Raw genomic sequence first — 922,746 nt, 5'->3', positions numbered from 1 at the left:
TCGTGCTCACCGGCCGCGACCGTATCACCGTGGTGCCAGGCGGCCTGACCCGCGTCGCGCTCCAGGACGGCTCGCTGGTGGTGAACTCCAGCCAGGGCGGCGGCACCAAGGACACCTGGGTGCTGGATGAGTAGGTTCGCTTCGCTTGCATCCACGAACACTGCCCTCATCCTGAGGAGCGCGCCATCGGCGCGCGTCTCGAAGGATCGGCGCCACACACCTCATGGTTCGAGACGCCCGCCGTCCCGGCGGGCTCCTCACCATGAGGGTTTGTGCGTGCGGCTACTTGGCAGCGGTCCACAACGGAAGCCTCACCTCGTGTCACCCCCCACCCCGCCCCTCCCCCGCAAGGGGGGAGGGAGAAGAAGCCGCCATGCTGTCCCGCACTGCTGAAAACCTGTTCTGGCTGTCCCGTTACGTCGAGCGCGCCGAATATCTGGCGCGGACCATCGAGGCGACGCTGCGCGTCACAGCGCTGCCCAACACCTATTCGGGCCAGGGCAACGAATGGGATTCGGCGCTGCTCACTGCCGGCGTCAGCGCCAGCTTCTATGCGCAATACGACGAGGCCAACGAGACCAACGTCGTCGAATTCCTGTCGATGTCCGCATCGAACCCCTCCTCGATTCGCAATTGCATCGAGGCGGCGCGGCTCAACGCGCGCTCGGTGCGCACCGCGCTCACCGGGGTGATGTGGGACACCATCAATTCGGCCTGGATCGAATTGCAGGAGAACTGGAGCAAGAGCGCCAAGTCCCGCGAGCAACTGACCCAGTTCCTGCGCTTCGTGCAGGAGACCTCGCTACGGTTCGACGGCTCGGCCTATCGCACCATGCTGCGCAACGATGCCTACTGGTTCTCGCGGCTCGGCGTGCATCTGGAGCGCGCCGACAACACCGCGCGGATTCTCGACGTCAAATATCACCTGCTGCTCCCCGAGGAGGAGCACGTCGGCGGCCCGCTCGACTACTATCAGTGGTCGTCGATCCTGCGCTCGGTGTCGGCGCTGACCGCCTATCACTGGGTGTATCGCGAGACCCTGAAGCCGTGGCTGATCGCGGACCTGTTGATCCTCAACGACAGCCTGCCGCGCTCGCTGGCGTCGTGCTACGGCAATCTGGTCCGCAACCTCGACCAGATCGGCGTCGCCTACGGCCGCCAGGGGCCGGCGCAGCGCCACGCCCGCGCCGTCCGCAACCGGCTGGAGCACTCCAACATGGAAGACATCTTCCAGCGCGGCGTCCACGAATTCATTCAGGAATTCATCGCCGACAACAGCAGGCTCGGCGAAATCGTCGCCAAGCAGTATCTTATCTGATCGAGCACAGGCGCGCGCTCTGGCCGCCGCCGTAACCGGACTGCCGACGCCATGCGCCTGCGCATCACCCACACGACCAACTACCGCTACGAGCCGCCCGCCACCGGGGTGATCCAGGTGCTGCGGATGACGCCGGGCAGCCACGACGGCCAATACGTCGCCGACTGGCAGATCGACATCTCCTCCGACACCCGCCTCGACATGCATTACGATGCCTTCGGCAACGTCACCCATGTTCTGACAGTCGGCACCACCGAGGATCTCACCATCACCGCCGAAGGGTTGATCGAGACCTCCGACACCGGCGGCGTGCTGAGGGGCACCGACGAACGGTTTCCGCCGCAACTGTTCCTGCGCTCGACCGAGCTGACCGAGCTGGCCCCGCCGATGCTGGCGCTGGCGCGCGAACTGCGCGGCGACGGCAGCGGCGACACCATCGCGTTCCTGCATGCGCTGATGACCGCGATCAACAAGCACATCACCTTCGACGACGATCCCACGCATTCAGGCACCACGGCGGCCGAATCCTTCGCGCTGCGCCGTGGCGTGTGCCAGGATTACGCACATGTGTTCATCGCCTGCGCCCGTGCCGGCGGCGTGCCGGCGCGGTTCGTATCCGGGCATTTTCTGCGCGCCGACGGCGTGGTGCATCAGCCCGCCGGCCACGCCTGGGCCGAAGCCCATGTGCCGGGACTCGGCTGGGTCGGGTTCGATCCGGCCAACGGCATCTGCACCACCGACGCCCACGCCCGCGTCGCGATCGGGCTCGACTATCTCGGCGCCGCGCCGGTGCGCGGCACCCGCTACGGCGGCGGCGTCGAGACCCTGACGGTGTCGGTCAAAGTCGATCAGGCCGGCCGGCAGTTTCAGTCGCAATAACCTCCGCCCTTCGGGGGCTGGACGGCCGGCGCGGATGGGCTAGTGTCCCGCGGCCGATCGGCGCTGCCGCGCCGGCACAATTCCTGTCAGACCTGTGAGCTCGAGGACGAGATGACCTATTGCTGTGGAGTGCTGGTGCGCGAGGGCCTGGTGATGGTCGCCGACACCCGCACCAATGCCGGGCTCGACAACATCTCGACCTTCCGCAAGCTGCACGTCTTCAGCAAGCCGGGCGACCGCATCCTGGCGGTGGCGAGCGCCGGCAATCTGTCGATCAGCCAGTCGGTGCTGTCCACCCTGACCGAGGGTCTGGAGAATGCCGAAACCGGCGAGCGAGAAACCCTGATCGGCGCCTCCAGCATGTTCCAGGCGGCGCAACTGATCGGCCGCGCGATCCGCCACGTCAACGCCACCGAGGCCCAGGCGCTGAAGGCCGAAGACATCAACTACGAAGTGTCGTTCCTGTTCGGCGGCCAGCTCAAGGGCGAGCGGATGCGCCTGTTCATGATCTATCCGGCCGGCAATTTCATCGAATGCACCATCGACACGCCGTATTTGCAGATCGGCGAGCACAAATACGGCAAGCCGGTGCTCGACCGGGCGATTACTTACGATGTCGAGCTGTACGAGGCCCTGAAGACCAGCCTGATCTCGATGGATTCGACGATGCGCTCCAATCTCGGCGTCGGCCTGCCGATCGACGTGCTGGTGGTGCGCACCGACGTCTGCGACGCCGACCTCAACCACCGCATCGAAGCCGGGGAGCCCTACTTCCACGACCTCCGCTCGCGCTGGTCAGCCGCGCTGCGCGCCGCCCACAAGAACATCCCGCGCCCGCCCTACAAGGATCAGGCATGACGCCGAATCCGTCGTCCCGGCGCGCAGCAAAGCGCGAACGATCAATCTCCGTCGTTGCGGTCCGCGCGCAATACGAACCCGGAATCCATATTGCCTGCGCCAGCTTCGCGGCTCGGCATCCCCGAAACGGGCTTCGTGCGCGAATGGGGATTCCGAGCCTGCGCGCTTCGGGCGCATCCCGGAATGACGGCAGCGACGGCATTATGTTCCGATGACTGCCACCGTCTCCAACTGGCGCAGCATGACTATCGCCGACCTCCCTGTCGTCAATGCGATCGCCGCGGCCGTGCATGTCGACTATCCCGAAGATCCCGCGGTGTTCGCCGAGCGGCTGACGCTGCATCCCGGCGGATGCTTCGTCCTCGACACCCCCGAGGGCGTCGGCGGTTATCTGATCAGCCATCCCTGGCATCTCGAACAGCCGCCCGCGTTGAACGAGCTTCTCGGCAGCGTTCCGTCGCCGGCTCCCACCTATTATCTGCACGATATCGCACTGTTGCCCGCTGCGCGCGGCGGCGGCGCGACGGCGGCCATTCTGGCGACGATGGCGGAACACGCGGCGACGATCGCGGACACGATCTCTCTCGTCGCAGTGGGCGGAACAGCACGTTTCTGGCAGCGTTTCGGCTTCGAACCGATCAAAAGCGAAGCACTCGCCCGCAAGCTGACGACCTACGGCGGCGAGGCCAGGTACATGCTCGGCCCGGCAGAAGCGATCCGCACCGCGTCGGCGAACCACGGGCAGCAGCGACGATCGCAATCCGTCTATCGCCGCGATTAACTCTGTCTTCCGATCACTGCCGCCTCAAGTTCAAACCGCGAAGCCTGGATGTTAGGTTGCTGGCCACCGGCCGCGGCTCGGCGCGACCGCGGAAAAGTCCACGAATCGAAGGGATCTGAGGGATGAGGAACGTGCCCGGCGCAGCGGGGCTCCGAGGTGAACGGCTGGAGATCGTACAGACTACCGAGCGTCTGCAAGAGATCGGCACGGCCTGGGAGACGTTGTGGGAGCAGTCCGGCGCGCTGGTGTTTCAGAGCCACGCCTGGGTCGCGGCATGGTGGCGCGCCGTTCCCGATCCGCAGCGGCGCGCGCTGTTCGTCGTGCTGGCCTGGCGCGACGATACGCTGGACGCAGTGATGCCGCTCGCGACCTGCAGTCTGCACGGCGTCCGCGTGCTGGAATGGGCCGCCAAGGACTATTCCGACTATTGCGACGTGCTGCTGCGTCCCGGGGTCGATACGGTCCTGATCGAGCGGATGTGGGACCACGCCAGCGCTCAGGGCGGTTTCGACGCTGCGTATCTCGGCCATCTGCTGCCCACGGCGGCCGCGACTACACTCTCTCGCCGGACGAGCCGCAGCGGTCTAATGCTGCGACCGCATCATCGTCACGCCACCAGCCTGCGCGTCGTCGGCCCTTGGGCGAACGGCCAGGCATGGTTCGACTCGCAATCCGGCAATGCGCGGCGGAACTATCGCCGCTCGCTGAAGAACCTGTCGGAAGGCGCCAATGTCGCATTCCGGCGGCTCGGCCCCGACGAGCCGCTCGGGCCGGCGCTCCAGCGCTGCGCGGAACTGAAGCGCGCGTGGTGTGCCCGCAACGGCCTGATCGCCCCGCTGTTCGACGAGGGCGCGCCGATGTTGCAGGCGCTGGCCCAGGTACTCGCCGACAAGAACCTGCTCCACATCTTCGTGCTCGAGCGCGACGGCGTCGTCGTGGCGATTACCATCAACCTGGTGCAGCACGACACCATGATGGCCTACGTCACCACCTACGACTCCGCCTTCGAGCGCAGTTCGCCGGGCTACATCCTGTTGTTCGACTACATTCGATGGGCGATCGATCACGGCGCCACCAGTATCGATTTTCTATGCGGCGACGAGGACTACAAATATCGCTTCGCCAATCGGCAGGTGACGCTGGCGTCGTTCGTCGGCGGACGCACCTTGCTGGGCAAGGCGGCGCTGCTGTCAGACCGCGCCTGGCACGCTCTCCAGACCTATCGCAGCCGACATCGGCGCCCCGCTTCGAAGGCAGCGTCACGGGAAAGCGGCGAACGCGACGGCACCGAAAAGGTCGCCGAACGCTGACCGCGTCGGCTTGTTGCGGCCGCGGAGTGGCTTTACGGTAAGCGCCTCATCGCAACGACAGAAACTTCCGGGAGACGCCGATGTCCGCCACCAAGATCGCAATCGTCACCGGTGCCGGCACCGGCGTCGGCCGTGCCGCGGCGCTGGCGCTGATGCAGGGCGGCTTCGCCGTGGTGCTGGCCGGTCGCCGGCTCGAACTGCTGAACGAAACCCAGAAGCTCGGAGCCCAGCTCGGGGAGAGCCTTCCAGTCGTCGCCGACATGGCCGATCCGGCGTCGATCGCCGCGCTGTTCGACACCACCGTGCAGCGCTACGGCCGGCTCGATGTGCTGTTCAACAATGCCGGGATCGGCGCGCCGCCGGTGCCGTTCGAGGATCTGCCGCTGGAGCAATGGCAGGCGGTGGTGACGACCAACCTCACCGCGCCGTTCCTGTGCACCCAGCACGCGTTCCGGATCATGAAGGACCAGACCCCGCGCGGCGGCCGCATCATCAACAACGGCTCGATCTCGGCGCACGCGCCGCGGCCGTTCTCGGCCGCCTACACCGCAACCAAGCACGCCATCAGCGGCCTGACCAAGGCCAGCAATCTCGACGGCCGCGCCTACGACATCGCGGTCGGCCAGATCGACATCGGCAACGCCGCCACCCCGATGACCGACCGCATGGTCAGTGGCCCCGGCGCGCTGCAGCCGGACGGCTCGACCCGGCACGAGCCGCGGATGGACGCCAAGGCGGTCGGCGATGCGGTGGCCTATATGGCCGGCCTGCCGCTCGACGCCAACGTGCTGTTCATGACAGTGATGGCGACCAAGATGCCGTTCGTCGGACGCGGCTGAGCCGCGCCCTCCAGAACGATTATCAGCTTCTCAGATAGTTGCCGGTGCAAGGACGGCCGCCGGCTACCAATCCGCATGGAAGCTCCCACTCAGGATGTGGTGGATCGTTGCATTCGGCGAATATTGAATTGATAAGGATATCGGCAGCGAGAACCTCATTCGGGGGCGCAGATGCGGGAATCGTTCAAGACCGTTCGGGCACTGGGACTGCTCGGTCTTTTGGCCGGCATCGTGCTGATCGCAGGCGTCGCGCCGCCGCGGGCCGACGACACCGCCGAGACGTTGCGCCTCGCGGTCGGCGGCGAGGCCAGCTTCAGCCTGAAAGAGAATCCCTCGACCGGCTATCGCTGGCACCTCGACACCAAAGCGAGCCGCAATCTCGATCTGATCGAGATTTCCGACGCCGGCTACCGCCAGGGCGGCGGCGACGTCGTGCACCAGCCGATGGTCGGCGTCCCCGGCACCCGGTCGTTCCGCATCGTCGCGCGCAAGGATGGCACCGCCACCGCGGTGTTCGATTACTTGCGCGACTGGGAGAACCAGGCGCCGGCGCAGCGCCACACCGTCACGGTCGAGATCGCCCCGCGCTGACCCGCAGCTATGCGCCGCCGGTGCGGATGAAATCAGCCACCTGCGGGTTGCTGCGCAGCTCGGCGAGGTCGTCCGCCGTCGGCAGTTGCGGCCGGTCGCGCGCGACGTTGACGACGCAGAGAAAGCCGAGGCAGTCGCCGCGGTTGGCGCGGAACTGATGCCAGGTCATCGGCGGGATGAACACCAGATCGCCCTGCCCGACATCACTGATCACCTCGCCGACCAGGCACTGACCGCGTCCGCGATGGATCATCACCGCATGCACATGGGCGTGGCGCTCCAGCGTCGAGTAGCCGCCCTCGGCGACTTCGAAGTAACGCCACTCGCAGGCGAGGTTCGGATCGGCGAACAGCAACTGCCGGGTGATGTCCTGAAACGGCGCCTCGGCGGTCTGCTTGTACGGCATCACCGCGACATCATCCCAGCGACCCGGCGCAGTCTGGGCGCGAACACCAACGCGTTCACCCGCGGCCGGATGCGGCACCGCTGCGTTGTCATTGGCCATGGCTTGCCACCTCCGCGGTGAAACGAGCTGCCTGCTCGGTCAGGTGTTCGCCGGCGGCCAGCAGGCTGCCGCCGATCAGCAGCATCACGTCGGAGCCGTAGAATGCCAGCAGTGCGGCGATCCGATCAATCGCGATGCCGCCGGCCGGTACCGGCAGGCACGGCTTCAGATCGTGCCGGTCGCGCCGCGCCGCCTCCGCCAGCGCGCGGCAGGTGCCCGGCGCATAGGCGAACCGGCCGCCATGATGCGGGAAGATCGTCGCGTCGGCGCCGAGCAGCCGGAACAGCTTGCCGAGCAGCAGATCGGGCGCGATCCGCTGCGCGCCGGCCAGCGACGGATGCGCCAGCACGATCAAGCCTGCGGCCTCTTTGGCCACCAGATGGAAATTCGCCAGCCCGACGACCATCGGCATCAGCATCACCGCCGGCAGCTCTTCGCGACGAACAATGTCGAGCTGCCGCCGCATGTCGTCGAGCGAGCCCGAGACGTGCGGCGCGTACAGCGTGGTGGCGCCGCGCGAGTCGCTGGCCTGGCGCAGCGCGGCGGCGACCGCGGGCACCCGCGCGGCGAACGGACTGAAGGCCTGGTCGGCGATGCCGTGGTCGTCCTTGATCAGGTCGATGCCGCCGAGCGCCAACCGGTGCGCAAGACTCGCCAGCGCTTCCGGTGGCAGCCCCTGCGGCTTCAGCGCCGACGCGGTCAGCGCCCGCCGCGGAACCCCGAGCCGGGCGCGAATACCGCCAATGCCGAACTTCGGCCCGCCGAACGCGGCCGGATAGCCAGGCGGCAGCTCGACGTCGGCCAGCGTCACGTCGGGCAGGATCGAACTGTTGCCGAACAGCATGTTGATGAGCTGCCCGGGCTCGGCCGGCGCGGTTGCACTCGCCAGGCTGATCCGCACCGCGAAACGCGCTTCGTCGATCGGCTCGATCGCTTCGACCCGGCCGAGGATCTCGTCGTGGATGCGCTGCTCCGTCACCGCCGCTAGCGGGCACTCGACGCTCTGCTCGATCGCCAGCGCCTCGGCGCGCGCAGCGATCTCTGCCGGGGCCGCGGCGACCTGATAGGTGACAACGATCCGTTCGTTCATCTTCGGTCCATGCAATCACGCCCGAGGTGTCGCGCCTGTCTAGCACAACCTGTTCGCTCGCACTGTCGCCGGACAGCACGAAGCGGCGATGACGGCCTCACCTCGGCAGCCCGCGCTTTAGTCGACTTGCCAGCTCGCCCTGCGCTGGCCTACCCATCGGCTTCGGCTCGGGGGACATAATGCTGCAACTGCAATCCGGATTCGGCGTGTTCGCGCTGCTGATGCTCGCGTGGGCGTTCGGCGAACATCGCGACCGCGTCTCAGTCCGGCAGGTCGCGATCGGGCTCGGGCTCACCCTGGCCACCGCGGCGGCGATGCTGAAGCTGCCCGGCGCCGCCCATGCGTTCGGGGCGATCAACGAGGCGGTCGGGGTGATTTCGGCGGCGAGCCGGGCCGGCACTGCGTTCGCGTTCGGCTATCTCGGCGGCGGGCCGGCACCATTCGACATCAAGGCACCGGGCGCCGATTTCATCCTCGCGTTTCAGGCGCTGCCGGTGGTGCTGGTGATGAGCGTGCTGACCACGCTGCTGTTCTACTGGAAAATCCTGCCGCCGGTGGTGCGCGGCATGGCCTGGCTGCTCCAGCGCACGCTCGGCGTCGGCGGCGCGGTCGGGCTCTCGACCGCCGCCAACGTGTTTCTCGGCATGGTCGAGGCACCGCTGTTCATCCGTCCTTATCTGGCGCAGCTCACCCGCAGCGAACTGTTCCTGGTGATGACCGGCGGCATGGCCGGCATCGCCGGTACCGTGCTGGTGCTGTACGCCACGCTGCTGGCGCCGGTACTGCCCGACGCCGCGGCGCATTTCGTCATCGCCTCGGTGCTCGGCGCCCCGGCCGCGATCCTGGTCAGCCTGATCATGGTGCCCGAGACCGAACCGCACGCCACCGGCGGCCAGCTCGCCGACCCGGGCCGGATCGCGGTCAGCAGCATGGACGCCATCGTCAAGGGCACCGCCGCCGGCCTCGAGCTGCTGCTCAACATCATCGCGATGCTGATCGTGCTGGTGGCGCTGGTGTACCTCGGCAACGCCCTGCTCGGCCTCCTGCCGCATATCGGCGGCGAAGCGATCACGCTGCAGCGACTGCTCGGCTATGTGATGGCGCCGGTGTGCTGGCTGCTCGGCCTGCCGTGGGATCAGGCCGTCACCGCCGGCTCGCTGATGGGGATCAAGACCGTGCTCAACGAGCTGATCGCCTATGTCGAGCTGTCGAAGCTGCCGGCGGACGCGCTCGATCCGCGCTCGAAGCTGATCATGCTGTACGCGATGTGCGGCTTCGCCAATTTCGGCAGCCTCGGCATCATGCTCGGCGGCCTCACCGCGATGGCCCCCGAGCGCCGCGAAGAAATCGCCGCCTTGGGCCTGCGATCGATCGTCTCCGGCACGTTGACGACGTGTCTGATGGGCGCGGTGGTGGGGCTGCTGACGTGAACAGACCGCGTCTTTCGCCGGCAAACGCTGGCTCTGACCACCAGAAACAACGCCGCCGCCAGCAATATTTGGAAAAGATCGCGCCGCAATAGGGCATCCGCGCCTGCAAGTTTCCTACAAATAATGATGTCATATATCTTTTGATCTGAATTTCTAGAAACACATCGATCGACACTGTTCGACTAGGATCGCCGCCCAGCCAATTTCGCAGTTGTTGCCGGAAGACAATTTTGCCCTCCTCCTCCCTACGAAGTCGCGCGGCTGCGCTGACGCTGCCCGCCCTTGTTGCTGCCTTGGCGGCATGGCTCGGCGCCGCCGCCTTCGCTTTCCGCTCCAGCCTTCGGACATCGTTCGGCCTGGTTTTCGGCAATAGCGGCGACGGCCGGCTGATTGCGTATCTGCACGAACATCTTTTTGCGGCCCTGCAGGGGCGCGCCGAACTGCTGTCGCCGGCGTTCTACTTTCCGCAAGAAAACGCCCTCGGCTACACCGACGCGTTTCTGCTCGACGCGCTGCCCTTCGCGGCTTTGCGCGGGCTCGGGTTCGATCCGTTTCTCGCCTCGCAGATTCTCGCCATCGCACTGTCGCTGTGCTGCTTCATGGCGACGCTGGTGATCGGACGCCGCTATCTGCGGCTCGGTCCGGCATTGGCGATCTGCGCCGCGATGCTGGTCACCTTTCCCAACAACCTGATGTTCAAGACAGCCGAGGCGCATCCGAACTTCTTCGCGCTGTACTACGTGCCCTGTCTCGTTCTGCTGGCACTGTGGGCGATCGAGGATTTTCCGCGCCCGACCAAATGGTCGCTGCTGCGCGCCGGCGGCTTCGGGCTCGGCTATGGGCTGCTGTTCGCGACCTCGTTCTACGTCGCCTGGCTGTTCGCTCTGACGCTGCTGTTCGGCCTCGGCACCATCGCGGTGCTCCGTGGCCGCGAGGCGATCGCGCTGCTCCGGCGACATCCCGGTTCCTGCGCAGCGCTGATCGGCGCAGCAATCGCCGGCTTTGCGATCGGGGCGATACCGGTGCTGGCGATCTATCTGCCGGCCCTGCACCAGCAGGCCGGGCGCTCGTTCCGCGACTATGTCAGCTTCGCGCCGTTTCCGAAGGATCTGATCAATCTCGGCGTCCACAACATGGCGTGGGGCTGGCTGGTCGATCGGCTGATCGGCGACGCCCAGCACGAGCGCGCACTGGCGGTGACGCCGCTGATGACTGCGGCGCTGGTGATCCTGCTGCTGCGGCTGCGCCGCACTGCGCCGGCACGCCCGATGCCCTGGCAGCTCGTATTCGCGAGCGTCTGCGTGGCGGTGTGGGGATTGTCGTGGCTGGTGACGCTGCGGGTCGGGACGTTCAGCGCGTTCTGGCTGCCCTATCACTTGGTGCCGGGTGCCGTGGCGATCCGCGCCGGCGACCGCATCCAGCTGCTGGTCAATCTGTGGGTGGTCGCCGGGCTGGTGGTGCTGCTGCAATATTGGCTCGACTGCGCGCCACGCGCCGCCGGCACCCGGCGCAAGCTGATCGCCGGTGTGGTCGCGGCGCTCTGCCTGATCGAGCAGATCAACCTGCAACCCGCCGGTCTGGAGCGGCGCGAGGAGCTGGCGCGGCTGGCGGCGGTGCCGGCCGCGCCGCCGCAGTGCCGCGCCTTCGTGGTCGACGCCGGGACCGCGTTCGACGGCAAGCAATTGGACGCGATGTGGATCTCCGCCAAGCTCGGGTTGCCGACGCTGAACGGCGATTCCGGCTGGGCGCCGCCCGGATGGCGGCTGAACGATCCGACGATCGACTACGACGAAGCGGTGCGACTGTGGATCGCCGCCACCGGCCTCGACGTCCCGCTGTGCCGCTACGACCGCGGCGCGCGGCAGTGGTCGCCCGATCCGCAGCCGGCCGACGAGCTCAGCGCCAAGCGGCGCTGAGCAGGACGTGCAGCGTGATGGTCGCCGAGCGCGAGCAAGCTCGGCTTCAAGTCGATCGTCTCCGGCCCGCTCACCACCTGCCTGACAGGCGCGGCGGTCGGGGGATGACGTAGGTCGTCTTCATCCCAGTCCGTTCGGCATTTGACTAATTGTCAACAAAAGCTTGCCCTCTGCCTGGTGTGCGAGCGAATCGAGCGGAGATACCAAGTGTTCGACAACCCACGCAGGCACATCCGCCTCAAGCATGACGTCGTAACTGTTTCCGTCGCGAAGAACTTCACCGACCGGCCGTAAGCCGGATTTCTGGTTGGGAAGCAGCGAATTCGGCAAGAATCCGACGATCGCACTGTTATCGAATAGGACGGTCCGTTTCGCGATCAGGGCCGCGCTGGGCAACAGACCAAGAGCCCGATGGTATCGCGCCATGATCCGATCTCGTGGGACGTCATGCCCACCGGCGGCAACTCGATTCTCTACACGGGATACGTTGATGTCCGGATCAGAGGTACATACGAAATACAGCGTCACATCATAACCGGCATCATCGGCCCGGATCATGAAGTCGACCTTGCTTGGATGCGACATCACCGTCTCAAAGCTGAAGTCGAGCCTCCTATCCAAGCAGGTCTGTCGCTGAAAATCGGCAATCTGTTGCGCTTGCTTCGAACGCCGAGGCTCAGGCAAATCGAGCGTCGTCGCGATCTGGTCCGCGTTGATGTGCTCGCCACAATCGATGCCGGCTTCCATCAAGTAATCTACGAGAGTACTCTTGCCGGACCCGTTTGGACCGGCGATCACCAGAAGGAACGGCGCGTCAGGCAATCAATCGCTCCGTCCATGGTTCTGTTTGGACATGTCCGAATTCGCCGCCACTGGATCGGAATTGATGCCGTCCTCGAAAACGGCCACCAACCCGGATGGTTGCCGCTGCGCGAGTTTCGAAGCGGCCTGGCCATTCTCCAGGAAATCGACCGTGCCCGTCACGACCAAACCTGCGTCCTGAGCTCGCTTGGCGGCTCTCAAGGCGGCATTGCCGCCCAACGCTGCCAATTCCTCCAACGACAAGTCCACCGCACGTTTGCGCATTCAACCACCTCACTACGCCAGCTCCGCTCCGCTAACGTAGGTTGTCTGCCCAGCAAAAGCCAGTTAGCGACCGCGTTCAGTTCAGTCGAAACAGGCCGTCAACTGCCTTGAATTCCGCAGGTTGCACGAGATCTGAATGAGCCACGCGAACCGCAAACAGCGGCCCTTCGAGCTTGGTCTGCCAGAAAGCAAGAAATTTGAAGAGTTCTGGGAATGTCGGACACAGGTCGTAGTCCTGCCACGTGTAGCTCTGCAGCAGCCACTGCCGGTCGGGGCGGCGATAGAGAATCTCGGCGGTAGTCAGACCGTAGCCGAGCACCTGCTTCCTGAAGTCTTCAGAAACTGCACCTCGTTCGACCATAAATCCTCCTTCCCGAACCAGCCATTCCGCAACAGTTCATGACCGGGATTGCCTGGGAATGCCGTCCTTCCGTCTGCTGTCCCCGCGGGGCTGGCTCCGGTCTTCACTTGCCAGTCCCGCGCATCTGAAAATGTGACGCATGTCGGCTGGGCATCTCAAGTGCAAAATCGACCGCAAATGCAGAAAAAGTTAGCGTTGGCAGCGACTTAACTCAAGTGCTAGCAGAGGCACCGAAGGCCACGGGACACTCGGGGCTTGATCGCCGCCGCATCCTCGTTCACGGTGTTTGGCAGATGTTCCGCGCGAGTGCTAAAAATTTCGCGCGCAGCCCTTGTCTGTCCAAAATCCCTCGACTATCTCGTCCCTGTCGCGCTGGCACTCGGTGTCCGCGACTGCCAAAATTTCGATTTCTGAAACAAGTTCAGAAACTTAGGAGGACTTGCATGAACTTCCGTCCGCTTCACGACCGCGTCGTGGTCAAGCGCATCGACGCCGAAGAGAAGACCGCAGGCGGTATCATCATTCCTGACACGGCCAAGGAAAAGCCCTCGCAGGGCGAAGTCGTCGCCGTCGGCCCGGGCGGCCGCGACGAAGCCGGCAAGCTGATCCCGATCGACCTCAAGGTCGGTGACCGGGTGCTGTTCGGCAAGTGGAGCGGCACCGAAGTCAAGATCGACGGCAAAGAGCTGCTGATCATGAAGGAAAGCGACATCATGGGCGTCATCACCGACGCCGGCGCCAAGAAGAAGGCGGCCTAAGTCACAGGCAAAGCCCCTCACCCTGAGGAGCGCCTGCAAGGCGCGTCTCGAAGGGTGAGCTTCACACACTGAACCCACTCATCCTTCGAGACGCGGACCTGCGGTCCGCTCCTCAGGATGAGGTCTCGCCATAACCCCAAGGGAAACCTCATATGTCCGCTAAAGAAGTCAAATTCGGCGTCGACGCCCGCGACCGCATGCTGCGCGGCGTGGACATTCTCGCCAATGCCGTGAAGGTCACGCTCGGTCCGAAGGGCCGTAACGTCGTGCTCGACAAGTCGTTCGGTGCGCCGCGCATCACCAAGGACGGCGTCACCGTCGCCAAGGACATCGAGCTCGACGACAAGTTCGAGAACATGGGCGCCCAGATGGTGCGCGAAGTCGCCTCGAAGTCGGCCGACGCCGCCGGTGACGGCACCACCACCGCGACCGTGCTGGCCCAGGCGATCGTCCGCGAAGGCGCCAAGGCGGTTGCCGCCGGCATGAATCCGATGGATCTGAAGCGTGGTATCGACCTGGCGGTGGAAGCCGTGGTCGCCGACCTCGTCAAGAACTCCAAGAAGGTCACCTCGAACGACGAGATCGCCCAGGTCGGCACCATCTCGGCCAACGGCGACGCCGAAATCGGCAAGTTCCTCGCCGACGCGATGAAGAAGGTCGGCAACGAGGGTGTCATCACCGTCGAGGAAGCCAAGTCGCTCGAGACCGAACTCGACGTCGTCGAGGGCATGCAGTTCGACCGCGGCTACATCTCGCCCTACTTCGTCACCAACGCCGACAAGATGCGCGTTGAATTCGACGACGCCTACATCCTGATCAACGAGAAGAAGCTCTCCAACCTCAACGAGCTGCTGCCGCTGCTCGAAGCGGTGGTGCAGACCGGCAAGCCGCTGGTGATTGTCGCCGAGGACGTCGAAGGCGAAGCCCTCGCCACCCTCGTGGTCAACCGTCTGCGCGGCGGCCTCAAGGTCGCGGCCGTCAAGGCGCCGGGCTTCGGTGACCGCCGCAAGGCCATGCTGCAGGACATCGCGATCCTGACCGGCGGCCAGGCGATCTCGGAAGACCTCGGCATCAAGATGGAGAACGTCACCCTGCAGATGCTGGGTCGCGCCAAGAAGGTGATGATCGACAAGGAGAACACTACGATCGTCAACGGCGCCGGCAAGAAGGCCGACATCGAAGCCCGCGTCGCGCAGATCAAGGCGCAGATCGAGGAAACCACCTCGGACTACGACCGCGAGAAGCTGCAGGAGCGTCTGGCCAAGCTCGCCGGCGGCGTCGCGGTGATCCGCGTCGGCGGCGCCACCGAGGTCGAGGTGAAGGAGCGCAAGGATCGCGTTGATGACGCGATGCACGCCACCCGCGCCGCGGTCGAGGAAGGCATCGTTCCGGGCGGCGGCGTCGCGCTGCTGCGCGCCTCCGAGCAGCTCAAGGGCCTGCGCACCAAGAACGACGACCAGAAGACCGGCGTCGAGATCGTCCGTCGCGCCCTCTCCGCCCCGGCCCGCCAGATCGCCATCAACGCCGGCGAAGACGGCTCGGTGATCGTCGGCAAGGTGCTCGAGAAGGAGCAGTACGCCTACGGCTTCGACTCGCAGTCGGGCGAATACGGCGACCTGGTCAAGAAGGGCATCATCGACCCGACTAAGGTGGTCCGCACCGCGATCCAGAACGCCGCGTCGGTCGCAGCGCTGCTGATCACCACCGAAGCGATGATCGCCGAACTGCCGAAGAAGAACGCCGGCGGCCCCGCGATGCCCCCGGGCGGCGGCATGGGCGGCATGGACTTCTAAGTCCAGCGACCTTCGCAAAGACAATGAAGCCCGGCGGAAACGCCGGGCTTTTATTGTGCCACAAGTGGGCTTTGGATATCTGGATTAATAGATGCGGATGGGCACCAAGCCCGACTAGATTATCGAATCACATTCGATCTGGTGGCTCGCTTGATAAGTATCATTGTCGACTACGGCACATATGCGCTCTCGGGCATTGGCGCTATCGCTTTGATCTTTGCGACTCCGGCCGGCAAGACATTGGTCGAGCGCTGGTTCTCCAGACGACCCGTTTTCTCAACTGAGTCGCCCACCTTTGACAGCAGATTGATTGTTGTCGTGGAGGCAACAAACAGGCGAGCAAAAAGAAATAAGCCTCTTGGCGTTCGCATTAGAGGCCTCAACATTACAAATGCCTCAAAGATCGATACAACTAAAGAACAACTAACTTGGGTAGTTGACCTTTCTCGGATTGACCACATCAACGATGTCTTGATTGAAGGCAATGACTACGACTTCCAATTCTTCTTTGACCCTGAGCACCCATCGGAGAAGATAACGTTAAAGTATGTCGGCTCCAGAAATGCCACCCAGTCAAAACCTGCAGCAAACTTGATAGAAACTCGTCGGTCGACGACATGGCGTTCCGCAACCGAACTTGTTGGCAACCTCACATCCAATCTAAACGCTAAGCTGCAGTCCGACGCACCAATGATAATATCACGAGCGTTTCCCGTCAGCGGTCCGCACGCTGAATGGCAAAACGTTCACGACGGAAAGGAACTTCTGATCCGAAATGCTGAACGATTGGACATTTGTGACGGTACCATTCTAGCAGAACCGCGCTATGCATGGATCTTACACTTTGTCGATTGCCGTGAAATAGCGCTCAGGAACCTGGTAATGGGCCACACGTCCGCCGGGTACTGCATGGGTGGCGTCGTTCGTTTCGAGAATTGCGCCAATATTATTTTAGAGAGTTGCGACTTCTTTGGATGCGGCACTTACGGAATTGAGCTTGAGAACTGCGAGAATATAGAGATTGTCGACACTGTTATACGAGAGTGCACGTATGGCGGCGCCAATCTTACAGATATAATAGGGGTTACCTTCAGAAACTGCACATTTATTCGAAACGAAGGATTTGACCTGATCAACTTGGAAGGCAACATAGCAGACACGACGTTTCAATCATGTAACTTCGAAAGCAATTCTGGGAGCGGGAAGCTATTCAAATTTGAGGGCCGGGAGAGCCGATACGGACTGTTTATCAACGACTGCACCTTCAAGAAGAACGCTTACAAAGCGCTAATTTCGCCTCCACATACCATCGACACAAATTTCAATAGCTTCAAATAGAACAGACATCGTAAGATGACAGCCGCACCTGGAAACACGGAAGCGAGCAGAATTCTCTTTCACTGCCCTCACCGCTTCCCCTTCATAGGCTCAAAGCTGATCTTTAACTTATGCCCCGTCGCCTTGGCGAACCGCAGCAGCGTCCGCGTCGACGGTTGACCTCGTCCGCTTTCCAGTCGCGCAACCGTGCTCTGCGTGGTGTTCATCCGGCGCGCGAGTTCGGCCTGGCTGAGGCCGGCGCGACGGCGCGCCTTGGCGATCGCGGCCATCACGTTGAACTCCGGTTCGAGTGCGTCGTACTCCGCGCGATACGCCGGGTCTTTGCTCCAGGCCTTGTGCAGATCCTTGATCTTGGTCATCGCGTCTCCCGAACTAACGGTCCCTATTTGACGGTCTTGGCGCGCTGCCTGGCGATCGCCAGTTCGCGCGGAGGTGTTTTCTGCGTCTTCTTGACGAAGGCCCGCACCACCACCACGCGCCTGCCCTCCGCAGTGACATAGATGGCGCGGGAGATGCCGTCGCGCCCGGTGATGCGCAGCTCCCACAACCTTGCTTCGAGGTGCTTGACGCTGTCGCGCGGCAAAGCCTCGAATCCAATCTGCTCGATCAGTTCGGCCAAACGCACGAACCGCGCCCGCATATCGGCCAGGCAATGCTCCGATTTCGGCATCCACAGTTGCATTGAGCGTCTCGACCACCCACCGCATGATCGGAGACTATCGCAAAAATGCGATAACATCGAGAAGCTTGATGCGCTCTCCGGCCGGCTCCTGGATTGCGTGCGGTGCGATCTCGGCTACAGATGGTGCCGCTACCGTTCCCTCGAACACCGGTCCCTCACCATGCCCGACCTCCCGCCCCATCTCGCGCAACTCGAAGAGGACCTCGCCGACATCGGCCCTGACGTCATGCAGGTCGAAGAGCTCGACGGCTTCATCGCCGCGCTGCTGGTCTGCCCCGAGATGATCAAGCCCGGCGACTGGCTGCCGACCGTGTGGGGCGGCGACGCGGACGAACCGGCGCCGTTCACCGATCTCGATCACGCCAACAGCATCTTCGCGCTGATCATGCAGCACTACAACGAGGTCGCGACGACGCTGGCCGAGCATCCCGAGCGCTACCGTCCGCTGATGCCCGGCATCGGCACGGGGGACGTGGTCTGGGAGATGTGGATCGACGGCTTCGGAGCAGCCGTGGACATGTGGCCGGAGCATTGGGAGCGGCTGCAGGATGCCGACGACACGACACGCGCGGCGTTCGACGGCCTGTCGGGGTTGGTCGACATCTCCACGATGATGGTGGACATCTCCGAAGACGACCGCGAAGCCCTGGCAAAGACGGCCGACGACAAAATCACCGGCTGGCTCATCGCCCTGAATACCTGGCGGATCGCCAACGCCCCCTCGCCCCGCACCATCGAATGGGGGCCGCCAACGCCGCCGGCCCTGCCGCCCACGAAGCGCGCCAAGATCGGCCGCAACGAGCCATGCCCCTGCGGCTCGGGCAAGAAATACAAGCGCTGCTGCGGACTGAACTGAAGAACGGGCGGCGCTCCGGCTCGGACCACATCTCCTCGCCCACAAACAACAGGTCCGGGTCGCGATGAGAGCCGTGCGCCCTACTCGTCCGCGTGCTTCAGGATCGCCTTCAGCAGGCCGGGAAAGCGCGCGTTGATGTCGGCTTCGCGGACGACGTTGCGGTTCTCGACGCCCTTTTTGGAGGTCTGGATCAGGCCGGCTTCACGCAGCACACGAAAGTGGTTCGACAGCGTCGACTTCGGGATGTCCGGACACGGCGCCGCCGCGGTGCAGGACATGCAGTCGCCTTCTCGCAGCAGCGCCTTGACGATCCGCAGCCGCATCGGATCGGCCAGCGCGGCGAGCACGCCAGCCAGCGTGATGTCCTCCCGCGCAGGGTGAGCGAACTGCACCATGAAAAAGATATAGGCGGCCCCTTGATCTGGTTCAATAGTCCCATATTTCCGAACTATTGAACATAACCTCGGATCAGGACTGAACGACCATGACCAAGACTCTGCAAGGCAAGGTGGCGCTGGTGACCGGCGCGTCGAAGGGCATCGGCGCCGAGATCGCGCTGCGATTCGCGGCCGAGGGCGCATCCGTCGCCGTCAACTATGCGTCGGACCAGAACGGCGCCGACGAAGTGGTGCGCAAGATCACCGCGCAAGGCGGCAAAGCGGTCGCGGTCGGCGGCAGCGTGGCCGATCCGAAAGCGGCGCAGGCGATCGTCGACGCCACCGTGGCGGCGTTCGGCCCGATCGACGTGCTGGTCAACAATGCCGGCGTTTACGAGATGCTGCCGCTCGACGCGATCACACCGGAGCATTTCCATCGCCAGTTCGACGTCAACGTGCTCGGCCTGCTGCTGGTGACGCAGGCGGCGGCGCGCCGCTTCAACGACGGCGGCAGCATCGTCAACATTTCATCCGGGGTCTCGACGATCGCGATGCCGAACACCGCGGTGTACGGCGCCACCAAGGCCTCGGTCGACCTGATCACTGCCGTACTCGCCAAGGAGCTGGCGCCGCGCAAGATCCGCGTCAACGCCGTCAATCCCGGCATGGTGGTCACCGAAGGGGTCAAGGCCGCCGGCTACCACGACAGCGGGATGCGGCAGCAGGTCGAAGCCATCACGCCGCTCGGCCGGATCGGCGAAGCCGCCGAGATCGCCGCGGTGGTCACCTTCCTCGCCTCGAACGGCGCATCTTACGTGACGGGCGAAACGCTGCACGTCACCGGCGGCGTGAAGTAAGCGCGCCGTCCCCGCAGGCCCCGGCGATTGCGCGCCGAGGCCTGCGCCGACACGGCGGCACCGCGACTTTCCACCAAGCGGCAAGAGAGGCCGCGCGAGCCGCAAACGTACGACGAAGTACGCTACGTTCCGCTGTCACGCGCTTCCAGAAATTGAATCGTCAGCGTCGCAACGAAATGCGCTCCTCATCGTTATGTCGCACCGGCATCCCGTCCGGCCGAAGAGGAGAAAGCTCGTGAAGACACTCGCCCTTGCTATCGCCGCTGCAGTGACGCTCAGTCTGGCTGCGATCAGCGCCCCCGCCTCCGCAGCCTCGCCTGCTCGATCTGCTCAGACGACGACGGCGGCGCCGATCACCGATTTTTCCGCACAGCGCCATATGGAACGTCGCCGGTCGTATCACCGCGGTCCGCGTTGCACGGTTCGCAAGGTCGTGACCCGCACCCCCTACGGTCGCCGCGTCGTTCGCACCACGCGGGTTTGTCGCTGACAGCCCGTGCGGGTCTGCGGCCGATCGGCTGCTTGCGAACAATCAGGGGCGGATCGGAAACGGTCCGCCCCTTCGTTCTGGCTCCTGCGATTCTGGTCGCTGCGCTCAGGCCGCGGTGAGTTCGTCGAACGCCGTCAATCGCCGTCTCACCAGCGATCGAAATCTCCGCGTCCGATACGTCCTTCGTCGCCGCGTGACTCGAACTCCGGTGCCGGCGCCTGACGCCGCACGGTGCGAAGCGGTCGAGCGTCGGTCTTGGGCGGATTGAACACCACGTAGCAGGCCGGGCTCAGCCGCGGTCCGGCCTCGCGCAGGCAGCTCTCGATCCGTGAGGCGTCGGGAATGAACTGCCCGCACAGGCGGAACGCATCCGGTGTGCAGGCCTCGCGCTGCGCGGCCGTGCCCTGATCTTGAGCGACGGCGGCGCCGCCGACAAAGGTGGTGAACGCGATCACGCCGACAGACAGCCGTGGGGTCATGGTCGATCTCCGTTTGATCGACCAAGTGCGAGCCCGGCCAACTAGTTCCGGCCGGAGCGTTCACGGATTGTGGAGAGACGGCAATTCGGGCACGCCGCATGCGGGGCCTGCCGACGAAGTGATGGTCAGTTGATCAGGTCAGGTTGCCGACCACCACCAGACGCTTGACCTCGCCGCGTTTGAACGCCTGGAGGAATGCGTTGTAGTCCTTGAACGACACGCAGCCGTTGGAATCGCCGCGCGGCCCGAGCATGTAGGAATGCGCCAGAAGTCCGGTCCGGCCGAAGATCACCTCTTCGCCGCCGACCGGAGTGAGGCGGATCGCGGCGACACCGTGGAACAGCCGCTCGCGCATCTTCAGGTCGTAGATGTGCGGCGGGGTGGCACCGTGCATCTTCACAGCGACGTGGCGCGGATCATCCATTCGCGCGCCGAGACCCGAATGCGCCTCGAGCTTGGAGCCGTCCGGCATGTACACGGTCTTGGCGGTGATGTCGTAGACCGCGGTGTAGCGGTCATCGTCGGACGGGTTGAAGGCGCTGTCGCGAACCTGACCGACGTCCAGATCGCTGGTGTCGGCGGAGGCGTAGGCGAGCGCCGGGCTGTCGACCTTGCCGAACAGCTTTTCGAAGAAGCTCGACTTCTGGTTCTGCGAAGCCACCAGAATCGCCGATTTGGCGCGGGCGACCAGCGCCTCGTGGCTGAAGGGGTTGCGAGACGGATTGCGCGGAGCGACCGCGGCGATCGACTTTCGCTGCGGCGGAAGCGGCACGTTCATCGCTTCCTTCACCGGCGACGGCGGCGGCGCGACGCCGACCTTGGCATCGTCCTCGGTCTCGGCGGCAGCGGCTGTGCGATTTTGCGCCGGCTGTTTGAACCTGTCGGGCTGGAAGCCGAACGAATAGGAAGGATCGAGCAGCGCGTAGTAGCGGTGGCCGGTCTTGGCGGGTTCGGCAGCCTGGACGCTGGCAGTCACCGGAACGTCGGTCGGATCTGCGGAGGCGACCTGGACGCCCTTCTCCTCTTGGCGCTTGAACGCGGATTTCAGCGCTACCGAGGCCATCGATTGCGGCGCGGCATCAGCCGCTGCGGCGAGCGGTTCGAACCGTGCGGAGAACGAGGTGCGCTCGATCGACGAGCGGCTGCCCTGATCATCACGCCACGAGCCGACGGTCGGATAGATGCTGGCGCCGACGGTGTTGGCATAGACCGTCCAGACGCAACCGATCACCGGCAGCGCGATTCCGATCGCGCCGAGCGATTTTCGAAACCCCATGTAGCGGGCCCCACGTTGGTTGGACAGCGACCGCCGCCCCGTGCCGACTCTCATTCGCTCGCTTCCCGACTTTCCCCATCGGTTCGCGGCGAACCCAAGATACCGCATACAGATGTGGCAGAACAGAGGAGCGCGATTAAGGCGGGTTTTAGTTAAATGCAGTTTAAGCGGCCTGACATCGGAACCATGCTCCGTTATGGTTAATGAATGGTTACGCCGACCCGGAACATAATTTCTCGTTAGATCAGATACTTGCTTAAGCACGGAACCCGATCTGGAGCGCCGCTCGGCGGTTCCGCCCTGTTTTGGCGGTTGTCCCCGGAATACTACGGGAGGTTGAAAGCGGGTTCCGGACCGGCCCCGTGACGCTTCGGCGCACCTCGCTGCGACTCACCAACCATGGCATACCGATTGCATCTGAGCCGCGTTCTTACGTTTTGAGGCCCGGAATGTCAGCTTCCTTCGATCGTTATGTCAGCTTCAAACACTGCGACTGGGAGGGGCGCTCCGAGCGGGTGATGCAGCGGCTACAGCGCCACGTCGATGCCGCCGAAAACCCGTTCTGGGCGTACTTCGCCCAGAAGCGCATTGAACTTCGCGACAAGCAGGGGCTCGACGATCTCCGCATTCTGCACAACTACCTGCCGACGCTGCGCGAGCTCTTGGAAGACAACGGCGATCTCGAAACCCTCGAGATGCTGGAGGATCTGGAAGCCAACCTGATGTGACCCGGCTGGCGCAGCCGCCTCACGGATAGCGCAGGCGCGGATACCAGCCGGAGCCTCTGCCCTCCGGCGTGGTGTCGAGGATGGTCCACAGCGGCATCAGATCCGGCGCGCCGCGCGGGTCCTGCCCCGGATCGCTGGTCGCACCGGTCATCTCGCCGCCCCAGAAGTGCCGGATCACGCCGTCGCGGCAGGTGAAGACATTGAACGCCGGTACCTCGTCTCCGTCCGGGGTGACCCCGTGATAGTCCCGGCTGAACGCGCCGGTCAGGTCAGTGAACAGCGGCAGATGGCGCCAGCCGCGCTGCCGTTTGAACGCAGTCAGGCGATCGATCGGCGAGCGCGCGATGATGGCGAGCGCCACCCGCTGGGTGATGTCCGGCACCTCGCCGTCCCATCCGCTCAGCAGTGAGGTGCACATCGGGCACGGCTCGGCGCGCTGCGGGCCGTACATGAAATTGTAGACCACGAGGCTCTGCTTGCCGCCGAACAGGCCGGCGAAGTCGGTCGGCCCACCCTCGCCTTCGAAAGCGTAGGACTTTGTGACTTCGCCGCCCGGCGGCAACCGCCGGCGCTGCTCGGCCACAGCCTCGATGTGGCGCCGCAGTTCGATCTCTTCGGCGAGCAACGCCTCGCGGGCACGGCGATAGTCGGCACTCTCGTTCGGATAGCGCACGCCGGCGGCGCGGGCGAGCTCGATCGCAGGCTTCAGGGTCATGGCGGCTCCTTCGATCCATGGTGTCTCCATGAGACGAACGAGCCTGCGGCGATCCGACAGCCGACGATGAACCTCGGGTTGGAACCCGCTAGGACGAGCGGCCGGACGCGGTGAGGAAATCGAAGTCGCAGCCGTCGTCCGCCTGCAGCACCGCGTCGTGAAACAGTTGCGCATAGCCGCGGGCGGGCCGCATCGCCACGGTCGCCGGCAACGAGGCGCGGCGGCGTGCGAGCTCGGCCTCGTCGATCAGCAGATCGATGCGCCGCGCGGCGACGTCGAGTGCGATGCGGTCGCCGGTCTGCACCAGCGCCAGCGGTCCGCCCTCGGCGCTCTCCGGGGTGACGTGCAGCACGATGGTGCCGAACGCGGTGCCGCTCATCCGCGCGTCGGAAATCCGCACCATGTCCTTCACCCCTGCCCGCGCCAGCTTCAGCGGGATCGGCAGATAGCCGGCCTCCGGCATCCCTGGCGCGCCTTTCGGCCCGGCGTTGCGCAGCACCAGCACATCATCGGCTGCAACGTCGAGATCGGGATCGTCGATCCGCCGCGCCATGTCTTCCAGCGAGTCGAACACCACCGCGCGGCCGGTGTGCCGCAGCAGGCCGGGCGATGCGGCGGCGTGTTTGATCAGCGCGCCGCGCGGCGCCAGGTTGCCGTGCAGCACCGCGAGCCCGCCCTCGCCGCGGATCGGATTGTCGCGCGAGCGGATCACATCCTGCCCCGGGACGTCCTCCGCCTGCGCCACGACCTCACGCAGCGTCGCGCCGGTCACGGTACTGGCGTCGAGCTCGATCAACTCGCCGAGCTGCGCCATCAGCTTCGGCACACCGCCGGCGTGATGAAAATGCTCCATGTAGTGCGCGCCGGACGGCTTCAGATCGACCAGCACCGGCACCTTGCGGCCGATCGCATCGAACTCGTCGAGATCGATCCGGTGCGGCACGCGGCCGGCGATCGCGGTGAGATGGATCAGCCCGTTGGTCGAACCACCGATCGCCTGCAGCACCACCTGCGCGTTGCGAAACGCGGCCGGCGTCAGGATCTCGCTCGGGCGCGGCCCCTTGGCTTTGGCCATCGCGGCGGCGACCCGGCCGCTCGCCTCGGCGGAGCGAAACCGCTCGGCATGCGGCGCCGGGATCGTCGCGCTCATCGGCAGCGACAGCCCCATCGCCTCGATCATGCAGGCCATCGTCGAAGCCGTGCCCATCACCATGCAGGTGCCGACCGACGGCGCCAGCCGGCCGTTGACCGCTTCGATCCCGGCATCGTCGATCTCGCCGGCGCGATACTTCGCCCATAGCCGCCGGCAGTCGGTGCAGGCGCCGAGCACCTCGCCCTTGTGATGGCCGACCACCATGGGGCCGACCGGGATCACCACCGTCGGCAGATCGGCCGACACCGCGGCCATCACTTGCGCCGGCAGGGTCTTGTCGCAGCCGCCGATCACCACCACCGCGTCCATCGGCTGGGCGCGGATCATCTCCTCGGTGTCCATCGCCATCAGGTTGCGCAAGTACATCGAGGTCGGATGCGCGAAGCTCTCGGCGATCGAAATGGTCGGAAACACCATCGGCATCGCCCCGGCCAGCATCACGCCGCGCTTCACCGCCTCGATGATCTGCGGGGCGTTGCCGTGACAGGGATTGTAGTCGCTGTGAGTGTTGGTGATGCCGACGATCGGCCGGTCGAGGGCGTCGTCCGAATAGCCCATCGCCTTGATGAAGGCTTTGCGCAGGAACAGCGAAAATCCCGAATCGCCGTATGCTGTCAGTCCCTTGCGCAATCCGTCGGCCATGGTCCGTCCCGCTGCAGTTTCGCAGGCACTTGAAGGACGGCGGCCACCGATGTCAATCGCGTGGTCAGGTGATCGCTTTGGCCACAACCAGCGCGATCAGAATCGCGACGCCACTGAAGGCGATGGTCAGGAACTGGCGTCGGTGGGAATCGGAAGGCAACGTGTTCATCGAATCCTTCGCCCTCGTTCGGGCGAGTCGATCGCCCCGGAGCCACGGCACTTAAGCTCCTTTTAGCGACGGTAAGATGAACCAACTACTCGGACGAGTACCGGACCCGGAACAACGCGAAAAAGAGAAACGCCGAGACGGAGGAACCGTCCCGGCGTAGCTCACCAAATAGTTGCGGGATCGATCAGGCGGCGTTGAAGCCGGCGATCGCCTTGACCTCGAGATATTCTTCGAGACCGAACTTGCCCCACTCGCGGCCGTTGCCCGACTGCTTGTAGCCGCCGAACGGCGCGGTGCGTTCGTTGGGCACGCCTTGCAGGTTGACGTTGCCGGCGCGGATCTTGCGGCCGACCGCGCGGGCGCGATCGACCGAGCCGGCCGAAACATAGCCGGCCAAACCATATGGCGTGTCGTTGGCGAGCTCGACCGCCTCGTTCTCATCCTTGGCGCCCATGATCACCAGCACCGGCCCGAAGATTTCTTCGCGCGCGATCGTCATGTTCTTGGTGACGTCGGCGAACACCGTCGGGCGCACATAGAAGCCCTTGTTGACCCCTTCCGGCAGGCCGGGGCCGCCGGCGACCAGCGTCGCGCCTTCTTCGATGCCCTTGTTGATCAGCGCCTGGATCTTGTCCCACTGGATTCGGTTGACCACCGGGCCGATGGTGGTGCCCTCGGCGCGGGGATCACCGGCCTTGGTCTTCTCGGCGACGCCCTTGGCGATCGCGGCGACCTCCTGCATCTTCGACAGCGGCACGATCATCCGGCTCGGCGCGTTGCACGACTGGCCGGAGTTGTTGAACATGTGCATCACGCCGCCGGTCACCGCCTTGGTCAGGTCGGCGTCCTCGAGGATCACGTTGGGCGACTTGCCGCCGAGTTCCTGGCTGACGCGCTTCACCGTCGGCGCCGCGCGCTGGGCGACGTCGATGCCGGCGCGGGTCGAGCCGGTGAACGAGATCATGTCGATGTCCGGATGCTCGCTCATCGCCGCGCCGACCTCGGGGCCGAGGCCGTTGACGAGGTTGAACACGCCCTTCGGCACGCCGGCTTCGTGCAGGATTTCGGCGAAGATCAGCGCAGAGGTCGGGGTGAATTCCGACGGCTTCAGGATCATGGTGCAACCCGCCGCGATCGCGGGGGCGACCTTGCAGGCGATCTGGTTGAGCGGCCAGTTCCACGGCGTGATCATGCCGATGACGCCGATCGGCTCGCGCACGATCATCGCCGAGCCCATCGGCTCCTCGAACTGATAGTTCTTCAAGACGTCGAGGGTCGACATGATGTGACCGAGGCCGGCGCCGGCCTGCATCTTTTCGGCCATCGGCAGCGGGGCGCCCATCTCGTCGGAAATCGCCGCGCCGATCTCCTTCATCCGGCTCTTGTAGACCGCGATGATCTTTTCGAGCAGCGCGATACGCTCTTCGCGGCTGGTCACCGAGAACGTCTCGAACGCGCGCTTGGCCGCGGCGACCGCCTTGTCGACATCGGCCTTGGAGCCGAGCGCAACCTCATACATCGCCTCTTCGGTGGCGGGATTGAAGACCGGCGTCGACTTCTTGACGACGGGATCGACCCAGGCGCCATCGATGTAGAACTGCATGCGGTTGACCATCGTGAACCTCTTGCTTGATCGCGGGTGGTTGGTGGTGAGTGTGATCAGGATCGGTGCCGTTGCGCGAGGCGCTCGCCTCGATGCACGGACCGACTATCGACCACCGCCATTGTGCGGGAACTGCATATAAATTCACCGGCATCCGCGTCGCAAGGCATGGTCGCACAATTGCGCGTGTGCGGCGTGATCGACAGGGATCTTCTACCATCAGACGGAAATTGCAGCGATCCTGCTGCAACGCAACATCAAACGGCTTTGGCGACCCGCCCCGCGCCCGTCGCCTCGGCGGCAGTGAGGGCACGGTAATGCGCGATCGGCTGCGGCCGCCCGATCAGATAGCCCTGCACTTCGTCGCAGCCGGCACGGGCCAGGAACGCGAGCTGGCTTTCGGTCTCGACGCCTTCGGCGATCACCGGCAGTTTCAGCGTGCGCGCCAGGCTGAGGATCGCTTCGACGATCGCGGCCGTTTCCGGGTTGATCTCGAGCTTGCGAGTGAACGCCTGATCGATCTTGATCTTGTCGAACGGAAACGATTGCAGGTACGACAGCGACGAATAGCCGGCGCCGAAATCGTCCATCGCGACGCGCACGCCGAGATTCTTGATCTTGCGCAGGATCGCGATCGCGCCGGAAAAGTCGTCGATCAGCACGCCTTCGGTGATTTCGATCTCGAGCCGTGACGGCTCCAGCCCGGTCTCCAGCAGGACTTGCAGAATCAGCGCCGGCACGTCGAGACGGCGGAAATCGAGCGGCGAGAAGTTGACGGCGATCGCAAGCGGCTTGGCCCACGACGCCGCCTCGGTACAGACGCTGCGCAGCACCCATTCGTCGATCGGACCGATCTGCCCGGTCTCTTCGGCCAGCGGCACGAACAGCGCCGGCGACACCATGCCCCGGATCGGATGACGCCACCGCAGCAGCGCCTCGAAGCCCACGATCTCACCGGACGTAGTCGCTTGCGGCTGGTAGTGGATTTCGAACTGCCGCTGCTCCAGCGCCACCGCGAGCTCGCGCTGCAGCGCGCGCTTTTCGCGGATCTGCAGGTCCATCGCCGGCTCGAACAGACACACCGTGCCGCGCTGCTCGGTCTTGGCGCGATACAGCGCCACGTCGGCATGAGCGATCAGCGCATCGGCATCCTCGCCGTCGCGCGGATAGACGCTGACGCCGGCGGTCGCGCCGACTCTGATCCGGTGGCCGTCGACCTCGAATTCGGAATCGCACAACCGGGCCAGTTGCCGGCAGACGTCCTGGATCGAGTCCGCCGCAGCGTCCGGCGGTGTGACGATCGAAAACTCGTCGCCGCCGGGCCGGGCCAGAAAGCCCCAATGGCAGGTATCGGCGAGGCGCCGCGCCATCTCGGCCAGGACCGCATCGCCGACCGCCTGGCCGAACACGTCGTTGATCTCCTTGAAGCGGTCGATGCCGAGCCGGATCACCGCAAAGCTGGCGTCGAACCGGCGGGCCTGTTCGACGCTTGCCACGATCCGCTCGTTGAAGGCGGCACGATTGGGCAGACCGGTGGCGACGTCGTGCAGCGCCAGATAGGCGAAACGCTGCTCGGCCTGTTTGTGATCGGTAATATCGACATGCTTGGCGATCCAGCCGCCGTTCGGCAGACGCTTCAGGTGGATCCGGATGTGCCGCCCGTCGCGCAAATCGGCCACCACGCTGGTCGGACCGCGGGAGACCAGCGCCGCGCGCAACTCGATCAGTTGTCCCGGCTCAGTGACGAAGTTGCCGGCACTACGCATCAGCGCCAGTATCCGAAGCAGGCTTTTGCCGGCGATATCGCGGCCGGGCGGGATTCCGTAGATGTCGAGGAACGCCTCGTTCCAGAGCTGCAACCTGCCGCCGGCGTCGAACAGACAAAAGCCGCGCGCTGTATCGTTGACGATCGCGTCGAGCAGCATGTCACGCTCGGCCAAGGTCAGGCGGGTGCGGCGGCCTGCGAGCAAATTCAGCCACACCGCCATCATCGCAAAGCAGGTGGTGGCGATCACCGAGCCGGTCATCAGCCCGAGTGCCCAGATCGGCGCCGACGGCGCGTCCGAGGCGACCAGCAGCGCCAGTGCGGCAGCAGCGGCGACCGCGCTCGTCGCCGCTGGGGCGGTGGCCCACATCCAATGCCGACGCACCTTGCCTTCGCTGACCCGGATGCTGCGCAGCCCGCCATAGCTCGCGACGACGCCGAGCGCACACAGCACGGCAGCCAGGGCGATCATCCCCAACGAGTGGGCGCTAGGTGCGGAAGATAGTTCGGCCATCGGCGATTGGAACCTGCTTTCGCTTCGCACTCTGGCATCCGGGTTTTGCCTAATGCTTAAAGCGGTCACAGAATTGGCCGAAGCTGCAGGGACCGAACGCCGCGCCGCAACCAATACTCATGATATCGGGAATATTGCAGCGTGCAGCCGGCAAGCGATGACGACGCGAAGTCGTACGCGACGCCGTTGCTGCGTCAGCTCACGGGCTCGGATACGGCTCCGACGGCAGGGCCGGCTGCCGGCGGCGCAGTCTCTCGCGATGCGCCGTATAGATGCCGCTGCCGATGATCACCGCGGCGCCGGCGAAGGTCCACAGATCCGGCACCTCGCCGAACACGCCGAAGCCGAGAAACGAGACCCAGACGAGCTGGCTATAGGTGAACGGCGCCAGCACCGAGGCGTCCGCATAACGATAGGCCAGCACCACCACCCACTGCCCCATCGTCGAGGCGAGCCCGACCAGCAGACCGATGCCGATGTCGTGCCAGCTCGGCGTCACCCAGACGAACGGCACCAGCGCGCTCAGGGTGACGAATCCGACCACCGCGGAGAACGACATCGTCACCACGGCGCGATCGGCACCGCTGATCATCCGCGTCAAGGTGAGCGTCAGCGCCCAGCCGAGCGCCGACAGGATCGGCAGAACGACCGCAGGATCGAACGCCGCCGAGCCCGGCCGGATCACGATCAGCACGCCGACGAGGCCGACCAGCGTCGCGATCCAGCGCCGGATGCCGACGTGCTCGCCGAGCAGCGGAATCGACAGCGCAGTGACGAACAGCGGCGCCACGAACGAGGTCGCCGAAGCCTCGGCGATCGGGAGGAACTGCAAACCGGTGATGAACAGCACCGACGACGCCACCAGCGCCAGCGCGCGCAGCACCTGAAGCTTCGGACGCGCCGAGCGCAGCGGCGCCTCCTTGGAGGCCAGCGCCACCGGGATCATGATCAGCACGAACACCAGAAACCGGATCCAGCCGATCTCGACCGGCGGCAGCGTCCGGCCGAGATATTTGGCCAGCGTATCCGAGCAGGCGAGAAACACCGTCGAGCCGACGATCAGCGCGATACCGCGCAGCGGGTGGTCGGCATGGCGATGGGTCAGCCGGCGCACGGCGTCGTTACTTGGCGAGGTGACGGTCAAGGCTCGATAACGCTTTGGGGATGACAGAAGGCTGGGCGGCTCCGCGGGCGGAGATCCGATCTACTAACAATCCGACAAAACGATGTTCGCCGCGCCGGCACAAGTGCCGAAATCGCGGCTCGGTCATGCGGCCGGTCCCCGCGTCGACGGCTCAGCACCTCGTCCCAGCACGGGCACGCAGCTCACAACATCGGCAGGCTGGCCGGCTCAGGCCCGAGCGGGCAGGCCTGGTCGATCGCGGCAATCACGTCGTCGGCGAGCTGCAGCCCGGCTGCGGCGGCATTTTCCGCGACGTGGGTTATGCTGGACGCCTTCGGGATGGCGAACACCGACGGCCGCCGGGTCAGAAACGCCAGCGCCACTTGGCGCGGGGTGGCGCCATGAGCATCGGCGATGCTCTGCAGCAGGCGACCGGCCGGACTGCGCGGCGCCGGAAATTCGTCGTGACCGAACGGCGAATATGCCGTCACCGCGACACCATGGGCTTCGCACCACGGAATCACAGCGTGTTCGATCGCCCGCTCGAGCAGATGATACAACACCTGATTGCAGGCGATCTTGCCGTCGCCGGCGATCCGGTGCAGCTCGCGCAAATCGCCGGCGTCGAAATTGCTGACGCCCCATGACAGAATTTTCCCGGCGGCAACCAGCTCCTCGAACGCCGCCACCGTCTCGCTGAGCTGATAATGCCCGCGCCAATGCAGCAGATAGCAGTCGAGCCGGTCGGTGCCGAGCCGCGCCAGGGAGCGCTCGCAGGCCGCGATGGTGCCGCGGCGGGAGGCGTTGCCCGGTAACACTTTGGAAACCAGGAACACCTCGTCGCGCCGGCCGGCGATCGCCTCGGCGACCAGCGGCTCGGCGTCGCCGTACATCTCGGCGGTGTCGATATGCGTCAGGCCGAGATCCAGGCCGCGCCGCAGCGCGGCGATCGCCGACGCGCGGTCACCCTGGTCGATGTACCAGGTGCCCTGCCCGATCGGCGCCAGCTTCGGCCCCATCCGGCCGAATCTGCGCATGTCCCCAGTCACCATCCACTCCCATCACGATGACGCCGTGCTGGCCATCATCGGCCGCGGCGCGGCCCCCTGGCCCGGCTTCAGCCGGAACTCGTAGGTCATCAAATGCCACGGCACCGCGGCTGCGCGGCCATCGGGCATCACCGCATCATTGCGCAATTCCACGTTGGAAATCAGTTCCTCTTTGACCCCGAACACCACGTCGGATTCCAGATATTTATCACCTTCGATGAAGACATGGGTGACCAGCGGCTCGAAACCAGGAGCGCTGATCAGAAAGTGCACGTGCGCCGGCCGCATCGGATGCCGCCGCGCCGCAAGGATCAGGTCGCCGACCGGGCCGTCGATCGGGATCGGGTAGCTGCACGGCAGGATGGTGCGGAACGCGATCCGGCCGTCCGCATCGGTGGTGAACCGCGCCCGCAGCGACGGGCCGCGCTCGGCATAGCCGGGTTTCTGGGAATCGTAGAAGCCGTCGTCGTCGGCGTGCCAGACGTCGACCGCGGCCTGGGCGATCGGCGCGCCGTCGAGATCGGTGATGCGAGCCTCGACATACATCGGCTCGCCGTCGACGCCTTGAGAAATGTCGGCGCCGCGCGGCATCGGCCTGTGTTCGCCGACATAGAATGGTCCGAGCACCGTCGTCTGCGTCGCGCCGGCGCGGTCACGGTGGTTGACGGCATCGACCAGCATCGAAACCCCGAGCACATCCGACAGCAGGATGAATTCCTGCCGGCTCGGCGTGGATTTCTGCCCGGTGCGGGTGAGAAAATCGATCGCCTTCTCCCATTCCTCGAAGGTCAGGCCGGTGCGGCGGACGTAGTCGTGCAGCGAGCGCACCAGTTCGCGCATCAACAGCTTCATGCGCGGATCGGGGGTTTCGTCGAAGCTCTTGACGACCGCCTCGGTGAGGTCGGTCTCGTCGAATTGAGGCATATCCCGCTCAGATGTCGTTGGAGAGGCGGCGACGGTACACCATGCTTCCCGTCGCGGTAAGCGCAGCCGCGGAAGGCCGGCATGCGCGGAAGGAGAGACCTGTTCGCTCCGCCGATCCGCACACGGCCGATAGGACGCGTCACGGTTTTCCGATATCAAAGGCGCCCGAGCGAACCATCCCAGAATCCGGGACCGTCAACCGGACGATCCACGATCTTCAGGAGTGAAGCGATGCCGAGCCAAGCCGCACTTGCCCAATCCTCGACGCCGACCATCGGATCGGCCGCCAGCGCCGGCATGTCAGAGGCCGCGCTGCGCCGGATCGACGACCATCTGCGGCGGCTGTATGTCGATTCCGGCAAATTGCCCGGTACCCAGACGCTGGTGTATCGCCGCGGACAGATCGTGTACCAGTCCTCGCTCGGCTTCGCCGACGTCGAACGCAAGGTCGCGGTGCGCGACGATACCATCTTCCGCATCTATTCGATGACCAAGCCGATCACCTCGGTGGCGCTGATGATGCTGTTCGAGGAAGGTCGGGTGCAGCTCGACGATCCGGTGGTCAAGTACATCCCGCAATGGGCCAATCTCGGCGTGTTCCAGGCCGGCATCGCGCCGTATTTCCTGACCAAGCCGCCGGCGCGGCCGATGCAGGTGGTCGACCTGCTGCGCCACACTTCCGGCCTGACCTACGGCTTCCAGAACCGCACCAATATCGACGCCGCCTATCGCGACAAGGGCATCGGCGCGTTCGAGAAGGCCGGGACGCTGGATTCCTGGATCGCCGATTTGGCGCAGATCCCATTGGAGTTCTCGCCCGGCGACGCCTGGAGCTACTCGGTGTCGACCGACATCATCGGCTACATCGTGCAGAAGATCAGCGGCATGCCGTTCGAGCAGTTCGTCAAGCAGCGCATCCTCGATCCGCTCGGCATGACCGACACCGACTTCTACGTGCCGCCTGCGAAAGCGCAGCGGCTGGCCGCCTGCTACACCGCCGACGGCAAGGGCGGCATGACGCTGTCGGACGATCCGGAAACCTCGAGCTTCCTGAGCCCGCCAGCGCTGATCTCCGGCGGCGGCGGACTGGTGTCGACGACGGCCGACTATCTCACCTTCTGCCGCGCGCTACTGAACGGCGGCGAACTCGGCGGCGTCCGGCTGCTCGGGCCGAAGACGCTGAAGCTGATGACCAGCAATCATTTGCCCGGCAATCGCGACCTGACCCAGATGTCGCTGTCGATGTTCTCCGAAGCCACCAACGCCGGCATCGGCTTCGGGCTCGGCTTCGCCGTCAACATGAACCCGGCGCTGACGCTGCTGCCGGGCTCGGCCGGCGAATATTATTGGGGTGGCGCCGCCTCGACCGCGTTCTGGATCGATCCGGCCGAAGAGCTGATCACCATCTTCATGACCCAGCTCATCCCCTCCAGCGCCTACCCGATCCGCCGCGAACTGCGTACGTTGGTGTACAGTGCGATCACGCAGAGCAACGTGTAGCCTAGCACAGCCTCCGCTTTCATTCCGGGGCGCGAGCGCAGCTCGCGACCCCGGAATCTCGACCTTCAGTGCACCGCAGAGATTCCGGGTTCGCTCACTTCGTGAGCGCCCCGGAATGACGCGGAGAGAGCGGAGCGCGATAACCGCGCAGCCTCAAATCTTCCGCTCCCGCCCCTGCCAGAACGGATCGCGCACCGCGCGGCGCAGCAGCTTGCCGACCGGGCTCTTCGGCACCTCGTCGATGAAGCGGACCTGCTTCGGCACCTTGTAGCTCGCCACCCGCTCCCGCGCGAAGGCGATCAGTTCGGCCTCCTCGGCACTGGCGCCCTGGCGCAGTGCCACGAAGGCCGCGACGCTCTCGCCCCATTTATCGTCCGGCAGGCCGACCACCACCACCTCGCGCACCGCCGGATGCGCCGCCAGCGCGTCCTCGACCTCGCGCGGATAGACGTTGTAGCCGCCGGACACGATCATGTCGGAGGTGCGGTCGACCAGATACAGATAGCCGTCCTCGTCGAAGCGGCCGACGTCGCGGGTGCGCAGCCAGCCGCCCGGCAGAAACATCTGCGCGTTCAGCTCCGGCGCGTTGTAATAGCCCTTCATCGCGAACGGCGTGCGCAGCGCGATCTCGCCGGCCTCGCCGGGCGCGACCTCCTCGCCGGCCTCATCGACCAGCTTGACTTCGCAGTCGATCGACGGCCGACCGCAGGACGCCAGCCGCTGCTCCGCCTTCGGCCCGACGTGATCCGATTTCGTCAGATGGGTGATGAAGATCGGCGCTTCGGACTGGCCGTAATATTGCGCGAACCGCGGCCCCCACAGCTTCAGCGCCCGCTGCATCACCGGCCGCGGCATCGGCGAGGCGCCATAGATGATGCTGTTCACGCTCGCAAAGTCCGCCTGCTCGATGCCGGGATGATCGAGCAGCATGCCGATCATGGTCGGCACCAGATTGAGCGCGGTCGGCTTCCAGCGCTCGACCGCGTCGAGATAGCTCGCCGGCGTGAAGCCGGGCAGCACCGCGGCGACGCCGCCGCGCAGCCAATACGGCACGATGAAACAGCCCGAGGCGTGGATCATCGAGGCGGCGTGCAGCATCACATCGCCCTCGCCGACCTCCATGTTGATCAGCACGTTGGTGGCCATCGCCGCCCAGCTCGCCTGGGTGTGCTCCACCGCCTTGAGCTTGCCGGTGGTGCCGGAGGTGAAGATGGTGATGACGATGTCGTCCGGCTCGCAGCGCCGCGCCGGCGGCGTATCCGGCTGCGCCTGAGCGAGCTGCAGCAGATCGTCCGCATCCGGACCGCCGATGCTGATCAGCTTCAACCCCTGCATCGCCTGCGCCAGCTCGCGCGCCCGCTCGGTCAGGTCGGTACCGTGGATCAGGATCGAGACCCCGGCGCCTTCCAGCATCTGCTGCTGTTCGACCAGCGACAGCCGCGAGTTCAGCGGCACCCGCGACAGCCGCGATTTGACGAAGCCGAAATCGATCGGCAGCGTGTAGATCGAATTGTTCAGCAGCATCCCGACCCGGCTGCCCACCTCGAGCTTGAAGGTGTCGATGAAGACGTTGGCGATCCGGTTCGACAACAGGTCGACCTCGGTGAACGTCATGCGCTGATCGCCGAACATCACCGCCGTCTTCGGCCCGTGATACACAGCGCCGCGCCGGATCATCTCGGATGCCAGCATCGTCGTCCTCCCTCGCTTCGCGCCCGCCGCTTGCTGCGCCGTGGCTGTAAGGTCATCACACCATCCACTCGTCATTCCGGGGCGCGAGCGACAGCTCGCGAACCCGGAATCTCGATGTTCAAGGCACGGCTGAGATTCCGGGTTCGTCCGCCTGCGGCGGACGCCCCGGAATGACTCGAGGAAAGTTGTGCGCCCCCTGAATGACCGCCTGCGGCGGTCACTTCCCCGGCCACACCGGCTTGCGCTTCTCGGCGAACGCCTTCAGGCCCTCTTTGGCGTCCTCGGTCATCGCAAGCAGTGCGATCTGGCTTTCGGTGTAGGCGATGCTCTCGTCGAAGGACATCGCGGCGATCGCGCGCATCGCGTATTTGCCGCGGCGGATCGCGGTCGGCGATTTGTCGGTCAGCCGCTTCGCCAGCCAGTCGACCTTGGCGTCGAGCTCAGCCGTCGGCACCGCGTAGTTGAGGAGGCCAGCCGCCAGCGCGGCTTGCGCGTCGAACGGCTCGCCGGTCAGCGCCCATTCGGCGATCAGCCGGCGCGGCGCGATGTCCTGCAGCAGGCTCATCACCTGCATCGGAAACACCCCGACCTTCACCTCGGGCAGGCCGAACACGACGTTGTCGGCCGCCACCGCCATGTCGGTCATGCACAACAGCCCCATGCCGCCGGCCATGCAGGTGCCGTTGACCCGGGCGATCGACGGCTTGGTCGAATTCTGCGCCAGCCGCAGCAGATCGGCATAATCGACATTCGGCTTGGAGAAATCGAACGAGAACGCCGCCCCGGTCGATTGCAGGTCGGCACCGGCGCAGAACGCCTTGTCGCCGGTGCCGGTGAGCACGATCACCCGCACCTCGGCATCGTCATGCGCCTGCTTCCAACCACGGGTGATGCCCTCGACCACGCTGGCGTTGATGGCATTGCGCTTGTCGGGACGGTTGATGGTGATCCACAGCGCATTGTCGCGCTTGTCGATGATCACGGCGTCGTTGCTCATGGCAGTCTCTCACTCGGCAGCGGATTGGATCTCGGCGACGATGCGGCCGGCGGTGACCTGCTCGCCTTCGGCGACATCGATCGCGATGATGCCAGAGCTTGGGGCCTTGTGCACATGCTCCATCTTCATCGCTTCCAGCGTCAGCACCGGCTGGCCGGCCTCGACGCGGTCGCCGGCCTTGACCAGCACCGCGACGACGCGGCCGTTAAGCGCGGCGCGCAGCTTGCCGTCGCCACCACCGCGCGCCGCGCTCTGCGGCGCCGCACGGGTGAGATCGACAATGCTGTTCTGCACGCCGAGCCGCTGCACGAACAGCCGGTCACCGGCGCGGTGAAACACCGCGGATTCGCCGAGCCCCTTGGCCTGGAAGCGGATGCCGTTCGCCGACAACTCCTCGATCACGAAGCTGATCGGCTGCCCGTCCTGCGTGACGACGTAGCTGCCGTCGCGTTCGCGCACCACCTCGCAGGCCTGCTCCGCGCCGTCGAGCTCGAATTTGAGCCGGGTCGGAAACACCGCCGCCAGCGACCGGCCGGGCCGATGCGGCGGGGCGTAGGGATCGGTGACGTAGAGCAGCAGCGCGGCGACCGCAGCGGCCGGCACCGCATCGTCCGGCAGCGCCCGCACCAGCTCGTCGCGGTGCGCCGCGATGAACGCCGTGGTCGCCTCGCCGGCCGCGAACGCCTTGTGGCGCAGACAGGCGGCGAGGAAGCCGCGATTGGTAGTGACACCGAACGCGATCGTGCCGTCGAGACCATGGATCAGCTTGCGCCGCGCCTCGTCGCGGCTGGCGCCGACCGCAATGACCTTGGCGATCATCGAGTCGTAATACGGCGGGATCTCCGCGCCCGATTGCAGCGCATGCTCGACGCGCAGCTCGGCCGGCATCCGCCACAGCGCCATCCTGCCCGATTGCGGCATGAAGTCGTGATCGGCATCCTCCGAACACAGCCGCACCTCGATCGCGTGGCCCTTGAACGTCACGTCGTCCTGGCGCAGCGGCAGCGGTTCGCCGGCGGCGATGCGGAGCTGCAGTTCGACCAGATCGAGCCCGGTGATCGCCTCGGTCACCGGATGCTCGACCTGCAGGCGGGTGTTCATCTCCATGAAGTAGAAGTTGCCTTCGCTGTCGAGCAGGAATTCCAGCGTGCCGGCGCCTTCGTAACCGATCGCCTTGACGGCATTCACCGCGACGGTGCCCATCTGTTCGCGCAGCACGTCCGAGACCGCCGGCGACGGCGCTTCCTCGATCAGCTTCTGGTGGCGGCGCTGCACCGAGCAGTCGCGCTCGCCGAGATGGATGGCGGCGCCGTAGCGATCGCCGAACACCTGAATCTCGATGTGGCGCGGCTGCAGGATCGCGCGCTCCAGGATCACGGTCGGATCGCCGAACGCGCTTTGCGCTTCCGAGCGCGCGCTGCGCAACGCGTCCGCCAGCGCCGCGGCGTCCTTGACCAGCCGCATGCCGCGGCCGCCGCCGCCGGCCACCGCCTTGATCATGATCGGAAAGCCGATCCGCTCGGCTTCGCGGATCATCGCGGCGTCGCTCTGGTCTTCGCCCTGATAGCCCGGCACGCAGGGCACGCCGGCCTTCAGCATGATCTCCTTGGCGCCGGCCTTGTTGCCCATCGCGGCGATCGATTCCGCCGATGGCCCGATAAACACCAGACCCGCGTCGCGGCACGACGCGGCAAAGTCCTCGTTCTCGGCGAGGAAGCCATAGCCGGGATGCACCGCGTCGGCGCCGGCGGTCTTCGCCGCAGCGATGATCGCCGGGATTTTCAGGTACGATTGCGACGGCTGCGCGCCGCCGATCGCCACCGCCTCGTCCGCCGAGCGGACATGGGCGGCGTCGGCATCCGCGTCGGAATACACCGCCACCACGCCATAGCCGAGCCGGCGGGCGCTGCGCATCACCCGCAGCGCGATCTCGCCGCGGTTGGCGATCAGGATCTTGGAGAAAGGCGTCAGCTTCAACATACGGGTCACACTCATGGCCGGGACACCGCGAACTGCATGCGCTGCGGCTCACGCGCTTCGCTCTCACGACAGATCGCCAGCACTTCGGCCAGCACCGCGCGGGTGTCGCGGGGATCGATCACGCCGTCGTCGAGCATCCGCGCCGAGGTCGCGAATACGTCCATCTGGCCGTTGAACACCGCGGTGATGCCGGCCTTCATCTGATCGAGCTTTTCGCGATCGAGCGGCACGCCCTTTCTCGCCGCGCCGGCTTCGGCGACGATTCCCATGGTCTCGGCGGCCTGCTCGCCGCCCATCACAGCGGTTTTGGCGTTGGGCCAGGAGAAGCAGAACCGCGGATGGAAACCGCGGCCGCACATGCCGTAGTTGCCGGCTCCGAACGAGGCGCCGCAATAGATCGTGATCTGCGGCACGGTGGCCGAGGTCACCGCCTGGATCATCTTGGAGCCGTGCTTGATCATGCCGGCTTCTTCATAGGCGCGGCCGACGATGTAGCCGGTGGTGTTGTTGAGATACAGGATCGGGGTGCGCGACTGGCAGCACGCCTGGATGAAGTGCGTCGCCTTGTTGGCGCCGGCCGGATCGAGCGGACCGTTGTTGGTGATGATGCCGATCGCCATGCCGGCGATCCGCGCCTGGCCGACCACCGTGGCGGGGCCGTAGTTCGGCGACATCTCGGTGAAGTCGGAGTCGTCGACGATCCGTGCGATCACCTGGCGCATATCGACCGGACGCTTGTGATCCATCGGCATGATGCCGAGCAGTTCTTCCGGATCGTACAGCGGCGGGTGATAGGTCGCGGGATCCGGCCCCGGACCGGAGCGGTCCCATGGCAGCCCGGCCATGATGTCGCGCGCGATCCGCAGCGCGTCCCGGTCGTCTTCGGCGAGGTAATCGCCGAGACCGGAGATCGAAGTGTGCATCTCCGCCCCGCCGAGTTCTTCCTCGGTGGCGATCTCGCCGGTCGCGGCCTTGAGCAGCGGCGGCCCGGCGAGGAACGCCCGTGTCCGGCCGCGCACCATCACGATGTAGTCGGACAGGCCGGTCTGATACGCGCCGCCCGCAGTCGACGAGCCGTGCGTCACCGTCACCACCGGCAGCCCAGCGGCGGACATCCGCGCCAGGTTGCGGAAAATATTGCCGCCGCGGACGAAGTCCTCGACCCGGTAGCGCAAGAGATTGGCGCCGGCACTCTCGACCAGTTGCACGAACGGCAGCTTGTTCTCCAGCGCCAGTTCCTGAATCCGCAGCGTCTTGTCGAGACCGAACGGCTGCAGCGCACCGGCATCGATCCCGGAATCGTTGGCGCTGATCATGCAGCGGATGCCGGCCACATAGCCGATGCCACCGATCACGCCGCCGCCGGGCACGCTCTTGTCGGCATTGGCCGTGTCGAACATGTAGCCGGCGAGCGTCGACAGTTCGAGGAACGGCGTGCCCGGATCGAGGACCAACGCGACGCGCTCGCGCGGCAGCAATTGCCCGCGCTTGTGGAAGCGCTCGGCGGAGGCCGACGACAGCGTCCGCGCCCGCGCCTCCAGCATCCGCATCCGCTCGATCAGCGCCAGCATGCCGTCGCGATTGGCCCTGAAGCCCTCACTCCCCGGCGCCACGGTGGATTCGATGATTGCCATTCACGTTGTCCTTGCCATCCAGAGCGCCCATCAACGGCTGCGTTCTGGAACCTCTTCGCTTCGTTGGTCATTCCGGGGCGCGACCGCAGGTCGCGAACCCGGAATCTCGAAGTGCCCTTTACGTCGGGATTCCGGGTTCACGCCGCTTTGCGGCGTGCCCCGGAATGACGACAACGAGCACTCATCCCGTCTGCCCGAGCATGAAGTGATCGGTGAACGCGTTGCGCAGCTCGACCTTGCGCAGCTTGCCGGTCGCGGTCATCGGCATCTCGTCGACGATGCGCAGCAGCTTCGGCACCTGGAAGCCGCCGAGATGCTTCTTGCAGTGTTCGATGATCTCAGCCTCGGTCGCCTGCGCGCCGGGCTTGAGCTTGACGAAGCCGGACACCGCCTCGCCCCATTGCGGATGCGGCAGGCCGACAACCGCGGCGTTCATCACCGCCGGATGCGCCAGCAGCGTCTCCTCAATCTTGACCGAGGCGACGTTCTCGCCGCCGGACTTGATCATGTCCTTCTTGCGGTCGAGGAACAGCACCTCGCCGTGCTCGTCGATCAGCGCCAGGTCACCGGTGTGGTGCCAGCCGAATTTTCGCGCGGCCTCGGTGGCCTCCGGATCCTTGTAATAACCGAGCATCACGTTAGGGCCGCGATGCACGATCTCACCGATCTGGCCGACGCCGAGCAGGTTCCCGGAATCGTCCATGATCGCGGTCTCGTTGACCAGCGTCGACTCGCCCCAGTAGTTGCCGAAGCGTTCGAGCTGGCGGTCCGGCTGCGACATCGTCGTCGCCGGATACATCTCGGTCTGCCCCGACGGCTGCACGAAGGTCGGACACAGCTCGGCGATCGCACGCTCCAGCAGCGGCCGCGGCATCGGCGCCATGGTGTAGATGCAGCAGCGCAGGCTGGAGAGATCGAATTCCTTGCGCCGCGGATGATCGAGGATCACCTGATACATCAGCGGCAGGCCGATGAAGACGGAGAGCTTGTCGCGCTGGATCGCCTCCATGCAGGCGACCGGATCGAAGCCGCGCATCAGCGCCATCTTGCCGCCGACGATCAGATAGGACAGCAGCACGACGTGGGCGGCGCAGTGAAACAGCGGAAACTGCCCGGTGATGCCGTCGTTGCGCGACAGGTGCATCTCGATGGCGTTGCTCATCGCCGCCATCGTCACGGCGAGGTGGCCGTGCATCGCTCCCTTCGGCCGCGAGGTGGTGCCAGAGGTGTAGATGATCATCGCCAGATCGCGGTCGTCGAACGCCACCTCGGGCTCGATCTCGGACTGGCCGTCGAGAAGCTGATCGAAGGTCGGCAGCCCGGTGTCGGCGGCCTTGCCGGCCAGATTGACAGCGATCAGTTCAATGCCGCGGGCCTCCAGCGCCGCGCGGCGTTCCGGCTGGCCGAACAGATTGTCGTCGATCACCGCGACCTTCACCTCGGCGTGGTCGAGGATGTAGCTCATGTCGTCCGGGCCGAGCATGGTGTTGATCGGTACCCAGACCAGGCCCGCCCGGTGAATGCCGAACAGCGCTTTGACGAACTCGACCGAGTTGTTGCAGATCGTCGAGATCTTCGCGCCCGGCTTCAGCCCGCGCGCCACCAGCGCGTTGGCGAAGCGGTTGGCGTCGCGTTCAAGTTCGTCGTAGCTGACCTGACGGGCGCCGTCGGTCAGCGCGATCCGGTTCGGAAACCGCTTCGCCGATTTGCGCAAGATGTCGCCGATCGCCACGCGGCCGATCCGCCCCGGTCCCGGCACGCCGCCGGTCGCTTCAAGACTGGTCATGGTTTACTCCCTCGAGGTGAGGCAGCTCTTCCGGCTGCTTGATGTGCGATGCTTATCGGTTGTCATTCCGGGGCGCCGCGCAGCGGCGAACCCGGAATCTCGACGGTGGCAGAACATCTCGGGATTCCGGGTTCGCGCTTACGCGCGCCCCGGAATGACTCGTGATTAGTGCAGCACACCAAAGATCTTGCGCGCCTCTTCGGGCGAAGCGATCGCACGCCCGGCCCGCCGTGCGCAGCCGGCGATCTCTTCGATCAACTGGCCGTTCGAAGTCACCTTCTCGCCGCTCGCCAGATAGAACGTGTCTTCGAGACCAGTGCGCAGATGGCCGCCGAGGTCGGCGCAGGCCTGGTGCAGCGGCCAGATCTCGGCGCGGCCGATCGCGGTGACCTGCCAATGCGCCTCGGGCCGCTTCAGCTTGAGCAGGATCGGCAGCAATTCCGGATCGGCCGGCATCCCGGAGGCGACGCCCATCACGAAATTATATTCGAGCGGCCCGGAATACATCCCGGTCTGCACATACATCCCGACGCAGCGCACGATTCCGACGTCGAAGCACTCGAATTCCGGAATGGTGCCGGCATCCTTCATCGCGTCGAGGAAGTCCTGAATCTTCTCGACCGAGTTGTCGAACATCATCGGCGGCCAGGCCCAGCTATTGTCGGCTTTCACTTTCAGATAGTTCAGCGAGCCGGCGTTGCAGGCGGCGATCTCCGGCCTGGTCTCGCGGATGCAGGCGAGCGGGCCCTGGTAGTTGGGGCCCGAAGTGCCGGAGGTGTGGTTGATGATGATGCCCGGGCAGGCCTCGCGGATCGCCTGTTGGATCTCGCGCGACACGCTGACATCCCAGCTCGGCAGATGCCCCTTGTCGGGGCGCTGATCGCGCAGGTGGATGTGAACGATGGCGGCGCCGGCATCGTAGGCCGCCTTGGCCTCTCGTGCCATCTGTTCAGGGGTCACCGGCACATGGTGCTGCTTCGGATCGGTCAGCACGCCGTTCAGCGAGCAGGTGATCACCGCCTTGTCGCTCATTCGCTTCCAGCCCTTTCAGGTTGCTGCTACGCCGCAAATGTCTGCGGCGCGAACCATGTTGGCTGGAATGATGCTGAGCAGGCGTCGGCGTATCTTGCGCCGACGCGCTGAGTGCGGTGGTTAGGTGCGACCGTGCCGCAATTCGCCGGCGCGCAGAGCGTGCGGATCGCTGCGCCAGATCGCCAGATCGCGCGAGCCGGAGAAGATCGCGCGCGGCTGGAGGCCGTAGAACCGCCGGATAGAGTGACTGAAATGCGTCGAGTCCGGATAGCCGATGTCCTGCGCCAGATGCGCGAGGTTGATATCGGAATTGACGAAGTGCAGCAGGTGCCGCGCCCGCTTCCAGGCGCGGAAGGCACGAAACGACACGCCGGTCTCGTCCTTGAACAGATGCAGGAAGCGCGACTGCGACAGGTTGGCGGCGCCGGCGCAATCCTCGGCCGTCACCGTGTCGGTCCCGACGTCATTGAGGCGAGCGATCGCGCGGGCGACGCGGCGGTCGATCGCGCGCGCCGGCAGCGGCTCGCCGAACACCAGGTTGTCGAATTCGGTGGTGGTGAAGCCGTCGCGGCGGCCGGTCGCCACCAGTGCCTGATAGGCCTGCCGGATCCGGCTCGCCATTGCCAGCGCGCCGGCCCCGCCGATCCGAGCGCCCAGCGCAGCCATCGGCGCCGGCAGCACGGTTTCCGGCTCGATGATCAGGCTGATGATGCAGCGCGAATCCGATTCGACATTGTGCGGCAGATAAGGCGGCACGAACGCGACTGCGCCGACCTGCTCGGGCCGGCCCTCGATCGTCACCCGCAAGGTGCCCTGCATCGAGACGTAGATCGCATAGCCGCCGCTGGTACGGCGGCGCGGACGGCCGAGCAGGCCGGCATAAAACACGCGTTCGGGGCTGATCAGCATCAAATGTCCGGAAACCGGACAATCGTCGTTCGTCATCGGTCCTCCCGGGGCGGGTTGTCGCCCGTTCCCGCATCGTTCTGCGGCGCCCTCTTCGCGGAGCACCGCCGACAATACAGCAACCTCGGGCGTTGTCACCGGGCGAGATGACGCGGAAATTCCGTCCCGGGCGGGAAACCGCGCCCGGGGGCCGGATCAGGGAGGATTCAGGCGCGTTTCGGCACCTGCTGGGCCTCGCCGGCGCGGGTTTCCGCCTCCAGCGCCCGCTGGTAGCCGTCACGCTGCTGCAGGCGGGCCCAATAGGCCGCGACGTTCGGGCCGAACTCCTTGGCGAGGCCGAGATTGCCGGCGAGCCTCAGCGCGTAGCCGATCACCACGTCGGCGGCGGTGAACCGGCCGGCGCAGAGGTATTCGCTCTGCCCGGCCGCCGCCTCGACGGCGCGCAGCCGGCCGAGGAACCACTTGGCGTAGTCCTCGACCACCTGCGGCTGGCGCCGCTCCGCCGGCTCCAGCGTGCCGTAGCGCAGCACCAGAGTCTGCGGGAAGGTCAGCGTCGCATCGGAGAAGAACATCCAGTTGAGATAAGTCCCGTAGGCCGGATCATCGACCCCGACCACCAGCGGCGTCGGCCCGTGGCGCGTGCCGAGATACTGACAGATGCCGGAGGACTCGGTCATCTTCGTCTCGCCGTCGATCATGAACGGGATGGTGCCGAGCGGATTGATCGCCAGATACTCCTTGGCGAACACCCGCGGCGGAAACGGCAGCATCTTCAGCTCGTAGTCGAGCCCCATCTCCTCCAGCATCCACAACGGCCGGAACGACCGCGCGCCGTGGCAGTGATATAGCGTGATCATGTTGCGACCGTCGCCTCCCTTTGTCTTCGCTTTTACCAATCACTGACCTCATGGTGAGGAGCGCGCCCTGGCGCGCGTCTCGAACCATGAGCCACACGTCGCTCACCCTTCGAGACGCCCGGCGATGCCGGGCTCCTCAGGGTGAGGTCTTCGTACCAGTTACGCCTTCCCCGGCAGCGTGCCGTTCATCTTGCACAGAATGCCGAGCATCACCTCGTCGGCGCCGCCGCCGATCGCGGTCAGGCGGCTGTCGCGATAGGAGCGGCTCACCAACGTCTCGTTCATGAAACCCATGCCGCCCCAGAATTGCAGGCAGGCGTCGGGAATCTCGCGGCCCAGACGGCCCGCCTTCAGCTTGGCCATGGTGGCGAGCCCGGTGACGTCCTCGCCGGCGACCAGCGCTTCGGCGGCGCGATACACCAGCGAGCGCAGCAGCTCGACCTCGGTCTGCAGCTCGGCGAGCCGGAAATGGATCATCTGGTTGTCGAGCAGCGGCTTGCCGAACGCCTTGCGACCACGGGTGTAGTCGATGGTGTTCTGGATCGTCTTTTCGTGCGCCTTAAGGCACGCCGCCGCGCCCCACAGCCGCTCCTCCTGGAACTGCACCATCTGATAGGTGAAACCGAGTCCCTCTTCGCCGATCCGGTTGCGCTTGGGTACCCGCACCTCGTCGAAATAGATCTGCGCGGTGTCGGACGAGCGCATCCCGAGCTTGTCGAGCTTGCGCGCGATCGTCACGCCCTTGGTCTTCATCGGCACGCAGATCAGCGACTTGTTGCGATGCACCGGGCCCTCGCCGGTGTTGCAGAGCAGACAGATCCAGTCCGCCTGGGTGCCGTTGGTGATCCACATCTTGCCGCCGGAGATCACGTAGTCGTCGCCGTCGGATTTCGCCGTGGTCTTGATTCCTGCGACGTCCGAGCCGGCGCCGGGCTCCGACACGCCGATGCAGGCGACGTAGTCGCCGGCGATCGACGGCGCCAGAAACTCCTTGCGCAGCTCGTCGGAGCCGAACCGCGCCAGCGCCGGCGTCGCCATATCGGTCTGCACCCCGATCGCCATCGGCACACCACCGCAATTGATCGCGCCGAGTTCCTCCGCCATCATCAGCGCATAGGAGTAATCGAGCCCCTGCCCGCCATATTCGACCGGCTTGTTCAGCCCGAGGAAGCCGAGATCGCCGAGCTTCTTGAACAGCTCGTGCGCCGGGAAGATGCCGGCGTTCTCCCACTCGTCGACGTGAGGATTGATGTCGCTCTGAATGAACTTCTGCAGAATGCGGCGCGGTTCGTCGTGGTCTTGGTTGAACAGCATTGTCTCTTCCCTGGTCATTCCGGGGCGCACGCCGCAAGCGGGCGAACCCGGAATCTCGCTCGTTATTGTCGTTCTTCTCGATCACCTCGGGATTCCGGGTTGGCGCTGCGCGCGCCCCGGAATGACGATGTGAGGCTAAAGCCCCATCTGCCGGCTGGCGAGGTCCTTCATGATTTCCTCGGTGCCGCCGCCGATGGCGTTGACCTTGACGTCGCGATAGATCCGCTCGACCTTGACGCCGCGCATATAGCCGGCGCCGCCGAAGATCTGCACCGCCTCGGAGGCGCAGAACGCCATCGTCTGGGTCGCCTGATTCTTCAGCATGCAGATTTCGGCGATCGGGCTTTCGCCCTGATCGACCCGCCAGGCCAGCAGTTCCAGCATCGCCTGCGAGGCAGCGATCTTCTGCGCCATGTCGACCAGCTTGTGGCGGATCACCTGATGCTTCACCAGCGGCTTGCCGAAGGTGACGCGCTGCTTGGCATACGCGATCGCCTCGTCGAGGCAGACCTTCGAGGCGGCGATGCAGCCGGCCGCCATCGTCAGCCGCTCGCTGTTGAAGTTCATCATGATGATCATGAAGCCGGCGCCCTCGGTGCCGAGCAGATTGCCGGCGGGCACGCGGCAGTTGTCGAAATGCAGCGTCGCGGTGTCGGACGCCCACCACCCCATCTTTTTCAGCGGCGTGCGCGTCAGCCCCGGCGTGTCGCCGGGAATCAGCAGCAGGCTGACTCCGCCCGGGCCCTCGCCGCCGGTGCGCACCGCGGTGGTGATGTAGTCGGCGCGCATCCCGGAGGTGATGAAGGTCTTCTCACCGTTGACGACGTAGTGGTCGCCGTCGCGTACCGCGCGGGTGCGCAGGTTCGCAACGTCGGAGCCGCCCGACGGCTCGGTGATCGCCAGCGCCGAGATCTTCTTGCCCGCCAGAATTTCCGGCAGCACCCGGGCCTTCAACTCGGCCGAGCCGGCGCGCGCGATCGGCGGCGCGCCGATCGAGTGGCTGTTCAGGCTGGCGCTGACGCCGCCGGCCGCCGCCCGCGCCAGTTCCTGGGTGGCGACGATCCACATGAACTGATCGCACGGCGTGCCGCCGTATTCTTCCGGAAAGCCGAGGCCGAGCAGCCCGATCGCGGCGGCCTTTTCGTACAGCTCGCGCGGGAAGCCGCCGGCCTCGTCCCATTCGGTGGCGAACGGCTCGATTTCATTCTGGACGAAACGCCGGACGACGTCGCGGAACGCGACGTGGTCGGCGGTGTAGAACAGTGAGCTGGTCAATCCTAAGCACCCGCGGTCGGCTTCACGCGACGTCGAGGATGCCGGGAAAGCACGGAACCGCCTTGCGTCGAGGCGCTGGCCGCTACGCCGCGGCCGCGCCGAGCGTCACGGATGCTTCTGCTGCGCGATGTAGGCCGCCAGATCCTTGGTATCGTTGCGGCTCAGCGCCATGTTGGCCATCTTGGGATGCGGCTCGAGCAGGAAGAACGCCAGCCTCTCCTCGTTGAAGCTCGGCTGCGACGCGATCGCCGCGAACGACGGCGCCATGTCGCTGCCCTTGCGCTGCTGGTCGGAGACGACGTGACAACCGGTGCACCAGCGCTTGGCCAAGATCTCGCCGTTGCCGACATCCGACGCCCGTGCGGACGACACGCCGGCGATCAGCAGCAACGACAGGCCGAGAGTCAAAACGCGCATCGACGGTCCCTCGTCTTCTGCGAGGCGGCCGAGACCGCCGGGCAAATCACAGCAAGTTCCGCTGTTTACTTCAACCTGCGGCGAGGCGATAGATGGTCGAAGGGCGGGGATCGCGGGCAACCGCCGCCCTACCCCGCGCAGCCGGCCGGCGTTTTCTTCGGTCCCAAAAGGTGCATTATTGATCAATACAGGCCTCGCTTTGGACCTCCCGGCTCATGCTGACCGCGCAACGTGATTCGCTTCGGCTGCTCCGCGCGATCCTGATCGCCTCCGTGGTGCTGCCGGTCGCGCTGTTCAGCTATGCCGCGTGGCTGTCGTATCGTACCAACGAGGCCAATGCCGACCGCCAGATCGACAAGACACGCGACATTATCACCGAGCACGCGCTGAAGATCTTCGAGTCGGTGCAGCGCTCGATGGCGGAGACCGCCGAGATCGTCCGCGGCATGTCGGACGAGGATATCCGCGCCGCCGAACCCACGCTGCACGAACGCCTCAAGCGGCTGGCCGGCGGCTCCGAACAAATCAAGTCGATGTGGATCTTCGACAGCACCGGCCGTCCGCTGGTCAATACCATGCAGTTCCCGTCGCCGCGGCCGGATCTGTCCGATCGCGATTACTTCCGCGCCCATCGCGACCAGGACATCGGCCTTTACGTCGGCCGGGTGCTGCAGCCGCGACCGCCGTTCGACGGCGCACCGTTTTTCAGCGTCGGCCGGCGCCGCAACACGCCGGACGGCCGCTTCGCCGGCGTGATCCAGACCTCGGTGCTGCCGGATTATTTCGAGGGATTTTACGCCAAAGTCGGTCGTGATGACGGCAGCTTCGCGTCGCTGGTCCGCGAGGACGGCGCGATCCTCGCCCGGATGCCCGAGATCGACGGCAGCGACGTGGCGGTGAAGCCGGAGGGCATCGTCGGTCAGGCGATACGCGAGGGCCGCAGCGAGGGGCGAATGACCACGGTGTCGTCGCTCGACGGCATCGAGCGCCGCGTCGCGTTCCGCAAGCTGCCCGACCTGCCGGTCTATGTGTTCGCCGGACTCGAGACCAGCGCGATCCGGTCGATGTGGCTGGCGCAGATCGGCGCCTATCTGCTGGTCGGCCTGCCGGCAACCGCCGCGCTGATCGCGATCGTGCTGCTGGCGATGCGGCGGACGCAGAAGCTGTACGAAGAGGCCGACCGCCGTCTCGTCGCGGAGAACGCCCTGAAGCAGGCGCAGCGGCTGGAATCGCTCGGCCGCCTCACCGGCGGGGTCGCGCACGACTTCAACAACCTGCTGATGGTGGTCGGCGGTTCGGTGCAGAAGCTGCGACGCCGGCACAGCGACCTGCAGGACATCCGCAGCTTCGACATGATCGATTCCGCAGTCGCCAAGGGCACCGCCCTGACCCGGCAATTGCTGTCGTTCTCACGCCGGCACAATGTCGCGGCGCAAGCGGTCGATCTCGGCGATGCGGTGAACAAATTCGCCGACGTGCTGCGGCAGTCGGTACGCAGCGAGATCGGCATCGTGATCGAGCCGCCCGACCAGCCGGTGGTGGTGACGATCGATCCCAACGAATTCGAGATCGCGCTGCTCAATCTCGCCCTCAACGCGCGCGACGCGATGCCCGATGGCGGCCGCATCACCATCTCGATCCACACCGAGACGCTGAAGAATTTCGGTCCGCGCCGGCTCAGCGGCGGCTACGCCATCCTGTCGTTCGCCGACACCGGCGTCGGCATCCCGGACGACATTCGCGAGCGGATCTTCGAGCCGTTCTTCACCACCAAACCGGTCGATCGCGGCACCGGTCTCGGCCTCAGCCAGATTTACGGCTTCGTGCAGCAATCCAGCGGCGCCATCACGGTCGAGAGCGAACTCGGCCGCGGCACAAGGTTCGATCTGTTTCTGCCGCTGTCGTCGGAAACGCCGGCCCGCGAGGATTCGGAAGCTCATGTGCCCGTCTTCAACGGCGAGGCGCCAAAGACTCTTCTGCTGGTCGAAGATCATCCGGACGTCGCCGCAGTCGCCGCCGATTATGCGACGCAATGCGGCTTCTCGGTCGTCCCGGCAAACTGTGCCGAAGCTGCGGTCGAGGTGCTCAACCGGCGGGAGGACATCGATCTGGTGTTCAGCGACATCGTCATGCCGGGCATGAGCGGGCTGGAACTGGCGCGGCTGATCCGAGAGCATCATCCGGAAACCCCGGTGGTGCTGGCGTCCGGCTACAGCGACCGCTCGGCGTCGGCACTCAGCGAAGGCTTTCTGCTACTGCAGAAACCCTACACGCTGGAAAACATGCGCGACGCGCTGGCGCAGGCTCAGCAACAGCCTGCGACGCGACCGAAATCTTGACCGTGAGGGCGCTGGAGCGGAGAGCCTCCGCTCCAGCGGTCGCCAGAGTTACCAGCGGCGATGGTGATGCCAGTGCCGATGATGGATCGCTCGCGGACGCAGGCCGGGCCCGTATCCGGCGCGGATCACCGGCGCTCCGTAATAGCCATAGGCGCGATACGGCCGGTAATACGAACGGGGGGCGTAGTAAACTGGACGCGGCCGATAGTAATAGCGCGGCCCGCCGTAATAGCCGGGCCCCCCGTAATAACCGGGGCCGCCGTAATAGCCGACATAACGCGGGCCATAGCCGTAGCCACCGTAGTACGGACCGCCGCCGTAATAGCCGTAGCCCGGACCATAGGCATAGGCCGACGAGGCGACACCGGCGATCAGCGCACCGGCGGCGAGACCGCCGATGAGAGGCCCGATGCCGTTACGGGCTTCGGCCGGAGCCGGCGCCGCAACGGTGGCGACCGCAAGGGTCGCGACGGTCCCGAGTACCAGAGCAGTTTTCGTCATGGAGCACATCCTGTGAGCCGTTGAATGTGGTCGGTTAAACTGCAGTTTCCGGCAAAAGTTGCGGGAACCTGGGTGCCGGATCGTAATTCACGGGTAAAATCTATGTACGCTGGAGGCCAAAACCTGAACGCGCCAGTTGTCGCACCCGCCACGGCCGCTCCGTCCCGTCAGGATTTCGGCGCTGACGTTTCCGCCGTGACGATGCGATACTTGTTCAATTCTTCCGGCTTGAACACGAACAACCTATCCTTCGGGGTTTCCATCGCCCGGATCCAGACTTCCAGATCGATTCCCATCTCGCCCAGGTAGCGTTGGCAGCGCGCCGAAATCCGCTGCGCGTCGCTCATCTGGTCGCGCGGCGGCGACGCCGCGGTCTCGCCGGCGTTCACCGCGAATACCTGATGCACGCCGACCGCGGCCTTGGCGCCGACGCGGCGCTCGGTGCCGCCGAACAGCACCAGCGGACAGGACGAGGCGCAGTATTTTCCGGCCTCGACTTCGGTGGCGAGCCTGTGCTCGCGGATCATGCGGCCGATCGCCAGCGCGTCGGACACCGAACCGCCGGGCGAGTTCAGCACCACCGTCTTGATGTACTCGGCGTGGCGCGCGAGTTCCTTGCCGAACGCCTCCGCGCTTCCCGGCGTGATTGTGCCATTGGCCTGGAGACGGCCGCCGCTCACCAGTTCGAACGTCATCGGCTTGCCGAGTGCACCGCTGGGCTGCGGCAGTGGCGTCAGGCGGTCGCCGTCCGGCAGCCACGGCGACAGGACCTCGGGCAACGACGGCAGGCTGAGCGGCGACGTCTCCCGCTGCGCGCCGCCGCTTTCCGGACTGGCGAGATCGTAGGCGAGCACGGCGACGGTGCCGACAATCAGCAGGCGGAAGATCATCCGCAGCACCGCATCGTCCGGATTGCCGGAGAGCCAGATCTGGAAACGCTGCGACAGCGTGGCCATGCGCTTACTTCGCCTGGCGCGCCGAGGCGAGCGCGGTGACGTTCTCGTCGACGGCCGCAGCCGGCTCGACGCCCGGCACCGACGGCTGCCGCTCGGGCGCGAGCGGCGCCGCTCCGTCGCCGGCATTGCGGCTCGCCTGCTCGACCTCCCGTGCCATCTGCAGCGCCGCCATCAGCTCGGCCGCAGTCATCGACGAAGCGTGCGCCGCAGGCAGCCCCTCGCGGCGGATCGCGGCGTGGACCACGCACAGGATCAACACCAGCACCGCCGGCATCAGGTCGATCGAGATCGCACCGGCCCAACTCGGAATGAAGTCGCCCGCGTAGCGCAGCACGGCCTCGGCCGGCGACATCGCTTGGAACCGGGCGGGTTCGATCTTGGGACGATCGAGGATCGCGTCGGCGGCTGCGGCGAGCGAGGCCGCCTGCGCGGCCACCGCCCCCTCCACCTTGCCGACCACCGAGGTCTGCCGGTCGGCGAGATCGACGTTGCGCCCGCTGGCCGCCGGCGCGATGAACGACGACGACAGCGAGGTCGCGGCGCGCTTCACTGCCGGCGCCACCGAGGTCTGCTGCAGATTGGCGATGACGCCCATCAGCGCCAGCGACTCGGTGGCGAAGCCGTCACTGCGCGCGCTGATCGGGCCGCGGTCGGACACCAGTTCGCGCATCCTGGCGAGATGCTTGCCGCCTTCTTCGAACAGCGACGTCACGCGCTTGCCGGAGGCCTCGACCTCCTTGCCGAGGCTGTCGAGCTGGCTCGACATCTGGGTCAGCAACTGCACCACCGTGCCGGACCCGGCGGTGCCGGTGAGCGACCCGGCGCGCTCGGCCTCGGCCAGCTTGGCGAAGCGCGACGCCGCGATCTGGATATCCGGCAGCAGACCCTGCGCGGCGATAGCGTTGGTGTTGGCGGCGTCGAGATCGCGCGTGTAGTCCTGCACGGTGATCGCCAGATGCTGCCGGATCGCCGCGGCGCCGGCCAATGCCGAGGCGTTGAGCCACGACGACATCGCCACGATCATCAGCGAGCCGAGCAGCATGCAGCCGAACATCAGCCAGCGGCCGGCGCGATCGACCACATGCGGCATGAACTGCATCAGGAACACCCAGAAGGCGTAGATGCCGACCGACACCGCCACAGAATAGATCAACGCCGCAAAGAACACCGTGGTGGCGCTGCCGTTGAGCAGATCGCGCACGCCGAGATAGGTGTAGACGCCGGCCGCCACCGCGAGGATCGCGGTGGTCAGCTTCAGCATCACTTCGAGCCGAACCACACCGCGCGACAGCAGCAGCGAGGACGGAACCATGGACGAGGTGGACGACAAGGAAGATTGCGACGGGGAACTAGCGGCCGGAGGAGCGGCTTCGGGCATCTGGACATCCAACAGGTGCGCATGCTGCGCACGGCCAACGCCCCCGCGTTCAGGCCGACTGTTAGTTGTCGAGTTGGACCAGATTATGGTGGGGCCGCGGCGGCGCCACATCGGCGGCGGAACGACGCGGCTCAGAAGTGAGCGTTCAACCCGACCATCGCCTGGTGCCGCTCGAACTGATCGAGCTTGAGACACCGTGGATCGCCGCGCGCTCGCCTGCGACCTGCACCTGCCAGATGTCGGCCCCCTCCGAGCGTCGGCGCGAGCTCGTCGGAGAAGGTCGGACCGACGAACACCGCATCGCCGCTGAACCGGTCGAGCCCGCCGCCGCCATAGGCGCGCAGAAAGCGCAATCCCACACCCGCGATGAAGTGCGGCGCAAAGGCTTAGGACAGTCGTGCCCCGTTGCGCCGGTCGCGGGTTCCCGGGTGGTGCCAGTGGCGTACCGAACGCCGAAGGCGGCAAACCAAGGTCGCACCATTCGGGCTGACGCTGCGCCCAGCCGGGCTGGAGCCGGGTCGACGAAGGCAAACCTCGTCCCGCACACTGAATTGGACTTAAAATTGCGAATTAATTGCACATCTCGAGCCGGCGCGCAGAATGGCGCGATCGAGGAATTTCGGCTGCATGAAGAAGTCGGCCCCGGGGCTGGCGGGGGAAGCCCCGGGGCCGGTCATCGCCTGCCGGGGAGGTCTCGGCGGTGACGGCAGGATTCTCGGGGCCGATGGCTGGCCGCCAGCGAGTGTCCTGTCCGCCGATGCTGTGCACGCGCCGGGCGCGATGCGAAAGCGAGATCGTTCCGCGTGGTTCCAGCAGCGCTAACCGATCGCGTTCGATCGCAGCGGGAAAATTAGTTCGAAATCAACACCCCGGTAAAATTACCGACACCGGCTGCGGCGCCTGCGCGTTGCCGGCACACGCGCCGACAGCGTAAAACCTGACCGACGACTCGCCTCTCCGCGCGGCGTCCACGGGAGGCATGGAACTGACTGCTTACGACGGGATCATGATCGACCCGGGCTATGCGCTGGCAGGTGCCGTCACCGGATTCGTCGTCGGCCTCACCGGTGTCGGTGGCGGCGCTCTGATGACACCGTTGCTGTTGCTGGTGTTCGGCATTGCGCCGCACGTCGCAATCGCGACCGACCTGTGGTTCGCGGCGATCACCAAGCTGATTGGTGCGTCGGTGCACCATCGCAATGGTCTCATCGATTGGCGCATCGCAAAGCGGCTATGGGCCGGCAGCCTTCCGGCCGCCGCGCTGGTCGTCTCCATCGTGGCGCTCGCCGATCCTATCGGGCGCACCCAATGGCTGACGAAGATCATCGCCGCGGTGGTGATCCTCACCGCATTCGGCATCGTATTCGCGCCGCGCCTGATCGCGTCCCTCGTCCCGCCCTCGCGAGACGATCAGCCGGCGGAGCCGGACCGCGCAGCACCGACCGTGCTTGCCGGAGCTGTACTCGGCGGGCTGGTGGCATTGACCTCGATCGGCGCAGGCGCACTCGGCACCGTGCTGCTTCTATATCTCTATCCGCGGCGGCTGCTGCCGCACCGGCTGGTCGCGACCGACCTCGCCCACGCCATTCCGCTCGCGATGGTGGCCGGCGCCGGCTATCTGGTCGCCGGCATGGTGGATTGGCACATTCTGATCAGCCTGCTGACCGGCTCGATTCCCGCCGTCATCGTCGGCGGACTCTCCGCTGGCCGCCTGTCCGGACGACGATTGCAGATTGCGCTGGCCGCTGTGCTGTTCGCCGTTGGACTAAAGGGGCTGCTGTTCTGAAACCTCAAGGCCGCTGCGGCAGATTGCATCGCGGATCGCGGAACGATCAGGTGAGCTCTGCGTTACGAAGCCTCACGCTCGAACACCCGGCGATCGTTCCGCACCGCTCGCGGAACGTTCGACACTCTCCAGGAAGGCACCGGGCTCTCCGGTGACATGCCATGACCGACGCCTGCGTCATCGAAGTCCGCGCCCGCACCGCCGGGATCGTCGTCCGCGAAGGCGACAGCTACTGCTTCTTCGCTGCACATCGCGACTTCCATGCGCTGGAACGACAGTCGTTCGACTCGCTGCTCGCGGCGCAAGCCGCGGCGACCCGTTGCGCCGCCGGTGACTCCTCGGAGATTCGAATCGCTCCTCGACCCGAGCTCCGCCCCGCTTAGTTCGTCGACTGGCGAATGCCTTCTCGCCAGTCACTCGACACCATCGCTCACCGCGATCGCGTTTCGCCGGAGCTGTCAGGCCGTCGCAGGGCGATATATGTCGTCACGCGCGCGGGCTCGCGGCGGAGTGAGGCTCACACCCGGCGCTGCTCGCGCACGGCACCGATCCCGAGCCGACCGCTCGCAGCAAGCTCCCGCAAGCGGTGGCGGGCCCACACCCGCATCGCAACGCCCGATCGTTCGGCGTCTTTCTGCGCCGTGTCGAACTGTTCGCCATGCTCGGATTGTCGTTCAACGTCGATCTTCGTCATCGTGTCCTCCGCAAGGTTCGTGCAACATGCGGCACGTCGACTCGCGTCCACCGCCGCGCGCGCAACTACATGCACGGTTCGGATCGAGCACGGTGGTAGTTTGGTCGCCCGCGCGATCTGAATAGTTCCAATCTGCGTACGGGGGGGATTCATCTCCGCGCGCCCACGTCGCAGCGCAGCCTTCTCCAATCGGGCTCGCAGCCTCCAATCCAGCAGACCGCCACGATGAATAGCTGAGGCGACGCGAACTATCTGACGGAGAAATTCACCGGCACGCTGAAATTCAGCGACGCCTGGGTAATTTCAGGCGGGAACGGCGGCAATGGCTGCGCCCGCTGCACCATCGACAAGGTTTCGGCGTCGAGTGCCGGATGACCGGACGAGTGCGCCAACCTTGCACCGAGGACCTGCCCGCCGCGCCCAACCGTGAAGCTGAGCGTCGCGGTGCCCTGCACCCCGGTGGCGCGAGCCTCCGACGGGTAGCGCTTGAATCGCTGCAGGTGCGCCGCCAGCCGCTGGCGATAGGTCGGCAACACCGAGGCGGCGCGCGCGCCGGCAAGTGCCGCCATCGCATCGTTCGCCCGACGATCGGCACGCTGCGGCGCGCTGGTCCGCGGTGCCGGCGGCCGCTCCGACGAATGCAGCTTGGCGACACGCTCCCGCTTCGGGCGGTCCGGCTTCGGCTTCACCGGCTGCTGCTGCTCGACCTTGACCGGCTCGGGTTTTTCCGCCGGCGGCGCCGGTTTGGCTTCCGGCGGCAACGGGACGTCCGGCGCCGGTTGGAGCGGCGTCGGGGCGATCTCAGGCGCCGCTGTCGCGTGCTGCTCCGGCTCCGGCTCCGGCTCGGGTTGCGGCGCTTCCGCCTCCTGCATCTCAGGGCCGGGCGCGACGTCGAGTTGGCTCTGCTGCGGCGAAGCGGTCACCGGCGCCATGTCGACCATGATCGCCGCCAACGGCTCGCCGGGCGGCAGTGTCTGGCCGTAATACGCCAGCGCGGCCGCGACCGCGACGGCGTGAGCCCCGACGATCACGGCGGCCGACAGTAACCAGCGCGACGCGCCCGGCGCCGCGACCGAGTCGTGCAGCGCGCGGGCGTTCACGGCTGCTCGGCGCGGCCGTCGAGTCCGACCAGCGCCACCTTCAAATAACCGGCATCGCGCAGCAGATTCATCGCTGCCATCAGATCACCGTAGCTCACCGCCTTGTCGGCGCGCAGGAAGATCCGTTCGTCCTTGTTACCGCGGGTCGCCGCGTCGAGCGCCGGCACGAGCGCGTCGCGCGAGACCGTCTCCTCGCCGAGCGCCAGCGACAGATCCGGCTTAAGCGACACGAACACCGGCTTCTCCGGTCGCTGCTGCGGCTCCGCCGTGCTGGCCGGCAGATCGACGCCGACGTCCACGGTGGCCAGCGGTGCCGCGACCATGAAGATGATCAGCAACACCAGCATCACATCGATGAACGGCGTGACGTTGATCTCGTGCGCCTCGACCATGTCGTCGTCGCCGGCGCGGCGGCTCGCGAGATTTCCTGCCATTTCGTTACCTCACCACCCGGGCGCGCTGCGGCGGCCTTGCCGCCTCGCGGCCGATCATCAGCAGCAACTGCGCCGACGCGTCGCCGAGCAGAGCCCGATACGCCGAAACCCGCCGGGTCAGATGATTGTAGATCACCACCGCCGGAATCGCCGCGACGAGGCCGAGCGCGGTGGCGAGCAGCGCCTCGGCGATGCCCGGCGCCACCACCGCGAGATTGGTGGTGTTGGCCTTCGAGATGCCGATGAATGCGTTCATGATCCCCCACACAGTGCCGAACAGGCCGACGAACGGCGCCACCGCACCGATGCTGGCGAGCAGACCGGTGCCGATCGCCGCGCGGCGCGCTTCTGCCGCCTCGACCCGTTCGAGCCGCAGCGCCACCCGGTCCCGGAAGCCGTCGTCGTGGACCCCGCCGGACAGGCTCGCCTCGCGCTCGACGGTGTGGATCATCTGCGCCACCGCGTCGTGCTGGTCGGCGGTGTCCGCCGCCGCCTGCTGCAGCGTAGCGTCGCTCTCCAGCCGGTCGAGGCCGGCGCGTGCAAGCGCGACGCTGCGGCGCAGTTCGATCGACTTCGCCAACCACACGGTCCACGCCGCCAGCGACGCCGCCGCCAGGCCGACCATCACGGTCTTCACCACCGCGTCGGCATTGACGAACATGCCCCACGGCGACAAATCGCGCGGCAGCGCCGCCAGATCGGCCGCCGCCGCCCAGGCCTCCCCCGGCAGCGCCGCGGCGACGACGGCCAGCGCCGCGATTGCAGCGCCGACGCGCCGTGCCGCGACGCCTTGGAGTTTACGCATGGCGCGCCTCGCCAAACTGCTCGGCGAGCGCGTGAAAACGGGCGAGTTGATCGGCGCGCAGTTCGCGCTTGTCGTCGCGACCGACGAACACCTTGAACATGACGCCGCCATCGCGGTTCAGGAACGCCACGAAGGCGCTGGCCTTGCCCATGAACGGCCGTTCGACGAACGCCAGCGCACCGCAATTGTCGTGGCGCAGATGGCCGTGCAGCCCTTTCGGCTGCATCAGGTTGAAGTAGCCTCGGCTGACCTCGCCGCGCGGCACCTCGCCGGTGAATTCGAAGATCGCGTCCTCGGTGTGCACGATCAGCGTCACCTCGCCCCAGCCGGCGATGTCGTTCATCACCGCGCCGAATCCCTCACCCGGGCCGAGACGCGCCATGCCGTCCGGCAGCGCCGCGATCACCGCTTGCGGCGACACGCTCCACTGCTTGGCGACCTCCTCGATCACGGCGGCCGGGTTGGCCGCCATGAAAGCACGAAGATCCCCGGTCTCGGACGTCACCACCGATGCGGCTGCAGTCGCCATCACACTCTCCTTCCGTCTTACGCCGCCGCGGCGTTGCGCTCGCTGCGGATCACCTCGAACCCCTCGAACCTCGGATGGCCGAGATAGATGCTCTGCCCGGTGTCGTTGCCGGCGCGGGCATGCGAGCGCCGAAACTGTTCGGATGTCGTCCATGCTTCGAACGCCGCCTTGCTGGCCCAGGTGGTGTGGGTCGCATACAGTGTGTGATCCTCCGCCACCGGGCCCTTGAGCAGATGGAATTCGACGAAGCCATCCATCTCGCTGAGATAGGATTCGCGCGCGGCCCAGATGTCCTCGAAGGTCTGCTCGGCGCCGCGTTTCACTTGAAACCGATTCATCGCGATGAACATTTTCTCTCCTTGCTGGCTTGTTGCTTGCTGGCTTGTTGTTTTGGCTCGTCGCGCTCCGGCCCGATGGAACCGGATGTTCACGCTCCCCCGAAGTGAACCTTGATGCCGCCCTTGTAGACGATGCCCGGCCCCGGGCTCGTCCACAGCACGTCGTTCTGTCCGGTTCCGTCCACCGACGATCCCGGGACCGCATACGGACGATAGTAATTGTTGAGCAGATTATCGATCGAGAAATTCAGCGTGACGTCAGCCGTTGGACGGTACGCAACGTTGAGATTGACGAGATCATACGACGTCCCTGGCAGATAGCCGGCCGGCAGATTGGTATTGGCCGCATACGATGCCCATTGCGCCGCGATCGTCAACTGCCGGTCGAGCAGCCGCAGGCCGCCCGTGGTGACGACCTTGCGCGCCGGCACCGAGGCCAGCCCGAGTCCGGTATCGGTATCCTTGCCGCGGATCACCGCGGCGTTGACGCCGACGAACCACACCCCGGCGTCGTAGGAGGTCTCGACCTCCACGCCCTCGATCCGGGCGTGCGGGATGTTCTGATACTGATAATACTTGCTGGCCACGCCCGTTACCGGGAAGCCCATGAACACGGTCCTGTACACTTCGGGCGTGGACCCGACCAGTTCGATGTAATTGTCGACGTCGTTGCGGAAGGCGTTGATCTTGCCGCGGAAGCTGTCGCCGGAGATGAAGATGTCGTTGTATTTCAGGTTGATGCCGACTTCCTTGTTCTTGCCGACCTCGGGCCGCAGCGCGGTGTTCGGGATCAGGCAGAACAGTCCGGAGGTGCCGTTGCCGCAGTTGAACAGCGCCGGGCCGCCGCCGGTTGCGTGGGCGCCGGCGATCAGCGTCTCGGTGATCGAGGGCGCGCGATAACCTTCTGCATAGGCGACATACGGGGTGAATCCCGCGATCGGGGTCACGCCCACCGTGATCTTCGGCGACAGCCGGCTGCCGCTCGCCGTGCTGGATTGCGACGTCAGTTCGTAGTGATCGTAGCGCGCGGCGCCGATCACTTCGAGCCACTGCGCATAATTGTTCTTCACCTGGACGAATCCGCCCGACACCGTGCGCTCGCCGCTCGGCGTCGTAATGTTGGAATTGCCGCGCGAATCCCAGGTCGTCACCTTGTCGTTGAAGGCGTCGACGCCGTAGGTGACCGCGGTGCGCCAGTCGCCGTATTCGAACCGCGAGGTGTTGTTGACGTCGATGCCGATGGTATCGAGATTGTAGCCGCGGGTGTCGCCGATGCAGCCGGAGATGTCGTTGCCGAAATTGCCGGCACCGCAATAACTCGAGCCGCTGGTCGAATAGTGATAGGTCTTGGTCTGGTCGCTGTTGGTACGGTTGCCGTACAGGCCGATGTTCCAGTCGAACCAGGTGTCGTCAGGCCGCGAGTATTTCCAGTTCAGCGTGCCGGTGTAGCTCTGCAGATTGGTGCCGTACACCGACGAGCCCTGATACAGCGCCCGCTGCGCCGCGGTCACCACCGGGCCGCGATTGAACTGGCCGACGTCGTAATTGAAGTCCTGGAAGATGCCACCGATCTTGACTTCATGGCCGTCCGCCGGGCGCACCGTCAGTTTCAGCAGGCCAGCGGCGAGATCGTTGCCGGTGTTGCCGATCTCGGTGCCGGCACCGTCCTTGTAGTTGCCTTGCGTGCGGTACACCGCGCCGCCGAACACGTCGACACTGGGATCGACCCTGACGCCGCCGAACACAGAGCCGAGCCCGCGGGAATTGTTGCTGCCGTAGGAACCGCTGAGATCGACACCCCAGCGCTCGCCGGCGCGCACCACGTCGTCGATATCCTTGGTGCGGAACGACACCACGCCGCCGATCGCGCCCGAACCGTAGATGTTGGCGCTCGGGCCGCGGACGATGTCGATGCCGCCGATCAGCTCGGGATCCAGAAAGAACGAGCCCTGGGCGCCGTGGCCGGAACGCTGATAGTTCTGCCGCGCGCCGTCGACCACCACCGCGACGCGGCCGAAATCCTGCAGGCCGCGGATATTGATCGAGGTCGAGGGCTCGTCGCCACGATCCTGGAACGACACGCCAGGGGTCGCGACGAACACGTCCTGCAGCCGGTTCGGCGGGAATTGCTGGATCTGCTGCAGCGTGATCGCACTCGCCGGGGCCAGCGCATCGATCGCGCGCTCCTCGTTCTTGGTACCGACCACGGTGATCGCGTCGAGCGACTGAGTCGAACCCGACGCTTGCGCATAGGCATCGCGCGGATTCGCGGCGGGCGCCGCGGGCTGCGTCGCGCGCGCCGCACGATCGCGCTTCACCTGCGCCTGCGACGTCGACGACGCTCCGCCTGCGGTCTGCGCCAATGCCGGCGCGGTCGCCAGCGCGACGACGGATACGGAAAGCAGTAGCGCACAGGCGCGCGAGTTCAGCCCCACCATGACAACCCCAGAGTTTTGAATTGACTAAGGCTGGCGGGCTCGCACGCGGCGGCTGGCTGGCAATCGGCCGTCGGCAGCATCTGCTAACGGCTTTCATTTTTGCTAACCGAGCGCCAGTTCCCGGTCAACGTGGTCGGCCTCTGATTAAAGCAATTATAACCAGAACATGCTGGAGCGAGGCGGAAACCGGTTCGCGTGCAGCAGCACGTCGAGCAAACGACGAGGGCATCGACCCCGAGTCATCAGAACCAAAATTCTGTCAGCTATCAGCGGCGACGCGCGCGCGTCATCGGCGCGCAGCGGCGCCGTACATGGTCACGAGGTCGCGACCAGTTCGAACGCGACGATGCCCGCCGGCTCGGCCGGCAGCGTGGTGCGATCGACCGCGGACAGCACCCGGCCGATACTCGCCGGTGTCGCCAGCGCGTCGAGCAGCAGCGTGGCGAGATCGGCGCGCGTGATCCGGCCGTGCACCCGCGGATCGTCGTACAGCGCCCCCTGCCCGGTCGGCTCACCCTCGGTCAATCCGCCCGGCCGCACGATGGTCCAATCGAGCGCGCTGCTCCGCAGATGATCTTCGGCGCGGGTCTTGGCGTCGAGCACCGGCCCGATCGCCGCGATGATCCGTTCCGACGCGTAGGCACGGCTGTCGCCGCAGGCCAGCGACGACACTTGCAGCACGCGCCGCACCCCGCAGGCCAGCGCCGCGTCGGTGATCGCGTTGTTGCCGGTCTCGTCGATCAGTTGGGCCTCCGGCCCGGCGCCGCCGATCGTCGAGACGATCGCCTCCGGCGCGCAGCTTTCGATCGCGCTCGCCACCGACTTCGTATCCGTCAGGTCGGCGCCGGCGACCCCGGCGATCCCGGCCATTTCGTTCAGCCGAGCCGGATCGCGCCCGGCCGCGAAGATCGTCCAGCCGCGTGCCGCGCCTTGCGCCACCAGATGCCGCCCGGTGCGCCCGGTGGCGCCGAAAATCACAACCCGCATCGATCCTCACATGTCGTCGCCGCGGCCGTCAGCCCGGCCGTCAATCCGCTGGTCAGATTGCTGATCCAGAACGATCCGGCAAGGCTCGGCGAAAACCCGTCGCCGCGCAGCTCGCCCAATCCCGCCGCATTCCAGTTGGCGAGCAGCGGCGTGACCGCGACCCGGAACCCCGGGCGCAGCGCTTCGACCGCGGCGAGATCGAGCCGGCCTGTTTCAAGCCCGGCGGCGATCATCGCGTGCGCGGCGTGATCCGACGGCACCAGCGCCAGTCCCTCGATCGGCGCGGCGTTCCGAGCGATCATCTCCCGGCGTCGCGCGATGTCGATGACGTTGCGCCAGCGGTGGCCGTGAGCCTGGCCGCCGGCCCCGGCCCCGAACGGCAGACAGGCGACGCCGCGCTTGATCGAGGCATTGTAGCGGTTGCGCTCGCGCAGCGAGCGAACCAGGTGCGATTGCGACACCTGCAGCCAGCCGCGGTCGGTCAGGCGCTCGACGCCCTCGGCATAGAGCCGCGCCTGCGCGGCCGGCGTCGCCGGCGGCGGCAGCTTGCTGTGCTCCACCGCGCGGGCCATCGGGCCGCCGGGAAACATGTTGAGCGCATACAGCGTGACGCCGTCGAGGCCGATCCGGCCGACGGTGTCGATATCGCGCCACCAGTCCGCCTCGCTCTGCCCAGGCAGGCCGTAGATCAGATCGCACACCACCGAGGTCCGGCCGAGCGCCATCAGTTCGGACAGAAACGCCGCGACCTCGTCGCCGGCGCGCTTTCGGCCGAGCCGGCGCCGCACATCGGTCGAGAAGCTCTGCACCCCGATCGACAGCCGGTTGACGCCGGCATCCGCCAGCTTCGCCGCCTTCTCGATCCCGAAACCGTAGGAGCGCCCCTCCAGCGTGATTTCGCAATCGGCGCTGAGCGGCAGATAGCGATGCAGCGCCGCGATCAGCCGCGCCAGATCGTCGGCGTCGAGCGCCGACGGCGTGCCGCCGCCGATATACACCGCCTCGATCGGCGCGCTGGATACCAGCGGCGTATGCGACTTCGCCGCGAGTTCCGCGATCAGATCATCGACATAGGCGGGCCCCGCTTCCGGGCGCCAGACGTTTTCGAAGAAGCCGCAGAACAGACAATGGTTCTGACAATACGGCACATGCAAATAAGCGACCGCAGACTCGCTGCGCGGCGTCGCGAACACCCGCTCGATCACCGCATCCGTATTGTCCGCATCGACCGGCCGGCTGCCGCGCCAGGGCGGCGAGAACGCCCGCCTGACGAACGCCTCGGTGAGCGGATCGCAGCCGACCCGCACCAGATAATCGTCCACCGAGCTGTTGACCGGCGCCATCGGATGCCGGCTGCCGTGCCCGCCAAACCCCGCCGCGCCATGTCCATGGGGACCACTATGTCCATGGGGACCACCATGTCCGTGATGACCACCGTGCCCGCCATGCACCGGTACGGCGACCCGATCGCCATGTTTTACATCGGCCATTCTCACCGCCCGCACCCCATTGTGAAACGGGCAGCACTGTCAGCCGCGCGCGACGCACGGTCAGCCGACGCATGCGCGTGCGAATAGCTGGCCAACCCGACCATCAGATCACACTCGTTATTTGAAAAAGAGCGGCTGGCGGGCGCTGCGAAACGCAGGGAGCTGGCTGGCGAGCGACGGCACCAATCGGCCGCCGCATACTTCAATCTACGACGCGAGCCGCGGCCCGCTCAAGCGCCGATCCCGCCGTTTATAGTAATTATAAGACACATTTTCCGATCACCGCTTATAACAAGTGGCTCTCGCCGAAGTCGGCAACAACGATAGAAACGGAATGATGACAGGCTCCGAACGATTTGGCGCAGACCCGACACGGGCGACCGCAGGCCCGGGCAACACCCGCGCCGTCAACGTCGTCGGCAATCAGATCGACAGCCGCGACCTGTTCACGCTGGATCGGGAAATCGTCATCGCTCACGGCGACGACCGTTACCGGCTTCGCCTCACCTCGCAGAACAAACTGATCCTGACCAAATGATCGCGCTTGCCGCATTCACGCGCCGCCGTCGCGCCGCCCTGCTCGCAGCGACGCTGCTCGCCTGCGGAATGACTTCGACCGCCCGCGCCACCGAACCGGTGAAGATCCGCGACGCGCACGGCCGCGACGTCACCGTCACGGATTCGTCGCGCACGGTGTCGATCGGCGGCGCCATCACGGAAGTCCTCGCCGATCTCGGCCTCGAGAAACGGATCGCCGGGATCGATTCGACCAGCGTGTATCCGCCCGAGGCGGTGGCCGGAAAACCCAATGTCGGTTACTTGCGGCAACTATCGTCGGAAGGCGTGATCGGCCTCAATCCGACGCTGATCCTGGCGATGGATTCCGCAGGTCCGAAGCAGACCATCGATGCGATCAACTCCGCCGGGATTCCGCTGGTGTCGGTGCCGGAGGCGTATTCCGAACAGGGCCTGCTCGACAAGATCGCGCTGATCGGCCACGCGATGGGCGCCGACACCGCCGCGGCGTGCCTCACTGCCGCGGTCGGCGACGATTTCGCCACGCTGCACAAGCTGCGCGCCGCCATCACCAAGCCGGTGCGGGTGATGTTCGTGATGTCGCTGGTCAACGGCCAGGCGATGGCGGCGGGCAGGAACACCGCCGCGGACTCGATCATCGCGCTCGCCGGCGGCGTCAACGCGATCGACGGCTACGACGGCTACAAATCGATCAACGACGAAGCGATCGTCGCGGCCCGTCCCGACGTGGTGCTGACCATCAAGCGCAACCGCGACTCGTTCGAGGCCGACGCGTTCTACGGCCACGCGGCGTTCGCGCTGACCCCGGCCGGCCGCAATCGCGCATTCATCGCGATGGACGGCTTGTATCTGCTCGGCTTCGGGCCGCGCACGCCGGCGGCTGCGATCGAAGTCGCGGCGAAACTCTATCCGCAGCTCGCGACCAAGGCCGCCGGCTTCGAGCCGAAGGCCACCACGGTCGATTGTCGCTCATGACCGTGATCGCGCTTCCTCGCCGTGGCCGCGCCGGCGCGCCGCGTCCCGGCGCCGGCCTCACCCTTGCGGTGCTCGGCACGGTACTGATCGCCGCGATGGCGCTGGCGATGACGGTGGGCGCCGCGGGAATCCCGTTGTCCCGCCTGCCCGCCGCGCTCGGCCTGTTCGGCGAGCCGACCGGAGCCGAGGCGACGCGCGATCAGCTCGTATTGTGGTCGATCCGGATGCCGCGGATTCTCACCGCGGCGATCGTCGGCAGTCTGCTCGCCGCCGCCGGCGCGCTGATGCAGGGGCTGTTCCGCAATCCGCTGGCCGATCCGGCGCTGGTCGGCGTGTCGAGCGGCGGCGCGTTCGGCGCGGCGGCTTCGATCGTCTTTCTCGAACACGTCCTCGGGCCGCATCTGCGCGGGATCCAGGAATATCTGCTGGCTTTCGCCGCCTTCGCCGGCTCGCTGGTCACCACCATCGTGCTGTACCGGATCGCCAGCCGATCCGGGCGCACCTCGATCGCGCTGTTCCTGCTCGCCGGGCTCGCGATCGCGGCAATCGCCAATGCCGGGCTCGGCGTGCTGGTGTTCGTCGCCGACGATCGTCAGCTCCGTGATATCACCTTCTGGATGCTCGGTTCGCTGAGCGGCGCCAACTGGGCCAAGACCGCTTCCACCGGAACGGTGCTGCTGGTCGCATTGCTGGTGTTGCTGCGCATCTCCGGCCGGCTCGATCTGCTGGTGCTCGGCGAAACCGAGGCGTTTCACAGCGGCGTCGATGTCGAGCGGCTGAAGCGGATCTCGATCATCCTGGTCTCGGCGATGGCCGGCGTCGCGGTCGCGGTCACCGGCGTGGTCGGCTTCGTCGGCATCGTGGTGCCGCATCTGCTCAGGCTGGTGATCGGGCCGTCGCACCGGCTGCTGCTGCCGGCGTCGGCCTGCCTCGGCGCGGTGATGCTGGTGGTGGCCGACACCGTGGCACGCACCATCGTGGCGCCGGCCGAAATGCCGATCGGCATTCTCACCGCCGCGATCGGCGCGCCGTTCTTCCTCGCCATCCTGCTGCGGCAGCGCAAGGTGGTGGGACCGTGAGCGGGGTGCTGCAGGCCGTTGCGGCATCGTTCGCGCTGCCTGGCGCGGTTCTTGTCGACCGCGTCGATCTCAGCATCGCGCAGGGCGAGCTGGTGGCCATCGTCGGCCCCAACGGCGCCGGCAAATCGACGCTGCTGCGGATGCTGTCCGGCGATCTGCGGCCGACCTCCGGCACCGTGTCGCTCGACGGACGCGCGCTTGCGGACTACTCGCCGCGCGCGCTCGCCGGCCGCCGCGCGATGCTGGCGCAGCACACCACCGTCACCTTCCCGTTTTCGGTCGAGGAGATCGTGGCGATGGGCGCCGACATCGATCCGCGCAAGGCGGCGCCGCTGTTCGACGCCGCGCTGCGCGACGTCGGCCTCGACCGTTTCCGCCACCGCAACATCACCACGCTGTCGGGCGGCGAACAGCAGCGCGCACATTTCGCCCGCATCCTGGTGCAACTGTGGAGCGGCGAAGCCGATGCCGGCCCCGGCCTGCTGCTGCTCGACGAGCCGACCTCCAGCCTCGACATTCGCCATCAGCTCGACCTCGCCGAGACCGCCCGGCGCTGCGCTCGCCGCGGCACCACGGTGATCGCGATCCTGCACGATCTCAACCTCGCCGCCCGGTTCGCCGATCGGATCATCGTGCTGCACGGCGGCCGGATCGCCGCCGACGGCACCCCGGCCGCGGTGCTCCGGCACGAACTGATCGCCGAGGTGTTCGACGTCGCCCTGACCGTCAATACCGACGTCGCGGGCCGGCCGTTCGTGCTGCCGGAACTGGCGGACGATCGCCGCACCGCCGCGCGCCTCACCGGTTAGTACCACCGGCTACCGCCCCGCACCTTCCTCATAGCGATTCTAACTAACCGCCGGTCCGTGCGGGCCGGTTTTGGACCGGTTCAATTTGTCCGGCCCCCGCGCGGCGCTTAGTTTGTACGTGGCGCTGCCGACGCGGGTGCGCGGCGGGGTCGATCACCACCGATATTGATTTCATCACCAAGAGGACCAGACGGACAGGCTATGAGCGTCAATGTAATTTTCGGCTCCGATGCCGGCGTGACCCGCGCGGTCGCCTCGCGCATCGCCAAACGGATGCAGGGCCGCGCCGTCGACATCAAATCCGCCACCACCGCCGACTTCGAAGGCTGCAGCCTGCTGATCCTCGGCGCGCCGACTTACGGCTTCGGCGATCTGCAGGCCGATTGGGAAGCCAATCTCGACAAGCTGACCTCCGCCAATCTGACGGGCAAGAAGGTGGCGCTGTTCGGCACCGGCGATCAGACCAACTACCCGGACAGCTTCGTCGACGCGATGGGGCTGCTGTACGACCACGTCGTCGATCTCGGTGCCGACGTAGTCGGCTTCACCGACACCGCCGGCTACGACTACACGGCGTCGAAAGCCGAGCGCGACGGCCGCTTCGTCGGCCTCGCCCTCGACGAGGACGGACAGTCATCCAAGACCGAAAAAAGGATCACCGAATGGATCAGTCGTCTCACATGAGCGCCGCAACCCTGCAGATCTTCCAGCATCACCTTTACGAGCTGTCGAAGGGGCTGCGCCCGCTCGCGATGATGACGCTTCCCGCCGTCGACGCGACGGCGATCGTGGCCCGGCTGCGCACCGCGGGCATCGCCCACCACGTCCACGAAGCCTGCCAGCACCGCATCAACGTGGTGTTCGGCGTCGCCTCCGCGGTCCGCACCGTGCAGGGCTTCATGACCGGGCCGTTGTGCAACCTCACCGCCGAGCACGACTTCATGCTCGGCATCCTGCTCGGCTACGACCGCGAAATGCAGTGCCACCGCTTCCTGTCCCGCGCCGGCGGCGCCGCGATCGACACTGTCGCCGAACCGACCCACACGGTGGCGCCGAGCGAGCCGGTGCTGATTCATTGACGGTCGGCGGCGCTGGATCGCCGCCGACCACTCTTGCACGGATCTTGGTCGCAAGTGCTGTCCGTGTGGAGCGCAGCGTCGCCTCACCCCTTCACGTCATCGCCCGCGCATGCGGGCGACCCAGTATCCCAGAGCTTTCGTTCATCCGTCGTGCGCCCACGACCAACTCTCCGCGATACTGGGTCCCCCGCATGCGCGGGGGACGACGAAGATTGGTTTCAGGTGCGATTCGTGAGGTCGCGCCTCACTCCTCCTTGAAGCCGTATTCGGCGTGGTTGCCGGTGGCGCCGTAGTATTTGTACGGCAGGAATTTGCCCGACATCGAGATCTTGACGCGGTCGCCCTTCGGGTTCGGCAGCCGTTCCATCACCATGTCGAAATCGATCGCCGACATGATGCCGTCGCCGAATTCCTCTTCGATCAGCGCCTTCCAGGCCGGGCCGTTGATCATCACCAGTTCGTAGAACCGATAGATCAACGGATCGGTCGGCGGCATGGTGATGCCCTCGCCGCGCATCGGCACCTCGTTGAGCATCGCGGTCTCGACCGCCGACAGCCCGAACAGCTCCGCCGCCTTCGCCGCCTGCGGCTTGGTCAGCTTCATATGGCCGAGGATCGCGCCGACCACCAGCACTTCGGAATGGCCTCCGATGGTTTCGCAGATGTATTTCCAGGTCCAGCCCTTCTCGCGCTTGATGTCGAGCAGCTTCTCGGTCAGTTGGGCTCGCTTCATGGTCGGTCTCCTTAAGTGAGGTGGGGGATTGTGGATGAAGGGGATCAGCGGGCGTTGGCCTGCAGCGGCACGGGCGTCGCGGCGTCATCAACGCCGGGCCGGACGACCGGCACCTGCAGCGGATCGTGATGCGGATTGGTGCTGGTGAAGGTCTTGCTGCGCGTCACCAGGAAGTCGACGATGTGGTTGCGCAGACCGTAGTAGTAAGGATGCCGGTGCAGATCGATTCTGGCGCGGTCCTTCGGCAGCGGGTTCTCGACGATCTCGGCGATCACCGCGCCGGGGCCGTTGGTCATCAGGTAGATCTTGTCGGCCAGATACATCGCCTCGTCGACGTCGTGGGTGATCATGAAGGTGGTCTGCCCGGTCTCCAGACAGATGCGGCGGACCTCGTCCTGCAGCGAGCCGCGGGTCAGCGCATCGAGCGCCGAGAACGGCTCGTCCATCAGCATGATCTTCGGCGTGATCGACAGCGCCCTCGCGATGCCGACCCGCTGCTTCATGCCGCCCGACAATTCCGACGGGCGCTTGTTCTCCGAACCGGTCAGGCCGACCAGATCGATGAAGCGCTGGGCGTGGGCACGGACCTTGGCCTTGTCCCAGTCACGCCATTTCGACGACACCGCATAGGCGACGTTGCCCATCACCGTACGCCACGGCAGCAGCGCGTGGCTCTGGAAGATCACCGCGCGGTCGAGGCTGGTGCCTTCGATCGCCTGGCCGTCGACGATCACCGCACCCTCGGTCGGCTGGTCGAGCCCGGCGAGAATATTCAGCACGGTGGTCTTGCCGCAGCCGGAGTGGCCGATCACGCAGCCGAATTCACCGCGCGGCAGCGACAGCCACAGGTTCTCGAAGATCGTGGTCTGCCCGCCGCCAGCGGCCGGATAGCGCTTGGCGATCGCTTCGACGGAAATGAACTTGTCGTTCGTCATCTGGCTCACTCCGGAAACGTGACCATGCGGGTGAACCGCGCCAGCACCTGATCGAGCAGCATGCCGACCAAACCGATCATCAGGATTGCGATGATCACATTGACGATCGACAGGTTGTTCCACTCGTTCCAGACGAAGTAACCGATGCCGGTTCCGCCGACGAGCATTTCGGCGGCGACGATCACCAGCCAGGCGATGCCGATCGAGATCCGCATTCCGGTGAGGATCGTCGGCGCGGCGGCGGGCAGGATTACAGTGAAGGCGCGGCGCACGGTGCCGACTTCCAGCGTACGGGCGACGTTGATCCACTCTTTACGCACCGAGGCGACGCCGAACGCGGTGTTGAGCAGCATCGGCCACACCGAGCAGATGAAGATCACGAACACAGCCGACAGGCTGGAGTCCTTGATGGTGTAGAGCGCCAGCGGCATCCAGGCGAGCGGGGAGATCGGCTTCAACACCTGGATGAACGGATCGAGCGCCTTGTTCATCAGCGGCGACATCCCGATCAGGAATCCGAGCGGGATCGCGACCGCAACCGCCAGCAGATAGCCGATCATCACCCGCGCTATCGAGTAACCGAGCTGGATGCCGAGGCCCTTGTCGTTGGGGCCGTTGTCGTAGAACGGGTGCTTGATGTGCTCCCACAGTTTGGCGCCGACGTCGAACGGGCCCGGCATCGCCGATTTGCCCTGGGTCGCGGTCGCGCCCATCAGCGCTGCGTATTCCGGACTCATCTTGGCGACCTCGCCGCTGCCGCGCGTCGCCAGATGCCAGGCGGCGATGAAGCCGCCAAACAGCAGCAGCGAGACCACCGCGGCGCGGAGGCGTAGTGATTTGGTCATGAATTCACCCGTGGTTCCTGTTCGGGTTTCGACGGCCGAACGATCCGGTCGCGCGAGCCGGCAGCGCAGCGGCGCATCTCGCCGAACCAGCCCCGGCGGCAATCCACGCGGGCATCGCAACGCCCGTCGAGGATGCACGCCGGAGCAGCCCGGCCTTCCGCGCTAGGACGCCTTCTTGATCTTGAAGCTGGCGAGATACTCCTCGGGATTGGACCCGTCGAACGATTTGCCCATCACCGAGAACGACCTCGTCGTCTTCTCCGGCGGCGTCAGCCCCGCCTCCTTCATCAGCCTCGCGGTGTCGGTCGCCAGATAGACCTGTTCGGCGATGGACTTGTAGTCGACGTCGCCCTTGATCTGCCCCCAGCGCTTCATCTGGGTCATGATCCAGACGGCGAAGGACTGCCACGGGAACGGATCGAAATCGATCCGGTTCGGCTGCTTGACGACATTGCCGAGACCGTCGGCATAGGTGCCGGTGAGGATCTGCTCCAGCACGATCGCCGGCTGGTTCAGGTAGTTGGCCGGCGCGATCGCTTGGGCGATCTCCTTGCGGTTTTCCGGCTTGTGGGCGTAGGCGGTCGCCTCGATAATCGACTTCAGCAGCGCGCCGTAGGTGTTCGGCATCGTGGTGACGAACTCCTTCGAGGCTGCGAAGGCGCAGCACGGATGGCCTTCCCAGATCTCCTTGGTGAGGATGTGAATGAAGCCGACGCCGTCATAGACGGCACGCTGGTTCATCGGATCCGGCGCCAGATAGCCGTCGATGTTGTCGGCGCGCAGATTGGCGACCATCTCCGGCGGCGGCACGGCGCGGATCTGGACGTCGACGTCGGGATCGATGCCGTGCTCGGCCAGATAGTAGCGCAGCAGATAGTTGTGCATCGAGTAATCGAACGGGACGGCGAATTTGAAGCCCTTCCAGTCCTTCGGATTGCGGCGATCCTTGTGCTTCATCGCCAGGGTGATGGCTTGTCCGTTGATGTTCTCCACCGCCGGCATGGTGTAAGGGATCGGATTGGAGCCGACCCCCATGGTGATCGCCAGCGGCATAGGCGACAGCATATGGGCGGCGTCGTATTCCTTGTTGAGCGTCTTATCGCGGATCACCGCCCAGCCGGCGGTCTTGATCACTTCGACATTGAGACCGTACTTCGAATAGAAACCCATCGGATGCGCCATGATGATCGGCGTGGCGCAAGTGATCGGAATGAAGCCAACCTTGAGGTCGGTCTTCTCCAGCGGACCGCCGGCGGCGAACACCTCCGTGGCGGTCTGCAGCGGGAAGAACTGCGACACCGCGGCCAGCGCGGTGGCCGCCCCCACCGACTTCAGAAACGCGCGCCGCGAGGCGTCCTGCGGAAACATCGCCCGCATCACCGCCGAGGCGACCACGCCCTCGAACCGCTTGTCTTCGCCCTGCGTCACGGCGAGCTGCAGCGACGCCTGCTCGGCGGCATGCTCGGCTTCGGTAGCATGACGACCACAACTACAACCCGCAGTATGCAGCCGGCGATTGGGATCGAACGGATTGTCGAACGTTGACATGAGACCTCCTGCGCTGACGTCGAGGTCATTGTCGCAAGGAGCGTGCCAAACTCGTCGATCGCCGAACATGCGACGTTATCGACGGTTGGCGCGGATTGTTGAGCACGAGATTTCGTAATATACGGATTTTCGTAGTCGAGTTACGAGATTTCGGAGTGTCGATGGACCTTTCGCTGCCGCCCCAGGCTCTGGCCAGGATCGATCCGGCGCTGCGCGCAGCGGTGTTCGACGGCGCGATCGAGGCCGTGCTGCTGATCGACCCGACACTTGACCAGATCGTCGATGCCAATCAGGCGGCCTGCGACTTGCTCGGCCACGGCTACGACTCCCTGCTGCAGATCAAGTTCAGCGCGCTGCACGGCTCGCAACTGCCGGCACTGGTGGTGTTCACCCAGGCGGTATTCGCCAAGGGGACCTACTGGAGCCATGCCCTCACTCCGATCCACGCCGGGGGCACGCAGCTTCGGCTCGAATATGCCGGCAAGCGCCTGTCCCATCATGGCCGGTCGCTGCTGCTGCTGACGATGAGCGATCTCGAGCAGCGCAGGCGGCGCTATGTCGACGCCGTCGCCGACGACTACATGCGCGACGGGCTGCCGGCGTGGCAGCGGATCGAACGGGTGTTTCAGGACATCGAACGCGAGAACCAGCTCATCCTGCGTGCCGCCGGCGAAGGCATCTACGGGGTCAATGCCGAGGGCAAGACCACCTTTGTCAATCCGGCCGCGGAACTCATTCTCGGCTGGCCGGCTGATGAATTGGTCGGCACGGAGATGCACGCGATGGTGCATCACAGCCACCATGACGGCCGGCACTATCCTGGCCAGGAGTGCCCGATCTACGCCGCATTCCGTGACGGCGCGGTGCACACCGTCGACGGCGAGGTGTTCTGGCGCAAGGACGGCAAGCCGGTCTGGGTCGAATACACCTCGACGCCGATCCACGACCGCAGCGGTGTGGTGGTCGGCGCGGTGGTGGTGTTCCGCGACGTCAGCCAGCGGCACGAAGCGGACGAGAAACTGCACGCCGCGCTCGCCGAAGTCGACCGTCTGCGCGAACGGCTGCAGCTCGAAAACGACTACCTGCAGGAGGAAATCCGAACCGAGACCAATCCGCGCGGCATCATCGGCCAGAGCGAAGCGATCCAGACCACGCTGCGCCAGGTCAAGCTGGTGGCGCCGACCGCCGCGACCGTGCTGATCACCGGCGAATCCGGCACCGGCAAGGAACTGATTGCCCGCGCGATCCACGAGGCCAGCACCCGGCGCGACCGGCCGCTGATCCGGGTCAACTGCGCCGCGATCCCGCGCGAGTTGTTCGAGAGCGAGTTCTTCGGCCACGCCCGCGGCGCGTTCACCGGCGCGGTGCGCGACCGCATCGGCCGCTTCGAGCTCGCCGACGGCGGTACCCTGTTCCTCGACGAGGTCGGCGAAATCCCGCTGGAGCTGCAGAGCAAACTGCTGCGCGTGCTGCAGGAAGGCAATTTCGAACGCGTCGGCGAAGAGCGCACCCGCAATGTCGACGTCCGCCTGATCGCAGCGACCAACCGCGACCTGAAGCGCGAGGTGCAGCGCGGCCGCTTCCGCGAAGATCTGTATTTCCGGCTCAGCGTGTTTCCGATCGAGTCGGTGCCGCTGCGCGATCGACGCGAGGACATTCCGCTGCTGGCGCAGCATTTCCTCGTCAACGAGGCGCGCGAACTGAAGACGGAACTCAGATTGTCGCAGGGCGACGTCCGCCGGCTGATGCGCTACGACTGGCCGGGCAACGTCCGCGAGCTGCAGAACGTGATCGAGCGCGCCACCATCCTGGCGCAGAACGGCCGGCTCCGCTTCGACCTGCCGGAATCGGCCAGCAGCCACGCATCGGCCAGCACCGGCCGCCAGAAGCCGGACGCGCAGCCCGCCGTGATGACCGCATCGGACTTGCGCAACCTCGAACGCGCCAACATCGTCGCGGCGCTGCGCGCCTGCAAGGGCAAGGTGTTCGGCGATGACGGCGCGGCGGCGATGCTCGACATGAAGCCGACGACGCTGGCGTCGCGGATCAAGGCGCTGGGCATCACCTCGCCGCGCAGCCAGGGGTGAATGGCCGGATCAGTGCCGATCAGAGGCGCGCAGGAGCGCCGGTCTTACGACTCGTCGCCGTCCGCCTTGCGCAGCAGATAGATGTCCATCACCCAGCCCTTGGCGGCGCGCACCTGGCGGCGGACGCGCTGGATTTCGGACGCGATCCCCGGAAGCCTGCCCGCGATCAGCACTTCGTCGTCCATGCCGAGATTGGCGGCCCAGAAGATCTCGGCGCCAGCGGCGTCGATCTTGGCGAAGGTCTCCTCGCCGTCGAGCATCACCACCGTGGTTTCGCCGGACCAGCGCCCGGCGGCAGCGAGCTTGCGCCCTGTCGTGACCGTGACGGGCTCGCCGATGCCGTTGAGCGCGATACCGTGACGCGCCGTCAGCGCCTGCACCGCGGTGATGCCGGGAATGATCTCATAGTCGATCGCCATGCCGCGTGCGCGTAGCCGGTCGAGAATACGGATCGTGCTGTCGTACAGCGACGGATCGCCCCACACCAGAAACGCGCCGCAGCCGCCGTCCGGAAGCTGCGCGGTCATTGCTTGCTGAAAGCGGCCCGCGATCTGGGCGTGCCAATCATCCACCGTGGCGCGATAGTCCTCCGGCTGCGCCTCGCGCTTCGGAATGTCGATGGTGACGAAGCGATAGCCCGGCACCGTGATGAAGCGTTCGCAGATCTGCTCGCGCGCCAGGCGCAGTTCGGCCTTTTCGTCGCCCTTGTCGGGAATGAAGAACACGGTGGCGCGGTTCAGCGCCTCGACCGCCTGAACGGTCAGGTAGTTCGGACCGCCCGGCCCGATTCCGATCAACAAGATCTTCCGCATCGTCGTCCTATTCCGCCACGCGAACGCCGCGTCACCGCGCCAGCGCCAGCAAGGCGTCGAGATCGAGATTGCTTTCGCAATGATCGGCGAGCGCGTCCAGCGTCTCCTCGACCCGGCGCTCGAAATCGAGCCCGGACGACGCGGCACCGAGCTGGGCCAGCCAGGCGGAGCGGAACGCATCGCCGCCGAAGATGCCGTGCAGATAGCCGCCGCTGACGCGGCCGTCCACCGAAACGGCGCCTTCAGCCCGCTCGGCGCCGCCTTCCGCGAGCTTCAGCCATGGCCGCGCCAAACCTGGCCCGGTGGTGCGGCCCATATGCATCTCGTAGCCGACGACACGGCATCCGCTGATCCGGTCGACTGCATCGATCTCGATCAGGCGCTTGTCGCCGGAGATTTCGGTTTCGATGTCCAGCAGCCCGAGCCCGGCGGTTTCGCCGGCCGGCCCTTCGATGCCTTGGGGATCGCGCACCACGCGGCCAAGCATCTGGAAGCCCGCACACAGGCCGACGACGCGGCCGCCGCGGCGGACGTGGGCGTGAATGTCGATGTCCCAGCCCTCGCGCCGGATCAGATCGAGCTCGGTGCGGGTCGCTTTCGAACCCGGCAGCACCACGACGTCGACATCGGCCGGAATCGGCGAGCCCGGCTGGATCCACTGCAGGTCGATGTCGGGCTCGGCCACCAACGGATCGAGGTCGTCGAAATTGGCAACGCGCTGCAGCCGCGGCACCGCGATCTTGAGCCGGCCTCGGCTCGCCGCTGCGGCGCGCTCCAGCGCCAGCGAGTCTTCTGCCGGCAGCCGGTCGGCGCCGGGAAACCACCGCAGCACGCCGAGAAACGGCCAGCCGGTCTGCTCGGTGATGGTGCGGCAGCCCGGCTCGAACAGCGAAAAATCGCCGCGGAATTTGTTGATCAGATAGCCGACGACGCGGGCGCGGTCGCCGTCGCTCAGCAGCACGTAGCTGCCGACCAGCGCCGCCATCGTGCCGCCGCGGTCGATGTCGGACAGGAACACGACCGGCAGATCGGCCGCCTCGGCGAACCGCATGTTGGTGATGTCGGAGGCGCGCAAGTACACCTCGGCGCCGCTGCCGGCGCCTTCGACCAGCACCAGATCGGCTTCGGCGGTGAGCCGCTCGAAGCTGTCGACCACCGCCGGAATCAGCCGCTGCCGCATGTGGTGATAGATCCGCGCCGGGCAGTTGCCGAGCACGCGACCGCGCAGCACCACCTGGGCGCCGACCTCCGACTGCGGCTTCAGCAGCACCGGGTTCATATGGATCGACGGCGCCACGCGGCAGGCGCGCGCTTGCAGCGCCTGGGCGCGGCCGATCTCGCCGCGGATCTGTTCGCCGTCGGCACCGGCCGGCAGATCCGAATCGGAGGCCACCGCGGCGTTGTTGCTCATGTTCTGCGCCTTGAACGGACGCACCACCAGCCCGCGCCGGGTGAAGGCGCGGCACAGCCCGGCGACCACCATGCTCTTGCCGACATCCGAGCTGGTGCCCTGGATCATCAGCGAGCGGGCACGCCGCGGGCCGGTGGTCGTGCGCGGCGTGAACTGGATTCGGGAGATGAGCTCCTCGACATGGGCGTCGGTCATGAAACCACTCGATGGCATGGAGTTGAGGGGAAGCGGCGCGGGCGCGTACGCCTACGGTCGGAACTGATCGGCTGCTGCGGCATCATTCAGCCATGGCCGGCCATCGCGACGACACCGAGCAACAGGCCGATCTGGATCATCTGTTCGGTGGCGCCGAGCACGTCGCCGCGGTAGCCGCCGATCAGCCGGAGAGCGATCCACGGCGCGGCCAGGCCGAACATGCCAGCGGCCAACAGCCCGACGATTGCCGCCGGCGGATCGAGCATGATCAGCCACAGCGCGCCGAGCATGCTGAAGGCAGCCAGTCCGAACCAGCCCGCGCGACTGATCGCGCGCGTCGGATAGCTGAGCTTGCCGGTGGCGGCGTCGCCGGCATAAGGCAGCGCCGACATCGCCGCGACGATGCCGGTACGCCCCAGACTATAGCCGGCGACCAAAGTGGCGACGCCGAGCCACGGCGGCAGGCTCGCCAGCGCTGCGACGCGGATCGCAAAACTGAGGACCAGCGCCACTGCGCCATAGAGACCGAGGCGGCTGTCCTTGATCAGCGCCAGGCGCTGCTCGCGAGTGCTGCCGCCGAACAGGCCGTCCGCGGTGTCGGCGATGCCGTCTTCGTGCAGCGCGCCGGTGAGCGCCGCCCCCGCCGCCACAGCCATCATCGCCGGCACCACGCCCGACCAGATCAGCGAGCCGGCGAGCAGGACTCCGCCACAGACCAAGCCGATCCCGGCGCCGACCAGCGGGAAGTACTTCGATGCGCTCAGCAGCCAGTCGTCGTTAAATTGCGCGGTGCGCGGCGTCGGCACAAGCGTCATGAACTGCACGGCGTTGAGCAGGGATTGGAACTGCCGGCTCACGCGCAGGGTCCGATCCGGCCCGCCAGCACATCCGACAGCGCGGCGAGATCGTTGAGAATGCCGGCGGCGGCGCGCAGCAGCGGCACGGTCATCAATGCGCCGGTGCCCTCGCCGAGCCGCAGGCCGAGGTCGAGATACGGCGTCGCCTGCATCGCGTCGAGCAGCACCCGGTGGCCGCGCTCGGCCGAGCGATGCGAGAACACGCAGTAGTCGCGCGCGGCGGGCTGCAGCCGCACCGCGAGCAGCGCGGCCGCGCTGGCGATGAAGCCGTCGATGACAACCGGCCGCCGCGAGGCCGCGGCGCCGAGCACCGCGCCGGCCATCATCGCGATGTCGAAGCCGCCGAACTCGGCGAGCACGTCGAGCGGTGCCGTGGGCTGCGCCCGCGCCGCGGCCTGCTCGACGATGGCGCGCTTGTGCACCACGCCGGCATCGTCCATCCCGGCACCGCGACCGACGCAATCAAAGATCGGCTCGCCTGTCAGCGCGTGCGTGATCAGCGCCGCCGAGGTGGTGTTGCCGATCCCCATCTCGCCGATCGCAACGATGTCGAGCCCGCCCGCGATATCCTCGCGCACCAGCTCGGCCGCCGCCGTGATCGCATGCGCCGCTTCCTGATGAGTCATCGCCGGTTCGTGGCGGGCGTTGCGGGTGCCGCGCCGGATCTTGCGATCGATCAGCTTGGGATGTGGCGGCATCTCGGCATCGATGCCACCGTCGACGATCCGCACCTCGGTCGCCGCCGCTTTCGCCAGAACGTTCACGCCGGCGCAGTCCGCCAGATACGCCTCGACCATCGCGCGGGTCACGCTCGCCGGATAGGGCGACACCCGGTCGGCGGCGAGGCCGTGATCGCCGGCGAAGATGAACACCGCCGCACGCTCGGCCCGCGGCGGCGCCGGATGCCAGATCAGCCCGAGCTGCACGGCGAGTTCTTCGAGCCGGCCGAGCGAGCCCGGCGGCTTCGCTTTGCCATCGAGCCGGGCTCGCAGCTCGGACTCATGGGCGTGATTGACCGGCGGAACGGACAGGATACGTGGATCGAGCAAAGGCGCGTGCATCGGAAGCTCGGCAATCGGAATGCTCTGCCACCGCTTCTGCGGGGCAGCCAGGACGTGCAAACGACGGTTGCGGCGGCGACAGCTAAGCCGGGCGCACGCTGGTTCGTTCGGGCGACGAAGGAATTTCTCCGCGAAAGCGGAGGCGCGTCAGGTCGGCGGTTGGTGCGGCATGGCTGTGTCCTTCTTCGACCCACCGTCGAATGGCATGGTTTTCGGACTTCGGCCGGTCTCCTGGCTCGCGGACATTGTCCCGGTCGCCTTCCCGAGCGGCTGTTGCGCCGTGCTCAGTGGCGGTGTGACCGGAAGCGGTCCGCTTACAGTTGCGGGGGCAGCCGCGGATTTGGCGATTGCGCGCCGCACCGCATTCCCGTTTCACCCTTCGAACGAAGGGCACCGAAGCAGGCAGTACCACAGCACGCCGATGCCGCCGGCGCAAGATTGACAACGTCCCGGAGCCGCACTCTAAGACGAAGGTCCACCAAGCCGCGCCCTCCCTGTCCGCTGTCGAGCGACGAAGGCGCATCATCTCGACCGGATTGACCGCATCTTGCTGTGGGATGTGACGGTGATAGGCGGCGGCATCGCCGGTCTTTGCGCGGCGATCGCCGCGCGCCGAGGCGGCGCTGCGGTGCGCTTGCTCGAAGCGGCACCGCGGCCCTTGCGCGGCGGCAATGCGCGCCACGGTCGCAATTTCCGGCTGACGCACGAGACGCCGCTCGACTACGTCCCCGATCGCTATACGGCGGATGAATTGCGCGCCGAGCTGCGCAGCGTGACCGGTGAGGAGACCGACCGGGTTCTCACGGAGGCGCTGATCGAACGTTCATACAGCATCGCTGGCTGGTTGATCGAGCACGGCGTGCATCTGCAGCCGCCCGGCACCGGGGTGATGCCGTATTCCCGCCGCACCGCATTTCCGCTCGGCGGCGGCAAGGCAATGATCAATGCGTTGTACGCATCTGCCGAGCGATTAGGCATCGCAATCAACTACGACAGCGAGGTCCGATCGATTCTCCACAGCGAGGGCAGCGGCTGGACCGTCAACGTGCGTAGCACCGGCGCTGACGCCCCAATCCGCACGCGCAGTGTCGTCGTCTGCGCCGGAGGCGCGGGCGCCGACCCGGCGTGGCTGCGCGCCAATTTCGGCAGCACTGCCGAGGGCTGGATGGTCCGCGGCACGCCTTATGCCGACGGCCGCCTGCTCGATCTGCTGATCGGGGCCGGCGGCTGTGCGATCGGCGATCCGACTACATGCCATGTCGTTCCGGTCGATGCGCGCGGGCCGCAATTCGATGGCGGCATCGTGACCCGGATCACGTCGATTCCACTCGGCGTCGTTGTCGATCGATCCGGTGCTCGCATCGACGTCGTAGGGGCCGGATCCCAGCCGACGCACTACGCCAAATGGGGACCAAGGATCGCCGCCTGCCCAGGCCAGATCGCTTATCTGGTGCTCGATACCCAAGGCCTCGCCCGTGCCGCGCCATCCGCCCTGGCGCCAGTCACTGCGCCGAACCTCGGCGAACTAGCTGCCGCGCTGCAGATCGATCCCACGGCTCTGTTGCAAAGCATCGAGGACTTCAATGCCGCCCCGGCCAACGCCGCGCGTACCATCGCGGAGCCACCATTTGCCGCCTATCCGATGCGGCCGGGGCTGACGTTCGTGCACTACGGCATCAAGGTGGATGCAACGATGCGGGTGGTCCAGGCCGACGGTCGCCGCCACGACGACCTGTTCGCGGCCGGCATGATCATGGCTGCGAATGTGCTGCGCCGCGGCTATCTCGCCGGGCTCGGCATCACCCTATCGGCAGTATTCGGCCAGATCGCAGGTGAGGAGGCAGCGCGCCATGTCCGCGGCTGATCCGATGCTCGAAGCCGAGCGCGTGCTGCGGATCTGCAGCGCCTGCATGTATTGCGATGGGCTCTGCCCGGTGTTTCCAGCGATCGACGGCAAGCACAACTTCAGCCTGAGCGACGTCAGCTACCTGTCGAACCTGTGCCACAACTGCCAGGGCTGCTGGCATGATTGCCAATACGCACCACCACATCCGTTCGCCGTCAACCTGCCGGCGACGTTCGCCGATCTTCGGCAGCGCTCCTATGCCGACCATCTGTGGCCGCCCGCGCTCGGTCGCGCCTTTCGCGCCTCATCGCTCGCCGTGCCCGCCACCGTCGCGCTCGCGCTGCTGATCACCTTCGCGCTGGTGCTGGGCACGGGCTCACCAGAAGCATTACGGACGACATACGCTGGCGAAGGCGCGTTCTATCGCGTGCTGCCGTGGCCGGTGATGGCCGGGCTCGCGGGCGCCACCTTCGCGTGGGCAGTGATCGCGGTCACGCTGGCGACGCTGCGATACTGGCGCACGATCGCGCCGGAGACGGCGATCAGCGAAATCTTGCGCGCGCTGCCGATCGCATTCTCCGACATCATCACGCTGCGCCATCTCGGCGGCGGCGGTCCCGGCTGCCATGACCATAACGAGCGCACCTCGCAGCGGCGCCGGATCTTGCATCACCTGACTGCCGGCGGCTTCGTGCTCAGCGGCCTGTCGACGATCGCGGCTTCCGCTTATCATCACCTGCTGGGCGTGATGGCGCCCTACCCGGTCGCCAGCCTGCCGGTGATGCTCGGGCTCGTCGGCGGCGTGACGATGACCGTCGGCGCGGTGGGACTGCTGGGCCTGGAAGCGCGGGCCGACCGCGCGCCGAGCGATCGCGGCGAGACCAAGCTCAACCTCGCGTTTCTCGTCTTGCTGGCCCTGGTCGGCGCCAGCGGGCTTGCGGTGCTCGGCTTCCGCAGCACGCCCGCGATGGCGCCGCTGCTCACCGCCCATCTCGGGCTGGTGTTTGGCCTGTTTGCCGCGCTGCCGTTCAGCAAGGCGCTGCACGCGCCGTTCCGGGCGGCGGCGCTGCTGCGGGCCGCAATCGACAGCAACCGCCGCGCGTCAGCGCGGGCTCCGGACGCCTCGGGCGACTCGCTTTGATCCTGATCAAGCTGGCGCGAATTTGATGGACGCGGGATGCCGGCTAACTGGTCGTGAAGGTCGATTGACAGTTCGCCGTTTCCGTCCCAAACATCGCGCGCCGACGGTGTCCTGTCCTCGACAGGACGAAGAGGGAATATCGGAAGGCCGCTGCCCGCAGCGGCCGAGCCGAAGCTGCCCCCGCAACTGTAAACGGCGAGCCGACGCAACACGCCACTGGATAACTTCCGGGAAGGCTGCATCGGCGACGACCCGTGAGCCAGGAGACCTGCCGTCGCCTGCTATGATGACGTCGTTTCGGGCGGGGTGCCCCGGGATGTCTTTCGGCGGTCCGGAGTGCAGGTCCGTTCGCCGGTTTTGAGCCATCGCCCGCGATGGCCAACCGACGAGATTCGGCGCGATGCCGCCCACTGCGCTCCATCCCGGTGTCATTGCCGGTTCTCAGCCGTCGCTTCCGCCGGACGCCGCCGAGATCGCGGTGCTGTCGCCCTGCGCCGAGACGCTGGCAGCCTTCGCTGAGGCGTGGACCGGTGACGCCGACCGTCTGCACACCAGCGACCTCGCCTCCTTCGCTGCGCAGGCATGTGATCGCTCGCTCGATTCGTCGCTGCTGCGCGCGATCCTGATCGTACTGCCGGATCAGGCGGATCTTTGCCGTGAAGCCGTCGAAGCGATCACCGCGTTCGCCGGCAGCCGGCGGATAGCCTTCGCGGTCCTCAGCTCTCGCGAGCAGCCCGGTGTTCCGAGCGAACTGATCACCAACCTGCCCCCCACGACGCTCCGTCGCCTGAACAGGCTGTACATTCAGCGTGCTGGCGATGCCGCACGCGCCATCCTGATGCAGTTCGCCCTCGCCGCGGGGCTCAGCATCTCCGCGATGGAGACTTCAAGCGACAGCGCGGTCGCCGACACAGAGCAGCCCCCATCCCTTCTCCCCGAGCTGATCGAGGACGCCGCCCGATGACTTACGCCTACGAACGAGACGGCGACGCGATCTATCGTCAGTCGTTCTCCATCATCCGCGCCGAAGCCGCGCTCGATCGATTCACGCCCGACGAGGAGAAGATCGCGGTGCGCATCATCCACGCCAGCGGCATGGTCGAAGTCGCCGGCGACATCGCGTTCACGCCCGACTTCGTCGCGGCGGGCCGCGCCGCGCTGCAGGCCGGCGCGCCGATCCTGTGTGACGCGCAGATGGTCGCCAATGGCGTCACCCGCAAGCGGCTTCCGGCCGACAACGAAGTGATCTGCACGCTGAACCATCCTGACGTTCCTGCCCTCGCTGCAAAGCTCGGCACCACCCGATCGGCCGCCGCCGTCGATCTGTGGCGCGACCGGATGCAGGGCGCTGTGGTCGCGATCGGCAACGCGCCAACCGCGCTGTTCCGCCTGCTCGAAATTCTCGCCGAGCCCGGCGCACCGCGGCCCGCGGCCATTATCGGCATCCCGGTCGGCTTCGTCGGCGCCGCCGAATCCAAGGACGCGCTGCTGACGGACTCACCCTCGCCTTGCGTGATCGTGCGCGGCCGGCGCGGCGGCAGCGCGATGACGGCTGCGGCGATCAACGCGCTGGCGAGCGAACGCGAATGAGCACACCGACGATCTACGGCGTCGGCGTCGGCCCAGGCGCACCAGACCTGATGAGCGTCCGCGCTGCGCGGCTGATCGGTGGCGCCAAGGTGGTGGCGTATTTCCGCAAAGCCGGACGCCCCGGCCACGCCCGCCGCATCGCCGATGGCCTGCTGCCGGAGGGCGTGATCGAAGAACCGATGGACTATCCGGTGACGACCGAGATCGCACTCGACGATCCGGCCTATGCGGCGACGCTGCGCAGCTTCTACGAACAATGCGTCGCGCGGCTCGCCGACCACATCGCGCAAGGCCGCGACGTCGTCGTGCTGTGTGAAGGCGATCCCTTTTTGTACGGCTCGTTCATGCATCTGCACAGCCGGCTGGCGCCGCGCATCCGCGTCGAAGTCGTGCCGGGCATCTCCGGCATGGCGGCATGCTGGACTGCGAGCGGCACGCCGATCACCTATGGCGACGACGTGCTCTGCGTGGTGCCGGCAACGCTCGGACCAGCGCGGCTGAAGGCGGCGCTCGCCACCGGCGATGCAATCGTGATCATGAAGCTCGGCCGCAATCTGCCGAAGGTGCGCCGCGCGCTCGACGACGCCGGCCTGCTCGATCGCGCGATCTATGTCGAGCGCGGCGCGATGGACGATCAGGTCGTGATGCCGCTCGCCGACAAGACCACCGACGACGCGCCTTACTTCTCGATCGTGCTGGTCCACGGACAGGGACGACGGCCATGACCGGATCTGTCGTCGTCGCGGGCCTCGGGCCCGGCGCGCAGGAACTGATCACCCCCGAAGTCAGCGCAGCGCTGGCGCGCGCCACCGACATCGTCGGCTACGCGCCCTATGTGGCGCGCGTCGCTGAGCGTGAAGGCTTGCAGCGGCACGCGTCTGATAACCGCGAAGAGCTCGATCGCGCCGGCTTCGCGCTGCGGCTGGCGGCCGAGGGTCGCCATGTCGTCATCGTCTCCTCCGGCGATCCCGGCGTGTTCGCGATGGCGGCGGCGCTGTTCGAAGCGATCGAAGCCGGCGATCCGTCGTGGCGCGAGCTCGACATCCGCATCCTGCCCGGCATCAGCGCGATGTTCGCCGCCGCGGCGCGGATCGGCGCGCCGCTCGGCCACGATTTCTGCGCGATCAACCTGTCGGACAATCTCAAGCCGTGGGAGACCGTCGAGAAGCGGCTGCGCGCCGCAGCGGAGGCCGATTTCGTGATCGCGCTGTACAACCCGATCTCGAAGGCCAGGCCGTGGCAGCTCGGCCGCGCCTTCGAGCTGCTGCGCACCATCCATCCCGCGTCCGTGCCGGTGATCTTTGCGACCGCTATCAGCGATCCACGCGAACGCATCGACGTGGCGCCGCTCGGCGAGGCGGTGCCGCGACGCGCCGACATGCGCACGCTGGTGATGATCGGCTCGTCGCAGACCCGGATCATTCCGCGTCGCAGCGGCGCCGCTTTCGTCTACACCCCGCGGTTCTCCGGAGCGGTGTCGTGACCGAGCCAGGCCATCACATCGGCGACCGTCGCGACGCAGTGCCGATCCGGCACCGCGGGCCGCTTCACCATGATCACCGGCAGCCCGAGTTCGCGCGCCGCGGTGATCTTGGCAACAGCCGCATCGCCGCCGGCATTTTTGGCGACGACGATCTCGGTGCGGTGCGCCCGCAGCAGCGCGCGGTCGCCGGCGAGATCGAACGGTCCGCGCGCCACCACGATATCGACATTCGGCAACGGCAGCGGCCCGCGCGGTGGATCGACCAGCCGGACCAGATAGGCGTGCTGCGGCTGCGCCGCGAACAGCTCGAGGTTCTGGCGGCCGATGCCGAGAAACACCCGCCGCGGCGCTGCGCCGAGCGCGCTCACCGCCTGAGCGAGATCTTCGACATCGACCCAGCGATCACCGGCGACCGCCTGCCACGCCGGCCGCTCCAACGCCAACAGCGGCACGCCCGCTTCGGCGCAGGCGATCACCGCGTGGCGGCTCATCTGCGCCGCGAATGGATGCGTCGCATCGACGACGCGCTCGATCCGCTCGGCGCGCAAGTAATCGACCAAGCCGCTGATGCGGCCAAAGCCACCAACGCGAAACGGGATCGGCGGTGGCTTCGGGTGATCGGTACGGCCGGCGAACGACAGCACCGCGTCGACGGCCGGCTCGGCGGCGATCGCCCGGGCGAGCGCCGAGGCATCGGCAGTGCCGCCGAGGATCAATACGCGCGAGCGATGCGATGAAGGGAGCGTCATGATCACCAGCGATGACACGACGCAGCCCTGGCTGTCCATCGTCGGAATCGGTGAGGACGGCCTCAAGGGGTTGTCGGCGCGCGCACGGGCGCTGCTGGACACCGCCGAGCTGATCGTCGGAGGTGATCGCCATCTCTCCCTCGTCGCCGCATTGAACAAGCCCACAATGCCGTGGCGCGTGCCGTTCGCGGCCTCGCTCCCCGACGTGCTGGCGCAGCGTGGCCGCCGCGTCGCCGTGCTGTGCTCCGGCGATCCGTTCTGGCACGGCGCGGGATCGGTGCTGGCCGATCATCTCGCGGCAAATGAATGGACCGCCGTGGCGGCGCCATCGACCTTTGCCTGGGCCGCTGCGCGGCTCGGCTGGCGCCTGGAAGACGCGGTGACGCTCGGCCTGCACGCGCGCCCCGTCGCGACGCTGCGTCCGCATCTCCGCCCGCAGGCGCGGCTGATCGTATTGGTGCGCGACGGCGCCGCGGTCGGCGAGATCGCCGCGTATCTCGCGGCGAACGGTTTCGGCGCGTCCGAACTCACCGTGCTCGAAGCACTCGGCGGCCCGCGCGAGCGCGTGCGGCGAACCACCGCCTCGATCTTCGCTTTCCCCGACGTCACCGCTCCAGTCGCACTCGGCATCGCCGCAGCCGCGGAGCCGAATGCCGTGATCATGCCGTGCGTCAGCGGCCTGCCGGACGAGCTGTTTCAGCACGACGGCCAGCTCACCAAGCGCGAGATCCGCGCGGTGACGCTGTCGACGCTGGCGCCGCGCGGCCATGAGCTGCTGTGGGATATCGGCGCCGGCGCCGGCTCGATCGGAATCGAATGGCTGCTGGCGGCGCGTAGCAATCGCGCGATCGGGATTGAGACGCGCGCCGACCGGCTCGCCACCGCGCGCGCCAATGCCGAGGCGCTCGGCGTGGCGCAGCTCGATCTGCGGCTCGGCGCAGCACCCGAGGCGCTCGCCGGCCTCCCCACGCCCGACGCGGTGTTCATCGGCGGCGGCGCCAGCCGTCCGGGGGTGATGGACGCGGTGTGGCAGGCGCTGCCCGCGGGCGGCCGGCTGGTGGTGAATGCGGTGACGCTGGAGACCGAAGCGCTGCTGATCGACTGGCACCGCCGTCATGGCGGCGAATTGCTGCGGCTCGGCGTCGAGCGCGCCGCGCCGGTCGGCGGCCTCACCGGATGGCGCGCGGCGATGCCGGTGGTGCAATGGAGCGTCCGCAAATGACCGCGGTCGTCATCGGCATCGGCTTCCGCGCCGCCGCCCCCGCATCGGCGATCATCGACGTGATCGAGACTGCGCGCCGCGCCGCCAATCCGCACCAGCCATCGGCGTTGGCAACCGCTGCGGACAAAGCCGATCACAGCGGCCTGCGCGAGGCCGCAACCACCACCGCTCTCCCCATCTTGCCGATCGATGCGACTGCGCTCGAACAAGCCACCGCGCGTATCACGACGTCGTCTGCCGTGGTCGCACATCACCGCGGTGTCGGCAGCGTCTGCGAGGCCGCGGCGCTCGCCGCCGCCGGACCGACGGCGCGGCTGATCGTATCCCGTTTGATTTCACAGGATCGCCTCGCGACGGCCGCGGTGGCGATCGAGGAGCCGCTGCCATGACCGTCCACTTCATCGGCGCCGGCCCCGGCGCGCCCGATCTGATCACCGTGCGCGGCCGCGATCTGGTGATGCGCTGCCCGGTGTGTCTCTATGCCGGCTCGTTAGTCCCGCGCGAGATCGTGGCGCTGTGCCCGAAGGACGCGCGCGTCGTCGACACCGCCCCGCTCGACCTCGACGCCATCACCGCGGAGTTCGTCGCCGCTACCGAAGCCGGCCACGACGTCGCCCGGCTGCATTCCGGCGACCTGTCGGTGTGGAGCGCGATGGGCGAACAAATCCGCCGCCTGGAGCAGTACGGCATCCCCTACACCGTTACGCCCGGGGTGCCGTCGTTCGCGGCGGCCGCCGCCGTGCTCGGCCGCGAACTGACGTTGCCGGAAGTCGCGCAGACCGTGGTGCTGACGCGCACCTCGGGCCGCGCCTCGGCGATGCCGCCGCGCGAGACGCTGGAAGCCTTCGCAGCCACCGGCGCGACGCTGGCGATCCATCTGTCGATCCACGTCCTTCCCGACGTCGTCGAACGGCTGCGCCCGTATTACGGCGACGACGGCGCGGTCGCCGTAGTGGTGCGCGCGAGCTGGCCGGAACAGCAGGTGATCCGCGGCACGCTCAGCTCGATCGCCGCGCAGGTCGCAGCCGAAGGCATCGACCGCACCGCGTTGATCCTGGTCGGGCCGTCGCTCGCCGCCACCGATTTCCGCGAGAGCTCGCTGTACGCCCCCGACTACGACCGCCGCTATCGCCGCTCGGCGGAGGACGGCCGTGACCGTGACTGATCATGTACTTCCAACAGCGACGAACGGCCGTCCGCCGGGGCTGATCATCGCGGCGCCGTCGACCAATAGCGGCAAGACGACGGTGACGCTGGCGCTGAACGCGGCACTACGCCGCCGCGGCCTCACTGTGCAGCCGTACAAATGCGGGCCCGATTATATCGATCCGGCGTTCCACGAGATCGCCGCCGGTCGGCCCTGCTACAATCTGGATTCCTGGGCGTTCGGCCAGGACCACATCACCTCCCTGCTCGATGCCGCGGCCGGCGCGGACCTCTGCCTCGCCGAAGGCGTGATGGGGCTGTTCGACGGCGGCAGCGCATCTGGCGCCTGGGGCAACGGCGCGACCGCCGATATCGCCGCGTTCACCGGCTGGCCGGTGGTGCTGGTGATCGACGTCGCAGGCCAGGCGCAATCGGCCGCCGCGCTGGCGCTCGGCTTCGCCCGCTATCGCAGCGATGTGCGCATCGCCGGCGTCATCCTCAACAACGTCGCCAGCCCGCGCCATGAAGCGCTGGTCCGCGACGGTTTCGCCGCGCACGACATTCCGGTGCTGGGCAGCTTTGAGCGACAGCGCGATCTCACGCTGAAGAACCGCCATCTCGGTTTGGTGCAGGCACGCGAGACCGCGAGGCTCGACACCCGCCTGCAGCAACTCGCCGACAGCGCCGTGCGCGGCATCGATCTAGACGCCCTGATCCGCGCCGCGCAGCCGGCGCGCCCGATCGCATCGTCGATCCGGCCACTGCCGCCGCCGGGTCAGAGCATCGCGCTGGCGCACGACGATGCATTCTCCTTCATCTATCCGCACCTCACCGCCGGCTGGCGCGCGGCCGGCGCCGAGATCGTGCCGTTCTCGCCGCTGAACGACGAGGGCCCAGATCCGTCCTGCGATGCCGCGTGGCTGCCTGGCGGCTATCCCGAACTGCACGCAGGACGCCTGGCAGCGGCGACGCGGTTCAAGGCAGCGCTCGGCGCGTTTGCAGAAACCCGCCCGGTGCACGGCGAGTGCGGCGGCTACATGACGCTGGGTGCCGGCCTGATCGATGCCGACGGCACGCGCCATGCGATGGCGGGACTACTCGGCCTCGAAACCGACTTCGCCACCCGCAAGCTGCATCTCGGCTACCGCCGCGCAACCTTGCATACCGCCGCCGCCGGGTACGCCGCCGGCAGCGTGCTGCGCGGCCATGAATATCACTACGCCCGCGTCGTCACCGTGGCGGACGATCCGCTCGCCGAGATCCGCGATCCCGCCGGACAGCTCACCGATGAGACCGGCAGCCGGCGCGGCCACGTCACTGGCACCTTCTTCCATCTGATCGATGTCGCCGAGGAGGCGATCGCCTGATGTCCAACTTTTTCGAAAGCGCCGCTGCACCCGGCCGCATCACGCTGGTCGGCGCCGGCCCGGGTGATGCCGACCTGCTGACACTGCGCGCGATCAAGCGGCTGCAAGCCGCCGACGTCGTGCTGTACGATGATCTCGCCGGCGAAGACTTCATGGCCTATCTCGATCCCGACGCCGAGCTCGTCGCCGTCGGCAAGCGCGCCGGCCATCCCTCGCCGCGCCAGGATGAAGTCAGCCGCCTCGCGATCAGCTACGCGCTGCGCGGCAAGCATGTGGTGCGGCTGAAGGCCGGCGATCCGACCCTGTTCGCCCGCGCCGACGAAGAGCTGCGCGCGGCGCGCGACGCCGGCATCGCGGTCGAGATCGTCCCCGGCATCACCACCGCGACCGCCGCCGCGGCTGCGATCGGCGCGTCGCTGACCAAGCGCGGCGTCGCCCGCCGGGTGCAGTTCGTCACCGGCCACGATGTCGACGGCCGCCTACCGCGCGACCTCGACCTCGCGGCGCTGGCGGACGCGACGGCAACGACCTGCGTCTATATGGGCAAGGCCACCTTCCCGGCCCTCGTGGCGCAACTGATCGCCCGAGGCTTGGACGCAGCGACGCCGGCCGTGATGGTCGAGAGCCTCGGCTCCGACACCACAAATGTCGAACGCGGCACCGTCAGCGAGCTTGCCGCTCGCCTCACCGCCGACCGGCCGGCCGGCCCCTGCATGATCCTGTACGGCGCCGCGCTGGAAGAAGGCTGAGAACCGGCGCGCCGGACCGAGCTGTCACCAAGCTTCGTTCAATCGTGTGCCGCGGCCGAAGCAACGCCGTGCCTCCGGCTGATCTGCTCGATCGCATCCGACAGCCGATCGAGCGCGGCCGGCAGCATCGGACCGCCGCAGACCGTGAGCTGATCGGGGACAACGATCCGCCGGGATTGCGGATAGGCCTGCTGAATCGCCGGATGCAGCAGCAAAGCCTTGCCCTGATCCTCAGCCTGCGGCTGCTGCTCCGACACCAGCAACAGATCCGGCCGCGCCGCGACGATGGCTTCGAGCGACGCGAAGCCGCCATAGCTGAGGCCAAGATCCGAGGCGGCATTCGACAGCCCCACCGTGTGCAGCAGCGAGCTGAGCAGACTGTCGCCGCCGGTCACCCAGCCGCGCCGCGACAGCGCCAGCACCCGGCCCTGCCAGCGTGACGCCGTTTGCCGCGCGCGCTCGGTTGCCCGGTCGATCGCAGCGATCATCGCGTCCGCCCGCTGCGGATGGCCGACGAGCTCGCCGGCCCGAAGGATCTGCGCCTTGACCTCGTCGATCGTCCGCGGCACGTCGAACTCCTCGAGCGGGACGTGCTGCGCGCGCAGCAGTTCGCGGGTGGCGCGCTTGCCGTAGCGGCCGGCCAGCACCACGTCGGGCGCCAGCATCAACAGATCCTCCGCCTCGCCGGACAGCGACGGAAACCGCTTTGCCTCGTTCGCGAGCCAGGACAGCCGCGGGTCACGCGCATAGGGCCCAAGGCCCATGATCTGCTCCGGATCGGCCAAGGCGATCAGCAACTGATCGGTGCACATATTGATCGAGGCGATCCGCTTCGGTGCGGCGAACACCGGCGATGACAGCAGGCCGATCACACCGAGGCTGATCAGGCCGATGACCGGCAGCGCCAGATGGCGTAGTAGCCAAGGGGTCGACCGTTGCTCGCCCGAAACGACGGGCGCACGAGCGCCGCGATGCCGCGCAGTTGTTCTGGTCAAGACGACATCCTCCGCCGGCCCATCGCCGAACGAGTTGCACACTTGTACCGGCCGGTCTCCTGGCTCGCGGATATCCGGCGCGTCCGCCTTCCCGGCCAATCCGGCCAGTGGCATTCGAGGACGCTCCGATCCGCCCACAGTTGCGAGGGCAGCCGCGGCATTGGGGCAACGAGACCCCGCACCGCATTCCCGTTTCACCCCTCGTGCGAGGGGCACCGGTACTGGCTTCGGTTAAGCACGCCGCCCCGGGCCGCACAAGGCAGACGATCCGCCGAATGGTCACCCGCCAGGGCAAGCCACTGCCGGTGGCACCGTCTGGCCGCCCGACAGCGAAGCAAGGGTCGCGGCCTGCCCCCTGTTCATGACGCTTCCGCGCCCTGGGACGCCCTGACATAGGCGTCGTACAGGCGTGCCTCCGTGGCATCGTCCATGGTCTGATCGAGCAGCGGCAGCAGTGCCATCTCCTCCTTCTGGACGTGCACGACCATGCGTTGCACCAGCTCGGCGCCGGCGCGGCTGAACTCGCGCCAGCTATCGGCGTCGAAGCCGTTTGCCTGCGCACGCCGGGCCTGCGCAATCAGCTTTTCGCCGAGCGGCCGCATGAAATTGTGCTCCTCGGTGAGATGGTCGCCGATCAGTTGATCGCCGACCGAATCGAACATCGTGAACAACTGCGTCTCTTCGAAGTCGAAATGCCGCAACGTATCTGCTTCGATCGCCGCAGAGAGATCGGCGAGCAGCCGCGCGCCGGCGGGATCGGCCACGCTGATCGGCTGACGACGCGAGATCGCCGCCTCGAGCCGCTCCATCAGCGCGATGGTGGCGCGATGTTCGTCGTGCAGGGTCTGGCTGATGCGGTTGGCAAACATGGCAGGCTCCTTGAAACTAACAGTTGCGGGTGCGGCCCGAAGTGAGCGACGGCAGAATGCTGGCGATGTAGGCGGCGAAGGCGAGCGCCCCGGCGGCGCCAACCACCGCAGCACCGGCAGCGAGCTGCGCACTGTCGAGCACGATCGCAAACCCCAGCGCAGGGATTGCGATCAGATGGGCGACGGCGTGAATTTTGAGCGGGGCAGCGACGCCGAGGTCGGTCAGCAGCGGCGGCCCGCCGCTGGCGCGGCTGACATGCATCGAGGCCAGAAACGGCACGATCCGCTGCAGCACGCCGAGCAGGAACGTCATCAGCCAGCCGCCGAGCGCCACCAGCCCGAACAGCGTCGGCCCGCCGAGGCCGGCCCAGCCCTGTAGCGCAGCAAGCGCTGCAAGCGGCGTCAGCGCCAGCATGACCCAGGAGAAACGGATCAGCACAAACGACAGGCCGAGGCGCTTGCGCATGCCGCTCGCCAGCGCGACGCGCATCAACCCGAGATGCAGGCCGACCGCGACCGCGCCGACCACGCAGGCCGCAATCTGCAGTGCGACGACATCGCCAAGCGCACCGATCGTGCCGAGCGCCACGGTGGCGGTGGCGGCGCCGAAGCCGAACCATGCCGTCCGCTGATCCGGCGCGTTCGACAGCGCGAACATCGGGATCAGCACGTGGCTGAAACCGAGCGCCAGCATTCCCATGAAACCGAATCCACCGAGGATCATATGGGCGCGCGCCGCCGCGGCGTGATCAACGAAAACCCCGAAGCGATGGTCAAGCGACAGTGCGAAGCCCAGCGCCACGAGCGCGATAAGCGAGGCGAGTGCCGCCCAGCCATAGGCGCGTACCACCGGCATACTTCCGGCGCGCCGCAGATTGTCGGCCAGCAGCACGGCGAACAGCAGCAGTCCCAGCGTCGTCGCCGCAGCACCGCCGATCATCCAGATGCTATCAGCAGCCGCCATCCCGGCGATCAGCACCACCGCGCCCGGGATCAGCAGCCAGGATGCCAACCGGATCGGCCACACCGCCGCCAACGGCCGCGTCGTCGCCACCGGGAGAAGCTGCACCGCAGCGCCGACCGCGGTGAATGTCAACACGCCGAGCGTCAACAGATGCACCGCGGCCAGCGACGGACCCACCCCGCCGCGAAACCGCGGAAAGTCGTCCGCTGCCAACAACACCGCGCCCCACAGCAGAACGTGACACACCGCGGCGGCGGCGAAGAACCGGAACGGAACCGAAGCCGGCAGCAGCCGGCTCTTGGCCGTCCCGAGAAATCCGCTGGCAGCGATCATGCGGGGCCTCGCTGGATCTCGAGCAGCACCTCGCCGTCCCGCAGCGGCATGTCAGCGGCCGGCGTCACCATGCGATGGCGCCAGCCCCGCGCGTCGAGCTCCGGATACAACAGCAGCGGCTCCTGACTGACGAGCGCCGTCAATCCGTCCCCCGCCTCGCCGCCGTCGATCAGGCGAAGCACCGCCACCAAGGGCTCGGGACACGGCAGGCCGCGGACGTCGACATGCAGCCGGTCGCCGACGTACCAGCGGCGTCCTCGTTCGGTTCGTGCGTTGCTGCGGCTCATCGCGGCTCACTCCATGGCTCAGCCGACGCTAACCGAGCGGCCCCAGCCATCGTTGTTCTGTCGCAAGCTCAATCGCGAATGGCGGGTCAGAACAGCCCGTGCACACCGCCGACCGCGCCGAGCACGGTGATCAGCGAAATCGTGCTCAGCACCCGATGGCCGCGAAGCGCCACCCCGAATGCACGGTCGGGATCGCGCCGCGCCCGCGCGTCGAACCACGCGTGCAGAAACAGCGGCTCGGCCACGAATAGCATCACGATGAAAATCGCCCACAGTCCGAGCATCGCGCCGAGCCACCAATATTGCGGATCAGCGAGCTGATCCCAGCGGTCATAGGCGTACAGCATGTAGAAGCCGGAGATCCCGACCAGCAGCGTCGAGATCCGCGCCTGGGCGGCAAAGCGACGCTCCAACGCATCGAACAACGGCAGCCGCTTCGTCGCTTCCATCTCCAGAAGGCTCGGCAGGATCACGAAGGTGACGAACAGCAGTCCCCCGATCCAATGCACCACGCCGAGCACATGGATGATACGAAAGACGGTCGGCCAATCCAGCATCACGACATCACCGCGGCGTCAGAGCAGCACGCGCTTCCTTAGGCGCGCAGCCACTGCACGCTCCCCTCTGCATCCGCCAGCAACACTTCGACGCCCGCCCGCGCGCGAAGGATCGCGACGATGCGGCTGCGGTCGAGCACGCTGAAGGCGGTCGACAGCGCATCGGCCTCCGTCGCGGTTGGCGCGACCACGCTGACAGAACGATACGACGAGGGGCAGCGTCCCGTCGATGGATCGAACAGATGCGTGAACTGACCCGCCGGATCGAAGCGAAAGCCTGCGCCGGATGACGTTGCGATAGCACGATCCACCAACTCGACGGTACCAAGCTCGACGCCGGCTTTCTCCGGATCGGCCAAGCCGACCCGCCAGGGCGCACCGTCCGACTTTGCGCCGATCGCCCGGATCTCGCCGATGTCAACCAGCGTGGCGGTCATGCCACCCTTCCGCAGCAGATCGACCACGCGATCGGTGGCGAAGCCTTGCGCGATGCCGTTGAGCGTGATGGCGGCGCCCGGTCGTTTCAATGCGATGCGATCAGCCGACACCAGCACATCGTGGTAACCGACCTTGGCCAGCGCGCTTGCGACCTCCGCCTTCGCCGGACCGGCAGGATCAGCTCCGGACCGCTCGAAGTGGCTTCGATAGAGTTCCCACAACGGCTGAACAGTGGGATCGAACGCACCGCCGGTCCGCGCAGCAAGATCCAACGTCGTCCGCAGCAGCGCCACCATGTCCGGATCCGGCGCAACCAACACCCCGGATCGATTGAGCACGCAGATCGCCGAGTCCGGCCGGTACAGGCTGAACATCTGCTCGAGCCGGCGCACTTCGTGCACACTGGCCTCGACCAGCCTCGCCGCGGCGACGCGATCAGGATGGTGGATCTCGATCGACACCTGTGCGCCGAGCGCCGAACCGCGCCAGCGCACCGGCCCGCCCGCCTGCGACGGCACCGCACGCCCGAGCATGGCGACGCCGAACGCGCTGGCAGCGATGGTGACGAAGCGCCGCCGGTTGAGTGCTGACTGCGTCATGGCATTTCTCGCTAATTCATCCGGGTCTCGGTCGCACCGTGATGATCGCTGGCGGACGACGCATCGCTGCCGAGGACGTAGTTGCTGGGAATAGCATCGAAGGCGACCACCCGCCCTCCGTTCGCGGCGGCGAAGGCCTCGGCGGCGCCACGGTCGCTGAACGGCACGGTCTCGGCCGCCCCCATCCCGCCGCGCTTGCGGCTGTCGATCACGAAGAACGCCTTCCTGGCATCGACCCAGTTGGTTTCGCCCGGCTGATCCCAGTTCGGCGCCCGCCCCATGTCCGAGACGTAGATCGCGCGGATGTCGCGCGGCTGATCCGGCATCAACGTGAAGGCAACCGCATCGCGCGCCGAGGAAAACCAGTACGGATCGATCCGGCTCGCGGTGATGATCTGCCCCTTCGGACCGGGATGCTCGACGAGGTTCATGCCGCAGAACACGCCCATCGCCTCGTCGTTCAGCGCCACCGGCGGCGGCATCACGGCCGAACCGGATTTGTCGTTGCAGCCCGCGAGCAGCAGCGCGGCCGCGAGCAAGACGATACGACCTGAAATTCTCATAGCTCCCTCCGGGCGAATACCAAGATGGCGAGGCCGAGCGGCACCGCGACCCATGCCGCCATGCCCGCAAGCAGGCTGACGAAACTGGGATGGACGGTGCCGGCGAGGCCCGCCATGCCGGCGAACTGGCTGACATTGGTGCCGGTCAGATTGCTCAGCCGGTACAGATCGGTCGGATTGAAGAACAGCAGCACGTTGAGCACGCCGCTGGAAATCAGCCGGCCCTGATCGACCACCAGCACGCCGAGCAGCGCCATGTCGAACACCAGCACCAGCAAAAGCCAGATCCCGACCGCGATGCCGGCCGCGGTGCCGCGCTGGCGTACCAGGCTGGACGCCGCATAGCCGAGCGCGACGAACACCGCGCCGAGCAGCACCGAGGTGCCGAGCATCGCGGCAAAAGCAGCCCAGCTCTGCGACGACACCGGCGTGCCGCTGATCACCAGTGCGAGCGCCGAGACGCCGTAACCGACCAGCGTCGCGAAGCTCAGGATGGTGACGTGGCCAAGAAATTTGCCGAGCACGACGTGCGTGCGTGCGACCGGATAGCTCAGCAGCAAGATCATGGTGCCGCGCTCCATCTCGCCGACGATGGCGTCGTGCGAGATCAGCAGCGCGATCAGCGGCAGCAGGAAGATCGTCAGGCTCGACAGGCTGACGATCACCACGTCGAGCGCGGCGGCGCCGACATGGCCGGTCGGAGCGCTGCCGAGCAGCGTCAGCGACAGCGACAATCCGGCGAGCAGCAGCGTCGCGGCAAACACCCAGCGATTGCGCAAGCCTTCCTGAATCTCCTTCAGAGCGATCACCGCGATGGGCTTCATGCCGCCCGCTCCTGCCGCCGAAGAAAATGCGCGTACAGCTCGTCGAGGGTCGGCTCTGCAACGACGATATCAGCGACGGCGGGGTCGCCTGCCGCCTGCCGCAGCAACCGCATCTTGCCGGCGTGATCGACGACGCCGATCTCGCAGCGACCTTGGTCCATGACGACCTCGTTCGGGAACCAGACCGGACGTGCGGCAGGGTCAGCCAGCTTCAACCTGAGCCGGATCGGCAGCCCCGCCAGCGCACGCAGCTCCGCCAGCGTGCCGTCTGCGACCAGAATGCCGCGGTTCATGATCAGCACCTGTTCGGCGCGGCCTTCGAGCTCGTCGAGCGCGTGCGACGAGATCAGCACCGTGGCGCCGTCGCGCCGCAGCTCGTCGAGGATTTCGTAGAACGTCAGCCGCAGCGCCGGATCGAGCCCAGTGGTGGGCTCGTCGAGCAGCAGCACCCGCGGCCGACCGAGCAGCGCCTGCGCCAGCCCGAGCCGCTGTCGCATTCCCTTCGAATACGTCCCGACCAGACGCCGCGAAGCCTCGCCGAGGCCGACGCGCTCCAGCAGCGCTGCACCTTGCCTGGCGTCGCTCCCCTTCAGCCGCGCGTAGAACGCCAGCGTCTCGCGCCCGGTCAATGCAGCGTTGAACGCGACGTTCTCGGGCAGGAACCCGAGGCAGCGGCGACCTGCGAACTCGCCGGCCGCGGGGTTCTCGCCGAGCACGCGGATCGAACCGCCGTCCGGACGGATCAGGCCGAGCATCAGTTTGATCAGCGTGGTCTTGCCGGCGCCGTTGTGCCCGACCAGGGCGCTGAGCCGCCCAGGCTCGAGGGCAAACGACACATCGTGCAGCGCCCGCACCGCGCGGTAGCGCTTCTCGACATGCTCGATGGCGACAGTCGCGGTCATGGCGCCACTCCCGGCATCGGCCGCGGCGGCGGAGCGATCAGCGGGCGGGTATCGACCACGCCGCCCGGATACAGCGCTGGAAACTGGCTCTGCGCCCAGCGCAGCACCTGAACCGCCGGACTGTTGATCAGCAGCTTGGCGGCGGGAGCGGTCCACAGCACCCGGTCGACCAGATCGTTCGGCCGATACGCCGCGTCGGCGATGCCGTCGTTGTCGAGGTCGAACGCCGGATTGTCGCTCCAATAGTTGCCGCGCCCGTCCTTCGACCAGTCGAGGTCGCGGGTGCCGACGTATTTCACCTGATTGCGGTTGCCGATGAATGCATTTCCCACGATCTCGTTGCCTTCAGAGCCGGCGGTGAAATGCACGCCGATCTCGCAGCCCTCGAACCAATTGTCGCGAAACCGGTTCTTGTTGGCGTTGTAAATGAACACGCATTTGGTCGGACCGAACTGCGCATCTACCGCGCCGCGTTCGACCGGCGTCATGCCCTTGTCGGCGTCGACGCCTTCGAAATCGGCGCTGATTCCGGACAGCGGTCCGCCGACGACGCGATTGCGTTCAATCCGGGCGAAGTTCGCATAGTTGAACAGGAGGCCGAAATCGCGGTCGCGCTCGGAGACGTTGCCGAGGATCGTCAGCCGGTTGGAATACATGATGGCATAGCCGCCGTGATTGCCGATCGAAACGTTGCCGCTGATCTCGCTGTCGTTGGTGTACATGTAGTGCACCGCGAACCGCACCTTCTCGAACCGGTTGTTGATGAAGCGATCCTTGCTGCTCGTCACCGAGAAGATGCCGTCGCGGCCGTAGCGGATGGTGTTGCCGTCGACGACCACGTCCGGCGCGTTCCACACCCGCACGCCGTTGCCGGCATCGTTGAGCCGGACACCGCGCAGGCCGTCGATGATGTTGTGGGCGACCCGCGACCCGCGGGCGCCGTGGATGTTGACGCCGAACAGGTTGTCGTCGAGGCGGTTGCCCTCGATCAGCGACCGTTCGGCGGTCTGGGTCAGGAAGATCCCCGAATCCATCGCCTGCGGGTCGCGGCCCGAGCCGCGCACCGTCAGGCCCCGCACCGTGACGTCCGGCGCCACCACGGTGATGACGCTGCCCTGTCCATGCCCGAGCACGGCAGCGCCGGGCTGACCGATCAGCGCGAGCCTGCGCTCGATCCGGATCGGCCCGCGATAGTCTCCAGGCGTCAGCGCGACGGTGTCACCGTCGCTGGCGCCGTCCAGCACCGCCTGCAGGTCCGACGACGGCACGACGTCGATCCGCGCGGCCGAGGCCGCGCCGGCCGCAGCGACGCTAACCAGCGCCGCCGCCACCGCGATCATCGATCGCACCGTCATCGCCATGCTCAGACGCTCTTCGGCTCGACCAGCATCCGGCCCTTCATCTCCATGTGCATGGCGTGACAGAACCAGGAGCAATAGTACCAGTACACACCGGGACGATCGGCGGTGAACGACACCGACGCGGTGGCGTGCGGCGCGACCTCCATCTGGATGCCGTAGTTGACGATCGAGAAGCCGTGGGTGAGGTCCTCGACCGTGTCGATATTGGTGACGTAGACGGTGACGTGATCGCCCTGCTTCACGTCGAACTCGGTGAGACCGAAATTCGGCGCGGTCGAAACCATGTAGACCCGCACCTTGTCGCCATCGCGGATCACCTTGGAGTCTTCCTCGAGATTGACGCCGTCGGCCTTGGCCTGCTTCACCGCATCGGCGAACATCGGGTCGGCCCGCTCCCAGATCGAGATCGGGTTGATCTTCGAGCGATGAACGATGGTGGCGTCGTGCGGCTCAGCGAAGCTCGGGCCGTCGTGCACCAGCTTCATCTTCTCGCCGGAGATGTCGATCAACTGATCGTTCTCCGGCTTCAGCGGACCGACGTTGAGGAAACGGTCCTTGGAGAACTTGTTCAAGGAGATCAGCCACTTTCCATCGGCTTCCTTGGTCTGCCCCATCGACGAGTGATTGTGCCCCGGCTGATAATGCACATCGAGCTTGTCGATGATCGGATTGACCTTCTCGCCCTTGTAGGCGCGCCTGGCCAGATCGATGTTCCATTTGCAGATCTGGCTGTCGATGAACAGCGTGGTGTAACCGTTGCCCTTGCCGTCATAGGCGGTGTGCAGCGGCCCGAGGCCGAGTTCGGGCTCGGCGACCACGACGTCGCGCGGCTTGATCTTGTCGTCGAACAACTGATCGAACAACCGCACGTCCATCACCGTTGCGGTCGGCGACAGCTTACCGTTGGCGACGATGTGAATGCCGTCGGGTGCGGTGTTCATGCCATGCGGACCGTTGGGCACCGGGACGTAGCGGGTGTAGGGCGAGCCGTGGCGGCCGTCGATCATCGGCACGCCGCCCATCTCCTTGAAGTCGCCTTTCTTCACCGCCTCTTCGATCCGCTTCAGATTGAAGATCACCACCCAGTCCTGGTCGTTGGCGGTCATCTCCGCGGCGGTGACGCCCCCTTCCGAATTGTAGCAGGTGGCGAACGCATATTTTCCCTGGTAGTCGGCGTCGACGTTGTCGAGGTTGCCGTCGACCATCACCTGCCAGGCCACCTTCATGGTGTCCCCGTCGATCGCGGTGAACACGGCGTGATAGTCCTTGGTCTTGGTCAGGTTCTTGCCGTCGTTCGGCAGCGGCACGCGGTCCTCGCCGTTGCAGAACACATAGCCGGTGCGCGGATATTTCTGCACCCGGAGCCCGTGCACGGTGTGCTGGTTCGGCAACTGGATGATCTTGTCGCACTTCATCACGTCGAGCCGGACGCGCGCGACGCGGGTGTTGGCCTTGTCGTTCATGAACGCGTAGCGACCGTCGTAGGTGCCGTCGGTGAACGACAGATGCGGATGGTGGAGGTCGCCGTTGAGGTAGGTGCCGCCCCGAGTCTTCAGGAACTCCCGGGCCTCCGGCAGCAGCCCTTCGGTCAGCACCTTGAGGCTTTCGTTGGTCTGGCCCCAGCCGGTCGCGCTGCAGCGGTTGAACACCGGCACCCGCATCAGTTCGCGCATCGACGGCAGACCCACGATCCGCAGCTCGCCGGACTGACCGCTGGAGAAGAACACGTAGTACTCGTCGAGTTCGCCCGGATGGACCTCGGTCTTCTGAATTGCCGGCCGCGCCGGCAGACCCGGCTTGGTCTGCGCCTCAGCGGTCGCGATCAGCGTGCCGCCGGTGCCGAGGGCCGCACCGCCGACAATGCCGACGCCGGCAGCCGCCGCACTGGTTCCGAGTAGCGTTCGCCGGCTGAGGCCGTGTCCGTGATCCTGGTCGCCCATGTTGTTCTCCTTGGGTTTTACGGTGCTGGAGGTGACGAAATCGCGTCCGCGGTCGGGGTGCCGACTGGCTTTCCCCCGGCGAGGATCACGGTGGCGGGGCCCTTGCCGCCGCGCATCGATGTCGACGACAGCGCCTCGCGCTTCTCCCGCTTCAGCCGAAGCTGGATCATGTGCGGGCAGCGGTGGTCGTCGAAATACAGCTCCTGGCAGTGCATACAGTAGATGCACTCGTTGACGTTGATGTGGCCTTCCGGGTGGATCGCCTGCACCGGGCATTCCTTGGCGCAGCGCTGGCACGGCGAGCCGCATTCGGGCCAGCGTCTGAGCCATTCGAACATCCGGATCCGGCCGGGAATCGCCAGCGCCGCGCCGAGCGGGCACAGATAGCGGCAGAAGAACCGCTCGACGAACAGGCCGGCCGCGAGCAGCGTCGCCGCGTAGATTACGAAAGGCCACTCGCGCGCGAAATTGAGGATGATCGCAGTCTTGAACGGCTCGATCTCGGCGAGATGCTCGGCCGCCGCGGTCGAGTAGATCGACAGGCCGAACAGACCGAGGAACACGATGTACTTGATGGGCCACAGCCGCTCATGCAGCCCCCACGGCACATTGAACTGCGGAATCCTCACCGCCTTGGCGATGTTGTTGAGAAGCTCCTGCAACGCCCCGAAGGGACAGAGCCAGCCGCAGAACGGTCCCCGCCCCCAGAACAGCAGCGCCGCAGCCACCGATGCCCACAACACAAAAATCAACGGCGCCGACAGGAAGTAATCCCAGCTGAAACCGGCAATCAGCGAGTTGGTGAAGGTCAGAACGTTGACCACCGAGAGCTGCGCGTTGGCGTACCATCCGAGCCAGACCAGAATGAACGTCAGATACGCGCGGCGCACCCAGACATACACGGTGGGTCTGCGCACCAACTGGTTCTGGAAGAAGAAGATCAGCGTCAGCGTCACCAGCGCGACCGCGAGAATGCCGATCCGCACCAGATCGCCGCGCCAGATCCGCATCCACAGCGGCTCGTCCTGCTCGGCCACGGCCTGCGAGGGTGGCGGCGTTGCGGCCGCAGCGCTCGGCGTAGCCGGCGGCGTCACCGTCGGCGCAGGCGTGTCGCTCACCGTCACCGCCCGCTGCTCCCGCTTGATATAGCCGTCCGGCAGCGTGTAGCCGAGATCGAAGGTCAGGAACGCCTTGTCGCGTGCGCCGATCACGCGCTGCACCAGGAGCTGCAGCGACCACGGCTCGGTCGGATCGAAGCCGAACTCGAGCGGCACCAGGAATAGCCCGATCTCGGGAAAATCCGGCGCGCCTTCCGCCGCGAGGTCGCCGAGACGGGTGTGGTCGCGATCGCGGAAGCGGATGCTGTTGCCGTCCTGGATCAGTTCGATCCGATCGAAGATGCCGCCCCGAACATAGCCGGAGCCCTTGAACGAATAGGTCCCGCGGCCGGCGATCACCAGCGCCTGCTGCCCCGGCTTCAGTCGCGAGGTCAGCCGTCGATAGCCGTCGTCGCCGAGCAGGCTGCGTCCGATCGTCGGCACGGCGACGTCCGCCGCATAGAGTTCGATGAAGGTGTCGGTCGGCTCGCCGGGTTCGGGGCGATCCGCCGCTGCACGGTTGCCGGACTTTTCGAACGCCTGATCGACATCCGCATTGGTCAGCACCAGCCGGCGCACCGAGCCGTCACCGACCAGGCTCTCCCAGTCCCGCACCTCGCTCCTGGCGAGATCGATGGTCTTGGTGACGGGCGGTGGCTGCGCAACTTCGCTTTGCCCGCCGCCGATCCGGCCGCTCTTGATCAGCTTGGTGGCCGATCTGACCACGCTGTCGCCGATCACCAGCACGGTGACGGTTGCACCGCTGACGATGTCGACCTGGGGCGCCGCCGCCTTGCCGCGTGCCACCGGCGCCAGATCGGCACCGATCAGCTTGTTGATGGCGGCGAGGATCTTGGCTTCCGGAATCCCGACCAGAACGATCGGCTCTTTATGATCGACCAGCTTCAGGCCGGTGATGACACCGTTCGGATCGATGCCGACCAGCATCTGGATCGGCTTGCCGGAATATCCGGTGGCGTTGACAAAATCCGAATTCAGATAGGCGAAGCCGAGCAACCGGTCGCCTTGATATGCCGGCGCCAGCGCAGGATCGCCCTGCATCGATCCGAAGCGGTCCGCGCCCGGCACGAGTTCGGACGGTGTGGCACGGCTGAGATAATCGCCGAGACGGCTTGCGGCGTTCGCAACCGTGACGCCGCCCGCAAGAGCGAACACAAGCAAAAAAAGGGCAAGGATCGGGCGCAATCTGCTCAACGGTTCGGTTCCAAGTAGTGGACAGAACGCCGTTGTTCTGGATCGCGTGGTCAGCTCTCGATAGCAGCCGACAAAGACACCGATTTGCGCCAGCGCAAATTCGGCACATAATGACTAAACGGCTCAACCAGAGACGACCATGCGTAACACTCCGCTCTTGACATCGACACCGACGCACGCGGTGAAGGATCTTGCCGAGCTCTATGCCATTGCGCTGGTGCAGGCGGAGTGCGCCGCCACCAGTTACGATCGGATGGCTGCGTCGCTGACCGACGACAGCGACCACACCAAAGAGCCCGTTCGTTGCGTGTTCGAGACACTGCGCGAACGCGAACAGGATCGTGTCGCCGAAATCAGGCTACGTCGCTCCACTCTTGCTCGCAAGCGGTCTGTTTCCGAAGTCCCACCGGCGGCGATCGAGAATTTGGTTCCAGAGCAGGAACTCACCGAACTTGCAGATTCGTCGTTATCAACTCCTTTTCAGGCATGGGCGATCTCCGTCCGGCATCGCCAGCGCGCCTTCGTGTTCTGGACCTACGTCGCAGCGTACGCCACCGACCCCGAGCTTCGCATCGCAGCGGAGACCTTGGCGCGGGAGGCGTTGACAGATGCCGATCTGCTGCGGCGCGAACGGCGGCTGGCCTGGCGCGCTGAGCGGGCTGCCAAGGGAACGGACGCAGACGAACGGAACTTCGGCGAGATGTCCTCGGCCGCGCTGATCGAAAGCCTGCTGCTCAAGGAGATCGCACGGTGGGCACAGGTGTTGATGCCTCCTGAGCGCGAACGATTGTTGAGCTCGAGCGGCGTTGCGACAGCGGACCTCGCTGCGATCGGCGCCGAGCTTCCCGGCCTGCCGGACGGCGACACGCCGGCGGAGGTGCCGCGGCGCGTGGTTCGTTATGCCGAGCAACTGACGTCGATGTACCTCGACGAATCCGACCGCGCCACAGATCAGGCCGAACTGGAATTGGCGCAGACGCTGGCATCGTCCTCGATCGCACGACTGGCGCGCTTGCGAGCGTTCGCGAACTCGCTTCGTCACTGACCAGTTCGACAATTCTCAGGTCTTTGCGCCTCGACAACGAAGCCGCAGGCTGTTGCCTCGATGCTGCTCGGCATGAAACAACAGCAACTCGTCCCATCAATCGATGTCAGGACTCTTCCCCGCTCGTCGCGGCACCCGACCGTCTTCAGCCTGTTCGATCAGCTCGCGCCAGGGCATTCCTTGGAACTGCTGAGCGACCACGACCCGCGGCCGCTCCGCTATCTGTTCGACGTCAGGCGCACCGGGAGCTTCCACTGGGACTATCTGCAAGTCGGATCCACCGTTTGGCGAGTCCGCATCCGCAAACTCGCCGCCGCGTCCGACTCCGCCGCCGCAGCCGGGTGAAAGGCGTGCTTGGACTGATTCTGGGAAACGTCTGCCGTCCGCCCACCGCGCCCGCGGCTTTCCGCGTCGATCGCCGCCTCTTCAGTGAGTGGCGATAGCCCTGGCACCGGCGCCCGTCATTGCCGCTTCAACCTTGGCGGCATCCGCATGACTGCAGTCGATCACCACCTCGATGACGTCGTTCAGCTCGGCTTCCCCGTGCTTCTCGAGCCCGGGATGGCCGCTTTCCACGTCGGCGCCCGCGAGCCGCGTCCCGGCGCTGTTGGCCGCTCCGCGCGGCTGGACCGAAACCGCTGATCTCTCGACACCGAATTCCTGCACCAGTCGCTCTACGGCGAGCTCCGCCTCGCGCCTGGTCGAAAACTGGCCGGTGATCTTGCTCTGCATCGTCGTCTCCATCGGTTGTCGCGTTGTCCGCAACCCGGCTCGGACGAACCTGTTCCTGTCCACGACGACATCCGCTGCAACGGCCGCACACGGAAGCGCGGATTCCCGTTTCACCATCGTCGCGCTGCTTCAATGTCATCGAACCGATTTCAATCGCCGAACTGCGCCAAGCTCTGCACCGGCACGAGCTGCGCCACCATGATGAGGGAGGCGACGACTCCGACGAACACCGCGCTTCTCCAGCTCCACACCAAATGGAGCAGCATCAGCGCCAGCAATGTCCACGGCAGCGCCGCAATGATATCGGGCGGCATCGAGGTCACCCTCCTCTCGTCACTTCACCAGATGTGGTATTTTACGGGCGCCTATACGGACACCGAAACAAACAGCATCAGGCACCTCGCAAGGCTGCATCCGGCGAGGTTCGACGCTGGTGTGCCGATTGCGCGGCGATCGTCACGACAATCTGGCGCTCGCGAGCACGTTCCTAAGTCGGGGGAGCGTACCAAAGACGCACTGTGCAGATCGCTCGTTACGAGACTTCAATCTCGTCGTGCGAAAAGCCGGCGCAATCGCGACCCTGCGCCTCGATCAGGCTGCGGATCGCCCGCTTTAGTCCGGGCTTGCGGACCATCGTTGTCGCGGTGGTCGCATCCACCCATTGGCGCTGCCGCTGCAGCCGCTCAGGCCAGTTGTCGAATTCGGCGATCACCCGGAATGGAAACAGGTCGACCTTGCAGCGGATCGGCTGGCCATGCTTCAAGCGCTTGTTGGTGAAGCGGCCGACCGGGACCAGCGCGGCCTCGCCGTGCAGGCCGGCTTCTTCCATCGCTTCGATCTCGGCGGTCTTGTGCGGCGGATGGTCTTTGATCGGCCAGCCTTTCGGCACCGACCAGTGACCCTTGGTGCGTGTGGTCACCAACAGCACCTCCGTGCCGCGCGACGTGATGCGGAACGGGATTGCGCCGTACTGCTTGACCTTCATGCTGATCCATCCTCGAAAGCGCAAAGAACGCAGCGGCACGGCCGCAGTTCCTGTCCCGGCGCGACCGATCGGGGTCGGAAGTCCACTAGGAACGAGATCGATCGGTCGTTTCGCGGCGGAATAGGATGTAGAGCGCCGGCAACACCAGCAGCGTCAGCAAGGTCGAGGACACGATGCCGCCGATCACCACCGTAGCCAGCGGCCGCTGCACTTCGGCACCGGCACCGGTGGCCAGCGCCATCGGCACGAAGCCGAGCGAGGCCACCAGCGCGGTCATCAGCACCGGCCGCAACCGCGTCAGCGCTCCCTCGCGCACCGCCTCGACGATCCGTCGCCCTTCGGTCCGCAACCGCTCGATGAAGGTGATGATCACGAGGCCGTTGAGCACCGCCACGCCGGACAGCGCGATGAATCCGATGCCAGCGCTGATCGACAGCGGAATGTCGCGCAGCAGCAGCGCGAAGACGCCGCCGGTCAGCGCCAACGGCACGCCGCTGAACACCAGCAGAGCGTCGGCCGCCGAACCCAGGCTGATGAACAACAGCAGGAAAATCAACAGCAGCGCGATCGGGACCACGATGGTCAGGCGCTGCGTCGCCGAGACGAGCTGCTCGAACTGCCCGCCCCAGCCGATCCAGTAGCCAGCCGGCAGTTTGACCTTGTCGGCGATCAGTTGCTGCGCCTCGCCGACGAACGAGCCGAGGTCTCGGCCGCGCACATTGGCCGAGACCACGATGCGGCGCTTGCCGTCTTCCCGGCTGATCTGGTTCGGCCCCGGCGCCACCACGATCTCGGCGAGCTCGGACAGTGGCGCGTAGCGCATCTGCGCCAGCGATGAGATGCCGAACGTCGCCGGTGTCGGCTTGGCCTGCCCCTCGATCGGCGGCAGTGGGATCGGCAGCGCCTTGATCGCTGCTATATCGGTGCGGATCCGATCCGGCAGCCGGACCACGAGATCGAAGCGGCGGTCGCCTTCGAACACCAGCCCGGCCGATTTGCCGCCGACCGCGATCTCCACCAGATTCTGGACGTCAGCGACATTGATGCCGAAGCGCGCCAGCGCCCTGCGGTCGAGCCTCACGGTGAGCACCGGCAGCCCAGCGACCTGCTCGGTCTTGACGTCGGCGGCGCCTTTGACGCTCTGCAACACCGACTGCACCTGACCGGCGACCTGCATCAGCACATCGAGATCGTCGCCGAAGATCTTGACACCCACGTCGCTGCGGACGCCGGAAATCAGCTCGTTGAAGCGCAGTTGAATCGGCTGCGACAATTCGTAGAGGCTGCCAGCCACCTGCTCGGCCGCCAGTTCGATCTGCTGGACTACATCGGCCTTCGGCTTGTTCGGATCGGGCCATTGCGCGCGCGGCTTCAGCATCACGTAGCCGTCGGAGATCGATGGCGGCATCGGATCGGTCGCGACCTCGGCGGTGCCGGTGCGGGCGAACACCTTGCTCACCTCCGGGATCGCCAGGACGCGCTTCTCCAGCGCGATCTGCATGTCGAGCGACTGCGTCAGGCTGGTGCCGGGGATGCGCATCGCCTGGATCGCGACGTCGCCTTCGTCGAGACTCGGGATGAACTCGCCGCCCATCCGCGTCGCGGCGGTGCCGCTCACCACCACCAGCGCCACCGCGACAACCACAACGAAGCCGCGCATCCGGATCGCCAGATCGAGCAGCGGCAGATAGGCGCGGTGCGCCAGGCGCATGAACCAGTTTTCTTTCTCGGACACTTTCCCGGTGACCAGGAGCGCCACCGCGGCGGGCACGAACGTCATCGACAGCAGGCTGGCGCCGAGCAGCGCCATCAGCACGGTGAGCGCCATCGGGGTGAACATCTTGCCTTCGACGCCGGTCAGCGTCAGCACCGGCAGGTACACCACCGCGATGATCAGCGTGCCGAACAGACTCGGCTTGATCACTTCGCGCGAGCCGGCGATGATGGTGTCGAACCGTTCCTGGCGGCTCAGCAGCCTGCCCCGCCGCTGCTGCTCGTGAGCCAGCAGCCGCAGGCAGTTCTCGACGATGATCACGGCGCCGTCGATGATGATGCCGAAGTCGATCGCGCCGAGGCTCATCAGATTGGCGCTGACCTTGTTCTCGAACATCCCGGTGATGGTGAACAGCATCGACAGCGGGATCACCAGCGCGGTGGCGATCGCCGCTTTGAAATTGCCGAGGATCAGGAACAGGATCGCGATCACCAGCAGCGCGCCTTCGACCAGGTTCTTCTCCACCGTGGCGATGGTGGCGTCGATCAGGTGGGTACGGTCGTACACCGCGCGCAACGACATGCCTTCCGGCAGCGACTTCTCAATCTGCTCCAGCCTCGCGGCGACGCGTTGCGCCACGGTGCGGCCGTTCTCGCCGATCAGCAGCATCGCGGTGCCGAGCACGACCTCCTGACCGTTCAGGGTCGCGGCGCCTGTGCGCAGATCGGTCCCCTCCGCCACCTCGGCGACATCCATGATCCGGACCGGCACGCCGCCGCGCGAACCGATCACGATCTGCCGGATCTCCTCGATGTCGCTGACCTGCCCCGGGGTGCGCACCAGATACTGCTCGCCGTTCTTCTCGATATAGCCGGCGCCGACATTGGCGTTGTTGGCGGCGAGCGACGTCATCACGTCGCGGAAGCTGAATCGGTAGGCCATCAGCCGTGCGGGATCGGGCAGCACGTGGAACTGCTTGGCGAAGCCGCCGATGCCGTTGACTTCGCTGACACCCGGAACGTTGCGCAGTTGCGGCTTGACGATCCAGTCCTGCGCGGTGCGCAGATCGCTCGGCGTGAACGGCTTGCCATCCGCGCGCGTCGCGCCCTGCTTCGCCTCGACCGTGTACATGTAGATTTCGCCGAGGCCGGTCGAGACCGGCCCCATCGCGGTGTCGATTCCAGCCGGCAGCACGTCCTTGGCGCGCTGAATGCGCTCGTTGACGAGTTGCCGGGCGAAGTAGATGTCGGTGCCCTCCTTGAACACCACGGTGACCTGGCTGAGCCCGTAGCGCGACAGCGACCGCGTGTTGACGAGGCTGGGCAGCCCGCCCATCGCGGTCTCGATCGGAAACGTGATCCGCTGCTCGACCTCGAGCGGCGAATAGCCGGGCGCATTGGTGTTGATCTGAACCTGGACGTTGGTGATGTCCGGCACCGCGTCGATCGGCAGCCGGGTGAAATTCCATGCGCCGAACGCCGCCATCATCAGCGCGCCGATCATCACCAGCCAGCGCTGCCGGACGGAGAATACGAGAATCCGGTCGATCATGCGCGCCCCCCGGCCACCGGCAGTACCAATTCAGTGCTCATGCGATGCCGATCCCTTGCCGAGTTCCGCCTTGACGACGAAGCTGTTACCGGCCGCGTAGCGGTCGCCGTCGTCCAGGCCGGCGACAATCTCGACGTGATCGCCATCCCGGGCGCCGAGCTCGACGTGGCGACTCTCGAATGTGTCGCCGATGCGGACGAACACCACGCTGCGGTTCTCGATCGTCTGGATCGCCGAGGCGCGCACCGCGACCGGCACAGGCTTTGCCGAGAGGATCAGCCGCGCCGAGACGAACAGACCCGTGCGCAGACGCAAGCCGTCGTTGGGCACGACAGCGCGGGCCAGCGCGCTCTGGGTGTCGCTGCTGCCGACCGGCGAGATGTAGGACAGCCGCGCTTCGATCGGCGCGCCGTCGTCGGCGACATCGATCAGGATCTGGTCGCCGATCCTCACCCGCGGCAGATCGCTCCGATACACCGACAGGTCGACCCACACGGTGGAAACGTCGGCGACGATGAACGCCGGCTTCTGCTCGGAGGCGTATTCGCCGAGTGAGATCTGGCGATCGATCACCGTGCCGGAGATCGGCGCGCGCATCTCGTAGACGCTCAGGCTCTGATTGCTTTCGATCCGGGCGAGCAGTTCGCCCTTGTCGACCGTGTCGCCGATCCGCTTCTTGATTTCGCGGACCACGCCGGGAAACCGCGGCGTGACCTGAACCAGCGTCTCCTGATTGGGCTGCAGGATACCGTTCAGGACCAGCGAGTCGTGCAGCGTCTCGGCCTTGGCGGTGCGGATCTCGATGCCCGACGCCGCCACCTTGGCGTCGTTCATCTCCACCACGCCGTCCTCGCCGTGGCCATCGTGATCGTGGCCCTTCTCGCCCTCGCCGTGGGCGTGCCCCTTGGTGACTTTCGACTCCTGGTGCGGCGGATGGCCGAATCCGATCGGCGCGTAGGCGGACACGGCGGCGCCGAGCGCGAACATCGCGGCGGCGCCGCAGATCATCATCAACGGCTTCATCATCGCGCGCCTCCCCGCGCCAGTGCGAACGGATTGCCGACCAGCCCCTCGATGGTGGCGACGGCGACATGGAAATTCTGTTGCGCCTCCTGCTCGCGCAGCCTGGCCTGCGCGACGCTGGACTGTGCATCGAGTAGTTCGAGCAGCGAGTAGCGCCCCTGGCCGTAGCCTTCGGAAATCGCGGCGGCGGCATCTCTGGCTTTCGGGATCGCGGTGTCGCGCAGGATCGCCAGTTCACGCAGCGCGCCTTGCAGCGAGTCGTAGGCGCGGCCGGCGACCACGATCAGGGTGTTACGATTGGCCTGACGCTCGGCCGCGATCTTCGCCAGGTTCTGCTGCGCCGACAGGATGTTGCCCTGGTTCTGATCGAACAGCGGGATCGGCACCGATACCGACAGGCGGACGGCACTGTCACCGGTCTCATTGTAGCGGCGCAGTCCGGCCGACACGGTGACGTCGGGATACGGCTTCAGCCGCGCCAGCAACAGCTCGGCATTGCGCTGCGCGTACACCGCCTTCCAGCGCACCAGTTGCGGATTGGCGTCGATCGCCGCGACCACCGAGCTGAACGCCGGCGGCTTGCCGATCGCCTCCAGCCGTCCGGATACCGCGGCGAATTTCGGCGCGGTGTCGCCCATCAGGATCGCCAGTTCGCGGCGCGCGGTGTGCAGAGCCGATTTGGTCCGCTCGCGGTCCGCCTTCACCAGCGCGGAAGCAACCTCGGCTCGGCCGGTCTCGGCAACCGACGATGCCCCCGCTTCGACGCGGCGCTGCAGCAGCGGCGTGATGGCGTCGATCGCGGCGATCTGCTCGTCGAGAATCTGAACTCGCCGCTGCAGACCGAGCACGGTGACGAAGGCGATCGCGGTCTCCGACAGCACTTCGAGCCGCACCGCCTGGCGTCCGATCGAGGCTGCATCGAGCCCGGCCTGACCGGCAGCGATGCGGGCGTCGCGCTTGCCCCACAGCTCGAACATCTGGCTGATCTGCAGCGTCGATTCCGCCGAACGGGTGCCGCGATACGCGCCGGAACCGAACGAATTGTCCTGCTCGTAGGAGATTTCGGGATTGATCAGCGCGCCCGACTGGATGCGCTGGCCGCGCGCGATGCCGACGTCGCGTTCGGCGGCGGTGAGCCGCGGGCTGGCGTTGAGCGCGCGTTGCAGCGCATTGCCCATGGTCAGCGTTTGCGCGCACGCCTGTCCCGCCAGCACACAACCGGCGATCAAGACAGTCGCGCACGCGAACCGCGTGGCGATCGGAAACAGCATGATGAAGACCTGACGAACGACGGATTCAGGGCGCGCTGCGCCCGGCGGTCATATTCAGATCAGGGCTTTTGGTGGCGGGGGATCGATGACGCGCAGGATGCTGCGGCGTTCGGCATCTTGATGCCGCAGCGGCGCGCTGGTGAGCTCGGATGTGGTCGCCACAACGCTTGGGCTCGGCAGCGACACCGAGAAGCAGCCGTGGCAATGGTGCTCGCCCACGATCGCCTGGTCGGAATGATCGCCGCCGGAGGACGCCAGAGTCACGATCGCCGTGGCGGAACCGGAGGTTACATCGAGGTCGTGCACCCCGTGCACGGCGCCCGCGAACAGATACACCGCCAGCACGAACGCAGCGACGACTCTGCGCGAGATGCGCAGCAGGCGATGCTGAAAGATGTCGGCGGATGGCGTCACGATGGCTCTCACGGGTCGAGACCAGCGGATAACACGCGTTTTGCATCGCTGTCGATCCGCAATAACGTAACACATGGCGTCGGATCGATCTGTCGCAGCCGTGGAACCCGCCGCTGGCGATCAAACCACCGGAGGCGTGGTCGCCCCCGCGCCGAGCGATCGCTGCACCATCACCGTATCGGCCCAGCGGCCGTAGCGATAGGCGACGCCGGGCAGCCGCCCGACGGTGGCGAAGTCGAAGCTGTGGTGCAGAGCGAGCGAGGCGGTGTTGTCGGCGTCGATATAGCCGATCATCTGGCGGAATCCCGCGGCGGCGCAGGCATCGATCAGCTCGTGCATCAACAATCGGCCGATGCCGCAGCCAAGGTGATCCGGGTGCACATAGATCGAATGCTTGACGGTGTAGCGATAGGCCGGCCGTTTGCGGAACAGCACGACGTAGGCATAGCCGGCCACCGCCTCGCCACGGAGTGCCACCAGATGCGGAAAGCGGCGGTTGCGCAGGTTCTTGCGCCGTTCCTTCAGATCGTCCGGCTGAGGCATGCCGCTGTCGTCGATCCCTTCATCAAGCCCGCGACGGATGTAGTAGCGATAGATGTCGAGCATCGCCTCGACGTCGCCGTCGTGCGAGGAACGGACCAGGATCGGCAAGGCGCTGTCCACGGCAACTCCGAAAGTGGGACGAGTCTATTCGGCCACGACGTAAGTGTGGAGACACACCCGGCCGGCTTCGTCGAACTCGCGATAGACGCCTTGAATCTCGACGTCGAAGCCGGGGAATTCGTTGAAGCTGCGCTCGAACATCTGCAAGTAATCGAGCATCGGCTTGGCCCGCTCGCTCAGTCGCTCGCCGGGCACGATGGTCGCGATCCCCGGCGGATACACCACGAACGGCGTGGTGGCGATCCGGCCCGCAATCCGGCTGATCGGCAGATAGTCGACGTCGTTGCGGACCAGGCACCGCGCCGCGTCGTGCGGCGACATCGCGATCTCGGGCAGGTGTTCGGCCAGAAACTGCTTGGCTTGCAGGCCGCTGACATCGGCGTCGCGGAAGAACCGGTGCATCTGGCCGCACAGATCGCGCAGCCGCACGCCCGCATAGCGCGCCGGCCGGCGCCGGCTGAATTCCGGAATCACCTCGTCGAGCGGGGCATTGTCGTCGTGCAGCTTCTTGAAAGCGACCAAGCCGCTGATCAGCGTGCCGGCCTTGCTCGCCTCGACGCCGGGCGTCAGCAGAAACAGCAGCGAGTTGAGATCGTTATTCTCCGGCACGATGCGGTTCTCGCGCAGATATTGCGCCACCACCGGGGCCGGAATGCCGTGCTCGGCATAGCGGCCGGTGGCGCGATCAAAGCCGGGCGTCAGCAGCGTCAGCTTGTTCGGATCGGTCATGACGAAGCCTGGCGTCATGTTCGCGAAGCCGTGCCAGCTCGCGTCCGGTGCGATCTGCCAGAACGCCGGATGGGTCGCGAGCTGATCGGTGCTCACCGCCTCCCAGGCGACGTCGTGCACCGCGCCTTCGCGCGCGGCATCCGCAATCGTCACCCGATCGGGTACGAACGGATCGAAGAACCAGCGCCGCTCCGGCCTCGCCTCCTTCTCTTCGAACTCGCGCCGCACCGCGCGGATCTTCTTGCGCAGCTCGATGCCGAGCCGGATCGTATCGTCCCACAGCACCTCGCCGGAGCGGCCCTTCATCATCTGCGCACCGACATCGAGCGAAGCGAACAGCGGATAGAACGGCGACGTCGAGGCGTGCTGCATGAAGCTCTCGTTGAAGCGCCGATGCTCGACCCGCCGCTTCTGGCCGCGGATGTGGCGATCCTTGATGTGGATCTGCGACGCCTGCGAAAAACTGGCGAGCTGCTTGTGGGTCGACTGTGTCGCGATGATGCCGGGCGCGTCCTCGCCGAGATTAGCGAGCCCCATCGCGAAACGGCCCGCATACAGCGGATGAAACTTCATGAAGCCGGCCCAGGCTTCGTCGAACAGGATGTAGTCGCACAGATTTCCGATGCGGCGCAGGATCATCTCGGCGCTGTGGATGGTGCCGTCATATGTGCACTGCTCGACCACCGCGACCCGGAACGGACGCGGCTTGCGCCACGCTTCCGGGTCCTTGACCAGCGGATGGCTGCGGATGCGTTCGCGTAGCGCATCTTCGTCCAGCGCGCCCCATGCCATCGGCCCGATCAGGCCCCAGGCGTTGCGGACGGTGGGGATGTAAACCGGAATGCCGCCGGCCATCATCAGCGCGCCGTGATGCGCAGCCTTGTGGTTGTTGCGATCGAACAGGACGAGGTCGCCGTCGGTCACGAGCGCGCCGAGCGCGACCTTGTTGGAGGTCGAGGTGCCGTTGAGCACGAAATAGGTCTTCTCGGCGCCGAAGATTTGCGCGGCCTCCTTCTGCGCGCGCAACGCCGGCCCCTCGTGGGTGAGCAGATCGCCGAGATCGAGCACCGAATTGTCGAGGTCGTCGCGGAACACCGCCTCGCCGAGATGTTCGATGAACACCCGCCCGATCGGGCTGCGACTGTAGAACATGCCGCCGTTGTGGCCGGGACAGGTCCAGAGCTGGTTGCCCTCCTCGGCGTAGTCGACCAGAGCACCGAAGAAAGGCGTCTTCAGCGTGTCGGCATATTGCTTCAGCCGGCTGATCAGGTTGCGGGCGATGAAGGTCGGCGTCTCCTCGGACAGGAAGACGTAGCCGTCGATGAAATCCAGCACCTCGACCGGCACTTCCTCGAACCGCTTGCGGCGGATCAGCAGCACAATCGGGAAATCGAGACCGCGCCGCCGCATCAGGTTGATCAGCGCAGCAGTCTTGCCCTCGAGTCCCTTCTTGCCCCAGTCGACCACCATGCAGCCGATGGCAGCGTCAGTCTGCACCGCGATCTCGGCATCTTCGAGCTTGCGCGCCTTGACGATCTCGAAGCCGGACCGCTCGATCTCGGCGACGATCTGGTTGAACCGGATGCCCTCGAGATCATCCGCCTCGAAGGTGGGGGCCGAGAACAGGAAGGTGAAACGCCTGAAATAGTCCATGAGGGTGCCCACGTGAATCGCCGACACTCTCTCGCCGGGTTGTGTGACAGTGTGGTGACGTGAACCTTAGACGCGCAGGATGGCGCGAGGCCGGCCGCAACAGCCAACGGCGAAAGCTTCAGATTGGATCGACCCATTGGGCTTCTGGTGCGAGTTCAGGGCCTCGCAATGCGGACGATGGGCCTGCGGACTAATCAGCCGGTCCCATGGCCACCACGACGACCAAGTAAATCGCACGAGCCCCACGGGGGCGAGCATATCCGCGACACGCGTCAAGCCGTATTCGCTGAGCATCGAAAGAGATTGAGAAACCGGCTCGCACTGAAGATTGCGGCGGACACCACCTAAACCGACCCTTTGATTGCTATGTCTCGTCTTAAGGGTGGGCTTGGTGGGCGCACTAGGGCTCGAACCTAGGACCCGCTGATTAAGAGTCAGCTGCTCTACCAACTGAGCTATGCGCCCGCAGCCGTTTCGGCTGGGTCCCTTGCGGGGACGGCGTCGTTTAGCAAAGCCCACCCGGGATGTCCAGCAATGCGGACGACTTTTTTCGGTTCTGTGACGAGAATATTCGGCGGACGAAAATAGCTGCGGTTTCAGCGGGTTTTGAGCGCCCGAAGGCGGCCCGGGTGCGCGCTGCGGCGCCTCCCCGCTTCGCCGATGTCAAGACAGGCTACGTCGAGCGTTTCCGGCGCTCGGCTGGCGCTGCGCCGCAGGCGCATGGCGGGTCGCGGGGACAATGCCGTCACCGACCTGCGAAGAGAACATACGGCGCGCGCAGCGGCGCGCCGGATGTCATTCCTGCAGTCCGTCCTAGAGCCGGCTGGGGCCGTCGCCATCGTCCATCGGGCCGCGGCGATCCATCATCGGACCGCGGCCGCCGCGCTCCCAGCGCGGGCCGCGATCGTCGTCGCCGTCCCGGTCGCGATGCATGAAGCCGTGACCATGGTGGTGCCAGCCGAAGCCGCCGCCCTCCATGCGGGTGAGCACCCGCAGCCGGCGCTTCTGGCCGTCGTCGAGCGACTTGTACAGCGGGTCGGCGGCGTCGGCGACTTTCTTCATCGCGGCGGCGGTGGCGGCCATCTGTTCGGCGCGGTCGCGCAGCCTCGCCACCGGATCGATGTCGCGCGGATCGCGGTCGTCGTTGCGCGCCTTCATCCGCGCCTCGGCGCGGTCGATCCGCAGCTTGACCATATCCTTCACCGCGGCCTCGACCGGCGGCCACAGCCTTTCCTGATCCGGCGTGAGCTGAAGCCCGGCCTTCACCGCAGCGATCTTGGCATCGGCGAACGCGCTGCGATCCTGAGCGCTGAATGCGTGCCGGCCGTGACCGAACCAGCCACGGTGATCGGCGTAGGCGGCAGTCGAGCCGGCGAACACCAGCGCGGCGACGCCGGCGAGCAGAACCTTCTTCATGGCAACCTCCTTCGAAAAGGTGCCGCGAGGATCGTTCGGCGCAGGCCGGGGTGCAACTTAAGGTTTGGACAGAAACGGACGGATTACCTTTCGGTAACCCGGCCGCTTTCGAGACCATCGCGCGATCGGCGATCGACTAGATCATTTCAGCGCTGGACCGAACAACAAATCCGGCAGGAACGTCGAAATGATCGGGACGTAAGTGATCAGGATCAGGAAGCTGAGCAGCACCATCAGCCACGGCAGAGCCGCCCGCACCACCTGCATCAGAGGCATTCCGGTGATACCGGACGCCACGAACAGGTTGAGTCCCACAGGCGGCGTCACCAGCCCGATCTCCATGTTCACGACATAAACGATGCCGAGATGGATCGGGTCGATCCCGAGCTGCATCGCCGTGGGGAACAGGATCGGGGCGGTGATCAGCACGATCGCCGTCGGGTCCATGAAGTTGCCGGCGACCAGCAGGATGATGTTGACGATCAGCAGGAAGTGCCAGGGCTGAAGCTGCGCATCGATGATCAGCCGGGCGATGTCCTGCGGAATCTGCGCCGTGGTCAGCACGTGGCCGAACAGGAAGGCGTTGCAGATGATGAACATCAGCATCACCGACACCCGCCCGGAGTCGAGCAGCACCTGCGGCACGTCGACGATCCTGAGATCGCGGTAGATGAAGACGGCGGCGATGAAGGCATAGACCGCCGCCACCGCGGCAGCTTCGGTCGGCGTGAACACGCCGCCGTAGATGCCGCCCATCACGATGAAGATCAGCATCAGGCCCCAAAGCGCCTCGCGGAACAGCGTCAGCCGCTCGCGCCACGGCACCTTCGGCTGTCGCGGCAGCTTCTTGATCCGCGCGGCGACATAGATCGCCACCATCAGGGCGAGGCCGAGCAGCAGGCCGGGAATCACGCCCGCGACGAACAGCCGGCCGACCGACGACTCGGTCGCCGCGGCGAACACCACCATCACGATCGAAGGCGGAATCAGGATGCCGAGCGTGCCGGCATTGACGATCACGCCGGTGGCGAAAGCCTGAGAGTAGCCCACCCGCACCATGCCGGCGATCACGATCGAGCCGATCGCCACCACGGTCGCCGGCGACGAGCCGGACACCGCCGCGAACAGCATACAGGCGAGCACCGAGGCGATCGCCAGACCGCCGGGCAGATGCCCGACCGCCGCGATCGCGAAATTGATCATTCGCTTGGCGACGCCGCCGGTGGTGAGGAAGTTGCCGGCGAGGATGAAGAACGGGATCGCCAGCAGGGTGAACTGTTCGGTGGTCTGGAAGAATTTCAGCGACAGCGACGCCAGACTGTCGTTCTGGAACAGCAGGATCGTGAGAATCGAAGACAGGCCGAGCGAGATCGCGATCGGCATGCCGATCAGGAGAAAGCTGAACAGCGAGGCGAACAGAAAGATGGTGTTCATCGCTGCACCGTCGTGGCGTCGAGTTCGGGATGATGTTGCACGTGGTGAACCGCTTCGCGCGCCTCGTCGGCGAGTTCGTAGCCGCCGGAGCGGCCGGTGACGATGCGCCAGCCCATTTCGATCAGCCGGACCGCCAGCAAGATGAATCCGATCGGCAGGCACAGCGACAGGATCCAGCGCGCGACCGGAATGTCCTCGGCCTCGACGTCGATGATGAACAGCCGGTACACGTATTCGTAGGAGCCGTAGATCATCAGCCCGGCGTAAAGCAGGGCCAGCGCCACCACCAGCAGTCCGACCAACCGGCGCGGCGTGGGAGGCAACTGGTTGACCAGGGCGTCGACGCCGATATGGGCGCGAACCCGCACGCAATAGGCGATGCCGATCATCACCAGCCAGGCGAACATGTAGAAGCTCGCCTCCATCGCCCAGATGAAACCGGAATTGAAACCGTAGCGCAGCACGACCTGCACGAAGGTCAACAAAGTCATCGCGCCGAGGATGAAGGCGATAAGCCCCTCCTCGACGCGGTGGAAGATCTTCCGCAGCGTCACCGCGCGCCCCCTATGTCAGCCGAGACGAGGTCGGCCGCGGATCACCGCGGCCGACCGTTCGACTAGTTGGTTTTCGTTTGGTTGGATGCGACCGCCGCGTCGATCAGATCCTTGCCGATGGCGCCTTCGAACTTGGCCCAGACCGGCTTCATCGCGTTGACCCACTGCTTGCGCTGCTCGGGAGTCAACTGATGCACCTTGCTCACGCCGGAGGCCTCGATCTTCTGCTTGGCTTCCTCGTTGAGCTTGTTGGCGACGTCGTTGTTGACCTTGGTGGCCTCGTCCATCGCCTTCTTCAACTGACCCTGCATCTCCTTGGACAGGCCGTTCCACCACTTGGCATTGACGACGACCATGTAGTCGATCACGCCGTGGTTGGACTCGCTGATGTCCTTCTGCACTTCGTGGAACTTCTGCGAGTAGATGTTCGACCAGGTGTTCTCCTGGCCGTCGACGGTGCCGACCTGCAGCGCCTGATACACTTCCGAGAACGCGAGCTTCTGCGGCACGGCGCCGAGCTGCTGGAACTGCGCGGCGAGAATGTCGGACGCCTGAATGCGGAACTTGAGTCCCTTGGCGTCTTCCGGCACCAGCAGCGGCTTGTTCGCCGAGATCTGCTTCATGCCGTTGTGCCAGTAAGCGAGGCCGAGGAAATTCTTGGCCTCCATCGACTTCAACAGCTCCTGTCCGGCCGGACCCGCCTGGAAGCGATCAACCGCTGCGATGTCGTCGAACAGGAACGGCAGATCGAACAACTGGATCTTCTTGGTGAACTTGTCGAACTTCGACAGCGACGGCGCGATGAACTGCACGTCGCCGAGCGCGACCGCTTCCATCTCCTTGGCGTCGCCGAACAACTGCGAGTTCGGGTAGACTTCGACCTTGACCTTGCCGTCGGTGTACTTCTCGGCCAGCTCCTTGAACTTCTCCGCGGCCAAGCCCTTCGGAGTGTTGGGAGCTACTACATGGCTGAATTTGATGACGATCGGCGACTGCGCTGCGGCCGGTCCCACCAGCCCGAACACGGCGATCGACGCGAGTGCTAGAATGGATTTTCGCATGTTTTCTCCCGATTCCTTGTGAGGAACGCACCCGCGTTCCCGCCCATTCGATTACCAGCCGCACCAATACAGAGAAGCACTACGAAAGGCTATTGCCCCTTCGCAGGGGTGCCGTCAACAACTGCTGCAACGCGAAAGAAAGGGCGGTGCACAACGGCACCGCCCTGTTTGTCACATTCGAAAAGTTGTGGGTCGCGCGTCCGGTTGTGCGACCATTTCACACAATCAGCCGGCCACGGCCACCGCCGGCGTCTCCTCGCGCGAGCTGCGCTGACGCTTGGCGACGATCTTGTTGAGCGCCCCCAGATACGCCTTCGCCGACGCCACCAGGGTATCCGGATCGGCGGCGCGTGCGGTCATCGAGCGGCCCTCGTGGCTCAGCCGCACCGAGACTTCGGCCTGCGCGTCGGTGCCCTCGGTGACGGCATGGACCTGATACAGTTCCAGCTTGGCGTCGTGCGGCACCAACGCCTTGATGCAGTTGAACACCGCGTCCACCGGGCCGTTGCCTTCGGCTTCCTCGATCCGGATCGCACCGTCGACGTCGAGCTTCATGGTGGCGCGCTGCGGGCCGTGGGTGCCGGCGATGACGGTCAGCGACTTCAGCTTGATCTGGTCCTGGCCGAGCGTCATCTCTTCGTCGACCAAGGCCTCGATGTCCTCGTCGTAGACGTCCTTCTTGCGGTCGGCCAAAGCCTTGAACCGCACGAACACGTCCTCGATCTGGTTCCGCGACAATTTGTAGCCGAGCTCTTCCAGCTTGTGGATCAGGCCGGCGCGGCCGGAGTGCTTGCCCATCACCAGCGAAGTACCCTTCACCCCCACCGTCTCGGGGGTCATGATCTCGTAGGTCTGGGCGTTCTTGATCATGCCGTCCTGGTGGATGCCGCTCTCGTGCGCGAACGCATTCCGGCCGACGATCGCCTTGTTGTACTGCACCGGGAACGAGGTCGCCGCCGACACCGTCTTGGAGGCGTGGGTCAGCACCGTGGTCTCGATCCGGTTCCAGTACGGCAACTTGTCCTGCCGCACCCGCATCGCCATCACCACTTCTTCCAGGGCGGCGTTGCCGGCGCGTTCGCCGATGCCGTTGATGGTGCATTCGATCTGGCGCGCACCGCCCTCGACACCGGCCAGCGAGTTGGCGACCGCCAGACCCAAATCGTTGTGGCAGTGCACCGAAAACCGTGCCTTGTCGGAGTTCGGCACGGTCTCGCGCACCTTGCGGAACAGCTCGCGATACTCCTCGGGAACGGCGTAGCCGACGGTGTCCGGCAGGTTGATGGTGGTGGCGCCGGCCTTGATCGCCGCCTCGATGCAGCGGCACAGGAAATCGAACTCGGTGCGAGTGGCGTCCTCGGCGGACCACTCGACGTCGTCGGTGTGGTTGCGGGCGCGGGTCACCGACGAGATCACCATCTCGTAGACCTGCGTGGCCTCCATCTGCAGCTTGTACTTCATGTGCACCGGCGAGGTGGACAGGAAGGTGTGGATGCGGCCGCGCTCGGCCGGCTTGATCGCCTCGGCGCAGCGGTCGATGTCCTTGTGGGCCGCGCGGGACAAGCCGCAGATCACCGAGTTCTTCGAGCGCTTGGCGATCTCGTGTACCGCCTCGAAGTCACCGTCCGACGCAAACGGGTAGCCGGCCTCGATCACGTCGACGCCCATGTCGTCGAGCATTCGGGCGACGTTCAGCTTTTCTTCGAACGTCATGGTGGCGCCCGGGCACTGCTCGCCGTCGCGCAAGGTGGTGTCGAATATGATGACGCGGTCCTGTTCGGACTGGGTGGTGGTGGTCATGAAGAATGTCCTTTGGTCGGGGCGCCGCGCGGGCGCATGAGGGGCTGACTGTCGTGCGATCCCCTGAGTGCCCAGGCAAAACTGCCCAGACGGCGCTCAGGGGCGGCTAAGAAGCAGCAGCCCGCCAAGCGCGAGGGTTTCGAGCGCGAGGGTCGAGATCGGCGCGGTCGGAATCGCGGACGCGGCGGAAACCGCCGTTCCTTCCATCCCGATACTGGCGCGACCCATCGTCATTCCCGACACCTTCATGGCCCGATCGTCGTCGACTTCTGTTGAGAGAAGGTTGACGCAAGTGTCCGACGGACCGAACGATTAATCTTGTAAACGACCTCGCCACCGTTTCGCAACGCCAAATCATGATCAAAACCCCCGATAAAGCGTCAGAAACACTGACCTAAACCATGGTCGGGTTGGCGATGTGCCGCCGTGGGTTTCTTCACCCGCCGAAACCGCTTATGGCTGTGCACCAGCCGCACGACCCCGACCGGAGCACCGACGTTGAACTCGATCGACCTTTCCACGCTCGCCGCCGCCAGCCCCACCATCCGCCACGACTGGACCCGTGAGGAAGCCGCGGCGATCTATCATGCGCCCTTCGCCGATCTGATGTTCCGGGCGCAGACCATCCACCGCCAGACCTTCGATCCGAACCAAGTGCAGTGCAATCAGCTCCTCAACGTCAAGACCGGCGGCTGCGCCGAGGATTGCGGCTATTGCAGCCAGTCGGCGCATCACGACACCGCCCTGCCCGCCTCCAAGCTGATGGAGCCGGCCAAGGTGATCGAGGCCGCCAAGGCGGCGCGAGATGCCGGCGCAACGCGCTACTGCATGGGCGCGGCGTGGCGCTCGCCGAAGGAGCGCGACATGGCTCCGGTGATCGAGATGGTAAAGGGCGTCAAGGCGCTCGGCATGGAAGCCTGCATGACACTCGGCATGCTGACCGACGATCAGGCCAAGCAGCTCGCCGACGCCGGGCTCGACTACTACAACCACAACATCGATACCTCGGAAGAGTTTTACGCCTCGGTGGTGAAGACCCGCAGCTTCGGCGACCGCCTCGACACGCTGGAAAAGGTGCAGGACGCCGGCATCAAGGTGTGCTGCGGCGGCATTCTCGGCCTCGGCGAGAAGCCGACCGATCGCGTCGAGATGCTGCGCACGCTGGCCAACCTGCCGCAGCATCCGGAGAGCGTTCCGATTAACATGCTGATCCCGATCGAAGGCACCCCGATCGCCAAGACCGCGACGCCGGTCGACCCGTTCGAGTTCGTTCGCACCATCGCGCTGGCGCGGATCATGATGCCGAAGTCCGACGTCCGCCTTGCCGCCGGTCGCACCGCGATGAGCGACGAGATGCAGGCGCTGTGCTTCCTCGCCGGCGCCAACTCGATCTTCATCGGCGACACCCTGCTGACGACGCCGAACCCGGGAGACAGCAAGGACCGCATGCTGTTCAACCGCCTCGGCATCACCCCGCGCGACGACCTCGGCGTTCACGCCCACGGCTGAGAGGCGACGACGCTCCGATAAACGCGTCACGGCCGGGGTTTGTCCCGGCCTTGACGAACTCCTTGCGCGTGTAAGCTCATGGTTCGAGACGGCGCTTCGCGCCTCCTCACCATGAGGTAGCGTTGGCTGACCTCGCGCGCTCTGCTTAGTCCCTCATGGTGAGGAGCCTCGGCATCGCTTGAAGAGCGAGGCCGAGGCGTCTCGAACCATGTGGCCGCGGCGTCACCGCACTTTCTTACTCAGTCCTCGCCGCTCAGCAGCATCGTCAGGTAGGTGGTGACGAAGCGCGGCATCGTCGGCAGAAAATCGTCCTTCGACCGTACCAGGTGCATGCGGCTGAATTCCGGCTGCTCGTCCCGCGCCAGATACGCCTCGATCCGTTCTTTCAGCGCCTCGCCCGGCAAGTACACGTCGAGGATCCGCAGCATCGCCACCAGCGCGCCGGCCTCGACGCAGTGCCAATGATCCGCCGCGCGATAATCTGACCGCACCAGCCCGGTCTCCTCCTTGACCTCGCGCGTGACGCTGGCGGCGATGTCGAGGCGGTGGTTGCGAACGTCGGACAGATCGGGCGTGCCGCCGGCGAAATACACCTTGCCGGCGTTGGCGGTGTGGGCGCCCATCTCGCCCAGCACGATCGCGCCGTCAGCGGCCCGGATCACCCCCATACCGAAGCCGTTGAACACCGAGGGGTCGGGGAAGTCCCAATCCCGCCAGGACAGGAAGCTGGCGTAGTCGACCTCGAAATACTCGGCGCTGAAACAGCCGCCGTCGAACCGCGGCCGGCGGCCGAGCAGCACGCGGCCGTTCCACAGTTTCGGCTGCGCCTCCTGGCGCTCGGCAAAATGCGCGTCGATCTCGGCGCGGCGCTTGTCCGCGAACGGCCAGGCAAAGCCGCTGACCCACAGATCGAGATTGTTCACCCGGTGGATCGTGACGGGCCCCGGATCGATCACGCACGCACCTTCACTTCGAAGCGCCGGCACCCTTCGCCGCCTGCTCGGCGAAGGCGTTGGTGTAGGTCTTGGTGACGTCGATATTGGCCTTCGCCACCTCCGGCGAACTGGTGCTGAACACCGCGAGCACGGCGTCTGCGCCCTTCGGGTCCATCAGGCCGGTGGTCGAATACATCGGGATCGTGTTCTTGAGCGCGGCGACGTATTGCGCCTTGTCCTTGCCGACGATGTTCGGCGGCATCTTGTCGGCGATCTCCTCGGCGGAATGGCTGTGGATCCATTGCAGCGTGGCGAAGATCGCGTTGGTCAGGCTCTGCGCCTCCTTCGGATGCGCCTTGATCCAGGCCACGGTCGAATACAGCGCGCCGCCCGGATAGTCGCCGCCGAACACCTCGCGGGTGTCGTGTTCGGTGCGGGTGTCGCTGAGGATGCGCAGGTCGGCGTGCGCCGCCTGCAGGATCGTCACCGCCGGATCGAGCATCACCGCGGCGTCGATCTGGCCCTGCTGCATCGCCGCCACCGCGGTGGCACCGAGCCCGACGCCGATCACCGACACGTTGTTGGGATCGATGCCGTGCTTCTTCAAGAGATACTTCAGGAAGAAGTCGGTCGACGACCCCGGCGCGCTGACGCCCACCTTCTTGCCGGCGAGATCCTTGATCGACTTGATCTCCGCGGTGTGGCCGGGCGACACCACCAGCACCAGACCGGGATAGCGGTCGTACACCACGAACGACTGCATCTCCTGCTTCTTGGCGGCGAGATTGACGGTGTGGTCGAAATAGCCGGAGACGACGTCGGCGCTGCCGCCGAGCACGGCTTTCAGCGCATCCGATCCGCCCTTGAGGTCGACCAGTTCGACGCTGAGCCCGGCCTTGTCGTATTCGCCGAGCTGCTTGGCCAGCACGGTCGGCAGATAGCACAGGCAGGCGCCGCCGCCGATCGCGATCGTCACCTTGCTCTGCGCCTGCGCGGCGCCGGCGGTGAGCAGGAGCGCGGCGAGCGCCGCAACGAAGTGTCGAAAGCCGGCCTTCATGGCGTTGGTTCTCCCCAGACGAAGCGGCCAGGACAATAAGCCAAAGCCGCGCCCTGCTCTAGTCCGCCTGCTGCGCTCCGCTCGGCTGCGGCCGCCACACCAGCAGGCGCCGCTCGACCAGGCTGACCGCGAGGTCGATCAGGATCACGAACACCGACAGCACGAACATCCCGGCGAACACCCCGGCGACGTGGAAGGTGCCCTCGGCTTGCTGGATCAGATAGCCGAGCCCGGCCGCGGCGCCGAGATACTCGCCGACCACCGCGCCGACCACGGCGAAGCCGATCGCGGTGTGCAGCGACGAGAACATCCAGGACAGCGCCGACGGCCAGAACACGTGGCGCATCATCTGCCGCTCGCTCATGCCGAGCATCCGGGCGTTGTCGACCAGCGTCGCGCTGGTCTCCTTGACGCCCTGATAGACGTTGAAGAACACCACGAAGAACACCAGCGTGACGCCGAGTGCGACCTTCGACCAGATGCCGAGCCCGAGCCACAGCGTGAAGATCGGCGCCAGCACCACGCGCGGCAGCGCGTTGACCATCTTCACATAGGGATCGAACACCGCCGCCACCCGCGGCTGCCGGGCGAACCAGAACCCGACCAGCACGCCCGCGACCGAGCCGATTACGAAGGCGAGCAGCGATTCCCACAGCGTGATCAGCAGATGCTTCCAGATCATCCCGGAAGCGAACCAGGCGATCACCTGCTTGGCCACATCCACCGGCGTCGAGAAGAAGAACGGCGGCAGCAGCAGCCTGCCCGCGATCGGCACAGTGGTGAGCACCTGCCACACCGCCAGCGCGACGATCGCGACGAGGAACTGGAGCGTCAGGAGCTTTACGCGAGACACGGCAAGCCCCCTCTCACGTTTGCGTCTTCACCCTCCCCTGGAGGGGGAGGGTCGGCACGCAGCCCGCACAGCGGGATGCGTGACGGGGTGGGGTGAGACGCGGGCACGGCGGATGAACTCTTCGCCACCCCACCCCGCTCGCTGCGCGAGCGACCCTCCCCCTCCAGGGGAGGGTGACCCGTGCCGATCATCATCGTCATCACGCCACCGCCTGCCCGCTCTGCCCATACGCCTTCATCACCTGCTCGCGCAGCACGGCCCAGATCTCGCGGTGGAGCGTGTGGAAGTCGTGGGTCAGGCGGATTTCGAAGATGTCGCGCGGCCGCGGCAGTTCGATTCGCCAGTCGCCGACGATGCGCGACGACGGTCCGGCCGACATGATCACCACCCGGTCGGCAAGCGCGATCGCCTCTTCGAGATCATGAGTGACGAACAGCACCGCCTTTTTGTGCGCGCTCCACAGCTGCAGCAGCAGATTCCCCATAATCTGCCGGGTCTGGGCGTCGAGCGGGCCGAACGGCTCGTCCATCAGCAGGATCTTCGGATCGCGGATCAGCACCTGCGCGAGGCCGACGCGCTTGCGTTGGCCGCCCGACAGCATGTGCGGATAGCGCTGCGCGAACGCGCCGAGCCCGACCGTCTCCAGCCAGCCCTGGGCGCGGGCCAGCGCATCACCGCGCGGCGTGCCGGCGATCTCCAGGCCGATCGCGACGTTGTCGATCGCAGTCTTCCACGGAAACAGCGCATCGGCCTGAAACAGATAGCCGGCCTGCGGATTGAGGCCGTCGAGCGGGGCGCCGAAAATCCGCACCGCGCCGGCGGCGGGGCGGAGCAGCCCGGCCGCCACGTTGAGCAACGTCGACTTGCCGCAGCCGGTGGGCCCGACGATGGCAACGAACTCGCCGTCCGCCACCGTCAGCGTCGCATGCTCCACCGCCGTATAGGTCCGCGCATCCGCGAGCCGGAACGCCACCGTGGCGTCCTGCAGCGCCACCGCCGCACTGTCCGTCTGAATCACGCCCTCTCCCCGCTTGCCTGCTTGCTGCGACCATTCAACGCCGCGCGCCGACATGCAAGTCTGGCTTGCGCCCTGCCGTCTCCGGCAGCCATGCTGCGATCATGACGAACGCAGCTTCGCCGATGATCGCCTACGACAGTGTCGCCAAGAGTTTCGGCGGCGGCCGAATCAAGGCGATCGACGGCGTCTCGCTCGCAGTGCAGCGCGGCGAACTGCTCGCCATCGTCGGCGGCTCGGGCTCCGGCAAGACCACGCTGCTGCGGCTGACCAATCGGCTGATCGACGCCGACGCCGGCGCCATTGCGATCGATGGAAGCGATGTCCGGACTGCCGATCCGATCGCGCTCCGGCGCGGCATCGGCATGGTGTTCCAGAATGGCGGGCTGTTCCCGCACCTCACCGTCGCCGGCAATATCGGCATCACGCCGAAGCTGCTGAACTGGCCGAAGGCGGAGATCGCCGCGCGCGTCGACGCACTGCTCGATCTGGTGCGGCTCGATCCGGCGCAGCATCGGGACCGGCTGCCGCACGAACTTTCCGGCGGCCAGCGCCAACGCGTCGGCGTCGCCCGCGCGCTCGCGGCCAGGCCGGAGATCGTGCTGATGGACGAGCCGTTCGGCGCGCTCGATCCGCTGACCCGCGATGCCCTCGGCGAACACTTTCGCGCCCTGCACGACAGGCTGCAGCTCACCACCGTGCTGATCACCCACGATATCACCGAAGCACTGCTGCTGGCCGACCGCATCGCGGTGATGCATCGCGGACGGCTGCTGGCGCTCGGCACGGCAGCCGAGCTTGCAGCCAGCCGTGACGCTTACGTCGCCGAACTGTTGCGGACGCCGCGCCGGCAGGCGCAGCGGCTCGGCGCGTTGCTGCCGCGGGACGGCGCGGCATGAGCCTGTTTGCCGATCCGCGCTGGCGCGACGCGCTGGCCAATCTGCCTGACTATCTCGGCGCCCATGTCCGCGTCAGCCTCGCGGCGCTCGCGCTCGGACTGATCGTCAGCCTGCCGCTGGCGATCGTTGCCCGCCATCGTCCGGTGCTCCGCGGCACCCTGCTCGGCTTCGCCGGCATCGTGCAGACCATCCCCGGCCTCGCGCTGCTGGCGCTGTTCTATCCGCTGCTGCTGGCACTGGCGGCGCTGTCGGCGAGCGCCTTCAGCGTCAGTTTCTCCGCCTTCGGATTTCTGCCCGCGGTGCTGGCGCTGGCGCTGTATTCGATGCTGCCGGTGCTGCGCAACACCATTACCGGGCTCGACGGCATCGATCCGGCGCTGATCGAAGCGGCGCAAGGCGTCGGCATGACCGAACGTCAGGTGCTGACCATGGTCGAGCTGCCGCTGGCGCTCCCGGTGATCATGGCCGGCATCCGCACCGCCGCGGTGTGGGTGATCGGCACCGCGACGCTGTCGACGCCGATCGGCCAGACCAGTCTCGGCAACTACATCTTCGCCGGGCTGCAGACCCAGAATTGGATTCTGGTGTTGTTCGGCTGCGCTGCCGCCGCCGCGCTGGCGCTCGCGGTCGATCAATTGCTGGCGCTGGTGGAGATCGGCCTGCGCCGCGGCAGCCGCTGGCGGATCGGCTTCGGCACCGCAGGCATCGCCGCGATCGTGATCGCGACACTGATGCCAAGCGCAGCGGGGCGAACCGCCTATGTGATCGGCGCCAAGACTTTCACCGAGCAATACGTGCTCGCCGCGCTGCTGCAGCAACGCCTCGACGCCAGCGGTCTTGCGGCCACCACGCGTGCCGGGCTCGGCTCCGGCGTGATCTACGACGCGCTCAAAGGCGGCGATATCGACGCCTATGTCGACTACTCCGGCACACTGTGGGCCAATCAGTTCAAGCATCCCGGGATCGCCGCGCGGGACGAGGTGCTTGCGGACCTGAAGACCGACCTTGCCAAGGACGGCGTCACCCTGCTCGGCGAGCTCGGCTTCGCCAATGCCTACGCGCTGGTGATGCCGCGTGCCAAGGCCGAACCGCTGAACATCCGCTCGATCGCCGACCTCGCCGCCCGCGCGCCACAGATGACCATCGCCGGCGACTACGAGTTCTTCTCGCGGCCGGAATGGGCCAATCTGCGCAGCGCCTATCGGTTGGCGTTCAAGACCGAGCGGCAGATGCAGCCGGATTTCATGTATGGCGCCGTCGCCTCCGGCGACGTCGACCTGATCGCCGGCTACACCTCGGACGGGCTGATCGCCAAATACGACCTCGTGGTGCTCGACGATCCGAAGCAGGCGATCCCGCCCTACGACGCGGTGCTGCTGATCGCGCCGCAGCGCGCCGGCGACGCCAAACTGCGCGCGACGCTGACGCCCCTGCTCGGCCGCATCGACATCGACGCGATGCGCGCCGCAAACCTGCAGGTGGGATCAGTCGGCACGCCGGATTCGGTCGCGCGCGCGTTGTGGGACCGCGTGAAGCCGCGCTGAACCGCTCGGCGAGATGACGAACTAGATCTTCGGCTTCAACCCAAGCCTTTTCGCCACGACCTTGTCGACCCACCGCGGCGGCAGCTTGGTCGAGAGCCAGAACTGCAGCGGTCCAGGGGTGATGACGTCGTGCGCCTTCGGTGACGGCGCCGTCAGCGCGTCATGGACGTGCTGCGCGATCGTCTCCGGCGGCAAGCCGCTTTCGTCCATCTCCGGCAGCAGCGCGCGCAGCTTCTGCAGCGCGGGATAGAATGGCGAGTTCGCAAACCGCGACACGTCCTCCCGCTCGGCCTTGCCCCAGATCGGCGTCTTCACCGCGCCCGGCATGACCACCACGACATCGATGCCGAACAGCATCAGCTCGCGCCGCAGCCCGTCCGACAGCCCGTTCAGCGCGTACTTGGAGGCGGAGTACGCCGCCATCAGCGGATTGCCGAACTTGGCGGCGATCGACGACATCATCACGATCCGACCCGGCGCCCCGCGCAGCGACCGGTCGGTGCCGAGCAGCGGCGCAAACGCCTGGGTCGCGACGATCGGCCCGATCACATTGACCTCGAACTGGCGGCGGAATTCATCGGCGGGCAGATCCAGCACCGCGCCTGCCACCGCGATACCGGCGTTGTTGACCAGACCGGCGAGCGTTTCGCCGTCGAGCGCCGTCCGGACCTGGTCGGCCGCGGCTCGGATCGCGACCTCGTCGGTCACGTCCAGCACCAGCGGCGTGAAACCAGGCCCGAATTCGACGATCAGCCGCTCGGCATCGCTGTGCTTGCGCACGCTGCCGAACACGCGAAATCCCTTGTCCAGCAACATTTTCGCAATGGCATGGCCAATCCCGGTGGACACGCCGGTGACGACGACAGACTTCATGGCTCGCTCCGTTCGAAGGTGAGCATCCTATCACAGCAAAACGGGACCGCGTCACCGCGATCCCGTTGCTGAAAGTCGACCGGGCCTGCCGCGCGACCGAACCGCGCGGCGCCCCGAAACGTTGTTACCGCCCCGCTTCGGCCGCTTCGCCCTTGATGACGTCGCCGAAGCGCTGCCAGCGTTCGCCCTTGAAGCTCATCATCTGGAACTGATCGATCGGGGCGAAGTCGGTCGGCGAGGTGTTGACGGTGACGCCCGGCAGCAAGCCGTCGAGCTGGACGCCCTTCATGTTGGCCGCCTGCTTCATCAAATTGTCGCGGGACAGATCGTCGCCGCACATCCGAAGCGCCTGCTCCATGGTCTGGGCGATACTGTAACCGGACAGCACGGTGCTCTCCATCGCCTTGCCTTCGGGGATGTATTTCTCGACGAAGGCATGGAATTTCTTCATGCCGGGATCCTCGTTCCACTGCGGATCGGTCGGATCCTTGGCAAAGGTCGCGGACACCAGATCCTGCGCGTTATCGAGGCCGGCCGGCTTCAGCACGGTGCCGAGCGACGACGAAGCATTGGGCACGATGTGCAGCGGCTTCCAGCCGAGTTCGGCGACTTTCTTGATCGACTGCGCGGCGAACTTGCCGGTGGCGAACGAGAATAGCGTGTCGGCGCCGGACGCCTTCAGCTTGACGATCTGCGAGTCGATGGTCGGCTCGGCGACTTCGTAGCTGGCCTCGGCGACGAGCATCGACGCCGCCTTGTCACCCAGCCCTTCCTTCAGGCCGCGGATGTAGTCCTTGCCGAAATCGTCGTTCTGGTAGAGCACACCGATCTTGGCGGTCGGCTTCTCTTTCAGAAGATACTTGGCGTAGGCGTTGGCTTCGGCATGGTAGCTCGGCAGCCAGCCCATGGTCCACGGAAACTGCTTCGGATCGTTCCAGCGCGTGGCGCCGGTGGCGAGGAACAGTTGCGGGACCTTGCGGGCGTTGAGGTACTTCTGGATCGCGACGTTCGAGGCGGTGCCGACATTGCCGACGATCGCCATCACCTCGTCGCTCTCCACCAACTTGCGGGTCTGCTCCACCGTCTTCGGCGGCGAGTACGCGTCGTCATAGGAGATCAGGTTGATCTTGCGGCCGTTGATGCCGCCTTCCTCGTTGATCTTCTTGAAGTACGCCGCGTAGGTCTTGCCGAGGATGCCGTAGGCCGAAGCCGGACCGCTGTACGGCACGGTGTTGCCGAGCTTGATCTCGGTGTCGGTGACGCCGGCGCCGTTCTTCTTCTGAGCGAATGCGGGGGGCGCGGCCAGTATCGCGATCGCGGCCGCGAATGCAGCCACGGAAGTCGTCGTCTTACGCATTTTTGATCCTTCTTCTTGCGTTTCCTCGATGCGGCTGGTGCCGCGCGAAGCTCTCCCGTTGACCGGGGCTGTTGTGGCGCGTCGGCGACGCGCATGTTTCAGGTTGTATTCGTTTGGGTGGCGGCCGCACCGCCCTGCTCCGCCAGCGCGCGCACGTCGGCGGCGGCGGTTTCGACGTGGCGGCGTACCTGAGCGGCGGCAGCGGCTTCGTCGCGCGCTTCGATCGCAGCGACGAAAGCGCGATGATCGTCGAGCGAGCGGCGGCGGATCGCGTCGGACTCGAAGTACCGCTCCCGCCAGCGCCGGCTCATCAGCATCAGCGGCGTCAGCGTGCGCACCAGGATGCGGTTCTGGCTGGCGGCGACCAGCGCGAGATGGAATTGAACATCGGCTTCGGCCATATCGCCGCCGGCCTGGATCGTCGCCGCGTAGGCCTGCAGTGTTTGATGGAGCTTGGAGAGATCGGCGTCGGTCCGCCGCTGGCAGGCCAGCCGCAGCGCCTGCTCCTCGCAGATGATCCTCGCCTCGGTGACGTCCCGGGTGACTTGCGGGTCGAAGGTGAGCCCGAGGTCGGCCTGTAGCACCAAGGCATCGAGCCCGCCGTCCTCGACAGCATTGCGCAGATAGATGCCGGATTTCGGCCGGCGCTCGGTGATGCGCATCGCGTCCAGCACCGCCAGCGCCTCGCGCACCGAGCTGCGCGCCACCCCGAACCGCTCCGACAGTTCCCGTTCAGACGGCAGCCGATCGCCCTTCGCCAGCCGATGATGCTGCACGAACTCCAGCGTCTTGCGGACCGTATGGGAGGTCTCGGAATTGAGCGGGGTCGTCATAACTGACCCTACCAATCTGGTCAGACCAGATCAAGCTGGCGGGCTGCGGCGGATTGCACCGGCATCAAACGAAAACGGGACCGCGTCGCCGCGATCCCGTTCTGCTCAATAGGGCCGAATTCTTGCGCCGAGCACAGCGATCTCCCTCGCCCCGCTGTTGCGGGGAGAGGGTTGGGGTGAGGGACGATGCGAGCACGGAGTCTCGGCCGCGTTGAAACGCCCCCTCACCCGGATTGCTGCGCAATCCGACCTCTCCCCGCACGCGGGGAGAGGTAACTACCCGACTTAGTTCTTCGACTTGTCGACCAGCGCGCCCTTCTTGATCATCGAGATCGCGCTTGCGCGATCTCGCCAGAAAGAACCTGGATCAAGAAGATCAATTCTTCGACTTGTCCACCAAGGCGCCCTTCTTGATCCAGGGCATCATGTCGCGGAGTTTCGCGCCGACTTCCTCGATCGGGTGCGCGGCGAGCTTGGCGCGGGTGGCCTTGAACGAGGTCTGGTTGACCTTGTTCTCGAGCATCCAGTTGCGGGTGAAGATGCCGTTCTGGATGTCTTCCAGCACCCGCTTCATCTCCGCCTTGGTCTCGGCGGTGATGATGCGCGGACCGGTGACGTACTCGCCGTATTCCGCGGTGTTGGAGATCGAGTAGTTCATGTTGGCGATGCCGCCTTCATAGATCAGGTCGACGATCAGCTTCACTTCGTGCAGGCACTCGAAATAGGCCATTTCCGGCGCGTAGCCGGCTTCCACCAGGGTCTCGAAGCCGGCCTTGATCAGCTCGACCAGACCACCGCACAGCACCACCTGCTCGCCGAACAGGTCGGTCTCGCATTCCTCGCGGAAGGTGGTTTCGATGATGCCGGCGCGGCCGCCGCCGATCGCCGAGGCGTACGACAGGCCGAGGTCATGGGCGTTGCCCGAGGCGTCCTTGTGGATCGCGATCAGGCACGGCACGCCGCCGCCGCGCTGATACTCGGAGCGCACGGTGTGGCCGGGGCCCTTCGGCGCGACCATCAGCACGTCGAGGTCGGCGCGCGGCTCGATCAGGTTGAAGTGGACGTTGAGGCCGTGGGCGAACAGCAGCGCCGCGCCCTGCTTCATGTTGTCGTGCAGATGCTCGCGGTAGATATCGGCCTGCAATTCGTCCGGCGTCAGCATCATCATCACGTCGGCCCACTTGGCGGCCTCGGCAACGTCCATGACCTTGAAGCCGGCGTTCTCGGCCTTCTTGGCCGAGGCCGAGCCCTTGCGCAGCGCGATCGCGACGTCCTTGACGCCCGAATCCTTCAGGTTCAGCGCGTGGGCATGGCCCTGGCTGCCATAGCCGATGACGGCGACCTTCTTGCCCTTGATCAGATTCAGATCGGCGTCGCGATCGTAGTAAACTCGCATCCTCGTTCCTCTTTCTCGGCGGCCCGTCCCGCCCGTGCTGGTGCGATCGGGCCGTCGCGGCCGACCGTTGAATTGCCGCTGGTTTCTAGGGCGATGGATGCCCGGAAACAAGCCCGCGGCGGCGAATTGTGGCCCTGCGTCGCGGCCTCATGGCTGCCGCAAGACGGGATACAGCGAGGCGACCAGCAGGGCCGCCATCACCAGATTGAAGACGCGCACCGCCTGAGGCGATTTTACCAGCGATTGCAGGGTAGTGCCGAACAGCGCCCAGGCCGCGGAGGACGCGGTCCCGATCGCCAGCAGCGTCGTCGCCTGCACCGCGACGTTCCAGGGATAGGGCGCCACCGCCGAATAGGCGGTGACGGTGCCGATCGCGATCACCCACCCTTTGACGTTGACCCATTGAAATGCCGCGGCGCCCCAGAAGCTCATCGGCCGGCGCTCGACGGTGGCGTCCGGATCGGCCGGCCTGGCGAGGGCGATCACCCCGGCGAGCCAGATCAGATACGCCGCGCCGGCGTATTTGAGGATGATTTGCAGCAACGGATAGGCCGCGAACACCGCGCCGAAACCGAAGCCCATTGCGGCCACCATCACGGCGAAACCGATCGTCACGCCGGCGACGTGCGGCAGCGTCCGGCGAAAGCCGAAGGTCAGCCCGGACGACAACAGCATGATATTGTTGGGCCCAGGCGTGAACAGGGTCGCGAAGGCGAAGCCGATGAACGCGGCGAGCAGTTCGGTGGCCATCGTCGATTCTCAGGCGGTTTCAGGCAGTTCGGGCTTGGCGCGGCCGAACAACAGCATGATCGCCAGCCCGGCGACCACGATCAGCATGCCGGCCAGCCGCAGCGGGCCGAAGGTCTCCCCGAACACCAGGCTCGACGCCCCCGCCCCGATGAACGGCACCAACAATGCAAAAGGCACAACCTGCGCGGCGCTGTAGGCGTGCAGCAGCCGGCCCCAGATCCAATAGCCGATGGTGGTCGAGCCGATCGACAGCGACAGCATCGCCGCCATCACGCCAGGCGACAGATGGGTCAGCTCGTGCCAGATCGCCGGCCCGCCATCCGCCACCCAGGCAGCCAACGCCAGCGGCGGCAGCGAGGCCGCGCTGATCCAGGCGAACAGGTCGAGCATCGGTACGCCCTGGGCCCGGCGCAGCAGCAGATTGGAAAAAGCGAAGGCGATCGGCGCCGTCATCGTCACTGTGAAGGCCAGAACGGTGAAATCATAACCGACGGTGAAGCAGATCAGCAGCAGCCCGCAGGCGGCGACGCCGATGCCGATCAGTTGCGCCCGGGTCGGGCGCTCGCCAAGCAGGACCGCCGCGAACGCGATGGTGAAAAGCGCCTGGCTCTGCACGATCACCGCGGTGAGTCCCGCCGGCACGCCCTGCGAGATGCCCCAGCTCTGGGTGAGATACTGCCAGACCAGCAGCAGGCTGATGCCGATCCAAACCGGGAGCGCCAGCTTCGGCCGCGGCAGCACCAGGCACGGCAGCGCCGTGATGGCGAAGCGCAGCAGATTGAGCACCGTCGGCGACATTTCGGTCAGGGCGTAGCGCGTGAACACGAAGCCAAGCCCCCAGATCAGGGCAACGAGCAGCGCAAGCACGATGTCGGCCGGCTTCATTGGGTCTCCGCCCCGATTCCGCCGGCTCGAACATGCGGCGTTGCGCGGTTCCTAACCGATCCGCTGCCGCCCGATAACCCGTGCGGCGCGCGGACCTGCATCCCGCGCAATGATGACGCAACCGAAGGGACGGAACCAAAGAATCCGCCGACGGTTTCTTCCGCACGCGCACGCTACGCTGCGCCCATTTGCATGGAGGATCGTTCGACAGATGGCTCTCATCCCGCACAACACGCTCGTCGTCGTCGCCGATGGGCGCGGCGCCCTCCTGCTGCGAAACACCGGCAAGCCGGCCAACGTGACGCTGCGGCATGAACGCAAGTTGGAACCGACCAATCTGGAGAACGAGGGACCGTCCGGATCGCGCCCCGAGGACCAGACCCAGGCCCAGACCGACGAGGCGACCTTCGCCAAGCAGCTCAGCAACACGCTGAACAAGATGAAGCTCGACGGCGAGTTCGACCAGCTCGTACTGGTCGCCGATCCGCAGACCCTCGGCCAGATCCGTCCGATTCTGCACAAGACGGTCGAGGCCTCGCTGATCCGCTCGCTGGCGAAGGATCTCACCAACCACCCGCTGGATCAGATCGCCGAGGCGATCGCGGCTTAGCGCTCCGAGAGCGCTGCGTCGGGGTCAAAGATCAGTCTGCCACAGAACACAGCGCCACGAGCCGGCAAGTGCCGCGAACGGTTCCGCCCCTACATCCCCTCTGCGCCGCGGCCGATCGCGGCGACGCCGGTGCGGACCACCTCGACCAGGCCGAGCGGGCGCATCAGCTCGATGAACTGATTGATCTTCGACGAGTTGCCGGTGATCTCGAACACGAAGCTCTCGGTCGAGGCGTCGATCACCCGGGCCCGGAAGGCTTCGGCGAGCCGCAGCGATTCGACGCGGTGGTCGCCGGTGCCGCGCAGTTTGACCATCGCCAGCTCGCGCTCGATCGAGCGGCCGCTCAGCGTCATGTCGACGACGCGATACACCGGGACCATGCGGTCGAGCTGATTCTTGATCTGCTGGATCACCATCGGCGTGCCGGTAGTGACGATGGTGATGCGGGACAGGTGCTTCTGCGCCTCGGTCTCCGACACCGTGAGACTTTCGATGTTGTAGCCGCGGCCCGAGAACAGGCCGATCACCCGGGCCAGAACGCCGGGCTCGTTCTGCACGATCACCGAAAGCGTGTGGGTCTCGTTCGGATCGTGGCGCTCTTCCATGAAGTAAGCGGATGCGGGCTGGGTCATCTCAATTCCCTGTCAAACTCGGGTCCGATCGCATCGGACAATTTCGGTTGCGCGCGGCGCCGCCCCACCCTCTGCCGTCATCCCCGCGAAAGCGGGGATCCAGTATTCCAGAGCTTTGCTTGAACAATACGCGCTCTGCGATACTGGGTCGCCCGGTCGAGCCGGGCGATGACGGCGGAGCAAAAGGCACCGCCGTTGGTAACAATCACCTCAGGCCGTTATCCTCACACCAGCGCCTTGCCGCCGGCGAAGGCGGCTGCGGTGGCTTCGTCGGTGGCTTCGGCCGGCAGCAGCATTTCGTTGTGCGCCTTGCCCGACGGGATCATCGGGAAGCAGTTCTCCAGCGCGGCGACGCGGCAGTCGAACAGCACCGGCTTGTTCACCTTGATCATGTCCTGGATCGCGCCGTCGAGATCCGACGGCTTGATCACCTGCATGCCGACCGCGCCGTAGGCTTCGGCGAGCTTGACGAAGTCCGGCATCGCTTCGGTGTAGGAATGCGACAGCCGGTTGCCGTGCAGGAGCTGCTGCCACTGCCGCACCATGCCCATGTACTGGTTGTTGAGGATGAAGATCTTGATCGGCAGCTCGTACTGCACCGCCGTCGCCATCTCCTGGATCGTCATCTGCACCGAGGCGTCGCCGGCGATGTCGATGACGAGGCTGCCCGGATGCGCCACCTGCACGCCGAGCGCCGCCGGCAGACCGTAGCCCATGGTGCCGAGGCCGCCGGAGGTCATCCAGCGCTTCGGCTGTTCGAAGCCGTAGAACTGCGCCGCCCACATCTGATGCTGGCCGACTTCGGTGGTGATGTAGGTGTCACGGCCGCGGGTCGCCTCGTACAGCCGCTGGATCGCGTATTGCGGCATGATGACGTCGTTGTTCTTCTTGTAGGCGAGCGAATTGCGCGCACGCCAGGTCGCGACCTGCTGCCACCACTGCTTGGTGTCGGGCTTCTTGGCCTCGGTCTTGAACACGCTCAAGAGGTCGGTCAGCACGGTGGCGACGTCGCCGATGATCGGCACGTCGACCCGGATGTTCTTGTTGATCGACGACGGATCGATGTCGATGTGGATCTTCTTGGCGTTCGGCGCGAATGCGTCGGTGCGGCCGGTGATGCGGTCGTCGAACCGCGCGCCGATGCACAGCATGACGTCGCAATCGTGCATCGTCATGTTGGCTTCGTAGGTACCGTGCATGCCGAGCATACCGAGCCAGTTCTTGCCCGAGGCCGGATAGGCGCCGAGGCCCATCAGCGTCGAGGTGATCGGGAAGTCGGTGATCTCGACCAGTTCGCGCAGCAGCCGCGACGCTTCGGGGCCGGAATTGACCACGCCGCCGCCGGAATAGATCACCGGCCGCTTGGCGTTCGCCAGCAGCGCCACCGCCTTGCGGATCTGAGCGGGATCGCCCTTCTTGCTCGGCACGTAGGAGACGTGGACGTCGGCCTTGCGCGGCGGATGATAGGTGCCGGTGGCGAACTGCACGTCCTTCGGCACGTCGACCACCACCGGGCCCGGACGGCCCGAGGTCGCGACGTAGAACGCCTCGTGCAGCACCTTCGGCAGATCCTCGATCCGGCGCACCAGCCAATTATGCTTGGTGCACGGCCGGGTGATGCCGACGGTGTCGCATTCCTGGAAGGCGTCGTTGCCGATCAGATGGGTCGGAACCTGACCGGTGATGCACACCAGCGGGATCGAATCCATCAGCGCGTCGGCCAGCGGCGTCACCATGTTGGTGGCGCCCGGGCCCGAGGTCACCAGCACAACGCCCGGCTTGCCGGTCGAGCGCGCATAGCCCTCGGCCGCATGGCCGGCGCCCTGCTCGTGCCGGACCAGGATGTGCTGGACGTCGGACTGCTGGAAGATCTCGTCGTAGATCGGAAGTACCGCACCGCCCGGATAGCCGAAGATGTGCTCGACACCGTGATCCTTCATCGCGCGGACGATCATCGCCGCACCGGTCATCTGGTTCGGATCGTGGCTGTTGCTGTCGCTCATGTTTAGGCTCCGGGATGCGCCTCTGGCGCTGACGTTCGGGTGGTTCGGACAAGCTCGATTCAGGAGAACCGTGTTCAGGCAATAAAAAAGGGCCCGTCGAAGGCCCTCAGCGCACCGTCCGTTCGCGGGGTGGAGTCTATCCACCCCCGGCGGTGCGCCTGGGTACGATGACGAGAAGCAGGTCGGTAATTTTGTGTCGCATGTGGCCGGCTCGGCTTCCCAAAGGTTGCGCGCGGACCATACCCCTCAAACCCTGAATGTCAAGGCGGGGAAGACCCGTACGGATCAAACCTTAGCCGGATTCCAGAGTGGTCGCGAGCGGTAATAACAGGCAGTCGGCACGCAGCAAGCAGCCGCTGAGAGGTTCGCGCTACGCGCGCCCCCGAATGACATTGTCCAGCAATGCGCCCGCCTCCTCCGGCTTCACCCACCGGAATTCCGGCAACTGATGCCGAAACCAGGTGAACTGCCGCTTGGCATAATGCCGGGTGTCGGCGGCGCCGATCGCAGCCGCCTCGTCCAAACCGATCTCGCCGCGCAGATGCCGGATCAACGCCGGCACGCCGTGCGCCTTCATCGCCGGCAGCAACGGGTCGAGCCGGCGTTCGGCCAGCGCCGAAACCTCATCCAGCGCGCCGGCCTGCAGCATCGCGGCAAATCGGGAGTCGATGCGCTCGTACAGCGCCTCGCGATCCGGAGCCAGAAATACCGCCGCCACCTCGTCGGCAGGCAGCAGCGGCGGCGACGCTTGCCGGTGCCAGTCGGTCAATGGCCGACCGGTCGCCAGCACGACCTCCAGCGCGCGGGCGATTCGCGTCCGGTCGGCCGGCGCCAGCCGCGCTGCCGCCTCCGGATCATGACGCGCCAGCTCTGCATGCAGCGCCAATACCCCGTCCCGGTCGAGCCGCAGCCGCACCGCGTCGCGGACCTCGGCCGGCACCGGCGGCACCGCCGACAGTCCCCGTGTCAGCGCCTTGAAATATAGGCCGGTGCCGCCGATCAGGATCGGCAGCAGTCCGGCAGAGCGCGCCTCCGCCAGCGCCGCAGCGGCCGCCTCGACATAGGCTCCGGCAGAGAAATTCACCGCGGCATCGACCGTGCCATAAAGAAGGTGCGGCACCAGCGCCTCCTCGTCCGGCGTCGGCCGGGCGGTGATGATCCGGAGGTCGCGATACACCTGCATCGAGTCGGTGTTGATCACGGCACCGCCCCTCGCCTCGGCCAGCCTTAGCGCCAAGGCCGACTTGCCGCTGGCGGTCGGCCCTGCGATAAGCACGGCCGCCGGCCGCCGGCCGCGCCGTTCCGGACCCTCCGCTGTCATGTCGCTCGTCGCCACGCTCATCTGCAATCCGAACAATCCCGCGCTGGATTCGACCGTGATCGAGGGAGCGCGTGCGGTGCTGCCCCAGCCCAACGAAGCGGTCTGGCTGCACGACGAGATCGCCGCCGACATCTTCTTCGCGAGCACCGAAGATCCCCTGGTGCTGGCCGACCGGCTGCGCGCCGCGCGCGGCGACCTGCCGGTCGATGTCGTGGTGCAGCCTGCCGCGACCCGGCGCAAGAAGCTTTTTCTCGCCGACATGGATTCGACCATGATCGGCCAGGAATGCATCGACGAGCTCGCCGGCTTCGTCGGGCTGAAGGACCACGTCGCCGCCATCACCGAGCGGGCGATGCGGGGTGAGATCGAGTTCGAGCCGGCGCTGCGCGAGCGCGTCGCGCTGCTCAAGGGCCTGCCGCTCGAGGTGATCGGCCGGGTGCTCGACACCCGGATCACACTGACGCCCGGCGGCCGTGCGGTGGTGCAGACGATGCGCAAGCATGGCGCCTATACGTGCCTCGTCTCCGGCGGCTTCACCCAGTTCACCCAAGTGGTCGCCGAGCGGCTCGGCTTTGCCGAACACCGCGCCAATGAGCTGCTGAACCAGGATGGCAAGCTGACCGGAACCGTCGCCGAGCCGATTCTGGGCCGCGACGCCAAGCTGGCGACCCTGCTGGAGCTGCGCGAAGCCGACGATCTCGATGCGATCGACACCCTGGTGGTCGGCGACGGCGCCAACGATCTCGGCATGATCCAGGCCGCCGGGCTCGGCATCGCCTACCATGCCAAGCCGGCGGTCGCCGCCGCCGCGCACGGCCGCATCGACCATGGCGACCTGACCGCCCTGCTCTATGCACAAGGCTATCGCCGCGATGAGTTCGTCGGCGACTGACCTCGCTTGCCCAGCTTCTGCCGACGCCTACGGCAGCAGCTCGCGGCGATAGTGCTCGCGGAGTTCGGCCAGAACGACGCCTGAAGCCGTCATCACTGCGTGGATGTGAAGCACGAACGCCTGCGGCGGTGAGAAGCCGCGCGTCCGTGCAAGCCGCGCCAGAATCTCTTCGTCATCGAAGCGGTCGCAAGCGATATCGTCGGTGCGGAGCACAGTGGTGGTGACCCGCTTGGGTCGCAGGGCCGCCACCACGGCACCGTAAGGCCGCAGACCATCGGCAACAGCGTCCCGCATCGCGGGCGGCAGCCGCTCCGGAATATACCAGTTCTCGGCCTCCGACAGAACGCGATCGCCCCAATGCAGCCAGACGCGGCGGCGCCGCAGCGTCTCGCCGTCCCTGGGCCGCAACGGACCGTCGTAATCATCCGCAGGCATTGTCTCGTCGCCCAGCAGCGTGATCGCGACCGACTCTGCATTGCATGGATGATGACATCTGCACCATGCGATCAGCGCCGTGGTTGCGGTGTCATGATCGTGCAGGACCTTCAGAAACTCGTCGACGCAGGTCACAAATTCGGCTCGAATCCAGAACGCACATGCGGCATGCCAGACAGCAGCACGTGCCCCGGTATCGGTCCGTAAGGACGATTCCGCTATTCGCCGATCCTCCAATACGGCATCATGTCCTCCCGCCGGGCCGGCACCATTCGGTCGTCGTCCTTCCGATCATCGTCAACAGCGCGTTAATCCCGATCACGCGAGCGTCGTTCAAATGACGTACATTGTCGCGCGCGATTACCTCAAAACGCCGCTCAAACGACTTCGCGCACACGAAATTCGACCCATCGTCGAAAGGCCCAGCGCCGCTCACTTAACAGTTTCTCCAGCAACGCTGCCCATAGTCGCCCGCGACAATCCCTCATCCGTGAGTTGGGAGACATGGCAGAAGCTGTTGCTCAGGCGCCGTTCGGCAAGGTGATCTCGGTGCGCGGCTCAGGTGCGCGCGTCGGGCTGCTGCCGTCGAGTCGGCTGACGCCGTCCGCGGTTCGCGCCACCGTCGGTCGCTTCGTCAGCATCCGCACCGCAAGCTCGACCATCATCGCAATGATCACCGAGGTGTCGAGCGAGAATCTCGCCGATGCCGATGGGTACATCGCAATCGCCTCGGTCGATTTGCTCGGCGAGATTTTGCCCGGCCCGGTGCGTGCCAAATTCCAGCGGGGCGTCACCAACTACCCGACGATCGGCGACGGGGTCGAGCCGATATCCAGCGAAGACCTGCGCATCGTCTACGCGCCGACCGGCTCCGACCAGATCGACGTCGGCACGCTGCAGCAGGACCCGTCGGTGATCGCTTATGTCGACATCGAAGAAATGCTGTCGAAGCACTTTGCGGTGCTCGGCTCGACCGGCGTCGGCAAATCGACCGGCGTGTCGCTTCTGCTCAACGAGATCCTGAAGTCGCGGCCGTCGCTACGCATCTTCCTGCTCGACGTCCACAACGAATACGGCCGTTGCTTCGGCGATCGCGCGCTGGTGCTGAACCCGCGCAATCTGAAGCTGCCGTTCTGGCTGTTCAATTTCGAGGAGATCGTCGACGTGCTGTTCGCCGGCCGCCCCGGCGTCCCCGAAGAGCTCGACATCCTCGCCGAGGTGATCCCGATCGCCAAGGGCCTCTATGTCCAATACACCAGCACCGATCGGCTCGGCCTGAAGCGGGTCGATCCGAAGTCGATCGGCTACACCGCCGACACCCCGGTGCCCTATCGCCTCGTCGACCTGATCTCGCAGATCGACGAGCGCATGGGCAAGCTAGAAAACCGCTCTTCGCGCATCATCTATCACAAGCTGATCTCGCGGATCGAAACGGTGCGCAACGATCCGCGCTACGCCTTCATGTTCGACAACGCCAATGTCGGCGGCGACACCATGGCGGAAGTGATCAGCCATCTGTTCCGCCTGCCGGCCAACGGCAAGCCGATGACCATCATGCAGCTCGCCGGGTTCCCGGCCGAAGTCGTCGACTCGGTGGTGTCGGTACTGTGCCGGATGGCGTTCGACTTCGGACTGTGGAGCGACGGCGTGTCGCCGCTGCTGTTCGTGTGCGAAGAAGCGCACCGCTACGCCGCCGCCGACCGCGCCATCGGCTTCGGTCCGACCCGCAAGGCGGTATCGCGCATCGCCAAGGAGGGCCGCAAATACGGCGTGTATCTTGGCCTCGTCACCCAGCGCCCGGCCGAGCTCGACGCCACCATCCTGTCGCAATGCAATACGCTGTTCGCGATGCGGCTCGCCAACGACCGCGACCAGTCGCTGTTGCGCTCCGCGGTGTCGGACGCCGCCGCCAATCTGCTGTCGTTCGTGCCCTCGCTCGGCACCCGCGAAGTGCTGGCGTTCGGCGAAGGCGTCGCGCTGCCGACCCGGCTGCGCTTCAAGGAAGTGCCGGCGCATCAACTGCCGCGCAGCGAGGCCGCGATCTCCACCGTGCCGTCGGGCGCCGCCGGCAGCGACATGCACTTCGTCAGCGCAGTGCTGGAACGCTGGCGTGGGGCAACCTCGCATCGCGACGTGCCCAATGATCCGGGCTTCACCGAGCGACCGCTGGCACGCGCCGTGGATGCGCCGATGCTGCAACCCTCGCTCGGCCTCGACCCCGACCGCTTCTCGCTGCTGAAGAAGCCGCTGCGCTGAGAGTCCGAGATTTCAACCTGCGGAATAACAGCATCGCAATTCGGTTCGTGACCGCGCCACAGCATAGCTGGCGCTTTACGGTGCGCGCGTGGTTCGCCTAGAGTTTCGTCCGGCGCATGCCGCGCCTGTGCGGAACCTTCGATGACCACCTCTCCTGCCGTCTCCCGCTTTCCCGTCCCGTCGCTCGGGCAAATGCCCGACGACATTCGCACCCGCATCGTCGGTGTGCAGGAAAAGTCCGGCTTCGTGCCGAACGTGTTCTTGGCCCTGGCGGCGCGCCCCGACGAGTTCCGGGCCTTCTTCGCTTATCACGACGCGCTGATGGAGAAGGACAGCGGGCTCAGCAAGGCCGAGCGCGAAATGATCGTGGTCGCGACCTCGGCGGCCAATCAGTGCCAGTATTGTGTGATCGCGCACGGCGCGATCCTTCGTATCCGCGCCAAGAACCCGCAGATCGCCGACCAGATCGCAGTCAACTACCGAAAAGCCGATATCTCGCCGCGGCAGAAGGCGATGCTCGACTTCGCAATGAAGGTGAGCCGTTCCGCCGAGACCGTCGGCGATGCCGACTTCGACACCCTGAAGGCCCATGGCTTCAACGACGACGACGTCTGGGACATCACCGCCGTCGCGGCGTTCTTCGCGCTGTCGAACCGGATGGCCAACGTCACCGCGATGCGGCCGAACGACGAATTCTACCTGATGGGGCGGCTGCCGAAGCCGTAGCGCGCCGCTCCATGTTGAGACGGGAGGGACCTCGCTTTGCTGCCTTGGTGGGAGATCCTGCTACGTCTCGGCGTTGCGGCGCTCGCCGGCGGGCTGATCGGCCTCAACCGCGACCTCAAGAACAAGCCGATCGGAATGCGAACGCTGGCGCTGGTGGCGCTGGCTTCGGCGATGCTGGTCGCCCACGCCGATCATTCGGCGGCGAGTGATCAACTGTCCGATCCGGCCAGCCGGGTGATTCAGGGCATTCTCACCGGCATCGGTTTCCTCGGTGCCGGCGTGATCATGCGCAGCGGCAACCGGCTGGAGATCCACGGGCTCACCACGGCGGCCTGTACCTGGCTGGCGGCGGGCATCGGCATTGTTTGCGGCGCCGGGCAATGGCTGATCGTCGGGGTGGCGCTAGTGATCACTTTCGTCGTGCTGATCGGCGGACATCCGACCGAACGCGTGCTGCACCGTCTGCTCGGCGGCCGGAAGGACGAACGCAGCAGCGGCGCAGCTCCCGAAGATTGAATGCCGCACTGCAACACGAGAATTCCCGGGCCATGGTGAGACCGGCTCGTTCGGGAGGCCGGCAGCGACAGCCGAATGGATATCGTACATCCGGTCTATTGCGGAGTTTTCGCGGCGTCGTATCCTTACTAGGATGATGGGGTCGAACCCGTTCCGGGCGACGGCTGGGACCGGCAGCGATGAAGAATCAGCGCATCACCCTCCCCGATGACGATCACCGCGTGCTGCAATTCCGACTACGGGATGCGGCGCGTTTACCGACGACCGAGGACGGCGACGCGCCCACCGCGACCATCCTGCCGTTCCGACGCGACCTGCCGCAGGTCGACCACCTCCCGGAGACCGACGGCGCAGACCAAGCCCCGAGCGATTTCCGTCATCGCATGCTGACCAACATCGCCGCCCTTGTCCTCACCGCCGGGCTGGTGCTGGCCGGAATATGGCTGGCCACGAGCATCGCGGAGATGCGGCGGACCCAGGATTGCCTGTTGATGGGACGGCACGACTGTGCGGTGATTACGGCCCCGCGCTAGGCGATTCGCCGACAGCCTCGATCCGGATGTCGGGACCCGCGCGCCGGCCACGAATTGACCTGCCATTGAACTCGGGCCGACGCTCCGTTATACGGGCAATCGACTGTCACCATGATGACGGCTGAAGCCGCCGTAAATCGGCCATTTCCGACATAATATCAAAGGCTTAAAATGACTTCCACATTCGATCGGGTGGCCACCATCATCGCGGAAACCTGCGACATTCCGCGCGAAACGATCACCCCGGAAAGCCACGCGATCGACGACCTCGGGATCGACAGCCTCGATTTCCTCGACATCGCGTTCGCGATCGACAAGGCGTTCGGTATCAAGCTGCCGCTCGAGAAGTGGACCCAGGAGGTCAACGACGGCAAGGCGACCACCGAGCAGTATTTCGTTCTCAAGAATCTCGCCGCCCGCATCGACGAACTGGTTGCCGCCAAGGGCGCGTAGTGGCGCGGTTCAGAAGCCGCCCACGCCATGAACCTTGAATATTTCCACCTGATCGACCGCATCGCCGAGCTTCGCCTCGCCGACCGCAGCATCACGGTCGAGGCACGGGTGCCCGAGACCAGCACGATCTTCGAAGGCCACTTTCCCGGCTATCCGCTGATGCCGGGCGTGCTGCTGATCGAGACGATGGCCCAGAGTTCGGGCTGGCTCTTGATCGCGCTGATGCAGTTTCAGCGCATGCCGTTCCTGGCCGCGGTCAAGGAAGCCAAGATGCGCAGCTTCGTGACGCCTGGCGAGACGCTGTCGATCGACGTCTCGGTGGTGCACGAAGGCTCCGGCTTCACCATGACCGCAGCGAAGATCAAGAGCGGCGGCAAGCTGGCGTGCGATGCAACGCTGACCTTCCGCCACGTCCCGTTTCCGCATCCCGATCTGCGTGGGCATATGGAAGCGATGGCGAAGCAAATCGGATTTCCGGAGCAGATGATCCATGGCTGACACCGACACGTCCCGCGCCGAACCGATCGAAGCCTGGATCACCGGCATCGGCCTCGCCACTTCGCTGGCCGAAGGACTCGACGCCCATTGGGATGCGCTCAACGAACGCCGCGTCAACGTCGATACCAAGGGCTTCTCGCCCTACGTGGTGCATCCGCTGGCGCCGCTCAGCTTCGACAAGCAGATCCCGAAAAAGGGCGATCAGCGCCAGATGGAATCTTGGCAGCGGATCGGCACCTACGCGGCCGGACTCGCGCTCGACTCGGCGGGCCTCAAGGGCAACACCGAAATCCTGTCTCGGATGGACATGATCGTTGCCGCTGGCGGCGGTGAACGTGATCTCGCGGTCGACTCCGCGGTGCTCAACGCCGAGGGCTACGGCACCGTGCCGCCCGGCGCGCTCAACGAGCGCCTCATGAACGACCTGCGCCCCACGCTGTTCCTCGCACAGCTCTCCAATCTGCTCGCCGGCAACATCGCGATCGTGCACGGCGTCACCGGCTCGTCCCGCACTTTCATGGGCGAAGAGGAAGCCGGCGTCGACGCTGCGCGGATTGCGCTGGCGCGGATCGCGGCCGGCCAGAGCGACATCGCGCTGATCGGCGCCGCCCAGAATGGCGAGCGCAAAGACCTGCTGATGCTGTACGAGTTCGGCGACTTCAATCTGAAGGACCACTACGCGCCGGTGTTCGCGCGCGGTCCCAAGGGCGGCTTCGCGCTCGGCTCGGGCGCGGCGTTCCTGGTGATCGAGTCGAAGTCACATGCCGAAGCGCGCGGCGCAAAGCCGTATGCGCGGCTGAAGAACGTCGTCGCCGACCAGTCGCGCCGCCGCAACGCCGGCGACGTCACCACGTCGCTGGAAAAGCTGTGGACTGAGCTCGGCCCGGGCGACGGCGCGACCGCGATCATCACCGGTGCGACCGGCGCCGAGCCGGTGACCGCTGAGGAAACCGCGTTCCTGCGCAATCACGCCAACGCGCCGGTGCGCGGCACCGCGACGCCGTTCGGCCACGTGATGGAGGCGCAATTCCCGCTCGGCATCGCGCTCGCGGCGTTGTCGCTGTCGCGCGGCGCGCTGTATCCGCCGAACGACCCGACCGGGCTCGAAGTTGAAATGGGTACCACCCCCGACCAGATAGTCGTGATCGGGGCGGGCCACTGGCGCGGCGAAGGCATGGCGCTGGTCGAAGCCGTTCGGTAAGGGGGACGCAATGACCGTGACGCGGGACAAATTCGGCAGGCCGATCGTGGTCGTCACCGGCATGGGCGTGGTCACCTCGCTCGGCGCCGGCAAGACCGACAACTGGGCCAAGCTCACCGCCGGCGAATCCGGCATCCGCACCATCACCCGCTTTCCGATCGACGGGCTGAAGAGCACGATGGCCGGCACCGTGGACTTCGTCCCGGTCGAGCCGTTCTCCTCGGTCGTGCTCGGCGAGATGCTCGCCGACCTCGCCACCGAAGAGGCGATCGCGCAGTCGGGCATCGGCCGTAAAGGCGACTTCCCCGGCCCGCTGTTTCTCGCGGTCGCGCCGGTCGAGCTGGAATGGCTGCCGCGCCAGGAGCTGGCGCGCGCCACCGGCGCCAACACCGCGATCGACTACGACGCCCTGCTCCGCGTCAGCGGCGGCGGCGCGTTCTCGCAATATCATCGGCGCTTCCTGTTCGGCTCGGTCGCCGATCATCTCGCCGACACCTTCGGCACCAAGGGCTCGCCGATCTCGCTGTCGACCGCCTGCGCCTCGGGCGCGAGCGCGATTCAGCTCGGCGTCGAAGCGATCCGGCGCGGCGAAGCCGATGCAGCGCTGTGCGTCGCGACCGACGGCTCGGTCAACGCCGAAGCGCTGATCCGGTTCTCGCTGCTATCGGCGCTGTCGACCCAGAATGATCCGCCGCAGGCCGCATCCAAGCCGTTCGCCAAGAACCGCGACGGCTTCGTGATGGCCGAAGGCGCCGGCGCGCTGGTGCTGGAGAGCTACGAGTCGGCGGTGGCGCGCGGCGCCCCGATCCTCGGCGTCATCGCAGGCTGTGGCGAACTCGCCGACAATTTCCACCGCACCCGCTCGAGCCCGGACGGCAAGCCGATCATCGGCTGCATCAACAAGACGCTGGCCGATGCCGGGATGAGTGTCGATCAGATCGACTACATCAATGCGCACGGCACCGGCACGCCCGAGAACGACAAGATGGAGTATCACGGCATCTCCAGCGTGTTCGGCGACCGCGCCGGTTCGATCCCGGTATCCTCGAACAAATCGATGGTCGGTCACACATTGTCGGCCGCCGGTGCGGTCGAGGCGATCTTTTCGCTGCTGACGCTGGAGCATCAGCGGATTCCACCAACCATCAACTACGACGTGCCGGATCCGGCGATCCCGCTGGATGTGGTGCCCAATCAGGCCCGCGACGCCCGCGTCACCGCGGTGATGTCGAACTCGTTCGGGTTCGGCGGCCAGAACGCCTCGCTGATCCTGACCCGCGAACCGGCCTAGTCGCCTGCGAGTCGCAGTTCCGGCCGCCGCGGTTGACGCCGCGGCCGCCAGCGGCGATACGCAGGGCGCAAGCCTCCAACCGTTCGGACGAACCCCATGCGCGCGCTCACCCTCGTTGCCGACCGCAATCTCGTGGTCGCCGACCTGCCGTCCCCCCCGCCCCCGGCGGCTGGCGAGGTGCAGGTCCGCATCGCCGCGGTGGCGCTGAACCACATCGACGTGTGGGGCTATCGCGGCATGGCCTTCGTCAAGCGCAAGCTGCCGATCGTGGTCGGTGCCGAGGCCTCCGGCACGATCGAAGCGGTCGGTGACGGCGTCACGGCGTTCAAGCCCGGGCAGAAGGTCGTGATGTACGGGGCGCTGACCTGCGGCCACTGCAAGGCGTGCCAGGAAGGCCGCGACAATCTCTGCGAAAACGTCGGCGGCCTGATCGGCTTCCATGTCGACGGCTTCGCGCGCGAGCTGATGAATATCGCGGCGCGGCTGGTGATCCCGGTGCCGGACGGCGTCGACCTGCGCGACGCCGCCTGCGCGCCGATCGCGTTCTCGACCGTGCAGCACATGCTGTTCGACAATGCCAAGCTGCAGCCCGGAGAGACCGTGCTGGTGCACGCCGGCGGCTCCGGCATCGGCACCGTGGCGATCATGATGGCGAAGGCGATCGGCTGCACGGTGATCACCACCGTCGGCGACGATTCCAAGATCGAAGGCGTCAAGAAGCTCGGCGCCGATCACGTCATCAACTATCGCCAGGACCGCTTCGAGCACGAGTGCCGCAAGATCACCAAGAAGAAGGGCGTCGACGTGGTGTTCGAACACGTCGGCGCCGACACCTTCAACGGCTCGCTGCTCAGCCTGAAGCGCGGCGGCCGGCTGGTGACCTGCGGCTCGACCTCGGGCCCGACCACCACCCTCAACCTGATGCAGTTGTTCCAGCAGCAGTACAAAATCTTCGGCTCGTTCGGCGCGACGATGAAGAACATCGCCGAAAGTCTCGACAAGATGGCGGCCGGCATGCTGCCGGTGATCGACACCGAGGTGCCGCTCGACGACGTCGGCGCCGCACTGAAGCGGATGGAAAGCCGTCAGGTGTTCGGCAAGATCATCGTCCGGTTCTGATGAAGGTCGCCCTGTATCGCGCCAAGCTGCGCGCCCAGCGCGCGGCCAAGGACGTCGTTGGCAAGATCGTCGGGCCGGTGGCGATCGGCGCGCTGCATCTGGCGCGGAAGTTCGATCCCGACAAGAGCGCCCGGCTGTTCGGCGCGATCGCCCGCAGGTTCGGCCCTCGCCTGCCCGAGCAGAAGATCGGCCGCGACAATCTCACCGCAGCATTTCCCGAGAAATCTCCCGAAGAAATCGAAACGATCCTCGCCGGCGTCTGGGACAATCTCGGCCGCGCCGCGGCGGAATTCGCGCATCTGGACTCGGTGTGGGACTATGATGTCGAGCATCCCGAGCGCAGCCGCATCGAGGTGACGGGGCGATCGCTCGAACTGTTCGAAAAGCTGCGCGACGACGGCAAGCCGGCGCTGATCTTCGCCAGCCATCTCGGCAATTGGGAGCTGGCGGCGGTCGCAGCCGTCGCGCACGGTCTGGACACCGCGGTGCTGTATCGCCGCCCGAACATCGAGGCCGCCGATCGCATCGTCGAAGAAATCCGCTCGGTGAAAATGGGTCAGCTCGTCGCCGCCGGATCGAGCGCGCCGTTCAAACTGGCCAAGGCGCTGCAGGACGGCAAGCACGTCGGCATGCTGATCGATCAGCACTTCACCAAGGGCGTCGACGTCACCTTCTTCGGCCGCACCGCAAAGGCCAACCCGCTGCTCGCAAAGCTGCTGCGGCAGATCGAATGCCCGCTGCACGGCGCCCGCGTCATCCGTCTCCCCGACGGCCGTTTCCGCGCCGAGCTGACCGAAGAGATCCAGCCGGTCCGCGATGCCGACGGCCGGATCGACATTCAGGGCACGATGCAGGCGTGCACCTCGGTGATCGAAAGCTGGATCCGCGAAACGCCCGAGCAATGGCTGTGGCTGCACCGCCGTTGGCGGTAACGAACTGCGTAGTCGGCCCCTATTGCCACCGGCAACCTGCTGCCCCCGAAATCCGCTTAGTTAGCTCCTTCGCTGCACCATGCCGGTCTTGTTCCGGTTAGCACGTCTGATCGAGACGATTGCGACATCGACATTCTGGGCCGCAACGGCGTGGCCATCACGACTCGTTTGCACTGTCGCTCGTTTCCTTGATCCAAATTGCTCGCGCGCCCAAGCCCCCGATCCCCCGAGGACCGGCGGAGCCGAAACTGCTGCGGCCGGCGGTCAGCTTGACCCATCCGGGTATTAACCTCACAGTGCCGCCTGCAAATCACTTTGCGCCGTCGACCTGGATCGAGAGGATACATGGAACTTCCAAGGCGAGCCCGTGGTGATGAACTCCTGGTTCCCGGTAAGATGGCGGCGCTACGATCGCGGCTGCGCGGGCTCTCCGGGCGGCATGACCTGACGACGGTCATCGTCAACGCCTTCGATCATCGAACCAGGGTGCTCCCCTTCATTCTCGCCGATACCCGGATGGCTCCGGGCGGTGTGCGAGCGATCGGTTCGGCACTGGTGGATGTCGGCTTCGACAAGACACGAATAGTGCTCCAGCAATGGAACCGGAACTTCAGCCCGCTGCAGATGCGGCTCGATGGCCGGATTCCGGATCTGTTCCTGGTCTCCAGTATGCACCTGCATTCGGCCGAATGTGATCGGCTGATCCGGGAGGCCTGCCAGATCGCCCCCGACAAGCGGCCGCTGATCATGGTCGGCGGCCCCCGCATTCGCTACGAGCCCTGGCATGTATTCGGCGGTGACCGGAACGCGTCTTGGGCCGCCGACGTCGCGGTCACAGGCGAGGAATACGTGTTCCTCGAACTGCTCGACGTTCTCCTGTCGATGCGCAGCTCCGGCGAATCGATGCGCTCGGTCTTCCTACGCGCACGCGACAGCGGCGCTCTCGACGAGGTACCGGGGATCGTCTATGCGCGCACGGCCGCGCGGAACGGACCGATCGAGGAACTGGTCGACACCGGCGTGCAGCGCCTGCTCGGCGATCTCGACGAGCTTCCCGATCCGGTGCACGGCTACAAGCTGCTGGAGGCCCCGAGCAACAGCGCCACGCTGGCGAGCCAGGCGCTGCCGGCCAATCGGGTCAAACGATACAGCCCGATCGCCGGCATCGTGATGACTGCCGGCTGCAAGTTCAGGTGTTCGTACTGTCCGATCCCGGCCTACAACCAGTCGCAGTTCCGCGCCAAGAGCGGCGAGCGCATCGCCGAGGAGATCGGGCAGATCGCCAGCACCTTCGGCATCTATCACTTCTTCGGCGCCGACGATAATTTCTTCAACGACACCAAACGCACGCTCGATATCGCCGGAACACTGGCGCGGAAACGGTCGGAAAGACCGTTCTGCAAAGTACGCATCGGCACCGAGGTCACGGTCCATGACACCGTCGGGATGCGCGATCACTTGCCGCTGATCCGCGACGCGGGGTTCGCCGCGGTATGGCTCGGTGTCGAGGACATGACCGCGACACTGGTGAAGAAAGCACAGGACAAGGACAAGACCCAGCTCGCTTTCCGCCTGCTGCGCGAGAACAACATCCTGCCGATGCCGATGATGATGCACCACGACAGCCAGCCGCTGGTGACGTGGGGATCGAACTACGGCCTGATCAATCAGATCAGGCTGCTGCGCAAGGCCGGCTCGATCACCACCCAGGTGATGATGTTGACCCCCGCCCCCGGGTCGAAGTGGTACGAGAACGTGTTCGAATCCGGCATGGCGTTCAGCCGCGCCGGCGACATCAAGGTCGAACCGCACATCATGGACGGCAACTACGTGGTCGCGTCGAAGCACGCTCGGCCGTGGATGAAGCAGCTCAATCTGCTGCTCGCCTACACCTACTTCTTCAACCCGGTCCGTTTCCTGAGTGCGCTGGTGTTCTCGAAATCGGCCGACGTGTTTTCCAGCGCCGAAACCCGCCCCGCCCACGAGGTCGCGCATTTCTCGCCCGCCAAGCGGATGCGGCGGCGGGCGTGGCTGAGATTCCGCGCCCACATCGTCGACGCCGGCGCGCAGATCTACGGCATGATCGGGCTGGCCCACACCTATCGGCGAACCGCCGGATGGGCGTGGCGGCTGCTCCGCAACGACATCGAGCGGCACGACCGCGCCCCGGTCAGCCCGATCCCGATGCGGGGCGTCGGCCAAAGGCGGTCGGATCACGCGCTGCCGGGAACGTTCGACCTCAGGGATCTCGAACCGGCCGGCGGCGCCGAACCGGTGCGGAAGGTGGCGAACCTCTGATCGGACGTGCCGCTCAGCGACCCGTCTTCACCCGGGTCCACAGCCGGTTGATGGTGCGCTGCGTTGCGGGATCGCGCGCGGTGATTACGAACAGCCGCGCCAGCGTCGCATCGTCCGGATAGATCGCCTTGTCGTTCAGCACCCGCGGATTGATGAACTCCCGGCTCGCCTTGTTGCCGTTGGCGTAGGACAGAAAATCCGAGTTCCGCGCCGCGATGTCCGGCCGATACAGGAAGTTGATCAGTTCGTGCGCTTCAGCGGCGTTCTTGGCGTCTGCCGGGATTGCCAGATTGTCGAAGAACATCTGCGCGCCCTCCTTGGGGATCGCGTAACCGATCTCGACTCCGTTGTGAGCTTCGGCAGCGCGCGACTGCGCCTGCTTGATGTCGCCGGACCAAGCCACCACCAGGCAGATCTCTCCGGTCGCCAGCGCGTTCAGATACTCCGAAGAGTGAAACTTGCGGACCGACGGCTGCACCTTGCCGACCACCTCGGCCGCCTTCTCGAGATCGTCCTTGTTGGTGGAATTCGGGTCGCGGCCGAGATAGGTCAGCGCCGCGGGCAGAATGTCGTCGGCGGAATCCAGCATATGGACGCCGCACTCCTTGAACTTGGCCAGGTTCTCCGGCTTGAAGACCGCCTCCCAACTGTCGATCACGGCGCCCTCGCCGAGAATCCGCTTCACTGCGGCGACGTTGTAGCCGATGCCGGTGGTGCCCCACATGTAGTTGACGGCGAACTGATTGCCGGGGTCGTACAGCGCCAGCTTGCCGGTGACGAAATCCCAGGCGTTCTTCAGGTTGGGAAGCTTCGACTTGTCGAGCTTCTGGAACACGCCGGCGGTGATCTGCCGCTGCAGGAAGTACGCGGTCGGCACCACGACATCGTAGCCCGACTTGCCGGCGAGCAGCTTGGTCTCCAGCGTCTCGTTGGCGTCGAAAGTGTCGTACACCACCTTGATGCCGGTCTCGCGGGTGAAGTCATCCAGGACGCCCGGCGCGACGTAGTTCGACCAGTTGTAGAAATTGACGGTGCGGTCCTGCGCCCGGCCAGGCAACGTGAGCGACACCGACAGAGCGATCCCCGCGCCCAGTGTCAGCACTCGCCGCCGCATCGTATCCCGCATCATGACATCCCTAGCGCCCGTGAACCGCATCCGACAGACGCTCGAGGGCGGTGTCGAGCGTCCGATCGTTCTTGGCGAAACAGAACCGTACCACCGAAGTGACCGGCTCCTCCTCGTAGAACGCCGACACCGGGATCGCAGCGACGTTGTAATCGGTGACGATCCGCTTGCAGAACGCCTCGTCGGTCTCGTTGAGGCCGAGCGGCGACAAATCGACGGTGAGGAAATAGGTTCCCTGGGAGCGGATCACCGGAAAGCCGATGCTGGACAGCCCCTGCGCCAGCCGGTCCCGGCTGCGGGCGAGATCCTTGCGCATCCCCAGGAAGTAATCGTCGCTCTTGCCGAGACCGTAGGCGACGGCGACCTGCAGGTTCGGTGCGGTCGTGAAGGCCAGGAACTGATGCACCTTGGCGGCGACCCGCAGCAGCTTCGGTGCGGCGCAGACGAAGCCGACTTTCCAGCCGGTGAGCGAGAAGATCTTGCCGGCCGAGCCGATCTTGATGGTGCGGTCGCGCATCCCGGGGATGGTGATCAGCGGAATGTGGCTGAGGCCGTCAAAAGTGACGTGCTCCCACACCTCGTCGCAGATCGCCACCGCGTCGAACTCCTGGCAGAACCGCGCCAGCAATTCGAGATCTTCGCGCGGATACACCACCGCGGCCGGGTTGAGCGGGTTGTTGAAGACGATCGCCTTGGTCTTGGCGTTGAACACCCGCCGCAGCGATTCCTCGGTGATCCGCCAATGCGGCGGCTCGAGCCGGACCAGGCGCGGAATCCCGCCAGCCTGGCGGATGATCGGAAGATAGGAATCGTACACCGGCTGAAACACGATGACTTCGTCGCCGGGCTCGACCACCGACAGGATGGCGCTCGCCAGCGCTTCCGTGGCGCCGGAGGTCACCATCACCTCGGTCATCGGATCGAGCTGGACGCCGTGCCAATGCGCGTAGTGCGTCGAGATCGCCTGGCGCAGCTCCGGCAGCCCCATCATCGACGGGTATTGGTTATAGCCGTTCAGCACAGCGTCGGCGGCGGTGCGACGGATGTCCTCCGGCCCCGGATCGTCGGGGAAGCCCTGCCCGAGATTGATCGCGTCGTTGTCGCGCGCGAGCTGCGACATCGCTTCGAACACGGTGACCGGCAGATCGGCGAAGACCTTGTTGCTCATCGGACGGACGTCATGATGCGGATCAGCGGCCCGGCTTGGTCGGCAGACCGGCCGCCTTCCAGCCCAGGATGCCACCGGCCAGATGCCGGGTGTAGGGCAGCCCGGCCGACTGAGCGGCCAGCGACGCCGTCACCGAGCGTTTGCCGGAGCGGCAGGCGAACACCACCTGCTTGCCGTTTGGCTCAGGAATCGCCTTGGGGTCGAACGTCGACAGCGGTACAACTACGGCGTCGGGATAGGCTTCCGCGGCGACCTCGTTCGGCTCCCGGACATCGACCAGCAGATAACGTCCTTCGGCGACGCCCTGCTGAACGTCCTGCGCCGTCAAATCTTCAACCTGGCCCACCACTCTCAGTTCTCCCGCGATCGCACTGCCCGGATCGATGAGCGCAACAACGAGCACCATGCTCGGCAACTGCGCCGCAAGGGTTGCGCCTAGCGTGAGGAAAATCAAGCTCCGTAGCGGGTTGGTGGTCATCTTCGCTGGATAAGCGAACCCGCGACGAAAATCATCGCCGATTTCGTCGCAGGCCAAACGGCCGCTACGGCTTCATGCCGGGCGGCAGTGCGGGGCTCTCGCGCATCAGCGTGATCGTCACCCGGCGGTTGGCGGCGATCGAAGGGTCTTCGGGGAACAACGGCTGGCTGTCCGACTTGCCGGTCACAGCGAAGATATGCGAGCCCGGCAGACCTTCCCGCTCCAGGATCTGGCGAACCGAATTGGCGCGGTCGGAGGACAGATCCCAGCCGTTGTAGTCGCTGCGTTCCGGCAACAGGCCGGACGAGGTGTGACCGACGATCGAGATCCGCAGCGGCGTGGCCCGCAGCGGAACGGCAAGGCGTTGCAGCAGCAGGCGGGTGCGCTCGAACGGCACCCGCGAGCCGTCGGCGAACATCGAGCGGCCGTCCTGATCCATGATCTCGAGGTTGAGCCCCTGCTTGGTCTCCTCGAACATGATGTTCTTCGACAGTTCGGCGATTTCCGGCATGTTCTGGAGTGCCTGCCGCAGCGACGCGGAGGCCAGCGCGAACTCGCGATCCTCCTTGGTGTTGATGCCTTCGTCGCGCGTCACCTCGCCGGGCGACGGCTTGGCAGTCGACAGCTCCGGATTGACGTGTTCGGTATTCTTGACCTTGCCGCGGGTGGGCAGACCGTCGTTTTCGATGATGCCGGAATAGCGCGCGTCGGACTGCACGCCGAACGCCTCGCGCATCGAGCCGGCGACGATCTTCAGTTTCTGCGTATCCTGGGTCGAAAACGCCACCAGCATGACGAAGAACGCCAGAAGCAACGCCATCAGGTCGGCGAACGTCACGAACCAGCCGTGACCGCCGTGTGCCTCCTCGCGCTTCTTCTTGGCCATCGCTCGCTATCCGGGATGCTTCGGCCGATTAAGCTGGGACGCTCTCGTTCTCTTCATGTCGATGCTTTTCAGGGAGATAGGCAAGCAGCATCTCTCTGACCAGCGTCGGGCTCTTGGAGTCACGGATCATCAGAATGCCGTCGATGATCAGCGTTCGATTGGTTTCCTCGTCGACCAGCTTGCCATGCAGCTTGTCGGCGATCGGCAGACAGATCAGGTTCGCCACCACGGCGCCGTACAAGGTCGCGAGCAGCGCCACCGCCATGAACGGGCCGAGCTTGGACGGATCGGACATGTTGGAAAACATCTGCACCATGCCGAGCAACGTCCCGATCATGCCGAACGCCGGCGCGCAGTCGCCGATCGCCCGGTAGATCTTCGAGCCTTCGTTGAGGTGCAGCAGGAAGTTGTCGCGGTCGCGCTCGAGATTGTCGCGAATGAACTCGATGTCGTAGCCGTCAGCGACGTAGCGGATGCCCTTGGCGAGGAACGGATCGTCGGCCTCGACCTTTTCCAGTCCCACGGGCCCCGACTTGCGGGCGATCTCGGCGATGTTGGCGAGTTCGTCGACCAGGTCACGTGCCGACAGATTGCTCATCGTGAACGCAAACTTCGCGCCGAGCGGAAGGCCATGCAGCATCGCCGACAGCGGAAAGCGGATGAGCGTCGCAGCGAACGAACCACCGAAGATAACAATGACCGCATGGATGTCGTAAAACATCCCGAAATTGCCGCCCATCAGAATGAGCGAAGACACGACGGCAGCGCCCGCGGCCAGGCCCAGGAGTGTGGCGAGATCCATTCTTGTACTCCGACACGCACACGCACGCGCCGGCCCGCGCCGGCGGCGGCGCAGCGAATTCTGTGCTGCGCCGGCTCACCGTAAGCAGCCGCCATTAAAGACGCGTAAAGTTAACCGGGCGCTGGCGTGATTGCCGCCGCGGTAACCATGGCGCGCGGCAACGAACTATTCACTTCTTCGGCGGCGCCCTGGTTATTCTCCGAGGTCCGGAAGCGCCGATGGCTGCGCCGACGGCGCGGTGCTGATCACCATGGCCGCGGGTTCTCCCGGCGGCTCGCGCGCGCGAATGCCTCAGTTCAGCCGCGCCGGCCGGTCGTCATCGCGTGGCACCGGGTCGTTGACCACCAGGGTCGGTTTTTGGCCGGCTCCCGAGGGGACGTCAGCCTTGGCGGTCTGCGCGGCCGCGTTGCGCTGATGATCGCGATACGACCGCCAGCCGACCGGCAGGCTGAGCAGATAGAGCACAGAGCATGCCGACAGGATGTGCCACGGGTAGCCGATCAAAAGCGCGACAAACAGCACCACTGATACGAATACCGGCAGCACCATCTCGGGCGCCACCCGCAGCCGCACCGCCTTGCCCGAGAACACCGGCAACCGCGACACCATCAGGAACGCAATCAGGAGCGTATAGACGGCCGTCAGGACCGCAGGCGGGGTCGGAGCGCCGAGGAAGCCCATATAGACCGGCAGCAACACGGTGATCGCGCCGGCCGGCGCCGGCACCCCGGTGAAGAAATTAGCGGCGAAGGCCGGCTTGTTGGGATCGTCCATGGTGGCGTTGAAACGCGCCAGACGCAGCCCTCCGCTGATTGCGAACACCATCGCGGCGATCCAGCCGACATTGTTGAGGTCGTGGAGCTGCCAAAAATACAGGATCAGGCCGGGCGCGACGCCGAAATTGACGAAATCGGCCAGACTGTCGAGCTCGGCGCCGAATTTCGACTGCCCCTTGATCATCCGGGCGACCCGGCCGTCGATGCCGTCGAGCACGGCCGCGAACACGATGGCGGCGACCGCCAGTTCCATCCGCCCCTCGGTCGCCAGCCGGATCGCGGTCAGGCCGGCGCAGATCGCCAGCAGGGTAATGACATTCGGCACCAGCAGTCGGACCGGGATCGGCCCGAACCTGCGCCGCGGCGTCTCAGGGGAATTCAGATCGAAAGGCATCGGTTTCGCTCTCGTCTCGGAACCACCATCCTGATCGGCCATCATGGCATCCTTCGGGCCAGCCCCGCGCGATCTTCAATCGGTCCGGAACGTCCGGCCAGCGTCGCTGCCCTTGAGGTCGGCCAGCACGGTTTCGCCGGCGAACGCGGTCTGCCCTTCGGCGACCAGCGGCTTGGTGCCCTCGGGCAGATAGACGTCGAGCCGCGAGCCGAACCGGATCAGGCCGAATCGCTCGCCGGCAACCAGAGGCTGCCCCTCGCGAACGAACGACACGATCCGCCGGGCGACCAGCCCGGCAATCTGGATCACGCCGATCTGGCCGTGTTCGGTGGAGAGCACCATCGAATTGCGCTCGTTGTCTTCGCTCGCCTTGTCCAGTTCGGCGTTCACGAACTTGCCCGGCGAATACACGATCCGTTCGATCCGGCCGGCCACCGGGCTGCGGTTCACGTGGCAGTTGAACACGCTCATGAAGATCGAGACCCGCGGCAACGGCTTGGCGCCGAGACCCAGCTCCGGCGGCGGGATGATATCGACCACCATCGACACCCGGCCGTCGGCCGGCGATACCACCAACCCGTCGCGGACCGGGGTCGTGCGCGGCGGATCGCGGAAGAAATAGGCGCACCAGATCGTCAGCACGGTGCCGATCCAGCCGAGCGGCGACCAGATCCAGAACAGAATGAGGGTCGCCAGCGCGAAGCCGCCGACGAACGGATAGCCCTCCCGGTGAATCGGCGGGATCTGGGCGCGGACGGAATTGACGATGGACATCGGAGGTCCCCTAACTTCGAAAGCCTTTTGGCGGGCGCTGCAACACGATTACTCCGCCGCGGCAGAACTTGCCAGATCATCGTCGGGCTTGGTCCGCCGGCCGGACGAATCCGGAGGAAGGTCCTCCGTCTCCTGTTGACGAATCGGCGGCTGTTCATCGCCGATCAGTGCCAGCCGTTCGCGCGCTTCCTCGGCCTCACGCTGCCTGTTCCACATGCTGGCGTACAGTCCGCCCGCGGCGAGCAATTGCGTGTGGGTGCCGCGTTCGGCGATCCGGCCCTGGTCGAGCACAATGATCTCGTCGGCGCTGACGATGGTCGACAGACGGTGCGCGATCACCAGCGAGGTGCGGTTTTGTGCCACACGCTCCAGCTCGCCCTGAATTTCGTGCTCGGTATGACTGTCGAGCGCCGAGGTCGCCTCGTCCAGCACCAGAATCGGCGGCGCTTTGAGAACGGTTCGCGCGATCGCCACACGTTGCTTCTCGCCACCGGACAATTTCAGGCCGCGCTCGCCGACCTCGGTGTCGTAACCTTTCGGCGACGCCTTGATGAAGGCATCGATCTGCGCGGTCTTGGCAGCCTCCTCCACCTCGGCGTCGGTGGCGTCCCAGCGGCCATAGCGGATGTTGTAGCGGATGGTGTCGTTGAACAGCACGGTGTCCTGCGGCACCATGCCGATCGCGGAGCGCAGCGAGGTCTGGGTGACGTCGCGGATGTCCTGACCGTCGATCGTAATCCGGCCGCCAGAGACGTCGTACAGCCGGAACAGCAGCCGCGAGATCGTCGACTTGCCGGCCCCCGAGGGTCCGACGATCGCCACGGTCTTGCCGGCCGGGACTTCGAAATTGAGGCCCTTCAGGATCGGCCGCGACGGATCGTAGGCGAACCGCACGTCCTCGAACCGAACGGTGCCGGCTTCGACCGCGAGCGGCTTGGCTCCGGCCCGATCCTCGACCTCGGGCTTGCGCGACAGCACCGCGAACATCTTCTCGATATCGATGATCGCCTGCTTGATCTCGCGATACACCATGCCCATGAAGTTCAGCGGCTGATAGAGCTGAAGCATCATCGCGTTGATCATCACGAAGTCGCCGACCGTGTTGGTGCCGTTCCGCACTCCGGAAGCGCACATCAGCATCGTCGCCGTCAGCCCGAAGGTGAAGATCACCGCCTGCCCCGCATTGAGAACCGCGAGGGACGTGTAGGTCGAAACGCTGGCGTCTTCGTAGTGCCGCATCGACTTGTCGTAGCGCTTAGCCTCGCGCTCCTCGGCGCCGAAATACTTCACCGTCTCGTAGTTGAGCAGCGAGTCGATCGCCTTCTGGTTGGCGTCGCTGTCGGAATCGTTCATGCGGCGGCGGATGCCGATCCGCCACTCGGTCGCCTTGTAGGTGTACAGCATGTAGAACACCACGGTGACCATCACGGTCGCGACGTAGCGCCAGTCGAACTGCCACAGCAGCACGGCCATCACCAGCGACAGCTCGATGATCGTCGGCACCAGTTGCAGGATCACCATCCTGACGATCACTTCGATGCCGAGCCGGCCGCGCTCCAGTACCCGCGTCAGCCCGCCGGTCTTGCGCTCGAGGTGAAACCGCAGCGACAGATCGTGCATGTGCACGAAGGTGCGATAGGCGAGTTTGCGGACCGCGTGCATCGCCACCTTGGCGAACACGCCGTCGCGCCATTGCGTCAGCACCACCATCAGCGCCCGCACCAGGCCGTAGCTCGCGGTCAGCGCCAGCGGCGACGCGATCAGCCACAGCGTCCAGTTCGACGGCTCGATCGGCGCGGTATCGGCGCCGGTCAGCGCGTCGATCGCCCATTTGAACGTGAACGGCACCACCAGCGTCGCCGCCTTGGCGACGATCAGCAGCACGATCGACCACACCACCCGCATCTTCAGGTCCGAGCGGTCGCCGGGCCAGATATACGGCCACAAATGCAGCAGCGTGCCGCCGAGCGTCGCCTTCTGCGCCGTCGCGTCTTCCGGAATCGCGACAGGAGAGCCGCTGCTCGAATGCGAGTGGGGGTGAGCCATCAACAAGTGCCTGAGAAAAGTCCGAGGGCCGAATCCGGACTGGCGACCAAAGTGGTCCGCCGAGTCCGCCTGTCATATAGTGTTTCGTCTTCGCCGTGCACCCTGAAGCGGCGATTCTTTACGACATAACAGACTGTTGCAGGGACATGGCGGCGCCCCGTCTTGACGCTGTCATCGCACGGTGCCACATCCGCCCCATGAGCGAGATCAAGACCGTCTGCGTCTATTGCGGCTCCGGGCCCGGCAGCAATCCCCGTTTTCTCGAAGCCGCCACCGCATTCGGCAAGGAACTCGCCGACCATGGCGTCGGGCTGGTTTACGGCGGTGGCGCAATCGGGCTGATGGGCGCGGTGGCCACTTCGGTGCTCGATCACGGAGGATCGGTCACCGGCATCATCCCCGGTTTCCTCAGCGCCAAGGAGATCGCGCTCGACCGCGTCTCCGAGCTGATCGTCACCGAGGACATGCACGAGCGCAAGCGGCTGATGTTCGAGCGCTCCGACGCCTTCGTGGCGCTCCCAGGCGGTATCGGCACGCTGGAAGAACTGGTCGAGCAGATGACATGGCAGCAGCTCGGCCGCCACACCAAGCCGATCCTGATCGCCGACATCGACGGCTTCTGGCAGCCGCTGCTGGAGTTGCTGGCGCACATGCGCGCCACCGCTTTCATCCGACCGTCGCTCTCGGTCGAAATTTTGAAAGCCAACGAGGTGGCAGAGATTCTGCCGATGCTGCGAGCCGCAGCGGCGCCCACGCCTGCGCGCGCGATGCCGCGTGAGATCGCCGAGAGGCTGTAGGCCGCAAGCGCCCTGCTGCTGTCGAGCTGCCGCTCACCATATCGGCTCGGGTACCAGTCTACTCGTAACGAGATACCTCACACCTTTCCGACAAACCGTTGAGATCTAAGGAGTCGGCCCGAGTTGAGGCGAGGCGGCGACGCGCCTAGCGTCGCACCGCAACAAACCTTGAATCGAGTCTGACATGTCCCATCCCCGCGGCGGCACCGCCAAGACCCTGGCTTTTCTCGCCGCCTCGGCGCTGATCGTGATCGGAGGTGCGGCGCTGTGGATGATCCAGCCGCCCGCCATCGACGCCAGGCTCGAGGCGGTCGCGGTCAAGGCCGATCCCGATCTGATCAAGCGCGGCGAATACATCGCGCAGGCCGGCGACTGCGTCGCCTGTCACACCGCCCCCGGCGGCACGCCGATGGCGGGCGGCCTCAAGCTCGACACGCCGTTCGGCAGCCTGTGGTCGACCAACATCACGCCCGATCGCGACACCGGCATCGGCAACTGGTCGTTCGGCGAGTTCGACCGCGCGATGCGCAAGGGCGTCGCCGCGGACGGGCACAATCTGTATCCGGCGATGCCGTATCCGTCCTACGCCAAGATCAGCAGCGACGACATGGTGGCGCTGTGGGCGTACCTGACCCAGGGCCTCGCGCCGGTGGCACAGGCCAATCGCGCGCCGGAAATGAGCTTCCCGTTCAACATGCGGATCGGGCTGGCGTTCTGGAATGTCGCCTTCCTCGACGCGTCGCCGTTCAAGCCCGAGCCGAACCAGGATGCGGTGTGGAATCGCGGCGCGTATCTGGTCCAGAGCCTCGGTCATTGCGGCGCCTGCCACACCCCGCGCGGCATCGCCTTCCAGGAGAAGGCGATGAGCGACGCCGGACCGAACGGGCGCGATTATCTCGCCGGCGCCAAGGTCGAACATTGGAATGCGCTGAACCTGCGCGGGCTGTGGACCGTGCCTGACACCGTTCAGATGCTGAAGACCGGTCAGAACCGCTTCGCCACTGCGGCCGGCGGCATGACCGACGTGATCCGGCATTCGACCCAGCACATGACCGATCAGGATCTCACCGCGATCGCCACCTATCTGAAGGCGCTGCCGACCGACCGGCCGGCGCCGGCGGTCGCCGTGGCCGAAGTGCCGGCCTCCACCTACACCACACCCGGCGGACTCGGTTACACGCAATTCTGCGCCGATTGCCATCGCGGCGACGGCGCCGGGGTTCCCGGCGTGTTTCCGCCGCTCGCCGGCAACCCGACGATCGCGGCGAATGATCCGGCGACGCTGGTACACATCACCCTCACCGGCTGGAAGACGACTCCGACCGCGGCGTATCCGCGGGTGTGGACGATGCCGTCCTTCGCCCGCCTCGCCGATCGCGAGATCGCCGACATCCTGAGCTTCGTGCGCGCAAGCTGGGGCGGCGGCGCCGGCGCCGTCACCGTCGCGGAGATCGCAGCCGCGCGAGCCGCGCTCGATCCCAAGATCGACACCTCGCGGTTCGAGACGCCGCGGATCGCCGATATCCTGTCGCAGCCGAACGCCGAGCAGTTGGTGCGCGGGATGCGGCTCAACGCCGAGACCCACACGCTGCTGCCCAACCATGTCGGCAACGATCTGAATTGCAGCTCGTGCCATCTCAACGCCGGCACCGTCGCCGACGGCAGTCCGTATGTCGGCGTCGCGGCGTTCTTCCCGAGCTATGCGCCGCGTGCCGGCCGGGTCATCACGCTGGAGGACCGCATCAACGGCTGCTTCCTGCGCTCGATGAACGGCAAGCCGCTGCCGGTCGACGGTCCCGACATGAAGGCGATGGTGGCGTATTTCGACTGGATGCAGGGCTCGACCAAGCCGCAAGACAAGGTGCCGGGCCGCGGCGTCGGCAAGGTGGATCAGTCGCTGGTGCCAAATCTCGACAACGGCAAGGAGATCTACGTCGCCCGCTGCGCGGTGTGTCACGGCAACGATGGCGAAGGGCTGAAGGACGCAGCCGGCCGCGTGGTGTATCCGCCGCTGTGGGGACCGCGCTCGTTCAATATCGGCGCCGGCATGGCCCGGACCTACACGGCGGCCGCCTTCGTCAAGCGCAACATGCCGATCGCCAGCCACGACAAATTCCCGCTCGGCCAGGGTGAGCTGACCGACCAGGAAGCGATCGACGTCGCCGCCTATTTCAGCCAGATGGACCGGCCCGACTTCGCCGGCAAGGTCAAGGACTGGCCGAAGGATCCGAAGCCGAAGGACGCGCGCTACTGATCGCCGCGACCGCTACGCGTCCCGTCATCGTGCCCCGAGCATCGGCCCAGGGTCGAAGATCTTGCCGGGATTGAGAATGCCCTTGGGGTCGAGAGCTTGCTTCAGCGTGCGCATCAGTGCGATCTCGTTGGCGCTGCGGCTGACATAGAGATACGGCTTCTTTTCCAGGCCAATGCCGTGCTCGGCCGAGACCGAGCCGTTACAGGCGGCGAGCGGCCGGTACACCAATGCTTCGACCTTCGGCCGCAGCGCGAGATACTCCATCGGCTTGACCTGTACGACGACGTGCAGATTGCCGTCGCCGAGATGACCGAAGATCCACAGCCGGTGATCTCCGATCTCGCTGTCCAGCGTCTCGCGTAAGGTGTCGGCATAGCCTTCCATCGCGGCGATCGGCAGCGAGACGTCGAACACGATCGGCATGCCGCCCTGCAGCACTTGACCGACATCGTCGCGGAGCGCCCAGAACGAGCGGCAATCCTCTTCCGATTGCGCGATCGCAGCGTCGGCGATCAGCCCGGATTCCAGCGCCGCCTCCATTGCCGCGGTGAAGCGCTGGCCGTCCAGTTCCTGATCGGAGCCTTGGCTTTCGACCAGCACGTAGTAGGCGTGGTCCTGCCCGATCGGCGGCTGCCCCTTGGCGGGCGGGCTGGTGACCAGCCGGTAGAACGACTGCCACATCACCTCGAACGCCGACAGCGTGCCGCCGAGGGCGCGGTCGCAGTGCTTCAGGAACTTCGCCACCGCATCGAAGCTGTCGAGGCCGACGAACGCCATGTTGGTGGCGAGCGGCTTTTCGCGCAGCCGCAGCACCAGCCGCGTGATCACGCCGAGCGTACCTTCCGAGCCGATGAACAACTGCTTCAGATCGTAGCCGGCGTTGTTCTTGATCAGATGGTTGAGCGACGACAGCACGGTGCCGTCGGAGAGCACCACTTCGAGGCCGAGGATCATCTCGCGTGTCATGCCGTAGCGGATCACACGGTTGCCGCCGGCATTGGTGGCGGCATTGCCGCCGAGCGTGGCGGTGCCACGCGAGCCGAGATCGAGCGGAAACGCCAGATCGTGTTTGTCGACCTCGTCCTGCAGCGCCTGCAGCGGCACGCCGGCCTGCACCACGGCGGTGCGCTGCTTCGGATCGATCTCCTCGATCGTCCGCATCCGCTCCAGCGACAGAATCACTTCGCTGGGCTCGGCATCGGCGCCGTGAACGAGGCCGGTCAGGCCGCCATGGGTGACGACGTGAACGCCATTGGCGTGGCACCAGCGCAGGATCTCCGACACCTGCTGCGTCGAGGTCGGCCGCACCAGCGCCGCGGCTTTCAGCGTATCGAACCGATAGGTGCCGGCGGAGCGCTTCGACAGCTCGGCGGCCTCGAGCACGCCGCCGTCGCCGACGATGGTCCGGAGTGTGCCGACGATATCCTGGGTCATCGGCCGCTCCCTCAGATCAAGGCTTCGATCAGCCGCGGACCGCGCTGGCTCATCGCCGAAGCGTATTGCGCGGAGAATTCCTCGGCGGTGGTGGCGCGGCTGGCTTCGACGCCGAGACCTTCGGCGATCTTCATCCAGTTCATTTCCGGATTGTGCAGATCGAGCATCGACAGCGCATTGGCGCCGGCGCCGGAGGCACCGACCCGCTGCAGCTCGATGTTGAGGATCGCGTAGGAGCGATTGGCGTAGATCACCACGGTGACATCGAGCTTTTCGCGCGCCATCGTCCACAGCGCCTGCATGGTGTAGGCGGCGCCGCCGTCGCCGTGCGGACACACCACCTTGCGATCCGGCGCCGCGATCGCCGCGCCGATCGCCAGCGGCAGCCCCTGCCCGATCGAGCCGCCGGTCAGCGGCAGATGGGTGTGCGGCCGCGCCTTCGGCAGGATCATCTGGAACGGCAGGCCGGAGGTGTTGGCCTCCTCGGCGTAGATCGCGTGGTCGGGCGTCAGATGCGCGATCGCCTGCGCGACGCCGAGCGAATTGAGCTTGCCCTTCGGCAGATCGGGCAATACCAGCTGAGTCCGAGCGGCCGGCTCGGCCGGCGCGCCCACCGCGGCAGCGAGATCCTTCACCGCCTGCGCGCCATCCTCATGCGGCTGCGCCAGATAATCGATCAGGCAACCTTCCGGCGCGCCCCAGCTCGGCTTGCCCGGATAGGCGAAGAACGACACCGGTGGCTTGGCGCCGACCAGGATCAGTTGCTCGACGTCTTTGAGGAACGCAGTGATCTGCTCCGAGAAATACGGGATGCGCTCGAGTGGGACGCGGCCGGCACCGAGTTCGGTCTGCGGCGCGAAGGTGTCGCACAGCAGCCGGACCCCGGTCTTGGCTGCGACCCGTCCGGCCGCCTCCAGCGCATCGCCGAGCAGCGCCGATCCGCGCAGCAGCAGCGCAGACTTCTTGCCGTTCGACAGCAGCTTGGCGATTGCCTCGACGGTGTCGGCCGCAACCTTGGACGGACCGATCTCCGGCAGCTTGTGCGCTGCGCGCGCCGCCGGATTCCAGGCGACGTCCGCCGGCATGATCAGCGTGGCGATGCCGCCCGGCGCCGCGCAAGCCGCCTGCACCGCGCGCGCGGTATCGCTCGCCACCGCCCCGGCGCTCTTGGATTCATGGATCCAGCTCGACACCGGCCGCGCGAAGCCGGCGATGTCGGAGGTCAGCGGCGCGTCGTATTGCAGGTGATAGGCGGCGTGGTCTCCGACGATGTTGACGATCGGCGTCGCGGCGCGGCGGGCGTTGTGCAGATTGGCAAGGCCGTTGGCGAGGCCGGGGCCGAGATGCAGCAGGTTCACCGCCGGCTTGCCGGCGATCCGGCCGTAGCCGTCGGCGGCGCCGGTGACCACGCCTTCGAACAGGCACAGTACCGGCCGCATCCCGCTGACCGAATCCAGCGCCGCGACGAAGTGCATTTCCGAGGTGCCTGGATTGGCGAAACACACCTCGACGCCGCAATTTACCAGCGTCCGCACCACCGACTGTGCGCCGTTCATTCCCTCACCCACCACGCGTCTTCCCCCTGCGGCCGGCGTCGACTGCGCCGGGCTATGATCTGTTTGGGGGATATGTTGTCAGTGGGATGCGGAGATGACAACCGCCAGGACAAAATTGTGTCGGCGGTCATGACCGGAAGCGGAGCCGACGAAGCAATTCAGAGCCCTGGCACTGGGCCTTGGATTGCTTCGCCTTCGGCTCGCAATGACGGGGAAAGGTACCTAATTCCCAGTCGACGTTATTCAGGCGGACAGCACCGCTTCGGCATCACACCGGCGCGTTCGACTGCACCAGCTTGTAGACGACCGAATCCATCAGCGCCTGGAACGACGCGTCGATGATGTTCGGCGACACGCCGATCGTGGTCCAGCGCCGGCCGTCCTCGTCCTCGCTCTCGATCAGCACCCGAGTCACGGCCTCGGTGCCGCCATTGAGGATACGGACGCGGTAGTCGACCAGCTTCAGGCCCTCGATGTACTTTTGGTACTTGCCGAGATCCTTGCGCAGCGCGACGTCGAGCGCGTTGACCGGGCCGTTGCCTTCGGCGGCCGAGATCAGCGTCTCGCCGTCGACCTCGACCTTGATCACCGCCATCGCCACGGTGACGCGCTGGCCGTGCGAGTTGTAGCGCTGCTCGACATTGACGTCGAACTTATCGACCCGAAAGAACTCCGGCACGGTGCCGAGCGTGCTGCGCGCCAGCAGGTCGAACGAGGCGTTGGCGGACTCGTAGGCGTAGCCGGCCGCCTCTCGTTCCTTCAGCTTCTCGACCAGCCGGGACAGCCGAGGATCGTCGCGGTCGAACTGGATATTGGTGCGCGCCAGCTCGGCCAGCACGTTCGACTTGCCGGCCTGATCCGACACCAGCACCTTGCGATGATTGCCGACCGACTCCGGCGGCACGTGCTCATAGGTCTGCGGATCCTTCAGCACCGCCGAGGCGTGGATGCCGGTCTTGGTGACGAAGGCGCTGCCGCCGACATAAGGCGCGTGCGGATTGGGGGCGCGGTCGAGGATGTTGTCGAGCGCGCGCGACACCTGCACCAGGCTCGCCAGCTTGTCGTCCGAGACGCCGATCTCGAACTTGTCGGCGAATTCCTTTTTCAGCTTCAGCGTCGGGATCATCGAAACCAGATTGGCGTTGCCGCAGCGCTCGCCGAGGCCGTTAAGCGTGCCCTGGATCTGCCGCGCGCCGGCCCGCACCGCGGCGAACGAATTCGCCACCGCCTGCTCGGTGTCGTTATGGGCGTGGATGCCGACATGCGCGCCGGGGATGTGCTTGACCACTTCGCCGACGATCGCCTCGACCTCGTCCGGCATGGTGCCGCCATTGGTGTCGCACAGCACCACCCAGCGGGCCCCGGACTCATACGCCGCCTTGGCGCATTGCAGCGCGAACTCCGGATTGGCCTTGTAGCCGTCGAAGAAATGCTCGCAATCGACCAGCACCTCGCGGCCTTTTTCCTTGGCCAGCGAAACGCTGTCGCGGATCGAGGCGATGTTCTCCTCGTTGGTGGTCTCCAGCGCGACCCGGACCTGATACTCCGACGACTTGGCGACGAAGCAGATCGCATCCGCCTTCGCATCCAGCAGCATCGCGATGCCGGGATCGTTCGAGGCCGAACGGCCGGGCCGGCGCGTCATACCGAACGCCGCGAAGGTGGCGCGCTCGAGGTTCTGATCCTGGCCGAAAAACTCGGTATCGAGCGGATTGGCACCGGGATAGCCGCCTTCGACATAGTCGATGCCGAGATCGTCGAGCAGCGAGGCGATCAGCTTCTTGTCGTGCAAGGTGAAGTCGACGCCGTTGGTCTGGGCGCCATCGCGCAGCGTGGTGTCGTACAGATAGAGACGTTCGCGGCTCATGAGGAGGCTCCGGGCGCGGCGGAATCCGCCAGCGATTTGGTCATCGTGGTATTGGCGAGCCATTCGCCATTGATCGAGACGGTGTTGCGCTGCTTGGCGACGTAGCCACGCTTGGCGAAGAATTCGGCGGCATTGTCGCTGGCGTCGACGGTGAGGATCAGCGTGCCGCGTGCGCCGGCGAGCTTTTCCAGCGCATCGATCAGCGTCGCGCCGACACCGCGGCCGACGTAGTCGGGATGCACGAACAGCATGTCGATATGGTCGGCTCCCTTCAGCGAAGCGAAGCCGACCGGCACACCCTGCAGCGTCGCGATCAGCGTGAGCTGGCCGGCGAGACGCGCCGCGAATTTCGCATCGTCGTCGGCCGCCGAGGCCCAGGCTTCCTGCTGCTCCTCGCTGTAATCGTCCGCGGTGAGCTGCTCGACCGCCGCCACGAAGATCGCAGCAGCGACCGCGGCATCCTCGGGCAGATACGGCCGCAGCGCCGGTCTTGCGCTGGTGCTCATCACCAGAACCCGTACAGCTTGAGCACCAGCGCCGTGGCGCCGCCGAGCAGCACGATCTTCAGCGCGATGTAGTACAGCCAGTGCTTCGGAAACGGCGTATCAGGCCGCCCGGTCGGCTTCTGCTCGGTCATCGCGCGATCTCCGTTGATAGTCTTGCTGCGACTGCAGTCACGCTCGTCATTCCGGGATGCGCTGCGCCAGCAGCGCAGACCCGGAATCCCGAGGTTGTGGCGACGAGATTCCGGGTTCGCCCGCTGCGCGGGCGCCCCGGAATGACGTTGAGAGGTGTGTGCCTCACCGCGCCATCTCCCACGTCGTCACCGGCTTGCCGTTCTCGTCCTTGCCGTCCTTCAGCACCACGCCCATCGCGGCGAGTTCGTCGCGGATGCGGTCGGACTCTTTCCAGTCCTTGTTGGCGCGGGCGACGGTGCGGGCTTCGATCAGCGCTCTGGCATTGACACCAATGTCGATGCTTTGGCGAAACACCCTGCCGATACCCAGTAATTGTAGTGCACCGAGCAACTCTTGCGCCCGACCGGCACGGCGCAGCGCGTGCAGTTCGGCGATCATCTTCGGCGTATTGAGATCGTCGGTCAGCGCGGCGATCACTTCGTCGCAACGTGCGGGCGTCGCATCCTTGGTGAACTCCGACCAGTCGAGGATCGCCTTCTCCGCCTCGTGCAGCGCATCGACGGTCCAGTCGATCGGCTGCCGATAATGCGTCTTCAGCATTGCGAGCCGCAGCGTCGCGCCATCCCACGACCGTCCGCCGAACTTCTCCGTCGCCAGCAGCTCCCTGATCGTGATGAAGTTGCCGAGGCTCTTCGACATCTTCTCGCCTTCGACCTGCAGGAAGCCGTTGTGCATCCAGGTTTGCGCCATCCGCTCGGTGTGGAAGGCGCAGCAGCTTTGCGCCACTTCGTTCTCGTGGTGCGGGAAGACCAGATCGATGCCACCGCCATGGATGTCGAAGGTCTCGCCGAGGTGCTTCCACGACATCGCCGAGCACTCGATGTGCCAGCCGGGGCGGCCCGGCATGGCGATGCCGGCCGGCGACGGCCACGACGGCTCGCCGGGCTTCGACGGCTTCCACAGCACGAAGTCGGTGGCGTCGCGCTTGTACGGCGCGACATCGACGCGGGCGCCGGCGATCATCTCGTCGAGCGAGCGGTTGGCGAGCGATCCGTAGCGCGGCAGCACGCCGTTGGCGGCGTTCATCGCGCTCGGAGAGAACAGCACATGGTCCTGCTCGACGTAAGCGAAGCCGCCGGCGACCAGCTTTTCGATGATGCTGCGCATCTCGCCGATATGCTCGGTGGCGCGCGGCTCGACGGTCGGCCGCAGGCAGCCGAGCGCATCGACGTCGTCGTGGAATTGCCGTTCGGTCTGCTCGGTGACCTTGCGGATCGCCTCGTTCAGCGGCAGGCCGGGATAGTCGCGCGCGGCGCGGTCGTTGATCTTGTCGTCGACGTCGGTGATGTTGCGGACGTATTTGACATGCGCCTCGCCGTAGAGATGGCGCAGCAGCCGGAACAGCACGTCGAACACGATCACCGGCCGGGCGTTGCCGATATGGGCGAAGTCGTAGACCGTCGGGCCGCAGACATACATCCGCACATTGGCCGGATCGAGCGGCACGAAGGGGCGCTTCTCCTTCGTCAGCGTGTCGTAAAGGCGCAATTCCATGGATACCCGTCCCCTGCGGCCGGGCGTCCAGTGCTCTCGATAGGAGAAAAGACGGCCTCAGCCAGCGTGTCAGCTAGCTAATAATCTCGCAGCGAGTGCAAATGGCGAGGAAACCGTTCATCGCCGCACCATGGCGACCGGCCTTAAATCCGTCAAGTCCGTCGATCGCCGGAGGACGTTGTTCTTTCCGGCCTGTTGTTCTTGCCGGCCATCAATTCGGCGCCCGCACCCCGCACCGATGGTCGTGCCCCGCTTTCCGGGGGGTCATCGCCGCCGCCCCGCTCCCGAGAACCGCCCGCTCCGGCCGATCTTGGCCGTGATCGGCGTCCGGCCCACGATACCGCCACCATGGTTAACGTTTTTTAACCCTTTTCAGGGTACGGACGGGGGTCATCCTCTCGTTCCTGGTGCTGCACCATGCAACTGATACCTGCCTTCCTTGCCGGCGCGGCGCTGCTTGCGACGTCGGCGGCTTATGCCGACAGCCGGGTGTTCATCGTCGCCAACCAGCCGGACGGCTACGGCATCGACCTGTGCCTCGCCCGCAGCGAAAAATGCGGCGCCCCGGCGGCGGCGGCGTATTGCCAGTCCCGTGAATTCGCCCAGGCGGTCGCCTATCGCCGGGTCGACCCGGACGAAATCACCGGCGCAGTGCCGAAAACGAACGGCTCGGCCTGCGCCCAGGGCGTCTGCAACGAATACGTCGCAATCACCTGCCAGCGCTGACCCAGCGGTCCAGGACGGGGCCGCGGGTTCGCCACAGAGACGCCCCGGAAACGACGTGACCCTGCCGAAAGAAGCGGATAAGAATTGCGCGTCGCCGCGGGGTTCAACGGACACGTTTCGCGGCCTATCGCGCGGATTTGTCGAGTGATTCGGCGGATCGCCGACGTCACCTCCGTTCGGATTCCTGAATGCCCGACATGTTCGACTCCGCGACCCGCCTCCGCTTGCTCGCCGGCACCGTCGCACTGGCCGTCGTGACCCTGGGGTCTGCGGCGGTTGCCCAGCAAGGCTATCCGTCGCAAGGCTACAATTCACCGGGCTATCAGCAGAACCCGCAGGGCGGCCAGATCAACCCGCTCTGTCCGCGGCTGGAAGCACAGCTCGCCTCGATCGACCGCGGCAGCATGGATCCGGCCCGCTCCGACCAGATCCGGCGCTTCGAAGACGCCGCCGCCCGCCAGCAGGCCGAACTCGACCGCGTCGGCATGCAGGCCAAGCGGATGGGCTGCGAAAGCTCCGGATTCTTCTCGCTGTTCAGCGGCCAGTCGGCGCAATGCGGTCCGGTCAACAACCAGATCCAACAGATGCGCGGCAATCTCGACCAGATCAACTCGTCGCTGGAGCGACTGCGCAGCGGCGGCCCCGGCGGCAACGATCGCGAAAGCCAGCGCCGCTCGGTGATCCAGGCGCTGGCGCAGAACAATTGTGGCCCGCAATATGCCGCGGCCGCGCAGCAGAGTGGCGGCCTGTTCAACAATCTGTTCCAGGGCGGCAGCAGCGCAGCACCGGGCATGCCGGGCACGGACTACGGCAGCACCGAGGGCGGCACGTTCCGCACCGTCTGCGTCCGCACCTGCGACGGCTATTATTTCCCGATCTCGTTCGCCACGGTGCCGAGCCGGTTCGGCGACGACGAGAGAACCTGCAAGAGCCTGTGCCCCGCCTCCGAGGCGTCGCTGTACGCGTATCGCAACCCCGGCCAGGACATGAATCAGGCGGTCTCGATCAACGGCCAGCCCTACACCTCGCTGCCGAACGCGTTCCGCTATCGCCAGGAATTTAATCCGTCCTGTAGCTGCAAGCAGGCGAACCAGACCTGGGCCGACGCGATGAAGGGCGTCGACGACCGCTCGGCCGCCGAGCACGGCGACATCATCGTCACCGAAGAGAGCGCCAAGAAGCTGTCGGCGCCGCCGGCGCAGCGCACCTCGGCCAAGGGCGGCAAGGCCGCGCCCGCGACCGCGTCCAATCAGCCTGACCCCAGCGCGCCCGCGACCGATCCGAGCAAGATCCGCACCGTCGGCCCGAAGTTCTACCAAACCCCGCCGACCGCGCAGTAAGCGGCGACCTGCGCCGCCAAATAGCCCATCGGAGCTATAGCCCGCCCCGACCGTCCTCCCCTAGCCTTTCGCATCGCGTTACGGCTCGGGAGGACAGATGCGGATCATCGTGGTGGGCGGCGGCATCGCCGGCATGGGCGCGGCGGATCGGCTGCGCGAAGCCGGCCACGACATCGTCCTCATCGAACAGGACGCCGAGGCCGGCGGACGCTGCCGCTCGGTGCAATGGCACGGCGTCTGGGCCGTCACCGGCGCGTTCGCCTTCCTCGGCGCCGAGACCAATCTGATCGATCTTGCCCGCAAGCTCGGCATCTACCAGCCGGATGCGATCGCCGATCTCACCGCCGCTCATCGCTGGAACGTGCTGGTCGAGCGCAGCCGCACCGTCGGCTTCGGCGCCTTCGACCTGATCGGCGCCGCGAAGCATCCGGCGATTCCGCTGCTCGAAAAAGCCAAGCTGCTGGCGACGCTGCCGAAGTTGGCGCAGGTGGCGGTGGCCGGCGATCCGCACGACATCACCACCGCCGCGGCGCTCGACGACGTCAACGCCTGCGAATACTTCCGACGGTTCTCGCCGACCTTCGTCGATTACTTCCTGGAGCCCTGCGTGGCAATGTTCTGCGGCTACGGCGCGGACGACTACTCGCTCGCCTGGACGGCGTGGAGCACCGCCGGAAGGCTGTCCTGGTCCGGCGACCAGATCTGGAGCTTCAAGGAACGCGGCGCCGGGCGGATCACCTTCGAGCTCGGCCGCAGCCTCGCCGCCGACCCCAGGGTCGAGGTCCGGCTCGGCTGCCGCGCCGCAGAAGTCAGACATCACCAACACGGCGTCGAGGTCGACATCGTCGCCCAAGGCCGCGCCGAAACTGTCCGCGGCGACGCGGTGGTGATGGCGGTGCCCGGCAACAAGGTGGCGGCGCTGATGCCGGCGCTGGACGCCGAGCGGCGCGCGTTCTTCGACGCGATCGACTATGCGGGCCATCACATCGTGTACTACCTGCTCGACCGCCCCAAGGGCGATCTGCTCGACACCTACGTGCTGCCCGCCGCCGACGGCTTCCGCCGCACCGGCAATCTGCGCTTCACCGACATGGGCAACGGCACCACGTTTGCGCATTCGCAGTGGAAGGATTGGGGCTGCCGCCAGCACGCCGGCGCCGGCACCGCCGAGCTGCTGACGATCGCCTGGGCCGACGTGGTCGACGCTCTGCCGCAACTCGCCGATACGCGGGTGATTGACAGCTTCATCTCCCAGCAGCCCGACGCGATCTGCAAGCGGCCGAAGGGCTACATCGGCAAGCTCCGCCGCTTCCGCGATCTCGGGCCGCTGCCGCGGGTGGCGTTCTGCGGCGACTATCTCACCAACAGCACGGTCGGACAGGCGCATTGGTCGGGATTGACGGCCGCACAAGAGCTGATGGCGCGGATCTGAGCGAACCTGCGCAGCGCGCGTCGTTCAGCGTGGCTCACCGGACCGCGCATTCCACAGCGCGCTCAGTTCGGTGCGGTTTTGCACGCCAGCCTTTTGCAGCACCGCGCGCATCTGGTTCTTGATCGTCCACGGGCTGGTGGCGAGCAGCCGGGCGATCGATTTGTTGGAATGGCCGGCCGCTGCCAGCGCCGCGACGTCGCGCTCGCGCGGCGTCAACGCACGCAGCGGATCGTTGCCGGCACAGAGCGGCACCGTCGCCGCGCCGCGCGCGATGACGCCATGATACGCCATCTCCAATAACGGCAGCAGCGCCAGCGCCAGCCCGCGGTCACGCTCGTCGAAATCGCCGTGCCCGGCGTCGCGCACCAGACTGAGCGCGCCGACGATGCGATCCTGCTCGCGCAGCGCCAGCGTCAGCACGAAACCGGCGCCGCTGCCCGCCAACAGCGGCTCGCGCGGCGCACCGCGCAACGCCGCCGGCAGCAGTTCCGACAGCCGCGCGACACCCTTGTCCGCCGCCTCCCGATCGAGCCAGCCCCGGATCGGATCGCGCGCCCTCACCTCGGCGCAATAGTGCGCCTGGCACCACGCCGGCCAGTTGACGAAGTACATGTCGCCCGGCCGCCCGCACCGCCGATCGGCCAGCACCGCACGCGACGCCCCGAACACCGGCCGCAGCGACAACATAGCCGCCTCGGCGAACGCCGCCGGCGTAGCGCGGTGAAGCAGATCGGGGGCGATGGCGGTCGGGACAGGAATCGTCATGCGCGGCTCGCTGGGATCGGAAGGCGTGGCGGTCCGATCGCGGGGCGACGGCGCCTTCTGGTGGCGATACGCCTATCAAATCGGCTGCCGGCCAACGGGGCAAGCCAGCTCTCGAAGACCGCCAGCCAGCCCCCTTCCCCAACGCTCCTCGCGAAGATATATATCATGATATATATCAGAGACCCGGAGGCGACCATGACGTCCCGAACCGCCAAGATTTTCACGACCGGCCGCAGCCAGGCCGTCAGGCTCCCCGCGGAGTTTCGCTTCGAAGGCAGCGAGGTTTTCGTGCGCCGCGACCAGAAGACGGGTGATGTCATCCTGTCCCGCAAGCCGGACTCCTGGGACGGTCTGCTGGAGCTCCACAAGACAACAGCAGTGCCTGACGACTTCATGGGGCCGCCCGACCGCACCCAGCCGCCGCAGGATCGCGATCCGTTCGAAGGCTGGACCGAATGAGCGGCTGGATGCTGGATACCAATGTCGCCAGCCATGTCATCAGAGGCGATAAGCGCGAGATCATCGAGCGACTGGTCGCGCTGCCCATCTCGGACGTCGTGATCTCGTCGATCACCGAAGCCGAACTCCTCTACGGCCTCGCTAAGCGAGGCTATCCCACTGCGCTGTCCGAACGGGTTCGCGAATTCCTGCTCCGAGTCGACGTCCTGCCCTGGGATCACGAGGTGACCAAGACCTACGCCGAGCTACGCGCCGCCTGCGAAGCCAAAGGCGTCACGCTCTCTCCTCTCGACATGATGATCGCAGCTCATGCTGCCGCGACAGACGCGAAGCTAGTGACGCGAGACAAGGCTTTCAGCCGCGTGCCTTCGCCCTTACGGATCGAGGATTGGGCGGAGATGAATTGAATATCTAGCTGTCCAGCCGACGTGGAATAAATTCTGGGACTGGCGGCGGCGACCAAGCCTTCGGATTCCGTTTCATTCAGACCACGGCGCTACATACTCTAAAGACAATTTAGCTACTTGAAATGTTGAAACTCGGAGCCGCCATGCTCGACAAGCCTGAACTTGAAAGGCGCGCCAAGCTCATCGTAACTGAGTGCGATGGGATTCAACCCATCTTCATCGCGTTTTACATTGAAGCCATTTACTACGCAGCCGAGCGAGCCGAAGTTGCCTTTGCAAACTTTGCCGAAGGCGCAAATTTGGCGCAATCCGCGTCAGCCACCGTAGCGAGCGCACAAGAAGCATTAGGCCATGCGGCCGCTCTTTCGCGGTTTTTCTTCCCTGTCGAGAAAAAGGCGCTTCCAAGAGCGAGAGGCGCTCGACTGCGGCAACTCTTCGCAGTTAGCAACAACTCGCCGCTACAGAATCGCGAGCTTCGCAACGCCATAGAACACTTCGACGAGCGGCTGGACGAATATCTGCTAGGCGATATTGCCGGCAACATCCTTCCTAGCCCAATGGTCGAAGACTCCGACTTTGCTGACGAAACTCTTGGTCACGTCTTTCGATTGGTCGACCCGAAAACAAAGACATTCGTCCTTCTCGGAAAGAAATATCCATTCGGTCCTATGCACGATGAAATCACTCGTATTGCAGAACTCTCCCGGGCAATGCGATGACCTATTCGTCCATTAACAAGACAATCAACCCTCGAACGCCTCGCTCGACGCCCGCCCAGCCTTCGTCACCAGCGTCTCGTCCGGTGCCGGCAGCGCTTCGGCCTTGTCGCGAAAACGGTTAGTGATCGGGTAGCGGCGGTCGCGGCCGAAGTTCTTGCGGGTGACCTTGACGCCCGGCGCCGCTTGGCGCCGCTTGTACTCCGCGATGTTCAGGAGGCGGTCGATCCGGACGACGGTGTCCTTGTCGAAGCCTTCGGCGACGATGCTGGCGAGCGGCTCTTCGCGTTCGACCAGCCGCTGCAGGATGGCGTCGAGCACGTCGTAGGGCGGCAGCGAATCCTGGTCGGTCTGGTTTTCGCGCAGCTCCGCAGTCGGCGGGCGGATGATGATGCTCTCGGGGATCACCTCGCCGTCCGGGCCGAGCGCGTCGTCCGGCTTCCAGCGGTTGCGCAAGGACGACAGCCGGAACACCTGGGTCTTGTAGATGTCCTTGATCGGGTTGAAGCCGCCGTTCATGTCGCCGTACAGCGTGGCGTAGCCGACGCTCATCTCCGACTTGTTGCCGGTGGTCACCACCATGGCGCCGGTCTTGTTGGAGATCGCCATCAACAGCGTGCCGCGGGTGCGCGCCTGCAGGTTCTCCTCGGTGATGTCGCGCGCGAGGCCTGCGAACGGCTTCGCCAGGATCGCCTCGAAGCCTTCGACAGCTTTCGCGATCGGCAACACCTCGTAGCCGAAGCCGAGCGCGCCCGCGAGACGGCCGGCGTCGTCGAGCGAGACTTGCGCGGTGTAGCGGAACGGCAGCATCACGCCGCGGACCTTGCCCGCGCCGAGCGCGTCGACCGCGATCGCCGCGCACAGCGCCGAGTCGATGCCGCCGGAAATACCGAGCAGCACGCCGGGAAAGCCGTTCTTGCGGACATAGTCGCGCAGGCCCAGCACGCAGGCTGCGTAGTCGGCCTCGTCGCCTTCGAGCACCGGTGCCACCGGTCCGTCGCAGCGCCAGCCCGCCGCGCCCCTCACGAAGCTCAGCGTAGTGATGCTCTCGACGAAACCGGGCAACTGAGCGGCCAGCGTGCGATCGGCGTTGAGCACGAAGGACGCGCCGTCGAACACCAGTTCGTCCTGGCCACCGACCTGATTGAGATACACCAGCGGCAGATCGCTCTCGGTGACGCGCGCCACCGACACCGACATCCGCAGGTCGGTCTTGCCGCCTGCGTAAGGCGAGCCGTTCGGCACGATCAGGATCTCGGCGCCGGTCTCGGCCAGACACTCGACGACGTTCTCGTACTCGTCGGATTCCTCCAGCCAGGTGTCCTCGCAGATCGGCACTCCGATCCGGACGCCGCGGATCGTCATCGGACCCGCGACGGGGCCGCGGGAAAACACCCGCTTCTCGTCGAACACGCCGTAGTTCGGCAAATTGACCTTGAACCGGAGCGCGGCGATGCGGCCGCCGTCGAGCAGCGCGCAGGCATTATAGAGCTTACCGCCATCGACCCAGGGCGAGCCGATCAGCATCGCCGGTCCGCCATCGGCAGTCTCGCGCGCCAGTTCCTCGATGGCGGCGCGGCAGGCGGCCTGGAACGCCGGCTTCAGCACCAGATCTTCGGGCGGGTAGCCGGCGATGAACAGTTCCGGATAGACGACAAGATCGGCACCGTCGGCGGCGGCCTGCCGGCGCGCGGCGCGCGCCTTGTCGGCATTTCCGGCGATATCGCCGACCGTCGGGTTGAGCTGGGCGAGCGAAATCGTCAGGCGGGCGGGATTTTCGGTCATCGTCGAGATGTAGCCGCAGCCCGCAGCCTCCGCAATCGGCGCCGCGTCAGAGCAGCCCCAGCCGCTCGGCGAGCGCGAACAGCCAGAACAGACCGGCGATGGCCAGCGCAACGCCGACGGCCGCCGAGCCCATGTCCTTGACCCGGCCGATCTGCGGGTCGTGTTCGGTGGTGAGCCGGTCGGCGAGCTTCTCGATCGCGGTGTTGAGCAGTTCGACCACGATCACCAGCGCGACCACCGCGACCAGTTCGACGCGCCGCGCCGCGGTGGTGCCGATCAGCCAGGCAGCCGGCACGGCGAGCACCAGCGCGACCAGCTCCTCGCGGATCGCAGCCTCGGAGCGGATCGCGAATTTCAGTCCGCGCCACGAATTGATGGTCGCCCGCCAGAACCTCAGCACGGGTTCACGCCTCTGGTTTAGGTCGTTACGCCCACGCCAGCCGCGGGCAGCGTCTCTCAGGGAAGCTCTGACATGCGAATGGCCGGGACGAGCCCGGCCATTCGCGTAGCGGATCGTGATCGCGGGCCGGTCAGAGACCAGCCGCCGCCTGCAGCGGGCTGGCCTTGCCGGCGCGTCCCTGCTTGAGCAGATCCGCGATCAGGAACGCCATGTCGATCGACTGTTCGGCGTTGAGCCGCGGATCGCAGGCGGTGTGATAGCGGTTGTTGAGGTCTTCGTCGGTGATCGCGCGGGCGCCGCCGAGGCACTCGGTGACGTTCTGACCGGTCATCTCCAGATGCACACCGCCGGCATGCGTCCCCTCCGCGGCGTGGACCGCGAAGAACGACCGAACTTCCGACAGGATGCGGTCGAACGGCCGGGTCTTGTAGCCGGAGTTCGACGTGATGGTGTTGCCGTGCATCGGATCGCACGACCAGACCACGGTGCGGCCCTCGCGCTTCACGGCGCGGACCATCGCCGGGAGGTGCTCGCCGATCTTCTCATGGCCGAAACGGCCGATCAGCGTCAGCCGGCCCGGCTCGTTGTCGGGATTGAGGATGTCGATCAGCTTGAGCAGCTCGTCGGTCTTCAGCGACGGACCGCACTTCAGGCCGATCGGATTCTTGATGCCGCGGAAATACTCGACATGGGCGTGGTCGAGCTGGCGGGTGCGATCGCCGATCCACAGCATGTGGCCGGAGGTCGCGTACCAGTCGCCGGTGGTGGAGTCGACGCGGGTCATCGCCTGCTCGTAGCCGAGCAGCAGCGCCTCGTGGCTGGTGTAGAAGTCGGTGGTGCCGAGCGAGGAATCGACCGCGAATGTGAGACCGCAGGCGCGCATGAAATCGAGCGCGCCGGAGACGCGATCGGCCAGATCCGCATAGGCCTTCGACTGCGGACTGTCGCTGACCGACTGCAGCATCCAGCTATGCACGTTCTCGACGCTGGCGTAGCCGCCCTTGGCGAAGGCGCGCAGCAGGTTCAGCGTCGCGGCCGACTGCCGGTACGCTTCGATCTGCCGGCGCGGATCGGGCACCCGGGCTTCCTCGGTGAAGGCGACGTCGTTGATGATGTCGCCGCGATAGCTCGGCAGCTCGACGCCGTCGCGCTTCTCGACCGGGGCCGAGCGCGGCTTGGCGAACTGGCCGGCGATCCGGCCGACCTTCACCACCGGCGAAGCGCCCGCATAGGTCAGCACGATCGCCATCTGCAGGAAGACGCGGAACAGGTCGCGGATGTTGTTGGCGCCGTGCTCGGCGAAGCTCTCGGCGCAGTCGCCACCCTGGAGCAGGAAAGCATCGCCGGCCGCCACGGTGGCCAGCGCCTTCTTCAGGTTGCGCGCTTCGCCCGCAAACACCAGCGGCGGAAAGCTCGCGAGCTGCGCCTCGACATCCGCCAGCGCCTTCGCGTCGGGATATTGCGGCATCTGCTGCACCGGCTTGGCGCGCCAGCTATCGGGTGTCCAGCGTTCGGACATAGGCCACTCCTGAAGAAACAAGCCGCTAGTTAAAAACGGGTCGCGGCGGGCGCGTTATACACAGCCGCCCTGCCAACCGCTAGTTGGAAATCCGCTCAAGACTACAACCCCTTGCGGCAAAAGCCTAATTCGTTGGCGCGGCGGCCTCGCCCGAACTGTCGGCGGGCCGCCGGAACGCCGCGACCGGCTATTCGGCTGCCTCGCGCAGGTAGCGCGCGGTCCGGTTGCGCATCGTCACCAACTCCTCGGCGGCGGTGGGATGCAGCGCCATGGTGGCGTCGAAATCCGCCTTGGTGGCCTTCATCCGGATCGCGATCGCGATCACCTGCACCAGTTCGGCGGCCTCCGGGCCGACGATATGGCAGCCGAGCACCCGGTCGGTGGTGCCGTCGACGATCAGCTTCATCAGGATGCGCGACTGGCTGCCCGACATCGTCCCCTTCATCGGACGGAAATCGGCCTTGTAGATGTCGACCACAGCATGGGCCGCCCGCGCCTGCGCTTCGGTGAGCCCGACGGTGCCGACCTGAGGCTGGGAGAATACCGCCGTCGGGATACAGGAATAGTCGACCTCGACCTGCTTGCCGCCGAACACGGTGTCGGCGAAGGCATGGCCCTCGCGGATCGCCACCGGGGTCAGATTGGTGCGATGGGTCACGTCGCCGACCGCATAGATGTGCGGCACCGAGGTGCGGCAGTGCTGGTCGACCGCGATGCCGCCATTGTCCGGATTGATCGCGACCCCGGCCTTTTCGAGCCCGAGATTGGCGACCGCCGGATGCCGGCCAATCGCGAACATCACCTGGTCGGAGGCGATGCTGGAGCCGCCCGACAGATGCGAGGTGTATTCCTCGCCGAGCTTTTCCACCGCGGTCACGGTGCATCCGGTGATGATGGTGATGCCGGCCCGCTCCATCTCGGTGCGGACATGGGCGCGCACGTCCTCGTCGAAGCCGCGCAGGATGTTGTCGCCGCGGTACACCAGCGTGACGTCGGAGCCGAGGCCGGCGAAGATGCAGGCGAATTCCAGCGCGATGTAGCCGCCGCCCTGGATCAGGATGCGCTTCGGCTGCTGCTCGAGGTGGAACACCTCGTTGGACGAGATCACGTGCTCGATGCCGGGAATCGGCCGGCCGTGATTGGGCGCGCCGCCGGTCGCGATCAGGACGGTCTTGGCCCGCACCTGTTCGCCGGTCGACAGCAGCAGCGTGTGCGGATCCTCGAACACCGCGCGCGCCTTGACGGTGCGGACACCGGAGTTCTCGAGATTGCCGGCGTAGATCTGCTCCAGCCGGGCGATCTCCTTGTCCTTGTTGGCGATCAGCGTCGCCCAGTCGAACTCGGCGGTCGGGATGGTCCAGCCGAAGCCGGCGGCATCGCGAATTTCTTCGTGGACGTGCGAAGCGTACACCATCAGCTTCTTCGGCACGCAGCCGCGGATCACGCAGGTGCCGCCGAACCGGTACTCCTCGGCGACGACGACGCGGGCGCCGTAGCCGGCGGCGATCCGCGCGGCGCGAACGCCGCCAGAGCCGCCGCCGATGACGAACAGGTCCGCGTCGAAGTCGGTCATGTCGCCTCGCTGGTCGATCAGATGGTCTTGCCGCGCTTGCGCATCTCGGCGCGGAATTCGCCGTTCACTTCCTCGGCGAACTTCTGCGCCCACTGGTTCATGAACTGCATGCTTTCGGCGATCGACTTCGGCTCCTGGGTCAGCAGCTTCTGGCCGAGCGGCGACTTGTAGAAGGTGACGAGATCCTTCAATTCCTGCTCGGTGAAGTCGGCGGCGTAGATCTTGGCCATGCCGTCGCCGATCTCCTTCTCGCGGCCGGCCATCTTCTTGGCGATCACCACCGCGACGTCCTTGAGATCCTGCTGATAGTTCAGATTGCTCTGCATCAGCGTATCCATGGTGCGCTGGATGATGTTGGGTACCGCCTGGGCGTAGATGCCGCCGGCCCGCTTCAGTTCGAGGATCTCCTTGGCGGACGCGATCGCGGCCGGGGTCGGCTGCTTGGTCTGGGCCTGGGCCTGATGCCCGACCATCGCCACGCCGACCACCAGGGCGGCGGCGAGCAATGCCTTCGACAGATATTTCATTACGGTTCTCCTGAGATTATCGGCGCTCATGCGCGTTCGATGGTTCGGATTCCGGTCGCCCCCGCCAACACCACGGTGCGCGCGATTCCGACAAACAGCCCGTGCTCGACCACGCCCGGAATCGCGGACAGCAATTGGGCCAGACGGGGAGCATCGGGAATCCGCCCGAGCTTTGCATCGACGATCCAGTGGCCACCATCGGTGACGAAAGCATGGCCGTCTTTGCCCGGGCGGAGCTTTAGTTCGCCGGCGCAGCCGGCCGCCGCACACGCGTCCTGCACCGCCCGGCGAGTCGCGGCCAGCCCGAAGGGAATCACCTCGATCGGCAGCGGGAAGCGGCCGAGGGTGTCGACCAGCTTGGATTCATCGGCGATCACGATCATGCGATCCGACGCCGCCGCGACGATCTTCTCGCGCAGCAACGCCCCGCCGCCGCCCTTGATCAGATCGAGATTGCGGTCGACCTCGTCGGCACCGTCGACAGTGATGTCGAGGTGGTCGATTTCGTCCAGCGTCGTCAATTGGATACCGCAACGCTCGGCATCGGCGCGCGTCACTTCCGAGGTCGGCACCCCCACCACGTCGAGCCCGGCACGCACCCTTTCGCCAAGTAGTTCAACGAAGTGCTTCGCAGTCGAACCGGTCCCGAGGCCGAGCTTCATCCCGCCCCGCACCTCGTCCAGCGCCCGCGCCGCAGCCCGCCGCTTCAACTCTTCCTTGTCCATGACCCGGCCTACCCCGTTTCCGCCCTCGCTGTCCCCGGCGCGGCGCGGCATATCTAGCGGCGTTTGACCGAGACGAACAGCACGGATTCTGGGGTCGAGCGCCGCCAGATGGTTGCACATTCCCGCAGAGAAGGTTAGCGGTCGATCATGACCGCATCTCCCATCGTTGTGTTCGATCTGGACGGCACGCTGGTCGATACCGCGCCCGACCTGATCAATGCCCTGAATTTCATCTTGATCCGCGAAGGCATGCCGGCCGTCCCGATGGCCGTCGCGCGCAACATGATCGGGCAAGGCGCGCGCCGCCTGCTCGAACGCGGCCTCGAGCTCGACGGCCGGATCATCGCTCAGGACGACATCAACCGGCTGACTGTCGATTTCATCGACTACTACGCAGCCCACATCGCCGACGAGTCGCGCCCCTTCGAAGGGCTGGAAGCGACGCTCGACGAGCTGTCGGAGCACGGCTATCGCTTCGCGGTCTGCACCAACAAGCTGGAATGGCTGTCGAAGCTGCTGCTCGACCGGCTCGACCTCAGCCCGCGCTTCGCCGCGATCTGCGGCGCGGACACCTTCGGGGTCGCCAAGCCGGACCCGGCGATCTTGCGCGAGACGGTGGCCAAGGCCGGCGGCGACCTGTCGGCGGCCATCATGGTCGGTGACGCCGGTCCCGACGTCGGCGTCGCGCGGCGCGCCGGCGTGCCGGTGATCGGGGTGGAATTCGGCTACACCGAAGTGCCGATCGCGGAGCTCGAACCGGACCTGCTGGTGGGCCACATGCGTGAACTGCCGAAGGCGGTCGGACAGTTGCTGCCACGCCGCTGACCCGAAGGCGATACCTTTGAGATTGTGGCGGAATTTGGTTCGCTAACAGGCTGCGTTAACTAACTCTTAAGTTTGTCGGCCGCGCGGTTGCCAGCGTTGCGGCAGGCTCCTATGGTCCGCCCGGGACTGTGGCCGTTGGCCGCACTGAACGGATGGGATCACATGCGTCAAATCGTAGTCATCGCCCTGGCAGGGCTCTCGCTGGGCGGCTGCGCGTCGATGTCCGACGCGTTCAAATCGACTCCGCCGGACGTCACGGTACAGCTCGATTCGATTCCGCCAGGGGCGGACGCCATCGCCTCCACCGGGCAGAGCTGCAAGACGCCGTGCTCGATCAAAGTGCCGCCGGCGGATTTCAGCGTGACCTTCACGATGGACAAGTTCCAGACCGCAATCGTTCCGGTTCAAGTGGTCGTAGCGCCCGGCGGCTTCATGTCAGAAGGCGCCACCACGGTGACGCCGAATCCGGTGACCGCGGAATTGCAGGCGGCCAAGCCGGCCCGCAAGTCGCGCCAGGTCCGCAAGCCGCGCGCGGCCAAGCCGGCCGCGGCGGCCGAGGCACCGGCGGAAGCCTCGCCGTTCCCTGCCCCCGCCGAAGCCGCGCGCTGATATTGCGCTGCATCTATTGCGTCGCACCACGTTGCGTGATTGTGCGGGTCGCTGATCGTGCCTAGATAGTGCGGAGCCACTTGCCGCGACCGGCGGCGACCGCGACAGGGCAGCCCGCATGACCAGCGCCGCGATCAATCCGCCAGACGCATTGTATCGGCCGATGGCCGATCCGTTCGGCCGGACCATCGACTACCTGCGGGTTTCGATCACCGACCGTTGTGACTTCCGCTGCGTGTACTGCATGGCGGAAGACATGACCTTCCTGCCGCGCTCCGATCTGCTGACTCTGGAAGAACTCGACCGGCTCTGTTCGGCCTTCATCGCCAAGGGCGTGCGCAAACTGCGGCTCACCGGCGGGGAACCTCTGGTTCGCCGCAACATGATGTCGCTGGTGCGCTCGCTGTCGCGACACCTCGACAGCGGCGCGCTCGACGAACTCACCCTCACCACCAATGGCTCTCAGCTCGCTCGCTTCGCCGCCGAGCTTGCCGATTGCGGCGTCCGCCGCGTCAACGTTTCGCTCGACACGCTCGATCCGGTCGAGTTCCGCCGGATCACCCGCTGGGGCGAGCTCGACCGGGTGCTGGCCGGGATCGACGCCGCCCGCGCCGCAGGGCTCGCGGTGAAGATCAACACCGTCGTGCTGAAGGGCTGCAACGAGGACGAGATCCCGTCGCTGATGCGGTGGGCCCACGGCCTCGGCATGGGGCTGACGCTGATCGAGGTGATGCCGCTCGGCGAGATCGGCGAAGGCCGGATCGATCAGTACGTGCCGCTGTCGCTGGTCCGCGCCCGGCTCGCAAGCAACTATACGCTGACCGACCTGCCCGACTCGACCGGCGGCCCCGCCCGCTACGTCCGGGTCGAGGAGACCCGGGGCCGGCTCGGCTTCATCACGCCGCTGACCCACAATTTCTGCGAATCCTGCAACCGGGTTCGGATCACCTGCACCGGCACGATTCACACCTGCCTCGGCCATGAGGACGCCTCCGACCTGCGCCGCCCGCTGCGCGCCTCGGCCGACGACGCGCTGCTCAGCGCCGCGATCGATCGGGCGATCGGAACGAAGCCGAAGGGCCACGACTTCATCATCGACCGCCGCCACAGCCGCCCGAGCGTCAGCAGGCATATGAGCGTCACCGGGGGGTGAGTGGTCATCGCCCTCCGGCGCGACCTAATCACTATCGCTACTGAACATCACGCTCCTGATTGCCATTTTCCAATTGACGGAACGGTGATGCGCTGATTTGGTGCGCTCGCTTCGCGAGCCCTCGGCTACCAAGGCCGCTTCGTGTCGTGACCGCGCGGGCCGGGCGAAACGGGAGGAGACCGAGCGTTGCGAGCATTGCTTGGACTGAGCAGGATCATCGACGCCTTCAATACTGTCGTGGGCCGCTGGCTGTCCTGGCTGGTCGTCGCCGCGGTGTTGATCTCGGCGGTCAACGCGGTTGTCCGCAAGCTGTTCGACATGTCGTCGAACTCGTTCCTGGAATTGCAGTGGGTGCTGTTCAGCGTGGTGTTCATGCTGTGCTCCCCCTGGACGCTGCTCAGCAACGAGCACATACGCATCGACATCATCAACCACAAGCTCCCGCTCAAGCTGCGCGGCGCGATCGACATGATCGGTCACGTCTTCTTCCTGTTGCCGTTCGCGGTGATCCTGCTGTGGTGGTCGATCCCCTTCTTCCTGGTTTCCTACCAGCAGAACGAGCAGTCGTTCAGCGCCGGCGGCCTGCCGCAATGGCCGGCCAAGTCGCTGATCATGATCATGTGCGTGCTGCTGATCATTCAGGCCGTCTCGGAGATCATCAAGCGCTTCGCGATGATGGTCGGAGCTATTCCCGACAGCAACGCGTCGCCACAGGGGGCGCAGAGTTCGGCGGAACTCGAAGCCGAGCGGCTGTTACTCAACGTCGGCGGCGACAAAAAGTAAGCCGCTTCGTGGTCATCGCATTGGGGGGCCGGTCCGCATGACCGCATTGTTGATCCACTACATGGCGCCGATCATGTTCGCGTCATTGGTGGTGTTCTTGCTGCTGGGCTATCCCGTGGCGTTTTCGCTCGCCGCCAACGGCCTGCTGTTCGCCTTCATCGGCATCGAACTAGGCCTGTTTCGCCCGGACTTCCTGCAGGCGCTACCCGACCGCGTCTACGGGGTGATGAACAACGAGACGCTGCTCGCGATTCCATTCTTCACCTTCATGGGGCTGGTGCTGGAGAGATCCGGCATGGCGGAGGATCTCCTCGAGACCATCGGCCAGTTGTTCGGCTCGGTCCGCGGCGGCCTCGCTTACGCGGTGGTGTTCGTCGGCGCCCTGCTCGCCGCCACCACCGGCGTTGTCGCCGCCTCGGTGATCTCGATGGGGCTGATCTCGCTGCCGATCATGCTGCGATACGGCTACGACCGCCGCGTCGCGACCGGCGTCATCGCCGCGTCCGGCACGCTGGCGCAGATCATCCCGCCGTCGCTGGTGCTGATCGTGATGGCCGACCAGCTCGGCCGCTCGGTCGGCGACATGTACGAAGGCGCCTTCATCCCGGGGATCGTGCTGTCGCTGCTCTATGCGAGCTACATCTTCCTGGTGACGGTGTTCGCCCCCAAGGCGGCCCCCGGCCTGCCGCTCGAGGCGCAGACCCTGCGCGAGCCCGAAACCATCCGGCACCCGGTGATGATGCCGCTGGCCGCGCTCTCGGCCGGCGGCGCGGCGTATCTGCTGGCCGTGCACAGCGACATCTTCGCCTGGAGCATGCCGGCGTTCGACAAGGTCGGCCTGTCCAGGCTGGTGATGCAGGCATTCTGGTTCGTGGTCCTGACGGCCGTGCTGTTCCGGCCGTTCATCGGCATCATTCGGACCATGACGATGTCGCTGTATCTGGTGGTCGTCGCCTCGACGGCTGCCGGCATCATCGCGATGCGCTTCACCGACGTGAAGGCGGGGGCCGACTACATCGTGCTGACGATGTCGATCACCGTGGCGGTGTCCTTTGTTATCGCCGCGCTCAACCGGGTGCTCCGGCTCAAGCTGCTGTCCAAGCTCGCCGAGCAGGTCGTGTTCGTGATGGTACCGCCGCTCGGTCTGATCTTCCTGGTGCTCGGGACGATCTTCATCGGCGTCGCGACGCCGACCGAAGGTGGTGCGATGGGCGCCGCAGGCGCCATGGTGCTGGCGCTGATGAAGCGCCGGTTGACCTTCGACCTCACCCGGCAGGCCACCGAGTCCACCGCCAAGCTGACCGCCTTCGTGGTGATGATCCTGGTCGGCGCCCGCGTGTTCTCGCTGACCTTCTACGGCGTCGACGGCCATCGCTGGGTCGAAGAGCTGCTGGTGTCGCTGCCCGGCGGCCAGCTCGGCTTCCTGATCTTCGTCAACGCCTTCGTGTTCGTGCTGGCGTTCTTCCTCGACTTCTTCGAGCTGGCCTTCATCGTGATCCCGCTGCTCGGACCGGCGGCGGACAAGCTCGGCATCGACCTGATCTGGTTCGGCGTGATGATGGCGGTCAACATGCAGACCTCGTTCATGCACCCGCCTTTCGGGTTCGCCCTGTTCTATCTGCGCTCCGTGGCTCCGAAGGTGCCGTATATCGACCGCGTCAGCGGCAAGCAGATGGCGCCCGTCACCACCGGCCAGATCTATTGGGGATCGGTGCCGTTCGTGGTCATCCAGCTCATCATGGTCGCACTGGTGATCGCCTTCCCGGCGATGGTGATGCACTACAAGGGCGCAGCCTCGACGATCGACCCGTCCAAGGTACAGATCGAGATCCCGCAGATCGAGATGCCGCAGATCGATCTCGGACCGCCGAAATTCTGAGCAGGCCCTCTCCCCGTCATTGCGGAGAGCGCAGCGACGAAGCAATCCAGGTCACCTGCACTGAGCCGCCCTGGATTGCTTCGCTGCGCTCGCAATGACGGTGAAGTTACTGCGCCCCTATCCCCGACTACGATTGGCAATAAAAAAGCCCGGCCTCCTCGCGGAGGCCGGGCTGATTTGTTCTGCGATGCTTGCTGGATCAGCCGCGGGTGCGCGAGCGGATCATGAAGCTGTCGTAGGTGTATTCAGCGACCTGCCACCACAGATATTGGTCGGACCGATAGGCCTGCATCGCGTCGATCGCCTTCTTGAAGTCCGGATTCTTCGCCGAGAGTTCTCCCCACAGCTCATTGGTCGCCTTGAGGCAGGCGTCGAGGATTTCGTTCGAGAACGGACGGAGCTGCGTGCCGCTCGCCACCAGGCGCTTCAGCGCCGTCGGGTTGAGCATGTCGTAGCGCGCGTTCATCCAGGTGTTGGTGTTGACCGCCGCGTTGGCGAGGATCGTCTGGTAGTTCTTCGGCAGCGAGTTGAACTTTTCGAGGTTGGTGAAGGCATGCACGGTCGGGCCGCCTTCCCAGAAACCCGGATAGTAGTAGTACTTCGCGACCTTCTGGAAGCCGAGCTTCTCGTCGTCGTAGGGACCGACCCACTCGGCGGCGTCGATGGTGCCCTTTTCCAGCGCCGGGTAGATGTCACCGCCGGCGATCTGCTGCGGCACCACGCCGACCTTCTGCAGCACCTGACCGGCGATGCCGCCGATGCGCATCTTGAGGCCGCTCATGTCGGCGACGGTCTTGATCTCCTTGCGGAACCAGCCGCCCATCTGGGTGCCGGTGTTGCCGCAGGGGAAGCCGACCACGCTGTACTTCTTGTAGAATTCGTTGGCGAGCTCGTTGCCGCCGCCCTGATACAGCCAGGAGTTCTGCTGACGCGCGTTGAGGCCGAACGGCACCGACGCGAACACCGCGAAGGTCGGATCCTTGCCGACGTAGTAGTACGACACGGTGTGGCACATCTCGACGGTGCCGTTGGACGTCGCGTCCAGCGCCTGCAGGCCGGGGACGACTTCGCCCGCCGCGAACACCTGGATCTGGAACTTGTTGTCGGTCATCTCGGCGACTTGCTTGGCGAGATACTCGGCGCCGCCATAGATGGTGTCGAGCGACTTCGGGAAGCTGGAGGTCAGCCGCCACTTCACCTCGGGAGACGACTGCGCAATCGCCGGGGAAGCCACCGCGGCTGCCGCCGCAGCGCCGGTAGCTGACACTTTCAGAAAGTCACGACGTTTCATAAGGCATCTCCTTGTTGCCGGCGTTTCCCGGGATTCCATGCGCGCCCGACCAGAAAAGCGGACCGCGGAGCCGTTTGTGGCGAAGCGTCTCTAACACGGATGATCACCCGCAGAAAACGCTGCGACCGGGTAGATATCTGAGATTCAACCAAAGTCGAAGGTCGAAATTCCGGCGTGATCGCAGCAGGCCGATGGCGATCGGACCGGCGAAGCGGCCGGTCCGACTCGCCTCCGATCACTTCGCAGTGCATCAATTCGCCGCGAGACTCCGCAGCCGGTCACTCACCTTGGCGGCGATCGCGCGATAGATCGTCGCATGAGGTCCGTTCGGCTCGGTTTCGACCACCGGCCGTCCGGCGTCCGAGGTGGCGCGGATTTCCATGTGGAGCGGGATTTCGCCGAGGAACGGCACGCCGAGCCGCTCGGCCTCGTGCCGTGCACCGCCATGCCCGAAGATATCCGACCGGGTGCCGCATTCGGGGCAAAGGAAGTAGCTCATGTTCTCGATCACGCCGATCACCGGCACGTTCACCTTGGTGAACATCGCCAGACCGCGCCGGGCGTCGATCAGCGCCAGATCCTGCGGCGTCGACACGATCACCGCGCCCTTCAGCGGTACGGTCTGCGCCAGCGTGAGCTGCGCGTCGCCGGTGCCGGGCGGCATGTCGACCACCAGCACGTCGAGCTTGCCCCAGTCGACGTCGCGCAGCATCTGGGTGATCGCGGACATCACCATCGGGCCGCGCCAGATCATCGGCGCCTCTTCGTCGACCAGGAAGCCGATCGACATGATCGAGAGACCGAACCGCGCGATCGGAATCATCCGCCGGCTGTCGTCGAGCTGCGGCTTCTCGTGAATCCCGGTCAGGCGCGGCACCGACGGACCATAGATGTCGGCGTCGAGCAGCCCGACCTTGAGACCGAGGTCGCGCAGGCCGAGCGCGAGATTGAGCGCGGTGGTCGATTTGCCGACGCCGCCTTTGCCGGAGGCGACCGCGATGATCGCACCGACTCCGGGGATCTCCGCCTGTTTGGGAAGGCCGGCGCCCGGCGCGCCGGCGGGACGATGCGCCGACACCGGAGCCACGCCGGGTCTTTGCGGCGCAGGCGCACTGCCCGGCTTGCGCTCAGCGGTCAGCGCGACCAGCGCGCTGGCGACCCCGGGCGTGGCCCGCACCGCGGCTTCGGCGTCGCTGCGCACGCTTTCCCAGGCGCGCGCCTCGGCCGCATCGACATTGATCGAGAAGTATACCTTGCCGTCGGTCACGGCGATCTCGGACAGCACGCCGGCCTTGGTCAGCGGCACGCCGCGCGGCGTCGTCACCTTGGCCAGGCTGTCGAGAATCTGTTGCTGGGTCACGCTCACTGCAAGTCTCCTGCCCGCTTTGCGAGCCCACCGATCACATGCGGTCGATCGGTTCAAGCGGGGAAATGGTTCCTGGCCGGCGGGGCGTAGCGACCGCGACCGGCGAAGGCGGAGCCTCGGTGCGGCCATGCTGCGATGCAAGGGGAACGTTCCGACACGCCCCTCAACGAGGCTTGCTCCGCAAGGCTCGCGCCGTATGCTGACGGCTCCTCCTCGCGCGCCTGCACCGGGCCGCCCTCGCCACAACCCGATCGGGCGCGCCGCGCGCTTCGTCCAACTGAAGGGTCCAGACATGGCCAAAGTCGCTTTCCTCGGTCTCGGCGTCATGGGGTTTCCGATGGCCGGACATCTCGTGAGCAAAGGCGGCCACGAGGTGACGGTGTACAACCGGACGGCGGCCAAGGCGAAAGCCTGGGCCGAGAAGTTCGGCGGCCGCACCGCCCCGACCCCCGCCGAGGCGGCCGCCGGCCAGGACTTCGTGATGGCCTGCGTCGGCAATGACGACGATCTGCGCGCGGTGACGACGGGCACGGATGGCGCCTTCGCGGCGATGAGCAAGGGCGCGATCTTCGTCGATCACACCACCGCCTCGGCAGAGGTCGCGCGTGAACTCGACGCCGCCGCGAGCGGCGCCGGCTTCCACTTCATCGACGCGCCGGTGTCGGGCGGCCAGGCCGGTGCCGAGAACGGCGTGCTGACGGTGATGTGCGGCGGACGGCCGGACGACTTCGCAAAGGCCGAGCCGGTGATCGCCGCCTATGCGCGGATGTGCAAGCTGCTGGGACCGGCCGGCAGCGGCCAGCTCACCAAGATGGTCAATCAGATCTGCATCGCCGGGCTGGTCGAAGGTCTGTCGGAAGGCATCCACTTCGCCAAGAAGGCTGGCCTCGACGTCGACGCGGTGATCGACACCATCTCCAAAGGCGCCGCGCAGTCGTGGCAGATGGAGAACCGCCACAAGACCATGAACGACGGCAAATACGATTTCGGGTTCGCGGTGGAATGGATGCGCAAGGATCTGTCGATCTGCCTCGCCGAGGCGCGGCGCAACGGCGCCAGCCTGCCGGTCACCGCACTGGTCGACACCTTCTATGCCGAGGTGGAGACGATGGGCGGCCGCCGTTGGGACACCTCCAGCCTGCTGGCGCGGCTGCAGCGCTGAGAACCCGACTGTTTCGGCGGCGCTCGCGGTTTTCACGCAGCCTTCACCGTGATCGTTAGCCACCTGTTAACCGGAATAATCTTCCCTCTAAGGCTGCTCTTAAGGATTTGCCGCCAGATATAGGCTGGGGAAACCGCGCGCGTTTGCGCGCAGGATTTGTGTTGGTTGATGAGTGAGTCCGCCGAAAAGCCCGAAGTCTTTCAGCTTCCGGCTGAGCCTCCGGTGGCCGCGCCGGCGCGCAACCGGCGGGCGGCGGCGCAGCGGGTGCGTGAGGCGCGCGACCGCCTGACCTCGACCAGCGGCACGCGCCCGGCCTTCGACCACGAGCTCGTTCGGCAATATGCCGAGACCCGGCTGTCGGCGTCCTACGTCGTGATGCTGCTGGTGGTGGTCACCGGCGTGCTGTTCGGGATCTGGATGGACCCGCTGGCGGCGGGCGCCTGGACGGTGGGGATGCTGAGTATCCACGCCGTGGTGATCCGCAATTGCAGCCGTTTCCTCCAGGAACCCGCTTCATTGCCGCGGACCCGGATCTGGCGGCGGCGGTTCGTACTGCTCGACCTGCTGTACGGCCTCGCATGGACCGCGATCCTGATTCATCCGACCGGCCTCAGCGTGGTCTCGAGCACGCTGCTGATGTTCCTGATGCTGCTGGTGGTGGCGGTGTCGTCGATGCTGGCGGCGAGCCTGCCGATCGCCGCGCTGGCCGCCACGGTGCCGGTGACGGCCGCGATCGCGGTGAACTTCGCGCTCAGCGGCTCGTTCGACAAATACATTCTGGCGGCGCTCACCGTCGCGGCCGAAGGCTACTTCGCGCTGCTCGCGCACCGGCTGCACTCCACCACGCTGGCGACGCTGCAGGCGCGCGCGGAGAAGGACGTGCTAATCGCCGAGCTCGAGCAGTCGAAGGCGATCTCCGACGAGGCCCGGCACCGCGCCGAGGCCGCCAACGTCGCCAAATCGCGTTTTCTGGCGCAGATGAGCCACGAGCTGCGCACGCCGCTCAACGCCATTCTGGGCTTTTCGGAAGTGATGAAGAGCGAGATCTTCGGCGCCCACGCGGTGCCGGCCTACAAGGATTACTCCGCCGACATCCACAATTCCGGCGTGCACCTGCTCAACCTGATCAACGAGATCCTCGATCTGTCGCGGATCGAAGCCGGCCGCTACGAACTGAACGAGGAGGCGATTTCGCTGGTGCACGTGGTGAGCGACTGTCACCACCTGCTCAAGTTGCGCGCCACCAGCCGCGGCATCACCATCCACGAGGTGTTCGAGCAGGGAATGCCGCGGATCTGGGGCGATGAGCGCGCGGTGCGCCAGGTGGTGCTCAACCTGCTGTCGAACGCCATCAAGTTCACGCCGCAGGGCGGCGAGATCTGGCTCAAGGCCGGCTGGACCGCGTCCGGCGGGCAGTATCTCAGCGTCAAGGACACCGGCTCGGGAATTCCGGAAGAAGAAATTCCGATCGTGCTGGCCTCGTTCGGCCAGGGCTCGAACTCGATCAAATCCGCCGAACAGGGCGCCGGCCTCGGCCTGCCGATCGCCAAGAGCCTGATCGACATGCACGGCGGAACCTTCACGTTGAAATCCAAGCTGCGGATCGGCACCGAAGTGATCGTCACCTTCCCGCCGGAGCGGGTGATGTCGGCGCTGGCGCCGCTGAACGAGGCGCCGCCATTGCAGCCGGACGCCGTCGAGACCAGCGAGACGAGCCGTGCGCGCCGGCAGCCGATCATGAACGCCGGCACCGGATTGTGAGATCGGGACTTGCGGGAGGCGACCAATGTCAGCCACCATCCGACATGAGCATCGAAACGCCCTGCATCGCAGTCTGCCTGATCGATCCGCAGACCAACCTTTGCTACGGCTGCGGCCGCACCATGCCGGAGATCGCCCGCTGGCCGCGGATGAGCAGCGCCGAGCGTCGCGCCATCATGGCCGCGCTGCATCGGCGCATGACCGACGCCGGAATGGAGCTGCCGAAGCCAAGACCGCGCCGCGCTCCGGCCACCGACGCGCTGTCCTAGCCATGCCCGCTTCAGGTGCGCCATGAGCCGCCTGCTGCTGGTCCTGATCGTGCTGATCGGCACCGCGGGAGCGGTGGTCGCCTATGGCGACCCGAAGCGGATTTCCGAGGCCGGCGATGCGGTGTCGACGATGCTGAAGAAGCGTGTCGCAGCCGCCACCGCGGCAGCGGACGCCGCGCGCAGCCGGATGGTCGAGATTCCGCGCGGCACCGGCGGCGAATTCTCGGTCACCGCCAAAGTCAACGGCGTCACGGCACCGATGGTGATCGACACCGGCGCGACCTCGGTGGTGCTGACCTACGAGACCGCCAAGGCCGCCGGCCTGCCGCTGGAACTATTGAAATTCAACGTCGAACTGGAGACCGCAGGCGGCCCGACCCGGGCGGCACGGCTGTCGCTCGACAGCCTGGCGATCGGCAGACTGGTCGAACGCTCGGTCCCGGCGCTGGTGGTGCCGCGCGGCCAGATGAAGACCAATCTGCTCGGCATGAGCTTCCTCGACCGGCTGGAGAGCTGGGAAGTCCGCGCCGATCAGCTCCGGCTGCGCGGGTATCCGTAGTCGGCAAGCCACTCCACTGTCAGCGCACGAGCAGCACCGGGACGTGGACGGTGCGAACCATCGCCGTCGTCGTGCTGCCGACGATCAAGGCACGCAGCGGCGAGTGACCATAGGCGCCCATCACCAGAAGCCCGTCCGGCCGCCCGGCCATGTAGTCGGCGATCACCTTGTCGGCCGCACCCTGGCCGAGAAATTTGACCGGCGCGGGCGCGCGATCGGACATCCGCGCGGCCGCCTGCTCGAGCCGGCCGCGATGCGTCGCATCGTCCGGCCCGGCGACCACCAGATGCACCGCCAGGCCCTCGAACAAGGGAGACGAGGCGACGAATCCCAGCGCCTTGGACGCCGCAGCGCTGCCGTCGAACGCGACCACGACGGTGCGCGGCTCGCGGATCTTGCTCGACACAATCAGCACCGGCTTGATGCTGGCGCGGACGACGCGTTCGATTTCCGAGCCGATATGCTCCTTGGCGAACTGGCTCGACGAACCGCGCTTGCCGATCACCACCAGGTCGGCCTCGGCCTCGCGTTCGATGATGGTCTCGAGGATGCCGCCGTGCCGATGCAGTTTGCGGACCTCCGCGATCCCGGCCTCGGTCAGCCGCCGCGCCGTCTCGTTGAGCAGGATGCGGCCGCGTTCGATGGCGAGCTTGCCTTCCGCCTCGTCGATCCGGGTCAGCTCCTCGAGAAGCTCGCTCTTGACGCCGAGACCGATCGCGCCGCTGAGATCGTGGCGCGCCGCCACTGCATCCTTGCGCTGCACGACGTGCAACAATTCGACGCTGGCGGAGAGCCGACCGGCGGCCCAGGTGGTGAGTTCGACGACGCTGGTCGCATAGGCGGAGGCGTCGATGCAGGCGAGAATCCGTTTCATGGAAATCTCCTCAATGTCCGGCGGAGCGCGTCTCGGCACCCGGCTTGTCGTGGAGCGCGAAACGGCGGACCAGCTTTTCGCTCGCTTCGTTCAGCCCGACGATTTCCACTGTCGCGCCCTCGCGCCTGAACCGCAGGATCACCTTGTCGAGAATTCCGACGGCGGAGATATCCCAGAAGTGAGCCGCCGAGACGTCGATGACGACGCGATCCAGCACCTCCTTGAAGTCGAAGGATTCCGCGAAGCGTTCGGTCGAGGCGAAGAACACTTGGCCCTCGACCCGATAGGTCCGGCAACTGCCGTCCTCGCTGAGTTCGGAGTTCACCGTGAACAGTCCCCTCACCTTACTGGCGAAGAACAGGCCGCTGAGGATCACGCCGGCCAGCACGCCCTGCGCCAGATCGTGGGTCCAGACCACGACCACCACCGTCACCACCATCACCAGCGACGATTGCCAGGGGTGGATCTTGAGGTCGCGGATCGAATTCTAACTGAAGGTGCCGATCGACACCATGATCATCACTGCAACCAGCGACGGCATCGGAATCCGGCTGACCAAAGGCCCCAGCACGACAATCAGGAACAGCAGGAAGCTGCCGGCAACCAGCGTCGACAGGCGCGTGCTGCCGCCTGATTTCACGTTGATGACGGACTGACCGATCATCGCGCATCCACCCATTCCGCCGATGAATCCGGTGGCGAAATTGGCGATGCCCTGCCCCTTGCACTCGCGCCGCTTGTTGCTCGACGTGTCGGTCAGATCGTCGACGATCTGGGCGGTCATCATCGATTCCAGCAGGCCGACCGCGGCCATCGTCAGCGAATACGGCGCGATGATCTGCAGCGTCTGCCAGGTCAGCGGCACATCGGGAATCAGGAAATGCGGCAGCGCGGACGGTAACTGCCCCATGTCGCCGACGGTGTTGACCTGCAGCCCGCCATAGATCGAGATCACCGTGAGGATCACGATCGCCACCAAAGGCGACGGCACCGCCTTGGTCAGCAGCGGAAACAGATAGATGATCGCCAGACCGCCGGCGACCATCGCGTAGGTCACCCATGTCACGTTGATGAGCTGCGGCCATTGCGCGACGAAGATCAAAATTGCCAGCGCGTTGACGAACCCCGTCACCACCGAACGCGAGACGTATTGCATCAACAGATCGAGCCGCAGAAACCCGGCGATGATCTGGAACACGCCCATCAGGATCGTCGCCGCGAACAGATACTCGACGCCGTGATCGCGGACCAGCGGCACCACCAGAACGGCAACCGCCGCGGTGGCCGCCGAAATCATGCCGGGACGCCCGCCCACGAAGGCGATGATCACCGCGATCGAGAACGAGGCGTACAGTCCGACCTTGGGATCGACCCCGGCGATGATCGAAAACCCGATCGCCTCGGGGATCAGCGCGAGTGCGACGACGATGCCGGCGAGAATATCGCCGCGCGGATTCGACAACCATTCGCGGCGAAGCGAAGCAATTGAGAGCATTTAAGATTTTGATCCGTGGGCAAGCAACCGGCATCCGTTGGATGGACCGCGAACCGCTCGTGGCGACGCGGCGGTCTGTTGCTTTGAATGATCCGAGGGATAGGCGCCCGGCCGAGCCACCCGGCCATGCCGGGTCCGATTTATCGAACTACTTTATCGGCGACGCGACCTTTGCTGCAAGTGCTAACTTGCGGCTCGGCCGCCTATGCGGCCGCCGCGCGCTGCTCGACGGCAACCATGGCCTTGCGCAACACGCTGGCGTCGGCATCGGGCTTGACCCCGAATTCCGACAGATAGCGGCGGAACGCGCGGGCACCGGGCACGCCCTGGTACGCGCCGATGACGTGGCGGGTGATCGCGTGCAGCCGCAGGCCTTGCGCGAGTTGGCGCTCGATATACGGGATCAGCGCTTCGAGCGCCTCCTTCATCGAAGGATACGGCGCCGGTTCGCCAAACAGCTCCGGGTCGACCTCCAGCAACCGCCACGGCTCCTGATAGGCGGCGCGGCCGAGCATCACGCCGTCGACATGGTTGAGATGTCGCTTGGCCTCGGCGATGCTGCCGATGCCGCCATTGATGATGATCGGCACCTGCGGCATCGCCTGCTTCAGCCGGTACACCCGATCGTAATCGAGCGGCGGGATATCGCGGTTTTCCTTCGGCGACAGCCCGTTCAACCACGCCTTGCGGGCGTGCACGATCAGCGCATCGGCGCCGGCGGCGACCACCGCGCGCGCCAGCGCATCGAGCGCGACCTCGGGATCCTGGTCGTCGATCCCGATCCGGCACTTCACCGTCACCGGCACAGCGACGACGCGCTTCATCGCGGCGACGCCCTCGGCGACCAGCTCGGGCTCGGCCATCAGGCAGGCGCCGAACCGCCCCTCCTTCACCCGATCGGACGGGCAGCCGACATTGATGTTGATCTCGTCGTAGCCGAAATCCTCGCCGATCTTCGCCGCGGTGGCGAGGTCGTTCGGATTGGAGCCGCCGAGCTGCAGCGCCACCGGATGCTCGCTCGCATCGAAGCCGAGCAGCCGCTGCCGGTCGCCGTGGATCACCGCGCCGGTGGTGACCATCTCGGTGTAGAGCAGGCCGCGCCTGGTCAGCAGTCGATGGAAGACGCGACAATGACTGTCGGTCCATTCCATCATCGGCGCGACGGAGAAGCGATGTGGCTGATTGGGCAGCATATTTCAGTATGTCGGCGGATTGGCGGGCGGCGTCAAGGTTGCTGGTAGCCTTGGAATCCGGCGATTTCCAGCTCGTTGTCGCGCCAGCCCTCCCCGCACGGCGAGCCGCGGTCAGCGTTCGATCTCCGCGCGCCGGCGCATGACGGCCGGGAGCAATGAGCCAATTCGGGCGCGGGCAGCTTCCAGAAGGCCGCTGAGGCGTTGCCGCAGCGTCGATGTCGAGGCCGGATCGCGGCAGAACCACGCGGCGTACAGCGCCGGCAGGAACAGCAGCGTCAGCACCGTGGCGACCAGCAGTCCGCCCATGATCGCGACCGCCATCGGGCCCCAGAAGCTCGAACGCGTCAGCGGGATCATCGCCAGCACAGCGCTGAGCGCGGTCAGGACCACCGGTCGCGCGCGGCGGACGGTGGCGCCGATGATCGCCTCGTCGCGCGGATGCCCGGCGGCAATGTCCTGCTCGATCTGATCGACCAGGATCACCGCGTTGCGGATGATCATGCCGGCGAGCGCGATCAGTCCGAGCAGCGCGACGAACCCGAACGGCTTGCCGAACAGGAGCAGCCCGGCACAGGCGCCGATCAGGCCGAGCGGCGCCGTCAGCAACACCAGCGCCAACCTCGAAAAGCTCTGAAGCTGGACCATCAGCACCGTCAGCATCACCACCAGCATCGCCGGCACCACGGCCAACAACGCACCATTGGCTTTCGACGAATCCTCGATCGCACCGCCGAGTTCGATCCGGTAACCGGCCGGCAAATGCTGGCGCAGATCGGCCAGCGCGGCCCATACCACCGACGAGACGAACGGCGCCTGGACTCCGTCGCGCACGTCGCTACGTACGGTGATCGCCATGTCACGGTCGCGCCGCCATTGGATCGCCTCCTCGTGGCCTTCACGGATCTCGGCGATCTGCGACAGCGGCACCGGCACGCCGTTGCGCGACAGCACGGTGAGATCGTCGATGGCGCCGAGATCGTTGCGTTGCGCCGCGATCGCCCGCGCCACCACCACGACCTTCTCGGTCCGGTCGCGCACGGTGGTGACCTGCGCCCCGGTCATCAGCATCTGGAGCGTTTGTGAGATCGTCTGCGGATCGAGCCCGAGCGCCCGCGCACGATCCTGATCGACCACCAGACGCACCGATGGCATCTGCTCGTTCCAATCGAGCTGCGGCTCGATCACATTTGGATTGCCGCGCATGATATCGCGGACCTGGTAGGCGATCGATCGCACCGTGTTCGGATCTTCGCCGATCACCCGGAACTGCACCGGAAACTTGATCGGCGGACCATAGGCCAGCCGCCGCACCCGCACCCGCGCGCCGGCGATCGCGCCATCGGCGACGGCCTGCTCGATCTTGCGCTTGACCCGCTCGCGCGCGGCGCTGTCCTTGGTGACGATGACGAGTTCGCCATACGACTCGTTCGGCAGTTCGGGATTGACGTTGAGCAGAAAGCGCGGCGGGCCTTTGCCCACATAGGTGCTCCAGGTGACGATGTCGTCATCATCTGCGACCAGCGCCTCGGCCTGCTTGGCATTGGCGAGCGTCGCCTCGATGCCGCTGCCGCCTGGCAGCCGCAATTCGACGAACAGCTCGGTGCGGTCGGAGGTCGGGAAGAACTGCCGCTGGATCTTGCCGAAGCCGATGATCGAGATCGCAAAAGCCGCGATGGTGATGCCGATCACAATCAGGCGGTGATGGATGCACCAGGTAACGACGCTACGAAAGCGTCGATACAGGCCGTTGTCATAGACCGCGTGCGCGGTCCCGGTGCTCAGCGAGTGCGGCAGCAAAACGAAACCGAGATACGGCGTCAGGATCACCGCGACCAGCCACGACGCCAGCAACGCGATGCCGACCACCCAGAAGATGCTGCCGGCATATTCGCCGGTGCCGCTCGCCGCCATGCCGACCGGCAGAAAGCCCGCCGCCGTCACCAGCGTGCCGGTGAGCATCGGAAACGCCGTCGACTCCCAGGCGAACGACGCCGCCCGCGCCCGGTCGAAGCCCTGCTCCATCTTCACCACCATCATCTCGACCGCGATGATGGCGTCGTCGACTAAGAGTCCGAGTGCGATGATCAGCGCGCCCAGCGAAATCCGGTGCAGATCGATGCCGATCGTCAGCATCAGCGTAAACACGATGCCGAGCACCAGCGGCACCGAGGTCGCGACCACGATGCCGACGCGCCAACCGAGCGACACGAAGCTGACGAACAGCACGATCGCCAGGGCCTCGACGAACGACCGCATGAAATCGCCGACCGCATCGCGGACGACCGCGGGCTGATTAGCGATCCGCTCGAAGGTGACGCCGACCGGCGTGGCGCGTTCGACCTCGGCCATCGACGCTTCGACATCCGCGCCGAGCTCCAGGATGTTGGCGCCCTTGCGCATCACGATGCCGATCGCCAGCGCCGGAACGCCGCGCTGCCGGACCAGAAACTGCGGCGGATCGATGAAGCCGCGCGACACGGTGGCGATGTCGCCGAGCCTGATCACCGTGCCGCTCGATGCGATCGGGGTTTCCTCCACCGCGCGAACGCCGTCGAACGCCCCGGAGACGCGCAGCGGAATCCGGGTCGACTGGGTCTGGACCATGCCGACCGGCGCAAGATCGTTCTGCTTGGCGAGGCTGTCGAAGATCGCACGCGGCGCGATACCGAGATTGGCGAGCTTGACGTGGTCGAAATCGACGAAGATGCGCTCGTCCTGGGTGCCGTAGATCGTCACCTTGGAGACGTTCGGCACTTTCAGCAGCCGCTGTCGCACCTGCTCCGCCATTCGTTTCAGCACCGCGTAGTCGGCGCTGTCGGAGCGCAGCGTGTAGACGATCGAGTCGACGTCGCCATATTCGTCGTTGACCTCCGGCCCCGCCACACCGTCGGGCAGGTCCGGCTTCACATCGGCCATCTTCTTGCGGATCAGATAGAACAGCCAGGGGATCTGCGCCGGCGGCGTGGTGTCGCGAAACTCCATCTGCGCCGCGGTGAAGCCGGGCTTGGAATAGGTCGTGACCTTGTCGAACCAGGGCAGCTCCTGCAGCTTCTTCTCGATCCGGTCGGCGACCTGAAGCTGCATCTCTTCGGCCGTCGCGCCGGGCCATGTCGCAGTCACCACCGCGACCTTGATGGTGTAGGACGGATCCTCGGCGCGGCCGAGACGCTGATACGACAGCAGACCGGCGAGGCTGATCATCAGGATCAGAAACAGCATCAAGGACGGATGCGCCACCGCCCATGCGGAGAGGTTGACCCGCTGCATCACTTGCCCGCCGAACTGAGTGAAAGCGTGGAGATCGGCCGCACCGTCAGCGCCGGATCGAGCTTTTCGACGCCGAGCGCGACGACGGTTTCGCCCTCGCTCACGCCGGAGGTCACCAGCACGTTGCGATCCTCGTAGCGCTCGATCGTCACCGGCCGTTCGCGCAGTTCGCCGCCGTCACCGACCACGAACACCGCGGCGCCGCGGCCGTGATTGTAGATCGCCGTCAGCGGCAGCCGTGCGAAGCGCCGCTCGTCCTGCTCGCGCAGCGTCAGCGTGGCGCTCATCCCGATCCGCACCTTGTCGTCCGCGCCGGGGATGACGAAGCGCGCCGCGAAAGTCCGCGTCGCCAGGTCGGCCGCGAACGACAATTCACGCAGCCGCACCTCGTAACTCTTGCCGGGCAGCGACCACAGCGACAGCGCGGCGGAGGCGCGACCGACCCGCTCGACGTAACTCTCCGGCAACGCGACCACCGCCTCCAGCTCCGACAGCCGCGCCAGACGGATCGCGGCCTGTCCGGCGGTGATGACTTGGCCCGGCTCGATCGGCGTCGCGGTGATCACGCCGTCCGCATCGGCTTCGAGGGTCGCGTAGTCGAGCGCGTGCCCGGCGAGATCGAGCGCACGCTGCGCGCGGACGAGCCGGCTGCGCGCCTCCTCGGCGGTGGCGTGCGCCTTCTGCAGCGCGGCGTTCGCCATCCAGCCTTTGCTCTGCAGCTCGACCGCCCGACCCTCGTCGGCCTCGGCCTGAATCAGGTTGGATTGCGCCGCCTTCACTTCGGCTTCGGCCTGCTCGCGCTGCAGGCGGAGATCATTGGTATCGAGCGTCAGCAGCGGCTGGCCGCTGCGCACGAAATCGCCGGTCCGCACCAGCCGCCGCGCCACCTTGCCGCTGATCCGAAAGCCGAGGTCGCTCTCGATGCTGGGGCGGATGGTGGCGGCAAACGTCCGCGTCCTGCTTCCCTCCTCGAACCGCACCGGCACCACCATCACGGGGAGCGGCACTCGACCGGCCTCCTTGCCGCGATCGGGCTTCGGAGCGGCGGAGTCGCAGCCACCGAGGATCAACGCCATTGCGATGATGGCGCTTCGGAACCCCACGATCTTTGTCATCGCCGCCACGTCTTTCGCCCAAGCCGGACCTGATACAGCGTCGGCCGGCCATAATAAAACCAAACGTACGGTTATTGTTCGGAGCCAAGACTGTCAATATGACCGTACGTTCAGTATGATCCCGGAGCACGCTGGGCAGATTTGGCGAGGTGACGGAGAGCGATGGTCAGGGTCCGGACGGAAGCCAAGCGGGACGCGATCCTCGACACCGCGGCCGAGGTGTTCAAGGAACGAGGCCTCGAAGGCGCCTCGATGTCGGAGATCGCCAGCAGGCTCGGCGGCTCTAAGGCGACGCTGTACGGCTACTTCCCGTCCAAGGAAGAACTGTTCGTGCACGTCGCGCTCCGCGTCGTCGGCAAGCAGATCCTCGGCATGTACGAAGATCTAGAGGCGCGCGCCGACGACGATCCTGAGCGTGTGCTCATCGAGGTCGGCAAGAGACTGCTCACACGCGTGCTGGCCGAGGACGCCACCACCGCCCACCGCCTCGCGGTGGCGCACGGCCGGATCGGCAATCTCGGGCGGATTTTCTACGACGCGGGCCCTGGCAAAGCGATCGAGGCGTTCACGCGCTATATCGACGCGGCGACAAAAGCCGGCCGCCTGCGCACCGACCATCCGGGTACGGCGTCGCGTCACCTGTTGGCGCTGCTCGAATCCGAGATCGTGTATCGTCGCAGCCTGCAATTCGACGACGCTATCTCCGCCGGCGAGATCGATCAATGCGTCGGCCGGGCCGTGAAGGTTTTCCTGGCTGCTTACGCTGCGCCGCCGACGAGCGACCAAGCGTCGTAAAGCCTCGTCCACCCCCGTCGTCCCCTCGCCTTCGATTCAAATGCGACGGGTGGATTGACGGGCCACAATGCCGGCACGCGGCAGGATTTGTTACGATATCCATATTGCGAGCAGCACGTTCGTGCAGCGCCCTCGCGATTTGACAGTGTCGTCCGTCCGCGTGGATAGTCCGCCGGTCGCAGCGCGAGGCTCGACTGCGCGGTGTTCGCGCCGCCTCGCGCGGCTCTCTGCCGGCAGCGCCTCAGCGGGCGGCGGCAAGCACAGGTTCTTCGATGAAATTCACCACACGTTTGGTCCTGCTGGTCACGGTGCTGACGGTCGGCGCCACGCTCGTGACCGCCGCGCTGCTGACCTTGACCACGCGGCGCGCGATCATCACCGAGGCTGAAGCGTCGGGCGAGAAGGTCGCTCGGCTGCTGGCGCGCAGCGCCAGCCTCGCCGCATCGATCCCGACCGAGGTCGAAGGCATCATCGCCGAGGAGATGACTGCGGAAGGCACCCTGCTGGGGCATTTCGTCGAAGCGGCCGAACGGGCCGGGATGACGCCGGCCGAGATCAATCGCCGGCTGAAGTCGATTGCCGATCAGACGACGCTCGACGAGATCTGGATCACCGACGAGAAGGGACACGCTTATCTGCACAGCCTGCCGGACGTCGATTTCACCTTCAGCAACTCGCCGCAGGTGCAGCCGCAGGCCTACGCCTTCCACGATCTGCTCACCGGCAACAAGAAGGTGGTCGACCAGGAAGCGCGCAAGCGCGACATCGACAACCAGCATTTCAAATATGTCGGCGTCGGCGGCATCGACAAGCCGCGCATCATCCAGGTCGGCCGCAGCGCCAAGTTCCTGCAGCAATTGACCATGAAGATCGGGCTGCCGCGTACGGTGGAAAACCTGCTGGCGGACGGCGACATCGACGCGGTGTGGGTGTTCGACCGCAAGCTCGATGCGCTGGTCGGTCCCGGCGTCTACGGCGCCGATCGCCGCGACGGTCCCAACGAGAAAGAACTCGGCCCGGTGAGCCTGGTCATCGCCGACGGCCAGACCCGGCACGTCGAGAGCCGCGAAAATCTCAGCGTGATCGCCCCGGTGCGCAACGATCACAAGGAAATCGTCGGCGCCGCGCTGGTGCGGCTGCCGATGAACCGCGTCTGGGCCACGGTGCAGAGTCAGGCCGAGATCGCCGCCGCGACCGCATCGGCCATCGCGGCACTCGGCATCCTGCTGTCGATCGGCGTCGCCCGCTATCAGTCTGCGCCGCTGCGCCAGATCACCCGCGCCGCCGCCGCGCTGGAGTCGCAAAAATTCGATCCGGCTCTGCTGCAGCCGGTGTCCCAGCGTCGCGACGAGCTCGGCCAGCTCGCGCGGGTGTTCACCGGCATGGCCGGACAAGTGGCCGCGCGCGAGGAATATCTCGACTCGATGGTGAAGCAGCGCACCGAGGAACTGGAGACCCGCAACCGCAGCCTGGAAGGACTTTCGGCGGCGCTGTCGAAATATCTGTCGCCGCAGGTCTATTCCTCGATCTTCAGCGGCCACCAGGACGCCGAGATCGCTTCCAAACGCAAGAAGCTGACGATCTTCCTGTCCGATATCGCCAACTTCACCGCGACCACCGACAAGCTGGAGTCGGAGGACCTGACCGCGATGCTCAACCGCTATCTCGCCGAGATGGCGCAGATCGCGCTCAAGCACGGCGCCACCATCGACAAATATGTCGGCGACGCGGTGCTGGCGTTCTTCGGCGATCCGGAGAGCCGCGGCGTCAAGGAGGACGCGGTCGCCTGCGTGATGATGGCGATCGAGATGCAGGACAAGCTGAAGCAGCTCGAAATGGAGTGGATCGACGCTGGCGCCGAGCGTCCGTTCCGGGTCCGCATCGGCATCAACACCGGGTTCTGCACCGTCGGCAATTTCGGCAGCCCGGACCGGATGGACTACACCATCGTCGGCGGCGCAGTGAATCTCACCTCGCGCCTGGAGCAGAACTGCGAGCCCGGCTCGATCCTGATTTCGCACGTCACCTGGTCGTTGGTGAACGACGTGATCGACGCCGAGGAGCGGCCGGCGCTGACCGTGAAGGGCTTCGGCGAGCCGGTGCGCGCCTATGCGGTGCGCGGACTGAAGGCGGCTGCGGCCTCGGTGGTGATCCGCAAGGAACTGCCCGGAATGCGACTATTCATCGACACCGGCACGGCGGACCGCAACGAGGTGAAACAGACGCTCGTGCGCGTGGCCGAGGATCTCGGCAAGAGCTGAGCCGACGGGGCAACCCGCGCGCCGCTACTTGTCGGGCTGGACCGTGATCTCCTTCAACGTGCCATCGGCGACGACCACGACTACGAACACCAGCCTGTCTTCGTCGCGATGCAGCCCGGCGCTGATCGCCCGGCCGCCGCCGAGTTTTTCGGCGATCATCACCGCTTCCGACAGCTTCATCCTGATCCGGCCAAAATCGGCGAGGTCTCGCTGCGTGTCGGGATCGAGCTCGGAGGCCGGCCTGGCCCTGGCCGGTCGGACGATCCGGCGCGTGGCGGCATCGATCATGATGCTCCACACTTGCCCTGCCCGATACGCCTTGACCTCGAACCACGGAACGGCGCCCTCGTCGCTCAGATCGAGGTCATAAACCCGCGCGCCGCGCAGCTTCTTCTCCGCCAGCCGGATCAAGTCCGCACCGCTGCCGAGCGCGATCATCGATGGACCGGTCCGCTCGTCGCTCGAGCTGACTGCCGGCGTTTGAATCTCTGTGTCGCTGCCGCGATCGGCCACCGCGGCCGAAGCCGGCCAGATCGCCAGCACGGCCGTCATCAGCGCGGTGGTGAACCGGATTGCGGACATCTTCACCTCACTCGTCCAGCACAGCCAAAACGGCGGACGCCGCGCGCGGGCCGCTTTGCTACTGGACACCGGCCACGTGTCGGGACGGGGTGGTGGCCGCAACGGGCGCCGGTGCGGGATCATCCGCCGGCGGCGCGCTCGACCAGGCATGGCCGCTGCGCGCGCGATCGTAGCCGTATTGATACAGCGAGCGCATGTAGGCGGTGTCGAAGCCGGGCGGCGACGGCGGCCGGTCGCTCTCGATATAGGTCAGGTTGAAACCGTATTTGTTGCGGCGGGCAAACGCATAGGTGCTGTAGAGGATCGACCGGGTCTGCGCCTTGATCATCGACGACGACGCCCGCGCGGCGATATCGAGCGCGCGATCGCGCACCAGTTGGAACTCCGGCTCGATGGTGTTGTTCATCAGGATGTAGAGCTGCAGGTTGAGCGACTTGTCCCACGACGCACTACGCATCAGATACGCCTCGGGCAAGGTCAGCACCGGCGACATCACGCCGCCATCCACATGCATCTCCTGGAACCGGACGCCGTCGGCTTCCGCATTGACCAGCATTGGCGGGAACACCGCCGGTATGCTGGCAGAGGCTGCGACCACATCCCTGAACAGATTGAGACTCTCCGACGTCTTCAGCGAGGCGATCCGGCCCATGTCCCAGATCACCGAGCGCTGCGAATCCAGATTGGTGGTGACGACGAACAGCCTCCGCCCCTTGGCGTGCTGCTCAGCCACCTCCTCCATGAAATTGGCATCGATGTAGCGGGCAACCAGTTCGCGCAGGCGCTTGTTGCCGAACAGGCCGGAGCCGAAGATCGCGTTGAACGGGTTCGGATCTTCGAGCAGGCTCTCGGCCACACCGCTGGTGTAGAGCTCGCGTAAGGTGTCGTCATAGCGCGGGCCGAGATAGGCGAACGGCGCGATCAGCGCGCCGGTGCTGACGCCCGACACGAGTGAGAACGACGGCCGGCGCCCCGCGGCGGTCCATCCAGCCAGCACGCCCGCACCATAGGCGCCATCGGCGCCACCGCCGGACAGCGCGAGGTAAGTCTGAGCCCCGGACATCAGGCGTCGATCCACGAAGGCCGATGGCGGATCGTCGGCGTAGCGCCGCAGATCGTCGCGGTCGAGGATCCGCGCCTTGGTGGCTTCGGCGGCCGTGTAGGGCTGCCGCGGCAGGCTCGCACAGGCGGCCAGCCAGCAGCTCGATACCAGCACGAACACGACGACAAATGAGCGGGGCACGCGGGACATCAGGGCACCAACAGGAACGAGGGACGCAAGACTATGGGCTCGCCGGCGGATCGTCGCGCCAGCGGCTCCAGGGCTCGGACGTGTCGAAGCGCGGCGCCTGCCCCGGAACGCGCTCGAGATAGTCCTGATGGATCGCCTGGATGGTCTTGCGGTCGTCGAATTTCACCCGCCAACTGCTCGGCGAGCCCTGCCCGACGATGACGCCTTCTCGGGTGCCATAGCGCGGATGCCGCTCGCGGCCGAGCGGACTCATCCGGACGCGGTCGCCCCGGCACAACGGAAGATCGGGCGGTGTTTGACTCGAACTAGCCATCCTAAGCCTCTTGTGTCGGCGCCTTGATGCGGAACCACGCGATGTACAGCGCAGGCAGGAACAACAGGGTGAGCACCGTGCCGACGATGATGCCGCCCATCATCGCGTAGGCCATCGGCCCCCAGAACACTTCACGCGCGATCGGGATCAGCGCCAGACTCGCCGCCGCCGCGGTCAGCATGATCGGCCGCATCCGGTGCTCGGTGGCCTCCACCACCGCATCCCAAGGTGGACGTCCCTCGCTGCGCAATTGTTCGATCTGCACGATCAGGATCACCGAATTTCTGATCAGGATGCCGATCAGCGCCAGCACGCCGAGGATCGCGACGAAGCCGAGCGGTGCGCGGCTCGGCAGCAGCGCCGCGACCACGCCGATCAACGCCAGCGGCGCCACGGCGAACACCAGGAACAGCCGCTGGAAACTCTGCAACTGGATCATCAGCACGGTCGCCATCACGAACAGCATGATCGGCACCACCGCAACGATCGGCGCCTGCGACTTGCCGCTCTCTTCGACCGCGCCGCCGACGGCGACCGAATAGCCGACCGGCAGCTTGGCACTGAACTCGGCGACCGATTGCTTGAGCTGTTCGACCACGGTCGCCGGCTGCACCTCGTCGACGACGCTGGCCTTGACCGTCACGGTCGGCAGCCGCGCGCGGCGCCAGATCGTCGGCTGCTCCAGCTCGTAACGGAAGGTCGCCACCGCTGCGAGCGGCACGGTTTGCCCGCTCCCCCCCGCCAACTGCAGGTTCCGCAGCGTCTCGATCGAGCCGCGCTCGGCGTCGTTGGCGCGGCCCAGCACGTTGACGAGATAGATGTCGTCGCGCACCTGGGTGATGGTGGCACCGTCGAGAATGCCGTTCAGCGTCGAGGCGATGTCTTCGGAGGTGACGCCGAGCTGCCGTGCCTTGTCTTGCAGCACGTCGACCTTGATCACACGTGCCGGCTCCATCCAGTCGAACACCACCTCGCCGAGATGCGGATTGGTGGCGACCACGCCGGCGAGTTGCTGCGCGAAGCCGCGAACCTTGGCGATGTCGGGTCCGCTGACGCGATACTGCACCGGCCGTCCCACCGGCGGGCCGATGTCGAGCAGCTTCACCAGCGCATCGGTGCCCGGGAAGGTCGTGCGCAAGTAAGCCTGCAGCTCGGACCGCAGCCGGTCACGATCGGCGAGGCTCTTGGTGACGATCACCATCTGGCCGAACGTGGCGTTCGACGGCTCCACATCGAACGACAGCACGAAGCGCGGAGCACCCTGGCCCACATAGGTCGACCAATGGTCGATCCCAGCCGGGCCCGCCAGCGCCTCGCGCTCGAACCGCGCCATCTGCGCATTGGTCTCCGCGATCGAGCTGTTCTGCGGCAGATTCCAGTCGACGATCAGTTCCTTGCGATCCGAATTCGGGAAGAATTGTTGCTGCACGAATCCCATGCCGACCAGCGACAGCGCGAACGCCGCCAGTGTCAGCCCGATCGTCAGCCAGCGGTGCCGCATGCAGAAGCCGAGCATCCGGCTGAACATAGCCGCGAACCGCCCCTTGGTTTCGTGATGGTGCTTCATCTTGTCGGGCAGGATGGTGACGCCGAGCAGCGGCGTGAACAGCACCGCGACGATCCACGAGGTCAGCAGCGACACCGCGATCACCACGAACAGCGTGAAAGTGAATTCGCCCGCCGCGCTGTTGTTGAGACCGATCGGAATGAATCCCGCCACAGTGACCAGCGTGCCGGTCAGCATCGGAAACGCCGTCGAGGTGTAGACGTGGGTCGCCGCTTTGGAGAGCGAGTCGCCGACCTCCAGCCGCGCCACCATCATCTCGACCGCGATCATCGCGTCGTCGACCAAGAGGCCGAGCGCGATGATCAGCGCGCCCAGCGAAATCCGCTGCAGCGAGATCCCCGAATAGGACATCACCATGAAGGTGATCGCCAGCACCAGCGGGATCGAGATCGCGACGACGAGACCTGCGCGCATGCCGAGGCTGATGAAGCTGATCACCAGCACGATCGCCACCGCCTCGAACAGCGCCCGGGTAAAGCCCGACACCGCCTCGTCGACGATTTGCGGCTGATCGGAAACCAGATGCACTTCGGCGCCGACCGGCAGATCCGCGGAGATCCGCTTCATCTCCTCCTTCAGCGCCTCGCCGAACTGCAGCAGGTTGGCGCCCGCCTTCATGCCGATCGTCAGCGCGATCGCGGGCTCGCCGTTGAAGCGAAACAGCGAGGTCGGCGGATCGACATAGCCGCGCCGGATGGTGGCGACGTCGGTCAGCGGGAAAAACCGGTCGTTGACCCGCAGATTGATCGCCTTGAGGCTCTCTTCCGAAGTGAACTGACCGCTGACGCGGACGCTGATCCGCTCCGGCCCGGCCTGCAGCACGCCCGACGGCGCGATCGCGTTCTGCGCCTGCAGAGAGCTGACGATGGTGCGCTGGTCGAGGCCGAGCGCAGCTACCTTGCGCGGGGAGAATTCGAGGAAGATCACTTCGTCCTGGGCGCCGACGATGTCGACACGGCCGACATTCGGCACCTGAAGCACCTTGGCGCGGACTTCCTCGACCTTGTCGCGGAGCTGGCGCTGGGTAAGGCCGTCGCTGGTGAACGCGTAGATGTTACCGAACACGTCGCCGAAGCGATCGTTGAAGGCGGGACCGACCACGCCTTGCGGGAAGTCGCCCTTGATGTCGTTGATCATGTTGCGCACGCGGACCCAGGTGGGCTGCACGTCGCGCGCCTTGGTGGTGTCGCGCAGGTTGACGAACACCGTGGTCTCACCGGGCGTGGTGATGCTCTTGGTGTAGTCGAGCGACTCCAGCTCCTCGAGCTTCTTCTCGATCCGGTCGGTGACCTGCCGGGTCGTCTCCTCGGCCGAAGCGCCGGGCCACTTCGCCTGGATCACCATGGTCTTGATGGTGAACGCCGGGTCTTCCTCGCGGCCGAGATCGAGATACGAAAACAGTCCGGCCGCCATGAAGGCGATCATGAAGTACCAGACCAGCGAACGGTGCTGCAGCGCCCAGTCGGAGAGATTGAACGACTTCACGGCGTGACTTCCCGCTCGAACCGGACCATTTGGCCTTCCTGCAGATGATGGACGCCGGCGGTGACGATCCGCATGCCGGCTTCGAGCCCATCGGTGACCTGAGCCGTGCCGTTGTCGCCCGGCGTCACCTGCACCGCGCGCTTGCTGACCGATCCCTTGGCAGGGTCGATCACCCACACGCTGGCTTGATCGCCCTGGCGCAGGATCGCCGTCGCCGGCAGGCGGAAGCCGCGGCTCGGCTTGCCCGGGATCAGCGTGGTGATCGTGGTGCCGAGCCGGAACGTCTCGGGTGGATTTTCCAGCGTGATACGAACCCGCCGTGCGCGCGTAACCTGATCGGCCTGCGGCGCGATCTCGCGCACCTTGCCATCGACGCGGACCCGCGGATCGAGCTGCAGCGCCACCGTCAGCGGCGTGCCGATCTTGAGCATCCCGACGAGATCGTCGGCGACATCGATCACCGCCTCGCGAACATCAGGACGGGCGACGGTCGCGACCATCTGGCCGGGATTGACCACCTGGCCGACCTGCGCACCGACCGCGGTAACGACGCCGGCATATTGCGCCTCGACCTTGGTGTAGCTCAGTTGCTCGCGCGCTTTCGTCAGCGCCGACTGCGCCCGCACCACCGCGGCCTGGGCCGCGGCGTCGCTTTGTTCGGCGGAATCCAGCGTCGCCTTGGTGGTGGCGCCGGTCTCGATCAGGGTGCGCTGCCGGTTGGCGGTGCCGCTGGCATTGACGAGCTGCGCCTGCGCGGTGGCGAGATCGGCCTGCGCCGAACGCACCGCCAGTTCGGCGGCGAACGGATCGACAGCCGCCAGCGTCTGCCCCTTCTCGACGGTGTCGCCGATATTGACCGGACGGGCGATCAAGCGACCGAGCATCCGAAACCCGTAGTCGGTCCTGAACTGCGGCTCGACGGTTCCGACCACCGACAAGTTGGTTGCCTGCAGCGGGGCGACCACCGTCGACAGCACCGGCCGAACCGCGGCTTGCGGCTGCGCCTTGTCCTCGCAACCGGCGACCAGCAGCGCCGCTGCGATCATCGCAACAATCCGCGGAGCGTTCATGCGGCGCCTCCGACGTCGACGACGATCTGGCCGGGGCGCAGCAGCTTGCCGCCGTCGACCACGACGCGGTCGCCGATCGCAAGGCCGCGACCGACCACGATCGAGTTGGTCTCGTAGCTTTCGATCGTGACGCTCTTGAGCGAAACCGCATGGGTTTGCGGATCGACCACCCAAACCGCGGCGCCGCTCTGGTCGGCAGTCAGCGCGCTCCACGGCAGCACGATCTTGTCGACCGCCCGGCTGTAGCCTTCGCCGACCACGACGCTTCCCAGCGTCATCTCGGGCGGCGGATTCTCGATCGACAGTTTCACCCGCACCGATCCCGTCTTCGGATCGACGGTGGGAGAGATCTCGCGCGGCTTCGCCATCGCGGTAATCGCAGGGTTCGAGACCAGCGACAGCTTGATGGTGTCGCTGCCGACCGGAATCAGGAAGATCGCCTCGTAGACGTCGAACACCGCGTCGCGGGCGCCGTCTTCCGCCAGCGTGTAGGCCGACTGCGCCGATTGCGCGACCTGGCCGACCTCGACGTTGCGTGCGGTGATGATACCAGCGGCGCTGGCGCGCAGCTCGGTGTAGCCGAGCGCGTCCTTGGCGATGCCGAGCTGCGCCTTGGCAGTGTCCAGCGAGCCCTCGGCGGCGCGCAGCCCCTCCTGCGCCTGATCGAACGCGACGCGGGTGGTGAAGCCGGACGCCATCAGCGTCTTCTGGCGTTCGTAGGTCGCGGTGGCGAGACGAAGCTGGGCTTCGGCGGCGGTCAGCGCAGCCTGGGCGCCGACCAGATCGGCCCGCTGCTCGGTGGGATCGAGCCGCGCCAGCACGTCGCCGGCCTTCACGTGCGCCCCGACATCGACCAGACGTTCGATCACCCGGCCACTGACCCGGAACGACAATTCGGTCGAAACCCTGGCCTGGACGTCGCCCGTCAACCGGATCACCGTGCTGCGCGGCTGGGCGTGAACCAGCTCGGTTTTCACCAGCGTCACCAGGCGTTCCGGCCGGGCCTCCTCGCCGCAACCCGCCAGAGCGGCGGCGACCAACAGCAGCACCACGGTTCTGAGCCGAAGCATCAAAAATTCGCCCATTCGATCAAGCGCATCGCAGTGCAATATTATTGACTGACTAGAAAGTCAATAGTAAAACTACGTGATCGGAGTCCGCCCATGCCGCCTGCCGTGACCAAACGCGCCCGCCGCAAAGCCGAGCGCCCCTCGGAAATCCTCGACGCCGCGTTCGAGGAATTCGTCATGCACGGCTATGCGGCGACCCGTCTGGAAGACGTCGCGGCCCGCGCCGGCGTCACCAAGGGCACGATCTACTTTTACTTCGACACCAAGGAACGGGTGTTCGAAGAGATGGTTCGGCACAAATCGCAATCGTTTCTGCCCGGCCTGAAGGACTACGCGCTCACCCTCCCCGGCTCGGCCACCGAACGGCTGCGCGGCTTGATCGCCTTCACCTATGGCCACATTGCGGAGAACCGCGAGTCACGCGAAATTCTGCGCTTCCTGATCGCCGAAGGCGGCCGCTTTCCCGATCTGGTCGACCGTCACTACGAGGAATTCGTCGCGCCGATCATCGATCAGTTCAGGGAAGTCATCGACCAGGGCGTCGCCGCCGGCGAATTCCGCAATGCCCCCGCCACAGGCTTCACCGAGATCGTGATGAGTCCCGCGGTGCTGCTCAGCCTGTGGTCGCTGCTGTTCGGCACCCGTAAGGAAGTCGATTTCGCCGCTTTCACCGAAGCCAGCGTCGATCTGCTGCTGCGCGGTCTCGCGAAGAATTGACGCATCACGCGCGACGCGCGTGTGCTGATCAATAAAGGCCATGCGCCAGCGAAGGCTTTTCTGAAACGGCAGGCGCACTATCTACAGCCTTCACATCGTCAGGGCTGTCTCCATGAAGAAGATCGGTTTTCTTTCGTTCGGCCATTGGTCGCCGCAGTCACGCACGCGTTCGGCCGCCGATGCGCTGCTGGAGACCATCGATCTGGCGCAAGCCGCCGAACAGCTCGGCGCCGATGGCGCTTACGTTCGCGTGCATCATTTCGCCCGGCAACTCGCCTCACCCTTCCCGCTGCTCGCCGCGATCGGCGCCAGAACCAAACGCATCGAGATCGGCACCGCCGTGATCGACATGCGCTATGAGAATCCGCTGTACATGGCCGAGGACGCCGGCGCCGCCGATCTGATCGCCGGCGGCCGGCTGCAGCTCGGCATCAGCCGCGGCTCGCCCGAGCAGGTGATCGATGGCTGGCGCTATTTCGGCTATCAGCCGGCCGAGGGCGAAAGCGACGCCGACATGGGCCGCCGCCACGCCGAAGTGCTGCTCGACCTCTTGCGCGGCCAGGGCTTCGCGCAGCCCAACCCGCGGCCGATGTTTCCCAATCCGCCGGGTCTATTGCGGCTCGAGCCGTATTCGGAAGGTTTGCGCGACCGCATCTGGTGGGGCGCCGGCTCCAACGCCACCGCAGTGTGGGCGGCCAAGCTCGGCATGAATTTGCAGAGCTCGACGCTGAAGAACGACGAGACCGGCGAGCCGTTTCACGTTCAGCAGGCGGCGCAGATCCGCACCTATCGTGAAGCCTGGAAAGAAGCCGGTCACACCCGCACGCCGCGCGTCTCGGTCAGCCGCAGCATCTTCCCGCTGGTCGACGATCGCGACCGCGCCTATTTCGGCCGCGAAGGCCAGCAGCAGGATCAGATCGGCTATCTCGACGAACAGACCCGCGCGATCTTCGGCCGGTCTTATGCGGCCGAGCCGGAGGCGTTGATCGAACAGCTCAAGGCCGACGAAGCGCTCGCCGAAGCCGACACCCTGTTGCTGACGATCCCCAATCAGCTCGGCGTCGATTACAACGCCCATGTGATCGAGGCCATCCTCACCCACATCGCGCCCGCGCTCGGCTGGCGCTGATTCGCAAGGTGCAACCGCAACGCTGATGTGCGTGCATAACACCGGCGGAACCGCCGCGGGTGCTCGACGCGGCGCGCCCAGGTTGTTAAGCCCCCTGCTCGCGAAAGGAGACCTCGGGCCGCGCCATGACCGTTGCGATCGAAATGGGGCAAACCAATTCAGGCGCAACCGCGGCTCTCGATCTCGAGGAACTGCTGGCGACGCGACTGTTGGTGCAGGGCAATTCCGGCTCGGGCAAGTCGCATCTGCTGCGCCGCCTCCTTGAGCAGAGCGCGCCCTGGGTACAACAGGCGATCATCGATCCCGAAGGCGACTTCGTCACGCTCGCCGAGCGATTCGGCCATCTCGTCATCAACGCCGAAGACCACACTGAGCGCGGCCTGCAGGTTGCCGGCGAGCGCGCCCGCATTCACCGCGTCTCGGCGGTGCTCAATCTCGAGGGCCTGGACGCCGAGAACCAGATGCGCCGCGCCGCGGCGTTTCTCGACGGCATGTTCAACACCGCGCGCGACCATTGGTACCCGATGTTGGTGGTGGTCGACGAAGCACAGCTATTCGCGCCCGCCGTCGCCGGCGAAGTCTCTGACGAAGCGCGCAAGCTATCGCTCGGCGCGATGACCAATTTGATGTGCCGCGGCCGCAAGCGCGGCCTCGCCGGCGTGATCGCCACCCAGCGGCTGGCCAAGCTCGCCAAGAACGTCGCGGCGGAAGCCTCGAACTTCCTGATGGGCCGCACCTTCCTCGATATCGACATGGCGCGCGCCGCCGATCTGCTCGGCATGGAGCGGCGCCAGGCCGAAGCGTTCCGCGATCTCGAGCGCGGCCAGTTCATGGCGCTCGGCCCCGCGCTGTCGCGGCGCCCTCTCGGCCTGCGGATCGGTCCGACCGAAACCCATCCGCGCAACTCGACGCCGCGCCTGATGCCGCTGCCGGAAGCAGGCCTGGAAGACGCGCGCGCCGTGATCCTCGCCGCGCCGCCGCCGGAGACGACAGCGACCCGGCCGCAGCGCCGCGCGCCGGCTCCAGACCTGCTCAGCCAGTTGATGGCGGCCAAGTCGGTCGCGATCGACCCCACGCCGGAGCCAGAGGCGCCCGCACTCAGCGACGAACAGATCGCCGAACGCCGCGACCGGCTCGACCGCATCCTGCGCGCGATCCTGGCCGAGCCCGATGCCGGCTTCCGCGCCATCGGCGTGCTGTATCAGGAATTCGTGGTGCGCTGCCGGATCGAAGGCCTCGCCACCGCGATCCCGGACATGACCGAATTTCGCCGGATGCTGACCCACGCCCGCGCCGGCCTCACCACCGAGATGGCCGCCGACGATGCCTGGCAGGACGTGACACTGCGCGCCTCCACGTTGCCCGACGATATGCAGGGCGTGTTCATGATCATCGCGCGCGCCGCCAAGGAAGGCTGGCCCTGCCCCGGCGACGCCGCGATCGCGCGAGCCTACGGCACCCACTCGCTGCGCCGCGCCCGGCGCCTGCTGACCTACATCGAAGAACAGGGCCTGATCGTCTGCCAGTTCGACGGTGCCGGCCGCCGCACCGTGACGCTGGTCGAGCTCGCCTGGGCGACCGCCCCCGGTGATCCGAACGCAGACGAAGATCTGGCCGCAGACGAAGAGCGTCGCGCCGCCTCGGCGTGAGCCCCGTCGCCTCACCAGGCCAGAAAACGGTTCAAGTCGGCGCGCCGATTTGCGATACGAGAGGCAATCGCAGTTTGTCGATGCCAGGAGGATCGCCATGAAGACACGGGCCGCCGTCGCGTTCGAGGCCAAGAAGCCGCTCGAAATCGTCGAGCTGGATCTCGAAGGGCCGAAGGCCGGCGAGGTGCTGGTCGAGATCAAGGCCACCGGCATCTGCCACACCGACGCCTACACGCTCGACGGCTTCGATAGCGAGGGCATCTTCCCCTCGATCCTCGGCCATGAAGGTGCGGGCATCGTCCGCGAAGTCGGCGCCGGCGTCACCTCGGTGAAGCCGGGCGATCACGTCATCCCGCTGTACACGCCGGAATGCCGGCAGTGCAAAAGCTGCCTGAGCCAGAAGACCAACCTCTGCACCGCGATCCGCGCCACCCAGGGCAAGGGCCTGATGCCGGACGGCACCTCGCGGTTCAGCTACAAGGGCCAGACCATCTATCACTACATGGGCTGCTCGACGTTCTCGAACTTCACCGTGCTGCCGGAGATCGCCGTCGCCAAGATCCGTGACGACGCGCCGTTCGACAAGAGCTGCTACATCGGCTGCGGCGTCACCACCGGCGTCGGCGCGGTGGTCAACACCGCCAAGGTCACGCCCGGCTCCAACGTCGTGGTGTTCGGCCTCGGCGGCATCGGCCTCAACGTGATTCAGGGCGCCAGGATGGTCGGGGCCGATAGAATCGTCGGCGTCGACATCAACGATGACAAGGAAGAATGGGGCCGCCGCTTCGGCATGACCCATTTCGTCAACCCGAAGAAAATCGACGGCGACATCGTGCAGCATCTCGTCGGGCTCACCGACGGCGGCGCGGACTACACGTTCGACTGCACCGGCAACACCCAAGTGATGCGCCAGGCGCTCGAAGCCTGCCATCGTGGCTGGGGCGTCTCGGTGGTGATCGGCGTCGCCGAAGCCGGCAAGGAAATCTCGACCCGCCCGTTCCAGCTCGTCACCGGCCGGGTCTGGAAGGGCAGCGCCTTCGGCGGCGCCCGCGGCCGCACCGACGTGCCGAAGATCGTCGACTGGTACATGAACGGCAAGATCGAGATCGACCCGATGATCACCCACATGCTGAAGCTCGAGGAGATCAACAAGGGGTTTGATCTGATGCACGAAGGCAAGTCGATCCGTTCTGTGGTGGTGTACTAAACGCGCCCCGTCATTCCGGGGCACGCGCAGCGCGAACCCGGAATCCAGAGGTTCAGGTCACGGCGAGGCTCCGGGTTCGCTCACTGCGTGAGCGCCCCGGAATGACGAAAGATAGGCTGCGCTATTCGCCCTCGGCCGTGCCACCTGCGAAGTTGCGATACAGGAAGCGGTCGCTGCCGGACGCGGCCTCCGCTTCTGCCGTCTTGAAGATGCGGTCGTGCAGCGGCGACAGCGCGCAGGCGGGGTCGGTCGCGGCGGCGTCGCCGGCGAGCGCGAAGGCCTGACAGCGGCAACCGCCGAAGTCGATCTCCTTGAAGGCGCAGCTCGCACACGGCTGCTGCATCCACCCGGTGCCGCGATAGCGGTTGAACGCCTCGGCGGCGCGCCAGATCTCGGCGATCGGGGCGCCGTCCCGCACCGACGGAAACGCCAGCCCGGTGATGGTTTCGGCGGCGTGGCACGGCAGCACCTTGCCGCTCGGCGAGATGTTGAAGAACTGCCGGCCCCAGCCGCCCATGCATTTCTTCGGCCGTGCCGCGTAGTAGTCCGGGATGACGTAGTCGATCGCAAGCTGGCCCTTCAGCCGCTCACGCGCCGCCTCGACAGTCGCAGTGCAATCCTCGATCTGCGCGATCGTCGGCATCAGCGCGGCGCGGTTCTTCAGCGCCCAGCCGTAATACTGCACATTGGCGACTTCGAGCCGGTCGGCGTCGAGCGCGACCGCCATCTCGATGATGTCGGGCAGCAGGTGCAGGTTCTGCCGGTGCATCACCGCATTGACGGTCAGCGGCAGATCGAGCTCGCGGGTCCAGCGCGCGACGTCGAGTTTCTTGGCGTGTCCGCCGGCAAAGCCGCCGACGCGGTCGGCGATCTCTGCCTCGCTGCCCTGAAAGCTGATCTGCACATGCGCAAGTCCGGCATCGGCCAGCGCCGCCAGCCGCTCGCAGCTCAGCAGCACCGCGGAGGTGATCAGATTGGTGTAGAGCCCGACCTCGGTGGCGTGCCGCACCAACTCGACCAGATCCTTGCGGGCGGTCGGCTCGCCGCCGGAGAAATGCACCTGGAGCACGCCGATGCTCGCAAGCTCGCTGAGCACCCGCTTCCACTCGTCGGTCGACAGCTCCGCGCCGCCCCGCTCCAGCTCCAGCGGATTGGAGCAATACGGGCATTGCAGCGGGCAGCGATGCGTCAGCTCCAGTAGCACCGCGAGCGGAATCCCGAAGGTCTCGGCGACACTGCCGGGCTTCTCCAGCACGGCGATGCCGTCGGACCCTGTACCGCTAGCAGCAGTCTCGGTCACGGCGCGGTCTCCCGCGCCTCGGTGAGAAAGCCTTTGTCGGCGAGATCCTGCAGCATCGCCACCACGTCGCGGCCGATCTCGGCGCGGCCCGCGGTGTACTTCGCCGCCAGCGCATCGATGATCGCCGCCACATCGCGCGCGCCGTCGCAGAGCTGGAGGATTTCGACCGCGATCTCGTCCGGCGCCAGCACCCGCTCCGGCGCCAGGATCACCCAGCGCTGCCTTGTGTCGTCGAACTTCAGCCGGGCGTGGCGCGGCAGCACCGGACGGCTGGCTTCGCTGACGCTAATGCGGCGCGGCGCCATCGGCTCAAGACCCTTGCGGCACGAAGGCGCCGGGCGGGATGTGGCCATCGACATAAGCGTGATGCAGCGCATCGAGTTGCGCCCACAGCACGTTGGTCTTGAAGATCAGCGCGTTGCACACCGCCTCGCGCTCGGCCGGGGTGGTGGCGTGCTGCTTGACGTAGCGGAGTGCAAAGTCGGCGTCGCGCGGCGCCTGCTCCAGCCGGCGCTTGAAGTAGCTCATGATCTCTGGATTGACGAAGTCGTAATGCGCCAGCATCCCGGCGATCCGCTCCTCGTGCAGGTTGGGCGCGAACAATTCGGTGAGCGACGATGCGATCGCTTCCAGTGGCGTGCGGTCGCGGACGAAGTGCACATAGGCGTCCACCGCAAACCGCGTCGCCGGCAGAATACCTTGGGTCGACTCGACGTAAGCGCTGTCGAGGCCAAGCCCTTCGGTCAGCTTCAGCCAGCGCTCGATACCACCTTCGCTACCAAGATCGCCGTCGTGATCCTCGATCCGGTGCCGCCACTCGACGCGGGTGGCCCGATCGCGAAACCGCGAGATCACCACCGCGTCCTTGATCGGGATCGAGCTCTGATAATAGTAGCGGTTCAGCGCCCAGGCCTGCACCTGGCCTTTGTTGAGCTTGCCGCCATGCAGCAGGCGATGAAACGGATGCAGATTGTGATAGCGCGCGGCACCGATCTGGCGTAGCGCCGCTTCGAGCTCATCGGCATTGGCGAGCGGCGCGGCGCCGTTCAGCGAAAACGCGGTCATCGCATTCACAGCGTCACCTCCGTGCCGTCCGCCGGGATCTGCCAGCCGGCCGTTTCGAGCTGCCGGCGCTCGGTCGAGTGGGCCAGAAGCGCCGGGTTGGAATTGTTGACGTGAACGAACAGCTTCTCGGCGATGCCGAGCTCCGACAGCGCGGCGATCGCGCCGTGGTCACCTGCCATCGCGATATGTCCCATCGCCTGTCCGGTTTTGGTGCCGAGGCCGGCGGCGATCAGTTCGTCGTCGCGCCACACCGTGCCATCGAACAGCACCAGCGGCGCGCCGGCGAGCCGTGCTTTGAGCTCGTCGGTGACGCGCGCGCACGCGGTCAGCACATGGATCGTCTGGTCGCTCGCGGTGTCGATGATGCTCAGCCCGAGCGTGTCGCCCTCACCGTCCGCGCCGCCGGGATGGGTCTGTCCTTCGAGATACCACGCGCCCTTGCCGGGCACCGCAAAGGCGCTCACCTCCAGGCCGGACGGCACACCGTCCGGCAGACGTAGCGCGATTGGCTGGTCGATCGCGATCGGCTGCCGCGCCACCAGCTTTTCATTCAGTACGTTGAAGATACTGTTGGCCTTCAGGATCGCCAACACCTTGGCATGGGCGTAGATCGTGAACGGCGAGCCTTCGCGCATCGACAGCAGGCCGGCGACGGCATCGACCTCGCCATTGGTCAGGATCACGCCGGCGATCGGGCTGTGCCGCAACGCGCCTGCGCGCGGATGCAGTTGCGGTGTCGCGATGATCTGCTGGCGCAGGTCGGGGGACGCGTTGATCAGGAACCAGTGTTCGCCATCACTGCTGACCGCCACCGACGCTTGGGTGCGGCGAAGTTCGGCATCGGCGAAGGCCGCACGACAGCCCGGGCAACCGCAATTCCACTGCGGCACCCCGCCGCCGGCTGCGGCGCCGAGAACGATCACCCGCAGCATCGACCGCCTTCCACTGAGGTCACCAACGACGACGCACAAATGCTAACACTCGCGACCGACAGAGACTGCCAGCCGCGCCGTGTGCCGTCGTACAACGAACCTGCGATTCGATTACTTGCGCGCCGCGCAGGCGTACATGTTGATTTCCATGCCGACCGCGATTTCGACGATTTCCGGTTTCTTCCAGGCCATGAAGTCCTCCCGAGTTGCTGGTCTGATGCCGCAATGGCACGAGGATAGGTCTGCTTCATAACCCGCGCAAGCAAACCTCGTTGCGCGGCGCAGCGATCAATCCACGGCGACAAAGCGCCACGTGGGCAGCCCGCAGCCTCACCTTTGGTATGCCACAGATGCCGCAGGCGTCTGTCCGGTTCAGGAAGTCTACGCCACGGCGCCTTGACGTCCTGGTATCTGGCATGCCAATCTTGCGCCAATGCCTCTCACAACGGACGCGCCGGAAGATCCATGACCGCACGCACCCGCCCCGCGCCGCGCGAGTCGTCAGCCGAACCCGAGCTCGGCATCGTGCGGCTGGCGCCGGAGACCAGCTTCAAGACCAAGGCCTACGGGGCGCTGAAGCAGGCGATCCTGAAGATGGACATCTACACCACGCCCGAGCCGGTGATGCTCGACGAGCGCGCGCTGTCGGACAAGCTCGGCGTCAGCCGCACGCCGATCCGCGAAGCGATCGCGATGCTCGAACAGGAAGGGCTGGTCAAGGCGGTGCCGCGGCGGGGCATCGTCGTGGTGCGCCGGACCAAGGCGGAGATCGTCGACATGATCCGCGCCTGGGCGGCGCTGGAGAGCATGGCGGCGCGGCTGATTACCATCGTGGCGCGCAAGCGCGACATCGCGGCGCTGCGCGACGTGTTCAAGGAGTTCGGCCCCGACCGGCTGCCGCAGGATCACATCGACGAGTATTCGCGCGCCAACATCGTGTTCCACCAGACGCTGATTTCGCTGAGCGAGTCGCCGGTGCTGGTCGACATGACGGGCGACATCCTGATCCACGTCCGCGGCTATCGCCAGCTCACCATCGGCCGCAAGGAGCGCATCGCCGCCTCCCTGCCCGAGCATCTGGCGATGATCGAAGCGCTGGAAGCACGCGACACCGAACTCGCCGAGAAGCTGGCGCGCGATCACACGCTGCGGCTGGCCGCCTACGTCGAGACTCACGGCCAGGAGCTGTTCGCCTGACGCGGCGACGACCGGCTGATGCGAAATAACAAGGACGTCCGCCACGGATCGCCGCGGCGGATGCACTGACGGGAGAAGAGCCGCTTCGGCGCGCACGAGACAACAGGAGCACGACCATGACCAAGGCGCTCGACGGCGTTCGCGTTCTCGACTTCACCCACGTGCAGTCCGGCCCGACCTGCACGCAGCTACTCGCATGGTTCGGCGCCGACGTGATCAAGGTCGAGCGCCCCGGCTCCGGCGACATCACCCGTGGTCAGCTCCAGGACATCCCGAAAGTGGACAGCCTGTATTTCACCATGCTGAACCACAACAAGCGGTCGATCACGCTCGACACCAAGAACCCGAAGGGCAAGGAGGTGCTGACCGCGCTGATCCGCGCCTGCGACGTGCTGGTGGAGAATTTCGGCCCCGGTGTGCTCGACCGGATGGGTTTCACCTGGGAGAAGATCCAGGAGATCAACCCGCGGATGATCGTGGCCTCGATCAAGGGCTTCGGTCCGGGACCGTATGAAGACTGCAAGGTGTACGAGAACGTCGCGCAATGCACCGGCGGCGCCGCCTCGACCACCGGATTCCGCGACGGCGTGCCGCTGGTCACCGGCGCGCAGATCGGCGACAGCGGCACCGGCCTGCATCTTGCGCTCGGTATCGTCACCGCGCTGTATCAGCGCCACCACACCGGCCGCGGCCAGCGCGTCACCGCGGCGATGCAGGACGGCGTGCTGAATCTGTGCCGCGTCAAGCTGCGCGATCAGCAGCGCCTCGCCCACGGCCCGCTGAAGGAATACAGCCAGTTTGGAGAAGGCATCGAATTCGGTGAAGCGGTGCCGCGCGCCGGCAACGATTCCGGCGGCGGCCAGCCCGGCCGCATCCTCAAATGCAAGGGCTGGGAGCAGGACCCCAACGCCTACATCTACGTCATCACCCAGGCTCCGGTGTGGGAGAAGATCTGCGACGTGATCGGCGAGACCGGCTGGAAGACGCATCCGGACTACGCCACGCCGCCGGCGCGGCTGTCGCGGCTGAACGAGATCTTCGCCCGGATCGAGCAATGGACCATGACCAGGACCAAGTTCGAGGCCATGGAGATCCTCAACGCCGACGACATTCCCTGCGGCCCGATCCTGTCGATGAAGGAACTCGCCGAGGATCAGTCGCTGCGGGCCACGGGCACCATCGTCGAGGTCGATCACCCGGCCCGCGGCAAGTATCTGTCGGTCGGCAACCCGATCAAGCTGTCGGACTCCCCCACCGAGGTGAAGCGCTCGCCGCTGCTCGGCGAACATACCGACGAAATCCTGCGCGAAGTCCTCGGCTACAGTGACGCCCACCTTGCCGAGATTCACCAATCCGGCGCCACTGCTCCGCCGCAAAAGCGCGCCGCGGAGTAAGCGGCACCGCCCTCTCAGCCGGACCGCCGTCGTGCCGGTCCTTGTCGCCACCCTCGCCGGACCTTGCTGGCGTTGAGCTCGGGAATCTCCGATGAAAATCTGTATCTACGGCGCCGGCGCGATCGGCGGTTATCTCGGCGTTCAGCTCGCCCAGTCCGGTGCTGCCGATGTCAGCCTGGTGGCGCGCGGCGCGCATCTGCAGGCGATGCGGGACGACGGCCTGAAGCTGCTGATCGGCGGCGAGGAGCGCGTGGTTCGACCGAAGGCGACCGACAAGCCGGCAGAGCTCGGCGTGCAGGACTTCATCGTCATCTGCCTGAAGGCGCATTCGATCACCGGCGCGATCGATGCGATGAAGCCGCTGCTCGGCTCGCACACCCGCATCGTCACCGCGGTGAACGGCGTGCCGTATTGGTACTTTCACAAACACGGCGGCGCCGCATTCGAAGGCCGCACGCTGGAGAGCATCGATCCCGGCGGGCGGCAGTGGAACGAGCTCGGCCCCGAACGCGGCATCGGCTGCATCGTCTATCCGGCGACCGAGATCGAAGCGCCCGGCGTGATCCGCCACGTCTATGGCGACAAATTCCCGATCGGCGAGCCGTCGGGCGAGACCACTTCGGACGTCGAGAACCTGTCGAAAGTGTTCGAAGCCGCCGGGCTGAAGGCGCCGATCCTCGACCGCATCCGCGACGAGATCTGGCTGAAGCTGTGGGGCAATGTCTGCTTCAATCCGATCAGCGCCCTCACTCATGCGACGCTCGACGTCATCGCCTCCGATCCTGCGACCCGCGCGCTGGCGAAGGCGATGATGCTGGAGGCGCAAGCGATCGCCGAGACCTTCGGTGTCAAGTTCCGCGTCGACGTCGAACGCCGCATCGACGGCGCCCGCAAGGTCGGCGCGCACAAGACCTCGATGCTGCAGGACCTGGAACGCGGCCGGCCGATGGAGATCGATCCGCTCGTCACCGTGGTGCAGGAAATGGGCCGGATCACCAACATTCCGACGCCGGCGATCGACTCCGTACTCGGCCTCGTCATCCAGCGCGCCAAGGTGGCGGGGCTGTACTGACGGTTCACCGTCCCACGCCCCGTCATTCCGGGGCGCTCGCGCCAGCGAGCGAACCCGGAATCCAGAGGTTGTTAGCACGCCTAGTCCATCGAGATTACGGGTTCGCGCATGTCATGCGCGCCCCGGAATGAATCCCGAGTTGAGGAACACTCCACCATGACCAAATGGGTTCGTTTTCGCGCGGGTGGCGCGATCGGGTTCGGCACCATCGCGCATTCCGACATCGCCGTGCACGATGGCGAGATGTTCGGCGTCAGCAATCCGACCGGGCAGACGCTGCAGCTCGGCGACGTCGAGTTGCTCAGCCCCTGCGCGCCCGGCAAGTTCATCGGGCTGTGGAATAATTTTCGCGCCCTCGCCGCCAAGCTCGATCAATCGATCCCGCCCGAGCCGCTGTACTTCCTCAAGGCCACCACCTGCGTCGCCGCGCACGGCGCCGTACTGAATCGGCCGTCGTCCTACGACGGCCGGGTGGTGTATGAAGGCGAACTCGGCATCGTGATCGGCAAGCGCTGCCGCAACGTCGCCGAAGCCGACGCTCCTTCGCACATCTTCGGCTACACCTGCGTCAACGACATCACCGCGACCGACGTCCTCAATCGCGATCCGAGCTTTCCGCAATGGACGCGCGCCAAGAGCTACGACGGCTTCGGTCCGTTCGGTCCGGCGATCGCAACCGGGCTCGATCCGATGGCGCTGTCGGTCCGCACAATCCTCAACGGCGCCGAGCGGCAGAACTATCCGGTCGCCGACATGATCTTCGGACCACATCAGATCGTCAGCCGGCTGTCGCACGACATGACGCTCGAGCCCGGCGACCTGATCTGCTGCGGCACCTCGGTCGGCGCCGGGGTGATGAAGGAGCCGGTCAACGCCGTGACGATTGCGATCGAAGGCATCGGCGAACTGCACAACGAATTCCGTCAGACGGCGAAAGCCTGACGCCGATCCACACGCGCCGTCATTCCGGGGCGCGAACGAAAGTTCGCGAACCCGGAATCCCGAAGTTGTTTTCACTCCGCCGAGATTCCGGGTTCGCTCGCTCACGCGAGCGCCCCGGAATGACTCGGTGAGAGGATGCTCCCCTCCCCGCGCATTGGACATTTCGCCGTCGCTTCGGCAATCTCCCGGCCGCCAGTAACAGCAACAGGCGCGTCAGGCGCCGGAATGCCCAAGGGGGACCAAGATGATCAAGACCCGTTTCACCGAAGCCTTCGGCGTCGAGCACCCGATCGTGCAAGGCGGCATGCAATGGGTCGGCCGCGCCGAGTTGGTCGCCGCCGTCGCCAATGCCGGCGCGCTCGGCATGATCACCGCGCTGACCCAGCCGACGCCGGATGATCTCGCCAAGGAAATCGCGCGCTGCCGCGAAATGACCGACAAGCCGTTCGGCGTCAATCTCACCATCCTGCCGGCGATCAAGCCGCCGCCTTACGCCGAGTATCGCCGCGTCATCATCGAGAGCGGCGTCAAAATCGTCGAGACCGCCGGCAACAAACCGCAGGAGCACGTCGAGGACTTCAAGGAGAACGGCGTCAAGGTGCTGCACAAATGCACCAGCGTCCGCCACGCGCTGTCGGCGGAGCGGATGGGTGTCGACGGCATCTCGATCGACGGCTTCGAATGCGCCGGCCATCCGGGCGAGGACGACACCCCCGGCCTGGTGCTGATTCCGGCCGCCGCCGACAAGATCAAGATCCCGATGATCGCTTCCGGCGGCTTCGCCGATGCGCGCGGCCTGGTCGCGGCGCTGGCGCTCGGCGCCGACGGCATCAACATGGGCACCCGCTTCATGTGCACCAAGGAGAGCCCGATCCACCAGGCGGTGAAGGAGAAGATCGTCGCCAATGACGAGCGCTCCACCGACCTGATCTTCCGCACCCTGCGCAACACTTCGCGGGTCGCCAAGAATGCGATCAGCCAGCAGGTGATCGAGCTGGAGAAGCAGGGCGCGACCTTCGAGCAGGTGAAGGAGCTGGTCGCCGGCTCGCGCGGCAAGATGGTCTATGTCAACGGCGATACCGACGAAGGCGTATGGTCGGCGGGCATGGTGCAGGGCCTGATCCATGATATTCCAAGCTGCGCCGAGCTGGTGTCGCGGATCGTGCGCGAAGCCGAAGCGATCATCCGCGGCCGGCTCGAAGCCATGACCTCGGGCGGCGCGCGCGAGGCCGCGGAGTAAGACGCGCGCGCCGGATCGGCGCCGCGAGAACAGGACGAGCTTGCGATGAAAGCCTATGTCTACGGCGCCGCCGGTGCCGCCATCACCGAGATCGACAAGCCGGCGCCGACAGGTCCGCAAGTCCTGATCCGGGTCCGCGCCTGCGGGCTCAACCGCGCCGACCTCGGCATGACCAAGGGCCACGCCCACGGCGCCGCGGGCGGCGTCGGCGCGGTGCTCGGGATGGAGTTCGCCGGCGAGATCGAAGCGCTCGGCGACGAGGCCCATGGCTGCAAGATCGGCGACCGGGTGATGGGCTCCACCGCCGGTGCGTTCGGCGAGTACACCCTCGCCGATCACGGCCGGCTGCTGCCGATCCCGGACAGCATGAGCTTCGAGGACGCCGCGACCCTGCCGGTCGCCCTGACCACGATGCACAACGCGGTGGTGGCGATCGGCAAGCTGCGCTCCGGACAGTCGGTGCTGGTGCAAGGCGCCAGCTCCGGCGTCGGGCTGATGGCAATGCAGATCGCCAAGCTCAAGGGCGCTCGGCTGGTGATCGGCTCGTCGACCGACAAGGGCCGGCGCGACAGGCTGCATCAGTTCGGCGCCGACATCGCGGTCGATTCCTCCGGCGACGGCTGGGTCGATCAGGTGCTCGCCGCCACCGGCGGCGCCGGCGTCGATCTCGTCATCGATCAGGTCTCCGGAAAGGTCGCCAACCAGAACCTCGCCGCAACCCGCGTGCTCGGCCGCATCGTCAATGTCGGACGGCTCGGCGGCACCCATGCGGATTTCAACTTCGATCTGCACGCCGCGCGCCGGATCGACTATGTCGGCGTCACCTTCCGCAGCCGCAGCGTCGACGAAATTCGCGAGATCTTCCGCCAGGTCCGCGGCGACATCTGGCCGGCGATCGAGTCGCGCAGCCTTAAGCTGCCGATCGACAAGGTGTTTCCTTTCGCCGAGATCGGCGCCGCGTTCGCCCACATGGAAGCCAACCGCCACCTCGGCAAGATCGTCGTGACGCTCTGACGCCGACGACCCTGCCGGGGGACGCGGCCAGCAACTGAGAACAATTCGCAAGCCAGTATTCGCACCGCGAGCACCGGCCTGCCGACGCGGCTTTTCTGCGCCGCACCGGGCTGCTACATCCCGGCCATGAACGACTTCGCCAGCACCAAATCGCGAGTGGCCGCGATCTCCGTTGTCGCGAGCGCCTCCATGGCCGCGGCGAAATTCGCCATCGGCATTGCGATCGGCTCGCTGGCGCTGATCTCCGAAGCGCTGCACAGCTCGATCGATCTGGTCGCGACCATCATCACCTGGTTCGTGGTGCGGATCTCGGATCGCCCGGCCGACGACGCGCATCATTACGGTCACGGCAAGATCGAGAGCCTGTCGGCGCTCGGCGTGATCGCCCTGCTCTACGTGCTGGCCGGCGGCATTCTGGTCGAAGCCTACAGCCGGCTGAGCGAGGCCGCGCCGCCGCCGGTGTTCTCCTATCTCGCCTTCGGCATTCTCGGCGTCGACATCGTCGTCAATCTGTGGCGGGCCTGGGCGCTGCACCGCACCGCGGTCGCGACCAAGAGCCAGGCGCTCGCGGCCGACGCGCTGCATTTCAGCTCCGACGTGCTGAGCTCGTTCGCGGTGATCGCCGGTCTGGCGCTGTCGGCCTACGGCTTCGCCTGGGGCGACGCCGCGGCGGCGATCGGCGTCGCGGTGATCGTGTCGGTCCTCGGCCTGCGGCTCGGCCGTTCGACCATCCAGACCCTGCTCGACCGCGCGCCCGACGGCGTTTCGGAGAAAGCGCGAGACGTGATCACCGCCGTGCCCGGCGTGGTCGGCATCGAGCGGCTGCGCACCCGGATGGTCGGCCCGACGCATTTCATCGATGCGCTGGTCGAAGTGCCCCGCACCTATCCGATCGACCGCATCGACGAGATCAATCGCAAGGCCCAGGAATCGCTCACCGCCGAGTTCGGCGATGCCGACCTCACCTTCACGGCGATTCCGGTGGCGCGCGACAATGAAAGCGTGCGCGAGCGCATCATGGTGATCGCGCGCAATTCCGGCCTCGCCGTCCACCACGTCACGGTGCACGATCTCGGCCACAAGCTGATCGTCAGCATCGACCTCGAGGTCGACGGCGAGATGCCGCTGATCGAAGCCCACGACATCGCCCACCAGCTCGAAGATCACATCCGCGAGGACTTCGGCACCGACGTCGAGATCGACACCCACATCGAGCCGCTGGAGCCGGAGCTGCCGCACGGATCCGATGCCGTGCCGTCGCGCGTCGAAGAAATTCGCGTGGCGCTGCGCGGGCTCACCGGCGACGGAGCGATTCACGACGTCCACAGCGTCCGGGTGCGCGACACCGACGCCGGCGAGATCGTGAATTTCCACTGCTATGCCGATCCGTCGATGAGCGTCATCGCAGTGCACGAGCACGTCGACGAAGTCGAACGCAAGCTGCGGGCGAAGTTCCCGACGGTGAAACGCGTGATCAGTCACGCCGAACCGCCGAACGCGGACTGAGCCGTTCGTCTTCGCGAACTATCTCGGTGACCCGTTCTCGTTTCGGACTCGATTCACGAAAAAATGTCGGCGCCATTCACCTTTGGATAAGAATTTTTCCGATCGCCGGAATCGTTGACTCTCGACAGCCCGCTAAAAGTCGATTCAAATCTTAATCGTGATTCGAACGGCGCTCGCTGCTTCGAAAGAGTGCTGACGGATACTTGGTGGGGGCCACGTATGGCGCGCGTGCAGGCGGCGGACGCCTGCGCTCAATCCGATTCGATCAAAGGATTGGCGCAGTCGATCGCTAAACCCGCCTATCATCGGCTGCTCAACGCGGAGCCGGTGCTTCGGCGCGCGGTGCCTTTGCTGATCATCGCGTTTCTCGTCACCATCTTCTGTGGCGCGGCCGTCCAGATCATCGAGCAGACCAAACAGAAGCGCGGCGCGATGAACCGCGATCTCGGCGCGCTCGCAGATTTGCTCGCCGAGCGTCTCGAACATATCGGCGTCGTCCGCCTCGATCGTCCGGCCTCGATCGAGCGGCTGCAGAATCTGTTGCCCGCGCTGATTCCGTCGTGGGGGATCGCCGCCGGACGCCACGTCATCGTCACCAGTGCCGATCAGCGAATCCTGGCGCGCGTCCCGATCGGCGGCGCTCCGGCCGTCGACAACCGGTTCTTCGAAGTGCTCGGCGCCGCGGCGCTGACCAAGGCCGGCCAGCAAGGCGGCATCGTCGAGATCGTTCTGCCGGGGGGCGCCTCCGCGCTGGCGACGATGCACGTGGTGAAATCGCTGCCCGGCCAGGTCGTGATCGTGCAGGAGGACACCGGCTCGGTGCTCCGATCCGACACCGCCCTGCAAGTGACGCTGTCGGCGACCACCGGCTTCGTCGTGCTGATTCTCGGTTTCGCGTTCCACTGGCAGTCGACCCGGGCTCGCGAAGGCGACCTGATCAACGACGCGGTGCGCAGCCGGATCGACACCGCGCTCAATCGCGGCCGCTGCGGTCTGTGGGACTGGGATCTCAGCCGCGGCCGGATCTTCTGGTCGCAGTCGATGTTCACGATCCTCGGCCTGGAAAGCCGCAACGACCTGCTGACCTTCGGCGAGGTCAACGCCCTGGTGAAAGGCGAAGACATCGACCTGTTCGAGATCGCCGACGAGCTGGTCGCGGGCCGTGTCGACCACATCGACCGCAGCTTCCAGATGCGTCACGCGCAAGGCCATTGGATCTGGCTGCGGATGCGCTGCGAGCTGAGTCAGGAGGCCGGGTCGGCCGACAAGCACCTGATCGGCATCGCGGTGGACATCACCGAACAGAAGAGCCTGGCCGAACGCTCGGTCGAGGCCGACCTGCGGCTGCGCGATGCGATCGAGACCATTCCCGAAGCGTTCGTGCTGTGGGACGCCGAAAACCGGCTGGTGCTGTGCAACTCGCACTTCCAGCGGCTGCACAAGCTGCCGGACTCCGCGGTCTCGCCCGGCACCTCCTACGAGACCATTCTCGAAGTCGGCCGGATGCCGCAGCTCCGCACCCGGCTGTGCGACAATGGCGGCGTCGCGCCCGGCGCCCGCACCTTCGAGGCGCAGCTCGACGACGGCAAATGGCTGCACATCAGCGAACGTCGCACCAAGGACGGCGGCTACGTCGCGGTCGGCACCGACATCACCAGGATCAAGGCGCACGAACAGAAACTGGTCGACAACGACCTGCGGCTGCGCGCCACCGTCGCCGATCTCAAGATCACGCAGACCAAACTGGAGAAGCAGGCGCACCAGCTCGCCGACCTCGCCCGCAAATACGGCGACGAGAAACGCCGCGCCGAGGAAGCCAATCAGACCAAGTCGAAATTCCTCGCCAATATGAGCCACGAGCTGCGCACGCCGCTCAATGCCATCATCGGCTTCTCGGAGATCATGGGCAGCGGCATGTTCGGCACGCTCGGCTCGGAGAAGTATCAGGAATACTGCCACGACATCATGACCAGCGGTCACTACCTGCTGGAGGTGATCAACGACATCCTCGACATGTCGAAGATCGAGGCCGGCCGGATGCGGCTCGAAATGGAGCCGCTCGACCTTTCCAAGACGATCGGAGAGTCGCTCAAGGTGGTCGCCGGCCGCGCCGAGCACAAGCATCTCGATCTGCGGGCCGAGGTCGGCGATCAGATTCCGATCGTCGCCGACCGCCGCGCCATCAAGCAGATTCTGATCAATCTGCTGTCGAACGCGGTGAAGTTCACGCCCGACGCCGGCCGCGTCACGGTGCGCAGCCGCATCGCCGGGGATTCGATCGTGCTGATGATCGCCGACACCGGAATCGGCATTCCGCCGCAGTCGCTGCGCCGCCTCGGCCAGCCGTTCGAGCAGGTCGAGAGCCAGCTCACCAAGAGCTATCACGGCTCCGGTCTCGGCCTCGCCATCGCCAAGTCGCTGGTCAATCTGCACGGCGGATCGATGCGCCTGCGCTCGACGCTCGGCGAAGGCACCGTGGTGATGGTGAGCCTGCCGCGGGCCTGCCGGCAACGCCAACTCGCCGCCTGATCTCTTCTCGCTCGCCACGTCTCTGCCCTTGCTCAGCAGGGAAAACGATCGCTTCCACTTCCCATGAGATTCCGGGTTCGCGCTGCGCGCGCCCCGGAATGACTCGCGGTGGGTCTGAGCTAATCAACCTGCTCGTCGTTCGGGGGCGCGAGCGCAAGCTCGCGAACCCGGAACCTCGACGTGTTCTGGCAAGAAAGCCCCGGTTCTGATCGCTCAGAACCGGGGCTTCGCTGTTACTGAACAGCTTCGCTTACCAATTGACGCGGGCGCCGGCCGAGACCTGGTGGCTGGTGGCGTTGCTGCGGAATTCGCCGCTGTAGGCCGCGAACATCCGGAACGTTTCGGTGCGCCAGCCGGACAGCTTGGCGCCGACCAGCGCCGCATCGCGGCCGGGCTGCGCCGCATCGATCAGGAACGCGTTGTCGAGCAGCGCCGCCTCGCTGACCAGCGTGGCGTCGCGCAGATCGTGACCCCAGCCGACCTTCAGCTCCGGCACCAGCGTGGTGCCGTCGGTGGTGTGCAGCCGCCCGCTCACCGCGGCGCCGACCGTGGAGGTCAGCTTGTCGTAGGTCCGCGCCGCATAGACCAGGCCGATCGGAAGCTGGCTTTCGCTGTAGGCGTCGCGGCGGAAGCCCTGCCAGTTGACGCCGACGAACGGCTTCAGCGTCACGTCGCGCCCCATCGCGAACCGGTAGCCCGCTTCCAGCGTGGTGCCGACGCCGACGCCGTCGGCGTTGCCCTGCAGGCTGGTCGGCGACAGCAGGATCTGCCGGCTGGTCGCCATCTGGCTCGGACCGGCCGCGATCCGGAAGTCGACCACCGCGGCACCCGGCGTCCAGCTCGCATAGGCGGCGCCGGCGTAAGTATCGACGGTGCCCTGCATGTCGGTGCTGGTCGCCGTGGTGCGGACGTAGCCGAACGCGCCGCCGGCCGTCAGGCTGTTGGAGAACCGGCGATCGACGCCGACTGCGAAGCCGGCGCTGACCGCCTTCGAGCCCGACAGACCACCACTGTCGCCGACCCGGCTGTCACGGCCGAAGCCCTGCCCCCAAACCGACCAGCCGTCCTGCACCCGCTCGGCCGGCGAGATGCCGGCGAACGCGTTCATTGCCGAACTGGTGCCGGCGCTCATGGTGTTGCGGCCCGCATAAGACAGCGCGAACGATTGCGCGGTGCCGTTCTGGCCGAGTTCGCTGCCCGAGGACAGCATGTCCTGACGGTCGCCGATCGCGCCGAGGAAGCCGGTGAACGCCTGCAGCGGCGCGGACGCCATCGCCGGCTGGCCGGGGCCGGCGAGCTGACCGATCGCCTTGTCGAACTGCGCCTCGGTGTCGAGCTTGTACAGCGCGTCGTACAGCGCCTTCTTGTTGGCGGCCGGCATCTCGCCCGCACCCGCGCGTTCCTTGTCGAGGATGCGCGCGATCGACTGCGACGTCGGCGCCAGCTTGTCGGCTTCGGCGAGCTGACTGAAGCTGGACGGCGTCACCACCAGGGTGATCGAGGTCGGATTGTAGATCAGGTCGAAACGTCCGTTGGCCGGCAGGCCGGAGGTCGGCTGCACCAGCGTCGAAAAGCTGCCCGCGGTGCTGGCGCCGTCGGTCGCCTGCACGAAAGCGAAATCGGTGCCGATCGCCGGCGTGTAGTCGCTGACGGTGCCGACGCTGCCGCGCAGCACCGGAGTGAGCGTGCCGGCCGCATAGAACACGTTGCCGGCGCCGGTGACGTAGATCTTGTCGTAGGTGCCGGGGCCACCGGGAACGATCAGCGAGCCGTCGATGTCGATCCGCGTCGTGGCGGTCGAGGTCAGCGTCACGTTGCCGTTGAAGGTCAGCGTGCCGACAGAGTTGCCGTCCAGCACCGTACCGGACGGCACCGCGTTGTTGCTGACGAGGTCTTCGATATTGGCCATCTTGCCGGGCGACAGCGTGCCGGCGATCACGGTGTTGCCGGCCACGGTACCGAAGCCGGCCAGCGTCGCCGGCTGCGCGACCTCGAGCCGGCTGCCCGCCGTCATCGTCAGCGTGCCGTCGACCGCGAGCGTGCCGAGCTGCGCGAACACGTTGCCGCCGGCGTCGGTGCGGCCGGAGATCGTCAGAATGCCGGTGCCGATCTTGGAGAAATCGCCCTGGGTGGTGAGCAGCCGGCTCCAATAGGTGGTCTGGTCGGCAGCGACCGAAACGGCGGAGTTCGCAGCCAGCGTGGTCGGGCCGTCGGTGGCGCGGTCGAGCCGGATCAGGCCGTAGCCGAACACGGCGTCGACGCCGGCGGCACCGAGATCCTCGGCGGTCGAGAACAGCAGGCGCGACAGATCCTGGGCGTTGTAGCTCGGATTGGCCTGGATCAGCACCGCGATCGCGCCCGACACCGTCGGGGCCGCCATCGAGGTGCCTTGCGCGAACCCGTAGGTGTTCACCGGAACGGTCGAATACACCAGCGCGCCCGTTGCATCGTCGCCGCCGGGCGCGGCGACGCACCAGCTCGCGGTCACGCCGCAGAGATTCGAATAGGACGCCGCCGCCTTGGTGATGCCGACAGACATCACCGAGATGATCTGCCCCTGCTGATGTTGCAGCGCAGTTCCGTCGAGCTGCTGTCCCTGATCGTCGTAAACACCGAGCGCGGCATGCGCCGGATTGAAGAACGGCATCAGCGCAATGCCGTTGGCGTTGCGGGCGGCGACCGGATTGTCGATCCGGTCGTTGCCGGCCGCGGCGACGATGATCTTGCCGGCTTTCAGAACATTGAACGCGGCATTGGCTTCGTCGTCGATGTTTCCGACGGTCCATTGCTGCAGATTGGTCAGACCGTCGGAGTTCGGGCCGTAGCTGGCGTTGTACACCATCGTCCCGCTCAGGCCGGCGAAGTAATTCAGCGCCAGCGCGGACGCATCGACGTCCCCGTAAGTCGTGTAGCCCTTCTCGGTGATCGCGCGCAGCGGAATGATGCTGGCATCGTAGGCGACGCCGTGCGCATCGACGTTGTCGAACTTCTCGGCAGCGATAATGCCGGCGACGTGCGAGCCGTGGATGTCGGTCTTCTTCGCACTCTCCGGCGACAGGTCGTTCGGATCGAACGCCTCGCCGATCTCGACGACGTAGTTCTTGCCGAGATCGGTCCTGAGCTTGTTGACGAGGCCCGCATTGGTGGTGTCGAATCCGGTATCGGCGACCGTAACGGTGACGCCGGCACCGGTGAATCCGCGATTGTAGGCGCCCTGCGCGCCGATCAGGTCGAGGTTCCAGGTCTGCTCGAGCTGGGACGGCATCGGGCTCGGCAGGTTCGGCGAATTGTTGGTCGCCATCGCGACGTTCTGATACGACGACGCGCTCAGTCCGGAGGCCGAGGCGGTGCGGGTCGCCAGCACCTGCGCGGCGTTCGGGGCCAGGACCATGCGTTGGCCGGAGGTCAGCACACCGAGATCGGCCGCCGTGGTGACATCGCGGAGCGCCATCGGCGCCAATGTGGAGACGTGGCGCACTACCGCGTCGCGCAGCCCGGGATCGCGATAGGTACTGTCGTAAGCCTGCGCGATCAGCGCGCGCTCGCCCTGCCGCAATGCCTCGGCGAATCTGGATTTGATCTCGCCCGGCAGCGCGGATCTGGCGGTCGATCTCGGCTTGGCAGCGGGCTCCGCCGCATACAGCGCGGCCGAACCCGGCGCGCTCACCAGAAACGTCGTACACAACAGCAGCGACGACAAACGACGATAACGCCCCACGGTGCTCACGGACTTCCCTTCCTGCCTGGCATGCGCCTCAGCCGCGCATGCGCCGTCTTCTGTTGATCTTCTGTCGGTGCTCCGGCCGCCGAACTGACGAACAGCCGCCCCGATGTTCGCGTAGTTCTAAATCGATGCTCGTGCGTCGCGACAGAGCACGGCGCCGCGTTTCAGGTTAGCCGCGGCGGTTTCCTTTGACTTTGCGTCTCAAAACCGAACCTGGAGGCAGCGCCAGCCGACAAATCGTGGCGGCGCCGGCACACGCGGCGCGCGCAATAAACAGTCTCCGCATGGTGTGGCTGGCAGGCACGGACGAATCGTCTTTCCCGGGAAAAACCGCTAGGCTAAAGGTACTTGGCCACGGCCGTAGAACAATACCGATGACCCGATCGAGCCGGCTTCAAGATCAATCGACCTGATGGCGTCCCTTCCCCGCCTCTATTACGTGACCTCCGGCCTGGACGAGGCCAACGCGTTCGCGACCTGGAGCGCGGTGATCTCGCCGCTGTTCGAGCCGCGGCGCTGCGGCCCGAGCAAGAAGACGCCGACCGGCTCGGCTTACGGCATCATCATCGGCGACCTGGTGGTCGCCAAGGTGGCGTTCAACGCCCAGGACTTCGTCCGCGACGCCCAGCGCATCGCCCTGACGCCGGACCACCTGCTGCTGCACCTCTACGTCTCCGGCGGCTTCAACGGCGAGGTGACGCGGCAGCAGACCGTGATCGGCCCCGGCAAGGTCGCGGTGATCGATCTCGCCTGCCCGATCTCCACTCGCGCCTTCGCATCGAACACGATCTGCCTCATCGTGCCGCGCAAGCTGCTCGTCGGCGTGCCGCTGCATGCGCTCAAGCCGAAGCTCGATCCGCTCCGCAACGACCTCTTGGCCGCCTATATCCGCTCGCTGCAGGAGCGCAGTGCCCAGCTCACTGAGGCCGATGTGGCGACCACGGTGGCCGAGACCGCCGACTTCCTGCGCCGGCTGCTGGCGCCGACCGCCGAGGCCGACCTCGCCCCGCAGCGCAGCGCCGACGAGACCATTCTGGCGCTCACCGAAGCGCTGATCCGCGACAACCTCGCGCTGCCGGATCTGTCGCCCGACTGGCTGGCGCAGCAGCTCGACGTCTCGCGCGCCTCTCTGTATCGGCTGTTCGCCGATCGCGGCGGGGTGATGCGCTACGTTCAGGAACGCCGGCTGCTCGCGGTGCAGGCGACGCTCGCCGATCCGCTGGAGACGCGGCGGCTGTCCCGCCTGGCGTCCGATCTCGGGTTCAAGAGCGAGGCGCATTTCAGCCGCTCGTTCCGGGCCCGGTTCGGTGTGACCGCCAGCGCCTACCGTAAGGCACAGCTCGACGCCTCGTTGGCGATCCAGCTCACCAGCCCCGCGGTGGTGCAGCAATGGTGGACCGCGGTGGCGCGAGATCCGCTGCGGCAGGCCGGTTGAGCTAGCCGAAAATCCGGGTTGTCCGCGTTCGAAGCCGCCGTGTAAGAGCGAGGCACCCCTTGACGCGAGGAGCCCGGCCTTGGACTTCAGTGCCGCCTTCCACCAGACCTCGGTCTGGATGTTTCGACTGGCGATCGTCGGTGCTGCGATCGGGATCGGCTACATCGTCATGACCAGACAGGACGATGCGCCGACGACGCCGCGCGGCTCGATTGCGCTGCCGGCCGACGACGGCGTCACCGGCTGTCAGCCGATCGGCTACACCGAGAGCGGCAAGCTGGTGTATTCGATGGATTGCGAACAGGTGCCGGCGGCCGGCGCCGCGAAGTAATCGCGCCGGATCGTCGCAACTCGTCGATCGAAAGAACTGCGGCGCGCGAGACGCTACCCTACGCGCCCTCGCCGCCGATCAGGCGGTCGAAGATCGCGCGGACCTCCGCCTGGGTCTCCTTGACGCGTGCCTCCAGCGACGAGAAGTCCGGCGCGTCGCCTGCGCGCACCAGCACCCGCAACAGATCGTCGCCGGCGGTGTCGGGCTTGAACGTCTCGCTGACGCACAGCCGCAGGATCTGCGTCAGGTCCTGATACAGCCGGGCCGCGGGCCGCAACACTTCGGCATCGGACTGCGCGAGGAAGCCGAGCCGGGTCGCGTTGTCGAGCGCGGCGAGCGTGTTGGCGTGGAGAATGTCCGGCGCTTGGTGCGCGTGCACGAGCTGCAGATACTGCGCGATGAAATCGATATCGACCATGCCGCCGGCGGCATATTTCAGATCCCAGACGTCGTCCTCGCCCTTTTCCTGCGCGATCGCGCGGCGCATCTCGGCGACGTCGTTGGCGATGATCGCAGCATCGCGCGGGCGGGTCAGTACCGCACGGATCACCTGCTCGATCCTGCGGCGGAACTCCGGCGAGGCCGAGATCACCCGCGCCCGCGTCAGCGCCAGATGCTCCCAGGTCCAGGCCTCCTGTTCCTGATAGGCCGCGAACGCATCGAGCCGCGACGCCACCGGGCCGGCACGGCCCGACGGCCGCAGCCGCATGTCGACGTCGTACAAGACGCCGTAATTGGTCCGCGTCGTGAACGCCGAGATCAGCCGCTGAGTAAATCGCGCGAAGTACTGCGCACCGTGCAGCGAGCGTTCGCCGTCGCTGTCCGGCGCATCGTCGTCGAAATCGTAGATCAGGATCAGGTCGAGATCGGACGACGCCGTCATCTCGCGGCTGCCGAGCTTGCCCATCGCCAGGATCGCGGTCTGCTGATCCTTGACCCTGCCATAGGTCGAGGCGAACTGCTCGCTGACGAGGCCGTGCACCGTGCCGACGATGCCTTCGGCGACGTCGGCGAACGCCACAGCCGCCTGCTGGGTCGGAACCGTGCCGGACAAGATCCGCGTACCGATCAGGAACAGGCTCTCCTGCCCGAACAACCGCAGCCGATCGAGAAACTCCTCGTACGAGCCCGCATCCGCCAGCGTCACGGCAAGACGCGCCGACAGCTCGGCCTGATCCGGCATCGCGCCGAAGAACCGCGGATCGATCAGCCCGTCCATGATCTGCGGCTGCCGCGCCAGCATGTCGCCGAGCCGCGGCGCGGCGCCGAGCACCAGCGCCACCAGCGTCAGCAGGTCGCGGTTCTGACTGAGCAGCGAGATCAGCCGGCCGCCGCGGTGCAGCGCCTGCAGCAGCCGGTCGAACGCGTTGATGGCGTCGTCGGGCTGTTCGGCACGCGCCAGCTCTTCGATCAGCGCCGGCACGAATTCACGGAACGCGCGCTGCGTGGTCTCGACCTTGAGTACGCGGTAGCCGCCGGTCATCCATTGCTGCAGCGTGGTCGCCACCATCAGCGGCTTCTTGTAGCCGAGGGTGCGAAGATGATCGAGCAGCCGGGCGTCTTCCGGCCCGGCGGCGTAGTCGACCGGCGGCAGTTTGGCGGTGCCGGTCGGATCGCCCTCGAACAGCTTGCCGTAATGGCCCTGCACCTGTTCGAGATAGCCGAGCAGATCGTGCGCGAACGCTTCGCGGCTGTCGTAGCCGAGAAACCGCGAGAACCGCTCGATCGCCTCGACGCTGTCGGGCAGCGCGTGGGTCTGCTCGTCGGCGATCATCTGCACGCGGTGCTCGACCTTGCGCAGGAACAAATACGCCTCGCTCAGTTCGTCGCGCGCCTGCCAGGTGATCCAGTTGCGCGCCGCCAGAATCTCCAGCGCCTCCAGCGTCGGCCGGACGCGTAGTTCGGGATGGCGGCCGCCGGCGATCAGTTGCTGGGTCTGGGCGAAGAACTCGATCTCGCGGATGCCGCCGCGGCCGACCTTGACGTTGTGGCCCTCGACCGCGATCTCGGTCTGGCCGCGATAGGTCTGCATCTGCCGCTTCATGTCGTGCACGTCGGCGAGCGCGGCGAAGTCGAGATGCTTGCGCCAGACGAACGGCGCGATCTCCGACAGCAGCGCCTCGCCGGCGACGAGATCGCCGGCGCACGGCCGCGCCTTGATCATCGCGGCGCGTTCCCAGGTGCGGCCCTCGCGCTCGTAGTAATCAAGCGCCGACGCGATCGACAGCGCCACCGGCGTCGAGGCCGGATCGGGGCGCAGCCGCAGATCGACGCGGAACACGTAGCCGTCGCCGCGGCGCTGCTGCAGGATGCGGCTCAGTCCCTGGGTGACGCGCACGAAGAACGGCTGCGGCTCGATATCGGGCGCGAGCGTCGGCGCGTCGAGCTCGTAGAACACGATCAGGTCGATGTCGCTGGAGTAGTTCAGCTCGCCGGCGCCCATCTTGCCCATCGCCAGCACGACCAGGCCCGAGCCCTGCTCCGGGCAGTCGGGATTGGGCGGCACGATCCGGCCGCGGCCGGCTTCCTGGCGCAGCAGGAAGCGCAGCGCCATCTGCACCGAGCGGCCGGCCAGATCGGTGAGCGCCTGCGTCACCTGCATCACCGGCCAGATCCCGCCGATGTCGCACAGCGCGATCAGCAGCGCCGCCTCGGCCTTCATCCGGCGCAGCGCCGCCATCACCTCGTCTTCGGCGGACGCCGCGGCGACGAACATCTCGGCATCTTCGAGGAGTTTCGCGAGACTCTGTTCGGGAGCGCCCCGCAGCACGCGCAGCAGCCGGAGCGGATCGCCCCGGACCAGATCGAACAGATACGGCGAGGCTTCGGCGATCGACAGCAGCGCGGTCTTCACCGCGGGAAAAGCCTCGCCGAGCGCCGCGATCGCGTCGGCCTGTTCGGGCGCCAGATCGCCGAGCCAGCCGGCCAGCCGCTCAGCCGCCAGTACGGGGTCGTACAGGCGCGGTCCCGCGCCGAAGCGCGCGACCAAAGCGGTTTTGTCGATGTCCGCGTCGATCGCGGAAGCTGTCATGCCGGGGCCGGTTCGAGAGTCGTTGCGGAGGCCAGTCCTTCGCCCGTGCGCGCAGGAATTGCAAGCGTGGCGCGCAAACCGGGCTCCGCGTCGGCGAGTCGCAGCTCGCCGCCGTGCAGCCGCGCCACCGCCGAGGCGAGGCTGAGGCCGAGCCCGGAGCCCGGCAGCGTGCGGCTGGCCTCGAGCCGGACGAAGCGCTCGATCGCGTGCTTGCGGTCGGCTTCCGGAATGCCGATGCCGTGGTCGGTGACGCTGAGCAGCACCTGATCGCCGTCGCGCCGCGCCTCGATCCACAGCTCGGCGGCGGTGACCGGAGCGGCGGCGTCCGCCGGCTCCGGCTTGCCGTATTTGATCGCGTTCTCGACCAGATTGGCGAGCGCCTGACTGATCAATTCGCGATTGCCGCGCACCGGGCACGGCGACGCCTCCACCTTCAGGATCAGGTCGTCGTCTTCCGCCAGCGGCTCGTACAATTCGTGGATGTCGCGCGCGATCTCGGCGGCGTCGAAATCCGTCATGTCGCCGCTGGCGTAGCCGGCTTCAGCGCGGGCGATCATCAACAGCGCGTTGAAGGTGCGGATCAGGCCGTCGGATTCCTCGATGGTGCGTTCCAGCGCCGCGCGATAGTCGGACTCGCCGGAGGCGCGCGCCAGCGCCTCCTCGGCGCGGTTGCGCAGCCGCGTCAGCGGTGTCTTCAGATCGTGCGCGATGTTGTCGGAGACCTCCTTCATCCCCGACATCAGCGCTTCGATCCGCTCCAGCATCGCATTGAGATTTTCCGCCAGACGATCGAGCTCGTCGCCGCTGCGCCCGACCGGCAGCCGGCCCGACAGATCGCCGGCCATGATCCTTTGCGTCGTGCCGGTCATCGCGTCGATCCTGCGCAGCACGCGGCGCGCCGCGAACACGCCGCCGCCGAGGCCGAGCACGACGACGATCAGCACCGACCATTGTGCCGCCGAGCGCACCACCTTGTTCAGCCGGCGCCGCTCTTCGAGATCGCGGCCGACCAGCAGGCGAAACCCGCTCGACAATTCGGTGACGCGCACCAATGCGCGGTGATCGGAGCGTTCCTGATCGTCGAGCCGCCGATAGAACGTCTCGCTCCAGCCGAGCTTGCTCATCACCCCCGGCGCCAGCGCGCCGACATTGCCGGCGACCGCCTGCCCGGCCGGCGTGGTGACGAGATAGAGATTGGCGCCCGGCCGCAGCGCGCGGTTCTCCAGCGTGAACACCACGCCGCGCAACCCGCGCCGGCCGTAGATGTCCTCGATCTCCGCGGTCTCCGCTTCCACCGTGGTGGTGATCTGGTCGGTGATCAGCTTGCGCGTGGTCCAGGCGAAGTACGCCACCAGCGAGGCTGCGAACAGGCCGAACAGAAACAGATAGACCAGCGTCAGGCGGAACGCCGTGGTTCGGATCAGTTTACCGAAAGCGGTCACGGATCACGTCCAGGCGGCGATGCTCTCGAAGGGTTTTCATGCCGGCAAACTAGACATTTCGGCCCTGAATCCAAAGTGACAAATCGTTCAAGTAGCGAGAGCCGATCTGCGCCTGCACCATTGCTTGTATACCTGACGGTGATCACAGGCCCGGACACGAAAAAAGCCGAGGCGCCGCCCGGGTGGGACGACGCCTCGGCAAGTGATAGCCGGACATGGCACCGCATCCGCCGCCGCAAGCGGCGGCACAGCGTCGCTTTACGAGGCCCGCACGGTGCGGAGGAAGCGGCTCACTTCGTCTTCGAGCCGGCCGCTCTCCTGCGACAGCGATTGTGCCGACGACAGCAGTTGCGAGGACGACGATCCGGTTTCGACCGCGCCGCGCTTGACGTCCAGAATGGTGGCGGAGACGCGCTCGGTGCCATGCGCGGTCTGCTGGATGTTGCGCGAGATTTCCTGGGTCGCCGCGCCCTGCTCCTCGACCGCGGAGGCGATGTGCGCGGAAATCTCCGACAGCTTCTCGATCGTGCCGCTGATCTCGCTGATCGCGCCGACCGACTCCTGGGTCGCCGACTGGATGCGGCTGATCTGCTGACCGATCTCGCCGGTGGCCTTCGCGGTCTGCTCGGCGAGCGCCTTCACTTCGGCGGCCACCACCGAGAAGCCGCGGCCGGCCTCGCCGGCGCGGGCGGCCTCGATGGTCGCATTCAGCGCCAGAAGATTGGTCTGCCCGGCGATGGTGTTGATCAGTTCGACCACGTCGCCGATCCGCGTCGCAGCCTTCGACAGTTCGCTGACACGATCGGTGGTGTTGCGCGCCTGTCCGACCGCCTCGCCGGCGATCCTGGCGGATTCCTGGACCTGCTGGCTGATCTCGCGGATCGACGACGACAACTGATCGGTCGCGGTGGCGACCGACTGCACGTTGCTGGTCGCTTCTTCGGAGGCCGCCGCGACGTTGCTGGCGAGATTCTGCGAAGTGTCCGCGGTGGTCGCGAGCTGGCGCGCCGAGCTTTCGAGGTCGGCGGAGGCCGACGACACCGTCCGGACGATCTTGCCGATCGCGCTCTCGAAATCGCTGGCGAGCTGATGGATCGAGTCGCGCTTCTGGGTTTCGGCCTTCACCAGATCGTCGATGTCGACCAGCGAACCGCAGGCGCGCCGCGGCTTGCGGTTGTCGTCGAGCACCACGCCGCCGGTCGCCCGGAACCAGCGATAGCTGCCGTCCTTGACCTTGAGGCGGTATTTGACGTCGTAGCCGATGCCGGTCTGGCAGGTCTGGGTGAACGCCGCGAAGGTCGGCGCGACGTCGTCGGGATGCAGGCGATCCGACCAGGATTGCACGGCGTTGGGAAACTCGGCTTCAGAAGTGAAGCCGCACAGCCGGCGGAATTCCGACGACCAGGTCCAGCGCGCCTTGGGATGCATCGCATCGCCTTCGTACAGGATCGCGTCCCACAGCCCGATGCCGCAGTGCAGCGACAGGGTGTCGAGCCATTCGGCCTTCTGGATCAGCTCCTGCCTCTTCTGGCGTCCCATAAACATTCGGCGTTCATCCCCAATGAGTCGTGTTTGGGAAACGCTCGCATATGAAAGTTAAGAAACGATACGGATGCCCCATCTAGATACCTTGGCGGCAAGATGGAGCCGGCGCGAGGAGGTCAGCGCAGTCCGTCGCGGATCATGTAGCCGGCGCCGCGGATGGTGTGCAGCAGCGGGCGGTCGAAGCCCTTGTCGATCTTGCCGCGCAGCCGCGAGATGTGGACGTCGATGACGTTTGTCTGCGGGTCGAAGTGATAGTCCCAGACGTTCTCCAGCAGCATGGTGCGGGTCACCACCTGGCCGGCGTGCTTCATCAGATATTCGAGCAGCCGGAATTCACGCGGCTGCAGCGTCAGCTCTTCGCCGCCGCGGGTGACGCGGTGCGACAGCCGGTCGAGCTCGAGATCGCCGACCCGGTAGCTGGTTTCCTCCGCCGGGCCGCCGTGGCGCCGCGACAGCACCTCGACGCGCGCCAGCAGTTCGGCGAAGGCGTAGGGCTTCGGCAGATAGTCGTCGCCGCCGGCGCGCAGGCCCTTGATGCGGTCGTCGACCTGACCGAGCGCGGACAGGATCAGCACCGGCGTACGATTGCCCTTGTCGCGCAGGCTGCCGATCACCGACAGACCGTCGCGCTTCGGCAGCATCCGGTCGACCACCAGCACGTCATAATCGCCGCTCTCCGCCAGCGCCAGCCCCTCTTCGCCGTCACCGGCGAGATCGGCAATGTGGCCGACCTCGCGAAACGCCTTGACCAGGTAATCGGCGGATTCGCGGTCGTCCTCGATGATCAACAGACGCATATTGCTGTCGGATTTCTTCAAACTCTGCGGGCTCTGCTGCAACATGACGCGGCTTCAGCCTCCTTGCAAGGCGGCACGATCGCGCCCCGGATTGGGGGGACGGGCGATGGAGCTGGGGGACTCCACCGCCCGCCTGAACCTTCCGACGGAGGGGGGCTGAACTCCTTCCGGAAGGTGTAAAGACGGGGACGAGCGGGTTACGACCCGTCCCCGGGACAGCGCCGTCGGCTGGGGGGCGACGATTGCCGGCGACACTCTCCAAGCTGTCAGCGCGGGGCGATCAGCCCTTGGCGATCGGGAGGGCGACGAAGCGCGAAGCGCCGCCGCTGCGTACCCGGACCAGCACGCTGTTCTTGTTTTCGGTCTTCGCCGTGGCGAGCACGTCGCGGACGTCCGCCGGGCTCGACACGTTCTTGCCGGCGACCTCGAGGATCACGTCGCCTTCCTTGAAGCCGCGGTCGGCGGCGGCGCCCTTCGGATCGACGTCGGTGACCACCACACCATCCTTACCGGCACCGGCGACCGAACTGGCCGGCGCCAGCGTCAGGCCGAGCTTCGGCAGATCGAGGCCCTGGCTCGACCGGCCGCGATCACCGCGGTCGGTGGCGCTGGCTTCGATCTTGTTCGGCAATTCGCCGAGCGTCAGCGTCAGCTCGCGCTCCTTGCCCTTGTGAACCACGGTCAGCTTGACCGAGTGGCCGGGGGCGAAGCCGCCGATGGTGCGCGCCAGTTCGCGGGCGTCCTTCACCGAGGTGCCGTCGACCGCGATGATGACGTCGCCGGATTCGATGCCCGCTTTGGCGGCGGGGCCGTTCGACTGCGGCTCGGCGACCAGCGCACCTTCCGCCTTCTTCAGGCCGAGGCTGTCGGCAATCTCCGGGGTCACCGGCTGCACCTGCACGCCGATCCAGCCGCGACTGACCGAGCCCTTGTCCTTGAGCTGCTCGACGACGGCCTTGACGGTCGATGCCGGGATCGAGAAGGCAATGCCGATACTGCCGCCCGACGGCGAGTAGATCGCGGTGTTGACGCCGACCACCTCGCCAGCGGTGTTGAACGCCGGTCCGCCGGAATTGCCCTTGTTCACCGGGGCGTCGATCTGGATGAAATCGTCATACGGACCGTTGCCGATGTCACGCCCGATCGCCGAGACGATGCCCGACGTGACGGTACCACCGAGGCCGAACGGATTGCCGACCGCAAGCACCCAGTCGCCGATCCGCGGCTTGCCGTCCGACAGCTTGGCGTAGGGGAAGTTCGAAGCGCCTTCGACCTTGATCAGCGCCAGATCGGTGCGCGGATCGCTGCCGATCACCTTGGCCTTGTGGGTCTTGCCGTCATCGGTGGTGACCTCGACCCGGTCGGCGCCTTCGACGACGTGATTGTTGGTCACGGCGTAACCGTCGGCCGAGATCAGGAAGCCCGAGCCCTGGCCGGTCATCATGCCGCCGCCGCGATGGCCGCGCATTCCGGGCGGCATTTCCCCGCCGAACCGGCGGAAGAACCGCTCCATCGGCGAGCCGGGCGGAAACGAGAAGTCGTCGCGGTCGTCGCCCTTGGCCATCTTGTCGGCGATGTTGACCTTCACCGAAATCACCGACGGCTTCACCTTCTCCACGATGTCGGCGAAGCCGACCGGCTGCTGCGACGGCTGCACATTGGCACCGACCTGCTGCGCCTGCGCCGGCGTGCCGATCAGATCGAACGACCCATGGCCGAGCCCGTAAGCGCCCGCACCGAGACCGGCCACCACCGAAGCCATCAGCGCGAATCTGCGCGCGGACAGCAGCGAGCCGGAGAGCGACCGATGCGACGGCTGCGAGGACGGAACGGAACGGCGATCGTGCATTGAGAATATCTCCGAAGACGGTTGAAACTGAAGGTACCGAACTGATCAGCACCGTTGCTCCGAAGATGGGGCCCGTCGCCTTACGGCGCTCTGGCGAGGGAATTAAACTTTTGTAATTTTGGCGGTATTCGGCCCCGTCGCGCCGCGACGGATGGTCGCTTCCCGTCCCGCTCCCGGCCGCGACATTGTCGCCGTTCGTACATTCGTGTCGGGAATCCGATCCGCCTTTGGTCGCAGCCGCCGCCCGCTCCAGCCCTGCAACTAACTGAATTACTTAGTGATCGTTACTGGCCTGGTTCTTGCCAAGGCGCTGCCGGAGGGCGCCGGCAAGGGCGTCGATCAACCCCTGACGACAGGAGAGTACGACGTGGCGAACATTACCTTCTCATCCCCGGTCATGGCGAAGGACGTCACCGTGTATGCGGTGGCGGGCGATCGCGGGACCATTCTGGCGGTTGCGAAATCGCACAACATTCCGATTCCGTTCGACTGCCAGGACGGCGAATGCGGTTCCTGCCTGGTGCAGGTCGAGCATTTCAATCCGAAGGCCAAAGCGGCGGTGGCGCTGACCGAAAAGGAAAAGGAAGTGCTGCGCCAGCTCGGCAAGATCTCCAAGGAAGAGATCGTCGAGGCCGAGGTCAACGACGTCCCGCCGCGCTATCGCCTCGCCTGCCAGTGCTTCGTGCGCAACGAAGACATCCTGGTCAAGTTCGAGGGCGACAAGACCAAGCCGCAACGTATGGCGGTGACACCCGCCGCCGCGCACTACAAAGGCGGCATGGAGATCAACACCCTGCCGGACTTCTTCAGCTACGCCGCCAAGGTCGAGGAAGACGCCGCGCTGCACTACGACAGTCTCGCCAAGGCGATGGCGGATGCCGGCAACGCGCCGGTGGCGAAACTGTTCGCACAGCTCGCCGAGTTCTCGCGGATGCATCTGGCCGAAGTGAAGTCACGCGCCGGCAGTATCGATCTCAGCAAGAACGTGCCGCCGGACTACGCCTGGCCCGATCACGCCACGCCGGAGCGCGCCGCGGTGTGGGCGTCCGATACCACGCTGACCCGGCTCGGCGCGCTGAAGGCGGCGCTGCAGGGCGAGCGTCGCGGCTACGAGTTTTATCGCGCGGTCGAGGCCACCACCAAGTCTTCCGAGGTCGCCGCGGCGGCCAAGGAATTCGTCAACGAAGAAGCCGAGCACGTCCGCATTCTCGAGGCCTGGATCACCCAGGAGGAATGGTCGCTCAAGCACGCCGCCAAGGCTGCGGAGATCGCCTGACGACAGCGACGGCCGTCGTCGCTCCGGCGACGGCCGAACAAGGAGAGACGACGATGGAAACAGTCGAAGAGTTTCTGGCGCATTCGATCAAGCTCGAGCAGGAAGCCGCGCTGCGGTTCGGTCAGCTCGCCGACGCGATGGATAGTTGCGGCAACAAGGAAGTATCGAAGCTGTTCCGCCAGCTCGCGGACTACTCGCGGATGCATCAGGCCGACGCGCAGGCGCGCGCCGGCTTCCGCGACATTCCGCAGATGGAACCCGGTGATTTCAAATGGCCCGGCCTGGAGAGCCCGGAGGCCGCGGCGATCTGGGGCACCGACCCGTTCATCGGCCGTGACCTCGCGCTGCAGATCGCGCTGGAGGCCGAGACCGGCGCGTTCGACTGGTACAAGAACGTGCTCGACACCACCGACAACCCCGAGATCAAGATGCTGGCCAAGGAGTTCGTCGCCGAGGAAAGCGGCCACGTCGCCGAACTGCACCGCTGGATCGCGCTGCACAAGGCCGGCAAGCCGCTGCCGATGGAAATCGTGCCGTTCTGACATTCGCGGCGGCCCTGCCGCCCGCGCTCACTCCCGAACCAATCCACGCGAGGCCGGTCACGGCCTCGCGCCGGCTGCTATGCGCCGTGGGGGATGCGGCTGATTGCGCTGCGAACCAACGCATCTGCGCAGTCGCTTCGTTTGATTCATCCCCTCGACGAGCAAAATCACCGCAACGGTGGATCAATCACGCGATGCCGCGCACCCTGCTTGACTCCCTGCCGGCCTGCACACTAGGAATGTTATGTTATAACATATCATCCTGAGGTGGACTGTGTCCAAGCCGCAAACGTCTGACGATCGCCTGCCGGTCACGGTGCTGTCGGGATTCCTCGGGTCCGGCAAGACCACGCTGCTCAATCACGTGCTCAACAACCGCGACGGCCGGCGGGTCGCGGTGATCGTCAACGACATGAGCGAGGTCAACATCGACGCCGATCTGGTGCGCGAGGAGACCACGCTCAGCCGCTCCGAGGAAAAGCTGGTGGAGCTCACCAATGGCTGCATCTGCTGCACGCTGCGCGAGGATCTGCTGAACGAGGTCCGCCGCCTCGCCGACGAACGCCGGTTCGACTACCTGCTGATCGAGAGCACCGGGGTGTCGGAGCCGCTGCCGGTCGCCGCGACCTTCGAGTTTCGCCAGGAGGACGGCGACAGCCTGTCCGACATCGCACGTCTCGACGCCATGGTGACGGTGGTCGACACCGTCCATCTGCTGAAGGACTATTCGTCGACCGACTTTCTCGCCGACCGCGGCGAGACCGCGGGCGAAGGCGACGAGCGCACCCTGGTCAATCTGCTGGTCGAGCAGATCGAGTTCGCCGACATCGTCGTCATGAACAAGGTCTCGGACGCCACGCCCGCGCAGCGCGAGGCGGCGCGGGCCATCATCCACGCGCTCAATCCCGACGCCCGACTGATCGAGACCGACTACAGCCGGGTGTCGCCGGACCAGATCTTCGACACCGGCCTGTTCGACTTCGAACGCGCCCATCAGCACCCGATGTGGTTCAAGGAGCTGTACGGCTTCGCCGACCATGTCCCGGAGGACGCCGAATACGGCGTCACCAGCTTCGTCTGGGAGGCGCGCCGGCCGCTGATCCCGGAGCGCTTCAACGAATTCCTGCAGACGCCGCTGCCCGGCGTCATCCGCGCCAAGGGGCATTTCTGGCTGGCGACGCGGCCCGACTGGGTCGGCGAATTCAGCCTCGCCGGCGCTCTGGCCACCACCAAGCCGCTCGGCTTCTGGTGGGCCGCGGTGCCGCCGTCGCGCTGGCCGTCCGACCCGGCGGTGCAGGCGCAGGTCAAGGCCAAGTTCGACCCGGTGTACGGCGACCGGCGCCAGCAGATCGTGTTCATCGGCATGCTCGGGACGATGAGCCGCGCCCGCATCACCACCATGCTGGAGCGCTGCCTGGCCGAGCCGCCGAGCGCCGAGACGTTCGATCCGAACAGCTACCGTCACCTGCCCGACCCGTTTCCGGGATGGCGGCGCGTCACCGACGCGGCCTGACCCGTCAACCGGCGACCACCCTGCTCAAGATTACGAAGGCCGTTACGTAGAACGACGTATTCGTCTGCTGCCACTCCGGATCCATAACCCACGACGTTACAATGTTACATGGAGCCAAGTGATGGCAAGTACCGGAAGCGTAAGCGCGTGGGACGAAGCCCTGCTCGTCGCGATGATCCAATATCCCGTGCCGGTGGTCACCGGTCCGGCGGACATCCAGACCCAGGTGAAGCAGATCTGCCGCGCGGTCGACACCACCAAAGCCGGCTACCCCGACCTCGATCTGATCGTGTTCCCGGAGTACTCGACGCAGGGCCTCAACACCGCGATCTGGACCTACGACGAGATGCTGCTGACGGTGGATTCGCCGGAGATCGGCGCGTTCAAGGCGGCGTGCAAGCGCAACAAGGTGTGGGGCGTGTTCTCGCTGATGGAGCGTAACGACGATCCGTCGCTGCCGCCGTTCAACACCGCGATCATCATCAACGCCGACGGCGAACTGGCGCTGCATTATCGCAAGCTGCAGCCGTGGGTGCCGATCGAGCCGTGGTCGCCGGGCAATTACGGGATGCCGGTGTGCGAAGGTCCGAAGGGCGCCAAGCTGGCGGTGTGCATCTGCCACGACGGCATGTTCCCCGAGCTGGCGCGCGAGGCCGCCTACAAGGGCGCCAACGTCTACATCCGGATCTCCGGCTATTCGACCCAGGTCAACGATCAGTGGATCTGGACCAACCGCACCAACGCCTGGCAGAACCTGATGTACACCATGTCGGTGAACCTCGCCGGCTACGACGGGGTGTTCTACTACTTCGGCGAAGGCACGGTGTGCAATTACGACGGCAACGTCATCCAGCAGGGCCATCGTAACCCCTGGGAGATCGTCACCGCCGAGCTGTTCCCGCGCCTCGTCGACAAGGCGCGCGAGCACTGGGCGCTGGAGAACAACATCTTCAATCTCGGCTGCCGCGCCTATGTCGGCAAACCCGGCGGCGAGAAGGCGAACTATCTGACCTGGGTGCGCGACCTCGCCGAAGGCAACTACAAGCTTCCCTGGGACGACAAGATCAAGGTCCGCGACGGCTGGAAGTATTATCCGGACGGCGTCAAGCTCGGCCCGATGCCGAAGCCGATCGCGGCGGAGTAGCTCCCACCGATCTCGTCATCCCAAGGCAGACCCGGCCGCTCCGGCGGCCGGGTTCTTTGTTTCGGCCACCAGCCTTCGCGCCGGAGGACGCCGAACAGCACCGCCGGCGGCTTCACGCCGATCACCTACCGGCGGGTCGTGACGGCGGCGCCGTCGCTCAGCGTGCTCGGTGGAAACACCACCACCTGCTGGCCGGGCTGCAGGCCCGAAGCCACTGCCGCCAACCGGCCGGACCGGCGGATCAGTTCGACCGCGCATTCCCGCGCGACGCCGTCCTGCACCACGAAGGCGGCCCAGCCGTCGTGTCGGCGGAACAGTGCGCCCTCGGGGACCACGGTCGCGTCCGGGATTTCGGCCACGGTGAACCGCGCATCGATCCGATAGTTGTCGCCGAGGCCGGACCAGAGTTCGCGCGGCGACATGATGTCGGCGACCACCCAGACGCGCTGCTCTTCGACGCCGAGCGCCGACACTTTGGTGAAAGCGGCAGGCTCGACAAACCGCACGCGTCCTTGAAGCAAGCCCGGCCCGCCCCAGCGGTCGATCATCACCGCGGCGCCCGGTTTGATCTCGACGGCCTGGGTGGTCAGCACATCGGCGATGATTTCGAGGTCGTGCGGATCGCCGATCTCGATCAGCGGAGCCCCGGCGGCGACCACCGTCTCGCTTTCCTGCATGACGTGCAGCACCCGTCCCGCCACCGGCGCGGTGATGTCCCACTGCTCCGCCGGGGGCGACGTCGCGGTTGCACGCAGCATCAGTGCCTTGGTCTGATCGCGCTCGTGTTCGGTGGCGTGGCGCCGCAGCTCGGCGGCGACGCGGTCACGCTCGGCGACGCGAAGCGCCAGCTCCTCGCGCTCGAGCTGCTGATTGGTGGCGGCGCCCTTCTGCTGCAGCGCGCGAACCCGCTCGAGGTCGCGCCGGGCCTGCGCCTCCTGGTCATTCGCCCGGTCCAGCCGGGCTTGTGCCTCCTGCATCGACGCCTCGGCCGCACCGAGCCGTTCTTCCAACTCCTGCCGGGTGCGCGGATCGAGCATCGGAGAGGCGGTCGGCAGCAGCGTCGCCACCCGCGCATCGGCCTCGACCGAGTCGCCCGGCTTGAGATCGAGCCGCAGCAGACGGCCGGCCAGCGGGCTCGACACCACGTAGCGGTTGCGGATCCGGGTCTTGCCGTCTTCTTCGACGGTGGCCGTGAACGACCCGCGCGACACGGTCGCCACGTCGACAGGTACCGCTGCAGGCCGGAACGCCCAATACAGCAGCGCGGCGGCGGCGAGCACCGCCACGACGATCGACAGGAAAGTGACGACTCGCGGCATCTCAGTCCCGCGTCTTCAGAACGGCGACCAGATCGAGCCGGTCGATCCGGCGGCGAACCAGGAGCGCGCTGCCGACCCCGGCCCCCAGCACCACCAGCGCCGCAGTCGCGAACGTCGCCGGGCTCACCACGGGGGGAATTGTAAAGCTCTCGTTGCTTCGCAACGTCATCAGCACAGTCACGATCCCCTGCGCCATCGCCAGACCAAGTGGAATCGCGATCCCGGTGGCGATCGCGAGTTCTGCCAGCAGAATGCGCGAAACCTCGGCGCGGGTGAAGCCGAGAATGCGCAGGCTCGCCAGCTCCCAAGCCCGCTCCTGCAAAGAGACGCGGGCCGAATTGTAAACCACGCCGACGGCGATGATCACGCCGAACAGCGTCAGCACCACCGCGGCAATGGTGACGACGGCGGCGACCTTCTCGTTGAACAGCTGTAGCCAGACCCGTTTGACCGACGTGGCGAGCACGCGCGGCCGCTCGGCCAGTCGCTTCCATACCGCGTCGGCATGCTTCGGATCGACCCGCAGTGCGGCCTGCGAAACGAGATCGTCCTCCCGCATCAGTCGGTTGAGTGCAACGCGGTTCATGTAAGCGCTGTAGCCGAGCACGTCCTCGATCAACGACACCACCGCGGCCGTCCGAGTCTGCCGCCGCCCTTCCAGCGTCTCGACCAGAATGTCGTCACCCGGTACGACGCCGAGCCGTTCGGCGAGCCCCTTGCTCAAGATGATTCCGTCGGCGGGAATCGCCGCCGGCTGCAGCGAAGCGGTGCGCGGCACGCGTAGTTCGCTGTCCGGGGCGATCCCGGTCAGCACCAGACGATAGGTCCGGTTGCCGGCACGTAGACGAACCGGAACGATCCGCTGTCCTTCGACCAGCGACACGCCGTCGAGGGATGCGATCTCTCGCAGCGATCGGCTCGACCGTGGATCGGTGAAAGTGACGACGGCGTCGGCCCGCTCGATGCCGTCGAACTGGACCTGGACCATGTAGTCGAGGGCATCCCACCAGAACAGGCCGAGCACCACCATTGGGACCGCGAACGCCAGGCCGAAGATCGTCAGCAGCGAGCGGACCGGGCGGCCCAGCAAGCCGCGGATCGTCATCTTCACCGCCGGCGGCAGCGTTGGCCCGACGATCGCCCGACTGAACGCAGCGGGCGTTTCGGACCGCAACGCTTCTGCCGGCTTCAGCCGCAACACCCGGCGAACCGCGGCCAAAGCTCCCGCCGCGGCCATTGCGGCGCCGGCGCCGATCGCGAGCATCGGCACCCACATGGGCATGGTGAGCGGCAGGTCGGGGAATCGAAAGAATGGCCGGTAGGCTTCGATCATGCTGAGCGCGTACCAATGGCCGGCCGGCACGCCGAGCACCGCCCCGAGCGCGCAGATCGATCCGACCAATTTGAGATAGTGCATGGCGATCGGCATCGATGGAAAACCCAGCGCCTTCAGGGCGGCGATCTGCTCGCGCTGGGCGTCGACCAGCCGCCCGATCAGCACGTTCAGCAGGAACGAAGCGATGCCGAAGAAGATCACCGGCACGAAGATCGCCAGCGTCCGCTGTTCGGCAAGCTCGTCGGCGAGAAAGCGGTGCGAGGCTTGATCGCGACGCTCGTAGGCGCCGCGGCCGCCGTAGCGGTCGAGCTGCGCATCGACCTGCGCCGCCACCGCCAAAGCCGAGGCGCCCGGCGCCAGCGTCAGCACGAGGTTGTTGAAGGCGCCCTTCATGTCGAACGCAGCGGCGACGGCATCGTCGTTGGCCCACAGCACCACGAAGGTCCGGTCGTCCGGCAGCGGATTGCCGGGCCGGGCCGCGTAGATGTACTCCGGCGAATGCACGATGCCGGCGATCCGGAACGTCTCGACCCTGCCGTTGAGGATGACGCGGATGGTGTCGCCCGGATTGACGCCCCAGGTGCTGGCGAAACCGGCGTTGACGAGCACCTCGTCGAGCCGTGCCGGATCGAGCCATCGTCCCTTGACGCGATCGAGCCGGTTCAGCGACGGCTGGCCTGGCCTCGGAAGCGAGACGATGGCGCCGGCGACCGACAGATCCGAGCGCTCCCACTCAACGCGCACGTCCTTGACGACGCGGGGCTCGGCGATGCCGACGCCAGGCAGCGCCGCAATCGTCGCCGACACCGTGCTCGGAGCCCGCTCCAGCTCCACCCACAGATCGGCGAACCGGCTGGTCCGGTAGTACTCCTCCTGCGCCGTCCGCAATGAAAGATAGGTCGAGACCGAGCCGATCAGCACGGCGACGCCGGCGCCGAGCAGCAAGGCGACCGACAGCACCTGCGCACGCATCGCCCACAGATCGCGCCGCAGCTTGCGGTCGAGGATACTCACCAGCTCAGCTCCTCGGGCCGCAACAGCGTGGTGTTGCGCTCGTCGGCGACGATCCGGCCATGGCCGAGCCGCAGCACCCGGTTGGCCATGCCGGCGATCGCCGAATTGTGGGTGATGACAATGGTGGTGGCCCCGAGGTCGGCATTGGCCCGAGCGAGCGCAGCCAGTACCAGCTTGCCGGTCTCGACATCGAGCGCGCCAGTCGGCTCGTCGCACAGCAGCGCATCCGGCCGTTTGACGATGGCGCGGGCGACTGCGACGCGCTGCTGCTCGCCGCCCGAGAGCTGCGATGGGAAGTGCCGGAGCCGATGCGAGAGACCGACCAGCGCCAGCGCCTCGACCGGCTTCATCGGATTTTCGGCGATGCTTGCCACCAGTCCGACGTTCTCTTCGACCGTGAGGCTCGGGATGAGATTGTAGAACTGGAACACGAACCCGACGTGCTCGCGCCGGTAGCGCGTCAATTCCGCTTCGCTCGCGCCGGTCAACTCGTGGTCGCGCCAGCTGGCGTGCCCGGAGGTCGGCGCGTCGAGCCCGCCAAGAATGTTGAGCAGGGTCGATTTGCCGGATCCAGACGGACCCAGCAGCACGACGAATTCGCCGTTCCAGATGTCGAGGTCGAGGTCGCGCAGCGCATAGACGATCGCCTCGCCAGACCCGTAGGTCTTGCACAGGCCTCTGGCGGAGAACACGGGACTCGCGTCTTGGCCCACCGCACCGCTCCCCTCGTCGCCGGTCTCCGCTGGGGTGCCAAGCTGCGTTCGGCGGCGGCGACCCGGGATGATTTACCGAAGCGCCAAACCCTGCGGTCTGATCACGAAGCCCGGTCCGTCCCCTGCTCCAGCAGCTTGTCCAGCCGCGCCTGCTCGTCGGCGCTGAGCGGCTTCGGGGCTTCGCCGACGCGGGCGGTGTCGCGGCCGCGGCGGCGGATGTGCAGCCACAGCCCGAGCCCGCCGCCGACCAGCACCAGCGGCGGCACCAGCCACAGCAGCAGCGTGTGCAGCTCGAACCGCGGCTTCAGCAGCACGAACTCGCCGTAGCGCTCCACCAGATAGTCGATCACCTGCCTGTTGCTGTCGCCGGCGGCGATCCGCTCGCGCACCAGGAGGCGCAGATCCTTGGCCAGCGTCGCGTCGGAATCGTCGATCGACTGGTTCTGACACACCATGCAGCGCAGTTCGCGCGACAATTCACGCGCCCGCGCCTCCTTGGCCGGATCGGCCATCACCTCGTCGGGCTGCACCGCGTGCGCCAGCGGGGCCGCGAAGGCCGTCGCGGCCACGATAAGCAGAGCGGCAATCAGTTTCCGCATCGGTCTCTCCACCCTACTCCGCCGGCTGCAGCGCGCGCGGCGCTTTGGCGGGCTTCGGTGCGCCGACCCGGAGCCGGCGATCGGACAGCGACAGGACGCCGCCCAGCGCCATCAGGAGCGGGCCGAACCAGATCAGCAGCACCATCGGCTTGTGATACATCCGCACCGTCACGGCGCCCTGATCGTTGAGATCGCCGAGCGAGACGTAGAGCTGGCTGAGGCCGCGGGTCAGCAGCGCTGCTTCGGTGGTCGAGGTGCCGCGGGTGACGAAGCTGCGTTTCGACGGCGTCATCACGCCGACCGGCCGGCCGCCCTCGGTGACGGTGAACCGCGTCAGCAGTTCGCGATAGTTCGGCCCCTGGCGCTGATTGGCGCCCTCGAATTTGAATTCGTAGCCGGCGAGCCTGGTGCTGTCGCCGGGCTTCATCGCGGCGATGTATTCGGTGTTCCAGGTGCTCTCGCAGACGATGCCGATCAGCGTCACGCCGAGCGCCGCATGGGCGAACATCGTGCCCCAGGCCGAGCGCGGCAGGCCGGCGGCGCGGCGCAGCGAGATCGACAGCGGATTGCGGAACAGGCCGATGCGCTCGACGATATCGACCAGCGCGCCGATGATCACGAACACCGCAAGGCCGATGGCCAGCGGCGCCAGCACCGCGCCGCCATGGACCCAGGCGTAGACGAAGGCGACGGCCAGCAGCGCCACCACGCCGGCGGCGATCAGCCGCTGCGCCGCGGCGACCAGATCGCCGCGCTTCCAGGCCAGCAGCGGACCGAACGGCACAGCGACCAGCAGCGGCACCATCAGCGGACCGAAAGTGAGATTGAAGAACGGCGCGCCGACCGAGATCTTGTCGCCGGTCAGCACTTCCAGCGCCAGTGGATACAGCGTGCCGACGAACACCGTGGCGCAGGCGGTGGTCAGGAACAGGTTGTTCAGGACCAGCGAGCCCTCGCGCGAGATCGGCGCGAACAGTCCGCCCTGCTTCAGCGCCGAGGCGCGCCAGGCGAACAGCGTCAGGCTGCCGCCGATGAACACGCACAGGATCACCAGGATGAACACGCCGCGGCTGGGATCGGTGGCGAAGGCGTGCACCGAGGTCAGCACGCCGGAGCGGACCAGGAAGGTGCCGAGCAGCGACAGCGAGAAGGTCAGGATCGACAGCAGGATGGTCCAGACCTTCAGCGCGTTGCGCTTCTCCATCACCAGCGCCGAATGCAGCAGCGCGATGCCGGCGAGCCACGGCATCAGCGAGGCGTTTTCGACCGGGTCCCAGAACCACCAGCCGCCCCAGCCGAGTTCGTAGTAGGCCCAATACGAGCCCATCGCGATGCCGAGGGTGAGGCAGACCCAGGCGATCAGCGTCCACGGCCGCACCCAGCGCGCCCAGGCGGCGTCGAGCCGGCCTTCGATCAGCGCCGCGGCGGCGAACGAGAACGAGATCGAGAACCCGACATAGCCGAGATACAGCAGCGGCGGATGCAGCGCGAGACCGATGTCCTGCAGCACCGGATTGAGATCGCGGCCTTCCATCGGCGGATTGGGAATCCGCAGGAACGGGTTCGAGGTGATCAGGATGAACAGATAGAACGCGGTCGCGATCCAGCCCTGCACCGCCAGCACGTGGGCGCGCAGCGACAGCGGCAGGTTGCTGCCGAGCGCGGCGACCAGCGCGCCGAACAGCGCCAGGATCGCCACCCACAGCAGCATCGAGCCTTCGTGGTTTCCCCACACGCCGGTGATCTTGTAGAGCAGCGGCTTCATCGAGTGCGAGTTCTCGTAGACGTTCACCACCGAGAAATCGGAGGTGACGTTGAGCCACACCAGCGCGCCGAACGACGCGGCGACGAAGACGAACTGCACCAGCGCGGTCGAGCGCGCGACGTTCATCAGGCCGCCGTCGTTGAGACGCGCGCCGAGCACCGGCACGGTGGACTGGATCAGCGCCAGAGCGAGCGCCAGGACGAGTGCGTAGTGCCCTGCCTCGGCGATCATTTGCGGCCCTCCGCCGCGTCGGCGGAGGCCTGCCCCGCCGTGGTCTGATCAGGCGACTTCTTGCCGTAATCGTCCTTCCAGTGGCCGTCCTTCTTCAAGGCGTCGGCGACCTCCTTGGGCATGTAGTTCTCGTCGTGCTTGGCCAGCACGGTGTCGGCTTCGAACACGCCGGCGGCGTCGAGCGCGCCTTCGGCGATCACGCCCTGCCCTTCGCGGAACAGGTCGGGCAGGATGCCCTTGTAGGCGACCGGCAGCGTCGCGCCGCCGTCGGTGACCTTGAACGACACCTTCAGTTGCTCGCCGCGCTGCAGCGAGCCGGGCTCGACCACGCCGCCGAGCCGGAACCGCTTGCCGGCGGCGATCTGCTGCTCCGCCACCATCTTGGGGGTCGAAAAGAACACGATGGAGTCACGCATCGCGTTGAGCACCAGCCCAACAGCCACCACGAGCACCACCCCGGCGCCCCCGATCATCAACAACCGCCGCTGTTTACGCGTCATGGTCCGTTCGCCTCGGCGTCCTCTACCGGATGTTCGAAAGTGGCGCTCCACCGCGCCGCTTCGGAGTCTTTGTCTGACGAAGATGTCGAAAAACCACATCGTTCGTGCAGCGATCGTCAGCCGTCGAGCCCGAGGCTCCTGAGGCCGTCGTTGAGCTGTTTCAGCCGCTCGGGTTTGCCGGCCACCGCCTGACGCGCCTCGGTCTGCGCGCTCCTAGCCTTCTCGGTGTCGCCGAGCACCATATAGGCGCGCACCAGCCGCAGCCAGCCGTCGACGTCGTCGCCGTTCTGCTTCAGCCTGGCGGCGAGCTTGCCGACCATGCCCTGGATCATCGCGGCCCGATCGGCCTCGCTCATGTTCTGCATCGCCGCGGCGACGCTCTCCGGCGTCGCCGGCTGCGCAGTGCCATCGACGCGGGCGAGCTCGGCCTGCAACATCGACCGCCACGGCGCATCGGCCGGCGCCTTCTCCAGCATCGCCCGCCACATCGTCGCGGCGTCCTTCGACCGGCCGTCCTGCTCGGCGGCGAGGCCGAGGAAATAGCGCGCCTTGGCGTCGTCGGGATTGAGCGCGACGGCGCGTTCGAATTCGGTCTTGGCGTCTGCCGTCACCACGCCGCCCGCCGCCGAGGTCAGCACCTCGCCGAGATCGGCGCGACGATCGGCGGTGTCGCCCGCATAGGTGATCGAATTGCGATAGGCGCGCGCGGCGTCGGCGAACCGGCCGGTCTTGGCCAGCACCGGCGCCAGCACGGTCCAGCCGCGGCCGTCGGTCGGGTTCTTCTCCAGATGCGCCTCGACCTGGGCCACCAGATTCTCGAGCGGCTGCGAATTCGGCGGCGCCTTGGCGCGCGCGAATAGCGGCTCGTCGGGCTGCGACGGCGAGCCGAGCGGCAGATAAACCGCCGCCGCCAGCACCGGCAGCCCGATCAGCGCGAGCACCGCCACCGCACGGCGCGGCCCGGGCCGGGCCGTGGTCGGCGTGGCGCGTTCGGTCTCGGCGCTGGCGAGCAGCCGGCGGCCGATCTCAACCTTGGCGGCTGCGGCTTCGGACGAGCCGATCAGCCCGACCGCGGCGTCGCGATCGACCTCGGCGAGCTGGTCCTTGTAGACTGCCGCCTCGCTGCCGTCGCGCTGCGCCTTGACGCTGCGCCCGAGCGGCCAAAGCACGGCGAACACCGCTACGGCCGTCATCATCGCGAACACAAACCAGAGCGCCATTCGAGCGGGATTCCGGGGTGAGGACTAAAGGGCCGCGGCACCGGCCCGGCGGGTCGAAAAGCCGGGCGGGTTACACCATGGTCGGACGATAGCCGCAATTGACATTTGCGGCACCGGATAAGCCGCCGCAGGGGACGAAACTTGATTTGAATCAAAGGGGAGCTCAGCCCGCCCGCGCCGCCGGCTTGCGTTCCACCACGACCATGGCGTTTTCGACCGCGCGGCTCATCAGCGAGGCGTAGTCCTGGCTGAACAGCAATTCGCAGAACCGGACCGCGGCCTGGGCCTGCTGATGCCGGAACGGCTTCACCCGGGGGTCGGAGCCGCGCAGCGACTGCACCAGCGCGTCGGTGGATTTCTCGACATATTGCTGCAGCTCGGAATAGGTCCGCTGCGTCACTTCGTTGATCGCCAGTTCGCTGGCATAGGTGCGGCACACGGCGACGAAATCGATCAGCGCCACCGCCTCGTCGACCTCGATCTGGTCGAGCTTGGCGCCGCTGGCGATGTCCTTGTCCGGACGCTGGCGCAGCAGCCGGCGAACCCGGCCGGGCACGCTCTCGATCTCCGACTTCACGGCGTTGGAGATTTCGACGCGGATCGCGGCGAGCTGCTTGCCCCAGGCCGAGTCGCTGCGGATGTCGAGTTCGGTGCGCAGACCGCGAACGCCGTCGTGGATCACTTTCAGGTTTTCGGCGACGTTGCCGTAGTGGCCGCGGCGGATCTCCTCGCGCAGATCGGCGGTGAGCCGCGCCAGATCCTGAACCGCCATGGTGACCGCAACGCCGTAGGGCGTGGCCGCGACCTTGATCTCGTCGTCGGAGCCGGCGACCTTGATCGCCAGCCGCACGATCTGCCACGGCTGGTTGAGATGGCCGAGGATCAGCGTCAGCGCGAACGGCAGCAGGATCGGCGTCTGCAGGCCCGGCACGTTGAGCGCGGCGATCATCGAATTGACCTGGCTGTCGCCGAACACCCGCAGGTTGCTGGAGAGCTTGCCGTTGAAGCTGTCGATCGCGTCGCGGTTCTTCAGCACGGCGCCGATCGGGGCGAGATCCTCGATCACCGACGGTGGCCCGACCCGCGACATCGCGCGCTGGCGGTCGACGCCGGCCTCGGGATTGATCAGTTTCTCGATTGCGGCGGCGGCGGCCTGCTGCAGCTTGCGGACCTGCTGTTCGACCTGGGACGCCGGCGCGCCGCGCAGGCCGATCAGCGCCGCCTCGAACTCGCGGATCTGATCGGGCATCCCCTCGCGCTCGAGCCACTGCCATACCGAGGTCAGCGACGAGCGCCGGATCTGGCCCGGGCGCGGGGTCTCCTTGGGATCGATCAGGAACGGCTCCAGCACCCGGAACATCAGCCGCGCCGGATCGTCGCTGCGGGGGCGGCTGTCGTCGTCGGAGCCTCGGACGATCTTGCGCAACTCCTCCAGCACGAAGCTGGCGACCGCCACGTCGTCGCCGCGCTCCAGCGCGCGCTCGAATTCCCGCATCAGCAGCGCCTGGGACTGCGGCGGGAGCTGGGAGAGATAGTCTCTCAGCTTTTCGGTCGGTGTCTGGCTCATGCGCCCATGGGGTTGCAGGCTGTCCGCACGCGTCGAACAGCGCACCGGTCGCACGGTGCCCGTCGCGCCACGGCGCTGTCCCCAGAGATAGCCACGGCGATATTAAGAAGGGGTTGAGGTGACCGGCGAGGTCACCGCATTCACGCTCCGCCGGAACTGCCGGTCATGCCGCCAACGTGCTGGCAACCATCACATTCCAGCACGCAGCGGATGGCCTCAGCCTCAGCCCTGCGCCGTCCAGGGTGCGCCGTCATGGGCGCGGCAGGCGGTGCCGCGGGAGATTTCGATCTGCTGGCCGACCGTCACCGCATGCGAGAAGCCGCGGCAGGTGACGCCCTGTTTCAGATAGGCCGGCCCCGGCACGATGTTGCCGTAGCGGCCGGAGGCGGCGTTCTTCCACGCCACCGGCGCGCCGGATTCGCCGCGATCGAGCGCTTCCAGCTCGGCCGCATAGGCCAGCCGGCGGTCTTCGGCATTCAGCAGCGCGCCGATCTTCGGCCCGATCAGACCGCCCATCGCGGCGGCATCGACCGCGGCGCTGCCGTCATTGCGGCCGAAATCCGAGGTCGCGGTGCTGGTGAAGGAATCCACCCGGGCGACCAGCCCCGACGTGCGGTCGCATCCGGCCAGCGCCAGCGCGCCGGCGAGCAGCAACATCGACTTGCCCCACCGAAACGTCATCGTCATCCCCAACGGCTCCCCGAAGGCGTTCAGCCTACATCCATAACCGTTAAGGAAAACAAGATGCAAATCTGGCGACGCTGTGGCAGCGGCCGGCACGTTATGCCGCAGGCAGGGTCAGCTCGGCCCTGAGCCCGCCGATCGGGGCGTTGTCGAGCTTCAGTTCGCCGCCGTAAAGCGCTGCCAGATCGACCACAATGGCGAGGCCGAGGCCGGAGCCGGGCTTGCTCTCGTCGAGCCGCTTGCCGCGCCGGGCGACCAGCGCGCGCTGCTCGGCCGACAGCCCGAAGCCGTCGTCGTCGACCACGATCCGCAGCTTCGGCGGCCCGCCGTCCTCGTCGGCGGGTTCCGCCGCGACGGCGATGAACACCCTTCCGGCCGCCCATTTGCAGGCGTTGTCGACCAGATTGCCGACCATCTCCTCAAGATCCTGGCGCTCGCCGCGGAACTTGAGACCGGCGGCGACCTCGGCGCGAACCTCGATGGCGCGGTCGCGGTGGATCTTCTCCATGGTCCGGCGCAGCGCCTCGATCACCGGTTCGACCTCGGTGACGGTGCCGATCACCGTCAGCCGCGCCGCGATCCGGGCGCGCTCCAGATGGTGGGTGACCTGGCTGCGCATCACCTCGGCCTGCTCCATCACCTTGGCGGCCAAGGGATCACCGGGCCGCGCGCTCGCCTCGTTGACCAGCACCGACAGCGGCGTCTTGAGGCCGTGGGCGAGATTGCCGACATGGGTGCGGGCGCGCTCGACGATCTCGCGATTGGCTTCGATCAGCGCATTGGTCTCGCGCGCCAGCGGCGCGATCTCGACCGGGAACCGGCCCTCCAGCCGCTCGGCGCGGCCGGAGCGGACGTCGGCGATCGAATCCGAAATCCGTTTCAGCGGCGCCAGGCCGAACCGGACCTGGAAGATCGTGGTCAGCACCAGCCCGATCGACAGCGCCAGGAAGGTGCCGGCGAGGTAGTAGTCGAAGGTGCGGGTCTCTTCGAAGATCTCGGTGGCGTCGCCGGCGACGGTGACGACGAACTTGCCGTCGAGGCCGAGATCGACCGGGCGCTCGACCATGCGCAGGGTCTGGCCTTCCGGCCCGTCGACATAGCCGTGACGGACGCCGGAGGGGCCGAGTTCGATGCCGCGGTCCTCGAGCCGGGGCAGCTTGCGGTCCCACAGCGACCGCGACGCGCGGGTCTCCGGCTTGTCGCCGTCGGTGCGGACCACCTGCCAATACCAGCCCGACAGCGGCAGATCGAACAGCGGCTCGCCGATCGACTGGAACGCCTCCTGGGTGGCGTCGGGGGTCGCGACCTCGGCGATGATGGTGCGGAGATAGAGATTGAGCCGGCGATCGAACGCCCGCTCCGAGGCGCCGCGATACACCGACGACAGCACGATGCCGGTAATCGCCAGGATCACCACCACCCAGGCGGTGGCGGACAGGAACAGCCGGGTGGCGAGCGAGCTGCCGCGGCGGGAGGGTTTGGCGGGCACCGCGTCGCCGGCGCGCTAATGCGCGTCCGCGGCCGGCGGCGACAGCAGATAGCCGAGCCCGCGCACGGTCTGGATGATGTCGACGCCGAGCTTCTTGCGGATGCGGCCGACGAACACTTCGATCGTATTGCTGTCGCGGTCGAAATCCTGGTCGTACAGATGCTCGACCAGTTCGGTACGCGACACCACCCGGCCGGAGTGGTGCATCAGATAGGCGAGCAGCCGATATTCGTGGCTGGTCAGCTTGACCGGATTGCCATTGGCGCTGACCCGGCCGGTGCGGGTGTCGAGCACCACCGGACCGCAGCTCAGTTCGGACTGGGCGTGGCCGGCGCTCCGCCGCAGCAGCGCCCGGATCCGCGCCAGCACCTCTTCGAGGTGAAACGGCTTGGCGACGTAGTCGTCGGCGCCGGCGTCGAAGCCCTGCACCTTGTCGCTCCAGCGGTCGCGCGCGGTCAGGATCAGCACCGGCATCGCCCGGCTGTTGCGCCGCCACGCCTCCAGCACCGAGATGCCGTCCATCTTCGGCAGGCCGATGTCGAGCACCACCGCGTCGTAGGGCTCGGTGTCGCCGAGGAAGTGCCCCTCCTCGCCGTCGAAGGCGCGGTCGACGACGTAACCGGCGTCGGTCAGCGCGGTGGTGAGCTGGCGGTTGAGATCGGGGTCATCTTCGACGACGAGCAGACGCACCTTCGACTCCGGTGGTTAGTTGTACGGACAGCGAACGCTGACGGCCTGACGACCTGACGGAAGTGAAGATGAGCGGCGGCGGGGTGAATGCGCGGTGAACGACGGCGCGCGCGCCGGATTACTTTTTCTTCACGACCGCTTTGACCAGCCTGTCGATCACGCTCGGGCCGTCCTGCCCGGTGGCGGCGCAGACCTTTTCACGGGTCCGGCCGCTGACATAGACGCCTAGCACGCCGAATCGGAAACCCCAATAGGCGACCAGGAGCGTGGTGGCGCCGACCAGCGCGTTGATGGTGACGACGTCGCCGGTCCAGAATTCGTGCACCAGCACCGCCCACAGCGCGCCGCATTCGGCGGTGAGTTCGAACGCATAGGCCGGCCGCCACCAACGCTGCACCGGATCGCTGGCGGCGATCTCGGCGCGGATCGTCGACTGGGTCTCGGTGATCGCGACGCGCTGGGTCTCGGCTTCGGCGCGGATCGCCTCGCACCAGCGCGCTTCGGCCTCGGCGATCCGGTCCGGCGCCGCCTGCGGCAACGTCGCCTGCACCGCATCCGGCGTCGGCGCCGGCGCGCCGAGGGCTTCGGACAGGATCTTGCCGGCGGCGCCGCCGAGCGGGCCGCCGAGGGCGGTGCCGAGCATCGGCGCGCCGAGCCCGATCACCTGTTTGGCGAGATCGCTCCAATCCATGATCAGCTCCTCTTGAAGGCCGCGGCCAGCGCGGCGATGAAGGTGGCGAGCCGCGACGGCCGCTGCTGCTGCGGCGGCTGCTGCGGCGGCGACGTCGGCAGCTCCGGCGCGAGCGGCGGCGAAGCGGCGATGACCGGCGCACCGCCCAGCGCCGCCTTCCAGCGCGCCAGCCACGCCTTGCGTGCGGCGAGGCCGATGGTGCCGCCGTTCAGCCGCCGAGTGACGCCGACGACATCGTCGGCGCGGGCGAACGGCAGGCAGCCGCAGGCGACGAAATCGGCGACGCCGCAGGCGAGGAAATGCCGCGGGTCGTTGACGAGGTCGGGCCGGCGGACGAGGTCGAGCCCGGTCACCCGGGCGAGCCGGGCATAGCCGTCGCGCCCGGTGGTCTGCACCGCGCCGCGGCCCCGATAGGTCCAGCCGTCGGCCGAGCCCGGCGCGTTGCCCATCCGCCCGTTGTAGACTTTGGCGGCCAGCGCCTCCGGATTGTGCGCGTAAGGCGCTGCGCTGGCCGGCGTCGGAAACCGCGACGGCCACACCTGCATCATCCGCGCCGCCGTGTAGTTCAGGTTCTCGACCACGTCGCGCCCTGCCCCGCATTCGTGGCTGACCTGCGCCATCACATGCGCGACCAGCAGCGGCGTATCGATACCGTGGCGAGCGAACACCTTGTCGGCCGAAGCGATCATCCCGGCGCGCAGCCCGGCGATCTTCCGATCGCCGTCCGGCCACAGCCGGATCAACTCGGTTCCGAAATCGGACATGCCAAAACCTCCGCCACGGCGCCCGCCGAAGCGACGACGCACGCCGGTTGGTGATGAGTGAGAGATGGAAAGGAGCGCGAGGGATGATCATGTCGGACAGCAGTCCGACAACGTCCCCATCTTCGCCGATACGCAACCCGCCCCCAGAACTAAATACCAATGAAGAGCGGTCCAAAAATACCTAACAGCTACATAGATACCACAAACATCTAATACATCGTCACAACAAACTATGCGACAATTGCTATTGGGCACCCGAAATCAGTATTATGCGATCGCATTTTCGAAGAGGATTCGGAGACGACAGTTTTTCGTCTCATTGCCCGCGCGGAGGCTTTTGTGGTTGCCGAACATTTGTACTTGAGCAATTCGGTTAGCGAACACCAAATCGCCAACTACCGAAACGAATTCAATAGAGCAAAGAGTCGCCGGCAACATCCATCGAGCCGGAGGACCGCGAGGGACAAATTCCTTGAGAATGAGGATTTCATCAGAAATCCTTTGATGAACTCCCGCCTCACAAATCACCTAACCAGACTGTCTACGATTCACGACCAGTGCCTCGATCGACTCACTAAGGTCCGGGCGCGTCATCACAGTCAGTCAGCGGACATTCCAGGCTTGGCCTCAGAATTCACCGCTTGTATGGCCGACTTCATGGCATCACGCGCCATGACGCAAGATTTCGAACAACACAGGAAGGTTAACCCTGTTGTTGAGAACGATGACGATCCAGAATTTTCTATTGGTCAATTACTTCTGTATTTAATCTGCTCATCTCACGGCATGTCCGCCGGGTTCCGAGTAGTCGACAAATTAGCAGAGAATGAAAAGACTCAGATCACAATCCATCGCAATCCCAATCGAGTCGGCGCACTCCTTAATTTATGGCGCGGCTTTCTTAATCTGGTAGCCGGACGCCACGTTAAGGCACTCTCCAGTTTTAGAGCCGCCAAACACCTCTGCAATATCAATTTAGTCGCACAACTATACTGCGACGAACTCTCTGGGAAAGCAGGACAATTCAACCACGATCAATTGTTGGGACGTTTTTGTTCTTATCCATTCTCAAAACTCTACACGAACCAGTCAGGAGAGACACATCACTGCTGCCTAGCATTCAGCCCCCTGCGGGCTGGCTCAATCGATGACCAAATATTTGATTGGAACTCAAAATCATCGATCGAGTTTCGCAAATCCATTCTAAGTGGAGCATTCACCTATTGCGACAAGACAAGCTGCTCTTTCATCGTCGGCGGGTCGCTTCCCACTCGAGAAGACGCAGCTATTGAAGACACTCGCATTGCCCAAATCATCGAGCAAAACCTCGTCAAAATCGAACCACACGGCCTTGAACTTGTGTTCGAACACGACGCGAGCTGCAACCTCGCCTGTCCAAGCTGCCGCAGCGAACTGATCGCCCATCCGAAAATTGCTACTGAACAACTAGATCAGCGCTTTCCATACCTCCTTGAGTTGCTAAGCAAATCCAAGCGACTTTCGGTCTCAGGATATGGAGACCCATTCTTCAGTCGCCACTACAGAAAATTACTGAAGCTCGTTTGTAAGGAAAACTCACCCGACCTGACAATCGACCTCATAACAAACGCAGCTCTTCTAACTCCTCAGACATGGGCCAGCTACGAACATCTACACTCAATGTTTGGCAGCATCAGCGTTTCGGTTGATGCAGCAAACAGAGACACTTACTCAAAGGTGAGAAAGCTTGGCGATTTCGACAAACTCATGAAGAATCTGGAATTTATATCGACACTGCGTCAAAGGGGCATATTCTCGACCTTCTTGATACAGTGCGTAGTACAGGCCGACAACTTCCGAGAAATGGAAGATTTTGTTGAGCTTGGTCAACGCCTTGCAGTCGATGGCGTCATATTTCAAAGGCTATTTCCATACGGCGTCTACACCGACCCCGCAAAGTTCGAGAAGGCCGATGTCTTTGGCACTTCCCACCCTGAACACCAAGACTTCATTGGCATCCTGAGGTCGGACCGCCTCAAGAAGCAAGGTGTTAGCTTCTCGACTTTCCAGGACTTCTACGACAAAATCAATCCGATTGATTATTACTTCGATTCATTGACAACTGACGAGAATGGAATCTCTGCTTTCGGATGGGCATTCATCAAATCAGGGCATCAAGTTGGGAAAGTATCGATCGTCCTCAAAAAGGATGGCCACAACAAACGCTTCCAGTTCGAGACGAATCCAATAAGTCGCCCGGACGTAGCTGACGCTCTGGCGCAACCGGGTTTGGCGGAATGTGGGTTCTCCCTGCATCCGAGCGGAAGACGACTGCCATTCGGTCGTTATCAAGTCGGGATAAGAGTAGACTCGCCAAACAGCTCTGTAACTGACTTTACGAACCAATTTATTGAGATTGCTCGACAGCCCAAGGAGGCCATCAAGTACTCAATCGACCTCCTTGAAGGGGGTAACGACGTCGTGGTTCACGGATGGGCATACTTGGCGGGCGGGCAAGTGCCAGAGAAGATTTTCGTTGTGTTGAAATCGCTATCAAACAATAAGCGCACCTTCTTCGATGCAGAACAGGTATCGCGACCAGATGTAGCTGAAGCTCTCGGTCGGAATCTTGTAAAGAGCGGCTTTTCGTTCTCACTGAACGGCCGCCATCTGCCCGCGGGAGAGTACGAAATCGGCGTTCGCCTCGTGAGCGGAAAGAGACGAGCAATCCGCTACTCCGGACGTACTGTTTACTTCGCAGGCCAACCCGCAATGGTGGCTTAGTATTCTGAAAATCAAGCAATTTCGACGATTCCAGTCGCAGCAACCGTCTGCCCAGACGCCACTCCGATACCGCTATTGTCAAACTTCGTAAATACGATGATACTAGATCCAGCCGCCGCCGATGCCACCATCAGGACGTTGGTACTGACGTTGTTCGCCGCCAGAATGCAGTGCCCCGACGGAGTCATCCCCGGCGGCAGGGTGACGTAGAAGTACGACACTGCGCTGCCGATGTTGGCGACCGCGATGCTGACGCGGAGGAAGACGGTTTTGCCGATGCGCTTGTAGGTGGCGGTGACGGCGCCGAAGCTGCCGCCGCCCGGCGTCACGGTCGGCGTGTACGGCGTCCAGGCGCCGCGATCGATCCCGCCGGCGATCAGGAACCAGCGCGCGGCGGCAGCGTCGTAGCGCAGCAGCGCGGCCTGCTTGCCGCTGATCGCGATGTCGCCGCCGAGCGAGAACCGGTTCGCCGCCGCCGAGGCGGCGCTGTCGCTGGCCAGCGTCAGCGGCTGGCTGCCGACATTGACGATGCAGACGATGCGGCCCTCGGTGCCGCCGGCCAGCCCGGTCAGGCTGCGCGCGGTATCCGACCAGAGCTGGAGCACCGAGGCCGCGCCGAGCCCGGCCGGCGCGTAGTCGTTCTGATCGGCGGCAAGCTGCGGCGGCGCGGCGACGCCGGTCAGCGCCAGGGCGCGCGGCAGCGCGCAGGCGCCGCCGGCCGGATCGATCGTCAGCGCCTCGGTCCAGTTCGCGCCGTCGGCCGAAACCTTGAGCTTGAACGCATCGGCGCCGATCAGGCCGAATTCGGCGCGGCCCGAATAGGCGTTGGAGAACACCACCGAGGCGGTATCGGCCGCGCCGGCCTTGGCGAGCTGGACACGGATGTCGCCGCTGCCGCCCGCGGCCGGCTCGATCGCGGTGAACAGCGCGGCGTTCGACTTGACGGCGAGCAGGTTCGGCGCCGCCGCGGTGGTGCCGACGCCGAGCCGCGCGGCGTTGTCGAGCGACACCCGCAGGTCCCGCAGATCGCGCCAGCCGTCGCCATAGACCAGCAGCACGTCGTCGGCGACCGACCATACGCACCAGCCCGGTTTCGGCACCAGGAACGCCCAGGCGCCGTCCTGCCAGCTCGCGATCGCATCGTCGCGGCCGCTCCAGGCGCCGGTCGCGCCGGCGCCGACGATGTGGCGCGCGCCTTCGGCCGGGTTCGGCGGCGGCGCATTGCGGTTGCGGTCGAGAACCGCGATCTGGATCGCGGCGTCGAGGATGCGCAGCGCCTCGTTGTGAGTGACGTGCTTCTGCGCCTGCGCCGCCTCGATGAAGGGCAGCCCGAGATTGGCGGTGGCGGTCATGATCGGAGCCTCCTACAGCGCGAAAGTGGCGGTCGCGGCGAAGCCCGGCCCGACGGTGGCGGAGAGCTGTGCGACCCGGATGGTGAGCGAGGTCTGCGGCGCGCCGAAATCGGCGAGCTCGGCGGCGGCGGCGTATAGCGCCTGCGGCAGCGCAGTCTGCATCGTCCGCACCACCGCGCCGCCGGCGCCGAGGATGTCGAGCGTGTAGGCTTCGCCGTCCTCGCCGAGCGGCACTTCGACGCCCCAGCCGTCGCCGTCGATCCGGGTGCGGCGAATCCAGCCGAGCTGAATGCCGCCGGCGGTGCGGCGCGCGGAAAGATGCACCGGCGCCAGCGGCCGTAATGCGGTCGGCCCCGGCGTCACGGTCAGCTCGACCGCGCTCGGATCGTCATGGCTGCGCCCGCTTGCGACGACGCGCAGCCGCAGGCTGCGGCCGAGCGCCGACAGCCCGCGTGCGATCGGCACCAGATGGTGATCGAGCAGCACGAACCGCGCGCCTTCCGGCACATGATCGCGCATCGCGCCGTCGCTGCCGGCCTGGCCGCGCAGCAGATGCGACAAGCGAAAGGTGTTGCCGTCGATCAGTTCGACATTGGCGAATTGCAGGATCTCCCAGCCGCCGTCCGGGGTCTGCACCGCCGCGGCGTTGCCGCCGGCGAGCACCCGCAGTTCCGACAGCGAGGCCAGCGCGCCGTCGCCGATCCGCACCCGAAACGTCGTGGCGCGGTCCCACCGCGCCAGCGGCCCGCGCGGCAGCGGATCGAGCGTGGTGCCGACGATGGTGCGCGCCGGCGCGCTGGCCAGCGGCTGATAGCTGGCGCCGTCGGCCGAGACGTAGATCGTCTCCGCCACCGGCCACGGATTGGCGAACACCGCGAGCCTGGTCAGCACGTCGGGCGCAGCAGAGTCGATCACCGGCAGGTCGAGCGCGATCACCTCGGCCGGGCCGAGTGCCGGCGGGATCGCCGCCGCCGCCGGCCGAGGCATCCGCTGCGGCAGCGCGAACACGTCGGGATCGATGCTGCGCGCCGCGATCTGCCGCGTAGTGGTGTCGACCACCTCGTCGATCTCGACCAGCCGCCGCCGGCCGGCGAGCGTCAGCGCCACCACGTCGCCGGGCGCGAGCCGCAGATGCTGCAAGCCCAGTGCGAAGCTGGCGCGCTCGCGGCCGGCCCATAGATCCTGCAGCACGATCTCGGCGCGCCGGGTCGCCGCGGCGTCGCTGGTGACGACCGCGAGATCGGCCTTCACCATCCGCGCCGCGCCCCCCACCAGCCGCCGCGAGCCAGCGGCGGCGCGGCGATAATCGGCCAGCGCATCGCTGTAGGCGATCGCGGTTTCGCGCGGCAGCTCGGTCTCCTGCGCCCGCGTCAGCCGCCACGGCGCGCCCTTGTCGGGCAGCACCAGATCGTCGTCGTTCAGCTCGATCGCCGGCGCGCCGCCGCGCTGCACGAAGCGCAGCGTGCCGCCGGCCGCGACCGCATCGAAGCTGTAGGCCAGCGCCAGCGGCTCGATCATCGCCCGCGGCGACATAGGTCGGTCGATCACATAGCCGTCGCAGCCCTCGCGCAGATCGCTGCTGTCGACGCCACTGACACCGGCATCGGCGAGCAGCGCGGCGATCAGCGCATCGAGCGGCGCGCCGCCGAGCCGGCCGGTCAGCCAGTGCCCGCTGGTCCAGTTCGGCGCGTCGCTCCACACATCGTCGGCGGCCGGAAACACCGGATAGGGCCGCGCGTCCCAGGTCCACAGATGGATCGCCGACAGGTCGATCATCCGCCCGCCATACAGCGGCGACACCGGGTTGCGGGTCTCGGCGCTGAACGCCGTGATCAGGCATTCGAGATAGCGGCGCTGGATCAGATCGTCGCGCTCGCCGCTGGAGAAATACGGAGCAAAATTCTCGCTCGATTTCGGATCGGGAAACACGCTCGGCTGATTGGCGCCCTTGTCGACCGCCGGGCAGCCGACCTCGGTCAGCCACACCGGCTTGCTCATCGGCACCCAGCCGGTCGGCGCGGCCAGCTCGGCGCCGCCGACCCGCTCGTGATGCGGCTGCGACCAGAAGCTGCGGATGTCCTTGACGCGGTGGATCCACGGCTTGCCGAGCCCGTCGGTGATCGGCACCCGCGCCTGTGCGGCACGCGCTGCCGCATCCGGGTAGTACCAGTCGTAGCCCTCCCCGGCCTCGACGTTGCCGGCAAGGTAGGCGCGGTCGTAGCTGGTGGCGGCGATCGCCGAGTCCAGATGGCCGGCGTCGTCGCGCCAGTCGGCAAGCGGCGCGTAGTAATCGATCCCGATCGCACCGATCGCGGGCGAGGCCCACAGCGGATCGAGCGGAAACCGGATCTCGGAGCCGTCCGGCGTCACCACGTCGGCGCCGTATTCGGTCCAGTCGGCCGCATAGCTTACCAGCGTGCCGCCGCCGACGATCGCCTTGACGTCGGCGGCGAGCGCGACGAGCTGCTGCACCGCCGGATACACGCCCGGCCCCGAACGCACCCGGGTCAGGCTGCGCAGCTCCGAGCCGATCAGGAACGCATCGACGCCGCCGGCATTGGCGCAGAGCTGCGCGTAGTGCAGGATCATCCGGCGATAATTCCAGGCGCCGCCGGCGAAGAACTGCGCCACCTGCGCGGCGGCCGTCGCGGTGCCCTGCGGCGAGCCCGGCACGCCGGGCGCCGGATCGCAACTGATGCGGCCGCGCCAGGGATAAGGCGGCTGCGGCGCGGCGCCGGTCCACGGATTGGGCAGGCCGTTGCCGGCCGGCACGTCCATCACCACGAACGGATAGAACGTGATCTTCAGCCCGCGTGCTTTCAGTTCGCCGATCAGATGCACCACGCTGTCGTCGGACGGCGTGCCGCCATAGGCGGGCCGGCCGTCGACCTGCGAGATCAGCCGCGCGCTGCCGCGCGTTGCGCCGGCCACCGACCAGTTGCCCCGGTCGAGCTTCTTGTCGCGGCGCTCGACGCCGGGCTCGACGGTGCAGGCCTGCGCGCGCAAGTCCGTGCCGAACCACGCCGCCACCAGCGCGACGCGCTGCAGCCCGGGGCAGACGCCCTGCAGATCGTCGAGCGAGGCGAGCACATCCGACGGCGCGTAGGAAACGTGGCGGTTCTCCGGCGCCGCGCTGCCGGCGCCGAGCACCTGCACCCGCGTCGCCGGCTCGTAGCCGAATTCGGTGGTGCCGGGGATCAGCGTCACCGCGCGGGTGAGCTGTTCGAGCCGGCCGATCGGCCGCACGATCTCGAACGACAATTGCGGAATCCGGTTGCCGAAATCGGCGAGCGGCAGCCGCTCGAACACCACATAGGCCAGCCCGCGATAGGCCGGCGTATTGCCGGCGCCTTGCTTGGCGACGATCAGCCCGTCCGGCGCCTGATCCTCGGTGCCGCGATGGACGCGAACGTCGAGGCCGGACAGATCGAGCGGCTTGCCGTCGGCCCAGATCCGCGCCACCCGGCCGATCGGTCCCTCGCACAGCCCGACCGCGAAATTGGCGAAGTAACTGTAGGTCGTGGTGGTGGTCGTGGTCTGCCCGCCCCCGCCGCCACCGAAGCCCTTGCCGCCGCCTCCGCCGCCGGTGGTGCTCTGCTCGACACTGATCACCTCCTCGAGCGCGGTCGCCCAGATCACCTGGCCGGCGAGCCGGGCGCGGCCATAGACCCGCGGGATCGGCGCGCCTTCGGTCGAGGCCATCACATCGAGATCGGCGAGCCGCGGCCCCTCGACCGCACGCGAGGTGTCGCTGCCGCCGAACAGCGACTGATCGAGCGCATTGCCGATCAGCGCGCCGGCGATCCGCCCGGCGATCGCGCCGACACCGCGCGAACGCTTCCAGGATTCAGCCGGCACGCCGATGGAAAGTGAAGCCGGAGGTGGACTGCGAGACGACGGCGGTCACACCGCGCGGTCGGCCGCGTCCTGCGATGTCGGACTGCGGCCGAACCAGATCCGGCCGAACACCCGGTCGCCGCGCAGATGGTGATACAGCGCCGCCGCGACATGCACGATCAGCAGGACCACCAGCAGCCGGGCGCCGAAGCCGTGCGGGATGCGCGGCCGGTAGCGCCAGAACTCCGGCAGCGCCGTGGCGTCGTGCGAGAAGATCGCCGGCAGCGCTCCGCTCGCCAGCATCATGCCGGTGCCGCTCGCGATCATGCCGAGCACCACCACGTAGAACAACAGGTGCACGGTCCGCGCGATGAACTGCTGCGCGGACGGCGCCCCGGCGATCGGCGCCGGCTTGTCGTCGATGCCGAGCCACCACACCACGCGGACGACGGTGAGAACCAGCACCAGCGCCGCCGCCGGCAGATGGATCCGCAGCAGCGCCGCCTTGGTGGCGACGTCGTCGGCCGCCGCGGCGCGGAAGCCAGTCAGCAGCGCGATCAGGATCAGGACGGCGGTGAACCAATGGATCGTCACCGCCACCGTACCGTATTGGTCGGATGAACTGTTGAGAGCCATTGCCGTCGTCCCGATCGCCGAAGAACTCAGTGCGCCGCGGCCGACAGGCCGAACCGCCGCGTCAGCCTGAAGCCGTCGCGGATGTTCAGCCCGATCAGCGCGAGGTTGATCGCCCCGGCGATCAGCTCCACCGCCTGCACCACCGTAAAGATCTGGTCGAACTGACCGGCGGCGGCGCGCTGCTGCAGCACGATCGCGCACGGCACCAGCACGGCGATGCCGTTGACGGCGATCAGCGGCATCCGCCGGCGCTTCGCCGCGACGACCGGATGCGGGGATTGGCCGCCGAGCCTGAAGCCGCTAGCCCCGGCGAGCGCGATCGCCGGGATCAGCACCGCGAGACCCCACAGGATGCGGAGCTTCACGGCGGCGATCGCGGCCTCGTCGCCGCCGAGCTCGACCACGACTGTCGAGGTCCAGAACAGGAGGATGGTGAGAAACGCGATGATGCCGGCGATCGGGTGGAGCTTCTTGATCATTTACGAACTCCTGTCGCTGAGTTGTGTGTCGAGCCGATCGCGAAGCGCGATCAGCGCATCCCTGGTCTTGCGAAGCTGGCGCGGATCGGCGCCGGCGATCATGGCGTCGGCGATCGGCAGCCAGAGTTCACTGGCCTGCGCGAACACCCGCTCGCCGCGCGGCGTCAGCACCACCAGCTTGGCGCGCTTGTGCGCGGGGTTCGGCGCGAAGCCGACCAGCCCGGCCTCCGCCAGCTCGTCGACGATCCGCTGCACCGATTGCCGGGCCAGCCCCATGTTATCGGCGAGCCTTGCTACCGAGAACGTGCCGCGGCCGTGGGCGACCGAGCCCAGCACCTGCCAGCGCGCGCTGGTCAGCCCGAGCGGCTTCACCAACGCATCGCCGAACCTGATCAGCGCGCCGTTGAGCCGGAAAACCTCCAGCACGAGGGCGTTGGCGGGGTGGTCGAACGGAGCGTCGGCTGCATCGGTCATGACAGGATCCTGTCATTCTGACAGCATCCTGTCAATCCCGTTCACCCCGACCGGCCCGGAGACGCGACGGAAGTCCAATAGCGGCGGCATTGACGGGGTTCGCGGCATTTGCATCGTAGCCGGCTTGGTGGGACGGCCGGTCAGGACGGAACGATGGAATTTCTAGCGAGCGTGGCGGTTGCGATCGTCGCTTATGTGGCCGTGTACTTCATCGGCAAGCCGGTGGTGGCGCTGCAGGCCAAGCGGATCGAAGTGCTCGACGTCGCAGAGCGCTACTCCGCGGTCGACCCCGGTGCCCCCGAGGAGACCCGCGACGCCGCCGTCAAGGCGCTGTTCGAAGCCGGCACCTCGCTGCGCGCCTATCAGCGCGGCTGGTCGACCGCGGTGCGGCTGTGGTGCTGGGTGTGGGGCTACGATCTCGATCTCGCCGCGCAGGCGCTGTACGGCCTCGCCGAAGGCCCGCGCGCCAAGATGATGATTCCGCCGGAGGCCCGACGCAACACGCTGAACGCGCTGTACGTCGCGCTCGGCGCCGCCAGGCACCTGCCGCCCGAAACCGTCGACGCCATCAAGCGGATGATCGCCGAGACCAAGGCCGCCAACGCCAGGGCGTCGGCCTGAGCTTGATCATCCAGGCGATGAGTTCGCTTGGTCGATTGATCGAAGCGGAATTGTCCATCGTCGAGGGCACTGAGTCCTGATCCTGAGGAGCCAGGCAAAGCCGGGCGTCTCGAAGGATGAGGCCGCGCGTGACTCGCGGCGCATGGTTCGAGACGGCGCTTCGCGCCTCCTCACCATGAGGCTTTGCTTGGTGTGAGTACGCGAAGCGCGGTCACAGGCCAACCAAGGACAGACGCGGCCCTCTTTCGAGGCGCGCACCGTCACTCCGACGCGATGAAGCGCAGCGTGCCGGCGCGGCGGGTCGGCTGGCCGGTATCGTTGGTGTGATTGACGCCGTCCATCACCGGCACTTCGGTGAAGTCGAACGGGCTGACGCCGTCGAGGCAGGCGACATTGACGGCGTAGAGGTTCGTATTGGATCGTCGCTGATGATGGGTGTAGATGCCGCAGCGTGAGCAGAAGAAGTGCTGCGCCGTGCCGGTGTGGAACCGATAGGTCGTCAGCACGTCCTCGCCCTGCAGGATCTTGATCCCGCCCATCTCCGCCATCGCCACCACCGCGCCGCGCATCCGGCAATACGAACAGGTGCAGCGCCGGATCGAGTCGAAGCCGTCGCTCAGCGTCACCTCGAAGCGCACCGCCCCGCAATGGCATCCACCGGTCCGCACGTTGCTGCCGTTGTCCATTCTGCGTGCCTCCAGGCGATCCGCGCGATGAGTCAGCCGGACCTGACCAGACCGCTTCACCAACGTCAACGCAGCGGATCTGCAATGCCGGGAAACGTGAACGCATAGGCGAGCCGGCGCCGCCACCATGGTGTGATCGCGACCTCGCACACCGCCGCGCCATCGTGGGCGTGAATCATCGTCGTCGGCGAACTTGCGATCGCGGCGTGCTTGGCGACGCAGCCGTCGCGCCAGCGGAACAGCAGCACGTCGCCGCGGTCGAACGCATCGCACGGCACCGGCACCAGATGGCGCAGCGCCGCCGCCGCCAGCGTCTCGTCGCCGCCGGCTTCGGCCCAGTCCGGTGCGTAAGGCGGCGGCGCTTCCGGCTCGTCACCGAGACAGGCGCGCCACACTCCGCGCACCAAGCCGAGGCAGTCGCAGCCGACGCCCTTCACCGACGCCTGGTGCCGATAGCGGGTGCCGATCCAGCTCCGCGCTTCGGCAACAATCGTGTCGCGACCCAATGGCTGATCCATCGCGCCCTCGCTCGAACGAGTGAGTGGATTGGTGCTGCGGTCAGACGTCGCCGCGCAGCACCGGGCCGATTGGCGCGCCGCTGTTGCCGGGCGCACCGGGCACCGGATAGCTGACGACGAAATCGTTGCCGGGGATCTGCGGGAAGCCACGAAAGTTGTCGCTGTTAGCAAAGCGGTCGCGGCAGGTCGCAAACAGCTTGTCGCAGCCGGCGGTGACGACGAAGCTGTCGCCGGGCGCGATCGGTTCGGCCATCGCCTGCCACAGCGACAGCCGCACCTCGCCGACGACGACGCGATGCTGCTTGATCTCGACCGCAGCGCCGGCATTGGCGCCGCTGCGCCAGCTCAGCCGGCCGGCGCTGAACAGACCGGGCGCGTAACCGTCGAGGCCCGAGACCGTGATGGTCGACGTGCCGGGTGCCGCGACGACGAGGCCCTCGCTGCGCCGCGCCGGGTTGCCGAGATCGACGCGGCAGCGCGCGTCGCCGAGATCGGCGCTGCACGCCGCGGTGTAGAGCCGGCCGGTCTCCTGCGACAACAGATCGGCGAGCCCGCGCAGCTCCGCCGTGAAGGCAAGGCCCTCGCGCCGCACTTCGCCGAGCGTACCGCGCGCGGTCAGCACCCGCAGCTCGGGCGCACTCCAATCCACCAGCCAGCTCTCGATCGCGGCGGCGTCGAAGCGTCCGGCGGCCAAATCCGCCTCGCGCAGCAGATCGTCGTCGAGCGCACCGGAGATCTCCGCGCCATCGACCGCCAAATCGAACCGCTGCGACGCCTCCGACGCCGAGAACCCGGTGCCGGCGCGGCAGTTCACACCGTCGATGACGAGATCGCGGTCGTGATCGGTGAAGCCGAGCACAGCGCCATCGCGCCGCCGCACGATCCAGCATTGCGCCAGCGTGGTGACGCCACCGTCGAGCCTCGCCTGCAACGCATCCGGAATGCTGCGCATAACAAGCTCCTCGATGGCGCGCGACGGCGCATCCGCCGGGGCAGCGCGATGCCCCGCGGACGATGTCGCATCGACGGTCCGGCGGCGGCGGGCGCCGCGCCGGGACCGACGATGTGGTTCAGATCAGAGATTGCGCGCGATCACGATGCGCTGGACGTCGCTGGTGCCTTCGTAGATCTGGCAGACGCGAACGTCGCGATAGATCCGCTCGACCGGGAAGTCCTTCAAGTAACCGTAGCCGCCGAGCGTCTGGATCGCCGACGAGCACACCGCCTCCGCAGTCTCGGAGGCAAGCAGCTTGGCCATCGAGGCTTCGGTCAGGCACGGCAGTCCGGCTTCGCGGAGGCTGGCCGCATGCAGAACCATCTGCCGCGCGGCGGCGATGCGGGTCGCCATGTCGGCGAGCCGGAACGCCACCGCCTGGTGCTCGATGATCGGCTTGCCGAAGGTGACGCGGTCGCGCGCGTAGTCGCGGGCCGCCTCGAACGCGGCGCGCGCCATGCCCACCGCCTGCGAGGCGATGCCGATCCGGCCGCCTTCGAGATTCGACAGCGCGATCTTCAGCCCCTCGCCTTCGGCGCCGAGCCGCAGGTCGGCGGGAATCCGCATGTCGTTGAAGGCGAGCTGGCAGGTGTCGGACGAATGCTGACCAAGCTTGTCCTCGACCCGCACCACTTCGTAGCCGGGCGTATCGGTCGGCACGATGAAGGCGGTGATGCCCTTCTTGCCGGCCGACGGATCGGTGACGGCAAACAGGATGATCAGTTGGCCGTTCTGCCCCGAGGTGATGAACTGCTTGGCGCCGTTGATGACATAGGCATCGCCGTCGCGGCGCGCGGTGGTGCGCAGGTTCGAGGCGTCCGAGCCGGCCTGCGGCTCGGTCAGCGCAAAGCCGCCGATCCACTCGCCGCTGGCGAGCTTGGGCAGGAAGCGCTGCTTCTGCTCGTCGGTGCCGAATTTCAGGATCGGCATGCAGCCGACCGAGGAATGCACGCTGACGATGGTCGAGCACGCGCCGTCGCCGGCGGCGATCTCTTCCAGCGCCAGGGTGTAGGCCACCATGCCGGTGTCGGAGCCGCCATAGGCTTCCGGCACCAGCATGCCGAGAAAGCCGAGCTGGCCCATCTCGGTCAGTTCGGCGCGCGGAAACGCATGCGCGGCATCGCGCGCCGCCGCGGTCGGAGCGAGCCGCTCGCGCGCGAAGTCGCGCGCGGTGTCGCGGATCTGGGTCTGCAGGTCGTTCAGGATCATGATGCGCTCACGACAGCCGCTCGACCGCGACGGCGGTGGCTTCGCCGCCGCCGATGCACAGCGAGGCGATGCCGCGCTTGAGGTCGTACTTCTCCAGCGCCGCCAGCAGCGTCACCAGCACGCGCGCACCGGAGGCGCCGATCGGGTGGCCGAGCGCGCAGGCGCCGCCATGGACGTTGACCTTGTCGTGCGGCAGGCCGAGATCGTGCATCGCCGCCAGCGCCACCACCGCGAACGCCTCATTGACTTCGAACAGATCGACGTCGGCGAGATTCCACCCCGTGCGGTCGCTGAGCTTGCGGATCGCGCCGATCGGCGCGGTGGCGAACAGCGCCGGCTCGTGCGCGTGGGTGGAATGGCCGACGATCGCCGCGAGCGGCTTCAGGCCACGCTTGTCTGCCTCCGAGCGGCGCATCAGCACCAGCGCGGCGGCGCCGTCGGAAATCGACGAGGAGTTCGCCGCCGTCACGGTGCCGCCTTCGCGGAACGCCGGCTTCAGCGTCGGGATCTTGTCGAGCTTGGCCTTCAGCGGCTGCTCGTCGGTGGTGACGGTGATGTCCGACTTGCCGGCCTTGATCGTCACCGGCGTGATCTCGCGGGCGAACGAGCCGTCCTTGATCGCGGCCTGGGCGCGGGTCAGCGAGGTGATGGCGAAATTGTCCTGGGTCTCGCGGGTGAACTGATAGTTCTGCGCACAGTCCTCGGCGAAGGTGCCCATCAGCCGGCCCTTGTCGTAGGCGTCTTCGAGGCCGTCGAGGAACATGTGGTCGAGCACCCGGCCGTGGCCCATGCGGTAGCCGCCGCGGGCGCGGTCGAGCAGATACGGCGCGTTGGTCATGCTCTCCATGCCGCCGGCCACCGCCACGGTGGCGCTGCCGGCGATCAACAGATCATGCGCGAGCATCGCCGCCTTCATGCCGGAGCCGCACATCTTGTTGACGGTGGTGCAGCCCGCCGACAGCGGCAGGCCGGCGCCGAGCGAAGCCTGACGGGCGGGTGCCTGGCCCTGGCCGGCCGGCAGCACGCAGCCGAACACGACTTCGTCGATCGCATCCGGCTTCAGGCCGGCGCGCTCCACCGCGGCCGAGATCGCGGCCGAGCCGAGCTGGGATGCGGTGGCGTCCTTCAGCTCGCCCTGAAAGCCACCCATCGGGGTGCGCGCGGAGCCGACGATAACGATTGGATCGTGGGTCATGGGAGTTCTCCCTGGATTTTGGTTGTTTGATCGCATGAGTAGTAACCGCCGCGCCTCAGCGCGGCGCCATCCGCAGTGCACCGTCGAGGCGGATCACCTCGCCGTTCAGCATCGTATTCTCGCAGATCGCCTTGACCAGCGCGGCATATTCGGCCGGCCGGCCGAGCCGCGGCGGGAACGGCACGCTCTTGCCGAGCGCATCCTGCACCGGCTGCGGCATCCCGGCCATCATCGGGGTTTCGAAGATGCCGGGCGCGATCGTCACCACGCGGATGCCGTGCTGCGCCAGTTCGCGCGCGATCGGCAGCGTCATCGCGGCGACGCCGCCCTTGGAGGCCGAATACGCCGCCTGCCCGATCTGGCCGTCGAACGCCGCAACCGAGGCGGTGTTGATGATGACGCCGCGCTCGCCTTCGGCGTCCGGCTGCTCCTTGCTCATCGCCTCGGCGGCGAGCCGGATCATGTTGAAGCTGCCGACCAGGTTGATGGTGATCGCCCGGGCGAAGCTGTCGAGCTTGTGCGGGCCGTTGCGGCCGAGCACCTTCTCGCCCGGCGCCACGCCGGCACAATTCACCAGCCCGTTGACGTGGCCGAACACATCCTGGGCGAGCTTCACCGCCGCCTCGGCATCCTCGGCCTTGGTGACGTCGGTGGCGAGAAAGCGGAAACTCGCACCGAGCTCCTGTTCGAGCTTGGCGCCGGCCTCGGCGTTGAGATCGAGGCCGACCACCTTGGCACCGCCCGCCACCAGCGTGCGGGCGGTGGCAGCGCCGAGACCGGAGGCGGCGCCGGTGACCAGGAAAACGCGATCAGTAATGTTCATGACGAGGCAATCCGTATCTCAAGCTGCGGAGGAAGACGTGGCGGAAGCACTGCCTGCGGGATCGGAATCGCGCTTGCGCAGGATGAAGCGCTGCAGCTTGCCGCTCGGCGTCTTCGGCAGTTGCTCCAGGAATTCGATCTCGCGCGGATAGGCGTGAGCGGAGAGCCGCTTCTTGACATATTGCCGCAGCTCCTCGGCCAGCGCCTCGCTCGGCGTCACGTCCTTGGCGAGCACCACATAGGCTTTGACGATCTCGGTGCGCTCGGGATCGGGCTTGCCGATCACCGCCGCTTCGATCACCGCGGCATGCTCGATCAGCGCGCTCTCGACGTCGAACGGGCCGATGCGATAACCCGACGAGGTGATGACGTCGTCGGCCCGGCCGACGAAGCTGATCGAGCCATCCGGCTCCAGCTCGACGGTGTCGCCGGTGCGGTAGTAACCGCCTTCGATCGCCGGCGTCTCCTGCTGCCAATAGCCGGAGAACCACATCAGCGGTGAGCGCTTCAGGTCGACACTGAGCACGCCCGGGACGTTCGGCGGCAGTTCGTTGCTCTGCTCGTCGAGCACCGCGACGCGGAAGCCTGGCATCGCCAGGCCCGCGGAGCCCGGATGCACGGTGTGGCGCAGCCGGTGGTGATTGTTGACCACCATGCCGAGCTCGGTCTGGCCGTAATGATCGTGGATCGGCGCGGCGAGATGCTCAGCGAACCAGCGGATGACTTCCGGATTGAGCGGCTCGCCGGCGCTGCTGACGACGCGGAGCTGGCCCTTCACCGGCGCCGCCGCTTCCGGTCCCGCCGCGATCAGCAGCCGATACGCGGTCGGCGCGCCGGCCAGATTGGTGATGCCGCGGCGCTTGATCAATCCATAGGTGCTCTCGGCGGTGAACGGACCGTCGTAGAACGTGGTGGCATGGCCGTGCAGCAGCGGGCCAGTGACCGCGTAGTACAAGCCATAGGCCCAGCCCGGATCGGCGATGTTCCAGAAGATGTCGCCCGCGCGCAGATCGACCGCATCACGGATGTACGAATAGAACGCCGGCAGCGCGTTGATCGGCACCGGCACGCCCTTCGGCAGGCCGGTGGTGCCGGAGGTCGACATCATCAGGAACAGGTCGGTGCCCTTGCGCAGCACCGGCGCGAACTCGGTCGATTGCGCCGCGATCTCGGCATGGAAATCGAGATCGCCGAGCGGCGCGGTCTCGCCGGGCCGCAGCACGATCGCCACGGTCGGGCAATCGGCGACGTCGGCGAGCTTGGCGCGATTGGCCACATCGGTGACCACCAGCTTGGCGGCGCTCATCTTGACGCGGTGCTCGATCGCCTTCGGACCGAACGCGGTGAACAGCGGCTGATACACCGCGCCGGCGCGCCAGGTGCCGAGGATCAGCGCCAGCAGCTCGGGCGTGCGCGGCAGCATGCCGGCGACGACGTCGCCGGGTTTGACGCCCTGTGCGACCAGCAGATTGGCGACGCGGGCCGCATAGTCCTGCATCTGTCCGAAGCTGAACGATGCGGTGCGGCCGTCCTGGCTTTCCCAATCCAGCGCCGTGCCGCCGCCGGCGACGTGACGGTCGCAGCATTCGACGCATACGTTGATGCCGGTCGCGAAGTCGCCGTCGAACAGCGCTTCGAGATCCTCGCGGCGAAACCGCGCAAGAACGTCGGCGTAATCTTCGATGGCTGCTGCCGCAGGATGGGCGTTGCTCATGGTGTTTCTTCCCCTGCCCTCGTTGTTGGCACGAGGGTTTGACGCGAGTGGATTCACGGGGGCGGATTAAGCGGCGGAGCGCTGTGGCTTTCTAGGACCAAACTGACCTAGATTTGTGATCGGTTTTGCCACTTTCGAGAAGGAACCGACGAGTTGGAGCGGCGGACGATTGCGCCTTTGTTCGTGGAGGAGGTGGCCGATTGTCTGGTTCGGGCCGGCATCGCGCCCGGGCCGGTGTTCGCCTCCGCCGGCTTGCCCGAGGTGGTGCGGGAACGGGTCTCGGCCGCCGAATTCGGTGCATTGTGGCTGGCGGTGGCCGCGGCGATGGACGACGAGTTCTTCGGTCTCGGCGGACGGCCGATGCGGCCGGGATCGTTCACGCTGCTCGGGCACGCGGTGCTCAACGCCGGAACGCTGCACCAGGCGCTGAACCGCGCGCTGCGATTTCTGAAGATCGCCCTGGACGATCCCAGCGGCGAATTGCGGATCGAAGACGGCCTCGCCCGCATCGTGCTCCGTGACAAGACAGCGCCGCGCTCGGCCTTCGCCTATCGCACCTTCTGGATCGTGGTGCACGGCATCGCCTGCTGGCTGGTCGGCCGGCGGCTGCCGCTGCGCCGGGTGGATTTCGCCTGCGGCCCGCCGGCCTTCGCCGCCGACTATCGGTCGTTCTTCGGCGCGCCGGTCCGGTTCGGCCAGCCGGAGAGCGCGCTGGTGTTCGATGCGGCGTTTCTTGCGCTGCGCACCAACCGCACCGAGCGGGCGCTGAAGGAGTTTCTGCGCCGGGCGCCGGCGAACATTCTGGTCCGCTACCGCCACGATGCGACGCTGACCGCGGCGATCCGGACCACGCTGCGGGCCAAGCCGCCGACCGCGTGGCCGAACTTCGAAACGCTGGCCAGGCAGATGAAGATCCCGGCCTCGACGCTGCGCCGCCGGCTGAGCGCCGAGGGCCAGACCTACCAGACCATCAAGGACGAGATCCGCCGCGCGCTGGCAATCCGTTGGCTGGCGGACAACGAAAAGCCGGTCGGCGACATCGCCGCCGACCTCGGTTTCGCCGAACCCAGCGCGTTCCACCGCGCCTTCCGGAAATGGATGGCGAAAAGCCCCGGCGCGTTCCGCCGCGAGGCGATCGGCGGGTGAGGCCTCGCGCGTAAAGCAATCCTGTTTTCGATAGAATCGAACCCGCGCTTCGGAGAGCCTGCAACAGGCAGAACCTCATGGTGAGGAGGCGCGTAGCGCCGTCTCGAACCATGTGACGCAGGGAATGCGTTGCCCCATCCTTCGAGACGCCCGGCTTCGCCAGGCTCCTCAGCATGAGGACTCAGTGCCTTCGGAAAGGTCGGATCGTGTCAATCAAACGATGAACCGCTCTAGATGTGGAGCCTCAACAGGTTGTCCTCGGAGAGTCCGAGTCTGCTGATTGGCGGCTGTGATTTTATGCCGCCGTGAGGGCGGTGCCAATTGTATCGATGCAGCCAGATCGGCAGTTCCTCGGCCCTGCGTGTCGAGGTCGGATAGGCCTGCGCGTAAGCCCATTCCCTGAGAGCACTTTGGATGAAGCGCTCGGCCTTGCCGTTGGTTTTAGGTGTGTATGGCCTGGTGCGGATATGCTTGAGCCCGAGAGCGTGGCAGGCGTTTCGGAAATCAGTCGATATGTAGCAGCTTCCGTTGTCGGTCATGACGCGTCTAACGGTGACGCCGAGGCTGGCGTAATAGGCGATCGCGGCCTTGAGGAAGGCGATCGCGCTGACGGCCTTCTCGTCCGCGAAAATCTGCGAGAATGCGACACGTGAGGCGTCGTCGATGCAGACGTGGACGAACTCCCAGCCGACGCCGCGGCTGTTGCTTTGGCCGGTGCGATCGCCGGTGATGCGATGGCCGATCTTGTCGAAGCGGCCGAGCTTCTTGATGTCGATGTGGATCATGTCGCCGGGATGGGCGTACTCGTAGCGGCGGGCTGGTTCGGCCGGCTCCAGGTCACGCATTCGGTTGAGCCCCAGGCGTCGCAGGATACGGCTGACGGTGGCCGGCGACAGGCCGAGATCGGCGGCGATCTGCTTGCCGGTCAGACGCTGACGGCGCAGCCGTTCGACCTGCTCCACGGTCGCCACTGGCGTCGGCTTGTACAGCCGCCGCGGCCGCGACGAGCGATCGGCAAGCCCTGCGCGCCCTTCGGCCTTGAACCGGGCAACCCATTTGCGGGCCGTCCGCGGGCAGACGCCTGCGGCTTGTGCGGCGGCCTTCGGCGTCTGCCCGCTCAACACCGCCTGCACCAACCGCTCTCGACCAATCGGCGTCAAACGGGCATTCTTGTGAATGTTCATCCGGTCCCTCCTTGGACACTGAAGCTTCGCAACCTCAGCATCCTCGGTCCGGACCGGATGGACAACCTATTGAAAGCTCACATCTAGGCTCGCGATCGAATTCCCAAGGCCTCGCTGTTGCGCATCGCGAACAGTGCCGCCTGCGTGCGGTTGGCGACGTTCAGCTTCTGGATAATGCCGGCCACCTGAGACTTCACCGTGAACACGCTCATGTCGCGCTCTTTGGCGATCTGCCGGTTGCTCTTTCCGCTCGCCAGATAGGGCAGAAGTTCCAACTGCGAGGGCGTAAGTTCGCTGAGAGCGTTCGGCTCCCTGGATTGCTTGGGAATCGTCAATGTCGGCGTGGGCACCTGCGAGGCCGCGAGCGCATCGACGATCGCACCGCGCACGGCTCCGATCATTGCGGCATCGACTTGAGCCGCAGCGGCCGCCCCCTGCCCGATCATCAGCGCGGACAATTCCTGACGTCCGCCGAGCAGGACCGACACATCGATGTGCAACACCACGATCGCGTCCGGATCGTCGTCGCATGGCGTCGCCACGATCAAGAAGTGCTTTCGTTCGCCAGCCTCTTCGCGCCAACTGACCGTCGAGAAGAAGTCGATGCTCTTTTCGGCGAGGCTCTTGAACCCGCGCAGCAATTCCAGCGAGTGCCGATCCGGACGGATGCAGGCGTCGAAATAGCTGCTGCCGACCTTGCTCTTGGATTTGGCGCCGGACATCGCCGGCTCGTCGCTGGCTTCGAGAATCTTGCCGTCCCGATCGATCACCAGGGCGCTGATTCCGACCCCCTTGACGATATTCGATAGGTGAGAACCCGGCATGATTGGCAAGCACTTGACGTAGAAGGAAAAACCACCTCGGTCGGGGCGCGGCTTGCGACCTAGTAATTTTACGGGAAACTAGATCGGACCCCAGAGATTCGTCATCCCCAAATTTGGCGATGGCACCGTTGCGGCCTATCCGGGCTGGCTGCGCGAGGCTCCCGCGCGATATTTCCGCCGGTCGCGCACGAATTCGACCCTGGGCAGCGCTTCGGGATCGCCCTGTCGGATCGGCGCCGGCTCGGACGCTTGCGACGACCATCCCTCGTCGGTCTGATCGAGCAGATCGCGATACGCCTTCAGCGCCGCATAGAGCCGCTGGTCGGCGATCGCCTGGTTGGCCTTTTGCACGGCTTCAGCGGCCGCGGGCATCTCCAGCAGAAGGCGCTCCACCGCCTGATGGTAGCCTTCAAGGGTCGCTCCGTCACGGCGCAGATAGAGTTTCTGTAAGCGCAGATAGACCTGCCGCAGGCTGGTGTCGGCGTGGTCTTCGAGAATCGTGTTGGCCTGGCGCAGCACCGGCGCGGTGCCTTCGATCGAGAACGTCGACGATTCGGTCCATCCGTTGATCAGCGTCAGACCGCCGATCTCGATCCGCTCGAACGGCTTCAGCGTGATCTTCAGTCCGGACGATGCCTTGCGCGATCCTCGCGGCGTCCTGGCGACGCTCATCGGTGTGGTCTCGCTCAGCGGCATCGGTCGTCTCCTCAGTTCAAGTGATCGAGCCGGCGGCGGATGCCGCCGGCTCGATCGGTTTCGTTAACGCAGCAACTGCAGCACGCCCTGCTGCGACTGGTTGGCCAGCGACAGCGCGGACACCGCGATCGACTGGCGGGTCGACAGCGCCTGGCTGTTCGCCGCTTCCTCGTTGGTGTCGGCCAGCGTCAGGTTCGCCGAGCCGGTCTGCAGCACGTTGATCAGGCTCTTCGAGAAGTCCTGACGCGCCTGCACCACCGACAGGTTCGAACCGAACGCCGAAGCCTGCGACCGCAGCGTGGTCGAGGCGGCGCTCAGCTTGGTCAGCACCGCGTTGGTCGCGTTGTTGTCGATGAAGTCGGTGCCCGACGACAGGTCCGACAGACCGAGGCCGGTCGGATCGAACGTGACGCCCTGGATCGAGATCGTCGACTTGCCGGTTTCGTTGAACACCAGCTTCAGGGTGTCGCCGTTCAGCAGGTTGACGCCGTTGAACGAAGCGTCCTGAGCCGTGGTCTTGATCTGGTTCAGGATGTCGTTGAACTGCTTGACCAGACCCGCACGGGTGTTCTGGGCATTGACGTCCGCAACCGGCGCCTGCGGCGTCGAGAAGGTCAGAGTCGTCAGCGCAGTGCCACCGAGCACGCCACCTTCGCTGCCGCCCATCGAGTGGGAGGCGAAGTCGTTGGAGGTCGAGATCGTCAGCTTGCCGGTGGCGTTGTCGATCGACGCCGACATGTTGTTGGCGGCCAGCGCGACGTTGAGCTGGGCCAGCGACTTGACGGTGCCGTTGGTGCCGTCACCGAACGTGACGTTGACGCCCGCACCGCCGTTGAACGAGGTGAAGGTCAGCGACTTGCCGTTCAGGCTGCCGGCGCTCGCACCGCGGGTCGCGGAGAACGAGCTGTCGGTGCCGCTCGGGCCGGTCAGGCCGAGCGCCGCCATGGCATTGCCGGTACCGGTGATGCTGAGGTCGGACTGCAGACCGGTCGAGAGCTTCAGCATGCCGCTGGTGATCGACGAGTTGGCCGTACCGCTCGCGGTGGAGATCACCGCACCGGCGTTGCCGAGCGTCGCCTTGCGCACGCCGGTGGCGAGATCGACCGCCTTCAGCACGTCGTCGAGAGTGCCCTTCTGCAGGTACACGGTCGAGTTGCCGTTGCCGTCGGTTTCGACGTTGCCGGAGATTCCGGTGTGCGACGCGGAGGCCGTCGGCACCGCGGCGTTCTTGAACGTGATGGTCTTGCCGTTCACGTTCAGGGTCGAGCCGTCCGCGATCAGCGTACCAAGCGTGGTGCCGTCGGTGGTGCGCTGCTTGGTCAGGGTCAGCGGGCCAGAGCCGGTCGCAGTGGTCAGGCCGAGGTTCTTGAGCAGATCGGTCGGGCCGGTCAGATTGAGGTCGGCACCCGACGAGCTGTTGATGGTGACGATGCCGGCAGCCACGGACGACGGGGTCTGGCCGGCGCTGGTCGAGATCGTCGCCACGCCGTTCGAGATCGACGCCGACTTGACGCCGTTGGCGAGATCGATCGCGGTCAGAACGTCACCCACGGTCGCGTTGGTGAAGTTGCTCTGGTTGCCGAGATAGATCGTCGAGTTGCCGTTGCCGTCGGTGCCGATGCGGCCGAGAACGCCGGTGCCGGTGGCAATGTTGTTACCCTGCGGCGCATCCGAGGTCTTGAAGGTGATGGTCTTGCCGTTGACGGTGAGCTGGGTGCCGTCAGCGATCGCGGTCGAGGACAGGCCGCCGTGGCTGTTGAACAACTGGGTCGAGCCCGAGATGTTGGCCGATGCCGTCGCAGCAGCCGTATCGACCTTGAACTCGGTCGAGCCGCCCAGCCCGAGCTTGGCCAGCACCGCACCGCCGGCGTTGTCGCTGATCGTCAGCGGGCTGTTGGTGCCCGAGTGCAGTTCCAGCTTGCCGCCGGTGACGGTCGACGCGTTGGTCGTATTGTTGTTCATCGCGTCGATGGTCTTGGTCAGGGCCGTCAGGTCCTGATCGAGGCCGATCGTGTAGTTGCCTTCGGAGTCCGCCTTCGCCGCACCGGCGGTGGTGAAGGTGATGGTCTTGCCGTTGACGGTGATCGCGTCACCGGCGGCCGGACCGGTCGCAGTCGCGGTCAGACCGTTGGTCAGATCGCTGATCTTGCTGGTGCCGGTGGCGGCGCCGCTGGCGGTGCCGACGGTCAGCGCGCTACCGAGCGCGGTGTTGTCGGCGGCGCCGAGGGCGGTGACGGCGGTCGCAGCCGCGATGCTGACGGCGACACCGCCCAGCAGATCGCTGCCGGAGGCGGTGGTGGCACCGCCCGCAGAGCCGTCGAACACCACGTTGCTGCTGGCAACGGCGTTGCTGAAGCTCTGGGTGCCGCGCAGGTCATCGGCGGTGGCGCCGGAGATGGTCGCCGAGACGTTCGACTTGGTGGCGTAGCCGGCCACGGTCTGCAGCGCCTGGTTGGCGATCGACTTGGCGCTGTCCACCAGCTTGTTCAGCGAGGTGATGCCGGTGTTGGCGGCCTGCAGGATCTGCACGCCGTTGCCGATGCCGTCGAGCAGGTTGTTGATGTCGCTGGCGCGGCTGTCGAGCGAAGCGGCGGTGAAGAAGTTGGTCGGATTGTCGAGCGCCGTGTTCACCTTCTTGCCGGACGAGAGGCGGCTCTGGGTGGTGGCGAGCAAGTCGGCCGTGGCCTGAAGCGACGAGAGATTCTGGCGGACGGCGTTCGAAAGAACGATACCTGACATGGACGTTTGCCTTTCTGGGCAATGGCGTGTCGTTGCGCCGAACTTTTCTGTCGGCTCGCCATTTTCAGTTTTGCCGCGGAAAGGATCGTTGAACCGGCACTCGTCCGATCGGACGTCGCCTTCATCCATTCGGACGTCCGAAAAGCAAGGAATGCTTCACGCCCGACGCGCCCCCGCAGCGCGTTTGCTCTCACGTTCTCAGCCCCTGATCTCGACCAGCGGGATCTTCGGAATCGCGCCGGCCGCGAACGCCGAAAGATCAACTTCGAGGTAGTCGGTGTCGAACCGCACCGGCACGTCGAACTGAAAGCCGGCGGTCACTGCGGTGCCGGCAGGTGGCAGATGCCCAGGCGCGAAGCTGACGATGCCGGTGGCGGGATCTCGTTCCGCATCATCAGAGCGTCGACCTTGCGGCCCAGCTAGCCCTTCTGCTTCCGGATCCCGGCCGCAATCTCGTCGATGGCTGGCCGCACGTGCTTGAAGAACTTCTTCAGTCCGCTGCACAGATAATTGAGCCCCGGCTGGCCCGACGGCGTGCGCAGCAGACGATTTCCAGGACATTCTCCCCAGCAGTCCTGCAAATACTCGCAGGCGCGGCAGTCGTCCGGGAGCATCTCCGACTTCGCGTAGCCGAATGCCACCTGCCGCTCAGAGAAGACCATCTCCGACAATGACATCTCGCTCAGGTTGCCGAGCCGATACGGAGGGTACACATAGTGGTCACAGGCGTAGACGCTGCCATCGTGTTCCAGCGCCACGCCCTTGCCGCAAAATTGATGATAGATGCAGATCTGCGCGGGCAGACCGAGATGCTGAGCGACCAGCGTTTCAAAATGGTTCACCAGCACCCTGCCGAGATCCCGCCGCCGCCACTCATCGAATACGCGTGACAGGAAATAGCCGTATCGGTCGGGATCGACCGACCAGTCGGTGACGATCGATTCCGGATGATCGGGCTTCGACCGCGCGCTTCCAATGATCGGCATATGCCCGGTGTCGTAGACATCCGGCGCATCGGTCTCGAAACCCCTCGCCTGCACGATCGGAATGAACTGGATGTAGGTCGAATCCAGCTCCCGGCGGAGAAAGCGATAGACATCCAGCGGGCGCTCGGCATTGAAGCGATGTACGCAGGTGAGCGTGTTGAACGGCACCCCTGCCTTCCGCAACACCGTCGCCCCAGCCATGACCTTGTCGAATGTCGGCGCGCCTCCCTTGTTCACCCGGTAGCGATCATGCAGCTCGCGCGGACCATCGATGCTGAGTCCGACCAGGAACCGGTGCTCTTTCAAAAGCCCGGCCCAAGCGGCATCGAGCAGAATTCCGTTCGTCTGAAGATCATTTTCGATACGCTGACCGGGCCTCGCGTATCGTCTTTGCAGCTCAACGACCCTCTGGAAGAAGTCCAGGCCGAGCAGCGTCGGCTCACCGCCCTGCCAGGAGAACACCACCTCCGGCCCCGTGTTCGCCTCGATATACTGCCGAATGAACAGCTCCAGAGTCCGGTCCGTCATCCTGCCGGTACCCGGCCCTCCTCGGAGCGTTTGCTTACTTAGATAGAAGCAATATCTGCAATCGAGATTGCAGGACGAGCCTGCAGGCTTGGCCATGACGTGAAACCGGCGCTGAACGCCACAATGCGATAACTGCCGTTTGTCAGGCACGAGCAGCACTCACTTGGAAATTGGTGACCTGATACTGACCCCTCAGTAGCATACCACTATTACACGAAACCCGACACAGTATCGCAATTGACGCGCCTCAACGATTTGTACGCTGATTAGCTGCATCCTTATCACATTTCGTGGTGCGATCCTGCAACGCAGTGCACCTCTATTTCAGATTGATTGCGCGACAGATGGTTGGCACGACCACACGAACGTGGCGCACTAATACTCCTCGCTACTCGCTGGAGAGCGGTTCGTGCCGACCAATGATCACCCTGAGCCTCAACGTCGATCGCGTTCCACCCCGAACGCAATTCCCTCTACCTAGCCAGATCATCGTACTTCACTCCGCAACGCTCATTCCGCGCGTCGCCCGCTCTCGGGCGGACCGCCGCAGCCGAATCCGCACCGGATCACAATCGGGAGTGTCAGATGAACAGCGAAGACAAGCACCCGCGCGTGCCCGATGGCACCATTGACCGTCGGCATCTCCTGCTCGGCACATCAACCCTGGTCGCGGCGGCCGCACTGACCACCAGCGCATTCGCACAGGCCACGAAAAACTCTCCGGCCTCTCCCGCGATCGCCAGCGGAGCCGCCGGATCCAAACCGAACATCCTGTTCATCATGGGCGACGATATCGGCTGGTTCAACATCAGTGTCTACAACATGGGGATCATGGGCTATCGCACGCCCAACATCGACCGGATCGGCCGAGAAGGCGCCACCTTCACCGACTGGTATGGGCAGCAGAGTTGCACCGCGGGCCGCGCCGCGTTCATCACCGGGCAATCACCCATTCGCACCGGGCTGACCAAGGTCGGGCTGCCGGGGGCAGAGCTCGGGCTCGGTCCGCTCGATCCGAGCGTCGCGGACGTGATGAAGTCGTACGGCTATGCCACCGGGCAATTCGGCAAAAACCATCTCGGCGACCGCAACGAGCACCTACCCACCGTCCACGGCTTCGACGAGTTCTTCGGCAATCTCTATCATCTCAACGCGGAGGAGGAGCCGGAGAACCCGGACTATCCGAAGGATCCGCGTTTCCGCGCCAAGTTCGGGCCGCGCGGGGTTTTGAAGTGCAAGGCGAGTGACCGCGACGACCCGACGGTCGATCCGACCTACGGGCGCGTCGGCAAGCAGGTGATCGAGAACACCGGCCCGATGGACACCAAGCGCATGGAGACCGTCGACGCGGAGTTTCTCGCCGCGGCCAAGGACTTCATCAGCCGGCAGCACAAGGCTCAAACGCCGTGGTTCTGTTACTTCAATACCACGCGGATGCACGTCTTCACGCATCTGAAAAAAGAATCGCAAGGCAAGACCGGGCTCGGACTATATCCGGACGGGATGGTCGAGACCGATGGTCATGTCGGCGAACTGCTGCAACTGCTGGACGACCTCGGCGTCGTGGACAATACCATCGTGGTCTATACGACCGACAACGGCGCCGAGGTGTTCACATGGCCCGACGGCGGCACGACGCCGTTCCGGGGCGAGAAAGCGACCAATTGGGAAGGTGCCTTCCGGGTGCCCTGCCTGATCCGCTGGCCGGGCGTGATCAATCCCGGCACGATCGTCAACGATATTTGCGCGCATGAGGACTTCATCCCGACCTTTGCTGCCGCGACCGGCGACACCGGCATCGTGGATCGTCTCAAGCAAGGCACGACCCTGAACGGTAAGCCATTCAAGGTGCATCTCGACGGGATCAACCTGCTGCCGTTCTTCAAGAATGAAGTGAAACAGTCACCGCGCGAGGGCTTCCTGTATTGGAGCGACGACGGCGAACTGATGGCGATCCGAATCCGGAATTGGAAATTCGCTTTCCTGGAGCAGAACACCGAGGTCTCGCCGCAAACGCCCGCCGGCGTTTGGCAGGGCCAGTTCACCAAGCTTCGCGCCCCCAACATCTACAATTTGCGGGCCGATCCATTCGAAAGAGCCACCGCCAGCCTGAACTACGGCGACTGGATGGATCACCGCATGTTCCTGATCATCCCGGCGCAGGCCCTGGTGGCGCATTGGGCTGAGAGCTTCAAAGAGTTTCCGCCGCGGGCCAAGGCCGCGAGCTTCACCATCAGCGACGTGATGGAGAAGATCACGACGGCGAGACCGAACGAGAATTGAGGCACCGGAGAACGGCGATGATCACCAGACGCAGCCTGCTCGCTCTCTCGGCCGCCGTGTTCGGCTCGCCCGTCGTCGGTTTCGCGGCCGACGCCTCCGATCCGTTGCCGTCATGGACGAACGGGACCGCGAAACAGGCGATCCTCGCCTTCGTCGCGCGCGTGACGACGGAGCAAGGTGCGGATTTCGTGCCGACAGCCGAGCGGATCGCCACTTTCGACAATGATGGCACGCTGTGGGCCGAGCAGCCCTATTACTTCCAGCTCGCGTTTGCGTTCGATCGCATTAAGGCGATGGCTCCGCAGCATCCGGAATGGAAAGATCACGAGCCGTTCAAGGCGCTGCTTCAAAACGACAAGGCGGCATTCGCGTCATCGGGCGAAACTGGCCTGCTCGAGGTCGTCGCGGCAACTCATGCGGGGATGACGACGGACGAGTTCACCGATGCGGTGCGTGATTGGATGGCAACCGCACGGCACCCGCGCTTCGGGCGGCCCTACAACCAACTGACCTACCAGCCGATGCTGGAGCTGCTGGCATATCTGCGCGCGAACGGCTTCAAGACCTTCATTGTATCGGGCGGCGGTGTCGAATTCATGCGGCCGTGGGTGGAGAAAGCCTACGGCATACCGCCCGAGCAGGTGGTCGGCTCGTCCGGCGTCGTGAAATTCGAGACTGATGCCACCGGCAAGCCGCGCTTGAACAAGCTCACCAAGGTCGAATTCGTCGACGACGGCCCCGGCAAGCCGGTTGGCATCAACCGGTTCATCGGGCGCCGGCCGATCTTCGCATTCGGCAATTCGGACGGCGACCTCGAAATGCTGCAATGGACCGTCGCCGGCGCCGGCCCGCGGTTTGCCGGGCTCGTCCATCACACCGATGCCGAACGGGAATATGCCTACGATCGCCAGTCCAAGATCGGCAAGCTCGACAAGGCGCTCGATGCGGCGGCCGCGGGTGGCTGGACGGTCGTCGACATGAAGAACGACTGGAGCCGGATCTTTACGGAATGACGCCCGCATCGATCGCCCGGGCCGGCGATCCGGGGTGGTCTCCGCGCAACTATCCGGCGCCGGTTTTGGCGCAGGCGTGACAACGGTCAGAGGCTGACCAGGACACATCGGAACGTGGCATGTCGCAATATTCGCACCGTATCATCGGCGGATTGGCAGCCGTAGCGCTGCTGGCCCTCCAAGGCCCGCAAGCAGCATCGGCCGACGAAGGGGGCATCAGCTTCTGGGTCCCTGGCTTCTTCGGCAGCCTTGCAGCGACACCGGGCACGCCAGGCTGGTCCTGGATCTCAATCTACTATCACACCGATGTCAGCGCAGGCGCCGGCATGCAGTTTCCCCGGGGCGGACGGGTCGACGTCGGGGTCTCCGGCAAGGGCGACCTCGGCCTGTACGGCCCAAGCTACGTGTTCGCAACGCCGGTTCTCGGTGGCCAATTGTCCGCGACCCTGATCGGCGTTGCGGGCCGCAACCAGGCGGCGGCTGAAGCGTCGCTGAGCGATTTCTCCGGCCGCACCATCGCGCTCGGCCGGACGCAGGATCTCACCTCATACGGCGACGTGATTCCGCAGATCGCGCTGAAATGGAACGTGGGCGTCAATAACTTCATGGTGTATGGCACCGGCGACATTCCGGTCGGCGACTACGACCGGCACCGCCTCGCCAATCTCGGCATCGGCCACGGCGCGATCGACTTCGGCGTCGGCTACACCTATTTCAATCCACTCGCCGGCAACGAATTCTCGGCGGTCGCGGGTGCGACCTACAACTTCAAGAACACATCGGCGAACTACCAGAACGGCGTCGACTTTCACGTCGACTGGGGCGCGTCGCACTTCCTCACCAAACAACTCCAGCTTGGGCTGGTCGGCTATTACTTCCAGCAGATCAGCGACGATTCCGGCGCGCGGGCGCTGCTTGGCGGGTTTCGGTCGCGTGTTGCCGGCGTCGGACCGCAGCTCGGCATCCTGTTTCCGGTCGGCGACATGCAGGGTTATCTGAACCTGAAGGGCTACAAGGAGTTCGCCGCGCAGAACCGGCCGGAAGGCTGGAACGCCTGGCTGTCGTTCGTCGTATCGCCCGCACCACCGCAGCCGGCAGCCGCGGGGCCGATGCCGCGAAAGCCTTGAAGCAATGGCGGCGGCTCGAACCGCGGCCTCCGGGAGAGTCCGCTCACACCCTGATCTCGACCAGCGGGATCTTCGGAATGGCGCCGGCCGCGAACGCCGAAAGATCGACTTCGAGGTAGTCGGTGTCGAACCGCACCGGCACGTCGAACTGAAAGCCCGCGGTCACCGCTGCACCGGATGGCGGCTGATGGCCGGGCGCGAAGCTGACGATGCCGGTGGCGGGATCGCAGCCGAACGCGGCGGCCGCGGCTTCGACGCCGCCGACCGCAACGCGGACGGTGCCGGCGACCGGCTTGGTGATCGTGCGCACATAGGGCGCAAAGCCGGCGCCGTAGGTCTTGACGAGCTGATAGCTCGTGCGCGAGCCGTCGCCGATGCCGATGCCCTGGTCGAGCGGCGACACCGGCGCGCCGGGTGCGGCCGAACTGCAATCCAGCCGGTCGCGCCAGCGGAAGCCGGTGAGCGGGCCGCGGCGCTCCTCGAAGAACGCGACCACCTGCTGCAGCGCTTCGAACGTCTTGACGCCGTAGCCGGCGTCGTAGCGCCGCCGCGAGTCCGCCCAGCGCGCGTTGCGCTGTTCGCGGCCCGAGCCGAAGCCGACGATCTCGGTGCGCCGCTCCGGCCCGCCGGCGCTTTTCAACGCGACGTCGAGCGGGAACAGGATTTCGTGGAAGGGGGTCATGACTTGCGCACCAGGAATCAAATCGATCCACACTCGCCGTCATTGCGAGGAGCAGGCTCGCAATGACGTGGATGAACGGCTGTCGGCTCAAAGCCCGCGCTGGCCGCGCGCGACGGCGCGGGCGATCTGGCCGGTGAGATAGGTCTCGGAGCGGCGGAAGCTGTCGGCGTCGGGCGTGGCGATCTGGATGTTGACCGTGGTGGCTCCCCCGCTCGAAGCGACCCCGAGCCGGCCGTCGGCGCCGCGCGCCAGCGGCAGGATCGCCTCGGGGCCGGCTTCACCGGCGAGGCCGACGCCGCCGCCGAGCATCGGGAAGTAGGTCGGGGTGCCGATCACCCCACCGGCCGCAAATGGCTTGATCGCGCCGTCGGCGTTCTTGGCGGTCGCGCCGCCGAACAGCCCCGAGAACAGGCTGTCGAAGCCGCCGGCAAGGCTGGTAGTCAGCGGCTTCAGCGCCGCCTTCAGCGCGAGGTCCGAGACCTTCAGCGCCAGCGACTTCAGCACGTCCTCGAACTGCTTGCCGCCGGTGACCGCCTGCGAGAACGCCGAGGTCATCGCCCGCGCGAAGCCCTTGGCTTCGCTGCTCAGCGCCTGGGTCTTGGTGGTGAGCTGGTCGACCTTCTGAGTCGTCTCCTCGACGCAGCCGCAGTCGCATGTCTCGTTGCCGTCGCCCGTCATCACGCAAGTTCCTCGTGATCCGGATAGCGCCGCATCAGTTCGTCGAGCGCGGCGCGGCCGAGCGGCGGTGTCGCGCCGCCGCGCAGGCCGGCGATCGCGGCGGCGAGTTCGCGCGGCGTCATCCGCCAGAACTGATCGGGCGGCAGCCGCAGCACGCCGAGACCGAACTGCATCGCTTCCGCCCACGGAAACGGCGTCACGCCGCCGCCTCGCCGAACGTCGCGGCCAGCAGCTCGGCCGCGATACTGGCGTAGCCGGCGGCGCCGCCGCTCACCGTCATCGCCGCGACTTCATCATCGCGGACCGCCTCGCCGGCGCCGCGCAGGCCCGCGGCGATGATCCGGACCAGATCGCGCGCCGACAGATGCCCGCTGCCGAAGCGCTGCGCCAGTGCGACGAGATCGGTGGCGGCGAACGCGGCTTCCAGCTCGGCGAGCGCGCCGAGGGTGAGCACCAGCGTGCGGGTCCGGCCGCCGAGTTCGGCTTCGATTTCACCGCGATGTTTGTTGGCCATGCTATCCTCTCACAAGGCGACGAAGCCGAGCGCGCCGGCGCTCTCCAGCGTCAGGTCGAAGGTGACTTCGCCGTTGTGCTCGCCGGCGAATTCCAGGCTGGCGATCTGGAACGGCCCGGTGATGCTGCCGAAATCCGGCACCACCACCTGGCAGTCGCTGATCAGCCCGCTGAAGAACGCAGTTCGCACCAGCGCGTCGGAGCTGGAATCCTTGAACAGGCCGCGGCCGGAGATCGACGCACGGCGGACGCCGGCGCCGGCCAGCAGCTCGCGCCAGCGGTCGGCGGATTCGGCGTGGGTGATGTCGACCAGTTCGGCGTTGAACGCGATCTTGCGGCTGCGCAAGCCGGCGACGGTGACGTAGTTCGTGCCGTCGTGGATCTTGAGCAGCAGATCCTTGCCCTTTTGTGCGCCCATGCGCGGCTCCTGCTAACTAACTGGTTCGGTGACGGCGCGAAATCGCACCAAGGCGTGATAGGTGCGGCCGTCGGGCTCGCGGCGGATGTCGGCGAGTGCGAACCGCAGATTGACCAGGCGATGGCCGGACGGGGCGAGCGGCGCATCGTCCAGCGCCTGCAGCAGCGCGCCGGTGATGAGGTGCGCCTCCTTGTGGCCGCCCTGGCGCGACCAGGCGTGCAACGTCAATTGATGCTCCTGCGTCGGCGCATCGTCGGCGGAGACGTCGCTGATCCGCGCTTCGCCGAGGGTGACGAACGGAAACGCCGCCTCGCGCGGCGGCTCGTCGTAGATCCGCGGCCCGCCGAGCGCGGCGAGCAGCGCGGTGTCGGTGATCAGCGCGCGGTGGATCGCCGCGCGCAGCGCAACGCTGGCAGGGGTCATGTCTGCTCCGTCTCGGCGTCGATCTCGAGCAGCGCGCCGCGCTCGCGGCTGCGCCAGGCGATGATGCGATACACGCTGTCGCCATCGGCGAGCCGATGCGCGCGCGACAGCGTCACCCCGGCGCGCAGCGTGATTTTTGCGCGCAGCGCGGCGCGGCTGTCATCGGCCGCAACACCCTCGCGCGCGGCGAGCGGCACGACGCTGGCCCACACCACCGCCTGCGCCGCGTAACTCCGCGCCACGCCGCCCTGCCCGTCGTCGGTCTCGACCGGCGCCAGCAGCGTCAGCCGGCGATTCAAGCGCCCGGGATCGATCACAGCGTCACCGTGCGATAGCCGGCGATCATCGCGGCGATGCCGCCGGGCAGCACCGCGGAGCCGGCTCCGGACGCAGCATCGCCGCGGTTGTCGTACCACTGCGCCACCAGCATCCGCACCGCATGGCGCAGCGGCGGCGGGATATCGTCCGGCGCGGTGCCGTAGCCGAGTTCGAGGTCGAGCTCGATGCCGGCGACCGGGCGCCCCGGCTCCGGCAGCGCCCAGCGCGGCGACGCGATCACGCCGCCGGCGAGATCGAGCGCAAAGCAGGCGGGATCGACATCGTGCGCGGCGCCGTGCGCGTCGTAGGTCCGCACCGCGATCAGCGCCCGCAGCGGGCCGCCGCGCAGCCCGATGCGCCCCTCGCGCGGCCAGGCATCCAGCACCAGCCGCCAGCGCTGCGCCAGCAGCATCTTGCCGGTTGCGGCCTCGATCTGGCCGCGCGCCGCCGTCAGCAGCGAGGCGATCACCGCGTCGTCCACCTCGTACTCGACGCGCAGGAAGCTCTTCAGATCAGCGACGGTCCACGGCTCGGCGGCCGGCCCGGCCAGCAGCAGCATCGGCATGGCGGTTCCTCATGATGGTGATCGGCGATTGACAGCGCCGCGGCGGCGGGCGAAACGCGCCGCCATGATCCGCACGCTCACATTCGGCAGCCTCCTCGCCGCCGCGCTGGCCTCACCGGCCGCCGCAATGGTCGGCGGCGCCCCGGAGGCGACCGGCGCGCTTTCCCGCGCCCTGGTCACCATCGTCGGCTCGCGCGGCAATTTCTGTTCGGGGACGCTGATCGCGCCCGACCTGGTGCTGAGCGCGGCGCACTGCGTCGGCCCCGGCGCGGACTACAAGGTGGTGCAGTACGACGCGCAGCGGCAGCCGAGCCTGCGCGACGTCGCCCGCGTCGCGGCGCATCCGGAGTTCGACATGCGCGCCATCCTCGGCCACCGCGCCAGCGCCGACGTCGCGCTCTTGCAGCTCGCCGCGCCGCTGCCCGGCAAGGCGCCGCTGCCGATCGCGGCGCCGGACGATCCGCTCGCCGCCGGCCAGGACTTCACCGTCGCCGGCATCGGCGTCACCCGGCGCGGCGACGGCAGAAGCGGCGGCACCGCCCGCAGCGCGACGCTGACCGCGACCGGCCGCCCCGGCCGCCTGCAGATCCGCCTCACCGATCCGGCCGCCGGCGGCGGCCGCGCCGGCTTAGGCGCCTGCACCGGCGATTCCGGCGGCCCGGCGCTGCAGGCGCAGAACGACCGGCTGGTGGTCGTCGGCGTGGTGTCGTGGTCGACCGGCCCCGGCAACAGCGCCGGCTGCGGCGGCCTCACCGGCGTCACCCCGCTGACGCTGTACCGCGACTGGATCGCACGCACCGCGCAGAGCTGGGGCTCGGCGCTGGCGCGGTAGGAACGACTGGCCGTCATCGCGAGGCGGCGAAGCCGACGACGCGATCCAGAGGCTCGGTGCACGGCGCCTGGATTGCTTCGCTGCGCGCGCAATGACGGGAAAACGCCGTTGGTTAATCTTTATTAACCATAATCCCCCACCCTTGCGGCGTCTCACTCCGGAGTGCCGCCATGTTGCGTGTCGTGCTGTTACTGCTGATCGCGTTGCCGCTGGCCTGGCCCGCGCGGGCGGCCGATCTGCCGATGCACAGCAAGATCGGCAAGATCTTCGCCGAGCCGCAACCGAAGCCGCGCGGCGTGCGGCAATCGCTGGAGATGGAAAGCGGCACGCCGGTGTATGCGCCGGAGGTCGACGTGCCGCCGATCGTGCACGGTTACTACGGCAAGCCGCGCTCGTATCTGTACCGCAGCTATTACGGCACCGATCCGAACCTGATCTTCGGCCGCCTGCCCTACGCCTGCGGCTGGTACGGCTACTGCTGAGGCTGCTTCGCCTTCTGGTAGGATGGGTTGAGCGCAGCGAAACCCATCGCCCCCCCGCAATCGCGTGATGGGTTTCGCTAACGCTCAACCCATCCTACACACGACACCCTCGCCGCCACTACAGCAGCCGCACCCGCGGGCCGCCGGCATTGGCGCCTTTCACCAGCGCGGAGACGGCCCAGACCAGCGCGTCGAGCCGGTCGGGCGAGCGGCTATTCGACAGGCCGCCGGGGCCGAAGTCGCACATCTCGTCTTCGAGCAGCGGAAAGCTGCCGACGTGCTTGACCTTGGCCTGTTCGTACAGCGCCGCCACCGGCTCGGCGCGGACGTATTTGCCGCGGCTCGCCCGCACCTCGCGGATCGGCACCACCGAATCCGTCTCGCGGATCACCGCACGCACCATCTCGCCGCCCATGTTGATTTCGGCGACGATCGCATCGGCCTCAAGCCGGTGATACAGCCCCACCGCCTTGGCGGCCCAGCCGGCCGGCGTCAGCCCCTGCGCCGAAGCGTCTTCCAGCACGAAATACACGCCGTCGCCGCTGCGCCCCACCGCGACGATGCCGCAGCTGTCGGCGCCCGGCTTCGACGATGCCGGCGGATCGATCGCCACCACGATGCGCTGCAGCGGCGGCGCCTCGGCGACGCGGCTGCGTTCGATCAGCGCCCGCGACCACAGCGCGTCCGGCCGGTCCTCGATCAGATCGCCGTCCAGCTCCTGCCGGCCGAGCCGCGTGCCGGCATAGCGCGCCACCACATTGTCGAGAAACGCCGGCGACAGATGCTCGGCATTGGCGCGGGTCGGCGCCCGCGTCACCCGCGTCCGCGGATCGACCAGGAGCCGCTTGATCAGCGGCAACGGCCGCGGCGTCGTGGTGATCAGTTGCCGCGGCCGGGAGCCCAGCCGCAGCCCGAATTGCAGCATGTCGAAGCTCGCTTCGGCGTAGCGCCATTTCGCCAGTTCGTCGCACCACGCCGCCTCGAATTGCGGGCCGCGCAAAGAGTCCGGATCGTCGGCGGAGAACACCTGGCCGACCGCGCCGTTCGGCCACTCCAGCCGCTTGCGGGTGGCGATCCATTCCGGCCGCTCGGCGCGCGGCGAGATCCGTAAGAGGCCGGATTCGCCCTCGACCATCACCTCGCGGGCGTCGTGCCAGCTCTCGCCGATCAGCGCGATCCGGCCATAAGGCCGCACCGCATAAGGCGGCGTGCCGGCGACCAGCGCCCGCACCCATTCGGCGCCGGCCCGCGTCTTGCCGGCGCCGCGGCCGCCGAGCATCAGCCAGGTGGTCCACGGCGCGCCGTTGTTGCCGGCCTCTTCATGCTCCTGATGCGGATGCGCGAACACCGCAAAATCATGCCCCAGCGTCGCCAGCGTCCGCAGCCCGGTCGCGCGCAGAAAGCTCTCGGTCAGTCCCGCCGCGGACAAACGCCTCAATGCGGCGCGCAAGCTCCAGACGGAATCCATCGGCATCGGCGGGCATCTCGTCATCGGCGGCGCTGAGCGCCCGTTCGGGATCGCGAAGCTGGCGGACCTTGAACAGCGTCTGCGTCAGCGCCGCCAGCGTGCGGGCGATCCGCTCGGCCTCGACCGCGCGGTGGCCGCCGAGCGTGGTGTCCTCACGCAGGTTTTCGACCTTGCGCAGTTGCTGATCGACCGCGAGTTCGAGACGAAGCGCGAGCAGCGCGGGATCGGGCGCCTGGCCCAGCGGCTGCTCGCCCGGATCGGGCTCTGGCACGACCAACTCGGGCTCGGGCGCTGGCGCCAGCGCCGGTGCCGGTCCCGGCGGCGCGGCGGCCGCGTCGGGGTCGGCGGCGCGCGCCTGCTGCAGCATGTCGGCCGCGGCCACGCTCATCTTCAGCGTCTCTGGTAGCGGGCGTGGCGGCCGGTGCTTGCGCAGCGGCCAGCCCAGCTTCGCCGCGAGCCGCTCCAGCGTGTTGCGATGAACGCAGAAGTCGGCGGCGATATGCTCCAGCGTCTCGTCGCTCTCGACATAGCGCCTCCGCAGATTCTCGATCGCCTCCGGCGTGAAGCCGCGTGACCGCTGCTTCGGCGGCTGCCGCGCCGGCGCCGCAAACCGCGGCCGCGTCCAGCGCGGCTTCCAACCCTGCTCCTCCGCCAGCTTGCCCAACGTCCGCCGGCTGATGCCGAGCTGCGACGCCACGGAATTCAGCGGCAGGTCGGTGGTCTCATACAGCCGCTGCCCAAGCGCGACGACCTCGGCGGTGAGGCCATGCACGAGCTGCGGCGGAGATACAGGATCGTCGGTCATGACGGCTCCATGGGGGGCATGCGGCGGTGGTCTCCGAGCGCGATCGCCTCAAGACTGACGGCGCGGCGCGGCCTGGCTTGTCACGCTCCCGCGGTTCCCGGCCGGCGACCGAACGGCCCTCGAATTGATAGTGCAGAACGATACTATACGGCCCTGATGCGGAAACATCAGGCTGTATCGGGCATCCACGCCTTGCAGCGCCAACCGGCGGATAAGTGAGCGTCGGTTGCCACAGCCGAAAAGCGTTGCCATGCTTGCTGCCAGCCGCACCGCCACCGAGGCGACCGCAGCGGCGCGCACGAACTGGGCGCCAGCCATGACCACGATGAGCTACAAGGACTACACCGCCACGGTCGAATACGACGCGGACGCCGAGATCTTCCACGGCGAAGTCGCCGACACGCGGGACGTCATCACCTTTCAGGGCAAATCGATCGCTGAAATGAAGAAGGCGCTCGCCGGGTCGATCGAGGATTACCTTGCGTTCTGCAAGGAGCGAGGCGAGGAGCCTCGTTAGGCCGTGCCCACCCAATTTGCGGTGTTCGTCATGGCGAAGCTGGAGAACGACGGCAGGCTGCAGTGGGTGAGCTCTTCGGTCGCTTCCATCGACAAATCCGCCTTTGGACGAGATTCACACAACTTGGAGAAGGCAAAGGGAATCGCATAGGTTTTGGCGTACTCGATGCAGTTGAATTGGAATGAAAATGACTGAGCGAATTGCGCTTAAACGGCTTACAGATTCAGATTTGACTTTCTTCGAAGCGATGTTCCGCAAGCTTAACGCAGGCAATCAGAAAGCCATCAATCTGAATGCCGACATCTTCATCGAAAAATTCTATCCCATTCTACCTGCACTCAAGTCCTCCCCGAACGATGTTATTCCGGTGACACTGACCATTCTGGGGCCGAAGGGCGTTGGGCCCCACGTTATCTCCCGGGCGGTGACGAAGCGGCAGGCATACAAGAACTGGCGATTGAACGGAGAGTTCGTTCGAGACCCTGAAGACGAACCTGGGCGTTATGACGAGCTGCTAGCTGGCGATCTCGCGCTCTTCGAGTTCTTTGGCGATCCTCGTCCCGAGCGCGTGAGCCTACTATTGATCTCTGCAAACGATCCAACTGATGCAGATCTCCATCATGCGCTTGCGGGTCTTGTCCCGGGCGGCCGCAAGACCATGATTGAGCTGTCAAAAAACGAGCTATCGGCTTCCGTGGGATCCGCACCGGCGGCGCACCCTGTATGGCAGTTTACCTTCGACCCCCAATTGGAGGGTGCGCTCGAAGACGCAGCCTCGGGAGGGTTCGATGGCATTGAAACGCTGAGAAAGAAAGCCAATCGCAAATTTTCTGCGGAAGAGATTTCCAAATCCCGCCGGCTTGCGGAGGAAATTGGCCAAGATGGCGAAGAACTGGCTTGGCTGCTCCTGCAGCAACAGAAATCAGCCGGCACCCTAAATTCCATTGAATGGAACTCCCGCACCAACGCCATCGCACCCTACGACTTCTCCGTGACCGATGCAGCCGGCTCGGCGATACTCATTGATGCAAAGAGCACGGCGGGATCGTTTGATCGCAAGTTTCACATCTCCTATGCTGAGCTGCTAGAGGCAGCAAACCACCCTCGTTACGATATCTGGCGCATATACGACATCACTCACGAAGGCGCGAAAGTCCGCATTGCGGAGAACGTGGGTTCGTTTGCGAAAACAATTATCTCCAGCCTTACACTCCCAGACGGAGTAACTGCAGACAGCTTTTCGATCAGCCCAACAAAGCTGAGTTGGGGCGTCGAACAGCAAATCGAGCGGCTAGGGTCGACCGAAGATTGATTTGACTACTCTGCAGCTAACATCGGCGCGGCGAACCTGGAAAGCGCCTCACCCAAGGTTTTCATCATCTCCATAGCGAGTTGGCGCGCCATGACCGGCGGAACAGCATTTCCTATCTGACGAAAGGCAGGATTCATCGTCCCGGCAAACACAAACCCATCGGGAAACGATTGCAAGCGAGCCGCCTCTCTGACCGTGATCACACGTCCTTGGCTACTATCATAGTGAATATGGGAGTACGTATCCTTGCCGAGATGGGCCATCAACGTACGCGAAGGAGCGTTGCGACGCAGCTTCCACCAACGATTGGGGAACTTGCTGGGGTCGTAAGGCGGCACCATAGCAAGCTGGAGCCGTTTCCATTCAGCGCCCCCCATTTTCAGCTTCCTCCGGTGGGCCTCCTCCTCAAATAGCTTCTTGGCCACCCGGTGCGCCGCTGGATATTCGTCCCCTTCCCGCATGGCTTCAAAAATTGCGGTGTCGCGTGGAAGGAATCGAAGAACATGGTCGTAAACACCGTCCCTCGACTCAAAACCTTTCCACGATCGCATTTCCATTGCGAATTCCGATAATTCACCACTCGCCTGCTCTTGGTATCTCGATAGCTCAGTAAAGCGTCTGGCCCCTCGCTTTAGTTTTCCTTCCTTGTGAAGAGTTATAGGAGGGAGATCACCGATAGCCTCACCTGCTGTCACCGCCGGCGGCAATTCCGGACTTCCTGTATCTGGAGTGACATACGCGTTACCCTCAAACATATTGATATGCTTCAACGCAACAGATCTGGTCCCCGCATAGCCAGAAGGAAGCTGGCAAAAACGCGAAGCTTTGGGAAACCGGATGTCGGCTTCGATTGACTTATGGAACGCGAGAAGGAAGACGCGATCCCGCATCTGGGGCACCCCATGGTGCGCGCTGTTCAACAGAGAGTAGCGAGCCTCATAGCCCATAGCGTCGAGCGCTTCGACAATCTCTTGTCCTATATTGTGGCCTCCGTAGTTCAGAATGTCTGGGACATTCTCCATCAGAAGGGCAATTGGTTGCAGCCGCTCGACGTAATGGAGATATCGCAGGTAGAGGTTCGCACGAGGATCGATCTTAAAAGCCTGTGGGTGTTCGGCGACCTCCCGCAGCTTCGCCCGCCCCACCCGAGCGTAAGCCTGACAGGGGGGCCCACCGACGATCAAATCAAAAGCTAGCTTTGAGGGGCCGAGGCCAAGATCACTCGTGAGATCATCTGGATCAATCTTCGTGATATCGCGCGCAACAGCCTGTCGCTCAATGAGCTCAGGTGCCTGCCCCTTATAGAAGTTAATCGCATGCGATCGAGCAGCAAGCTCGTCTATCTCGACAGAGGCGGCGATTTCATATCCGGCCGAATGAAAGCCGAGGCTGAGCCCCCCGCAGCCAGAAAACAGGTCGAGCACCCTCGGCCGAGCCTCAGGATTCGACGCCAGCCTTGAAACCTTAGCAGCAATCGCCTTTGGCACCCTCATAAATCGCTCTCCGAACTCGACAGGCAGTGGCGAAGAAGAGCCCGAAGCACATCCGAATCCTTGGTTTCGCACTCCCATATAACATGCACTTTCCAGCCCATGTCACGGAGCACCCCTAGGACCCTCGCATCGCGTGCGACATTCCCTACGAATTTTGCCTGCCAGAACTCTGATCGGGTTTTGGGGTTGTAAGCGAATTTGCAACCGGGATGGCGGTGCCAGAAGCAGCCATGCACAAAAATTACAGTCCGAAGGCGGGGCAGGACAATATCCGGCTTTCCCGGCAACCGGGAACTGTGGAGACGGAACCTGTAACCCATGCGATGCAGCGCACTGCGAACCGTCAACTCGGGAGTTGTGTTGCGCGAACCAATTCGCGCCATGTTGGCACTTCTCGCGCGATCGACTTCGTTCACCTAGATCTCGTCCTCGTTAGATCATCCCCCAGAATCGAGATTCGCGACCATTCTCCGCTCCGAAATGCAACAAGAGTTTGGACAATTAGGCTGATCGCCGATTGCTCTTTCACGAACCTATTGCTCCGTCGCGACCTTCCCCAGCTTGATGGCGTGCAATCCTGGCTAGCGCCGCCGATGCGCTTGGTCGTTCCAGGAGCACGACAACCATAGCGCGGAATAGGGATCGCGCAGCACCCGCCCGCCCTGGCGAATGACGATCAGAGCGACGCGGCAGAAGTTACCGAACGTGATCGGAAGCGCCTTGGCCGGGATGCCCGGAATCCTCTCGACACTGGCTTACCGGACCGGCGGCTCGGCTGGCTGATCGAAACAAATTCGCCGACCGCCCCACGTCCCCTCATTTCGGCTTGAACGTCCCATCATCCAAAAACGAAAGGCACATGCCGGCGTCGCCGGCTTGTGGAAACCATTTCGAGGATGCGATCGCTTCGAGCTGCCGGCGCGCTTCCACTGGCGCGACCGCAAGCGTCAGCTTTGCGGCCTGAAGCCGCACCTGAATATTGGGGTATTCGAAAAGGCTGAGAAGCGCGGTGCGCTGGTCGCCGTCGCGCGCCTTCAACTCGTCCGCAATCTCGGCCATCACGCCGAACAGGCGATTGAACCTCGCGATCTGGTTGCCGAGCAAGGCCTCGTCCTGTCCGACCACGATCTTCGCAAACAGAGCCACAAGCTCAGGCGTCGCCATCTCGTGAAGATCCTGCTTCCTCATGGTTCCAAGACTCCAAACATCCGCAGCGCTCTTAACCCCACTTTTCGACGCGTTTCCCAATCCTTGCCACGGAGGAACTTCCTCGGAGACAAGCCGTCAAATTCTGTGCTTCGCGCGGAATACCATCCAGTGATTTGATAATGCTTCAGTCGCGGGATGCTGACCAGATTTGAAGGATCATTGATCTGCGCCCAGCTATACCCATCCAGCTTCGCCGCCGTCACCTCGTTGATGTGGTGGACATCATAGCCTGGGCGCGCTTGCCCCACACCATTCATGAGCTCCTGTAGCGGCTTGGGGGTGTCGCGCGCAGCCAGAATGACATCGTTCCAATCACGCAGCCATTCCACACTTCGCATCGAACCTTCGTAGAGCGCTCCGGCAAGACCTGCGTTTCGGGCGAGCCAATCGGCTGCCGCTCGGAAATACGTCGTCCGTTCTGCACTCCTGCTGGGCTTCGTCTGTGGGATCTCCGGCGGCTGTTCTGTGGGCGTACCCGGATCGGGATCGCTTCCGACCGGAAGATCACCGGCAAGGAGAACGCCAGTTCGGATCCGTCGCTGGGCGGCAATACCGAATAGACCGGGATACTCTCTACTGGCTTCCGGTCCCGCGACACCTCCCACTCGTGCCGCGTTGCGGATATTGCCTAACTCGCTCGGAGACCGCCAGCCGCCACCATCTCTGGTCCATTGACCGCCATCCGGGTTGCCTGCAGGCACCCGCGGCTGGTTCGGACTGTACTTGAAGGCAAGTGCAGGAAATGCTTGCACAGGATCCATGTCCCGCGCCAGGAAACGCGAGACATCCTGGCGCACCCAGCGATCACCGTTCGGGTTCAGCCACCGCTTTTGCTGATGGCGTAGCCAAGCATCGTCTTGTCCAGACATGCGAGTCGTCCATTGCCGGCTATCAACGCTGAAAGGAACGACGCTGTGGCCACAGGGCGTGTCTCGTAGAGCGGCGAGCGCCAGACATTGCTGCCCGCCCATCAAGCCCAACCGAGATCGAGAAGTGACTAAGCATCTGGTGATGCAAAGTGCTCCTGGCCGCTCGGCGGCTTGCGGCGCTACCCGCCTATCCCGAGCGTCCGATGTCAGCCCCGTGCGTGGGTCGCCCTAACCCCGGCCCTCTCCCGCAGGCGGGAGAGGGAGAACAGGCGCTGCGCCTCACCCCGCTGCGAACTTCACCAGCTTGATGGCGTCGAAGTCCTGGACGCCGCCGCCGACGCGCTTGGTGGTGTAGAACAGCACGTAGGGCTTCGACGAATACGGATCGCGCAGCACGCGCACGCCCTGGCGATCGACGATCAGATAGCCGCGGCGGAAGTCGCCGAACGCGATCGACAGCGAATTTGCCGCGATGTCCGGCATGTCTTCGGCATCGGCGAGCGGGAAGCCGGCGAGGCTGGCGCGGCCGCCGGCGGTGACCGGCGGCTGCCACAGATAGGCGCCGGAGGAATCCTTGAACTTGCGGATCGCCGCCTGCGTCCGCCGGTTCATCACGAAGCTGGCGTTCTGGCGATAGCCCGGCCGCAGCGCGTAGATCACGTCGATCAGCACGTCGCCGGGCGCGGTGGCGGCGAATGCGCCGGCGGCGCCGGTCGAGATGGTGCCGAGCTTGCCCCAGCTCCAGGCGCTGTTGGCCGCGGTCGGCACGGCGAGGAAGCCCTTCGGCTTACTGACGCCGTCGCCGGACACGAAGGCGATGCCCTCCTGCTCGGCGAACGCCTGGTCGATCTCGCCGGCCAGCCAGTCGTCGATGTTCACCGCGGAGTCGTCGAGCAGCGTCGCGGTCGCAGCCGGCATCGCATACAGCTCCATCGCCGGAAACGACAGCGCATCGAGCGACGGCGCATTGGTCTGCGGCCTGGCGTCGCTCTCGCCGACCCAGCCGGTCGCCGGCCCGGCGGTGACGAACGGCTTCTTGTAAACCCCGCCGGAGATCTCGCGCACGGTAGCGAGCGAGCGGATCGGCGAGATCGCGGCGAGCCGCGCCGAGATGCTGTGCTCGAGCTCGGTCGGCACCAGATAGCCGCCATCCGGATCGGAGCCCACCGACAGCGCCTTGGTCTCCAGCCGGCGCAGGCTGGCGGCCTCGCCGCTGCGCACATAGGCCTCGAACGCGCTCTTGTGCTCGCGCTGATCGGCGGCCGGCTGCGACCGCTCGGCGGCGAGCTGCGGCCGCGCCGCCTTCAGGGCGAGCTCGTCGAGCCGGCGCTGCTGATGATCCAGCGCGGCGTCGATCCGCGCCAGCTTCTCCTCGGCCAGCACGTCGCCCTTGCCGGTCTCGATCGCCTTCAGCCGCGCGTCGTTCTCGGCCTTGTAGTCCTCGAACGCGCGCATCAAGGCATCGAACACCTGCTGCGCATCGTCGCCGGCAAAGCCGGCCTTGGTCTCGGGGGCATGGTCGAACGTGGTCATCATGAGATCCCTTGTGGTGATGATGAAGGACGTCAGTCTTGAAAAGGTCGTCTCCCCGATCCTCAGCGGGCCCCCTCTCCCGCGCGCGGGAGAGGGCGGGGGTGAGGGCAGCCGCGCATCGCAGCGCCGGGGCTCACGACGACGCACCATCGCCAGCATCAGCGCTGCGTGCTGATCCGGCCGCGCGCGGCGAGAGGCCGAGGCGTGCGCGGCCGGTGATACTTGCCAGTGCCTGTTTGCGGCCGGCGCGGGTGGACAGCGTCGCCGCGATCCTCCCGCGCCGGATCGGCGATGCCGGTGCCTCCGCGGCATCGTCCGAACGGGTCGTTGCGACGTCCTGGACGCGGCGCCACGCCGCCTCCGCGGCTGCGCGCTGCGGCGAGGGCCGCGGCGCCTGCTTGACGGTGGCGATGCGGGCGCCGGCGAGCAGCGGAAAGGTGACGATCGAGATCTCCCAGAGATCGACCTGATACAGCCGCCGCACCCGCGTCTTCGGATCGATCTGGCCGCGCACCGTGCGATAGCCGATCGACAGCCCGTCGATCGCGCCGGCGCGGAGCAGCGCCAGCAGCTCGCGGCCGCGCGCCACGTCCGGGATCAGCCGGCCGCGGGCGCGTAAGCCCCGCAGATCTTCGGCCAGCTCCAGCCAGACGCCGACCGGCTCGGCGGGATCGTGCTGAAACAGCATCGGGATTCTTCGCAAGCCGCGCTGCTTCAGCGTCTGGGTGAAGGCGCCGGGCATCACCATGTCGCGGGCCTGGTCGATCTCGCCGAACAGGCTGGCATAGCCGTCGATCCTGCCGTCCTCGGCGAGCGACAGCCGCGCCGGCAGCGGCGCAGGCGAAGGCGACGGGGCGTGCGCAGGCGACGGGGCAAGCATGAGCGGCCTCGCAGGATACGAGTGAGTGGGGATGGCGGTGAACGGTAGAATGTGCGGCGGCGGCGCGCGCGGCGCGGTTACTTCGCCCGCTTGGCGGCGCGCTTGCGCGGCGGCTTGGGCGCGGCGCGGCGCGCCGCCGGCTTGCGCTGCGCGCCGGCCAGATGCGCCAGGAATTCGCGGAAGATCGTCTGCGGGTCCTTCGCCGATTTGGTCTCGGCGCGGACGCGGGTGAGCACGCTGGAGAGCCGCTGCATCGCCCTACTCCTCGTCGATCGCCCGGCGCCGCGCCCGGCGGTTGAACAGCTCGAGCGCGTGGACGAAATCATCGAACCGCCGCACCGCCGCCGCCCACTCCCGCAGCACGAACCACAACCCGAGACTGGCGCCGATCGCCCACAGCAGCAAAGCCAAGTGAGCGAGGTCACCGCGCTCGGAAAAAATCTTGATCAGATCGGACATCGGCACCTCGCGCGCAGACATCCGCGTGGCGGACAACGTCCACGCGCCGTCAGTCGTTCTTCATCGTGAGAGGAACGCTCGCGCTCGCTGCTCAGCGGCGCAGAAACCCGAAGCCATCGCCGGCTGGCTGCTCGTTGATGTCTTCATCCCGCAATACGCGCGGCTCCGGCCCAGGCTTGAAGAAACCCGGGAAGCGAAAGGTGTTGGGCGGCAGATCCTTGCCGTCGATCCATTCGATGCTGGTCGGCAGTTCGCCGTCCCGCTCCATGAACTCCTTCACGGCGGGCCACGCTTGCGCGTAGGGAATAAACAGACCGATCGGCCGCAAATCGCCCTGCAGCGTCCGCAACCACTCCTTGATCCGGCTCATGTCACCCTTGGAGTAACAATCAAGCGGCTGCCTGATCCGGCCATCCCATTTCGAATAGTGCAAGAAGACGCCGAAATCAGGTGTACCAACCATTGTGAGATGCACGTTGACCTGATCGACTTCCGGCTTGCCATCGGTGCCATTGAGCCCGGTAATCTCGAGCCCCCACTCATCGTTGCCACCGACAGCGCTAGACCAGAGATTCTCGCTCGGCGAAAGGAAGTAAGGCTCCATTTCACTCGGCGGCGGCCACGCCACCCGGCGCCACTTATTGAAATAGATAGTTCTCTTCATTTTCGGTATCTCCCAGATACCCACCGTCCACCCCACATCTCGTGTCGTACACCGGAGGGTAGCTCAACAAATGAAACGTAGGGATCACCGAGTATCACCCCCAATTTAGGAAGCACCTTCCCGCAGCTATCACAAAGCTCCCGGTCTGCCTGAATTTCGATCGAGCGCCCCACCAATCCGTCGAGGTATCGATTGGCTCTGATCAGAAGATTGGCCTCGGCGTGAAACAATGCGTCGTTCGGTTTAAAACCTACGTTCGTATCCTTCATAATCTCAGGATAACGGCTGATTAGACGATCGCGCAATGCTGTGGCCAGATTTCCATCAAAATTGCTGTATCCCGGAGCATGTGAATTGACGCCGAAGTATATGTCCCCATCAATTCGGGAGACCGCAACGGTCCATCTGTCCGTTGGCCAGACCGGTCGACCGAATAGATCCGGCGCATTGTTGTAAGTTCGATAGCTGTTTATCCATGACGCACCGTCACAACGGCCGAATTCGGGCTCTCGATTGGCAAGATTCAAATCGAGTGGCGGTCCCAAATTGCCGCCGATACCTGAGCGAAGTCGGTTGAGATGGGCCTCCGCCTCGGCCGCCCGTGCTTCGGCGCGGCCAATTGCCCCCTCGATACTTCCTGGCTGGGCCGTCCAGCTCTGCTCGCGGGGCTCCCAATTCTCGTCGTAACGACGTATCTCCGCCAATGCATTTCCGCTGCGCGCGGTCGCTATTTCCAGCCTGGAAGCGTTGCGCATCGGGCCGCATCCAGCGGTCGCGTTGATGCGCGCGCCAAGCTGACTCGCTATCATTCATCGTCGTGATCCGCTTGGGTCGTCGCTTAGTGAGGGTGATCGTGACAAGCTACCCTGGCCTATTGCGCTTCGGCGGGCCTCACCCCAGCCGGTCGCCACCGTCGATCGGCGCGTAGCCGACCGCTTCGCGCTTTTCGTTCAGGGTGAGGAACGGTGCGCGGGTGACGCGGTCCCACAGCGCGGTGCGGTCGGGCGACAGCGCGTCGATCCGGTCGGTGTCGATCACCAGGCGGACGCCGTCCCCGAATTGCGGCGACAGCCACTGCGCCAGCGCGTTGCCGACGCGCGTCGCCAGCGGCAGCACGGTCTGGCGCACGAAGCTGCGGTTGGCTTCCTGGTAGTTCGAGAACGTGTTGTCGCCGGGAATGCCGAGCAGCATCGGCGGCACGCCGAACGCCAGCGCGATCTCGCGCGCGGCGGCGTGCTTGGCCTCGAGAAAGTCCATGTCCTTCGGCGACAGCGCCATCGCCTTCCAGTCGAGCCCGCCTTCGAGCAGCAGCGGCCGGCCGGCATTGGCGGCGCCTTCGTAGGTGTTCTCCAATTCGCGCTTCAGCCGCTCGAACTGATTCTCGCTGAGCACGGCGCCTTCCGGCCCGGCATATACCAGCGCGCCCGACGGCCGCGCCGAATTGTCGAGCAACGCCTTATTCCACCGCGCGGCAGCATTGTGGGTGTCGACCGCGACCGCGGCAGCTTCGAGCGGCGCCATGCCGTAGTGGTCGTCGAGCGGATGGAAGAACGTCAGATGCAGGATCGGCGAAACCGGAGCGGCATGCTGATCGAACCGCACGGTGCGGCCGCCGACGCTGTAGTCATACGCCTCCGCCCAGCCATCTGGGCCCGGGATCAGTTTGATGCGGTCGGGCCGCAGCGCATAGAGCTCGTGCACGGCCTCGCCGAGCGTCACCGCTTCGAGATAGGCGTTGCCGGCGAGCAGCAGGTGCGCGTACAGCGTCTCCAGCAGCGCAGCGCCGTCCTGGCGCGGGTTGGGGCGCGCCAGCAGCGCGGCGAGCGGATGCGCCTCCTTCTCCTGGGCGCCGTCGAACACGCCGAACACGCAGGCGGCGGCGCTCTCCGCCACCAAGCGCACGGAGCGATACACGATCGCGTTGCCGACATATCCCTCGCGCGCCAGGCCGGTATAGTCCCTCGGCGTCCACCGCGGCCGTCCGCCGAACCCCACCGCAAGTACCTGCGCGGTTCGTGACGTCTTGACTTCCGTCAGCGCCAGACGAGCCTTCAGCCGATCGAACATGACGAGGTCCTTTGTTTCGGCCGCGAACGGCAGGATGGGACGGACCAGCAGCACAGAGTCGGATACAGCGTGCCCGCTGTGGCCGAACTCTGTACTTGTCGTGAGGCCGTAGAGGTCAGCCGTCACGCATCACGGCCGCTGTTGTCGCGGACTGACGGGTCTGAATGCGGGGATTACTTGCTGTCAGGCGGCCGACGAAATCGCCGACTCCGCGTCCGGCCAGCCGATCTGGAACCCAAGCTGAAGCTCCCGAGACGGCGCGGCGCTTCTCAAGGGAGAGTTCCTATGGAGTCGCAGGACTTGGCGTCCGACCGGTGTGCGGCGGAGTGGCTTGCACCGAAGTATTACAACCTGAACCAGACGAACCAGATCACGCCCAGCACCAGCACCGCCAGTCCTGTGCTGATCGTGAGGAGAGCCAGAACGGACGGACCGCGCTCGCCTTGCCTCACCTCGATCGGGGTTTCGACGGTTCGTCCTTCATCACGATTCGCCATGACCCCTCCTTGCTGTTCCGGCGCTATCGACCTGCCTTCCATCCGCCAACGCGCGATACTGTATCCCGTTCCGCCGATGATCGTCGTCGATACAAATGGCGTGCGGGACTTGGTGCGGCCATCAACGTCCACAGCCGGAGCATTGCGTTGCTCATGAAATCAGGATCGACGCTTTGCAATGCCTACCACGCGCCGCCGAGCGGGCGCTCAGCCCCGTCTCGAACCATGCGACGCCAGCACGCCGCTCTCAGGGCGTCGAAGGAGATCCGGGCCCGGACGAAACAAAGACCGATGCCGCGTCAGCGTTCGGCCTTTCCGAACACACTTGTGGAGCATGGCCGGACCCTATGCGGGGAGCGTCACGCTGTCAAGGACTATTTTCTTATGATCGATGTCGGGTGCCCGGTCGGACCGCCCCGGCTAGTCCGGCTGGCAAGTATCAGAACGCGCCGATACGATCGCCCGTTTTCGGCTGGATGGCGCACACAGCGTCATGCAGGACCAGCCCGCCAGCCCAGCCGCGGAGCTAAGGCAGCGCGTCTTTGACTGCCGAATATTTGGCGGCCAGATTGGTCCCGAGCGTGGCCGACAGACCGACGATGACAATGCTGATGCCGACGGCGATCAGCGCATATTCGATCGAGGTGGCGCCCCGCGTGTCGGTCCGGAATCGAGAAATCAGGCGTCGCACCGCAATCTCCTGTCTTCGCGCCCACGTCGTCCAGGGCGCGCCGGAACGGCGGAACCCTAAATGTCACAGGTTACGGGAGTCTTGACGTGATCACGGCCACGCCGATCACGCCCCGGCCGCCGGGACCGGGGGAGAATCGGCCGGCACCAGATCAGGGCCGGTGCTCAGCGCGGCGCGCCGATCCTGAACCGCATGGTGGAACTGCTCGAGTACCAGGCTGAAAGGCTCGAGGTCGTCGATCGCGCCGTCGTCGTAGCAATCCAGCGTGTCGCGCAGGATCCAGTCGATGTCGTGCTGCAAAGCGTCCAGCGCCTCCAGCGATTCCGCCTTGCGCGCCTTGGCGACCATCGCCAGCACCCGGTCACGCATCTTGGTGCCGGCCTCGCGTTCGTCGCGCGTCAAGTAACTGCGGAACCAGGCGCCGGCCGAGCCGAGGCCGGACAACAGCAACACCAAGCCCCAGATGTAATCGCTATTGCGCTCCATGAAGGTGCGGTCAGTGCCGTCGATGAACGCGGCGGCGCCGCGATGCGCCGGCAGCGCTGCATCCTTCTCGGTGTCCGGCGCCTCGATCTTGCCGGCGAGCGGCATCTCGCGGGCGATCTGCTGACGGGCGGCGAAGATCTGCCGCGTCAGCTTGGTCACGACAACGGATGACAGCGACTGCCGCGCCACGATCAGGTGATTGACGCTGACGGTATCGACCTTGTCCTCCGGTCGCGCCGGCTGGGTCGAGAAGATGCTGCCGGGGATCTCTTCCGAGTCGTAGATCGGATATTTCTTGGCAATCGCGTCGCCGACGTCGATCGGCAGGAAGCGCAGCTCGCCCCGTGCTTTCGCGGTGGCGGCGATCGCTTCGCCGGTGATCTTGCTGTCGAGCGGACCGACCGCCAGGAAGGCGTCGAGCGATGAATCGCGCGCCAGCTCGGCCGGCTGTCCGGTGGCGAACTGCTCCTTGTGGACCTTGTCGGGCGCGACGCCGGACTCGGCCAGAACGATGTCGAGCAGTTTGACATTGGCCGGGGTCCGCCCGATCACGCCGACGCGGCGGCCTGCGAGATCGGCGATGGTCTTGACCGCCTTCCTGCCCTTGCCGGCCGACGCCGGCGCCCACAGCACGACGACGTTCTTGCGCAGCACCGCGACCGCTTGCGCGTCCGCCGGCAGATCGAGGTCGGCCCGCGTGACCGCGAGGTCGGCCTTGTGGTTTCGAAACGCCTCGATGCTCGGCGTCGCCCCACCGGTGACAACTGGCACCAGCCGCACCGCGGCCCGGTCCCGGGCAAAGCTCTGGGCCAGCGCCTGCACCAGCTTCAGATCTTCGCCACCGCCCGGCCCGACTGCGATCTTCAGATTGACGGGCCGTATCTCGTAGAACACCAAGGCGAGCACGCCGACCGCAACCAGAATGAACGTCAGCACCGCCGCCAGCGCGAAACGGGCGCGATTGCGACGCCGCCGGTTGCGAAAACTGTCATGTCCAACGCCGTCCGGGGATGCCATCCCGTCACCCGCTCCTCGCGCCCGCGCGACGCCGGCAGACGCCCTGCGCCGCGCTTACGGCCGTTGTGCGGCAGAGTACTCAATTTCAGTCGTCGGGTATCGGGAAATCCGCTGACCGCCGGACGTCCTACTCCGACAGCGCGAGCGTCGGCTCGGGGCCGGCCAGCTTACGCTCTTCCATCACGACGATGCACAGCGCCGAGGCCGTCAGCATCAGCGCCGCCGCGCCGAACACCCAGCGGAACGCCGCGACCATCTCGGCGGACCCGACGCTGCCGACGACATGGCGATGCTCGGCGCCGCCAAGCTGCACGTCGCCGCCGAGCGCGATCAGCAGGATCGCGGTGAACGCCGCCACCGTGAATGAGGCCATCAGCGCCCGGAAGAAGTTCATCGCGCCGGTCGCGGTGCCGATCTGGGGCCGCGGGACCGCATTCTGGATCGACACCACGCTGACCGGGAACACCGTGCCGAGCCCGAGCGAACACAGCGACAGTAGCGTCAGGAACAGCCACAACGGCAGCGGCGTCAGCAGCGCGATCGCCAAAGCCATCAGCGCCGCGAAGCTGGTGCCGAGGATCGCGATCCGCTTGTAGCGCTCGACATGCACCATTGCGCGGCCAGTGAACGCCGCGCCGAACACCGAGATCGCCGCGATCGGGATCAGCGCCAGGCCGGATTGGCTCGCAGTCAGATGATACACCGCCTCGTAATACAGCGGCATGTGCACCGTCAGCGCGATCATCGCCCCCATGGTGAAGGCGCCGCCGGCCATTGCCCACGGGACGACCGTCCCGCTCATCAATGACAGCGGCAGGAACGGCTCCCGGGCTCGCAGTGCGTGCCAGACGAAGCTCACCGCCAACAGCACCGCCGCGCCCGACAGCGCCAGGATTGTCGGCGACAGCCAGGCAAAGCGATTGCCACCCCAGGTCAGCACCAGCATCACCGCCATTGCCGCAGACATCAGCAGCACGCCGCCGAGCCAATCCACTTTGCGGCGGCGGTGATACACTGGGATCTTCGCCATCTTCGGCAGCAGCAGCGCCAGCGCGCCGATTGCGAGCGGCAGGTTGATCCAGAAGATCATCGACCAGTGCAAATGCTCGGCGAAGAAGCCGCCGAGGATCGGCCCGCCGATTCCGGCCGATACCCACACGCCAGAGAAATAAGCCTGATACTGGCCCCGCTCGCGCGGACTGACGACGTCGGAGATCACCGTCTGCACGATCGGCATGATGCCGCCGCCGCCCAGCCCCTGCAGCGCGCGGCCGAGGATCAGGACCAGCAAACTCGGCGCCAGCGCGCACATCACGGAGCCGGCGACGAACAGGCTGAGCGAGACGATGATCATCACCCGCCGGCCGTAGATGTCGGCCAGACTGCCGAACACCGGAGCGACTGCAGTCGACGACAGCAGATACGCGGTGATCACCCAGGACAGGTTTTCGACGTCGCCGAACTGCCGTCCGATCGTCGGCAGCGCGGTGGCGACGATGGTCTGATCGAGCGCGGCGAGGAACATCGCCAGCAGCAGGCTCAACAGAATCGCGCGAACTTCGCCCTGGGTCAGCGCGCCGGCCGGCGCCAGCGGCGGCGCGTCGCCGAGATTGATCACTTCGGTCGGAATGCTGGAGAGTTCGGCGGCGGCTTCGTCGGACAGCAGATGGTGGGGTGGGCCCACAGGTTGACGGCTCTGGCGTTCGGACATGCTCATGCGGGCGCGGAATCTCGTCGGGCTGAAACGATGCGGGGGATATTCGCCAGTGCATCCTACTAACGCATCCCCTGCTGAAACGACAGCAACGTCAGCGCATGGGTGCACCGCGTACCGCTGCCGGTCCATGGAATTGGGATATGATCGGCCGGCGGAATGTTCCGCATGGCAAAATACGCCCACGCTTCGTGTGGGGTAAGGAGGTCAGCCATGATCGGGTTCAAGCGACGTCTCCTCGCCACCTGCGCCGGCGCAGCCGCCATCGCGGGATTGTTATGGCCGCCGGTCGCCGACGCCTGCACGCGCTTGGTCTATCTCGGCGCCGACAATCAGGTGATCACGGCGCGATCGATGGATTGGGCGCGCGACATCGGCACCAATCTTTGGATCTTCCCGCGCGGCATCAAACGCTCCGGCGAAGCCGGCTCCAACTCTGCACAGTGGACCGCGCGCTACGGCAGCGTCATCGCGTCGGCCTATGATGTCGCCACTTCGGACGGAATCAACGAGGCGGGGCTGGTCGCCAATGTGCTGTGGCTGGCAGAGTCGCAATATCCGCCGTTCGACGGCTCCAAGCCGGGGCTAGCGCTGTCGCTGTGGCCGCAATATGCGCTCGACAATTTCGCCACCGTCGCCGAAGCAGTCGAGGCGCTGGCGAAGGAACCATTCACGGTCGTCACCGACAAGATGCCCGGTGAGCAGCGCATCGCCACGGTGCATCTGGCGCTGTCGGATGCCTCCGGTGACAGCGCCATCATCGAATATATCGACGGCAAGCAGGTGATCCATCACGGCCGGCAATACCAAGTGATGACCAATTCGCCGACCTTCGATCAGCAGCTCGCGCTGAACTCGTACTGGCAGCAGATCGGCGGCACGGTGATGCTGCCCGGCACCAATCGCGCCGCCGACCGCTTCGCGCGGGCTGCGTTCTATGTCGGCGCGATTCCGAAGACACCCGACCCGGTGGAATCGATCGCCGCCGCGTTCAGCGTGATCCGCAATGTGTCGGTGCCGTTCGGGATCTCGACGCCCGATCAGCCCAACATTTCCTCGACCCGCTGGCGCAGCGTCTCCGACCACAAGCGCAAACTGTACTTCTTCGAATCCGCGCTGACGCCGAACGTGTTCTGGATCGATCTGACGAAGATCGATTTCTCCGCCGACAAGGGCGTGGTGAAGAAGCTCGACCTCGGCCCCGGCCAGCGCAACATCTTCTCCGGCGAAGTGCACGATCGCTTCAAGCCGTCGGAGCCGTTCAAGTTTCAGGGGCTGTGAGGTCGGTCGACAGCGCAACAACAGAGTCGAACTGCAGTCTCCGAGAGCTTCTCTCGGAGACGAAACGTCGGGTTCACTTGATCTTGTTGATGCGACGCAGATCGGCGTCGATCCGCGACTGCCAGCCGGGACCTCCGGCCTTGTAGGTGTCGATCACCTCCGGCGACAGCCGCAGTGACACCAGTCGCTTGGTCGGCGCCTTGTTCGGACCGCGCCCGCGACGGATCGAGGCGGCGAGATCGGGAAGAACTTCGGCGAATGGACGAAGCTCTTTGATCTGCTCCGCTGTCAGTTCCGGGCTTTCAACATCGTCCCAATCCTGCTTGCTATAACCTCGGCCGGGCTCGAACGTCTTCGAGAGCCTTTTACTCATCGATCAGTCTCCTCTCCCTGCGACTTGCAGAACGCATACTGATAACGCTGACACCCTCAGTGCCGAGCTTAAGAAATACAACGACGATGACCCCGCTGAACAATTCTCCGACCGCGATCATTCGGTCGAGCTTTGCTGGAACGATCGCCGAGCGTTCAAAGAACGCTTCATCGAGATCGGCGAAATCCATCCCATGCCGGTCGATATTGACGAGCCGCTTGTACTCGTCCCAGACAATCCGCATCGCGATCAACTCATTATAATGTATCTACAATAAAATCGACGTCAAGCTGGGCGATCGGCAGCAGACGGGTCGCCAGCATGGACCATCGGCGGCCTAGCGCCTACATCATCCGAGTACCCACCTGGAGTTCGCATGCCCCGTTCCAATCTCGCCGCACCGGAGGACGCATCCGGCGCCACGCTCGCCAATTGGCGCGAGCTGCCGTTCAGCCGCTGGTCGTTCCGCAACATCGACGCCCTGATCCCGACCGAGGCGATCGCCAACGCGCCGGATGATATCTGGTCCCTGCCTACGGCACCGCGCGAGCTCACTGGCTTTCGCGTCCGCGCCCAGGGCGGCGAACTGCTCGCCCTAGACGGTTTCCTCACCGCCACCGACACCGATGCGCTGGTCGTACTCAAGGACGGGGCAATCGCGTTCGAGGCCTATGCCAACGGCACCACCGCGACGACACCGCACATCATCATGTCGGCGTCGAAATCGATCACCGGGCTGATCGCCGGGATCCTCAGCGAGCGCGGCCACCTGCAGCTCGACGCCGAGGTGACGACACTGATTCCGGAAACGGCAGGCACCGCCTATCAGGGCGCGACGTTGCGGCGGATGCTCGACATGCGGACCGGCATTCTGATCGACCTCGACGCGCAGCGCGCCTATGCGGCCGCCGCCGGGTGGGACCCGGTGCCGCCGGATCGACCGCCGACCGACCTCAAGTCGTTCTACAGCAACCTGGCGATCAAGCCGCAGCCGCATGGCGGGCCGTTTCGCTACGTCTCAGCCAACACCGATCTACTCGGCTGGGCGATCGAACGCGCCACCGGCACCCGTTTCGCCAAGCTGGTTTCCGATCTGTTGTGGCGCCCACTCGGGGCCGAGCAGACGGCCTCGATCACCACCGACCGGCAGGGCCAGGCACGCACCACCGGCGGCTTCAGCATGGTGGCCCGCGATTTTGCCCGGATCGGACAGATGGTTCTCGACGACGGCCTGCGCGACGGGCGGTCGATCGTCCCGTCGTCATGGATCGACGATCTGTGGCATGGCGGCGACCGGGATGCCTGGCGGCAGGGAGAATGGCAGAGATTGTTTCCGTACCGGAATTTCAGCTACCGCGGCGGCTGGTACGTGATCCACGACGAACCGAAAGCGATGTTCGCGATGGGAATTCACGGCCAGAACCTGTTCGTCGATCCGGAGAGCCGGCTGGTGATCGCCAAGCTGTCGTCGCAGGGAGCTGCAGTCGATAGCGCCGCCTGGGCGGTGACGCATCGTGCGCTGCCGGAATTTCGCCGCTGCCTCGGCTGAGCGGCATTCTCGATCAGTTCGAGCTGCTGCCCCGAGATCCGGCAGCCGCCCCCGATCGGAATTCCAATGGCGATCCGACGACAAAGAAAGAGGCCCGGTCGCCAATCGGCGCCCGGGCCCAAGTCTAGGGAGGAAACGCCCCAAGGAAGGGGACCGCGACGAACCGCATCGCGGATGTTCAGTATGTGACACACTTGCCGCGTGTATTCTATCTGGGCAAATCCCGAGTCCGGGAATGCCCCGATCGTAGTTTTACGGATGCGACAGTGCCCCTGCACAGCAGCAATCGCGAACCGGCCGGGCTGGCCGCAGGTCAGGCCACAACCTTGTCGAGCAGGTCGATCAGATGCGGCTTGCCGTCGGCGACGATCTTCACCTTGGCCGCGAGTTCCGGATTGTCCGCGAAGAACGCGACCACCCCCTGCTCCTCCGCCGACCAGTCCGGCCGCACACCGCCCTTCGGCGGCTTGGCCCGGTTCGCCTCCTTTGCCTGATGCTTGGTCCAATCGGCCTCGCGCCCGGCATCGATCTCCTCGACCGGATAGGTCAGATGGATCGTGTAGTCGTCGTCGACACCGCGCGCATCGAGCAGCATCTGCAAGGTGGCGCGCTCTGGATTGCCGTGGTCGCCGTTGCCGGAAAACACGTAGTGATCGGCCGTGACCCGTTCGAAGAACGACGTCTCCATATTGTTGTCGCTGCCGTGGTGCGGCACTTTGAGAATGTCGACGTGCAGCGTCTCCCCCTCCGCCAGCTTGCCGGCCATCTCGAGCCCTTCGATGATCTTGTCGCCGCGGGCGTCGCCGGTCAGCAGCATGGTCTTGCCGCCGCATTCGGCCAGCAACACGATGCTCGACAGGTTTGGCACTGATTTGTCGACGAACGCAGCCAGCATCGCCGACGCAGTCGGTCTGGTGCCTTCGCTCTTGCGCCGCCGCAGCCATTGATCGTGCAAGTCCTGCAGGGCTTGCAGCTCTTTCTGCATCGGGCCAGCGACGGTGATGGACACGCCATTGAGATCGACCGGCGCAACCTCCGGCGCGGTCAGGATCAGCTTGCCCTTGAACTTGTGGTTCGGCTTCCAGCCGAGATCGGCAGCGTCGTCGCGCAGGGTCCGCCCTTGCGGCACGCTGGCGAGCACGGCCTGCGCCGCGGCTTCCTCCTCGCTGTCCCCGATCTCGACTCCCGCGAACAGATTGGCATCGGCGCCGGCCAGGATCGAGGCGGTGCCGAAGCCGCTCGTCAGTTCGTCCGGCCTGGTCGACAGCAGGTCGTCGAAGCTGTTGTGCCACAGGCTGGTGACGGCGAGCCGGAGACCGGCCGCCCGTCTGCGCTGCTCGTGGGTCAGATCGAGGATACCGCGAATATGGTCGTCGTCGATATGGCTGACCAGCACGACGTCGACCGGCAGCGGATCGGCGGTGTCGAGCAGTCCGGCGCGCTCGCGCGCAGCCCGCAGCTTCTGCAGCCGCGGCTCCAGCGACTGCGCGTACACCGTCGCCGGTCCGCCGTCGATCAGCATCACGCGCGGCCTGTCCTCGGTGCCGTAATGCAGCATCAGGCAATCGCCCTGCCTTGCTCTCAGCACATCCAGACTGAAATACATCACCCTGCTCCTACGCGTCGGTGCCTTCAGATCGACTGGAATGCGCGCAGCACGTCCAGCATGCCGTGCCCTTGGAAACTGCGTTCGCGGCCGAGATCGGTGGCGCTGGCGCAGAGGATCTGCTTCACCCGCCGCGGCTGGCCGATCAGTTCTTCGTAGCGCGCCAGCAGCATCGCCGCTGCGCCGCTGACATGCGGCGCCGCCATGCTGGTGCCGGACTCCGGCGCCCATCCGTGGTTCAGCACGGTGGAGTAGACCCGCTCTCCCGGCGCCACCAGATCGGGCTTCAGACGACCGTCGCCGGTCGGCCCGCGGCTGGAGAAAAAGCTGATGCCGTAGGTCTGCGGCCAGTTGCCGTGGGTCGAGCCGACGGTGATGACGCCGTCGCCATTGCCGGGATCGGTGATGCTGAAGGCGGCGTAGTTCTCGAACGGACCGTCGACGGTCTGGAACTTCTGAAAACCACGATTGCCCGCCGCAGCCACCACGACGACGCCACTCTCCACCAGCCGTTCACATTCGTTGCACACCGGCGTCCGGCCGCAAGCGTAGTTGCGGACGTTGTGCGGAATCGAGAGGCTGAGATTGACGCCGTGCACGGTGATGTAATTGTGCCGCTCGTTGATGTAGCGGATGTACTGCAACGCCGCGATCACCGCGAATTCGGTGTCGGCCGCGGTCTTCCCCAGCACACGGAAGTCGTACAGCCGGATATCCGGGCACATGCCGTTATAGGCCGAGCCAACGAGATCGCCGTCGGCACCGATGATGCCGGCAACGTGCGTGCCGTGCGGATTGGTCGGCGGCGGCGGATGTTTCAGCGTGATCAGCTTCTCGACATCGCCCCAGTTGATCGGACGCCGGTTCTCGGCATCGATCGCGACCTGCTTGAGATATTTCTGCGTCGCCTCGATCGACAGGCCGGTGGTCCGCGCGATGCGATCGACTTCGGCTGCTCCGACGTCATCGACCTCGCTGGTCACGATCTCGCGGATCCGTGTAAAGTCGAAGGTCTTCTTCACACGGCTCGCGTAGACTGGATTGCTCGGGTCGGTCGTCGCCTGCTCGTCGATCATCTGCAGTGCCGGGTGACTGCAGTCGATCCCGGAATCGATCACACCCCAGACGATCCGGTCGCACATTACCCGGAACAGCGACTGTGCCGCGTCGGCCTTCACTGCAGGAACCGAGCGATCGAGCGCGGTGTCGGCGCGGCGGTTCAGCGACACCTGGAAGATGTACCCCTCGGCCAGTGCGTCTCCGGCGAGTTCGCCTATCTCGGAGCTCTTGCGCACCAGTTCGGCGAGATCCTCCTCGACCTTAGGATAGGCCTTGAAGATCTCATCGACGATCTCGGCGGCACACGGCGCATACTGCGCGAAGGCCAGATCCTCGTCGAGTTCGGGCAAGGCCAGCAGCGCTGCGGCGCTGCCTGCGGGCTGCCCCGGCAATTGATCTTCGGCACGCCGCTCACGTTTGCTGATCCAGAAGATCAACCCGGCGAGCGCGATATAGCGTTCGAGCGATGAGTAGTTGTCGCGCTCGACATTGATCCCTGCTTTGCGCGTCGCGCCCGGTGGCGTCTGCAGCAGCTTGATCAGCGCCGCGCGGCGCTCCTCGACCTGTTTGATCCGGCCGGCGCCCTGCTGCTGCCGCCACCACAGCGTCAGCGGCACCAGGATGCACAGCACTTCGTCGAAATACAGCTCGGCTGCGACCAGCCCCTGCAGATAGGCGATCTTGGCGGATTCGAGCCGGCGCGACAGTTGCGCATCGACCATCTCGTTGCGCGATCTGTTCCAGATCGGCCGGCCGAGCCTGATCATGCTGGCGACATCGGCAGCGGTGGCTTTGAAGTGAGGGGTGATCAGGACGTCCTGGCGTGCCCCGGGATCGAGCGCGTAGGCGCTCCAGACGTCGCCGAGCAGCGGCGAATCCTGCAGCACCCGGCGGTCGTCGGCGGGGCCGAGCAAGATAGTCTCGACGATCTCGCCGGGCAGCGAGAACTGCATCGGCCGTCCATCGTCGCCACTCGGCCACAGGAATCCGTCGTCCCTCGCCATTGGCTCTCCTCCGCCGACGCCCCGCCTGAGCCTATCCGTCGAAACGGGGCAGGCGCTGCTGTTTCGGATTCACACTCCCGATTGCGGATACGGAAACTGCTTCGGCGGCGTCAGCTCCGCATCCACGTGTTTGCGCAGAGCCGCGTCGCACACCGCATATCCCCAATTGATCAGCCGATCCTGGGTGACGTCGTCGAGCCGCTTCAGCCGGGTAGCGATCTCGGCGAGTTGCATGGTGCGGATGTGCGGGCACGGCAGCGCGTCGGAGAGCTGATAGTCGGTGATGTCGGTGCGGATGCCCCAATAGGCGCCACGGCGCACATGCGATTTGAACGAGTCGATCAGTTGCCGCTTGCGCAGCGACCGGACCTGATTGTCGACCAGATTGAGCACGCGATGGAGTGCTGCGCCCAATCGGTCGCCGGCTCTTCCTCGGCAGCGACTTGGCCGCCGGCATCGCTGACCAGCACGGTCGTGTAGCGCTTCCACGCCGTCTCGAGCCCGAGATTGTCGTAGACCCCGCCATCAGTGAGAAACACCCGGCTGGTGAACGGCTCGCGCTGTAGATCGTCGCCGGAATTCGGCGTGAATTTGGTCGGGTCGAGCCGTAGCTGGAACGGCGACAGCACCGGCGGAAATGCCGACGACGCCGTCACCGCCTGCGCCAACGTCACTGTCGGATTCAGCACCTCGCCCACTCGGTAGTCGCGCATATAGCGCTTCGAGAACCGCCACAGCACGCCCGACTGTACATTGGTGGCATTGATGACGAAGCGCGGCTCGTCCGGCAGATCCTGCAGCGTGGCGCCTTGAAACAGCCCGCGATCATAAGCCTTGGCGATCTCGTCGCCGATCGATACGCCCGGCAACGCAATGCCCCACAGGATCGATCCGGCATCGATGGTTTCACCGGCGAAGGCGCGCAGCGGCGCCACCACCTCGCGCACGAACTCCGTCGTGCTGCTTCCCGCCGCGAAACTCAATGTCGGCCATTTCAATGCCAGCAGGCCGGCGGCAATCGAACCGCCCGATACGCTGGAGATACGTCTGACCGTTTTCAGGATGCCGGTTTCGTGCAGCCGCCACAGTACCCCGACATGAAACACCATCGCGCGGTAGCCGCCGCCCGACAGGCAAAGCGCAATGCCGTCCTCGAGTTTCGGAGCGACAATCTCGGTCGGAACACGTCCCACGGGAGAATCGGTCATTCCCTTGCCCTCGCAAAACGGCTGGACGACCTGTCAGTTCAATTCCCGATACGACGCATCACGTTTGCGCCACCCATCTAACTATCAATCAAGCAGTCAAATACGACTTTAGGTTGAAGGCTAGCACCGGCCAATCGCACTGTAAAGTAACCGCTTCTCGGAGCTGATCGACGCCGCGCCGGCGACCGTCGAGTGGTGCAAGCAACGTCAGAGCTACACCAGGAGAGGACGGCGATATTGATCATCGTCCCGAGCGCGTTCGTTCGGCTGGGTCTCCTCGACCGTCTGGCCGTCACCGACTGCGGACATGACACAGGAGAGATGCCCGGACGAATGCGCCGTGCCGCCGTCGGCGCCGCGCTCTCTTGCGCCAGCCTGATCCCGAGCCGCCGATCACCGCTGTTCGATCGGATGAGCCCAAATTTTGAACGATTCAAAGAAAGGCGACACCATCGCTTGGCGATGGCAGCGCGCCGATCAACTCAATGAAATCAAGGTGATGCTGTGCCCTCCCGACTGCGGTGGCGTGGCCGCCTCGTCGATCTTCGACCGATTCCAAACTGACTTCGCGCTAAGCTTTCGCAAAAGCGTTGCTACACGTAGCGGCATTCGATTACTCCCCGCGCTCGACCTGGGGGGTGAGTGATGAAGTTCGTCAACGCTGGCGAGAATGCCGGCAAAAGATCCGTGGTCAACGCGCTGTGGCTGACCAGCGCGCTGATCGCTCCACTGGTATGGCCTTCGGCGCAGGCCGCCGCGCAAGCCTCAAAACCGCAAGCGACCGAGCTGCCCGCCGTCGAAGTCGCCGCGCCCGAGGCGAGCCGGCGTCAGGCCCAGCCCGCACGCGACCGGAGCCGCTCTGCGGCGGGCCGCTCACGCCGCTCCGCGCAGCGCGTCGTACAAGTGCCGCTGCCGGTGCAGGCGCAGCGCATCGTCTTCGAACGCGGCACCGATCCGGTGCCCGGCTTCGTGCCGAGCGTCAGCGCCAGCGGCACCAAGACCGACACCAAGCTGATCGAGACGCCGCAGTCGGTCTCCGTGGTCAGCCGCGACAATCTCGATGCCCGCGGCGTCGACACCATCGCGCAGGCGCTGCAATACACAGCCGGCGTGGCCGTGCAGACCGGCGGCGCCGATCCGCGCTATGATCAGGCCCGTATCCGCGGCTTCGAGACCAACGGCTTCTCCAATTTCCGTGACGGCCTGCGCGACACCGCCAACGGCTCGGCGTATTTCTCGGTGTTCCGCAACGAACCCTACGGCGTGCAGCGCATCGACGTCGTCAAGGGGCCGAGCTCGGTGATGTACGGCCAGAGCCCGCCCGGCGGTCTGATCGACCTGATCAGCAAGCGTCCGACCGACCAGGCGTTCGGCGAGGTGGTCGGTCTGGTCGGCAGTGCCGACCGGCTGCAGGGCGCGTTCGACGTCGGCGGCCCGATCGACAAGGACAAGACCTTGCTCTATCGCCTGACCGGCGTGCTGCGCGATTCCGACGCGCAGGTCGCCAAGTTCTCCGACAAGGTCAAGGACGACCGCGCCTATATCGCGCCGGCGGTGACCTGGCGGCCGACGGGCGACACCACGCTGACGATTCTCAGCGACTTCCAGCACGACGTGTTCGGCAACGCCTTTCCGGTGTCGGTCGGCGTCGTGCGCGGCGGCAAGATCGTCGACGTCAAGGCGCTGCCGCTGTTTCTCGGCGATCCGTCGTACAACACCTTCGACCAAACCCAATATCGGATCGGCTACCAATTCGAACACCGCTTCAGCGACGATCTGATCGTGCGGTCGCGGGCACGCTACGGCCATGTCGACCTGGAATATCGCTACATCACCTTCGCCGGCACCCCGCTCGACACCCAGACCGTATTTCCGCGGGTCTCACGCAAGGTGCTGGAGACCACCGACAGCTTCAACATCGACAACCACGTCATCGCCAAGGCCTCGACCGGCGCGCTGCAGCACACGGTGCTGATCGGCACCGATTATCAGGCGTTCGAACTGAGCGGCGACCAGTTCGGCGGCACCGCACCGTCGCTGAGCCGGATCAACCCGGTATACGGCCAGCAGATCGCGATTCCGACGACGCTGCTGCAGAGCTACAAGCAGAATCTGAACCAGGCCGGCATCTATCTGCAGGACCAGATCAAGCTGCAGAACTGGATCCTGACGCTCGGCGGCCGCTACGATGCCGCCCAGCAGACCACCATCAACCGCCTCAACGGCGTGCCGCAGCCGAACGACGACACCGCGTTCACCAAGCGCGCCGGCCTCACCTACGTGTTCGACAACGGCATTGCGCCCTATGTCAGCTATTCCGAATCGTTCCTGCCGACCGCCGGCATCGATTTCAGCTCCAACGCCTTCAAGCCGACCAAGGGCAAGCAGTACGAAGGCGGCGTCAAGTTCCAGCCGAACCGCGATCTTCTGTTCACCGCGGCGGTGTTCGACCTGACCCAGGACAACGTGCTGACCGCCGACCCGCTGCACCTCAACTACAGCATCCAGACCGGCCAGGTGAAATCGCGCGGTTTCGAACTCGAACTGCTCGCCAAGCCGCTGCCCGGCCTGAACCTGCTGGCGACCTATACGCTGCAGAACCTGAAGAACACCGAAAGCAACAATGGCGACATCGGCAAGGTGCCGGTGCTGATCCCCCGCCATATGGCGTCGGCGTTCGTCGACTACACCCTGCAGAGCGGGCCGCTGGCCGGCTGGGGCTTCGGCGCCGGCTTCCGCTATGTCGGCGAGTCCTACATGGACATCCTCAACACGCTGACCAACGACGCCTACACCGTGTTCGACGCCGGGCTGCATTATCGCCAGCCGAAGGGCATCAATCTGGCGCTCAACGTCAAGAACATCGGCAACGACGACCATGCGCAGTGCACGGTGACCGGCGGCTGCCAGTACATCACCCCGCGGGTGATCACCGCGACCGCGAGCTATCGCTGGTGACCGGGACGCGCGCCCTTCGGATCTGGAGCAAGGTCCACACCTGGACCTCGCTGATCTGCATGGTGTTCATGCTGCTGTTGTGCCTCACCGGCCTGCCGCTGATCTTCCATGAGGAGATCGGCGAACTGACCGACGAGCACTTCGTCCCGCCGAAACTGATGCACGCGGAGCCGGCCGCGCCTGTCGACGACATTGTTCGCGCAGCTCAGGACTCCCGCCCTGGCAGCCATGTGCTGTTCGTCAACTGGCGCGACGAACAGCCGGGCGTGGTCGTGGTCACGCTGTCGCCGACGCCGAAGCCGATGCGCGGCCAGTTCTATCGCCTGGTGATGGATGCCCACACCAAGGCGGTGCTCGGCGAAGAGAAGCCGCAGCGCGGCGTGATGGACATCATCCTGCTGCTGCACAAGAACCTGTTGCTGGACCTGCCCGGCGAACTGTTCCTCGGCGCGATGGGCCTGTTGCTGGTGGCCTCGATCGTCTCCGGCGTCGTGGTCTATGCGCCGTTCATGCGGCGGGTCGAATTCGGCACCGTCCGTCAGCGGTCGCGGCGGCTGAAATGGCTCGACCTGCACAATCTGTTCGGCATTGTCACCACTGTCTGGCTGTTCGTCGTCGGCGCCACCGGTGTGATCAATACGCTGGCGATGCCGATGTACGATTACTGGCGCAGCCAGGAGCTGCCGCCTTTGCTGGCCGCGCATCGCGGCGCGCCGGTTGCGCAGCCGTCGTCGCTCGATCAAGCCATCGCCCGGGTCCGCGCCGCGCTCCCTGACGGCCGGCTGACCTCGATCACGATGCCGACCGCGGAAAACTTCGGCAGCCCGCGGCATCTGGTGGTGTGGATGAAGGGAAACACCGCTCTGACGGCACTGCTGAACACGCCGACGCTGGTCGACGTCGACCAGAGCGTGCCGGTTCTGGTGCCGCAGATGCCGTGGTACCTGCAAACGCTGCAGATGTCGCGGCCGCTGCATTTCGGCGACTATGGCGGCCTGCCGCTGAAGATCGTCTGGGCGCTGCTCGACCTCGTCTGCATCGTCGTGCTGATCACCGGACTTTATCTCTGGGTCGCTAAACAGCGCTTCGGCGGCAGCGTCCGCAGCCGCACCGCGGCGCCATCCGATGCGAGGCCGGCATGACCACGCCCCGCAGAGCCTCGCACACCACCGCGCAGATCTTCGCCGCCCCGCTCGCGATCGGCGTCATCACCGCCCTCGGGCTGACGACAGCGTTGCTCGGCGACGGGCTGTGGGATTGGATCTCCTGGATCGCGCTCGCACTGCCCGTTGCGGTGGCAGTCGTGTATTGGCAGATCGGCCCGAAGCGGGCCGAGCCTCGTTAGAGCCTCAACTCATCCCCGCCCCCAAGCGTCATCGCCCGGCTCGTCCGGGCGACCCAGTATCGCAGAGCGCTGCTGTATTCGTCCCGTGCTCGTCGAACAAGCCGAACGCAACCGCTCTGGAATACTAGATCCCCGCTTTCGCGGGGATGACGGCGCGAAGCGGAGCTGCAGCGGTCAGGTCATAGACGCTGCCGCTCCCTGACAGCCCCGACTACTTCACCAGCTCACACCCGCCTTCCGCGATCGGGCGGAACGCCTTGTCGGCGGCGATGGTCGAAACCAGGCGATAGTAGTCGTAAGGATACTTCGACTCCTCCGGCTTCTTCACCTCGAACAGATACATCGGGTGCACGACGCGTCCGTCCTGCCGGATGGTGACGTCTCCGAACAGCTTGTCCTTGCCGCTGAACTTTTTCATCTGCGGCACGACGTCCTTGGCGTCATCGCTTCCGGTAGCCGCGACGGCGTTGAGATACGCCAGCGTCGAGGCGTAGACGCCGGCCTGGTTACCGCTCGGCATCTTGCCGTTCATGCCGGGCCGCTGCGCGAACCGCTTGGCGAAGGCGCGCGTGTCGTCGTTCATGTCCCAATAGAACGCCTCCATCAGTTGCAGGCCCTGCGCCACCTTCAGGCCCATGCCGTGGATATCGTTGATGAACAATAGGAACGCGACCAGCTTCTGCCCGCTCTGCTGAATGCCGAATTCGGCCGCCTGCTTGACGCTGTTGATGGTGTCGCCGCCGGCATTGGCGAGGCCGATCACGCCCGCCTTCGAAGATTGCGCCTGCAGCAGGAACGAGGCGAAGTCCGACGTGCCGAGCGGATGCTTGGCGGAGCCGAGCACCTTGCCGCCATGTGCCTCGATGTACTTGGCGGCTTCGGCTTCAATGCCCTTGCCGAGCGCATAGTCCACCGTGATGAAGTACCAGTCCTTGCCGCCTCGCTGCATCATCGCCGCGGCGGTGGTGTTGCCGGTCGCCCAGGTGTCGTTGACCCACTGGATGGTGTTGGGCGAGCAGGCCTTGCCGGTGAGATCGGAGCTCGCCGTCGACGACGCCAGGAACGTCATCTTGGTGCCGCGCAGCAGCGTGTTGATCGACAGCCCGACCGCCGAATTCGGCACGTCGACGATCGCGTCGACGCCCTCATTGTCGAGCCAGCGGCGGGCGATGGCGTTGCCGACGTCGGCCTTGTTCTGGTGATCGGCATAGACGATCTCGACCTTAAGGTTCTTGCCGCCGCCAGCGAAATCCTCGGCGGCCATCCGCGCCGCCTCCACCGATCCCATGCCGTTGGTGTCCTGGAAGATGCCGGAAATGTCGTTGAGCACGCCGACGCGCACGATATTGCCGGAAATCTCGGCGTTGGCAGTGCCGCACAACAGGCACGCGGCGGCAAGGCCGAGCAGGCCCTTGGTTGGTGTCATTTGGTTTCTCCCTCGGTGTTTTGATTGTTTGTTGAGTGGGCCGCAGCGGGTCGTTGCCCCCTACGGTAGCGCTGCTCAGACCTGACGATCCGGAATCTGCAAGATCAGGCCGTCGAGATCGGACGACAGCTTGATCTGGCACGACAGCCGGCTGTTCGGCAGCCGCTCGGCGGCCGTGCCGTCGAGCAGATCGTCCTCATCGCCGGCGACTGCAGGCAGCTTCTCGAGTCCGTGCTCGACATAGACGTGACAGGTCGCGCACACGGCATTGCCGCCGCACTCGGCGACGACGCCGTCGAGCCCGAGGCTGAGCGCGGCATACATCGCAGTGTCGCCGACCGCGGCCTCGGTGGTGCGGCGTTCGCCATCGGGAAGAATGAACGTGATACTCGGCATCATGGGACCTCAGGCAGGCGTCAGTTGGATCGGCAGGCTTTCCAGCCCGCGCAGCGTGTTGTTGAAGCGGCGCTTCAAAGGCCCGGCGATCTCGATCGCCGCAACCTTCCGAGCCAGCGCGGCGAGCACCACCTCGCCCTCCAGCCGGGCGACAAGCTGACCGACGCACATGTGCACGCCCGAACCGAAGCCGACATGGCCCGAGGTTTTGCGGGTGATGTCGTAGCGGTCCGGATCGTCCCAGCGCCGCGGATCGCGGTTGGCGGAGCCGAGGAACATCAGCACCTTCTCGCCCTCCCCGATCGTGGTTCCGGCGAGTTCGACCTCGCGCGTGGTGGTGCGGAAGAAGGTCTGCACCGGGCTCTCGAACCGCACCGCTTCCTCGAAGGCGTTGCGGGCCAGCGACGGATCGGCGCGCAGCCGCGCGAACTCGTCGGGAAAACGCGCCAGGCAGTACACCGCCGCAGCAATGCCGTTGACGGTCGTGTCGAGGCCCGCCGAGAGCAGCGACCGCACCAGCAGCGGGGCCTCCTCGGGCGTGATCTCGCCGGTGTCGCTGAAGGCGTGGATACAGGCGCCGAAACCGCCGGGCGCGAGGTTCGGCCGCTGGCACTGCTCGGCCACGTAGGCTTGATGCGGCGCCGAGCGTTCGATCGCGTTCTGCCGCAGTTCGTTCGGCGGCCCGAACGCGTTGAACACAAGACCCGCATAAGGCAGCAGATTCTCGCGCCCCTCCTGCTTCAAGCCCATCGCATCGGGAAACACCGACAGCGGATAGGCTTCGGCAAGATCGGCGATCGCATCGACGCTGCCGCCGCGCGCCAGCAGCTCATCGATCTTGGCGTCCGCCGCCGCCGCGAAGCCGTCGCGCAGCCGCTTCATCGTCGCCGGCGACAGCACCTTGCTGAGCACCGCGCGGGTGCGGGTATGCGCCGGCGGGTCGGCCTCGAGGATCAGGCTCGGCGGCCGCCACGGCTTTTCCTTCTTGAAATCGCTCAAGCCCACGCCGCGGCTGGAGCAGAAGGTGAGCGGATCGTTGAGCACCGCATAGACCTCGGCGTAGCGGGCGACGCCATAGACGTTCCACTTGTCGAGATAGACCACCGGGCCCGCCTCGCGCAGCGTCCCCTGCTCCAGATAGGGATCGGCGAAGTAGTCCAGCGCGAATGGATCGATGCCTAGATGCGGAATACCCGCGCCGTGCTGGGACGGCGTGATAACCGGCACCGATGAGGGAGCCGTGGTCATGTTGTCCTCCTCAATCGCCACTTGTGAAATGCCGTGGCATGTCCTTATGTCGGCGCATGCATTCGCTGCCGACATCCCTATGACTGGTGCTTCCCGTCCGCCAAAATCCCGGCGATCTGCCGCGGCCGCGCCGAGGCCGGAAGGCCTCACGCTCGATCTGGAGCGCTACGTTCCGGCGTTCATCACCTTCATCGCCAACAAGCTGTCGAACAGTGCCACGGCGTTCTATCAGGGCAATTTCGGCGTCAACGTCACGGAATGGCGGATCATGTCGCTGCTGGCGATCGAGCCGGGCATTTCGGCGGCGCGGATCTGTCAGGTGATCGGCTTCAACAAGGGACCAGTCAGCCGCACGCTGTCCGACATGCAGTCGCGCGGGCTGATCACCATCCGCGTCGATCCGAACGACGCCCGCACGCATTCGATCTCGCTTACCGGCAAAGGTCGCGCCACCCATGACAAGGTGATCGTCGCTGCGCTGGAGCGCGAACGGAAGCTGATGTCGTGCCTGAGTGCGGACGAGCAGGAAATACTGATCGATCTGTTGCGCCGGCTGCACAACAATCTCGGCGCGGTCACCGGCGAAACCACCTGAACCGCCGCGCGGCGCTCCACGCCGTGCATCCTGCTTGCGCATGATCGCGGACACGTCTCCGCGACAGCCGGCCGCTGTGCTGCCGAGCATGGCTCCTCCCCGAACCGGCGACTGGGTCGCTCTTGTTCAGAACCATTCTCACATATCAGTTGCCTTGGCAACGAATAAGTTGACACGTGTTTCGGCACGCGCGACGGACTCGTTCGCAAGCGCGAACAAGCTCCGTGCCTCACCGATGAGTCAGAAATGAAGTTTGGTGTCGGTTCGGGATCGGCCGAACCGACATTGATCCGCTACGCCTGGCGCCAGAACAGCCCGATCGTCAGCGCGATGCCGAGGGCGACGACGCCGATCCGCAGCCAGGTCTCGTTGACCCGGCGAAGCACCCAGACGCCGAGCAAGTAACCGACCGTCGACGACACCGCGAGCACCAGTGCCTCCAGCCATCTCACCTCGGGCGAGAACGCGAACATCGCCACCGCGGAGGCGTTCATCGCCGCCGCCAGCGCATTCTTGGTGGCGCCGGCGTTGCGCGCGGCCATGCCGGCGATCGACAGTGCCGCCATCATCAGAAAGCCGATGCCACCGCCGAAATAGCCGCCGTAGATCGAGATCAGAAATTGAATTCCGATCAGCACCGGCGCGCCGACGTGCCTCGCCTGCGCGCTCGGCTTGCGGCCGAAGCTGCCCCAGGCGAACATCGCCGTGGCGAACAGCACCAGCCACGGGATCATCTTGGCGAACACGGTCGGCGGCGTGATCAGCAGCAGCAGCGCGCCGGCCGCGCCACCAGCAAGGCTGGTGAGCACCAGCGCCCGGAAGCTGACCTCGCCGACACCACGCACCATGCCGCGGCCGGCGTAGCCCGATGCGAGTTGCCCCGGAAACAGCGCGACCGTGGAGGTGATGTTCGCGGCCAGCGGCGACATCCCGGCGAACAACAGCGCCGGCAGTGTCACGAACGAGCCGCCACCGGCGAGCGTGTTCTGAACGCCGGCCCACAGGCCGGCGACGGCAATGATGATCAGCGCGGTCATGCAAGTCCTTCAAAAGACGGCGGCGGGCGCCGCCGGCGGCAAGATAAGCGAAGCTACCTCGGCCGCTGTTTAAGCTTGGCGCGCTTCGGTAACAGCGCCGGCCACGACACGATGTGATCTTCCAGTTCCTCGACCGGGATTTCGGTCTCGGTCCGCTCCACCCGTCCCCGCACCGACACCCCGGCCTCGTGCACGGTGTTCGGATCTCCGGAGATCAGCGGATGCCACCAATACAGGTCGCGCCCCTCGGCTACGAGCTTGTAGGCGCAGCTCGGCGGCAGCCAGGTCAGCTCGCGGACCTCTTTCGGGGTGAGCCGCACGCAGTCCGGCACCCGGTCCGACCGGTTCGGATAGTCCCGGCAGGCGCAGGCGCCCGCATCGAGCAGCCGGCAGCCGACCTCGGTGAAATAGATCCGCCCGGTGTCTTCGTCCTCGAGCTTTTCCAGGCAGCAGCGCGCACAGCCGTCGCACAGGCTCTCCCATTCGGTCGGGGAGAGCTGTTCCAACGTCTTGGTCTTCCAGAAGAAACCGTCTTGCGCGGACGGCTTCTTGGGGCGCGCGGTCATGCCTTGGATGCTGCTTTGCGGTGGTGAGGCCGCCGTTCTAGGGGGAGTTTGCCCGGCGGCGCAAGCGCTTAGCCGGCATGGCAGCCCCGGAATCGCACGAACCGCCGTCAATCCGACGAAGAATCCCCTGCACCGCCATTGGTTTATCGGGCATGCTCGGCTACAAGGAATCAGTTTCCGAACCCTGTCGCCTCGCCTTGCGATCGCCGCAACATTGCGCAAGACGAACAGCGCCTGTGCGGCGTGCTGATGTGATTGGTCGAACCCGGTGTCGAAGATTCTGCCAGACAATTGGAAGCAGCGGGTCCGGAATTGGTTTCTGGATCTGGACGCCCGGCTCGACTCGACGCTGTTCTCCTCGGCGGTGGGTATCCGCGAGCTGTGGGAGCGGTTCTCGACCTATATGGACCGCTTCTATGTCGGCGGCTGGAAGCGCTGGGTGTTCATCGAGCCGCTGTCGGAGTCGGCCTCGATCGGTCTGCTCGGGCTGGTGGCGCTGTTGGCGCTGGCCCAGCCGGCGTTTCACGAGACGGCCGACGAGGACTGGCTGAAGAAGTCCGATCTCGCCGTCACTTTCCTCGATCGTTACGGCAATCCGATCGGCAGTCGCGGCATCAAGCACAACGACGCGATCCCGCTCGAGGACTTCCCGGACAATTTGATCAAGGCCACCCTCGCGACCGAGGACCGGCGGTTCTACGATCATTTCGGCATCGACGTTGCCGGCACGATGCGCGCGCTGGTGACCAATGCCCAGGCCGGCGGGGTGCGTCAGGGCGGCTCGTCGATCAGCCAGCAGCTCGCCAAGAACCTGTTCCTGTCCAACGAGCGCACGCTCGAACGCAAGATCAACGAAGCGTTCCTGGCGATCTGGCTGGAAACCCGGCTCACCAAGAACGAGATCCTGAAGCTGTATCTCGATCGGGCCTACATGGGCGGCGGCACCTTCGGCGCCGACGGAGCGGCGCATTTCTACTTCAACAAGTCGGTGCGCGACGTGAACCTCGCCGAGGCCGCGATGCTTGCCGGCCTGTTCAAGGCGCCGACCAAATACGCCCCGCACATCAACCTGCCGGCGGCGCGCGCCCGCGCCAACCAGGTGCTCGACAACATGGTGGACGCCGGCTTCATGACTGAGGGTCAGGTGTTCGGCGCCCGCCGCAATCCGGCCTCAGTGGTCGACCGCCGCGACGAGAATTCGCCGAACTACTATCTCGACTGGGCGTTCGACGAAGTCCGCAAAATCGTCGACACCTTCCCGAAGTCCTACACCGAACGCGTGTTCGTGGTCCGCACCGCAATCGACATGAATGTGCAGCGCGCCGCCGAGGGGGCGATCGAGAACCAGCTTCGCCAGTTCGGCCGCGATTATCACGCGACGCAAGCGGCGACCGTGGTGTCGGATCTCGACGGCGGCGTCCGCGCCATGGTCGGCGGCCGCGATTACGGCTCAAGCCAGTTCAATCGCGCGGTCGACGCCTATCGCCAGCCCGGTTCGTCGTTCAAGCCTTACGTCTACACCGCGGCGCTGCTCAACGGCTTCAAGCCGAACTCGATTGTGGTCGACGGCCCGGTTTGCCTCGGCAATTGGTGTCCGCAGAACTACGGCCACTCCTATTCCGGCTCGGTGACGCTGACCCAGGCGATCACCCGCTCGATCAACGTCGTGCCGGTGAAGCTGTCGATCGCGATCGGCGGCAATCCGAAGAACCAATGGGACTCGGCCAAGAAAGGCCGCGCGAAGATCGTCGAGGTGGCGCGCCGGTTCGGCATCAAGGCGCCGCTGCTCGACACGCCGTCGCTGCCGATCGGCTCGACCGAAGTCACCGTGGTCGAACACGCCGTAGCCTATGCCACCTTTCCCAACAAGGGCATGGCGGTGACGCCGCATGCGGTGTTGGAAGTCCGCACCGGCGCCGGCGATCTGGTGTGGCGCTGGGACCGCGACGGCCCGCAGCCCAATCGCGCGATTCCGGCCAATATCGCCGCCGACATGGCGGGCATGATGAGTCATGTCGTCACCGAGGGCACCGCCCGCCGCGCCCGCCTCGACGGCATTCCGGCCGCCGGCAAGACCGGAACCACCAACGCGTATCGCGACGCCTGGTTCGTCGGCTATACCGGCAACTTCAGTTGCGCAGTGTGGTACGGCAACGACGACTATTCGCCGACCAACCGGATGACCGGTGGCTCGCTGCCGGCGCAGACTTGGCACGACATCATGGTCGCGGCGCATCAGGGCGTCGAGGTCAAGGAACTCGCCGGCGTCGGCATGGGCGAGAAACTGCCGGCCGGGCCCGGCGCCAGAGCCCCCGGCGGGGAGACCGCCGACCTCAAATCGGCGCCGCCGGTACTCACCCGGCGTGGCGCGGAGGTGCTGGTTCGGGTCGAAAAGATGCTGGACGAAGCCACCCGCGCACTCGATGCGGCGCCCGCCGCGACGCCTGGCCAGGCGATCGGCCGCAAGGTCTCGTCCGGCGCCGCCGCGTTCCCCGACAGTCTGGCCGCGGCGTCGGGCGCCGCACCGATCCCGGCGGCGCAGAAGAACTGAGCGCGACGATGCAATCTGCGACGACATCGAGGATGGCTGCGACGTGCGCCTGATCGTCCTCACCCTTCTGGCCCTGCTGATCGCCGCCGGCGTCGGCATCGGCGCGACCTGGACCACTGCCACCATCGGCACCGACTTCGGCACGCTGTCGATCGGCGCCTGGACCGCGCGCCCCCGCGTCGGCACCGCCGAAGTCGATCCCTACGCCCGCGCCGCGATCGTGCGCAGCGGCGCGCTGCCAGTCGGCGCCGGTGACGGCATCTCGTTCCTCGCCACCGCCGATGACGACAAGCGCCCGCTCGACGGCCGCTGCGACGTCGAAGTCAGCGGCGTGACGCCGGCGGCGCGGTTCTGGACGCTGACGCTGTACGATCCGCGCGGCAATCTGGTCGCCAATACGCTGGAGCGCTACGGCTTCACCAGCCAGGAGATCATCCGCGACGCCGAGGGTAAGTTCAGCATCCGGATCGCCGCGCGGGCCCGCGCCGGCAACTGGCTGCCGACCGGCGGCGTCGACCGCTACTGGCTGATGCTGCGGCTGTACGATACGCCGGTCGGCATCGCCACCCGGACTCAACGCGACGCGCCGATGCCGGCGGTCACTACCGTCGGCTGCCCATGATCCGCTTCGCCATCGCCATCATCGCCGGTCTGGTTCTCGGCGGCATCGTGCATCTCGTCACCATCCTGGTGCTGCCGCGGATCGCCGGCCAGGACGCCTATGCCCGGCTGGCCCCGCTGACCCAGGTCAACGAGGTGACGCAACTGGCAGACATCACGCCGGACAGTGCGCCGCTGCCGCTGCTCGATCCGGCGTTCGCGATGGCGGTGTGCCGCTACGATCTGTCGAAGGGCCCGATCAAGCTGGCGGTGCCGGTGAGCCAAGCCTACACCGCGGTGTCGTTCTACACCCGCAATCAGGTCGCGTATTACGCGATCAACGATCGCTCCGCCGGCCGCAAGGTGATCGAGCTCGATCTGATGACGGCCGAGCAGCACGCCGAACTGCCCGAAGACGAAGACGTCACCTCGGCGGACCGGCTGATCATCGATTCCCCGAGCGTGACCGGGCTGATCGTGATGAAGGCGCTGGCCTCGGAACCGGGCCTGATGCCGCAGGCCCGCGCCGCGCTCAAAGCCGCGACCTGCAAGTCGCAAACGGACGCCGCGGCGAAATCGAGCTGACACGCCCCGGGAAAGTCGCGACGGCTCTACCCCTTCCGTACCACCGCGCCACTTTGCGGCGCGGCCGGCTTGGCGACCAGGCCGAGATTGGCGGCCTGCACTTCGAGTTCGGCGATCAGGCGGTCGGCGTCGGCGGCGATGCCGTCCGGCGCCATGATCACCAGCCGCTCCAGCGCCCAGCGATACGACGATGCGCGGCGGCGCAGGCACTGCTGCACCCACTGTACGATCAGCGCATTCTCCTCCATCCGCGCCACCGCGTCCTCGCGCTCGCGCGGCGACAGGTCGGCGACGTATTTCAGGCTGGCATTGCGCTTCTGGTCGAGTTCGAGCACCCGCGCTGCGGTGAACTGGAACGGCTCGAACCGGGTCAGATCATTGCGCACGTCTTCGATCAGTTGCGCATAGCGCGAGGAATGCGAGCGGTGCGGCTCGTCGATCAGCAGCTTGCCGTAAGCGCTGCGGTCGAACGGCGGCTGCTGTCGCCACGGCGCGGCGATCGGCTGATAATCGCCGAACACGCTCTTCCAGGCGGGGCGAGCATGCGGTGGCTCGATCAGCGGATAGGCCATGTCGCGCATGTTGCGCTCTTGGTCGGTGAGCTGGAACGCCGACGCCTTCAGGCCGATGCTGCCGGTCGCCTCCGCGCCGATCCAGCGATGCATGTCGTCGGTGACGAAGTCGCGACGGGTGCGCCCGAAGTCGCCGCCGGCGCAGCCGCCGAGCAGGAGCGTGGCCAGAACGGAAAACAGCAGTCTCGCCCGGGCGGCCCCGCCCCGGATCAGGACCGGATGGCCGACCGCGGACATGGACAACGGACCCGGCGTCAGGAGCGGGCGCGGCGGCGACGGCGCCGGCCGGGCGCGGCGCCCTGTTTAGGGCCGCCGTCACTGCCGGCTTCGACATGGCGTTCGATGCGGATCACGGGCAGGATCGTCACGGTGGCGGAATGATCGGCCGACGCGGCCAAGGGCGGCCCCGGCCGCCGCGACGCCGCATCCGCCGGAAATTCAATGATGGTGCCCATACCGGTCTCTCCGCGTCCTTTCCCCGACCCGATCACCGCGCCGCATTAAGGAGCCGTTATGGTTAATGCACTGTTAATGGCGGAGAGACCGTGGTTGCAACCGCGACGGGAGCGATGATAGCGTTGTGGCCGGGGGACGGGGAACACGACGTCGACGTGAGGCTTTTGACCTCCATGCGCGAGATTCCGCCGCTCGATCTGCGTCCCTCCCACCTGCCCGCCCTCGGCGCCCAGCCGATCGCGATCACGGCCGCTGCGTTGCTGCTGATCATCGCCGGGATCGGCACGATCTTCTTGTGGCGAATCGCGACCGGCACCAACCCCGAACAGGAGCGCGTCGCCAGCGGCCGCCAGGTGCAGGCCCGCGTCGCGCAGACCTCTGAGCAGATCATGGAGCGGACAAAGGGACTGGAGCTGACGCAGCAGCAATCGATCGACCAATTGCAGTCTTTGCAGGATCAGCTCGCACAGATCGAGAGGCTGGTCGCCGAGCAGCGGAACGAAACCAGGAAGCTGTCCGAGCAGGTCGGCGAAATCGGTGCCCGTCTCGACAGTCTGCGCCAGTCGTTCGCGCAGGCTCAGCCGACCGAGACCGCCGAGCGGTCCGCGGTACGAAGTAAGCCGGCCGCCCGCACCGCCCGTGGCAAGGCGAAGAGATCACGCGCAACTCACTCGCAACGGAACTCGACGAAACCGCGTCGATAACTCGAATTGCACACCGCCGCTTAACCAATTTGCGACCAAGTTCGTCGGGCAAGCGGCGTGTAGGTGTAGGAGTTGACGATGCGTAAATTTGCGGTGCTGGCGGCCGGCTGTAGCACGCTGGCGGTTCTGGTCGGGCTCGGTGCCGGCCGCGCCTGGTTCACCCTACCCTCAGCTACCACCGACACTGCCCGCGCTCCTGCTGTTACTGAAGAGATCACGACCGGTGCGATCGCGGCACGCTGGCCGACTCCGGGCGGCGCGCCCCCGAGTGCCACCCCGGCGCCGAGCATTCAGCCGGCGCGCGCCACGGTCGATCCCGCGATCAACGCCAAGCCCGCAGCGCTGCCGGCCCCCGCTGCCGCACCGGTGCGTCAGACCTGCAGCAATCCGAATGCGCTCGGCATCTCCCGCACGGTCGAGATCGATACCTCGGGCGGTCCGGGGCTCGGCATGTCGCAATATCGCGATTACGACTTCCTGCAGCCCGGCGAAGTGGCGCTGACCTTCGACGACGGTCCGTGGCCGGTCAACACCCCGGCGGTGCTGGCAGCACTCGCGGCGCATTGCGTCAAGGCGGTGTTCTTCCCGGTCGGCAAGCACGCAAGCTGGCATCCGGCGATCCTCAAGCAAGTAATCGCCGCAGGCCACACCGTGGGGTCGCACACCTGGTCGCACGTCAATCTCGCCAGCAAGCCGTTCGCCGAGGCCAGAAGCGAAATCGAGAAGGGCATCAGCGGGGTGGCACAGGCGGCCGGCCAGCCGACCGCGCCGTTCTTCCGATTCCCGCAACTGCGGCAGACGCCGGAGCTGAAGACGTATCTCGGCGAGCGAAGCGTCGCGACCTTCTCGATCGACGTGGATTCCGAGGACTTCCGGATTCACAAGCCGGATCAGCTCGTCGCCGGCGTGATGGCGAAGTTGAAGAAGGCCGGCAAGGGTATCCTGCTGATGCACGACTTCCAGAAGTCGACCGCGCAGGCGATGCCCGAACTGCTCGCCCAGCTCAAGGCCGGCGGCTACCGGATCGTGTTCATCACCGCCAAGGACAAAGTCACGACCCTGCCGGAATACGACGCCCAGGTCGCGCCGGCGCAGCCGACCGCGAGCGCCGCCAAGCCGATCGCCAACGTGATCCGCACCGTCGATTAGCAACGGCTGATAACCGAAATCGTGAATTCTCCGGACGGGCGCACCAGGCGCCCGTCTTTGCGTCTCCTGGCTGCTTAACAAACCGTTGAGCTTAACGTGCTGTTAAAGCGACCGGGCTAACCTGCCGGTAACTCGTACCATTTTGCGCCGCCATGACCACGTTCACTCCCTTTCCTGGATACGATGGGCTGATGTCGTTGTCGCGCCGCGAAGGCGTCGACATACGCCCGACGCTACTCAGGGTGCTGACCGATCTGTATGTGCAAAGTCCGTCGCACACTGACGAGGAAGAGCGGCAGTTCGTCGAACTGACCTCGCGGTTGATCGACGAGGTCGACGATGCGACCCGTGCGGTGGTGCGCGCCCGGCTGTCGATCTATCCTCACACCCCGCGCGCGATCGCGCTGCGGCTGTCGCTGTCGCCCGCGCGCGATCAGCGCGTACCGCTGGCAGCCCCCATCCCGCCAGCCGAGACCGGCTCCTCGGCCCGGCCGTCGCCGCGCGTGCCGACCGAGGCCGAACAGCGCGCCGCCAGCCTGTCGATGCAGCCGGAAGACGCCGCGCAATTGTCCGAGATGTTCTTTTCCGCGACCGGCCCCGAACGCGCGCAGATCCTGCACAATCTCGCCGAGACGCCGCTGCGCCCGGCGGCACGAATTCATCCGCCGCGAGCGATGCGCGCCGCCGAAGTGCTGCACATGGCAGCCTATGTGTCCGACGTCGAGAACTTCAGCGCCGAGCTCGGCGACGCGCTGCTGCTCACCGCCGCGACCGCCGAGCGCGTCGTTTGCGATGAGGGGGGCGAAGCGCTCGCCTGCGCTCTGAAGGCGCTCGGCATCAAGAGCCAAGTGTTCGAGCAGGTGCTGATGTTTCTCGACCCTGCCAAGGGCTCGTCGGTCGAGTGGGTGTACCGGCTGTCGCGGCTGTACGATCGCCTGAGCGAACGCGCCGCGCTGATCATGCTGGCGGCATGGCGCGGCGCCACCGTCGCCTCCACCCGCGCCAAATATCGCGCAGCGCTCTACGACGACGAACGGCAACGCGCCCGCAGCGCCACGCCGCAGGCGCGCCCAGCCGTACAACCCGGCGCGACCGCAGCGCCGCGGATCGGCACGACACGCGGTTAGGCACTTCCTTTCTCGATGAAGTCATGCGTGCGCTTCCGGAGGCTCACCACAGGCACAACCTGATGGTGAGGCGGCGCAAAGCGCCGTCTCGAACCACGCGCCGCGGGGCTCTGCGCTTCCTCATCTTTCGAGACGCCCGGCTTCGTCGGGATCCTTTGAGGATCAGGACTCATATATCAGTCCCTTGAGGACGGCCGGATTCGCCTCAATGAGGCGATCAACCGCTCCAGCTTACTTTGCCAGATCGAGAAAATGCCGCCCCGCGCGGTCTTCGGTTTCGACGATCCAGATGTCGGGATCGAACCGGATTTCCTTGGCGAGACGTGCATCGACGTCGGCTTCAGGCTGCGGCGTCGGCGACATCGGCACGAACACCCGATCGAATGGCCGCTCGTCCTCGTAAGCGGTCTGCGGCGCCGGCACGTACAACATCGCCAGGCCGTTCGAGGTCACGACCTTGACGAACACCGCCCCGGCGTCCTCGGCCCCGCGCCTACTCACTGCGCCGAACACGCCCTCGGTCTGGCAGCGTCGCAAGTAGGCCGACACCCAAATCGCACTCTTCAGTCTCATAGGGCGGCTTGTAGAGGATTCTGGGGGCTGAGCAAATCGCAGCCAGGATGCGAGAACAGAGTGATCGCTGGTTGGCCACCGTCTGGAGCGACAGCGGTCTCTTTCGAGTAAAAAGCGGTTTTCAAACGAAAAGCCGCCGCCCCTAATCGATCGGATGCCCGATCATCAGCCCGAGCTCGCGCACGACGCGATCGGAGATCTGACCGGTGACCGGCAGATTGCGGGAGCGTTCGAAGCGGGCGATGGCGGCCTGGGTGTCGGAGCCTGCGGTGCCAGTCGGCTTGAGCTGGCCGTAACCGTATTGGGTCAGGGCGCGCTGCACCGAGGCGATCCGGCGCGACGAGGTGATCATGTCTCCGACCGGGTCGCGGCCCGAGTTGGGAATCGCGGCCGGCGGGCGCGGGGCACCGGCGGACGAGGCGGCGCTGTGCGGGGCGGTGGCTCGCACCAGATTGCCGAGCGGATCCTCCGCCTCGGCGGCACGGCCACGCACCGGGCGCGGCTCCGGCCGACGCGTCTCGGCCGCTTTGGTTTCGACCGGGCGCAGCTCGACCGGCTTCGGCTCCGCATGCCTGGCTTCGACCGGCCTGGAGTCCACCGCCCGGGATTCGGACGGCTTCACCTCGGTCACGGTCGGTTCGAGCAGCTTCGGGTCGAGCGCCTTGGTATCCGCAGCGCGCGGCTCGGCGTCGAGCGGTCGCGGTCGCGGCAGCGTCACGATCGAAATCGAAGTGGACGGCGCGGCGCTCCCGAACATCGGCGACGGATGCTGGCCGGCCTGCATGAAGATCGCATTGGTAACGATCGCCACGACCGCGGCCGAGGCGAACATCGCCGCGACGAAGTCCTTCGGACTAGACAGCATCAGCCGCATCGCAAATCCACGCTCCTCACTCTCCGCAGCGGCTGCCGCCGCACCGCGACGCCGCGGTGCATCGTCCTTTCTCGTCTTAGGCACTCTTCTTCACCTGGTAGTCCGGCGCCGGCGAGTCCGCCGGCATCGCCGGGTTCAACGTCGTGACGTTGCTCGCTGTCGGCAACGCCAGCGGTAGCGACACCGTGACGGTGGTGCCGCAATCGATCTGGCTGCGTACGTCGATCTCGCCGCCGTGCATCCGCACCAGGCTCTTGACGATCGACAGCCCGAGGCCGGTCCCCTCGTGGCGGCGCTGATAAGTCTTGCCGGCCTGGAAGAACGGATCGCCCAGCCGCTTCAGGTCCTCTTCCGCGATACCTACGCCGGTGTCGGTGACGCAAAGCACCAGCCGCGTGCTCTCGACTGCGGCCGACACCGTCACGGTGCCGCCGCGCTCGGTGAACTTGACTGCGTTGGAGACCAGATTGAGCAGAATCTGCTTGAACGCGCGCGGATCGCCGACGACGTCGGGCAGATTCTCCGGCGCGCGGGTGACGAGATCGATGCCGCTGTCGCGCGCCTTCAGCGCCAGCAGATTGCAGCAGTTGAGCAGTGCCGGGCGCGGTGCGAACGGCTCCGGGACGATCTCGAAATTGCCGGACTCCATCTTCGACATGTCGAGAATGCCGTTGACCACCGACAACAGATGCTGACCGGAATCGTTGATGAGCTGAGCGTATTCCTTGCGCCGCTCGGCACCGAGCCGCAGTTCGTCCTCTTGCACGATCATGTCGGAGAAACCGATGATCGCATTCAGCGGCGTGCGCAGCTCGTGGCTCATGGTCGCGAGGAACCGGCTCTTGGCATCGTCGGCGCGGTCGGCTTCTGCACGAGCTTCGTCCAGCGCCTGTTCGTGCAGCTTGCGTTCGGTGATGTCGCGCATCACCGCGACGACCTCGGTCTCGCCTGTGGGCGCCGTGGCGGCGCCGGGTTCGAGCGGCCGGCAGCGCATCTCGACCCAGACGAATTCGGCGGCCGACGGCCGGCCGCGCTCATCGCGAACCACTTCGCGGCGGATGCGGAATTCGACGCTGCCGGTCTCGCGACCGCGGGCGGCATCCGAGATCGCCTTCAGATACGCTGGACGGTCGGCAACATGGACGCGATCGAACAGCCCGTGCTCGGCGAGCTGCACCATCGGAACCCCAATCAGGTTCTCCGCAGCCGGCGAAATGAAACGCACCGCACCGTTGCGATTGTGGCGCGAGATGACGTCGCTCATGTTGCGGGCGAGCAGCCGATAGCGCTCTTCCTCGACGTTCAGCAACGCGCCGTTGGTGCGCGCCAGCCACGCCGCCCCATAGGCGAGGACCGAGGCGTAAAGCGCCGCAGAGCCGATCCCGAATGCAGCCAACGTCGTATTCGAGGTTTCGGCGGCTTCGGGCTGCGGCAGCAAGCCGAATCCGCCGAGCGCGATCAGCAGCAGCGCGCCGCCGAGCGCCAGCGACACCGCGAAGGTGACGACGCGGCGCGACGCCGAGAGCGCCGCTTCGATCGGAATCACTACCAGCCAGACGGCGGCGAAGGATTGAATGCCGCCAGTCAGAGCCGCGACCCCGATCACCAGCACCGTCAGCGCCAGCGACGACAGGAAATGCGCGTGCTCGTAGCGCCCGGTGCGCGACAGGAACCAAGCCACCAGAATCGGTGCGATCAGCCAGGCCAGCGCCGCCGCTTCGATTGCGGTCGGCGCGCCGCGCAACACCAGATACAATGGGAACGCCGCGAATGCGGCAAGGCTTCCGAGCAGGCGCGGCGCGATGAAGGCACGATGGCGCGCGCTCGTCAGCGCGTCGAGACGCGCGGACGGATGCAGCAACGCATCGAGACACTCACCGATGATTTTGGATACTGCCACGCTGCTCGCGCTCGCTGGTCGCCTCGTAACGGGAAGCATTTCCGCGCCCCGCATGTGGTTGGCCGAACCTGTCAGAGCGACCTTAAACGAACACTAAGGCGATCGCAGACTGCCGCTCGCCATCGCGTCCAGGTGTCTCTGAACACCGCATTCGAACCGCATGGTGAACGCATGGTTTCAAAGCGCGCAGCGGTATGGTTTCGAATTGGTGGACGTCAATCGATTGCGAGCGGAGAAGCCGAGCGCCGTCAATCGAATGTTTACATCGAATCGTTTCGACGGGATTTTTCGCGGACTTTGCTCGAATTGTAAGTAACCAAAAAACTCCGAATTCATTGCCGCTGGATACGACAGAGTTTGATTGCGAGACCAATCGCAACGGGGATTTGGACGACGGGGTCGCGAGATGTTCTTTCTGCTTCGCTTGGCGTTTTGGATCGGCGTGGTGCTGGTATTCCTACCGCGCGAGTCGACACCGGATTCGGAGAAGCTGCCGCAGATCGGCGCCTCCGAAGCGGTGTCTGCGGCGAGTGCGGCAGTGTCCGATTTCAGTCAGTTCTGCAAGCGCCAGCCGGCGGCGTGCGAGGTCGGCGAACAGGCCGCGACGGTGATCGGTCATCGCGCGCAGGAAGGCGCGCGCAAACTGTACCAGATCATTACCGAGAAGCGTGGCGAGCCGACCGGCGCGATCGGCGGCGGCGACGTGCCCGATCCGTCGCTGGCGCCGCGGGATACGCTGACGGCGGAAGATCTGAAGATCGAGTGGAAGCTGCCCGGCGCCGAAACCGCGGCGATCGATATGATCGCCAAGCCGACTGCCACCAATTAGGGCAATCCACGACCACCGGATCAGGCGATTCTCGCTTTCGAGCGCCCGCGAACCCATATATTTGTCGATAGAGGTTCCCTCGCGAGCGAACCGCGACCGACAGATACGGGGCACGATGACGATTGACGAGATCAGGGATAATTTCGCACTGCTCGACGAGTGGGACGACCGCTATCGCTACGTGATCGAACTCGGCCGCACGCTCCAGCCGATGCCCGAAGACGAGCACTCTGCCGCCAACAAGGTGCAGGGCTGCGCCAGCCAGGTGTGGCTGTCGCGCAAGCTGACGCGCAACGCGGCCGGCGAACCGGTGCTGAGCTATCTCGGCGACAGCGATGCGCACATCGTGCGCGGCCTGATCGCGATTCTGCTGACGCTGGTGTCGGGCCGCACGCCACAGCAGATCCTCGCCGCCGAGCCGATCGCAGTGTTCGACGAACTGGGTTTTCGCGAGCACATGACGCCTCAGCGCTCCAACGGCCTGCGCTCGATGATCGAGCGGATCAAGGCCGACGCCCGCGACACCCTCGCCGCGTCGACCTGACCGCGATCCACCGCGACGGCTGATCGGTCGCTTTACGGCACCACGAACGCCGCATCGTCCGCCAGCCAGCTCCGCAGCCGCGGCTTGGCTTGTCCGTCGCACGGGGAAACGCCGTAGTGCCGCGCCAGCCGATCCAGCGCGAGCTGCAGTACCACCTTGGCGGATCGCGACGGCCAGCCCCGCTCGCGCTCGACATCCTCCAGCCCGCGGAGAAAGCAGCAGACGTCGAGCAGGACGCCGGAGAACTCCGGCCCGCAGGCGTCGAGCGCGTGCTGCACCCGCTGACGCGCCGCCACCACCAGATCGGTCATCTCCCCCGCACCGCCACCCTGGCCGGCCCGGCCGGTCGGAGCACCCCAGTTCGAGGTGACACGTGGCGTCATGTTGGCCCGCGTGAAATCGGCACGCAGCCGCTCGCCGGCGACAAACTGCTCGGCGCTTATCAGCGCGCGCCCATCCCGCCCCTTGCGGCGGGCCAGCCATGCCAGCGGGCTTTCGCTCTCATCCATGGTGACGCGCGCCAGCCCTTCGGCCGTCATGATCTCGCGTTCGGTCAGATCCAGATGACGGGCGCGAAAGCCGTCGACCTCGGCCCTGCCCTGCTCGCGTGCTGTGGCGGACTTCCGCCCGCGGCGCTTGCTCTGCATCTCGTCTCGACCTTTCCCAGAGTCTCGTTCTAGGAAAATTTTCACATATCGGGAGCGGAGCCGCAAGCCCTGAGACGCGATATTCGGATTTTTTTCCTCAACCTTCAACCTGCCCGACGATCATGCGTCCCAGCGCGCCAAAGCATGGCGGGCGGCCGCATCCAGCTCGGCACGGCTAGCGCCATCCCGGGCCAGGATCGACATTCCCGCCTGCACGGCTTGAAAGAACCGGGCAAGGGAGTGAACCTCGGTCCCCGCCCGCAGCTCGCCCGCCGCGACGGCCGCGCTCAGCCGCGCCTCCAGGCGCTGCAGCGTCACCGCACGCGCGCCGCGCACCAGCTCGCCGAGTTCAGCGTGGCCTTCGCTCCCCACCGCCGACAGCGTCACCATGCAGCCGAGCGGATGATCGTCGGGAGCCCCGGTCAGCGCCGACGCGGAGTCGAGCAGAAAGGCGCTCACCGCCTCACGCGCGGTCGGCGCGCTGTGGAACCCGGCCCAGACCAGTTGCTCGTAGGTATTTTCGTAGTGTCGCAGCGCCTCGGCGTAGAGCGCTTCCTTGGAGCCGAACGCCGCATACAGGCTCGGAGCTCCGATCCCCATGGCCTGCGTGAGATCGGCGATCGAGGTCGCTTCATAGCCCTTGACCCAGAACAGCCGCGTCGCCTGCGCCAGGGCTCGCGCCCTGTCGAACGCTCGCGGCCGTCCGCGAGTCCGCGCGGCTCGCTCTCCCAAGGTCAAATCCGATTTCTGCATCATTCGCTATATAAATCGCTTGACCCACCTCCGGCAATTCACCTAACTATTTTTATATCGATCACTACATAAAATGAGGGCGACATGGTTGAGCTGACGGGCAAGCGAGCGCTGGTGACCGGAGCCGCGCGCGGAATCGGCGCCGGGATCGCGATCGAACTGGCCGCCAACGGCGCGGACGTCGCGATCACCTACGAGCGATCGGCCGACCGCGCGGCCGAGGTGGTGAAGGCAATCGAGGCCAACGGCCGCCGCGGCATCGCGATCCAGGCCGACAGTGCCGATCCGGCGGCAGTGAAGCGCTCGGTGGAGGCTGCGGCCGGGAACCTCGGCGGCCTCGACATTCTCGTCAACAATGCCGGCATCGGCCGGGTCGGACCGATCACCGAACTCAGCCTCGCCGACCTCGACGCGCTGCTCAACGTCAACGTGCGTGCCGTGGTGCTGGCGTCGCAGGCCGCGATCCCGCACCTCCGCGAGGGCGGGCGGATCATCTCGATCGGTTCCACGCTCGCCGAGCGGGTGCCGTTTGCGGGGTCGACCGTGTACGCGATGACCAAGTCGGCGCTGCACGCCTTCACCCGCGGACTGTCCCGTGAGCTCGGGCCGCAAGGCATCACCGTCAATCTGGTTCAGCCGGGCTCGATCGACACCGACATGAACCCGGCGAGTGGCGAGCAAGCCGACCAGCTCCGCGCCCTGACGGCGCTCGGGCGCTACGGCAAGCCCGAGGAGATCGCCGCCGTCGTCGCGTTCCTGGCAAGTCCGGCCGCCGGACTGATCACCGGCGCGATGATCACCGCGGATGCCGGCTTCTCGGCTTGATGCCGGGCTACTTGCGCCGACGACGCTGCTGGCCGAGCCCCATCTTCTTGGCGAGCTGCGAGCGTTCCACCGCGTAGTTCGGCGCCACCATCGGGTAGTCCGCGGGAAGTCCCCACTTCTCGCGGTACTGCTCCGGCGTCATCTTGTATTGCGTGCGCAGGTGCCGCTTCAGCGATTTGAAGCGTTTGCCGTCTTCCAGGCAGATCAGATACTCCGGCGTCACCGACTTCTTGACCGGCACCGCCGGCTTGGAAGGCTCCAGCGGCGCCGCTTCGGGGCGGCTGGCGGAGAGCCGTTGGAGCGCCGCGTGAACCTGGCCTATCAGCGCCGGGATTTCGCTGGCCTGCGTCGCGTTGTGGCTGACATAGGCGGAGACGATCGAAGCGGTCAGCTCGATGTAGCTCTTCCCCGTGGTGTCACTCATCGGCTGTCCTTCGTCACTCATTCGAATACGCCGCGCGGAGGTGTTCCGCGGGCGCACTGGTCAAATTGTCCGGGATACTCGGCAGTCGTCGGCAGATCGCCGGAAGTTGGCGATTCTAATCTTGCCAATACCGAAGTCTATTTACGGCAGCGCAGTCGAGCAAGGTAGACGAACAGACGAGATTCGCGTTCGGCGCGTATCAGCTCCGTTGCTCCAGATGCTCCCGAAGCTCGTCGATCGATTCGAACCGCATCATCCCTTCCGGCATCTGCGCCTCGATCGAGCCGTCCGAATACAGCGAATAGGCCATGCCGTCGACGACTCCCGATTTCAGCACCGTGACCTGCTGCATTTCCTCGCTGCGCGGTGCCGGGGTCGGCTCCAGCAGCCCGGAGCGCTCCGGAACTGGCGGCATCTCCTCGGCGGCCGCGGAACGCTTCCGCGGCCAGGCTTCCTCGAAGCTGCGCGAAGTCCCGACCGGACCATGACCGGCGAAAGACTCGCCGGTCTCATCCGTGGCGCCGGCGGCGCTCCGTTCGCGTTCGCGCCGCGACGAGGCGAACAACAGATTCCGGCGCTTGGGCGGCGCTGCGTCTTCGCCGGCGTCGAGCGGAGGCGGCGATGAGATTTCAGCGGGCGCCGGAGGCGGCGGCTTGATCTCCAGCGGAGGCATCACCCGCTGACGCACGCGATCACGGGTAGCCACTTCCTCCTGCCAGGGCGCAGTCCCGGCAGGCTCAGCAGCAGCCTCCAAAGGCTGTGGCGGCGGCAACGAAGGCTCGGGCCGCTCTCCCGGAAACAACGCATCGCTGTCGGGCTCGGAGGCTGGCGCCGGCGGAATCGCGGCGCGCGCCGGAGTCCTCGTTGCATTCGTCCTGGTCACATTCGTCCTGGCCGCATTCGCCCCGGCGAAACTCGACCCGGTCTCCTCGACCGCCAGGCCGGCCGCGACCAGCCGTAGCTCCCGGATCACTGCCGAGAGCCCAAGCAGCAGCGCACCGGTGCACGCGCCCACCACGCCCGACAGGATCAACGTGTTGCCGAAGCTGAATTCCTTGACCGGAACGCCGATGATGATCGACGCCGCTCCGGCCAGCAGGAAGGCGATGCCGGCGACCAGAAGCAAAATCATTCTTAACTCCACGCCGGGGCGGATCGCCACGGCAGCCCTCGTCAGGATAGCGTCATCTGTCCCATAACGGCAATCGCCGCAGACCTTTGCGAACAACTTGTTGAGGCCGCGGTTGCGCCCCCCGAGGTTTCGCGTCGGGTCGGACCGCCGGCACCGCCACATGTCTGCCGCGCTTCGGTCGGCGCTTGCTGCAAGACATTCGCAGCACTAGGCTTCCGCCACGTCAACGCGCCGGGCAACGGCGCCCACAGGAAGAGGAAACGCATGTCCCCAGCCGAAGCCGCACGCCTGAGAGAAGTCCCCTCCGACATGACCGAGGCTGAATGGGAGCAGCGGGTCAACCTCGCCGCCTGCTACCGCCTGGTCGCGCTGTACGGCTGGGACGATCTGGTCGACACCCACATCTCCGCCCGGGTGCCCGGCCCCGAGCATCACTTCCTGATCAACCCCTATGGACTGATGTTCGACGAGATCACCGCCTCCAGCCTGGTCAAGGTCGACCTCGACGGCAATCAGCTCACCGACAGCCCGTACAAGATCAATCCAGCCGGCTTCACCATCCATTCGGCGATTCACGAGGTCCGCGAAGACGCCGGCTGCGTCATCCATCTGCACACCCCGGACGGCACTGCTGTGGCGAGCTGCATGGACGGCCTGCTGCCGATCAACCAGACCGCGCATTTCGTCACCGGCGATCTCGCCTATCACGACTATGAAGGCGTCGCGCTCGACCACGACGAACGGCCACGGCTGCAGCGCGACCTGGGCGACAAGAACCATATGCTGCTGCGCAATCACGGCACGCTGACGGTCGGCCGCACCGTCGCCTCGGCGTTCGAGCGGATGTATCATCTCGAGCGCGCCTGCACGATGCAGGTCCGCACCAAGATGCTCGGCCCGACCGCCTACCCGCTCGAGCAGATGGTGATCGACAAGAACCACGACCTGATCGCCAATCGCGACGCGATGGAGCTGCGCTCCACCAAGCTGGTGTGGCCGCCGCTGCTGCGCAAGCTCGACCGCATCGATCCGAGCTATCGCACCTGAGCGGCGCGTCCTGGTCGTTGCGAGCGCAGCGAAGCAATCCAGAGGCTCAGCACACCGAGCTGGATTGCTTCGTCGGCTTCGCTTCTTCGCGATGACGCCGTGATCGGCGGAGATTGAAATCAGCCGCAGCCGTGCTATCTTCTCCGCATCATCCTCTACGCTATCGGAATCCAAACGCCGCCCAATTCCGGGCGGCGTTTTTGCGTCGGCCTGCAACCGTCGGCCACGGCATCGATTTGTGACGTAATGACTTCACCGCACCTTCGATCACCACATCACGCTGACGAGCGACACGCCCCGCGTGCGATTATCATCTCCAGCAGCGGACGGCATTTGTGTCGGGTTTGGTTTTGCGCCGGCCCGCCTGACTGCGTCGCTCGACTTTAGTAGGCGCCCATTGCGCGCGCGGGCTCCGCCTCGTGAATAAAGTCGGAGCCGCGACCCCAACGCACGATTAACGACCTTGTATCAATGTAGGCCAAACCGAGGCATTCATTTTCGAGGCTCCATGTCGTTTCTTTCGTCCGCGCGCAAGACGATGCGCGACTCCGCCGAGCACTCCGTCGCGACCGAACTAGTAGAACTACGAGCTCGTGACGAGGCACTCGCCGCCAGCATCGATCAATTGATCGATGGCCGCTATGATATCGAGCCGCCGTCCGGCGACGATCCCCTGAGCCGCGCAATCGGCCGGCTGCTGCAGAAGCTGTCCGGCGACGTCTCGCGCAACCTCGACCGCATGGTCGATCTCTCGATTCAAGGCAGCGAGACTGCGGTCGCTTCCGCGAACCTGCTGTCGTTCACCCGGCAGATCGATCAGCGCTCGCAGGCGCTGGCGAGCGCCAGCGAAGAGATGGTGACGTCGATCGGCCAGATCCGCACCACGGCGCAAACCGCGGCATCCGAAGCCGCCGACATGCGCGTCAGCGCGCAGCACGGTCTGACCACCGCGAGCACCGCAGCGTCCGCGATGAGCCGGGTCAGCGCCACCGCCGAGCTGGCGGCGGAGAAGATCACTGAACTCAGTGCGGCGTCGGATGCGATCGGCAGCATCGTGTCTTCGATCGATGCGATCGCGCGCCAGACCAACCTGCTCGCCTTGAACGCCACGATCGAAGCCGCACGCGCCGGCGAGGCCGGGCGCGGCTTCGCCGTGGTGGCGACCGAAGTGAAAGGGCTGTCGCAGCAGACCAGCAGCGCCACCGTCGACATCCGCAGCCGGATCGATCGGCTGCGCGAGGACATCGCCACCATCGTGGCTGCGATGGCGGACTGCACCAGCGCCGCCGTTGAAAGCCGCGACGTGGTCAACTCGCTCGGCGAGGCGATGACCGGCGTCTCCGAACGCGTCGGCGGCGTCACCGAGGGAATGGCCGAGATCGCCACCATCCTGAATCAGCAATCGCAGGCGTCGAGCGAGATCGCGAGCGGAATCTCGACCATCGCCGAACAGACCGAGAAGTGTGTCCTCCAGGTCGGACACATTTCCGATCAGCTCGACCAAGTGCAGTCATTGGTCGGCGGCGAGCTCGAGGAATTGTCCCGAATGAGCTTCGACGGCCTGATCCCGCGCCTCGCCAAGGCCGACCATATCGCCTGGAAGAAGCGGCTCGCCGACATGGCTGCCGGCCGCAGCAGGCTGAGCAGCACCGAGCTGACCGATCATCACGCCTGCCGCCTCGGCAAATGGTACTACGGGGACACCTCGCTGGGATCGCGGACCAATCCCGCCTTCGCCGCGCTGGAGGGGCCGCACGCCCTGGTGCACGAGCACGGCAAAGCCGCCGCGCGCCTGATCCAGTCCGGTGACCTCGCCGGCGCGATGGCCGAGATCGACCAGGTCGGCCACGCCTCGAAAGACGTGCTGCGACTGATCGACCGGCTCGTGACGTAGCGGCGCTCGCCGCGGCGGCGATGCGTGCCGGCAAGCTAGATGTGGAGCCTCAACAGGTTGTCCTCGGAGAGTCCGAGTCTGCTGATTGGCGGCTGTGATTTTATGCCGCCGTGAGGGCGGTGCCAATTGTATCGATGCAGCCAGATCGGCAGTTCCTCGGCCCTGCGTGTCGAGGTCGGATAGGCCTGCGCGTAAGCCCATTCCCTGAGAGCACTTTGGATGAAGCGCTCGGCCTTGCCGTTGGTTTTAGGTGTGTATGGCCTGGTGCGGATATGCTTGAGCCCGAGAGCGTGGCAGGCGTTTCGGAAATCAGTCGATATGTAGCAGCTTCCGTTGTCGGTCATGACGCGTCTAACGGTGACGCCGAGGCTGGCGTAATAGGCGATCGCGGCCTTGAGGAAGGCGATCGCGCTGACGGCCTTCTCGTCCGCGAAAATCTGCGAGAATGCGACACGTGAGGCGTCGTCGATGCAGACGTGGACGAACTCCCAGCCGACGCCGCGGCTGTTGCTTTGGCCGGTGCGATCGCCGGTGATGCGATGGCCGATCTTGTCGAAGCGGCCGAGCTTCTTGATGTCGATGTGGATCATGTCGCCGGGATGGGCGTACTCGTAGCGGCGGGCTGGTTCGGCCGGCTCCAGGTCACGCATTCGGTTGAGCCCCAGGCGTCGCAGGATACGGCTGACGGTGGCCGGCGACAGGCCGAGATCGGCGGCGATCTGCTTGCCGGTCAGACGCTGACGGCGCAGCCGTTCGACCTGCTCCACGGTCGCCACTGGCGTCGGCTTGTACAGCCGCCGCGGCCGCGACGAGCGATCGGCAAGCCCTGCGCGCCCTTCGGCCTTGAACCGGGCAACCCATTTGCGGGCCGTCCGCGGGCAGACGCCTGCGGCTTGTGCGGCGGCCTTCGGCGTCTGCCCGCTCAACACCGCCTGCACCAACCGCTCTCGACCAATCGGCGTCAAACGGGCATTCTTGTGAATGTTCATCCGGTCCCTCCTTGGACACTGAAGCTTCGCAACCTCAGCATCCTCGGTCCGGACCGGATGGACAACCTATTGAAAGCTCACAGCTAGAGCGGTTCATCGTTTGATTGAAACGATCCGACTTTTCCGAAGGCACTGAGTCCTCATCCTGAGGAGCCCGGCGAAGCCGGGCGTCTCGAAGGATGGGGCAACGCATTCCCTGCGTCACATGGTTCGAGACGGCGCTACGCGCCTCCTCACCATGAGGTTGTGCGTGTGGCACGCGGTGCGGATCAGCTCTGATTCTATAAAAAGCAGAACTGCTCTAGCAGCGCACTCTGGCGGCGGCCCTGCGGCCGCAGCCGATCAGCGCGCAGTACACCAGGGCAGCGGCCAGTGTGGTGTGGCCGCTGAACTTGACCAGGCCGAAGCCCCAACCGGACACACCGACCAGCACCGCAAGTGCGATCGCCAACGCGCAGGTGCCGACAGCGCGTAGCGCAAACACCACCGGCCGGCGCAGCGAACGATGCAGGACATCGTGCTGCGGCCGGCGCAGCCCGAACGCCAGGGCCGTGAAACCCGCCAGGCAAAATACCTGCGCCAGAACGTGACTCATGTCGCGGCCTCGCCCAACATCGCCGGCATCTCTCCCCGCTTCGCCGAACGCCCCTTCGGACGTAGCTGTGCGCCGTGCCGCGCGGTGCGGATCGCCAGCACCGCATGCAGCAGCGCGAGCGCCAGGCACATCAGATCGGTGCCGGCGAACACCCAGTCGCCGACAGCGAGGCTGTGCCACAGCGGGCGCTGCGTGGTCGCGGCATTCAGCACCGGGATCAGCGCCAACAGCGCAGCCGCCGCCCAGAGCTGCTCGACCCACGCCGCCCTGGCCGGCCGCAGCAGCGCATGCAGCAGCGTCAGCCCCCAGACGATGAAGAACAGATGGACCTCCCAGAACGCCCGCTCCTGCATCTGAACAGGTAGCAGCCGGTTCGCCCACAGCAACGCCGTCATGGCGACCGACAGTCCGGCAATGCCGGCGATGTTCAGCCGCTCGACCAGGCGAAAGCCGACATGCGGTCGCTCCGGATCGGGTAGCTTCTGCCGCCGCTTCACCGTCCACATCACCAGCCCGGTGCCGACCATCGCGGTGCCCATCAGGCTGGCGAGGAAGTACAGCCAGCGCGTCTCCAGATCGCTGAAGCGGCCGAGATGCAGCGCGTACATCACGCCGCGGGTTTCCGCCGCCGCGCCGACATGGTCGTGCACGGCGAGCAGCTTCCCGGTGACGCCGTCGAATTCGATGTATTCGGGACTCATCGATACGCGCCCGGCATCGCCGCGGGTCACCGCGATGCGGGCGGTCGCGTCGCCCGGATTGGCGGCGTTGACGCGCCCCACATCGGTCGTCCCCCAGCGCTGCTGCGCCTGCCGGACCATCGCCTCGATCGACCCCGGCTGCACCTTCTCGCCGCTCGGCTTGCCGGCCTGGATGAAGGCGTTCAGTTCGGCGGCGAGTTGCTGGCGTTCGGCGGGCGTCTTGATGGCGGCGCGTTCACCCCACGGCACGTACAGCGCCATCAGCGTCACCAACCCGGTGTAGGTGATCATCACGTGGAACGGCAGACCGAACACCGACAGCGCGTTGTGGGCGTCGAGCCACGCGCGCTGTCCCTTGCCCCAGCGGAAGGTGAAGAAGTCGGTGAAGATCTTCTTGTGGGTGATCACGCCGGCGACGATCGCCACCAGCATCGACATCGCTGCGAGACCGGCGAGCAGCCGTCCCCAGAACGGCGACATGTAGTAGAACTGGAAATGAAAGCGATAGAAGAAATCGCCGCCGAGCGTGCCCCGGGCCTCGATGCGATGGCCGGTCACCGGATCGAAGTGGCCTTCGCCGAACGCGCGCGCACCCTGACCGCCGGGAAGCCGCCAGAATGCGTAGACGGTGTTGCTGCGTCCGTCGGGAAGCTTCATGCTCCACTGCGTCGCGCCCGGCGCGATCCGGCCGATCTCGTCGGCGACGCGCTGCGCCACGCGCGCCGGATCGAGAGCCTGCACCAGTCGGGGCAGCTCCGGCCGCATCCACTGCGACAGTTCCTCTCTGAAGAACGACACCGTTCCGGTGAGAAACATCGCATACAGCACCCAGCCGAGCAGCAGCCCGGACCAGGTATGCAGGCCGGACATGCTTTGCCGGATGCCGCGACTGGCGGCACGCCGATCATGCGGCATCGTCACGCCTCGCACCTCATCAACCTCATCAGGACGCTGACCACGCCAGCGGCCCCAGCACCGCGGCGACGAGCGCAAGGCCGATCCATGCTGTCAGCGCGCTACGCGCCGCGAAGGCCCAGATCACGACCCCGGCACAGATCGCGAAGCTCGCGAGCTGGCCGGCGAGAACCGCCTGCGGCTTGCTGATCGGCAGCGCCAGCACCGCGACGCTGCAAAGCGCAGCCAGCGCGTAGCCGCCGAGCAGCGCCGCGACGATGCGCGACGTCAGCGCACCGATCGACCGGATGCGGTGCGCCCGCGCGGTCATTTGCGCGGGGCGGACGGGGGCGCCGGTGGGCCGGCGGGAAGCGGCGGCAGTCCGTCGGCCTTCTCGTAAGTGACGGTGGTGGCGTAGCTCACCGCATCATACGGCTCGGCGCCGTTGGGGCCGGCACGCTCGCCCGCGGTCTTGTCGTTCATGCTGACTTCGGCGACGTAGACGCCCTGCCACGGCATATCGAAGGTGACGAGCCCCTGCGCATCGGTGTGCGCTTCCTTGGCCCAGCCCGACTGCGTCGTCAGCGTCACCTTGATCTTCGGCTTCGGCTGGTCCTTGAACACCAGCTTGAACTGGCCCGGCTGCCCGGTCGGCACCAGATCGAGCGGCAGCTTCGGCTGCTGCGCGGCGAAGCCGGTGATCAGCCGCGCGGCGGGATAGAACCAGTTTCGCACCTCCTTGTCCTGCTGCTTCCAGGTATACAGCGGATAGCCGGCGTCTTCGGCGACGATGCTATCGCCGGCGGCCGCGGCGAACGGCAGCTTGAAGCCGCTCGCGGTCTTGCTCGCCTCGGCCTTCTGCTCGCCCATGGCCGACAGCAGCGTCGCCGTCACCTTGGAGAACTTGTCGAGCAGTCCGGGCGACGCTTCGCGCAGGTTTTCGCCGAACTCGCCGAACAGCACCACGGCGCCGCCGTCCGCCTGCTCGATCCAGATCTGGTGCGCCTGCGCGGAGGTCATCGCGCCGAGCGTTGCGAGCATTGCGAGAGAGAGCTTCTTCATTCCGATCACCTCGTTTCGAAACATGGGTGCCCGGCACAAGGCCGGGCACGGTGCCTATCGAATCGCGTGCGCGATCAGAAGTCGAATGCAGCGGACAACAAGTAAGTCCGCGGCGCGCCGACGGTGACGAAGGTGCCGGTGGTCAGCCAGTAGTTTTCGCCGGTGACGTTTTCGACGCTGGCACGGAAGGTGACCGGCTTGCCGGTGATCGCGGTCGTGGTGTAGCGCGCGCCGAGGTCGAGCCGGGTCCAATCCGGGAAGCGCTGCGTCGGCAGGTTGGCGCTCGTCAGATACGAACCCGAGGTGTAGATCACCCGGCCGTTGAGCGCGAGCCCGCGCACCCACGGCGTGTCCCAGTCGAGGCCGGCGGAGACGGTGGTGTCCGGCACGCCGGCGGCGTCATTGCCGCGCTCCAGCGGGTTGCTCGGATTGGTCAGCTCGGGCTTGAGGAAAGTGGCGCTGGCCATGCCGCGCAACCCGGGCAGGATCAAGCCGTATACCGACAGTTCGACGCCGCGGTTGCGCTGCTCGCCGTCATAGGCGAGTTCGTTGGCCGCGTTGCGGATCGAATTCGGCCGCGTGATCTGGAACACCGCCGCGGTGGTGGTGATGGTGCCCCAATCGACCTTGATACCGGCTTCCTGCTGCTTCGACTTGTACGGCGCCAGCACCGCGCCGGTGTTGGCGTAACCGGCGCCGACGATGGTGCCGCGGGTCAGGCCTTCGGCGTAGTTGGCGTACAGCGAAACGTTGTGCCACGGCTTGATCACGATGCCGGCGAGCGGCGTGGTGGCGCTGGCATCGTAGCCGCTGGTCAGCGCGCCGGCGGTGGTGTTGAAACTGTCGACCTTCACGTTCTGCTGGCGGACACCGAGCGTCAGCAGCACGGTATCGTTCAGGAACGACATCGTATCGGCGATCGCGACGCTGGACAGCGTCGTGTCCGACGACTTCTGCGGGGCGTTGCGCGCGCCCGTGACGAACGGCAGCGGCGATGGATTGTAGATGTTCGATGGCACAGACTGGGCCGGCGTGTTGGCCACATAGGCGTTGCCGGCTTCCTGATTGAAGCCGGTGTAGGCGACGTTGACCGAGTGGCCGATGAAGCCGGTGTTGAACTTGGCCCGCACGCCTGCATTGCCGCTGACCGTCTGGGTGTAGGAGTCGTAGTAAGCATTGATCAGCCGGAAATTACCGAACTGATCGATGCCACCGGTATAGCCGGAGACCCGTGAATCCGGGAAGGTCTGGTAGTTCTCGCCCTGCCGATAGCCGAGGCCGGCATAGGCGGTCAGCCAATCGGTGATGTCGTATTCGAGACCCGATGCGATGGTGTGATCCCGCTGGTTCAGCACCGTGCCGGGGGTACCAGTTGCTGCGCGCGTCCGGCGCCGCGGGAATGAACGGAACCCCAGTCTGAATGGTCATCTGCGGGCGGAAATTCTTGGTATCGTCGTTCTGCGTGATCGCATCCAGCGTCCAGCGCAGCCGCTCACCGCGGTAGTCGACCGACAGCGCAGCGACTCCGCTGCGCCAGTTGCCGCCGTCGACTGTGGCTTCGCCGTTACGGGCGACGCCGTTGAAGCGAACGCCCCATTCCTTGTTGGCACCGAACCTCTGACTCGAGTCGAGCTGCACGCCGTAATTGCCGGCGCTCATGAAGAACGGCGTGACCCGCGCGAACGGCACCTCGGTGGCGCGCTTGGTGACGATGTTGACGCCGCCGCCGATGCTGCCACCGGGCGCAATGCCGTTGATCAGGGCGCCGGGGCCTTTCAGCAGTTCGATCCGCTCGATGATCTGCGCCGGCACGCGGCTCGACGAGACCAGGCCGTACAGACCGTTGAGGCCGATATCCGTCGCACTGACGGGGAAGCCGCGGATCTGGAAGGTGTCGTCGAAACCGTTCGGGCCGGTCGACAGCCGCACCGAGGAGTCGTTGATCAGCGTGTCGGCCGCGGTGCGGGCCTGCTGGTTCTCGATCAGTTGCGAGGTGTAGTTCACGGTCGAGAACGGCGTGTTCATCACGCTCGTGCTGCCGAGCAGGCCAAGGGTGCCGCCCTGCGCCACCTGGCCGCCCGCATAGGCCGGCGCCGGTGCGCCGATCGTGCGCGTCGACCCCATCGTCGGCGGTGCGACCGGCGCTGCTGGCGGTTCGGCGGCCTGGCGCGGCGTCACCCGCGCGGCGCGCTGGGGCGTGGCCCGCGGCTGTGCGGTGCGGGTGGCTGGCCGCGCGCGCTGCTGCGGCGCGTCGACCGAGACCGGCGGCAGCACACGCCGCTCGGCGTCCTGCGCCCGCACCGGCGTCGCGTTCAGGCCGCCGACACAGGCGGTGACGACGCCCGCAGCGACACCCAGGTACAGACGATTCTTGTTGCTCTTGAAGTTGCTCACTCGACGCCCCCAGTTCACATGATCGGTGCCGGGGTAGGAGATGCGGAATAGTGAGGCAACGTAGTGCGATTTAGAATTAGTATACGCCGATCAGTAACCCTCCAGGGCGATTTAGAAGACCTCTATTGTTCCGTCTGTGGCCCTGTTGCACGACTGAAGACTGATCGGTGCACCGGTCATGACAGAAAAGCTCGACCGAGCAAGCGTTCGCACGGAGCGACGCGACCGCTGACAGCTTCGCGTCACGAGCTAGAACGATTCTGATTTTGCACGGCGTCGGCGCGGACCTGCGAAAGGCTCGCGCGAAACGAGGTGACGTTATGACGCGGTGCTATTTCACCGCGACGCATCGTCCAGCGCGCCGAGAATCCGCACCCAGGAGCGAATGCCCTTCTGGAAACTGGTCAGGTCGTATTTTTCGTTCGGCGAATGGATGTTGTCGTCGTCCAGTCCGAAGCCGATCAGCACCGAGTCGAGACCGAGCGTGCGCTTGAAATCGGCGACGATCGGGATCGAGGCGCCGGAGCCGATCAGCACCGCATCCTTGCCCCACTCCTCGGTCAGCGCAGACCTCGCCGCAGTGAGCGGCTTCATGTCCCACGGCAGCGCGATCGCCGCTCCGTTGGAGTGATCGAGGAATTCGGCGCGGCAGTCGCCCGGCAGCCGCGCGGTGACGTAGGCGCGGAACGCATCGCGGATCTTGTTCGGGTCCTGCCCCTCGACGATCCGGAACGACACCTTGGCCGAAGCCTCCGCGGCGATGACCGTCTTCGAGCCCTCGCCGGTGTAGCCGCCGACGATGCCGTTGATGTCGCAGGTCGGCCGCGAGATCAGTTGCTCGATCAGCAGACGATCGTCTTCGCCGGCGGGGATCGACAGCCCGATCGGACCGAGGAAGCTCTCGGCGGTCAGGTTCAGCCCCTTCCACTGCGCCAGGATTTCCGGCGGCAGATCCTTCACGCCGTCGTAGAACCCCGGAATGGTGATGCGGCCGTGCTCGTCGTGCAGACCGCCGAGAATTCGCGTCAGCACCCGGATCGGATTCTGCGCGCCGCCGCCATAGACGCCGGAATGCAGATCGCGGTTCGCCGCCTTGATCTTCACCTCTTCATAGACGAGGCCACGCAGCGAGGTGGTGATCGCCGGTGTGTGCCGGTCCCACATCCCGGTGTCGCAGACCAGCGCGAAGTCGGCAGCGAGGTCGTTCTTGTTCGCGTCGAGGAACGGCACGAAATTCCTCGAGCCGACCTCCTCCTCGCCCTCGATCACGATAGTGAGGTCGATCGGCAAGTCGCCGGTGACGTGCTTCCAGGCGCGGCAGGCTTCGATGAAAGTCGAGAGCTGGCCTTTGTCGTCCTGCGCGCCGCGCGCCACGATGATCTTGCGGCCGTCGGCATGGTCGGCGATCACCGGCTCGAACGGCGGACGGTGCCACAGCTCGAGCGGATCGACCGGCTGCACGTCGTAATGGCCGTAGAACAGCGCGTGCGGCCGCTTGCCGGTGTTGCCCTTGGCCCTCGCCACGATCGCCGGATGCCCCGCGGTCGGCCTCACCTCGGCAGTGAACCCGATCGACGCGATGTCGGCGCAAAGATGCTCGGCCGCCGCCTTGCAGTCCGCCGCGAACGCCGGATCGGCCGAGATCGACTTGATCCGCAGCAGCGCGAACAGCCGCTGCAAGGCGGCGTCGAAATCGGCATCGGCGCGGGCGAGCACCGTTTGAACGTGAGAGCTGGCGGACATGATGTCTTCCTTCTTTAGATGTGTCCGATGCCGCGGCCCTCATCCTTCGAGACGCGGCCTAACGGCCGCTCCTCAGGATGAGGAAGCTGCGACATGTCGCAAAGAGCGAACAAAGGCGATCTCGCACAGCCTCATGGTGAGGAGGCGCGCAGCGCCGTCTCGAACCATGCTGCCACGCGCCTGTGTCCAAACCGCAAACGCCTCACCGCCGCAGCATGCCGCCGAGCGTGCCACGCACGATCGAGCGTCCGACCGAACTGCCGAGCGATCCGCCGACCTTCTTGCCGAGCTCGGCTGCGACGCCGCCGACCACCGTGGTGGCGACGGTGCGGGCGACGTTGCGCGCCACCACCTGGCCGGTGGTGAGCTTGCCGCGCGGCGTGTTGGTGCCGAACACGGTCGAGAACAGCCCGCCGAGCTGACCGAGGATGCCGCCACCACCCGGCTCCGCGTCGGCGTCGCCGGATTTGCCTTCGATCCGCGCACGCAGCATCTCGTAGGCGGATTCGGAATCGATCGCGGTATCGTATTTGCCCCGCACCGGGCTCGCGGCGATGATCGCCTTGCGCTCCTCCGGCGTGATCGGTCCGATCCGCGCCGCCGGCGGCCGCACCAGCACGCGCTCGACCATCGCCGGCGTGCCGTTGCCTTCGAGGAACGACACCAGCGCTTCGCCCTTGCCGAGCTCGGTGATCGCCTTGGCGGTATCGAGCTTTGGGTTCGGCCGGAAGGTGTCGGCCGCCGCCGCCACCGCCTTCTGGTCGCGCGGCGTGAACGCGCGCAGCGCGTGCTGCACCCGGTTGCCGAGCTGCGCCAGCACCCGGTCCGGCACGTCGATCGGGTTCTGGGTGATGAAGTACACGCCGACGCCCTTGGAGCGGATCAGCCGCACCACCTGTTCAATTTTGTCCATCAACGGCTTCGGCGCGTCGTTGAACAAGAGATGCGCCTCGTCGAAGAAGAACACCAGCTTGGGCTTGTCGGGATCGCCGAGCTCCGGCAGCTCCTCGAACAGCTCCGACAGCATCCACAGCAGGAAAGTCGCGTACAGCCGCGGGCTGGACATCAGCTTGTCGGCCACGAGAATATTGACGAGGCCGCGGCCCTGGCTGTCGGTGCGGATGAAATCCTTGAGCTGCAGCGCCGGCTCGCCGAAGAATTTCTCGCCGCCCTGATTTTCCAGGACCAGAAGCTGACGCTGGATGGTGCCGACGGTCTGCTTGGTGACGTTGCCAAGCGACTGCGCGGCCTGGCGGATATCGGCATTGACGTCGCCGTTTTCCGCGACCTTCTGGGCGATCGGCGCGATCGCATCGAGCATCGCGCGCAGATCCTTCATGTCCATCAGCGGAAGGCCCATGTCGTCGGCGACACGGAACGCGACGTTGAGCACCCCCTCCTGCACGTCGTTGAGATCGAGCATCCGCGACAGCAGCAGCGGTCCCATCTCGGAAACGGTGGCGCGCACCGGATGGCCCTGCTCGCCGAACACGTCCCAGAACACCGTGGTGAACTGGTCGGGCAGGAATTTCAGCCCGATCTCCTGGGCGCGCTTCAGAATGAAGTCCTTGGCTTCGCCGACTTCGGCGATGCCCGACAGGTCGCCTTTGATATCGGCGGCGAACACCGGCACGCCGGCGCGCGCAAAGCCTTCGGCCATCACCTGCAGCGATACGGTTTTGCCGGTGCCGGTAGCGCCGGTGACCAGGCCGTGGCGATTGGCGAGTCCCAGCGTCAACCAGGCCGGCTGCTCCCCTCTACCGATAAAAATCTTGTCCTCGGTATCACCGCTAACGATGCCGGTCGCCGCCATCTGGTCGTTTCCTCAGCTTCAGAACAATCTCACCGGCGATCGGTCGCCTGGCGCAACACGCATCCTGCCTATCACAATGGAACCATTCAACGACGATCGCGGCGAGACGTTGTCGCAATATTCATCCTATCGCGGGCAACAACCTCGGATGCGTGGATTGCCGCCGGTGCGAAAGCGTATCTCGCGACCGCACTTTTGCAATGTTGCAACACTGGCAGGACGAATCATTCGAAACGACTGCCACCAACACGGGGGTCGCTTGTGTTTCGTGGCAGAGCGGATCAGGATGATTTGAGAACATGGACCGGTGCTAAGAGCCGGCGTGGCGGGGGCGTGATGGACGAGTTGATTGAAAGGCTGGCCGACAAGGCCGGTCTGGACAAATCTGTTGCCGGCAAGACCATCGGCATCATTCTCGCCTTTCTCCGCAATGAAGGTCCGCAGCAGCCGGTCCAGGCCCTGATCGACAGCATTCCGGGCGCTGAGGCTGCAATCGAAGCGGCGGGCTCCTCGCGCAGCGGGCTGAGCCGTCTGATCGGCGGAAGCGGCGTGATGGCGATGGGAACGAAGCTGCTCGGACTCGGTCTCAGCATCTCCGACATCAAGACGATTGCCCGCGAGCTGTTCAAGGTCGGCCGCGACAAGATTGGCGCGGAGCAGATGGCCGCCATCGTGGATGGCACGCCCGGCCTCCGCCAATTCACCTGAACATTCGTATCGAGTGCCATGACATATCCAATTTCCCAGCTCGACGGCATCACCGAGGTGGCCGCGAGCAAATTGAAATCGGTAGGAATTCGCACCACCGAAGCGCTGCTCGAAGCCGCCCGGACCGTGAAGGGGCGCAAGGCGCTGGCCGCGAAGACCGGCCTCACCGAGCAGCAATTGCTGCAATGGGCCAACCTCGCCGATTGCATGCGCGTGCCCGGCCTCGGCAAGGCCAAGGCCGACCTGCTGCGCGCTGCCGGGGTCTCGACGCTGCGCGAGTTCACCCACCGCAATCCGGCGCGGCTGGCGCAGAACATGAAAGAGGCCAATCTCAAGCGCAAACTGGTGCGCTCTCTGCCCTCCGAGAAGGAGGTCGGTCAACTGATCGAACAGGCTCGCAAGCTGCCATTGAAAATCACCTACTGAGGTCCGGCGCGCCGGCGCAGACCGCCGCTTGACAGGCTTTGGCAGACCGCGCAAAGCGCTGGCGTATGATCGCTTCCCCGTCGCTGCCCGCATCGCCCGCCGCTCCGACCGAGACGCCGCAGTTGCGCGAGCTGCTGGCGCGTCCCGCCGCGGCGGTGATGGGCATTCTCAACGTCACGCCGGATTCGTTCTCGGACGGCGGCGATTATCTCGCACCCGAGCAGGCGCGGGCCCATGCGGCCGAGATGATCGCAGATGGCGCCGAGATCATCGACATCGGCGCGGAATCCACCCGTCCCTACGGCTCGCAGCCGGTGCCGGCGGCCGAGGAGCTGCGGCGGCTCCAGCCAGTGCTGGAGGCGGTGGTGGCGCTCGGCACGCCGGTGTCGATCGACACCATGAAGGCCGAGGTCGCCGCGTGGGCGCTCGACCACGGTGCGGCGATCGCCAACGACGTCTGGGGGTTGCAGCGCGATTCCGAGATGGCCGGCGTGATCGCTGCGCGCGGCGCGCCGGTGATCGTGATGCACAACCGCGACGCCGCCGACCCGGCAATCGACATCGTCGCCGACATCAATGCATTCTTTGAACACTCGCTGACGATCGCTGCGAAGGCCGGCATCGCCGAGGAACTGATCGTGCTCGATCCCGGCATCGGCTTCGGCAAAACGCCGCAGCAGAGCATGATCACGCTGGCTCGGCTGCGCGAATTCGCGGCGTTCGGCCGGCCGCTGCTGATCGGCGCCTCGCGCAAGCGCTTCATTAGTACGGTGGTGCCGAGCGAACCGAAGCAGCGGATCGGCGGCTCGCTCGCCGCACATCTGATCGCCGTCGAGAACGGCGCCAGGATCATTCGCGCGCACGACGTCGCCGCGACCTCGCAGGCGCTCAAAGTCGCCCACGCCATCAGGGACAGCCGATGAACGACACCATCTTCATTACCGGCCTCGTGCTGCACGCCCGCCACGGCGTGATGGATCACGAGACCGAAGTCGGCCAGCGCTTCGTGATCGATCTCGAACTCACCGCGGATCTGTCCGAATCCTCGCGCACCGACAAACTGTCCGACACGGTGTCGTATTCCAATGTGGTGGCGTGTACCACCGCCGCGTTCAAGGACGCCAACTACCGGCTGCTGGAGCGCGCCGCCGGCGCGGTGGCCGATGCGATCCTGACGAGCTTCGACAAGATTGCCGCGGTGAAAGTGACGGTGCACAAACCGCACGCGCCGATCCCGGCGATCTTCGACGACGTCGGCGTGATCATCACCCGCAGGCGGAGCTGAGATGCCGCGCGCCCTGATCGCGCTCGGCGGCAATGTCGGCGACGTTCGCGCCACGTTCGACAAGGCGATCGCCAACATCTGCGGCATGACCCAGGCCGAACTGATCGCGCGCTCCCCGGACTACGCGACGCCGCCTTGGGGCGACGAGCAGCAGGACCGCTTCGTCAATGCCTGCATCGAGATCGAATGCCGTCTGGATCCGCTGTCGTTGCTGCAGGTGCTGCATAAGATCGAGAAACGCTTCGGCCGCGACCGCGCCAGCGAACGGCGCTGGGGCCCGCGCACGCTCGATCTCGACCTTCTCGCCTACGACGACGCCGTGATCAATCGACCGGACCTGACGCTGCCGCATCCGCGGCTGTTCGAGCGTGCCTTCGTGCTGGTGCCGCTGCTCGACATCGTGCCGGATCAGATGATCGCCGGTCGCTCGCTGAAAGACGCCCTCGCCGGGCTGTCGACCGCCGGCATCGAGCGGCTGCCAGATCGCGGCTGAGCCGCCGCTTTATAGGAATATCCCGCAACACGGTTGCCGCACCGCAGCAGCGGCCGATCTCGTCCTTATTGCCTCAAACAACTGTTTGGCATCGCCGGCCGCACATGGCATTTTCCGGCCAAATCACGTTCCGGTATTCTGGGAGTTCGATTTCACCGATGTCTTCTGCAAATCAAGAGCTGCGGCTCGCCGCCGATTTCGCCCCGGCCGGCTATGAAGATTGGCGCAAGCTGGTCGACGGCGTTCTGAAGGGCGCGCCGTTCGAGAAGCTGATCAGCAAGAGCTCCGACGGCATCCAGATCGATCCGATCTATGTGCGGGCGCGCGACGCCGCGCCGATCGCCGGCCGCGCTCCCGCGGCGCCGTGGCGGATCATGCAGCGGGTCGATCACCCGGAGCCGAAGGAAGCCAACAAGCTGGCTCTGCAGGATCTCGAAAACGGCGCCACCGGCCTGACGCTGGTATTCGCAGGCAGTGTCGGCGCGCGCGGCTTCGGTCTGCCGGCGACGCAGGAGGCGATCGCGCAAGCGCTGGAGGGCGTGCATCTCGACGCCGGCATCACGATCGAACTGCAGTTCCCGCCGCAGTCCTGTGATGTGGTCCGCCACCTCCCCGACCTGATCAAGAGCCGCGGCACCGACCCGGCCGCCTGCGACATCCGCTTCGGCATCGATCCGCTCGGCGCGCGCGCCGTTGCGGGGGCGAGCGCCACCGAATGGAGCGAGATCGCCAAGGGCCTCGGCCAAGTCGCCACCGGCCTCGCCGGCGCCGGCTTCAACGGCCCGTTCCTGGTTGCGGACGGCCGCGTCATCCACGATGCCGGCGGCTCTGAGGCGCAGGAGCTGGCTTATGTGCTCGGCTGCAGCGTCGCCTATCTGCGGGCGCTGGAGACCGCCGGCGTGTCGCTCGAGGCAGCCCGCGGCATGATCTATGCCCGGCTGTCGGCGGACGCCGATCAGTTCCTGACGCTGTCCAAGTTCCGCGCGCTGCGGCTGCTCTGGGCGCAGGTCGAACAGGCCTGCGGCCTCGCGCCCAAGCCGCTGTTCGTCGCCGCCGAGACCGCGTGGCGAATGCTGACCCAGCGCGATCCTTACGTGAACATGCTGCGCGCCACGATGGCGACGTTCGCCGCCTCGCTCGGCGGTGCCAATTCGGTGCAGGTGCTGCCGCACACGCTGGCGCTCGGCCTGCCGGACAGCTTCGCGCGCCGCGTCGCCCGCAACACCCAGCTCGTCCTGTTGGAAGAGTCCAACCTCGACAAGGTCGCCGATCCGGCCGCCGGCGCCGGCGGCATCGAAGCGCTGACCAAGGAGCTGTGCGACGCCGCCTGGGCCCAGTTCCAGGAGATCGAGCTCGCCGGCGGCGCGCTCGCCGCGCTGCGGGCCGGCCTGATCCAGCCGAAGGTCGCGGCGACCCGCAGTGTCCGTGACAAGGCGATCGCCAAGCGCCGCGACGTGCTGACCGGCGCCTCCGAGTTTCCGAACCTGCACGAAGCCCAGGCCAAGGTGCTGGACGTCCAGCCGGCCGCGGTGCCACCGGCCGACGAGCCCAGGATCAGCTTCGCGGCGCTGGGGCCGATCCGTCTTGCCACGCCGTTCGAGGCGCTGCGCGACAAGTCCGACGCGGTGCTCGCCGCCAAGGCGTCGCGGCCCAAGGTGTTCCTCGCCAACCTCGGCACGCCGGCCGACTTCACCGCCCGCGCGACCTTCGCCAAGAGCTTCTTCGAGACCGGCGGCATCGAGGCGATCGACAGCGAAGGCTTCGCTGATCCGGCGGCACTCGCCGAAGCCTTCAAGGCGTCCGGCGCGGCGTTCGCCTGCCTGTGCTCGTCCGACAAGGCCTATCCGGCCTATGCGGCTCCGGCCGCCCAGGCCCTGGCCGCTGCTGGCGCGAAGCAGATCTATCTGGCCGGCCGCCCCGGCGAGCAGGAGGCCGCTTTGCGCGAGGCCGGCGTGCAGGAGTTCGTGTTCGCCGGCGGCGACGCGCTGGCGACGCTGAGCGACGCCTGGAAGGGCATCGAAGCGGCATGACCGGGACCGGCAAAGCGGTGCTCTCCGGCGGCTGCCAGTGCGGCGCGATCCGCTACGCGCTGTCGGCGCCGCCGCTGCGCACCGCGCTGTGCCATTGCCGGATGTGCCAGAAGGCGACTGGCGGTCCGTTCGCCTCGATGGCCGAAGTCGCCAAGGACAGCTTTGCCTGGACCCGCGGCAAGCCAGCGTCGTTCCGCTCCTCCTCGGTCGCCGAGCGCGACTTCTGTAAGGATTGCGGCACCCCGCTGGGCTATCGGCTACTCTTCTGCGACAGCATCGAGATCATGACCGGAACCTTCGACCGGCCGGATCGGGTGATCCCGACCCTGCAGTACGGCATCGAGGCCCGGCTCGGCTGGACCGGCACCATCGCGAACCTGCCGGGCAAGACCACGGCGCAGAACTACGGACCCGACAGGATGGCGCAAGTGTTCAGCTATCAGCAGCCGGACCACGATTAACCCGACGAAATGACGAAAAACGGCAGCCGTGCTACGATGGGCTGTAGTGAGATCAGATAAAAATGAGCAAGATTCCGAACTTCGCCGAGATCGCGTTCCAGCCCACCGCCGCCCCTGCGCCTGCAGGTGAGGCCCAGCCGTGGCTGACGCCCGAAGGCATCCTGGTCAAGCCGGGCTACTCCGAGGCGGATGTCGCCGGCATTGATTTCCTCGACACTTGGCCGGGCGTCGCGCCGTTCCTGCGCGGCCCCTACCCGACCATGTACGTCAACCAGCCGTGGACGATCCGGCAATATGCAGGCTTCTCGACCGCGGAAGATTCCAACGCATTCTATCGCCGCAACCTCGCCGCCGGTCAGAAGGGTCTGTCGGTGGCGTTCGACCTCGCCACACACCGCGGCTACGACAGCGATCATCCGCGCGTCGCCGGCGACGTCGGCATGGCCGGCGTGGCGATCGACAGCATCTACGACATGCGCACGCTGTTCGCCGGCATCCCGCTCGACCAGATGAGCGTGTCGATGACCATGAACGGCGCGGTGCTGCCGATCCTGGCGCTGTACGTCGCCGCCGCCGAGGAACAGGGCGTCTCTCCGGAGAAGCTGTCGGGCACCATTCAGAACGACATTCTGAAAGAATTCATGGTGCGCAACACCTACATCTATCCGCCGGTGCCCTCGATGCGGATCATCTCCGACATCTTCGCCTACACCTCGCAGAAGATGCCGAAGTTCAACTCGATCTCGATCTCCGGCTACCACATGCAGGAAGCCGGTGCGACGCAGGATCTCGAGCTCGCCTACACGCTCGCCGACGGCGTCGAATACGTCCGCGCCGGCATCGCGGCTGGCCTCGACGTCGACAAATTCGCGCCGCGGCTGTCGTTCTTCTGGGCAATCGGCATGAACTTCTTCATGGAAGTCGCCAAGATGCGCGCCGCACGCCTGCTGTGGGCCAAGCTGTTGACGCAGTTCGATCCGAAGCAGCAGAAGTCGCTGAGCTTGCGCACCCACTGCCAGACCTCGGGCTGGTCGCTCACCGCGCAAGACGTGTTCAACAACGTCCCGCGCACCACGATCGAGGCGATGGCCGCCACCCAGGGCCACACCCAGTCTCTGCACACCAACGCGCTCGACGAGGCTCTGGCGCTGCCGACCGACTTCTCCGCCAGAATTGCGCGGAATACGCAGTTGTTCTTGCAGCAGGAGAGCGGCACCACAAGGATCATCGATCCGTGGGGCGGCTCGTACTACGTCGAGCGGCTGACCCACGACATCGCGGTCAAGGCCTGGGCTCACATCCAGGAAGTCGAAGCGCTCGGCGGCATGGCCAAGGCGATCGAAGCCGGCGTTCCGAAGCTGCGCATCGAGGAAGCCGCCGCCAAGACCCAGGCGCGGATCGACACCGGCCGGCAGTCGGTGATCGGCGTCAACAAGTACAAGCCGACCGACGAGGCTCCGATCGACGTGCTCAAGGTCGACAATTCGACCGTGCGCCGGCTGCAGATCGACAAGCTCGGCCGGTTGAAGAAGGAACGCGTCCAGGCCGACGTCGACGCCGCGTTGGCGGCGCTGACCCGCTCGGCTTCGGAAGGCAACGGCAACCTGTTGGCGCTGGCAATCGACGCCGCGCGCAAGAAGGCCACCGTCGGCGAAATCTCCGACGCGCTGGAGAAGGTCTATGGCCGGCATCGCGCCGAGATCAAGTCGATCACCGGCGTTTACAAGCGGGAGGTCGCATCGATGGCGGACCGGATGGAGAAGGTGCAGGCGCTGATCGACGCGTTCGAGGACGCCGAGGGCCGTCGCCCGCGCATCCTGGTCGCCAAGATCGGCCAGGACGGCCACGACCGCGGCCAGAAGGTGATCGCCTCGGCGTTCGCAGACATCGGCTTCGACGTCGATATCGGGCCGCTGTTCGCGACGCCGGAGGAAGCGGCCCGGCAGGCGGTGGAGAACGACGTCCACATTCTCGGCGTATCGTCGCTGGCCGCCGCGCACCTCACCGCGGTGCCGGAACTGAAGGCCGCGCTGAAGAAGCAGGGCCGCGACGACATCATGATCATCATCGGCGGCGTGGTTCCGCCGCAGGATTACGATGCGCTGTACAAGTCCGGCGCCGAAGCGATCTTCCCGCCCGGCACCGTGATCGCCGACGCCGCCGAGGAGCTGATCCACAAGCTCAACGCCCGGCTCGGCCATTCCAGCCAGGCGGCGGAGTAGCCAGGCGTCGAGAAATGCCGGCTTGATTGACAAACTAGTCTAATCAGACTAGTTTTTCCTTCATGAAGCAGGTCGGCATTTTCGAGGCAAAGACCCATTTGTCGAGCCTTCTCGACGAGGTCGAAAACGGTGCCGAAGTGACCATCACCCGGCACGGCAAGCCTGTCGCACGGCTAGTTCAGGCGAGTAGCGAGCTATCCGCCGACACGATTGCACGGCGGCGCCAGGCGATCCGCAATTTGCGCAGCTTGGCGCGCGACCTGAAGCTGAGTCCGACTCACGACGAGATCAAGAGCTGGATCAACGAGGGCCGCCGTTGATCGTGATGGACGCATCCGCCGCGCTGGCGATGTTCCTGGACGAGCGCGAACATCTCGCCAACGACGAGCTATTCGAAAGCCTAGCGGACCAGCAATTCGTTGTCCCGGCGCACTGGCACGCCGAAATCGGCAATGCGCTGACCACGAACGTTCGCCGCGGCCGCCTCACTCCCGACAAACTCGAATACGCGCTGCACAACCTAAAGATTCTTGAGGTGATCACTCAATCGTCTCCCGAGTTCGACGATATCGCCGTCGCGGTCCGCAGCGCTCTGGATTCCGGACTGACCTATTACGATGAACTGTATGTCCGGCTGGCCGAATTCAGGAATCTTCCGCTCTTCACCTTTGATGGCCAAATGAGAAAAGCGGCGCGTCAGCGCGGCGTCGAAATCCTTCCTGGGTAACTGCAGCGCCAAAGGCAATCTGCTATACTGACATTATGACCTCCGTCATCGACATGCCGCTGGACACCATCCTCGCCAGATTGCGCGAGAGGGGCGATGCATTGCGCGCCGAAGGCGTGGCCAAGCTATATGTGTTCGGCTCGCGCGCCCGCGGTGACGCCCGACCGGACAGTGATCTGGACGTGCTGGTGGAGGTGCTGCCGGATTACGAGCTGACTTGGAAGACGCCGCTTGATGTCGGCGACATCTGCGAAGCGGCTACAGGCATCCCGACACACGTCATGCTGCCCAGCGAGTTGACTCCACGTATCAGGGAGCGAATGGCCGACGATCTTGTCGAGGTGCTGTGAATGCCCCCTTCGATGGAAGACAGGCTCCTGGACATTCTGCGCTCGACGTCTCGTGTCCTAAGCCTCGTCGAGGGACGCAGCTTCGATGAATTCTCGCAAGACGAAGTGCGCCGTATGGCGGCCGAGCGTTATCTTGAGATCGTCTGCGAGGCAGCACGCAAACTCCCGGATGAGCTGAACCAAGAGGCGACCGACATAGACTGGCGTAAGATGACCGACTTTGCCAATCGGCTGCGTCATGCCTACCACGCGATCGACGTCGAGATCGTCTGGGACATTATCCATCATCATGTCCCTCCTCTGCGTTCCTTCGCCGAGCGGCGCATCGGCGCCGCCAATTCGTAATCGTTTTACCCTCCTCCTCGCGACTTTGGTCAGGCTCGACATGCTCTCATCTCACTTCCGTGCTTATCCGCTCGTCATTCTGGCCTGTCTGGCGATCGGCTCTCCCGCCCTCGCCGAACCGGCGAAGCCGAAGCCTGACTTCGCCGTCAAGACCAAAGCGATCGACGGCACGGTGACGCTCGATGCAGCGATCAAGGCCGATGCCAAGCTCGCCGAGAATTGCTTGGCCGAGGGCAAGACATGGATCGCTCAGCAGCGCACCGAGGCCGAGCCGGAATACAAGAGCGATCCGGCGCTGTTCCGCAACGGCCCGTGGACCTACGAGCGCAGCTACGCGGTGGATTCGGAGGTCGCCGGCCGCTACGTCTCGATCCTGCGCACCGACTACAGCTACACCGGCGGCGCGCATCCCAACACCGAGATCGACACCATCCTGTGGGACAAGCAGCTCGCCAGGCGTATCAGCATCCGCCCGTTCTTCACCGACCTGTCCGACGGCAGCCCGGCGATGCAGGCGATGGTCAAGGGCGTGATCGCAGCGCTGAGAGCCGAGAAGAAAGCGCGCGGCACCGAGGATGACGGCGAGGACTACGTCAAGAGCATCGAGCCGAAACTGCTGAAGATCGGCCCGGTGACGTTGGCGCCCTCGACCGAATCCGGCAAGAGTTCCGGCCTGACGTTCCACTACGCGCCCTATGCCGTCGGGGCCTATGCCGAGGGCAGCTACGATGCTTTCGTGCCGTGGACCGCGCTGAAGCCGTATCTGTCGGCGGAAGGCCGCGCGATCTTCGGCGGCGACCGCCCGAAAGGCGATGATGACCGCAACAAGTAAGAAGCCGCTCGACCTGCCGTCGCTGGCCAGCGAGGTCCGCAGCGGCCATCGCGCCGCGCTGGCGCGCGCCATCACCCTGATCGAGAGCCGCCGCGCCGACCACCAGGCGTCGGCGCGTGCGCTGGTGCAGGAGCTGCTGCCCGACACCGGACGCGCGATCCGGGTCGGCATCACCGGCTCGCCCGGCGTCGGCAAGTCGACGACCATCGACGCGCTCGGGATGTATCTGATCGCGCAGGGCCACAAGGTCGCGGTGCTGGCGGTCGATCCGTCCTCGGCGCGCACCGGCGGCTCGATCCTCGGCGACAAGACCCGGATGGCACGGCTGTCGGCCGAGCCGAACGCCTTCATCCGCCCCTCGCCCTCCTCCGGCACGCTCGGCGGCGTCGCCGCCAAGACCCGCGAAGCGATGTTGCTATGCGAGGCCGCCGGCTTCGACGTGGTGCTGGTCGAGACCGTCGGCATCGGCCAGTCCGAAACGGCGGTCTGCGACATGACCGACTTCTTCCTGGCCCTGATGCTGCCCGGCGCCGGCGATGAGCTGCAGGGCATCAAGAAGGGCCTGGTCGAGCTCGCCGACATGATCGCCATCAACAAGGCCGACGGCGACAACATCCCCCGCGCCAATCTCGCCGCCGGCGAGTATCGCGCCGCGCTGCATATCCTGACGCCGCGCTCGATGCATTGGCAGCCGCCGGTGATCACCTACTCGGCCGCGACCGGCAACGGCATCGCCGAGCTGTGGCAATCGGTGCTCGACCATCGCACCGCGACGACGCCGTCGGGCGAGTTCGACGCGCGGCGGCGCGAGCAGCAGGTCAAATGGATGTGGACGCTGCTGGAAGATCGCTGGAAGGCGAAGCTGCGCAGCGATCCTTCGATCCGCGCCAAGGTCAGATCCACCGAGGCCGCCGTCGCCGAAGGCACGATCACCCCGACGCTCGGCGCCGATCAGGTCGCGGAGCTGATCGGGTGAGCGGCCTGCGCATCCTGATCACCGGCTTCGGACCGTTTCCCGGTGCGCCGTTCAATCCGACTCCCGCGCTGGTCGACCGTCTCGTGAAATTGCGCCGACCGGCATTGGACGACGTCACGCGTGCCGGCCACGTCTTCAACGTCAGCTACCGCGCGGTCGATCGCGACCTGCCGGCGCTGCTGGCGCAGCATCGGCCCGATGCGCTGCTGATGTTCGGCCTCGCCGCGTCGACCCGGCACGTCCGGATCGAGACCCGCGCCCGCAACGCCATCACCACGCTGTGGCCCGACGCCGAGCAGGTGACGCTGCGCCACGGCCAGATCGCGCCGGGCGAAGCTGCGCGCGGGTTCGGTCCGCATGGCGCGAGGCTGGCGCGCGCAGCGCAGCTCACCGGGATCGATGCGCGGCTGTCGCGCGACGCCGGGCGCTATCTGTGCAACTATCTGTGCTGGCGCGGGATCGAGGCGACGCAGGCGCCGGGCGGCCCGCGCCTCACCGCCTTCGTGCACGTGCCGCTGATCAGCCGCGACGGCACCGCTTGGCCGGGAAGTCGGATCACCGCCGAGCATCTGGTCGATGCTGGCGAGGCCATGCTGCTCGAACTGGTGCGGCTGACCCGCGCGGCACGCCGCGCCGCAGCCTGAGCCGGGTTAACCCTACGGCCAAACATCGCTACTCCGGCGCGGCGCGATCGTCAGCGCCACGGCAGATTCTGCGTTAGTTCTGGTCGCAGCAGATCATCGCACAGGAGCACGCGCGCCATGGCCCCGCACCGCCGCGACGTCCTCGGCATTCTGGCATCCGCCGGCGCGCTGGCGCTAACCGCCACCCCGCTCGCCGCCGCTCCGACGTCGCGCCGCGGCCGCGATGCCGCGCTGTCCGGCGTCCGTCCTGATAGTTCCGAAGACCAGACCACCGCCCTGCAACGCGCGATCGACGACGCCGCCACGCGGCGCGTGCCGCTGGCGCTGCCGCCGGGGACCTATCGCACCGGCCGGCTGAGGCTGCCGTCCGGCGCGCAGCTCTCCGGCGTGCGTGGCGCCACCCGCCTGCTCTTCACCGGCGGGCCATCGCTGTTCGACAGCCAGGGCGCGGAGACGGCGACGCTGTCCGGTCTCGTCATCGACGGCGCCGGCATTCCGCTGCCGAGCCGGCGGGGCCTCGTGCACTGCATCGACGCGCAGGACTTGCTGATCCAGGATTGCGCGATCACCGCCAGCGGCGGCTCCGGCGTCTGGCTGGAGGCGACGTCCGGCGCGATCAGCAACAACACATTGACGAAGATCGCGGTCACCGGCGTGGTGTCGTTCGACGCCAAGGGGCTGCGCGTCGATCGCAACACCATCATCGACACCAACCACAACGGCATCGAAATCCTGCGCACCGCGATCGGCGACGACGGCACGCTGGTCACCGGCAACCGGATCGAGAACATCAAGGCCGGCCCGGGCGGCTCGGGCCAGTACGGCAACGCCATCAACGCGTTTCGCGCCGGCAACGTGGTGATCAGCGGCAACCGCATCAAGGATTGCGATTACTCCGCGGTGCGCGGCAATTCCGCCTCGAACATCCAGATCACCGGCAACAGCGTGTCCGACGTGCGCGAGGTGGCACTGTATTCGGAATTCGCTTTCGAAGGCGCGGTGATCGCGAGCAATACCGTGGACGGCGCCGCGCTCGGCGTCTCGGTGTGCAATTTCAACGAGGGCGGACGGCTCAGCACCGTTCAGGGCAATATCATCCGCAACCTCAGGCCGAAGCGGCCGATCGGCACCGCGCCGGACGACGACGCCGGCATCGGCATCTATGTCGAGGCCGACACCGCGGTGTCGGGCAACGTCATCGAAAACGCACCCTCGTTCGGCATCGTCGCCGGCTGGGGCAAGTATCTGCGCGACGTTGCCATCACCGGCAATGTCGTGCGCAGGAGTTTCATCGGCATCGGCGTCTCTCTGATGGACGGCGCCGGCACCGTGACGATCACCGGCAACACGATCGCCGAAACCCCGCGCGGCGCAGTGGTCGGGCTCGATCATGCAACACCGGTGACGCCGGATCTGACCCTGCCGGGCGCCACGCGGTTCACCCAGGTCGCGCTCGGCAGCAATTCGGTGCGGTGAAAACAGTCCCGCGCCCGACCGAGCGGTCATTCTCCTCGCAATGATTCCTGCCGTAGCGGACAACGCGAAGGGGCCGCCCCCAACCCGAAGCGGCCCCACGCGCGATCAGAAGGACACGGTCAGGCGGGTGTTGAACGAGCGGCCCATGCCGGGCACGCCGTAGCCCCAGATCGGCGACGAGCCGCCCATCATCGAGGCGGCGCGGTAGTCGACGAGGTCGGCCCCGCCGAGCGGCAGGGTGTAGAACTTGTCGAACACGTTATCGACGCCGATGTCGAGCCGCACATTCTCCCAGCGATAGCCGGTGCGCAGGTTGAGCAGCGCGTAGGCCGAGGTGGTGGTTTCGTTGCGCACTTCGCTCACCTGGGTCTTGGCGCCGACCAGTTGCAGCTCGATGCCGTTGACCCAGCCGCCGAGTTCGTGATCGAGCCCGAGCTTCGCGTTGACCGGCATCACGTGATACAAATTGATGCCGTCGGTGCGCCGGCCGTGCACGTAGGCGAACTGGCCGCGGAGTACGCCCCGGCCGTAAGCCGAATTGTCCCACGCCGTCAGCCGCCCGTCGAGATTGACGCCGTAGAGTTCGGCGTCGTGGTTGGCGAACTGCAGGAACACGAAGGCGCTACTCTTGGTCAGGTTCGCCGCATTGCAGCTCAAGCTGCCCGCGACGAAGCAGCGGTTCACGTCGATGTAGTCCTGCACATAGCTGTAATACGGCGTAACCCGGACCTCCCACAGCTTCTGCGCCGGATCGTGCCACGCCGCGGTGAAGCTCACCGTATGAGCCTTCTCCGGAGCGAGATCGACGTTGCCGACATAGCCGTTGCCGTCGCCGAACCAGCCGATCATCTTCATCGCCATCGCGGTGTTCGACCAGGTGTAGCGCTCATACAAATTCGGCGAGCGGGTCTTGCGCGCGAGGCCGAGCTCGAACTGGCTGATCGCGTTGGGTTCATAGCGGATCAGCGCCGAGCCGTCGAAATTGACGTCGGTGCGGTCGCGGTCGCCGCCATTGAAGCGTGCCGCATCGGCTGCGTACATCGAACTGTAGCCCTGGACGTTCCCCGTCCCCATCCACACCACATCGTTGCGCAGGCCGAACAGCGTCGTCCATTCCCGATTCCAGTGCCGCTCCCACTCGACGAAGGTGCCGAGCCGGGTGCGGCGGCCGTCGTTGATGTTGATGAAGGTGTTGGGCGACATCATCATCCCGGAGCCCGGCACCGGATCCCACCAGTCGTCGAGGCGGTACGCATGGGTCTCGTTGCCGATGCGGATCAGATCGTGGTCAGAGGCGATCACCGACGCCTTGATATTGTAGCCGAGGTCGGTGCCGCGGGTATCCATCGGCATGTCGGCGATCTTGTCCGGCGCGATGAAGCCCATGGTGTGCCGGATGCGGTGATAGAACGCCGACGTCTCCAGCTTGCCCCAGTCGAACACGCCGTCGTAGCGGCCGTTGACGAACATCGAGCGGTTGGACACCATGTCCATGTACTGGTTGACGTAGCCCTGATACGGGATGAACTGCCCGCCGACCTGCAGCGTGAACAGGTTGCCGGCGCTCTGCCGCGAGATGCTGACGGCGTGGTTCTGCACCTCCCACAGCGTCGACTTCACCGTCATGCCGTTGCCGGCCTTGTAGTTGCTCGAGCGGGCCCAGCCGCCGGTGTAGGTGACGCTGGTGTCCTGATTGGCGATCGTGGCGCGCGCATCGACGCCGTAGGCGTTGCCGTTGCTGCGATAGAAGCCCGAGACCGTCGCGGTGGTCAGCAGGCTCGGCCCGCTCGCGAACAGCGGCGGCGCGGTGGTGACGTCGATCTTGCCGCCGATGTAGTCGCCGCCGACGCTGACCGGCGCGACACCCAGATAGGCGCGCATGCTGGCGATCATCTGCGGATTGACGAAGGACAGCGGCGGATTCATCTCGTTCGGGCACGCCGGGCTGATCAGCATCGAGTTGATCGCCACCTGCACACGGTCGGCACCGACGCCGTTCAGCGCCGGCAGGCTGGAGACGCCGCCGGCGCCCCACACCGCGCCGCCGGGAATGTCGGTGACCAACGACGCCGTATCGCTGGTGCCGAGGCTGCGCGCTACTGCCGCCGAGCCCGGCAGCGTGGTGGCCGAGGGGGAGACCGGCTCGGCCGCCGGCGCTGCGGGCGGCGGCGGCATGGCGGCGGCGCGGATCACGGGACCGCGCTGCGGCGAGGTTGTCGGGGCGCGAACGCGCGGCTTGGCACGTGGCTTGGCGGAATCGACCACGATGGTCGACAGACTGCTCGCCGCTTGTGCCGAAGCCGGCGATGGCGACAACGCGATGGCGGAGACGGCAAACGCCGCTAACGGCAGCGACAGCAGCGAGGTGGACAGCAGCAGGGACCGGCGCAGGCCGGCGCAGGAAACGGACGACATGACGAGAACTCACGGAAAGTCGAGCGCGCGCAGCATCGGGCTGGCGCAGGACATCTGACGCCGTGCGCTGCAACGAGCAGACGCGACGGTGACAGCAGCGAAACGGCAAGGCATCGCCGTCGCAGGCCGAAGCGCGCGATCAGCGATCGGTGCGGTTACGCTAGCTCCGGAGGTCCGCGAGCGGAATGCGACGAGACCGGGGCGCTACGCGGAGCGGCCTCGGTCGGCGGCCAGCGCTGAGCGAGCCAGGCCCAGGCCAGACTCGGCGCCGCGGTGACGACCTGCGACGGCGGCGGAAGGCTGCAGATCAGAATGCAGGCAATGCACTTGAAGTGCACCACCACGCGATCCTGCGAGTCGGCGGGCGCGGAGGTGTCGATCGAGTGGCAGATGCCGGCGCTGCTGAGAACGTCGAGCGAGGCGGCACCCGCGGGTGGCATCGCCGACAAGGCGATCTGCAGCAGCAGCGCGAACGTGACTATCCAACAGGTCGACATCCGCAGCGCGGAGGCGAGCCAGTCGGAATGGGAGCGGAACACAGGCAAGCGGTTCGGACGACGCGGATGCGCGGCCGATGCCGTCTCCTTCACCTCGCTCCGCAACACCCTCAGCACATGCGTCCCCAGCCTGTGCGGCACAGGTAATCACAGTGTCGAAGGTGCAACAATACAGTGAAGCATTAAGATACCGCACTTCATGATATTTGGAATAGTTGTCACTATTTGAACACAGGCGGCATCTGAACACGGACGGCGCAAACGCGTGCGCCCGGGGGAGCCCGGGCGCGACACGTCGAAGGATGCGAAAGTCAGCGAGCGCGAGCCTCGGGCTACGCCGCCCGCACCGTCTCGACGAAGCGGGTGACTTCGTCCTTGAGGCGATTGCTGTCGCGCGACAGCAATTGCGCGGCGGAGTGGACCTGTGCCGACGCGGTGCCGGTCTCAGTGGCGCCACGCTGCACGTCGACGACGTGGGCCGACACGTCCTGCGTACCACGCGCCGCCTGCTGCACGTTGCGGGAGATCTCCTGCGTCGCCGCCCCCTGTTCTTCCACAGCCGAGGCGATGGTCGATGCGATCTCCGACATCCGCTCGATGGTGCCGCCGATCTCGCGGATCGCCCCGACCGACTCCTGCGTCGCCGACTGCATACTGCCGATCTGCTGACTGATCTCGCCGGTCGCCTTCCCGGTCTGTTCGGCCAGCGCCTTCACCTCCTGCGCCACCACCGCGAAGCCGCGGCCGGCGTCGCCGGCGCGCGCCGCTTCGATGGTGGCGTTGAGCGCCAGCAGATTGGTCTGGCCGGCGATGGTGTTGATCAGTTCGACCACGGCGCCGATCCGATTTGCCGCATCCGCGAGTTGGCCGATGCGGTCGTTGGTCTTGCGCGCCTGATCGACCGCGTCGCCGGCGATCCGCGCCGATTCCTGAACCTGACGACTGATCTCGGTGATCGACGAGGTCATCTGCTCGGTCGCCGACGCCACCGACTGCACGTTCGACGATGCCTGTTCGGACGCCGCAGCGACCGAGGTGGCGAGCTCCTGCGAATGCTCGGCGGTGGAGGTCAGCGTCCCGGCGGATGCCTCGAGCTCGGTCGCGGCCGAGGTCACGGTCTCGATGATCTCGCCGACCGCGCCTTCGAAATGATCGGCGAGGCGCTGCATCTCCGCCTTGTGCTCGGCGGCGACCCGGCGCTCGGCTTCCTCCTGCTCGGCCTTCAGCCGGTCGCATTCGAGCGAGTTGTTGCGAAACACCTCGACCGTACAGGCCATCAGCCCGATCTCGTCGAGACGGCCGGAGCCGACGATCTCGACATCGGTGTTGCCGGCAGCCAGTTCCTTCATCACGCCGGACATCGCCACGATCGGCCCCGACACCGCGCGTCCGATCAACCAGGCGAGCACGAAGCCGATCGCCATCGCGCCGAGAGTGATCAGCAGGATCTGGGTCTGGGTCTCGCCGATCAGCGCCGCGGTCTGGTGGCCGATCTGCTTCTGTTCGGCGACACCGGACTGCTTGATGGTCGCTGCATCGAGCGCAAGCGATTGCGCCACCTTGGTCATCGCCGCGATGGTCGCATCGATCCCGACGACATCGCGCACCGACTGCTGGTAGCCGTCGGCGTAGATCGCAAGGTCGGCCTCGATCGCGGCGAGCTGCTTGCGCTCGGCCGCGGTGGCGAGCACCGTCTTCATGGTCGACAGCACGGTTCTGAAATCGGCGAGCGCCTTTTCGGCGCCGGCCTGGGCGGCCTTCTCCAGATGAATGCCCAGGACCTTGCTGGCGGACAGCCGCAGCAGCAGAAACTGCTTCATCGCTTGTCCGACCAGGAGCGCCTGATCACTGTTGCCGTCGCCGCTCATCGTCGCGGATTGCAGTTGCTCGAGCTGGCCGACGATCCGCTGACCCACCGGTCCGAGCACGGTCGCCGACAACCTGTTCTGATCCTGCCGGAGCTTGGTCAGCTCGTCGAACTGCGCGACATAGGAGGCGAACTTGCTGCCGAGTTCGACCATCGCCGCACGACGACCGGGATCGCGAACAAGCTGCATCGCCTGCTGGATGTTGTCTTGCAGCTCGGCGCGGCGCTTGCCCGCCTCGGCGATCAGCGTATCCTCGCCGGTGAGGCTGTATTCGCGCACGGTCCGCCTGAAGTTGGTGAAGTTCTGCTCGACGTTGCGAACCGCATCGACGACGCCGACGCGCTGATCGAAGCTCGAAAACGCATCTCCGAGCTTTCCAAAATTCGTGTAGTTCAGAATCGCCAGCACCGCCATCAGCACCTGCACGGCGGCGAAGCCGATGGCGATCTTGAAGCCGATCTTGCGGTTGGTGAAGAACGAAAACAGGCCCGTCGCGGCGGACGGGACAGGCGACGAATGAGCACTAGGCATGATCTCTTTCCCGACGAGGCCGCGCGAAAGCGTGGCTGCACTCAGCGCATGAAAAGAGGAACCCGCGGCACGACAAGGGACGCGCACGTCGCCGCTGATCCCTCCTGTGATTTCATCTTATGAGCGAATCCGGAACCGGATCGCACGCAATGAGTGCGCCGAAATTCGTTCCAATCCGTTAAACATCGGCGGCGCAATTCGGCGCGCATTGGCGTTAGTTTGCGCCCATCACCAGATCGGCGATCACTTCAGAGCTTGATCGACATCAAACGCGGTCGCAAAGCCGAAGTAACTGTTGGTGTTAGTAAGCCGAGCTGCGGAGGGACCGGCGCACGATGCGAGGCCGACGAACTCCTGCCTTACGACGAAGGTCGCATCGGCCGATGCTGTGGATGAATCGCGCGAACGCGTCCTGCGCGAATCAGCACGGACCTACGCGTCAGCTCACCTTGCGCAACAGTGAGTAGCGCTGCTCGAGTCGCGCCGGATCGAGCGCGTGCATCCACACCGGAACATCGTCGGGGACGATCGCGGGGGCGGGCTCCGGGGCAACCGGGGCACGCACCGGCTCGGCGGGCTTGATGGGTTTTGCGGGAGTGGCGACGCGCGGCGGCTGGGCCGACCGAGGTGCCGAGTGAGGCAGCGCGTACGAGGGCGAGCCGTTGACAGCCTCGCCATCGAAGTAGAACGCCAGCCGCGGCGGGACCTTCTTGTTGCGGCCGAGCCAGGACAGATCGACCGGACGATTGTCCAAGGTCGCTTCGCGCTTCAGCAGGCCGCGCCAGGATTCGACCGCGGCTTTGGCTTCCTGGACGTTCTCCAGGAATTCGCGTTCACCGAAGAACCGTCGCCACCGACCGGTTTCGAACAGCTCGGTGAGGTAGTCGAGCCGCTGCTCTGCGAGCAAGCACCAGCGCTCGACGAGCGCACGGCCACGCTCGGCGTCGGTCTGTTCCATGGTCAATCCGCCAGGAGAGGGAAAATGAACGCGACGCAACACACGAATCGACGCAAAGCTTACGAACGATGTTGTTAACAAAAATTTACCATGTCCAGCGTGGCGGTAACTCGTAGCTCCACGAGCCGCCAGCGCTGTTAGAACCCTTCGAAGGTCGCCGACCGGGGACGCGGTCGTTCGGGCTCGGGCAAACGAAAGACCCGCCCGGGGGGACAACCGGGCGGGTCAAAAGCCATATCAGCGCTGGGGTGGATGGGCGCTCGCGCCGAGTACGGCCTCGTTGGGGAGGTGGTTTCCGCTCCCACAACGATTGGTCAGCCGACAACGCCGAGACGTTCAATCCGGTTGCTGATTTTTCTCGCGCGTCGATGTGGGGATCAGTTCAGCCCGTACGGCAGCCCGCCGCGGCCGGACGCGCCGACATTGCGAGACGGGGAGTTCGCGGCGACAGGGCAGAGGCAGGCGTGGATAGACAGGCATGCGCGGCGGAATGACGCCGAGGCGGTCTGACGCGCCGATTTGTGCAACGCGACGGGATCAGGGCGCAGCAAGCACCACGCTGACGATCGGCTCTTTTTGCAGCCGGCCGATCAGGTTCTCCTGATCCTGCTTCGACAGCGCACGGTCGCCGAATTGCAGCCGGAACACCCCACCCCGCGAGCTGTCGACCACCACCGCGTTGTATTGATCGAGCAGCGAGGCGATCTCGGCGGCCCGCGCCTCGGGCGCAAACTTGACGAGCACGCGCGGAGCGGTCGGCGGCGGCGCCAGGCTTCGCACCACCGGCCCGCCCGAACGTTCCGCCATCACCATCGGCGGCGCAGTCTTGGCAGCCTCGGCACGCTCGGGCATCGCCGCGGCCGGGGGGGACGCAGGAGATGAGGCCGGCGCCGACGCCATGTTCCGCGGCCGCGGGTCGTCGGCGGCGATCCGGAGCGGACCGCTCTCGGGCCACGCCAGCATCGCCCCGATCAGGCCGGCTTGCAGCAACAGCGCGAGACCGGCGACCGATGCCGACCAGGCCAGCGCCTTGGGCGACAGCCCGGCAAAAAACCCGGCGAACCGCGCGCCCAAGCCGCGCCCGGCGCTCGGCGCCTGGGCCGGTTCGGCGTCGATCGCGGCGAACAGCTTATGCAGTGTCCGCGACGACGGCGCCCCGAGGCTCTCGTTCAGCTCGATGGTCGCGGCATATTCTTCGAGGATCACGGCATATTGCCGCGCCAGCTTGGGGTCGCGATCGAGCGCATCGGCGACCCGGCGGGCGTCGCGGGCGTTCAGCGTGCCGGCGGCGTACCACGGCAGCAGCGCCTCGATTTCGCCCGGCTCCCGCTGCTCGGGCATCGTGTTGCTCATCGCCATCATGGCCAGCCTCGCTGGACGCCGGCCGCCTGCAGCAGGTCGGCAAGTTTCTTTCGCGCGTAGAACAGCCGGGTTTTCACCGTGTTCTCCGGAATTCCGACGATCCGGGCGACTTCTTCGACTGATTTCTCATGGTAGTACACCAGATCGACGATCTCTCGATGTTCGGGTGACAGCGACGTCAGGCACTTTCGTAGCGCCTCGCCGGTGTCCTTCTTCTGCACTGCGATCTCTGGATCGTCCGAGGGATCCTCGATCGCGGCGGCAGCATCTTCGTCCAGTTCGGCATCCTTGCGGCGTCGCAGCGCCGACAACGCCTTGAACCGCGTGATCGCCAGCAGCCAGGTCGAAACCGAAGACCGTCCCTCGAACTTGCCGGCCTGCCGCCAGACGTCGAGGAACACTTCGCTGATAAGATCCTCGGCGATCTGTTCGTTCCTGACGAGACGCAGCCCGAACCGGAAGACCTTGACGTGATGCCGGCCATACAGCACCTGCATCGCGACGCGGTCCCCTTGGGCGATCCTGGCGATCAGCGCCTCGTCGGTGGCAGTCTGTTTGCCCGTCACTGGCCATCTCTTGAATTTGGTCGGCCCGGCCCAGCGGAAGGTTCGACAAATAAACGCAAATTTTAGATCCCCGGGATTCCCACCAGCGCCCAATTCCGGCGCCGGCGGCAGCGTTTCAGAGCTCCTTCGGGAGCCTCGGCCGGAACTGAGTCGAAGCCTCCGAGCGTTCCGACGTTACCAAGCCGCGATGCGATTTGCGCGACATATCCACACATCGCTGGCAGCAGCCTGTCCCAGGAAATCCCGCAATCCGGAGAATTGCCCCTGAAATCAGCCGGCCGGCCGGCCCGCGCTGCGACGCCCACAACCATGCGGATACTAAAACGAAAGGCTTTTCCACGTAGGTTCCCGTAGCTCTACTCTCGACCGGGCGGACGATGGGACGAACTGCCGCGATCTCGGGCCCCCTGCCCGATCCTCAAGCCTGCGCTGACGACGATGCACGGATGATCGCTGTCCGCGGCCGGCGCATGCGGCAGCGCCGGCAGATGCTGGACCTGATCGCGGTCAGCTTCATGATCGACGCCGCGATCCTGCTGATCTACGTTCAGGCCGGCACCATTGCGCCGGTCGTGGCCGTGACCTTCGCGGTCTGCGGCGGCATCCTCGGCAGCATCCTGTTCGCGCTGTCCGAGTCCGGGTTCAACGACCGCTTCCCCGACCACTATCTGACGGTTCCGATCGCCATCACCCATCTGGTGCTGATCATCGGATTTGCCGCCTGGGTGCCGCAGATCGGCGCGTTCTTCCTGTTCGAACTGTTCGTCGTGTTCGGCTTCGCGGCGCTGCGCGCCGACCGGCGGCAGGCGCTGATCTCCTGGGGCGCCCTGCTGTGCGTTCTGACTCCGCTGTTCCTGCTCACCGACCTGCCGATCAGCCTGCCGCATCAGTCGCCGCTGGAGCGGCTCGCCACTCTGCTGGCGCTGGTGCTGACGGTCGGGCGCTGCATGTTCATCGGCGTGTTCTCCAAGGCGATGCGGGATTCGCTGTACAAGCGCGGCATCCAGCTTCGTGAGGCGTATCAACGGATCGAGGAACTGGCCGAGCTCGACGAGCTGACCGGGGCCTACAATCGACGCCGTATCATGCGGCATCTCGACAACGAGATCGAACGCGCCGCACGGCACTGCGAGCCGCTGTCGCTGGCGCTGATCGATCTCGACTGGTTCAAGCGCATCAACGACACGTTCGGCCATCCGACCGGCGACGAGGTGCTGCGCACCTTCGCGATTACGATCTTTGCCAACATCCGCAGCTTCGACCGGTTCGGCCGCTATGGCGGCGAGGAATTCCTGCTGCTGCTGCCCAATACCTCCGAAGACGAAGCCCGCCTGATCCTCGATCGGCTCCGTCTGATCGTGGCCGGACTGGACTGGAGCGCGTTCTCGCCGAGCATGTCGGTGACGCTGTCCGCGGGCGTCACCACCATGACGCTGCAGGAATCCACCGAATCCGTTCTGTCGCGCGCCGATCGCGCATTGTACGAGGCCAAGCACGGCGGACGAAACCGAGTTGCCAGCGCCTGAAGAAGCAGGCGCGTGTCTTCACTCCAGGAAAGAGTAATGATTCTTCGATCCAAGCGGCCGGCCCTGCACCTGCTCGACGAGTTGCAGGCCATGCTGGCGCACGGCACCGTCGCACGACGGGTGGAAACCCTGCGCCGCGTCACCGACCTGTTTCTCGGCGGCGTCGCCTACAACGACGAACAGATCGAGGTGTTCGACGACGTCTTCACCTGCCTGGTGGAAGACATCGAATCCAACGCCAAGGTGCTGCTGGCGCAGCGCCTCGCCCCGGTGAGTGCGCCGCCGCGGATCATCCAGCAACTCGCTTTCGAGGACCGGATCGAGATCGCCGCACCGGTGCTGTCGCAGTCCGAGCAGCTCGACGATGCGACGCTGATCGCCAACGCACGGGCCAAAAGCCAGCAGCACATGATGGCGATCTCGACGCGCCGCACTCTCAGCGGCGCCGTGACCGACGTGCTGGTCGAGCTCGGCAACCCGGCCGTGGTGCAGAGCACGGTGAGGAATCCCGGCGCCGAGTTTTCGGACAACGGCTATTGTGTTCTCGCCAAGCGCGCCGAAAACGACGACGGGCTCGCCGACGCGCTCGGCCAGCGTACAATTCCCCGCGCGCAGTACCTGAAGATGATCGCGATCGCCTCGGCCACTGTGCGCAGCAAGCTCGAAGCGGCGCATTCGCACGCGCCCGCGGAGGTCGACAACGCCGTGCGGCAGGCGAGCCGGCTGGCGCGCTCGGCGCCACGCGGCATCAGCCGGCAGACCAGCATCGCCCACGGCCTGGTGCGCTCGCTGTTCGAGGAAGGACGCATCAATGCCGCCGAGGTGCACAGCTTTGCCGCCCAGCGCAAATTCGACGAGACCAACCAGGCGATCGCCTGCCTCGCCAACATCACGGTGGAGGCCGCCGAGTCGATGATGGTCGAATCGCGCGACGAAGGCGTGCTGATCCTCGCCAAGGTGTGCAACCTGCCGTGGGCGACGGTGCGCGAGATCATCGACATGCGCGACGAGATCAACGGTACGCAATCGCACGACCTCGACGAGTGCCGCGAAACCTACGAGCGGCTGCGCCTCTCCACCGCCCAGCAGGTGCTGCGCTTCCACCGCATGCAGCAATCCGCAGCAGCGGCGCAGCCGCCGGCCGCCTGAGCGGCCAGCGCTTTCCGGCCTTCACATCCGATAGCGCAGCCCCGCAAACACCGCGCGTCCTATCCCCGGATTGAACAGCGCCGACGCTGCCGTGGCGGTCTCGACCGCAATCGTGGTCGAGATGTAGCGCTTGTCGAGCAGGTTGCGGCCCTCGATATAGCCGGACCAGCCGGTGCCGTCGTCGTAGCCGAGCTTGAAGTTCAGCAGCGCATAAGGGTCGACCGTCAGCGTATTGGCGTTGTCGGCGAAGAACGCCTGCGGCATCCACTCGACATTCGGCCCGGCGTAGAAGCCGGATGCGTGCTTGTACAGCACCTCGGCCCGCACATAGTGCGCCGGCACCGCCGGCAGACGATTGTTGCCCCAGGTCGCGTCGCCGTCGAACCGGAAGTCGCTGTAGGTGTAGGCGACGTTGAACCAGAACCGGTCGTCCTGCGCGAAGCTCGATTGCAGGAACGCGACGCCGAGCCCGGCTTCGACGCCCTGATGCACGGTGCGATCGGCATTGCGGATGGTGCAGGCCCCGGGCGTCGCCGGGCTGGTGAGACACTGCAGCTCGTTACGGATCTCGGCACGATACAGCGACACGTCCCAGGTCAGGTCCGGCCGACGGCCGCGGGTGCCGATCTCGTAGGTCGTCGCGGTCTGGGCGTTGATATCGGTGCTCGCCGGCGACGCGAAGGTGGTGACGTCGTAGGTCGGCACCTCGGCGCTGCGCGAGATGTTGCCGTACACCTGCCAGGCCGGATCGACGTCCCACAGCACGCCGATCTTGGGACTGAACGGGTTGTAGGCACGCCGCCCCGACTGGTCGCCGTTGGCCAGGTAGCGATCCTGCTGGTCGCGCACCGCGTGCAGGACCTGCGCCCCGGTCACGACCGCGACGTTGGGCAGGACGTAGAACGAGTTGTCGGCATAGGCCGAGACGTTCTGCGACTTCCACAAATAAGACGCCGCCAGCGGCCCCTTGGTGGCGGCGCCGACGTTCCAATACTGGTTGATGTCGATGGTGCCGTTCTGGATGTTGACGCCGGTGATCAGGCGGTTGCGGAAGCCGCCGATGAAGCGGTCGTCGGTGGCGCGGGCGAAGCCGCCGTAATCGTGGACGTGAAAATCCAGCCACTGATAGATCGGATGCATCACGTGGCGTTCGAGCACGAAGGCGCCGAAATCCACGCTGGTCTCGCCAAACCGCAACGTCGCCTTGTTGGCGACGCGCACCGAGTCGATGTTGCGCTGCTGGTCCTGCTGCACCCACACCGGATTCGCCGCACGCGGCGAGTTGAGCGCCTGATCCTTGGTGACCTCACCGGGAATCTGCGCCCGCCAGCGGCTGACATTCAGATAGAACCGGGTCTCGACGTCGGGCGAGAACTGATAGCCGACATTGGCATTCAGCCGTTCGGCGTCGGTCTTGCTGTGCTCGCGATAGCCGTCCTCGCGCTGCGCCGACATCGTCATGTACCAGTCCGCGGCACCGGCGACCCCGCCGGTCGCGACCTGCGACTTCAAGTAACCGAAGCTGCCGCCGTCGACACGTGCCTCGAACTCGGGCGCGTCGCCCCCGGTCGGCATCACGAAATTGATCGCGCCACCGAGCGAGTTGGCGCCGTAGCGCAGGCCGTTGGCCCCCTTGTAGACCTCGATGTAGCGATAGGCCGTCGGATCGATCTCGTAGAGGTCGAACAGCCCGTCGGCGGTGCTGATCGGGATGCCGTCCATCGACGGATTGATGCCGCGGTTGCCGTAGGCACGCGACAGGCCCGAGCCGCGGATCGAAATCCGCGCGTCCGGCCCCCAGCGCTGCTGGATCAGCACGCCCGGCACCCAGCCGAGCGCGTCCTTGATGGTGTTGGCCGGCGAATTCTTGAACGCCGTGTCGGGCACCAGCGCAACTCCGCCGGGCGTGCGCTGGATCTCCTGGCGAGCCTGGTCGGCGGTCGGCACCGTCAGGCTCGGAACAGTGCCGGCGCCTTGCTGGATCGCCGGAGCCGCGGCCGGCCGCGCCGGAGCCGTTCCGCGATTGGCGGCACGCACGGCGCGGCTGGCGCTCGACGTGGCGCTCGACGTGGCGCGCGGCTTCGGCCGGGCGGCGGGCCGCGGTGCCTGGTCGGGCGCCTGCACCGTCACCGGCGGCAACGGATCTCTCGCCTCACTCTGCGCCTGCGCGGAAGCGCCGAACATTGAGGCTGACGCGATGGCTGCCGCGGAGACCAGCAGCACGCGGCGGGACGACAACGGGATCGACGACATCCCCTCTCCCTCACCACCGCGCCTTGAAGCCGGCATAGACGGCACGCCCGGTGCCGGGTTCGAACAGCGGCGAGTTGGCGTTCGCCTTGTCGATGATGCTGGCCGAGGCGATGTAGCTCTTGTTCAAGAGGTTGCGGCCTTCGATATAGATCGAATACGGCCCGCCATTGTCGATGCCCGCCTTGAGGCCGAGCAGCGCGTAGGGCTCGGTCTGCAGCGTGTTGGCGCTGTCGACGTAGTAGGCCTGCGGCACCCATTCGACGTTCGGGCCCATATAGAACCCGTTCGGATTCTTGTAGAGCAGCTCGGCGCGCAGATAGTGCCGCGGCGCGCCGGGCAACAGGTTGTTGCCGAACCTGGCGTCGCCGTCGAACCGGAAGTCGTTCAGCGTATAGGCCATGTTCAGCCACAGCCGGTCCGGCGCGCCGGCCCGTTCGAACAGGTGCTTGAACAGCGTCACGCCGAGCCCGGCTTCGACGCCTTGGTGCATGGTGCGGTCGGCATTGGTGACGTTGCAGTTGCCGAACGCGCTGTACAGGCACAGCAGCTCGTCCTTGATCTCGGCGCGGTACAGGCTGAGATCCCAGGTCAGGTCGGGACGCCGCCCGCGGGTGCCAATCTCGTAGGTGGTGGCGCGTTGCGGGCGGATGCTGGTGAACGGAATGAACGGAATCCCCGGCCCCGACGCGCTCTCGCCGAAGCTCGGTACTTCGGCACTGCGCGAGACGTTGGCGAAGGCCTGCCAGTTCGGATCGATCTGCCACAGCAGCCCGCCTTTCGGGCTCCACAGATTGAACGTGGTCGAGCCGGACTGATCGCCGTCCGACAGGAACCGATCGCGACGGTCACGGGTGGCGTGCAGGAATTGCGTGCCGGCGACCAGCGCGACGTTGGGCAGGACGTAGAATGAATCCTCGACGTAGAACGCGGTGTTGGTCGACTTGTCGAGCGACGACGACGCCAGCGCGCCCTTCTGCCCGGCAATGTTGACGTATTGTTTGTTGTCGAGCCGGCCGTTCAGCAGGTTGATGCCGGCGACCAGCCGGTTGCGATAGCCGCCGATGATGCGGTCGTCGGTGACTTTGGCGAAGCCGCCGTAATCCTGGTAGCGATAGTCCAGCCACTGGAAGATCGGATGCATCAGGTGGCGATCGACGCCGAACGCGCCGAAATCGACCACGGTGTTGTCGAACCGGATCGTGGTCTTGTTGGCGAGCCGAACGGTGTCGATGTTGCGCTGCTGATCGAGCGCGACGTTGTTGGCCGCGGCAGTCTGCGGCGCATTCAGCGCGACATCCCTGGTGACGCTGCCGGGAATCCGCTGCCGCACGTGATTGGCGTTGAGGTAGAACCGGGTCTCGATGTCCGGCGTGATCTGGTAGCCGATATTGGCGCTGAGCCGGTGGGCCTCGCCGTCGCTGTGATTGCGGAAGCCTTCGGCGGCCTGGGTCGACGCGGTGACATAACCGTCCCACGCCCCGTTGACGCCGCCGGCATTGGCCTGCAGCCGGCGATAACCGAACGCGCCGGCATCGACGCTGACGCCGTTGGGGAACGGATCGCGTCCCGTTTTGGTGACGAAGTTGATCGCGCCGCCGAGCGAATTGGCGCCGTATTGCAGCGCGTTAGCGCCCTTATACACCGCGACGTAGTTGTAGGCGGTCGGATCGATCTCCTGGAAGTCGCCGTAGCCGTCTGCGGTGTTGATCGGAATCCCGTCCATATAGAGCTGCACGCCGCGCAGGTGGAAATTGCGCGACAGGCCCGAGCCGCGGATCGACAGCCGGGTGTCGTCGCCCCATTTCGGCTGCGCGAACACGCCGGGCACGTAGTCGAGAATGTCCTTGATAGTGCTCGCCACGGTGGAATTGCGATAGGCGTTGGCCGGCACCAGCGCGACGCCGCCGGGCGCCTGCTGGATATCGGCAAGCGCCTGCTGCACCGTGAGCACGGTCAGCGCCGGCCCGCGTGCGATCTCGCTGACGGCCGGTGCCGATGACGGCTGCGCGGCGGGCGCGGCACTGCGCACCGCGCGGGTCGACTGCGACGCCGCACGCGGCTTCGGACGCGCCGGCGCGGGCCGCGCGGCCTGATCGGGCGCCTGCACGGTGACCGGCGGCAGGGGGCTGTCGGAACGGCTTTGCGCCACGGCGGGCAAGACAACGAGGCAGGTAGAGACGAGCGCGGTGGCATGCGCGAGCACACGGCTGCGCGGCCGCGGAAATGCGGATGACATGATGGAACTCCGGCAACTGAGCGGACGATGAGATGGGCGCGCGCAGACGCGCGCGATCGTCAGGTCAGAACCGGCGGGCCGCGCGGCTGATAGTCGAGCGAGGGCTGCAGCGCGACGAACGACGCGGAGCGCGGCACCTCAAAACGGATGCTGAAGGCGATCCGGATCGCCAGCCCGGGAGACAAGGGCGGCGGGGTCGCGACGACGTGGTTGCCGAGGCACAGCGGGCAGCGGATCGGAACCGCCTTGGCCGGCTGGCCGGCATCACCCCGGGCGGTATCGGCGTCGGTAACGGCGAAGCAGAACGCGTGACCGGTGAGAAGCTGGACCGGAGACTGGCCGGCGAGCAGCGCGCTGGCGAGCATCACGTTGAGCACGAGCGCGTAGGCAGCGACCCACGCCGCCACCAATGCCCTCGCCCGCCGTCGCGAAAATCCGCCCATCCTGCGCCCCTTGGTGTTTTGCTACCACAGGTACAAAGCGAGTCAAATTCATTCGCAGATCAGTAACATCCCTGAGGTGTCTCAGTAACGCAGCACCCGGGGACCCAGCACGGCGCCGAGGCCGGCGACCATCGCGGTCGCCAGCGTGTACCAGGTGGCGACGAACAGCGGAGAATCGTCGGCGCAATGCGCCGCGTACAGCGTGCCGGCGAGCCCGGCCGACAGCATTCCGGCCAGCGCTCCGGCCAGCGCCGGGCGGGACGGTGCGCCGCGGCGCAGCGCGAGCAATGCCGCGACCAGGATCGGCAGCGCCAGCACCGGGATCGAGCCGAGACAGAGCAGCGAATTGTTGCCGACCAGCCGCGTCATCGCCGAGCTTCGTTGTGGCAGCATCGCCTCGACGCCGATCGCGAGGCCCAGGATCGCCAGCGGTGCCAGCAGCAGCAGGCGCCAGCCCTTCGCCGTCGCCTCGGGGCGCGACAGATGCAGCGCGACGATGATCGCCGCCAGCGCCAGCGCAAGCGTCACGACGAACTTCACGTCGAAGAACGGATTGCTGATCGCCTCGTGCAGGTCGGGGCGCAGCCCCAGCGTCGACAGCAACAGCGCCGCCGACACCGGCAACGCCACCAGCAGCGAGGCGGCCAGCGCCTGCCCCACCGGTTTGTCGCGGCTGGCGCCGTCGGCGGCGAGGGCATCAATCAGGCGGTCGGTTTGCATGGGTTCAGTCCGTCCTCAGTTTCGCGGCGAGCGCCGACAGGCCGCGATGCAGCGCCACCCGCACCGCGCCCTCGCTCATCGACAGTTTTGCCGCGGTATCCTTGATCGAGACGCTGTCGACCGCGATCGATTGCAGCACCTCGCGCTGCCGCCACGGCAGCGCCGCGAGATGCTTCGTCACCTCGCTCGCCGGCAGCGTTTCGCGCGGCGGCTCGCTCGGCAAGGTCTCGGCGAAATCGTCGATGTCGACGAATACTCGGCGCCCGCGGCGGCGGAGCGCATCGATCAGCTTGTTGCGCGCGATCGCCAGCAGCCACGGCGCGAACGGTGCGCCAGAGTCCCAAGTATGCCGCTTCAGATGCACGGCGAGCAGAATTTCCTGCACGATATCCTCGGCCTGATCGACCGGCTGCCCGGCACGGGCCAGCCCGCGCCGGGCGCCCGCGCGCAGCACCGGCGTGACACTTTCGAGCAGCCGCCGATAAGCGATGCTGTCTCCGGCATTGGCCGACCGCATGAGCGCGGTCCATTCGTCGTCACGTCCGCGCACGCACGCTCCCGCCAAGCAGTTCGGCCCCGGTCGGGCTTTCGTTACGCCCTCCCGACAATCACGCTGTCGTGACCAGAGCGGAAGGTAACCACGGCCTTGAGCGAACCTCATACCACCGTTCGCGATGGAACCACCTCCTCGAACCGCCGCCAAGATGTTGCCGCGGATCGGCAACGTTTGCTCATGGTTTGGCCGCTCTGACGCCACCGCGCCGCGCTTTCTGGTCGCAGGGCTGGCAAATGGGGAGAATGTCATGGACATCAAAGCCAGCGGGCGCTCGGCTCTGGTCATTGCGGCGGGATTGACGGTGGGACTGTGGTGCGTTGCACCCGCGACACCGGGCCTGGCCGCGCCGCAGGCTGCCGCCAGCGACAGCGAAAACGCCGCCAAACCGGCGCCGAAGAAGAAGGCCGCCAAACGCACGGCAAAACCCGCCAAGGCCAAACAGTCCGCCGCAAAGCCCGTGGTCAAATCGCCGGTCGAGGATAGCCGGACCGCCGACGTGTCACGGACCGAGCCCAAACCGCTCGCCGATGCCAGTGGCGCTCTGCCAGCCTCGATCGCGAACGCCAACGCCGAGGCCTCGCCAGCCGAGGCCGCGCAAGCCCAGCCCGCACAGCTCCCGTCAACCGCAGCGGATAATCCTGCTGGAGCCCCTGCGGCCCCACCGGCCGAGCCCGCAGTGATCGCAGCCGACCAGGTCAACGACCTCGATCGCGCCGCAACCGATGCGCCGCAGCTTCAGGCCCAGATGCAGCCGCAGCAGCCCACAGCCGCCGAGTCCGCAGCCACCCCGCAGCCGCAAGCCGAGACGCAGGCCAAAGCTACCGCGCACGACGAAGATGCGTGGGACAAGGCGTCGCTGATCGGCAAGATCTTCATCGCCGCCGGCGGCCTTCTAACGCTCGCCTCGGCGGCGCGGATGTTCATGGCCTGACGACGCCCTCGCCCACCCCTTGAAGCAGCGAACGGCAGCGGGCAGATTGCCCGCGGCCGCGGTCGGCCTTCCGGGGACATGCATCATGAGCACATTCGAATTCATCATCGTCGAGCGTCAGAACGCGGTCGGCATCATCAAGCTCAACCGCCCGAAGATGCTGAATGCGCTGTCGTTCGGCGTGTTCCGCGAGATCGGCGCGGCGGTCGAAGACCTCGAAGCCGACGATGCGATCGGATGCATCCTGATCACCGGCAGCGAGAAGGCGTTCGCCGCAGGCGCCGACATCAAGGAGATGCAGCCGAAGGGCTTCATCGACATGTTCAACGAGGACTTCACCTCGATCGGCGGCGACCGGCTGGCGCGCTGCCGCAAGCCGACCGTCGCGGCGGTCGCCGGCTACGCGCTCGGCGGCGGCTGCGAACTGGCGATGATGTGCGACATCATTATCGCCGCCGACACTGCGAAGTTCGGCCAGCCCGAAATCACCCTCGGCACCATTCCGGGCATCGGCGGCACCCAGCGTCTGACCCGCGCGATCGGCAAGTACAAAGCGATGGATCTGTGCCTGACCGGGCGGATGATGGACGCGCAGGAAGCCGAGCGCTCCGGCCTCGTCAGCCGCATCGTGCCGGCCGACAAGCTGATGGAAGAGGCGGTCGGCGCGGCCGAGAAGATCGCCACGATGTCGCGCCCGACTGCGGCGATGGCCAAGAGCGCGGTGAACCGTGCGCTGGAAACCACGCTGGCCGAAGGCCTCGCCATCGAGCGCGACCTGTTCCGCTCGACCTTCGCGCTGGAAGACCGCGCCGAGGGCATGGCGGCGTTCATCGAGAAGCGCAAGCCGAACAATCAGAACCGCTGACAGCAGGCTGACGGATCGCGACTGCTGCGACGAAAAGCGCGCACGACACCGCGCGCCCGATCGTCGCAGCGTTGCCTCATCACAACACCTCGGCGGCCAACCGCCGCCTTCCCCGCCCGCTGATTGCCTCGCGCTGCACTGCGTTCTACAAACGCGCAGGCGTCGGGGGCGGATGTCCAGGAGAGTGCGGGACCGCATGGTTTGGTGGACGAGACTGTTTGGCAGCGTGCATCATGCACATCGATCGGCGTGGACCCTAGGGTTCGCCGCCGCGATCGGCGTCACGGCGGCTGGACCGGTATCGGCTGAAGGACTATCCGATGCGCTGGTGAAGGCGTACCAATCCAACCCGCAACTGATCGCCGAACGGGCCCGCCAGCGCGCCACTGACGAGAACGTCCCGCAGGCTCTCGCCGGCTACCGGCCGCAGCTTATGGCGTCGCTCGGCGCCGGTCTGCAGCAGGTCCGCAATCTGCTACCCACCAATACGTTCCAGAGCGACACGCTGAAGCCGTGGACGATCGGCGTCACCGTGACGCAGACGCTGTTCAACGGTTTCCGCACTGCCAACAGCGTGCGCGTCGCCGAACTGCAGGTGAAATCCGGTCGCGAAGCGCTGCGCAATGTCGGCCAGGGCGTGCTGCTCGACGCGGTCACCGCTTACACCAACGTGCTCGCCAATCAGGCGCTGGTGGCGGCGCAGAAAGCCAACGTCGATTTTCTCAGCCAGACCCTCGACATCACCAACAAGCGGCTGAACGCCGGCGACGTCACTCCGACCGACACCGCCCAGGCCGAAGCCCGGCTCAACCGCGGCCGCGCCGATCTCAATGCCGCGGAGGTCAATCTCGCCATCAGCCAGGCCACCTATGCGGCAGTGATCGGTAACCTTCCCGGCAAGCTCAGCCCGGCGTCCCCGATCGACCGGCTGCTGCCGCGGAGCCGTGAGGACGCGATCGCTCTGGCGGCCAAAGGCAATCCGGCGGTGCTGGCCGCGAGCTACGATGTCGACGTCGCCACCACCACCATCAAGGTCGCTGAAGGCTCGCTGCTGCCGACCGTGACCCTGCAGGGCAACGCCAGCCGCAGCCGTCAGGCGGATTCGACGGTCGGCACGCTCGGAACCGACCAGGCTTCGGTGATCGGCCAGATCAACGCGCCGATCTACGACGGCGGCACTGCCGCCTCGCAGACCCGGCAATCCAAGGAACTTGCGGCGCAAAGCCGGTCGGTGCTCGATCTTGTGCGCAATCAGACCCGTACCGCGGCGATCGGCGCCTGGGTATCGAACGAGGGCGCCAAGATCGCCGTCAGCGCTGCGGAATCCGAAGTTCGGGCCGCCGAGATCGCGCTGCAGGGGGTGGGCCGCGAAGCCCAGGGCGGCCAGCGCACCACCGTCGACGTGCTCAACTCGCAGCAGGATGTCATCCAGGCGCGGGCGCGGCTGATCGGCGCCCAGCGCGATCGTGTGGTCGCCTCCTACACCCTGCTCAGCGCAATCGGCCGGCTCGACGTTCAGACCCTCGGCCTGAACACGCCGGACTATCTGCCCGATGTGCACTATCATCAGGTCCGCGACGCCTGGCACGGGCTGCGCACGCCGTCCGGCCAGTAAGCCGGTTCTGATCCGCAGCCATCCGCATCCGCGGGTTGCGCGCGACGCACGCAGAGCCCTCCCAGAGGACTCGAACAAACCATTCGCACAAAGTCATTGTCGCGATGGCCGGCCGGTGCCGGGCATCCATGTCGCAAGGCAGACCTTGCGAGCCGGACGTGGGTGGCCCGCGACGAATCCCGGCCATGCATCTCGGCGCTGCGTGGTCAGAGAGGGCTGATCGCACAAACCGCAGCGCGGCTGGCGACGCCATCGAAGAGCAACGGCCGGGAGGCGTTTCAATACGTCTTGAACTGATCGCCGTGGAAGGCGCCCAGGTCGGGCGCGCCGAAACCGGCAGCTTCGGGCTGCAGCGCCCGCGCCGCCCCCCGATCATCCCGCGGCGGAATCGCCGGGCTGCCGGTTGCCGTCCTCACGGCGGCGCTGTCACCCAGCGCGCGGCCGGTGGCGAGATTGATGAAATGCTGCTGCGAGCACGCCAGGCAGAACACCTGCTCGTAAGGCGACCGCTCCCCGCCGACCACTTCGTCGGCGATCCAGGTCTGAGTCATCAGACCATTCTGGGGACATCGGTAAACCAGGAGCTTAGCCATGGTTGAATGTTGCCACGACTTCGCCTGCCCTCCTTGACTCAGGTCAAGCTGCGGCCGCGCTGTATCGACGCGATCGCCCGTCACTGTACCGTCACACGGCGGAAGCGCAGTTATTGCGTATTTTCAACACGATCTCGCCACACCCGGACAACTCCTACTCGCGCGACTACGAGGGTGCGCGAGCGATCGGCGGCACGATTAGTTGGCGCGGCGCCGGGAGAAGTACGAGATCAGTACCGGCAGCGTGATGAGAATCACCCCCGGCGCCAGCAACATGCCGGTGACCACGACGATCGCCAGGGGCTTTTGGACCTGGGATCCGATTCCGCTGGACATCGCCGCCGGCAGCAGGCCGCCCCCCGCGATCACACAGGTCATCAGCACCGGCCGGAGCTGTAGCTCTCCGGTGCGAATCACGGCACGCAGCCGGTCCAGCCCCTGATCAATGAGCTGATTATATTGCGACAGGATGATGATCCCGTCCATCACCGCGATGCCGAACAGCGCAATGAAGCCGATCGCCGCCGAGACGCTGAACGGAATGCCGCTGATCAGCAGCCCCATGACGCCGCCGAAGATCGCCATCGGAATCACGCTCATCGCCAGCAGCGTGTCGATCAGCGAGCCGAAGTTGAAGAACAGCAGCACGCCGATCAGCGCCAGGCTGATCGGGACCACGACCGACAGCCGCTTGATGGCGTCCTGCAGATTGCCGAATTCGCCGACCCATTCCATCCGCGAGCCCGGCGGCAATTGCACCTGAGCCGCGACCTCGTCCTGCGCCTCGCGGATCGCACTCCCGAGGTCGCGTTCGCGAACCGAGAATTTGATCGGCAGATAGCGCTCCTGGTCCTCGCGATAAATGTAAGCGGCACCGGAGACGAGCTGGATGTCGGCGACTTCGCTGAGCGGGATCTGGGTGATGCCGTTCGGCCCCTGCGCCCCGATCCGCAGATTGTGGATCGCCTCGGCGCTCTTGCGATATTCCGGCGCCAGCCGGACGACGATCGGGAAATGCCGGTCGCTGCCGGACTCGTACAGATCGCCGGCGCTGTCGCCGCCGATCGCAACCCGGATGGTGGCGTTGACGTCACCGGGCGTCAGCCCGTAGCGCGCCGCCCGGGCACGATCGACGTCGATCTGGATGGTCGGCTGGCCGAGCGAGGTGAACACCGCCAGATCCTGCACGCCCTGCACAGTCGACAGCACCGCCTTGATCTTGTTGGCGGTGTCGGTGAGCGACTTCAGATCGTTGCCGTACAGCTTGATCGAGTTCTCGCCCTTCACGCCGGACACCGCTTCGGAAACGTTGTCCTGCAGATATTGCGAGAAGTTGAACTCGACGCCGGGGAATTTCGCCTGGAGCTGCTTCAGCATCCGGGCGGTGAGTTCGTCCTTGTCGTGACTGCCCGGCCATTTCGACGCCGGCTTGAGCGGCGCAAAGAATTCGGCGTTGAAGAAGCCGGCGGCGTCGGTGCCGTCGTCGGGCCGGCCGTGCTGCGACACCACCGACTCGACTTCCGGGAAGCTGGCGATCAGCTTGCGCATGTCGTTGACGTAGCCGTTGCCCTCCGTCAGCGAGATCGTCGGCGGCAGCGTCGCGCGGATCCAGAGGTTGCCTTCCTCGAGCTTGGGCAGGAATTCGAGGCCGAGGAAACGAGTGGCAATCACCGTGGTGAGGACCAAGGCCGCCGCCCCCGCCATCACCGCCGGCCGGTTTTTCACCGCCCAGCCGAGCCACGGCCTGTAGACCTTGTGCAGCATTCGCATCAGCCAGGTCTCGGTCTCCTTGACGTGATGCGGCAGGATGATGGCGCTCAGCGCCGGCGTCACCGTGAAGGTCGCCAGCAGGCCGCCGGCCAGCGCGTAAGCATAGGTCCGCGCCATCGGGCCGAAGATGTTGCCCTCGACGCCCGACAGCGTGAACAGCGGCAGGAACGCCGCGATGATGATCGCCGCAGCGAAGAAGATCGAGCGCGATACGTCAGCCGACGCGGCGCGGATCGCATGCTTCTTCATCCCCATGATGGTGTCGGCGGAGATCTGGCTGCGCTCCTCGGGCGACAGCACCGTGGTGTGCGACAGTCGTCTGAAGATCGCCTCGACCATGATCACGGTGGCGTCGACGATCAGGCCGAAGTCGATCGCGCCGACCGACAGCAGGTTGGCGGACTCCCCGCGCAGCACCATGATGATCACGGCGAAGAACAGCGCGAACGGAATCGTCGCGCCGACGATCAGCGCGCTGCGCAGGTCGCCGAGGAACACCCATTGCAACAGCACGATCAGAAGGATGCCGACCACCATGTTGTGCAGCACGGTGTGGGTGGTGGTGTCGATCAGATCCTTGCGGTCGTAGATCCGCTCGATCCGCACGCCGGGCGGCAATACGCCTGATGCGTTGATCTTGGCGACCGCCTGCTCCACCCGGGCAAGCGTCGGCGAACTCTGTTCGCCGCGCCGCATCAACACGATGCCCTGGACGATGTCGTCCTCGTTGTTGATGCCGGCGATGCCGAGCCGCGGCTTCTCGCCGACGCTGACCTTGGCGACGTCCTTGACCAGAACCGGATTGCCAGCGTTGGAGGAAACCATGGTGTCGGCGAGATCGTCGATCGAGCGGATCAGACCGACGCCGCGTACCACCGCCGATTGCGCACCGATGTCGACGGTGTTGCCGCCGACATTGATGTTGGAATTGGAGACTGCCTGCAGCAATTGAGGCAGCGTCAGGCCATAGGCGATCAGCTTGTTGAAATCGACCTGAACCTCGTAGGTCTTGGTCTTGCCGCCCCAGCCGGTGACATCGATCACGCCGGGGATCGCCCGGAAGCGGCGCTGCAGCACCCAATCCTGCAACGTCTTCAGGTCGAGCACGCTGTAGCCCGGCGGGCCGACCAGCCGATAGCGGAAGATCTCGCCGATCGGGCTGAGCGGCGAGATGCCGGGCTGGGCGTTGCCCGGCAATGGCGGCAGTTGCGACAGCCGGTTAAGCACCTGCTGCAACGCCTGCTCGTAGGTGTAGTCGAACGAGAACTGCAATTTGACGTCGGACAGGCCGTATAGCGAGATCGTCCGGATCGTCTTCAGGTTCTTGATGCCGGCGACCTGGGTCTCGATCGGAATCGTGATGTAGCGCTCGATTTCCTCCGCCGACATCCCGGGGCTTTGGGTGACGATGTCGACCATCGGCGGCGTCGGATCGGGATAGGCCTCGATATTGAGCTGCTGGAACGCGATCACCCCGCCGGTCAGCACCAGCGTGAACAGGGCGAGCATCAGGAAACGGCGATTGACCGCGAATTCGACGAGTCGGCCCATGGGATCGGACCTTTCAGGGCAGGCGGAGGCGGGAAAGCGCGGAGCGGGCGATGGTGTCGATCATCACCGCGGCGGCCGCTCGCGTGAGACTGGCGGCGGCCAGAAGGCCGGATCGCCGGGCGGCGGTGCCGCGCGGCGAGCAGCGAAGACAGGCGTTACCCGGTGGCGGCGCGGTCGATGAACAGGCTGCCCTTGGTGACGACCTTTTCGCCCGGTCGCAGATTGCCGGTGACTTCGACGAGGTCACCCGCCGACAGGCCCGGCTTCACGGTGCGCAGCTCGATCGAGCGATCGTCGTGCGCGACCCACACCCGCACCTGGTCGCCTTCGTAGATCAGCGCCTGGCGCGGCACGCCGACGGCCGGATGATCGGACGGCGAGTAGATCGTGACGTTGGCGAACATTTCCGGCTTCAAGAGACCGCCGGGATTGTCGATGGTGGCACGTACCGTGAGCCGGCGCGTGGCCGGGTCGATCGCCGCGGCGACGTAGTCGATCCGGCCGGTCAGGGTCCGCCCGGGCAGCGCCAGCACCTGGAAGCTGACGTCCAGGCCCTCGTCGATATCGGCGGCTTCGCTCTCGCGGACGAAAGCGGTGAGCCACACCGTCGACAGATCGCCGATCATGTAGACCGGGTCGCTGGCGCCGGCGTTGACGTACTGCCCCGGACCGACCTTGCGCTGCACCACGGTGCCGGCGATCGGCGCCACGATGGTGGTCTCCGGGTTGATCTGGCCCTTGTCCTGAAATGCCGAGATCGCAGCTTCGCTGAGGCCGAGAATCCGCAGCCGGTTACGCGCGGCTTCGAGCGCCGTGGTCGCCGATTGGAAATCGTTCTGGGCGGCGATCAGCGTCGCCTGGGCCTGCTGATAATCCTTCAGCGGCACCGCCTTGCCCTCGAACAAATCGTGGGCGCGCTTGTCCTGGAGCTGGGCCAGTTCGAGCTGGGATTTCGCCTTGTTGAGCGCGGTCGAGGCCGAGATGAAATCGTTCTGCGCCTGCACCGTATCCGGCGCTTCGATGGTGAACAGCGGCTGGCCCTTGGTGACCCGGTCCCCGGGGCGCGCCAGCAGCTTGGTCACTCGCCCGGCATAGGGCGAGAACACCGGCGTAGCACGGTCCTCGTCGATCGCGATCTTGCCTTCAGTGACGTGTTCGGCGCGGAAGCTGCGGTCGCGCACCGGCTCGATCGTCAGGCTGGCCCATTCGGCCGGGGTCGGGGTGTAGCGATCCGCACTGCGACGCGACTGGCTGGAAATATCGGTGTGTCCGCCGCCGGGCCGCTCGAACTGCGCAAGCTCGTAACCGCCCACGGCAACGCCTGCCACGAGGCAAGCGGCAGCAATCCACCAACTGCGCCGAAGCCGCAGATTTCGAATAAAGTTGTCGCGCATGCCCCTGCCTCAGCTCCAGCTTGATCGCCGCGTTGCCTCCCTGACGGCTGATAATGCCCGAATCGTGGCCGGCGCAAAGTGAAAACGGCAAAACCGCGCTTAGCACCGAATAGTGACACCTGCGCGTCAGCCGCCGGTCCAGGACGCGGCCCTGGTGACAGGCGTAAGATACGTAGCCTGAACGGCGCATTAACCGCCAGACCCGTTGGGAGCGCTTCACCAGCTTGCCGGCCAGACCGGCGCGTCGGTGCCGAGCGGCACCGACGGACGACTCCAGGCCGCCGGGGTCGCGCTCAGGATCGCAGCGTGGCGCACCGCGCGCAGTGTCCCGAAGCCGGATTCGACCTGATCGAGATACGGCGCCGCCACCTCCGGAGTGATCTCGGGCGTGGCCAGACCGTGCGGCAGCCGTCCCATCTCCCACAGCCATTTGCCGGTGCGCGCCAGCGACACCTGGACGTGCCAACTGCCGCCCTCACGCGCTTGGCGTGCTTTGGCGATCATCGCGCCGAACGCCATCAGATAGCCGGTGGCGTGATCGAGTATCTGCATCGGCAACTCCTTCGGGCCGGTTACGCCCGCCGCCTGCCCCTCGGCATGGTTGAAGCCGGTTACGCATTGCACCAGGGAGTCGAAACCGCGCCGCTCCGCCCACGGGCCGAACCGTCCGTAGGCGGACAGTGAGACGTAGACGACGCCCGGATTGATCGCGGCGGCTTCTTCCGGCGAGAAGCCGAGCGCCGCCAGCGCGCGCGGGCGATAGCCCTGGCTGAAGATGTCGGCCTCGCTCAGCAGCTCACGTAAGGAGGCATGGCCCTCCTGGGTGGTGAGATCGGCGAAGCTCGACAGCTTGCCGCGACCGGTGTCGATCACCAGCCACGGGATCGACGGCAGCTTCGGGCTCGAGACCAGCATGACGTCGGCGCCGTGCGCCGCGAGCGTGCGGCCGGCCACCGGCCCGGCGATCACCCGCGACAGATCGAGCACACGCAGGCCCGCGAGCGGTCGGCTACCTTCAGGCCACGGCTTCGGCGCCGCCTCGCCGATCCTGCTGATCTCGACCAGCGGCAACGCATCGAGCGCAGCGGCCTGCGGCAGCGCCTGCCACTCCTCGCGGGATCGCATCAGCGCCACCACGCCGCCGGCCGCGTACGCCGCGGTCTCGAACGCCTCGCCGTCCCAGTGCAGCAGCGCCGCCTGCACCGCCTCCCGCTCCGGCGGGCAATCCAGCACCTGGCAGACGGCGTCGCGGTGATGCGGGAAGTTGGTGTGCAGCCGGACATAGCGGCCGTCCTTCACCTGATACACGCCGGCGATCGGATCCCAGAACGAGGCCGGCGCCTCGTCGTTGCGGCGCAAGTAGCGCTCGGAGCGGCACTCGATCGCAGCATGGCGGATGCCGACGCTGACGCCCTGCGCCTGTCCGCTCCGCATCGCCCAGATCTCCGCCGCCGCCAGCCCGCTCGCCGCAATCGCCACCTGCGCCGCCGCATCGACGCGAAACGACGACGGCAATTGCGGCTCGTCTCCGGTGAGCGTGACATGCTCCAGCGCGGCGGGGTCGGCGCCGACGGAGGTCCAGAGATCAGCAAGCAGGTCGCGGGGAGATTGCATTGACTCAGCCGAATTCTCCGGCTGGTCACCCAGCCGATCGATTTGCCCCACACCAAGACGCCTCACGCGCCCCTCTTCGGATAGCATAGAGAGGGACATCTTCATGATAGAACTTCCATCAAGGCGAGAAGGGCGCGAAGATCTTGGTGCTTGGCGGCGAAGCATGGAAACCGACCATGTCTGCAAAGGGGCAGAAGTGGACATTGCGAAATTGTCTGTGCGTTGGCTCTGATCACCGGTTCAAGGATTAAGGAGATCGATGATCGCTCGGTTTTTGACAGCTTGATGTTGTAGATTCGCACACAACCTGAAATGCTATCGACATTTGCACGATAGCCAAATCAGCAGCTCGCACCGTCGCATCTATCCAAGTTTGCCGCTCTTCCAGCGCGCCCGCGCCAGGCATTTTGCGTAGAGCCAAATGTAAGATGAGGAGATTGGTCCATCTTTTTTTTGAGATTGCCATGCAGCTAGAACCGCATAGAAAGTGCGCTTCACAGATGAAGACGGAGGCGCAGAGGTGTCCCGCACGGTGATCGGCACGAGCGGTGCCGGCACGACCTTTGAATCTCGGGCGGTGGCATGTCTGCTGGCGGCGCTCCTCGGCGAAGCCGCCGCGCTCGGCGACGGTGCCGGCCTGGTGATCGAGAATATCGAACTGCAACGCTCCGGCGCGGTAGCGGGCTTCGACGATGCCATCGTCCGCCACCGCCTGCCGGGAGGCGGCACCCGCGCTACCGTTATCCAAATTAAGCGCACCTTGAGCGGTGAGCGCAGCGATCCGGCTTTCAAACGTCCGATCGCAGAAGCAGCACGCCACATTCGAGCCAATCCGGCCGACACGCATCGGTTCAGGATCGTGACCGGACAGAGCGGGTTTGGCCCGCGCGACGCCGAACGCACCGCGCTTGCAGCCCGACTGTCACTCAGTTCAGAGGATTTCTGGCACCGCTGGGCCGAACCTGCTGCGGCCAATGCGGGCGAGCGTGCCTTTGCCGAAGCTGTGGCATGGGTGATCGAGGATGAGTTCGACTGCCCGGACCCATCGCTTGCCTGGGAACTGCTCAAGCGGTTCTCGCTCATCGTTGCCGATATCGAGGAAGCGGGATCGCTGCACGAGCACTGGGCGTTGCGAAACCTTGAGCGCGCCCTGTCTGATCCCGCGTCAGCTTCCGACTTGTTGCGGGAGCTCGAGCATATCGCCGCCGACGCGGCGCGCGTGGCGGGGGCACTTGATCGATCGATTCTCGCGCTCGAACTTGCCGATCGCTTTTCGCTCTCAGCGTCGGAACATCTTGCACCCTGTCTTGCCAGACTAGACCGGGAGGCCGAACTGGCGCTGGCCAGCATTCGCGATGATATCCTTGGTTTTCGGCTCCCTCGCGCCGATCCCACGACGCAACTGTCCAGACAGCTCGCGGAGGGCAAGAATATTCGTCTCGGCGGCGCTGCAGGCAGCGGCAAGTCAGCTATCCTCAAACGCCTCGCCGAGGAGGCCGCGGATCGGGGGCACGGTCGGATCGTGCTCAAACATGACCGACTCTCGGCGGCGACTTGGTCCGCTTACGGGGCGAGTCTGCAACTCTCCACCGATCTACCGGAGCTAATTGAAGCGCTTGCGGTTTCCGGCGAAGCTCTGCTGGTGATCGACGGGCTCGATCGCATTCAGGACAGCCAGTCCGTTGGTATCCTCAATGATTTGCTGGCGGCTATCGCGCGCTCGCCGACTGCAGCAAGATGGCGTTTCCTTGTTTCGTCGCGCGACATGGCCGGCCCCGACGTCGCTGCCCTCGCCAACCTGCCGGACCTCCTGCGGTTCGCCGTCAACGCGCCGGTTCCTGGTGAGTTGCGCCTCCTTGGCGAACGGTTCCCGCACCTGCAGACGATGCTGACGCGACAGGGCTATGGCGAACTCAACAGAAACCTCTTCTTCATCGCACAGATCGCGGCTCGGCCCTCGCAGGCCGGGGCGTCCTCCGAACTCGACCTGATGCAGGCCTGGGCCACGCGCGGCAGCGTGGCATCGCCGCCCGATCCCCATCGCGACACGGCGCTGCGAACCCTTGCCCGGGCGCGCCTCGGTCAGCCTTTTGGAGGTCTGCCGAAGGGTGGGATTGCTCTTGGCCTCACAGCGCTCGTATCGGAGGGCACACTTGCCGAACCGCCCTATCGTGATGTCGTGCATTTCACGCATGACATCTACGAGGACTGGGCGATCGCCCGGGCGCTCGATGCGCAGCGCTCAGCCTTGCCGTCTCTGCTGAAATCAGCGCGTCAACCGCTGGCTTGGTTGCGCGCTGTCCGCCTCGTTGCCGAAATCGCGGTCGACGCCGAAGGTGCCGCGGCATGGCGTACGCTCCATGCGCAATTGCGCGACGATCCGGATCTCGATCCAGTCTGGGCGCGGCAGGTTCTAGTCGCCCCGCTCGCCTCGCCGCGCGCCCACACGCTGCTCGATCGGATCGAACCTGAGTTGCTCGCCGACAACGCCGCCCTGATGCGCGAGATTGCCGACACGCTCACCAGCTTCGAGCTGCAGCCGCATCCCGAGATCCTCGCCGGTACAGCATATCCCGAAGCCGATGCCGTAACACGGGCCGCGCTTGCCCAGCGTCATCAGGTGCCGCGCTGGCCGACTTGGCCGGCCTTTATGTCCTGGTCGGTCGAGCGCTGGCCCACTTGGCCGCAGAGCCTAGCTCCAATATTGAGCCGGCTCACTTTATTCTGGCTCAGGCGACCCGTTCATCGCTGGCAGATTAGCCGTCATGCCGTTGTGCAGGTTGGCCAATGGCTTGCAGCGGCCGATGCAGCCGAGGAATTGAGCTGGGACCAACGTGAAGAACGCGATCGTTGCCTCGCAGAGCTGGGGCTCGATGACGATGACCGCGATCCGGCGGCGTTTCTACGCCTCGTCGTGACACATGGCTCAGATGCGGCGCCCGATGTGGCGCGCACATATCTCGAACGTCTACTGACCACCTGCATTCGTCATGCCGAGTCCGTCGTCGTCTCGCCGGGCATCCTGCCGCGCCTCGAGCCGGGTTTGTTCGCCGATCTTGTCGCTCAGACGATGATCGACGAGCGCTGCGATGAGCCCTTCGACACCGACCTTGCCATCACGCACGGCTATGGCTTGCGCGATACTGCGGGACTTTTTCCAAGTGCGCCTGGCCGAGCGGGGTTCGACGCGTTGTTCGCAACAGATGAGGATGCGGCGCTCGGACTGCTTGGTCAATTCTGTCGTGTCGCCAGCAAGCAATGGTGCTTAAAGCAGCAGCAGCGCGGGCTCACGCCACGACCGATACGGCTTGAATTGCCGGATGGGTCGATCGAACTCTGGGGCGACCAGCACGTGTTTAAATGGTCGCGCGGGGTGCTTGGCCCGCATATCTTGACCTCGTTGCTGCTCGCTACCGATCAATGGCTTGCAGCCCAAGTCGCATCTGGTCGCCCGCTCGCCGAGATGGTTGCGAAGACACTCCGCGCGGGGCCGCTGGTGGCCATCGCCGGACCCGTGATTGCCGCCGGTATAGACCGCAACAAGGTGCGAGCAGACCTTACCGTAATGCTGCCCCTGATGTGCTCACCGCGGCTCTGGTTCTACGATCTCGCGCGCTGGATGGAGGATGAGCGCGCCACAGCCTATGGCATCGGCTGGACGCCTGGGGACGAAGACAATCGCGCCGACGTCATGGCGCTACTTGAGCGCCGCCGACGGCAACCACCGCTACTCCAGGGGCTCGTTGCGCAACTCCATGTGTTCGGAGACGAGGCGAGCAAGGCGGCGTTCGCCGCCGCAGCGGCGAACTGGCAGATTGCTGATCTCGCCGACTTCGAGGAGGCACTTGAGGATGAAGACGGCGAGTTGGCCGAACGTCTCAAAACCTATCGATCGCAGGCCGATCCCGACAACTGGCAGCTACAGGTCGCCGAGGATCGTAGCTGGTTCGCCATGCACTATGTCGTTCCTGAGCATCTACAGGCACGCGCCGCCGAGGTCGGTGAGCGGCAGCAAGCGCTCAACGCCACCAACCCCTTGCTCGACTGGTCATTCGGCCGCTCACGCGGCATTGTATCGACTGACGGGACACCCATCACTGACGCCATTCCGCTAGCAATCAGCCTCGATTGCCCGCAGCTCTTCGACAGCATGAGTTTCGACTTAGAGCTAATTATGCGCGCGCAGGCAGTCGCAGCGATTGCCGCGTCACTGCTCGCGGGAGGCGATGATGCGCTGCTTGCTGAGCATAGAGCGTGGGCGCGATCAGTTGTTGCACGTGCTGCCTCGCTCGATCCCTGGACGACGGGAATACACTATGAAGAAACGACGATGGCGGACGATCCTCTCGCGAATGCCGGACGCGGCCTCGCGGCGCTGGTCGGACGCGGCATCGCCGAGCCTCACGAGACCGAGTTGTGGCTGAGGCTCGTATCGAGCCCGTTTCGTGACGTGGCCAAAGCGAGCATAGAAGGGATTGCTCCGTTCGCGGAACATCGGCCCCTGGCCGCTGCAGCGGGTCTTACTGCACTCGCCGACAGTTTCTTGTTCAGTTGGCGCCAATGGGGCGCAGACCTTGAACAATGGCTGCGCGACGACCGGGCGGCGCGTGCCGAGCGGGCGGTCGTAGCCATTGCCGATCGCCTGACCAATAACGACGTCGCAAATATGCCTGTGCCTCCGCCAATTCCGGCGCCGTTCGTCGCGGCGAGTCAGAGCTTCTATCCCCATGGCGATGTCGATTGGCAGTTCGACACCTATCGCGCAGCGTCGATTTTGCGCCAGTTCGACCTTTCTCCATTTCTCGCGGTCCCGGACTTGCGCGAGCGGTTGTGCCGCTTTGCCCATGCCGCGATCGAATGGTTACGCTCGTTCGTCGACGGACAACAGCCCCCGAAGGGCAGTTGGGATACCGATGACCGGCGGATGGACTGGGAGCAATCGCTTGGCGCGTTGATGGGCCAGATTGCTTATTCGGTGCCTCCCGAACGCGCCATCGCCGACCTCTTACGTCCGATTGCAGCGATCGAATCCGAGGAAACGCGTATGACGGTCCTCGAAGCATTTCTAAACGCCCATGCCACACGGCTGTTCAATTCGAATAAGCCGGTCGATGAGGCATTCGCGGCCGTTTGGCGGGCGGGCGTGTCCATTGTCTTCGACGGCCTGAAAGCGCAACACGAATATCGACGCTCAGAGGCCCTCGCCGCAGCTGGCTTCTGTTGTTATAATTGGCCGGTCTTCGAACCAAACTGGCCACACGCTGCTAGTTTTGCGCCACTCATCGCCGAATGGGTCGAGGCTTGTGCGGCCTTCGAGGTGGCGCCACCGGTGGTTTCTGCTCTGGTCGCTCAGGCGCCGGCCGCGTTCAGTCCCGATCCCGCGCTCGGCTGGCTGGAGCAAATCATGACGGCGCATATCGCTTCGGACCTTCGGGAGCGTCTGCGGAGCGGAGCAGGACGCCGTTGCGGCCAGCTACTGGCGACAATCTGGAGTGCGACCTCGGCATCCGATCGTCTCGCTGCCGTCCAGCGTTTCCGGCGCCTCGCAAGCCAACTTGCCGATTTCGGCGCTCCTGAAGCTGTGGCGCTTCTACCGGAAATTGCCGAGGTGCAGGCGCGGGGCTGAAGTCCTCGGAGCCTATCGTTTATTGGTGGGCCGCGCGTTGCATCGCCAGAATGAAAAGCAGAAGGCGTTCGGACCCCAGCACAGTGCTCCCTTTTTTGGTACGTTCCGCCTCGGAACGGCGCGTCGAGTGTGACCAACTCCCGCTCCCGTTTGAGTCCGCTTCGGGTCATAAGCGGCACTGCGCCCTTCTCAATGAAAATCCCGCGACGGCGGCAGGATGCGGACGTCGCGGGGGTGGCGATGGCGTTGGGCGGGGGCGTCGGGGGTGTCGCGGCGGTCGCCGTTGAGGGCTTCATAGCCGCGCTTCTCGGAGGTCAGTTGCTCGTAGAAGTCGGCGCCGTCCGGTAGCGCCGGGCGGGCGAGGCCTTCGGCCAGCCGCGCCATCTCGTGGCTGCGATCGATCAACCGCTCGGCGACCAGATGTACCACGCCTTCCGGGCTCGCCTGGATCGCGCCTTCGACCAGGATCAGCCGGGCGCCCATCACCTCTTTACGGAAGCGCTCCATCACCGACGGCCACACCACGATGTTGGCGATGCCGGTCTCGTCCTCGATGGTCATGAAAATCACGCCGCTGGCCGAGCCCGGCCGCTGCCGCACCAGCACCACGCCGGCGCAGCGCACGCGCCGGCCGTTGCGCCGCGACTCCGACACCTCGCGGCAGCTCACCACCCGCTCGGCCGCGAACAGCGCGCGCAGAAATTCCATCGGGTGGCCCTTCAGCGACAGCCGCACCGTCTGATAATCGGCCACCACGTGCTCGGCCATCGGCATCACGGGGAGCGGCGCGGCGTGCTCGTCCTGCTGCTCGCGCGCGCTCGCCGCCTCGAACAGCGGCAGCGGTACGTCGTCGGGCAGGCGTCGCACCGCCCACAGCGCGGCGCGGCGATCGAGCCCGAGCGATCGGAACGCGTCGGCATCAGCCAGCAGGATCAGCGCGCGCTTCGGCAGCGCCGTGATCCGCGCGAACTGTTCGAGCGAGCCGAACGGCCCCCGCGCCCGCGCCCGCGCCGCGACGATCCGCGCCGCCCAATCGTCGCTCGGCGCCTCGCCGGCTTCGAGCCGCCCCCGCTCCTCGTCCGGATCGGCCCAGCGGAATCCGTCGATCATGCGGAAACCGAGCCGCACCGCGTGATGCTCGCCGCAGCGCTCCTCCAGCGTGCACTGGCCCTCGCTGAACGACACGTCGACCGGGCGCACCTCGACCTTGTTACTTCGCGCATCGCCGACGATCTGCGCCGGCGCGTAGAACCCCATCGGCTGCGAATTCAGCAGCGCGCAGCAGAACGCGTCGGGATGCTCGCACTTCATCCACGCCGAGACATAGACCAGCTTGGCGAAGCTCGCCGCATGGCTTTCCGGAAAGCCGTAGGAGCCGAAGCCCTTGATCTGCTCGAAGCAGTTCTTGGCAAAGGTGGCGTCGTAGCCGCGCTTCACCAGATTGCCGACCATCTTGGCTTCGAACTTGCCGATGGTGCCGACATTGCGAAACGTCGCCATCGCGCGGCGGAGCTGATTGGCCTCGTCGGGCGTGAAATGCGCCGCCTCGATCGCGATCCGCATCGCCTGCTCCTGGAACAGCGGCACGCCGAGCGTCTTGCCGAGGATCTGACGCAGTTCATCCTTGTCGGCCTCGCCGGACGGCGATGGATACACCACCGGCTCCTGGCCGTTTCGCCGCCTTAAGTAAGGATGCACCATGTCGCCCTGGATCGGGCCCGGCCGCACGATCGCGACCTCGATGACGAGGTCGTAGAAACATCTCGGTTTCAGCCGCGGCAACATGTTCATCTGCGCCCGGCTCTCGACCTGGAATACGCCGATCGACTCGCCGCGCTGGAGCATCTTGTAGACTTTGTTGTCGTCCTCCGACTTGACGTCGGAAAGCCGAAACCGCACGCCCTTGTGCTGTGCGATCAGGTCGAAGCCCTTGCGGATGCAGGTCAGCATGCCGAGCGCCAGCACGTCGACCTTCATCATCTTGACGGCATCGATGTCGTCCTTGTCCCATTCGATGAAGGTGCGATCCTCCATCGCGGCGTTGCCAATCGGCACGTAGCTGTCGAGCCGGTCTTGCGTCAGCACGTAGCCGCCGACATGCTGCGACAGATGCCGCGGAAAGCCGATCAGCTCGGTGGCGAGTTCGACCGCGCGGCCGATCATCGGGTTGTGCGGGTCGAGCCCGGCCTGCCTCACCTGCATCTCATTGAGGCCCCTGCCCCAGCTTCCCCACACCGTATCGGCGAGCGCCGCGGTGACGTCTTCGGACAGGCCGAGCGCCTTGCCGACGTCACGGATCGCCGAGCGCGGCCGATAATGGATCACGGTGGCGACGATCGCGGCGCGATGCCGGCCGTAGCGGCGATAGATGTACTGCATCACCTCTTCGCGGCGCGAATGCTCGAAATCGACATCGATGTCCGGCGGCTCGTCGCGCTCCTCGGAGACGAAGCGCTCGAACAACAGGTCGATCTCGGTCGGATCGACGCAGGTGATGCCGAGCACGTAGCAGACGGCCGAATTCGCCGCCGAGCCGCGACCCTGGCACAGAATATCCTGCGACCGTGCGTAGCGAACAATGTCGTGCACGGTGAGGAAATAATGCGCGTAGCTGCGGCGCTCGATGATCGCCAGCTCCTTGTCGATGGTGGCCTTCAGCTTGTCGCTGATGCCATGCGGGAAATATTGCTGGATGCCCTGCTCGGTGAGGTCTCGCAGATGAGCCTGCGCGGTCTTGCCGGGCGGCACCGGCTCGTCGGGATAGTGATATTTCAGTTCGTCCAGCGTGAAGCCGATGCGACCCGCGAACCTGAGCGTCTCGGCGATCGCGTCCGGATCGGCACGGAACAGCCGCGCCATCTCGGCGGCGGGCTTGAGATGCCGCTCGGCATTGCCTTCGAGCCGGCGCCCGGCCTTGTCGATCGTGGTCTTTTCGCGCACGCAGGTCAGCACGTCCTGCAGCGCCCGCCGCGAAGCGTGATGATACAGTACGTCGTTGGTGGCGATGCACGGCACCCGTGCGGCGACCGCAATTCGCCGCAGCCGATCGAGCCGCCGCTTGTCGTCGCCGCGATAATACGGCGCGAGGCCGAGCCAGACGGCACCGGCGTTGAGGGCGGTGAGGCGTTCGAGCGCGGTGGCGATCGCTTTGGTCTGGAAGCGATAGGGCGGCATGACGACCAGCAATATCTTCGAATGACGACCCGCAACCTTTCCACCGTCATGCCCGGCCTTGTGCCGGGCATCCACGTCTTGCTGACTCAATCGTAGCAAAGGCGTGGATGGCCGGGACGAGCCCGGCCATGACGAGGTGGGGAGCTGGTGGATGGAAGCCGAAGGCTGATTCATCGGGGCCGAAGCCTCGTCGATGAAGGCCTCGAGGTCGGCGAACGTCAGATGGCATTCGCCCTTCCCGGCGCGGAGCTTGCCGGCGCTGAGCAGGCGGCAGAGACGGCCGTAGGCGGCCCGGTCGGTCGGATAGGCCAGCAGGTCCGGCGTGCCGTCGGCAAAACACAGCCGCGCGCCGATCAGCAGCTTGGGCTTATACGCCAAGTCCTCGTTGTCGAGTTCGCCATAGGCGCGCACCACGCCGGCCAGCGTGTTGCGGTCGGCGATGCCGATGGCGTCGAGGCCGAGCCGGCTCGCTTCGTGGACATAGTCCTGCGGATGCGAGCCGCCTTCGAGAAACGAGAAATTGGTGGTGACGCCGATCTCGGCGTAGCGCGGTGCGCTCATTGGCGTCTCGGTTCTAAAATTCAATAGTTGAATTCGTCATTCCGAGGAGGCGAAGCCGACGAAGAAATCCAGCGCAGTGCACGGAGCTGGATTGCTTCGCTACGCTCGCAATGACGGTGAGAGGCGGCGCGCACCGCTCCTCGCAATGACGGGGAGAGGCTGTGCACACACTCCCCCATCCCTCACGCAAACAGCCCGTGCATGTACCAGCGCGGCTGGCCGCTGCCGCCTACTTCCGGCATCGCCTCGCTGCCGTACAGGCCGTCGCGATACAGCCAGAACCGCGCGCCGTCCTCGTCCTCGATCCGGAAGTAATCGCGGGTCAGGCCGGGCTCGGCGGCGCGCCACCATTCCATGGCGATGCGCTCCGGGCCCTCGGCTCGTGTGACGCGGTGGGTGACGCGGCGCCAGGTGAACTGCGCCGGCGGACCGTCCGGCACGCCGGCCAGCACCTCGATCGGCTCCGGTGGCTGCAACAGCCGCAAGGGCCGCAGCGGCGGTTCGTCGGCCCGCGCCGGCCACGGCGCATCGCCCGGCTCAGGCGGACAATGCTGCACCGGTACGGCGAGCGCGGCGCGCTCGGGGATATGCGTATCCTGCGGCAGATAGCGCACCACCCGCTTGGCCCCGAGCCGCGCCGCCAGCGTGTCGGCCAGTAGCGCGACGTCCTCGGCCTGATGCGCGGTGGTGTCGAAACCGCGCTGCGCCTGGGTCACCGCCACGCTGACGCTGGCGGCGAGCCGGATCAGATCGAAGCCGAAACCGGGATCGAGCGGATCGGCGAGCGCGTCGAGCTTCTCGGCGAACAGGCGCTGCACCACCTCGACCCGCGTCACCGGCTGTCCGGTTTCGACGCTGATGCTGCGCACCGCGCCGTCGCTGCGGAAGAAGCTCGCGGTGAGCTGGCGCGCGCCTTTGCCGCTCCGCTCCATCGCGGCGATCAGCAGCCGCGCCAGCGCCAGCAGCGTCGGCAGAATGACCTCGGTGGTGGCAACCGGTTCAGGGAAATTCTTGTCGACCACATAGTCCGGTGCCGGCCGCCGCGGCGAGATCGGCGCGTCGTCTTCGCCGGTCGCTTGGCGCAGCACCGCGACGAAGCCTTCGCCGAACCTTGCGGCGAGTTCGGTCGGCTGCCGCGCCAGCACTTCACCGACAGTCTTGAACCCGGCGCGGCGCAGGCCGCGTACGATCGCGTCATCGACGCCCAGCGCCGCCACCGGCAGCGGCGCCACCGCGCGCAGCTCTTCGCCCGGCGCGACGATCAGGCCGGAGCCGCCGCGGGTCAGCGCCCGCGCCGCCACCGCAGTGCCGGCGATCGCAGCGCTGACCGCAAAGCCCTGCCGCGTCAGCGCCGCGGTCAGCGTGTTCAGCAGCTTGGCCTCGTCGCCGAACAGATGCGCGCAGCCGGTGATGTCGAGCAGCAGCCCGTCGGCGCCGTCGAGCGCCACCAGCGGCGTGAAGCGATCGCACCAGTCGGCAATCGCATTCAGCAGAGCCGCATCGGCGTGCGGGTCGTGATCGATGACATCGACCGCCGGATGCATCGCCCGCACGGTGGCGAGCGGCATGCCGGGCATCACCTCGCCACGGCTCGCGCGCGCATCGCACGCGACCACCACCAGCGCGTTGTCGCGCTTGGCGGCGACGACACGCGGCGGCGGAGGCGCAGCATCAGCCGGCGAGCCGGTGCTCGCCTGCGGCGAGGCCCGTTCGACCCGATCGGTCGAAAGCCTCGGCAGCCAAAGGCCGAGGATACGCCTGCGGTTCACGGAAGCGGCACGCATCACAATTCCATTCCATGATCCAGCGGCCGGTCTGGCCGCGACGATTGCGAACAAGCGAGGTGTCGAGCACCGGGGCGCCCCAGCCTTCGATCGGCGGCGAAGGCGCCGCGCGCACCACCCAGCGCGTCTCTGCCGTGGAGGCCTGCGGCGCAGCGGCGATCCGCAGCATCAGCGCGGTGACGCCGGACTGCTGCGCCGCCAATGTCAGTTTGCGCGAGGCGACGGCATCGAACGCGCGGGTCTCGCCCCACAGTTCGGTGATCACCGCGCCGAGCCCGTTGCAGGCCAGCGCATCGGCGGCGGCGCGGAGTGCGCTGTCGGCATCGTGCGCGCGTACCATCACCAAGCGGCGCGGGTCGAAGCCGAGTTCGGCGAGGCCCGCCATCGCCAGTTCGCCGTTCTCGCGCGCGGAAAAATCCTGGCGGATCCACAACAGATAACGTGCCTCGGCGAGACGCTGCGCCACGCCGGCGACGAAGCCGGTCGCAGCGCTGGCCTGGTGGCCATCGCAGAACACTTCGTGCAGCGCGCCCTGCATCAGGCCGCCGTGCAGCACCGCATCGACGTCGTCATGGCCGAGCGGCACGCGGCGCAGCGTCTCCGCCGTCCCGCTTTCGAGCCGGTCGATTTCGCCCTGCAGGCGCGCAAGCATGTCGAGGCGCGCGCTGTCCATGCGCCGTTCCTTTTCCGCTGCCGTTTTTTCGGATTCGATGAACCCGTTGCCGGCTCATTTGTTCATGATATGTTCTAATAAATCCCTGCCTTGGTGCGGAGTCAATCGGGATCGCACCGAGGTCTTGCGGCAAATTTTTTCGCGAGATGAATCAAGGAGATTCCAAGCATGGACGTGCAGCGCAAGCTGGCCATCCTGGCGGACGCGGCGAAATACGACGCCTCCTGCGCCTCCAGCGGGACGGAGAAACGCGACAGTCGGGACGGCAAGGGGCTCGGCTCGACCGCGCCCGGCATGGGCATCTGCCATTCTTATGCGCCGGACGGCCGCTGCATCTCGCTGCTCAAGGTGCTGCTGACCAACGCCTGCGCCTACGACTGCCTGTATTGCGTCAACCGTGCGTCGTCGAACGTGCCACGCGCCCGCTTCACCGTCGACGAAGTGGTGCAGCTCACGCTCGACTTCTATCGCCGCAACTACATCGAGGGGCTGTTCCTGTCCTCGGGCATCATCCGCAGCGCCGACTACACCATGGAGCAGATCGTCGAAGTGGCGCGGCGCCTCCGGGAGGAGCATCACTTCCGCGGCTACATTCATCTGAAGACGATTCCGGAAGCCGACGACGCGCTGATCGCCAAGGCCGGCCGCTATGCCGACCGGCTCAGCATCAACATCGAGGTGCCGGAGGAGACCAGCCTCGCTCAGTTGGCGCCGGAGAAGAACGTCCGCGCCATCCGCCGCACCATGGGCCGGCTGCGCTTGAAGCTGGATGAAGCGACCGAAGCGAAGAAAGCCCCGACGCGGACCAAGCCGCCGCGCTTCGCACCGGCCGGCCAGAGCACGCAGATGATCGTCGGCGCCGACGCCGCCACCGACCAGACCATCCTCGACACGTCCGCCAATCTCTACGGCTCGTACAATCTGAAGCGGGTGTACTACTCGGCGTTCAGCCCGATCCCGGATTCCAGCCGCGCTTTGCCCTTGCAGGCACCGCCGCTGGTGCGCGAACATCGGCTGTACCAGGCCGACTGGCTGATGCGGTTCTACGGCTTCGAGGCCGGCGAGATCATCGATCCGGCCGCCGGGATGCTGTCGCTGGAAATCGATCCGAAACTGGCCTGGGCGCTGCGCCACCGCGAGCGCTTCCCGCTCGACGTCAACCGCGCCAGCCGCGAGGAATTGCTGCGGATTCCGGGCTTCGGCCGCAAGGCGGTCGACCGCATCATCGACACCCGCCGCAACAGCGCGATCCGCAGCTCGGACCTCGCCAAACTCCACATCCCACGGAACAAGGCGCTGCCGTTCATCGTTCTCCCCGACCACCGCCCGCCGGCTTACCAGCTCGACGGCGCGCGGCTGGCGGAGCGGTTTCGGCCGAAGGCGCAGCAGTTGGGATTTGGGTTTTGACGATCAGCGTCATTGCGAGCGCAGCGAAGCGACGAAACAATCCAGCACTTTGCCCTGAGCTGGATTGCTTCGCTTCGCTCGCAATGACGGGGATGGATGATTAGCTACAAGCGCGACCTCATCCTGAGGAGGCTGCGCAGCAGCCGTCTCGAAGGATGGAGCCACGCACCTGCGGCCATCCTTCGAGACGCCTCGGCTAAGCCCTGCGGGCTTTGCCGAGTCTCCTCAGGATGAGGGCTGTGCCATGTTGCAAGCGCGACCTGTGCATAACTAACAAGTTGGCTAACCAAAGGCACATGCACCGCATCCGGCTCGACAGCGACACCGATTTCGACGGCTGGCGCAAGGCGGCGCGGGAGCTGGTGCTGGCGGACGTGGCACCGGCGGATATCACCTGGAGCGTGACGGGCGACGAGCCGGAGCTGTTCGACGCGGCGGGGCTGTCGCCGGATGCGGGAGCCTTTGCTGAAACGGCCGCGCCGTTCACACACTTTACCCAATCGCCCTCCCCCGCGCAGACCTTCAACGTCCCCGCCCGCTTCGTCGAGCTGGCGCAACTCGCCATCCTGCACCGCGATCCGCAGCGCTTCGCATATCTGTATCAGTTGCTGTGGCGTCTCCGCGCCAATCCCGAGCTGATGCAGGTGGCGACCGATCCCGACGTGGCGCGGCTTTCGGCGATGGCCAAGGCGGTGCGGCGCGACGAGCACAAGATGCACGCCTTCGTCCGGTTCCGCGAGATCGGCCGCGAGCCGAAGTCGCGCTACGTCGCCTGGTTCGAACCCGAGCATCATATCGTCGAGCTGGCCGCGCCGTTCTTCGCCCGCCGCTTCGCCGATATGGAATGGTCGATCCTGACGCCCGACGTCTGCGCGCATTGGGACGGCCACAGGGTTGCGATCACGCCCGGCGTCACCAAGGCGATGGCGCCGTCGGAGGATCGCCTCGAACAAACCTGGCTCACCTACTACGCCAGCATCTTCAATCCGGCGCGGCTGAAGACCAAGGCGATGCAGGCCGAGATGCCGAAGAAATATTGGCGCAATCTGCCCGAAGCGGCGCTGATCAAACCGCTGATCGAACACGCCGAGCGCAAGGCGCACGCGATGGTCGCGGCCGAGGCGACCGCGCCGAGGAAGCCGCAGCGACAGGAGCAACCGATGACGAGAGCCAAGCCCAAGGCCGACACGCTGGCGCATCTGCGCGAGGAAGCGAAAGATTGCCGCGCCTGCGACCTGTGGAAGGACGCCACCCAGACCGTGTTCGGCGAAGGTCCGCAGCATGCCACCGTGATGCTGGTCGGCGAACAGCCCGGCGACAAGGAAGACCTCGCCGGCAAGCCGTTCGTCGGCCCGGCCGGGCAGATGCTCGATCGGGCGCTGGCGGAAGCCGGCGTCGACCGCAGCAAGACCTATGTGACCAACGCAGTGAAGCACTTCAAATTCGTGCCGCGCGGCAAGATCCGCCTGCACCAGAAGCCGAACACGCCGGAGATCAAGGCGTGCCGGCAATGGTACGAGCGCGAACTCGCCGCGGTGCAGCCGCTGCTGGTCGTCGCCATGGGCGCCACCGCGGCGCAGAGCGTGCTCGGCAAGGTGACGCCAATCAACGCCAATCGCGGCCATCTGATCGACCGCGACGACGGCCCGCAGGTGCTGGTGACGGTGCATCCATCGTATCTGCTGCGCCTGCCTGACGCCGAGGCCAAAGAGCGCGAATACGCCCGCTTCGTCGACGACCTGAAAATCGTCGCCGCGCATCTGAGGAAGGCGGATGTGGCGTAGCGTGACGCGCCGATGACGCAGCGCGGGGTCGCTGCGCCTTTCGCACGTCCTCGGCAGCATCTATTTCCATTCGACGGAATGGCCGCGAAATTTGGTAACCGTCGCAACTTGCGCGGGTTGAGCAACCGCGCCGAACCGGCTAACCCTCCGCTGCACTGCCAACGCTGCAGCGCAGCGTGTGCGCCGCAAGACCAACAACAACAGCGAGGATTTCCCCTGATGTCGGCCCTCTCCCGATCGATCGCCACCCTGGCGACCGTCGCCCTGCTGACCGCTTCGAGCGGCCAGGCGATGGCGCAGAAGAAATACGGCCCCGGCGCCAGCGACACCGAAGTCAAGATCGGCAACATCGTGCCGTATTCCGGCCCCGCCTCGGCCTATGGCAGCGTCGGCCGGGCGCAGGAAGCCTATTTCAAGATGATCAACGACAAGGGCGGCATCAACGGCCGCAAGATCGTCTACATCTCCTACGACGACGCCTATTCGCCGCCGAAGGCCGTCGAACAGACCCGCAAGCTGGTCGAGAGCGACGAAGTGCTGTTCATGTTCTCGCCGCTCGGCACGCCGTCGAACACCGCGATCCAGAAATATCTCAACGCCAAGAAGGTCCCGCATCTGTTCCTGGCATCGGGCGCCACCAAATGGAACGATCCGAAGCACTTCCCGTGGACGATGGGCTGGCTGCCGAGCTACCAGAGCGAAGGCCGGATCTACGCCAAGTACATCCTGAAGGAGAAGCCGGACGCCAAGATCGCCGTGCTGTACCAGGGCGACGATTTCGGCAAGGACTATCTGAAGGGCCTCAAGGACGGACTCGGTGCCAAGGCGTCCCAGGTCGTGATCGAGGACAGCTACGAACTGACCGAGCCGACCGTCGACTCCCACATCGTCAAGATCAAGGCCGCCAATCCGGACGTGCTGGTGATCTTCGCGACGCCGAAATTCGCCGCGCAGACCATCAAGAAGGTCGCCGAGCTGGCGTGGAAGCCGATGATGATCGTGCCGAACGTGTCGGCCTCGACCGGCAGCGTGATGAAGCCGGCCGGCTTCGAGAATGCCCAGGGCATCGTCTCCGCCTCCTACGCCAAGGACGCCACCGACAAGCAGTGGGAAAACGACCCGGGCATGAAGGCCTACTACGAGTTCATGGCCAAGTACGCGCCTGATGCCAGCCGCGCCGATTCTTCTTTCATGACCGGCTACAACATCGCCGAGACGGTAGCTGTGCTGATCAAGCAGTGCGGCGACGACCTCAGCCGTGAAAACGTCATGAAGCAGGCGGCCAACCTGAAGGGTGTCCAGCTCGGAGGTCTGCTGCCGGGCGTGACGCTCAACACCTCGGCGACCGACTTCGCGCCGATCGAGCAGTTGCAGATGATGCGGTTCGAAGGCCAGAACTGGAAGCTGTTCGGCGACGTGATCGAAGGCGAAGTGCATTCGCCGAACGGCGGCTAGTCGCTCCCTCACCTTCGTCATTCCGGGGCGCCGCGCAGCGGCGAACCCGGAATCTCGAACTGCCCTGAACCTCTGGATCCCGGGTTCGCTCGCTGCGCGAGCGCCCCGGGATGACGGCCTGAGGCGGCCGTCACTTGCCGGCCCGGGGCGCGCCTGCCACAACGGGCACATGACCGATCATCGCCCGCTGCTCCGCGCCATTTTCGATGCGGCCGTCGCCGCCGCGCACCCGGATCGCATCCTCGCACCGCATCTGCCGCCGGCCCCGCCGGGCCGGATCATCTGCCTCGCCGCCGGCAAGAGCGCCGCCGCGATGGCCGCGGCCGCGGAACGGCATTATCTCGACAACTCGGGCCTGGAACCGTCACGGCTGGTCGGCATCGCCACCACCCGCCACGGCCACCGCGTGCCGACCCGCCGCGTCGAGGTGATCGAGGCCGGCCATCCGATGCCCGACGCCGCCGGCGTGCGCGGGGCAGAAGCCAGCCTCGCCCTCGCCGCCACCGCGACGCCGGGCGATCTGCTGCTGGTGCTGCTGTCGGGCGGCGGCTCGGCCAACTGGATCGCGCCGGCCGACGGCGTGACGCTGGCGCAGAAGCAGCAGGCGACCCGCGCACTGCTGCGCTCCGGCGCGCCGATCGGCGAGATCAATACGGTGCGCAGACATCTGTCGCGGATCAAAGGCGGCCGCCTCGCCCGCGCCGGGCAGCACGCCGGTCAGATCGTGACGCTGGCGATCTCCGACGTGCCGCGCGACGAGCCCTCCGCAATCGCCTCCGGCCCCACGGTGCCTGACCCGACCACGCTAGCCGACGCGCGGGCGCTGGTGGCACGCTATCAACTCGAGCTGGATCCGGCGATCGCCGCCGCGCTGAACGATCAGCGCAACGAGAGCGTCAAGGCCGGCGACGCCGCATTCGCCCGCGCCCGGTTCGAGATCATTGCACGGCCACGACAGTCGCTCGATGCGGCGATCCAAGTTGCGCGCGACGCCGGCTACGAGGTTGCCGATCTCGGCGCTGATCTCGAAGGTGAAGCCCGCGAGGTTGCCGCCGCGCATGCCCGGCTCGCGCGCGAGGCTCGGGCTTCCGGGCTCAAACTGGCGATCCTGTCCGGCGGCGAACTCACCGTCACAGTACGCGGCCAGGGCCGCGGCGGTCCCAACCAGGAATACGCGCTGGCGCTGGCGCAGCACTTGTCCGACCTGCCCGACATCGCCGCACTCGCCGCCGACACCGATGGCGCCGACGGCGGCGCCGGCAACGCCGACGATCCCGCCGGCGCGCTAATCGACGCCGCGACCTTCGCGCAGATCGAGGCGCTGCAGCTCGACCCCGCCGCCTGTCTCGCGAACAACGACGCCACCGGCTTCTTCGCCCAGACCGGCGGCCTGCTGATCACCGGCCCGACGCTGACCAACGTCAACGATATCCGGGTGATCTTGGTGTGAGGCGTCCACCCCTATCGTCATTGCGAGGAGCGCAGCGACGAAGCAATCCAGGACGCGGGGCACGGAGCTTCTGGATTGCTTCGCTTCGCTCGCAATGACGACGTCTCTCGACTTGAGCCTGCTACTCCGCCGCCTTCGGCTGCCGCCGGTCGAGTGACGACAGCGCCTGCAGCAGCACTGTGCGGACACGGTCGCTGTCGGTGGCGGCAACGGCTGCGGTGTCGAGGCGGAAGTCGAAGCCGGGCACCTTCTCGATCACCACCGCCGAGGCTTCGCTGCCGTCGCGGAGCTGATCGACCGCATACGGCACCACCTCGCGGCTGATCCCCTTCATGGTGATCGAGGACAGCGCATGGGCGTCGACGATGTCGCTGACCAGCGCATAGGTCTCGTAGGACACCACGATGCCGCCAGGCTCCGCGATCGATTGCAGCCGAGCGGCGAGGTTCGCCTCGGCGCCGATGATGGTGTAGTCCATCCGGTCGGCGCTGCCGAAATTGCCGACATTGCAATAGCCGGAATTGATCCCGATCCGCGACCGAAACGGCTGCTCGATCCCGGCGGCGCGCCATTTGGCATTGAGTTCGGACAGCCGGCGCTGCATCGCCCACGCCATCCGCACGCAGGCCTGGGCGTCGGCGCGGTCGCCTTTGGTCTCCGGATCGCCGAAGAAGATCAGCATCGCGTCGCCGATGAACTTGTCGATGGTACCGCCATAGCGATGCGCGATCTCCGACATCTCGGTGAAGTACTCGTTGAGGAGCTGGGTGATCAGTTCCGGCTGCAGCCGCTCGGTGGTGGCGGTGAAATTCTGGATGTCGGAGAAGAAGATCGTCAGCTTCTTGCGCTCGGTGTGGATGACGACGTCCTTCTGCCCGGAGAAGATGCTCTTGTAGATCTGCGGCGGGATGTAGCGCGAGATCTTCATCGACAGCGAAGCCAGAAAGTCGTTGTTGGTCTCGAGCTCGCGGTTCATCGCAACGATCTTCAGCGATTGCCGGCGTTGCATCGCCAGGAACGACACACCGCACACCGCCGCCAGCACAAAATACGCCAGCAGGAACTTGAACGAGAACAGGTTGGCGGCGATCGGCTGGGTAATCATCACCTCCTGGATGCCGCGGACGTCGCCGACCTTCCAGTCGCGCTTCGGGCTTTCGGGATGAGTGTTGTGGCAGGCGACGCAGGCCGGCGCCATCGTCACCGGCGACACCAGCCGGACGCTGTCGCTGAACAGCCCGGCTGATGCCGACACGATGTTCTCGCTCGAGTCCTTGCGCAGCGCCGCAAGCGCGTCGCGCTCGAAGGCGTCGAGCTGATGCGGCGCGCGATTGGCGAACGGATAATCCGAAACGAAGCGGTAGGTGATATTGCTCTGCTGCTCGCCGATCACCTTGCCGAGCTCGAGCGACAGTGTCGCCGGGATCGGAATCGCGCCGGGCACGGTCTCGTAATCGTGGATCACCTGCACCTGGCCGGGATGGGCCAAGATCCGCCCCACCACGTTGGCGGCGTAATAGTGGCGGACGCTCTTGATCACCGAATTCAGGTCGGACGCCTGCCGGCGCAAGGCCGCGTCGACGAGGTTGGTGAGATCGAGCCACACCGCCAGCGGCAGGCCGAGCAGCAGCACCGCGATCGCGAGGCCGGTCCACCATCCGCGGGCGCGCAGATCCTCGGTGTCTGACTTGTCCATGCCGCCCAGCCCTGGTTGCCGCCGTGGCCGGCAACCTAAAGCGCGGGCGGTATAAAGGGAAGCATCCGAGGTGCAGGGCTACCCATCGGAGGCGGCCGATCCCGCTCCAATCGCCCGCTTGGCCGGCTGGTGGTGGGGCGGAGCGGGAGCGCTGGGTGCGTGGTGGGCGATTGCGCCAAAGCCGGTGCGCCGGCCGACAGAATCAGGCATGTCAGCCAGAGACTCACGGGTACGCAGCAAGCGAAGGCGTCCCGTTCGGCGAGCCGGGCGTCCGATGCATTGTTTCCGCGTGGCTGTCCCTTTACTGTTCGCGTCAGGGCGTTCCACGGCGGCGGGTGCATGCACGAACTGATTGGCGATATCACGCTGAGCATCCTGTTCGCCTGGCTGCTCGGACTGGTCGCGCATTTTTTCCGCCAGCCGCTGATCCTCGCCTACCTCGTCGCCGGCTTCGTGATCGGCCCGTTCGGCCTCGGCTGGGTCAAGTCGGAGAACTCGATCGCGGTGATCTCCGAACTCGGCCTGATCTTCATGCTGTTCATGATCGGGCTGGAGATCGACCTGAAGAAGATCATCCGCGCCGGCCCGGTGATCCTGGTCGCGGCCGGTGGCCAGATCGCCGGCGGCGTGCTGCTCGGCATCGCGTTCTTCGTCGGCATCGGGCTGGCGTTCGGCGGCGGCCATTTCGACGCGCTGTACCTGACGGTGGCCTGCGCGCTGTCGTCCACCGTGATCATCGTCAAGGTGCTGTACGAGAAGCGCGAGCTCGACACCCTGCCCGGCCGGATCACACTCGGTATCCTGGTGCTGCAAGACATCTTCGCGATCCTGTTCCTGGCGGTGCAGCCCAGTCTCGCCGACCTCCAGATCTCCGTGCTGCTGATCTCGGTCGGCCGCGTCGCCGCGCTGGTCGCGACCGCGCTGCTGCTGTCGCGCTATGTGCTGCCCTGGCTGTTCCATCGCATCGCCCGCACGCCCGAACTGGTGCTGCTCGGGGCTCTGGCCTGGTGCTTCCTGATCGGCGAAACCGCCGAGCGGCTGCACCTGTCGCGCGAGATGGGCGCGCTGGTCGCCGGCGTGTCGTTGTCGACCTTCCCCTATGCGCTCGACGTCACCGCCAAGGTGACGACGCTGCGGGATTTCTTCATCACCCTGTTCTTCGTCGCGCTCGGCATGACGATCCCGATCCCGAACGGCTCGGTGATCGGGCTGGCGCTGGCGATCGCGGTCTTCACGCTCGCGAGCCGGCTGCTCACCACCTTCGTGCCGCTGTATCTGATGAAGCAGGGCCTGCGCGCCAGCCTGCTGCCGGCGCTCAATCTGGCGCAGATCAGCGAATTTTCGCTGGTGGTGATCCAGACCGGCATCGCCGCCGGCCACATCGGCACCCAAACCGCGAGCGCCGCCTCGTTCGCCTTCGTATTGCTGGCGGTGCTGTCGACCTTCGTGATCATGCGCAGCGATCCGATCACCCGCGGCGCGATCGGGACGATGACCAGGCTCGGCTTCCGCGATCTCGGCCAGCAGCAGAGCGGCGCCGACGCCGCCGCCGAGGCCGGCCACGGCGCGGTGCATCGCATCGTCATCCTCGGCTTCTTCCGCGCCGCAAGCGCCCTGGTCAGCGAAATCGAGCGCCACGCGCCCGAGCGGCTCAAGCAGATCAGCGTGATCGACTTCAACCCGACGGTGTACCGCACCCTCACCGAGCGGGGCATGCACGTGATCTACGGCGACATCAGCAACGTCGACACGCTGCTGCACGCCGGCGTCGCCAAGGCCGAGATCATCATCCTCAGCGTGCCGGATTCGCTGCTGAAGGGCGCCACCAACGAGCGGCTGGTGCGCCACGTCCGGGCCCTCAATCCGACCGCGCAGATCGTCGCCACGGCGGATCTGCTGACCGATGTCGAGGCGATGTACCAGGCCGGCGCCGACTACGTCACCGTCACCCGGATCACCGAAGCGCAGGAGCTGTTCGACGTGATCGAAGCCGCCGACCACGGCCTGCTGGCCGACAAGCGCGCCGCGCTCGACGCCCGCCTCTCCGAACGCCGGGAAGTACTCCCGTAGTAGCGACACAGACGCGATTTCGCCTCATAGTTGCATCGAAACCACAGACTCGACGAAGCGCCGGCGTATAGTCGGCGATCATTTTGGTTCGTCGTTTTGTCGTTGTTCGTGTCATTGCCCGAGGCACGCGATGTGGAAGAGCATCGTTTCGGCTGGGATGGCCGTGCTGCTGACCGGGTGCGCGATCCACCCGCTGCCGGAGGATTTCTCCGGGGTCGACACGCCCGACATCGTCAAGCGCATCCGCTGCGAGACGCGGGACGCGGTCCAGACCGTGGTGATCGCCTGGATCGACAAGCTCGCCGCGAGCGGCGATCCGATCGCCCAGCAGCTCAGCGTCACCTACGCCGGGGATCGCGAAGCGACCAGCAGCTTCGGCCCCGAACTGTTTCCTGGCCCTGCCTACGGCAAGGTCCGGACGATGATCGACACGTTCTACAAGACCGGCGTCGCCTATAATTTCGACCTCAACATCACCGAAGACAACGACCTGACCTCGCAGGCCAACCTGCTGCGGATCCTGCCCGAGCACGTGTTCAGGCTGAACGTCGGCGCCGGCGCGCTGCGCAAGCGCAGCAACCAACGTACCTTCACCGTCACCGACACCTTCGGCTATCTGCTCAAGACGTTGAACGACCCGGCGCGAGGCCGCTATTGCGACGGGCAGATCGTCGCGGCGAACTACATCTATCCGATCACCGGGCGGATCGGCGTCGAGAAACTGGTCAAAGATTTCATCGAGCTGACGCTGTTCGGCAATCTCGCCGGCAGCAATCACGGCGCGGTCCCGGCGATGACCGACAAGCTGGTGTTCACCACCACCTTGAACGCGAGCGCCACGCCGAGCGTCGTGTTCACCCGCGTCACCACCGCGTTCGAGCTCGCCGACGCGCAATTGACCGCGAGCGCCAAGCGCAGCGACGTGCATCAGGTCGCGATCGCGCTGGCCCTCGCCGGGGATCGCGTCGTCGATCTTGCATCACTGCGGACCTATCTGTTCACGGCGCCGCGCACCGGCACGGCCCCGACTGCAGCGACCCGCCGCACGGGCGGCTCGCAGACCCTCTACGTCGGCGATCGCGTCACCGGCGGCGGAACGCCGTCCGAGGTGCTCGCCGTGATCGCGATCGACCAGATGAAGCGTCGTGAGCTGCAGCTTTACCCGGCACAATGACCGAGGAGACAATGATGGCAGGCGGAGCAGGGAGATCAACAACAAAGGCCAAAGCGAAGTCGAACGCAAAATCGAAAGCGAAGGCAGCACCGAAATCTGCGGCACCGAAATCTGCGGCACCGAAACAAACGCCGACGAAACAGGCTGCCGGACCTTTCACCCGCTACGTGTCGCCGGCCGCCGCCGTCGTGCGGTTCTGCCGCTCGCTGACGCCTGAGGAAGCCGAGGACTTCATCGTCCGCGCCGAACGAGCGGAAGCTGTCGTCACCCTGAAGGCAACCTCCGTCGCGTTCGTCGACCGCTTCCTGGTGGCCAAACGAAAGCGCGCGGTGATCGAACTCAACTCGATCACCGCGTCGGTGCGGGAGGTCGATCCCTGCCCGGGGAACGACAAGCGGTGCTTCAAAAAGAGCTGATCGTGGCGGCAGCGCCGGCGCGCTCAGAACTCCCGGGCGATCTTGGCCAGCATCGCCAGCAGCGCATCGCGATTGTCCGGCCCTAGCAGTGCCGTGAGCCGCGCTTCGTGACGGGTCGCCACCAGCTTCTTGGCGCGCGCCAGCGTCGCGCGGCCCTTGTCGGTCAGCATCAGGATGTGCGAGCGCCGGTCGCTCGGGGAGCGGGTGCGCAGGCACAGGCCGCGACTCTCGAGCGCATCGAGCATCGCCACGAAATTCGGCCGCAGGATGCCGAGCGTGGTGGCGATTTCGGTCTGGTTGCGTCCGGGATTGGCATCCAGCAACAACAGCACCGAGAACTGAGCCGGAGTCAGTTGCACGGGCTCGACCGAATGTAGAAAGTCCTCGAACACGCGAAGCTGGGCCCGCTTCAGCGCGTAGCCGAGCAGCTCCGACAGTTCGCCCATCATCAGCTCGGACGCCTCGGCGGCGGGCTCGACCGGCGATGCCTTGCGCGCGGCTCGCGCCGGCTTGGCGACGGCGGCGGTTTTCGATGCGGTCATCGCCGGGCTCGTGATCCTGATCAGCGCAACGGCCGCGCGACGCGTTCGCGGGCCTTGAGCTTATAGTCGATAATTGTTATGCACCATATCAAATAGCCTGAGCAGAATTCAACTGCCGGCGGATGGAGGCGCGCAACGACGCGCCTTCGCGGGAGGGGACGTTCGCGTGAACACCACGATTCTGCTGTTCCTGTTGCAGGACGGCGTCACCAATGGCGCGATCTACGCACTGCTCGGCCTGGCGCTGGTGCTGGTGTTCGCGGTGACGCGTGTCATTCTGATCCCACAGGGCGAATTCATCACCTTCGGCGCTCTCACCTACGCGACGCTGTCGGCCGGCGGCGTGCCCGGCACCGCCCAGCTCGCACTGGTGATGGGGCTGGTCGCGTTCGGCTTCGAGCTGTTCGGCGCGCGCAGATCCTTGCATCTCGCCAAGGTGGTGCGGGCTGCGCTGATCTATATCGCGTTTCCGGCAGCCGTGCTGGCGCTGGCGACGCTGCTGCCGCCTTACAAGCCGGGGGTCGCGGTCAACATCGCACTGTCGCTGCTGATCGTCGCGGCGATCGGCCTGTTTCTGTATCGCATCGCATTCCAGCCGCTTGCGCATACTTCGGTGCTGGTACTGCTGATCGCCTCGGTCGGCTGCCATCTGGCGCTGCAGGGCTTCGGCCTGGTGTTTTTCGGCGCCGAAGGGCTGCGCGGACCGCCGCTATCGGACGTCGCGCTCAGCGTCGGGCCGCTGCTGTTCACCGGGCAGAGTCTGGCGGTTTACGGCATCACGCTGGCGCTGATGGCGGCGTTATGGCTGTTCTTCGGCTTCACCCGCTACGGCAAGGCGCTGCGCGCCACCGCGGTCAACCGGCTCGGGGCGCGGCTGGTCGGCATCCGCACCTCACTCTCCGGCCAGATCGCATTCCTGCTCGCCTCGGTGATCGGCGCGATCTCCGGCATCCTGATCGTGCCGATCACCACGCTGTATTACGACACCGGCTTCCTGATCGGGTTGAAGGGCTTCGTCGCGGCGATCATCGGCGGTCTGGTCAGCTACCCGCTCACCGCCGTCGCCGCGGTCGTCGTCGGCATCGTCGAGTCGTTCTCTTCGTTCTACGCCTCGAACTACAAGGAGGTGATCGTCTTCACGCTGATCCTGCCGGTGCTGGTGCTGCGATCGCTCACCGCCCCCGCGGTCGAAGAAGAGAAGGACTGACCGCGATGACGCGTTGGTTGCCGGTTCTCCTGTTCGCCGCCGCGATGACGGCGCTGCCGCTGATCCCGGGGATTCCGCCGTTCTGGATCGTGCTGCTCGACAATATCGGCCTTGCCGCGCTGGTGGCGATGGGGCTGGTGCTGCTCACCGGCGTCGGCGGCCTCACCTCGTTCGGCCAGGCCGCGTTCTGCGGCTTCGGCGCCTACACCACCGCCTACATCACCACGGTCTACGGCCTGTCGCCGTGGCTGGCACTGCCGGCCTCGCTCGCGGTCGCCGGCATCGCCGCGGTGCTGCTCGGGCTGATGACGGTGCGGCTGTCCGGCCACTATCTGCCTCTCGGCACCATCGCCTGGGGCATCGCGCTGTATTATCTGTTCAGCAAGCTCGACTTCCTCGGCCGCAACGACGGCATCTCCCGGGTGCCTCCGCTGTCGATCGGCCCGATCGACATGTACGATCCCCACAGCATCTATTTCGTGATCTGGGCGATGGTGCTGATCAGCGCGGTGCTGACCATGAACCTGCTCGACAGCCGCACCGGCCGCGCCATTCGCGCGCTGCGCCGCGGCCATGTCGCCGCCGAAGCATTCGGGGTGCAGACCGCGCGTGCCAAGCTGCTCGTGTTCATCTACGCGGCGGTGCTGGCCGGCCTGTCGGGCTGGCTGTACGCGCATTTCCAGCGCAACGTGAACCCGACGCCGTTCGGGCCGCAGGCCGGCATCGAATATCTGTTCATCGCCGTGGTCGGCGGCGCCGGCTATGTCTGGGGCGGCGTGCTCGGCGCCGCGATCGTCATCATTCTGAAAGAGGTGCTGCAGGGCTATCTGCCGCTGCTGTTCGGCGGCCAGGGCCAGCTCGAGATCATCGTGTTCGGCATCCTCCTGGTGGTGCTGTTGCAGCTTGCGCCCGGCGGCGTGTGGCCGTGGCTCGCCAATCTGGTGCCGCTGAATTTTCGCCGCACCGCCACCGGAAAGGCCGGCGGCCTGCCCTCACGTGAGCGGGTGGGCAGCTCCGCCGCACCGCTGTTGAAAGTGGAGCGGGCGCGAAAACAGTTCGGCGGCGTGGTCGCCGTCAACGATGTGTCGTTCGAGGTCAACGCCGCCGAGATCGTCGCGCTGATCGGCCCCAACGGCGCGGGCAAGTCGACCACCTTCAACCTGATCACCGGCATCCTCACCACCACCGGCGGCCGGATCGAAGTGCACGGCAAGCCGGTCGACAACACCCCGCCGCAGGAAGTGGTGAAGCTCGGCATCGCCCGCACCTTCCAGCACGTCAAGCTGGTGCCGGACATGACCGTGCTGGAGAACGTCGCGATCGGCGCGCATCTGCGCGGCCGCTCCGGCGCGATCACCAGCATGCTACGGTTCGATCGCGGCGACGAGGCCAAGCTGCTCGCCGAGGCCGCGCGGCAGATCGAGCGCGTCGGTCTCGGCGCCGAGATCGATCAGCTCGCAGGCAGCCTGTCGCTCGGCCAGCAGCGCATCGTCGAGATCGCGCGTGCGCTGTGCGCCGATCCCGAGCTGCTGCTGCTCGACGAACCGGCCGCCGGCCTGCGCCACATGGAGAAACAGCGGCTCGCAGCGCTGCTGCGCCAGCTCAAGGACAGCGGCATGTCGGTGCTGCTGGTCGAGCACGACATGGGCTTCGTGATGGACCTCGCCGACCGCATCGTCGTGCTCGACTTCGGTACAAGGATCGCAGAAGGCACGCCCGACGCGATCAAGACCAATCCGGACGTGATCAAGGCCTATCTCGGAGCGCTGGCATGACCGCTTTGCTTTCGGTATCCGGCGTCTCGGTATCCTATGGCAAGGTCGAAGCGGTGCGAAACGTGTCGCTCGAGGTGCGGACGCGCGAGATCGTCACCGTGGTCGGCGCCAACGGCGCCGGCAAGACCACCCTGCTCAGCGCCGCGATGGGCGTGCTGCCGCTGAAGGGCCGCATCACTTTCGACGGCATCGACGTCGCGCGGCTCGACATCGAGGACCGCGTCGCGAGCGGCCTCTCGCTGGTGCCCGAGCATCGCGAGCTGTTCGCCACCATGACGGTCGAGGACAATCTCGAGCTCGGCGCCTTCCGGATCGCCAAGCCGGTGGCGGCGCAATCGCAGGAACGCGTCTACAACCTGTTTCCGCGACTCAAGGAGCGGCGCAAGCAGCTCGCCGGCACACTCTCCGGCGGCGAGCAGCAGATGCTGGCGATGGGCCGCGCGCTGATGGGCGCGCCGAAGCTGCTGATGCTCGACGAGCCGAGCCTCGGCCTCGCCCCGATCATCGTTGCCGACATCTTCCGCATCGTCGGCGAACTGCGCGAAGCCGGCGTATCGGTGCTGCTGGTGGAGCAGAACGCAAAGGCCGCGCTCGCAATCGCCGACCGCGCCTATGTGATGGAGCTCGGCGAGTTCGTTCTCGACGGGCCGGCCTCAGAGGTCGCCCGCAACGAGGCGGTGGTCGCCAGCTATCTCGGCTTCTCGCATCCCGCCTGACGGTTCCGCCGACGCGGTGGGTAAGGTCGCGCAGGCGTCGAGCTGCACGACGCAATTCCGCCCGAGATCCTTGGCACGATACAGCGCCAGATCGGCGCGGCGCATCAGCGACGACAGGTCGCCGCCGCCATAGGTAGCGAGGCCGAAGCTCATCGTCACCGCAACCCGGCGGCCGTCGCACGCCACCTCGGTTGCGCACCGCCGGCACAGCTCCAGCGCGTAGTCGTTCGCCTGCTCGTCGCTGACGCCGACGATCAGTCCGGCGAATTCCTCACCGCCGTGACGGGCGATCAGCATGCCGCGCGGCGCAGCGAAGTCACGCAGAATGCCGCCGATCTCGGCGAGCACGCGGTCGCCGATCGTGTGGCCGTAGTGATCGTTGATCGCCTTGAAGCGGTCGAGGTCGCACATCAGCGCAACGACAGGCTGGCCGGTGAAACTCGCCCGCCCCAGCAATGTCGCAGCGGCCTCGTCGAAACCGCGGCGATTGAGCAACCCGGTCAGCGTGTCGGTACGGGACATCCGCACCAGCTCGGCGCGGGTCGAGGTCAGTTGCTGCATCAGCCGCGCCGACCGATACGCCATCGCGCCGGACAGCGTCGTGGAGACGCCGAGCGCGACCAGCAACGACGCCTTCACAACTGCGCCGACTTCGACGGTCGCGCTCCAGTCGGTGCCTAGATCGGAGATCAGAAAGACGAGGGTGACGATCGCCGTAATCCCGGCCGCGACCGCCACCCGGCCCGCGGTGTAGCGGATCGCATCACGCTGCGTGACGATCTGGTTCGGCATCAATCACCGTTGTTGGGGGCCGGGCCGGCGCGGAGGCGTAACCGCCTCGGCCGCCGGTCGCTGGCCCGATGCGCAGCGTTGCGCCGCGCGTATTCCGTTGCACCCTGGTAGTCCTACCAGAGGCCGGGCATGGGTCACGTTAACTCCGTGCAATTCGAACCATCAGCCTTAACGCGGCGCTAAGAGCCGCCTCGCGATTTCTGCGATGCGGGAGAGCCGGTGCCGGGCGCCTTCGAGGCGGAACACAGAAAAAGGGCCGGCCCACGGAGAGGCCGGCCCCGCCACGCGGGCGAACGCGTTTGTGCGCGACGGCTATTTCACCATCACGTACTTGCCGTCCTTCACCGTCAGCAGAATCCGCGACCGATCGTCGAGTCCGTAGCGATCGGTCTCGGTGAAGCTGTACACGCCCTGGCTCGCTGCGATGTCCTTCTCGGTGATCAGCGCCTTGCGGATCGCCTCGCGGAACTCCTGCGTTCCCGGCTTGGCAGTCTTCAGTGCCACCGGCACCACCCGCTCCAGCACCTTGAAGGCGTCGAACGAATGCGCGGCGAACTGGCTGCGGCTGTTCGGGCCGTACTTGGCTTCATAGGCGGTGTTGAGTTCGAGCCCGGGCTTCTTGGTCAGCGCGCTGTCATCCTGACCTTCCGGATCCATCACAGGGCCGGACGCCATCAGCACGCCCTCGGCCGCCTTGCCGGCGATGCGGATGAAGTCCATCGAGGCGGCGCCGTGGGTCTGATAGATCAGGCCCTTATAGCCGCGCTCGCGCAACGTGGTCTGAGGCAGCGCCGCGGCGGTTCCGGACGCGCCGACCAGGATCGCATCCGGATTGGCCGCGACCAGCTTCAGCGCCTGTCCGGCGACCGAGGTGTCAGGACGCGCGAAGCGCTCCTCGCCGACGATCTTCAACCCCATCCCCTCGCCCTGCTTCTTCAGATCGTTGAACCACAGGTCGCCGTAGGAGTCCGAATAGCCGATATAGCCGACGGTCTTGATGCCGTTCTTCTTCATGTGCTCGTAAAGCACCTTGCCCATGATCGGGATCGGCTGCGGCATCGCCACCGACCACTTGGCGCGCTCCGGCGTGACCGGCAGCGGCGCCAGCGCGATATGCGGCACCTGGGCTTCGTTGGCGACGTTGGACACCGCCACGGTCGGTGGCGTCACCGACGAGCCCATGATCACGTCGGCCTTGGACTCCGTGACGAAACGCCGCGCATTGGTGGTGGCCGCGGTCGGATCGCCGCCGTCGTCGAGCACGATCACCTTGAGCGGATGGCCGCCGATTTCCTTGGCGACGAATTCGAGCGCGTTGCGCTCCGGAATGCCGAGCGCCGCGGCGGGGCCGGTGGTGGTGACGGTGATACCGATGGTGATTTCATTGGTCTCGGCCAGCGCGGCACCGGAAAGCCCCGGCAACGCGAAGGTCACGGCGAGCGCCGCAGCGGACAGCTTGAACTTGGACACGTTCTCCTCCTCCCTCTTATGGTATCGGCCGTGTTCGGCGCGATCTTGTCGTCCTGTTTACGGCATCACCGGCGGCGAGTCAGCCCCGCATGAATTTGGACTTCACCTCCTCCGGCACCGCCACCGATTTCAGCCGTCCCGGATCGTCCGGATGGCGACCGACCAGCACCCGCGTCTCGAAGCCTTCGAGCGCCAACTGCTCGGCCTTGAACACCTTGTGCACCACTTCGAAGCTGGAGCGCCCGAACCGCTCGATCCGGCTCTCGATGCTGATCACGTCGCCATAGGTCGAGGGGATGTAGAACTTGGCGCGGGTATCCACCATCGGAATCCCGACCAGCCCATAAACCTTGATCAGGTCGCGTTTCGAACACCCGGCTGCAACAAAAAGCGCCGAGGTGGAATCGTCGAACATCGCGAAGTAACGCGGGTAATAGACAATATCCGCCGGGTCACAATCGCCCCACTGGATCTGCACCTCACGGCGGTTGGTGAACATCGATAGTCGCCTAGCTCTCAGTTGGTCATTCCGGGGCGCCGCGCAGCGGCGAACCCGGAATCTCTTGCGCAGATCATCTCGGGATTCCGGGTTCGCGGACTGCGTCCGCGCCCCGGAATGACGGAGACCATTGCCCCTCACTCCAGCGCGATCACATGGTCCGGCGGCGGTTCGGCGTAAAGGTCGGCAATCAGAGCGGCGCGATATTCCAGCACGGCGCGCTGGTTGACCGAGCCCTTGTCGGTGATTTCCCCCTTGTCAATCGACAGCGGCTCGCCGAGCAGCACCGCGCGGGTGACGCGGTTCGAGGAGCCGGTCGCCTGGGTCAGCAGCGCGGCAAATCGCTCGCGGAACGCCTCGCGGATTAGGTGATCGGCTGCCATGCCAGCGAGGTCGTCCAGCGGCAGCGTGGCGTTGATCAGCTTGCAGCCGTCTGGATCGAGGATCGCCAGCGCGGTGACGTAGTCGCGGTCCAGACCGGCGATCACCACGTCGCGCACCAGCGGTGCGCAGGCGGCGATGAACTTCGCCCGAAGCGGACCGACGCTGACCCAGGTGCCGGACGCCAGTTTGAAGTCCTCGGAGATGCGGCCGTCGAAATCGAAGCCGCGCGAGAGGTCATTGGTATCGACCGGCTTCAGCGCGTCGTTGAGCTTGTAGAAGCCCTCCTCGTCGAACGCCTTTTCGGTCAGCTCCGGCGCACGCCAATAGCCGGGGGTGATGTTCGGGCCCTTGGCGCGGACTTCCAGCTTGCCGTTGTTCGGCACCAGCTTGGCCTCGTTGCCCGGCACCGGCAGCCCGACATGGCCGGAGCGGCTGGTCTGCGGCGTCACCGACATGAAGAACGGAGCGGTCTCGGTCGCGCCAAGTCCGGTCAACATCGGCACCCGCGCGCCGGTCTCGGCCACCGCGACCTCGTCGAGCCCGTTCCAGACGTGCGCGGCGAGGCTGGCGCCGGAGAAAAACATCGCGTGCAGCCGGCTGAAGAACAGTTTGCGAAGCTGGGCATCCTCGCGCAGCACCGGCAGCAGCGACTCGTAGCCCTTCGGGACGTTGAAATACACCGTCGGGGCGATCTCGCGCAGGTTGCGGATGGTGGCGGCGATCCCGGCCGGCGTCGGCTTGCCGTCGTCGATATACATCGAGCCGCCATTGAACAGCGTCAGGCCGATGTTGTGATTGCCGCCGAAGGTGTGATTCCAAGGCAGCCAGTCGACGATCACCGGCGGCTCGTCCTTGAGGAACGCCATCGCCTCGCGGATCATCACCTGGTTGGCGCAGATCATCCGCTGGGTGTTGATCACCGCCTTCGGATTGCCGGTGGAGCCGGACGTCAGCAAGAACTTGGCGATGGTGTCGTGGCCGATCGCCTCGTGCTTGGCGGCCAGTTCGGGATGTTCGGGCGTCGCCAGCAATTCTGCGAGCGACGTCACTTTGCGCCCCGTCACCTCGCCCCGGGTGGCGGCCAGTTCGACCTCGCCCGGCGCGGTGGCGAGGATCGCCGGTGCGAACGCGGTGATGTCGTCGGCGAAGATCAGGCCGGGCGTCAGCAATCCGACGATGTGGCGCAGCTTGCCGTAATCCTTAGACACCAGCGAATACGGCGGCGACACCGGACACATCGCGACGCCGGCATACAGCGCGCCGAACATCACCATCGCATGGTCGATCGAATTGCCGGACAGGATCATCACCGGCCGTTCGGCCGACAGGCCGCGCGCGATCAGCGCCGAGGCGATGGTCTGCGCGGCGCGCAGCATCTCGGCATAGCTGATCCTGCGCCAACCGCCCTGGCCGTCGCGCTCCGCCATGAACACCCGGTCCGGCGCACTCTCGGCGAAGTGATGCAGCCGGTCGGTGATCCGCACCGGATAGTCGGTCAGCGTCGTGGTCGAGCGCACGTAGATCGTGCCGTCCGGCTTTCGCTCGGTGGCGATGCCGATCTCGCCGAACGAGATGTCGCGCAGCGGATGAGCCGCATCGTGCCCGGCGGCAGTGGCGGCGAGTGCAATGGGATCGGTCATGGCGTCCATCACGGCTCCGTTCAGCTCGGCCGAACCTTGGCTGTCTTGTGATCGAGGAAAGCGCGTATCCGCGTCTTGGCTTCCTGGTCGCTCTGCGCCACGGTCGCCATCAGCGATTCCATCAACAGGCCGGTCTGCGGATTGGCCTCGGCAATCATCGGCAGTGCCTGCAGCACCGCAAAATTGGTCAGCGGCGCATTCTGCGCCACACGGTTGCCGAGCTCCAGCGCCTTGTCGTAGGCCGAGCCGTCTTCGATCAGGTACTGGGAGAAGCCGTGCACGACGCCCTCGGCGGCGGAATACACACGGCCTGTGAGCATCATGTCGGCCATCCGCGCGACGCCGATCAGCCGCGGCAGACGCACCGAGCCGCCGCCGCCGACGAAGATTCCGCGGCTGCCTTCCGGCAGCGCATAGTAAGCAGAAGGCTCGGCGACGCGGATATGCGCCGCGCAGGCGAGCTCGAGCCCGCCGCCGATCACCGCGCCCTTCAGCGCCGCGATCACCGGGACCCGGCAATACTGGATCCTGTCGAACACCCGGTGCCAGGTCTGCGAATGCACCAGCCCCTCGGTGGCGTCGCGCTCGCGCAACTCCGACAGATCGAGACCGGCGGAGAAGTGATCGCCGAGGCCGTGGACCACAACCGCGCGGATCTCGTCGGGAATGTCGGTGAGGCAGTCCTTCAGCGCCGCCATCAGCCCGTCATTGAGGGCGTTGCGTTTCTTGGGGCGATTGAGACCGATCGTCAGCACGGGGCCGACGGTATCGACGACAAGCGTCGACGGGTCCGCGAGGGTCGCGGCCTGAGCGTTTCCTGTGAGCACTTATTACGTCCTGTGCAGAATAGTTATACACCATAACAATCACTTTGGCCCGGCGTCAATCGGGGTGCGTTCGAAATGCGGCTAGGCGTTCAGGTGCTGGTCCAACGTCCTGCGCGGCGCACTCCCTCGCCCCGCCCTTGCGGGGAGAGGTTCAGACCGCAATCCTGGGCGATGGCCTCACAGCACCTGATGCACGTCGATCACGACGCGGTCGGCGTGGCGGGCGGCGGAGCCGACGAACAAATGCTGCATCAGCCACTGATAGTTCGGGTGACCGGTCTCGAATCGCGGCCGGGTGCGGAAATAGATCTGCTTGGGATCGACCGGCTCGCCGCGCTTCAGCTTCTGCAACAGTTCGACCGGCCCGAACCGGATGCCGACGTTCTCGACATAGACCACCGCGCCGTCGTCGGTCTCGAACGCATATCTGGCCTCCAGCTCGATCAACTCGTTCGGGCGGATGATCTGGAAATCGGCGCCGAACGGCAGCACTCGGCCGTTGATCCCCTCGCCTTTCACCTCGCCGCCAAGGATCGGAATGATCCGCCGCATGCCGGTGCCGATCTCGCCGGCCGACGTCACCTCGCCGATCCGCGCGGTGATGGTGAAGGCGTATTTGGTTTCGAGGGTCGGGGTCATCGCATCCATCCATTTTGGTCGTCATGCCCGGCCTTGTGCCGGGCATCCACGTCTTGCGGCGTCGATGATCAGCAAAGACGGGGATGGCCGGGACGAGCCCGGCCATGACGGCGTTTTCGAACTACCCGATCATCCGCATCGGCAGCCAGACCGCGATGATCGGGAAGGCGATCAGGATCATCAGCCGGATCAGGTCGGTGATCACGAACGGCGCCACGCCCTTGAACACCGTCGACATGCTGACGTCCTTGATCACGCTCTTGATGACGAACACGTTCATGCCGACCGGCGGGGAGATCAGGCCGAGTTCGACCGTCATCACGATCACGATGCCGAACCAGATCGGATCGAACCCGAGCGCGGTGATCAGCGGAAATACGATCGGCACGGTGAGGATCACCATCGCCATCGCGTCCATCACGCAGCCGAGCACGAGGTACATCACCAGGATCAGCGCCAGCACGCCGTACGGTCCGATCCCCAGACCGGTCAGGAATTCGGTGATGTGCTGCGGGGTCTGGGTGATGGTGAGGAAATAGCCGAAGCAGATCGCGCCGATCAGGATGGTGAACACCGCGGCCGCGGTCCGCGTCGCCTGCAGCAGCGACTGCAGGATGCCGTCTCGGCTCAGCTTGCCGCGCGCCACCCCGATCAGGAAGGCGCCGACCGCACCGACCGCGCCGGCCTCGGTCGGAATGAAGAACCCGCCATACAGCCCGCCGATCACGAACACGAACAGCAGTAGCGGCGACCACACGTCGCGGAATGCGGCGAGGCGGTCGCTCCACGAGCTCTTCGGCCCGGCCGGCAGGAAGCCCGGCCGCGCCATGCCGATGATCCAGATCGTGATCATGTGCATCACGATCGCGAGCAGACCCGGCAGGATGCCGGCGATGAACAGCTTGCCGATATCCTGCTGGGTGATGATGCCGTACACCGCCAGCACGGTCGAGGGCGGCAGCATCGCCCCGAGCGTGCCGCCGACCGCGATCACTCCGGTGGAGAACGACTGCGGATAGCCGTAGCGGCGCATCTCCGGATAGGCCACCGCCGAGAACGTCGCCGCGGTCGCGACCGAGGAGCCGGAGATCGCCGCGAAGCCGCCGCAGGCGCCGATGGTGGCGATGCCGAGGCCGCCCTTCCAGTGTCCGACGAACGTGTTGCCGGCGCGGAACAGTTCACGGCTGATCCCCGACGCCGACACGAACGCCCCCATCAGCAGGAACATCGGAATCACCCCGAACGAATAGTCGGTGACGGTGCGCATCGTGGTCTGGCCGACCAGCTTCAGCGCCGGCTCGAGGCCGGTGAGATAGCCGAACCCGGTGACGCCGACGAGGCCCATCGCCATGCCGACCGGCACGCGCAGCAGCATCAGCACGAACAGGATGACGAAGCCGATGACGGCGACGGTTTCGTTGCTCAGCATCGCGGCCCTACTCCACCGGCTTCATACGCACGTCGCGCATCTGCTCCGGATGGAAGATCAGCCGGAAGGTTCGGATCGCGATCAGCAGCACCGCGGAGACGTCGCCGAGCCATGCCAACAGATAGAACGGCCAGATCGGGATCTGCAGGTCCATGGTGACGATGTGGTCGGCCCTGGTGGTGACCACCTTGTCGAACAGCGTATAGGTTTGCACGCTGACGACGAACAGCAGCACCAGCGTGGCGAAAATGTCGATCATCCGCTGCCAGCGCGGCGACGCCGCCGCCCACAGCAGATCGACGGTGATGTGGCTGCCGCGATAGCTGGTTGCGGCGATGCCCCAGAAGATCAGCACGCCGAGCATGAACTGACCGAAGTTGTAATAGTCCGGAATCGTCACTGCGAAGAACTTGCGCATGAACACAGCGAGGAAGGTGTTGAGCGCGACGATGCCGACGAAGAACGCCGCGATCCATTCGATCGCGTCGATGAAGCGGTCCATGCCGTCTTTGGCGAACCGCCGCGTCGTCAGCGCGCCGGGCAGCCGATCACGGAGCTTGTCGTCGGGAGGGGAAATCATCGGGGCTCGATCGTTGCGACAGCGTCAGTCACGATGAAACGTCATTCCGGGGCGCTCGCGCAGCGAGCGAACCCGGAATCTCGATCGTGGGTCAGAGATTCCGGGCCTGCGCGCGATGCGCGCATCCCGGAATGACCGCGGAGAAGCTCACAACCCAGCGTCGTACTTCTTCAGAGCGCTCTGCAGCTCGGCCTCGATCGCGGCCGGATCGCCGCCGGCCTTCTTGACCTGCTCGGCCCAACTGTCGCGCAGCGGCTTCGTGGCCTTCTTCCATTCGGCGAGCTGGGCGTCGGTCAAAGGATAGACCTCGTGATCCTGCAGCGCCTTCATCTTGACGCGGCCGTTGGCCTCGAAATCGGTCCACGGATCGGTGACCTTAGAGGCCCATTCCGGCGTGCAGTGATCGTCGATGATCTTCTTCTGCGCGTCCGACAGCGCGTTATAGGCCTTCAGCCCGATGTTGTAGGTGAACACCGTGGTGTAGAGCGGCACGTCCATGTGATACTTGACCACCTTGTCGATGCCGAACAGGAACACCGACCCCCACGGGAAGGTGATCTCGTCGGCGACGCCGCGCTCCAGCGCGTCGCGCGATTCCGGCGCCGATGCCTGCACGTTGGTGCCGCCGAACAACTTCACCATTTCGCCGATGGTCGATTGCGCCGGGCGCACCTTCAAGCCGCTCATGTCGGACGGCAGCAGCACCTTCTTCTTGCCGTGCAGCGCGCCCGGATCATGGATGAAGGCGAAGCACAGCTTGGTGTCCTTCATCTCGGTCGGAGCGTATTTGTGGTACCACTCGTTCAGCGCCAGCGTGCCCTTCTTGCCGTCCTTGAACACAAACGGAAGCTGGCCGGCTGAGACGATCGGGAAGCGGCCGGGTTGATAGCCGGGATTGACGTAGGTGACGTCGGCGATGCCGTCGCGCGCCATGTCGTAATGGTCGAACGCCTTGCCGAGCTGCTCGGAGGGGAACACCGTCATCCGGATGCTGCCGCCGGACGCCTTCTGGATTTCCTCGGCCCACGCCTTGGTCGCCGGCACCAGCGGATGCGCCGGCGGCACCCACAGCGAGACTTTCCAATTGACCGTCTTGTCCTGCGCGGCCTTGTCCTGCGCGAGCGCAGGCGTCACGCTGGCGGCAAGCAGCAGCGCGAGCAGAGTCTTCCTCATCATCGAGCTTCACTCCCTGTGGTCGGCTTCAAACGGCCTTTGGGCCGCATTGTTATAGGTTATAACCATCATTGCAAGTGACCGCCGCGTAATAGCTGCTAGACACCGGAGGGCGGCTAGACGGCTCCGCGACGGTCCCGTAACGAGGCGACGACATCATCGGGGGGAACGACCATGCGGACACAAGTGGCCATCATCGGCGCGGGTCCGTCCGGACTGCTGCTCGGCCAGTTGCTGCACAAATACGGTATCGACGCCGTCATTCTGGAACGCAAGGATCCGGACTACGTGCTGTCGCGGATTCGCGCCGGCGTGCTCGAACAGGGCATGGTCGACCTGCTCGACGAAGCCGGCGTCTCCGCCCGGCTGCATCGGGAAGCGCTGGTGCACGACGGCTTCGAGATCGCATTCGCCGGCAAGCGCCACCACATCGATCTGAAGGGCGCGACCGGCGGCAAGAACGTCACGGTGTACGGCCAGACCGAAGTCACCCGCGACCTGATGGAAGCGCGCAATGCCGCCGGCCTGACCACGATCTACGATGCCGCCGACGTCAGCCTGCACGATTTCGAGGGCGCCCACCCCAAGGTGCGGTTCGTCAAGGACGGCACCACCCGCGAAATCTCCTGCGATTTCATCGCCGGCTGCGACGGCTTTCACGGGATCAGCCGGCAGAGCGTGCCGGCCAGCGCGGTGCAGTCGTTCGAGCGGGTGTATCCGTTCGGCTGGCTCGGATTGCTGTCCGACACCCCGCCGGTGTCGCCGGAGCTGATCTACGTCAACCACGACCGCGGCTTCGCGCTGTGCTCGATGCGCTCGGCGCACCGCAGCCGCTATTACGTGCAGTGCCCGCTCACCGACGACATCGCCGACTGGAGCGACGACCGGTTCTGGGACGAACTGAGGAGCCGGCTCGATCCGGCGACCGCCGGCAAGCTGGTCACCGGCCCGTCGATCGAGAAGAGCATCGCGCCGCTGCGCTCGTTCGTGGCCGAGCCGATGCGCTTCGGCCGCCTGTTCCTCGCCGGCGACGCCGCCCACATCGTGCCGCCGACCGGCGCCAAGGGCCTCAACCTCGCCGCCAGCGACGTGTACTACCTGTCGCGCGCCATGCGCGAATACTACGCCGAGAAGTCGGAGGCCGGCATCGACGCCTATTCGGCCAATGCGCTGCGCCGGGTGTGGAAGGCCGAACGGTTCTCGTGGTGGATGACCTCGCAGCTCCACCGCTTCCCCGATCATGACGCCTTCTCGCAGCGCATCCAGACCGCCGAGCTCGACTATCTGATCAGCTCGCAAGCGGCCCTGACCTCGCTGGCGGAAAACTACGTCGGACTGCCGTACTGAGGCGCCTGCCGGAAGGCGTCATTCCGGGGCGCCCGTCAGGCGCGAAACCAGAATCCGGAGCTTTGGCGCGCAGCTTGCTAACAACGTCGAGATTCCGGGTTCGCGAGCTTACGCTCGCGCCCCGGAATGACTGCGCATGGAATAACGTCGCCCCGTTTCAAACGCCCTCTCAAACCGCGCTTCAAACTATGTCGGCGTTGCAGGCAGTGCTGCGGTGCGGTCTAAAGGCGGTCGATGCAGCAAGGCGAGCGACGAGGCGCATGACCACCGACAGCGATTCGAAAGACACCCCCGAGCCAGACGGCGTTCCCGACGGCTTCGTGCGCCACACCCGGTCGAGCCCCCTCACCGCGCCCTGGGAACCACTCTACGCCAGGACTACGACGGATGCGGTGATGCTCGGCTTGCGGATTCGTGAGGCGCACACCAACTCGCGCGGCCTCGCCCATGGCGCGCTGATCACGGCGCTGGCCGACAACGCGATGGGCTATAGCTGCGGCCTCAAACTCGGCGGCGGCGCGCGGCTGCTGACGGCGTCGCTGGCGATCGACTTCATCGGTCCCGCCAAGATCGGCCAATGGCTGCAGATCGAACCGGAAGTGATCAAGGTCGGCGCCAAGCTGTGCGTCGCGCAGTGCTTCGTAACCGCGGACGGCACCCGCTGCGCCCGCGCCAACGGCACGTTCAGCGTGGTGAAGGCGAAGGGGTGAAAGGCCGCACTCCTGGCCGTCTAGCACCGTCGTTCCGGGGCGCGCGGAGCGCGAACCCGGAACCCCGAGCTGTTCTGCGCCGTCGGCCCTTGTCATAACCTCGAGATTCCGGGTTCACGCGCTGTCGCGCGTGCCCCGGAATGACTGCGGGTGACGGCGCTTACCTCGGCTCGCTCACCCCAGTATCGGTAGCTCCACCACGTCGTAGCCATGGCGGATGACGCGGCCACGCACGGGATCGTCGATCTCGAACTCGAACCGCGATGCGGTGCGGATGCCGCCCTTGGCAGCAAAGGTGCCGCCGAACAGCGCGCAGCCATCGGGCAGGCTCTCGCCATCAAAGCCACGGGCGATCAGCTCGCGCGCCGGCAGCATCGCATCGAGCGTGCCCTCCTGGTACAGCACGCGCGTCCCGCCGATCGTGGCGTAGGAACGCAGCACGATGCGATCCCAATGCGCCTCGAGGTCGCCGAACTCCCACAGCGCGGGCGCCACCGGCTTGTCGCACATCTGCTTCGACACGGTGACGCCATAGGCCTCGACCTTGCGGTCGGTGTGATCGGAGCCGACGCCGACCAGGATGCGGCCCTGATGGCCGATCAGCACGAACTCGACCTCGCCGGACGAGTCGCAGCCCGACACTTCGATCGCACGCGCGGTCGTGAGCCGCGCCGCGGCGACGCGGTAGTAGATCGGCGTCGACGCCGGCCGCGCGATGCCGAGCGCTTCCAGTTCAGCGATGTGGTGATCGCGCGCCACCGGATCGCGCCCGGTCCAGCCGGCGATCACCGCAGTCGTGATCGGCAGCGTCAGTTCGGCACGGCTGCCGGCAGCGTCGAGTGTGAAGGTGAGATCAACCACGGATCACCGCCTCCAGGCCGGCCGCGACCTCGAAGATCTCGCGGTCGGCACCGTTCACGCCCGCCAGCATCAGCCCGATCGGTGGCTCGCCGTCCTGGTGGCACGGCAGCGAGATCGCGCAGCCGTCGATCATGTTGATCAGCGTGCAATTCCGCAGCGTCAGCAGATTGGCCTTGGTGAACGCCTTGTCGTCGGCCAGCTCGGCAATGGTCGGCGCCGCGATCGCAGTGGTCGGCATCGCTACTGCGTCATACGGCGCCAGCCGCGCCGAGGCGCGCGCGATCAGCGATTTGCGTGCATTCACCAGGTCGACGTAGTCGGCGGCGCTCTGGGTCTCGCCGCGCAGGATGCGCTCGCGCACCCGCGGATCATAGACGTCGCCCTGCGCGACGATCAGATAGCGGTGCCAGGCGTAGCTCTCGGCCGCAGCGAAACCGCCCTTGGCGCCGAGCGGCGCGACCTCGGCGAATTCCGGCACCTCGATCTTCTCGATGATCGCGCCGTGGCTCGACAGCGTCTTCAGCGCGCGGTCGAACGCGGCGGTGACGGCGGCATCGAGATCGTCGAGCGCCACAGTGGTCGGTACCGCGATCCGCATGCCTTTCAGCGGGCGGGCAACCAGCGGCCCCACCGGTTGGTCGGCGAGGATCGCATCCAGCGTGGCACAGCATGCGACGCTGCGCGCCAGAGGCCCGATACTGTCGAGCGAGAACGACAACGGCACCGCACCGTCGCGCGGCACGCGATATTGCGACGGCTTGTAGCCGACGATGCCGTTGAACGCTGCGGGGATCCGGCACGAGCCGCCGGTGTCGGTGCCGAGCCCGGCATGCGCCATGCCGTCGGCGACCGAAACCGCGGCGCCGGACGACGAGCCGCCCGGCACGTAGCCGACGTCGCGGCGATAGGCGGCTTTCGGCGTGCCGTAATGCGGATTGATGCCGATTCCCGAATAGGCGAACTCGGTCATGTTGCTGCGGCCGATCACCACGAAGCCGGCACGCCGCAGCCGCGCCACCGCGGGCGCGTCGCTGTCGGCCGGCGGATTGTCGTCGAGCGCACGCGATCCGGCGCGGGTCACCTGGCCCTTGATGTCGAACAGATCCTTGATCGAGATCGGAATGCCGGCGAACGGCGACGGCGCCGCCTTGGCGGCGCGCAGCTTGTCCATCGCGTCCGCCGCCTGCAGTGCCGCGTCGCGGTCGACGTGAATGAAGGCGCGCGCGCCCTCGCCGGCCGGATCGGCGATCCGCGCCAGACAGTCTTCCACCAGCTTGCGGGCGGTGGTGCGGCCGGCTTCGAGATCGGCCGCGAGCGCGGCGAGTGTGGGATGTCGGGTCATGCTGTTCATTCCGCTGCGAGCCGATCGGCAGCGTGCCGCGGCACGCCTCGATCACACATGAAGATCCTCGGCTTATTCAGTAGCGCGGAAAGTGACGGTTTGCCATCTGCCGCCGTAGCGGCTTCGGCCCCGCGCCCAGCGCATCGCTCCGACTCGTTGATTGTCCGCTTTGCGGAATACAATTCCTGCACATGGCTCCGCGCCCTGCGCGTGTTGACGCTGGCAGGGCGATATCGCATCAAGACGCCACAACCGATGGGCCTATGAGCCAGCTCAGGGAGAAAACTAAGACATGGCTGAACCCGCACGCGCGCGTCCCAAGATCACTCCGGAAACCCAGCACTATTGGGACGGCGCCAAGCAAGGCGAACTGCGGCTTCAGCGCTGCGATTCCTGCGCCCACGCGTACTTCCCGCCCCGTCCGTTCTGCCCGAAATGCGGCTCGCGCGAGGTCAGCGTGTTCAAGGCCTCCGGCAACGGCACCCTGTATTCCTACGTGATCAATCACCGTCCGCTGGCGGCCGGCTTCACCGAACCCTACGCGATCGCGGTGGTCGAGCTCGAAGAGGGCCCGCGGATGATGAGCAACATCCTGGAGTGTCCGCAGACTCCGGAAGCGCTCGAGCTCGACATGAAGCTCGAAGTCACCTTCCAGAAGATCGACGACAATCTCACCCTTCCGCAATTCCGTCCGGCGAAGGGGTAAGCACCATGCGTCGCAATCAGGTTGCTATCGTCGGCGCCGCCGAGACCACCAAGCTCGGCGTCATTCCCGACATGTCGCAGATCCAGCTCCACGCCGACGCCGCGCTCAACGCGATCGCCGACGCCGGGCTGAAGCTGTCGGACATCGACGGCATCGCCACCGCGGTGGAGACGCCGCAGCAGATCGCCCACTATCTCGGCATCACCCCGACCTGGGTGGACGGCACGTCGGTCGGCGGCTGCTCGTTCATGCTGCACGTCCGCCACGCCGCCGCGGCGATCGAGGCCGGCCTCTGCAAGACCGTGCTGATCACCCACGCCGAGAGCGGCAAGTCGATGATCGGCAAGCTGCCGCGCTCGATTCCCGCCGACAGCCTGCAGGGCCAGTTCGAAGCGCCCTACGGCATCTACGGGCCGCCGAGCCAGTTCCCGATCCCGGTGCTGCGGTTCATGAAGACCCACGGCATCACCCACGAGCAGATCGCTTCGGTCGCGGTGGTGCAGCGCGAATGGGCGGCGATGAATCCGCGCGCGATGATGAAGGACCCGATCACCGTCGCGGACGTGCTCAACTCGCGGATGATCGCCTATCCGTTCCGGCTGCTGCAATGCTGCCTCGTCACCGATGGCGGCGGCGCGCTGATCATGACCTCGGCCGATCGCGCCAAGGACTTCCCGCACAAGCCGGTCTACGTGCTCGGCACCGGCGAGAGCGTCGAAACGCCGATGGTCAGCCAGATGGAGAGCTTCAACTCCTCGCGCGCCTTCAAGGTGGCGGGCCCGACCGCGTTCCGCGAGGCCGGTATCAGCCACAGCGACGTCGATCATCTGATGATCTACGACGCGTTCGCGCATCTGCCGCTGTTCGGTCTCGGCGATCTCGGCTTCATGCCGTATGAGGAAACCGGCCAATTCATCGCCGACGGCAACACCCGCCCCGGCGGCAAGCTGCCGCTCAACACCAATGGCGGCGGCCTGTCCTACATGCACTCGGGCATGTACGGCATGTACGCGCTGCAGGAGAGCGTCCGGCAGATGCGCGGCATCGCGCCCGCGCAGGTGCCGAACGCGAAGATCTCGGTCTGCCACGGCGTCGGCGGCATGTTCGCCGCAAGCGGCACGATCATCTTTACGAACGAGAAGTAGCCACGAGTCATTCCGGGGCGCTCACGCAGTGAGCGAACCCGGAATCTCTCTCGCAGAACACCTCGGGATTCCGGGTTCGCGCTGCGCGCGCCCCGGAATGACCGGCAGATTGCAACGAACAACCAACAAAAGGGGACATCACATGGCCAAGGCACTGGACGGCAAAGTCATCATCGTCACCGGCGCGGGGCGCGGCATCGGCCGCGAGATCGCACTGCTCGCGGCGCGCGAAGGCGCCAAGGTGGTCGTCAACGACCCCGGCGTCGCCTCCGACGGCTCGGGCACCGACGCCGCCCCGGCCGAGCAGGTCGTCGAGGAGATCAAGAAGGAAGGCGGCACCGCGGTCGCGAATTTCGAGACCGTCGCCGAGGCGATTCCCGCCAGCAAGATCGTCAAGCAGGCGGTCGACACCTACGGCAAGCTCGACGGCGTGGTGAACAACGCCGGCATCCTGCGCGACGCGATCTTCCACCGCATGAGCATCGACGCCTTCGAGCAGGTGATCAAGGTGCACCTGATGGGCACGTTCTACGTCTCGCACGCTGCCGCCCGGCTATTCCGCGAGCAGGAGAGCGGCTCGTTCGTTCACTTCACCTCCACCTCGGGCCTGATCGGCAATTTCGGCCAGGCCAACTATGCGGCCGCCAAGCTCGGCATCGTCGGCCTGTCGAAGTCGATCGCGCTCGACATGCAGCGTTTCAACGTCCGCTCCAACTGCGTGTCGCCGTTCGCCTGGTCGCGCCTGATCGGCACCATCCCGACCGAGACCGAGGCCGAGAAGGCCCGCGTCGCGCGGATGCAGCAGATGGGCCCGGAGAAGATCGCGCCGCTGTCGGTGTATCTGCTCGGCGACGCCGCCAAGGACGTCAGCGGCCAGATCTTCGCCGTGCGGATGAACGAGATCTTCCTGATGGGCCAGTCGCGCCCGATCCGCTCGGTGCACCGCGACGGCGGCTGGACCTGCGAAAGCCTCGCCGAGCATGGCATGCCGGCGCTCAAGGGCTCGTTCTACAAACTCGACCGCTCCGCCGACATCTTCAACTGGGATCCGGTGTAAGTTCGGTCAGCACGACGAACGTCGGTTCAACACCAGCACGTCATTCCGGGCCGCGCCGCCAGGCGCGAACCCGGAATCCGGAGCTGTGGAGCACCCGGCCGTCGCGACCAACTCGGGATTCCGGGTTCGCGCTGCGCGCGCCCCGGAATGACTCGAAGAACTAACAGCCCCGCAGTCTACGCACACAGAAAAGCCCGCCTCGCGGCGGGCTTTTCCGTCGGGTGAAGCATCTTGGAGGGGGAGTTACTTCACCACGAATTCGATCCGCCGATTCTGCGCCCGGCCTTCGGCGGTGTCGTTGCTGGCGACCGGCTTGGCCGAACCGTAGCCCTCCGCCACCAGCTTGACCGAGCCGATCCCGGCCTTGGTTAGGCTTGCCACCACCGCTTCGGCGCGGCGCTTCGACAGCGCGACGTTGGCGGACTTCTTGCCGGCGGCGTCGGTATAGCCGGCGACCTCGATGGTCACCGCCGGGCACTGCTTGATCGCGGCGGCGAGCTTGCCCAGCAGCGGCTGGGACGCCTTGTCGATTACCGCGCTGCGGCGCTCGAAGTTGATCTTCTCGGCCGCGACCAGCGACGACACCCGCCCCTGACAGTCCTGCGTCGTGGCGACCGGCAGCTCGCCGGTCGCGCTCGCGGTCTTGATCTCGGCCGCAGGCGCGGCCGGTTTCACCGCCGCCTGCTTGGCCACAGCCTCATCGGCCGCCTTCTTCGCCGCCTCTTCGGCAGCCGCCTGCTCCGCGGCCTGCTTGGCGGCGGCTTCCTTAGCGGCAGCTTCCTTGGCCGCAGCTTCGGCCGCGGCCTTGGCGGCAGCTTCCTTCGCCTCGGCCTCGGCCTTCGCCTTGGCGGCGCGCTTCTGCGCCGCATCCATCGCGGCCATAGCCTTGGCTTCGGCTTCCTTGGCTTCGGCTTCCTTCGCGGCTGCGGCCTGCGCGGCGGCTTCGGCCTCCGCCTTGGCCTTGGCCTCGACTTCCGCCTGCAGCTTGGCGACCGTCTTGGCGGCGAGCGCCGCGCCGCTCAGCTCGTCGACAGCGGCGACCCGGCGCACGCCCGGCACCTTCAGGATCTGCTCGCCGAGGTCGGCCCGCACCTTGTCGCTGCCGAGATCGGCCGGCATCAGCACGTCACGCCCGACGACGTCGAAATTCAGCGGATCGGCGCCGGCATCCTTCATCACCTCGGCGACGCGCTCGCGCAGATCCGGCTCCAGCTTCGGCAGCGTGGTGATGCCGAACACAGCAAGGATCAGGCCGGTCGCGAACAGGCCGACCCACCAGCCTTCGAACCGCACCGGCAGCAGGCCCGGCGCGACGCCGCCGGCCAGGCCGCCGACGAAGTAAGCGATCACCAGCCCGACGCCGGCTTCCAGCATCAGCTCGGCCTTGCCGGAGGCGAGCTGCGCGGCGACCAGCACCACCGCCACCGCCAGCACCACGCCGACCCGGCTCACCCAGTAATTCTCGAGGTCGGCCGCCCAGCCGAATTTGTCCGCCAGCAGCGGCGTGACCGCTCCGACGACGAACGCCGCCGCCAGCCAGATCCAGTAATGAGTGACGAGATACAGCATCGGACGCCCCTTCTCCGCCGCGCTCGCGCCGCGTGCCGGAGCCTTCAGCCACCGAAGCCGAGCCGACATGGCGCTGCGAACGCGCAAGTTCGCATGGTCGAACCGCCGCCACGATCTCCAGCAAATGGTCGGGCAGGGTCTTGCCAGTTAGCGCCATCGGAGCGCCGGCCACCATCCTGACGAAAGTTTGACCTGCGGCGCTGTGTGATTACTAACTGAGCAGACACGCTGCGATTTGCGGCACGATCCTAACTACTAATCTACCTGACAGTAGCAGGGTACAGCGCTCGCGGTATCCGGATGCAATTTTCAACAGATGAGCGGGCACGCGGCAGCGCACCGAACTCAACCGCGTTGCCGAAATTATCCGCGCTCGCGGAGAGAGGCCGGCGCGACGATGCCGGACGCTAATGCGCCGACACGTTCGAGAAGAAATTGATGATGCCGACGCCGGCGATGATGAGGGCGATGCCGATCAACGCTGGCGTGTCCAAGGCTTGGCCGAACCACAGCCAGCCGACCGCCGAGATCAGCACGATCCCGATCCCGGACCACAGCGCATAGGCAACGCCGACCGAAATGCTGCTCAGCGTCAGCGACAGGAAATAGAACGCCGCGCCGTAACCGACGACGACCAGCACCGACGGCAACAGCACCGTAAACCCCTGCGACGCCTTCAGCGCCGACGTGCCGGCGACTTCGGCCACGATCGCGATCAGAAGATAGAGCCAATGCATGGTGGACGTCCTCGGTGTCTGCGGCTGCTGGCCGGCTTCAGCATCGCCGCCAATCTAACAGGCGCGCCTTTCCACCGGCTAAATCAGCCCAGACCAATCCAGCTGCAGCCGCCCTCACCCGCTATTCCGCAGCCCCGCCGAAATCCCATTGATCGTCAGTTGCACGCCGCGGAGCACCTGTTCGTCGGGATCGTGGGTGCGGTGTTCGCGCAGCAGCTGGACCTGGACGTGGTTCAGGGGGTCAAGATACGGGAAGCGGTGGCGGATCGAGCGTTCGAGCAGCGGGTTGCTCTGCAGCAGATGGTCCTGCTGCATGATCGCAAACAGATACTCGATCGAGGAATGCCATTCGGCGCGGATGCGGCCGAAGATGCGCTCACGAACATCGACGTCCTCCACAAGTTCGGCATAGCGCGAGGCGATACCGATCGAGCTCTTCGACAGCACCATGTCCATGTTCGACAGCAGCGTGCGAAAGAACGGCCACTCCTGATACATCTTTTGCAGGAAGGCGATGCCCTTGTCGGGGTGCGCGGTGACCCAAGCCGACACCGCGCTGCCGAAGCCGTACCAGCCGGGCAGCATCAGCCGGCACTGCGCCCATGAGAACACCCAGGGGATCGCGCGAAGGTCCTCGATCGCGCGCGTCTTCTTGCGCGAGGCCGGGCGGCTGCCGATGTTCAGCGTCGAGATCTCGTTGATCACGGTCGAGGCCCAGAAGTAGTCGACGAATCCGTCGGTCTCGTACACCAGGCCGCGATATGCCTTGAAGGCGAGCGCGGAGAGCTGCTCCATCGCTTCGAGATAGTCGCGATGCGGCGCCACCCGCTTCGGCTGCAGCAGGCTTGCTTCCAACGTCGCGGCGGCGAGGATCTCGAGGTTATTGCGGCCGACTTCGACGTTGGAGTATTTGCTGGTGATGATCTCGCCCTGCTCGGTAATGCGGATCTGGCCGTTCACCGCGCCGCCCGGCTGCGCCACGATGGCGTCGTAGCTCGGGCCGCCGCCGCGGCCGACCGAGCCGCCGCGGCCATGGAACAGCCGCAACCGCACGCCATGGTGCTCGAAGATCTCGATCAGGCCGATCTCGGCCTTGTAAAGCTCCCAGCCCGAGGTGACGAAGCCGCCGTCCTTGTTGCTATCGGAATAGCCGAGCATCACCTCCTGCACCGAGCCGCGGCTGTCGACCAGCCGACGATATTCCGGAATCGCCAGCAGCCGGTCCATGATCTTGGCGCAGGCCTGCAGGTCCTCGATCGTCTCGAACAGCGGCACCACGTTGATGGCGCTGCGCCCGGACGGATCGATCAGCCCGGCCTCCTTGAGTAGCACCGCGACTTCCAAGAGGTCCGAGACGCCCTTGGTCATCGAGATGATGCATTGCGGGATCGCCGCCGCGCCGTAGGTCGCGTGCGCCTTCGCGGCTTCGCGGAACACCGAAAGTTCGCCGACGGTCTCGTCGCTGTATTTGACGAACATCGACGTTAGCGGCCGGGTGCTGCGCAGCTCGGCGATCAGCAGCGCGATCCGCGCCTCCTCGTCGAGCACCGCGTAAGAGGTGCCGGGCCGCGCCGCATCCATCAGCTCGCCGACAGTGCGTTCATGCACGGCCGAGTTCTGCCGCATGTCGAGACAGGCGAGGTGGAAGCCGAAGCAGTCGATCGCGCGGCGGAGCTGGCGCAGCCGGCCGCGCGCGATCACGCCGGAATTGTGCTGGGTGAGCGACAGATGGATGGCGTCGAGATCGGCCTTGAAGTCCTGCGCGCTGGCGTAAGGCTCGGCCTCGCCGACCGGCGCGCGGAGATTCTCGACCTCGAGCTTGAGCGCAGTGGCGGCGAGCCGCGCGTAGATGCCGGACACCGCGAGGCGATACGGCTCGTATTTGCGATGCGGCGAGGTGTCGGGCGAGGTTTCGGCCAGCGCCTTGACGGTGTCGGTGATGCCGGCGAGATGCGAGGCCAGCGACAATTCCGAGCCGAGTTCGTGCAGCTCTTCGAGATAATAGCGCAGCACGCGGCTGCTCTGCAGCTTCAACGTGCCGTGCAGCACCTCGGCGGTGACGAACGGATTGCCGTCGCGGTCGCCGCCGATCCAGCTTCCCATCCGCAGGAAGCTCGCCAGCTCGCCTTCGCTGTTGACGCCTTCGGCCTTGGCCGCGTCGGCGAGCCGGTCCTCCAGCGCACTGTGCAGCCGCGGCACCTCGCGCAGGAAGGTGTAGTCGTAGAACGACAGGCCGTTGGTGACTTCGTCCAGCACCGTCAGCTTGGTCCGGCGCAAGAGGTTGGTCTTCCACAGCGTCTCGACGGCGCGGCGCAGCCGCTCCTCGTTGTCGGCCCATTCTTCGGCGGTGAGTTGAACGCGGTCGCGCTGATCGAGCAGCGACGCGATCTGCATCTCGCGGTCCATCGTGCTCTTGCGGCGCACCTCGGTCGGATGCGCGGTCAGCACCGGGCTGACCAGCGCGCTGGCGAAGAACTTGCGCAGCTCGGCGGCGGTGATCCCCTCGGCCCGCGCATGGGCCAGCGTCTTGGCGAGCAGGCCGGCGCGCGGCGCCGATCCGGCGGTCGAGCCGGCGCGCATCTGGCGGATGTTGTTCTGGTCCTCGGCGATGTTGGCGAGGTGCGAGAAGTAGCTGAAGGCGCGCACGATCCGCATCGTGTCGGAGATCGACATGCCATCGAGGATGGCGGCGAGCTCGGCGCGCGCGGTTTTGTCGTCGTCGCGGTGGAAGCGGATCGAGGTCTGGCGGATGTTCTCCACCAGATCGAACACGCTCTGGCCCTCCTGCTCGCGCACGGTGTCGCCGAGGATCCGGCCGAGCAGCCGGATGTCGTTGCGCAGCCGGGTCTCGGCCTCGATCGCGGCCGCGTCGTCAGGACGTTCGGAGACCGGTTCAGCACCGGCGGACAGATTCAGCCACGACATGACAGCACTCCAGGACACCACCGGTATCCTGAAGTATTTTGTGCACCGCACGCAAGATCAAGAATGGCGGTGCATGCCGGTTGCAACCGTCAAAGACGGTCAGCGCGCACCAGAAATGTTGCGGACGTTGTCCGGGCGCGGCTCACCTTCGGGCGGCGTGGTATCTGGTGGCGGCGAAACCGGCTCCGCGGCAGCGGGTGGTGGCGACGGAGGCTGCGGTATCGGCATCGGAGCAGCGACCGCAGCTTCGTACAGCGGCGGCTGCGGCACCGGCCGCTCGGTAGCGCCGGCAGGCGGATAGGCCGCCGAACGATCGGCCGGCGGCTGATAGGCGGGCGGCTGATAGGCCGACGGCGTGACCTCCTTCGGGCGGCGCTTGGCCCAGAAGAACGGTATCACGATTGCAACGGCCAGTCCGAGCACCAGCAGGATCAGCAGCGAGGTCTGCTGCAGGAAGGCGATCGCCGGCACGCTGAGGCCAAGGATCACGCCGACCACTGAGATCTTCCAGGCACGGATGTGCAGGCCGGCCGAGAACGTGCCGAGCGCCAGCAGCGTCAGCACGCCGAGCGCCGCCGCGAGCCCGCCGAGCTGGCGCGTGACCTGCAGCGACATCAACTGCATGCACAACAGCACCGCGCCCCAGTGCAGCACCTGCGACAACACCAGATAGGCGTGCTGATCGGCCGCTCGCGCTTCGCGCCAGCGCGACACCACGCACACCAGACCAATGAACGGCGCCAGAATCACCCAATAAATGCTTGTCGGGGTAAAGCTTGTGTAGGCGACGCCGAACAGCGCCAGCAGCAACATCAGAAGATACGGCCATTCCGAAACGACGAAGCCGCCGATGCCGGAATGCCAATGGGCGCGAGACGCCCCGGATTGCAGGTCGGTCATGATCGATCCTCCAGCAGGCCCCTGTGTAGCACGGAACCGGCGACCGCGCTGCTACTCCAAGCCCCCATCGCGCGACTTGGTAAGCAAGCCACCAAGCAGTCCCGCAAGTCAGCTCAGCGGCAACGATCCGGCGCCGCCACGGTTCCAGAGAGAAGGAACTTGCCGGATGACGGCGCCACGATAGATTAATCTACTAAATCGATTGCTTTAAGAAGAATAATCTGTTTGATTGATTGATCCGTGGACGCGATGGATCGGCAACAAGGAGCCGATCCATGAGCCTGATCACAAATGCCAAGCCGAACCCGCACCATCGTCACCGCCGCACCGCACGTCTCGGGCACCACCTCGCCGCGATCGCGCCCGGAGTGCTGGTGACCGCCGCGATCGCCGCCGCCGCAGTCGGCCTGCGCGCCATCCCGGGGATGCCCGGCATCTCGCCGATGCTGCTGGCGATCCTGATCGGAATCCTGGCGCACAACGCCATCGGTACGCCGTCCTGGGCGGTGCCGGGCGTCAAGTTCAGCCTGCGCCGGGTGCTGCGCTTCGCCATCATCCTGCTCGGGCTGCAGCTCACCACCGCGCAACTGATCGAGGTTGGCGGCGAAGGGCTGGCGATCATTGCCGCGACTCTGCTCGCCACCTTCGGCTTCACGGTATGGTTCGGCCGGGTGCTCGGCGTCGACCGCAAGCTGGCCGAACTGATCGCCGCCGGCACCTCGATCTGCGGCGCCTCCGCCATCATCGCCACCAACACCGTCACGCGCGCCGACGACGAGGACGTCGCCTACGGCGTCGCCTGCGTCACCGTGTTCGGATCGCTAGCGATGGTGATCTATCCGCTGCTGCAGAGCGTGTTCGGCCTCGACGCCCACGGCTTCGGGCTGTGGACCGGCGCCTCGATCCACGAGATCGCGCAAGTCGTCGCCGCCAGCTTCCAGGGTGGCCAGAGCGCCGGCGAATTCGGCACCATCGCCAAGCTGTCGCGGGTGATGATGCTGGCGCCGCTGGTGATCGGGCTCGGCATGCTGGCGCGCCGTCGCGCCCGGCATCAGCCTGCCGGCGACAACGCCCCAACGCCGCCGATGCCGTGGTTCGTGCTCGGCTTCGCGGCGATGATCGGCGTCAATCAGCTCGTCGCCATCCCGCACGAGGCCAGGAGCTGGATCGTGGCGATCACCGCCTTCCTGCTGTCGATGGCGCTGGCGGCGATGGGGCTGGAGACCGACTTGCGCAAACTCGCCGCGCGCGGCCTGCGTCCCGCTCTGCTCGGCCTCACCGCCGCGCTGTTCATTGCCGGCTTCGCGCTGGCGCTTATCAAGCTCACTGGATGGCACGGATGACACTGGAGCAGCTCCGCATCTTCATCGCGGTCGCCGAACAGCAGCACATGACCCGCGCCGCGAGCGGACTGCACCTCACCCAATCGGCCACCAGCGCGGCGATCGCCGCGCTGGAAGCGCGTCATCGCGTCAAGCTGTTCGATCGCGTCGGCCGCGGCATCACGCTCACCCAGGCCGGACGCGACTTTCTCGGCGAAGCCCGCGCCGTGCTCGCCCGCGCCCGCGCCGCCGCGCAGGCGCTCGACGACATCGCCGGCCTGAAGCGCGGCGCCCTCAGCCTCGCCGCCAGCCAGACCGTCGGCAATTACTGGCTGCCGCAGCGATTGCTGCGTTTCCAGCAGCGCTATCCGGGCATCGCGCTGCAACTGACGATCGCCAACACCGAGCAGGTCGCCGCCACGGTGCGCGACGGCCGCGCCGACCTCGGCCTGGTCGAAGGCGAGGTCGACGAGCCGCTGCTCAGCGCGACGCCGATCGGCAGCGACGATCTCGTAATCGTGGTCGCTCGCGACCATCCGTGGCGCTCGCTGCAACGTCTGCCCCCCGTCAAGCTCACCACTACCGGCTGGGTAGTGCGCGAACGCGGCTCCGGCACCCGCGCGATGTTCGAGGCTGCGCTGCGCCGCAGCGGACTGGCGCTCTCCGATCTCGACGTGCGACTCGAACTGCCGTCTAACGAAGCGATCCGCGCCGCGGTTGAAAGTTCCGACTGCGCCACCGCGATTTCCGCTCTGGTCGCGGCGCCCTCGCTCGCCGCCGGCACGCTTCACATCGTAGGATTCGATCTTCCGCATCGCACATTTCATCTGCTGCGCCACAGGCAGCACAGCGAGAGCCGGGCGGAGAATGCACTGCTTGCTGAATTGTCGGAAACATCTCCGAGCTAATTGGCACGTGGTTACCTGTATCGTCGCAGCGAATTCACAGTTCCAAGAACAGGAACTCACGGACCCGCAACTATCCAAAGAAAACTGAGCGCGTTTGCCCCGTATCGTTGCAGCACCGCGAAAGCCGTGCCTAGCATTGCAACCTTGGAGGGCAGCAAGTTGCGCAAGAGGCTGACGCTTTCGACCAGGCTGGCGATTTTGGTGGTCTCGACGGTGGTGCTGACCGCGATCGGCGTCGGCTATCTCGGCTACCGCAACATCGCGCCGGTGGCGATCGAGCGAACCTTGGCTGGTCTCAACGCCGATGCCTCATCCCAGGCCCGCGACCTGTCGCATCTTGTCAACAGCGTCAGTGCCGATCTGCTCGGCTTCCGCCGCATCATCGGCATCGACGAACTGATCGAACTCAACCTCGATCCGTCGAAGAAGGCCGCCGGCGGAGAGAGCTTGCCGCGATGGCGAGAGCGGATCGGTCGACGTCTGGCGCTGGAACTCGAAAACAAGCCGGATATTGCGCACTATCGACTGATCAGCCTCGGCGACCCCGGTCGCGACGTGGTCCGCGTCGAGCGGCGGCCAGGGGGCGAAATTCGCGTCTTCGCCGGCGACGAGCTGCGGCGGCCGAGCGGGGCCGCCCTGGTGCAACTCGGGCTCACGGCGGAAGACGGAGACATGGTGGTCTCCACGGTCGAACTCGAGCAGATCGACGATCGCACCGGCACCACGCCGACGCGGCGCCCCGTCCTTCACGTCGTCACCCCAGTGTTCGCCGAGGATGGCCGACGATTCGGCGTGATGGCTGCGACCATCGACCTGCGCAAGCCTTTCACCGGGTTGCGAGCTCCGGTTCACGCCAGCTCCAGAATCTACGTGGTCGATCGAGAGGGCAGCTATCTGTTTCATCCTGACGCCCGGAACACCGACATCACCGCCGATCTGGTGTCGAACCTGCTGGAGGACTTTCCGGCGCTTGTCGGCGCCTTGACCGGAAACGTCTGGACGCCGGCAGTGATCGCAAACCGTGACGGCGAGCGGTTCGGTGTCGCAGTCCAGCCGATGAACGTCGCCGGCACAGCACCGCTGGTGCTGGTCGAAGCGATCGCCGAACAGAACATGACCCGCGGTCCGATGCTGGCCTGGGCGAAGTCGACCTTGATCGGCGGCAGCTTCGCGGTGCTAGTCGCTACCGTGCTGGCGGTGGCGTTCGCCCGCAGCCTGGCACGGCCGCTATCGGACATGACACGTGCGGTCGAAAGCCTCGGCAGCGGCGCACCGCTGGCGCTGCCCCGCAATGCCGGCGGCGAGATCGGCGTACTGGCCGAAGCGTTCTCCGCAACCATGCAGGAGGCGCGCGACAAGACCGCCGCGCTCCGCCGCGAGAAGGAGATTTTCGAGTCGATCATGAACGCGATGGCGGAGGCCGTGCTGTTGATCGATGCCGAAGGCCGGGTGATCTACGAGAACCCCGCCGCCGTGGCGCTGCGCACCGCGCCGTCCGGATGGAGCGGACCGACCTGGGAAAGCTCGGTGGAGTCGTTCCTCACCGATGGCGTGACGCCCCTCGAGGTCGATCAGCGCCCCGGACGGCGGGCAATGCGCGGCGAACCGGTCGACCGCTTCGAACTGATCCTCCACGTGCTCGGCAGCGACAAGATCGTCGACGTCTCCGGCAATGCGCGGCCGATCCGCGACGCCGAAGGCGTGATCAGCGGCGCGGTGGTCGTGTTCACCGACGTCTCCGCCCTCAAGGAGACCGAACGCCGGCTGCACCAGGCGCAGAAGCTCGAGGCGATCGGCCAGCTCACCGGCGGCGTCGCCCACGACTTCAACAACATGCTGACCGTGATCAGCGGCACCGCGGAAATCCTGCTCGACGAGCTCGCCGACCGGCCCGATCTCGTCACCATCGCCAAGATGATCGATCAGGCTGCCGAGCGCGGCGCGGACCTGACCCGGCAGTTACTCGCCTTCGCACGCAAGCAACCGCTGCAGCCGCGTAACATCGACGTCAACACCGTGGTGTCGAATATCAAGCAATTGTTGCGACCGACCATCGGCGAGCACATCGAGATCGACGTCCGGCTCGATCCCGCGGTCGACCCGGCGTTGATCGATCCGTCGCAACTGTCGTCGGCGCTGCTCAACCTCGCCGTCAACGCGCGCGACGCGATGCCGGGTGGAGGCAAGCTGCTGTTCGAGACCGCCAATGTGTCGCTCGACGCCGACTATGCCGAGCACCACCCCGAAGTGAAGCCGGGCCGCTACGTCATGATTGCGGTCAGCGACTCCGGCGCCGGCATGGCACCGTCCGTACTGGACAAGGCGTTCGAGCCGTTCTTCACCACCAAGAGTGTCGGCAAAGGCACCGGGCTCGGGCTGAGCATGGTGTACGGCTTCGTCAAACAATCGAACGGCCACATCCAGATCTACAGCGAGCAACGGCACGGCACCACCGTCAAGCTGTATCTGCCGCGGGCCGATTCCGGGATCGACGCGCCGCCTTCGATCATCCCCGTCGAGGGCGGCAGCGAAACTATCCTGCTGGTCGAGGACGAGGAACTGGTCCGCAACTTCGCCCTCGCCCAGCTCCGCGGCCTCGGCTATCGCACCATCGCGGCGGCGGACGGCGCAGCGGCGCTCGCCGAGGTCAGGCGTGGCACGCCGTTCGACCTGCTACTGACCGATATCATCATGCCCGGCGGGCTCAACGGCCGCGAGCTGGCCGATGCGGTGGCGCGGATTCGGCCTGTGAAGGTGCTGTACACCTCGGGCTACACCGAGAACGCCATCGTGCACCACGGCCGGCTCGATCCCGGCGTGCTGCTGCTGTCGAAGCCGTTCCGCCGCGCCGATCTGGCGCGGCTGGTCCGCGCGGCGCTGAGTCGTGCCGACCACCGGCCGGCCGACGATCTGGCCGGCACGGAACACAAGAGCGCGGCGAGTTAGATCACCCGGCCGGCATTCGCCCAATACGGATCGCGCAGGCGTCGCTTGAAGATCTTGCCGGAATCCTCGCGCGGCAGCTCCGGCATGATCTTGATGTGCTTGGGCACCTTGTAGTCGGCGAGTGCCAGCTTGAGCTGCGAGCGAACGAAATTCTCGTCCACCGTAACGCCGGGCTGAGGCTCAAGCATCGCCATCAGCGCCTCGCCGAATTCCGCATCCGGAATGCCGAACACCGCGCAATCGTGCACGCCCGGAACCGCGTGCAGCGCCGCCTCGATCTCGGCGGGATAAATGTTGACGCCGCCGGAGATCACCATGTCGCGCTTGCGATCGCAGATGAACACGTAGCCGTCGTCGTCGAGATAGCCCATATCGCCGGAGGTGATGAAACCGTCGCGGTCGATCTCCGCGCGCTTCTCCGGCTTGTTGTGATAGGTGAAGTCCGGATTGCCGGCGATCCGCGAAAAGATCTCGCCGATCTGCCCCTGCGGCACTTCGTTGCCGTCGTCGTCGATGAACTTCAGCTCGGCGCCGTGCGCAATCTTGCCGACGGTGCCTGGCTTGTTCAGCGCGTCTTCGGACGTCGCGAACGTCACGGCGCCGCTTTCGGTCGAGCCGTAGAACTCGTAGATCACCGGCCCCCACCATGCGATCATCGCACGCTTGACGTCGGCCGGGCACGGCGCGGCGGCGTGGATGACATGGCGCAGCGACGAGACGTCGTATTTGGCGCGCACCTCGGCGGGCAGCTTCATCAGCCGGATGAACATCGTCGGCACCATGAATACGGTGTCGATCTTGTGCTCCTGCACCAGCGCCAAGAACTCTTCGGGGTGGAAGCGCGGCATCAGCACCAGCACGCCGCCGAGCTTGCCGGCGCGGATGCCGAACGAGTTCGGCGCCGAGTGATACAGCGGGCCCGGGCACAGCGCCCGGGCTTGCGGCTTCAGACCGTAGATCGTCGCGCGCATCTTCTCGGCATGCGCCGCCTGCTCCGGCGTCGGCGCGAACCGCTTGACGCCTTTCGGGTGCCCGGTGGTGCCGGAGGTGTAGATCATGTTCTGCGGCTGCGGCAACGCCGGGCCGTCATACGGCTTCTGCTGCGCCATCCAGCCGTCGAGACCGATCGCGCCGGTCGGCGGCGACAGATGATCCGGCGCGATCTTGTAGTTGGCGATCACTTCCGGTGGCGTCGGCACGCTGAGCACCGGAAGGTCCGCCGGGATCGCCGAGGCGACGGCGTGCAACAGATCGGCGTGGCCGATCAGCACCCGGGTTGCGGAATCGGCGATGATGTAGCCGACTTCTTCGGGCTTGAAATGCCAGTTTACCGGCACCGCATAGGCGCCGAGCGTCATCACGCCGTACACCGCCTCCATGAATGCGATATCGTTGCGCATCAGCACGCAGACGCAATCGCCGGGTTTGACGCCGAGCGCCTGCAGTCCGCCGGCGATGGTCGCGACGCGGGCGTTCACTTCGTCGAAGCTGCGGCGGCGGTCGCCGGAAACGATGCCGTGATAAAGCTGGTTCTCAGACATTGTTACTCTCCGATTCTCGAGTCGGGGTTGGCTGCAGCGCGCGAGTATGACGCAACGCTGCGGCGCGTTGATGCGGCGCTTATACGTGAAGACGCCGCGCGATGCGCGCGGCGTCCTCTCGATAAGTCATGTATTTGCCGCGTGGCGCTATGCGTCGATGAAATTCGGCGCGCGCTTTTCCAAATTCGCCCGCACCGCCTCGGTCTGGTTCGGCGAGCCGATCAGTTTCTGTTGCTCGACGCTTTCGGCGAGCAGCGCCGGTCCGGGATCGATCGACAGCTTGTTCATCATCCGCTTGGCGGCGCGGATCGCGTCCGGATTCTTGCCGGCGATCTCGCGCGCCATCGCCAGCGCGGCCTGATACGGATCGTCGACGACCTTGGTGGCGAGGCCGAGACTCACCGCCTCCTGTGCATCGACGACGCGGCCGGTGTAGGTCAATTCGCGCAGCACGTCGTCGCGCAGCAGCGTCGCCAGGATCGGCGTGCCGGCCATGTCGGGCACCAGACCCCATTTGATCTCCATGATCGACATCCTGGCGTCCGGCGCCATCAGCCGGATGTCGGCACCGAGCGCGAGCTGACAGCCTCCGCCGAACGCGACACCGTGCACCGCAGCAATCACCGGCACCGGCAGCATCCGCCAGCCCCATACCGCCTGTTGCGGTGCGTTGGCCTGGCCGTGGGTGCGCTTGGTCAGGTCTCGAAATTCGCCTCCCGGAATTCCGTTGCCGCCGCTCTCCTTCATCGCGGCGAAACGTCCCATGTCGAGGCCGGCGCAGAACGCCTTGCCCTCCCCCGACAGCACCACGGCGCGCACGCCTTTGTCCTGCGCCAGCCGTTCGGTGGTGCTCACCAACGCCTCGAACATCGCAGCATCGAGCGCATTCATCTTGTCCACGCGCACCAGTCGAACATCGGCGACGCCATCCGTGATCGTCACCGAAACGCGATCGTTCATCGGGAAGTCCCTTCGTTGTTTTGCGTTGCCGCGCTACAGAAAAGCGTTGTCGGGATTTAGTCAATCACCTAATTAACGGTCAGCTTCAACTTTCCCAGGCGGTTTTCTTCATGTTCACAGATCAGCTTCTCGCCGGCCGTCGCATCCTCGTCACCGGTGGCGGCACCGGTCTCGGCAAGGCGATGGCGGCGCGCTTCCTGCAACTCGGCGCCGAAGTCCACATCTGCGGCCGCCGCAAGGGCGTGTGCGACGAGACCGCGACCGAACTGATGGATCAGTACGGCGGCAAGGTGATGACCTACGGCGTCGATATCCGCGACGCGGCGGCGGTCGACCATATGGTCGAGACCATCTTCGAGAGCGGGCCGCTCACCGACCTGATCAACAACGCGGCGGGAAATTTCATCTCGCGGAGTGAGGATCTCAGCCCGCGCGGTTTCGACGCCGTCGCCAACATCGTGATGCACGGCACGTTCTACGTCACCCACGCGGTCGGCAAGCGCTGGATCGCCGGCGGCCATCGCGGCAACGTGGTGTCGATCACCACCACCTGGGTGCGCAACGGCAGCCCCTATGTGGTGCCGTCGGCGATGAGCAAGTCGGCGATCCATGCCATGACGATGTCGCTCGCCACCGAATGGGGAAAATACGGCATCCGCCTCAACACCATTGCGCCCGGCGAAATTCCGACCGAGGGCATGAGCAAGCGGATCAAGCCGGGCGACGAGGCCGGTGCCCGCACCATCAAGATGAATCCGATGGGCCGCGTCGGCACCATGGAAGAGCTGCAGAACCTCGCCACCTTCCTGATCTCCGGCGGCTGCGACTGGATCAGCGGCGAAACCATCGCGATGGACGGCGCCCAGGGCCTCGCCATGGGCGGCAACTTCTACCAGCTCCGCGACTGGAGCGACGCCGACTGGGAGCAGGCCAAGGCCTCGATCAAGGCCCAGAACGAAAAAGACCGCGCGCAGCGGGGGTAACCGCCGCCAGTTTGTCATGGCCGGGATCGACGGTGCTGGTTGCTACGCCAACGCAAGCTCACCACCGTCATCCCCTCGGATGCGGGGATCCAGTACTACGGATAGCCTGCGGCTGACCACGAACGCTCTGCAATACTGGGTCGCCCGGACGAGCCGGGCGATGACCAGGTTGTTGTGCGCAGCCATTGTGCCCTGCAACGCCGCCCGGCTCTGCTCTCGCCGCGGCATTTACTTCCCACCCGCGACATTCCCTCCCGCTTGTGTTTGCCTGCGAAGCGCGGCAGACTTCCGGCAAACAACAAGCAACTAATAATATCCAGGGAGTGACAATGTCCGACCTTCAGGAGAAGGCCCGCACGGCCGCCTTCAATTCGCCTGCGCCGGCTGCCTCGTCGGAGCCGGCCACGCTGGCCGATGTGATCCGCGCACAGGCCGAGACCCGCGGCAACGAGATCGCCTACGAATTCGAAGGCCGCATCAGCACCTTTGCCGACTTCGATCGCCACACAAATCAGGTCGCCCGCGCGCTGCAGGCCTCCGGCGTGCAACCGAACGAGCGCATCGCCTATCTCGGCAAGAACAGCGACATTTATTTCGAGCTGTGGAGTGGCGCGATCAAGGCCAAGGCGGTGATGGCGCCGGTGAACTGGCGCCTTGCAGGGCCGGAGATCGCCTACATCGTCGAAGACTGCAAGGCGGCGATCCTGTTCGTCGGCCCGGAATTCGTCGATCAGGTCCGCGGCCTGAAAGACCAGATCCCCAGCGTGCGCCACATCATCACTACCGAAGGCGGCGCGCCGGAGTGGCAGGACTTTGCCAAATGGCGCGACGCGCAGCCGAGTGACGATCCGCAGGTCGCGATCGCGCCGTCCGACATCGCGATCCAGCTCTACACCTCCGGCACTACCGGAAAGCCGAAGGGCGCGATGCTCAGCCACGCCAACTTCCTGTCGCTGGTCCGCGCCGGCCAGGACAACAAACCGGAGTGGAACACCTGGACGCCCGACGACGTGTCGCTGGTGGCGATGCCGGTGTTTCACATCGGCGGCTCCGGCTGGGGCATGATGGGGATCTATCACGGCGCCAAGGGCGTGATCGCGCGCGAATTCGATCCGACCAAGGTGCTCGATTTCTTCGAGCAGTCCGGCATCACCAAGCTGTTCATGGTGCCGGCGGCGATGCAATTCGTGGTGCGGCAGCCGCGTGCGCGCGAGGTCGATTTCTCGCGGCTGAAATACATGCTGTACGGCGCCTCACCGATTCCGGCGGCGCTGTTGAAGGAGTGCATCGAGGTCTTCAAGTGCGGCTTCGTGCAGATGTACGGCATGACCGAGACCACCGGCACCATCGTGGCGCTGCCGCCGGAGGATCATGTCGAAGGGCTGGAGCGGATGCGCTCGGCCGGCAAGGCGCTGCCCGGGGTCGAGATCGCAATCCTCGATCCCGACGGCAAGCCGCTGCCGCCGCGCCAGGTCGGCGAGATCGCCACCCGCTCCGGCTCCAACATGGTGGGCTACTGGAATCTCCCCGACGCCACCAAGAAGACGATCGACGCCGACAACTGGCTGCGCACCGGTGACGCCGGCTACATGGACGAGGACGGCTACGTCTACATCCACGATCGCATCAAGGACATGATCATCTCCGGCGGCGAGAACATCTATCCGGCCGAGGTCGAGAGCGCGATCTGCGATCATCCGGACGTCGCCGAGGTCGCGGTGGTCGGCGTGCCGGACGATCAGTGGGGCGAAGCCGTCAAGGCCGTGGTGGTGATGAAGCCCGGCAAGGAAGCCACCGCGCAGGACATCATCGGCTTCACCCGCACCCGGATCGCCGGCTACAAGACTCCGAAGTCGATCGACTTCATCCCGGCCCTGCCCCGCAACGCCTCCGGCAAGATCCTCCGCCGCCAGCTCCGCGATCCGTATTGGAGCGGCAAGGACCGGCAGGTAAACTGAGGGGCGGCCACATCGGACGGCGACGCTAAGCCGCCAAAGCCCGGCGCACATCCCTCTCGTTCGTCATTCCGGGGCGCGAGCGTAGCTCGCGAACCCGGAATCGATAAACACAGTGGTCGCGTTAAGCCACCGCGTGGCAAACACCTGCTGACACGGCGAAGCCAGGGGATATGGATTCCGGGCTCGCGCTTCGCGCGCCCCGGAATGACCACGGCGAGGTACTGCGTGTAGCGCCGTAGGGTGGGCAACGCGAAGCGTGCCCACCCTACAGATATCTATCGCTTGTTCGCGCCCATGTAGCCGAACAGGAAGCCCGCCACCTTGCGCATCTGGATTTCCTCGCTGCCCTCGGTGATGCGATAGCGGCGGTGGTGGCGGTAGATGTGTTCGAACTGCTTGTGGCGCGAATAGCCGATGCCGCCGTGGACTTGAATCGCGCGGTCGGCCGCCTGGCCGCACAGCCGGTTCGCCCAGTAGTTACACATCGACACCTTGTCGGACAGCGTGTGCTCGACCTGCGCCTGGGTCATCTGATCCATCTCCCACGCGGTCTTGCGGATCAGGAGGCGCAGCATCTCGGCCTGGGTGGCAAGCTCGACGAGCGGGAACTGGATCGCCTGGTTGCGCGCCAGTTCTTCGCCGAACGGTTTGCGCTCACGCGCGTACTTCACGCTTTCATTGATGCAGAACACCGCGGCGCCGAGCGACGAGGCTGCCTGACGGATGCGATTCTCGTGCACGAAGCACTGCGCCAGCGACAGGCCGCGGCCTACCTCGCCGAACACCGCCTCCTCGGTGACGAACACATCGGTGAAGCTCACCCGCGGATGGTCGGTCGGCATGTTGAAGGTCCACAAGTACTCTTCGACCTTCACGCCAGTCGCATCGGCCGGCACCAGGAAGCAGGTGATGCCACGCGCGTCGCCGTCATTGCCCGAGGTGCGGGCGAACAGCGCACAATGCGTGGCGACGTGCATGCCCGTCGTCCACATCTTCTCGCCGTTGATCACCCAGCCTTTCTTGCCGTCGCGAGTCGCCTCTTCGGCGCGCGTCTCCATGTGGGTCGCGTCCGAGCCGTGGTCCGGCTCGGTCAAGCCGAACGTGATGCGATACTTGCCCTTGATCGAGCCGTCGATCATCGCCTTCTGATCGTCGCGGCCGTATAGATCGAGCATCTTCACGATCGGGAAATTGCCGACGATCGAATGCTCGTTCTGCAGATCGTTGTGCAGGCCGAGTCCCTTGGCGGCGAAGTGTTCGCGGATCACCGCCATCCAGAGGTTGGTACCGTCCTGGCCGCCGTAGCGCTTCGGAATCGCGAAGCGGAGATGGCCGGCCTCATCGGCGAGATCCTTCGCCTTGCGCAGCAGCTCTTCCCAGTCGTGACGCGGCAGCCCGCCGTGTTCGAAATCGGTCCGCGCCCATTCGCGGCGATGATCGAAGAAGCGGATGTTGTCGTCGGCCTGCTCCAGCGGCTTGATCTTCGCGTCGATGAAGCGGTCGAGTTCGGCCAAATAGGCGACCAGATCGGGCGGCAGAGAGAAATCCAAGGCGTGCTCCCACAGTCTTCGTGTTGTTGTTGATCTTGTTAAGCGACCGATTAACATGCGCCGTGCAGGACAAGTCAAGCGCGCTTCAGCCGCACAATTCTGCTCAACGAAAAAAGGAAACGCCGATGGCGCTGCAGTTCTCCACCGTCACCCGCAAGGGCCCGATCACCATCGTCACGCTGTCGCGGCCCGAAGTGTACAACGCGCTGCACACCGACGCGCATTTCGAACTCGAAGGCGTGTTCAACGATTTCGCCGCCGATCCCGAGCAGTGGGTCGCGATCGTCACCGGCGCCGGCGACAAGGCGTTCTGCGCCGGCAACGATCTGAAGTGGCAGGCGTCGGGCGGCAAGCGCGGCTGGGGCGAGAGCGGGTTCGGCGGGCTCACCTCGCGGTTCGACTGCGACAAGCCGATCATCGCAGCGGTGAACGGCGTGGCGATGGGCGGCGGCTTCGAGATCGCGCTCGCCTGCGACCTGATCATCGCGGCGGAGAACGCAACCTTTGCGCTGCCCGAGCCGCGCGTCGGCCTCGCGGCGCTCGCCGGCGGCCTGCACCGCCTGCCCCGCCAGATCGGGCTGAAGCGCGCGATGGGCATGATCCTCACCGCCCGCCACGTTCCTGCCCGGGAGGGGCTGGAGCTCGGCTTCGTCAACGAAGTCGTGCCGCAGGGCGAAGCGCTCGCCGCCGCCGAACGCTGGGCCGAAGCCATCTGTGCCGTCTCGCCGATGTCGATCCGCGCCTCGAAGCAGACACTGTCGCGAGGTTTGGAGGTATCACTGCCGCAGGCGATCGCCGAACAGCGCGACTATCCGGCCGTGAAGGCGATGGTGGCGTCGCAGGACTACATCGAAGGACCGAAGGCGTTCTCGGAGAAGCGCGCGCCGAACTGGCAGGGCAAGTAGTTCCTCGCCGAGAGATCTCTTTCGTCATGGCGAGGAGCGCAGCGACGAAGCAATCCGGAAGTTCAGTGCAAGGCGACTGGATTGCTTCGCTGCGCTCGCAATGACGACGCGGAACGAAGGGGACACAGCCTCTCCGAGTCATTCCGGGGCGCGAGCGCAGCGAGCCTCGAAGGATGCGGCGGCGAATGCTCACAGCTCATCCTTCGAGGCCGTCGCTTCGCGACGGCGCCTCAGGATGACGCAGCCTCTTTGGATTCGCTTCCCTGCATCTCCCGCCGATAGCTCGCATAGTTCGGCTGATCGACGGCGAGCTTGGCCAGCGTGGTGCGCCACAGATGGTCCTTGACGCCGGGCGTCGATAGGTCGACCGCGCCGGAGGCGATGCGATCGGCGAGTTCGCCATTGAGATTGAACAGCGAGCCGTCATGGCCGAGCAGCGCCTTCAGGCTGGCGTGTTCTTCGGCATCGCTTTCGCCCGACAACGCCAATTGCCGCGTCACCAGATCGAGTGCATTGATGCCGACCCGCAGCTTAAACGCGGCGTGGCCGGAGATCTGTGGAACGATCTGCTCGCGCAGAAAGTCCGCCACCGCCTTGATCAGTTCGTCCGGCCTCGGTTCGTCCTGCATCGCTGCCTCGCTGAATGATTAGCCGCGCGGCGCCAGCAGCCGCAGCAGATCGATTTCGGTTTCCGACGAGCGGCGGCCGATCATCGCAGGCTCCATCGAATGATCGGGGCCTTGACGGAACCGCTGCATCATGCCGCAGCACATGATGCCCCAGCGCAGCGTGCCCATCACTTCCCAGAACTTGACGCGATCCGGATCGACGCGGCCGCCCGCGGCTTCGTAACCTTCGAACATCTCCTCGCGCGAGCCGAGCCCGCCGACCGGCTTGTCGATCTCGCCGAACCGCCAGGAATTGACGCAGATCCAGCCGAGGTCTTCCATCGGATCGCCGCGATGCGCCAGTTCCCAATCCAGCACCGCGCGAACGCCGTCCGGACCGATGATCAGGTTGCCGTGGCGGAAATCGCCGTGCACCAGCGTGACCGCTTTCGACGCGCCGGGGTCGTTGTGGCCGAGCCAGCGCAGCGCCAGTTCGAACACCGGCCGCGGCCACGCCATGCTGCGATAGTCATCGCGCAGCAGACCGATCTCCTCGCTCGAACTGATCGTCCGCAAGCTCGGCAGCGCGGCACTGTCGATGCCGTGCAGGCCGGCGAGGATGGTGCCGATCTGCCGCGCCAGCTTCGGCCGCGCTTCGGCGAACTGCGCATCGCGCAGGATCTTGCGCGGGATGGTCTCGCCCTCGACGCGCCGCATCACGAAGCCGGCGCCGAGCGCGTCGGCTTCGGTGAGGACGTGCAGCACCTGCGGCGACGGTACGCCGGCCTCGTAGGCGAGCCCCATCAGTTCGGCTTCGACATCGAGGCCCGCGGCACGCCCGGAAACGCTGCCGTAACCCGGCGGCGAGCGGCGCAGGATCGCCGCGATGTCGCCGTCCGGCCGCTCAATCACGAACGACCACGTCTCCTGGCTCGCGCCGCCTGAGAGCTGCGCGAGATCACGAACGCCGGTCGCCCCAATGCACCATCCGACCACGCTCTTCTTCAGCGCGTCGGCAAAAGCTGCAGCGGCCATGTCGGGCTTATTTGCCCTTGAACTGCGCCGGGCGCTTCTCGAGGAACGCTCCGACGCCTTCCTTGAAGTCGTCGGTCGAGCCGGCGACGCGCTGACATTCGAATTCTAGGTTGAGCTGTTCCTCGAACGAGTTCTCCGGCGAGTCCCAATACAGCTTGCGGATCAGCGACAGCGCGATGGTCGGACCGTTGGCGAGGTCGTGGGCGAGCTTCATGGTTTCGCCCCACAGCTCGGCATCCTCGTGCACGCGATTGACGAGGCCCCATTCCAGCGCCTTGTCGGCCGGCAGCTTCTCGCCGAGCAGCGACAATTCGACCGAGCGCGCCTTGCCGACCAGGCGCGGCAGCAGCCAGGTCGAGCCGCAATCCGGCACCAGGCCGATGCGGCGGAACGCCTGCAGGAAGTACGACGACTTGGCGCACAGGATCATGTCGCCCATCAGCGCGAAGCTCATGCCGGCGCCTGCAGCCGGACCGTTGACCGAGGTGACGATCGGGCAATGCAGCCGGCGCAGCCGGCGCAGGAACGGATGGAACGCGGTCTCCAGCGCCGCGCCGGCCCCCTTGCCGCCGCCTTGGCTCATGTTGTTGCCGGAGTTGCGGCCCTGCAGATTGGCACCGGTGCAGAACGCGCGACCGGCACCGGTGATCACCAGGCAGCGCACTTCGGCACGCTTCTCCTCGATCGCGTCCAGCGCTTCGCCGAGGCCGCCCAGCATGTCGATCGACACAGCGTTCATCACTTCCTGATGATCGAGTTTCAGGATCGCGACGGCGCCGTCGAAATCGAGCGTGACGTGTTTGAACTGCATAGTTTCCTCGCGCTATCGGTTCGCGGTTATTCCGCGCTGTGGAAGGGTTTTGCGACGTGAAAGCATATTTGATTTTTGCGACGCGCTTGTCCATGGTCCTGCATCGATCACAGCGTCCGCACCGGCCTGCACGGTGTAGCGCGCGACAAACAAAAATGGAAACGCTGGATGAGCATTTTCGATCTGAGCGGCCGCGTCGCGGTCGTCACCGGGGGCAATGGTGGTATCGGCCTCGGCATGGCGCAGGCGCTGGCCGCCGCCGGCTGCAACGTCTCGATCTGGGGCCGCAACGCGGTCAAGAACCACGCCGCGCTCGCCACGATGGCGAAAGCGCCGGGCAAGGTCGACGCACAGATCTGCGACGTCACCGATCCCGCTTCGGTCAAGGCGGCGATGGATGCGACGCTGAAGGCGTTCGGCCGCGTCGACGGCTGCTTCGCCAATGCGGGCATCGGCGGCGGCGGCCGGCAGGCGTTCATCGACCGCACCGAAGAGCAGTGGCGCTCGATGTTCGCGACCAATCTCGACGGCGTGTTCCACGCCTTCCAGGCTGCGGCGCGGCACATGACCGAGCGCGCCGCCGACGGCGATCCGTTCGGCCGGCTGGTCGCGACCTCGAGCCTCGCCTCGATCTTCGGCACCGCGCGGAACGAGCACTACGCGGCCACCAAGGCGGCGATCAACGCGCTGGTGCGCGCGCTCGCGGTCGAACTCGCCCGCTACGACATCACAGCCAACGCGATCCTGCCTGGCTGGATCAAGAGCGACATGACCGCCGGCATCATGGGCAACGACAAGTTCGTCGCCAACGTGATGCCGCGTATTCCAGTGCGACGTTTCGGCGAGCCGGAGGATTTCGGCGGCATCGCCGTGTATCTGATGAGCAAGGCGTCGTCGTATCACACCGCCGATACGTTCGTGATCGACGGCGGCTACACCGCGTTCTGACGACACCCGCCTCCACCTTCCGATCAACAAGAAGCAAGAAATGCCGACCACGCTCCCGCCCGAACGCATTCCCGTCATCGCCGGTGTCGGCGAAATCGCCGATCACCCCAAGGACATCGCGCAAGGGCTGGAGCCGCTGACGCTGCTCGAAGCCGCCGTGCAACGCGCCGGCGACGACAGCGCGGCGGGCCTGCTGCCGCAGATCGACTCGCTCGACGTCGTCAACTTCCTGAGCTGGCGCTATCACGCACCGGCCGAGCAACTGGCGACACGGCTCGGCGTCGCGCCGCGTCACTGCTTTTACGGGCCGGTCGGCGGCGAGAGCCCGATCCGGTTCATCCACGAGGCGGCGCTAAGGATCGCCCGCGGCGACGCGCATGTCGCCGTGGTCTGCGGCGCCGAGTCACAATCGACCGCGACCAAGGCGGCGCGCGCCAAGATCGAGCTGCCATGGACGCCGTTTGCGCACGATGCGCCGGAACCGAAGCGCGGCGCGGCGTTCCAGCAGCCGATCGCCTCGACGCTCGGAGTCGCGCGGCCGATCACGGTGTATCCCTTGTATGAGGTCGCCACCGCTGCACATTGGGGCCAGACACCGCGGCAGGCGCTCGACGAATCCGGCGTGTTGTGGTCGCGCTACGCGGCCGCAGCGGCGCGCAATCCGAACGCCTGGATCAAGCGCGCCTTCGCGCCGAACGAGATCACCACGCCTTCGTCCGACAATCGGCTGATCGCCTGGCCCTACACCAAGCTGATGGTCGCCAATCCGAGCGTCAATCTCGGCGCCGCGGTGCTGCTGACCTCACTGGCCAAGGCGCGCGAAGCCGGCATTCCCGAGGACAAGCTGATCTACATCCACGGCGGCGCCTCTGCCGAAGAGCCGCGCGACTATCTCGCCCGCGATCAGTTCGTGCAGAGCCACGCCCAGAACGCGGTGCTGGAGACCATCAAGGCGATGGTCGGCGGCGACGGCCACCGCTTCGACGCGATCGAGCTGTATTCGTGTTTCCCGGTGGTGCCGAAGATGGCGCGGCGCACGCTCGGCCTCGGCGAAGACGTCGAGCCGACGGTGACCGGCGGCCTCACCTTCTTCGGCGCGCCGCTCAACACCTACATGACCCACGCCGCCTGCGCGATGGTGCGGCGCCTGCGCGGCGGCGCCAAGCTCGGCCTGCTTTACGGCCAGGGCGGCTTCGTCACCAAGCATCACGGACTAGTCGTCTCGCGCACGCCGCCGCAGCAGGCGCTGAGCGAGGACGTCAGCGTCCAGGCCAAGGCCGACGCGGCCAATGGCGCCGTGCCGCGCTTCGTCACCGAGGCCGGCGGTGACGGCAGGGTCGAGACCTTCACGGTGATCTATGACGGCCGCGGCGAGGTCCAGCATGGCGTGGTGATGCTGCGGACCGCTGACGGCGCCCGCGCGCTGGCGCGTGTGCCGTCGCAGGATCAGGCGACGCTCGCGTTCCTGACCGGTATGGACCGCAGCCCGGTCGGCACCCGCGGACCGATCACGACCGCGGCCGACGGCGTGCTGGAGTGGCGCCCCGCCTGATCGCGCTATGGCCGCGCGTAGGGGCGAAACCAACCGAGGCCGTCGACCGTCGCGGCGCGCGGCCGATATTCGGCACCGACGAAACCAGCGTAGCCGAGCCGGTCGAGTTCGGCGAACAGGAACGGATAGTTCAGCTCCTCGCCGTCCGGCTCGTGCCGCGACGGCACGCTGGCGACCTGAACATGGCCGATCACCGGCAGCATCTCGCGCAGCCGCGTGGTGACGTCGCCATGCAGGATCTGTCCGTGATAGACGTCGAACTGCAGCTTCAGATTGGCAATGGCCAGCTCGCGGACGAGGTCGTGCGCGAAGTCGACGTCGTCGAGGAAATAGCCGGGCGCGTCGCGGCGGTTGAGCGGTTCGATCAGCACGTCGATGCCGTGCGGCGCGAAGAAATGCGCGGCGACTGCCAGCGATCGCCGAAACGCCAGCGCCGCAGCGCCGTCGCGGCGGTCGGCATTGCCGGCGAGCAGATGCAGCCGCTTCACGCCGGTAGCGAGCGCATACGGCAGCGCGGTGTGCAGGCTGCTCTGCAATTCGTCGAACTTGTCCGGCCGCGCCGCAAATCCCTTCTCGCCGGCGGCCCAGTCGCCCGGCGGTAGATTGAACAACGCCAGCGTCAGGCGATTGCGCTGCAGCTGCTCGGCGATGGCGGCGGGCTCTAACTCGTAGGGAAACTGAAACTCCACCGCATCGAAACCCGCCGCCCGCGCCGCATCGAAGCGGTCGAGAAAGGCGTGCTCGGTGAACATCAGGCTGAGATTGGCTGAGAAGCGCGGCATCGGATGATTATCCCCGGGAGACACCTGACTTTAGCGCATTCGAACTTTGTGCATCGCTGCCGTCATCGGAGCATCGCATCATAGTCGGCGTGGCTGCCAATCCAGAACCACAACAGCCCCTCGTCCACCGGCACAGCGAGCGCCCGGTAACCGAGGCCACCCCCTACCGAACACAGATTGCCGACTTTCTTGAAATGCAACGATGGATGACTGACATCGGCCTTCAACAGAGCGAAGTTCTTGTCGGCGAGAGCGCGGATCGGCTGAGGCAACGCCCGATAGGCTGTCCAAAATCGGGAGCTGGCAAAATGCCTCACAGCTCTCGTGAGCCGCCGCGCCGATGTTCGGCAATGGCGTCTGCCGCCAAGTCGTCCGACCGTGCTCCAGCCGCGTCTCGCGCGATCCGCTCGTCGAAACGCGCAGCATCAAAAGCCACGCACCATGCGCGAAACCGCGCGAGTTGGTCGGCCGGAAGTTGCTCGACTGCCTTCTCGATGTCCTCGACGCTTATGGACATAGTGTACCACGGCACAAGAGCCGTGAGAACCAGCTCTTACAACCCCAGATACGCCTTGCGAACGTCCGGGTTGTCCATCAGCTCGGCGGCCCTGCCCTGCATCTGGACGCGGCCGGTCTGCAGGATGTAGGCGCGATCGGCGATTTCGAGGCATTCGGCCATGCGCTGCTCGACGATCAGCACGGTCATGCCGGCATCGCGGATCTTCTTCACCGACTGGAAGATCTCACTGACCAGCTTCGGCATGATGCCCTGCGATGGCTCGTCGAGCATCAAGAGCCGCGGCCGGGTCATCAGCGCGCGGCCGATCGCCAGCATCTGCTGCTCGCCGCCGGAGAGTGTCTCGGCGCGCTGCTCCAGCCGCTCCTGCAACCGCGGAAACAGGCTGAACACGAACTCCAGCGGCTGTTCGCGATCGGCCTTGCCGCGATACAGATAGCTGCCGAGCCTGAGATTGTCGTGCACCGACAGCCGCGGAAACAGCCGGCGATTCTCCGGCACATAGGCGACACCGCGCGCGGTGATCAGATGCTGCGCCACGCCGTCGAGGCGCTCGCCGTCGAACAGCACCTGGCCGGAGCGGATCCGCTCGGCGCCGGCGATCGATTTCAGCAGCGTCGACTTGCCCGCACCGTTGGCGCCCGCGACGCAGACGATCTCGCCCTTCTCGACCTCGATCGAGACGTTCGATATCGCGACCAGCCCCTTATAGGCGGTGGTGACCTCACGCACCGACAGCATGACGATCCCCAAGATAAGCAGTGATGACTTTCGGGTCGCGCACCACGTCGGCCGGCTTGCCTTCGGTGAGCACCTTGCCGAGGTCGAGAACGATGGCACGGTCGACCAGCGGCATGACGATTTCCATGACGTGTTCGACCATCAGCACCGTGACGCCGGCATCGCGGACGCGGCGCACCAGTTCGACGCCCTTCTCCGCTTCGGTGGGCGTCAGGCCGGTGAGCACCTCGTCGAGCAGCAGCAGCTTCGGCTCGGTGGCGAGCGCGCGAGCGACCTCGAGCCGGCGCTTTTCCGAGGGAATGAGCTGGCTGGCGAGCACGTCGGCGCGTGCATCCAGGCCGCAGAACTTCAGCACCTCATGCGCCTTGCGCCGTGCCTCGCGCATCACCGTGGTGCGGATCAGCGCACCGACGATGACGTTGTCGATCACCGTCATCGACTCGAAGCTCTTCACCACCTGGAAGGTCCGCCCGATGCCGCGGGCACAGCGCGCGGTGGCCGGCAGCCTGGTGACGTCTTGGCCGTCAAAGATGATCGAGCCTTGGGTCGGCGGCAGCACGCCGGCGATCAAATTGAACAGCGTCGACTTGCCGGCACCGTTCGGGCCGATCAGGCCGACGATTTCGCCGCGCTGAACCGAGATCGACACGTCGGAATTGGCGACCAGGCCGCCGAAGCGCTGCCAGACGCCGCGTGTTTCGAGCAGAGGCGTCGTCATTGCGGCGCTCCCTTCGAGGCCGGCTTGCGCGAGAACAGGCCGAGCAGACCTTCTGGCCGCGCCAGCGAGATCAGCACGATCACGCTGCCGTACAGGATCAGATCGACACCCCGGCCCGAGCCGCCGACGAACGACCGCGTCAGTTCGGTGAGCGGGATCAGGATCGCGGCGCCGAGCACCGGCCCCCACAGCGTGCCGATGCCGCCGAGTACGGCCGGCAACGCCATCAGCAGCGAGAACTGGAAGGTCATCACGCTTTCAGGGTCGATGTAGGACACAAACATCGCATAGAAGCTGCCGCCGACCGCGGTGAGAAACGCCGACACCGCAGCGGCGCCCATCTTGGAGTTGAATACCACCACGCCGAGGCTTTCGGCGGCTTCGGGGTTGTCCTTCACCGCCCGCCACCAGTAGCCCCACTTCGAATCCTGCAGCCACCAGGTGATCAGCCAGGCGAGGCAGCAGAACACCAGGGCGAAATAGTAGTAAGGCAGCTTGCTGCGGGTGAATTGGAACTTGGCCCAGCTATCGCCGCGCACCGGAATGTCGATGCCGAGCGCCGCCCCGGCCCAGTCCCAATTGTGGAACAGCAGGAAGCCGATCTCGGCGATGACGATGGTGGCGATGACGAAGTAGTGCCCGCGCAGCCGGAACGTGGGATAGCCGAGCGCCAGCGCGATCACCGACGAGATGATGCCGCCGCCGAGCATACCGAACCACGGCAGCACGCCGAGCTTGGTGAACAACAGCGCGGTAGTGTAGGCGCCGAGCCCGAAATACAGCGCGTGGCCGAGCGAGATCTGGCCGCAATAGCCGCCGAGGATGTTCCACGCTTGCGACAGCGCCGCGTACATCAGGGTCAGCACCATGATGTTCTGGACGTAGACGTCCTTGACGAACAGCGGTGCGCAGGCCGCCAGGGTCGCGAGCAAGGCGGCGACGATCAGGTCGCGGCGGCGGCGATTGAGGTGAGCCTCGTCCATCAGATCGATCCGAACAGGCCACGCGGCCGAATGAAGACAACCAGCAGATAGACGGCGTAGATGCCGATCGATTTCAGCGACGGCGGCAGGATCATCGCGGTGGTCGCCTCGACCAGGCCGACGATGATGCCGCCGGCGAAGGCGCCGAACACGCTGCCGAAACCGCCGAGCGCCACGGTGACGTAGGCGATCAGCGCGAACGAGGCGCCGACATCGGGATAGATGTAGAAGAACACCGCCATCACCGCACCGGCCAGGCCGATCAGCGCCGAACCGAGCCCCCAGCCGAGTGCGAACACCTTGTTCTTGTCGATGCCGACCAGGGCCACCGCGCCGGCATCCTCGCGGGTCGCCTCCAGGGCGCGGCCGAAATCGGTCTTCTTCATAAAGAAGTACAGCGCGCCGAACGCAGCGATCGACACCAGCGCACCGACCAGTTGCGGCACCGGCAGGAACACCCCGCCGATCTCGATCGTCTTGCCGCCAAGCCAGGATACGTTGATGCTGCGATAGTCCGGCGTGAAGAAATACTGTGCCAGACCGCGCATCAGGATCGCGAGCCCGAACGTGGTGAAGATCTGCACCATGCCGATATTGGCCTTGGCCCGCATCGCAAATCGAACGACCAATAAGTAGATCACCGCGCCGAACAGGAACATCGCCGCGCCGACCAGGGGAGCGGCGAGGATCGGGTCGATCGCGAAGAACACGAACAGAAAGAAGGTGATGTACATCGCCAACATCAGGAATTCGCCATGGGCGAAGTTGGTGACGTCCATCAGGCCGAAGATCAGAGCCAGGCCGACCGCGACCAGGCCGTACAGAAGCCCCATCAGCAGACCGCTGGCGAGAGACTGGATGATTGTCGCGGTGGTCAAAGGCAATGCCTCTCGGTTTGTCGTCCCCGCGCAGGCGGGGACCCATAACCACCGGCCCGCGCTTTGGCGCGCAGCCGGCGGGACATCGTCATTCAGCCGTGACTGCCGGGAGTATGGGTCCCCGCCTGCGCGGGGACGACACTGTGCCCGAGGTCATGGCGTTCAATCGAGCGCTTACGGCATCGGCCAGATCGCATCGGCGACCGCGGCCTGGGTCGGGAAGATCGTGACGAACTTGCCGCCGACATATTGCAGCAGCACCGGGTCGGCGAAGGTGTTCTGGCCGGTCTCGTCGAACTTCACCCGGCTCCACGGCATGATGGTCTGTTCGCCCGGCATGTCGGTGGCGGCCAGCGCCTCGCGGATCTTCTCGCCGTCGGTCGATTTGGCGCGGTTGATGGCGTCGGCCATGACGATCAGGCCCATGAACTGCCGCGACGAGTAATCGTTGAAATCCTTGCCGGACTTCTCCTTGTACATGTCGTTGATCTTGCCGACCATCGGCCGCTTCTGGGCGAGGTCGATCGAGAACGACCCGCGCGAGATCACGCCCGGGATCTTGTCGCCGACCGCATCGTACAGCGCCTTCTCGGAGAAGCCGGCATCCTGCGCGACGATGTTCTTGGCCTTGTAGCCGAGCTCGCCCATGGTGCGGATCAGCAGAATGCCGTCGGTGGTGTAACTCGACGGCATCAAAACGTCGGCGTTGGCGGCCTTGAGCTGCTGCACTTCTGCGGTGAGCGAAGGCGAGTTGGCCCGATACTTGATATCGGCGGCGATCTTGTAGCCGCGCTCCTGGGCGAGCTTGAGCTGCGCGTTCGAGGAATCGGTGCCGAAAATGGTGTCCTCGTGGAACAGCGCCAGCGTCTCGATCTTCTGCCCCTTCTTCTTCAGCGCATCGAAGAAATCGAACATCGCCTGCGAAAACATCTCGTCGTGCGGCGCCGGGCGGAAGTAGTATTTCAGTCCGCGGCGGTGCAGGCTCGGCGATGAATTGTCGGCCGACAGGAACGGCACCTGATAGCGTTCACAGATCTGACTGACGGTCACGGCGACGGCGCTCTGATAGGTACCGATGATGGCGGAGACCTTTTCCTGCGTGATCAGTCGCTCGGCTTCGGCGCGACCCTTCTGCGGATCGGCCTGATGGTCGGCGAACACCAGGCGGATCTTGGCGCCGCCGAGGCCGGGCAGCCCCTCGCCGCGCGCCAGCGGCAGGTCGTAGTCGTATTTGTTGTTGATCAGCTCGGCGGCGGTCTGGAACGCCTTCTGTGCATCGACGCCGATCTGAGCGCTCGATCCCGACAACGGGTAGATCACACCGATGACGACTTCCTTGGTCTCGGCGCGTGCCGTCGCGAACGGCAGCAAAGCGGCGCTGGCCGCGCTGCCGAGAACGAGGTTACGACGATTGATCTTCATGACGTCTTCCTTTGCTACCAGCGTTGGGAGTGAAGCGGTCAGAGGTTCTATTCGGCGTTACAGCACGGCAAGGTGCTTGTTCTTCAGGTCGGTGACAAGCATCAAGCCGGGCGCATGGGTGATGGCGAACGGGACTTTAGCGGCGGCAATCACGGCCTGGGGAGTGACACCGCAGGCCCAAAACACTGGTAATTCGTCGGAGCCGATCGGCACCGGATCGCCATAGTCGGGCCTCGCGATGTCGGCGATCCCGATCGACTGCGGCAATCCGATATGCACCGGTGCACCGTGCACGGAGGGAAACCGCGAGGTGATCTGGACCGCGCGGATCGCGTCTTTCGGCTTCAGCGGCCGCATCGACACCACCATCGGGCCCGCGAACGGACCGGCCGCTGCGCAGGGGATGTTGGTGCGATACATCGGCACCCGCACCTTCTGCTCGATGTGGCGGATCGGAATATCGTCGGCAAGCAGCGCCTCCTCGAATGAGAACGAGCAGCCGATCACGAACGCGACCAGATCGTCGCGCCAGTGCGCGGTGATATCAGTCGGCTCCTCGACTAGCTCGCCGTCGCGCCACACCCGATAGCGCGGCAAGTCGGTGCGGATGTCGAGGTCGATGCCGAGCGAGGGAATCATCGGATCGCCGACATCGGACATGCCGATGATCGGGCACGGCTTGGGATTGAGCTGACAGAACCGGTGGAACGCGGCGGCGTATTTTTCCGGCAGGATCGCCAGATTTCCCTGGACGAAACCCGGCGCCACGCCAGCCGTGGTGTCGGCGAGCCCGGCGCGGCAGGCGAGCCGGGCCTGGTGGGAAGGAAGCGACCTGTCGAGGTCAGGGAACTGTTGCTTTGCCGCAAAAACAGTCATTCGCTCGTCCTGCCTAGTCTCTCGACAGCACTGGAGCCGAAGCCTAGTATAATGTCTAATCTTTGTTTCTGATCAGAAACAATAAACTTGTCTTATCGACCAAAGGAGTCGACCGATGGTGGACTTCAAAGCGCTCGAAACTTTCATCTGGGTGGTGACACTCGGCAGCTTCCGCGGCGCCGCCCAGAAGCTCAACACCACTCAGCCGGCGATCTCGCAGCGGATTGCGCAACTGGAGCGGGAGCTCGGGGTGCGGCTGCTGCAGCGCGACCATCGCGTCGCCTCGCCGACGCCGAGCGGCCGGCAGTTGATGCTGTATGCCGAAAAGCTGATCCGGCTGCGGACCGAGATGATGGCGGCGGTGAGCGATCAGTCGAGCATGCGCGGCGTGCTGCGGCTCGGCGTCGCCGAAACCATCGTTCACACCTGGCTGCCGCGGCTGATCGAGCAGGTGAACCGGGTCTATCCCAATCTATCGCTCGAGATCGAGGTCGATATCACGCCGAACCTGCGCGCGCGGCTGCTGGCACAGGAGATCGAACTGGCGTTCCTGCTCGGCCCGATGACGGCGTCGACGGTGCGCAGCCGGGTGCTGTGCGAATATCCGATCGGCTTCCTCGCCAGCCCGTCGCTCGGACTCGGCGACGGCCCGCTGACGGTGGCGGATCTGGCGAAGTTTCCGATCATCACCTTCCCGCGCAAGACGCAGCCCTACGAGATCGTGCGCTCGCTGTTCAACAAGCCGGAGCTGCCGCCGATCCGCCTGCATGCGTCGGCGTCGCTCGGCACCGTGATCCATATGGCGATCGAAGGCCTCGGCATCGCGGTGATCCCGACCGCGATCGTCGAGAACGAGCTCACGGAGGGCCGGCTGCATTTGCTGCAGACCGACCTGAAGATCTCGCCGCTGCGGTTTTCCGCGAGCTGGCTCGCCTCGCCCGACACCGTGGCGATCGAGCGCGTCGCCGAACTCGCCGCCGAGATCGCCCATACCGGCGGCTTCATGCCCGATCCCGCAATGCAGCTCCGCGATATTGCCCACGTGGTTGAACCGGCGATTGGTTGACGCCCGCGCGACCGCCTTGACAAACTCTCGCCCGACCTCGTGCCGTTCACGCTGTTTCTTTCCGGAGTGACTATGACCAAGACCGCCTCGAACCTGCAGATCGATTCCTCGCGGCTGTGGGACACCATCCTCACCACCGCGCAGTTCGGCGGCACGCCGAAGGGCGGCGTCAGGCGGTTGACGCTGTCGGCGGAAGATAAGCAGGTGCGCGACTGGTTCCGCCAGGCGTGCGAACAGGCTGGCCTCGAAGTCGGGATCGATACGCTCGGCAACATGTTCGCGCTGCGCAAGGGCCGCGACATGACCAAGCCGCCGATCGGGCTCGGCTCGCATCTCGATACCCAGCCGACCGGCGGCAAATTCGACGGCATCCTCGGCACGCTGGCCGCGCTCGAAGTGATCCGCACCCTCAACGACGCCGGCATCGAGACCGAGCTGCCGCTGTGCATCACCAATTGGACCAACGAGGAAGGCTCGCGGTTCGCGCCGGCGATGATGGGCTCGGCGGCGTTCGTCGGCGACTTCACGGTCGACGACGTGCTGTCGCGCAAGGATGCTGCCGGCATCAGCGTCGCCGAAGCGCTCGACGGCATCGGCTATCGCGGTGACAAGCCGGTCGGTGCCCAGCCGTTCAGCGGGTTCATCGAGCTGCATATCGAGCAGGGCCCGATCCTGGAGGCCGAAGGCAAGACCATCGGCGTGGTCGAGCACGGCCAGGGCGTGCTGTGGTACGACGGCAAGATCACCGGCTTCGAGAGCCACGCCGGATCGACCCCGATGCACCTGCGCCGCGACGCGCTGGCGACGCTGGCGGAGATCGTGCTGGCGGTCGAGAAGATCGCGACCGAGCTCGGTCCCAACGCCGTCGGCACCGTCGGCGAAGCGGTGATCGCCTCGCCGTCGCGCAACGTGATCCCCGGCGAGATCGCCTTCAACATCGACATGCGCAGCGCCGATGCCGCGATCCTCGAACAGCTCGATCAGCGGCTGCGCGCCGCAGTCGCCGAGATCGCGCCGCGCCGCAAGGTCGAAGTCACGCTCGATCTGGTCTGGCGCAAGGAGCCGACCCATTTCGATCAGAAGCTGGTCGGAGCGGTCGAAACCGCAGCCGGCGCGCTAGGCTATTCGAACCGCCGGATCACCTCCGGGGCCGGTCACGACGCATGCAACCTGAACGCCAGAATTCCGACGGCGATGATCTTCGTGCCGTGCAGGGACGGCATCAGCCACAACGAGCTGGAAGACGCCACCCAGCCCGACTGCGCCGCCGGCGCCAACGTGCTGCTGCACACCGTGCTGTCGCTCGCCGGCGTCGCCAAGTAATCGCCGGACGACGGCCACTCTAGTTCTGGGGGAGATCACGATGCACGCGGTGTTCGTCGACGCCAGCGATACGCTCGCCGAATTGATGGAGCGGCTGGCGGCGCTTGACGATCCGCCGGTGACGATTCACCGCGACCCGGACGTGACGCCGGAGCAGTTGCCAGAGGTGCTGGCCGGTGCCGCGATCGCGCTGATCGACCACACCTACCTGCCGACCGAGATTGCGCGGCAATGCGCCGGGCTGAAGCACGTCGTTTTTCTCGGCACCGGCGCGCGCAGCTACATGAACGTCGAAGAGCTCGCCGAGCTGGGTATCGAAGTTCACCTGATCCGCGGCTATGGCGACACCGCGGTGGCCGAAGCGACGATCGCCCTGATGTGGGCGGCGGCGCGCAATCTGGCGGTGATGGACCGCGAGATGCGGCAGGGCCAATGGCTGCGCGAAGACGGGATGCAGCTCACCGGCAAGACGCTCGGCCTGATCGGCTTCGGCGGCATCGGCGCCGAGGTCGCGCGGATCGCGCACGGCTCGGGTATGAAGGTGATCGCCTGGAACAGGAGTTCGAAGGACGTCGACGGCGTTCGCTTCGTCGATCTCGACGCCCTGCTGCGCGACAGCCACGTGATCTCGATGCATCTGTTGCTCAACGACGAGACCCGCGGGTTCCTGTCAAAGCAGCGGATCGCCGCGATGCGGCCGGGCGCGGTCCTGGTCAACACCGCCCGCGGCGCGCTAGTGGACGAGGCCGCGATGATCGACGCGTTGCGCTCCGGACATCTGCGCCATGCTGCGCTCGATGTGTTCGACATCGAACCGCTACCCGCCGGCCATCCGCTGACCACGCTGGCCAACGTGACGCTGTCGGCTCACTCGGCGTTCCGCACTCCGGAAGCGAGCGAGAACCTGATCACGGCCGCCCGTGCACATTGCCGGCGGATCGCGGCCAACGGCTGACCCGCTCGCAGGCGGCAATTAATTACCATCGCCACAGGGCATCCGCCGCAATCATCGGGTGCCCGCCAATCCCGCCTGATCCGAATCAACAGCGCGTGCCCCCCGCCTGTGCGATACTTCGCGAATCGCACGGAGACATTCCCATGAAGGATTGGTATGCGGTCTTCGCCCTGGCGCTGGTGATCATTATCGGCTCTGCCGCCGGCCTCGCCGGTACGATCGCCTTCCTGCTGGCGTTCTTCGTCACGTGGTACCTGCTGTCGGCGCGCGAGATCGGGTTCGCCCGTGCCCGCACCGCCTTCGCGTTCCGGATCGACCCGCCGATCTGGACGCGCGGTAACTGGGCGTGGCTGGAGCGGCTGTTCGACGACAGCGACAAGCTGTTGAAGGCCGCCGCTGCGGCGATGATCGTGATGGCCAGCACATTGATGATCGGGGTGCCGATCACCCTGTTCGTGGCTGTCCTGATCGCCGCCTATCTCGCTTTCAGCATCCACCGCGACGGGCCCACGCCGCCGCGCCGCGTGGTGCGAATCCACGATGCCGGTGCGGACGTCTCGGCGAGCGCGAACCGAAGCACTCCGATTCCGCCGCCAAACAACACGACTCAGAGTTCGGCCGTGCCGGCTCCGGCCGTGACGCGCGCTCAGCCCGCAGCGGAGCCGGCCCCTCTCCTGCTGCGGCCGTTCACCCGCATCGTCGCGCCGCGGCCGCGGGAGGTCACCAAGCCGCGGCCCTCCCAGAACCGCCGTCCCGTTTCGCGTGGCGCTCGTAAGGCGGCGAGCAAGCGTCAACAGCGTAAATCGGCACGCAATCCGGCTCACCCGCTGCCGAGCCGCAAGCCCGGCTTCGCGATCGCGCTGAAGCCGCGCCGTCCGCTGCGGCAGCCGCCGCAGCTCCGGCAACGGCGTCGCCTTCGGAAGCCGATGACGCTGGTGCGGGCAGGCGCAGCGGGTTCGTCGCCGCCCCGCTGACGCCATCTCCTGCGCACTCCGCCGCGGAGCGCTTACTCCACCATCTCGGCCACGCCCTTGCCGCAGGCCGAGGTGTCGGCCTGACCGCCGAGATCGCGGGTACGCAGCGTGCGCTCGGCCAGCGTCCGTTCGATCGCCTTGACGATCGAATCGGCCGCCTGCTTCTCGCCGAGGTGCTCCAGCATCATCGCGCCCGACCAGATCATCCCGATCGGATTGGCGATTCCCTGGCCGGCGATGTCCGGCGCCGAGCCGTGCACCGGCTCGAACACGCTCGGGAAATCGCCATCCGGATTGATGTTGCCCGATGGCGCGATGCCGATCGTGCCGGTGCAGGCCGGGCCGAGATCCGACAGGATGTCGCCGAACAGATTGGAGCCGACCACGACGTCGAACCAGTCGGGATGCAGCACGAAATGCGCGGTCAGGATGTCGATGTGGTACTTGTCCCACTTCACGTCCGGATAGCTCTTCGCCATCGCTTCGACGCGCTCGTCCCAATACGGCATGGTGATCGAGATGCCGTTCGATTTGGTCGCCGAGGTGAGGTGCCGCTTCGGCCGCGACTGGGCGAGATCGAACGCGAACTTCAGAATCCGATCGACGCCGGTGCGCGTCATCACCGTCTGCTGGGTGACGAATTCGCGCTCGGTGTCCGGGAACATCCGGCCGCCGACCGACGAATATTCACCCTCGGTGTTCTCGCGCACCACCCAGAAATCGATATCGCCCGGCTTGCGGCCGGCGAGCGGCGACGGCACACCGGGCATCAGCCGCACGGGGCGCAGGTTGACGTACTGATCGAACTCGCGGCGAAACTTGATCAGCGAACCCCACAGCGAAATGTGATCCGGGATCTTGGCCGGCCAACCGACCGCGCCGAAGAAAATCGCGTCATGCCCGCCGATTTTCTCCTTCCAATCGTCCGGCATCATCTGACCGTGCTTCTCGTAATAGTCGTAGCTGGCAAAGTCGAAATGGTCGAACACCAGCTCGACCCGATGCTTCTTGGCCGCCGCTTCGAGAACGCGAAGCCCTTCCGGCATCACCTCTTTGCCAATGCCGTCTCCCGGAATCACTGCAATTCGATATTCGTCGTTCTTCTGGTTCAATTCGTCTCTCCGGTGTCCCGCATACGTCGTCGCGGCCTCATCTGAACCAAAACAGCGCCGTTGTTCAACGCTGCGTCGCACATAGCGGAGCCGCACCGACGCTTGCCTGCGGAAAATCCCGCGCTACACTTTCAACGGCCGATCAACAGGCCGCCTGCCGACCATCGGACAACGGCAAAAAGAGGAAACGCCATGTCGCCAACCTCCTGGAGCGTTCGTTCGTGGCCGGTGCGTGCTGTGGTCGCGATTGCCGCGCTCGGCCTAGGTGCCCCGTCCGCACTCGCAGCGGGCCAGATCAAGATCGGCGTGATCGCCGAGGCACAGGCGATCGTCGGCGCTTCGATTCCGCAGGCCGCCCGGCTCGCCGCGGAGGAGATCAACGCCAACGGCGGAATCGACGGCCGCAAGATCGAGATCGTCGGCTACGACAACCACTCCTCTGCGGCCGACTCGGTGCGCGCCTTCCAGCGTGCGGTCAAAGACGACAAGGTCAAGGTGGTGATCGCCAGCTACAATTCGGAAGTGGTTCTGGCCTTGATGCCGTGGGCGTCTCGCTTGAAGACGCCGTTCGTCACCCCGGGCGCGTCGTCCAACGAGATCAGCAAGGCGGTACACAACGATTACGAAACCCACAAATACACTTTCCAAGGCTATCTCACCTCCGGCAAGCTCGCCCAGTCGGTATGCGATGCCGCCAAGGATCTGTTGGTCGACGCCCGAAAGATGAAGAGCGCGGTGATCATGAGCGAGGACGCCGCCTGGACCCAACCTCTCGACGTCGGTTACCAGGAGTGCCTGCCGAAAGTCGGCCTGCAGGTGCTGGATCACATTCGGTTCTCCCTCGACACCACCGATTTCGCCCCGATCTTCAGCAAGATCGAGGGATCGAAGCCTGACGTGATCATCACCGGGATTTCCCATGTCGGCGTGCAGCCGACGGTGCAGTGGAAAAACCAGCAGGTGCCGATTCCGATGTTCGGGATCGCGTCCCAGGCCACCAACGAGACGTTCGGCGGTGACACCGACAACGCGTCCGAAGGAGTGCTGTATCAAGGCGTGTCGGGCCCGGGCGTCGCCGTAACGCCGAAATCGGTACCGTTCGCCGAAAATTTCAAGAGGAAGTACGGCAACTATCCGTCCTTTGCCGGCTATACGGCCTACGACCAAGTCTATTACATCGCCGAAGCGGTCAAACGCGCGGGCTCCACCGATGCCGACAAGCTGATCGAAGCGCTGGAGGAAACCGATTACGAGGGCACGATCGGTCGCGTCCAGTTCTACGGCAAGGACGAGCCGTTCACCCATGGCCTCCGGTACGGCAAGGGCCTGCTCACCGGCCTGATGCTGCAGTGGCAGGGCGGCAAGCAGATCGCGGTGTGGCCGCCCGATGTGGCCAAGGCCGAGATCAAGTTCCCCGCCTTCATCAAGGCCGCGGCGAACTGAGCGCGTGCCGCGATTGCGAAACGCGACGCAGCGACCAACGCGCGGCGTTCACTTTCCGGCATCGTTCGGATAGACGCCCATGCCGCTTTGCCGCGGAGGCGAGCCAACGCTATCTCTAACCACGGTGTCCGGCCGAACCGGACCATGCCGAAGAGGCTCTCGATGGACCTGCATCTGCGCGGCAAGCGCGTCCTCATCACCGGCGCGTCGAAAGGCATCGGCGCCGCAGCAGCCGAAGCCTTCGCCGAGGAAGGCTGCCATCTGCGGCTCGCCGCCCGCAACAAGGATGCGCTGGAAGCCCTCGCCGCACGGCTGCGCGACCAGTACGGCGTCGGCGTCGCGGTGCATGCAACCGATCTCCGCGACAGAGCCGATCTGGCGCAGCTTGCCGCGCAGGCGGCCGACATCGACATTCTGATCAACAATGCCGGCGACATTCCGCGCGGCACGATCGACGCAATCGACGAAGCGGCCTGGCGCCACGCCTGGGATCTGAAAGTGTTCGGTTTCATCGATCTGACCCGGCTGGTGTATGCGCAGATGAAGACGCGCGGCGGCGGGGTCATCATCAACGACATCGGCGCGGCAGGCGAACGGCTCGACGCCGGATACATCTGCGGTTCCGCCGGCAACGCCGCGCTGATGGCCTTCACCCGCACGCTCGGCGGCCGCAGTCTGGCCGACAACATCCGCGTGGTCGGCATCAATCCCGGCCCGGTCGGCACCGACCGCTATCTCGGCCGCATGCGCGGCCGCGCCAAGGCCGAACTCGGCGACGAGAATCGCTACATCGAACTGCAGAAAAATCTCCCGCTCGGCCGCCCGGCCTCGCCGCGCGAGATCGCCGACATGATGGCCTATCTCGCATCCGACCGCTCCGGCTACACCACCGGCGCGATCTTCACGGTCGACGGCGGCCTCAGCGCCGGTTGGCCGGGCTGACATCCCGTTGCGCCGACACCGCGCCGGCCGCAACGCTGCCATGACGACGCCGTGCCGGTCCGCCACTTTCCGCCGGCCGGCACGGCAACACGCCGTCAACCGAACCGGCGCACAACCTCGCGGTTTGATTCAACGCAAGCGCCCCCCAAGGCAGCGCGGCGTATCAAACGACACCTGCAATCGGAGAATTCGCCATGGCCTCGTCGTCCATCCCTTCCGCCACCGAGCCGATGCCAGGCCTGCCGGCGCTGTCGAACGTCGGCCGGGACTTCGTCTGGGGCGTGTCGACGGCGAGCTTCCAGATCGAGGGCGCGGTCAACGAGGACGGCCGCGGCCAGAGCATCTGGGACGTGTACTGCCGCGCCGGTTATGTCGCCAACAACGACACCGGCGACGTGGCCTGCGATCACTATCATCGCTACCAGGAAGACGTCGCGCTGATGAAGACGCTCGGACTTCAGGCGTACCGTTTCTCGATCGCCTGGCCGCGGGTGTTTCCGCAAGGCACGGGCCCCGTCAACGAGCCCGGCCTCGCATTCTACGACCGATTGATCGACGCACTCGAGGCAGCGGGCATCGAGCCGTGGATCTGCCTTTATCACTGGGATCTGCCGCAGGCGCTGGAAGAGCGCGGCGGTTGGCTCAACCGCGACTGCGTCGAATGGTTCGCCGACTACGCCCGCGTGATCGGCAACCGCTACGGCAGCCGCGTGAAGCGCTTCGCCACCTTCAACGAACCCGGCATATTCAGCCTGTTCAGCCGCTCGTTCGGCGCGCGCGACCGCAGCGCCGACGACAAGCTGCATCGCTGGATTCATCACGTCAATCTCGCGCACGGCGCCGCCGTCGATGCGCTGCGCGAGACGGTGCCGGACGCACAGATCGGATTGGTCACCAACTATCAGCCGGTGTATCCGTCGAGCGACCGCCCCGAAGACGTCGCCGAAGCCAAGCTGATCGGCGACTACTGGAACCGCGCTTTCGCCGATCCGCAATATCGCGGCGAATATCCCGATCTGATCCGCGACGCCATCAAGCCGTACATCCTGCCCGGCGACATGGCACGCATCCACCGGCCGCTCGACTGGTTCGGGCTGAATCACTACAGCCCCGTCTATATCAACTCCGATCCGAAGGCGATCGTCGGGCTCGGCTGGGGTCCGAAGCCCGAGGGCATTGCGCGCTCACCGATCGACTGGACGATCGAACCCGATGCGTTCCGGGATACGTTGATCGAGGTCAGCCGCCGCTACGGCAAGCCGGTTTACGTGACCGAGAACGGCTACGGCAGCAACGTCGAGAAGCCGGACGACAACGGCGACGTGATCGATCCCGGCCGCATCGGCTTCCTGCGCGACTACATCACCGCGCTCGACCAGGCGATCGCCGCCGGTGCCGACGTGCGCGGCTACATGGTCTGGTCGCTGCTCGACAATTTCGAGTGGGAGCAAGGCTACAGGGTGCGCTTCGGCCTCGTCTATGTGGACTATCCGACGCTGCGCCGGATTCCGAAGGCGTCGTTCAAATGGTTCGCCGACGTGATCAGGCACGCCCGCGGCGTCACCGCCTGAAGCAACGAGTGGCGCTCAGGTCGGCGCCAATTCTCGGGACGAATCGGCCGGCTCCGCAGCATTGCGGTCCGGCATCTGGTCGATCGCCGCCAGCAGCGCGGCGACTCGGTTGGCGGACGAACGCCAATCCGCCAGCCGCTGATAATTGTCGACCAGCCAATTCACCGCACCCTGCACGGTGACGAACGCCGCGGCGCTCTGCGTCACCTCGCCGAGCGTCATCGCCCCGGACAGATACTTCGGAAAGCAGAGAAAATACGCCGCGACAGGCGCGAACAGGAAGTTGCTGTGCGACACCAGCGTCATGTCGACGAGCTGCCAGCACAGGTCGCGCCACGACCGCAGCACCGCCTGGAGCCGTAGCGCCAGCTTCATCATCCATGCCTGCTCGTCGGCTTCGCTGGCGGGACGTCCGCCGCGCATCACCTCGGCCGCGGCCCGGAATTCCGCCTCGTTCTGATTGCGCCGCTCGCTGATGCTGGTCATGCGCCGGCCGAACCACAGCATCAGCGCCGTCATGATGCTGGAATAGCCGATCACGCCGACCACCAGGTAACCGGGAATCTCGGCGTGGATACCGAGCACGTCCACATTGATGCTGCCGCCGACGCTCCACAGCACGCTGAAGAAGGTCAACGCCGTCAGCACCGAGGACAGGAACGCCAGGATCAGGTCGACCGGGGAGTCGGTGGCGATCCGGACGTCTTCGGCGAGGCGATATTCCGGATTCTCCGCGCCGTGATCTGTACCATCGATTGGGACATTGTGGTCCTTCCGCGACCAGCGCTCGAGGATTTCAAAGGTCATCGACTCGCGCCATTTGCGCTGACCGGTCATGCGCCCCCACACCGAGGTCGCAGCGACCACCACGCTGGTGGCGGCGAGCATCACGAACACGCCGGTCTGCGTCCACAGCGCGCCGGCATCACGGCGCTCGAGGGCATCGAAGAAATGTCGATTCCACAAATTGAGATAAAACTGAACCAGCAGTTGCGCCAGCACCACACCGATCAGCACCGCGATCAGGCCGGTGACCCGCGGCTTGCCGCTCAGCCAGAATCTGCGCGACAACAGCCAGAACCCGGACAGGTTGTGGCCGTTGGAGTCGTTATGTGAGAAGAGTCCCATGACGCGATATAAGGCCCGGACCGACTGGTTGTGAAGCGGTCCGGGGTACCCATTGCGTCTAGTCTTGGTATCCGGTCCAAAAGCGCAGACGGTGATGTACTGATACCGCCGGCGCGATCAACTCAGGGGAGTTACAGGGTGGCGGCAGATCAGGCGCTGGTAAAGGAAACCGCTTGTGCAGTGGTGGGCAAGCTCAAGTCCGGCGAGGTGACGCCGATCGAGGTGCTCGACGTGCTGGAAGCGCGGATCGCCGAAGTCGACGGCGCCGTCAACGCCCTGCCCACGCTGTGTTTCGACCGCGCCCGCGGCCACGCCGCCGAGTTGATGAAGAAGCCGCCGGCCGAGCGCGGCGTGCTGGCCGGGCTGCCGGTGCCGATCAAGGATCTCACCGCGGTCGCCGGCGTGCTCACCACCCAGGGCTCGCCGATCTTCAAGGACGTCGTCCCGGCCCGCTCCGACCTGATGGTCGAACATCTCGAAGCCAATGGCGGCGTGGTCTACGCCAAGTCGAACACGCCGGAGTTCGGCGCCGGCGCCAACACCTTCAACGAGGTGTTCGGAGCGACGCGCAACCCGTGGGACTTGTCGCGATCCGCGGCCGGCTCGTCCGGCGGCGCCGCGGCGGCGCTCGCGTCGGGCACCGCATGGCTGGCCCACGGCTCGGACATGGGAGGTTCGCTGCGCAATCCGGCGAGCTTCTGCGGCATCGTCGGCCTGCGGCCGAGCTTCGGCCGGGTCGCGCATACGCCGGTGGCGAAGATCGATCGTAATCTCGGGGTTCAGGGCCCGATGGCCCGCAACGTCGAGGACGTCGCGCTGCTGCTCGATGCGATGAGCGGCGAATACGCCGCCGACCCGCTGTCGATCCCCTCGCCCGCGACCTCGTTCCTCAGCGCGGCGCGGTCGCGGCGGAAGCCGCTGCGCGTCGCCTACTCGCCCGATCTCGGCATTACCCCGGTCGATCCGGAGGTCGCCGCGATCACCGCCAAGGCCGCCGAGCGCTTCGCCGAAGCCGGCGTGATCGTCGAACAGGCGCAGCCGGACCTGTCGGAGGCGCACGAGTGCTTCCAGGCGCTGCGCGCGTTCGATTTCGCGATCAGCAAGGCCGACCTGCTGCGCACCAAGCGCGACCTGCTCAAGCCGGAAGTGATCTGGAACATCGAGCAGGGCCTGAAGCTCAGCGTCGACGATCTCGCCAGGGCCGAAGCGCAGCGGGTGGCGATGACGGCGCGCACCCTCGCGTTCTTCCAGACCTACGACCTGTTGCTGTGCCCGGCGACGATCACCGCGGCGTTCCCAGTCGAGCAGCGCTACCTCGCCGAATGCAACGGCCACACTTTCGGCAACTACGTCGAATGGCTCGGCATCGCCTATGCGATCACGCTGGTGTGCTGCCCGGCGCTGTCGCTGCCGTGCGGCTTCACCTCCGCGGGGCTGCCGATCGGTCTGCAGATGGTGGCGAAGCCGCGCAACGAGGCCGGCCTGCTCGCCGGCGCCGCGGTGCTCGAGGACATTCTCGGCCTGAAGGGCACCACCCCGATCGACCCGCGTCCGGCGCCGGCGAGCCTGTAAAGACCGCCCGATCCCTGGGCATCGCCGCAGATCGGCCGCGAGCATCAGCTATTCGGCATTCGGAGCGACCGCGGGTCGTTGCGCGGGTCCGTCGGGCGCCGCGCAGCGAGTCCTGAACAATAACGTCCGAGCGAGGGGAGTCTGCCGATGCGCACCGAACGTTTCCAGTTTCCGGGCAGCGGCGGGCATCAGCTCGCGGCGGCGCTCGATCTGCCGGATGCGCAGCCGCTGGCCTATGCGCTGTTCGCGCATTGCTTCACCTGCAGCAAGGACAATCTCGCGGCGCGGCGGATTTCGGCGGCGCTGGCGGCACGCGGAATCGCGGTGCTGCGGTTCGACTTCACCGGGCTCGGCGCCAGCGAGGGCGAATTCGCCAACGCCACGTTCTCGTCCAACGTCGCCGATCTGGTGCTGGCTGCGGATCATCTGCGCGCCACGCATCGGGCGCCGTCGCTGCTGATCGGCCACAGCCTCGGCGGCGCGGCGGTGCTGGCGGCCGCAGCACAAATCCCTGAAGCGAAGGCGATCGCCACCATCGCGGCGCCGTCCGATCCGTCGCACGTCACCGGGTTGTTCGCCGATCGTGTCGCGGCGATCCGCAGCGAAGGCAGCGTCGAAATTTCGCTCGCCGGACGCCCCTTCACCATCAAGCGCGCGTTTCTCGACGACATCGCGGAGCACAATCTGATGGCCGAGATCGGCAAGCTGCACAGAGCGCTGCTGATCCTGCACGCGCCGACCGACGACACCGTCGGCATCGACAACGCCACCAAGATCTTTCTCGCAGCAAAGCACCCGAAGAGCTTCGTCTCGCTCGATCACGCCGACCATCTGTTGAGCGACCGGCGCGATGCGAACTACGCGGCCGGCGTGATCGCCGCCTGGGCGCAGCGCTACATCGATGCCGATCCGCCGGCCCCGACCGCGGGCGCGCCGGAAGTGCCGCGCCTCATCACCGTGCAGGAAACCGGCGACGGCAAGTTCCAGCAGCAGATCAGCGTCGGACCGCATCGACTGCTGGCCGATGAGCCGGCCAGCGTCGGCGGCCGCGACAGCGGGCCGGGGCCCTACGACCTGCTGCTCTCCGCGCTCGGCGCCTGCACCTCGATGACGATGCGGCTCTATGCCGAACGCAAGGCACTGCGGCTCGATCGTGTCACGGTAACGCTGAGCCACGCCAAGATCCACGCCGAGGATTGCGCCGAATGCGAAACCAAGGTCGGCCTGCTCGACCGCATCGAGCGGGTGATCGGCATGGAGGGAGACCTCTCTGCCGAGCAGCGCGCCAAGCTGATCGAGATCGCCGACAAATGTCCGGTGCACCGCACCCTCACCTCGGAAGTCAGCATCATGACGCGCAGCGCCGATTGACGCTGCCGGGCGCTTCCCCGACACTGCCGAAAACAAAATCAGGGAGGCGGCGATGCCGGCAGTGGCGCGGATCGATCCGAAGACCATCTTCACGCCCGACGAATGGGCGCGGCTGACGCATCGCAGCTCGGCGCGCGGCCTGTGGCTGGTGGCGCATGCCTGGGGCACGATCGCCCTCGCCGTCGCGCTGGTGACGATCTGGCCGAACCCGATGACCTGGCTGATCGCGGTGATGATCGTCGGCACCAGGCAACTCGGCCTCGCCATCCTGATGCACGAGGCGGCGCATGGCGGACTACACCGCAATCCAAAACTCAACGAGTGGATCGGGCAATGGCTGTGTGCCGTGCCGGTCGGCGCCGATCTGCAGGCATATCGGCGCTATCATCTGCAGCATCACAAATACACCCAGCAGCCCGAAGATCCCGATCTGGTGCTGTCGGCGCCGTTCCCGATCAGCAAGGACAGTTTTGTCCGCAAGGCGATCCGCGACCTCACCGGCCAGACCTTCGTCAAGCAGCGGCTGCCGGCGCTGAAGGCGTTGTTCGCGCCGGCGGACAGCGGCGCGCCGAAGCACGACAGCTTCGTCGCCAGCGGCAAGGCGCGCACCCAGCGCTTTCTCGCGGCCAACGCGGTCTTGCTACTGCTGTTCTGGCTGGCAGGTGCCGGCATCTGGTTCGTCGGCGTCTGGCTGGTGGCGATGGCGACCTGGCTGCCGCTGGTGACGCGGGTGCGCAACATCGCCGAACACGCCTGCACTTCCACCGGCGCCGATCCGTTCAGCCAGGCGCGCACCACGCTGGCCAATCCGCTGGAGCGCGCGCTGATCGCGCCGTACTGGGTCAACTACCACGCCGAGCATCACCTGTTCATGTACCTGCCCTGCTACAATCTGCCCGAAGCGCACCGCCTGCTGCGCGACAAAGGCCTGATCGGCCGCGTCACCGTGGCGCCGTCCTATCGCGACCTGCTGCTGCTGGCGACGACGCGGCCGCGCGCGGTGGCGGCGGAGTAGCTAGCGCGACGGTGCGGCTCACGGCATCGGCAGGCGCCGCAGATAAGCCTGCGTGTAGCACCCGCTCAACCGTCATCCTGAGGTGCGCGCCGCAGGCGCGCCTCGAAGGATGCGGACACACTCGCGGCCCATGCTTCGAGGCTCGCTGCGCTCGCTCCTCAGCATGACGCTGGGCGTGTCGATCGCGATGTCGAACAGCCATGCTATCGCGGTCTCGCGGCGCCGACGGCGTCCGAGTTGTACGCCCGTCGCTATCCCAGCGAGAGGCTGGGGCGCGCCGCGCGGCGGAAACTTGGTGGTTGGGCGCCGAAGCAACTAGGGGCTCCGGGTTCGCGAGCTAGAGCTCGCGCCCCGGAGCGACAACTAAGTCGTGACTGACGGCGTGGCGAAGCTGCTGGTTCGGACGGATGATCGCTTGGTCCGCGACGAGGCCGTGCCGGCGGCCGGCGCATCAGCACAGGCGGATGCCGATGGTGTAAGACGGCCGCTGTGCGGCTTCGCGCTGGCTTCGGATCAGGCGCAGATCGTCGTCGAGGTAGATGTTCTGCATCATCGGCTTGGCCTGGAACGACTTCGCCAGCCGCTTTGCTGATGCCGCGTCGAGGCCGCTGAGGTTGGGAGCGCCGAGGGTGGCGTTCGGAGTGTCGGCGCGATCAAGTTTTTGTGCCAGCACAGCATCGAACCAGGTTTCGGCGTCGTCGATGCTGAGGCCCTTGTCGCGGCGGCCGCGCGCCACCTCGATGCCGATATTCTCGATCAGCCAGCTTCCGTCCACGACCTCGAACCGTTGCACCAGCATCAAATTGCAGGCGAGGCCGAGCGGCGTCAGCCGGTGCAACAGCGCGTTCTGGTGCCCCGGCGCATGGTGCGCGACGTTGGCGTAGAAGCCGCGGTCACGAAAGATCTGGTAGGACTGCGAGGGAATCCGGCCGGGCAGCGCATGGTGAAACGGGATGGTCGACCACACCGGCGTCCACACCCCGATCACCGCCGCGACCTGATCCTCGGCGCGCGGATACGGATTGCGCCGTGTCAGCTCGTCGATGTAGGGCGCGAGCGTGCCGTCCAGCAGGGCCAGCTTCTCGCTCAGCCGCTTTTCGTCCTGCCCGTCCACCAGTTGCAGCAGCCGTGTCTTGAGGGCCTGCGTGCTCAGCATCGCGAGATCGGCGCCCCTCACCTTGTCCAGCATCGGCAGGGTTCTCCGGTGGTGATCGAACGTCGCGCCTCCCCTTCGGATTGAGCTATCTATCCGAGGCCTGCCACCGCGGCGGCCGAGAACACCAGAGCCGCCGTGCTACCAATCGTCGTTCGATCGTGGCGACTGGCGACAGCTCAACCACCGCCGCCGCCGCAAGGTTCCTGTCTGGAAACCGGTATAATAAGCGGGCCTGTGCCGGACGCGGTGGGGTGCCGCGATGCTACGCCGCCGGCCGCGCGCTCATCGTCAAGAGATCGTAGCGCGCCACCGGCTCGCCGTTCTGATTGACGACCTCGACGTCCCAGCGCACCTCGCCGTATTCCGGCCGCCGCGCCGGCGATTTCTGCTTCACCGTCAGCTTCACCTTGATCGTATCGTCGGGCGAGACGGGTTTCAGGAAGCGCAGATTGTCGAGGCCGTAATTGGCGAGCAGCGGGCCCGGCGCCGGATCGACGAACAGGCCGGCGGCGAACGCCAGGATCAGATAGCCGTGGGCGACGCGGCCGGGGAAGAACGGATTGGCCTTGGCGGCGGCTTCGTCCATGTGGGCGTAGAAGGTGTCGCCGGTGAAGTGCGCGAAGTGCTCGATGTCGTCCAGCGTGATCGGCCGGCTCGCAGTCTCGATGCTCTGGCCGATTTCGAGCTGGTTGAAGTTGAGCTTGAACGGATGCACCTCGGCAGCCGGCGCCGGCGCGCCGCGGCTCCAGGTGCCGGTGAGCGCCGCGAGCCGGCGCGGCGACGCCTGGATCGCGGTGCGCTGTAGGTAGTGATGCACGCTGCGCAAGCCGCCGAGCTCCTCGCCGCCACCGGCGCGGCCGGGGCCGCCGTGCAGCAGCGCCGGCAACGGCGTGCCGTGGCCGGTGGATTCCGCCGCATCGTTGCGGTCGACGATCAACAGCCGGCCGTGGAACGGCGCAAGACCAAGGATGATCCGCTCGGCGACCGCGTCGTCGTAAGTAAACAGCGACGCCACCAGACTGCCCTCGCCGCGCGCCACCAATTCGATCGCCTGATCGACATCGTCATAGGCCAGCACGGTGGCGACCGGTCCGAAGGCTTCGGTGGCATGGACGAGCCTGGCCTGCATCGGCTCGCGCGCGCGTAGCAGCACCGGCGCGAAGTAAGCGCCCGCCTGGGTATCGATGCCGTCACCGTCGCAGGCGTTCGGATCGCCGGACACGATCTCGGCCTCGCTCTGCAGCGTGGCGATCGCGGCGCGCACCGCCTCGCGCTGGCCGCGACTGACCAAGGGGCCCATGGCCTTGTCGTCGCTGCGCGGATCGCCGAGCCTGACCTCGGCGAGCTTGGCTTTCAGCGCCTCGATCACCGCAGCCTCCAGCGCGCGTGGCACCAGCACGCGGCGGATCGCGGTGCATTTCTGCCCGGCCTTGGCGGTCATCTCGCGCACGATCTCACGGACGAACAGATCGAACTCCGGCGCGTCCGGCGTCACGTCCGCCCCGAGGATCGCGGCGTTCAGCGAGTCGCGTTCGGCAATGAAGCGGATAGCGTGGCGGGCGACGTTCGGATGCGCCTGCAGCTTCTCGGAGGTTTCCAGCGAGCCGGTGAAAGCGATCACGTCCTGACCGCTCAGGTGATCGAACAGATCGCCGGTGCCGCCGCAGATCAGTTGCAGCGCGCCTTGCGGCAGCAGCTTGGACTCGTCGATCAGCTTCACCAGCGCCTCGGCCACGTAGGCGGTCGCGGTCGCCGGCTTGGCGATCACCGGCACCCCGGCCAGCAGTGCCGGCGCCAGCTTTTCCAGGAGGCCCCAACACGGGAAGTTGAAGGCGTTGATGTGCACCGCGACGCCGCGGCGCGGGGTGAGAATGTGCTGGCCGACGAAACTGCCGCGCTTCGACAAGGACTCGACCTCGCCCTCGGTGATGAACGGCGTGTCCGGCAATTCGCGGCGACCGCGCGAGGCGAACGCCGCCAGCGTGACCAGGCCGCCGTCGATATCGATGGCGTTGTCGCGGCGGTTGGCGCCGGTGTCGGCCGCGAGCGCGTAAAGCTGCTCCTTGCGCTCCGTCAGGTACACGCCGAGCGCTTTCAACATGTCGGCGCGCTGATGAAACGACAGCTTGCGCAAATTCGGCCCGCCGACATCGCGGGCATGATCGACCATCGCCTTGAAATCCAGCCCGGCGCTGGAGGCGCGCGCCACCGCGCGGCCGTCGATCGCGCTTGCGATCTCGACCAGGCCGCTCTCCGGCGTCACCCAGCGATCGCAGACGAGGCTTTGCAAGGTGACGGTCATGGAGTCCCTCCCGGTGGCGGCCCACGGTTCGCGGCGCGGTTTGACGTCCACGCCGGCCGTTGACACGATGATGGCTTGGGCTAATAATTGACTGACCGATCGTTCAATTCAAGAGGCTTTTGAAAAGCCCCGATACGGTGAGGGAGAGAAACGTGGACGAGGTCCTGATCGACGATCGGGGGGCGTGGCGCGTGATCACGCTGAACCGGCCGGACCGGCTGAATTCGTTCAACGCCGCGATGCACCGTGCGCTGGCCGCCGCGCTCGACGAAGCGGCCGATCCGGCCTGCCGCGCGGTGCTGCTGACCGGCGCCGGGCGCGGCTTCTGCGCCGGCCAGGATCTCGCCGACGTCGCGGTGACGGACGGCGCTGCGCCCGATCTCGGCGTCACCATCGAGGAGTTCTACAATCCGCTGGTGCGGCGCATCCGTGCGCTGGACAAGCCGGTGGTGTGCGCGGTCAACGGCACCGCGGCAGGTGCCGGCGCCAACGTTGCGCTGGCTTGCGACATCGTGCTGGCGGCGCGCTCGGCCAAGTTCATCCAGTCGTTCGCGAAAATTGGCCTGGTGCCGGATTCCGGCGGCACCTGGCTGCTGCCACGGCTGATCGGCGATGCCCGTGCCCGGGCGCTGGCGATGCTGGCCGAGCCGATCGGCGCCGAGACCGCCGCGGACTGGGGCTTGATCTGGCGCGCGGTCGACGACGATCAGCTCCGCGGCGAAGCCGAAAAGCTGACCGCGCATCTCGCCGCGCAACCGACGCAGGGCCTGGCGCTGATCAAGCAGGCGCTCGCGGCGGCAGCCACCAACACGCTCGACGCCCAGCTCGATCTCGAACGCGACCTACAGCAAAAGGCCGGCCGCACGCCGGACTACGCCGAAGGCGTCGACGCCTTCATCGCCAAGCGCGCGCCGAACTTCACCGGGAGGGCGTCGTGATCGTGCAGGACGGATTGTCCGCGGACGAACTGGCGCGGGCCTGCGCCGATGCGATGTGGGCCAACGACCATGCCAGCAAGGGGCTCGGCATGGAGATCGTCGAGATCGGCGCCGGCTTCGCCACGCTGGCGATGACGGTGACCACCGAGATGGTCAACGGCCACGGCATCGCCCATGGCGGCTTCATCTTCACGCTGGCGGACAGCGCCTTCGCCTATGCCTGCAACTCCTACAACGACACGACCGTCGCGGCGCAGGGCACGATCAGCTTCATCCGCCCCGGCAAGCTCGGCGCCCGGCTGGTGGCGAGCGCGCGCGAAGTGTCGCGCTCCGGCCGCAGCGGCATCTACGACGTCCGCGTCACCTCTGGATCGGTGGTGATCGCCGAATTCCGCGGACATTCGCGCGCGATCGGCGGCGCGCTGGTGCCGCAACAGCAACAAGACCAACGTTGAGGGAGGAGACGGCAATGGCCGCGACGGTGCACCAGATCAAGCCCGGTACCTACAATCCCGAACTCGACGACGCCGAGCGCGCCTCCCGGGACGAGATCACGGCGCTGCAGACCAAGCGGCTGGCGTGGTCGCTGAAGCATGCCTACGACAACGTCGCGCACTATAGGTCCGCGTTCGACGCCAAGGGCGTACATCCGTCGGACTTCCGCCAGCTCTCTGATCTGTCGAAGTTTCCGTTCACGGTGAAGACGGACCTCCGCGACAACTACCCGTTCAAGATGTTCGCGGTGCCGCGCGAAAACCTGGTGCGAGTCCACGCTTCGTCCGGCACCACCGGCAAGCCGATCGTGGTCGGCTACACCGCGAACGATATCGACACATGGGCCACCGTGATGGCGCGGTCGCTGCGCGCTGCCGGCGCGCGGCGCGGCATGATCATCCACAATTCCTACGGTTACGGCCTGTTCACCGGCGGGCTCGGCGCGCATTACGGCGGCGAGAAGCTCGGCTGCACCGTGGTGCCGGTCTCCGGCGGCATGACCGAGCGGCAGGTGCAGCTGATCAACGACTTCGGGCCCGATATCATCACCGTGACGCCGAGCTACATGCTGGCGATCCTCGACGAATTCAAACGCCAGGGCCTCGACCCGCGGGCGTCCTCGCTGAAATACGGCGTGTTCGGCGCCGAGCCGTGGACCAACGCGATGCGCGCCGAGATCGAGCAGGCTTTCGACATGGACGCCACCGATATCTACGGTCTGTCGGAAGTGATCGGACCCGGCGTCGCGCAGGAATGCGTCGAGACCAAAGACGGGCTGCACATCTGGGAGGATCACTTCTATCCCGAAGTGATCGATCCGGAGACCGGCGAGGTGCTGCCCGATGGCCAGAAGGGCGAACTGGTGTTCACCTCGCTGACCAAGGAAGCCTTCCCCGTCGTCCGCTATCGCACCCGCGACCTGACGCGCCTCTTGCCCGGCACCGCGCGCCCCGGCATGCGGCGGATGGAGAAGATCACCGGCCGCTCCGACGACATGATCATCCTGCGCGGCGTCAACGTGTTTCCCACCCAGATCGAGGAGGTGCTGCTCGGCACAGACTGGTGCGGCGGCCATTTCATCATCGAGCTGACCCGCGAGGGGCGGATGGACGAGATGACGGTACTGGCCGAGGCCCGCGCCGAGAGCTGGGACGGCGCCGGCCTCGTCCCGCACGCCGAACGCGTGGCCGCCTACATCAAGAACACCATCGGGATCTCGACGACGATTAAAGTCGTGCCGCCCGACACACTGGAACGTTCGCTCGGCAAGGCCCGGCGGGTGTTCGACAAACGGCCGAAGAATTAGAGCGCACTACAGCGCCTTGCGGAAGGTCAGATTGATCCGCTGCCGGCCGAGCAGCGGATGCTCGCCGTCCTTGAGCGTCAGCACGCCATGATACACCAGCCGCGACGGTCCGCCCCAGACGAACACATCGCCATGGCGGAGCTCGTAGCGCCGCGGCTTGTCGCTGCGGGCCATGCCGCCGAACTGAAACGTCGCCGGCAGACCGAGCGACACCGACACGATCGGCGCCGAGAAATCGACTTCGTCCTTGTCCTGATGCAGCGCCATCTTGGCGCCGGGGACATAGCGGTTGATCAGGCAGGCATCGGGATCGAAGCCGGCAAAGCCGGCCTCGGCGGCGGCGCGCTGCGCCAGATCGCGCAGCACCGCGGGCATCTGCGGCCACGGCGCCGCGCTGTCCGGATCGTTCGGTGAATAGCGATAGCCGCGGCGGTCGGTGACCCAGCCTGCGCTGCCACAGCTCGTCATTGCCACGCTCATCGTATGGCCGCCCGGCGTCATCATGTGGCGGAACGGCGCGCGCGCCACCACCGCATCGATCGCGGCGAGCACATCATGCTCGTTGTCGCAGGCAAAGCCGCGCAGCAATGCCGCACCGGGCGCGATGTCCTCGCGGCGCGGCAACGGCGGATCGAGACTGTCGAACAGATCCGCCATCACGCGCTGCTCCCCTTCACATTGCCGCCGAACTGCCAGTCCGCCGTCTCCACCGCAAGATCGATGAAGGCGCGCACCTTGGCGGAGAGCAGCCGTGCGGTCGGATACACCATCGCGATCGGCAGCGGCGGCACCTCGTAGTCGGCGAGCACGATCTGCAGCCTCCCCGCCGCGATCGCCTCGGCGGCCTGATAGGCCAGTACGCGCGCGAGGCCGCCGCCGCGCTCGGCATGCAGAATCGCGACATCGGCGACGTTGCTGACGAGGCGCGGCGCGCACGGCACCCGGACGTCACGGCCCTCGACGATGAAGCGCCAATCCACCGGCGCGCCGCTCTGGCCGAAATGCACGACGTCGTGGGCCGCGATCTCGGCCGGGGTCGCTGGCACGCCGCGCGCCGCCAGATAGTCCGGCGACGCCACCACGATCCGCCGCATCGCGCCGAGTTGCCGCGCCACCAGACTGGAATCCGACAGATGCCCGATCCGGACCGCGCAATCGACGCCGTCCTCGACCAGATTGATCATCAGGTCCGACAGCCGCAACTCGCCGGTCACCTCCGGATAGCGCCACAGATAATCCGACAGCAGCGGCGCCACATAGCGCCGGCCGAAGCCGACCGGCGCCGACACCACCAGCCGGCCGGACGGCGTGACCCGCGCGGCCGCAGCCGACGCGTCGGCCTCTTCGAGATCGGCGAGAATCCGCCGCACCCGCTCCAGATAGCGCGCGCCGGTGTCGGTGAGAGCCACCGAGCGCGTGGTTCGCTGCAGCAGCCGGGTGCCGAGCCGTTGTTCCAGCGTCGCGACCAGCCGGGTCACCGTGGAAGGTGACAGCCGAAGTTTCCGCGCAGCCGGCGCGAAGCCTTGAAGGTCGGCGACGGCCACAAACGCCATCATCGTGTCCAGGCGGTCCATGCCACCATTTCAGAACTTGCAACAATGAAGTGTCAAATCAACTGATTGTTCTATCAATAAGAAAAGACGACCTGTCCGAGAGACATTCGAGCAGGAGAAATCCCATGACCGACACACTGCACTTCTCCAGCGACATCGCCTTCACCCCGTCCGTCAAGGCGATCCAGACCCGCAAGGGATCACGCGACGCCTATGCCCGCGTCGAGCGCAATGGCGGCTGGGCGACCACGATCGACGACAACCTCGCCGCCTTCCTCCGCGCCCAGACCACCGTGCTGCTCGCCACCGCCAGCGCCGATGGGCAGCCCTATATCCAGCATCGCGGCGGCCCGGCGGGCTTCCTCCATGTGCTCGACGCCCACACCCTCGGGTTCGCCGACTTCAAGGGCAATCAGCAGTTCATCACCCAGGGCAATCTGGCCGAGAATCCGAAGGCCTATCTGTTCGTGATCGACTATGCGCACCGCCGCCGCATCAAGATCTGGGGCCGCGCCCACGTGATCGAAGACGATCCGGAGCTGATCGCCCGGCTGATGCCGAAGGGCTACAAGGCGCGGCCCGAACAGGCGATTCTGTTCGAAGTGGCGGCGTGGAACAGCAACTGCCCGCAGCACATCCCGCAGAAATTCGATGCCGCCGACGTCGCCGCGGCGATCACGACGCGCCACATCCGGATCGCCGAACTGGAGGCACTGCTCGCCGCGGCCACGAAGGCGCGGGAATAACCGGAGAATTCGCGCGTCGACGCGCGTCGGCCGGTTTCGCCGGCGGCCGCTTCAGGATACAGAGAGCCGATGATCGCTCTCGCCCCGATCGACGCCGCCAACCCGTGCCAGAGCTGCGGCGCGTGCTGCGGCTATTCGGAGAACTGGCCGCGCTTCACGATCGAGGACGACGCCGCGCTGGATGCGATTCCGGCGGCGTTAGTCAATGCGCGGCTGTCGGGAATGCGCTGCGACAACGACCGCTGCGGAGCGCTCGCTGGGACGATCGGCCAGACGACGGCCTGCACGATCTATGCGCTACGCCCCGAAGTATGCCGCGACTGCCAGCCCGGCGATCCGGAATGCCTGATGGCGCGGCGCAAGTTCCGCCTAGCGCCACTTCCGGGTTCGCAAACGACCTGACCGATCAGTTGGTGGTGTCGGGCGCCGGCTCGTCGTCGAGTTCTAACTCGGTCTCCTGATCGAGCGGCGCGAAGCTGGCCAGCGGCGCGGTCGACAGCGTGATCGCCTTGCGCTGGGAATAGCTGCTGACGCTCGGCGCCCGCCGCTCGTGGGCCAGCGCGTACAGCACGGAACCGGCGCGGCCTCCGGCCACGACCAGATCGCGCTCGTCGCAGCTCGCCGCTACGGCGAGCGCCAGTGGTTGCAAATGCGCGCGGCGATAACAGAACAGCGCCAGCATCGCCCGAACATCGCCCGACACGCTGTCGACGAGCTGCGACAATCCGTTCTCGTTGGCGCGATACATCTGACCCAGCAGTTCCTCGCGGACCGGGCAAGCGTCGTTCTCGAAAGCTTCACGGCTGGACCACATCGGCGTTCTCCCGAACAGGTTGCGGATCACTAGGATGCGTCCGAGTTTGTTAATGAGCTCTTAACTACACAACCTGATACCACTACTGGCCATTGCGTGCGGCGCATGGAACTCTTCGGCGATCACGAATTGCGACGGCGATCGTTTTCGTCGTGACGCCGACGCACAATCGGTCAAGTATGCGTCACTGCTCAGCAGAACGCTGTTCAGTGAGTTCATCTTGCAAGATGGAGAGTACGCATGACTGATCCGGTCACGTTGTTCCCCAATCTGTTGCAGCCCGCAGCCAAGACTTACGCACCGGTGGGGATCAAGTTCTGGGAGAGCGAGGCGACCGTCCTCGACAACATGAAGGAATTCGCAGACGGCTGGTTCGAGCGCCGGCGAATTGGAACTCGCGCCGCGCTGGAGACGGCCCGGCGGATGGGCGAAGCAGCGACACCGCTCGATGCGTTCCGCGAATACCAGGATTGGCTCGGCGGCGCGATGGCGCGGGTGCTGGAAGACGGCATGGCCTGGCAGCAGCAATTCATGAAAACCAATGCCCGGCTGGCGCCCCATCTGAACCGCCAGGAGCAGCCACCAGAAAGTCCGGCGACCGAGCAGGACACGCGGCTGAGCGCCTGACGCCGGCCGCTTCCGCCACCGAGAGGCGCCCCTCGCACGAGCCGTCGCGCGACTTCAGATCGACACGGCGATGCCGACGGCAAGCGCGCGCGCTGTCGGCATGCGGCCGTTGTCGACGTAGCTCGTCGGCGCACACCGGCTTCTGACAGCAGGCTTCTATCGGGCACGTGGCAAGGCTGCTGTATGTCGTGGCATGTCGCCGCTATGTCGTCGGCGACAGCTCCGCGGCTTCGATCGTCGGCAGACTGATCTCGACCCGGTTCCGGCCATTCAGTTTGGCGCGATACAGCGCGTTGTCGGCACGGGCCAGGAGGGTTTCGGCGTTGTCACCCGGCATGAACTGAGCGACTCCGAAGCTCGCCGTAATGCTGCCGACCTGCTCGAAGATGGTGTGCGCGACCAGCAGCCGCAGCTTCTTGGCAGTTTCGGCCGCCGCCGCCGCATCGGTGTCGGCGAGCAGCACCGCGAATTCCTCACCACCCCAGCGCGCCAGCAGATCGGCGCGGCGGACACTCGCCGCCACCGTCTGCGACAACCGGATCAGCACCTGATCGCCCATCGGGTGACCATAGACGTCGTTGACTTCCTTGAAGTAATCGATGTCGAAGATAATCAGCGAGAACGGCCGGCCGGTTCGCTGCGAGCGCGCCAGTTCCTCGTCCAGCCGCATGTTGAACTTCGAGCGGTTGTGCAGCCCGGTCAGAGCATCGGTCGTGGCCTGGCGCGCCAGATCTCTGGTTCGGTCCTGCAGTTCCTCCCGAAGCTGACGCTGCACGCGGTCCCGCGCCCCGCGATCCAGGCCGAAGAAATAGAACAGCGCGGCGATCACCACCTGCAAGGTGATGACGATACCGAGCAGCCTGCTCGCGAAGATGTCCTTTACCGGAAGCGCCAGCACCAGCGATACGCCGGAGCTGCCGATCGGCTGGCGGACCACGTAACTGCGCCGGCCGCCAAACTCCGCCCAGCCTTGGCCGAAAACCTCGCGTTTCAACATCTGCGGCCGCGCCGGCGCGCCGAGCTGTTCGGCGAGTTGCAGCCGCGGCATATCCGGCCTGGGCCACAAAGTCCTCAGCCATTCGTCCGGTCGGTTGGTGATGATCACCAGCCCGCGGGGATCGACGACGAAGAACGCCCGATTGAACCGGCTCATCACTGCGGCCAGGCTTTCAAGCGAAATCTCCAGCGCCGCAACGCCCTGAATAGTGCCATCGGCGCCGCGGACGGGCGCGGCCGTCAGATACGTCCTGAGCCGCTGCGGCGGATCGACGCGAAACTCGCGAACCGGCCGGCCGGCGATCGCCTTCTCGAACCAATCGACCGCCTGCAGGTTCGGCTGCCCCAGCCAGTTCCGATCGGACGGATCAGACGATCCGACGATCTGCCCGCCACGATCGACCACGAGGCTGCGGATCGCCTCGACGGCGCCAGCCTCGAGCTGCAGCACCGATCGGGCGGTGCCGAGGCTGGCGGCGTCGCTGCCGCCGAGCAGCGGCAGGATCGTCGGCGACGTGGCGAGTTCCCTCACCACCGCATCGGCCATCGCGATCTCGCGTTCGAAGCCGCTCACCAGCAGCGCCGCGTCGCCGTTACCTTCGGCCTCGGCGCCTTCGCGGTAGATCTCGCCGAGCCGGTTGGTCAGCGCCCAGCCCAGCAGCAGAATCACCAGCAGTATCGTCACCACCCCGAGAAACTGCCGCTTCAGGTGGACGGAATAGTCCGGATAGGCAAACCGCTCCATCACCCGGCGGCCCCACGCCGCCCAGGTCAGCACCGCCAAGATCGCCGCGATCAGTCCGCGCACGAGCTGGATCGGAACTCCGGTGAGCTGCTGGAACGCGTCCTGGTTGACGACGTCGGCGGGCCAGAACGGCGCCGGCTCGACGATCACGCCCGCCGCCACTGCGTAGCAGCCGAATCCGGCCGCCACCGCGATGATCAGCGGCCGTATCGCTTCCGCGTAGTCGGTCCGGCGGGCAAACAGGGTGAATCCGACCAGCACCGCACCGGGAGCAGCCAGTAGATAGCGCGCCATCGCGTCGGCCGAGGGCACTCCGTCGACCGCACCGATCACGCCGATCACCAGCACGATCGCGCCGAAGATCCACGGCCCGGGCATCGGAATGCCGCGCGACAATCCGCCCTGTCGGCCCGCCTCCGCCAGCAACACGAACGACAGTGTCGACACCGCCGCGCGCGCAACGGCGAATTCCGCCGTGTCCCCGACGATCAGCGCAATCATGTCGAGCCATTCGCTCGCCCCGTGGACGCAGCCGAACAGCCCTGTCAGACGGGTCAGACGAACGAGCGCCCGGTGCTCCTGCTCGCGGCGGCTAGCGATCGCGAGACACAATACGCCGAGCAGGATGAACGCCAGCCCGTAGAAAAAGTAGATGAAATCGAGCTGAGATTCGAGATGACGCAGCATGATACTCGGACTCGGTGTTTCCTCCGCCACGGTTTCCGCGCGGTCAGCAGCGTGCTGCTGATCGCCACAATGCTAATCGATCGCAAGTCATGCAGCGGTTAATGCCGCGCCACGTAGAACTACGTGGCTCGGGCTCCGAGCGGCGCCGAAGTGCCGACGTCGTCACTATTTCGTGCCCGGCGCTGCGAAAAACAGAACTAATTATACCACAGGTTCCAGCAGCGACCGAGACGCCGCGCCGCCTGCTTCGACGCGAAACCACGCGCCCCGGTGGCCCGTCGGCTGCAGCGCCCTATGCGTTGGTGGCCAGGATGATCGCCAGACCGAAGCCGGTCAGATGGTGCAACGCCTGATCGGTACCGATCAGCCACCAGAACCAGCGGTCCTGATTGGTGACGTCGTAAGTGGCGACGATGAAACCCTTGGCGCGATCGATCGCCAGATGGATCGCGAAGTCGATCGGGCCGATGTACCAGAACCGCGGTGCCAGGATCAGCATCAACAGCGTCGTCATCACCAGATGCACGCTGCAATGCGCGAGCAGCGGCAGCGCCCAGCCGGTCTTGGCATCCTTGCCCACCGCCATCCACTTGTTCTGGAAGATGAAGTCCGCGAACACGTGTTTGACGGTGAGCAGCAGCATCCAATAGATCAGCGCTCCGACTGCAATCGACGACGACAAATCGGGAAGGATCAAGCTCGCACCTTCGCTTGGGCTCGCCGCAGGCCGACGGCGGCGACAGCCGGTTTACGGCCGTTCGATCGTCCGCCGTCCCGCAAGGAGGCTTCGCATCGCAGCCGGCCGGGATCGGCCAGCGCCGTTTTATGACACTTCTGATTGAGGAATGCACGTGGCTGCCGCCGGACGTTGCCGGGCCTGTGCAATTCCCGCCGCCCGGCAGCGGGCGCAGGCAGTCGCCGGCTCGCACGATCGAAACGACGGTCGATCATCACGACGCGGCGGCTCGCATCGGGACGGTACAGCACCGCGCCCGGATCGATTCGATCGCGCCTTTCAGGCTGGTCTGCTTGCGCTCGGGCAGCGCCGCAGCACGTGCCTCCGAGATCGCCTGCGACAGATCTGGCAGCGGCAAGGTGCCGTTCACCGCCGGCTTGATCAGGGCGTCGACGAGCAGTGTCCAGTCCGCCATGCCGAAGCGATAGCCATCGCCATAACCGCGCACCATGGTGGCGGTTTCCACCACCGCCCCGACCGCTTCCGGACGGATCGCGAGGCTGCGGTCGATCATGTGCAGCCAGCGCTCGACCCACTTCCGTTCGCTGGCGTAGCGAATCGAAAGCAAACGCCAGCGCCGCAACCAGGCGATGATCCGCAGCTTGCGGATGCCGAGCCATCCACTGCCGTTGAAGCGCATCTTCACCGGCATGTGCAGCCAGCCGAGATAGTTCAGCATTTTTAGCGTCGGATCGGCCACCACCACGGGCAACGCCGCCACCACTTCGTCGATCCGGAATCGGCATCTGCGCTCGATGCGCTGCGCCGTCCGTCCGGCCGGCGCGCTCGCCGCTTCCTGCAGCGTGAGCTGCGCGATCCGGATCGGATCTTCGTACGACATCCGCACCGCCAGCAGCTCGGCGATCCGCAGCAGCAGCGCGTCATCGATCTCGCGGCGCCCGACGAATCGGCTGATCCGATCGAGATACAGCCGCGCGTAGCGGCGGCCCTGGTAGATCACCAGCCGCTCCGCCGCCTCCTCAAGGGTCCGCGCCACCTGCGGCGAAGCGGCGGCTGGCGCATTCAGCACCACCACGCGATCGTTCTCGCCGAGCACTTCGGCGAGCGTCGAGCGCAGTGCGTCGATGTAGCCGGCCATGTGGCTGCCTTATGCCGTGCCGCCGACAGCGTCGGGCCGCGGCGGCTGCGCGGTGGCGGCGAGCCGGGCCTGCAGCGACTCGATGTTCTCGAACAACCGGGCGCTGGCGAGCCGCAGGAAATAGAAGCCGAATTCCGGATTCTGTACGTACAGCTCCTCGACCTGGCGATAGCTGACGCCGAGCACCGTGCCGGCCTCGACGCATTCCAGCGTCTGCGTCCTAGTGTGGGTCGGCGACAGCATGCCGAGCTCGCCGACGATCGCACCGACCGGCAGCTCGATCCCGGATTCGACCAGGCGAAACCGGCCGCTGACGATGTAGAACATCTCCTCGGCCTTTTCGTCCTTGTAGAACAGCTCCTCGCCGGCCGCGCATTTGCGCTCGGTCATGAACGGCTTGAGCCAATCCATCGACAGGTCGCTGTTCACCGATTTCTTCACGTCCCGCACGAGCTGGAGCATCTGGTGCAGCCGCCAAGCGTTGAGCGGCAGCAGCACGGCATGCAGCGCCAGCGTCGGATAGTTGTGTGTCGGAATCGACACCGCGATGAGCAGCAGGTTGGTCAGGATTCCGAACACCCGCAGTGGAATCATCGTCCGCATCGTGGCGGTGGCGAGCACGAAGATCGTCGCGAACACGCTGCTCGCCATGCCGGCATTCTGGGCGATGAGAGACATATCCATGTAGGACCACCGTTGTCTTGCAATCGAAGGCGCCGAAGCCGGCGGAAGCGATCTGGGAGAGCGTCGCAGGCCGTCCGGCCGCAACTCTCCCCTACACGCTGGTGCGGACGGAATTATAAACCAGCCGGCGCAGATTGCGCGAGCGGCGCCCGAATCCCGCCCGCCGCCCGGCTGGTTGACGGACGACCGGCCGGCGGGCAGTTTGCCCGGCCTATTTTCCAATCCCCGCGGCTCCGTCCGCGATTCTTGCAGGGCCAGGCGCCGTTCCGGCAGCCGCCCACTTCCCATCAGGAGACCAGACCGATGTCCGACAGCGACACTGCCAGCGCGCCGGTGCTGACCATCGACGGCCCGCGCGCCACCATCCGGCTGAACCGTCCCAAGCACCTCAACCGGCTGCAGCCGGACGATCTCGCCGTCCTGCTCGATCAGTTCGCACGAATCGACGCCGACGCCGCGATCCGGGTGCTGGTGCTGACCGGGACCGGGCGGGCGTTCTCGGCTGGGTTCGATCTCGGTGAGGTGGCGGAGCGCGCCACCGCCGAGCTCGAGGCCGAATCCCCGGGCTCGGCGTTCGAAGTCGTGGTCAACCGGCTCGAGGATCTGCGGGTGCCGACGATCTGCCGGCTCAACGGCGGGGTCTATGGCGGCTCGACCGATCTGGCACTGGCCTGCGATTTCCGCATCGGCGTCGACACCGCCGAGATGTTCATGCCGGCGGCGCGGCTCGGGCTGCATTACTATCCGGGCGGCATCAAGCGCTACGTCTCCCGGCTCGGCATCGACAACGCCAAGCGCCTGTTCCTGACCGCGCAGCGGATCGATGCCGCCGAGATGCTGCGGATCGGATATCTGACGCAAATGGTGGCGATGGACCGGCTCGACCGCGAGGTCGACGCGCTGGCGACCACGCTCGCCGGCAACGCGCCGAACGCTGTCGCCGGCATGAAGCGCGCCATCAACGAATTCGCCCGCGCCGCCTTCGACGAACAGGCCGCCGACGCCCGCGCCCGCGCCTCGATGCGCAGCGACGAAATCAAGGAGGGCATCGCGGCGTTCGCGGAAAAACGCGCGCCGCGGTTTTGAGGGCTCGACCGAAGCCCTCTTCAACGAGCAATTCCGGGGCGCGAAGCCGCAATGCCTATCCGCCAGTCATTCCGGGGCGCCGCGAAGCGGCGAACCCGAAATCTCAGGCGCAGTGCATAAATCAGATTCCTGTATCTGCGAGGTGCTGGTGCATAGTCAGCGCGACGGAGGCCGCTCGGTAGATTCCCGGCCGATCATCTCGCCGTAACCCGGTGCGGGCGCCTCTGTCGGTGTTGCTTGATCGAACAGTCGCACGGGCGTTGCCGTTGCGGTGATCGCCCGCATACAGGACCGATCCCCATGACGATTGCACTGCCGCTTACGGTTGCGGCCGGCGTCGATGCCGGCCAACGTTTCCTCGATGTCGCGCTGGCTCCGTCGGGCCAGACCTTCCGGATGCCTAATCTGGCCGAGGGCATCGCCGAGATCATCGCCCGCCTCGAACGCTCCGGCGTCAGGCGGGTGGTGCTGGAGGCGATCGGTCCCTATGCCGAACCGCTGATCAAAGCGCTTTCGGTCGCCGGCTTCGAAGTCGGCATCGTCAATCCGCGCCGGATCAAGGCGTTTCGCGAGGCCGAAGGCGGCCGCGCCAAGACCGACAGGCTGGACGCGCGGCTGATTGCGCGCTTCGCTCTCACTATGCCCGAGACCCTGCGCCCCCTGCCCACCGACACCCAACTCGAGCTGAAGGCGTTGTCGCTGCGACGCCGCCAGCTCACCGAGATGATCGCGATGGAGAAGACCCGGATGAAGCAGGTCTGCGGCACACTCCTGCTCGATAGTCATCGGGCCGCGATCGCCGCGTTGTCGGCGCAGTGCCAAGCCATCGAGGCCGAACTCGCCAGGCGCATCGGCGACGACGCCGAACTCCGCCGAGTCCTTCACATCCTCAAATCAATCCCCGGCATCGGCGAACGGGTGGCTACGCTCCTGATCACCGACCTCCCCGAACTCGGCCAGCGCGATCGCAAGGCCATCGCCAGCCTCGCAGGGCTCGCGCCCACGTCAGCCAATCCGGCGCAGCGCCGCCTCGCGCCGCCATCGCCGGCGGACGTCCCTGCGTTCGCGCCGCGCTCTACATGGCCGCCCTGGTCGCCGCCCGCCACCACCCCAAGCTCCGCGACGACTACAACGCCCTTCGCCTGCAAGGAAAACCCGGAAAGGTCGCGCTCATCGCAATCGCACGAAAACTGCTCGTCACAGCCAACGCACTCGTCAAAGCCGACACGCCATATCAAAGTAAGACCCTTGACACATAAGACAGTCGCCGGGTTCGCTCGCTAAACGCGAGCGCCCCGGAATGACTCGTTGAGAGGCCGTTACTTGTCTACGAACGTCGCGACCTCACCCAACGCGGCGCGGTTGGTGCGATACGAGTTCGCCTTGTGGTCCGGGTCGGCATAGCCGAACGAGATGCCGCAGACGACGCGGCGGTCGTCGCCAAGGCCGAAATGCTGGCGCACCACGCCGGCGTGAAACGCCAGCGCCGCCTGCGGCACGGTGGCGATGCCGAGCGCCTGTGCGGCGAGCAGGAACGAGGTGACGTAGCCGCCGCAATCGACCGCGCCGTAGACGCCGAGCGCCTCGTCGGTGGTGATGATCGCAGCATGCGGCGCGCCGAACAGGTTGAAATTCTGCAGTGCCTGCTGGGCGGCGGCGGCCTTGTCGCCGCGGGCGATGCCGACCGCGTTGTAGAGCTGGAACCCGCTCTCGCGGCGGCGATCGAGATAGACGCCGCGATACTCGCGCGGAAACTCGAAATCGCCCGACATCGGCGCACCGCTGGCGGCCGCAGAATAGATCACGTCGCGAAACCTCGTCGTCGCCTCGCCCGAGGTGATCACCACCTGCCACGGCTGGCTGTTGCACCACGACGCCGTCTTCTGCGCCGCACCGAGGATACGCTCGATGACCTCGCGGGGCACCGGATCGGGCTTGAACGCCCGGCACGAGAACCGGGCGGCCATCAGGTCTTCGAGGACGTCGATCGGGGCGGTGGTCGCGGCAGCGTCGGTCATGATGGCCTCATTGCTCGATGGTCGTCATTCCGGGGCGCTCACGACAGTGAGCGAACCCGGAATCTGAAACGCGCTTTGGCGCCGGCAATCGAACAACTTCGGGATTCCGGGTTCGCGAGCTTTGCTCGCGCCCCGGAATGACAGCCGTGGTTGATGATTGCCTCACCGCCCCTTGGTCGGAATCTTGTTGAACGGCACGTCCTTGTCGACCCGGATGTCGCCGGGCAGGCCGAGCACGCGTTCGGCGATGATGTTGCGCAGGATCTCGTCGGTGCCGCCGGCGATCCGCATCGACGGCGAACCGAGCAGCATCGCCTGGAAGCTGCCGCCGGCTTCGGCCTCGGCCGGATCGGTGAACACGCCCGCGGCGCCTTCCAAATCCATCGCGAACGCGGCGATGTCCTGCAGCATCGGGCCGGCGACCAGCTTGCCGATCGAGTTCTCCGGGCCCGGGCGCTGGCCCTTCGACAGCGCCGAGATCGAGCGATACGAGGTGTACTTCAGGCCGCTGGCCTTCACGGCCCAGTTCGCCAGCTTGCTGCGCACCGCCGGGTCGTCGATCGCCGGGCCGTTCTCCGTGACCAGATCGTTGCAGAACGCAAAAATCTCCGGGAAGCCGGTGGCAAGGCGCGCGCCGATCGACATGCGCTCGTTCATCAGCGTGGTCAGCGACACGTTCCAGCCGTCGCCGACTTCGCCGAGACGCTGGCTGTCCGGAATCCGCACGTTGGTGAAGAACACCTCGTTGAATTCCTGCATGCCGTTGGCCTGCTTGATCGGCTTCACCTCGACACCCGGGCTCTTCATGTCCAGAAAGAACATGGTGAGGCCCTTGTGTTTGGGCACATTCGGGTCGGTGCGGGTGATCAGCAGGCCGTAATCCGAATAGTGCGCGCCGGAGGTCCAGATCTTCTGGCCGTTGATGATCCAGTCGTCGCCATCCTTCTCGGCGCGGGTGCGCAGACCCGCGACGTCGGAGCCGCCGGCCGGCTCGGAGAACAACTGGCACCAGATGTTCTCGCCCGACGCCAGTTTCGGCAAGTACTTGCGTTTGTCGTCCTCGCTGCCATAGGCCATCACGGTCGGGCCGCACATGCCTTCACCAATCTGGAACGGCTGGGTGAGCTTGCCGTAGACGCCCTCCTCCTGCTGCCAGATCACTTTTTCGATCGGGGTGGCGCCACGGCCGCCATATTCGCTCGGCCAGGTCAGACAGGCCCAGCCACCCTCGGCCTTCTTCTTCTGCCACGCCTTGCCGACCTCGACGATGTCGGCGTTCTTCAGGCTGATGCGGCCGAGGCCGGACTTGGTCAGTTCCTGCTCGTACTGCTTCGGCGCATTGGCGTCGATCCACGCGCGAGCGTGAGCGCGAAACTCGGCTTCCTGCGGGGTATCGTCGAAATTCATCTCAGCCTCTCGTCAGTCTGTTCTTGTCTCGGCCCTCATGGTGAGGAGCGCGCATCGCGCGCGTCTCGAACCAAGAGACTCGTTTCGTTCTTCGTTCGTAGGATAGGTTGAGCCGTTGCGAAACCCATCGATCACTCGCACTGATGGTCGATGGGTTTCGCTGCGCTCAACCCATCCTAAAATCTTGCTATGCCCGCCCCTTGGTCGGGATCTGGTTGAACGGCACGTCCTTGTCGACGCGGATGTCACCGGGCAGGCCTAGCACGCGTTCGGCGATGATGTTGCGCAGGATCTCGTCGGTGCCGCCTTCGACGCGGGTCGCCGGCGAACGCAGCAGCATCGCCTGGAAACGGCCGGCGACTTCGGCGTCCTCCGGCCCGCTCAGCACGCCGGCGGCGCCCTGCAGATCGAGCGCGTACATCGCGACTTCCTGGATCATGCTGCCGGCGACCAGCTTGCCGATCGAGTTCTCCGGCCCCGGGCGCTGGCCTTTCGACAGCGCCGAGATCGAGCGGAACGAGGTGTAGCGCAGGCCGCTGGCCTTCACCGCCCAGTTCGCGAGCTTGCTGCGCACCGCGCGATCGTCGAGCGCCGGCGCACCGTCGAGCGTCAGCGACGAGCAATAGTCGAACAGCTCCGGGAAGCCGGTCGCGACGTTGGCGCCGATCGACATCCGCTCGTTCATCAGCGTCGTCAGCGATACGTTCCAGCCGTCGCCGACCGCGCCGAGGCGCTGGCTGTCCGGAATCCGCACGTTGGTGAAGTACACCTCGTTGAAGTCGGAATTGCCGTTGGCCTGCTTGATCGGCCGCACCTCGACGCCGGGGCTCTTCATGTCGAGGAAGAACATCGTCAGACCCTTGTGCTTGGGCACGGTCGGGTCGGTGCGGGTGATCAGGATGCCGTAGTCCGAGTAGTGCGCGCCGGAGGTCCAGATCTTCTGGCCGTTGATGATCCAGTCGTCGCCATCCTTCTCGGCGCGCGTTCGCAGACCCGCGACGTCGGAGCCGCCGGCCGGTTCGGAGAACAACTGGCACCAGACCTTCTCGCCGGAGCCGAGCGGCGGCAGGTAGTGCCGCTTCTGTTCTTCCGAGGCGTAGGCCATCATGGTCGGGCCGCACATGCCCTGGCCGATGATGAACATCGCCGTCAGCTTGCCGAACACGCCTTCTTCCTGCTGCCAGATCACGCGCTCGATCGGCGACGCGCCGCGGCCGCCATATTCCTTCGGCCAATGCGGAACGGCCCAGCCGGCATCGGCCTTCTTCTTCTGCCAGGCCTTGGCGACCTCGAGAATGTTGGCGCCCTTCAGCACCACCCGGCCGAGCGACGCCTTGCGCAGCTCGTCCTCGTATTGCTTCGGCGCGTTGGCGTCGATCCAGGCGCGCGCCTTGGCGCGAAATTCGGCTTCCTGCGGGGTATCGTCGAAGTTCATCGATACGAACCTTTATCCTGACGGGCCCTCATGGTGAGGAGCGCGCTCTCGCGCGCGTCTCGAACCATGAGCTGTTCATCCTCATCCTTCGAGACGCCCGGCTGCGCCGGGCTCCTCAGGATGAGGTTCACGTGCGTTACGCCGCGTTCTTCTGGCGCATCCGATCGATCAACTGATCTTCCCAATACGACTGGCTGCCGAGGCTGAGTGCCAGCGCGTTGGAACGGCGATAGTACAGATGGCAGTCGAACTCCCAGGTGAAGCCCATGCCGCCGTGCACCTGGATGTTCTGCTTGGCGCAGTGCTGGAACGCCTGGGTGGCGCTGATCCGCGCCGAGGCCGCGGCCTCGGGCAGTTCGGCCGCATCGGTCGAGAGCGCCCAGGCGCCGTAATACGAGTTCGAGCGCGCCAGCGTCGCCGAGACGTACATGTCGGCGAGGATGTGCTTGACCGCCTGGAACGAGCCGATCGGACGGCCGAACGCGATGCGGTCGAGCGCGTAGTCGCGGCCCATCTCCAGCGCTCGGTCGGCGCCGCCGACCTGCTCGAACGCGACCAGCACCGCGGCGCGGTCCATCACGCGCGACAGGATGCTCCAGCCTTCGTTCGCCGCGCCGAGCGGCTCGGCCTTGGCGCCGGCAAACGTCAGTTCGGCCTGCTGGCGCGACGGATCGACATTCTGCAGCGCCTTGGCGGTGACGCCGCCGGCCTTCAGATCGACCAGAAACAGCGAGACGTCGGTGTCGCGGCCGCTGTTGCCGGTACGCGCCGCGACGATCGCGAAGTCGGCGATCGCGCCATCGGCGACGGGCTTCTTGGTGCCGCTGAGCGTGCCGTTCGACACCGCGAGCTTGACGGCGGCCGGTGACGGTTTGCCGGTGCCTTCGAACAGCGCCAGCGTGCCGATCGCCTCGCCCGACGAGATCTTCGGCAGCCACTTCTGCTTCTGCTCTTCCGAACCCGCCAGCAGCAGCGCCTCAGCGGCGAGATACACGGTCGAGGAGAACGGCACCGGCGCCAGCGCGCGGCCGAGCTCCTCGGCGATCACGCAGAGCTCGAGATGGCCCGCACCGGTCCCGCCGTATTCCTCGGGAATCGCGACACCGAGAAAGCCCATCTCGGCGAGGCCCTTCCACAGCTCGCGGTCATAGTCGGCCTTGCCTTCGAGCACGGCACGCACCGCCTTCGGCGAGCACTTCTCGGCAAGAAACCGCCGCGCCTGATCGCGCAGTTGCTTCTGGTCGTCGGAGAAATCGAAATTCATGGACGCGTCTCGTTGTTGTTAGGTGTTGGTCTTGAATGACTTCACCGTCATTCCGGGGCTCGCCGGCAGGCGAGAACCCGGAATCTCGAGATTCCGGCTTCGCGCTGCGCGCGCCCCGGAACGACGGAGAGTTAAGTTCGCATCGCTCACTGCAGCACCATCACATCCGAATCCGGATGCTCGGCGTACAGCCGCTCCACCAGGGCGGCACGGCGTTCGAGGCCGGCGCGCTGGTTGATGTAGCCCTTGTCGGTGAGTTCGTTGCCGTCGATCGACGGCGGCTCGACCATCAGCATCGCGCGCGCGATCCGCATCGAGCTGGCGCCTTCGACTTCGCGGTTGTGCTTCTCCAGGCCGGCGCGCAGCGCGGCAATCACCGCCGGATGCTTGACCACGTCCTCGAAGCTCGCATTCGGATCACCGATCATCACCCGGCAGGCGTTGAGGTTCGGCCAGGCCAAGAGGCCGATGTAGGCGCGATCCTGCCCCGCCACGAGTGCGTCCTGGATCACCGGGCTCGCCGCGGCGATCGCGTCGGTGCGCACGGTGCTGACGTGGACGAAGGTTCCGGTCATCAGCTTGAAGTCTTCGGCGACACGGCCGGCGAAGATGATGCCCTTCACCGGATCGTTCGGATCGACGAACACGCCGGCGTCGCCGATCTTGTAGAAGCCCTCTTCGTCGAACGCCTTCTCGGTCAGATCCGGCTGGCCGTGATAGCCGGGCATCACGTTGACGCCGCGCAGCCGCAATTCGTACTTGTCGCCGACCGGCAGCATCTTCAGTTCGACGCCGGGGAACGGCAGCCCAATCAGGCCGACGCGCTCGGTGTCCCAATAGGTCCCGGTCGAGGTCGGCGAGGTCTCGGTCGAGCCCCAGCCGGTGTAGAACACCAGCCGATGCCCGGTGGCGCGCACCGCCAGCGCCTGCATCCGCTCGTACAGATCGTCGGGCAGCCGGGCACCGCCATAGGCCATCAGCTGCATGTCCTTGAAGAACGACCGGCACAGCGCATCGTCCTTCTCCATCGCGCTCGCCAGCGCCGCATAGCCGGCCGGCACGTTGGCGTAATAGGTCGGCGAGATCTCGCGCAAGTTACGCAGCGTCTCTTCGATCTGGCCGGGCACCGGGCGGCCGTCGTCGATGTACAGCGTGCCGCCTTCGATCAGGAGCGGGTTGAACGCCGCGTTGCCGCCCATGGTGTGATTCCACGGCATCCAGTCGAGCTGCACCGGCGGCGGACCATTCGGATCGCGCGGCCGCACCTGCATCATCATCGCAGCATTGGCGCACATCATCCGCTGGGTGTTGATCACCGCCTTCGGCATTCCGGTCGAGCCGGACGTGAACAGGAACTTGGCGACGGTGTCGGGCGTGATCTGCGCGACCGACTGCGCTACCTGATCGGTCACCGGCGTCGCCGCCATGTCGTCGAACGCGATGCTGGCAATGCCGTCCGCCGGATCGGCGACGTGGATCACCTGGACGTCCTTCAGGTCGAGCGCGTGCAGTGCCTTTGTGAATGGCGCACCGTTCTGCACCATCACGGCCGCCGGCTTCACCAGATCGAACAGGTACTTCAGCTTGAGGTGATCGTGGCTCATCAGCGAATAGGCCGGCGACACTGGCGCGGTCGGAATCCGCGCCTGCATCGCCGCCATCATGATCAGCGCGTGCTCGATCGAGTTGCCCGACAGCACCGTGAGCGGCCTGCCTTCCGGCAGCTTCAGGTCGAGCAGCGCTTGGGTGAGACCATCGACGATGCGCTTCGCCTCGGCGTAGCTGACCTTGCGCCACTGCCGCGCCTCGCCCTTGCGCTGCGCCAGCCAGATATGATCCGGCCGCTGCTTGGCCCACTTCGCCAGCGCCATCGGCAGGTTGGGATCGTGATCCATCAGCGGGAAGCGCGACTTCATCACGATGACGCCGTCCTCGCGGCGATCGACGTCGATCTCGCGCGGCAGCCAGTTCACTTTGCGGAATGGCGGCTTGGTCAGCACTGCGGCTGCGCTGGCGGTCATCTGGTGTTCTCCCGTTTTCTCGGCCTCTTGCCGGGCCAACGTTGATTGGGTCAGCGGTTGCCGTAGACCGGCTTGCGCTTCTCGAGGAACGCGGCGACGCCTTCCTTGAAATCCTCCGAGCGCGAACACAGCACCTGGTTGCGATCTTCCATTGCGATCACCTGCTCGATCGAGCCGGCATCCACCGCCATGTTGAGGCACTCCTTCGACAGCCGCAAACCGACCGGCGATGCCGCCATCATCGCATCGACGAACGGCTGCGCCGCGGCTTCGAGTTGATCGTCTTCCACCAGTTCGGACACGAGCCCGGTCATCAGCGCGCGTTCGGCGCCGATGAAGCGGCCGGTCAGGATCAGCTCCGACGCCACCGAGACGCCGACGAGGCGCGGCAAAAAGTAGCTGGTACCGATGTCGCAACCGCCGAGGCCGAGTTTGATGAAGGCACAGTTCATCCGCGCGCTGCGCCCCGCGATGCGGACGTCGGAAGCCAGCGCCAGCGCAAAGCCGCCGCCGGCCGCGGCGCCGCGGATCAGCGAGATGATCGGCTGCGGGCAGCGGCGCATCAGCATCACGATGTCGGCAATCCGACGCTGCGAATCCAGCGACTCGGTGACGCCGGGCGTTGCGTTCTCACCGGCGCGGCGCGCCATCGCATGTTTGAGATCGAGGCCGGCGCAGAAATTCGCGCCCGCGCCTTTCAGCACCACGACGCGGGTCTTGCGGTCACGCTGCAGGCGGCCAAAATAGTCGTTGAGTGCGTCGATTAGGCCGGGATCGAGAGCATTGAGGCTGTCCGGCCGATTGAGCGTGACCCAATCGACACCGTCACGATGATCGACCAGCAAGGCCTCGGTCACGCCATCACTCCCGTCAGTTGTTGTTCTTATACGCCGCTGCTGCGACGTTTAATCGGATCGCCGTTCTGGCGATAGTCGCTCCCCTCCCAAATACAGGGAAAGAAACAGTCCTGCGTGCTTCGAATTCCGCCGCGCGAGAGATCGAAGGTCTATCGCGAACTACACGCGGCGGAGATCGAAGATCTCACCCTCTCCCGAAACGGAAAGGGTGAGAAGTGCGCGTTTAGCGCGGCGCCATGCGGATGGCGCCGTCGAGACGGATGGTCTCGCCGTTCAGCATCGGGTTCTCGACGATCTGCACCGCGAGCGAGGCGTATTCCGACGGATCGCCGAGGCGGGCCGGATGCGGCACCTGGGCGCCGAGGCTCTTGCGGGCGTCTTCCGACAGGCCCATCAGCAGCGGGGTGAGGAACAGGCCCGGCGCGATGGTCATGACGCGGATGTTCATCGACGCGAGGTCGCGCGCCACCGGCAGGGTCATGCCGACGATGCCACCCTTCGAAGCGGAGTAAGCAGCCTGGCCGATCTGACCGTCGAACGCCGCCACCGAGGCGGTGTTGATGCAGACGCCGCGCTCTTCGCCGATGGTCGGCGCACTCTGCATCCGCTCGGCGACGAGCCGGATGCAGTTGAAGCTGCCGATCAGGTTGACGTTGATGATGCGCGAGAAGTGGTCGAGCGGATAGGCGCCGTTCTTGCTGACGGTCTTCACCGCGCCGCCGATGCCGGCGCAGTTCACCAGCACGCGGACGATGCCGTGCGCGGCTTCAGCCTTGGCGATCGCCTCCTTGACCGGGGCTTCCTGCGACACGTCGCCGACGCAGGCGACGCCACCGATCTCGGCCGCGACCTTCTCGGCGTTGTCCTTGTTCATGTCGAGCACGGCGACCTTGGCGCCCTTGGCGGCCATCGCCCGCGCGGTCGCGGCGCCGAGCCCCGAACCACCGCCGGTGATGAGAACGGAGACGTCTTTCAACTGCATTGGATATCCCTTTCCTTGGGCGCTTTCTTGAAGCTTGGTCTCGGACGACACCGCTCGCCGCCTTTTAAGAGCGGTCGGGCCGACGCGTCCCGCGTGGTTATTGCGCTGTTGGTCCGGGCCTTCAACAGCCCCTTGGGCGTTTCCCCGATCGTTGAGGCCGGCAAAAGGTCGCGACTTGGTCCGCTACCGATCCGGCTCGAGGTCTCTCCTTGGGTGGCGTCTCGTTGAGCTCGCGTTCCGACAGATTGCTTGGGCGTTTCCTGGCGTTTTCTTCTTTATAGAGACACGAACAATGTCCCGGGGGTGCCTGAAGCTCCATTCCGCCTGCCTTCTTGCCGGGCAGGTTCCGTGAACTGGTTCCTTGGGCGTTATTGTTGTTTGTTCGGATTTTCCTTGGCTTGTCCCGGGTCTGAATTGAAGGTCTCTGAAGTTGGGTGGGGTCGTTTCTTCTTTTTGTTAGCTCAGGATCCTGCGGCGGAAGGCTGACGTGCTCTGTTCGTCAGCAAACCACCGAGGACGATCTTTTCGATATGCGCCACATAGGAGCGACAGACCTCGTCCGTCACCGGCCCGACGCCGGCAGCGCGCATCATGGTCTGCCGACCGAAGAACAGGTGATCGCAGGCGCCGATCAGCGTGGTGTAGAACAGCACCGGATCGACCTCGCGGAAATCGCCGCTGGCGACACCCTCGGCGAGCAGCCGGCGATGGAAGTCGAGCAGCGGCCCGACGAAGAACTTGGTGACCTCGTCGGCGGTGTCGCGGTTGAGCCCGTGCAGCAGATAGTGAATCAGCCGGTTGAGATACGGAAACTGATGATACGCCTTGATGATGCCGGCGATGTGCAGCTTCATCTTGGTGGTCGGCGACAGCGGCTGCGCCAGCAGGAAATCGAGATGCGTCATCTCGTTGGCGGCGTCGCGCTCGAGCAACGCCAGCAGCAGGCCATCCTTGTTGCCGAAGTGATACTTCACCAGCGCGGCATTGACGCCGGACTTCTGCGCGATGTCGGCCAGCGAGATCTCGACCGAGTTGCGCTCGATCATCAACTCGCCCGCAGCGACCAACAGCTTCTCGGCGGTCGAATTTTTCGCCGCCGGCGCCTTGGTAGCCATCGAATGGTTCAGGTGCGCTGCCATCGTCATCGCACTTACAGCATCGTTTGACACGGCTCAAGCGTTAATTGATCGATTGACTAAATCCTTCCCCACCACTTAAATCGCCGCGGTCCAATACCCATACCCAACAACCATTACAGGGAGAGAACACATGGCCGAGGCCTATATCGTCGCCGCTGCCCGCACCGCCGGCGGCCGCAAGGGAGGTCGTCTGGCCGGCTGGCATCCGGTCGATCTCGCCGCCTCGGTCATCAACGCGCTGGTCGACCGCTCGGGCGCCGCGCCGGATCAGATCGAAGACGTGATCATGGGCTGCGTCGGCCAAGGCGGCGAGCAGGCCGTCAATATCGGCCGCAACGCGGTGCTGGCCTCGAAGCTGCCGGAAAGCGTGCCGGGCACGTCGGTCGACCGGCAGTGCGGCTCGTCGCAGCAGGCGCTGCATTTCGCCGCACAGGCGGTGATGGCCGGCACCATGGATATCGTGATCGCTGCCGGCGTCGAGTCGATGACCCGCGTACCGATGGGCTCGCCGAGCATACTCGCCGCCAAGGCCGGGCTCGGTAACTACAAGAGCCCGAAGATGGAAGAGCGCTACCCGAACATCCAGTTCAGCCAGTTCGTCGGCGCCGAAATGGTGGCGAACAAGTACAACCTGTCGAAGGACGAACTCGACGAATTCGCGTTCAACAGCCACCAGCGCGCGATCGCCGCGACGCAAGGAGGCAAGTTCAAGGACGAGATCATCCCGCTCGAGATCACCCGCGCCGACGGCTCGACCGACATCCACCATATCGACGAAGGCATCCGCTTCGACGCCACACTCGACGGCATCAAGGGCGTCAAGCTGATCAACGAGAACGGCGGCAAGCTGACCGCGGCGACCGCCAGCCAGATCTGCGACGGTGCCTCCGGCGTGGTGGTAGTCAACGAGAAGGGCCTGAAGCAGCTCGGCGTGCAGCCGCTCGCCCGCGTTCATCACATGACGATGCGCGGCGGCGATCCGGTGATCATGCTGGAAGCCCCGCTGCCCGCCACCGAATACGCGCTGAAGAGGGCCGGGATGAAGATCGACGACATCGATCTGTTCGAGGTCAACGAAGCCTTCGCCTCGATCCCGGCCGCGTGGCTGAAGGCGACCGGCGCCGATCCGGCCCGGCTCAACGTCAACGGCGGCGCGATCGCGCTCGGCCATCCGCTCGGCGGCTCCGGCACCAAGCTCATGACCACCCTGATCCACGCGCTGAAGCAGAACAACAAGCGCTACGGCCTGCAGACGATGTGCGAGGGCGGCGGCATGGCCAACGTCACCATCGTCGAGCGGCTGTAACGACAACAAGCCGCAAGGCCTCATCCTGAGGAGCCCGGCACAGCCCGAAGGGCCGAGCCGGGCGTCTCGAAGGATGTGCTCTATACCCTCATGGTTCGAGACGCGCGCCTAACGGCGCGCTCCTCATCATGAGGTTCAGTGCCAGACAGAGCGGAATCAATCCGCCGCATCACCGAGAGGAAATCCCATGACGCATCCGTCGATTCACGCCAAGACCACCCCCGACAAAGTCGCCTACCGGATGGCCTCGACCGGCCAGGCTCTGACTTATCGACAGCTCGACGAGCGCTCCAACCAGGGCGCGCATCTGTTCCGGTCGCTGGGGCTGAAGGCCGGCGATCACATCGCGCTGTTGATGGAGAACCGGCTGGCGTTCATGGAGATCTGCTGGGCGGCGCAGCGCGCCGGCCTGTATTACACCGCGATCAGTCGCTATTTGACCAAGGACGAGATCGGCTACATCGTTCAGGACTGCGGCGCCAAGGTGGTGATCACCTCCGCTCAGGGCAGCGAGACGATGAAGGCGCTGCTGTCGGACGCACCGGGCGCGCCGCTCTACTACATGGTCGACCAGCCGGTCGCCGGCTTCCGTTCGTGGGAGCAGGAAACCGCCGCGCAGCCGACTACGCCGATCGCCGACGAGGTCGCCGGATACGACATGCTGTATTCCTCCGGCACCACCGGTCGGCCGAAGGGCATCAAGCGCGAATTCGAAGGTAGCGCCATCGACGTGCCGAGCCCGTTCCTGCGCCTGTTGTGCGAGAAGATGTGCGGCATGAACGACGGCAGCATCTATCTGTCGCCGGCGCCGCTGTATCACGCGGCTCCGCTGCGCTTCAACATGATGGCGACCACGCTCGGCGGCACCTCGATCATCATGGAGCATTTCGACGCCGAGCAGTTCCTAGCGCTGGTCGAGAAGTACAAGGTGACGCAGTCGCAGCTCGTGCCGACGATGTTCGTGCGGATGCTGAAGCTCCCCGACGCGATCCGCAGCCGCTACGACGTGTCGTCCCTGAAGGGCGCAATCCACGCCGCCGCACCCTGCCCGGTCGACGTAAAGGCCAAGATGATCGAGTGGTGGGGCCCGATCCTGATCGAGTACTACGCCGGCTCCGAAGGCAACGGCGTCACGGTCTCGACCTCGCAGCAATGGCTCACGCATCGCGGCACGGTCGGCAAGGCGGTGGTCGGCACCATCAAGATCCTCGATGACGACGGCGACGAACTGCCTGTCGGCGAAATCGGCACCGTGTACTTCGCCGATGCGCCGTCGTTCAGCTATCACAACGATCCGGACAAGACCAAGAAGGCCTACAATGAAAAGGGCTGGTCGACGCTGGGCGACGTCGGCTATCTCGACGACGAGGGGTTTTTGTATCTCACCGACCGCAAGAGCTACATGATCATCTCCGGCGGCGTGAACATCTACCCGCAGGAGACCGAGGACGTGCTGCTGACCCATCCCGACGTCGCCGACGTCGCGGTGTTCGGCGTGCCGAACCCCGAGATGGGCGAAGAGGTCAAGGCGGTGGTGCAGCTTCGCGACGGCGCCGCGCCCAGCGCCGAGCGGGCGGCCGAGCTGATCGCGTTCTGCCGCGAGCGGCTGTCGCCGATCAAGTGCCCGCGCTCGGTCGACTTCGAGGCCGAGCTGCCGCGCACCCCGACCGGCAAGCTGGTCAAGCGCCACCTCAAGGACCGCTACTGGCCGCAAGCGCAGAACAAGGTCGCCGCGACCGCCTGAGCGATCCGATCCTGCCGTGCCCTCGCCGCCGAACGGCGAGGGCACGATCGCGGCTCCAAAGCCAAGAACGACTCCGCTCCGCCGCCGGGCTACGCTATGCTGGCGCGGTGATGCGGCTCCGCCTTGTTCCGATAGCTTCGCCGACCTCCGACCGCGCTGGTGCTGCGGTGTCGGTGCTGGCGCATGTCGTGCTAGTCGGCGCGGTGCTGCTGCTCGCCGAGGTGCATCCCTTCGCCGAAGTGCCGGAACAGCGGATCGAGGTCGAAGTGGTGACTGCCGACGAAGCGCCGCCGCCGGTGCCGGAGAAAGAGCCGGATCAGAAGCCGGACGAGCAACAGGCGCCGAGTTTCGAGGTGCCGCAGACGCCAGCCGAGCAGCCCAAGCCGCAGCAGCAGGCCCTCGCCGCCCAGCAGCAGCCGGCCGAGACCAAGCCGCCACCGCCCGCTCCACAGCCTCCGCCGCAGCAGAACGCGCAGGCCCCGGCGCCTCCGCCGCAACAACAGCCGGCACCGCAGCAGCAGCCTCAACCGGCCAAACCGGCAGCAGCGCCGATGCCCTTCCCACCCGCGATCCCGCAGGAGCCGGACATCACCGTGAAATACTCGGTGGCGCTCGGCCTGCCGGCCGAGGGCGGCGGGTTCGACGCGCCGGCCGAAACCGTCGCCAACATCAGCGCGGAGGCGGTGGCGGCGCTGCGCAAGCGATTGAGATCCTGCGCCGCCCTGCCGGCAGGGCTGTCGCCGGCCGACAACGTCAAGATCGTGATCCGGGTCGGGCTGACGCCGGACGGTCGGCTCGCCCAGGAGCCGTTTCTGATCGAAGCCAGCGCCTCGGCCAAGGGCCCGGCGCTGATGAGAGGCGCGATCGCCGCACTGGAAGCGTGCCAGCCCTATACGATGTTGCCGGCCGATAAATATCGCGAATGGCGGGTGCTCGACATCGGCTTTACGCCGCAGGATTTCCGCGGCTGAACCCGCTGCTCAGCCACGCGTCCCTCCGAAAGCCGTGTGGAAGGACCAGAAACTTCAGGGCCGGAAATAAAGAAGCTCCGGAAACCGCCGGAGCTTTAAGTCAAGGGAGACTCGATGCACCCACTCCGCGTCTGGCGGATGGTGCGAATTCCTCATGCGGCACCTGTATCGCCTCGCAGGCAACTACGTCGCCTCGCGCCCTGCCCCCGCTCGTTGCGCTGCCCGCTGGCGCCATGCTGCCGCCGAACGGCAATTTCTACCCAGGCGAGTATGCAATAGAACATTCGTGGAATGATCCTTGACCTAAGTCAAGAATATCTCGCTTGGCGGAAATAATCGCGAGCCCCCTGGAACTGATCGGATCAGCTCCCGCGGCAAGCCACTACCGCAGGCCCAAGAACCGACTAAGCTCCGGCCCAGCTCGTCCCCCGCCTCGAACCCGGAGAAAGCCATCTTGCCCGTCTCGTCCTGGAGCTTCGCGACTGTCACCGACCTTGCACAAGCCTTGAAGACCAAACAGGTCTCCGCCGTCGAACTCACTCAGGACGCGATCGGACGAATCGAGCGCCACGACGACAAGATCAACGCGATCTGTGTCCGCGACTTCGACCGCGCGCTGCAGAGCGCCCGAGCGGCCAATCTGGCGCTGTCACGCGGCGGACGCGAGCCGCTGCTCGGCATCCCGCTGACGGTGAAGGAGAGCTTCAACGTCGCCGGACTGCCGACCACCTGGGGCTTCGTCGAGCAGAAGAATTTCGTGGCGCAACAGGACGCGCTGGCGATCCAGCGGGTCAAGGCCGCCGGCGGCGTGATCCTCGGCAAAACCAACGTGCCGGTCGCGCTCGGCGACTGGCAGAGCTACAACGACGTGTACGGCACCACCGGCAACCCCTTCGATCTGTCTCGCACGCCCGGCGGCTCGTCCGGCGGCTCGTCGGCCGCGCTCGCCGCCGGCTATGGCGCGCTGTCGCTCGGCTCCGACATCGGCGGCTCGTTGCGGGTGCCGGCGCATTACTGCGGCGTCTATGCCCACAAGCCGACCTTCGGGCTGTGCCCGGCGCGCGGCCATACCCCGCCGCCGTTTCCGCCGCTGCCATCCAACCGCGACCTGTCGGTGATCGGCCCGATGGCGCGCTCGGCCGCCGATCTGGCGCTGCTGCTCGACGTCATCGCCGGCACCGATCCGGTGTTCGACGGCATTGCGTACCAACTCGATCTGCCGGCAGCGCGGCACACCACACTGAAGGATTTCCGCGTGCTGCTGCTGGATACCCATCCGCTGCTGCCGACCGGCGCGGCGGTGCGCGGCGCGCTGCAAACGCTGGCGGCCGGGCTGACCAGGGCCGGCGTCCGCGTCGAGCGGCAGTCGCCGCTGCTGCCGGATCTCGCCGAGACCTCGCGGGTGTATATGCGGATGCTGCTGTCGTTCCTCGCCGCCGGCTTCCCGCCCGAGCTGTACGCCGGCGCGCAGGAGATGGCGGCCCGGCTCGACGCCAAGGACGACAGCCTCGCCGCCGAGCGGCTGCGCGGCATCGTGCTAAGCCATCGCGACTGGGTCGCCGCCGACAGCCGCCGCACCGGCCTGCGAGCGCAATGGCACGAACTGTTCAAATCGATCGACGCGGTGATCTGCCCGGTGATGCCGACGCCGGCCTACACCCAGGATCACTCCGAGCCGCAGGAAGACCGCCGCATCGAGATCGACGGCAAGGCCTATCCCTACGTCGATCAACTGGTGTGGCCCGGCATCGCCACCCTGCCCGGCCTGCCGTCGACCGCGATCCCGGTGGGAATGTCGGACGACGGCCTGCCCGTCGGCGTGCAGATCGTCGGCCCGTGGCTGGAAGACCGCACCCCTCTGAAGCTCGCCGAACTGATCGAACGCGAATTCGGCGGCTTCACGCCGCCGAGGGCGCTGGTCGATTAGTCAGCGACGAACGCCACCACAATCCGTCGTCATTGCGAGCGAAGCAAAGCAATCGAGAGCTCCGAGCACAGCGCCGGATTGCTTCGTCGCTTCGCTCCTCGCAATGGCGGGAAGAGATTTCAGACTCGCACCCTACGCCGCCAGCAACGGCGCGATCTCCTCCATGGTGGCGGCGCGGTCGCCGAGCAGGTGATCGGCGATCGCGAGTTCGAGCTTACCGTCCTGAGCGGCGAACGGATCGGGCTGATACAGCCGATGCTCGACGGCGAGCCGCGACAGCAGCACGCGGCGGGCATCGCCGCGCATCGCTTCGATCTTCGCGCCTTCCCCGGCGAACGCCACCGCGCTGGCGACATGATACAGCGCGCTAGTTGCGCGGCGGGCGTCGGCCTCGTTGCCCGCGCCGCGCGCAACCTCGCGAGCAAGATCGATCGACTTGTCGATCAGTCCGCGCAGCCGGTCGCGCCAGGCCTGCGGCACGCGCGCCGCATCGTCGAGCCGGGCATGCAGATCGGCGGCGAGCGCCGACTCCGCACCATGCCGGCCGATCGCGCGCTTGAGCGCATCGATCGCCACGATGTTGCCGGTGCCCTCCCAGATCGAGCCGAGATGCGCGTCGCGCAGCAGGCGCGCGGTGGCGAACTCTTCGACATAACCGATGCCGCCGCGCATCTCGAGCGCATCACCACAGACTTTGCGCGCATCGCGGGTGGCACGGAATTTCAGCGTGGGCGTGAGAATACGCAGCAGCGCCGCGGCGTCCTGGCTGCCGCCCTCGGCGCGGTCGAGCGCGTCGGCGGTGAGGAAGCTGATCGACATTCCCTGCTCGGTCGGCAGCAGGATCTTCATCAATTGCCGCCGCGCCAGCGGCAGGTCGATGATACGGCTGCCGAACACCACACGGTTCTTCGCCACCGTGATCGCATCGTGCCAGGCGCGGCGCATCAAGGCGGTCGACTTCACGCCGTTCGACAGCCGCGATGAGTTCACCATCTCGGCCATCTGCACGAAGCCGCGGTCGAGCTTGCCGACCGCGTAGGCGATCGCGCCTTCGAGCTTGATCTCGCCCGACGCCATCGAGCGGGTGCCGAGCTTATCCTTCAGACGGACGATCCGGTAGTGATTGGGCGTGCCGTCGTCGAGCACGCGCGGCATCAGAAACAGACCGACGCCGCGGGTACCGGGGCCGGCGCCTTCGGGCCGCGCCAGCAGCATCACCACCTTGGCGTCGGCGTTGGAGCAGAACCACTTCTCGCCATACAGCCGCCAGTGATCGCCGTCCGGCACCGCCACCGAGGTCAGCGTGCCGACGTCGGAGCCGCCCTCCTTCTCGGTCATGAACTGGCCACCTTGCGTCAGCTTGCTCATGTCGGTCTGGGTCAAACCGTCGAGATACTTCGCCTTCAATTCGTCGCTGCCGAATTTCGACAGCAGCTTGGCGCAGCCGTCGGTGACGTTGATCGGGCAGCCCATGCCGAATTCGGTCTCGTTGAACAGCAGCGTGAAGGCGTGCTTGGCGGTCACCGGATAAGTCTCCGGCCAGCCCATGATGCCCTTGCGGTGCGACAGCGCGTGAATGCCGAAGGTGCCGAATGCGGCGTTCTCGAGCTCGCGATACGCCGGGTGATACTCGACATATTGGGCGTCACAGCCGAACCGGTCGCGCTGATGTAGGATCGGCGTGTGGCGGTCGGCGAGCCGCGCACACTCGTCGAGCCGGCCGCCGGCCAAGGCGCCGAGCGCATCGAGATGCGGCTCGATGTGATCGACCAGCGCTTTCGGCAGATGGATGCGGAGCAGATCAGCGAGCGACGGATCGGCGCGATAAAAATTCAGTCCGGTGGTGTCGGGCGCGATCAGGTTCGCGGCGTTACCGGGCTTGGCCGCGGGCGCGGCGGCTTGTTTGTTTCCTGCCGACATGTGCAACTCTTATTTTGCTCTTCGGGGGCTGTCAGATGCTATAAGCCCGAACCACAGCCTGCACAAAGCTGCCCGCAACCACAATCATCCAAGGATGCGCGACGGGTTCCGCCCGGCGGAATTGCGCAGCCGCATCGACGCCGATGGAACTAACTACCCTCATTGTCCTGATCGCCGGCGCGCTGTGCGGCGGCTTCGTCTCCGGCCTGTCGGGCTTCGGCATGGCGCTGGTGTCGCTCGGGTTCTGGCTGTACGTCTTCCCGCCGACGCTGTCGGTGCCGCTGGTGCTGCTGTGCTCGATGGCCTCGCAGGCCTCGACGATGCGGATGGTGTGGCAGCACATCGACTTCAAACTGGTGACGCCGTTCCTGATCGGGGGGCTCGCCGGGGTGATCCCGGGCAGCATGCTGGTGGCGTATGCCGACCCGTGGGGCTTCAAACTGTTCGTCGGCCTGTTTCTTCTGATCTTCCCGCCTGCGCTGTATTTCACTCCGCCGATGGCGCTGACCTTCGGCGGGCGCTGGATGGATGGCGTGATCGGCTGGGTCGGCGGAGTAATGGGCGGCTTTGCCGGACTGTCGGGCCCGCCGCCGATCCTGTGGGCGAGCATCCGCGGCTGGGACAAGCATCAGCGCCGCGGCGTGTTTCAGGCGTTCAACTCCACCGTGCTGATCGCGGCGCTGATCCTGCAGACCGCGCACGGGCTGGTAACGCGGCAGGTGTTGCACGCGGCGCTGTTCGCGCTGCCCGCGATCCTGATCGGCGCCTGGCTCGGCGCCCGGACCTATCACGCGCTGAGCGACCGCTCGTTCCGCAACGTGGTGCTGGCGCTGCTGTTCTTATCCGGAGCCAGCCTGGTGTGGAGCAGCTTCGCCGTGGCGCGCTGAGCCGCGGCTCGGGCAAGCACCATGACCGAAACTCCGCTGTGCCGCGCCGCCGATCAGGCGCGCCAGAACGGCTTTGCCGCTTCGTGGATCATGTCGCCGCGGGACAGGCCGAGATCGCGCAGTTCGCGCGCCGAGAACCTGGCGAGGTCGGTGCGCCCGCTCCGCCGCCGGCGCCACAGCGCAAGCGTCGCGCCGAGCCGAGCCCACACCCTTCTGCTCCGGCGCCGATCGATCGTCGCGCAGTCTGAGCATGTCGACATCGCAGCCTTCCCGGACATGTCGTCCCGGTGCGAAGTATCCGCCCTGGCGCGGTCCGGCGGCAAACGAGGTTCTCGCCACGTTTCCTGAGATATTCTCATGCCCCGCATCGGGAGGCGGCGACGGCGCAAGATCAGCTTGCCGGAGGCGCGACGGTTCTGTCTCGTAAGCGCGAGGCGAGCGCCGATTCGCCGATGATGCGAACGGTCGCGCACAGGCTGCCGGCGACCGCCAATACGGGGCGATGCAATGATGAACGAGCTGCTGCCGCTGGCGGAAAAGGTCGCGATCCGGCTGATCGCGCAGAAGCAGACGATCGCGGTGGCCGAGTCGTCGACCGGCGGATTGATCGCCGCGGCGCTGCTCGCGGTGCCCGGCGCCTCGGCGTACTTCCTCGGCTCGGCGGTGGTCTACACCCGGCAGGCGCGGCGGGTGCTGATGGACATTCCCGATGCCGACATGAAGGTGGAGGGCATGCGCTCGTCGTCGGAGCCGTATGCCGAGCTTCTGGCGAAACAGATCCGCTCCCGGCTCGGCGCCGACTGGGAGCTGTCGGAGACCGGCGCCGCAGGCCCTTCGGGCAATCGCTACGGCGATGCCGCCGGCCACACCTGCATCGCCGTGGCCGGGCCGAAGCAGGCGGTGATGACGCTGGAGACGGCGAGCGCCGACCGCGTCGACAACATGCAGGTGTTCGCCGCGACCGCGCTGACCTTCCTGCTGCACACGATGTCGGGGTAGCTACGGCCGCAATCCGCGCTGCCGGTGCGCGCTGCCAAAGCGAAACGGCGGCCGCACCGCGACCGCCGCTTCCGATCTGCGCGCTCGGCGCGTGATCAGGCCTTCGCGTACATCTCCTCGACGTACTCCCAGTTGATCAGGTTCTCGATGAAAGCCTTCAGGTAGTCCGGACGCTTGTTGCGATAGTCGATGTAGTAGGAGTGCTCCCAGACGTCGACGCCGAGAATCGGGGTGGCGCCGTGCACCAGCGGATTCTCGCCGTTCGGGGTCTTGGAGATCTCCAGCTTGCCGTCCTTGACCGCGAGCCAGGCCCAGCCCGAGCCGAACTGGCCGGCGCCGGCAGCGGCGAAATCGGTCTTGAACTTCTCGAAGCCGCCGAGGTCTTCGTCGATCTTCTTGGCCAGCGCACCGGGCAGCTTGGTCCCGCCGCCGTTCGGCTTCATCCACTTCCAGAAGTGGATGTGGTTGTAGTGCTGGGCTGCGTTGTTGAACAGCGGGGCGTTCTTATTGAACGAGCCCTTGACCACCTCCTCGAGCGACTTGCCCTCGAATTCGGTGCCCTTCAGCAGGTTGTTGCCGTTGGTGACATACGCCTGATGATGCTTGTCGTGGTGATATTCGAGCGTCTCCTTAGACATGTACGGCTGCAGCGCGTCGTAGGCATACGGCAATTCGGGAAGCGTGAAGGTCATGATTCATTTCCACGATGGGTGGGGGACGTCGTCTTAACGGGAACCCTTATAAAAGGTTCCCGGCTCGGACCCAATATCTATTCTAACTTGCAACAGCGTGTCACAGTGTCCGGGCTGCCGACAATACCGCTGTTTCGTGAAGGGCTTACCGTCAGGGAGCGAAACGTACCACAGTACGCCCGCGCCCCACCGCTGACGGCTCAGGCCGTCGCGGGCACCACCAGTTCCTCACGCTTGCGCGGCGGCCGGACGTTCATCAGCATCTGGGCGCAGCCGGCGATCAGACCGATCAGCACCGCGGCCTGCCAGGCGCGGTCGTAATTGCCGAGGTGGTCGTAGATCACCCCGCCGCCCCAGGCGCCGAGGAACGAGCCTACCTGATGGCTGAGGAAGGCGATGCCGGTCAGCGTCGCCATGTAGCGCAGCCCGAACAGTTGCGCGACCAGGCCGTTCACCAGCGGAATCACCCCGAGCCACAGCGAGCCCATGATCGCAGCGAACACGATGGTCGAGGTCGGCGACGCCGGGAAATAGAAATACGCCGCGACCGCCAGCGATCGCACGATGTAGATTCCGCCGAGCAGATATTGCTTGGGATAGCGCCCCCCGAGCCAGCCGAAGGCGTAGGAGCCGAACACGTTGAACAGGCCGATCACCGCCAGCGCCGAGGCGCCGAGCGACGGATCGAGACCACAGATCGCCAGATAGTTCGGCAGATGCGTGGTGATGAACACGAGCTGCAGACCGCAGACGAAGAACGCGATCGCCATCACCATGAAGCCGGAATGGCCGAGCGCGGCCTGCACCACTTCGCCGGCCGACTGCTTGACGTCGTCGGCCTTGTCGATTTCCAGCTTGTCGGCGCGGCCGGCGAACAGCGCCGACGGCAGCATCGCGGCGGCGAGGCCGAGGAAGCCGATCAGCGCCATCTGCCAGCCGGCGGTCGAGATCAGCGTCTGCGCCAGCGGCGAGGCCAGCACCAGGCCGAGCGAGCCGGCAGCCGAGACCGCACCCATCGCGACGCTGCGCTTGGCCGGCGATACCGTGCGCGAGGTCACCGTCATGGTCATGCTGGAGGCGGTGCACGACAGCGCAATGCCGACACACACGCCGCATCCAAGTGTGAACATCAAGGCCGAGTCAGCGACCATCATGAGGACGAGACCAGCCGCATAGACCACGACGCCGCCGGCCATCACCCAGCGGGTGCCGTAGCGGTCAGCGATCAATCCCACCATCGGCTGCGTGACGCCCCAGATGATGTTCTGCAATGCTGTCGCGAAGGAGAAGTCGGCGCTGGTGATGCCGACGTCGCGGATCACCGAGGGCTGAAACAGCCCGAAGCTCTGCCGCATGCCCATGGCGAGGCTGAGCAGCACCGACGCGCCGATCAGGATCGACCAGCGCTGAAACGCGCTGAGCTGAGCTGCCTTCATGGGCGGATTCCTCTCCCGGAGAATATTTGTCTTTCTTCATGCCCTGGTTTGGGAGATTTGACCATCCGTCCCGGCGGTATTCGGGTTCTGCGCCGAATGCAGGGGTGCCGCTGCGAGGCCGGCGTCCCGGAGCTCTGCACGAAACGCCGTCGCGCCCGCGTGTCCTGCAATGCCCCGCCGCTTGTGCCGGACACGGCCCTGTGGTTATTGTATGTTAATCATCATACAAAAGACCGCCGCAGATCGCGAGGCGGCATCCGGGGAGCGACCGCATGACCATCGAGGCCCCCGCCGATACGCCGCTGCCCGCTCCGCCGCCGAACCGGCTGCTGACCGCGCCGATCCTGCCGACTCTGCTGCGACTGGCAGTCCCGAACACGATCGCGATGCTCGGCACCGCCCTGGTGGCGGTCGCCGAGACCTTGTACATTGGCCGTCTCGGCACCGAGCCGCTGGCGGCGATCGCGCTGGTTTTTCCGTTCGCGATGCTGACGCAGATGATGTCGGCCGGCGCGATGGGCGGCGGCGTCTCATCGGCGATCAGCCGCGCCCTCGGCGCAGGTGATACACACCGGGCAGGTGTTCTGGCTCTGCACGCGATCCTGATCGGGATCGGCGGCGGGCTGGTGTTCTCGCTAGTGATGCTGACGTTCGGCCGCTCGCTGTTCGCACTGCTCGGTGGCCGCGGCGAAGTGCTGGAACAAGCCAGCAGCTATTCGGTCGTGCTGTTCTCGGCCGCGGTATCGATCTGGCTGGTGAACACGCTGGCTTCGATTCTACGCGGCACCGGCGACATGATCCTGCCGTCCGCGGTGCTGCTCGGCGTCGCAGCTCTGCAGGTTGTGATCGGCGGCGCGTTCGGACTCGGCCTGTTCGGCATGCCGCGACTCGGCATGCCCGGCGTCGCCTCGGGCCAGGCGGTCGCCTTCACGCTCGGTGCGCTGTTTCTGCTGCTCTATCTCGTCAGAGGCCGCAGCAGGCTGCGGCTGCAACTGCGCTCGTTCAGCCTGCAGCGGCCGATCTTCATCGACATCCTCAAGGTCGGCGCCCTGGCCTGCCTTGCTCCCCTGCAGTCGGTGCTGACGATCCTGATCTTCACCAAGGTGCTGGCGAGCTACGGCACCACGACGCTCGCCGGCTACGGCATCGGCTCGCGCCTGGAATTCCTGCTGATCCCGATCGCGTTCGCGGTGGGCGTCGCCTCGATCCCGATGGTCGGGATGGCGATCGGCGCCGGTGATATCGCCCGCGCGCGGCGGGTGGCCTGGACCGCCGGCGCAGTGTCCGCACTGATCGTCGGAGCGGTCGGCGCGGTGCTGGCGATCCGGCCATCGCTATGGGTGTCGCTGTTCACCGCCGATCCTGCCGTCACCGCGGCCGCGCATGCGTACTTCCACCTCGCCGGCCCCGGCTTCGGATTTTTCGGCCTCGGCGTGACGCTTTATTTCGCCAGCCAGGGCGCCGCCAAGGTCGGCGGCCCGGTGCTGGCCGCGACCGCGAGGCTGGTGCTGGTGGCCGTTGGTGGCTCGGCGTTGGTCACCTTCGGGGCGCCGGCGTCGGCGATGTTCGCGATGGTGGGCGTGGCGATGGCGGTCTACGGCCTCGGCACCGCCGGGGCGATCCACCTGACACGCTGGGTCAAGTGAATCGCATTTATCCCCAGCGCCCGGCGGGGGTCACACGATTGCACGAATCGGGCGCTCTGTTATCCAACCGCCCGCCGCACTGCTTCTGAATGCTGTTCGCGGCTCCCGCGCGTATCGTTTGGAGGTATGGAATGGCCGTTCGGTCCGGTTTCGTCGTTGCCGCTTTGGTTGCCCTGGTGTCGCTGTCATCCGCAGCGGCGGTGGCCCAATCGGCCGGCCCGCAGGGTACCTGGCTGACCCAGGCCGGCGACGCCAAGGTCCGGATCAAGGGCTGCGGCAACGCGCTGTGCGGCACCATCGTTTGGCTGAAGCAGCCGACCGACCCCAACACCGGCAAGCCGCAGGTCGACGATAAGAACGCCGATCCGCAGCTCGCGTCGCGCCCGATCATCGGCCTGCAGATTTTCGGCGACATGCGCCCGGTGTCGCAGGGCAAATGGAGCGGCCACATCTATAATGCCGACGATGGCAAGACCTACCAGAGCAGCATCTCGCACACCGGCCCGACCACCTTGCTGGTCGAAGGCTGCGTCGGGACGCTGTGCGGCGGCGAGACCTGGACGCTGACGCGCTAAGCAACCGCCCTATCGGGCATCGCCTTCAAAGCCAGGGCGGCGGACGCATAGCCCCCGCCTGCCCCGTCGATGAAGTGGACGTGATCGCTGCGCGCCACCGACGGTGTAAAACACGTCACCATCGCCGACTGCTGCCGCGACACGCCGTAGCGCGCGACGCCCGCGTCCGCCGCCGTGGCCAGCTTCTGCTCCAGTGCGTCGGCGAGCTCCGGCGCGCAGTCGACCACCATGCGTAGTCCGTCGTCGTATTTGCGGAAGTCTGAGTTCTCGACCAGCTCGGTCAAGTAAGTCCGCGGCACGAAGCCGCGCACGGTGATGCCCAGCCGCATGATCAGATAGCTGAACAGCGTCTGAACCAAGAGCGCCGCTCGGCGCATCGTCAACGGTCTGCCCTGCCCGGCGCGCGCTTCGAGGTCGAAGCCCTGCGGCGGCCAACGCAATGCCGGGCCCTCGCCCGGCACCGGCCTGCCCGCCTCGGGGCTGCGCTCGATCAGCGACACGATGTCCTCGATCAGAGTGCGGAACGCCGCGGGATCGGCCTGCGCGGTCGGCATGATCAGCACCGACAGAATCACCCCGCGCCGCGCCGGCATTTCCTCGAACCGGCATGACAGGCCGGAAAGATCCGGCGCAGTCCCGGGCGGCGCCGGCGGAATCGAAAACTCGCCACGCTTCATCGCGGCTTCGGCCCAGCCGAGGCCGCCACCGGCGAACATCGCATAGCTGACGTGCGGCGAAGGCGCGAACCGGGCGACGCGAACCTCCAGCCCCTTGGCGCGGATCGCCGCGACCGGCACCAGCGCGATCCGCATCGTCAGACCGAGCTCATCGCGCACCCAGGCCGCGGTCGCCGCCAGCGCTTCACGGGCCGCAACAAGATCGGCCGGCGCCACCGCAAAGCCGGCGCCGTCGCCGCCGAACACGAACGGGAATTCGCGGCCTTGAAGCGCGTTGGTCACCGCCGCGATCACCGCCGCCCCGGCCATGTTGACCGACTTGTAGCGCTGCTCGGCGATCGCGCGGGTGGAATCGACAATGTCGGCGACGCCGACGGTCCAATCGTCCGGCAGCGGCGCGTAGAGGGCAGGATCCATCAGGCTGCGGAAGCCGCGAAACACCGCAACGCCCTCGTAAAAGCCGCCGCTGTCGCCTGCGCTCATGCCGCCCGGCCCTCCTCGATTGATGCCGATGAGTTACGTCCGCAAACCCGATCGGTTGCGAACGGCCGAGGTCAGTCGCTGCCCGAGCACAGGCCGAGCGCAGCCGTGATCGTCCCGCGCGCGCAGCGCGTCAGCGTGATGTCCGAATACAGCCCGTAGGCGAACACGGCCAGGGCCAGCAGGAAGATGATGCCGAGCGATTTCACGTCAGATGTCCGGTTCACCACCAGCGGTGCAAGCGCAGCGCCCGCTGGCGGCCGAGGTCGTGTCCGTTAGATCAGATCGGGCGCGGGAGGATCAACCCGGAAGGCGACGCTGATCCGATCGCGATACCGAAATGTTGTTTCAGTTCAGACATCCGAATGATCATCGCACGCCGAGGATCAAACGGCAGATCCCTGAAGCCCCAACTCGCATAGAACCCACGGACACCGTCGTCGAGCGGATGGGTGACCACGCCGCCACATCCCACGATCTCGGCGGCGCGCAGTGCCGACTTCAACGCGAACTGCAGTAATGAAGCGGCGTGCCCCTGACCTTGACAGGCTTTATCCACCGCGAGCTGGCCCAGCAGCAAAACCGGCACTGGATCCGGCTGGTCCGATCCGCGGCGGGCGGTGCCGCCCCTTGGCCAATCCTGAATTCAGATAATATATTGATACGAATTATAAAAATTCGATCTTCGAGCGACTTTGGCCGATCTCTTGGCCGATCTTCAGTTTAGCTGTCGCGCAGGCTGCAAGATCGTCACGTGCCGCAGGCGCCACCCAATCCGTCTCGCCCCATCGCCTCAGCTACAAGACATGAAAAAGCCCGCACGCGGCGGGCTTTTTCACTGATCTGACGATCGAGATTTGGTTGCGGGGAGAGGATTTGAACCTCTGACCTTCAGGTTATGAGCCTGACGAGCTACCGGGCTGCTCCACCCCGCGTTAAACCTTTGCGCGGCTTTCAGAAAACCGATGACCATCAACGCCCAAAGGCGCTGATCGATCCTCCCGGAGGCTTCCTGAGAAGGTGCCCGGGGCGAATGCCCGGGGCGCGAGGGGTGTCTACCAACACCGGGGGGATTTGCAAAGCCCCAAGGGCGGATTTGGGCGAAGTTTTTCAAGATTATATGACGGACGGAACCGGGTGTGGTTGCCGGAACGCCCTTCCCCTGCGAGACTTCGGCAAAATCAGCCCATTCTCCAACCAAACGGGCATCGCAGGGAGCGGAAGATGGACCAGCCGGTCGGCGGTTTCGGGGGCAATGCGCTCCACGACAGCTTTCATCGCATGTTCGAAAGCTCGCGTGCCGAGCCGCCGCCGACGCTGGAGCAGCGCCTGGACCGGCTCGCCCGGCTGCGCACCTTGATCAAGGACAACGAAAGCCGATTCGAACAGGCGATCTCCGCCGATTTCGGCCACCGCAGCACCACCGAGACGCTGATCGCCGAGACGCTCAGCCTGCTCGGCGACATCAAGCACACCTCGCGGCATCTGAAGCGCTGGATGGCGCCGCGCAAGGTGTCGACCCAGCTCCAGTTCCTGCCCGGCAAGAACCGGCTGCTGCCGCAGCCGCTCGGCGTGGTCGGGGTGATTGCGCCGTGGAATTATCCGCTGCAGCTCACGATCGCTCCGGCGATCGGCGCGATCGCCGCCGGCAACCGGGTGATGATCAAGCCGAGCGAATTGTCGCCGCACTTCACCGCGCTGCTGCAGGAGACCGTCGCAGCCAAGTTCGACGCCAGCGAGATGGTGGTGACGGGAATCGAACCCGGCGTCGCCGAGGCGTTCGCCCGCCTCCCGTTCGATCATCTGATGTTCACCGGCTCGACCCGGGTCGGCCGCATCGTCGCCGCGGAAGCGGGCAAGAACCTCACCCCGGTCACGCTCGAACTCGGCGGCAAGTCGCCGACGATCGTCGACCGCTCGGCCGATCTCGACGAGGTGGCACCGCGGATCGCCTACGCCAAGCTGATGAACGCCGGCCAGACCTGCATCGCGCCCGACTACGTGCTGGCGCCGCAGGACCGGGTCGAAGCCCTCGCCGGAAAGATCTGGGGCGCGATGCAGCAGATGTGGGGCACCGATCCGGCGAATCCGGACTACACCTCGATCATCGCCGAGCATCACTACGCGCGGCTGAAAGGCCTGGTCGACGACGCCGTCGCGCACGGCGCGCGGCTGCTGCAGCCGGCCTCCGCGGGCGAGGCCGCCTGGGCGGGCCAGCGCAAATTCCCGCCGACCATCGTGCTCGGCGTCACCCCCGAGATGAAGATCATGCAGGAGGAGATCTTCGGCCCGCTGCTGCCGATCCTCGGCTATCGCGAGCCGACCGAGCCGATCGCCTTCGTCAACGGCCGCGACCGGCCGCTGGCGCTGTACTGGTTCGGTACCGACGACGCCGCCCGCGATGAGGTGCTGGCGCGGACCGTCTCGGGCGGCGTCACCATCAACGATTGCCTGGTGCATTTCGCCCAGGTGAACCAGCCGATGGGCGGCGTCGGCGCTTCGGGCACCGGCGCGTATCACGGCGAATGGGGCTTCAATACCTTCACCAAGATGAAGCCGATCTTCTACCGCTCGCCCTACAACCGCTTCGCGGATCTGTATCCGCCCTACGGCGGCAAGATCGCGCGGCTCTCGAAGCTGCTGCGCCTGATGTCTTAGCTGGTTCGACGCGTTTTCGTCACGCGAACCGGCGGCCACTTCGCGCGAAAACGCTCCGACGAGAAGACCCGCACGGCCGAAGAAGCCGGCGGCAACCAATAAAACAACATCGCGGAGGGAAACGCTCGTGAGCGAAACAGTGGACTTCGTCGTGGTCGGCGGCGGCTCGGGCGGTTGTGCCGTCGCCGGCCGGCTGTCGGAGGATGCCGGCACCTCGGTGGTGCTGCTCGAAGCCGGCGGCACCGCCGACAATTGGGTGGTGAAGACGCCCTACGCGCTGTCGCTGATGGTGCCGAGCAAGCTCAACAACTGGCATTTCGAGACGGTGCCGCAGCCCGGCCTCAACGGCCGGATCGGCTATCAGCCGCGCGGCAAGGGCCTCGGCGGCTCGTCGGCGATCAACGCCATGGTCTATATTCGCGGCCACAAATGGGACTACGACCATTGGGCCGAACTCGGCAATGTAGGCTGGTCCTATGCCGACGTGCTGCCCTATTTCAAGCGCTCGGAGAACAACACCGAGTTCAACGGTGCCTATCACGGCCAGAGTGGGCCGCTGCATGTCGACCGGCTGCGCACCGATAATCCGGTGCACGAGATCTTCCTGCAGGCGGCGCGCGAGGCGCAGTTCCGGATTCGCGATGACTTCAACGGCGAGGAACAGGAAGGGCTCGGTCCGTATCAGCTCACACAGCACAACGGCGAGCGCTGGAGCGCGGCGCGTGCTTACGTCCATCCGCACATCGCCACGCGCCGCAATCTGCGGGTCGAGACCGAGGCGCAGGCGACGCGGATTCTGGTCGAATGCGGCCGCGCGGTCGGCGTCGCCTATCGGCAGAACGATCAGATCCGCGAGATCCGCGCCCGCCGCGAAGTGATCCTCGCCTCCGGGGCGTTTCAATCGCCGCAGTTGTTGATGCTGTCCGGCATCGGCGACGCCGCTGCGCTGAAAACGCACGGCATCGACGTGGTGCACCATCTGCCGGGTGTCGGTCAGAACCTGCAGGATCACCCCGACTTCATCTTCGCCTATCAGTCCGATGCGCCGTATTTCACCGGCACCAGCTTCACCGGGATCGCGCGCCTATTGTCGACCATCGGTCAATATCGCCGCGAGGGGCGCGGGCCTTTGACCACCAACTTCGCCGAATGCGGCGGCTTCCTGAAGACCCGGCCCGACCTCGACGTGCCCGATATCCAGTTGCATTTCGGCATGGCGATGGTCGACGATCACGGCCGCAAGCGGCACTGGGGCACGGGGTTCTCTTGCCACTTCTGCCTGCTGCGGCCGAAAAGCCGCGGCAGCGTCGGGCTGAGCAGTTCCGATCCGTTGGCACCGCCGCAGATCGATCCGAATTTCCTCGGCGATCCGGCAGACATCGAAACCATGGTGGCCGGCTACAAGACCACGCAGCGGCTGATGCAGACGCCGGCGCTGCGCGCGCTGCAGCAGAAGGATCTGTTCACCGCGAACGTCCACACCGACGACGACATCCGCGCCATCCTGCGCGCCCGCGTCGACACTGTGTACCACCCGGTCGGCACCTGCAAGATGGGCGCGGACAATGATCCGGAGGCCGTGGTGGATTCACGGCTGCGGGTGAAGGGCGTCGGATCCTTGCGCATCGTCGACGCCTCGGTGATGCCCACCTTGATCGGCGGCAACACCAACGCGCCGACGATCATGATCGGCGAGAAAGCGGCGGATATGATCCGTGAGGAGATGCGGGCGCACTGACGCGCGCATCTACCCGGCTTTGTCATTCCGGGGCGCGCGCAGCGCGAACCCGGAATCCAGAAGTTGGTCCCCGCGGCGCCCGCGCGGATGAACTCCTCGAGATTCCGGGTTCGCTCGCCTTCGGCGAGCGCCCCGGAATGACGGATGGCGCCTGCCTACCGAGCGCACAGACCGTCAAATGCAGTGATGCGAATGCGCTCGCGATTAGGCATGGGTGAGAAACACTCATGCTTCCCATCGCGCCGCAGCGCGTATGGATTTGGGACCAGCGAGCTGCGCTCGCGTCCCGGAACAATGAACGAAGCATGGTGCCGATTGCTACCCCAGCAAGAATCCGCCATCCACCGTCACCACGCTGCCGGTCATGTAGCGCGAGGCGCTCGAGGCAAGCAGCAGGATGGCGCCGTCGAGGTCGGATTCGTGACCGACGCGGCGTTGCGGGATGCTCTTGACGAGCTTCTCGCCGGCGGGCGTCGACCACAGCTCGCGATTGATGTCGGTGTCGATGTAGCCTGGCGCCAGCGCGTTGACGCGGATGCGCGAGCTGGCGAGCTCCAGCGCCATCGCCTTGGTGGCCTGGATGATGCCGGCCTTCGAGATCGCGTAAGGCGAGACGAATTTCAGCACGCTCTGGCCGAGCACCGAAGCGATGTTGACGATGTTGCCGCCCTGCTGGCGTGCGATCATCCGGCGCGCCACTTCGGTCGCCAGGAAGTAAGCGCCCTTCAGATTGGCGTCGATCACCTTGTCCCAATCGGCCTCGGTCTGATCGACCGCAAGTTTCTCGGTGGCGACGCCGGCATTGTTGATCAGCACGGTGATCGGGCCGAGCGCGGCCTCGGCCTGATCGAGCGCGCTCGCCATCGAGCCGAGATCGGTGACGTCCATCCGCACCGCCACGGCGCGTCCGCCGCTGTCCCTGATCTCTTGTTCGAGGCTCTGCAGCTTGTCGGTCTGCCGCGCCGCCAGCGCGACCGCAGCGCCGCGCGCGGCGAGCACGCGGGCGAATTGTCGGCCCAGCCCCTGCGACGCACCGGTGACCAGAATGACTTCGTTGCTGACGTCGAACAATGGATCCATGCCGCGTTTCCCGTTGATGTGTTATGCGTGGCCTTCCCCTTACCATGCCGAAACGGCTTGGCTACAGTACCGCCCTCACCGACATCGCCATCCAAGCTGGAGTGAACCGTGGATCTCGGAATCAAAGGCCGCCGCGCGCTGGTGTGCGCATCGAGCAAGGGACTTGGCCGCGGCTGCGCTGCGGCGCTCGCCGCCGAAGGCGTCCATGTGACGATGACCGCACGCGGCGCCGAGGCGCTGGCGCTGGCTGCAGCCGAGCTGCGCAAGGCCTATCCGGATGTCGAGATCATCGACGTCGCCGGCGACATCACCACCCCGGAAGGCCGCGCCGCCGCGCTGAAGGCGTGCCCGGAGCCGGACATCCTGATCAACAATGCCGGTGGCCCGCCGCCGGGCGACTTCCGCGACTGGACCCGCGACGACTGGATCAAGGCGCTCGACGCCAACATGCTGACGCCGATCGAACTGATCAAGGCGACCGTCGACAAGATGATCGAGCGCAAGTTCGGCCGCATCGTCAACATCACCTCGGCGGCCGTGAAGGCGCCGATCGACGTGCTCGGCCTGTCCAACGGTGCACGCTCCGGCCTGACCGGATTCGTCGCCGGCCTGTCGCGCAAGACCGTCCGACACAACGTGACGATCAACGCGCTGCTGCCGGGACCGTTCGACACCGATCGGCTGCGCGGCGTCGCGGCCGGCCAGGCCAAGGCGACCGGCAAGCCGGCCGAGCAGATCCTGGAAGCGCGGAAGAACGAAAACCCGGCGGGACGGTTCGGGACATCGGAGGAATTCGGCGCAGCCTGCGCATTCCTGTGCAGCGTGCACGCCGGCTACATCACCGGCCAGAACCTGCTGCTCGACGGCGGTGCCTTCCCGGGAACGATGTAAGCGTCGCGGCGACGTATCAGCCGGCAGCGGCGACGCTGCCGGCGCATGGCCCGGCTATTTCTGGGCCGACATGACGATCCGCACCAGATCGGTCGCGTTGCGGGCGCCGAGCTTCTTCATGATGTTGGCGCGGTGATACTCGATGGTGCGCGGGCTGATGCCGAGGTGCCGGCCGGCTTCCTTGTTGGTGTTGCCCGAGGAGAACAGCTCCAGCACCTCGCGCTCGCGCAAGGTGAGCGGCTCCTTGCCCGGGAAATTGTAGGATGGCGCCTTGCTGCCCTGGCTGGCGTCGCGCCGCCGCGAGAACGCTTCGATCGCCTCCTCGACCCGCGACACGATCTCCTTGCCGCGGAATGGCTTCTCGATGAAATCCAGGGCGCCGTTCTTGATGGCGTTGACCGCCATCGCGATGTCGCCTTTGCCCGAAATCATGAAGATCGGCGCCGGGTAGTCCTCGGCGTGCAGCTCGGCCAGAATGTCGAGGCCGGACCGGCCGGGAATGTGAACGTCGAGCAGGATGCAGGCGGGGCTGCGATTGCGCGCCACGGCAAGCAACGATTCACCATCGGCGAAGCAGATCACCTGATAGCCCGCCGCCGACAGCACGATCGACAGTGTCTCGCGCACCGCCGGATCGTCATCGACGACGAAGACCTCTCCTCCAGACGACTGCCCGTTCATCGCACGACCTCCCGGTAAATATCTTGAATGGAACGCACGCCCGACCAAATCCCGTAATTTTACGGGGATCCAAGTTAACGCGAAGACAGCACCAAACCGTTATGATGATCTCAGAATACGCGAGGTCGCCGGTGTTATCTGCTTCCACCTTACTAAGTGCGCGCCCGTCTCACACGCCGCTCCCGTTTTCGCTCTCGGAACGATCCCCCGCGCGGGGTATCAGCCCGGCATCTCCATCTGGATCCACGAAGTTTCGCATTATCATTAGGAACCGGATTCGAGCAAGCAAGCGCTGGCGATGCGGCGGTGTCCGCGGGGATAACCTCGGCCCGGCGACCGCGATGCAACAGGCTGGCGACCGCGCCGCCGGCGTGCGACGCTCCTTCGCCCCACTCTCTCGTGGCTGATCCGGAGCCCAGCGTCCGATGCTTCCGTCGCCCCGCCCCAATCTAAAGCGTTCGCTGGTGGCCTTGCGCGTCACGACGGTGGCCCTGATCGCCACCATCGTCGGCACCAATTTGATCTTCCTCGGCAATCTGCGTGAAAGCACGCTGAGAACCGCAGAAACCAGTCTGGAGCGCTATACGCTGACGCTGGCGGAGGAAGCCGACCGGTCGTTCAAATCGGTCGACCTGCTGCTGTCGAGCATCCGCGACTACGTCGCACGCGCCGGCGTCACCGACAGCTCCTCGTATCGACGGCTGATGTCTCAGCAGAGCGCTCATTCGCTTCTCAGCGAGAAGATCACCGGCATGCCGCAGGTCGAAGCCGTGACTATGATCGACGAGGCCGGCAAGCTGATCAATTTCTCGCGCTATTGGCCGATCCCGGACGTCGACATCTCCGACCGCGATTACTTCAAAGCGCTCAGCGGCGACCCTTCCCTGGTGAGTTTCATCAGCGCGCCGGCCAGGAACCGCGGTTCCAGCACCTGGAACATCTATCTGGCGCATCGCCTGAACGAATCGAACGGCGGGTTCATCGGCCTGCTGCTCGGTGCGATCTCGGTGAAGTATTTCGAAAATTTCTTCGCCGCGACGTCGCCGGGGCCCGGAACCGAGATTTCCCTGGTGCGCTCCGACGGCGTGTTGCTGGTCAGCTATCCGCGATCCGACAAGATCGGCACCGTCGTGACCGAGGCCGGCCGCCTCGCGCTCGCGGCGGGCGCCCGCCACCGCGAGGCGGCGGTCGCGAACAAGCGGCTCGGCGCCACCCGGATGCTGCCGAACTATCCGATCGTGGTGCGGGTCACCCAGCCGGAAGAGACCGCGTTGCAGAGCTGGCAGGACATGGCGGCCCTGATGATCGCAATGTCGCTGATCAGCGCGCTGGTGATCATCACCGGCAGCGTCGCGATCGCGCGCTGGTGGGGCAAGCAGCATCTCTATGCCGAGGCCGCCGAAGCGGCGAGCGCCGCCAAATCCAGCTTCGTGGCGATGATGAGCCACGAGATCCGCACCCCGATGAACGCGGTGATCGGTCTCGCCACCAACCTGCTGGACACCCGCCTCGACGCCGAGCAGCGTCAGGCTGTGACCGGCATTCACGACGCCGGCGACAACCTGTTGCAGATCCTCGACGACATTCTCGACTTCTCCAAGCTGGAAGCCGGCCGGCTCAGCCTCGAGCCGATTCCGTTCGCCCCGCGTAGCGTCGTCGACAATACGCTGAGCGTGATCGGGCCGCGCGCCGTCGCCAAGGGTCTGACCGTCCGCCAGCAGACCCGCGGCGACATTCCCCAAGCGCTGACCGGCGACGCCGGCCGCATCCGGCAGGTGCTGCTCAATCTGATCTCCAACGCGGTGAAGTTCACGGCGGCCGGTGAGATCGTGATCACCACAGAATGCCTTTCGCAGGATTCGACCACAGCCAGGATGCGGTGGACCGTCACCGACACCGGCATCGGAATTGCCGCCGACAAGATCGACTCGCTGTTCAAGGATTTCGTCCAGGCCGACAGTTCGATCAGCCGGCGGTTCGGCGGATCGGGCCTCGGGCTCGCCATCAGCAAACGGCTGATCGAACAGATGGGCGGTCAGATCGGCGTCAGCTCTGCGCCGGGCCGCGGCTCGGAATTCCACTTCTCGCTGACGCTGCCGATCGCCGACGAAGTCGCACCGCCCGAGCAGGAAGACCAGGACGTCTATGCGCAATTCCGCGCCCGGATCGAGGCCGCTGGACGGCCGCTCCGAATCCTGGTGGTCGACGACAATCCGACCAACCGCGCGATCGCGGCGCAGATGCTCGGCGAATTCCGCGTCCAGACCAACACCGCCTGCGACGGCACCGAGGCGGTGACCGCCGCGACCCGGTTCAGCTACGACGTGGTGCTGATGGACGTGCGGATGCCGGAAATGGACGGGCTCGACGCCACCCGCGTGATCCGCGCCCAGGGCGGGCCGCTCGCCGCGGTGCCGATCATCGCCTTCACCGCCAACGCCTTCGCCGAGGATGCCGCCGCCTGCCGCGCTGCCGGCATGAACGATCACGTCGCCAAGCCGGTCCGCAAGAAGGCGCTGATCGATGCGATCCTGCGAGCGCTGCCGCCGCTTCCGGCCGGAGCTGCGATACCGTCACCCCGGCTCGTGCCGCCATCGGCGCAGAGCACCCCTCCCGTGGCGGAGCACCGGAGCGGACAGACCGAGGCGCCGCCGGACCGCGAGGGTGCTGGCCGGCTTTATGTCGGCCGCAAGGCGTTCGATCATCTGGTCGAGGAAATCGGACGAGACGCCACCCTGGCGGTGTTAACGGTGTTCGCGCGGGACACCGAAGCCCGCATCGCGCTGTTCGAGACCCTCGATATCGCCGCCGAGCGCCGCCGCATCGAACGCGAGGCGCATTCGCTGAAGAGCGCCGCGGCCACTTTCGGGCTCGACCGGCTATCTGCGCTGGCCCGCGAGCTGGAGCAGGCCGCTCCGCATCTGTCGCAGTCCGACTACGCGGCCCTGACCGGGCAGATCAAAGCCGCGTTCGCGGCGGCGCGGCACACACCGGCCGGCGACGATCACCCGGTCGAGCTGGCAGTCTGACGAGCGGCGGTTCGTGGCGCCGACGGGTGACGCGCCGTCCAGTCCCGATACCATTCGACGAAAGCATCCCGGCGCAGCGCCCGCGAGAATTCGAAGCCCTGGCCGATATCGCAGCCGAGCGCGTCGAGGGCCTGCCAGGTCGCGGCATCCTCGATGCCCTCCGCCACGACCTTCATGTTGTACTGATGCGCGATCGCCACCGAGGACGACACGATTTTCCACATGTCGGCGTCGGTCAGGCAGTCCTTGACGAACGAGCGATCGATCTTCAGCTCACTGAACGGCATTCGCGCCAGCGCCGACAAAGACGAATAGCCGGTGCCGAAATCGTCCATCGAAATGCCGATGCCCTTGAGGCGAAGCCGCAGCAGCACGTCCATGGCGCGACCGACATCGGCCATCGCGGTGGTCTCGGTGACTTCGATCATCAGCGAACGCGCCGGCACGCCGATCTCGACGAGCAGGCGCTCGACTTCCTCCGGAAGCGAGGTGTCGGACAGCAGGGACGCCGACAGATTCACCGCCACCACGAATTTCGGCTCGGTGTCGAGAAACGCGGCGGCGAACGCCATCGAGTCGCGCAGCATCCGCAGCGTCATCGCCCTGATCAACCCGCCCTGCTCGGCGAGCGGAATGAACAGATCCGGTCCGACCGGACCGAAGGCCGCACTGTCCCAGCGCGCCAACGCTTCGCAGCCGGTGACGTTGCCGGTCGCCAGGTCGATCTTCGGCTGAAAAGCGGCGTAGAACTCGCCGTTGTCGATGCCGCGACGGAGATCGTCAATCGTGATTTCAGATCCTCGCGTGTCGACCCGGCGCCGAGACGCGGCCGCCTCCGGCATCGCCGCCAGCGCGCCGCGCAGCAGCGCCAGATCGATCGGCTTCGGCAGCGACACGGTGTCGAGCATGCCGACCGCATGAGCCATCCGGACCGTGGCGCTGAGAATTCGCTCCTCGCAGCCACTGATTACGATGATACGTCGCGGCTTGACGTCGCTCGCGGCGATCAACCGCAACAGCTCGATACCGTCGTGATCGCCCAGCGACAGATCGATGGTGACGTAGTCGAACCGCCCGATCGCGAGCCGCTCGGCGGCTTGATGGTAGGACGAGGCGAAATGCGGACGGTAACCGAGCTTGGTACAGACTCCGCTGACGATCGCCCCCTGGACTGGATCGTCGTCGACGACGAGGACGTCGACCGCCGGACCTTGTTTGGCTGGATCCATCATTGCCGTGCCTACTTCGAGCTGATCGAACGCTTCGGTTCCGTGAGACGCAGCCGCAAGGCCGCTTGTCGTGAGCGCGTCTTCGTCGCGCACCGGCCGCGCCTTCTTCCCGAACCATGGGACCGCCCCAACCAGCACGCGAACCAAACCTATCACTCGACCGTTGAAAGAAGGGTTTGCAGGAGGTCCAATACGCGCGACGTCGAAGAATGAGTCAGCAGTCTCTTACCGAATTCGTCGCAATTTTCGCGGATGCGTCACGCCATGCGGTCGTCGCGGCTGGCCGGTTTGACGCTCTTGTTGCGGGTGCTGAGAAACCGGACGTCGATTTCCGATCCGTTGACTCGGATCAGTTCGCAGCGGCGATATGCGAGACCTGTCGACGACAGCAGGAGGAAGAACTCCTTGAGGTTCAATCCCTCGATAGATCCTTCGAGTTCGAGTTCGGCATCCACGGCGGACACCGCCTTGAGCACGCAATTGCGTCGCCAGGTGCCGTCGATGCCCATGATCCAGACGTTGTAGCCGCGTCCGAACGACACTCGCTCCGGTCCGCTGCTTTCGGACGCCACGGCGTTCTCCTCTATCGCCCGGTCAGGGCCCCGGCTTTCAATCCGCCGGCCGCGAAGCTCGGAGGCGCCGATGCGGCCGCGGTATTCGGCAGATACACGCCGCGTCGTTTCGGGCAGATCCGGTAGGAATCGGTGAGGCCGACCACGGTCTCGGCCGCACCGAGAAACAGGTAACCGTCCGGCTCGTTGACGCGCATCAGCCGGTTGAAGATGTCGGACTTGGTCGGCTGGTCGAAATAGATCAGCACGTTGCGGCAGAAGATCACGTCGAATTTGCCGAGCGCGGTGAAGTCCTGGAGCAGGTTGAACTGCCGAAACTGCACCATCGAGCGCACATCGGCATTGAGCTGCCACATCGTTCCGACCTGTTTGAAGTATTTCACCAGAAGCTGGATCGGCAGGCCGCGCTGAACCTCGAACTGGGTGTAGAGTCCCGCCTTGCACTTCTCCAGCACTTCCGGCGACAAATCGGTGGCGATGATCTCGATGCGCCAGCCGGCGAGTTCGGCGGCCTTCTCCTTGAGCAGCATCGCCAGCGAATACGGTTCCTGGCCGGTCGACGACGCCGCGCACCAGATCCGCAGCGATTTGCGACCTGCGCGCGCCTTGATCAGCTCGGGGATCACGCTGTCCTTGAAGTGATCGAACGGCGTCTTGTCGCGGAAGAAGAACGTCTCGTTGGTGGTCATCGCTTCGACCACGTCGTTGATCAACGAGTCCGATCCGGCCTTCATCTTCTGCACCAGATCGGTGATGCCCGGCACACCCGCCTTGCGGGCGAGCGGCAGCAACCGGCTCTCGAGCAGGTACTTTTTATCAGCCGACAACACCAGGCCGGAACGGTCCTTGAGCAGCTTCTGAAGGTACTCGTAATCGAGCGGTGTCATGCGTTCCTTCCCGGGGTTCTTCGAGGGCGATGATCTGGTCGGCGCGCTACGTCATGCAGCCATACGTTGGGTTGCGATTTCGAGTACTTTGTCGACGTCGAGGACGACCATGAGCTGTCCGTCGAGGCGGTGGACGCCGTTGGCGAAGGATGCCATGCGGGGATCGAGGTTGACCGGGTTGGTCTCGCGGCCCTCGTCGGGCAGGGTCAGCACTTCGCCGATGGAGTCGATCAGGAGGCCGTAGGATTCGCCGCGCAGGTCGACGCCCATCGCCATCGGCGGCTTGCCGTCCTGGTTCCTGGGCAGGCCGAGACGGGCCCGCATGTCGATCGCGGTGACGATCCGGCCGCGCAGGTTGAGCACGCCGGCGACGTCGTCCGGCGCCAGCGGCACCCGGGTCAGCCGTTCCGGCATGAACACGTCCTGCACCCGGCTGATCGGCAGCCCGAACAACTGCCCGCCGATCATCGCGGTGGCGAACTGGGTGGTGTTGCCGCTGATCGCGTCGATGGCGCGGGTCATCGCGGGGGTGTCCTTCCTGGTCTCGCTCATGCCGCCTGCTCCAGCACTTCCGGCACCGCATGCACCGTGGTCTGCTCCTTCAGCGCCGCGATCAGGCCCGGACGGTCGAACTTGGCGATGTAGTCGGTAAGACCGGCCTGACGTCCGCGTTCGATCGCACCCGGCGACACCAGCGAGCTCAGCGCGATCACCGGCAGGTTCGACATCTTGGTGTCGGCGCGGATCGCCTCGGCGAACTCGAAGCCGTTCATCTCCGGCATCTCGATGTCGGTCAGGATCACGTCGAACTGCGCGCCCGAGCGCAGCACCGCAAGACCCTCGACCGCCGAGGTCGCGACCCGCACCTTGTAGCCCGCCGCCTTCAGCACCGGACCCAGCATGTTGCGGAAGAACGCACTGTCGTCGACCAAGAGCACCGAGCGGGTGGTCATCGTCTGCCGCATCTCCTTGCGCGCCAGCCAGTCGGAGAACGCCATGGGGAGGAAGTGCGCGACGTCGATCACTTCGGTCGCCTGGCCCTTGATCACCGCAGAGCCGAGAATACCCTCGCGGCTGGAACCGACCTGGATGTGCAGATGCTCCTCGACGATGTCGACGATCTCGTCGACCACCAGGCCCATCGACCGGTCCTCGTCGGCGAACACCAGGATCGGCTGCACCCCGCTGGAGGCCACCTCGACGCCTTCCATCAGCACCAAAGGCATCAACTGGTCGCGGTACTGCACCATGTAGCGGCCGTTCGACATCTCGATCTTGTCGGAGGCGATCTCTTCCAGACGCGTCACCAGCGACAGCGGCACCGCCTTCGGCTGGCTCGAGCCGGCGCGGAACACCAGCAGCGAGGTGAGCTGTTCGGCCGAGGCGTTGCGGCTCGCCGCCGCCTGGTCGGAGATGTCGTGCTGCGCCGACACCGCGGTGCCGAGCGCCTGCGCAATGCCATTGGGATCGACGATCATGATCACCGCGCCGTCGCCCAGGATGGTGTTGCCCGAGAACATCCCGATGTGACGCAGCTTGGTCGACATCGGCTTGACCACGATTTCTTCGGTGTGGAACACGCCGTCCACCACGATGCCGAAGGTCTGGCTGCCGACCTGCGTCACCACGATGAAGCCGTTCTCCGGCTCGCTGTTGGTGCCCTCGTCGATGCCGAGCAGCTTCTTCAGATGGATCAGCGGCAGCAGCTTGTCGCGCAACCTGAGAACCGGGGTGTCCTTGATCCGCTCGATGCGGTGCTCGGAGTTGGCCCGCGCCCGCACCAGTTCGACCACCGCGAGCTGCGGGATCGCAAACCGGTCGCCGCCGGCTTCCACGATCAGCGCCGAGACGATCGCAAGCGTCAGCGGGATCTTGATGGTGATCGCCGAGCCTTCGCCCGCGACCGACTTCACCTCGATCGTGCCGCCGATCTGGTCGATATTGGTGCGCACCACGTCCATGCCCACCCCGCGGCCGGACACCGAGGTGACGGCGGCGGCGGTCGAGAACCCCGGCGCGAAGATGAACTTGTGGATCTGCGCCTCGGTCATCTTCTCGAGTTCGACCTCGGTGACCAGACCGTTGGCCAAGGCCTTGGCCTTGATCCGCTCGGTGTCGAGCCCGCGACCGTTGTCGGCGATGCAGATCACGATGTGGCCGCCCTCGTGATAGGCGCTCAATCGGATCGTGCCCTGCTCGGGCTTGCCGTTCCGGACCCGCTCCTCCGGCCGCTCCAGGCCGTGGTCGGCGGAGTTGCGCACCATGTGGGTGAGCGGATCCTTGATCAGGTCGAGCACCTGGCGGTCGAGCTCGGTGTCGGCGCCGTGCATCTCCAGCTCGATCTGCTTGCCGAGTTCGCCCGCCAGATCGCGCACGATCCGCGGCAGCTTCTGCCAGGCGTTGCCGATCGGCTGCATCCGGGTCTTCATCACCCCGTCCTGCAGCTCGGCCGTCACCGTCGACAGCCGCTGCAGCGGCACCTTGAACTCGTTGTCCTCGTGGCGGCGGCTGATCTCCAGAAGCTGGTTGCGGGTCAGCACCAGCTCCGACACCATCGTCATCAGATGTTCGAGGGTATCGACGTTGACGCGGATCGACTGGTTGGCGACCCCGCCGCCCCCGCCGCCTTCGGCAGCGCCCTCGCCGTCGCCGCCGGACTTCTTGGCCGCCGGCTTGGCGGCCTTCGGCTTGGCGGCCGGCTTCGGCTCGGGCTGCGCGGCCTCGACGACGGCCGGAGCCTCGCTCACGGCCGGCTGCAGCGGCGGCGCCTCGACTTCGATCGCGGTCTCGCGGAAGGCCCGCTCCAGCTCGTCCAGCGACACCTCGCCCGGCCGCAGCGGACGCTCCAGCGTCTGCGCCACCAGCGTGCCCTCGGTGGCCGCATCCGCCACCGCCTCAGTCGCCGGCGCTTCGGCCTCCATGACCTCTACGTCCGCAACCACCTCCGGCACAGCGCCGCCGAGCTCGGCCGCGATCTCCTCCGCCGTCCGCATCGACAGCCGCTCCAGCTCACCGATCAGGTCGCCGTCCTCGCCCTCGGGCTCGGCCTGGGTCGCCTCGAGCTGCGTGAGAATGTCCTTGATCCGGTCGATCGTGGTCAGGATCAGCGTCACCGCCTCACCCGTCACCGGCATCCCGTCCCGGAATTTGCCCATCAACGTCTCGGCCGCATGCGCAAGCGCTTCCAGCCGCGGCAACCCCAGAAAACCGCAGGTCCCCTTGATGGTGTGAACAAGACGGAAAATATTGTCCAATATCTTCGCGTTGTTCGGCTCCTGCTCGAAACGGACCAACTGGTTGTCGACCGTGTCCAGGCTCTCGAAAGTCTCCGTCAAAAACTCACGAAGAAGATCGTCCATACGCGTTACGCCTCTTGCCTGAACTTCCGGTGGCCGCAAAGTCGCGGTCATCCGCTCCGGAAGCGGAATTTATGTCCATTGCCAGCCATATCCGGCCGTCGCCTACGCTCTCGTTAATTTTGCGGCACGTAGGAGTACGAAGTCGGCAGCGCGCCCCCGTATCGGAGCGAAGCCGACATCGCTCAGGCTGCCCGGACCGTGTCGAGGAAACGACTGACTTCGGCCTTCAACCGGTTACTGTCCTGGGACAATGCCCGCGCCGCCGACAGCACCTGCGAAGCCGCCGAGCCGGTCTCCGCCGCCCCCTGCTGCACGCTGGCGACGTTCGAACTCACCTCCATCGTGCCGTGCGCAGCCTGCTGAACGTTCCGGGCGATTTCCTGGGTCGCGGCGCCCTGCTGCTCGACCGCTGACGCGACCGTGGAGGCGATCTCCGCCATCCGGTCGATGGTGACGCCGATCTGCCGGATCGCAGCGACCGACTCCTCGGTCCCGGCCTGGATGCCGGCGATCTGCTGACTGATATCGCCGGTCGCCTTCGCGGTCTGCTCGGCGAGCGCCTTCACTTCCTGCGCGACCACCGCGAAGCCGCGTCCGGCCTCGCCGGCCCGCGCCGCCTCGATCGTCGCATTGAGGGCCAGCAGGTTGGTCTGGCCGGCGATGTTGTTGATCAGTTCGACCACCGCACCGATCCGCGCCGCGGCCTCCGACAGTTCGCCGACCCGATCATTGGTGTGCCGCGCCTGGCTGACGGACTCGACCGCGATCCGTGCCGACTCCTGCACCTGGCGGCTGATCTCGCTGACCGAGGACGACATCTGCTCGGTCGCCGACGCCACCGACTGCACGTTGGAGGCGGCCTGCTCGGACGCCGCGGCCACGGCAACCGTCAGCCCCTGCGACCGCTCCGCCGTCGAAGTCAGCGTGCCGGCCGAGGCTTCGAGTTCGGTCGACGCCGACGATACGGTCTCGATGATCTCGCCGACGGCGGCTTCGAACTCGTTCGCCAGCCGCTGCATGTCGAACTTGCGCTGCAGCGCCATCCTGCCAGCGGCATCCTTCTCTTCCTCGCGGGTGAAGTAGAGCTGGTTCTGCATCGCCTGGATGTTGCGCAGCGCGACCCCGATTTCGTCGTCGCGATCGATGACGATGCGGCTGTCGAACTTGTTGTGGGCGATATTGGACATCGCGGCGTTCAGCCGGCCGATCGGCACCGTGATCGCGCGCATCGTGAAGCGGCCGTTCAGGATACCGAGCAGCAGCCCGAGCGTCAGCAGGGCCAGCGAGATCGCCCACAGCATGGCATACTGAATCTGACCGGCCTCGTACTCGGCCTTCGCCACCCGCGTCTGGATCACCACCAGCCCGTCGAGGTCGGCCTTGGCGAGGTCGTAGAGTTGCTTTCCTTTTCCGGTCACCAGCGCGCTGAGCTCGTCGATTTTGCCTTCCCGCAGCAATTGCAGGCCGGGACGGGTCGCCTGCTCGCCATAGGCGCGACGGCGCTCGACGAACGAGTCCGCCAGCCGCCGCTCCTCCGGGCTCAAATCCGCGGCGAGATAATCGGCGATGGTCTTGAGCAGGGTCTTGGAGTTGGCCTCGATCCGCTGGGTCAGATCCGGCACCTGCTGTCCGGCCTTGGCGAGCAGCGCGGCGCCGCTCAGCGCCATCGCGTTGTCGAGCATCCGATCGTTGATGACGTAGAGCTGTTCCAGCGGCACGACGCGGTGGCCGAACATCGTGCTCAGCCGCAGGTTGGCGTCGCGGGTCGACCACAGTCCGACCGCGCCGACGGCTATCAACAGCACCGCCTGCACCGTCACCAGCGTGGTCAGCCGCGCCTTCAGCGTCCGCGTGAAGACGGAAAACTTGTCCAGCCACGACCGCCGGCGGATGATGCCGTCGTCGATCTTGTAGCCGTGGGCTTTGTTGGCCGCGAGCAGCGCGTAGACGCGCTCCGCCTCCGCGCGCTGATCGGCCGGCAGCTTGGTCCGCACCGACATGTAGCCGGTCACCTCGCCGTTCTCCCACAGCGGCGTGGCGCTGGCGAGCACCCAATAGAAGCCGCCGTTCTTACGCCGGTTCTTCACCGCGCCGACCCAGGGCCGTCCGGCCTTCAGCGTGTCCCACAGGTTCTGGAACGCTTCGGCCGGCATGTCGGGATGACGCACGATGTTGTGCGGCTGCCCCATCAATTCCTGTTCGCTGAAACCGGACGCCGCGACGAACTGTTCGTTGAAATAGGTCAGCTTGCCTTTGACGTCGGTCTTCGAAACGATCAACGTGCCATCTTCGAGTACGTACTCGTCGCTGGTGACGGGCAAGTTCTTGCGCATTTCAGACTCCAAACAGCTCCGAGCCGGTGGGCTCGCCTGACGTGATCGTATTTGTTCGATTTCGCAGCCATACCGAGACCGGGCGCAGGCTGCTTCGTTGCAGGTCATCCGGCCGATGCCGGGCTTCGGGAGCACGACGACCGCTGCTCGGGCGCGGTGCTACAATCGACGCGTGAACCTTTCGGAAAGCGACAGCCCCGCTTTGCCTCGCTGGCGTTCAGGCCAATTTCAGACATTCGCCGCCACGGCGAAACATCCTCCGGTCGGCTACTCGAGCACCAACGGAATCCTCACCGGGATTCGACTTTAGAATGATAATCAACATTCAATATCTCCAAGGTACGCCACTCGCCGACGCTCCACCGGATCGCACCGAGGAAACGGAAGTACGCACGCTGCCCAAGGGATGGGTCGTTACTTGGGAAGATTCCGAGGATAGAAAGCCAAATCTATCCTATTCGTAAAACTGTCTGAAAAACCGCGTGATTTGCCGATTTTGGGCGAGAAGTTCGCTATCGGGGCGACGCAATCAGTGAAGCGCGATCGTGAATCGAGTAAACGGTCAGACTTAAGTCGAAAGACGACGTTTGAGGGTCGCGCACCGCAATTCAGACGGCGCACGGATGCACGCCGCAGCTTCAGCTATTGCGTTCGAACCGGGGGCCGCGCACCTCGCCCCAGGAATGCACGATCGGCAACCCGGCCACGGTGCTGCGCAGATTGGCGAGCGAGATGCGGAGTGCGGCGAGATCGATCGGCTTGGGGAAACTCTGCAACAGTTCCATGCCGAGCGACTTGGCGAGATCGCGCGAAGCGCGGCGATGCTGCGAGTTCATACCGCTGATCACGATCATCGGCCCTTCGTATTTCGCCGCCGCCATCGCCCGCATCACGTCGGCACCATCGCCGTCGTCGAGCTTCAGATCGAGCGTGACGCAGTCGAAATGCTTGTCGCGGATCAGCGCGATACCCTCGGCGCAGGTCGCCGCATGAGTGACTGCGTAGCCGGCCTTTTCGGCTGCGCCGGCGATCAGCATGCGCTGCACCAGGTCATCGTCGACCACCAGCAGGTCGAGCAGCCCGAGCACGCGGTCGGCGTTTGGTCCGGCTTGCGCCAGATCGGTCCGTTCTTCGCTGCGCATCGCTCGGCTCCCCGTCAATCGGCCGCCGAGCAGTATCGAGGTTCGTGCAACCAGAGGTTAATTCGATCGCACACCGCGCCGCCGAACGCGCAGTCGGATGCGCAGGTGGTTGACGCGGCGTTGACCGAACCGGCGCAATTGTTCGGATCGCGCCGGCCCTCGGTCGCGACCGGATCAGATCGACCAGCGCCAGTCGCGAACCTCCGGCAGATCGTCGCCGTGCTCGCCGATATACAGCTTGTGCCGCTGCATCGTCGCCCAGTAGCGCGACGTCGCGGCGTCGCGCTGGCCGGCGAGCCGGGGGATGCGCAGGATCGCGTCGAGCGCCAGCCGATAACGATCGAGATCGTTCAGCACCACCATGTCGAACGGCGTGGTGGTGGTGCCCTCCTCCTTGTAGCCGCGGACATGGATGTTGACGTGGTTGCGGCGGCGGTAGGTCAGCCGGTGGATCAGCCAGGGATAGCCGTGGAAGGCGAAGATCACCGGCTTGTCGGTGGTGAACAGTTCGTCGAAGCGGCGATCGTCCATGCCGTGCGGATGTTCGGAGCTCGGCTGCAGCACCATCAGGTCGACGACGTTGACGACCCGGATGCGGATATCGGGGACGTATTCGCGCAGCAGCATCACGGCCGCGAGCGTCTCGACCGTCGGCACGTCGCCGGCGCAGGCCATCACCACGTCGGGATCGCCATCGTCGTTGCTGGCCCATTTCCAGATGCCGGCGCCGGCGGTGCAGTGACGCACAGCGGCGTCGATATCGAGCCACTGCCACTCCGGCTGCTTGCCGGCCACGATCAGGTTGACGTAGTTGCGGCTGCGCAGGCAGTGGTCGGCCACCGACAGCAGGCAGTTCGCGTCCGGCGGCAGATAGATCCGCACCACGTTCGACTTCTTGTTGGCGACGTGATCGATGAAGCCGGGATCCTGGTGGGAAAAGCCGTTGTGGTCCTGGCGCCAGACGTGCGAGGTCAGCAGATAGTTTAGCGACGCGATCGGCTTCCGCCACGGAATCGTGGCGCACGCCTTCAGCCACTTGGCGTGCTGGTTGAACATCGAATCGACGATGTGGATGAACGCCTCGTAGCACGAGAAGAAACCGTGGCGGCCGGTCAGCAGATAGCCTTCGAGCCAGCCCTGGCACAGATGCTCGCTGAGCACTTCCATCACCCGACCGTCGGGGCCGAGATCGACATCGACGTCCTCGATCGCCGCCATCCACTCCTTCGGCGAGACTTGCAGCACCGCATCCAGCCGGTTCGACGCTGTCTCGTCAGGGCCGAACAGCCGGAAATTCTGGCTGTCGAGGCTGTTCTTCATCACGTCGCGCAGGAAGCTGCCGAGCACCCGCGTCGCCTCGGCCTTCAGCGCGCCGGGCGCCGCAACCGTCACCGCGTAGTCGTGGAAATCCGGCAGCGACAAAGGCTCCAGGAGTTCGCCGCCATTGGCGTGCGGGTTGGCACTCATGCGGCGGCGGCCGGTCGGCGCCAGCGCCTGCAATTCGTCGCGCAACTTGCCGGTTTCGTCGAACAGCTCCTCGGGGCGATAGCTGCGCATCCAGTCTTCGAGCTGCGTCAGATGCTCGGCGGTCTTGAAATCTGCGATCGGCACCTGATGGGCCCGCCAGGTGCCCTCCACCGGCTTGCCGTCGACCTGCTTGGGTCCGGTCCAGCCCTTCGGCGTCCGCAGCACGATCATCGGCCAGCGCGGCCGCTCGGTGGCGCCGTGATTGCGGGCCTTGTCCTGAATCGCCTTGATGTCGCCGAGTACGCGTTCCAGCGTCGCGGCCAGCGTCTGGTGGACAAGCACCGGATCGTCGCCTTCGACGAAGTGCGGCTCGTAGCCGTAGCCTCGCATCAGATCGGTCAGTTCCTGCGGCGTGATCCGCGCCAGCACCGTCGGATTGGCGATCTTGTAGCCGTTCAGATGCAGGATCGGCAGCACCGCGCCGTCGCGGGCGGGATTGAGAAACTTGTTGGAATGCCAGCTCGTCGCCAGCGCGCCGGTCTCCGCCTCGCCGTCGCCGACCACGCAGGCGACGATCAGATTCGGATTGTCGAACGCGGCGCCATAGGCGTGCGCCAGCGAGTAGCCGAGTTCGCCGCCTTCGTGGATCGAGCCGGGCGTTTCCGGCGAAACGTGACTCGGCACGCCGTGCGGCCATGAAAACTGTCGGAACAGTCGCTGCATGCCGTTGCGGCTGCGCTCGATCGCCGGATAGCGCTCGGTGTAGGTGCCTTCCAGATAGGCGTGCGCGACCAGACCCGGCCCGCCGTGGCCGGGACCGATGATGTAGATCATGTCGAGATCGTGCTCGGTGATCAGCCTGTTGAGATGCACGTAGAGCAGATTGAGGCCGGGCGTGGTGCCCCAATGTCCAAGCAGGCGCGGCTTGATGTGTTCGAGCTGCAGCTTCTGGTCGAGCAGCGGATTGTCCTGAAGATAGATCTGTCCGACCGACAGGTAGTTCGAAGCGCGCCAATAGGCGTCCATCTTCTGCAACAATTCGTGGGACAACACGTCGGACATCATCATCTCCAGGTTAGAGGCAGAGTGGGCTGCTCGTGCATAGGAGCAGCCCTTCGCACCGCAGGCGAAAGTCGTATCGACGCCGGAACGACGTATTGCGAAACCGCGGCGCCACTCGTATCGGCTGCGGTACAGTGTCAGCTTTGCGTGACATAGTCATGCGCGAACGCCACGCAATGCGACCAATCATGCAGCAGCGGCGACGGCGTTCCTCGCATCGCGCATGTGAGGTGCGCATCTGCATCAATGACAGTGCTGCGACGGACGAACCGGCACGATGTTTGATGCGGATCAATCGCGACGGTGCAATCTTCTTGATTCTGATCAATGTGTTTGCAGCGCGACCAACGAAGATGCCGCGCGTCAACGTAGCGGTACTCCTGAGGCCACGAATGTCCGAGTCCCAGCTTCGTCAAAACATCCTTGACGAGTTCGAGTTCGATCCGAGCTTCAACAGCGGCCACATCAAGGTTGCTGTCGAGAACGACAACGTCATCCTCAGCGGTCACGTGATCTGCTACGCCGAAAAGGTCGCGGCGATCGCGGCGACGCGGCGCGTCAAGGGCGTTCACGCGATCACCGATCACATCGAGGTCCGCTATCCGTTCAATCGCACCGCCGACGATCAGATCGCGCAGCGCGCCTGCGATCTGCTGGATTGGAACGTGCTGGTTCCCGCAAGCTCGGTGGACGTGCAGGTCGAGAACGGCTGGCTGACGCTGACTGGTACGGTCGACTGGCACTTCGAGCGCGCCGCGGCGGAGGACGACGTCCGCAAGCTCGCCGGGGTGACCGGCGTCACCAACAACATCGTCATCAACAATCCGCTCGCCGATCATTCCTGCATCCGGGCAAAGATCGAGTCGGCGCTGCGCCGCCACGCCGAGATCGACTCCAAGAGCATCCGCGTCACGGTGAAGAACGGCAACATCGTGATCCTGGAAGGCCGTGTCGATACCTGGGACGAGCGCCGCGCCGCGCAAAACGCCGCATGGTCGACACCCGGCGTAGCAGCGGTCGATGACCGGCTGATGATCAACTGATCCAGGCTTCCCGCACCTGCCGGTGCCGGCCCGCCCGATGCGGGGTCACGCGTCCTGCGCCGCCTGCCGCGGCGCGCTCCGCGGCGGCGCGACCTGGGCTTCACGCACGATCGTCACGGTGCAGACCGCTTCGCCCGCGACCTTGGCCGAGACGCTGCCGAGCAGTGAACGCAACACCGAGCTGCGCCGTGCGCCGATCAGGATGTGATCGACGCGGCTGGCCTGTGCGAATTCGAGAATCGCCGTCGCCGGATCGACCGCCTCGAGCACGTGGACGGTCAGACGATCGTCCTCGAGCTTCAGCGGTTCCGCCCAATGCCTGAGTTGCACCAGGCGATCGACGTGCTTGTTGTGGCCGTGCTCGTCCAGGGTGCGGTCGATGGTCATGCGTCCAAGCTTGAGCACGTTGAGACATGCCAGTCGTGCCGAAGGCAGCGTGGCGAGAATCCTCGACGCCGTGGTGCGCAGCGCCTCGTTCAGCGCCGCCGAGCCTTCGGCCAGGTCAATCGCCACCGCCACGATCGGCGCCGAAGCCAGATGCGCCGCCATCGTCTCGGCTGCCCGCGACCGCGTCAGTTCCTTGTTGAAGCGGCGGCGCAGCACGGTGCGCAGCGGATCGTGCTTCAGCTTCTCCGAGCGCGTGGTCAGCTTCACCTCGGCCGGATGGGTGAGATCGAACACGAGCTGCGCCGCGGTCGGGTAGCGCCACGCCGGCTCGATCTCCAGGCAGCGCAGCACGATCTCCTGCAGCCACGGCGGATAGTCGGGCCGCAGCTTGCGCGGCGGCTGCGGATCGCGCCACAGCCGGCGGCGCATGCCGTACATCGTCTCGGTTTCGCCGAACGGCCGCACCCCGGTGGTGAAGAAATACAGCAGCACGCCGAGTGCAAACAGATCGCTGCGCGGCTCGTCACGCACGCCGAGCAGCCGCTCCGGCGCCATGTAGGGCGCGGTGCCGAACGGCAGCCGGAATTCCTCCTGCATCAGGTCGGGTAGCTGATCGCTGCACGCCAGTCCCATGTCGAGCAGCACCGCCTCGCCGGTGGGGCGGAACATGATGTTGCTGGGCTTGATGTCGTGATGGATGACGTGCTGACGATGCAGGTCGGCGATCGCGGCAGCGATCCTGGCCGCGATCGCGACGGCCTCGTCGTCACCGAGCGGCAGCTCCGGCAGGCGCGCGAGCAGCGGCTCGCCGGCGATCCGTTCCATCACGATATAGGGCTGGGTGGAGAAGTCCTGCATCGACACGAATTTCGGGACGTGCGGCCCCGACAGCCGCGGCATCAGCATCTGCTCCATCTCGAAGCTAACGATCGCGGCGGGATCCTCGCCCTCGCCGAGCCGGGGGATCTTCATCACCATCGGCATCGGATCGTCGTCGCGGCGCACCTTGAACAGGGTCGCCATGCCGCCGCGATGGATCGCCTCCTCGATGATGAAGCCGTCGAGCGTCGATCCGGGCTCCAACACGGCCTGGTCCATCGCCTAGCGCCCCACCAGCAAGCGGTCGGCCAGCCACAGCGGCAGGCCGTTGTCGCGAATCCGCCGCGCCGCTTCGCCGGCGTCGTACGGCACCCGGCAATAGGTCAGCTCGTGCTTGACGGTGTCGTACAACGCGTAGGCCGCGGCCGGATTGCCGTCGCGCGGCTGCCCCACCGAACCGAGCACCGCGTGCCACTGCCGCCCCGGCAACAGATGCACCGGAACGTCGGCCGTTGGCACGAAGGTGGTCATCTTGCCGGTGACAGACAGCGAATACAGCGCCGGCTTGTGGACGTGACCGCAGAAGGTGACGTGAGCCGAAACCGCCTGCATGCTGCGCGACGCGACCGAGGTGTCCGTGACGTAGATCCAGGCCTCCGGCCGGGTCGCTTCCGAATGCACGAACAGCAGGCTGTGCTCCTCGTGGCGCATCGGCAGATCGGCCAGAAACTTGCGCTGCGCCGAATCGAGCTGGCCGCGCGTCCATTCGATCGCGGCCTCCGCTTCGGCGTTCATCTGCAGTTTCGGATTGCCGATCGCGGCATCGTGATTGCCGAGCACCGCGATTGCGCCGTCCGCCACCAGGTCGCGCACCGTGCTCACGCTCCAGTCCGGATCGGCGCCGTAGCCGACATAGTCGCCGAGCAGGACGATGCGCTCGGCGCCGTGCGCGCGGGCGTCGGCAAGGCATGCGGTGAACGCCGGCCGATTGGCGTGAATGTCGGCGAAAAGCCCCAGCAGCACCGCGCCCCCTCCTGCTCCCTGTACCGCCCCGGCAAGGGCGGTTTCCGATCGTCGCTCCGGCGCCGTCGCGTTTTCATCCCGGACGAAAATTCACTCGGCCCGGCCGAAGTTTACGGCCTGTCTTTGATCGATCGCAACCGCGTTGCACTCCTTGATCCAGCGCAATGGGGCGCGCGTGCTTGTATGAGTATATCGCCCCGCAAGTTGCGTTGGAGGCGCTCATGACCGCACCCGGCAAGCCGACACAAAACGCGCCCGTGACCGAAGCCGTCGCCGACGTCGTCAGAGAGTGGGAAGAGATTGCAGGAAGTCCGAGCGAACTCGAAGCCTTCGGCCGGGCGATGGCCAACATGGTCAAGGATCTCGGCCTGTCGCCCTCCGAAGTCCGCGCTCTCGCAACCAAGGGCACCAGCGCCAAGGAACTACCCTGCCTGCTCGAAGCGCTGCGCATCAGCATCCGCGCGCTCGCGGAGAAGGAGCCGATGCTACTGAACGACCTGCGGCGCAACTGCGCGATATGCGATCACAAGCAGGAGTGCGATGCCGATATCGCGGCCGGTACGCTGGTCCCCAGCTATCAGCGCTACTGCTTGAACGTCGATACGCTGGATGCTCTCAGCCACGACACCAACTTCGTAGCGGAGTCGTGAATCCTTCCGATCTGCGCGGCGATCCTCGCCGCGACTTCTCAGCGGCGAGACGCAGACGGCGTCTCGCCTAGTACCAAAGCACCATTCGTTTGATCTGCGTCAACAATCGTTGACATTGCGTATGTCATCGTTTCTTGACAATCATGGGAGAAAGTCAGTGCGCATCCTTCTCATTCACCCGAATTATCATTCCGGTGGCGCGGAGATCGCCGGCCACTGGCCGCCGGCATGGGCCCCCTATCTGGCGGGCGCGCTGAAAGCGAACGGCTTCACCGACATCAAGTTCGTCGATGCGATGACCGAAGAGATCTCCAGTGAAGGTCTCGCCAAGATCATCTCCGACTATCAGCCCGACCTGGTCGGCGCCACCTCGATCACTCCCTCGATCTACGCGGCCGAAGAGGCGCTGAAGGTCGCCAAGCAGATCAACCCGAAGATCGTCACCATGCTGGGCGGCGTGCACGCCACCTTCATGTATCAGCAGGTGCTGAGCGAAGCGCCGTGGGTCGATGTCATCGTCCGCGGCGAAGGCGAAGAGATCGTCGTCGAGCTGGCGCGTGCCGTTGCCTCGGGCAACTGGCCGGCCAATCGCTCCGAGATCAAGGGTCTCGCCTACACCGAAGGCTCCAACGGCGAGAGCCAGATCGTCGCCACGCCGGCCGCGCCGACCGTCAAGGATCTCGACGCGATCAAGCCGGACTGGGGCGTCCTCGACTGGACCCTGTATCGCTACATTCCGATGAACACCCGCGTTGCGATCCCCAACATGGCGCGCGGCTGCCCGTTCACCTGCTCGTTCTGCTCGCAGTGGAAGTTCTGGCGCGACTACCGCGTCCGCGACCCGAAGAAGGTGGTCGACGAGATCCAGGAACTGGTCGAGAAGTACGACGTCGGCTTCTTCATCCTGGCGGACGAAGAGCCCACCATCAACCGCAAAAAGTTCATCCAGTTCTGCGAAGAGCTGATCGCCCGCGGCCTGAACAAGAAGGTGCAGTGGGGCATCAACACCCGCGTCACCGACATCCTGCGCGACGAACAGCTCCTGAAGTTCTACAACGAAGCTGGCCTGATGCACGTCTCGCTCGGCACCGAGGCCGCGGCGCAGCTCAAGCTCGACCTGTTCAACAAGGAAACCAAGATCGCCGACAACAAGAAGGCGATCCGTCTGCTCCGCGAAGCCGGAATCGTGACCGAGGCGCAGTTCATCGTCGGCCTCGACAGCGAAACCCCGGAGACGCTGGAAGAGACCTATCGGATGGCGATGGACTGGAAGCCGGACCTCGCCAACTGGTCGATGTACACCCCCTGGCCGTTCACGCCGCTGTTCAAGGAATTGAGCGACAAGGTCGAGGTGTTCGACTTCGCCAAGTACAATTTCGTCACCCCGATCGTGAAGCCGGCGGCGATGGAACGCGGCGAACTGCTCGACCGGGTGATGAACAACTATCGCCGGTTCTACATGTACAAGGCGTTCTTCTCGTATCCCTGGTCGGGCAGCGGCCGACGCCGGCGCTATCTGCTGGGCTGCCTGAAGGCGTTCCTGAAGGCCGGCTTCGAGCGCAAGTTCTACGATCTCGGCCGGGTCGGCTATTGGGGTCCGCAATCGAAGAAGAAGGTCGACTTCCAGTTCGACACCACCCGCAAGATCTCGCACGCGCAGATGGCGGACTGGGAAGCCAACGCCGACCGCTCCCGCAAGGCGGCCGCATCGCAGATGGCCATCGTCTCGGCCTGCGGCGGCGGCACCGAGCAGATGGAGGAGAGCGAGGCGGACGCCAAGGCAGCGCTCGCCAAGTCCGTAACCAGCCGCATGGCGGAAAACACCCATGACGCAGGTTCGGTCACCCGCCACTGACGTGGGAGCGCATGCGGCGGCGTCCGAGATCGGACCCAATGCCGTCATCCAACTGATCCACGCACTCGAAGCGGCCGGTCTCCAACCGGCCGCGAAGGAGATCTTCTCCGAGGCGGCGGCGAGCGACTGGCTCGCCGAGCCGCCGTCGGCGATGGTCGACGAGCGCCCGGTGGCTGCGATCCACCAGGCGGTGCGCCGCGTGCTGCCGCAGCCGCAGGCCGCGGCGATCCTCGCCGACGCGGGGCTGCGCACCGGTGACTACATCCTTGCCCATCGCATTCCGAAGCTGGCCCAGGCCGTGTTGAAAATCATGCCGGCCTCGATTGCCGCCAGGATGCTGACCAAGGCGATCACGGCACATGCCTGGACCTTTGCGGGTTCCGGCAGATTCACTGCCAGCGTGGGAAAAACGGTGACGTTCGAAATCGCCGCCAATCCGTTGTGTGCCGGGGAACACGCCGATCACCACGTCTGCGTCTGGCACGCCTCCGTATTTCAACGGCTATTCCAGGTTCTGGTGTCGCCTTATACACGAGTGACCGAAACGGCCTGCGGGGCGAAGGGCAACGAATGCTGTCGCTTCGTGGCGGATTGGACCTCGATTCCGGACGCCGCCAATATTTACGCCAGCCGACGATCCAAGCCGATCGCAGGTCAGTCAGAAACCCTTTCCGCGCGTTGATCCGCGGGCGATGAAAGAGATCACGACGATGTCGTCTGCCCTCGACAAATACGCCAAGAGCTCGGTGCCGCGCTACACCAGCTATCCGACCGCGCCGCACTTCGCCAAGGACTTCCCGGAGTCGATCTATCGCGGCTGGCTCGCCCAGCTCGACACCGACGAGCCGATCTCGCTGTATCTACACGTGCCGTTCTGCAAGCAGATGTGCTGGTACTGCGGCTGCAACATGAAGCTGGCGGCGAAATACGATCCGGTCGCCGACTACGTCGAGAGCCTAATCGACGAGATCAATCTGGTCGCCGACGCCCTGCCCGGCACGATGCCGGTGCGCCACCTGCATTTCGGCGGCGGCACCCCGACGGTGATCGATCCGCAGGATCTCGGCGCCGTGATGACGCTGCTGCGCGAGCGGTTCGAGTTTCTGCCCGACGCCGAAGTGGCGATCGAGAGCGATCCGCGCACCCTGACCGCCGGCATGGCCGCCAAGATCGGCGAGCTCGGCTTCACCCGCGCCAGCTTCGGGGTGCAGGAGTTCGACCCGAAGGTGCAGGAAGCGATCAACCGCATCCAGCCGCCCGAGATGGTCGCCCGCGCGATGCAGCAGTTCAAGTCGGCCGGTGTCGAGCGGATCAACTTCGACCTGATCTACGGCCTGCCCTATCAGACTGCCGAGGATCTGCGCCGCACCGTCGAGCAGTGCGTCGAGATGCGGCCGGATCGGGTGGCGCTGTTTGGCTACGCGCACGTGCCGTGGGTCGCCAAGAACCAGCGAATGATCCCCGACGATTCGCTGCCGAAGCCGGAGCTGCGCGCGACCCAGGCCGACGCCGCCGCGGAGGCGCTGGTGAAGGGCGGCTACGTGCGGATCGGCATCGATCATTTCGCGCTGCCGGGCGACACGCTTGCGATCGCCGCCAAGACCGGTGAACTGCACCGGAACTTCCAGGGCTACACGGCGGACGCCGCCCAAACCCTGATCGGCCTTGGTTCGACCTCGATCGGCCGCACCCCGAGCGGCTACGTGCAGAATATCAGCGAAACCGGCGCATGGGCGCGCGCGGTTGCCGCCGGCCAGTTGCCGGTGCATCGCGGCCATGCGCTGACCCAGCAAGACAATCTCCGCGCGCATGTGATCGAACGGATCATGTGCGACGGCAAGGTCGATCTCGCCGCCGCAGGCAAGGCGTTCGGCTACGCCGAAGACTGGTACGCGCCGGAGCAGGATTCGCTCGCAGAGCTGCAGCGCGACGGCGCGGTGGTGTGCAACGGCAGCAAGCTGACGCTGACCCCGGAAGGCGTCCGGCTGTCACGGGTCGTTGCGTCGGTGTTCGACACCTATCTGCGCAACTCCTCGGTCCGGCATTCGATCGCCGTCTGACGGCGGCACCGCTCACGCTTCAAGACAGCGCGCGCTTCGGCGCGCGTTCGTCGTTTTGATGCAGCTCAATTGCAATTCCGCTTTCGGGTGGATTATTACCGCTGACGGTAATGGAGCAGGCATCAGTATCCTTACGGAGCTGCAACTTTAACGGAAAATACCACATCTAGCAGCCTAATCGCCGCGTGGTTCTTCCGTGCGGGTCGGCAACGTCGCAGCCCTCCACGATCGGACCAATCGAGGTACGTGCAATGGCCCACAAGCTCAAAGTCACCGAAGACATGGTTGCCAAGGCCGCCGCCGCATTCCGCGCCGCCAACGGCAGCGAACTGTTCTGCCTCCGTGCCGCGCTGGAAGCCGCACTCGCCAACCAGACCTTCTCGGTCGGCGACGAAGTCACCACCCAGGGCGGCGCGACCGGCATCATCCTGTCGATCAACGGCGACGAGGCTCAGATCTCCTGGTCATGCCGCGGCAAGACCACCACCAAGCTGTCCCAGCTCGAGCACATCGAACACGACCAGTCGGTGCTGATGGAACAGAGCGCCGCCTGATCGGCCCGCCCGTCCGCGACCTCGCCGGCCGGCGCGAAGCTCGCGCCGGGGCTGCTGGTTGATCCACGTCAACCTCCCGAGAGGCCGGTTTGATCCAATGCGGATCAAACGCACCAAACAATCGGGAGGACACCATGCAGATCCAGCAGATTCATCACGTCGCCTATCGCTGCCGTGACGCCAAGGAAACCGTCGCGTTCTACGGCCGGGTGATGGGCATGGAGCTGATCGGTGCCATCGCCGAGGACAAGGTGCCGTCGACCAAGGCGCCCGATCCCTACATGCACGTCTTTCTCGACGCCGGCGCTGGCAACATCCTGGCGTTCTTCGAGCTGCCGAACTCGCCGCCGATGGGCCGCGATCCGAACACGCCGGACTGGGTGCAGCACATCGCGTTTCAGGTCGGCGACCTCGACGCGCTGATGGCGGCCAAGCAGCGCGCCGAGGCCGAGGGGCTCGACGTCGTCGGCCCGACCGATCACACGATCTTCAAATCGATCTACTTCCGCGACCCGAACGGACACCGGCTCGAGGTCGCAGTCTGGACCGCGACGCCGGAACAGCTCTCGCAAATGAAGAACGTCGCCCACGCCATGGTCGACGAATGGGCGGTGACCAGGAAGCCGCCGCGCCATACCGCTTGGCTGCACCAGAAGGAATTCGCCGAAGCTGACTAGCGCGTTGTCGGACGAAGGATTCACTTCGCTTGAAGGCGTGGCACCACAACCCGGCGTCGGAAGCGAAGGCCGAGGCAGTTAGGACGATGACACCGGCGCAGCCGAGCACTTCTGCGACTATTGCCCGGCCAGGCGGTCGCAGTCGGCTCAATGTCGAGCTTCATGTAAGTTAAATTGCAAGTGCATTCGTCCCGCAACGCCCGCCGCGCGGCTTGACAAACAGCCCCAGCCCCTGCGGAATCCCCAGCGATAGGCCGCTACTCGAGCCGCGGGACGGGCATGACCGGACTACACCAGCTCGGAGTGCTTCAGCTCGCGATCCTGATCGGGATCGCGGCGCCGGCGACACGCGCCCAGGCGCAGTGGTGGCCGAACAGAGAGCCGGTCGACTACGAAGACTGTGTCGCCAAGGGCGAGGCGAAGGCCGACAGCAGCGAGGCCAGGACGGCGCTGGCGGCGCAGTGCGATGCCCGATTCGCCGGCCGACGCAAACCCGGCGGCGGCTACACTTACTTCGATTTCATGCAGAACCGCAGCTTCGACCTCGCCGGACCGAATCCGACCGCGGATGAACTGCGCAAGATCGACGAGGAATACACCGCGTTCCTCGACCAGCGCCGTCGGCAGATGATCGCGGCGGCCTTCGCCGCCAAGCAGCAGCAGATCGCAGCGCTTCAGCAGCAACAGCGACAGACCCTGGAGCCGCCGCCGCCCTTGCCCAGACCCCGGCCGGTCGTGGAGGAACGCCGCGCCGCGGTCGACAAGCAACGACCGCGCCCCGAGAAAAAGCGCGCCGAGCGCAAACGCATGCCGGAGACGCCGCGCTACGCCTGCAGCAGCAATGATCCGGTGTCGTGCGGCCTGACGCATCTGTCGGACGGCTTCACTGCGGTGAAGGCTTCGCTGTTCGGCACCCCGACCACCACCGCACCACGACGCTGAGCACTTGCACCGCCGCCGCCTCAGCGGTCGGAGCGACGGATCACCTCCATCAACTCCGCAATCTTCTGGCGCTGATCGTTCTTGTCACCGCTCGTGATCGCGTGCTCGACGCAATGCGCGACGTGATCTTTCAGAACCTCTTCCTCCACCCGCCGCAGCGCGGCGCGGACCGCCGAAATCTGGGTGACGATATCGATGCAGTAGCGCCCCTCCTCCATCATCTTGGAGATACCGCGCACCTGTCCCTCGATCCGCCCCAGCCGCTTTTGACACGACGCCTTGATGTCCTTGTGCATGTCGGATATATACCCCTACACGGTATGGGTTACAAGCGCCAGGGTGACGCGATGCGCGACGGCGAGCATGCGGGGCACGACGCCCCTGTCAAGAACCAGGATTGCTGCGGATCGGCGGGCGCAAGCGCGCCGGCGACCTCGTCCTGTTGCGGCGGCGGCACGAGTCGCTCGTCCACCGCTACGGCGACGGCGATCGACCCGGTTTGCGGCATGAGCGTCGACCCGGCGACCGCGCAGCATCGGTTTGATCACGACGGCAAGACCTATTACTTCTGCTGCGGCGGCTGCCGCGAAAAATTCGCGGCCGATCCGGCGGGCGTCCTCGCCAAGGCCGCGACTCCGTTCACGCTGCCGCCGAAGCCGGCTCCGAAGCTGCATCAACTGACGGAGCTGCCGGCGACATCCTCATGCTGCGGCGGTGGCGACCAAGCGCCCACCAAGGCGATCGATCCGGTCTGCGGCATGCGTGTCGACGTCGCGACCAGCAAGCACAGCTTAGATCACGACGGCACCACCTATCACTTCTGCTGCGGCGGCTGCCGCACCAAGTTCGCCGCCGATCCCCAGCGCTATCTCGCCAAGGCTGCCGCATCGTCGTGCTGCGGGGGCGCGCATGATCACGCCGGTCTTTCTCACGGCGCGGCCGTCGACGACGGCAAGGTGATCGACCCGGTGTGCGGGATGAAAGTCGATCCTGCCACCAGCAAGCACCGCTTCGCCTACAAGGGCACGACCTATCACTTCTGCCGCGAAGGCTGCCAAACCAAGTTCGCCGCCGATCCGGTGTCGTATCTGGACAAGAGCAAGGCCAAGCCGGAGCCGGCGATGCCGGAAGGCACCATCTACACCTGCCCGATGGATCCGCAAATCCGCCAGGTCGGACCGGGCACCTGTCCGATCTGCGGGATGGCGCTTGAGCCCGAACTGGTATCGCTCGACGACGCGCCCAATCCCGAACTGATCGACATGACGCGGCGGTTCTGGATCGGCCTTGTGCTGGCGCTGCCGGCGGTGGTGCTGGAGATGGGCGGCCATCTGGTCGGCGGCCACGGCCTGATCGACCCGGCGCTGTCGAACTGGATACAGCTCGTGTCGGCGACGCCGGTGGTGCTGTGGGCCGGCTGGCCGTTCTTCGTGCGCGGCTGGCAATCGGTGGTGACGCGCAACCTCAACATGTTCACGCTGGTCGCAATGGGCACCGGCGTCGCCTACATCTACAGCTTGATTGCGACGATCGCGCCGCAACTGTTCCCGGCGGCGTTCCGGGGTCACGGCGGCACGGTGCCGGTGTACTTCGAGGCCGCGGCGGTCATCACCGTGCTGGTGGCGCTCGGGCAGGTTCTGGAACTGCGCGCCCGCGAAGCCACCTCCGGCGCCATCAAGGCGCTGCTCGGCCTGGCGCCGAAGACCGCCCGCAAGATCGCCCCCGACGGCAGCGAGCACGAGGTCGAGATCGATAGTCTCACCGTCGGCGACAGGCTGCGTGTGCGTCCCGGCGAGAAGGTACCGGTCGACGGCACTATCGTCGAAGGCCGCGGCACGCTGGATGAATCGCTGGTGACCGGCGAGTCGATGCCGGTGAGCCGCGAAACCGGCGGCAAGGTGGTGGCCGGCACGCTGAACCAATCCGGCGGCTTCGTGATGCGCGCCGATCAGGTCGGCCGCGACACAATGCTGGCGCGCATCGTGCAAATGGTGGCGCAGGCGCAACGCTCGCGCGCGCCGATCCAGCGTATCGCCGATCTCGTCGCCGGCTGGTTCGTGCCTGCGGTGGTGCTGGCCGCGCTGATCGCGTTCGCCGCCTGGGCGACGTTCGGCCCCGAACCGCGGCTGACCTTCGCGCTGGTCGCCGCCGTCAGCGTGCTGATCATCGCCTGCCCGTGCGCGCTCGGCCTCGCCACGCCGATGTCGATCATGGTCGGCGTCGGCCGCGGCGCGCAGGCCGGTGTGCTGATCCGCAATGCCGAAGCACTGGAGCGACTGGAGAAGGTCGACACCCTGGTGATCGACAAGACCGGCACGCTCACCGAAGGCAGGCCGAGCGTGGTGGCGATCATCACGGCCAACGGCACGGACGAGACCGAGCTTCTTCGGCTCGCCGCAAGCGTCGAGCGCGCCAGTGAGCATCCGCTCGCAGACGCCATCGTCCGCGCCGCCAAGAAGCGCGGTCTCGATCTCGCCGACGTCGCCGATTTCGACGCGCCGAGCGGCAAGGGTGCCGCCGGTCGGGTCGCAGGCCGGACCGTGGTGATCGGCAATCCGGCCTATCTGGCGTCGATCGGCGTCGACACCGACACGCTCGCGGCCAAGACCGACGAGCTGCGCAGCGACGGAGACACCGTGGTTCACGTCGCGATCGACGGCCGCCTCGCCGGCCTGTTTGCGATCGCCGACGCGGTGAAGGCGTCGACACCTGACGCGCTGACGGCGCTCGCCGCCGACGGCATCAAGGTGATCATGCTGACCGGCGACAATCAGGTCACCGCGAGGGCGGTGGCGCGAAAGCTCGGCATCGCCGATGTCGAAGCCGAAGTGCTTCCCGATCAGAAGAGCGCCGTAGTCGACAAGCTGCGCCGGCAAGGACGCGTGGTCGCGATGGCCGGCGACGGCGTCAACGACGCCCCCGCGCTCGCCGCCGCCGATGTCGGCATCGCGATGGGAACCGGCACCGACGTCGCCATGGAGAGCGCCGGCGTCACGCTGCTCGAGGGAGATCTCGGCGGCATCGTCCGCGCCCGCAAATTGTCGCAGGCGACCATGCGCAACATCCGGCAGAATCTGTTCTTCGCCTTCGTGTACAATGCCGCGGGCATTCCGATCGCGGCCGGCATCCTGTATCCGAGCCTCGGGTTGTTACTGTCACCGATCATCGCCGCCGCTGCGATGTCGCTGTCGTCGGTGAGCGTGATCGGCAATGCGCTTCGCTTGCGCAGAGCCGTGCTGTGAGATGTCCGGGTTGCGACTGAGAGCCGCCTGCGTCCCATTGATCTAACGCAAGGATTGGCGGTCGATTGGACGTATTTTGCGGTCGCGAAGGTTTGCCGCAAATCTTTCCGTGTTTGCGGATAGCGACATCGAGGTCCCGGCCATGTCACGAATCATTGAAATGCTGAACGAAGAGCACCGCAACATCGCGCGCCTGCTCGACGTGCTCGAACGCGAGCTCAGCGTCTTCGATCGCCGCGAACGCCCCGACTACGAGATCTTTCAGGCGATCATTCAGTACTTCAAGGAATATCCTGAAGCCTGCCATCACCCGAAGGAAGACGTCGTCTACCAGATCCTCAAGGAGCGCAGCCCCGCGGTCGCCGGAACGGTCGGCGACATCGAGAAGGAACACGAGCTGGAGGTGGATCGGCTCGCTCACTTCGCCAAGGTGGTGGACGATGTCCTCGCCGATCAGGAACTGCCGCGCCAGACCTTCCACGCCGCCGCGCAGGACTTCATCGAGCACCAGCGCCGCCACATGCTGAAGGAAGAGCAACTGCTGTTCCCCGCCGCGCTCGAAACCCTCACTCCCGAAGACTGGTCCAAGATCGACTCGCGGATCGACGATCGCAAGGACCCGATGTTCGACGGCGAGACCGCGAGCAAATTCCAGAATCTATACGCGACCATCCTGCGCTGGGAGCAGGAGACCGAAGCCGAGCGCAGCAAGGCGCCAGTGCGCGCCTGATCGGCACGGGCTGCCCGCCCTGCCGCTCCCTCCCGGAACGGGCGGCGATCGAGCCGCCCCGATGATCAATCGTCTTCTGATCAGTCGTCTTCGCCGGCGTAGTCGGCCCAGCAATCCGAGGTCTCGTATACCCGCACGCCGCAGAGCTGCGGCAGCTCCGGCTTGGTCCGCTGCCAGATCCAGACCGCGATGTTCTCGGCGGTCGGATTGTCCAGCCCCTCGATCTCGTTGAGGCAGTGGTGGTCCAGCCGCTTCAGCAGCGGTCCGAACGCCGCCTCGATCTCGAAGAAATCCACCACGAAACCGGTCAACGGATCGACCGGGCCGCTGAGCTGCAGCTCGACGCGATAGGAATGCCCATGCATCCGCTTGCAGCGGTGGGTTTCCGGCACGTTGGGTAAATAATGGGCGGCTTCGAAGCGGAACGCTTGGGTGATCTTCATCGGTTTCGGGGGTTGGGGCGGCGGGATGCGGCCGCGAGGTCGGCGGACCCTATAAGAGCGGCTGTCGCATTTGAAGCCGCCTATGCCCCTAAACCGGCGGCTGGGCAAGCCCTGCCGGCCGCAATGCCGCCCCTCCGCGACGACGCCATGCCGCGGCGGAGCCGTCACCGGTCCGCATCGGCCGGCGGAGGCGCCCGTCGATGGGCGCCTCCGTGGCAGTTATGCCTTAGCCTTCTTGGCCTTCTTGGCCGTTTTGGCTTTCTTCGCCGTCTTGGCTGTCTTGGCCTTCTTCACGGTCTTCTTGGTCGCCTTCTTCGTCGCTTTCTTGGCGGCTTTCTTCGTCGCCTTCTTCGTGACCTTCTTGGCGGCCTTCTTCACCGTCTTGGCCTTCTTGGCCTTGGCGACGGTCTTCGCCTTCTTGGCTTTCTTCGCCATCTCGTCCTCTTGAGCTGATGGATACTAACGCCACACGAGACGGGACCGGACTCGCCGATCGTGCAACCGCCTCCATTTTGATCCGAACAGATTCGCTGCCTGTTCTAGCGGCTGGCGAAAGTATTTCGCGTTGTTATCCACAATTGTTCGCTTATTTCGCGCAAATCGTCAGCGTTAATGCGAAGTGAACGTCCGTCCTCGCCGCAATGCTGCGGCGCCGTTCACTGATTCAAAACCAACTCGTATTTTTGCGAAGCCTGATCAGATTCCGTTAAAGGCTCTCGGCGCACCCTCGGCTCAACTTTAGGAGTATCCATGGGACGGCGGGACGCAGTCATCGGAAGTTCGATCACTTCCTGCGACCGGAGACACGCATGTTGAGCATGCCGACCCTCTGGCTCGTCTTCCTGATCAACTTCGTCGCGCTGGGTCTGGTCTGGATCCACGTCACGCGAAGCTATCCGAACTTCACGCCGGCGCGCTATATGACGGCGGCCTGTTTCGTACTCGCGACCGGCTCGATCGTCGGCATGCTGCGGGTGACGATCAACGTCGAATTCTCACTGATTGTCGGCGGCACGCTGGTGGTGTTCGCCTGTTGCCTGTCGGCGATGGGGATGTTCGAATTCTATCGACGCCCGGTGCCCTGGAGGCTCGCGCTTGTCGTCACCGGCTCGGTAGCGATCGGACTGAGTTTCTTCGTCTTCGTGGTCGACTCGATGGCGATGCGGATCGTGGTGTATTCCATGGCCCAGGCGGCTCCGATCGTCGCCACATTGCCGCTGGTGATGTCGCGTACCGGCCGCCGCAACCCCGGCGCTCGGATGGCCGCGGTGATCGCCAGCCTGATCCTGAGCGTCTATCTGATCCGCTCGATCGCGGCGCTGATGGGCATCGGCGGCGAACTGTCGATCGTCAACTTCAACGATTTCCAGGCGACCCTGGTGCTGGCGCTGGTGTTCCTGTCGATGACCTGGAACTTCGCCTTCGTACTGATGGCGATCGACCGGCTGCGCTCGGAGGTCGAGACTCTGGCGCTGCTCGACGATCTCACCGGTGTGTCCAATCGTCGGCATCTGCTGCAGCGGATGTCGGAGCAGTGCGCGATCTCGATGCAGACCGGCGAGCCGTTCACGGTGCTGGCGATCGACCTCGACGGCTTCAAGGCGATCAATGACGGTCACGGCCACGCAGCCGGCGACGAGTGTCTGCGGCGCTTCTCGCGTGCCGCGCAATCGCGGCTGCGCCCCGGCGACCTGTTGGCGCGCACCGGAGGCGACGAGTTCTGCGTGGTGATGCCGGGCACGACGCTGCGCGAAGGCGCGATGATCGCCCGCCACATCGTCGAGGAAAGCCGCGCGGCGTCGGCGCAGGGCGATGCCGATATCCGCATCGCGGCGTCGATCGGCGTGGCGCAGTGGACCCGGCAGATCGGGATGTATCCGGAGCGCCTGATCGCGGCGGCGGACGCCGCGCTGTACAACGCCAAGAAGCTCGGCAAGGATCGCTACGTGGTGTACGAGCCGGCCCCCGAACCGCTGGCAGACGCTCTCCTCCCCGCGCCGGAGACGCTGCGCAGGATCGCGTGACGCCGAGCCGGCGAGTACCTGCCGGCGCCGACGTCCGTCAGGCCAGCAGCGTCGCGTGAATGGTGCCGAAGCCGATTGCGATCGTGAGCACACCGACGGCGACCTGAAGGACGCGGTTGGCAACAGTCAGCGACCGCGCCGAAATCACCAGCGGCACCGCGATCACCGCCGACAGCGCTCCCATCCCGACCATCGAACCGATCCCGAACAGCGCGACGTAGAGCAGCCCCTGTGCCGGGCTCGGCGCCTGTGACACCGCCAGCACCAGCAGCGCCGCCGAACCGGCCATGCCGTGCATCAGCCCGACCAGCAACGTACGCCAGCGGAAACCGTGGACGTGATGATGCGCGGCCGGCCGGTCGTGGATCAGCCGATCGGCGTGGCTGTGAAGATGGACGTGGCGGACGCCGTCGTCGTGCTGATGGACATGAACGTGGACCCGGTCGCGCCACAGCCGCCAAAGCAGATGGCCGCCGAGCGCCACCAGCATGAACCCGACCGCCCCTTCGAGCGGCTGTGCGACCTGTTCGGGGATCGACTGCCCGATCACCAGCGCGACGCCGGCAAACAGAAAAAGCGTGAGCGTGTGGCCGAGCCCCCAGGTCAGCCCGTGCTTGACGATGTCGGCGACGCCGCTGCGACGCGCCGCGATCGTCGACACCGCGGCAATGTGATCGACCTCGAGCGCGTGCTGCATCCCGAGCAGAAACCCCAAACCCAGAATCGCGAACATCGGTCCCCGGCCGTCGCGCCGCCGGCAAATTGCGGCGGCGGCAGAATGGTGTAAGTTTCGTCAACACAACACGGCCGCAGAGCCGGAACAAGGGAGAAACGGAATGATCGCCAAGTCGATTGCGACGGCGATGATGACGGCTGCGCTGCTGTCGTCCTCCGCTGCCCGCGCGCAAGTCTCAGACGACGTCGTCAAGCTCGGCATCCTCACCGACATGAACGGCCCGGCCTCGACGCCGACCGGCCAAGGCTCCGTCACCGCCGCGCAGATGGCGGTGGAGGATTTCGGCGGCACCGTGCTCGGCAAGCCGATTCAGGTGATCGTCGGCGACCATCAGCTCAAGCCGGACATCGGCGCCACGCTGGCGCGGCGCTGGTATGACGTCGAACAGGTCGACCTGATCCTCGACGTGCCGGTCTCCGCGGTCGGCCTCGCGGTGCAGAACATCGCCAATGAAAAGAAGCGGCTGTTCATCACCCAGTCGACCGGCGCGGCGGATTTCCACGGCAAGTTCTGCTCGCCTTACGCGATGCAATGGGTATTCGACACCCACGCGCTCGCCGTCGGCACCGCACAGGAAGTGGTCAAGCGCGGCGGCGACACCTGGTTCTTCATCACCGACGACTACGCCTTCGGCCAGTCGCTCGAGAAGGACGCCGCCGCGATGGTCACCAAGAGCGGCGGCAAGGTGCTCGGCTCGGTGCGGCCGCCATTCGCGACCTCGGACGTGTCCTCGTTCGTGCTGCAGGCGCAGGCCTCGAAGGCGAAGATCATCGGCATCGCCGCCGGCCCGCCCAACAACGTCAACGAGATCAAGACCGGCGGCGAATTCGGCATCTTCAAGGGTGGCCAGCAGATGGCGGCGCTACTGGCGCTGATCACCGACGTGCATTCGCTCGGCCTGCCGACCGCGCAGGGTCTCTTGCTGACGACGTCATTCTATTGGGACATGGACGACAACACCCGCGCATGGTCCAAGCGCTATTTCGCCAAGATGGACCGGATGCCGACGATGTGGCAGGCCGGCGTGTATTCGGCGACGCTGCACTATCTGCAGGCGATCAAGGACGCCGGCACCGACGATCCGCTCAAGGTCGCCGCCAAGATGCGCGAGAAGCCGATCGAGGATTTCTTCGCCCGCAACGGCAAGCTGCGCGAGGACGGGCTGATGGTGCACGACCTGATGCTGGTGCAGGTCAAGAGCCCAGAGGAGTCGAAATATCCCTGGGACTACTACAAGATCTTGACCAAGATCTCCGGCGACGACGCCTTCGGGCCGCCGGATCCGACCTGCCCGCTGGTGAAAAAGTAGCGCGCCTCTTAACGCTTAAAGCGTCGGCTCAAGGCACTTCCTCTCCCAGTCATTGCGCGCGAAGCGAAGCGATCCAGCCAAGTGCTCGGCGCTGTATTGCTTCGTCGCTTCGTTCCTTGCAATGACGGGTGTATGTATTCGGTTATTGCACTTTCGCGCGAAGGACTTCTTTCATGGAATACCGCCCGCTCGGCCGCAGCGGCCTGAAGGTGTCGCCGCTGTGCCTCGGCACCATGATGTTCGGCGGCGCCACCGACGAGCCGACCTCGGCGCGGATCATCGACAAGGCGCGCGACGGCGGGATCAATTTCATCGACACTGCCGACGTGTATTCGACCGGCGGCTCCGAGCAAGTGGTCGGCCGCGCGATCGCGGCGCACCGCGAGCACTGGATCCTGGCCACCAAAGTCGCCAACCCGATGGGCGACGGACCGAACCGCGCCGGACTGTCGCGCCGCCGCGTGATCCAGGCCGCCGACGACAGCCTGAGGCGGCTCGGCACCGACTGGATCGACATCTACTACCTGCACCGCGAGGACCATGCGACGCCGCTCGATGAAACGGTGCGGGCGATCGGCGATCTGATTCGCGCCGGCAAGATCCGCTATTTCGGCGTCTCGAACTATCGCGCCTGGCGGGTCGCCGAGATCTGCAACATCTGCGACCGCCTCGGGATCGACCGTCCGGTGGTCAGCCAGCCCTATTACAATGCGATGAACCGGATGCCGGAGGTCGAGCACATTCCGGCCTGCGGCTTCTACGGCCTCGGCATCGTGCCGTATTCGCCGCTGGCGCGCGGCGTGCTCACCGGCAAATACGCGCCCGACGCGGAGCCTTCCAAGGACAGCCGCGCCGGCCGCGCCGACAAGCGGATGCTGCAGACCGAGTGGCGGCCGGAGTCGCTGAAGCTGGCGCAGCAAATCCGCGCCCATGCCGAAGCCAGGGGTGCCACCGCGGGACAGTTCGCGGTCGGCTGGGTGCTGAACAACGCGCTGGTGACCTCGGTGATCGCCGGCCCGCGCACCGAACAGCAGTGGGACGACTACGTCCGTGCGCTCGACTATAGCTTCACCGCCGAAGACGAGGCGCTGATCGACACCCTGGTGGCGAGCGGCCATCCCTCCACCCCCGGCTACAACGACCCGGCCTATCCGATCGAAGGCCGCCCCGTGCGCCACGCCGGCTGAGCGCTTGCCCGGCTGCCGGCCAAAGTTGCGGCCGATCAAGCCCAAACGCTGCGACGGACCGTAGTCTCGGCCCCGACAAGCGGCCGCGCGATCGTCGCTGCCTGCGAACCGCACTAGAAGCCGGGAGACCGCCCATGACCAGCCCCCATTTCCATGCCGTGATCTGGATCGACCACCGCGAAGCGCGGGTGTTTCACTTCAACCCGTCCGAGGCCGACAAGCTGGTGGTGCACGCCGACAATCCGAACCGCCACATCCACCATCACCGCGCGGTCGGCTCGGGTCACGAGGCGGTGGACGAGCATTTCCTCCACGCCACCATGGAGGCGATCGCCGATGCGGGCATCGTGCTGATCGTCGGCCCGGCCCAGACCAAGCACGCGCTGGAGAAATACATCGCAGATCACAACCCCGCCCTGAAGGCGAAGATCGCTGCGGTCGAGACCGCCGATCACCCCAGCGACGGCCAGATCGTCGCCTACGCCCGCAAGTACTTCAAGGCCGAGGACCGCACCACGCCGCAGACGCGGTAACGCACCTTCTCGTCGGCAATGGCGCGGCCGGAGTTCATCGCTGGCTGCGAGGCCGCCCTCCACGGCCTGTCGTAAATTCCGCGCGAAGCAAATTATCACCTCCTTCGCGCATACCGGCAGCGGCGCTGTGCCATTGCCGATCGTATTGGCGCGCAACACGTCCCATGCGCGTGATCGATTCACACGATCGGCATTGCGCCCTCGGCCCGCACATGCCTAGTATCGCCGCCGTGACGATCGAAAAGATCGCGCCAAGAAAATGGGATGGAAACAGATGAAACTTTTCGGACTTGCGGCCGTCATCGCGGCGACGTCTTTGCTCGCCCCCGGCGTTGCGCTCGCACAGAAATCCTACGGTCCGGGCGCCAGCGACACCGAAATCAAGATCGGGAATTTCGTGCCCTACAGCGGTCCGGCGTCGGCCTACGGCATCGTCGGTCAGGTCCAGAGCGCCTACGTGAAGATGCTGAACGAGAAAGGCGGCATCAACGGCCGCAAGATCAATTTCATTTCGTATGACGACGCCTACTCGCCGCCGAAGGCAGTGGAACAGACCCGCAAGCTGGTCGAGGGCGACGAAGTACTGTTTCTGTACCACACCCTCGGTACGCCTTCGAACACCGCCGTCATGAAGTACCTGAACCAGAAGAAGGTGCCGCAGTTGATGCTGTCGAGCGGCGGCACGCGGTTCGGCGACGATCCGAAGACCTATCCGTGGACGATGCCGTTCAATCCGCCGTATCAGGCGGAGGGACGAATCTATGCGAAGTGGATCATGGCGACCCACCCCAACGCCAAGATCGCGGTGCTGGTGGCGAACGACGATTACGGCAAGGACATCTACAAGGGCGTCAAGGACGGGTTCGGCGCTAAGGCCTCGATGATCATCTCGGAGGCGACCTACGACATCACCGATCCGACCATCGATTCACAGATGGCCAAGCTCAAGGCTTCGGGCGCCGATCTCTTCCTCAATCTCTCCACGCCGAAATTCGCCGCGCTGGCGATCCGCAAGATGGGCGAACTCGGCTGGAAGCCGATTCACGTCCTGAACAACGTGTCGTCGTCGGTCGGCGCGGTGATCAAGCCGGCCGGGATGGAATATGCGCAGGATGCGATCACCGCGAGCTACGTCAAGGATCCGACCGATCCGACCTGGAAGGACGATCCGGGCGTGAAGGAGTGGGATGCCTTCCTGCAGAAGTACATGCCGGGCTCGGATCGCTCCAACGGCCTGTTGCTGTATTCCTACGGCGCGGCGCAGACGCTGGAACACATTCTGAAGCAGGCCGGCGATAATCTGACCCGCGAGAACATCATGAAGGTCGCCACCAGCCTGAAGGGCTACGCGCCGGCCTCGCTGCTGCCCGGTATCACCATGAACACCTCGCCGACCGATCACTTTCCGATCGAGCAGATGCAACTGATGCGCTTCAAGGGCGATCGCTGGGAGATGTTCGGCGAGGTGCTCGAGGCGAGGGTTACGAACTAACGCAGCCGCAATAGCGACGGCCGATGCGCGGGCCAGACATCGGCCCGCGCATCTCGCTTTTGGGCCGAGGCGCCGGACGATGACGGTGGAGTGTGATGCCAGCGCTGAGGTTGGCTACGACCTCCAAAACAATCAGCTCGCATAGCCGCGGGCATGTCCCAGCTAATCGGTCTTCTCGTCCGGTGCGGACGGGACATGGCGGCGGAGGTCCATGCTGTCGTGTAGAATTCGCACGATCTCGATCGTGCGGCCTGATGTGGCCCGATATAGCAGAAAATGGCTACCCCGGCGGCCATGTCGGGCAACGTGGAGCGTGCGAAGTCCGACCAGAATTTCGTCCCGGGCGCGGGAGGAGACAACATCGGGACCACCGGCAAGCTCCCCAATCGCCGCAATCAGTGTATCGCTGTAGATGCGCGCTTGCCGCGCGCCGAAATTTTCGGCGGTCCATTTGAGGATGTTGGCAAAGTCGAGCTCCGCGACGGCACCGAGACGGACCTGCCATTCCGGCTCGGACATAACGGCTACTCTTCCGTTCGGGAAACGACGCTGTCCGAGAGCTCGCTCAGGTAGGTCTGCAATTCTCCGATGTCTGCGAACTCCTTGAACTCGCCCCGATCCAACGCCGCTATACCTGAAAGGGCGGCAGCTCTCAGTGCCTCCAACCTGCCGGCATCTTCCGCCTCACGCTGTTCGACCAGCCGCAGTCCATCGCGCAAGACCTCGCTCGCGTTCTGATAGCGGCCAGACTTCACCAGGGCGTCGAGCAACTCTTCCTGGCGGTCCGTCAGCACGACATTCCTGGTTGGCATACATCCTCCAGCACATTCCGAGCGATCACGCGATTGGCATAATATGCCATAGAGCATTGAGCACTTCTATCCGGAAGATCGGCCGCCCGCTGAGCACCGGGCGCCTCATACGGCCGCAAGCTGACCTTGCAACCCGGAACATGGGATTCCGATCCTTCGAGCTGACAACGCCGCGGTGACTACGCGCCCTCCCCCGCGATCCGCCCATCCACCACGCGCACGATCCGGTCGCACCTTGCGGCCAGATCGTCGTTGTGGGTGACGAGCAGAAACGTGGTGCCGCGTTCGCGGTTGATCTCGCGCATCAGTTCGAACACGTCGTCGGCGGATTTGGTGTCGAGGTTGCCGGTCGGCTCGTCGGCGAGCACCAGATCGGGGTCCATCGCCAGCGCGCGGGCGACCGCGACGCGCTGCTGCTGACCACCTGACATGTTGGAAGCGCTGTTGTTGCGCCAACGGCTGAGCCCGACGCGGTCGAGCAGTTCGTCGGCGCGCTGCTCCATCGCCGTATCGGGGCGGCCGCGATCGACCAGCATCGGCATCATCACGTTCTCGCGCGCGGTGAATGCCGAGATCAGATAGTGATACTGGAACACGAAGCCGATGGCGTGGCCGCGCAGATGCGTCAGTGCCGAGTCGCCGAGCTGCCCGGTGTCCTCGCCGTTGATCAGCAGGCGGCCGCCGGTCGGGCGGTCGAGCAGGCCGATGATGTTGAGCAGCGTCGACTTGCCCGAGCCGGACGGCCCCATCAGCGCCAGGAAGTCGCCGCGCCGCATCGTCAGGTCGATGCCGTGCAGCACCTCGGTCTCGACCGGCGTGCCGACATTGTAGGATTTCCGGATTCCATCGAGCTCGAGAACGTCAGCCACGGATCGCCACCACAGGATCGAGCCGTGCGGCGCGCAGCGCCGGAGCGATCGCCGCGGCGACGCCGGTCGCAGTGGCCAGCACCGCCGCCCAGCCGAACAGATCTGGTTCGAGGATCAGCGGAAACAGTTCGCTGCCGTCGACCTGGCGCGCGGTGCGATGCCAGGTGAACAGCGCCAGCGCACCGAGCGCCGAGCCTAGCACCGAACCGACGAAAGCGAGCAGCCCGCCCTGGATCAGGAACACCCGCAGGATTTGGCCGCGCCGCGTGCCCATCGCGCGCAGGATCCCGATGTCCTTGGAGCGCTGGATCACCGTCACGATCAGCACCGCCGCGATGCCGAACGCCACCGACAAGCCGACGAACAGCCGGATCAGCGTGTTGGAATTCTGCTGCGCCTGCACCGCGGTGAAGAACTGCGCGTTGGTCTTGATCCAGCTATCCGCCTTCACCCGCAGCATCGCCTGGATTTCCTGCGCGATGGTCTCGGCGGTGTAGATGTCCGCCACCGTCAGATCGATCGAAGTGACGCCGCCAATCAGCCCGAGCATGCTCTGGGCGTTGCGCAAGGTGACGAAGGTGTTGCGCTGGTTCGCGGCCTTGTTGCCGAAATCGAAGATGCCCTTGATGGTGAGGATGCGGTTGCCGGCGAGCGGCGTCGACACGATGATCTTGTCGCCGAGCGACGCGCCGAGATCGCGCGCCAGCTCGATGCCGATCAGGATGCCCTCGGTGGTGACCTGCGCCTCGCCGGCGACGATGAAGTCCGGCACCTTGACGATCTTGAAGTAGATCTCCGGTTCGATGCCGTACAGCGTCACGGCGCGGCTGGTGTCGCCGCGCAGCGCAAGCGCCGAGCCGGACGCGGTGGCGGCGGCGTAGACGACGTCCGGCCGCGCCTGCATCTCGGCGCGGATCTTCGGCCATTGGTCGATCGAGATCATCCGCTGGGTCGGGCGCTGCACCACCGCGGCTTCGACCGTGCCGGGCTCATCGCGCAGCGGCCGCGCCACCTGATCCGGCGGCAGCAACTGGATCTGCGGCACCGAGGTCAGCACCCGCTTGATGAAATTGGCCTGCAGCCCGGCCAGCATCGCCGACATGAACACGATGACGCCGACCCCGATCGCAATGCCGCCGACGATCACCAGCGTCTGCACTGCGCCGTCGAGCAGGAACCGCACCGCCGCGATCCACTCGAACGGCAGCCAGCGCTTCATTGCAGCACCGCGCGAATGCGCTGATCCGGGACGACTCCGGTGGCGAGCGGAATCACCCGGTCGCCGGGCACGAGGCCGTCGATCACTTCGTAGAAGCCGACGCCGCGCAGGCCGAGTTTGACCGGCTGGCGTACCGCCCGGCCGCCGCTCGCCTTCAACACATAGGGCGCCGCTGCGGCGTCGTTCACCGCGCGCGCCGGCACGATCACCACATCGTCGCGCCGCGCGGTGGCGATGTCGACCGACACCGTCATGTCCTGGCGCAGATAGTCCGGCGGATCGTCGACCTTGAGCTTGATCTCGACCGAGGCGCGGTTGATGTCGACCGACGGGTTGATGTAGCTCAGCGTCGCGTCGAACCGCTTGTCCGGATAGGCGTCGGCGGACGCCAGCGCGTGCTGGCCGAGCGCGAGCTGGCCGAGATTCTTCTCGTCGATCTGCACCACGATCTGGATGTCGCCCGCCGGCGCCAGTACCAGCAGCGCCTTGCCCGGCTGCACCACCGTGCCGCGCTCGACCGCACGGGTGATCAGCACGCCGTCGCGCGGCGCCACGATGGTGGCGTAGCCGAGCCGCGCCTGCGCGGTGTTGAGATTGGCGAGCGCCTGGCTGAGCTGGGTCTCGGCCATCACGAAATCGCTGCCGCCGGGGCTGGAGGTGAACACCTGCAGCTCGGCGGTGCGGACCTGGGTGCGGGCGACGTCGAGATTCTTGGTGGCGTCGTCGAGCGTCGCCTTGGTGCCGTAGCCGGAGGCTGCCAGCTTGGAGGCGCGCTCGTAGATCGCCTCGGCGTTGAGCAGGTTGGCCTGGGCCTGCTTCAACGCTTCGTCGGCGGCCGGCTTGGTGAGTTCGCGGAGCTGTCGCACCCGCGCCTGCGCCTGCGCCACCGCGCCTTCGGCCTGCACCACCCAGGCCCGCAATTCCGACGCCTCGATCGCGACGAGCTGCTGGCCCTGGTGCACCTGCTGGCCTTCTTTCACCAGCACGTCCTTGACGGTGCCGGTGATCTGGCTGGCGATTTCGACGCGATAGGGAGTTTCGATGTGGCCGCTGGCCACCACGGTCTGGACCAGATTGCCGCGCTGCACCTGCACCGCGACCACTTCCGGCCCGAGCAGCAGCCGGCCGACGCCGAGCCCGGCCACGATCAGGACCACGGCAAAACCGAGCACCGACCATTTGTGACGCCGCAATGCGCCGGCCCAGCGGGCAGCCAGATGCGGCCGCGGCGCGTCGATCTGCTCGGTTTTCTGCAACATCATGATCCGCGGTCGATCACCCTGTCGAGACCTAGCCTCCGAACCCGGGAGGACCATTGCGAAAGATCAATTGCGGCATCACGCCCGCGTGCTCAACTTCGCAGATTGCCGCGGAGTCGTCCGCGGCCGATCGCCTGTGGCCGAAGGATGCGATGACGACTCTGATCTTGCTGGCGCTGAGCGTCGTCGCGCTGTTCACGGCGGCGGGCTGGGTGTCGTGCCGGCTGGCACGCCGGCTGGAGGCGCGCTATCCGCCCCGCGGCGTGTTCATCAACGCCAACGGCGTGCGGATGCACGCGCTCGATCTCGCCCCGGCCCGCCCGGCTGCTGCGGCCCGGCCGACGGTGCTGCTGCTGCACGGCGCCAATCTGTGTTGCGAAGACATGCGGATGTCGCTCGGCGAACGGCTGGCGCAGCGGCTGCGGGTGATCATCCCGGACCGTCCCGGCCAGGGCTACAGCGTCACCGGCACCGGTCCGGTCGCCTCGCCGGCCTATCAGGTGACGCTGATCCGCGAGGTGCTGCGCGATCGCAACGCCGGACCGCTGATCGTGGTCGGGCATTCGTTCGGCGGGCTGATCGCGCTGCGCTACGCGCTCGACAACCCCGATACCGTCGCCGGCCTTGTGCTGATCAATCCGACCACGCATCCGCGGCCGCAGGGGCTGCCGCTGTTCCAGCGCGCCGCCGAAGTGCTGATGAAGCCGCTGGTGACCTATACGCTGCTGCCGCCGCTATCGCTGGCGATGATGAAGCGGATCTCGGCGCGGATCTTCCGGCCCGAGACGCCGCCCGCCGACTATGCCGAGCGCAGCCGGCTGGCGCTGGCGCTGACCGCCAAGCGGTTCGCCGCCAGCCTCGAGGAATATGCCGGGCTGCGCGATCAGCTCATCGACCACGTCCCGCGCTACGCCGCCATCCAGGTGCCGACCGTGATCGTCGCCGGCACTGCCGATCCGGTAGTACCGCCGCAGGTCCATGCCGAGGCGCTGGCGCAGGCGGTACCGCAGGCCCGGCTGCTGCGGCTGAACGGCGCCGGCCACATGGCGCATCACGCCCACGCCGATACCATCGCCGCCGAGATCGAGCGGCTGGCCGACGCCGTGGCGGGGCGGACCGCTCCGGCCCGGGCCGAGGCCGCGGAGCGGAGCTGACCCGGCGAGGATCGGATCCGCCATGAAACTCCCGCGGGCCGGCTGCGTTCCTGTTCGGGAACGAACCGGAGTCCGCCATGACCGCCGCAAAACTGATCTGTGCCGTGACCATCGTGTCGATCGCGAGCGCCGCACCGGCGCTGGCCGGCGCTAAGCATCGCCTTCATCATCACCATCCCCACCATGGCTACGCCGCACCCGCCGATCACCCGTTTCTGCACCCGGACTTTCGCTTCCATTTGCCGTCACGCGCGGCCTACAGCCACAATTTCGGCCCGCCGGTGTGGCCGGATCGGACCTACGCGACCTATGACGGACCGTTATCGGCGCTGTGCGGCCAAGGCGCCGCCGCCTATCGCGGCCAGGACGGCCGTCGCTATCCCTGCAACTGATCGCACAGCCGAACCGCCAGGCTCGGTTGCAACGGCCGCCGAACGGCGGCACACTTCCACGCCGGCCGCCGGCCGCCACGCGTTTCACGGAACCGACCAATGACTGACACCACCGCCGAAGACGTTCGCAAAATCGCCACCGCGCTCCTCAAGACGGCCATCGAGATCGTCTCCGAAGAGGACGGCGGCGCGCACAATCAGTGCAAATTGTGCGGTGCGTCCGTGCCGTGGCTGCAGACCGGCGACGAAATCCAACATGCTCCGGATTGCCCGGTGGTGATCGCCCGCAATGTGCTGTCGGCGCGGCCGAAACTGCATGCGGTCTGAGCCTCGCGCCGGCGGCGCCGAAGCCGCCGCGGCCAAGGCCGCGTCCGAGATCGCGGTCTGCCTGGCACCGGCGGAATTCATCGACAGCGACCACCCCGAGGTGATCGCCCGCGCAACGCAGGCGACGCGCGGCGCCGAAACGCTCGCCGACAAGCTTCGCGCGCTGTACCTGACGGTGCGCGACGACGTCCGCTACGATCCGTATGTCGACTTTTCCAGCCCGGAGATTTTCCGCGCCTCCAGCGTGCTGCGCGCCGAGCGCGGCTATTGCGTCGGCAAGGCTTCGGCATTCGCCGCGCTGGCGCGCGCCTCCGGGATTCCGGCGCGGGTGTGCTTCGCCGACGTGCGCAATCACCTCGCCACCGAGAACCTGACCCGAACGATGGGCACAGATCTTTTCGCCTGGCACGGCTACGCCGAATGCTTCACCGGGCCGCGCTGGGTCAAGGCGTCGCCGACCTTCAACCGCACGCTGTGCGACAAGCTCGGCGTCGCGCCGCTCGACTTCGACGGCTCCTCGGATGCGGTGATGCAGGCGTTCGACAACAACGACGCGCGGTTCATGGAATATGTCCGCGAGCACGGCGCGTATTTCGACGTGCCGGTGAAATTCGTCCAGGCCGAGATGAAGCGGCAGTACCCCCATCTGGCGCAGCAGGGCAGTCTGCGCGGCTCGATGGAAGATGAAGCTGCGCTGGATGCCGCCGCACGCGCGGCTCGACGCTGAGTTTTTGCACACCCGAAGGCGGCCGCGAACGCTACACCGGCGATTGCCGTCTTTCGCGTTGTTGCTGCGTCGTCGCGTCCTCGACCAGTTCCTGGACCGCAGCGGTGCCATGGTCGAACAGCGAGAAGAACTGCCGGTCGTCGCGCAGCATGTGGCCGACGATCAGCGCATTCACCAGGAATTCGCGTAGTTCTCCGAGGGATTGGCCGCCGGCCGACATCGCGTCGCAAACCTGTCTGGCGCGGGCCAGGAGATGATCGTGCTCCATGCGGTGTCGCGCGCGCTCGTCGTAGTCGATCGCTTCGAGCACGGACTCCTCGTAGGCGAAATGCTCGGCCACACGGGCGATCAGCAGCTCGACGACCTCGGCCAGCCTGGCGGGCTCCAGCGTCGCGATCTCGGCGCTGAGCACGACATTGGCGAGATCGAACAGCTCGCGGTGCTGCCGATCGATCGTCGGTTCGCCGCAGGCATAGCTGTCGTGCCACAGAAGGCCGGGCTGAGCGGCGGCCGGCTGCCGCCCAGTACCCTCGGCCGTGCACAACGACCGACTGCGGCTGGCCTGTTTGGCGGCGTACATCCAGTGATCGGCGCGTTCGACGAAATCCTCCACCGTTTCGCCGCGCCTGAACTCCGCCGAGCCGATCGAGATCAGCAGCCGCCCCAGCCTTTCGTGGGTCGACCGGCGGTGCAGTTCGCGAGCGGCGATCGCCGCCCGGATCTTCTCGCCGAGCAGCAGCGCGTCGCGCAGCCCGGTGCCGGGCAGCACGATGGCGAACTCGTCGCCGCCGTAGCGACAGACAACGTCGTCGCGGCGGCAGGTGTGCTTGATCGTCGCCGCCGCCAGCCGCAAGACGTCGTCGCCGACGACGTGACCGTGACGATCGTTGAACTGCTTGAAATTGTCGAGGTCGATGATCAGCAGCGACAGCGGGCCGCTGGTTTCGCCGGCCGCGATCAGCCGCGCCAGCGAGGTCTCGAAGAATTTGCGATTGCCGACTTCGGTGAGCGGATCGGTCATGCTCTCGAGCCGGACCTGCTCCAACTGGTGCTGCAATTCGCGAACCTGCGCCGCAGCGGCGCCGAGGCGCTCGACCAGCAGCGCATTGGTGGCACGCATCTCGATCGTCCAGCTCAACAGGTCGTCGACAATCGCTGCGCCGTCGCCGCGCCCGCCGGCCAGCCGCGGCGCCGCGCTCGACAGACGGGTCTGGTAGCCATGGGTGGCGTCGGTGGCTTGCTCGATCACGTCGATCAGGCGGCTCGACTGCGACTCCACCTGTACGCCGAGCGCGTGAATCCGTGTCGCCGCTTTCGACGGAAACAGGATCTGCTCGTACAGATTGGCGATGTCACGGGAGGTCGGCCGCGGGTTGGCGGTCAGCAAGGCATCGATCGCCTCGGTGAGCGCTTTGTGACGGCCGGCGAAGAACGTGTACCACAGCTCGAAGCTCTCCGGATCGAGCGAAAGATCGAGATCCCGAATTTGCTTCAGGGCCTGCGCGGCGACGCGATCCTTCCAGTCGCGATCTACATCGGTGTGCATCGTCATGATGGGCAAAAACAGTCTCGTCGGCCGGCGTCGGCGACCGCGATCGTTGCGGCCGCCTTCGCGGCGACTCTAAGCTATCATCGGGCGCGGCAGGGTGGCTGTGCGTCTCGCATTCGAAACAACTGGTCCCAAATCACTTTGCGACCATTCCGGTGGTCGGCAGCATTATCATACCCAACACACTGATCGGCCGCGGGATTCGCAGAAGCAACAGCGCGACTTAATCACGAATTCGGCTCGGACGCATGACACCCTCGTACCGCTGAGCAGTTTCAAACTGCAAGAATCTCGGATCGCGCGCGGGAATCGGTTGAAGCGGTGGGCTGCGCCGATCTCGGCCCGAACTTACGACGACAGTATCAAGCCGTGGTGCGCAGAAACTCGCTCAGCGTGCGGCCGCCGTCCGCCGGCTGATGCAGCCGGTGACACGGCACCGCGCCGCCGACCTCGGCACGCAGTTCGGACGGGCTGTAGCCATAGCGCAGCCGGAACGCGCGGCTGAACTCCTGCGAGCTGAAGAATCCGAACGAGGAGGCGATCTGCTGAATCTGCCGAGTCTCGGCGGGATCGCACAAAGCCCGATGCGCGGCGGCCAAGCGGCTGTTGCGGACGTAGCGCGCGGCGCCGCCGTGCGGCTCGAACAGCCGGTACATCGCGCTCCGCGACAGGCCGAGGCACTTGGCGAGACTGGCCGGTGTCAATTCCGGATCGGCCAGCCGAGACTGCACCACTCGGCGGGCCCGCTCGCCCAGACTTGCGATCACCCCGTCGCGTGCTTCTTCCAGGCATTGCGGCGTCGGCGCCAGGCAAGCGCCGACCATCACTTCGGTGGCGCGGACGACCGCGGGCACATCGTCGATCGTCAGATCCGGCAGCCGGCGCTCGAGCGCGAGCAGATAATCGGAGAGCAGCTCGCCGCATGCGGTGTCGATCACCGTATTGTTGAGCCGGTCGAGCGTGCCGGCGAGCGGGGCGAACTTGTCGCGCGGCATGAACAGCATCAGGATGTCCATCGCCTGCATCTGGCCATGGCACGCTTCGCCGAGCGAATACAACGCGAGCTGTCCCGGCGTGCCGCGCGAAACCTGTTCGGCCGATCGACCGCCGTCGCTGACGACCCAGTTCGATCCCGCCTTGATCAGAAACAGATACCAATGGTCGGCGAATACCGCCTTGGCCCGCTCTCGCGTTCGCGCAAACCGCGTACCGCCGCTCCGCTCCTGGCACATCGCGAAGCTGCCGAGATCCCAAACCGCAAGATCGATCGCTGCGGTCGACGGCTGGTCAGAGCCCGGCGTCAGGTCGGCGACGGGACGCAAATGCTCTCGCCAGGCATCGAACCGATCACGTTCGGGAAGCTGCGAGGTCGTGAACCGAACAGGCAGCAACAGGCGTGACGATCCAGGCATCCGATCCACCTCCCGCAGCGACGATCGTCGTTCGTCTTCAACGTACCAGGATCCGATCGCCGGTCGATTTCCCATACCACTGCTTACTCGTACAAATAGCGCTGAAACCCCACAAAGGTCTCGCGAATGGCTTGCACGCTTCCCAGCTCCGCCGCCGCGTCGTCGATGGTGTGATACTTGAGCTCGACGAGTTCAGCGAGCTTGTCCTGATCGAGTTCCCTAACGCCCTGCCGGACGTATTGGGCCCTCGACGCGAAGCACTCACTTTCTGCCTGAATGGCTCGATGTTGTCAGAGTCGACGTCAAATCCAGTGATCGCAACCGATCGACGAATTCGACGAGATCCGTCCGCGTGGATAGTGCGGCGAGGTATTCTTCCCATGAAGGGAGCGTGCGGGTGAGGTTGGCCGCGGCTTCGCGGGTGACCGCATCCACCAGAGCAGGATTTTCATCGAAGAGTTTCGTCAGGGATGCACCCGGCGACACGACGGTGACCTGAAGTTCATCGAGCGCGACGAAATCAAAGTCTAAGACGTCGGCGTCAAGAACCGCTGTGTTGGCCGGAGGTGGCATAGTTAGTTTCGAGGTCTTCCGTGTCGGCCGACAGCGCGGCGGACAAGTCACGCCGGCGGTCTTCGAATCTCGGAGCTTGGCGACGTCTGCGACCCTGATGCGGCGATGCGTGCCTACCTGCCGGAACGGCAGCTTGCCTGTATCCATATCCAGCTCTTCCTGCTCCAGTGCGAGTCGAAGAACCAGACCGGGACCAGATTTTCCAGGACAACTGGGCTCATGGCGACCCGAGTGGTCGTCTGATTGCAGCAGTATTCTTTGTCCGTCTGGTGGGCCCGGCAGGACTCGAACCTGCAACCAGACCGTTATGAGCGGTCGGCTCTAACCATTGAGCTACAGGCCCCGCCGGCGGCCGCGGAGGGCGGCGGACGGTGCGGTCTCCCCATACAATGGCGTCCCGGCTGCGGCAATCGGCAGCTTGCCCGCGATCAAGCGGTTCGGGTCCGCGCCAGCGGTGCCGGATCGCGGCGCGGCGGTGCCGGCAGGGGCGCGGCTGCCACCAGCAATTCGATCGTTAACGCCGGATGAATCGGCCGCGGCGCGGGCGCGAACAGGCCGGAATCGCCGATGAAACGTGTCGCACCCCATAGTGACGTACCGTTATGAGGCTGCGACCGCCGGAAGAGTGGGGTGCGGGCTTGCGCTGGAGCGGCGGCCGACGCACCGGGCGGCATCCGACGGATCGCCTTTAACATGCCTCAAACAATCCCGGCACTATGGTCCCTGCCCGATCGATCGACGGTATGCGTCAATGCCCCTCTTCCCATGGAACCCGCTGTTCGAAACCGGCAATGAGCGGATCGACCGGCAGCATCGCGGGCTGTTCGACCTGACCAATCAGCTCGCCAGCGCAGTCCAGCACCGCGAGCCGATGCCGAAATTGTCCGCGCTGGTGGAACGGCTGCGCCACTATGCGCGCACGCATTTCTGCGACGAAGAAGCCTTGATGCGCTGTTCGCGATTGACCGGTGAGGAGATCGGCCGGCACGTTTGCGCGCACAAGACGTTCGAGCACGAGATCGACCGCCTCGCCGCGCGCGCCGATCTGACCGACGCCGAATCCGCCGAGGCCTTTCTGGAATTTCTGGTCACATGGCTGGTGACCCACATCCTGAAGCTCGACCGCCGGATCGCGCAGGCGCTGGTCGACCAGTGCAATGCCGAAGACCCCGATGCGCTGGCGGTCGAAGAGGTACTGATCGAAGCCTTGATGGAGACCGAGCGGCGGTTTCGCCTGCTGTCCGACGAAGCGCCGTCGCTGATCTGGGTCAGCGGTCTGTCCGGCCAGCGCGGCTTCGCCAACAAAGCATGGTACGATTTCGTCGGCATCGACCCGATACACGCCGTTGACGTCGACTGGCCGGGCTTCGTTCATCCGGAGGATCGCGAGCGCTACCAGGCGTGCATCGGCGACGTGCTCGCGACCGGCCAGGCTGCGACCGTCGAAGTGCGGGTCAAAACCGCCTCGGGCGATTGGGGCTGGATCCTGGAGAAGATCAGCCCCCGAATCAGTCGCAACGCCTGCATCGGTCTGATCGCGGCGGCAACTGACGTCACCGGCGCCAAGACCTCGGAGCTACTGCTCTCCGAGGCCAACGGTCGGCTGGAGCGCGAAGTGTCCGAGCGCACCAGGAAGCTGAAGCGGCTGGCCCTGGCCGATCCGCTCACCGGCCTCGCCAACCGCCGGTCGCTGCTGGAGCGCATCGACCGCGAGGTGGCGCGATCCGCCGGCTCCGGCGACGAGCTGTCGCTGCTGTTCATCGACGTCGACCATTTCAAGACCATCAACGACACGCTCGGCCATGCCGCCGGCGACGCGGCGCTGATCGAGGTGGCGCGGCTGATCGAGCAGTCGCTGCGCCGCACCGACTTTGTCGGCCGGCTCGGCGGCGAGGAATTCGTCGCGGTGCTGGCGAAGACCGGCGAAGCGGGCGCCTGCGAGGCCGCCGATACGATCCGCCGCACCATCAGCCGGCACGAATTCGATGGGCTCGGACGACCGGTGACGGTCAGCATCGGCGTGTCCAGCCACGGCAGCGGCGACGACGGCACCGCGCTGCTCGACCGTGCCGATCACGCGATGCTGCAAGCCAAGCGCGACGGCCGCAATCGCTGCCGCGTCGCCGGCCACGGCGGACGCGACCGCCTGTCGGCCTGAGGCCGCTGTCTCCCGTCGTCCTCCCCTCGCCGCTACGCCATCGCCACCCGCGGCCCGCGGCGGCGGGCACGGAGCAGCAGCAGCAGCATGATCGCGACGTTGAGCGCGTTCCAGGCCATGCCGTTGACGAAGGCGGCCGCGTAGGAGCCGGTGGCGTCGAAGATCACGCCGGAGATCCAGCCGCCGAACGACATCCCCAGCACCGAGGCCATGATGACGATACCGACCCGGGTGGCGGCCTCGCGCGCCGGCATCGCCTCGCGCACGATGATCGCATAGGCCGGCACGATGCCGCCCTGGAACAGGCCGAACATCGCCGAGATCACGTACAGCGAGCCGAGGCCGTCGAAGAACAGATAGAACAGCAGCGCCACGCCCTGCGCCACCGAGCCGAGCAGCAGCGTGCGGATGCCGCCGATCCGGTCGGCCAGGAAGCCGGAGCCGATCCGGCTGATGATGCCGAATGCCAGCATCAGCGACAGCATCTCGGCGCCACGCGCCGCGCCGTAGCCGAGGTCGCCGCAATACGCCACGATGTGGACCTGCGGCATCGCCATCGCCACGCAGCAGGCGATGCTGGCGACACACAGCAGCGCGGTCAGCGTGTTGGTGGGAAGCTGCAGATCGATCTTCGGCGGCGGCGCCGCGGCGTGGCTGGTGGCGGCGTGGCCGCGCATCTGCGCCCGCAGCAACAGAACGACCAGCGTCATCGACACGGCGCAGAACGCGCCGATCAGAATATGGGTGGCGCGCCAGCCGATGGTGGCGCTGCCCCAATTGACCAGCGGCGGCCACAGCGTGCCGCCGAGATAGTTGCCGGTGGCGGCGATCGTCACGGCGAGGCCGCGATAACGCTCGAACCAATGCGAGGCCTCCGCCATCAGCGGTCCGAACGTCGCCGAAGCGCCGGCGCCGATCAGGAAGTGCAACGCGGTGAACTGCCACAGCGAGGTCGACAGCCCGGCTCCCGCATAGCCGAGCGCGATCAGCGCGATGCCGGCCGCGATCGCCGCCACGATGCCGAAGCGGTCGGTCAGCTTGCCGGTGACGACGCCGCCGAGGCCGAAGCCGAGCATCGCCATGGTGAAGGCCAGCGAGGCGCCGCCGCGGCTGGCGGCGAACTCCGCCTGCACGGTCGGCAGTACGACGACCACCGACCACATCCCGACGCTGCCGATCGAACCGATCACCAGCGCCAATCCGAGCCGGACCCACGCCTGGCGCGAGTCGAGCGTGAACGCCGGCGTTTTGCCGGTCTTTCCCAAGGGCGTTTCCATGGTTGCAGAGTTTCCGGACCGCGCGCTGCGGTCAAGCCGGGCGCCACGGCACCCTGCCATGCGGTCGCACCCCCGCCGGCGTTAACTCTTTGCTAACCATGCACCGGGCAAATTTTGCCCAGTGAATTGAAGTGTCGTCGGCCGCGAACATCGGGGAACGCCCGTGGACGCCAGTGCGGTGCCTCACGTCGGACCCAGCGGCCCAACGGCCCCACTGCGCTCCGGCGTTCGTGGCAAGCGACACGCACGAGAGGCAGCGGCAGATATGACGGACACCACTGCCGGCCAGGGCTCAGGGTCGGGCATCCCCAGCGTCAAAGAGATGATCGCGATCCTGCGGCGCGGCGATCTGGCGCTGGCGATCGGCGTGCTGACCATCCTGGTCGTGCTGATCCTGCCGCTGCCGGCGATCATTCTCGACCTGTTCCTGGCGATCTCGATCACGCTGTCGATTCTGATCCTGATGACGGCGCTGTTCATCCAGGCGCCGCTGGAATTCTCCTCGTTCCCGACTGTGCTGCTGATCTCGACGATGCTGCGGCTGTCGCTGAACATGGCGTCGACCCGGCTGATCCTGTCGCACGGCCACGAGGGCACCGCGGCCGCCGGTCACGTCATCGAGGCGTTCGGCGGCTTCGTGATGGGCGGCAATTTCGTGATCGGGATCATCGTGTTCACGATCCTGATCATCGTCAATTTCGTGGTCATCACCAAGGGTTCGGGTCGTATTGCCGAAGTCGCCGCACGCTTCCAGTTGGATTCGATGCCCGGCAAGCAGATGGCGATCGACGCCGACCTGTCGGCGGGCCTGATCGACGAAGCCACCGCCAAGGCACGGCGCAAGGAGCTGGAAGACGAGAGCGGCTTCTTCGGCGCCATGGACGGTGCCTCCAAATTCGTCCGCGGCGACGCCATCGCCGGACTGCTGGTGGTGTTCATCAACGTCATTGGCGGCATCATCATCGGGGTGATGCAGCAGGGTCTGTCGTTCAGCGAGGCCGGGCATACCTACACGCTGCTGACCGTCGGCGACGGCCTGGTGACCCAGATCCCGGCGCTGATCGTGTCGACCGCGGCCGGCCTGCTGGTGTCCAAGGCCGGCATCACCGGCTCGGCCGACAAGGCGATGATGGGCCAGCTCTCCGGCTATCCGCAGGCGCTCGGCATGGCCGCCGCGGTGATGCTGGTGCTGGCGGCACTGCCGGGGATTCCCACATTGCCGTTCCTGGCGCTCGGCGGCGGTGCCGGCTATCTGGCCTTCAAGGCCGGCAAGCGCAAGGCACAGGTCAGCGCCGAGGCGGCGCAGGCCGCAGTAGCGCCGGAAATAGCCGCGGCTGCAGCGGCGGCCGCCGCCGAGGAGCCGATCGCCGCGGCGCTGCGGATCGACGACCTCAAGATCGAACTCGGCTACGCGCTGCTGCCGCTGGTCAACGGCCCGGACGGCACCGACCGCCTGACCGAGCAGATCAAGGCGCTGCGCCGTTCGCTGGCGATCGAAATGGGATTCGTGATGCCGGCGGTGCGGATCCTCGACAATGTCCAGCTCGAGGCCAACACCTACGTCATCAAGATCAAGGAAGTCGACGCCGGTTCGGGGCGGATCTGGCCAAATCAGTTCATGGTCATGGACCCGGCCGGCGAGCAGGTGACGGTGCCCGGCATTCACACCACCGAGCCGACCTTCGGCCTGCCCGCCACCTGGGTCGATGCCAATTTCAAGGAAGAGGCGTCGCTGAAGGGCTACACCGTGGTCGACGCCGCCACCGTGCTGTCGACGCATCTGACCGAACTGCTCAAGGCCAACATGTCCGACCTGTTGTCCTACGGCGAAACCCAGAAACTGCTCAAGGATCTGCCGAGCGAGCAAGGAGAACTGGTCAAGGACATCGTGCCCAGCCAGATCACCGTCTCCGGCATCCAGCGTGTACTGCAACTGCTGCTCGCCGAGCGGGTGTCGATCCGCGACCTGTCGACCATTCTCGAAGGCGTCGCCGAAGCGCTGGCGTTCTCGCGCAATCCGTCGACCATCGTCGAGCACGTCCGCGCCCGGCTGGCGCGCCAGATCTGCGCGCAGAACACCTCGTACAACGGCTATCTGCCGCTGATCGCGCTGTCGGCGAAATGGGAGCAGGCGTTCGCCGAGTCGATCATCGGTCAGGGCGAAGACCGCACCCTGGCGATGGCGCCCTCGAAGCTGTCGGAATTCATGACGGCGGTGCGCGACAAGTTCGAGCAGGCCGCGCGCGAGGGCGAAGCGCCGGTGCTGGTGACCTCGGCGACGATCCGGCCGTTCGTCCGCTCGCTGGTCGAACGCTTCCGCTCCCAGACCACGGTGATGTCACAGGCCGAAATTCACCCGCGGGCGCGGCTGAAGACCGTCGGCAGCGTCTGAGCCATTGGTTCCGGCCGCGCCGCCGCCGGAGCGGGCTGCGCGACTTTTGTGCAACAGACAAGCCCGGATGGCTCCTTTGGCCGATGAGTGGGCGCTCACCGAGCGATTCACCCACGCCCTGAGCGTTCGCCACTATTTGATTAATTTTCAGTAAGTTAAGCTGGTCTTGTGCACCGCATCCTCGCGCATTGTCACGCTTGTTCACGCGTTTGTGTTCGCCCCTGCGGAACGCCCGGACGATTTCCTACGTTTTCTGCACGAGTTCTTTGAACCTGCTTCGGGATCGCAAACACGAATTTCCGAGGGTGGAGAAGAAACCCAGGAGGCTCAGCGATGAACCATTCGATCTACAGTGCCGATCGTACCACCCACCTGAAGGTTGTGGCCGTGGCTCTGGTCGCCGGGATCGCGGTGGCGGGCCTCGGGATCACCGCGCGGCTCGGTGCCGACGACGGCTACACCCAGACCGCGAAAGTAATCAAAGCCGGCAAACCGACCACGATCACCAAAGCGGAGACCGTGGTGATCCGCTGAGTAGTCCAGCCGTCACGCAAGCCGGATAGCCCCCCTGGCCAAGCGTGAGCTGAGGAGGTCGCACTCACCCCAAGTGACGACCCGAGGAAAACGCCCGCTCCCCACGGGCGTTTTTCTTTTACGGGAATGTTGGTGAGGTGGGGCGGCCCCGGTTTCGGATCGCATCGGGATCGCGCTTCGGAGTGCCGCTCCCGACAGGCCGAGTTTTATGGCGAGGTTTCACGGCGAGCAGCATAAAGCTCCGGTTCGAACCATCCGCCGCTGCCCCGTGCGTCCGCCAAATCGCCTCGAGCAATCTCGGTGAAGCAGGCGCGGGCGGCCGCTATTGCTGCGGCGTCGTCCGCGCCGGCTCCGGCGGTACGCTTTCCACCAGCTTGCCGGTGAACACGATCGGGCCGGTGGCGACGCCGGTCGGCGAGCCGCCTTCCGGCTCGACCGTGACCGCATAGGTGGCCTGGTTGACGAGTTCGGGATCGAACGAGGACAGCACCGGATTGACGGTGAAGTCGTGGCCGCCGATCACGCCGAGCGAGCGCGGCTTCTGCAGCTTGTCCGACACCAGCCAGAGTTCGTAACTTTTACCGGGCTCCGGGGTGGCGGCGACGCGGCGCACCGTGAAGGTCTTGGTGCCGGCGTCGACCGTGAGAATGAAGGCCGGCGCATCGCCGCTCTTCTGCAGCACCGCGACGTATTGCGGCGGGATCGGCGGCGGCGGCGCCTCGACGGTCACCACTTTGGTCCGGACCGGCGGCCGCACTGCGTCCGGCAGAACATCCGGCTGGTACACCTGCGCGCCGACCACCAGCAGCAGCGACGCCGCGATCGCGCTCGACAGCATGGCGACGCCTCGCCAGATGTAGGCGCGCTTGGCGAAGTGCACGACACGCTTGGATTCGGGGCTGAGTTCGGTCGAGCTGTTTGCGGCGGCGGGACCAGTATCGTTTGCGGGGCGTGGCAAGATCGGTTCTCCCGGCGCACCCAGCACACCCGCGGCTGCATCTCCTGTGGGCGATGCAGCCTGCGGCGGCACCGCGCGCTGTGACTCGGCGGAGATCGCCGCCTTGATCCGATCCCACACTTCGGCGCGCGGCTCGACCAGCCCGACCATCTGATTAAGCGCGCCGAGCTTCAGCTCCCACGCTTCGACCAGCGCGGCGAACTTCGCATCGCTGCGCGTCAGCGCCTCGGCCTCCGCCCGTTCAGCGGCGTCGAGGGTGCCGAGCGCGTATTCGGCGGCAAGCGCACTATGGTCTTCGCTGTGGGCCATCAGGTCAGTCCCAAACACCCCCGAACATCGAGCAGGCTGCGGCGCAGCCAGGTCTTGATCGTATTGGCCGGCGCACCGAACTTGGCGCCGAGCTGTTCACGGCTCCAACCGTTGTAGTACGCCAGCAGAACCAGTTTCTGCCGGTCGGGCTCCAGACGGCCGATACATTCCAGCAGGCGCTTCAGCTCCTCGGTCATCTCGCGGCGCGCCAGCGGATCCGGCGTCTCTGCCGCGACCTCGTTGGCGGACGGCTCCTCTTCGATCGAAACCTCGCCGCGCTTGCGCGCGACGTCGATCGCACGGTTGCGCGCGATCGACGCCATCCAGGTGATCGGCGAAGCGACCTTGGCGTCGAACTGCGCGGCGTTGTTCCAGATCTTGACGTAGGCGTCCTGGATGACTTCTTCGGCGAGATCCTGTCGCCGCAAGATACGAAGAACGACGCCGAACAGTTTCGCCCGGGTCGCTTCGTAGAGCCGCTGGAACGCGTCCTGGTCGCGCTCTGCGACAGCGGCGATCAGCGAAACCAACTCAGCCGGCGACAGCATTCCTAAGACCTCACCATGGCCATTGCAGCCATGCCCCCGTTCGAACCGGGCGGCCCGAACCAAACCAGCATATCGTGCAACGCGGCGTTCCACCACGGCACTTGATAGGCTGTGGATACCGCAAACGAAAGCCCGGACCGCACGGGCCCGGGCTGTTTCTATCGCAGCGATGTGAGCGTCAGGCGACGGCGCCGGCACCGCCGAGCCGTGCCCGCATCAAGCCGATGCTGTCGAGGTCGGCCTGTTCGCGGGCGCTCTCTTCGGCCCGCTCGCGGGCCTGATCGCGCTCGTCGAGCAGTTCGACCTTCTTCATCTCGTCGAACGCCTCGGACAACTGGCCGCGCGCCTCCTCGAGTTGCACGCGCAATTCGTCGGCGGACCGCGTCAGATTCTCCCGACGCTGGATTGCCGCCTTGGCATAGGTCGGATAGGCGAAATGGGTCGGATCGGCGATGCCGGCACGTTCCTGCTCGGTGATAATTTCGCGCTCGAGGTCGGACGACATCCGCTCGAAATCCGCGATCATCGCTTCGATCTGGGCGACCCGTCGGCGCCGCTCGTCGACCTGAAATTTCTTCAGGCGGATCAGCGTATCACGTGACTTCATCGACTCGTACTCCCCAGAAGTCCCAATTCAACGCGGGACGACACCGGCCCGCCGCGCAGGGGCAACCGGCAAATCGATTGACGTGCCAAGCATGATGGCCGGACAAAGTTAGCGTTCCGTTTCCGAATTACTCAGGATCTGCTCTAATTGTGCATATCCTGACTGCAGACTGGTCGCCTCGTCCTTGCCCTGGCGGAGGAAATTTTCCAGCGGCTCGTGCAACCGCACCGCCTCGTCGACCTCGGCGCTGGAGCCCGGGCGATAGGCGCCCAGCCGGATCAATTCTTCCATGTCGGCGTAGGTCGCCATGATCTGTCGCGCCCGCTTGATCAGCGGCAGGTACACCGGGTCGGCGGACTTCGGCATGGTGCGCGACACCGATTTCAAGACATTGATCGCCGGATAGCGGCCGCGCTCGGCGATCGCACGCTGCATTACGATGTGGCCGTCGAGGATGCCGCGCACTGCGTCGGCGACCGGCTCGTTATGATCGTCGCCATCGACCAGCACGGTGAAGATGCCGGTGATGGTGCCCTCGCCGAGCCCGGGGCCGGCACGCTCGAGCAGCTTCGGCAACTCGGTGAACACCGTGGGCGTGTAGCCCTTGGCGGTCGGCGGCTCGCCGGCCGAGAGCCCGATCTCGCGCTGCGCCATCGCGAAACGCGTCACCGAGTCCATCAGGCACAGCACGTCCTTGTCGTTGTCTCGGAAGTACTCGGCGATCGCCAGCGTCAGATAAGCAGCCTGTCGCCGCATCAGCGCCGGCTCGTCCGAGGTCGCGACCACCACCACCGAGCGGGCGAGGCCCTCCTCGCCGAGGTCGTCCTGCAGGAATTCCTGCACCTCGCGGCCACGCTCGCCGATCAGCCCGATCACCGACACCGCCGCATCGACGTTGCGCGCCAGCATCGACAGCAACACCGATTTACCGACGCCGGAACCGGCGAAGATACCCATGCGCTGACCGCGGCAGCAGGTGAGAAAGGTGTTGAGCGCGCGCACGCCGAGGTCGAGCGGCGCTCCGACACGCTTGCGCGAATGCGCCGGTGGCGGCTGGTTGCGGAACGGCATCGGCGACGGGCCCTGCACCAGCGGCCCCTTGCCGTCGATCGGCTCGCCCAAAGCGTTAACGACACGGCCGAGCCAATGCGGCGACGGCCGCACCTGGGCGGCGGCGTTGGCGATGATGGCGCGGCAACCGCGGCGCACGCCCTCGAGCCCCGCGAACGGCATAACAATCGCGTTGTTACCAGTGAAGCCGATCACTTCGCACGGGATCGCACGGTTGGCGCCGGTCTCGACAACGATGCGCGCGCCAACGCTCATCGCGTGAATCGGCCCGGCGATCTCGACCATCAGACCGCGCACGCCGACGACGCGGCCATACGTGTTGACGCTGTCGATGTCGCCGATCTGTTCCGCGAGGGCCTTCATTGCGAAACCCTTAAGTTTGTCGATGCGGGCCGGGTCCCCTTAACTTCGTGTTTACCCGCATCGTTAATCATTGCGTCACTGTCTTTGGTAACTGAGCGCGTTCGCCCATCAGAATGAAGGGCGAGTCGCAAGAGTCGGTTAACTCCGTCTCTTAAAGTGGAACTTGAAGGAGCGGGCCGACAAAAATCTGCTTTGCCGCAATACCTTAGTGCGATTCGACAAAAATTGCACGATGGGACCTTGCGGAGCCGAATCAGTTTTTGTTAACCATTCCTCGTCAGGATCCGAATCAGTTCTTCAAAGGCGTTTCCAGTGCCGCAAGTGTGCGGACGCCTGACGCCCGTAGCGGCGCTTAGAGGGGACTGGCATGCGCGTATTGCTGATTGAAGATGACAGCGCGACCGCGCAGTCGATCGAATTGATGCTCAAATCCGAGAGTTTCAATGTCTACACGACGGATCTCGGTGAAGAAGGCGTCGACCTCGGCAAGCTGTACGACTACGACATCATCCTGCTCGATCTGAACCTGCCGGACATGTCCGGTTACGACGTTCTCAAGCAGCTCCGTGTTTCCAAGATCAAGACCCCGATCCTGATCCTGTCCGGCCTCGCCGGCATCGAGGACAAGGTGAAGGGTCTCGGCGTCGGCGCCGACGACTACATGACCAAGCCGTTCCACAAGGACGAGCTGGTCGCGCGCATCCACGCCATCGTCCGCCGCTCCAAGGGCCATGCCCAGTCGGTGATCCAGACCGGCGATCTCGTCGTCAATCTCGACACCAAGACCGTCGAAGTCGGCGGCCAGCGCGTGCATCTGACCGGCAAGGAATATCAGATGCTGGAACTGCTCTCGCTGCGGAAGGGCACCACGCTGACCAAGGAAATGTTCCTCAACCACCTCTACGGTGGCATGGACGAACCGGAACTGAAGATCATCGACGTCTTCATCTGCAAGCTGCGCAAGAAGCTCGCCAACGCCTCCGACGGCCGCAATTTCATCGAGACGGTGTGGGGCCGCGGTTATGTGCTCCGCGAGCCGTCCGAGGACGACGTCCGCATCCCGGCCTGACCTAGTTTACCCAGGAGCGCCACCCGGCGCTCTCCTTCCGAGTGGTCCTTGACCCCGCCGCAAATGGCGGGGTTTTTGTTTTTGGGACGCGGCTCTGGCGCGCCGACCCGCTCACCCAGGTCATTGCGGGGCGCGCCGATCGGCGCGAGCCGGAATCTGCCGCCGGCACGACTTGGCCGCCGCCCTTCACGACAACCTTGGGATTCCGGGGTCGCTCGCTGCGCAAGCGCCCCGGAATGACGAAGGCTGTCGAGCAATGATGAGGTTGAAGAGTTCGAGGGCTCCGCGCCTCAGCCAGCGCGAAGGCTGCTGAGGGCGGTGGTGGCCGGGAACGCCGGGACGATCGACGGCGCCGACTTCAGGTTCGGCAGATAGACGCCGCGCCGCGAAGCATGCGGTTTGAAGACGTCGGTTAGACCGACCACGGTCTCGGCGGCGCCGAGGGTCAGATAGCCGTCGGGCTCGAGCCGCTTGGCGATCCGCTCCAGAATGCCGACCTTTGTGGTCTGATCGAAGTAGATCAGCACGTTGCGGCAGAACACGATGTCGAACGTGCCGAGCGACGAGAAATCGTGCAGCAGGTTGAGCTGGCGATGCTGCACCATGGCGCGGATCTCGGGGCTGAGCTCCCACACCTCGCCGGCCTGCTTGAAGTACTTCACAAGGAGCTGGATCGGAAGGCCGCGCTGCACCTCGAACTGGCTGAACAGACCGGACTTGGATTTCTCCAGAACCTGAGGCGACAGGTCGGTGGCAACGATCTCGAACCGCCAGCCGGCGACTGCAGGTCCAAGCTCCTTCAGCGTCATCGCGATTGAATACGGCTCCTGTCCGGTCGACGACGCCGCACACCAGATCCGCAACGAGCGCCGCGCCGCGCGCGCCTGCAACAGCGCCGGCAGCATCTCTTCGCGCAGATGATCGAACGGCACCTTGTCGCGGAAGAAGAACGTCTCGTTAGTGGTCATCGCCTCGACGACGTCGGAGATCAGCGACTCCGCGCCCATCCCTTTCATCTTCTGCACCAGATCGCTGATGCCGCCGAGGCCGAACCGCCGCGCCAGCGGCAGCAGGCGACTTTCGACCAGATATTGCTTGTCGGCCGACAGATCGAGGCCCGACCGATCCTTCAGCAGCTTGCGCAGGAACTCGTAGTCGAGCGGAGTCACGAGCGGTCTCCTGCGAACAGGCGGACCACCTTGGAGCCGATCTGGTTGAGCGGCAGCACCGCGGCGCAGACCCCGGCATTGGCGACCGAGCCGGGCATCCCCCATACCACGCTGGAGGCTTCGTCCTGGGCGATCACGCTGCCGCCAGCGGCGACGATGTCCTTGCCGCCGCGCATCCCGTCTGAGCCCATGCCGGTCAAAACCACCGCGAGGATGCCGCCCTGCCAGACATCGATCGCCGATGTGAACAGCGGATCGACGGCAGGCTTGCAGAAATTCACCGGCGGGCCGTCGTCGAGCGCGATCACCGGACTGCCGCCATGCTTGGCGACGCGCATGTGGCGGCCGCCGGGCGCCAGATAAATCTGGCCCGGCTTGATGGCTTCGCCGTCGATGCCTTCGTGCGCGGGATGTCGGCTGGCACGGGCGAGGTGTTCGGCCAGAATGGTGGTGAAGGTCGGCGGCATGTGCTGGGTGATCAATACCGGGAAACGGTCGATCACCGGGCCGATGTCGGCCACCAGCGCCATCAACGCCTGCGGGCCGCCGGTCGACGAACCAATCAACAGCACCCGCGGTGCAGTCGGGCCAAACGAACGTTTGACCAGCGCAGCCTGACTCGCGACGCTCGGGGCTGCGACCGCGGGATGCGGCAGCGGCGCCGGATGCGGATCGCGAGCGACCGCCGGTGCAGCCGTGGCGGGCGACGCACGACGACGAACCCGGCCGCCGAGCGAACGGATTTTCTGCAGCAGATCGTGCTTGAAGATGTCGGCAGCCTGCGGCTCGCGCGTGCTTTCCGGCTTCGGAATGTAATCGGCCGCGCCCAGCGACAACGCCTTGAAGCTGATCTCCGCGTTGCGGCGGGTCAGCGTCGACGCCATGATCACCACCAGGTCGCGCTTCTTGGCGAGTAGTTGCGGCAGCGCCGAAATGCCGTCGAGTTCCGGCATTTCGATATCGAGCACCGCGACGTCCGGCTTGACCCGTTCGAGCTGATTGACGGCGTCGAGCCCGGTGCGGAGCGAGGCCGCCACCACCATGTCCGGCTCGGCTTCGACCCAGCGCGAAATCAATCCGCGGATGACGACCGAGTCGTCGACGATCATCACGCGCAACGGCTCGTATTGCGCCGAATTCGTAGCGGGACTACCTGCCAAAGCTACGCTCATAGGCCACCGACGCAACACATACTTTCCACTCCCCACCGCGTCCCACAACGCGGCGCCAAAGTCGGCCTTCCGACCCCCGTCAGATCAGGCCGACTTCCTGAAACTTCGCCGTCACGATGTCCTTGTCGAAGGGCTTCATGATGTACTCGTTGGCCCCGGCATGCAGCGCCCGGGCGATATGCGCGACGTCGTTCTCGGTGGTGCAGAACACCACTTTCGGGGCGTCACCGCCCGGCATGCGACGCAAATTGCGCAGGAACTCGTAGCCGTCCATCACCGGCATGTTCCAATCGAGCAGAACGGCGTCGGGCAGCCCGTGCTTGCAGGCTTCGAGTGCCTTTTCGCCGTCCTCTGCTTCGACGATCTCGAAGTCGAGCCCCTCGAGGATGCGCCGAGCGACCTTCCGGATGACGCTCGAGTCGTCGACCACCAGACATGTCTTCATTTTCTGCCTCTATCAGTTCAAGCCCGGATGGGCAGTTCCTGCGATTGCGCCGCACTCAGTCCAGACGTCATGCAGCCATACGTTGGGTTGCGATTTCGAGTACTTTGTCGACGTCGAGGACGACCATGAGCTGTCCGTCGAGGCGGTGGACGCCGTTGGCGAAGGATGCCATGCGGGGATCGAGGTTGACCGGGTTGGTCTCGCGGCCCTCGTCGGGCAGGGTCAGCACTTCGCCGATGGAGTCGATCAGGAGGCCGTAGGATTCGCCGCGCAGGTCGACGCCCATCGCCATCGGCGGCTTGCCGTCCTGGTTCCTGGGCAGGCCGAGACGGGCCCGCATGTCGATCGCGGTGACGATCCGGCCGCGCAGGTTGAGCACGCCGGCGACGTCGTCCGGCGCCAGCGGCACCCGGGTCAGCCGTTCCGGCATGAACACGTCCTGCACCCGGCTGATCGGCAGCCCGAACAACTGCCCGCCGATCATCGCGGTGGCGAACTGGGTGGTGTTGCCGCTGATCGCGTCGATGGCGCGGGTCATCGCGGGGGTGTCCTTCCTGGTCTCGCTCATGCCGCCTGCTCCAGCACTTCCGGCACCGCATGCACCGTGGTCTGCTCCTTCAGCGCCGCGATCAGGCCCGGACGGTCGAACTTGGCGATGTAGTCGGTAAGACCGGCCTGACGTCCGCGTTCGATCGCACCCGGCGACACCAGCGAGCTCAGCGCGATCACCGGCAGGTTCGACATCTTGGTGTCGGCGCGGATCGCCTCGGCGAACTCGAAGCCGTTCATCTCCGGCATCTCGATGTCGGTCAGGATCACGTCGAACTGCGCGCCCGAGCGCAGCACCGCAAGACCCTCGACCGCCGAGGTCGCGACCCGCACCTTGTAGCCCGCCGCCTTCAGCACCGGACCCAGCATGTTGCGGAAGAACGCACTGTCGTCGACCAAGAGCACCGAGCGGGTGGTCATCGTCTGCCGCATCTCCTTGCGCGCCAGCCAGTCGGAGAACGCCATGGGGAGGAAGTGCGCGACGTCGATCACTTCGGTCGCCTGGCCCTTGATCACCGCAGAGCCGAGAATACCCTCGCGGCTGGAACCGACCTGGATGTGCAGATGCTCCTCGACGATGTCGACGATCTCGTCGACCACCAGGCCCATCGACCGGTCCTCGTCGGCGAACACCAGGATCGGCTGCACCCCGCTGGAGGCCACCTCGACGCCTTCCATCAGCACCAAAGGCATCAACTGGTCGCGGTACTGCACCATGTAGCGGCCGTTCGACATCTCGATCTTGTCGGAGGCGATCTCTTCCAGACGCGTCACCAGCGACAGCGGCACCGCCTTCGGCTGGCTCGAGCCGGCGCGGAACACCAGCAGCGAGGTGAGCTGTTCGGCCGAGGCGTTGCGGCTCGCCGCCGCCTGGTCGGAGATGTCGTGCTGCGCCGACACCGCGGTGCCGAGCGCCTGCGCAATGCCATTGGGATCGACGATCATGATCACCGCGCCGTCGCCCAGGATGGTGTTGCCCGAGAACATCCCGATGTGACGCAGCTTGGTCGACATCGGCTTGACCACGATTTCTTCGGTGTGGAACACGCCGTCCACCACGATGCCGAAGGTCTGGCTGCCGACCTGCGTCACCACGATGAAGCCGTTCTCCGGCTCGCTGTTGGTGCCCTCGTCGATGCCGAGCAGCTTCTTCAGATGGATCAGCGGCAGCAGCTTGTCGCGCAACCTGAGAACCGGGGTGTCCTTGATCCGCTCGATGCGGTGCTCGGAGTTGGCCCGCGCCCGCACCAGTTCGACCACCGCGAGCTGCGGGATCGCAAACCGGTCGCCGCCGGCTTCCACGATCAGCGCCGAGACGATCGCAAGCGTCAGCGGGATCTTGATGGTGATCGCCGAGCCTTCGCCCGCGACCGACTTCACCTCGATCGTGCCGCCGATCTGGTCGATATTGGTGCGCACCACGTCCATGCCCACCCCGCGGCCGGACACCGAGGTGACGGCGGCGGCGGTCGAGAACCCCGGCGCGAAGATGAACTTGTGGATCTGCGCCTCGGTCATCTTCTCGAGTTCGACCTCGGTGACCAGACCGTTGGCCAAGGCCTTGGCCTTGATCCGCTCGGTGTCGAGCCCGCGACCGTTGTCGGCGATGCAGATCACGATGTGGCCGCCCTCGTGATAGGCGCTCAATCGGATCGTGCCCTGCTCGGGCTTGCCGTTCCGGACCCGCTCCTCCGGCCGCTCCAGGCCGTGGTCGGCGGAGTTGCGCACCATGTGGGTGAGCGGATCCTTGATCAGGTCGAGCACCTGGCGGTCGAGCTCGGTGTCGGCGCCGTGCATCTCCAGCTCGATCTGCTTGCCGAGTTCGCCCGCCAGATCGCGCACGATCCGCGGCAGCTTCTGCCAGGCGTTGCCGATCGGCTGCATCCGGGTCTTCATCACCCCGTCCTGCAGCTCGGCCGTCACCGTCGACAGCCGCTGCAGCGGCACCTTGAACTCGTTGTCCTCGTGGCGGCGGCTGATCTCCAGAAGCTGGTTGCGGGTCAGCACCAGCTCCGACACCATCGTCATCAGATGTTCGAGGGTATCGACGTTGACGCGGATCGACTGGTTGGCGACCCCGCCGCCCCCGCCGCCTTCGGCAGCGCCCTCGCCGTCGCCGCCGGACTTCTTGGCCGCCGGCTTGGCGGCCTTCGGCTTGGCGGCCGGCTTCGGCTCGGGCTGCGCGGCCTCGACGACGGCCGGAGCCTCGCTCACGGCCGGCTGCAGCGGCGGCGCCTCGACTTCGATCGCGGTCTCGCGGAAGGCCCGCTCCAGCTCGTCCAGCGACACCTCGCCCGGCCGCAGCGGACGCTCCAGCGTCTGCGCCACCAGCGTGCCCTCGGTGGCCGCATCCGCCACCGCCTCAGTCGCCGGCGCTTCGGCCTCCATGACCTCTACGTCCGCAACCACCTCCGGCACAGCGCCGCCGAGCTCGGCCGCGATCTCCTCCGCCGTCCGCATCGACAGCCGCTCCAGCTCACCGATCAGGTCGCCGTCCTCGCCCTCGGGCTCGGCCTGGGTCGCCTCGAGCTGCGTGAGAATGTCCTTGATCCGGTCGATCGTGGTCAGGATCAGCGTCACCGCCTCACCCGTCACCGGCATCCCGTCCCGGAATTTGCCCATCAACGTCTCGGCCGCATGCGCAAGCGCTTCCAGCCGCGGCAACCCCAGAAAACCGCAGGTCCCCTTGATGGTGTGAACAAGACGGAAAATATTGTCCAATATCTTCGCGTTGTTCGGCTCCTGCTCGAAACGGACCAACTGGTTGTCGACCGTGTCCAGGCTCTCGAAAGTCTCCGTCAAAAACTCACGAAGAAGATCGTCCATACGCGTGGCCTTCACTGCACGCGGGCACGCGACCGTCGCCAATGCCCGACTAATGCGGCCACTGTGTGCGGAAAGCGTTTAATATTGGTTGCGGGCCGCAGGACGATGCGGCGGAAGTTCAAATAGTTAGGGCCTTCGTACGATCACGAGGCCCGCCGTCAATACAACGTTCACTATATCGAAGCGCCGCTCAGGACGCAGTTACCACCATGGTGTCGGCTTCCGGCGCCAGCGAAACGGTCAATCCGCAGGCCTGCGCCAACAGCCGCGTGTAGTACGGCTGCACGCCGTGCGACTCGATCGGACCGCTCTGCGTCCCGTTGAGCAGATCGACGATGTTGTGCGGCGTGCGGGCGTTGATCCCCGCCGCCACGATGCGGAACGACAAATTGTCGCCCTCGCCGATCGGATCGATCGTCAGCGTACCGCCGCGCGGAATCGTCTGCTGCGCGATGATCAGCATGTTGAGCAGCAGCTTGACCCGGTTCTTGGCAAGCAGCAGCCTGGGCAGATTCCAGGTCAGCTTGGTCTTGTCGTCTTCGAGATGACCGCGCGCCATATTCTGGGCGTCGCCGAGATCGATCTGGGCGCCGGCAGAGCCGGCCGCGCCGAACGCCAGCCGGCAGAACTGCAGCCGCGCCGACGCCGTCTTGGCGCTCTTGCGGATCAGATCGAGGGCGAAATCGCGGTCTTCCTGCTTGGAGCTGTCGTCCAGCACCTCGAGGCCATTGACGATCGCACCGACCGGGCTGATGAGATCGTGACACACCCGCGAACACAGCAGCGCTGCCAGTTCCAGCGCGTCGGGAGCGGGAGCCTGGACAGCGGGAGAAAGGGTGTCGGACATCAGTCTGTTCCTCGGAAAACCGCTCGCAAGACGAATCAGCCTTGGTTAATGGCTTGATACACTGCGGCCGCTGGCAGTGCCAACACAACGGTCCGGCACCGACCGGACCACCGATGGAGGATGACACAGCTTGATGACTGCCGCGTTCGAACAGCCCGCCGTCGTTTCCTCCGAGCACGCCGCCGCTCTGCTTGCACCGCTGACCGAGGTGGTGTTGCGCGCCGGAGCCGCAATCGTGGCGATTTCACGAGATACGCCGGTGCTGCACAAAGGCGACGGCTCGCCGGTGACGGCCGCCGATCTCGCCGCAGACCGGGTGATCGCCGAAGGGCTGGCCGCGGTCGCGCCGGATTTGCCGGTGCTGTCGGAAGAATCTTGCAGCGGCGGGCGTCCGAGCTCGGGCAGCTTCTTCGTGGTCGATCCGCTCGACGGCACCAAGGAGTACATCGCCGGCCGGGACGAATTCACCGTCAACCTGGCGCTGGTGAGCGACGGCGTGCCGGTGCTCGGCATCGTCGGTGCGCCGGCGCTCGGATTGGCCTGGCGCGGCGTCGCCGGTCACGGCGCCGAGCGGCTGACGCTCGCGGCCGACGGCCGCAGCTTCGCCGCCGAGCCGATCCGGACGCGGCCGCTGCCCAAACCGGGCGAGCCGTGGGTCGCCACGGTCAGCCGCTCGCATCTCGATGCCGCCACCGTCGCCTTCATCGACGCCCGCCCCGGTGCGGTCCACGCGACGCTGGGATCGTCGCTGAAATTCTGCCGTATCGCCGAAGGCGAGGCCGACATCTACCCGCGGCTGGCATCGATCTGTGAATGGGACATTGCGGCCGGCGCCGCGCTGGTCATCGCGGCCGGCGGCAAGGTCACCGACACCAGCGGCGCACCGCTGCGGTTCGACGAGCCGCGGCCGAACTTCATCGTGCCGGAGTTCATCGCCTGGGGCGATCGCAACGGACGCTAGATCGGCGGCGGCGTCTATTCGGAGAGCGTCGCCAACAGTCCCGGCCAGCGCTCGCGGGCGTCGTGGAGATAGCGCTCCGGGCTGGCCGCGAAGGAGTCGCGGTTTTCCTCGCGGTCGAACAGATACAGCCGCTGGCCGCTGATCAGCCAGACCCGCGCATTGCCGGCCAACGGCACGCCGCGGGCCACCGCCACCGGATCATAGCCGCCGAATTGCGGGCCGTAGATGTCCGGCCGGGCGAGGAAGAACTTGCGATTGTCGTCGTTGCAGAACCGCCAGACCACGCCGCTGGCGGACGCTTCGAACTGCGCTTGGCCTTGCCGCGGCTCACGATCGGTGAAATATGCCACCGGATCGAACCCATCGATCGCAAGCCCGGTGTTGCGGTCCGCCACCACGCGCTCGGTGGTCGCCGCTTTTACGCCGGGCGAGAATGCGGCTGCGATCAGGCCGAGCGACAGCAGTCCGATCAAGGCGATTCGAAGGCGCATCTGGTTCCGTTCCTGCCGTTGTGCCGTCATAGTTGCTGCCGATAACGTTTCCAGTCGGGGACAAACGCCGCTACCTAAAAGGACGCCTCTCAGCATCCGGTTAAAGTGGCGCAGGGGATTTGAAGACCCAGGGGTGAATTCCATGAGCTTCGTGACGCGTCGCGCCGCGCTGGCCTTTGTTGCGCTGGCAGCCCTGAATTTGCCGGCCATGGCCCAGCAGCAGCCCATGCCGCCGAAGGCTCCCGCCGGCCCGAATACCTATGGGCCGGACGAACTGGTCGGCGCAGGCCACCGCTTCTTCGGCAATGTTTCGCGCGGCCTCGCCTCGGCGATCGAGCGTGCGGTGAGCCAATGGGGCCTGCCCAACGGCTATGTGCTCGGCGAGGAAGGCTCCGGCGCGTTCGTCGCCGGCCTGCGCTACGGCGAAGGCACGCTCTACACCAAGAATGCCGGCGACTTGAAGGTATACTGGCAGGGCCCGTCGGTCGGATTCGACTGGGGCGGCAACGGCGCCCGCACCATGACGCTGGTCTACAACCTGCCGTCGACCAACGCGATCTATCAGCGGTTCGGCGGCATCGACGGTTCGGCCTATGTGGTCGGCGGCTTCGGCATGACCGCGCTGACCGCCAACGGTATTGTGTTGGTGCCGATCCAGTCCGGCATCGGGCTGCGGCTCGGTGCCAATATCGGCTATCTGAAGTTCACGCCGACCGCGACCTGGAATCCGTTCTGATCCGGCCCGGCGGCCCGGACCACAGCCTGGGCGCGTAGCCCGTCACCGGTTCCCGTTGATGCGGCAATGCACTGGCGTTGATACGCCAGCTTATGGCATTGTGCCGCAAATGGATTTGCGGCCGGGCGGCGACGTTTGCCCGCACCATGAGCGGTTCATCGTTTCGAATTCGCGCCGACGCGGTCCGCGCCAGCTCAGCGGGCCGCGCGCGCATTGCCAGAGCGCGTGTGGGAGACATCGATGGTCGAACAGATCATGTATCTGGCGATCGGCTTTCTGGTCGCGATGCTGCTGGCGTTGATGATCGCCCCGCTGGTGCACAATCGCGCGGTGCGGCTGACCACGAAGCGGCTGGAGGCGGCGACGCCGCTGTCGATGGCGGAGATCCAGGCCGACAAGGACCAGCTTCGCGCCGAATTCGCGATGTCGGCGCGGCGGCTGGAGATGAGCGTCGACCAGCTCAAGAACAAGACCACCAGCCAATTCGCCGAGATCGGCAAGAAGACCGACGCGATCAACCGCCTCAAGCTCGAACTCGCCGAGAAATACGCCGCGATCGAGACGCTGCAGGCGAGCGAGGCCGCGTTGCAGGAGCAGCTTCGGACCGCCGAGCAGAACTTCGCCGCCAGGACCGAGGAGCTGCGCAGCGCCGAGGCCGCGGTGGCCGAGAAGCAGGCCGAGATCGTCCGTCTCGGAGCCGAGCTGACCGAGCGGTCGACGATGGCCGACACCAGGCAGATCGAATTGGTGGCGCTGCGCACCCAGCTCGAGGAGCTGAAGGCGCGGATCACCGACGCCGAGAAGGCCTTCGCCGACGCCCGGACCCGGCTGGAAGCGCAGCGCGGCGAATCCGCCGCCACCACCCAAGAACTGGACGAGGCGCGCGGCCGCGTCGAGGCCCTGAGCCAGCGGGTCGGCGAACTCGACCGGCAGTTGCTGCTGCAGGTCAAGGAAGCCGAGCTGCTGGGCGGCCGCGTCCACGAGCTGGAAGAGCGGCTCGCCGCCCAGAGCAAGCTGCTCGCCGAACGCGAATCCGAGAACAACCAGCTCCGCGCCGCCAACGAGGCCGCGCTGCGCACCGTCGGCGAACAGCGCAACGAGCTCGACGCCGCCAGCCGCAAATCGCCGGACCTCGCCCGCATCCGCAACGACAAGGCCGCGCTGGAAGATCAGCTCGCCCAGGCCCGCGACGAGCGCGCCAGGGCGCAGCGCGAGCTGGTGGCGCTGAAGCAGCAGGCGGAAAGCTCGTGGGAAACCGAGCGGATGGAGAACGCGCTGCTGCGCGAGCGGATCAACGACATCGCCGCCGAGGTCGCCAAGCTGGCGATCACGCTGGAAGGCCCGGATTCGCCGATCCAGGCCATGCTGACGGCGCAGCCGGCACCGGCCAGGCCGGCGAAGGGCGGTAAGGCCGCCAACGGCAGCAAGAGCGCCGGCGCCACCGTCGCCCCGGTGGTGACAGGCGGCACGCTGGCCGATCGTATCCGCGCGCTGCAATCCCACGCCTCGCGCGCCCGCCAGACCGGCTGAACCGCGCCGCATCCGGCGACGATCTGGGCAAATCTGCCGAAGCCGGCCGTTGCCGCTTGACACCCCCGCCCCGCACTTCGTAAATCGCGCCTCTACGGTGGTTCGACCGGCCGCTTCGCGGCCCCTAGTCCCCAACCGGTCCCGGGCGCATAGCTCAGCGGGAGAGCGTTCCCTTCACACGGGAGAGGTCCAAGGTTCGATCCCTTGTGCGCCCACCATTTATTTCTGCCGGTTGAGATGTGCAGAAGTTTCCTGACCTTCCTGGTCGCCTCGTCCTTCCTCGGTTGATCGTTTTTCGACGGACGTCTCCCAGTCCGTAACAAATGGCTCGCCATACCGGGCTTCAAAGGCTGCGATGAACGCCGTGTTGCTAACTACCCATTGGAAAGCAGGCCATTCTCGGAATGCAAGCCTGTTCACCTGATCATCGGAGATTTTGGACATTAGTCCCACAACTTGATCAACATCCTCCAACACAGCAGCTACGCATATTCGGAACTTATCCGCCGCTGCAGTCCAGTCCTCCTTTGCGAGCAAGTCCACTGCTCGCCTCTCATCACCTATGCATTTTAGGGCGATCGCCAAGTTAACCACCATCATCTTCCGATAAAGATCAGAGTCGTGCCGTTTCTGACCAAGACCGAATTCGAGCATCGCCTGAACCATCTTGAAACGCCTGATCCTCAACAGCTCGTAGCTTTCTATCACCAGGGACTCCGCCGCCTCCTTTAACTCCTCAGGCCTCAACTTCCGCCAACACGTCTGGATTAACTTCCACCCGAATTCCAGAACAACATCCACCGACGCATTCAAGTACTTCGCAGATATCACCAGCTGATCGCCAACCTTCAAATCTCCGACATCAACGTTATGGTCCTTGCAGACCTGGATATATTGCTGAGACACCGCCCCATTCGTATGAGCGATTAGATTTCGTCTTTCGCACACTTCAATAAATCGAGGCCAAACCGGAAGATCTATTCGCAGAGGCATGCCCAATTTAGCCTCAAGAGAAGCAATCTGTTCATGATGACTCTTTCGGAGAAAGGCCTCTACTTCCTTCGCTAGAATATATTCCCTGGCAGCCTCCACTGACCCCAATTCAGTCAACTCCTTAAACGATAGTATCCTTTCCGAAGCAGCCAACATTTCCGGCTTCGACAAAAACACCAACCTCAACAAGTCGGCCAGAAATGCGTCATACGTGCTAACCAAGCCCATCAGGAACATCCCGGGCAAACTCGATGTCCCCTCGCGAAGATGCTCGATCTCTCGCAACGCCCGACGTATCTTCGGCAAGGCATCCACCTTGCATTCATAGAGCTGAAACTGGTCAGCCTGACCGATCTTCTTGGCCGTCTTCGAGACAGGCTGATAAATCCTCCGATCGAACTCATACCTTTCCACGTTGGGCAGCAATGTCATTGTGATCGGAATGAGCCGATGCATCTTATTGATCGACAGCAAAAATTCCTTTGTGATTCCGCCGAACGTGGCAGTCGAAGGCGTTTCGGTGGAGCCTCCAACCTCAGGCGTTGAGGACTGCAATACAACCGCCTCATCCACCCCTTCTGACTGCCGATCATCGATCCACTTTTGAGCTTTCTGCATTTCCTCAGAAACAAATAGTCTAAGCCATTCGCCCGACTCTGAATCTTGCTCAAACGCCAAGTAAAAAGTTTGATCCGCCATTACCCGTAGACTCCGAATAAGTTTCGCGACACATACGCGCTAACAATGTTCCTATCTAGTTTTTAGACCATCTACACAAATTAATCGACGTCACTTCCGGCAATATGCACTTTGCGACGGACTTAACTCAGCCACTTGGCTCTCAGTCGGAGAATGGTGGACACTTCGGTCTAAAATATCACAACGGTCCCCGGCGGCACCGTGTGTAAAGCGCGCCTAACCTTCCTCCTTCGGATTCAATGCGAACCGTTGGCTTATAAGAACGCGAAGGTTCGATGCACCTAGGCTACCAGCGATCTCGTTTCCCGCGCCACCACGCCGCACACCATCGCACCGCAGCAATTGATCCGGCACAATGCGGCCGCACTGCACGCTCGTTTAGCGACGATCGCAGATGGCATCTGTCCATCGTCGGGAAGGGAGCGATCCATGCCTCACACCATCGATCAGAAGATCAACGCGTTGCTCGAGCAGGAGACTTCGCTTCGGCAGTGGCTGGAGCAGATCCGGGCGCTGACCAAGGATGCCCGCGGCTCCACCGTGATCGCCGGCCTGACGCAGAAGGAGACCGAGGAGTTTCTGCTGCTCAGCCCGCTGGTCCGCGCCTTCGACAGCGGCATGACCGCCGACCATGCGGCGGCGGCGCGGGCGCGCCATGCCGAGCTGAAGGCCAAGCTCGAAGGCGCGCTGCAGGACAATGCGATCGAAAGCCTGAGCGGCTGGGGCGAAGCGGCGGCGGGAGCCCGCTGAGCCGAACAAGACATTGCCCGTGCGGATGGTTCGAGACGGCGTGACGCGGCTTCTCATCGTGGTGCCGTGCCTGTCGCACGCGCCCGACAGCCAGCCTGCGATGACGTGACGGATTTCGCTGCGCTCAGCCCATCCTGCGGGGGTGGTTCGCTGAGTGCCGGCTCGGTCAGGCCGAGGCCTGCTTGGTCTCGGCGGTGACGGGCGCGCAGAATTTGTGCGCCAGCCAGGACGACAGCATCGCCGGCACCAGGCCGACCAGGCCGTACAGCACAAATTGCAGGACGCCGGCATCGGCGCCGCGATTGCCGTACATGAAGGCGGTGGCGACGAAGCCGATCACGCCGACGATCACCACGCGGACGGCGGGACCGATGCGGCGGATGTGGCAGACGATCTCGTCGATCGCCGCCATCATCAGCGCCGGCAGCAGGCCGAACAGATAGCTGTATTGCAGCGACTTGAACAACACGACGAAGAACTTCTTCACTTCCATCAGGTTGGTGTGAGCCCAATAGCCCGACAGATAGGTCGTCGCGAACAACAGCAGCAGACCGCCGATCAACGGACCGATCGCAGCAAAGATCAGATAGCGCTTCATGCCAGCTCCACCCGCGGCCATGCCCGGCCGCGGCGGCAGGCTACGTCGCCGGCGACCGGTTCGACAACTGTCCGAAACGCGAATCCGCCGGACGGCGCCGGCCAGACTACATCTGCACCGCGATCAGGTTCGGGCCGCCGCTGGAAAGGCCGGCGGCGAGCGCCGCGTTCAGCTCGTCGGCGGTCGACACGTTTTTGGCCGGCACGCCCATGCCCTTGGCGAGCGCCACCCAGTCGAGATCCGGGCGGTCCAGCGTCAGCATGTCCTCGGCGCGCTGGCCGGGCTTGCCGGCGCCGACACCGTCGAACTCGCCGCGCAGGATCTGATACTTGCGATTGGCGAACACCACGGTGGTGACGTCGAGATTTTCGCGCGCCTGGGTCCACAGCGCCTGCACGGTGTACATCGCGCTGCCGTCGCCGACCATGCACAGCACCTTGCGGTCCGGGCAGGCCACCGCGGCGCCGACCGCGACCGGCGGCGAGAACCCGATCGAGCCGCCGAGATTCTGCAGCCAGTCGTGCGGTGCGGCCGCCGCCGTCGGCGGAAAGAAGCCGCGGCCGGTGGTGATCGATTCATCGATCACGATGCCGTTCTCCGGGATCGCCATGGCGATCGCCTGGGCGATGTTGTCCAACGTCAGCGCGCCGGTCGGCCTCGCGATTTCGACCAGCTTCTGCGGCGCGGCGTCGCTCGCCTTGGCGCCGAGCGCGCCGGCCAGCGCTTCCAGCGCCGCGACCGAATTCTCGCCCACTTCCGTGACGCGGTGCGCCTCGCAGCCTTCCGGCTTCAGCAGGCTCGGCTTGTCCGGATAAGCGAAGAACGCCACCGGATCCATCGCCTCGACCAGCACGATGTGGCGGAACTGCTTGAGGATCGGCAGCGCGGCATCGACCACATACGGAATCCGCTCGATCCAGTAGCGACCCTGCCCGCGTGCCATCCGGGCGTTGTAGGTCTGGCCCATCACCTTAGCGCCGGTCTTGCCGGCGATGCGATGCGCCAGCGCCAGGCCGTGCTCGGTGAGCGCATTGCCGGAGAGCAGCAACAGCGTCGGCTCGCCGGAACGCAGCACGCGCGCGGCGGCCTCGACCGCCTGCGGCGAATAGCTCGGACGCTGACTGTGTTCCGGCACGTCGGCGACACCGTCGGCCTCGTTCCAGGCGGTGTCGGCCGGCAGGATCAGGGTGGCGATCTGCGCCGGCGAGCTCTTGGCCGCGGCGATCGCGGCGGCACCGTCGCGCGCCACCGATCTGGCATCCGGCGAGGTGCGGACCCAGGCCGACATCGGCCGCGCCAGGCCTTCGATATCCGAGGTCAGCGGCGCGTTGTAGTCGATGTGGTAGGTGGCGTGCTGGCCGACGATGTTGACGATGCCGGAGGCCGCCTTCTTGGCGTTGTGCAGATTGGCAAGGCCGTTGGCGAGACCGGGGCCGAGATGCAGCAGCGTCAAGGCCGGCGTGCCCTTCATCCGGTAGTAGCCGTCGGCGGCGCCGGTGACGACGCCCTCGAACAGGCCGAGCACGCAGCGCATCCCCTCGACCCGGTCGAGCGCGGCGACGAAGTGCATTTCCGAAGTGCCGGGATTGGTGAAGCAGACATCGACGCCGCCCTTGACCAGCGTCCGCACCAGACTCTCGGCACCATTCATCGTTTCGCTCCCGATTTGCAATTTCTGCATCCGATCAATCATTGTTCCACCGCTTCGTCAAAGGGAGACGGCGCGCGGCAGGACTGCGGCGGACGCGTGCGGCTGCGTACCGCGGCCGGCTTGCGCAATCGGTGCGATTGTGGCCAGTTCGGAGCGAAACGAAGATTGCGAGGTTTCGGAATGGTTCGTCGACTTGCCGCCAGTGCGCTCGCGCTGATCTCGATCGCCACCCTGCCGACCGCCGCTTCGGCGCAGGAAATGGACCTGCGCGCGGTGATGGGCTTCGGACCGTTCTATCAGTCGGGCCCGAGCGCCAATCCGATCCCGCGCGAAACGGTGATGTTCGAGGGCCGGTATGCTCCGGGAACCATCGTCATCAGCACCCGCGAGCGCCGGCTCTACCTGGTCCAGGGCGACGGCACCGCGCTGCGCTACGGCATCGGGGTCGGCCGCGACGGCTTCCGCTGGTCGGGCACTCACCGCATCACCGCCAAGCGCGAGTGGCCGGGCTGGACGCCGCCGGCCCAGATGCTGCGCCGCCGCCCCGATCTGCCGCGCTACATGGCCGGCGGCGAGGACAATCCGCTGGGCGCGCGGGCGATGTATCTCGGCTCGACGCTGTACCGCATCCACGGCTCCAACGAACCGGAGACGATCGGCCAGGCGGTGTCGTCCGGCTGCTTCCGCATGACCAACGACGACGTCAAGGATCTGTACGACCGGGTCCGGGTCGGCACCGTGGTGGTGGTCAAGAACTGACACGATCCGCCGAGGGCTGCGTGCACAGCCGGCCCCTGTCGAATTGCCGGTTGTGCGGCTGAGCGAATTCCGGCAGCCTTTCGCAATGCAATGCGGCGCCCGGCATCTTCGACCTGCACTCGCGGCGGCGGTGGTCGCCGTGGCCGGCCTGCTCGTGGCGGTGCCGGCCGGCGGCCGTGAAGCGACCGACTTCTCCGGCCATCAGCGCTCCGAGAAGATCGACTTCACCGACAACCAGATCGTCGACGGGTTCTTCAAGACCGCGTTCGGCGCCGAATATCATCTCGCCGGACGGGTCGACCGCATCCGCAAATACGAGGCGCCGGTGCGGGTCTACGCCGAAGGCGACGGCCATGCCCACCGCCGCGCGGAACTCGCCCGGATCGTCGCCGACATCGCGGGACGTATCCAGCATCTCGACATCGCGATGACCGACAACGCCGACGAGGCCAACGTCACCGTGCATCTGGTCCGCGACCGCAACCTGCGCAAGACGATCGCGGCCTTCTACGGCGAAGAGCGCGCCAGAGAGATCCACGACAGCCTCGACCCGCAATGCCTGTCCGGGTTCCGCAAGAACGACCGCTTCGAGATCGAACGCTCGGACGTCATCCTCACGGTCGACAACGGCGACTTCGTGTTCCGCGACTGCGCCTATGAGGAACTGCTGCAGTCGCTCGGCCCGATCAACGACACCGACGAAGTGCCGTGGACGATGTTCAACGACGACGTGCAGAAGGGCTATTTCGACGTCTACGATCAGTACCTGTTGAACATCCTGTACCATCCGGCGATCCGCCCCGGCATGACCGTCCCCGAAGTCAAAGCCGTGCTGCCGCAAGTCCTCACAGACGTCAGGAGCTACGTCGCCAGGGTGAACCGGCTGACGCGCTAGAACGTTTCTGTCTTGTGATGGAATCGCGGCTGTGCCTTGGAGTGCTCACAACAGGTACAACCTCATGGTGAGGAGGCGCGAAGCGCCGTCTCGAACCATGCGCTGCAGGCCTGACGGCTCCTCATCCTTCGAGACGCCCGGCATTGCCGGGCTCCTCAGGACGAGGACTCCGTGCCCTTAGGGAAGGGCAAAGTTCGCTTCAATCAATCGATGAACCGCTCTGGAGCGTCGCCGGAAGCCTCGCGCGGACATGCAGAAAGATCGGCGCCACCCGCGTGTCGGCCACAATCGGTTCGGCCGCCGCAACCTCTTCCGAGGCCCTCGGCTCACCGAATGCCTCGATCGAGAGCCCTGCCCCGACGATCATCGCGACCCAGGTCGACAGCGTGCGGTGAAAGCGGGGCACCGCAAACGGCGTCAGCACGGCCTGCTGCTCGGGCGAAACACTGGAAAACAACCATCGTTCGACGCGGCCGTCGCTCTCGTCGAAGTAGTCGGCCACTTCCACAGCCACCGGAGCCCCCTGCGCATTCCGGATGTTGCGGCGTGTCGGCGGCACGAAGCAGGGGTGCAGGATGGAGAACTGCAGGAAGCCTCCCGGCCTCAGCAGTCGCGCCACCTCCCGCAGCGTTGCCGCCTGGTCGACCATGTCCATCATCGACATGAAGGCCGTTACGAAATCGAAACTTCGGTCGGCAAACGGCAGCGTGAGCCCGTCTCCCAGTACGTAGTTCACGCCGAGAGGATCACGTCGCTCGGCTTCGCGGGCATGACGCAGGAAGGTCGGGGCGATGTCGAGGCCCGTCATCGACGCGCCCAGCCGCGCGACGGCACGCGTGTTGGTGCCATCGCCGCAACCGAGATCAAGCCCTCCAAGACCGGCAACCGGCGGCAGCATCGCGAGGAAGGCCGGCGTATTCAACGCATCCCGGTATCGATCATGGCCGGCGCGGGAGAGCATGGTCCATGTCTCGGCGTTGCTCTCCCAATGCGCGGCGACTTCCTTCGCGTCCATGATTTCTCCCTCGAATTCGGAGCAAGGGAGGAGCTTTAGGGGCGGCCGATGGCAAAGCAAGGGCGCCACAGTGGCGTCCTCGGTGAAGGGGACTCCTTATGCCGTCTTGGTGAACAGCTCCCGGCCGATCAGCATGCGGCGGATCTCGCTGGTGCCGGCGCCGATTTCGTAGAGCTTGGCATCGCGCAAGAGGCGGCCGGTCGGATAGTCGTTGATGTAGCCGTTGCCGCCGAGCAACTGGATCGCGTCGAGCGCGCATTGCGTGGCGCGTTCTGCGGCGTACAGGATCGCGCCGGCAGCGTCTTCACGCGTGGTCTCGCCGCGATCGCAGGCCTTCGCCACCGCATAGACGTAGGCGCGCGAGGCGTTCATCGTCACGTACATGTCGGCGACCTTGCCTTGCACCAGTTGGAAGGTGCCGATCGGCTCGCCGAACTGCTTGCGCTCGTGCACATAGGGCAGCACCACGTCCATGCAGGCCTGCATGATGCCGACCGGGCCGGCGGCCAGCACCGCGCGCTCGTAATCGAGCCCGCTCATCAGCACGTTGACGCCGCGGCCGACCTCGCCGAGCACGTTCTCCTCCGGCACTTCGCAATCCTCGAACACCAGTTCGCCGGTGTCGGAGCCGCGCATCCCGAGCTTGTCGAGCTTTTGCGCGGTGCTGAATCCCTTGAAGCCCTTCTCGATCAGGAACGCCGTCATGCCGCGCGGACCAGCGGCCGGATCGGTCTTGGCGTAGACCACCAGCGTCTCAGCGATCGGGCCGTTGGTGATCCACATCTTGTTGCCGTTCAGGACGTAACGGTCGCCCTTCTTCTCGGCGCGGGTCTTCATCGACACCACGTCGGAGCCGGCGCCGGGCTCGCTCATCGCCAGCGCGCCGACGTGCTCGCCCGAGATCAGCTTCGGCAGATATTTGCGCTTCTGCGCTTCGTTGCCGTTGCGGCGTATCTGATTGATGCAGAGGTTGGAGTGCGCGCCGTAGGACAGGCCGACCGAGGCCGAGGCGCGCGAGATCTCCTCCATGGCGATGCAGTGCTCGAGATAGCCGAGCCCGGCGCCGCCGTAGTCTTCCTCGACGGTGATGCCGTGCAGACCGAGCTCGCCGAGCTTCGGCCACAGGTCGCGCGGGAAGGTGTTGGTCTTGTCGATGGCCTCGGCGCGCGGCGCGATCTCGTTGGCGGCGAAGTCGCGAACGGTCTCGCGGATCGCGTCGGCGGTCTCGCCGAGATCGAAGTTGAACAGGCTCTGCGCGTTGGGAATCATGCTGGGTGCTCGCTCCGCTCGGCGGCACCTCGTCGCGCCGCCGTGTGTTGTTTGCGCGCACCATGTCACGGCGCCGGGAGCCTGAGAAGGCTCCAATGGTGGGGCGCCGCAGCATGCTGTCCAGCTTGTCGACGCAAGTCGCCGCGCGGGCGCTTTTCTACCGTCAAATCAATTTGTTCGAACCGCCGGGCAAGCCCCGCAAAGGTGCCTTGCCGCAGCCGCCGGTTGACGATCTGATCATAAAGCCGAACCCGCCGGACCGAACCATGGCGGGACCGAAAATCCGATCGCGACCGCCGCCGACACGCGGCGAGCGTCCACGACATGGCCAGGGAGGACGACGATGCACGGCACCATCGAGAGCGGAAAAGCGGCGCGGCTGCGGGCGGCGCGCGAGGAAGCCTATGCGACCCCGCTGAAGGACTTCCACCCCGGTGCGCCGCGGCACTTCCGCGACGACACGCTGTGGCCGTGGTTCGAACGGCTGCGCAAGGAAGAGCCGGTGCACTACTGCACCAACGCGCCGATCGAGCCGTACTGGAGCGTGACCAAGTACAACGACATCATGCATGTCGACACCAGCCACCAGATCTTCTCGTCGGATTCGACGCTGGGCGGCATCTCGATCCGCGACGCGCCGGTCGGCTACGACTGGCCGAGCTTCATCGCGATGGACGAGCCGCGGCATTCGGCGCAGCGCAAGACGGTGTCGCCGATGTTCACGCCGGACCATCTGGACGAACTCGCCGTGCTGATCCGCGGCCGGACCCAGAAGGTGCTGGACGGCCTGCCGCGGGGCGAGACCTTCAACTTCGTCGACCGTGTCTCGATCGAGCTGACCACCCAGATGCTGGCGACGCTGTTCGATTTTCCGTTCGACGAGCGCCGCAAGCTGACGCGCTGGTCGGACGTCGCTACCGCGCTGCCGAAGAGCGGCGTGGTCGAATCCGAGCAGCAGCGCCGCGACGAACTGAACGAATGCGCCGCGTATTTCGCCCGGATGTGGAACGAGCGGGTGAACTCGGAGCCGCGCAACGACCTGCTGTCGATGATGGCGCATCACGACGCCACCCGGGAGATGGACCGCGACAACCTGATCGGCAACATCCTGCTGTTGATCGTCGGCGGCAACGACACCACCCGCAACACCATGTCGGGCTCGGTGCTGGCGCTGAACGAGAACCCGCAGGAGTTCGAGAAGCTGCGGGCCAATCCGAAGCTGATCGACACCATGGTGCCGGAGGTGATCCGCTGGCAGACCCCGCTGGCGCACATGCGCCGCACCGCCCTTGCGGACACCGAGCTCGGCGGCAAGACCATCCGCAAGGGCGACCGGGTGGTGATGTGGTACGTTTCGGGCAATCGCGACGACGAGGTGATCGAGCGCCCGGAGGAATTCATCATCGACCGCGCCCGGGCCCGGATCCACCTGTCGTTCGGTTTCGGTATCCATCGGTGCGTCGGGATGCGTCTGGCCGAATTGCAACTGAGGATCGTATGGGAGGAGATGCTTAAGCGTTTTACGCGCATTGAAGTTGTCGGGGAGCCGAAGCGGGTGTATTCGAGCTTCGTCAAGGGCTACGAGTCCTTGCCGGTCCAGGTCTCATGACCTCCCCCCAAAACCAACAAGAAGACGCAGCCGATGAAACACCATGCCGCGGAGCAGGACGAATACCACGACATCCGCGACGCCGTCGCCAAACTGTGCGCGCAGTTTCCCGGCGAATACTGGCGCAAACTCGACCGCGAGATGGCCTATCCCAAGGCGTTCGTCGACGCCCTGACGGAGGCCGGCTACCTTTCGGTTCTGATCCCGGAGGAGTACGGCGGCGCCGGTCTGAAGCTGTCGGCGGCGGCCGCGATCCTGGAAGAGATCCAGCGCGCCGGCTGCAACGGCGGCGGCTGCCACGCCCAGATGTACACCATGGGTACTCTGCTGCGGCACGGCAGCGACGAGCAGAAGGCCAAGTGGCTGCCGAAGATCGCCAGCGGTGAACTGCGGCTGCAGGCGTTCGGCGTCACCGAGCCGACCTCGGGCACCGACACCACCTCGCTGAAGACCTTCGCCAAGAAAGACGATAACGGCGACTACGTCGTCAACGGCCAGAAGATCTGGACCAGCCGCGCCGAATATTCCGACCTGATGATCCTGCTCGCGCGCACCACGCCGAAGGATCAGGTGACCAAGAAGACCGAGGGCCTGTCGGTGTTCCTGGTCGACATGCGCGAGGCGCGCGGCCATGGCCTCGAGATCCGCCCGATCCGCACCATGATGAACCACGCCACCACCGAAGTGTTCTTCACCGACCTCAAGGTGCCGAAGGAGAATCTGATCGGCGAGGAAGGCAAGGGCTTCCGCTACATCCTGTCCGGCATGAATGCCGAGCGCATCCTGATCGCCTCGGAGTGCGTCGGCGACGCCAAGTGGTTCATCGCCAAGGCCAGCGCCTACGCCAAGGACCGCACCGTGTTCGGCCGCCCGATCGGCCAGAACCAGGGCATCCAGTTCCCGATCGCCAAGGCCTACGCCAACATGCGCGCCGCCGAGCTGATGGTGAAGGAAGCCACCCGCAAATACGAAGCCGGCATGGATTGCGGCGCCGAAGCCAACATGGCCAAGATGCTCTCCGCCGATGCGTCGTTCGAAGCGGCCAACGCCTGCATCCAGACCCATGGCGGCTTCGGCTTCGCCGAGGAATACGACGTCGAGCGCAAGTTCCGCGAAACCCGGCTGTATCAGGTCGCACCGATCTCGACCAACCTGATCCTGTCGCATCTCGCCGAGCACGTGCTCGGGATGCCGCGGTCGTACTGATTGCCAGCCGCCCACGGCGTGCGCCCGCCGCCGGACAACACGCTTGTCATTCCGGGGCGCGCGGAACGCGCGAACCCGGAATCTGACACGCAGATAACATCTGGATTCCGGGTTCGCCGCTGCGCGGCGCCCCGGAATGACCACTGTGGGGACTATTGATGCTTCCGCTCGAAGGACTGACCGTCATCGCCGTCGAACAGGCGGTCGCGGCGCCGTATTGCAGCTCGCGGCTGGCCGATGCCGGCGCCCATGTCATCAAGATCGAACGCCCCGAGGGCGACTTCGCCCGCGGCTACGATCACGCCGCCAAGGGCCAGAGCAGCTACTTCGTCTGGCTCAACCGCGGCAAGGAATCCGCGGTGGTCGACCTCGCCACCAAGGAGGGCCGCGCCGAGCTGGAAAAGCTGATCGCCTCGGCCGACGTGCTGCTGCAGAATCTGAAGCCCGGCTCGATGGACAAGCTCGGCTTCGCCCGCGAGCGGCTGCGCAAGGACTATCCGAAGCTGATCATCTGCACGATCTCCGGCTACGGCGATGACGGCCCCTACGCTCATCGCAAGGCCTATGATCTGCTGATCCAGGCCGAGAGCGGTCTCGCCTCGATCACCGGCGGCCCGGAAAGCGCCTCGCGTGTCGGCATGTCGATCGTCGACGTCGCCACCGGCGCAACGGCGCACGCGGCAATCCTCGAGGCCTTGATCGGCCGCGGCCGCACCGGCCAGGGTGCCGACATCCGGATCTCGATGTTCGACGTGATGGCCGACTGGCTGACCGTGCCGCTGCTCAACGCCGAGGCCGGCAATCCGCCGAAGCGGCTCGGCCTCGCTCATCCGTCGATCGCGCCCTACGGCGTGTTCACCTCGAAAGACGGCAAGGATATCCTGATCTCGATCCAGAGCGAGCGCGAGTGGAAGAAGCTGTGCTCGGACGTGCTGCGCCAGCCGGACCTCGCGACCGATCCGCGGCTGTGCAGCGGCGTCGAGCGGGTGAAGAACCGCGCCTACACCGACAAGATCGTCGCCGACATCTTCGGTTCGCTGACCCGCGACGATCTGCTCGAACATCTGGCCGCAGCCGACATCGCATTCGCCGAAGTCAACACCATGGAAGACCTGTCGCACCATCCGCATCTGCGCCGGATCGAGGTCGACACCCCGAACGGCAAGGTGACCTATCCGGCGCCGGCCGCGATCGTGGTCGGCGAGGACCGGCACTACGGCGCCGTGCCGGGCATCGGCGACAAGCGCAAGTAAGCGGGCAAGTAAGCGAGGACCAGCATGACCGACGCGCTCGATATCGATCATCTGCGGCAGTGGATCGGCCGCAGCGAACAGGCCACCGACTTGGTCACGCCGCAACTCGTCAAGGGCCTGCGCGCGACGCTGTTCCTCGACATCGGCAAGCCACAGGCCGGCGACGCCGCGCCGTTCACCGTGCATTGGTGCCTCGGCCAGCCGGTGTACCCGATGGATCAGCTCGGCCCCGACGGCCATCCGACCCGCGGCGGCTTCCTGCCGCCGGTGCCGCTGCCGCGCCGGATGTGGGCGGGCGGCGAACTGCAGTTCGTCGACGCGCTCAAGGTCGGCGACGAAGTGACCCGGACCTCGACGATCGGCGACGTGACGATCAAGCAGGGCTCGACCGGCACGCTGTGCTTCGTCACCGTCAATCATGAGATCACCACGCCCCGCGGCGTTGCGATCCGCGACCGCCAGGACATCGTCTATCGCGACGTGCCGCCGCCGTCCGCCGCTCCGGCAGCGCCGGCCAAGCCTGCGGCTGCGCCGCCGGCCGCCAAGCATCGCGAGAGCCATCTCGCCGATCCGGTGCTGCTGTTCCGCTATTCGGCGCTGACCTTCAACGGCCACCGCATCCACTACGACCGCGACTATGTCACCAAGGTCGAGGGCTATCCCGGCCTGATCGTGCACGGCCCGATGCAGGCCGCGCTGCTGGTCGAATTCGCCGCCAAGCTCAAGGGCAGTGCGCCGAAGACGTTCAGCTATCGCGGCGTCCAGCCGCTGTTCGACGGCGCCGACTTCAGCGTCAACGCCAACGAGACCGCAACCGGCCTCGAGCTGTGGACCGCCAACGCCGACGGCGTGCCGACCATGAAGGCCACGGCGAGCTGGTAGCTCTTGCAACATGCACGTCATTCCGGGGCGCTCACGAAAGTGAGCGAACCCGGAATCTCGAGCTGTTCTGCGACTCCGACGTTTCCCCAATTTCGGGATTCCGGGTTCGCGCGCGAAGGGCGCGCGCCCCGGAATGACCGGCAGACATAAGGACCGCGGGGACATATTGACTCCCCTCCTCTCCTCCTGATTGATCGACGGCAAGCAACAAGCACGGTGCCTTGCGCCGGAGGAACCGCCTTGCCGAAGAAGCCGAAGTCGCACGCGGCGACCACCGTCAAATCCGCCACCCTCGATCTGCTCCGCGCCTTCAGGATCGATCGGGTATTCGGCAATCCCGGCTCGACCGAGCTGCCGTTCCTCAGCGACTGGCCGGACGACATCGACTACGTGCTGGCGCTGCAGGAGGCCTCGGCAGTGGCGATGGCGGACGGCTATGCGCAGGCGACGCGCAACGCCGGCTTCGTCAATCTGCATTCGGCGGCCGGCGTCGGCAACGCGCTTGGCAACATCTACACCGCGTTCAAGAACCAGACGCCGCTGGTGATCACCGCCGGGCAGCAGGCGCGTAGTCTTCTGCCCTTGCAGGCCTTCCTCGGCGCCGAGCGCGCGAGCGAATTTCCGCGGCCTTATGTGAAATACAGCGTCGAGCCGGCGCGCGCCGAAGACGTGCCCACCGCGATCGCCCGGGCCTACTATGTGGCGATGCAGCCGCCATGCGGCCCGACCTTCGTGTCGGTGCCGATCGACGATTGGGCGCGGCCTGCGGCGCCGGTGCCGCCGCGCACGATAACGCGCGAGCTCGGGCCGGATCGTGCGACGATGCAGGTGCTGGCCGATACGCTCGCCGAAGCCAAGAAGCCGGCGCTGGTGGTCGGCCCCGCTGTCGATCGTGCCGCGGCGGTCGGGCTGATGGTGCAACTCGCCGAGCGCGCGCGAGCGCCGGTGTGGGTGTCGCCGTTCTCCGCCCGTTGCAGCTTCCCCGAACGGCATCCGCTGTTCGCCGGATTCCTGCACGCGTCTCCCGGACAACTGTCCGAAGCGCTCGACGCTTACGACGTCGTGGTGGTGATCGGCGCGCCCGTGTTCACCTTCCATGTCGAAGGCCACGCCGCGATCTTCGACGGCGCCTCGAAATTGTTCCAGATCACCGACGATGCCGAAGCCGCATCGGTGACGCCGCTCGGCACCAGCATCATCGCCACGATGACTCCTGCCCTCACGATGCTGCTGGAGCTGCTGCCGGAAGCCAAGCGCGCCGCACCGCCGGCTCGCGCCGTGCCGCCGGCGCCGCAGCCGGCCGAGCCGATGCCGGCGGAGGTTCTGCTGCACACCCTGCGTGCGGCGATGCCGGAGAGCGCCATGCTGGTCGAAGAAGCGCCATCGCATCGACCGGCGATGCAGAAGTACATGCCGATGCCCGGCCAGGACAGTTTCGCCACGATGGCGAGCGGCGGACTCGGCTGGTCGCTGCCGGCCTCGGTCGGCTTCGCGCTGGCGCATCCGACCCGCCGCACCGTCTGCCTGATCGGCGACGGCTCGGCGATGTATTCGATCCAGGCGCTGTGGACGGCGGCGCAGCGCAAGCTGCCGCTGACGGTGGTGGTGCTGAACAACGGCGGCTACGGCGCGATGCGCTCGTTCAGCCAGGTGATGCAGGTGCGAAACGTGCCCGGACTGGAGCTGCCCGGGATCGACTTCACCGCTCTGGCGCAATCGCTCGGCTGCGATGCGGTGCGGGTGACGCGCAGCGCCGAGCTGGCTCCGGCGCTGACGCGCGCCCTTGCATGGGACGGCGTCAGCGTGGTCGAGGCGATGCTCGATAGTTCGGTGCCGATGCTCTACGCGCGCAACGGCTGACGTCGCATCATCAATTATCCAGCGCCTCGTACACCAGCTTCTTCAGCTCGCGCTGGATCGGCTGGCGGTGCGAAGGGGTCTGCTCCATCAGCACGAAGAACATGTCGAGCTTCGGATCGATCACGAAGTAGCAGCCCGACGCGCCGTCCCACTTCAATTCGCCGAGCGAGCCGGGCGGCGGCGGCTTGGCGTGGCCGGCGTCGGTGCGGACGCCGAGGCCGTAACCGTAGCCGAAGCCGTCACCCGGGAAATAGAAGTAGTCGCGCTCGATCCCGGAGTTCGGACCGATCTGATCGGTCGTCATGTCCTTGAACACGGCTTCGCTGAGATAACGCTTGCCGTCGAGTTCGCCCTTGTTGTGCAGCATGCGGACGAAGCGGATCACGTCGGGCGGCGTCGAGGTCAGGCCACCGCCGCCGGATTCCCACTTCTTGACGATGTCCGGCCGGCTCGGCCGCCCGACCCGGAAATCGGCGTCGTTCGGCATCGGCTGCGCCATACGCGCCTTCTGTTCATCGGTCGTCAGATAATAGCGGGTGTCCTTCATCCCGAGCGGATCGAACAGCCGCTCCTTCTGGTATTCGTAGAACGACTTGCCGGAGGCGACTTCGATCACCCGGCCCAGCACCTCGTAGGAATTGCCGTAGTCCCACAGCGTGCCGGGCTGCTCCTGCAGCGGCAGCTTGGCGATCCGCTCGGCGAATTCGGCATTGCTCGGATCGTTATCGTAGATCTTGGCCGCCGCGATGGTCTTGCGCACCAGGCTGTCGCCATAGAAGCCGTAGGTGATGCCGGAGGTGTGCAGCAACAGATCGCTGATCAGGACCGGACGCTTCGGCGCGACGAAATCGAGATACTTCTCGCCGTCCTCGCGCTTCTTCTCGACACCGACCTTGGTGTCGGCGAACGCCGGGATGTATTTCGACACCGGATCGTCGAGCTTGATCTTGCCGTCGTCGACCAGCGTCATCACCGCGAACGCCGTGAACGGCTTGGTCAGCGACGCCAGCCGGAAGATGGTGTCGTCGGTCATCGGCTGCTTGGTGGCGACGTCGCGGACACCGAAGTACTTGTGATAGACCGGCTTGCCGTGGCGCTCGATATACACGATCGCGCCGGGGATCTTGCCCTCGGCGATGATCTTGTTGAAGAACTCGTCGATCCGTTCGAGCTTCTTGTCGGAGAACTGCACGCTCGGCGGCAGGTCGAAGGTGGTCTCGGCGATCGCCGGGCTCGCGGCCGTTACGGCCAGCGCTCCTGCCATCAACCATCGCGCAGCGCGACGCAGCATTCTCGTATCCTCCTGAGTTCTTCTTCGTGGATGTGATGGTAGCGGCGCGTGGAGCGGTTTCAAGGGGCCGCATCCGTAAGCGCCGCGCGATGCAACTCGGCACTCGCCGGCGAGAAGCAACAGAACACCGCTCGCGTGACCGAAGTGGTGGCGCGCAGCGCATCGAGGGTGATCCGGACAGCGATCGGCGCCGCGCGCTCGGGCGGGAAACCGTAAACGCCGGTGGAAATCGCCGAGAACGCGATCGAGCTCAGCGCATGATCGTTCGCGAGCTGCAGGGCGCGGGCGTAGCAGGAGGCAAGCGCGGCGTCCTCGCCATGGCGGCCGCCGTGCCAGATCGGGCCGACGACGTGGATCACATGGCGCGCCGGCAACCGGTAACCGCGGGTGATCCTGGCATCGCCGGTGTCGCAGCCGCCGAGCGTTTCACATTCGGCGAGCAGTTCGGGACCGGCCGCGCGATGGATCGCACCGTCGACACCGCCGCCGCCGAGCAGGGAGGCGTTGGCGGCGTTGACGATCGCGTCGACGGCGAGCGTGGTGATGTCGGCGACGACGACCTCACAGGTCGCCGTGCCGATCTGGCGGACGAAGGGGCTCAGGCGGCGGCCTTGATGCCCTTGTCGGTGAACAGCTTCTGCAGTTCGCCGGCCTGGAACATCTCGCGCACGATGTCGCAGCCGCCGACGAACTCGCCCTTCACGTAAAGCTGCGGAATGGTCGGCCAGTTCGAGTACTGCTTGATGCCGTCGCGCAGCTCGGCGTTTTCGAGCACGTTGTGGCCCTTGTACGGAATGCCGATGTGATCGAGGATCTGCACCACCTGACCCGAGAAGCCACACTGCGGAAACTGCGGCGTGCCCTTCATGAACAGGACGACGTCGTTGGCCTTCACTTCGTTGTCGATGAATTGCTCGATGCTCATGGCGAATCCTTTTGCGGCGCGGCCGGCTGACCACCAGCGGCCGGGTCGAACGGTCATATATGTATCCTGAAACCGGCGAATAGCCCAAGTCAAAACCGATTGAGCCCGGCTGTCGCCTTGACTTCGCTACCGTTTTTCAAGCGGTCGATGCCCGGCGAAGACCGCCTGTCCCACGCCGGCTATTTCCTCGCCGGTACGCCGCCGACCTTACATCCGGCCTGCCAGAGCCTATGTGTCGTCTGGAACTCATTCCCAACAGCAGCGTTTTCCACCAAACCGGAGATGCTCGTGACGATTTCATCCTCCGCTGCAAGCTCGGCAGCCGATTCTTCCCCATCGTCCGTCTCCGCCCGTGATCTGGCCGACCGGCTATCCACCGCCTATCGCACCGTGCGCGACGAGACCGAGCGGCGCGCGGCGCCGCTGTCGCCGGAAGATCAGGTGGTGCAGTCGATGCCGGACGCCAGCCCGGCAAAATGGCACCGCGCCCATACCACTTGGTTCTTCGAGCAGTTCCTGCTCGGCCCGCATTGTCCGGGCTATCAGGTGTTCCACCCCGACTACGCCTTCCTGTTCAACTCCTATTACGTCTCGGCCGGGCCCCGGCATACCCGCGCGGCGCGCGGCCTCCTCACCCGCCCCGGCGTCGCCGAGGTCGCGGCCTATCGCCGCCACGTCGATGAGGCGATGCTGAACTGGTTCGCGACCGCCGACGCTGCGAAACTCGAACAGATCGCGCCGCTGATCGAGGTCGGGCTCAATCACGAGCAGCAGCATCAGGAATTGCTGCTGACCGACATCCTCCATGCCTTTGCGCAGAACCCGATCCCGCCGGCTTACGATCCGGCCTGGCGACTGCCGGCGACCGCGCGCGACGGTGACGATTGGGTCGCGTTGCCGGAGGGTATCCACCCGATCGGCCATGCCGGCGACAGCTTCCATTTCGACAACGAAAAGCCGGTGCACCGCGCGCTGGTCGGGCCGGTCAAACTGGCGCGGCACCTCGTCACCAATGCCGAGTGGCTGGCGTTCATGGCCGACGGTGGCTATCGCACCGCCACGCTGTGGCTGATGGACGGTTTTGCCTGCGCCGAGCGCGAGGGCTGGGAAGCACCCGGCCACTGGCGGCAGGTCGACGGCGAATGGAAGATCATGACGCTCGGCGGCCTGCAGGCCATCGATCCCGACGCCCCGGTCTGCCACATCAGCTACTACGAGGCCGACGCCTTCGCGCGCTGGGCCGGCAAGCATCTGCCGACAGAGATGGAGTGGGAAGTCGCGGCGCGCGCCGGGCATCTTCCGGATGCGTTCGGCACCGTCTGGCAATGGACTCGCAGCGCCTATGCACCCTACCCGGGCTACAAGGCGATCGAAGGCGCGCTCGGCGAATACAACGGCAAGTTCATGGTCAATCAGCTCGTGCTGCGCGGCTCGTCCTGCGCGACGCCCGAAGGCCACAGCCGCGTCAGTTATCGCAATTTCTTCTATCCGCATCACCGCTGGCAGTTCACCGGCCTGCGGCTCGCCGACTATGGCGCCTGATTTGAAGATCTCAATGCGCCACGCGCGCAGCCTGGAGGATCGCCCATGAACGTGCACGTCGCCGTGCAGACGCAAGCGCATCGGCTCGATTCCAACACGGCTGCGTTTGCGCGCGATGTACTGGATGGGCTGACGCGGCCGCAGAAGGAATTGTCGCCGAAGTACTTCTACGACGACACGGGCTCCGAACTGTTCGTCGAGATCACCCGCCTGCCGGAATACTATCCGACCCGTACCGAGCTCGGCATTCTGCAGGGCCGCGCGGGCGAGATCGCGTCCCTGATTCCGCCGGACGCGGCGATCGTCGAGTTCGGCGCCGGCGCCACCACCAAGATCCGCCTGCTCCTCGCCGCGCATCAGGTCGCGGCCTATGTGCCGGTCGATATCTCGGGCGACTTCATCATCACCCAGGCCGAAGCGCTGCAGCGCGATTTCCCGCAGCTCGCGGTGCATCCGCTCGCCGCCGATTTCACCAAGCCGTTCGCGCTGCCGCCCGCGGTCCGCGACCTGCCGAAGGTCGGGTTCTTTCCCGGCTCGACGATCGGCAACTTTGAGCCGCAAGAGGCGCGGCGCTTCCTGGAGAGCGCCCGCGACATTCTCGGCCGCGGCGCCCGGATGATCATCGGCGTCGATCTGGAAAAGGACGAACGCGTCCTGGTGCCGGCCTATGACGATGCCGCCGGCGTGACCGCCAAATTCAACCTCAACCTGCTGATCCGCATCAACCGCGAACTCGGCGCGAATTTCGATCTGTCCGCGTTCGCGCATCGGGCGATCTACAATCGCGATCAGCACCGCATCGAGATGCATCTGGTCAGCCTGCGCGACCAGACCGTGAATCTGTTCGGCGAGCGAATCGGCTTCCGCGCCGGCGAGACCATCCACACCGAGAACAGCTACAAATACAGCCTGGAGCGGTTTGGCGCGCTGGCGCAGCAGGCCGGCTGGACTCCGGCGCAGTGCTGGACCGATGCGGACGCGATGTTCTCGGTGCACGCGCTCGAAGCGAACTGAGACAGCCGCCGCGTCCCGCCTGTCATCGCCGAACTAAGCCGCTGCTTCCTCTGCGGCGGCGACCCGCGCCGCGCGCCGGCCGCGCGCTTCGGCGGCGCATTTGGCGACGTGGACTTCGCGATTGATCACCTGCAGGTTCGGCAGCCCCCAATAGCCCAGCAGCTCCGGCCATGCGCGGTCGCGGTGCCGTTGCCAGACCTGAAACAGCGGCACGAGGTGATCGACTTCAGAACTCCGCAGCAGCCTTCGGTTGGTCTCGCGGCAGCGGCGGCCCTGCAGGCGCCGCAGCAGCTTGGTCTGGCCGCTCGGGGCATTCCAGAACTGCCAGGCGGTGACGCAGGCGCTGTGCCAGGTGGCGTTGGTGTTGATGCCGGCGTCCCATAGATCGGCGTGCCAGCCGAGCCGATAAACCGGCTGGCCGCAGACGCAGCAGAAGCCGGGGCCGCGCTGGTACGCTGTCTCCCGATACGGCGCAGGCGGAATTCGAAACGTCACCGGCAGGCCGGCTTCGGCGTCGTCGCCGATCTGCCATCGCCAGCCCTCGGGAGCACCGCTGCGGGCAGCCAGCACACGCGCCAGCCGCTCGGCGCGCAGCGGATGGGCGCGCCAGTACGAATCGACCGCGACCCGCAGGGTCGAAGGCACATAGGCGCGGGCTTTGGCATGGACCAGCACGGCCTGCGGGAACGCATCCGGCAGGCGCGTGGTCAGCCGCGCGAGCGCCAGAGCGTTGGCCTTCGCCTTGTCTTCCCGCCAGTTCGACATGTGCCCACCCACCGAGACGGTGCCGCGCGGCTGTAAAGCCTTCGTTAACGTCGACGCACCGGGGCCATGTCAGCCGGGCAACCGACCGAGGCCCTGCCTCCGTTCAAAGGCGAAGTTGGGGAGATGTCGGCAGACTATTCCGGCACGCCGGTCTGCAGCGCGAGCGCGTGCAGCACGCCGCCCATCTGCCCCTGCAGCGACTGATAGACGATCTGGTGCTGCTGGACCCGCGACTTGCCCCGGAACGACTCCGAAATCACGGTCGCGGCGTAGTGGTCGCCGTCGCCGGCGAGGTCGCGAATCGTCACCTCCGCGTCGGGAATCGCGGCCTTGATCATGGCCTCGATGTCGCGGGCATCCATCGGCATTCGGTCATCCTCCAGATCGTCGCGGGCCGCCTGCGCGGGGCGCGCGGTGGCAATCCTGAACCGACATCCTATATCGCAGTGCGCGCCTTTCAAAGCCACACGCCGAACACATCTCGGCAACGGTGACTGTGACGCAGGCCCAATTCACGCCCCTGAGGTCCGCCTATGAAGCTCCCCGGCCCCGATCATCCGATCACGATCACGGCAAATCCGAACGGAGTCCGGATCAGCGCGGACGGCAGGGTGATCGCCGAGACCCGCCGTGCGCTGACGTTGCAGGAGGCGAGCTATCCGCCGGTGCAGTACATTCCACGGGATGACGTGGATATGAGCCTGCTCGAAAGGACGGCACGTGTCACCCATTGCCCGTACAAGGGCGACGCCGGTTATTTCAGCATCGTTGCCGGCGGCGAGCCGCAGCCCAACGCGGTGTGGAGCTACGAGCAGCCGTTTCCGGCGATGGCGGAGATCGCAGGCTATCTGGCGTTTTATCCGCAAAAGGTTCAATTCGAAGAATTCAAACCCTAGCAATTCGCCGAAGAGGCGATTCAGCTATTGCGCAGTATCGTAATTCACCGGCGGCATCGCGCGGGGCTCTTGTCGTGACTGTAACCTATCCCACCACCGGCGGCATGACCGCGCACGCAGCTTCGCATGTGCGCGACCTGTCGCTCGACCGGACCCGCACCTTCCTCACCATCCTGGTGCTGATCCACCATTCGGTGATCCCCTACACCTATTTCGGTCATACCGATCCCGCGTCCTGGATCGGCTTCGACTGCGTGGTGCTCGCCACCGACAGTTTCTTCATGGCGATGTTCTTCATGCTGTCGGGGCTGTTCTTGTGGCCGAGCCTCGACCACCGGCCGAAATTCGGTTCGCTGGCGCGCGACCGGCTGATCCGGCTCGGCATTCCGTTCGTGATCGCAGCCTTCACCGTGATCCCGATCGCCTACTACGCACTGGCGCTGCGCGCCGACCCGACCGAGACCTTCGCCAAGTTCTACGAGAACATGATCACGGTCGGTCCGTGGCCGAGCGGGCCGTTGTGGTTTCTGTGGGTGCTGTTCATCTTCAGCGTGATCGGCGGCGCGCTGTACCGGATTTCGCGGCACACGCTCGACCCGATCAATCATCTGGCCAAGCTCGGCTACAAATCGCCGGCACTGTTCATCGGCGCGGTGTTCGTGGTCACAGCAATTCTCTACGTGCCGTCGCGGCTGTACTACACCTCGACCTATTGGTTCGAATGGGGTCCGTTCGCGGTGCAGGCCAGCCGGGTGCTGCTGTACACCGCCTACTTCTTCATCGGTGCCGGCATCGGCGCCTGCCATCCCGAGCAGAGCGTGCTCGGCGCCGGCGGCAAGCTGGCGCAGCAATGGTGGATCTGGCTGCTGGTCGCGCTGGTGCCGTATCTCGGGATGTGGGGCCTGATCGGCATCAAGCGCGGCATCCTCGACAATCCCGACGATCTGCCGATGTGGTACGAGGCGAGCTACAGCATCGCGCTCACCGCGTTCAGCGCCGCGATCATCTTTGCGATCCTGGCCGTGTTCCTGCGCTTCCGCCGCGGCGGCTGGAGCCTGCTCGATCCCTTGCAGCACGACGCCTACGGCATCTTCCTGGTGCACTACGCCTACATGCTGTGGCTGCAATACTGGCTGCACGACTACGACCTGCCGGCGATCGTCAAAGCCGGCATCGTCTTTACCCTCGGCCTGCTGCTGAGCTGGGCGACGACCTATCTGCTGAGGAAGATCCCAAGCGCGTACAGGGTGTTGTGAGGCCTCTCTTCCGTCATTCCGGGGCGCGCGCAGCGCGAACCCGGAATCTATAACCACCGAATCTGTTGCTGGCGCACGGCGTCACCCGCCGTGCTCATCCGCGAGCACAGGGGTTAGGGATTCCGGGCCTGCGCTGCTACGCAGCGCATCCCGGACTGACGATGGATAGGTGATCGGACGCGGCTGAGATTCCGGCTTCGCTCGCTGCGCGAGCGCCCCGGAATGACGCTGGAGAGACCTAAGGCGACTACGCCTTCCCCGCCATATAGTCCGGCAGCCAGTGCTCGTGGGCATGACGCAGCGCCTTGATGTCGACGGTGCGTTCGCCTTCGATCTTCAGCGCGTGACCACCGGTGACGCCGATCTGGACACAGGGCACCCCGATCGTCTTCAGCTTGGTCTTCACCGCGAGCAGATCGGCTTCCTTCACCGTGACCACGTAGCGGGCCTGATCCTCGCCGAACCACCAGGCGTGCGACACGATCTCGGCCGGCGGCGCGTCGAGCGTGGCGCCGATATTGCCGCTGATCGCCATTTCGGCGAGCGCGACCAGCAGGCCGCCGTCGGACAGGTCGTGCACGGCGGTCGCAGTGCCGGCCTTGATCATGCCGCGGACGACGTCGCCGTGGCGCTTTTCGGCCGTGAGATCGACCGGCGGCGGAGCGCCCTCTTCGCGGCCGCAGATCTCGCGCAAATACACCGACTGGCCGAGCCAGCCCTTGGTTTCGCCGATCAGCAGGATCGCTTCGCCCTCGGCTTTGAACGCCAGCGTCGCAGATTTGGTGAAGTCGTCGAGCACGCCGACGCCGCCGATCGACGGGGTCGGCAGGATGCCGCGGCCACTGGTCTCGTTGTAGAGCGAGACGTTGCCGGAGACGATCGGCGAGTCGAGCGCGATGCAGGCTTCTGAAATGCCCTTCAGGCAGCCGACCAGTTGGCCCATGATCTCGGGCCGCTCCGGATTGCCGAAGTTCAGGTTGTCGGTGATCGCCAACGGCTTGCCGCCGACCGCCGTGATGTTGCGATAGGCTTCGGCCACCGCCTGCTTGCCGCCCTGATACGGATCGGCCTCGCAGTAACGCGGCGTGACGTCGACAGTGAGCGCCAGCCCCTTCGGGCCGTCCTCGATCCGGACCACCGCGGCGTCGCCGCCGGGGCGCTGCACGGTGTTGCCGCCGATGACGTGGTCGTACTGCTCCCACACCCAGCGCTTGGAGCACAGGTCCGGCGTCGCCAGCAGCTTCTCCAGCGCCTCGGCCGCGCCCATCGGCGCGTTGATATCGCGGGCGTGGATCACCGGCAGCTTCGGCGATTCCACCCACGGGCGATCGTAGAGCGGCGCCTCGTCGCCGAGTTCCTTGATCGGCAGATCAGCCTTCACCTGCCCGCCATGCTTGACCACGAACCGCTTGGTCGGCGTGGTGTAGCCGACGATCGCGAAGTCGAGACCCCACTTCTTGAAGATCTCCTCGGCTTCCTTTTCCTTCTCCGGCTTCAGCACCATGAGCATGCGCTCCTGGCTTTCGGAGAGCATCATCTCGTAGGCGGTCATGCCGGTCTCGCGGGTCGGCACCGCATCGAGATCGAGTTCGACACCGAGGTCGCCCTTGGCGCCCATCTCGACCGCCGAACACGTCAGACCCGCCGCGCCCATGTCCTGGATCGCGATCACGCAGTCCTTGGCCATGATCTCCAGACACGCCTCGAGCAGCAGCTTCTCGGCGAACGGGTCGCCGACCTGCACGGTCGGGCGCTTCTCCTCGGAGCCTTCGCCAAACTCAGCCGACGCCATGGTGGCGCCGCCCATGCCGTCGCGCCCCGTTTTCGAGCCGAGATAGACGATCGGCATGCCGACGCCGCTCGCTGCGGCGAGGAAGATCTTGTCGGCATCCGCAAGGCCGACCGCCATGGCGTTGACCAGGATGTTACCGTCGTAGCGGGTGTGGAACCGGGTCTGGCCGCCGACCGTCGGCACGCCGAACGAATTGCCATAGCCGCCGACGCCGGCGACGACGCCGGACACCAGGTGCCGGGTCTTGGGATGGCTAGGATCGCCGAAGGAGAGCGCGTTGAGGCAGGCGATCGGCCGGGCGCCCATGGTGAAGACGTCGCGCAGGATGCCGCCGACGCCGGTGGTCGCGCCCTGATACGGTTCAATATAGCTCGGGTGGTTGTGGCTCTCCATCTTGAAGACCACCGCCTGATTGTCGCCGATGTCGATCACGCCGGCGTTCTCGCCCGGCCCCTGCAACACCCACGGCGCCTTGGTGGGCAGCCCGCGCAGGTGAATGCGCGAGGATTTGTACGAGCAGTGCTCGTTCCACATCGCCGAGAAGATGCCGAGCTCGGTGAAGGTCGGCTCACGCCCGATCAGATCGAGAATGCGCTGATATTCGTCCGGCTTGAGGCCATGGCTGGCGATCAGTTCCGGGGTGATCTTCGGCTCGGGAGCGGACATAGGGCAGCATTCCTCGGCGCGCCGGAGGGGCCGGCGCGGACCGTTGTTATGTAGAAAGATCGGCCCAAGGGGGAAAGGCTTTTCTACGCCCCTGGGGATGGCGCTCGGCGCCGGCGATCACTGCGAACCCATTGATCTGGCGAAGGTCTTGCCCGATCCGTCATGGCCGGGCTCGCCCCGGCCATCCACGGCCGCGGGCACCGTGCCCGAAAACGTGGATGCCCGGGACAAGCCCGGGCATGACGTCGTTCTTGGATGGGGCGTCCGAGGGGGACGCCCGTGCTGCTCAGGCCGCCACCGCCGGTAGGCCAGCCAGCGCAGTGGCGAGGTCGGCTTCGTCGTAGTCCTGATCGACCAGCTTGCCTTCGAAGTAGTTGATGTAGGCCTGCATGTCGAAATGGCCGTGGCCGGAGAGGTTGAACAGGATCGTTTCCGACTTGCCCTCCTCCTTGCAGCGCAGCGCCTCGTCGATCGCGCAGCGCACCGCATGGGTCGATTCCGGCGCCGGCACGATGCCTTCGGTCCGGGCGAACTGCACGCCGGCTTCGAAGCAGCCGACCTGCTGATAGGCGCGCGCCTCGATCAGGCCGAGCTCGTAGGCGTGCGACACCATCCCGCTCATGCCGTGATAGCGCAGGCCGCCGGCGTGGAAGCCCGGCGGCATGAAGGTCGAGCCGAGCGTGTGCATCTTCACCAGCGGGGTGAGATGCGCGGTGTCGCCGAAATCATACGCGTAGGTACCGCGGGTCAGCGTCGGGCACGCCGCCGGCTCGACCGCGATGATCCGCCGCTTGCGGCCGCCGCGCAGTTGCAGGCCGAGGAACGGGAATGCGAGACCGGCGAAGTTGGAGCCGCCGCCGGCACAGCCGATGATCACGTCGGGATCGTCGCCCGCCATCTCGCACTGTTTGATGGCTTCCTGGCCGATGATGGTCTGGTGCAGCATCACGTGATTGAGCACCGAGCCGAGCGCGTATTTGATGTCCGGATTCTTCGCAGCGACTTCCACCGCTTCGGAGATCGCGATGCCGAGCGAGCCCGGACTGTTCGGATTGGCCGCCAGGATGGCGCGGCCCGACTCGGTCTCGGTCGACGGCGAGGCGATGCAGCGGGCGCCATAGGTCTCCATCAGCGCACGGCGGTACGGCTTCTGATCGAACGACACGCGGACCTGGAAGACCAGGACGTCGAGCCCGAACAGCGAGCCGGCGAACGCCAGCGACGAGCCCCACTGCCCGGCGCCGGTCTCGGTCGACAGCTTCTTGATGCCGGCCTGCTTGTTGTACCAGGCCTGCGGCACTGCGGTGTTCGGCTTGTGCGAGCCGGCCGGCGAAACACCTTCGTACTTGAAGTAGATCTTGGCTGGGGTGCCGAGCGCCTGCTCGAGACGGCGCGCGCGGATCAGCGGCGCCGGACGCCACATCCGGAACACCTCGCGGACCGGCTCGGGGATCTCGATGTAGCGCTCGGTCGCGACCTCCTGGAGAATCAGCTCCATCGGGAACAGCGGCTCCAGATCGCTTGGGCCGACAGGCTGATGCGTGCCCGGGTGCAGCACCGGCGGCATCGGCGTCGGAAAGTCGGCATTAAGATTGTACCAGGACTTCGGGATGCTCTCCTCGTCCAGCACATACTTGATCTGGTCGCTCATTCTGGTCTCCCTCACGCGGCCCGTTTCTTGCGGGCGAGAGGGTATACAGCGCCGATCTGCCTGCCAATTGCGCAGTGTCAATTCAGATTCACCGATTTGCATTGCAGCGCCGCATCGGTTTTATGGACCAAACGATAGACCAAAGGATAACGCCCCGTGCACACCCCCGCCGAACCGACGCGTCCCGGTCGCCCGGACCTTTTCACCGCAACCGAAGGCGAATTTGCCGGCTGGCGAACCTGGACCCGGGACACCTTCGAATCCCACAACGGGCCGTTCTGGCACCGCATCGATGACGACGGCCGCGTGCGCTGCGCCTTCCGGGTCGAGAAGAAGCACCTCAACGGCATGAAGGCGGTGCACGGCGGCTGCCTCATGACCTTCGCCGACTATTGCCTGTTCGCGATCGCGGTCCGCGAGCTGCAGGGCCCGGGCGTGACGGTGGCGTTCGGCGCCGAATTCCTGGATGCGGCATTCGAGGGCGAGCTGATCGAGGCGACCGGCGAAGTCACCCGGGCCGGCAAGTCGCTGATCTTCGTCCGCGGGATTCTGAAGAGCGGCGAGCGGCCGCTGTTCACGTTCTCGGGCACCATCAAGCGGGTCAAGCGCAAGGTACCGCCGACCGAGGTCGCCGACAGCCACTGACGCGCCGGCCTTGCCGCCTCCGCAGGGCTGCGCCGCGCGATCGACAACCGAAAGCTAACCAAGATCGGGTAAGGTCGCGCCGTGACCTCGCTCCCCACAATCCTGGTGTTCGATTCGGGCCTCGGCGGCCTGACCGTGCTGCGCGAAGTGGTCCGCGCCCGACCCGACGCGCACTACGTCTATGTCGGCGACGACGCGTTCTTCCCATACGGCCAGCGCAGCGAAGAGGCGGTTATCGGCCGCGTCGTGCCGCTGATGGGCGAGCTGATCGCCGCCCACGCGCCGGACCTGGTCGTGATCGCCTGCAACACCGCCTCGACCATGACGCTGGCGCCGCTGCGGGCCCGCTACCGGGTGCCGTTCGTCGGGACGGTGCCGGCGATCAAGCCGGCCTGCGCGGGCTCCCGCACCAAGCGGGTCTCGGTGCTCGGCACCAGCGCGACGGTGCGGCTCGAATATACCCGGGCGCTGATCCGCGATTTCGCCCAGGGCTGCGAAGTGTCGCTGGTCGGCTCGATCCGGCTCGCTACGTTGGCGGAGACGGCACTCGGCGGCGGCGAAGTGACCGACGCGGCGATTCGCGCCGAGATCGCGCCGTGTTTCGTCGAAGCCGACGCCAAACGCGGCCGCACCGATGCGGTGGTGCTGGCCTGCACGCATTATCCGCTGCTGCTCGACTGCCTGGTGCGACTCGCGCCCTGGCCGGTCGACTGGATCGATCCGGCGCCCGCGATCGCCCGCCGCGTCGTCACGCTGCTCGGCCCCGCCACCGGCCATGCCCCGACGCCGGGCGCCGAAATGATCTTCACCTCCGGCCGGCACCCCCGGGCGAGCGCGGCGCTGGCGCCCTATTTCGGCGGCCGGATTCCGGCCTGAGCGCTTTTCCGCCTGCCGGGACGCTGCTAGCTTTGCGCCCCGGAGGAGCCCCAATGACAATCAGAATCTCGCGTCACATCCTGGTCGCATGCGCGCTGGTCGCCGCCTGCGGCGCCGCCGTCGCGCAGCAGAGCGGCATCAAGCGCACGCCACTGCAGAAGATCGAATTCCCCGACGGCTATGTCACCGTCAGCGGGCTCGCAGAGCTGCCTCCGGGCGGCAACATCGGCCGCCACACCCATCCCGGCATCGAGACCGGCTATCTGCTCGAAGGCGAAGCGGTGATGAGCATCGACGGCGAACCCGACAAGCACCTCAAGGCCGGCGACTCCTACGTCATTCCGGCCGGCGTGGTGCACGATGCCAAGGTGCACGGCGACAAGGGCGCCAAGGTGATGGCGGTGTGGGTGGTCGACAAGACCAAGCCGCTGGCGACGCCCGCGAAGTAATGCGGGGCAAAACTCGCCGGATCTCGGCACCGCGAAGGTTGATTGCCGATCTGATGCACGCCTCGCAGGGCGTGCCGCTGATCAGCTATCGCCGCACCTTACATCTCGGCCCGCTGGCGCGGGCACGGGCCGCGGCGGCGTCGCCGCCCGGCTTCGCTGCGATCTTCGCCAAGGCGTTCAGCCTGGTGGCCCGCGACGAACCGCTGCTGCGGACGCTGTATATCGACTTTCCCTGGCCGCACTTCTTCGAGCTGCCGAAGAGCGTCGGCATGATCGCGGTCGCCCGCCGCATCGACGGCGAGGACTGCGTGCTGATGCAGAAGGTCACCGCTGCCGACACGCTGCCGCTGCACGAGGTCGACGCGATCATTCGCAGCGCCAGCACCGCACCGATCGAGACCGTGCCGATGTTCCGCAAGCTGCTGCGGATCAGCCGGATGCCATGGCCGCTGCGGCGGATCGCCTGGTGGGCCGGGATGTCGCTCGACCGGCCGCGGGCGAACTTCTTTGGCAGCTTCGGCGTATCCTCGGTGTCGGCCTTCGGTCCGGGCGACCTCTACCCGGTCAGCCCCGGCCCCTATATCCTGAGCTACGGCCGGCTCGCCGACGACGGCCGCCTGGAAGTCATCGTCCGGTTCGACCACCGGGTGATCGACGCCGCCCCGATCGCGCGGCTGACCACCCGGCTGGAACAAGTGCTGAACACCACTATCGCGGCCGAGATCGAGCGCCTGGACCGCCCAGCCCGGGCGCTTCGGGCGGCAGCCGGGCCTTGAAGCCGCAACTCTGTTGACATATGTTAACACTCGTCCAGCGTGGGCGTCACGATGGCAAAGCGGCCGTCCCATCCGAACGAGGAAATCGAGGCGGCGGTCAGCCACGCCGAAGCGCTGGGCTGGAGCTGGAGCAAAGTCGGCGGCCATGCGTGGGGCCGATTGCTGTGCCCGCATCACGATCGCGACGGCTGCGTGCTGTTCGTCTGGTCGACGCCGCGCAATCCGGAGAACCATGCGCGGCAACTGCTGCGCCAGATCGCACGCTGTCCCCACGCCAAGCAGGAGGATGATGGTGAAGACCTATGAATTCAGTATCGTTGCCTCCGGTCTCTCCTCGGCGGTCGAAGACTTCGCCGACCAGTTCTTTGACGCCGGCTGCGACGACGCCGCCGTCGCGTTCCAGAAGGGTCACATCGTGCTGGACTTCGCCCGCGAAGCCGAGTCGATTGGCGATGCGATCGCTTCGGCAGTTGCAGCGGTCGAGGCCGCGGGCGCCAAGGTCGAGCGGATCGAGCCGGACCCGCTGGTCAATCTGTCCGACATCGCCGCGCGCTGCGGTCTCACCAGGGCAGCGCTGACCCAATACGCGAAGGGCCAGCGCAGCCGGGATTTCCCCGCGCCCAGCGTCCGGGTGACCTCGGATAGCCCGCTGTGGGACTGGGCCACTGTAGCCCGATGGCTGTATGCGCAGCGGAAGCTGAGCCGGGAGGCCGCTGTCGAAGCCGAGGCGGTGCGGCTCGCCAATACCGCGCTCGCCGCCGGCGACCGGCCGTTGGCCGCGCCGCTCGCCCAGCGGCTGAGAGCGTACGAGCAGACCCTGGAAGCGGCCTGAACCCGCTTTCGACTGCCCGGCCCGAATTGACATCCCAGGGCTTTGCCCCTAGAAAGCCCCCGCTCGCGGGCCGGTTTCGGCCCGCGTTGCGTTTCGCGACCCGTGGTCCTCCCCTTATGCTTTAAGGACGGACCTGTCGGCTGGGGAATTCTCCCGAGCACAGGAGGGCGCGTTTCCTCACAACTCAAACCCTAGAGGACGCGATGACAAAGCGCGCTGAAGCCAAGTATAAAATCGACCGCCGGATGGGCCAGAACATCTGGGGCCGTCCGAAGAGCCCGGTCAACCGCCGCGAATACGGCCCCGGCCAGCACGGCCAGCGCCGCAAGGGCAAGCTGTCCGACTTCGGCGTCCAGCTCCGCGCCAAGCAGAAGCTGAAGGGCTACTACGCCAACATTTCCGAGCGTCAGTTCCACGCCATCTACGTCGAGGCGACCCGTCTGAAGGGCGACTCGGGCGAGAACCTGATCGGCCTGCTCGAGCGCCGCCTCGACGCGGTGGTGTACCGCGCCAAGTTCGTGTCGACGATGTTCGCGGCCCGCCAGTTCATCAATCACGGCCACATCAAGGTCAACGGCAAGCGCGTCAACATCCCGAGCTACAAGGTGCGGGTCGGCGACGTGATCGAGGTCAAGGAAGCCTCCAAGCAGCTCGCGGTGGTGCTCGAAGCCAGCCAGCTCGCCGAGCGCGACGTGCCGGACTACATCGAGGTCGACCACAACAAGATGACCGCGAAGTTCGCCCGCATCCCGGCGCTCTCCGACGTGCCGTTCGCGGTGCAGATGGAGCCGCACCTGATCGTCGAATTCTATTCGCGCTGATTTCTTCGTACTGATTGCTGCTCAGTCCGATGCATCGAGGCCCCGGTTCGCCGGGGCCTTTTTGTTTGCGCGGCGTATTCCAAAGGCTCTTCGTCATTCCGGGGCGCGCGAAGCGCGAACACGGAATCTCGAGGATGTTGCGAAGGAAAGTTCACCGGGCGCGTGGCGAAGGCCGCATCCAATCACTGCGAGGTTCCGGGTTCGCTCGCTGGAGCGAGCGCCCCGGAACGACTTGCGGAGGGATGGTACCAATCACATCCCGCTGACCTGATCGTGTCCGGGCAAATACCTTCCGCTTCGCGCCCGGCATGTTAGCCTCGGGCATGGCCTACACTCCTTCCCCGCCCGATCCGAATGCGCCGCCGGTGCGGATCAATCTGTTGTCGGATACCCAGACGCGGCCGACGCCGGCGATGCGCGAGGCGATGGCGCGCGCCGAGGTCGGCGACGAGCAGACCGGCGACGATCCGACCACCAACCTGCTGCAGGAGCGCGTCGCGGCGCTGCTCGGCAAACAGGCCGCCGTGTTCCTGCCCTCGGGCACGATGTGCAACGTCACCGCCACGCTGGCGACCTGCCGGCCCGGCGACGAGATCATCGCACATCGCACCGCGCATATTCTGTCGCGCGAAGGCGGCGCTCACGCCGCGCTCGGCGGCTTCCAGATCACCGGCCTGGACGGCGACGACGGCCAGTTCTCGCTGGACGCATTCCGCGCCGCACTGCATCCGAAGACGCGCTACGAACCTCCGCAGGTCATGGTGAGCGCCGAGCAGACCGCCAATATCGGCGGCGGCACGATCTGGCCGCAGGCCACGCTCGATGCGGTCGCCGCAGCCGGCAAGGATGCGGGGCTGTGGACGCATATCGACGGCGCCCGGCTGATGAACGCGGTGGTCGCCACCGGCGTCTCCGCCGAGCGGATGACGAAGGGCTGGGATTCGGCGTGGATCGATTTCAGCAAGGGCCTCGGCGCGCCGGTCGGCGCGGTACTGGCCGGCCCGCGTGCCTTCATCGACGAGGTGTGGCGCTGGAAACAGCGGCTCGGCGGTTCGATGCGGCAGTCCGGCGTGATCGCTGCGGCGTGCCTGTACGCGCTCGATCATCAGGTCGACCGCCTCGCCGACGATCATGCCAACGCACGCCGCCTCGCCTCCGGACTGGCGCAGATCGACGGCGTCGAGGTGCAGGTGCCGCAGACCAATCTGGTGTTCTTCAAGCCGGACGGCGCCGGCGTCGCGAGCAACGACATGGTCGGACAGCTCCGCCGCCGCGGCGTCGTTCTGGCGATGATGGAGGGACGGATCCGCGCCTGCACCCATCTCGACGTCAGCGCAGCGATGATCGACGAGACGCTCGATCATGTCCGCGAGATCGTGCGCGCGGCCTGAACCGCGCGCACCTCGAAGCCGCGTCCGAGCGCGTTACGCCTTGGCGCCGAACGCCTCGCGCAGCTTGGCCTGGATCTTGGCCATGCCGCCGATCCAGCGATCGTAGTTCTCGGTCTTCTTGCGCATGTAGTCGATGACTTGCGGGTGCGGCAGGATCAGGAAGGTTTCCTGCTCGATGCCCTGCAGCGCGTCCTTCGCCACCTGCTCCGGCGACAGGTTGCCGTCGGCCGATTGCGGCCCCTCGGGCAGGCCGCGCAGCATGTTGGTATCGACGCCCTGCGGGCACAGGATCGAGACCCTGATGTTGTGCGCCTTGTGGGCGATGGCGAGGCTTTCGGCGAAGCCGACCGCGCCGTGCTTGGTGGCCGAATAGGCCGGGCTGCCGACCTGCGACAGCAGACCCGCCGCCGAGATGGTGTTGAGGAAGTAACCGCCGCCGCGCGCACGATAGCGCGGCACCAGATGCCGCGCGGCATAGACATGCGCCATCACGTGGATCATCCAGCTCTTCATGAACGGCTCGTCGGAAGCGCCGCCGGCGTTCTCCGCCATCGGATCGAAGCCGCCGCCGATCCCGGCGTTGGAGCAGAACAGGTCGATCGGCCCGAACTGCCGCTCGGTCTCGTCGATCACATGCTTGATGTCGGCCTCATTGGCCACGTCGCATCTGAACGCCGCGCCGCCGATCGAGGCGGCGACCGCCTCGGCGCGGGCCTGATCGAGGTCGGCGACCACGACCTTGGCGGCGCCGGCCTTATGAAAGGCTTCGCACAGCGCCTGCCCGATTCCATTGCCGCCGCCGGTGACGACGACGACTTTGCCCGCGATCTGCATGGTTGTTTCCCCCGCTTGTTGTTGGCGGGGCGTTCATATCGGAAAGATCCGGCGGCGGCTACGCCAGCACCAGGTCCATCACCGCGACGTAGTGGCAGCCGGCGGCGACCAGCACGAAGGCGTGCCAGATCGCATTCTGGAACCGAAGCCGCCGCCAGGCGTGGAAAATCACGCCGGCCGTGTACAGCAGGCCGCCGATCGCCAGGAACCACATCGCCGTGGTCGGCAGCGTCTCCACCACCTGATCGTAGGCGATGATGCCGCTCCAGCCGAGCGCGAGGTAAAGCCCGACCGACAGCTTGTCGAACTTGCCGGGCTTGAACAGCTTGAGCAGGATGCCGATCACCGCGACGCCCCAGACGCCGGCGAGCAGCGCCAGACCGAACATCTGATCCTTGATCTGGCTGATGATCGGTGTGTAGGTTGCGGCGATCAGAATGTAGATCGCCGAATGGTCGAACCGCCGCAGCAGCCATTTGCGCGGCGACACCGGCCACAGATTGTACGCCGCCGACAGGCCGAGCATCGCCAGCAGCCCGGCGACATATACCGATACCGAGACGATCGTCGGCGTAGATGCGAACACGCCGGTCAGCGTGACCAGGGCGGTGGCGGCGATCAGACCGGCGACGAGGCCCAGCACATGCACCACGCCATCGGCGATCAGCTCGGCGCGATCGTAGTTCCAGTGCACCGCGCCCTTGGCGTCGATCCTGGCATGCGACACGATTTGCTTGAGGCGGAAGATCGTCATTGCGCAGCAGGTATCCCGTTCGCGAACAGCTTATCCGAATTGATCTGGCGCATTCATGACGAGGTGTGGCAATGCGATACACGCAACGCGACACGCTCGGCCACGGCCGCCGATGAAGCCCGAATTTTCCGCCCGAAAGGCGGCAAAGCCAAGACCGGCCCGGCAGGTCGGATTGTCGCACGAATCGGCGGTTTCCGGCTAGTTTCGCCGGCAACCTCTGACGATTGAACCTTGGCGCGCATGGCCTTCAATTTTTCCAATCTGCTCGAAGATGCGTGGCTGTCGGCGCGGGCGCTCAAGGACTACGGCGAGAACCTGTTCAATCCGACCATCCGGCTCGGCGTCACCGGCCTGTCGCGCGCCGGCAAGACGGTGTTCATCACCGCCCTCGTCCATGGGTTGTGCCGCGGCGGCCGGTTTCCGATCTTCGAGTCGATGTCGACCGGGCGGATCGCCACGGCGCGGCTGGCGCCGCAGCCCGACGATGCGGTGCCGCGCTTCGCCTATGAGAACTTTCTCGCCACGCTGATCGAACAGCGGCAATGGCCGAGCTCGACGGTCGACATCAGCGAATTGCGACTGGTGATCGATTATCAGCGCAAGAACGGCTCCGAGCAGACGCTGACGCTCGACATCGTCGATTATCCGGGCGAATGGCTGCTCGACCTGCCACTGCTGACCAAGACCTACGAGCGCTGGGCCGCCGAAAGTCTGGCGCTGTCGCGGCAGGATCCGCGGGCCCGGGTGGCGCGGGAGTGGCACGCCCATCTCGCCACGCTCGATCCCAAGGGACGCGAGAACGAGCAGGAAACCCTCAAAGCGGCGCGGCTGTTCACCGCTTACTTGCGCGCCTGCCGTGACGAGCAGTTCGCCATGAGCCTGCTGCCGCCCGGCCGCTTCCTGATGCCCGGCAACCTCGCCGGCTCGCCGGCGCTGACCTTTGCACCGCTCGACGTGCCGGACGGCGGCACCGCACCGGATGGCTCGCTGTGGGCGATGATGCGGCGCCGGTTCGAAGCCTACAAGGATGCTGTGGTGCGGCCGTTCTTCCGCGATCACTTCGCCCGGCTCGACCGCCAGATCGTCCTGGCCGACGCGCTGTCGGCATTCAACGCCGGTCCCGAAGCGTTGCAGGATCTCGAAGCGGCACTGACCGGCATCCTCGAATGCTTCCGGGTCGGCCGCTCGACGCTGCTCAGCTCGGTGTTCCGGCCGCGGATCGACCGCATCCTGTTCGCCGCCACCAAGGCCGACCATCTGCACCATTCCAGCCACGACCGCCTGGAGGCGATCCTGCGCAAGCTGGTCGAGCAGGCGATGCAGCGCGCCGAATACGCCGGCGCCAAGGTCGACGTGGTGGCGATGGCCGCCGTCCGCGCCACCCGCGAGGCCCAGGTGCAACGCGGCCGTGACCGGCTGCCGTCGATCGTCGGTACCCCGATCGCCGGCGAGATGGCGGAAGGCGAGGTTTTCGACGGCGAGACCGAAGTCGCCACCTTCCCGGGCGATCTTCCGACCAATCTGCAGGGTCTGTTCCGCGGCGAGGATACGTTCCGCGGGCTGGCCGCCGGCTCGCACCAGGACGCCGATTTCCGATTTCTGCGCTTTCGCCCACCGCGACTTGTCAGCCATGATGCGGAGGGGCCGGCGCTGCCTCACATCCGCCTCGACCGCGCGCTCCAGTTCCTGATCGGAGACAGACTGCAATGACCGAGCGGGTTCCTCCTCGCCGGCCGGCGACCTTCAAGCTCAGCGACCCGAGCGTGGTGCTGATCGATTCCGACGACGGCGGCCCGACGGCTAGGCCGTCAACAAAGGCCGACGCAAAGCCGAGCGTGGCCGCGGGCGTGGCCTCCCCGCCGCCGCCACCGCCGCCGCGCGCCCGGGTCGAACTCGCCCGCGAAGCCGAACCGCCGATCTCGGCGCCGAAGCCGCCGAAAAGTATCGTCAATCCGAAGAAGGGATTTCGCTGGGGCACGGTGTTCTGGAGCGCCGCGACCGGTCTGGCGACGCTGGCATTCTGGCTGTGGATCAGCAAGCTGGTCGAGGATCTGTTCGCGCAGAGTCAGACGCTCGGCACCATCGGCATGGTGCTGGCGCTGCTCGCCGGCGGATCGCTGGCGATCATCATCGGCCGCGAGGCGTTCGGCTTGATCCGGCTGGCGCGGATCGAGCAGCTCCACGCCCGCGCCGCGCGGGTGCTGGACACCAACAACAGCGCCGAAGCCCGCGCCATCATCCGTGAACTGCTCAAGTTCGAACATCCCAATCCGCAACTCGCGCGCGGCCGCGCCACGCTGCAGAAGCACGTCGACGACATCATCGACGGCGCCGATCTGATCCGGCTTGCCGAGCGCGAACTGATGACGCCGCTCGACCTCGAGGCGAAGGTGATGATCTCGAAGGCGGCGCAACGCGTGTCGCTGGTCACCGCGATCAGTCCGAAGGCCCTGATCGACGTGCTGTTCGTGGCGATCGCAGCGACCCGGCTGATCGGCCAGCTCGCGCGGCTGTACGGCGGCCGCCCCGGCGCGCTCGGCATGTTCAAGCTGATGCGCCAGACGGTGTCGCACCTCGCCATCACCGGCGGCATCGCGCTCAGCGACAGCGTGATGCAGTCGGTGCTCGGCCACGGCCTCGCCTCGCGGCTGTCGGCCAAGCTCGGCGAAGGCGTGGTCAACGGCATGCTGACCGCAAGGCTCGGCCTCGCCGCAATCGATCTCACCCGCCCGCTGCCATTCGACGCCCTCGCCCGCCCACAGCTCGGTGATCTGGTCAAAGACCTGATGAAGAAGCGGGAGAAGGACGAGTAGCGGCCAGTTGGCGGAACGTTGCACGCGTCTGCACTACATCCCGCAGATCTTGCCTTGTGCTGATCGGCACCTACCGAAACAAAAGTCGTCACTCCGGGGCGCGAACGAAGTGAGCGAACCCGGAATCCATAATCACCGACAGCGAATGTGGAGTCCGGCCTGCGCCGTCTAGCGCAGCACATCCCGGAATCAATTGATCGAGGTATGCAGTCACTGATGGCGACGCGAGCGAGGCCGGACAAAAAACAGAACGCGGCTGCCCGCGCGCAGCGGCCCGCCTGGCTCCGCCGCATCGGCGTTCGGCAGGTGCGGATGTTCTGCGGGCTGGTGATGTTCACCTATCTGCTCAGCCACTTCCTGAACCATGCGCTCGGTAACATCTCGCCAGCGGCGCTGCAGGCCGGCGTGCTGTTGCACCTGGAGATCTGGCAGTTCCTGCCGGTCGCGATCCTGTTCTATGGCTCGGTGACGGCGCATGCCGGGCTCGGACTGTGGGCGCTGTATCAACGCCGCCAGTTCCGCTGGAAAACGCTGGAGCCACCGCAGCTCCTTCTTGGCCTGTCCGTGCCGCTGATGATCTACAGCCACGTCATCGTGATGCGGCTCGGCAACGTGCTGTACGATCAGGACCGGCTGTATCCGCAGGTGCTGTACAATTACTTCGTCGTCGCGCCGCCCTATCGCGCATGGCTGATGGTCGCGGTGATGCTGATCGCCTGGACCCACGGCTGCATCGGCCTCTACGTCTGGCTGCGGATCAAGCCGGCGTTCCGCCGCACGATGCCTTGGCTGCTCGCTGCCGCGGTGCTGATCCCGACGCTGGCGCTGCTCGGCTTCTATCAGGGCGGCCGCGAGGTGGCGCGCGAGGCCGCTTCACCGCAATGGCAGGCCGAAAATCTCGCGCCGGCCAATCTCGGGACGCCTGAACAGCAACAGACGCTCGACGCGATCGGCGACGGCTTCCTGATGTTCTATCTCGGCCTGATCGCGCTGGCACTGATCGCCCGCGCGGTGCGTGCGATCGCCGAACGGCGCGGCGGCATGGTCAGCCTGACTTATGACGGCCAGCGCAGCATCCGCGTGCCGAAGGGTCTCACGGTGCTGGAGGCGACCCAGCGCCACAATATTCCGCACGCCTCGGCCTGCGGCGGTCGCGCCCGCTGTTCGACTTGCCGCATCCGCGTGCTCGGCGATCCGGCGGTTCTGCCGCCGCCGTCGCCGCGGGAGGCCTTCGTGCTCGCCTCGATCGGCACCGGCGACGATCCGTCGATCCGTCTCGCCTGCCAGCTCAAGCCCGACCACGACATCAGCTTCGTGCCGGTGTTCCCGCCGCGCAACGTCGCCGCAGCGCGCAAGGCGGCGCGCGCAGCCCGGGTCGGCGAAGAGCGCTATCTGGTCAGCATGTTCGTCGACATGCGCGGCTCGACCAAGCTTGCCGAAAGCCGGCTGCCTTTCGACACCGTGTTCATCGTCAACCGCTTCCTCGGTGCGGTGTCGCGTAGTGTCATCGCCTGCGGCGGCCAGCCCAATCAGTTCGTCGGCGATGGCGTGCTGGCGCTGTTCGGGCTCGCCGAGGCGCCGCGCGACGCCTGCCGCAACGCGATCCGCGCCGCCGCCGCGATCGCAGCGGCGATCGACGAACTCAACAGCTTTCTTGGCCATGATTTGCCGGAGCCGATCCGGTTCGGCATTGGCATCCACAGCGGCGAAGTGGTGGTCGGCGAGATCGGCTATCGCGACAACATGGTGTTCACCGCACTCGGCGACTCGGTCAACGTCGCATCGCGACTGCAGGATATGACCAAGACGATCGGCTGCGAGACGCTGCTGTCCGACGAGCTCCGCGCCACCGCGGGCCTGTCCGAGCAGGCGCTGCCGACGCTGGAACTGGAGATCCGCGGCCGCACTGAACCGATGCTGGTCTGCGTGGTCGAGCACTCCGGCAATCTGGCCTCGGCGCTCGACGACAGCGAATTGGCGCTCGCCTGATCGGCCGCCAGGATCCGGCCGCCGTACCGATCCTCGAGCCCCATCTGCCGAAACAAAAAACCCGCACGCACGGCATGAACCCGTGCGCGACGGCTTGCGACGAACGGGCGATGGGCGGGTCCGATCGACCATCGACGGACCAGGCAGACTTGAACCAAACAACGAACCGCGCATCGCGCGTATTTCGAGGAGAACGACCATGTTTCGCAAGATCGCCCTTGGACTGTTCGCCGCCGCTTCGCTCAGTGCCGTCGCGCTGGCTCCGACCGCCGCTTCCGCCGGCGGATGGAAGCATCACCATCACCACGGCTGGGGCCACCATCACTGGCACGGCCCGGCGATCGGGATCGGCTATGTCGGATACGGCTACGGAAACTGCTACGTGACCCGCCGCGTTCCGACGCCTCACGGCTGGCGCTGGCGCACCTTCAACGTCTGCGACTAATCTCCGCCGGCTTCGGCGCATGGTGCGCGCAAGCACCATGGGCCTATGTCGAAGATCGAGGCTCCGGTTCTGATCGGATCAGGACCGGAGCCGGATTCGTCGGAGGCTCAGTCGAGCTTGACCCACTGATCGACCGGCATCACTTCCGGGCTCTGCGCATAGCTGCGGGTCCACATGTCGACGACCCATTGGGCGCCGGTGGCACGCTCGGTCAGCACCGCGGTGTTGTGCGGCGTCTGCAGCACCAGCACGTTGCCGCGATACTTCGGATCGCCGACGCTGTGATACTTGAACAGCCCCCACTCCTGCATCACCAGCAGCAGGCTGGTGGTGTTGCGGGTTGTGTCCCAGCAATCGAAATTGTGCTTGTCGTCGAAGTAACGGAAGTCGGCGCGCGCGATCCGCTTGTCGGTGCCGAGCACCGGTCCGAGCCGGCGGTCGAGCCACACCACCGCCTTCTGCACCGCCGCGCGTTCCGCCGCAGCCGACGCCTTACCGGCCGCCATGATCCTGCTCAACGCGGCACGATCCCCGGCCGTGAACGCCAGCTCGTAGCGACGGCGGCAGACGAAGCCATAGCACACCGTCATGCCCTTGGCGGTCGGCGGGAAAATCGAAACCGAACTGTACAGATACGAGACCTGCGAGCTGAGCTCGGCGGCACCGGCCGGCGCGCCGAACCAGGCGGCAGCCAGCGCCGCGGCCGCGAGCGCACCGAACCGTCGTGCGTTGGACTTGCCGCGCGTCACCCTCATGCCCGCTCCCAGCCTTCCGTTTGATCGAGGCGAAGCTAGCGTCAGGCCCCGGCCGTGCCAATATGGCAGCTTGGATGGCATTGCATTTGCTGGCCGCACTGATGCGTGCCGTCCACAGCTATCTGGCCTCGGGAGCCGACCGCCATGCCGTCCGACCAGCCGCTTGCCGAGTTCACTGCGGCTTACGCGCCGGATGATGCTGCGCTCGCCGCCGAACTGCTGACGAGCGCCGCGCTACCGCCCGACCGCGAAGCCCGGATCGACGCCGTTGCGACCGAACTGATCAGCTCGATTCGCGGTTCCGAACATGGCCTGGGCGGCGTCGACGCGATGCTGCGCGAATTCGCGCTGTCGACCAAAGAGGGTCTGGCCTTGATGGTACTGGCCGAGGCGCTGCTGCGGGTTCCGGATGCGGCAACTGCCGACGCTTTCATCGAGGACAAGCTCGACCAGGGCGATTTCGCGCATCACCGCATCAAGTCCGATGCCGTGCTGGTGAACGCCTCGGCCTGGGCCCTCGGACTATCGGCGCGTCTCGTCCATGCCGGCGAGACGCCGCAAGGCACGCTCGCGGCCTTGACGCGGCGGATCGGCGCACCCGCGGTGCGCGCCGCGACCCGCCAGGCGATGCGGCTGATCGGCAATCATTTCGTGCTGGGCGAAACGATCGACTCTGCACTGGCCCGCGCCAAGGCGCATGTACGCGAAGGCTCTCGCTACTCTTACGACATGCTCGGCGAAGGCGCCCGCACCGCCGAGGACGCCGAGCGCTACTATCAGTCCTACTTCGATGCGATCACGGCGATCGGCCGCACCTCCGGCAACGCTGCACTGCCGGCGCGGCCGGGCATCTCGGTCAAGCTGTCGGCGCTGCATCCGCGGTTCGAGGCGATCAGCCGCGACCGCGTGATGCGGGAGCTGACGCCGCGGCTGCTCGAGCTGGCGAGGCTCGCCAGGAGCCACGACCTCGCCTTCACGGTCGACGCCGAGGAAGCCGACCGGCTCGAACTGTCGCTCGAGGTGTTCGCCGCCTGCTTCGCAGATCCATCGCTCAGCGGCTGGGACGGCTACGGCCTCGCCGTGCAGGCGTATCAGAAGCGCGCCGCCGCCGTGATCGACTACGTTGCAGAGCTGGCGAACGCACTCGATCGCCGGATCATGCTGCGGCTGGTGAAGGGCGCCTATTGGGACACCGAGATCAAGCGCGCGCAGGAACGCGGACTCGCCGACTACCCGGTATTCACCAGGAAGCCGATGACCGACCTCAACTACCTGTCCTGTGCCGGCAAGCTGCTGTCGCTGCGGCCGCGGCTGTTCCCGCAATTCGCCAGCCACAACGCACTGACGGTCGCGACCATTCTGGAACTCGCCGATGGCAGCGACGACTATGAATTTCAGCGGCTGCACGGCATGGGCGAAGCGCTGTACGCGCGGCTGCTCGACGAGCATCCGCAGCCCGTATGCCGGATCTACGCTCCGGTCGGTGGTCACCGCGATCTCTTGGCCTATCTGGTGCGGCGGCTCTTGGAGAACGGCGCCAACTCGTCGTTCGTGGCGCAGGCCGGCGACGACAGCGTGGCGGTCGCCGAACTGCTGACACGGCCTGCCGCGCTGATCGGCCGTCCTGAGAACGCACGAAACCCGGCGATCCCGTTGCCGCGCGATCTGTATCAGCCGCAGCGGCTCAATTCGCGCGGCATCGAATTCGGCGACCGCAGCGCGCTCGCCGCACTGCTCGGCGACATCGAGACCGCGCGCCGGCCGCTGCCGACCATCGCAGCCGCGACGCCGGCGCAGGCCGCAGCAGCGATCGCCGCCGCGCGCGACGGTTTCGAGACGTGGAGCCGGACCTCCGCCGATCACCGCGCGGCGATCCTGGAGCGCGCCGGCGATCTGCTGGAGCAGCGCCGTGCGGCGCTGATCGCGCTGCTGCAGGACGAAGGCGGCAAGACGCTCGACGACTGCGTCGCGGAACTGCGTGAGGCGATCGACTACTGCCGCTACTATGCGAGCGAAGGCCGCCGGCTGTTCGCCGAGCCGCTCGCCCTGCCCGGCCCGACCGGCGAACGCAATACGCTCGGCTTGCGTGGTCGCGGCGTATTCGTGGCGATCAGCCCGTGGAATTTTCCGCTGGCGATCTTCCTCGGCCAGGTCACCGCGGCACTGATGGCCGGCAACGCGGTGGTGGCCAAGCCTGCCGAGCAGACGCCGGTGATCGCCGATGCCGCGATCCGCCTGCTGCATGAAGCCGGCGTGCCGCGCGCGGCGCTGCATCTGGTGCAGGGCAACGGCCGCATCGGTGCGGTGCTGGTCGAGCACGCCGACGTCGCCGGCGTCGTCTTCACCGGATCCACCGAGGTGGCGCGTGCGATCAACCGCACGCTGGCCGCCAAGGACGGCCCGATCGTGCCGCTGATCGCCGAGACCGGCGGCATCAACGCGATGATCGTCGACGCCACCGCGCTGCCCGAGCAGGTCGCCGACGACGTCATCACCTCCGCGTTCCGCTCCGCCGGCCAGCGCTGCTCGGCGCTGCGGCTGTTGTGCGTGCAGGAGGACGTTGCGGATCGTGTCATCGCGATGATCGCCGGTGCCGCGCGCGAACTGCGAATAGGCGATCCGCGCGATCCCGCAACGCATGTCGGACCGGTGATCGACGCCGAGGCGAAGGCCCGGCTCGACGCGCATATCGCCAGGATGAAACGCGAGGCGCGGCTGCACTTCGCCGGCACGGCACCGGCCAATGGCAACTTCGTCGCGCCGCATGTCTTCGAACTGAGCCGTGCCTCGCAGCTCACCGAGGAAGTGTTCGGCCCCGTGCTGCACGTGGTGCGCTACAAGGCGGCGCAGTTCGACCAGCTCCTCGATGACATTGCCGCCAGTGGCTACGCGCTCACGCTCGGCGTCCAGTCGCGGATCGACGACACAGTGGCACGCGTGATCGCGCGGCTGCCGACCGGCAACGTCTATGTGAACCGCAACATCATCGGCGCCGTCGTCGGCGTGCAGCCGTTCGGCGGCTCCGGCCTGTCCGGCACCGGCCCGAAAGCCGGCGGCCCGCATTATCTGCCGTGCTTCGCGCTGGAACAGACGGTGTCGATCAACACCGCAGCAGCCGGCGGCAATGCCGCGCTGCTGACGGGCGGCGGATAGCCGACGTCACGCCAAGAACTGCGCGCGCTGTCGGAAGGCCTCCATGCAGGTTCCAATATTGCGTCGTCCCGACAACCCGGTTCATATGCGTCGAGCAGCCGGAACGGCGCGATCCGCGTGAATTTCCGGACAACGAAATAACAAAAGCACGAGGGAGCTCACGCGCATGGACGACAACGGCATCTTCAGCGGCCTCAAGGTGCTGGATTGCGCGAGTTTCATTGCTGCACCGGCGGCCGCGACCGTGCTGTCCGATTTTGGCGCCGACGTCATCAAGATCGAACCGCCGGGGGCCGGCGATCCCTATCGCAACCTGCCGAACCTGCCGGGCTATCCGATCAGCGACCGCAACTACGCGTGGATGCTGGAGGCCCGTAACAAGCGCAGCCTCGCGCTCGACCTCGCCAAACCCGAGGGCAAAGAGGTGCTGCGCAAGCTGGTCGCCGAGGCCGACGTGTTCATCACCAACTTCCCGCCGCCGGTGCGGGCGCGGCTCGGCGTCGCTTATGCGGATCTCGCGCCGCTGAACGAGCGGCTGATCTATGCGAGCTTCACCGGCTATGGCGAGCGCGGCGAGGAAGCCAACAAGCCCGGCTTCGACAGCAACGCCTGGTGGGCGCGCTCGGGCATGATGGACCTGGTGCGCGCCGACGAAGACTCCACTCCGGCGCGCTCGGTCGCCGGCATGGGCGACCACCCCTGCGCGATGTCGCTGTTCGGCGCGATCGTCACCGCTTTGTACAAGCGCGAGCGCACCGGCAAAGGCAGCGAGGTGAAGTCGAACCTGATGGCCAACGGGCTGTGGTCGACCAGCGTGCTGGCGCAGGCCAAGCTGGTCGGCGCCGAATTCCAGCCGCGGCGGCCGCGCGAGCGCGCGCTCAACGCGGTGGCCAATCACTATCGCTGCCGCAACGGCCGCTGGCTGATCCTGTCGCTGCTCAACGAAGAGAAGCAGTGGCCGACGCTGACGAAGTGCCTCGGCCGCGAGGATCTCACCGACGATCCGCGCTTCGCCACCAAGGCGGACCGCCACGCCCGTTCGATCGAACTGATCGGCATCTTCGACGAGATCTTTGCCACGCGCGATCTCGCCGAGTGGCGCAAGGCGCTCGACGGCACCGGTCTGGTGTTCGGCGTCGTCGGCATTCTCGACGACATCACCACCGACAAGCAGTTGATCGAGAACGAAGTGCTGGTGCCGTTCGAGAACGACACCACGCTGACCATCAACAGCCCGATCTGGATCGAAGGCAGCGCCAAGACCCGGCCGCGGATGCCGCCGGCGCTCGGCGAGCACAGCGACGAGGTGCTGCGCGGCGCGGGCTACGACGACGCCACCATCAAGGCGCTGCGCGCATCGGGCGCCATCGGTTAGCGCCGCCGAGGCTGCATGACGGGCCGGCTCCGGGATTCTCGGAGCGGCCTTATCCGGCTAAAGCACCTCCGGCAGCGAATGGCCCTGCAGCTCGATGCTGAGCCCCTGCATGCCGAGATCGGTGATCTCGCCGCCCATCGCCTTCAGGCTCTCCTCGCGGATCAGCGACATCAATCCGCGCCGCAGCGCCAGGAATTCCGACGACATCATCATCGACTGCTGCCGCGGCCGTTCCAGCGGAATCCGGATCTCGGCCTTGATCGAGCCGGGCCGCGCCGTCATGCAATACACACGGTCCGACAGGAAGATCGCCTCGTCGATGTCGTGGGTGACGAACAGCACCGAGATCTTCAGCCGCTGCCACATGTTGGTGAGGATCTGCTGCATGATGATGCGGGTCTGGGCGTCGAGCGCGCCGAACGGCTCGTCGAGCAGCAGCACCTTCGGCCCGGTCGCGAGCGCCCGGACGATGCCGACGCGCTGCTTCATGCCGCCGGACAGCCGCTCCGGATAGTGCTTCTCGAACGCCTCGAGCCCGGCGAGGCCGAGCAGCGTGCGCGCCGCCCGTTCGCGCTCGAAGCGGGACATGCCGCGCATCTTCAGGCCGAACTCGACGTTCTCGCGCACGGTCTTCCATGGGAACAACGAGTATTGCTGGAACACCATGCCGCGCTCGGCGCTCGGCCCGGTCACCTTCTCGCCATCGACCGTGACGACGCCGCTGGTCGGCTTCAGGAAGCCGGCCACCGCATTCAGCAGCGTGGACTTGCCACAGCCGGACGGTCCCACGATGGAGACGAATTCGCCGGGCTCGACATGGATCTGCGTGTCGGTGACGGCCTCCACTGAGCCGTCGATCGTCTCGTAACGCAGCGCGAAATCGCGGACTTCGATCCGGCCCTGACGGGCCTCGGGAGCAGACTGGCTCATCGCGACCTCCATGGCATCACCAGCGTTCCGGCGGAGCGGATCAGCAGGCTGGAGCCGAGCCCGAGCACGCCGATTGCGATCATGCCGAGGGCGATGTCGGGATACTGCACCAGCGAGTAGGCTTCCCAGGTGAAGTAACCGATGCCGAACTGGCCGGAGATCATCTCGGCGGCGATCAGCGACACCCAGGCGACGCCCATCCCGACGGTCAGTCCGGTGAAGATGTGCGGCAGCGCGGCCGGGAAATACACCTCGCGGAAGATCGATGCCTCGCGCGCGCCGAGACATTTGGCGGCCCGCACCAGCACCGGATCGACCAGCGTCATGCCGTGCAGCGTGTTGACCAGGATCGGAAAGAACGCCCCGATGAAGGTGATGAACACGATGCTCTGCTCATTGGTCGGCCACAGCATGATCGCCATCGGCACCCAGGCGATCGCCGGAATCGGCCGCATCACCTCGGCGACCGGAAACACGAACTCGTGCACCAGGCGAAAGCGTCCCATGATCAGGCCGAGCGGCACCCCGACGATCGCCGCCAGCGCGAAACCGAAGAAGATCCGGCGGCAGCTCAGCAGCACGTGCATCAGGAATTTCGGATCGTGCATCGCGCGGGTGAAGCTCTCGTACACCGCGAGCGGCGTCGGGACGTTGGTGAACTTCACGAACATCACGACCCGGTAGGTCGTCAGCAGATGCCACGCCAGAAGAAACAGCAGCAGCGACACGATGCCGATCAATCCGGCGCGCAGCCTGTTCTGGTTGAGCCGGTACCAGCGCGATGCGCGCGTTGCGAAAGCCGGCGGGCCGGCTTCGCGTGGGGCGACCGGGGCGGCGGTCGCCGCCATCCGGTCGCGCGACGTCATCAGGGCGGGGCTGCTCACGTGCGGTCTCCCGCCATCGCCAGCTTCACCGCTTCGTCGAAGCCGACCACCTTGCCGCTGATCTTGCCGGCGTAGGCCTCGGCGTCCTTCTTCAGCAGGAACGGCACAATCTCGCCCTTGCCGGCGGCGTAGAACGCCTGGTCGGCGAACAGCTTGATGCCGCGGGAGGCGTCGAACACATAAGCGACGTTGATCTTCTTGCTCTTGGCCTTGAAGTCCGCATACGCGCCGAGCGTGCACTGCGTGCTCGAGAACGGCAGGATGCCTTCGCCATCGACCCAGACCTCGCCGGCCTTGCGCGGCTCCCCGATCGGCTTGTTGCAGAACTTGTCCTGGCCGGAAATCTCGTAGTTGGCGGTCGAGGCGAGTTCCTTGTCGTAGTCCAGCTTCATCTCCGCATAGGCCTTGCGGACATAGCTGTCGTCGATCCATGTCTTCGGATCGAACTCCTTCATCCGGCCGAGGCTCTGCAGCACCTTGACGTCGGTCGCGGCGGCGTCAATCAGCGCCGGCTTAATGGTCGGATCGGTGGTCATGTTGCCGCTCGGGCCGAGGAAGATATACACCACCTCCTTGTTGATCCCGGTCCAGTCCCCGATCTTCTCGGCGGCGGCCTTCGGATCCTGGCGCAGCCATTGATTGGCGGCGATTTCCGCCTTGAGATAGGCAACGACGACTTCCGGATACTTTTCGGCGAAATCGGTGCGGACCACGGTGCCGTGGAAGGTCGGCAGGTTGGTCTCGACGCCGTCGAAGATCTTGCGGGCGTAGCCGCGGAACGGCAACAGCTCGGCGAACGGGACGAAGTCGGCGTGAGCGTCGATCTTCTTCTCCTGCAGGTTGGTGGAGCCGACTTCGGGGCTCTGGCTCACCAGTTGGAAATAGTCCGCCGGATAGCCGCGATCCTGCAGCGCCTTGAGCACCATGCCGTGCGCCGCCGAGCCGAACGGAACGCTGACCAGCTTGCCCTTCAGATCTGACAGCTCGTAGTAGGGCGAGTCCTTGTGGACGACGATGCCGTTGCCGGACCCCGCCATGCTGTAGGCGGCGATCGAGATCAGCCGGCTCTTGCTCTCGGGATTGTTCTGAAAAGTGAAGCCGTTCACGATCAGCGGATAGTCGCCCATGATGCCGAACTGCAGCTTGTTCGCCATCATCCCGTTGGTGACCGGCGGGCCGGAGGTGAAGTTCTGCCATTCGATCTCGAACTTCACATTGGCGTATTTGCCGGTCGTGGGGAGATACTTCTCCAGCAGATGAAGCTGCCGGATCACCGTGCCGGCGGTGACCGTGTTGGTCGTGGTATCCTGGGTGCCGATCCCGATGGTGATCGTTTCTGCGGTGGCCGGCAGGGCCGAGATCCATGTGAGGCAGGCGACCGATACGACGATTTTCTGAAAGCGGCTGACCATTCTCATCCCCGTTCGCTTGGATGGCTGATGTCGCCATGATTGGTAGCCGGGTCGTTTAGAGCAAATCCGGACTGGACCATCGGGTGGATTAGTTGCCGCTAAAGACGGGTTGCGCACTCCTTGGGCAATTTTGCTTCTAAGAGCCATTTGCATAGGCAGAGAGGTCAGTCGGTCGCGTGGCCGCGCATCTCCTCGAGGATATCGGGCCGGCAGACGACGATCTGCGAGCGCCGGGTCTGGACGATGCGCTTCTCCTGCATTCGCCGCAGACTGATCGTGACCCATTGCCGTGTCGCACCGACCAGGTGGGCGATGTCGGCGTGGGTGAATGCGACTGCAATCACCTTGCCGTCGGCATCATCCACTCCGTAAAGGTCGACCAGTTGCAGCAGCAAATGCGCCAGCCGCTGGGTGATCGAGCGCGTTCCCAGCATCTGCGCGAGCGCCGAGTAGCATTTGCCCTTGAAGCTCAATCCCTCGATCAGGCCGATCGCGAGATTCGGAACCTCCGCAACCAGCGAGCGTAGTTCCCTCCCCGGCAGATGCACGACGGCGGCATTGGTGGCGGCGACGCCGGACCATTGATGCACGCCGGTGTCGAACACTTCCGGACCGCCGACGAAATTGCCGATGTGCCAGTATGCCAGCGTGATCTCGCGGCCCTGCGGCGAGGTGTAGAACACCCGGATTCGGCCGCTCTCGATCAGGAAGATGCCGTCGTGCCGCGCGCCTTGGCTGAACAGCGTCTGGCCGCGATTGAGGACTTTGCGGCGGCCCTGCTTGAGGACCAGCTCGCGCTCGCGCAGGCTGAGCCGGTCGATCAGCGAAGGCGGTCCGGCGGTGGGTTGGTGGCTTTCGGTGAGCAGAAGCGATCGGCCCGTTCCGACGCGCGCCGGGCCGAGGGTGGACGTCGACTCCGCTGCCGATTTGGCTGCCTGCAGCACGATGATTTGCCTCTCGCGTTGATCAGACCGACCAGATGCGGAGCAATGTTCGTGCCAGCGATCAGGATGAATGTGCCGCCTCAGTCGGCGTCGATCAGCGTCGCCAGATAGGCGTGCGGATAAATGCCGCGATCGTGGCCGTCGGAAAACTGCAGGTTGAGCCCGTAGCCGAGATCGCGGACTGCAACGATCGCCGCGCCGGGAAACTCGGCCGGGAAACGGCCGTCGATCCGCGCCCGCGTGCAGTAGGCGCATTTGCATGCGAGCCGCAGCCGCTCGGCAGGCAGGGCGGCTGTGCGGCCATCCGCGATCTGCACCGTCAAGGACGCTAGATCGGCCTCGACTTCGCTGGAAGCGTGCACTGTCACCATGAGGATCCCTCCTGTCGCAAGGGCCCGAGGCTAGGCACGAGGCCGCATCGGGCCTAGCAACAAATTGCTCAGATCCGCGGAAAAACAGCACGCCGCTCCTCTTGGAGGAGTTCTTCGGGAAATTTTGCAACTAATTGACGGCGACCGCGATTTCGAAATTGCGAAGAGGGGTCGATATCCGCGACATCGTCTCATCGGACGCAGGAGATCACCTGCGCGTGAGGAGAAGACGATGAGTGCATTCCAAACCGAAACGGTGTTGTCGGTCAGGCATTGGACCGACTCGCTGTTCAGTTTCACCGCGACGCGCGACCCTGGATTCCGGTTCCAGAGCGGCCAGTTCGCGATGATCGGTCTCGAAGTCGACGGCCGGCCGCTGATGCGCGCCTACAGCATGGCGAGCGCCAATCACGAAGAAGAGCTGGAATTCTTCAGCATCAAGGTGCCCGATGGTCCGCTGACGTCGCGGCTTCAAAAGATCAAGCAGGGCGACCAGATCCTGGTCGGGCGCAAGGCGACCGGAACGCTGATCGCCGGCAACTTGATTCCCGGCAGGCGGCTGCTGCTGCTGTCGACCGGCACCGGGCTGGCGCCGTTCGCCAGCCTGATCAAGGATCTGGAGATCTACGACATCTACGAATCCATCGTGCTGGTCCACGGCTGCCGGCAGATTCCCGAGCTGGCCTATGGCGAGCAGTTGGTCGAGGGCCTGCGGGACCACGAGTTCCTCGGCGACCTGATTCGCGACAAGCTGCACTACTACCCGACCGTGACCCGCGAGCCGTTCCGCAACCGCGGTCGTGTCACCGATCTGATCGCGTCGGGCCAGTTGTTCGACGATCTCGGCCAGTCCGGGCTCGACCTCGAATCCGACCGGGTGATGCTGTGCGGCAACCCGGCGATGCTCGCCGAACTGCCGGCGATGCTGAGCGAGCGCGGCTTCCGCGAAGGCAATCACAGCGAGCCCGGCCACTTCGTGGTCGAGAAGGCGTTCGTCGAGCGCTGACACCCCGTTCGGAAATCGCGCGCCGGCGACAACTAATTGCTATCGTCCGGCGCGCGTCTGAACAACTCTGCTCCACAGCGGCGGTCCGCCGAGGAACCAGGAGCAGAAGATGGCGATGGATGAGATAGTCGACGGACTGTCGGAAGTATCGTGCGACGTGTTGGTGATCGGCGGCGGCACCGCCGGTCCGATGGCCGCTTTGAAGGCCAAGATGAAGAACCCGAAGGCGAACGTCGTCCTTCTGGAAAAGGCCAACGTCAAGCGCTCCGGCGCGATCTCGATGGGGATGGATGGCCTCAACAACGCGGTGATCCCGGGCTACGCCACGCCGGAGCAGTACACCAAGGAAATCACCATCGCCAACGACGGCATCGTCGATCAGAAGGCCGTCTACAAATACGCCCAGAATTGCTACTCGATCATCGAGGAACTCGACAGCTTCGGCATCCGCTTTCTCAAGAACGAGAACGGCGATTATGCGGTGAAGAAGGTGCACCACATCGGCACCTATGTGCTTCCGATGCCGAACGGTGAGACCGTCAAGAAGGCGCTGTACCGGCAGTTGCGGCGGGCGCGCATCCTGATTTCCAACCGCTACATGGCGACGCGGCTGCTGAAGGGCGCCGACGGCCGGATCGCCGGCGCGGTCAGTGTCAACACCCGCACCGCCGAGTTCCTGGTGTTCAAGGCCAAGGCGGTGATCCTGTGCACCGGCGCCGCCGGCCGGCTCGGGCTGCCGACCTCGGGCTACATGTTCGGCACCTACGAGAACGCCGCCAATTCCGGCGACGGCTACGCGATGGCGTATCACGCCGGCGCCGCACTCGCCAATCTCGAGTGCTACCAGATCAACCCGCTGATCAAGGACTACAACGGTCCCGCCTGCGCCTATGTGGCCGGCCCGTTCGGCGCCTACACCGCCAACAACGAGGACCGCCGCTTCATCGAGTGCGACTATTGGTCGGGCCAGATGATGCTGGAGTTCTACAACGAGCTGCTGTCCGGCAAGGGCCCGGTGTTCCTGCAGCTCAAGCACCTGCACGACAAGACCATCGAGGAAATCGAATCGACCCTGCACAAGGTCGAGCGGCCGACCCGCGGCCTGTTCCAGCAGGGCCGCGGCATCGACTATCGCCAGGAATCGATCGAGATGCACATCTCCGAGATCGGCCTGTGCAGCGGCCACAGCGCCTCCGGCGTGTTCGTCGACGACAATGCGCGCACCACGGTGCCGGGGCTCTACGCCGCCGGCGACATGGCCAGCGTGCCGCACAACTACATGCTCGGCGCCTTCACCAATGGCTCGTTCGCCGGGCTCGACGCGATGGAGTTCGCCGACAACCACGATTTCGCCGAGATCGACGCCGCCGAGGTCGCGCGCGAGCGCGACCGGGTGCTGGCGCCGACCCGGCGCGAGGACGGCATCCCGCCGAACCAGATCGAGTACAAGACCCGCCGGCTCGTCAACGACTATCTGCAGCCGCCAAAGGTGACGCGGAAGTACGAGCTCGGCATGCGCCGGCTCGCCGAGGTCCGCGACGACATGGAGCAGCGGATGATCGTCCGCAACGCCCACGAACTGCTGCGCGCGCTCGAAACGGCCTCGATCATGGACTGCGCCGACATGGCCGCGCACGCCTCGCTGTATCGCGAGGAGAGCCGGTGGGGCCTGTATCACTGGCGGACCGACTTCCCCGACAAGGACAACGAGAACTGGTTCTGCCACACGCTGCTGAGCAAGCAGAACGACAAGATGACCAGCGAGAAGCGGGCGGTCGAGCCCTACGTCGTGCCGATCGCCGACGAGGAGAAGGATCTCTACGACAAGCAGCGCATCCGCGCCACCGCCTGACGCCCGCACCCAACCAGGAGAACGGACACATGCCTCTCGCCAGTTATCAGACTACGGTGCCGGTCGTCGTCGACGACGCCAAGTGCATCGCCGACAAGGGCTGCACCGTCTGCGTCGATGTCTGCCCGCTCGACGTCCTGCGGATCAGCGACATGACCGGCAAGGCCTACATGGCCTACGACGAATGCTGGTACTGCATGCCGTGCGAAGCCGATTGCCCCACCGGGGCGGTCACCGTCAACATCCCGTATCTGTTGAGGTGATCATGTCGAGCCCGTTCGAATCCTACGACGATCTCGACGACGCCGACGACCGGCTGCAGGCCGCCGACCCGGCGGAGCGGCGCGTCGCGATCATCGCGCTCGGCCATTCTGGCGATCCGGCTGCGATCAGTCACCTCGCCAACATGGTGGCCGACCCCGACGCCGGCGTCCGGCAGCAGACCGCGATGGCGCTCGGCGAGTTCGACGGACCGGAGGCCGCCGAAGCGCTGGTCCGGCTGTTGGTCGACCCGGAGCGCATCGTCGCTGCGGCGGCCGCCGACAGCCTCGCCGAGTTCAAGGATCCCGCCTCCGCCGACGCGATCCTGCCATTGGTCAAGCACGGCCACGCCTTCGTCCGCAGCGGCGCGCTGCGGGCGCTGAAGGAGCTGCGGCGCAAGGACACGCTGAAGCCGGCGCTCGAGGCATTGCAGGACGGCGACGCTGCGGTGCGGGTTCAGGCGATCGGCGTGATCGGCTTCCTCAAGCTGGAAGAGTCGATCCCTGCCCTGACCGCTCTGATCGGCGATCCAGATCCGCACGTCCGCCGCGCGGCGGTCAGCGCGCTGGCGTTCTCGCATATGAAGATCGCCGCCGAGACCATCGTGCGCGCGCTCAAGGATGCAGACTGGATGGTACGCGAGATGGCGGCGGAAACACTCGGTCTCAACGCCCGCGGCGCGATTGCCATCGAGCCGCTGATCGGATGCCTCGCCGACGAGTTCTGGCAGGTACGGCTGAAGGCGATCCGCAGCCTCGGCCGGATCAAGGCGCTGCAGGCGGTACGGCCGATCGGTCAGTGCGTCACCCACGAGCAGGCCAATCTCCGGAAAGAAGCAGCCGCCGCGCTGGGCGAGATCGCTTCCCCCGACGGCGAGCCTTATCTGGTGCTGATCGCCGACGACCTCGATCCGGACGTCCGCAAGAACGCCCGCTGGGCGCTCCAGCAGATCGCTGCGAGCAAGGCGAGAGCCGGGGCGTAAGCTGAAACAACCCGCGCAGTCGGCGAGACGCCGCGGGACAGCCAAATCAAAACGGCGCCGGCTGTCTCACAGCCGGCGCCGTCAAAGTTTCAGGAATGACGCTGTGCGCTCAGCGCGCGACGATCAGACCGCGGCTGGTGACCACGACCCAGCGACCGTCCTGGCGACGGATCGCATCGACGCGGCCGACACCCGGGAGCGGGTCGCCGGCATAGACTTCGTATGTGCCGGAGCGGCCTTCGACCACCGCGCCGCCGTCATACACGTCGCGCAGCACCCAACCTTCGATCGTCGGCAACCGGCCCGGCTGCGACTTCGCCGGCTCCGGCTTCGGCGTGATCGATCCGGTGACATCCTTGGCGGCGACTGCGGCAACATTCGCCGGCACGGGAGGCGCGGGAGGTTGCGCCTGTGCGGTGCGCAGCTTCTCCACCGTCTCGGTCAGCTTGGCAATCTTCGCCGCCGGTTCGGCCTGGGCTTTCTCGAGCTTTTCCAGCCGATCGGCGGTCTTGCCGATCTGCGCCGAGCTGAGCTTGGTCGAACGCTCGATCTCTGCCTTGATGGCGGAGAGTTCACCCTGCAGTTGGGTGACCTGTGCGTCCAGTGTCTTCACCTGCGCCGAAGCCGCGGTGGTCTCGGCATCGCTACGATGCGACAGGCTGGCAGTGGCCAGTGCACCACCGACCGCCCCCGCGATCGCCGCCAGGATCACGGCAGCAGCCACCGCCGCCAGCTTGCGCACGCCGAAGCGATGAGCTGCGGACTGGCTCGCCTCATCGGGCGCCTCGACTTCAATCTCGTCGTCCCAGTGCCGATACAGATCTTCCCGAGGCGACGGCGCCATGATGGTGACGGTGCCGGGGCGCGGACGGCCGACGCCGTCCGATTTCTCGATCTCGGATTTGCCGGCAGCGGACTTCGCATCGTCCGGCTTGGCGGCGCCCGCATTGGCCGGGGTCGCCTGAGGCGCGGATGCCGAGCTTGCTTCCGGGCTGCCGGCGTTCGCCTGCACTCCGTCGGTCGCGGCGGCCGCGCCGGTCTGCTGTTCACCGATGGGCTCGTTGCGATGCTCGTCCACGTTTCAAATCCTCCAGATCAACTTGATACTATTCGGTAACTTTCATTACTTGCGAAATCGTTACTTCCCCCGCCGGTTACGGAAATTTCACGAATCGTGAAGAGCGCGCACAGCATTGCGCACCGCACGGCTTTGCACCGCACGGTGTCCCGCGCTAGGACAGATCGATCATCAAAGGCGCAACCAAGCGCCGACAAGGGAGACGACCATGAAGCTGTACGATTCGATCGGGCCCAATCCACGCCTGGTACGGATGTTCATCGCCGAGAAGGGCCTGACGATTCCGACCCAGACACTCGACATCCGCGCCGGCGAGAATCGAAAGCCCGAACATCTCGTGCGCAATCCCCACGGCCAGACGCCTACTCTCGAACTCGACAATGGCAGCTTCTTGGCGGAGGTCACCGCGATCTGCGAATATCTCGAGGAGAAGCATCCAGAGCCGCCGCTGATCGGCACCACGCCGGAAGAGCGCGCCGAATGCCGGATGTGGACGCGGCGGATCGACCTCTACATCTGCGAGCCGCTGACCAACGGCTTCCGCTTCGCCGAAGGCCTGAAGATGTTTCAGAATCGCATGGTGTGCGTGCCGGAGGCCGCGCCCGGCCTGAAGAAGATGGCGGCCGACCGCATCCGCTGGATGAACGAGCAGATGCAGGGCAAGGACTACGTCTGCGGGTCACGGCTGACGCTGGCCGATTTGTTGCTGTACGGCTGGCTCGATTTCGGCGCTCAGGTCGGACAGCCGCTCGATCCCGCCAACACCACGATCGCCGAGTGGTTCAAGCGGATCGCCGCGCGGCCTTCTGCGAAGGCATAGTGTTTCGACCGGCGTCAGCGTCCAGCACGGCGCTCACGCCTCCGGCCAGACCAGCGACCGGTGCAGGCCGGCACCCGCCCAGGCGCCGTCGGCAACCGCCAGCGACAGCGAATGCGGCAGTCGCGCCGCGTCGCCGCAGGCGAATGCGCCGGCCACGCTGGTCTGCTTGCCGTCGTCGGTTTGAATCTGGGTGCCGAACGGGGTTTCGGTCAGCGCGCAGCCCAGCGCTTGCGCGATCGGCGTCGCCGGCGCGTTGCGGCTCGCGGTGAAGATGCCGGCGAACGGCAGCTTCCGTCTGTCGCTCAGCACGACGTCGGCACGTCCTTCGATCCGCGCGATCGGTGTCTCGTCGATCGCAACGCCACGCGCGGCCAGATCGTCCCGCCCGGCGTCGTCGAGCACCAGCGCGGCGTTGGTGAACAGCGTCACCTCGCCCCATTCCGGCAGCAACTGCGCCTGGTGCAGCGACATCGGCCCGGTGGCGATCACCGCGATGCGGCCTTTGTCGAGCTCGTAGCCGTGGCAATACGGACAGAGAAACACGCTGACGCCCCAGCGCTCCTGCAGCCCTGCAATCGCCGGCAACGTGTCGGAAACGCCGGTGGCGAACAGCAGCCGCCGCGCATGATGTTGCGCGCCGTCGCCGGTCTCGACCACGAACGCGTCTTTGCGGCCGCTCGCCGCGCGCGCGGTGTCGTCGACCCAGCTCAGCGTCGGGTAGGCCTGGAGCTGCCGGCGCGCGGTCGTGGCGATCGCCGCCGGATCGGCGCCGTCCTGTGACAGGAAGCCATGCGAATGCGCGGCGAAGCGGTTGCGGCGCTGGCCCGCATCGATCACCCGCACGCTGCGGCGCGCACGAACGAGCTGGAGCGCGGCGGCCATTCCGGCATAGGAGCCGCCGATGACGATGACGTCGTGGTGCATGTGAACTCCTTAAGTACGCGTCCGATGCGCGGCGTAGCGGCGGTTGAAGTCGGCCGACAAACTGGCCAGCGTGATCTTGCCGAGCCGGTCCAGCAGCAACGCTTCGGCATCCGCGAACGCGTCGTCGAGCGCAGCGTTCACCGCCTGCTCGACCAGACATTGCGGCGCTTCGTGGCGGTTGCCGATCGCGAACACCGTCGGCTCGCCGAGCGCATCGTAGAGATCGCGCAAGGTGACCGCGTTCAGATCGGCGACGATCTGCCAGCCGCCCGACGGCCCGCGGGCGGAGGCGACCAGTCCGGCATCGCGCAGCAGGCCCATCGTCCGCCGCACCACCACCGGATTAGTACACATGCAGGCGGCGAGCGTTTCGGAGGTCATCGGCTCGCCGCGCTCCGCCATATGCAGCAGCGCGTGCAACACCGAGGACAGGCGACTGTCTCGTTTCATGTAACTTTTGATATTACGAATTAGTCGCAGATGCAAGGGCCACGTCTCGACCCTGTCGAAGACAGCCTTGCTGCGGCCAGCCGAGGGGCTCGCACCGACTACACCACCACCGGTGCGTCGGGCAGTTCGTTGTCGTTGGGACCGTTGCGTGGAAAGTGTTCGGCCAGATGCGCGGTGATGCGGTCGATGCCGCGCAGCACGCCCTGCTCGAACCGGCCTTGGCGAAACTCCGCCTCCATCTCGCGGCAGATCGCTTCCCAGGCGCCGGCGCCGACGCGGCCGTCGATGCCGCGATCGGCGATGATCTCGACATTGTGGTCGGCGAGCAGCAGATAGATCAGCACGCCGTTGTTGTGCTCGGTGTCCCAGATCCGAAGCTGCGAGAAGATATCGAGCGCGCGCTCGCGCGCCGGCTGGTCGCGGAACAGCGGCGCGCCGTCGAGCGCGCCCTCGACCACGAAGCGGATCTGCCCGGCGTGGCGGGTCTCGCTGGCCTTGATGGCCCGCTCGATCGCATCGAACGCATCGGGCGAGAATGCGCGATATACCTTGCCGCGGCTGGTGAACAGGTGCTTGCCGATCCGCCGGATGCCCATCCGTATCTCCACTCACCAATTGCCCGAGGCGCCGCCGCCGCCGAAGCTGCCGCCCCCGCCGCTGAAGCCCCCGCCGCTGCTGCCCGACCCGCTCGACCACGAACCGCCGCCGCCTGACCAGCCGCCGCGGCGCCCGGAGGAGATCGTCGGTCCGCCGAACAGGTCGATCACCAGTGCCAGCAGGAACGCGGCGCAGCCCGCGACCAGCGCGATGTACCACACCAGGCCGAACAACATCGCCACCGCGCCGACGATGACGCCGGTGAGCCCGGAGGCGGCGACGCGGCCGAGCGCCGCCTTCAGGAAACCATTGAGCACCAGCGTGCCGAACAGCAGCGGGATCGCCCAGCCGGTCAGTTCGTCCATCGATTCCGGCGACGACCATTCGTGCTGCGGCTGCGGTGCCGGCAGCGGCTCGCCGTCGATCACGCCGATCATCCGGTCGACCCCGGCCTCGATGCCGCCGTCGAAATCGCCGGTCTTGAATTTCGGCGTGATGATCTCGTCGATGATGCGCTTGGCGGTGACGTCGGGCAGCGCGCCTTCGAGGCCGTAGCCGACCTCGATGCGCAGCTTGCGATCGTTCTTGGCGACCAGCAGGATCGCGCCGTCGTCGACCTTGTTGCGGCCGATCTTCCAGGCTTCGGCGACCCGGATCGAGAACTGCTCGATCGCCTCGGGCTGCGTCGTCGGCACGATCAGCACCGCGATCTGGCTGCCCTTCCGGGCCTCGAATGCCTTCAGCTTCTGATCGAGCCGCGCCACCGCAGCTTCAGACAGCGTGCCGGTCTGATCGACGACGCGGCCGGTCAGGGCCGGCACCGCAACGTCGGCGCGGGCGAACGGCGCCAGCGCCGCCGCGATCACGCACAGCAGCACCGCGAGGCCCGCGGCGCGGACGGCGCGCATCGTCGCGATCATCGCCTTACTTGGCCGGAGCCGGAGCCGGCGCCGGGCTGAAATCGACCTTCGGCGCGGTCGAGATCTCCTTCTCGTTCTCCACCGTGAAGTTCGGCTTTTCATGATAGCCGAACAGCATCGCGGTGAAGTTGGTCGGCACCGAGCGCACCGTGACGTTATACGCCTGCACCGCCTTGATGTAGCGGTTGCGCGCCACGGCGATGCGGTTCTCGGTGCCTTCGAGCTGCGCCATCAGGTTCTTGAACAGCTCGTCCGATTTGAGCTGCGGATAGTTCTCGGTGACGACCAACAGCCGCGACAGCGCGCTCGACAATTCGCCCTGCGCCTGCTGGAACTTCTGGAACGCGGCCGGATCGTTCAGCACCTCGGGCGTCGCCTGGATGCTGCCGACCTTGGCGCGGGCGTTGGTGACGCCGAGCAGCACGTCCTTTTCCTGCTGGGCGAAGCCCTTCACCGAGTTGACGAGGTTCGGCACCAGATCGGCGCGCCGCTGATACTGGTTCACCACCTCCGACCAGGTCGACTTCACCTCCTGGTCTTCGCTCTGGATGGTGTTGTAGCCGCAATTGCTCAGGCTGAGCGCGGCGAGCGCCGCCAGCACCGTCAGAAACTTCCGCATCGATCTCTCCCGCACGCGAACCGGCGCAGCATAGCATGCGCCGGTGTGTCTTTGTCGGTATTGCGGGCGTTGAGGTTCTAGGCCGCCTGGGCCGACTTGGCGTCCTGAATCGCACGCCAGACCTTTTCCGGGGTCAGCGGCGTGTTCAGGGTGGTGACGCCGAGCGGGGCCAGCGCGTCGAGCACGCCGTGCACCACGCAGGGCGGACCGCCGATCGCGCCGGATTCGCCGCAGCCCTTGGCGCCGAGCGGGTTGGTCCGGCACGGCGCCGACGGATCGAGCGTGACGTTGATCGGTGGCAGATTGTCGGCGCGCGGGATGCAGTAGTCGAGATAGCTCGCGGTCAGGAGCTGGCCATCGTCGTTGTAGGCGGCGTTCTCGTACAGCGCCTGGCCGACGCCCTGGGCGATGCCGCCATGGATCTGGCCGGCGACCAGCATCGGGTTCACCGCGTTGCCGACATCGTCCACCGTGGTGTAGCGCACCACGCGGCTGACGCCGGTCTCCGGATCGACCTCGACCTCGCAGATATGCGCGCCGTTCGGCCACGACGGGCCGTCGACCTCGCCGGTGGAGTCGACGCTGAGCCGCGCGCCCTTCTCCTTGGCGGCGATCTCGAACAGGCTGATCTTGCGATCGGTGCCGGCGATGGTCAGCATACCGCCCGAGTATTCGATGTCCTCGACCGAGGCTTCGAGAATGTTCGCCGCCTTCTCGCGCGCCTTGGCGATCATGTCGGCGCTTCCCACCGCCACCGCGGTGCCGCCGACGAACAGCGAGCGCGAGCCGACGCTGCCGAAGCCGACCGCCAGATCGGTGTTGCCCTGGACGACGTCGATCTTGTCGATCGGAATCTCCAGCGCGGCGGCGATCATCTGGGTGTAGGTGGTCTCGAGCCCCTGCCCCATCGCCTGCGTGCCGGAATGCAGCACGACGCGGCCTTCGGCGGTAGCGTGCAGCTTGACGTTCTCGGTGTGGGCGCGGCCGCCGGTCCATTCGATGTAGCTGGTGACGCCGCGGCCGTAGAGCAGGCCCTTCTTCTGCGCCGCCTTCTTGCGCGCCTTGAAGCCGTCCCAATCGGACAGCTCGGCGGCGCGGTCCATCATGTGGGCGAACGCGCCGCTGTCGTACACCTGGCCGACCGCGTTGGTGTAGGGCAGTTGCGACGGCTTGATGTAGTTGATCTTGCGGATCGCGCGCGGGTCCATGTTGAGCTTGCGCGCCGCGGCGTCCATCAGCCGCTCGACGATATACACCGCTTCAGGCCGCCCGGCGCCGCGATAGGCGCCGACCGGCGCGGTGTGGGTCATCACCGCCTTGATGTCGAAATGCACCACCGGGAGGTGATACACGCCGGTCTGCACGAACGGGCCGAGCACCAGCGGAATGATCACGCCGGCCCCCGCCAGGTAAGCGCCGGTGCCGCCGATCGAGCTGACGCGATAGGCCAGCACCTTGCCCTTTGCATCGAGCGCGAACGAGGCTGTCGAGGTCAGATCGCGGCCATGGGTGCCGCCGACGAACTCATCGGTGCGATCGCCGCGCCAGCGGATCTTGCGGTTCAGCTTCACCGCCGCGTAAGCCACCAGCGCATCTTCCGGATAGACGCCGGTCTTCTGGCCGAAGCCGCCGCCGATGTCGCCGACCAGCACCTGAATGCTCTCCTTCGGCCGCTTCAGAATGGCCTCGGCAAGCGCGTCGCGGGTCTGGCCCGGCGTCTGCGACTGGGTGTGCAGGATCAGCCGGCCGGTCTTCTTCTCGATCTCCGCAATGGTCGAGCGCGGCTCCATCGCCGACGGGATCAGCCGCTGGCTGACGAGATCGAGCGACACGGTGTGGGCGGCGCTGGCAAACGCAGCATCGACCTTGGCGGCATCGCCATAGCTCATCGCGGCCACGATGTTGTCGGGTGTCTCGGCCCACACCGCCGGCGCGCCGGGCTGGATCGCCGCGGTCGGATCGGTCACCGCCGGCAGTTCGTGGTACTCGACCGCGATCGCCTCGATCGCCGCCTGCGCGGCGAGCTGCGAGGTCGCGACCACGGCGGCGACCGGCTCGCCGACGAAGCGCACCTTCTCGTGCGCCAGCAGCCGGCGCAGCGGCAGCGCCATCGGCGAGCCGTCCGGCCGCTTGAAGATCGGCAGCGTCGGGATGGTGCCGACATCGTCGGCGACGAGATCGGCGCCGGTCAGCACCGCCTCCACACCCGGCATCGCCTTCGCCGCCTCGGTGTCGATCGAAACGAGATCGGCATGCGCATGCGGCGACCGCATCACCACCAGCCACAACGCCCCGTCGGCGGACTTGTCGTCGAGATAGCCGCCGTGCCCGGTGAGCAGGCGCTGATCTTCCAGACGCTTGACGGGCTGACCCGCGCCGAACCGCATCGAGCCGGGGAGAATGTTCATGCCGTTTCCTTTTGTTGCTTGCTTGGCCGCAGTTTTAGCGGAGAACCGAGCGGTACGCCAAGAGGGGCGCGGGGGCGGACGGGTGTCGTTGCGATGCGCGCAAGCACCATGTTTACGTGGTCATTCCGGGGCGCTCGCGAACGCGAGCGAACCCGGAATCCAGACGTTTTTACAACGATGGGGTGCTCAACAGCTCCAGATTCCGGGTTCGCGCCTGCGGCGCGCCCCGGAATGACGCAGCAAGGAATGCTCGCCCCGAGAGGCTAAGCGATCTCAGCCAGCACCTTCTCCACCGCTTTCCGCTCTTCGGCCGTCAGCGCGGTTTGCGGCGGGATGGGGTCGCCGACGTCGTAGCCTTGCAGCGACAGGCCGGCCTTGATGCAGGCGGCCAAATTGAACTTGGCGAAGGCTTCGTTGACGCGCCACAGCTTGCGCTGCAGCTTCAAGGCCTCGTCCCAGCGCTGCGTCTTGCACAGCTCGTACAGCGCAACGCTCTGGCGCGGCGCGATGCAGGCGGGGCCGGCCATCCAGCCGACGCCGCCGATCAGCATCACCGCCGCGGGAATGTGCGCCGAGGCCGAGAACACTTGCAGTGCGTCGCCGCAGCGACCCATGATCGACAGCAGCCGCCCGGTATTGGTCGACGCGTCCTTGATGTAGCGAATCCGCGGATGCTCGGCGAGCCGGGCGATCACATCCAGCGTCAGATCCGAGCGCTGGAATTGCGGGTTGGTGTAGATCACCACCGGAATCTCGACCGCATCGGCGATGGCGCGGAAATAGCTTTCGATCTGCGCGTCCTTGAGCGGAAAATACGCTTCGAGAATCGCCAGAATGCCGTCGGCGCCCAGCTTCTCGTAAAGCCTCGCCTGCGCCACCGCATCCGCCACCGAGGTCGAGGCGACGCCGGCGACCACCGGCACGCGGCGCTGCGCGGCCTCGATCGTCGCCCGCACCACCGCTTCGCGTTGTGCGGTGCCGAGATAGGCGAATTCGCCGGTCGAGCCGAGCGGCGTCAGCCCGTGCACGCCGGCCTGGATCAGATCGTCGCACAGCCGGCCCATCACATCGGCGCGAACGCGGCCTTCCGCATCGAGCGGAGACACCAGATAAGGGAACACGCCGTGAAAATCCGCCATCATCCAATCCCGTCACTTGTCCACATCGGGCCGCCGGAACCGGCGCCCGGCGCCTATCCAGCGCAATCCGCCCGGCGCCGCAAGGCGGAAACGTGCTAAGCCTGCCCGACCCACCCTGAACGAGACCTGCCGATGACCTCTGCCCTGCCCCGTGCCGCCAACCAGCAACCGCCGGTCGCGCCGCGCCGTCCGCATAGCTTCACCACCCACGGCATCACGCTGACCGACGACTATGCCTGGCTGAAGGATCCGAACTGGCAGGAGGTGCTGCGCGATCCGTCGCTGCTCGATCCGGACATCCGCAGCTATCTCGAGGCCGAGAACGGCTACACCGACAGCGTGCTCGGCCACACCACCAGTTTGCAGAAGAAGCTGGTCGCTGAGATGCGCGGCCGGATCAAGGAGGACGATTCCAGCGTCCCGTCGCCGGATGGGCCTTACGCTTACTTGCGCAAATATCGCGAGGGCGGCCAGCATCCGCTGTACGGCCGCGTCGCGCGCGACGGCAGCGGCGAGATCGACATCATCCTCGACGGCGACGAACTGGCCAAGGGCCACGACTACTTCCAGTTCGGCGATCGCCGGCATTCGCTCGACCACAAGCTCGAAGGCTGGAGTGCCGACACCAAGGGCTCGGAATACTACACCATCCGCGTCCGCGACTGGGCGACCAAGCAGGACCTGGCCGACGTGGTCGAGGAGACCGACGGCGGTCTGGTGTGGACCGCGGATTCGAGCGCGTTCTTCTACGTCAAGCTCGACGACAACCACCGCCCGATGCAGGTGTGGCTGCACAAGCTTGGCACGAAGCAGGCCGACGACCTTCTGATCTATGAAGAGCCGGATTCCGGCTGGTTCACCCACATCCACGAAAGCACCAGCGGCCGGTTCTGCGTCATCGCCGGCGGCGATCACGAGACTTCCGAGCAGCGGTTGATCGACGTCTCCGACCCGACCGCGCCGCCGCGCCTCGTCGCAAAGCGCGAACTCGGCGTGCAGTATTCGCTCGGCGACCGCGGCGACGAACTGTTCATCCTGACCAATGCCGACGGCGCGATCGACTTCAAGATCGTCACCGCGCCGCTGGCTGAACCGACCCGCAACAACTGGCGTGACCTGATCCCGCACCGCGCCGGGATCTATGTGATCGATTTCGATCTCACCACCTGCCACCTGATCCGGCTGGAGCGCGCCAATGCGCTGCCGTCGATCACCATCCGCGACCTGAAGACCGGCGACGAGCACGCCATCGCGTTCGCCGAGACCGCGTATTCGCTCGGCACCATCGGCGGCTACGAATTCGACACCACGAACCTGCGGTTCTCGTATTCGTCGATGACGACGCCGTCGGAAGTCTATGATTACGACATGGCGACGCGGCAGCGCGTCTTGTGCAAGCGCCAGGAGATTCCCTCCGGCCATAATCCGGCCGACTACGTCACCACCCGGATCATGGCGAAGGCGGACGACGGCGCCGAGGTGCCGGTGTCGATCCTGCATCGGGCCAGCCTCACACTCGATGGAAAGGCACCACTGCTGCTGTACGGCTACGGCTCGTATGGCCACGCGATGGGCGCCGGCTTTTCGGCCAACGCGCTGTCGCTGGTCGATCGCGGCTTCGTCTATGCGATCGCCCACATCCGCGGCGGCGCCGACAAGGGCTGGGGCTGGTATCTGGACGGCAAGCGCGAGAAGAAGCCCAACTCGTTCGACGACTTCGCCGCCAGCGCCCGCGCGCTGTGTGCTGCGAACTACACCTCGCCCAAGCGTATCGTCGCCCACGGCGGCAGCGCCGGCGGCATGCTGATGGGCGCGGTCGCTAATCGCGCCGGTGAGCTGTTCGCCGGCATCGTCGCCGAGGTGCCGTTCGTCGACGTGCTCAACACCATGCTGGACGACACCCTGCCGCTGACGCCTCCAGAGTGGCCGGAGTGGGGCAATCCGATTGCGAGCGAAGCCGACTTCAAGACCATCCTGTCGTATTCGCCCTACGATAACGTCGCCGCCAAAGAATATCCGGCTATCCTGGCGATGGGCGGTCTCACCGATCCGCGCGTCACCTATTGGGAGCCGGCCAAATGGGTGGCGAAGCTGCGCGCCACCATGACCGGCGGCGGTCCGGTGCTGCTGCGTATCAACATGGGCGCCGGCCACGGCGGCGCCTCCGGCCGCTTCAGCCGGCTCGACGAGATCGCGATCGTCTATGCCTTCGCGCTGTGGGCGGTCGGCCTGGCTGACGCCGCGGCGTGAGCGTGGCATAAAGCCATTCAGACAACCCCTCCCCGTCATTGCGAGGAGCGCAGCGACGAAGCAATCCAGCTCCGTGCACGGTGCTTCTGGATTGCTTCGCCTTCGGCTCGCAATGACGGAGCCCAACTAACAAGCCTTCAGGAAACATCCCGAGCACATCATGGCCGCACCCAAACCGCCCGGATTTGAAACCCTCAGCCTGCATGCCGGACAGCATCCCGATCCGCTGACCGGCTCGCGCGCGGTGCCGATCTATCAGACCACCTCCTACGTGTTTCAGGACACCGACCACGCCGCGGCGCTGTTCAACATGGAGCGGCCCGGCCACCTGTACACCCGGATTTCCAACCCGACGATCGCGGTGCTGGAAGAGCGGATCGCCGCGCTGGAGAACGGCGTCGGCGCAGTGGCGACCGCGAGCGGCATGGCGGCGCTGCATCTTGCGATCGCGACGCTGTTGAACGCCGGCGATCACATCGTCGCCTCATCCTCGCTGTACGGCGGCACGATCAACCTGCTCGCGCACACGCTGCCGCGGTTCGGCATCACCACGACGTTTGTGGCGCCGCGCGACCACGCCGGCCTTGCGGCAGCGATCCAGCCGAACACCCGGCTGATGATCGGCGAGACCATCGGCAATCCGGGCCTCGAAGTGCTCGACATCCCGAAGGTCGCGGGAATCGCCCACGAGGCGAAGATCCCGCTCCTGATCGACAACACCTTCGCGACGCCCTACCTGAGCAAGCCGATCGAGCTCGGCGCCGACATCGTGATGCATTCGGCGACCAAATGGCTCGGCGGCCACGGCATTGCGATCGGCGGTGTGCTGGTCGACGGCGGCCGGTTCGACTGGCGCGGCTCCGGCAAGTTTCCGACGCTGACCGAGCCCTATGCCGGCTATCACGACGTCGTCTTCGACGAGCAGTTCGGCCCGCCCGCGTTTGTAATCCGCGCCCGGATGGAAGGACTGCGCGACTTCGGCGCGTGTCTTTCGCCGACCAATGCGTTCCAGTTGCTGCAGGGCATCGAGACGCTGCCGGTGCGGATGGATCGGCATGTCGCCAACACCAGGGCGGTGCTCGACTTCCTCCAGGCCAACAAAGCGGTCGATTGGGTGCTGCATCCGACGCTGGAGAACCACCCCGACTACGAACTGGCAAAGACGCTGCTGCCGAACGGCGCCGGCTCGATCATCTCGTTCGGCATCAAGGGCGGCCGCGCCGCCGGCCGCAAGTTCATCGAAGCGCTGCGGCTGACCAGCCATCTCGCCAATGTCGGCGACGCCAAGACGCTGGTGATTCATCCGGCTTCGACCACGCATCAGCAGATGACCGCGGAGCAACTGAAGGCCGCCGGCATCGGCGAGGAGCTGATCCGGCTGTCGGTCGGCATCGAGACCGCCGACGACATTATCGCTGACCTGGCGCAGGCTCTGCGCGTTTCGCAGAAGGGCTGAGTCATGCAGATCAAGGTCAACGGGACAGACACCTTCGTTGCCACCGGCGGCAAGCCGTTCGACGCGTCGCTGCCCGCCGCGGTGTTCATTCACGGCGCCGGCTTCGACCGCTCGGTGTGGGCGTTGCAGACGCGCTGGTTCGCGCACCACGGCTATGCTGTGCTGGCGCCCGACCTCCCCGGCCACGGCCGCTCCGGCGGCGAGCCGCTGAAGACGATCGCCGAAATGGCCGACTGGATCGCCGCGCTGCTCGACGCCACGGGCGCGCAGCCGGCCAAGCTGATCGGCCATTCGATGGGCTCGCTGATCGCGCTGGAGACCGCCGCGCGCCACCCGGCCAAGGTGGCGTCGCTGGCACTGATTGGCACCACCTCGACCATGGCGGTCGGCCCGGATCTGCTGAAAGCTGCCGAGGCCAACGACCCTGCCGCGGTTGCGATGATGACGATCTGGGGCCTCGGCCCGGATGCCGAGATCGGCGGCAACCTCGCTCCCGGCCTGTGGATGCACGGCGGCTCGGTACGCGTGCTCGAAGCCAACAAGCCCGGCGTGATCTTCAACGATCTGTCCGCCTGCAACGACTACAAGGACGCGCTGACGGCCGCGGCGAAGGTGACGGTGCCGACGCTGTTCATCCTCGGCGAACGCGACATGATGACCCCGACCAAGAACGGCAAGACGCTGGCAGCCGCGATTGCGGATTCACGCACCGTGATCCTGAAAGGCGCCGGCCACACCATGATGGTCGAGCGCCCGGACGAGGTACTCAAGGCGCTGCAGGGGTAAGCGTCCGCCAGCCCACGCCCGTCATTCCGGGGCGCTCGCGCCAGCGAGCGAACCCGGAATCCCGAGCTGTGGAGCACCCGGCGTCGCCACACGTTCTCTTCACCCTCCCCTGGAGGGGGAGGGTGATCCTCAAGGTGCCGGCCACACCATGATGGTCGAGCGCCGGGACGAGGTGTTGAAGGCGTTACAAGGGTAAGCGCTCTCTTGCACCACACTCGTCATTCCGGGGCGCTCGCGCGAGCGAGCGAACCCGGAATCCCGAGCTGTGGAGCATCCGGCGTCGCAACAACTTCTGGATTCCGGGTTCGCGCTTCGCGCGCCCCGGAATGACCGTCGATTAGTTTGTCCCCTCGCCCTTCCCGAACACCCGGCTCGCCAGCACATCGCTCGCTTCGATCGTCATGATGTCCTCGGCGGTCAGCGAGCGGTCGAGGTCGGCGATCAGGCGGTTGGCCTGGCGCAGGCGGATGCGGTCCAGCGCGTTGCGGATCGAGCGGGCGTTGGCGAACAACGGCTGGGTCTTGCGGATGCCGATGTAGCGCTCGAACGCGGCCTTCGCTTCCGGGGCGAAGTGATAGTTCTGCTCGTTCAGCATCCCTTCGGCGATCGTCAGCAATTCGCCGTCGGTGTAGTCGGGGAAGTCGATATGGTGGGCGATCCGCGAGCGGAAGCCGGGATTGCTCTGGAAGAACTTCTCCATCCGGTCGGCATAGCCGGCCAGGATCACCACCAGATCGTCGCGCTGGTTCTCCATCACCTGGAGCAGGATCTCGATCGCTTCCTGGCCGTAGTCGCGCTCGTTCTCCGGGCGATACAGATAGTAGGCCTCGTCGATGAACAGCACGCCGCCCATCGCCTTCTTCAAGACTTCCTTGGTCTTCGGCGCGGTGTGGCCGATATATTGCCCGACCAGTTCGTCGCGGGTCACCGAGACGACGTGGCCGCGGCGAACGAAGCCGAGCTTGTGCAGGATCGAGGCGATGCGCAGCGCCACCGTGGTCTTGCCGGTGCCGGGATTGCCGGTGAACGACATGTGCAGCGTCGGGTTGCCGGTGGCGAGCCCCATCCGCTTGCGCAGGCGTTCGACCAGCAGCAGCGCGGCGATCTCGCGAATGCGGGTCTTCACCGGCTTCAGCCCGATCAGCTCACGATCGAGCTGGTCCAGCACTTCACCGATGCCGACTTCGTTGAACTCGGCGCGGAGATCGACGCGCGCGGGCGGCGCGTCGTCTCCATTGGTCGTCGTTGCTGTCGTGTCCACGATCAGCCTCCGTAGCGGCGGCCTTCAGGCTTGTCGGCCGAATAGGCGCGCGTGGTGTAACGCATGTTGCGGCCGTCGACCTCCTGACGGTCGAGCCGGAAGCCGGGTTCGTCCTTCGGGCGGTTGACGATGAACGACAGCCGCACCGATTCCCAGCCGTGCGAAGAATCGAATGCCGACAGCCGGATGTAGCGATCGCCATAGATCTTGCGGCATTCATTCAGCTCCATCATCACGCCGGCGGCGTCCTGCAGATCGAACATCGGCAGGCCCCACATCTCCCAATAGGTGTTGCGGGGATGCGGGTCGTCGGTGAATTCGAGGTTCACCGCCCAGCCCTTGGACAGCGCGTATTGCACCTGGGCGGCGATCTGCTCGTCGGTGAGATCGGGCAGGAACGAGAAACAGCCTTGGGTCAGTCGCATGGGTGCGCTCCTTTAGACCGAGACCGACGGGGTCGGCGCGTAGTCGGGGGTATCGGTGGATTCGTAGTTGAAGGTCACGTTCTTCCAGGTGTCGAGCGCGGCCTTCAGCGGCGTGCAGGTCTGCGCCGCCTTGGCGAGGATTTCCGGACCTTCGTGCAGGTAGTCGCGGCCCTCGTTGCGGGCGAGGATCATGGCTTCCAGCGCGACGCGGTTGGCGGTGGCGCCGGCCGCGATGCCCATCGGGTGGCCGATGGTGCCGCCGCCGAACTGCAGCACGACGTCTTCGCCGAGCAGGTGGAGCAACTGGTGCATCTGGCCGGCGTGGATGCCGCCGGAGGCCACCGGCATCAGCTTGTTGAGGCTGGCCCAATGCTGGTCGAAGAACAGCCCGTTCTCCAGCGCCATCGGGTTGAAGTCCTCGCGGCAGATGTCGTAGTAGCCCTTGGTGGTCGCCGGATCGCCTTCGAGCTTGCCGACCACGGTGCCGGCATGGATGTGGTCGACGCCGGCGAGCCGCATCCACTTGGCGATGACGCGGAACGACACGCCGTGATTGCGCTGCCGCGTGTAGGTCGAGTGACCGGCACGATGCAGATGCAGGATCATGTCGTTCTTGCGCGCCCACTTCGCCATCGACTGGATCGCGGTGTAGCCGATCACGAGGTCGATCATGACGATGATCGAGCCGAGCTCCTTGGCGTATTCAGCGCGCTCGTACATGTCCTCCATCGTCGCCGCGGTGACGTTGAGGTAGGTGCCCTTGATCTCGCCGGTCTGGGCCTGCGCCTTGTTGACCGCCTCCATGCAGTACTGGAAGCGCTCGCGCCAGTGCATGAACGGCTGCGAGTTGATGTTCTCGTCGTCCTTGGTGAAGTCGAGACCGCCCTTCAGCGCTTCGTACACCACGCGGCCGTAGTTGCGGCCCGACAGGCCGAGCTTCGGCTTGACGGTGGCGCCGAGCAGCGGACGGCCGAACTTGTCCATGCGCTCGCGCTCGACCACGATGCCGGTCGCCGGGCCCTGGAACGTCTTCACATAGGCGATCGGCAGCCGCATATCCTCGAGCCGCAGCGCCTTCAGCGGCTTGAAGCCGAACACGTTGCCGATGATCGACGCGGTGAGGTTGGCGATCGAGCCCGGCTCGAACAGGTCGAGGTCGTAGGCGATATAGGCGAAGTACTGGCCGGGGGAATTCGGCACCGGATCGACCCGGTAGCACTTGGCGCGATACTTCTCGGCCGCGGTCAGCCGGTCGGTCCACACCACGGTCCAGGTCGCGGTCGAGGATTCGCCGGCGACCGCCGCGGACGCTTCGATCGGATCGACGCCGTCCTGCGGGGTGACGCGGAACAGCGCGATGACGTCGGTGTCCTTCGGCTCGTAGTCGGGCTCCCAATAGCCCATCTTCTTGTATTCCATCACGCCCGACTTGTACCGGTCCTTGCCGCGGATGGTGGTTGTCTCGTTCATGTCGTCCTCCTTGAAAGCCCTGTCCGGCCGAGGCGGCAGGATGATCGGACGCCGTTCGGAAGCCTGATCGCGCGGCTCGCGCGATGCCGATCGGCGCCGGATTGCGTTGCGGGACGACTTTGACCACAACCGCCTAAATAAGAGAAATTTCAATATCTTCGATATTGCAAAAGAAATTCTTATATCGCGCCGGCCCGGCTCAGACCAGTTGTTGCGCTCCGTCGAGTACCGGAGCGGCGTTGTCCAAAGCGTCGTGGAGCGCGGCGAAAGCGCCGGGAATATCCTTGTTGGGCTGGCAGGCTCGCTCCATCCGGCGGCACGCCGCCGCCAGCTGCATGAAGCCGAGCTGGCCGGCCAGCGACACGGTCTTGTGAGCCACCGCTCCGAGCGCGGTGCGGGACTCCTGGTCGAGCTGCGAGGCATCGATGTGGTGCGGCCATTGCGCCCGGATACGCGCCGTGGCGTCGCGAAGCTGGGCGAAGAAGCCGGCGATATCGTCATCGCTGGCGAACAGCCGCAGATCTTCCAGCGCCTCGTGATCACGCACCGGAGGCTCGATCTCCGAACCGAGGTCGACCGGCGCCAGCGGTTCCGACGGCACGTGCGGCACGCCGACGTCTGCCCATCGCGCCACGCAGGCGAGCAGTTCGGCGCGGTTGATCGGCTTGCCGAGGTGCCCGTCCATCCCCGCCGCCTTGTAGCGTGCCACCTGCTCAGGAAGGACGTTCGCAGTGAGCGCAATGATCGCCCCCCCGCCCCCCTCCCCACCAAGAGCGCGGAGGCGGCGGGTGGCCTCGAGACCGTCCATTTCGCCCATTTGAATGTCCATGAAGATCACGTCGTAGCGGCGGCTGCCGACCATCGCGATCGCGGCGCTGCCACCGTCGGCGAGGTCGACCTCGTGGCCGGCCCGGGTCAGCATGGTCTTGCACAGATCGCGATTCATCTCGACGTCGTCCACCACCAGGATCTTGAGGCTGCGGCCGGCCTCCACCAGCGTTTCGCTCCTCTCGATGTCGAGCTCGGCGGCGATCGGCAGTTCGATCTCGAAATAGAACGTGCTCCCGCGGCCGGGCGCGCTGTCGATGCCGATCTCGCCGCCCATCGCCTGAACGATGCGCTGCGAGATCGCGAGGCCGAGCCCGGTGCCGCCGTATTTGCGGGAGATCGTCTCGTCGGCCTGACTGAAGCGCTTGAACAATCCCTTCTGATCCTGTGCCGAGATGCCGATGCCGGTGTCGGTGACGGTGATACGCAGCCGCGCACGATCGCCGACGCGCGACAGGCAGGCGACGTTCAATTCGACGGAGCCGGCCTCGGTGAACTTGACGGCATTGTTGAGCAGATTGAGGAGCACCTGTCGCAGGCGCGCACCATCGCCCATCAGAACCGCCGGGATTTCGTGCGCGTCGACCCGCAGTTCAAGTCCCTTCTTCTCGGCCTTCCGCTGGATGATCGACATGCAGTTGTCGATCAGTTGCTCGACGTAGAGCGGCTTGCTTTCCAGCGTCACGCCGAGCGCCTCGATCTTCGAGAAGTCGAGGATGTCGTCGATGATCACCCGCAACGAGTCGCTGGCTTCGAAAATCCGTATCACCTGCCGACGGGTGTCCAGCGCCAGCGTCTGGTCTTCCAGCACCAGATCGGCGTAGCCGATGATGCCGTTGAGCGGGGTGCGGATCTCGTGGCTCATATTGGCGAGGAAATCCGCCTTGGCGGCGCCGGCCTTCTCGGCGCTGGCGCGCGCGGCCTTCAGTTCGTTCTCGTATTTGAGCTGCTCGGTCAGATCGACCGCGATTCCGAGGACACCGAGATCGGTCCCGTCTTTCGTCCGCAGCCGGCTGAGCGTCAGCCGGACGGGAATCCGGCCCCCCTCCGCGTTGATATAGGTCCACACCGCGGTGTCGGGATCGCTGCGCGCGAGGCGCGCACGCAGCACGCCGAGATTCGAGCCGACATCGACCCCCTCCTGCCGCAACGCGTCGGCGCGCGCGGCGAGTTCATCGGGATCGTGAAACAGCATCGCGGTCGCCCGGCCGATCAGATCCTCGGCCTCGTAGCCCAGCATCCGCTCGGCCGCAGGATTGAACAGCGTAATGGTGCCGGTGACGTCGGTGGCGATCACCGCATAAGCGGCGCGTTCGAGGATGGCGGACTGCAGTGTGAGCGTTTTCTCGAGCTGCGCGGTGCGCTCGGCGACCTGCCGTTCCAGCCAGGCGTTGAGGTTGCGGATCTTGTGTTCGGCCGCCACCAGATCGGTGATGTCGCGCGCGGCGGTCGCGATGCCGATCAGTGAACCGTCTTCGCAGCGGATCGGCGAGACGCTGACGGCGACGTCGACGGGATCGCCGTTGCGTTTGTTGCGCTTGGTCCGGAAATGGCTGACCTTCTGTCCATCGCGGATGTCGGCGAAGATGCGGCTTTCCTCGTCCCAGAGCGACTCCGGAACGATCAATTCGGTCGTCGGCCGGCCGATCGCCTCTTCGGCGGAATAGCCGAACAATCGCTCGGCCGCCTTGTTCCAGTCGACCACCGTGCCGTCGACCGATTTGGCGATGATCGCGTCGTTCGAGCTTTCGAAGATCGCCGCCAGCCGCGACCGTGCGATGTCGTGCTCGGCGCGGCGGGCCTTATACGAAATCTGCAGATTGACGAGCGAGGTGAGCAGAAATCCGAGCGCCAGCGTGACGGTGAAGCCGAGCCACGGGCTCGGCAGACTCAAGGAGTTCACGAACGGCGGCAACGCCCAGATCTGGATGTGCCAGGTGCGGCCGTAGACCGCGAACGAAATCTCGCGTGCCGGCAACGACATCCCAACGTCCTGCGGCCTGCCGACGGTGTGAAACGGCGCTCCGCCATCGTCGGTCAGTGTAAACCCGAACGCGCCGGTGCCGCTGTGGAGGTCCGCCAGGATCTGGTAGATGTCGATCGCGGTGAAGGCCCAGCCGATCAGCGCCCGTCGCCGCTGCTCCTCGGTCGCGATCGGATCGCCGGTGCGATACACCGGCAGCAGAATCAGCACTCCGCTGTCCATCCCGCTGATCGGTAGCAGTTCGATCGGCGCCGTCATCGTCGCCTCGCCGGTCGCCGCGGCCGCATCGGCAGCCGTCTTGCGGCTGCTCTCCGAGGCCAGATCGATGCCGTACGCGACGGCGTTGATGTGGCTCGGCTCAAGGTAGGTGACGAGGTATCGCGTACCGTCGTGCGGGGCCAGTTGGGAGACCTTGTAGGTCGGCTGACCGCCGGCGCGCCGCTGCGCGACGAACGCCGCCACGTCCTGCGGTTCGACCGGACGGACGAAGCCAAATCCGCGGGCGCCCGGGAACTCCCGGAGAAAGTCGCGCGTCTCGGCGTAGCGATGAAAGGTGTCGAAGCTGATCGACTCGCCGCCGCTGGCCACCACGACGCCGCGCGCGGCCAGCAGTCCGAAGCGATAGCTGCCGAGATTGTCCTCGAGCTGATCGGTGAAATCAGCGGCGAGCGCATCGAACTTGCGCGCCACGGTGCGGACATTCTGCTCCGCGACCCCATAGGCGACGAGGGCGCTCAACAGCGCGCTGGCCACCGTTCCGACGACCATCCCGACCAGCCACCGCCGCTGCGCCGCCCGCTCGCGCGCGACCGGCTGCGAGACCTTGGGTGCGGACGCTCCTGGGGACAGGCAGGCAACCATCGGTGTCAGAGCTTCACGGCAGCAATCGGCTCGGCCGAGCAATATTGCTGGATCGCATCGAACAGCTCGCTGACGTCGAACGACTTCCTGAAGATGCCGACGGCGCCGGGATAGCCCAGCATCTCTCGCTTGAGCTGCTTGGCAGTGGTCTCGTCGAGCTCCCTTCCGCTGATGACGATGACCGGGATCTGCGCCGTGGCGCGCGAGCTCCGCAGCCGCATGATCAGAAATTCCGCGTCGCCTTCGGGCATGTAGTAGTCGGTGACGACGACACTGGGATAGTGGCTGGCGGCGAGCCGCAGGGCACGGGCCGCATTGGGCGCGTACAGCACCTCGATGCCGAGCTTCTTCAGACGGCTGGACAAGAACTGGGCGACCTGCTCGTCGTCGTCGACCACCAGCACGCGCGGATTGCTCGGCACCGCGTCCGGCATCGTCGCAAACGGCCCGATCTGCTCGGCGATCGCTTCGGCCATGTGCGGAAAGATCTCCGTGAGGGCCTGGCAGATATCCTGCCAGAATTGCTCGCGCTTGCAGGCGTAGAACAGCCCCATCGCTTCGCAGTGCTGCAGCGTTTCGTCGCTCGGGGTGCCGGTGACGATGATGACGTCCGCCGCAAGGCCGCCCGGTTCGAGCAGATGGTACGAGGCGGTGAGCCCGTCGAGCTTCGGCATGTTGATGTCGACGATGATCAGGTCGGGCGAGCTGCGTCTGGCCTTCAGCAGCATCTGCAGGCCGTTGGTCGCGGTGTCGACCTCGAACCCCATCTTCCTGCAGCGGGTCGACAGCGCCGCCAGAACGGCAGGATCATCGTCGGCAATCAGGATCACGGGCGCGTTCATACGGCTCTCCAAATCGCGATGATCAATCCGGTTGCGGGCCGCTGTTCCGATCGAGCAATTCGAGGAGGCCATCCAGCCCTGCAAGCGTGTCGGCTCGGGCGACGCCGTCGGACGTCATATGTGCGATCCCGTCCTCGACCGCTGCCGCAGCATCGCTGATCGCTCCGAAGCCGTAGATCCCCGCGACACCCACCAGCTTGTGGACGACGTGCCGCAAATCGTCCGGTGCGCCGCCGGCTTCGAAGGGTCCGCGCAACTCCCGGAGCAACGCGGCATCGTCTTTGAAGCGGTCCCGGATTCCGATCTCCGGCGCCGGGCCGGCGTCGTCGACCGCGGTTGCCGCGAGCGCCAGATATCCGCGCACGCTGCCGATCAACTCCCGCAGGTTGAAAGGCTTTGCGATGATGCCGGACGCGCCGAGCGCTTTGAAATCGGCGATGTCCTCGAATCGGCCACAGGCGGTGGTGAACACGACCGGGATTCCCATGGTGAGCGGCCGATTGCGCAACTCCCCGAGCAACTGGAGGCCGTCGACCTCGGGCATCGAAACGTCGCTCAAAATCAGATCCGGCAGCCATTCGGCAGCGGCGCGCATCCCCTCCTCGGCGGAGAGGCACCCTCTCGTTTCGAGCGTCGGATCACGTGACAGTACCGCAGCAACAACTTTCAGCATCGCCGGATCGTCGTCGATATGCAGAACGCGACTCTTCACACGACCTCCCTATCCGACACCCGCGCGCCGGTCCTGCCGTGACAAACAACCTCTCCGACCCGCATCGACGCAGCGCCATGACGACCACCACAACGAGCCTCATGACGGACCAAATGACGAACCCCACGACGACCACCATGATAGTTAGCTCGCTAACATACCGTTTAAGTGACCTCGATTCTCACTCGATGGAAAGCACCCCGGCCAGTTACTCGGTATTACACGTAGTTACGTACTAATTTCGACATTACTCGGAACTTTACGAAGCCCCCTCCCCGTACAATCCACACTCCGCCAGACGACGCACACGCCGGACCAGTCCCCCATCGAAGCGACCGCACCCGACCCGCAGCGCCGTCGACGCAACTAATCGACTCGACGCGCCAACAACCGCAACTAATCGAATTGTCGCAGCAGCCGACGACACACGCGCGCACGTCATCCGGCGCACCTCTCCGACACGACACACATCTGCGGTTCGTGATCAGCCGAAACTAACGCACGCCAGTCGCCCCTGTTCGACGCGCGCCAGCTACGGCGCTGATACGCAAGCCGCCGGGCACGCCGATCGATGTCCGATCACCGTCCACCTCGACATCGTCGAACGCCCGATCGGCGCCTGCCGTGCCGGACGTGCCGCCGGTGCGGACGACACAGCGCGTTCGGTCAAGGTTGACCCTCCCGAGCGAATGACCGAAACTCGACCACCGCCACGCATACAGTCGTTGTTCGATGAGTCGACAATTCAGGACCGTCTCGATCCGCCAGCTCCGCGCGCTGGCGGCGTTGGCAGAGACCGGCAGCATCACCGCGGCGGCAGTCAAATTGAACCTGACGCAGCCGGCCGTGACGCTGCAGCTCCGCAATCTGCAGGCGCTCGCCGATCTGCCGCTGATCCAGCGCAGCAGTGACGGCATGCGGCTGACCGACGCCGGGCGCGAAGTGCTGGCGCTCAGCGAGCGGATCGAGGCCGCGATCGCCGCGTGCGAGACCTCGCTGGAGATGATCGCCGGCAAGACCGCGGGACGAATTTCGATCGGCGCGGTGTCGACCGCGAAGTACTTCGTGCCGTTCGCGATCTCGGGCTTTCTCAAGCGTCATCCGAAGATCGACGTGCATCTGTCGATCGGCAATCGCCAGGAAATCGGCGCCGAGCTGCGCAACTACGAACTCGACATCGCCATCATGGGACGTCCGCCGGTCGATCTCGAGGTCGACGTCCACCTGATCGGCGACCATCCACACGTCGTCATCGCGCCGACCGCGCATCGGCTGGCCCGCAAGGACGGCATTGCGCCGGCCGAACTGGCGAGCGAGACCTTCGTGACCCGCGAGCCCGGCTCGGGCACGCGCAGCCTGATGGAGCAGTTCTTCGGCGGCGCCGGAATCAGCCCGGCGATCGGCATGGAGATGACCAGCAACGAGACCATCAAGCAGGCGGTGATTGCCGGGCTCGGCATCGCCTTCATCTCGGCCCACACCGTCGCCACCGAGCTCGACGAGCGGCGGTTGGTGATTCTGGATGTCGAAGGATTGCCGGTGGTGCGGCAGTGGTTCGTGGTCAGCCGTCGGGACAAGGTGCTGCTGCCGCCGGCGCGGGCGATGCTCGACTTCCTGAAGGCCGAAGGCCCGCAGTTCCTGCCGCGCACCCACGGCCGGCTACGGCTGACCCGGCCCTCGCCCCGCGGCAAGCGGGGCTGACCGAAGGGGACCGGCGGTCCTGATCCGCCGAGCCCGGCCCTGACCGTCGAAGATTTCTGACGTTCGGCCTTGCCGAATGCCCCCTCACCCGGATTGCTGCGCAATCCGACCTCTCCCCGCGCGCGGGGAGAAGTTAGAGCGGTTCATCGTTTGATTGAAACGATCCGACTTTTCCGAAGGCACTGAGTCCTCATCCTGAGGAGACCGGCGAAGCCGGGCGTCTCGAAGGATGGGGCAACGCATTCCCTGCGTCACATGGTTCGAGACGGCGCTACGCGCCTCCTCACCATGAGGTTGTAGGTGTGGCACGCGGTGCGGATCAGCTCTGATTCTATAAATTGCAGAACTGCTCTGGGCCGAGCGCGAGACTGAGACTCTCAAGCGTCCGCGCCAGGTCGGGCTCAGGCGCCACCCCAAGAGCGGCTCGCTCCCTCTCCCCGCTCTTCGCGGGGAGAGGGTCGGGGTGAGCGGCAGACACAGGCAGCGAGCCCCGCAAAGACAAAAGCGCGCGCCTTGCGGCGCGCGCCAGTCTTGCTCGGGTAGATCAGTGAAGGGCTCAGGCGGCCTTGGCGAGGCCGACACGGGCCCAGATTTCGGCGAGCGCCTGCACCAGATGCTCGATGTCGGCGTCGGTGTGCTGCGGCGACGGCGTGATCCGCAGCCGCTCGGTGCCGCGCGGCACGGTCGGATAGTTGATCGGCTGCACATAGATGCCATAGCGGTTGATCAGCTCGTCGCTGATCTGCTTGCACAGCACGGCGTCGCCGACCATCACCGGTACGATGTGGCTCGGGTTCGGCATGTGGGCGACGCCGACCTGGTCGAGCCGCATCCGCAGCCGCGCAACACGATCCTGATGGCGATCGCGCTCGGCCGAGCTCGAGCGGATGTGGCGAACGCTGGCCAGCGCTCCGGCGGCGACCGCCGGCGGCAGCGAGGTCGAGAAGATGAAGCCCGAGGCGAAGCTGCGGACGAAGTCGCACAGCGCCGCCGAGCCGGTGATGTAACCGCCGACGATGCCGAACGCTTTCGCCAGGGTGCCTTCGATTACGGTGAGGCGGTGGCTGAGCCCCTCACGATCGGCGATGCCGCCGCCGTTCGGACCGTACAGGCCGACGCCGTGGACCTCGTCCAGATAGGTCATGGCGTTGTGCGCGTCGGCGACGTCGCAGATCTCGGCGATCGGCGCGATGTCGCCGTCCATCGAATACACCGACTCGAACGCCACCAGCTTCGGGGCGTGCGGATCGAGATCGGCGAGCTTGCGCTCGAGATCGCGCGGATCGTTGTGCGCGAAGATCCGGGTCTCGCTGCGGCTGTGGCGGATGCCCTCGATCATCGAGGCGTGATTCAGCTCGTCCGACAGGATCACGCAGCCGGGCATGCGCGACGCCAGCGTCGACAGCGTCGCCCAGTTCGAGACATAACCGGAGGCGAACAGCAGACCGGCTTCCTTGCCGTGCAGTGCCGCAAGCTCCTGCTCCAGCAGCACGTGATAGTGGTTGGTGCCAGCGATGTTGCGGGTGCCGCCGGCGCCGGCTCCGCAGGAATCCAGCGCCTCGTGCATCGCGCTCAGCACCGCCGGGTGCTGGCCCATGCCGAGATAGTCGTTCGAGCACCACACCGTGACTTCGCTGGTGCCTTCGGGCCGATGGTGAGTCGCGCGCGGGAACGAACCCGCGTGGCGCTCCAGGTCGGCGAACACGCGATAGCGACCCTCGCGATGGAGGCCTTCGATCTGCCGCTTGAAATAGGCTTCGTAGTTCATGACGTCCTCCCGTTGAGCGTCGCGGCGGGTTCTGCGACCCGAGCCGATGCCAAGCCGCTCCGGGGATGTTGCTCCAGGAAGGTCTGGCGGAACTGATCTTCCAGCCGCTGCCGGGCGCAAACCTGGCGCGCCTTCGGCTGCGCCTCCTCGGCGCGGGCGGTGGGAACGACGACAAGCTGCGGTGCGGGGCGAGTCTCGACCGCGGCTTGAGAATCGGCGTGCTGCGAGGAGCCCTGCGCGGACGCAGCAGCGATGGTGGCGGAGGGGTTCTGTTCCATGACGATGTTCTCCGGCGAGAAACCTGGACGAATGCCCCAGCTCCACAGCGTGATGGCAGGCAGGGGCAGCAGCATGAACCAATGCTCGACGACACCGAGCGCAAACAGCGTCGACACCAGCGTCAGCCCGACCACTTCAAACGGCGTATCGGCGACTTCCACAATGCGCTGGATCATAACCACCAGCACCGCAGTCGCCAGCGTCACCGAAATCGGGAAGAACGCGCTGACCGGCTTGCGGGCGAAATAGGTCTTCAGGAACTGCACGGCGTCCGGCATCAGCTCGTCGTTGGTGACGGGCACGCCGAGGAACAGATTGATCTTGGCGCTCTGGCGCAGCACCCACAGCGCCACATAGGTCCACAGCCCGACCTGGTTCTCGGCGCCGAGCGTGACCAGAAGCACCACGCCGCCGCAAGCGAGCAGGCAGATCTCGTGATAAAGGATTGCCTGCAACGCATAGCTGAAGCGCACGAAGCCCTTGGCGCCGGGCGGGCACGGCTCGGCCCGCGGGCCGGTGAGCCAGCCCGACAGGAAGGCGATCTCCTGGGCGCCCCACAGGAAGATGATGCAACTGAACGCCATGTAGGCCGCGCCGACGCTGACGTCGTTCGCTGTCACCGACAGGCCGCACAGCGCGATGATCAGCATTCCCCCGGCACACACCGCCCGCAGCAACTCCGAGCGGCCGACGCTGCCGACCAGCAGCAGCACCGCCCCGGTGGAGAACCACCAGACGAACGCCGCGAAGATCGGTGGGCCGAGGTAGCTGATCATCGGACCGTCCTCCTCACCACGCCGGACGCAGGCCGATGACGCGCGGCAGTTCGTTGCGCTTGGCCGGGAGCAGGAACAGCCGGCCGAACGCCAGCGCCGCCGCGGCGGCGTGGAACGGACGTTTCATCCTGCCGAGCAGCCCCTGGCTGTGGCTCTTCTCGATCTTCTCGGCGGCGATGCGGATCCGTTCGAGGTTCTTGAGGAAGCGCGGATCGTCGAGGTTGATCATCACCGGAAACACCTGCTTGGAGATCTCGGTGGTGACGCGGAACACCTGCATGTCGTAGTCGGTGGCGTCGACTCCCAGCGCCTCGTAGAACGCCGGCCGCATGTGGTCGCGGACGTACATGGTCGCGAACACCGCGAGCAGGAAGAACCGGATCCACAGCTTGTTGACGCCGGACAGCAGCGACGGGTCGGCGCGCATCAGAAGCGCGAACGCCTCGCCGTGGCGGAACTCGTCGTTGCACCAGCGCTCGAACCATTTGAAGATCGGGTGGAAGCGGCGCTCGGGATGGCGCTCCATCTGGCGATAGATGGTGATGTAGCGGGCGTAGCCGATCTTCTCCGACAGATAGGTCGCGTAGAAGATGAACTTCGGCCGGAAATAGGTGTATTTCTTGACCTTGGTCAGGAACGACAGGTCGACGCCGATGCCGTGATCCTTGAGGATCTCGTTGATGAAGCCGGCGTGGCGGGCCTCGTCGCGGCTGAGCAGACCGAACAGCTCGCGGATTTCCGGGTTCTTGATCCGCTTCTTGATCTCGGAATACAGCACGCAGCCGGAAAATTCGGCGGTCAGCGACGATACCAGGAAGTCCTTGAATTCGGCGCGCAGCTCGGGCGGCAGCTTGTCGAGGTCGCTCTCGATGAATTCGTCGGTCTTCTTGAAGTGCGACTTGTTGTAGTCGGCACGCAGCTCGTTCATCATCGTATTCCATTCGGAACGAACGAGGCTGACGTCGAGCTTGTCCATCGCGGCGTAGTCGGTGGTGTAGAACCGCGGGGTCAGAATGGTGTCTTGCTTGGCGATTTCGAGGCTGTCGATGCTGCCCTTGATGTCTGGTCGCGATCGCACTGCGCCCTGGGCGCCGCCCTCCATTGGAATCATTGAGCCCTCCCGGTCGAAAAGCTGACTTCGTACAGTTCGGTCAGTTCACGGTAGCCTTCGAACCGCGCACGGATCTTGTCGAGAAGACCGGCACGGACCACGGTTGCGGTGCGACGAACGACCAAACGTTCGCCGAAGTCGACGTGGGTCGGCGCATCGTGAACCAGGACCTCGTCGCCGGGTCCGATTTCGATATCGCCGTCGAGGACGACGTGTGCATGCAGGGTTTCCGAGGTCTGTTCGATCTCGACCGTGCAGGGGACGTCGAAGCTCGTGCGTTTCCCTAGTCCGAACATGCTTATTTCGAAGCGCCTTTCCCGGTGGGGTTTTGATTATTGGAGGTGGTTTGGTCCGCGCCGTCGCCGGCGGGCATCAATTGTGCGAAAGCACGCAGATTGTCGGCGCCGAACGCGTTGAGATCGATCACCTTCTTGGTGACCGGATCGGTCAGCGTGTACTGCCCGTTGACGTAGCGGGCGAGCTGGAACGACGGCGTCGAGCCGATGCCGGACTTCTGGCGCTCGCGCGCCATACCGTGCATCACGACCCGCACGAACCCGGACTGGCCGGGTTGCAGCGACGCCACGAGCTGCCGGTCGGCAGAGCGATACACCAGCACCGCACCGTCCGGACTGTCTTCGAAGTTCAGGTCGAGGCTTTCGACCATCGCCGGCGGCGTCATTTTGGAATGACCGATGCCGGTCAGGCTGGTGGTCGCCGCCGCGGCGATCGTGAACAACACGACCGCCGCAGCCGCGATCAGGACACCCTTCGGAACATTGAGATTGTGCGCGGCCTCGCTCATCTCGATCTCCGGTTCAGGCTATTGCCGTTGCGGTTGAACTCGGCAGCGGACCGTCTTCCGGGCCGCTGCTGGTGGATTGCACGATCGCCACCGCGGAGCTGTCGGTCTGCGCCTTCACCGCCTCGGCGAGCTTGGCGGCGACGGCGGCGACGTCCGGAACCGAATTCAGCATCGGTTCGGGATTGTTGATGTACCAGGGCCGCACGTGCGGCCACAGCAGGACGTAGGATGCGCGCCTGTCGTCGATGACGCGCAGCGGAATGTCGCCGCTGCCGTCGCGATTGCGGCGGAGGTCGGCGTTGGCGATCCGGGTCAACGGAATGTTGATGGTGATCGGCAGCGCCACGCCCATCTGAATCAGGACGCGCTTCGAGGTGATGGTGTAGCAGGTCGCGCGCCGGAACAACCAGACCAGCAACGCGAGCAGCCCGAGGCCGATCGTCGCCGGGATCAGAAGCGTCGATGCCGAGATCAACGCTTCCGCCGGCGACTGGCCGTTCGACCAGTACGACCAGGACTTCCACACGATCAGCAGGGCGAAATAGATCGCCACCGCCCGCATGTGGAAGGACCTGATGGCCAACCCCTTGTAGGTCGGCTTCCCCTGCCAGATGACGCGCTCTCCCTCCGGCAAGGGCGATGGAAGCTCACGAAACTGGCTGGGGACGTCGGTCATACCAGAGACTCCGAACGCAGCGGCGTGGCGTAGAGGGTGCCGGCGCCGTAATACGCACAGATCTTGTCTTCTTCGAGCTTGGTGACCTGATCGCTCTTGGCGGTGGTCGGGACGCCGGCGAACTGATCGCCACGGATCGCGTCGACCGACACCCGGCCAGACGGATCGTTGATCAGCGCGAACGGCACCGGGAGCAGCACGCGCTTGCGGCTCTTGGCGACTTCCACCTCGAGATAGCGGGCGAGCACTTCGGCGCGGTCGACCCAGACTTCGGTCACCGTACCGCCGACCACGCCGTCGCAGCCGATCACCGGCATGCCGATCGGATTCGGGTCACGCGGATCGAGGAACATGCCCTTGGCGGCACGCAGCGGCGCGATCGCCGGCAGGTTGTCGAGGGCGAGCTCCGGAACGTCGGCACGCTGGGCATAGGAGCCGGGGCCGACGCCGTCCGCGAACGGGTTGCCGGTCGGGACGAACGGCGCACCGGGCCACGGAGCCGACGGGGCGAGCGCCACGTTCGGGCGGTCGTTGCCGGTCGACGGCACGGTCTTGGTGGCACCGCCACGCAGCAGGTAGGTCTTCGGATCCGGCGGCGCAGGCACGCCGATCTTCGCCAGCCGGGTGCCGCTGCCGCTGTCGGCGACCAGCGGATAGCCCTCGCGCTTGTCTTCACGGCGAAGATAGAACAGCAAGCCAGCGAAGAAGATCCAAAATACGTACAGGGTAACCTGCGCTAAGTCCAAATACGCTCCGGGTTGCATGGGACAGACCCCTTCCTCTTAGTTAACTTGGAAATTCGGCTAGGCCGAATTTGGCTGACGACTGCGCGTAGTCCGTTCGTGTCGTGCGCACGAGCGGACCGACCGCAACCAGCGTTGCAAACAGCAACGCGATCTCGATGTAGTAGACGAAGCAGTAACCGATGGCCGGCCCCGACAGCACGGCGCCGAGCGCGCCGTCGCTGGCGAGAGCTGCGACGGCATCGCGAATGCCGCCGCCGAGCAGGATGCCGCCGCCGGCTGCGGTCGCCTGCACTGCGCCCCAAGTGCCGAGCGCCATTCCTGAATCACTGCGGGACGCCACGGCCATCGCGGCCGTCAAGGTACCGGCCGCGAACAGACCGCCGCCGAATCCGATCAGCGCGGTGCCGATCCGGAACAGCACCGCCGATTGCGCCGGCGCCGACATCACCACCGCGGCGAACGCGAACATGCCGATCATGGCGCCGAGGCCGGCGAGCCGGTACGGATCGCCGCCACGGCCGAGGGTCCGCGCCGCCAGCGCGAATCCGCACAGCGTGCCGATCGCAAAGAACGCGGTCAGCGCCGTGGTCTGCCCCACGCTGAGCTGCAAAACCTGGGCGCCGTAGGGCTCCAGCAGAATGTCCTGCATCGAGAAACCGGCAGTGCCGAGCGCCACCGCCACCAGCATCCGGGTCGAGCCGCCGGCGTTGCGGAACTGGGTCCAGGATTCGGCAAACTGCGGTCGCGGCCGCGCCGCCGAGGTCAATTGCGGGTTGCGAGCTTCCTGCTTCCACAGCGCCCCGATGTTGAGCCCGAGCTGCAGCACGGCGACGCCCTGGATCACCTGGATCAGCCTGAGCTCGCTGAAATCGTGCAGCAGTTCGCTGAAGATCAGCGCGCTGCCGGTCATCCCGACCAGCAGCATCACATACAGAAACGCGACCACCCGCGGCCGCGACACTTCCGGCGCGATGTCGGTGGCGAGCGCGAGCCCGGCGGTCTGAGTGGTGTGCAGCCCGGCTCCTACCAGCAGAAACGCCAGAGCGGCGCCGATCTGGCCATACACCGCCGGATAGGCGCCCTCGCCCGACAGCACCAGCAGCGCGAACGGCATGATGGCGAAGCCGCCGAACTGCAGCAGCGTTCCCATCCAGATGTACGGCACCCGGCGCCAGCCGAGCACAGAGCGATGGTGGTCCGACTTGAAGCCGATCAGCACCCGGAACGGCGCGAACACCAGCGGCAGCGACACCATCAGCGAGACCAGCAAGGTGGTGACGCCGAGCTCGACGATCATCACCCGGTTGAGGGTGCCGTTGAGCAGCACCACCGAGGCGCCGACCGAAACCTGGAACAGCGACAGACGCAGCAGACGACCGAGCGGAAGCTCCTTGGTCGCCGCGTCGGCGAACGGCAGGAAGCGCGTACCGAGACGCATCCAGCCTTTCGCCAATGTCGCTGCGAGTTGGCTCATCGTCGAACCATCTCCAGGGCCTGCGAGGTGTAGAAGCCGGACGACACCCGATGGGTGCGGCCGGGCTGCCATTGCGCCAGCAGCGGCTCGGCCGCAACCAGACCGCGCAGCGTCTTTTCGCTGATCGGCTCGATCGCCGGCGCGCGGTCGGCACGCGGGAAAAAGCCGCCGACGAAATGCATCAGCGTCAGCAGCGGCGTCTTCGGCGCGAACGTCACCGCCATTGACTGCCGGGTGCGCGACGCCAGCGTCGCCAGCATCCGGCAGATGTCGTGCGGCAGATAGTGGATCAGCGAGTCCATCGCGACCACGAAGTCGAACTCGCCGAGTTCGGGGTCGAGCATGTCGCCGGAGCGGAAGTCGATCGCGGCCGGATCGATGTCGGCCGGCAGGCGCTCGCGCGCCACCGCCACCAGCGTCGGCGACAGGTCGATCGCGACGACCTTGGCACCGCGCCGCGCCGCCTCGATCGACAGCGCGCCGGTGCCGCAACCGGCGTCGAGCAGCCGGGTGCCGGTCATGTCGGCCGGAAGCCACGACAGCAGCGTGCCCCGCATTTCGTCGCGGCCGGCGCGCACGGTGGCGCGGATACCGCTGACCGGCGCATCCGACGTCAGCTTGGCCCAAGTGTCGGCGGCGGTGCGATCGAAATAGGTTTCGAGCTCGCCGCGTCGCTCAATGTAGCTGCCCAACGCCATCAATCAAATCCCAAGAGATCAAAGATGTCGCGATCCTTCAGCGGCTTGCCCTGGACCGGGGGTTCCTTCGCCTCCCACAATTCGGTAGCGAGCCGAAGATATTCATTTTGCACAGCTTCGATTTCTGCGGTGTGATCCATCTCAAAAAGTGTCATCTTTTTCAGACGGCTCTTCCGGATGACATCGAGGTCCGGCAGATGCGCGACGCGCTGGATACCGGTGCGTGCCCCGAACTTGTCGATCTGGTCGGTCTCACGGCTGCGATTGGCAATCAGTCCCGCCAGCCGCACGCTGTAGTTCTTCGACTTCGCCTGGATCGCCGCGGCGATGCGGTTGGCGGCGAAGATCGAATCGAAGTCGTTGGCGGCGACGATCATCGCCCGCTCGGAATGCTGCAGCGGGGAGGCGAAGCCGCCGCACACCACGTCGCCGAGCACGTCGAAGATCACCACGTCGGTGTCTTCGAGCAGATGATGCTCCTTGAGCAGCTTGACGGTCTGGCCGACGACGTAGCCGCCGCAGCCGGTACCGGCCGGCGGGCCGCCGGCCTCGACGCACATCACGCCGTTGTAGCCCTCGAACACGAAGTCCTCGGGGCGCAGCTCCTCGGAGTGGAAGTTGACCGACTCCAGGACATCGATCACCGTCGGCATCAGCTTCTTGGTGAGCGTGAAGGTCGAATCGTGCTTCGGGTCGCAGCCGATCTGCAGCACGCGCTTGCCGAGCTTGGAGAACGCCACCGACAGGTTCGACGATGTCGTGCTCTTGCCGATGCCGCCCTTGCCGTAGATCGAAAACACCTTGGCGGAGCCGATCTTCACCTCGGGGTCGAGCTGGACCTGGACGCTGCCCTCGCCGTCGCCCTCGGCGCATTTGCCGGCATTGATGTCGGCGCAGCCCGAGGTCTTCAGCTTCAGGGGGTCAGTCAGGATGTTCATGCGGCCACTCCCACGCCTTCCAGGCGATCCTCGAGCTCTTCGCCTGCCTTGCGCAGGGTCTCGAGCATTTCCGGGTCCGGAGACCAGTAGTTGCGTTCGTGCGCTTCGATCAGGCGGTTGGCGACTTTCGCCGAAGCCACCGGATTGAGCGCGGCGAGGCGTGCCCGCATTTCAGGGTCGAGCACGAAGGTCTCGGTGAGCTGCTTGTACACCCACGGCGCGACTTCGCCCGTGGTTGCCGACCAGCCCATAGTATTTGTCACGTGCTCTTCGATCTGACGCACGCCTTCGTAGCCATGCTTGAGCATGCCCTCGTACCACTTCGGATTCAGCATCCGGGTGCGAGTTTCGAGTGCGACCTGCTCCGACAGCGTCCGCACCGTGCCGGCGCCGCGGGTCTGGTCGCCGATATACACCGGCGCAGCCTGGCCGCCCTTCGCCTTGCGCACCGCGCGGCTGATGCCGCCGAGCGTGTCGAAGTAGTGGTCGACCGTGGTGACGCCGAGCTCGACCGAGTCGAGGTTCTGGTAAGCGAGATCGACGTCGGCGAGCGCGCTCTTGAGCAGTTCGGCGTGCTGCACCGGCTGCCCCTTGAGACCATAAGCGAAGCTCTTGCGCTTGGTGTAGGTCTCGGCGAGCTCGTCCTCGTCTTCCCAGCGGCTGTTCTCGACCAGGTGGTTGACGTTGGAGCCGTAGGCGCCGTCGGCATTGCCGAACACCCGCAGCGAGGCCGTCTCCATGTCGCATTTGTGCTCGGCCTGGTAGGCCAGCGAATGCTTGCGGATGAAGTTCTGCTCGGACGGCTCCTCGGCGCTCGCCGCCATGAAGGCGGCTTCGGCGAGCAGCTTGATCTGCAGCGGCAACAGGTCGCGGAAGATGCCCGACATGGTGATGATCACGTCGATCCGCGGCCGCCCGAGTTCTTCCAGCGGGATCAGGTCGGCGCCGGCGAGACGGCCGTAGCCGTCGAACCGCGGCCGTGCGCCCATCAGCGCCAGCGCCTGGCCGATCGGCGCGCCTTCGTTCTTCAGGTTGTCGGTGCCCCACAGCACGATCGCGACGGTCTCGGGCAGCGGATTGCCCTCGGCGACGTGCTTGTCGATCAGCCGCTGCGCCTGCTTGGCGCCGTCCTGCAGCGCGTAGGCGGACGGGATTCGGAACGGATCGAAGCCGTGCAGATTGCGGCCGGTCGGCAGCACCGCGGGCGTGCGCAGCAGATCCCCGCCCGGCGCCGGACGGATGAACTTGCCGTCGAGCGCCCGCAGGATCGCGGCGAGCTCATGGTCTTCGGCGAGCAGCTTGTCGATCCCGGCCAGCTCCTTGAGCATGTCGAGATTGGCCTGCGCTTCCGGACCGTTGCCCGACAGATGTTCGGGATGGCCGCCGCGCACCAGCGCTTCGAGCACCGACTTGTCGGGGCGCTTGCCGTGCATCGCATCGGCGACCGCTTCCAGCGTCTCGACCCGTTCCTCTTCGGACGGCACGTTGCCGACGACGTGGAGGCCGTGCGGGATCAGCGCGTATTCCATCTCGAGCACGGCATCGGCCAGCTTGGCGATGGTCGTCCCCGCCTCTTCGGCGGTCCAGGCCGGCTCGGCGGCGGCGAGATCGAGGCCGGCGGCCTGCGCCTGCACCAGCGTCGCCAGATTCTCGCGCTCGGTCTCTTCCTCCGGCGTCAGCCCGCGCCAGCGCTCGATCGAGGATTTCAGCTCGAGCAGCCCGCGATACAGGCCGGCATGCGCCACCGGCGGCGTCAGATAGCTGACCAGCGTCGCCGCCGACCGCCGCTTGGCGATCGCGCCTTCGGACGGGTTGTTGGAGGCGTACAGATACATGTTGGGCAGATCGCCGATCATGCGGTCGGGCCAGCAGGTGCCGGACAGGCCGGTCTGCTTGCCGGGCATGAATTCCAGCGCGCCGTGGGTGCCGAAATGCAGCACCGCATGGGCGCCGAAATCCTGCTTGATCCAGCGATAGAACGCCGAGAAGGCGTGCGTCGGCGCGAACCCCTTCTCGAACAGCAGGCGCATCGGGTCGCCTTCGTAACCGAACGCCGGCTGCACGCCGACGAACACGTTGCCGAAGCGCTCGCCGAGAATGAAGATCGAGGAGCCGTCGCTCTGCTGCTTGCCGGGCGCCGGACCCCACTGCCCTTCGATCTCGCGCAGGTAACGCTCGGCCTTGACGTGATCTCCGGCCATCACCCGGGCGTGGACGTTGGCGGTCGAGCCGAACCGCGCCGCATTGCCGGTGATGATCGCCTCGCGCAACGCATCGACGCTTTCGGGCAACTCGACGGTGTAGCCCTCGGCCTTCATCGCCTTCAGCGTGTTGAACAGCGACTCGAACACGCCGAGGAACGCCGCGGTGCCGGTGTTGCCGGCATTCGGCGGGAAGTTGAACAGCACCGCCGCGATCTTGCGGTCCTTGCGTTCGCTCCGCCGCAGCGCGATCAGCCGCGCGGTGCGCGAGGCCAGCATCTCGGCGCGCTCGGCGCAGACATACATGTCGCCGCCGCTCTCGTTGCGGTCGAACTTGCAGAACTTCTCGCAGCCCGGACAGGCAATGTCGCCGCCGTCGGAGCGGCCGCCATAGACCATCGGGTTGGAGCAGCCGTCGAGCTCGGGGATCGCCACCATGATGGTGCTCTCCACCGGCATCAGACCGCGATCGGACGCGGCCCATTGCTCCAGCGTCTGAAACTCGACCGGATGCGCCGACAGATACGGCACGTCGAGCGCGGTGAGGATGTCTTCCGCCGCCTTGGAGTCGTTGTAGGCCGGGCCGCCGACCAGCGAGAAGCCGGTGAGCGACACCACCGCGTCGACCACCGGACGGCCGTTCTTGATGAAGAACTTCTCGATCGCCGGGCGCTGATCGAGGCCCGAAGCGAACACCGGAATGACGCGCAGGCCCTTGGCCTCGAACGACTCCAGCATCCCGTCATAGTGACCGGCATTGCCTGCGAGCAGATAGGAGCGCAGCAGCAGCACGCCGACAGTGCCCTTGGCGTCGGCCGGTCCCGGCGGCAGCTTGTCGGCCGTCTCGGCGATGCGGCCCTTCATCTTCGGGTGATAAACGCCGATATCGGCGTAATCGAGCGGCGGCTCGACCTTGGCGACGCCGCGCAGTCCCTTGCGCGGGCCGCTGGCGTAGCGATCGATCAGCAGCCGCACCATGTTGGCGATGTTCTGTTCGCAGCCCGCCAGCCAGTATTGCAGCGTCAGGAAGTAGGCGCGCATATCCTGGGCAGTGCCGGGCACGAAGCGCAGCAGCTTCGGGAGCTGCCGCAGCATCTTCATTTCGCCCTTGCCGGCGCTGCCTTCGGTCTTTTTACCGCGCAGCTTCTTCAGCCAGTTGATCATGCCGAGCGCTTCGGCGCTCATGTCGAACTTGCCGATACGGGTGAGCTTCACCACCTCGGCGGCCGACATGCAGCACACCAGCGCGTCGCAATCGTTGCGGCGCGCCTGCAGCGCCGGCATCACCGCGCGGACGTGATCGTCCATGAACAGCATGGTGGCGATGATGATGTCGCCGGTGGCGATGTCGGCGAGACAGCGCTGCAATGCGTTGACGTCGCCGCCCCACTCGTCGGCGGAATGCACCGTCAACTCGATACCGGGATAATCCTTGCGCAGCGCGTTGCGGGCGCGCGCAGCGGCTCCGGACAGGTGGCTGTCCAGTGTGACGATGACGACCCGGACCGGGGTCTTGTCAGCGGGCGAAGTGCGCTTTGGCATCGTACAAGGTCTCGACAGTAATGGTTGCGACACCATTCTCGTTGGCGAAGCGCTCGGTATTCCGGCGAGCCTTGCCGCGGACGAAGAACGGTATCTTCAGCAGTTCCTTTTCGGCTTCCGGTGCCCACACAGCCCCCGTGGGGGCGGGTGCGGTCGGAGCCGGCTCAGATGCTGCACCGTCGAGAACCGGCGCGCTTTGCGGCAGCGCAACGGCGACCTCCGCCACAGCAGGCGCCGAAGCGGGTGCATGGCCAGTGCCGAGATGCGACGGCAGCGCGCCGTCCTTGAATTCGAAATCGTCCTTGAACATCGCCAGAAGATGCTCTTCGAGGCCCATCATCAGCGGATGAACCCAGGTATCGAAGATCACGTTGGCGCCTTCGAATCCCATCTGCGGCGCATAGCGCGCAGGGAAATCCTGAACGTGCACCGGCGCCGAGATCACCGCACAGGGCACGCCGAGCCGCTTGGCGATGTGGCGCTCCATCTGGGTGCCCAGCACCAGTTCCGGATGCAGTTCGGCGACCTTGGCCTCGACCTCGAGATAGTCGTCGGTGATCAGCGCCTCGACGCCGTATTTCGCCGCCGCCTCGCGAACGTCGCGGCCGAACTCGCGGCTGTAGGTGCCGAGCCCGACCACCTTGAAGCCCAGCTCTTCCGACGCGATCCGCGCCGACGCGATCACATGGGTGGCGTCACCGAAGATGAAGACGCGCTTGTTGGTCAGGTAGGTCGAGTCGACCGAATGCGAGTACCACGGCAGTCGCGTCGACGCTACCGCCAGCACCGGCTCCGGATCGACGCCGGCAAGGCCGGCGACTTCGCGCACGAATTCGCGGGTCGCCGAGACCCCGATCGGAATCGTCTTGGTGAACGGCTGATGGAAGATCCGCTGCAGCCACGACGCCACCTGCGAGGCGACTTCCGGATACAGCACCACGTTGAAATCGGCATCGCCGAGCCGGGTCAGATCCGCCGGCGTCGCGCCCATCGGCGCCACCACATTGACGTCGATCCCGAGCTGAGCGAGCAGCCTGGTGATCTCGGCGACGTCGTCGCGGTGGCGGAAGCCGAGCGCGGTCGGGCCGAGCAGATTGCATTTGGCGCGCTGCCCCGCCGGGCGGTCGGGCCGCTTGGTGCCGGGAGGCGGCGCCTTCGGTCCGGCGATGGCGCGCACGAGCTGATAGAACGTCTCGGACGCGCCCCAGTTTTCCTTGCGCTGATACGCCGGCAGATCGATCGGGATCACCGGGATCGAGAAGCCGAGCGACTTGGCGAGCCCGCCCGGATCGTCCTGGATCAGCGAGCCGGTGCAGGAGGCTCCGACGATCATGGCCTGCGGCTTGAAGCGCGCATAGGCGTTGCGGGCCGCGGTCATGAACAGCTCCGCGGTGTCCTTGCCGAGATCGCGCGCAGCGAAGGTCGTGTAGGTCACCGGCGGCCGCTTGTTGCGGCGCTCGATCATCGTGAACAGCAGATCGGCGTAGGTGTCGCCCTGCGGAGCGTGGAGCACGTAGTGCAATTGCTCCATGCCCGTCGCGACGCGCATCGCGCCGATATGGGGAGGGCCCTCATAGGTCCATACGGTAAGCTGCATGGGTCAGGCCACCAACTTGGCGCGCCGCACCAGCGGCCGCGCGAACAATTCAGCAAGATCGGCCGCCTGCTCGTACCCCTGGATCGGGGTGAACACGAGTTCGATCGACCATTTCGTCGTGATGCCTTCCGCTTCGAGCGGATTGGCTAGGCCGAGGCCGCACACCACGATGTCCGGACGCGCCAGACGGCAGCGATCGAGCTGATCGTCGACGTCCTGGCCTTCGGTGATCGCAACGCCGGCCGGCAGCAGCTTCAGCTCCTCGGCGAGCTGCTCGCGATGCAGATACGGCGTGGCGACTTCGACAAGTTGCATGTCGAGTTCGCGCGACAGGAAGCGCGCCAGCGGAATCTCGAGCTGCGAATCGGGGAAGAAGAAGATCCGCCGGCCGCCGAGTTCGTTCTTGAACGCAGCCAGCGCGCGTTCGGCGCGGGCGCGATTGGGCGCGGTGACCTTGTCGAACTGCGCCGGGTCGACACCGAACGCATCGGCCGCCGCACGCAGCCAGCCGGTGGTGCCTTCGACACCGAGCGGGAACGGCGCCGCCAGCCGCTTGGCGCCGCGCTCTTCCAGGGCTCGCACGGTGTCGGGCAGGAACGGCTGCGCCATCAGGATCTTGGTGTTCGGTCCGACGCTGGGCAGCGCGGTCGATTTGCGCGGCGGGAAGAACGCGACGTTGCGGACGCCGAGCGCGTCAAACATCCGCATGAACTGATCTTCGACCACGTCGGCGAGCGAACCGACCACCAGCAGCGACGGCTTGGCATCGGCCTGCACCGGCAGTTCGGGCACCAGCGACGCCAAACAGGCGTCTTCACCCTGGGTGAAGGTGGTTTCGATGCCGCTACCCGAATAGTTGAGGATGCGCACGCCCGGCGAAAACCGCTGCGACAGGCGAAGCGCGGCGCGCGACAGATCGAGCTTGATGACTTCCGACGGACACGAGCCGACCAGGAACAACAGCTTGATGTCGGGCCGGCGCGCCAGAAGCTGCGTCACCACGCGATCGAGCTCGTCATTGGCGTCGGTGAGACCGGCCAGATCCTTCTCTTCCATGATCGCGGTGCCGAACCGCGGCTCTGCGAAGATCATCACACCGGCCGCCGACTGGATCAGATGCGCGCAGGTGCGCGAACCGACGACGAGGAAGAACGCGTCCTGGATCTTGCGGTGCAGCCAGACGATGCCGGTCAGCCCGCAGAACACTTCACGCTGACCACTCTCGGTGCGAATCTCGCGAGACACCAATTGATCCGCTGCGGCGGACGAACAGCCGGAAACATGCACGGTCATGCGCGGCTCCCGGACATGTCGACCGCACTGGTCGCAGCAAGCCGCTCGTCGCGACGCGCAGCGCGCAGCTTGAGGATGAACTGAGCCGCATTGACCACGTAGGTCGCATAGGCGGCGAGCGCCACCAGCATCTGATCGCGCGGACTGCCGAGTCCGAAGAACAGCATCACCAGATAGGCCGTATGCAGCGCCAGAACCAGGAAGCTGAACACGTCTTCCCAGAAGAACGCCGGCGCGAACAAGTAACAACCGAAGACTTCGCGCTCCCAGATCGCACCGGTGACCATGATCGTATAGAGCACCAAGGTCTTGATCACGATCGACACCGTCGCGGCGGTGAAGCCGTCACCGGTCCACAGATAGTTCAGCACGAGTCCGAGGCTGACCAGAAAAACCAGGAACTGAACCGGCGCCAGAATTCCCTGGACCAGCGTCCATTTCGTCGCATCCCGACGCCGCCGCTCTTCGGGCGTGTAGAGAGTCTTAACCCCCTGCTTCTGCATCGAAACCGCGCCGCCGACCGCAGCACCGTCGGGCGCATTGGCACCTGTCATGTAAAGAACATTTGACACAGCGGCGTCGCGGTGGTGCGATACCGGCTCCGAGGCACGCGACAACGGCATCGTCGCACCGAGACCCTCTTTTTCTTGATCTGATGCGCTTGAATGATGCACCGCGCTTCTCCTTCAGGGCGGGCTGATCAACAAAGGCTAATCGTCACGAATGCCACTGTCAACCAAACCATACGTAAATTAAACTTGACGGTCTTAGGGCTATGCGCCTTAAGTTCGAGGTGACGGAGTACCCCTCATGACGAACTGGACCGACCGGCTGCTTCTGGAAGTCGTCGAACCCGACAGGGCCGCTTCGCCCATCGTCCCGCTCTCCCCTGCCGTCCCGGAACCGATTTGGCGGTACCGCCGTCCGATGAAGGCGACCGGTATTTCGATCTCGCTCCGTAAAGAGGTACTGACCCAGGTTGGGTTTTCGCTGCGATCCATGTTTGCGAATTCTTGTGGCCTGCCCGAAGGCGGCTCGACGCTCGAAGTTCAACAGTTCGTCCTGCTGACGCTCGGAAGCGACGAAGCGGCCGCGTTGCTCCATGTCGAGACTCTTATCTCGCAGGGCACCACGCCCGAATTGATCTTTCTCAACCTTCTCGCGCCGACGGCGCGGCGGCTGTCCGAAATGTGCGACAGCGACGCGATCGACTCGGTAACCGTGACGCTTGCGATCTGCCGGCTGCAGGAGATCGTCCGTCACCTCGGCGATGCGTTTCCGGTCAACAACCGCGGCATCGGCGGTGAGGTGTTGTTGACCACGATTCCCGGCAATCAGCTCAGTCTCGAAATGACGATGGTGGCCGAACTGTTCTACCGCGACGGATGGGCGGTGCGCTCGATGCCGTTCAGGCCGCTCGGCGATCTGTTCTCACTCATCGGCGAGTGCTGGTTCGAGGTGATCGGACTTTGGGTCACCAGCGATCGACGGCCCGACGAACTGAAGCGCTACATCCAGGACGTCAGGCGAAGGTCGCGCAATCCGAAGGTCGGGATCATGCTCGGCGGACCGACGCTGACGCGACGCCCGGATCTTTCGGCATCGGTCGGAGCGGACGTAGCTGCGGCCGAGGGAGATTCGGCGCCGCGCCTGGCACGCGAACTGGTCGCGGCGTTGAAGGCCGGCAAATAGACTGGTTCTTGTTCGCAGTAACCCGATTGCCCTGCTATAGGGTCTCATCATGGAGGCTCGTATGGCAGTGGTTCAGGCGGAAAACGACGCGAGCGTCGTGACAGCTCTTTATCTTCGGACGCGCGCGCTGCATCTCGAAGCGGAGCGCACCGGAATCGTCGCGGAGATTCTGCGCGGCACGGCGACCCGCGACGGCTACACGCTGTTGCTGCGCAATCTGCATCCCGCCTATCGGGCGATCGAAGCCGGCATCGCGCGACATCGCGACAATCCGATCCTTGCGCCGCTGGCGGCGCATTCGCTGGCTCGCACTCCTGCGATCGAAGCCGATCTCGTCGCACTCGCCGGCACCGGTTGGAACGATCAGCTTCCGGTGCTGCCTGCGGCCGAAGCCTATGCGGACCGTATCGCGGAGGCGAGCGAAGGCGACGGCAGCCGGCTGATCGCGCACGCCTACACCCGCTATCTCGGCGATCTCAACGGCGGACAGATCGTGCGCCGGCTGCTGGAGAAGACGATGCAGCTCGGCCCTGCCGAATTGGCGCATTACGACTTTTCGGCGATCGGCGATCCGGGCGCATTGAAGACCGAGTATCGCGAGGCGCTGGAACAGGCCGGAGCGGCGGCGCCCGATGCCGCGGCGATCATCGAGGAAGGCGCAGCGGCGTTCACCTGCAACATCGCGCTGTCGGTCGCAGTCCAGCAACATCTCGCGGATCGCGCAGTCACCGTCTGACCGCGCCCGCGGCCGAGCGCCGCAGCGCTCCTACGCCCTGCTCTTCGGATCGCCGTCGACGGTGTCGCTGCCCGCCGTGCGGGCGGCGTGCTGCACCAGATGGCCGAGCACTTCGGCGGTGCGCAGCATCGACTGGCGGACGCCTTCCAGCAGCTCGGCGATCCGCCCGGTCTCGACCCCGTAGGTGATTTCCAGCGCCGCAAGCTGCGCGTTCTCGACCAAGGCCGACAGCAGCTTCTCGTGGACCAGGTCGGACTTGGAATCGAGCCGCACGCCGGTCCGCGCGCTGGCGAGAATGCCTTCCTGAAATCTCGCACGCGCCGCCTCCGCGGTGCGGCGATCGGTTGCATCGCTGAAGATCAGAACGAAGCCGAGCGCCTGATCCTCCGACCGCGTCACCGGATCGGCACGAACCGTCAACGGAGACTGGGTGTTGCCGGGACCGCGCAGCATCACTTCGCCGCGCCAGCCGCGGCCGTGATCGACCAGCTCCGCGGTATTGCGCAGGAACTCCTGCTGTTCGACGAACAGGCCGGCGAGATCGCTCAGATGCGCCGCGGGCGGCGCGCCGGACGGCAGCATCGCGCGAAACGCGTCGTTCATCAGCAGGATGCCACCGCCCGGGTCGGTGATCAGCACCGGCTGCACCGAGGCGTGAACCTGGGTCGAAAACTGCTCGTACTGTTCGCGGGCGATCAGCGTCCGCACCGCGCGGAACTGCAGCACGATATCGGCGACGATCTGCCCGATGGTCCGGGCCGCGGCGAGATCAGCCGCCGTCCAGGGATCGGACGTGCCCTCGACTACCTGGTGCCATTGGGCGAACGAGCGCCGCGGCGACAGGTCGGCCGGGCTGTCGCCGATCGTGAACGGTTTCTCCGGATTGCCGCCCCAGGTGACGGTGTGAACGCGCTCGGGGCGAAACCACATCAGAAACTCGCCGCGATGATCCGAGATCGGTGCGGCCATCACGCCGCTCGCCGCGCGCGTCAGATGCGCGAACTGCGGAGCATCGAGACCGAGCGAAGCGGTCGACGCCACCGCCGCGCGAGGCTGGCGATCGAACCAGGCGGCGATCTGGCGGACGTCCTGGGTCGACGGCACCTCGCCGATGGTCCTGACCTGATCCTCGTACACCAGCGCGCAACCGGCCGCGCGCAGCGGCTGCAGGATCGATTGCGTGGTGTCGAAGATCGCGGCGCGCCAGTCGCCTTCCCGGGTGATGGACTCGATCATGCGCTGCTCGAGCCGCTGGACGAACAGCTCCGACTGGCTCTGCGCGAAGCTCTCGAGCGCGGTGATCCGGGTCGCCATCGCCTCGGCGAGCAGCTCGCAGATCGCCCGCAGTTCGAAATGAATGAAGCGTGGCAGATAGTGATGGCAGGCGATCAGCCCCCACAGCTTGCCGCCGACCACCAGCGACACCACCAGGGTGGCGCGCACGCCCATGTTCTTCAGGTATTGCAGATGGATCGGTGACATCGAGCGCAGAAAACAGCCCGACATGTCGAGATCGCGCCCGGTGAGAGGCGACAGCCGTGGCTCGATCGGCACCGGCTGATAACCAACGTCGACAAGCACGCGGACACGCTGGCGCTCGTACAGCCGCCGCGCCATCTGCGGAATGTCGGACGCCGGGTAGCGGTTGCCGAGATAGGATTCGAGGCCGGGCACGTGGCGCTCGGAGAACACCTCGCCGTGGCCCTGCTCGTCGAAGCGATACACCATCACCCGGTCGTAGCCGGTGTGCTGCTGGAACAGCAGCGCGGCGGCGTCGCACAGCGCGCCCAGCGATCCGGCCGTACGAATCCGCTCGAGCGCCGGCGCCAGCGTGCCGGTCAGGTCGACCGGCGGCCCGGCACGCTCCAGCTCGATCACCAGCCCGCCTTGCGGAGGCCGATGAATCAGACCGTCGAAATCGGCGGCGGGACGGCCGAGCCGGCAGCGCACCGCGATCGGCATGCCTTCGACGGTGGGATCGAGGTGCGGCAGGATCTTGAGTAACAGATCGCCGTCGATCTCGGCGAGCGGAACGCCGACGACCCGGCTGATATTCAGGAACTCCGCCGCGTTGGCGCTGGCCTGAATGATGCGATGGTCGGGCTCGCTGACGACCAGAAGCGCGCCGTGCGGCTGGATCGAGCCGGCGAGATGGATTTCTTCAAGTTCGCAATTCGAAAGATCGGCAGTTCCGAATGCGGGGCTACCGGAGGCATGACCTGCCACTCAATCCTCTGCGTCGTCTGAGCGACCGTTCCCGTCCTTGTCGGCGGCAGCGGAATTCGCACCTTTATCGTCGAAGCCGTAGCGGCTGAGTTTGGCATAAAGACTCTGCCGGCTCAATCCGAGCAACTCGGCGGTCGCCGTGCGATTGCCCCTGGATCGCACCAGGGCTTCCTTGACGTAGTGCTGCTCGACGATGCTGACCGCGTTCTTGACCAGCTTTCGCAGCGAGGATCGCCCGAGTTGCTTGCTGATCGGGCCGAGCGCCTGACGCAAGGCATCGTTGTCGTCCGCCTCGCCGAGGCGACGCGCGACGTTGCGGAGCAGAACGCCGATGTATTGGTCGTCATCGCCGTCGACGGCCGAAACCTCGATCTCGGTCTCACTGCCGAGTTCGCCGCGGATCGTGGTCTGATACAGCCGCACGGTCTTGTAACGCCGCAGCAGGGTCAGCAGACTGGTCAGATCGGCACCCGGCCGTCCCAGCCAGCAGCCGAGCGAACGTCCGACCGCCGCAGGCTTCGATCCGACCTGCACCAGATCGAGGAACGCCTGATTGGCGTGACGGACGATGCCGTCGGAGTCCAGCGCGACGAAGCCGTCGGGGATCCGGTCGATCAGGCCCCGCAGCACCGAGTCGTCGTCAGCTTCCTCAGGGATCGCCGAGGTCGTGACCGGCGTGAAGTGCAGCAGGAAGACCTGCCGCCGTTCGGATGACATCAGCGAGCCGCGCAGCATCCAGGCCCGATCGTAGCGGCCGAGATGGACCAGCACGCTCAGCGCGCTGCCGCGCTCGCGCACCTGGGCCAGCATGTCGCGGACCGCGTCGCGATCGGCCGCGGCGACTTCAGCGAGAAAGTCACGCCCGACGACATCGTCGTTGATGCGCTCGACGCGGCTGATCGCCCCGACCGCCGCACGGTTGGCCTCGACGATTCGCATGTCGCCGGCCGACACGATCATCACCGCGTCCGCTGCGGCGTCGAACACCAGCCGATAGCGCGTTTCCAGCTCGCGCAATCGCCAGTAGTCCCGCTCCATCGCCTGCTGCGCGGCCATCAGCCGGGAATGCAGCTCGGAGACCGCCTGCATGTTCTTGCCGACCGCGATCATGCCGGTGCGATCGCCCAGCAGCATCGTGGTGAATTCGATCGGGATTTCGATGCCGCTCGGGAACGGCTGATTGATTTGCCGGAAGGCGGATATTCCGCTGCGCCTTGCGTCTTCGACCATCCGGCGAACCTTTTCGCCGCCGCCGTCGCCCGCGATGTCGCTCCAGAGCCGACCCAGCCAACCGTCAACGCTTTCAGCCGCCATTGCCGGAGACAAAGTGGCTTCGCGAATCACACCCTCCATATCGAGCAGAAGGGTAATGTCGGCATGAACGGATTTCGGGGCCATCAACTCCGCTCGCACACAGCAGGGCGTCATTACGACGCATTGTCGAGGAACACTGCCGTGCAGCCAAGCACTTAGGCGCACTGCGGGCGCTTGACAAGTGGTCGTCACCGGCCGGCAATGAAAAATTAGCCGAATTGACTAGCCGGTAATATAATTTCGACAGATCAACGTCATCTAGCACAAATGCGTCGAACCATCGGTCCGCATCTGGGTTAGAACGACTTTACAGAACCGACCAGAACGGGTTTGGATGCGACTGTTTGTCGTGGCCTACGAGGCCCGGGGTCGCTGGACGCCAGGACGGGTTCTTAAGGAGAGAGACGTGGTCAAAAAACTTCTCACTATTGTCAGCATCGCCGCTACCGCAGGATCCCTGTCGATCGGGACTGCCTCGGCGCAGGATGCCAAGGCGGGCGAGGCGGTGTTCAAGCAGTGCATGACCTGCCACCGCGCCGACAAGAACATGGTCGGTCCGGCGCTGGCCGGCGTGGTCGGCCGCAAGGCGGGCACCGCCGCGGGCTTCACCTATTCGCCGCTGAACCACAATTCGGGCGAAGCGGGTCTGGTCTGGACCGCCGACAACATCGTTCCGTATCTGGCCGATCCGAACGCCTTCCTGAAGAAGTTCTTGACCGAAAAGGGCAAGGCTGATCAGGCGGTCGGCGTCACCAAGATGACCTTCAAGCTCGCCAACGAGCAGCAGCGCAAGGACGTGGTGGCCTATCTCGCCACGCTCAAGTAAGTCGTCACAACTCGCTGACGTCTAGCGGCACGAGGGCTTCGGTTCACACGAACCGGAGCCCTTCGTGCTTTCGGGGCCTTGGGGCTGGGCCTGTGTGCTTGGACCTTCGTGCTTGGACCTTGGTGCCTGGGTGCTTTCGGGCCATCGTATGTTGGCCTCAGTGCTGCCGTTGATTGAATGTCCGGAACGGACGATTCTGGACCGCGCCGCGGCGAGCACTCGACCGGAGGGCGCCGCTGTCAGCGCCAGCGCCGCAGCACATCCACCAGATGCGCCCCGCCCGCCGCCAGCAGGCACAGCGTCGGCACCAGCCAGCCGCTGCCGGCGAGGACGGCGCGGAGCGCCAGCAGCATCAGCGCGCCGGATATCATCCCCGGCAGGAAATCCGCCGGCGCGATGCCGCGCTTGCGCCAGAGCCAATAGCCGATCACCCCGATCGCCTCGAACAGCAGGAAGATCAGCACCACGTCGACCACGGTGCCGCCGGCGAACAGTTCGGACATCATCTGCATGGCAGTTCTCGAGGTGGCCGCATCGCCGCGCGATCAGAACGGCGTGTTGAGCGCGACCACGGTCCAGTTGAGGTAGGCCGCGAACGTCACCCAGACCAGGTACGGCAGCAGGTAGTAACTCGCGGTGCGGGCGCTGCGCCAAAACACCACGACGCCGGCCAGCACCGACAGCCACAGCAGCGGCACTTCGAGCAGCGCCCAATCCGGCCGCCGCACCGTGAAGAACAACATGCTCCACAGCACGTTGAAGAAGCCGTTGGCGGCGAACAGGCCGATCACCCAGTCGCGCTGGGCGCGGGTGCGGGCGCCCCGCCAGGCGTACACCGCCGACATCGCGGCGAGCGCGAAGATCACCGTCCAGGCCGGACCGAACGCCCAGTCCGGCGGCTGCCACCAGGGCTTCACCAGGCTCTGATACCAAGTTCCGGTGTCGGTCAGCGAACCACCGAGCAGACCGACAAAGAGCGCGACGGCAGCCGCAACGAAGATCGGATTCACAAGGCCACCGCCTGTAGCAATCAAACCGAAGCCAGCCCCGTCATGTGGGCCAGGTTCTTGAAGAAGATCCGGACATGGGCGATCGGCTTGGCCCGGACCAGCTTTTTGTTCATATACGAGTCCCACGTCAACTTCTGGACGTCGCGATCGCGGCAGATGCTGACGAATTGTTCGCGGCGCTTGTCGTTGGCGTACCAGTACCACTGCATCAGGCCGAGAATGCGGAACACCGAGCCGTTCGCGCGCATGAAGCGCTTGCGCGCCAGCTTCAGCGCCTTGGCGTCGGCGGTCTGCAGGAACTCGCCGACCGCTTCGGCCGCGAGACGGCCGCCGAGCAGCGCGTAATAGATCCCCTCGCCCGAGGCCGGCGCCACCACGCCGGCGGCGTCGCCGGCCAGCAGCACGCTGTGGCCGTCGTCCCAGCGCGGCAGCGGATGCAGCGGGATCGGCGCCCCCTCCTTGCGGATGGTCTCGACCTCGTCGAGCCCGGTTGCCTTGCGCAGCTCCGCCACCGAATCGCGCAGCGAGAAGCCCTTGTGCATCGAGCCGGTGCCGACGCTGACGGTGTCGCCATGCGGAAAAACCCAGCCGTAGAAATCCGGCGAGACCTGGCCCTGATAGTACACGTCGCAGCGGGCGCCTTCGTAGGCGGCCTTCTGCTCCGGACGCGGCGTCTTGATGATCTCGTGATACGCGAACACGAACGGCACACGGTCGGCGTCGGGCAGGAACTGCCGCGCCACGCCGGACACTGCGCCGTCGGCGCCGATGATCGCACGGCAGCGCACCGTCTGATCGGCCATCGAGCCGTCGGCCTGACGCGCCTCGTAGTGCACGGTGTTGACGCCGGATTCGTCGCGGCTGAACCGCTTGAACAGGCCGGTGCGCCGTTCGGCGCCGACTGTGGCGGCGCGCTGGCGCAGCCACTCGTCGAAATGCTCGCGGTCGACCATGCCGACGAAACCGCCGTCGATCGGCATGTCGACTTCGACATTGCTCGGCGACACCATCCGGGCCGAGCGGATCTTCGCCACCAGCATGCTGTCGGGAATCGCGAAATCGTGGATCGCACGCGGCGGGATTGCGCCGCCGCACGGCTTGATGCGGCCGGCGCGGTCGAGCAGCACCACCCGCTTGCCGGCACGCGCCAGATCGCAAGCCGCAGTGGCGCCGGCGGGGCCGCCGCCGACGACAACGACATCGTAAATTGCGGAGCTCTCGGTCATTTCAACCTCCGGCGACTGCTGGACTGGACAAATCTGCGACACGGCGGTGCTGTGCGCGATGCACCCACACCGCCATCGCTGCGGACGCGACGAACAAACCGGCCTCGGCGGCGAACACCACCGCATAGGACAGGGCCGGCGCCCCGAGGATCAGGCGAGCCAGATCGCTCGCCAGCGTACCGATGAAGCCGCCGACGCCGAATGCGATCGCCTGAGCGGCGCCCCACAGTCCCATCCGCACGCCTTCGCGATTCTCGCCGCCGGCACCGACCAATTCCATCATCGAGCCGATCGCCGCGACCGCATAGGCGCCGTTGGTGACGCCGAGCATGAACACCGTGCTCCGCAGCGGCCAGGACGGCCCGACGATCGCGGCGGTCGACAAGCCGAGCAGCGCGATCGCCGAAGCGACACAGCCGCCGATGGTCCACACTTGCAGATTGCCGCGCGATTTCGGAAACAGCGCGCCGATGATCGGTACCATCGCCATGCCGATCAGCGTGCCGCCGTGCTGCACGCTGGACAGCTTGGTGGTCTCCCCGGGAGTGAAGCCGAACACCGCGCCGGCGAACGGCTCGAGGATCAGATCCTGGGCGCTGTAGGCGAGCATCGACACGAACACGAAGATCGCGAAACGCCGCGCCTGCGGCTCGTGCCAGACGTCCGCGAACGCCTTGCGGAAAGACTCCTGCTGTGCCGCCGGCTTGGCGGCAGGCGCCGGCGCGCCGCCGCGCCCTTCGACGCCCCACACGCCGAGCAGGGTCAGCGCCATCGCGATCAGCGACACGCTGCCCGACACCGCGACCAGCCGCTGCGGCGAGAACGGGTCGAGCAGATGCCCGGCGATCGCCGTGGTGACGATGAAACCGGCGATCATCATCACCCAAACGATGGTGGCCGCCGCCGCGCGACGCTTTTCGTCGGTTCGCTTGGCGAGCAGGACCAGCAGCGAGGTGCCGGCTGCGCCGACCCCGCCGCCGATCAGACAGAATGCGACCACCGCCAGCGCCATGCCGAGCAGCGGCTGCACCGTCATCCACGCGGTCGCCACCGCGGCCAGGAAGCCGCCGAGCGCCAGCACCGCCATGCCGCCGATGATCCATGGCGTGCGGCGCGCGCCGCGATCGGAGCCGTGGCCCCAGGCGGGACGGAAGACTTGCAGCGCGTAGTGGATCGCGACCAGGGCGCCCGGCAGCATCGCCGGCAATGCCAGCTCCACCACCATCACCCGGTTGAGCGTCGAGGTGGTCAGGACCACGATCGCACCGAGGCCGGTCTGCACCAGCCCCATCCGAACAATGCCGAGCCAGGACAGCGGTCGGATCATGATCAGGACGCTCCGAACGACGACACGGCGACGGCGCTAGCCATCATCCCCATGACGTACAGCGCGACACCGAGGCCGCTGAACCAGGTGGCGCGTTCGACCGGACTGCGCAGGAATCGGACCATCAGGCCGAGCTGCAGCACCAGCACGAGACCCACGATGCCGGCCTGGATCGGGCGATCCCATGCCACCAGCAACGCGACCACCACCACCTGCGGGATCGCCATCACGGCGCAGGCGACCCGGGCGGCATTGTCGACGCCGAGCTTGACCGGCAGCGAACCGACCCCGGTCTTGATGTCGCCCTCGATCGACTTGAAGTCATTGAGCGTCATGATGCCGTGAGCGCCGGCGCTGTACAGCAGCGCCAGCGTGACGATCCACCACGGCGGCAGGCCGGCGAGCATCACGGCGGCGCCGGTGAACCAGGCGAAGCCCTCGTAGGTGATGGCGCAGGCGCCGTTGCCGAGCCAGCCGTTCTGCTTCAGCCGGAACGGAGGCATCGAATACATCCAGGCGAGCACCAGGCCGAGCGCCGCGGCGCCGAACACCCAGGCGCCGAGCTGGCTCGCCACCAGCAGCGACGCTGCGGTCCACAGAAACGACAGATACAGGCCCCACCGCCCCGGAATCCGTCCCGACGGAATCGGCCGGTTCGGCTCGTTGATGGCGTCGACGTCGCGGTCGAACCAGTCGTTGACGACCTGGCTGGTGGCGACCAGCAGCGGACCGCACAGCACGATGCCGGCAATCACTTCCACCCAGCGCGAGGAGATCGGCACGCCCGACGACACCACGCCGCAGCCGAACGCCCACATCGGCGGAAACCAGGTGATCGGGTGCAACACCTCGAGCACCGCCGACGGCGCTGGACGCACGGCCACACTGTTACTCATCGGCTCCGTCTCCTTCCGGTGCGTGTTCGGCCAGACCGTACCGGCGCAATTTCACGTAGAGGCTCTGGCGGCTCAGCCCGAGCATGTCGGCGGCCGAAGCGCGGTTGTCTCCGGTCAGCTCCAGCGCCGCCTCGATCGACAGCTTCTCGATCACGTCGGTGGTCTCCCGTACCAGATCGCGCAGCGGCACCCGGCCGATCAGCTCGGTGAGCTGCGCCACCGAGCGCGGCAGCTCGCGCTTGGAGGTCGCCGCGGTGGTCAGTCGCTTCTCGACGTTTCGAATGGCGAAACCGAAACACGGCTTCTCCTCGATGTCCTTGAGCGCCACCGCGGAGACTTCGACTTCGGCGGCCGCCCCGTATTCGCCGCGCAGCACGGTGGCGAACAATTTGATCGTGCCGTTCTGACGCAGGTTGGCGAGCGCCACCGACAGATCGACGCCGGTGCGGCCGAGCCAGCGATCCAGCAATTCGCCGCGCGCCTGCTCGGCGCTGCCGAGCTGCGCCATTTCCAGAAATGCCAGATTGGCCCGCGCAACACGGCCGTCATATTGGGTGATGACCAGCGCGTCGGCGGCGGATTCGAAGTAGTTTAGAAGGAGCGACGCGGTCTTGGCGCTGCCGGCTTCGGGCGCGACGCCGTACGACGCCAGCCTGACCAGATACAGGGAGGCGTTCTCCTGGCGGAACAACGACGCCGATAGTTCACACTCGCGCACACCGTCCGCCAGTTTGATTCGTGCCCGGCCGTCACGGCCGGTGGAGCGGACGTCGGCGAACAGGTTCAACACCGTCTGCTGATCGGCGCCGGCGACGAATCCGACCACCGGCGCATTCAGCGCTTCCGGCGCGCTGGTGTCGAACAGCGCCAGCGTCGCCGGATTGGCGTCAACGATCAGTTCACTGGCCGCATCCACGATCATCACCGCTTCCGAGGACACCTGGAACAGCAGCCGGTACCTCGTCTCGGCGTGCCGCAGCCGGATGTAGTCGCGCTCCATCGATTGCTGGGCGTTGATTAGCCGCTGCTGCATCATCGCGAGTTGACGCAGATCACGACCGACCACGAGGAGACGATCGTCTCGCCCGAAGTTGATCGCCGAATACAACACCGGGATGTCCTCGCCGCCCGGCGAGGGATGATTGACCTGCCGCCAGGTCGGGGTATCGCGCACGGTGGCGTCGAGCAGCAACTCACGGATCTTCGGCTGGGTGTCGGAGGTGACGATGTCGACCAGCCGTGAGCCGAGCCAACGCCCCTCACCGTCGAGCTCTTGCGCCAGCTCGTCTTTATTGAACGCCGCGTCCCGGATCACGCCCTGCGGGTCGACCACCAGCGCGACATCGGTCGCAGCGGCGATCAGCTTAGCAGCAGACTGTGCACCGAGATCCCCCAGCGACTCCTTCGGAGATTTGAACACTTGCACCAGGGCAAATATCCTCCAGCAAGAACTCGTCCTCCACTCCGGCGTCTGCGTCCTTACAAGCCTGGCCTTATTCTCGTTCGCAGTCTTCTCAGGCTTTGTTTTGTCGGCCTCTCAGCGGAGTTCGAGGCGCTTCGTTTACAGCAGGTCGCTTCCCTCGTCATCAGCCAGCGGTAGAAAAGGACCGCCAGCCGTCGCATTTCTCGGGAGCCGAAAGCAGCAGCGCGCGCCTGTTGGGATCTATACCATCAGGCGCGCGCATCATTCGTTCAGATAGACGTGCGGTTGTGGTTACCGCGGCGGGGCCAGGCCGTGCTTCACGCCCCAATCGAACCAGTTATCGACCACCGGGCCGGTCAGGATGATGCCGATGGCACCGGTCAGCGGGCAGAGCACCGCGAACCACCAAGCCCAGCGATGGATCGATTCGGCAGTGGCATTGAAGCCCATCGTCCAGCGCCAGAACAGAGCAGCGCGTTCAAGTGCGGTACCGCGGTCCAGCATCTGCTCGATTTCGCGCTCGCCACCGTAGCGGCTCACAGCGAGGATGGTCGCACCGTGCATGGCGAACAGCAGGGCCGAGCCGTACAGGAAGGCGATCGAGAGACAGTGGAAGGGATTGTAGTACAGGTTGCCGTACTTGATCGAGAAGTTGTTGGTCCAGTCGAGGTGCGGGAAGACACCGAACGGCGGCGCTTCGCTCCAGGAGCCCATCAGCAGCGGCTGAATGAAGCCGAGCGACAGGTACAGCAGGATTGCCGAAGCGAACGCCCACGCAATGTGGGTGCCCATGCCGAGCGCCCGAGCGCGGCGGTAGGTGCGAACCCACCACAGCAGGATCGACACGGTCAGGAAGAAGCCGGCGATCAACCACCAGCCACCTTCCTTCAGCGGCGGAATGCTCAGACCGTATTCCGGCTTCGGCGGCTCAAGAGCCAGCCAGCAGAACTGGCGCAGGAATTCGATCGGGCTCCAGTCCACCGACGCCAGCATGTTGAGACCGATGATCTCGATCGCAACGAAGCCGCACAGCAGCGAGCAGACACCGGTGAAGCCGAGATAGACAGGACCAATCTGGGCATCGCCGAGCTTACCAAGCCAATAGAAGAAGGTGGTCTTGGTCTCGCGGGGTGAGCTGCCGGGACGTAGCGGCACCCCCGCATAGGCAGGTCCTTCAACCTGGACCTGCGTAAAGATGTTCTGGTATTGGGCCATGACAAGACTCTCTTGTGACCGGTTGAATTACGGATTCCAGATCGGCAGGTTGCGCCACCAATTCCACCAATCGGGCCACGAACCACCTTCCGCCAGCACCGGACCACTGATGATCATGCAGACCGCGCTGAAGAACACGGCAGCCAACGCCAGGAACAGACCGAGGCGGTGAATACCGATGGTACCAATCGAGTAGCCGACGAGATCGCGGAACACGGTGTTTTCGTGCTCCGGAGACTTCACGGGTTCACCACGGTCCGGATTGAGAGCGGACAGCACCAGGCCGCCGTGCAGCGCAAGCGCCAGACAGGTGGTGAAGAAGAACGTGATCGCGATCATGTGCGCGGGATTGTAGTGGAACTGGCCGTAGGCGTAGCCGGTGTTCGACACCCAATCCAAATGCGTGAAGATGCCGTAGGGGAAACCGTAGCTCCAGGAGCCCATCAGAACCGGACGGATCACCACCAGCGTCACATACGCGAAGATCGCGAAGCTGAAGGCGAACGGAACGTGGAAGCCGATGCCGAGCTTGCGGCAGATCTCGACCTCACGCAGCGCCCAGGTGACGAACGCGCCGGTCGCGCAGATACTCACCCACTGCCAGATACCGCCCTCGGTGAGCGGCGCAAATCCCAAACCGTACTTTGCGTCCGGCGGGTTGACGCTGATCTGCCAGAGATTCCAGGTGGGGCCAAGCGCAGTATTCCACGCGATCAGCGCGATGCCGATCAGCGCGAAGAACACGGTCATCACCCCGAAGATCCCAACGTAGAACGGGCCAACCCAGAAATCGAATAGGTCGCCCCCGATTAGCGTTCCGCCGCGAACGCGGTATTTCTTCTCAAAACTGAGCATTGCCATCGATCGTTCCTCCGCGTGCGAGCCAGGGAAAATCCATCGTCGTGGTCCAGTCCAAGTCGCTTCCCGGAAGGAAACGGGCCCGGCAGATCGGTCCGTTTCCCGCCCCTTCCGGCAAGCAGTGCTTCACGCCATTAGACCGGCATGCTCGGCGGAGTGAAGGGCAGCGAGATCGACGCCGCCTTCGCCGCACGCGGACCATCGAGCCAGTTGAACCGGCTGGTGCTCAGCAGGATGAAGTGGATGATGATGCCCAGGCCGAACAGAAACACGAACAGCAGGACCAGCGCGCGACGCGGATCAAACAGAAGCCAAATTCGCCACATAGTAGTCGTCTCCCCTTAGCACAGGAACGAAGTCAGTTGCTGAACGCTGTCCATCGCGTAGCCGGTCGCTTTGGGCAGCCACGGACGCCACATCCAGGCGAGGATGTGAGCGACAACCGCAACGACGATGAAGAGGAAGAAGCTGGTCACGAAGATCGAGTGGAATTCCTTGGCTTCCGCTTCGGAAAGTCCCGAGATGGAACCGTCACTCATTTGGTCACCTCCTAGTGATGGCCTTTTGGGCCGACACGCCGCCCGAGCGAGGGCGGCTACGATTGCCGTATCGTTTCCGAAACGACAGCGATTTACCGTTTCGTCTCCAAAACGGCAGCCTTCCGTCCGGCGGAGGCCGGACGAAATCTCCGAATTACATTCCCATGAACGACGAGGTCACCAGGACACTCGCCGCGTTGTGAGCTTCACTGAAGACCGACTCCTGCGAACCGGACCTTTTGCGCCAGGGCATCGCCCGCGTAACCAGAGCCCGGATCAGAAACAGCGCGTAGCACGCACCGAACATCACCCGGCATTCGAACGCGGCACTATCCGGAAGAACCCTAGAGCGACGGCCGGTGTGGGCGTAGTCGGACATCGATCATCTCCTCACTCTTGGATTGCTCATATTTGGTCGCGACATTGTGAAGCGCATTGTTCTAGCTCAAATCATCGTTACATCGTTTGGCCGTCGAGCAGCGCCGCGCGCGCCCGAGACACGAATTCGGTAGTGACTTTTTCCTGTCCGGCGCGGCGTGCGCTGTTTTCGGCGGCGTCGCGAAGACGTTTTGCCGCAGAGATCCGTACCAGAACCGGATGAGCTTCGAGCACTTCGTCGAGCAGCGCCTTGGCCTCGTCGCTCCACAGCAATTCTTCGTGCCGGCGTGCCGGCGTCGGATCGACCCGGTCGAGATCGCTGCCGAGCGGCAGGATGTTGAAGAGCGCGTCGAACAGCGCGTTGCAGACTTCCTGCACCAGGTAAGTGGCACCGGAGTAGCCCATGAACGGCGTGCCGGTGTGACGGCGGATCACAGCACCCGGGAATGACGCCGGAATGTACACGGCGCGACCACCGGTCTCGGCCAAATACATTCTTTCGTTGTAGCTGCCGAACATGATCAGCGGCGGGGTCTGACGAATCGCTGCACGCACCGCTTCGTTGTCGGTCTTCTTGCCGACACAGCGCGAGATCGCGAAGGTGCACGGCAGCCCCATCTCGTCTTCGAGGAAATGCCGCACGCCACGGGCATAGGTATCGGTCGCGACGATGGCGAAGCTGGCGGTGCCGAAGAAGTCCTGGGTCACCGACCGCCACAGATCCCACAGCGGCTTGATGGTGGTGTTCTTTTCGCGCTCGATGAACGGCTCGGGATCGAGGCCGGTGAGCTCACCAAGCTTGCGCAGGAAACGCGTGGTCGAATGCAGCCCGATCGGCGCCTGCAGGTAAGGCCGCTCCAGCGATTCGCACAGCAACCGGCCGAACTCGCGATACATGCAGACGTTGACGTCGGCATTCACCAGCTTGGGAATATCAGACAGGTGCGTGCCAAGCGGGAACACCATGTTGACTTCGGCGCCGATGCCTTCGATCAGGCGGCGGATCTCGGCGAGATCGGACGGCATGTTGAAGGTGCCGTAGATCGGTCCGATGATGTTGACCCGCGGCTTCTCGCCGTCCTTGCGCTTCCGCTCCGGAATTTTCTTCGGGCCGTATTCTTTCCACAGCCACGAAATCGCGCGGTCGGCGCTCTGCCACTGATCCTCGTCGATGGTGCGCGGCAGAAAGCGCTTGATGCCGGTGCCTTCGGGCGTGACGCCGCCGCCGATCATTTCGGCGATCGAGCCGGTGACGACGACGGCCGGCAGATAGGGATCGAGCGCCTTGTGGGCGCGGTGCATCGCGCCTTCGGTGCCGAGCTTGCCGAGCTCTTCTTCGCCGAGGCCGGTGACGACGATCGGCAATTCGTGCGGCGGCAGCGCGTCGGTGTAGTGCAGCACCGAGGTCACCGGCAGGTTTTCGCAACCGACCGGACCGTCGATGATCACCTGCAGACCCTTCACCGCGGTGAAGGCGTACACGGCGCCCCAATAGCCGCCGGCGCGATCGTGATCGAGGACGAGCATCAGATCATCTCCTCCGCCTTGCGCTTCTTGGCTGCGGCTTCGATCTGCTTCTTGTACTTCTCGCGATAGGCCGGAACGTCCTTCGGCGTGTCTTCCCAGACGCCGGCGGCATAGCCCTGCCCGACGTCGCCGAAGAACTCCTTCATCTCGTCGAATCGCGCCTTGTTGCCGAGCGCGGCATTGATCACTTGCGCCAGCGAACCGGCGCCGGCAGGACCGAACAGCGGCCGCGCCGAGATCAGGTTGGTGAAGTACAAGGCCGGGATCGACATCGTCTTCGCCTTCTGCACCACCGGCGTGGTGCCGATCGCCAGATCCGGCATGAACTCGTCGACCGCGGCGTAGTCCTGCTCGAGCGAGGCACGGAATTGCACCCGCACGCCCTTGGCTTCCAGCCATTCGCGATCCGGGTCCGACCACGGCGTGCGCGGCACCGCGGTGCCGACATACGGTACGTTCGCGCCGCTCTCGATCAGCAGCCGCGCCACCAGCAGCTCCGAGCCTTCGTAGCCGGACACGGTGATACGCGCGTTGATCGGCTTGGCGGCGAGCGCCGCCTTGATGGCCGGCAGGAAGCGGTTCTTGGCGGCGTCGATCTTCGAGCGCTCGACATTGCAAGCGGTGCCGATCGCTTCGAGCCACGCTTCGGTGCCGTCGTGCCCGACCGGCGCCGAGCCCACGACCTTGCGGCCGGCGAGCTCGAACTGGCGGATACACGATTTGTAGAACGGGTGAATCGCCGCGACCACCTGGCAGTCGAGCGCCGCATAGAGCTCGCGCCACTCGCGGGTCGGCACCACCGGACCGACGGCGAGGCCGAGCGGGTCGAGCATCAGGTTGATACCAACCGGATCGGCCGGGAACATCTCGCCCAGCAGCGTCACGGTCGGACGCTCGCTGCGGCCGCCGCGCGGCGCCTGCACCGGGCCCTGCTCGGCTTCCTTGCGGGCGTATTCGAGCATCGCGCCGGACAGTACGTCCTTGGCCTCGGCGTGAGTCGGCACGCCGAAGCCCGGCACGTCGATGCCGATGATGCGAACGCCGTTGATTTCCTTCGGCAGCAGATCGAGCGGCACGCCCGAGGCGGTCGGCACGCAGAGATTGGTGATGATGATGGTGTCGTACTGCGCCGGATCGGCCAGCTTGTAGACAGCCTCGCGAATGTCTTCGAACAGCTTGCCGGTGACCAGCGTTTCCGAACTGAACGGCACGTAGCCGACGGTGCGGCGGGCGCCGTAGAAATGCGACACGAAGGTCAGGCCGTAGACGCAGCAGGCCGAGCCGGACAGCACCGTCGCGGTGCGGCGCATCCGAAGACCGACGCGAAGCGAACCGAACGCCGGGCACATGCTCTGCGGCTGGTCGTGCGGTCCCTTCGGATAGTCGGCGGCGTAGCGCTCGAGCACGTCGCTCTTGCCGGCGGCTTCAGCCGCCGCTTTCATTTGTGCAGCACCGGCGTGGCAGCCGAGGCCGTCGGCTTTGGTCGCGGCTTCGTTGATCGCGGGCGCATCGGTGTCGACGGAAAAATCCGCCGCATCGTCGCCGATCGATCCGGCGATGCGGCCGGAATAACGAGACATGACACTCATGACGAACTCCCGATCACCCGATCTCAGACCTCGTCGTAGATCACTTCGAGCGACGGCTTGTTCAGCACCGCAGCGCCGCACATGTCTTCCATCGTGGCCGGCTCGAGTACGACGTCGCGCCCGGTGACGTCGCTGGAGAACAGGCCGAGCAGCCCGTCCTGAGACAGCGGCTTCGGCCGGACCGGCGGCGCGGTGGCGACGTTGTCGGCGAGCGTCGCGAACAGCGGACCCCACTGCCCGTCCGGCAGCGCGACGATCTCGTAGTTGGCGCTCTTGCGACGGATGCCTTCGTCGGCGGGAATTGCCGACAGCACCGGAATCCCGGCCGCCGCTGCGAAGGCTTGAGCCTCGCCGGTGCCGTCGTCCTTGTTGATCACCATGCCGGCGACGCCGACATTGCCGCCGAGCTTGCGGAAATACTCGACCGCCGAGCAGACGTTATTGGCGACGTACAGCGACTGCAGATCGTTGGAGCCGACGATGATCACCTTCTGGCACATGTCGCGGGCGATCGGCAGGCCGAAACCGCCGCACACCACGTCGCCGAGGAAGTCGAGCAGCACGTAGTCGAAGCCCCATTCGTGGAAGCCGAGCTTCTCCAGCGTTTCGAAGCCGTGAATGATGCCGCGACCGCCGCAGCCGCGGCCGACTTCCGGACCGCCGAGCTCCATCGCGAACACGCCGTCGCGCTTGAAGCAGACGTCGCTGATGGTGACCTCCTCGCCGGCGAGCTTCTTCTTCGACGACGTCTCGATGATGGTCGGCGTGGCTTTGCCGCCGAACAGCAGCGACGTGGTGTCGCTCTTCGGATCGCAGCCGATCAGCAGCACTTTCTTGCCCTGCTGCGCCATCATGTAGGACAGGTTGGCGAGCGTGAAGCTCTTGCCGATTCCGCCTTTGCCGTAGATCGCAATGATCTGGGTTTCCTTGGTGACGGGAGTCGTCACCGGGGCATCGGGTTCAACCGACGCCTCGGCCCGGAGTTGTGCGTCTTGCAGGCTGATCTGCGGAACGACGTTCATCAGCTCGGTCTCCAATTCAGAACCATTTTGAGGCAAGCAGGGTCTTCGAAAGCGATCCGATAGGCGTCGGGGGCCGACGCCGCCTCCTGGTGGTGTGTGATCAGTCCGTCGAGCGAGAGCTTGCCGCTTTCGATCAACGCCTTGGTGGCGCCGATGTCCGGCGGCTGCCATTCCGCCGCAACCCGAATGCGTGCTTCACGCATGAAAGCGGGCGGGAACGAGAACGACAGCGGCTCGCTGTAGAACCCAGCGAGCACGATCTCGCCGGTGGCCGCGATGCGCGAGATCAAAGTGTCGAGCAATTTCGGATCGCCGCTGACGTCGTAGATGCTGCGATAGTCGCGACGCTCGTCGGCGGCGGGGTCGATCACCGCATAGCCTTCGGCGCCGCCGCTGCGAATCGGGTTCTTCTCCCACACCACCGGCGGCGGATTGCCGAGCGCGATCGAGATCCGCGCCAACAGGCGACCAAGCACGCCGTGGCCGACGATGCAGTCGGGTGGCGTCGCGCCGCGGGCCGCAATCGCATGATAGGCCGTCGCCGCCAGCGCGATCAGAATGCCGCGCTCGCCGAGCTTCGAATCCAATGGCACCACGCGCTTGGCGGGCACCACCAGCCGCGACGCCGAGGCGCCGAACAGGCCGCGCACTTCGCCGAAGCACTTCGCACCGGGCACGAACACCATCTGGCCCGGCTTCAGGTCGGTGGCCGATCCGGCCTCGACGACCTCGCCGACCGACTCGTAGCCGGGGACCAGCGGGTAACCCATTCCGGGGAATTGCGGCATCCGGCCCGACCACAACAGCCGCTCCGTACCGGTGCTGACGCCACTCCAGGCAACATCGACAACGATGTCGTCGTCAGTCGGCGCCGTGAGGCTCAAGCGACTGAGTTTGACCTGTTGTGGCTGCTTGAGTACGACCGCGATGGTGTCCATCGCTTACTCCAAATTCCGAACGGCAGAGCTCTGCCGCCGAGTGTCATGCTAAACTGACGGACCACAGTGTCAAGCCAGATTAACACAACTACCGTTTGGATGCGGTAATTACGGAGGCAACCAGCGGCATCGGAACCGGGTGCAACATGACCTGGGAGAAGCCCGCATTCTCCAACATCGCCCGTAGCCGAGGGAAGCTCCGGGCTTTCCCGGAGCCCATGGCGTAAAGATAGAAGGCGAAATAGGCGTCGGAGATCGCCGCGGTGCCGGGGGTGCCGGCGATCGGCTCGGCGATCAGCAGTTTTCCATTGTCGGGCAAGGCCTTGTGGGCGGCGCGCAGCAGCGCCTCGACGACCTCGTCGTCGTGGTCGTGGATCACCCGGATAAGAGAGATGATGTCGGCGCCTTCGGGCAGCGGGTCGGTTCTGAAACTGCCGCCGACTGCAGTCGCCCGGTCTTTCAGCCCGTTCGCCTCGAACCGGGCGGCCGCCTTCTCGGCCACCGCCGGCAGGTCGAACAGGATACAGCGAAGCTGAGGTGCCTGGGCGGCGACCGCCGACAGGAACGAGCCGTCGCCGCCGCCGACGTCGAGCAGGCAGCGGTGATCCCGGAACGTGTAAACGTGGAGAACCTCGCGGGTGATCATCGGCTGCGAGGCGGCCATCAGCTCGGTGTAGGACGCAATCGCATCGGACGGCAGCTCGCACGGGCGCTCGCCCCGCACATACGCCCAATACGCCGCCAGCTCGCCCCCGCCCCGCGGCGCGCGCAGCATTGCCACCGGATCAGACAGATCGCGATACAGCATGGCATGATGTTCGACCAGCGCGAGCACGCCGGGATTGCCGCGCAGCTCGGCGCCGAGCTGACCGAGGCCGTAGCGGTTGCCGTTACGGGGCTGCAGCAACTGGAGCGCGACCGCCCCATCGAGCAGCATGCGCATCGACTCGACCGGCAGCGACAGACGCACGGCCAGTCCTTCGGCGGTGGCGGGACGATCGGCGACGATGTCGAGCAGCCGGAGCTGAACGCAGGCCAGCAGAATCTGCGAATAGACGAAGCCGGCGACCAGATCGAACATCGCCACGGCACGCCGGCGGGCGACCGGACGCATCAACGGAAACACCGCGGCAAAGCGCTGAAAACGCGGATTCGACAGGATCGAATCGCGCCAGCCGAGCAGCCGGTCACGCAGGCTCAGGGAGACCATCTGGATCTGCTACCACCGGCCGGCCGCGAAGGCCAAGCCGGCGGCCGCATCAGGCCGCTGTGGCGGCGAGCTTCGCCGGCACCAGACGCGTCGCTTCCGACATGATCAGCGACCGCAGCTCGTTGCCATTGGTACATTCCGGCATCGCCTCGACGGCGCCGCGCACCAGCGACTTCAGGTGGTAAATCGCGCCATCGATGCCCATCTCGCGCACCGCGCTGGGGCGATCGTGGGCGATGTCCTGGCCGACCGGCTTGCCGATCTCCTCGACATCGGCGGCGGCGTCACGCAGATCGTCGGCGACCTGATAGGCCTCGCCGATCTTCTCGCCAACCATCCGCCACGGCTCCGGATCGGAACCGGCCGAAGCCGCGCCCATCGCAGTCGCGGCAACGAACAGCGCACCAGTCTTGGAGCGGTGATAATGCGCGAGGTTGATCTCGGACTCGCATTCCCAGGCCTGGCCGGCGACGATACCGAACGGCACGCCGACCGCACTGCCGATGATCTGGGTCAGCTTCAACAGCCGGTCCGCCGGGCCGTCGACCCGGGCGATGGTCTGGAACGCCAGCACGATCATAGCGTCACCGGCGAGCACGGCGAGCGGCTCGCCGAACGCTTTGTGCACCGAGGGCCGGCCGCGGCGCAGATCGGCACCGTCGAAGCACGGCAGATCGTCGTGGATCAGCGAGGCGCAATGCATCAGCTCGAGCGCGGCACCGGCGGCTTCGGTAATTCCCGGATTGTCTTCGCCGCAGGCAAGCGCCACGCTGTGGCAAAGCCGCGGACGAACGCGCGCCCCGCGCGGGAACACCGCGCCACGCATCGCCGCCGCCAGCCGCGGCGGACAACCGGCCATATCGGCCTGATTGAGCGCCTCAGTCAGCGCACGCTCGATCCGATTGGTGACATCCATGGCTACACTCCCGCGCCGGGCACAAGTGTCAATTTAACTTGTCACGCGAAACTGTAAGTTATTATGGACACCTGTCAATGATATGGCTCAAAGACAGCTAAGCCGGAGCGAGAAATCGAATGCGGGATCAGGCCGCGAAGAATCGCGTCGTAGTGATCGGCGCAGGCGTCGCGGGACTGACGTCTGCGCTCGCATTGGCCGCTCGCGGTCTCGACGTCACGGTGCTGGAACGCGCCGCAGGCCCCGGCGGCAAACTGCGCGAAGTCGCAATTGGGCCGGCGCGGATCGACAGCGGCCCGACCGTATTCACGATGCGCTGGGTGTTCGAGGAACTGTTCGCGGGCATCGGCCTGAATTTCACCGACCATGTCCGCCTACGACCTTTGTCGGTGCTCGCCCGCCACGCCTGGGACGACACCACGCATCTCGACCTGTTCGCCGACGAGGCACGCTCGGCCGACGCGATCGGCGCGTTCGCCGGCGCAGCCGAAGCCAGGCGCTATCGCCAGTTCTGCGCCGACAGCCGGCGCATCTACGAGATTTTGGAGAAGCCGTTCCTGCGCGCCACCGCGCCGAGCCTGCCGAAGCTGGCGACCGCCGGGGGCATCGGCGGTCTGATCGAACTGCGCAAGATCCGCCCCTTCACCACGATGTGGAAAGCGCTCGGCGATTATTTCCACGATCCGCGGATGCGGCAACTGTTCGGCCGCTATGCGACTTATTGCGGATCGTCACCGTTCGACGCGCCCGCGACGCTGATGCTGGTCGCCCACGTCGAACACGAGGGCGTCTGGATCATCGAAGGCGGCATGCACGCGCTAGCGCGGGCGCTGGCCGATTGCGCCGTCAGGTTCGGCGCAACGATTCGCTATCAGCAGAGCGTGCGCGAGGTGATGGTGTCCGGCGGACGTGCCGCCGGCGTGATCCTGGAGAACGGCGAGCGAATCGAGGCGCATTCGGTGATCGTCAATGCGGACGTCGGCGCCTTGCCGGCCGGGTTGTTCGGCGAGGCAGTACGCGCCGCCGCGTCGCCGCTGGCCCCTCGATTGCGCTCGCTGTCGGCAATCACCTGGAGCATGGTGGCGAAAACCGAGGGCTTCCCGCTGAGCCGGCATTCGGTGTTCTTCTCGCGGGATTATCCACGAGAGTTCACAGAGATCTTCGGCCGCGGCGAGGTTCCGAGCGAGCCGACCGTGTATGTCTGCGCGCAGGATCGCATCGACAACGAGGCCCGTCTCGGCGCCGGCGGAGAAGAGGAATTGCTGGTGTTGATCAACGCGCCGCCGGTCGGCGATCGGAAGACCTTCGATCGAGGCGATGTCACGCGGGCCGCCGAGCGCGCGTTCGGCGTGTTGCAGCGTTGCGGCCTGCGGGTCGATTCTGATCCGAGCAAGACGCAGGTGACCACGCCGGCGGATTTCAACCGGCTGTTCCCGGCGACCGGCGGCGCGCTGTATGGTCGCGCTTCGCACGGCTGGAGCGCCTCGTTCGAACGTCCCGGAGCGGGTACAAAGATCCCCGGCCTGTATCTGGCGGGCGGCAGCACCCACCCCGGTCCCGGTGTGCCGATGGCCGCCCTGTCGGGTCGCGCCGCGGCGGCGAGCTTGTTCGCCGACCTCGACTCCAACCCCTCCGGGCCGAAGCCTGCCCTTCGCCCGGCAGCCTCCAAGACGACGTGAGAGAATGATTGCCTGGCCTAACGAGACCGACGAACGCCGCGCCGGATTCAATGTCGATATCCCGCGCAACGGCTATGCCTGGTGGTACATCGACGCGATCAGCGACGACGGCCGCGAAGGGCTGACCATCATCGCCTTCATCGGCAGCGTGTTTTCGCCGTACTACGCGTTCGCGCGGCGCCGCGGGCCCGCCGACCCGCTCGACCATTGCGCCATCAACGTCGCGCTGTATCACCAGGCCGGCAAGCGCTGGAGCATGACCGAGCGCGGCCGCGGCCGCGTGGCGCGCAACGTCAATGCCTTCCTGATCGGCCCCAGCGATCTCGGCTGGGACGGCAAGACGCTGACCATCAACATCCGCGAAACCGGCGCGCCGGTGCCCGGCCGAATCGAAGGCCGCGTCCGGGTGACGCCGGCCGCGATCACCAAGGATTTCTTCGTCCTCAACCTGCAGGGCAATCATCGCTGGTGGCCGATCGCGCCGCGCGCGCGGGTCGAGGTCGATCTGCGGCGACCCAACCTGTCGTGGCAGGGCGAAGGCTATCTCGACAGCAATGCAGGCGACGAACCGATCGAGACCGGCTTCCGGCATTGGGAATGGGCGCGCGGCGCGATGCGCGACAAGACTGTGATCCTGTACGAAGCCGAACGCCGCGACGGCAGCCGGGTCGACCTCGCCGTCACCTTCGACGCCGACGGCAACAAGCAGGAATTCACCCCGCCGCAGCTATTGCCGCTGCCGCGCTCCGGCTGGAAGGTCGACCGCAGCGCCCGCAGCGAGACCGGCGCCAAGCTGGTCCGCACGCTCGAAGACACGCCGTTCTACGCCCGCTCGATGGTGGAAACGACACTGCTCGGCGAGAAGGTGACGCTGATGCACGAAAGCCTGTCGCTCGACCGCTTCCGCATGCCGGTGGTGCAAGCCATGCTGCCGTTCCGGATGCCACGGCGGAGATAGCGGGCGGCGTGCGTTTTCGATGGCCGGAACGAGTCCGGCCGTGATGGCCAGACCAGAATAGACGCAGCATTCCAACACCGTCATGGCCGGGCTTGTCCCGGCCATCCACGAACGACATACTCACCGCATGGGATGCGGTTACGTGTACTTTTTGACCAACCGGCCCAACGGCATCCTGTATATCGGGGTGACGAGCGACCTCGTGCGTCGGGTCCATGAACACCGCACCGGCGCCGTTGCGGGCTTCACGAAGCGCTACGGCTTGAAGCGGCTGGTGTACTTCGAAATTTATGATGACATCCGGACTGCGATTCAGCGCGAGCACAACATCAAGCACTGGAGCAGGACTTGGAAAGTGCGCCTGATCTTGGCGACGAATCCGCATTGGGACGATCTTTACGACTCGTTGTGAGGCTGTTCGTGGATGGCCGGGACGGAGCCCGGCCATGACGGATTCAGTGCCCCTCGTGAAGTCTAGCCCCCTTCCCCCTCTCCGCCTCGCGCTTCCGATCCAGCCTGCGCCCCTGCCATTCGAGCACGCCCCAGCCGGCGGCGAACATGCCGAGCATCAGGATTTCGAAGTAGTTGAAGGCGCTATCGCTGTTCATTGCGGGCGATCCTTGTCGCGCTCGGCGCGGGCGCGGTCGAGGCGTTTGCCTTGGCGCTCCAGCACCAGCCAGCCGACGATCAGGCAGGCGAACACCGCGATCAGCTCGATCAGTCCGTAATAGTTCTCCATCACGCGCCTCCCGCTGCCGCAGCCAGTTCGGGCTTGATCAATTCCAGCGCACCCGAGGGCCTGATCAGCTCCAGCTCACCAGCGGCGGCATCGAGCTCATGATGGTTTCGGTGTTGCCGCCGGTCTGCAGGCCGAACATCGTGCCCTTATCGTACAGCAAATTGAACTCGACGTAGAGGCCGCGGCAGGCGAGCTGCTGAGCGCGCTCCGCCTCGGTCCACGGCTCGACCATGCGCCTGCGGACGATCTTCGGATAGATATCCAGCAGCGCCGAACCGACGTCGCGGGTGAAGGCGAAGTCGCGGTCGAAATCGCCGCTGTCGAGGTGATCGTAGAAGATGCCGCCGACGCCGCGGGCCGTGCCGCGATGCGGAAGAAAGAAATACGTATCGGCCCAGGGCTTGAACTTGGCGTAGTAGTTCGGATCGTGGGCGTCGCAGGCGGCCTTCATGGCGGCGTGGAAGATCACCGCGTCCTCCGCGTCCTGACTGCGCTGCTCCGGCAGCATCGGCGTCAGATCGGCGCCGCCGCCGAACCAGCCTTTCGACGTCGACAGAAATCGCGTGTTCATGTGCACGGTCGGCACCCGCGGACTGCGCGGATGCATGATCAGGCTGATGCTGGTGGAGACGTAGTCGAGGCTGGCGCCGTCTCCGGGCAGATTCTTGGCCATCTCCGGAGTCAGCCTGCCGTTGGCCGACGAGGTGTGAATGCCGATCTTCTCGAACAGCCGCCCGTTCGACAGAAAGCCACCGACCCCGCCGCCGGCGCCGGTCTTCCGCTGCCACGGCTTGTAGGTGAAGGTGGCCGGCTCGCCGGGAAACAGCTCCGCCGGCGCCTCGCGCTCAAGCGTTTCGATCTCGGCGCAGATCCGATCGCGCAGCCCCTCGAACCAGGCCCGCGCCTGGGCCCGGCGGGCCTCGACGGGATTATCGTTGGAAGCAGCGGGCGAGCGGTCGAGGTCGGTGTCGATGGTCATGGCCGTGATCCGTTGCGCAAGGTCCGCATCGGTATCACGCCAATGTGGCGGCTACGAGAGTTTTTGCAACTCAGTGGCGTTTGAACGGAGCAGCCCGCTCGGGGAGCGCGCGGCTCATCCTTCGAGACGGCCGCTACGCGGCCTCCTCAGGATGAGGTCGAAGCGAGAGGATGGCCCAATCGAGATTCGTGGAGTGTCGCTACGCGCGATGTCCTCATGGTGAGGAGGCGCGCAGCGCCGTCTCGAACCATGCGCTACAAATGTCGGCGCAACCGCCGTTCGCGGATGGCCGGGACAGGCCCGGCCATGACGAAATTGAGACGGAGATCTGCTAACTACACCCGGCTGCGCTGCAGCATCTGGTCGCGGCGTTCGAGGCGGGTGAACAGGTCGACCAGCCAGGCGACCTTCTGCTCAAGCGGCTTGACCTTCTGGCGCGGCGGCAGTTCGCGCACCGGATGCGCGATCACCGCGTCGACCAGAAACTTGGTCTCTTCCATGTCGCCGAACTTGGCCGGCAGATACTTCGCCGGCGCCCATTCGGTTTCCTGGAACGCCAGCAGCCGCGCCAACACCGCGAGCTTGCGGCCGGTGGAAACCACCGCGCGGCTCGACACCGAGTCGAGACCGGAGCGTTCGACCTCGCGGCCGATCTCGGCATACAGCGCGCGCGCCGCGAAGATGCCGGGACGGCAGGAGCGCGGCAGATTGGCGATGCCGAGCGTGGCACGATCGTACAGCGCGTCTGCGGTGTCGATCAGTCGCTTGACGATGCTGGCGATCTCCGGCGTGAACTTCGGATCGGCGAGCCATTTGGCGGGATCAAGTCCAGCTTCGCGCATCCACGACAGCGGCATGTAGATGCGGCCGTTGCGCGCGTCCTCGCCGATGTCGCGAGCGATATTGGTGAGCTGCATCGCGCAGCCGAGATCGCAGGCGCGGGCCACGATGTCGGGTTTGCGCTGCCCCATGACCAGCGTCATCATTACGCCGACGGTGCCGGCGACGCGGGCGCAGTACGAGTACAACTCCGACAGCGTCTCGAACCGGCGGCCCTGCGCGTCCCACTCCAGCCCCTCGATCAGCGCCTCGGGAATCGCCGGCGGAATCGAAAACCGCGCCACCACATCGGCGAAGGCGCGGTCGGACGGATAGGCACGCGGCACGCCGCGGCAGGCGCGGTCGAGCCGGTCCTTCAGCACTTCGACCGCGGCGGCGCGATCGAGACCGAGATCGACGGCGTCGTCAGCGACGCGGCAGAACGCATACAGCGCGATCGCCGGATCGCTGATCCGCCGCGGCAGCACGAGGGACGCCGCGTGGAAGGTGTGCGAGCCTTCCTTGATCATCTCGCGGCAGGCCAGCATGTCGGATTGGGCCAACATATCGGATTGCAGACTCATGATGTCACCAGACTGTCGGCCGGAGGGACCAGCGCATCGATGACCCGCGCCGAGGACAATACCCCGGGCAGGCCGGCACCGGGATGCGTTCCGGCGCCGACGAGATAAAGCCGCTTGACGTCTTCGCTCTGATTGTGCGGCCTGAACCAGGCGCTCTGCCACAGCACCGGCTCCAGACCGAACGCCGCGCCGCGGAACGACGACAGCCGGTCCTGGAAATCCAGCGGCGTGGTGATCTTGGAGGTCGCAATCTGGTTTTCCAGATCGGGCAGAATGGTGGCGCCGAGCATCTTGGCGATCGCAGCCCGATAGGGCTCCGCCTTGCTGTGCCAATCGACGTCGCCGAGCAGGTTCGGCACCGGCGACAGCACGTAGAAGGTGTCACAGCCGGGAGGCGCGAGCGACGGATCGGTCGCGGTCGGGCGATGGAGATACAGGCTGAAATCCTCGGCGACCACCTTGCGGCTGAAGATGTCGCTGATCAGCTCCCTGTAGCGCGGCCCGAGCAGAATGGTGTGGTGCTTGACGTCGTCGTAGCGGCGCTTGGTGCCGAAGTACCAGACGAACAGACTCATCGAGTAGCGCGACTTCTCGATCTTGGCGTCGGTCCAGCGCTTGCGAGTCTCCGGCGCCAGCAGATAGCGATAGGTCGAGGCGGAATCGGCGTTCGACACCACGATGTCGGCCTTGATCACCTCACCGTCGGCGAGCTTGACGCCAGTCGCGACGCCGTTCTCGACCACGATCTGACGGACGTCCTGGTGATAGCGTATCTCGCTGCCCTGCCCTTCGATCAGCTTCACCAGACCGGTGACGAGCGCGCCGGTGCCGCCCATCGCCGAATGCACGCCCCACTGCTTTTCGAGGTAAGTGATCAGGCAGTACACCGAACTCGACATGAACGGATTGCCGCCGATCAAGAGCGGATGGAAGCTGAACACCTGCCGCAGCTTCGGATCCTTGAAGTGCTTGGCGACGAGGCCGTAAACGCTGCGATAGCTCTCCAGCTTGATCATCGCCGGCGCGATCTTCAGCATGTCGGTGAAGCGGCTGAACGGCTGATCGCCGAGCTGCTCGAAGCCGACTTTGAAGATCTCGTGCGAGGCCGCCATGAAGCGGTCGTAGGCCGGCACGTCGTCGGGACAGAATTTCGCGATCTGGTCGAGCACCGCATCGCGATCGTCGGAATAGTCGAAGTGCGTGCCGTCGTCGAAGCGGATGCGATAGAACGGCGACATCGGCTTCAAGGTGATGTCATCCGACATCCGCTTGCCGCACAACTTCCACAGCTCTTCGAACAGATACGGCGCGGTGACGATGGTCGGCCCGGCGTCGAACGAGAAGCCGTCCTGCTTGTGGACGTAGGCGCGGCCACCGGGCTTATCGAGCTTCTCCAGCACGGTGACCCGATACCCTTTAGCGCCCAGACGGACCGCCGCGGCCAAACCGCCGAAGCCGGAGCCGATCACCACCGCATGCGGCGCATGATCGCGGGGAGGACGAGGAGCAGGATTGGGGCCAGGATCAAGCATGGGTACCACTGTAACAAAAAATTGACAGAGGGCTAGCGGCAATCTGTAAGCGGGTCCTGACAAGCCGTCTTTGATCTATTCGATATTCGGAAGTTTTTCCGCATAGCGTTCGATCAGGTCGGCGATCAGGGCCGGCCGCTCCTCGTGCGCCAGATGGCCGAGCGCCGGAATCCGTTCGATCACCGCTTTCGGCAGGATTTCCCGTACCTTGACCGCCACCGACGGTGGGATCGCACGGTCCCCCTCGGCCGCCACCAGCACCAAGAGCGGCTTCAGATTGGGCAATGCTTTCAACAGCGGTTCAAGCTCCCAGTTCGCCATCATCCGCAGCGCTGCGGCGACATGATGCGGGCTGGACACCAGCTTGCCGTAAAGCTTCATGCCGGCCGGATCGATGGTCGAGCCGGTGTTGCCGATCAACCGCTCGACCGAGCCGCGGCGTCCGGCCTGCCAGGCGAACAGACTCGGCACGAACGGATTCATCACCAGCATCTTGGCGAGTGGCGAGAAGAAACTCGCCGCCGGCCCTCCATAGGGCAGAAACGCGCCGTTGAGGCTGAACAGGATTTTCGGATCGATCGCGCCGTCGAGGCACATCCGCGCCAGAATCGCTGCGCCCGCCGAGTGACCGACCACCAAACAGGGGGAGACCTGCAGCACGCGCAGCAGCGCGGCGAGGTCGGTCGCCATCCCGGGCAGCGACATCCGATGGCCACGCGGCGACTGGGTGAAGCCGTGCCCGGGTAGGTCGGGCGCGACCACCTGATAGTGCTGTGCCAGCAGCGGCGCCAGACCCCGCCAGGAGTGCGAAGCTGCGCCAGTGCCGTGGATCAGCAGGATCGCCGGCGCGGTCGGCGATCCCATGCGTTGCACATGCCAGCGGAAGCCGCCGGCCTCGACGAAGCGGCTGGCCTCGCGATGGGGCCAATCCAGGCCGTCCCGACTCCAGACGAGATCGCTCACGGCACGCCTCGACTACAGGCCCCTCATGGTGAGGAGCCCGCTCTGCGGGCGTCTCGAACCATGAGGATGCAGGACGCCATCCTTCGAGACGCGGCCCTGCGGGCCGCTCCTCAGGATGAGGCCCGTTGTGAGGAGAGGCAGTGACATCGTCGCCGCCACTACAGCGTCGCCCTACCCGTCCCCGTGACCCGACCGAGAAACTCGTCATAGGCCCGCATGAACTCGCCCGGCACCTCGAAATGCGGCATCGCGCCGGTCTGAAACACCGTGACGGTCCAGTTCGGCCGGCCCTCCACCGTGGTCTTCAAGGTGTAGTCGACGAAATCGCCGCGGACGCCGTGGCTGAACCACACCGGCATCGGCAGATCCTGATAGATCCGCAGGATGTCCTGACTGAACAGATAGCCGGCGACGAAGTAATACGGCGCGTGCTGGGCGCCCGGCTGATGCGTCGTCAGATAGTCGTAGTCGAGCATACCCTGATCGATGTTCGGCGCGCCGAAGGCCTTCTTCAGGAACCAGGCGATCACCGGCTTCATCGTCAGCAGCTTGAAGATGCCCTCGCTCCATACCGGGTTCTCGAAGAACGCGTGCAGCCACGGAATCGCGCGCGATCCCTGGGTCCAACGCTGGTTCTTCTTGTCGAATCCGGTCGGGGCGACCAGCGCCAGGCTACGGAACGGCTGCGGCGTTTCGCTCGCTGCACGCGCCAGGAATTCGCTGCCGAGCGACAGCGCCAGTGCATCGATCGATTTGTCGGGGTGCACCTTCTGAATCTCGGCGACTACGGAATGCACCGCATCCGTCATCATCCGAATGGTGTATTGACGCTTTGCGCGCGACGAATGACCAAAGCCCGGCAATTCGATCGCATAAACCGGGCGGCTTCGCGCATAGTGCTCGAAGATCGGCCGGACTTCGTAAGCAGAGCCTGCGGCATTGACGCTGTGGATCAGCAGCAGCGGCGGCTCCGACGTCGGCTCCGCCGGCGCTGAGGACCAATAGGTCAGCCGGCCGCCGAAGCTGTCGATGTCGTGACGTTCGCCCGGGACCGGCGCCGGCAGCGCCGGATTTCCGCTGAGCGTCTCGGACGATGCGGGGGTGGGTGCGGTTGCATTCATCTCGAAATTCCTATTCGCGGCATCTCCGCCGCAGGTCGGCGTGGTCAAGACGGTGCGCGCAGTGTATCAGACCGTCAAGAAGACTTGTCGTACAACAGTGGGTAGCTCTCTTGACACAGAATCTGGTGACCAAACCGTTCATGGAAGTGCTTTCCGGCAACCGGCAGGCCTCTCCTCCGATGTGGATGATGCGGCAGGCCGGACGTTACCTGCCGGAATACCGCGCAACGCGGGCGCAGGCCGGTAGTTTCCTCGATCTGTGCTTCAATGCGGAGCTGGCCGCCGAGGTGACGCTGCAGCCGATCCGGCGATTCGGCTTCGATGCCGCCATTATCTTCTCCGACATTCTGGTGGTGCCCTATGCGCTCGGCCGCGCGGTGCGGTTCGAAGTCGGTGAGGGTCCGCGGCTCGACCCGCTGGATACGCCCGACAAGGTCGGTACGCTGAGCAGCGCGATCGACCTGTCCAAGCTCGAGCCGGTTTTCCAGGCGCTGCGCATCGTCCGCGGCGAACTGTCGCCGGAAACCACGCTGATCGGCTTCTGCGGTTCACCGTTCACGGTCGCGACCTACATGGTGGCCGGCCAGGGCACCTCGGACCAGCACCCTGCCCGACTGATGGCCTACCAGCATCCCGGCGCATTCGCGAAGATCATCGACGTGCTGGTCGAGAGCTCGATTCAGTATCTGCTCAAGCAGCTCGAAGCCGGCGCCGACGTGCTGCAGATCTTCGACACCTGGGCCGGCATCCTGCCGCCGCGCGAATTCGAGAAGTGGTGCATCGAGCCGACCCGCCGGATCGTCGAGGGCATCCGCAAGGTCAAGCCGGGCACCAAGATCATCGGCTTCCCGCGCGGCGCCGGCGCGCTGTTGCCGGCGTTCGTCGAGCGCACCGGCGTCGACGCCGTCAGCATCGACTGGACCGCCGAGCCGGCGTTCGTGCGCGAGAAGGTGCAGACCAAAGTCGCAATTCAGGGCAACCTCGATCCGCTGCTGCTGATCGCCGGCGGCTCGGCGCTCGACCAGGCGGTCGACGACGTGCTGAACAACTTCTCGGCCGGACGGCACATCTTCAATCTCGGCCACGGCATCACGCCGGACGCGTCGATCGCTCACGTCGAGCAGATGATCAAGCGCGTCCGCGACTACAAGGCCTGAGGCACCTTCGCCTCCTGCGGTCCGATCTGATCAAAGAGCCGGTGCAGCCCGCACCGGCTCTTTTCTTTTGTCGATTGCAGAAAGCAATCACCACAACCTTCCAAGACAATCTGACAGTTAGGTTGTGCGGAAGCTTAGCTCCCTTTTTTGAACTCGTTGTGCCGGTAGTCGGCATTGGCCGGAACCGGGGTTGTTAGCTCGCGGGCGCCAGGAAAGGCCCGATACGCCTGGATTTCAGGTTCCCGAACAAGCTTATCCGCAGCCACAAGATTTCGATAACCAAGGTTGGAATCATTGGCGGATCATGAGCAATCCTGAAGATCTCCACGCCGGCGAGTGCGTTACTAATCGACAGGTATTCTTCCGGGGGCCGAACCGCAGTGTCCGTCCAGCGATTTCTCAAGCAGCGCGCCGTTAACGTCACCGTCGGTGGCAACTACTCGCTGGCGAACTGGTACGACCAGAACGGCAAGCTGCGACAATTCGCCTGCCGCACCAGCCGGGTGTCGCCGTTCCGGATGATCGTCGACGTCCCGGTGATCGGCCGCGTCGGCGATCAGATCTCGTCGTACTTCAGCGAGTTCGGCAAGCTTGAAGGGCACATCAGCGACACGCTGCCGGGCGGGTTTCTCCTGGAACTCGCCGTGACTCGCGCGATGCGCGAACGCCTCTCCAACCAGTTGAGCTGGCTGGAGCGGAAGATGCTGGACCCGGAAATCAAGGACGCACGGGAACAGGCGCGGATCGTTCCGGCCTGTCCGCACTCCACGCTGATCCTCGCCGACGGCAGTACGCACACCTGCTTCGTCATCGACATGTCGATCTCGGGAGTCGCGGTGTCCGCCGACGTGCAGCCCGAGATCGGCACGCCGTTGGCGGTCGGCGGCTGCGTCGGGCGCGTGGTGCGGCATCGCCCGGACGGCTTCGCGGTCAAGTTCACCGAGCTGCAGAACCGCAACGAACTGGAATGGCGGATCGCGCGGCCGCCGCAGCGGAACTCGACGGTCGGTGCGCGGGTCGAAAGGCTTGCCACCATCGAGGCGCCGCCGCCTCCTGCTCCGATCACGCCGCGTGTCGCCGGAGACGACGACGCCTTCGTGCTCGACGCTTAAGATCACTGCTCCGAGCGGACGCCGCTCAGTCCTGCCGGGTAGCGGCGGTCACTGCCTGCGCCAGCACGGTGGCATCGGCATGCGGCAGCGGCAGATAGCGCGCGTCCATTTCCTTGGCGAAGGCTTCCGCCTGCGGCCCCGGACGCGGCGACATGTCGATCACCACCGAACTGATTCCGGCGACGCGGAACTGCCGCGCCGACGCCTTGGCGTCCTCTTCGGCCTGCGGCCGTCCCGGCGCGCCGTCGCGCGCGATGTTGGCGCGGCCGTCGGTGAGCACGATCACGGTCGGGGTCTGGCCTTTGCGCTTGATCGAATCCGCCAGCATGAAGGCGCAGTCGAGCCCGGCCGACAGCGGGGTGCCGCCGCCGCCCGGCAGTCCGGCGAGGCTGCGCTTGGCGCGCGCCAGCGACCGCGTCGGCGGCAGCAGGATCTCGGCGATGGTGCCGCGGAACGAGATCATCGCCACCTGGTCGCGGCGGACGTAGCAGTCGGCAAGTAACAGTTCCACCGCGCCCTTGGCTTCAGCCAGGCGGTGCAGTGCCGCCGAACCGGAGGCGTCGACCACGAAGATGGTGATGGTCTCGGTGCGCTGCTTGAAGCGCGCGATCCGGAAATCGTCCTTCTCGACCAGAATGCGCGGCGCGCTGCCGTTGCGACCTTCGGCCTGGCGCCGCCGGAGCGGCTGCCACGGTGCCGCGGCGCGCAGCGTCTCGATCACGTTGAGCTTGGAGCCGTCGCGCAGTTCGCCGCGGATGCTGCCGGCGGGACGGCCGCGCTTCTTCGACTTCTGCAGCTCGCCGGCTTTGCCGGCCGAGCGGGCCCGCGCCCGTCCGGCCGAGGCGCGCATCGCCTCCAGCACGCCGGGCGGCATCGCGGCCTTGACGGCGGCGAGGATCACCTCGTCCAGCGCCTTGTCGATGTCGGGCGTCTGCTGCTCTTGATCGTTGTTGTCCTGATTGTCGTCTTCCGGCGGCGGCGGCTCGGGCGGCGGCGGCTCATCGGCCTGGTCCGGCTGCTCCTGCTGCGGGAACACGGTCGCGCGCGGCGCCAGCACCAGCCGTGCGGCAAGCGTGATGTCGTCCTGCGCGATCGCAGGTCGATCGAACAGCGCCGCGCTCGCCTTGGCGGCGCGAATCGCCAGCAGCGGGGCGCGCAGCGAGATGATGCCGAGCGCGGCAGCCGCCGTACAAACCGCCTCGATCTGGTCGCTCTCGACCTTGATGTCGGCGAGCCGGGCGCGCGCGGCGCGGATGTCGTCGAGCGAGATCGGGAAATCGTCGGTCTCGCGCCAGGCGAACTGATCGAGATCGAGATGGAAGCCGAGCCGGTCGCGCAGCCCGGCCGGCGCGAACTCGTCTTCCAGCCCTTCGTCGAGCGCGATGACGCCGAACCGCGCCGGCATCCGCAGCGACAGGCCGTCGCGCTCCACTGCGGTTTCGTGCGCGTCCATCGCCGCGGTCAGATACACATTGGTCGAGGACTGCAGCCGCTCTGCCATCGCCACCACCAGCACGCCGCCATCGGCTTCCGACAGCAGACCACGCTCGGCGACCGGGCGGCCGGCAAGCAGCGTCGCCGACAGATCGAGCCCGCCGAGCAGGCGGCCGTCGCCGATGTGCAGCGGCAGATGCTTGTAGGGTTGTTCAGGCGGCAGCGCGGCCCGCAGCATCGCGAGCCAGCGATCGCGCACCGGGCCGGCACGCGAGCGCAGCAACACACCGCCGGTGCCGACCGGATCGACCGCGAACAACTGCGCCGCGGTCACCGCATCGGACCATGCGAGCGCGATGCTCATCCGAAGATTTCGGCGAGCGCGCGGTCGACCCGCACGCTGGAGCCGGCATCGTCGAGCGGATTGCGGCGCAACCGGTGCCGCAAGGCAGAGGGCGCGATCCGCTTCAGGTGATCATCGGTCACGGTCTTGTCGTGCTCGAGCGCAGCGAGCGCACGCGCGGCACGCATCAAGGTGAGTTCGCCGCGCAGGCCGTCGGTGCCGAGCGTCATGCACAGCTTGGCGGCGCGCTCCAGCGCCGCATCGCTCACGGTGACATCGGGCAGCCGTTCCTTTGCCTGCGAAATCTTGCGGCGGAGCTTGGCCTCTTCCTTCGACCAATCGGCCACGAAGGCCGCCGGATCGTTCTCGAACGCATCGCGGCGTCGCACCACTTCGATGCGTTCCGGCAGCGTGTCCGGCGTCTTCACTTCCACCGACATGCCGAAGCGGTCGAGCAATTGCGGACGCAGCTCGCCTTCTTCCGGGTTGCCGGTGCCGACCAGCACGAACCGCGCCGGGTGACGGATGCTGAGCCCTTCGCGCTCGACCACGTTCTCGCCAGAGGCGGCGACGTCGAGCAACAGGTCGACCAGATGGTCTTCGAGCAGGTTGGCTTCGTCGATGTAGAGGAAGCCGCGATGCGCTCGCGCCAACAGGCCAGGCTCGAACGCCTTCTCGCCCTTGGCCAGAGCGCGTTCGAGATCGAGTGCGCCGACGACGCGATCTTCGGTGGCGCCGAGCGGCAGATCGACCACCGGCACCGGCACCTGCGCGGTCTTGACCTTGCCGTGCTTGACCTTCTCCCTGCACTCTTCGCAGTAGCGCTCGGGCTGGTCGGGATCGCAATTATAGCGGCAGCCGACGACCGTCTTCATCTTCGGCAGCAGCGCAGCGAGCGCGCGCACCGCGGTCGACTTGCCGGCACCGCGATCGCCGAACGCCAGCACGCCGCCGACCTTCTGATCCACCGCCGCGATCAGCAGCGCCAGCTTCATCTCGTCCTGGCCGACGATCGCGGAGAACGGAAACACTGTGGCCATGACGATTACTCCGGCCGGGTCTTTTCGATCACCGCGGCTGCACCCTTGTCGAGCAGTTCGAGTCCGACGTCGCGACCGAGTTCGCGCGGCCGATTGGCCGGACCGGTGCGCACCGCCTCGATGAACATTCCGCCTTCCAGGTCGAGCACCGAGGCGCGCAGCGTCATCTCGTCGCCAGTGATGATCGAGTGCGCCGCGATCGGCGAGTTGCAATGGCCATTCAGCACCCACAGCACCTCGCGCTCGGCATCGCAGCACAGCCGCGACTGATGATTGTCGATCAGCGCCAGATACTGGCGAGTCTTCCACTCGTGCACGGGGCATTCCACCGCGACGATTCCCTGACCGGCTGCGGGCAGCATTTCTTCCGGGGTGAAGTCGTGAGCGATGCGATCGACGAAGCCGACGCGCTCGATGCCGGCGCGCGCCATGATCAGCGCGTCGGCGGGACCCACCTCGCTGCCGTCCGGCATCCGCTGCTTCTCGCCATTGTCGAGCTTGCGCATCCGGCTGTCGGCCGCGCCGCGGAAATGGATCACCTCGACTTCCGGGAACAGGCGCTTGGCATAGGCCGCGCGCCGCACCGCGTTGGTGCCGATGGTGTAGCCCTTGCCGCGGGATTTCTTCAGATCATCGAGAGTGAGGCCCTTGCGCAGCACCAGCGAGTCGCACGCCGGATCGCGCGCCAGCGTGGCGGCGACGATCAGGCCGGGCGTCTCTTCGTTGGCCGGCATGTCCTTGAGTGAATGCATCGCGCAATGCAGTTCGCCGCGCAGCATCGCGGCGCGGATCTCGGCGACGAAGGCTCCGCCCTTGCCGCCGTGCGGCAGCAGCTTGCTGATCTGATCGCTGTCGCCGACAGTTTCGAACTTGATGATCTGGGGATCGAGCTCACTCGCAGCCGCGCTCAGTTGCTTGGCGATGTCCTCAGTCTGGGCAAGCGCCATCACGCTCTTGCGCGTACCAATACGGACTGGAAATTTCACCACACGCTCCATTCGACAACCGCGACGGGCCCGCGGCGAAGTTCGGCCGAACCTTATGACCAGCCCGAGCCAGATTGCAAACGGATGACACCGATGTCTCGTAGAAGCCCGGCGGGGGACCGGGGTCGTTGATCCTGGACAATTCCGGTGCCTGCGACAGCCTTTCGCGGAACCTTTCAGCTTCTGTCTATCGCCACGCAATGGTACTCAAGTCAACTAGGCGCAATATTGAGCAAGGTCAAAAGCGAGATGACGGCTGAAGTTCTGATTGGCGACGGAGACGTTCGACTTTCGCCGCACCCGCTGCGCGCCATCGTTCTCGGCGAGGTCCACGCGCGCCCGTTCACTGCACTGAACCTGCCGGCACGCGTGCTGCACTTCGCGTTCGACACTTCAGGACCGGCCGCCGCTGCCGACCGCGCCGCAATGATCAGCTTCTGCGAGTCGCGCGGGCTGCAGCCGCCACCGCCCGGCGAAAAACACCACCGCGCCCGGTTCGGCACAACCATGCTGCGCTGGGAGCAGCACTCCGAGTTCACCACCTACACTTGGGAGATTCCGGCCGATCCGACCGCAGCGCCGTTCCATCCGGAAGCATCGTCGATCGCCTCGCCGATGCGTCTGCTGCCGCAGCCGGGCCCGCTCCTGGTCGCGGTCGATCTGCACGCGATGCCGGAGGATCCGCCGCGCACCGCGCCGGAGCGGCAGTTCGATCGCGCCAGCCTCGCGGTCGCCGAGAACTCGGACGGCGCGGCGCTGTTCGCTACCGATTTCCAGCCCGGGCCGTCCGGCTTCGTGCGGGTGCTGGTGATCGATCGCGGCATGTCGGCGGAGCGCGCCGGCGCACTGGTGCAGCGCGTGCTCGAAGTCGAGACCTATCGGACGCTGGCGCTGCTCGGCCTGCCCGAAGCGCAGCGGCTCGCGCCCTCGATCGCCGCCAGCGAGAAGCGCCTCGCCGAAGTCACCGCGGAGATGCGCGGCGGCGGCGACCTCGCCAACAACAATAAGCTGTTGCAGGAGCTGACCGAGCTCGCAGCCGAGGTTGAAGCCGGTGCGGCTGCCAGCCTGTATCGATTCGGAGCCAGCCGCGCCTATGACGAAATCATGAACGGCCGGTTGGCGACACTCGGCGAACGCAAGGTCGGCGGTCTGCCGACCTGGTCGTCGTTCCTCGCCCGCCGGATGAAGCCGGCGATGCGCACCTGCGCCACCACCGAGGCCCGCCAGTCCGACCTGTCGCTCAAACTCGCCCGCGCCGCCAACCTGCTGCGCACCCGGGTCGACGTCGAACTCGAACAGCAGAATCAGGAACTGCTCAAGTCGATGAACGCCCGGACGCGGCTGCAGCTTCGGCTGCAGACCACGGTCGAAGGGCTGTCGACCGCGGCGATCACCTACTACGTTGTCGGCCTGTTCGGCTACATGGTGAAGGGCGCCGCCGAGGCCGGCCGGCTGAAAATCGATCCGAATCTCCTGACGGCGGGTTTTGTTCCGATCGCCGCGCTGTCGATCTGGTGGACGATCCGGCGGATCCGCAAGAAGCACATCCCGGACGTCGATTGATGGCCGCGCATCGCAGGCCGAAGCTGCTTCGGATCATCGTCGCGCTCGCCGCGCTGGCTGCGATCGCGGTGGCGCTGTGGCAGTTGCAGCTCGGCAAGGACGGGCTGATCATCACGCATGCGACGGTCGGGCAGACGCCCGTCACCGTGTTCCGGCTGCCGTCTGCCACCAAGGCGCCCGTGGTGGTGATCGCCCACGGCTTCGCCGGCTCCCAGCAATTGATGCAGCCGTTCGCGCAGACGCTGGCGCGCAACGGCTACATCGCCGTCACCTTCGACTTCACCGGACACGGCCGGAATCCAGTAACGATGGTGGGCGACGTCGACGAGCCGACCAGGATCACCGGCGTGCTGGTCGACGAACTCGGCCGGGTCACCGACTATGCCCGCAAGCTGCCGCAGAGCGACGGCCGCGCCGCCGTGCTCGGCCACTCGATGGCTTCCGACATCGTGGTGGCCTATGCGGTGGCGCATCCGGACATCGCCGCCACGGTCGCGGTGTCTGTGTTCACCCGCAAATCGACCGCGACGCTGCCGCACAATCTGCTGGTGATCGTCGGCGCGCTCGAGCCGCAGATGCTGAAGGACGAGGGCCTGCGCATCGTCAATCAATTCGCGGGCAGCAATGCCGTCGCCGGCCGCACCTACGGGAGCTTCGCCGACGGCACCGCGCGGCGCCTCGTGCTGTCCTCGGGCGTCGAGCACATCGGCGTGCTGTACAGCCAGGACTCGATGCGGGAGTCCCTGCACTGGATGAACGATGCGTTCGGCCGCACCGGTTCCGGCTGGATCGACCAGCGCCCGCGCTGGCTGGCGCTGTTGTTCGGCGGGCTGATCGTGCTGGCCTGGCCGCTGTCGAAGCTGCTGCCACGCGCCGCCGCGGTACCGATGGGCGCCAGCCTGAGCTGGAAGCAACTCCTGGTCGCCGCGATCGTGCCGGCGGTGCTGACACCACTGCTGCTCTGGAAGGCGCCGACCGATTTCCTGATCATCCTGCTCGGCGACTATCTGACGCTGCATTTCCTTCTGTACGGACTGCTGACCGCCGCGATCCTGGTGCTGATCCGGCTGCGTGGCCGGCGTGCCGCGGCGCATCCCACGCGGCCTCACGCGCAGGAACTGGCCGCGCTCGGCGCTCTGCCCGATCCCGCCCACCCGCGGGTCGCGATCGCGGCGCTGGTGATCGCAACCGTGGCGGCAATCGCCTACAACATCCTCGGCTTCGGCGTCGCGCTCGACAGCTATCTGTTCTCGTTCATGCCGATCGAGCCGCGCATTCATCTGATCGCCGCGGTCGCCTGCGGCACGATCCCGTATTTCCTCACCGCAGAATGGATGGCTCATGGCCAGGGCGCCAAGCGTGGCGCCTACGCGCTGGCGAAGTTCTGTTTCCTCGCTTCGCTCGCCGCAGCCGTTGCGCTCAATCTGCAGAAGCTGTTCTTCCTGATCATCATCGTGCCGGCGATCCTGCTGTTGTTCCTTGCCTTCGGCCTGATCAGCAATTGGACCTACAAGGCGACCAATCATCCGCTGCCCGGGGCGCTGGCCAATGCGGTGCTGTTCGCGTGGGCGATCGCGGTGACGTTCCCGATGGTGATCCGGTGATGCAGCACGAGCTGTGGCCTGCGGCAGGACAGCGACGCTGGCGAGTGATCACCGACACGGTGATGGGTGGCGTGTCGCAGGGCACTGTGGAGCTTACCGAGATCGAGGGCCGGACGGCGACCCGGATGCGCGGCGCGGTCTCGACCGAGAACAATGGCGGCTTCATCCAGATCGCGATGGATTTGTCGCCGGACGGCGGCGCGTTCGATGCCGGCGGCTTCGAAGGTATCGCCGCCGAACTGTTCGGCAACGACCAAGCCTACGGCCTGCATCTTCGCACCACCGATCTGCTGCGGCCGCAGCAATCCTATCGCCACCCGTTCGAGGCGCCGCCGCGCTGGCAGGTGCTCGAGTTTCCGTTCGCGGCCGTCACGCCGCACCGTACCGACATGCCGTTCGACCCGCGCCGGCTGCGGCGGGTCGGGCTGGTGGCGATCGGCCGCGAGTTTGACGCAGATCTATCGGTCGCCCGGCTTTGGCTCTATTGATCGGACGAGCAACTTAAGGCGAATGGCGACGTCATCCGCCGGTTCCTAGAAGACGCGCCCATGCACGATCGTAGCCCCCCGCCCGCACTGTGGACGCCGCCGCTGAACCAGCCGGCGGAGCGCGAACTGTGCACCGATTGCGGCGTGTCGCGGATGAGCGATCCGAAGCAATGTGGTCAGGCCTGCCAGTTCATCAAGCCGGACTACCCGGCGATGGAACGGCGGGTGCACGGCCGCAGCCGCGACAGCGGCTCCGGCGACGAAGCGTTCTTCGGGCCGTATCGCCGGATGCTGCAGGCGGCGATGAAGCAGCCGCGCGAGGGCGCGCAGTGGACCGGCATCACCACCACCATCGCGCAGCGGCTGCTGGAGACCGGCGCGGTCGACGCGGTGATCGCGATGGCGCCGGATCCGTCCGACAAATGGAAGCCGATGCCGGTGCTGGTGACCAAGCCGGAAGGGATGGCGCAGTGCCGCGGCATGCGGATGGGCTACGCCCCGTCGCTGGCGCTGCTGGAGCCGGCGATCGCCGCCGGCTACAAGCGGCTCGCGGTGATCGGGGTGCCGTGCCAAATCTACGCGTTGCGCCGGCTGCAGGATCAGCTCGGCCTCGAAAAGCTCTACGTGATTGGCACGCCGTGCTCGGACAACACCACGACCGAGGCGTTTCACGGCTTTCTCGATCTCTTGTCCGACAAGCCCGAGACCATCACCTATCTGGAATTCTGCGCCGACTATCATGTCGAGATGCGGTTCGACGACGGCAAGGTGAAGCGGGTGCCGTTCCTGCTGCTGCCGATCTCGAAGCTGCCGCCGGACTTCTTTCCGATCACCTGCCGCACCTGCGTCGACTACACCAACACGCTCGCCGACATCACCGTCGGCTACATGGGGGGACGCGGCGAGCAGTGGCTGCTGGTGCGCAACGAGCGCGGCGAGGAACTGCTGAGACTGCTCGGCGAAGAGGTGAAATTGCGCGAGCCCACCAGCGCCGGCAATCGGGTGGCACCGGTGAAGGGCTTCCTCAAGAATACCGAGCTGGCCGCCGGCGGCCTGCCGGTGCGCGGCATGCCGAACTGGCTGCGGCCGTTGATGGGCTGGCTGATGCCGAAGGTCGGACCGCGCGGCATCGAGTTTGCGCGGGCGCGGGTCGAGATGAAGGCGGTCGAGACCGTGCTGCATCTGCGGCGGCACTACAAACACAAAATGAAGAACATGATACCGCCCCACGTCTGGGCCCTGGTGAAGCCCTACGGGCTTGAGCCGCAAGACGGCGAACGCCACAACTAACAACTTTCCGTGCCGTGGTTCCTGCCCGGAACCGAGCTTCCTAATCCCGGTTATCGCGCGGCAGGTGCGCGGGCGTTGTCGCTCGCACATCGCTCAACCGAACATGGAGGCTGACGTGGACACCGATATCATCGACCATCTGAAGACGCTGCACACCAGCGAAATCGACGCCCGCAACGGCTACGAGGAAGCGCTGGAGGACGCGGAAGGCCAAGGCATGACGCCGCTGTTCCGCGACATGATCGCGCTGCATCACGGCAACGCCGAAGAACTGGCCGGCCTGCTGATCAACGCCGGCGAAACCGCCGACGATTCCGGCTCGTTCATGAGCGTGGTTCATCGCACCATCATGAGCGTGCGGTCGCTGTTCGACGGCCTCGACGGCAGCGTGCTGCCCGGCCTGATCGACGGCGAGAAGAGAAACCTGTCGAAATACGACGACGCGCTGAAGGCCACCGCCGGCATGCCGTCGATCGCGTCGACGCTCACCACCCAGCGCACCAAGATCAGCGAAAAGATCGCGCTGATGGAGCAGCAGAAAGCCGCCTACGAGGCCGCGCACTGAGCGACGGCGCAATCGATCAGACATGACCTCGGGGGCCGCGGCCCCCGTTTTTGTGCGAAGCACCGCGGCGGATCGGACCAGCTAGCTGACTATCGGTCATATCGGCACAGCTTCATGGCGAGGAGTGCGCAGCGCCGTCCCGCGCGCACCGCGAGCGGCTGGAGACGTCCGGCTTTGCCGTGCTCCTCGGAGCCTGACCGCAATACAGGCCGTCGAGCCAATCGCGATGGTGGCTCGTTTAGTTTGCAGGCGTTTCTTGCGGCTTCAGCTGCATGACCTGGATGCCGGGCACAATGCCGGACAATGACGGGTGAGAAACAAATGCCGATTTCATTGATCGCATTGGCGGCAAGCTCCGAGCAGCCGGCAATGAATAAAGGCCCCGGTCTTTCGACCGAGGCCTCCCACTTGTACCCGGCTTGAACTGCCGGCGATTACTTCGTCACCGTACCGGTCGAGCCCGGCGAGTTTCCGACCCCGGCGTCGGACGCGGTCGGCGCGACCCGCGTGTCGGTGCCCGGATTGTTCGGCTGATAGCGCTTCGGCTCGTTCTGAATGCCTTCCGGCTGCGCCATTCCCGTGGTGCCGCCCTGGCCCGCGGGCGAACTGACCTGGGCGGTCGCCTGCTCACCCGGCTTGTAGGAGAAGCCGGCCGCCAGCAGGCCCATCGCGATCAGCGCGAATACCGCAATGCCGGCGAGTTCCGGCAGCGCACCGTCGCGCGCGGCGCCGCGTCCGGGACCGTTGCCTTCCAGCGTATCGGCGGCGATCTCGCGATTCGAGCGGGACCGAATGAAATTGAGGAACGCCAATCCGACGATCACCACGCCTGCAGCGAGCGTGAAGAACATCAGCCAGCTAATCGGTTGGTCTCCGTCCATGAATTATCTCCGGTTGTCGACGTGTGGATTGTTCACCTGTCGCCAACCAACCGGAGATAGTCGGATTGGTTCCGGATCCGGCAGTGATGCTGGAAAAAACGATCCCGGCGCGTTGTCGAGCGACGGAGAAAGACCGTTCGCGTGAAGCGAAGGCGTCACAGATCAAACGCGGGTTCCGATCGATCAGAAGCGGAAGCCTTCGCCGGTCAGGTCTGATCGTGCGGCAACTGCGCGTGCATCGGAACCCGATGGGTCAGGGTCTCCTCGACCGGATCGTCGGAGCGGTCGCCTGCGAACAGCCGCTGCACTACGACGAAGAACACCGGGACAAAGAGCAGCGCCAAAATCACCACCGCGATCATGCCGCCCATCACACCGGTGCCGAGCGCCTGCTGGCTCTTGCCGCCCGCACCGCTGGCGATCACCATCGGCAGCACGCCGGAGCAGAACGCAAGGCCCGTCATCAGGATCGGTCGGAACCGGAGATGGCAGGCCTCCATCGTCGCGTCGCGCAGGCTCTTGCCCTCTTTGCGGAGATCCTTGGCGAACTCGACGATCAGAATCGCGTCCTTGGCGGCTAGACCGATGATCGTGATCAGACCGACGGTGAAATACACGTCGTTCGGCAGCGACCGCATCGACGCCGCGATCACCGCACCCGCGATGCCGAGCGGCACCGTCAGCAGCACCGACAGCGGAATCGTCCAGCTCTCGTACAGCGCCGCCAACACCAGGAACACCACCAGCGCCGACAGCGCCAGAATGATCGGGGCCTGCGAGCCGGAGAGCTTCTCCTGCAGCGACTGGCCGGTCCAATCGTAACCGAAGCCGCGCGGCAACTGACCGGCAAGCCGTTCCATCTCGGCGATTGCGTCGCCCGAGGTGAAGCCGGGCCGCGCTTCGCCGCTGATGCGGATCGCCGGATAGTAGTTGAACCCGACGATCTGGGTCGGCCCCTTGGACCACTCCACCGTCGCGAACGAGGAGAACGGCACAAGCTGCCCGCGGCTGTTCTTCACCGTGTAGCCGAGAATGTCGTCACCGTTCATCCGCCCCGCGGCGTCGGCCTGCACGATCACGCGCTGCATTCGGCCGCGGTTGGGGAAATCGTTGACGTAGGACGAGCCCAGGTTGGTCGAGACCGTGTTGTTGATGTCCTCGAAGGTGACACCGAAAGCCCCGGCCTTCTCGCGGTCGATCACCAGATTGAGGACCGGCGCCGGCGGCAGCCCTTCGACATAGACCTTTTGCAGCACGGGGCTGGCGTTGGCGGCGGCGACGAGCTGTTCGCTGGCTTTCACCAGTGCGTCGTAGCCCTTCTGACCGCGATCCTGCAGCCGGAAGCTGAAGCCCGACGAATTGCCCAGGTTGTCGACCGGCGGCGGCTGCAACGCCGACACACGGGCGTCGCGGATCTCGCCGAGCTTGCGGTTGGCGTCGTCGACGATCGCCGCGGCCGACGATTTGGCGTCGCGCTCGCCCCAATCCTTCAAGGTCACGAACGCCTGCGCGGCGTTCATGCCCTGGCCGAGGAAGCTGAAGCCGGTGAGGAACGTCACGTTCTCCACCCCGTCGCGCTTCAGAAGATAGTCCTCGACCTGCTTCACCACGTCGTAGGTGCGGTTGTAGGAAGAATCCGACGGCGTCTGCACGTCGACGGTAACGAAGCCCTGGTCGTCGATCGGAAGAAAGCCGCCGGGCATCCGCACCATCGCCCAGCCGAGCACGGCGACCAGCACCGCATAGATCACCATCAACCGGCCGGTGCGGCCGAGATTCCAGCGCACGATGCTGGAATAACGCTCGCGCACGTTGTCCAGCGTGCGGTTGAACCAGCCGAACACGCCGCGCTCTGCGTGGGCATGGCCTTTGTTCACCGGCTTCAGCAGCGTCGCACACAACGCCGGCGTCAAGGTCAGCGCCATCAGCGCCGAGAACGCGATCGCCGACACCATCGTCACCGAAAACTGCCGATAGATGATGCCGACCGAGCCCGGGAAGAACGCCATCGGCAGGAACACAGCGATCAGCACCAGGGTGATGCCGATGATCGCCGAGGTGATCTGCGACATCGCCTTGCGGGTCGCTTCCTTCGGCGGCAGCCCTTCCTCGGACATGATGCGTTCGACGTTCTCGACCACCACGATGGCGTCGTCGACCAAAATGCCGATCGCCAGCACCATGCCGAACATCGACAGCATGTTGATCGAATAGCCAAACAGCAGCAGCGACGCGCAGGTGCCGAGCAGCGCCACCGGCACCACGATGGTCGGGATGATGGTGTAGCGGATGTTCTGCAGGAACAGGAACATCACCACGAACACCAATACCACCGCTTCGATCAGCGTGTGCAGCACCTTGGTGATCGAGGCCTCGACCACCGGGGTGATGTTGTAGGGGATCTCGTATTTGATGTTGTCCGGGAAGAAGCGCGACAGCTCCTTCATCTTGGCCTCGACAGCGCCGGCGGTGGCCAGCGCGTTGCCGGTCGGCGACATCAGCACCGAAAGGCCAGCGGTCGGCTTGCCGTTGAGGCGGGTGTTGAACTGGTAGGAAAAGCCGCCGATTTCGATCCGGGCGACGTCGCGCAGTCGTACCGTCGATCCGTCCGGATTGGCCCGCAGCACGATCGCGCCGAACTCGTCCGCGGAGGAGAGCTGCCCCTTGACCAACACCAGCGTGGACGTCTTCTTGTCCTTCGGTGACGGCTCGGCGCCGATGCTGCCTGACGCGACCTGAGCGTTCTGGGCCTCGATCGCCTTGGTGACGTCATCGGCGGTGAGATTGTAACCGACCAGCTTGTCGGGATCGATCCAGATCCGCAGTGCCCGCTCGGTCGAATACAGCGTGGCGCGGCCGACGCCGGGAATGCGGCGGATTTCGCCGAGCACGTTGCGGATCATGAAGTCGCCGAGGCCGACCTCGTCCAGCGAACCGTCGGTCGACGTCAGGGTAATAATCTGCAGCACCGCGCTGGAGGCTTCCTCGACCAGAATGCCCTGCTGCAGCACCGCCCGCGGCAGCCGCGCTTCGATGCGCTTGATGCGATTCTGCACGTTCACCGACGCCATCTCGGTGTCGGTACCCGGCTCGAAGTTCGCAATGATCTCGACCTGTCCCAGCGAGTCGGACGTCGATTCGAAATTCAGAATGCCGTTCGCGCCGTTGAGCTCTTCTTCGATCAGCCGGGTGACGCTGTTGTACAGGTTCTCCGGCGAGGCGCCCGGGTACTGGGTCGACACCGAAATCGACGGCGGCGCAATGATCGGATACTGCGCGACCGGAAGAAACGGAATCGAGATCGCGCCGATCAGGCAGATGAACAGCGCGATGACCCAGGCGAAGATCGGCCTGTCGATAAAAAATGAGGGCATCCTTGGTGCCTATCGCACCGCTTGGACGGAACCCGTGGTCTCAGGCAATACTGCCGCCGACCGACGTTCTCCGACGCTCACCGGAGTCACGGTGTCGCCTGCGGCGAACTTCTGAAAGCCTTCGACCACCACACGCTCGCCCGGCTTGAGACCGTCGAGCACCAGCCATTGCCCGTCCTGCTGCGGTCCCAGCCGCACCGCCTGCACGGCGACGCGGTTGTCGGGCTTGACGACGAAGACCTCGCTACCGCCGCCGCTGTTGCGCTGCACCGCCTGCTCCGGCACCGCGATCGCATCGGCGTCGATACCCTGCTCGATCCGCACCCGCACATACATGCCGGGCAACAGATCCCGCTTCGGATTGTCGAACTCGGCGCGGAGCGTCACCTGGCCGGTGTAGGCGTCGACCTTGGCGTCCGAGAACAACAACTTGCCGTGCTCCGGATAGTGCGTGCCGTCGTCGAGGACGAGATGCGCGCGCACCGCGTCGGGGGCGATCTGGTCGAGCTCGCCGGAATCGAACGCACGGCGCAGCCGCGCCATCTCCGACACCGGCTGGGTGAAGTCGGCATAGACGTGGTCGAGCTGCTGGATGGTGGCGAGGCTGGTGGAGTCGTTCTGCACCACCAGCGCGCCTTCGCTGACCAGCGCCGCGCCGATCCGGCCGCTGATCGGCGCCCGAATGGTGGCGTATTCGAGATTGAGCTTGGCGCGGGCGACCTCGGCCTCACGCACCGCGACCTCGGCGGCGGCCTGGCGCAAATTGCTGATGGCGACCTCGCTGGCGGCGCGGGACGCCGCCTGCTCGTTCGCCAGCGTCGACACGCGCTTGGCATGCATGTCGGCCTGATCGCGCGCGGCGGTCGCCTTGGCGAGCGCGGCCTCGGCGGCCTTCAACTCGACCTCGAACGGCCGCGGATCGATCTGATACAACGGATCGCCGATCTTGACCTCGCTGCCCTGCTGGAACATCCGTCGCAGGATGATTCCCGACACCCGCGGACGCACGTCGGCGACCCGGACCGGAGCGATCCGTCCCGGCAGTTCGCGGACGATCGAGCGCGGATGCGCCTTGATCGTGACGATGCTGACTTCCGGTTTCTCGGGCGATGACGCGCTCGCGACGGACGGCTCGTTGCAGCCGGCCAGCGTCGGCGACAAACAGGCGAGCGCCAGCGCCGTCAACCCAAACCTCGTCATACCCCGCATCTGAAACCTCGTGTGGTGCGCCTCAACGCGATCAAGCAAGGCGCGGACCATCGGCGACAGCAAGGCGCCGACAACCGACCCGATCGTGGAGACGACTGGTGAACAGATGTTAATCGCTAATTTGTGCATCACAACATGGGGGGATGGCGGCGCAATGTCACACAGTAGGGAACCGCCTGATCCCGCAGGCCTTTCCCGGCTTCACAGCTCTGTGTGGCGGCAAATACGCGAACAAATGCCGCAGCTTACTGGCCGTCCGGGGAACTCACGAACGCTTAACCATGCCGTGTTCCGGCGATTCGGCTGTCGAATTGGCGACAGCCGTCCACGCAGGTTTTGTGACAACGGCGCGCGGCGTCATGCCGCATACACGAACGCCGGGTCGGTCAGATCGATCGCAGGAAACTGGTCCTTCTCCGTCCAATAGTCCTGGCTGTGCTGCCACTCGGGTTTATTGCCGCGCTTGGGCAACAGGTGCATGCCGCGCATCAGGTAACCGGGGTTGAAGTTCTCCGGGTCGATCCACGGCAACAGCGCCATGTCGCGATCCTCCGGACGCAGCGCCGGTACCACGCTGCGATAGGCGTTCTCCCTCATGTGGCTCAGCAGCCGGCAGACGAAATCGGCGACCAGATCGGCACGCAGCGTCCAGCTCGCGCGGAAATAGCCGAATACCCAGGCCATGTTCGGAACGCCGGTAAACATCATGCCGCGATAGGTGACGGTCTCGGCGAAATCCAGCGGCGCGCCGTCGACCGAGAACGCGATGTCGCCGAGCACATTGAGATTGAAACCGGTGGCGGTGACGACGATGTCGGCTGCGAGCGCCTCGCCGGACTTCAACATCATACCGGTCTCGGTGAAGCACTCGATCTCGTCGGTGACCACCGAGGCCCTGCCCGATGCGATCGCCTTGAACAGATCGCCATCGGGAACGAAGGCGATACGCTGCCGCCACGGCCGGTAGCTCGGCGTGAAGTGTGGATCAAGGTCGGCATCGGGGCCGAGATGGGCGCGAACGCCGGCGAGCAGTTCCTGCTTCACCACCTCGGGCTCGCTCATCGAGCGGCGGGTGAAGGTCGCTTGATCGAACAGGATCTTGCGACGGACGATCTCGTGGATCCAATCCTCGGCCACCCCGAGTTCCCGCAGCGTATCGGCGATCTCGATCTTGTTGCGGCCGGGAATGAAATAGGTCGGCGAGCGCTGCAGCACGGTGACGTGCGCCGCGGTGGGCGCGATCGACGGCACCAGGGTGGCCGCGGTCGCCCCCGAACCGATCACGATCACCCGCTTGCCAGCGACGTCGAGATCGTCGGGCCAGGTCTGCGGATGCACGATCCGCCCCTTGAACTCGGCCATGCCCGGCCATTCCGGGGTGTAGCCTTCGCTGTGGCGATAGTAGCCCTGGCACATCCACAGGAAGTTGGCGGTGAAGCGCACCGTCTCGCCGCCCTCGCCGCGTAGCGCTTCGATCGTCCAGCACGCATCCTCGCTCGACCAGCTCGCCGAAACGATGCGGTGACGGTAGCGGATGTGGCGGGCAAGATCGTGATCGGCGATCACCTCGCCGAGATAGTCGCGGATCTCGGCGGCGGTGGCGATCGGCTTGCCGGTCCAGGGCTTGAAGCGATAGCCGAAGGTGTAGAGATCGCTGTCGGAGCGGATGCCGGGATAGCGGTGGGTGCGCCAGGTGCCGCCGAACCCGTCCTGCGCCTCCAGCACGACGAAACGGGTGTCGGGGCACTGCGTGGTCAGGTGGTAGGCGGCGCCGATGCCGGAAATTCCGGCGCCGACAACCAGCACATCGATATGTTCGCAATCGGAACGGGGAGCGTGATCGCTGAACGGCGCGGACGCCGCTGCGCCGTCGCGGCCGGGCGCGGCGGAAGCAGAGTGGGTCATGTTTCCTCGACTTTTCTTGTGTCGTTGGAAACAGAATGACGGCTGCGGGCGGCTTTGCCCAGCAATTTCTTGCGACTCAAACGCACGGCGCCGCGGGCATTGCTGCCCGCGGCGTCATGGAACCTGTGTGGCCGACTGGCTCAGATGTTGAGCAGCAGCGGATAGCCGGAGTACGACTTGTACTCGCCTTCCTGCTTCAGGATCAGCGGCATACCGGAGAAGCCCCGATACTCGCCCTCGTCTTTCAGGATCAGCGGCGTACCGGAGAAGCTCTGATACTCGCCCTTCTGCTCGAGGATCAGCGGCGTACCGGAGTAGCTCTTGTACTCGCCTTCCTGCTTCAGGATCAGCGGCTCACCCGAATAGCTCTTGTACTCGCCTTCCTGCTTGAGGATCAGCGGATGTCCAGAGTGTCCTTTGTATTCTTCGCTCATGGTCGATTCCTTTACTTAGAGTAGCACTGGCAGGCCCAGCCAGGAGGAGAAGGGTGTGGAGTTGTTGATCAACAGCGGCTCGCCCGAGTACGACTTGTACGGACCGCTGGTGTCCACCAACAGAGGAGTCCCTGAGAAGGACTTGTATGGGCCGCTGCTGTCGAGCAACAACGGTGTTCCGGAGAACGACTGATACGGGCCATCGCTGCTGATAACCAGCGGCGTACCAGAGAAGGTCTTGTCGCTGTCGACCAGCAGCAAGTCACCGGAATAGGATTTGTACGGGCCGGACGTGTCGAGCAGCACCGGCGCGTGGATCATGTTCGAGAACGGCGCGGCATCGCTCTGTTCGGCAGCGCGCGACGACGACTGCAGGCTGATCGGGTTCGGCCCATAGCTGTCGAGAATTCTGGTCAGTTTCGTACCGAAGCCGAAGTCGGCTTCCGCGGCAACGACGACCCCACCCTTCCTGACGAAATCGGCGTAGGTCACCGCCGATGCGCGCGACACGCCGGCCTTGACCAGGGCGGCGACGATCTCGTCGGCGGAGGAGCGGCCGGACGTGACCACCGCATAGGTGAAATGGCTGCTCTTCAGATCGCTCTCCAGCGCCGAAAGCCGGCTGCTGGAATCATACAAGCGGGTGATGATTTGCGTCATGGCTACTCCGTCTCAATCTCAGGACCCGCTCAACTGGCCCTGCATCAGAATCGTCTCCCGCCGCCGCCGTGTCAGAGGGAACATCGTCACCAGCGTGGCAATGAGCAACACTAGTTCGAGGTAATAGACAAAGTGATAACCCGCCGTGGCCCCGTCCCAACCGTGCGGCGCATAAGCGGTTACCACGTCGCGCAAAATACCACCCAACGCGATCGCGACACCGGCGGCCGATGCCTGCACGGCCCCCCAGGCGCCGAGCGCGAGGCCGACCTGATCCTTCGGCGCCGCATTCATCGTCGCCGTCAGCGTGCCGTGGCCGAACAGGCCGGCACCGAAGCCGATCATCAGCGTGCCGAAGCCGAACACCACCGCCGAGGCCGTCGTCGAGGACAGGTCAGCGGAGAAGATCACTGCGAGGAAAGCGGGAATTCCGACCAGCGTGCCGAAGCTAGCCATCCGGAACGGATCTGCGCCGCGGCTCAGCACGCGCGAGGCGTAGCCGAAGCCGAGCAGGCCGCCGACCGCCAATGCTGCCGTCAGCTTGGTGGTGTCGCCGACGCTGAGCTTCAGAATCTCGCCACCGTAAGGTTCGAGCAGCACGTCTTCCATGCTGAACGCCATGGTGCCGAGCCCGACCGCGATCAGCCGGCGGACCGCATTCGGACCATGGATGAATGCGTCCCACGACTGGCGAAAGCCGCCGGTCGGCGCATCGGGGTGCGCCGTGGCCTGATGAGGATTGTCGCGACGACGCGCCTCCATCTTCCAGGAGGCGATACCGTTGAGGATGATGGTGACGACCGCGGAGCCCTGGATGACCTGAATCAGGCGCCCGGGGGAGAAGTCGGCGAGCAGGATGCCGAAAATGATCGCGCTGGCGATCATGCCGAACATCAGCATGGTGTACATCAGGCCGACGACCTTCGGCCGCGACTCCGGCGGCGCCAGATCGGTCGCGAGCGCGAGACCGACGGTCTGCGTGGTGTGCACGCCGGCGCCGATCAGCAGAAACGCCGCGGCGGCAGCAACCTGTCCGACCCAGACCGGTGCCTGACCGGAATCACCGCCACCGGACAGCACCAGGAGTGCGAACGGCAGGATCGCCAGACCGCCGAATTGCACCATGGTGCCTTTGTACAGGAACGGCACGCGGCGCCAGCCCAGCGCGGATTTATGAATGTCGGACTTGAAGCCGATCAGCGCACGGAACGGCGCGAAAAGCAGGGGCAGCGAAACCATGATACCGACGATCGACGCCGGCACATTGAGTTCGACGATCATCACCCGGTTCAGGGTACCGACCAGCAGCACCAGCGACATACCGACCGCGACCTGAAACAACGACAGGCGCAGCAACCGGGACAACGGCAGATCCGGCGTGGCCGCATCCGCGAAGGGCAAAAAGCGGGGCCCGAGCGAGGCCCAGACTTTCATCATCTTTTGGCTGACTGTGTTCATCGTGCAGCAATTCCAGCTTGCGTGAGCCCGGCGGTCACGACCGCCAGTGTCCGAACGAACAGCACCACTTTGCGACCGAACATGAACTGCGGCAGATCAAATGTCCGCCCGCACGCCGGTCACAAAGCAAGCGACCGGGACCCATGGATCCCGGTCCAGCCACGACAGCTTCGAACGAAGCTGAATCAGCCGATGGAGACCGAGCTCTCGATCGCCGCGGTCTTGCCGTTCCAGTACTTCGGGAACCAGGTGGTGTTGCTCAGGAGAGCGAGGTGCACCAGGATCGCGATCACGGTGACGCTGCCGAGCAGCAGCGGCAGACCAACGGTCGGCTTCACAACAGTCCAAATACGACCTTGATTCATCTTAGTGACTCCTTAGTGCAGCCAGGGCGTATAGACGTACGCCAGGAAGTGAGCGACGATGGCGATCGCGCCGAAGATGCGCGTGCCGTCGATCACATGCTTGTGGAGCTCTTCCGATTCCGCGATCGTCAGACCGGTCGGCCAGACCTTGTTGGGATCGTCTGCCATAGTAAATCCTCCTGAGAGACTTACGATCAGTGTCGTGCTGAACCTGCACGTAGGTCTTTCGCTGCTACGCCGAACATTCGTTCGCTTGGTCTCAGCATTTCCTGTTCGCCCCGACACCCAGCCGCCGAGCGGACAGATGCGGATGCTTCCAGTACGCGGCGGGTCAGAGATCACGCTCTGATCACATCCGAGTGATTGTAAGAGTATCCTGACACACATCTTTGTCAATTTAACATGACACTGATCACTGTCCGTGTCATACCGGACATCCTCAAACCGGTCCGACGAGTCCCGGACACGGAAAATTGAGTAGATTGTGATGCAGTCCGGCCTTGACAATTCTGCCGAGCTTGATCTCGCGGACTGTGCGGCTACCCGTCTCGGTGCCGGCAGGCGTGCCCTGGGCGTATCGGCGGCTTCGATCCACCCGCACGCCGCCTTGCTGGCACTCGCCCAGGACGATCTCGTCATCGTCCATGCCGGCGGCGCCACCGAGTCGCTGGTCGGCGCCGCGGCGGAACTGTTGCCCGGCACCGCGGCCGCCACTGTGTTCTCGTCCGATCAGATCGCCCGGCTGCGCGCATTGGCGCTGTCCGAACGGCTGATCGAACGACCGCTGCACGCCTTCACCCTCAACGCCCCGGACGCCACGCCGACCGACGCAATCGTGCATCAAGCGTCCGGGCTTCTGGTGGTCGAACTCGATCCGCGCCGCGAGCCGGCACCGGACAATTCGCTGGCGCTGGTGCAGTCGATGATCCGGAAGCTGCAGCGAACCTCCACGGTCGGGCAATTCTGCGACGCGATGGTGGCCGAGCTGCACAGGGTGACCGGCTTCGATCGGGTGATGGTGTACCGCTTCGCGGCAGACGGCAGCGGAGACGTGATCGCCGAGGCGCGGGCGCCTGACGTCGGCTCCCTGCTCGGGCTGCGCGATCCGCAGCCAGACATTCCGAAGCAGTCGGAGCCGTTCAGCCGAATTCGCGTCCAGCCCGATGCCCAGGCAATCGCAGCGCCGGTGCTGCCGGGGATCAATCCGGGGAGCGGCGCCGCGCTCGATCTGTCGCACAGTGCGATCCGAAGCGCCTCGCCCGAACACCGGCTGTATCTGGCCCAGCTCGGGGTCGCAGCCTCGCTGTCGCTGTCGCTGGTGGTGGACGGCGAGCCGTGGGGGCTGATGGTCTGCCATCACCGGACCCCGCGATTCCTGCCTTACCGGATGCGCGAGGCCTGCACGCTGTTCGCCGAGATGGCCTCGTCGCAGCTCGAGACTCGGCTCTCGGCGGAGCGGCTCGCCGCGCGGCTGCGCAGCGGCCGCGTCCACGAGGAGCTGGTGACGCGGATGAGCCAGGAGTCCGACCTCGCCGAGGGACTGATCCGGTTCTATCCCAATTTGCTCGATTTCATCCCGGCCGCCGGCGTCGGGCTGTGGATCGACGGCCAGTTCACCGGGGTCGGCGTCACACCGGACGCCGGCCAGGTCGCCGCGCTGATGGGATGGCTGCACGGCGTGCCCCACGATGGCGTCTACCATACCGACGCGCTCCCGCTCGCCTATCCGCCGGCCAAGGCCATCGCCGCGCAAGCCTGTGGGCTGATCGCGCTGTCGCTGTCGGACACGCCGCGCGATTACGTGCTGTGGTTTCGTCCCGAGGTGGTCCGCCGCATCACCTGGGCCGGGATTCCGAACAAGCCGGTGAGCGTCGACAGCAACGGCGGCCGCACGGCCTCCAAGGGCGGCGCCGCGAGGCCGGACTCGGTGCGGCTGCACAGCGATCCTTGGAGCGAGGCCGAGGTCGAGGCGGCGCGCCGGCTGCGCGAATCCCTGCTCGACGTCGTGCTGCGCCGGATCGACGGCATCGCCCGCGAGCGCAAGTCGGCTCAGCTTCTGCACGAGCAGTTGATGCGTCAGGTCGAGATCGGCCTGATGCGCTCGAAGGACGTCGCGCAGACGTTGCGGGAAGAAAAGGAGCGGCGCGTCCTGGTCGAGGCCGACCTGTCCCAGGTGCTGCGCCGAACCGTCGAGGATCAGGAGGCCGAGCGGCTGCGGATCGCACGCGAGCTGCACGACACGCTTGGGCAATCGCTGACCTTGCTGCAACTCGGCTTCGACAAGCTCGGCCAGGCCGCGGGCGACCTGCCGGAACTGCAGCAGCGCATCGCCGAGATGAGGAGCCTGACCGCCGATCTCGGCCGCCAGACCAGCCGGCTCGCCTGGGAGATCCGCCCGAGCGCGCTCGACGACCTCGGCCTTCAGACCGCGATCCAGAACCTTCTCGAATCCTGGAGCGAAAAGTCCGATGTCGCCTTCGACCTGCACATCACGCTCGGCGCGCGCCGGCTGCCGTCGCTGGTCGAAACCACGCTGTATCGCGTGCTGCAGGAGGCGCTCACCAACGTCGTCCGTCACGCCGCGGCGCGCCATGTCGGCGTGGTGCTGCGGCTCAGCGGCGACCAGGTGACGATGATCGTCGAAGACGACGGCCGGGGCTTCGCCACCGCCGGTCTCAGGCAGCCGGCGGACCGGCTCGGTCTGCTCGGTATCCGTGAGCGGCTGTCGCTGGTCGGCGGCTCGCTCGAGCTCGAAACCGCGCCGGGCAAGGGCACTACGCTCTACGCCCGTGTTCCGCTGTGACCGATGGAAGTAACCGTGATGGACCAGCAAGCCCCTTCCCGATTGCGCGTGTTTCTCGCCGACGATCACCCGGTGGTGCTCAGCGGCATGAAGGCGCTGGTCGCGGACGATTCCGGCCTCGAAGTGGTCGGCGAAGCGAGCGACGGCCCCAACGCGCTGCGGCGCGCAACGGAGCTCAGGCCCGATGTCGCCGTGTTCGATCTGTCGATGCCCGGCCTCAACGGCATCGAGGTGGCGCGCAAATTCCTGGCCGCCTGCCCGGATTGCCGGGTACTGGTCCTGACCGTGCACGAGGATGGCGCTTACTTGCGGCAGTTGCTCGATCTCGGCGTCGCCGGCTACGTGCTGAAGCGCTCCGCCACCGACGAACTGATCCGCGGCATCCATGCGGTCGGCAGCGGCGGCATCTATCTCGATCCGGCGATCGCCGGCCGGGCGATCGGCCGCACCACACCGCATCTGCACAATGGCGACGAGCACAATGCGGTGTCGGAACTGTCGACCCGCGAGATCGAAGTGCTGCGGCTGGCCGCGATCGGCCACAGCAACAAGACCATCGCCGCCAAGCTGCAGATCGGCGCCAAGAGCGTGGAGACCTACAAGGCGCGCGGCATGGCCAAGCTCGGCTTCCACAATCGCGTCGAGGTGGTGCGCTTCGCGCTGAGCATGGGCTGGCTGTCCGACCCGTAGTTTTCGCCCGATCTCGCCCCGTTGATCCGGTTCGATCGACCCGCTAGCCTGCCCCCGATCGAACAAGCAGCGTTCCCGCGGTCGCGATGCCTTTTGCATCGAACAAGAACGGGAAGCATCGGGGGAGACTGAATGACCGTCGAGACGCGGACGCAGAAGCCGCAGGCCACCGCCGCTCCAGCCACCAACGCTCCGGCCACCAGCACTCCGGCCACCAGCGCCAAGGCCCTCGCCGGGCTGCGGGTGCTCGACTTCTCCACCACCATCGCCGGCCCGCACTGCACCCGGATGCTGTCCGACATGGGCGCCGAGGTGATCAAGATCGAAGCCGCTGACGGCGACACCATGCGCAACCGGCCGCCGGTGCGCGGCGCCTGCAGCACCGCATTCGGCCAGCTCAACGTCGGCAAGAAGAGCATCGTGCTCGATCTCAAATCGCCGGCCGGCCTCGAGGCGGTGCAGCGGCTGGTCGCTTCAGCCGACGTGCTGGTCGAGAACTTCCGTCCCGGCGTGATGCAGCGGCTGCAGATGGACTACGCGTCGCTGCGCAGCTTCAATCCCGAACTGATCTACTGCTCGATCTCCGGCTACGGCCAGACCGGACCCTCGGCGGAACTCCCCGCCTACGCGCCGGCGATCCATGCCGCGTCCGGCTTCGATCTGGCGCACCTCGCCTATCAGCCCGGGCGCGACCGCCCGGATTATTGCGGCATCTATCTGGCCGACGTGGTCAGCGGGGTCTATGCCTATGGGGCGATCACCTCGGCGCTGTATCAGCGCACACGAAGCGGCGAAGGCCAGCACATCGACGTGTCGATGCTGGAATCGATGCTGACGCTGACGTTGAACGAAATGCAGTGGTCGCAGTTTCCGGTGACGCTGCCGGCGCGGCCGCAGTTCGGCCCGGTCGAGACGTCCGACGGCTATGTGATGATCGCGGTGGCGAGCGAGAAGTCGTTCCGCAATTTCATGCTGGCGGCCGAGCGCCCCGACCTGATCACAGATCCGCGTTTCGAGAAATACGCCGACCGGCGGTTGAACTGGGGCGAGCTGATGGACACCATCGAGACGAGCTGGTCCCGTACGCTGACGTCGCAGCGATGTCTCGCCGCGCTCGACAAGTTCGGCGTACCCTGCTCGGCCTATCGTACCGTGGCGGAAGCGATGGCCGATCCGCAGACCGCGCACCGCCAGGCACTCGCCGAGGTGCACGACGATGCCGGCAGCTTCAAGGTGCTCAACCTGCCGTTCCGGATGTCGGCGGCCGATCCGTCGCCGAACCCGGTGGTGGCTCGGCTCGGCGAGCACACCAGGTTGGTGCTGCAACAGGCCGGCTATTCCGACGACGAGATCGTGCGGTTCGGTGCACGCTGAACGTCAGGCCGCTCGGCGGAGGCGCACGCGCCAGACGTCGGGCCCCTGCTCCAGATAGCTCCACTCGCAATCCTCACCGTGGACCGAGGCAAAGAACTGCCGCAGCGGTCGCGGATCGTGATCGACCACGATCTGCATCGACTGCCCGGGCTCGAGACGATCGAACAATCGCGGGATGATCTCGTGGCGCTGATAGGGCGGAATCTCGCGGACGTCGAGCACGCGTTCGGTGGTGACGGCTTCGGTCATGGCCATGTCCTGGTTGGAGGTGAAGACGAAGTCCGGACGGATCAGTGCGGCTTGCCGCGGGCGAGCAGTGTCGGCCCGTAGCTCAGCGCGAACCCGAGAAAGGCGACCGCCCAGCCGAGCGCGGACAGATGCAGCAGAGGATCGCTCCAGGCCGGCAGCAGCACCGCGGCGATGCGCGCCGCGACCGCGAACACCGCCGCAAGGTAGATGCCCTGAGTCGGCAGCGAGGCGGTGAGCTGCTGGCCGGTGTGGCCGAGCGAGGCGCGGGTCATCACCGCCAGCGTCATCACACCGGCGCCGCCGACCATCCAGGCATGAATGCCTGCGCTGACCGGGATCAGCCCGAACGCCGCGGCCGACGTCAAAAGGAAGCCGAGCGGGATGAACAGATAGCCGACATGCAGCACCAGCAGCAGCTTCTCCCCGACGGTGCGGTCGCCGGCCCAGCGACCGAGCCGGACGAGATGCAGCACGCCGGCGATCAGCAGCGCCGAGCCGCTGATCGGGCTGAGCGGCAGCGCCACCCAAAGCACCAGCGCCAATCCGCCGAACGCGACGATCACCATGTCGAGCTTGTTGAACGGCTGCGGCAGCCGGCCGGGATTTGCACGCACCAGCCAGTTGCGGGTGAAGCTCGGGGTGATGCGGCCGCCGATCAGCGAGATCAGCATGATCACCACCGCGATGCCGATCCGGATGCTGTAGTCGGCACTGCCGCCGACACGCGCTTCGAGATGGAACGCGACGTTGCCGACGAGGAGAAGCGTCAGCAGCGCGACGACGTTGAGGTTGCGCCAATTGCGACCGGCGATGATTTCGCGCAGCGCGGCAAGCGCCACCAGCAGCAGAAACAACGCGTCGACCAGCAGCGCGGCGAGCCAGCCGGTATCGGCCGAGAACGTCACCGCCAACCGCCCGGCCAGCCAGGCCAGAACCAGCGTCCCCAGCGGCGCGCCCTGCAGCGGCAGCCGCCCGGTCCAGTTCGGGATCGCGGTGAGCAGGAAGCCGGTGATCACCGCCGGCAGATAGCCGTACAGCATCTCGTGGACGTGCCAGTCGCGCGGCGCGAACGCGGTCTGCAGCGTCAGGTCGCCGTGATACACCGGCAACCACAGCAGCACCGCGACTGCGGCGAAGATCGCGCCGAGCAGAAAGAACGGCCGGAACCCGGCCGAAAGAATCGTCCAGCGGCTCTGCAACGGATAGCGCGGCACCGGCTTGCGCTTGGCGGGGTCGGCTGCGGAAGATTCGATCGTCGTGCTGCTCATCGCGGTCCACCGGAACTGATACCGGCGGTGCATTTGCCGGCTCATCCTGTGTAGGAGAGCAACGTCCGGCGCTGGTTGTGCCAGCACAACTTCGCGAACGATTTGCAGGGAACCGCTTGCCCTGTCGTGGCGAGGAAGCGCAGCCGAGCAACTACTCGTCAGGGCAGCGGCGAGACACCGATCACCAGCGGATGCAGCAGCAGCAGCGACAGCCACGCCGCGACGCCGATGCCGAATCGTAGAAGGCTGACTCGCCAGCGCTGCGGCTTGAAGCGGCCGCTGATCAGGGCCGCGAACGGCCAGAACGAAGTCCGCGCCGCCAGTTCGGCCCAGCGCGCGGCGCCGAGCTGGCGGCGCTTGCGGCGGTCGATGATCAGCATCCCGGCCAGCGCGATCATCGCGAAAAATCCGAACAGCAGCACGTGGGCGAGGTCGCCGTTCGGCACCGCATGCGCACCGGCCCAAAGTCCGATCGCCCACAGCAGCGGATGCCGGACGATACCGACCACGCCCGGATGCTGCGGATCGAAGGATTTGCGCGGATCGCCGCCGAACGACAGCGGATTGGCGGCGCCGATGCCGAACGCCGCCAATTGACAGGCCAGCGGCAACGCCAGGTTCGGCGCCCACATCTGCCAGGTCTCGAACGGCCACAGCTCGACGAACGGCGCCCGTCCGGTGGCGACGATCAGCCAGGTCAGCACGACCAGCGACTCGATGCTGTAGACGATCAGGAAGCCGCGCTCGCCGAGCGCGCCGACCAGCCGCGCGCGCACCGCCGGCCGCGCCGGGATCGCGTGGCTGAGCAGAAACACGGCGAAGGCGGCGACGAATTCAGTCCAGCCGGACACGGTCGACCTCACACGTTGGCGGCGCAGTCCGTCATTGCGAGGAGCGAAGCGACGAAACAATCCAGCGTCGTGCGTGGAGACCTGGATTGCTTCGCTTCGCTCGCAATGACGGAGTGAAGCGAAGACAATTTATCCGCCAGACATCGCCCGGCTTGCCGGTTCCAACGTTGTCGCGCGTCAACCTGCGGCGAACATCGCGCTGAGGGCGGCCTGGGCTTCGTGCTGGATCTGACTGAGATGGTCGGCGCTGACGAAGCTCTCGGCGTAGATCTTGTAGACGTCCTCGGTGCCGGACGGACGCGCCGCGAACCAGCCGTTGGCGGTGGTCACCTTGACGCCGCCGATGCCCTGGCCGTTGCCCGGCGCCTTGGTCAGCGTCGCGGTGACCGGCTCGCCGGCGAGCTGCTTGATGCCCAGCTTCTCCGCCGTCAGGGTCTTGAACAGCGCCTTCTGGGCCGGCGACGCCGCCGCATCGATCCGTGCGTAGAACGGCGCGCCGAGCTCGGCGGTGAGCCGCTGATACAGTTCCCCCGGATCGGCCTTGCTGACGGCGGTGATCTCGGCGGCCAGCAGGCCGAGGATGATGCCGTCCTTGTCGGTGGTCCAGACGCTGCCGTCGCGGCGCAGGAACGAGGCGCCGGCGCTCTCTTCGCCGGCGAAGCCGAAGCTGCCGCCGATCAGTCCGTCGACGAACCATTTGAAGCCGACCGGGGTCTCGACCACCCTGCGGCCGATCTTAGCGGCGACGCGATCGATCATCGCGCTCGACACCGCGGTCTTGCCGATCGCGGCGTCGCCGCTCCACTGCGGCCGATGCGCGAACAGGTAGGCAATCGCGACCGACAGATAATGGTTCGGATTCATCAGCCCCGAGGAGCGGGTGACGATGCCGTGGCGGTCCGCGTCGGTGTCGTTGGCGAACGCGACGTCGAAGTCGTCGCGCATCCCAATCAGCCGCGCCATCGCATAAGGCGAGGAGCAATCCATCCGCACCTTGCCGTCCCAATCCACGGTCATGAAGCGGAAAGTCGGATCGACCGCGTCGCTGACCAGCTTGGCGTCGAGCTTGTAGCACTCGATGATCGGCTGCCAGTAATGCACCGCGGCGCCGCCGAGCGGATCGATGCCGAGCTTCACCCCGCTCGACCGGATCGCCTCCATGTCGACCACATTGGCGAGATCTTCGACATAGGGCGTGATGTAGTCGCGGCGGTGCACGCAAGCCGCGTTGCGGGCGCGATCGTAGGAGATCCGCTTGACGCCCTTCAGCCCGTTTTCGAGCATCGCATTGGCGGCCTTCTCCACCGCCGAGGTGATGTCGGTGTCGGCCGGGCCGCCGCTGGGCGGATTGTACTTGAAGCCGCCGTCCTCGGGCGGATTGTGCGACGGCGTCACCACCACGCCGTCGGCGAGCCCGTCGGTGCGGCCGCGATTGTGGGCGAGGATGGCGTGGGAGATAACCGGGGTCGGGGTGTAGCCGCCGCGCTCGTCGATCACCACGTCGATCTCGTTGGCGGCGAAGACTTCGAGCGCGCTGACCAGCGCCGGCTCGGCGAGGGCGTGGGTGTCGATGCCGATATACAACGGACCGGTGATGCCGGCGGCGCGGCGATGATCGCACACTGCCTGGCTGACGGCGACGATGTGGTCCTCGTTGAAGGCGTTGTTGAGCGACGAGCCGCGATGGCCGGAGGTGCCGAACGCCACCCGCTCGGTCGCGACCGCGGGGTCCGGCTTGCCGGCGAAATACGCCGTCACCAGCCGCGGGACGTTGACCAGACTGTTCGGATCGACGGTCTTGCCCGCCAGCGGACTCACCTTCGCAGCCATCTCGCACTCCATGCCTTCGAACCAGGTCCGATCCCTCGCCCGGCGCGGGTCGGCCGTCAAGACGGCATCAGGATGAGCTGCTCGAGCCGGCGGCGGCGCGGAACCGTTCGGCAGCAACACGGTTATCGCCCCAGTTGAACGACTGGAGGACGAGACATGACTTTCGGAAAAGGCGCGTTGATGTGGCTGATCGGCATCCCGCTGCCGATCATCATTCTGCTGGCGCTGTTCTGGCGCTAATTCGATTTACTGAATTCTTCAAAGGGTCTCGGCCGTGATCCACGGCACGAGGCCCTTTCGAGTTGGAGTCGCCGTTCGGCTGAAGCCCGCCCGAGCACCGGCCGGCCTACGGTCCCATCGCACGCGGATCGTTGTACATCCGCTTGATGTCCTTCTTGACGTCCAGAGACCGCAGTTTGCTGTTTCCGTCGTCCGCCAGAAACTGGTCGAGCGTCGCCTGAATCCGCGCCTTGACACTGTCCGGCCCGCGGTCGCTCAGCTCGGTGTGCTGCGCGCCGGTGTCGATGATCTCGATGCCGGCCTCCTTGGCGATGGTCGGATCAGGCAGCACCCCGGGATCGGTCTTGAACTGCGGATCCTTCGACCGGAACGACAATATCTTGGCGAAGCCGGCGGTGACGAACGGCACCCGCAGATTGTCCAGCGTCACCACCCGCCGGACCAGCTCGGGGTGCTGCTGGGCGAAGTACATCGATATGTCGCCACCATTGGAATGCCCGACCAGGGTCAGATGTTCGTAGTCCGCATACGGCTCGAGCTTCTTCAATTCGCGGAGCGCGAAGAAGATGTTCTGCTCGCCGCGCTCGTACACCGCCAGGCGCCCGACATACAGCGAGCCGGCCACGGTCATCAGCGGTTTGTCCTCCGGCAGATCGTGCTGGATGCTGGCCACCAGGTAGCCACGGGCGGCGAGCACATTGGCGAGGAACGAGTACTCGGTATTCTTGACGGTGTTGCCATGGCTGACGACCGCGACCGGCAGCGCGACCATGCCGGCTTCGGCCTTCATCTGGGCATCGCGGCGCACCGCGAGCTGGATCGCGACCGGCCGACCGCGCGTCTCGTCGAAAAAGGTCAGCATCTCATGTTTGATCGCCCAGTGGCTGAACGAGAAATACGCCGCAACGGCCACCGCGCTCAGCAGGACAAATATGATCAGTGGTCGCTTCATCGTTGCACCAACCCGGCCCGGCCTCCCTGGAGCTCGCCCCGTTCTCGTCACGCAAGCGGAGCGCCGTTCGCTCAAAAAAACGCTCTTAGTCTCTAGCTGGGGCGGAAGGATAACTCGAAAAGACCTGATCCTGAAACGACATGGATTAAATTTTGGAAAGTGCGCGATGGCACCGACGGGTGCGCGCGGGCCCCGTTACACCAGCATTTCTCTCAGCAGCGCGGTGATCTGCGCCGACGTGTACGGTTTTGGTACAAATCGCCCTCCGTCCGGCAGTTCCGTCGGGGTGACGTTCACGCGGCCCGAGGTGGCGACGATCTTGATCGGCGGCCATCGACCGCGGACGGCGCGGGCGAGCTTCAACCCGTCCATCGACCCTGGAATCTGGATGTCCGTAAACACCAGGCGAACGTCGTCCCGATCTTCCAGAATCGCGATCGCGACGTCGGCCGACCCCGCCTCCAAGACCTCGAAACCCTCGGCTTCGATCATATCGACGGCATTCATGCGCAGGAGCGGTTCGTCTTCGACCACCAGAACTACCGGTCTCCTGCTCACTTCGGTCATCCTCTCAAGCCATGTCGATCGATCATCAAGGGCTCAGCCTCGCGATCGTTCCGGACCTGGGGGAAATCCCTGGGTATAATCGTTCCTATTTTACCGGCGCCGTTAACGCGACCGGTTGCCACTGGAGCTCATACCGGTCGCCGCGGATGGTGAACCACGCGCCGTGGCCGAGCCCGGGTCCCGGCGATCCGCCGCATTGGCCTTGCGCGGCAGTCAAGACGCTCATGCCGGCGACACGCGTCGGCATGAACGATTGAAGGCAGAGACCATCGGTATCAAAGTAGCCGGCCGTCGGGCCCGAAGAACGGGTGCGGACCGTCGAACGAGCCGACCGGTACCAGATGGGTGACGACCTCCCCGAACGCGCCGCCTTCGAACCAGGCGTGCAGGTGAAAGGCCGGCGGCTCGACCCGGAACGATGGTTCGAGCAGTTCCCCGAGATCGAGCGCCACCGCGTGGTTGGGCGCAGGACAGATCGTCGCCACCGTGCCGGCAAACGCCGTCGCCGTGGCACGGTGCACGTGGCCCGAGGCGACCAGACGAACCCAGGGGTACCGTTCGACCAGCAGGGCGAACTCGGCAGAGTTGCGGAGATTCTGCCGGTCCATGTGCCAGATTCCGGTGCGGAATGGCGGATGATGCAGGAACAGCAGCGCCGGCCGCTGGTCCGAGGCCGATAACACGGCCTCCAGCCATTGCAGCGTGTCGGCATCGAGCTCGCCGTGGGGCTGGCCAGGCACACTGGAATCCAGCAGCACGACGTCGAGCCCGGCGACTGGATGAAGCTGATTGAGCGGCCCCTCCCCCGGAAACGCCGGCTGGGGGAACGCGGTGCGCATCAGTTCGCGGGAATCGTGATTGCCCGGAACGGCGACGAAGGGAATCTCCAGCGGCGCCAGCAGGCGCATCAGGTGGGCGTATTCCTGCTCGGTCGGCGTATCGACCAGATCGCCGGAGATCACCACCAGGTCGGGCCGCGGCGCGAGCGCGTTCAGCGCTGCGACGCAGCGAGTCAGCGCGGCCGCGGTGTCGACCTTGCCATAGGCGAGTTCGCCGGGCGCCTTGATATGCAGGTCGGAAATCTGGGCGATCAGAATCGGCTTCGGCGGCATGGTCGGATCTCTCGTTCTGGTTCGTCACAGATGTTCGGGCAGCAGCCGGATGGCTTCGGGATCAGCCACGAGGCCGATGCGATCGCCGCCCCGGATCGGCAGCGCGTTCGGCGCGTCGATCGCCAGTGGTCGTGCGGCCGCGCCGGACACAACGATCCGCTGGCGGTCGCCGACGAAACTGACGCTGTCGACGACGCCCTGCAGCGTCGCGGCCTCGGGCGCTGCGATCCGGATCGTCTCCGGGCGGATCATCGCGACCGCGCGGCTGTGGCTGACGCTGTCGGCGATGCGCCAGTGGCCGCCGGGAAGCCGCAGGGCCCCATCGGCAATCTCGGCCTCGATGATGTTGGCGGCCCCGACGAACTCGGCGACGAACCGGCTGGCAGGTCGAAAATAGATCTCGCGCGGGGTGCCGACCTGGGCGATCGCGCCCTTGCTCATCACCACGATGCGGTCGCCGAGCGCCATCGCCTCGGCCTGGTCATGCGTGACGTAGATCGTGGTGATGCCGAGCGAGCGCAGCAGCCGGTCGAGCTCGCCGCGCAGCTTGTCGCGCAAGGCCGCGTCGAGTGCGGTGAGCGGCTCGTCCAGCAGCAGCACCGCGGGACGAATCGCCACCGCGCGGGCCAGCGCGACGCGCTGGCGCTGACCGCCGGAGAGCTGATCGATCCGCCGATGCTCCAGCCCGGCGATGTTGGTGAGCGCCACCAGCTCGGCGATCCGGGCAGCGCGCTCGGCCCTGGCAACGCCGCGGATCTTGAGGCCGTAGCCGATGTTCTCGGCCACCGTCATGTTCGGAAACAGCGCGTAGGATTGGAACACCATGCCGACGTTGCGGCGCTCGATCGGCACCGAGGTTACATCGACGCCGTCGAACAGCACCCGTCCGCCGGCATCGGGGCTCTCCAGTCCGGCGATAATCCGCAGCATTGTGGTCTTGCCGCAGCCGGAAGGGCCGAGCAGCACCATCGTCTCGCCGCGCGCGATGCTCAGGCTCGCCGGCTCGAGCGCGCGCGGGCCGTCCGCAAAGGTCTTGCCGCAAGCGGCGACCTCGACCGCCACGCCGTGTCCGCCATTTGCCGTCATCGCTTCGGCTCCCGTTCCGCGAGCAACTGCATCGCCACCAGCAACGGGACGATCATGATGAAGAAGATCAGCGTGTAGGCCGAGGCGACTTCCAGCCGCATCGACGCGTAGCTGTCGGCCAGGCCGACCGGCAGCGTCTTGGTCAGCGGCGTGTGCAGCATCCAGGTGAGATTGAACTCGCCGAGCGACAGCGTCACCACCATCAGGGCGCCGGCCAGAATGCCGGGCATCGCATTCGGCACGATCACATTGACGAACCGCCGGCCCGGCGAAGCGCCGAGCGAGGCCGCGCCTTCATCCAGGGTGCGGATGTCGATGGTGGCGAACACCGCCATCACCGAGCGCACCATGAACGGCATGGTGAACACCACATGGCCGACCAGAATGAACAGCCAGGAGCGACGAAATTCGCCGAAGCCGCCATAAGTCAGCAGCAGCGCCAGTGCGATCGCGAGCCCCGGGATCGCCAGCGGCAACGTGATCACCTCCTCGATCAGCCGCGACCAGGTGCCGCCGCGGATGTGCAGCGCATAGGCGGCAGGCACGCCGACAGCGAGGGTGACGGCGAGCGTGGCGAGCGCGATCACGAACGACAGCACGATACTGTCGGCATACAGCGCCCACACCTGCACCACCCATTGCAGGGTGAGGCCGGAGGAGATGCCGCGGAAGTAATTCGCGGTGACGCCTGCGGCGATCGACAGCAGCGCCGGTACCACCAGGAACGCGGCGACCAGCAGAGTGAACAGCAATTGACCGACGAAAATCAGGCGATCACGCATCACATCAGCCCGTCGCCGCCACGGTGCCGCCGGTCAACGACCGCGCCAGTGCCAGCATCGCCCAGGAAATCAGGCCGAGACCGACCGACAGCGACGCCGCGGTGGCAAAGTTCGCCGCCAGCGTGAACTCGGTGTAGATCAGCATCGGCAGCACGTCGATATTGGTGGCGAGCGTGAAGGCGGTGCCGAACGCCCCCATCGCGGTCGCGAATGCGATCGCGCCGGAAGCCACGAACGCCGGCACCAGCGCCGGCAGCACCACGTCACGCTGCACAGCCCAGGGACTGGCGCCGAGCGAACGCGCGGCCTCTTCCAGCCCAGGATCGAGCTTCTGCACCGCCGCCATGATGGTGAGGATCACCCGCGGGATCGAGAAATACAGATAGCCCAGGAACAGCCCCCAGATCGAATAGGCGAACACCACCTTGCTTCCAGAAACGAGCCGCGTCAGATCGCCGATCACGCCCTGGCGTCCGGCGAGCAGGATGATCAGAAAGCCGATCACCACGCCGGGAAACGCGAGTGGGAAGGTCAGCATCGCGATCAGCACGGCGCGGCCGGCAAAGCGATGGCGCTGCAGGAACAGCCCGGCGACGGTGGCGATCACCAGCGTCGCCAGCGTGGTCGCGGCGGCGAGCAGCACGGTGTTGATCAGAGTCGCGCGGTAGCGCGGCTCCAGCAGGATTGCCAGGTAGCCTGCCGCCCCGTGCGGCCCTTCGGCCCCGACCGCCACCAGCCGCGTCATCGGCAACAGGAAGAACGCCGCGGTCAGAACGACCAGCGGCGCCAGGCAGATCAATAGGAAACGTCGGTGCTTCATGATTTGGAGCTGTCCCGGCCGTCGCCGGCCGGGACGATGGACCGGCTCAGCGGACTTCTGCCAGGTAGCGATCGGTGAAGGCCTTCTGGGCGGCTTCCATCTTGGCCCAATCGACGTTCTTGGCGCGAGCGTAGTCGCTGTCCGGGAGGAACTTGGCCTTGACCTCAGCGGGCAACGCGATCGGCCGCGCCGGGCGCAAGTACGCGTTGGTCCAGATCGCCTGCCCCTTGTCGGACAGCAGATAGTCCATCACCTTCTTGGCCTTGTCGGCGTTCGGAGCGCCCTTCGTCAGGCCGACCACATAGGGGAACACGACCGAGCCTTCGCACGGGATTACGAAGGCAAAGTTGCCCTTCTCGGTGTACTTGGCCCGATAGGCGTTGAAGTCGTAGTCGAACAGGATCGGGATCTCGCCCGACACCACGCGGGCGTAGGAGGTCTGCTTCGGCACGATCGCGTCGTTGGCGTGCAGCTTCTTGAAGAACGAAACCGCGGGCGAGAAATCCTGATCGCTGCCGCCGAGGGCGAGATTGACCGCCACCGCGCCGACATAGCCGACCGCCGCCGACGGCGGATCGAGATAGCCGACCATGCCCTTGTAGTCCGGCTTCTCGAGATCCTTCCAGCACGCTGGAACCGGCTTGCCGCCGAGCGCATCGACGTTGACGAACAGGCCGAGCGTTCCGGAATGGATCGCGGTCCACTCGCCGTCGGGATCCTTCAGGCCGGTCGGAACCTCGTCCCACTTCGCCGGCTTGTACGGCTGGGTGACGCCCTGCGCCTTCGCCTTCATGCCGAAATTGACGCCGAAATAGCCGATGTCGGCGACCGGGTTGCTCTTCTCGGCGATGAGCTGCGACAGCGCCTGACCGGAGTTCTTGTTGTCGAACGGAATGTCGTAGCCGAGATCGGCCTTGACCTGCTTGAGCATCGTCGCCCAGTCGGCCCATTGCGGCGGGCAGTTGTAGCAGATCACATCCGCGGCCTTCGCCGGCTGCAGAGATGCGAATGCGGACAGCGCCAGCAGAGCGGCGACCAGACGGACCGGTTTCATCAGCTTCCTCGTTTCGATGTCAGCGGGCGCCCGCCAGCCATGCCGACGCGGCGCGCCCTCACCTATCGGCGGCCCATGACAAGCTTGCGACAAGACAGGTACTCTGTGGTGCAGCGACCGCAGCCGCACATCCACCTTGGAACTTTCACCCGCGCAGATGATTGGGAGGCGGATGGCTGTGCTCGGCTCCGCCGAAGCAGGACGCCGCCGCGCACGCCGCATTGCCGAACGTGAGTTGCGACGATCGGTCACCCGGATCGCATTGGCCAGCTCACCCGCAATCGACCCGACAAATGCCCGCCTGCACGATTGGCCAGCATGCGGGCTCAACGAAAGGAGCCGCCGATGCCGACGCCCGCCAAGAGCAACGCCTGCAGACCGTGGGACGACGAACAGGTCGAACGGCTGAAGGAGCTGATCGCCAGCGGGGCCTCGGCGGTGCGTGCGGCCGCTGCATTGAAGCGCGCGCGCTCATCGGTGCAGGTCAAGGCGCGCAAACTCGGGATGCCGTTCATGGCGAGTCGCGATGCCAAACGCATTCGCAACGCCAAGATCGCCGAGGCGGAAAGCCGGCTCGCCCGCTGAGTCGTCGTCTGCGGTACGATCTTCCATCTGTTACACTCGACCTGCGGAGTGCGGCGAGCTGTCGCGCCTCATGACCAGATGCGCAACGGCTCGGCTCCCACTCCACCACCCGCTACCTTTCGCCAAAGTGCTAATCGGATGAATAACTAAGGTGCCAGATTTTTGCGGCGCGGCTGTGGAAAACAGCACATAATGCGCCGGCTATCGCCGCCATCGAATCAAATCTGAAAGGCGCCCGCGAAGCGGGCGGAAGGGTCAAACAATGCAATATTGGATCATTGCATTCACGGCCGCGCTGGTCGTGGTCATCGGGTACGCCGCCGGTCCGGTCGGCGCGCTGGTATCGCTGCTCGCTTTCGCGGGCTCATTGTATTTGATGTGGGCACGCAAGCTCGGCTTCGCCGGCGCCTGGACGCGGTTCGCCCTCGATCGTTTCTCGGCTCCGTTCTGGAAGGGCGAGAACTGGGAACGCTTCAACGCCATGTTCCACGATGGTGAGAGCGTGGTGAAGGCCGGCACCGTCGCCACTGCGCTGATCGCGCTGTCGCTGATCCTGCCGCCGAGCCAAGTCGCGCTGATCGCCGTCGTGGTGGCCGCATGGTACGCGTTCGAAGTCTATCGCAGCCATCGACCGCTGCCGCGCGCGACCACCGCCATCGAAGCCAAGCCGGTCAGCGATCCGGTGATCTACGCGCCGGCGCGCAACGAGAGCGTGAAGATGAACTGACCGCGTCGGGCGGGCGGTTCAAGCCAGCGGGCGGCGGGGGCATCCTCGCCGCCTTTATTTTTGGCTCGACCGCATGGCGGGACGGCAGAGCCGGCTTGGCGGAGCACCAACGTCCACCCTGCCGCCGTCGCACAATCACTCTGTGATCTACTGCCTATTTTGAAGGCAATTTTTGCTCTTTGTATGCAATTTACTCTCAGCGACCGGTCCAGCGCCGCCTCCCGGATCGCATTTGGACGCGAAATCAGACACTTGCCGAGATAGGCGCGTCTGGCACGATGCTTGCGAAGCAGTTCCATAGCCCCCCTCCTCGTGCTCTGGAGCTCTAAATGAAGCGTCGCGATTTCCTGAAGTCTGCAACCGCCCTCGCCGCTGGTGCGATGGTGCCCGCACCGGCGATCTGGTCTGCCGCCAAGGCCGACGCCCGATCGGAGACCCTGCTGGTCGTCTCCGAAAGCGGTCCGAACAATCTCGACATCCACGGCGTCGGCACCAACGTGCCCGGCTACGAGGTGTCGTGGAATTGCTACGACCGGCTGATCACCCACGAGATGAAGGAAGGCCCCGGCGGCGTCCCCTACTACGACAAGGACAAGTTCAAGGGCGAACTCGCCGAGGACATGAACGTCGGCGACATGTCGGCGACCTTCAAGCTGAAGAAGAACGCCACCTTCCAGGACGGCACCCCGGTCACCGCCAAGGACGTCAAATGGTCGCTCGATCGCTCGGTCAGCGTCGGCGGTTTCCCGACCTTCCAGATGAGCGCAGGCTCGCTGACCAAGCCCGAGCAGTTCGTCGTCGTCGACGACCACACCGTGCGCGTCGACTTCCTGAAGAAGGACAAGCTGACGATCCCGGATCTCGCGGTGATCGTGCCGTGCGTCGTCAACTCCGAACTGGTGAAGAAGCACGCCACCGAGAAGGACCCGTGGGGTCTCGAATACACCAAGCAGAACACCGCCGGCTCGGGTGCGTACCGCGTGGTGAAGTGGACCGCCGGCACCGAAGTGATCATGGAGCGCAACGACAAGTGGGTCGGCGGCCCGCTGCCGAAAATCAAGCGCGTGATCTGGCGGATGGTGCCGCAGGCCGGCAACCGACGGGCTCTGCTGGAGCGCGGCGATGCCGACATCTCCTATGAGCTGCCGAACCAGGACTTCGCCGAAATGAAGCGCGACGGCAAGGTCAACGTGGTGTCGCTGCCGATCAGCAACGGCATCCAGTATCTCGGCATGAACGTCTCGCAACCGCCGTTCAACAATCCGAAGGTGCGCGAGGCGGTCGCTTACGCCGTGCCGTACCAGAAGATCATTGACGCGGTGATGTTCGGTCTCGCCAATCCGATGTTCGGCGCGGCGGCGGACAAGCAAACCGAGGTCAAGTGGCCGCAGCCGACCAAATTCAACACCGACATCGCCAAGGCCAAGGCGCTGATGGCCGAGGCCGGCTACGCGAACGGCTTCGACACCACGCTGTCGTTCGACCTCGGCTTCGCCGGCGTCAACGAGCCGATGTGCATCCTGATCCAGGAAAGCCTGGCGCAGATCGGCATCCGCTGCACCATCAACAAGATCCCGGGCGCCAACTGGCGCACCGAGCTGAACAAGAAGGTGCTGCCGCTCTACGTCAACATCTTCTCGGGCTGGCTCGATTACCCGGAGTACTTCTTCTACTGGTGCTACCGCTCCGGCAATTCGATCTTCAACACCATGAACTACAACTCGCCGGAGATGGACAAGCTGATCGAAGCCGCCCGCGTCGCCGCCGCGGCCAACGATCTCCCGACCTACGATTCCAGCGTCAAGGGCTTCGTCGATCTCGCTTTCACCGACATCCCGCGCCTGCCGCTGTACCAGCCCTATCTCAACGTCGCGATGCAGAAGAACGTCTCCGGCTTCGCCTACTGGTTCCACCGCCGGCTCGACTACCGAACGATGGTGAAGGGCTGAGGCTCTTCTCCCTCTCCCGCTTGCGGGAGAGGGCCGGGGTGAGGGCGACGCGGGCACAGCGCTCGCGCACCCCGCCCCCGCCCCTCCCCGCAAGGGGGAGGGGAGCAGGCCGCGGCGCTTGGCAACGCAATGCTCTCTAACGCCATGACTTAAGGGTATGATCCAATGCTAACCCTGATCGGCAAACGCCTGATGTTCGCGATCCCGAGTCTGATCGGGGTGGTGATCGTCACCTTTCTGCTGACGCGTGCGCTGCCCGGCGATCCGGCGGCGTATTTCGCCGGACCAGCGGCGAGCAAGGAGGCGATCGAGCAGATCCGCCACAAGCTGGGACTCGACAAGTCGCTGCCAGAGCAGTTCGTCCGCTACACCGCCGATCTGGCCCGCGGAAATCTCGGCGAATCGCTGACGACCGGACAGCCGGTCGTCACCGAGATCAAGAACCGCCTCCCCGCTTCCGCCGAGCTGACACTGTTCGGGCTGGCGCTGTCGGTGGTGATCGCGATTCCGCTCGGCATCATGGCGGCGACGCGGCCGGGCTCGTGGATTGATCATCTGTGCCGGGTGACGACCACCGCCGGCGTGTCGCTGCCGGTGTTCTTCACCGGCCTGCTGCTGGTCTACGTGTTCTACTTCAAGCTCGGCTGGTCGCCGGCGCCGCTCGGGCGGCTCGACGTGTTCTACAGCGCGCCCGAGACGGTCACCGGCTTCTATCTGATCGACAGCCTGATCGCGCGCGATTTCGAGACTTTCCGCTCGGCGCTCAGCCAGTTGCTGCTGCCGGCGACGACATTGGCGATCTTCTCGCTGGCGCCGATCGCGCGCATGACCCGCGCCTCGATGCTGGCGATCCTGGCGTCCGACTTCGTCCGCACCGCGCGCGCCAGCGGCCTGTCGCCACGCAAGGTGACGATGACCTACGCGTTCCGCAATGCGATGCTGCCGGTGGTCACCACGCTGTCGATGGTGTTCTCGTTCCTGCTCGGCGCCAACGTGCTGGTTGAGAAGGTGTTCGCCTGGCCGGGCATCGGATCCTACGCGGTCGAGGCGCTGATCGCCTCGGACTTCGCGCCGGTCCAGGGCTTCGTGCTCACCATGGCGGTGATGTATGTGCTGCTCAATCTGGCGATCGACATCCTCTACGGCGTGATCGACCCGCGCGTGCGGCTGGAAGGCTAGGAGCATGACCATGACCAGCATCTCCCATCCGCTCAACGAGCCGTCGGCGCCTGCGCCAACTGCGCGCCGCTCCGGCCTCGCCGAGACGATCTCGCACGCGCGCTACGTGCTCGGCGGCAACCGGGTCACCGCCTTCGCATTCGGCCTGCTGGTGGTGATCGTGCTCGCCGCGCTGTTCGGACCGTACCTCGTGCCGTATGACCCGCTCGCCAGCAATACCGCCCAAGCGCTGAAGCCGCCCTCGGCGACCAACTGGTTCGGCACCGATCAGCTCGGCCGCGACATCTTCAGCCGTGTCGTGGTCGCGACCCGACTCGACCTGTTCATCGCGGTCGCCTCGGTGGTGCTAGTGTTCCTGATGGGCGGGCTGGCCGGCGTCGCCGCCGGTTACTTCGGCGGCTGGACCGACCGCATCGTCGGCCGCATCGCCGACACCATCATGGCGTTTCCGCTGTTCGTGCTGGCGATGGGCATCGTCGCCGCGCTCGGCAACACCGTGCAGAACATCATCATCGCCACCGCGATCGTGAACTTCCCGCTGTATGCCCGGGTCGCCCGCGCCGAAGCCAATGTCCGCCGAGAGGCCGGCTTCGTGATGGCGGCGCGGCTCTCCGGCAACAGCGAGATGCGTATCCTGCTGGTGCACATCCTGCCGAACATCATGCCGATCATGATCGTGCAGATGTCGCTGACGATGGGCTACGCCATCCTCAACGCCGCCGGGCTGTCGTTCATCGGCCTCGGCGTCCGTCCGCCGACCGCCGAATGGGGCATCATGGTCGCGGAAGGCGCGAGCTTCATGGTCTCGGGCGAATGGTGGATCGCACTGTTCCCCGGCCTCGCGCTGATGACCGCCGTGTTCTGCTTCAACCTGCTCGGCGACGGCCTGCGCGACATCTTCGACCCGCAGCGGAGGACGTGAGAATGACCACCCAGCCCCTGCTCGAAGTCCGGGATCTCACGGTCGAGTTCGCCACCCGCCGCGGCATCGTCAAGGCGGTGCAGCATGTCGATATCAGCGTCGGCAAGGGCGAGACGCTGGCGATCGTCGGCGAAAGCGGCTCCGGCAAATCGGTGACGTCCTATGCGGTGATGCGGATTCTCGACCGCGCCGGCCGGATCGCCGAAGGCTCGGTGATGTTCGGCGGCATGGATATCAAGGCCGCGACCGAAAAGGAGATGCGCGACCTGCGCGGCCGCGAGATCTCGATGATCTTCCAGAACCCGCGCGCCGCGCTCAACCCGATCCGCAAGGTCGGCGACCAGATCGAGGACGTGCTGCGCCAACACGTCCAATCCACCTCGTCCGACCGCGGCGAGAAGGCGATCGCGGCGCTCGAGGCGGTGAAGATCGCGCGGCCGCGCGAGCGCTATCACGCCTATCCGTTCCAGCTCTCCGGCGGCATGTGTCAGCGCGTGGTGATCGCGCTGGCGCTGGCCTGCAACCCGCAATTGCTGATCGCCGACGAGCCGACCACCGGCCTCGACGTCACCACCCAGAAGGCGGTGATGGATCTGATCGTCGAACTGACCAGGAGCCGCGGCCTGTCGACCATCCTGATCACCCACGACCTCGGGCTGGCGGCTGCCTATTCCGACCGCGTGGTGGTGATGGAGAAGGGCCGCGTGGTCGAGACCGCCTCCGCGGCCGACATCTTCGCCAATCCGCAGCACCCCTACACCAAGAAACTGATGCGCGCGACGCCGCGACTCGGGGTGAGTTTGCGGGAGCTGCTGCCGGAGGACGAGCGAAGCAGCGCGGCCGAACACGGCACGGCGCGAACCTCTCCCCGCACGCGGGGAGAGGTCGGATCAGCGCCTAGCGATGGTCCGGGTGAGCGGGCGTCTCCACGAGTCGGAGCGCTCGGCCTTGCGGAGACGCCCCCTCACCCCCCCCCTCTCCCCGCAAGCGGGGAGAGGGAGCAGGCCTCCCCTCTCCTCCTCGTTGAAAAGCTGGTGAAGGAATATCCGCGTCAGGGTGCGACCGCGACGCTGAACCGGCTGTTCTCGCGCGGACCGGCGCCGGAGCCGGAGGTATTTCGCGCGGTCGACGGTATCAGCTTTCAGATCGGCCACGGCGAAAGCGTCGGGCTGGTCGGCGAGTCCGGCTGCGGCAAGTCGACCACCTCGATGATGCTGATGCGGCTGCTCGACCAGACCTCGGGCCGGATCGTATTCGATGGCGAGGAGATCGGCACCATCCTGCCGCAACGCTTCGCGCGGCTGCCGCTGCGCAAGTCGATCCAGATGGTGTTTCAGGATCCGACCGACAGCCTCAACCCGCGCTTCACCGCGGCGCGCGCGATTGCCGATCCGATCCTGCAGCTCGGCGACATCAAGGGCGGCGCTGCGGTGCGGGCACGCTGCGAGGAGCTGGCCACGCAGGTCGGCCTGCCGCTCGATCTGCTCGACCGCTTTCCGCATCAGCTCTCCGGCGGTCAGAAGGCCCGTGTCGGCATCGCCCGCGCGATCGCGCTGAAGCCGAAACTGATCATCCTGGACGAGCCGACTGCGGCGCTCGACGTTTCGGTGCAGGCCGTGGTGCTGAACCTGCTGCAGGATCTCAAGCAGTCGATGGGGATGAGCTACCTGTTCGTGTCGCACGACCTCAACGTCGTGCGACTGCTGTGCGACCACGTCATCGTGATGCGCTCGGGGCGGATCGTCGAGCAGGGAACATCGGAGCAGGTGCTGGGCAGCCCGAAGCACGACTACACCCGCGAACTCCTCACCGCGATCCCGCATCCGCCGTTGCCGGTGATGTGATGACACGACACACAAATCTCCATGGTCATTCCGGGGGGCTCGCGCCAGCGAGCGACCCCGGAATCTCGCTGTTATCATCTCGGGATTCCGGGTTCGCGCTGCGCGCGCCCCGGAATGACCAGCCGGTTAATTGAAAGGGACCTGCTTTGACCGACTCTCTCGACTCCTACATCGACGCCGTTGCCGCTGCACTCGGTCTGCCGATCGATCCGGCATGGAAGCCGGCGGTGCGGGCCAATCTCGAAGTGTCGCTGAGGCTGGCGCGGATGGTCGATGAATTTCCGCTTCCCGACGAGACCGAGCCTGCGAGCGTGTTCCGTGCCTGAGGTCAATACCGCCATGTCCACCGACTGGATGACCGCCGCCGAGATCGCCGCCGCCGTCAAGGACGGGACGACGACGGCCATCGCCGCCACCGAGGCTGCGCTCGCACGCATCGCCAAGGCCGACGCAACGCTCAATGCGTTCACCGACATCGTCGCCGAGCGGGCTCGTGCGCGCGCCGGAGAAATCGACGCGGCGCTCGCGCGCGGCGACAGCGTCGGCCCGCTGGCCGGCGTGCCGTTCGCGGTGAAGAACTTGTTCGACGTCGCCGGGCTCGCCACCCGGGCCGGCTCCAAGATCAACCGCGACCGCAGCCCGGCCGCCAGTGACGCACCGCTGATCAAGCGGCTGGAAGCGGCCGGCGCCGTGCTGATCGGCGCGCTCAACATGGGCGAATACGCCTACGACTTCACCGGCGAAAACATCCACGACGGGCCGTCGCGTAATCCGCACGACCCGAGCCGGATGACCGGCGGATCCTCCGGCGGATCGGGCGCTGCGGTCGCCGGCGGCGAGGTGCCGCTGGCGCTCGGCTCCGACACCAACGGCTCGATCCGGGTACCGTCGTCGCTGTGCGGCATCTTCGGCCTGAAGCCGACCTACGGACGGCTGCCGCGCACCGGCTCGTTCCCGTTCGTCGCGAGCTTCGATCATCTCGGCCCGCTGGCGCGCAGCGCCGCCGATCTGGCGCTGGCCTACGATGCGATGCAGGGGCCGGACGATGGCGACGCCGCCTGCACGACGCGGGCGCCGGAGCCGGTCTCCGGCCTGCTTACGCAAGGCCTCGACGACCTGCGGATCGCGAAGGCCGGCGGTTACTTCGAGACCAACCTGTTCCCGGAAGCCGAGGAAGCCGTGGGCCGCGTGGTGAAGGCGCTCGGCGTCACCCGCTCGGTCGAACTGCCGGAGGCCGCCCGCGCCCGCGCCGCGGCTTACGTGATCAGCACGACCGAAGGCGCGTCACTGCATCTCGACCGGCTGCGGCAGCAGCCGAATGACTTCGATCCCGCGGTGCGCGACCGGCTGCTCGCCGGCGCGATGGTGCCGGCGCCGCTGGTCGACCGCGCGCAGAAGTTCCGCCGCTGGTACCGCGCCCGCGTGCTCGAATTGTTCGAGCAGGTCGACGTCATCATCGCGCCGGCCACGCCCTGCGTTGCGCCCAAGCTCGGGCAGGTTACCTTCACGCTGGGCGGCGTCGAGCTGCCGGTGCGGGCCAATGTCGGCCTGCACACCCAGCCGATCTCGTTCATCGGCCTGCCGGTGGTGGCGGTCCCGATCCCGCTCGAGCCGCTGCCGATCGGGGTGCAGATCATCGCCGCGCCGTGGCGCGAAGACATCGCGCTGCGCGTCGCCGCAGCGCTGGAGCGCGCCGGCGTCGCCCGCGCGCCGCGACCAAAGGATTTCTGACCATGGATATCGATCTACCCGACGTCGTCGCCGAGGTCAGCGCAGCCTTCGCCAGGTACGAGACTGCGCTCGTCGGCAACGACGTCGCCACGCTCAACGAGCTGTTCCACAACGACCCACGGACGCTGCGCTACGGCGGCGGCGAGAACCTCTATGGCTACGCCGAGATCAAGGCGTTCCGCGGCGCCCGCTCGCCGGTCGGACTGATGCGCTCCACCGCACGCACAGTGATCACGTCTTACGGCCGCGACACCGCGGTCGCGTCGACCTTGTTCTACCGCGACAACGCGCCCGGCAAGGTCGGCCGGCAGATGCAGACCTGGGTACGGTTTCCCGAAGGCTGGCGCATCGTCGCGGCGCATGTCAGCATGATCGACGAACCGCGGGAATCGCCATGAGCGTCCACGAGGCATCGACTCCGCGCAAAACGAAGTCGCTTCCCGAATCGGCGCGCGTAGTCGCTCCGGACGCGCGGATCGCCCGCCCCCCGCCGCCGGTGAAGATCACCCGTGCCGAGGAACTGCGGCGTCAGCTCGCCGACGAGATCGTGCGCGGCACGCTGCGCCCGGGCGCGGCCCTCGACGAGACCGAGATCGCGCAGCGCTTCAAGGTGTCGCGGACGCCGGTGCGCGAGGCGCTGCGGCAGCTCGTCGCCAACGGACTCGTCGAGTCGCGCCCGCATCACGGCGCGGTGGTGGCGCAGCCTTCATTGCAACGACTGACCGGCATGTTCGAAGCGATGTCGGAACTCGAGGCGCTCTGTGCCGGCTTCGCCGCCGAGCGGATGACGCCGCTGGAGCGGCGGGCACTGGAGACGATCCACGAAGAGCTGCGGACGCTCAGTTCCCAGGGCAATCCGGAGCGCTTCCACGACGTCAACGAGCACTTCCACAATGCGATTTATGCGGGTGCCCACAACGACTACATCGCCGAGATCACGCTGGCGACGCGGGTGCGGGTGCAGCCGTTCAGACGAGCGCAGTTCCGCAATCTCGGACGGCTGGCGAAGTCACATGCCGAACACGACCAGGTCGTGATCGCGATCCTGCGCGGCGACCGAGACGGCGCCGCAAGTGCAATGCGCCACCACATCGATTTGGTGCGCGACGAATACGAAATCTACGCGGTGTCCTTATGAACAAGTTCGAAACCATCAGTGAAATCGTAGCCGCGCATCGCGCCGGCACCAGCACGCCGGCGCAGACGATCGCGCGCTGCTATCAACGCATCCGCGCCTATGCGGACCCGGCGCTGTTCATCACCTTGCGCGACGAGGCCGATGCGGTCGCCGAAGCGGTCGCGCTGGCGGCGCGGGATCCGTCGCTGCCGCTCTACGGCGTGCCGGTCGCGGTGAAGGACAATATCGACGTCGCCGGCCTGCCGACCACCGCAGCCTGTCCGGCGTTTTCGTATCAGCCGGCGTGCGACGCCACAGCGGTCGCCAAGCTGCGGGCCGCCGGCGCGATCGTGATCGGCAAGACCAATCTCGATCAGTTCGCCACCGGTCTCGTCGGCGTGCGCTCGCCTTACGGCGTCCCCCGCAACGCAATCCGCAGCGACCTCGTGCCCGGCGGATCGAGCTCCGGCTCGGCGGTCGCGGTCGGCGCCGGTCTGGTACCGCTGTCGCTCGGCACCGATACGGCCGGCTCCGGCCGGGTGCCCGCGATGCTCAACAACATCGTCGGGCTGAAGCCGAGCCTCGGAATGATCTCGACCGCGGGCGTCGTGCCCGCCTGCCGCACGCTCGACTGCGTCTCGGTGTTCGCACTGACCACCGACGATGCATTGACGGCGCTGCGGGTGATGGCGGCGCCGGACGCCGAAGATCCGTTCTCGCGCGAGCGGCCGGTGGCGGCAGTCAGCGCGATGCCGAGCCGGGTGCGGCTCGGCGTGCCGCAAAAAGGCCAATTGCAGTTCTTCGGTGATGATCTCGCGGCGCGCGGTTACGAGGAAGCGCTCGAACGCTGGCGGGGGCTCGGCGCGGAGCTGGTCGAGATCGACGTCGAGCCGCTCTACGAGACGGCGCGGCTGCTGTACGAAGGCCCGTGGGTGGCGGAGCGCTATCTGACGATCCGGGAGTTGCTCGACATCCAGCCGGACGCGGTGCATCCGGTGACGCGGCAGATCACGCTCGCCGGCGCCAAGCTGTCCGCCGCCGACACCTTCGCGGCGCTCTACAGGCTGCAGGCGCTGCGCAAGATCGCGGAGCGCAGCTTTACGGGGATCGACGCGCTGGTGCTCCCCACCGCACCGACCGCCTACACGGTCGAAGAGGTGCAGGCCGACCCGATCACGCTCAACAGCCGCCTTGGCACCTACACCAATTTCGTCAATCTGCTCGACCTCTGCGGCCTCGCGGTGCCGGCGTCGATCCGCAACGACGGCATTCCGTTCGGCATCACTCTGCTGGCGCCCGCTGGCCGCGACGCCGAACTCGCCAGCCTCGGCCGCGTCTTCCATGCCGACACCGCGCTGCCGATAGGCGCCGGCGACCGAGCGCAGCCACCGCTTGCGGCGATCACGGCCGGCGATGCCAGCGACGAGATCGCGATCGCGGTGGTCGGCGCGCATCTGTCCGGGATGCCGCTGAACCACGAGCTCACCACTCGCGGCGGCCGGCTGCTGTCCGTCACCGCCACCGTTCCGGACTACAAGCTGTATGCGCTGAAGGGCACCACGCCGCCGAAGCCGGGCCTGCTTCGCGTGGCGCCCGGAGCCGGCGCAGCAATCGCGCTGGAGGTATGGGCGCTGTCGCCTGCGGCATTCGGCACGTTCGTCGCGGCGATCCCCTCGCCGCTGTCGATCGGCACGCTGACGCTCGCCGACGGCGCCAAGGTGAAAGGCTTCCTCGCCGAACCTGAAGCGCTCGCGGGCGCCCGCGATATCTCGCATTTCGGCGGCTGGCGAGCCTACATGGCTGAGCTTGCGGCGACCGGCTGAAACCGGCACCGCAATCAACGGAAGAAGACTTCCTGATTGCGGCGCTCGAGCTCGGTGGAATAGGTCCGCAACACATGCGCCTCGCTGACCGTCCCGATCGCCCGGCGGTCCGCGGCGTTGTCGATCACCACCAGGACGTCGGCCTCACTGCGGTCGAACGCCGCCAGAATGTCGCGCACGGAGACCTGCGGCAGCAGGAACTGATCGACCTGCTGCGCCAGGGTCTCCAGCGACGCATCGCCGGCGTCGGCGACACCGTGCAGTTCGGCCGAGTTGGCAAGGCCGGCATAGCTGCCGTCGGCATGCCGCAACACGATGTGCTTGACCCGACCGGGCGGAAACAGCTTCTGCGCCTCGGCGATCGGCAGGTCCGCAGGCGCGGTCGGAAAATCGGTTCGCATCAGGGTCGCGGCGCTGATCTGCTTGACCCAGCCGATGTCCTGGGGGCCGCGGATGGTCTCGCCGCGAAGATGGAAGCGCCAGGTCGCGAAGCTGTAGCCAAACAGTTCGCGCACGATCAGGGCGCTCGTGGATGCGGCGACCACGGCCCCGATCGTCACCCAGAAATCGCCGGTCAGTTCGAGCGCCAGACAGATCATGCTGAACGGCGCGCCGATCACCCCGGTCCCCAGCGCCACCATGCCGGCCACCGCGGCGGTGCCGGGCTGTAGCGCGATGTCCGGGACATACGGCATCAGCACCGTGCTGTAGAGCTGGCCGATCAGCGATCCGAGCATCAGCGAGGCGAAGAACAGGCCGCCGCGGAAGCCGGCGCCGAGCGAAATCGCCGACGCCAGCGTCTTCAGGATCAGCGTCGTCAGAAGCATCAGCCAGGTCGGATTGCTCATCAGCAGAAGCTGCATCGCGCCGTGGCCCGAGCCGAGCACGGTCGGACTGAGCAATGCCAGGCCACTGAGGAACAGCGCGCCGATCAGCAGCCGCGGCGTGCCGCGCCATACGGTGATGCGCTGAAACGTCCGCTCCGAGAACGCCACCGCCAGCATCACCAGGATGCTGAAGAACGCGCACAGCACGCCGAGCAGCATGGTCTGGCCGATCATCTCCACCGAAGCCGGCGTCGGCACGCCGGGGATCTGCAGAAACGACGGATGCACGAGATGCCGAATTACCAGCCAGGACGACACCGCGCTGGCGATCACCGGCACCAGACTCGCCGAGGTGTAGGCGCCGAGTACGACTTCGAAAGCGAAAAACGCCCCGGCGAGCGGCGCGGTGAACGCCGCGCTGATCGCGCCGGCAGCGCCGCAGGCAACCAGCAGCCGCATGTCGGCGCGCCGGGCGGCGAGGCGCTGGCCGATTTGTGAGCTGAATGCCGCGCAGATCTGGGTGTAGCCGGCTTCGAGGCCCACAGATGCGCCGCAGCCGTTCGAAATCAACGTCTGCAGCGAAATCAGCAGACTGCCGCGCATCGACACCCGTCCGCCGTACAGCGCGTTGGCTTCGATCGCGTCGGCGAGCCGCCCCCTGAACCGGCCGGCATAGAACGCCCCGATGATCGCCAGAACGATGGCGCCGCACAGCGGCACCAGCAGGATCCGCTGCCAAGAAATCACCCCATTGGCGCTGAGCCGGGTGCCGAACGGGATGCCGAACAGCACCGCATGGGCGAACTCGCTCAGGTGCCAGATGATCGCCACCAACAGGCCGGACAGCAGCCCGATCACCACCGCGACGATCACCAGCCCGATTTCCCGGTTGCGAACGAAGTTGCGCACCACGGCAGGCAGTCGCCACGGAGTGGACGCCGCCGACGCCGCGGAGGCGGGGCCTGAAACAGCGGGCGTATCCGGGCGTGAGACGACGCTCATCGGGCGGCCCCGCCGGAATGGACATTCATCGACATCGGGCGAGGCACATGGCTGCGGGCGATCCTCGGGAAGATACAAGCCCGTGCCGGCTCGGACGCCGCACGAACTCGGCTGATTGGCGCCAGCTTCTACCGGCTGATCAGACGGACCACCAGTGCAGAGCTGGCAACCAAATAAGGCGGCATCGTCGGGCTCGATTTTCGTCGTTTTGTCTGTATGGTCCGAGGGTTGTCAGGGAGGAACAGGATGACTGGCAGAGCGGTGATCGGCGTGATCGGCAACGCCCATCTCGTCGATAATCGGTTTGCGGTCCAGCATGTCGGGGAACGCAATCTACGTGCGGTCGCCGAGGTCGCAGGCGCGCTGCCGCTGATGTTCGGCGGCTCTTCGGAGTTTACCGACGTCGAGGATCTGCTCGCGGTGGTCGACGGCATCCTGCTGACCGGCGGACGCGCCAATGTGCATCCGACGCATTTCAAAGCCGAACCAAATCCCCGCCACGAACCTTACGACCAGCCGCGCGACGAGCTGGCGCTGACGCTGGTGCGGACCTGTGTCGAGCGGGGCGTGCCGCTGTTCGGCATCTGCCGCGGCTTCCAGGAGATGAACGTGGCCTATGGCGGTTCACTGCATCCGGAGATCCGCGAATTGCCGGGACGGCTCAATCACAGGATGCCGCGGCTGGAGAACGGCGAGATCCATCCCGATCCGACCGTGGTGTTCGCCGATCGCCACGACGTGCAACTCACGCAAGGCGGCGAGTTCGCACGACTGCTCGGCCGCGATCTGATCCGGGTGAATTCGCTGCATGGCCAGGGCATTCTCGAGCCCGGCCCGCGTATCGTGATCGAAGGTGTCGCGGAGGACGGCACCATCGAGGCGATCCGCATCGCCGATGCACCCGGCTTCGCGCTCGGCGTGCAGTGGCACGCCGAATACGACCCGCAGGTCAATCCGATCAACCGCGCGCTGTTTCTCGCCTTCGGCGAAGCCGTTGCCGCGTATCGCGACAAGCGGCAACAGCCGTTCGCCGCGCTGCGGCGGTCGGGGTAGGGCGCAGCATCATTGCTCCATGCACTGCGTCCTCATCCTGAGGAGCCGCGGCGTAGCCCGAAGGGCGCAGCCGGGGCGTCTCGAAGGATGAGGCCACGGGTGCTTGTGGCACATGGTTCGAGACGGCGCTTCGCGCCTCCTCACCATGAGGATGTACTTGTACTGGGCTCAGTAGCGGGCAGCTCTGAGTTGATCAACACAGAGCTGGCCCGCCGAACGTCAGCCGCTTAGTTCAGCTTACCGTCCCCGCCGCTTGACGTCGCGGACCGCGCCGTTGGCGGCGCTGGTGGTCAGCATCGCGTAGGCCTGCAGCGCCGCAGAGACGTTGCGCTTGCGGTCCTTCGGCGTCCAGGCGGCTTCGCCGCGCGCCCGCTCCTCCTCGCCGCGCTTGGCGAGTTCGGCTTCGGAGACGTCGAGGCTGATGGTGCGGTTCGGAATGTCGATCGAGATCCGGTCGCCGTCGCGCACCAGGCCGATCAGGCCGCCTTCCGCCGCTTCCGGCGAGACGTGGCCGATCGACAGGCCCGAGGTGCCGCCCGAGAAGCGACCGTCGGTGATCAGCGCGCAGGCTTTGCCGAGGCCCTTCGACTTCAGGTAGCTGGTCGGATACAGCATCTCCTGCATGCCCGGACCACCGCGCGGACCTTCGTAGCGGATCACCACGACGTCGCCGGCGACGATCTTGTTGGTCAGGATCGCCGACACCGCGTCGTCCTGGCTCTCGAACACCTTGGCGGGCCCCGAGAACACCAGCACCGACGCGTCGACGCCCGCGGTCTTCACGATCGAGCCGTCGAGCGCGATGTTGCCGTACAGCACGGCGAGACCGCCATCCTTGCTGAAGGCATGCGCGGCGTCGCGGATCACGCCCTTCTCACGGTCAAGATCGAGCTCGTCGTAGCGGCGGTCCTGGCTGAACGCGGTCTGCGACGGCACGCCGCCGGGCGCCGCGCGGAAGAAGGTGCGGACGCTCTCGCTGTTGCTCTGGCGGATGTCCCAGCGCGCCAGCGCGGCGCCGAGCGTTTCGGAATGCACCGTGGTGCACGAGGTATCCAGCAGCCCGGCGCGATCGAGTTCGCCGAGGATCGCCATGATGCCGCCGGCGCGATGCACGTCTTCCATGTGCACGTCGGACACCGACGGCGCGATCTTGCTGAGGCACGGCACCCGGCGCGACAGCCGGTCGATATCCTTCATCGAGAAGTCGAGTTCGGCCTCGCGCGCGGCAGCCAGCAGATGCAGCACGGTGTTGGTCGAGCCGCCCATCGCGATGTCGAGCGTCATGGCGTTCTCAAACGCCTTGAAGCTGGCAATGTTGCGCGGCAGCACCGAGGCGTCGTCGTTCTCGTAGTAGCGCCGTGCCAGATCGACGATGGTGTGGCCGGCCTCGACGAACAGCCGCTTGCGATCGGCGTGGGTGGCGAGCACCGAGCCGTTGCCCGGCAGCGACAGCCCGAGCGCCTCGGTCAGGCAGTTCATCGAGTTCGCCGTGAACATGCCGGAGCACGAACCGCAGGTCGGGCACGCCGAGCGCTCCATCGTCTGCACGTCTTCGTCGCTCATCGCGCTGTCGGCGGCGGCGACCATGGCGTCGATCAGATCGACCGCGTGGGTCTTGCCCTTCAGCACCACCTTGCCGGCTTCCATCGGGCCGCCGGAGACGAACACCGCCGGAATGTTGAGCCGCATCGCGGCCATCAGCATGCCGGGGGTGATCTTGTCGCAGTTGGAGATACACACCATCGCGTCGGCGCAATGCGCGTTGACCATGTACTCGACGCTGTCGGCGATCAGCTCGCGCGACGGCAGCGAATACAGCATGCCGTCGTGGCCCATCGCGATGCCGTCGTCGACCGCGATGGTGTTGAACTCCTTGGCGACGCCGCCGGCCGCTTCGATCTCGCGCGCGACGAGCTGGCCGAGATCCTTCAGATGGACGTGGCCCGGCACGAACTGGGTGAACGAGTTGACCACCGCAATGATCGGCTTGCCGAAATCGCTGTCCTTCATGCCGGTGGCGCGCCACAGGCCGCGCGCGCCGGCCATATTGCGGCCGTGGGTCGTCGTTCTCGATCGATAAGCAGGCATTGAACTGTTCCGTGAAATTGTCCGTCGCCGGAAAGGCGCGCCGGCGGCCGAAAACAGGCTTCAGTGAAAGGCGCGCCGAAGCATTGCGACCTCGATAAGCCTTACTTCAGAACAGCCTCTCCCTCAATGGCCGCCGGCGCGCAGGGGGCACGACCTGCGCGCGGACGCTCGCGATTGGCGGTCCGGGACAGGCCACGGCTTCCAACGCACGATCAATTGAACAACGTCTTTGCGGGAGCAGAAGCGCGCCACCTTGCCTGACTTTTGAGTAATGTTATAACATTTCTTACCTGCCCTCCAATACCATAGCAAAGGCCCAGCCCGCCATGGATAACTCCCTGCTTCCGGTGACCGTCCTGTCCGGCTTCCTCGGTGCCGGGAAGACCACGCTGCTCAACCGGATGCTCGCCAACCGCGAAGGTCGGCGGATCGCGGTGATCGTCAACGACATGAGCGAGGTGAACATCGACGCCGAACTGGTGCGGCAGGACGGCGGGATGACACGCACCGAGGAATCGCTGGTCGAGATGACCAACGGCTGCATCTGCTGCACCTTGCGCGAAGATCTGCTGGTCGAGGTCCGCAAGCTCGCCGAAAGCGGCCGGTTCGACGCGCTGGTGATCGAATCCACCGGGATTGCCGAGCCGCTGCCGGTTGCGGCGACCTTCGAATTCCGCGACGAGAACGGCGACAGTCTGTCGGACATCGCCCGGCTCGACACCATGGTGACGGTGGTCGACACCGCCAGCCTGCTGGCGAACTATTCCAGCCAGGAATTCCTGCGCGATCGCGGCGAAGTCGCCGGCGACGACGACGAGCGGACACTGGTCGATCTGCTGGTCGAGCAGATCGAATTCGCCGACGTGATCGTTCTCAACAAGGCATCGGCGGCTTCCCCCGCGCGGCGCGAAACCGCGCGATCGATCGTGCGCGCGCTGAACTCGGACGCCAAGATCATCGAGGCGGATTTCGGCGAAGTGCCGCTGTCGTCGGTGCTGCACACCGGGCTGTTCGATTTCGAGCGCGCGCACCAGCACCCGCTGTGGTTCAAGGAGCTGAACTGCTTTTCAGATCACGTGCCGGAGACCGAGGAATACGGCATCCGCTCGTTCGTCTATCGCGCGCGGCGGCCGTTTCATCCGCTGCGCTTCCAGTCGTTCTGCAACCGGAGCTGGCCGGGCGTGATCCGCGCCAAGGGCTTCTTCTGGCTGGCGACGCGACCGCAGCATGTCGGCGAACTGGCGCAGGCCGGCGCGATGGTCCGGACCTCCAAGCGCGGGCTGTGGTGGTCGGCGGTGCCGACGCAGCATTGGCCGGACAATGTCGACTGGCACGAGGCGATGAAGCCGTATTTCGACCCGGTGTGGGGCGACCGCCGCCAGGAGATCGTGTTCATCGGCACCGGCGAGATGGACGAAACCGCGTTGCGCCGCCAGCTCGACATGTGCCTGATCGGCGAGGACGCAGAGTTCACGCCCGATGCGTGGCGACAGCTCCCCGATCCGTTCCCGAGCTGGACGCCGGCACAGAACTGATCCCCGTTATTGACCCGCCCCAATGATCCGGTTGTGTGCTCTGGCACAATCGGATCAAGTGCCGCGGCGCGTTCGCGGCACAGCTCGGCGTTGGGGGATATCGTGCATCAGAACATCGCCGCATCTGCGGCCGCCATGACGATCGCGCTGCTGACATCCAGCCTTCCGGCCCGGGCCAACGACACCACCGCGGCGCTGACGACCGGCGGGCTCGAATTCCGCAGCAACGCCGATATCGAAATGCTGTCGGAAGACTTGTCGATCTCGCGCGAGCGGATCGACGTGCGCTATCGCTTCCTCAATCGCTCCGGCGCCGATCAGCACGTCACCGTGGCGTTTCCGATGCCGGAGATCGACTTTTCCGACGCCAGCAACATCGATGTACCGAACAACGACTCCGACAACTTCCTCAACTTCCGCACCAAGGTCGACGGCCGCGACGTCACGGCTCAGCTCGAACAAAAGGCGCTGGTCGACAACGCCGACGTGACTGCCCGGCTGAAGGCCCTCGGCGTGCCGCTGCAGCCGCGCGCCAAGGCGACCCAGACCGCGCTGGAAGCGCTACCGGCGCAGACGCAACAGCAACTGCTCAAGGACGAGATCATCCGACCCGACGATTACGACGTCGGCAAGGGGATGGAGCATCACCTTGCGCCGAATTGGCGGCTGCGGGCGACTTATCATTGGGATCAGACCTTCCCTGCCGGGCGCGAGCTGGTGGTCGAGCACAGCTATACGCCGAGCGTCGGCGGCAGCGTCCAGACCGGCATCACCGGCCCGTATTCAACCGCAGAGGAGCGCACCAACTACGTCCGCAAGTTCTGCACCGAGGCCTCGTTCATCAAGGCGGTGGCGGCGATGACGCGCAAGAACGGCAACCAGCCGCCGCCGGAGCAGCGCCTCTCCTACGTCCTGACCACCGGCGCCAATTGGGCCAAGCCGATCGGCGATTTCCATCTGACGATCGACAAGGGCAAGCCGAATGCGCTGGTCAGCTTCTGCGAGACCGGCGTGGTCAAGACCGGCCCGACCCGGTTCGAAGTGCGCAAGATCAATTTCAAGCCGAGCCGCGATCTCGACATCCTGATCATCGATCCGCCGCAGTAGCGCTCGACACTTTTCCGGCGACCGCCGGTCACCCCATCAGATTGCGGTAGATGCCGGGGAGCGCGGCGGGCAGCCTGCCGATGTGGCCGACGATGGCATAGCCGGCGCGGCCGAACAGCGTCGGGAAATACGCCTGCGCATCGACATCGATGGTGACGCCGAACACCGCGATGCCGCTGCGGCGCGATTCCTGCACCGCCCTGCGGCTGTCCTCGAGCGCGAACCGGCCTTCGTAGTGATCGACGTCGTTGGGCTTGCCGTCGGTCAGCACCAGCAGCAGCTTCTTGCGCTGCGGCTGCCTGGCCAATTCGGCGCTGGCATGCCGCAGTGCCGCACCGATCCGGGTGTAGTAGCCGGGCTTCAGCGCCGCGATCCTCCGCTCGACCAGCGGACTCATGCTCTCATCGAAGCCCTTCACGGTCTCGACCCGGACCCAATCGCGGCGCCGGGATGTGAAGGTCAGGATGCTGTGCTGATCGCCGCACGCTTCGATACCATGGGCCAGCACCGTCAGCGCTTCCTTCTCGACGTCGAGCACGCGGCGGTTGTCGATCCAGGCATCGGTCGACAGCGACACGTCGACCAGCAGCGTCACAGCCAAGTCGCGCGCCTGCGGCCGCGCTGCAAGGTGGTAACGATCCGAGCCGCCGTCGCCGGCAGCGATCTCGCAGCGCGAGCGCACCAGCGCGTCGAGATCGAGATCATCGCCGTCGGCTTGCGCCCGCAGCACCTCGTGCCGCGGCCGCAACGCTTCGAACTGACGCCGCACCCGCTTGACCAGCGCCCGTGTCGCCTCGCTGCATTGCCACGCCTCGCCCTGCCCCGGCGCCTGCTGCGCCAGCACCCGGCAATGATCCGCAAGATAAGCGCCGCGCTTGTAGTCCCATTCCGGATACAGCGTGCCGGCGGTGAGCCGGCTGTGCTCGATCGCCTGCGGCGGCAGATCGAGATCGAAGCGGAATTTGCTGGCGGGCTTCTTGGTCGACTTGCCGATGGTGATCTCGTCGAGATCGTCGGCAGCCTTGTCGGCATGCTCGTCGTCGTCCTCGTCGGTCGGCCGATCGACATTGACCATCTCGGCCATCGCCAGGATCTTCTCGAACCGGTTGAGCGCCAAGGGATCGCGCTGCGGCCCGTCGTCTGCCTTCCGCTTTGCCGCCTTGCGCCGCGGCTCCGAGCACGGCTTGGACGCCGCGTCGTCGGCTTCGTCGGGATCGCGGACCGGAGCCTCCACATTGCGGGTCCAGACTTCACCCCACAGCGGGCACGGCAGGAACGGCTGATAGCCCGGCGGCGACCACACGGAGATCTCGCCATCGGTCACGATCATCCGCCACAGCTCGGGGTCCGGCGTTACTTCCGCACCGAGCAAGGCCCGGATCGCGGTTTCGAGATCGCTCTCCATCCGCGGCAACGCCCGGCGTGGCCGCGCCGCAGCCGTTGCGGCCGCAAGGCGATGGTAGGAGCCGCGGAGACCGGGATAGGCCGCGAGCACCTGCTGGGTCGTGGCATGCGCGCGGCGTAGCAGCAGAACGTCGCGCCGCAGCGGATCGGCTTGGTGCACACTGCCGGTCGGCGCCACCGCGAACCAGGCCGCGAGCCAGCGATACAGCGCGCGATTGAGCGCCACATCGGCGAACAGCGCGATCCGGTCGGGCAAGAATAGCGTTGCGTCGTCGCGGCCAGGCTGCCTCAGCCGCTCCTCGCCGAGCCCGATGCGCTGCCGCCAGCCGAGCCGGTGCCCCAAGGTGCGTGCGCTGCTGCCGGCAAGCTGTACCGCGGTCTCGCCGCCGAGCCCGCGATACATCACGCCGAGCGCGGCACGGCACTCGTTCAGGGTCGCTGCGTGTTCCAGATGCTCCGGATAGCTCGCCGCGCGCCCGACCATGCGGTGCCAAGCGCGCCCGACGGTCTCTTCGAGTTCGAGGAAGTCGAGCATGGCGTCCGCTCCAGCGAAATCCCAAGGAGTCATTCCGGGGCGCGAGCGCAGCTCGCGAACCCGGACTCCCGAGATTGTTATCGAGAGAGATTCCGGGTTTGCCGCTGCGCGGCGCCCCGGAATGACTGAAGAGAGGCCGACTATCCAATCACCGCGCCGGCGACTTCGATCAGTGCGGCCTTCACATCCGCGTCGTCGGTCAACGGCTCGATCAGACCGGCGAGCACGGCGTCGCGCACCGGGAGGCCTTCGCCGATCAGGCTGGCGCAATACACCAATAGCCGGGTCGACACGCCCTCTTCGAGATCATGGCCCTTGAGCTTGCGCAGCCGGCCGGCGAGCGCGACCAGCGGCGCGACTCGCTCGCTCGGCAGGCCGCTCTCGGCGGCCACCACGGCGATCTCCCGTTCGGGCGCGAGGAAGCCGAACTCGATCGCGGCGAAACGCTGCCGGGTCGACGGCTTCAGCGCCTTGAGCAGGCTCTGGTAGCCAGGGTTGTAGGACACCACGAGCATGAAATGCGGCGGCGCCTGCAGCTCCTCGCCGGTGCGCTCCAGCGGCAGCACACGGCGATCGTCAGCCAGCGGATGCAGCACCACCGCGACGTCCTTGCGCGCCTCGACCACCTCGTCGAGATAACAGATGCCGCCTTCCCGCACCGCGCGGGTCAGCGGACCATCGACCCACACCGTCTCGCCACCCTTCAGCAGGTAGCGGCCGGTGAGATCCGCCGCGGTGAGATCGTCATGGCAGGACACCGTGAACAGCGGCAGGCCGAGCCGCGCCGCCATATGGGCGACGAAGCGGGTCTTGCCGCAGCCGGTCGGCCCCTTCAGCAGCAGCGGCACCCGCCGCTTCCAGGCGTGCTCGAACAGCGCGCATTCGTTGCCGGCGGGCGTGTAGGGTGGCGGAGCGGGCAGCGTCGCGTCGATGGCGTGCAGAGCGGGCTTCATGGCGATCTCCGTGAATGGAAAAGAGCGGCCACGGATTGCCGTGGCCGCCAGGGGGCCTATTCGGCCGGCTGCAGGACGCCAGTCAGCGTGGCCTGCTTGGTGCGTCCGGCGACGAGGATCGCCCAGACGAACATCAGCGCGGAGATCAGAACGGCGACGCCGGAGCCGAGCCGCACCCAGTAAAACAGCGCGACCTGGTCCTGCACCTCCATGTAGCTCTGGCCGAGCACGCGCTGCAGATGTACCTGAATGACGCCGGCGAAGGTCAGCGCGAAGGTCATCACGCTCATCGCCGTGCACATCAGCCAGAAGCTGGCGATCGACAGCGCCTGGTTGTAAGGCGCGCGGCCGCGGAGCTGCGGGATCGCGTAGGTCATCATCGCCAGGTTCAGCATCACATAGGCGCCGAAGAAGGCGAGATGGCCGTGCGCCGCGGTGACCTGGGTGCCGTGGGTGTAGTAGTTTACGCTGGACAGCGTGTGCAGGAAGCCCCACACGCCGGCGCCGAAGAATGCCATCACCGAGCAGCCCACCGACCACAATAGCGCGGCGCGGTTCTCATGCTTGCGGCCGGCCTTCCAGGTCATCTGCACGGTGAACACCACCATGGTGAAGAACGGCGCGACTTCGAGGGTCGAGAACAGCGAACCGATCCACTGCCAGTAACCCGGCGCGCCGATCCAGTAATAGTGGTGCCCGGTGCCGAGGATACCGGAAAACAGCGCGAGGCCGACGATGACGTACAGCCACTTCTCGACCACTTCGCGGTCGATGCCGTTGAGCTTGATCATCAGAAACGCCAGCACCGACGCCATGATCAGCTCCCACACGCCCTCGACCCAGAGGTGCACGACGTACCACCAGTACATTTTGTCGAGCGCGAGGTTGATGGGATTGTAGAACGCGAACAGGAAGAAGATCGCCACGCCCCACAGCCCGAACAGCAGGATGTTGGTGATGGTGGTCTTGCGTCCCTTCAGCACCGTCATGGTGATGTTGAACAGGAAGATCAGGCAGACCACGACGATGCCGATCTTGATCACGAATGGCTGCTCGAGGAATTCGCGGCCCTCGTGATAGTGGAACAGATAGCCGACCACAGCGGCGCCGGCGGCGCCGAAGAACAGCCAGAACTGCACTTTCGCCAGCAACGGGCTGAACAGCTCGTTTTCAGCCTCTTCGGGCACCAGATAATAGGCGCAGCCCATGAAGCCCATCAGCAGCCAGACGATCAGCGCGTTGGTGTGGATCATCCGGACGATGTTGAAGGGCAGCAGCTCCGACAGCGTGTTCGGCAGCACGTAGATGGTGCCGGCGAGCACACCGAACGTCACCTGAGCGAGGAACAGCGTCAACGCGCCGTAGAAATACAGCAGCGCGACCTTTTGGGTTTGATATTTCATCACGAGGTCTTTCTGATGCGGATGCGCGAGGTCGGTTCAGCCGGCGTCGTTCGGCGGCCAGTTTTGCGTCTTGATCTTGCTGGTCCATTCCAGGAAATCAGCCAGATCGCCGACCTCCTGATCGGTCAGGTGGAATTGCGGCATCTGCCGCCGCCCCGGGACGCCGGAGGGCTGCGACGCCATCCAGGATTTCAGCATTTCGCGGGCCTGGGCCGGATCCTTGTCGCCGCCCCAGCGCACCCAGACATTGGCGAGCTCGGGGGCGAAATACGCACCCTCGCCGAGCAGGGTGTGGCAGTTGATGCAGGAGTTCTTTTCCCAGACGTGCTTGCCGCGGGCCACCGACGGGGTCAGTGTCGAGGCGTCGGTCGACTTGGTCGCGATGTAATAGTGGCTGTGGGCGGTGAGCCCGACGAAGATCGCGAAGAAGAAGGCCGAGCCGCCGAAGAACACATTGCGCGCGGCAGACTTGGTGAGGCGTTCAGCCATCACGTGATTCCTTTTTCGATGTGGGGAGGCGAAGGTGCGGCGCTGCAGCTTCGCCTGCGAAACTAATCGACCGGACCGCCGCAACTTTGTGCTGGCTCAAGGTTCGGAACGATTAGCGAAGGGCCTGCACCAATGGCGAGGCGAGTGCACCGCACGCGACCAGCGCGATCCAGCCGAACAACAACGCCCGCCACGGCCCGGGCGTGCCGCGAAACCCGAAATAATCGAGCACGACCAGGCGGGCCTTCAGCACCGCGACGATCATCAGCACGGCGCCGCCGGCAAACGCTGCCGCGGCGCCTCGGCTAAGTAGAACACCGAGGATGGTGAGCAGTAGCAGAGCAATCGCGCTGCGATCCCGGCGCTGGGTGAACCGGATCATCGCCTCACCGCATCAGGTAGACGATCGGGAACATCACCAGCCACACCAGATCGACCATGTGCCAGAAGCAGGTTCCGCTTTCGACTGCGGCGGCATTGGCGCGCCAAGCGACGCCGAGCAGGATCGCGATTCCGAGCGCGACATGCAGCAGGTGAAACCCGGTGAGCAAGAAGTACAGCGTGAAGAAGGTGCTGCCGTCGATATCGGCACCGCGGGCGATCTCACCGGCGTATTCGAACAGCTTGATGGCGATGAACGCCGCGCCGAGCAAACAGGCACCGACGGTCCAGCGCCAACTCGCGTCGCACGCACCGTTACGAGCGGCTGCGCTGGCCTTGGCGGCGAACCAGCCACTGGACACCAGGCAGAGTGTATTGGCGGCGGCGAGCGCCGGGTCGAGCTGCGCCTGCCCGGCCGAGAAAACGTCCGGCTGCAACGCTCGTGCGATCTGGAACCCGATCAGCAACGCGCCGAAAGCCGCGAGTTCGCTGAAGATCAGCACCCACATCATCAGGTGACCGGGGAGCGACTCCAGCGCGCTGGCACCGGACGCGGCGCGGCTGTCAGTGCTGTCGGAGAGCGCGGGCACACCCGCTGCGGTTGCGTCGGTCATGGCGCGACGATAGAGGCCGCCCCCGCCGCAACGTTGTGCCGCGACAAACTCGCAGGCAATTCACCGCAGCTTGCGCCCCGACAAACAGCGCTTCCTGCCAGCCGCTAGGATCGCGCCAATCAACCCATGAGGGGCCCATGACCGAAGCCAAGCTGGGACTGATCGTCGTCTCGGCGATCATCATCGCCTTCGCGTTCGCGATGCGCCGGTTCGGCGCACTGCAAACCACGGGCGTGGTCGCCACCGCGATCATCACGGTGGCGATTGCCGCCAGCCTGTTCCTGACCCAATAGGCAGGATTATCCCGCCGGATACAGCGCGGCGTGTTCCTGCGCATAGGGCGCGTAGGAATCCTTCAGCGTCGCCGAATTCAGCAGCATGGTCGCGACCAGGCGGCCGGTGGCGTCATAGGCTTCGCTGCGCACCCACATGCTCTCGGTCCGCTTGCTGCCGGACAGCGCCACCACCTTGCGCTCGATCCGGTAGGGCTCGCCGACGAACAGCGGCCCGTGGATCAGCCGGATTTCCTGATCGGCGAACAGGCCGACCACCGGGCCGCGCACCGGCAATCCGTCCTGCTTGCTGAGGTACTGGAACAGCACGCTCAGCATCTCCAGCGGGATGATCGCCTTGCCCCACGGCGCCCCGCCGCCCGGCCGATAATACGGCGACGGCTCGGTGATCACTTCCAGCTTCTGGGCGAGCGAGAACGGATACAGCTCGCCCATGATCTGGTCATGGTCCATCTGCGCCGCCTGGGTCTTGGTCGTCATGCCGACCGAGATGTCGCGCAGGATCACCGGGTCGGCCAACGGCTTCAGCTCGGTGAGCCGGACGTCGAGCGCCGAAGCCGGCGCGTCGCGGCCGACCGAGGCCGTGCCGCGGAGCACTTCGGTGCCGTCGCGCTTGACCATGCGGATGGTGGTATGGCGCGCACCGGCCACCGGCTTGTCGGCGATCGCCTGAACGTCCTCGCCCTCGAACGCAGCGTTACGATAATGCGCCGAGATGCAGCCGGTTTCGAACCACTCCTTGCCCCACAGCCGTTCGCACAGCGGCGCGAACTGACTGAAATGCGTCGGGCCCTCGATGGTGCCGCCCTTGAAGCCGAGCTTCTGCGCGGTGGCGTCGTCGTGGATCGAGGCGTGCGAGTCGTAGACCTGCGCATGCAGCATCTGCCGCGGCTGTCGCCACGGCCCGGCCAGCGCCTCGCCGGTATCGTCGATCGGCGTCTCGAAAGCGGCTTGCGTCATCGTCTCACTCCCAATGCGTTCAGACAGTCGTCGGCTGCTACCAGGTATCGATGCAGGGCCGCTTGCGCTCGGTGCGCTTCGGCGGCGTCGGCACCGAGCGCAGCCCGGCCATGACCCAGCGCCGCGTCTCGGCCGGATCGATCACATTGTCGATCTCGAACACCGACGCGATCGAGACCGCCTTGCCGTTGGCATACAGCTCTGCGACCTTGTTCTTGTAGTAAGCCTCGCGCTCGGCCGGATCGGCGATTGCCTCCATCTCCTTGCGGAAGCCGAGGCGCACATAGCCCTCCAGCCCCATGCCGCCGAATTCACCGGTTGGCCAAGCCGCGGTGAAGAACGAGGCGTGGAAGCCGCCGCCGATCATCGACTGCGCGCCGAGGCCGTAGCCCTTGCGCAGCACGATGCCGAACAGCGGCACGGTGAGGCTGGCCCCGGTGACGAACATCCGCGCAACATGACGGACGATCGCGGTCTTCTCGGCCTCGGGGCCGACCATGAAGCCGGGCGTGTCGCACAGCGACACGATCGGAATGTCGAATGCGTCGCAGAGCTGCAGGAAGCGCGCCGCCTTGTCGCCGGCGTCGGCGTCGATCGCGCCGCCGAGATGCTTCGGATTGTTGGCGATCAGACCGAATGGCTTGCCCTCGATCCGGATGAAGGCGGTGATCATGCCGACGCCGAAATCGCGGCGCAGTTCGAGCACCGAATCTTCATCCGCGATAAGATCGATGACATTGCGGATGTCGTAGACCCGCAGCCGGTTCTCCGGGATCGCCCGGCGCAGCAGCCGCTGGTCCGGCGCCTTCCATTCGCTCACCGCGCCCTGGAAGTAGGACAGATATTTCTGCGCGACCCGGGTCGCCTCCTCTTCGTCCTGCACCAGAATATCGACCACGCCGTTCGGCGACTGGAACGACACCGGTCCGACCTCGGCCGGATGATAAACGCCGAGGCCGCCGCCCTCGATCATCGCCGGCCCGCCCATGCCGATCGAGGCGTTCTGGGTGGCGATGATGACGTCGCAGCAGCCGAGCATCGCGGCGTTGCCGGCGAAGCAATAGCCGGAGACGACGCCGACCACCGGCACCAGGCCGGACAGCTTGGCGAACTGCACGAAGGATGGACCGTCGAGACCGGTCATGCCGAGCCGATCGGTATCGCCGGGCCGGCCGCCGCCGCCTTCGGCGTAGAACACCAGCGGCATCCGCCACTGCTCGACCAGCGTCAGCATCCGGTCGATCTTCTTGTGGTTCATGTGGCCCTGGGTGCCGGCCAGCACGGTGTAATCGTAGGCGATCACCATGCAGCGCGCGGCGTGCTCGCCGAACTCCGCGGCATTGACGGTGGCCACACCGGTGACGAGGCCGTCAGCCGGGGTGTTCTTGATCAAATCGTCGAGCGAACGGCGGCGGCGCTGGCCGGCGATCGCCAGGCTGCCGTATTCCATGAACGAGCCGTCGTCGACGAGCTGCGCGATGTTCTCGCGCGCGGTGCGCTGATTGGTCTTGCGCCGCCGCCCCACCGAGTCCGGCCGGTTCTCGTCGAGGGTGTTGGCCTGCCGCGCCAGCATCTCGGCGAGGTCCGGCCGGATCGCGTCGAGATCGATATCCTCTTCGGCGACGACGTGGTCGCCTTCGACGTCCTGCGGCTCGAGATACAGGATCGGCTCGCCCTGCATCAGCGTCACGCCGTCGGCGGCGACGATACGCCGGATGCGCCCGCCCTGCTCGGCCGCGACCAGATGCTCCATCTTCATCGACTCGATCACCGCGAGCTGCTGCCCCGGCCGCACCACGTCGCCTTCCGCGACCGTGATCGCCACCACAGTGCCCTGCAGCGGCGCGGCAATCGCGACCGCGCCCTCGGGGACCGGCTCCGAAGTAGCCGTCGGGCTGCTGCCGCGCGGGTCGGCGCCTTCGGTCGCGATCAGCGGATGGTCGAATTGCTGCGCAGCCTCGACCAGCTCGGCAACATGGCGATCGATGAAGCTGGTGCTGACCCGATTGGCCTTGAAATCGGCGTGCGCGAGGATCGCCTGCAGCAACGGCACGTTGGTGGCAACGCCGCCGATGCGGAATTCGCGCAGCGTCCGCGCGGCCTTTGCGACCGCCTCGGCCCAGTCGCCGCGGCCATGCACGATCACCTTGGCGAGCAGTGAATCGTAGGACGCGCTGGTGGTGTAGCCGGCATAGCCGAACGTATCGACGCGGACGCCGGGCCCGGATGGCGGCTCGAAGATCGCAAGCTTACCGCCGGTCGGCTTGGTCGCGCCTTTGGCGTCCATCGTCTCCATGTTGACGCGGAGCTGGATCGCGAACCCGCGCGGCCGCGGCACCGAGGGCTGATCGAGGCCGAGCGAGGCCAGCGTCGCGCCGCCGGCGACTGCGAGCTGGGCACGCACCAGATCGACCGCCAGCACCTCTTCGGTGACGGTGTGTTCGACCTGCAGTCGCGGATTGGCCTCGATGAACGCGTAGACGCCGGCACCTTCGCCGGCGTCACCGTCGACCAGAAACTCGAAGGTGCCGAGGCTGTCGTAATTCGCCATCGCGGCCAGCGCCTTGGCGGCTTCGACGATTCTGCTGCGAAGGCTTTCGGACAGCGACGGGCTCGGCGCGATCTCGACCAGCTTCTGGTTGCGGCGCTGAATGGTGCATTCGCGTTCCCAGAGCTGACTGACGCCGCCATGCCGGTCGCCGATGATCTGCACCTCGATGTGCCGCGCGTTGCGGATCAGCCGCTCGGCATAGACGCCCTCGTAGCCGAACGCCGCCTTGGCCTCGGACTGACAGCGCCCATAGGCGTCGGCGAGATCCTCGGCGCGCTCGACGATGCGCATGCCGCGACCGCCGCCGCCGGCCATCGCCTTGATCATCACCGCCGGCTTGTCGCCGAGCGAGGCAAAGAACGTCTGAATCTCCTCCAGCGTCGACGGACCGACCGTGCCGGCGATGATCGGCACATCGCAGCGCTTCGCCAGCTCCTTGGCCGCGACCTTGTCGCCGAACAGCCGCAGCGCCTCCGGCGACGGCCCGACGAAGGTGATGCCCTCCTCGGCGCAGCGCCGCGCAAGGTCGGCATTCTCACTGAGGAAGCCGTAGCCGGGATGCAGCGCATCGCAGCCAGCCGCCTTCGCCGCCGCAATCACCGCCTCGATGTCGAGATAGGCCCGCGCGCCGCGGCCGGGAATCTGTTCGGCGTGATCGGCGATGCGGACGTGCAGCGACGCCGCGTCCTCGGCGGGATGGATCGCCACTGTGGTCAGGCCGGACTCGGCGGCGGCGCGCGCGATACGGATCGCGATCTCGCCGCGGTTGGCGATCAGCAGTTTTCGGAACGGCATTGGGGATTTCCTCGGCAGGTAGCTTTGGGCCGGCGACGCCTTAGCGTCGCCGGCCGTCTCGTTTCACAGCGGCGCGTTGGCGTTCAGCTCTTGCTTCTTCACCTTGCCGGTCGCGGTCATCGGCAACGCGTCGATCATACGGATCTCCGGAACCTTGTAGACCGCCATCCGCTCGGCGCACCAGGCCTGCAGCTCGGCCGGCGTGATGGTGCCTTCGGCTTCCGGCTTGAGCTGGATGAAGGCGACCGGCACCTGGCCTTTGCCGGGATCGTCGCGCCCGACAACGCCTGAACCGAGCACCTTCGGATGCTGGCCGAGCAGTGCTTCGATCTCCGGCGGAAACACGCTCATGCCCTTGACCTTGAGCATCTCCTTGCGGCGGCCGAGGAAGTGCAGGAAGCCATCGGAATCGATGGTGCCGATGTCGCCGGTGCGCAGCCAGCCATCGACCAGCGATTGCGCGGTCGCCTCCGGCTTATTCCAGTAGCTCTTGAGCAGGGACGGCGTGCGGACGCGGATTTCGCCTTCGCCGCCGAGCGGCACCAGTTCGCCGGTCTCGAAGTCGGTGATCTTGAACTCCGCACCGGGCACCGGCAGGCCGACGAAGATCGGCTGCGACACCAGATCGAAATCGTCGCCCTGGAAGCCGGCCGTGAACGTGTTCGAGGTGTGGGTCTCGGTCATGCCCCACGCGGCTTCGGTAAGGATCGTGCCGGTGAGATCCTTCCAGCGCTTGCGGTAGGTCGGGTTGAGCTTCTTGACGAACGACACCACCCGCACCTGGCTGAGCGAGGACAGATCGAACTCCTTGAAGCGCGGGTGATCCATCAACTCGACCGCGCCGTCGACCGGCATCGCCGTGACGTTGACCTTGTAACGCTGGATCGCGCTCAGCACGCCGAGCGCATCCCACCGCGCCAGCAGCACCAGCGTGGCGCCGGTGAACATCGGGAAGATCAGACCGAAGTTCTCGCCCGCGATCCAGAACTCGGGGAAGAACGACAGGAACACGCTGTTCTGATCGGCCACCACCGAGATGCCGTGATTGGCGGCCGCCGTGTAGACCATGTCGCGCTGGGTGTGGACGCAGCCCTTCGGCATGCCGGTGGTGCCGCCGGTGTAGTTCAGCGCCGCGACATCGTCGAGCGAGGCCGGCGGCAGCGGCTCCGGCCTCGGCAATGCCGCGAGCGCAGGCAGCAGGTCGGTCGCGCCCGGCACCGCGATACGCGGGCCGCTCACCGAGTCCGGCACCGGGATCGTCGGATCGGCCGGGATCACGTCGGCGAAGCTGGTGACGATCACTTCGCGCAGCGAGGTCTCGGCGCGGACCTGCTCGACCACGCCGGCGAGCTGGTCGAGCGCCACGATGACTTCGGCGTCGGTGTCGTTGAGCTCGTAGGACAGCTCGAACGCCCGCGACAACGGACTGACCGGCACATGGATCGCACCGAGCTTGAGAATGCCGAAGAATACGATGTGGAACTGCGGGCAGTTCGGCAGGAAAACCGCGACGCGGTCGCCCTTCTTGACGCCCTTCTGCATCAGCAACGCAGCGAAGCGGTCGCTCTGCTCATCGAGATTCGCATAGGTGGTGACGTGGCCGTAGAAGATCACCGCCGGCCGCTGCGGTGCCGATTTCGCCCAGGCGCGCAAGTACTCGCTGAGCGCGACTTCGCCGTGCAGATATTGCGGCTCGCGCGGCGTGCCCATCGGCCACGCCTTGGCCCACAGCGCGTGCAGCTTTGCCAGATAGTCGGCTTCCTTGGCGTCCACGGTCATGTCCCGTCCTTGTTGTTCTTGATTGATCAATTGCGCTTCATGGTCGGATCGAGCGCCGCCCGCAAGGATTCGCCGAGCGTATTGTAGGCGAGCGCGGTGAACAGGATGGCGAGCCCCGGCGGATACATCTGCTCCGGCGCTATCTCCATGTTCTGATAGGCGCGCGCCAGCATCGCGCCCCAGCTCGGATCGGGCGGCTGAATGCCGAGGCCGAGGAAGCTGAGGCTGGCCTCGGCGAGCAGCGCCGCGGCGAGCAGCAACGTCACCTGCACGATCACTGGCTGGATCGCGTTCGGCAGAACATGCCGCCACAGGATGCGGCCGGTCGAGCCGCCGAAGCAGCGCGCAGCGTCGACATACAGCTCCTGCCGCACCACCAGCGTCCGCGCCCGCACCAGCCGCGCGAGCTGCGGCGCGAACACGATGCCGACCGAGATCATGCCGTTGGTGAGGCCGATGCCGAGCGCACCGGTGACGGCGATCGCCAGCACGATTGCCGGGAACGACAGGAAACTGTCGATGACGCGGCTGATCATGGTGTCCACCCAGCCGCCGAGATAGCCGGCGAGGATGCCGACCGGCACGCCGATCAGCACCGCGATCGCCACCGCCAGGAAGCTCGCATACAGCGACGCCATGCCGCCGTAGATCAGACGGCTCAACGTGTCGCGGCCGAGATCGTCCGCCCCGAGCCAATGCTGCGCCGACATCGGCGCCAGCGCCGCATCGATGTTCTGTGCGACCGGATCGTATGGCGCAATCCACGGCGCCAGCAGCGAGATCACCAGCAGCACCAGCAGAAACGTCAGGCTGATGGCGCCGCGCAGATCGGAGACGAACCAGCGCAGGAAACGGCGCGACCGACGCCAGCGGTGGTGATGCTGCGGGGCCGCGAGCGAGACCGTGGTCATGTCGAGATCCTCGGGTCGAGCACGCTGTAGAGAATGTCGGTGAGCAGATTGAGCGCCACCACGATCAGCACCATGGTGAACACCACCCCCTGCACCACCGGGAAATCGCGGTTCATCGCTGCGTTGACGATCAAGCCGCCCATCCCCGGAATGGCGAACACCGCCTCCACCACCACGGTGGCGGCCAGCATCCGGTTGGCGAGCAGGCTGATCACGGTGAGCAGATTGACGCTGACGTTCTTCAGGCCGTGCCGCCACAGGATCGACGACGGCGCCAGTCCCTTGGCGTGCAGCGTGCGGACCTGCTGCGACGACAGGATCTCGACCAGCGACGAGCGCAGCTGCCGCGCCACCTCGGCGATGCCGCCGGAAGCGAGCGCCAATGCCGGCAGAAGCGCGTGGCTGAGAGCGGCGGCCGGGTCCTTCATCAGCGACACCGCGCCGGTCGCGGGCAGCCAATTGAGCTGCAGCGAGAAGAACGCCACCAGCAGCATGCCGAGCCAGAAATTCGGCACCGCGACGCCGAGCGACGCAACCGCCATCACGATGCCGTCGATCCATGAGCCCGGCTTCGCCGCAGCCGCAATGCCGAGCGGCACGCCGATCACCAGTGCGGTGAGCAGCGCCAGCGCGACGATCAGCAGCGTATGCGGCAGGCAGCGCTCGATCGAAGTCAGCACCGCTTCGCTCGACACCAGCGAATTCGACAGATCGCCCTGCACCGCCTTCGACAGCCACGAGCCGTATTGCACCAGGAACGGCTGGTTCAGGCCGTAGAGTTCGCGGATCTCGGCGATACGCTGCTCGGATGCGTTGTCGCCCGCCAGCGTCACGGCGACGTCGCCCGGCACCAGCTTGAGCAGACCGAACACGATGAAGGTGGAGAGCACCACCACCGGCACCGCGTGCAGCAGGCGGCGACCGATGATGCGCAGACGCGGAGCGTTCAACATGGCCAAACCAGTCCAGAGAAAGGGCGCCGCGATCTCTCGCGGCGCCGGGCGATCAGGCGAGCGAGACGTTCTCGAACTTCGGCTTGCCGAGCAGGTTCGGCTGGAAGTCCTTCACCTTCGCCGACAGCGCATCGAGTTCGAACTGGAACGCAAGCGGAGCCGACAGCGCCTGCCCCACCGTGATGCGTTGAATCTTGGCGAACACCGCGGCGCGTTCGGCGAGATCCTGGCTGGCGCGGCTCTCCTGGATCAGCTTTGACAGCTCCGGATCGGCGGTGCGGCCGGCGTTGTAGTAGGCGCCTTTGTCAAAGCCGAGTGCGTAGGTCATGCTCGGATCGGGCCGACCGGTCCAGGCCGACACCAGCATGTCGAATTTCTTCTCCTGGGCGAAGAACTGCGCGCTGATCTCGGCGATGGTGCCGCGCGTGAACTTCAGCCTGATGCCGACCTTGCCGAGCTGGTCCTGGATGATTTCGCCGCGCCGCACCGAGTCCTGATCGGTGTAGCCGCCGATCGTCATCTCCAGCCCGTCCTTGTAGCCGGCTTCGGCGAGCAGCTTTTTCGCCTTGTCCGGATCATACGGATAGGTGCCGGCGACGTCCTTGGCGTAGGCCCAATGGGTGCTCGGCAGCGTCATCCGGGCCGGTTCGCCGAGGCCGCTCAGCGCCGCTTTGACGAAGGCGTCGCGATCGAGCGCGAAGTTGATCGCCTGACGAACCTTGACGTTGTCGAGCGGCGCGCGGGCGTAGTTGAAGTACACCTGGATGCAGTACAGCGTCGGCGACGACACCATCTTGAGATCCCTGGAGCGCTCGATCACCGGCTTCAGCCGCGCCGGCAATTGGAACGTCATGTCGTTCTGGCCGGCGACCACCGAGCGCAGCGCCGTGGCGTTCTCCGGGATGATGTTGAACTCGATACCATCGAGAAACGGCCGGCCCTTGCGCCAGTAGCTTTCGTTACGGGCGACGACGATGATCTCGTTGTCGTTCCAGCGCACGAACTTCCACGGGCCGGCGCCGACCGGCTTGCGGTCGGTTTCGTTGCCGAGCGCCTTGATATTGGTCGGCGACACCATCATGCCGGCGCGGTCCGACAGGATCGCCGGCAGCGAGGTGTCGGGATTCTTCAGCTTCAGCGTTACCTGAAGCGGGCCGGTCACTTCAACAGCTTCGATAGTCAGCAGATCGGATTTGACGTTGGAACGCTGGTCGGAGCGATTGCGATCGAGGTTGAACTTGACTGCCTCGGCGTCGAGCGGCGTGCCGTCGTGGAACTTGATACCCTCGGAGATCTCCAGCACCATGGTCTTGGGATCGGGATACGACCACTTCGCCATGCCGGGCTTCGGCTTCAAGGTGTCGTAGTCCCATTCGACCAGCGTGTCGTACATCGTCCACAGGATGCTGTGATCGGAGCCGGCGCCACCGGTCGCCGGATCGAGCGACGACGGATTGGCAGGGGCAGCGACCTTGAGAATGCCGCCGGTCTTGGCGGCCAGCACTTCGCGCGGCAATCCGAGCACGCCGGCCGCAGAGGCGCCGCCGAACAGCGCCAGAACATCGCGGCGGCGTAAGGTGCGGTTTCCCAGATCGATCACGCGCATGTTAGTCCTCCCATGATTGTTGTGTTTTCTGCTTGTCGTTGATCGGGTGGCGGACCGCCCGTGGTCGCGAAATGACAGGCGACGCGGTGTCCCGGCCTGACCTCGCGCCACGCCGGCACCTCGGCGGCGCAACGCGGCTGCACCGAAGGGCAGCGGGTGCGAAACCGGCAGCCTGACGGCGGCGCCACCGGGCTCGGAATCTCGCCTTCGAGAATGATGCGGCGATCGACCCGCAGATGCGACGGCAACGGAATCGGCTCGGCCGACAATAGCGCGCGCGTATAGGGATGCAGCGGATGCTCGATCACGTCTTCGGCCGGGCCGAGCTCCATCAGCTTGCCTAGATAGGTGACGGCAATCCGGTCCGAGATGTGCGACACCACCGAGATGTCGTGGGTGATGAATACGTAGGTGAGACCGAACTCGCGCTGCAGATCGGCGAACAGGTTGAGCACGTCGCCGCGGATCGAGACGTCGAGCGCCGCCACCACCTCGTCGCAGACGATGACCTTGGGACGCAGCGTCAGCACCCGCGCGATGTTGACGCGCTGTTTCTGTCCGCCAGAGAGCTGGTGCGGATAGCGATCGGCGGCCTCCGGAGACAGGCCGACGCGCTCCAGCGCCGCGATGCCGCGGCGGCGGCGTGACGCCGCGTCGCCCTCGCCGACGATCTCCAGCGGCTCCACCACGCTGTCGATGATGGTCATCCGCGGGTTGAGCGCCGCATTGGGATCCTGAAACACGATCTGGTAGTCGCGGCGATGCTTGCGGAACGCTTTGGCGCCGAGCGCGGCAGGATCGACGCCCTGATGCAGGATCTGCCCTTCTGTGGGCTTCAGCAGCGACACCAAAGCGCGTCCCAGCGTGGTCTTGCCCGATCCGGATTCGCCGATGATGCCGAAGGTCTCGCTGGTGCGAACCTCGAAGTCCATGCCGTCGACGGCCTTGACGGTGTCGTGGCCGTCGCGAGTCGGAAACAGGATGCGCAGATCGCGCACCGCGATGATCTCGCTCGGATCGGCCGGGGCTGAATGTGTCAATTCACCGCTCCCGGCAAAGCCAACTCGGTCGCGCGCCAGCAGCGAGCGCCATGGCCAGCATCGACCTCGACCATCGCCTGCTCACGCTCGCAGCCGACCGCCGCATGGGCGCAGCGCGCGCGAAAGCGGCAGCCGGCCGGCATCGCATTCGGCGACGGCACCCGACCGGGAATCGACGACAGCACGCCGCGTCGGGCGCTGAGCCCAGGCAACGAACGCAGCAGACCCGAGGTGTACGGATGGCGCGGCCGCGTCAGCACGTCGTCGACCGGCGCATCTTCGACGACTTCGCCGGCATACATCGTGATCATCCGGGTGCAGGTTTCGGCGACGACACCGAGATCATGGGTGATGAAGATCAGCGCAGTGCCGGTTCGCTCGCTCAGCGACCGCAACAGGTCGGTGATCTGCGCCTGTACGGTGACGTCGAGCGCCGTGGTCGGCTCGTCCGCGATCAAAAGCTTCGGCTTGCAGATCAGCGCCATCGCGATCATCACGCGCTGCCGCATCCCGCCGGAGAGTTGGTGCGGATACTCGTCGCAGCGCCGCTCCGGCGCCGGAATGCCGACCTCGCGCAGCGCCTCGATCGCGCGGTCGCGGCCCTCGGCCCGGCTCACCGGAAAATGTACCCGATAGGCTTCGCTGATCTGATCGCCGACGGTGAACACCGGATCGAGCGCGCTCATCGGCTCCTGGAAGATCATCGCAATGTCGCGGCCGCGCACCGCTCGCATCCGCCGCGGCGACAGCTTCAACAGATCAACGCCGTCGAACACGATCTCGCCGCGCACCTGCGCATTGTGCGCCGGCAGCAGCCGCAGCAGCGACAGACCCGTCACCGTCTTGCCGCAGCCGCTCTCGCCGACCAGGCCGACGCGCTCGCCGGGAGCGATCGAGAAGCCGACGTTGCGGGTGATCGGCAGCGAGCCGCCAGCGGTGGCGAAAGACAGCGACAGATCCCGCACCGCAAGAAGCGGCGCCGCGGCGACAGCCGGTACGGCTGCGCGATTCAATTCGACGGCATGACCGCGCGACATCACCGCGCCATCGCCCCGACATATCGAGTGCGGGTTCGCAACTGCGCGAACGTCATCGCCATGTCCTCCCTTGATCCGCCGCGTCAGCGTGCGGGCCGTCGCCTGTTGCGGCTTGTCGCCGGTCTCTGCCCGGCGTCGGCGCCATCATCAAAGGACACCGTTTGTCGATTGTCAACAATCGACTGTCACGCTACGAAGGGCCAGCAACGCGCGAGGCGCGTCACGGAGCCCGAGGAGACATCATGGCAGCGACCAACTATCGCAGGCCCCCGGCCGACGATGACGGCGCCCCGGTGGGCCGGTTCTCTCTGCGCACGCTGCCCGATCAGATCGCCGAAGAGCTCGGCGCGGATATCGTCTCCGGACGTCGTAAAGCGGGCGAACGTCTGGTCGAACTCGACCTCGCACGTGACTTCGGCGTCAGCCGCGGCCCGATCCGCGAAGCGATCCGGATTCTCGAGCGGCGCCGTCTGGTCGAGCTCAATCCGCGCCGCGGCGCTTACGTCAAACCGCTTTCGCTGAAATCCGTCGCCGACCTGTTCAACGTCCGCACCGCGCTGTCGATGCTGGCGGTGCGGACGATGGCGACCTCGCCGATCGAGAGCTTCGTTGATACTTTGGCGCGGCGCTGCGATGAGCTGAATGCAGGTGTCGAGATCGACGATCCAATCAGCTTCGCGCGCACCACGACGCGCGCCGTGCGCACCATCGCGCGCGGCTCCGGCAACGAGCTGCTGGTCGAACTCCTCGCCGACCTCGCCAACCAGACGGTGTGGACGACGATCTGGAAATCACCGCTCGATTACCAGACCCGGAAAATCCGCCGGCACAGCGCCGACCTGATGGCGGCAACGCTGCGGGCGATCCGGCAACGCCGACCGAACGCAGCCGAGACGCACTATCGCGAACTGCTCGAAGGCGACCGCGACCGGGCGCTTGCGACGCTATCGCGGATGCGGGGCGAAGCAATCGACTTCAGCGGGATTGCACCGGCGGACGGTGCCGGAATTCCAGCGCGAGCGGTACGGCCGTCCGGATCCACAATGCAGCCCTGATCGCACACGCGAATCTGATCGTACGTTCCGACGGCGGCAGCGCCGAGCGCCGGGCGGAGGCCACGTCGCCACCGACGGCAGCGCAGCAGAAATTCCTCTTTGCGCGATGCGCCGACGCCGGCGTTTTCCCACTGGCGCGATCCGGCGCCAAATCGATCTTATTTTTCCGCGCACGTTGACTTCACATCCGCGTTTGGCAGAGTTGGCTCGTCCGATGTTCTTCGTGAGCTCGGATCGCGGGATTTGACGGAGCAGCTTGCGCCGCGGGTTTAATCGCTAAAGCGCCACGACACGGCTCGTGGGCTCCTTTGTTGACGGAGATCGGCTCATGAACGCCAACATCTCAATCATTGCTGACTTAACTGCACCGCAATTCGGTACTCCGCTTGCGCTCATCACGGCCGTCTCGGCCTCGCGCGGCGTGATCTCGTCGGGACACGCACTCTCCCGCTCCGGCCTCTGTTGTAGCTGTCGAATGAATCTCGGCTGACGCCGACACCGTTTCGACACCACCGACATCATCAGAGATCAGAAGGCGCTGGCTTTGCCAGTGGGAGAGTCATGTCCGACGCTTACGTTATCGAAGTTCAAGCCCGCACCGCCGGCATCGTCGTCCGGGACGGGCGCAAGTTCTGCTTCTTCGCCGCGCATCACGACTTCAACAGTCTGGAGCGGCAGTCGTTCGGTTCGCTGGTCGCCGCCCAGAAGGCCGCAACCCGCTGCTGGAAGGAAGGCCGTCCGCGGCTGCAATAGCCCGTAGCGGCAGCACTTCTCACCCCAGTCAAATACGGCTCGCCAAAGCCGCCTTCGCGTCGTGATCGGCGCGGGGGTGCGGCCGGCACCATGACCCGCACCCACGACACGAATCTTCTGCGGCAGCGCAGGATCGGGAAATCCCGCTCTCGCTCCGCCGCAGATTTCGAAATGGCCGCCGGATCAAGCGGCCGATAGTTTCCCCGCAAACCACGACCACCGAGATGGTCACATATCGAGGTTGAATTCCCATGGCACGTAAACTCGTTCTCGCCGCGGCCGCTTTCGCCGCGCTCACCGCCGCGACCCCGGCTTTCAGCACCGAAGTGGTCCGGATCGGCACCACCGCCGGTCCGTACGCCGAGATCCTGCGCTACGCCGGCGACCTCGCCGCCAAGCAGGGCATCGAGGTGAAGATCACCGAATTCACCGACTACACGGTGCCGAATGCGGCGCTGGCGCAGAACGATCTCGACATCAACAACTTCCAGCACCAACCCTATCTGGACAACCAGGTGGCACAGCGCGGCTACGATATCGTGTCGATCGCCAAGAGCATCATCGTGCCGATCGGGATCTATTCGAACAAGGTCAAGACGCTGGCCGATATCAAGGACGGCGCCAGTGCCGCAATCCCGAACGATCCGTCGAACGGCGCCCGGGCGTTGCAACTGTTCGAGAAGGCCGGGCTGATCAAGCTGAAGCCGGGCATCGGCATCAAGGCGACGATCGCCGACATCGCCGAGAACCCCAGGCATCTGAAGATCGTCGAACTCGACGCCGCGCAGTTGCCGCGCTCGCTGAACGACCTCGACTTCTCCGCGGTCAATCTCAACTACGCGCTCAGCGCCGGGCTCGACCCGAAGAGCGCGCTGCTGCTCGAAGGCGCCGACACCAACTGGAACCTGGTGTTCGCGGTGCAGGCCAAGAACAAGGACAATGCGACGCTGAAGAAGTTCGTCGAAATCTATCGCTCGCCGGAGGTCAAGGCCTTCACCGAGCAACGCTTCAACGGCACCATTCTCACCACCTGGTGACACCGGACGCCGTCGCAACGATCGCCTGTTCATCCTTCCATCGATAGCGCGACCGGCCCCACGGCCGGTCGTCCGCATTCAGGACCACCGCACATGACCGCGACTTCCGACGAGCGCCCGTACTGGGACGCCAAGCTCGAAACCCAATCGCGCGCCGACTGGGACGCGCTGAAACTGTCGCTGCTGCAAAAGCACGTCGCCCACGCCTATGCGGGCTCGCCGGCCTATCGCGCCGCGTTCGACGCCGCGAAGGTCTCGCCGAGCCAGATCAAATCGCTGGGCGACATCCGCCGCTTTCCCTTCATCGACAAGCGCAGCTTGCGCGATCGCCAGCTCGCGGTGCCGCCATTCGGCGACCTCGTCGCAGTGCCGGAACGTGACATCGTCTATATCTCCGCGTCGTCCGGCTCGACCGGCGTGCCCACCGCCTCGCCGTTCACGCAGGCCGATTTCGACGGCTGGATCGACTACGAGGCGCGGCAGTTCTGGTCGTCCGGGATGCGGCCGAGCGACCGCTACGTGCATTCGCTGAACTTCTCTCTGTTCATCGGCGGACCGTGCGTGCTCGGCGCGCAGAAGCTCGGCGCACTGACGATCCACGCCGGCACGTTGCCGTCCGACCGGCTGCTGCAGATCCTCCGCCAGTTCCAGGCGACCGTGATCTGGACCACGCCGTCTTACGCTTGGTATCTCGGCGAGACCGCCATCAAGGAAGGCTACGACCTGCGCAAGGACCTTGCTGTGCGCCGGATCTTCGTCGCCGGCGAGCCCGGCGGCTCGATCCGGGAGACCCGCGACCGCATCGAGCAACTGTGGGGCGCCTCGGTGTATGATTACTACGGTCTGTCCGACATCTTCGGCTCTTGCGCCGGGATGTGCGAGCAAAAGGATGGCCTGCACTGGGCCGAGGATCACATCCTGGTCGAAGTGATCGATCCCGACAGCGGCGAGCCGGTGAAGCCGGGAGACCGCGGCGAAATGGTGCTGACCACGCTGCAGAAAACAGCGCGGCCGATGATCCGTTTCCGCACCGGCGACATCGTCAGCTTCAATCCGGAGCCGTGCCGCTGCGGCCGCACCGCGATCCGGCTCAACGGTGTCCACGGCCGACGCGACGACATGCTGATCATCAAGGGCGTCAACCTGTTCCCGAGCGACGTCGAAGCCGTAGCGCGGCAGGATCATGAGCTGACCGGCGAATATCGACTGGTGGTCGACCGGATCAATCACCTCGACCGTCTCACCGTCGAGGTCGAGCACATCCACGGCTACAACGGCGAGACTCACACGCTCGCCGACCGGTTCGAACGCAAGCTCAAGGCCATCACCGGCGTCTCGGCCGCAGTCTCGGTGCTGAAGCCCGACACCCTGCCGCGCGCCACGCACAAGGCCAAGCGGGTCGAGGACCGGCGCAGCGGGGTGTGGAGCTGAGGAAGAAGACGGAGGAACAGGCGGCGGAGCGTCAGCGTTCCGCCGCACCTCTCCGAACCGTCATTGCGAGGAGGCAAAGCCGACGAAGCCATCCAGCTCCGTACACGAGGCTTTGTGGATTGCTTCGCTGCGCTCGTAATGACGGGGAGAGGACGTGATTGACCAGCGAAGCAGGCGCGCGTACCGATCGCTGCCGTCATCGCCCGCGAAAGCGGGCGATCCAGTATTCCAGGGAATCATTGGCGAAACGGACCGCGCTAGAATAGCTGAAGTACTTGAATACTAGATCCCCCGCATGCGCGGGGGATGACGTTTGTGTGTGGAGCCTAGTCGCTTCGCCTCACCACGCCGGGATATAAGTCCCCTTGAACCGGGTTTCGACGAACTGCTTGACCGGGTCGGAGTGATAGGCGTCGATCAGTTGCTTGACCCAGGGCTTGTCCTTGTCCTCTTCGCGCACCGCGATGATGTTGACCCAGGGGCCTTCGACGTTCTCACGGGCGAGTGCATCCTTGGACGGATCGAGGCCGGCCTGCACCGCGTAGTTGTTGTTGATGGAGACCAGATCGACGTCCTGCAACGAGCGCGGCAGCTGGGCGGCGTCGAGTTCGACGAATTTCAGCTTCTTCGGATTGTCGATGATGTCGGCGACCGTCGCAGTGGCGCCGACGCCGTCCTTCAGCTTGATCAGGCCGTGCAGCGCCAGGATCTGTAGGCCACGCGCGCCGTTCGACGGATCGTTGGCGATCGCCACGGTGGCGCCCGGCTTCAGATCGGCGAGCGCCTTGACCTTGACCGAATACACGCCCTGCGGCGACGCGATGGTGTTGGCGACCTTGACGATGGTCCAACCGGTCTTGGCGACCTGCGCTTTCAGATACGGCTCGTGCTGAAACGAATTGGCCTCCAGCTCCTTCTGCGCCAGCGCCTGGTTCGGCACCACGTAGTCGGTGAACTCGACCGGCTTGATGTCAAGGCCGCGCTCGGCGGCGACCTTCTTGACCACGTCGAGGATCTCGGCGTGCGGACCGGCGGTGACGCCGACCCGGATGGTCTCGGCATGGGCGGCGCCGGCGAAGGCCAGCGCGATCAGGGAAACGGCAAGACGGCGCATTGAGAAGCTCCTGGTCGAGACATGGAAATCAGTGACGGCGGATGCGGCGCTTATCGAGCTTGCGCGCCAGCGTGTCGCCGAGCGTCTGCACGCCCTGCACCAGCGCGATCAGCACCAGCACCACAGTCAGCATCACCTCCGGCATGAAGCGCTGATAGCCGTAGCGAATCCCGAGGTCGCCGAGACCACCGCCGCCGACGGCACCGACCATCGCCGAATAGCCGAGCAGGCTGACGATGGTCAGCGTCAGCGCCATCGTCACCGCCGGCATCGCTTCGGGCAACAGCACCTTGCGGACGATCTGAAGCGGGCTGGCGCCGAACGCACGCGCCGCTTCGATCAGGCCGTGATCGACCTCGCGGATCGCCGCTTCGATGACGCGGGCAATGAACGGGATCGCAGCGATCGTCAGCGGCACGGTCGCCGCCGCGGTGCCGATCGAAGTGCCGGCGATTAGCCGGGTCAGCGGCACGATCGCCACCACCAGGATGATGAACGGCGTCGAACGCGTCGCATTGACGACGACGCCGATCAGGCGATTGGCGATCGGTGCGGCGAACAGCTCACCGGTTTGAGAAGTGGCGAGGAAGATGCCGAGCGGCAGGCCGATCAGCGTGCCGAACAACCCCGCCAACCCGACCATGTAGAGGGTGTCGAGCGTCGACGACGCGATCATGCGAATGAGTTCAGGCGACATAGCCGAGCTGCTCCACCAGGTTGTTGCCGGCCGACAGTTGCGCGATCACCTGGCGCAGCACCTCGGGCGCGGCGTCGAGCGACACAATCAGCGTGCCGAACGGATGGCCGGCGATCATCTCGACCTGCCCCGAGAGAATGTTGAGATTGACGCCGAGCTCGCGCGACACCCGCGACAGCAGCGGCTGGTTGGCGTCGCTGCCCTTGAAGGTGATGCGCAGCACCGCCTGCCCACCCGGCGGCTGATGCGGCTGCAGCTTTTCCAAGAGCCAGTCCGGCGCGCCGCTGCCGGTCACCGACGAAACGAACCGCCGCGTCACCTCGTGGCGCGGGGTGGCGAACACGTCGAAGGTTGCGCCGTCCTCGACAATGCGGCCCCCTTCGATCACCGCGACGCGGTCGGCCAGCGCCTTCACCACCGCCATCTCGTGGGTGATGAACAGTATGGTGAGATGCAGATCGCGATTGATCTGCTTCAATAGCTCGAGAATCTGGTCGGTGGTTTCCGGATCGAGCGCGGACGTGGCTTCGTCCGACAGCAGCACCGACGGCTCGGTGGCGAGTGCGCGGGCAATGCCGACGCGCTGCTTCTGACCGCCGGACAGCTCCGCCGGATAGCGGTCGCGCTTGTCGGCGAGCCCGACCATGTCCAAGAGCGGCAGCACGCGCTTTTCGATCTCAGCTTTCGGCGTGCCGGCGATCTCGAGCGGCAGTGCGACATTGCCGTAGGCGGTGCGCGACGACAGCAGGTTGAAATGCTGAAACACCATGCCGATCGAGCGCCGCGCGGTGCGCAGATCGCGTTCGGACAGCGCGGTGATTTCGACGCCGTTGACGACGACGCGGCCGCTCGACGGCTTGTCCAGCCCGTTGATCAGCCGGATCAGCGTCGACTTGCCGGCGCCGCTGCGGCCGATCACGCCGAGGATGGAGCCTTTCGGAACGGTCAGGCTGATATCGTCGAGGGCGACGACTTCGGCGCTGCTCTTCCGTGCCGAATACACCTTGCGGACACGGTCGATCAGGATACCGGTGGTCGGCTGCGTCGATACGAAGGCGGGGCGCTCTCCCGCGGGCGGTTGCCAGGGAGCATTCATGATGGGCTCGTTCATCGATTCCAGGTGACCGCCCGCGTGGCGGCGTTCCCTATCGACTACCGGCCGGCCTCCCGCATCGCAATGCCTGGAGAATAAAAACAACGTGGCCGTCGCACTGACAGCAAATCGCGACCAATATCTGACCCGAAAGCGCCAAACGGGAGAAAATTCTTTCGCAGGCTTGCCAGCTCAGATACCGCTACCGTCCTCGAAGGCGTCATAGCGCGCCTTGGCCTGGGTGATGACGCTGTTCGGCGGCACATCGCGCGTCAGCCAGACGCCGCCGCCAACCTGTGAGCCCTGCCCGATCGTCACCCGCCCGAGCACCGTGGCGCCGGCATAGATCACGACCTCGTCCTCGATGATCGGATGACGGTCGCCGCCTTTGACGATGCGACCGTGCTCGTCGGTCTCGAACCGCTTGGCCCCGAGCGTGACCGCCTGATACAGCCGCACCCGCTTGCCGATCCGCGCGGTCTCGCCGATCACGACGCCGGTGCCGTGATCGATGAAGAAGCTCTCGCCGATGGTCGCGCCGGGATGGATGTCGATGCCGGTCTGCGCATGGGCGATCTCCGCGACGATCCGCGCCAGCATCGGCACCCCGAGCACGTACAGCCGGTGCGCGATGCGATGCCGGATCATCGCGGCGACACCCGGATAGCAGAATACGACTTCGTCCAGGCTCTTCGCTGCCGGATCGCCATCGAACGCGGCGCGGATATCGCTGTCGAGCAGCGCGCGGATGCGCGGCAGGTCATGGGCGAAATCCGCCGCGATGGTCAGCGCCTGCTGTTCGATCTCGCCGGGCTTGGCGGCGCCGTCGAGATCGGCAAGGCGCAGTTCGCGGCCGACCTCGCGGCGCAGCCGGCGCAGCACCTGCTCGATGGTGTCGGCGACAAAGATGTCGAGAGTGTCTTCCGACAGCCCCGCCGGCCCGAAGTGACGCGGATACAGCGCCGCCACCAAAGCATCGACGATACCGGCTACCGCTTCGCGCGACGGCAATTCCGGCAGCGATCGGCTGCGATAGCGCCGCCGCTGGGAGATGGCGCGGAGCCCTGCGAGTTCGGCGACGATTTCGCCGAGGTCCCATGCTGGCTCAGTGACGACACGGGGCTCGGCGGATTGCGACATGCGGGCGGCTCCGGTGAGTTGGCCTTACAGCGTTCAGTGACAATCTCTCCCCGTCATTGGTAGCCGAAGGCGAAGCAATCCAGCTCAGTGCACGAAGCTGGCTAGCTTCGCCGCTTCGCTCCTCGCAATGACGACATCCTCACACGCGACATCTTCCCATCAGCTCCCGCGCACACCTCGCCCACTCTGCAATCGCCGCAACGCGTCGACCAGCGCGTCGATGTCGTCATGGGTGTTGTAGAGAGCGAGCGACGGCCGCACCGTGCTTTCCAGCCCGAACCGGCGCAGGATCGGCTGGGCGCAATGATGGCCGGCGCGCACCGCGATACCTTCGCGATCGAGCGCCTTGCCGACATCCTCGCTGCGGCAGCCGTCGAGCACGAACGACAGGATGCCTGCCTTCTCGCGCGCGGTGCCGATCAGCTTGAGGCCCGGCACCGTCAGCAGATGCTCGGTGCCATAGGCGAGCAACTCGTGCTCATGCGCCGCGATGTTGGCCATGCCAATGCGAGTCAAGTAATCGATCGCCGCGCCAAGACCGACCGCATCGGCGATATTGCCGGTGCCGGCTTCGAACCGATCCGGCGGCCCCTGGAAGATCGTCTTCTCGAAGGTGACGTCGGCGATCATGTTGCCGCCGCCCTGCCACGGTGGCATCGCTTCGACGACATCGGCCTTGCCGTACAGCACGCCGATGCCGGTCGGCGCGAACATCTTGTGACCGGAGAAGGCGTAGAAATCGACATCCAGCGCCTGGACGTCGACCGGCATGTGGCAGACGCCTTGGGCACCGTCGACCAGCACCTTGGCGCCATGGCGATGCGCCAACGCGGTCATCTCGGCGACCGGGGTGACTGTGCCGAGCGCGTTGGAGACTTGCGTGAACGCGACGATCTTGGTCTTCGGCCCGAGCAGCTTTTCGTATTCGTCGAGCAGGATCTGGCCGTGATCGTCGACCGGCGCGACGCGCAAGCGCGCGCCTTTCTCGGCGGCGAGTTGCTGCCACGGCACGATGTTGGCGTGGTGCTCGAGATGCGACACCACGATCTCGTCGCCTTCGCCGACATTGCGGCGGCCCCAGGCCTGCGCCACGAGGTTGATCGCCTCGGTGGCGCCGCGCACGAACACGATATCCTTCACCGAGGGCGCGTTGATGAAGCCGCGCACCTTGTCGCGGGCCGCCTCATAGGCATCGGTCGACCGTGCCGCCAGCGTGTGGGCGGCACGATGGATGTTGGAGTTCTCGTGCGTGTAGAACTGCACCAACCGATCGATCACGCATTGCGGCTTCTGCGCTGTGGCGCCGTTGTCGAGCCACACCAGCGGCCGACCGTTGACGGTCTCGCGCAGGATCGGGAAATCACGCTTGAAGACGTTGGCGTCGAACGGCCGCGCGCCGGACAGATCGAGCACATGCACGTCGGGGCGATGCTGCGGCGCCAGCCCGGTGAGGTCGAAGGTATCGACACGGGGCGGCGCGGCTGATGCCGGCGTCGCATGGGCCAGGGCCGGATTGTCGGCGAGAAAATACAGCGGAGCTGCCGTCGCCGCAGCGTTGGCCCCGAATGACCCCGCGCTCGGCAATACGCTGCGCGGCACGAAGCTGCGGGATTCGTCGAGCCGGCCTGGTAGCGCGGCCAGATCAGTATCGCGCGGAAACACAGGCTGCACCGCCGGTGCAGACGGAGGCGGCGGCGCCACAGGCGGAGCCGCGAGCGGCACCTTAAGCTCCTGCGGCAACGAGCCAACCGCCGTGGTCGGCTCCGGCGCCAGATTAGGATCGAGCGCGAAGATCGGTGCCGACGGCCGCGCCGCGCCCACGGTGGGGGTCGGCGAGGCCGCGCCGGGATTGTGGTTCGGCTTATAGGAGGGCGATAGCGCCGGCGTGCCTGGAATCGCATTGTGCAGCGGCTCGGCGGCAAACAGTGGCGCCGAGCCGAGCGCGGCGCCGGGCTCCGGCACCGCCCCGGTCGGCAACGCCGAGAAGAACGCGTTGGCCAGCCGCGCGATCGAGGCGACATCCGGTGCACCGACCGCTGCGGCGGACGCCTGCTCCAGCGACGCCGGATGCGGCAGCGCTCCGCCTTGCGGCAGAGCCGCCGAGCCCGGATGCGGCAGGGTCGGCTCAGGCGTACTCATGATACGTACCGACCTCGACGTCATCGAGCACACCGAGCGCGTCCTCGGTCAGCACCGCCAGCGAGCAGTACAGCGAGATCAGATACGAGGCGATCGCCTTGCGGTTGATGCCCATGAACCGCACCGACAGGCTCGGCGCCACTTCGCCGGGTACGCCGGGCTGGAACAGACCGACCACGCCCTGCTTCTTCTCGCCGGTGCGCAGCAGCAGGATCTTGGTGCGGCCGGCTTCGTCGAACGGCACCTTGTCGGACGGCACCAGCGGCAGCCCGCGCCAGGTGAGGAACGGCGAGCCGAACATATTGATGGTCGGCGGCGGCACACCGCGGCGGGTGCACTCGCGACCGAACGCCGCGATGGCGCGCGGATGCGCCAGGAAGAACGCCGGCTCCTTCCAGACCTTGGTGATCAGCTCATCGAGATCGTCCGGGGTCGGCGGGCCCTTCCGGGTCGAAATCCGCTGCGACGGCGCGGTGTTGGCGAGCAGGCCATATTCGGCGTTGTTGATCAGTTCGCCTTCCTGCCGCTCCTTGACCTTCTCGATCAGCAGCCGGAGTTGCTCCTGGATCTGATCGAACGGATGGCTGTAGAGGTCGGAGACGCGGGTCTGGACGTCCAGCACGGTCGTCACCGCATTGAGGAAGTACTCGCGCGGATGCTCCTCGTAGTCGACGAAGGTCTCCGGCAGATCCGGATCGCGGTCGCGCCGCGGGCTGCACTCGACGTCGAACGAAGCAGATGCGGTCGCGCCGCGCGTTTCCTTGACGCGATTGAGACGGAAGATACCAGCCTCGACCGGCGTCCATTGCAACAGCGGTACCAGCCAACGCGGGGAGATGCCTCCCCACTGCGCACGGGTCTTAGTCGCGTTGGCGAGTTGGCGCGCTGCGCCTTCAGCGAGCGTCCTGCGAACTTCGGTATCTTCAGTCATGAATCACTACCCTCGGCGCCGCGGCACCTAAGTGCCGGCGCGTCGCTCAAATGGACCACCTTTGCGGAATAGGAGAAGATTTGATCTGTGTCCATGTCAGCGATCTGTCGCGGGACATGCAACTAATAGAATAGATTTCTACTAACAGATGCACTCAACTCATTGCTGTCGATTCAGCCCAGGCGATTAGCAGTGCATTTTCTCGAAGGCTGCCGCCGAAGAATGAGTTCCTTCGCGCCACGAGAATAATTCTTTAGATGGATGTGGAATTGTGTCCCGGCGGCCACTGCAGGGCCGGCAGTAGGCGCCGGACCGGTGCACCGCACCAGGAAGGGCTCGATGCGGCGCCCGGCGCGCGCCCAGTCCCATTGCGGACGCCGAAACGGCACCCTTGCGCCTGGATACCCTACAGGGGTATGATCATCAAAATCGAGACCGTCGCGCCTTCCAATAAGCGTCGGTCTTGAATTTGACGCGTGACAAGTCTTACCTCTGGCGACGTGCTATCGGAGGACCGATAGCCCTTGGCGAGCTGAAAGCGGGATGCGACTGTTCCGGACGATCTTGGCGCTGATGATGGCGTTGTCGCTGGCGGCTTTGCCGGTCGGCTCGGCGTCGGCCGTCTTGCTGCCTACCGGACCGGCGGAAGCCGCGCAGCACATCCAGCACCACGAGCATCACGCCGGCGCCCACGCTGACCACGTCACCGCCGCCGTCGAATCCTGCCACGGCGCCACCGACGATGCGGCGCCAGTAACGCCCTCCTTGCCGAAACATCCGGCCAAGTGCCCGCTCGGGTTCTGCTGCGTCGGCGCCTCAGTCGGCTTCTCGCCGGTTGCTACGGTGCCTGTGAAATTCATCGCCCGACGCACCAGCACGGTGTTCCCGCCGCCCGACCTGTTCGTGCCGGACCACGCCGGCAGCCCGCCGTTCCGGCCTCCTCGCGTCTGATCTCCTGCTGACGAACCGCGCGAGCGTTTCGCCCGCGCCGATAGCTGCTGCGTGCCGTTCGGCCGCGGCACGAGATCAGACACGTTTGGAGATCATGATGACTGCGAAATTCTGCACCGCCGCGGCCTGCGCCGCCGCGCTCACCCTGTTTGCGACCGCCGCAATGGCCGGCGCGGGTGACTACGCGTTCGAGCCCAAGACCCCCGAGATGAAGAAGGGCGACGACGTCACCGTTGCGATCCGCCTCGTCCACAAGACCACCGGCAAGCCGGTGGAAGGCGCTGTGATCTTCAAGACCCGGGTCGACATGGCGCCGGACAACATGGCCGACATGGTGTCGCCGGTGACGGCGCTGCCGTCGCCGGAGCCCGGCGTGTACGCCTTCAAGACCGACCTGCCGATGGCGGGCCGCTACCTGATCACGCTGTCGGCGAAGGTCCAGGGCGAGCCCGAGACCGTCACCGGCAAGGTGATCGTCAAGGCGTTCAAGTAGGCGCAAGCGGCGCCGCAAGCCGCGGCGCCGCCGTCCCTCACTTCTCCCGACAATCGAACTGCGCCCTCGCGGCGCGCGACGGTGCACGTCATGGCTTCACTGCGCTCACCATCCCTGCTGTTTCTGATCGGACTCTGTCTCGCTGCGCCCGCCGCGGCGGACGAGCGGTCGCCGCTGTACTACCGCGATCCATCCGGCGCGCCGCGCTGGTCGGCCGTGCCGGCGACCGACGCCCACGGCCGCGCTTTTCTGCCGGTCTACGAAGCGGACGAGCCCTCGGTTCAACCGGCGCCGAAGCCGGCGCCCGATCCCAATCGCAAGATTCTGTACTACCGCAACCCGATGGGGTTGCCGGACATCTCCAAGGTGCCGAAGAAAGACTCGATGGGGATGGACTACGTCCCGGTTTATGAGGGCGACGACAGTGCCGACGGCACGGTCAAGCTCTCCCCCGGCAAGATCCAGCGCAGCGGCGTGAAATCCGAACCGGCCGAACGCCGCGCACTCCATGTGCTGGTGAAGGCGCCGGGCGTGATCCAGCTCGACGAGCGCCGCGTCTCGGTGATCGCGATGCGCAGCGAGAGCTTCATCGAGAAGATCACCGACGTCACCACCGGCAGCTTCGTCAAAGCCGGGCAGCCGCTGATGCAGATCTACAGCTCGGCAATCGCGTCGGCTGCCGCCGAATATCTGTCGACCATCAACTCGAAGACCACCAATACGATCGAGGCGTTCGGCCGCGGCTCCCGGCAGCGGCTGGTTAATCTCGACCTGCCCGAGGAAACCATCGCCGAGATGGATCGAACGCGGACCGCGCCTGTGCGCGTGCAGTGGCGTGCACCACGCGACGGCATCGTCCTGGAGCGCAACGCCACCGAGGGCATGCGCGCCAATGTCGGCGATGTGCTGTTTCGGATCGCTGACATCTCAACGGTGTGGGCGCTGGTCGACGTCGCGGAACGCGATCTCGGCTCTCTCGCTGTTGGCCAGAAGGTAACGATCTGGGCGCGCGCCTTCCCGGATCGCGCGCTGTCCGGAACGATTGCGTTGCTCTATCCGCAGGTCAATCGCGACACCCGCACCACGCGACTGCGGGTCGAGCTCGCCAATCCCGATCTGAAGCTGCTCCCGGATATGTATGTCGATGCCGACATCGACGTCGGCGGCGACGCGCCGGTGCTGACGATTCCGACCTCGGCGGTGCTCGACAGCGGCAGTCGTCGCGTCGTGCTGATCGACAAGGGAGAAGGCCGATTCGAGCCGCGCGCCGTGACGCTCGGACGACGCGGCGACGGCATCGTCGAGATCAAACATGGGGTCGACGAAGGCGAAGCGGTGGTCACCTCCGCCAACTTCCTGATCGATGCCGAGAGCAACCTGAAGGCGGCGCTGAAGGGCTTTGCCGAAGCATCAAATGCACCCGCCGCTGAGCAGCCCGCGTCGTCCCACAATCACGCTCACGACCACGCCGGAGCCCAGCCATGATCGCCCGCATCATCGCCTGGTCGGCGCGCAATCTGCTGCTGGTGCTGTTCGGCACCGGCTTCGCCGCAGCAGCGGGCCTGTACGCCCTGCTGCATCTACCGCTCGACGCCATTCCGGATCTCTCCGACACCCAGGTCGTCGTCTACACCGAATATCCCGGGCAGGCGCCGCAGGTGATCGAGGATCAGGTCACCTATCCGCTGACCACCGCGATGCTGACAGTACCGAAGTCGAAGGTGGTGCGCGGCTTCTCGTTCTTCGGCGTGTCGTTCGTCTATGTGATCTTCGAGGATGGCACTGACATCTATTGGGCGCGGTCGCGGGTGCTGGAATTCATCAACGGCGCCGCCTCACGCCTGCCGGCCGGGGTGGCACCGAGCATCGGCCCTGACGCCACCGGCGTCGGCTGGGTCTATCAATATGCGGTGATGTCCAAGGAGCTGAACCTCGCCGACACCCGCTCGATCCAGGATTGGAATCTGCGGTTTGCGCTCGCCAAGGCCGAAGGCGTCGCAGAGGTCGCCAGCATCGGCGGCTTCGTCAAGCAGTACAACGTGGTGCTCGATCCGCAGCGGATGCGCGACCGCGGCATCACCATGGCGCGGATGCGCGAGGCGATCCGCGCCTCGAACGCCGATGTCGGCGGCCGCACCGTCGAACTGTCGGAGTTCGAATACGTCATCCGCGGCAAAGGCTACATCAAGGACATCAACGACCTCGGCAACATCGTGCTGAAGGCCAGCGGCGGCACACCGGTGCTGCTGAAAGACGTCGCACGTGTCGAGCTCGGCCCCGATGAGCGCCGCGGCATCGCCGAGCTCAACGGCGAAGGCGAAGTCGCCAGCGGCATCGTGCTGCAGCGCTTCGGCGTCAACGCGCTCGATGTGATCGAGCACGTCAAGAAACGCTTCCAGGAGATCGCCAGCAGCCTGCCGAAATCGGTCGAGATCGTGCCGGTGTATGACCGCTCGACGCTGATCTACAGCGCGATCGACACGCTGAAGCACACCCTGCTCGAAGAGAGCCTGGTGGTCGCCGCGGTGTGCATCATCTTCCTCCTGCACGTCCGCAGCGCGCTGGTGGCGATCCTGATGCTGCCGATCGGCGTGCTGATGGCCTTCGCCGCAATGAAGCTGCTCGGCCTCGGCTCCAACATCATGAGCCTCGGCGGCATCGCGATCGCGATCGGCGCCATGGTCGACGCCGCGATCGTGATGATCGAGAACGCCCACAAGCACCTGGAGCGCGCCGAGCCGGGCAAGTCTCGCGTCGCGATCCTGATCGAGGCCGCCTCCGAGGTCGGGCCTGCGCTGTTCTTCAGCCTCTTGATCATCACCGTGTCGTTCCTGCCGATCTTCACGCTCGAATCGCAGGAAGGGCGGCTGTTCGGGCCGCTCGCCTTCACCAAGACGTTCGCGATGGCGGCGGCCGCGCTGCTGTCGGTGACGCTGGTGCCGGCGCTGATGGTGATCTTCGTCCGCGGCAAGATCGTGCCGGAGCATCGCAACATCATCAACCGCGCGCTGATCTGGATCTATCGCCCGGTGATCCGCGGCGTGCTGCGCGCCAAGACGCTGGTGATCGTATTGGCGCTGGTGGTGCTCGGCATCTCGATCTGGCCGGCGCGCCAGCTCGGCACCGAGTTCATGCCGTCGCTCGACGAAGGCACGCTGCTCTACATGCCGACCACCCTGCCCGGTCTGTCGATCACTAAGGCCGCCGAGTTGCTGCAGGTGCAGGATCGCATCATCCGCGGCTTTCCTGAGGTCGCCTCGGTGTATGGCAAGGCCGGCCGCGCATCGACTGCGACCGACCCGGCGCCGACCGAAATGTTCGAGACGGTGATCAATCTCAAGCCGAAGTCGGAATGGCGACAGGGCCTGACCACGGACGGGCTGATCGCCGAGATGGACAAGGCACTGCAATTCCCCGGCGTCTCCAACGCCTGGACGATGCCGATCAAGGCGCGGATCGACATGCTGTCGACCGGCATCCGCACGCCGGTGGGTGTCAAAGTGATCGGTACCGATCTGGTCGAGATCGACCGCCTCGCCAAACAGGTCGAGCAGGTGGTGAAGACCGTCCCCGGTACCTCCTCGGCCTATGCCGAACGCACCATCGGCGGCTACTACCTGGAGATCGTCCCGGACCGCACGTCGCTGGCGCGCTATGGGCTCGCGATCCAGGATGTGCAGGACACCATCGCCACCGCACTCGGCGGCCAGACCGTGACCACGACGGTGGAAGGCCGCCAGCGCTTCACCGTCAACATGCGCTATCCGCGTGAGCTGCGCGACGATCCGCAAGGAATCGCCCGCGACGTGCTGGTGCCGCTGCCGGCCGGCGGCGCGGTGCCGCTCGGCGAGGTGGCGACGGTGCAGCCGACGCGCGGCCCGAGCTCGATCCGCACCGAGAACGGCCAGCTCGCGACCTATATCTATGTCGATATCCGCGACCGCGACCTCGGCGGCTACGTCGCCGACGCCAAGCAGGCAGTGCAGGCCGGCGTCAGCTTCCCGCCCGGCGCCTACGTGACCTGGAGCGGCCAGTACGAGTATCTCGAACGCGCCGCAGCCCGGTTGAAGGTCGTGGTGCCGCTGACGCTCGCGATCATCTTCCTGCTGCTGTACCTGAACTTCAAATCGTTGACCGAAACGCTGATCGTGATGCTGTCGCTACCGTTCGCGCTGGTCGGCGGTTTGTGGATGATCTGGGCGCTCGGCTTCAACCTCTCGGTCGCGGTGGTGGTCGGCTTCATCGCGCTCGCCGGCGTCGCCGCCGAAACCGGCGTGGTGATGCTGATCTATCTCGATCACGCGCTGGCCGCCGCGAAGGTCAGATGCGCGGCCGAGGGCCGGCCCCTGACGCGGCGCGACTTGCAGGATGCGATCATGGAAGGCGCGGTCGAGCGGGTCCGACCGAAGATGATGACCGTGGTGGCGATCACGGCCGGTCTAATGCCGATCCTGTGGAGCAGCGGCACCGGCTCCGAGATCATGCAGCGGATCGCGGTGCCGATGATCGGCGGCATGGTGTCGTCGACGCTGCTGACGCTGATCGTGATCCCGGCGATCTACGGCCTGGTCGAGGGCTTCAAACTCACCCGTGCGGCCAGGCGGCGAGCCGCGGGCGCAATGCTGGTGTCTGGAGGGTGATCCTGCGGCCCAACGGTGCGGTTGATCCGGAACTGGTGAGATCAGGTCGGCGGGGAAGGGACAGGACCATGGCTGTTCCCTGGTCGACAACGAGCTGACCGAGCTACGCTAAAGGGGAGCGGCATGGCAGATGCCGCTCCACTGATGTGCCCGGTGCAAAAGGAACATCCGAACGTCTGCGGCTTTGCCCTCGCGATCAACGACGAGGAGCTGCAGATGAAAGCGCTGACCTGGCACGGCAAGAACGACATCCGCTGCGAGAGCGTGCCGGACCCGAAGATCGAGCACGGCCGCGATGCGATCATCAAGGTGACGGCGTGTGCGATCTGCGGCTCGGACTTGCACCTGATGGACGGCATCATGCCGTCGATGCAGAGCGGTGATGTGCTCGGCCACGAGACCATGGGCGAAGTCGTCGAAGTCGGCGCCGACAACACCAAGCTGAAGGTCGGCGACCGGGTGGTCGTTCCGTTCACCATCTCTTGCGGCGAGTGCTTCTTCTGCCGGCGCGGCTTCTACTCCGGGTGCGAGCGTTCGAACCCGAACGCCAAGGCGGCGGAGAAGATGTGGGGTCATTCGCCGGCCGGGCTGTTCGGCTACTCGCATATGCTCGGCGGTTATGCCGGCGGCCAGGCCGAATATCTGCGGGTGCCCTATGCCGACGTCGGCCCGATCAAGGTGCCGGACGGATTGACCGACGAGCAGGTGCTGTTCCTGTCCGACATTTTTCCGACCGGCTTCATGGCGGCGGACTTCTGCAACCTGAAGGGCGGCGAAACCGTGGCGGTGTGGGGCTGCGGCCCGGTCGGCCAGATGGCGATCAAGAGCGCGTTCCTGCTCGGCGCAGAGCGGGTGATCGCGATCGACACGGTGCCGGAGCGGATGGAGTTGGCGCAGCAATCAGGTGCGATCGCCATCGACTTCATGGACGACGACGTCTACGACAAGATCCAGGATCTCACCAACGGCCGCGGCGCCGATGCCTGCATCGATGCGGTCGGCACTGAAGCGTCTGCCACGGCCAGTTTCGACTCGATGGTCGACCGGGTGAAGATGGCGACCTTCATGGGCACCGACCGGCCGCACGTGCTGCGCCAAGCGATCCACTGCTGCCGCAACTTCGGCACGGTATCGATCGTCGGCGTCTATGGCGGACTGCTCGACAAGATCCCGATGGGCTCGGCGATCAACCGCGGCTTGACGATGCGCATGGCGCAAACCCCGGTGCAGCACTATCTGCCGCAACTCCTCGGCCGCATCGAACAGGGCGAGATCGACCCCTCTTTCGTCATCACCCACCGCGCCACGCTCGAGGAAGGTCCGGAGCTGTACAAGACCTTCCGCGACAAGAAGGACGGCTGCATCAAGGTCGTGATGAGGCCGTGAGGGGAGCGTGGTCGCGGTCATTGCGCGGAACCGGAATTCGCTCTTGCGCAATGAGCCCTCGCAAAGGAATGGCCGGGCTGAGCCCGGCCACCGCGTTCAAGATCAATTGGGTTCGCGCGCTCAGGCCGCCTGCGCCTGAACGTAGGAACGCGTGACGCTGTCGATGTTCTGATTGATCCATGCAGCCATGGCCTCTTCTTCCTTCAGCGAAGCCTGCAGCAACGGCTTGGCCGAGCTGACGCCGGCGATGTCGGCGAGCGACAGCAAGGATTTGTAGGCGGCGATTTCGAAATGCTCGAAGGCATTGTTGGCGAAGGTGTTTTTGAGGATCTCATCGGGCATCACGGTGTGGGCCAGCGCCGCCATGTTGCCCATGAACGACTGCGTGACGTCCTTCAGCGTGGAGGCGCTTTCGCCGCAGGCCGACAGGCACTCGTCAAGACGCTGAAGCTGGCCTTCGGTTTCCCGCAAATGCTGCTGCACGCGGGCCTTGACTTCCGGATAGTCGTCCAGCCGCTCGGACTGGCGTTCCATCATCTCGCGCGCCTGGGTTTCCATGGCGTGGGCATTGCGAAGCCCGGTAACAAAGATCTCTCGTGCGTCCTGAGCCATTCTTCAGTCTCCAGTTGAAATGATCGCGCATTCAACGTGAGCGAATGTGCAGCGTTCCTATCGGAACCGGCACATCGTCCGGCGTCAGGGCCGCCACAGATCGAACAGCTCGTTCCGGCCGAGAAGATCGATCTGCTGGCCGTATCGCGTTCGATACATCGTCATCAGTGCATCATGGCCAGGATCGGACGAACTGCACAGCGCGTCCTCGACCAGCACGACGCGAAAGCCGAGGTCGACCGCGTCGAGCACGGTAGCCAGGACGCACACGTCGGTCTCCGCGCCGGTGATCACCACCGTTCCGATGCCGTGGTCCGCGAGCAGCGACGCCAGATCCGCATGCTTGAAGGCGGAGTATGCCGGCTTGTCGACGATGCGCGCAGGCGGCACCAGCCGCTGCAGTTCAGGCACCAGATCGAGCTGTCCAGGCGCGAGGTTCGGCCGCAGCGCCGCCTCCCAGCGCCGATAGTAGCGTCGCCAGCGTCCCGGCCGCTGCTCCGGGTGTTCCGGCGTGACGAACCGGGTGAAGATCGTCGACGGTGCGTAGCGCGCCGCAATGTCGGCGACCACCGGCAGCACGCGCTCCATCCACGGAGTCTCCCAGACGCCGCCGCGGGCGAAGATACGCTGCATATCGACGCAGAGGTGAACGGCGGATTCGATCGGCTCCACGGGGGCGGGCTTGATCATCATGCCATGCGGCTCGCCCGGTGCGGCTCCGGCTCGGTGATGGCTGCGAGCGCCAGCGCCGCAGCGCCGACGACCAAACTGATGACGCCGAGCGGCGAGAAACCGAGCAGCGCGCCGACCGCGAGCAGCGCGACGCCGAACACCACGTCGAGCGCCAGATGCCACGGCATCGGCAGCAGCCGCAGCGCGCCCCATTCGTAGTCAGTGATCAGGCTGTAGCCGATGCCGGCGCAGCCGATCGCGACGAACAGCCAGCGCACCGCGCCCTGCCCGCCCGCCGCGAACGGCAGGACCAGCACCAGCAACGACACCAGGTAGTCGATCGCTCCGTGAATCCGGGTCGGAACAATGCGCAACACGATTCTCCAACACCATTTCCATGCGTTGCACTGAGAACCGTGGGCGACCTGCCGCGTTCCACTGCGACTGTTCGTGCTCGATCTGTATGCGCGCGACGATCGGGCACCGGCGACGCTGGAAGCCGCTCTCGAGCGCAAGAACGATCTGCTGTTCGGCAATCAGACCTATCTGCGGCTCAAGGACAAGATCCGGATCAGGTCGCTCGAACGGAGCACGAATGGCCCCGCCGCCCGCGAAGACGAGACCGTGCTTTCTGAGCTACCGCGCCGGACCGGGCGAGCCGGGGCCGGAGAAGAGCTTCAACTTCTCCCGGCGCGCGCTCGCTCACCGATGGCAGACCGGGTTCGATGACATGATCGAGGCTCTCGGCCCCGGTCAACCAGTCGGCGACGGCGAAGCGCGCGCTGGCTCAGAACAGGTGATCACTACGGATCGCTGCGGCGTCATGGCAGCGACCACCGGATCGGCGTCGCAATTTGCGCCCTGCGTCACCGTCGCTTCAGCTCTTAGCGCTAGCTCCTAGCGCTAGCTCTTGGCGCTGCCGGGCTCGGCCATCTTGCGATGTTGGCTGGCCAGCACGCCGGCCGGGATGACGCTGGCGGCCGCCGTCTGCAGCTTGTTCTTCCAGCCGCTGACGACATCGCCCTCGCCATTCATCATCGCATCGAAACCGATCCGGGCAACTTCGCCGGCGTCGTCCTTCTCGGCGGTGCCGACCGCGGTGTCCAACAGGTCGGCGCGGCGAAAGAACGCGGTCTCGGTCGGTCCGGGCATCAGGCAGGTGACGGTCACCTCGGTATCCTTCAACTCGTCGCGCAGCGCGAAGGAAAACGAGTTCAGAAACGATTTGGTGGCGTTGTAGACCGCCTGGAAACTGCCCGGCGTGAAGCCGGCGACCGAGCCGGTGATGAGGATGCGGCCCGAATTGCGCCGACGCATATCGTTGCCGACGCGGTGAACCAGCAGCACCGTGCCGGTGACGTTGGTGTCGATGACGTGGCGGGCAGCATCGATGTCCTGGTCGAGAAAGGCGTGTCCGAGTCCGCGGCCGGCGTTGGCAAGCAACGCGTCGACCTGCCGCCCCTTGGTGGCGGCAACCAGGCTATCGACGCCGTCCGCGGTCGACAGATCGGCCTGCACCGCCTCGATCGAGACACCGGAGGCGCGTAGTTCGGCCGCCGCCATCTCGACCTCCGGCTCGTCGGCGACGATCAGCAGATCGAAACCACCCTGGGCGCAGCATTTGGCGAGTTCGAATCCGATGCCGGTGGACGCTCCGGTGACGACGGCGAAGGGACGTTGTTCGGTCATGACATGCTCCGGTGGTTCTGCGGTCAACCGGCAGCATCGTGGCGCGTTCCTCGCCACGTTCGGAACCAGTGAGGCGCTGTGCGCTTGTCGCGGAGACAAATGGAGCGCATCGCCTTGGCGCGAATCCTGATCGGCACCTCTGGATGGCATTACCAGTCGTGGCGGGGACCGTTCTTCCCCGACGGCTTCCCGGCCAAGCATCAACTGCAATACTACGCCAGCCAGCTCGCGACCACCGAACTTAACGGGGTGTTCTACCGCACACCGACGCCGACCGCGGTGCGATCCTGGCACGACCAGACCGGGAAGGATTTCGTTTTCGCCTGGAAAGCGTCGAAGTTCATCACGCATTGGAAGCGGCTGTCGGGGAAATCTGCGAACAGCCTCGCCCTGATGGAGGACCGCCTGGCGCTGCTGAAGCGCAAGGCCGGTCCGATTCTGTTTCAATTGCCGCCGCAATTTCAGGCCGACATCCAGCGACTCGGAGACTTCCTGCAGATGTTGTCGCCGCAGCGGCGCTACGTGTTCGAATTTCGGCATTCGAGCTGGTACACGCCGCAGGTGCTCCGCCTGCTCCGCGAAGCCAATGCGGCGTTGTGTTTTTCGGATCATCACGATGCGCCGGCGCCGTGGCGCCGGACGGCGGACTTCGTCTATATCCGCGGCCACGGCCCCGGCGGCCGCTACAAGGGGCGCTATCCGATCGCGACATTGCAGCACTGGGCCGAGCGGGCGAAGGCATGGAAGCGCGCCGGCGCGGACGTATACGTCTATTTCGACAACGACCAGAAGAGCGCGGCGCCGGGCGACGCGTTGCGGCTACAAGCGATGGTTACGACACCGATAGTTTCGCCGCGTCGGGCCTGAGGCTCAGCCGAACAGGCCCAGCAACCACGCCACAATGCCGATCAGGGGAACCAGCGCTACCGCCAGCAACAGGAGCGGGGCGGGCTCGTTTCCGGTTCGCTTCGCGTCGAGCTTGTCGTCGTTCATGGCTACCTTAAGCACCGAACATCGCGATCGTTCCTGCCGTGATCCGGATCCGCATCGCCGTTCGGGCACAAGCCGACATCTGCGCGCGGGGCCCAAACACCGCAGCCAACGAGATTAGGAACGATGGTCTGGACGTTCGGTTTGCGGAGCAGCGGTGGTGCGGCTCCGGGCCGCATCTTCCCAACGCCCAGAGTTCGAAAGGAAACACTCGATGTACTACCATGACAAGCGGCTGCAATATCCTGTCCGTGTCGAGAAGCCCGATCCTCTTTTCGCCCGACAGCTTCAGCAGGCGATTGGCGGCATCGAAGGCGAGATCCGGGTCTGTCTGCAGTACTTCTTCCAAGCGTGGGGCGCCCGCGCGCCCAACAACAAATATCGCGACCTGCTGCTCAACACCGCGACCGAGGAAATGGGGCACGTCGAGATGCTGGCGACCGCGGTGGCGTTGAACCTCGAGGACGCTCCGCTGAGCGCGCAGGAAGAAGGTGCGGCGGACAAGGTGGTCGGCGCCGTGATGGGCGGCGAGAGTACCCGCCAGGTGCTGGAAGGCATGATGCAGCGCCATCTGCTGTCGACCGGCCTCGCCGCCTTCCCGGCCAATTCGGACGGCGTCCCGTTCGACTGCTCCCACATCTATGCCAGTGGCAACATCGCCGCCGACATGTATTGCAACGTCGCCGCGGAGGCCACCGGCCGGACGCTGGCGGTGCGGCTGTTCAACTCGACCTCGGATCCCGGAATGCGCGACATGCTGCACTTCATGATCGCGCGCGACACCATGCATCAGCAGCAATGGCTGGCGGTGATCGAGGAACTCGGCGGCACAGCCGCGCTGCCGATTCCGAACAGCTTCGATCAGCGCGAGGAGCATCAGCGCTTCAGCTACTTCATGATGGGCACCTCGCGGGACGGCACCCCGCCGCCGGAGGGACGGTTCTCCACAGGGCCCTCGATCGACGGCCGCGGCGAGTTCTACGCCGGTCATTTCGAACCGCTCGGCGAGGAGCCCGTGCTCGGGCCGGCGCGGCCGCTGTCGGGCGCGCAGAGCGAGCAGATCAACAGCAAGGCTGCTGCGGCCGAATGAGGCCGACACTGGTGAGCGCGGCCCCCCGCGCTCACCACGACCTCGAAATACCCGGCGTAAGCCAGAGCGATCGCTCTCCCCTCCCCCAAGAAGATCGACGCCGCATGCCCGCCCGCGGCGCTGATCTGAAGTATAGCCTGCTCGCCCGAAGGGTCTCTAACATAGATAAAGGCGTGGCGGAGCTGGCGGCCGAAGCCGACATCGCCACTGGAACCGTTCTGTGAAGCCGGGGTTGTCCGAGACCCGTTCGCAATATGGCTCGCCCGTTACCTGTGCGGCGGCCACAAGCGACGGTGGCGGAACCGGGGCTGACACGACATACTCGGGTGGCAAGAGGCAGATGGCAACCAGATCGATCCAGCTTGCGGCCAAGGTGGTCGTTTCGCCTCGACGGCGGCTTGCTTGGCAGAGGCGCCCCGATGGTTCATCCTTTCCTGCGTAAACTCCGACACGGGGCACGACTGACCAAGGACAGCGAGGAGCTTCTCGTTCGTCTCACCCAGTCGACCCGTGCGGTCGGAGCGCGCGAGGACGTGGTGCCGTTCGGTGGAGAGCCCCGCTATCTGCCGCTCGTGCTCGACGGCTGGGCTTGCCGCTACATCACGCTGGAAAACGGCCGCCGCCAGATCGTGTCCTTGTTCTTGCCCGGCGATCTGTGCGAGCCCTTCGGTGTTCTCCCACGCTTCATGGATCACGGCGTCGCAGCACTGACGCCGGTGGTGATCGCCCAGATCCGCCCGGAGGCGATCCGTGCCGCCGCCAGCGCCAGTCCGCGGATCGAGGAGGCGTTGTGGTGGGATCTATTAGTCGCGTCCGCGATCGACCGCGAGCATCTGGTCAGCCTTGGCAGACGCACCGCCACCGAACGACTGGGTCACCTGTTCTGCGAATTGCATCTGCGGCTGACGATGATCGGCCTCGTCGACGAGGACGAAATCTCCTACGACATGCCCGTCACCCAAGCCGATCTCGGTGACTTGCTCGGCCTGTCGATGGTTCACATCAATCGTTCGCTGCAAGAGTTGAGAAGGACAGGCATGATTTCGTTACGCGGCCGTCGATTGACGATCCGCGACCTCGACGGTCTGCGGGAATTGTCGTTCTTCGACAACGGGTATTTGCACCCGTTCGGCTCGCTTTCGCTGCTGAACTCTACCCACGTCTCGGACGTTGGCCAGACTTCGCGGTGAGTAGCAGATGCCGAACGATGATCTTCCCACTCGCATCGCCGAGCTCAAGGCGGACAACCGCCGGCTACGGTGCCTGCTCGACAAGCGCGATGCGCCCGGGGAGCTACGCCACCGGTTTCGCAGCACCATGGCGATGCTGCGAACGATCGTGCGCAAGTCGGCCGGCACCCAGCGCGATCTGGATTCTTATGTCGGCCATCTCGAAGATCGCCTCGACGCCCTGATGCGCGCCCAAGCTATTGCCGACGAGCAAGGCGCGATCGATCTCCACAAGCTGCTCGCCGACGAGCTGTTGCACTATCAGGCACGCGACGGCGACCGAACGACGATCGCCGGGCCCGATCTGCATCTGCAGCCGCGCGCCGGCCAGGTCGTCGCACTCGCGGTACACGAACTCGCTGTCAACGCCGTCGAGCACGGCGCGCTCGGCAACGGCGGCACGATCGACATCACCTGGAGCGTAGACGGTGAAGGCTCGGATTCCATTCTGACTTTCATCTGGAAGGAGACCGACACGGCGATCGCAGGCGCTCCTTCTCACAACGGCTTCGGTACCGAAGTGCTGACGCGCACGTTGGTATACGAACTCAGGGCGGAAACCGACCTCGCCTTCGAGCCGGACGGGCTGCGATGTACGATCCGCTTTCCACTGTCCGGACGGATCGGTCGGCAGCTCGAACGCACCATTGTCAAGGAGTCTTGACAATGGTGCGACGACCGCCCGTTCACTCGCGATCCGATAATTAGCATAGGTGAATGCATCAACGCCGGGATACAACTAAGCTGATCCTAACAAGCGAAAGGGATCAGCGTGAAACAGCGTCGCAACCGCACCAAACAGCATCTGTCGCTCGAACAACGGCTGTCCGCACTTTCCTATCGGTGGCAGCAGGAGGCCGAGCAGAGCGGCGATCCCGAGGCCCAGGAGAACTGGGAGCGCCGCGCCAGATCGACGCAGGCCGCGTTGGGAATGCTCGCGTGGCTGGAGTCGCGCGAGGCGCGGCGCTGAAATACCGCGAGCAGGCAAGAATAGCGCCCCGGGCGAATCGACGCAGCGTCTCTCCCCGCGGCCGCGCTGGACCATCGTCCGGAGCGGCACTCCCGACACGGCTCACCCGCGACCGCCGTGAATCCGCGCCCTACAACGATGACCTCGACGACATCCCGAGCCACCTCTGCCGACCGTCAGGCGTCGTATGGCATCACGCCCTGAACCTGACCATCACGTTCGGATCCACGAACGTCAGCGCGCGGTGCACTTTCAGCCTGGCGCCCGACACGACCGACCGGGAGCAGGCGCGATGACGGGTCGCTCTGGAGTGCTGTCGGGGCGGCGGATCCTTCTGGCCGAGGACGAGTACTTCATTGCCGACGACATGGTACGGAAGTTCGAGGAGAGCGGTGCCGATGTGGTCGGACCGTTCTCGCGAGTCGACGATGCGCTCGCGGCGCTGGCATCCAGCGCGCATTGCGACGCCGCGGTGCTCGACATCAATCTGCAGGGGGAGATGGTTTTCCCGCTTGCGGACGAACTGATCGCGCGCGGCATTCGCTTCGTGTTCACGACTGGCTACGATCACCACACCATTCCGGCGCGGTTCGAGCACATCGTCAGGTTCGAAAAGCCGGCCGAACCCGAGGCAGTCATCACTGCGCTGTTCCGGTCCTGAGCGAACCACACCTGCCCTACCAGGAACAGCAGCGCTCTCCCGCGGTTAGCGATCCGCCACATGGGAGTGCTTTTTCGATGACACAGACCTATCCAGAGCCGCCGTATCCCAGCCAGCGCCAACACATGCCGGGCGCAACTGAGCAAATGACACCGCGTCCCGATCACGGCGAGCACAGCTACAAGGGCTCGAACCGATTGACCGGAAAGGTCGCGGTGATCACCGGCGGCGACAGCGGTATCGGCCGCGCGGTGTCGATCGCCTACGCTCGCGAAGGCGCCGATCTGCTGATTTCCTATCTGAGCGAGGACGACGACGCGCAGCAGGTCAAGGCACTGGTCGAGGCCGAGGGACGCAGGGTCGTGCTCGTCGCCGGCGATATCAGCCAGCCCGAGCACTGCCGCAAGATCGTCGCCCGCGCTGTCGAAGAGCTCGGCGGCATCGACATCCTGGTCAACAACGCGGCGCATCAGGCGACGTTCGAGGACATCGGCGAGATCAGCGACGAGGAATGGCAGACGACATTCGCGATCAACATCCACGCGATGTTCTATCTGACCAAGGCGGCGGTGCCGCACATGAAGCCCGGCAGCTCGATCATCAACACCGCCTCGGTCAATTCCGACATGCCGAACCCGATCCTGCTGGCGTATGCGACCACGAAAGGCGCGATCCAGAATTTCACCGGCGGCCTGGCGCAGATGTTGGCGAGCAAGGGTATCCGCGCCAATGCGGTCGCGCCCGGTCCGATCTGGACGCCGCTGATTCCATCGACGATGCCCGAGGATTCGGTGACGAATTTCGGCAAGCAGGTCCCGCTCGGCCGCGCCGGGCAACCCGCCGAACTCGCCACCGCCTACGTGATGCTGGCAGATCCGCTTTCGAGCTACACATCCGGCACGACGGTCGCGGTGACCGGCGGCAAGCCGTTTATCTGACCAGTTCGGCAGGCTACGCAGCTCGGTGCCCCGGCGCGCATCCGGGGCGCCACATGAGGTTGCGCCTGGTGCGCGCACGCCGAAGCACGGTCCTGATTCCATCGAGAAACAGAACGACTCCAACCGGCCATCATAACGGGGATTAGGAACGAGCCGATCGCAGCGCGCGTTGGATCGGCACATCAACGGAGAAAGCCATGCGCATCATCAACATCCTGACGCTTCTGCTGGTCATCATCGGGGGCCTGAACTGGGGTCTCGTCGGCCTGTTCGATTTCGATCTCGTAACCGCCATTCTCGGCAACGGCGCCCACGAGACAGCGACCTCCTCGGCCGCCGCACGGATCGTGTACATCCTGGTTGCGATTTCGGCGGCGTATCAGATCGTGCCGTTGTCCCGACTGCTGTCGTCGCGTGCAGCGACCTACGGCACCAACACCTACTGATGGCCCGCGTCATGGCTGCCGAGGATGGGTTTCGCCGGATCGTCGGTAACGATGCGAACGGAGCGATCTATTTCCTGCCATGGCGCACCAGCTTCCAGACCGCGCTCGACTTCGGTCTGGTCGGGCTGCGGCGATGGCGGCTCTGTTACGAGTTGCCTGCCGCAGTGGTCGCCGCCGATCCCGAGGCCTGTGCCCGGGCCAATCGGTCGGTGATCGAAGATGCCGCCGATCAGATCGAGCGCCGACGCCCACGGGTGCTGGTCGGCCTCAGCATGGGGTCGGTACCGGCAACGCTGCTCGCCGGCCGCTACAACACCGCGCTGTGGAGCTTCGCCTCCGCCGACCGCGGCGACCTGATGATCTGGCAGAGCCCCGCTGCGCGGCGGGTGCGTCGCCAGGCGGAAGCGCTCGGCGTGACGCTCGGCGATTTCACCCGTGCACTGCGAGGCCTCAATCCGATCGAATGGCTCGATAGGATCGACCCGGCGAGCCGGTTCTCGGTCGGCAGCTTCGACCGCTACGTGCCCCGCGCCCGGCGCCGCGCGCTGGTGAAACGCGCCGCCGCAACGGTCCCGATCGAGCACGTGGTATTCGAGCCGCTCGGCCATCTCGGCGTGATGGCACTCAGCCAGTGGCGGCAGAACCAATGGCTGCGGCAGGCATGAACGGCCGGTTCACGGCGCAGCGAAAGCCGGAGACGATCGACATGGCCAGGACCACCGATCCGCAACGTCCGTCGCCGCCTGGGACGAAGCCGATTGCCATCTGGGCCGTCATCCTGATCCTGCTCGTGCTGCTCGGCCTCGCCGGGGTGTTTGCCTACGAAGGTCTGGTGACCGGCGATGTCGATGTCCCGGTCCAGGGCTATGTGGCGATGGCTCTCGGCATCGGGTTTTCGCTGCTGATCGGTATCGGCCTGATGGTTCTGGTATTCTACAGTAGCCGTAAAGGCTACGACGCTCCCGCAACACTGCTTGCCAAGCGATCCGAGATCGACGACACCGCGAGCGGTACATCGGACCGGCAATGATCGAGTCCGGATCTCCCGGCAGCTCAGCGCCGACGACCGCTGCACGTCGGCGCCGGATCACCGTAATTTAGGGGCCGCCCGGCGTTTGGCGGGCGAGCCTGAGCGCAGGCCCACGATGCGAGCCCTTCATAGATCTGGTGCGGATCAGGTCTCGATCTTGACGTATTCGAAATCGCCGGGGCGATTGTCGATCCCCACCTTGGGCGGCGCGATCCAAGGCGCGTACTGCCCGGGCTCCGACACCGGCACCATCAGCGAGGCGATGAACTCGCCGTCGTCGTTTGACGGCAGCCATTCGTTGCGCCGCTTGGCCCATGCCGCCGGGTCGATCAGCACGCCGTCGGGCGTTGCTTCGACATCCTTGAACTCGCCGATCTGGCGGTGGAACGCGACGTGCGGCAGCTTGAGCTGGAAGTCGTAGCCGGCGGTGGTGATCACCTTGTTCCAGCGCAGCAGACCCTTGACGCAATCCTGCGAATAGTCGTCGCGCAGCCGCATGTTCAGCGCGGTCAACGCCGGCTCGTCGACACGTTTGATCTCGCCATCCACCAGCTTCAGCACCGGATAGGTGTCGTGCTCGAGCTTGTGATCGTCCTGGATCTGAGTCTCGTGAAAGCGCCCCTTGATGCCGGCATTGAACGCATTGGCGGCGTTGGTCGAGACTTCCGAGCCGAACAGATCAAGCGACAGCGAGTAATGCAGATTGAGCTTCTTCTGCACCGTCGGCAGGTCGATCACGCCGAGCGCGCGGACCTTCTCGATGTCCGTGGGGTCAGTGATTCCGGCGGTGCGCATCGCCTCGCAGGTCCGCTGCACGACCCGGCTGATGCCGGTCTCGCCGACGAACATGTGGTGCGCTTCCTCGGTCAGCATGAAGCGGCAGGTGCGCGACAACGGATCGAAGCCTGACTGCGCCAGGCTGTGCAGCTGCATCTTGCCGTCGCGGTCGGTGAAGTAGGTGAACATGAAGAACGACAGCCAGTCCGGCGTCGCCTCGTTGAACGCGCCGAGCATCCGCGGCGCGTCCTCCGAACCTGAGCGGCGGCGCAGCAGGCCGTCAGCCTCTTCGCGGCCGTCGCGGCCGAAGTACTTCTGCAGCAGGTACACCATCGCCCACAGATGGCGCCCCTCTTCGACGTTGACCTGAAACAGGTTGCGCATGTCGTAGAGCGACGGCGCAGTCTTGCCGAGATGGCGCTGCTGCTCGACCGAGGCCGGCTCGGTGTCGCCCTGGATCACGATCAGCCGGCGCAGCATCGCGCGATGTTCACCCGGCACCTCCTGCCAGGCCGGCTCACCGTAGTGCTGGCCGAACGGCACGACGCGACCTTCTTCCTTCGGCGCCAGCAGGATGCCCCAGCGATAGTCGGGCATCTTGACGTAGTCGAACTTCGCCCAGCCGCGCGGGTCGACCGAGTATGCCGTGCGCAAATATACCAGCGATTCCTGGAAGCCTTCCGGCCCCATGTCGTTCCACCAGTCGATATAGCCGGGATGCCATCCCTCGAGCGCCTTCAGCACCTGGCGATCGGAGCCGAGATCGACATTGTTGGGGATCTTGGTCGAGTAGTCGACGTGCATGATGTTCATATTCATGGGCGGCTCCCGGTTCGTTCGTGTATCCAAACGTTGTGGTCGTCATTGCGCGAAGCGACGAAGCAATCCAGCTCCGCACATCACACTTCTGGATTGCCTCGCCTCGCTCGCAATGACGCGGCTGGCGTTGTGCCGGTGCGCGTCGATCGAATGCGCCGCGACGGCTCACACTCTCGTCATGTCGAATTGCGGCTTCTGGCCGCTGCCGTAACGGCGCAGCGCGCCGACCTCGCCGACCGCATTGGGGCGCTGGAAGATCCAGTTCTGCCAGGCAGTGAGGCGCGCGAAGATCTTCGACTCCATCGTCTCGGGGCCGACGAAGCGCAGGTTCGCTTCCATGCCGGTGAGACTGTCGGGCGAGAACGATGCGCGCTCTTCCAGAAAGACGCGGACCTCATCGTCCCAATCGATATCGTCGAGCGCAAACGTGACCAGACCGAGCGTCTCGGCCGCCTCGGCGTCGAGTGCTTCTCCAGTTTTACTCTGGACCGCCGCGTGGTCGGCCGGATCAGCCTGGAAGCGCGACTGCAGCCGGGTGAGACCATGGCTCATCGGATAGGCACCGAAGTTGAGCGCGGACAGGGTCAGCATCGGCGGCGGGCGGTTGTCGCCGTCACGCGAGCCGATCAGCATGTAGCTGCGGTCGGCCGCGAACACGAGCTCCGCCAGCGTGCCGGCGAAGCACGAGCCCGGCTCCACCAACGTCACCAGCGAGCGCGACGTGACATCGACGCGCTTCAGCACGCGTTTCCAGAAATGGCGGATCTCGTTGGCCAGCCAGTGGTCCTTGTGCGATTCGAGCAACGCGTCATAGGCCAGCACTTGGCTTGCATCACCATGGGACTTGAACACCCATAGTCCGAGCTCCGGCTCGTTCAGCCGCAGATGCAGAATGGCGTCGTCGAGTTCGCGGCCGAGCTGCAACGGCCAGAACGACGCGCCTTGTGCCTGCAGCGCCTCGACCGACGTCGGCGGGGCCGCGTTCGGACCGATGAGCGTGATCGTCGCAATCCGGGCGGCGCGATCGATCTCGACGCCGACCAAGCCGTAGCGCACGCTGGTATCGTCGAATTGGCGCTGCAGCGGGGGCAGCTCCACGCCCGTACCGCTTCCACGACGCGGCGAGGCCGCAGCGAGTTCGCGGGCGCGCTCAGCCACCTTGGCGTCGAGCTTGGTGGTGGCGACGATGTCGTCGACCAGTCGCCACTGCACCGCGCGCTTGCCCTTGATGCCTTCCTCGATGGTACAGAACACGTCGGCGTGATCGCGGCGAACCTTGCGCTTATCAATCACGCGCGTCAGGCCGCCGGTGCCCGGCAGCACCGCGAGCAGCGGCACTTCCGGCAGCGCCACCGCGGCCGAGCCGTCGTCGGCCATGATGATATGATCGGCCGCAAGCGCGAGTTCGTAGCCGCCGCCGGCCGCGGTGCCGTTGATCACCGCGATGCTACGCTGGCCGGAATGCTGCGACGAATCCTCGATGCCGTTGCGGGTCTCGTTGGTGAACTTGCAGAAATTGACCTTATGGACGTGGCTGGCGCCGGCCAGCATACGGATATTGGCGCCGGCGCAGAACACCCGGTTCTTGCCGGAGCGCAGCAGGATCACCTTCACGGCGGGATATTGGAATCGCAGCCGCTGCATCGCGTCGGCGAGTTCGATGTCGACGCCGAGATCGTAGGAATTCAGCTTGAGCTGGTAACCTTCAAACAGGCCGCCGTTCTCGTCGACGTCGAGGGTGAGCGTCGCGATCTCGCCATCGACCGTCAGCTTCCAATGCCGGTAACGGGACGGCTCGGTCTGAAAATCGACCCGCACAGCTCCGTTCGCGAGCGGGCGCGTGTCTGCGGCCTCGGCCATGGCGGCTCCCTGCGTTTCCTCTTGCTTCTAACATGCATTATAATTCATCTTACGCCGGCAAGTCCAGCCGCAAATGCGACTGTGATGCATTTTAGTGCGCGACCGGCGTCGTCGACGACCTCAGGCCGCCCGGCCGTCCTTCGCCTCGGCGTGGCCGCTCAGGATGCGGTCTGCGAAGTCAGCGATCAGCCGCAGAGTCGCCTCGGCCGCTTCGCGGTGCGGCGAATGACCTGCTCCCGCGAGCAGCTCCACTTCGAGCGGGCAGTAGCATTCCGAACGTGCGATCTCGATCTGCCGCATCGTTCCGTACTGATCGTTCTCGCCCTGCACGATCTGCAGCGGCACCCGGATGTAAGCGAGCGAGTCGGCGATGTCCCAGGCGCGGAACGCCGGATCGAGCCAAGCGTCGTTCCAGCCGTAAAAGGCATTGTCGACGTCGTCGTGCCAGCGCGCCAGCTTGGCCCGCAGCTCGGTCGTCTGGTAGGTCGTGCGGATCGCCGCGATCGACGCCACCGAAATGTCTTCGACGACGAAGTGCGGCGCGATCAGCGAGACGCCGCGGATGCGGTGATCGGCGACACCGCCGGCATACAGCGCCGCAATCGAGGCGCCGTCGGAGTGGCCGACCAGCAAGCCGCGGCGAAAGCCGATCTGGTCAAGCACCCGCGGCAGGACCTGTAGAGCCTCGCGATGCATGTAGTCGAGTGGGCGCGGCAACGCGGCCGGCGTCGAGCGGCCATAGCCGGCCCGGGAATATGCGAACACGCCGGCACCGGTCGCGGCCGCGAGCTTGTCCGGAAATTCGCCCCACAACGCCGCCGAGCCCAAACCTTCGTGCAGCAGCACAAGGGTGGGTGCGACGTCCGGCTGCGGACCAACGAAGCGATACTCCAACTGGGCGCCTTCGATTGCCAGCGTGCCGGTCGGACTCAGGCCTACCATTATGTTTCCTCTTATCGTTAGCTCGCACGGATTCAGTCGATCAGCACCACGCCGCGCAGGTTTCGCCCGGCATCGAGGTCGGCATAGCCTTGGTTGATCTCGTCCAGCCGATAGGTCCGGCTGATCAGCTCACCGAGCTTAAGATCGCCGCGGCGATACAGACCCAGCAGTTCAGGAATCTGAAGCCTCGGGCTGGCGAAGCCGTACACCGCGCCCATGATCGCCTTCTGGGTGGCAAACAGTTCCAGAGGCGGCACGTCGATCTGCTTGACGGTGTCGGGCGTGATCGCAGTGACCACAACGTTGCCGGCCTTCGCGGTGGCACGAAACGCCGGCAGCAGCGTTTCGGCTGGGTTGATGCAGACGAAGGCGTGATCGACGCCAGTGCCCTCGGTCAAGGCCAATACTGCGCTGATCAACTCATCGCGTTGCGCCGTGGTGCCGTGGGTGGCGCCGAAAGCCCGCGCCCATTCCAGCTTCTGTGCGATGATGTCGGCGGCGATGATCATCGAAGCGCCGCAGAGTTTTGCGCCCTGCACCACGTTCATGCCGTCGCCGCCGCAGCCGACCACCAGCACCGTATCGCCCGGCTTGACGCGCGCGCGATACCGCGCGGCGCCGACGCCGGCCGGCACGCCGCAGGCGATCAGGCTGGCATGATCGAGCGGAACGTCCTTGTCGATCACCAGCACCGAGGCCTGGTCGACCACGGTGGCCTCCGCAAACGCCCCGATCATGCAGAAGGCGCCGACGTCGCAACCGTCGGCATCGCGCCGGCGAAAGCTGCCGTCAAGTTGCGGCCCGTGGGTGATGCGAGGGCCCTCGGCGCACAGATGATGCAATCCTCGCAGGCACCACCGACAGCGCCCGCAGCCGGGAATGAAAGTGAGCACCACGTGATCGCCCGGGGCAATGCCCTGCACCTGATCGCCGATCAGGTCGACCACGCCGGCGGCTTCATGGCCCAGCACCATCGGCTGCATCGCGACTCGTCGCTCGCCGCGCATCACGTGATAGTCCGTCCGGCACAGGCCGATCGCTGCGAGCCGCACCAAGACTTCGGTCGGCTGCGGCGGGTCCAGCACAACCCGCTCGACGCGTAACGCCGCGCCGACCTCCCGAAACACCGCCGCCCGAATGTCCATGCCCACAGGTTAGCAGCGGTTCGCAGGTTTTCAACGCATCTCCGGAGGCGCTGCTCCGTCACTGCTCTGCAGCATCGCGCTGCAACGCAATACAATTTCGTACCGGAATGCCCAAAATAGTTGATGGCGATCAAGGAAGCGCGAAACGCGCCTGGGGTGTAGTTGGCGTAACCAAGATTGGAAACGCTCTCGATGGCTTCGAAGCTCACCGGTGGTGATCTGCAGATCATCACCCGGATCGCCGTGTTTCGCGGACTGAAGGCGGAGACCGTCGCGCACATGATCGCGCCGGCCACTGCGATCAGCCTGCGAGCGCGCGAATCGATCGTGCGTCAGGACGAGCCGGCGACAGCTTTCTTTATCGTCGTCAGCGGCTGGGTAAAGCTGTTTCGCAGCAACCTGGCCGGCGACGAGGCGGTGATCGAGATCATGAGCCGCGGCGGCAGCTTCGCCGAAGCCGCGGCGCTGACCGGCCACCGCTATCTGGCCAACGCCGAAGCCGTCACCGACGCGCGGGTCGCGCGAATCCCTGCTGATCATCTGGTCCGCTGCATCCGAGCCAATCCGGATATCTCGGTGCCGATGATCGCTTCGATCTGCCAGCACATGCACCATCTGGTGCAGCGCGTCGAACAGCTCAAGGCGCAGAGCGGGGTGCAGCGGCTCGCCGAATTCCTCGCCTCGCTGGCGATCGCCGAGCACGGCTCCTGCGCGCTTGTGCTGCCCTACGACAAGGCGCTGATCGCCGGTGAGTTGGGGTTGACGCCGGAATCGCTGTCGCGGGCCTTCGCCAAGCTGCGCAGCATCGGCGTCACTGTCGAGGCGTCGCAAGTCGCGGTGCGCGATGTCGCAAGGTTGCGCAAGCTGGCAACCGACGGCCGCAGTGCGGTGCGCGGCAAGCTGCAGGCCGTGCGTTGAAGCGTGATCGTGGATGGATCCAGATTACACCAGCGCCAGCGAGGCGAACAGCTCGGCCGTGATGCGGCTCGCCAGGGCCGCCGCGACGACGCGCCGGTAGTTGGCCGGCATCAGCGTCGTCCGCATCGGTTGCACTTGCTTCTGCACCAGCCGATCGATCTCGCGCAGCATCGCATCGTCGAGCGGCCGCTGCGTAAAGGCGGCGGTTTCGGCGAGCAGGAACGGCCTTGAATTGGTCCCTGTCAGCGCGATGCGAAGTTGCCCGATCTTGGAGCCCGAACGTGTCAGCGCAACAGCGACGCCGGCAAGCGGATAGTCGATCGCGCCGCGCTGCCGCACCTTGACGTAGCGCGACGCAGGCGGGTCGGGCGACAGCCGAACCGCAACAACGACCTCGCCTGGCCGCAGCGCGAGATGCGCCCGCCCATCTTCAACATACAATTCGGCGAGCGCGATGCGGCGCCGGCCGCCCGGCCCGGCGATCTCGACCTCGGCGCCGAGCACCAGCAGGGCCGGCGCAAGATCGCCGCTGAAGGCGGCGTGGCAGCGGTTGCCCTTGGGTGCGACGTGGCAGGTGTCGCCGCGGTTCTTCAGACAGTACGAATTCGCCCGCCGCCACCATTCGCTTTGGTTGTAATAGATGCAGCGGGTGTCGAGGCAGAGATTGCCGCCGACGGTCCCAAGCTTGCGATGACCGGGCCCCGCCACACTGCGAGCAGCTTCACTCAGCGCCGGATAGCGGGCCGCAACCAGACTGTCGGCGGCGAGGGTCGCCACGGTGACTCCGGCGCCGATGGTCACGCCGCTGCCATCGACGACGAGCCGTTTGATCTCGGCGATGCCGGTGGTGTCGATCAGCATCTCAGGCTGAGCGATGCCGCGCCGCATGTTGACGAGCAGATCCGTGCCGCCGCCGAGCAGCCGTCCTCCCGGATGCGCCAGCAGTGCGGCGATCGCCTCATCGATCGAGCCCGGACGAAGCAAATTCAACGCATTCAGACCCGTCATGAGGCGGCCCTCACCGCCACCGCCCGCTTCGCTTCGCGCCGCCTCCGCGCCAGCGCCTCGACGACGCGATCAGGCGTCGCCGGCAGATCATCGAGATCGATGCCGATCGCATTGGCGACGGCGTTGACCATCGCCGGCGGAAAACCAGCGAGCGCACCTTCGCTGGCCTCCTTGGCACCGAACGGCCCAAACGGATCGACGCTCTCGACGATTGCAACCTCGATCGGCGGCGATTCGATCATCGTCGGCATCCGGTATTCGAGAAAGCTGGCATGCGCGGGCAGTCCGTCGAGATAGCGCGTCTCCTCGCACATTGCCTGCCCCATCCCCATCCACACCGCGCCCTGCACCTGCCCGACCACCGCGAGCGGATTGATGGCGCGACCGCAATCGAGCGCCGCCCAGACCTTGTCGACAGTGATCAGGCCGGTCGCGTCGTCAACGCTGACCTCGACCACCTGGGCGGCGTAGCTGAATCCCATGGTCGAGCCGACCGCGCCGCCGCGATGCTTGCCGCCCTGCGATTCCGGCGGGCAAGTGAAGGTGCCCTTGACCGTGATGGCACCCTCGTCGACCAGCGCTGCTTTCACTACCTCGGCAAAGCCGAGCGCGGCCTGGGCCCCGCTGCCGATCAGGAAGCTCTCGCCGGCACACTCGATCTGCTCCGGCGCGGCTTCGAGTTTGCGCGCGGCCGCCGCGATCAGGATCTGTTTCAACTTGGTCGCCGCATCGATGGCGGCATTGCCGACCATGAAGGTGATGCGCGACGAATACGCGCCATTGTCCTTCGGAGTGATGGCGGAATCGCCGGAGATCACCCGGACCCGGTCGAGCGCGATGCCCAGCGTTTCTGCGACGGTGATCGCCACCACCGTCGAAGAACCCTGGCCGATGTCGGCGGCGCCGGTGAGCGCGGTGACGCCGCCGTCGAAATCGAGCCGCAGCGCCACCACCGCGTGGGGTTCGCCGGTGAAGTGGATCGGCTTGGCCGAGCCGCTGACGTAGTGCGAGCAGGCCATGCCGAGGCCCTTGCCCGGCGGCAACCTGCCGATCCGATCGCGCCAGCCGCTGGCGCGCTCGACCTTGTCGAGGCACTCGGCGAGGCCGTAGCTGTTGACCATCAGATCGTTGAGCGTGCGCGTCGGCGCCGCCAGCAGATTGGCACGGCGCACCGCAAAAGGATCGAGGCCGAGTTCACGCGCCATCCGATCGATCAGATTCTCGAAGGCATGACGGACGTCGACCGAACCGTGCCCACGCATCGCGCCGCACGGCGGCAGGTTGGTGTAGATGCGGTAGCCGTCGTATTTGACCGCCGGAATGTCGTAGAGCCCCTGCAGCAGCGCACCGGCATACAGGATGGTGACGATGCCGTAGCCCGCATAGGCACCGCCGCGCTGCACCACTTCGCACGAACAGGCGGTGAACCGGCCGTCGCGGCGTATGCCGATCTTCAAGGTGACGTCGGTCTGCGGCCGGGCGCGATGGGTGATGAACGTCTCTTCGCGGCTCAGCCGCATCGACACCCTGCCGCCGGCCTTGCGGGCGAGCAGCGCGGCGATCACCTCGAAGTTCAGCACCTCCACCCGCGCGCCGAAGCCGCCGCCGACGAACGGCTTGATCACCCGTACCCGCGACGGATCGATCTCGAGGCAGCGCGCCAGCATCAGATGCAAATAATAGCTGACCTGCGACACGCTCTGCACCGTAAGCCGCCCGGTGACCGGATCGTACTCCATCAGGCAGGCATGCGGCTCGATCTGGGCGTGGTTGACCTCGGCACAATGGTGCGTGTGGCTACGGATCAAATCGGCGGCTTCGAAACCTGCGGCGAGATCGCCGAACTCGTTGTGAACCTCGCGTTCGATATTGCCCGGCTTGTTGTCGTGCAGCAGCCAGGCGTCAGGGGCACGCGCGGCCTCCGACTCGTAGTAGGCCGGCAGCTCGCGCAGATCGAGCTCGATCAGGTCGAGCGCGCGCTGCGCCGTCTCGGCATCGACCGCCGCCACTGCCGCAACCGGTTCGCCGCGATACCGGACACGGTCGCGCGCCATCGGATACTCGTTCATCGCGATCGGCAGCACACCGTAGGTGATCGCGCAATCCTCGCCGGTGACGATCGCCGCGACCCCCTTCAGCGCCAGCGCCTTGCTGATATCGACCCGAACGATCTCGCCGTGACTGATCGGACTGCGCAAGATGCGTGCGACCCACGCGCCGGCATGATCGAGGTCGGCGGTGTAACGCGCCCGCCCTGTCACCTTGTCGACGCCGTCGACCAGCGGCACGCCGGCACGGTCGAGCCCCCCCTGGAACGCCGGACCGCTCATGGCGAAATCTCCGCGGCGGCCTGCACCGATTCAACGATCTTGGCGTAGCCGGTGCAGCGGCAGAGATTGCCGGACAGCGCCATCCTGATCTCGTCCTCGGTCGGCGACGGATTGCGGCGTAGCAGGCCTTCCGCCGCCATGATCATGCCCGGCGTGCAGAAGCCGCACTGCGCGCCGAGATGGTCATGAAAGGTCTGTTGCAGTCGATGCAACCGCCCGTTCGCCGCTAGACCTTCGACCGTTTCGACATGCCGCCCCTCGCAGCGCACTGCGAGCACCAGGCACGACGGCGCCGGCTCGCCGTCGATCAGCACCGTGCAGGCGCCGCACTCGCCGCCGTCGCAGCCGATCTTGACGCCGGTGAGGCCCGCAACGTCGCGCAGGTAATCGACCAGCAGCATGTCGTCGGTGACCGCGTCCTCGCGCCATCGGCCGTTGACGTTCAGGCCGAGCAGCCGCTTGCGGCGTCGCAACATCATTTCATCCATGGGTCGCTCCCTCGCCGCAAGACTGTCGGCGCGGGAGGGCGACATCCATGACCAAAGTCAAGCGATCGTCACGCCGCACAACCGACGAACCGCTTAGCAAAAATCAAGGAGATCACTTCAGGTGGACGCTTAGATCAAATCAACTCAACGACGGCGGAGGGGGCAATGCCGCTACGCGACTACAACGCGGCGGTCGATTTCGTCGATCGCAACGTTGCGGAAGGCCGGGGCGGCAAGATCGCCTTCATCGATCCGCAGCGCAGCTTGAATTATGGCGAGCTCCGCGACGCCGTCGCACGTGTCGGCCCGATGCTGGCGCGCCTCGGCGTCGAGCAGGAAAATCGTATTGCGCTGGTGCTCAAGGACACCGTCGACTTCCCGATCCTGTTTTGGGGCGCGATCCGCGCCGGCATTGTACCGGTACTGCTCAACACCCGGCTGAATGCGGACCAGTATCGCTATCTGCTGGAGGATTCGCGATCGAAAGTGGTGTTCGCTTCCTCGGAATTCTTGCCGGCGATCGAGGAGGCCGCGGCCGATCTGCCGCATCTGCGCACAATCGTCGCCGTCGGCGACACTCTATCGCCGACCTTGCAACTGGCCGATCTGCTCGCCGCAGAGCATGAAGGCGGCGCACCGGCGGCAACCTGCGCCGACGATATCGCCTATTGGCAATATTCCTCCGGCACCACGGGAATGCCGAAGGGCGTGATGCACGTGCATTCGAGTCCGCGGGTGATGGCGGAGAACGCCGGCCGCCGGATCGGCTACCGCGAAGACGACGTGGTGTTCTCGGCGGCCAAGCTGTTCTTCGCCTATGGGCTCGGCAACGCGATGTTCTGCACCATGGGGATCGGCGCCACCTCGGTGCTGTACCCCGAGCGGCCAACCGCCGACACGGTGTTCGATACTTTGCAGGCGCACCAGCCGACGATGCTGTTCGCCGTGCCGACGCTGTATGCCGCGATGCTGGCCGATCCGCGCTCGCGCACCGAGACGCTCCCGGACCAGCTACGCCTGTGCGTGTCCGCCGGTGAACCGCTGCCGGCGCAGGTCGGGCTCAACTGGCGCAATCGCTTCGGCCGCGACATCGTCAACGGAGTCGGCTCGACCGAGATGGGCCACCTGTTCCTGACCAACCTCCCACACGCCGTGGAATACGGAACGTCGGGAGTACCGGTCGACGGCTATCGACTGCGGCTGGTCGACGAGAGCGGCCAGGACGTCGCCGACGACGAGATCGGCGAGTTGCTGGTGAGCGGCGGCTCGTCGGCCGCGGGCTACTGGAATCAGCGCGACAAGACACGAACAACTTTCGTCGGTGAATGGACCCGGACCGGAGATAAATACTACCGGCGCGCCGACGGCGTTTACACCTATTGCGGGCGAACCGACGACATCTTCAAAGTCAGCGGCATCTGGGTGTCACCGTTCGAAATCGAACAGGCGCTGATGAGTCACGCCAAGGTGCTGGAAGCCGCGGTGATTCCGGCCGAGGACACCGATGGGCTGGTGAAGCCGAAAGCGTTCATCGTGCTGGAGTCGCACGCCGAAATCGATCCCGGCGCGCTGTTCGACGAACTGAAGGAGCACGTCAAGTCTGCGATCGGGCCATGGAAATATCCGCGCTGGATTCAGATCATGGACGATCTGCCGAAGACGTCGAGCGGCAAGCTGCAGCGCTATCTGCTGCGCGAGATGACGCTCGGCGAAGCTGAAGCCACGGAAAGCGCGCGTTCCACTTCCACGCTTTACGGGCGGGCCACCGCCGGCAACGCACGATGACAGCCAAGTCGGGCTTGCGGGTGCAGCGCAATATCAGCGAGACTGACGATGCGACCATCGGCCTCATTGGTGTCTCGCAGAATGATCTGGCTCGATGTAATAGTCGCAATAAAGTACCGAAAAAACACAATGACGAGCTGATCGCTCGCGAGGAAGACCGAGGGGAGGACTACCATGATCGATCGACGTCGTCTGTTGTCGCTCGGAGCGTCGGCCGGTGCCGCGCTGGCGTGCGGCCCGTTCATTCGCCCGTCCTACGCGCAGGCCGGCGCGCTGAAGGTCGGGCTGCTGCTGCCTTATAGCGGGACTTATGCACCGCTCGGCGAAGCGATCACCCGCGGGCTCGAGCTGTATGTGCAGTCGCAGGGCGGCAAGCTCGCGGGCCGCAGCATCAGCTTCGTCAAAGTCGACGATGAATCCGCGCCGCCCAAGGCCACCGAGCTGACCACCAAGCTGATCCAGAGCGAGAAGGCCGACGTGCTGGTTGGCACGGTGCATTCCGGCGTCGCGATGGCGATGGTGAAGATCGCCCGCGAGGACGGCATTCCGACGATCGTGCCGAACGCCGGAGCCGACATCATCACCCGCGCGATGTGCGCGCCTAACGTGTTCCGGACCTCGTTCGCCAACGGCCAGATCGGCCGTGCCACCGGCGATGCCATGATCAAGGCCGGCCTGAAGAAGGCCGTGACGGTGACCTGGAAATACGCCGCGGGCGAAGAGATGGTGTCCGGCTTCAAGAAGTCTTTCATCGCCGGCAAGGGCGAGGTGGTGAAGGACATCACCATCGCGTTCCCCGACGTCGAATTCCAATCGGCGCTGGCCGAGATCGCCTCGCTGAAGCCGGACTGCGTCTATGCGTTCTTCTCCGGCGGCGGAGCGCTGAAATTCATCAAGGATTATGCGGCGGCCAATCTCGGCATCCCGCTGTGGGGGCCCGGCTTCCTCACCGACGGCGTCGAAGCCGCGGCGGGGCCAGCCGGTGACGGCATCAAGACCGTGCTGCACTACGTGGTCGACCTCGACAACGCCGAGAACCTGGCGTTCGTCAAATCATTCGAGGCCGCCTACAAGATCCCGCCGGACGTGTTCGCGGTGCAGGGCTGGGATGCCGGGCAATTGCTCGACGCCGGTCTCAAAGCGGTCGGCGGCGACGTCAGCAAACGCAAGGAGCTGAACGCCGCGATGGCGAAGGCGAGCTTTGCCAGTCCGCGCGGACCGTTCAAACTGTCGGCTGCACACAACCCGGTGCAGAATTTCTATCTGCGCGAGCTGAAGGGCGGCAAGAGCGTCAATCTCGGCCTCGCCGCCCCGGCGGTCGCCGACGAAGCGATCGGCTGCAAGCTGAGCTGACACCCGCCGACACCTGCTGCAGCGGCCGGCGCATCGTCGCCGTCCGCTGTCCCGCACGACCGACATCGGTGACCGGTTCTCATGAGTCTCATCCTAATTCAGGCGCTGAACGGCCTTCAGACCGGGCTGGTGATCTTTCTGGCCGCCAGCGGCCTGACGCTGGTATTCGGCATTCTCGGCGTCATCAATCTCTCGCACGGCTCGTTCTACATGATCGGCGCCTATCTGGCACTGTCTCTGACCGGCATGTTCGGCGACGTCTTCCTGGCGCTGGTCGCCGGCATTCCCCTCGCCTTCCTGCTCGGTCTGGCGATCGAGTGGCTGTTCATCCGCCATCTCTACGATCGCGATCACCTGCAGCAGGTGCTGCTGACCTTCGCGCTGATCCTGATCTTCAACGAATTCCAGCAGGTGGTGTGGGGGTCGTATCCGCACTCGATTCCGGCGCCGAGCTATCTGGCGCACAGCGTCAGGCTCACCGAAGGTCTGAGCTACCCCGTGTATCGGCTCGCCCTGATGGCGATCTGCGTCGCGCTGGCGATCTCGATGGCGCTGATCATTCAGAAGACCCGGATCGGCCGCCTGATCCGCGCCGCCGAATCCAACCGCGAAATGGTCGAGGCGCTCGGCTTCGACTCGCGCCTGATCTTCCGCATGGTTTTCGCCACCGGCGTCGCGCTCGCCGCCACCGCCGGAATGCTCGCGGCTCCGATCGAAAGCGCCTATCCAGGCATCGGCGACCGCGTGCTGATCATCTCCTTCGTGGTGGTGGTGATCGGCGGCATCGGATCGGTGCGCGGCGCGTTCATCGGATCGCTGCTGATCGGCTTGACCGATGCCTTCGGCAAGGTGTTCCTGCCGCAGTTCTCAAGCATCATCATCTATGCGCTGATGGCGCTGGTGCTCGTGATCCGCCCGGCCGGGCTGTTCGGGCGGGCCTGAAGATGCTGACCCGCCCCAACCTCGTCGTCGTCTTGTTCTTCACGGTGCTGCTCGGCTGCCTGCTGGCGCTGCCGTTCGTCGCCGGGCCGTATCCGGTCAAGCTGATGACCCGGATCGTGATCATTGCGACCTTCGTGCTCAGCCTCGATCTCCTGATCGGCGTTACCGGCCTGGTCAGTTTCGGTCACGCCGCCTTCTTCGGCTGCGGCGCCTATGCGGTGTATTTCGTTTCGCCGGAAGCGGAAGCCGCCAATGTCATCGTCGCGCTCGGCGCCGGCTTAGTTGCCGGCGGGCTTGCCGCGCTCGTGATCGGCGCGTTCGCGACGCTGACCCGCGGCTTCTATTTCATCATGGTGACCCTGGCTGCCGGCCAGATGCTGTTCGCGCTGTTCCACGACACCGACATCGCCAAGGGTTCGGACGGCGCCTATATCAACGTCAAGCCCGAGCTGACGCTGGGCGGTCTGACGCTGCTCGATTTCTCCGATCGCCGGCAATTCTATTACGTCTGTGTGGTCGTGCTGATCGCCGCCTATGGACTGCTGCTGGCGCTGGTGCGCTCGCCGTTCGGCCGGGTGCTGCAGGGCATTCGCGCCAACGAGGTGCGGATGAGCTCGCTCGGCTACGACACCTATCGCTACAAGCTCGCCGCCTTCACCATTGCCGGCATGGTGGCGGGGCTCGCCGGTGCGCTGTTCGCATCGATCGACGGCTTCGTCACGCCCGACTTGCTCAACTGGCATCAATCCGGCCTCGCCATCATGATGGTGGTGCTGGGCGGCGCCGGCACGCTGTTCGGCCCGATCCTCGGCGCGCTCGCCTACTCGTCGCTGGAAGAGCTATTGAAGACCGCAAGCATCGTCGGCTCGCTGGTCGCCGACCATTGGCGGCTCGGCACCGGCGCGACGCTGATCGCCGCGGTGCTGATGTCGCCGGACGGCCTCGCCGGTTTGCTGAACTGGCGGCGCAAGCAGCCGCAGATCACACCCGCGCGGCCTCCGGTGGACGAACCGCAGCGTCCGGCGAAGACCGCGAAGGCGCTGGCGACCAGCCATCTCAGCAAGAACTTTAACGGCATCGCGGCAGTCAGCGACGTCACCGTGACGTTCGAGCCCAACAAGGTCCACGCCATCATCGGCCCCAACGGCGCCGGCAAGACCACCTTCACCAACCTGTTGTCCGGCGCGCTGCCCGCCAGCGCCGGCAGTGTGCAGATCGACGAGCTCGACGTCACCGGCTGGCCCGCCTATCGGATCGCCCGCGCCGGACTCGGCCGCTCCTATCAGCGCACCAACATCTTCCCGCGCTTCACCGTGCGCGAGAACTGCGTGCTCGCCGCACAGCTTGACAAGGGCGCGCTGTGGCGGCTTCGCGATGCGCCGTATCGGGTACGCGAACACGCCGCCGTCGACCGCGCGCTGCGGGTCGCAGGGCTCGCCGATCGCGGCGACACCATTGCCGGACGGATGTCGAATGGCGAGCAGCGGCAGCTCGAAATCGCAATGCTGATCGCCTCGGGCGCCGATCTGTTGATCCTCGACGAGCCGCTGGCCGGGATGGGGCCGGAGGAAACCCAGCGGGTGGTGGCGCTGTTGCGTGACCTGGTGCGCGACCACACCGTGATCGTGATCGAGCACGACATGGATGCGGTGTTCGCCGCTGCCGATACGCTGACGGTGCTGGTGCAGGGCAAGTTGCTCGCCCGCGGCCGGCCCGACGAGATCCGGCGCAACGAAGCCGTGCTCGAAGCCTATCTCGGCCATCATGCCAAGATGAAGGAGTCGGCATGACCGCAGCGGCACAGGCGATGCTCGACGCGCGCGGCATCGACACCTTCTATGGGCCCAGCCACATCCTGCGCGGCGTGAACTTCCACGTCGGCCGCGGCGAGACCGTCAGCCTGCTCGGCCGCAACGGCATGGGCAAAACGACGCTGCTGCGGACGCTGATGGGCCTCTTGAAGCCGAAGCGCGGCGCGATCCTGCTCGACGGCCGCGACGTCACCGACGCGAGGGCCAATATCAAGGCGCGGGCCGGCATGGGGTTCGTGCCGGAAGGACGCGGCATCTTCCCGAACCTGTCGGTCGAGGAAAACCTGCTGTTTGCGGCGCGCCCGGGCCCAGATGGCCGGGTCGATTGGACCCGGGAGGCGATCTACCAGATGTTTCCGCGGCTGTTCGAACGGCGGCGGATCTGGGGCAATCAGCTCTCCGGCGGCGAGCAGCAGATGCTGACGATCGGCCGGGTGCTGCTCAGCAATCCCAGCATCCTGCTGATCGACGAAGCGACCGAAGGGCTTGCGCCCAAGATGCGCGACGCGATCTGGGAGACGCTCGGCATCATCGCCCGAAGGGGCATCTCGATCGTGATCGTCGACAAGAATCTCGACGATCTGGTCGACCTGGTCGACCGCCATGTCGTCCTGACCAAGGGGCAGGTGGTGTTCGAGGGCACTTCCGCCGAACTGCTCGCCGATCAGGAGATGGTCAGAACCATGCTGGGCGTCTGAACCGCCTCGTCTCAAAGATCAATCGACGCCCCGCGCCGTGGCTGCATAATCCGCATCAGGAGCCGGGATCACGCGGCACCACGAGGGAGGACAACGCGATGAGTGCAAGCAGCATCACCGCGGCGGAGCCGTACCGCGATGTGCAGATCCGGCCCGCTGCCGCGCCGGATGTGGCGCGCGTGGCGGCGATCGACGAGGCGGCGACCGGCGAAGTCAAGCCGCGGTATTGGCAAAGCCTGTTTGAGAGTTTCTCGCAGAGCCGCGCCGGATGCCGCGCCTTCCTGGTCGCCGAGCTGAAAGGTCAGGTGGTCGGATTCATCTGCGGCGAAGTGCGGGACTTCGAGTTCGGTGCGGAAAGCTGCGGCTGGGTGTTTGCGTTGACCGTCGATCCTGCGATAAGGGTGAACAGTATCGGCACGCAACTCTTTGAAGAGATTTGTCTAATTTTCACTCAGGCGGGGGTCAGGAAGGTCCGCACGATGATCGAGCACGACAATCAGCTCGTCATGGCGTTCTTCCGCAGTCAGGGCCTGATGGTCGGCCGGTTCATCGGAATGGAAAAGAATCTCGACTGATCGAACCGTCCCGACACGCTCGCGCGGTTTGTGGTCGAGACCAACACGAAGATTGACGCCGATGCGGCTGCAGAAATCGACGATGTGTGGACTGTACGCCGTGCTCGAACTCGCGGCGAATCCGGATCGTCAGGTTTCGGCCGGCGACATCGCCGACAAATACGACATTTCGCTCAATCATCTGGCCAAGGTGCTGCGCACCTTGGTGCGGGCGCGGCTGATCGAATCGGTGCGCGGCCCCGGCGGCGGCTATCGCTTCGCCGGCAATCCCAAGCGCGTCACCCTGCTCGACATCATCGCGTTGTTCGAAGACACCGGCCTCGATCTGCAGGAGGCCGCCTCCGACGAGCATGAAGAGAGCCGCGCGCTGCACAAGGTTCTGCGCGACATCGACGAGATCGCGATGACGACGCTGCGGTCGGTATCGATCACCTCGCTGCTCAAGGTAATCGACACCGAACGCCGCAAGGCCGATCGCGGTCCGAACGGCGCCTCGACGCGGCATTCGTCCGCCGGACGGGCGTGATCCGCGCCGGCTTCGGACAAGCCGACGCGACATCTGGCGACACCGCTCAGGAATGCAATTGCTGGTACTTGTCCTGCAACTGCTCGGGCGTCTCGCGCCAATCCGGATTGGGCACGATGCAATCGGCCGGGCAGACGAGCTGGCACTGAGGCTCGTCCTCGGCGCCGACACACTCGGTGCAGCGGAGCGCATCGACCGCGTAGATCGTGTCGCTCGCCGAGATCGCCTGGTTCGGACACACCGGCCGGCACGCGTCGCAGGCCGTGCAGTCCTCGTTGATCATCAGCGCCATATCGCCCTCCTCCCGGTTCAGCCCAACACACCCTCGCGCAGCTTGAAGCGCTGAATCTTGCCAGTGGCGGTCTTCGGCAGTTCAGCGACGAACACCGTGCTCCGCGGATATTTGTACGGCGCCAGCCGATCCTTGATGAAAGTCTTCAGCTCGGTCTCCGACAGAGTCTGACCCGGCCGCGCCACCACATAGGCCTTCGGCTTGGTCAGGCCGTGCTCGTCGGCGACGCCGACCACGGCAGCTTCGAGTACGCCGGGATGCTGCACCAGCGTCGCTTCGATCTCGAACGGGCTGACATAGATGCCGCTGACCTTCAGCATGTCGTCGGTGCGGCCCGCATAGGTGTAGGAGCCGTCGTCGTTGCGGACGTATTTGTCGCCGCTCTTGGTCCAGCCGCCCTGAAAGGTGTCTCGGCTCTTGGCCCGGTTGCCCCAATACATCGTCGCCGACGACGGGCCGTGAATGTAGAGATCGCCGGGCTCACCGTCGGCGACAGGGCCGCCGCCGTCGCCGCGCAGCTCGATCTGATAGCCCGGCACTGGCCATCCGGTGGTGCCGTAGCGCACCCGGTCCGGCAGGTTCGACAGGAAGATGTGCAACATCTCGGTCGAGCCGATGCCGTCGACGATGTCGATGCCGAAATGGCGCTGGAACCGCTGCCCGATCTCCGCCGGCAGCGCCTCGCCCGCCGAGGACGCGAGCCGCAACGCTACCTGGTCGCGAGACGGCAGGTTCGGCGCGGCCAGCATGCCGGCGTAGCCGGTCGGCGCGCCGTAGAACACGGTCGGCTTCACCCCGCCTACACCGCCGAGCCAGCGCTTGAACACCGCGTCCGGCGTCGGCCGCTCGCCCATCAGCAGCGTGGTGGCGCCGACCGTCATCGGAAAGGTGAGCGCGTTGCCGAGGCCGTAGGCGAAAAACAGTTTCGCCGCCGAAAAGCAGACGTCGTCCTCGCGCAGGTGCAGCGTGTTGCGGCCGTACAGCTCAGAGGTCCAGTACGGATTGGCGTGGGTGTGCACCACCCCCTTCGGCCGCCCGGTCGAACCCGACGAATACAACCAGAATGCCGGATCGTCCGCTTGCGTAGCGGCGGGCTTGTCGAGCGGCGCCTTTGCGCCGACGAACTCGGCGAAATCGACCTCACCCGGCTCCAGCGGAGCCGCGGGGCGCGAGACGATCACCCGCTGAACCTCGTGATCGCTCTTGGTCAGCGCCGCCTTCAGCACCGGATGTAGCGCGCCACTGACCAGCACCGCCTGGGCGCGCGAATGCTCCAGCATGTAGGCGTAGTCATCGGCGGTCAGCAGCGTGTTAACCGCGACCGGGACGATGCCTGCATAAATTGCGCCGAGAAACGACACCGGCCAGTCGGTGCCGTCGAGCATCAGCAGCAGCACGCGCTCTTCGCGTTTGACGCCGATCGCGCGCAAGGCAGCCGCGAGCTGACGCGCCTGGGCTTCGAGCTGCGCGAAGCTCAGCGACGAGACATCGTCGACGAACGCCGTCTTGTCCGGCCGGACGCGATTCGTCTGCAGCAGATGTTCGGCGAAATTGAATTTCTCGGGTGGCGGCGTGACCGCGGCGGCATTCATGGTTTCCTCCTGATCGCCTTTATGGTTGTCCGGAAGCGATCTTGACGCCGCTTTCCGCTCGCCGGTTGTGAATGCCGATATCGGCATCCACCCGGCTTCAGGCTGATCGCAATTATCAGGCGGCGCGGGCCATGTCGGCAAGCCTCTTGTGACGGAAGGCCCCCCACAGCGCTGCGCCGATCGCCCCGGCATAGATCGCGTCCGGATGGCTCTCGATCGCGACGTCGACCCTGGCCTTGACCACGGCGTCTTTCATCGCGTCGACCAGCCCGGCGTCGAGCGCCAGTCCACCGGTCATCTGCACCGTGCCATCGAGGCTACCGAGGGTCTTGAGCAGCTTGGCCAGCCGGTCGGCCATCGATTCATGAATGCCGCGCAGAATGTTCGGCGACGAGATACCGCGCGACACCATGTTGATGACGTCGGTCTCGGCCAGCACGGCGCAGATGCCGGAGACTTTCTCCGGATTGTCGGCACGCTGCGACAGCGAACCGATCTCGTCCTGCGCGATGCCGAGATAGCGGGCGATGTTCTCCAGGAACTGTCCGGAGCCCGACGCGCACTGGCTGGTCATCTTATAGGCCAGCACCTTGCCGCGATCGTCCATGCGGATCGCCCGGCCGTGCAGCGCGCCGGTGTCGAGCACCGCGCGGCTGCCCGGATTGAGATAGATCGCGCCACGGGCATGCGTCGTCATCGAGTAGAAGTGCCCGGTGTGGAAGGTGAGCGCCTCGCCCTCGCCGGTGGTGGCGCAATAGGCGACGTCGGCGCGCGCCAGGCCCGTCTCTTTCAGCAGATCGTCGTAGATGTCGCCGGCGAGCTTCAAGGGATCGCGCTGCCGCACCCGCTCGACCCGCTTACCGAGGCAACGCTCCTGGTCGCCCTCGACCGCGAACGCCACCACCTTGATGGCCCCGGTCCCGACATCGATCCCCGACGTGATGGTCATCGTTTTCTCCTCGCAAGTCCGGCCGAGCGTTCGATCATCCGAGCGCTACCATTCACGCCGCGACGGCGCGGCGGGCGAATTCGGAGGCGCCGAGGGCGCCGGTGTAGATCGAGTCCGGATTGATGTTGATCGTCACCTCGCCGTAGTTCTCCTGGATCAGCTTGCGCAGCTCGCGCACCGCCGCCTCGTTCTTGGCGACGCCGCCGGTGAAGGTGAACTGATCGGTGACGCCGCCCGAGCGCGAGATGATCGAGATCGCCCGCAGGATGATGGCGCGGTGCAAGCCGGCCAGAATGTCCTCGCGCTTCTCGCCGAGCGACAGCCGATCGCGCAGTTCGGCACCGGCGAACACCGTGCAGGTCGAGTTGATCCGCGCCGGGCGATTGGATTGCATCGCCAGCGGGCCGAGCTCGTGCAGCCCCATGTTCATCTCGTCGGCGATGTAGCCGAGATAGCGGCCGCAGCCGGCGGCGCAGCGGTCGTTCATCTGGAAATTCTCGACGATGCCGTGACCGTCGATCTGAATGCCCTTGGTGTCCTGGCCGCCGATGTCGAGCACGGTGCGCGTGCCGGGATACATCATGTGGGCGCCGAGGCCGTGGCACAGGATCTCGGAGCGAATGTGCTCCTTGGAGAACGGCAGCGTCACCCGGCCGTAGCCGGTTCCGACCAGATAGGTTTCCTCCAATTCGATCCCGAGCGCCGATTCGATCATCGCGGCGAAATCGCCTTCGCCGTCGGCCGCGTGCGAATCCGCAGCCAGCATTCGCGCTACGGCGCGGCGAAACTTGTCGCTGAGGTCGCCGCCCGGCGGCCGGTTCTCGACCTCGATGATCGACTTGTCGTAGGCGTTCAGCACCATGTCGAGCGCGATGCCCATCTCGCGGGCCACCGCTTCGGCGTGGACATGAAACCGCGAGCCGGCGATGTCGCGGAAAAAATCCGACTTGCGCTTGGCACCAGGAGCATAGAGCGAGGCCGCCTCCTGCCGCAGCCGGGCGAAGATGATGTGCAGCGCCTCCTGCAGCGGGCCGGCAATCGACTTGAAGCGATCCGCCTCGAGCTGGCGATGACACGTCTCCTCCAGATCGTCGAGCTGCTCGAGAAACTGGATCAGCCGGAAGTTGCGCTCCAGCGCCGCCAGAAACTCGGCGCTATGCTCGTGGCCGGCCTCGCCGACGTGAAGTGCGCGGCGGAACAATGTGAAGCGGGCGTCGATCCGCGCCTCTTCGGAGGCGACGCGGGCGGCGGTAGCGTAGTTCGAGCGAGAATTGGTGATGCCGCGCCCGATAACCTCCTTGTTCTCGTCCATCAGCACCGCCTTGGTGGTGGTGGAGCCGAGATCGATTCCAACGAAAGTCCGCATCGTTGCGCTCCTCAGGCGGCGCCGCGGAAGCCCGCGCGCTTCTGTTCGATCATCTGGAAATAGCTCTCCAGCCGGTTCTTGACGTTGGCGGCGGAGAAATAGCGCGGGTCGACCAGATCGGTCTCGATGAACGCCGCCGGCTTGCCGGTGCGCTTCTCGACCTCGCGCATCATCAGGAGCTGGCCGGCGGAGAACGAATTGCAGCTCTTGATCGAATTGATCAGAAGGCCGTCCGCCTGGTATTCGTTGATATAGTTCTCCAGCATATCCACCCGCATTGGCAGGTTGCGGTTGGTGTAGACATTGAGGCAGTATTCGGCGAGCGACTCCAGCGGGCGGTCCGGATCGTGGCGGAAGCCGTAATCATAGGTGCCGCCGACCTTGGTGTAGCTCGAGGCGACGACGACCGCGCCCTCGTCGTAGAACATCTTCCAGAACTGGCGGAAATTGGTGTAGTTCGGCGGGCCTTCGACCACCAGGCGGTAGCGCTCCTGCCCCATGTTGCCATCGGGCGTCACCGGCCCCTTGCCCTGCGCGATCCGCTGCTCGACCTCGGCGCGCAGGAATTTGTAGTATTCGATCGCGTCGTCGGTGCCGCGGAAGGCGCCGAAAATCGGCCCGATGTAATAGATCCCGCCGAAATAGGCGTCGATCGGCGACGGCTTGTGCTTGGCCGATTGCAGCACCCAGACGTGATCGTCCTCGGCCTTGGCGGATTTGCGCAAGTATTCGCGCAGCCGGTCGATGTCGAATTTGACGCCCGAGATCCGTTCCAGCTTCGGGATCACGTCCTGCCGGAGCTGCTTGACCATATAGCTGATCATGTCCGTGGTGATCCGGCCGTCGGCCAGATACGGCGTCTGGAACATGATGGTCTCGCACTTGTACTGACGGCGCAGCAGCTCGAACCATTTCATGAAGGTGAAGCAGCCGGTGTAGGACAGCAGCAACACGTCCGGATCCGGCAGCGGCTTGCCGTTCGGGCCGATATTGCCCTTGGCCATCATGCCGATGTCGGATTTGACGTAGGTGCAGACGTCCTCGGAATGGCCGAGCTTTTCCGCCTCCATCACGTAGCCGCCGCTTTGCCGCCGCAGCCCGTTCTGGATCGCGTTGACCTCCGGCAGGTTGTTGACCATGTCGAAGCACATCAGCAGCTCGTTGAGATTGCCCGGCACGAAGGTCGCGGCCACCTTCTCGCCGCGCTCCTTGGCGCTCGCGAGGCGATCGTAGTGAGCGTTGACCATCTGCTTCTGCCGCGCCATCGACGCATCCTTGATGGCTTCCGGCGGCTTGGTCTTCGGTCCGACGATGACGGTCATGCTCCGCTCCACAATTTGATCGAATCGGCGAAGGTGCCGGCCTGCTCGCGGATCGGCTGCATCTGGCCGGAATTCTCGGCGTATTTGAATGCGATCTGTGGGATGCCGTGGCTCTTCAGTACCGCTTGCAGCATCGGTCGCTCCAGCAGGCCGGGATCGCAGAACGACGTCATGGCGAAGATCACGCCTTCGGCGCGGTTCTTCCGCACGCTGTCGACCAGATACAGCCCCTTCTTGGCCTCGTCCGGCTCGTATTTCGGCGGCGTCGATTTGGAATCGTGCAGATCGGCGCGAGCGAGATTTCGCAACGGATCGCCGTCGAGCGCGACGTCGGAATTCTCCCAGCGCGTCACCAGAATGAAGTCGTCGTCGACAATGTAGCAGCCGGACAGCTCGATCGACTTGATCAGGTTCAGCGGTGGCTGCTCGCAGAACATGCCGCAGATCACCACGCGCGAATTATCCTTGATCGGCCGTTGCTGCAGCCGCACTGCCGCCAGGTAATTGGTGAGCATCTGGTTGTGCTCCTCGACCGGGATCACCATGCCGGCGCGGAGCAGCAGATACAGCTCCGACGACGGCACATTCCACGGCTCGTCGGCGCGCAGTTGATACAGCGCACGGACCAGCCGGCGGTTGTCGTTGAACACCGCGATCGAGGCGCGGATCGCATCGGAGGTGATCGGCTTGCCGGTGAGGCTCGACAGCCATTCGCAAGTTTCGCGCAGCTCGCTGACATAGAACTCGCCGCCGAGATCGTCGTCAAAATTGTGCGGCAGGTCGATGTAGCGCGCGCCCTTGGACGGGAACATCAGCTTCCACATCCCCGACAGATTGCGGATCACGTCGCAGATCGATGGGAACATCATGCCGTCGACGAAATCGAGCCGGCCGGAGACGCCGAGCTCGATGGTCGAACGCGGAATTCGGCAGATGTAGCTCTGATAGTAGGCGTCGCCGTGGATGACTTCGAGCTGGTCGCCGCCACCGAAGATCCCGAGCGGCAATCCGCCGGCGGCGTGCACCAGTTCGCGGGGAGCGTAGTAGGGAAGAAAGCCGACCACGATGCGGCCGGGCTCTGCGGCCTTCCATTCGCGGGCGGCGGTGAAGCTGAGGTCGGAGAACAGCGCCTCGCAACGGGCGATGATGTCCGCCGTGGTGTGATGCGGCCTGTCGAGCATGCCGGTCGTCCTCCCCTGCCCGGCGGCTCTGCCGGGGTAGCGCTGCCGGCCATTTTCCGGTCCGGCGATTTAAATGTAATCTAGTATTAGAATGCGAAAATTAATTTGATGCGGATCAAATTTGACGATGGAAGAGCCGACACGCGACGGACGGCGCTCCGTCGCAATGAATCTCAGATGTCGATCGCGATCTTGCCGAACTGGCTGCCGGATTCGAGATGATCGAATGCGGCGCGGATATCGTCGAGCGGATAGCGCAGATCGATCGGCGGCGTCAGCTTTCCGGCATCGCACCAGGCGATCAGTTCGGAAAGCTCACTCGGGTTGCCGAGGGTCGAGCCGAAGATCTGAAGCTGGCGGATGAACACCCGGCGCAGATCGGCCGGCGGCTGATCGCCGATCGTGGCACCGCAGGTCGCGACCCGTCCGCCGCGCACCAGCGATTTCAGCGCCGCACTCCACATCGCGCCGCCGATGTTCTCGATCACCACGTCGGCGCCGCGGCCGCCGGTCAAGTCCATCACGGCGGCGGGGATCTTATCGGCGGGCGCATCGATAACCGCATCGGCGCCGAGCGCCCGGGCCCGCGCGAGCTTGTCGGCGCTGCGCGAGGTCGCCAGCACATGGGCGCCGGCGGCCGCAGCAATCTGCATCGCCGCGAGCGACACGCCGCCACCAACCCCGAATACCAGCACGGTTTCGCCCGGTTGCAGCTTCGCCTTGGTGAACAGCATCCGCCACGCCGTGAGATAGTTCACGCCGAGCGCAGCTGCCTGGGCGAAATCGAGCCGGTCAGGGATCGGCAGTGCATTTCCGGCCGGCACGCAGACATACTCGGCCATGGTGCCGTCGCGATGCTCGCCGAGCAGGCTCATCTTGGCGCACAGCACCGGCTCGCCGCGGCGGCAGAATTCGCAAGTGCCGCAGACGATGCCCGGATACAGCGTCACCCGCCGCCCGATCAGCTCCGGCATGTCCGCCTCCTCGATCACGCCGGCCCCATCCACCCCCATGATCTGCGGCAGGCTGTGGGTGATGCCGGCGCCGCTGTCGCGCATGTAGAGGTCGACGCGGTTGACGGTCGCAGCGCGCATCCGCACCAGCACTTCACCAGGGCGGCGCTGCGGCATCGGGCGATCGCCGACCTCGATCACCTCGTTGCCGCCGTGACCGGTCATGAATGCCGCCTTCATCGCCTCCGCCCCCTCGTCTTGTTATCGCTTCCGCCCGATAGACGTTGGATGACGCCCGCGCGCCTTGACCAAAGTCATTCCAGTTCCGTCGCCGCTTCGCCCACAGCGCCATCGTCGAGACGCTTCATGTTGTCGAGGATCTTGAGCAGGTAGTGCAGCGTGTGGGTGACGTCGTTGATCGAGAAATCGCCGAGCACTTCGCCGTAATAGGCACGGATCTTCGGCTGCGCGAGCACCTCCCAGACGTGGCGACCGGACTTGGTCATCGTCACCAGCCGTGAGCGGCGGTCGCGCTCGTCCGGCAGGACTGCGACATGGCCGTCGCGCTCCATCCGGCCGATCAGGCCGGTGAGGTTCTGCCGGCTAACCATCAGATAGCGCGCCAGATCGCCGATGCTCATGCCGCTCGCCGCGGCTGGCCGCGACAACGCGCCCAGCACCGCCCATTGCTGCGTCGTCAGTCCCTCGGCCTCGACCGCCCGCGTGCCGGTTTTATGCAACATATTTGCGCATTGATAGAGGCGGAAGAACAGCCGGTTGGCCAGCTCCATCTTCGCATCCGCAGCATTATCGGCACTCGATTGCTTCTCTGCCATCATAGACGATCTTGACGCATCTTCGGAACGCCGGCTAGATATAACAATATATTGTCCTAGTTGCCAGCTTCGATCGCGGGCTTTCTGGGGAAAAGAGATCAGAATCAAAGAGGAGCGAGCGAGGATGGCGCGGCTGCAGAACAAGACGGCGGTGATCACGGGTGGCGGCGGCGGCATCGGCGGGGCGACGTGTCGCCGGTTTGCGCAGGACGGTGTCAAGGTCGCGGTACTCGACCTCAATCTCGACGCAGCCGAGAAAATCGCCGGCGAGATCCGCGCCGCAGGCGGCACGGCGGAAGCGATCCGCTGCGATATCGCCGACCGCAAAAGTGTCGACACCGCTATCGCGACGACGACGGACAAACTGGGGCCGGTGGACATTCTGGTCAACAACGCCGGCTGGGACATCTTCAAGCCGTTCACCAAGACCGAGCCCGGCGAATGGGAACGGCTGATCGCCATCAACCTCACCGGCGCGCTGCACATGCATCATGCGGTGCTGCCCGGCATGGTCGAGCGGCGCTACGGCCGCATCGTCAACATCGCCTCTGATGCAGCGCGCGTCGGCTCGTCGGGCGAAGCGGTGTACGCCGCCTGCAAAGGCGGCCTCGTCGCATTCTCCAAGACCTTGGCACGCGAACACGCCCGCCACGGCATCACCGTCAACGTCGTCTGCCCGGGACCGACCGACACCGCGCTGCTTGCCGGCGTGACCTCCGGCGCCGCCAATCCGGAGAAGCTGATCGAGGCCTTCACCAAGGCGATCCCGCTCGGCCGGCTCGGCAAGCCGGACGATCTCGCCGGCGCGATCGCGTTCTTCGGTAGCGACGACGCCGGCTTCATCACCGGCCAGGTGCTGAGCGTCTCCGGCGGCCTGACGATGAACGGCTGAGCCCAATCAACAATAACGGGAGGATTCCGATGCAGTTCGAAGACCTGATCTATGAGATCCGCAACGGCGTGGCGTGGATCATCATCAACCGTCCGGACAAGATGAATGCGTTCCGCGGCACCACCTGCGACGAGCTGATCAAGGCGCTGTACAAGGCCGGCTACGACAAGGACGTCGGGGCGATCGTACTGGCCGGCGCCGGCGACCGCGCCTTCTGCACCGGCGGCGATCAGTCCACCCACGACGGCAATTACGATGGCCGCGGCACCGTCGGGCTGCCGATGGAAGAACTGCACACTGCGATCCGCGACGTGCCCAAGCCGGTGATCGCCCGCGTCCAGGGCTATGCGATCGGCGGCGGCAATGTGCTGGCGACGATCTGCGATCTGACGATCTGCTCGGACAAGGCGATCTTCGGCCAGGTCGGCCCGAAGATGGGCTCGGTCGATCCGGGCTACGGCACCGCGTTCCTGGCCCGCGTCGTCGGCGAGAAGAAGGCGCGCGAGATCTGGTACATGTGCAAGCGCTACTCCGGCAAGGAAGCCGAAGCGATGGGCCTCGCCAATCTCTGCGTGCCGCACGAAGAGCTCGACGCCGAAGTGCAGAAATGGGGCGAGGAACTGTGCGAGCGGTCGCCGACCGCACTCGCCATCGCCAAGCGCAGCTTCAACATGGACACCGCCCATCAAGCCGGGATCGCCGGCATGGGGATGTACGCGCTGAAGCTCTATTACGACACAGAGGAATCGCGCGAAGGCGTCAAGGCGCTGCAGGAGAAGCGTAAGCCCGAATTCCGCAAGTACATCAAATAACCGCTCTCCCGCCGACGAACGGCGCCGGCAACGCCCGGCGTCCCAATTCTCGAGGAGGGCGAGGCATGAATCCATATCTGAACGAAGACCTCGTGGCGCTGACCGGGCAGGCGCGGCGGTTCGCTGCCGAGCAGGTCGCGCCGGGATTTCAGGAGCGCGACCGGACCCGGGTGCTCGACCGCGGCTTGATGAAGGCGATGGGCGAGATGGGCTTCATCGCGCCCGAACTGCCGGAAGCTTGCGGCGGGCTCGGCATGGGCAGCCTCGCGGCCGGCGTGATCCACGAGGAGATCGCGCGCGCCGACCTCAGCATGTCCTACGTCAATCTGCTCGCCTCGCTGAACGGGCAGATCCTATCGCAGCACGGCCAGCGCGAGATCGTGCAGCCGTGGCTGACGAAGCTGATCGCAGGCGACGCGCTGTTCGCGATCGCGCTGACCGAACCGCGCGGCGGCTCGGATGCGGCGAACCTGCGGCTGCGGATCGAGCGCGACGGCGACGACTACATCGTCAATGGCGAGAAGACCTCGATTTCCGCCGCCGATCAGGCCGACGCCGCGGTGGTGTTCGGCCGCACCGGCTCGATCGAGTCCGGCGCTCACGGCGTCACCGCACTGCTGATCCCGATGGACCTGCCCGGCATCACCCGCAACAGGTTCGACTGCCACGGCCAGCGCGCGATCGGCCGCGGCTCGCTGTTCTTCGAGAACGTGCGCGTCCCGGCCGCGCATCGGCTTGGCGACGAGAACAAAGGCTTCGTCCAGGTGATGCAGGGCTTCGACTTCTCGCGCGCACTGATCGGCCTGCAAGTGCTCGCAGTCGCGCGCGTCGCGCTCGAGGAAACCTGGGCGCACGTCGCCGAGCGGCAGGCGTTCGGCAAACCGCTGTCGGCGTTTCAGGGCGTGTCGCATCCGCTCGCCGACCTCGACACCCAGGTCGAGGCCGCGCGACTGCTCTGCCTGCAGGCGCTGTGGCTGAAGGACCACGGCGCGCCGCACAGTGCCGAGGCAGCAATGTGCAAATGGTGGGCGCCGAAACTCGCTTACGACGTGATCCATCAATGTCTGCTGATGCACGGCCACGGCGGCTATGACCGCGGCCCGATGGAGCAGCGGCTGCGCGACGTGCTCGGCTTTCAGATCGGCGACGGCACCGCGCAGATCATGAAGACGATCATCGCGCGCCACCGTGCCGGCCGCGCCGCAGTGCCGGCCTGAGCGGAGGTGCCGCCGAGACACTCTGCATTCATAACTAATAACTATTCCGGGGGAAACATGGAGTTCGACGCTGTTCTGCTGCCGCCACGCCGCGCCGCGAGCATCGCCGCCGGCCTGTGGCACGACCGCACCATCAATGACGATCTCGACGCCTGCGTGGCGCATTGCCCCGACAAGGTCGCACTGACCGCGGTCCGGCTCGACGGCGGCGCGGTGCGCCGCTTCAGCTACCGTGAGCTTGCGACGCTGGCCGATCGCGTCGCGGTTGGCCTCAGCCGGCTCGGCATTGGCCGCGGCGACGTCGTGGCGATGCAACTGCCGAACTGGTGGCAGTTCACCGTGCTATATCTCGCCTGCTCGCGGATCGGCGCGGTGCTCAACCCGCTGATGCCGATCTTCCGCGAGCGCGAACTGTCGTTCATGCTGAAGCACGGCGAAGCCAAGGTACTGGTGGTGCCGAAGAGCTTCCGTGGCTTCGATCATGAAGCCATGGCGCGCGGCCTGCAGCCCGACCTGCCAGCGCTTCGGACCATCGTAGTCGTCGATGGCGGCGGCGCGGATGATTTCGACACGCTGCTGACGACGCCCGAGTGGGAAAAGGAAGCGAACGCCGCCGCGATCCTGAGCCGCAGCCGGCCCTCCCCGGACGACATCACACAACTGATTTACACCTCCGGCACCACCGGCGAGCCGAAGGGCGTGATGCACAGCGCCAATACGCTGATGGCCAATATCGTGCCTTACGCGCAGCGGCTCGCGCTTCGCGAGTCCGACGTGATCCTGATGGCGTCGCCGATGGCACACCAGACCGGCTTCATGTACGGCCTGATGATGCCGATCATGCTGCGCGCCAGCGCAGTGTTGCAGGACATTTGGGATCCGGCGAAAGCCGCCGAGCTGATCCGCGCCGAGCGCGTCACCTTCACTATGGCGTCGACGCCGTTCCTCACCGATCTGACGCGCGTCGTGAAGGAGAGCGGCGAGCCGGTGCCGAGCCTGAAGACCTTCCTGTGCGCCGGCGCGCCGATTCCCGGGCCGCTGGTCGAACAGGCTCAGGCTGGGCTCGGCGCCAAGATCGTCTCGGCCTGGGGCATGACCGAAAACGGCGCGGTGACGCTGATCAAGCTCGACGACGATGACAAGCTCGCCTCGACCACCGACGGTTGCCCGCTGCCCGGCGTCGAGGTCAAAGTGATCGACAGCGACGGCAAGGCGCTGCCGCCGAACCAGATCGGCCGGTTAGTGGTGCGGTCGTGCTCGAATTTCGGCGGCTATCTGAAGAGGCCGAACTGGAACAGCACCGACGCCGACGACTGGTTCGACACCGGCGACCTCGCCTACATGACGGCGGACGGCTACATCCGGATCAGCGGCCGCAGCAAGGACGTGATCATCCGCGGCGGCGAAAACATCCCGGTCGTCGAGATCGAGGCGCTGCTCTACAAGCATCCCGCCGTCGCCCAGGTGGCGATCGTGGCCTATCCGGACGACCGGCTCGGCGAACGCGCCTGCGCCGTGGTGGTGCCGAAGACCGGGGCGAGCATCGACTTCGCCGCGATGGTCGAGTTCCTCAAGGCGCAGAAGCTGGCGCTGCAATACATCCCCGAGCGCCTCGTGGTTCGCGACGCGATGCCGGCAACACCGTCCGGCAAGATCCAGAAATTCCGGCTGCGCGAGATGCTGCAGCAGGACGATCTTTAGACCACACACCGACCACGGAGCACGACCTTGTCGTCCAATCCCATTATCACCGAAACTCAGGGCCGGGTCGGCATCATCACGCTGAACCGGCCGGAAGTCCTCAACGCGCTCAACGACGCGCTGATGGATGCGCTCGGCGCGGCGCTGCTGGCGTTCGACGCCGACGACGGCATCGGCGCGATCGTGATCACCGGAAATGCCCGCGCGTTCGCGGCAGGCGCCGACATCGCCTCGATGGCCGCGTGGAGCTATAGCGACGTCTATGGCTCGAACTTCATCACCCGCAATTGGGAGACGATCCGCCAGGTGCGGAAGCCAGTGCTGGCCGCGGTGGCCGGCCTCGCTTATGGCGGCGGCTGCGAACTGGCGCTCGCCTGCGACATCGTGATCGCCGGCCGCAGTGCCCAATTCGCGCTGCCGGAAATCAAGCTCGGCCTGCTGCCCGGAGCGGGCGGCACGCAACGCCTGCCGCGCGCGATCGGCAAGGCAAAAGCCATGGACATGTGCCTGTCGGCGCGACCGCTCAACGCCGAAGAGGCCGATCGCTACGGCCTGGTATCGCGCGTCGTCGATGACGACAAGCTGCGCGACGAGACCGTGGCGCTGGCCAGCACGATCGCGGCGTTCTCCGCCCCGGCGCTGATGGCGCTGAAGGAAAGCCTCAACCGCACCTTCGAGAGCACGCTCGCCGAAGGCATCCTGTTCGAGCGCCGCGAGCTGCATGCCCGCTTCGCCAGCGCCGACGCCCACGAGGGCATTCAGGCTTTCCTGGAAAAGCGGGCGCCGCGCTTCACCCACCGATAGTCGTTCTGTTCTTTGGTGGAATCGGGGCTGCGCTAATCCTCGTTTCTCGCGCCAGGGCCACGGAACGCTGCTGCGTTCCGTGGCCCTGTAATCGTTCGCGGCAGATCAGACGAAGCGGAAGTCGTCTGCGGCGAGCGAGCCGATCTGCGTATTGGCCAGCGTCAGGCTGTTGTCGGCATCGAGCGTCACGACGACGTCGTTGCCGACCTGCGTGGTGTGCGACATCACGTCGGTGAAGTTCGCAAACATGCTGCTGGAGAACTGCAACACGTCGGCCGAGCTGCCCTTGGTGGCGAAGTCGGTGACGATGTCCTTGCCGAAGCCGGCCGTGAACACGAATACATCCGCCCCCGAGCCGCCGGTCAGGATGTCGTTGCCGGCGCCGCCGGTGATGATGTCGGCGCCGGAGCCACCCTTGATGATGTCGTTGCCGGCACCACCGTTTAGGATATCGTTCTCCGAACCGCCATCGATGTCGTCGTTGCCATCGCCGCCGGAGATGATATCGACGCCAGAGCCGCCCTTCAGCATGTCGTTGCCGATGCCGCCGTCGACGACATCGTCGCCCGAGCCGCCGTCGAGGCTGTCGTCACCGGCACCACCGAGCAACTTGTCGTTGCCGGCGCCGCCGGCGATGACGTCGTTACCGCCGCCGCCGTTGATCACATCGGCGCCGTTGCCACCGGTGACACGATCCGCCCCCTCGCCGAGGACGAAGCTCTCGATGCCGGTGAAGTGGTCGGTACCGATGCCTGCACCGGTCGCGGTACCGGTCGTGAAGCTGATGGTCACGCCCCCGGTGGCGTCGGACAGGTCGAGCGTATCGAAGCCGGCGCCGCCGTCGATGGTGTCGTCGCCGGAGCCACCGCGCAGCACGTCGTCGCCGCCGCCGCCGATCAGGGTGTCGTTGCCCGAACCGCCGAGCACGGTTTCGATGTTGCGCAAGCTATCGTAGCCGATCTCGTCGCCGGAGGCCCATCCCGACGACAGGTCGGCCACGAAGCCGGCGCTGTCGGCCGTGTAGTCCGCCACGTCGTGACCGTCACCGCCGTCGAGTTCGTCATCGCCAGCGCCGCCGACGAGAATATCGCTACCCGCACCGCCGATCTGCTCGTCGTCGCCGTCTCCGCCGACGAGGATATCGTCCCCGTCGCCGCCATCGATCCGGTCGTCACCGGCGCCGCCGTCGATCGTGTCGTTGCCGGCGACGCCGAAGACTTCGTCGTCGCCCTCGCCCGCCGCGATGACATCGTCACGCGACGTCCCATTCAGGACATCATCGCCCGGCGTCCCGACCGGGGGCTCGGGCTGCGGCGCGACTATCACAGTCACGTTTGCCGTTGCAGTACCTCCGCGCCCGTCGGACACCGTGTAGCTGAAGGTCGCATCACCCGAGAACCCTTCGGCCGGAGCGAAGACGACATTGCCGACGTCGTCGAGCGAAACCGTGCCGCCGGTGCCATTGGCCACCGACAGGATCGCCAACGGATCGCTGTCTGCGTCATTGTCATTGGCGAGCAGAGTCGATGCTCCGATCGTCAGCACGGTGCCGTATTCCGTCCCTAGACCGACGTCGTCGGACGCCACCGGTACGGTATTGGGCGGGCTGATGGTCAGGCTCTGGGTTGCCGTATCCTTGCCGCCACGCCCATCATCGACCACGAAGGTGAAGCTGTCCGCGCCGACATAGCCAGTCGTTGGTGTGTATCGGTAAGTGCCATCGCTGTAGACCAGCACCGAACCGTGCGACGGCCCCTGCCCGAGACTGAACACAGGTGCGGCCCCTCCATCGGCGTCGGACGCGGTGAGCTGACCGATGATCAAGCTATTCACCAGGCCAGCGATGTGCCCGTCGGTCGCGTCAGGAGAACTATTGGCCGGCAGGCTGTCGCCGGCGTTGGCGATCTTGACGAAGTGGACGTCGTCCAGCGCGACGCCGGCGCCCCAAGAGTCCGCCACGCCGGTGTCGACGAACTCCAGCCGGTTCGAACCATTCCCGGAGCCCCCGATCACGTCGAAGCTCAGCGTCGCCCAATGAGCGGAGGTCTGCGGCGGCAGGCCGCTGAAGACGACCTGACCGTTCCATAGCACGGTGACGCCGTCGTCGTAGCGGACATTGTCCGAGTCCGAGAGCGAGAAGCTCACCCGGTAGATTGCACCGGTCTCAACGCCGGTGATCGTTTGGCCGAGCTTGTTCCGCTGTGCCAGATTGGAGCTGTCGAGGTCGATCCAGAACTTCCCGTCCTTGGCCTGGATCCCGCCGTAATTGTCGAGATGCTGCTCGATCCGGTTGACGTTGGTCCAGCCGACGATCTGCTTGTCGTTGTTGCGGTAGCCCCAATCGGAGCCGCCATTGTAGTTGCCGGACTCGCTGATGTCCTCGAAGCTGCCGTTGACGATCAGGTCGGTGCCGATCGCAACCTCGGACGAGGACGATTTGATGGTCAGATCCAGCGTCGCGGTATCCTTTCCGCCACGCCCGTCATCCACCAGGAACGTGAAGCTGTCCGTGCCGGAGAAGCCGGTGGTCGGCGTGTAGCGATAGCTGCCATCGGTATAGACGAACACCGTGCCGTGGGACGGACCCGTGTCGAGACTGTAGATCAGCGAGCCGCCAGCGTCCTGATCCGATGCCGTGAGCCGACCCGTGATGACGGCGCCCTTGAGCCCCTCGGCATGATCGTCCGTGGCAATCGGAGCGTGGTTTGCTGGCAGGGCATCACCGGCGTTGACGACCTTGACGAAGTGCACGTCGTCCAATGCCGCGCCGGCGCCCCAGGAGTCGGATACGCCGGTGTCGATGAATTCAAGCCTGTTGGTGCCGTTGCCGGAGCCGCCGACCACATCGAAGCTCAAGGTCGTCCAGGCGGTGCCGGTCTGGGGCGGCTTGCCGTCGAAGATCACCTCGCCGTTCCACAGCACCTTCACACCGTCGTCGTGGTTCACCGTATCGGAGTCGGACAGCGAAAAGCTCACCCTATAGGTCGCGCCGGCCTCGACATGCGCGATCGACTGACCGATCCGGTCGACGGTCGTTCCCGTCTGCGAATGGTCCATATCGATCCAGATCCGACCGTCCTTGGCGACAATGCCGCCGTAGTTGTCCCAGTGCTGCTCGATGCGCTTGTTGTTGGCATTGGTCCAGCCGACGATCTGTCCGTCCGGGTTGCGGTAGCCCCAGTCACCGGTGCCGTTGTTGCCGGAGGATTCGCTCAGATCCTCGAAGCTACCGTTGACGATCAGGTCGGCGCCGACCGGAATGCCAGCCACCACCGTCAGGTTGACCGCCTGCTCGACGAAGCCGCCATGTCCGTCATTGGCAAGGAAGGTGAAGCGATCCTCACCGACAAATCCGTCGGCCGCAGTGTAGCGATAATTGCCGCCCACGTCGAAAGCGAGAGCGCCATGCGCCGGGCCGTCGCCGACGGTGTAGGTCAGCGCGTCACCGTTGGCGTCCACCGCCGCAACCTTGCCGTTGAGGGGCAAAATCTGGCTGACGACATGATGCGTCTCGTCGGCCACCGGCGCGACATTGCCGGGTGCCGGCAGCACCGGGTCGGACAGCTTGACGAGATGAACGTCGTCGAGTTCTGCGCCGAAGCTGCCGCTGGCGCCTTCGAAGATCAGCTCGTTGGATCCGTCGCCGGCGCCACCCGTGACGATGAAGTGCAGCTTGCTGCCGGCAGCCGAGGGAATCCCCTGATAGAGTACCTGGCCGCCCCATTTGACGCTGACACCGTCTTCTCCCGTCGGCAGATCAGCGAGCGAGAAGCTGAGGCGATAGACCGCGCCCGTCTCGGCGTTTTCGATGTGCCGGGTCAGGACTCCGCCGCCGAAGTCGCCCTCCGCGATCAGGTCGGTGCCGACCGCAATGGTCGATGGCGTCGCAAAGGCCGGCGCGGAAGCCAGCACCGCCTCGAGGCGCGGCAGCAGCGCCGCAATCTCGGCATCCGTCCCGGCGACGGCCATCGCCGCGAGCTGGGCGCCGGTGAACGTCACGCCATCGGAGGTCGTTATCGACCCAGGCTGGTGGGCCGGATCGACTCCGTCACGGAGGATCAGCGCATCATTGCCGGCGCGCACGATCAGATGATTGTCCATGCGGATCACATCGACGCTCGCCGACGTCACGCCATCGAGGCGGATCGTGCTTGCGCTGTCCAGCGACACCAGGTCGATCCCGTCGCCGGCGTGGAAGATCACCTCGTCACCGGTCGCGACGATGACGTCGTTGCCGACGCCGCCGGTCAGCACATCGGTGCCTTCGCCGCCATCCAGGAAATCGTCGCCGCTCCCGCCGATCAGTTGATCGGAGCCACCAGCACCGAACAGCAGATCGTTGCCAGCGTCACCGTAGATCACGTCGTTACCGGCCCCTGCACGCACGACGTCGTCGCCGTGCATCGCGTAGACCTTGTCGGCACCGGTGGTGCCGTTCACCACATCCCACTGCTCGGTGCCATAGACGACGTTGGTGTTGTTGACGAGCGCCTCGAGCGCAGGACGCGCCAGTTGGGTATTGTCGTTGATGATGCCGTCGACGCCGAGATTGAGCGCGTTCCGGACGTCCGCAACGGTTCCGTCGACGGTCCAGCCGTTGACCTTCAAGCCGGCCGCGTGGGCTGCTGCGACCAGCTCCGACGTCAGCGACGCCATCGTCGGCGCGACACCATCCGCATAGGTCGCGTAGCGCGCGATGCTTTCGGCGGTGAGAGCGCTGCCTGTCAGTTGCACCAGCGGGAGTTCGACGCCGTACTTGGTAAACAGCGTGTTGCGAACGAACGGCAGCTCCGATCCGAAGGTTTGAAACACGATCCGCTCCGGGTCGGCGAAGTCGTGAGCCACCAGAACCTTGATGATCGCCTCGGCGGTCGCATTGTCGGCGGCCTTGTTCTCGATCAGGATGCCGAGCTTGCGACCGGTTTCGGTCTCCATCGTCTTGGTCAGATCGATCAGTTCGTCGAGCGTCACGATCGACGGCACCTGCGCCTTGACTTCCGCATAGGTCATGTTGGCGATGCCGCCCGACAGATCGTCATGATAGCTGACCACCACGCCGTCCTTGGTCAGACGGAAGTCGGTCTCGACATAGTCGGCGCCGTAGTTGAATCCCCAACGATAAGCGTCGATCGAATTGTCGGTGTACGGGTTGGTGCCGCGGTGCGCGTAGAGAGTGACATCGACAGACATGGCTTCGTCTCCAGGGGGTAAGCAGGGGATCGTTGAGGCAAGAAGGGACCATCCCCGCCGCAGAGCTGTGCGGCGGGTTGCGAACGTGAAGGGATGTTGGTCAGCCGCGCTCCATAGGAGCGCGGTCGTTTCGTCGGGACGCGGGCGTTCAGTCCGTCAACGAACTCCTGACGAACTGAACGCCGGATTGATCCAGGATGCGCCGGATTTCGGGGGGCGGATCCGCTTCGCAGAAGACGGCGTTGACCTGGTCGATGCGGCCGCCGTGAACGTGGGCGGGACGCATGAACTTCGAAGAATCCAGCACGAGATAGGAACGTCGGCAGTTGCGCAGCATCGCCTCGCGCAGACGAACTTCCTCCTCCGAAAAATCGAGCAGTGAGCCGTCCGCGTCGATGCCGCCGACGCCGAGGATCGCGATATCGACCTTGTAGGCGGCAAAGAAGCTGTCGACCGAGGGGCCGCAAACATCGAGGTCGCCGCCACGCACCGTGCCGCCGGCGATCGCCAGCGTGAAATCCGAGTTCTGCCCGATCATCAGCGCGAGCGGCAGATTGTTGGTGACGATCTTCAGACGGCGATGCGAAAGCAGCGCCTCGGCCACGAACTGCGACGTAGTGCCGATCCCGAGCGACAGGGAATCGCCGTCGTTCACATAGCGGGCCACCGCGGCAGCAATGCTCTGCTTGGCTTCGCGGTTCAGCACGCGGCGATCCTTGAATGTCAGGTTTCCACTTCTCGCCACGCTTTCGATGCCGCCGTGCCGCCGACGCGCCAGACCCTGATCGCACAGCGCGACGAGATCGCGGCGGATCGTCTGGGTGGCGACGGAGAAGCGCGCCGCCAACTCGTCGACGGAGATGAAATCCCGGCTGCGCAACATCTCGGCGATCGCCGACTGGCGCGAAGATCCGGTCACTGCGTTCAAGGGAGCATCTTGTTCGTTCATATGAACTTGGTACACGCGGTCTGTGACGTCGGTGAGACGGTTAATCCGTCTTTACGATTTCCCCTCTGTTCGAGGCCCCTCCGCCAATGCGCGGGGTGCCGAACCTGAGAAATTTCAGTGAATTGTGGCACATGAGGAGTCGCAAGCAGCACCGGGCGCATGCGACCGAACCTGTTCGCGGCGGAGGGCGAGCGCATGAGCAAGCCGCCCGACAATCTCGGCAGATCAGGTTCAATCATTCATTTGAGCGTCAGATGAGCATCAAGGCTTTGGAGCCCGAAGCGCGATCTCGACCTCACCTGGCAGGATGGCCAACCTGCGGTGGCTTCCGGGTCGCAACAGAAACGCTGCCTTCTCGCGCCAGGGCCACGGAACGCTGCTGCGTTCCGTGGCCCTGCAATCGTTCGCGGCAGATCAGACGAAGCGGAAATCGTCTGCGGCGAGGGAGCCGATCTGCGTATTGGTCAGCGTCAGGCTGTTGTCGGCATCGAGCGTCACGACGACGTCGTTGCCGACCTGCGTGGTGTGCGACATCACGTCGGTGAAGTTCGCAAACATGTTGCTGGAGAACTGCAGCACGTCGGCCGAGCTGCCCTTGGTAGCAAAGTCGGTGACGATGTCCTTGCCGAAGCCGGCCGCGAACACGAACACGTCCGCCCCCGAGCCGCCGGTCAGGATGTCGTTGCCGGCACCGCCGGTGATGATGTCGGCGCCGGAGCCACCCTTGATGATGTCGTTGCCGGCACCACCGTTCAGGATATCGTTCTCCGAACCGCCATCGATATCGTCGTTGCCATCGCCGCCGGAGATGATATCGACGCCAGAGCCGCCCTTCAGCGTGTCGTTGCCGATGCCGCCGTCGACGACATCGTCGCCCGAGCCGCCGTCGAGGCTGTCGTCACCGGCACCACCGAACAGCTTGTCGTTGCCGGCGCCGCCGGCGATGACGTCGTTGCCGCCGCCGCCGTTGATCACATCGGCGCCGTTGCCACCGGTGACACGATCCGCCCCCTCGCCGAGGACGAAGCTCTCGATGCCGGTGAAGTGGTCGGTACCGATGCCTGCACCGGTCGCGGTACCGGCCGTGAAGCTGATGGTCACGGCCCCGGTGGCGTCGGACAGGTCGAGCGTATCGAAGCCGGCGCCGCCGTCGATGCTGTCGTCGCCGGAGCCACCGCGCAGCACGTCGTCGCCGCCGCCGCCGATCAGGGTGTCGTTGCCGGCACCGCCGAACAGCAGATCGTCCCCGAGGCCACCGTTCAGCACATTGGCCCCGTCCGTGCCGATCAGAGTATCGCCAAACGCCGTGCCAATGGCATTCTCGACGCTGAACAGATGGTCCGCACCCGGCAGGTAGTCGGGATAGTAAGCCCGTCCGGCGCCGAGATCGACCGTCAGCCTGAAGTCGATCAGGCTGTAGTCGATGGTGTCGTCACCGGCGCCGCCATCGTAGCGGTCGAGACCATAGCCGCCGATGAACGTGTCGTTGCCGGCGCCGCCGAACACCAGATCGTTGCCCGTGCCGCCGGCGATCGTATCATTGCCGTCGGTACCCGTGCGCAGTGTCCAAGCGCCGTCGGTGAACACGAGTTGCTCGATATTGCTCAGCTTGTCGGCGCCGTCGGTGCCGGCCTGATCGGTGACGATGAGCGAGCCGTCGGTGTTCAACGACGTCGCGTATCCGGCGAAGTTGCCGGCGTAGGTCGCGGTGTCCGCGCCGGCGCCGCCATCGATGGTGTCGTCACCGGCACCGCCCCTGATCAGATCGTCGCCATCGTTGCCGAACAAGGTGTCGTTGTCGGCCCCGCCATCGAGCTGATCGTTGCCGGCGCCGGCGTAGATGTAATCATCACCGTCACCGCCGACAAGCACGTCGTCGCCGCCATAGGTGTAGTCCATGGCGATGGTATCGCTGCCGGCCCCACCATCGATCACGAAGCCGCCTGCGGCGGTCGAGAGCGCGACGTCGTCACCGGCGCCGAGCAGGATTGTGCCGATCACCGCGGCGCCGACATAGAGGTTGACCTGGTCATTCCCGGCCCCCATGTCGATCGCCGAACCGCCAGTCGCGACGATTGACCCTGAGTTGTTCAGAGTGTCGCGGCCGCCGCCCATCGAGATGCCGCCGACGATCCGGCCCGACGCGTTGTTGCCGACGAAGTCCTCATAATCGCCGACGAGGTTGATCGCCTCGTTGCCGCGGAGGTCGAACCGGGCAGCGTCAGCTGCCGAGACCCCTTCAGGCCCTCGGCCGTCGCCCTTGATCAGACCGTCGTTGACGATGATCGTCGCCCCCAGAGCATTGCTGTTGCTGGAGTTGTCGACCTGGATCGCACGGCCGTAGCCGTAGATCTCGCCGGTCGCATTGTTGACGATGTCGCCGCCGCCGATTGCGATCGCCTCGGAGACGTTCGGTTCACCGTCGTGATAGCCTTCGGCGCCGAGGCCCGAGATCTTGCCGTAGTTCAGCACCTGCACCAGACCATCGACGTCGATGGCGTCGCCGTCGCTGTCGGACAACTCTGCCGATCGGCCTTCCATCACGCCGTAGTTGGTAATGAACGCCTTCTGGGCGAGCGACCCGTCGGTATCGAGATTCACCGCCGAGCCGTTGCGGCCGATCATGGTGCCGTGGTTGACCACGGTAACGGCATTGTCGCCGGTCACGGTATGGCGCGCGCCTTCCAGCAAACCGCCGGCATAGTTGGTGACCTTGCCGCCGGTGTCGCTCTGGAAGTCGATCAGATCACCGCCGCCGACGAAGCTCGCGTCGGTCGTGATCGTGCCCCAGTTGTTGACGACGCCGTCATTGCCGGGGCGGATCACGTCGGTGTTGGTGCCGTGCTGGCGGATGATGCCGCCGGCCAGGTTGTTGATCACCGCCGAGGCGCCGTTGGTGTCGAAGCTGCGGAAGTCGAGCACGCGGCCGGCGGCTTCGATCAGGCCGGCGTTGTTGATGGTGATGGTCGCGTCGGCCTGCCCGGCCTGCTGCGGGGTCACCGTGCCGCGGACCGCGCCGCCTGCGGCGTTGTTGAGCGTCAGCGAGCCGGTCGCCCCCGCGGCGGTGGTGAGCGCCCGGGTCGAACCGTCGATCTCGCCGGCATTGTCGACGATCGCATCGCCGCCGCCCTGCCAGACGAGGGCGTTTCCGGATACGCCGAGCTTTCCGCCCGCCTCGATCACGATGCGGTCATTGTGATCCACCACGATGCTGGAGTTCAACGTCGCGCCTTGCTGGACGGAGACGCGATCGTAAGCCTCCGATCCCGCCACCGACCAGTTGCCTTCGGCCACCCGCAGATTCTCGACGTCGAGCGTCGCGGCGAGCGAACCGGTGCCACTGCCGATCAGCTTGACGGTGTCGTTGCCGTCGCCGCCGTCGATCGACGTCGGAATGCCATCGTCGGTCGAGACGACGATCAGGTCGTCACCGTCACCGCCGTCCGCGCTGTCGCCTTCTCCGGCCACGAGTTCGTCGTTGCCGGCACCGCCCTGCAGCGTGTCGTAACCGTCGCCACCGATCAGGACGTCGTCACCATCGCCGCCGAGCAGGGTGTCGTCACCCTCGTCGCCCGCCAGACGATCGTCGCCGGCTCCGCCGTCGAGCGTATCATCGCCGGCGCCGCCCGCCAGGACGTCGTCGCCCTCACCGCCGTCCAGGGTGTCGTCGCCCTCGCCGCCGTCGAGATTGTCATCGCCGCCGAGCCCGATCAGCACGTCGTCTCCGCCGAGGCCGGCCAGCCGATCATCACCGGACGAGCCGGTGAGCTCGTTGTCGCCCTCGTCGCCGGCCAGATCGACCGGCATGCTGAGCAGCACGGTATCGGTCCGGTAGTCCAGGTTCTGAATGCGGGTGTCGTGGGCACGGTCGGTGTCGGCCTCGCCATAGGCCGTCTCGGAGTACTTCGCCGCCATGTATTCGGCGAAGGCGTCCTGCTCGGTACCCTCGGCGGCGAAGTTCGCCCGCTGTCCGGCGTCGGGCACCAGATCCGGGGTCAGGTTCACCACATTGGCGAACGCAGGATTGGCCGCGATGAAGCTGGCGAACGGATATCCGTCGCCACCGGTGAGCAGGAAGCTGAGGGTCACGACCCGGATCGCCATGTTCGGATCGACGGCGAGCTCGCCGTTTTCCACCAGCGTCAGCACCAGCCGTCCGCTCTCATCTATCAGCGCCGCCGACTGCACGCGATCGCCGACCGGGAAGTCCTTGTCGAACGAGAACGCGATGCCGCCGACCTGAGCGAACTGGCCGGGGGTGGCGGTCGCCGTCGTGGCCGCGACCGCGTGCTCAAGCACCTTGAGCAGTTGATCGGCGGTCACCGTCACCATCGACAGCGCGTTGTTGAAGCGAAGCGAATTGGCGATGTCGAGCTGCGAGACGTCGCCCGCCTCCTTGCCGACACTGGCGTTCGCCAGCGGCGGGTTCTCCACCGCGTCGCCGCCGACCGCATAGACGTAGCCGATCGAGTCGCGGACGCCTCCGCCGTTCTTGATCGACACCAGCACGGCGGGATCGACCTTCTGGGCGTACCAGAGGTTGGCGTCGGCGGAGAGGTTGCCGAGATTGGTTTCCTCGGTGCGAACCTCGCTACGGCGACCTTCGAGATAGACGTCAGTCTTGCCGAAGATGTTGCCGTCCTGCGCGTCGATGACCCCGCCCACCGCCTGAGCGATATCGTTGACCAGATCGCCGCGGCTGCCCTCCGCGAACGGATCGGCGTCGTCGGCATCGACGTCGCCGTCATTGTCGACGTCGACCGTGGTGCTGCCGTCGTACAGCGAACTCACCACTTCTTCGGTGCTGGCATAGGCGCCGTTGACTGCGGAGTTGGCGGTGTAGATCACGTTGCCCTGGGCATCGAAATCGACTACCAGCCGGCCGACATAGGAGTACTCGCCGGAGGTGTTGACGATCAGCGTGGTGTTGCCGTCGGCATTGGCGGTGACGATCGGATAGGTGTCCGCCGCGGCGTCGCCGGCGCGGAGAACGTCGGTCTCGTCGGCCAGCAGCGTGTGCGAGCCGCCGGCGATGATGACGTCGACGCCGTGCAACAGCGGCGCCAGTGCCTTTTCCAGCGCGAGCTGCTGCAGGTGGCTCACCAGAATGATCTTGTTGATGCCCTGCGCCAGCAATCCGTCGATCGTCGGCTGCAGGATCGCCGCCAGCGCCGCCATGTCGTCGACATTGTCGCCGATCACTTCGACGCCGCCGGTCGACGAGATGCTCTGGACGATCTGTGTGGTCGCACCGACCACGCCGATCCTTTCGCCGCCTTCCTCGATGATGGTGGCCGGCGCGATCTTCTTGCCGATGCCTGCGGCCGGCGGGAAGCCGGTGTAGTTGGCGGCGTCCTGGATCGTGCTGGTGTAGAGACCGGAGAGGTTCGAGTCGCCCGAGAAGTCCAGGTTCGCCGACAGATAGGGGAACTGCGCGCCGGGGAAGCTGCCGGTCTGGCGGATGATCGCCGCGAACGGATTGGTGCCGGCGTCGAACTCGTGATTGCCGATCGCCGACGCCTGGATGCCGATGATGTTGAGCATCGAAATGTCGGCGGTGCCGAAGCCGGGAGAGATGTTCAGGGTGCCGGCGGCGAGGCCGTAATAGGTCTCGAGCGCGGTCTCGTAGACCTCCTTCAGCGAGGCGTCGCTGCCGGCGCTGAAGAACGGGCTCGGGATGAAATTGTCGCCCGACGACAGCGTGATCGAGTTCTCGTAGGTGTCTTCCAGATAGTCGACGATAGCCGCGAAATTGCCGGCGCGACCCACCGCATTGAGGCCCGCTTCGAAATCGGAGGCGTGCAGGATTTGCAGCGTGTAGGCCACGTCGGACAGATCGTCGCCGAGATCGAGCCCGATGATGACCGGATCGTGGTCCGACACCCGCACCGGCTGAGTGCCGTCGAAGATCGCGGTGTCACGACCGTAGTCGGTGTTGTAGTCGAGCGCATCGGCTTCGTCGGCATTGATGTGCCAGGTGGTCACGCCGGTGATCTGCGACGCCATGCTGTCGTTGGCGAAGGCGTAGTCGAGCGTGCCGGTCTGGCCGTCGAAGACGTAGGAATAGGCGCCATCCTCGCGGGTCTGCAGGTTCTCGTAGCCGGCGCCCTCGAGCAGGCCGATCGACTGCTCCTTGGCGTAGCCGTTGAAGTCGCCGAGCAGCAGCACGTCGCTGTCGCCCGAGCCGGTCGGATCGCTCTGCGCCCAAGCGGTCAGGGCGACGGTCGCCAGTTCGCGCTGATTCTGCCAGTTGCCCTGGCCGTCACCCTGATCGGCGTCGGCGCCGGTGCCGGTGCCGCTCTTGGATTTGAGGTGATTGGCGATCGCCGTGAAGGTCTCGCCAGTGGAGATCTGCTCGAAGGTCACCGCGAGCGCGTTGCGGCTGGTGTTCTCGCCGTCGAAGATCTGCCCGACCGTGCTCTGGCTGAGCAGGCCGGAGAGGCCGAGCCCGGGGAGATCGGAGTCGTTGAGGATCTCGATGGTGGTGCCGTCCGCGATCTTCACGTCGGCGGTGCGATAGATGAAACCGACCGCGATGGCGTCGCCACCGACGAATTGTTGGCCGGGGTTGACCCACGCATAGGTGCCCGCGCCGGCCTCGGCGTTGAGCTGGGCGACCAGATATTCGATCGCGTTGCCGGAGGAGCCGGGAAGGAAGTCGTTTTCGAGTTCGGTCAGCGCCAGCACGTCGACGTCCATCTTCAGGATGGTGTTGACCAGCTTGGTGGTCTGCCGCGCCAACTCGGCGGCGCTGTCGGCGCCGCGCGGATCCTCGCCGATCGCAGTGGTGGCCGGGCCGACATCGAGCGTCTTGAAGTAGTTGAGGACGTTGAAGCTGGCCACTTTCAGCGTGCCGCCGACGTCGTCGGGCGCCGCGGTGCGCGGCGTCGCGCTGTCGACGAAGGTGTTGGTGCCGTCCTCGGCCGACCGGATCCGCCAGGTCGCGCCCGAGGTCGAATTGCCGGCCCACTGATAGTCGAGCACGCCGGTCAGGCCGGTGATGGTGTCGCCCATCCGCGGCGCGGTGTCGGTGTTGTAGACCGGGCCGAAACCGTCGAGATTGGTGATCGACTCGTTCTGGGTGTTGAGGCCGTCGTCATAGGTAATGGTGCGGGCGCCGAGCTCGGCCAGATAGGCCTGATAGGCGGCGGCGTCGGGCGCGTTCTCTTGGGTGAACTGCTCGGGACGGTCGCCGGCCACCAGCTTGATCTCGTTGAAGCGATCGAGATTGTACTGCTCGGTGATGGTCAGGGTCTGCGGGATGGTGACCAGCATGCCTTCATAGGCTTCGAGATCGGGCTGGTAGTCACCGTCCTGGCTCAGCGTGGTACCGACGCTCGGGAGGTCGATCGCGGTCGCCATTGAGCTGATGTCCGACACCGCGCCGGCCTGCACGACCGCGATGCTGCTGGCGACGAGCTGGGTCAGGCCGAAATATTCGTTGACCGTGCCGGTGACACGGACGCGGTCGCCGATCTGGACGTCGGTCGAGCCGCCATACACGAAGATCGCCTCGGAGGTCCGGACATTACCGTCCGAATCGGTGATTTCCTCCTGGAGATAGAAGCCGTTGAGGTTGCGGCTGTTGTCGGAGTCGCCGTTCTGGAAGTCGCCGACCACGATGGCGTCGACGGTGACGGTCTGGCCGACCATCGCGCTGCTGGCGCCTTCGCCCTGGATCGCGCTGATCTTGGTGATGCCGACATCGTCGTTGACGATCGTGCCGGTCGCCGTCGCGGCGCTGCCGATCGTGGTGGCGACGGATGCGGAATTGGCGACATTGTCCAGCGTCAGCGTGAAGGTCTCGTTGGCTTCGTCAGCCGTGTCGCCGGCCACTGCAATGGTCACGACCGCGGACTGCTGCCCGGCCGGGATGGTGCCGCTGAAGCTGACCGGCTTGCCGCCAACGAAATCGGCCGCGTCGGCCTGATTCGACGCGATCGAGCCGGAGAACGCAACGTCGCCAGTGGTGCCGCCGCTGCGATCGACGGTGAATTGGAACAGGGTCGATCCGGTGTTGCCCTCGTCGTGCGACACCGCAATCGAGCCCGACGCGAAGGCGACGCTTTGGGTTTCGACCGGCGACGGCGACGAACTGGTGACGCGGATGTCGTCGATCCCGACCCACTCGTCGTTGCCGGCCGCATTCGTTGTCAGCACCCGAACCTGCAGATCGCTGCGGCCGTTGACCTCGGCCGGGAGAAGCAGATCGAACGGCGTGACCTGGGTCGCGGCGCCCTTGGTGGTCACGTCGGCCGCGTAGCCGCCGGCCACGTTGGTCCACGGCCCGCTCGAACCGAGCCGGTACTGCACCGCGACCGACTGAAGCGCGTCGTCCGTGCTGCCGTCGATATCGCGCGCGTTGAAGCTCAATCGCACGTCCTGCCGGCCGGTCGCATCCAGATGGATCACCAGGCTCGGCGCGTCGGCGGTTCCCGAGCCGTTCAGCGCAATGGTCGGATTCGCGATCTGGAATTCGGCAACACCACCATTGGTCAGCGTATTCGGCGCGGTCTGGTTGGCGAGCACGTCGACTGCGCCGAGATCGGCCGCGGTCAGCGAGCGCGGGTCCACAGCAGTGGGAGTGCCTGCGTTGATGTCGCCGAGATAGCCGACGATCGACGCGACGTCGCTCCAATTGTCGTCGATCGTGATCAAGCCGGTGTTGGACCAATCCTGCACAAAATCGCCGTTCGCCAGGATATGAGGGGTCGTCGACATGTATCGCCACTCCAGCGCATGAGAGAAAGGCGTCGCAGATCACCGCCTCACGGCAGGCGCGAGGGCGCGGTCCAGGACGGACGGTTGGTTAACAAGACGTTAATGTCGGGTTGATAGAATGCGAACGGTTACAGATCGGTGACCGGCTCTTTACGGGACGACGAAGTCACAACTTGCGACGTTTCATCGATGCCGCCGAACGAACGAACTAACAGCTTCGAACCGCGCAGCGGGTTCGGCTTCGCTCCTGCGACAATTCCCGGACGATTCATCGCGTTACTGTCGGCTGCCCGGCATCGCGACAGCCCCGACGGCTCGGCTTCGACGGCGGACCGAAACGACGTCGTGCGCACGGCGGGGGCGGCGTTTGGTCGCAGGGCACCGGACTACGACGCGAGCCCTGCGATTTCCGCGGCGATCCGACCTGTCATGTGACTGACGTTGAAGCCCGCTAACGAACGCCGACCGCGATCGGCCATGACGGTCCGACGTCGTTCCGAATTGAGTATCATGACCGCAGTATCGTCAGCCCCGCCGCCAAACGCGTCTCGGGACCTCCCCTCCACCGCGATCGCCTCGTGCACGAGCGCCTTTCTGGCGGTCGGACTGTTTTCGGCGGTGCTCAATCTGCTGATGCTCACCGGCTCGATCTACATGTTGCAGGTGTATGATCGGGTCATCCCTTCGCACAGCGCGCCGACCCTGATCGCACTGTCGATTGCGGTGGCGGCAGCCTATGCGCTGCAGGGCCTGTTCGACTTGCTGCGCCAGCGGATTCTGACCCGGATCGGATCGGCGTTGCACGCAGCGCTATGGCAACCGGTCGTCTGCAACATCGTGCGCGGACCGCTGCGAGGTGGCGGCGCCAATCGCGGCCTGCAGTTGTCGCACGATCTGGATTCGGTGCGATCGTTCCTGTCCGGTTTCGGTCCGACGACGTTGTTCGATCTGCCTTGGATGCCGCTTTATCTCGCGGGCTGCTTCCTGCTGCATCCCTATCTCGGCTGGACGCTGGTCGCGGGCGCCGTGCTGCTGTTCGGGATCGCGCTGCTCACCGAGTTGCTGACCCGCGCCCCAACTCGCGACTCCTCGCGCGCCGGCGCGATCCGCGGCATCCAGTTGGAAGCCGGCCGGCGCAATGCCGAGATCGTCGCTGCGCTCGGAATGGAGCGGCGACTGATCGCGCGGATCGCCGTCGCCAACGACGATCTAGTCGCCGCCCAGCAGCGCAACGCCGATATCGCCGGATCGCTCGGCGCATTGTCCAAGACGCTGCGGTTCATGCTGCAATCGGCGCTGCTCGGCATCGGCGCGTACTTGGTGATCGAGGGCCTCGCCAGCGGCGGCGTGATGATCGCGGCGTCGATCATGGGCAGCCGTGCGCTCGCCCCGGTCGAGCTGGCGATTTCGATCTGGCGTCCGTTCCTCGGCGCGCGACAGGCGTGGCAACGATTGCGCGCGGCGCTGGGCAGCGGCGACGCTCCGGCCCCCGAGGTGGCGCCCGAGCGCGCCGTCAGCAGCCTCACGGTCGATCAGGTGACGATCGCGGCGCCGGGCGGCACCAGCGCGATCGTGCACGGCGCCTCGTTCGCCCTCGAGGCCGGACAGGCCGTCGGCATCATCGGCCCATCGGCCGCCGGAAAGTCGACGCTGGCGCGGGCGCTGGTCGGAATATGGCCGATCGCACGCGGCGAGATTCGTCTCGACGGCGCCACTCTCGATCAGTGGCCGGCGGAAAGCCGCGGCGGCATGATCGGCTATCTGCCCCAGGACGTCGAATTGTTCGACGGCACGGTGGCGGAGAATATCGCGCGCTTCGATCCCGAGATCGACGAGGCCGCCGTGATCGCGGCGGCGAAGGTCGCCGGCGCTTACGACATGATCCTGAAGCTCCCGAAGGGGTTCGAGATGCGGATCGGCGAAGCCGGCGCCACGCTGTCCGGCGGCCAGCGTCAGCGGATCGCGCTGGCGCGTGCGCTGTACAAGGATCCGTTCATGGTCGTGCTCGACGAGCCGAATTCGAGCCTGGACGCCGAAGGCGATGCTGCGTTGACCGACGCGATCCGGCGCGTTCGCGCGCGCGGCGGCATCGCCGTCATCATCGCGCATCGGCCGGCGGCGCTCGCCGCGGTCGATCTGGTGCTGACCTTGGCGGCCGGCCAGGTGCAGGCTTTCGGCCCGAAGGACGAAGTGCTGCGCAAGTCGCTCGCGGCTCACCCGGCGGCGAGCGGAACGTCGCTGCAGGCGGTGCCCGACCCGCGTTCGGCGCCGGCTGCCGCCGTCAGTTGAGGACGATCCCATGACCGCATCCGCAACGCCCAAACCTCGCCACGGCGATCCGTTCCGCGATATCAGACGCGCGGCCGGGCTCGGAATTGCCACGCTGGTGATCGTCGCCTCGACGGCCGGCGTCTGGGCCATGACGGCGCCGCTCGCCAGCGCCGTGATCGCGCCGGCGCAGGTGGTGGTCGACAGCAACGTCCGCCGCGTCCAGCATCCGACCGGCGGTGTCGTCGCCGAGATCTACGTCAACGACGGCGATGAAGTTCGCGCCGGCGACATGCTGGTCCGTCTCGACGAGACGATGCCGCGCGCCAATCTGGCGCTGATCGAAAATCAGCTCAACCAGCTCATGGTTCGTCGCGCCCGGCTGCAATCCGAACAGAACGGCAGCGATACGGTGGCGTTGCCCGCCGAGATCGCCGCGCGTCGCAACGTTGCGGCAATCGCCGAAATGATCGACGGCGAAACGACGCTGTTCGTCCGGCGACGCGACGCGATCAGCGGCCAGCAATCGCAGCTCCGCGAGCGCAAGGCGCAGATCGCGGACGAGATCCGCGGCCTCGAGGCGCAGATCGTCTCGAAGCGCGAACAGATCCGCTGGATTCAAACCGAGCTGGAAGGCGTGCGCCAGCTCTACGAGAAGAACCTCGTCCCCTATGCGCGTCTCACCGCGCTGGAACGCGAGGCGTCCCGGCTGACCGGTGAAGAGGGCCAGTTGATCGCCGAGATCGCCCGCGCCAAGGGCCGGATCACCGAAACCGAACTACAGATCATTCAGCTGGTTCAGGATCAGCGCCGCGAGGTGGCGACCGAACTTCGTGACGTCGAGACCAAGATCGCCGATCTCGGCGAACGCCGCATCGCCGCGCTGGATCAGTTGGATCGCGTCGTGCTGCGTGCGCCGCAGGACGGGCTGGTCCACCAGAAATCAGTCCACACCGTCGGCGGCGTGATCACTGCGGGCGAACAGCTCATGCTGATCGTGCCCAAAGATTCTCTGGTGGTTGAAGCCAAGGTCGACCCGCAGATGATCGACCGGCTCAGGGTCGGGCAATCGGCCAGGCTTCGGTTCAGCGCCTTCGACGCCGCGGTGACTCCCGAACTCGACGGCACACTGACCCGGGTCGCCGCCGACCTCACCAAGGATCAGCAATCCGGCGTGGCTTACTACGTCGCGCGCATCAGCCTCGTCCCCAGCGAACTCGCCAAGCTCGACGGCAAGGCGCTGGTCCCCGGGATGCCGGTCGAAGCCTTCATTCAGAACGGCGTGCGCACCGCGTTCGCCTATCTGCGCAAGCCGCTCGAAGACCAACTCGCTCGCGCGATGCGGCAGAAGTAATGCAGATCCATCATCGTGATGGCGATCGGGCTCATTTCTTGACGGCCCGGCACCCCGCCGTCTCGGCTTCCTTGACGCTGCAGAACCAGCGGTTGTCCGGCCCCATCTTCAGCTTCGCGTAGAGGTGACTGCCGGGCTGCTGATAAGTGCATCGGCCGCCCTTGCCGATACTGCCTTTGATGACGCATTCCGGCGACGGCGCATCGGCCACCGAGGCGGGCCCGCGCAGGATGTCGAGGGCGCTGCTCGGCACGTTGGCGGCCCCGACGATGGTGGTCTGGCGGGTTCGGTGCCGCCAATCCGAAGGGGCGATGAAAGCGCCCGACCACATGCCGGATTGCGCGTCCCGAGCGATGACTTCGGAAGCCTCATAGACGCGCGCCGAGCCGACGAGCGCCATCGCCCATCCGGACCGCACCATCCACTCTTCGACGCTCTCCGCATTCACGGCACAGCTTCCGAGCGACCTGCCGTGTTTGTCGTGACCGGCGACCTGGCAGGTCCATGGCTTCTCGCCGAACCGCTTGACGAGTTCGTCGCGGGCGGCGAGACCGCAGGTCCAGCCGGTGCCCTTCTCGTCGACACACAACTGGTCTGTTTCCGGCGCGTCGATCCCCCGCAGCCGAATCTTCGTCCCTCTGATCTCGACCGTGTTGCCGTCGATCACGAGCGGCACCCCGGCAATCTCGATCGGCTCCTCACCTGGCAGGCAGACATACTGCGTTTCACGCATGCCGAGGCACCGTGCCGCGCCGGTGGTGAAGTCGATCTTCACGCCGAGGTCGCGCGGCTTTCCGAACGGGCCGCGGTCGTTGACCCGAATGCTGCAGGTCCGCCCGTTCGCGGGGTTGGTGACGACCACGGTGGTGCCGAGAGGGTATTCGTGGGAGGCTGCGGTCAGGGCGTCTCGGTTCATCGGTTCGCCGCTGCTCGTTCGCGTGCCGATCGAATACAGCGACGCCAGCACCTCTTTGCCCGAACCGCATTTGCCGGTCTTGTGAACGAAGCGGTGCACGGTATCCCAGCCCCGCGCATCCGCTACGCCGGGTGCGAGCGCCATCACGGCCGCGGCCGCCACGCCGATCGTCAGTGTCGAGAAGAATCGCATTCCAACCCATTGCCTCCGATGGCGCGGTCTCCGCGGGAGCGGCTTAGCATAGGCGCCCGGCGATTGAATCCGCCTCGCCTCATGCGCGGGGCCCGATCAGGAGCCGTGCGACCTCTGCGATCCAGCGCCACACCCGCCGTATCACGGCAGGGACAGAAATCGTCGCGGTTCGAGGCAAAAATTGGATCGAAGGAATCCAAGGCCGGGTCCGAGTACTGACGGATGGTGGCCCGCAAAAAGCCGCCACGCCGCCAGTGCATCAGCGGCGGCCCAGATTTGGAGCGAGTTCGGGTTCTTCTGGAGGACAGCCGCTGCCGCGCCTGATCGACGATCCCGTACTCAAGAAAGGGCGGAGTGCTGCGGCGCCCCGCAAGGACGACGGCGCGTGGCTGCCGGCGCCTCATCCAATTGCGACAAGCGACGCGGCAACGATTGAGGTTGCGCACCGCACTAAACCAAGGTTTCAGAGAGGCCGGTTCGATCGCCCAAAATCGGATAGCCGCTTGGAGGCTGTGGTAGCGGGAGAGGGACTTGAACCCCCGACCCCAGGATTATGATTCCCGTGCTCTAACCAGCTGAGCTACCCCGCCACGGTGGCCCGCAATCGGCCTTGCGAAGCAAGCCCTGCGAACGGGCGGCATATAAGGAGCCGCGCGGCGCGCTGTCAAGCAACACCCGCCCGGCTGCTGAACCCGCCAGTTCGGCTATTTCGGACGGATGGTCGGATCGCCGCCCGGTGTGCCGGGCGGCGGGATCACCGGCGTCTTGCCGACGTCCGGCGTCGGTGCCCGAATCTCCGGATCGATACCTGCCGGAGGGCACAGCACACCGCCGGATTCGGCCAGTTTGTCGCCCAGCGGCTGACGGCTTTCGCCGGTCGTCGCGCCGGGAGCATTGCTGCCCGGCGGATGCACCGTCGCTGTATTCGGCGGGCATGCGGTCGGCGCCGGAGCGGCGGCGGCTGGCGGTTTCGGCGGCGCCTGCGCCGACGCCGGGGTCGACGCCAGTACCAAGCAACTCAGAGCGAGTGAGAGTTTCGACATCATGCCCGGACAACGTGGCGCGCGGCGCCACGTTCCGGCGATGTCACAGTTTGCGATAGCGGATCAGCGAGAAGTGGCCCATCGGCGGCATCGGCCGGCGCTCTGCCAGCTCCACCCCGCCGTGGCGCGCTGCCCAGTTCACTAGCCGCGCCCACGGGAACTCCGGCCGCCAGCCGAGCCGGCGCGCGATCGGCGAGAACGCCAGCTCGAACAGCTTGCGCGGCCCGCTCTCGGCGCCGATGTGGTTGACCAGGATCAGCTCGCCGCCCGGCTTCAGCACCCGGACGAAATCGTCCAGCGTCGCTTCCGGGTCCGGCACCGCGGTAATGACGTATTGCGCCACCACGGCGTCGAAGAAGTCGGCCGGGAACGCCAGGTTCTTGGCGTCCATCACCGCCAGAACGTCGACATTGGTGAGGTTCAGCGTGCGGACCCGCTCATGCGCCTTGCGCAGCATCGGCTCGGAGATATCGACGCCGCACAGCCGCGTAGTCTTCGAATAATCCGACAGCGACAATCCGGTGCCGACGCCGACGTCGAGCACCCGCCCGCCGATCGCATCGGCCACCGCGATGGTCGATTGCCGGCCGCTGTCGAACACTTTGCCGAAAACCAGATCGTAAATCGGCGCCCAGCGCGCATAGGCTTTCGCCACGCCCGCGCGATCGATGTCGTTCGCCATACCCTGCCCCGAAAATCCTTCAGCCGCGCGCGGCGGCCAGCGCCGGCGCCTCGATTTGCTCGCGCCCGCCTTCGAACCGGCGCGGCGCGGCGCTCTTGATGAAGCCACCGCCGAGCACGCGCGCCTGCCCCTCGGCCGCGTCGTAGAACACGCAGGCCTGGCCCGGCGACACGCCCTCCTCGCCGACCACGAGTTCGACCTCGTAGCCGCCGTTCGCGGCGCGCAGCCAGGCCGGCTGCGGCTCCCGCGTCGAGCGAACACGGACGAACAGTTCGAGTCCGTCGCCGACCACGTCGTCGAGCGCGCCGTCGCCAATCCAGTTGACGTCGCGCAGCACGATCCGGTCCATCAGCAGCGCTTCGCGCGGGCCGACCACGACCTGACGCCGCGCCGCATCCAGCCGCAGCACATACAGCGGCGCGCGCGACGCGATGCCGAGGCCGCGGCGCTGGCCGACGGTGAAATGCACGATACCGGGATGCTGGCCGAGCACGCGGCCGTCGATATCGACGATGTCGCCCGGCTCCATCGCGTTCGGCTTCAGCCGCTCGACCACGTCGGTGTAGCGCCCGGTCGGCACGAAGCAGATGTCCTGGCTGTCGTGCTTGTCGGCGACCGACAGGCCGAACTGCCGCGCCAGCTCGCGGGTCTGCGGCTTGGTCATGTCGCCGAGCGGGAAGCGCAAGAATTGAAGCTGCTCGCGGGTGGTGGCGAACAGGAAATAACTCTGGTCGCGGTCGCGATCAGCGGCGCAGACCAGCGCCCGCGATCCGTTCTCGAGCCGCCGCGACGACACGTAGTGACCGGTCGCCAGCGCCGAGGCGCCGAGTTCGCGCGCGGTGGCCAAGAGGTCGCGGAACTTGACCGAGCGGTTGCACTCGATGCACGGCACCGGCGTCTCGCCGGAGGCGTAGCTGTCGGCAAAGCTGTCGATCACCGACTCGCGAAACCGGCTCTCGTAGTCGAGCACGTAATGCGGAATGCCGATCCGCTCGGCGACCGCGCGGGCGTCGTGGATGTCCTGGCCGGCACAGCAGGCGCCCTTGCGATGGATCGCCGCGCCATGATCGTAGAGTTGCAGCGTGATGCCGACGACGTCGTAGCCCTGCGCTTTGAGCAGCGCTGCGGTCGCCGAGGAATCCACCCCGCCGGACATCGCGACCACGACGCGGGTGTCCTGCGGCCGGCCTTCGAGATCCAGACTGTTGAGCATTGGTTCGGTCATGAGCTGCGACCGGCGTAAGCCACGCGGTCATCCTTCCGCATTGTCCGGAAGCGGCAGGGCCAATTCCGCAAACTTCGGTGATGCAGGCTTTTAATATAGGCCGCCTTCCGGAGGCGCAATCGCAGCGGCCCGGTTTTGCGGGCCGGACCCGCGGCAAATTCTGCCGCCGCGGCAGAAATAGCGTGTCGGCGGCTGGTACCGGCACCCCGAGCATCCCCGCATCCGTTTGTTTTACCTACACTTTCGGTTTGGCCCGGTCCTTGCTGAAGAAGTTCCGGACTGAAGCGTAAGAGAGATTGCCGTGGTCAACGTATCGCCGGACGTCGCAGCCAGCACCGCCTCCCCGTCGTCCCGCACGTCGGCGCGTCAGGAGCGGTCGTCGCACACCAAGGATTTCGCCGCGCTCGTCGACAGCAATACCGCCGCCTATGACAAGGCTACGGCGGCACCCGCGAAATCGGACTCGCGTTCGTCGAGCAGCGCGGCGGACGACCGCAGCACCAGCCATAGCCCCCGCGCCGAGCGGAGCGAAGCGCCAGATCGCAGCCGCAGCCGCGACGCCGACCAGAGCTCCCGGCGTGCCGAAGACGCATCCTCGTCCTCTGAACCGACGACCTCGGGTGCCAAGGCGGACGATGCCGGCAGAGCCGACAAATCCAGCAAGACCAGAACCGACAAGGACGACGGCACCAGATCCTCCGATGGTGGCGCATCCAGCGATGGCAAGGCCAGCGCGGACGCGACGGGCACCGACCAGACCAAGGCCGAGGATGCCGCCGTGACCGTCACGATCACGGCGGACGCCACCGCGCTGATCGCGCCGAAGGTCGAGATCACGACGGCCGATGCGACCGCCACCGATGCGGCCGCTGCATCCGGTGGCACGCCGGCAGCGCTCGCGGCCGCGGCGGCGCTCAAGGCCAAGGCGGCGGCCGAGACCGCAACTGTCACGAAGCCGGTCGAAGGCACCGCTCAGACCGCGACCGCGGAGACAGCTTCGACCGGTATCGCGACCGATCCGAAACTCGCGGCGCTCGCCGCGCAGGCCAATGCGGCCAATGCGCCGAAGGCCGGCACCAAGACCGACGCCAACGCCAAGACCGATGGAAAGGCCGAGGCGAAGACCGGCGACGGTGCGGCCGTCCAGACCGCGACCGCAAACGCCTCGGCCGCGGCGATGCAGCCGCAGGCCGCTGCGGCAACGGCCGAAACCCGGCCGCACGCCGTCTCCCAGGCCGCCCACACGCTCGCCGACGGCGGCGAAGGCAAGGATGGCGGCCAGAAGCCAGCCGCCTCGCCGCTCGGCGCCGAGGCGGCACTGCCGCAGGCCCAGGCCAATGTCGGCAGCAACAGCCAGCCGCCGACGCCTCTCGCGGTGATGCCGCATCTGCAACCGACCCTTACCACCGCCGGCACGACCGCCGCGGGGGCCCAGCAGCTCACCGCGAACCCGGCGAGCAATATGCCGGTGCCGGTCGACGGCCTCGCCGTGGAAATCGCGGCGCGCGCCCGCGGCGGCGCCACCCGCTTCGACATCCGGCTCGACCCGGCCGAACTCGGCCGCATCGACGTCCGGATCGATGTCGACCGCCATGGTCAGGTGACGTCGCATTTAACCGTGGAGAAGCCCGAGACGTTGCAGATGCTGCGGCAGGACCAGACCCAGTTGCAGCGCGCGCTCGACGATGCCGGCCTGAAGACCGGCAATGGCGGGCTGCAATTCAGCCTGCGCGACCAGTCGTCGTCCGGGCAGCAGGGTCAGCAGCAGGACGGCGGCCGACAGCCGCAACGACTGGTGGTCAGCCAGGATGATACGCCGCCCGCGGCCGTCGCCGGCCGCGGCTACGGCCGCATGCTCGGTGCGAGCGGCGGCGTCGATATCCGGATCTGAGGAGCAACACGCATGTCCGTCGATTACTCAACCGCGACTACGCCGTACTCGGCGCCGAACGCGAACTATTCCGCGGAGAGCGCGAAGTCGAAGACCAGCTCGACGCCGGGGATCGCCGACAACTTCCAGACCTTCCTGACGCTGCTGACGACGCAGCTCAAGAACCAGAACCCGATGGATCCGCTGGACACCAACCAGTTCACCCAGCAGCTCGTGCAGTTCGCCGGCATCGAACAGCAGCTCAAGTCCAACGAATCGCTGAGCTCGCTGGTGGAGCTGCAGACCACCGCGCAGGCGACGCAGGCGCTCAACTTCATCGGCGCCAGCGCCGTCGTCGACGGCAGCAAGACGCAGTTGACCGACAGCAAGGCGACGTGGTCGCTGTCGACCGACAAGCCGGTGACGGCGCAGGTCTCGATCGAGAGCGACACCGGACAGACGGTGTATTCGGGCAAGTTCACCATCAACGCCGGCAACGATCAGGCGTTCGCCTGGGACGGCCGCGGCAACGACGGCACGCAATGGCCGGACGGCAACTACAAGCTGTCGATCGTCGCCACCGATGCGTCGGGCCAGACCGCCACCGTCTCCACCCAGATCTACGGCACGATCGACTCCGTGGACCTGACCCAGACCCCGCCGAAGCTGTCGATCGGCGGCCAGAGCTTCACGCTCGACCAGATCAACAAGCTGGTCCGGCCGACCACCTCGACGCCGGCGACCGCGATGTAACGATCGTCGGCGACCGCTCAGGACAGCGCGAGAACGCTCACGGCTCGACCAGCCTGTCGGCGAAGTAAGCAATCGTCTTGCGATACACCAGCGCCCGGTTCCACTCGCGCATCGCCTCGAAATTCGCCGTTCCCTCCTCGTAGGAACCGCCGGCCTTCCAGCCCGCGGTCTTGAGCAGGTTGGCGGTCGAGGCCAGCACGTCCGGCACGCTGTGGCGCAGATCGACGTGGCCGTTGCCGTCGAAATCGACGCCGTATTTGATGTAGGACGACGGCAGGAACTGGGTCTGGCCGAGCTCTCCCGCATAGGCGCCGACCATGTCGCGCAAGGTGAGGTCGCCGCGCTGCACAATCTGCAACGCTGCCAAGAGCTCGCCCTGGAACAGCTCGGTGCGACGGCAGTCGTGCGCCATCGTCGCCAGCACGCGGAATACCGGCAATTTGCCCATGTCACCCTTGCCGAAATCCGATTCCAGCCCCCAGATCGCCACCACGATCTGCGGCGGCACGCCGAACTGCCGCTCGATCCGCGACAGCAGCGACGCATGACGCATCAGCATCGCGCGACCGGTCTTGATCCGGCCCGGCCCGACCCGCGTCGCCACATACTGCTCGAAAGTTTTGTTGAAGGTGCCGCGCTGGCGGCGGTCGAATGCCAGCACCGCAGGATCCGGCGTGACGCCGCCGAGCGCCTGGGAAATCACGCTCTGCGAAATGCCTGCCTGTGCGGCCTCGGCCGAAATGCTGGAGACAAACGTGTTGAAATCACCGCCGCAGCGGGCCGCCTCGGCCGGCGCCGCGGACAACAGCGCGCCGGCGAGGGCGCAAGTGACGAAAGCAAGGCGCAGCTTCGACATCTGAATCGTGTCTCCTCACAGAGCAAATAAGGGAAGCAGGAACGGGCGAGCAGCGAAACCGAAACCGAAACCGAAACCGAAACCGAAACCGAATGCGTATTGACGCGTATTGCTATGACAATCGCGCGAATCTACCATTTCGTGCTTGCGGTTGCGAGGCGGGCTCAACAGCGTCATATCTTGGGGTATCTTTCGGCTTCGAATCCAAGCCCGCAGGCGACGCCGGCGGGATATCGCCACTGAAGGGATCGACACCATGCCGCGCCGGAGTGCCTTGCTGGGCCAACCGCTGTTTCGCCTGCTGGCGATCAATCTGGCAATCGGCGTGATGATCGCCGCACTGCTGCTCGGCGGGCTGCTGTATCTCAATCCCGGCCATCTGCGCGACCTGATCTTCGCCGACGACTCGCCCGGCACCGCGCTCGGCCTGCTGCTGTTCGGCTTCGTCGTCACTTTCGGCTCGGCCGCGATGGGCTCGGCCATCATGGCGATGGGCACCGATCTGCGCGGCGGCGACAACGGCGGCAAAAAGCTGGCGCTGCCGATCGAGCTGATCTCCGGCGCCGAGCCGATCCCGGTGCGCGCCGACCACAGCGCCCGGCCGATGCGGCGGCGGCGCAACATCTGAGTGTGCGCCCCGCGGCGACATCCGGCGCCGCTGCACTTCACACGCATCGTCCGCACCATCGCGGCTCCTCTCGCATCAAAACCGCGCCGGTGAACCACCGGCGCGGTCGTTGTTCGCATCCTGAAACTGTCGCGGATCACAATGGCGAAACGGCGGCTGAGGCCGCCGCGCGACCCGCGCCTGCGGCTCAGGCCGCGCGGCGCTGATGCTTGCCCTCGCGGATCTCCTCCACGATCTTGGCGGAGAACGCCTCGAGGTCGCCCGGATTTCGCGAGGTGATCAGGCCGTTGTCGGTGACGACGGCGGAATCCTCCCACTGCGCGCCGGCGTTGATCACGTCCTGCTTGATCGAGTGATACGACGTCATCCGCTTGCCCTTGGCGATGCCGGTTTCAATCAGCAGCCACGGCGCGTGGCACACCGCCGCCACCGGCTTGCCGGCGTCGTAGAACGCCTTGATCAGCTTCAGCGCGTTCCGATCGACGCGCAGCAGATCCGGATTGATCTGCCCGCCCGGCAGCACGATCGCGTCGTAGTCGTCGGCCTTCACCGAGCCGAGTTGCTTGTCGACCTTCACCGGCCGGCCCCAATCCTTCAGATCCCAGCCTTTGATCTCGCCCTGCTCCGGCGACACGATATCGACCTGCGCGCCGGCCGCCTTCAGCTTGTCGCGCGGGGTTTCGAGTTCCGACTGTTCGAAACCGTTGGTGGCGAGAATAGCGACGCGCTTGCCATCGAGTTGGCCTGCCATGATTGCTCTCCATGCTGTTCTGAACGCCCCGCTGAGTAATCGGGTGCGAGAGCGATCGTTCCGCGGGGAACAAGACACGAAGGTCACCAAAATCACGCCTCGGCCGTGATTGCCGCGGACGCAAGTCACCTCGTCGCCGGCCTTGCCTCGGCGCCTATCACGCGAACGATGCCGACGATCGGGGTGGTGGTTCGTGGTCGGCGGTGCACGCCCCAAGCGCCATCGCGGAAGCAGGTTACTTCGCCGCCGCCGGCCAGAACATCGTCAGCCACACGCTCGGCTGATCGGTCGCGGTGGCTTCGACGCGGTGGCGGCAGTGCGCCGGGATGTCGACCCAGGTGCCGGGAGTGAGGTCGAGGCTGCGGTCGCCGTCTTCGAACCGCAGCACGGCAGAGCCCGACAGCAGCACGACGAATTCATCCTCGTTCTGATCATACCAGAATCCGTCCGGGCTCGACTGGCCGAACGAGACGATACGCTCGACGCGGATGCCGCCGCGCGCCAGCAGGGTGTCCAGCACTTCGTCAGGGCCGGCGGGCGGCAGCGGGTGCAGCAGATGTCCGTGGGGTGCGTCCATGACCATGATCCTCGGCGCGGAATTTGGCCCCGATCTGCGCCGGCCGCCACACCTTTTGCGATCGCGCTTGTGTTTCGCCGCGCGGCGTTTCATACCGCTTTCGCCCGTGCCGGCCGAGATGCCCGCGCGCCCCGCCCGCCGGCCTCCCCGCTCCCGACCAACGGACGATGTGGCCGCGTTCCGCCTTTTGTCCGGCGTCAAAGCAGACGCGGCCGAAACGGCGTCGGATACCGGCAGGGCGCGGCGGATCGCTTGGCCGGCGGTCCTCTCACTCAGCCACTGAGCCTGGAGCTTTCCGTGCGCCCTGCCGTCATTGCCGCGACCGGCCTCTACACTCCGCCCGACAGCGTTTCCAATGCCGAGCTGGTGGAGGCGTTCAACACCTATGTGGCGAACTTCAACGCGGCGAACAAAGCGCGGATCGAAGCCGGCGAAATCGAGCCGCTGCAGCCGTCGTCGTCCGAATTCATCGAGAAGGCTTCGGGCATCAAGTCGCGCTACGTGGTGGCCAAGCCCGGCATCGTCGATCCGGACGTGATGCGCCCGATCATTCCGGAGCGCTCCAACGACGAATTGTCGATTCTCGCCGAGATGGCGGTGACCGCGGCCGAACAGGCGATCGAACGCTGGGGCAAGCCGCGCGAGCGCATCGGCGCGGTGCTGTGCGCCTGCTCCAACATGCAGCGCGCTTATCCGGCGATGGCGATCGAGGTGCAGAACGCGCTGGGCCTTGGCGGCTTCGCGTTCGACATGAACGTCGCCTGCTCGTCGGCAACCTTCGGGCTGAAGACCGCGGCGGATTTCGTCGGCGGCGGCTCGGTCGATGCGGTGCTGATGGTCAATCCGGAGATCTGCTCCGGCCATCTCAACTTCCGCGACCGCGACAGTCACTTCATCTTCGGCGACGTCGCCACCGCGGCGATCGTCGAGCGCGCCGACGATGCGCAAGGTGGCTGGTCGATCCTCGGTACCAGGCTGAAGACGCAGTTCTCCAACAACATCCGCAACAACGCCGGCTTCCTCAACCGCGCCTGGCCGGAAGGCCGCGACAATGTCGACAAGCTGTTCGTGCAGCAGGGCCGCAAGGTGTTCAAGGAAGTGGTGCCGCTGGTCTCGGAGATGATCATCGAGCACGCCCGCGAGATCGGCATCGATCCGCACAGCCTGAAGCGGATGTGGCTGCACCAGGCCAACATCAACATGAACGAGATCATCGGCCGCAAGGTGCTGGGCCGCGATCCGACGCGCGACGAGAATGTCATCATTCTCGACGACTACGCCAACACCTCGTCGGCCGGCTCGATCATCGCCTTCCACAAGCATCAGGACGGCATGGCGTCCGGCGACCTCGGCCTGATCTGCTCGTTCGGCGCCGGCTACTCGGCCGGCACGGTGTTCGTGCAGAAGCGGTAACGATCTCACCTCGCGCTCTCCCCCGTCATTGCGAGGCGCGCAGCGACGAAGCAATCCAAAGCCAGGTGCACGGCACCGCTGGATGGCTTGGCTGCGCTCGCATTGACGATGAAAGTCCGCCTGTCTCCTCGGCTTGCGTCCTCGGCCCCTGCGCCTATCTCCCGGGCATCGCCATCCGCGTCGAGGAGACCGCCATGCCGCATCCCGCTATCGCCAAGGATCAGGTCGCCGTGGTCACTGGCGGCGCATCGGGCATCGGCTTTGCGGCCGCCAAGCGGTTTCTGCAGGCCGGCATGAAGGTGGCGATCGCGGATCTGAACGCCGATCATCTCGCCCGCGCCGGCGAGCTGCTGGCGCATGTCGCAGGCGGCGGCGCCGATGACGTGCTGTCCAAGGATACCGACGTTTCCGACCCCGACCAGCTCGAGGCGCTGCGCGCCGCCGTCACCGCGCGGTTCGGCGGCGTCGACGTGGTAATGAACAATGCCGGCATCGAGCCGCCGAGCACCGCGCTCGGCCCGCGCGAGGCCTATGAGCGCATCCTGGCCGTCAATCTGTGGGGCGTGATCCACGGCTCGCAAATCTTCGCGCCGGACATGATCGCGCGCGGCAAGCCCGGCCGGATCATCAACACCGGCTCCAAGCAGGGCATCACCACGCCGCCGGGCAATCCGGCCTACAATGTCTCGAAGGCCGGCGTGAAGGCCTACACCGAAGCGCTGGCGCATGAGCTGCGCACCACCGAGGGCTGCGCAGTGACGGCGCATCTGCTCATCCCCGGTTTCGTCTTCACCGCGCTGACCGCGCGCGGCCGGAGCGAGAAGCCGGCCGGCGCCTGGACCGCCGAGCAGACCGTCGACTTCATGCTGGCGCGGCTCGAGGACGGTGACTTCTACATCCTCTGCCCGGACAACGACGTCCCCCGCAGCCTCGACGAACGCCGCATCGCCTGGGCCGCCGGCGACATCATCGACAACCGCCCCGCGCTGTCGCGCTGGCACCCGGCCTGGGCCGACCGCTTCCGAGCGTTCGTCGAGGGGAAGTAACAAGCCACGGCGCGAGCGTCTTGTTGAGAGCCTGACCGGAAATGCGGGCAGCCAATTGAAAGGCTTTGATAAGCCATTCAATTAACGATGAGTTTCGTCATGGCCGGGCTTGTCCCGGCCATCCACGCCTTTCTTGCTGCGTTCGCTGCAAGGCGTGGATGCCCGGCACGAGGCCGGGCATGACGGCTTGGACGAAAGTGCTTGATTTCACTGCGCGCTTTTCCGGTCGGGCTCTGAGGCGCACGCCGTCTCAGGCCTGCGCCGTCACCACTTCGCCGAGCGCTGACCCGGCGCCAGCGTCGAACAGCACGAACCGATCGCGGCCGGCGCGCTTGGCGGCGTAGAGCGCCGCATCGGCCTCCGCAAAAGCGGCGTCGATCGAGCTGCCCGAGCCCACCCGGCAGGCGCCGATCGAGACCGTCAGCGTGATGTCCTGCCCATCGTCGGAGCGGATCGGCGCGGCGTTCATCGCGTCGACCATGCGGGCGCACAGCTCTCGCAGGCCGTCCGCATCGCGATCCTCGACCAGCACCACGAACTCGTCGCCGCCCCAGCGCGCGCAGGTGTCCCGCTCGGTAAGCAGCGGCGTCAGCCGCCGCGCGGTTTCGCACAGCAGGCGATCGCCGGCCAGATGGCCGAACACGTCATTGACGTCCTTGAAGTTGTCGAGATCGATCAGCAGCAGCCCGCCCGACCGCGGCGCCAACGGCGACTGCGCCAGCCATTGCTCGAACACCTGGGTGAACCCGCGCCGGTTGGGGATCCCGGTCAAGAGATCGACATTGGCGAGACGCCGCAGCTTCTCGGTTCGCTCATCGACCAGATCCTCGAGCACACGGGTGTGGTCGCGCACGGCGAGCGCCATGCCCGACAAGGTGCGCGACAGTCGGCCGATCTCGTCCCTGCCCTGGTCGACGACGATATTGTCGAAGTCGCCGTCTTCGACCCGCCGCGCGGCGGCCTCGACGGTGGCGAGCCGATCGAGCACCACCCGACGGAACAGGATGGTGACGAGCGCGACCGCCGCCGTCATCATCACGATCAGCAACAGCGCGATCGGGGTGAACAAGCGGCGATCGATGATGGCGTCGATGTCCATCAGCGTCACGTTGAACCAGCCGAGTTGGTCGAGATAGCCGACGCCGACCAGGACCTCGCGCCCCCCGATGTTCATGAAGCGCGATTCCACCGCCGCGGGACCGGCGGAGACGCGCTGCATCATCGCGGCGAGTTCAGCGGCGTCGGCGGGACTGTCGACCTGCTGGAAGATCGTCTTCTTGGTCTTGGTGTCCTTGGTGAGGCTGTGGAAATCGACCATCCCCGGATCGCGATGCGCCTGGATGGCGCCGGCACGATCGACGAACATGCTGGTGACGCCGGTCTGCGGCAGCGCCACCACCTCGCGGATGAATTCGCTGAGGTCGACGCCGGTGCCGATCACGCCGAGAATCCGGCCCTGCTCGCTGATGACGCAGTTGATCCAGACCTTGGTGACGGCGAGGTTGTCGTCGCGATCGACATTGAGCTGGCAGCCCTGACCGGCCGCGATCGTCTTGAAATACCAGCCGTCGCGCGGATTATCGCGCCTCACCTGATAGCGCAGCTGGCTGCCGTCGTGGCTGTTCTGGGCATCGTTGAAGTAATAATTGCCGGACTGGTCGACGACGAAGAAATAGCTCTTGTCGTGAAACGACAGCCGGTAGTGCTCGAGCTCGGCCAGCCCGCGCTTGGCCTTGTCGGGATCGGCCTCGTCGCGGGCCCAGTCGCGCACCGCCGGCGACCGGGCGACCGTCTCGGCCAGCGAGACCTCCCGGATCAGCGCCTCGAGGCCGCGGTAGCGGTCGAACAGCACCTGCTTCTCGGCGAACAACGTGCCGAGCGCCACCACGGTCTTCCGGGTCAGGAATTCGAACGCCACATAGGCCGGCACGGCGACCAGCCCGAACACGCAGACGGTGACGACCAGAAACCGCGTCTTGAGGCTGGTGGCAATCTGATTCCAGAGAAAGCGCATCGGGCTTGGTGTCATCTCCGCCGAAACAAGCCGCCGTTCCGAGCGACCGCCGAACGCGGCTGCGCCTGATAAACCACATACAATTCAGATCTGAATGCTTCACTAATGGTTCACGCTGAGTGCCGATCGTGTCGATCATCGATCGCCGCCGGATCACGCCGGCTGGATTCAAGCGGCCATCGCGGACAAGCTTCCGTATGATTTCTTTTCTGCAGGCCATGGAGCGGGAGGACGAACTCCGAACAGTCCCGAGCTGGAAGGCGCACAGGCTGACCGGGGATCGCAAGGGGACATGGAGTCTGTTCGTCACCAAGAACTGGCGGCTAACCTTCCAGATCGACAAGGATGGGATCGAGATCATCGATCTCGACTACGAGGACTACCATTAGGACGCTTTGATGAGACCGACGACGCGAACAAAGACCGACCTGCGCATGAAAAGCCCGGCACACCCCGGCAGCTTCGTGAAGCACGAGATCATCGAACCGCTCCGGCTGTCCGTCACCGAAGCCGCGAAGGTCTTGGGCGTCACCCGGCCGGCGCTGTCCGCGGTTCTGAACGAGCGCGCCTCGCTGTCGTCCGAGATGGCGCTCCGCATCGAAAAGGCGTTCGGCGTGTCGATGGACACTCTGATGCGCATGCAGAACAGCTTTGATATCGCCGAGGCGCGCAAGCGCGCCGGCGATATCAAGATTGCGCGCTACGCGGGCGCGGCGGAATAGCAGCCCCGTAGGACACATAAGCCGAAGGCACCCTACGCTACTTGTGCAGATGGTGGGTTACGGCTGCGCCTCCCCCCTACGGCGCTTACGCATCTGCTCTCGCCGTTCAAAAGGCTTTCGGCAACCCGGCCTGACGCAGGATGGCGTTCGCGGTGTGACGGCTCGGAATGCCGACCGGAACGGCGAAGTTGCGATCCGTGAGCGGGCTGTGCCAGATCTCGTGGCTTCCCTTGCCCTGGCGAACCAGCGTGCAGCCGGCTGCCCGCAGCAGGTCTCTCAATTCGCGGTCAAACTGCGGCGCCATCAGGCCGCCGGGATCGCTTCACGCAAAGCGGTGATCTGCAAAAACACCGACGCCGGATCGACGCCGGGATGATTGTCCGGCAACAGGTCCAGCGTCATGGCTTCGATCTTGGCCAGCAACGCGTCGAGCGTCGGCGCATCGGCCGCTGCCGGGATGTCGTCGCAATGTCCGCTCCAGACGCCTGCGTCGGCGTCCCAAACGGCGGACACGGTGAAGATGACCGGTTTCGACATCGTCGCCTCGTGTCGATGGTGATGCCCGGCCTCGTGCCGGGCATCCACGTTCTCAAACGTCGCAACTCCAAAGACGTGGATGGCCGGGACGAGCCCGGCCATGACGGCCATTTGTCTTAGTTATCGAGGAACGACCGCAGCTTCCGGCTGCGCGACGGGTGCTTCAACTTCCGCAGCGCTTTGGCTTCGATCTGGCGGATGCGTTCGCGGGTCACCGAGAACTGCTGGCCGACTTCTTCCAGCGTGTGGTCGGTGTTCATGCCGATGCCGAAGCGCATGCGCAGCACGCGTTCTTCGCGCGGGGTCAGCGAGGCGAGCACGCGCGTGGTGGTCTCGCGCAGGTTCGACTGGATCGCGGCATCGATCGGCAGCACCGCGTTCTTGTCCTCGATGAAGTCGCCGAGATGGCTGTCCTCTTCGTCACCCACCGGGGTTTCGAGCGACAGCGGCTCCTTGGCGATCTTCAGGACCTTGCGGACCTTCTCCAGCGGCATGCCGAGCTTTTCGGCCAGCTCCTCGGGAGTCGGCTCGCGGCCGATCTCGTTGAGCATCTGCCGCGAGGTGCGGACGATCTTGTTGATCGTCTCGATCATGTGCACCGGGATGCGGATGGTGCGGGCCTGGTCGGCGATACTGCGGGTGATCGCCTGCCGGATCCACCAGGTGGCGTAGGTCGAGAACTTGTAGCCGCGGCGATACTCGAACTTGTCGACCGCCTTCATCAGGCCGATGTTGCCTTCCTGAATGAGATCGAGGAACTGCAGGCCGCGGTTGGTGTACTTCTTGGCGATCGAGATCACGAGGCGGAGGTTGGCCTCGACCATTTCCTTCTTGGCCTGACGGGCTTCGCGCTCGCCCTTCTGCACCGAGTGGACGATCTTGCGGAATTCGCCGATCTCGAGACCGGTGAGCGCCGCCATCGACTGCACTTCCTGGCGCAGGTCCTTGATCCGGTCCTTCTCGTGGTGGACGAAGTTCTTCCAGCCTTTGGCCGAGAGCTTCGACACCCGGTTGAGCCAGCGCGGATCGAGCTCCGAGCCCTGATAGTTGCGCAGGAAGTCGTCGCGGGCGACGCCGTGGCTGTCGGCGAGCCGCATCAGGCGGCTCTCGAACGACACCAGCTTCTTGTTGATGTCGTAGAGCTGCTCGACCAGGCTGTCGATACGGGCCTGATTGAGGCGCAGCGACTTCACCTCGACGATGATCTCGTCCTTCAGCTTCTTGTACTTGCGCTCCTGCGACGGCGACAGCTGCTCGTTCTGCAGCTGGTTGGCAATGTCCTGCTCCTGCAGCTTGCGCAGCTTCTTATAGTTGTCGGCGATCTTGTCGAAGGTCTCGACCACCTTCGGCTTGAGCTCGGCCTCGATCGCGGCGAGCGACATCTGGTTCTCGAACTCGTCGTCGTCGCCGTCGCCCTCGGGCGCGCCTTCGCCCTCGCCTTCAGCCGGCGCGGCGCCGCGCTGCTGCGCCGGACGGAACGGGGTCGCGGACGGCGGAGCCGCCGGCGGCGCGACGTGCGCGGGCGCACCGCCCTCGCCTTCAGCCGCGGCTTCCTCACCGGAATCGCCGATGTTGTTCTTGCCTTCCGGGCCGGCGTAAGTTGCTTCAAGATCGATGATGTCGCGAAGGAAGATCTTTCCTTCGTTGAGTTCGTCGCGCCAGATGATGATCGCCTGGAAGGTCAGCGGGCTTTCGCACAGACCGGCGATCATCGCCTCGCGGCCGGCTTCGATCCGCTTGGCGATCGCGATTTCGCCCTCGCGCGACAGCAGTTCGACAGTGCCCATCTCGCGCAGATACATGCGGACGGGATCGTCGGTGCGCTCGCCGGGCTCGGACTTCTTGGTCTCGGTGACGGCCTTGGCGGTGACTTCGACCAGATCGTTGTCGAGCTCCTCGTCGGCCTCTTCCTTGGCCTCTTCCTCTTCGGCCTCGGTGTCTTCCGCCTCGGACACATTGATGCCCATGTCGGACAGCATCGACATGATGTCTTCGATCTGCTCCGGCGACGTGGTGTCGGAGGGCAGCACTTCGTTGAGCTGATCGAAGGTGACGAAGCCGCGCTTCTTGGCCTGCTTGATCATCTTCTTGACGGCCGCGTCCGACAGGTCGAGGAGCGGCGAGGGAGCGTCGACGGAGTCCTTCTCCGGCGCGTCCACCTTGTCGTCCTTGTCCTTGTCCTGCACCTGAACCGTCTTTGCCTTGCTGGCCATCCACTGCTCCTGAACGCGCTCACGGACGAGGCGTCACCGCGCCGCCATGAAAACTTGCCTGATCGGGAGAGACGCACAAAGGGCGGCGCCCACCTGCGCCACCCCTACACGATCCCGTCGCTGGTCACCCAAATTGGTCGCCCGAAGGCCTTCTACCGGAATGGCGTTAAGCCCTTACTAACCCTGTTTTTGCAGCCAATTCCCGGGATTGGCGAGTCTTTTCGACTCGTTCCACCGTCCCGGGCCTCGCGCGACCGTCTCACACGCTGCGCTGGAACCGGCCGGAGGATTCGCCGAATCCCTCGATCAGCGCCTCGGTGCCCTCGACCTGCGCCAGGCGCGCCTTGACGTCGTTCAGCCACTGCATGTTCGCCTCGCTGCCGTCGTCACCCAAGGCCAGCTCGGCATCCTTCAATTCCCTAAGTAAGGAGTGGGATTGTCGATGCAAGGCAACGAGTTGCTGCCACGTCGAAAGGACGTCCTCGCGCGCCGCCGCAGGACCGACCGCCCACACCGCCGAGGTCGTGATCGCCCGCTCAACCCTTTGCAATTGCTCGGATAAGCCTGCCTTAACCAAATCTGCGCGGAGCTTTTCGGCCTGACCGGCCGGATCGTCGCCGCGGTGGTGATGCTGGGCGAAGGCGGCGATGATCGCCGCCCGCAGCCGGTGCGCCTCCGGATGGGCGAATTCCAGCGCGGCGATTTCCTCCAGATGGTCGTCGAGCAACCAGGGATGATTGAGCAGCGAGATCAGGATCAAGGCCTCGCGGCGCGACATCGCCGAGCGCTGGCCGCGCATGATCGGGCTCGAAATCAGGTCCGGGCTGGCAATCTGGTAGGGGCCCCGGCCGAGCGTTGGCGCCGGTTGTCCCGGACGCCCGCGCGGGGCAAATCGGCCGCCCCCCTGTGGAAAACCGCCGCGCGGGGCGAACCGCCGCCCCGAATCACCGCCGCCGCCACCGCGGAAGCCGCCACCGAATCCGCCATAGCCGCCCGCGGGCGCGAACGCCGCGCGCAGACGGTCGGTGAGATCCTGGCGATAGTGCCGGCGCACGATCTCGTCGCGGATGCCGTTCGACAGCTCGTTGATCCGCGCCTCCAGCGCGGCGCGCCGCTCCGGGGTGGCGAACATCCCGCCTTCGGCCTCGCGCGCCCACAGCATGTCGGCGAGCGGCCGTGCCGCGCTGATCACTTCGTCGACCGCGAGCCGGCCGCCGGCGCGGGCGAGATCGTCGGGATCCTGTCCTTCGGGGAGCAGCGCAAAGCGCAGGCTCTTGCCGGGCTTCAGATGCGGCAGCGCCAGATCGGCGGCGCGATACGCCGCCTTCTGGCCGGCGCGGTCGCCGTCGAAGCACAGGATCGGCTCGTCGGCCATTTTCCAGAGGTGCTGAAGCTGCGCCTCGGTCAGCGCGGTGCCGAGCGGCGCGACGGTTGCGGGGAAACCAACCGTGACCAGCGCGATGACGTCGACATAGCCTTCGACCACGATCACCGAACCGCCTTCATGCGCGGCTTTGCGCGCGGGCGCGTGGTTGTAGAGGTTGTCGCCCTTGTGAAACAGCGGCGTCTCGGGCGAGTTCAGATACTTCGCTGCGACATCCTTCTCCAGCGCGCGGCCGCCGAACGCGATCACCCGGCCGCGCAGATCCAGAATCGGAAACATCACCCGGTCGCGGAACCTGTCGAACGGCACCGGAATATCAGGGCCCGCCGACAACAGTCCCGCTTCGATCATGTCGGCCACCGGCACGCCGTGCTTGCCGAGATGCTCCTTCAGCGCAAAGCGCTCGTTCGACGCATATCCGAGCCGGAACTTGACCTGTGTGCCCGGCAGAATCGCGCGGTCGGCCAGATAGCCGCGGGCGCGGGCGCCGGCGCGCGAGGCGAGATTGTCGGCGAAGTAATTAGCCGCCAGCTCCATCACGTCGTACAGCGATTTGCGGCGCAGCTCCTGGCGCGCGGATTCCTGCGTCTGCACCGGCAGCGCAACGCCGGCCATCGCCGCCAGCCGCTCGACCGCTTCGGGGAAGTCGACGCCCTCGGTCAGCATCACGAAATCGAAGATCGAGCCATTCTTGCCCGAGGAGAAGTCGAACCACGCCTGTTTCTCGTCATTGACGAAGAATGACGGCGTCTTCTCCTGCTGGAACGGCGACAGCCCCTTCCACTCCCGCCCGGCCTTCTTCAGCTTGACGCGACGGCCGACCACCTCCGACACCGACAGCCGGGCTTTCAGATCGTCGAGGAACTGCGGCGAGAAGCGCATGGGCTCGCGAGGTTGAAGGGCTTCAGGAACGGCGCGCAGCTACGGCGCCAACCGACCATCGATATAGGCTGCAGCTCAGCGTGGGATAGAGGGGCCTGACTTGTCCAAGCTATCCACCGGTCCGGGCCGTTAAAAAAGGTCCGTTCAGGCGGAAGGCCGCGTGCAAGACGACGTCCTGCTGAACCGGTAGTTGTATTTGCGTGTACCAACGCGGTTGCACACGCGTGTCATCACCTCGCAATATTTCGCATTGCGGCATGAGCAATACCCTTGTAAACCCGCGACAATTCGCAAGCGGAGCGGGTTTGATCCAGCTCATTGCTGCACCGCGCAAGCGGGATTGAACTGCCGCACCCTGCATCACGCAGGGGAGTCGGGGGAGAACGATCAGCCAAGGCTTAGAGGGCTCACCCGCGTCGTTCCCGACCTTTCAGGAATGCCGCGTTCGAACGATAAGGAGCCAGACCATGGCTAATTGTGCCCATTGCAATGCGCAGATGACGTCGCTCGGCGTGGAAGCCGTCGACGGTGTGTACGAGATCCATTCCTGGAAATGCGACGACTGCGGCCATGTCCTCGACATCGCCACCGCGTCCGTTGAAGCCTACGACTTCCCCAGCTTCTGCCTCACCGAGCCGGGCGATCCGGACTGGCTGACGCTGCTGCCGCTCGCCGCCAATGCGCGGATCGAACTGCATCTGACCGGCTAGGACCAAAGCCGCGCTACGCGATCAGCCGGAAAACGCCTCCGGCTGGTAGCGCCCCGTTCCGATGCGCGGCAGCCGCGCCACGTCCCAATTGAAATAATACACGAACGCGTCGAGTTCGGTGCCGCCTTCCAGTGTCACGCGGGCAATCTCGCGCCGGTATTCCGCGCGCTTGTCGCGCGGCCCGCAGCCTTCGTAATCGTCGAGCTGCGCCAGCACCTCGTCCGGCCGATGCAGCCGGAACAGTTCGCCGTGGACCAGATCCGCAGGATCCTCCGACGGCACCAGACCCGGATAGTGCCGCACCAGATACAGCCGGCCCGGGATCGAGGCAGCCCCGAGAAAATCAGCATTCGACGACAACAGCCTTGCCATCGGATGGTCGTAGCCGCGCATCAGCGTGCCATAAACGAACAGACGATCGGACATCATTCACCGCAACTTCAGCAAACCGGGTCGAAGCTAGCGCAAAGATCGGCAGGCTGTCATGCACGGTTCGTGCCGGCGAAGTTCAATCGTCTCGACGCAGCGCCGGCGAATCCGCTACCGATTCGGTGGGGCACGGACGACAACGGTCGATAGGCAGGTCTCGGTGATGGACGGCGTGCGCGATATTTTCCTCAGCCTCGATTCCGGAGCGCCTCCGGTGATCGAGCGCAATCCGAACGGACAGTCGCCGTTCCTGCTGGTGTGCGACCACTACGGCCGCCGGATTCCGGCGCAGCTGGGCGACCTGGGACTGCCGGAAGCCGAACTGACGCGGCACATCGCCTGGGACGTCGGCATCGCCGGCGTCGCCGAGCGGGTGTCCGATGCGCTCGGCGCGCATCTGATTGCGCAGCGCTATTCGCGGCTGGTGATCGACTGCAACCGCCCCCCGAGCGCGGAGAGCTCCATTCCCCTGGTCAGCGAAGCGACCACGATTCCCGGCAATGACGGACTCACCCGGGAGCAGGCGGCGGAGCGGCGGCGGCTGATCTTCGATCCGTATCACCAGCGGATCGAGGCGGCGATCGAGGACCGGCAATTGTCCGGCCAGCCGACCGTGCTGCTGGCGCTGCATTCTTTCACACCCGTGTATCACGGCATGGCGCGGCCCTGGCACATCGGCACGCTGTATCAGGACTGCACCGTGTTGCCGCCCCTGCTGCTCGCCGAGCTGCGGCGCGAGCCGGAGCTGGTGGTCGGCGACAACCAGCCCTACGCGGTCGCCGACGGCACCGACTACACTATCCCGGTGCACGGCACCGCACGCGGCTTGATCACCTCGGGCATCGAAATCCGCCAGGATCAGATCACCGACGAGGCCGGCCAGGTCGAATGGGCAGAGCGGCTTACACGCGTGCTGAGCACGATCGGCGATACGATACGGCAACAGCAGGCGCTGCGATAGCAACACGACCGCAAACCTCGCTGCGTCATTGCGAACCGAGGGCGAAGCAATCCCGACGAGCTGAGCACTCGGTCGTTGGACCGCTTCGTCGGCCGAACGTCCCCGGAACGAGGGAAAGTCCGCGCCTCACTTCGCCCGGCTGAGCGCGAGCCAGACGCCGCCGCCGATCATGAAGCCGCCGGAAATCCGCGACAGCAGCCGCGTGCGCTGCGCCGAGAACATCGTGCGGGCGCGGCCGGCGAGCAGCGCGTAGATCGCATCGGTCATCGCCGCGATCACCATGAAGGTGACGCCGAGCAGCGCCACCTGCGGCACCGTCTCGCGCTGCATGTCGACGAATTGCGGAATGAACGCGCCGAAGAACACCAGCACCTTCGGGTTCGCCAGCAGCACGAAGAAGCCCTGCAGGAAGAAACCGCCGCGCGGCGGAGGCGGCGGCTGATCGGTCGACAGACCTTCGACCGGCTTCCGGATCAGGCCGATGCCGAGCCAGACCAGATAGGCGGCGCCGAGAAACCGTACCCAATCGAACCAATAGCCCATCGTCGCCATCAGCGTGGTCAGACCCGCGGCGACCAGCGCGATCACCAGACCGAGCCCGAGCTGTGCGCCGGCGATGTTGAGCAATGCAGCGCGCGTGCCGTGACGCAGTCCATTGGCGATCACCAGCGTCACCACAGGTCCGGGCAGCAGAGCCAGCACGATGCAGGCGGTGACGAAGGTCAGGTACATTTCGAGAGACATGGCATTCCCATTCACGCAACGATTCCGCCGCCACGATATCAGGCCGGTCCTGTCGCGGCGACCCCGCGCAATTCATCTCAGGACAGCGGAAACATCGGATGCGGAATGCGATGCGTGCGCCGGCCGCGCCGGCATCTGTCCGGCGGCGCGCCTGCGAGCGCCTCCGGTGATCGACGTTGCAGACCTGCGTCAGCCGCCCGCGGCAGCTCGCTTCGGCATCGCCACGACGTTGGTGCTCGCCTCGGACTCGCTCGCAGGCAGTTCGGCCGCGACCGGAGCGACGATCTTGCGATACAGGTGCCATGTGGCATGGCCGAGCACCGGCAAGGTGACGATCAGGCCGAGGAAGTAAGGCAGTGCAGAAATCGCCAGCAGCACCACGATGGTGGCGGCCCAGCCGATCATCGGTAGCGGGCTCGTCACAACTGCACGGACGCTGGTGACCATCGCGGTGACGAAATCGACGTCGCGATCGAGAAGCAACGGGAACGACACCACCGTCAACGAAAACAGCACCAACGCCAGACAGGCGCCGACGCAATTACCGACGGCCAGGAACACCAGCCCCTCGTTGGTGGTGAGCACGGCCGAGATGAACTCCTGCAGACTGCCGAACGAAGCGCCGACGCCGAGGAACAGCGCGATCAGCAGCCGAACCTGGTACATCCAGATCACGAACAGGAACAGCGTGACGAACGCCATCCAGCCGAGCTCGCTGCGGCTGCGCATCAGGCCGGCGATCTGCAACAAAGACGGCCGTTTCCCGGCCTCGCGCTGCCGGCTGACCTCGTACAAGCCGAGCGCGACGAACGGCCCGATCAACGCGAATCCGGCGGCGAGCGGATAGGCCAGATACACCATGTGGAAGGCGGTGAGACAGGCGAGGATCAACAATCCGCCCGCCGCATAGAACGCACCGAACGCGAGCCCGTACAGAGGCGCGGCTTGGAAATCGCGCAGACCCTGACCCAACGCTTCCGCGATGTCGCCGATCGCAATCGGCCGCACCACGGGATCAACCTTACCGGAGATCGACATGGTCGCTCCTCCCTGGTTCGTGGGGCATCGTTCATTGTTAGTTATACGTATTAAGGCGCGAAGCGCACCGACCGTCAATCAACTTGGTAGCAGTCGATCGCCAATAGTCATGCATATCGATTAGTTCCCGCCGCAGCGCACAACTAATTCGCGCTGCAATAGGCGCAAAACTGGCCGTTCAGCGGGTCGTTTGGACGCGTTTCCGCAACCTCACCAACACATCGCCGTTGTTCGGCGGCTGGCAGCCGCCCGCTTCACACCGTCGTGAACGGCCGTGGAAGTGCTACGCCGAGATCGCTTGTTGGCCTATCTCGACGTCTTCGTCGCGCTCGGCCCGATCGCCGCGGCCATGATATCCCGCCGGCGCTCTCCCTCCGCACCGTCAAGCGCAGCGACAAGCCGGCGATGGGGCATTGAGTTTGATCAGTCATTCCGGGGCGCAAGCGACAGCCCGCGACCCGGGAAGCTCGCAGTTTTCGCGAAGCAAGGCGCGACGGGGTGCGTGGCGGCTGTCACGCAGGACCACACCCAGATTCCGGGTCCGCCGCTCCGCGGCGCCCCGGAATGACGGACAAAAGGATCGCCCGATTGTCAGCGCGCGCCTAACCCGTCAGCGCCGCCTTCACCATGCCGCTGGCTTTGCCGAAGTCCATCTGGCCGGCATACTTCGCCTTCAGGGCACCGATCACCTTGCCCATGTCCTTGATGCCGGCGGCGCCGGTCTCGGTGATGGTGGCGGCGATCGCGGCCTTCATCTCGTCCTCGGACATCTGCTGCGGCAGGTAGGCCTGGATCACGGCGATCTCGGCGCGCTCCTGCTCGGCGAGTTCGGCGCGGCCACCCTGGTCGTATAGGGCGACCGATTCCTGGCGCTGCTTGATCATCTTCTGCAGCAGACCGAGCAGATCGCCGTCCGACAGCGGCGGCTTGCCCTGGCCGCGCGCTTCGATGTCGGCGTTCTTGATGGTCGAATTCACCATCCGCAGCGTCGACAGCTTGCGCTCGTCCTTGGCCTTCATCGCCTCTTTGACGGCGGTGTTGATGTCGTCGCGCAGCATGTCGGGCTCCTTCGTAGTCGATGCGTCATTGCGAGGAGCGAAGCGACGACGCAATCCAGAGCCCTCGAAACGAGCTTGGATTGCTTCGCCTTCGGCTCGCGATGACGAAAAATGGCAAATCTGCCGCTGATGTAGGCGGTTCGGCCGCCTGAAACAACTCTAGTTCCGCAGCCAGCCCGCCAGCGCGGCGGCGGTGGCGGTGGGCTGTTCGATCTGCGGCAGGTGCCCGCAATCGGGGATGATCACCAGTTTCGCTCCGTTGATGCCGTCGGCCATCTCCTGCGACAGGCTGTTCGGAATGGTGGTGTCGGTATCGCCGGAGATCACCAGCGTCGGACAGCGGATCGTGCCCAGGGTCGGACGGGAGTCGGCGCGGGCGATGATGGCGCGCTGCTGGCGGACGAAACCGGCGGCGTCGACGTCGTCGCCCATGTCTTGCACGATCCGCTGCAGCGCGGAGTCGTCCCGGCGCGACGGATGGACGAAGCCGGGATACAGCTCCTCCAGCACCGCATGCAGCCGGCCGGCCTCGGCCTCGCCGATCTGGCGGGTGCGGCGCTCGGTGGCTTCCGGACTGTCGGGGCGGGCCTGGGTGTTGATCAGCGCCAGCTTCGCGACCCGGTCGGGCGCCTGACGCATGATCTCGAACGCGATGTAGCCGCCCATCGAATGCCCGGCGAGCGCGAAACGGGCCGGGGCCTCGGCGAGAATCCGCCGGGCGATCGCCGCCATGCTGTCGTCGCGGATGTGGTTGGCGACCGTGACCGGCGCCCCGCACGCCCATAACGCGGGGAGGATCGGGGCGTAGATCCGCGGCGAGCCCGCCAAACCCGGCACCAGCACCACCGGCAATGATGTGTCCATGCAACCTCTCCCCACGCACGATTCTGCCCCTGCGCCCGCCGCGGAGCCTAGGACAGCCAAATTCCCTGTCAAATCTCGTCCAAAAGCGAACAATTCGAGGGGGTCCGCGCTTTGACGTCGGCAACGCCCGCGACTATGTAGTGCGCTCATGACCAATTCAGCATCCAATCCCGCCTGGCCGGACCACAAACCGACCGCGCTGCTCGTGCTCGCCGACGGCACGGTGTTCGAAGGCTTCGGCCTCGGCGCCGTCGGCTCCGCCGTGGGCGAGGTCTGCTTCAACACCGCGATGACCGGCTACGAGGAGATCCTCACCGATCCGTCCTACGCCGGGCAGCTCATCACCTTCACCTTCCCGCATATCGGCAACGTCGGCACCAACGACGAGGATATCGAGACGGTGAACATGGCGGCGACGCCGGGCGCACGCGGCGTGATCCTGCGCGGCGCCATCACCGATCCGTCGAACTACCGCTCGTCGCGCAATCTCGACGCCTGGCTGAAGGCGCGCGGCATCATCGGCCTGTCGGGCATCGACACCCGCGCCCTGACCGCGCTGATCCGCGAAAAGGGCATGCCGAACGCGGTGATCGCGCATTCGCCGAACGGCACGTTCGACCTGCACGCGCTGAAGGAAGAAGCCCGCGAGTGGCCGGGGCTGGAAGGCATGGACCTGGTGCCGATGGTCACCTCGGGTCAGCGCTTCACCTGGGACGAGACGCCGTGGGCGTGGGGCGAAGGCTTTGGCCGGCAGAACGAGCCGGAGTTCAACGTCGTCGCGATCGACTATGGCATCAAGCGCAACATCCTGCGGCTGCTCGCCGGCGAGGGCTGTAAGGTCACCGTGGTACCCGCCACCACCTCGGCCGAAGACATCCTGGCGATGAAGCCTGACGGCGTATTCCTGTCGAACGGCCCGGGCGATCCAGCCGCGACCGGCAAATACGCGGTGCCGGTGATCCAGCAGGTGATCAATTCGGGCGTGCCGACCTTCGGCATCTGCCTCGGCCACCAGATGCTCGGCCTCGCCCTCGGCGGCAAGACCGTGAAGATGCATCAGGGCCACCACGGCGCCAACCATCCGGTCAAGGATCTCACCACCGGCAAGGTCGAGATCACCTCGATGAACCACGGCTTCGCGGTCGACAAGACCACGCTGCCGGGCAACGTGCAGCAGACCCACGTCTCGCTGTTCGACGACAGCAATTGCGGCATCGCACTGTCGGACAGGCCGGTGTTCTCGGTGCAGTATCACCCCGAAGCCTCGCCGGGACCGCGCGACTCGCACTATCTGTTCCGCCGGTTCTCCGACCTGATGCGGGCGAAGAAGAGCGCGGCGTAACGTCGTCCCTCCTCGGTCATTCCGGGGCGCTCGCGCAAGCGAGCGAACCCGGAATCTCCGCCTCGCCCAACAACCTCGGGATTCCGGGTTCGCGCTCGCGCCCCCCCCCCCGGAATGACGGCACGAAGCCGCCCACTGGCGCTCCGACGGCTGCTTTGGTATGATTTCCATCATCCCATCAGAAGGAGCCACGCCGATGGATGCACGGAGCGATCAGCCGGCCGGGTACGGCGTCGTGCCGCTCGAGGTGATGGCGTCGATGTCGGGGCTCGATTTCGTCCGCGGCATCTTCGACGGCGCGCTGCCGCAGCCGCCGATCATGCAGACCATCGAACCGTTCGATTGCAGCGCCGAGCCGGGCGAGATCGTGATGCATTCGGCGCCCGCCCTGCGGCACTACAACCCGATCGGCTCGGTGCATGGCGGCTACGCCGCGACGCTGCTGGATTCGGCGATGGGCTTGGCGGTGCAGACCATGCTGAAACCGGGACAGGGTTACACTACGCTCGAATTCAAGATCAGCTTCGTCCGCGGCATGAGCGCCGACAGCGGCGTGGTGCGCACCGAGGGACGCACCTTCAATGTCGGCCGCCGCACCGCCACCGCGGAAGCGCGGATCGTCGATGCCAACGGCCGGATGCTGGCGCACGCCACCACCACCTGCCTGGTGTTCGACCTGCCGAACCCGGGAACGGCTTCCGCAGGCTGAGCGTTGTTCTCCGGCAAGTTCCAGAGATTGCCGGAGACCCGATGGCGCTGACGCGCGACCAGATCAAGCCGACGGCTTACCGTTTCGACGACGATGGGCTGATCCCGAACAATCCGATGCCGCTGCTGATCTACAAGCAGGCGGCCGACGTGGCGCGCGGCGATCCCGCGCGAACCATCGAAGGATTATTCGCGGCGAACGTCTGGGGCGACCGCTGGCGCAACGGCATTTTCGATTATCACCACTATCACGCCACGGTGCACGAGGCGCTCGGCGTCGCGCGCGGACGCGCTTTGGTGTTGTTCGGAGGTGAACAGGGCGAGGCGGTCGAGCTGATCGCCGGCGATATCGCGGTGCTGCCCGCCGGCACCGGACACAAATGCCTGTTCGCGAGCCACGATTTCACGGTGATCGGCGCCTATCCGCCGGGACCGACCATGCAGGTCACGCGGCCGACGCCGGAAAATTACCGGAAGGCGCTGCTCACGATCCCCAAGGTGCCGCGGCCGACCACCGATCCGGTGTACGGCCAGGATGGCCCGCTGCTGCGGATGTGGGGCAAGTAGGCTCGGAAGGCTCGCCGTGGCGCGTTCGACCTCTCCCCGCGCGCGGGAGGAGAGGTCGTCTGTGTCGTCGCCCCGCCTGCGCGCGTTTCAGCCTTCGTTGGCGCCTTCCTGGCGCGAGGCTTCGAACAGGAACCAGGTGCGCTTTTCGGTTTCGTCGATGAAGTTCTCGAGCAGGCCGGCGCTTGCGGCGTCCTTGCACTCGTCGACGATCTCATGCGCCTTGCGCATCGCGGCGGCGACCTTCTTGTTGTCGTTCATCAGCTCGCGCAGCATCTCGCGCGGCGGCACGTAGTCGTCGTTGTTGTCCTGGATCGTCTGCAGCTTGGAGATATGGCCGATCGAGCGCAGCGTGGTGCCGCCGACCTTGCGAACGCGCTCGGCGAGATCGTCGGTGGTGGCCAGGATTTGCGCCGACTGCTCGTCGAGCAGCAGATGATAGTCGCGGAAGTGACGTCCGCTGATGTGCCAGTGGAAATTCTTGGTCTTCAGATACAGCGCGAACGAGTCGGCCAGCAGGCCGTTCAGCGCGGTCGAGATCTTCTCCACCGCCTGCGGCGGCAGATCCGTGGGGGTGTCGAGTTCGGGGGCGACGGAGGCGGATTTGGCTTTGGTCACGATGAGAATCCTGCGGTGATGCGGTTGACGTCCAGGGCGAACGCAGCGGTCGGCGGGACGGCCGGGCGCGGACGATCCAAGTCGATCCTGGAAAACACGTCTTGGATGTTTCGGCTGTGCATTGTGTTTCCCGCGAAACACGTTAGACCCCTCGTCAACGCGCTCCGTCCGCTAGCGTTCCATCTGGGGAACAGTCATGCGGAACAGGCGGCGCTCGACCGATCGGCCTCAGAATGGCCGCGTTCGGCCTGGTTTCGGCGGGTTTCGAGGTCAAGGGATGGACGACTGGATCGACTATTACGACTCCACCCACACGATCTATGTCAGCAACCGCCATCGCGACGTGCATTTTGCCGAGATCGCCCGGGACATTACCGGCTACATCCCCTCCCCCGGTGCGGTGGTGCTGGATTATTCCTGTGGCGAGGCCCTGTCGGCGCCCAGTGTTGCGGAAGCCTGCGGCAAGCTGATCCTGGCCGAACCCGCGCCCGGGGTGCGCGGCCGGCTGATCGCCCGCTACGCCCTCAATACCAAGATCCGGGTGCGCTCGCTGGATGATCTGCGCACCATGCCGGAAGGCTCGGTCGATCTCGTGGTGATGAATTCGGTGGCGCAATATATGACGCCGGCCGAGCTCGACCAGTCCTTCGCGGTGATCAGGCGGCTGCTGTCGCCGCCCGGCGGCCTGGTACTCGGCGATATTCTCCGCCCCGAGGTCGGGATGCCGCGCGACGTGCTGGCGCTGCTGATGATGGCGCGCCGCCACGGCTTCCTGACTGACGCGCTGTGGGGACTGGCGCGAACCGCGCTGTCCGACTATCGCGAGCTGCGCACCAAGATCGGCCTGCAGCGCTACAGCGAGTCCGAGATGCTCGCCAAGCTCGCCGCCGCCGGCTTCACCGCCCGCCGTGCCGAGCGCAACATCGGCCACAATCCGTGGCGGAT

822 protein-coding genes, 5 tRNA genes, 6 pseudogenes, 3 riboswitches and 1 other annotated feature (2 of these 837 cut by a window edge) are annotated in these 922,746 nt (G+C 65.9%); of the genes and pseudogenes, 337 read left to right on the top strand and 496 right to left on the bottom strand.

Going from position 1 to position 922,746, the window contains the following annotated elements:
• The 8 genes from FLL57_RS06770 to FLL57_RS06735 form a co-directional block, all read left to right on the top strand.
• Positions 1-134 carry the final stretch of a circularly permuted type 2 ATP-grasp protein gene (locus FLL57_RS06770; RefSeq protein ID WP_013503030.1) on the top strand. 1,285 nt of this gene lie to the left of the window's left edge, so 134 of the gene's 1,419 nt are visible here — the last part of the coding sequence; its start codon lies beyond the left edge, outside the window; the stop codon is at positions 132-134.
• 239 nt (positions 135-373) lie between these two features.
• Positions 374-1,318, top strand: coding sequence for an alpha-E domain-containing protein (locus tag FLL57_RS06765; protein ID WP_142882471.1), 945 nt, complete (start codon positions 374-376; stop codon positions 1,316-1,318).
• Between the two features lie 51 nt (positions 1,319-1,369).
• A complete protein-coding gene (locus FLL57_RS06760) occupies positions 1,370-2,197 on the top strand; it encodes a transglutaminase family protein (protein ID WP_047307538.1) in 828 nt (275 codons plus the stop codon).
• Positions 2,198-2,308: 111 nt separating this feature from the next.
• Positions 2,309-3,055: a peptidase gene (locus FLL57_RS06755; RefSeq protein WP_013503033.1), complete on the top strand. Its 747-nt coding sequence runs from the start codon at positions 2,309-2,311 to the stop codon at positions 3,053-3,055.
• A 211-nt stretch (positions 3,056-3,266) separates the two neighbouring features.
• Positions 3,267-3,836 (top strand): GNAT family N-acetyltransferase, encoded by a 570-nt coding sequence (locus FLL57_RS06750; protein ID WP_142882470.1) that lies wholly within the window; start codon positions 3,267-3,269, stop codon positions 3,834-3,836.
• Positions 3,837-3,958: 122 nt separating this feature from the next.
• On the top strand, positions 3,959-5,146 hold the full coding sequence (locus tag FLL57_RS06745; RefSeq protein ID WP_047307536.1) for a GNAT family N-acetyltransferase: 1,188 nt from the start codon (positions 3,959-3,961) through the stop codon (positions 5,144-5,146).
• An 80-nt stretch (positions 5,147-5,226) separates the two neighbouring features.
• Positions 5,227-5,985, top strand: coding sequence for an SDR family oxidoreductase (locus tag FLL57_RS06740; protein WP_142882469.1), 759 nt, complete (start codon positions 5,227-5,229; stop codon positions 5,983-5,985).
• Between the two features lie 171 nt (positions 5,986-6,156).
• Positions 6,157-6,576 (top strand): protease inhibitor I42 family protein, encoded by a 420-nt coding sequence (locus tag FLL57_RS06735; RefSeq protein ID WP_047307535.1) that lies wholly within the window; start codon positions 6,157-6,159, stop codon positions 6,574-6,576.
• 7 nt (positions 6,577-6,583) lie between these two features.
• On the opposite strand, the gene FLL57_RS06730 is transcribed toward FLL57_RS06735, so the two are convergent.
• Both FLL57_RS06730 and FLL57_RS06725 read right to left on the bottom strand, forming a co-directional pair.
• The gene (locus FLL57_RS06730) at positions 6,584-7,081 is read right to left on the bottom strand and encodes a cupin domain-containing protein (RefSeq protein ID WP_142882468.1); all 498 of its coding nucleotides are present in this window, start codon (positions 7,079-7,081) and stop codon (positions 6,584-6,586) included.
• Entirely contained in the window at positions 7,071-8,171 is a 1,101-nt protein-coding gene (locus tag FLL57_RS06725) for a RuBisCO large subunit C-terminal-like domain-containing protein (RefSeq protein ID WP_142882467.1), read from the bottom strand. The genes FLL57_RS06730 and FLL57_RS06725 overlap by 11 nt, the downstream gene beginning before the upstream one ends.
• 179 nt (positions 8,172-8,350) lie before the next feature.
• On the opposite strand from FLL57_RS06725, the gene FLL57_RS06720 reads away from it, so the two are divergent.
• Both FLL57_RS06720 and FLL57_RS06715 read left to right on the top strand, forming a co-directional pair.
• Positions 8,351-9,601, top strand: coding sequence for a NupC/NupG family nucleoside CNT transporter (locus tag FLL57_RS06720; RefSeq protein WP_142882466.1), 1,251 nt, complete (start codon positions 8,351-8,353; stop codon positions 9,599-9,601).
• A 293-nt stretch (positions 9,602-9,894) separates the two neighbouring features.
• The gene (locus tag FLL57_RS06715) at positions 9,895-11,517 is read left to right on the top strand and encodes a hypothetical protein (RefSeq protein WP_235677225.1); all 1,623 of its coding nucleotides are present in this window, start codon (positions 9,895-9,897) and stop codon (positions 11,515-11,517) included.
• A gap of 120 nt (positions 11,518-11,637) precedes the next feature.
• On the opposite strand, the gene FLL57_RS06710 is transcribed toward FLL57_RS06715, so the two are convergent.
• From FLL57_RS06710 to FLL57_RS06700, 3 genes are all read right to left on the bottom strand, one after another.
• Positions 11,638-12,339: a zeta toxin family protein gene (locus FLL57_RS06710; RefSeq protein WP_047307531.1), complete on the bottom strand. Its 702-nt coding sequence runs from the start codon at positions 12,337-12,339 to the stop codon at positions 11,638-11,640.
• Entirely contained in the window at positions 12,340-12,603 is a 264-nt protein-coding gene (locus FLL57_RS06705) for a hypothetical protein (protein WP_142882464.1), read from the bottom strand.
• 76 nt (positions 12,604-12,679) lie between these two features.
• Positions 12,680-12,964, bottom strand: a complete 285-nt coding sequence (locus FLL57_RS06700) for an usg protein (RefSeq protein WP_047307529.1) — start codon at positions 12,962-12,964, stop codon at positions 12,680-12,682.
• Between the two features lie 443 nt (positions 12,965-13,407).
• Between FLL57_RS06700 and groES the strand changes: the two genes are divergently transcribed.
• The 3 genes from groES (at position 13,408) to FLL57_RS06685 (ending at position 16,853) form a co-directional block, all read left to right on the top strand.
• Positions 13,408-13,722, top strand: coding sequence for a co-chaperone GroES (gene groES / locus FLL57_RS06695; protein WP_013503045.1), 315 nt, complete (start codon positions 13,408-13,410; stop codon positions 13,720-13,722).
• Positions 13,723-13,874: 152 nt separating this feature from the next.
• Complete coding sequence (groL, locus tag FLL57_RS06690; protein WP_142882463.1) at positions 13,875-15,515, top strand: chaperonin GroEL; 1,641 nt, start codon at positions 13,875-13,877, stop codon at positions 15,513-15,515.
• Between the two features lie 150 nt (positions 15,516-15,665).
• Complete coding sequence (locus FLL57_RS06685; RefSeq protein ID WP_142882462.1) at positions 15,666-16,853, top strand: right-handed parallel beta-helix repeat-containing protein; 1,188 nt, start codon at positions 15,666-15,668, stop codon at positions 16,851-16,853.
• A gap of 68 nt (positions 16,854-16,921) precedes the next feature.
• Here FLL57_RS06685 and FLL57_RS06680 read toward each other — a convergent pair whose 3' ends face one another.
• On the bottom strand, positions 16,922-17,212 hold the full coding sequence (locus FLL57_RS06680; RefSeq protein WP_142882461.1) for a helix-turn-helix domain-containing protein: 291 nt from the start codon (positions 17,210-17,212) through the stop codon (positions 16,922-16,924).
• A 23-nt stretch (positions 17,213-17,235) separates the two neighbouring features.
• Positions 17,236-17,535, bottom strand: coding sequence for a type II toxin-antitoxin system RelE/ParE family toxin (locus tag FLL57_RS06675; RefSeq protein ID WP_235677224.1), 300 nt, complete (start codon positions 17,533-17,535; stop codon positions 17,236-17,238).
• A gap of 160 nt (positions 17,536-17,695) precedes the next feature.
• Here FLL57_RS06675 and FLL57_RS06670 point away from each other — a divergent pair, with 160 nt between their 5' ends.
• Positions 17,696-18,391 carry a UPF0149 family protein gene (locus FLL57_RS06670; RefSeq protein WP_142882460.1) on the top strand — a complete coding sequence of 232 codons (696 nt, stop codon included), beginning with the start codon at positions 17,696-17,698 and terminating at the stop codon, positions 18,389-18,391.
• An 80-nt stretch (positions 18,392-18,471) separates the two neighbouring features.
• On the opposite strand, the gene FLL57_RS06665 is transcribed toward FLL57_RS06670, so the two are convergent.
• On the bottom strand, positions 18,472-18,786 hold the full coding sequence (locus FLL57_RS06665; RefSeq protein ID WP_142882459.1) for an ArsR/SmtB family transcription factor: 315 nt from the start codon (positions 18,784-18,786) through the stop codon (positions 18,472-18,474).
• 89 nt (positions 18,787-18,875) lie between these two features.
• Between FLL57_RS06665 and FLL57_RS06660 the strand changes: the two genes are divergently transcribed.
• Positions 18,876-19,625, top strand: coding sequence for an SDR family NAD(P)-dependent oxidoreductase (locus FLL57_RS06660; protein WP_142882458.1), 750 nt, complete (start codon positions 18,876-18,878; stop codon positions 19,623-19,625).
• 636 nt (positions 19,626-20,261) lie between these two features.
• Here the strand turns inward: FLL57_RS06660 and FLL57_RS06650 are convergent.
• Complete coding sequence (locus FLL57_RS06650) at positions 20,262-20,594, bottom strand: hypothetical protein (RefSeq protein ID WP_013503054.1); 333 nt, start codon at positions 20,592-20,594, stop codon at positions 20,262-20,264.
• A 133-nt stretch (positions 20,595-20,727) separates the two neighbouring features.
• Positions 20,728-21,924 (bottom strand): DUF2778 domain-containing protein, encoded by a 1,197-nt coding sequence (locus tag FLL57_RS06645; protein WP_142882456.1) that lies wholly within the window; start codon positions 21,922-21,924, stop codon positions 20,728-20,730.
• A 395-nt stretch (positions 21,925-22,319) separates the two neighbouring features.
• On the opposite strand from FLL57_RS06645, the gene cowN reads away from it, so the two are divergent.
• The gene (gene cowN, locus FLL57_RS06640) at positions 22,320-22,598 is read left to right on the top strand and encodes a N(2)-fixation sustaining protein CowN (protein WP_013503056.1); all 279 of its coding nucleotides are present in this window, start codon (positions 22,320-22,322) and stop codon (positions 22,596-22,598) included.
• 19 nt (positions 22,599-22,617) lie between these two features.
• On the opposite strand, the gene FLL57_RS06635 is transcribed toward cowN, so the two are convergent.
• The 7 genes from FLL57_RS06635 to FLL57_RS06605 form a co-directional block, all read right to left on the bottom strand.
• Complete coding sequence (locus FLL57_RS06635) at positions 22,618-23,313, bottom strand: DUF899 family protein (RefSeq protein ID WP_047307522.1); 696 nt, start codon at positions 23,311-23,313, stop codon at positions 22,618-22,620.
• Positions 23,314-23,401: 88 nt separating this feature from the next.
• Positions 23,402-25,108 (bottom strand): IlvD/Edd family dehydratase, encoded by a 1,707-nt coding sequence (locus tag FLL57_RS06630; RefSeq protein ID WP_142882455.1) that lies wholly within the window; start codon positions 25,106-25,108, stop codon positions 23,402-23,404.
• A 353-nt stretch (positions 25,109-25,461) separates the two neighbouring features.
• Complete coding sequence (locus FLL57_RS06625) at positions 25,462-26,892, bottom strand: aldehyde dehydrogenase family protein (protein WP_142882454.1); 1,431 nt, start codon at positions 26,890-26,892, stop codon at positions 25,462-25,464.
• A 245-nt stretch (positions 26,893-27,137) separates the two neighbouring features.
• On the bottom strand, positions 27,138-29,273 hold the full coding sequence (locus FLL57_RS06620) for a putative bifunctional diguanylate cyclase/phosphodiesterase (protein ID WP_235677223.1): 2,136 nt from the start codon (positions 29,271-29,273) through the stop codon (positions 27,138-27,140).
• An 85-nt stretch (positions 29,274-29,358) separates the two neighbouring features.
• On the bottom strand, positions 29,359-30,303 hold the full coding sequence (locus tag FLL57_RS06615; RefSeq protein WP_047307518.1) for a DMT family transporter: 945 nt from the start codon (positions 30,301-30,303) through the stop codon (positions 29,359-29,361).
• Between the two features lie 182 nt (positions 30,304-30,485).
• Positions 30,486-31,319 (bottom strand): aldo/keto reductase, encoded by an 834-nt coding sequence (locus tag FLL57_RS06610; protein WP_185966194.1) that lies wholly within the window; start codon positions 31,317-31,319, stop codon positions 30,486-30,488.
• A 24-nt stretch (positions 31,320-31,343) separates the two neighbouring features.
• Complete coding sequence (locus FLL57_RS06605; protein WP_142882452.1) at positions 31,344-32,255, bottom strand: intradiol ring-cleavage dioxygenase; 912 nt, start codon at positions 32,253-32,255, stop codon at positions 31,344-31,346.
• Between the two features lie 231 nt (positions 32,256-32,486).
• Here FLL57_RS06605 and FLL57_RS06600 point away from each other — a divergent pair, with 231 nt between their 5' ends.
• Complete coding sequence (locus tag FLL57_RS06600) at positions 32,487-33,755, top strand: serine hydrolase domain-containing protein (RefSeq protein ID WP_142882451.1); 1,269 nt, start codon at positions 32,487-32,489, stop codon at positions 33,753-33,755.
• Positions 33,756-33,908: 153 nt separating this feature from the next.
• On the opposite strand, the gene FLL57_RS06595 is transcribed toward FLL57_RS06600, so the two are convergent.
• The 11 genes from FLL57_RS06595 to FLL57_RS06545 form a co-directional block, all read right to left on the bottom strand.
• Positions 33,909-35,447 (bottom strand): AMP-binding protein, encoded by a 1,539-nt coding sequence (locus tag FLL57_RS06595; RefSeq protein WP_142882450.1) that lies wholly within the window; start codon positions 35,445-35,447, stop codon positions 33,909-33,911.
• Positions 35,448-35,664: 217 nt separating this feature from the next.
• Positions 35,665-36,444, bottom strand: coding sequence for an enoyl-CoA hydratase/isomerase family protein (locus FLL57_RS06590; RefSeq protein ID WP_047308910.1), 780 nt, complete (start codon positions 36,442-36,444; stop codon positions 35,665-35,667).
• Positions 36,445-36,453: 9 nt separating this feature from the next.
• Complete coding sequence (locus tag FLL57_RS06585; protein ID WP_185966193.1) at positions 36,454-38,439, bottom strand: acetyl-CoA carboxylase biotin carboxylase subunit; 1,986 nt, start codon at positions 38,437-38,439, stop codon at positions 36,454-36,456.
• Entirely contained in the window at positions 38,436-40,058 is a 1,623-nt protein-coding gene (locus FLL57_RS06580) for an acyl-CoA carboxylase subunit beta (RefSeq protein ID WP_047308912.1), read from the bottom strand. Before FLL57_RS06580 ends, FLL57_RS06585 begins: the two co-directional genes overlap by 4 nt.
• Positions 40,059-40,239: 181 nt before the next feature.
• Positions 40,240-41,844, bottom strand: coding sequence for an AMP-binding protein (locus tag FLL57_RS06575; protein ID WP_047308913.1), 1,605 nt, complete (start codon positions 41,842-41,844; stop codon positions 40,240-40,242).
• A gap of 165 nt (positions 41,845-42,009) precedes the next feature.
• Positions 42,010-42,876 carry a 3-keto-5-aminohexanoate cleavage protein gene (locus FLL57_RS06570; protein ID WP_142882449.1) on the bottom strand — a complete coding sequence of 289 codons (867 nt, stop codon included), beginning with the start codon at positions 42,874-42,876 and terminating at the stop codon, positions 42,010-42,012.
• A 120-nt stretch (positions 42,877-42,996) separates the two neighbouring features.
• Entirely contained in the window at positions 42,997-43,821 is an 825-nt protein-coding gene (locus FLL57_RS06565; RefSeq protein WP_013503072.1) for a helix-turn-helix transcriptional regulator, read from the bottom strand.
• Positions 43,822-43,988: 167 nt separating this feature from the next.
• A complete protein-coding gene (locus FLL57_RS06560; protein WP_013503073.1) occupies positions 43,989-44,639 on the bottom strand; it encodes a glutathione S-transferase family protein in 651 nt (216 codons plus the stop codon).
• Positions 44,640-44,798: 159 nt separating this feature from the next.
• Entirely contained in the window at positions 44,799-45,953 is a 1,155-nt protein-coding gene (locus tag FLL57_RS06555) for an acyl-CoA dehydrogenase family protein (RefSeq protein ID WP_142882448.1), read from the bottom strand.
• Between the two features lie 135 nt (positions 45,954-46,088).
• The gene (locus FLL57_RS06550; RefSeq protein ID WP_047309105.1) at positions 46,089-47,228 is read right to left on the bottom strand and encodes an acyl-CoA dehydrogenase family protein; all 1,140 of its coding nucleotides are present in this window, start codon (positions 47,226-47,228) and stop codon (positions 46,089-46,091) included.
• A gap of 105 nt (positions 47,229-47,333) precedes the next feature.
• The gene (locus tag FLL57_RS06545; RefSeq protein ID WP_013503076.1) at positions 47,334-47,645 is read right to left on the bottom strand and encodes a c-type cytochrome; all 312 of its coding nucleotides are present in this window, start codon (positions 47,643-47,645) and stop codon (positions 47,334-47,336) included.
• Between the two features lie 215 nt (positions 47,646-47,860).
• Between FLL57_RS06545 and FLL57_RS06540 the strand changes: the two genes are divergently transcribed.
• Entirely contained in the window at positions 47,861-49,984 is a 2,124-nt protein-coding gene (locus FLL57_RS06540) for a hybrid sensor histidine kinase/response regulator (protein ID WP_142882447.1), read from the top strand.
• Positions 49,985-50,032: 48 nt separating this feature from the next.
• Here the strand turns inward: FLL57_RS06540 and FLL57_RS06535 are convergent, their stop codons facing one another.
• The 4 genes from FLL57_RS06535 to FLL57_RS06520 form a co-directional block, all read right to left on the bottom strand.
• Positions 50,033-50,485 (bottom strand): hypothetical protein, encoded by a 453-nt coding sequence (locus FLL57_RS06535; RefSeq protein WP_013503078.1) that lies wholly within the window; start codon positions 50,483-50,485, stop codon positions 50,033-50,035.
• Positions 50,486-50,652: 167 nt separating this feature from the next.
• Positions 50,653-51,441: a hypothetical protein gene (locus FLL57_RS06530; protein ID WP_142882446.1), complete on the bottom strand. Its 789-nt coding sequence runs from the start codon at positions 51,439-51,441 to the stop codon at positions 50,653-50,655.
• Positions 51,442-51,445: 4 nt separating this feature from the next.
• On the bottom strand, positions 51,446-52,819 hold the full coding sequence (locus tag FLL57_RS06525) for a hypothetical protein (protein ID WP_142882445.1): 1,374 nt from the start codon (positions 52,817-52,819) through the stop codon (positions 51,446-51,448).
• A gap of 131 nt (positions 52,820-52,950) precedes the next feature.
• The gene (locus FLL57_RS06520; RefSeq protein ID WP_142882444.1) at positions 52,951-53,172 is read right to left on the bottom strand and encodes a hypothetical protein; all 222 of its coding nucleotides are present in this window, start codon (positions 53,170-53,172) and stop codon (positions 52,951-52,953) included.
• Positions 53,173-53,798: 626 nt separating this feature from the next.
• Between FLL57_RS06520 and FLL57_RS06515 the strand changes: the two genes are divergently transcribed.
• Together FLL57_RS06515 and FLL57_RS06510 are read left to right on the top strand one after the other, a co-directional pair.
• Complete coding sequence (locus FLL57_RS06515; RefSeq protein ID WP_080964211.1) at positions 53,799-54,605, top strand: sulfite exporter TauE/SafE family protein; 807 nt, start codon at positions 53,799-53,801, stop codon at positions 54,603-54,605.
• 161 nt (positions 54,606-54,766) lie between these two features.
• Positions 54,767-54,988 (top strand): hypothetical protein, encoded by a 222-nt coding sequence (locus FLL57_RS06510; protein WP_013503082.1) that lies wholly within the window; start codon positions 54,767-54,769, stop codon positions 54,986-54,988.
• 134 nt (positions 54,989-55,122) lie between these two features.
• Here FLL57_RS06510 and FLL57_RS23285 read toward each other — a convergent pair whose 3' ends face one another.
• The 9 genes from FLL57_RS23285 to hutW form a co-directional block, all read right to left on the bottom strand.
• The gene (locus tag FLL57_RS23285; RefSeq protein ID WP_013503083.1) at positions 55,123-55,299 is read right to left on the bottom strand and encodes a hypothetical protein; all 177 of its coding nucleotides are present in this window, start codon (positions 55,297-55,299) and stop codon (positions 55,123-55,125) included.
• A gap of 248 nt (positions 55,300-55,547) precedes the next feature.
• Positions 55,548-56,399 carry an energy transducer TonB family protein gene (locus tag FLL57_RS06505; protein WP_047309110.1) on the bottom strand — a complete coding sequence of 284 codons (852 nt, stop codon included), beginning with the start codon at positions 56,397-56,399 and terminating at the stop codon, positions 55,548-55,550.
• Positions 56,396-56,833 carry a TonB system transport protein ExbD gene (exbD, locus tag FLL57_RS06500; RefSeq protein ID WP_047309111.1) on the bottom strand — a complete coding sequence of 146 codons (438 nt, stop codon included), beginning with the start codon at positions 56,831-56,833 and terminating at the stop codon, positions 56,396-56,398. The genes FLL57_RS06505 and exbD overlap by 4 nt, the downstream gene beginning before the upstream one ends.
• Positions 56,834-56,837: 4 nt before the next feature.
• On the bottom strand, positions 56,838-57,638 hold the full coding sequence (gene exbB / locus FLL57_RS06495; protein WP_142882443.1) for a tonB-system energizer ExbB: 801 nt from the start codon (positions 57,636-57,638) through the stop codon (positions 56,838-56,840).
• Complete coding sequence (gene hutX, locus FLL57_RS06490; protein WP_047309094.1) at positions 57,631-58,167, bottom strand: heme utilization cystosolic carrier protein HutX; 537 nt, start codon at positions 58,165-58,167, stop codon at positions 57,631-57,633. The genes exbB and hutX overlap by 8 nt, the downstream gene beginning before the upstream one ends.
• A gap of 17 nt (positions 58,168-58,184) precedes the next feature.
• A complete protein-coding gene (locus tag FLL57_RS06485) occupies positions 58,185-58,517 on the bottom strand; it encodes an antibiotic biosynthesis monooxygenase family protein (RefSeq protein ID WP_047309093.1) in 333 nt (110 codons plus the stop codon).
• Positions 58,518-58,594: 77 nt separating this feature from the next.
• Positions 58,595-60,943, bottom strand: coding sequence for a TonB-dependent hemoglobin/transferrin/lactoferrin family receptor (locus FLL57_RS06480; RefSeq protein WP_047309092.1), 2,349 nt, complete (start codon positions 60,941-60,943; stop codon positions 58,595-58,597).
• A gap of 315 nt (positions 60,944-61,258) precedes the next feature.
• Positions 61,259-61,930: an SDR family oxidoreductase gene (locus FLL57_RS06475; RefSeq protein ID WP_142882442.1), complete on the bottom strand. Its 672-nt coding sequence runs from the start codon at positions 61,928-61,930 to the stop codon at positions 61,259-61,261.
• Complete coding sequence (gene hutW / locus FLL57_RS06470; RefSeq protein ID WP_142882441.1) at positions 61,918-63,420, bottom strand: heme anaerobic degradation radical SAM methyltransferase ChuW/HutW; 1,503 nt, start codon at positions 63,418-63,420, stop codon at positions 61,918-61,920. The genes FLL57_RS06475 and hutW overlap by 13 nt, the downstream gene beginning before the upstream one ends.
• A 334-nt stretch (positions 63,421-63,754) precedes the next feature.
• Between hutW and FLL57_RS06465 the strand changes: the two genes are divergently transcribed.
• The 6 genes from FLL57_RS06465 to FLL57_RS06440 all read left to right on the top strand — a co-directional run bounded on the left by FLL57_RS06465 (position 63,755) and on the right by FLL57_RS06440 (position 67,899).
• Positions 63,755-63,958 carry a hemin uptake protein HemP gene (locus tag FLL57_RS06465; RefSeq protein WP_041807956.1) on the top strand — a complete coding sequence of 68 codons (204 nt, stop codon included), beginning with the start codon at positions 63,755-63,757 and terminating at the stop codon, positions 63,956-63,958.
• Positions 63,955-64,932 carry a heme/hemin ABC transporter substrate-binding protein gene (locus FLL57_RS06460; RefSeq protein ID WP_142882440.1) on the top strand — a complete coding sequence of 326 codons (978 nt, stop codon included), beginning with the start codon at positions 63,955-63,957 and terminating at the stop codon, positions 64,930-64,932. The genes FLL57_RS06465 and FLL57_RS06460 overlap by 4 nt, the downstream gene beginning before the upstream one ends.
• Positions 64,929-66,011 (top strand): FecCD family ABC transporter permease, encoded by a 1,083-nt coding sequence (locus tag FLL57_RS06455; protein ID WP_047309088.1) that lies wholly within the window; start codon positions 64,929-64,931, stop codon positions 66,009-66,011. Before FLL57_RS06460 ends, FLL57_RS06455 begins: the two co-directional genes overlap by 4 nt.
• Positions 66,008-66,820 (top strand): heme ABC transporter ATP-binding protein, encoded by an 813-nt coding sequence (locus FLL57_RS06450; RefSeq protein WP_013503095.1) that lies wholly within the window; start codon positions 66,008-66,010, stop codon positions 66,818-66,820. The genes FLL57_RS06455 and FLL57_RS06450 overlap by 4 nt, the downstream gene beginning before the upstream one ends.
• 201 nt (positions 66,821-67,021) lie before the next feature.
• Complete coding sequence (gene fldA, locus FLL57_RS06445) at positions 67,022-67,504, top strand: flavodoxin FldA (protein ID WP_013503096.1); 483 nt, start codon at positions 67,022-67,024, stop codon at positions 67,502-67,504.
• On the top strand, positions 67,483-67,899 hold the full coding sequence (locus tag FLL57_RS06440) for a DUF2023 family protein (RefSeq protein ID WP_013503097.1): 417 nt from the start codon (positions 67,483-67,485) through the stop codon (positions 67,897-67,899). The genes fldA and FLL57_RS06440 overlap by 22 nt, the downstream gene beginning before the upstream one ends.
• Positions 67,900-68,143: 244 nt before the next feature.
• Here FLL57_RS06440 and cynS read toward each other — a convergent pair whose 3' ends face one another.
• The 4 genes from cynS to FLL57_RS06420 form a co-directional block, all read right to left on the bottom strand.
• Positions 68,144-68,632: a cyanase gene (gene cynS / locus FLL57_RS06435; RefSeq protein WP_013503098.1), complete on the bottom strand. Its 489-nt coding sequence runs from the start codon at positions 68,630-68,632 to the stop codon at positions 68,144-68,146.
• Positions 68,633-68,676: 44 nt separating this feature from the next.
• Positions 68,677-69,567 (bottom strand): ABC transporter ATP-binding protein, encoded by an 891-nt coding sequence (locus FLL57_RS06430; protein ID WP_013503099.1) that lies wholly within the window; start codon positions 69,565-69,567, stop codon positions 68,677-68,679.
• Positions 69,568-69,572: 5 nt separating this feature from the next.
• On the bottom strand, positions 69,573-70,412 hold the full coding sequence (gene ntrB / locus FLL57_RS06425; RefSeq protein ID WP_013503100.1) for a nitrate ABC transporter permease: 840 nt from the start codon (positions 70,410-70,412) through the stop codon (positions 69,573-69,575).
• A gap of 162 nt (positions 70,413-70,574) precedes the next feature.
• Positions 70,575-71,960 carry a CmpA/NrtA family ABC transporter substrate-binding protein gene (locus FLL57_RS06420; RefSeq protein WP_047309086.1) on the bottom strand — a complete coding sequence of 462 codons (1,386 nt, stop codon included), beginning with the start codon at positions 71,958-71,960 and terminating at the stop codon, positions 70,575-70,577.
• A gap of 161 nt (positions 71,961-72,121) precedes the next feature.
• Between FLL57_RS06420 and FLL57_RS06415 the strand changes: the two genes are divergently transcribed.
• Positions 72,122-74,047, top strand: a complete 1,926-nt coding sequence (locus FLL57_RS06415; RefSeq protein WP_142884175.1) for a sigma 54-interacting transcriptional regulator — start codon at positions 72,122-72,124, stop codon at positions 74,045-74,047.
• Between the two features lie 44 nt (positions 74,048-74,091).
• Here the strand turns inward: FLL57_RS06415 and cobF are convergent, their stop codons facing one another.
• The 4 genes from cobF to cobT all read right to left on the bottom strand — a co-directional run bounded on the left by cobF (position 74,092) and on the right by cobT (position 78,383).
• The gene (gene cobF / locus FLL57_RS06410; RefSeq protein ID WP_142882439.1) at positions 74,092-74,859 is read right to left on the bottom strand and encodes a precorrin-6A synthase (deacetylating); all 768 of its coding nucleotides are present in this window, start codon (positions 74,857-74,859) and stop codon (positions 74,092-74,094) included.
• A gap of 31 nt (positions 74,860-74,890) precedes the next feature.
• Positions 74,891-76,465: a cobyric acid synthase gene (locus tag FLL57_RS06405; protein ID WP_142882438.1), complete on the bottom strand. Its 1,575-nt coding sequence runs from the start codon at positions 76,463-76,465 to the stop codon at positions 74,891-74,893.
• Positions 76,466-76,551: 86 nt separating this feature from the next.
• Complete coding sequence (locus FLL57_RS06400; protein ID WP_013503105.1) at positions 76,552-77,322, bottom strand: adenosylcobinamide-GDP ribazoletransferase; 771 nt, start codon at positions 77,320-77,322, stop codon at positions 76,552-76,554.
• Positions 77,319-78,383, bottom strand: a complete 1,065-nt coding sequence (gene cobT / locus FLL57_RS06395; protein WP_013503106.1) for a nicotinate-nucleotide--dimethylbenzimidazole phosphoribosyltransferase — start codon at positions 78,381-78,383, stop codon at positions 77,319-77,321. The genes FLL57_RS06400 and cobT overlap by 4 nt, the downstream gene beginning before the upstream one ends.
• A gap of 204 nt (positions 78,384-78,587) precedes the next feature.
• Positions 78,588-78,796, bottom strand: a riboswitch (cobalamin riboswitch).
• A 146-nt stretch (positions 78,797-78,942) separates the two neighbouring features.
• Here cobT and tcuA point away from each other — a divergent pair.
• The 6 genes from tcuA to cobJ all read left to right on the top strand — a co-directional run bounded on the left by tcuA (position 78,943) and on the right by cobJ (position 84,443).
• On the top strand, positions 78,943-80,247 hold the full coding sequence (gene tcuA, locus FLL57_RS06390; RefSeq protein WP_013503107.1) for an FAD-dependent tricarballylate dehydrogenase TcuA: 1,305 nt from the start codon (positions 78,943-78,945) through the stop codon (positions 80,245-80,247).
• Positions 80,234-81,370 (top strand): tricarballylate utilization 4Fe-4S protein TcuB, encoded by a 1,137-nt coding sequence (gene tcuB / locus FLL57_RS06385; protein WP_013503108.1) that lies wholly within the window; start codon positions 80,234-80,236, stop codon positions 81,368-81,370. The genes tcuA and tcuB overlap by 14 nt, the downstream gene beginning before the upstream one ends.
• An 87-nt stretch (positions 81,371-81,457) precedes the next feature.
• A riboswitch (cobalamin riboswitch) is annotated at positions 81,458-81,660 on the top strand.
• Positions 81,661-81,770: 110 nt separating this feature from the next.
• Positions 81,771-82,334, top strand: coding sequence for a hypothetical protein (locus tag FLL57_RS06380; protein ID WP_013503109.1), 564 nt, complete (start codon positions 81,771-81,773; stop codon positions 82,332-82,334).
• Positions 82,331-82,960: a precorrin-8X methylmutase gene (locus FLL57_RS06375; protein ID WP_013503110.1), complete on the top strand. Its 630-nt coding sequence runs from the start codon at positions 82,331-82,333 to the stop codon at positions 82,958-82,960. The genes FLL57_RS06380 and FLL57_RS06375 overlap by 4 nt, the downstream gene beginning before the upstream one ends.
• Positions 82,957-83,685: a precorrin-2 C(20)-methyltransferase gene (locus FLL57_RS06370; RefSeq protein ID WP_013503111.1), complete on the top strand. Its 729-nt coding sequence runs from the start codon at positions 82,957-82,959 to the stop codon at positions 83,683-83,685. Before FLL57_RS06375 ends, FLL57_RS06370 begins: the two co-directional genes overlap by 4 nt.
• Positions 83,682-84,443: a precorrin-3B C(17)-methyltransferase gene (cobJ, locus tag FLL57_RS06365; RefSeq protein ID WP_013503112.1), complete on the top strand. Its 762-nt coding sequence runs from the start codon at positions 83,682-83,684 to the stop codon at positions 84,441-84,443. The genes FLL57_RS06370 and cobJ overlap by 4 nt, the downstream gene beginning before the upstream one ends.
• Here the strand turns inward: cobJ and FLL57_RS06360 are convergent.
• On the bottom strand, positions 84,410-85,192 hold the full coding sequence (locus FLL57_RS06360) for a cobalt-precorrin-6A reductase (RefSeq protein ID WP_047309078.1): 783 nt from the start codon (positions 85,190-85,192) through the stop codon (positions 84,410-84,412). The two genes, cobJ and FLL57_RS06360, sit on opposite strands and share 34 nt — an antisense overlap.
• On the opposite strand from FLL57_RS06360, the gene cbiE reads away from it, so the two are divergent.
• The 5 genes from cbiE to cobA are packed head-to-tail and all read left to right on the top strand — an operon-like array spanning position 85,191 to position 89,676.
• The gene (gene cbiE, locus FLL57_RS06355; protein ID WP_142882437.1) at positions 85,191-86,414 is read left to right on the top strand and encodes a precorrin-6y C5,15-methyltransferase (decarboxylating) subunit CbiE; all 1,224 of its coding nucleotides are present in this window, start codon (positions 85,191-85,193) and stop codon (positions 86,412-86,414) included. The two genes, FLL57_RS06360 and cbiE, sit on opposite strands and share 2 nt — an antisense overlap.
• The gene (locus FLL57_RS06350; RefSeq protein ID WP_142882436.1) at positions 86,411-86,803 is read left to right on the top strand and encodes a cobalamin biosynthesis protein; all 393 of its coding nucleotides are present in this window, start codon (positions 86,411-86,413) and stop codon (positions 86,801-86,803) included. Before cbiE ends, FLL57_RS06350 begins: the two co-directional genes overlap by 4 nt.
• A complete protein-coding gene (gene cobM / locus FLL57_RS06345; protein ID WP_142882435.1) occupies positions 86,800-87,579 on the top strand; it encodes a precorrin-4 C(11)-methyltransferase in 780 nt (259 codons plus the stop codon). The genes FLL57_RS06350 and cobM overlap by 4 nt, the downstream gene beginning before the upstream one ends.
• On the top strand, positions 87,566-88,927 hold the full coding sequence (locus tag FLL57_RS06340) for a cobyrinate a,c-diamide synthase (protein WP_142882434.1): 1,362 nt from the start codon (positions 87,566-87,568) through the stop codon (positions 88,925-88,927). The genes cobM and FLL57_RS06340 overlap by 14 nt, the downstream gene beginning before the upstream one ends.
• Positions 88,927-89,676 carry a uroporphyrinogen-III C-methyltransferase gene (gene cobA, locus FLL57_RS06335; RefSeq protein ID WP_142882433.1) on the top strand — a complete coding sequence of 250 codons (750 nt, stop codon included), beginning with the start codon at positions 88,927-88,929 and terminating at the stop codon, positions 89,674-89,676. Before FLL57_RS06340 ends, cobA begins: the two co-directional genes overlap by 1 nt.
• A 38-nt stretch (positions 89,677-89,714) precedes the next feature.
• Here the strand turns inward: cobA and FLL57_RS06330 are convergent, their stop codons facing one another.
• From FLL57_RS06330 to FLL57_RS06275, 12 genes are all read right to left on the bottom strand, one after another.
• Positions 89,715-90,560, bottom strand: coding sequence for an ABC transporter substrate-binding protein (locus FLL57_RS06330; protein WP_433962618.1), 846 nt, complete (start codon positions 90,558-90,560; stop codon positions 89,715-89,717).
• A gap of 143 nt (positions 90,561-90,703) precedes the next feature.
• Positions 90,704-90,906: riboswitch (cobalamin riboswitch) on the bottom strand.
• A 124-nt stretch (positions 90,907-91,030) separates the two neighbouring features.
• The gene (locus tag FLL57_RS06325; RefSeq protein WP_013503120.1) at positions 91,031-91,540 is read right to left on the bottom strand and encodes a hemerythrin domain-containing protein; all 510 of its coding nucleotides are present in this window, start codon (positions 91,538-91,540) and stop codon (positions 91,031-91,033) included.
• A gap of 16 nt (positions 91,541-91,556) precedes the next feature.
• Positions 91,557-92,837, bottom strand: coding sequence for a hypothetical protein (locus FLL57_RS06320; protein WP_142882431.1), 1,281 nt, complete (start codon positions 92,835-92,837; stop codon positions 91,557-91,559).
• Positions 92,834-93,124 carry a DUF2249 domain-containing protein gene (locus tag FLL57_RS06315; protein ID WP_013503122.1) on the bottom strand — a complete coding sequence of 97 codons (291 nt, stop codon included), beginning with the start codon at positions 93,122-93,124 and terminating at the stop codon, positions 92,834-92,836. The genes FLL57_RS06320 and FLL57_RS06315 overlap by 4 nt, the downstream gene beginning before the upstream one ends.
• Positions 93,125-93,210: 86 nt before the next feature.
• Positions 93,211-93,681 (bottom strand): hypothetical protein, encoded by a 471-nt coding sequence (locus FLL57_RS06310; RefSeq protein ID WP_142882430.1) that lies wholly within the window; start codon positions 93,679-93,681, stop codon positions 93,211-93,213.
• Between the two features lie 38 nt (positions 93,682-93,719).
• Positions 93,720-94,718 (bottom strand): FAD:protein FMN transferase, encoded by a 999-nt coding sequence (locus FLL57_RS06305; RefSeq protein WP_142882429.1) that lies wholly within the window; start codon positions 94,716-94,718, stop codon positions 93,720-93,722.
• An 11-nt stretch (positions 94,719-94,729) separates the two neighbouring features.
• Positions 94,730-95,281 carry a nitrous oxide reductase accessory protein NosL gene (locus tag FLL57_RS06300; RefSeq protein ID WP_142882428.1) on the bottom strand — a complete coding sequence of 184 codons (552 nt, stop codon included), beginning with the start codon at positions 95,279-95,281 and terminating at the stop codon, positions 94,730-94,732.
• The gene (locus FLL57_RS06295; protein ID WP_013503126.1) at positions 95,278-96,105 is read right to left on the bottom strand and encodes an ABC transporter permease subunit; all 828 of its coding nucleotides are present in this window, start codon (positions 96,103-96,105) and stop codon (positions 95,278-95,280) included. Before FLL57_RS06295 ends, FLL57_RS06300 begins: the two co-directional genes overlap by 4 nt.
• Entirely contained in the window at positions 96,102-97,007 is a 906-nt protein-coding gene (locus FLL57_RS06290; protein WP_142882427.1) for an ABC transporter ATP-binding protein, read from the bottom strand. The genes FLL57_RS06295 and FLL57_RS06290 overlap by 4 nt, the downstream gene beginning before the upstream one ends.
• Positions 97,004-98,368, bottom strand: coding sequence for a nitrous oxide reductase family maturation protein NosD (locus tag FLL57_RS06285; RefSeq protein WP_047309067.1), 1,365 nt, complete (start codon positions 98,366-98,368; stop codon positions 97,004-97,006). Before FLL57_RS06285 ends, FLL57_RS06290 begins: the two co-directional genes overlap by 4 nt.
• 2 nt (positions 98,369-98,370) lie before the next feature.
• Positions 98,371-100,308: a TAT-dependent nitrous-oxide reductase gene (gene nosZ / locus FLL57_RS06280; protein ID WP_013503129.1), complete on the bottom strand. Its 1,938-nt coding sequence runs from the start codon at positions 100,306-100,308 to the stop codon at positions 98,371-98,373.
• Positions 100,309-100,325: 17 nt separating this feature from the next.
• The gene (locus FLL57_RS06275; protein ID WP_142882426.1) at positions 100,326-102,620 is read right to left on the bottom strand and encodes a NosR/NirI family protein; all 2,295 of its coding nucleotides are present in this window, start codon (positions 102,618-102,620) and stop codon (positions 100,326-100,328) included.
• Positions 102,621-102,759: 139 nt separating this feature from the next.
• Here FLL57_RS06275 and FLL57_RS06270 point away from each other — a divergent pair, with 139 nt between their 5' ends.
• Both FLL57_RS06270 and FLL57_RS06265 read left to right on the top strand, forming a co-directional pair.
• On the top strand, positions 102,760-103,665 hold the full coding sequence (locus tag FLL57_RS06270) for a hypothetical protein (RefSeq protein WP_142882425.1): 906 nt from the start codon (positions 102,760-102,762) through the stop codon (positions 103,663-103,665).
• 60 nt (positions 103,666-103,725) lie between these two features.
• Positions 103,726-104,010, top strand: coding sequence for a DUF2249 domain-containing protein (locus tag FLL57_RS06265; protein ID WP_142882424.1), 285 nt, complete (start codon positions 103,726-103,728; stop codon positions 104,008-104,010).
• An 81-nt stretch (positions 104,011-104,091) separates the two neighbouring features.
• On the opposite strand, the gene FLL57_RS06260 is transcribed toward FLL57_RS06265, so the two are convergent.
• The 16 genes from FLL57_RS06260 to FLL57_RS23275 form a co-directional block, all read right to left on the bottom strand.
• Positions 104,092-104,397, bottom strand: coding sequence for a hypothetical protein (locus FLL57_RS06260; RefSeq protein WP_142882423.1), 306 nt, complete (start codon positions 104,395-104,397; stop codon positions 104,092-104,094).
• Positions 104,398-104,546: 149 nt separating this feature from the next.
• Entirely contained in the window at positions 104,547-104,711 is a 165-nt protein-coding gene (locus tag FLL57_RS23280) for a hypothetical protein (protein ID WP_185966191.1), read from the bottom strand.
• 218 nt (positions 104,712-104,929) lie between these two features.
• On the bottom strand, positions 104,930-105,382 hold the full coding sequence (locus FLL57_RS06255) for an NUDIX hydrolase (protein ID WP_142882422.1): 453 nt from the start codon (positions 105,380-105,382) through the stop codon (positions 104,930-104,932).
• Positions 105,383-105,467: 85 nt separating this feature from the next.
• Entirely contained in the window at positions 105,468-108,647 is a 3,180-nt protein-coding gene (locus FLL57_RS06250; RefSeq protein ID WP_142882421.1) for an efflux RND transporter permease subunit, read from the bottom strand.
• Positions 108,648-108,677: 30 nt separating this feature from the next.
• The gene (ihpB, locus tag FLL57_RS06245; RefSeq protein WP_142882420.1) at positions 108,678-109,673 is read right to left on the bottom strand and encodes a divalent metal ion exporter adaptor subunit IhpB; all 996 of its coding nucleotides are present in this window, start codon (positions 109,671-109,673) and stop codon (positions 108,678-108,680) included.
• A complete protein-coding gene (ihpA, locus tag FLL57_RS06240) occupies positions 109,670-110,941 on the bottom strand; it encodes a divalent metal ion exporter subunit IhpA (RefSeq protein WP_142882419.1) in 1,272 nt (423 codons plus the stop codon). The genes ihpB and ihpA overlap by 4 nt, the downstream gene beginning before the upstream one ends.
• 54 nt (positions 110,942-110,995) lie before the next feature.
• Positions 110,996-111,355, bottom strand: a complete 360-nt coding sequence (locus FLL57_RS06235) for a hypothetical protein (protein ID WP_142882418.1) — start codon at positions 111,353-111,355, stop codon at positions 110,996-110,998.
• A gap of 120 nt (positions 111,356-111,475) precedes the next feature.
• Complete coding sequence (locus FLL57_RS06230) at positions 111,476-112,018, bottom strand: GNAT family N-acetyltransferase (protein ID WP_142882417.1); 543 nt, start codon at positions 112,016-112,018, stop codon at positions 111,476-111,478.
• Between the two features lie 24 nt (positions 112,019-112,042).
• Positions 112,043-114,400 carry an Orn/Lys/Arg decarboxylase N-terminal domain-containing protein gene (locus tag FLL57_RS06225; protein ID WP_142882416.1) on the bottom strand — a complete coding sequence of 786 codons (2,358 nt, stop codon included), beginning with the start codon at positions 114,398-114,400 and terminating at the stop codon, positions 112,043-112,045.
• A gap of 389 nt (positions 114,401-114,789) precedes the next feature.
• A tRNA-Lys gene (locus FLL57_RS06220) sits at positions 114,790-114,865 on the bottom strand.
• A 348-nt stretch (positions 114,866-115,213) separates the two neighbouring features.
• Entirely contained in the window at positions 115,214-115,816 is a 603-nt protein-coding gene (locus FLL57_RS06215) for a Spy/CpxP family protein refolding chaperone (protein WP_142882415.1), read from the bottom strand.
• Positions 115,817-115,957: 141 nt separating this feature from the next.
• On the bottom strand, positions 115,958-117,250 hold the full coding sequence (locus tag FLL57_RS06210) for a TRAP transporter large permease (RefSeq protein WP_047310018.1): 1,293 nt from the start codon (positions 117,248-117,250) through the stop codon (positions 115,958-115,960).
• A complete protein-coding gene (locus FLL57_RS06205) occupies positions 117,247-117,804 on the bottom strand; it encodes a TRAP transporter small permease (RefSeq protein ID WP_047310017.1) in 558 nt (185 codons plus the stop codon). Before FLL57_RS06205 ends, FLL57_RS06210 begins: the two co-directional genes overlap by 4 nt.
• A gap of 62 nt (positions 117,805-117,866) precedes the next feature.
• Complete coding sequence (locus FLL57_RS06200) at positions 117,867-118,865, bottom strand: TRAP transporter substrate-binding protein (protein WP_013503148.1); 999 nt, start codon at positions 118,863-118,865, stop codon at positions 117,867-117,869.
• Between the two features lie 225 nt (positions 118,866-119,090).
• Positions 119,091-120,665: a 2-isopropylmalate synthase gene (locus FLL57_RS06195; RefSeq protein WP_013503149.1), complete on the bottom strand. Its 1,575-nt coding sequence runs from the start codon at positions 120,663-120,665 to the stop codon at positions 119,091-119,093.
• A 96-nt stretch (positions 120,666-120,761) separates the two neighbouring features.
• A complete protein-coding gene (locus FLL57_RS23275; protein WP_164631698.1) occupies positions 120,762-120,914 on the bottom strand; it encodes a hypothetical protein in 153 nt (50 codons plus the stop codon).
• Between the two features lie 249 nt (positions 120,915-121,163).
• Here FLL57_RS23275 and bioB point away from each other — a divergent pair, with 249 nt between their 5' ends.
• Positions 121,164-122,174 (top strand): biotin synthase BioB, encoded by a 1,011-nt coding sequence (gene bioB / locus FLL57_RS06190; RefSeq protein ID WP_013503150.1) that lies wholly within the window; start codon positions 121,164-121,166, stop codon positions 122,172-122,174.
• A 239-nt stretch (positions 122,175-122,413) separates the two neighbouring features.
• On the opposite strand, the gene FLL57_RS06185 is transcribed toward bioB, so the two are convergent.
• The 4 genes from FLL57_RS06185 to FLL57_RS06170 form a co-directional block, all read right to left on the bottom strand.
• Positions 122,414-123,130, bottom strand: coding sequence for an NUDIX hydrolase (locus tag FLL57_RS06185; RefSeq protein ID WP_142882414.1), 717 nt, complete (start codon positions 123,128-123,130; stop codon positions 122,414-122,416).
• A 10-nt stretch (positions 123,131-123,140) separates the two neighbouring features.
• Positions 123,141-124,166, bottom strand: coding sequence for an ABC transporter substrate-binding protein (locus tag FLL57_RS06180; RefSeq protein WP_142882413.1), 1,026 nt, complete (start codon positions 124,164-124,166; stop codon positions 123,141-123,143).
• Between the two features lie 58 nt (positions 124,167-124,224).
• Complete coding sequence (locus tag FLL57_RS06175; RefSeq protein ID WP_142882412.1) at positions 124,225-125,019, bottom strand: ABC transporter permease; 795 nt, start codon at positions 125,017-125,019, stop codon at positions 124,225-124,227.
• A gap of 199 nt (positions 125,020-125,218) precedes the next feature.
• Positions 125,219-126,091, bottom strand: coding sequence for an ABC transporter ATP-binding protein (locus tag FLL57_RS06170; protein ID WP_235677222.1), 873 nt, complete (start codon positions 126,089-126,091; stop codon positions 125,219-125,221).
• Between the two features lie 47 nt (positions 126,092-126,138).
• Here FLL57_RS06170 and FLL57_RS06165 point away from each other — a divergent pair, with 47 nt between their 5' ends.
• Both FLL57_RS06165 and FLL57_RS06160 read left to right on the top strand, forming a co-directional pair.
• On the top strand, positions 126,139-126,933 hold the full coding sequence (locus FLL57_RS06165; RefSeq protein ID WP_433962610.1) for an ATP-binding cassette domain-containing protein: 795 nt from the start codon (positions 126,139-126,141) through the stop codon (positions 126,931-126,933).
• A complete protein-coding gene (locus FLL57_RS06160) occupies positions 126,930-128,477 on the top strand; it encodes an ABC transporter permease/substrate-binding protein (protein WP_142882410.1) in 1,548 nt (515 codons plus the stop codon). The genes FLL57_RS06165 and FLL57_RS06160 overlap by 4 nt, the downstream gene beginning before the upstream one ends.
• 21 nt (positions 128,478-128,498) lie before the next feature.
• Here the strand turns inward: FLL57_RS06160 and FLL57_RS06155 are convergent, their stop codons facing one another.
• The 6 genes from FLL57_RS06155 to FLL57_RS06130 form a co-directional block, all read right to left on the bottom strand.
• Positions 128,499-129,350 (bottom strand): SDR family oxidoreductase, encoded by an 852-nt coding sequence (locus FLL57_RS06155; RefSeq protein ID WP_013503159.1) that lies wholly within the window; start codon positions 129,348-129,350, stop codon positions 128,499-128,501.
• A 124-nt stretch (positions 129,351-129,474) separates the two neighbouring features.
• Complete coding sequence (locus FLL57_RS06150; RefSeq protein ID WP_142882409.1) at positions 129,475-130,707, bottom strand: ABC transporter substrate-binding protein; 1,233 nt, start codon at positions 130,705-130,707, stop codon at positions 129,475-129,477.
• 98 nt (positions 130,708-130,805) lie between these two features.
• Positions 130,806-131,540 carry a FadR/GntR family transcriptional regulator gene (locus FLL57_RS06145; RefSeq protein ID WP_142882408.1) on the bottom strand — a complete coding sequence of 245 codons (735 nt, stop codon included), beginning with the start codon at positions 131,538-131,540 and terminating at the stop codon, positions 130,806-130,808.
• A gap of 376 nt (positions 131,541-131,916) precedes the next feature.
• A complete protein-coding gene (gene ilvC / locus FLL57_RS06140; RefSeq protein ID WP_013503162.1) occupies positions 131,917-132,936 on the bottom strand; it encodes a ketol-acid reductoisomerase in 1,020 nt (339 codons plus the stop codon).
• Between the two features lie 147 nt (positions 132,937-133,083).
• Entirely contained in the window at positions 133,084-133,686 is a 603-nt protein-coding gene (locus FLL57_RS06135) for a LysE family translocator (protein ID WP_142882407.1), read from the bottom strand.
• A 9-nt stretch (positions 133,687-133,695) separates the two neighbouring features.
• Positions 133,696-134,571 (bottom strand): EamA family transporter, encoded by an 876-nt coding sequence (locus FLL57_RS06130; protein ID WP_047308513.1) that lies wholly within the window; start codon positions 134,569-134,571, stop codon positions 133,696-133,698.
• A 211-nt stretch (positions 134,572-134,782) separates the two neighbouring features.
• Between FLL57_RS06130 and FLL57_RS06125 the strand changes: the two genes are divergently transcribed.
• On the top strand, positions 134,783-135,181 hold the full coding sequence (locus FLL57_RS06125; protein WP_013503165.1) for a host attachment family protein: 399 nt from the start codon (positions 134,783-134,785) through the stop codon (positions 135,179-135,181).
• Positions 135,182-135,270: 89 nt separating this feature from the next.
• Here the strand turns inward: FLL57_RS06125 and ilvN are convergent, their stop codons facing one another.
• The 3 genes from ilvN to miaA all read right to left on the bottom strand — a co-directional run bounded on the left by ilvN (position 135,271) and on the right by miaA (position 139,137).
• On the bottom strand, positions 135,271-135,813 hold the full coding sequence (gene ilvN, locus FLL57_RS06120; RefSeq protein ID WP_013503166.1) for an acetolactate synthase small subunit: 543 nt from the start codon (positions 135,811-135,813) through the stop codon (positions 135,271-135,273).
• 224 nt (positions 135,814-136,037) lie between these two features.
• Positions 136,038-137,816 carry an acetolactate synthase 3 large subunit gene (locus tag FLL57_RS06115; RefSeq protein WP_142882406.1) on the bottom strand — a complete coding sequence of 593 codons (1,779 nt, stop codon included), beginning with the start codon at positions 137,814-137,816 and terminating at the stop codon, positions 136,038-136,040.
• A gap of 370 nt (positions 137,817-138,186) precedes the next feature.
• Positions 138,187-139,137 (bottom strand): tRNA (adenosine(37)-N6)-dimethylallyltransferase MiaA, encoded by a 951-nt coding sequence (miaA, locus tag FLL57_RS06110; protein WP_142884173.1) that lies wholly within the window; start codon positions 139,135-139,137, stop codon positions 138,187-138,189.
• On the opposite strand from miaA, the gene serB reads away from it, so the two are divergent.
• Complete coding sequence (gene serB / locus FLL57_RS06105) at positions 139,136-140,029, top strand: phosphoserine phosphatase SerB (protein WP_142882405.1); 894 nt, start codon at positions 139,136-139,138, stop codon at positions 140,027-140,029. The two genes, miaA and serB, sit on opposite strands and share 2 nt — an antisense overlap.
• Before the next feature lie 27 nt (positions 140,030-140,056).
• Here the strand turns inward: serB and FLL57_RS06100 are convergent, their stop codons facing one another.
• Positions 140,057-140,701: a hypothetical protein gene (locus FLL57_RS06100; RefSeq protein ID WP_235677221.1), complete on the bottom strand. Its 645-nt coding sequence runs from the start codon at positions 140,699-140,701 to the stop codon at positions 140,057-140,059.
• Positions 140,702-140,968: 267 nt separating this feature from the next.
• On the opposite strand from FLL57_RS06100, the gene FLL57_RS06095 reads away from it, so the two are divergent.
• The 11 genes from FLL57_RS06095 to FLL57_RS06045 all read left to right on the top strand — a co-directional run bounded on the left by FLL57_RS06095 (position 140,969) and on the right by FLL57_RS06045 (position 152,287).
• Positions 140,969-142,720 carry an ATP-binding protein gene (locus FLL57_RS06095; protein ID WP_013503171.1) on the top strand — a complete coding sequence of 584 codons (1,752 nt, stop codon included), beginning with the start codon at positions 140,969-140,971 and terminating at the stop codon, positions 142,718-142,720.
• A gap of 141 nt (positions 142,721-142,861) precedes the next feature.
• Entirely contained in the window at positions 142,862-143,446 is a 585-nt protein-coding gene (locus FLL57_RS06090) for a peroxidase-related enzyme (RefSeq protein WP_142882404.1), read from the top strand.
• Positions 143,447-143,482: 36 nt separating this feature from the next.
• Positions 143,483-143,962 (top strand): MgtC/SapB family protein, encoded by a 480-nt coding sequence (locus FLL57_RS06085; protein WP_142882403.1) that lies wholly within the window; start codon positions 143,483-143,485, stop codon positions 143,960-143,962.
• A 179-nt stretch (positions 143,963-144,141) separates the two neighbouring features.
• Positions 144,142-144,495: a hypothetical protein gene (locus FLL57_RS06080; RefSeq protein WP_142882402.1), complete on the top strand. Its 354-nt coding sequence runs from the start codon at positions 144,142-144,144 to the stop codon at positions 144,493-144,495.
• Between the two features lie 171 nt (positions 144,496-144,666).
• Positions 144,667-144,948, top strand: coding sequence for an acyl carrier protein (locus tag FLL57_RS06075; RefSeq protein WP_011157577.1), 282 nt, complete (start codon positions 144,667-144,669; stop codon positions 144,946-144,948).
• Between the two features lie 27 nt (positions 144,949-144,975).
• Positions 144,976-145,446, top strand: a complete 471-nt coding sequence (locus FLL57_RS06070) for a 3-hydroxyacyl-ACP dehydratase FabZ family protein (RefSeq protein WP_013503175.1) — start codon at positions 144,976-144,978, stop codon at positions 145,444-145,446.
• On the top strand, positions 145,439-146,647 hold the full coding sequence (locus tag FLL57_RS06065; protein ID WP_142882401.1) for a beta-ketoacyl-ACP synthase: 1,209 nt from the start codon (positions 145,439-145,441) through the stop codon (positions 146,645-146,647). The genes FLL57_RS06070 and FLL57_RS06065 overlap by 8 nt, the downstream gene beginning before the upstream one ends.
• Positions 146,648-146,657: 10 nt before the next feature.
• Complete coding sequence (locus tag FLL57_RS06060; RefSeq protein WP_142882400.1) at positions 146,658-147,938, top strand: beta-ketoacyl-ACP synthase; 1,281 nt, start codon at positions 146,658-146,660, stop codon at positions 147,936-147,938.
• Positions 147,939-148,034: 96 nt separating this feature from the next.
• Positions 148,035-149,057, top strand: a complete 1,023-nt coding sequence (locus FLL57_RS06055; RefSeq protein WP_013503178.1) for a zinc-binding dehydrogenase — start codon at positions 148,035-148,037, stop codon at positions 149,055-149,057.
• Positions 149,057-149,989, top strand: a complete 933-nt coding sequence (locus FLL57_RS06050; protein WP_013503179.1) for a lipid A biosynthesis lauroyl acyltransferase — start codon at positions 149,057-149,059, stop codon at positions 149,987-149,989. The genes FLL57_RS06055 and FLL57_RS06050 overlap by 1 nt, the downstream gene beginning before the upstream one ends.
• A 396-nt stretch (positions 149,990-150,385) precedes the next feature.
• A complete protein-coding gene (locus FLL57_RS06045; RefSeq protein ID WP_235677220.1) occupies positions 150,386-152,287 on the top strand; it encodes a B12-binding domain-containing radical SAM protein in 1,902 nt (633 codons plus the stop codon).
• Positions 152,288-152,300: 13 nt separating this feature from the next.
• Here the strand turns inward: FLL57_RS06045 and FLL57_RS06040 are convergent, their stop codons facing one another.
• The 8 genes and pseudogenes from FLL57_RS06040 to FLL57_RS06005 form a co-directional block, all read right to left on the bottom strand.
• On the bottom strand, positions 152,301-153,416 hold the full coding sequence (locus FLL57_RS06040; RefSeq protein ID WP_142882398.1) for a polyamine ABC transporter substrate-binding protein: 1,116 nt from the start codon (positions 153,414-153,416) through the stop codon (positions 152,301-152,303).
• Between the two features lie 7 nt (positions 153,417-153,423).
• Positions 153,424-154,581 (bottom strand): aminotransferase, encoded by a 1,158-nt coding sequence (locus FLL57_RS06035; RefSeq protein WP_142882397.1) that lies wholly within the window; start codon positions 154,579-154,581, stop codon positions 153,424-153,426.
• Between the two features lie 22 nt (positions 154,582-154,603).
• On the bottom strand, positions 154,604-154,930 hold the full coding sequence (locus FLL57_RS06030) for a rhodanese-like domain-containing protein (RefSeq protein WP_041807969.1): 327 nt from the start codon (positions 154,928-154,930) through the stop codon (positions 154,604-154,606).
• Positions 154,931-155,123: 193 nt separating this feature from the next.
• A complete protein-coding gene (locus tag FLL57_RS06025) occupies positions 155,124-155,945 on the bottom strand; it encodes an OmpA/MotB family protein (RefSeq protein WP_013503184.1) in 822 nt (273 codons plus the stop codon).
• 28 nt (positions 155,946-155,973) lie between these two features.
• A complete protein-coding gene (locus tag FLL57_RS06020) occupies positions 155,974-156,747 on the bottom strand; it encodes a motility protein A (RefSeq protein ID WP_013503185.1) in 774 nt (257 codons plus the stop codon).
• 291 nt (positions 156,748-157,038) lie between these two features.
• The gene (gene pssA / locus FLL57_RS06015) at positions 157,039-157,917 is read right to left on the bottom strand and encodes a CDP-diacylglycerol--serine O-phosphatidyltransferase (RefSeq protein ID WP_142882396.1); all 879 of its coding nucleotides are present in this window, start codon (positions 157,915-157,917) and stop codon (positions 157,039-157,041) included.
• A 75-nt stretch (positions 157,918-157,992) separates the two neighbouring features.
• A pseudogene (locus tag FLL57_RS06010) lies at positions 157,993-158,694 on the bottom strand (phosphatidylserine decarboxylase); the annotation flags it as partial.
• 45 nt (positions 158,695-158,739) lie between these two features.
• On the bottom strand, positions 158,740-160,737 hold the full coding sequence (locus tag FLL57_RS06005; RefSeq protein ID WP_047308500.1) for an ABCB family ABC transporter ATP-binding protein/permease: 1,998 nt from the start codon (positions 160,735-160,737) through the stop codon (positions 158,740-158,742).
• Between the two features lie 197 nt (positions 160,738-160,934).
• Between FLL57_RS06005 and FLL57_RS06000 the strand changes: the two genes are divergently transcribed.
• Complete coding sequence (locus tag FLL57_RS06000; RefSeq protein WP_013503189.1) at positions 160,935-161,534, top strand: TIGR00730 family Rossman fold protein; 600 nt, start codon at positions 160,935-160,937, stop codon at positions 161,532-161,534.
• A gap of 184 nt (positions 161,535-161,718) precedes the next feature.
• Positions 161,719-163,788, top strand: a complete 2,070-nt coding sequence (locus tag FLL57_RS05995) for a c-type cytochrome (RefSeq protein ID WP_142882394.1) — start codon at positions 161,719-161,721, stop codon at positions 163,786-163,788.
• A 24-nt stretch (positions 163,789-163,812) separates the two neighbouring features.
• Here FLL57_RS05995 and FLL57_RS05990 read toward each other — a convergent pair whose 3' ends face one another.
• The 6 genes from FLL57_RS05990 to cysS all read right to left on the bottom strand — a co-directional run bounded on the left by FLL57_RS05990 (position 163,813) and on the right by cysS (position 170,837).
• Positions 163,813-165,222: an FAD-binding oxidoreductase gene (locus FLL57_RS05990; protein ID WP_142882393.1), complete on the bottom strand. Its 1,410-nt coding sequence runs from the start codon at positions 165,220-165,222 to the stop codon at positions 163,813-163,815.
• 11 nt (positions 165,223-165,233) lie between these two features.
• Positions 165,234-166,778: an acetolactate synthase large subunit gene (locus FLL57_RS05985; protein WP_142882392.1), complete on the bottom strand. Its 1,545-nt coding sequence runs from the start codon at positions 166,776-166,778 to the stop codon at positions 165,234-165,236.
• Between the two features lie 268 nt (positions 166,779-167,046).
• Complete coding sequence (gene cimA, locus FLL57_RS05980) at positions 167,047-168,645, bottom strand: citramalate synthase (RefSeq protein ID WP_047308496.1); 1,599 nt, start codon at positions 168,643-168,645, stop codon at positions 167,047-167,049.
• Positions 168,642-169,151 carry a GNAT family N-acetyltransferase gene (locus FLL57_RS05975; RefSeq protein ID WP_013503194.1) on the bottom strand — a complete coding sequence of 170 codons (510 nt, stop codon included), beginning with the start codon at positions 169,149-169,151 and terminating at the stop codon, positions 168,642-168,644. The genes cimA and FLL57_RS05975 overlap by 4 nt, the downstream gene beginning before the upstream one ends.
• Complete coding sequence (locus FLL57_RS23595) at positions 169,151-169,282, bottom strand: hypothetical protein (RefSeq protein WP_013503195.1); 132 nt, start codon at positions 169,280-169,282, stop codon at positions 169,151-169,153. The genes FLL57_RS05975 and FLL57_RS23595 overlap by 1 nt, the downstream gene beginning before the upstream one ends.
• 163 nt (positions 169,283-169,445) lie before the next feature.
• Positions 169,446-170,837, bottom strand: coding sequence for a cysteine--tRNA ligase (gene cysS, locus FLL57_RS05970; protein WP_142882391.1), 1,392 nt, complete (start codon positions 170,835-170,837; stop codon positions 169,446-169,448).
• Between the two features lie 417 nt (positions 170,838-171,254).
• Here cysS and FLL57_RS05965 point away from each other — a divergent pair, with 417 nt between their 5' ends.
• The 3 genes from FLL57_RS05965 to FLL57_RS05955 all read left to right on the top strand — a co-directional run bounded on the left by FLL57_RS05965 (position 171,255) and on the right by FLL57_RS05955 (position 174,335).
• Entirely contained in the window at positions 171,255-171,563 is a 309-nt protein-coding gene (locus FLL57_RS05965) for a hypothetical protein (RefSeq protein WP_142882390.1), read from the top strand.
• A gap of 188 nt (positions 171,564-171,751) precedes the next feature.
• Positions 171,752-172,903 (top strand): DUF2865 domain-containing protein, encoded by a 1,152-nt coding sequence (locus FLL57_RS05960; protein ID WP_013503198.1) that lies wholly within the window; start codon positions 171,752-171,754, stop codon positions 172,901-172,903.
• Positions 172,904-173,000: 97 nt separating this feature from the next.
• Positions 173,001-174,335, top strand: coding sequence for an FAD-dependent oxidoreductase (locus FLL57_RS05955; protein ID WP_013503199.1), 1,335 nt, complete (start codon positions 173,001-173,003; stop codon positions 174,333-174,335).
• A gap of 24 nt (positions 174,336-174,359) precedes the next feature.
• On the opposite strand, the gene FLL57_RS05950 is transcribed toward FLL57_RS05955, so the two are convergent.
• A complete protein-coding gene (locus FLL57_RS05950; protein WP_041807408.1) occupies positions 174,360-175,100 on the bottom strand; it encodes a helix-turn-helix transcriptional regulator in 741 nt (246 codons plus the stop codon).
• Between the two features lie 195 nt (positions 175,101-175,295).
• On the opposite strand from FLL57_RS05950, the gene FLL57_RS05945 reads away from it, so the two are divergent.
• The 3 genes from FLL57_RS05945 (at position 175,296) to FLL57_RS05935 (ending at position 176,685) form a co-directional block, all read left to right on the top strand.
• Positions 175,296-175,559 (top strand): antitoxin, encoded by a 264-nt coding sequence (locus FLL57_RS05945; RefSeq protein WP_041807975.1) that lies wholly within the window; start codon positions 175,296-175,298, stop codon positions 175,557-175,559.
• The gene (locus FLL57_RS05940; RefSeq protein ID WP_142882389.1) at positions 175,556-175,966 is read left to right on the top strand and encodes a type II toxin-antitoxin system VapC family toxin; all 411 of its coding nucleotides are present in this window, start codon (positions 175,556-175,558) and stop codon (positions 175,964-175,966) included. The genes FLL57_RS05945 and FLL57_RS05940 overlap by 4 nt, the downstream gene beginning before the upstream one ends.
• A gap of 143 nt (positions 175,967-176,109) precedes the next feature.
• A complete protein-coding gene (locus FLL57_RS05935; protein WP_142882388.1) occupies positions 176,110-176,685 on the top strand; it encodes a hypothetical protein in 576 nt (191 codons plus the stop codon).
• A 24-nt stretch (positions 176,686-176,709) separates the two neighbouring features.
• Here the strand turns inward: FLL57_RS05935 and FLL57_RS05930 are convergent, their stop codons facing one another.
• The 6 genes from FLL57_RS05930 to rpiA all read right to left on the bottom strand — a co-directional run bounded on the left by FLL57_RS05930 (position 176,710) and on the right by rpiA (position 183,211).
• Positions 176,710-178,467: an NAD+ synthase gene (locus FLL57_RS05930; RefSeq protein WP_142882387.1), complete on the bottom strand. Its 1,758-nt coding sequence runs from the start codon at positions 178,465-178,467 to the stop codon at positions 176,710-176,712.
• Positions 178,468-178,513: 46 nt separating this feature from the next.
• Positions 178,514-178,867: a diacylglycerol kinase gene (locus tag FLL57_RS05925; protein ID WP_142882386.1), complete on the bottom strand. Its 354-nt coding sequence runs from the start codon at positions 178,865-178,867 to the stop codon at positions 178,514-178,516.
• A gap of 130 nt (positions 178,868-178,997) precedes the next feature.
• Positions 178,998-180,386 carry a class II 3-deoxy-7-phosphoheptulonate synthase gene (locus FLL57_RS05920; protein ID WP_011157539.1) on the bottom strand — a complete coding sequence of 463 codons (1,389 nt, stop codon included), beginning with the start codon at positions 180,384-180,386 and terminating at the stop codon, positions 178,998-179,000.
• A gap of 187 nt (positions 180,387-180,573) precedes the next feature.
• Complete coding sequence (gene gor, locus FLL57_RS05915) at positions 180,574-181,959, bottom strand: glutathione-disulfide reductase (RefSeq protein ID WP_013503207.1); 1,386 nt, start codon at positions 181,957-181,959, stop codon at positions 180,574-180,576.
• 17 nt (positions 181,960-181,976) lie between these two features.
• A complete protein-coding gene (locus tag FLL57_RS05910; protein ID WP_013503208.1) occupies positions 181,977-182,486 on the bottom strand; it encodes a DUF2059 domain-containing protein in 510 nt (169 codons plus the stop codon).
• 26 nt (positions 182,487-182,512) lie between these two features.
• Positions 182,513-183,211 (bottom strand): ribose-5-phosphate isomerase RpiA, encoded by a 699-nt coding sequence (gene rpiA, locus FLL57_RS05905; protein ID WP_013503209.1) that lies wholly within the window; start codon positions 183,209-183,211, stop codon positions 182,513-182,515.
• Positions 183,212-183,358: 147 nt separating this feature from the next.
• Between rpiA and FLL57_RS05900 the strand changes: the two genes are divergently transcribed.
• The 5 genes from FLL57_RS05900 (at position 183,359) to FLL57_RS05880 (ending at position 188,460) form a co-directional block, all read left to right on the top strand.
• Entirely contained in the window at positions 183,359-184,036 is a 678-nt protein-coding gene (locus tag FLL57_RS05900) for an HAD-IA family hydrolase (protein ID WP_013503210.1), read from the top strand.
• A gap of 162 nt (positions 184,037-184,198) precedes the next feature.
• Positions 184,199-184,645 (top strand): hypothetical protein, encoded by a 447-nt coding sequence (locus FLL57_RS05895; RefSeq protein ID WP_041807410.1) that lies wholly within the window; start codon positions 184,199-184,201, stop codon positions 184,643-184,645.
• A gap of 118 nt (positions 184,646-184,763) precedes the next feature.
• Complete coding sequence (gene moaA / locus FLL57_RS05890; RefSeq protein ID WP_142882385.1) at positions 184,764-185,798, top strand: GTP 3',8-cyclase MoaA; 1,035 nt, start codon at positions 184,764-184,766, stop codon at positions 185,796-185,798.
• 186 nt (positions 185,799-185,984) lie between these two features.
• A complete protein-coding gene (locus FLL57_RS05885; RefSeq protein ID WP_142882384.1) occupies positions 185,985-186,581 on the top strand; it encodes a TRAP transporter small permease subunit in 597 nt (198 codons plus the stop codon).
• A gap of 37 nt (positions 186,582-186,618) precedes the next feature.
• Positions 186,619-188,460, top strand: coding sequence for a TRAP transporter large permease (locus FLL57_RS05880; RefSeq protein ID WP_142882383.1), 1,842 nt, complete (start codon positions 186,619-186,621; stop codon positions 188,458-188,460).
• A gap of 199 nt (positions 188,461-188,659) precedes the next feature.
• Here the strand turns inward: FLL57_RS05880 and FLL57_RS05875 are convergent, their stop codons facing one another.
• Positions 188,660-189,751: a TRAP transporter substrate-binding protein gene (locus FLL57_RS05875; RefSeq protein WP_013503215.1), complete on the bottom strand. Its 1,092-nt coding sequence runs from the start codon at positions 189,749-189,751 to the stop codon at positions 188,660-188,662.
• A 250-nt stretch (positions 189,752-190,001) separates the two neighbouring features.
• Positions 190,002-191,117, bottom strand: coding sequence for an Mrp/NBP35 family ATP-binding protein (locus FLL57_RS05870; RefSeq protein ID WP_013503216.1), 1,116 nt, complete (start codon positions 191,115-191,117; stop codon positions 190,002-190,004).
• A 292-nt stretch (positions 191,118-191,409) separates the two neighbouring features.
• On the opposite strand from FLL57_RS05870, the gene FLL57_RS05865 reads away from it, so the two are divergent.
• The 4 genes from FLL57_RS05865 to FLL57_RS05850 all read left to right on the top strand — a co-directional run bounded on the left by FLL57_RS05865 (position 191,410) and on the right by FLL57_RS05850 (position 194,868).
• Positions 191,410-192,279, top strand: a complete 870-nt coding sequence (locus FLL57_RS05865; protein WP_142882382.1) for an NAD(P)-dependent oxidoreductase — start codon at positions 191,410-191,412, stop codon at positions 192,277-192,279.
• A 168-nt stretch (positions 192,280-192,447) separates the two neighbouring features.
• Positions 192,448-194,040: a sensor histidine kinase gene (locus tag FLL57_RS05860; RefSeq protein ID WP_013503218.1), complete on the top strand. Its 1,593-nt coding sequence runs from the start codon at positions 192,448-192,450 to the stop codon at positions 194,038-194,040.
• Positions 194,041-194,084: 44 nt separating this feature from the next.
• Positions 194,085-194,309, top strand: a complete 225-nt coding sequence (locus tag FLL57_RS05855) for a DUF1289 domain-containing protein (protein ID WP_142882381.1) — start codon at positions 194,085-194,087, stop codon at positions 194,307-194,309.
• 22 nt (positions 194,310-194,331) lie between these two features.
• Positions 194,332-194,868: a TIGR02281 family clan AA aspartic protease gene (locus FLL57_RS05850; protein WP_013503220.1), complete on the top strand. Its 537-nt coding sequence runs from the start codon at positions 194,332-194,334 to the stop codon at positions 194,866-194,868.
• A gap of 19 nt (positions 194,869-194,887) precedes the next feature.
• Here FLL57_RS05850 and FLL57_RS05845 read toward each other — a convergent pair whose 3' ends face one another.
• The 5 genes and pseudogenes from FLL57_RS05845 to FLL57_RS05825 form a co-directional block, all read right to left on the bottom strand.
• Positions 194,888-195,742 carry a universal stress protein gene (locus FLL57_RS05845; protein ID WP_142882380.1) on the bottom strand — a complete coding sequence of 285 codons (855 nt, stop codon included), beginning with the start codon at positions 195,740-195,742 and terminating at the stop codon, positions 194,888-194,890.
• Positions 195,743-195,752: 10 nt separating this feature from the next.
• Positions 195,753-197,237 (bottom strand): annotated as a pseudogene (locus FLL57_RS05840) (SulP family inorganic anion transporter).
• A gap of 86 nt (positions 197,238-197,323) precedes the next feature.
• Positions 197,324-197,377, bottom strand: a sequence feature (sul1 is cis-regulatory element that is thought to sense ions involved in sulfur or methionine metabolism; They are found in Alphaproteobacteria).
• Between the two features lie 63 nt (positions 197,378-197,440).
• Positions 197,441-198,430 (bottom strand): tRNA dihydrouridine(20/20a) synthase DusA, encoded by a 990-nt coding sequence (gene dusA, locus FLL57_RS05835; protein WP_142882379.1) that lies wholly within the window; start codon positions 198,428-198,430, stop codon positions 197,441-197,443.
• 111 nt (positions 198,431-198,541) lie between these two features.
• Positions 198,542-201,697 (bottom strand): efflux RND transporter permease subunit, encoded by a 3,156-nt coding sequence (locus FLL57_RS05830; RefSeq protein WP_142882378.1) that lies wholly within the window; start codon positions 201,695-201,697, stop codon positions 198,542-198,544.
• Entirely contained in the window at positions 201,697-202,812 is a 1,116-nt protein-coding gene (locus tag FLL57_RS05825) for an efflux RND transporter periplasmic adaptor subunit (RefSeq protein WP_142882377.1), read from the bottom strand. The genes FLL57_RS05830 and FLL57_RS05825 overlap by 1 nt, the downstream gene beginning before the upstream one ends.
• 162 nt (positions 202,813-202,974) lie before the next feature.
• Between FLL57_RS05825 and FLL57_RS05820 the strand changes: the two genes are divergently transcribed.
• Together FLL57_RS05820 and FLL57_RS05815 are read left to right on the top strand one after the other, a co-directional pair.
• Complete coding sequence (locus FLL57_RS05820; protein WP_142882376.1) at positions 202,975-203,607, top strand: TetR/AcrR family transcriptional regulator; 633 nt, start codon at positions 202,975-202,977, stop codon at positions 203,605-203,607.
• A 272-nt stretch (positions 203,608-203,879) separates the two neighbouring features.
• Positions 203,880-205,868, top strand: a complete 1,989-nt coding sequence (locus FLL57_RS05815; protein ID WP_142882375.1) for an adenylate/guanylate cyclase domain-containing protein — start codon at positions 203,880-203,882, stop codon at positions 205,866-205,868.
• Positions 205,869-205,892: 24 nt separating this feature from the next.
• Here FLL57_RS05815 and FLL57_RS05810 read toward each other — a convergent pair whose 3' ends face one another.
• From FLL57_RS05810 to FLL57_RS05785, 6 genes are all read right to left on the bottom strand, one after another.
• Positions 205,893-206,450, bottom strand: coding sequence for a hypothetical protein (locus FLL57_RS05810; RefSeq protein ID WP_142882374.1), 558 nt, complete (start codon positions 206,448-206,450; stop codon positions 205,893-205,895).
• 58 nt (positions 206,451-206,508) lie between these two features.
• A complete protein-coding gene (locus tag FLL57_RS05805; RefSeq protein WP_142882373.1) occupies positions 206,509-207,702 on the bottom strand; it encodes a patatin-like phospholipase family protein in 1,194 nt (397 codons plus the stop codon).
• A 31-nt stretch (positions 207,703-207,733) separates the two neighbouring features.
• A complete protein-coding gene (locus FLL57_RS05800) occupies positions 207,734-207,955 on the bottom strand; it encodes a hypothetical protein (RefSeq protein ID WP_235677218.1) in 222 nt (73 codons plus the stop codon).
• A gap of 61 nt (positions 207,956-208,016) precedes the next feature.
• Positions 208,017-211,067, bottom strand: a complete 3,051-nt coding sequence (locus FLL57_RS05795) for an efflux RND transporter permease subunit (protein ID WP_142882371.1) — start codon at positions 211,065-211,067, stop codon at positions 208,017-208,019.
• The gene (locus tag FLL57_RS05790; RefSeq protein WP_142882370.1) at positions 211,064-212,137 is read right to left on the bottom strand and encodes an efflux RND transporter periplasmic adaptor subunit; all 1,074 of its coding nucleotides are present in this window, start codon (positions 212,135-212,137) and stop codon (positions 211,064-211,066) included. Before FLL57_RS05790 ends, FLL57_RS05795 begins: the two co-directional genes overlap by 4 nt.
• Positions 212,134-213,222 carry an efflux RND transporter periplasmic adaptor subunit gene (locus tag FLL57_RS05785; protein ID WP_142882369.1) on the bottom strand — a complete coding sequence of 363 codons (1,089 nt, stop codon included), beginning with the start codon at positions 213,220-213,222 and terminating at the stop codon, positions 212,134-212,136. The genes FLL57_RS05790 and FLL57_RS05785 overlap by 4 nt, the downstream gene beginning before the upstream one ends.
• A 78-nt stretch (positions 213,223-213,300) precedes the next feature.
• Here FLL57_RS05785 and FLL57_RS05780 point away from each other — a divergent pair, with 78 nt between their 5' ends.
• The 4 genes from FLL57_RS05780 to FLL57_RS05765 all read left to right on the top strand — a co-directional run bounded on the left by FLL57_RS05780 (position 213,301) and on the right by FLL57_RS05765 (position 217,909).
• The gene (locus FLL57_RS05780) at positions 213,301-213,924 is read left to right on the top strand and encodes a TetR/AcrR family transcriptional regulator (protein WP_013503232.1); all 624 of its coding nucleotides are present in this window, start codon (positions 213,301-213,303) and stop codon (positions 213,922-213,924) included.
• Positions 213,925-214,036: 112 nt separating this feature from the next.
• Positions 214,037-215,053 carry an LLM class flavin-dependent oxidoreductase gene (locus FLL57_RS05775; RefSeq protein ID WP_013503233.1) on the top strand — a complete coding sequence of 339 codons (1,017 nt, stop codon included), beginning with the start codon at positions 214,037-214,039 and terminating at the stop codon, positions 215,051-215,053.
• A gap of 125 nt (positions 215,054-215,178) precedes the next feature.
• Complete coding sequence (locus FLL57_RS05770; RefSeq protein WP_013503234.1) at positions 215,179-216,702, top strand: ATP-binding protein; 1,524 nt, start codon at positions 215,179-215,181, stop codon at positions 216,700-216,702.
• Positions 216,703-216,799: 97 nt separating this feature from the next.
• Positions 216,800-217,909, top strand: a complete 1,110-nt coding sequence (locus tag FLL57_RS05765) for an S-(hydroxymethyl)glutathione dehydrogenase/class III alcohol dehydrogenase (protein WP_142882368.1) — start codon at positions 216,800-216,802, stop codon at positions 217,907-217,909.
• A 121-nt stretch (positions 217,910-218,030) separates the two neighbouring features.
• Here the strand turns inward: FLL57_RS05765 and pqqE are convergent, their stop codons facing one another.
• From pqqE to pqqA, 5 genes are all read right to left on the bottom strand, one after another.
• Positions 218,031-219,209, bottom strand: coding sequence for a pyrroloquinoline quinone biosynthesis protein PqqE (pqqE, locus tag FLL57_RS05760; RefSeq protein WP_142882367.1), 1,179 nt, complete (start codon positions 219,207-219,209; stop codon positions 218,031-218,033).
• Positions 219,206-219,514: a pyrroloquinoline quinone biosynthesis peptide chaperone PqqD gene (pqqD, locus tag FLL57_RS05755; RefSeq protein ID WP_142882366.1), complete on the bottom strand. Its 309-nt coding sequence runs from the start codon at positions 219,512-219,514 to the stop codon at positions 219,206-219,208. Before pqqD ends, pqqE begins: the two co-directional genes overlap by 4 nt.
• A 4-nt stretch (positions 219,515-219,518) precedes the next feature.
• The gene (gene pqqC, locus FLL57_RS05750) at positions 219,519-220,283 is read right to left on the bottom strand and encodes a pyrroloquinoline-quinone synthase PqqC (protein ID WP_047307956.1); all 765 of its coding nucleotides are present in this window, start codon (positions 220,281-220,283) and stop codon (positions 219,519-219,521) included.
• Entirely contained in the window at positions 220,280-221,206 is a 927-nt protein-coding gene (gene pqqB / locus FLL57_RS05745) for a pyrroloquinoline quinone biosynthesis protein PqqB (protein WP_142882365.1), read from the bottom strand. Before pqqB ends, pqqC begins: the two co-directional genes overlap by 4 nt.
• A 111-nt stretch (positions 221,207-221,317) precedes the next feature.
• A complete protein-coding gene (gene pqqA, locus FLL57_RS05740) occupies positions 221,318-221,398 on the bottom strand; it encodes a pyrroloquinoline quinone precursor peptide PqqA (RefSeq protein ID WP_013503240.1) in 81 nt (26 codons plus the stop codon).
• Between the two features lie 273 nt (positions 221,399-221,671).
• Here pqqA and FLL57_RS05735 point away from each other — a divergent pair, with 273 nt between their 5' ends.
• From FLL57_RS05735 to FLL57_RS05700, 8 genes are all read left to right on the top strand, one after another.
• A complete protein-coding gene (locus tag FLL57_RS05735; RefSeq protein WP_047307954.1) occupies positions 221,672-222,403 on the top strand; it encodes a GntR family transcriptional regulator in 732 nt (243 codons plus the stop codon).
• A 116-nt stretch (positions 222,404-222,519) separates the two neighbouring features.
• The gene (frc, locus tag FLL57_RS05730) at positions 222,520-223,797 is read left to right on the top strand and encodes a formyl-CoA transferase (RefSeq protein ID WP_013503242.1); all 1,278 of its coding nucleotides are present in this window, start codon (positions 222,520-222,522) and stop codon (positions 223,795-223,797) included.
• A gap of 91 nt (positions 223,798-223,888) precedes the next feature.
• Complete coding sequence (locus tag FLL57_RS05725; RefSeq protein ID WP_013503243.1) at positions 223,889-224,869, top strand: 2-dehydropantoate 2-reductase; 981 nt, start codon at positions 223,889-223,891, stop codon at positions 224,867-224,869.
• 156 nt (positions 224,870-225,025) lie between these two features.
• Positions 225,026-225,811 carry a fumarylacetoacetate hydrolase family protein gene (locus FLL57_RS05720; RefSeq protein ID WP_142882364.1) on the top strand — a complete coding sequence of 262 codons (786 nt, stop codon included), beginning with the start codon at positions 225,026-225,028 and terminating at the stop codon, positions 225,809-225,811.
• 244 nt (positions 225,812-226,055) lie between these two features.
• Entirely contained in the window at positions 226,056-227,051 is a 996-nt protein-coding gene (locus tag FLL57_RS05715; RefSeq protein WP_142882363.1) for an NAD(P)H-dependent flavin oxidoreductase, read from the top strand.
• A gap of 45 nt (positions 227,052-227,096) precedes the next feature.
• Entirely contained in the window at positions 227,097-228,065 is a 969-nt protein-coding gene (locus tag FLL57_RS05710; protein ID WP_142882362.1) for a zinc-binding dehydrogenase, read from the top strand.
• Positions 228,066-228,191: 126 nt separating this feature from the next.
• Positions 228,192-229,571: a cation-efflux pump gene (locus FLL57_RS05705; protein WP_142882361.1), complete on the top strand. Its 1,380-nt coding sequence runs from the start codon at positions 228,192-228,194 to the stop codon at positions 229,569-229,571.
• Positions 229,572-229,790: 219 nt separating this feature from the next.
• Positions 229,791-232,100 (top strand): PAS domain-containing sensor histidine kinase, encoded by a 2,310-nt coding sequence (locus tag FLL57_RS05700; RefSeq protein WP_142882360.1) that lies wholly within the window; start codon positions 229,791-229,793, stop codon positions 232,098-232,100.
• A 250-nt stretch (positions 232,101-232,350) separates the two neighbouring features.
• Here FLL57_RS05700 and FLL57_RS05695 read toward each other — a convergent pair whose 3' ends face one another.
• On the bottom strand, positions 232,351-235,827 hold the full coding sequence (locus tag FLL57_RS05695; RefSeq protein ID WP_142882359.1) for an autotransporter domain-containing protein: 3,477 nt from the start codon (positions 235,825-235,827) through the stop codon (positions 232,351-232,353).
• Positions 235,828-236,236: 409 nt separating this feature from the next.
• On the opposite strand from FLL57_RS05695, the gene FLL57_RS05690 reads away from it, so the two are divergent.
• A complete protein-coding gene (locus FLL57_RS05690; RefSeq protein ID WP_142882358.1) occupies positions 236,237-237,259 on the top strand; it encodes a helix-turn-helix domain-containing protein in 1,023 nt (340 codons plus the stop codon).
• A gap of 79 nt (positions 237,260-237,338) precedes the next feature.
• Entirely contained in the window at positions 237,339-237,590 is a 252-nt protein-coding gene (locus FLL57_RS05685) for a hypothetical protein (protein ID WP_142882357.1), read from the top strand.
• 58 nt (positions 237,591-237,648) lie between these two features.
• On the opposite strand, the gene FLL57_RS05680 is transcribed toward FLL57_RS05685, so the two are convergent.
• The 5 genes from FLL57_RS05680 to FLL57_RS05660 form a co-directional block, all read right to left on the bottom strand.
• Positions 237,649-240,621: a bifunctional [glutamine synthetase] adenylyltransferase/[glutamine synthetase]-adenylyl-L-tyrosine phosphorylase gene (locus FLL57_RS05680; RefSeq protein ID WP_142882356.1), complete on the bottom strand. Its 2,973-nt coding sequence runs from the start codon at positions 240,619-240,621 to the stop codon at positions 237,649-237,651.
• Entirely contained in the window at positions 240,618-242,063 is a 1,446-nt protein-coding gene (locus FLL57_RS05675; protein ID WP_047307669.1) for a sensor histidine kinase, read from the bottom strand. Before FLL57_RS05675 ends, FLL57_RS05680 begins: the two co-directional genes overlap by 4 nt.
• Before the next feature lie 258 nt (positions 242,064-242,321).
• Positions 242,322-243,491 carry a methyl-accepting chemotaxis protein gene (locus tag FLL57_RS05670; protein WP_433962617.1) on the bottom strand — a complete coding sequence of 390 codons (1,170 nt, stop codon included), beginning with the start codon at positions 243,489-243,491 and terminating at the stop codon, positions 242,322-242,324.
• A gap of 233 nt (positions 243,492-243,724) precedes the next feature.
• Positions 243,725-244,405, bottom strand: a complete 681-nt coding sequence (locus tag FLL57_RS05665; protein WP_041807979.1) for a response regulator transcription factor — start codon at positions 244,403-244,405, stop codon at positions 243,725-243,727.
• A 280-nt stretch (positions 244,406-244,685) separates the two neighbouring features.
• Positions 244,686-246,254, bottom strand: a complete 1,569-nt coding sequence (locus FLL57_RS05660; protein ID WP_013503256.1) for a Do family serine endopeptidase — start codon at positions 246,252-246,254, stop codon at positions 244,686-244,688.
• A 367-nt stretch (positions 246,255-246,621) separates the two neighbouring features.
• On the opposite strand from FLL57_RS05660, the gene FLL57_RS05655 reads away from it, so the two are divergent.
• The 4 genes from FLL57_RS05655 to FLL57_RS05640 all read left to right on the top strand — a co-directional run bounded on the left by FLL57_RS05655 (position 246,622) and on the right by FLL57_RS05640 (position 250,729).
• Complete coding sequence (locus tag FLL57_RS05655; protein WP_041807981.1) at positions 246,622-247,530, top strand: ferritin family protein; 909 nt, start codon at positions 246,622-246,624, stop codon at positions 247,528-247,530.
• Positions 247,531-247,583: 53 nt separating this feature from the next.
• Positions 247,584-248,072 (top strand): ferritin-like domain-containing protein, encoded by a 489-nt coding sequence (locus FLL57_RS05650; RefSeq protein ID WP_013503258.1) that lies wholly within the window; start codon positions 247,584-247,586, stop codon positions 248,070-248,072.
• A gap of 274 nt (positions 248,073-248,346) precedes the next feature.
• A complete protein-coding gene (locus FLL57_RS05645) occupies positions 248,347-249,585 on the top strand; it encodes a GTP-binding protein (RefSeq protein ID WP_142882355.1) in 1,239 nt (412 codons plus the stop codon).
• A 121-nt stretch (positions 249,586-249,706) separates the two neighbouring features.
• On the top strand, positions 249,707-250,729 hold the full coding sequence (locus tag FLL57_RS05640) for a formamidase (RefSeq protein WP_142882354.1): 1,023 nt from the start codon (positions 249,707-249,709) through the stop codon (positions 250,727-250,729).
• A 125-nt stretch (positions 250,730-250,854) separates the two neighbouring features.
• On the opposite strand, the gene FLL57_RS05635 is transcribed toward FLL57_RS05640, so the two are convergent.
• The 13 genes from FLL57_RS05635 to FLL57_RS05575 all read right to left on the bottom strand — a co-directional run bounded on the left by FLL57_RS05635 (position 250,855) and on the right by FLL57_RS05575 (position 265,311).
• Entirely contained in the window at positions 250,855-252,048 is a 1,194-nt protein-coding gene (locus FLL57_RS05635; RefSeq protein ID WP_013503261.1) for an efflux RND transporter periplasmic adaptor subunit, read from the bottom strand.
• Between the two features lies 1 nt (position 252,049).
• Positions 252,050-254,398, bottom strand: a complete 2,349-nt coding sequence (locus FLL57_RS05630; RefSeq protein ID WP_013503262.1) for an ABC transporter permease — start codon at positions 254,396-254,398, stop codon at positions 252,050-252,052.
• A complete protein-coding gene (locus tag FLL57_RS05625) occupies positions 254,395-255,090 on the bottom strand; it encodes an ABC transporter ATP-binding protein (RefSeq protein WP_185966190.1) in 696 nt (231 codons plus the stop codon). The genes FLL57_RS05630 and FLL57_RS05625 overlap by 4 nt, the downstream gene beginning before the upstream one ends.
• A gap of 122 nt (positions 255,091-255,212) precedes the next feature.
• Positions 255,213-255,710, bottom strand: a complete 498-nt coding sequence (locus FLL57_RS05620; protein ID WP_013503264.1) for a cytochrome c-type biogenesis protein — start codon at positions 255,708-255,710, stop codon at positions 255,213-255,215.
• A 13-nt stretch (positions 255,711-255,723) separates the two neighbouring features.
• The gene (locus tag FLL57_RS05615) at positions 255,724-257,706 is read right to left on the bottom strand and encodes a heme lyase CcmF/NrfE family subunit (protein ID WP_013503265.1); all 1,983 of its coding nucleotides are present in this window, start codon (positions 257,704-257,706) and stop codon (positions 255,724-255,726) included.
• Positions 257,703-258,206, bottom strand: coding sequence for a cytochrome c maturation protein CcmE (ccmE, locus tag FLL57_RS05610; RefSeq protein ID WP_013503266.1), 504 nt, complete (start codon positions 258,204-258,206; stop codon positions 257,703-257,705). Before ccmE ends, FLL57_RS05615 begins: the two co-directional genes overlap by 4 nt.
• 116 nt (positions 258,207-258,322) lie before the next feature.
• On the bottom strand, positions 258,323-259,426 hold the full coding sequence (gene ccmI / locus FLL57_RS05605) for a c-type cytochrome biogenesis protein CcmI (protein WP_013503267.1): 1,104 nt from the start codon (positions 259,424-259,426) through the stop codon (positions 258,323-258,325).
• Positions 259,427-259,589: 163 nt separating this feature from the next.
• Complete coding sequence (locus FLL57_RS05600; RefSeq protein WP_013503268.1) at positions 259,590-260,993, bottom strand: hypothetical protein; 1,404 nt, start codon at positions 260,991-260,993, stop codon at positions 259,590-259,592.
• A 222-nt stretch (positions 260,994-261,215) separates the two neighbouring features.
• Entirely contained in the window at positions 261,216-261,680 is a 465-nt protein-coding gene (locus tag FLL57_RS05595) for an RT0821/Lpp0805 family surface protein (protein ID WP_047307562.1), read from the bottom strand.
• Between the two features lie 94 nt (positions 261,681-261,774).
• The gene (locus tag FLL57_RS05590; RefSeq protein ID WP_142882353.1) at positions 261,775-263,166 is read right to left on the bottom strand and encodes a sensor histidine kinase; all 1,392 of its coding nucleotides are present in this window, start codon (positions 263,164-263,166) and stop codon (positions 261,775-261,777) included.
• Between the two features lie 15 nt (positions 263,167-263,181).
• Complete coding sequence (locus tag FLL57_RS05585) at positions 263,182-263,856, bottom strand: response regulator transcription factor (RefSeq protein WP_013503271.1); 675 nt, start codon at positions 263,854-263,856, stop codon at positions 263,182-263,184.
• A gap of 118 nt (positions 263,857-263,974) precedes the next feature.
• A complete protein-coding gene (locus FLL57_RS05580; RefSeq protein WP_142882352.1) occupies positions 263,975-264,547 on the bottom strand; it encodes a 3TM-type holin in 573 nt (190 codons plus the stop codon).
• Positions 264,548-264,549: 2 nt separating this feature from the next.
• A complete protein-coding gene (locus FLL57_RS05575; RefSeq protein ID WP_142882351.1) occupies positions 264,550-265,311 on the bottom strand; it encodes a glycoside hydrolase family 19 protein in 762 nt (253 codons plus the stop codon).
• A 645-nt stretch (positions 265,312-265,956) separates the two neighbouring features.
• On the opposite strand from FLL57_RS05575, the gene FLL57_RS05570 reads away from it, so the two are divergent.
• On the top strand, positions 265,957-268,074 hold the full coding sequence (locus FLL57_RS05570) for a radical SAM protein (RefSeq protein WP_185966189.1): 2,118 nt from the start codon (positions 265,957-265,959) through the stop codon (positions 268,072-268,074).
• 11 nt (positions 268,075-268,085) lie between these two features.
• Here FLL57_RS05570 and FLL57_RS05565 read toward each other — a convergent pair whose 3' ends face one another.
• From FLL57_RS05565 to FLL57_RS05545, 5 genes are read right to left on the bottom strand one after another with little or no spacing between them, the layout of a single operon-like run.
• A complete protein-coding gene (locus FLL57_RS05565; RefSeq protein ID WP_142882349.1) occupies positions 268,086-269,426 on the bottom strand; it encodes a DUF2793 domain-containing protein in 1,341 nt (446 codons plus the stop codon).
• Positions 269,427-269,438: 12 nt separating this feature from the next.
• On the bottom strand, positions 269,439-273,284 hold the full coding sequence (locus FLL57_RS05560; RefSeq protein ID WP_235677217.1) for a baseplate multidomain protein megatron: 3,846 nt from the start codon (positions 273,282-273,284) through the stop codon (positions 269,439-269,441).
• 45 nt (positions 273,285-273,329) lie between these two features.
• Positions 273,330-273,899 carry a cytochrome b gene (locus FLL57_RS05555; RefSeq protein ID WP_142882347.1) on the bottom strand — a complete coding sequence of 190 codons (570 nt, stop codon included), beginning with the start codon at positions 273,897-273,899 and terminating at the stop codon, positions 273,330-273,332.
• A gap of 26 nt (positions 273,900-273,925) precedes the next feature.
• A complete protein-coding gene (locus FLL57_RS05550; protein ID WP_142882346.1) occupies positions 273,926-274,378 on the bottom strand; it encodes a hypothetical protein in 453 nt (150 codons plus the stop codon).
• On the bottom strand, positions 274,379-274,852 hold the full coding sequence (locus FLL57_RS05545) for a MarR family winged helix-turn-helix transcriptional regulator (RefSeq protein ID WP_047307571.1): 474 nt from the start codon (positions 274,850-274,852) through the stop codon (positions 274,379-274,381).
• A gap of 153 nt (positions 274,853-275,005) precedes the next feature.
• On the opposite strand from FLL57_RS05545, the gene FLL57_RS05540 reads away from it, so the two are divergent.
• Entirely contained in the window at positions 275,006-275,473 is a 468-nt protein-coding gene (locus FLL57_RS05540) for a hypothetical protein (RefSeq protein WP_142882345.1), read from the top strand.
• Between the two features lie 260 nt (positions 275,474-275,733).
• Here FLL57_RS05540 and FLL57_RS05535 read toward each other — a convergent pair whose 3' ends face one another.
• The 7 genes from FLL57_RS05535 to FLL57_RS05505 form a co-directional block, all read right to left on the bottom strand.
• On the bottom strand, positions 275,734-276,159 hold the full coding sequence (locus FLL57_RS05535; RefSeq protein WP_142882344.1) for a GFA family protein: 426 nt from the start codon (positions 276,157-276,159) through the stop codon (positions 275,734-275,736).
• A gap of 65 nt (positions 276,160-276,224) precedes the next feature.
• Positions 276,225-276,677: a peptidase P60 gene (locus FLL57_RS05530; protein WP_142882343.1), complete on the bottom strand. Its 453-nt coding sequence runs from the start codon at positions 276,675-276,677 to the stop codon at positions 276,225-276,227.
• Positions 276,678-276,717: 40 nt separating this feature from the next.
• Positions 276,718-277,629: a DUF2163 domain-containing protein gene (locus FLL57_RS05525; RefSeq protein ID WP_142882342.1), complete on the bottom strand. Its 912-nt coding sequence runs from the start codon at positions 277,627-277,629 to the stop codon at positions 276,718-276,720.
• A gap of 123 nt (positions 277,630-277,752) precedes the next feature.
• A complete protein-coding gene (locus tag FLL57_RS05520; protein WP_047307582.1) occupies positions 277,753-278,880 on the bottom strand; it encodes an acyl-CoA dehydrogenase family protein in 1,128 nt (375 codons plus the stop codon).
• A 7-nt stretch (positions 278,881-278,887) separates the two neighbouring features.
• On the bottom strand, positions 278,888-280,075 hold the full coding sequence (locus FLL57_RS05515; protein ID WP_142882341.1) for an acetyl-CoA C-acetyltransferase: 1,188 nt from the start codon (positions 280,073-280,075) through the stop codon (positions 278,888-278,890).
• A gap of 55 nt (positions 280,076-280,130) precedes the next feature.
• Positions 280,131-280,898, bottom strand: coding sequence for a 3-hydroxyacyl-CoA dehydrogenase (locus FLL57_RS05510; RefSeq protein ID WP_047307577.1), 768 nt, complete (start codon positions 280,896-280,898; stop codon positions 280,131-280,133).
• 18 nt (positions 280,899-280,916) lie between these two features.
• Complete coding sequence (locus tag FLL57_RS05505) at positions 280,917-282,611, bottom strand: AMP-binding protein (RefSeq protein WP_142882340.1); 1,695 nt, start codon at positions 282,609-282,611, stop codon at positions 280,917-280,919.
• Positions 282,612-282,764: 153 nt separating this feature from the next.
• On the opposite strand from FLL57_RS05505, the gene FLL57_RS05500 reads away from it, so the two are divergent.
• The gene (locus FLL57_RS05500) at positions 282,765-283,757 is read left to right on the top strand and encodes an AraC family transcriptional regulator (protein ID WP_013503287.1); all 993 of its coding nucleotides are present in this window, start codon (positions 282,765-282,767) and stop codon (positions 283,755-283,757) included.
• Between the two features lie 230 nt (positions 283,758-283,987).
• On the opposite strand, the gene FLL57_RS05495 is transcribed toward FLL57_RS05500, so the two are convergent.
• From FLL57_RS05495 to FLL57_RS05470, 6 genes and pseudogenes are all read right to left on the bottom strand, one after another.
• Positions 283,988-284,941, bottom strand: a complete 954-nt coding sequence (locus FLL57_RS05495) for an IS481 family transposase (protein ID WP_013502635.1) — start codon at positions 284,939-284,941, stop codon at positions 283,988-283,990.
• An 83-nt stretch (positions 284,942-285,024) separates the two neighbouring features.
• Positions 285,025-285,765, bottom strand: a complete 741-nt coding sequence (locus FLL57_RS05490) for a helix-turn-helix transcriptional regulator (RefSeq protein WP_013503288.1) — start codon at positions 285,763-285,765, stop codon at positions 285,025-285,027.
• A 135-nt stretch (positions 285,766-285,900) separates the two neighbouring features.
• Positions 285,901-286,461, bottom strand: coding sequence for a flagellar biosynthesis repressor FlbT (locus FLL57_RS05485; RefSeq protein WP_047308571.1), 561 nt, complete (start codon positions 286,459-286,461; stop codon positions 285,901-285,903).
• A gap of 63 nt (positions 286,462-286,524) precedes the next feature.
• Positions 286,525-289,200, bottom strand: coding sequence for a DUF1522 domain-containing protein (locus tag FLL57_RS05480; RefSeq protein ID WP_013503290.1), 2,676 nt, complete (start codon positions 289,198-289,200; stop codon positions 286,525-286,527).
• Between the two features lie 198 nt (positions 289,201-289,398).
• Positions 289,399-289,581: pseudogene (locus tag FLL57_RS05475) on the bottom strand (DUF2460 domain-containing protein); the annotation flags it as partial.
• A 38-nt stretch (positions 289,582-289,619) separates the two neighbouring features.
• Entirely contained in the window at positions 289,620-290,810 is a 1,191-nt protein-coding gene (locus FLL57_RS05470; RefSeq protein ID WP_142882339.1) for an anaerobic sulfatase maturase, read from the bottom strand.
• Between the two features lie 489 nt (positions 290,811-291,299).
• Here FLL57_RS05470 and FLL57_RS05465 point away from each other — a divergent pair, with 489 nt between their 5' ends.
• The 3 genes from FLL57_RS05465 (at position 291,300) to FLL57_RS05455 (ending at position 295,137) form a co-directional block, all read left to right on the top strand.
• Positions 291,300-292,997 carry an arylsulfatase gene (locus tag FLL57_RS05465; RefSeq protein WP_142882338.1) on the top strand — a complete coding sequence of 566 codons (1,698 nt, stop codon included), beginning with the start codon at positions 291,300-291,302 and terminating at the stop codon, positions 292,995-292,997.
• 17 nt (positions 292,998-293,014) lie between these two features.
• Positions 293,015-294,010 (top strand): HAD family hydrolase, encoded by a 996-nt coding sequence (locus tag FLL57_RS05460; RefSeq protein WP_142882337.1) that lies wholly within the window; start codon positions 293,015-293,017, stop codon positions 294,008-294,010.
• Between the two features lie 119 nt (positions 294,011-294,129).
• Entirely contained in the window at positions 294,130-295,137 is a 1,008-nt protein-coding gene (locus tag FLL57_RS05455; protein ID WP_142882336.1) for a SphA family protein, read from the top strand.
• Positions 295,138-295,180: 43 nt separating this feature from the next.
• Here the strand turns inward: FLL57_RS05455 and FLL57_RS05450 are convergent, their stop codons facing one another.
• From FLL57_RS05450 to FLL57_RS05415, 8 genes are all read right to left on the bottom strand, one after another.
• Positions 295,181-295,819 carry a TIGR02217 family protein gene (locus tag FLL57_RS05450; protein WP_142882335.1) on the bottom strand — a complete coding sequence of 213 codons (639 nt, stop codon included), beginning with the start codon at positions 295,817-295,819 and terminating at the stop codon, positions 295,181-295,183.
• A gap of 87 nt (positions 295,820-295,906) precedes the next feature.
• On the bottom strand, positions 295,907-296,497 hold the full coding sequence (locus FLL57_RS05445) for a phage tail tape measure protein (RefSeq protein WP_142882334.1): 591 nt from the start codon (positions 296,495-296,497) through the stop codon (positions 295,907-295,909).
• Positions 296,497-296,697, bottom strand: coding sequence for a rcc01693 family protein (locus tag FLL57_RS05440; protein WP_013503293.1), 201 nt, complete (start codon positions 296,695-296,697; stop codon positions 296,497-296,499). The genes FLL57_RS05445 and FLL57_RS05440 overlap by 1 nt, the downstream gene beginning before the upstream one ends.
• Positions 296,694-297,011, bottom strand: coding sequence for a gene transfer agent family protein (locus tag FLL57_RS05435; protein WP_013503294.1), 318 nt, complete (start codon positions 297,009-297,011; stop codon positions 296,694-296,696). Before FLL57_RS05435 ends, FLL57_RS05440 begins: the two co-directional genes overlap by 4 nt.
• Before the next feature lie 9 nt (positions 297,012-297,020).
• Positions 297,021-297,428 (bottom strand): phage major tail protein, TP901-1 family, encoded by a 408-nt coding sequence (locus FLL57_RS05430; protein ID WP_142882333.1) that lies wholly within the window; start codon positions 297,426-297,428, stop codon positions 297,021-297,023.
• A gap of 12 nt (positions 297,429-297,440) precedes the next feature.
• Positions 297,441-297,851 (bottom strand): DUF3168 domain-containing protein, encoded by a 411-nt coding sequence (locus FLL57_RS05425; protein ID WP_142882332.1) that lies wholly within the window; start codon positions 297,849-297,851, stop codon positions 297,441-297,443.
• Positions 297,848-298,168 carry a head-tail adaptor protein gene (locus FLL57_RS05420; RefSeq protein WP_142882331.1) on the bottom strand — a complete coding sequence of 107 codons (321 nt, stop codon included), beginning with the start codon at positions 298,166-298,168 and terminating at the stop codon, positions 297,848-297,850. The genes FLL57_RS05425 and FLL57_RS05420 overlap by 4 nt, the downstream gene beginning before the upstream one ends.
• The gene (locus FLL57_RS05415; protein ID WP_142882330.1) at positions 298,165-298,734 is read right to left on the bottom strand and encodes a head-tail connector protein; all 570 of its coding nucleotides are present in this window, start codon (positions 298,732-298,734) and stop codon (positions 298,165-298,167) included. The genes FLL57_RS05420 and FLL57_RS05415 overlap by 4 nt, the downstream gene beginning before the upstream one ends.
• Before the next feature lie 64 nt (positions 298,735-298,798).
• Here FLL57_RS05415 and FLL57_RS05410 point away from each other — a divergent pair, with 64 nt between their 5' ends.
• Positions 298,799-299,566 (top strand): S1 family peptidase, encoded by a 768-nt coding sequence (locus FLL57_RS05410; protein WP_142882329.1) that lies wholly within the window; start codon positions 298,799-298,801, stop codon positions 299,564-299,566.
• A gap of 170 nt (positions 299,567-299,736) precedes the next feature.
• The gene (locus FLL57_RS05405; protein ID WP_142882328.1) at positions 299,737-300,048 is read left to right on the top strand and encodes a hypothetical protein; all 312 of its coding nucleotides are present in this window, start codon (positions 299,737-299,739) and stop codon (positions 300,046-300,048) included.
• A 118-nt stretch (positions 300,049-300,166) separates the two neighbouring features.
• Here FLL57_RS05405 and FLL57_RS05400 read toward each other — a convergent pair whose 3' ends face one another.
• Both FLL57_RS05400 and FLL57_RS23270 read right to left on the bottom strand, forming a co-directional pair.
• Positions 300,167-301,327 (bottom strand): DNA-packaging protein, encoded by a 1,161-nt coding sequence (locus tag FLL57_RS05400; protein ID WP_142884170.1) that lies wholly within the window; start codon positions 301,325-301,327, stop codon positions 300,167-300,169.
• A gap of 76 nt (positions 301,328-301,403) precedes the next feature.
• Entirely contained in the window at positions 301,404-302,321 is a 918-nt protein-coding gene (locus tag FLL57_RS23270) for a hypothetical protein (RefSeq protein WP_185966188.1), read from the bottom strand.
• A 250-nt stretch (positions 302,322-302,571) separates the two neighbouring features.
• Here FLL57_RS23270 and FLL57_RS05390 point away from each other — a divergent pair, with 250 nt between their 5' ends.
• Positions 302,572-302,838, top strand: a complete 267-nt coding sequence (locus FLL57_RS05390) for a type II toxin-antitoxin system HicB family antitoxin (RefSeq protein ID WP_013503303.1) — start codon at positions 302,572-302,574, stop codon at positions 302,836-302,838.
• A 187-nt stretch (positions 302,839-303,025) separates the two neighbouring features.
• Positions 303,026-304,150: a protein NO VEIN domain-containing protein gene (locus FLL57_RS05385; RefSeq protein ID WP_013503305.1), complete on the top strand. Its 1,125-nt coding sequence runs from the start codon at positions 303,026-303,028 to the stop codon at positions 304,148-304,150.
• Positions 304,151-304,155: 5 nt separating this feature from the next.
• On the opposite strand, the gene FLL57_RS05380 is transcribed toward FLL57_RS05385, so the two are convergent.
• The 15 genes from FLL57_RS05380 to FLL57_RS05320 form a co-directional block, all read right to left on the bottom strand.
• Entirely contained in the window at positions 304,156-305,643 is a 1,488-nt protein-coding gene (locus FLL57_RS05380) for a DNA cytosine methyltransferase (RefSeq protein WP_013503306.1), read from the bottom strand.
• Positions 305,640-306,059 (bottom strand): very short patch repair endonuclease, encoded by a 420-nt coding sequence (locus FLL57_RS05375; RefSeq protein ID WP_013503307.1) that lies wholly within the window; start codon positions 306,057-306,059, stop codon positions 305,640-305,642. Before FLL57_RS05375 ends, FLL57_RS05380 begins: the two co-directional genes overlap by 4 nt.
• 400 nt (positions 306,060-306,459) lie before the next feature.
• Positions 306,460-306,831 carry a DUF2019 domain-containing protein gene (locus FLL57_RS05370; RefSeq protein ID WP_013503308.1) on the bottom strand — a complete coding sequence of 124 codons (372 nt, stop codon included), beginning with the start codon at positions 306,829-306,831 and terminating at the stop codon, positions 306,460-306,462.
• Positions 306,828-307,721 (bottom strand): hypothetical protein, encoded by an 894-nt coding sequence (locus FLL57_RS05365; protein ID WP_013503309.1) that lies wholly within the window; start codon positions 307,719-307,721, stop codon positions 306,828-306,830. Before FLL57_RS05365 ends, FLL57_RS05370 begins: the two co-directional genes overlap by 4 nt.
• Positions 307,722-308,000: 279 nt before the next feature.
• The gene (locus tag FLL57_RS05360; protein ID WP_142882326.1) at positions 308,001-309,257 is read right to left on the bottom strand and encodes a phage major capsid protein; all 1,257 of its coding nucleotides are present in this window, start codon (positions 309,255-309,257) and stop codon (positions 308,001-308,003) included.
• A 130-nt stretch (positions 309,258-309,387) separates the two neighbouring features.
• Complete coding sequence (locus FLL57_RS05355) at positions 309,388-310,134, bottom strand: HK97 family phage prohead protease (protein ID WP_142882325.1); 747 nt, start codon at positions 310,132-310,134, stop codon at positions 309,388-309,390.
• A gap of 77 nt (positions 310,135-310,211) precedes the next feature.
• Positions 310,212-310,388 carry a hypothetical protein gene (locus FLL57_RS23265; RefSeq protein ID WP_185966187.1) on the bottom strand — a complete coding sequence of 59 codons (177 nt, stop codon included), beginning with the start codon at positions 310,386-310,388 and terminating at the stop codon, positions 310,212-310,214.
• Positions 310,389-310,392: 4 nt separating this feature from the next.
• Positions 310,393-310,593, bottom strand: coding sequence for a hypothetical protein (locus FLL57_RS05350; protein ID WP_047308445.1), 201 nt, complete (start codon positions 310,591-310,593; stop codon positions 310,393-310,395).
• 91 nt (positions 310,594-310,684) lie between these two features.
• On the bottom strand, positions 310,685-311,257 hold the full coding sequence (locus FLL57_RS05345) for a hypothetical protein (RefSeq protein ID WP_142882324.1): 573 nt from the start codon (positions 311,255-311,257) through the stop codon (positions 310,685-310,687).
• Positions 311,254-312,012 carry a hypothetical protein gene (locus tag FLL57_RS05340; RefSeq protein WP_142882323.1) on the bottom strand — a complete coding sequence of 253 codons (759 nt, stop codon included), beginning with the start codon at positions 312,010-312,012 and terminating at the stop codon, positions 311,254-311,256. The genes FLL57_RS05345 and FLL57_RS05340 overlap by 4 nt, the downstream gene beginning before the upstream one ends.
• Before the next feature lie 136 nt (positions 312,013-312,148).
• Complete coding sequence (locus FLL57_RS05335; protein ID WP_142882322.1) at positions 312,149-313,324, bottom strand: phage portal protein; 1,176 nt, start codon at positions 313,322-313,324, stop codon at positions 312,149-312,151.
• A 344-nt stretch (positions 313,325-313,668) separates the two neighbouring features.
• A complete protein-coding gene (locus FLL57_RS23260) occupies positions 313,669-313,821 on the bottom strand; it encodes a hypothetical protein (protein WP_013503315.1) in 153 nt (50 codons plus the stop codon).
• A 526-nt stretch (positions 313,822-314,347) separates the two neighbouring features.
• Complete coding sequence (locus tag FLL57_RS05330; RefSeq protein ID WP_013503316.1) at positions 314,348-314,512, bottom strand: Flp family type IVb pilin; 165 nt, start codon at positions 314,510-314,512, stop codon at positions 314,348-314,350.
• A gap of 105 nt (positions 314,513-314,617) precedes the next feature.
• Positions 314,618-316,015, bottom strand: a complete 1,398-nt coding sequence (locus FLL57_RS05325; RefSeq protein ID WP_142882321.1) for a TAXI family TRAP transporter solute-binding subunit — start codon at positions 316,013-316,015, stop codon at positions 314,618-314,620.
• Positions 316,016-316,142: 127 nt separating this feature from the next.
• Positions 316,143-317,732: an MDR family MFS transporter gene (locus FLL57_RS05320; protein WP_142882320.1), complete on the bottom strand. Its 1,590-nt coding sequence runs from the start codon at positions 317,730-317,732 to the stop codon at positions 316,143-316,145.
• A gap of 210 nt (positions 317,733-317,942) precedes the next feature.
• On the opposite strand from FLL57_RS05320, the gene FLL57_RS05315 reads away from it, so the two are divergent.
• Positions 317,943-319,010, top strand: a complete 1,068-nt coding sequence (locus tag FLL57_RS05315) for a linear amide C-N hydrolase (RefSeq protein ID WP_142882319.1) — start codon at positions 317,943-317,945, stop codon at positions 319,008-319,010.
• A gap of 73 nt (positions 319,011-319,083) precedes the next feature.
• On the opposite strand, the gene FLL57_RS05310 is transcribed toward FLL57_RS05315, so the two are convergent.
• Positions 319,084-319,383 (bottom strand): BrnA antitoxin family protein, encoded by a 300-nt coding sequence (locus FLL57_RS05310; RefSeq protein ID WP_013503321.1) that lies wholly within the window; start codon positions 319,381-319,383, stop codon positions 319,084-319,086.
• The gene (locus tag FLL57_RS05305; protein ID WP_013503322.1) at positions 319,376-319,627 is read right to left on the bottom strand and encodes a BrnT family toxin; all 252 of its coding nucleotides are present in this window, start codon (positions 319,625-319,627) and stop codon (positions 319,376-319,378) included. Before FLL57_RS05305 ends, FLL57_RS05310 begins: the two co-directional genes overlap by 8 nt.
• Positions 319,628-319,759: 132 nt before the next feature.
• On the opposite strand from FLL57_RS05305, the gene FLL57_RS05300 reads away from it, so the two are divergent.
• Entirely contained in the window at positions 319,760-320,932 is a 1,173-nt protein-coding gene (locus tag FLL57_RS05300) for a serine hydrolase domain-containing protein (RefSeq protein WP_013503323.1), read from the top strand.
• A 313-nt stretch (positions 320,933-321,245) separates the two neighbouring features.
• On the opposite strand, the gene FLL57_RS05295 is transcribed toward FLL57_RS05300, so the two are convergent.
• The 4 genes from FLL57_RS05295 to FLL57_RS05285 all read right to left on the bottom strand — a co-directional run bounded on the left by FLL57_RS05295 (position 321,246) and on the right by FLL57_RS05285 (position 325,809).
• Positions 321,246-322,538 (bottom strand): hypothetical protein, encoded by a 1,293-nt coding sequence (locus FLL57_RS05295; protein WP_142882318.1) that lies wholly within the window; start codon positions 322,536-322,538, stop codon positions 321,246-321,248.
• Between the two features lie 26 nt (positions 322,539-322,564).
• Positions 322,565-324,601 carry a S8 family peptidase gene (locus FLL57_RS05290; protein ID WP_142882317.1) on the bottom strand — a complete coding sequence of 679 codons (2,037 nt, stop codon included), beginning with the start codon at positions 324,599-324,601 and terminating at the stop codon, positions 322,565-322,567.
• A 69-nt stretch (positions 324,602-324,670) separates the two neighbouring features.
• Positions 324,671-324,994 carry a hypothetical protein gene (locus FLL57_RS23490; RefSeq protein WP_235677216.1) on the bottom strand — a complete coding sequence of 108 codons (324 nt, stop codon included), beginning with the start codon at positions 324,992-324,994 and terminating at the stop codon, positions 324,671-324,673.
• Positions 324,943-325,809, bottom strand: coding sequence for a patatin-like phospholipase family protein (locus FLL57_RS05285; RefSeq protein ID WP_235677215.1), 867 nt, complete (start codon positions 325,807-325,809; stop codon positions 324,943-324,945). Before FLL57_RS05285 ends, FLL57_RS23490 begins: the two co-directional genes overlap by 52 nt.
• 424 nt (positions 325,810-326,233) lie before the next feature.
• On the opposite strand from FLL57_RS05285, the gene FLL57_RS05280 reads away from it, so the two are divergent.
• Genes FLL57_RS05280 through FLL57_RS05265 form a run of 4 tightly spaced genes read left to right on the top strand, consistent with a single transcriptional unit; the run spans position 326,234 to position 330,112 of the window.
• On the top strand, positions 326,234-326,455 hold the full coding sequence (locus tag FLL57_RS05280; protein WP_142882316.1) for a hypothetical protein: 222 nt from the start codon (positions 326,234-326,236) through the stop codon (positions 326,453-326,455).
• Entirely contained in the window at positions 326,455-328,767 is a 2,313-nt protein-coding gene (locus tag FLL57_RS05275) for a TonB-dependent siderophore receptor (protein ID WP_142882315.1), read from the top strand. Before FLL57_RS05280 ends, FLL57_RS05275 begins: the two co-directional genes overlap by 1 nt.
• Positions 328,764-329,909 carry a PepSY-associated TM helix domain-containing protein gene (locus tag FLL57_RS05270; protein WP_142882314.1) on the top strand — a complete coding sequence of 382 codons (1,146 nt, stop codon included), beginning with the start codon at positions 328,764-328,766 and terminating at the stop codon, positions 329,907-329,909. The genes FLL57_RS05275 and FLL57_RS05270 overlap by 4 nt, the downstream gene beginning before the upstream one ends.
• The gene (locus tag FLL57_RS05265) at positions 329,906-330,112 is read left to right on the top strand and encodes a hypothetical protein (RefSeq protein ID WP_012495410.1); all 207 of its coding nucleotides are present in this window, start codon (positions 329,906-329,908) and stop codon (positions 330,110-330,112) included. The genes FLL57_RS05270 and FLL57_RS05265 overlap by 4 nt, the downstream gene beginning before the upstream one ends.
• 211 nt (positions 330,113-330,323) lie before the next feature.
• Here the strand turns inward: FLL57_RS05265 and FLL57_RS05260 are convergent, their stop codons facing one another.
• The 3 genes from FLL57_RS05260 to FLL57_RS05250 all read right to left on the bottom strand — a co-directional run bounded on the left by FLL57_RS05260 (position 330,324) and on the right by FLL57_RS05250 (position 333,182).
• Positions 330,324-331,538, bottom strand: a complete 1,215-nt coding sequence (locus tag FLL57_RS05260; RefSeq protein WP_142882313.1) for an ABC transporter substrate-binding protein — start codon at positions 331,536-331,538, stop codon at positions 330,324-330,326.
• 75 nt (positions 331,539-331,613) lie between these two features.
• Positions 331,614-331,934, bottom strand: a complete 321-nt coding sequence (locus tag FLL57_RS05255) for a 2Fe-2S iron-sulfur cluster-binding protein (protein ID WP_142882312.1) — start codon at positions 331,932-331,934, stop codon at positions 331,614-331,616.
• Positions 331,935-331,943: 9 nt separating this feature from the next.
• Positions 331,944-333,182: a cytochrome P450 gene (locus tag FLL57_RS05250; RefSeq protein WP_142882311.1), complete on the bottom strand. Its 1,239-nt coding sequence runs from the start codon at positions 333,180-333,182 to the stop codon at positions 331,944-331,946.
• A 79-nt stretch (positions 333,183-333,261) separates the two neighbouring features.
• On the opposite strand from FLL57_RS05250, the gene FLL57_RS05245 reads away from it, so the two are divergent.
• Positions 333,262-333,777: a MarR family winged helix-turn-helix transcriptional regulator gene (locus FLL57_RS05245; RefSeq protein WP_142882310.1), complete on the top strand. Its 516-nt coding sequence runs from the start codon at positions 333,262-333,264 to the stop codon at positions 333,775-333,777.
• A gap of 293 nt (positions 333,778-334,070) precedes the next feature.
• Here FLL57_RS05245 and FLL57_RS05240 read toward each other — a convergent pair whose 3' ends face one another.
• Positions 334,071-334,814, bottom strand: coding sequence for a sulfite exporter TauE/SafE family protein (locus FLL57_RS05240; RefSeq protein WP_142882309.1), 744 nt, complete (start codon positions 334,812-334,814; stop codon positions 334,071-334,073).
• Positions 334,815-334,867: 53 nt separating this feature from the next.
• The gene (locus FLL57_RS05235; protein ID WP_119018422.1) at positions 334,868-335,380 is read right to left on the bottom strand and encodes a YcgN family cysteine cluster protein; all 513 of its coding nucleotides are present in this window, start codon (positions 335,378-335,380) and stop codon (positions 334,868-334,870) included.
• A 268-nt stretch (positions 335,381-335,648) separates the two neighbouring features.
• Here FLL57_RS05235 and FLL57_RS05230 point away from each other — a divergent pair, with 268 nt between their 5' ends.
• The 3 genes from FLL57_RS05230 to FLL57_RS05220 are packed head-to-tail and all read left to right on the top strand — an operon-like array spanning position 335,649 to position 339,116.
• A complete protein-coding gene (locus tag FLL57_RS05230; RefSeq protein WP_142882308.1) occupies positions 335,649-337,931 on the top strand; it encodes a transglycosylase domain-containing protein in 2,283 nt (760 codons plus the stop codon).
• Between the two features lie 43 nt (positions 337,932-337,974).
• Positions 337,975-338,553: a DUF1214 domain-containing protein gene (locus FLL57_RS05225; protein WP_142882307.1), complete on the top strand. Its 579-nt coding sequence runs from the start codon at positions 337,975-337,977 to the stop codon at positions 338,551-338,553.
• Positions 338,550-339,116 (top strand): DUF1254 domain-containing protein, encoded by a 567-nt coding sequence (locus FLL57_RS05220; RefSeq protein ID WP_013503338.1) that lies wholly within the window; start codon positions 338,550-338,552, stop codon positions 339,114-339,116. Before FLL57_RS05225 ends, FLL57_RS05220 begins: the two co-directional genes overlap by 4 nt.
• 26 nt (positions 339,117-339,142) lie before the next feature.
• Here the strand turns inward: FLL57_RS05220 and FLL57_RS05215 are convergent, their stop codons facing one another.
• Together FLL57_RS05215 and FLL57_RS05210 are read right to left on the bottom strand one after the other, a co-directional pair.
• A complete protein-coding gene (locus tag FLL57_RS05215) occupies positions 339,143-339,925 on the bottom strand; it encodes a hypothetical protein (RefSeq protein ID WP_013503339.1) in 783 nt (260 codons plus the stop codon).
• A gap of 17 nt (positions 339,926-339,942) precedes the next feature.
• On the bottom strand, positions 339,943-340,143 hold the full coding sequence (locus tag FLL57_RS05210) for a hypothetical protein (RefSeq protein ID WP_013503340.1): 201 nt from the start codon (positions 340,141-340,143) through the stop codon (positions 339,943-339,945).
• Between the two features lie 174 nt (positions 340,144-340,317).
• Here FLL57_RS05210 and FLL57_RS05205 point away from each other — a divergent pair, with 174 nt between their 5' ends.
• From FLL57_RS05205 to FLL57_RS05195, 3 genes are all read left to right on the top strand, one after another.
• Entirely contained in the window at positions 340,318-340,848 is a 531-nt protein-coding gene (locus FLL57_RS05205) for a hypothetical protein (protein WP_041807426.1), read from the top strand.
• Positions 340,849-340,926: 78 nt separating this feature from the next.
• A complete protein-coding gene (locus tag FLL57_RS05200; RefSeq protein WP_013503342.1) occupies positions 340,927-341,997 on the top strand; it encodes a polysaccharide deacetylase family protein in 1,071 nt (356 codons plus the stop codon).
• Positions 341,998-342,149: 152 nt separating this feature from the next.
• Positions 342,150-343,124 carry a DUF2336 domain-containing protein gene (locus FLL57_RS05195; RefSeq protein WP_013503343.1) on the top strand — a complete coding sequence of 325 codons (975 nt, stop codon included), beginning with the start codon at positions 342,150-342,152 and terminating at the stop codon, positions 343,122-343,124.
• Positions 343,125-343,355: 231 nt separating this feature from the next.
• On the opposite strand, the gene FLL57_RS05190 is transcribed toward FLL57_RS05195, so the two are convergent.
• The 3 genes from FLL57_RS05190 to FLL57_RS05180 form a co-directional block, all read right to left on the bottom strand.
• Positions 343,356-343,697, bottom strand: a complete 342-nt coding sequence (locus FLL57_RS05190) for a DUF1491 family protein (RefSeq protein WP_013503344.1) — start codon at positions 343,695-343,697, stop codon at positions 343,356-343,358.
• Between the two features lie 142 nt (positions 343,698-343,839).
• Entirely contained in the window at positions 343,840-344,655 is an 816-nt protein-coding gene (locus FLL57_RS05185) for a peptidoglycan-binding domain-containing protein (RefSeq protein WP_041807428.1), read from the bottom strand.
• A complete protein-coding gene (locus tag FLL57_RS05180; RefSeq protein ID WP_013503346.1) occupies positions 344,648-346,471 on the bottom strand; it encodes an ATP-binding protein in 1,824 nt (607 codons plus the stop codon). The genes FLL57_RS05185 and FLL57_RS05180 overlap by 8 nt, the downstream gene beginning before the upstream one ends.
• 406 nt (positions 346,472-346,877) lie before the next feature.
• Between FLL57_RS05180 and FLL57_RS05175 the strand changes: the two genes are divergently transcribed.
• On the top strand, positions 346,878-347,300 hold the full coding sequence (locus tag FLL57_RS05175) for a DUF5330 domain-containing protein (protein ID WP_013503347.1): 423 nt from the start codon (positions 346,878-346,880) through the stop codon (positions 347,298-347,300).
• A gap of 115 nt (positions 347,301-347,415) precedes the next feature.
• Positions 347,416-347,844 carry a SufE family protein gene (locus FLL57_RS05170; RefSeq protein WP_142882306.1) on the top strand — a complete coding sequence of 143 codons (429 nt, stop codon included), beginning with the start codon at positions 347,416-347,418 and terminating at the stop codon, positions 347,842-347,844.
• Positions 347,845-347,876: 32 nt separating this feature from the next.
• Here FLL57_RS05170 and FLL57_RS05165 read toward each other — a convergent pair whose 3' ends face one another.
• Positions 347,877-348,491 carry a DUF6456 domain-containing protein gene (locus tag FLL57_RS05165; protein WP_013503349.1) on the bottom strand — a complete coding sequence of 205 codons (615 nt, stop codon included), beginning with the start codon at positions 348,489-348,491 and terminating at the stop codon, positions 347,877-347,879.
• A gap of 120 nt (positions 348,492-348,611) precedes the next feature.
• A complete protein-coding gene (locus FLL57_RS05160; protein ID WP_142882305.1) occupies positions 348,612-349,247 on the bottom strand; it encodes a TetR/AcrR family transcriptional regulator in 636 nt (211 codons plus the stop codon).
• Between the two features lie 81 nt (positions 349,248-349,328).
• Between FLL57_RS05160 and FLL57_RS05155 the strand changes: the two genes are divergently transcribed.
• Positions 349,329-350,069, top strand: a complete 741-nt coding sequence (locus FLL57_RS05155) for an SDR family NAD(P)-dependent oxidoreductase (RefSeq protein ID WP_013503351.1) — start codon at positions 349,329-349,331, stop codon at positions 350,067-350,069.
• 7 nt (positions 350,070-350,076) lie between these two features.
• Here the strand turns inward: FLL57_RS05155 and FLL57_RS05150 are convergent, their stop codons facing one another.
• Together FLL57_RS05150 and FLL57_RS05145 are read right to left on the bottom strand one after the other, a co-directional pair.
• Entirely contained in the window at positions 350,077-350,493 is a 417-nt protein-coding gene (locus FLL57_RS05150; protein ID WP_013503352.1) for a MucR family transcriptional regulator, read from the bottom strand.
• 199 nt (positions 350,494-350,692) lie between these two features.
• A complete protein-coding gene (locus tag FLL57_RS05145; protein ID WP_142882304.1) occupies positions 350,693-351,655 on the bottom strand; it encodes a hypothetical protein in 963 nt (320 codons plus the stop codon).
• A 234-nt stretch (positions 351,656-351,889) separates the two neighbouring features.
• Between FLL57_RS05145 and FLL57_RS05140 the strand changes: the two genes are divergently transcribed.
• Together FLL57_RS05140 and FLL57_RS05135 are read left to right on the top strand one after the other, a co-directional pair.
• Positions 351,890-352,672 carry a class II aldolase/adducin family protein gene (locus tag FLL57_RS05140; protein WP_142882303.1) on the top strand — a complete coding sequence of 261 codons (783 nt, stop codon included), beginning with the start codon at positions 351,890-351,892 and terminating at the stop codon, positions 352,670-352,672.
• A 508-nt stretch (positions 352,673-353,180) separates the two neighbouring features.
• Complete coding sequence (locus tag FLL57_RS05135; RefSeq protein WP_142882302.1) at positions 353,181-354,566, top strand: methyl-accepting chemotaxis protein; 1,386 nt, start codon at positions 353,181-353,183, stop codon at positions 354,564-354,566.
• A 35-nt stretch (positions 354,567-354,601) separates the two neighbouring features.
• Here FLL57_RS05135 and FLL57_RS05130 read toward each other — a convergent pair whose 3' ends face one another.
• The 8 genes and pseudogenes from FLL57_RS05130 to FLL57_RS05090 form a co-directional block, all read right to left on the bottom strand.
• Complete coding sequence (locus FLL57_RS05130; protein ID WP_013502635.1) at positions 354,602-355,555, bottom strand: IS481 family transposase; 954 nt, start codon at positions 355,553-355,555, stop codon at positions 354,602-354,604.
• Positions 355,556-355,856: 301 nt separating this feature from the next.
• Positions 355,857-356,150 carry a DUF3325 domain-containing protein gene (locus FLL57_RS05120; protein ID WP_142882301.1) on the bottom strand — a complete coding sequence of 98 codons (294 nt, stop codon included), beginning with the start codon at positions 356,148-356,150 and terminating at the stop codon, positions 355,857-355,859.
• Positions 356,147-357,721 carry a PepSY-associated TM helix domain-containing protein gene (locus FLL57_RS05115; protein WP_235677214.1) on the bottom strand — a complete coding sequence of 525 codons (1,575 nt, stop codon included), beginning with the start codon at positions 357,719-357,721 and terminating at the stop codon, positions 356,147-356,149. The genes FLL57_RS05120 and FLL57_RS05115 overlap by 4 nt, the downstream gene beginning before the upstream one ends.
• A 73-nt stretch (positions 357,722-357,794) precedes the next feature.
• Entirely contained in the window at positions 357,795-358,076 is a 282-nt protein-coding gene (locus tag FLL57_RS05110; protein ID WP_142882300.1) for a DUF3649 domain-containing protein, read from the bottom strand.
• The gene (locus FLL57_RS05105; RefSeq protein ID WP_142882299.1) at positions 358,073-358,807 is read right to left on the bottom strand and encodes a DUF4198 domain-containing protein; all 735 of its coding nucleotides are present in this window, start codon (positions 358,805-358,807) and stop codon (positions 358,073-358,075) included. Before FLL57_RS05105 ends, FLL57_RS05110 begins: the two co-directional genes overlap by 4 nt.
• A gap of 74 nt (positions 358,808-358,881) precedes the next feature.
• Positions 358,882-361,201: pseudogene (locus FLL57_RS05100) on the bottom strand (TonB-dependent receptor).
• A 336-nt stretch (positions 361,202-361,537) separates the two neighbouring features.
• Positions 361,538-362,944, bottom strand: coding sequence for a M20/M25/M40 family metallo-hydrolase (locus FLL57_RS05095; protein ID WP_142882298.1), 1,407 nt, complete (start codon positions 362,942-362,944; stop codon positions 361,538-361,540).
• A gap of 202 nt (positions 362,945-363,146) precedes the next feature.
• Positions 363,147-364,757, bottom strand: a complete 1,611-nt coding sequence (locus FLL57_RS05090; protein WP_047308223.1) for a helicase HerA-like domain-containing protein — start codon at positions 364,755-364,757, stop codon at positions 363,147-363,149.
• Positions 364,758-365,093: 336 nt separating this feature from the next.
• On the opposite strand from FLL57_RS05090, the gene FLL57_RS05085 reads away from it, so the two are divergent.
• The 16 genes from FLL57_RS05085 to FLL57_RS05010 all read left to right on the top strand — a co-directional run bounded on the left by FLL57_RS05085 (position 365,094) and on the right by FLL57_RS05010 (position 377,732).
• A complete protein-coding gene (locus FLL57_RS05085; protein ID WP_013503362.1) occupies positions 365,094-365,465 on the top strand; it encodes a hypothetical protein in 372 nt (123 codons plus the stop codon).
• Between the two features lie 18 nt (positions 365,466-365,483).
• A complete protein-coding gene (locus FLL57_RS05080; RefSeq protein WP_013503363.1) occupies positions 365,484-365,891 on the top strand; it encodes a DUF4332 domain-containing protein in 408 nt (135 codons plus the stop codon).
• Between the two features lie 65 nt (positions 365,892-365,956).
• Complete coding sequence (folP, locus tag FLL57_RS05075) at positions 365,957-366,814, top strand: dihydropteroate synthase (RefSeq protein WP_047308221.1); 858 nt, start codon at positions 365,957-365,959, stop codon at positions 366,812-366,814.
• Positions 366,811-367,176, top strand: coding sequence for a dihydroneopterin aldolase (gene folB, locus FLL57_RS05070; protein WP_013503365.1), 366 nt, complete (start codon positions 366,811-366,813; stop codon positions 367,174-367,176). Before folP ends, folB begins: the two co-directional genes overlap by 4 nt.
• A gap of 1 nt (position 367,177) precedes the next feature.
• Positions 367,178-367,669, top strand: a complete 492-nt coding sequence (gene folK / locus FLL57_RS05065) for a 2-amino-4-hydroxy-6-hydroxymethyldihydropteridine diphosphokinase (RefSeq protein WP_013503366.1) — start codon at positions 367,178-367,180, stop codon at positions 367,667-367,669.
• A 158-nt stretch (positions 367,670-367,827) separates the two neighbouring features.
• Positions 367,828-369,699 carry a methylmalonyl-CoA mutase subunit beta gene (locus FLL57_RS05060; RefSeq protein WP_142882297.1) on the top strand — a complete coding sequence of 624 codons (1,872 nt, stop codon included), beginning with the start codon at positions 367,828-367,830 and terminating at the stop codon, positions 369,697-369,699.
• Complete coding sequence (locus FLL57_RS05055) at positions 369,696-370,160, top strand: GFA family protein (RefSeq protein ID WP_013503368.1); 465 nt, start codon at positions 369,696-369,698, stop codon at positions 370,158-370,160. The genes FLL57_RS05060 and FLL57_RS05055 overlap by 4 nt, the downstream gene beginning before the upstream one ends.
• Positions 370,161-370,222: 62 nt before the next feature.
• A complete protein-coding gene (scpA, locus tag FLL57_RS05050; RefSeq protein ID WP_142882296.1) occupies positions 370,223-372,382 on the top strand; it encodes a methylmalonyl-CoA mutase in 2,160 nt (719 codons plus the stop codon).
• Between the two features lie 62 nt (positions 372,383-372,444).
• Positions 372,445-372,702, top strand: coding sequence for a type II toxin-antitoxin system Phd/YefM family antitoxin (locus tag FLL57_RS05045; protein WP_013503370.1), 258 nt, complete (start codon positions 372,445-372,447; stop codon positions 372,700-372,702).
• A gap of 5 nt (positions 372,703-372,707) precedes the next feature.
• A complete protein-coding gene (locus FLL57_RS05040; RefSeq protein ID WP_234713306.1) occupies positions 372,708-373,109 on the top strand; it encodes a type II toxin-antitoxin system VapC family toxin in 402 nt (133 codons plus the stop codon).
• Positions 373,110-373,144: 35 nt separating this feature from the next.
• The gene (locus FLL57_RS05035) at positions 373,145-373,459 is read left to right on the top strand and encodes a nucleotidyltransferase family protein (RefSeq protein ID WP_047308216.1); all 315 of its coding nucleotides are present in this window, start codon (positions 373,145-373,147) and stop codon (positions 373,457-373,459) included.
• Positions 373,460-373,804 carry a HepT-like ribonuclease domain-containing protein gene (locus FLL57_RS05030; RefSeq protein WP_047308215.1) on the top strand — a complete coding sequence of 115 codons (345 nt, stop codon included), beginning with the start codon at positions 373,460-373,462 and terminating at the stop codon, positions 373,802-373,804.
• Positions 373,805-373,844: 40 nt separating this feature from the next.
• Positions 373,845-374,636 carry a DUF3298 and DUF4163 domain-containing protein gene (locus FLL57_RS05025; RefSeq protein WP_142882295.1) on the top strand — a complete coding sequence of 264 codons (792 nt, stop codon included), beginning with the start codon at positions 373,845-373,847 and terminating at the stop codon, positions 374,634-374,636.
• The gene (gene meaB, locus FLL57_RS05020) at positions 374,620-375,612 is read left to right on the top strand and encodes a methylmalonyl Co-A mutase-associated GTPase MeaB (protein WP_142882294.1); all 993 of its coding nucleotides are present in this window, start codon (positions 374,620-374,622) and stop codon (positions 375,610-375,612) included. The genes FLL57_RS05025 and meaB overlap by 17 nt, the downstream gene beginning before the upstream one ends.
• Entirely contained in the window at positions 375,609-376,256 is a 648-nt protein-coding gene (locus FLL57_RS05015; RefSeq protein WP_013503376.1) for a pyroglutamyl-peptidase I, read from the top strand. The genes meaB and FLL57_RS05015 overlap by 4 nt, the downstream gene beginning before the upstream one ends.
• 117 nt (positions 376,257-376,373) lie before the next feature.
• Entirely contained in the window at positions 376,374-377,732 is a 1,359-nt protein-coding gene (locus tag FLL57_RS05010; RefSeq protein WP_142882293.1) for a TIGR03808 family TAT-translocated repetitive protein, read from the top strand.
• A gap of 105 nt (positions 377,733-377,837) precedes the next feature.
• Here the strand turns inward: FLL57_RS05010 and FLL57_RS05005 are convergent, their stop codons facing one another.
• The 6 genes from FLL57_RS05005 to FLL57_RS04980 form a co-directional block, all read right to left on the bottom strand.
• A complete protein-coding gene (locus tag FLL57_RS05005) occupies positions 377,838-380,147 on the bottom strand; it encodes a TonB-dependent receptor (RefSeq protein WP_142882292.1) in 2,310 nt (769 codons plus the stop codon).
• A gap of 155 nt (positions 380,148-380,302) precedes the next feature.
• The gene (locus FLL57_RS05000; RefSeq protein WP_235677213.1) at positions 380,303-380,737 is read right to left on the bottom strand and encodes a hypothetical protein; all 435 of its coding nucleotides are present in this window, start codon (positions 380,735-380,737) and stop codon (positions 380,303-380,305) included.
• Between the two features lie 239 nt (positions 380,738-380,976).
• The gene (locus FLL57_RS04995) at positions 380,977-383,043 is read right to left on the bottom strand and encodes a HAMP domain-containing methyl-accepting chemotaxis protein (protein ID WP_047308210.1); all 2,067 of its coding nucleotides are present in this window, start codon (positions 383,041-383,043) and stop codon (positions 380,977-380,979) included.
• A gap of 439 nt (positions 383,044-383,482) precedes the next feature.
• The gene (locus FLL57_RS04990) at positions 383,483-384,001 is read right to left on the bottom strand and encodes a TIGR03809 family protein (RefSeq protein WP_047308209.1); all 519 of its coding nucleotides are present in this window, start codon (positions 383,999-384,001) and stop codon (positions 383,483-383,485) included.
• Positions 384,002-384,538: 537 nt separating this feature from the next.
• Positions 384,539-385,363 carry a hypothetical protein gene (locus tag FLL57_RS04985; RefSeq protein WP_142882290.1) on the bottom strand — a complete coding sequence of 275 codons (825 nt, stop codon included), beginning with the start codon at positions 385,361-385,363 and terminating at the stop codon, positions 384,539-384,541.
• Positions 385,360-385,929, bottom strand: coding sequence for a sigma-70 family RNA polymerase sigma factor (locus tag FLL57_RS04980; protein ID WP_013503383.1), 570 nt, complete (start codon positions 385,927-385,929; stop codon positions 385,360-385,362). Before FLL57_RS04980 ends, FLL57_RS04985 begins: the two co-directional genes overlap by 4 nt.
• A 377-nt stretch (positions 385,930-386,306) precedes the next feature.
• Between FLL57_RS04980 and FLL57_RS04975 the strand changes: the two genes are divergently transcribed.
• Entirely contained in the window at positions 386,307-387,455 is a 1,149-nt protein-coding gene (locus FLL57_RS04975; protein ID WP_185966186.1) for a GGDEF domain-containing protein, read from the top strand.
• 36 nt (positions 387,456-387,491) lie between these two features.
• Complete coding sequence (locus FLL57_RS04970) at positions 387,492-388,604, top strand: DUF2336 domain-containing protein (protein ID WP_013503385.1); 1,113 nt, start codon at positions 387,492-387,494, stop codon at positions 388,602-388,604.
• A 21-nt stretch (positions 388,605-388,625) separates the two neighbouring features.
• Here FLL57_RS04970 and FLL57_RS04965 read toward each other — a convergent pair whose 3' ends face one another.
• The 5 genes from FLL57_RS04965 to FLL57_RS04945 all read right to left on the bottom strand — a co-directional run bounded on the left by FLL57_RS04965 (position 388,626) and on the right by FLL57_RS04945 (position 394,806).
• A complete protein-coding gene (locus tag FLL57_RS04965) occupies positions 388,626-390,857 on the bottom strand; it encodes a TonB-dependent receptor family protein (RefSeq protein ID WP_142882288.1) in 2,232 nt (743 codons plus the stop codon).
• Between the two features lie 10 nt (positions 390,858-390,867).
• Complete coding sequence (locus FLL57_RS04960) at positions 390,868-393,093, bottom strand: TonB-dependent receptor family protein (protein ID WP_142882287.1); 2,226 nt, start codon at positions 393,091-393,093, stop codon at positions 390,868-390,870.
• A 59-nt stretch (positions 393,094-393,152) separates the two neighbouring features.
• The gene (locus FLL57_RS04955) at positions 393,153-393,500 is read right to left on the bottom strand and encodes a DUF2946 family protein (RefSeq protein WP_235677212.1); all 348 of its coding nucleotides are present in this window, start codon (positions 393,498-393,500) and stop codon (positions 393,153-393,155) included.
• A 117-nt stretch (positions 393,501-393,617) separates the two neighbouring features.
• Positions 393,618-394,256, bottom strand: a complete 639-nt coding sequence (locus tag FLL57_RS04950) for an NrsF family protein (protein WP_142882285.1) — start codon at positions 394,254-394,256, stop codon at positions 393,618-393,620.
• Positions 394,257-394,260: 4 nt separating this feature from the next.
• On the bottom strand, positions 394,261-394,806 hold the full coding sequence (locus FLL57_RS04945) for a sigma-70 family RNA polymerase sigma factor (RefSeq protein ID WP_185966185.1): 546 nt from the start codon (positions 394,804-394,806) through the stop codon (positions 394,261-394,263).
• A gap of 154 nt (positions 394,807-394,960) precedes the next feature.
• Here FLL57_RS04945 and FLL57_RS04940 point away from each other — a divergent pair, with 154 nt between their 5' ends.
• The 3 genes from FLL57_RS04940 to FLL57_RS04930 all read left to right on the top strand — a co-directional run bounded on the left by FLL57_RS04940 (position 394,961) and on the right by FLL57_RS04930 (position 398,223).
• Positions 394,961-395,743 (top strand): hypothetical protein, encoded by a 783-nt coding sequence (locus FLL57_RS04940; protein ID WP_235677211.1) that lies wholly within the window; start codon positions 394,961-394,963, stop codon positions 395,741-395,743.
• Between the two features lie 85 nt (positions 395,744-395,828).
• Positions 395,829-396,608 (top strand): enoyl-CoA hydratase, encoded by a 780-nt coding sequence (locus FLL57_RS04935; RefSeq protein WP_013503391.1) that lies wholly within the window; start codon positions 395,829-395,831, stop codon positions 396,606-396,608.
• Between the two features lie 196 nt (positions 396,609-396,804).
• Positions 396,805-398,223, top strand: a complete 1,419-nt coding sequence (locus FLL57_RS04930; protein ID WP_142882284.1) for a TolC family outer membrane protein — start codon at positions 396,805-396,807, stop codon at positions 398,221-398,223.
• Between the two features lie 278 nt (positions 398,224-398,501).
• On the opposite strand, the gene FLL57_RS04925 is transcribed toward FLL57_RS04930, so the two are convergent.
• The 4 genes from FLL57_RS04925 to FLL57_RS04910 all read right to left on the bottom strand — a co-directional run bounded on the left by FLL57_RS04925 (position 398,502) and on the right by FLL57_RS04910 (position 405,145).
• Positions 398,502-398,774, bottom strand: a complete 273-nt coding sequence (locus tag FLL57_RS04925) for a hypothetical protein (RefSeq protein ID WP_234713294.1) — start codon at positions 398,772-398,774, stop codon at positions 398,502-398,504.
• A 240-nt stretch (positions 398,775-399,014) separates the two neighbouring features.
• Positions 399,015-402,137 carry an efflux RND transporter permease subunit gene (locus FLL57_RS04920; RefSeq protein ID WP_142882283.1) on the bottom strand — a complete coding sequence of 1,041 codons (3,123 nt, stop codon included), beginning with the start codon at positions 402,135-402,137 and terminating at the stop codon, positions 399,015-399,017.
• Positions 402,138-402,292: 155 nt separating this feature from the next.
• On the bottom strand, positions 402,293-403,531 hold the full coding sequence (locus tag FLL57_RS04915; RefSeq protein WP_047308199.1) for an efflux RND transporter periplasmic adaptor subunit: 1,239 nt from the start codon (positions 403,529-403,531) through the stop codon (positions 402,293-402,295).
• 216 nt (positions 403,532-403,747) lie between these two features.
• Positions 403,748-405,145, bottom strand: a complete 1,398-nt coding sequence (locus tag FLL57_RS04910) for a CoA transferase (protein ID WP_142882282.1) — start codon at positions 405,143-405,145, stop codon at positions 403,748-403,750.
• A gap of 532 nt (positions 405,146-405,677) precedes the next feature.
• Here FLL57_RS04910 and FLL57_RS04905 point away from each other — a divergent pair.
• Positions 405,678-410,771 carry an ATP-binding protein gene (locus tag FLL57_RS04905; RefSeq protein ID WP_142882281.1) on the top strand — a complete coding sequence of 1,698 codons (5,094 nt, stop codon included), beginning with the start codon at positions 405,678-405,680 and terminating at the stop codon, positions 410,769-410,771.
• A 189-nt stretch (positions 410,772-410,960) separates the two neighbouring features.
• Here FLL57_RS04905 and FLL57_RS04900 read toward each other — a convergent pair whose 3' ends face one another.
• The 3 genes from FLL57_RS04900 to FLL57_RS04890 all read right to left on the bottom strand — a co-directional run bounded on the left by FLL57_RS04900 (position 410,961) and on the right by FLL57_RS04890 (position 416,963).
• Positions 410,961-414,506: an error-prone DNA polymerase gene (locus FLL57_RS04900; RefSeq protein WP_142882280.1), complete on the bottom strand. Its 3,546-nt coding sequence runs from the start codon at positions 414,504-414,506 to the stop codon at positions 410,961-410,963.
• A 182-nt stretch (positions 414,507-414,688) separates the two neighbouring features.
• A complete protein-coding gene (locus FLL57_RS04895; RefSeq protein WP_082315548.1) occupies positions 414,689-416,290 on the bottom strand; it encodes a Y-family DNA polymerase in 1,602 nt (533 codons plus the stop codon).
• Positions 416,178-416,963, bottom strand: coding sequence for an ImuA family protein (locus FLL57_RS04890; RefSeq protein WP_013503405.1), 786 nt, complete (start codon positions 416,961-416,963; stop codon positions 416,178-416,180). The genes FLL57_RS04895 and FLL57_RS04890 overlap by 113 nt, the downstream gene beginning before the upstream one ends.
• A gap of 168 nt (positions 416,964-417,131) precedes the next feature.
• On the opposite strand from FLL57_RS04890, the gene FLL57_RS04885 reads away from it, so the two are divergent.
• From FLL57_RS04885 to FLL57_RS04870, 4 genes are all read left to right on the top strand, one after another.
• Entirely contained in the window at positions 417,132-418,370 is a 1,239-nt protein-coding gene (locus FLL57_RS04885; protein ID WP_142882279.1) for a putative DNA modification/repair radical SAM protein, read from the top strand.
• Between the two features lie 296 nt (positions 418,371-418,666).
• Complete coding sequence (locus FLL57_RS04880; protein ID WP_041807434.1) at positions 418,667-420,154, top strand: UdgX family uracil-DNA binding protein; 1,488 nt, start codon at positions 418,667-418,669, stop codon at positions 420,152-420,154.
• Between the two features lie 219 nt (positions 420,155-420,373).
• A complete protein-coding gene (locus tag FLL57_RS04875) occupies positions 420,374-421,609 on the top strand; it encodes an ABC transporter substrate-binding protein (protein ID WP_142882278.1) in 1,236 nt (411 codons plus the stop codon).
• 169 nt (positions 421,610-421,778) lie between these two features.
• Positions 421,779-423,059, top strand: coding sequence for a glycerate kinase type-2 family protein (locus tag FLL57_RS04870; protein ID WP_142882277.1), 1,281 nt, complete (start codon positions 421,779-421,781; stop codon positions 423,057-423,059).
• A gap of 121 nt (positions 423,060-423,180) precedes the next feature.
• Here the strand turns inward: FLL57_RS04870 and FLL57_RS04865 are convergent, their stop codons facing one another.
• Positions 423,181-424,755: an adenylate/guanylate cyclase domain-containing protein gene (locus tag FLL57_RS04865; RefSeq protein WP_142882276.1), complete on the bottom strand. Its 1,575-nt coding sequence runs from the start codon at positions 424,753-424,755 to the stop codon at positions 423,181-423,183.
• 339 nt (positions 424,756-425,094) lie between these two features.
• On the opposite strand from FLL57_RS04865, the gene FLL57_RS04855 reads away from it, so the two are divergent.
• The 3 genes from FLL57_RS04855 to FLL57_RS04845 all read left to right on the top strand — a co-directional run bounded on the left by FLL57_RS04855 (position 425,095) and on the right by FLL57_RS04845 (position 428,415).
• Positions 425,095-426,825 (top strand): cation:proton antiporter, encoded by a 1,731-nt coding sequence (locus tag FLL57_RS04855; RefSeq protein ID WP_142882274.1) that lies wholly within the window; start codon positions 425,095-425,097, stop codon positions 426,823-426,825.
• Positions 426,826-426,955: 130 nt separating this feature from the next.
• On the top strand, positions 426,956-427,999 hold the full coding sequence (locus FLL57_RS04850) for a hypothetical protein (protein ID WP_013503413.1): 1,044 nt from the start codon (positions 426,956-426,958) through the stop codon (positions 427,997-427,999).
• Entirely contained in the window at positions 427,996-428,415 is a 420-nt protein-coding gene (locus tag FLL57_RS04845; RefSeq protein WP_142882273.1) for a hypothetical protein, read from the top strand. The genes FLL57_RS04850 and FLL57_RS04845 overlap by 4 nt, the downstream gene beginning before the upstream one ends.
• Positions 428,416-428,438: 23 nt before the next feature.
• Here FLL57_RS04845 and FLL57_RS04840 read toward each other — a convergent pair whose 3' ends face one another.
• Positions 428,439-428,957, bottom strand: a complete 519-nt coding sequence (locus FLL57_RS04840; protein WP_047308367.1) for a MarR family winged helix-turn-helix transcriptional regulator — start codon at positions 428,955-428,957, stop codon at positions 428,439-428,441.
• Between the two features lie 166 nt (positions 428,958-429,123).
• Between FLL57_RS04840 and FLL57_RS04835 the strand changes: the two genes are divergently transcribed.
• The 3 genes from FLL57_RS04835 to FLL57_RS04825 are packed head-to-tail and all read left to right on the top strand — an operon-like array spanning position 429,124 to position 432,655.
• Positions 429,124-430,164 (top strand): branched-chain amino acid ABC transporter permease, encoded by a 1,041-nt coding sequence (locus FLL57_RS04835; RefSeq protein WP_185966184.1) that lies wholly within the window; start codon positions 429,124-429,126, stop codon positions 430,162-430,164.
• Positions 430,165-430,169: 5 nt separating this feature from the next.
• Entirely contained in the window at positions 430,170-431,939 is a 1,770-nt protein-coding gene (locus FLL57_RS04830; protein ID WP_052960635.1) for a branched-chain amino acid ABC transporter ATP-binding protein/permease, read from the top strand.
• A complete protein-coding gene (locus FLL57_RS04825; RefSeq protein ID WP_047308366.1) occupies positions 431,936-432,655 on the top strand; it encodes an ABC transporter ATP-binding protein in 720 nt (239 codons plus the stop codon). The genes FLL57_RS04830 and FLL57_RS04825 overlap by 4 nt, the downstream gene beginning before the upstream one ends.
• Here FLL57_RS04825 and FLL57_RS04820 read toward each other — a convergent pair.
• From FLL57_RS04820 to FLL57_RS04780, 9 genes are all read right to left on the bottom strand, one after another.
• Positions 432,593-433,447, bottom strand: coding sequence for a GGDEF domain-containing protein (locus FLL57_RS04820; RefSeq protein WP_013503419.1), 855 nt, complete (start codon positions 433,445-433,447; stop codon positions 432,593-432,595). The two genes, FLL57_RS04825 and FLL57_RS04820, sit on opposite strands and share 63 nt — an antisense overlap.
• Positions 433,448-433,759: 312 nt before the next feature.
• The gene (locus tag FLL57_RS04815; protein ID WP_013503420.1) at positions 433,760-434,917 is read right to left on the bottom strand and encodes an ABC transporter substrate-binding protein; all 1,158 of its coding nucleotides are present in this window, start codon (positions 434,915-434,917) and stop codon (positions 433,760-433,762) included.
• A gap of 79 nt (positions 434,918-434,996) precedes the next feature.
• Positions 434,997-435,416, bottom strand: a complete 420-nt coding sequence (locus FLL57_RS04810) for an acyl-CoA thioesterase (protein WP_013503421.1) — start codon at positions 435,414-435,416, stop codon at positions 434,997-434,999.
• 137 nt (positions 435,417-435,553) lie between these two features.
• Complete coding sequence (locus tag FLL57_RS04805; RefSeq protein ID WP_142882272.1) at positions 435,554-437,449, bottom strand: feruloyl-CoA synthase; 1,896 nt, start codon at positions 437,447-437,449, stop codon at positions 435,554-435,556.
• Between the two features lie 11 nt (positions 437,450-437,460).
• Complete coding sequence (locus tag FLL57_RS04800) at positions 437,461-438,267, bottom strand: crotonase/enoyl-CoA hydratase family protein (protein WP_142882271.1); 807 nt, start codon at positions 438,265-438,267, stop codon at positions 437,461-437,463.
• Positions 438,268-438,444: 177 nt separating this feature from the next.
• On the bottom strand, positions 438,445-438,906 hold the full coding sequence (locus tag FLL57_RS04795; RefSeq protein WP_142882270.1) for a DUF3237 domain-containing protein: 462 nt from the start codon (positions 438,904-438,906) through the stop codon (positions 438,445-438,447).
• A 121-nt stretch (positions 438,907-439,027) separates the two neighbouring features.
• Positions 439,028-440,332: a TRAP transporter large permease gene (locus FLL57_RS04790; protein ID WP_142884164.1), complete on the bottom strand. Its 1,305-nt coding sequence runs from the start codon at positions 440,330-440,332 to the stop codon at positions 439,028-439,030.
• A 10-nt stretch (positions 440,333-440,342) separates the two neighbouring features.
• The gene (locus FLL57_RS04785; protein ID WP_041808001.1) at positions 440,343-440,837 is read right to left on the bottom strand and encodes a TRAP transporter small permease; all 495 of its coding nucleotides are present in this window, start codon (positions 440,835-440,837) and stop codon (positions 440,343-440,345) included.
• A gap of 225 nt (positions 440,838-441,062) precedes the next feature.
• Entirely contained in the window at positions 441,063-442,088 is a 1,026-nt protein-coding gene (locus tag FLL57_RS04780) for a TRAP transporter substrate-binding protein (protein ID WP_142884163.1), read from the bottom strand.
• A gap of 174 nt (positions 442,089-442,262) precedes the next feature.
• Between FLL57_RS04780 and pobA the strand changes: the two genes are divergently transcribed.
• Positions 442,263-443,435, top strand: a complete 1,173-nt coding sequence (gene pobA, locus FLL57_RS04775) for a 4-hydroxybenzoate 3-monooxygenase (RefSeq protein ID WP_142882269.1) — start codon at positions 442,263-442,265, stop codon at positions 443,433-443,435.
• A gap of 260 nt (positions 443,436-443,695) precedes the next feature.
• Positions 443,696-444,145 carry a PaaI family thioesterase gene (locus FLL57_RS04770; protein ID WP_142882268.1) on the top strand — a complete coding sequence of 150 codons (450 nt, stop codon included), beginning with the start codon at positions 443,696-443,698 and terminating at the stop codon, positions 444,143-444,145.
• 174 nt (positions 444,146-444,319) lie between these two features.
• Here FLL57_RS04770 and FLL57_RS04765 read toward each other — a convergent pair whose 3' ends face one another.
• Both FLL57_RS04765 and FLL57_RS04760 read right to left on the bottom strand, forming a co-directional pair.
• Positions 444,320-445,006: a DUF2848 domain-containing protein gene (locus FLL57_RS04765; protein ID WP_013503430.1), complete on the bottom strand. Its 687-nt coding sequence runs from the start codon at positions 445,004-445,006 to the stop codon at positions 444,320-444,322.
• Entirely contained in the window at positions 444,999-446,348 is a 1,350-nt protein-coding gene (locus tag FLL57_RS04760; protein WP_142882267.1) for an amidase, read from the bottom strand. The genes FLL57_RS04765 and FLL57_RS04760 overlap by 8 nt, the downstream gene beginning before the upstream one ends.
• A 292-nt stretch (positions 446,349-446,640) precedes the next feature.
• On the opposite strand from FLL57_RS04760, the gene FLL57_RS04755 reads away from it, so the two are divergent.
• The 3 genes from FLL57_RS04755 to FLL57_RS04745 all read left to right on the top strand — a co-directional run bounded on the left by FLL57_RS04755 (position 446,641) and on the right by FLL57_RS04745 (position 449,256).
• Positions 446,641-447,054 (top strand): Zn-ribbon domain-containing OB-fold protein, encoded by a 414-nt coding sequence (locus tag FLL57_RS04755; protein ID WP_013503432.1) that lies wholly within the window; start codon positions 446,641-446,643, stop codon positions 447,052-447,054.
• 5 nt (positions 447,055-447,059) lie between these two features.
• Entirely contained in the window at positions 447,060-448,199 is a 1,140-nt protein-coding gene (locus tag FLL57_RS04750) for a thiolase C-terminal domain-containing protein (protein ID WP_013503433.1), read from the top strand.
• Between the two features lie 142 nt (positions 448,200-448,341).
• On the top strand, positions 448,342-449,256 hold the full coding sequence (locus FLL57_RS04745; protein ID WP_047309958.1) for an SDR family NAD(P)-dependent oxidoreductase: 915 nt from the start codon (positions 448,342-448,344) through the stop codon (positions 449,254-449,256).
• A 243-nt stretch (positions 449,257-449,499) separates the two neighbouring features.
• Here FLL57_RS04745 and FLL57_RS04740 read toward each other — a convergent pair whose 3' ends face one another.
• The 4 genes from FLL57_RS04740 to FLL57_RS04725 all read right to left on the bottom strand — a co-directional run bounded on the left by FLL57_RS04740 (position 449,500) and on the right by FLL57_RS04725 (position 455,387).
• Positions 449,500-450,825, bottom strand: coding sequence for an OmpA family protein (locus tag FLL57_RS04740; protein WP_142882266.1), 1,326 nt, complete (start codon positions 450,823-450,825; stop codon positions 449,500-449,502).
• A gap of 407 nt (positions 450,826-451,232) precedes the next feature.
• The gene (locus FLL57_RS04735; RefSeq protein WP_013503436.1) at positions 451,233-451,562 is read right to left on the bottom strand and encodes a DMT family transporter; all 330 of its coding nucleotides are present in this window, start codon (positions 451,560-451,562) and stop codon (positions 451,233-451,235) included.
• 114 nt (positions 451,563-451,676) lie between these two features.
• On the bottom strand, positions 451,677-454,487 hold the full coding sequence (gene ppc / locus FLL57_RS04730; RefSeq protein WP_142882265.1) for a phosphoenolpyruvate carboxylase: 2,811 nt from the start codon (positions 454,485-454,487) through the stop codon (positions 451,677-451,679).
• A 99-nt stretch (positions 454,488-454,586) separates the two neighbouring features.
• Positions 454,587-455,387 carry a hypothetical protein gene (locus FLL57_RS04725; RefSeq protein WP_047307339.1) on the bottom strand — a complete coding sequence of 267 codons (801 nt, stop codon included), beginning with the start codon at positions 455,385-455,387 and terminating at the stop codon, positions 454,587-454,589.
• Between the two features lie 275 nt (positions 455,388-455,662).
• Here FLL57_RS04725 and FLL57_RS04720 point away from each other — a divergent pair, with 275 nt between their 5' ends.
• The 3 genes from FLL57_RS04720 (at position 455,663) to FLL57_RS04710 (ending at position 460,563) form a co-directional block, all read left to right on the top strand.
• On the top strand, positions 455,663-456,730 hold the full coding sequence (locus FLL57_RS04720; protein ID WP_142882264.1) for a YeiH family protein: 1,068 nt from the start codon (positions 455,663-455,665) through the stop codon (positions 456,728-456,730).
• Complete coding sequence (locus tag FLL57_RS04715; protein WP_142882263.1) at positions 456,727-457,617, top strand: LysR family transcriptional regulator; 891 nt, start codon at positions 456,727-456,729, stop codon at positions 457,615-457,617. Before FLL57_RS04720 ends, FLL57_RS04715 begins: the two co-directional genes overlap by 4 nt.
• A 159-nt stretch (positions 457,618-457,776) precedes the next feature.
• Entirely contained in the window at positions 457,777-460,563 is a 2,787-nt protein-coding gene (locus FLL57_RS04710; protein ID WP_142882262.1) for an ATP-binding protein, read from the top strand.
• Here FLL57_RS04710 and FLL57_RS04705 read toward each other — a convergent pair.
• Positions 460,560-462,104: an acyl-CoA synthetase gene (locus FLL57_RS04705; protein ID WP_142882261.1), complete on the bottom strand. Its 1,545-nt coding sequence runs from the start codon at positions 462,102-462,104 to the stop codon at positions 460,560-460,562. The genes FLL57_RS04710 and FLL57_RS04705 overlap by 4 nt on opposite strands.
• A gap of 147 nt (positions 462,105-462,251) precedes the next feature.
• Positions 462,252-463,064: a crotonase/enoyl-CoA hydratase family protein gene (locus tag FLL57_RS04700; protein ID WP_142882260.1), complete on the bottom strand. Its 813-nt coding sequence runs from the start codon at positions 463,062-463,064 to the stop codon at positions 462,252-462,254.
• 110 nt (positions 463,065-463,174) lie between these two features.
• On the opposite strand from FLL57_RS04700, the gene FLL57_RS04695 reads away from it, so the two are divergent.
• Complete coding sequence (locus FLL57_RS04695; protein ID WP_013503444.1) at positions 463,175-464,047, top strand: SDR family oxidoreductase; 873 nt, start codon at positions 463,175-463,177, stop codon at positions 464,045-464,047.
• A 329-nt stretch (positions 464,048-464,376) separates the two neighbouring features.
• Positions 464,377-466,005: a fatty acid--CoA ligase gene (locus FLL57_RS04690; RefSeq protein WP_013503445.1), complete on the top strand. Its 1,629-nt coding sequence runs from the start codon at positions 464,377-464,379 to the stop codon at positions 466,003-466,005.
• A gap of 275 nt (positions 466,006-466,280) precedes the next feature.
• Here the strand turns inward: FLL57_RS04690 and FLL57_RS04685 are convergent, their stop codons facing one another.
• Entirely contained in the window at positions 466,281-467,555 is a 1,275-nt protein-coding gene (locus FLL57_RS04685; RefSeq protein ID WP_013503446.1) for an acyl-CoA dehydrogenase family protein, read from the bottom strand.
• Positions 467,556-467,680: 125 nt separating this feature from the next.
• Here FLL57_RS04685 and FLL57_RS04680 point away from each other — a divergent pair, with 125 nt between their 5' ends.
• Positions 467,681-468,460: an enoyl-CoA hydratase-related protein gene (locus tag FLL57_RS04680; protein ID WP_013503447.1), complete on the top strand. Its 780-nt coding sequence runs from the start codon at positions 467,681-467,683 to the stop codon at positions 468,458-468,460.
• 230 nt (positions 468,461-468,690) lie between these two features.
• On the opposite strand, the gene FLL57_RS04675 is transcribed toward FLL57_RS04680, so the two are convergent.
• Genes FLL57_RS04675 through FLL57_RS04665 form a run of 3 tightly spaced genes read right to left on the bottom strand, consistent with a single transcriptional unit; the run spans position 468,691 to position 470,914 of the window.
• Entirely contained in the window at positions 468,691-469,089 is a 399-nt protein-coding gene (locus tag FLL57_RS04675) for a DUF6285 domain-containing protein (RefSeq protein ID WP_013503448.1), read from the bottom strand.
• Positions 469,090-469,107: 18 nt separating this feature from the next.
• Positions 469,108-470,103: a phosphotransferase family protein gene (locus FLL57_RS04670; protein ID WP_142882259.1), complete on the bottom strand. Its 996-nt coding sequence runs from the start codon at positions 470,101-470,103 to the stop codon at positions 469,108-469,110.
• Between the two features lie 7 nt (positions 470,104-470,110).
• Positions 470,111-470,914, bottom strand: a complete 804-nt coding sequence (locus tag FLL57_RS04665; protein WP_013503450.1) for an enoyl-CoA hydratase/isomerase — start codon at positions 470,912-470,914, stop codon at positions 470,111-470,113.
• 168 nt (positions 470,915-471,082) lie between these two features.
• Here FLL57_RS04665 and FLL57_RS04660 point away from each other — a divergent pair, with 168 nt between their 5' ends.
• Complete coding sequence (locus FLL57_RS04660) at positions 471,083-471,862, top strand: SDR family NAD(P)-dependent oxidoreductase (protein WP_013503451.1); 780 nt, start codon at positions 471,083-471,085, stop codon at positions 471,860-471,862.
• A gap of 40 nt (positions 471,863-471,902) precedes the next feature.
• Positions 471,903-473,414 carry an acetyl-CoA acetyltransferase gene (locus tag FLL57_RS04655; RefSeq protein WP_142882258.1) on the top strand — a complete coding sequence of 504 codons (1,512 nt, stop codon included), beginning with the start codon at positions 471,903-471,905 and terminating at the stop codon, positions 473,412-473,414.
• Between the two features lie 5 nt (positions 473,415-473,419).
• Here FLL57_RS04655 and otnI read toward each other — a convergent pair whose 3' ends face one another.
• The 8 genes from otnI to FLL57_RS04610 all read right to left on the bottom strand — a co-directional run bounded on the left by otnI (position 473,420) and on the right by FLL57_RS04610 (position 480,331).
• Positions 473,420-474,196, bottom strand: a complete 777-nt coding sequence (gene otnI, locus FLL57_RS04650; protein ID WP_013503453.1) for a 2-oxo-tetronate isomerase — start codon at positions 474,194-474,196, stop codon at positions 473,420-473,422.
• Positions 474,197-474,258: 62 nt separating this feature from the next.
• Positions 474,259-474,468 carry a hypothetical protein gene (locus tag FLL57_RS04645; protein WP_349627457.1) on the bottom strand — a complete coding sequence of 70 codons (210 nt, stop codon included), beginning with the start codon at positions 474,466-474,468 and terminating at the stop codon, positions 474,259-474,261.
• 281 nt (positions 474,469-474,749) lie between these two features.
• Positions 474,750-475,454 carry an ABC transporter ATP-binding protein gene (locus FLL57_RS04635; protein ID WP_047307749.1) on the bottom strand — a complete coding sequence of 235 codons (705 nt, stop codon included), beginning with the start codon at positions 475,452-475,454 and terminating at the stop codon, positions 474,750-474,752.
• Positions 475,438-476,172 (bottom strand): ABC transporter ATP-binding protein, encoded by a 735-nt coding sequence (locus tag FLL57_RS04630; RefSeq protein ID WP_142882257.1) that lies wholly within the window; start codon positions 476,170-476,172, stop codon positions 475,438-475,440. Before FLL57_RS04630 ends, FLL57_RS04635 begins: the two co-directional genes overlap by 17 nt.
• Positions 476,169-477,155 (bottom strand): branched-chain amino acid ABC transporter permease, encoded by a 987-nt coding sequence (locus FLL57_RS04625; RefSeq protein WP_013503458.1) that lies wholly within the window; start codon positions 477,153-477,155, stop codon positions 476,169-476,171. The genes FLL57_RS04630 and FLL57_RS04625 overlap by 4 nt, the downstream gene beginning before the upstream one ends.
• Positions 477,155-478,033, bottom strand: a complete 879-nt coding sequence (locus tag FLL57_RS04620; RefSeq protein WP_013503459.1) for a branched-chain amino acid ABC transporter permease — start codon at positions 478,031-478,033, stop codon at positions 477,155-477,157. Before FLL57_RS04620 ends, FLL57_RS04625 begins: the two co-directional genes overlap by 1 nt.
• Before the next feature lie 174 nt (positions 478,034-478,207).
• Positions 478,208-479,455, bottom strand: a complete 1,248-nt coding sequence (locus FLL57_RS04615) for an ABC transporter substrate-binding protein (RefSeq protein WP_013503460.1) — start codon at positions 479,453-479,455, stop codon at positions 478,208-478,210.
• A 57-nt stretch (positions 479,456-479,512) separates the two neighbouring features.
• Positions 479,513-480,331 carry a putative hydro-lyase gene (locus tag FLL57_RS04610; protein WP_013503461.1) on the bottom strand — a complete coding sequence of 273 codons (819 nt, stop codon included), beginning with the start codon at positions 480,329-480,331 and terminating at the stop codon, positions 479,513-479,515.
• Between the two features lie 115 nt (positions 480,332-480,446).
• On the opposite strand from FLL57_RS04610, the gene FLL57_RS04605 reads away from it, so the two are divergent.
• The 4 genes from FLL57_RS04605 (at position 480,447) to FLL57_RS04590 (ending at position 484,649) form a co-directional block, all read left to right on the top strand.
• On the top strand, positions 480,447-481,397 hold the full coding sequence (locus FLL57_RS04605; RefSeq protein WP_013503462.1) for a LysR family transcriptional regulator: 951 nt from the start codon (positions 480,447-480,449) through the stop codon (positions 481,395-481,397).
• 72 nt (positions 481,398-481,469) lie between these two features.
• Positions 481,470-482,720: a Zn-dependent hydrolase gene (locus FLL57_RS04600; RefSeq protein ID WP_013503463.1), complete on the top strand. Its 1,251-nt coding sequence runs from the start codon at positions 481,470-481,472 to the stop codon at positions 482,718-482,720.
• A gap of 40 nt (positions 482,721-482,760) precedes the next feature.
• Entirely contained in the window at positions 482,761-483,675 is a 915-nt protein-coding gene (locus FLL57_RS04595) for an NAD(P)-dependent oxidoreductase (protein ID WP_013503464.1), read from the top strand.
• Entirely contained in the window at positions 483,648-484,649 is a 1,002-nt protein-coding gene (locus FLL57_RS04590; protein WP_235677210.1) for a hypothetical protein, read from the top strand. The genes FLL57_RS04595 and FLL57_RS04590 overlap by 28 nt, the downstream gene beginning before the upstream one ends.
• 32 nt (positions 484,650-484,681) lie before the next feature.
• On the opposite strand, the gene FLL57_RS04585 is transcribed toward FLL57_RS04590, so the two are convergent.
• The gene (locus tag FLL57_RS04585; RefSeq protein ID WP_013503466.1) at positions 484,682-485,761 is read right to left on the bottom strand and encodes a tartrate dehydrogenase; all 1,080 of its coding nucleotides are present in this window, start codon (positions 485,759-485,761) and stop codon (positions 484,682-484,684) included.
• Positions 485,762-485,953: 192 nt separating this feature from the next.
• Here FLL57_RS04585 and FLL57_RS04580 point away from each other — a divergent pair, with 192 nt between their 5' ends.
• From FLL57_RS04580 to FLL57_RS04570, 3 genes are all read left to right on the top strand, one after another.
• Positions 485,954-487,204: an ABC transporter substrate-binding protein gene (locus FLL57_RS04580; RefSeq protein ID WP_013503467.1), complete on the top strand. Its 1,251-nt coding sequence runs from the start codon at positions 485,954-485,956 to the stop codon at positions 487,202-487,204.
• 162 nt (positions 487,205-487,366) lie between these two features.
• Positions 487,367-488,146 (top strand): SDR family oxidoreductase, encoded by a 780-nt coding sequence (locus FLL57_RS04575; protein WP_013503468.1) that lies wholly within the window; start codon positions 487,367-487,369, stop codon positions 488,144-488,146.
• Between the two features lie 194 nt (positions 488,147-488,340).
• The gene (locus tag FLL57_RS04570) at positions 488,341-489,717 is read left to right on the top strand and encodes a GH1 family beta-glucosidase (protein WP_013503469.1); all 1,377 of its coding nucleotides are present in this window, start codon (positions 488,341-488,343) and stop codon (positions 489,715-489,717) included.
• Between the two features lie 15 nt (positions 489,718-489,732).
• On the opposite strand, the gene FLL57_RS04565 is transcribed toward FLL57_RS04570, so the two are convergent.
• Complete coding sequence (locus FLL57_RS04565; RefSeq protein ID WP_013503470.1) at positions 489,733-490,845, bottom strand: SbmA/BacA-like family transporter; 1,113 nt, start codon at positions 490,843-490,845, stop codon at positions 489,733-489,735.
• A gap of 138 nt (positions 490,846-490,983) precedes the next feature.
• On the opposite strand from FLL57_RS04565, the gene FLL57_RS04560 reads away from it, so the two are divergent.
• The 3 genes from FLL57_RS04560 (at position 490,984) to FLL57_RS04550 (ending at position 494,803) form a co-directional block, all read left to right on the top strand.
• On the top strand, positions 490,984-492,417 hold the full coding sequence (locus FLL57_RS04560; protein ID WP_013503471.1) for an amidase: 1,434 nt from the start codon (positions 490,984-490,986) through the stop codon (positions 492,415-492,417).
• Between the two features lie 147 nt (positions 492,418-492,564).
• A complete protein-coding gene (locus FLL57_RS04555) occupies positions 492,565-493,788 on the top strand; it encodes a bifunctional alpha/beta hydrolase/OsmC family protein (protein ID WP_142882256.1) in 1,224 nt (407 codons plus the stop codon).
• Between the two features lie 52 nt (positions 493,789-493,840).
• Positions 493,841-494,803: a fatty acid desaturase family protein gene (locus FLL57_RS04550; protein ID WP_142882255.1), complete on the top strand. Its 963-nt coding sequence runs from the start codon at positions 493,841-493,843 to the stop codon at positions 494,801-494,803.
• 451 nt (positions 494,804-495,254) lie between these two features.
• Here the strand turns inward: FLL57_RS04550 and FLL57_RS04545 are convergent, their stop codons facing one another.
• Both FLL57_RS04545 and paaZ read right to left on the bottom strand, forming a co-directional pair.
• Positions 495,255-495,992 carry a hypothetical protein gene (locus FLL57_RS04545; RefSeq protein WP_013503474.1) on the bottom strand — a complete coding sequence of 246 codons (738 nt, stop codon included), beginning with the start codon at positions 495,990-495,992 and terminating at the stop codon, positions 495,255-495,257.
• 229 nt (positions 495,993-496,221) lie between these two features.
• Entirely contained in the window at positions 496,222-498,261 is a 2,040-nt protein-coding gene (paaZ, locus tag FLL57_RS04540; RefSeq protein ID WP_142882254.1) for a phenylacetic acid degradation bifunctional protein PaaZ, read from the bottom strand.
• A 152-nt stretch (positions 498,262-498,413) separates the two neighbouring features.
• Here paaZ and paaG point away from each other — a divergent pair, with 152 nt between their 5' ends.
• The 3 genes from paaG to paaK are packed head-to-tail and all read left to right on the top strand — an operon-like array spanning position 498,414 to position 501,000.
• Complete coding sequence (gene paaG, locus FLL57_RS04535; protein WP_142882253.1) at positions 498,414-499,199, top strand: 2-(1,2-epoxy-1,2-dihydrophenyl)acetyl-CoA isomerase PaaG; 786 nt, start codon at positions 498,414-498,416, stop codon at positions 499,197-499,199.
• 53 nt (positions 499,200-499,252) lie between these two features.
• Positions 499,253-499,654, top strand: a complete 402-nt coding sequence (paaI, locus tag FLL57_RS04530; RefSeq protein WP_235677260.1) for a hydroxyphenylacetyl-CoA thioesterase PaaI — start codon at positions 499,253-499,255, stop codon at positions 499,652-499,654.
• Positions 499,655-499,668: 14 nt separating this feature from the next.
• Entirely contained in the window at positions 499,669-501,000 is a 1,332-nt protein-coding gene (gene paaK, locus FLL57_RS04525; RefSeq protein ID WP_142882251.1) for a phenylacetate--CoA ligase PaaK, read from the top strand.
• Positions 501,001-501,006: 6 nt separating this feature from the next.
• Here paaK and alkB read toward each other — a convergent pair whose 3' ends face one another.
• Positions 501,007-501,657, bottom strand: a complete 651-nt coding sequence (gene alkB / locus FLL57_RS04520; RefSeq protein ID WP_185966182.1) for a DNA oxidative demethylase AlkB — start codon at positions 501,655-501,657, stop codon at positions 501,007-501,009.
• A complete protein-coding gene (locus FLL57_RS04515) occupies positions 501,657-502,574 on the bottom strand; it encodes a LysR family transcriptional regulator (protein ID WP_142882249.1) in 918 nt (305 codons plus the stop codon). Before FLL57_RS04515 ends, alkB begins: the two co-directional genes overlap by 1 nt.
• Positions 502,575-502,678: 104 nt before the next feature.
• On the opposite strand from FLL57_RS04515, the gene FLL57_RS04510 reads away from it, so the two are divergent.
• Both FLL57_RS04510 and FLL57_RS04505 read left to right on the top strand, forming a co-directional pair.
• A complete protein-coding gene (locus tag FLL57_RS04510; RefSeq protein WP_142882248.1) occupies positions 502,679-503,299 on the top strand; it encodes a pyridoxamine 5'-phosphate oxidase family protein in 621 nt (206 codons plus the stop codon).
• Between the two features lie 69 nt (positions 503,300-503,368).
• On the top strand, positions 503,369-503,701 hold the full coding sequence (locus tag FLL57_RS04505) for a YkgJ family cysteine cluster protein (protein WP_041807443.1): 333 nt from the start codon (positions 503,369-503,371) through the stop codon (positions 503,699-503,701).
• Positions 503,702-503,705: 4 nt separating this feature from the next.
• Here FLL57_RS04505 and FLL57_RS04500 read toward each other — a convergent pair whose 3' ends face one another.
• The gene (locus FLL57_RS04500; protein ID WP_142882247.1) at positions 503,706-504,113 is read right to left on the bottom strand and encodes a hypothetical protein; all 408 of its coding nucleotides are present in this window, start codon (positions 504,111-504,113) and stop codon (positions 503,706-503,708) included.
• Positions 504,114-504,353: 240 nt separating this feature from the next.
• Between FLL57_RS04500 and FLL57_RS04495 the strand changes: the two genes are divergently transcribed.
• The gene (locus tag FLL57_RS04495; protein ID WP_142882246.1) at positions 504,354-504,740 is read left to right on the top strand and encodes a hypothetical protein; all 387 of its coding nucleotides are present in this window, start codon (positions 504,354-504,356) and stop codon (positions 504,738-504,740) included.
• Between the two features lie 202 nt (positions 504,741-504,942).
• Here FLL57_RS04495 and FLL57_RS04490 read toward each other — a convergent pair whose 3' ends face one another.
• From FLL57_RS04490 to FLL57_RS04475, 4 genes are all read right to left on the bottom strand, one after another.
• Positions 504,943-507,168 carry a GGDEF domain-containing protein gene (locus FLL57_RS04490; protein ID WP_142882245.1) on the bottom strand — a complete coding sequence of 742 codons (2,226 nt, stop codon included), beginning with the start codon at positions 507,166-507,168 and terminating at the stop codon, positions 504,943-504,945.
• Positions 507,169-507,460: 292 nt separating this feature from the next.
• A complete protein-coding gene (locus FLL57_RS04485; RefSeq protein WP_013503485.1) occupies positions 507,461-507,865 on the bottom strand; it encodes a DUF3307 domain-containing protein in 405 nt (134 codons plus the stop codon).
• A gap of 253 nt (positions 507,866-508,118) precedes the next feature.
• Positions 508,119-509,003, bottom strand: a complete 885-nt coding sequence (locus tag FLL57_RS04480; RefSeq protein ID WP_142882244.1) for a DUF6537 domain-containing protein — start codon at positions 509,001-509,003, stop codon at positions 508,119-508,121.
• 9 nt (positions 509,004-509,012) lie between these two features.
• Entirely contained in the window at positions 509,013-509,687 is a 675-nt protein-coding gene (locus tag FLL57_RS04475) for a Crp/Fnr family transcriptional regulator (protein WP_013503487.1), read from the bottom strand.
• Between the two features lie 303 nt (positions 509,688-509,990).
• On the opposite strand from FLL57_RS04475, the gene FLL57_RS04470 reads away from it, so the two are divergent.
• The gene (locus FLL57_RS04470; protein WP_013503488.1) at positions 509,991-510,773 is read left to right on the top strand and encodes an enoyl-CoA hydratase/isomerase family protein; all 783 of its coding nucleotides are present in this window, start codon (positions 509,991-509,993) and stop codon (positions 510,771-510,773) included.
• Positions 510,774-511,073: 300 nt separating this feature from the next.
• Positions 511,074-512,032 (top strand): annotated as a pseudogene (locus tag FLL57_RS04465) (IS110 family transposase).
• A 60-nt stretch (positions 512,033-512,092) separates the two neighbouring features.
• Here FLL57_RS04465 and FLL57_RS04460 read toward each other — a convergent pair.
• The 8 genes from FLL57_RS04460 to FLL57_RS04425 all read right to left on the bottom strand — a co-directional run bounded on the left by FLL57_RS04460 (position 512,093) and on the right by FLL57_RS04425 (position 521,896).
• A complete protein-coding gene (locus FLL57_RS04460; protein WP_013503490.1) occupies positions 512,093-512,791 on the bottom strand; it encodes a nitroreductase in 699 nt (232 codons plus the stop codon).
• A 162-nt stretch (positions 512,792-512,953) separates the two neighbouring features.
• Positions 512,954-514,198 carry an acyl-CoA dehydrogenase gene (locus FLL57_RS04455; protein ID WP_142882243.1) on the bottom strand — a complete coding sequence of 415 codons (1,245 nt, stop codon included), beginning with the start codon at positions 514,196-514,198 and terminating at the stop codon, positions 512,954-512,956.
• 187 nt (positions 514,199-514,385) lie between these two features.
• The gene (locus FLL57_RS04450) at positions 514,386-515,633 is read right to left on the bottom strand and encodes an acyl-CoA dehydrogenase (protein WP_107343689.1); all 1,248 of its coding nucleotides are present in this window, start codon (positions 515,631-515,633) and stop codon (positions 514,386-514,388) included.
• Positions 515,634-515,769: 136 nt separating this feature from the next.
• Complete coding sequence (locus FLL57_RS04445) at positions 515,770-516,897, bottom strand: acyl-CoA dehydrogenase family protein (RefSeq protein WP_142882242.1); 1,128 nt, start codon at positions 516,895-516,897, stop codon at positions 515,770-515,772.
• A 146-nt stretch (positions 516,898-517,043) separates the two neighbouring features.
• Positions 517,044-518,918 carry an AMP-binding protein gene (locus tag FLL57_RS04440; protein WP_142882241.1) on the bottom strand — a complete coding sequence of 625 codons (1,875 nt, stop codon included), beginning with the start codon at positions 518,916-518,918 and terminating at the stop codon, positions 517,044-517,046.
• A 50-nt stretch (positions 518,919-518,968) separates the two neighbouring features.
• Positions 518,969-519,775, bottom strand: a complete 807-nt coding sequence (locus FLL57_RS04435) for an enoyl-CoA hydratase/isomerase family protein (protein WP_047307148.1) — start codon at positions 519,773-519,775, stop codon at positions 518,969-518,971.
• A 223-nt stretch (positions 519,776-519,998) separates the two neighbouring features.
• The gene (locus tag FLL57_RS04430) at positions 519,999-520,757 is read right to left on the bottom strand and encodes an SDR family NAD(P)-dependent oxidoreductase (RefSeq protein WP_013503496.1); all 759 of its coding nucleotides are present in this window, start codon (positions 520,755-520,757) and stop codon (positions 519,999-520,001) included.
• 461 nt (positions 520,758-521,218) lie between these two features.
• Positions 521,219-521,896: a TetR family transcriptional regulator gene (locus FLL57_RS04425; RefSeq protein ID WP_047307160.1), complete on the bottom strand. Its 678-nt coding sequence runs from the start codon at positions 521,894-521,896 to the stop codon at positions 521,219-521,221.
• 130 nt (positions 521,897-522,026) lie between these two features.
• Between FLL57_RS04425 and FLL57_RS04420 the strand changes: the two genes are divergently transcribed.
• The 4 genes from FLL57_RS04420 (at position 522,027) to FLL57_RS04405 (ending at position 527,844) form a co-directional block, all read left to right on the top strand.
• Positions 522,027-523,202, top strand: a complete 1,176-nt coding sequence (locus FLL57_RS04420; protein WP_142882240.1) for an acetyl-CoA C-acetyltransferase — start codon at positions 522,027-522,029, stop codon at positions 523,200-523,202.
• A 187-nt stretch (positions 523,203-523,389) separates the two neighbouring features.
• Positions 523,390-524,946, top strand: coding sequence for an acyl-CoA synthetase (locus FLL57_RS04415; RefSeq protein ID WP_142882239.1), 1,557 nt, complete (start codon positions 523,390-523,392; stop codon positions 524,944-524,946).
• A 110-nt stretch (positions 524,947-525,056) separates the two neighbouring features.
• Entirely contained in the window at positions 525,057-525,917 is an 861-nt protein-coding gene (locus FLL57_RS04410) for a hypothetical protein (protein WP_142882238.1), read from the top strand.
• A 454-nt stretch (positions 525,918-526,371) separates the two neighbouring features.
• The gene (locus tag FLL57_RS04405) at positions 526,372-527,844 is read left to right on the top strand and encodes an amidase (RefSeq protein WP_142882237.1); all 1,473 of its coding nucleotides are present in this window, start codon (positions 526,372-526,374) and stop codon (positions 527,842-527,844) included.
• Positions 527,845-527,976: 132 nt separating this feature from the next.
• Here the strand turns inward: FLL57_RS04405 and FLL57_RS04400 are convergent, their stop codons facing one another.
• Complete coding sequence (locus FLL57_RS04400; RefSeq protein ID WP_142882236.1) at positions 527,977-529,764, bottom strand: acyl-CoA dehydrogenase family protein; 1,788 nt, start codon at positions 529,762-529,764, stop codon at positions 527,977-527,979.
• Between the two features lie 143 nt (positions 529,765-529,907).
• On the opposite strand from FLL57_RS04400, the gene FLL57_RS04395 reads away from it, so the two are divergent.
• Entirely contained in the window at positions 529,908-530,651 is a 744-nt protein-coding gene (locus tag FLL57_RS04395) for a sulfite exporter TauE/SafE family protein (RefSeq protein WP_047307153.1), read from the top strand.
• A gap of 53 nt (positions 530,652-530,704) precedes the next feature.
• On the opposite strand, the gene FLL57_RS04390 is transcribed toward FLL57_RS04395, so the two are convergent.
• Positions 530,705-530,860, bottom strand: coding sequence for a DUF1127 domain-containing protein (locus tag FLL57_RS04390; RefSeq protein WP_234713221.1), 156 nt, complete (start codon positions 530,858-530,860; stop codon positions 530,705-530,707).
• 301 nt (positions 530,861-531,161) lie between these two features.
• Here FLL57_RS04390 and FLL57_RS04385 point away from each other — a divergent pair, with 301 nt between their 5' ends.
• Positions 531,162-531,650: a CinA family protein gene (locus FLL57_RS04385; protein WP_142882235.1), complete on the top strand. Its 489-nt coding sequence runs from the start codon at positions 531,162-531,164 to the stop codon at positions 531,648-531,650.
• Positions 531,651-531,745: 95 nt separating this feature from the next.
• Here FLL57_RS04385 and FLL57_RS04380 read toward each other — a convergent pair whose 3' ends face one another.
• Both FLL57_RS04380 and FLL57_RS04375 read right to left on the bottom strand, forming a co-directional pair.
• Positions 531,746-532,342 (bottom strand): superoxide dismutase, encoded by a 597-nt coding sequence (locus FLL57_RS04380; protein ID WP_047307154.1) that lies wholly within the window; start codon positions 532,340-532,342, stop codon positions 531,746-531,748.
• Positions 532,343-532,542: 200 nt separating this feature from the next.
• Positions 532,543-533,778 carry an MFS transporter gene (locus tag FLL57_RS04375; protein ID WP_047307155.1) on the bottom strand — a complete coding sequence of 412 codons (1,236 nt, stop codon included), beginning with the start codon at positions 533,776-533,778 and terminating at the stop codon, positions 532,543-532,545.
• A gap of 272 nt (positions 533,779-534,050) precedes the next feature.
• On the opposite strand from FLL57_RS04375, the gene FLL57_RS04370 reads away from it, so the two are divergent.
• Both FLL57_RS04370 and FLL57_RS04365 read left to right on the top strand, forming a co-directional pair.
• Positions 534,051-535,424 carry an MATE family efflux transporter gene (locus FLL57_RS04370; protein ID WP_142882234.1) on the top strand — a complete coding sequence of 458 codons (1,374 nt, stop codon included), beginning with the start codon at positions 534,051-534,053 and terminating at the stop codon, positions 535,422-535,424.
• 131 nt (positions 535,425-535,555) lie between these two features.
• On the top strand, positions 535,556-535,999 hold the full coding sequence (locus FLL57_RS04365; RefSeq protein ID WP_013503509.1) for a DUF2147 domain-containing protein: 444 nt from the start codon (positions 535,556-535,558) through the stop codon (positions 535,997-535,999).
• On the opposite strand, the gene FLL57_RS04360 is transcribed toward FLL57_RS04365, so the two are convergent.
• From FLL57_RS04360 to FLL57_RS04350, 4 genes are all read right to left on the bottom strand, one after another.
• Entirely contained in the window at positions 535,996-537,159 is a 1,164-nt protein-coding gene (locus tag FLL57_RS04360; protein ID WP_142882233.1) for a DUF3095 domain-containing protein, read from the bottom strand. The two genes, FLL57_RS04365 and FLL57_RS04360, sit on opposite strands and share 4 nt — an antisense overlap.
• 71 nt (positions 537,160-537,230) lie before the next feature.
• Positions 537,231-537,365 (bottom strand): hypothetical protein, encoded by a 135-nt coding sequence (locus tag FLL57_RS23590; RefSeq protein ID WP_013503510.1) that lies wholly within the window; start codon positions 537,363-537,365, stop codon positions 537,231-537,233.
• 71 nt (positions 537,366-537,436) lie between these two features.
• Complete coding sequence (locus FLL57_RS04355; RefSeq protein WP_235677209.1) at positions 537,437-537,745, bottom strand: GNAT family N-acetyltransferase; 309 nt, start codon at positions 537,743-537,745, stop codon at positions 537,437-537,439.
• Between the two features lie 269 nt (positions 537,746-538,014).
• A tRNA-Met gene (locus FLL57_RS04350) sits at positions 538,015-538,091 on the bottom strand.
• 289 nt (positions 538,092-538,380) lie between these two features.
• On the opposite strand from FLL57_RS04350, the gene FLL57_RS04345 reads away from it, so the two are divergent.
• Together FLL57_RS04345 and FLL57_RS04340 are read left to right on the top strand one after the other, a co-directional pair.
• The gene (locus tag FLL57_RS04345) at positions 538,381-539,814 is read left to right on the top strand and encodes a coniferyl aldehyde dehydrogenase (RefSeq protein WP_047307158.1); all 1,434 of its coding nucleotides are present in this window, start codon (positions 538,381-538,383) and stop codon (positions 539,812-539,814) included.
• Positions 539,815-539,941: 127 nt separating this feature from the next.
• A complete protein-coding gene (locus tag FLL57_RS04340) occupies positions 539,942-541,552 on the top strand; it encodes a GMC family oxidoreductase (protein ID WP_142882232.1) in 1,611 nt (536 codons plus the stop codon).
• Positions 541,553-541,870: 318 nt separating this feature from the next.
• Here FLL57_RS04340 and FLL57_RS04335 read toward each other — a convergent pair whose 3' ends face one another.
• Entirely contained in the window at positions 541,871-542,632 is a 762-nt protein-coding gene (locus FLL57_RS04335) for a glucose 1-dehydrogenase (protein ID WP_142882231.1), read from the bottom strand.
• Positions 542,633-542,740: 108 nt separating this feature from the next.
• Here FLL57_RS04335 and FLL57_RS04330 point away from each other — a divergent pair, with 108 nt between their 5' ends.
• A complete protein-coding gene (locus FLL57_RS04330) occupies positions 542,741-543,523 on the top strand; it encodes an SDR family oxidoreductase (protein WP_047309142.1) in 783 nt (260 codons plus the stop codon).
• A gap of 54 nt (positions 543,524-543,577) precedes the next feature.
• On the opposite strand, the gene FLL57_RS04325 is transcribed toward FLL57_RS04330, so the two are convergent.
• Positions 543,578-544,204 (bottom strand): response regulator transcription factor, encoded by a 627-nt coding sequence (locus FLL57_RS04325; protein ID WP_013503515.1) that lies wholly within the window; start codon positions 544,202-544,204, stop codon positions 543,578-543,580.
• A gap of 425 nt (positions 544,205-544,629) precedes the next feature.
• On the opposite strand from FLL57_RS04325, the gene FLL57_RS04320 reads away from it, so the two are divergent.
• Positions 544,630-547,233 carry a hybrid sensor histidine kinase/response regulator gene (locus FLL57_RS04320; RefSeq protein ID WP_142882230.1) on the top strand — a complete coding sequence of 868 codons (2,604 nt, stop codon included), beginning with the start codon at positions 544,630-544,632 and terminating at the stop codon, positions 547,231-547,233.
• Here the strand turns inward: FLL57_RS04320 and FLL57_RS04315 are convergent.
• The 8 genes from FLL57_RS04315 to FLL57_RS04280 form a co-directional block, all read right to left on the bottom strand.
• Complete coding sequence (locus FLL57_RS04315; protein ID WP_235677208.1) at positions 547,209-548,462, bottom strand: EAL domain-containing response regulator; 1,254 nt, start codon at positions 548,460-548,462, stop codon at positions 547,209-547,211. The genes FLL57_RS04320 and FLL57_RS04315 overlap by 25 nt on opposite strands.
• 257 nt (positions 548,463-548,719) lie before the next feature.
• On the bottom strand, positions 548,720-549,034 hold the full coding sequence (locus FLL57_RS04310) for a hypothetical protein (protein WP_047309139.1): 315 nt from the start codon (positions 549,032-549,034) through the stop codon (positions 548,720-548,722).
• Between the two features lie 11 nt (positions 549,035-549,045).
• A complete protein-coding gene (locus tag FLL57_RS04305) occupies positions 549,046-549,921 on the bottom strand; it encodes a CheR family methyltransferase (protein WP_142882229.1) in 876 nt (291 codons plus the stop codon).
• Positions 549,922-549,972: 51 nt separating this feature from the next.
• Entirely contained in the window at positions 549,973-550,443 is a 471-nt protein-coding gene (locus FLL57_RS04300) for a chemotaxis protein CheW (protein WP_185966212.1), read from the bottom strand.
• A 26-nt stretch (positions 550,444-550,469) separates the two neighbouring features.
• Complete coding sequence (locus FLL57_RS04295) at positions 550,470-553,280, bottom strand: hybrid sensor histidine kinase/response regulator (RefSeq protein WP_142882210.1); 2,811 nt, start codon at positions 553,278-553,280, stop codon at positions 550,470-550,472.
• A 182-nt stretch (positions 553,281-553,462) separates the two neighbouring features.
• A complete protein-coding gene (locus FLL57_RS04290) occupies positions 553,463-555,613 on the bottom strand; it encodes a methyl-accepting chemotaxis protein (protein ID WP_142882228.1) in 2,151 nt (716 codons plus the stop codon).
• 638 nt (positions 555,614-556,251) lie between these two features.
• Positions 556,252-556,755, bottom strand: coding sequence for a response regulator (locus FLL57_RS04285; protein WP_013503516.1), 504 nt, complete (start codon positions 556,753-556,755; stop codon positions 556,252-556,254).
• A 174-nt stretch (positions 556,756-556,929) separates the two neighbouring features.
• Positions 556,930-559,284 carry a phosphoketolase family protein gene (locus FLL57_RS04280; protein ID WP_142882227.1) on the bottom strand — a complete coding sequence of 785 codons (2,355 nt, stop codon included), beginning with the start codon at positions 559,282-559,284 and terminating at the stop codon, positions 556,930-556,932.
• Between the two features lie 392 nt (positions 559,285-559,676).
• On the opposite strand from FLL57_RS04280, the gene FLL57_RS04275 reads away from it, so the two are divergent.
• Complete coding sequence (locus tag FLL57_RS04275) at positions 559,677-560,327, top strand: BON domain-containing protein (protein ID WP_047307333.1); 651 nt, start codon at positions 559,677-559,679, stop codon at positions 560,325-560,327.
• A 45-nt stretch (positions 560,328-560,372) separates the two neighbouring features.
• On the opposite strand, the gene FLL57_RS04270 is transcribed toward FLL57_RS04275, so the two are convergent.
• Complete coding sequence (locus FLL57_RS04270; RefSeq protein ID WP_142882226.1) at positions 560,373-561,812, bottom strand: serine/threonine protein kinase; 1,440 nt, start codon at positions 561,810-561,812, stop codon at positions 560,373-560,375.
• 3 nt (positions 561,813-561,815) lie between these two features.
• The gene (locus tag FLL57_RS04265) at positions 561,816-562,556 is read right to left on the bottom strand and encodes a metallophosphoesterase family protein (protein WP_013503520.1); all 741 of its coding nucleotides are present in this window, start codon (positions 562,554-562,556) and stop codon (positions 561,816-561,818) included.
• A gap of 221 nt (positions 562,557-562,777) precedes the next feature.
• Here FLL57_RS04265 and FLL57_RS04260 point away from each other — a divergent pair, with 221 nt between their 5' ends.
• The 7 genes from FLL57_RS04260 to FLL57_RS04230 all read left to right on the top strand — a co-directional run bounded on the left by FLL57_RS04260 (position 562,778) and on the right by FLL57_RS04230 (position 569,294).
• Positions 562,778-563,206, top strand: a complete 429-nt coding sequence (locus FLL57_RS04260; RefSeq protein WP_013503521.1) for a hypothetical protein — start codon at positions 562,778-562,780, stop codon at positions 563,204-563,206.
• Positions 563,207-563,363: 157 nt separating this feature from the next.
• A complete protein-coding gene (gene bchE / locus FLL57_RS04255) occupies positions 563,364-565,061 on the top strand; it encodes a magnesium-protoporphyrin IX monomethyl ester anaerobic oxidative cyclase (protein WP_013503522.1) in 1,698 nt (565 codons plus the stop codon).
• The gene (gene bchJ, locus FLL57_RS04250; RefSeq protein ID WP_142882225.1) at positions 565,033-565,743 is read left to right on the top strand and encodes a bacteriochlorophyll 4-vinyl reductase; all 711 of its coding nucleotides are present in this window, start codon (positions 565,033-565,035) and stop codon (positions 565,741-565,743) included. Before bchE ends, bchJ begins: the two co-directional genes overlap by 29 nt.
• 28 nt (positions 565,744-565,771) lie before the next feature.
• Positions 565,772-567,121, top strand: a complete 1,350-nt coding sequence (gene hemN, locus FLL57_RS04245; RefSeq protein ID WP_013503524.1) for an oxygen-independent coproporphyrinogen III oxidase — start codon at positions 565,772-565,774, stop codon at positions 567,119-567,121.
• Between the two features lie 251 nt (positions 567,122-567,372).
• Positions 567,373-567,675 carry a preprotein translocase subunit YajC gene (locus FLL57_RS04240; protein WP_142882224.1) on the top strand — a complete coding sequence of 101 codons (303 nt, stop codon included), beginning with the start codon at positions 567,373-567,375 and terminating at the stop codon, positions 567,673-567,675.
• A gap of 134 nt (positions 567,676-567,809) precedes the next feature.
• Positions 567,810-568,352, top strand: coding sequence for a VOC family protein (locus FLL57_RS04235; RefSeq protein WP_142882223.1), 543 nt, complete (start codon positions 567,810-567,812; stop codon positions 568,350-568,352).
• Positions 568,353-568,631: 279 nt separating this feature from the next.
• The gene (locus FLL57_RS04230) at positions 568,632-569,294 is read left to right on the top strand and encodes a hypothetical protein (RefSeq protein ID WP_142882222.1); all 663 of its coding nucleotides are present in this window, start codon (positions 568,632-568,634) and stop codon (positions 569,292-569,294) included.
• 20 nt (positions 569,295-569,314) lie between these two features.
• Here the strand turns inward: FLL57_RS04230 and FLL57_RS04225 are convergent, their stop codons facing one another.
• Positions 569,315-569,590 (bottom strand): metal-sensitive transcriptional regulator, encoded by a 276-nt coding sequence (locus FLL57_RS04225; RefSeq protein ID WP_013503528.1) that lies wholly within the window; start codon positions 569,588-569,590, stop codon positions 569,315-569,317.
• Positions 569,591-569,641: 51 nt separating this feature from the next.
• Here FLL57_RS04225 and FLL57_RS04220 point away from each other — a divergent pair, with 51 nt between their 5' ends.
• Complete coding sequence (locus tag FLL57_RS04220; protein ID WP_142884162.1) at positions 569,642-572,536, top strand: heavy metal translocating P-type ATPase; 2,895 nt, start codon at positions 569,642-569,644, stop codon at positions 572,534-572,536.
• A gap of 142 nt (positions 572,537-572,678) precedes the next feature.
• A complete protein-coding gene (locus FLL57_RS04215) occupies positions 572,679-573,266 on the top strand; it encodes a hemerythrin domain-containing protein (RefSeq protein ID WP_142882221.1) in 588 nt (195 codons plus the stop codon).
• A gap of 80 nt (positions 573,267-573,346) precedes the next feature.
• Here the strand turns inward: FLL57_RS04215 and queD are convergent, their stop codons facing one another.
• Together queD and FLL57_RS04205 are read right to left on the bottom strand one after the other, a co-directional pair.
• Positions 573,347-573,709: a 6-carboxytetrahydropterin synthase QueD gene (gene queD, locus FLL57_RS04210; RefSeq protein ID WP_013503531.1), complete on the bottom strand. Its 363-nt coding sequence runs from the start codon at positions 573,707-573,709 to the stop codon at positions 573,347-573,349.
• Between the two features lie 219 nt (positions 573,710-573,928).
• Positions 573,929-574,144: a hypothetical protein gene (locus FLL57_RS04205; protein ID WP_013503532.1), complete on the bottom strand. Its 216-nt coding sequence runs from the start codon at positions 574,142-574,144 to the stop codon at positions 573,929-573,931.
• Positions 574,145-574,518: 374 nt separating this feature from the next.
• On the opposite strand from FLL57_RS04205, the gene FLL57_RS04200 reads away from it, so the two are divergent.
• Positions 574,519-575,733, top strand: a complete 1,215-nt coding sequence (locus FLL57_RS04200; RefSeq protein WP_142882220.1) for a GGDEF domain-containing protein — start codon at positions 574,519-574,521, stop codon at positions 575,731-575,733.
• Between the two features lie 37 nt (positions 575,734-575,770).
• On the opposite strand, the gene FLL57_RS04195 is transcribed toward FLL57_RS04200, so the two are convergent.
• Complete coding sequence (locus FLL57_RS04195) at positions 575,771-576,466, bottom strand: urease accessory protein UreH domain-containing protein (protein ID WP_013503534.1); 696 nt, start codon at positions 576,464-576,466, stop codon at positions 575,771-575,773.
• Between the two features lie 103 nt (positions 576,467-576,569).
• Between FLL57_RS04195 and FLL57_RS04190 the strand changes: the two genes are divergently transcribed.
• From FLL57_RS04190 to FLL57_RS04175, 4 genes are all read left to right on the top strand, one after another.
• Complete coding sequence (locus FLL57_RS04190; protein WP_142882219.1) at positions 576,570-577,778, top strand: ABC transporter substrate-binding protein; 1,209 nt, start codon at positions 576,570-576,572, stop codon at positions 577,776-577,778.
• A 173-nt stretch (positions 577,779-577,951) separates the two neighbouring features.
• Positions 577,952-578,965, top strand: a complete 1,014-nt coding sequence (locus FLL57_RS04185; protein ID WP_142882218.1) for an aldo/keto reductase — start codon at positions 577,952-577,954, stop codon at positions 578,963-578,965.
• A 134-nt stretch (positions 578,966-579,099) separates the two neighbouring features.
• On the top strand, positions 579,100-579,498 hold the full coding sequence (locus FLL57_RS04180; RefSeq protein WP_047307320.1) for a hypothetical protein: 399 nt from the start codon (positions 579,100-579,102) through the stop codon (positions 579,496-579,498).
• Positions 579,499-579,772: 274 nt separating this feature from the next.
• The gene (locus FLL57_RS04175; protein WP_142882217.1) at positions 579,773-580,990 is read left to right on the top strand and encodes an ABC transporter substrate-binding protein; all 1,218 of its coding nucleotides are present in this window, start codon (positions 579,773-579,775) and stop codon (positions 580,988-580,990) included.
• Between the two features lie 162 nt (positions 580,991-581,152).
• Here FLL57_RS04175 and FLL57_RS04170 read toward each other — a convergent pair whose 3' ends face one another.
• The 5 genes from FLL57_RS04170 to FLL57_RS04150 form a co-directional block, all read right to left on the bottom strand.
• Complete coding sequence (locus FLL57_RS04170; protein WP_013503539.1) at positions 581,153-581,509, bottom strand: type II toxin-antitoxin system RelE/ParE family toxin; 357 nt, start codon at positions 581,507-581,509, stop codon at positions 581,153-581,155.
• 5 nt (positions 581,510-581,514) lie between these two features.
• A complete protein-coding gene (locus tag FLL57_RS04165) occupies positions 581,515-581,802 on the bottom strand; it encodes a type II toxin-antitoxin system ParD family antitoxin (RefSeq protein WP_013503540.1) in 288 nt (95 codons plus the stop codon).
• A gap of 179 nt (positions 581,803-581,981) precedes the next feature.
• Entirely contained in the window at positions 581,982-582,671 is a 690-nt protein-coding gene (locus tag FLL57_RS04160) for an ABC transporter ATP-binding protein (protein ID WP_142882216.1), read from the bottom strand.
• Complete coding sequence (locus FLL57_RS04155; RefSeq protein WP_142882215.1) at positions 582,664-583,890, bottom strand: ABC transporter permease; 1,227 nt, start codon at positions 583,888-583,890, stop codon at positions 582,664-582,666. The genes FLL57_RS04160 and FLL57_RS04155 overlap by 8 nt, the downstream gene beginning before the upstream one ends.
• Positions 583,887-585,149 carry an efflux RND transporter periplasmic adaptor subunit gene (locus FLL57_RS04150; protein ID WP_142884161.1) on the bottom strand — a complete coding sequence of 421 codons (1,263 nt, stop codon included), beginning with the start codon at positions 585,147-585,149 and terminating at the stop codon, positions 583,887-583,889. The genes FLL57_RS04155 and FLL57_RS04150 overlap by 4 nt, the downstream gene beginning before the upstream one ends.
• 152 nt (positions 585,150-585,301) lie before the next feature.
• Between FLL57_RS04150 and FLL57_RS04145 the strand changes: the two genes are divergently transcribed.
• From FLL57_RS04145 to FLL57_RS04130, 4 genes are all read left to right on the top strand, one after another.
• Positions 585,302-586,303, top strand: a complete 1,002-nt coding sequence (locus tag FLL57_RS04145) for an alpha/beta fold hydrolase (RefSeq protein WP_047309833.1) — start codon at positions 585,302-585,304, stop codon at positions 586,301-586,303.
• Between the two features lie 77 nt (positions 586,304-586,380).
• Entirely contained in the window at positions 586,381-586,695 is a 315-nt protein-coding gene (locus FLL57_RS04140; RefSeq protein ID WP_047309830.1) for a hypothetical protein, read from the top strand.
• Positions 586,696-586,794: 99 nt separating this feature from the next.
• A complete protein-coding gene (locus FLL57_RS04135; protein WP_013503546.1) occupies positions 586,795-587,022 on the top strand; it encodes a DUF3222 family protein in 228 nt (75 codons plus the stop codon).
• Positions 587,012-587,749: a transglutaminase-like domain-containing protein gene (locus FLL57_RS04130; protein WP_013503547.1), complete on the top strand. Its 738-nt coding sequence runs from the start codon at positions 587,012-587,014 to the stop codon at positions 587,747-587,749. Before FLL57_RS04135 ends, FLL57_RS04130 begins: the two co-directional genes overlap by 11 nt.
• A 31-nt stretch (positions 587,750-587,780) precedes the next feature.
• Here the strand turns inward: FLL57_RS04130 and FLL57_RS04125 are convergent, their stop codons facing one another.
• The 4 genes from FLL57_RS04125 to FLL57_RS04110 form a co-directional block, all read right to left on the bottom strand.
• Entirely contained in the window at positions 587,781-589,301 is a 1,521-nt protein-coding gene (locus tag FLL57_RS04125) for a diguanylate cyclase (RefSeq protein WP_047309829.1), read from the bottom strand.
• Positions 589,302-589,660: 359 nt separating this feature from the next.
• Complete coding sequence (locus FLL57_RS04120) at positions 589,661-590,710, bottom strand: helix-turn-helix domain-containing protein (RefSeq protein WP_047309828.1); 1,050 nt, start codon at positions 590,708-590,710, stop codon at positions 589,661-589,663.
• Positions 590,711-590,971: 261 nt separating this feature from the next.
• Positions 590,972-591,430, bottom strand: coding sequence for a hypothetical protein (locus FLL57_RS04115; protein ID WP_142882214.1), 459 nt, complete (start codon positions 591,428-591,430; stop codon positions 590,972-590,974).
• 120 nt (positions 591,431-591,550) lie between these two features.
• A tRNA-Ile gene (locus FLL57_RS04110) sits at positions 591,551-591,626 on the bottom strand.
• Between the two features lie 231 nt (positions 591,627-591,857).
• On the opposite strand from FLL57_RS04110, the gene FLL57_RS04105 reads away from it, so the two are divergent.
• A complete protein-coding gene (locus FLL57_RS04105) occupies positions 591,858-593,441 on the top strand; it encodes a GGDEF domain-containing protein (protein WP_235677207.1) in 1,584 nt (527 codons plus the stop codon).
• 32 nt (positions 593,442-593,473) lie between these two features.
• Here the strand turns inward: FLL57_RS04105 and FLL57_RS04100 are convergent, their stop codons facing one another.
• On the bottom strand, positions 593,474-594,718 hold the full coding sequence (locus FLL57_RS04100; protein WP_013503553.1) for an MFS transporter: 1,245 nt from the start codon (positions 594,716-594,718) through the stop codon (positions 593,474-593,476).
• A gap of 265 nt (positions 594,719-594,983) precedes the next feature.
• Between FLL57_RS04100 and flhA the strand changes: the two genes are divergently transcribed.
• Positions 594,984-597,110: a flagellar biosynthesis protein FlhA gene (gene flhA / locus FLL57_RS04095; protein WP_235677206.1), complete on the top strand. Its 2,127-nt coding sequence runs from the start codon at positions 594,984-594,986 to the stop codon at positions 597,108-597,110.
• 333 nt (positions 597,111-597,443) lie between these two features.
• Positions 597,444-597,644: a hypothetical protein gene (locus FLL57_RS04090; RefSeq protein ID WP_047309824.1), complete on the top strand. Its 201-nt coding sequence runs from the start codon at positions 597,444-597,446 to the stop codon at positions 597,642-597,644.
• 322 nt (positions 597,645-597,966) lie between these two features.
• Here the strand turns inward: FLL57_RS04090 and FLL57_RS04085 are convergent, their stop codons facing one another.
• From FLL57_RS04085 to fliI, 4 genes are all read right to left on the bottom strand, one after another.
• Entirely contained in the window at positions 597,967-598,911 is a 945-nt protein-coding gene (locus FLL57_RS04085; RefSeq protein ID WP_047309823.1) for an anti-sigma factor, read from the bottom strand.
• Positions 598,911-599,459 (bottom strand): sigma-70 family RNA polymerase sigma factor, encoded by a 549-nt coding sequence (locus FLL57_RS04080; RefSeq protein ID WP_047309822.1) that lies wholly within the window; start codon positions 599,457-599,459, stop codon positions 598,911-598,913. Before FLL57_RS04080 ends, FLL57_RS04085 begins: the two co-directional genes overlap by 1 nt.
• Before the next feature lie 178 nt (positions 599,460-599,637).
• On the bottom strand, positions 599,638-600,066 hold the full coding sequence (fliJ, locus tag FLL57_RS04075; RefSeq protein ID WP_013503558.1) for a flagellar export protein FliJ: 429 nt from the start codon (positions 600,064-600,066) through the stop codon (positions 599,638-599,640).
• Positions 600,067-600,174: 108 nt separating this feature from the next.
• Positions 600,175-601,500: a flagellar protein export ATPase FliI gene (gene fliI, locus FLL57_RS04070; protein WP_142882212.1), complete on the bottom strand. Its 1,326-nt coding sequence runs from the start codon at positions 601,498-601,500 to the stop codon at positions 600,175-600,177.
• Positions 601,501-601,867: 367 nt separating this feature from the next.
• Here fliI and ctrA point away from each other — a divergent pair, with 367 nt between their 5' ends.
• Entirely contained in the window at positions 601,868-602,569 is a 702-nt protein-coding gene (ctrA, locus tag FLL57_RS04065; RefSeq protein ID WP_011157191.1) for a response regulator transcription factor CtrA, read from the top strand.
• Between the two features lie 290 nt (positions 602,570-602,859).
• Here ctrA and FLL57_RS04060 read toward each other — a convergent pair whose 3' ends face one another.
• The 6 genes from FLL57_RS04060 to chpT form a co-directional block, all read right to left on the bottom strand.
• Positions 602,860-603,738 (bottom strand): CheR family methyltransferase, encoded by an 879-nt coding sequence (locus FLL57_RS04060; protein WP_013503560.1) that lies wholly within the window; start codon positions 603,736-603,738, stop codon positions 602,860-602,862.
• Positions 603,735-604,910 (bottom strand): protein-glutamate methylesterase/protein-glutamine glutaminase, encoded by a 1,176-nt coding sequence (locus FLL57_RS04055; RefSeq protein WP_142882211.1) that lies wholly within the window; start codon positions 604,908-604,910, stop codon positions 603,735-603,737. Before FLL57_RS04055 ends, FLL57_RS04060 begins: the two co-directional genes overlap by 4 nt.
• Before the next feature lie 79 nt (positions 604,911-604,989).
• On the bottom strand, positions 604,990-605,355 hold the full coding sequence (locus tag FLL57_RS04050; protein WP_011157188.1) for a response regulator: 366 nt from the start codon (positions 605,353-605,355) through the stop codon (positions 604,990-604,992).
• 67 nt (positions 605,356-605,422) lie between these two features.
• The gene (locus tag FLL57_RS04045) at positions 605,423-605,893 is read right to left on the bottom strand and encodes a chemotaxis protein CheW (RefSeq protein WP_185966212.1); all 471 of its coding nucleotides are present in this window, start codon (positions 605,891-605,893) and stop codon (positions 605,423-605,425) included.
• Positions 605,894-605,919: 26 nt separating this feature from the next.
• A complete protein-coding gene (locus FLL57_RS04040; RefSeq protein ID WP_142882210.1) occupies positions 605,920-608,730 on the bottom strand; it encodes a hybrid sensor histidine kinase/response regulator in 2,811 nt (936 codons plus the stop codon).
• Between the two features lie 190 nt (positions 608,731-608,920).
• The gene (gene chpT / locus FLL57_RS04035; RefSeq protein WP_013503564.1) at positions 608,921-609,577 is read right to left on the bottom strand and encodes a histidine phosphotransferase ChpT; all 657 of its coding nucleotides are present in this window, start codon (positions 609,575-609,577) and stop codon (positions 608,921-608,923) included.
• 133 nt (positions 609,578-609,710) lie between these two features.
• Here chpT and FLL57_RS04030 point away from each other — a divergent pair, with 133 nt between their 5' ends.
• A complete protein-coding gene (locus tag FLL57_RS04030; protein WP_142882209.1) occupies positions 609,711-610,538 on the top strand; it encodes a 3'(2'),5'-bisphosphate nucleotidase CysQ family protein in 828 nt (275 codons plus the stop codon).
• Between the two features lie 14 nt (positions 610,539-610,552).
• Here the strand turns inward: FLL57_RS04030 and FLL57_RS04025 are convergent, their stop codons facing one another.
• Positions 610,553-611,059, bottom strand: coding sequence for a YHS domain-containing (seleno)protein (locus FLL57_RS04025; protein ID WP_142884159.1), 507 nt, complete (start codon positions 611,057-611,059; stop codon positions 610,553-610,555).
• 112 nt (positions 611,060-611,171) lie between these two features.
• Between FLL57_RS04025 and FLL57_RS04020 the strand changes: the two genes are divergently transcribed.
• The 3 genes from FLL57_RS04020 to FLL57_RS04010 all read left to right on the top strand — a co-directional run bounded on the left by FLL57_RS04020 (position 611,172) and on the right by FLL57_RS04010 (position 613,513).
• On the top strand, positions 611,172-611,765 hold the full coding sequence (locus FLL57_RS04020) for a DUF1134 domain-containing protein (protein ID WP_013503567.1): 594 nt from the start codon (positions 611,172-611,174) through the stop codon (positions 611,763-611,765).
• A gap of 240 nt (positions 611,766-612,005) precedes the next feature.
• A complete protein-coding gene (locus FLL57_RS04015) occupies positions 612,006-613,295 on the top strand; it encodes a hypothetical protein (RefSeq protein ID WP_142882208.1) in 1,290 nt (429 codons plus the stop codon).
• A 143-nt stretch (positions 613,296-613,438) separates the two neighbouring features.
• Positions 613,439-613,513, top strand: a tRNA-Val gene (locus FLL57_RS04010).
• Between the two features lies 1 nt (position 613,514).
• Here the strand turns inward: FLL57_RS04010 and FLL57_RS04005 are convergent.
• Positions 613,515-614,987 (bottom strand): hypothetical protein, encoded by a 1,473-nt coding sequence (locus FLL57_RS04005; RefSeq protein ID WP_142882207.1) that lies wholly within the window; start codon positions 614,985-614,987, stop codon positions 613,515-613,517.
• Between the two features lie 429 nt (positions 614,988-615,416).
• Here FLL57_RS04005 and FLL57_RS04000 point away from each other — a divergent pair, with 429 nt between their 5' ends.
• Positions 615,417-615,737, top strand: coding sequence for a hypothetical protein (locus FLL57_RS04000; RefSeq protein WP_013503570.1), 321 nt, complete (start codon positions 615,417-615,419; stop codon positions 615,735-615,737).
• Positions 615,738-615,903: 166 nt separating this feature from the next.
• Here the strand turns inward: FLL57_RS04000 and FLL57_RS03995 are convergent, their stop codons facing one another.
• Together FLL57_RS03995 and FLL57_RS03990 are read right to left on the bottom strand one after the other, a co-directional pair.
• Positions 615,904-616,335, bottom strand: coding sequence for a DUF5413 family protein (locus FLL57_RS03995; RefSeq protein WP_013503571.1), 432 nt, complete (start codon positions 616,333-616,335; stop codon positions 615,904-615,906).
• Between the two features lie 106 nt (positions 616,336-616,441).
• Entirely contained in the window at positions 616,442-617,986 is a 1,545-nt protein-coding gene (locus tag FLL57_RS03990) for an acetolactate synthase large subunit (RefSeq protein ID WP_142882206.1), read from the bottom strand.
• Positions 617,987-618,166: 180 nt separating this feature from the next.
• Between FLL57_RS03990 and FLL57_RS03985 the strand changes: the two genes are divergently transcribed.
• Together FLL57_RS03985 and FLL57_RS03980 are read left to right on the top strand one after the other, a co-directional pair.
• A complete protein-coding gene (locus FLL57_RS03985; RefSeq protein ID WP_142882205.1) occupies positions 618,167-618,745 on the top strand; it encodes a L,D-transpeptidase in 579 nt (192 codons plus the stop codon).
• Between the two features lie 85 nt (positions 618,746-618,830).
• Complete coding sequence (locus FLL57_RS03980; RefSeq protein ID WP_142882204.1) at positions 618,831-619,640, top strand: DUF2927 domain-containing protein; 810 nt, start codon at positions 618,831-618,833, stop codon at positions 619,638-619,640.
• 199 nt (positions 619,641-619,839) lie between these two features.
• Here FLL57_RS03980 and FLL57_RS03975 read toward each other — a convergent pair whose 3' ends face one another.
• Together FLL57_RS03975 and FLL57_RS03970 are read right to left on the bottom strand one after the other, a co-directional pair.
• Positions 619,840-620,655 carry a class I SAM-dependent methyltransferase gene (locus FLL57_RS03975; RefSeq protein WP_013503576.1) on the bottom strand — a complete coding sequence of 272 codons (816 nt, stop codon included), beginning with the start codon at positions 620,653-620,655 and terminating at the stop codon, positions 619,840-619,842.
• Between the two features lie 96 nt (positions 620,656-620,751).
• The gene (locus FLL57_RS03970) at positions 620,752-621,924 is read right to left on the bottom strand and encodes an isovaleryl-CoA dehydrogenase (protein ID WP_142882203.1); all 1,173 of its coding nucleotides are present in this window, start codon (positions 621,922-621,924) and stop codon (positions 620,752-620,754) included.
• A gap of 343 nt (positions 621,925-622,267) precedes the next feature.
• Between FLL57_RS03970 and FLL57_RS03965 the strand changes: the two genes are divergently transcribed.
• From FLL57_RS03965 to mdlC, 5 genes are all read left to right on the top strand, one after another.
• Positions 622,268-623,533 carry a cytochrome P450 gene (locus FLL57_RS03965; RefSeq protein ID WP_142882202.1) on the top strand — a complete coding sequence of 422 codons (1,266 nt, stop codon included), beginning with the start codon at positions 622,268-622,270 and terminating at the stop codon, positions 623,531-623,533.
• Positions 623,534-623,566: 33 nt separating this feature from the next.
• The gene (locus FLL57_RS03960) at positions 623,567-624,739 is read left to right on the top strand and encodes an acyl-CoA dehydrogenase family protein (protein ID WP_142882201.1); all 1,173 of its coding nucleotides are present in this window, start codon (positions 623,567-623,569) and stop codon (positions 624,737-624,739) included.
• Positions 624,740-624,897: 158 nt separating this feature from the next.
• The gene (locus FLL57_RS03955; RefSeq protein ID WP_047309042.1) at positions 624,898-625,992 is read left to right on the top strand and encodes a CaiB/BaiF CoA transferase family protein; all 1,095 of its coding nucleotides are present in this window, start codon (positions 624,898-624,900) and stop codon (positions 625,990-625,992) included.
• A gap of 24 nt (positions 625,993-626,016) precedes the next feature.
• Positions 626,017-626,874, top strand: a complete 858-nt coding sequence (locus FLL57_RS03950) for an FAS1-like dehydratase domain-containing protein (protein WP_047309041.1) — start codon at positions 626,017-626,019, stop codon at positions 626,872-626,874.
• 240 nt (positions 626,875-627,114) lie between these two features.
• On the top strand, positions 627,115-628,734 hold the full coding sequence (mdlC, locus tag FLL57_RS03945; RefSeq protein ID WP_047307901.1) for a benzoylformate decarboxylase: 1,620 nt from the start codon (positions 627,115-627,117) through the stop codon (positions 628,732-628,734).
• Positions 628,735-628,744: 10 nt separating this feature from the next.
• Here mdlC and FLL57_RS03940 read toward each other — a convergent pair whose 3' ends face one another.
• The 3 genes from FLL57_RS03940 to grxD are packed head-to-tail and all read right to left on the bottom strand — an operon-like array spanning position 628,745 to position 630,950.
• Positions 628,745-630,025, bottom strand: a complete 1,281-nt coding sequence (locus tag FLL57_RS03940; RefSeq protein ID WP_047307900.1) for a serine hydrolase domain-containing protein — start codon at positions 630,023-630,025, stop codon at positions 628,745-628,747.
• A gap of 59 nt (positions 630,026-630,084) precedes the next feature.
• Complete coding sequence (locus FLL57_RS03935; RefSeq protein WP_047307902.1) at positions 630,085-630,627, bottom strand: O-acetyl-ADP-ribose deacetylase; 543 nt, start codon at positions 630,625-630,627, stop codon at positions 630,085-630,087.
• Positions 630,624-630,950: a Grx4 family monothiol glutaredoxin gene (grxD, locus tag FLL57_RS03930; protein WP_041807452.1), complete on the bottom strand. Its 327-nt coding sequence runs from the start codon at positions 630,948-630,950 to the stop codon at positions 630,624-630,626. Before grxD ends, FLL57_RS03935 begins: the two co-directional genes overlap by 4 nt.
• Before the next feature lie 282 nt (positions 630,951-631,232).
• On the opposite strand from grxD, the gene egtB reads away from it, so the two are divergent.
• A complete protein-coding gene (gene egtB / locus FLL57_RS03925) occupies positions 631,233-632,492 on the top strand; it encodes an ergothioneine biosynthesis protein EgtB (RefSeq protein ID WP_142882200.1) in 1,260 nt (419 codons plus the stop codon).
• A gap of 45 nt (positions 632,493-632,537) precedes the next feature.
• Positions 632,538-633,506 (top strand): L-histidine N(alpha)-methyltransferase, encoded by a 969-nt coding sequence (egtD, locus tag FLL57_RS03920; RefSeq protein ID WP_142882199.1) that lies wholly within the window; start codon positions 632,538-632,540, stop codon positions 633,504-633,506.
• A gap of 33 nt (positions 633,507-633,539) precedes the next feature.
• Here the strand turns inward: egtD and FLL57_RS03915 are convergent, their stop codons facing one another.
• Positions 633,540-634,271, bottom strand: a complete 732-nt coding sequence (locus FLL57_RS03915; protein WP_142882198.1) for a hypothetical protein — start codon at positions 634,269-634,271, stop codon at positions 633,540-633,542.
• A 134-nt stretch (positions 634,272-634,405) separates the two neighbouring features.
• Positions 634,406-634,639: a BolA family protein gene (locus FLL57_RS03910; protein ID WP_013503589.1), complete on the bottom strand. Its 234-nt coding sequence runs from the start codon at positions 634,637-634,639 to the stop codon at positions 634,406-634,408.
• Positions 634,640-634,804: 165 nt separating this feature from the next.
• Between FLL57_RS03910 and FLL57_RS03905 the strand changes: the two genes are divergently transcribed.
• Both FLL57_RS03905 and FLL57_RS03900 read left to right on the top strand, forming a co-directional pair.
• The gene (locus FLL57_RS03905) at positions 634,805-635,167 is read left to right on the top strand and encodes a DUF427 domain-containing protein (RefSeq protein WP_142882197.1); all 363 of its coding nucleotides are present in this window, start codon (positions 634,805-634,807) and stop codon (positions 635,165-635,167) included.
• Positions 635,168-635,241: 74 nt separating this feature from the next.
• Positions 635,242-636,423 (top strand): acyltransferase family protein, encoded by a 1,182-nt coding sequence (locus FLL57_RS03900; protein ID WP_142882196.1) that lies wholly within the window; start codon positions 635,242-635,244, stop codon positions 636,421-636,423.
• A 247-nt stretch (positions 636,424-636,670) separates the two neighbouring features.
• Here the strand turns inward: FLL57_RS03900 and purL are convergent, their stop codons facing one another.
• On the bottom strand, positions 636,671-638,881 hold the full coding sequence (gene purL / locus FLL57_RS03895) for a phosphoribosylformylglycinamidine synthase subunit PurL (protein ID WP_142882195.1): 2,211 nt from the start codon (positions 638,879-638,881) through the stop codon (positions 636,671-636,673).
• A 286-nt stretch (positions 638,882-639,167) separates the two neighbouring features.
• The gene (locus tag FLL57_RS03885; RefSeq protein ID WP_142882193.1) at positions 639,168-640,532 is read right to left on the bottom strand and encodes a TrpB-like pyridoxal phosphate-dependent enzyme; all 1,365 of its coding nucleotides are present in this window, start codon (positions 640,530-640,532) and stop codon (positions 639,168-639,170) included.
• A gap of 156 nt (positions 640,533-640,688) precedes the next feature.
• On the opposite strand from FLL57_RS03885, the gene FLL57_RS03880 reads away from it, so the two are divergent.
• The 8 genes from FLL57_RS03880 to FLL57_RS03845 all read left to right on the top strand — a co-directional run bounded on the left by FLL57_RS03880 (position 640,689) and on the right by FLL57_RS03845 (position 646,322).
• Entirely contained in the window at positions 640,689-641,177 is a 489-nt protein-coding gene (locus FLL57_RS03880) for a PaaI family thioesterase (RefSeq protein WP_142882192.1), read from the top strand.
• A gap of 81 nt (positions 641,178-641,258) precedes the next feature.
• Positions 641,259-642,053: a glutamate racemase gene (murI, locus tag FLL57_RS03875; RefSeq protein ID WP_142882191.1), complete on the top strand. Its 795-nt coding sequence runs from the start codon at positions 641,259-641,261 to the stop codon at positions 642,051-642,053.
• Between the two features lie 53 nt (positions 642,054-642,106).
• Entirely contained in the window at positions 642,107-642,502 is a 396-nt protein-coding gene (locus FLL57_RS03870; RefSeq protein ID WP_047308311.1) for a cupin domain-containing protein, read from the top strand.
• Entirely contained in the window at positions 642,502-643,278 is a 777-nt protein-coding gene (locus FLL57_RS03865) for an acyltransferase (RefSeq protein ID WP_142882190.1), read from the top strand. Before FLL57_RS03870 ends, FLL57_RS03865 begins: the two co-directional genes overlap by 1 nt.
• A gap of 51 nt (positions 643,279-643,329) precedes the next feature.
• On the top strand, positions 643,330-643,584 hold the full coding sequence (locus FLL57_RS03860; protein ID WP_142882189.1) for a hypothetical protein: 255 nt from the start codon (positions 643,330-643,332) through the stop codon (positions 643,582-643,584).
• Positions 643,565-644,110 carry a helix-turn-helix transcriptional regulator gene (locus FLL57_RS03855; RefSeq protein ID WP_235677205.1) on the top strand — a complete coding sequence of 182 codons (546 nt, stop codon included), beginning with the start codon at positions 643,565-643,567 and terminating at the stop codon, positions 644,108-644,110. The genes FLL57_RS03860 and FLL57_RS03855 overlap by 20 nt, the downstream gene beginning before the upstream one ends.
• Before the next feature lie 203 nt (positions 644,111-644,313).
• Positions 644,314-644,931: a 30S ribosomal protein S4 gene (rpsD, locus tag FLL57_RS03850; protein ID WP_142882188.1), complete on the top strand. Its 618-nt coding sequence runs from the start codon at positions 644,314-644,316 to the stop codon at positions 644,929-644,931.
• Between the two features lie 323 nt (positions 644,932-645,254).
• Positions 645,255-646,322: a threonine aldolase family protein gene (locus tag FLL57_RS03845; RefSeq protein ID WP_142882187.1), complete on the top strand. Its 1,068-nt coding sequence runs from the start codon at positions 645,255-645,257 to the stop codon at positions 646,320-646,322.
• A 33-nt stretch (positions 646,323-646,355) separates the two neighbouring features.
• Here the strand turns inward: FLL57_RS03845 and FLL57_RS03840 are convergent, their stop codons facing one another.
• Together FLL57_RS03840 and trhA are read right to left on the bottom strand one after the other, a co-directional pair.
• On the bottom strand, positions 646,356-647,156 hold the full coding sequence (locus FLL57_RS03840) for an SDR family oxidoreductase (protein WP_142882186.1): 801 nt from the start codon (positions 647,154-647,156) through the stop codon (positions 646,356-646,358).
• A gap of 58 nt (positions 647,157-647,214) precedes the next feature.
• Positions 647,215-647,910 carry a PAQR family membrane homeostasis protein TrhA gene (gene trhA, locus FLL57_RS03835; protein ID WP_013503602.1) on the bottom strand — a complete coding sequence of 232 codons (696 nt, stop codon included), beginning with the start codon at positions 647,908-647,910 and terminating at the stop codon, positions 647,215-647,217.
• Between the two features lie 240 nt (positions 647,911-648,150).
• Between trhA and FLL57_RS03830 the strand changes: the two genes are divergently transcribed.
• From FLL57_RS03830 to FLL57_RS03815, 4 genes are all read left to right on the top strand, one after another.
• Positions 648,151-649,620: a YcjX family protein gene (locus FLL57_RS03830; RefSeq protein ID WP_013503603.1), complete on the top strand. Its 1,470-nt coding sequence runs from the start codon at positions 648,151-648,153 to the stop codon at positions 649,618-649,620.
• Entirely contained in the window at positions 649,617-650,723 is a 1,107-nt protein-coding gene (locus FLL57_RS03825) for a YcjF family protein (protein WP_142882185.1), read from the top strand. The genes FLL57_RS03830 and FLL57_RS03825 overlap by 4 nt, the downstream gene beginning before the upstream one ends.
• Before the next feature lie 204 nt (positions 650,724-650,927).
• Positions 650,928-652,712 carry an adenylate/guanylate cyclase domain-containing protein gene (locus FLL57_RS03820; protein WP_235677204.1) on the top strand — a complete coding sequence of 595 codons (1,785 nt, stop codon included), beginning with the start codon at positions 650,928-650,930 and terminating at the stop codon, positions 652,710-652,712.
• A gap of 199 nt (positions 652,713-652,911) precedes the next feature.
• On the top strand, positions 652,912-653,157 hold the full coding sequence (locus tag FLL57_RS03815) for a hypothetical protein (RefSeq protein WP_013503606.1): 246 nt from the start codon (positions 652,912-652,914) through the stop codon (positions 653,155-653,157).
• 107 nt (positions 653,158-653,264) lie between these two features.
• Here the strand turns inward: FLL57_RS03815 and FLL57_RS03810 are convergent, their stop codons facing one another.
• Complete coding sequence (locus FLL57_RS03810; protein WP_142882184.1) at positions 653,265-653,912, bottom strand: hypothetical protein; 648 nt, start codon at positions 653,910-653,912, stop codon at positions 653,265-653,267.
• Positions 653,913-654,056: 144 nt separating this feature from the next.
• Between FLL57_RS03810 and putA the strand changes: the two genes are divergently transcribed.
• A complete protein-coding gene (putA, locus tag FLL57_RS03805) occupies positions 654,057-657,065 on the top strand; it encodes a bifunctional proline dehydrogenase/L-glutamate gamma-semialdehyde dehydrogenase PutA (protein WP_142882183.1) in 3,009 nt (1,002 codons plus the stop codon).
• A 166-nt stretch (positions 657,066-657,231) separates the two neighbouring features.
• A complete protein-coding gene (locus FLL57_RS03800; protein WP_142882182.1) occupies positions 657,232-658,440 on the top strand; it encodes a CaiB/BaiF CoA transferase family protein in 1,209 nt (402 codons plus the stop codon).
• Between the two features lie 57 nt (positions 658,441-658,497).
• Here the strand turns inward: FLL57_RS03800 and FLL57_RS03795 are convergent, their stop codons facing one another.
• The 5 genes from FLL57_RS03795 to FLL57_RS03775 all read right to left on the bottom strand — a co-directional run bounded on the left by FLL57_RS03795 (position 658,498) and on the right by FLL57_RS03775 (position 662,981).
• A complete protein-coding gene (locus FLL57_RS03795) occupies positions 658,498-659,382 on the bottom strand; it encodes an ABC transporter ATP-binding protein (protein ID WP_433962609.1) in 885 nt (294 codons plus the stop codon).
• Positions 659,367-660,254 (bottom strand): ABC transporter permease, encoded by an 888-nt coding sequence (locus FLL57_RS03790; protein WP_142882180.1) that lies wholly within the window; start codon positions 660,252-660,254, stop codon positions 659,367-659,369. Before FLL57_RS03790 ends, FLL57_RS03795 begins: the two co-directional genes overlap by 16 nt.
• The gene (locus FLL57_RS03785) at positions 660,251-661,666 is read right to left on the bottom strand and encodes an ABC transporter substrate-binding protein (protein ID WP_142882179.1); all 1,416 of its coding nucleotides are present in this window, start codon (positions 661,664-661,666) and stop codon (positions 660,251-660,253) included. The genes FLL57_RS03790 and FLL57_RS03785 overlap by 4 nt, the downstream gene beginning before the upstream one ends.
• A 164-nt stretch (positions 661,667-661,830) precedes the next feature.
• Positions 661,831-662,613: a Crp/Fnr family transcriptional regulator gene (locus tag FLL57_RS03780; RefSeq protein ID WP_142884156.1), complete on the bottom strand. Its 783-nt coding sequence runs from the start codon at positions 662,611-662,613 to the stop codon at positions 661,831-661,833.
• 77 nt (positions 662,614-662,690) lie between these two features.
• Positions 662,691-662,981 (bottom strand): DUF971 domain-containing protein, encoded by a 291-nt coding sequence (locus tag FLL57_RS03775; RefSeq protein ID WP_142882178.1) that lies wholly within the window; start codon positions 662,979-662,981, stop codon positions 662,691-662,693.
• A 232-nt stretch (positions 662,982-663,213) separates the two neighbouring features.
• On the opposite strand from FLL57_RS03775, the gene FLL57_RS03770 reads away from it, so the two are divergent.
• From FLL57_RS03770 to FLL57_RS03755, 4 genes are all read left to right on the top strand, one after another.
• Positions 663,214-663,987, top strand: coding sequence for a ferredoxin--NADP reductase (locus FLL57_RS03770; protein WP_142882177.1), 774 nt, complete (start codon positions 663,214-663,216; stop codon positions 663,985-663,987).
• Between the two features lie 109 nt (positions 663,988-664,096).
• The gene (locus tag FLL57_RS03765; protein WP_142882176.1) at positions 664,097-665,839 is read left to right on the top strand and encodes a fumarate reductase/succinate dehydrogenase flavoprotein subunit; all 1,743 of its coding nucleotides are present in this window, start codon (positions 664,097-664,099) and stop codon (positions 665,837-665,839) included.
• A 29-nt stretch (positions 665,840-665,868) separates the two neighbouring features.
• On the top strand, positions 665,869-666,102 hold the full coding sequence (locus tag FLL57_RS03760) for a 4Fe-4S dicluster domain-containing protein (protein WP_114360624.1): 234 nt from the start codon (positions 665,869-665,871) through the stop codon (positions 666,100-666,102).
• Between the two features lie 2 nt (positions 666,103-666,104).
• A complete protein-coding gene (locus FLL57_RS03755) occupies positions 666,105-667,082 on the top strand; it encodes a HEAT repeat domain-containing protein (protein WP_142882175.1) in 978 nt (325 codons plus the stop codon).
• A 109-nt stretch (positions 667,083-667,191) separates the two neighbouring features.
• Here the strand turns inward: FLL57_RS03755 and FLL57_RS03750 are convergent, their stop codons facing one another.
• Positions 667,192-668,160, bottom strand: a complete 969-nt coding sequence (locus FLL57_RS03750; RefSeq protein ID WP_142882174.1) for a hypothetical protein — start codon at positions 668,158-668,160, stop codon at positions 667,192-667,194.
• A 208-nt stretch (positions 668,161-668,368) separates the two neighbouring features.
• On the opposite strand from FLL57_RS03750, the gene FLL57_RS03745 reads away from it, so the two are divergent.
• The gene (locus FLL57_RS03745) at positions 668,369-668,980 is read left to right on the top strand and encodes a glutathione S-transferase family protein (protein ID WP_110784632.1); all 612 of its coding nucleotides are present in this window, start codon (positions 668,369-668,371) and stop codon (positions 668,978-668,980) included.
• Positions 668,981-669,013: 33 nt separating this feature from the next.
• Here FLL57_RS03745 and FLL57_RS03740 read toward each other — a convergent pair whose 3' ends face one another.
• The 7 genes from FLL57_RS03740 to FLL57_RS03710 form a co-directional block, all read right to left on the bottom strand.
• Positions 669,014-669,904, bottom strand: a complete 891-nt coding sequence (locus FLL57_RS03740; RefSeq protein WP_142882173.1) for an NAD(P)/FAD-dependent oxidoreductase — start codon at positions 669,902-669,904, stop codon at positions 669,014-669,016.
• A gap of 9 nt (positions 669,905-669,913) precedes the next feature.
• Positions 669,914-670,354, bottom strand: coding sequence for an RrF2 family transcriptional regulator (locus FLL57_RS03735; RefSeq protein WP_142882172.1), 441 nt, complete (start codon positions 670,352-670,354; stop codon positions 669,914-669,916).
• Positions 670,355-670,452: 98 nt separating this feature from the next.
• Positions 670,453-670,950, bottom strand: coding sequence for a TPM domain-containing protein (locus FLL57_RS03730; protein ID WP_013503615.1), 498 nt, complete (start codon positions 670,948-670,950; stop codon positions 670,453-670,455).
• Between the two features lie 12 nt (positions 670,951-670,962).
• A complete protein-coding gene (locus FLL57_RS03725; RefSeq protein WP_185966210.1) occupies positions 670,963-671,859 on the bottom strand; it encodes a TPM domain-containing protein in 897 nt (298 codons plus the stop codon).
• 16 nt (positions 671,860-671,875) lie between these two features.
• Entirely contained in the window at positions 671,876-672,490 is a 615-nt protein-coding gene (locus FLL57_RS03720; RefSeq protein ID WP_142882170.1) for a LemA family protein, read from the bottom strand.
• Between the two features lie 77 nt (positions 672,491-672,567).
• Positions 672,568-674,898, bottom strand: a complete 2,331-nt coding sequence (locus FLL57_RS03715) for a xanthine dehydrogenase family protein molybdopterin-binding subunit (protein ID WP_142882169.1) — start codon at positions 674,896-674,898, stop codon at positions 672,568-672,570.
• 263 nt (positions 674,899-675,161) lie between these two features.
• Complete coding sequence (locus FLL57_RS03710; protein WP_142882168.1) at positions 675,162-676,037, bottom strand: dihydrodipicolinate synthase family protein; 876 nt, start codon at positions 676,035-676,037, stop codon at positions 675,162-675,164.
• 132 nt (positions 676,038-676,169) lie between these two features.
• Here FLL57_RS03710 and FLL57_RS03705 point away from each other — a divergent pair, with 132 nt between their 5' ends.
• The 3 genes from FLL57_RS03705 to FLL57_RS03695 all read left to right on the top strand — a co-directional run bounded on the left by FLL57_RS03705 (position 676,170) and on the right by FLL57_RS03695 (position 680,529).
• Positions 676,170-678,287, top strand: a complete 2,118-nt coding sequence (locus tag FLL57_RS03705) for a S9 family peptidase (RefSeq protein ID WP_142882167.1) — start codon at positions 676,170-676,172, stop codon at positions 678,285-678,287.
• Between the two features lie 160 nt (positions 678,288-678,447).
• Positions 678,448-679,743 carry an O-acetylhomoserine aminocarboxypropyltransferase gene (locus tag FLL57_RS03700; RefSeq protein ID WP_142882166.1) on the top strand — a complete coding sequence of 432 codons (1,296 nt, stop codon included), beginning with the start codon at positions 678,448-678,450 and terminating at the stop codon, positions 679,741-679,743.
• A 3-nt stretch (positions 679,744-679,746) separates the two neighbouring features.
• The gene (locus tag FLL57_RS03695; RefSeq protein WP_142882165.1) at positions 679,747-680,529 is read left to right on the top strand and encodes an alpha/beta fold hydrolase; all 783 of its coding nucleotides are present in this window, start codon (positions 679,747-679,749) and stop codon (positions 680,527-680,529) included.
• Positions 680,530-680,866: 337 nt separating this feature from the next.
• Here FLL57_RS03695 and cbbX read toward each other — a convergent pair whose 3' ends face one another.
• The 6 genes from cbbX to FLL57_RS03665 form a co-directional block, all read right to left on the bottom strand.
• On the bottom strand, positions 680,867-681,790 hold the full coding sequence (gene cbbX / locus FLL57_RS03690) for a CbbX protein (RefSeq protein ID WP_142882164.1): 924 nt from the start codon (positions 681,788-681,790) through the stop codon (positions 680,867-680,869).
• 2 nt (positions 681,791-681,792) lie between these two features.
• Entirely contained in the window at positions 681,793-682,215 is a 423-nt protein-coding gene (locus FLL57_RS03685; protein WP_047309881.1) for a ribulose bisphosphate carboxylase small subunit, read from the bottom strand.
• A gap of 12 nt (positions 682,216-682,227) precedes the next feature.
• Complete coding sequence (locus FLL57_RS03680) at positions 682,228-683,685, bottom strand: form I ribulose bisphosphate carboxylase large subunit (protein WP_142882163.1); 1,458 nt, start codon at positions 683,683-683,685, stop codon at positions 682,228-682,230.
• 199 nt (positions 683,686-683,884) lie between these two features.
• The gene (locus tag FLL57_RS03675) at positions 683,885-687,358 is read right to left on the bottom strand and encodes a PAS domain S-box protein (protein WP_142882162.1); all 3,474 of its coding nucleotides are present in this window, start codon (positions 687,356-687,358) and stop codon (positions 683,885-683,887) included.
• Between the two features lie 5 nt (positions 687,359-687,363).
• Complete coding sequence (locus FLL57_RS03670) at positions 687,364-688,200, bottom strand: response regulator (protein WP_142882161.1); 837 nt, start codon at positions 688,198-688,200, stop codon at positions 687,364-687,366.
• A gap of 22 nt (positions 688,201-688,222) precedes the next feature.
• Complete coding sequence (locus FLL57_RS03665) at positions 688,223-688,912, bottom strand: response regulator (protein ID WP_142882160.1); 690 nt, start codon at positions 688,910-688,912, stop codon at positions 688,223-688,225.
• 732 nt (positions 688,913-689,644) lie between these two features.
• On the opposite strand from FLL57_RS03665, the gene FLL57_RS03660 reads away from it, so the two are divergent.
• The gene (locus FLL57_RS03660; RefSeq protein WP_047309885.1) at positions 689,645-690,613 is read left to right on the top strand and encodes a LysR family transcriptional regulator; all 969 of its coding nucleotides are present in this window, start codon (positions 689,645-689,647) and stop codon (positions 690,611-690,613) included.
• A gap of 556 nt (positions 690,614-691,169) precedes the next feature.
• On the opposite strand, the gene hemA is transcribed toward FLL57_RS03660, so the two are convergent.
• Genes hemA through bchF form a run of 14 tightly spaced genes read right to left on the bottom strand, consistent with a single transcriptional unit; the run spans position 691,170 to position 707,071 of the window.
• Positions 691,170-692,381 (bottom strand): 5-aminolevulinate synthase, encoded by a 1,212-nt coding sequence (hemA, locus tag FLL57_RS03655; RefSeq protein ID WP_013503631.1) that lies wholly within the window; start codon positions 692,379-692,381, stop codon positions 691,170-691,172.
• Positions 692,378-693,436: a putative photosynthetic complex assembly protein PuhE gene (gene puhE, locus FLL57_RS03650; protein ID WP_142882159.1), complete on the bottom strand. Its 1,059-nt coding sequence runs from the start codon at positions 693,434-693,436 to the stop codon at positions 692,378-692,380. The genes hemA and puhE overlap by 4 nt, the downstream gene beginning before the upstream one ends.
• A 13-nt stretch (positions 693,437-693,449) precedes the next feature.
• The gene (gene acsF / locus FLL57_RS03645) at positions 693,450-694,547 is read right to left on the bottom strand and encodes a magnesium-protoporphyrin IX monomethyl ester (oxidative) cyclase (protein WP_013503633.1); all 1,098 of its coding nucleotides are present in this window, start codon (positions 694,545-694,547) and stop codon (positions 693,450-693,452) included.
• Complete coding sequence (locus FLL57_RS03640; RefSeq protein WP_013503634.1) at positions 694,544-694,843, bottom strand: hypothetical protein; 300 nt, start codon at positions 694,841-694,843, stop codon at positions 694,544-694,546. Before FLL57_RS03640 ends, acsF begins: the two co-directional genes overlap by 4 nt.
• 2 nt (positions 694,844-694,845) lie before the next feature.
• Positions 694,846-695,352, bottom strand: a complete 507-nt coding sequence (gene puhC, locus FLL57_RS03635) for a photosynthetic complex assembly protein PuhC (protein ID WP_142882158.1) — start codon at positions 695,350-695,352, stop codon at positions 694,846-694,848.
• Positions 695,353-695,365: 13 nt separating this feature from the next.
• Complete coding sequence (gene puhB / locus FLL57_RS03630; RefSeq protein ID WP_047309888.1) at positions 695,366-696,028, bottom strand: photosynthetic complex putative assembly protein PuhB; 663 nt, start codon at positions 696,026-696,028, stop codon at positions 695,366-695,368.
• Positions 696,025-696,792: a photosynthetic reaction center subunit H gene (gene puhA / locus FLL57_RS03625; RefSeq protein ID WP_013503637.1), complete on the bottom strand. Its 768-nt coding sequence runs from the start codon at positions 696,790-696,792 to the stop codon at positions 696,025-696,027. The genes puhB and puhA overlap by 4 nt, the downstream gene beginning before the upstream one ends.
• 22 nt (positions 696,793-696,814) lie before the next feature.
• Complete coding sequence (locus FLL57_RS03620; protein ID WP_142882157.1) at positions 696,815-698,248, bottom strand: BCD family MFS transporter; 1,434 nt, start codon at positions 698,246-698,248, stop codon at positions 696,815-696,817.
• Positions 698,245-698,946, bottom strand: coding sequence for a magnesium protoporphyrin IX methyltransferase (gene bchM, locus FLL57_RS03615; RefSeq protein ID WP_013503639.1), 702 nt, complete (start codon positions 698,944-698,946; stop codon positions 698,245-698,247). Before bchM ends, FLL57_RS03620 begins: the two co-directional genes overlap by 4 nt.
• Positions 698,946-699,884 (bottom strand): ferredoxin:protochlorophyllide reductase (ATP-dependent) iron-sulfur ATP-binding protein, encoded by a 939-nt coding sequence (bchL, locus tag FLL57_RS03610; RefSeq protein WP_142882156.1) that lies wholly within the window; start codon positions 699,882-699,884, stop codon positions 698,946-698,948. Before bchL ends, bchM begins: the two co-directional genes overlap by 1 nt.
• A complete protein-coding gene (locus FLL57_RS03605) occupies positions 699,881-703,627 on the bottom strand; it encodes a magnesium chelatase subunit H (RefSeq protein ID WP_047310062.1) in 3,747 nt (1,248 codons plus the stop codon). The genes bchL and FLL57_RS03605 overlap by 4 nt, the downstream gene beginning before the upstream one ends.
• The gene (bchB, locus tag FLL57_RS03600) at positions 703,602-705,224 is read right to left on the bottom strand and encodes a ferredoxin:protochlorophyllide reductase (ATP-dependent) subunit B (RefSeq protein WP_047310061.1); all 1,623 of its coding nucleotides are present in this window, start codon (positions 705,222-705,224) and stop codon (positions 703,602-703,604) included. Before bchB ends, FLL57_RS03605 begins: the two co-directional genes overlap by 26 nt.
• A gap of 3 nt (positions 705,225-705,227) precedes the next feature.
• On the bottom strand, positions 705,228-706,517 hold the full coding sequence (locus tag FLL57_RS03595) for a ferredoxin:protochlorophyllide reductase (ATP-dependent) subunit N (RefSeq protein ID WP_142882155.1): 1,290 nt from the start codon (positions 706,515-706,517) through the stop codon (positions 705,228-705,230).
• Positions 706,514-707,071, bottom strand: coding sequence for a 2-vinyl bacteriochlorophyllide hydratase (gene bchF, locus FLL57_RS03590; protein ID WP_433962608.1), 558 nt, complete (start codon positions 707,069-707,071; stop codon positions 706,514-706,516). The genes FLL57_RS03595 and bchF overlap by 4 nt, the downstream gene beginning before the upstream one ends.
• 445 nt (positions 707,072-707,516) lie before the next feature.
• On the opposite strand from bchF, the gene FLL57_RS03585 reads away from it, so the two are divergent.
• Both FLL57_RS03585 and FLL57_RS03580 read left to right on the top strand, forming a co-directional pair.
• Positions 707,517-708,209: a cobalamin B12-binding domain-containing protein gene (locus FLL57_RS03585; RefSeq protein WP_234713426.1), complete on the top strand. Its 693-nt coding sequence runs from the start codon at positions 707,517-707,519 to the stop codon at positions 708,207-708,209.
• A 61-nt stretch (positions 708,210-708,270) separates the two neighbouring features.
• Positions 708,271-708,945, top strand: coding sequence for a heme oxygenase (biliverdin-producing) (locus FLL57_RS03580; protein WP_142882154.1), 675 nt, complete (start codon positions 708,271-708,273; stop codon positions 708,943-708,945).
• Positions 708,946-708,975: 30 nt separating this feature from the next.
• On the opposite strand, the gene FLL57_RS03575 is transcribed toward FLL57_RS03580, so the two are convergent.
• Positions 708,976-711,171: a GAF domain-containing protein gene (locus FLL57_RS03575; RefSeq protein WP_013503647.1), complete on the bottom strand. Its 2,196-nt coding sequence runs from the start codon at positions 711,169-711,171 to the stop codon at positions 708,976-708,978.
• A complete protein-coding gene (ppsR, locus tag FLL57_RS03570; protein WP_047310058.1) occupies positions 711,172-712,569 on the bottom strand; it encodes a transcriptional regulator PpsR in 1,398 nt (465 codons plus the stop codon).
• A 322-nt stretch (positions 712,570-712,891) separates the two neighbouring features.
• Here ppsR (FLL57_RS03570) and FLL57_RS03565 point away from each other — a divergent pair, with 322 nt between their 5' ends.
• A complete protein-coding gene (locus tag FLL57_RS03565; protein WP_047310057.1) occupies positions 712,892-713,311 on the top strand; it encodes a c-type cytochrome in 420 nt (139 codons plus the stop codon).
• A gap of 239 nt (positions 713,312-713,550) precedes the next feature.
• Here the strand turns inward: FLL57_RS03565 and FLL57_RS03560 are convergent, their stop codons facing one another.
• The 17 genes from FLL57_RS03560 to FLL57_RS03480 form a co-directional block, all read right to left on the bottom strand.
• A complete protein-coding gene (locus FLL57_RS03560) occupies positions 713,551-713,823 on the bottom strand; it encodes a hypothetical protein (RefSeq protein WP_013503650.1) in 273 nt (90 codons plus the stop codon).
• Between the two features lie 33 nt (positions 713,824-713,856).
• Positions 713,857-714,321, bottom strand: coding sequence for a TspO/MBR family protein (locus FLL57_RS03555; protein WP_047310056.1), 465 nt, complete (start codon positions 714,319-714,321; stop codon positions 713,857-713,859).
• A gap of 20 nt (positions 714,322-714,341) precedes the next feature.
• Positions 714,342-715,547, bottom strand: coding sequence for a geranylgeranyl diphosphate reductase (locus FLL57_RS03550; protein ID WP_047310055.1), 1,206 nt, complete (start codon positions 715,545-715,547; stop codon positions 714,342-714,344).
• 1 nt (position 715,548) lies between these two features.
• Positions 715,549-716,874, bottom strand: a complete 1,326-nt coding sequence (locus FLL57_RS03545; RefSeq protein ID WP_047310054.1) for a BCD family MFS transporter — start codon at positions 716,872-716,874, stop codon at positions 715,549-715,551.
• Positions 716,875-716,876: 2 nt separating this feature from the next.
• A complete protein-coding gene (gene chlG / locus FLL57_RS03540; RefSeq protein ID WP_013503654.1) occupies positions 716,877-717,770 on the bottom strand; it encodes a chlorophyll synthase ChlG in 894 nt (297 codons plus the stop codon).
• The gene (gene ppsR, locus FLL57_RS03535; RefSeq protein WP_142882153.1) at positions 717,763-719,196 is read right to left on the bottom strand and encodes a transcriptional regulator PpsR; all 1,434 of its coding nucleotides are present in this window, start codon (positions 719,194-719,196) and stop codon (positions 717,763-717,765) included. The genes chlG and ppsR (FLL57_RS03535) overlap by 8 nt, the downstream gene beginning before the upstream one ends.
• A gap of 288 nt (positions 719,197-719,484) precedes the next feature.
• A complete protein-coding gene (pufM, locus tag FLL57_RS03530; RefSeq protein WP_047310052.1) occupies positions 719,485-720,408 on the bottom strand; it encodes a photosynthetic reaction center subunit M in 924 nt (307 codons plus the stop codon).
• A 27-nt stretch (positions 720,409-720,435) separates the two neighbouring features.
• Positions 720,436-721,269 carry a photosynthetic reaction center subunit L gene (pufL, locus tag FLL57_RS03525; RefSeq protein WP_047310051.1) on the bottom strand — a complete coding sequence of 278 codons (834 nt, stop codon included), beginning with the start codon at positions 721,267-721,269 and terminating at the stop codon, positions 720,436-720,438.
• Between the two features lie 131 nt (positions 721,270-721,400).
• On the bottom strand, positions 721,401-721,592 hold the full coding sequence (pufA, locus tag FLL57_RS03520) for a light-harvesting antenna LH1, alpha subunit (protein WP_047310050.1): 192 nt from the start codon (positions 721,590-721,592) through the stop codon (positions 721,401-721,403).
• A 15-nt stretch (positions 721,593-721,607) separates the two neighbouring features.
• Complete coding sequence (gene pufB, locus FLL57_RS03515; protein ID WP_013503658.1) at positions 721,608-721,805, bottom strand: light-harvesting antenna LH1, beta subunit; 198 nt, start codon at positions 721,803-721,805, stop codon at positions 721,608-721,610.
• 154 nt (positions 721,806-721,959) lie between these two features.
• Positions 721,960-722,184 carry a hypothetical protein gene (locus FLL57_RS03510; RefSeq protein ID WP_047310049.1) on the bottom strand — a complete coding sequence of 75 codons (225 nt, stop codon included), beginning with the start codon at positions 722,182-722,184 and terminating at the stop codon, positions 721,960-721,962.
• 77 nt (positions 722,185-722,261) lie between these two features.
• The gene (gene bchZ, locus FLL57_RS03505) at positions 722,262-723,710 is read right to left on the bottom strand and encodes a chlorophyllide a reductase subunit Z (protein ID WP_047310048.1); all 1,449 of its coding nucleotides are present in this window, start codon (positions 723,708-723,710) and stop codon (positions 722,262-722,264) included.
• Positions 723,710-725,299 (bottom strand): chlorophyllide a reductase subunit Y, encoded by a 1,590-nt coding sequence (gene bchY / locus FLL57_RS03500; RefSeq protein WP_013503661.1) that lies wholly within the window; start codon positions 725,297-725,299, stop codon positions 723,710-723,712. The genes bchZ and bchY overlap by 1 nt, the downstream gene beginning before the upstream one ends.
• Before the next feature lie 23 nt (positions 725,300-725,322).
• Complete coding sequence (locus tag FLL57_RS03495; RefSeq protein ID WP_013503662.1) at positions 725,323-726,321, bottom strand: chlorophyllide a reductase iron protein subunit X; 999 nt, start codon at positions 726,319-726,321, stop codon at positions 725,323-725,325.
• Positions 726,321-727,259: a chlorophyll synthesis pathway protein BchC gene (bchC, locus tag FLL57_RS03490; protein WP_142882152.1), complete on the bottom strand. Its 939-nt coding sequence runs from the start codon at positions 727,257-727,259 to the stop codon at positions 726,321-726,323. Before bchC ends, FLL57_RS03495 begins: the two co-directional genes overlap by 1 nt.
• Before the next feature lie 88 nt (positions 727,260-727,347).
• Positions 727,348-728,469, bottom strand: a complete 1,122-nt coding sequence (locus tag FLL57_RS03485; protein WP_142882151.1) for a methyltransferase — start codon at positions 728,467-728,469, stop codon at positions 727,348-727,350.
• A 49-nt stretch (positions 728,470-728,518) separates the two neighbouring features.
• Positions 728,519-729,385, bottom strand: a complete 867-nt coding sequence (locus tag FLL57_RS03480; protein ID WP_013503665.1) for a polyprenyl synthetase family protein — start codon at positions 729,383-729,385, stop codon at positions 728,519-728,521.
• A 119-nt stretch (positions 729,386-729,504) separates the two neighbouring features.
• On the opposite strand from FLL57_RS03480, the gene crtD reads away from it, so the two are divergent.
• From crtD to FLL57_RS03465, 3 genes are all read left to right on the top strand, one after another.
• Positions 729,505-731,064: a 1-hydroxycarotenoid 3,4-desaturase CrtD gene (gene crtD, locus FLL57_RS03475; protein ID WP_142882150.1), complete on the top strand. Its 1,560-nt coding sequence runs from the start codon at positions 729,505-729,507 to the stop codon at positions 731,062-731,064.
• Between the two features lie 4 nt (positions 731,065-731,068).
• Positions 731,069-732,022 (top strand): carotenoid 1,2-hydratase, encoded by a 954-nt coding sequence (locus FLL57_RS03470; RefSeq protein ID WP_013503667.1) that lies wholly within the window; start codon positions 731,069-731,071, stop codon positions 732,020-732,022.
• An 82-nt stretch (positions 732,023-732,104) separates the two neighbouring features.
• On the top strand, positions 732,105-732,434 hold the full coding sequence (locus tag FLL57_RS03465) for a GIY-YIG nuclease family protein (protein WP_142882149.1): 330 nt from the start codon (positions 732,105-732,107) through the stop codon (positions 732,432-732,434).
• Between the two features lie 43 nt (positions 732,435-732,477).
• On the opposite strand, the gene FLL57_RS23255 is transcribed toward FLL57_RS03465, so the two are convergent.
• The 7 genes from FLL57_RS23255 to FLL57_RS03440 all read right to left on the bottom strand — a co-directional run bounded on the left by FLL57_RS23255 (position 732,478) and on the right by FLL57_RS03440 (position 738,759).
• Positions 732,478-732,630, bottom strand: coding sequence for a hypothetical protein (locus FLL57_RS23255; protein WP_185966181.1), 153 nt, complete (start codon positions 732,628-732,630; stop codon positions 732,478-732,480).
• Positions 732,627-732,761, bottom strand: coding sequence for a hypothetical protein (locus FLL57_RS23585; RefSeq protein WP_283805259.1), 135 nt, complete (start codon positions 732,759-732,761; stop codon positions 732,627-732,629). The genes FLL57_RS23255 and FLL57_RS23585 overlap by 4 nt, the downstream gene beginning before the upstream one ends.
• A gap of 64 nt (positions 732,762-732,825) precedes the next feature.
• Complete coding sequence (hemF, locus tag FLL57_RS03460) at positions 732,826-733,740, bottom strand: oxygen-dependent coproporphyrinogen oxidase (protein ID WP_142882148.1); 915 nt, start codon at positions 733,738-733,740, stop codon at positions 732,826-732,828.
• A 335-nt stretch (positions 733,741-734,075) separates the two neighbouring features.
• Complete coding sequence (locus FLL57_RS03455) at positions 734,076-735,143, bottom strand: phytoene/squalene synthase family protein (RefSeq protein WP_080964243.1); 1,068 nt, start codon at positions 735,141-735,143, stop codon at positions 734,076-734,078.
• Entirely contained in the window at positions 735,140-736,675 is a 1,536-nt protein-coding gene (locus tag FLL57_RS03450; RefSeq protein WP_142882147.1) for a phytoene desaturase, read from the bottom strand. Before FLL57_RS03450 ends, FLL57_RS03455 begins: the two co-directional genes overlap by 4 nt.
• Positions 736,676-736,750: 75 nt before the next feature.
• Positions 736,751-737,638 (bottom strand): alpha/beta fold hydrolase BchO, encoded by an 888-nt coding sequence (gene bchO / locus FLL57_RS03445; protein ID WP_142882146.1) that lies wholly within the window; start codon positions 737,636-737,638, stop codon positions 736,751-736,753.
• Positions 737,639-737,796: 158 nt separating this feature from the next.
• Positions 737,797-738,759: an alpha/beta fold hydrolase gene (locus tag FLL57_RS03440; RefSeq protein ID WP_013503675.1), complete on the bottom strand. Its 963-nt coding sequence runs from the start codon at positions 738,757-738,759 to the stop codon at positions 737,797-737,799.
• A gap of 110 nt (positions 738,760-738,869) precedes the next feature.
• On the opposite strand from FLL57_RS03440, the gene hemE reads away from it, so the two are divergent.
• Both hemE and FLL57_RS03430 read left to right on the top strand, forming a co-directional pair.
• On the top strand, positions 738,870-739,916 hold the full coding sequence (hemE, locus tag FLL57_RS03435; RefSeq protein WP_013503676.1) for a uroporphyrinogen decarboxylase: 1,047 nt from the start codon (positions 738,870-738,872) through the stop codon (positions 739,914-739,916).
• Positions 739,917-740,296: 380 nt separating this feature from the next.
• Positions 740,297-741,028, top strand: coding sequence for a PilZ domain-containing protein (locus FLL57_RS03430; RefSeq protein ID WP_013503677.1), 732 nt, complete (start codon positions 740,297-740,299; stop codon positions 741,026-741,028).
• Positions 741,029-741,053: 25 nt separating this feature from the next.
• Here FLL57_RS03430 and FLL57_RS03425 read toward each other — a convergent pair whose 3' ends face one another.
• From FLL57_RS03425 to hemC, 3 genes are read right to left on the bottom strand one after another with little or no spacing between them, the layout of a single operon-like run.
• Positions 741,054-742,826 carry a magnesium chelatase subunit D gene (locus FLL57_RS03425; protein ID WP_142882145.1) on the bottom strand — a complete coding sequence of 591 codons (1,773 nt, stop codon included), beginning with the start codon at positions 742,824-742,826 and terminating at the stop codon, positions 741,054-741,056.
• Positions 742,823-743,845 (bottom strand): magnesium chelatase ATPase subunit I, encoded by a 1,023-nt coding sequence (gene bchI / locus FLL57_RS03420; protein WP_142882144.1) that lies wholly within the window; start codon positions 743,843-743,845, stop codon positions 742,823-742,825. Before bchI ends, FLL57_RS03425 begins: the two co-directional genes overlap by 4 nt.
• A gap of 5 nt (positions 743,846-743,850) precedes the next feature.
• Positions 743,851-744,843: a hydroxymethylbilane synthase gene (hemC, locus tag FLL57_RS03415; RefSeq protein ID WP_433962607.1), complete on the bottom strand. Its 993-nt coding sequence runs from the start codon at positions 744,841-744,843 to the stop codon at positions 743,851-743,853.
• Positions 744,844-745,080: 237 nt separating this feature from the next.
• Between hemC and FLL57_RS03410 the strand changes: the two genes are divergently transcribed.
• From FLL57_RS03410 to FLL57_RS03390, 5 genes are all read left to right on the top strand, one after another.
• Positions 745,081-746,394, top strand: a complete 1,314-nt coding sequence (locus FLL57_RS03410; RefSeq protein WP_013503681.1) for a DUF3422 family protein — start codon at positions 745,081-745,083, stop codon at positions 746,392-746,394.
• Positions 746,394-747,998 carry an alpha/beta hydrolase family protein gene (locus tag FLL57_RS03405; protein WP_142882142.1) on the top strand — a complete coding sequence of 535 codons (1,605 nt, stop codon included), beginning with the start codon at positions 746,394-746,396 and terminating at the stop codon, positions 747,996-747,998. Before FLL57_RS03410 ends, FLL57_RS03405 begins: the two co-directional genes overlap by 1 nt.
• The gene (locus FLL57_RS03400) at positions 747,998-748,486 is read left to right on the top strand and encodes a CIA30 family protein (RefSeq protein WP_142884155.1); all 489 of its coding nucleotides are present in this window, start codon (positions 747,998-748,000) and stop codon (positions 748,484-748,486) included. Before FLL57_RS03405 ends, FLL57_RS03400 begins: the two co-directional genes overlap by 1 nt.
• Positions 748,487-748,546: 60 nt before the next feature.
• The gene (locus FLL57_RS03395) at positions 748,547-749,776 is read left to right on the top strand and encodes a Coenzyme F420 hydrogenase/dehydrogenase, beta subunit C-terminal domain (protein ID WP_142882141.1); all 1,230 of its coding nucleotides are present in this window, start codon (positions 748,547-748,549) and stop codon (positions 749,774-749,776) included.
• A gap of 115 nt (positions 749,777-749,891) precedes the next feature.
• A complete protein-coding gene (locus FLL57_RS03390) occupies positions 749,892-750,341 on the top strand; it encodes a ferritin-like domain-containing protein (protein ID WP_013503685.1) in 450 nt (149 codons plus the stop codon).
• A 434-nt stretch (positions 750,342-750,775) separates the two neighbouring features.
• On the opposite strand, the gene FLL57_RS03385 is transcribed toward FLL57_RS03390, so the two are convergent.
• The 9 genes from FLL57_RS03385 to pufB (FLL57_RS03345) form a co-directional block, all read right to left on the bottom strand.
• On the bottom strand, positions 750,776-751,222 hold the full coding sequence (locus FLL57_RS03385; protein ID WP_013503686.1) for a hypothetical protein: 447 nt from the start codon (positions 751,220-751,222) through the stop codon (positions 750,776-750,778).
• A gap of 206 nt (positions 751,223-751,428) precedes the next feature.
• Complete coding sequence (locus tag FLL57_RS03380; RefSeq protein WP_047310036.1) at positions 751,429-754,596, bottom strand: multidrug efflux RND transporter permease subunit; 3,168 nt, start codon at positions 754,594-754,596, stop codon at positions 751,429-751,431.
• Between the two features lie 9 nt (positions 754,597-754,605).
• Positions 754,606-755,805, bottom strand: coding sequence for an efflux RND transporter periplasmic adaptor subunit (locus FLL57_RS03375; RefSeq protein ID WP_047310035.1), 1,200 nt, complete (start codon positions 755,803-755,805; stop codon positions 754,606-754,608).
• Between the two features lie 357 nt (positions 755,806-756,162).
• Positions 756,163-757,710: a flavin-containing monooxygenase gene (locus FLL57_RS03370; RefSeq protein WP_235677203.1), complete on the bottom strand. Its 1,548-nt coding sequence runs from the start codon at positions 757,708-757,710 to the stop codon at positions 756,163-756,165.
• 140 nt (positions 757,711-757,850) lie between these two features.
• Positions 757,851-758,144 (bottom strand): hypothetical protein, encoded by a 294-nt coding sequence (locus tag FLL57_RS03365; RefSeq protein WP_013503690.1) that lies wholly within the window; start codon positions 758,142-758,144, stop codon positions 757,851-757,853.
• 15 nt (positions 758,145-758,159) lie between these two features.
• Positions 758,160-758,804, bottom strand: coding sequence for a hypothetical protein (locus FLL57_RS03360; protein ID WP_142882140.1), 645 nt, complete (start codon positions 758,802-758,804; stop codon positions 758,160-758,162).
• An 18-nt stretch (positions 758,805-758,822) separates the two neighbouring features.
• On the bottom strand, positions 758,823-760,262 hold the full coding sequence (locus FLL57_RS03355; RefSeq protein WP_013503692.1) for a PucC family protein: 1,440 nt from the start codon (positions 760,260-760,262) through the stop codon (positions 758,823-758,825).
• A 185-nt stretch (positions 760,263-760,447) separates the two neighbouring features.
• The gene (locus FLL57_RS03350; protein WP_142882139.1) at positions 760,448-760,627 is read right to left on the bottom strand and encodes a light-harvesting protein; all 180 of its coding nucleotides are present in this window, start codon (positions 760,625-760,627) and stop codon (positions 760,448-760,450) included.
• Positions 760,628-760,639: 12 nt separating this feature from the next.
• Complete coding sequence (gene pufB / locus FLL57_RS03345) at positions 760,640-760,795, bottom strand: light-harvesting antenna LH1, beta subunit (protein WP_013503694.1); 156 nt, start codon at positions 760,793-760,795, stop codon at positions 760,640-760,642.
• A 319-nt stretch (positions 760,796-761,114) separates the two neighbouring features.
• On the opposite strand from pufB (FLL57_RS03345), the gene FLL57_RS03340 reads away from it, so the two are divergent.
• From FLL57_RS03340 to FLL57_RS03330, 3 genes are all read left to right on the top strand, one after another.
• Positions 761,115-763,430: a GAF domain-containing protein gene (locus tag FLL57_RS03340; RefSeq protein WP_142882138.1), complete on the top strand. Its 2,316-nt coding sequence runs from the start codon at positions 761,115-761,117 to the stop codon at positions 763,428-763,430.
• 18 nt (positions 763,431-763,448) lie between these two features.
• On the top strand, positions 763,449-764,120 hold the full coding sequence (locus FLL57_RS03335) for a response regulator transcription factor (protein ID WP_013503696.1): 672 nt from the start codon (positions 763,449-763,451) through the stop codon (positions 764,118-764,120).
• Positions 764,121-764,252: 132 nt separating this feature from the next.
• A complete protein-coding gene (locus FLL57_RS03330; RefSeq protein WP_142882137.1) occupies positions 764,253-765,494 on the top strand; it encodes a CaiB/BaiF CoA transferase family protein in 1,242 nt (413 codons plus the stop codon).
• Between the two features lie 3 nt (positions 765,495-765,497).
• Here FLL57_RS03330 and FLL57_RS03325 read toward each other — a convergent pair whose 3' ends face one another.
• From FLL57_RS03325 to FLL57_RS03275, 11 genes are all read right to left on the bottom strand, one after another.
• A complete protein-coding gene (locus FLL57_RS03325; RefSeq protein WP_013503698.1) occupies positions 765,498-765,743 on the bottom strand; it encodes a DUF2249 domain-containing protein in 246 nt (81 codons plus the stop codon).
• Between the two features lie 41 nt (positions 765,744-765,784).
• The gene (locus FLL57_RS03320) at positions 765,785-767,011 is read right to left on the bottom strand and encodes an NnrS family protein (protein WP_142882136.1); all 1,227 of its coding nucleotides are present in this window, start codon (positions 767,009-767,011) and stop codon (positions 765,785-765,787) included.
• Between the two features lie 158 nt (positions 767,012-767,169).
• Positions 767,170-767,862: an NnrU family protein gene (locus tag FLL57_RS03315; protein WP_142882135.1), complete on the bottom strand. Its 693-nt coding sequence runs from the start codon at positions 767,860-767,862 to the stop codon at positions 767,170-767,172.
• Positions 767,863-768,039: 177 nt separating this feature from the next.
• The gene (gene pgm / locus FLL57_RS03310; RefSeq protein ID WP_142882134.1) at positions 768,040-769,692 is read right to left on the bottom strand and encodes a phosphoglucomutase (alpha-D-glucose-1,6-bisphosphate-dependent); all 1,653 of its coding nucleotides are present in this window, start codon (positions 769,690-769,692) and stop codon (positions 768,040-768,042) included.
• A 346-nt stretch (positions 769,693-770,038) separates the two neighbouring features.
• Positions 770,039-770,884 (bottom strand): alpha/beta fold hydrolase, encoded by an 846-nt coding sequence (locus tag FLL57_RS03305; protein WP_013503702.1) that lies wholly within the window; start codon positions 770,882-770,884, stop codon positions 770,039-770,041.
• A gap of 195 nt (positions 770,885-771,079) precedes the next feature.
• The gene (locus tag FLL57_RS03300) at positions 771,080-771,451 is read right to left on the bottom strand and encodes a response regulator (protein ID WP_185966180.1); all 372 of its coding nucleotides are present in this window, start codon (positions 771,449-771,451) and stop codon (positions 771,080-771,082) included.
• A 275-nt stretch (positions 771,452-771,726) separates the two neighbouring features.
• On the bottom strand, positions 771,727-772,563 hold the full coding sequence (locus FLL57_RS03295) for a phosphodiesterase (protein WP_013503704.1): 837 nt from the start codon (positions 772,561-772,563) through the stop codon (positions 771,727-771,729).
• A 24-nt stretch (positions 772,564-772,587) separates the two neighbouring features.
• On the bottom strand, positions 772,588-773,649 hold the full coding sequence (locus tag FLL57_RS03290; protein ID WP_142882133.1) for an ABC transporter ATP-binding protein: 1,062 nt from the start codon (positions 773,647-773,649) through the stop codon (positions 772,588-772,590).
• Positions 773,646-774,431, bottom strand: coding sequence for an ABC transporter permease (locus tag FLL57_RS03285; RefSeq protein ID WP_013503706.1), 786 nt, complete (start codon positions 774,429-774,431; stop codon positions 773,646-773,648). The genes FLL57_RS03290 and FLL57_RS03285 overlap by 4 nt, the downstream gene beginning before the upstream one ends.
• Positions 774,432-774,435: 4 nt before the next feature.
• Positions 774,436-775,251: an ABC transporter permease gene (locus FLL57_RS03280; RefSeq protein ID WP_013503707.1), complete on the bottom strand. Its 816-nt coding sequence runs from the start codon at positions 775,249-775,251 to the stop codon at positions 774,436-774,438.
• 46 nt (positions 775,252-775,297) lie between these two features.
• On the bottom strand, positions 775,298-776,305 hold the full coding sequence (locus tag FLL57_RS03275) for an ABC transporter substrate-binding protein (protein ID WP_013503708.1): 1,008 nt from the start codon (positions 776,303-776,305) through the stop codon (positions 775,298-775,300).
• Between the two features lie 345 nt (positions 776,306-776,650).
• Here FLL57_RS03275 and FLL57_RS03270 point away from each other — a divergent pair, with 345 nt between their 5' ends.
• From FLL57_RS03270 to atzF, 11 genes are all read left to right on the top strand, one after another.
• Positions 776,651-776,890: a hypothetical protein gene (locus FLL57_RS03270; protein ID WP_013503709.1), complete on the top strand. Its 240-nt coding sequence runs from the start codon at positions 776,651-776,653 to the stop codon at positions 776,888-776,890.
• Positions 776,891-777,152: 262 nt separating this feature from the next.
• The gene (locus FLL57_RS03265) at positions 777,153-777,617 is read left to right on the top strand and encodes a hypothetical protein (protein WP_142882132.1); all 465 of its coding nucleotides are present in this window, start codon (positions 777,153-777,155) and stop codon (positions 777,615-777,617) included.
• A 329-nt stretch (positions 777,618-777,946) separates the two neighbouring features.
• Positions 777,947-779,566 (top strand): ABC transporter substrate-binding protein, encoded by a 1,620-nt coding sequence (locus FLL57_RS03260; RefSeq protein ID WP_142882131.1) that lies wholly within the window; start codon positions 777,947-777,949, stop codon positions 779,564-779,566.
• 165 nt (positions 779,567-779,731) lie between these two features.
• Positions 779,732-780,745 carry an ABC transporter permease gene (locus tag FLL57_RS03255; protein ID WP_142882130.1) on the top strand — a complete coding sequence of 338 codons (1,014 nt, stop codon included), beginning with the start codon at positions 779,732-779,734 and terminating at the stop codon, positions 780,743-780,745.
• Positions 780,746-780,755: 10 nt separating this feature from the next.
• Positions 780,756-781,667 carry an ABC transporter permease gene (locus tag FLL57_RS03250; protein ID WP_013503714.1) on the top strand — a complete coding sequence of 304 codons (912 nt, stop codon included), beginning with the start codon at positions 780,756-780,758 and terminating at the stop codon, positions 781,665-781,667.
• A gap of 2 nt (positions 781,668-781,669) precedes the next feature.
• Complete coding sequence (locus FLL57_RS03245; RefSeq protein WP_013503715.1) at positions 781,670-783,511, top strand: dipeptide ABC transporter ATP-binding protein; 1,842 nt, start codon at positions 781,670-781,672, stop codon at positions 783,509-783,511.
• Between the two features lie 146 nt (positions 783,512-783,657).
• Positions 783,658-783,837: a DUF4089 domain-containing protein gene (locus FLL57_RS03240; RefSeq protein WP_013503716.1), complete on the top strand. Its 180-nt coding sequence runs from the start codon at positions 783,658-783,660 to the stop codon at positions 783,835-783,837.
• 28 nt (positions 783,838-783,865) lie between these two features.
• Entirely contained in the window at positions 783,866-785,242 is a 1,377-nt protein-coding gene (locus FLL57_RS03235; protein WP_142884153.1) for an AtzE family amidohydrolase, read from the top strand.
• Between the two features lie 2 nt (positions 785,243-785,244).
• Entirely contained in the window at positions 785,245-785,640 is a 396-nt protein-coding gene (hpxZ, locus tag FLL57_RS03230; RefSeq protein WP_142882129.1) for an oxalurate catabolism protein HpxZ, read from the top strand.
• Entirely contained in the window at positions 785,637-786,380 is a 744-nt protein-coding gene (locus FLL57_RS03225) for a GntR family transcriptional regulator (RefSeq protein ID WP_235677201.1), read from the top strand. Before hpxZ ends, FLL57_RS03225 begins: the two co-directional genes overlap by 4 nt.
• Entirely contained in the window at positions 786,377-788,182 is a 1,806-nt protein-coding gene (gene atzF / locus FLL57_RS03220) for an allophanate hydrolase (RefSeq protein ID WP_142882128.1), read from the top strand. Before FLL57_RS03225 ends, atzF begins: the two co-directional genes overlap by 4 nt.
• A gap of 14 nt (positions 788,183-788,196) precedes the next feature.
• Here the strand turns inward: atzF and FLL57_RS03215 are convergent, their stop codons facing one another.
• Positions 788,197-789,918: a chloride channel protein gene (locus FLL57_RS03215; RefSeq protein WP_235677200.1), complete on the bottom strand. Its 1,722-nt coding sequence runs from the start codon at positions 789,916-789,918 to the stop codon at positions 788,197-788,199.
• A gap of 339 nt (positions 789,919-790,257) precedes the next feature.
• Here FLL57_RS03215 and FLL57_RS03210 point away from each other — a divergent pair, with 339 nt between their 5' ends.
• Entirely contained in the window at positions 790,258-791,064 is an 807-nt protein-coding gene (locus FLL57_RS03210; RefSeq protein WP_142882126.1) for a gamma-glutamyl-gamma-aminobutyrate hydrolase family protein, read from the top strand.
• 237 nt (positions 791,065-791,301) lie between these two features.
• Here the strand turns inward: FLL57_RS03210 and ilvD are convergent, their stop codons facing one another.
• Positions 791,302-793,152, bottom strand: coding sequence for a dihydroxy-acid dehydratase (gene ilvD, locus FLL57_RS03205; RefSeq protein ID WP_142882125.1), 1,851 nt, complete (start codon positions 793,150-793,152; stop codon positions 791,302-791,304).
• 326 nt (positions 793,153-793,478) lie between these two features.
• On the opposite strand from ilvD, the gene FLL57_RS03200 reads away from it, so the two are divergent.
• Both FLL57_RS03200 and FLL57_RS03195 read left to right on the top strand, forming a co-directional pair.
• Positions 793,479-794,687, top strand: coding sequence for a GTP-binding protein (locus FLL57_RS03200; protein WP_142882124.1), 1,209 nt, complete (start codon positions 793,479-793,481; stop codon positions 794,685-794,687).
• Between the two features lie 102 nt (positions 794,688-794,789).
• On the top strand, positions 794,790-795,794 hold the full coding sequence (locus FLL57_RS03195) for a DUF4424 domain-containing protein (RefSeq protein WP_235677199.1): 1,005 nt from the start codon (positions 794,790-794,792) through the stop codon (positions 795,792-795,794).
• A gap of 28 nt (positions 795,795-795,822) precedes the next feature.
• Here FLL57_RS03195 and FLL57_RS03190 read toward each other — a convergent pair whose 3' ends face one another.
• The 6 genes from FLL57_RS03190 to FLL57_RS03165 all read right to left on the bottom strand — a co-directional run bounded on the left by FLL57_RS03190 (position 795,823) and on the right by FLL57_RS03165 (position 801,573).
• Positions 795,823-797,733, bottom strand: coding sequence for a nitric oxide reductase activation protein NorD (locus tag FLL57_RS03190; RefSeq protein ID WP_142882122.1), 1,911 nt, complete (start codon positions 797,731-797,733; stop codon positions 795,823-795,825).
• 140 nt (positions 797,734-797,873) lie between these two features.
• The gene (locus tag FLL57_RS03185) at positions 797,874-798,686 is read right to left on the bottom strand and encodes a CbbQ/NirQ/NorQ/GpvN family protein (protein WP_142882121.1); all 813 of its coding nucleotides are present in this window, start codon (positions 798,684-798,686) and stop codon (positions 797,874-797,876) included.
• 56 nt (positions 798,687-798,742) lie between these two features.
• On the bottom strand, positions 798,743-800,089 hold the full coding sequence (locus tag FLL57_RS03180; RefSeq protein WP_142882120.1) for a cbb3-type cytochrome c oxidase subunit I: 1,347 nt from the start codon (positions 800,087-800,089) through the stop codon (positions 798,743-798,745).
• A 36-nt stretch (positions 800,090-800,125) separates the two neighbouring features.
• Positions 800,126-800,578, bottom strand: coding sequence for a c-type cytochrome (locus FLL57_RS03175; protein ID WP_047309666.1), 453 nt, complete (start codon positions 800,576-800,578; stop codon positions 800,126-800,128).
• A 112-nt stretch (positions 800,579-800,690) separates the two neighbouring features.
• The gene (locus FLL57_RS03170; protein ID WP_142882119.1) at positions 800,691-800,960 is read right to left on the bottom strand and encodes a cytochrome C oxidase subunit IV family protein; all 270 of its coding nucleotides are present in this window, start codon (positions 800,958-800,960) and stop codon (positions 800,691-800,693) included.
• 4 nt (positions 800,961-800,964) lie between these two features.
• A complete protein-coding gene (locus FLL57_RS03165; RefSeq protein WP_142882118.1) occupies positions 800,965-801,573 on the bottom strand; it encodes a cytochrome c oxidase subunit 3 family protein in 609 nt (202 codons plus the stop codon).
• A 137-nt stretch (positions 801,574-801,710) separates the two neighbouring features.
• Between FLL57_RS03165 and FLL57_RS23250 the strand changes: the two genes are divergently transcribed.
• Positions 801,711-801,866, top strand: a complete 156-nt coding sequence (locus tag FLL57_RS23250) for a hypothetical protein (protein WP_013503732.1) — start codon at positions 801,711-801,713, stop codon at positions 801,864-801,866.
• A 6-nt stretch (positions 801,867-801,872) separates the two neighbouring features.
• Here the strand turns inward: FLL57_RS23250 and FLL57_RS03160 are convergent, their stop codons facing one another.
• From FLL57_RS03160 to FLL57_RS23690, 9 genes and pseudogenes are all read right to left on the bottom strand, one after another.
• Entirely contained in the window at positions 801,873-802,826 is a 954-nt protein-coding gene (locus FLL57_RS03160; RefSeq protein ID WP_142882117.1) for a hotdog fold domain-containing protein, read from the bottom strand.
• 37 nt (positions 802,827-802,863) lie between these two features.
• Positions 802,864-806,172: a carboxyl transferase domain-containing protein gene (locus tag FLL57_RS03155; RefSeq protein ID WP_142882116.1), complete on the bottom strand. Its 3,309-nt coding sequence runs from the start codon at positions 806,170-806,172 to the stop codon at positions 802,864-802,866.
• A 63-nt stretch (positions 806,173-806,235) separates the two neighbouring features.
• Positions 806,236-807,951 (bottom strand): AMP-binding protein, encoded by a 1,716-nt coding sequence (locus FLL57_RS03150; RefSeq protein ID WP_142882115.1) that lies wholly within the window; start codon positions 807,949-807,951, stop codon positions 806,236-806,238.
• Positions 807,952-807,977: 26 nt separating this feature from the next.
• A complete protein-coding gene (locus FLL57_RS03145; RefSeq protein WP_013503736.1) occupies positions 807,978-808,862 on the bottom strand; it encodes an ABC transporter permease in 885 nt (294 codons plus the stop codon).
• Positions 808,859-809,815, bottom strand: coding sequence for an ABC transporter permease (locus FLL57_RS03140; protein ID WP_142882114.1), 957 nt, complete (start codon positions 809,813-809,815; stop codon positions 808,859-808,861). Before FLL57_RS03140 ends, FLL57_RS03145 begins: the two co-directional genes overlap by 4 nt.
• A gap of 52 nt (positions 809,816-809,867) precedes the next feature.
• On the bottom strand, positions 809,868-811,421 hold the full coding sequence (locus FLL57_RS03135; RefSeq protein WP_142882113.1) for an ABC transporter substrate-binding protein: 1,554 nt from the start codon (positions 811,419-811,421) through the stop codon (positions 809,868-809,870).
• Entirely contained in the window at positions 811,412-812,461 is a 1,050-nt protein-coding gene (locus tag FLL57_RS03130) for an ABC transporter ATP-binding protein (protein ID WP_142882112.1), read from the bottom strand. The genes FLL57_RS03135 and FLL57_RS03130 overlap by 10 nt, the downstream gene beginning before the upstream one ends.
• Positions 812,458-812,763 (bottom strand): oligopeptide/dipeptide ABC transporter ATP-binding protein, encoded by a 306-nt coding sequence (locus FLL57_RS23695; protein ID WP_433962616.1) that lies wholly within the window; start codon positions 812,761-812,763, stop codon positions 812,458-812,460. Before FLL57_RS23695 ends, FLL57_RS03130 begins: the two co-directional genes overlap by 4 nt.
• Before the next feature lie 39 nt (positions 812,764-812,802).
• Positions 812,803-813,366: pseudogene (locus FLL57_RS23690) on the bottom strand (ABC transporter ATP-binding protein); the annotation flags it as partial.
• Between the two features lie 374 nt (positions 813,367-813,740).
• Here FLL57_RS23690 and FLL57_RS03120 point away from each other — a divergent pair.
• The 4 genes from FLL57_RS03120 to FLL57_RS03105 all read left to right on the top strand — a co-directional run bounded on the left by FLL57_RS03120 (position 813,741) and on the right by FLL57_RS03105 (position 817,774).
• Entirely contained in the window at positions 813,741-814,553 is an 813-nt protein-coding gene (locus FLL57_RS03120) for a GntR family transcriptional regulator (protein WP_142882110.1), read from the top strand.
• Between the two features lie 561 nt (positions 814,554-815,114).
• Positions 815,115-815,306 carry a hypothetical protein gene (locus FLL57_RS03115; protein ID WP_013503742.1) on the top strand — a complete coding sequence of 64 codons (192 nt, stop codon included), beginning with the start codon at positions 815,115-815,117 and terminating at the stop codon, positions 815,304-815,306.
• A gap of 251 nt (positions 815,307-815,557) precedes the next feature.
• On the top strand, positions 815,558-816,343 hold the full coding sequence (locus tag FLL57_RS03110) for a MetQ/NlpA family ABC transporter substrate-binding protein (RefSeq protein WP_142882109.1): 786 nt from the start codon (positions 815,558-815,560) through the stop codon (positions 816,341-816,343).
• Between the two features lie 93 nt (positions 816,344-816,436).
• Positions 816,437-817,774, top strand: a complete 1,338-nt coding sequence (locus tag FLL57_RS03105; protein WP_142882108.1) for a phenylacetate--CoA ligase family protein — start codon at positions 816,437-816,439, stop codon at positions 817,772-817,774.
• Between the two features lie 340 nt (positions 817,775-818,114).
• Here the strand turns inward: FLL57_RS03105 and FLL57_RS03100 are convergent, their stop codons facing one another.
• The 6 genes from FLL57_RS03100 to FLL57_RS03075 all read right to left on the bottom strand — a co-directional run bounded on the left by FLL57_RS03100 (position 818,115) and on the right by FLL57_RS03075 (position 824,888).
• Positions 818,115-818,888, bottom strand: coding sequence for a MetQ/NlpA family ABC transporter substrate-binding protein (locus FLL57_RS03100; protein WP_142882107.1), 774 nt, complete (start codon positions 818,886-818,888; stop codon positions 818,115-818,117).
• Between the two features lie 28 nt (positions 818,889-818,916).
• Complete coding sequence (locus FLL57_RS03095; RefSeq protein WP_013503747.1) at positions 818,917-819,585, bottom strand: methionine ABC transporter permease; 669 nt, start codon at positions 819,583-819,585, stop codon at positions 818,917-818,919.
• Positions 819,575-820,681, bottom strand: coding sequence for a methionine ABC transporter ATP-binding protein (locus tag FLL57_RS03090; protein ID WP_142882106.1), 1,107 nt, complete (start codon positions 820,679-820,681; stop codon positions 819,575-819,577). Before FLL57_RS03090 ends, FLL57_RS03095 begins: the two co-directional genes overlap by 11 nt.
• A gap of 189 nt (positions 820,682-820,870) precedes the next feature.
• On the bottom strand, positions 820,871-821,818 hold the full coding sequence (gene epsC / locus FLL57_RS03085; protein WP_142882105.1) for a serine O-acetyltransferase EpsC: 948 nt from the start codon (positions 821,816-821,818) through the stop codon (positions 820,871-820,873).
• Between the two features lie 159 nt (positions 821,819-821,977).
• Positions 821,978-823,957: a family 2A encapsulin nanocompartment cargo protein cysteine desulfurase gene (locus tag FLL57_RS03080; RefSeq protein WP_142882104.1), complete on the bottom strand. Its 1,980-nt coding sequence runs from the start codon at positions 823,955-823,957 to the stop codon at positions 821,978-821,980.
• Positions 823,944-824,888, bottom strand: coding sequence for a family 2A encapsulin nanocompartment shell protein (locus FLL57_RS03075; protein WP_013503751.1), 945 nt, complete (start codon positions 824,886-824,888; stop codon positions 823,944-823,946). Before FLL57_RS03075 ends, FLL57_RS03080 begins: the two co-directional genes overlap by 14 nt.
• A gap of 543 nt (positions 824,889-825,431) precedes the next feature.
• Here FLL57_RS03075 and FLL57_RS03070 point away from each other — a divergent pair.
• The 5 genes from FLL57_RS03070 to FLL57_RS03050 all read left to right on the top strand — a co-directional run bounded on the left by FLL57_RS03070 (position 825,432) and on the right by FLL57_RS03050 (position 832,358).
• Complete coding sequence (locus FLL57_RS03070; RefSeq protein ID WP_047309648.1) at positions 825,432-825,839, top strand: hypothetical protein; 408 nt, start codon at positions 825,432-825,434, stop codon at positions 825,837-825,839.
• Between the two features lie 97 nt (positions 825,840-825,936).
• The gene (locus FLL57_RS03065) at positions 825,937-826,332 is read left to right on the top strand and encodes a FixH family protein (protein ID WP_142882103.1); all 396 of its coding nucleotides are present in this window, start codon (positions 825,937-825,939) and stop codon (positions 826,330-826,332) included.
• 90 nt (positions 826,333-826,422) lie between these two features.
• Positions 826,423-827,817: an efflux RND transporter periplasmic adaptor subunit gene (locus FLL57_RS03060; protein ID WP_142882102.1), complete on the top strand. Its 1,395-nt coding sequence runs from the start codon at positions 826,423-826,425 to the stop codon at positions 827,815-827,817.
• Complete coding sequence (locus tag FLL57_RS03055) at positions 827,814-830,972, top strand: efflux RND transporter permease subunit (protein WP_142882101.1); 3,159 nt, start codon at positions 827,814-827,816, stop codon at positions 830,970-830,972. Before FLL57_RS03060 ends, FLL57_RS03055 begins: the two co-directional genes overlap by 4 nt.
• 216 nt (positions 830,973-831,188) lie before the next feature.
• On the top strand, positions 831,189-832,358 hold the full coding sequence (locus FLL57_RS03050; protein WP_041808043.1) for a zinc-dependent alcohol dehydrogenase: 1,170 nt from the start codon (positions 831,189-831,191) through the stop codon (positions 832,356-832,358).
• Between the two features lie 120 nt (positions 832,359-832,478).
• Here the strand turns inward: FLL57_RS03050 and FLL57_RS03045 are convergent, their stop codons facing one another.
• The 3 genes from FLL57_RS03045 to FLL57_RS03035 form a co-directional block, all read right to left on the bottom strand.
• Positions 832,479-832,970 carry a ferritin-like domain-containing protein gene (locus FLL57_RS03045; protein WP_047309645.1) on the bottom strand — a complete coding sequence of 164 codons (492 nt, stop codon included), beginning with the start codon at positions 832,968-832,970 and terminating at the stop codon, positions 832,479-832,481.
• Between the two features lie 84 nt (positions 832,971-833,054).
• A complete protein-coding gene (locus tag FLL57_RS03040) occupies positions 833,055-833,663 on the bottom strand; it encodes a cysteine hydrolase family protein (RefSeq protein ID WP_047309644.1) in 609 nt (202 codons plus the stop codon).
• Positions 833,660-834,016: a hypothetical protein gene (locus FLL57_RS03035; protein WP_047309643.1), complete on the bottom strand. Its 357-nt coding sequence runs from the start codon at positions 834,014-834,016 to the stop codon at positions 833,660-833,662. The genes FLL57_RS03040 and FLL57_RS03035 overlap by 4 nt, the downstream gene beginning before the upstream one ends.
• Positions 834,017-834,092: 76 nt before the next feature.
• On the opposite strand from FLL57_RS03035, the gene FLL57_RS03030 reads away from it, so the two are divergent.
• Positions 834,093-834,371, top strand: coding sequence for a hypothetical protein (locus FLL57_RS03030; RefSeq protein WP_047309642.1), 279 nt, complete (start codon positions 834,093-834,095; stop codon positions 834,369-834,371).
• A 174-nt stretch (positions 834,372-834,545) separates the two neighbouring features.
• On the opposite strand, the gene FLL57_RS03025 is transcribed toward FLL57_RS03030, so the two are convergent.
• Entirely contained in the window at positions 834,546-835,331 is a 786-nt protein-coding gene (locus FLL57_RS03025) for an SDR family NAD(P)-dependent oxidoreductase (protein ID WP_047309641.1), read from the bottom strand.
• Positions 835,332-835,445: 114 nt separating this feature from the next.
• Here FLL57_RS03025 and FLL57_RS03020 point away from each other — a divergent pair, with 114 nt between their 5' ends.
• A complete protein-coding gene (locus FLL57_RS03020) occupies positions 835,446-836,198 on the top strand; it encodes a DUF72 domain-containing protein (RefSeq protein ID WP_041808044.1) in 753 nt (250 codons plus the stop codon).
• Between the two features lie 3 nt (positions 836,199-836,201).
• Here the strand turns inward: FLL57_RS03020 and FLL57_RS23580 are convergent, their stop codons facing one another.
• Positions 836,202-836,324, bottom strand: a complete 123-nt coding sequence (locus tag FLL57_RS23580) for a hypothetical protein (RefSeq protein WP_013503762.1) — start codon at positions 836,322-836,324, stop codon at positions 836,202-836,204.
• Between the two features lie 211 nt (positions 836,325-836,535).
• On the opposite strand from FLL57_RS23580, the gene FLL57_RS03015 reads away from it, so the two are divergent.
• From FLL57_RS03015 to FLL57_RS02975, 9 genes are all read left to right on the top strand, one after another.
• On the top strand, positions 836,536-837,411 hold the full coding sequence (locus FLL57_RS03015) for a manganese catalase family protein (RefSeq protein WP_013503763.1): 876 nt from the start codon (positions 836,536-836,538) through the stop codon (positions 837,409-837,411).
• A 419-nt stretch (positions 837,412-837,830) separates the two neighbouring features.
• The gene (locus FLL57_RS03010) at positions 837,831-838,601 is read left to right on the top strand and encodes a Crp/Fnr family transcriptional regulator (protein WP_047309640.1); all 771 of its coding nucleotides are present in this window, start codon (positions 837,831-837,833) and stop codon (positions 838,599-838,601) included.
• Positions 838,602-838,608: 7 nt separating this feature from the next.
• The gene (locus tag FLL57_RS03005; RefSeq protein WP_142882100.1) at positions 838,609-839,304 is read left to right on the top strand and encodes an HWE histidine kinase domain-containing protein; all 696 of its coding nucleotides are present in this window, start codon (positions 838,609-838,611) and stop codon (positions 839,302-839,304) included.
• A 108-nt stretch (positions 839,305-839,412) separates the two neighbouring features.
• Complete coding sequence (locus tag FLL57_RS03000) at positions 839,413-839,610, top strand: hypothetical protein (RefSeq protein WP_013503766.1); 198 nt, start codon at positions 839,413-839,415, stop codon at positions 839,608-839,610.
• A 292-nt stretch (positions 839,611-839,902) separates the two neighbouring features.
• On the top strand, positions 839,903-840,271 hold the full coding sequence (locus FLL57_RS02995; RefSeq protein WP_047309638.1) for a response regulator: 369 nt from the start codon (positions 839,903-839,905) through the stop codon (positions 840,269-840,271).
• Positions 840,272-840,348: 77 nt separating this feature from the next.
• Positions 840,349-841,209: an SDR family oxidoreductase gene (locus FLL57_RS02990; RefSeq protein ID WP_047309637.1), complete on the top strand. Its 861-nt coding sequence runs from the start codon at positions 840,349-840,351 to the stop codon at positions 841,207-841,209.
• Between the two features lie 197 nt (positions 841,210-841,406).
• A complete protein-coding gene (locus FLL57_RS02985; protein WP_142882099.1) occupies positions 841,407-841,655 on the top strand; it encodes a DUF378 domain-containing protein in 249 nt (82 codons plus the stop codon).
• An 11-nt stretch (positions 841,656-841,666) separates the two neighbouring features.
• Positions 841,667-842,320, top strand: coding sequence for an alpha/beta fold hydrolase (locus FLL57_RS02980; protein ID WP_234713402.1), 654 nt, complete (start codon positions 841,667-841,669; stop codon positions 842,318-842,320).
• A gap of 41 nt (positions 842,321-842,361) precedes the next feature.
• Positions 842,362-842,685, top strand: a complete 324-nt coding sequence (locus FLL57_RS02975) for a hypothetical protein (RefSeq protein WP_142882098.1) — start codon at positions 842,362-842,364, stop codon at positions 842,683-842,685.
• 144 nt (positions 842,686-842,829) lie between these two features.
• On the opposite strand, the gene boxB is transcribed toward FLL57_RS02975, so the two are convergent.
• The 4 genes from boxB to FLL57_RS02955 all read right to left on the bottom strand — a co-directional run bounded on the left by boxB (position 842,830) and on the right by FLL57_RS02955 (position 848,228).
• Complete coding sequence (gene boxB, locus FLL57_RS02970) at positions 842,830-844,281, bottom strand: benzoyl-CoA 2,3-epoxidase subunit BoxB (RefSeq protein ID WP_142882097.1); 1,452 nt, start codon at positions 844,279-844,281, stop codon at positions 842,830-842,832.
• A gap of 165 nt (positions 844,282-844,446) precedes the next feature.
• A complete protein-coding gene (boxC, locus tag FLL57_RS02965) occupies positions 844,447-846,141 on the bottom strand; it encodes a 2,3-epoxybenzoyl-CoA dihydrolase (protein ID WP_142882096.1) in 1,695 nt (564 codons plus the stop codon).
• A 120-nt stretch (positions 846,142-846,261) separates the two neighbouring features.
• The gene (locus FLL57_RS02960; RefSeq protein ID WP_142882095.1) at positions 846,262-847,083 is read right to left on the bottom strand and encodes an alpha/beta fold hydrolase; all 822 of its coding nucleotides are present in this window, start codon (positions 847,081-847,083) and stop codon (positions 846,262-846,264) included.
• Between the two features lie 32 nt (positions 847,084-847,115).
• The gene (locus FLL57_RS02955; RefSeq protein WP_142882094.1) at positions 847,116-848,228 is read right to left on the bottom strand and encodes a Zn-dependent alcohol dehydrogenase; all 1,113 of its coding nucleotides are present in this window, start codon (positions 848,226-848,228) and stop codon (positions 847,116-847,118) included.
• Between the two features lie 192 nt (positions 848,229-848,420).
• Here FLL57_RS02955 and FLL57_RS02950 point away from each other — a divergent pair, with 192 nt between their 5' ends.
• Positions 848,421-849,146, top strand: coding sequence for a Crp/Fnr family transcriptional regulator (locus FLL57_RS02950; protein ID WP_047309631.1), 726 nt, complete (start codon positions 848,421-848,423; stop codon positions 849,144-849,146).
• Between the two features lie 24 nt (positions 849,147-849,170).
• On the opposite strand, the gene hcrB is transcribed toward FLL57_RS02950, so the two are convergent.
• From hcrB to hcrC, 3 genes are read right to left on the bottom strand one after another with little or no spacing between them, the layout of a single operon-like run.
• On the bottom strand, positions 849,171-850,154 hold the full coding sequence (gene hcrB, locus FLL57_RS02945) for a 4-hydroxybenzoyl-CoA reductase subunit beta (RefSeq protein ID WP_142882093.1): 984 nt from the start codon (positions 850,152-850,154) through the stop codon (positions 849,171-849,173).
• A complete protein-coding gene (gene hcrA / locus FLL57_RS02940; protein ID WP_142882092.1) occupies positions 850,151-852,484 on the bottom strand; it encodes a 4-hydroxybenzoyl-CoA reductase subunit alpha in 2,334 nt (777 codons plus the stop codon). The genes hcrB and hcrA overlap by 4 nt, the downstream gene beginning before the upstream one ends.
• Positions 852,481-852,972, bottom strand: a complete 492-nt coding sequence (hcrC, locus tag FLL57_RS02935) for a 4-hydroxybenzoyl-CoA reductase subunit gamma (RefSeq protein ID WP_047309628.1) — start codon at positions 852,970-852,972, stop codon at positions 852,481-852,483. Before hcrC ends, hcrA begins: the two co-directional genes overlap by 4 nt.
• A 165-nt stretch (positions 852,973-853,137) precedes the next feature.
• Here hcrC and FLL57_RS02930 point away from each other — a divergent pair, with 165 nt between their 5' ends.
• The 7 genes from FLL57_RS02930 to FLL57_RS02900 all read left to right on the top strand — a co-directional run bounded on the left by FLL57_RS02930 (position 853,138) and on the right by FLL57_RS02900 (position 860,662).
• The gene (locus tag FLL57_RS02930) at positions 853,138-854,757 is read left to right on the top strand and encodes a benzoate-CoA ligase family protein (protein WP_142882091.1); all 1,620 of its coding nucleotides are present in this window, start codon (positions 853,138-853,140) and stop codon (positions 854,755-854,757) included.
• A gap of 174 nt (positions 854,758-854,931) precedes the next feature.
• Complete coding sequence (locus FLL57_RS02925; protein WP_013503781.1) at positions 854,932-856,110, top strand: ABC transporter substrate-binding protein; 1,179 nt, start codon at positions 854,932-854,934, stop codon at positions 856,108-856,110.
• A gap of 81 nt (positions 856,111-856,191) precedes the next feature.
• The gene (locus FLL57_RS02920; protein WP_013503782.1) at positions 856,192-857,052 is read left to right on the top strand and encodes a branched-chain amino acid ABC transporter permease; all 861 of its coding nucleotides are present in this window, start codon (positions 856,192-856,194) and stop codon (positions 857,050-857,052) included.
• A 2-nt stretch (positions 857,053-857,054) separates the two neighbouring features.
• Positions 857,055-858,842, top strand: coding sequence for a branched-chain amino acid ABC transporter ATP-binding protein/permease (locus FLL57_RS02915; protein ID WP_142882090.1), 1,788 nt, complete (start codon positions 857,055-857,057; stop codon positions 858,840-858,842).
• On the top strand, positions 858,839-859,561 hold the full coding sequence (locus tag FLL57_RS02910) for an ABC transporter ATP-binding protein (RefSeq protein ID WP_142882089.1): 723 nt from the start codon (positions 858,839-858,841) through the stop codon (positions 859,559-859,561). Before FLL57_RS02915 ends, FLL57_RS02910 begins: the two co-directional genes overlap by 4 nt.
• 140 nt (positions 859,562-859,701) lie before the next feature.
• A complete protein-coding gene (locus FLL57_RS02905; protein ID WP_235677198.1) occupies positions 859,702-860,136 on the top strand; it encodes a GNAT family N-acetyltransferase in 435 nt (144 codons plus the stop codon).
• Between the two features lie 61 nt (positions 860,137-860,197).
• Complete coding sequence (locus tag FLL57_RS02900; RefSeq protein WP_142882087.1) at positions 860,198-860,662, top strand: Rrf2 family transcriptional regulator; 465 nt, start codon at positions 860,198-860,200, stop codon at positions 860,660-860,662.
• A gap of 46 nt (positions 860,663-860,708) precedes the next feature.
• Here FLL57_RS02900 and FLL57_RS02895 read toward each other — a convergent pair whose 3' ends face one another.
• The 8 genes from FLL57_RS02895 to FLL57_RS02860 all read right to left on the bottom strand — a co-directional run bounded on the left by FLL57_RS02895 (position 860,709) and on the right by FLL57_RS02860 (position 869,156).
• A complete protein-coding gene (locus tag FLL57_RS02895) occupies positions 860,709-860,954 on the bottom strand; it encodes a YfhL family 4Fe-4S dicluster ferredoxin (RefSeq protein ID WP_011156229.1) in 246 nt (81 codons plus the stop codon).
• Between the two features lie 17 nt (positions 860,955-860,971).
• A complete protein-coding gene (locus tag FLL57_RS02890) occupies positions 860,972-862,546 on the bottom strand; it encodes a benzoate-CoA ligase family protein (RefSeq protein ID WP_142882086.1) in 1,575 nt (524 codons plus the stop codon).
• A 115-nt stretch (positions 862,547-862,661) separates the two neighbouring features.
• Positions 862,662-863,495, bottom strand: coding sequence for a benzoyl-CoA reductase subunit D (gene bcrD, locus FLL57_RS02885; protein WP_142882085.1), 834 nt, complete (start codon positions 863,493-863,495; stop codon positions 862,662-862,664).
• Positions 863,496-863,547: 52 nt separating this feature from the next.
• Positions 863,548-864,861, bottom strand: coding sequence for a benzoyl-CoA reductase subunit A (gene bcrA / locus FLL57_RS02880; RefSeq protein ID WP_047309619.1), 1,314 nt, complete (start codon positions 864,859-864,861; stop codon positions 863,548-863,550).
• Between the two features lie 11 nt (positions 864,862-864,872).
• Entirely contained in the window at positions 864,873-866,183 is a 1,311-nt protein-coding gene (bcrB, locus tag FLL57_RS02875; RefSeq protein WP_142882084.1) for a benzoyl-CoA reductase subunit B, read from the bottom strand.
• Complete coding sequence (gene bcrC / locus FLL57_RS02870; RefSeq protein ID WP_142882083.1) at positions 866,180-867,364, bottom strand: benzoyl-CoA reductase subunit C; 1,185 nt, start codon at positions 867,362-867,364, stop codon at positions 866,180-866,182. The genes bcrB and bcrC overlap by 4 nt, the downstream gene beginning before the upstream one ends.
• 173 nt (positions 867,365-867,537) lie before the next feature.
• Positions 867,538-868,557, bottom strand: a complete 1,020-nt coding sequence (locus FLL57_RS02865) for a zinc-binding dehydrogenase (RefSeq protein ID WP_142882082.1) — start codon at positions 868,555-868,557, stop codon at positions 867,538-867,540.
• Between the two features lie 74 nt (positions 868,558-868,631).
• Positions 868,632-869,156, bottom strand: a complete 525-nt coding sequence (locus FLL57_RS02860) for a MarR family transcriptional regulator (protein WP_142882081.1) — start codon at positions 869,154-869,156, stop codon at positions 868,632-868,634.
• 121 nt (positions 869,157-869,277) lie between these two features.
• Between FLL57_RS02860 and badH the strand changes: the two genes are divergently transcribed.
• From badH to FLL57_RS02835, 5 genes are all read left to right on the top strand, one after another.
• A complete protein-coding gene (badH, locus tag FLL57_RS02855; RefSeq protein ID WP_142882080.1) occupies positions 869,278-870,045 on the top strand; it encodes a 2-hydroxycyclohexanecarboxyl-CoA dehydrogenase in 768 nt (255 codons plus the stop codon).
• Positions 870,046-870,074: 29 nt separating this feature from the next.
• Entirely contained in the window at positions 870,075-870,857 is a 783-nt protein-coding gene (gene badI / locus FLL57_RS02850; RefSeq protein WP_142882079.1) for a 2-ketocyclohexanecarboxyl-CoA hydrolase, read from the top strand.
• Between the two features lie 65 nt (positions 870,858-870,922).
• On the top strand, positions 870,923-872,074 hold the full coding sequence (gene aliB / locus FLL57_RS02845; protein WP_142882078.1) for a cyclohexanecarboxyl-CoA dehydrogenase: 1,152 nt from the start codon (positions 870,923-870,925) through the stop codon (positions 872,072-872,074).
• Positions 872,075-872,131: 57 nt separating this feature from the next.
• Positions 872,132-873,775, top strand: a complete 1,644-nt coding sequence (gene aliA, locus FLL57_RS02840) for a cyclohexanecarboxylate-CoA ligase (protein ID WP_142882077.1) — start codon at positions 872,132-872,134, stop codon at positions 873,773-873,775.
• Positions 873,776-873,802: 27 nt separating this feature from the next.
• On the top strand, positions 873,803-874,579 hold the full coding sequence (locus FLL57_RS02835) for an enoyl-CoA hydratase-related protein (RefSeq protein WP_142882076.1): 777 nt from the start codon (positions 873,803-873,805) through the stop codon (positions 874,577-874,579).
• Between the two features lie 105 nt (positions 874,580-874,684).
• Here the strand turns inward: FLL57_RS02835 and FLL57_RS02830 are convergent, their stop codons facing one another.
• The 3 genes from FLL57_RS02830 to FLL57_RS02820 all read right to left on the bottom strand — a co-directional run bounded on the left by FLL57_RS02830 (position 874,685) and on the right by FLL57_RS02820 (position 889,439).
• A complete protein-coding gene (locus tag FLL57_RS02830; protein WP_142882075.1) occupies positions 874,685-879,769 on the bottom strand; it encodes an Ig-like domain-containing protein in 5,085 nt (1,694 codons plus the stop codon).
• A 148-nt stretch (positions 879,770-879,917) separates the two neighbouring features.
• Positions 879,918-880,688, bottom strand: a complete 771-nt coding sequence (locus FLL57_RS02825; protein ID WP_235677259.1) for a DeoR/GlpR family DNA-binding transcription regulator — start codon at positions 880,686-880,688, stop codon at positions 879,918-879,920.
• Positions 880,689-881,132: 444 nt separating this feature from the next.
• A complete protein-coding gene (locus tag FLL57_RS02820; protein ID WP_142882073.1) occupies positions 881,133-889,439 on the bottom strand; it encodes an ExeM/NucH family extracellular endonuclease in 8,307 nt (2,768 codons plus the stop codon).
• 510 nt (positions 889,440-889,949) lie between these two features.
• Between FLL57_RS02820 and FLL57_RS02815 the strand changes: the two genes are divergently transcribed.
• Together FLL57_RS02815 and FLL57_RS02810 are read left to right on the top strand one after the other, a co-directional pair.
• Positions 889,950-891,728 carry a type I secretion system permease/ATPase gene (locus FLL57_RS02815; protein ID WP_142882072.1) on the top strand — a complete coding sequence of 593 codons (1,779 nt, stop codon included), beginning with the start codon at positions 889,950-889,952 and terminating at the stop codon, positions 891,726-891,728.
• Between the two features lie 10 nt (positions 891,729-891,738).
• Positions 891,739-893,061 (top strand): HlyD family type I secretion periplasmic adaptor subunit, encoded by a 1,323-nt coding sequence (locus FLL57_RS02810; RefSeq protein ID WP_142882071.1) that lies wholly within the window; start codon positions 891,739-891,741, stop codon positions 893,059-893,061.
• A gap of 31 nt (positions 893,062-893,092) precedes the next feature.
• Here FLL57_RS02810 and FLL57_RS02805 read toward each other — a convergent pair whose 3' ends face one another.
• The 5 genes from FLL57_RS02805 to mnmA all read right to left on the bottom strand — a co-directional run bounded on the left by FLL57_RS02805 (position 893,093) and on the right by mnmA (position 897,107).
• The gene (locus FLL57_RS02805) at positions 893,093-894,139 is read right to left on the bottom strand and encodes a thermonuclease family protein (RefSeq protein WP_235677197.1); all 1,047 of its coding nucleotides are present in this window, start codon (positions 894,137-894,139) and stop codon (positions 893,093-893,095) included.
• A 543-nt stretch (positions 894,140-894,682) separates the two neighbouring features.
• Positions 894,683-894,759: transfer RNA gene (locus FLL57_RS02800), tRNA-Met, on the bottom strand.
• Between the two features lie 114 nt (positions 894,760-894,873).
• Positions 894,874-895,215 (bottom strand): hypothetical protein, encoded by a 342-nt coding sequence (locus FLL57_RS02795; protein WP_142882069.1) that lies wholly within the window; start codon positions 895,213-895,215, stop codon positions 894,874-894,876.
• Between the two features lie 40 nt (positions 895,216-895,255).
• Positions 895,256-895,894 carry a class I SAM-dependent methyltransferase gene (locus FLL57_RS02790; RefSeq protein ID WP_013503807.1) on the bottom strand — a complete coding sequence of 213 codons (639 nt, stop codon included), beginning with the start codon at positions 895,892-895,894 and terminating at the stop codon, positions 895,256-895,258.
• Positions 895,895-895,913: 19 nt separating this feature from the next.
• Positions 895,914-897,107, bottom strand: coding sequence for a tRNA 2-thiouridine(34) synthase MnmA (gene mnmA, locus FLL57_RS02785; RefSeq protein WP_142884151.1), 1,194 nt, complete (start codon positions 897,105-897,107; stop codon positions 895,914-895,916).
• A 313-nt stretch (positions 897,108-897,420) separates the two neighbouring features.
• Between mnmA and FLL57_RS02780 the strand changes: the two genes are divergently transcribed.
• Positions 897,421-899,010, top strand: coding sequence for a flagellar hook-length control protein FliK (locus FLL57_RS02780; protein ID WP_142882068.1), 1,590 nt, complete (start codon positions 897,421-897,423; stop codon positions 899,008-899,010).
• Positions 899,011-899,022: 12 nt separating this feature from the next.
• The gene (locus FLL57_RS02775; RefSeq protein WP_142882067.1) at positions 899,023-899,742 is read left to right on the top strand and encodes a flagellar hook capping FlgD N-terminal domain-containing protein; all 720 of its coding nucleotides are present in this window, start codon (positions 899,023-899,025) and stop codon (positions 899,740-899,742) included.
• Between the two features lie 37 nt (positions 899,743-899,779).
• Here FLL57_RS02775 and FLL57_RS02770 read toward each other — a convergent pair whose 3' ends face one another.
• The gene (locus tag FLL57_RS02770) at positions 899,780-900,598 is read right to left on the bottom strand and encodes a lytic murein transglycosylase (RefSeq protein ID WP_142882066.1); all 819 of its coding nucleotides are present in this window, start codon (positions 900,596-900,598) and stop codon (positions 899,780-899,782) included.
• 256 nt (positions 900,599-900,854) lie between these two features.
• Here FLL57_RS02770 and FLL57_RS02765 point away from each other — a divergent pair, with 256 nt between their 5' ends.
• A complete protein-coding gene (locus FLL57_RS02765) occupies positions 900,855-901,226 on the top strand; it encodes a hypothetical protein (RefSeq protein WP_013503812.1) in 372 nt (123 codons plus the stop codon).
• Positions 901,227-901,413: 187 nt separating this feature from the next.
• Here the strand turns inward: FLL57_RS02765 and FLL57_RS02760 are convergent, their stop codons facing one another.
• Both FLL57_RS02760 and FLL57_RS02755 read right to left on the bottom strand, forming a co-directional pair.
• A complete protein-coding gene (locus tag FLL57_RS02760; protein ID WP_013503813.1) occupies positions 901,414-901,977 on the bottom strand; it encodes a type 1 glutamine amidotransferase domain-containing protein in 564 nt (187 codons plus the stop codon).
• Between the two features lie 235 nt (positions 901,978-902,212).
• Entirely contained in the window at positions 902,213-902,554 is a 342-nt protein-coding gene (locus tag FLL57_RS02755; RefSeq protein WP_013503814.1) for a cupin domain-containing protein, read from the bottom strand.
• A gap of 297 nt (positions 902,555-902,851) precedes the next feature.
• Here FLL57_RS02755 and FLL57_RS02750 point away from each other — a divergent pair, with 297 nt between their 5' ends.
• Together FLL57_RS02750 and FLL57_RS02745 are read left to right on the top strand one after the other, a co-directional pair.
• Positions 902,852-903,967 (top strand): beta-ketoacyl-ACP synthase III, encoded by a 1,116-nt coding sequence (locus FLL57_RS02750; RefSeq protein WP_142882065.1) that lies wholly within the window; start codon positions 902,852-902,854, stop codon positions 903,965-903,967.
• Positions 903,968-904,161: 194 nt separating this feature from the next.
• On the top strand, positions 904,162-905,013 hold the full coding sequence (locus FLL57_RS02745) for an SDR family NAD(P)-dependent oxidoreductase (protein WP_142882064.1): 852 nt from the start codon (positions 904,162-904,164) through the stop codon (positions 905,011-905,013).
• A gap of 250 nt (positions 905,014-905,263) precedes the next feature.
• Here FLL57_RS02745 and FLL57_RS02735 read toward each other — a convergent pair whose 3' ends face one another.
• The gene (locus tag FLL57_RS02735) at positions 905,264-907,027 is read right to left on the bottom strand and encodes a sensor domain-containing diguanylate cyclase (RefSeq protein ID WP_142882062.1); all 1,764 of its coding nucleotides are present in this window, start codon (positions 907,025-907,027) and stop codon (positions 905,264-905,266) included.
• Positions 907,028-907,224: 197 nt separating this feature from the next.
• Between FLL57_RS02735 and FLL57_RS02730 the strand changes: the two genes are divergently transcribed.
• Both FLL57_RS02730 and FLL57_RS02725 read left to right on the top strand, forming a co-directional pair.
• On the top strand, positions 907,225-907,416 hold the full coding sequence (locus FLL57_RS02730) for a type II toxin-antitoxin system RelE/ParE family toxin (protein ID WP_080964116.1): 192 nt from the start codon (positions 907,225-907,227) through the stop codon (positions 907,414-907,416).
• Positions 907,417-907,425: 9 nt separating this feature from the next.
• A complete protein-coding gene (locus tag FLL57_RS02725) occupies positions 907,426-907,749 on the top strand; it encodes a HigA family addiction module antitoxin (protein WP_047307039.1) in 324 nt (107 codons plus the stop codon).
• A gap of 106 nt (positions 907,750-907,855) precedes the next feature.
• On the opposite strand, the gene FLL57_RS02720 is transcribed toward FLL57_RS02725, so the two are convergent.
• The 4 genes from FLL57_RS02720 to dnaG all read right to left on the bottom strand — a co-directional run bounded on the left by FLL57_RS02720 (position 907,856) and on the right by dnaG (position 912,765).
• Positions 907,856-908,053, bottom strand: coding sequence for a type II toxin-antitoxin system HicA family toxin (locus FLL57_RS02720; RefSeq protein ID WP_047307038.1), 198 nt, complete (start codon positions 908,051-908,053; stop codon positions 907,856-907,858).
• Positions 908,053-908,397: a DUF1902 domain-containing protein gene (locus tag FLL57_RS02715; protein WP_234713211.1), complete on the bottom strand. Its 345-nt coding sequence runs from the start codon at positions 908,395-908,397 to the stop codon at positions 908,053-908,055. The genes FLL57_RS02720 and FLL57_RS02715 overlap by 1 nt, the downstream gene beginning before the upstream one ends.
• Positions 908,398-908,402: 5 nt before the next feature.
• Positions 908,403-910,499, bottom strand: a complete 2,097-nt coding sequence (gene rpoD, locus FLL57_RS02710; RefSeq protein ID WP_013503822.1) for an RNA polymerase sigma factor RpoD — start codon at positions 910,497-910,499, stop codon at positions 908,403-908,405.
• Between the two features lie 259 nt (positions 910,500-910,758).
• A complete protein-coding gene (gene dnaG, locus FLL57_RS02705; protein WP_047307035.1) occupies positions 910,759-912,765 on the bottom strand; it encodes a DNA primase in 2,007 nt (668 codons plus the stop codon).
• Positions 912,766-913,232: 467 nt separating this feature from the next.
• On the opposite strand from dnaG, the gene FLL57_RS02700 reads away from it, so the two are divergent.
• Positions 913,233-913,475: a hypothetical protein gene (locus tag FLL57_RS02700; RefSeq protein ID WP_013503824.1), complete on the top strand. Its 243-nt coding sequence runs from the start codon at positions 913,233-913,235 to the stop codon at positions 913,473-913,475.
• 21 nt (positions 913,476-913,496) lie between these two features.
• Here FLL57_RS02700 and FLL57_RS02695 read toward each other — a convergent pair whose 3' ends face one another.
• On the bottom strand, positions 913,497-913,904 hold the full coding sequence (locus FLL57_RS02695; RefSeq protein ID WP_047307034.1) for a gamma-glutamylcyclotransferase family protein: 408 nt from the start codon (positions 913,902-913,904) through the stop codon (positions 913,497-913,499).
• Positions 913,905-914,067: 163 nt separating this feature from the next.
• On the opposite strand from FLL57_RS02695, the gene FLL57_RS02690 reads away from it, so the two are divergent.
• Positions 914,068-914,865, top strand: coding sequence for an N-formylglutamate amidohydrolase (locus FLL57_RS02690; protein WP_013503826.1), 798 nt, complete (start codon positions 914,068-914,070; stop codon positions 914,863-914,865).
• 126 nt (positions 914,866-914,991) lie between these two features.
• Here FLL57_RS02690 and FLL57_RS02685 read toward each other — a convergent pair whose 3' ends face one another.
• From FLL57_RS02685 to FLL57_RS02670, 4 genes are all read right to left on the bottom strand, one after another.
• A complete protein-coding gene (locus FLL57_RS02685) occupies positions 914,992-915,609 on the bottom strand; it encodes a LysE family translocator (protein WP_013503827.1) in 618 nt (205 codons plus the stop codon).
• Between the two features lie 189 nt (positions 915,610-915,798).
• Positions 915,799-916,647, bottom strand: coding sequence for a DUF2189 domain-containing protein (locus tag FLL57_RS02680; protein ID WP_047307032.1), 849 nt, complete (start codon positions 916,645-916,647; stop codon positions 915,799-915,801).
• Between the two features lie 602 nt (positions 916,648-917,249).
• Positions 917,250-917,705 carry a GatB/YqeY domain-containing protein gene (locus tag FLL57_RS02675; RefSeq protein ID WP_142882061.1) on the bottom strand — a complete coding sequence of 152 codons (456 nt, stop codon included), beginning with the start codon at positions 917,703-917,705 and terminating at the stop codon, positions 917,250-917,252.
• Between the two features lie 159 nt (positions 917,706-917,864).
• On the bottom strand, positions 917,865-918,569 hold the full coding sequence (locus FLL57_RS02670; protein ID WP_047307030.1) for an alpha/beta fold hydrolase: 705 nt from the start codon (positions 918,567-918,569) through the stop codon (positions 917,865-917,867).
• Positions 918,570-918,717: 148 nt separating this feature from the next.
• Between FLL57_RS02670 and carA the strand changes: the two genes are divergently transcribed.
• From carA to FLL57_RS02655, 3 genes are all read left to right on the top strand, one after another.
• Positions 918,718-919,911, top strand: coding sequence for a glutamine-hydrolyzing carbamoyl-phosphate synthase small subunit (gene carA / locus FLL57_RS02665; protein WP_142882060.1), 1,194 nt, complete (start codon positions 918,718-918,720; stop codon positions 919,909-919,911).
• 196 nt (positions 919,912-920,107) lie between these two features.
• A complete protein-coding gene (locus FLL57_RS02660; RefSeq protein ID WP_013503832.1) occupies positions 920,108-920,620 on the top strand; it encodes a PaaI family thioesterase in 513 nt (170 codons plus the stop codon).
• A gap of 41 nt (positions 920,621-920,661) precedes the next feature.
• On the top strand, positions 920,662-921,186 hold the full coding sequence (locus FLL57_RS02655; RefSeq protein WP_013503833.1) for a hypothetical protein: 525 nt from the start codon (positions 920,662-920,664) through the stop codon (positions 921,184-921,186).
• Positions 921,187-921,273: 87 nt separating this feature from the next.
• On the opposite strand, the gene FLL57_RS02650 is transcribed toward FLL57_RS02655, so the two are convergent.
• Positions 921,274-921,801, bottom strand: coding sequence for a Dps family protein (locus FLL57_RS02650; RefSeq protein ID WP_013503834.1), 528 nt, complete (start codon positions 921,799-921,801; stop codon positions 921,274-921,276).
• Between the two features lie 277 nt (positions 921,802-922,078).
• Here FLL57_RS02650 and FLL57_RS02645 point away from each other — a divergent pair, with 277 nt between their 5' ends.
• Positions 922,079-922,746, top strand: partial view of a class I SAM-dependent methyltransferase gene (locus FLL57_RS02645; RefSeq protein ID WP_047307026.1) — the 5' portion only. 28 nt of this gene lie beyond the right edge of the window; the window shows 668 of its 696 coding nt (coding positions 1-668); its start codon is at positions 922,079-922,081; its stop codon lies beyond the right edge, outside the window.

Source organism: Rhodopseudomonas palustris (assembly GCF_007005445.1).
Taxonomy (GTDB): Bacteria; Pseudomonadota; Alphaproteobacteria; order Rhizobiales; family Xanthobacteraceae; genus Rhodopseudomonas; species Rhodopseudomonas palustris_G.
Note: the sequence above shows the minus strand (reverse complement) of the source record. Positions and strands in the feature narration are given on the sequence as shown.

Coding starts and splice junctions, on each gene's coding strand:
- FLL57_RS06765 (WP_142882471.1), top strand. CDS start 374: ATGCTGTCCCGCACTGCTGAAAACCTGTTCTGGCTGTCCCGTTACGTC.
- FLL57_RS06760 (WP_047307538.1), top strand. CDS start 1,370: ATGCGCCTGCGCATCACCCACACGACCAACTACCGCTACGAGCCGCCC.
- FLL57_RS06755 (WP_013503033.1), top strand. CDS start 2,309: ATGACCTATTGCTGTGGAGTGCTGGTGCGCGAGGGCCTGGTGATGGTC.
- FLL57_RS06750 (WP_142882470.1), top strand. CDS start 3,267: ATGACTGCCACCGTCTCCAACTGGCGCAGCATGACTATCGCCGACCTC.
- FLL57_RS06745 (WP_047307536.1), top strand. CDS start 3,959: ATGAGGAACGTGCCCGGCGCAGCGGGGCTCCGAGGTGAACGGCTGGAG.
- FLL57_RS06740 (WP_142882469.1), top strand. CDS start 5,227: ATGTCCGCCACCAAGATCGCAATCGTCACCGGTGCCGGCACCGGCGTC.
- FLL57_RS06735 (WP_047307535.1), top strand. CDS start 6,157: ATGCGGGAATCGTTCAAGACCGTTCGGGCACTGGGACTGCTCGGTCTT.
- FLL57_RS06730 (WP_142882468.1), bottom strand. CDS start 7,081: ATGGCCAATGACAACGCAGCGGTGCCGCATCCGGCCGCGGGTGAACGC.
- FLL57_RS06725 (WP_142882467.1), bottom strand. CDS start 8,171: ATGAACGAACGGATCGTTGTCACCTATCAGGTCGCCGCGGCCCCGGCA.
- FLL57_RS06720 (WP_142882466.1), top strand. CDS start 8,351: ATGCTGCAACTGCAATCCGGATTCGGCGTGTTCGCGCTGCTGATGCTC.
- FLL57_RS06705 (WP_142882464.1), bottom strand. CDS start 12,603: ATGCGCAAACGTGCGGTGGACTTGTCGTTGGAGGAATTGGCAGCGTTG.
- FLL57_RS06700 (WP_047307529.1), bottom strand. CDS start 12,964: ATGGTCGAACGAGGTGCAGTTTCTGAAGACTTCAGGAAGCAGGTGCTC.
- groES (WP_013503045.1), top strand. CDS start 13,408: ATGAACTTCCGTCCGCTTCACGACCGCGTCGTGGTCAAGCGCATCGAC.
- groL (WP_142882463.1), top strand. CDS start 13,875: ATGTCCGCTAAAGAAGTCAAATTCGGCGTCGACGCCCGCGACCGCATG.
- FLL57_RS06680 (WP_142882461.1), bottom strand. CDS start 17,212: ATGACCAAGATCAAGGATCTGCACAAGGCCTGGAGCAAAGACCCGGCG.
- FLL57_RS06675 (WP_235677224.1), bottom strand. CDS start 17,535: ATGCAACTGTGGATGCCGAAATCGGAGCATTGCCTGGCCGATATGCGG.
- FLL57_RS06670 (WP_142882460.1), top strand. CDS start 17,696: ATGCCCGACCTCCCGCCCCATCTCGCGCAACTCGAAGAGGACCTCGCC.
- FLL57_RS06665 (WP_142882459.1), bottom strand. CDS start 18,786: ATGGTGCAGTTCGCTCACCCTGCGCGGGAGGACATCACGCTGGCTGGC.
- FLL57_RS06660 (WP_142882458.1), top strand. CDS start 18,876: ATGACCAAGACTCTGCAAGGCAAGGTGGCGCTGGTGACCGGCGCGTCG.
- FLL57_RS06650 (WP_013503054.1), bottom strand. CDS start 20,594: ATGACCCCACGGCTGTCTGTCGGCGTGATCGCGTTCACCACCTTTGTC.
- FLL57_RS06645 (WP_142882456.1), bottom strand. CDS start 21,924: ATGAGAGTCGGCACGGGGCGGCGGTCGCTGTCCAACCAACGTGGGGCC.
- cowN (WP_013503056.1), top strand. CDS start 22,320: ATGTCAGCTTCCTTCGATCGTTATGTCAGCTTCAAACACTGCGACTGG.
- FLL57_RS06635 (WP_047307522.1), bottom strand. CDS start 23,313: ATGACCCTGAAGCCTGCGATCGAGCTCGCCCGCGCCGCCGGCGTGCGC.
- FLL57_RS06630 (WP_142882455.1), bottom strand. CDS start 25,108: ATGGCCGACGGATTGCGCAAGGGACTGACAGCATACGGCGATTCGGGA.
- FLL57_RS06625 (WP_142882454.1), bottom strand. CDS start 26,892: ATGGTCAACCGCATGCAGTTCTACATCGATGGCGCCTGGGTCGATCCC.
- FLL57_RS06610 (WP_185966194.1), bottom strand. CDS start 31,319: ATGCGCAGATTCGGCCGGATGGGGCCGAAGCTGGCGCCGATCGGGCAG.
- FLL57_RS06605 (WP_142882452.1), bottom strand. CDS start 32,255: ATGCCTCAATTCGACGAGACCGACCTCACCGAGGCGGTCGTCAAGAGC.
- FLL57_RS06600 (WP_142882451.1), top strand. CDS start 32,487: ATGCCGAGCCAAGCCGCACTTGCCCAATCCTCGACGCCGACCATCGGA.
- FLL57_RS06595 (WP_142882450.1), bottom strand. CDS start 35,447: ATGCTGGCATCCGAGATGATCCGGCGCGGCGCTGTGTATCACGGGCCG.
- FLL57_RS06590 (WP_047308910.1), bottom strand. CDS start 36,444: ATGAGCAACGACGCCGTGATCATCGACAAGCGCGACAATGCGCTGTGG.
- FLL57_RS06585 (WP_185966193.1), bottom strand. CDS start 38,439: ATGAGTGTGACCCGTATGTTGAAGCTGACGCCTTTCTCCAAGATCCTG.
- FLL57_RS06580 (WP_047308912.1), bottom strand. CDS start 40,058: ATGGCAATCATCGAATCCACCGTGGCGCCGGGGAGTGAGGGCTTCAGG.
- FLL57_RS06575 (WP_047308913.1), bottom strand. CDS start 41,844: ATGACCAGTCTTGAAGCGACCGGCGGCGTGCCGGGACCGGGGCGGATC.
- FLL57_RS06570 (WP_142882449.1), bottom strand. CDS start 42,876: ATGAGCGACAAGGCGGTGATCACCTGCTCGCTGAACGGCGTGCTGACC.
- FLL57_RS06565 (WP_013503072.1), bottom strand. CDS start 43,821: ATGACGAACGACGATTGTCCGGTTTCCGGACATTTGATGCTGATCAGC.
- FLL57_RS06560 (WP_013503073.1), bottom strand. CDS start 44,639: ATGATCACGCTATATCACTGCCACGGCGCGCGGTCGTTCCGGCCGTTG.
- FLL57_RS06555 (WP_142882448.1), bottom strand. CDS start 45,953: ATGCTGTTCAACCAAGACCACGACGAACCGCGCCGCATTCTGCAGAAG.
- FLL57_RS06545 (WP_013503076.1), bottom strand. CDS start 47,645: ATGCGCGTTTTGACTCTCGGCCTGTCGTTGCTGCTGATCGCCGGCGTG.
- FLL57_RS06540 (WP_142882447.1), top strand. CDS start 47,861: ATGCTGACCGCGCAACGTGATTCGCTTCGGCTGCTCCGCGCGATCCTG.
- FLL57_RS06535 (WP_013503078.1), bottom strand. CDS start 50,485: ATGACGAAAACTGCTCTGGTACTCGGGACCGTCGCGACCCTTGCGGTC.
- FLL57_RS06530 (WP_142882446.1), bottom strand. CDS start 51,441: ATGGCCACGCTGTCGCAGCGTTTCCAGATCTGGCTCTCCGGCAATCCG.
- FLL57_RS06525 (WP_142882445.1), bottom strand. CDS start 52,819: ATGCCCGAAGCCGCTCCTCCGGCCGCTAGTTCCCCGTCGCAATCTTCC.
- FLL57_RS06515 (WP_080964211.1), top strand. CDS start 53,799: ATGGAACTGACTGCTTACGACGGGATCATGATCGACCCGGGCTATGCG.
- FLL57_RS06510 (WP_013503082.1), top strand. CDS start 54,767: ATGACCGACGCCTGCGTCATCGAAGTCCGCGCCCGCACCGCCGGGATC.
- FLL57_RS23285 (WP_013503083.1), bottom strand. CDS start 55,299: ATGACGAAGATCGACGTTGAACGACAATCCGAGCATGGCGAACAGTTC.
- exbD (WP_047309111.1), bottom strand. CDS start 56,833: ATGGCAGGAAATCTCGCGAGCCGCCGCGCCGGCGACGACGACATGGTC.
- exbB (WP_142882443.1), bottom strand. CDS start 57,638: ATGCGTAAACTCCAAGGCGTCGCGGCACGGCGCGTCGGCGCTGCAATC.
- hutX (WP_047309094.1), bottom strand. CDS start 58,167: ATGGCGACTGCAGCCGCATCGGTGGTGACGTCCGAGACCGGGGATCTT.
- FLL57_RS06485 (WP_047309093.1), bottom strand. CDS start 58,517: ATGTTCATCGCGATGAATCGGTTTCAAGTGAAACGCGGCGCCGAGCAG.
- FLL57_RS06480 (WP_047309092.1), bottom strand. CDS start 60,943: ATGGTGGGGCTGAACTCGCGCGCCTGTGCGCTACTGCTTTCCGTATCC.
- FLL57_RS06475 (WP_142882442.1), bottom strand. CDS start 61,930: ATGCGGGTTGTGATTTTCGGCGCCACCGGGCGCACCGGGCGGCATCTG.
- hutW (WP_142882441.1), bottom strand. CDS start 63,420: ATGGCCGATGTAAAACATGGCGATCGGGTCGCCGTACCGGTGCATGGC.
- FLL57_RS06465 (WP_041807956.1), top strand. CDS start 63,755: ATGATGACAGGCTCCGAACGATTTGGCGCAGACCCGACACGGGCGACC.
- FLL57_RS06460 (WP_142882440.1), top strand. CDS start 63,955: ATGATCGCGCTTGCCGCATTCACGCGCCGCCGTCGCGCCGCCCTGCTC.
- FLL57_RS06455 (WP_047309088.1), top strand. CDS start 64,929: ATGACCGTGATCGCGCTTCCTCGCCGTGGCCGCGCCGGCGCGCCGCGT.
- fldA (WP_013503096.1), top strand. CDS start 67,022: ATGAGCGTCAATGTAATTTTCGGCTCCGATGCCGGCGTGACCCGCGCG.
- FLL57_RS06440 (WP_013503097.1), top strand. CDS start 67,483: ATGGATCAGTCGTCTCACATGAGCGCCGCAACCCTGCAGATCTTCCAG.
- cynS (WP_013503098.1), bottom strand. CDS start 68,632: ATGAAGCGAGCCCAACTGACCGAGAAGCTGCTCGACATCAAGCGCGAG.
- FLL57_RS06430 (WP_013503099.1), bottom strand. CDS start 69,567: ATGACGAACGACAAGTTCATTTCCGTCGAAGCGATCGCCAAGCGCTAT.
- ntrB (WP_013503100.1), bottom strand. CDS start 70,412: ATGACCAAATCACTACGCCTCCGCGCCGCGGTGGTCTCGCTGCTGCTG.
- FLL57_RS06420 (WP_047309086.1), bottom strand. CDS start 71,960: ATGTCAACGTTCGACAATCCGTTCGATCCCAATCGCCGGCTGCATACT.
- FLL57_RS06415 (WP_142884175.1), top strand. CDS start 72,122: ATGGACCTTTCGCTGCCGCCCCAGGCTCTGGCCAGGATCGATCCGGCG.
- cobF (WP_142882439.1), bottom strand. CDS start 74,859: ATGCGGAAGATCTTGTTGATCGGAATCGGGCCGGGCGGTCCGAACTAC.
- FLL57_RS06405 (WP_142882438.1), bottom strand. CDS start 76,465: ATGACCGACGCCCATGTCGAGGAGCTCATCTCCCGAATCCAGTTCACG.
- cobT (WP_013503106.1), bottom strand. CDS start 78,383: ATGCACGCGCCTTTGCTCGATCCACGTATCCTGTCCGTTCCGCCGGTC.
- tcuB (WP_013503108.1), top strand. CDS start 80,234: ATGTCCGCGGCTGATCCGATGCTCGAAGCCGAGCGCGTGCTGCGGATC.
- FLL57_RS06380 (WP_013503109.1), top strand. CDS start 81,771: ATGCCGCCCACTGCGCTCCATCCCGGTGTCATTGCCGGTTCTCAGCCG.
- FLL57_RS06375 (WP_013503110.1), top strand. CDS start 82,331: ATGACTTACGCCTACGAACGAGACGGCGACGCGATCTATCGTCAGTCG.
- FLL57_RS06370 (WP_013503111.1), top strand. CDS start 82,957: ATGAGCACACCGACGATCTACGGCGTCGGCGTCGGCCCAGGCGCACCA.
- cobJ (WP_013503112.1), top strand. CDS start 83,682: ATGACCGGATCTGTCGTCGTCGCGGGCCTCGGGCCCGGCGCGCAGGAA.
- cbiE (WP_142882437.1), top strand. CDS start 85,191: ATGATCACCAGCGATGACACGACGCAGCCCTGGCTGTCCATCGTCGGA.
- FLL57_RS06360 (WP_047309078.1), bottom strand. CDS start 85,192: ATGACGCTCCCTTCATCGCATCGCTCGCGCGTATTGATCCTCGGCGGC.
- FLL57_RS06350 (WP_142882436.1), top strand. CDS start 86,411: ATGACCGCGGTCGTCATCGGCATCGGCTTCCGCGCCGCCGCCCCCGCA.
- cobM (WP_142882435.1), top strand. CDS start 86,800: ATGACCGTCCACTTCATCGGCGCCGGCCCCGGCGCGCCCGATCTGATC.
- cobA (WP_142882433.1), top strand. CDS start 88,927: ATGTCCAACTTTTTCGAAAGCGCCGCTGCACCCGGCCGCATCACGCTG.
- FLL57_RS06325 (WP_013503120.1), bottom strand. CDS start 91,540: ATGTTTGCCAACCGCATCAGCCAGACCCTGCACGACGAACATCGCGCC.
- FLL57_RS06320 (WP_142882431.1), bottom strand. CDS start 92,837: ATGATCGCTGCCAGCGGATTTCTCGGGACGGCCAAGAGCCGGCTGCTG.
- FLL57_RS06315 (WP_013503122.1), bottom strand. CDS start 93,124: ATGAGCCGCAGCAACGCACGAACCGAACGAGGACGCCGCTGGTACGTC.
- FLL57_RS06310 (WP_142882430.1), bottom strand. CDS start 93,681: ATGCTGGATTGGCCGACCGTCTTTCGTATCATCCATGTGCTCGGCGTG.
- FLL57_RS06305 (WP_142882429.1), bottom strand. CDS start 94,718: ATGACGCAGTCAGCACTCAACCGGCGGCGCTTCGTCACCATCGCTGCC.
- FLL57_RS06300 (WP_142882428.1), bottom strand. CDS start 95,281: ATGAGAATTTCAGGTCGTATCGTCTTGCTCGCGGCCGCGCTGCTGCTC.
- FLL57_RS06295 (WP_013503126.1), bottom strand. CDS start 96,105: ATGAAGCCCATCGCGGTGATCGCTCTGAAGGAGATTCAGGAAGGCTTG.
- FLL57_RS06290 (WP_142882427.1), bottom strand. CDS start 97,007: ATGACCGCGACTGTCGCCATCGAGCATGTCGAGAAGCGCTACCGCGCG.
- FLL57_RS06285 (WP_047309067.1), bottom strand. CDS start 98,368: ATGGCGATGACGGTGCGATCGATGATCGCGGTGGCGGCGGCGCTGGTT.
- nosZ (WP_013503129.1), bottom strand. CDS start 100,308: ATGGGCGACCAGGATCACGGACACGGCCTCAGCCGGCGAACGCTACTC.
- FLL57_RS06270 (WP_142882425.1), top strand. CDS start 102,760: ATGCGTAACACTCCGCTCTTGACATCGACACCGACGCACGCGGTGAAG.
- FLL57_RS06265 (WP_142882424.1), top strand. CDS start 103,726: ATGCTGCTCGGCATGAAACAACAGCAACTCGTCCCATCAATCGATGTC.
- FLL57_RS06260 (WP_142882423.1), bottom strand. CDS start 104,397: ATGCAGAGCAAGATCACCGGCCAGTTTTCGACCAGGCGCGAGGCGGAG.
- FLL57_RS23280 (WP_185966191.1), bottom strand. CDS start 104,711: ATGCCGCCCGATATCATTGCGGCGCTGCCGTGGACATTGCTGGCGCTG.
- FLL57_RS06255 (WP_142882422.1), bottom strand. CDS start 105,382: ATGAAGGTCAAGCAGTACGGCGCAATCCCGTTCCGCATCACGTCGCGC.
- FLL57_RS06250 (WP_142882421.1), bottom strand. CDS start 108,647: ATGATCGACCGGATTCTCGTATTCTCCGTCCGGCAGCGCTGGCTGGTG.
- ihpB (WP_142882420.1), bottom strand. CDS start 109,673: ATGATGAAGCCGTTGATGATGATCTGCGGCGCCGCCGCGATGTTCGCG.
- ihpA (WP_142882419.1), bottom strand. CDS start 110,941: ATGCTGTTTCCGATCGCCACGCGGTTCGCGTGCGCGACTGTCTTGATC.
- FLL57_RS06225 (WP_142882416.1), bottom strand. CDS start 114,400: ATGGACTATTTCAGGCGTTTCACCTTCCTGTTCTCGGCCCCCACCTTC.
- FLL57_RS06215 (WP_142882415.1), bottom strand. CDS start 115,816: ATGAAGAAGGTTCTGCTCGCCGGCGTCGCCGCGCTGGTGTTCGCCGGC.
- FLL57_RS06210 (WP_047310018.1), bottom strand. CDS start 117,250: ATGAACACCATCTTTCTGTTCGCCTCGCTGTTCAGCTTTCTCCTGATC.
- FLL57_RS06200 (WP_013503148.1), bottom strand. CDS start 118,865: ATGCGAAAATCCATTCTAGCACTCGCGTCGATCGCCGTGTTCGGGCTG.
- FLL57_RS06195 (WP_013503149.1), bottom strand. CDS start 120,665: ATGACCACCACCACCCAGTCCGAACAGGACCGCGTCATCATATTCGAC.
- FLL57_RS23275 (WP_164631698.1), bottom strand. CDS start 120,914: ATGAAGGTGTCGGGAATGACGATGGGTCGCGCCAGTATCGGGATGGAA.
- FLL57_RS06180 (WP_142882413.1), bottom strand. CDS start 124,166: ATGAAGGCCGGCTTTCGACACTTCGTTGCGGCGCTCGCCGCGCTCCTG.
- FLL57_RS06170 (WP_235677222.1), bottom strand. CDS start 126,091: ATGTCGGCGCGCGGCGTTGAATGGTCGCAGCAAGCAGGCAAGCGGGGA.
- FLL57_RS06165 (WP_433962610.1), top strand. CDS start 126,139: ATGACGAACGCAGCTTCGCCGATGATCGCCTACGACAGTGTCGCCAAG.
- FLL57_RS06160 (WP_142882410.1), top strand. CDS start 126,930: ATGAGCCTGTTTGCCGATCCGCGCTGGCGCGACGCGCTGGCCAATCTG.
- FLL57_RS06155 (WP_013503159.1), bottom strand. CDS start 129,350: ATGAAGTCTGTCGTCGTCACCGGCGTGTCCACCGGGATTGGCCATGCC.
- FLL57_RS06150 (WP_142882409.1), bottom strand. CDS start 130,707: ATGCGTAAGACGACGACTTCCGTGGCTGCATTCGCGGCCGCGATCGCG.
- FLL57_RS06145 (WP_142882408.1), bottom strand. CDS start 131,540: ATGACGACCCCGCTCAATTCCGAGACCTCCCATACGGTCCGCAAGACG.
- ilvC (WP_013503162.1), bottom strand. CDS start 132,936: ATGCGAGTTTACTACGATCGCGACGCCGATCTGAATCTGATCAAGGGC.
- FLL57_RS06135 (WP_142882407.1), bottom strand. CDS start 133,686: ATGGCCACCGAACTGCTCGCCGCGTTCATCGGCTTCGCCTTCGCGACC.
- FLL57_RS06130 (WP_047308513.1), bottom strand. CDS start 134,571: ATGAAGCCGGCCGACATCGTGCTTGCGCTGCTCGTTGCCCTGATCTGG.
- FLL57_RS06125 (WP_013503165.1), top strand. CDS start 134,783: ATGGCTCTCATCCCGCACAACACGCTCGTCGTCGTCGCCGATGGGCGC.
- ilvN (WP_013503166.1), bottom strand. CDS start 135,813: ATGACCCAGCCCGCATCCGCTTACTTCATGGAAGAGCGCCACGATCCG.
- FLL57_RS06115 (WP_142882406.1), bottom strand. CDS start 137,816: ATGAGCGACAGCAACAGCCACGATCCGAACCAGATGACCGGTGCGGCG.
- serB (WP_142882405.1), top strand. CDS start 139,136: ATGTCGCTCGTCGCCACGCTCATCTGCAATCCGAACAATCCCGCGCTG.
- miaA (WP_142884173.1), bottom strand. CDS start 139,137: ATGACAGCGGAGGGTCCGGAACGGCGCGGCCGGCGGCCGGCGGCCGTG.
- FLL57_RS06095 (WP_013503171.1), top strand. CDS start 140,969: ATGGCAGAAGCTGTTGCTCAGGCGCCGTTCGGCAAGGTGATCTCGGTG.
- FLL57_RS06090 (WP_142882404.1), top strand. CDS start 142,862: ATGACCACCTCTCCTGCCGTCTCCCGCTTTCCCGTCCCGTCGCTCGGG.
- FLL57_RS06080 (WP_142882402.1), top strand. CDS start 144,142: ATGAAGAATCAGCGCATCACCCTCCCCGATGACGATCACCGCGTGCTG.
- FLL57_RS06075 (WP_011157577.1), top strand. CDS start 144,667: ATGACTTCCACATTCGATCGGGTGGCCACCATCATCGCGGAAACCTGC.
- FLL57_RS06070 (WP_013503175.1), top strand. CDS start 144,976: ATGAACCTTGAATATTTCCACCTGATCGACCGCATCGCCGAGCTTCGC.
- FLL57_RS06065 (WP_142882401.1), top strand. CDS start 145,439: ATGGCTGACACCGACACGTCCCGCGCCGAACCGATCGAAGCCTGGATC.
- FLL57_RS06060 (WP_142882400.1), top strand. CDS start 146,658: ATGACCGTGACGCGGGACAAATTCGGCAGGCCGATCGTGGTCGTCACC.
- FLL57_RS06055 (WP_013503178.1), top strand. CDS start 148,035: ATGCGCGCGCTCACCCTCGTTGCCGACCGCAATCTCGTGGTCGCCGAC.
- FLL57_RS06050 (WP_013503179.1), top strand. CDS start 149,057: ATGAAGGTCGCCCTGTATCGCGCCAAGCTGCGCGCCCAGCGCGCGGCC.
- FLL57_RS06045 (WP_235677220.1), top strand. CDS start 150,386: ATGGCGGCGCTACGATCGCGGCTGCGCGGGCTCTCCGGGCGGCATGAC.
- FLL57_RS06040 (WP_142882398.1), bottom strand. CDS start 153,416: ATGATGCGGGATACGATGCGGCGGCGAGTGCTGACACTGGGCGCGGGG.
- FLL57_RS06035 (WP_142882397.1), bottom strand. CDS start 154,581: ATGAGCAACAAGGTCTTCGCCGATCTGCCGGTCACCGTGTTCGAAGCG.
- FLL57_RS06025 (WP_013503184.1), bottom strand. CDS start 155,945: ATGGCCAAGAAGAAGCGCGAGGAGGCACACGGCGGTCACGGCTGGTTC.
- FLL57_RS06020 (WP_013503185.1), bottom strand. CDS start 156,747: ATGGATCTCGCCACACTCCTGGGCCTGGCCGCGGGCGCTGCCGTCGTG.
- pssA (WP_142882396.1), bottom strand. CDS start 157,917: ATGCCTTTCGATCTGAATTCCCCTGAGACGCCGCGGCGCAGGTTCGGG.
- FLL57_RS06005 (WP_047308500.1), bottom strand. CDS start 160,737: ATGGCTCACCCCCACTCGCATTCGAGCAGCGGCTCTCCTGTCGCGATT.
- FLL57_RS06000 (WP_013503189.1), top strand. CDS start 160,935: ATGAGCGAGATCAAGACCGTCTGCGTCTATTGCGGCTCCGGGCCCGGC.
- FLL57_RS05995 (WP_142882394.1), top strand. CDS start 161,719: ATGTCCCATCCCCGCGGCGGCACCGCCAAGACCCTGGCTTTTCTCGCC.
- FLL57_RS05990 (WP_142882393.1), bottom strand. CDS start 165,222: ATGACCCAGGATATCGTCGGCACACTCCGGACCATCGTCGGCGACGGC.
- FLL57_RS05985 (WP_142882392.1), bottom strand. CDS start 166,778: ATGAACGGCGCACAGTCGGTGGTGCGGACGCTGGTAAATTGCGGCGTC.
- cimA (WP_047308496.1), bottom strand. CDS start 168,645: ATGAGCCGCGAACGTCTCTATCTGTACGACACCACGCTGCGCGATGGC.
- FLL57_RS05975 (WP_013503194.1), bottom strand. CDS start 169,151: ATGAGCACCAGCGCAAGACCGGCGCTGCGGCCGTATCTGCCCGAGGAT.
- FLL57_RS23595 (WP_013503195.1), bottom strand. CDS start 169,282: ATGACCGAGCAGAAGCCGACCGGGCGGCCTGATACGCCGTTTCCGAAG.
- cysS (WP_142882391.1), bottom strand. CDS start 170,837: ATGGAATTGCGCCTTTACGACACGCTGACGAAGGAGAAGCGCCCCTTC.
- FLL57_RS05965 (WP_142882390.1), top strand. CDS start 171,255: ATGCAACTGATACCTGCCTTCCTTGCCGGCGCGGCGCTGCTTGCGACG.
- FLL57_RS05960 (WP_013503198.1), top strand. CDS start 171,752: ATGCCCGACATGTTCGACTCCGCGACCCGCCTCCGCTTGCTCGCCGGC.
- FLL57_RS05955 (WP_013503199.1), top strand. CDS start 173,001: ATGCGGATCATCGTGGTGGGCGGCGGCATCGCCGGCATGGGCGCGGCG.
- FLL57_RS05950 (WP_041807408.1), bottom strand. CDS start 175,100: ATGACGATTCCTGTCCCGACCGCCATCGCCCCCGATCTGCTTCACCGC.
- FLL57_RS05945 (WP_041807975.1), top strand. CDS start 175,296: ATGACGTCCCGAACCGCCAAGATTTTCACGACCGGCCGCAGCCAGGCC.
- FLL57_RS05940 (WP_142882389.1), top strand. CDS start 175,556: ATGAGCGGCTGGATGCTGGATACCAATGTCGCCAGCCATGTCATCAGA.
- FLL57_RS05935 (WP_142882388.1), top strand. CDS start 176,110: ATGCTCGACAAGCCTGAACTTGAAAGGCGCGCCAAGCTCATCGTAACT.
- FLL57_RS05930 (WP_142882387.1), bottom strand. CDS start 178,467: ATGACCGAAAATCCCGCCCGCCTGACGATTTCGCTCGCCCAGCTCAAC.
- FLL57_RS05920 (WP_011157539.1), bottom strand. CDS start 180,386: ATGTCCGAACGCTGGACACCCGATAGCTGGCGCGCCAAGCCGGTGCAG.
- gor (WP_013503207.1), bottom strand. CDS start 181,959: ATGACCGACTTCGACGCGGACCTGTTCGTCATCGGCGGCGGCTCTGGC.
- FLL57_RS05910 (WP_013503208.1), bottom strand. CDS start 182,486: ATGAAATATCTGTCGAAGGCATTGCTCGCCGCCGCCCTGGTGGTCGGC.
- rpiA (WP_013503209.1), bottom strand. CDS start 183,211: ATGGACAAGGAAGAGTTGAAGCGGCGGGCTGCGGCGCGGGCGCTGGAC.
- FLL57_RS05900 (WP_013503210.1), top strand. CDS start 183,359: ATGACCGCATCTCCCATCGTTGTGTTCGATCTGGACGGCACGCTGGTC.
- FLL57_RS05895 (WP_041807410.1), top strand. CDS start 184,199: ATGCGTCAAATCGTAGTCATCGCCCTGGCAGGGCTCTCGCTGGGCGGC.
- moaA (WP_142882385.1), top strand. CDS start 184,764: ATGACCAGCGCCGCGATCAATCCGCCAGACGCATTGTATCGGCCGATG.
- FLL57_RS05880 (WP_142882383.1), top strand. CDS start 186,619: ATGACCGCATTGTTGATCCACTACATGGCGCCGATCATGTTCGCGTCA.
- FLL57_RS05875 (WP_013503215.1), bottom strand. CDS start 189,751: ATGAAACGTCGTGACTTTCTGAAAGTGTCAGCTACCGGCGCTGCGGCG.
- FLL57_RS05865 (WP_142882382.1), top strand. CDS start 191,410: ATGGCCAAAGTCGCTTTCCTCGGTCTCGGCGTCATGGGGTTTCCGATG.
- FLL57_RS05860 (WP_013503218.1), top strand. CDS start 192,448: ATGAGTGAGTCCGCCGAAAAGCCCGAAGTCTTTCAGCTTCCGGCTGAG.
- FLL57_RS05855 (WP_142882381.1), top strand. CDS start 194,085: ATGAGCATCGAAACGCCCTGCATCGCAGTCTGCCTGATCGATCCGCAG.
- FLL57_RS05850 (WP_013503220.1), top strand. CDS start 194,332: ATGAGCCGCCTGCTGCTGGTCCTGATCGTGCTGATCGGCACCGCGGGA.
- FLL57_RS05845 (WP_142882380.1), bottom strand. CDS start 195,742: ATGAAACGGATTCTCGCCTGCATCGACGCCTCCGCCTATGCGACCAGC.
- dusA (WP_142882379.1), bottom strand. CDS start 198,430: ATGCTGCCCAATCAGCCACATCGCTTCTCCGTCGCGCCGATGATGGAA.
- FLL57_RS05830 (WP_142882378.1), bottom strand. CDS start 201,697: ATGCAGCGGGTCAACCTCTCCGCATGGGCGGTGGCGCATCCGTCCTTG.
- FLL57_RS05825 (WP_142882377.1), bottom strand. CDS start 202,812: ATGACAAAGATCGTGGGGTTCCGAAGCGCCATCATCGCAATGGCGTTG.
- FLL57_RS05820 (WP_142882376.1), top strand. CDS start 202,975: ATGGTCAGGGTCCGGACGGAAGCCAAGCGGGACGCGATCCTCGACACC.
- FLL57_RS05815 (WP_142882375.1), top strand. CDS start 203,880: ATGAAATTCACCACACGTTTGGTCCTGCTGGTCACGGTGCTGACGGTC.
- FLL57_RS05810 (WP_142882374.1), bottom strand. CDS start 206,450: ATGTCCGCAATCCGGTTCACCACCGCGCTGATGACGGCCGTGCTGGCG.
- FLL57_RS05805 (WP_142882373.1), bottom strand. CDS start 207,702: ATGTCCCGCGTGCCCCGCTCATTTGTCGTCGTGTTCGTGCTGGTATCG.
- FLL57_RS05800 (WP_235677218.1), bottom strand. CDS start 207,955: ATGAGTCCGCTCGGCCGCGAGCGGCATCCGCGCTATGGCACCCGAGAA.
- FLL57_RS05790 (WP_142882370.1), bottom strand. CDS start 212,137: ATGAACGCTCCGCGGATTGTTGCGATGATCGCAGCGGCGCTGCTGGTC.
- FLL57_RS05785 (WP_142882369.1), bottom strand. CDS start 213,222: ATGGGCGAATTTTTGATGCTTCGGCTCAGAACCGTGGTGCTGCTGTTG.
- FLL57_RS05780 (WP_013503232.1), top strand. CDS start 213,301: ATGCCGCCTGCCGTGACCAAACGCGCCCGCCGCAAAGCCGAGCGCCCC.
- FLL57_RS05775 (WP_013503233.1), top strand. CDS start 214,037: ATGAAGAAGATCGGTTTTCTTTCGTTCGGCCATTGGTCGCCGCAGTCA.
- FLL57_RS05770 (WP_013503234.1), top strand. CDS start 215,179: ATGACCGTTGCGATCGAAATGGGGCAAACCAATTCAGGCGCAACCGCG.
- FLL57_RS05765 (WP_142882368.1), top strand. CDS start 216,800: ATGAAGACACGGGCCGCCGTCGCGTTCGAGGCCAAGAAGCCGCTCGAA.
- pqqD (WP_142882366.1), bottom strand. CDS start 219,514: ATGGCGCCGCGCCGCATTAGCGTCAGCGAAGCCAGCCGTCCGGTGCTG.
- pqqB (WP_142882365.1), bottom strand. CDS start 221,206: ATGCTGCGGGTGATCGTTCTCGGCGCCGCAGCCGGCGGCGGGGTGCCG.
- pqqA (WP_013503240.1), bottom strand. CDS start 221,398: ATGGCCTGGAAGAAACCGGAAATCGTCGAAATCGCGGTCGGCATGGAA.
- FLL57_RS05735 (WP_047307954.1), top strand. CDS start 221,672: ATGACCGCACGCACCCGCCCCGCGCCGCGCGAGTCGTCAGCCGAACCC.
- frc (WP_013503242.1), top strand. CDS start 222,520: ATGACCAAGGCGCTCGACGGCGTTCGCGTTCTCGACTTCACCCACGTG.
- FLL57_RS05725 (WP_013503243.1), top strand. CDS start 223,889: ATGAAAATCTGTATCTACGGCGCCGGCGCGATCGGCGGTTATCTCGGC.
- FLL57_RS05720 (WP_142882364.1), top strand. CDS start 225,026: ATGACCAAATGGGTTCGTTTTCGCGCGGGTGGCGCGATCGGGTTCGGC.
- FLL57_RS05715 (WP_142882363.1), top strand. CDS start 226,056: ATGATCAAGACCCGTTTCACCGAAGCCTTCGGCGTCGAGCACCCGATC.
- FLL57_RS05710 (WP_142882362.1), top strand. CDS start 227,097: ATGAAAGCCTATGTCTACGGCGCCGCCGGTGCCGCCATCACCGAGATC.
- FLL57_RS05705 (WP_142882361.1), top strand. CDS start 228,192: ATGAACGACTTCGCCAGCACCAAATCGCGAGTGGCCGCGATCTCCGTT.
- FLL57_RS05700 (WP_142882360.1), top strand. CDS start 229,791: ATGGCGCGCGTGCAGGCGGCGGACGCCTGCGCTCAATCCGATTCGATC.
- FLL57_RS05690 (WP_142882358.1), top strand. CDS start 236,237: ATGGCGTCCCTTCCCCGCCTCTATTACGTGACCTCCGGCCTGGACGAG.
- FLL57_RS05680 (WP_142882356.1), bottom strand. CDS start 240,621: ATGACAGCTTCCGCGATCGACGCGGACATCGACAAAACCGCTTTGGTC.
- FLL57_RS05670 (WP_433962617.1), bottom strand. CDS start 243,491: ATGCATCCCAAGGCGCGCTGGACCTGGTCGTCGGAATTCCGCCGGCTG.
- FLL57_RS05665 (WP_041807979.1), bottom strand. CDS start 244,405: ATGCGTCTGTTGATCATCGAGGACGACCGCGAATCCGCCGATTACCTG.
- FLL57_RS05660 (WP_013503256.1), bottom strand. CDS start 246,254: ATGCACGATCGCCGTTCCGTTCCGTCCTCGCAGCCGTCGCATCGGTCG.
- FLL57_RS05650 (WP_013503258.1), top strand. CDS start 247,584: ATGGAAACAGTCGAAGAGTTTCTGGCGCATTCGATCAAGCTCGAGCAG.
- FLL57_RS05640 (WP_142882354.1), top strand. CDS start 249,707: ATGGCAAGTACCGGAAGCGTAAGCGCGTGGGACGAAGCCCTGCTCGTC.
- FLL57_RS05635 (WP_013503261.1), bottom strand. CDS start 252,048: ATGCCGCGAGTCGTCACTTTCCTGTCGATCGTCGTGGCGGTGCTCGCC.
- FLL57_RS05620 (WP_013503264.1), bottom strand. CDS start 255,710: ATGCGGAAACTGATTGCCGCTCTGCTTATCGTGGCCGCGACGGCCTTC.
- FLL57_RS05615 (WP_013503265.1), bottom strand. CDS start 257,706: ATGATCGCCGAGGCAGGGCACTACGCACTCGTCCTGGCGCTCGCTCTG.
- ccmE (WP_013503266.1), bottom strand. CDS start 258,206: ATGACGCGTAAACAGCGGCGGTTGTTGATGATCGGGGGCGCCGGGGTG.
- ccmI (WP_013503267.1), bottom strand. CDS start 259,426: ATGGCGCTCTGGTTTGTGTTCGCGATGATGACGGCCGTAGCGGTGTTC.
- FLL57_RS05600 (WP_013503268.1), bottom strand. CDS start 260,993: ATGAGCCAGACACCGACCGAAAAGCTGAGAGACTATCTCTCCCAGCTC.
- FLL57_RS05595 (WP_047307562.1), bottom strand. CDS start 261,680: ATGACGATGACGTTTCGGTGGGGCAAGTCGATGTTGCTGCTCGCCGGC.
- FLL57_RS05580 (WP_142882352.1), bottom strand. CDS start 264,547: ATGGATTGGAGCGATCTCGCCAAACAGGTGATCGGGCTCGGCGCGCCG.
- FLL57_RS05575 (WP_142882351.1), bottom strand. CDS start 265,311: ATGTCCGATTTCGGAACCGAGTTGATCCGGCTGTGGCCGGACGGCGAT.
- FLL57_RS05570 (WP_185966189.1), top strand. CDS start 265,957: ATGGCCGACTTCATGGCATCACGCGCCATGACGCAAGATTTCGAACAA.
- FLL57_RS05565 (WP_142882349.1), bottom strand. CDS start 269,426: ATGACCGCCACCGCCAATCTCGGGCTGCCCTTCATCGAGGCGGCGCAG.
- FLL57_RS05555 (WP_142882347.1), bottom strand. CDS start 273,899: ATGGCTCTCAACAGTTCATCCGACCAATACGGTACGGTGGCGGTGACG.
- FLL57_RS05550 (WP_142882346.1), bottom strand. CDS start 274,378: ATGATCAAGAAGCTCCACCCGATCGCCGGCATCATCGCGTTTCTCACC.
- FLL57_RS05545 (WP_047307571.1), bottom strand. CDS start 274,852: ATGACCGATGCAGCCGACGCTCCGTTCGACCACCCCGCCAACGCCCTC.
- FLL57_RS05540 (WP_142882345.1), top strand. CDS start 275,006: ATGGAATTTCTAGCGAGCGTGGCGGTTGCGATCGTCGCTTATGTGGCC.
- FLL57_RS05535 (WP_142882344.1), bottom strand. CDS start 276,159: ATGGACAACGGCAGCAACGTGCGGACCGGTGGATGCCATTGCGGGGCG.
- FLL57_RS05530 (WP_142882343.1), bottom strand. CDS start 276,677: ATGGATCAGCCATTGGGTCGCGACACGATTGTTGCCGAAGCGCGGAGC.
- FLL57_RS05525 (WP_142882342.1), bottom strand. CDS start 277,629: ATGCGCAGCATTCCGGATGCGTTGCAGGCGAGGCTCGACGGTGGCGTC.
- FLL57_RS05520 (WP_047307582.1), bottom strand. CDS start 278,880: ATGATCCTGAACGACCTGCAGACCCAGATCCGCGACACCGCGCGCGAC.
- FLL57_RS05515 (WP_142882341.1), bottom strand. CDS start 280,075: ATGACCCACGATCCAATCGTTATCGTCGGCTCCGCGCGCACCCCGATG.
- FLL57_RS05510 (WP_047307577.1), bottom strand. CDS start 280,898: ATGAACATTACTGATCGCGTTTTCCTGGTCACCGGCGCCGCCTCCGGT.
- FLL57_RS05505 (WP_142882340.1), bottom strand. CDS start 282,611: ATGAGCAACGCCCATCCTGCGGCAGCAGCCATCGAAGATTACGCCGAC.
- FLL57_RS05495 (WP_013502635.1), bottom strand. CDS start 284,941: ATGAACATTCACAAGAATGCCCGTTTGACGCCGATTGGTCGAGAGCGG.
- FLL57_RS05490 (WP_013503288.1), bottom strand. CDS start 285,765: ATGCCGGGTTCTCACCTATCGAATATCGTCAAGGGGGTCGGAATCAGC.
- FLL57_RS05485 (WP_047308571.1), bottom strand. CDS start 286,461: ATGCCGCTGAGCGAGACCACACCGATGAGCGTCGCCAGGACGCCGCGA.
- FLL57_RS05480 (WP_013503290.1), bottom strand. CDS start 289,200: ATGTCAGGTATCGTTCTTTCGAACGCCGTCCGCCAGAATCTCTCGTCG.
- FLL57_RS05470 (WP_142882339.1), bottom strand. CDS start 290,810: ATGGCCAAGCCTGCAGGCTCGTCCTGCAATCTCGATTGCAGATATTGC.
- FLL57_RS05465 (WP_142882338.1), top strand. CDS start 291,300: ATGAACAGCGAAGACAAGCACCCGCGCGTGCCCGATGGCACCATTGAC.
- FLL57_RS05460 (WP_142882337.1), top strand. CDS start 293,015: ATGATCACCAGACGCAGCCTGCTCGCTCTCTCGGCCGCCGTGTTCGGC.
- FLL57_RS05455 (WP_142882336.1), top strand. CDS start 294,130: ATGTCGCAATATTCGCACCGTATCATCGGCGGATTGGCAGCCGTAGCG.
- FLL57_RS05450 (WP_142882335.1), bottom strand. CDS start 295,819: ATGACCCCCTTCCACGAAATCCTGTTCCCGCTCGACGTCGCGTTGAAA.
- FLL57_RS05445 (WP_142882334.1), bottom strand. CDS start 296,497: ATGACGGGCGACGGCAACGAGACATGCGACTGCGGCTGCGTCGAGGAG.
- FLL57_RS05435 (WP_013503294.1), bottom strand. CDS start 297,011: ATGGCCAACAAACATCGCGGTGAAATCGAAGCCGAACTCGGCGGCCGG.
- FLL57_RS05430 (WP_142882333.1), bottom strand. CDS start 297,428: ATGGGCGCACAAAAGGGCAAGGATCTGCTGCTCAAGATCCACGACGGC.
- FLL57_RS05425 (WP_142882332.1), bottom strand. CDS start 297,851: ATGACCCCTGCCAGCGTTGCGCTGCGCGCGGCGATCCACCGCGCGCTG.
- FLL57_RS05415 (WP_142882330.1), bottom strand. CDS start 298,734: ATGCCGATGCTGCTGCTGGCCGGGCCGGCCGCCGAGCCGTGGACCGTC.
- FLL57_RS05410 (WP_142882329.1), top strand. CDS start 298,799: ATGATCCGCACGCTCACATTCGGCAGCCTCCTCGCCGCCGCGCTGGCC.
- FLL57_RS05405 (WP_142882328.1), top strand. CDS start 299,737: ATGTTGCGTGTCGTGCTGTTACTGCTGATCGCGTTGCCGCTGGCCTGG.
- FLL57_RS05400 (WP_142884170.1), bottom strand. CDS start 301,327: ATGCTCGGCGGCCGCGGCGCCGGCAAGACGCGGGCCGGCGCCGAATGG.
- FLL57_RS23270 (WP_185966188.1), bottom strand. CDS start 302,321: ATGACCGACGATCCTGTATCTCCGCCGCAGCTCGTGCATGGCCTCACC.
- FLL57_RS05390 (WP_013503303.1), top strand. CDS start 302,572: ATGCTTGCTGCCAGCCGCACCGCCACCGAGGCGACCGCAGCGGCGCGC.
- FLL57_RS05385 (WP_013503305.1), top strand. CDS start 303,026: ATGACTGAGCGAATTGCGCTTAAACGGCTTACAGATTCAGATTTGACT.
- FLL57_RS05380 (WP_013503306.1), bottom strand. CDS start 305,643: ATGAGGGTGCCAAAGGCGATTGCTGCTAAGGTTTCAAGGCTGGCGTCG.
- FLL57_RS05370 (WP_013503308.1), bottom strand. CDS start 306,831: ATGAGGAAGCAGGATCTTCACGAGATGGCGACGCCTGAGCTTGTGGCT.
- FLL57_RS05365 (WP_013503309.1), bottom strand. CDS start 307,721: ATGTCTGGACAAGACGATGCTTGGCTACGCCATCAGCAAAAGCGGTGG.
- FLL57_RS05360 (WP_142882326.1), bottom strand. CDS start 309,257: ATGATGACCACGTTCGACCATGCCCCCGAGACCAAGGCCGGCTTTGCC.
- FLL57_RS05355 (WP_142882325.1), bottom strand. CDS start 310,134: ATGCTTGCCCCGTCGCCTGCGCACGCCCCGTCGCCTTCGCCTGCGCCG.
- FLL57_RS23265 (WP_185966187.1), bottom strand. CDS start 310,388: ATGCAGCGGCTCTCCAGCGTGCTCACCCGCGTCCGCGCCGAGACCAAA.
- FLL57_RS05350 (WP_047308445.1), bottom strand. CDS start 310,593: ATGTCCGATCTGATCAAGATTTTTTCCGAGCGCGGTGACCTCGCTCAC.
- FLL57_RS05345 (WP_142882324.1), bottom strand. CDS start 311,257: ATGAAGAGAACTATCTATTTCAATAAGTGGCGCCGGGTGGCGTGGCCG.
- FLL57_RS05340 (WP_142882323.1), bottom strand. CDS start 312,012: ATGCGCAACGCTTCCAGGCTGGAAATAGCGACCGCGCGCAGCGGAAAT.
- FLL57_RS05335 (WP_142882322.1), bottom strand. CDS start 313,324: ATGTTCGATCGGCTGAAGGCTCGTCTGGCGCTGACGGAAGTCAAGACG.
- FLL57_RS23260 (WP_013503315.1), bottom strand. CDS start 313,821: ATGGCGAATCGTGATGAAGGACGAACCGTCGAAACCCCGATCGAGGTG.
- FLL57_RS05325 (WP_142882321.1), bottom strand. CDS start 316,015: ATGGCATCCCCGGACGGCGTTGGACATGACAGTTTTCGCAACCGGCGG.
- FLL57_RS05320 (WP_142882320.1), bottom strand. CDS start 317,732: ATGAGCATGTCCGAACGCCAGAGCCGTCAACCTGTGGGCCCACCCCAC.
- FLL57_RS05315 (WP_142882319.1), top strand. CDS start 317,943: ATGATCGGGTTCAAGCGACGTCTCCTCGCCACCTGCGCCGGCGCAGCC.
- FLL57_RS05310 (WP_013503321.1), bottom strand. CDS start 319,383: ATGAGTAAAAGGCTCTCGAAGACGTTCGAGCCCGGCCGAGGTTATAGC.
- FLL57_RS05305 (WP_013503322.1), bottom strand. CDS start 319,627: ATGCGGATTGTCTGGGACGAGTACAAGCGGCTCGTCAATATCGACCGG.
- FLL57_RS05300 (WP_013503323.1), top strand. CDS start 319,760: ATGCCCCGTTCCAATCTCGCCGCACCGGAGGACGCATCCGGCGCCACG.
- FLL57_RS05295 (WP_142882318.1), bottom strand. CDS start 322,538: ATGTATTTCAGTCTGGATGTGCTGAGAGCAAGGCAGGGCGATTGCCTG.
- FLL57_RS05290 (WP_142882317.1), bottom strand. CDS start 324,601: ATGGCGAGGGACGACGGATTCCTGTGGCCGAGTGGCGACGATGGACGG.
- FLL57_RS05285 (WP_235677215.1), bottom strand. CDS start 325,809: ATGACCGATTCTCCCGTGGGACGTGTTCCGACCGAGATTGTCGCTCCG.
- FLL57_RS05275 (WP_142882315.1), top strand. CDS start 326,455: ATGAAGTTCGTCAACGCTGGCGAGAATGCCGGCAAAAGATCCGTGGTC.
- FLL57_RS05265 (WP_012495410.1), top strand. CDS start 329,906: ATGACCACGCCCCGCAGAGCCTCGCACACCACCGCGCAGATCTTCGCC.
- FLL57_RS05260 (WP_142882313.1), bottom strand. CDS start 331,538: ATGACACCAACCAAGGGCCTGCTCGGCCTTGCCGCCGCGTGCCTGTTG.
- FLL57_RS05255 (WP_142882312.1), bottom strand. CDS start 331,934: ATGCCGAGTATCACGTTCATTCTTCCCGATGGCGAACGCCGCACCACC.
- FLL57_RS05250 (WP_142882311.1), bottom strand. CDS start 333,182: ATGACCACGGCTCCCTCATCGGTGCCGGTTATCACGCCGTCCCAGCAC.
- FLL57_RS05245 (WP_142882310.1), top strand. CDS start 333,262: ATGACTGGTGCTTCCCGTCCGCCAAAATCCCGGCGATCTGCCGCGGCC.
- FLL57_RS05240 (WP_142882309.1), bottom strand. CDS start 334,814: ATGACCGCGCTGATCATCATTGCCGTCGCCGGCCTGTGGGCCGGCGTT.
- FLL57_RS05235 (WP_119018422.1), bottom strand. CDS start 335,380: ATGACCGCGCGCCCCAAGAAGCCGTCCGCGCAAGACGGTTTCTTCTGG.
- FLL57_RS05220 (WP_013503338.1), top strand. CDS start 338,550: ATGATCCGCTTCGCCATCGCCATCATCGCCGGTCTGGTTCTCGGCGGC.
- FLL57_RS05215 (WP_013503339.1), bottom strand. CDS start 339,925: ATGTCCGCGGTCGGCCATCCGGTCCTGATCCGGGGCGGGGCCGCCCGG.
- FLL57_RS05210 (WP_013503340.1), bottom strand. CDS start 340,143: ATGGGCACCATCATTGAATTTCCGGCGGATGCGGCGTCGCGGCGGCCG.
- FLL57_RS05205 (WP_041807426.1), top strand. CDS start 340,318: ATGCGCGAGATTCCGCCGCTCGATCTGCGTCCCTCCCACCTGCCCGCC.
- FLL57_RS05200 (WP_013503342.1), top strand. CDS start 340,927: ATGCGTAAATTTGCGGTGCTGGCGGCCGGCTGTAGCACGCTGGCGGTT.
- FLL57_RS05195 (WP_013503343.1), top strand. CDS start 342,150: ATGACCACGTTCACTCCCTTTCCTGGATACGATGGGCTGATGTCGTTG.
- FLL57_RS05190 (WP_013503344.1), bottom strand. CDS start 343,697: ATGAGACTGAAGAGTGCGATTTGGGTGTCGGCCTACTTGCGACGCTGC.
- FLL57_RS05175 (WP_013503347.1), top strand. CDS start 346,878: ATGTTCTTTCTGCTTCGCTTGGCGTTTTGGATCGGCGTGGTGCTGGTA.
- FLL57_RS05170 (WP_142882306.1), top strand. CDS start 347,416: ATGACGATTGACGAGATCAGGGATAATTTCGCACTGCTCGACGAGTGG.
- FLL57_RS05165 (WP_013503349.1), bottom strand. CDS start 348,491: ATGCAGAGCAAGCGCCGCGGGCGGAAGTCCGCCACAGCACGCGAGCAG.
- FLL57_RS05160 (WP_142882305.1), bottom strand. CDS start 349,247: ATGATGCAGAAATCGGATTTGACCTTGGGAGAGCGAGCCGCGCGGACT.
- FLL57_RS05155 (WP_013503351.1), top strand. CDS start 349,329: ATGGTTGAGCTGACGGGCAAGCGAGCGCTGGTGACCGGAGCCGCGCGC.
- FLL57_RS05150 (WP_013503352.1), bottom strand. CDS start 350,493: ATGAGTGACACCACGGGGAAGAGCTACATCGAGCTGACCGCTTCGATC.
- FLL57_RS05140 (WP_142882303.1), top strand. CDS start 351,890: ATGTCCCCAGCCGAAGCCGCACGCCTGAGAGAAGTCCCCTCCGACATG.
- FLL57_RS05135 (WP_142882302.1), top strand. CDS start 353,181: ATGTCGTTTCTTTCGTCCGCGCGCAAGACGATGCGCGACTCCGCCGAG.
- FLL57_RS05130 (WP_013502635.1), bottom strand. CDS start 355,555: ATGAACATTCACAAGAATGCCCGTTTGACGCCGATTGGTCGAGAGCGG.
- FLL57_RS05120 (WP_142882301.1), bottom strand. CDS start 356,150: ATGAGTCACGTTCTGGCGCAGGTATTTTGCCTGGCGGGTTTCACGGCC.
- FLL57_RS05115 (WP_235677214.1), bottom strand. CDS start 357,721: ATGTCCGGCCTGCATACCTGGTCCGGGCTGCTGCTCGGCTGGGTGCTG.
- FLL57_RS05110 (WP_142882300.1), bottom strand. CDS start 358,076: ATGACCGCGCGGGCGCACCGCATCCGGTCGATCGGTGCGCTGACGTCG.
- FLL57_RS05105 (WP_142882299.1), bottom strand. CDS start 358,807: ATGAAGAAGCTCTCTCTCGCAATGCTCGCAACGCTCGGCGCGATGACC.
- FLL57_RS05095 (WP_142882298.1), bottom strand. CDS start 362,944: ATGTCCGCCAGCTCTCACGTTCAAACGGTGCTCGCCCGCGCCGATGCC.
- FLL57_RS05090 (WP_047308223.1), bottom strand. CDS start 364,757: ATGGCGGCGACCGGCATCGTTAGCGGTGATACCGAGGACAAGATTTTT.
- FLL57_RS05085 (WP_013503362.1), top strand. CDS start 365,094: ATGGACGAGTTGATTGAAAGGCTGGCCGACAAGGCCGGTCTGGACAAA.
- FLL57_RS05080 (WP_013503363.1), top strand. CDS start 365,484: ATGACATATCCAATTTCCCAGCTCGACGGCATCACCGAGGTGGCCGCG.
- folP (WP_047308221.1), top strand. CDS start 365,957: ATGATCGCTTCCCCGTCGCTGCCCGCATCGCCCGCCGCTCCGACCGAG.
- folB (WP_013503365.1), top strand. CDS start 366,811: ATGAACGACACCATCTTCATTACCGGCCTCGTGCTGCACGCCCGCCAC.
- folK (WP_013503366.1), top strand. CDS start 367,178: ATGCCGCGCGCCCTGATCGCGCTCGGCGGCAATGTCGGCGACGTTCGC.
- FLL57_RS05060 (WP_142882297.1), top strand. CDS start 367,828: ATGTCTTCTGCAAATCAAGAGCTGCGGCTCGCCGCCGATTTCGCCCCG.
- FLL57_RS05055 (WP_013503368.1), top strand. CDS start 369,696: ATGACCGGGACCGGCAAAGCGGTGCTCTCCGGCGGCTGCCAGTGCGGC.
- scpA (WP_142882296.1), top strand. CDS start 370,223: ATGAGCAAGATTCCGAACTTCGCCGAGATCGCGTTCCAGCCCACCGCC.
- FLL57_RS05045 (WP_013503370.1), top strand. CDS start 372,445: ATGAAGCAGGTCGGCATTTTCGAGGCAAAGACCCATTTGTCGAGCCTT.
- FLL57_RS05040 (WP_234713306.1), top strand. CDS start 372,708: ATGGACGCATCCGCCGCGCTGGCGATGTTCCTGGACGAGCGCGAACAT.
- FLL57_RS05035 (WP_047308216.1), top strand. CDS start 373,145: ATGACCTCCGTCATCGACATGCCGCTGGACACCATCCTCGCCAGATTG.
- FLL57_RS05030 (WP_047308215.1), top strand. CDS start 373,460: ATGCCCCCTTCGATGGAAGACAGGCTCCTGGACATTCTGCGCTCGACG.
- FLL57_RS05025 (WP_142882295.1), top strand. CDS start 373,845: ATGCTCTCATCTCACTTCCGTGCTTATCCGCTCGTCATTCTGGCCTGT.
- meaB (WP_142882294.1), top strand. CDS start 374,620: ATGACCGCAACAAGTAAGAAGCCGCTCGACCTGCCGTCGCTGGCCAGC.
- FLL57_RS05010 (WP_142882293.1), top strand. CDS start 376,374: ATGGCCCCGCACCGCCGCGACGTCCTCGGCATTCTGGCATCCGCCGGC.
- FLL57_RS05005 (WP_142882292.1), bottom strand. CDS start 380,147: ATGTCGTCCGTTTCCTGCGCCGGCCTGCGCCGGTCCCTGCTGCTGTCC.
- FLL57_RS04995 (WP_047308210.1), bottom strand. CDS start 383,043: ATGCCTAGTGCTCATTCGTCGCCTGTCCCGTCCGCCGCGACGGGCCTG.
- FLL57_RS04990 (WP_047308209.1), bottom strand. CDS start 384,001: ATGGAACAGACCGACGCCGAGCGTGGCCGTGCGCTCGTCGAGCGCTGG.
- FLL57_RS04985 (WP_142882290.1), bottom strand. CDS start 385,363: ATGATGGCGATGAGCAACACGATGCCCGAGCAGCGGGAGCCGGGCGAA.
- FLL57_RS04975 (WP_185966186.1), top strand. CDS start 386,307: ATGGGACGAACTGCCGCGATCTCGGGCCCCCTGCCCGATCCTCAAGCC.
- FLL57_RS04970 (WP_013503385.1), top strand. CDS start 387,492: ATGATTCTTCGATCCAAGCGGCCGGCCCTGCACCTGCTCGACGAGTTG.
- FLL57_RS04965 (WP_142882288.1), bottom strand. CDS start 390,857: ATGTCGTCGATCCCGTTGTCGTCCCGCCGCGTGCTGCTGGTCTCCGCG.
- FLL57_RS04960 (WP_142882287.1), bottom strand. CDS start 393,093: ATGTCATCCGCATTTCCGCGGCCGCGCAGCCGTGTGCTCGCGCATGCC.
- FLL57_RS04950 (WP_142882285.1), bottom strand. CDS start 394,256: ATGCAAACCGACCGCCTGATTGATGCCCTCGCCGCCGACGGCGCCAGC.
- FLL57_RS04940 (WP_235677211.1), top strand. CDS start 394,961: ATGTTGCCGCGGATCGGCAACGTTTGCTCATGGTTTGGCCGCTCTGAC.
- FLL57_RS04935 (WP_013503391.1), top strand. CDS start 395,829: ATGAGCACATTCGAATTCATCATCGTCGAGCGTCAGAACGCGGTCGGC.
- FLL57_RS04930 (WP_142882284.1), top strand. CDS start 396,805: ATGGTTTGGTGGACGAGACTGTTTGGCAGCGTGCATCATGCACATCGA.
- FLL57_RS04925 (WP_234713294.1), bottom strand. CDS start 398,774: ATGACTCAGACCTGGATCGCCGACGAAGTGGTCGGCGGGGAGCGGTCG.
- FLL57_RS04920 (WP_142882283.1), bottom strand. CDS start 402,137: ATGGGCCGACTCGTCGAATTCGCGGTCAATCGCCGTTTCCTGATGCTC.
- FLL57_RS04915 (WP_047308199.1), bottom strand. CDS start 403,531: ATGCGCGACAACTTTATTCGAAATCTGCGGCTTCGGCGCAGTTGGTGG.
- FLL57_RS04910 (WP_142882282.1), bottom strand. CDS start 405,145: ATGCAATCTCCCCGCGACCTGCTTGCTGATCTCTGGACCTCCGTCGGC.
- FLL57_RS04900 (WP_142882280.1), bottom strand. CDS start 414,506: ATGAGCGCACCGCGCTACGCCGAGATCGGCGTCACCACCAATTTCTCG.
- FLL57_RS04895 (WP_082315548.1), bottom strand. CDS start 416,290: ATGCGTGCCGCTTCCGTGAACCGCAGGCGTATCCTCGGCCTTTGGCTG.
- FLL57_RS04890 (WP_013503405.1), bottom strand. CDS start 416,963: ATGGACAGCGCGCGCCTCGACATGCTTGCGCGCCTGCAGGGCGAAATC.
- FLL57_RS04885 (WP_142882279.1), top strand. CDS start 417,132: ATGGACGTGCAGCGCAAGCTGGCCATCCTGGCGGACGCGGCGAAATAC.
- FLL57_RS04880 (WP_041807434.1), top strand. CDS start 418,667: ATGCACCGCATCCGGCTCGACAGCGACACCGATTTCGACGGCTGGCGC.
- FLL57_RS04875 (WP_142882278.1), top strand. CDS start 420,374: ATGTCGGCCCTCTCCCGATCGATCGCCACCCTGGCGACCGTCGCCCTG.
- FLL57_RS04870 (WP_142882277.1), top strand. CDS start 421,779: ATGACCGATCATCGCCCGCTGCTCCGCGCCATTTTCGATGCGGCCGTC.
- FLL57_RS04865 (WP_142882276.1), bottom strand. CDS start 424,755: ATGGACAAGTCAGACACCGAGGATCTGCGCGCCCGCGGATGGTGGACC.
- FLL57_RS04855 (WP_142882274.1), top strand. CDS start 425,095: ATGCACGAACTGATTGGCGATATCACGCTGAGCATCCTGTTCGCCTGG.
- FLL57_RS04850 (WP_013503413.1), top strand. CDS start 426,956: ATGTGGAAGAGCATCGTTTCGGCTGGGATGGCCGTGCTGCTGACCGGG.
- FLL57_RS04845 (WP_142882273.1), top strand. CDS start 427,996: ATGACCGAGGAGACAATGATGGCAGGCGGAGCAGGGAGATCAACAACA.
- FLL57_RS04840 (WP_047308367.1), bottom strand. CDS start 428,957: ATGACCGCATCGAAAACCGCCGCCGTCGCCAAGCCGGCGCGAGCCGCG.
- FLL57_RS04830 (WP_052960635.1), top strand. CDS start 430,170: ATGACGCGTTGGTTGCCGGTTCTCCTGTTCGCCGCCGCGATGACGGCG.
- FLL57_RS04825 (WP_047308366.1), top strand. CDS start 431,936: ATGACCGCTTTGCTTTCGGTATCCGGCGTCTCGGTATCCTATGGCAAG.
- FLL57_RS04820 (WP_013503419.1), bottom strand. CDS start 433,447: ATGCCGAACCAGATCGTCACGCAGCGTGATGCGATCCGCTACACCGCG.
- FLL57_RS04810 (WP_013503421.1), bottom strand. CDS start 435,416: ATGTTCACCAACCGCCGTGAGGTGCAGATCCAGTGGGGCGATTGTGAC.
- FLL57_RS04805 (WP_142882272.1), bottom strand. CDS start 437,449: ATGGACGCCATGACCGATCCCATTGCACTCGCCGCCACTGCCGCCGGG.
- FLL57_RS04795 (WP_142882270.1), bottom strand. CDS start 438,906: ATGACCCCGACCCTCGAAACCAAATACGCCTTCACCATCACCGCGCGG.
- FLL57_RS04785 (WP_041808001.1), bottom strand. CDS start 440,837: ATGGACCGCTTCATCGACGCGATCGAATGGATCGCGGCGTTCTTCGTC.
- FLL57_RS04780 (WP_142884163.1), bottom strand. CDS start 442,088: ATGAGGAAGACTCTGCTCGCGCTGCTGCTTGCCGCCAGCGTGACGCCT.
- pobA (WP_142882269.1), top strand. CDS start 442,263: ATGCGGACACAAGTGGCCATCATCGGCGCGGGTCCGTCCGGACTGCTG.
- FLL57_RS04770 (WP_142882268.1), top strand. CDS start 443,696: ATGACCACCGACAGCGATTCGAAAGACACCCCCGAGCCAGACGGCGTT.
- FLL57_RS04760 (WP_142882267.1), bottom strand. CDS start 446,348: ATGACCCGACATCCCACACTCGCCGCGCTCGCGGCCGATCTCGAAGCC.
- FLL57_RS04755 (WP_013503432.1), top strand. CDS start 446,641: ATGGCTGAACCCGCACGCGCGCGTCCCAAGATCACTCCGGAAACCCAG.
- FLL57_RS04750 (WP_013503433.1), top strand. CDS start 447,060: ATGCGTCGCAATCAGGTTGCTATCGTCGGCGCCGCCGAGACCACCAAG.
- FLL57_RS04745 (WP_047309958.1), top strand. CDS start 448,342: ATGGCCAAGGCACTGGACGGCAAAGTCATCATCGTCACCGGCGCGGGG.
- FLL57_RS04740 (WP_142882266.1), bottom strand. CDS start 450,825: ATGCTGTATCTCGTCACTCATTACTGGATCTGGCTGGCGGCGGCGTTC.
- FLL57_RS04735 (WP_013503436.1), bottom strand. CDS start 451,562: ATGCATTGGCTCTATCTTCTGATCGCGATCGTGGCCGAAGTCGCCGGC.
- ppc (WP_142882265.1), bottom strand. CDS start 454,487: ATGTCGTGGCTGAATCTGTCCGCCGGTGCTGAACCGGTCTCCGAACGT.
- FLL57_RS04725 (WP_047307339.1), bottom strand. CDS start 455,387: ATGACCGACCTGCAATCCGGGGCGTCTCGCGCCCATTGGCATTCCGGC.
- FLL57_RS04720 (WP_142882264.1), top strand. CDS start 455,663: ATGAGCCTGATCACAAATGCCAAGCCGAACCCGCACCATCGTCACCGC.
- FLL57_RS04715 (WP_142882263.1), top strand. CDS start 456,727: ATGACACTGGAGCAGCTCCGCATCTTCATCGCGGTCGCCGAACAGCAG.
- FLL57_RS04705 (WP_142882261.1), bottom strand. CDS start 462,104: ATGTCTGAGAACCAGCTTTATCACGGCATCGTTTCCGGCGACCGCCGC.
- FLL57_RS04700 (WP_142882260.1), bottom strand. CDS start 463,064: ATGAACGATCGCGTTTCGGTGACGATCACGGATGGCGTCGCCGATGTT.
- FLL57_RS04695 (WP_013503444.1), top strand. CDS start 463,175: ATGTTCACAGATCAGCTTCTCGCCGGCCGTCGCATCCTCGTCACCGGT.
- FLL57_RS04690 (WP_013503445.1), top strand. CDS start 464,377: ATGTCCGACCTTCAGGAGAAGGCCCGCACGGCCGCCTTCAATTCGCCT.
- FLL57_RS04680 (WP_013503447.1), top strand. CDS start 467,681: ATGGCGCTGCAGTTCTCCACCGTCACCCGCAAGGGCCCGATCACCATC.
- FLL57_RS04675 (WP_013503448.1), bottom strand. CDS start 469,089: ATGCAGGACGAACCGAGGCCGGACGAACTGATCAAGGCGGTGGCGGAC.
- FLL57_RS04670 (WP_142882259.1), bottom strand. CDS start 470,103: ATGGCCGCTGCAGCTTTTGCCGACGCGCTGAAGAAGAGCGTGGTCGGA.
- FLL57_RS04665 (WP_013503450.1), bottom strand. CDS start 470,914: ATGCAGTTCAAACACGTCACGCTCGATTTCGACGGCGCCGTCGCGATC.
- FLL57_RS04660 (WP_013503451.1), top strand. CDS start 471,083: ATGAGCATTTTCGATCTGAGCGGCCGCGTCGCGGTCGTCACCGGGGGC.
- FLL57_RS04655 (WP_142882258.1), top strand. CDS start 471,903: ATGCCGACCACGCTCCCGCCCGAACGCATTCCCGTCATCGCCGGTGTC.
- otnI (WP_013503453.1), bottom strand. CDS start 474,196: ATGCCGCGCTTCTCAGCCAATCTCAGCCTGATGTTCACCGAGCACGCC.
- FLL57_RS04635 (WP_047307749.1), bottom strand. CDS start 475,454: ATGCTGTCGGTGCGTGAGGTCACCACCGCCTATAAGGGGCTGGTCGCG.
- FLL57_RS04630 (WP_142882257.1), bottom strand. CDS start 476,172: ATGACGACGCCTCTGCTCGAAACACGCGGCGTCTGGCAGCGCTTCGGC.
- FLL57_RS04625 (WP_013503458.1), bottom strand. CDS start 477,155: ATGGACGAGGCTCACCTCAATCGCCGCCGCCGCGACCTGATCGTCGCC.
- FLL57_RS04615 (WP_013503460.1), bottom strand. CDS start 479,455: ATGAAGATCAATCGTCGTAACCTCGTTCTCGGCAGCGCGGCCAGCGCC.
- FLL57_RS04610 (WP_013503461.1), bottom strand. CDS start 480,331: ATGACTGTTTTTGCGGCAAAGCAACAGTTCCCTGACCTCGACAGGTCG.
- FLL57_RS04605 (WP_013503462.1), top strand. CDS start 480,447: ATGGTGGACTTCAAAGCGCTCGAAACTTTCATCTGGGTGGTGACACTC.
- FLL57_RS04600 (WP_013503463.1), top strand. CDS start 481,470: ATGACCAAGACCGCCTCGAACCTGCAGATCGATTCCTCGCGGCTGTGG.
- FLL57_RS04595 (WP_013503464.1), top strand. CDS start 482,761: ATGCACGCGGTGTTCGTCGACGCCAGCGATACGCTCGCCGAATTGATG.
- FLL57_RS04580 (WP_013503467.1), top strand. CDS start 485,954: ATGTCGCCAACCTCCTGGAGCGTTCGTTCGTGGCCGGTGCGTGCTGTG.
- FLL57_RS04575 (WP_013503468.1), top strand. CDS start 487,367: ATGGACCTGCATCTGCGCGGCAAGCGCGTCCTCATCACCGGCGCGTCG.
- FLL57_RS04570 (WP_013503469.1), top strand. CDS start 488,341: ATGGCCTCGTCGTCCATCCCTTCCGCCACCGAGCCGATGCCAGGCCTG.
- FLL57_RS04565 (WP_013503470.1), bottom strand. CDS start 490,845: ATGGGACTCTTCTCACATAACGACTCCAACGGCCACAACCTGTCCGGG.
- FLL57_RS04555 (WP_142882256.1), top strand. CDS start 492,565: ATGCGCACCGAACGTTTCCAGTTTCCGGGCAGCGGCGGGCATCAGCTC.
- FLL57_RS04550 (WP_142882255.1), top strand. CDS start 493,841: ATGCCGGCAGTGGCGCGGATCGATCCGAAGACCATCTTCACGCCCGAC.
- FLL57_RS04545 (WP_013503474.1), bottom strand. CDS start 495,992: ATGCTGGACAAGGTGAGGGGCGCCGATCTCGCGATGCTGAGCACGCAG.
- paaZ (WP_142882254.1), bottom strand. CDS start 498,261: ATGACCGTCACCTTGCAAAGCCTCGTCTGCGATCGCTGGGTGACGCCG.
- paaI (WP_235677260.1), top strand. CDS start 499,253: ATGTGGGCCAACGACCATGCCAGCAAGGGGCTCGGCATGGAGATCGTC.
- paaK (WP_142882251.1), top strand. CDS start 499,669: ATGGCCGCGACGGTGCACCAGATCAAGCCCGGTACCTACAATCCCGAA.
- alkB (WP_185966182.1), bottom strand. CDS start 501,657: ATGGCGGATCTGTTCGACAGTCTCGATCCGCCGTTGCCGCGCCGCGAG.
- FLL57_RS04515 (WP_142882249.1), bottom strand. CDS start 502,574: ATGGACCGCCTGGACACGATGATGGCGTTTGTGGCCGTCGCCGACCTT.
- FLL57_RS04510 (WP_142882248.1), top strand. CDS start 502,679: ATGACCGACACACTGCACTTCTCCAGCGACATCGCCTTCACCCCGTCC.
- FLL57_RS04505 (WP_041807443.1), top strand. CDS start 503,369: ATGATCGCTCTCGCCCCGATCGACGCCGCCAACCCGTGCCAGAGCTGC.
- FLL57_RS04500 (WP_142882247.1), bottom strand. CDS start 504,113: ATGTGGTCCAGCCGTGAAGCTTTCGAGAACGACGCTTGCCCGGTCCGC.
- FLL57_RS04495 (WP_142882246.1), top strand. CDS start 504,354: ATGACTGATCCGGTCACGTTGTTCCCCAATCTGTTGCAGCCCGCAGCC.
- FLL57_RS04490 (WP_142882245.1), bottom strand. CDS start 507,168: ATGCTGCGTCATCTCGAATCTCAGCTCGATTTCATCTACTTTTTCTAC.
- FLL57_RS04480 (WP_142882244.1), bottom strand. CDS start 509,003: ATGGCCGGCTACATCGACGCACTGCGCTCGACGCTCGCCGAAGTGCTC.
- FLL57_RS04475 (WP_013503487.1), bottom strand. CDS start 509,687: ATGGATATGTCTCTCATCGCCCAGAATGCCGGCATGGCGAGCAGCGTG.
- FLL57_RS04470 (WP_013503488.1), top strand. CDS start 509,991: ATGTCCGACAGCGACACTGCCAGCGCGCCGGTGCTGACCATCGACGGC.
- FLL57_RS04460 (WP_013503490.1), bottom strand. CDS start 512,791: ATGACCGACGCTGCCGCGACCACCGCCCCGATCGACGTCCTCGAAGAC.
- FLL57_RS04455 (WP_142882243.1), bottom strand. CDS start 514,198: ATGAATTTCGACGATACCCCGCAGGAAGCCGAGTTTCGCGCTCACGCT.
- FLL57_RS04450 (WP_107343689.1), bottom strand. CDS start 515,633: ATGAACTTCGACGATACCCCGCAGGAAGCCGAATTTCGCGCCAAGGCG.
- FLL57_RS04445 (WP_142882242.1), bottom strand. CDS start 516,897: ATGAATTTCGATTTCTCCGACGACCAGAAGCAACTGCGCGATCAGGCG.
- FLL57_RS04440 (WP_142882241.1), bottom strand. CDS start 518,918: ATGACCGCCAGCGCAGCCGCAGTGCTGACCAAGCCGCCATTCCGCAAA.
- FLL57_RS04430 (WP_013503496.1), bottom strand. CDS start 520,757: ATGCAGTTGAAAGACGTCTCCGTTCTCATCACCGGCGGTGGTTCGGGG.
- FLL57_RS04425 (WP_047307160.1), bottom strand. CDS start 521,896: ATGGCAGCGCACCTGAACCATTCGATGGCTACCAAGGCGCCGGCGGCG.
- FLL57_RS04420 (WP_142882240.1), top strand. CDS start 522,027: ATGGCCGAGGCCTATATCGTCGCCGCTGCCCGCACCGCCGGCGGCCGC.
- FLL57_RS04415 (WP_142882239.1), top strand. CDS start 523,390: ATGACGCATCCGTCGATTCACGCCAAGACCACCCCCGACAAAGTCGCC.
- FLL57_RS04410 (WP_142882238.1), top strand. CDS start 525,057: ATGCGGCTCCGCCTTGTTCCGATAGCTTCGCCGACCTCCGACCGCGCT.
- FLL57_RS04400 (WP_142882236.1), bottom strand. CDS start 529,764: ATGTCGGCAGGAAACAAACAAGCCGCCGCGCCCGCGGCCAAGCCCGGT.
- FLL57_RS04395 (WP_047307153.1), top strand. CDS start 529,908: ATGGAACTAACTACCCTCATTGTCCTGATCGCCGGCGCGCTGTGCGGC.
- FLL57_RS04385 (WP_142882235.1), top strand. CDS start 531,162: ATGAACGAGCTGCTGCCGCTGGCGGAAAAGGTCGCGATCCGGCTGATC.
- FLL57_RS04380 (WP_047307154.1), bottom strand. CDS start 532,342: ATGACCTTCACGCTTCCCGAATTGCCGTATGCCTACGACGCGCTGCAG.
- FLL57_RS04375 (WP_047307155.1), bottom strand. CDS start 533,778: ATGAAGGCAGCTCAGCTCAGCGCGTTTCAGCGCTGGTCGATCCTGATC.
- FLL57_RS04370 (WP_142882234.1), top strand. CDS start 534,051: ATGACCATCGAGGCCCCCGCCGATACGCCGCTGCCCGCTCCGCCGCCG.
- FLL57_RS04365 (WP_013503509.1), top strand. CDS start 535,556: ATGGCCGTTCGGTCCGGTTTCGTCGTTGCCGCTTTGGTTGCCCTGGTG.
- FLL57_RS04360 (WP_142882233.1), bottom strand. CDS start 537,159: ATGAGCGCAGGCGACAGCGGCGGCTTTTACGAGGGCGTTGCGGTGTTT.
- FLL57_RS04345 (WP_047307158.1), top strand. CDS start 538,381: ATGGACCAGCCGGTCGGCGGTTTCGGGGGCAATGCGCTCCACGACAGC.
- FLL57_RS04335 (WP_142882231.1), bottom strand. CDS start 542,632: ATGGATCCATTGTTCGACGTCAGCAACGAAGTCATTCTGGTCACCGGT.
- FLL57_RS04325 (WP_013503515.1), bottom strand. CDS start 544,204: ATGAACGGGCAGTCGTCTGGAGGAGAGGTCTTCGTCGTCGATGACGAT.
- FLL57_RS04320 (WP_142882230.1), top strand. CDS start 544,630: ATGCTTCCGTCGCCCCGCCCCAATCTAAAGCGTTCGCTGGTGGCCTTG.
- FLL57_RS04315 (WP_235677208.1), bottom strand. CDS start 548,462: ATGGATCCAGCCAAACAAGGTCCGGCGGTCGACGTCCTCGTCGTCGAC.
- FLL57_RS04305 (WP_142882229.1), bottom strand. CDS start 549,921: ATGACACCGCTCGATTACGAGTACCTTCAGAAGCTGCTCAAGGACCGT.
- FLL57_RS04300 (WP_185966212.1), bottom strand. CDS start 550,443: ATGACCCGCGCCATCGACGCGATCAGCGGCAACACCACCCAGTTCGCC.
- FLL57_RS04295 (WP_142882210.1), bottom strand. CDS start 553,280: ATGGACGATCTTCTTCGTGAGTTTTTGACGGAGACTTTCGAGAGCCTG.
- FLL57_RS04290 (WP_142882228.1), bottom strand. CDS start 555,613: ATGCGCAAGAACTTGCCCGTCACCAGCGACGAGTACGTACTCGAAGAT.
- FLL57_RS04285 (WP_013503516.1), bottom strand. CDS start 556,755: ATGCGCAGCGAAGAACGGACCGATCTGGCGCAAGCCGGACCAAACGCC.
- FLL57_RS04280 (WP_142882227.1), bottom strand. CDS start 559,284: ATGTCCGACGTGTTGTCCCACGAATTGTTGCAGAAGATGGACGCCTAT.
- FLL57_RS04275 (WP_047307333.1), top strand. CDS start 559,677: ATGTCCGAGTCCCAGCTTCGTCAAAACATCCTTGACGAGTTCGAGTTC.
- FLL57_RS04270 (WP_142882226.1), bottom strand. CDS start 561,812: ATGGACCAGGCCGTGTTGGAGCCCGGATCGACGCTCGACGGCTTCATC.
- FLL57_RS04260 (WP_013503521.1), top strand. CDS start 562,778: ATGACCGCACCCGGCAAGCCGACACAAAACGCGCCCGTGACCGAAGCC.
- bchJ (WP_142882225.1), top strand. CDS start 565,033: ATGACGCAGGTTCGGTCACCCGCCACTGACGTGGGAGCGCATGCGGCG.
- hemN (WP_013503524.1), top strand. CDS start 565,772: ATGTCGTCTGCCCTCGACAAATACGCCAAGAGCTCGGTGCCGCGCTAC.
- FLL57_RS04240 (WP_142882224.1), top strand. CDS start 567,373: ATGGCCCACAAGCTCAAAGTCACCGAAGACATGGTTGCCAAGGCCGCC.
- FLL57_RS04235 (WP_142882223.1), top strand. CDS start 567,810: ATGCAGATCCAGCAGATTCATCACGTCGCCTATCGCTGCCGTGACGCC.
- FLL57_RS04230 (WP_142882222.1), top strand. CDS start 568,632: ATGACCGGACTACACCAGCTCGGAGTGCTTCAGCTCGCGATCCTGATC.
- FLL57_RS04225 (WP_013503528.1), bottom strand. CDS start 569,590: ATGCACAAGGACATCAAGGCGTCGTGTCAAAAGCGGCTGGGGCGGATC.
- FLL57_RS04220 (WP_142884162.1), top strand. CDS start 569,642: ATGCGCGACGGCGAGCATGCGGGGCACGACGCCCCTGTCAAGAACCAG.
- FLL57_RS04215 (WP_142882221.1), top strand. CDS start 572,679: ATGTCACGAATCATTGAAATGCTGAACGAAGAGCACCGCAACATCGCG.
- queD (WP_013503531.1), bottom strand. CDS start 573,709: ATGAAGATCACCCAAGCGTTCCGCTTCGAAGCCGCCCATTATTTACCC.
- FLL57_RS04205 (WP_013503532.1), bottom strand. CDS start 574,144: ATGGCGAAGAAAGCCAAGAAGGCGAAGACCGTCGCCAAGGCCAAGAAG.
- FLL57_RS04200 (WP_142882220.1), top strand. CDS start 574,519: ATGTTGAGCATGCCGACCCTCTGGCTCGTCTTCCTGATCAACTTCGTC.
- FLL57_RS04195 (WP_013503534.1), bottom strand. CDS start 576,466: ATGTTCGCGATTCTGGGTTTGGGGTTTCTGCTCGGGATGCAGCACGCG.
- FLL57_RS04190 (WP_142882219.1), top strand. CDS start 576,570: ATGATCGCCAAGTCGATTGCGACGGCGATGATGACGGCTGCGCTGCTG.
- FLL57_RS04185 (WP_142882218.1), top strand. CDS start 577,952: ATGGAATACCGCCCGCTCGGCCGCAGCGGCCTGAAGGTGTCGCCGCTG.
- FLL57_RS04180 (WP_047307320.1), top strand. CDS start 579,100: ATGACCAGCCCCCATTTCCATGCCGTGATCTGGATCGACCACCGCGAA.
- FLL57_RS04175 (WP_142882217.1), top strand. CDS start 579,773: ATGAAACTTTTCGGACTTGCGGCCGTCATCGCGGCGACGTCTTTGCTC.
- FLL57_RS04170 (WP_013503539.1), bottom strand. CDS start 581,509: ATGTCCGAGCCGGAATGGCAGGTCCGTCTCGGTGCCGTCGCGGAGCTC.
- FLL57_RS04165 (WP_013503540.1), bottom strand. CDS start 581,802: ATGCCAACCAGGAATGTCGTGCTGACGGACCGCCAGGAAGAGTTGCTC.
- FLL57_RS04155 (WP_142882215.1), bottom strand. CDS start 583,890: ATGAAGCGCTGGCTGCCGTTCGAGTGGATCGCGGCGGTGCGGTTCCTG.
- FLL57_RS04150 (WP_142884161.1), bottom strand. CDS start 585,149: ATGTTGCAGAAAACCGAGCAGATCGACGCGCCGCGGCCGCATCTGGCT.
- FLL57_RS04145 (WP_047309833.1), top strand. CDS start 585,302: ATGACGACTCTGATCTTGCTGGCGCTGAGCGTCGTCGCGCTGTTCACG.
- FLL57_RS04140 (WP_047309830.1), top strand. CDS start 586,381: ATGACCGCCGCAAAACTGATCTGTGCCGTGACCATCGTGTCGATCGCG.
- FLL57_RS04135 (WP_013503546.1), top strand. CDS start 586,795: ATGACTGACACCACCGCCGAAGACGTTCGCAAAATCGCCACCGCGCTC.
- FLL57_RS04130 (WP_013503547.1), top strand. CDS start 587,012: ATGCGGTCTGAGCCTCGCGCCGGCGGCGCCGAAGCCGCCGCGGCCAAG.
- FLL57_RS04125 (WP_047309829.1), bottom strand. CDS start 589,301: ATGACGATGCACACCGATGTAGATCGCGACTGGAAGGATCGCGTCGCC.
- FLL57_RS04120 (WP_047309828.1), bottom strand. CDS start 590,710: ATGCCTGGATCGTCACGCCTGTTGCTGCCTGTTCGGTTCACGACCTCG.
- FLL57_RS04115 (WP_142882214.1), bottom strand. CDS start 591,430: ATGGATACAGGCAAGCTGCCGTTCCGGCAGGTAGGCACGCATCGCCGC.
- FLL57_RS04100 (WP_013503553.1), bottom strand. CDS start 594,718: ATGGAAACGCCCTTGGGAAAGACCGGCAAAACGCCGGCGTTCACGCTC.
- flhA (WP_235677206.1), top strand. CDS start 594,984: ATGACGGACACCACTGCCGGCCAGGGCTCAGGGTCGGGCATCCCCAGC.
- FLL57_RS04090 (WP_047309824.1), top strand. CDS start 597,444: ATGAACCATTCGATCTACAGTGCCGATCGTACCACCCACCTGAAGGTT.
- FLL57_RS04085 (WP_047309823.1), bottom strand. CDS start 598,911: ATGGCCCACAGCGAAGACCATAGTGCGCTTGCCGCCGAATACGCGCTC.
- FLL57_RS04080 (WP_047309822.1), bottom strand. CDS start 599,459: ATGCTGTCGCCGGCTGAGTTGGTTTCGCTGATCGCCGCTGTCGCAGAG.
- fliJ (WP_013503558.1), bottom strand. CDS start 600,066: ATGAAGTCACGTGATACGCTGATCCGCCTGAAGAAATTTCAGGTCGAC.
- fliI (WP_142882212.1), bottom strand. CDS start 601,500: ATGAAGGCCCTCGCGGAACAGATCGGCGACATCGACAGCGTCAACACG.
- ctrA (WP_011157191.1), top strand. CDS start 601,868: ATGCGCGTATTGCTGATTGAAGATGACAGCGCGACCGCGCAGTCGATC.
- FLL57_RS04055 (WP_142882211.1), bottom strand. CDS start 604,910: ATGAGCGTAGCTTTGGCAGGTAGTCCCGCTACGAATTCGGCGCAATAC.
- FLL57_RS04050 (WP_011157188.1), bottom strand. CDS start 605,355: ATGAAGACATGTCTGGTGGTCGACGACTCGAGCGTCATCCGGAAGGTC.
- FLL57_RS04045 (WP_185966212.1), bottom strand. CDS start 605,893: ATGACCCGCGCCATCGACGCGATCAGCGGCAACACCACCCAGTTCGCC.
- FLL57_RS04040 (WP_142882210.1), bottom strand. CDS start 608,730: ATGGACGATCTTCTTCGTGAGTTTTTGACGGAGACTTTCGAGAGCCTG.
- chpT (WP_013503564.1), bottom strand. CDS start 609,577: ATGTCCGACACCCTTTCTCCCGCTGTCCAGGCTCCCGCTCCCGACGCG.
- FLL57_RS04030 (WP_142882209.1), top strand. CDS start 609,711: ATGACTGCCGCGTTCGAACAGCCCGCCGTCGTTTCCTCCGAGCACGCC.
- FLL57_RS04025 (WP_142884159.1), bottom strand. CDS start 611,059: ATGACGGCACAACGGCAGGAACGGAACCAGATGCGCCTTCGAATCGCC.
- FLL57_RS04020 (WP_013503567.1), top strand. CDS start 611,172: ATGAGCTTCGTGACGCGTCGCGCCGCGCTGGCCTTTGTTGCGCTGGCA.
- FLL57_RS04015 (WP_142882208.1), top strand. CDS start 612,006: ATGGTCGAACAGATCATGTATCTGGCGATCGGCTTTCTGGTCGCGATG.
- FLL57_RS04005 (WP_142882207.1), bottom strand. CDS start 614,987: ATGGCGGATCAAACTTTTTACTTGGCGTTTGAGCAAGATTCAGAGTCG.
- FLL57_RS04000 (WP_013503570.1), top strand. CDS start 615,417: ATGCCTCACACCATCGATCAGAAGATCAACGCGTTGCTCGAGCAGGAG.
- FLL57_RS03995 (WP_013503571.1), bottom strand. CDS start 616,335: ATGAAGCGCTATCTGATCTTTGCTGCGATCGGTCCGTTGATCGGCGGT.
- FLL57_RS03990 (WP_142882206.1), bottom strand. CDS start 617,986: ATGAATGGTGCCGAGAGTCTGGTGCGGACGCTGGTCAAGGGCGGCGTC.
- FLL57_RS03985 (WP_142882205.1), top strand. CDS start 618,167: ATGGTTCGTCGACTTGCCGCCAGTGCGCTCGCGCTGATCTCGATCGCC.
- FLL57_RS03980 (WP_142882204.1), top strand. CDS start 618,831: ATGCAATGCGGCGCCCGGCATCTTCGACCTGCACTCGCGGCGGCGGTG.
- FLL57_RS03975 (WP_013503576.1), bottom strand. CDS start 620,655: ATGGACGCGAAGGAAGTCGCCGCGCATTGGGAGAGCAACGCCGAGACA.
- FLL57_RS03970 (WP_142882203.1), bottom strand. CDS start 621,924: ATGATTCCCAACGCGCAGAGCCTGTTCAACTTCGATCTCGGCGAGACC.
- FLL57_RS03965 (WP_142882202.1), top strand. CDS start 622,268: ATGCACGGCACCATCGAGAGCGGAAAAGCGGCGCGGCTGCGGGCGGCG.
- FLL57_RS03960 (WP_142882201.1), top strand. CDS start 623,567: ATGAAACACCATGCCGCGGAGCAGGACGAATACCACGACATCCGCGAC.
- FLL57_RS03955 (WP_047309042.1), top strand. CDS start 624,898: ATGCTTCCGCTCGAAGGACTGACCGTCATCGCCGTCGAACAGGCGGTC.
- FLL57_RS03950 (WP_047309041.1), top strand. CDS start 626,017: ATGACCGACGCGCTCGATATCGATCATCTGCGGCAGTGGATCGGCCGC.
- FLL57_RS03940 (WP_047307900.1), bottom strand. CDS start 630,025: ATGCTGCGTCGCGCTGCGCGATGGTTGATGGCAGGAGCGCTGGCCGTA.
- grxD (WP_041807452.1), bottom strand. CDS start 630,950: ATGAGCATCGAGCAATTCATCGACAACGAAGTGAAGGCCAACGACGTC.
- egtB (WP_142882200.1), top strand. CDS start 631,233: ATGCTCGTGACGATTTCATCCTCCGCTGCAAGCTCGGCAGCCGATTCT.
- egtD (WP_142882199.1), top strand. CDS start 632,538: ATGAACGTGCACGTCGCCGTGCAGACGCAAGCGCATCGGCTCGATTCC.
- FLL57_RS03915 (WP_142882198.1), bottom strand. CDS start 634,271: ATGTCGAACTGGCGGGAAGACAAGGCGAAGGCCAACGCTCTGGCGCTC.
- FLL57_RS03910 (WP_013503589.1), bottom strand. CDS start 634,639: ATGCCGATGGATGCCCGCGACATCGAGGCCATGATCAAGGCCGCGATT.
- FLL57_RS03905 (WP_142882197.1), top strand. CDS start 634,805: ATGAAGCTCCCCGGCCCCGATCATCCGATCACGATCACGGCAAATCCG.
- purL (WP_142882195.1), bottom strand. CDS start 638,881: ATGTCCGCTCCCGAGCCGAAGATCACCCCGGAACTGATCGCCAGCCAT.
- FLL57_RS03885 (WP_142882193.1), bottom strand. CDS start 640,532: ATGAGCGACCAGATCAAGTATGTGCTGGACGAGGAGAGCATCCCGAAG.
- FLL57_RS03870 (WP_047308311.1), top strand. CDS start 642,107: ATGACAATCAGAATCTCGCGTCACATCCTGGTCGCATGCGCGCTGGTC.
- FLL57_RS03865 (WP_142882190.1), top strand. CDS start 642,502: ATGCGGGGCAAAACTCGCCGGATCTCGGCACCGCGAAGGTTGATTGCC.
- FLL57_RS03860 (WP_142882189.1), top strand. CDS start 643,330: ATGGCAAAGCGGCCGTCCCATCCGAACGAGGAAATCGAGGCGGCGGTC.
- FLL57_RS03855 (WP_235677205.1), top strand. CDS start 643,565: ATGATGGTGAAGACCTATGAATTCAGTATCGTTGCCTCCGGTCTCTCC.
- rpsD (WP_142882188.1), top strand. CDS start 644,314: ATGACAAAGCGCGCTGAAGCCAAGTATAAAATCGACCGCCGGATGGGC.
- FLL57_RS03845 (WP_142882187.1), top strand. CDS start 645,255: ATGGCCTACACTCCTTCCCCGCCCGATCCGAATGCGCCGCCGGTGCGG.
- FLL57_RS03840 (WP_142882186.1), bottom strand. CDS start 647,156: ATGCAGATCGCGGGCAAAGTCGTCGTCGTCACCGGCGGCGGCAATGGA.
- trhA (WP_013503602.1), bottom strand. CDS start 647,910: ATGACGATCTTCCGCCTCAAGCAAATCGTGTCGCATGCCAGGATCGAC.
- FLL57_RS03830 (WP_013503603.1), top strand. CDS start 648,151: ATGGCCTTCAATTTTTCCAATCTGCTCGAAGATGCGTGGCTGTCGGCG.
- FLL57_RS03825 (WP_142882185.1), top strand. CDS start 649,617: ATGACCGAGCGGGTTCCTCCTCGCCGGCCGGCGACCTTCAAGCTCAGC.
- FLL57_RS03820 (WP_235677204.1), top strand. CDS start 650,928: ATGCAGTCACTGATGGCGACGCGAGCGAGGCCGGACAAAAAACAGAAC.
- FLL57_RS03815 (WP_013503606.1), top strand. CDS start 652,912: ATGTTTCGCAAGATCGCCCTTGGACTGTTCGCCGCCGCTTCGCTCAGT.
- FLL57_RS03810 (WP_142882184.1), bottom strand. CDS start 653,912: ATGAGGGTGACGCGCGGCAAGTCCAACGCACGACGGTTCGGTGCGCTC.
- putA (WP_142882183.1), top strand. CDS start 654,057: ATGCCGTCCGACCAGCCGCTTGCCGAGTTCACTGCGGCTTACGCGCCG.
- FLL57_RS03800 (WP_142882182.1), top strand. CDS start 657,232: ATGGACGACAACGGCATCTTCAGCGGCCTCAAGGTGCTGGATTGCGCG.
- FLL57_RS03795 (WP_433962609.1), bottom strand. CDS start 659,382: ATGGAGGTCGCGATGAGCCAGTCTGCTCCCGAGGCCCGTCAGGGCCGG.
- FLL57_RS03785 (WP_142882179.1), bottom strand. CDS start 661,666: ATGGTCAGCCGCTTTCAGAAAATCGTCGTATCGGTCGCCTGCCTCACA.
- FLL57_RS03775 (WP_142882178.1), bottom strand. CDS start 662,981: ATGGTGACAGTGCACGCTTCCAGCGAAGTCGAGGCCGATCTAGCGTCC.
- FLL57_RS03770 (WP_142882177.1), top strand. CDS start 663,214: ATGAGTGCATTCCAAACCGAAACGGTGTTGTCGGTCAGGCATTGGACC.
- FLL57_RS03765 (WP_142882176.1), top strand. CDS start 664,097: ATGGCGATGGATGAGATAGTCGACGGACTGTCGGAAGTATCGTGCGAC.
- FLL57_RS03760 (WP_114360624.1), top strand. CDS start 665,869: ATGCCTCTCGCCAGTTATCAGACTACGGTGCCGGTCGTCGTCGACGAC.
- FLL57_RS03755 (WP_142882175.1), top strand. CDS start 666,105: ATGTCGAGCCCGTTCGAATCCTACGACGATCTCGACGACGCCGACGAC.
- FLL57_RS03745 (WP_110784632.1), top strand. CDS start 668,369: ATGAAGCTGTACGATTCGATCGGGCCCAATCCACGCCTGGTACGGATG.
- FLL57_RS03740 (WP_142882173.1), bottom strand. CDS start 669,904: ATGCACCACGACGTCATCGTCATCGGCGGCTCCTATGCCGGAATGGCC.
- FLL57_RS03735 (WP_142882172.1), bottom strand. CDS start 670,354: ATGAAACGAGACAGTCGCCTGTCCTCGGTGTTGCACGCGCTGCTGCAT.
- FLL57_RS03730 (WP_013503615.1), bottom strand. CDS start 670,950: ATGGGCATCCGGCGGATCGGCAAGCACCTGTTCACCAGCCGCGGCAAG.
- FLL57_RS03725 (WP_185966210.1), bottom strand. CDS start 671,859: ATGCGCGCCGTCCGCGCCGCGGGCCTCGCGGTGCTGCTGTGCGTGATC.
- FLL57_RS03720 (WP_142882170.1), bottom strand. CDS start 672,490: ATGCGGAAGTTTCTGACGGTGCTGGCGGCGCTCGCCGCGCTCAGCCTG.
- FLL57_RS03715 (WP_142882169.1), bottom strand. CDS start 674,898: ATGAACATTCTCCCCGGCTCGATGCGGTTCGGCGCGGGTCAGCCCGTC.
- FLL57_RS03710 (WP_142882168.1), bottom strand. CDS start 676,037: ATGGCGGATTTTCACGGCGTGTTCCCTTATCTGGTGTCTCCGCTCGAT.
- FLL57_RS03705 (WP_142882167.1), top strand. CDS start 676,170: ATGACCTCTGCCCTGCCCCGTGCCGCCAACCAGCAACCGCCGGTCGCG.
- FLL57_RS03700 (WP_142882166.1), top strand. CDS start 678,448: ATGGCCGCACCCAAACCGCCCGGATTTGAAACCCTCAGCCTGCATGCC.
- FLL57_RS03695 (WP_142882165.1), top strand. CDS start 679,747: ATGCAGATCAAGGTCAACGGGACAGACACCTTCGTTGCCACCGGCGGC.
- FLL57_RS03685 (WP_047309881.1), bottom strand. CDS start 682,215: ATGCGACTGACCCAAGGCTGTTTCTCGTTCCTGCCCGATCTCACCGAC.
- FLL57_RS03680 (WP_142882163.1), bottom strand. CDS start 683,685: ATGAACGAGACAACCACCATCCGCGGCAAGGACCGGTACAAGTCGGGC.
- FLL57_RS03675 (WP_142882162.1), bottom strand. CDS start 687,358: ATGGTTGCCTGCCTGTCCCCAGGAGCGTCCGCACCCAAGGTCTCGCAG.
- FLL57_RS03670 (WP_142882161.1), bottom strand. CDS start 688,200: ATGAACGCGCCCGTGATCCTGATTGCCGACGATGATCCTGCCGTTCTG.
- FLL57_RS03660 (WP_047309885.1), top strand. CDS start 689,645: ATGAGTCGACAATTCAGGACCGTCTCGATCCGCCAGCTCCGCGCGCTG.
- hemA (WP_013503631.1), bottom strand. CDS start 692,381: ATGAACTACGAAGCCTATTTCAAGCGGCAGATCGAAGGCCTCCATCGC.
- puhE (WP_142882159.1), bottom strand. CDS start 693,436: ATGATCAGCTACCTCGGCCCACCGATCTTCGCGGCGTTCGTCTGGTGG.
- acsF (WP_013503633.1), bottom strand. CDS start 694,547: ATGATTCCAATGGAGGGCGGCGCCCAGGGCGCAGTGCGATCGCGACCA.
- FLL57_RS03640 (WP_013503634.1), bottom strand. CDS start 694,843: ATGTTCGGACTAGGGAAACGCACGAGCTTCGACGTCCCCTGCACGGTC.
- puhC (WP_142882158.1), bottom strand. CDS start 695,352: ATGAGCGAGGCCGCGCACAATCTCAATGTTCCGAAGGGTGTCCTGATC.
- puhB (WP_047309888.1), bottom strand. CDS start 696,028: ATGACCGACGTCCCCAGCCAGTTTCGTGAGCTTCCATCGCCCTTGCCG.
- puhA (WP_013503637.1), bottom strand. CDS start 696,792: ATGCAACCCGGAGCGTATTTGGACTTAGCGCAGGTTACCCTGTACGTA.
- FLL57_RS03620 (WP_142882157.1), bottom strand. CDS start 698,248: ATGAGCCAACTCGCAGCGACATTGGCGAAAGGCTGGATGCGTCTCGGT.
- bchM (WP_013503639.1), bottom strand. CDS start 698,946: ATGGCGTTGGGCAGCTACATTGAGCGACGCGGCGAGCTCGAAACCTAT.
- bchL (WP_142882156.1), bottom strand. CDS start 699,884: ATGAACATCCTGACTGACCCCCTGAAGCTGAAGACCTCGGGCTGCGCC.
- FLL57_RS03605 (WP_047310062.1), bottom strand. CDS start 703,627: ATGCCAAAGCGCACTTCGCCCGCTGACAAGACCCCGGTCCGGGTCGTC.
- bchB (WP_047310061.1), bottom strand. CDS start 705,224: ATGCAGCTTACCGTATGGACCTATGAGGGCCCTCCCCATATCGGCGCG.
- FLL57_RS03595 (WP_142882155.1), bottom strand. CDS start 706,517: ATGACCGTGCATGTTTCCGGCTGTTCGTCCGCCGCAGCGGATCAATTG.
- bchF (WP_433962608.1), bottom strand. CDS start 707,071: ATGACAGGTGCCAATGCGCCCGACGGTGCTGCGGTCGGCGGCGCGGTT.
- FLL57_RS03585 (WP_234713426.1), top strand. CDS start 707,517: ATGTTTGCGAATTCTTGTGGCCTGCCCGAAGGCGGCTCGACGCTCGAA.
- FLL57_RS03580 (WP_142882154.1), top strand. CDS start 708,271: ATGGCAGTGGTTCAGGCGGAAAACGACGCGAGCGTCGTGACAGCTCTT.
- ppsR (WP_047310058.1), bottom strand. CDS start 712,569: ATGGCCCCGAAATCCGTTCATGCCGACATTACCCTTCTGCTCGATATG.
- FLL57_RS03560 (WP_013503650.1), bottom strand. CDS start 713,823: ATGCAGATGATGTCCGAACTGTTCGCCGGCGGCACCGTGGTCGACGTG.
- FLL57_RS03550 (WP_047310055.1), bottom strand. CDS start 715,547: ATGACCGAGAGCTCCGCAATTTACGATGTCGTTGTCGTCGGCGGCGGC.
- FLL57_RS03545 (WP_047310054.1), bottom strand. CDS start 716,874: ATGATCCGACCGCTGTCCTGGCTCGGCATTGTTCGGATGGGGCTGGTG.
- chlG (WP_013503654.1), bottom strand. CDS start 717,770: ATGAGTAACAGTGTGGCCGTGCGTCCAGCGCCGTCGGCGGTGCTCGAG.
- pufM (WP_047310052.1), bottom strand. CDS start 720,408: ATGGCCCAATACCAGAACATCTTTACGCAGGTCCAGGTTGAAGGACCT.
- pufL (WP_047310051.1), bottom strand. CDS start 721,269: ATGGCAATGCTCAGTTTTGAGAAGAAATACCGCGTTCGCGGCGGAACG.
- pufA (WP_047310050.1), bottom strand. CDS start 721,592: ATGTGGCGAATTTGGCTTCTGTTTGATCCGCGTCGCGCGCTGGTCCTG.
- pufB (WP_013503658.1), bottom strand. CDS start 721,805: ATGAGTGACGGTTCCATCTCGGGACTTTCCGAAGCGGAAGCCAAGGAA.
- FLL57_RS03510 (WP_047310049.1), bottom strand. CDS start 722,184: ATGTCCGACTACGCCCACACCGGCCGTCGCTCTAGGGTTCTTCCGGAT.
- bchZ (WP_047310048.1), bottom strand. CDS start 723,710: ATGCTCGTCCTCGATCACGATCGCGCCGGCGGCTATTGGGGCGCCGTG.
- bchY (WP_013503661.1), bottom strand. CDS start 725,299: ATGAGTGTCATGTCTCGTTATTCCGGCCGCATCGCCGGATCGATCGGC.
- FLL57_RS03495 (WP_013503662.1), bottom strand. CDS start 726,321: ATGAACGTCGTTCCGCAGATCAGCCTGCAAGACGCACAACTCCGGGCC.
- bchC (WP_142882152.1), bottom strand. CDS start 727,259: ATGGACACCATCGCGGTCGTACTCAAGCAGCCACAACAGGTCAAACTC.
- FLL57_RS03485 (WP_142882151.1), bottom strand. CDS start 728,469: ATGGTCTCCCTGAGCCTGCGTGACCGGCTGCTCGGCTGGCGCGATTCG.
- FLL57_RS03480 (WP_013503665.1), bottom strand. CDS start 729,385: ATGGATGTCACCAATCGGATCGAGCGTGCGCTGACTGAGGCGCTCAAT.
- crtD (WP_142882150.1), top strand. CDS start 729,505: ATGCGGGATCAGGCCGCGAAGAATCGCGTCGTAGTGATCGGCGCAGGC.
- FLL57_RS03470 (WP_013503667.1), top strand. CDS start 731,069: ATGATTGCCTGGCCTAACGAGACCGACGAACGCCGCGCCGGATTCAAT.
- FLL57_RS03465 (WP_142882149.1), top strand. CDS start 732,105: ATGGCCGGGCTTGTCCCGGCCATCCACGAACGACATACTCACCGCATG.
- FLL57_RS23255 (WP_185966181.1), bottom strand. CDS start 732,630: ATGAACAGCGATAGCGCCTTCAACTACTTCGAAATCCTGATGCTCGGC.
- FLL57_RS23585 (WP_283805259.1), bottom strand. CDS start 732,761: ATGGAGAACTATTACGGACTGATCGAGCTGATCGCGGTGTTCGCCTGC.
- hemF (WP_142882148.1), bottom strand. CDS start 733,740: ATGACCATCGACACCGACCTCGACCGCTCGCCCGCTGCTTCCAACGAT.
- FLL57_RS03455 (WP_080964243.1), bottom strand. CDS start 735,143: ATGAGTCTGCAATCCGATATGTTGGCCCAATCCGACATGCTGGCCTGC.
- FLL57_RS03450 (WP_142882147.1), bottom strand. CDS start 736,675: ATGCTTGATCCTGGCCCCAATCCTGCTCCTCGTCCTCCCCGCGATCAT.
- FLL57_RS03440 (WP_013503675.1), bottom strand. CDS start 738,759: ATGAATGCAACCGCACCCACCCCCGCATCGTCCGAGACGCTCAGCGGA.
- FLL57_RS03425 (WP_142882145.1), bottom strand. CDS start 742,826: ATGAGCATCGCGCTCGCATGGTCCGATGCGGTGACCGCGGCGCAGTTG.
- bchI (WP_142882144.1), bottom strand. CDS start 743,845: ATGGCCACAGTGTTTCCGTTCTCCGCGATCGTCGGCCAGGACGAGATG.
- hemC (WP_433962607.1), bottom strand. CDS start 744,843: ATGGAGCGTGTGGTGAAATTTCCAGTCCGTATTGGTACGCGCAAGAGC.
- FLL57_RS03410 (WP_013503681.1), top strand. CDS start 745,081: ATGACGGCTGAAGTTCTGATTGGCGACGGAGACGTTCGACTTTCGCCG.
- FLL57_RS03405 (WP_142882142.1), top strand. CDS start 746,394: ATGGCCGCGCATCGCAGGCCGAAGCTGCTTCGGATCATCGTCGCGCTC.
- FLL57_RS03400 (WP_142884155.1), top strand. CDS start 747,998: ATGCAGCACGAGCTGTGGCCTGCGGCAGGACAGCGACGCTGGCGAGTG.
- FLL57_RS03395 (WP_142882141.1), top strand. CDS start 748,547: ATGCACGATCGTAGCCCCCCGCCCGCACTGTGGACGCCGCCGCTGAAC.
- FLL57_RS03385 (WP_013503686.1), bottom strand. CDS start 751,222: ATGGACGGAGACCAACCGATTAGCTGGCTGATGTTCTTCACGCTCGCT.
- FLL57_RS03380 (WP_047310036.1), bottom strand. CDS start 754,596: ATGCCCTCATTTTTTATCGACAGGCCGATCTTCGCCTGGGTCATCGCG.
- FLL57_RS03375 (WP_047310035.1), bottom strand. CDS start 755,805: ATGCGGGGTATGACGAGGTTTGGGTTGACGGCGCTGGCGCTCGCCTGT.
- FLL57_RS03370 (WP_235677203.1), bottom strand. CDS start 757,710: ATGACCCACTCTGCTTCCGCCGCGCCCGGCCGCGACGGCGCAGCGGCG.
- FLL57_RS03365 (WP_013503690.1), bottom strand. CDS start 758,144: ATGAGCGAAGAATACAAAGGACACTCTGGACATCCGCTGATCCTCAAG.
- FLL57_RS03360 (WP_142882140.1), bottom strand. CDS start 758,804: ATGACGCAAATCATCACCCGCTTGTATGATTCCAGCAGCCGGCTTTCG.
- FLL57_RS03355 (WP_013503692.1), bottom strand. CDS start 760,262: ATGAACACAGTCAGCCAAAAGATGATGAAAGTCTGGGCCTCGCTCGGG.
- FLL57_RS03350 (WP_142882139.1), bottom strand. CDS start 760,627: ATGAATCAAGGTCGTATTTGGACTGTTGTGAAGCCGACCGTTGGTCTG.
- pufB (WP_013503694.1), bottom strand. CDS start 760,795: ATGGCAGACGATCCCAACAAGGTCTGGCCGACCGGTCTGACGATCGCG.
- FLL57_RS03340 (WP_142882138.1), top strand. CDS start 761,115: ATGCAGTCCGGCCTTGACAATTCTGCCGAGCTTGATCTCGCGGACTGT.
- FLL57_RS03335 (WP_013503696.1), top strand. CDS start 763,449: ATGGACCAGCAAGCCCCTTCCCGATTGCGCGTGTTTCTCGCCGACGAT.
- FLL57_RS03330 (WP_142882137.1), top strand. CDS start 764,253: ATGACCGTCGAGACGCGGACGCAGAAGCCGCAGGCCACCGCCGCTCCA.
- FLL57_RS03325 (WP_013503698.1), bottom strand. CDS start 765,743: ATGACCGAAGCCGTCACCACCGAACGCGTGCTCGACGTCCGCGAGATT.
- FLL57_RS03320 (WP_142882136.1), bottom strand. CDS start 767,011: ATGAGCAGCACGACGATCGAATCTTCCGCAGCCGACCCCGCCAAGCGC.
- pgm (WP_142882134.1), bottom strand. CDS start 769,692: ATGGCTGCGAAGGTGAGTCCGCTGGCGGGCAAGACCGTCGATCCGAAC.
- FLL57_RS03305 (WP_013503702.1), bottom strand. CDS start 770,884: ATGAAGCGACCACTGATCATATTTGTCCTGCTGAGCGCGGTGGCCGTT.
- FLL57_RS03300 (WP_185966180.1), bottom strand. CDS start 771,451: ATGACCGAAGTGAGCAGGAGACCGGTAGTTCTGGTGGTCGAAGACGAA.
- FLL57_RS03295 (WP_013503704.1), bottom strand. CDS start 772,563: ATGCCGCCGAAGCCGATTCTGATCGCCCAGATTTCCGACCTGCATATC.
- FLL57_RS03290 (WP_142882133.1), bottom strand. CDS start 773,649: ATGACGGCAAATGGCGGACACGGCGTGGCGGTCGAGGTCGCCGCTTGC.
- FLL57_RS03285 (WP_013503706.1), bottom strand. CDS start 774,431: ATGCGTGATCGCCTGATTTTCGTCGGTCAATTGCTGTTCACTCTGCTG.
- FLL57_RS03280 (WP_013503707.1), bottom strand. CDS start 775,251: ATGAAGCACCGACGTTTCCTATTGATCTGCCTGGCGCCGCTGGTCGTT.
- FLL57_RS03275 (WP_013503708.1), bottom strand. CDS start 776,305: ATGAAACCGGTCCGTCTGGTCGCCGCTCTGCTGGCGCTGTCCGCATTC.
- FLL57_RS03270 (WP_013503709.1), top strand. CDS start 776,651: ATGCCGACGCCCGCCAAGAGCAACGCCTGCAGACCGTGGGACGACGAA.
- FLL57_RS03265 (WP_142882132.1), top strand. CDS start 777,153: ATGCAATATTGGATCATTGCATTCACGGCCGCGCTGGTCGTGGTCATC.
- FLL57_RS03260 (WP_142882131.1), top strand. CDS start 777,947: ATGAAGCGTCGCGATTTCCTGAAGTCTGCAACCGCCCTCGCCGCTGGT.
- FLL57_RS03255 (WP_142882130.1), top strand. CDS start 779,732: ATGCTAACCCTGATCGGCAAACGCCTGATGTTCGCGATCCCGAGTCTG.
- FLL57_RS03250 (WP_013503714.1), top strand. CDS start 780,756: ATGACCAGCATCTCCCATCCGCTCAACGAGCCGTCGGCGCCTGCGCCA.
- FLL57_RS03245 (WP_013503715.1), top strand. CDS start 781,670: ATGACCACCCAGCCCCTGCTCGAAGTCCGGGATCTCACGGTCGAGTTC.
- FLL57_RS03235 (WP_142884153.1), top strand. CDS start 783,866: ATGACCGCCGCCGAGATCGCCGCCGCCGTCAAGGACGGGACGACGACG.
- hpxZ (WP_142882129.1), top strand. CDS start 785,245: ATGGATATCGATCTACCCGACGTCGTCGCCGAGGTCAGCGCAGCCTTC.
- FLL57_RS03225 (WP_235677201.1), top strand. CDS start 785,637: ATGAGCGTCCACGAGGCATCGACTCCGCGCAAAACGAAGTCGCTTCCC.
- atzF (WP_142882128.1), top strand. CDS start 786,377: ATGAACAAGTTCGAAACCATCAGTGAAATCGTAGCCGCGCATCGCGCC.
- FLL57_RS03210 (WP_142882126.1), top strand. CDS start 790,258: ATGACTGGCAGAGCGGTGATCGGCGTGATCGGCAACGCCCATCTCGTC.
- ilvD (WP_142882125.1), bottom strand. CDS start 793,152: ATGCCTGCTTATCGATCGAGAACGACGACCCACGGCCGCAATATGGCC.
- FLL57_RS03200 (WP_142882124.1), top strand. CDS start 793,479: ATGGATAACTCCCTGCTTCCGGTGACCGTCCTGTCCGGCTTCCTCGGT.
- FLL57_RS03190 (WP_142882122.1), bottom strand. CDS start 797,733: ATGCTCGACTTCCTCGAACTCGAAGAGACCGTCGGGCGCGCTTGGCAC.
- FLL57_RS03185 (WP_142882121.1), bottom strand. CDS start 798,686: ATGAAGCCCGCTCTGCACGCCATCGACGCGACGCTGCCCGCTCCGCCA.
- FLL57_RS03180 (WP_142882120.1), bottom strand. CDS start 800,089: ATGAAATATCAAACCCAAAAGGTCGCGCTGCTGTATTTCTACGGCGCG.
- FLL57_RS03175 (WP_047309666.1), bottom strand. CDS start 800,578: ATGGCTGAACGCCTCACCAAGTCTGCCGCGCGCAATGTGTTCTTCGGC.
- FLL57_RS03170 (WP_142882119.1), bottom strand. CDS start 800,960: ATGATCCGGTTCACCCAGCGCCGGGATCGCAGCGCGATTGCTCTGCTA.
- FLL57_RS03165 (WP_142882118.1), bottom strand. CDS start 801,573: ATGACCGACGCAACCGCAGCGGGTGTGCCCGCGCTCTCCGACAGCACT.
- FLL57_RS23250 (WP_013503732.1), top strand. CDS start 801,711: ATGACCGAAGCCAAGCTGGGACTGATCGTCGTCTCGGCGATCATCATC.
- FLL57_RS03160 (WP_142882117.1), bottom strand. CDS start 802,826: ATGACGCAAGCCGCTTTCGAGACGCCGATCGACGATACCGGCGAGGCG.
- FLL57_RS03155 (WP_142882116.1), bottom strand. CDS start 806,172: ATGCCGTTCCGAAAACTGCTGATCGCCAACCGCGGCGAGATCGCGATC.
- FLL57_RS03150 (WP_142882115.1), bottom strand. CDS start 807,951: ATGACCGTGGACGCCAAGGAAGCCGACTATCTGGCAAAGCTGCACGCG.
- FLL57_RS03145 (WP_013503736.1), bottom strand. CDS start 808,862: ATGACCACGGTCTCGCTCGCGGCCCCGCAGCATCACCACCGCTGGCGT.
- FLL57_RS03140 (WP_142882114.1), bottom strand. CDS start 809,815: ATGTTGAACGCTCCGCGTCTGCGCATCATCGGTCGCCGCCTGCTGCAC.
- FLL57_RS03135 (WP_142882113.1), bottom strand. CDS start 811,421: ATGCGCGTGATCGATCTGGGAAACCGCACCTTACGCCGCCGCGATGTT.
- FLL57_RS23695 (WP_433962616.1), bottom strand. CDS start 812,763: ATGTATGCCGGCGAAGTCGTCGAAGATGCGCCGGTCGACGACGTGCTG.
- FLL57_RS03120 (WP_142882110.1), top strand. CDS start 813,741: ATGGCAGCGACCAACTATCGCAGGCCCCCGGCCGACGATGACGGCGCC.
- FLL57_RS03115 (WP_013503742.1), top strand. CDS start 815,115: ATGTCCGACGCTTACGTTATCGAAGTTCAAGCCCGCACCGCCGGCATC.
- FLL57_RS03110 (WP_142882109.1), top strand. CDS start 815,558: ATGGCACGTAAACTCGTTCTCGCCGCGGCCGCTTTCGCCGCGCTCACC.
- FLL57_RS03105 (WP_142882108.1), top strand. CDS start 816,437: ATGACCGCGACTTCCGACGAGCGCCCGTACTGGGACGCCAAGCTCGAA.
- FLL57_RS03100 (WP_142882107.1), bottom strand. CDS start 818,888: ATGCGCCGTCTTGCCGTTTCCCTGATCGCGCTGGCCTTCGCCGGCGCC.
- FLL57_RS03095 (WP_013503747.1), bottom strand. CDS start 819,585: ATGTCGCCTGAACTCATTCGCATGATCGCGTCGTCGACGCTCGACACC.
- FLL57_RS03090 (WP_142882106.1), bottom strand. CDS start 820,681: ATGAATGCTCCCTGGCAACCGCCCGCGGGAGAGCGCCCCGCCTTCGTA.
- epsC (WP_142882105.1), bottom strand. CDS start 821,818: ATGTCGCAATCCGCCGAGCCCCGTGTCGTCACTGAGCCAGCATGGGAC.
- FLL57_RS03080 (WP_142882104.1), bottom strand. CDS start 823,957: ATGAGTACGCCTGAGCCGACCCTGCCGCATCCGGGCTCGGCGGCTCTG.
- FLL57_RS03075 (WP_013503751.1), bottom strand. CDS start 824,888: ATGACTGAAGATACCGAAGTTCGCAGGACGCTCGCTGAAGGCGCAGCG.
- FLL57_RS03070 (WP_047309648.1), top strand. CDS start 825,432: ATGCGACTGTTCCGGACGATCTTGGCGCTGATGATGGCGTTGTCGCTG.
- FLL57_RS03065 (WP_142882103.1), top strand. CDS start 825,937: ATGACTGCGAAATTCTGCACCGCCGCGGCCTGCGCCGCCGCGCTCACC.
- FLL57_RS03060 (WP_142882102.1), top strand. CDS start 826,423: ATGGCTTCACTGCGCTCACCATCCCTGCTGTTTCTGATCGGACTCTGT.
- FLL57_RS03055 (WP_142882101.1), top strand. CDS start 827,814: ATGATCGCCCGCATCATCGCCTGGTCGGCGCGCAATCTGCTGCTGGTG.
- FLL57_RS03050 (WP_041808043.1), top strand. CDS start 831,189: ATGAAAGCGCTGACCTGGCACGGCAAGAACGACATCCGCTGCGAGAGC.
- FLL57_RS03045 (WP_047309645.1), bottom strand. CDS start 832,970: ATGGCTCAGGACGCACGAGAGATCTTTGTTACCGGGCTTCGCAATGCC.
- FLL57_RS03040 (WP_047309644.1), bottom strand. CDS start 833,663: ATGATGATCAAGCCCGCCCCCGTGGAGCCGATCGAATCCGCCGTTCAC.
- FLL57_RS03025 (WP_047309641.1), bottom strand. CDS start 835,331: ATGACCGAACAACGTCCCTTCGCCGTCGTCACCGGAGCGTCCACCGGC.
- FLL57_RS23580 (WP_013503762.1), bottom strand. CDS start 836,324: ATGAACGACGACAAGCTCGACGCGAAGCGAACCGGAAACGAGCCCGCC.
- FLL57_RS03015 (WP_013503763.1), top strand. CDS start 836,536: ATGTACTACCATGACAAGCGGCTGCAATATCCTGTCCGTGTCGAGAAG.
- FLL57_RS03010 (WP_047309640.1), top strand. CDS start 837,831: ATGGTTCATCCTTTCCTGCGTAAACTCCGACACGGGGCACGACTGACC.
- FLL57_RS03005 (WP_142882100.1), top strand. CDS start 838,609: ATGCCGAACGATGATCTTCCCACTCGCATCGCCGAGCTCAAGGCGGAC.
- FLL57_RS02995 (WP_047309638.1), top strand. CDS start 839,903: ATGACGGGTCGCTCTGGAGTGCTGTCGGGGCGGCGGATCCTTCTGGCC.
- FLL57_RS02990 (WP_047309637.1), top strand. CDS start 840,349: ATGACACAGACCTATCCAGAGCCGCCGTATCCCAGCCAGCGCCAACAC.
- FLL57_RS02985 (WP_142882099.1), top strand. CDS start 841,407: ATGCGCATCATCAACATCCTGACGCTTCTGCTGGTCATCATCGGGGGC.
- FLL57_RS02980 (WP_234713402.1), top strand. CDS start 841,667: ATGGCTGCCGAGGATGGGTTTCGCCGGATCGTCGGTAACGATGCGAAC.
- FLL57_RS02975 (WP_142882098.1), top strand. CDS start 842,362: ATGGCCAGGACCACCGATCCGCAACGTCCGTCGCCGCCTGGGACGAAG.
- boxB (WP_142882097.1), bottom strand. CDS start 844,281: ATGAATATGAACATCATGCACGTCGACTACTCGACCAAGATCCCCAAC.
- boxC (WP_142882096.1), bottom strand. CDS start 846,141: ATGGCCGAGGCCGCAGACACGCGCCCGCTCGCGAACGGAGCTGTGCGG.
- FLL57_RS02960 (WP_142882095.1), bottom strand. CDS start 847,083: ATGGTAGGCCTGAGTCCGACCGGCACGCTGGCAATCGAAGGCGCCCAG.
- FLL57_RS02955 (WP_142882094.1), bottom strand. CDS start 848,228: ATGGACATTCGGGCGGCGGTGTTTCGGGAGGTCGGCGCGGCGTTACGC.
- FLL57_RS02950 (WP_047309631.1), top strand. CDS start 848,421: ATGGCTTCGAAGCTCACCGGTGGTGATCTGCAGATCATCACCCGGATC.
- hcrB (WP_142882093.1), bottom strand. CDS start 850,154: ATGACGGGTCTGAATGCGTTGAATTTGCTTCGTCCGGGCTCGATCGAT.
- hcrA (WP_142882092.1), bottom strand. CDS start 852,484: ATGAGCGGTCCGGCGTTCCAGGGGGGGCTCGACCGTGCCGGCGTGCCG.
- hcrC (WP_047309628.1), bottom strand. CDS start 852,972: ATGGATGAAATGATGTTGCGACGCCGCAAGCGGCTGCTCGGCCTGAAC.
- FLL57_RS02930 (WP_142882091.1), top strand. CDS start 853,138: ATGCCGCTACGCGACTACAACGCGGCGGTCGATTTCGTCGATCGCAAC.
- FLL57_RS02925 (WP_013503781.1), top strand. CDS start 854,932: ATGATCGATCGACGTCGTCTGTTGTCGCTCGGAGCGTCGGCCGGTGCC.
- FLL57_RS02920 (WP_013503782.1), top strand. CDS start 856,192: ATGAGTCTCATCCTAATTCAGGCGCTGAACGGCCTTCAGACCGGGCTG.
- FLL57_RS02915 (WP_142882090.1), top strand. CDS start 857,055: ATGCTGACCCGCCCCAACCTCGTCGTCGTCTTGTTCTTCACGGTGCTG.
- FLL57_RS02910 (WP_142882089.1), top strand. CDS start 858,839: ATGACCGCAGCGGCACAGGCGATGCTCGACGCGCGCGGCATCGACACC.
- FLL57_RS02900 (WP_142882087.1), top strand. CDS start 860,198: ATGCGGCTGCAGAAATCGACGATGTGTGGACTGTACGCCGTGCTCGAA.
- FLL57_RS02895 (WP_011156229.1), bottom strand. CDS start 860,954: ATGGCGCTGATGATCAACGAGGACTGCACGGCCTGCGACGCGTGCCGG.
- FLL57_RS02890 (WP_142882086.1), bottom strand. CDS start 862,546: ATGAATGCCGCCGCGGTCACGCCGCCACCCGAGAAATTCAATTTCGCC.
- bcrD (WP_142882085.1), bottom strand. CDS start 863,495: ATGACCATCACGTCGGGGATCGATGTCGGGACCGGGGCCATCAAGGTG.
- bcrA (WP_047309619.1), bottom strand. CDS start 864,861: ATGCGGACTTTCGTTGGAATCGATCTCGGCTCCACCACCACCAAGGCG.
- bcrB (WP_142882084.1), bottom strand. CDS start 866,183: ATGACCGTCATCGTCGGACCGAAGACCAAGCCGCCGGAAGCCATCAAG.
- bcrC (WP_142882083.1), bottom strand. CDS start 867,364: ATGCTCGACAGGCCGCATCACACCACGGCGGACATCATCGCCCGTTGC.
- FLL57_RS02865 (WP_142882082.1), bottom strand. CDS start 868,557: ATGAAGGCGGCATTCATGACCGGTCACGGCGGCAACGAGGTGATCGAG.
- FLL57_RS02860 (WP_142882081.1), bottom strand. CDS start 869,156: ATGATGGCAGAGAAGCAATCGAGTGCCGATAATGCTGCGGATGCGAAG.
- badH (WP_142882080.1), top strand. CDS start 869,278: ATGGCGCGGCTGCAGAACAAGACGGCGGTGATCACGGGTGGCGGCGGC.
- badI (WP_142882079.1), top strand. CDS start 870,075: ATGCAGTTCGAAGACCTGATCTATGAGATCCGCAACGGCGTGGCGTGG.
- aliB (WP_142882078.1), top strand. CDS start 870,923: ATGAATCCATATCTGAACGAAGACCTCGTGGCGCTGACCGGGCAGGCG.
- aliA (WP_142882077.1), top strand. CDS start 872,132: ATGGAGTTCGACGCTGTTCTGCTGCCGCCACGCCGCGCCGCGAGCATC.
- FLL57_RS02830 (WP_142882075.1), bottom strand. CDS start 879,769: ATGTCTGTCGATGTCACTCTCTACGCGCACCGCGGCACCAACCCGTAC.
- FLL57_RS02820 (WP_142882073.1), bottom strand. CDS start 889,439: ATGTCGACGACCCCTCATATCCTGGCGAACGGCGATTTTGTGCAGGAT.
- FLL57_RS02815 (WP_142882072.1), top strand. CDS start 889,950: ATGACCGCAGTATCGTCAGCCCCGCCGCCAAACGCGTCTCGGGACCTC.
- FLL57_RS02810 (WP_142882071.1), top strand. CDS start 891,739: ATGACCGCATCCGCAACGCCCAAACCTCGCCACGGCGATCCGTTCCGC.
- FLL57_RS02795 (WP_142882069.1), bottom strand. CDS start 895,215: ATGATGTCGAAACTCTCACTCGCTCTGAGTTGCTTGGTACTGGCGTCG.
- FLL57_RS02790 (WP_013503807.1), bottom strand. CDS start 895,894: ATGGCGAACGACATCGATCGCGCGGGCGTGGCGAAAGCCTATGCGCGC.
- mnmA (WP_142884151.1), bottom strand. CDS start 897,107: ATGCTCAACAGTCTGGATCTCGAAGGCCGGCCGCAGGACACCCGCGTC.
- FLL57_RS02775 (WP_142882067.1), top strand. CDS start 899,023: ATGTCCGTCGATTACTCAACCGCGACTACGCCGTACTCGGCGCCGAAC.
- FLL57_RS02770 (WP_142882066.1), bottom strand. CDS start 900,598: ATGTCGAAGCTGCGCCTTGCTTTCGTCACTTGCGCCCTCGCCGGCGCG.
- FLL57_RS02765 (WP_013503812.1), top strand. CDS start 900,855: ATGCCGCGCCGGAGTGCCTTGCTGGGCCAACCGCTGTTTCGCCTGCTG.
- FLL57_RS02760 (WP_013503813.1), bottom strand. CDS start 901,977: ATGGCAGGCCAACTCGATGGCAAGCGCGTCGCTATTCTCGCCACCAAC.
- FLL57_RS02755 (WP_013503814.1), bottom strand. CDS start 902,554: ATGGACGCACCCCACGGACATCTGCTGCACCCGCTGCCGCCCGCCGGC.
- FLL57_RS02745 (WP_142882064.1), top strand. CDS start 904,162: ATGCCGCATCCCGCTATCGCCAAGGATCAGGTCGCCGTGGTCACTGGC.
- FLL57_RS02735 (WP_142882062.1), bottom strand. CDS start 907,027: ATGCGCTTTCTCTGGAATCAGATTGCCACCAGCCTCAAGACGCGGTTT.
- FLL57_RS02730 (WP_080964116.1), top strand. CDS start 907,225: ATGATTTCTTTTCTGCAGGCCATGGAGCGGGAGGACGAACTCCGAACA.
- FLL57_RS02725 (WP_047307039.1), top strand. CDS start 907,426: ATGAGACCGACGACGCGAACAAAGACCGACCTGCGCATGAAAAGCCCG.
- FLL57_RS02720 (WP_047307038.1), bottom strand. CDS start 908,053: ATGGCGCCGCAGTTTGACCGCGAATTGAGAGACCTGCTGCGGGCAGCC.
- FLL57_RS02715 (WP_234713211.1), bottom strand. CDS start 908,397: ATGGCCGTCATGGCCGGGCTCGTCCCGGCCATCCACGTCTTTGGAGTT.
- rpoD (WP_013503822.1), bottom strand. CDS start 910,499: ATGGCCAGCAAGGCAAAGACGGTTCAGGTGCAGGACAAGGACAAGGAC.
- dnaG (WP_047307035.1), bottom strand. CDS start 912,765: ATGCGCTTCTCGCCGCAGTTCCTCGACGATCTGAAAGCCCGGCTGTCG.
- FLL57_RS02700 (WP_013503824.1), top strand. CDS start 913,233: ATGGCTAATTGTGCCCATTGCAATGCGCAGATGACGTCGCTCGGCGTG.
- FLL57_RS02695 (WP_047307034.1), bottom strand. CDS start 913,904: ATGATGTCCGATCGTCTGTTCGTTTATGGCACGCTGATGCGCGGCTAC.
- FLL57_RS02690 (WP_013503826.1), top strand. CDS start 914,068: ATGGACGGCGTGCGCGATATTTTCCTCAGCCTCGATTCCGGAGCGCCT.
- FLL57_RS02685 (WP_013503827.1), bottom strand. CDS start 915,609: ATGTCTCTCGAAATGTACCTGACCTTCGTCACCGCCTGCATCGTGCTG.
- FLL57_RS02680 (WP_047307032.1), bottom strand. CDS start 916,647: ATGTCGATCTCCGGTAAGGTTGATCCCGTGGTGCGGCCGATTGCGATC.
- FLL57_RS02675 (WP_142882061.1), bottom strand. CDS start 917,705: ATGCTGCGCGACGACATCAACACCGCCGTCAAAGAGGCGATGAAGGCC.
- FLL57_RS02670 (WP_047307030.1), bottom strand. CDS start 918,569: ATGGACACATCATTGCCGGTGGTGCTGGTGCCGGGTTTGGCGGGCTCG.
- carA (WP_142882060.1), top strand. CDS start 918,718: ATGACCAATTCAGCATCCAATCCCGCCTGGCCGGACCACAAACCGACC.
- FLL57_RS02660 (WP_013503832.1), top strand. CDS start 920,108: ATGGATGCACGGAGCGATCAGCCGGCCGGGTACGGCGTCGTGCCGCTC.
- FLL57_RS02655 (WP_013503833.1), top strand. CDS start 920,662: ATGGCGCTGACGCGCGACCAGATCAAGCCGACGGCTTACCGTTTCGAC.